The sequence below is a fragment of the Azospirillum sp. UENF 211521 genome (assembly GCF_058780535.1).
Window position 1 is genome coordinate 2,629,852 of sequence record NZ_JBSNCF010000001.1, and the last position, 895,585, is coordinate 3,525,436.

General features: G+C 69.2%; 809 protein-coding genes, 18 tRNA genes, 3 other RNA genes, 17 pseudogenes and 2 riboswitches (2 of these 849 running past the window's edge). Of the genes and pseudogenes, 374 read left to right on the forward strand and 473 right to left on the reverse strand.

The window, feature by feature from the left end; translation table 11 throughout:
• From ACWPN5_RS12375 to ACWPN5_RS12400, 6 genes are all read left to right on the forward strand, one after another.
• On the forward strand, positions 1–720 hold the 3' portion of the coding sequence (locus ACWPN5_RS12375; protein WP_145686958.1) for an SDR family NAD(P)-dependent oxidoreductase. 264 nt of this gene lie to the left of the window's left edge; only the last 720 of its 984 coding nucleotides appear in the window; the start codon falls outside the window, past its left edge; it ends in the stop codon at positions 718–720.
• Between the two features lie 10 nt (positions 721–730).
• Positions 731–1,921 carry a glycosyltransferase family 4 protein gene (locus ACWPN5_RS12380; RefSeq protein WP_492295594.1) on the forward strand — a complete coding sequence of 397 codons (1,191 nt, stop codon included), beginning with the start codon at positions 731–733 and terminating at the stop codon, positions 1,919–1,921.
• On the forward strand, positions 1,918–2,949 hold the full coding sequence (locus tag ACWPN5_RS12385; RefSeq protein WP_492295596.1) for an MraY family glycosyltransferase: 1,032 nt from the start codon (positions 1,918–1,920) through the stop codon (positions 2,947–2,949). The genes ACWPN5_RS12380 and ACWPN5_RS12385 overlap by 4 nt, the downstream gene beginning before the upstream one ends.
• Complete coding sequence (locus ACWPN5_RS12390) at positions 2,949–3,902, forward strand: NAD-dependent epimerase/dehydratase family protein (protein WP_145686963.1); 954 nt, start codon at positions 2,949–2,951, stop codon at positions 3,900–3,902. Before ACWPN5_RS12385 ends, ACWPN5_RS12390 begins: the two co-directional genes overlap by 1 nt.
• 70 nt (positions 3,903–3,972) lie before the next feature.
• Entirely contained in the window at positions 3,973–5,934 is a 1,962-nt protein-coding gene (locus ACWPN5_RS12395; protein WP_492295598.1) for a polysaccharide biosynthesis protein, read from the forward strand.
• Between the two features lie 173 nt (positions 5,935–6,107).
• Positions 6,108–6,182 (forward strand) — tRNA-Thr (locus tag ACWPN5_RS12400).
• A 280-nt stretch (positions 6,183–6,462) separates the two neighbouring features.
• On the opposite strand, the gene pal is transcribed toward ACWPN5_RS12400, so the two are convergent.
• The 16 genes and pseudogenes from pal to ACWPN5_RS12480 form a co-directional block, all read right to left on the reverse strand.
• On the reverse strand, positions 6,463–6,939 hold the full coding sequence (pal, locus tag ACWPN5_RS12405; RefSeq protein ID WP_145686967.1) for a peptidoglycan-associated lipoprotein Pal: 477 nt from the start codon (positions 6,937–6,939) through the stop codon (positions 6,463–6,465).
• 148 nt (positions 6,940–7,087) lie between these two features.
• On the reverse strand, positions 7,088–8,440 hold the full coding sequence (tolB, locus tag ACWPN5_RS12410) for a Tol-Pal system beta propeller repeat protein TolB (protein ID WP_094307343.1): 1,353 nt from the start codon (positions 8,438–8,440) through the stop codon (positions 7,088–7,090).
• A gap of 2 nt (positions 8,441–8,442) precedes the next feature.
• Positions 8,443–9,588, reverse strand: coding sequence for an energy transducer TonB (locus ACWPN5_RS12415; RefSeq protein WP_145686969.1), 1,146 nt, complete (start codon positions 9,586–9,588; stop codon positions 8,443–8,445).
• A 28-nt stretch (positions 9,589–9,616) separates the two neighbouring features.
• Positions 9,617–10,099: a protein TolR gene (gene tolR / locus ACWPN5_RS12420; protein WP_014240514.1), complete on the reverse strand. Its 483-nt coding sequence runs from the start codon at positions 10,097–10,099 to the stop codon at positions 9,617–9,619.
• A 1-nt stretch (position 10,100) separates the two neighbouring features.
• Positions 10,101–10,823, reverse strand: coding sequence for a protein TolQ (gene tolQ / locus ACWPN5_RS12425; RefSeq protein ID WP_109069625.1), 723 nt, complete (start codon positions 10,821–10,823; stop codon positions 10,101–10,103).
• A gap of 5 nt (positions 10,824–10,828) precedes the next feature.
• On the reverse strand, positions 10,829–11,308 hold the full coding sequence (ybgC, locus tag ACWPN5_RS12430) for a tol-pal system-associated acyl-CoA thioesterase (RefSeq protein ID WP_145686971.1): 480 nt from the start codon (positions 11,306–11,308) through the stop codon (positions 10,829–10,831).
• Positions 11,301–12,392 (reverse strand): Holliday junction branch migration DNA helicase RuvB, encoded by a 1,092-nt coding sequence (gene ruvB, locus ACWPN5_RS12435; RefSeq protein ID WP_014240511.1) that lies wholly within the window; start codon positions 12,390–12,392, stop codon positions 11,301–11,303. Before ruvB ends, ybgC begins: the two co-directional genes overlap by 8 nt.
• Entirely contained in the window at positions 12,389–13,018 is a 630-nt protein-coding gene (ruvA, locus tag ACWPN5_RS12440) for a Holliday junction branch migration protein RuvA (protein ID WP_492295602.1), read from the reverse strand. Before ruvA ends, ruvB begins: the two co-directional genes overlap by 4 nt.
• Positions 13,015–13,578 (reverse strand): endonuclease domain-containing protein, encoded by a 564-nt coding sequence (locus tag ACWPN5_RS12445; RefSeq protein ID WP_492296383.1) that lies wholly within the window; start codon positions 13,576–13,578, stop codon positions 13,015–13,017. The genes ruvA and ACWPN5_RS12445 overlap by 4 nt, the downstream gene beginning before the upstream one ends.
• Positions 13,561–14,097, reverse strand: a pseudogene (gene ruvC / locus ACWPN5_RS12450) (crossover junction endodeoxyribonuclease RuvC); the annotation flags it as partial. The pseudogene ruvC and the gene ACWPN5_RS12445, both read right to left, overlap by 18 nt.
• Positions 14,098–14,126: 29 nt before the next feature.
• Positions 14,127–14,879: a YebC/PmpR family DNA-binding transcriptional regulator gene (locus ACWPN5_RS12455; RefSeq protein ID WP_014240508.1), complete on the reverse strand. Its 753-nt coding sequence runs from the start codon at positions 14,877–14,879 to the stop codon at positions 14,127–14,129.
• A 201-nt stretch (positions 14,880–15,080) separates the two neighbouring features.
• A complete protein-coding gene (locus ACWPN5_RS12460) occupies positions 15,081–15,902 on the reverse strand; it encodes a TIGR00282 family metallophosphoesterase (protein WP_492295604.1) in 822 nt (273 codons plus the stop codon).
• A gap of 12 nt (positions 15,903–15,914) precedes the next feature.
• Entirely contained in the window at positions 15,915–16,523 is a 609-nt protein-coding gene (locus ACWPN5_RS12465; protein WP_145686980.1) for a 5-formyltetrahydrofolate cyclo-ligase, read from the reverse strand.
• Between the two features lie 39 nt (positions 16,524–16,562).
• Positions 16,563–16,722: non-coding RNA, 6S RNA (gene ssrS, locus ACWPN5_RS12470), on the reverse strand.
• A 13-nt stretch (positions 16,723–16,735) separates the two neighbouring features.
• On the reverse strand, positions 16,736–17,050 hold the full coding sequence (locus ACWPN5_RS12475) for a cell division protein ZapA (protein WP_014240504.1): 315 nt from the start codon (positions 17,048–17,050) through the stop codon (positions 16,736–16,738).
• A 3-nt stretch (positions 17,051–17,053) separates the two neighbouring features.
• Entirely contained in the window at positions 17,054–17,278 is a 225-nt protein-coding gene (locus ACWPN5_RS12480; RefSeq protein WP_145686982.1) for a hypothetical protein, read from the reverse strand.
• A gap of 322 nt (positions 17,279–17,600) precedes the next feature.
• On the opposite strand from ACWPN5_RS12480, the gene tkt reads away from it, so the two are divergent.
• Together tkt and gap are read left to right on the forward strand one after the other, a co-directional pair.
• A complete protein-coding gene (gene tkt / locus ACWPN5_RS12485; RefSeq protein ID WP_492295607.1) occupies positions 17,601–19,613 on the forward strand; it encodes a transketolase in 2,013 nt (670 codons plus the stop codon).
• 144 nt (positions 19,614–19,757) lie between these two features.
• Positions 19,758–20,765, forward strand: coding sequence for a type I glyceraldehyde-3-phosphate dehydrogenase (gene gap, locus ACWPN5_RS12490; protein ID WP_200479728.1), 1,008 nt, complete (start codon positions 19,758–19,760; stop codon positions 20,763–20,765).
• An 85-nt stretch (positions 20,766–20,850) separates the two neighbouring features.
• On the opposite strand, the gene ACWPN5_RS12495 is transcribed toward gap, so the two are convergent.
• Entirely contained in the window at positions 20,851–21,195 is a 345-nt protein-coding gene (locus tag ACWPN5_RS12495) for a type II toxin-antitoxin system HicB family antitoxin (RefSeq protein ID WP_035674733.1), read from the reverse strand.
• Positions 21,196–21,313: 118 nt separating this feature from the next.
• Here ACWPN5_RS12495 and ACWPN5_RS12500 point away from each other — a divergent pair, with 118 nt between their 5' ends.
• The 7 genes from ACWPN5_RS12500 (at position 21,314) to ACWPN5_RS12530 (ending at position 27,368) form a co-directional block, all read left to right on the forward strand.
• Positions 21,314–21,757 carry a hypothetical protein gene (locus tag ACWPN5_RS12500; protein WP_492295609.1) on the forward strand — a complete coding sequence of 148 codons (444 nt, stop codon included), beginning with the start codon at positions 21,314–21,316 and terminating at the stop codon, positions 21,755–21,757.
• A gap of 87 nt (positions 21,758–21,844) precedes the next feature.
• Complete coding sequence (locus tag ACWPN5_RS12505; RefSeq protein ID WP_145688992.1) at positions 21,845–22,090, forward strand: hypothetical protein; 246 nt, start codon at positions 21,845–21,847, stop codon at positions 22,088–22,090.
• Positions 22,091–22,285: 195 nt separating this feature from the next.
• Positions 22,286–23,215 carry a class I fructose-bisphosphate aldolase gene (locus ACWPN5_RS12510; RefSeq protein WP_200479729.1) on the forward strand — a complete coding sequence of 310 codons (930 nt, stop codon included), beginning with the start codon at positions 22,286–22,288 and terminating at the stop codon, positions 23,213–23,215.
• Between the two features lie 12 nt (positions 23,216–23,227).
• Positions 23,228–23,866, forward strand: a complete 639-nt coding sequence (gene thiE, locus ACWPN5_RS12515) for a thiamine phosphate synthase (protein ID WP_200479730.1) — start codon at positions 23,228–23,230, stop codon at positions 23,864–23,866.
• A gap of 19 nt (positions 23,867–23,885) precedes the next feature.
• Complete coding sequence (locus ACWPN5_RS12520; RefSeq protein ID WP_492295612.1) at positions 23,886–24,692, forward strand: TSUP family transporter; 807 nt, start codon at positions 23,886–23,888, stop codon at positions 24,690–24,692.
• A gap of 210 nt (positions 24,693–24,902) precedes the next feature.
• Complete coding sequence (locus ACWPN5_RS12525; RefSeq protein ID WP_492295614.1) at positions 24,903–26,249, forward strand: OmpP1/FadL family transporter; 1,347 nt, start codon at positions 24,903–24,905, stop codon at positions 26,247–26,249.
• A gap of 123 nt (positions 26,250–26,372) precedes the next feature.
• Positions 26,373–27,368 (forward strand): MDR family oxidoreductase, encoded by a 996-nt coding sequence (locus tag ACWPN5_RS12530; protein ID WP_145688989.1) that lies wholly within the window; start codon positions 26,373–26,375, stop codon positions 27,366–27,368.
• Between the two features lie 28 nt (positions 27,369–27,396).
• Here ACWPN5_RS12530 and epmA read toward each other — a convergent pair whose 3' ends face one another.
• Entirely contained in the window at positions 27,397–28,449 is a 1,053-nt protein-coding gene (gene epmA / locus ACWPN5_RS12535; protein ID WP_145688988.1) for an EF-P lysine aminoacylase EpmA, read from the reverse strand.
• Positions 28,450–28,616: 167 nt separating this feature from the next.
• On the opposite strand from epmA, the gene efp reads away from it, so the two are divergent.
• The 5 genes from efp to ACWPN5_RS12560 all read left to right on the forward strand — a co-directional run bounded on the left by efp (position 28,617) and on the right by ACWPN5_RS12560 (position 33,698).
• Positions 28,617–29,183 carry an elongation factor P gene (efp, locus tag ACWPN5_RS12540; RefSeq protein ID WP_014240821.1) on the forward strand — a complete coding sequence of 189 codons (567 nt, stop codon included), beginning with the start codon at positions 28,617–28,619 and terminating at the stop codon, positions 29,181–29,183.
• Positions 29,184–29,274: 91 nt separating this feature from the next.
• Complete coding sequence (locus ACWPN5_RS12545; protein ID WP_014240822.1) at positions 29,275–30,129, forward strand: inositol monophosphatase family protein; 855 nt, start codon at positions 29,275–29,277, stop codon at positions 30,127–30,129.
• 179 nt (positions 30,130–30,308) lie between these two features.
• Positions 30,309–31,079: an OmpA family protein gene (locus ACWPN5_RS12550; RefSeq protein ID WP_492295617.1), complete on the forward strand. Its 771-nt coding sequence runs from the start codon at positions 30,309–30,311 to the stop codon at positions 31,077–31,079.
• Positions 31,080–31,179: 100 nt separating this feature from the next.
• Positions 31,180–32,319 (forward strand): flagellar motor protein MotA, encoded by a 1,140-nt coding sequence (locus tag ACWPN5_RS12555; RefSeq protein ID WP_492295619.1) that lies wholly within the window; start codon positions 31,180–31,182, stop codon positions 32,317–32,319.
• A 59-nt stretch (positions 32,320–32,378) separates the two neighbouring features.
• Positions 32,379–33,698, forward strand: a complete 1,320-nt coding sequence (locus ACWPN5_RS12560) for a peptidoglycan -binding protein (RefSeq protein ID WP_200480134.1) — start codon at positions 32,379–32,381, stop codon at positions 33,696–33,698.
• Positions 33,699–33,823: 125 nt separating this feature from the next.
• Here the strand turns inward: ACWPN5_RS12560 and gcvPB are convergent, their stop codons facing one another.
• From gcvPB to ACWPN5_RS12590, 6 genes are all read right to left on the reverse strand, one after another.
• Positions 33,824–35,389 carry an aminomethyl-transferring glycine dehydrogenase subunit GcvPB gene (gene gcvPB, locus ACWPN5_RS12565; RefSeq protein ID WP_145688984.1) on the reverse strand — a complete coding sequence of 522 codons (1,566 nt, stop codon included), beginning with the start codon at positions 35,387–35,389 and terminating at the stop codon, positions 33,824–33,826.
• Positions 35,389–36,729 (reverse strand): aminomethyl-transferring glycine dehydrogenase subunit GcvPA, encoded by a 1,341-nt coding sequence (gcvPA, locus tag ACWPN5_RS12570; protein WP_492295621.1) that lies wholly within the window; start codon positions 36,727–36,729, stop codon positions 35,389–35,391. Before gcvPA ends, gcvPB begins: the two co-directional genes overlap by 1 nt.
• Before the next feature lies 1 nt (position 36,730).
• Positions 36,731–37,105 (reverse strand): glycine cleavage system protein GcvH, encoded by a 375-nt coding sequence (gene gcvH / locus ACWPN5_RS12575; protein WP_038527146.1) that lies wholly within the window; start codon positions 37,103–37,105, stop codon positions 36,731–36,733.
• A 33-nt stretch (positions 37,106–37,138) separates the two neighbouring features.
• Positions 37,139–38,251 carry a glycine cleavage system aminomethyltransferase GcvT gene (gcvT, locus tag ACWPN5_RS12580; RefSeq protein ID WP_492295624.1) on the reverse strand — a complete coding sequence of 371 codons (1,113 nt, stop codon included), beginning with the start codon at positions 38,249–38,251 and terminating at the stop codon, positions 37,139–37,141.
• Between the two features lie 175 nt (positions 38,252–38,426).
• Positions 38,427–38,540, reverse strand: a riboswitch (glycine riboswitch).
• An 85-nt stretch (positions 38,541–38,625) separates the two neighbouring features.
• Complete coding sequence (locus tag ACWPN5_RS12585; RefSeq protein ID WP_492295626.1) at positions 38,626–38,871, reverse strand: CDGSH iron-sulfur domain-containing protein; 246 nt, start codon at positions 38,869–38,871, stop codon at positions 38,626–38,628.
• Positions 38,872–38,892: 21 nt separating this feature from the next.
• A complete protein-coding gene (locus ACWPN5_RS12590) occupies positions 38,893–39,480 on the reverse strand; it encodes a hypothetical protein (protein ID WP_492295628.1) in 588 nt (195 codons plus the stop codon).
• A 134-nt stretch (positions 39,481–39,614) separates the two neighbouring features.
• Between ACWPN5_RS12590 and ispH the strand changes: the two genes are divergently transcribed.
• From ispH to ACWPN5_RS12615, 5 genes are all read left to right on the forward strand, one after another.
• On the forward strand, positions 39,615–40,595 hold the full coding sequence (gene ispH, locus ACWPN5_RS12595) for a 4-hydroxy-3-methylbut-2-enyl diphosphate reductase (RefSeq protein ID WP_492295630.1): 981 nt from the start codon (positions 39,615–39,617) through the stop codon (positions 40,593–40,595).
• 260 nt (positions 40,596–40,855) lie between these two features.
• On the forward strand, positions 40,856–41,218 hold the full coding sequence (locus tag ACWPN5_RS12600; RefSeq protein WP_492295632.1) for a Uma2 family endonuclease: 363 nt from the start codon (positions 40,856–40,858) through the stop codon (positions 41,216–41,218).
• 65 nt (positions 41,219–41,283) lie between these two features.
• Complete coding sequence (locus ACWPN5_RS12605; protein WP_145688976.1) at positions 41,284–42,267, forward strand: homoserine kinase; 984 nt, start codon at positions 41,284–41,286, stop codon at positions 42,265–42,267.
• A gap of 4 nt (positions 42,268–42,271) precedes the next feature.
• Positions 42,272–42,763 carry a ribonuclease HI gene (rnhA, locus tag ACWPN5_RS12610; protein ID WP_492295634.1) on the forward strand — a complete coding sequence of 164 codons (492 nt, stop codon included), beginning with the start codon at positions 42,272–42,274 and terminating at the stop codon, positions 42,761–42,763.
• Positions 42,764–42,873: 110 nt separating this feature from the next.
• Positions 42,874–44,472 (forward strand): AMP-binding protein, encoded by a 1,599-nt coding sequence (locus tag ACWPN5_RS12615; RefSeq protein ID WP_492295636.1) that lies wholly within the window; start codon positions 42,874–42,876, stop codon positions 44,470–44,472.
• A 160-nt stretch (positions 44,473–44,632) separates the two neighbouring features.
• Here ACWPN5_RS12615 and ACWPN5_RS12620 read toward each other — a convergent pair whose 3' ends face one another.
• Together ACWPN5_RS12620 and ACWPN5_RS12625 are read right to left on the reverse strand one after the other, a co-directional pair.
• A complete protein-coding gene (locus tag ACWPN5_RS12620) occupies positions 44,633–45,115 on the reverse strand; it encodes a peroxiredoxin (RefSeq protein ID WP_145688973.1) in 483 nt (160 codons plus the stop codon).
• A 28-nt stretch (positions 45,116–45,143) separates the two neighbouring features.
• Entirely contained in the window at positions 45,144–47,228 is a 2,085-nt protein-coding gene (locus ACWPN5_RS12625; RefSeq protein WP_492295638.1) for a protein-disulfide reductase DsbD family protein, read from the reverse strand.
• Between the two features lie 158 nt (positions 47,229–47,386).
• Between ACWPN5_RS12625 and ACWPN5_RS12630 the strand changes: the two genes are divergently transcribed.
• Positions 47,387–47,962, forward strand: coding sequence for a YqgE/AlgH family protein (locus tag ACWPN5_RS12630; RefSeq protein ID WP_014240841.1), 576 nt, complete (start codon positions 47,387–47,389; stop codon positions 47,960–47,962).
• 72 nt (positions 47,963–48,034) lie between these two features.
• Here the strand turns inward: ACWPN5_RS12630 and ACWPN5_RS12635 are convergent, their stop codons facing one another.
• From ACWPN5_RS12635 to ACWPN5_RS12710, 16 genes are all read right to left on the reverse strand, one after another.
• A complete protein-coding gene (locus tag ACWPN5_RS12635; protein WP_145688971.1) occupies positions 48,035–48,253 on the reverse strand; it encodes a hypothetical protein in 219 nt (72 codons plus the stop codon).
• 119 nt (positions 48,254–48,372) lie between these two features.
• On the reverse strand, positions 48,373–48,963 hold the full coding sequence (locus ACWPN5_RS12640; protein WP_145688970.1) for a GNAT family N-acetyltransferase: 591 nt from the start codon (positions 48,961–48,963) through the stop codon (positions 48,373–48,375).
• 27 nt (positions 48,964–48,990) lie between these two features.
• On the reverse strand, positions 48,991–50,247 hold the full coding sequence (locus ACWPN5_RS12645; protein WP_145688969.1) for a M16 family metallopeptidase: 1,257 nt from the start codon (positions 50,245–50,247) through the stop codon (positions 48,991–48,993).
• A complete protein-coding gene (thrC, locus tag ACWPN5_RS12650; RefSeq protein ID WP_492295641.1) occupies positions 50,244–51,656 on the reverse strand; it encodes a threonine synthase in 1,413 nt (470 codons plus the stop codon). The genes ACWPN5_RS12645 and thrC overlap by 4 nt, the downstream gene beginning before the upstream one ends.
• A gap of 175 nt (positions 51,657–51,831) precedes the next feature.
• Positions 51,832–53,157: a glycoside hydrolase family 5 protein gene (locus ACWPN5_RS12655; RefSeq protein ID WP_145688967.1), complete on the reverse strand. Its 1,326-nt coding sequence runs from the start codon at positions 53,155–53,157 to the stop codon at positions 51,832–51,834.
• An 80-nt stretch (positions 53,158–53,237) separates the two neighbouring features.
• Positions 53,238–53,456, reverse strand: coding sequence for a hypothetical protein (locus ACWPN5_RS12660; protein WP_200479979.1), 219 nt, complete (start codon positions 53,454–53,456; stop codon positions 53,238–53,240).
• A 114-nt stretch (positions 53,457–53,570) separates the two neighbouring features.
• Positions 53,571–55,067: a carboxypeptidase M32 gene (locus tag ACWPN5_RS12665; RefSeq protein ID WP_492295644.1), complete on the reverse strand. Its 1,497-nt coding sequence runs from the start codon at positions 55,065–55,067 to the stop codon at positions 53,571–53,573.
• Positions 55,068–55,078: 11 nt separating this feature from the next.
• The gene (locus ACWPN5_RS12670; protein ID WP_492296385.1) at positions 55,079–55,831 is read right to left on the reverse strand and encodes an SURF1 family protein; all 753 of its coding nucleotides are present in this window, start codon (positions 55,829–55,831) and stop codon (positions 55,079–55,081) included.
• A gap of 2 nt (positions 55,832–55,833) precedes the next feature.
• On the reverse strand, positions 55,834–56,208 hold the full coding sequence (locus tag ACWPN5_RS12675; RefSeq protein WP_492295646.1) for a DUF983 domain-containing protein: 375 nt from the start codon (positions 56,206–56,208) through the stop codon (positions 55,834–55,836).
• Between the two features lie 81 nt (positions 56,209–56,289).
• A complete protein-coding gene (locus tag ACWPN5_RS12680) occupies positions 56,290–57,168 on the reverse strand; it encodes a cytochrome c oxidase subunit 3 (protein ID WP_492295648.1) in 879 nt (292 codons plus the stop codon).
• A gap of 75 nt (positions 57,169–57,243) precedes the next feature.
• Positions 57,244–57,867, reverse strand: coding sequence for a cytochrome c oxidase assembly protein (locus tag ACWPN5_RS12685; protein WP_145688963.1), 624 nt, complete (start codon positions 57,865–57,867; stop codon positions 57,244–57,246).
• Between the two features lie 45 nt (positions 57,868–57,912).
• Complete coding sequence (locus ACWPN5_RS12690; protein ID WP_014240852.1) at positions 57,913–58,047, reverse strand: cytochrome c oxidase system small membrane protein; 135 nt, start codon at positions 58,045–58,047, stop codon at positions 57,913–57,915.
• Positions 58,044–58,973 carry a heme o synthase gene (cyoE, locus tag ACWPN5_RS12695; protein ID WP_145688962.1) on the reverse strand — a complete coding sequence of 310 codons (930 nt, stop codon included), beginning with the start codon at positions 58,971–58,973 and terminating at the stop codon, positions 58,044–58,046. The genes ACWPN5_RS12690 and cyoE overlap by 4 nt, the downstream gene beginning before the upstream one ends.
• Positions 58,974–59,055: 82 nt before the next feature.
• On the reverse strand, positions 59,056–60,669 hold the full coding sequence (ctaD, locus tag ACWPN5_RS12700) for a cytochrome c oxidase subunit I (protein ID WP_114860634.1): 1,614 nt from the start codon (positions 60,667–60,669) through the stop codon (positions 59,056–59,058).
• Positions 60,670–60,735: 66 nt separating this feature from the next.
• Positions 60,736–61,581 (reverse strand): cytochrome c oxidase subunit II, encoded by an 846-nt coding sequence (coxB, locus tag ACWPN5_RS12705; protein ID WP_145688961.1) that lies wholly within the window; start codon positions 61,579–61,581, stop codon positions 60,736–60,738.
• Positions 61,582–62,064: 483 nt separating this feature from the next.
• Positions 62,065–63,423, reverse strand: a complete 1,359-nt coding sequence (locus tag ACWPN5_RS12710; RefSeq protein WP_492295651.1) for a DUF3422 family protein — start codon at positions 63,421–63,423, stop codon at positions 62,065–62,067.
• Positions 63,424–63,592: 169 nt separating this feature from the next.
• Between ACWPN5_RS12710 and tldD the strand changes: the two genes are divergently transcribed.
• The 3 genes from tldD to ACWPN5_RS12725 all read left to right on the forward strand — a co-directional run bounded on the left by tldD (position 63,593) and on the right by ACWPN5_RS12725 (position 67,886).
• Positions 63,593–65,026, forward strand: a complete 1,434-nt coding sequence (gene tldD / locus ACWPN5_RS12715) for a metalloprotease TldD (protein ID WP_137103209.1) — start codon at positions 63,593–63,595, stop codon at positions 65,024–65,026.
• A 42-nt stretch (positions 65,027–65,068) separates the two neighbouring features.
• Positions 65,069–65,593, forward strand: coding sequence for a glycine cleavage system transcriptional repressor (locus ACWPN5_RS12720; RefSeq protein WP_145688959.1), 525 nt, complete (start codon positions 65,069–65,071; stop codon positions 65,591–65,593).
• Positions 65,594–65,810: 217 nt separating this feature from the next.
• Entirely contained in the window at positions 65,811–67,886 is a 2,076-nt protein-coding gene (locus ACWPN5_RS12725; RefSeq protein WP_492295653.1) for a YjbH domain-containing protein, read from the forward strand.
• Between the two features lie 34 nt (positions 67,887–67,920).
• Here the strand turns inward: ACWPN5_RS12725 and ACWPN5_RS12730 are convergent, their stop codons facing one another.
• Positions 67,921–68,589, reverse strand: a complete 669-nt coding sequence (locus tag ACWPN5_RS12730; RefSeq protein WP_145688956.1) for a hypothetical protein — start codon at positions 68,587–68,589, stop codon at positions 67,921–67,923.
• A 330-nt stretch (positions 68,590–68,919) separates the two neighbouring features.
• Here ACWPN5_RS12730 and ACWPN5_RS12735 point away from each other — a divergent pair, with 330 nt between their 5' ends.
• Positions 68,920–69,084: a DUF1328 domain-containing protein gene (locus tag ACWPN5_RS12735; RefSeq protein ID WP_035674837.1), complete on the forward strand. Its 165-nt coding sequence runs from the start codon at positions 68,920–68,922 to the stop codon at positions 69,082–69,084.
• Between the two features lie 227 nt (positions 69,085–69,311).
• On the opposite strand, the gene ACWPN5_RS12740 is transcribed toward ACWPN5_RS12735, so the two are convergent.
• A complete protein-coding gene (locus tag ACWPN5_RS12740; protein WP_145688955.1) occupies positions 69,312–70,028 on the reverse strand; it encodes a sigma-70 family RNA polymerase sigma factor in 717 nt (238 codons plus the stop codon).
• Between the two features lie 636 nt (positions 70,029–70,664).
• Here ACWPN5_RS12740 and ACWPN5_RS12745 point away from each other — a divergent pair.
• On the forward strand, positions 70,665–71,669 hold the full coding sequence (locus ACWPN5_RS12745) for a transglycosylase SLT domain-containing protein (protein ID WP_492295656.1): 1,005 nt from the start codon (positions 70,665–70,667) through the stop codon (positions 71,667–71,669).
• An 84-nt stretch (positions 71,670–71,753) separates the two neighbouring features.
• The gene (locus tag ACWPN5_RS12750; protein WP_492295658.1) at positions 71,754–72,512 is read left to right on the forward strand and encodes a class I SAM-dependent methyltransferase; all 759 of its coding nucleotides are present in this window, start codon (positions 71,754–71,756) and stop codon (positions 72,510–72,512) included.
• 76 nt (positions 72,513–72,588) lie between these two features.
• Here ACWPN5_RS12750 and ACWPN5_RS12755 read toward each other — a convergent pair.
• From ACWPN5_RS12755 to ACWPN5_RS12770, 4 genes are all read right to left on the reverse strand, one after another.
• Positions 72,589–72,664 (reverse strand) — tRNA-Glu (locus tag ACWPN5_RS12755).
• 38 nt (positions 72,665–72,702) lie between these two features.
• A tRNA-Glu gene (locus ACWPN5_RS12760) sits at positions 72,703–72,778 on the reverse strand.
• Between the two features lie 68 nt (positions 72,779–72,846).
• The gene (locus ACWPN5_RS12765) at positions 72,847–73,896 is read right to left on the reverse strand and encodes a threonine aldolase family protein (protein ID WP_492295660.1); all 1,050 of its coding nucleotides are present in this window, start codon (positions 73,894–73,896) and stop codon (positions 72,847–72,849) included.
• Entirely contained in the window at positions 73,893–74,219 is a 327-nt protein-coding gene (locus tag ACWPN5_RS12770) for a hypothetical protein (protein WP_145688952.1), read from the reverse strand. Before ACWPN5_RS12770 ends, ACWPN5_RS12765 begins: the two co-directional genes overlap by 4 nt.
• 46 nt (positions 74,220–74,265) lie before the next feature.
• On the opposite strand from ACWPN5_RS12770, the gene ACWPN5_RS12775 reads away from it, so the two are divergent.
• Together ACWPN5_RS12775 and rpoH are read left to right on the forward strand one after the other, a co-directional pair.
• Positions 74,266–75,318: an RluA family pseudouridine synthase gene (locus tag ACWPN5_RS12775; RefSeq protein ID WP_492295662.1), complete on the forward strand. Its 1,053-nt coding sequence runs from the start codon at positions 74,266–74,268 to the stop codon at positions 75,316–75,318.
• A gap of 183 nt (positions 75,319–75,501) precedes the next feature.
• Positions 75,502–76,386: an RNA polymerase sigma factor RpoH gene (rpoH, locus tag ACWPN5_RS12780; RefSeq protein WP_145688950.1), complete on the forward strand. Its 885-nt coding sequence runs from the start codon at positions 75,502–75,504 to the stop codon at positions 76,384–76,386.
• A gap of 160 nt (positions 76,387–76,546) precedes the next feature.
• Here rpoH and ACWPN5_RS12785 read toward each other — a convergent pair whose 3' ends face one another.
• From ACWPN5_RS12785 to ACWPN5_RS12800, 4 genes are all read right to left on the reverse strand, one after another.
• A complete protein-coding gene (locus ACWPN5_RS12785) occupies positions 76,547–77,074 on the reverse strand; it encodes a hypothetical protein (RefSeq protein WP_145688949.1) in 528 nt (175 codons plus the stop codon).
• Between the two features lie 34 nt (positions 77,075–77,108).
• A complete protein-coding gene (locus ACWPN5_RS12790; RefSeq protein ID WP_492295665.1) occupies positions 77,109–79,151 on the reverse strand; it encodes a serine/threonine-protein kinase in 2,043 nt (680 codons plus the stop codon).
• 200 nt (positions 79,152–79,351) lie between these two features.
• Positions 79,352–80,644, reverse strand: coding sequence for an adenylosuccinate synthase (locus ACWPN5_RS12795; RefSeq protein ID WP_014240872.1), 1,293 nt, complete (start codon positions 80,642–80,644; stop codon positions 79,352–79,354).
• Between the two features lie 87 nt (positions 80,645–80,731).
• A complete protein-coding gene (locus ACWPN5_RS12800) occupies positions 80,732–81,895 on the reverse strand; it encodes an ATP phosphoribosyltransferase regulatory subunit (protein WP_492295667.1) in 1,164 nt (387 codons plus the stop codon).
• A gap of 293 nt (positions 81,896–82,188) precedes the next feature.
• Here ACWPN5_RS12800 and ACWPN5_RS12805 point away from each other — a divergent pair, with 293 nt between their 5' ends.
• Both ACWPN5_RS12805 and ACWPN5_RS12810 read left to right on the forward strand, forming a co-directional pair.
• A complete protein-coding gene (locus tag ACWPN5_RS12805) occupies positions 82,189–84,087 on the forward strand; it encodes a hypothetical protein (protein ID WP_492295669.1) in 1,899 nt (632 codons plus the stop codon).
• Complete coding sequence (locus tag ACWPN5_RS12810) at positions 84,021–85,496, forward strand: TrkH family potassium uptake protein (protein ID WP_492295671.1); 1,476 nt, start codon at positions 84,021–84,023, stop codon at positions 85,494–85,496. The genes ACWPN5_RS12805 and ACWPN5_RS12810 overlap by 67 nt, the downstream gene beginning before the upstream one ends.
• Positions 85,497–85,528: 32 nt before the next feature.
• Here ACWPN5_RS12810 and ACWPN5_RS12815 read toward each other — a convergent pair whose 3' ends face one another.
• The 4 genes from ACWPN5_RS12815 to ACWPN5_RS12830 all read right to left on the reverse strand — a co-directional run bounded on the left by ACWPN5_RS12815 (position 85,529) and on the right by ACWPN5_RS12830 (position 88,559).
• Complete coding sequence (locus ACWPN5_RS12815) at positions 85,529–85,882, reverse strand: type II toxin-antitoxin system RelE/ParE family toxin (RefSeq protein WP_145688946.1); 354 nt, start codon at positions 85,880–85,882, stop codon at positions 85,529–85,531.
• Entirely contained in the window at positions 85,863–86,135 is a 273-nt protein-coding gene (locus tag ACWPN5_RS12820; RefSeq protein ID WP_145688945.1) for a ribbon-helix-helix domain-containing protein, read from the reverse strand. The genes ACWPN5_RS12815 and ACWPN5_RS12820 overlap by 20 nt, the downstream gene beginning before the upstream one ends.
• 53 nt (positions 86,136–86,188) lie before the next feature.
• On the reverse strand, positions 86,189–87,349 hold the full coding sequence (locus tag ACWPN5_RS12825) for a phosphoserine transaminase (RefSeq protein WP_492295674.1): 1,161 nt from the start codon (positions 87,347–87,349) through the stop codon (positions 86,189–86,191).
• 73 nt (positions 87,350–87,422) lie between these two features.
• Positions 87,423–88,559 (reverse strand): sialidase family protein, encoded by a 1,137-nt coding sequence (locus ACWPN5_RS12830; RefSeq protein ID WP_492295675.1) that lies wholly within the window; start codon positions 88,557–88,559, stop codon positions 87,423–87,425.
• A gap of 137 nt (positions 88,560–88,696) precedes the next feature.
• Between ACWPN5_RS12830 and ACWPN5_RS12835 the strand changes: the two genes are divergently transcribed.
• Positions 88,697–89,713, forward strand: a complete 1,017-nt coding sequence (locus ACWPN5_RS12835) for a radical SAM/SPASM domain-containing protein (protein WP_145688941.1) — start codon at positions 88,697–88,699, stop codon at positions 89,711–89,713.
• A 33-nt stretch (positions 89,714–89,746) separates the two neighbouring features.
• Here ACWPN5_RS12835 and ACWPN5_RS12840 read toward each other — a convergent pair whose 3' ends face one another.
• The gene (locus tag ACWPN5_RS12840) at positions 89,747–91,093 is read right to left on the reverse strand and encodes a YihY family inner membrane protein (RefSeq protein WP_492295678.1); all 1,347 of its coding nucleotides are present in this window, start codon (positions 91,091–91,093) and stop codon (positions 89,747–89,749) included.
• 136 nt (positions 91,094–91,229) lie between these two features.
• Between ACWPN5_RS12840 and fabI the strand changes: the two genes are divergently transcribed.
• The 4 genes from fabI to ACWPN5_RS12860 all read left to right on the forward strand — a co-directional run bounded on the left by fabI (position 91,230) and on the right by ACWPN5_RS12860 (position 95,171).
• Positions 91,230–92,078, forward strand: a complete 849-nt coding sequence (gene fabI, locus ACWPN5_RS12845; protein ID WP_014240881.1) for an enoyl-ACP reductase FabI — start codon at positions 91,230–91,232, stop codon at positions 92,076–92,078.
• A 200-nt stretch (positions 92,079–92,278) separates the two neighbouring features.
• On the forward strand, positions 92,279–93,415 hold the full coding sequence (locus tag ACWPN5_RS12850; RefSeq protein WP_247888427.1) for a hypothetical protein: 1,137 nt from the start codon (positions 92,279–92,281) through the stop codon (positions 93,413–93,415).
• A gap of 95 nt (positions 93,416–93,510) precedes the next feature.
• Positions 93,511–94,587, forward strand: a complete 1,077-nt coding sequence (gene aroC / locus ACWPN5_RS12855; protein ID WP_145688930.1) for a chorismate synthase — start codon at positions 93,511–93,513, stop codon at positions 94,585–94,587.
• Between the two features lie 47 nt (positions 94,588–94,634).
• Positions 94,635–95,171, forward strand: a complete 537-nt coding sequence (locus ACWPN5_RS12860) for an invasion associated locus B family protein (protein ID WP_492295681.1) — start codon at positions 94,635–94,637, stop codon at positions 95,169–95,171.
• 9 nt (positions 95,172–95,180) lie between these two features.
• Here the strand turns inward: ACWPN5_RS12860 and ACWPN5_RS12865 are convergent, their stop codons facing one another.
• Positions 95,181–96,275: a response regulator gene (locus tag ACWPN5_RS12865; protein WP_145688914.1), complete on the reverse strand. Its 1,095-nt coding sequence runs from the start codon at positions 96,273–96,275 to the stop codon at positions 95,181–95,183.
• Between the two features lie 230 nt (positions 96,276–96,505).
• Here ACWPN5_RS12865 and ACWPN5_RS12870 point away from each other — a divergent pair, with 230 nt between their 5' ends.
• The 3 genes from ACWPN5_RS12870 to sppA are packed head-to-tail and all read left to right on the forward strand — an operon-like array spanning position 96,506 to position 98,856.
• Positions 96,506–97,078, forward strand: coding sequence for a peroxidase-related enzyme (locus tag ACWPN5_RS12870; RefSeq protein ID WP_114860769.1), 573 nt, complete (start codon positions 96,506–96,508; stop codon positions 97,076–97,078).
• Positions 97,079–97,105: 27 nt separating this feature from the next.
• On the forward strand, positions 97,106–97,813 hold the full coding sequence (locus ACWPN5_RS12875) for a S49 family peptidase (RefSeq protein ID WP_492295684.1): 708 nt from the start codon (positions 97,106–97,108) through the stop codon (positions 97,811–97,813).
• Positions 97,795–98,856 (forward strand): signal peptide peptidase SppA, encoded by a 1,062-nt coding sequence (gene sppA, locus ACWPN5_RS12880; protein WP_200479658.1) that lies wholly within the window; start codon positions 97,795–97,797, stop codon positions 98,854–98,856. The genes ACWPN5_RS12875 and sppA overlap by 19 nt, the downstream gene beginning before the upstream one ends.
• Positions 98,857–98,954: 98 nt before the next feature.
• Here sppA and ACWPN5_RS12885 read toward each other — a convergent pair whose 3' ends face one another.
• Positions 98,955–99,200 carry a hypothetical protein gene (locus tag ACWPN5_RS12885; RefSeq protein ID WP_041811141.1) on the reverse strand — a complete coding sequence of 82 codons (246 nt, stop codon included), beginning with the start codon at positions 99,198–99,200 and terminating at the stop codon, positions 98,955–98,957.
• 644 nt (positions 99,201–99,844) lie between these two features.
• Between ACWPN5_RS12885 and ACWPN5_RS12890 the strand changes: the two genes are divergently transcribed.
• Positions 99,845–102,907: a chemotaxis protein CheB gene (locus ACWPN5_RS12890; protein ID WP_492295686.1), complete on the forward strand. Its 3,063-nt coding sequence runs from the start codon at positions 99,845–99,847 to the stop codon at positions 102,905–102,907.
• The gene (locus ACWPN5_RS12895) at positions 102,904–105,450 is read left to right on the forward strand and encodes a PAS domain-containing hybrid sensor histidine kinase/response regulator (protein WP_492295688.1); all 2,547 of its coding nucleotides are present in this window, start codon (positions 102,904–102,906) and stop codon (positions 105,448–105,450) included. Before ACWPN5_RS12890 ends, ACWPN5_RS12895 begins: the two co-directional genes overlap by 4 nt.
• Positions 105,451–105,523: 73 nt before the next feature.
• Here ACWPN5_RS12895 and ACWPN5_RS12900 read toward each other — a convergent pair whose 3' ends face one another.
• From ACWPN5_RS12900 to ACWPN5_RS12910, 3 genes are all read right to left on the reverse strand, one after another.
• On the reverse strand, positions 105,524–105,736 hold the full coding sequence (locus ACWPN5_RS12900; protein ID WP_145678462.1) for a hypothetical protein: 213 nt from the start codon (positions 105,734–105,736) through the stop codon (positions 105,524–105,526).
• Between the two features lie 76 nt (positions 105,737–105,812).
• Positions 105,813–106,610: an ABC transporter permease gene (locus ACWPN5_RS12905; RefSeq protein ID WP_145678461.1), complete on the reverse strand. Its 798-nt coding sequence runs from the start codon at positions 106,608–106,610 to the stop codon at positions 105,813–105,815.
• A 4-nt stretch (positions 106,611–106,614) separates the two neighbouring features.
• Positions 106,615–107,220, reverse strand: a complete 606-nt coding sequence (locus ACWPN5_RS12910; RefSeq protein WP_145688880.1) for an ABC transporter ATP-binding protein — start codon at positions 107,218–107,220, stop codon at positions 106,615–106,617.
• A gap of 128 nt (positions 107,221–107,348) precedes the next feature.
• Between ACWPN5_RS12910 and ACWPN5_RS12915 the strand changes: the two genes are divergently transcribed.
• Positions 107,349–108,890 (forward strand): MDR family MFS transporter, encoded by a 1,542-nt coding sequence (locus tag ACWPN5_RS12915; RefSeq protein WP_492295692.1) that lies wholly within the window; start codon positions 107,349–107,351, stop codon positions 108,888–108,890.
• Between the two features lie 12 nt (positions 108,891–108,902).
• Here ACWPN5_RS12915 and ACWPN5_RS12920 read toward each other — a convergent pair whose 3' ends face one another.
• The 8 genes from ACWPN5_RS12920 to ACWPN5_RS12955 all read right to left on the reverse strand — a co-directional run bounded on the left by ACWPN5_RS12920 (position 108,903) and on the right by ACWPN5_RS12955 (position 118,567).
• The gene (locus ACWPN5_RS12920) at positions 108,903–109,985 is read right to left on the reverse strand and encodes an AI-2E family transporter (RefSeq protein WP_492295693.1); all 1,083 of its coding nucleotides are present in this window, start codon (positions 109,983–109,985) and stop codon (positions 108,903–108,905) included.
• A gap of 241 nt (positions 109,986–110,226) precedes the next feature.
• Entirely contained in the window at positions 110,227–111,624 is a 1,398-nt protein-coding gene (locus ACWPN5_RS12925) for a sensor histidine kinase (RefSeq protein WP_492295696.1), read from the reverse strand.
• Between the two features lie 34 nt (positions 111,625–111,658).
• A complete protein-coding gene (locus ACWPN5_RS12930) occupies positions 111,659–112,336 on the reverse strand; it encodes a winged helix-turn-helix domain-containing protein (RefSeq protein WP_035674886.1) in 678 nt (225 codons plus the stop codon).
• A 178-nt stretch (positions 112,337–112,514) separates the two neighbouring features.
• Complete coding sequence (locus tag ACWPN5_RS12935) at positions 112,515–114,083, reverse strand: DegQ family serine endoprotease (RefSeq protein ID WP_492295697.1); 1,569 nt, start codon at positions 114,081–114,083, stop codon at positions 112,515–112,517.
• A gap of 122 nt (positions 114,084–114,205) precedes the next feature.
• Entirely contained in the window at positions 114,206–114,778 is a 573-nt protein-coding gene (locus ACWPN5_RS12940) for a tetratricopeptide repeat protein (RefSeq protein ID WP_492295699.1), read from the reverse strand.
• Between the two features lie 172 nt (positions 114,779–114,950).
• Complete coding sequence (fusA, locus tag ACWPN5_RS12945; RefSeq protein WP_492295701.1) at positions 114,951–117,092, reverse strand: elongation factor G; 2,142 nt, start codon at positions 117,090–117,092, stop codon at positions 114,951–114,953.
• A gap of 229 nt (positions 117,093–117,321) precedes the next feature.
• Positions 117,322–117,669, reverse strand: a complete 348-nt coding sequence (locus ACWPN5_RS12950; protein WP_014240903.1) for a RidA family protein — start codon at positions 117,667–117,669, stop codon at positions 117,322–117,324.
• A gap of 112 nt (positions 117,670–117,781) precedes the next feature.
• Positions 117,782–118,567: a trypsin-like serine peptidase gene (locus ACWPN5_RS12955; RefSeq protein ID WP_492295703.1), complete on the reverse strand. Its 786-nt coding sequence runs from the start codon at positions 118,565–118,567 to the stop codon at positions 117,782–117,784.
• 45 nt (positions 118,568–118,612) lie between these two features.
• On the opposite strand from ACWPN5_RS12955, the gene ACWPN5_RS12960 reads away from it, so the two are divergent.
• The 4 genes from ACWPN5_RS12960 to ACWPN5_RS12975 all read left to right on the forward strand — a co-directional run bounded on the left by ACWPN5_RS12960 (position 118,613) and on the right by ACWPN5_RS12975 (position 122,880).
• Positions 118,613–120,841: a type IA DNA topoisomerase gene (locus ACWPN5_RS12960; RefSeq protein ID WP_492295705.1), complete on the forward strand. Its 2,229-nt coding sequence runs from the start codon at positions 118,613–118,615 to the stop codon at positions 120,839–120,841.
• Between the two features lie 230 nt (positions 120,842–121,071).
• Positions 121,072–121,521 carry a hypothetical protein gene (locus ACWPN5_RS12965; protein WP_145688810.1) on the forward strand — a complete coding sequence of 150 codons (450 nt, stop codon included), beginning with the start codon at positions 121,072–121,074 and terminating at the stop codon, positions 121,519–121,521.
• 72 nt (positions 121,522–121,593) lie between these two features.
• The gene (locus ACWPN5_RS12970; protein WP_492295708.1) at positions 121,594–121,944 is read left to right on the forward strand and encodes a hypothetical protein; all 351 of its coding nucleotides are present in this window, start codon (positions 121,594–121,596) and stop codon (positions 121,942–121,944) included.
• An 87-nt stretch (positions 121,945–122,031) separates the two neighbouring features.
• On the forward strand, positions 122,032–122,880 hold the full coding sequence (locus ACWPN5_RS12975) for a hypothetical protein (protein WP_492295710.1): 849 nt from the start codon (positions 122,032–122,034) through the stop codon (positions 122,878–122,880).
• Between the two features lie 70 nt (positions 122,881–122,950).
• On the opposite strand, the gene ACWPN5_RS12980 is transcribed toward ACWPN5_RS12975, so the two are convergent.
• A complete protein-coding gene (locus ACWPN5_RS12980) occupies positions 122,951–125,602 on the reverse strand; it encodes a glycosyltransferase (protein WP_492295712.1) in 2,652 nt (883 codons plus the stop codon).
• A gap of 204 nt (positions 125,603–125,806) precedes the next feature.
• Here ACWPN5_RS12980 and ACWPN5_RS12985 point away from each other — a divergent pair, with 204 nt between their 5' ends.
• Positions 125,807–126,073 carry a hypothetical protein gene (locus ACWPN5_RS12985; protein WP_145688774.1) on the forward strand — a complete coding sequence of 89 codons (267 nt, stop codon included), beginning with the start codon at positions 125,807–125,809 and terminating at the stop codon, positions 126,071–126,073.
• A gap of 24 nt (positions 126,074–126,097) precedes the next feature.
• A complete protein-coding gene (locus ACWPN5_RS12990; protein WP_145688766.1) occupies positions 126,098–126,319 on the forward strand; it encodes a hypothetical protein in 222 nt (73 codons plus the stop codon).
• Positions 126,320–126,323: 4 nt separating this feature from the next.
• Here the strand turns inward: ACWPN5_RS12990 and ACWPN5_RS12995 are convergent, their stop codons facing one another.
• From ACWPN5_RS12995 to ACWPN5_RS13015, 5 genes are all read right to left on the reverse strand, one after another.
• The gene (locus ACWPN5_RS12995) at positions 126,324–127,097 is read right to left on the reverse strand and encodes an endonuclease III domain-containing protein (RefSeq protein WP_492295715.1); all 774 of its coding nucleotides are present in this window, start codon (positions 127,095–127,097) and stop codon (positions 126,324–126,326) included.
• Entirely contained in the window at positions 127,094–127,633 is a 540-nt protein-coding gene (locus tag ACWPN5_RS13000) for a hypothetical protein (protein ID WP_145688758.1), read from the reverse strand. The genes ACWPN5_RS12995 and ACWPN5_RS13000 overlap by 4 nt, the downstream gene beginning before the upstream one ends.
• Before the next feature lie 108 nt (positions 127,634–127,741).
• Positions 127,742–131,137, reverse strand: coding sequence for a DEAD/DEAH box helicase (locus tag ACWPN5_RS13005; RefSeq protein WP_492295716.1), 3,396 nt, complete (start codon positions 131,135–131,137; stop codon positions 127,742–127,744).
• Positions 131,138–131,322: 185 nt separating this feature from the next.
• Positions 131,323–131,976, reverse strand: a complete 654-nt coding sequence (locus ACWPN5_RS13010) for a phosphatase PAP2 family protein (RefSeq protein WP_492295718.1) — start codon at positions 131,974–131,976, stop codon at positions 131,323–131,325.
• Positions 131,977–131,999: 23 nt separating this feature from the next.
• Complete coding sequence (locus ACWPN5_RS13015) at positions 132,000–132,506, reverse strand: hypothetical protein (RefSeq protein ID WP_492295720.1); 507 nt, start codon at positions 132,504–132,506, stop codon at positions 132,000–132,002.
• 212 nt (positions 132,507–132,718) lie between these two features.
• Between ACWPN5_RS13015 and ACWPN5_RS13020 the strand changes: the two genes are divergently transcribed.
• Positions 132,719–132,795: transfer RNA gene (locus tag ACWPN5_RS13020), tRNA-Arg, on the forward strand.
• A 223-nt stretch (positions 132,796–133,018) separates the two neighbouring features.
• On the opposite strand, the gene ACWPN5_RS13025 is transcribed toward ACWPN5_RS13020, so the two are convergent.
• From ACWPN5_RS13025 to pglX (ACWPN5_RS13075), 11 genes and pseudogenes are all read right to left on the reverse strand, one after another.
• Complete coding sequence (locus ACWPN5_RS13025) at positions 133,019–137,239, reverse strand: glycosyltransferase (RefSeq protein ID WP_492295722.1); 4,221 nt, start codon at positions 137,237–137,239, stop codon at positions 133,019–133,021.
• Positions 137,236–138,846, reverse strand: coding sequence for a class I SAM-dependent methyltransferase (locus ACWPN5_RS13030; RefSeq protein ID WP_200477972.1), 1,611 nt, complete (start codon positions 138,844–138,846; stop codon positions 137,236–137,238). Before ACWPN5_RS13030 ends, ACWPN5_RS13025 begins: the two co-directional genes overlap by 4 nt.
• Before the next feature lie 139 nt (positions 138,847–138,985).
• Positions 138,986–143,275: a beta strand repeat-containing protein gene (locus ACWPN5_RS13035; RefSeq protein WP_492295725.1), complete on the reverse strand. Its 4,290-nt coding sequence runs from the start codon at positions 143,273–143,275 to the stop codon at positions 138,986–138,988.
• A gap of 606 nt (positions 143,276–143,881) precedes the next feature.
• Positions 143,882–145,966: a DEAD/DEAH box helicase gene (locus tag ACWPN5_RS13040; protein ID WP_492295727.1), complete on the reverse strand. Its 2,085-nt coding sequence runs from the start codon at positions 145,964–145,966 to the stop codon at positions 143,882–143,884.
• Entirely contained in the window at positions 145,963–147,279 is a 1,317-nt protein-coding gene (gene brxD, locus ACWPN5_RS13045) for a BREX system ATP-binding protein BrxD (RefSeq protein ID WP_119508927.1), read from the reverse strand. The genes ACWPN5_RS13040 and brxD overlap by 4 nt, the downstream gene beginning before the upstream one ends.
• 10 nt (positions 147,280–147,289) lie before the next feature.
• A complete protein-coding gene (gene pglZ / locus ACWPN5_RS13050) occupies positions 147,290–149,944 on the reverse strand; it encodes a BREX-2 system phosphatase PglZ (RefSeq protein WP_492295730.1) in 2,655 nt (884 codons plus the stop codon).
• A complete protein-coding gene (locus ACWPN5_RS13055) occupies positions 149,941–153,645 on the reverse strand; it encodes a DUF6079 family protein (protein WP_492295732.1) in 3,705 nt (1,234 codons plus the stop codon). The genes pglZ and ACWPN5_RS13055 overlap by 4 nt, the downstream gene beginning before the upstream one ends.
• Positions 153,646–153,724: 79 nt before the next feature.
• Positions 153,725–154,660 (reverse strand): hypothetical protein, encoded by a 936-nt coding sequence (locus ACWPN5_RS13060; protein WP_492295734.1) that lies wholly within the window; start codon positions 154,658–154,660, stop codon positions 153,725–153,727.
• 3 nt (positions 154,661–154,663) lie between these two features.
• Entirely contained in the window at positions 154,664–155,344 is a 681-nt protein-coding gene (locus ACWPN5_RS13065; RefSeq protein ID WP_492295736.1) for a hypothetical protein, read from the reverse strand.
• A 20-nt stretch (positions 155,345–155,364) separates the two neighbouring features.
• Complete coding sequence (pglX, locus tag ACWPN5_RS13070; RefSeq protein ID WP_492295738.1) at positions 155,365–156,495, reverse strand: BREX-2 system adenine-specific DNA-methyltransferase PglX; 1,131 nt, start codon at positions 156,493–156,495, stop codon at positions 155,365–155,367.
• A pseudogene (pglX, locus tag ACWPN5_RS13075) lies at positions 156,413–159,004 on the reverse strand (BREX-2 system adenine-specific DNA-methyltransferase PglX); the annotation flags it as partial. The gene pglX (ACWPN5_RS13070) and the pseudogene pglX (ACWPN5_RS13075), both read right to left, overlap by 83 nt.
• A 170-nt stretch (positions 159,005–159,174) precedes the next feature.
• Here pglX (ACWPN5_RS13075) and ACWPN5_RS13080 point away from each other — a divergent pair.
• The gene (locus tag ACWPN5_RS13080; RefSeq protein WP_492295740.1) at positions 159,175–159,924 is read left to right on the forward strand and encodes a hypothetical protein; all 750 of its coding nucleotides are present in this window, start codon (positions 159,175–159,177) and stop codon (positions 159,922–159,924) included.
• On the opposite strand, the gene ACWPN5_RS13085 is transcribed toward ACWPN5_RS13080, so the two are convergent.
• The 10 genes from ACWPN5_RS13085 to ACWPN5_RS13130 form a co-directional block, all read right to left on the reverse strand.
• Complete coding sequence (locus tag ACWPN5_RS13085; RefSeq protein WP_492295742.1) at positions 159,913–160,944, reverse strand: macro domain-containing protein; 1,032 nt, start codon at positions 160,942–160,944, stop codon at positions 159,913–159,915. The two genes, ACWPN5_RS13080 and ACWPN5_RS13085, sit on opposite strands and share 12 nt — an antisense overlap.
• A gap of 28 nt (positions 160,945–160,972) precedes the next feature.
• Positions 160,973–165,244, reverse strand: coding sequence for a BREX system serine/threonine kinase PglW (pglW, locus tag ACWPN5_RS13090; protein WP_492295744.1), 4,272 nt, complete (start codon positions 165,242–165,244; stop codon positions 160,973–160,975).
• Positions 165,245–166,080: 836 nt separating this feature from the next.
• Positions 166,081–167,553 carry a tyrosine-type recombinase/integrase gene (locus ACWPN5_RS13095; protein ID WP_492295746.1) on the reverse strand — a complete coding sequence of 491 codons (1,473 nt, stop codon included), beginning with the start codon at positions 167,551–167,553 and terminating at the stop codon, positions 166,081–166,083.
• A complete protein-coding gene (locus ACWPN5_RS13100; RefSeq protein WP_492295748.1) occupies positions 167,553–169,811 on the reverse strand; it encodes a hypothetical protein in 2,259 nt (752 codons plus the stop codon). The genes ACWPN5_RS13095 and ACWPN5_RS13100 overlap by 1 nt, the downstream gene beginning before the upstream one ends.
• A 154-nt stretch (positions 169,812–169,965) precedes the next feature.
• Positions 169,966–170,166, reverse strand: coding sequence for a hypothetical protein (locus ACWPN5_RS13105; protein ID WP_492295750.1), 201 nt, complete (start codon positions 170,164–170,166; stop codon positions 169,966–169,968).
• Positions 170,167–170,702: 536 nt separating this feature from the next.
• Positions 170,703–171,407 carry a LuxR C-terminal-related transcriptional regulator gene (locus ACWPN5_RS13110; RefSeq protein ID WP_492295752.1) on the reverse strand — a complete coding sequence of 235 codons (705 nt, stop codon included), beginning with the start codon at positions 171,405–171,407 and terminating at the stop codon, positions 170,703–170,705.
• Between the two features lie 180 nt (positions 171,408–171,587).
• Entirely contained in the window at positions 171,588–172,190 is a 603-nt protein-coding gene (locus ACWPN5_RS13115) for a hypothetical protein (RefSeq protein WP_492295754.1), read from the reverse strand.
• A gap of 759 nt (positions 172,191–172,949) precedes the next feature.
• A complete protein-coding gene (locus tag ACWPN5_RS13120; protein ID WP_492295756.1) occupies positions 172,950–173,240 on the reverse strand; it encodes a hypothetical protein in 291 nt (96 codons plus the stop codon).
• Positions 173,241–173,269: 29 nt separating this feature from the next.
• The gene (locus ACWPN5_RS13125) at positions 173,270–173,719 is read right to left on the reverse strand and encodes an ATP-binding cassette domain-containing protein (protein WP_492295758.1); all 450 of its coding nucleotides are present in this window, start codon (positions 173,717–173,719) and stop codon (positions 173,270–173,272) included.
• Positions 173,720–173,942: 223 nt separating this feature from the next.
• Positions 173,943–174,473 carry an iron chelate uptake ABC transporter family permease subunit gene (locus ACWPN5_RS13130; RefSeq protein WP_492296387.1) on the reverse strand — a complete coding sequence of 177 codons (531 nt, stop codon included), beginning with the start codon at positions 174,471–174,473 and terminating at the stop codon, positions 173,943–173,945.
• On the opposite strand from ACWPN5_RS13130, the gene ACWPN5_RS13135 reads away from it, so the two are divergent.
• From ACWPN5_RS13135 to ACWPN5_RS13150, 4 genes and pseudogenes are all read left to right on the forward strand, one after another.
• Positions 174,379–174,639, forward strand: coding sequence for a hypothetical protein (locus ACWPN5_RS13135; protein WP_492296399.1), 261 nt, complete (start codon positions 174,379–174,381; stop codon positions 174,637–174,639). The genes ACWPN5_RS13130 and ACWPN5_RS13135 overlap by 95 nt on opposite strands.
• 149 nt (positions 174,640–174,788) lie before the next feature.
• Positions 174,789–175,583 (forward strand): hypothetical protein, encoded by a 795-nt coding sequence (locus ACWPN5_RS13140; RefSeq protein WP_492295760.1) that lies wholly within the window; start codon positions 174,789–174,791, stop codon positions 175,581–175,583.
• A gap of 17 nt (positions 175,584–175,600) precedes the next feature.
• Positions 175,601–175,771: pseudogene (locus tag ACWPN5_RS13145) on the forward strand (helix-turn-helix domain-containing protein); the annotation flags it as partial.
• A 23-nt stretch (positions 175,772–175,794) separates the two neighbouring features.
• Positions 175,795–176,688 carry a hypothetical protein gene (locus ACWPN5_RS13150; protein WP_492296401.1) on the forward strand — a complete coding sequence of 298 codons (894 nt, stop codon included), beginning with the start codon at positions 175,795–175,797 and terminating at the stop codon, positions 176,686–176,688.
• A 522-nt stretch (positions 176,689–177,210) separates the two neighbouring features.
• On the opposite strand, the gene ACWPN5_RS13155 is transcribed toward ACWPN5_RS13150, so the two are convergent.
• The 4 genes from ACWPN5_RS13155 to ACWPN5_RS13170 form a co-directional block, all read right to left on the reverse strand.
• Positions 177,211–177,286 (reverse strand) — tRNA-Ile (locus ACWPN5_RS13155).
• 149 nt (positions 177,287–177,435) lie between these two features.
• Positions 177,436–179,397, reverse strand: coding sequence for an RNA polymerase sigma factor RpoD (rpoD, locus tag ACWPN5_RS13160; RefSeq protein ID WP_145678444.1), 1,962 nt, complete (start codon positions 179,395–179,397; stop codon positions 177,436–177,438).
• A gap of 185 nt (positions 179,398–179,582) precedes the next feature.
• Complete coding sequence (gene dnaG, locus ACWPN5_RS13165) at positions 179,583–181,517, reverse strand: DNA primase (RefSeq protein ID WP_492295762.1); 1,935 nt, start codon at positions 181,515–181,517, stop codon at positions 179,583–179,585.
• Positions 181,518–181,555: 38 nt separating this feature from the next.
• The gene (locus ACWPN5_RS13170; RefSeq protein WP_145688743.1) at positions 181,556–182,017 is read right to left on the reverse strand and encodes a GatB/YqeY domain-containing protein; all 462 of its coding nucleotides are present in this window, start codon (positions 182,015–182,017) and stop codon (positions 181,556–181,558) included.
• A 488-nt stretch (positions 182,018–182,505) separates the two neighbouring features.
• Between ACWPN5_RS13170 and carA the strand changes: the two genes are divergently transcribed.
• The 3 genes from carA (at position 182,506) to ACWPN5_RS13185 (ending at position 187,378) form a co-directional block, all read left to right on the forward strand.
• Positions 182,506–183,681 carry a glutamine-hydrolyzing carbamoyl-phosphate synthase small subunit gene (gene carA / locus ACWPN5_RS13175; protein WP_014240921.1) on the forward strand — a complete coding sequence of 392 codons (1,176 nt, stop codon included), beginning with the start codon at positions 182,506–182,508 and terminating at the stop codon, positions 183,679–183,681.
• A 279-nt stretch (positions 183,682–183,960) separates the two neighbouring features.
• On the forward strand, positions 183,961–187,035 hold the full coding sequence (locus ACWPN5_RS13180; protein ID WP_492295765.1) for a response regulator: 3,075 nt from the start codon (positions 183,961–183,963) through the stop codon (positions 187,033–187,035).
• A gap of 37 nt (positions 187,036–187,072) precedes the next feature.
• Positions 187,073–187,378 (forward strand): HNH endonuclease, encoded by a 306-nt coding sequence (locus tag ACWPN5_RS13185; RefSeq protein ID WP_186466160.1) that lies wholly within the window; start codon positions 187,073–187,075, stop codon positions 187,376–187,378.
• A 150-nt stretch (positions 187,379–187,528) separates the two neighbouring features.
• Here the strand turns inward: ACWPN5_RS13185 and ACWPN5_RS13190 are convergent, their stop codons facing one another.
• A complete protein-coding gene (locus ACWPN5_RS13190) occupies positions 187,529–188,194 on the reverse strand; it encodes a hypothetical protein (protein WP_145688739.1) in 666 nt (221 codons plus the stop codon).
• 132 nt (positions 188,195–188,326) lie between these two features.
• Positions 188,327–189,574 carry a phosphoglycerate dehydrogenase gene (gene serA / locus ACWPN5_RS13195; protein ID WP_492295768.1) on the reverse strand — a complete coding sequence of 416 codons (1,248 nt, stop codon included), beginning with the start codon at positions 189,572–189,574 and terminating at the stop codon, positions 188,327–188,329.
• A gap of 208 nt (positions 189,575–189,782) precedes the next feature.
• Here serA and arsC point away from each other — a divergent pair, with 208 nt between their 5' ends.
• Both arsC and prmB read left to right on the forward strand, forming a co-directional pair.
• Positions 189,783–190,124: an arsenate reductase (glutaredoxin) gene (gene arsC / locus ACWPN5_RS13200; RefSeq protein ID WP_492295770.1), complete on the forward strand. Its 342-nt coding sequence runs from the start codon at positions 189,783–189,785 to the stop codon at positions 190,122–190,124.
• Positions 190,125–191,066 carry a 50S ribosomal protein L3 N(5)-glutamine methyltransferase gene (gene prmB / locus ACWPN5_RS13205; protein ID WP_145688733.1) on the forward strand — a complete coding sequence of 314 codons (942 nt, stop codon included), beginning with the start codon at positions 190,125–190,127 and terminating at the stop codon, positions 191,064–191,066.
• Positions 191,067–191,089: 23 nt separating this feature from the next.
• Here the strand turns inward: prmB and ACWPN5_RS13210 are convergent, their stop codons facing one another.
• Positions 191,090–191,680 carry a GNAT family N-acetyltransferase gene (locus ACWPN5_RS13210; RefSeq protein ID WP_492295772.1) on the reverse strand — a complete coding sequence of 197 codons (591 nt, stop codon included), beginning with the start codon at positions 191,678–191,680 and terminating at the stop codon, positions 191,090–191,092.
• Between the two features lie 359 nt (positions 191,681–192,039).
• Here ACWPN5_RS13210 and ACWPN5_RS13215 point away from each other — a divergent pair.
• Positions 192,040–192,207: pseudogene (locus tag ACWPN5_RS13215) on the forward strand (hypothetical protein); the annotation flags it as partial.
• Positions 192,208–192,401: 194 nt separating this feature from the next.
• Here the strand turns inward: ACWPN5_RS13215 and pssA are convergent.
• Together pssA and ACWPN5_RS13225 are read right to left on the reverse strand one after the other, a co-directional pair.
• Complete coding sequence (gene pssA / locus ACWPN5_RS13220) at positions 192,402–193,310, reverse strand: CDP-diacylglycerol--serine O-phosphatidyltransferase (RefSeq protein ID WP_145688725.1); 909 nt, start codon at positions 193,308–193,310, stop codon at positions 192,402–192,404.
• Positions 193,307–194,005, reverse strand: a complete 699-nt coding sequence (locus ACWPN5_RS13225; protein WP_114857496.1) for a phosphatidylserine decarboxylase — start codon at positions 194,003–194,005, stop codon at positions 193,307–193,309. Before ACWPN5_RS13225 ends, pssA begins: the two co-directional genes overlap by 4 nt.
• 127 nt (positions 194,006–194,132) lie before the next feature.
• On the opposite strand from ACWPN5_RS13225, the gene ACWPN5_RS13230 reads away from it, so the two are divergent.
• Positions 194,133–194,597 carry a hypothetical protein gene (locus ACWPN5_RS13230; protein ID WP_145688717.1) on the forward strand — a complete coding sequence of 155 codons (465 nt, stop codon included), beginning with the start codon at positions 194,133–194,135 and terminating at the stop codon, positions 194,595–194,597.
• Positions 194,598–194,614: 17 nt separating this feature from the next.
• Here the strand turns inward: ACWPN5_RS13230 and ACWPN5_RS13235 are convergent, their stop codons facing one another.
• Complete coding sequence (locus ACWPN5_RS13235) at positions 194,615–195,706, reverse strand: LysM peptidoglycan-binding domain-containing protein (RefSeq protein ID WP_200479007.1); 1,092 nt, start codon at positions 195,704–195,706, stop codon at positions 194,615–194,617.
• 169 nt (positions 195,707–195,875) lie between these two features.
• Complete coding sequence (locus tag ACWPN5_RS13240) at positions 195,876–196,112, reverse strand: hypothetical protein (RefSeq protein ID WP_200479006.1); 237 nt, start codon at positions 196,110–196,112, stop codon at positions 195,876–195,878.
• Positions 196,113–196,254: 142 nt separating this feature from the next.
• Between ACWPN5_RS13240 and ACWPN5_RS13245 the strand changes: the two genes are divergently transcribed.
• The 4 genes and pseudogenes from ACWPN5_RS13245 (at position 196,255) to ACWPN5_RS13260 (ending at position 199,541) form a co-directional block, all read left to right on the forward strand.
• Complete coding sequence (locus ACWPN5_RS13245; protein ID WP_145688707.1) at positions 196,255–196,839, forward strand: LOG family protein; 585 nt, start codon at positions 196,255–196,257, stop codon at positions 196,837–196,839.
• Between the two features lie 240 nt (positions 196,840–197,079).
• Positions 197,080–198,304: pseudogene (locus tag ACWPN5_RS13250) on the forward strand (NADP-dependent isocitrate dehydrogenase).
• Between the two features lie 156 nt (positions 198,305–198,460).
• Entirely contained in the window at positions 198,461–198,841 is a 381-nt protein-coding gene (locus tag ACWPN5_RS13255) for an oxidoreductase (protein WP_145688694.1), read from the forward strand.
• 91 nt (positions 198,842–198,932) lie between these two features.
• Positions 198,933–199,541 carry an exopolysaccharide biosynthesis protein gene (locus ACWPN5_RS13260; RefSeq protein WP_200479005.1) on the forward strand — a complete coding sequence of 203 codons (609 nt, stop codon included), beginning with the start codon at positions 198,933–198,935 and terminating at the stop codon, positions 199,539–199,541.
• Between the two features lie 116 nt (positions 199,542–199,657).
• Here ACWPN5_RS13260 and ACWPN5_RS13265 read toward each other — a convergent pair whose 3' ends face one another.
• From ACWPN5_RS13265 to ACWPN5_RS13280, 4 genes are all read right to left on the reverse strand, one after another.
• Complete coding sequence (locus ACWPN5_RS13265) at positions 199,658–200,041, reverse strand: GcrA family cell cycle regulator (RefSeq protein ID WP_114857504.1); 384 nt, start codon at positions 200,039–200,041, stop codon at positions 199,658–199,660.
• Positions 200,042–200,216: 175 nt separating this feature from the next.
• A complete protein-coding gene (locus ACWPN5_RS13270) occupies positions 200,217–201,008 on the reverse strand; it encodes an anti-sigma factor family protein (RefSeq protein WP_492295777.1) in 792 nt (263 codons plus the stop codon).
• Positions 201,008–201,589, reverse strand: coding sequence for a sigma-70 family RNA polymerase sigma factor (locus ACWPN5_RS13275; protein WP_247888938.1), 582 nt, complete (start codon positions 201,587–201,589; stop codon positions 201,008–201,010). The genes ACWPN5_RS13270 and ACWPN5_RS13275 overlap by 1 nt, the downstream gene beginning before the upstream one ends.
• Positions 201,590–201,667: 78 nt before the next feature.
• Complete coding sequence (locus tag ACWPN5_RS13280) at positions 201,668–203,113, reverse strand: NADP-dependent isocitrate dehydrogenase (protein WP_145688688.1); 1,446 nt, start codon at positions 203,111–203,113, stop codon at positions 201,668–201,670.
• A gap of 250 nt (positions 203,114–203,363) precedes the next feature.
• Between ACWPN5_RS13280 and ACWPN5_RS13285 the strand changes: the two genes are divergently transcribed.
• Positions 203,364–203,843, forward strand: coding sequence for a phosphate-starvation-inducible PsiE family protein (locus ACWPN5_RS13285; protein ID WP_145688686.1), 480 nt, complete (start codon positions 203,364–203,366; stop codon positions 203,841–203,843).
• 22 nt (positions 203,844–203,865) lie between these two features.
• Here the strand turns inward: ACWPN5_RS13285 and hmuQ are convergent, their stop codons facing one another.
• From hmuQ to ACWPN5_RS13305, 4 genes are all read right to left on the reverse strand, one after another.
• Positions 203,866–204,186 (reverse strand): heme-degrading protein HmuQ, encoded by a 321-nt coding sequence (gene hmuQ, locus ACWPN5_RS13290; protein WP_492295779.1) that lies wholly within the window; start codon positions 204,184–204,186, stop codon positions 203,866–203,868.
• 96 nt (positions 204,187–204,282) lie between these two features.
• Complete coding sequence (locus tag ACWPN5_RS13295; protein WP_137114815.1) at positions 204,283–204,987, reverse strand: regulator of G-protein signaling domain-containing protein; 705 nt, start codon at positions 204,985–204,987, stop codon at positions 204,283–204,285.
• A 133-nt stretch (positions 204,988–205,120) separates the two neighbouring features.
• Positions 205,121–206,812, reverse strand: coding sequence for a methyl-accepting chemotaxis protein (locus ACWPN5_RS13300; RefSeq protein WP_492295781.1), 1,692 nt, complete (start codon positions 206,810–206,812; stop codon positions 205,121–205,123).
• A 443-nt stretch (positions 206,813–207,255) separates the two neighbouring features.
• Positions 207,256–208,449, reverse strand: a complete 1,194-nt coding sequence (locus ACWPN5_RS13305; protein ID WP_145688677.1) for a vWA domain-containing protein — start codon at positions 208,447–208,449, stop codon at positions 207,256–207,258.
• A gap of 67 nt (positions 208,450–208,516) precedes the next feature.
• Between ACWPN5_RS13305 and ACWPN5_RS13310 the strand changes: the two genes are divergently transcribed.
• Positions 208,517–209,068, forward strand: coding sequence for an HD domain-containing protein (locus ACWPN5_RS13310; protein ID WP_145688675.1), 552 nt, complete (start codon positions 208,517–208,519; stop codon positions 209,066–209,068).
• Positions 209,069–209,175: 107 nt separating this feature from the next.
• The gene (gene ccoG, locus ACWPN5_RS13315; protein WP_492295784.1) at positions 209,176–210,651 is read left to right on the forward strand and encodes a cytochrome c oxidase accessory protein CcoG; all 1,476 of its coding nucleotides are present in this window, start codon (positions 209,176–209,178) and stop codon (positions 210,649–210,651) included.
• A gap of 43 nt (positions 210,652–210,694) precedes the next feature.
• Here the strand turns inward: ccoG and ACWPN5_RS13320 are convergent, their stop codons facing one another.
• The 3 genes from ACWPN5_RS13320 to ACWPN5_RS13330 form a co-directional block, all read right to left on the reverse strand.
• Positions 210,695–211,192, reverse strand: a complete 498-nt coding sequence (locus ACWPN5_RS13320) for a DUF6803 family protein (protein WP_145688671.1) — start codon at positions 211,190–211,192, stop codon at positions 210,695–210,697.
• A 111-nt stretch (positions 211,193–211,303) separates the two neighbouring features.
• Positions 211,304–211,654, reverse strand: a complete 351-nt coding sequence (locus tag ACWPN5_RS13325) for a hypothetical protein (protein WP_200479211.1) — start codon at positions 211,652–211,654, stop codon at positions 211,304–211,306.
• Between the two features lie 98 nt (positions 211,655–211,752).
• On the reverse strand, positions 211,753–212,733 hold the full coding sequence (locus tag ACWPN5_RS13330) for a threonine ammonia-lyase (protein WP_200479212.1): 981 nt from the start codon (positions 212,731–212,733) through the stop codon (positions 211,753–211,755).
• 554 nt (positions 212,734–213,287) lie between these two features.
• Between ACWPN5_RS13330 and ACWPN5_RS13335 the strand changes: the two genes are divergently transcribed.
• Entirely contained in the window at positions 213,288–213,983 is a 696-nt protein-coding gene (locus ACWPN5_RS13335; RefSeq protein WP_145688665.1) for an NlpC/P60 family protein, read from the forward strand.
• A 75-nt stretch (positions 213,984–214,058) separates the two neighbouring features.
• On the opposite strand, the gene ACWPN5_RS13340 is transcribed toward ACWPN5_RS13335, so the two are convergent.
• Positions 214,059–214,904 (reverse strand): AAA family ATPase, encoded by an 846-nt coding sequence (locus tag ACWPN5_RS13340; RefSeq protein WP_014240958.1) that lies wholly within the window; start codon positions 214,902–214,904, stop codon positions 214,059–214,061.
• A 116-nt stretch (positions 214,905–215,020) separates the two neighbouring features.
• On the opposite strand from ACWPN5_RS13340, the gene ACWPN5_RS13345 reads away from it, so the two are divergent.
• A complete protein-coding gene (locus ACWPN5_RS13345) occupies positions 215,021–215,419 on the forward strand; it encodes an Mpo1-like protein (RefSeq protein WP_145688663.1) in 399 nt (132 codons plus the stop codon).
• Between the two features lie 23 nt (positions 215,420–215,442).
• Here ACWPN5_RS13345 and alaS read toward each other — a convergent pair whose 3' ends face one another.
• Positions 215,443–218,112 (reverse strand): alanine--tRNA ligase, encoded by a 2,670-nt coding sequence (gene alaS / locus ACWPN5_RS13350; RefSeq protein WP_145688661.1) that lies wholly within the window; start codon positions 218,110–218,112, stop codon positions 215,443–215,445.
• 447 nt (positions 218,113–218,559) lie between these two features.
• Complete coding sequence (gene recA / locus ACWPN5_RS13355; protein ID WP_014240962.1) at positions 218,560–219,639, reverse strand: recombinase RecA; 1,080 nt, start codon at positions 219,637–219,639, stop codon at positions 218,560–218,562.
• Between the two features lie 224 nt (positions 219,640–219,863).
• Here recA and ACWPN5_RS13360 point away from each other — a divergent pair, with 224 nt between their 5' ends.
• Positions 219,864–220,367, forward strand: coding sequence for a class I SAM-dependent methyltransferase (locus ACWPN5_RS13360; protein ID WP_492295788.1), 504 nt, complete (start codon positions 219,864–219,866; stop codon positions 220,365–220,367).
• 26 nt (positions 220,368–220,393) lie between these two features.
• On the opposite strand, the gene ACWPN5_RS13365 is transcribed toward ACWPN5_RS13360, so the two are convergent.
• From ACWPN5_RS13365 to flgB, 7 genes are read right to left on the reverse strand one after another with little or no spacing between them, the layout of a single operon-like run.
• Entirely contained in the window at positions 220,394–222,919 is a 2,526-nt protein-coding gene (locus ACWPN5_RS13365; protein WP_492295790.1) for a PAS domain S-box protein, read from the reverse strand.
• Between the two features lie 50 nt (positions 222,920–222,969).
• Positions 222,970–224,046, reverse strand: a complete 1,077-nt coding sequence (gene flhB, locus ACWPN5_RS13370; RefSeq protein WP_145688649.1) for a flagellar biosynthesis protein FlhB — start codon at positions 224,044–224,046, stop codon at positions 222,970–222,972.
• A 15-nt stretch (positions 224,047–224,061) separates the two neighbouring features.
• Positions 224,062–224,832: a flagellar biosynthetic protein FliR gene (gene fliR / locus ACWPN5_RS13375; protein WP_145688641.1), complete on the reverse strand. Its 771-nt coding sequence runs from the start codon at positions 224,830–224,832 to the stop codon at positions 224,062–224,064.
• Positions 224,829–225,149, reverse strand: coding sequence for a flagellar biosynthetic protein FliQ (locus ACWPN5_RS13380; RefSeq protein ID WP_109070594.1), 321 nt, complete (start codon positions 225,147–225,149; stop codon positions 224,829–224,831). The genes fliR and ACWPN5_RS13380 overlap by 4 nt, the downstream gene beginning before the upstream one ends.
• 45 nt (positions 225,150–225,194) lie before the next feature.
• Positions 225,195–225,494, reverse strand: coding sequence for a flagellar hook-basal body complex protein FliE (gene fliE, locus ACWPN5_RS13385; protein WP_145678409.1), 300 nt, complete (start codon positions 225,492–225,494; stop codon positions 225,195–225,197).
• 37 nt (positions 225,495–225,531) lie between these two features.
• Positions 225,532–225,942: a flagellar basal body rod protein FlgC gene (gene flgC, locus ACWPN5_RS13390; RefSeq protein ID WP_094302992.1), complete on the reverse strand. Its 411-nt coding sequence runs from the start codon at positions 225,940–225,942 to the stop codon at positions 225,532–225,534.
• A 34-nt stretch (positions 225,943–225,976) separates the two neighbouring features.
• Positions 225,977–226,381 carry a flagellar basal body rod protein FlgB gene (gene flgB, locus ACWPN5_RS13395; RefSeq protein ID WP_145678408.1) on the reverse strand — a complete coding sequence of 135 codons (405 nt, stop codon included), beginning with the start codon at positions 226,379–226,381 and terminating at the stop codon, positions 225,977–225,979.
• A gap of 238 nt (positions 226,382–226,619) precedes the next feature.
• Here flgB and ACWPN5_RS13400 point away from each other — a divergent pair, with 238 nt between their 5' ends.
• From ACWPN5_RS13400 to ACWPN5_RS13420, 5 genes are all read left to right on the forward strand, one after another.
• Entirely contained in the window at positions 226,620–226,946 is a 327-nt protein-coding gene (locus ACWPN5_RS13400) for an EscU/YscU/HrcU family type III secretion system export apparatus switch protein (protein WP_145688637.1), read from the forward strand.
• Positions 226,943–227,320 carry a hypothetical protein gene (locus ACWPN5_RS13405; protein WP_492295794.1) on the forward strand — a complete coding sequence of 126 codons (378 nt, stop codon included), beginning with the start codon at positions 226,943–226,945 and terminating at the stop codon, positions 227,318–227,320. The genes ACWPN5_RS13400 and ACWPN5_RS13405 overlap by 4 nt, the downstream gene beginning before the upstream one ends.
• Positions 227,321–227,328: 8 nt before the next feature.
• Positions 227,329–227,688, forward strand: coding sequence for a FliO/MopB family protein (locus ACWPN5_RS13410; protein ID WP_145688633.1), 360 nt, complete (start codon positions 227,329–227,331; stop codon positions 227,686–227,688).
• On the forward strand, positions 227,685–228,458 hold the full coding sequence (gene fliP, locus ACWPN5_RS13415; protein ID WP_186466157.1) for a flagellar type III secretion system pore protein FliP: 774 nt from the start codon (positions 227,685–227,687) through the stop codon (positions 228,456–228,458). The genes ACWPN5_RS13410 and fliP overlap by 4 nt, the downstream gene beginning before the upstream one ends.
• Positions 228,459–228,661: 203 nt before the next feature.
• Complete coding sequence (locus ACWPN5_RS13420; protein WP_145688624.1) at positions 228,662–230,560, forward strand: potassium transporter Kup; 1,899 nt, start codon at positions 228,662–228,664, stop codon at positions 230,558–230,560.
• 84 nt (positions 230,561–230,644) lie between these two features.
• Here the strand turns inward: ACWPN5_RS13420 and ACWPN5_RS13425 are convergent, their stop codons facing one another.
• The 10 genes from ACWPN5_RS13425 to ACWPN5_RS13470 all read right to left on the reverse strand — a co-directional run bounded on the left by ACWPN5_RS13425 (position 230,645) and on the right by ACWPN5_RS13470 (position 240,854).
• The gene (locus tag ACWPN5_RS13425) at positions 230,645–230,830 is read right to left on the reverse strand and encodes a hypothetical protein (protein ID WP_492295797.1); all 186 of its coding nucleotides are present in this window, start codon (positions 230,828–230,830) and stop codon (positions 230,645–230,647) included.
• A gap of 80 nt (positions 230,831–230,910) precedes the next feature.
• A complete protein-coding gene (locus ACWPN5_RS13430) occupies positions 230,911–234,402 on the reverse strand; it encodes a tetratricopeptide repeat protein (RefSeq protein WP_492295799.1) in 3,492 nt (1,163 codons plus the stop codon).
• 5 nt (positions 234,403–234,407) lie between these two features.
• Positions 234,408–235,148 carry an OmpA/MotB family protein gene (locus ACWPN5_RS13435; RefSeq protein ID WP_492295801.1) on the reverse strand — a complete coding sequence of 247 codons (741 nt, stop codon included), beginning with the start codon at positions 235,146–235,148 and terminating at the stop codon, positions 234,408–234,410.
• Positions 235,145–235,831, reverse strand: a complete 687-nt coding sequence (locus ACWPN5_RS13440) for a hypothetical protein (RefSeq protein ID WP_492295802.1) — start codon at positions 235,829–235,831, stop codon at positions 235,145–235,147. The genes ACWPN5_RS13435 and ACWPN5_RS13440 overlap by 4 nt, the downstream gene beginning before the upstream one ends.
• Positions 235,832–235,835: 4 nt before the next feature.
• Positions 235,836–236,552, reverse strand: a complete 717-nt coding sequence (locus ACWPN5_RS13445) for a protein phosphatase CheZ (RefSeq protein ID WP_145688609.1) — start codon at positions 236,550–236,552, stop codon at positions 235,836–235,838.
• 449 nt (positions 236,553–237,001) lie between these two features.
• The gene (locus ACWPN5_RS13450; protein ID WP_492295805.1) at positions 237,002–237,340 is read right to left on the reverse strand and encodes a con-10 family general stress protein; all 339 of its coding nucleotides are present in this window, start codon (positions 237,338–237,340) and stop codon (positions 237,002–237,004) included.
• Between the two features lie 201 nt (positions 237,341–237,541).
• On the reverse strand, positions 237,542–238,507 hold the full coding sequence (locus ACWPN5_RS13455) for a MotE family protein (RefSeq protein ID WP_492295807.1): 966 nt from the start codon (positions 238,505–238,507) through the stop codon (positions 237,542–237,544).
• Positions 238,504–239,226, reverse strand: coding sequence for a DUF6468 domain-containing protein (locus ACWPN5_RS13460; protein WP_145678398.1), 723 nt, complete (start codon positions 239,224–239,226; stop codon positions 238,504–238,506). Before ACWPN5_RS13460 ends, ACWPN5_RS13455 begins: the two co-directional genes overlap by 4 nt.
• The gene (fliM, locus tag ACWPN5_RS13465; RefSeq protein ID WP_492295809.1) at positions 239,223–240,314 is read right to left on the reverse strand and encodes a flagellar motor switch protein FliM; all 1,092 of its coding nucleotides are present in this window, start codon (positions 240,312–240,314) and stop codon (positions 239,223–239,225) included. Before fliM ends, ACWPN5_RS13460 begins: the two co-directional genes overlap by 4 nt.
• Before the next feature lie 18 nt (positions 240,315–240,332).
• Entirely contained in the window at positions 240,333–240,854 is a 522-nt protein-coding gene (locus ACWPN5_RS13470) for a flagellar basal body-associated FliL family protein (protein WP_035674997.1), read from the reverse strand.
• Positions 240,855–241,338: 484 nt separating this feature from the next.
• Between ACWPN5_RS13470 and flgF the strand changes: the two genes are divergently transcribed.
• Genes flgF through flgH form a run of 4 tightly spaced genes read left to right on the forward strand, consistent with a single transcriptional unit; the run spans position 241,339 to position 244,480 of the window.
• A complete protein-coding gene (gene flgF / locus ACWPN5_RS13475; protein ID WP_145688594.1) occupies positions 241,339–242,061 on the forward strand; it encodes a flagellar basal-body rod protein FlgF in 723 nt (240 codons plus the stop codon).
• Positions 242,062–242,086: 25 nt separating this feature from the next.
• Positions 242,087–242,872, forward strand: a complete 786-nt coding sequence (flgG, locus tag ACWPN5_RS13480) for a flagellar basal-body rod protein FlgG (RefSeq protein WP_014240989.1) — start codon at positions 242,087–242,089, stop codon at positions 242,870–242,872.
• Positions 242,873–242,916: 44 nt separating this feature from the next.
• On the forward strand, positions 242,917–243,681 hold the full coding sequence (gene flgA, locus ACWPN5_RS13485) for a flagellar basal body P-ring formation chaperone FlgA (RefSeq protein ID WP_492295812.1): 765 nt from the start codon (positions 242,917–242,919) through the stop codon (positions 243,679–243,681).
• Between the two features lie 13 nt (positions 243,682–243,694).
• Positions 243,695–244,480, forward strand: a complete 786-nt coding sequence (gene flgH / locus ACWPN5_RS13490; RefSeq protein WP_492295814.1) for a flagellar basal body L-ring protein FlgH — start codon at positions 243,695–243,697, stop codon at positions 244,478–244,480.
• A 491-nt stretch (positions 244,481–244,971) separates the two neighbouring features.
• Here flgH and ACWPN5_RS13495 read toward each other — a convergent pair whose 3' ends face one another.
• The 4 genes from ACWPN5_RS13495 to ACWPN5_RS13510 all read right to left on the reverse strand — a co-directional run bounded on the left by ACWPN5_RS13495 (position 244,972) and on the right by ACWPN5_RS13510 (position 248,560).
• Entirely contained in the window at positions 244,972–246,087 is a 1,116-nt protein-coding gene (locus ACWPN5_RS13495; RefSeq protein ID WP_492295816.1) for a hypothetical protein, read from the reverse strand.
• A gap of 342 nt (positions 246,088–246,429) precedes the next feature.
• Positions 246,430–246,939 (reverse strand): hypothetical protein, encoded by a 510-nt coding sequence (locus ACWPN5_RS13500; RefSeq protein WP_492295818.1) that lies wholly within the window; start codon positions 246,937–246,939, stop codon positions 246,430–246,432.
• Between the two features lie 541 nt (positions 246,940–247,480).
• Entirely contained in the window at positions 247,481–247,900 is a 420-nt protein-coding gene (gene dksA / locus ACWPN5_RS13505; RefSeq protein WP_145678390.1) for an RNA polymerase-binding protein DksA, read from the reverse strand.
• A 243-nt stretch (positions 247,901–248,143) separates the two neighbouring features.
• The gene (locus tag ACWPN5_RS13510) at positions 248,144–248,560 is read right to left on the reverse strand and encodes a flagellar assembly protein FliX (RefSeq protein ID WP_014240995.1); all 417 of its coding nucleotides are present in this window, start codon (positions 248,558–248,560) and stop codon (positions 248,144–248,146) included.
• Between the two features lie 252 nt (positions 248,561–248,812).
• Between ACWPN5_RS13510 and ACWPN5_RS13515 the strand changes: the two genes are divergently transcribed.
• From ACWPN5_RS13515 to ACWPN5_RS13545, 7 genes are all read left to right on the forward strand, one after another.
• On the forward strand, positions 248,813–249,976 hold the full coding sequence (locus ACWPN5_RS13515) for a flagellar basal body P-ring protein FlgI (protein ID WP_145688572.1): 1,164 nt from the start codon (positions 248,813–248,815) through the stop codon (positions 249,974–249,976).
• Positions 249,976–250,383 carry a rod-binding protein gene (locus tag ACWPN5_RS13520; RefSeq protein WP_492295820.1) on the forward strand — a complete coding sequence of 136 codons (408 nt, stop codon included), beginning with the start codon at positions 249,976–249,978 and terminating at the stop codon, positions 250,381–250,383. Before ACWPN5_RS13515 ends, ACWPN5_RS13520 begins: the two co-directional genes overlap by 1 nt.
• Positions 250,376–250,891 (forward strand): flagellar basal-body protein, encoded by a 516-nt coding sequence (locus ACWPN5_RS13525; protein ID WP_145688558.1) that lies wholly within the window; start codon positions 250,376–250,378, stop codon positions 250,889–250,891. The genes ACWPN5_RS13520 and ACWPN5_RS13525 overlap by 8 nt, the downstream gene beginning before the upstream one ends.
• A 225-nt stretch (positions 250,892–251,116) precedes the next feature.
• Entirely contained in the window at positions 251,117–253,195 is a 2,079-nt protein-coding gene (locus ACWPN5_RS13530) for a flagellar hook-length control protein FliK (RefSeq protein ID WP_492295823.1), read from the forward strand.
• A gap of 40 nt (positions 253,196–253,235) precedes the next feature.
• Complete coding sequence (locus tag ACWPN5_RS13535; RefSeq protein ID WP_145688554.1) at positions 253,236–253,964, forward strand: flagellar hook assembly protein FlgD; 729 nt, start codon at positions 253,236–253,238, stop codon at positions 253,962–253,964.
• 226 nt (positions 253,965–254,190) lie between these two features.
• Positions 254,191–254,514: a CtrA inhibitor SciP gene (gene sciP, locus ACWPN5_RS13540; protein ID WP_492295825.1), complete on the forward strand. Its 324-nt coding sequence runs from the start codon at positions 254,191–254,193 to the stop codon at positions 254,512–254,514.
• 221 nt (positions 254,515–254,735) lie between these two features.
• The gene (locus ACWPN5_RS13545; protein ID WP_492295827.1) at positions 254,736–255,191 is read left to right on the forward strand and encodes a MaoC family dehydratase; all 456 of its coding nucleotides are present in this window, start codon (positions 254,736–254,738) and stop codon (positions 255,189–255,191) included.
• An 86-nt stretch (positions 255,192–255,277) separates the two neighbouring features.
• Here ACWPN5_RS13545 and ACWPN5_RS13550 read toward each other — a convergent pair.
• Positions 255,278–255,353: transfer RNA gene (locus ACWPN5_RS13550), tRNA-Lys, on the reverse strand.
• Positions 255,354–255,429: 76 nt separating this feature from the next.
• Positions 255,430–255,505 (reverse strand) — tRNA-Lys (locus ACWPN5_RS13555).
• A 304-nt stretch (positions 255,506–255,809) separates the two neighbouring features.
• Between ACWPN5_RS13555 and ACWPN5_RS13560 the strand changes: the two genes are divergently transcribed.
• Positions 255,810–257,336, forward strand: a complete 1,527-nt coding sequence (locus ACWPN5_RS13560; RefSeq protein WP_492295829.1) for a methyltransferase regulatory domain-containing protein — start codon at positions 255,810–255,812, stop codon at positions 257,334–257,336.
• Between the two features lie 6 nt (positions 257,337–257,342).
• Here ACWPN5_RS13560 and ACWPN5_RS13565 read toward each other — a convergent pair whose 3' ends face one another.
• On the reverse strand, positions 257,343–258,155 hold the full coding sequence (locus tag ACWPN5_RS13565; RefSeq protein WP_492295831.1) for a DUF2243 domain-containing protein: 813 nt from the start codon (positions 258,153–258,155) through the stop codon (positions 257,343–257,345).
• A 64-nt stretch (positions 258,156–258,219) separates the two neighbouring features.
• The gene (locus tag ACWPN5_RS13570; protein ID WP_492295833.1) at positions 258,220–260,052 is read right to left on the reverse strand and encodes an ABC transporter transmembrane domain-containing protein; all 1,833 of its coding nucleotides are present in this window, start codon (positions 260,050–260,052) and stop codon (positions 258,220–258,222) included.
• Positions 260,053–260,302: 250 nt separating this feature from the next.
• Here ACWPN5_RS13570 and rpmE point away from each other — a divergent pair, with 250 nt between their 5' ends.
• Positions 260,303–260,527 (forward strand): 50S ribosomal protein L31, encoded by a 225-nt coding sequence (gene rpmE, locus ACWPN5_RS13575; protein WP_014241009.1) that lies wholly within the window; start codon positions 260,303–260,305, stop codon positions 260,525–260,527.
• A gap of 83 nt (positions 260,528–260,610) precedes the next feature.
• On the opposite strand, the gene ACWPN5_RS13580 is transcribed toward rpmE, so the two are convergent.
• Positions 260,611–261,018 carry a DUF1465 family protein gene (locus ACWPN5_RS13580; RefSeq protein WP_109070617.1) on the reverse strand — a complete coding sequence of 136 codons (408 nt, stop codon included), beginning with the start codon at positions 261,016–261,018 and terminating at the stop codon, positions 260,611–260,613.
• Positions 261,019–261,297: 279 nt separating this feature from the next.
• Here ACWPN5_RS13580 and ACWPN5_RS13585 point away from each other — a divergent pair, with 279 nt between their 5' ends.
• Positions 261,298–261,759 (forward strand): Hsp20 family protein, encoded by a 462-nt coding sequence (locus tag ACWPN5_RS13585; protein WP_145688543.1) that lies wholly within the window; start codon positions 261,298–261,300, stop codon positions 261,757–261,759.
• A gap of 80 nt (positions 261,760–261,839) precedes the next feature.
• On the opposite strand, the gene ACWPN5_RS13590 is transcribed toward ACWPN5_RS13585, so the two are convergent.
• The 5 genes from ACWPN5_RS13590 to ACWPN5_RS13610 form a co-directional block, all read right to left on the reverse strand.
• On the reverse strand, positions 261,840–263,726 hold the full coding sequence (locus ACWPN5_RS13590) for a sensor histidine kinase (RefSeq protein WP_247888695.1): 1,887 nt from the start codon (positions 263,724–263,726) through the stop codon (positions 261,840–261,842).
• 131 nt (positions 263,727–263,857) lie between these two features.
• Positions 263,858–264,655: an alpha/beta fold hydrolase gene (locus tag ACWPN5_RS13595; protein ID WP_145688539.1), complete on the reverse strand. Its 798-nt coding sequence runs from the start codon at positions 264,653–264,655 to the stop codon at positions 263,858–263,860.
• A 10-nt stretch (positions 264,656–264,665) separates the two neighbouring features.
• Positions 264,666–265,976: an O-acetylhomoserine aminocarboxypropyltransferase gene (locus ACWPN5_RS13600; RefSeq protein WP_492295836.1), complete on the reverse strand. Its 1,311-nt coding sequence runs from the start codon at positions 265,974–265,976 to the stop codon at positions 264,666–264,668.
• 186 nt (positions 265,977–266,162) lie between these two features.
• Positions 266,163–267,293: a carboxylate-amine ligase gene (locus ACWPN5_RS13605; protein WP_145688535.1), complete on the reverse strand. Its 1,131-nt coding sequence runs from the start codon at positions 267,291–267,293 to the stop codon at positions 266,163–266,165.
• Between the two features lie 6 nt (positions 267,294–267,299).
• Positions 267,300–268,172, reverse strand: a complete 873-nt coding sequence (locus ACWPN5_RS13610) for an N-formylglutamate amidohydrolase (RefSeq protein WP_492295838.1) — start codon at positions 268,170–268,172, stop codon at positions 267,300–267,302.
• Positions 268,173–268,357: 185 nt separating this feature from the next.
• On the opposite strand from ACWPN5_RS13610, the gene ACWPN5_RS13615 reads away from it, so the two are divergent.
• The gene (locus ACWPN5_RS13615; RefSeq protein WP_145688529.1) at positions 268,358–269,272 is read left to right on the forward strand and encodes a DMT family transporter; all 915 of its coding nucleotides are present in this window, start codon (positions 268,358–268,360) and stop codon (positions 269,270–269,272) included.
• 108 nt (positions 269,273–269,380) lie between these two features.
• Entirely contained in the window at positions 269,381–270,139 is a 759-nt protein-coding gene (locus ACWPN5_RS13620) for a FadR/GntR family transcriptional regulator (RefSeq protein ID WP_247883304.1), read from the forward strand.
• Between the two features lie 135 nt (positions 270,140–270,274).
• On the opposite strand, the gene ACWPN5_RS13625 is transcribed toward ACWPN5_RS13620, so the two are convergent.
• The 41 genes and pseudogenes from ACWPN5_RS13625 to ACWPN5_RS13825 form a co-directional block, all read right to left on the reverse strand.
• Positions 270,275–270,922: an adenylate kinase gene (locus ACWPN5_RS13625; RefSeq protein ID WP_014241019.1), complete on the reverse strand. Its 648-nt coding sequence runs from the start codon at positions 270,920–270,922 to the stop codon at positions 270,275–270,277.
• A complete protein-coding gene (secY, locus tag ACWPN5_RS13630) occupies positions 270,922–272,262 on the reverse strand; it encodes a preprotein translocase subunit SecY (RefSeq protein ID WP_014241020.1) in 1,341 nt (446 codons plus the stop codon). The genes ACWPN5_RS13625 and secY overlap by 1 nt, the downstream gene beginning before the upstream one ends.
• Positions 272,263–272,379: 117 nt before the next feature.
• The gene (gene rplO / locus ACWPN5_RS13635; RefSeq protein WP_014241021.1) at positions 272,380–272,865 is read right to left on the reverse strand and encodes a 50S ribosomal protein L15; all 486 of its coding nucleotides are present in this window, start codon (positions 272,863–272,865) and stop codon (positions 272,380–272,382) included.
• Positions 272,866–272,869: 4 nt separating this feature from the next.
• The gene (gene rpmD / locus ACWPN5_RS13640; RefSeq protein ID WP_014241022.1) at positions 272,870–273,061 is read right to left on the reverse strand and encodes a 50S ribosomal protein L30; all 192 of its coding nucleotides are present in this window, start codon (positions 273,059–273,061) and stop codon (positions 272,870–272,872) included.
• A 2-nt stretch (positions 273,062–273,063) separates the two neighbouring features.
• Positions 273,064–273,645 (reverse strand): 30S ribosomal protein S5, encoded by a 582-nt coding sequence (gene rpsE / locus ACWPN5_RS13645; RefSeq protein WP_035675037.1) that lies wholly within the window; start codon positions 273,643–273,645, stop codon positions 273,064–273,066.
• Between the two features lie 12 nt (positions 273,646–273,657).
• Positions 273,658–274,020: a 50S ribosomal protein L18 gene (rplR, locus tag ACWPN5_RS13650; protein WP_014241024.1), complete on the reverse strand. Its 363-nt coding sequence runs from the start codon at positions 274,018–274,020 to the stop codon at positions 273,658–273,660.
• Positions 274,021–274,028: 8 nt separating this feature from the next.
• Entirely contained in the window at positions 274,029–274,562 is a 534-nt protein-coding gene (rplF, locus tag ACWPN5_RS13655; RefSeq protein WP_114857557.1) for a 50S ribosomal protein L6, read from the reverse strand.
• Positions 274,563–274,575: 13 nt separating this feature from the next.
• Positions 274,576–274,974: a 30S ribosomal protein S8 gene (gene rpsH / locus ACWPN5_RS13660; RefSeq protein WP_035675041.1), complete on the reverse strand. Its 399-nt coding sequence runs from the start codon at positions 274,972–274,974 to the stop codon at positions 274,576–274,578.
• A gap of 13 nt (positions 274,975–274,987) precedes the next feature.
• Positions 274,988–275,293 carry a 30S ribosomal protein S14 gene (gene rpsN / locus ACWPN5_RS13665; RefSeq protein ID WP_014241026.1) on the reverse strand — a complete coding sequence of 102 codons (306 nt, stop codon included), beginning with the start codon at positions 275,291–275,293 and terminating at the stop codon, positions 274,988–274,990.
• Positions 275,294–275,312: 19 nt separating this feature from the next.
• Positions 275,313–275,855, reverse strand: coding sequence for a 50S ribosomal protein L5 (gene rplE, locus ACWPN5_RS13670; RefSeq protein ID WP_035675042.1), 543 nt, complete (start codon positions 275,853–275,855; stop codon positions 275,313–275,315).
• 11 nt (positions 275,856–275,866) lie between these two features.
• Entirely contained in the window at positions 275,867–276,187 is a 321-nt protein-coding gene (gene rplX, locus ACWPN5_RS13675; RefSeq protein ID WP_088123921.1) for a 50S ribosomal protein L24, read from the reverse strand.
• A complete protein-coding gene (gene rplN, locus ACWPN5_RS13680; RefSeq protein ID WP_012973215.1) occupies positions 276,184–276,552 on the reverse strand; it encodes a 50S ribosomal protein L14 in 369 nt (122 codons plus the stop codon). Before rplN ends, rplX begins: the two co-directional genes overlap by 4 nt.
• Before the next feature lie 17 nt (positions 276,553–276,569).
• On the reverse strand, positions 276,570–276,824 hold the full coding sequence (gene rpsQ / locus ACWPN5_RS13685; protein ID WP_014241029.1) for a 30S ribosomal protein S17: 255 nt from the start codon (positions 276,822–276,824) through the stop codon (positions 276,570–276,572).
• A gap of 12 nt (positions 276,825–276,836) precedes the next feature.
• The gene (rpmC, locus tag ACWPN5_RS13690; RefSeq protein WP_145678370.1) at positions 276,837–277,043 is read right to left on the reverse strand and encodes a 50S ribosomal protein L29; all 207 of its coding nucleotides are present in this window, start codon (positions 277,041–277,043) and stop codon (positions 276,837–276,839) included.
• A complete protein-coding gene (rplP, locus tag ACWPN5_RS13695) occupies positions 277,040–277,471 on the reverse strand; it encodes a 50S ribosomal protein L16 (RefSeq protein ID WP_014241031.1) in 432 nt (143 codons plus the stop codon). Before rplP ends, rpmC begins: the two co-directional genes overlap by 4 nt.
• Before the next feature lie 15 nt (positions 277,472–277,486).
• On the reverse strand, positions 277,487–278,263 hold the full coding sequence (gene rpsC, locus ACWPN5_RS13700; protein WP_114857559.1) for a 30S ribosomal protein S3: 777 nt from the start codon (positions 278,261–278,263) through the stop codon (positions 277,487–277,489).
• 1 nt (position 278,264) lies between these two features.
• Positions 278,265–278,660 (reverse strand): 50S ribosomal protein L22, encoded by a 396-nt coding sequence (gene rplV, locus ACWPN5_RS13705; protein WP_035675046.1) that lies wholly within the window; start codon positions 278,658–278,660, stop codon positions 278,265–278,267.
• A 3-nt stretch (positions 278,661–278,663) separates the two neighbouring features.
• Positions 278,664–278,942: a 30S ribosomal protein S19 gene (gene rpsS / locus ACWPN5_RS13710; RefSeq protein WP_014241034.1), complete on the reverse strand. Its 279-nt coding sequence runs from the start codon at positions 278,940–278,942 to the stop codon at positions 278,664–278,666.
• A gap of 12 nt (positions 278,943–278,954) precedes the next feature.
• Complete coding sequence (rplB, locus tag ACWPN5_RS13715) at positions 278,955–279,782, reverse strand: 50S ribosomal protein L2 (RefSeq protein WP_014241035.1); 828 nt, start codon at positions 279,780–279,782, stop codon at positions 278,955–278,957.
• 16 nt (positions 279,783–279,798) lie between these two features.
• Positions 279,799–280,116, reverse strand: a complete 318-nt coding sequence (locus ACWPN5_RS13720) for a 50S ribosomal protein L23 (protein WP_035675048.1) — start codon at positions 280,114–280,116, stop codon at positions 279,799–279,801.
• Positions 280,113–280,733, reverse strand: coding sequence for a 50S ribosomal protein L4 (gene rplD, locus ACWPN5_RS13725; RefSeq protein ID WP_145688527.1), 621 nt, complete (start codon positions 280,731–280,733; stop codon positions 280,113–280,115). The genes ACWPN5_RS13720 and rplD overlap by 4 nt, the downstream gene beginning before the upstream one ends.
• 5 nt (positions 280,734–280,738) lie before the next feature.
• Complete coding sequence (rplC, locus tag ACWPN5_RS13730) at positions 280,739–281,449, reverse strand: 50S ribosomal protein L3 (RefSeq protein ID WP_035675049.1); 711 nt, start codon at positions 281,447–281,449, stop codon at positions 280,739–280,741.
• A gap of 60 nt (positions 281,450–281,509) precedes the next feature.
• On the reverse strand, positions 281,510–281,818 hold the full coding sequence (rpsJ, locus tag ACWPN5_RS13735; RefSeq protein WP_014241039.1) for a 30S ribosomal protein S10: 309 nt from the start codon (positions 281,816–281,818) through the stop codon (positions 281,510–281,512).
• 456 nt (positions 281,819–282,274) lie between these two features.
• Positions 282,275–283,465, reverse strand: coding sequence for an elongation factor Tu (tuf, locus tag ACWPN5_RS13740; RefSeq protein ID WP_014241041.1), 1,191 nt, complete (start codon positions 283,463–283,465; stop codon positions 282,275–282,277).
• Positions 283,466–283,502: 37 nt separating this feature from the next.
• Positions 283,503–285,581: an elongation factor G gene (fusA, locus tag ACWPN5_RS13745; protein WP_492295843.1), complete on the reverse strand. Its 2,079-nt coding sequence runs from the start codon at positions 285,579–285,581 to the stop codon at positions 283,503–283,505.
• Between the two features lie 26 nt (positions 285,582–285,607).
• Positions 285,608–286,078 carry a 30S ribosomal protein S7 gene (gene rpsG / locus ACWPN5_RS13750; RefSeq protein ID WP_014241043.1) on the reverse strand — a complete coding sequence of 157 codons (471 nt, stop codon included), beginning with the start codon at positions 286,076–286,078 and terminating at the stop codon, positions 285,608–285,610.
• Positions 286,079–286,090: 12 nt separating this feature from the next.
• Entirely contained in the window at positions 286,091–286,462 is a 372-nt protein-coding gene (gene rpsL, locus ACWPN5_RS13755; RefSeq protein ID WP_012973201.1) for a 30S ribosomal protein S12, read from the reverse strand.
• 319 nt (positions 286,463–286,781) lie between these two features.
• The gene (locus ACWPN5_RS13760) at positions 286,782–287,495 is read right to left on the reverse strand and encodes a DJ-1/PfpI family protein (RefSeq protein ID WP_145691125.1); all 714 of its coding nucleotides are present in this window, start codon (positions 287,493–287,495) and stop codon (positions 286,782–286,784) included.
• 126 nt (positions 287,496–287,621) lie between these two features.
• Positions 287,622–291,791, reverse strand: a complete 4,170-nt coding sequence (rpoC, locus tag ACWPN5_RS13765; RefSeq protein ID WP_145691127.1) for a DNA-directed RNA polymerase subunit beta' — start codon at positions 291,789–291,791, stop codon at positions 287,622–287,624.
• 100 nt (positions 291,792–291,891) lie between these two features.
• Positions 291,892–293,526, reverse strand: a complete 1,635-nt coding sequence (locus ACWPN5_RS13770) for a DNA-directed RNA polymerase subunit beta (protein WP_492296390.1) — start codon at positions 293,524–293,526, stop codon at positions 291,892–291,894.
• Positions 293,414–296,017, reverse strand: a complete 2,604-nt coding sequence (gene rpoB, locus ACWPN5_RS13775) for a DNA-directed RNA polymerase subunit beta (RefSeq protein WP_492295846.1) — start codon at positions 296,015–296,017, stop codon at positions 293,414–293,416. Before rpoB ends, ACWPN5_RS13770 begins: the two co-directional genes overlap by 113 nt.
• A 303-nt stretch (positions 296,018–296,320) precedes the next feature.
• Complete coding sequence (gene rplL, locus ACWPN5_RS13780) at positions 296,321–296,695, reverse strand: 50S ribosomal protein L7/L12 (protein WP_035675064.1); 375 nt, start codon at positions 296,693–296,695, stop codon at positions 296,321–296,323.
• A 57-nt stretch (positions 296,696–296,752) separates the two neighbouring features.
• A pseudogene (gene rplJ, locus ACWPN5_RS13785) lies at positions 296,753–297,272 on the reverse strand (50S ribosomal protein L10).
• Between the two features lie 267 nt (positions 297,273–297,539).
• Entirely contained in the window at positions 297,540–298,241 is a 702-nt protein-coding gene (rplA, locus tag ACWPN5_RS13790; RefSeq protein WP_035675066.1) for a 50S ribosomal protein L1, read from the reverse strand.
• Positions 298,242–298,245: 4 nt separating this feature from the next.
• Positions 298,246–298,680, reverse strand: coding sequence for a 50S ribosomal protein L11 (gene rplK / locus ACWPN5_RS13795; RefSeq protein WP_014241051.1), 435 nt, complete (start codon positions 298,678–298,680; stop codon positions 298,246–298,248).
• A 134-nt stretch (positions 298,681–298,814) separates the two neighbouring features.
• Positions 298,815–299,345: a transcription termination/antitermination protein NusG gene (nusG, locus tag ACWPN5_RS13800; RefSeq protein WP_014241052.1), complete on the reverse strand. Its 531-nt coding sequence runs from the start codon at positions 299,343–299,345 to the stop codon at positions 298,815–298,817.
• 5 nt (positions 299,346–299,350) lie between these two features.
• Positions 299,351–299,548, reverse strand: a complete 198-nt coding sequence (secE, locus tag ACWPN5_RS13805; RefSeq protein ID WP_035675069.1) for a preprotein translocase subunit SecE — start codon at positions 299,546–299,548, stop codon at positions 299,351–299,353.
• Positions 299,549–299,617: 69 nt separating this feature from the next.
• A tRNA-Trp gene (locus tag ACWPN5_RS13810) sits at positions 299,618–299,693 on the reverse strand.
• 155 nt (positions 299,694–299,848) lie between these two features.
• Positions 299,849–301,040, reverse strand: a pseudogene (gene tuf / locus ACWPN5_RS13815) (elongation factor Tu).
• Positions 301,041–301,121: 81 nt separating this feature from the next.
• Positions 301,122–301,195 (reverse strand) — tRNA-Gly (locus tag ACWPN5_RS13820).
• A gap of 60 nt (positions 301,196–301,255) precedes the next feature.
• Positions 301,256–301,341, reverse strand: a tRNA-Tyr gene (locus ACWPN5_RS13825).
• Between the two features lie 144 nt (positions 301,342–301,485).
• Between ACWPN5_RS13825 and rlmB the strand changes: the two genes are divergently transcribed.
• The gene (gene rlmB, locus ACWPN5_RS13830) at positions 301,486–302,337 is read left to right on the forward strand and encodes a 23S rRNA (guanosine(2251)-2'-O)-methyltransferase RlmB (RefSeq protein WP_200479562.1); all 852 of its coding nucleotides are present in this window, start codon (positions 301,486–301,488) and stop codon (positions 302,335–302,337) included.
• A gap of 91 nt (positions 302,338–302,428) precedes the next feature.
• A tRNA-Thr gene (locus ACWPN5_RS13835) sits at positions 302,429–302,504 on the forward strand.
• Positions 302,505–302,728: 224 nt separating this feature from the next.
• On the opposite strand, the gene ACWPN5_RS13840 is transcribed toward ACWPN5_RS13835, so the two are convergent.
• Positions 302,729–303,541: a methyltransferase domain-containing protein gene (locus tag ACWPN5_RS13840; RefSeq protein ID WP_145681630.1), complete on the reverse strand. Its 813-nt coding sequence runs from the start codon at positions 303,539–303,541 to the stop codon at positions 302,729–302,731.
• Between the two features lie 387 nt (positions 303,542–303,928).
• Here ACWPN5_RS13840 and ACWPN5_RS13845 point away from each other — a divergent pair, with 387 nt between their 5' ends.
• Together ACWPN5_RS13845 and ACWPN5_RS13850 are read left to right on the forward strand one after the other, a co-directional pair.
• Positions 303,929–304,387: a hemerythrin family protein gene (locus ACWPN5_RS13845; protein WP_492295850.1), complete on the forward strand. Its 459-nt coding sequence runs from the start codon at positions 303,929–303,931 to the stop codon at positions 304,385–304,387.
• 94 nt (positions 304,388–304,481) lie between these two features.
• The gene (locus ACWPN5_RS13850) at positions 304,482–304,754 is read left to right on the forward strand and encodes a hypothetical protein (RefSeq protein ID WP_200479559.1); all 273 of its coding nucleotides are present in this window, start codon (positions 304,482–304,484) and stop codon (positions 304,752–304,754) included.
• Between the two features lie 159 nt (positions 304,755–304,913).
• Here the strand turns inward: ACWPN5_RS13850 and ACWPN5_RS13855 are convergent, their stop codons facing one another.
• Together ACWPN5_RS13855 and ACWPN5_RS13860 are read right to left on the reverse strand one after the other, a co-directional pair.
• Positions 304,914–305,471: a polysaccharide biosynthesis/export family protein gene (locus ACWPN5_RS13855; protein ID WP_492295851.1), complete on the reverse strand. Its 558-nt coding sequence runs from the start codon at positions 305,469–305,471 to the stop codon at positions 304,914–304,916.
• Positions 305,472–305,719: 248 nt separating this feature from the next.
• Complete coding sequence (locus ACWPN5_RS13860; RefSeq protein ID WP_145679991.1) at positions 305,720–307,024, reverse strand: outer membrane beta-barrel protein; 1,305 nt, start codon at positions 307,022–307,024, stop codon at positions 305,720–305,722.
• 879 nt (positions 307,025–307,903) lie between these two features.
• Between ACWPN5_RS13860 and ACWPN5_RS13865 the strand changes: the two genes are divergently transcribed.
• From ACWPN5_RS13865 to ACWPN5_RS13885, 5 genes are all read left to right on the forward strand, one after another.
• Positions 307,904–308,344: a MarR family winged helix-turn-helix transcriptional regulator gene (locus ACWPN5_RS13865; RefSeq protein WP_145679993.1), complete on the forward strand. Its 441-nt coding sequence runs from the start codon at positions 307,904–307,906 to the stop codon at positions 308,342–308,344.
• 158 nt (positions 308,345–308,502) lie between these two features.
• Positions 308,503–309,729 (forward strand): ABC transporter substrate-binding protein, encoded by a 1,227-nt coding sequence (locus tag ACWPN5_RS13870; RefSeq protein ID WP_145681624.1) that lies wholly within the window; start codon positions 308,503–308,505, stop codon positions 309,727–309,729.
• Between the two features lie 219 nt (positions 309,730–309,948).
• Positions 309,949–311,790, forward strand: a complete 1,842-nt coding sequence (locus tag ACWPN5_RS13875; protein WP_492295854.1) for an ABC transporter permease — start codon at positions 309,949–309,951, stop codon at positions 311,788–311,790.
• Positions 311,787–312,533, forward strand: a complete 747-nt coding sequence (locus ACWPN5_RS13880; protein WP_145681620.1) for an ABC transporter ATP-binding protein — start codon at positions 311,787–311,789, stop codon at positions 312,531–312,533. The genes ACWPN5_RS13875 and ACWPN5_RS13880 overlap by 4 nt, the downstream gene beginning before the upstream one ends.
• 81 nt (positions 312,534–312,614) lie before the next feature.
• On the forward strand, positions 312,615–313,247 hold the full coding sequence (locus ACWPN5_RS13885) for an ABC transporter ATP-binding protein (RefSeq protein ID WP_492295857.1): 633 nt from the start codon (positions 312,615–312,617) through the stop codon (positions 313,245–313,247).
• A 34-nt stretch (positions 313,248–313,281) separates the two neighbouring features.
• On the opposite strand, the gene ACWPN5_RS13890 is transcribed toward ACWPN5_RS13885, so the two are convergent.
• Complete coding sequence (locus ACWPN5_RS13890) at positions 313,282–313,527, reverse strand: hypothetical protein (RefSeq protein ID WP_145681617.1); 246 nt, start codon at positions 313,525–313,527, stop codon at positions 313,282–313,284.
• Between the two features lie 75 nt (positions 313,528–313,602).
• On the reverse strand, positions 313,603–314,427 hold the full coding sequence (gene otsB, locus ACWPN5_RS13895; RefSeq protein WP_492295860.1) for a trehalose-phosphatase: 825 nt from the start codon (positions 314,425–314,427) through the stop codon (positions 313,603–313,605).
• A gap of 493 nt (positions 314,428–314,920) precedes the next feature.
• Between otsB and nagA the strand changes: the two genes are divergently transcribed.
• On the forward strand, positions 314,921–316,108 hold the full coding sequence (nagA, locus tag ACWPN5_RS13900; RefSeq protein WP_492295862.1) for an N-acetylglucosamine-6-phosphate deacetylase: 1,188 nt from the start codon (positions 314,921–314,923) through the stop codon (positions 316,106–316,108).
• A 233-nt stretch (positions 316,109–316,341) separates the two neighbouring features.
• Here the strand turns inward: nagA and ACWPN5_RS13905 are convergent, their stop codons facing one another.
• Complete coding sequence (locus ACWPN5_RS13905; RefSeq protein ID WP_145681611.1) at positions 316,342–316,671, reverse strand: hypothetical protein; 330 nt, start codon at positions 316,669–316,671, stop codon at positions 316,342–316,344.
• Positions 316,672–316,764: 93 nt separating this feature from the next.
• The gene (locus ACWPN5_RS13910; RefSeq protein WP_492295864.1) at positions 316,765–317,679 is read right to left on the reverse strand and encodes an ROK family protein; all 915 of its coding nucleotides are present in this window, start codon (positions 317,677–317,679) and stop codon (positions 316,765–316,767) included.
• Between the two features lie 204 nt (positions 317,680–317,883).
• Here ACWPN5_RS13910 and ACWPN5_RS13915 point away from each other — a divergent pair, with 204 nt between their 5' ends.
• The gene (locus ACWPN5_RS13915; protein ID WP_492295866.1) at positions 317,884–320,337 is read left to right on the forward strand and encodes an ankyrin repeat domain-containing protein; all 2,454 of its coding nucleotides are present in this window, start codon (positions 317,884–317,886) and stop codon (positions 320,335–320,337) included.
• 98 nt (positions 320,338–320,435) lie between these two features.
• On the opposite strand, the gene ACWPN5_RS13920 is transcribed toward ACWPN5_RS13915, so the two are convergent.
• The 17 genes from ACWPN5_RS13920 to ACWPN5_RS14000 all read right to left on the reverse strand — a co-directional run bounded on the left by ACWPN5_RS13920 (position 320,436) and on the right by ACWPN5_RS14000 (position 344,269).
• Positions 320,436–322,127: a methyl-accepting chemotaxis protein gene (locus ACWPN5_RS13920; RefSeq protein WP_145681604.1), complete on the reverse strand. Its 1,692-nt coding sequence runs from the start codon at positions 322,125–322,127 to the stop codon at positions 320,436–320,438.
• Positions 322,128–322,634: 507 nt separating this feature from the next.
• Positions 322,635–324,047 carry a M20/M25/M40 family metallo-hydrolase gene (locus tag ACWPN5_RS13925; RefSeq protein ID WP_492295868.1) on the reverse strand — a complete coding sequence of 471 codons (1,413 nt, stop codon included), beginning with the start codon at positions 324,045–324,047 and terminating at the stop codon, positions 322,635–322,637.
• A gap of 195 nt (positions 324,048–324,242) precedes the next feature.
• On the reverse strand, positions 324,243–324,938 hold the full coding sequence (urtE, locus tag ACWPN5_RS13930; protein WP_094306347.1) for an urea ABC transporter ATP-binding subunit UrtE: 696 nt from the start codon (positions 324,936–324,938) through the stop codon (positions 324,243–324,245).
• 160 nt (positions 324,939–325,098) lie between these two features.
• Positions 325,099–325,845 carry an urea ABC transporter ATP-binding protein UrtD gene (gene urtD / locus ACWPN5_RS13935; protein WP_035675131.1) on the reverse strand — a complete coding sequence of 249 codons (747 nt, stop codon included), beginning with the start codon at positions 325,843–325,845 and terminating at the stop codon, positions 325,099–325,101.
• A gap of 6 nt (positions 325,846–325,851) precedes the next feature.
• Positions 325,852–326,991, reverse strand: a complete 1,140-nt coding sequence (gene urtC / locus ACWPN5_RS13940; protein WP_492295870.1) for an urea ABC transporter permease subunit UrtC — start codon at positions 326,989–326,991, stop codon at positions 325,852–325,854.
• 4 nt (positions 326,992–326,995) lie between these two features.
• The gene (gene urtB / locus ACWPN5_RS13945; RefSeq protein ID WP_492295872.1) at positions 326,996–328,600 is read right to left on the reverse strand and encodes an urea ABC transporter permease subunit UrtB; all 1,605 of its coding nucleotides are present in this window, start codon (positions 328,598–328,600) and stop codon (positions 326,996–326,998) included.
• A gap of 188 nt (positions 328,601–328,788) precedes the next feature.
• Complete coding sequence (urtA, locus tag ACWPN5_RS13950; protein WP_145681597.1) at positions 328,789–330,108, reverse strand: urea ABC transporter substrate-binding protein; 1,320 nt, start codon at positions 330,106–330,108, stop codon at positions 328,789–328,791.
• A gap of 214 nt (positions 330,109–330,322) precedes the next feature.
• On the reverse strand, positions 330,323–331,201 hold the full coding sequence (locus tag ACWPN5_RS13955; protein ID WP_492295874.1) for a sugar phosphate isomerase/epimerase family protein: 879 nt from the start codon (positions 331,199–331,201) through the stop codon (positions 330,323–330,325).
• A gap of 157 nt (positions 331,202–331,358) precedes the next feature.
• Complete coding sequence (locus ACWPN5_RS13960) at positions 331,359–332,531, reverse strand: dihydrodipicolinate synthase family protein (RefSeq protein WP_492295876.1); 1,173 nt, start codon at positions 332,529–332,531, stop codon at positions 331,359–331,361.
• Between the two features lie 16 nt (positions 332,532–332,547).
• Positions 332,548–333,699: a Gfo/Idh/MocA family protein gene (locus ACWPN5_RS13965; protein WP_492295878.1), complete on the reverse strand. Its 1,152-nt coding sequence runs from the start codon at positions 333,697–333,699 to the stop codon at positions 332,548–332,550.
• A gap of 20 nt (positions 333,700–333,719) precedes the next feature.
• Positions 333,720–335,012 carry a hypothetical protein gene (locus ACWPN5_RS13970; RefSeq protein ID WP_492295880.1) on the reverse strand — a complete coding sequence of 431 codons (1,293 nt, stop codon included), beginning with the start codon at positions 335,010–335,012 and terminating at the stop codon, positions 333,720–333,722.
• A 186-nt stretch (positions 335,013–335,198) separates the two neighbouring features.
• Positions 335,199–336,023 (reverse strand): ABC transporter ATP-binding protein, encoded by an 825-nt coding sequence (locus ACWPN5_RS13975; RefSeq protein ID WP_014241100.1) that lies wholly within the window; start codon positions 336,021–336,023, stop codon positions 335,199–335,201.
• A 26-nt stretch (positions 336,024–336,049) separates the two neighbouring features.
• A complete protein-coding gene (locus ACWPN5_RS13980; protein WP_035675146.1) occupies positions 336,050–337,048 on the reverse strand; it encodes an ABC transporter substrate-binding protein in 999 nt (332 codons plus the stop codon).
• 52 nt (positions 337,049–337,100) lie between these two features.
• Positions 337,101–337,973 (reverse strand): ABC transporter permease, encoded by an 873-nt coding sequence (locus ACWPN5_RS13985; protein WP_211101626.1) that lies wholly within the window; start codon positions 337,971–337,973, stop codon positions 337,101–337,103.
• Between the two features lie 157 nt (positions 337,974–338,130).
• Positions 338,131–338,853, reverse strand: a complete 723-nt coding sequence (locus ACWPN5_RS13990) for a TetR family transcriptional regulator (protein WP_492295883.1) — start codon at positions 338,851–338,853, stop codon at positions 338,131–338,133.
• A 92-nt stretch (positions 338,854–338,945) separates the two neighbouring features.
• The gene (locus tag ACWPN5_RS13995) at positions 338,946–341,282 is read right to left on the reverse strand and encodes an SH3 domain-containing protein (RefSeq protein ID WP_492295885.1); all 2,337 of its coding nucleotides are present in this window, start codon (positions 341,280–341,282) and stop codon (positions 338,946–338,948) included.
• Positions 341,283–341,509: 227 nt separating this feature from the next.
• On the reverse strand, positions 341,510–344,269 hold the full coding sequence (locus tag ACWPN5_RS14000) for an SUMF1/EgtB/PvdO family nonheme iron enzyme (protein WP_492295887.1): 2,760 nt from the start codon (positions 344,267–344,269) through the stop codon (positions 341,510–341,512).
• A 260-nt stretch (positions 344,270–344,529) separates the two neighbouring features.
• Between ACWPN5_RS14000 and ACWPN5_RS14005 the strand changes: the two genes are divergently transcribed.
• Positions 344,530–344,790: a DUF3126 family protein gene (locus tag ACWPN5_RS14005; protein WP_145674365.1), complete on the forward strand. Its 261-nt coding sequence runs from the start codon at positions 344,530–344,532 to the stop codon at positions 344,788–344,790.
• Positions 344,791–344,872: 82 nt separating this feature from the next.
• Here the strand turns inward: ACWPN5_RS14005 and ACWPN5_RS14010 are convergent, their stop codons facing one another.
• Together ACWPN5_RS14010 and ACWPN5_RS14015 are read right to left on the reverse strand one after the other, a co-directional pair.
• Positions 344,873–345,487 (reverse strand): hypothetical protein, encoded by a 615-nt coding sequence (locus tag ACWPN5_RS14010; protein WP_200479052.1) that lies wholly within the window; start codon positions 345,485–345,487, stop codon positions 344,873–344,875.
• A 322-nt stretch (positions 345,488–345,809) separates the two neighbouring features.
• On the reverse strand, positions 345,810–346,229 hold the full coding sequence (locus tag ACWPN5_RS14015; RefSeq protein WP_492295890.1) for a cupin domain-containing protein: 420 nt from the start codon (positions 346,227–346,229) through the stop codon (positions 345,810–345,812).
• Between the two features lie 174 nt (positions 346,230–346,403).
• Between ACWPN5_RS14015 and ACWPN5_RS14020 the strand changes: the two genes are divergently transcribed.
• The 4 genes from ACWPN5_RS14020 to ACWPN5_RS14035 are packed head-to-tail and all read left to right on the forward strand — an operon-like array spanning position 346,404 to position 354,466.
• A complete protein-coding gene (locus ACWPN5_RS14020) occupies positions 346,404–351,815 on the forward strand; it encodes an AMP-binding protein (RefSeq protein WP_492295892.1) in 5,412 nt (1,803 codons plus the stop codon).
• Positions 351,812–352,585, forward strand: coding sequence for an ABC transporter ATP-binding protein (locus ACWPN5_RS14025; protein ID WP_145681586.1), 774 nt, complete (start codon positions 351,812–351,814; stop codon positions 352,583–352,585). The genes ACWPN5_RS14020 and ACWPN5_RS14025 overlap by 4 nt, the downstream gene beginning before the upstream one ends.
• Complete coding sequence (locus ACWPN5_RS14030) at positions 352,578–353,411, forward strand: ABC transporter permease (RefSeq protein WP_492295894.1); 834 nt, start codon at positions 352,578–352,580, stop codon at positions 353,409–353,411. The genes ACWPN5_RS14025 and ACWPN5_RS14030 overlap by 8 nt, the downstream gene beginning before the upstream one ends.
• A gap of 32 nt (positions 353,412–353,443) precedes the next feature.
• The gene (locus tag ACWPN5_RS14035) at positions 353,444–354,466 is read left to right on the forward strand and encodes an ABC transporter substrate-binding protein (RefSeq protein WP_492295896.1); all 1,023 of its coding nucleotides are present in this window, start codon (positions 353,444–353,446) and stop codon (positions 354,464–354,466) included.
• A gap of 26 nt (positions 354,467–354,492) precedes the next feature.
• Here ACWPN5_RS14035 and ACWPN5_RS14040 read toward each other — a convergent pair whose 3' ends face one another.
• Both ACWPN5_RS14040 and prfB read right to left on the reverse strand, forming a co-directional pair.
• The gene (locus ACWPN5_RS14040) at positions 354,493–354,801 is read right to left on the reverse strand and encodes a peptidoglycan-binding domain-containing protein (RefSeq protein WP_038526709.1); all 309 of its coding nucleotides are present in this window, start codon (positions 354,799–354,801) and stop codon (positions 354,493–354,495) included.
• 183 nt (positions 354,802–354,984) lie between these two features.
• Positions 354,985–356,107 (reverse strand): peptide chain release factor 2 gene (gene prfB, locus ACWPN5_RS14045; protein WP_104675338.1). Its coding sequence is split into 2 segments (ribosomal slippage): positions 354,985–356,037 and positions 356,039–356,107, totalling 1,122 coding nucleotides; the frame shifts between segments, so codons are not numbered across the junction.
• 331 nt (positions 356,108–356,438) lie between these two features.
• Between prfB and ACWPN5_RS14050 the strand changes: the two genes are divergently transcribed.
• Together ACWPN5_RS14050 and ACWPN5_RS14055 are read left to right on the forward strand one after the other, a co-directional pair.
• A complete protein-coding gene (locus ACWPN5_RS14050) occupies positions 356,439–357,878 on the forward strand; it encodes an MBOAT family O-acyltransferase (protein ID WP_145681584.1) in 1,440 nt (479 codons plus the stop codon).
• A 13-nt stretch (positions 357,879–357,891) separates the two neighbouring features.
• Positions 357,892–358,848: an SGNH/GDSL hydrolase family protein gene (locus tag ACWPN5_RS14055; RefSeq protein ID WP_492295900.1), complete on the forward strand. Its 957-nt coding sequence runs from the start codon at positions 357,892–357,894 to the stop codon at positions 358,846–358,848.
• A gap of 77 nt (positions 358,849–358,925) precedes the next feature.
• Here the strand turns inward: ACWPN5_RS14055 and ACWPN5_RS14060 are convergent, their stop codons facing one another.
• Both ACWPN5_RS14060 and ACWPN5_RS14065 read right to left on the reverse strand, forming a co-directional pair.
• On the reverse strand, positions 358,926–361,436 hold the full coding sequence (locus ACWPN5_RS14060; protein ID WP_145681582.1) for a penicillin-binding protein 1A: 2,511 nt from the start codon (positions 361,434–361,436) through the stop codon (positions 358,926–358,928).
• A gap of 266 nt (positions 361,437–361,702) precedes the next feature.
• The gene (locus tag ACWPN5_RS14065; RefSeq protein ID WP_492295902.1) at positions 361,703–363,001 is read right to left on the reverse strand and encodes an N-acetylmuramoyl-L-alanine amidase; all 1,299 of its coding nucleotides are present in this window, start codon (positions 362,999–363,001) and stop codon (positions 361,703–361,705) included.
• A 599-nt stretch (positions 363,002–363,600) separates the two neighbouring features.
• Between ACWPN5_RS14065 and ACWPN5_RS14070 the strand changes: the two are divergent.
• Positions 363,601–366,727: pseudogene (locus ACWPN5_RS14070) on the forward strand (Rne/Rng family ribonuclease).
• Between the two features lie 84 nt (positions 366,728–366,811).
• Entirely contained in the window at positions 366,812–367,375 is a 564-nt protein-coding gene (greB, locus tag ACWPN5_RS14075) for a transcription elongation factor GreB (RefSeq protein WP_145681579.1), read from the forward strand.
• A gap of 12 nt (positions 367,376–367,387) precedes the next feature.
• Here the strand turns inward: greB and ACWPN5_RS14080 are convergent, their stop codons facing one another.
• From ACWPN5_RS14080 to ACWPN5_RS14090, 3 genes are all read right to left on the reverse strand, one after another.
• Entirely contained in the window at positions 367,388–367,999 is a 612-nt protein-coding gene (locus ACWPN5_RS14080; protein ID WP_492295905.1) for an HAD family hydrolase, read from the reverse strand.
• Positions 368,000–368,019: 20 nt separating this feature from the next.
• A complete protein-coding gene (locus tag ACWPN5_RS14085) occupies positions 368,020–368,775 on the reverse strand; it encodes a DsbA family protein (protein WP_137139051.1) in 756 nt (251 codons plus the stop codon).
• 107 nt (positions 368,776–368,882) lie between these two features.
• The gene (locus ACWPN5_RS14090) at positions 368,883–370,235 is read right to left on the reverse strand and encodes a M48 family metalloprotease (RefSeq protein WP_247883079.1); all 1,353 of its coding nucleotides are present in this window, start codon (positions 370,233–370,235) and stop codon (positions 368,883–368,885) included.
• On the opposite strand from ACWPN5_RS14090, the gene ACWPN5_RS14095 reads away from it, so the two are divergent.
• From ACWPN5_RS14095 to ACWPN5_RS14105, 3 genes are all read left to right on the forward strand, one after another.
• The gene (locus ACWPN5_RS14095; protein WP_492295908.1) at positions 370,204–371,613 is read left to right on the forward strand and encodes a gamma-glutamyltransferase; all 1,410 of its coding nucleotides are present in this window, start codon (positions 370,204–370,206) and stop codon (positions 371,611–371,613) included. The genes ACWPN5_RS14090 and ACWPN5_RS14095 overlap by 32 nt on opposite strands.
• Positions 371,614–371,632: 19 nt before the next feature.
• On the forward strand, positions 371,633–372,787 hold the full coding sequence (locus ACWPN5_RS14100; RefSeq protein ID WP_492295910.1) for a pyridoxal phosphate-dependent aminotransferase: 1,155 nt from the start codon (positions 371,633–371,635) through the stop codon (positions 372,785–372,787).
• Positions 372,788–372,989: 202 nt separating this feature from the next.
• Complete coding sequence (locus ACWPN5_RS14105; RefSeq protein ID WP_145681576.1) at positions 372,990–373,220, forward strand: hypothetical protein; 231 nt, start codon at positions 372,990–372,992, stop codon at positions 373,218–373,220.
• Positions 373,221–373,314: 94 nt separating this feature from the next.
• Here ACWPN5_RS14105 and ACWPN5_RS14110 read toward each other — a convergent pair whose 3' ends face one another.
• Together ACWPN5_RS14110 and ACWPN5_RS14115 are read right to left on the reverse strand one after the other, a co-directional pair.
• On the reverse strand, positions 373,315–374,679 hold the full coding sequence (locus ACWPN5_RS14110) for a glutamate--cysteine ligase (protein WP_492295912.1): 1,365 nt from the start codon (positions 374,677–374,679) through the stop codon (positions 373,315–373,317).
• A gap of 82 nt (positions 374,680–374,761) precedes the next feature.
• Entirely contained in the window at positions 374,762–375,556 is a 795-nt protein-coding gene (locus ACWPN5_RS14115) for a 16S rRNA (uracil(1498)-N(3))-methyltransferase (RefSeq protein WP_145681574.1), read from the reverse strand.
• 133 nt (positions 375,557–375,689) lie between these two features.
• Between ACWPN5_RS14115 and ubiA the strand changes: the two genes are divergently transcribed.
• Positions 375,690–376,616 carry a 4-hydroxybenzoate octaprenyltransferase gene (gene ubiA / locus ACWPN5_RS14120; protein ID WP_492295914.1) on the forward strand — a complete coding sequence of 309 codons (927 nt, stop codon included), beginning with the start codon at positions 375,690–375,692 and terminating at the stop codon, positions 376,614–376,616.
• Positions 376,617–376,641: 25 nt separating this feature from the next.
• On the opposite strand, the gene ACWPN5_RS14125 is transcribed toward ubiA, so the two are convergent.
• On the reverse strand, positions 376,642–377,475 hold the full coding sequence (locus ACWPN5_RS14125; RefSeq protein ID WP_492295916.1) for a CHAP domain-containing protein: 834 nt from the start codon (positions 377,473–377,475) through the stop codon (positions 376,642–376,644).
• A gap of 142 nt (positions 377,476–377,617) precedes the next feature.
• Here ACWPN5_RS14125 and ACWPN5_RS14130 point away from each other — a divergent pair, with 142 nt between their 5' ends.
• The 6 genes from ACWPN5_RS14130 to ACWPN5_RS14155 all read left to right on the forward strand — a co-directional run bounded on the left by ACWPN5_RS14130 (position 377,618) and on the right by ACWPN5_RS14155 (position 383,933).
• Entirely contained in the window at positions 377,618–378,277 is a 660-nt protein-coding gene (locus ACWPN5_RS14130) for a class I SAM-dependent methyltransferase (protein ID WP_492295918.1), read from the forward strand.
• A 3-nt stretch (positions 378,278–378,280) separates the two neighbouring features.
• On the forward strand, positions 378,281–379,063 hold the full coding sequence (locus ACWPN5_RS14135) for a DNA alkylation repair protein (protein WP_492295920.1): 783 nt from the start codon (positions 378,281–378,283) through the stop codon (positions 379,061–379,063).
• 94 nt (positions 379,064–379,157) lie between these two features.
• Positions 379,158–380,669, forward strand: a complete 1,512-nt coding sequence (locus ACWPN5_RS14140; RefSeq protein WP_114859023.1) for a UbiD family decarboxylase — start codon at positions 379,158–379,160, stop codon at positions 380,667–380,669.
• 39 nt (positions 380,670–380,708) lie between these two features.
• Positions 380,709–381,833 carry a DUF3616 domain-containing protein gene (locus tag ACWPN5_RS14145; protein ID WP_492295923.1) on the forward strand — a complete coding sequence of 375 codons (1,125 nt, stop codon included), beginning with the start codon at positions 380,709–380,711 and terminating at the stop codon, positions 381,831–381,833.
• Between the two features lie 133 nt (positions 381,834–381,966).
• The gene (locus ACWPN5_RS14150) at positions 381,967–382,416 is read left to right on the forward strand and encodes a DoxX family protein (protein WP_200477553.1); all 450 of its coding nucleotides are present in this window, start codon (positions 381,967–381,969) and stop codon (positions 382,414–382,416) included.
• Between the two features lie 161 nt (positions 382,417–382,577).
• Entirely contained in the window at positions 382,578–383,933 is a 1,356-nt protein-coding gene (locus ACWPN5_RS14155; protein ID WP_492295925.1) for a TldD/PmbA family protein, read from the forward strand.
• Positions 383,934–383,988: 55 nt separating this feature from the next.
• On the opposite strand, the gene ACWPN5_RS14160 is transcribed toward ACWPN5_RS14155, so the two are convergent.
• The 3 genes from ACWPN5_RS14160 to ACWPN5_RS14170 all read right to left on the reverse strand — a co-directional run bounded on the left by ACWPN5_RS14160 (position 383,989) and on the right by ACWPN5_RS14170 (position 387,228).
• Positions 383,989–384,462 (reverse strand): anti-virulence regulator CigR family protein, encoded by a 474-nt coding sequence (locus ACWPN5_RS14160; RefSeq protein ID WP_145681567.1) that lies wholly within the window; start codon positions 384,460–384,462, stop codon positions 383,989–383,991.
• A gap of 113 nt (positions 384,463–384,575) precedes the next feature.
• Positions 384,576–386,186 carry a hypothetical protein gene (locus ACWPN5_RS14165; RefSeq protein WP_200477550.1) on the reverse strand — a complete coding sequence of 537 codons (1,611 nt, stop codon included), beginning with the start codon at positions 386,184–386,186 and terminating at the stop codon, positions 384,576–384,578.
• 121 nt (positions 386,187–386,307) lie between these two features.
• The gene (locus tag ACWPN5_RS14170) at positions 386,308–387,228 is read right to left on the reverse strand and encodes a diacylglycerol/lipid kinase family protein (protein ID WP_492295928.1); all 921 of its coding nucleotides are present in this window, start codon (positions 387,226–387,228) and stop codon (positions 386,308–386,310) included.
• 216 nt (positions 387,229–387,444) lie between these two features.
• On the opposite strand from ACWPN5_RS14170, the gene ACWPN5_RS14175 reads away from it, so the two are divergent.
• Together ACWPN5_RS14175 and ACWPN5_RS14180 are read left to right on the forward strand one after the other, a co-directional pair.
• The gene (locus tag ACWPN5_RS14175; protein WP_200477548.1) at positions 387,445–388,272 is read left to right on the forward strand and encodes a UDP-2,3-diacylglucosamine diphosphatase; all 828 of its coding nucleotides are present in this window, start codon (positions 387,445–387,447) and stop codon (positions 388,270–388,272) included.
• Entirely contained in the window at positions 388,269–389,267 is a 999-nt protein-coding gene (locus ACWPN5_RS14180; protein ID WP_492295931.1) for a glycosyltransferase family 4 protein, read from the forward strand. Before ACWPN5_RS14175 ends, ACWPN5_RS14180 begins: the two co-directional genes overlap by 4 nt.
• Positions 389,268–389,315: 48 nt before the next feature.
• On the opposite strand, the gene ACWPN5_RS14185 is transcribed toward ACWPN5_RS14180, so the two are convergent.
• Positions 389,316–390,671, reverse strand: coding sequence for a methyl-accepting chemotaxis protein (locus ACWPN5_RS14185; RefSeq protein ID WP_492295933.1), 1,356 nt, complete (start codon positions 390,669–390,671; stop codon positions 389,316–389,318).
• 286 nt (positions 390,672–390,957) lie between these two features.
• Here ACWPN5_RS14185 and ACWPN5_RS14190 point away from each other — a divergent pair, with 286 nt between their 5' ends.
• The 8 genes from ACWPN5_RS14190 (at position 390,958) to ACWPN5_RS14225 (ending at position 396,845) form a co-directional block, all read left to right on the forward strand.
• Positions 390,958–392,241 carry a 3-deoxy-D-manno-octulosonic acid transferase gene (locus ACWPN5_RS14190; protein WP_145681563.1) on the forward strand — a complete coding sequence of 428 codons (1,284 nt, stop codon included), beginning with the start codon at positions 390,958–390,960 and terminating at the stop codon, positions 392,239–392,241.
• Complete coding sequence (gene lpxK, locus ACWPN5_RS14195) at positions 392,238–393,248, forward strand: tetraacyldisaccharide 4'-kinase (protein ID WP_492295935.1); 1,011 nt, start codon at positions 392,238–392,240, stop codon at positions 393,246–393,248. Before ACWPN5_RS14190 ends, lpxK begins: the two co-directional genes overlap by 4 nt.
• Positions 393,241–394,149: a lipid A biosynthesis lauroyl acyltransferase gene (locus tag ACWPN5_RS14200; protein ID WP_492295937.1), complete on the forward strand. Its 909-nt coding sequence runs from the start codon at positions 393,241–393,243 to the stop codon at positions 394,147–394,149. Before lpxK ends, ACWPN5_RS14200 begins: the two co-directional genes overlap by 8 nt.
• A gap of 13 nt (positions 394,150–394,162) precedes the next feature.
• Positions 394,163–394,834 (forward strand): LysE family translocator, encoded by a 672-nt coding sequence (locus ACWPN5_RS14205; protein ID WP_200477543.1) that lies wholly within the window; start codon positions 394,163–394,165, stop codon positions 394,832–394,834.
• Positions 394,835–394,963: 129 nt separating this feature from the next.
• A complete protein-coding gene (locus ACWPN5_RS14210) occupies positions 394,964–395,356 on the forward strand; it encodes an NADH:ubiquinone oxidoreductase subunit NDUFA12 (protein ID WP_038526645.1) in 393 nt (130 codons plus the stop codon).
• Positions 395,357–395,386: 30 nt separating this feature from the next.
• Complete coding sequence (gene mlaD / locus ACWPN5_RS14215) at positions 395,387–395,872, forward strand: outer membrane lipid asymmetry maintenance protein MlaD (protein ID WP_014241151.1); 486 nt, start codon at positions 395,387–395,389, stop codon at positions 395,870–395,872.
• A 154-nt stretch (positions 395,873–396,026) separates the two neighbouring features.
• The gene (locus ACWPN5_RS14220) at positions 396,027–396,296 is read left to right on the forward strand and encodes a YMGG-like glycine zipper-containing protein (protein WP_137114903.1); all 270 of its coding nucleotides are present in this window, start codon (positions 396,027–396,029) and stop codon (positions 396,294–396,296) included.
• Positions 396,297–396,401: 105 nt separating this feature from the next.
• Entirely contained in the window at positions 396,402–396,845 is a 444-nt protein-coding gene (locus tag ACWPN5_RS14225; protein WP_492295941.1) for a DUF2155 domain-containing protein, read from the forward strand.
• A gap of 21 nt (positions 396,846–396,866) precedes the next feature.
• Here ACWPN5_RS14225 and aat read toward each other — a convergent pair whose 3' ends face one another.
• On the reverse strand, positions 396,867–397,508 hold the full coding sequence (gene aat / locus ACWPN5_RS14230) for a leucyl/phenylalanyl-tRNA--protein transferase (RefSeq protein WP_492295943.1): 642 nt from the start codon (positions 397,506–397,508) through the stop codon (positions 396,867–396,869).
• Between the two features lie 125 nt (positions 397,509–397,633).
• On the opposite strand from aat, the gene ACWPN5_RS14235 reads away from it, so the two are divergent.
• Positions 397,634–398,287: a ribonuclease T2 family protein gene (locus ACWPN5_RS14235; protein WP_492295945.1), complete on the forward strand. Its 654-nt coding sequence runs from the start codon at positions 397,634–397,636 to the stop codon at positions 398,285–398,287.
• 277 nt (positions 398,288–398,564) lie between these two features.
• On the opposite strand, the gene accC is transcribed toward ACWPN5_RS14235, so the two are convergent.
• The 5 genes from accC to ACWPN5_RS14260 all read right to left on the reverse strand — a co-directional run bounded on the left by accC (position 398,565) and on the right by ACWPN5_RS14260 (position 403,264).
• Complete coding sequence (gene accC / locus ACWPN5_RS14240) at positions 398,565–399,908, reverse strand: acetyl-CoA carboxylase biotin carboxylase subunit (RefSeq protein ID WP_014241156.1); 1,344 nt, start codon at positions 399,906–399,908, stop codon at positions 398,565–398,567.
• Between the two features lie 20 nt (positions 399,909–399,928).
• Positions 399,929–400,378 carry an acetyl-CoA carboxylase biotin carboxyl carrier protein gene (accB, locus tag ACWPN5_RS14245; protein WP_114859007.1) on the reverse strand — a complete coding sequence of 150 codons (450 nt, stop codon included), beginning with the start codon at positions 400,376–400,378 and terminating at the stop codon, positions 399,929–399,931.
• 23 nt (positions 400,379–400,401) lie between these two features.
• The gene (gene aroQ / locus ACWPN5_RS14250; RefSeq protein WP_014241158.1) at positions 400,402–400,851 is read right to left on the reverse strand and encodes a type II 3-dehydroquinate dehydratase; all 450 of its coding nucleotides are present in this window, start codon (positions 400,849–400,851) and stop codon (positions 400,402–400,404) included.
• Positions 400,852–400,976: 125 nt separating this feature from the next.
• Positions 400,977–401,744 carry a substrate-binding periplasmic protein gene (locus ACWPN5_RS14255; protein ID WP_247888168.1) on the reverse strand — a complete coding sequence of 256 codons (768 nt, stop codon included), beginning with the start codon at positions 401,742–401,744 and terminating at the stop codon, positions 400,977–400,979.
• 56 nt (positions 401,745–401,800) lie between these two features.
• Positions 401,801–403,264, reverse strand: coding sequence for a dynamin family protein (locus tag ACWPN5_RS14260; protein WP_492295948.1), 1,464 nt, complete (start codon positions 403,262–403,264; stop codon positions 401,801–401,803).
• Between the two features lie 187 nt (positions 403,265–403,451).
• On the opposite strand from ACWPN5_RS14260, the gene ACWPN5_RS14265 reads away from it, so the two are divergent.
• The gene (locus ACWPN5_RS14265) at positions 403,452–404,465 is read left to right on the forward strand and encodes a cation diffusion facilitator family transporter (protein WP_145681555.1); all 1,014 of its coding nucleotides are present in this window, start codon (positions 403,452–403,454) and stop codon (positions 404,463–404,465) included.
• 67 nt (positions 404,466–404,532) lie between these two features.
• Entirely contained in the window at positions 404,533–405,084 is a 552-nt protein-coding gene (locus tag ACWPN5_RS14270) for a hypothetical protein (protein ID WP_492295950.1), read from the forward strand.
• A gap of 206 nt (positions 405,085–405,290) precedes the next feature.
• Here ACWPN5_RS14270 and ACWPN5_RS14275 read toward each other — a convergent pair whose 3' ends face one another.
• A complete protein-coding gene (locus ACWPN5_RS14275; RefSeq protein WP_145681553.1) occupies positions 405,291–405,629 on the reverse strand; it encodes a hypothetical protein in 339 nt (112 codons plus the stop codon).
• Positions 405,630–405,746: 117 nt separating this feature from the next.
• Entirely contained in the window at positions 405,747–408,185 is a 2,439-nt protein-coding gene (locus tag ACWPN5_RS14280; protein ID WP_145681552.1) for a methyl-accepting chemotaxis protein, read from the reverse strand.
• A 488-nt stretch (positions 408,186–408,673) separates the two neighbouring features.
• On the opposite strand from ACWPN5_RS14280, the pseudogene ACWPN5_RS14285 reads away from it, so the two are divergent.
• A pseudogene (locus tag ACWPN5_RS14285) lies at positions 408,674–408,937 on the forward strand (helix-turn-helix domain-containing protein); the annotation flags it as partial.
• A gap of 649 nt (positions 408,938–409,586) precedes the next feature.
• Here the strand turns inward: ACWPN5_RS14285 and ACWPN5_RS14290 are convergent.
• A complete protein-coding gene (locus ACWPN5_RS14290; RefSeq protein WP_492295952.1) occupies positions 409,587–410,762 on the reverse strand; it encodes a baeRF3 domain-containing protein in 1,176 nt (391 codons plus the stop codon).
• A gap of 188 nt (positions 410,763–410,950) precedes the next feature.
• Complete coding sequence (gene mepK, locus ACWPN5_RS14295) at positions 410,951–411,547, reverse strand: peptidoglycan L,D-endopeptidase MepK (RefSeq protein ID WP_145674427.1); 597 nt, start codon at positions 411,545–411,547, stop codon at positions 410,951–410,953.
• Positions 411,548–411,879: 332 nt separating this feature from the next.
• On the opposite strand from mepK, the gene ACWPN5_RS14300 reads away from it, so the two are divergent.
• Complete coding sequence (locus ACWPN5_RS14300) at positions 411,880–413,112, forward strand: L,D-transpeptidase family protein (protein ID WP_492295954.1); 1,233 nt, start codon at positions 411,880–411,882, stop codon at positions 413,110–413,112.
• A gap of 80 nt (positions 413,113–413,192) precedes the next feature.
• Here the strand turns inward: ACWPN5_RS14300 and ACWPN5_RS14305 are convergent, their stop codons facing one another.
• Together ACWPN5_RS14305 and ACWPN5_RS14310 are read right to left on the reverse strand one after the other, a co-directional pair.
• Positions 413,193–413,777, reverse strand: a complete 585-nt coding sequence (locus ACWPN5_RS14305) for an HPF/RaiA family ribosome-associated protein (RefSeq protein ID WP_109070111.1) — start codon at positions 413,775–413,777, stop codon at positions 413,193–413,195.
• Positions 413,778–413,829: 52 nt separating this feature from the next.
• The gene (locus ACWPN5_RS14310; protein WP_492295956.1) at positions 413,830–414,123 is read right to left on the reverse strand and encodes a DUF2934 domain-containing protein; all 294 of its coding nucleotides are present in this window, start codon (positions 414,121–414,123) and stop codon (positions 413,830–413,832) included.
• Positions 414,124–414,337: 214 nt separating this feature from the next.
• On the opposite strand from ACWPN5_RS14310, the gene ACWPN5_RS14315 reads away from it, so the two are divergent.
• Entirely contained in the window at positions 414,338–415,687 is a 1,350-nt protein-coding gene (locus ACWPN5_RS14315; protein WP_492295958.1) for a polysaccharide deacetylase family protein, read from the forward strand.
• A gap of 32 nt (positions 415,688–415,719) precedes the next feature.
• On the opposite strand, the gene ACWPN5_RS14320 is transcribed toward ACWPN5_RS14315, so the two are convergent.
• The 5 genes from ACWPN5_RS14320 to treZ all read right to left on the reverse strand — a co-directional run bounded on the left by ACWPN5_RS14320 (position 415,720) and on the right by treZ (position 422,526).
• A complete protein-coding gene (locus ACWPN5_RS14320; RefSeq protein ID WP_492295960.1) occupies positions 415,720–416,085 on the reverse strand; it encodes a hypothetical protein in 366 nt (121 codons plus the stop codon).
• Positions 416,086–416,201: 116 nt separating this feature from the next.
• Positions 416,202–416,441, reverse strand: coding sequence for a hypothetical protein (locus ACWPN5_RS14325; protein ID WP_145681547.1), 240 nt, complete (start codon positions 416,439–416,441; stop codon positions 416,202–416,204).
• A gap of 601 nt (positions 416,442–417,042) precedes the next feature.
• The gene (locus ACWPN5_RS14330) at positions 417,043–418,239 is read right to left on the reverse strand and encodes a PAS domain-containing sensor histidine kinase (protein WP_492295962.1); all 1,197 of its coding nucleotides are present in this window, start codon (positions 418,237–418,239) and stop codon (positions 417,043–417,045) included.
• Between the two features lie 260 nt (positions 418,240–418,499).
• Positions 418,500–420,560, reverse strand: a complete 2,061-nt coding sequence (locus ACWPN5_RS14335) for an amylo-alpha-1,6-glucosidase (RefSeq protein WP_492295964.1) — start codon at positions 420,558–420,560, stop codon at positions 418,500–418,502.
• Positions 420,553–422,526, reverse strand: a complete 1,974-nt coding sequence (gene treZ, locus ACWPN5_RS14340; RefSeq protein ID WP_492295966.1) for a malto-oligosyltrehalose trehalohydrolase — start codon at positions 422,524–422,526, stop codon at positions 420,553–420,555. The genes ACWPN5_RS14335 and treZ overlap by 8 nt, the downstream gene beginning before the upstream one ends.
• 113 nt (positions 422,527–422,639) lie before the next feature.
• On the opposite strand from treZ, the gene ACWPN5_RS14345 reads away from it, so the two are divergent.
• Positions 422,640–423,386 carry a ThuA domain-containing protein gene (locus ACWPN5_RS14345; protein ID WP_145681543.1) on the forward strand — a complete coding sequence of 249 codons (747 nt, stop codon included), beginning with the start codon at positions 422,640–422,642 and terminating at the stop codon, positions 423,384–423,386.
• 19 nt (positions 423,387–423,405) lie between these two features.
• Here ACWPN5_RS14345 and ACWPN5_RS14350 read toward each other — a convergent pair whose 3' ends face one another.
• Genes ACWPN5_RS14350 through ACWPN5_RS14365 form a run of 4 tightly spaced genes read right to left on the reverse strand, consistent with a single transcriptional unit; the run spans position 423,406 to position 426,021 of the window.
• Positions 423,406–423,660: a hypothetical protein gene (locus ACWPN5_RS14350; protein WP_145681542.1), complete on the reverse strand. Its 255-nt coding sequence runs from the start codon at positions 423,658–423,660 to the stop codon at positions 423,406–423,408.
• A gap of 14 nt (positions 423,661–423,674) precedes the next feature.
• Positions 423,675–424,865, reverse strand: coding sequence for a zinc-dependent alcohol dehydrogenase (locus tag ACWPN5_RS14355; protein WP_145681541.1), 1,191 nt, complete (start codon positions 424,863–424,865; stop codon positions 423,675–423,677).
• On the reverse strand, positions 424,862–425,590 hold the full coding sequence (locus ACWPN5_RS14360; protein ID WP_492295969.1) for an SRPBCC family protein: 729 nt from the start codon (positions 425,588–425,590) through the stop codon (positions 424,862–424,864). The genes ACWPN5_RS14355 and ACWPN5_RS14360 overlap by 4 nt, the downstream gene beginning before the upstream one ends.
• Complete coding sequence (locus ACWPN5_RS14365; RefSeq protein ID WP_145674442.1) at positions 425,587–426,021, reverse strand: DUF3775 domain-containing protein; 435 nt, start codon at positions 426,019–426,021, stop codon at positions 425,587–425,589. Before ACWPN5_RS14365 ends, ACWPN5_RS14360 begins: the two co-directional genes overlap by 4 nt.
• 205 nt (positions 426,022–426,226) lie before the next feature.
• Here ACWPN5_RS14365 and ACWPN5_RS14370 point away from each other — a divergent pair, with 205 nt between their 5' ends.
• The 4 genes from ACWPN5_RS14370 (at position 426,227) to leuA (ending at position 430,152) form a co-directional block, all read left to right on the forward strand.
• A complete protein-coding gene (locus tag ACWPN5_RS14370) occupies positions 426,227–426,886 on the forward strand; it encodes an alpha/beta hydrolase (RefSeq protein WP_145681539.1) in 660 nt (219 codons plus the stop codon).
• A 75-nt stretch (positions 426,887–426,961) separates the two neighbouring features.
• Positions 426,962–427,342: a CidA/LrgA family protein gene (locus tag ACWPN5_RS14375; RefSeq protein ID WP_492295971.1), complete on the forward strand. Its 381-nt coding sequence runs from the start codon at positions 426,962–426,964 to the stop codon at positions 427,340–427,342.
• Entirely contained in the window at positions 427,339–428,061 is a 723-nt protein-coding gene (locus tag ACWPN5_RS14380; RefSeq protein ID WP_145681537.1) for an LrgB family protein, read from the forward strand. The genes ACWPN5_RS14375 and ACWPN5_RS14380 overlap by 4 nt, the downstream gene beginning before the upstream one ends.
• A gap of 390 nt (positions 428,062–428,451) precedes the next feature.
• Positions 428,452–430,152, forward strand: coding sequence for a 2-isopropylmalate synthase (leuA, locus tag ACWPN5_RS14385; RefSeq protein WP_492295973.1), 1,701 nt, complete (start codon positions 428,452–428,454; stop codon positions 430,150–430,152).
• A gap of 219 nt (positions 430,153–430,371) precedes the next feature.
• Here the strand turns inward: leuA and glyS are convergent, their stop codons facing one another.
• From glyS to ACWPN5_RS14405, 4 genes are all read right to left on the reverse strand, one after another.
• Positions 430,372–432,459, reverse strand: a complete 2,088-nt coding sequence (gene glyS, locus ACWPN5_RS14390) for a glycine--tRNA ligase subunit beta (protein ID WP_492296391.1) — start codon at positions 432,457–432,459, stop codon at positions 430,372–430,374.
• 13 nt (positions 432,460–432,472) lie between these two features.
• Positions 432,473–433,360: a glycine--tRNA ligase subunit alpha gene (locus tag ACWPN5_RS14395; RefSeq protein ID WP_035675330.1), complete on the reverse strand. Its 888-nt coding sequence runs from the start codon at positions 433,358–433,360 to the stop codon at positions 432,473–432,475.
• Positions 433,361–433,449: 89 nt separating this feature from the next.
• Positions 433,450–433,719: a hypothetical protein gene (locus ACWPN5_RS14400; RefSeq protein WP_492295975.1), complete on the reverse strand. Its 270-nt coding sequence runs from the start codon at positions 433,717–433,719 to the stop codon at positions 433,450–433,452.
• A 95-nt stretch (positions 433,720–433,814) separates the two neighbouring features.
• Complete coding sequence (locus tag ACWPN5_RS14405; RefSeq protein ID WP_247888165.1) at positions 433,815–435,839, reverse strand: methyl-accepting chemotaxis protein; 2,025 nt, start codon at positions 435,837–435,839, stop codon at positions 433,815–433,817.
• 478 nt (positions 435,840–436,317) lie between these two features.
• Here ACWPN5_RS14405 and ACWPN5_RS14410 point away from each other — a divergent pair, with 478 nt between their 5' ends.
• Positions 436,318–436,557: a type II toxin-antitoxin system HicB family antitoxin gene (locus ACWPN5_RS14410; protein ID WP_145681533.1), complete on the forward strand. Its 240-nt coding sequence runs from the start codon at positions 436,318–436,320 to the stop codon at positions 436,555–436,557.
• Between the two features lie 40 nt (positions 436,558–436,597).
• On the opposite strand, the gene ACWPN5_RS14415 is transcribed toward ACWPN5_RS14410, so the two are convergent.
• Genes ACWPN5_RS14415 through ACWPN5_RS14425 form a run of 3 tightly spaced genes read right to left on the reverse strand, consistent with a single transcriptional unit; the run spans position 436,598 to position 438,483 of the window.
• On the reverse strand, positions 436,598–437,470 hold the full coding sequence (locus ACWPN5_RS14415; RefSeq protein ID WP_307833716.1) for a S49 family peptidase: 873 nt from the start codon (positions 437,468–437,470) through the stop codon (positions 436,598–436,600).
• A gap of 51 nt (positions 437,471–437,521) precedes the next feature.
• Entirely contained in the window at positions 437,522–438,265 is a 744-nt protein-coding gene (locus ACWPN5_RS14420; protein ID WP_492296393.1) for a tRNA1(Val) (adenine(37)-N6)-methyltransferase, read from the reverse strand.
• Between the two features lie 2 nt (positions 438,266–438,267).
• The gene (locus tag ACWPN5_RS14425; RefSeq protein WP_492295978.1) at positions 438,268–438,483 is read right to left on the reverse strand and encodes a putative signal transducing protein; all 216 of its coding nucleotides are present in this window, start codon (positions 438,481–438,483) and stop codon (positions 438,268–438,270) included.
• A 110-nt stretch (positions 438,484–438,593) separates the two neighbouring features.
• Here ACWPN5_RS14425 and ACWPN5_RS14430 point away from each other — a divergent pair, with 110 nt between their 5' ends.
• The 4 genes from ACWPN5_RS14430 (at position 438,594) to ACWPN5_RS14445 (ending at position 440,642) form a co-directional block, all read left to right on the forward strand.
• On the forward strand, positions 438,594–439,610 hold the full coding sequence (locus ACWPN5_RS14430; RefSeq protein WP_145681530.1) for a polyprenyl synthetase family protein: 1,017 nt from the start codon (positions 438,594–438,596) through the stop codon (positions 439,608–439,610).
• Positions 439,611–439,719: 109 nt separating this feature from the next.
• Positions 439,720–439,796, forward strand: a tRNA-Pro gene (locus ACWPN5_RS14435).
• Between the two features lie 219 nt (positions 439,797–440,015).
• Positions 440,016–440,092, forward strand: a tRNA-Pro gene (locus ACWPN5_RS14440).
• A gap of 136 nt (positions 440,093–440,228) precedes the next feature.
• On the forward strand, positions 440,229–440,642 hold the full coding sequence (locus tag ACWPN5_RS14445) for a hypothetical protein (RefSeq protein WP_119509879.1): 414 nt from the start codon (positions 440,229–440,231) through the stop codon (positions 440,640–440,642).
• Between the two features lie 4 nt (positions 440,643–440,646).
• Here ACWPN5_RS14445 and ACWPN5_RS14450 read toward each other — a convergent pair whose 3' ends face one another.
• Entirely contained in the window at positions 440,647–441,036 is a 390-nt protein-coding gene (locus ACWPN5_RS14450; RefSeq protein WP_145681529.1) for a carboxymuconolactone decarboxylase family protein, read from the reverse strand.
• 302 nt (positions 441,037–441,338) lie between these two features.
• Between ACWPN5_RS14450 and ACWPN5_RS14455 the strand changes: the two genes are divergently transcribed.
• Positions 441,339–443,429, forward strand: a complete 2,091-nt coding sequence (locus ACWPN5_RS14455; protein ID WP_492295981.1) for a hybrid sensor histidine kinase/response regulator — start codon at positions 441,339–441,341, stop codon at positions 443,427–443,429.
• A gap of 12 nt (positions 443,430–443,441) precedes the next feature.
• Here ACWPN5_RS14455 and ACWPN5_RS14460 read toward each other — a convergent pair whose 3' ends face one another.
• Both ACWPN5_RS14460 and ACWPN5_RS14465 read right to left on the reverse strand, forming a co-directional pair.
• Complete coding sequence (locus ACWPN5_RS14460; protein WP_014241200.1) at positions 443,442–443,630, reverse strand: hypothetical protein; 189 nt, start codon at positions 443,628–443,630, stop codon at positions 443,442–443,444.
• A gap of 163 nt (positions 443,631–443,793) precedes the next feature.
• Positions 443,794–444,024, reverse strand: a complete 231-nt coding sequence (locus ACWPN5_RS14465; protein WP_014241201.1) for an SMc00767 family acetate metabolism repressor — start codon at positions 444,022–444,024, stop codon at positions 443,794–443,796.
• 381 nt (positions 444,025–444,405) lie between these two features.
• On the opposite strand from ACWPN5_RS14465, the gene ACWPN5_RS14470 reads away from it, so the two are divergent.
• The gene (locus ACWPN5_RS14470) at positions 444,406–445,287 is read left to right on the forward strand and encodes an NAD(P)-dependent oxidoreductase (protein WP_200479896.1); all 882 of its coding nucleotides are present in this window, start codon (positions 444,406–444,408) and stop codon (positions 445,285–445,287) included.
• Positions 445,288–445,350: 63 nt separating this feature from the next.
• Here the strand turns inward: ACWPN5_RS14470 and ACWPN5_RS14475 are convergent, their stop codons facing one another.
• The 3 genes from ACWPN5_RS14475 to ACWPN5_RS14485 form a co-directional block, all read right to left on the reverse strand.
• The gene (locus ACWPN5_RS14475; RefSeq protein WP_492295983.1) at positions 445,351–446,754 is read right to left on the reverse strand and encodes an FAD-linked oxidase C-terminal domain-containing protein; all 1,404 of its coding nucleotides are present in this window, start codon (positions 446,752–446,754) and stop codon (positions 445,351–445,353) included.
• Between the two features lie 181 nt (positions 446,755–446,935).
• Complete coding sequence (locus tag ACWPN5_RS14480) at positions 446,936–450,544, reverse strand: hydantoinase B/oxoprolinase family protein (RefSeq protein ID WP_492295985.1); 3,609 nt, start codon at positions 450,542–450,544, stop codon at positions 446,936–446,938.
• Between the two features lie 110 nt (positions 450,545–450,654).
• Positions 450,655–451,209 (reverse strand): GNAT family N-acetyltransferase, encoded by a 555-nt coding sequence (locus ACWPN5_RS14485; RefSeq protein ID WP_200479962.1) that lies wholly within the window; start codon positions 451,207–451,209, stop codon positions 450,655–450,657.
• Between the two features lie 321 nt (positions 451,210–451,530).
• Here ACWPN5_RS14485 and ACWPN5_RS14490 point away from each other — a divergent pair, with 321 nt between their 5' ends.
• The 23 genes and pseudogenes from ACWPN5_RS14490 (at position 451,531) to lpxC (ending at position 477,708) form a co-directional block, all read left to right on the forward strand.
• Positions 451,531–452,268, forward strand: a complete 738-nt coding sequence (locus ACWPN5_RS14490; RefSeq protein ID WP_492295987.1) for a TerB family tellurite resistance protein — start codon at positions 451,531–451,533, stop codon at positions 452,266–452,268.
• 119 nt (positions 452,269–452,387) lie between these two features.
• Positions 452,388–454,214 (forward strand): ATP-binding cassette domain-containing protein, encoded by a 1,827-nt coding sequence (locus tag ACWPN5_RS14495; RefSeq protein ID WP_492295989.1) that lies wholly within the window; start codon positions 452,388–452,390, stop codon positions 454,212–454,214.
• Positions 454,211–455,089, forward strand: coding sequence for a DMT family transporter (locus ACWPN5_RS14500; RefSeq protein ID WP_014241209.1), 879 nt, complete (start codon positions 454,211–454,213; stop codon positions 455,087–455,089). The genes ACWPN5_RS14495 and ACWPN5_RS14500 overlap by 4 nt, the downstream gene beginning before the upstream one ends.
• A gap of 22 nt (positions 455,090–455,111) precedes the next feature.
• Positions 455,112–455,834 (forward strand): N-acetylmuramoyl-L-alanine amidase, encoded by a 723-nt coding sequence (locus tag ACWPN5_RS14505; RefSeq protein ID WP_492295991.1) that lies wholly within the window; start codon positions 455,112–455,114, stop codon positions 455,832–455,834.
• A gap of 75 nt (positions 455,835–455,909) precedes the next feature.
• An RNA gene (gene rnpB / locus ACWPN5_RS14510) (RNase P RNA component class A) lies at positions 455,910–456,327 on the forward strand.
• 553 nt (positions 456,328–456,880) lie between these two features.
• The gene (locus ACWPN5_RS14515) at positions 456,881–457,378 is read left to right on the forward strand and encodes a division/cell wall cluster transcriptional repressor MraZ (RefSeq protein WP_014241212.1); all 498 of its coding nucleotides are present in this window, start codon (positions 456,881–456,883) and stop codon (positions 457,376–457,378) included.
• Positions 457,375–458,379 carry a 16S rRNA (cytosine(1402)-N(4))-methyltransferase RsmH gene (gene rsmH / locus ACWPN5_RS14520; protein ID WP_492295993.1) on the forward strand — a complete coding sequence of 335 codons (1,005 nt, stop codon included), beginning with the start codon at positions 457,375–457,377 and terminating at the stop codon, positions 458,377–458,379. The genes ACWPN5_RS14515 and rsmH overlap by 4 nt, the downstream gene beginning before the upstream one ends.
• Complete coding sequence (gene ftsL, locus ACWPN5_RS14525; protein WP_145681516.1) at positions 458,376–459,104, forward strand: cell division protein FtsL; 729 nt, start codon at positions 458,376–458,378, stop codon at positions 459,102–459,104. The genes rsmH and ftsL overlap by 4 nt, the downstream gene beginning before the upstream one ends.
• Positions 459,101–460,906 (forward strand): peptidoglycan D,D-transpeptidase FtsI family protein, encoded by a 1,806-nt coding sequence (locus tag ACWPN5_RS14530; RefSeq protein ID WP_492295996.1) that lies wholly within the window; start codon positions 459,101–459,103, stop codon positions 460,904–460,906. Before ftsL ends, ACWPN5_RS14530 begins: the two co-directional genes overlap by 4 nt.
• A complete protein-coding gene (locus ACWPN5_RS14535; protein WP_247888942.1) occupies positions 460,869–462,338 on the forward strand; it encodes a UDP-N-acetylmuramoyl-L-alanyl-D-glutamate--2,6-diaminopimelate ligase in 1,470 nt (489 codons plus the stop codon). The genes ACWPN5_RS14530 and ACWPN5_RS14535 overlap by 38 nt, the downstream gene beginning before the upstream one ends.
• Complete coding sequence (locus ACWPN5_RS14540) at positions 462,335–463,831, forward strand: UDP-N-acetylmuramoylalanyl-D-glutamyl-2,6-diaminopimelate--D-alanyl-D-alanine ligase (RefSeq protein ID WP_145681514.1); 1,497 nt, start codon at positions 462,335–462,337, stop codon at positions 463,829–463,831. Before ACWPN5_RS14535 ends, ACWPN5_RS14540 begins: the two co-directional genes overlap by 4 nt.
• 10 nt (positions 463,832–463,841) lie before the next feature.
• Entirely contained in the window at positions 463,842–464,927 is a 1,086-nt protein-coding gene (gene mraY / locus ACWPN5_RS14545) for a phospho-N-acetylmuramoyl-pentapeptide-transferase (protein ID WP_014241218.1), read from the forward strand.
• Between the two features lie 13 nt (positions 464,928–464,940).
• Complete coding sequence (gene murD / locus ACWPN5_RS14550) at positions 464,941–466,359, forward strand: UDP-N-acetylmuramoyl-L-alanine--D-glutamate ligase (protein ID WP_492295999.1); 1,419 nt, start codon at positions 464,941–464,943, stop codon at positions 466,357–466,359.
• Entirely contained in the window at positions 466,359–467,480 is a 1,122-nt protein-coding gene (gene ftsW, locus ACWPN5_RS14555) for a putative lipid II flippase FtsW (RefSeq protein WP_186464788.1), read from the forward strand. The genes murD and ftsW overlap by 1 nt, the downstream gene beginning before the upstream one ends.
• A gap of 5 nt (positions 467,481–467,485) precedes the next feature.
• Positions 467,486–468,643: an undecaprenyldiphospho-muramoylpentapeptide beta-N-acetylglucosaminyltransferase gene (gene murG, locus ACWPN5_RS14560; protein ID WP_492296001.1), complete on the forward strand. Its 1,158-nt coding sequence runs from the start codon at positions 467,486–467,488 to the stop codon at positions 468,641–468,643.
• Positions 468,640–468,900 carry a hypothetical protein gene (locus ACWPN5_RS14565; RefSeq protein ID WP_145681511.1) on the forward strand — a complete coding sequence of 87 codons (261 nt, stop codon included), beginning with the start codon at positions 468,640–468,642 and terminating at the stop codon, positions 468,898–468,900. Before murG ends, ACWPN5_RS14565 begins: the two co-directional genes overlap by 4 nt.
• Before the next feature lie 7 nt (positions 468,901–468,907).
• Positions 468,908–470,324 (forward strand): annotated as a pseudogene (murC, locus tag ACWPN5_RS14570) (UDP-N-acetylmuramate--L-alanine ligase).
• Between the two features lie 13 nt (positions 470,325–470,337).
• Positions 470,338–471,264, forward strand: coding sequence for a UDP-N-acetylmuramate dehydrogenase (gene murB, locus ACWPN5_RS14575; RefSeq protein ID WP_200479654.1), 927 nt, complete (start codon positions 470,338–470,340; stop codon positions 471,262–471,264).
• A complete protein-coding gene (locus tag ACWPN5_RS14580; protein WP_137139126.1) occupies positions 471,261–472,211 on the forward strand; it encodes a D-alanine--D-alanine ligase in 951 nt (316 codons plus the stop codon). Before murB ends, ACWPN5_RS14580 begins: the two co-directional genes overlap by 4 nt.
• Positions 472,196–473,158: a cell division protein FtsQ/DivIB gene (locus tag ACWPN5_RS14585; protein ID WP_145674494.1), complete on the forward strand. Its 963-nt coding sequence runs from the start codon at positions 472,196–472,198 to the stop codon at positions 473,156–473,158. Before ACWPN5_RS14580 ends, ACWPN5_RS14585 begins: the two co-directional genes overlap by 16 nt.
• 68 nt (positions 473,159–473,226) lie before the next feature.
• Positions 473,227–474,489 (forward strand): cell division protein FtsA, encoded by a 1,263-nt coding sequence (gene ftsA / locus ACWPN5_RS14590; protein WP_038530575.1) that lies wholly within the window; start codon positions 473,227–473,229, stop codon positions 474,487–474,489.
• Between the two features lie 145 nt (positions 474,490–474,634).
• On the forward strand, positions 474,635–476,404 hold the full coding sequence (gene ftsZ / locus ACWPN5_RS14595) for a cell division protein FtsZ (protein ID WP_492296003.1): 1,770 nt from the start codon (positions 474,635–474,637) through the stop codon (positions 476,402–476,404).
• Positions 476,405–476,763: 359 nt separating this feature from the next.
• Positions 476,764–477,708, forward strand: a complete 945-nt coding sequence (gene lpxC / locus ACWPN5_RS14600) for a UDP-3-O-acyl-N-acetylglucosamine deacetylase (protein ID WP_145681508.1) — start codon at positions 476,764–476,766, stop codon at positions 477,706–477,708.
• Positions 477,709–478,105: 397 nt separating this feature from the next.
• On the opposite strand, the gene ACWPN5_RS14605 is transcribed toward lpxC, so the two are convergent.
• Entirely contained in the window at positions 478,106–478,504 is a 399-nt protein-coding gene (locus ACWPN5_RS14605) for a bacteriohemerythrin (RefSeq protein WP_492296006.1), read from the reverse strand.
• A gap of 123 nt (positions 478,505–478,627) precedes the next feature.
• Positions 478,628–481,015, reverse strand: coding sequence for an NAD-dependent DNA ligase LigA (gene ligA / locus ACWPN5_RS14610; RefSeq protein WP_492296008.1), 2,388 nt, complete (start codon positions 481,013–481,015; stop codon positions 478,628–478,630).
• Between the two features lie 231 nt (positions 481,016–481,246).
• Here ligA and ACWPN5_RS14615 point away from each other — a divergent pair, with 231 nt between their 5' ends.
• Positions 481,247–481,789 (forward strand): hypothetical protein, encoded by a 543-nt coding sequence (locus ACWPN5_RS14615; protein WP_145681505.1) that lies wholly within the window; start codon positions 481,247–481,249, stop codon positions 481,787–481,789.
• Positions 481,790–482,169: 380 nt separating this feature from the next.
• Complete coding sequence (locus ACWPN5_RS14620; RefSeq protein ID WP_200477179.1) at positions 482,170–483,540, forward strand: globin-coupled sensor protein; 1,371 nt, start codon at positions 482,170–482,172, stop codon at positions 483,538–483,540.
• A gap of 119 nt (positions 483,541–483,659) precedes the next feature.
• On the opposite strand, the gene ACWPN5_RS14625 is transcribed toward ACWPN5_RS14620, so the two are convergent.
• From ACWPN5_RS14625 to ACWPN5_RS14665, 9 genes are all read right to left on the reverse strand, one after another.
• The gene (locus tag ACWPN5_RS14625) at positions 483,660–485,522 is read right to left on the reverse strand and encodes a carbohydrate-binding domain-containing protein (RefSeq protein WP_247888162.1); all 1,863 of its coding nucleotides are present in this window, start codon (positions 485,520–485,522) and stop codon (positions 483,660–483,662) included.
• 263 nt (positions 485,523–485,785) lie between these two features.
• Positions 485,786–487,456 (reverse strand): DNA repair protein RecN, encoded by a 1,671-nt coding sequence (gene recN / locus ACWPN5_RS14630; protein WP_492296011.1) that lies wholly within the window; start codon positions 487,454–487,456, stop codon positions 485,786–485,788.
• 8 nt (positions 487,457–487,464) lie between these two features.
• On the reverse strand, positions 487,465–488,283 hold the full coding sequence (locus tag ACWPN5_RS14635; protein WP_145681502.1) for an outer membrane protein assembly factor BamD: 819 nt from the start codon (positions 488,281–488,283) through the stop codon (positions 487,465–487,467).
• 155 nt (positions 488,284–488,438) lie between these two features.
• The gene (locus ACWPN5_RS14640) at positions 488,439–489,176 is read right to left on the reverse strand and encodes a protein phosphatase CheZ (RefSeq protein ID WP_200477178.1); all 738 of its coding nucleotides are present in this window, start codon (positions 489,174–489,176) and stop codon (positions 488,439–488,441) included.
• Positions 489,177–489,376: 200 nt separating this feature from the next.
• The gene (locus ACWPN5_RS14645) at positions 489,377–490,486 is read right to left on the reverse strand and encodes a protein phosphatase CheZ (RefSeq protein ID WP_145681500.1); all 1,110 of its coding nucleotides are present in this window, start codon (positions 490,484–490,486) and stop codon (positions 489,377–489,379) included.
• Between the two features lie 3 nt (positions 490,487–490,489).
• Positions 490,490–490,855 (reverse strand): chemotaxis response regulator CheY, encoded by a 366-nt coding sequence (locus tag ACWPN5_RS14650; protein ID WP_014241240.1) that lies wholly within the window; start codon positions 490,853–490,855, stop codon positions 490,490–490,492.
• Between the two features lie 315 nt (positions 490,856–491,170).
• Positions 491,171–493,201, reverse strand: a complete 2,031-nt coding sequence (locus ACWPN5_RS14655; protein ID WP_492296014.1) for an aminopeptidase P family protein — start codon at positions 493,199–493,201, stop codon at positions 491,171–491,173.
• A 109-nt stretch (positions 493,202–493,310) separates the two neighbouring features.
• Positions 493,311–493,772: a tellurite resistance TerB family protein gene (locus ACWPN5_RS14660; protein WP_114859802.1), complete on the reverse strand. Its 462-nt coding sequence runs from the start codon at positions 493,770–493,772 to the stop codon at positions 493,311–493,313.
• Positions 493,773–493,839: 67 nt separating this feature from the next.
• The gene (locus tag ACWPN5_RS14665) at positions 493,840–494,754 is read right to left on the reverse strand and encodes a 50S ribosomal protein L11 methyltransferase (RefSeq protein WP_145681498.1); all 915 of its coding nucleotides are present in this window, start codon (positions 494,752–494,754) and stop codon (positions 493,840–493,842) included.
• A 292-nt stretch (positions 494,755–495,046) separates the two neighbouring features.
• On the opposite strand from ACWPN5_RS14665, the gene ACWPN5_RS14670 reads away from it, so the two are divergent.
• On the forward strand, positions 495,047–496,186 hold the full coding sequence (locus tag ACWPN5_RS14670; protein ID WP_200477176.1) for a PDZ domain-containing protein: 1,140 nt from the start codon (positions 495,047–495,049) through the stop codon (positions 496,184–496,186).
• A 16-nt stretch (positions 496,187–496,202) separates the two neighbouring features.
• Here ACWPN5_RS14670 and ACWPN5_RS14675 read toward each other — a convergent pair whose 3' ends face one another.
• Positions 496,203–497,399, reverse strand: coding sequence for a hypothetical protein (locus tag ACWPN5_RS14675; protein WP_492296017.1), 1,197 nt, complete (start codon positions 497,397–497,399; stop codon positions 496,203–496,205).
• 148 nt (positions 497,400–497,547) lie between these two features.
• Positions 497,548–499,888: pseudogene (locus ACWPN5_RS14680) on the reverse strand (ATP-dependent helicase).
• Positions 499,889–500,450: 562 nt separating this feature from the next.
• On the opposite strand from ACWPN5_RS14680, the gene ACWPN5_RS14685 reads away from it, so the two are divergent.
• Positions 500,451–501,140 (forward strand): LuxR C-terminal-related transcriptional regulator, encoded by a 690-nt coding sequence (locus tag ACWPN5_RS14685; RefSeq protein ID WP_145681494.1) that lies wholly within the window; start codon positions 500,451–500,453, stop codon positions 501,138–501,140.
• 244 nt (positions 501,141–501,384) lie between these two features.
• Entirely contained in the window at positions 501,385–502,047 is a 663-nt protein-coding gene (locus ACWPN5_RS14690; RefSeq protein ID WP_200477183.1) for a LuxR C-terminal-related transcriptional regulator, read from the forward strand.
• Positions 502,048–502,075: 28 nt separating this feature from the next.
• On the opposite strand, the gene ACWPN5_RS14695 is transcribed toward ACWPN5_RS14690, so the two are convergent.
• Together ACWPN5_RS14695 and ACWPN5_RS14700 are read right to left on the reverse strand one after the other, a co-directional pair.
• Positions 502,076–502,843, reverse strand: coding sequence for an alpha/beta fold hydrolase (locus ACWPN5_RS14695; protein WP_145681493.1), 768 nt, complete (start codon positions 502,841–502,843; stop codon positions 502,076–502,078).
• 245 nt (positions 502,844–503,088) lie between these two features.
• The gene (locus ACWPN5_RS14700) at positions 503,089–503,649 is read right to left on the reverse strand and encodes a hypothetical protein (RefSeq protein ID WP_145681492.1); all 561 of its coding nucleotides are present in this window, start codon (positions 503,647–503,649) and stop codon (positions 503,089–503,091) included.
• Between the two features lie 232 nt (positions 503,650–503,881).
• Here ACWPN5_RS14700 and ACWPN5_RS14705 point away from each other — a divergent pair, with 232 nt between their 5' ends.
• Positions 503,882–504,331: a YccF domain-containing protein gene (locus ACWPN5_RS14705; protein ID WP_035675480.1), complete on the forward strand. Its 450-nt coding sequence runs from the start codon at positions 503,882–503,884 to the stop codon at positions 504,329–504,331.
• 10 nt (positions 504,332–504,341) lie between these two features.
• On the opposite strand, the gene ACWPN5_RS14710 is transcribed toward ACWPN5_RS14705, so the two are convergent.
• On the reverse strand, positions 504,342–505,499 hold the full coding sequence (locus tag ACWPN5_RS14710) for a DUF3095 family protein (RefSeq protein ID WP_492296021.1): 1,158 nt from the start codon (positions 505,497–505,499) through the stop codon (positions 504,342–504,344).
• Between the two features lie 178 nt (positions 505,500–505,677).
• Here ACWPN5_RS14710 and ACWPN5_RS14715 point away from each other — a divergent pair, with 178 nt between their 5' ends.
• On the forward strand, positions 505,678–506,955 hold the full coding sequence (locus ACWPN5_RS14715) for a hypothetical protein (RefSeq protein ID WP_200477172.1): 1,278 nt from the start codon (positions 505,678–505,680) through the stop codon (positions 506,953–506,955).
• A 57-nt stretch (positions 506,956–507,012) separates the two neighbouring features.
• On the opposite strand, the gene ACWPN5_RS14720 is transcribed toward ACWPN5_RS14715, so the two are convergent.
• Positions 507,013–507,426: a CBS domain-containing protein gene (locus tag ACWPN5_RS14720; RefSeq protein ID WP_247883089.1), complete on the reverse strand. Its 414-nt coding sequence runs from the start codon at positions 507,424–507,426 to the stop codon at positions 507,013–507,015.
• A 464-nt stretch (positions 507,427–507,890) separates the two neighbouring features.
• Here ACWPN5_RS14720 and ACWPN5_RS14725 point away from each other — a divergent pair, with 464 nt between their 5' ends.
• Complete coding sequence (locus ACWPN5_RS14725) at positions 507,891–508,247, forward strand: hypothetical protein (protein WP_145681490.1); 357 nt, start codon at positions 507,891–507,893, stop codon at positions 508,245–508,247.
• Positions 508,248–508,343: 96 nt separating this feature from the next.
• On the opposite strand, the gene ACWPN5_RS14730 is transcribed toward ACWPN5_RS14725, so the two are convergent.
• The 5 genes from ACWPN5_RS14730 to ACWPN5_RS14750 all read right to left on the reverse strand — a co-directional run bounded on the left by ACWPN5_RS14730 (position 508,344) and on the right by ACWPN5_RS14750 (position 515,555).
• Entirely contained in the window at positions 508,344–509,552 is a 1,209-nt protein-coding gene (locus ACWPN5_RS14730) for an acetate/propionate family kinase (protein ID WP_492296024.1), read from the reverse strand.
• Positions 509,553–509,566: 14 nt separating this feature from the next.
• On the reverse strand, positions 509,567–511,018 hold the full coding sequence (locus tag ACWPN5_RS14735; protein WP_374191459.1) for a bifunctional enoyl-CoA hydratase/phosphate acetyltransferase: 1,452 nt from the start codon (positions 511,016–511,018) through the stop codon (positions 509,567–509,569).
• A gap of 582 nt (positions 511,019–511,600) precedes the next feature.
• The gene (locus ACWPN5_RS14740; protein ID WP_492296026.1) at positions 511,601–513,373 is read right to left on the reverse strand and encodes an ATP-binding protein; all 1,773 of its coding nucleotides are present in this window, start codon (positions 513,371–513,373) and stop codon (positions 511,601–511,603) included.
• Positions 513,271–513,837 carry a CHASE domain-containing protein gene (locus ACWPN5_RS14745; RefSeq protein ID WP_492296028.1) on the reverse strand — a complete coding sequence of 189 codons (567 nt, stop codon included), beginning with the start codon at positions 513,835–513,837 and terminating at the stop codon, positions 513,271–513,273. Before ACWPN5_RS14745 ends, ACWPN5_RS14740 begins: the two co-directional genes overlap by 103 nt.
• Positions 513,838–514,079: 242 nt before the next feature.
• Positions 514,080–515,555 carry an ATP-binding response regulator gene (locus ACWPN5_RS14750; protein ID WP_492296030.1) on the reverse strand — a complete coding sequence of 492 codons (1,476 nt, stop codon included), beginning with the start codon at positions 515,553–515,555 and terminating at the stop codon, positions 514,080–514,082.
• Between the two features lie 385 nt (positions 515,556–515,940).
• On the opposite strand from ACWPN5_RS14750, the gene ACWPN5_RS14755 reads away from it, so the two are divergent.
• The 3 genes from ACWPN5_RS14755 (at position 515,941) to ACWPN5_RS14765 (ending at position 519,743) form a co-directional block, all read left to right on the forward strand.
• Complete coding sequence (locus ACWPN5_RS14755) at positions 515,941–517,143, forward strand: sensor histidine kinase (protein WP_492296033.1); 1,203 nt, start codon at positions 515,941–515,943, stop codon at positions 517,141–517,143.
• Between the two features lie 94 nt (positions 517,144–517,237).
• Positions 517,238–517,720: an MmcB family DNA repair protein gene (locus tag ACWPN5_RS14760; protein WP_145681486.1), complete on the forward strand. Its 483-nt coding sequence runs from the start codon at positions 517,238–517,240 to the stop codon at positions 517,718–517,720.
• A 163-nt stretch (positions 517,721–517,883) separates the two neighbouring features.
• Positions 517,884–519,743 carry a response regulator gene (locus tag ACWPN5_RS14765; protein ID WP_492296035.1) on the forward strand — a complete coding sequence of 620 codons (1,860 nt, stop codon included), beginning with the start codon at positions 517,884–517,886 and terminating at the stop codon, positions 519,741–519,743.
• Here ACWPN5_RS14765 and ACWPN5_RS14770 read toward each other — a convergent pair.
• Positions 519,740–520,303, reverse strand: a complete 564-nt coding sequence (locus ACWPN5_RS14770; protein ID WP_200479016.1) for a GNAT family N-acetyltransferase — start codon at positions 520,301–520,303, stop codon at positions 519,740–519,742. The genes ACWPN5_RS14765 and ACWPN5_RS14770 overlap by 4 nt on opposite strands.
• A 160-nt stretch (positions 520,304–520,463) precedes the next feature.
• On the opposite strand from ACWPN5_RS14770, the gene ACWPN5_RS14775 reads away from it, so the two are divergent.
• The 3 genes from ACWPN5_RS14775 to ACWPN5_RS14785 all read left to right on the forward strand — a co-directional run bounded on the left by ACWPN5_RS14775 (position 520,464) and on the right by ACWPN5_RS14785 (position 524,833).
• Positions 520,464–522,533 carry a 4Fe-4S binding protein gene (locus ACWPN5_RS14775; RefSeq protein ID WP_492296037.1) on the forward strand — a complete coding sequence of 690 codons (2,070 nt, stop codon included), beginning with the start codon at positions 520,464–520,466 and terminating at the stop codon, positions 522,531–522,533.
• Positions 522,534–522,731: 198 nt separating this feature from the next.
• Positions 522,732–523,757, forward strand: a complete 1,026-nt coding sequence (gene moaA / locus ACWPN5_RS14780) for a GTP 3',8-cyclase MoaA (RefSeq protein WP_145681483.1) — start codon at positions 522,732–522,734, stop codon at positions 523,755–523,757.
• 227 nt (positions 523,758–523,984) lie between these two features.
• The gene (locus ACWPN5_RS14785) at positions 523,985–524,833 is read left to right on the forward strand and encodes an NAD kinase (protein ID WP_145681482.1); all 849 of its coding nucleotides are present in this window, start codon (positions 523,985–523,987) and stop codon (positions 524,831–524,833) included.
• A 24-nt stretch (positions 524,834–524,857) separates the two neighbouring features.
• Here the strand turns inward: ACWPN5_RS14785 and ACWPN5_RS14790 are convergent, their stop codons facing one another.
• Positions 524,858–525,724, reverse strand: coding sequence for an N-formylglutamate amidohydrolase (locus tag ACWPN5_RS14790; RefSeq protein WP_492296040.1), 867 nt, complete (start codon positions 525,722–525,724; stop codon positions 524,858–524,860).
• 256 nt (positions 525,725–525,980) lie between these two features.
• Here ACWPN5_RS14790 and ACWPN5_RS14795 point away from each other — a divergent pair, with 256 nt between their 5' ends.
• Positions 525,981–526,931 (forward strand): M14 family metallopeptidase, encoded by a 951-nt coding sequence (locus tag ACWPN5_RS14795; protein WP_247888158.1) that lies wholly within the window; start codon positions 525,981–525,983, stop codon positions 526,929–526,931.
• A gap of 19 nt (positions 526,932–526,950) precedes the next feature.
• Positions 526,951–528,012: an AbrB family transcriptional regulator gene (locus tag ACWPN5_RS14800; RefSeq protein WP_492296042.1), complete on the forward strand. Its 1,062-nt coding sequence runs from the start codon at positions 526,951–526,953 to the stop codon at positions 528,010–528,012.
• A gap of 307 nt (positions 528,013–528,319) precedes the next feature.
• On the opposite strand, the gene ACWPN5_RS14805 is transcribed toward ACWPN5_RS14800, so the two are convergent.
• The gene (locus tag ACWPN5_RS14805) at positions 528,320–528,793 is read right to left on the reverse strand and encodes a CreA family protein (protein ID WP_247888157.1); all 474 of its coding nucleotides are present in this window, start codon (positions 528,791–528,793) and stop codon (positions 528,320–528,322) included.
• Between the two features lie 187 nt (positions 528,794–528,980).
• On the opposite strand from ACWPN5_RS14805, the gene ACWPN5_RS14810 reads away from it, so the two are divergent.
• The 3 genes from ACWPN5_RS14810 to ACWPN5_RS14820 are packed head-to-tail and all read left to right on the forward strand — an operon-like array spanning position 528,981 to position 531,703.
• Positions 528,981–530,093: an AI-2E family transporter gene (locus tag ACWPN5_RS14810; RefSeq protein ID WP_145681477.1), complete on the forward strand. Its 1,113-nt coding sequence runs from the start codon at positions 528,981–528,983 to the stop codon at positions 530,091–530,093.
• Positions 530,094–530,153: 60 nt separating this feature from the next.
• Positions 530,154–531,230: an SPFH domain-containing protein gene (locus ACWPN5_RS14815; RefSeq protein WP_145681476.1), complete on the forward strand. Its 1,077-nt coding sequence runs from the start codon at positions 530,154–530,156 to the stop codon at positions 531,228–531,230.
• Positions 531,231–531,274: 44 nt separating this feature from the next.
• The gene (locus ACWPN5_RS14820) at positions 531,275–531,703 is read left to right on the forward strand and encodes an NfeD family protein (RefSeq protein ID WP_145681475.1); all 429 of its coding nucleotides are present in this window, start codon (positions 531,275–531,277) and stop codon (positions 531,701–531,703) included.
• A gap of 364 nt (positions 531,704–532,067) precedes the next feature.
• On the opposite strand, the gene ACWPN5_RS14825 is transcribed toward ACWPN5_RS14820, so the two are convergent.
• On the reverse strand, positions 532,068–532,484 hold the full coding sequence (locus tag ACWPN5_RS14825; protein WP_183177906.1) for an HRDC domain-containing protein: 417 nt from the start codon (positions 532,482–532,484) through the stop codon (positions 532,068–532,070).
• A 254-nt stretch (positions 532,485–532,738) separates the two neighbouring features.
• Between ACWPN5_RS14825 and ACWPN5_RS14830 the strand changes: the two genes are divergently transcribed.
• From ACWPN5_RS14830 to ACWPN5_RS14845, 4 genes are all read left to right on the forward strand, one after another.
• The gene (locus ACWPN5_RS14830) at positions 532,739–533,725 is read left to right on the forward strand and encodes a hypothetical protein (protein WP_492296045.1); all 987 of its coding nucleotides are present in this window, start codon (positions 532,739–532,741) and stop codon (positions 533,723–533,725) included.
• Positions 533,726–533,880: 155 nt separating this feature from the next.
• The gene (locus ACWPN5_RS14835; RefSeq protein WP_236778167.1) at positions 533,881–534,198 is read left to right on the forward strand and encodes an STAS domain-containing protein; all 318 of its coding nucleotides are present in this window, start codon (positions 533,881–533,883) and stop codon (positions 534,196–534,198) included.
• Between the two features lie 19 nt (positions 534,199–534,217).
• Positions 534,218–535,477 carry a PP2C family protein-serine/threonine phosphatase gene (locus ACWPN5_RS14840; protein WP_492296047.1) on the forward strand — a complete coding sequence of 420 codons (1,260 nt, stop codon included), beginning with the start codon at positions 534,218–534,220 and terminating at the stop codon, positions 535,475–535,477.
• A gap of 93 nt (positions 535,478–535,570) precedes the next feature.
• Positions 535,571–535,783: a hypothetical protein gene (locus ACWPN5_RS14845; RefSeq protein WP_014241290.1), complete on the forward strand. Its 213-nt coding sequence runs from the start codon at positions 535,571–535,573 to the stop codon at positions 535,781–535,783.
• 59 nt (positions 535,784–535,842) lie between these two features.
• Here ACWPN5_RS14845 and ACWPN5_RS14850 read toward each other — a convergent pair whose 3' ends face one another.
• Positions 535,843–536,313 carry a ferritin-like domain-containing protein gene (locus ACWPN5_RS14850; RefSeq protein WP_014241291.1) on the reverse strand — a complete coding sequence of 157 codons (471 nt, stop codon included), beginning with the start codon at positions 536,311–536,313 and terminating at the stop codon, positions 535,843–535,845.
• Positions 536,314–536,921: 608 nt separating this feature from the next.
• On the opposite strand from ACWPN5_RS14850, the gene ACWPN5_RS14855 reads away from it, so the two are divergent.
• From ACWPN5_RS14855 to ACWPN5_RS14875, 5 genes are all read left to right on the forward strand, one after another.
• A complete protein-coding gene (locus ACWPN5_RS14855; RefSeq protein WP_492296049.1) occupies positions 536,922–538,688 on the forward strand; it encodes an ABC transporter permease in 1,767 nt (588 codons plus the stop codon).
• A gap of 13 nt (positions 538,689–538,701) precedes the next feature.
• Positions 538,702–540,021 carry an ABC transporter ATP-binding protein gene (locus ACWPN5_RS14860; RefSeq protein WP_492296051.1) on the forward strand — a complete coding sequence of 440 codons (1,320 nt, stop codon included), beginning with the start codon at positions 538,702–538,704 and terminating at the stop codon, positions 540,019–540,021.
• 88 nt (positions 540,022–540,109) lie between these two features.
• Positions 540,110–542,662, forward strand: coding sequence for an ATP-dependent helicase HrpB (hrpB, locus tag ACWPN5_RS14865; RefSeq protein WP_492296052.1), 2,553 nt, complete (start codon positions 540,110–540,112; stop codon positions 542,660–542,662).
• A gap of 17 nt (positions 542,663–542,679) precedes the next feature.
• Positions 542,680–543,207: an SLOG cluster 4 domain-containing protein gene (locus ACWPN5_RS14870; RefSeq protein ID WP_492296054.1), complete on the forward strand. Its 528-nt coding sequence runs from the start codon at positions 542,680–542,682 to the stop codon at positions 543,205–543,207.
• Positions 543,208–543,250: 43 nt separating this feature from the next.
• Positions 543,251–544,483: an adenylate/guanylate cyclase domain-containing protein gene (locus ACWPN5_RS14875; RefSeq protein WP_145681467.1), complete on the forward strand. Its 1,233-nt coding sequence runs from the start codon at positions 543,251–543,253 to the stop codon at positions 544,481–544,483.
• A 155-nt stretch (positions 544,484–544,638) separates the two neighbouring features.
• On the opposite strand, the pseudogene ACWPN5_RS14880 reads toward ACWPN5_RS14875, so the two are convergent.
• From ACWPN5_RS14880 to ACWPN5_RS14895, 4 genes and pseudogenes are all read right to left on the reverse strand, one after another.
• Positions 544,639–546,196: pseudogene (locus ACWPN5_RS14880) on the reverse strand (SpoVR family protein).
• A 164-nt stretch (positions 546,197–546,360) separates the two neighbouring features.
• The gene (locus tag ACWPN5_RS14885) at positions 546,361–547,653 is read right to left on the reverse strand and encodes a YeaH/YhbH family protein (RefSeq protein ID WP_145681465.1); all 1,293 of its coding nucleotides are present in this window, start codon (positions 547,651–547,653) and stop codon (positions 546,361–546,363) included.
• Between the two features lie 50 nt (positions 547,654–547,703).
• Positions 547,704–549,650 (reverse strand): PrkA family serine protein kinase, encoded by a 1,947-nt coding sequence (locus ACWPN5_RS14890; protein WP_114857599.1) that lies wholly within the window; start codon positions 549,648–549,650, stop codon positions 547,704–547,706.
• An 818-nt stretch (positions 549,651–550,468) separates the two neighbouring features.
• Positions 550,469–550,858 carry a response regulator gene (locus tag ACWPN5_RS14895; protein WP_200479425.1) on the reverse strand — a complete coding sequence of 130 codons (390 nt, stop codon included), beginning with the start codon at positions 550,856–550,858 and terminating at the stop codon, positions 550,469–550,471.
• A 175-nt stretch (positions 550,859–551,033) separates the two neighbouring features.
• Between ACWPN5_RS14895 and ACWPN5_RS14900 the strand changes: the two genes are divergently transcribed.
• A complete protein-coding gene (locus tag ACWPN5_RS14900) occupies positions 551,034–551,882 on the forward strand; it encodes a DUF4743 domain-containing protein (protein WP_145681463.1) in 849 nt (282 codons plus the stop codon).
• A 30-nt stretch (positions 551,883–551,912) separates the two neighbouring features.
• On the opposite strand, the gene ACWPN5_RS14905 is transcribed toward ACWPN5_RS14900, so the two are convergent.
• The 3 genes from ACWPN5_RS14905 to ACWPN5_RS14915 all read right to left on the reverse strand — a co-directional run bounded on the left by ACWPN5_RS14905 (position 551,913) and on the right by ACWPN5_RS14915 (position 554,754).
• A complete protein-coding gene (locus tag ACWPN5_RS14905) occupies positions 551,913–553,475 on the reverse strand; it encodes a hybrid sensor histidine kinase/response regulator (protein WP_145681462.1) in 1,563 nt (520 codons plus the stop codon).
• Between the two features lie 168 nt (positions 553,476–553,643).
• A complete protein-coding gene (gene gluQRS, locus ACWPN5_RS14910; RefSeq protein ID WP_492296058.1) occupies positions 553,644–554,495 on the reverse strand; it encodes a tRNA glutamyl-Q(34) synthetase GluQRS in 852 nt (283 codons plus the stop codon).
• Between the two features lie 91 nt (positions 554,496–554,586).
• The gene (locus ACWPN5_RS14915) at positions 554,587–554,754 is read right to left on the reverse strand and encodes a hypothetical protein (RefSeq protein WP_014241314.1); all 168 of its coding nucleotides are present in this window, start codon (positions 554,752–554,754) and stop codon (positions 554,587–554,589) included.
• A 328-nt stretch (positions 554,755–555,082) separates the two neighbouring features.
• Between ACWPN5_RS14915 and ACWPN5_RS14920 the strand changes: the two genes are divergently transcribed.
• Positions 555,083–555,646, forward strand: a complete 564-nt coding sequence (locus tag ACWPN5_RS14920; RefSeq protein WP_038526361.1) for an HNH endonuclease — start codon at positions 555,083–555,085, stop codon at positions 555,644–555,646.
• A gap of 42 nt (positions 555,647–555,688) precedes the next feature.
• The gene (locus ACWPN5_RS14925; protein ID WP_492296060.1) at positions 555,689–555,853 is read left to right on the forward strand and encodes a DUF1289 domain-containing protein; all 165 of its coding nucleotides are present in this window, start codon (positions 555,689–555,691) and stop codon (positions 555,851–555,853) included.
• 33 nt (positions 555,854–555,886) lie between these two features.
• On the opposite strand, the gene ACWPN5_RS14930 is transcribed toward ACWPN5_RS14925, so the two are convergent.
• Both ACWPN5_RS14930 and ACWPN5_RS14935 read right to left on the reverse strand, forming a co-directional pair.
• A complete protein-coding gene (locus ACWPN5_RS14930; RefSeq protein ID WP_492296061.1) occupies positions 555,887–556,513 on the reverse strand; it encodes a demethoxyubiquinone hydroxylase family protein in 627 nt (208 codons plus the stop codon).
• Complete coding sequence (locus ACWPN5_RS14935; RefSeq protein ID WP_014241318.1) at positions 556,510–557,037, reverse strand: disulfide bond formation protein B; 528 nt, start codon at positions 557,035–557,037, stop codon at positions 556,510–556,512. Before ACWPN5_RS14935 ends, ACWPN5_RS14930 begins: the two co-directional genes overlap by 4 nt.
• Before the next feature lie 137 nt (positions 557,038–557,174).
• On the opposite strand from ACWPN5_RS14935, the gene ACWPN5_RS14940 reads away from it, so the two are divergent.
• From ACWPN5_RS14940 to ACWPN5_RS14950, 3 genes are all read left to right on the forward strand, one after another.
• Positions 557,175–557,261: transfer RNA gene (locus ACWPN5_RS14940), tRNA-Leu, on the forward strand.
• Between the two features lie 108 nt (positions 557,262–557,369).
• Positions 557,370–557,765 carry a (R)-mandelonitrile lyase gene (locus ACWPN5_RS14945; RefSeq protein ID WP_186465984.1) on the forward strand — a complete coding sequence of 132 codons (396 nt, stop codon included), beginning with the start codon at positions 557,370–557,372 and terminating at the stop codon, positions 557,763–557,765.
• Between the two features lie 147 nt (positions 557,766–557,912).
• Positions 557,913–558,305 carry a c-type cytochrome gene (locus ACWPN5_RS14950; RefSeq protein WP_349592943.1) on the forward strand — a complete coding sequence of 131 codons (393 nt, stop codon included), beginning with the start codon at positions 557,913–557,915 and terminating at the stop codon, positions 558,303–558,305.
• A gap of 15 nt (positions 558,306–558,320) precedes the next feature.
• Here the strand turns inward: ACWPN5_RS14950 and ACWPN5_RS14955 are convergent, their stop codons facing one another.
• Positions 558,321–558,908: a rhodanese-like domain-containing protein gene (locus ACWPN5_RS14955; protein ID WP_145681457.1), complete on the reverse strand. Its 588-nt coding sequence runs from the start codon at positions 558,906–558,908 to the stop codon at positions 558,321–558,323.
• A 412-nt stretch (positions 558,909–559,320) separates the two neighbouring features.
• Between ACWPN5_RS14955 and ACWPN5_RS14960 the strand changes: the two genes are divergently transcribed.
• The 4 genes from ACWPN5_RS14960 to ACWPN5_RS14975 all read left to right on the forward strand — a co-directional run bounded on the left by ACWPN5_RS14960 (position 559,321) and on the right by ACWPN5_RS14975 (position 562,290).
• Positions 559,321–560,307 carry an ABC transporter substrate-binding protein gene (locus tag ACWPN5_RS14960; protein WP_492296065.1) on the forward strand — a complete coding sequence of 329 codons (987 nt, stop codon included), beginning with the start codon at positions 559,321–559,323 and terminating at the stop codon, positions 560,305–560,307.
• Complete coding sequence (locus ACWPN5_RS14965) at positions 560,307–561,065, forward strand: ABC transporter permease (RefSeq protein ID WP_492296067.1); 759 nt, start codon at positions 560,307–560,309, stop codon at positions 561,063–561,065. Before ACWPN5_RS14960 ends, ACWPN5_RS14965 begins: the two co-directional genes overlap by 1 nt.
• Complete coding sequence (locus ACWPN5_RS14970; protein WP_492296069.1) at positions 560,956–561,765, forward strand: ABC transporter ATP-binding protein; 810 nt, start codon at positions 560,956–560,958, stop codon at positions 561,763–561,765. Before ACWPN5_RS14965 ends, ACWPN5_RS14970 begins: the two co-directional genes overlap by 110 nt.
• 87 nt (positions 561,766–561,852) lie before the next feature.
• A complete protein-coding gene (locus ACWPN5_RS14975) occupies positions 561,853–562,290 on the forward strand; it encodes a hypothetical protein (protein WP_186465983.1) in 438 nt (145 codons plus the stop codon).
• A gap of 19 nt (positions 562,291–562,309) precedes the next feature.
• Here ACWPN5_RS14975 and ACWPN5_RS14980 read toward each other — a convergent pair whose 3' ends face one another.
• From ACWPN5_RS14980 to pedF, 6 genes are all read right to left on the reverse strand, one after another.
• The gene (locus tag ACWPN5_RS14980) at positions 562,310–562,975 is read right to left on the reverse strand and encodes a response regulator (RefSeq protein ID WP_014241328.1); all 666 of its coding nucleotides are present in this window, start codon (positions 562,973–562,975) and stop codon (positions 562,310–562,312) included.
• A 226-nt stretch (positions 562,976–563,201) separates the two neighbouring features.
• Positions 563,202–564,953 carry a methanol/ethanol family PQQ-dependent dehydrogenase gene (locus tag ACWPN5_RS14985; protein ID WP_492296071.1) on the reverse strand — a complete coding sequence of 584 codons (1,752 nt, stop codon included), beginning with the start codon at positions 564,951–564,953 and terminating at the stop codon, positions 563,202–563,204.
• A gap of 291 nt (positions 564,954–565,244) precedes the next feature.
• Complete coding sequence (locus tag ACWPN5_RS14990) at positions 565,245–566,177, reverse strand: quinoprotein relay system zinc metallohydrolase 1 (protein WP_186465982.1); 933 nt, start codon at positions 566,175–566,177, stop codon at positions 565,245–565,247.
• Complete coding sequence (locus tag ACWPN5_RS14995; RefSeq protein WP_200479371.1) at positions 566,174–566,974, reverse strand: quinoprotein dehydrogenase-associated SoxYZ-like carrier; 801 nt, start codon at positions 566,972–566,974, stop codon at positions 566,174–566,176. Before ACWPN5_RS14995 ends, ACWPN5_RS14990 begins: the two co-directional genes overlap by 4 nt.
• A 162-nt stretch (positions 566,975–567,136) precedes the next feature.
• Complete coding sequence (locus tag ACWPN5_RS15000) at positions 567,137–568,012, reverse strand: substrate-binding periplasmic protein (protein ID WP_492296074.1); 876 nt, start codon at positions 568,010–568,012, stop codon at positions 567,137–567,139.
• The gene (gene pedF / locus ACWPN5_RS15005) at positions 568,009–568,452 is read right to left on the reverse strand and encodes a cytochrome c-550 PedF (RefSeq protein ID WP_200478926.1); all 444 of its coding nucleotides are present in this window, start codon (positions 568,450–568,452) and stop codon (positions 568,009–568,011) included. The genes ACWPN5_RS15000 and pedF overlap by 4 nt, the downstream gene beginning before the upstream one ends.
• Positions 568,453–568,716: 264 nt before the next feature.
• On the opposite strand from pedF, the gene ACWPN5_RS15010 reads away from it, so the two are divergent.
• From ACWPN5_RS15010 to ACWPN5_RS15025, 4 genes are read left to right on the forward strand one after another with little or no spacing between them, the layout of a single operon-like run.
• The gene (locus tag ACWPN5_RS15010) at positions 568,717–569,889 is read left to right on the forward strand and encodes an ABC transporter substrate-binding protein (RefSeq protein WP_492296077.1); all 1,173 of its coding nucleotides are present in this window, start codon (positions 568,717–568,719) and stop codon (positions 569,887–569,889) included.
• Between the two features lie 52 nt (positions 569,890–569,941).
• Entirely contained in the window at positions 569,942–570,910 is a 969-nt protein-coding gene (locus tag ACWPN5_RS15015; protein ID WP_137114988.1) for a YVTN family beta-propeller repeat protein, read from the forward strand.
• A gap of 20 nt (positions 570,911–570,930) precedes the next feature.
• Positions 570,931–571,671 carry an ABC transporter ATP-binding protein gene (locus ACWPN5_RS15020; protein WP_492296079.1) on the forward strand — a complete coding sequence of 247 codons (741 nt, stop codon included), beginning with the start codon at positions 570,931–570,933 and terminating at the stop codon, positions 571,669–571,671.
• The gene (locus ACWPN5_RS15025) at positions 571,668–572,477 is read left to right on the forward strand and encodes an ABC transporter permease (RefSeq protein ID WP_492296081.1); all 810 of its coding nucleotides are present in this window, start codon (positions 571,668–571,670) and stop codon (positions 572,475–572,477) included. The genes ACWPN5_RS15020 and ACWPN5_RS15025 overlap by 4 nt, the downstream gene beginning before the upstream one ends.
• Positions 572,478–572,490: 13 nt before the next feature.
• Here ACWPN5_RS15025 and ACWPN5_RS15030 read toward each other — a convergent pair whose 3' ends face one another.
• Positions 572,491–574,155, reverse strand: coding sequence for an NAD+ synthase (locus tag ACWPN5_RS15030; RefSeq protein ID WP_492296083.1), 1,665 nt, complete (start codon positions 574,153–574,155; stop codon positions 572,491–572,493).
• A gap of 146 nt (positions 574,156–574,301) precedes the next feature.
• On the opposite strand from ACWPN5_RS15030, the gene ACWPN5_RS15035 reads away from it, so the two are divergent.
• From ACWPN5_RS15035 to ACWPN5_RS15045, 3 genes are all read left to right on the forward strand, one after another.
• Positions 574,302–575,870, forward strand: a complete 1,569-nt coding sequence (locus tag ACWPN5_RS15035) for an FAD-dependent oxidoreductase (protein WP_492296085.1) — start codon at positions 574,302–574,304, stop codon at positions 575,868–575,870.
• A 127-nt stretch (positions 575,871–575,997) separates the two neighbouring features.
• Positions 575,998–576,984: a hypothetical protein gene (locus ACWPN5_RS15040; RefSeq protein ID WP_492296087.1), complete on the forward strand. Its 987-nt coding sequence runs from the start codon at positions 575,998–576,000 to the stop codon at positions 576,982–576,984.
• Between the two features lie 134 nt (positions 576,985–577,118).
• Entirely contained in the window at positions 577,119–577,553 is a 435-nt protein-coding gene (locus tag ACWPN5_RS15045; RefSeq protein ID WP_145681442.1) for a nuclear transport factor 2 family protein, read from the forward strand.
• A gap of 19 nt (positions 577,554–577,572) precedes the next feature.
• Here ACWPN5_RS15045 and ACWPN5_RS15050 read toward each other — a convergent pair whose 3' ends face one another.
• From ACWPN5_RS15050 to ACWPN5_RS15065, 4 genes are all read right to left on the reverse strand, one after another.
• Positions 577,573–578,727 carry a serine hydrolase domain-containing protein gene (locus ACWPN5_RS15050; RefSeq protein ID WP_247888156.1) on the reverse strand — a complete coding sequence of 385 codons (1,155 nt, stop codon included), beginning with the start codon at positions 578,725–578,727 and terminating at the stop codon, positions 577,573–577,575.
• A 210-nt stretch (positions 578,728–578,937) separates the two neighbouring features.
• Positions 578,938–580,629 carry a glycosyltransferase family 39 protein gene (locus tag ACWPN5_RS15055; protein ID WP_145681440.1) on the reverse strand — a complete coding sequence of 564 codons (1,692 nt, stop codon included), beginning with the start codon at positions 580,627–580,629 and terminating at the stop codon, positions 578,938–578,940.
• Positions 580,626–580,946, reverse strand: a complete 321-nt coding sequence (locus ACWPN5_RS15060) for a hypothetical protein (protein ID WP_492296090.1) — start codon at positions 580,944–580,946, stop codon at positions 580,626–580,628. The genes ACWPN5_RS15055 and ACWPN5_RS15060 overlap by 4 nt, the downstream gene beginning before the upstream one ends.
• Entirely contained in the window at positions 580,861–581,766 is a 906-nt protein-coding gene (locus ACWPN5_RS15065; RefSeq protein WP_492296092.1) for a glycosyltransferase family 2 protein, read from the reverse strand. Before ACWPN5_RS15065 ends, ACWPN5_RS15060 begins: the two co-directional genes overlap by 86 nt.
• 402 nt (positions 581,767–582,168) lie before the next feature.
• Between ACWPN5_RS15065 and ACWPN5_RS15070 the strand changes: the two genes are divergently transcribed.
• The 4 genes from ACWPN5_RS15070 to ACWPN5_RS15085 all read left to right on the forward strand — a co-directional run bounded on the left by ACWPN5_RS15070 (position 582,169) and on the right by ACWPN5_RS15085 (position 587,102).
• Positions 582,169–584,178, forward strand: a complete 2,010-nt coding sequence (locus tag ACWPN5_RS15070; RefSeq protein WP_492296094.1) for a methyl-accepting chemotaxis protein — start codon at positions 582,169–582,171, stop codon at positions 584,176–584,178.
• A 118-nt stretch (positions 584,179–584,296) separates the two neighbouring features.
• Complete coding sequence (locus tag ACWPN5_RS15075; protein WP_145681437.1) at positions 584,297–584,947, forward strand: elongation factor P hydroxylase; 651 nt, start codon at positions 584,297–584,299, stop codon at positions 584,945–584,947.
• Positions 584,948–584,998: 51 nt separating this feature from the next.
• Positions 584,999–586,165 carry an ABC transporter substrate-binding protein gene (locus ACWPN5_RS15080; RefSeq protein ID WP_492296096.1) on the forward strand — a complete coding sequence of 389 codons (1,167 nt, stop codon included), beginning with the start codon at positions 584,999–585,001 and terminating at the stop codon, positions 586,163–586,165.
• 22 nt (positions 586,166–586,187) lie between these two features.
• Positions 586,188–587,102, forward strand: a complete 915-nt coding sequence (locus tag ACWPN5_RS15085) for a branched-chain amino acid ABC transporter permease (RefSeq protein ID WP_059398911.1) — start codon at positions 586,188–586,190, stop codon at positions 587,100–587,102.
• A gap of 9 nt (positions 587,103–587,111) precedes the next feature.
• On the opposite strand, the gene queC is transcribed toward ACWPN5_RS15085, so the two are convergent.
• Complete coding sequence (gene queC / locus ACWPN5_RS15090; RefSeq protein WP_145681435.1) at positions 587,112–587,807, reverse strand: 7-cyano-7-deazaguanine synthase QueC; 696 nt, start codon at positions 587,805–587,807, stop codon at positions 587,112–587,114.
• 228 nt (positions 587,808–588,035) lie between these two features.
• Here queC and ACWPN5_RS15095 point away from each other — a divergent pair, with 228 nt between their 5' ends.
• From ACWPN5_RS15095 to ACWPN5_RS15125, 7 genes are all read left to right on the forward strand, one after another.
• Positions 588,036–589,427: a nucleotidyl cyclase domain-containing protein gene (locus tag ACWPN5_RS15095; RefSeq protein WP_145681434.1), complete on the forward strand. Its 1,392-nt coding sequence runs from the start codon at positions 588,036–588,038 to the stop codon at positions 589,425–589,427.
• 175 nt (positions 589,428–589,602) lie between these two features.
• Positions 589,603–590,280, forward strand: coding sequence for a nucleotidyl cyclase domain-containing protein (locus tag ACWPN5_RS15100; protein ID WP_492296099.1), 678 nt, complete (start codon positions 589,603–589,605; stop codon positions 590,278–590,280).
• Positions 590,214–590,993, forward strand: a complete 780-nt coding sequence (locus ACWPN5_RS15105; RefSeq protein ID WP_492296101.1) for a hypothetical protein — start codon at positions 590,214–590,216, stop codon at positions 590,991–590,993. Before ACWPN5_RS15100 ends, ACWPN5_RS15105 begins: the two co-directional genes overlap by 67 nt.
• Before the next feature lie 146 nt (positions 590,994–591,139).
• Positions 591,140–592,159: a branched-chain amino acid ABC transporter permease gene (locus ACWPN5_RS15110; RefSeq protein WP_145681432.1), complete on the forward strand. Its 1,020-nt coding sequence runs from the start codon at positions 591,140–591,142 to the stop codon at positions 592,157–592,159.
• Positions 592,156–592,914 (forward strand): ABC transporter ATP-binding protein, encoded by a 759-nt coding sequence (locus ACWPN5_RS15115; protein WP_492296103.1) that lies wholly within the window; start codon positions 592,156–592,158, stop codon positions 592,912–592,914. Before ACWPN5_RS15110 ends, ACWPN5_RS15115 begins: the two co-directional genes overlap by 4 nt.
• Complete coding sequence (locus tag ACWPN5_RS15120; RefSeq protein ID WP_145681430.1) at positions 592,914–593,615, forward strand: ABC transporter ATP-binding protein; 702 nt, start codon at positions 592,914–592,916, stop codon at positions 593,613–593,615. Before ACWPN5_RS15115 ends, ACWPN5_RS15120 begins: the two co-directional genes overlap by 1 nt.
• Positions 593,605–594,447 (forward strand): alpha/beta hydrolase, encoded by an 843-nt coding sequence (locus ACWPN5_RS15125; RefSeq protein ID WP_492296106.1) that lies wholly within the window; start codon positions 593,605–593,607, stop codon positions 594,445–594,447. The genes ACWPN5_RS15120 and ACWPN5_RS15125 overlap by 11 nt, the downstream gene beginning before the upstream one ends.
• Before the next feature lie 79 nt (positions 594,448–594,526).
• On the opposite strand, the gene ACWPN5_RS15130 is transcribed toward ACWPN5_RS15125, so the two are convergent.
• A tRNA-Ser gene (locus ACWPN5_RS15130) sits at positions 594,527–594,616 on the reverse strand.
• A 209-nt stretch (positions 594,617–594,825) separates the two neighbouring features.
• Here ACWPN5_RS15130 and rplU point away from each other — a divergent pair.
• The 5 genes from rplU to ACWPN5_RS15155 all read left to right on the forward strand — a co-directional run bounded on the left by rplU (position 594,826) and on the right by ACWPN5_RS15155 (position 598,652).
• Complete coding sequence (gene rplU / locus ACWPN5_RS15135; RefSeq protein ID WP_014239459.1) at positions 594,826–595,143, forward strand: 50S ribosomal protein L21; 318 nt, start codon at positions 594,826–594,828, stop codon at positions 595,141–595,143.
• A gap of 33 nt (positions 595,144–595,176) precedes the next feature.
• Entirely contained in the window at positions 595,177–595,455 is a 279-nt protein-coding gene (gene rpmA / locus ACWPN5_RS15140; protein ID WP_014239458.1) for a 50S ribosomal protein L27, read from the forward strand.
• A 146-nt stretch (positions 595,456–595,601) separates the two neighbouring features.
• Positions 595,602–596,831, forward strand: a complete 1,230-nt coding sequence (gene obgE / locus ACWPN5_RS15145; protein ID WP_492296108.1) for a GTPase ObgE — start codon at positions 595,602–595,604, stop codon at positions 596,829–596,831.
• On the forward strand, positions 596,764–597,972 hold the full coding sequence (gene proB / locus ACWPN5_RS15150) for a glutamate 5-kinase (protein WP_492296110.1): 1,209 nt from the start codon (positions 596,764–596,766) through the stop codon (positions 597,970–597,972). The genes obgE and proB overlap by 68 nt, the downstream gene beginning before the upstream one ends.
• Positions 597,969–598,652 carry an HAD family hydrolase gene (locus ACWPN5_RS15155; RefSeq protein ID WP_492296112.1) on the forward strand — a complete coding sequence of 228 codons (684 nt, stop codon included), beginning with the start codon at positions 597,969–597,971 and terminating at the stop codon, positions 598,650–598,652. Before proB ends, ACWPN5_RS15155 begins: the two co-directional genes overlap by 4 nt.
• A gap of 23 nt (positions 598,653–598,675) precedes the next feature.
• Here the strand turns inward: ACWPN5_RS15155 and ACWPN5_RS15160 are convergent, their stop codons facing one another.
• Both ACWPN5_RS15160 and ACWPN5_RS15165 read right to left on the reverse strand, forming a co-directional pair.
• A complete protein-coding gene (locus tag ACWPN5_RS15160) occupies positions 598,676–599,419 on the reverse strand; it encodes a sulfite exporter TauE/SafE family protein (RefSeq protein ID WP_492296114.1) in 744 nt (247 codons plus the stop codon).
• A gap of 108 nt (positions 599,420–599,527) precedes the next feature.
• Positions 599,528–600,409, reverse strand: coding sequence for a c-type cytochrome (locus ACWPN5_RS15165; RefSeq protein WP_200480052.1), 882 nt, complete (start codon positions 600,407–600,409; stop codon positions 599,528–599,530).
• A 197-nt stretch (positions 600,410–600,606) separates the two neighbouring features.
• Here ACWPN5_RS15165 and ACWPN5_RS15170 point away from each other — a divergent pair, with 197 nt between their 5' ends.
• The 9 genes from ACWPN5_RS15170 (at position 600,607) to ACWPN5_RS15210 (ending at position 609,895) form a co-directional block, all read left to right on the forward strand.
• Entirely contained in the window at positions 600,607–601,887 is a 1,281-nt protein-coding gene (locus tag ACWPN5_RS15170) for a glutamate-5-semialdehyde dehydrogenase (RefSeq protein ID WP_492296117.1), read from the forward strand.
• Positions 601,888–602,005: 118 nt separating this feature from the next.
• Positions 602,006–602,623: a nicotinate-nucleotide adenylyltransferase gene (locus ACWPN5_RS15175; RefSeq protein WP_200479799.1), complete on the forward strand. Its 618-nt coding sequence runs from the start codon at positions 602,006–602,008 to the stop codon at positions 602,621–602,623.
• Between the two features lie 56 nt (positions 602,624–602,679).
• Positions 602,680–603,060, forward strand: coding sequence for a ribosome silencing factor (gene rsfS / locus ACWPN5_RS15180; RefSeq protein ID WP_051658054.1), 381 nt, complete (start codon positions 602,680–602,682; stop codon positions 603,058–603,060).
• A 41-nt stretch (positions 603,061–603,101) separates the two neighbouring features.
• The gene (gene rlmH, locus ACWPN5_RS15185; protein ID WP_014239449.1) at positions 603,102–603,560 is read left to right on the forward strand and encodes a 23S rRNA (pseudouridine(1915)-N(3))-methyltransferase RlmH; all 459 of its coding nucleotides are present in this window, start codon (positions 603,102–603,104) and stop codon (positions 603,558–603,560) included.
• Positions 603,561–603,705: 145 nt separating this feature from the next.
• Positions 603,706–605,271: a 2,3-bisphosphoglycerate-independent phosphoglycerate mutase gene (gene gpmI, locus ACWPN5_RS15190; protein ID WP_200479798.1), complete on the forward strand. Its 1,566-nt coding sequence runs from the start codon at positions 603,706–603,708 to the stop codon at positions 605,269–605,271.
• A gap of 14 nt (positions 605,272–605,285) precedes the next feature.
• Positions 605,286–606,710: a murein hydrolase activator EnvC family protein gene (locus ACWPN5_RS15195; RefSeq protein WP_492296120.1), complete on the forward strand. Its 1,425-nt coding sequence runs from the start codon at positions 605,286–605,288 to the stop codon at positions 606,708–606,710.
• The gene (locus ACWPN5_RS15200; RefSeq protein WP_492296122.1) at positions 606,711–608,129 is read left to right on the forward strand and encodes a S41 family peptidase; all 1,419 of its coding nucleotides are present in this window, start codon (positions 606,711–606,713) and stop codon (positions 608,127–608,129) included. It abuts the gene before it with no gap.
• A gap of 111 nt (positions 608,130–608,240) precedes the next feature.
• On the forward strand, positions 608,241–609,392 hold the full coding sequence (locus ACWPN5_RS15205) for a divergent polysaccharide deacetylase family protein (protein WP_492296124.1): 1,152 nt from the start codon (positions 608,241–608,243) through the stop codon (positions 609,390–609,392).
• Positions 609,393–609,397: 5 nt separating this feature from the next.
• A complete protein-coding gene (locus ACWPN5_RS15210; RefSeq protein ID WP_145681417.1) occupies positions 609,398–609,895 on the forward strand; it encodes an RNA pyrophosphohydrolase in 498 nt (165 codons plus the stop codon).
• 225 nt (positions 609,896–610,120) lie between these two features.
• On the opposite strand, the gene ACWPN5_RS15215 is transcribed toward ACWPN5_RS15210, so the two are convergent.
• The 6 genes from ACWPN5_RS15215 to ACWPN5_RS15240 form a co-directional block, all read right to left on the reverse strand.
• Positions 610,121–610,939, reverse strand: a complete 819-nt coding sequence (locus ACWPN5_RS15215; protein ID WP_145681416.1) for an acyl-ACP desaturase — start codon at positions 610,937–610,939, stop codon at positions 610,121–610,123.
• A gap of 196 nt (positions 610,940–611,135) precedes the next feature.
• Positions 611,136–611,552, reverse strand: coding sequence for a F0F1 ATP synthase subunit epsilon (locus ACWPN5_RS15220; RefSeq protein WP_145681415.1), 417 nt, complete (start codon positions 611,550–611,552; stop codon positions 611,136–611,138).
• Positions 611,553–611,642: 90 nt separating this feature from the next.
• Positions 611,643–613,082 carry a F0F1 ATP synthase subunit beta gene (atpD, locus tag ACWPN5_RS15225; RefSeq protein WP_492296127.1) on the reverse strand — a complete coding sequence of 480 codons (1,440 nt, stop codon included), beginning with the start codon at positions 613,080–613,082 and terminating at the stop codon, positions 611,643–611,645.
• Positions 613,083–613,151: 69 nt separating this feature from the next.
• Positions 613,152–614,042: a F0F1 ATP synthase subunit gamma gene (locus tag ACWPN5_RS15230; protein ID WP_038526240.1), complete on the reverse strand. Its 891-nt coding sequence runs from the start codon at positions 614,040–614,042 to the stop codon at positions 613,152–613,154.
• Positions 614,043–614,114: 72 nt separating this feature from the next.
• Positions 614,115–615,644: a F0F1 ATP synthase subunit alpha gene (gene atpA, locus ACWPN5_RS15235; RefSeq protein WP_035671446.1), complete on the reverse strand. Its 1,530-nt coding sequence runs from the start codon at positions 615,642–615,644 to the stop codon at positions 614,115–614,117.
• Positions 615,644–616,213: a F0F1 ATP synthase subunit delta gene (locus tag ACWPN5_RS15240; RefSeq protein ID WP_038526237.1), complete on the reverse strand. Its 570-nt coding sequence runs from the start codon at positions 616,211–616,213 to the stop codon at positions 615,644–615,646. The genes atpA and ACWPN5_RS15240 overlap by 1 nt, the downstream gene beginning before the upstream one ends.
• A 436-nt stretch (positions 616,214–616,649) precedes the next feature.
• On the opposite strand from ACWPN5_RS15240, the gene ACWPN5_RS15245 reads away from it, so the two are divergent.
• Positions 616,650–616,973 (forward strand): hypothetical protein, encoded by a 324-nt coding sequence (locus tag ACWPN5_RS15245; RefSeq protein WP_014239437.1) that lies wholly within the window; start codon positions 616,650–616,652, stop codon positions 616,971–616,973.
• Positions 616,974–617,059: 86 nt separating this feature from the next.
• Here ACWPN5_RS15245 and ACWPN5_RS15250 read toward each other — a convergent pair whose 3' ends face one another.
• Both ACWPN5_RS15250 and ACWPN5_RS15255 read right to left on the reverse strand, forming a co-directional pair.
• On the reverse strand, positions 617,060–617,563 hold the full coding sequence (locus ACWPN5_RS15250; protein WP_247888154.1) for a cache domain-containing protein: 504 nt from the start codon (positions 617,561–617,563) through the stop codon (positions 617,060–617,062).
• A gap of 159 nt (positions 617,564–617,722) precedes the next feature.
• On the reverse strand, positions 617,723–620,002 hold the full coding sequence (locus ACWPN5_RS15255) for a primosomal protein N' (protein ID WP_247888887.1): 2,280 nt from the start codon (positions 620,000–620,002) through the stop codon (positions 617,723–617,725).
• A gap of 88 nt (positions 620,003–620,090) precedes the next feature.
• Here ACWPN5_RS15255 and fsa point away from each other — a divergent pair, with 88 nt between their 5' ends.
• Genes fsa through ACWPN5_RS15270 form a run of 3 tightly spaced genes read left to right on the forward strand, consistent with a single transcriptional unit; the run spans position 620,091 to position 622,444 of the window.
• Positions 620,091–620,747, forward strand: coding sequence for a fructose-6-phosphate aldolase (gene fsa / locus ACWPN5_RS15260; protein ID WP_014239434.1), 657 nt, complete (start codon positions 620,091–620,093; stop codon positions 620,745–620,747).
• A 10-nt stretch (positions 620,748–620,757) separates the two neighbouring features.
• On the forward strand, positions 620,758–621,471 hold the full coding sequence (locus tag ACWPN5_RS15265; RefSeq protein ID WP_145681412.1) for a DUF484 family protein: 714 nt from the start codon (positions 620,758–620,760) through the stop codon (positions 621,469–621,471).
• Between the two features lie 13 nt (positions 621,472–621,484).
• A complete protein-coding gene (locus ACWPN5_RS15270) occupies positions 621,485–622,444 on the forward strand; it encodes a tyrosine recombinase XerC (RefSeq protein WP_492296129.1) in 960 nt (319 codons plus the stop codon).
• A gap of 193 nt (positions 622,445–622,637) precedes the next feature.
• Here ACWPN5_RS15270 and lpdA read toward each other — a convergent pair whose 3' ends face one another.
• Positions 622,638–624,038 (reverse strand): dihydrolipoyl dehydrogenase, encoded by a 1,401-nt coding sequence (gene lpdA, locus ACWPN5_RS15275; protein ID WP_145681410.1) that lies wholly within the window; start codon positions 624,036–624,038, stop codon positions 622,638–622,640.
• Positions 624,039–624,443: 405 nt separating this feature from the next.
• Between lpdA and ACWPN5_RS15280 the strand changes: the two are divergent.
• Positions 624,444–624,686, forward strand: a pseudogene (locus tag ACWPN5_RS15280) (polyphosphate kinase 2); the annotation flags it as partial.
• A 36-nt stretch (positions 624,687–624,722) separates the two neighbouring features.
• Here the strand turns inward: ACWPN5_RS15280 and ACWPN5_RS15285 are convergent.
• Positions 624,723–625,451, reverse strand: a complete 729-nt coding sequence (locus ACWPN5_RS15285; RefSeq protein WP_492296402.1) for a hypothetical protein — start codon at positions 625,449–625,451, stop codon at positions 624,723–624,725.
• A gap of 84 nt (positions 625,452–625,535) precedes the next feature.
• Positions 625,536–626,417, reverse strand: a complete 882-nt coding sequence (locus ACWPN5_RS15290) for an alpha/beta fold hydrolase (protein WP_492296131.1) — start codon at positions 626,415–626,417, stop codon at positions 625,536–625,538.
• 125 nt (positions 626,418–626,542) lie between these two features.
• On the opposite strand from ACWPN5_RS15290, the gene ACWPN5_RS15295 reads away from it, so the two are divergent.
• The gene (locus ACWPN5_RS15295; protein WP_114857656.1) at positions 626,543–626,701 is read left to right on the forward strand and encodes an entericidin A/B family lipoprotein; all 159 of its coding nucleotides are present in this window, start codon (positions 626,543–626,545) and stop codon (positions 626,699–626,701) included.
• A 70-nt stretch (positions 626,702–626,771) separates the two neighbouring features.
• Here ACWPN5_RS15295 and rfaE1 read toward each other — a convergent pair whose 3' ends face one another.
• Together rfaE1 and ACWPN5_RS15305 are read right to left on the reverse strand one after the other, a co-directional pair.
• Positions 626,772–628,217, reverse strand: coding sequence for a D-glycero-beta-D-manno-heptose-7-phosphate kinase (rfaE1, locus tag ACWPN5_RS15300; RefSeq protein WP_492296133.1), 1,446 nt, complete (start codon positions 628,215–628,217; stop codon positions 626,772–626,774).
• A gap of 69 nt (positions 628,218–628,286) precedes the next feature.
• The gene (locus ACWPN5_RS15305; protein ID WP_137139239.1) at positions 628,287–628,619 is read right to left on the reverse strand and encodes a hypothetical protein; all 333 of its coding nucleotides are present in this window, start codon (positions 628,617–628,619) and stop codon (positions 628,287–628,289) included.
• Positions 628,620–628,786: 167 nt separating this feature from the next.
• Here ACWPN5_RS15305 and ACWPN5_RS15310 point away from each other — a divergent pair, with 167 nt between their 5' ends.
• The 3 genes from ACWPN5_RS15310 to ACWPN5_RS15320 all read left to right on the forward strand — a co-directional run bounded on the left by ACWPN5_RS15310 (position 628,787) and on the right by ACWPN5_RS15320 (position 631,354).
• Positions 628,787–630,241, forward strand: coding sequence for a sensor histidine kinase (locus ACWPN5_RS15310; RefSeq protein WP_492296134.1), 1,455 nt, complete (start codon positions 628,787–628,789; stop codon positions 630,239–630,241).
• A 150-nt stretch (positions 630,242–630,391) separates the two neighbouring features.
• Positions 630,392–630,556, forward strand: a complete 165-nt coding sequence (locus ACWPN5_RS15315) for a hypothetical protein (protein WP_160174793.1) — start codon at positions 630,392–630,394, stop codon at positions 630,554–630,556.
• A 33-nt stretch (positions 630,557–630,589) separates the two neighbouring features.
• Positions 630,590–631,354, forward strand: coding sequence for a methyltransferase domain-containing protein (locus ACWPN5_RS15320; RefSeq protein WP_492296135.1), 765 nt, complete (start codon positions 630,590–630,592; stop codon positions 631,352–631,354).
• An 18-nt stretch (positions 631,355–631,372) separates the two neighbouring features.
• Here ACWPN5_RS15320 and ACWPN5_RS15325 read toward each other — a convergent pair whose 3' ends face one another.
• From ACWPN5_RS15325 to ACWPN5_RS15340, 4 genes are all read right to left on the reverse strand, one after another.
• Positions 631,373–631,894, reverse strand: a complete 522-nt coding sequence (locus ACWPN5_RS15325; protein WP_145681403.1) for a DUF4405 domain-containing protein — start codon at positions 631,892–631,894, stop codon at positions 631,373–631,375.
• Between the two features lie 111 nt (positions 631,895–632,005).
• Positions 632,006–632,629, reverse strand: coding sequence for a nucleotide-binding protein (locus ACWPN5_RS15330; protein WP_119509532.1), 624 nt, complete (start codon positions 632,627–632,629; stop codon positions 632,006–632,008).
• Positions 632,630–632,640: 11 nt separating this feature from the next.
• Positions 632,641–634,248 (reverse strand): CYTH and CHAD domain-containing protein, encoded by a 1,608-nt coding sequence (locus ACWPN5_RS15335; RefSeq protein ID WP_492296137.1) that lies wholly within the window; start codon positions 634,246–634,248, stop codon positions 632,641–632,643.
• A gap of 96 nt (positions 634,249–634,344) precedes the next feature.
• The gene (locus ACWPN5_RS15340) at positions 634,345–635,394 is read right to left on the reverse strand and encodes a class I SAM-dependent methyltransferase (RefSeq protein WP_492296139.1); all 1,050 of its coding nucleotides are present in this window, start codon (positions 635,392–635,394) and stop codon (positions 634,345–634,347) included.
• A gap of 206 nt (positions 635,395–635,600) precedes the next feature.
• On the opposite strand from ACWPN5_RS15340, the gene ACWPN5_RS15345 reads away from it, so the two are divergent.
• Positions 635,601–636,797, forward strand: coding sequence for a phosphoglycerate kinase (locus ACWPN5_RS15345; protein WP_492296141.1), 1,197 nt, complete (start codon positions 635,601–635,603; stop codon positions 636,795–636,797).
• 167 nt (positions 636,798–636,964) lie between these two features.
• On the opposite strand, the gene recR is transcribed toward ACWPN5_RS15345, so the two are convergent.
• The 5 genes from recR to ACWPN5_RS15370 all read right to left on the reverse strand — a co-directional run bounded on the left by recR (position 636,965) and on the right by ACWPN5_RS15370 (position 640,703).
• Positions 636,965–637,558, reverse strand: a complete 594-nt coding sequence (gene recR / locus ACWPN5_RS15350; protein WP_014239410.1) for a recombination mediator RecR — start codon at positions 637,556–637,558, stop codon at positions 636,965–636,967.
• A 74-nt stretch (positions 637,559–637,632) separates the two neighbouring features.
• Complete coding sequence (locus ACWPN5_RS15355) at positions 637,633–637,956, reverse strand: YbaB/EbfC family nucleoid-associated protein (RefSeq protein WP_014239409.1); 324 nt, start codon at positions 637,954–637,956, stop codon at positions 637,633–637,635.
• A gap of 3 nt (positions 637,957–637,959) precedes the next feature.
• Positions 637,960–639,816 carry a DNA polymerase III subunit gamma/tau gene (locus tag ACWPN5_RS15360; RefSeq protein ID WP_492296143.1) on the reverse strand — a complete coding sequence of 619 codons (1,857 nt, stop codon included), beginning with the start codon at positions 639,814–639,816 and terminating at the stop codon, positions 637,960–637,962.
• Between the two features lie 99 nt (positions 639,817–639,915).
• An RNA gene (gene ffs, locus ACWPN5_RS15365) (signal recognition particle sRNA small type) lies at positions 639,916–640,013 on the reverse strand.
• A 150-nt stretch (positions 640,014–640,163) separates the two neighbouring features.
• Entirely contained in the window at positions 640,164–640,703 is a 540-nt protein-coding gene (locus tag ACWPN5_RS15370; protein ID WP_492296145.1) for a c-type cytochrome, read from the reverse strand.
• A gap of 239 nt (positions 640,704–640,942) precedes the next feature.
• Between ACWPN5_RS15370 and ACWPN5_RS15375 the strand changes: the two genes are divergently transcribed.
• Both ACWPN5_RS15375 and ACWPN5_RS15380 read left to right on the forward strand, forming a co-directional pair.
• A complete protein-coding gene (locus ACWPN5_RS15375; RefSeq protein WP_145681397.1) occupies positions 640,943–641,731 on the forward strand; it encodes a 3-deoxy-manno-octulosonate cytidylyltransferase in 789 nt (262 codons plus the stop codon).
• A gap of 14 nt (positions 641,732–641,745) precedes the next feature.
• Positions 641,746–642,630: a prephenate dehydratase gene (locus tag ACWPN5_RS15380; RefSeq protein ID WP_114857668.1), complete on the forward strand. Its 885-nt coding sequence runs from the start codon at positions 641,746–641,748 to the stop codon at positions 642,628–642,630.
• 120 nt (positions 642,631–642,750) lie between these two features.
• On the opposite strand, the gene nudC is transcribed toward ACWPN5_RS15380, so the two are convergent.
• Entirely contained in the window at positions 642,751–643,692 is a 942-nt protein-coding gene (nudC, locus tag ACWPN5_RS15385; RefSeq protein WP_492296147.1) for an NAD(+) diphosphatase, read from the reverse strand.
• Positions 643,693–643,849: 157 nt separating this feature from the next.
• Here nudC and hisN point away from each other — a divergent pair, with 157 nt between their 5' ends.
• The gene (gene hisN / locus ACWPN5_RS15390; RefSeq protein WP_145681394.1) at positions 643,850–644,632 is read left to right on the forward strand and encodes a histidinol-phosphatase; all 783 of its coding nucleotides are present in this window, start codon (positions 643,850–643,852) and stop codon (positions 644,630–644,632) included.
• Between the two features lie 31 nt (positions 644,633–644,663).
• Entirely contained in the window at positions 644,664–645,200 is a 537-nt protein-coding gene (locus tag ACWPN5_RS15395; protein ID WP_038526172.1) for a hypothetical protein, read from the forward strand.
• Between the two features lie 256 nt (positions 645,201–645,456).
• On the opposite strand, the gene aqpZ is transcribed toward ACWPN5_RS15395, so the two are convergent.
• The gene (aqpZ, locus tag ACWPN5_RS15400) at positions 645,457–646,197 is read right to left on the reverse strand and encodes an aquaporin Z (protein WP_114861845.1); all 741 of its coding nucleotides are present in this window, start codon (positions 646,195–646,197) and stop codon (positions 645,457–645,459) included.
• Between the two features lie 215 nt (positions 646,198–646,412).
• Between aqpZ and ACWPN5_RS15405 the strand changes: the two genes are divergently transcribed.
• From ACWPN5_RS15405 to ACWPN5_RS15425, 5 genes are all read left to right on the forward strand, one after another.
• Positions 646,413–648,212 (forward strand): extracellular solute-binding protein, encoded by a 1,800-nt coding sequence (locus tag ACWPN5_RS15405; RefSeq protein ID WP_492296150.1) that lies wholly within the window; start codon positions 646,413–646,415, stop codon positions 648,210–648,212.
• Positions 648,213–648,305: 93 nt separating this feature from the next.
• Positions 648,306–650,165, forward strand: coding sequence for an extracellular solute-binding protein (locus ACWPN5_RS15410; RefSeq protein ID WP_492296152.1), 1,860 nt, complete (start codon positions 648,306–648,308; stop codon positions 650,163–650,165).
• Between the two features lie 29 nt (positions 650,166–650,194).
• The gene (locus ACWPN5_RS15415) at positions 650,195–651,307 is read left to right on the forward strand and encodes a microcin C ABC transporter permease YejB (RefSeq protein ID WP_492296154.1); all 1,113 of its coding nucleotides are present in this window, start codon (positions 650,195–650,197) and stop codon (positions 651,305–651,307) included.
• Positions 651,308–651,467: 160 nt separating this feature from the next.
• A complete protein-coding gene (locus ACWPN5_RS15420) occupies positions 651,468–652,580 on the forward strand; it encodes an ABC transporter permease (RefSeq protein WP_137139256.1) in 1,113 nt (370 codons plus the stop codon).
• 49 nt (positions 652,581–652,629) lie between these two features.
• Entirely contained in the window at positions 652,630–654,267 is a 1,638-nt protein-coding gene (locus ACWPN5_RS15425; protein WP_492296395.1) for an ABC transporter ATP-binding protein, read from the forward strand.
• Between the two features lie 145 nt (positions 654,268–654,412).
• Here ACWPN5_RS15425 and ACWPN5_RS15430 read toward each other — a convergent pair whose 3' ends face one another.
• Positions 654,413–655,027 (reverse strand): pseudouridine synthase, encoded by a 615-nt coding sequence (locus ACWPN5_RS15430; protein ID WP_492296156.1) that lies wholly within the window; start codon positions 655,025–655,027, stop codon positions 654,413–654,415.
• Between the two features lie 55 nt (positions 655,028–655,082).
• Between ACWPN5_RS15430 and ACWPN5_RS15435 the strand changes: the two genes are divergently transcribed.
• Positions 655,083–656,009, forward strand: a complete 927-nt coding sequence (locus ACWPN5_RS15435; protein ID WP_492296158.1) for a 2-hydroxyacid dehydrogenase — start codon at positions 655,083–655,085, stop codon at positions 656,007–656,009.
• A 13-nt stretch (positions 656,010–656,022) separates the two neighbouring features.
• Here the strand turns inward: ACWPN5_RS15435 and ACWPN5_RS15440 are convergent, their stop codons facing one another.
• The 4 genes from ACWPN5_RS15440 to ACWPN5_RS15455 form a co-directional block, all read right to left on the reverse strand.
• The gene (locus ACWPN5_RS15440; protein ID WP_145674738.1) at positions 656,023–656,463 is read right to left on the reverse strand and encodes a MarR family transcriptional regulator; all 441 of its coding nucleotides are present in this window, start codon (positions 656,461–656,463) and stop codon (positions 656,023–656,025) included.
• Positions 656,464–656,636: 173 nt separating this feature from the next.
• A complete protein-coding gene (locus tag ACWPN5_RS15445) occupies positions 656,637–658,748 on the reverse strand; it encodes an FG-GAP-like repeat-containing protein (RefSeq protein WP_492296160.1) in 2,112 nt (703 codons plus the stop codon).
• Between the two features lie 352 nt (positions 658,749–659,100).
• Positions 659,101–660,123, reverse strand: coding sequence for a flagellar motor switch protein FliG (gene fliG, locus ACWPN5_RS15450; RefSeq protein WP_035670918.1), 1,023 nt, complete (start codon positions 660,121–660,123; stop codon positions 659,101–659,103).
• Positions 660,124–660,283: 160 nt separating this feature from the next.
• Positions 660,284–661,687, reverse strand: a complete 1,404-nt coding sequence (locus ACWPN5_RS15455; protein WP_145681387.1) for a leucyl aminopeptidase family protein — start codon at positions 661,685–661,687, stop codon at positions 660,284–660,286.
• 149 nt (positions 661,688–661,836) lie between these two features.
• On the opposite strand from ACWPN5_RS15455, the gene ACWPN5_RS15460 reads away from it, so the two are divergent.
• Positions 661,837–662,499 (forward strand): glutathione S-transferase family protein, encoded by a 663-nt coding sequence (locus tag ACWPN5_RS15460; protein ID WP_145681386.1) that lies wholly within the window; start codon positions 661,837–661,839, stop codon positions 662,497–662,499.
• 28 nt (positions 662,500–662,527) lie between these two features.
• On the opposite strand, the gene ACWPN5_RS15465 is transcribed toward ACWPN5_RS15460, so the two are convergent.
• The 3 genes from ACWPN5_RS15465 to ACWPN5_RS15475 all read right to left on the reverse strand — a co-directional run bounded on the left by ACWPN5_RS15465 (position 662,528) and on the right by ACWPN5_RS15475 (position 664,934).
• A complete protein-coding gene (locus ACWPN5_RS15465) occupies positions 662,528–663,634 on the reverse strand; it encodes a TAXI family TRAP transporter solute-binding subunit (RefSeq protein WP_492296163.1) in 1,107 nt (368 codons plus the stop codon).
• Positions 663,635–663,736: 102 nt separating this feature from the next.
• The gene (locus ACWPN5_RS15470; RefSeq protein ID WP_145681384.1) at positions 663,737–664,300 is read right to left on the reverse strand and encodes a HupE/UreJ family protein; all 564 of its coding nucleotides are present in this window, start codon (positions 664,298–664,300) and stop codon (positions 663,737–663,739) included.
• Positions 664,301–664,403: 103 nt separating this feature from the next.
• Positions 664,404–664,934 carry a hypothetical protein gene (locus ACWPN5_RS15475; RefSeq protein ID WP_492296165.1) on the reverse strand — a complete coding sequence of 177 codons (531 nt, stop codon included), beginning with the start codon at positions 664,932–664,934 and terminating at the stop codon, positions 664,404–664,406.
• A gap of 168 nt (positions 664,935–665,102) precedes the next feature.
• Here ACWPN5_RS15475 and ACWPN5_RS15480 point away from each other — a divergent pair, with 168 nt between their 5' ends.
• A complete protein-coding gene (locus tag ACWPN5_RS15480) occupies positions 665,103–666,803 on the forward strand; it encodes a Y-family DNA polymerase (RefSeq protein WP_492296167.1) in 1,701 nt (566 codons plus the stop codon).
• 10 nt (positions 666,804–666,813) lie between these two features.
• Positions 666,814–670,101 carry an error-prone DNA polymerase gene (locus ACWPN5_RS15485; protein ID WP_492296169.1) on the forward strand — a complete coding sequence of 1,096 codons (3,288 nt, stop codon included), beginning with the start codon at positions 666,814–666,816 and terminating at the stop codon, positions 670,099–670,101.
• Positions 670,102–670,122: 21 nt separating this feature from the next.
• Here the strand turns inward: ACWPN5_RS15485 and ACWPN5_RS15490 are convergent, their stop codons facing one another.
• The gene (locus tag ACWPN5_RS15490; RefSeq protein WP_145681380.1) at positions 670,123–670,701 is read right to left on the reverse strand and encodes a tyrosine phosphatase family protein; all 579 of its coding nucleotides are present in this window, start codon (positions 670,699–670,701) and stop codon (positions 670,123–670,125) included.
• Between the two features lie 311 nt (positions 670,702–671,012).
• Positions 671,013–671,726 carry a tRNA-uridine aminocarboxypropyltransferase gene (locus tag ACWPN5_RS15495; RefSeq protein WP_492296171.1) on the reverse strand — a complete coding sequence of 238 codons (714 nt, stop codon included), beginning with the start codon at positions 671,724–671,726 and terminating at the stop codon, positions 671,013–671,015.
• 224 nt (positions 671,727–671,950) lie between these two features.
• Here ACWPN5_RS15495 and ACWPN5_RS15500 point away from each other — a divergent pair, with 224 nt between their 5' ends.
• Positions 671,951–672,121 (forward strand): hypothetical protein, encoded by a 171-nt coding sequence (locus tag ACWPN5_RS15500; RefSeq protein ID WP_186465980.1) that lies wholly within the window; start codon positions 671,951–671,953, stop codon positions 672,119–672,121.
• A gap of 83 nt (positions 672,122–672,204) precedes the next feature.
• On the opposite strand, the gene ACWPN5_RS15505 is transcribed toward ACWPN5_RS15500, so the two are convergent.
• From ACWPN5_RS15505 to ACWPN5_RS15515, 3 genes are all read right to left on the reverse strand, one after another.
• Positions 672,205–672,987 (reverse strand): ImuA family protein, encoded by a 783-nt coding sequence (locus ACWPN5_RS15505; RefSeq protein ID WP_492296173.1) that lies wholly within the window; start codon positions 672,985–672,987, stop codon positions 672,205–672,207.
• A gap of 181 nt (positions 672,988–673,168) precedes the next feature.
• Positions 673,169–674,260 carry a Tim44 domain-containing protein gene (locus ACWPN5_RS15510; protein WP_492296175.1) on the reverse strand — a complete coding sequence of 364 codons (1,092 nt, stop codon included), beginning with the start codon at positions 674,258–674,260 and terminating at the stop codon, positions 673,169–673,171.
• Positions 674,261–674,409: 149 nt separating this feature from the next.
• Positions 674,410–674,646, reverse strand: a complete 237-nt coding sequence (locus ACWPN5_RS15515) for a hypothetical protein (RefSeq protein ID WP_145681377.1) — start codon at positions 674,644–674,646, stop codon at positions 674,410–674,412.
• A gap of 483 nt (positions 674,647–675,129) precedes the next feature.
• Here ACWPN5_RS15515 and ACWPN5_RS15520 point away from each other — a divergent pair, with 483 nt between their 5' ends.
• The 4 genes from ACWPN5_RS15520 to ACWPN5_RS15535 all read left to right on the forward strand — a co-directional run bounded on the left by ACWPN5_RS15520 (position 675,130) and on the right by ACWPN5_RS15535 (position 678,273).
• Positions 675,130–675,552, forward strand: coding sequence for a DUF4112 domain-containing protein (locus ACWPN5_RS15520; RefSeq protein WP_145681376.1), 423 nt, complete (start codon positions 675,130–675,132; stop codon positions 675,550–675,552).
• Between the two features lie 81 nt (positions 675,553–675,633).
• Positions 675,634–677,040, forward strand: coding sequence for an oxygen-independent coproporphyrinogen III oxidase (gene hemN, locus ACWPN5_RS15525; RefSeq protein ID WP_492296177.1), 1,407 nt, complete (start codon positions 675,634–675,636; stop codon positions 677,038–677,040).
• Positions 677,041–677,179: 139 nt separating this feature from the next.
• Entirely contained in the window at positions 677,180–677,800 is a 621-nt protein-coding gene (locus tag ACWPN5_RS15530; protein ID WP_492296178.1) for a glutathione S-transferase family protein, read from the forward strand.
• An 8-nt stretch (positions 677,801–677,808) separates the two neighbouring features.
• On the forward strand, positions 677,809–678,273 hold the full coding sequence (locus ACWPN5_RS15535; protein WP_492296180.1) for a protease complex subunit PrcB family protein: 465 nt from the start codon (positions 677,809–677,811) through the stop codon (positions 678,271–678,273).
• A gap of 133 nt (positions 678,274–678,406) precedes the next feature.
• Here ACWPN5_RS15535 and ACWPN5_RS15540 read toward each other — a convergent pair whose 3' ends face one another.
• The 3 genes from ACWPN5_RS15540 to ACWPN5_RS15550 form a co-directional block, all read right to left on the reverse strand.
• A complete protein-coding gene (locus tag ACWPN5_RS15540) occupies positions 678,407–679,300 on the reverse strand; it encodes an ABC transporter permease (RefSeq protein ID WP_492296182.1) in 894 nt (297 codons plus the stop codon).
• Positions 679,297–680,262 (reverse strand): ABC transporter permease, encoded by a 966-nt coding sequence (locus tag ACWPN5_RS15545; protein WP_114861773.1) that lies wholly within the window; start codon positions 680,260–680,262, stop codon positions 679,297–679,299. Before ACWPN5_RS15545 ends, ACWPN5_RS15540 begins: the two co-directional genes overlap by 4 nt.
• A 208-nt stretch (positions 680,263–680,470) precedes the next feature.
• A complete protein-coding gene (locus ACWPN5_RS15550; RefSeq protein ID WP_492296183.1) occupies positions 680,471–682,132 on the reverse strand; it encodes a peptide ABC transporter substrate-binding protein in 1,662 nt (553 codons plus the stop codon).
• Positions 682,133–682,337: 205 nt separating this feature from the next.
• On the opposite strand from ACWPN5_RS15550, the gene ACWPN5_RS15555 reads away from it, so the two are divergent.
• Together ACWPN5_RS15555 and ACWPN5_RS15560 are read left to right on the forward strand one after the other, a co-directional pair.
• Entirely contained in the window at positions 682,338–683,117 is a 780-nt protein-coding gene (locus ACWPN5_RS15555) for an enoyl-CoA hydratase-related protein (RefSeq protein WP_145681371.1), read from the forward strand.
• 114 nt (positions 683,118–683,231) lie between these two features.
• On the forward strand, positions 683,232–684,671 hold the full coding sequence (locus ACWPN5_RS15560) for a DHA2 family efflux MFS transporter permease subunit (RefSeq protein ID WP_492296185.1): 1,440 nt from the start codon (positions 683,232–683,234) through the stop codon (positions 684,669–684,671).
• A gap of 27 nt (positions 684,672–684,698) precedes the next feature.
• On the opposite strand, the gene ACWPN5_RS15565 is transcribed toward ACWPN5_RS15560, so the two are convergent.
• A complete protein-coding gene (locus ACWPN5_RS15565; protein WP_014239362.1) occupies positions 684,699–684,944 on the reverse strand; it encodes a hypothetical protein in 246 nt (81 codons plus the stop codon).
• Positions 684,945–685,394: 450 nt separating this feature from the next.
• Between ACWPN5_RS15565 and ACWPN5_RS15570 the strand changes: the two genes are divergently transcribed.
• Positions 685,395–686,285: a LysR family transcriptional regulator gene (locus tag ACWPN5_RS15570; RefSeq protein ID WP_145681368.1), complete on the forward strand. Its 891-nt coding sequence runs from the start codon at positions 685,395–685,397 to the stop codon at positions 686,283–686,285.
• A 472-nt stretch (positions 686,286–686,757) separates the two neighbouring features.
• On the opposite strand, the gene ACWPN5_RS15575 is transcribed toward ACWPN5_RS15570, so the two are convergent.
• The 4 genes from ACWPN5_RS15575 to ACWPN5_RS15590 form a co-directional block, all read right to left on the reverse strand.
• The gene (locus ACWPN5_RS15575) at positions 686,758–687,018 is read right to left on the reverse strand and encodes a hypothetical protein (protein ID WP_492296187.1); all 261 of its coding nucleotides are present in this window, start codon (positions 687,016–687,018) and stop codon (positions 686,758–686,760) included.
• 236 nt (positions 687,019–687,254) lie between these two features.
• Positions 687,255–687,737 carry an outer membrane lipoprotein gene (locus ACWPN5_RS15580; protein ID WP_492296188.1) on the reverse strand — a complete coding sequence of 161 codons (483 nt, stop codon included), beginning with the start codon at positions 687,735–687,737 and terminating at the stop codon, positions 687,255–687,257.
• Positions 687,738–687,982: 245 nt separating this feature from the next.
• On the reverse strand, positions 687,983–688,387 hold the full coding sequence (locus ACWPN5_RS15585) for a hypothetical protein (RefSeq protein WP_492296190.1): 405 nt from the start codon (positions 688,385–688,387) through the stop codon (positions 687,983–687,985).
• A gap of 136 nt (positions 688,388–688,523) precedes the next feature.
• Positions 688,524–689,363, reverse strand: a complete 840-nt coding sequence (locus ACWPN5_RS15590) for a universal stress protein (RefSeq protein WP_145681365.1) — start codon at positions 689,361–689,363, stop codon at positions 688,524–688,526.
• Positions 689,364–689,825: 462 nt separating this feature from the next.
• Between ACWPN5_RS15590 and ACWPN5_RS15595 the strand changes: the two genes are divergently transcribed.
• Positions 689,826–691,574: a putative bifunctional diguanylate cyclase/phosphodiesterase gene (locus ACWPN5_RS15595; protein WP_145681364.1), complete on the forward strand. Its 1,749-nt coding sequence runs from the start codon at positions 689,826–689,828 to the stop codon at positions 691,572–691,574.
• Positions 691,575–691,624: 50 nt separating this feature from the next.
• On the opposite strand, the gene ACWPN5_RS15600 is transcribed toward ACWPN5_RS15595, so the two are convergent.
• Positions 691,625–692,260, reverse strand: coding sequence for a glutathione S-transferase family protein (locus ACWPN5_RS15600; protein WP_492296193.1), 636 nt, complete (start codon positions 692,258–692,260; stop codon positions 691,625–691,627).
• Between the two features lie 309 nt (positions 692,261–692,569).
• On the opposite strand from ACWPN5_RS15600, the gene ACWPN5_RS15605 reads away from it, so the two are divergent.
• Positions 692,570–693,985 carry an aspartate aminotransferase family protein gene (locus ACWPN5_RS15605; RefSeq protein ID WP_145681362.1) on the forward strand — a complete coding sequence of 472 codons (1,416 nt, stop codon included), beginning with the start codon at positions 692,570–692,572 and terminating at the stop codon, positions 693,983–693,985.
• 74 nt (positions 693,986–694,059) lie between these two features.
• Here the strand turns inward: ACWPN5_RS15605 and ACWPN5_RS15610 are convergent, their stop codons facing one another.
• On the reverse strand, positions 694,060–694,386 hold the full coding sequence (locus ACWPN5_RS15610) for a hypothetical protein (RefSeq protein WP_145681361.1): 327 nt from the start codon (positions 694,384–694,386) through the stop codon (positions 694,060–694,062).
• 545 nt (positions 694,387–694,931) lie between these two features.
• Between ACWPN5_RS15610 and hemA the strand changes: the two genes are divergently transcribed.
• From hemA to ACWPN5_RS15625, 3 genes are all read left to right on the forward strand, one after another.
• Positions 694,932–696,146: a 5-aminolevulinate synthase gene (gene hemA / locus ACWPN5_RS15615; RefSeq protein WP_145674785.1), complete on the forward strand. Its 1,215-nt coding sequence runs from the start codon at positions 694,932–694,934 to the stop codon at positions 696,144–696,146.
• A gap of 192 nt (positions 696,147–696,338) precedes the next feature.
• The gene (locus tag ACWPN5_RS15620; RefSeq protein ID WP_145674787.1) at positions 696,339–696,884 is read left to right on the forward strand and encodes a hypothetical protein; all 546 of its coding nucleotides are present in this window, start codon (positions 696,339–696,341) and stop codon (positions 696,882–696,884) included.
• A gap of 112 nt (positions 696,885–696,996) precedes the next feature.
• Entirely contained in the window at positions 696,997–697,773 is a 777-nt protein-coding gene (locus ACWPN5_RS15625; RefSeq protein WP_109070772.1) for a response regulator, read from the forward strand.
• Positions 697,774–697,990: 217 nt separating this feature from the next.
• Here the strand turns inward: ACWPN5_RS15625 and ACWPN5_RS15630 are convergent, their stop codons facing one another.
• Positions 697,991–698,728, reverse strand: coding sequence for an SDR family NAD(P)-dependent oxidoreductase (locus ACWPN5_RS15630; RefSeq protein WP_145674790.1), 738 nt, complete (start codon positions 698,726–698,728; stop codon positions 697,991–697,993).
• 141 nt (positions 698,729–698,869) lie between these two features.
• On the opposite strand from ACWPN5_RS15630, the gene ACWPN5_RS15635 reads away from it, so the two are divergent.
• Complete coding sequence (locus tag ACWPN5_RS15635; RefSeq protein ID WP_492296196.1) at positions 698,870–700,045, forward strand: ChaN family lipoprotein; 1,176 nt, start codon at positions 698,870–698,872, stop codon at positions 700,043–700,045.
• 19 nt (positions 700,046–700,064) lie between these two features.
• Here the strand turns inward: ACWPN5_RS15635 and ACWPN5_RS15640 are convergent, their stop codons facing one another.
• The gene (locus ACWPN5_RS15640) at positions 700,065–700,649 is read right to left on the reverse strand and encodes an NUDIX hydrolase (RefSeq protein ID WP_200477856.1); all 585 of its coding nucleotides are present in this window, start codon (positions 700,647–700,649) and stop codon (positions 700,065–700,067) included.
• A 163-nt stretch (positions 700,650–700,812) separates the two neighbouring features.
• Here ACWPN5_RS15640 and ACWPN5_RS15645 point away from each other — a divergent pair, with 163 nt between their 5' ends.
• From ACWPN5_RS15645 to ACWPN5_RS15675, 7 genes are all read left to right on the forward strand, one after another.
• Positions 700,813–702,303: a DNA recombination protein RmuC gene (locus tag ACWPN5_RS15645; protein ID WP_145681358.1), complete on the forward strand. Its 1,491-nt coding sequence runs from the start codon at positions 700,813–700,815 to the stop codon at positions 702,301–702,303.
• 201 nt (positions 702,304–702,504) lie between these two features.
• Positions 702,505–702,714: a cold-shock protein gene (locus tag ACWPN5_RS15650; RefSeq protein WP_014239340.1), complete on the forward strand. Its 210-nt coding sequence runs from the start codon at positions 702,505–702,507 to the stop codon at positions 702,712–702,714.
• Positions 702,715–702,821: 107 nt separating this feature from the next.
• Positions 702,822–703,052 carry a hypothetical protein gene (locus tag ACWPN5_RS15655; RefSeq protein ID WP_014239339.1) on the forward strand — a complete coding sequence of 77 codons (231 nt, stop codon included), beginning with the start codon at positions 702,822–702,824 and terminating at the stop codon, positions 703,050–703,052.
• A 126-nt stretch (positions 703,053–703,178) separates the two neighbouring features.
• Positions 703,179–703,685 (forward strand): peptide deformylase, encoded by a 507-nt coding sequence (def, locus tag ACWPN5_RS15660; RefSeq protein WP_145681357.1) that lies wholly within the window; start codon positions 703,179–703,181, stop codon positions 703,683–703,685.
• A gap of 39 nt (positions 703,686–703,724) precedes the next feature.
• Positions 703,725–704,702 (forward strand): methionyl-tRNA formyltransferase, encoded by a 978-nt coding sequence (gene fmt, locus ACWPN5_RS15665; protein ID WP_492296198.1) that lies wholly within the window; start codon positions 703,725–703,727, stop codon positions 704,700–704,702.
• Entirely contained in the window at positions 704,684–705,421 is a 738-nt protein-coding gene (truA, locus tag ACWPN5_RS15670; protein ID WP_200477854.1) for a tRNA pseudouridine(38-40) synthase TruA, read from the forward strand. Before fmt ends, truA begins: the two co-directional genes overlap by 19 nt.
• 83 nt (positions 705,422–705,504) lie before the next feature.
• Positions 705,505–706,836 (forward strand): branched-chain amino acid ABC transporter permease, encoded by a 1,332-nt coding sequence (locus ACWPN5_RS15675; RefSeq protein ID WP_492296200.1) that lies wholly within the window; start codon positions 705,505–705,507, stop codon positions 706,834–706,836.
• A 21-nt stretch (positions 706,837–706,857) separates the two neighbouring features.
• Here the strand turns inward: ACWPN5_RS15675 and ACWPN5_RS15680 are convergent, their stop codons facing one another.
• From ACWPN5_RS15680 to leuC, 5 genes and pseudogenes are all read right to left on the reverse strand, one after another.
• Complete coding sequence (locus tag ACWPN5_RS15680) at positions 706,858–707,298, reverse strand: EVE domain-containing protein (protein WP_492296202.1); 441 nt, start codon at positions 707,296–707,298, stop codon at positions 706,858–706,860.
• Between the two features lie 8 nt (positions 707,299–707,306).
• The gene (locus ACWPN5_RS15685; RefSeq protein ID WP_145681352.1) at positions 707,307–707,684 is read right to left on the reverse strand and encodes a VOC family protein; all 378 of its coding nucleotides are present in this window, start codon (positions 707,682–707,684) and stop codon (positions 707,307–707,309) included.
• 104 nt (positions 707,685–707,788) lie between these two features.
• On the reverse strand, positions 707,789–708,268 hold the full coding sequence (locus ACWPN5_RS15690; RefSeq protein WP_247888149.1) for a helix-turn-helix transcriptional regulator: 480 nt from the start codon (positions 708,266–708,268) through the stop codon (positions 707,789–707,791).
• A 93-nt stretch (positions 708,269–708,361) separates the two neighbouring features.
• Positions 708,362–708,478, reverse strand: a pseudogene (locus ACWPN5_RS15695) (HTH domain-containing protein); the annotation flags it as partial.
• A gap of 82 nt (positions 708,479–708,560) precedes the next feature.
• Positions 708,561–709,964, reverse strand: a complete 1,404-nt coding sequence (gene leuC / locus ACWPN5_RS15700; protein ID WP_145681350.1) for a 3-isopropylmalate dehydratase large subunit — start codon at positions 709,962–709,964, stop codon at positions 708,561–708,563.
• A 248-nt stretch (positions 709,965–710,212) separates the two neighbouring features.
• Between leuC and ACWPN5_RS15705 the strand changes: the two genes are divergently transcribed.
• Together ACWPN5_RS15705 and ACWPN5_RS15710 are read left to right on the forward strand one after the other, a co-directional pair.
• Positions 710,213–710,410, forward strand: a complete 198-nt coding sequence (locus tag ACWPN5_RS15705; protein ID WP_145681349.1) for a hypothetical protein — start codon at positions 710,213–710,215, stop codon at positions 710,408–710,410.
• A gap of 110 nt (positions 710,411–710,520) precedes the next feature.
• Positions 710,521–711,435 carry a DMT family transporter gene (locus ACWPN5_RS15710; RefSeq protein ID WP_186465978.1) on the forward strand — a complete coding sequence of 305 codons (915 nt, stop codon included), beginning with the start codon at positions 710,521–710,523 and terminating at the stop codon, positions 711,433–711,435.
• Between the two features lie 208 nt (positions 711,436–711,643).
• Here ACWPN5_RS15710 and rplS read toward each other — a convergent pair whose 3' ends face one another.
• From rplS to ffh, 5 genes are all read right to left on the reverse strand, one after another.
• Positions 711,644–712,039: a 50S ribosomal protein L19 gene (gene rplS, locus ACWPN5_RS15715; RefSeq protein WP_014239328.1), complete on the reverse strand. Its 396-nt coding sequence runs from the start codon at positions 712,037–712,039 to the stop codon at positions 711,644–711,646.
• A gap of 40 nt (positions 712,040–712,079) precedes the next feature.
• Positions 712,080–712,880, reverse strand: a complete 801-nt coding sequence (gene trmD, locus ACWPN5_RS15720; RefSeq protein ID WP_119509113.1) for a tRNA (guanosine(37)-N1)-methyltransferase TrmD — start codon at positions 712,878–712,880, stop codon at positions 712,080–712,082.
• Positions 712,877–713,473: a ribosome maturation factor RimM gene (gene rimM / locus ACWPN5_RS15725; protein WP_492296206.1), complete on the reverse strand. Its 597-nt coding sequence runs from the start codon at positions 713,471–713,473 to the stop codon at positions 712,877–712,879. The genes trmD and rimM overlap by 4 nt, the downstream gene beginning before the upstream one ends.
• 153 nt (positions 713,474–713,626) lie before the next feature.
• Positions 713,627–713,980, reverse strand: a complete 354-nt coding sequence (gene rpsP / locus ACWPN5_RS15730; RefSeq protein ID WP_014239325.1) for a 30S ribosomal protein S16 — start codon at positions 713,978–713,980, stop codon at positions 713,627–713,629.
• Between the two features lie 81 nt (positions 713,981–714,061).
• A complete protein-coding gene (ffh, locus tag ACWPN5_RS15735; protein ID WP_145681345.1) occupies positions 714,062–715,429 on the reverse strand; it encodes a signal recognition particle protein in 1,368 nt (455 codons plus the stop codon).
• Positions 715,430–715,825: 396 nt separating this feature from the next.
• On the opposite strand from ffh, the gene ACWPN5_RS15740 reads away from it, so the two are divergent.
• On the forward strand, positions 715,826–717,190 hold the full coding sequence (locus tag ACWPN5_RS15740) for a pentapeptide repeat-containing protein (protein ID WP_145681344.1): 1,365 nt from the start codon (positions 715,826–715,828) through the stop codon (positions 717,188–717,190).
• 28 nt (positions 717,191–717,218) lie between these two features.
• On the opposite strand, the gene ACWPN5_RS15745 is transcribed toward ACWPN5_RS15740, so the two are convergent.
• From ACWPN5_RS15745 to ACWPN5_RS15760, 4 genes are all read right to left on the reverse strand, one after another.
• Positions 717,219–717,911 carry a hypothetical protein gene (locus ACWPN5_RS15745; RefSeq protein ID WP_145681343.1) on the reverse strand — a complete coding sequence of 231 codons (693 nt, stop codon included), beginning with the start codon at positions 717,909–717,911 and terminating at the stop codon, positions 717,219–717,221.
• A 147-nt stretch (positions 717,912–718,058) separates the two neighbouring features.
• Positions 718,059–718,700, reverse strand: a complete 642-nt coding sequence (locus tag ACWPN5_RS15750) for a hypothetical protein (protein WP_492296207.1) — start codon at positions 718,698–718,700, stop codon at positions 718,059–718,061.
• A 26-nt stretch (positions 718,701–718,726) separates the two neighbouring features.
• Positions 718,727–720,058, reverse strand: coding sequence for a DUF2336 domain-containing protein (locus ACWPN5_RS15755; protein ID WP_200478637.1), 1,332 nt, complete (start codon positions 720,056–720,058; stop codon positions 718,727–718,729).
• Positions 720,055–721,749: a sensor domain-containing diguanylate cyclase gene (locus ACWPN5_RS15760; RefSeq protein WP_492296209.1), complete on the reverse strand. Its 1,695-nt coding sequence runs from the start codon at positions 721,747–721,749 to the stop codon at positions 720,055–720,057. The genes ACWPN5_RS15755 and ACWPN5_RS15760 overlap by 4 nt, the downstream gene beginning before the upstream one ends.
• A gap of 190 nt (positions 721,750–721,939) precedes the next feature.
• Between ACWPN5_RS15760 and ACWPN5_RS15765 the strand changes: the two genes are divergently transcribed.
• The 4 genes from ACWPN5_RS15765 (at position 721,940) to ACWPN5_RS15780 (ending at position 725,417) form a co-directional block, all read left to right on the forward strand.
• Complete coding sequence (locus tag ACWPN5_RS15765; RefSeq protein WP_492296211.1) at positions 721,940–722,614, forward strand: pyrimidine 5'-nucleotidase; 675 nt, start codon at positions 721,940–721,942, stop codon at positions 722,612–722,614.
• Between the two features lie 133 nt (positions 722,615–722,747).
• Positions 722,748–723,590 (forward strand): 2,3,4,5-tetrahydropyridine-2,6-dicarboxylate N-succinyltransferase, encoded by an 843-nt coding sequence (gene dapD, locus ACWPN5_RS15770; protein ID WP_014239316.1) that lies wholly within the window; start codon positions 722,748–722,750, stop codon positions 723,588–723,590.
• A gap of 19 nt (positions 723,591–723,609) precedes the next feature.
• Positions 723,610–724,800, forward strand: a complete 1,191-nt coding sequence (gene dapE, locus ACWPN5_RS15775; protein ID WP_492296212.1) for a succinyl-diaminopimelate desuccinylase — start codon at positions 723,610–723,612, stop codon at positions 724,798–724,800.
• Between the two features lie 47 nt (positions 724,801–724,847).
• Positions 724,848–725,417, forward strand: a complete 570-nt coding sequence (locus tag ACWPN5_RS15780; RefSeq protein ID WP_145674839.1) for a hypothetical protein — start codon at positions 724,848–724,850, stop codon at positions 725,415–725,417.
• A gap of 95 nt (positions 725,418–725,512) precedes the next feature.
• Here ACWPN5_RS15780 and ACWPN5_RS15785 read toward each other — a convergent pair.
• From ACWPN5_RS15785 to ACWPN5_RS15800, 4 genes are all read right to left on the reverse strand, one after another.
• Positions 725,513–726,579 (reverse strand): IS630 family transposase gene (locus tag ACWPN5_RS15785; protein ID WP_492296215.1). Its coding sequence is split into 2 segments (ribosomal slippage): positions 725,513–726,091 and positions 726,094–726,579, totalling 1,065 coding nucleotides; the frame shifts between segments, so codons are not numbered across the junction.
• A 90-nt stretch (positions 726,580–726,669) separates the two neighbouring features.
• Entirely contained in the window at positions 726,670–727,785 is a 1,116-nt protein-coding gene (gene lpxD / locus ACWPN5_RS15790) for a UDP-3-O-(3-hydroxymyristoyl)glucosamine N-acyltransferase (protein WP_492296217.1), read from the reverse strand.
• Between the two features lie 97 nt (positions 727,786–727,882).
• Complete coding sequence (locus ACWPN5_RS15795) at positions 727,883–728,719, reverse strand: ABC transporter permease (protein WP_247888147.1); 837 nt, start codon at positions 728,717–728,719, stop codon at positions 727,883–727,885.
• Positions 728,706–729,506: an ABC transporter ATP-binding protein gene (locus tag ACWPN5_RS15800; protein ID WP_492296219.1), complete on the reverse strand. Its 801-nt coding sequence runs from the start codon at positions 729,504–729,506 to the stop codon at positions 728,706–728,708. The genes ACWPN5_RS15795 and ACWPN5_RS15800 overlap by 14 nt, the downstream gene beginning before the upstream one ends.
• Positions 729,507–729,615: 109 nt before the next feature.
• On the opposite strand from ACWPN5_RS15800, the gene ACWPN5_RS15805 reads away from it, so the two are divergent.
• Complete coding sequence (locus tag ACWPN5_RS15805) at positions 729,616–730,956, forward strand: ActS/PrrB/RegB family redox-sensitive histidine kinase (protein ID WP_459196013.1); 1,341 nt, start codon at positions 729,616–729,618, stop codon at positions 730,954–730,956.
• 14 nt (positions 730,957–730,970) lie between these two features.
• Complete coding sequence (locus ACWPN5_RS15810) at positions 730,971–731,555, forward strand: ActR/PrrA/RegA family redox response regulator transcription factor (protein ID WP_014239303.1); 585 nt, start codon at positions 730,971–730,973, stop codon at positions 731,553–731,555.
• 71 nt (positions 731,556–731,626) lie between these two features.
• Here ACWPN5_RS15810 and ACWPN5_RS15815 read toward each other — a convergent pair whose 3' ends face one another.
• The 4 genes from ACWPN5_RS15815 to ACWPN5_RS15830 form a co-directional block, all read right to left on the reverse strand.
• Positions 731,627–732,589, reverse strand: coding sequence for a DMT family transporter (locus ACWPN5_RS15815; RefSeq protein WP_492296220.1), 963 nt, complete (start codon positions 732,587–732,589; stop codon positions 731,627–731,629).
• Positions 732,590–732,659: 70 nt separating this feature from the next.
• Complete coding sequence (locus ACWPN5_RS15820) at positions 732,660–733,418, reverse strand: helix-turn-helix transcriptional regulator (RefSeq protein ID WP_145681333.1); 759 nt, start codon at positions 733,416–733,418, stop codon at positions 732,660–732,662.
• 88 nt (positions 733,419–733,506) lie between these two features.
• Positions 733,507–733,698 (reverse strand): YgaP family membrane protein, encoded by a 192-nt coding sequence (locus tag ACWPN5_RS15825; RefSeq protein WP_145681332.1) that lies wholly within the window; start codon positions 733,696–733,698, stop codon positions 733,507–733,509.
• 76 nt (positions 733,699–733,774) lie between these two features.
• Positions 733,775–734,428, reverse strand: coding sequence for a Crp/Fnr family transcriptional regulator (locus tag ACWPN5_RS15830; RefSeq protein WP_492296223.1), 654 nt, complete (start codon positions 734,426–734,428; stop codon positions 733,775–733,777).
• A 274-nt stretch (positions 734,429–734,702) separates the two neighbouring features.
• Here ACWPN5_RS15830 and ACWPN5_RS15835 point away from each other — a divergent pair, with 274 nt between their 5' ends.
• The 9 genes from ACWPN5_RS15835 to ACWPN5_RS15875 all read left to right on the forward strand — a co-directional run bounded on the left by ACWPN5_RS15835 (position 734,703) and on the right by ACWPN5_RS15875 (position 746,355).
• Entirely contained in the window at positions 734,703–736,976 is a 2,274-nt protein-coding gene (locus tag ACWPN5_RS15835) for a GumC family protein (protein WP_145681330.1), read from the forward strand.
• A 150-nt stretch (positions 736,977–737,126) separates the two neighbouring features.
• Entirely contained in the window at positions 737,127–738,572 is a 1,446-nt protein-coding gene (locus tag ACWPN5_RS15840; RefSeq protein ID WP_492296224.1) for a flippase, read from the forward strand.
• A gap of 230 nt (positions 738,573–738,802) precedes the next feature.
• On the forward strand, positions 738,803–740,158 hold the full coding sequence (locus ACWPN5_RS15845) for a nucleotide sugar dehydrogenase (RefSeq protein WP_145681328.1): 1,356 nt from the start codon (positions 738,803–738,805) through the stop codon (positions 740,156–740,158).
• A gap of 25 nt (positions 740,159–740,183) precedes the next feature.
• Positions 740,184–741,182: an NAD-dependent epimerase/dehydratase family protein gene (locus tag ACWPN5_RS15850; RefSeq protein WP_492296225.1), complete on the forward strand. Its 999-nt coding sequence runs from the start codon at positions 740,184–740,186 to the stop codon at positions 741,180–741,182.
• 14 nt (positions 741,183–741,196) lie between these two features.
• Entirely contained in the window at positions 741,197–742,174 is a 978-nt protein-coding gene (locus ACWPN5_RS15855) for a GDP-L-fucose synthase family protein (RefSeq protein ID WP_492296227.1), read from the forward strand.
• Positions 742,175–742,180: 6 nt separating this feature from the next.
• Positions 742,181–743,440: a glycosyltransferase family 4 protein gene (locus ACWPN5_RS15860; RefSeq protein WP_492296229.1), complete on the forward strand. Its 1,260-nt coding sequence runs from the start codon at positions 742,181–742,183 to the stop codon at positions 743,438–743,440.
• Entirely contained in the window at positions 743,437–744,636 is a 1,200-nt protein-coding gene (locus ACWPN5_RS15865) for a glycosyltransferase (RefSeq protein ID WP_492296231.1), read from the forward strand. Before ACWPN5_RS15860 ends, ACWPN5_RS15865 begins: the two co-directional genes overlap by 4 nt.
• Positions 744,636–745,772, forward strand: coding sequence for a glycosyltransferase family 4 protein (locus tag ACWPN5_RS15870; protein ID WP_492296233.1), 1,137 nt, complete (start codon positions 744,636–744,638; stop codon positions 745,770–745,772). The genes ACWPN5_RS15865 and ACWPN5_RS15870 overlap by 1 nt, the downstream gene beginning before the upstream one ends.
• A gap of 112 nt (positions 745,773–745,884) precedes the next feature.
• Entirely contained in the window at positions 745,885–746,355 is a 471-nt protein-coding gene (locus tag ACWPN5_RS15875; protein ID WP_145681323.1) for a hypothetical protein, read from the forward strand.
• 3 nt (positions 746,356–746,358) lie between these two features.
• On the opposite strand, the gene ACWPN5_RS15880 is transcribed toward ACWPN5_RS15875, so the two are convergent.
• Together ACWPN5_RS15880 and ACWPN5_RS15885 are read right to left on the reverse strand one after the other, a co-directional pair.
• Entirely contained in the window at positions 746,359–746,961 is a 603-nt protein-coding gene (locus ACWPN5_RS15880; RefSeq protein WP_492296235.1) for a demethoxyubiquinone hydroxylase family protein, read from the reverse strand.
• Positions 746,962–746,965: 4 nt separating this feature from the next.
• Positions 746,966–748,942: a right-handed parallel beta-helix repeat-containing protein gene (locus ACWPN5_RS15885; RefSeq protein ID WP_492296236.1), complete on the reverse strand. Its 1,977-nt coding sequence runs from the start codon at positions 748,940–748,942 to the stop codon at positions 746,966–746,968.
• Between the two features lie 280 nt (positions 748,943–749,222).
• On the opposite strand from ACWPN5_RS15885, the gene ACWPN5_RS15890 reads away from it, so the two are divergent.
• The 4 genes from ACWPN5_RS15890 to ACWPN5_RS15905 are packed head-to-tail and all read left to right on the forward strand — an operon-like array spanning position 749,223 to position 753,809.
• Positions 749,223–750,635, forward strand: a complete 1,413-nt coding sequence (locus tag ACWPN5_RS15890; protein WP_145681320.1) for a hypothetical protein — start codon at positions 749,223–749,225, stop codon at positions 750,633–750,635.
• Complete coding sequence (locus tag ACWPN5_RS15895; RefSeq protein ID WP_492296238.1) at positions 750,632–751,813, forward strand: alginate O-acetyltransferase AlgX-related protein; 1,182 nt, start codon at positions 750,632–750,634, stop codon at positions 751,811–751,813. The genes ACWPN5_RS15890 and ACWPN5_RS15895 overlap by 4 nt, the downstream gene beginning before the upstream one ends.
• Positions 751,814–751,842: 29 nt before the next feature.
• Positions 751,843–752,862 carry a glycosyltransferase gene (locus tag ACWPN5_RS15900; protein ID WP_492296240.1) on the forward strand — a complete coding sequence of 340 codons (1,020 nt, stop codon included), beginning with the start codon at positions 751,843–751,845 and terminating at the stop codon, positions 752,860–752,862.
• Positions 752,862–753,809, forward strand: coding sequence for a glycosyltransferase family 2 protein (locus ACWPN5_RS15905; RefSeq protein WP_492296241.1), 948 nt, complete (start codon positions 752,862–752,864; stop codon positions 753,807–753,809). Before ACWPN5_RS15900 ends, ACWPN5_RS15905 begins: the two co-directional genes overlap by 1 nt.
• 9 nt (positions 753,810–753,818) lie before the next feature.
• Here ACWPN5_RS15905 and ACWPN5_RS15910 read toward each other — a convergent pair whose 3' ends face one another.
• Complete coding sequence (locus tag ACWPN5_RS15910) at positions 753,819–755,261, reverse strand: hypothetical protein (RefSeq protein WP_492296242.1); 1,443 nt, start codon at positions 755,259–755,261, stop codon at positions 753,819–753,821.
• Positions 755,262–755,551: 290 nt separating this feature from the next.
• On the opposite strand from ACWPN5_RS15910, the gene rpmH reads away from it, so the two are divergent.
• The 6 genes from rpmH (at position 755,552) to ACWPN5_RS15940 (ending at position 760,338) form a co-directional block, all read left to right on the forward strand.
• The gene (gene rpmH / locus ACWPN5_RS15915) at positions 755,552–755,686 is read left to right on the forward strand and encodes a 50S ribosomal protein L34 (protein WP_014239280.1); all 135 of its coding nucleotides are present in this window, start codon (positions 755,552–755,554) and stop codon (positions 755,684–755,686) included.
• A gap of 5 nt (positions 755,687–755,691) precedes the next feature.
• Positions 755,692–756,174: a ribonuclease P protein component gene (rnpA, locus tag ACWPN5_RS15920; protein ID WP_200476982.1), complete on the forward strand. Its 483-nt coding sequence runs from the start codon at positions 755,692–755,694 to the stop codon at positions 756,172–756,174.
• Positions 756,057–756,491 carry a membrane protein insertion efficiency factor YidD gene (gene yidD / locus ACWPN5_RS15925; RefSeq protein ID WP_307833592.1) on the forward strand — a complete coding sequence of 145 codons (435 nt, stop codon included), beginning with the start codon at positions 756,057–756,059 and terminating at the stop codon, positions 756,489–756,491. The genes rnpA and yidD overlap by 118 nt, the downstream gene beginning before the upstream one ends.
• Positions 756,492–756,518: 27 nt before the next feature.
• The gene (gene yidC / locus ACWPN5_RS15930; RefSeq protein WP_145674880.1) at positions 756,519–758,258 is read left to right on the forward strand and encodes a membrane protein insertase YidC; all 1,740 of its coding nucleotides are present in this window, start codon (positions 756,519–756,521) and stop codon (positions 758,256–758,258) included.
• Between the two features lie 144 nt (positions 758,259–758,402).
• Positions 758,403–759,065, forward strand: coding sequence for a ribosome biogenesis GTP-binding protein YihA/YsxC (gene yihA, locus ACWPN5_RS15935; RefSeq protein WP_464878913.1), 663 nt, complete (start codon positions 758,403–758,405; stop codon positions 759,063–759,065).
• A 4-nt stretch (positions 759,066–759,069) separates the two neighbouring features.
• Positions 759,070–760,338 (forward strand): cation:proton antiporter domain-containing protein, encoded by a 1,269-nt coding sequence (locus ACWPN5_RS15940; RefSeq protein ID WP_492296244.1) that lies wholly within the window; start codon positions 759,070–759,072, stop codon positions 760,336–760,338.
• Between the two features lie 6 nt (positions 760,339–760,344).
• Here ACWPN5_RS15940 and ACWPN5_RS15945 read toward each other — a convergent pair whose 3' ends face one another.
• A complete protein-coding gene (locus ACWPN5_RS15945) occupies positions 760,345–760,593 on the reverse strand; it encodes a hypothetical protein (protein ID WP_200476979.1) in 249 nt (82 codons plus the stop codon).
• Positions 760,594–760,760: 167 nt separating this feature from the next.
• On the opposite strand from ACWPN5_RS15945, the gene argB reads away from it, so the two are divergent.
• The 3 genes from argB to ACWPN5_RS15960 are packed head-to-tail and all read left to right on the forward strand — an operon-like array spanning position 760,761 to position 763,014.
• Positions 760,761–761,660 carry an acetylglutamate kinase gene (gene argB / locus ACWPN5_RS15950; protein WP_145625606.1) on the forward strand — a complete coding sequence of 300 codons (900 nt, stop codon included), beginning with the start codon at positions 760,761–760,763 and terminating at the stop codon, positions 761,658–761,660.
• A 24-nt stretch (positions 761,661–761,684) separates the two neighbouring features.
• Positions 761,685–762,014, forward strand: a complete 330-nt coding sequence (locus tag ACWPN5_RS15955) for a hypothetical protein (RefSeq protein ID WP_145681312.1) — start codon at positions 761,685–761,687, stop codon at positions 762,012–762,014.
• Between the two features lie 16 nt (positions 762,015–762,030).
• A complete protein-coding gene (locus ACWPN5_RS15960) occupies positions 762,031–763,014 on the forward strand; it encodes a magnesium transporter CorA family protein (protein ID WP_492296246.1) in 984 nt (327 codons plus the stop codon).
• A 7-nt stretch (positions 763,015–763,021) separates the two neighbouring features.
• Here the strand turns inward: ACWPN5_RS15960 and ACWPN5_RS15965 are convergent, their stop codons facing one another.
• The 8 genes from ACWPN5_RS15965 to ACWPN5_RS16000 form a co-directional block, all read right to left on the reverse strand.
• Positions 763,022–763,282, reverse strand: coding sequence for a hypothetical protein (locus ACWPN5_RS15965; RefSeq protein WP_492296248.1), 261 nt, complete (start codon positions 763,280–763,282; stop codon positions 763,022–763,024).
• Between the two features lie 85 nt (positions 763,283–763,367).
• Positions 763,368–763,910: an MAPEG family protein gene (locus tag ACWPN5_RS15970; protein WP_200476976.1), complete on the reverse strand. Its 543-nt coding sequence runs from the start codon at positions 763,908–763,910 to the stop codon at positions 763,368–763,370.
• 6 nt (positions 763,911–763,916) lie between these two features.
• Positions 763,917–764,873, reverse strand: a complete 957-nt coding sequence (locus ACWPN5_RS15975; protein WP_145681308.1) for an acetyl-CoA carboxylase carboxyltransferase subunit alpha — start codon at positions 764,871–764,873, stop codon at positions 763,917–763,919.
• 87 nt (positions 764,874–764,960) lie between these two features.
• The gene (locus ACWPN5_RS15980; protein ID WP_492296251.1) at positions 764,961–765,875 is read right to left on the reverse strand and encodes a DMT family transporter; all 915 of its coding nucleotides are present in this window, start codon (positions 765,873–765,875) and stop codon (positions 764,961–764,963) included.
• Positions 765,876–766,081: 206 nt separating this feature from the next.
• Positions 766,082–767,686 carry a malate synthase A gene (gene aceB, locus ACWPN5_RS15985; RefSeq protein ID WP_200476974.1) on the reverse strand — a complete coding sequence of 535 codons (1,605 nt, stop codon included), beginning with the start codon at positions 767,684–767,686 and terminating at the stop codon, positions 766,082–766,084.
• Between the two features lie 143 nt (positions 767,687–767,829).
• Positions 767,830–768,849, reverse strand: a complete 1,020-nt coding sequence (xerD, locus tag ACWPN5_RS15990) for a site-specific tyrosine recombinase XerD (protein WP_145681305.1) — start codon at positions 768,847–768,849, stop codon at positions 767,830–767,832.
• On the reverse strand, positions 768,846–770,885 hold the full coding sequence (locus tag ACWPN5_RS15995; RefSeq protein ID WP_492296252.1) for a hypothetical protein: 2,040 nt from the start codon (positions 770,883–770,885) through the stop codon (positions 768,846–768,848). Before ACWPN5_RS15995 ends, xerD begins: the two co-directional genes overlap by 4 nt.
• Entirely contained in the window at positions 770,866–771,054 is a 189-nt protein-coding gene (locus tag ACWPN5_RS16000; protein ID WP_103039827.1) for a hypothetical protein, read from the reverse strand. Before ACWPN5_RS16000 ends, ACWPN5_RS15995 begins: the two co-directional genes overlap by 20 nt.
• A 216-nt stretch (positions 771,055–771,270) precedes the next feature.
• Between ACWPN5_RS16000 and ACWPN5_RS16005 the strand changes: the two genes are divergently transcribed.
• The 4 genes from ACWPN5_RS16005 (at position 771,271) to ACWPN5_RS16020 (ending at position 774,401) form a co-directional block, all read left to right on the forward strand.
• Positions 771,271–771,909, forward strand: coding sequence for a shikimate kinase (locus tag ACWPN5_RS16005; RefSeq protein ID WP_145681303.1), 639 nt, complete (start codon positions 771,271–771,273; stop codon positions 771,907–771,909).
• Positions 771,910–771,931: 22 nt separating this feature from the next.
• Positions 771,932–773,059, forward strand: coding sequence for a 3-dehydroquinate synthase (gene aroB, locus ACWPN5_RS16010; protein ID WP_492296254.1), 1,128 nt, complete (start codon positions 771,932–771,934; stop codon positions 773,057–773,059).
• A gap of 114 nt (positions 773,060–773,173) precedes the next feature.
• Positions 773,174–773,659, forward strand: a complete 486-nt coding sequence (locus ACWPN5_RS16015) for a CBS domain-containing protein (RefSeq protein ID WP_145681302.1) — start codon at positions 773,174–773,176, stop codon at positions 773,657–773,659.
• Positions 773,660–773,783: 124 nt separating this feature from the next.
• Positions 773,784–774,401, forward strand: a complete 618-nt coding sequence (locus ACWPN5_RS16020; protein ID WP_145681301.1) for a DUF2889 domain-containing protein — start codon at positions 773,784–773,786, stop codon at positions 774,399–774,401.
• Positions 774,402–774,519: 118 nt separating this feature from the next.
• Here ACWPN5_RS16020 and ACWPN5_RS16025 read toward each other — a convergent pair whose 3' ends face one another.
• Positions 774,520–774,942: a ribbon-helix-helix domain-containing protein gene (locus ACWPN5_RS16025; RefSeq protein ID WP_247888144.1), complete on the reverse strand. Its 423-nt coding sequence runs from the start codon at positions 774,940–774,942 to the stop codon at positions 774,520–774,522.
• A gap of 311 nt (positions 774,943–775,253) precedes the next feature.
• Positions 775,254–775,526, reverse strand: a complete 273-nt coding sequence (locus tag ACWPN5_RS16030; RefSeq protein ID WP_014239259.1) for a BolA family protein — start codon at positions 775,524–775,526, stop codon at positions 775,254–775,256.
• A gap of 178 nt (positions 775,527–775,704) precedes the next feature.
• On the opposite strand from ACWPN5_RS16030, the gene ACWPN5_RS16035 reads away from it, so the two are divergent.
• The 4 genes from ACWPN5_RS16035 (at position 775,705) to cobT (ending at position 779,791) form a co-directional block, all read left to right on the forward strand.
• Positions 775,705–776,289: a J domain-containing protein gene (locus tag ACWPN5_RS16035; protein ID WP_035671119.1), complete on the forward strand. Its 585-nt coding sequence runs from the start codon at positions 775,705–775,707 to the stop codon at positions 776,287–776,289.
• 73 nt (positions 776,290–776,362) lie between these two features.
• The gene (cobS, locus tag ACWPN5_RS16040; protein WP_014239256.1) at positions 776,363–777,367 is read left to right on the forward strand and encodes a cobaltochelatase subunit CobS; all 1,005 of its coding nucleotides are present in this window, start codon (positions 776,363–776,365) and stop codon (positions 777,365–777,367) included.
• 85 nt (positions 777,368–777,452) lie between these two features.
• A complete protein-coding gene (locus tag ACWPN5_RS16045; protein WP_492296257.1) occupies positions 777,453–777,833 on the forward strand; it encodes a GxxExxY protein in 381 nt (126 codons plus the stop codon).
• A gap of 92 nt (positions 777,834–777,925) precedes the next feature.
• A complete protein-coding gene (gene cobT / locus ACWPN5_RS16050) occupies positions 777,926–779,791 on the forward strand; it encodes a cobaltochelatase subunit CobT (RefSeq protein ID WP_145681297.1) in 1,866 nt (621 codons plus the stop codon).
• Between the two features lie 95 nt (positions 779,792–779,886).
• Here the strand turns inward: cobT and ACWPN5_RS16055 are convergent, their stop codons facing one another.
• Complete coding sequence (locus ACWPN5_RS16055) at positions 779,887–780,399, reverse strand: invasion associated locus B family protein (RefSeq protein ID WP_094301712.1); 513 nt, start codon at positions 780,397–780,399, stop codon at positions 779,887–779,889.
• 279 nt (positions 780,400–780,678) lie between these two features.
• Here ACWPN5_RS16055 and ACWPN5_RS16060 point away from each other — a divergent pair, with 279 nt between their 5' ends.
• Complete coding sequence (locus tag ACWPN5_RS16060; RefSeq protein WP_492296260.1) at positions 780,679–781,707, forward strand: Fe(3+) ABC transporter substrate-binding protein; 1,029 nt, start codon at positions 780,679–780,681, stop codon at positions 781,705–781,707.
• A 66-nt stretch (positions 781,708–781,773) separates the two neighbouring features.
• Here the strand turns inward: ACWPN5_RS16060 and ACWPN5_RS16065 are convergent, their stop codons facing one another.
• From ACWPN5_RS16065 to ihfB, 12 genes are all read right to left on the reverse strand, one after another.
• Positions 781,774–782,622, reverse strand: coding sequence for a pirin family protein (locus ACWPN5_RS16065; protein WP_145681294.1), 849 nt, complete (start codon positions 782,620–782,622; stop codon positions 781,774–781,776).
• 104 nt (positions 782,623–782,726) lie between these two features.
• Positions 782,727–784,451: an ABC transporter permease gene (locus tag ACWPN5_RS16070; protein ID WP_492296261.1), complete on the reverse strand. Its 1,725-nt coding sequence runs from the start codon at positions 784,449–784,451 to the stop codon at positions 782,727–782,729.
• A gap of 131 nt (positions 784,452–784,582) precedes the next feature.
• Positions 784,583–785,233 carry a uracil phosphoribosyltransferase gene (gene upp / locus ACWPN5_RS16075; protein WP_014239248.1) on the reverse strand — a complete coding sequence of 217 codons (651 nt, stop codon included), beginning with the start codon at positions 785,231–785,233 and terminating at the stop codon, positions 784,583–784,585.
• A 108-nt stretch (positions 785,234–785,341) separates the two neighbouring features.
• Entirely contained in the window at positions 785,342–786,256 is a 915-nt protein-coding gene (locus ACWPN5_RS16080; RefSeq protein WP_145681292.1) for a diguanylate cyclase, read from the reverse strand.
• Positions 786,257–786,440: 184 nt separating this feature from the next.
• Positions 786,441–787,085: a phosphoribosylanthranilate isomerase gene (locus tag ACWPN5_RS16085; protein WP_109138558.1), complete on the reverse strand. Its 645-nt coding sequence runs from the start codon at positions 787,083–787,085 to the stop codon at positions 786,441–786,443.
• A 12-nt stretch (positions 787,086–787,097) separates the two neighbouring features.
• Positions 787,098–787,811, reverse strand: a complete 714-nt coding sequence (gene pyrF / locus ACWPN5_RS16090) for an orotidine-5'-phosphate decarboxylase (protein ID WP_145681291.1) — start codon at positions 787,809–787,811, stop codon at positions 787,098–787,100.
• A gap of 261 nt (positions 787,812–788,072) precedes the next feature.
• Entirely contained in the window at positions 788,073–788,696 is a 624-nt protein-coding gene (locus tag ACWPN5_RS16095) for a hypothetical protein (RefSeq protein WP_145681290.1), read from the reverse strand.
• Between the two features lie 42 nt (positions 788,697–788,738).
• The gene (locus ACWPN5_RS16100; RefSeq protein WP_492296264.1) at positions 788,739–788,882 is read right to left on the reverse strand and encodes a hypothetical protein; all 144 of its coding nucleotides are present in this window, start codon (positions 788,880–788,882) and stop codon (positions 788,739–788,741) included.
• A 100-nt stretch (positions 788,883–788,982) separates the two neighbouring features.
• Positions 788,983–790,095, reverse strand: coding sequence for an NAD(P)/FAD-dependent oxidoreductase (locus ACWPN5_RS16105; RefSeq protein WP_492296266.1), 1,113 nt, complete (start codon positions 790,093–790,095; stop codon positions 788,983–788,985).
• A 14-nt stretch (positions 790,096–790,109) separates the two neighbouring features.
• The gene (gene lhpI, locus ACWPN5_RS16110; protein ID WP_014239241.1) at positions 790,110–791,066 is read right to left on the reverse strand and encodes a bifunctional Delta(1)-pyrroline-2-carboxylate/Delta(1)-piperideine-2-carboxylate reductase; all 957 of its coding nucleotides are present in this window, start codon (positions 791,064–791,066) and stop codon (positions 790,110–790,112) included.
• 87 nt (positions 791,067–791,153) lie between these two features.
• On the reverse strand, positions 791,154–791,543 hold the full coding sequence (locus ACWPN5_RS16115; protein WP_035671079.1) for a lipopolysaccharide assembly protein LapA domain-containing protein: 390 nt from the start codon (positions 791,541–791,543) through the stop codon (positions 791,154–791,156).
• Between the two features lie 88 nt (positions 791,544–791,631).
• On the reverse strand, positions 791,632–791,916 hold the full coding sequence (gene ihfB / locus ACWPN5_RS16120) for an integration host factor subunit beta (protein WP_014239239.1): 285 nt from the start codon (positions 791,914–791,916) through the stop codon (positions 791,632–791,634).
• 275 nt (positions 791,917–792,191) lie between these two features.
• On the opposite strand from ihfB, the gene ACWPN5_RS16125 reads away from it, so the two are divergent.
• Positions 792,192–792,998 (forward strand): DUF2189 domain-containing protein, encoded by an 807-nt coding sequence (locus tag ACWPN5_RS16125; RefSeq protein WP_145681288.1) that lies wholly within the window; start codon positions 792,192–792,194, stop codon positions 792,996–792,998.
• 174 nt (positions 792,999–793,172) lie between these two features.
• Here the strand turns inward: ACWPN5_RS16125 and ACWPN5_RS16130 are convergent.
• Positions 793,173–793,313 (reverse strand): annotated as a pseudogene (locus tag ACWPN5_RS16130) (transposase); the annotation flags it as partial.
• A gap of 509 nt (positions 793,314–793,822) precedes the next feature.
• Between ACWPN5_RS16130 and ACWPN5_RS16135 the strand changes: the two are divergent.
• Complete coding sequence (locus ACWPN5_RS16135) at positions 793,823–794,986, forward strand: phospholipase D-like domain-containing protein (RefSeq protein WP_145681286.1); 1,164 nt, start codon at positions 793,823–793,825, stop codon at positions 794,984–794,986.
• A gap of 126 nt (positions 794,987–795,112) precedes the next feature.
• On the opposite strand, the gene rpsA is transcribed toward ACWPN5_RS16135, so the two are convergent.
• The 5 genes from rpsA to ggt form a co-directional block, all read right to left on the reverse strand.
• A complete protein-coding gene (gene rpsA, locus ACWPN5_RS16140; RefSeq protein WP_038525887.1) occupies positions 795,113–796,819 on the reverse strand; it encodes a 30S ribosomal protein S1 in 1,707 nt (568 codons plus the stop codon).
• Positions 796,820–796,974: 155 nt separating this feature from the next.
• Positions 796,975–797,640, reverse strand: coding sequence for a (d)CMP kinase (cmk, locus tag ACWPN5_RS16145; RefSeq protein ID WP_492296268.1), 666 nt, complete (start codon positions 797,638–797,640; stop codon positions 796,975–796,977).
• A gap of 93 nt (positions 797,641–797,733) precedes the next feature.
• Entirely contained in the window at positions 797,734–798,954 is a 1,221-nt protein-coding gene (locus ACWPN5_RS16150; RefSeq protein WP_492296269.1) for a hypothetical protein, read from the reverse strand.
• A gap of 179 nt (positions 798,955–799,133) precedes the next feature.
• Positions 799,134–800,471 (reverse strand): 3-phosphoshikimate 1-carboxyvinyltransferase, encoded by a 1,338-nt coding sequence (aroA, locus tag ACWPN5_RS16155; protein ID WP_492296270.1) that lies wholly within the window; start codon positions 800,469–800,471, stop codon positions 799,134–799,136.
• Between the two features lie 87 nt (positions 800,472–800,558).
• On the reverse strand, positions 800,559–802,364 hold the full coding sequence (ggt, locus tag ACWPN5_RS16160; RefSeq protein ID WP_492296271.1) for a gamma-glutamyltransferase: 1,806 nt from the start codon (positions 802,362–802,364) through the stop codon (positions 800,559–800,561).
• A gap of 190 nt (positions 802,365–802,554) precedes the next feature.
• Here ggt and ACWPN5_RS16165 point away from each other — a divergent pair, with 190 nt between their 5' ends.
• From ACWPN5_RS16165 to ACWPN5_RS16180, 4 genes are all read left to right on the forward strand, one after another.
• Complete coding sequence (locus tag ACWPN5_RS16165) at positions 802,555–802,950, forward strand: TIGR02300 family protein (protein ID WP_145681282.1); 396 nt, start codon at positions 802,555–802,557, stop codon at positions 802,948–802,950.
• A gap of 141 nt (positions 802,951–803,091) precedes the next feature.
• A tRNA-Ala gene (locus ACWPN5_RS16170) sits at positions 803,092–803,167 on the forward strand.
• Positions 803,168–803,337: 170 nt separating this feature from the next.
• The gene (locus tag ACWPN5_RS16175; protein WP_492296272.1) at positions 803,338–803,616 is read left to right on the forward strand and encodes a hypothetical protein; all 279 of its coding nucleotides are present in this window, start codon (positions 803,338–803,340) and stop codon (positions 803,614–803,616) included.
• Positions 803,617–803,703: 87 nt separating this feature from the next.
• Complete coding sequence (locus ACWPN5_RS16180; protein ID WP_492296273.1) at positions 803,704–804,606, forward strand: pirin family protein; 903 nt, start codon at positions 803,704–803,706, stop codon at positions 804,604–804,606.
• Here ACWPN5_RS16180 and ACWPN5_RS16185 read toward each other — a convergent pair.
• The 5 genes from ACWPN5_RS16185 to ACWPN5_RS16205 are packed head-to-tail and all read right to left on the reverse strand — an operon-like array spanning position 804,584 to position 815,539.
• The gene (locus ACWPN5_RS16185; protein WP_492296274.1) at positions 804,584–806,554 is read right to left on the reverse strand and encodes a molybdopterin biosynthesis protein; all 1,971 of its coding nucleotides are present in this window, start codon (positions 806,552–806,554) and stop codon (positions 804,584–804,586) included. The genes ACWPN5_RS16180 and ACWPN5_RS16185 overlap by 23 nt on opposite strands.
• 27 nt (positions 806,555–806,581) lie before the next feature.
• Positions 806,582–807,829, reverse strand: coding sequence for a molybdopterin-binding protein (locus ACWPN5_RS16190; protein ID WP_200478054.1), 1,248 nt, complete (start codon positions 807,827–807,829; stop codon positions 806,582–806,584).
• A 31-nt stretch (positions 807,830–807,860) separates the two neighbouring features.
• Positions 807,861–808,781, reverse strand: a complete 921-nt coding sequence (locus ACWPN5_RS16195) for a diguanylate cyclase (protein ID WP_200478055.1) — start codon at positions 808,779–808,781, stop codon at positions 807,861–807,863.
• A gap of 60 nt (positions 808,782–808,841) precedes the next feature.
• Positions 808,842–812,825: a response regulator gene (locus ACWPN5_RS16200; RefSeq protein WP_492296275.1), complete on the reverse strand. Its 3,984-nt coding sequence runs from the start codon at positions 812,823–812,825 to the stop codon at positions 808,842–808,844.
• 5 nt (positions 812,826–812,830) lie between these two features.
• Complete coding sequence (locus ACWPN5_RS16205) at positions 812,831–815,539, reverse strand: ATP-binding protein (RefSeq protein ID WP_492296276.1); 2,709 nt, start codon at positions 815,537–815,539, stop codon at positions 812,831–812,833.
• 592 nt (positions 815,540–816,131) lie between these two features.
• On the opposite strand from ACWPN5_RS16205, the gene ACWPN5_RS16210 reads away from it, so the two are divergent.
• From ACWPN5_RS16210 to ACWPN5_RS16240, 7 genes are all read left to right on the forward strand, one after another.
• Positions 816,132–817,235 carry a glycosyltransferase family 2 protein gene (locus ACWPN5_RS16210; protein ID WP_492296277.1) on the forward strand — a complete coding sequence of 368 codons (1,104 nt, stop codon included), beginning with the start codon at positions 816,132–816,134 and terminating at the stop codon, positions 817,233–817,235.
• Positions 817,236–817,240: 5 nt separating this feature from the next.
• Positions 817,241–817,657, forward strand: coding sequence for a GtrA family protein (locus ACWPN5_RS16215; protein ID WP_247888175.1), 417 nt, complete (start codon positions 817,241–817,243; stop codon positions 817,655–817,657).
• Positions 817,658–817,877: 220 nt separating this feature from the next.
• Positions 817,878–818,357, forward strand: coding sequence for an Hsp20 family protein (locus ACWPN5_RS16220; protein ID WP_014239222.1), 480 nt, complete (start codon positions 817,878–817,880; stop codon positions 818,355–818,357).
• A gap of 75 nt (positions 818,358–818,432) precedes the next feature.
• Positions 818,433–818,678, forward strand: coding sequence for a DUF1150 family protein (locus ACWPN5_RS16225; protein WP_145681273.1), 246 nt, complete (start codon positions 818,433–818,435; stop codon positions 818,676–818,678).
• A gap of 226 nt (positions 818,679–818,904) precedes the next feature.
• Positions 818,905–820,002: a hypothetical protein gene (locus ACWPN5_RS16230; protein ID WP_145681272.1), complete on the forward strand. Its 1,098-nt coding sequence runs from the start codon at positions 818,905–818,907 to the stop codon at positions 820,000–820,002.
• Positions 819,999–820,850, forward strand: a complete 852-nt coding sequence (locus ACWPN5_RS16235; RefSeq protein ID WP_492296278.1) for a LytTR family DNA-binding domain-containing protein — start codon at positions 819,999–820,001, stop codon at positions 820,848–820,850. The genes ACWPN5_RS16230 and ACWPN5_RS16235 overlap by 4 nt, the downstream gene beginning before the upstream one ends.
• A 444-nt stretch (positions 820,851–821,294) precedes the next feature.
• The gene (locus tag ACWPN5_RS16240; RefSeq protein ID WP_492296279.1) at positions 821,295–823,205 is read left to right on the forward strand and encodes an acyltransferase family protein; all 1,911 of its coding nucleotides are present in this window, start codon (positions 821,295–821,297) and stop codon (positions 823,203–823,205) included.
• A 60-nt stretch (positions 823,206–823,265) separates the two neighbouring features.
• Here the strand turns inward: ACWPN5_RS16240 and acnA are convergent, their stop codons facing one another.
• A complete protein-coding gene (acnA, locus tag ACWPN5_RS16245) occupies positions 823,266–825,956 on the reverse strand; it encodes an aconitate hydratase AcnA (RefSeq protein WP_492296280.1) in 2,691 nt (896 codons plus the stop codon).
• Between the two features lie 248 nt (positions 825,957–826,204).
• On the opposite strand from acnA, the gene ACWPN5_RS16250 reads away from it, so the two are divergent.
• From ACWPN5_RS16250 to ACWPN5_RS16260, 3 genes are all read left to right on the forward strand, one after another.
• A complete protein-coding gene (locus ACWPN5_RS16250; RefSeq protein WP_492296281.1) occupies positions 826,205–827,551 on the forward strand; it encodes an ABC transporter substrate-binding protein in 1,347 nt (448 codons plus the stop codon).
• Positions 827,552–827,660: 109 nt separating this feature from the next.
• Positions 827,661–828,227 (forward strand): hypothetical protein, encoded by a 567-nt coding sequence (locus ACWPN5_RS16255; RefSeq protein ID WP_492296282.1) that lies wholly within the window; start codon positions 827,661–827,663, stop codon positions 828,225–828,227.
• A gap of 113 nt (positions 828,228–828,340) precedes the next feature.
• A complete protein-coding gene (locus tag ACWPN5_RS16260) occupies positions 828,341–829,006 on the forward strand; it encodes a hypothetical protein (RefSeq protein ID WP_492296283.1) in 666 nt (221 codons plus the stop codon).
• Positions 829,007–829,028: 22 nt separating this feature from the next.
• Here the strand turns inward: ACWPN5_RS16260 and ACWPN5_RS16265 are convergent, their stop codons facing one another.
• Complete coding sequence (locus ACWPN5_RS16265) at positions 829,029–830,048, reverse strand: class I SAM-dependent methyltransferase (protein ID WP_492296284.1); 1,020 nt, start codon at positions 830,046–830,048, stop codon at positions 829,029–829,031.
• Positions 830,049–830,368: 320 nt separating this feature from the next.
• Here ACWPN5_RS16265 and ACWPN5_RS16270 point away from each other — a divergent pair, with 320 nt between their 5' ends.
• Both ACWPN5_RS16270 and ACWPN5_RS16275 read left to right on the forward strand, forming a co-directional pair.
• Positions 830,369–830,959, forward strand: a complete 591-nt coding sequence (locus ACWPN5_RS16270) for an NUDIX domain-containing protein (RefSeq protein ID WP_200478363.1) — start codon at positions 830,369–830,371, stop codon at positions 830,957–830,959.
• A gap of 11 nt (positions 830,960–830,970) precedes the next feature.
• On the forward strand, positions 830,971–831,594 hold the full coding sequence (locus ACWPN5_RS16275; protein WP_492296285.1) for a 3'-5' exonuclease: 624 nt from the start codon (positions 830,971–830,973) through the stop codon (positions 831,592–831,594).
• A gap of 13 nt (positions 831,595–831,607) precedes the next feature.
• Here ACWPN5_RS16275 and ACWPN5_RS16280 read toward each other — a convergent pair whose 3' ends face one another.
• Genes ACWPN5_RS16280 through crtI form a run of 5 tightly spaced genes read right to left on the reverse strand, consistent with a single transcriptional unit; the run spans position 831,608 to position 837,196 of the window.
• Complete coding sequence (locus ACWPN5_RS16280) at positions 831,608–832,075, reverse strand: DUF2141 domain-containing protein (RefSeq protein ID WP_492296286.1); 468 nt, start codon at positions 832,073–832,075, stop codon at positions 831,608–831,610.
• On the reverse strand, positions 832,072–833,223 hold the full coding sequence (locus ACWPN5_RS16285; protein ID WP_492296287.1) for a glycosyltransferase family 2 protein: 1,152 nt from the start codon (positions 833,221–833,223) through the stop codon (positions 832,072–832,074). The genes ACWPN5_RS16280 and ACWPN5_RS16285 overlap by 4 nt, the downstream gene beginning before the upstream one ends.
• A complete protein-coding gene (locus ACWPN5_RS16290) occupies positions 833,220–834,041 on the reverse strand; it encodes a lysophospholipid acyltransferase family protein (protein ID WP_492296288.1) in 822 nt (273 codons plus the stop codon). Before ACWPN5_RS16290 ends, ACWPN5_RS16285 begins: the two co-directional genes overlap by 4 nt.
• A 9-nt stretch (positions 834,042–834,050) precedes the next feature.
• Positions 834,051–835,592, reverse strand: coding sequence for a phytoene desaturase family protein (locus ACWPN5_RS16295; protein WP_492296289.1), 1,542 nt, complete (start codon positions 835,590–835,592; stop codon positions 834,051–834,053).
• Positions 835,589–837,196: a phytoene desaturase family protein gene (gene crtI / locus ACWPN5_RS16300; RefSeq protein WP_492296290.1), complete on the reverse strand. Its 1,608-nt coding sequence runs from the start codon at positions 837,194–837,196 to the stop codon at positions 835,589–835,591. Before crtI ends, ACWPN5_RS16295 begins: the two co-directional genes overlap by 4 nt.
• 9 nt (positions 837,197–837,205) lie before the next feature.
• On the opposite strand from crtI, the gene ACWPN5_RS16305 reads away from it, so the two are divergent.
• Entirely contained in the window at positions 837,206–838,678 is a 1,473-nt protein-coding gene (locus ACWPN5_RS16305) for an aldehyde dehydrogenase family protein (RefSeq protein WP_492296291.1), read from the forward strand.
• 13 nt (positions 838,679–838,691) lie between these two features.
• Positions 838,692–839,156: a DUF4126 domain-containing protein gene (locus ACWPN5_RS16310; protein ID WP_145681259.1), complete on the forward strand. Its 465-nt coding sequence runs from the start codon at positions 838,692–838,694 to the stop codon at positions 839,154–839,156.
• A gap of 22 nt (positions 839,157–839,178) precedes the next feature.
• Here ACWPN5_RS16310 and mtnA read toward each other — a convergent pair whose 3' ends face one another.
• Positions 839,179–840,285, reverse strand: a complete 1,107-nt coding sequence (gene mtnA / locus ACWPN5_RS16315) for an S-methyl-5-thioribose-1-phosphate isomerase (protein WP_492296292.1) — start codon at positions 840,283–840,285, stop codon at positions 839,179–839,181.
• 166 nt (positions 840,286–840,451) lie between these two features.
• On the opposite strand from mtnA, the gene ACWPN5_RS16320 reads away from it, so the two are divergent.
• Positions 840,452–842,137: a sensor histidine kinase gene (locus tag ACWPN5_RS16320; protein WP_492296293.1), complete on the forward strand. Its 1,686-nt coding sequence runs from the start codon at positions 840,452–840,454 to the stop codon at positions 842,135–842,137.
• 36 nt (positions 842,138–842,173) lie between these two features.
• Here ACWPN5_RS16320 and ACWPN5_RS16325 read toward each other — a convergent pair whose 3' ends face one another.
• The 5 genes from ACWPN5_RS16325 to ACWPN5_RS16345 form a co-directional block, all read right to left on the reverse strand.
• Entirely contained in the window at positions 842,174–842,743 is a 570-nt protein-coding gene (locus ACWPN5_RS16325) for a 3'-5' exonuclease family protein (RefSeq protein WP_247888139.1), read from the reverse strand.
• Positions 842,744–842,787: 44 nt separating this feature from the next.
• Positions 842,788–844,605 (reverse strand): putative nucleotidyltransferase substrate binding domain-containing protein, encoded by a 1,818-nt coding sequence (locus ACWPN5_RS16330; protein WP_492296294.1) that lies wholly within the window; start codon positions 844,603–844,605, stop codon positions 842,788–842,790.
• A 118-nt stretch (positions 844,606–844,723) separates the two neighbouring features.
• Positions 844,724–846,442 carry a cation acetate symporter gene (locus ACWPN5_RS16335; RefSeq protein WP_145681255.1) on the reverse strand — a complete coding sequence of 573 codons (1,719 nt, stop codon included), beginning with the start codon at positions 846,440–846,442 and terminating at the stop codon, positions 844,724–844,726.
• Positions 846,442–846,744 carry a DUF485 domain-containing protein gene (locus ACWPN5_RS16340; RefSeq protein ID WP_014239204.1) on the reverse strand — a complete coding sequence of 101 codons (303 nt, stop codon included), beginning with the start codon at positions 846,742–846,744 and terminating at the stop codon, positions 846,442–846,444. Before ACWPN5_RS16340 ends, ACWPN5_RS16335 begins: the two co-directional genes overlap by 1 nt.
• Positions 846,745–846,962: 218 nt before the next feature.
• A complete protein-coding gene (locus ACWPN5_RS16345) occupies positions 846,963–847,529 on the reverse strand; it encodes a DUF1178 family protein (RefSeq protein WP_492296295.1) in 567 nt (188 codons plus the stop codon).
• 89 nt (positions 847,530–847,618) lie between these two features.
• Between ACWPN5_RS16345 and ACWPN5_RS16350 the strand changes: the two genes are divergently transcribed.
• Positions 847,619–848,227 (forward strand): class I SAM-dependent methyltransferase, encoded by a 609-nt coding sequence (locus ACWPN5_RS16350; protein ID WP_492296296.1) that lies wholly within the window; start codon positions 847,619–847,621, stop codon positions 848,225–848,227.
• Positions 848,228–848,306: 79 nt separating this feature from the next.
• Positions 848,307–848,417: riboswitch (yybP-ykoY riboswitch) on the forward strand.
• An 81-nt stretch (positions 848,418–848,498) separates the two neighbouring features.
• Positions 848,499–849,077 carry a manganese efflux pump MntP gene (locus ACWPN5_RS16355; RefSeq protein ID WP_186465974.1) on the forward strand — a complete coding sequence of 193 codons (579 nt, stop codon included), beginning with the start codon at positions 848,499–848,501 and terminating at the stop codon, positions 849,075–849,077.
• A gap of 21 nt (positions 849,078–849,098) precedes the next feature.
• Here ACWPN5_RS16355 and ACWPN5_RS16360 read toward each other — a convergent pair whose 3' ends face one another.
• From ACWPN5_RS16360 to ACWPN5_RS16375, 4 genes are all read right to left on the reverse strand, one after another.
• Positions 849,099–849,935: a carbon-nitrogen hydrolase family protein gene (locus ACWPN5_RS16360; RefSeq protein ID WP_492296297.1), complete on the reverse strand. Its 837-nt coding sequence runs from the start codon at positions 849,933–849,935 to the stop codon at positions 849,099–849,101.
• A complete protein-coding gene (gene grxC / locus ACWPN5_RS16365; RefSeq protein WP_014239199.1) occupies positions 849,932–850,195 on the reverse strand; it encodes a glutaredoxin 3 in 264 nt (87 codons plus the stop codon). The genes ACWPN5_RS16360 and grxC overlap by 4 nt, the downstream gene beginning before the upstream one ends.
• Positions 850,196–850,284: 89 nt before the next feature.
• Positions 850,285–851,028, reverse strand: coding sequence for a ComF family protein (locus ACWPN5_RS16370; RefSeq protein WP_492296298.1), 744 nt, complete (start codon positions 851,026–851,028; stop codon positions 850,285–850,287).
• Positions 851,029–851,053: 25 nt separating this feature from the next.
• The gene (locus ACWPN5_RS16375; protein WP_035669536.1) at positions 851,054–851,320 is read right to left on the reverse strand and encodes a flagellar biosynthetic protein FliQ; all 267 of its coding nucleotides are present in this window, start codon (positions 851,318–851,320) and stop codon (positions 851,054–851,056) included.
• Positions 851,321–851,412: 92 nt separating this feature from the next.
• Between ACWPN5_RS16375 and ACWPN5_RS16380 the strand changes: the two genes are divergently transcribed.
• Positions 851,413–852,309: a methyltransferase domain-containing protein gene (locus ACWPN5_RS16380; RefSeq protein ID WP_145681249.1), complete on the forward strand. Its 897-nt coding sequence runs from the start codon at positions 851,413–851,415 to the stop codon at positions 852,307–852,309.
• Positions 852,310–852,327: 18 nt separating this feature from the next.
• On the opposite strand, the gene ACWPN5_RS16385 is transcribed toward ACWPN5_RS16380, so the two are convergent.
• From ACWPN5_RS16385 to ACWPN5_RS16395, 3 genes are all read right to left on the reverse strand, one after another.
• A complete protein-coding gene (locus ACWPN5_RS16385; protein ID WP_014239195.1) occupies positions 852,328–853,095 on the reverse strand; it encodes a sulfite exporter TauE/SafE family protein in 768 nt (255 codons plus the stop codon).
• A 95-nt stretch (positions 853,096–853,190) separates the two neighbouring features.
• Positions 853,191–853,796, reverse strand: a complete 606-nt coding sequence (locus tag ACWPN5_RS16390) for a hypothetical protein (RefSeq protein WP_492296299.1) — start codon at positions 853,794–853,796, stop codon at positions 853,191–853,193.
• A gap of 83 nt (positions 853,797–853,879) precedes the next feature.
• A complete protein-coding gene (locus ACWPN5_RS16395; RefSeq protein ID WP_172428305.1) occupies positions 853,880–854,026 on the reverse strand; it encodes a hypothetical protein in 147 nt (48 codons plus the stop codon).
• A gap of 108 nt (positions 854,027–854,134) precedes the next feature.
• On the opposite strand from ACWPN5_RS16395, the gene ACWPN5_RS16400 reads away from it, so the two are divergent.
• Both ACWPN5_RS16400 and ACWPN5_RS16405 read left to right on the forward strand, forming a co-directional pair.
• Positions 854,135–854,698 (forward strand): ankyrin repeat domain-containing protein, encoded by a 564-nt coding sequence (locus ACWPN5_RS16400; RefSeq protein ID WP_200477683.1) that lies wholly within the window; start codon positions 854,135–854,137, stop codon positions 854,696–854,698.
• 7 nt (positions 854,699–854,705) lie between these two features.
• Positions 854,706–855,713 (forward strand): cobalamin biosynthesis protein, encoded by a 1,008-nt coding sequence (locus ACWPN5_RS16405; RefSeq protein ID WP_492296300.1) that lies wholly within the window; start codon positions 854,706–854,708, stop codon positions 855,711–855,713.
• A 267-nt stretch (positions 855,714–855,980) separates the two neighbouring features.
• Here the strand turns inward: ACWPN5_RS16405 and ACWPN5_RS16410 are convergent, their stop codons facing one another.
• From ACWPN5_RS16410 to secA, 3 genes and pseudogenes are all read right to left on the reverse strand, one after another.
• On the reverse strand, positions 855,981–857,522 hold the full coding sequence (locus ACWPN5_RS16410) for a DEAD/DEAH box helicase (protein WP_247888137.1): 1,542 nt from the start codon (positions 857,520–857,522) through the stop codon (positions 855,981–855,983).
• 253 nt (positions 857,523–857,775) lie between these two features.
• On the reverse strand, positions 857,776–858,222 hold the full coding sequence (gene mscL / locus ACWPN5_RS16415; protein ID WP_145681243.1) for a large conductance mechanosensitive channel protein MscL: 447 nt from the start codon (positions 858,220–858,222) through the stop codon (positions 857,776–857,778).
• A gap of 136 nt (positions 858,223–858,358) precedes the next feature.
• A pseudogene (secA, locus tag ACWPN5_RS16420) lies at positions 858,359–861,110 on the reverse strand (preprotein translocase subunit SecA).
• 405 nt (positions 861,111–861,515) lie between these two features.
• On the opposite strand from secA, the gene ACWPN5_RS16425 reads away from it, so the two are divergent.
• The 9 genes from ACWPN5_RS16425 (at position 861,516) to ACWPN5_RS16465 (ending at position 870,593) form a co-directional block, all read left to right on the forward strand.
• Positions 861,516–862,454, forward strand: a complete 939-nt coding sequence (locus tag ACWPN5_RS16425; RefSeq protein ID WP_492296301.1) for a peptidylprolyl isomerase — start codon at positions 861,516–861,518, stop codon at positions 862,452–862,454.
• A 188-nt stretch (positions 862,455–862,642) separates the two neighbouring features.
• Complete coding sequence (gene argJ / locus ACWPN5_RS16430; RefSeq protein WP_492296302.1) at positions 862,643–863,881, forward strand: bifunctional glutamate N-acetyltransferase/amino-acid acetyltransferase ArgJ; 1,239 nt, start codon at positions 862,643–862,645, stop codon at positions 863,879–863,881.
• A 28-nt stretch (positions 863,882–863,909) separates the two neighbouring features.
• Complete coding sequence (locus ACWPN5_RS16435; RefSeq protein ID WP_492296303.1) at positions 863,910–864,428, forward strand: GNAT family N-acetyltransferase; 519 nt, start codon at positions 863,910–863,912, stop codon at positions 864,426–864,428.
• Complete coding sequence (locus tag ACWPN5_RS16440; RefSeq protein WP_492296304.1) at positions 864,428–864,871, forward strand: (deoxy)nucleoside triphosphate pyrophosphohydrolase; 444 nt, start codon at positions 864,428–864,430, stop codon at positions 864,869–864,871. Before ACWPN5_RS16435 ends, ACWPN5_RS16440 begins: the two co-directional genes overlap by 1 nt.
• Positions 864,872–865,310: 439 nt before the next feature.
• On the forward strand, positions 865,311–867,239 hold the full coding sequence (gene recQ / locus ACWPN5_RS16445) for a DNA helicase RecQ (RefSeq protein ID WP_492296305.1): 1,929 nt from the start codon (positions 865,311–865,313) through the stop codon (positions 867,237–867,239).
• Positions 867,240–867,320: 81 nt separating this feature from the next.
• Positions 867,321–867,395, forward strand: a tRNA-Thr gene (locus ACWPN5_RS16450).
• 82 nt (positions 867,396–867,477) lie between these two features.
• Positions 867,478–869,049: a glycosyltransferase gene (locus ACWPN5_RS16455; RefSeq protein WP_186465973.1), complete on the forward strand. Its 1,572-nt coding sequence runs from the start codon at positions 867,478–867,480 to the stop codon at positions 869,047–869,049.
• Between the two features lie 169 nt (positions 869,050–869,218).
• Complete coding sequence (locus ACWPN5_RS16460; protein WP_145681235.1) at positions 869,219–869,632, forward strand: hypothetical protein; 414 nt, start codon at positions 869,219–869,221, stop codon at positions 869,630–869,632.
• A gap of 46 nt (positions 869,633–869,678) precedes the next feature.
• On the forward strand, positions 869,679–870,593 hold the full coding sequence (locus tag ACWPN5_RS16465) for a DMT family transporter (RefSeq protein ID WP_492296306.1): 915 nt from the start codon (positions 869,679–869,681) through the stop codon (positions 870,591–870,593).
• 3 nt (positions 870,594–870,596) lie between these two features.
• Here ACWPN5_RS16465 and ACWPN5_RS16470 read toward each other — a convergent pair whose 3' ends face one another.
• From ACWPN5_RS16470 to ACWPN5_RS16480, 3 genes are all read right to left on the reverse strand, one after another.
• Positions 870,597–871,880: a TRAP transporter large permease gene (locus ACWPN5_RS16470; RefSeq protein WP_145681233.1), complete on the reverse strand. Its 1,284-nt coding sequence runs from the start codon at positions 871,878–871,880 to the stop codon at positions 870,597–870,599.
• On the reverse strand, positions 871,880–872,389 hold the full coding sequence (locus ACWPN5_RS16475; RefSeq protein ID WP_247888136.1) for a TRAP transporter small permease: 510 nt from the start codon (positions 872,387–872,389) through the stop codon (positions 871,880–871,882). The genes ACWPN5_RS16470 and ACWPN5_RS16475 overlap by 1 nt, the downstream gene beginning before the upstream one ends.
• Before the next feature lie 132 nt (positions 872,390–872,521).
• Positions 872,522–873,559, reverse strand: a complete 1,038-nt coding sequence (locus ACWPN5_RS16480) for a DctP family TRAP transporter solute-binding subunit (RefSeq protein ID WP_186465972.1) — start codon at positions 873,557–873,559, stop codon at positions 872,522–872,524.
• A gap of 128 nt (positions 873,560–873,687) precedes the next feature.
• Here ACWPN5_RS16480 and ACWPN5_RS16485 point away from each other — a divergent pair, with 128 nt between their 5' ends.
• Complete coding sequence (locus tag ACWPN5_RS16485) at positions 873,688–874,344, forward strand: OmpA family protein (protein ID WP_492296307.1); 657 nt, start codon at positions 873,688–873,690, stop codon at positions 874,342–874,344.
• A 15-nt stretch (positions 874,345–874,359) separates the two neighbouring features.
• On the opposite strand, the gene tagF is transcribed toward ACWPN5_RS16485, so the two are convergent.
• Genes tagF through icmH form a run of 3 tightly spaced genes read right to left on the reverse strand, consistent with a single transcriptional unit; the run spans position 874,360 to position 878,349 of the window.
• On the reverse strand, positions 874,360–875,004 hold the full coding sequence (gene tagF / locus ACWPN5_RS16490; protein ID WP_014239131.1) for a type VI secretion system-associated protein TagF: 645 nt from the start codon (positions 875,002–875,004) through the stop codon (positions 874,360–874,362).
• Positions 875,004–876,995, reverse strand: coding sequence for a type VI secretion system membrane subunit TssM (tssM, locus tag ACWPN5_RS16495; protein WP_492296308.1), 1,992 nt, complete (start codon positions 876,993–876,995; stop codon positions 875,004–875,006). Before tssM ends, tagF begins: the two co-directional genes overlap by 1 nt.
• Before the next feature lie 10 nt (positions 876,996–877,005).
• Positions 877,006–878,349, reverse strand: a complete 1,344-nt coding sequence (gene icmH, locus ACWPN5_RS16500) for a type IVB secretion system protein IcmH/DotU (protein WP_492296309.1) — start codon at positions 878,347–878,349, stop codon at positions 877,006–877,008.
• A gap of 101 nt (positions 878,350–878,450) precedes the next feature.
• Between icmH and ACWPN5_RS16505 the strand changes: the two genes are divergently transcribed.
• The gene (locus ACWPN5_RS16505; protein WP_492296310.1) at positions 878,451–878,840 is read left to right on the forward strand and encodes an STAS domain-containing protein; all 390 of its coding nucleotides are present in this window, start codon (positions 878,451–878,453) and stop codon (positions 878,838–878,840) included.
• Position 878,841: 1 nt separating this feature from the next.
• On the opposite strand, the gene ACWPN5_RS16510 is transcribed toward ACWPN5_RS16505, so the two are convergent.
• The 3 genes from ACWPN5_RS16510 to msrB form a co-directional block, all read right to left on the reverse strand.
• Positions 878,842–879,012, reverse strand: coding sequence for a hypothetical protein (locus tag ACWPN5_RS16510; protein WP_014239127.1), 171 nt, complete (start codon positions 879,010–879,012; stop codon positions 878,842–878,844).
• Positions 879,013–879,151: 139 nt separating this feature from the next.
• On the reverse strand, positions 879,152–880,171 hold the full coding sequence (locus ACWPN5_RS16515) for an LLM class flavin-dependent oxidoreductase (RefSeq protein WP_492296311.1): 1,020 nt from the start codon (positions 880,169–880,171) through the stop codon (positions 879,152–879,154).
• 168 nt (positions 880,172–880,339) lie between these two features.
• A complete protein-coding gene (gene msrB / locus ACWPN5_RS16520; protein ID WP_137115180.1) occupies positions 880,340–880,834 on the reverse strand; it encodes a peptide-methionine (R)-S-oxide reductase MsrB in 495 nt (164 codons plus the stop codon).
• Positions 880,835–880,953: 119 nt separating this feature from the next.
• Between msrB and ACWPN5_RS16525 the strand changes: the two genes are divergently transcribed.
• Positions 880,954–881,640, forward strand: coding sequence for a dienelactone hydrolase family protein (locus ACWPN5_RS16525; protein ID WP_492296313.1), 687 nt, complete (start codon positions 880,954–880,956; stop codon positions 881,638–881,640).
• 59 nt (positions 881,641–881,699) lie between these two features.
• On the opposite strand, the gene ACWPN5_RS16530 is transcribed toward ACWPN5_RS16525, so the two are convergent.
• The 4 genes from ACWPN5_RS16530 to ACWPN5_RS16545 form a co-directional block, all read right to left on the reverse strand.
• Positions 881,700–883,331 carry an alpha-D-glucose phosphate-specific phosphoglucomutase gene (locus ACWPN5_RS16530; protein WP_492296314.1) on the reverse strand — a complete coding sequence of 544 codons (1,632 nt, stop codon included), beginning with the start codon at positions 883,329–883,331 and terminating at the stop codon, positions 881,700–881,702.
• Between the two features lie 134 nt (positions 883,332–883,465).
• Entirely contained in the window at positions 883,466–884,215 is a 750-nt protein-coding gene (locus ACWPN5_RS16535; RefSeq protein WP_492296315.1) for a cold-shock protein, read from the reverse strand.
• Between the two features lie 149 nt (positions 884,216–884,364).
• Complete coding sequence (locus tag ACWPN5_RS16540) at positions 884,365–884,580, reverse strand: hypothetical protein (protein WP_145681223.1); 216 nt, start codon at positions 884,578–884,580, stop codon at positions 884,365–884,367.
• Positions 884,580–885,128 carry a RodZ family helix-turn-helix domain-containing protein gene (locus tag ACWPN5_RS16545; RefSeq protein ID WP_247888133.1) on the reverse strand — a complete coding sequence of 183 codons (549 nt, stop codon included), beginning with the start codon at positions 885,126–885,128 and terminating at the stop codon, positions 884,580–884,582. Before ACWPN5_RS16545 ends, ACWPN5_RS16540 begins: the two co-directional genes overlap by 1 nt.
• Positions 885,129–885,294: 166 nt before the next feature.
• On the opposite strand from ACWPN5_RS16545, the gene ACWPN5_RS16550 reads away from it, so the two are divergent.
• Together ACWPN5_RS16550 and ACWPN5_RS16555 are read left to right on the forward strand one after the other, a co-directional pair.
• Positions 885,295–886,086, forward strand: coding sequence for a nucleotidyltransferase family protein (locus ACWPN5_RS16550; RefSeq protein WP_145681221.1), 792 nt, complete (start codon positions 885,295–885,297; stop codon positions 886,084–886,086).
• Positions 886,079–886,810 (forward strand): metallophosphoesterase family protein, encoded by a 732-nt coding sequence (locus ACWPN5_RS16555; RefSeq protein WP_145681220.1) that lies wholly within the window; start codon positions 886,079–886,081, stop codon positions 886,808–886,810. The genes ACWPN5_RS16550 and ACWPN5_RS16555 overlap by 8 nt, the downstream gene beginning before the upstream one ends.
• A gap of 16 nt (positions 886,811–886,826) precedes the next feature.
• Here ACWPN5_RS16555 and ACWPN5_RS16560 read toward each other — a convergent pair whose 3' ends face one another.
• The 4 genes from ACWPN5_RS16560 to ACWPN5_RS16575 all read right to left on the reverse strand — a co-directional run bounded on the left by ACWPN5_RS16560 (position 886,827) and on the right by ACWPN5_RS16575 (position 890,516).
• The gene (locus ACWPN5_RS16560) at positions 886,827–887,651 is read right to left on the reverse strand and encodes a DMT family transporter (RefSeq protein ID WP_211101621.1); all 825 of its coding nucleotides are present in this window, start codon (positions 887,649–887,651) and stop codon (positions 886,827–886,829) included.
• A gap of 79 nt (positions 887,652–887,730) precedes the next feature.
• Positions 887,731–888,420, reverse strand: coding sequence for a GTP cyclohydrolase I (gene folE, locus ACWPN5_RS16565; RefSeq protein WP_145681218.1), 690 nt, complete (start codon positions 888,418–888,420; stop codon positions 887,731–887,733).
• A gap of 69 nt (positions 888,421–888,489) precedes the next feature.
• Positions 888,490–890,034, reverse strand: coding sequence for a sensor histidine kinase (locus tag ACWPN5_RS16570; protein ID WP_145681217.1), 1,545 nt, complete (start codon positions 890,032–890,034; stop codon positions 888,490–888,492).
• An 11-nt stretch (positions 890,035–890,045) separates the two neighbouring features.
• Positions 890,046–890,516, reverse strand: coding sequence for a putative pterin-binding protein (locus ACWPN5_RS16575; protein ID WP_247888132.1), 471 nt, complete (start codon positions 890,514–890,516; stop codon positions 890,046–890,048).
• A 332-nt stretch (positions 890,517–890,848) separates the two neighbouring features.
• Between ACWPN5_RS16575 and ACWPN5_RS16580 the strand changes: the two are divergent.
• A pseudogene (locus tag ACWPN5_RS16580) lies at positions 890,849–891,157 on the forward strand (2-amino-4-hydroxy-6-hydroxymethyldihydropteridine diphosphokinase); the annotation flags it as partial.
• A 183-nt stretch (positions 891,158–891,340) separates the two neighbouring features.
• Here the strand turns inward: ACWPN5_RS16580 and ACWPN5_RS16585 are convergent.
• Positions 891,341–892,069, reverse strand: coding sequence for an SDR family oxidoreductase (locus tag ACWPN5_RS16585; RefSeq protein WP_145681214.1), 729 nt, complete (start codon positions 892,067–892,069; stop codon positions 891,341–891,343).
• A 59-nt stretch (positions 892,070–892,128) separates the two neighbouring features.
• Positions 892,129–892,205: transfer RNA gene (locus ACWPN5_RS16590), tRNA-Arg, on the reverse strand.
• Between the two features lie 194 nt (positions 892,206–892,399).
• Here ACWPN5_RS16590 and ACWPN5_RS16595 point away from each other — a divergent pair.
• On the forward strand, positions 892,400–894,220 hold the full coding sequence (locus ACWPN5_RS16595) for a hypothetical protein (RefSeq protein WP_492296316.1): 1,821 nt from the start codon (positions 892,400–892,402) through the stop codon (positions 894,218–894,220).
• A gap of 20 nt (positions 894,221–894,240) precedes the next feature.
• Here the strand turns inward: ACWPN5_RS16595 and ACWPN5_RS16600 are convergent, their stop codons facing one another.
• A complete protein-coding gene (locus tag ACWPN5_RS16600) occupies positions 894,241–895,551 on the reverse strand; it encodes a bifunctional folylpolyglutamate synthase/dihydrofolate synthase (RefSeq protein ID WP_492296317.1) in 1,311 nt (436 codons plus the stop codon).
• Between the two features lie 7 nt (positions 895,552–895,558).
• A protein-coding gene (accD, locus tag ACWPN5_RS16605; protein ID WP_492296318.1) for an acetyl-CoA carboxylase, carboxyltransferase subunit beta crosses the window boundary here: on the reverse strand, positions 895,559–895,585 show its 3' end. 954 nt of this gene lie beyond the right edge of the window; only the last 27 of its 981 coding nucleotides appear in the window; the start codon falls outside the window, past its right edge; the stop codon is at positions 895,559–895,561.

An 895,585-nucleotide genomic window follows, 5' to 3' on the forward strand; every position in this document is an offset into this window, starting at 1 on the left:
GGTGTCCGCTACTCGCTGGAGAACCCGTACGCCTATGTGGACGCCAACGTCACCGGGCAGGTGGCGCTGCTGGAGGCGGCGCGGCGCATGCCGAAGCTGAAGCATTTCGTCTACGCCTCGACCTCCTCGGTCTACGGCGCCAACAAGAAGATGCCCTTCTCGGTCGAAGACCGCGTCGACTCCCCCATGTCCATCTACGCCGCGACCAAGAAGGCGGCGGAGATGATGACCTACGCCTACTGCCACCTCTACAAGTTCCCGGCGACCGGCCTGCGCTTCTTCACCGTCTACGGCCCCTGGGGGCGTCCGGACATGGCCGCCTACCTGTTCGCCGACGCGATCATGGCGGGCCGCCCAATCCGCGTCTTCAACGAAGGGCGGATGAAGCGGGATTTCACCTTCGTCGAGGACATCGCGGCGGGCGTGCTGGCGGCGCTGGACCACCCGGCGCGGCCGGACGGCAACGGCGCGCCGCACGCCGTCTACAACCTCGGCAACAACCGGACCGAGGACCTGATGCGCTTCATCGGCATCATCGAGGAGTCGCTGGGCCGCGAGGCCGTGAAGGTCATGGAGCCGCTGCAGATGGGCGACGTGCCGGAAACCACCGCCGACATCGAGGTCAGCCGCCGCGACCTGGGCTATGAGCCGAAGACGCCGATCGACGTCGGCCTGCCCCGCTTCATCGCGTGGTACAAGGATTATCACGGCATTGCCTGAGGCCCGTCCCGTGAACCCCCGCGCCGCAACGGCCCGCCGGAAGCTGATCTATCTGGTGACGGAGGACTGGTATTTCTGGTCCCACCGCCTGCCCATGGCCCGCGCCGCCCGCGAGGCCGGGTTCGAGGTCGCCGTCGCCACCCGCGTCGCCCAGCACGGCCCGCGCATCGAGGCGGAGGGCTTCCGCGTGCTGCCGCTGTCCTGGCAGCGGCGCAGCATCAACCCGGCGGGCGCCCTGTCCGCCGTGGCGGAGATCGCCGCGCTGTACCGGCGGGAGGCACCGGATCTGGTCCACCATGTCGCCATGAAGCCGGTTCTTCTCGGCGGGCTGGCCGCCGGGCTGGCCGGGGTGCCGGCGGTGGTGAACGCGCTGACCGGGCTGGGCTCCGCCTTCATCGGCACCGGCGGACTCAAGTCCCGCGTTGCCGGCGCGGTGGCGCGGCCGCTGCTGCGGACGCTGCTGAAGCGCCCGAACAGCCTGACCATCCTGCAGAACGACGATGACCGCCGGACGCTGGTGGCCGCCGGCCTGCTGCCCGACGAGCGGGCCTGGATCATCCGCGGTTCCGGCATCGACACCACCCATTATCAGGTTCTTCCCGAGCCGCCCGAACCGCCGGTGACGGTGGGCTGCGTCGCCCGCCTGCTCGCCGACAAGGGCGTCGGCCCGCTGGTCGAGGCGCAGCAGATGCTGCGGACCAGGGGGCTGGACGTCCGGCTCCTTCTGGCCGGCACGCCCGATCCGGAGAACCCGACCTCCGTGACCCAGGCCGAGCTGGACCGCTGGGCCGCCCTTCCCGGCGTCGAGTTGCCCGGCCACAGCGCCGACGTGCGGCAGGTCTGGGCACGCTGCCACATCGCCGTGCTGGCCTCCCGCCGCGAAGGGCTGCCCAAAAGCCTGCTGGAGGCCGCGGCCTGTGGGCGGGCCATCGTCGCCACCGACGTGCCGGGCTGCCGCGAGGTGGCCCACGCCGGCGAGAACGCCCTGCTGGTCCCGCCCGACAACGCCGCCGCCCTGGCCGACGCCCTGGAAACCCTGGTGCGCGACGCCGCCCTGCGCCAACGCTTCGGCGCCGCCAGCCGGAGGCTCGTCGAGTCCGACATGGCGTCCGACCGGGTGGGCGCGAAGACGGTCGAACTGTACCATCGCCTGCTGAAGTCCAGCCAATCGGGCATGGCCCCGGTCGCGGAGGCATCATGACCAGCCCCCTGGCCCCGTTTCTCGCCCTCTGCGGCAGCTTCGCCCTGTCCTGGCTGCTCACCGGGCGGGTGCTCGCCTATCTGCGGCGCAAGGCGATCCTCGACCACCCGAACGACCGGTCCAGCCACTCCATCCCGACGCCGCGCGGCGGCGGCTGGGGCGTGATGCTCACCCTCCTCCCCGCCTGGACGCTCATCGCCATGACGGCGGACCATCCGCTGCGGGCGCTGCCGATCCTGGCCGGAACGGTCGCGCTGATGGCGGTGTCCTGGATGGACGACCGGCGCGGGCTGGGTCCGGCGCCGCGGTTCCTCGCCCAGATCGCCGCGGTGGTCGCCGGGCTGGCCGCGCTTCCCGGTGGGACGCTTCCCGGCGGCCCTCTTCCCGGAGAGGGGCTGGTGTTCCAGGGCCTGCTGCCCTTCTGGGCGGACCGGCTGGTGGCCGCGGTCGGCTGGCTGTGGTTCGTCAACCTGTTCAACTTCATGGACGGCATCGACGGGCTGGCCGGCGGCGAGGCGGCGTCCATCGGCGCCGGGCTGGCGCTGGTCGCCACGCTCGCCGCGCTCGACCCGGCGCTGGCCCTCTATGGACTGGCCGCGGCCGGGGCGGCGCTGGGCTTCCTGGTGTGGAACTGGCACCCCGCCAAGCTCTTCATGGGCGATGTCGGCAGCGTGCCGTTGGGCTTCACGCTGGGCTGGCTGTTGCTGGCCCTGGCAGCCTCGGGGCTGTGGGTGGCGGCTCTGCTCATCCCCGCCTATTTCCTGGCCGACGCCACCGTCACCCTGCTGCGCCGTCTGGCCGAGGGCAAGAAGGTCTGGCAGGCCCACCGCGAGCATTTCTATCAGAAGGCCACCCAGCGCGGGCGCAGCCACGCCCAGGTGGTCCGGCTGGTTCTGACGTTGAACGTCGCGCTGCTGCTGCTGGCCGTGGCGTCGCTGGCGCTCGGCTGGGTGGTGCTCCCGGCGGGCGCCGCGGCGGTCGTTCTGCTGCTGGCGCTGCTGGCGCGGCCTGTGCGGGCGGCGGCGTGATGCGAGTCCTGGTCACCGGGGCCACCGGTTTCGTCGCACGGACGGTCATTCCCCTGCTGGTGGCGCGCGGGCACAGCGTGCGCGCCGTGGTTCGCCGCCCTGACGTTGCGGTTCCGCAAGCGGCGGAGACCGTCACCATCGGCGACATCGGCCCGGCCACCGCCTGGGGCAACGCGCTCCAGGGCATGGACGGGGTGGTCCATCTGGCCGCCCGCGTCCACGTCATGCGCGACCGCGAGTCCGACCCGCTGGCCGCCTTCCGCCGCGTCAACACCGCCGGAACCCGCGTGCTGGCCGAGGCCGCCGCCGCGGCCGGCGTCAAGCGCATGGTCTATCTCAGCAGCGTCAAGGCGCTGGCCGACGAGAGCCGTCCGGACGAGCTGAGCGAGGAGACCGAGCCCGACCCGCATTCCCCCTACGGCATCTCCAAGCTGGAGGCGGAGCGCGCCCTGGCCGAGATCTCCACCCGCACCGGGCTGGAGGTCGCGGTGATCCGCCCGCCGCTGGTCTACGGCCCCGGCGTCGGCGGCAACTTCCTGCGGCTGATGCAGGCGGTGGACCGCGGCATTCCCCTGCCGCTGGGATCCCTGGAGAACCGGCGCAGCCTGATCTTCGTCGGCAACCTCGCCGACGCCATCCAGGAGTGCCTGACCCACCCGCAGGCGGCCGGCGGGCGCTTCCTGGTCCATGACGGGCGTCCGATGTCCACGGCGGAGCTGGTGCGGGCCATCGCGGAAGCGTTGGACAAGCCCGCGCGCCTTCTGCCCGTGCCGCCGTCCCTGCTGGCGCTCGCCGCGCGGCTGGCCCGGCGCGAGGCCATGCTCGACCGCATCGCCGGCTCGCTGGTGATCGACGACGGGGCCATCCGCCGCGCCCTGAACTGGCGCCCGCCCTGCTACCCTGCGTACGGCTTGCGCCTGACCGCCGAATGGTTCAAAGCTGTGCGCGGCTGAACGGCCATCATGGCCGCGGGTTGCCCGAAAGGGAACGGCCCCGGCAAAGCGATATTCCAAGGTAAAGCGCATGCGCATCCCGTCCCCGCGGGCGTCCCTCGTCTACCTGCACGACCTGACGATGACGGCCGTTTCCCTGGTTGTGGCGCTGTATCTGCGCGTGGGCCAGCAGGCGTTCGACGAATACAGAGACCCGCTGCTGACGGGCCTTCCCATCCTGGTGCTGATCGCGGCGGTGGTCTTCCGCCTGTCCGGCCTGTACCGCGGCATCTGGCGCTACGCCTCCGTTCCCGATCTGGCGCAGCTTCTGCGCGCGGTCACGATGGTCGTGCTGTGCTTCGTCGCCGTCATGTTCCTGCTGACCCGGCTGGAGTCCCTGCCGCGCTCCCTGCCGGTGATCCTGTGGTTCGTGCAGCTCGTCCTGCTGGGCGGGCCGCGCTTCGCCTACCGGCTTCTCAAGGACCGCCGCCTCGGCCTTCACGATCCGGCGTCGGGGGGCGTCCCGCGCATCCCGGTGCTCCTGCTCGGCGTCAGCGACGCGGCCGAGCTGTTCATCCGCTCACTCGATCAGAACGCCGGGGCCGCCTACCGCGCGGTCGGCCTGCTGGACGACAAGAACCGGCGCATCGGCCACGCCATCCGCGGCGTGCCCGTGCTGGGCGGCCCCGACGACCTGCCCCGCGTGGTCGAGGAGCTGGCGCAGCGCGGCGACCGCCCACAGCGCCTGATCATCGCCAAGGGACAGGCCGACGTGCCCGGCACCGTCCTGCGCGACCTGCTGGAGCAGGCGGAATCGCTCGGCCTGTCCATGGCCCGCCTGCCCAGCCTGACCGAGTTCAAGTCGGCGCTGGGCGAAGGCAAGATCGAGGTGCGGCCGATCGCGCTGGAGGACCTGCTGGGCCGGCCCCAGGCGGTTCTCAACCGCGGCGCCATCGCCAGTCTGGTGACCGGGCGGCGCGTCGTCGTCACCGGCGCGGGCGGCACCATCGGCAGCGAGTTGGTCCGCCAGATCGCCGCCCTCGAACCCGAAACGCTGACCCTGGTCGATGCCGGGGAGTTCAACCTCTACAGCATCGAGATGGAGGTGCGGGAGCGCTTCCCCGCCCTGACGCTCCAGGCGGTCATCGCCGACGTGCGCGACCGCGACCGCATCTTCCGCCTGTTCCAGGCGCAGCGCCCGCACATGGTCTTCCACGCCGCCGCGCTGAAGCATGTGCCGCTGGTCGAGGCCAACCCGGCGGAAGGCGCGCTGACCAACGTCATCGGCACCCGCAACGTCGCCGACGCGGCGCGGGCCAACGGCTGCCAGGCGATGGTGCTGGTGTCCACCGACAAGGCGATCCGCCCGACCAGCGTGATGGGCGCCACCAAGCGCTTCGCCGAGTGCTACTGCCAGGCGCTCGACATGCTGCCGCCGCGCGACGGCGGCGAGACGGCGACCCGCTACATGACCGTCCGCTTCGGCAACGTGCTGGGCTCCAGCGGGTCGGTGGTGCCGCTGTTCACCCGCCAGCTCGCCAAGGGCGGCCCCCTGACCGTCACCCACCCCGACATGCGCCGCTACTTCATGACGGTGCGCGAGGCGGTGGAGCTGGTGCTCCAGGCCTCGGCCCACGGCGTCGCCCGCGCGGAGGAGCGCGGCAAGGTGCTGGTGCTCGACATGGGCGAGCCGGTGAAGATCGTTGACCTCGCCCGGCAGATGATCCGGCTGGCCGGCTACCGGCCCGGCGAGGACATCAAGATCGAGTTCACCGGCCTGCGCCCCGGCGAGAAGCTGTTCGAGGAGATCCTGACCTCGGCGGAGGCGCCGTCGCGCACCGAGGCCGACGGCGTGTTCCTCGCCTCGCCGCGGGTCATCGACTACGCCCTCATCAACCGCGCCCTGGGCGAGCTGGAGACGGCGGCGCGCGCCGGCGACGCGGAGCGGGTGATGACGATCCTCTCCAACATCGTCCCCGACTTCCGCGCCGAGGCCGTCCTGCCGCCGCCGAGCGCCTTCGGCGGCACTCCGAGCGAGGCCGGGGCCGGCTGACGGAGGACGCGCGGGCATGATCCCGGGCGTGTCCATGGGCGGGGATTTCCCCGCCCATTTTTCTTTGGCGAAAAGGCTCTTCCCCGCTTGCATCGCGGCAAAGCCTGTGGCATAACCCGCGCCACTTCGACGGTTGGCCGCAAGTTCTTCCCGGCCAGCATCACCGTCCCGGCGCTGCCGTAGCTCAGTGGTAGAGCACTCCCTTGGTAAGGGAGAGGTCGAGAGTTCAATCCTCTCTGGCAGCACCATCCTCCCTCTTTCTGATTTCTTCGAGAATGCTGAAGCGCAGCCGTTGCCCGGCTTGCGTGGCTTTTTGCGTTCTGCCCCCACCCTAACCCTCCCCCGCTGCGCAGGGGAGGGAATGGATGCCGCTTCGCATAAGGCCCCCTATCCCGCGCAGCGGGGAAGGGTCGGGGTGGGGGCAAAGGATCGCCAAGCTCAGGCACCCTTCCCCACACCCCAAAAGAAAACGCCGCCCCGGATCGCTCCGGAGCGGCGTTTCCCTTGGAACCCGGACGGGCGCCGTCGTTAGTCGACGACGGTCACGCCACGGCGGTTCTGCGCCCAGGAGGCCTCGTTCGAGCCGAGGACCGCCGGCTTCTCCTTGCCGTAGGAGATGACCTTGACGCGCGAGGCGTTGATGCCGCCGGCGACGAGGTAGTTCTTCACCGAGTTGGCGCGGCGCTCACCCAGGGCGAGGTTGTACTCGCGGGTGCCGCGCTCGTCAGCGTGGCCTTCGACGGTCACGGTGACGTTCGGGTACTGCTTCAGCCAGGACGCCTGACGATCCAGGGTGGCGCGAGCCTCCGGAGCCAGGTCGTAACGGTCGAGACCGAAGAACACGCGGTCGCCGACGTTGACGACCAGGTCTTCCTGGGTGCCGCCCTGAATCTGCTTGGTCTGGGCAGTGCCGGTGCCAGCGCCGTTGCCGGCATCCTTCGGAGCGGTTTCGCAAGCGGCGACCAGAGCGACGGCGGCGATCAGGCTCAGATACTTGATACGCATGTTAAATGACCCCCTAAGCGACACGAGATGTTTTGACCGGATTGTGGTGGAAGAACGCCGCCGACTTCCGCCAGACCCCGACGGAAGTACCGACTTCCGGCCTTCGTCTTGAGCGTCGTTCTTGCGCGCGCAAAATAGGGCTACTCCACTAGGGAATCAAGGGCGACCATGCGGGATCGGAGCCGTCGAGCGGAGTGATCACACGGCGTTCGTTTGCGCCCGTCACGTCGATGGTGTAGAGCTTCGCGCTTCGCCCGCGGCCGTCGCCGGCCGGAACGTCGCGGAAGAAGCTCAGCACGCGGCCGTTCGGCGCCCAGGTCGGGCCTTCCACGTGGAACGACTCGGTCAGGATGCGCTCGCCGGTGCCGTCCGGACGGATCACGCCGAGCGCGAAGTTGCTGCCCCGCTGGCGGGTGAAGGCGATCAGGTCACCGCGCGGCGACCACACCGGCGTGCCGTAACGGCCCTCGCCGAAGGTCAGGCGCTTCGGCCCCGAGCCGTCCGCGTTCATGATGTAGAGCTGCTGGCTGCCGCCGCGGTCCGACTCGAAGACGATGCGCTGGCCGTCCGGCGAGTAGCTGGGACCGGTGTCGATGCCCGGCGAATCGGTGAGCTGGGTCTGGCGGCGGGTCCGCAGGTCGAGCGCGTAGATGTCGGTGTTGCCGTTCTGCGCCATGCTCATGATGACCTTGTTGCCGTCCGGCGAGAAGCGCGGGGCGAAGGTCATGCCGACGAAGTCGCCGAGGACTTCCTGGCGGCCGCTGTCGATGTTGAACAAGTACACGCGCGGCTTCTTGTTGAAGTACGACATGTACGTGATTTCCTGGGTCGCCGGCGAGAAACGCGGCGTCAGGACGAGATTCTTGCCGTCGGTGAGGAACTGATGGTTCTCACCGTCCTGGTCCATGATGGCGAGCTGCTTCTTGCGCGCGTTGGCCGGGCCGGATTCGGCCACATAGACGATGCGCGTGTCGAAATAGCCCTCTTCGCCGGTCAGCCGCTTGTAGATGGCGTCGGCGACGATGTGGGCGATGCGGCGCCAGCTGTCGGCGGTCGCGGTGTAGCTCAGCCCCTGCATGTACTGGCCGGCGGCCACGTCCCACAGGCGGAAGTCCACCTTCATGCGGCCGTCGCCCATGGCGGTGGTGTTGCCGGCGACCAGCGCCTGGGCGCCGACGGCGCGCCAGTCCTGATACCGCGGCTCGCCGGAGCGGAGCTGGTCGGGGGTCTGCAGGAAGCCCTTGGGGTCGAGCGGGCGGAACAGGCCCGACCGCTCCAGATCGGCGGCGACCACCTTGGAGATGTCCGAGCCGACCTGCGCCTCGCGCCCGCCGGCACCGGCGAAGCTGGTGATGGCGATCGGCAGCGGCTCGACCACGCCCTTGGTGATGTCGATTCGCACCTCGGCGCGGGCCGGGGCGGGCGCCGCGACGCCGAGGGCGAGCAGCAGGGCGCCGGCGCAGCCGGCGGCCTTCAGCAGGAGCCTCGTCTTCTTCGTCATCGTCAGAACATGTCCCTCGGGTCGAAATTGAACACGAAGTAACGCCACTCTTCATACCGGGCGGGCGTGAAGTCGCCGGAAAACTCGCTGATCGGCAGGGGGCTGGCCCGTTTCACCGCGCGCAGCGCGGCGTCGGCCGATGCCCGGAAGGCCGCGTCCGACATGTAGCGGGAGCGGTACCTCTCGTTGATCGTCGCGTTGAGGACCGAACCGTCGCGGCCCAGCTCAACGATGATCTCCACCTGCATGTTCCCGGCGTCCTTGCGGCCCGGGTCGAAGTTCCAGTTCTTGCTCACAGCCCCGCGGATGCCGTCGATGGCGCGGCCCGACGGCTTGAACGGCTTGTCGGGTCCGTTCACCGCCTTGGCCGCCCCTGAGGGCGCCGCCGATGCGGCGGCGTGCTGGGTCGGCTTGGCGTCGGCCTTGCTCTCCGACGCCGCCGGCTTGGCCGGGGCGTTCTTCTGAACGTTCTTCAGAAGGTCGGCCAGCGCGTCGGTCTTCTCCGGCGGCTTCTCCGGTTTCTTCGGCTCGGCCTTCGGAGTCTCCGGCTTGGCCGGCTCGGGCTTCTTCGGCTCGGGCTTGGGCGGTTCCGGTTTGGCCGGTTCCGGCTTCGGCGGCTCGGGCTTCTTCGGCTCCGGCTTCGGGGGCTCGGGCTTGGGAGGCTCAGGCTTCGGCGGTTCCGGTTTGGGCGGCTCCGGCTTCGGAGGCTGCGGCTTCGGTTCCGGCTTGGGCTCGGGCGGCTTGACCACCGGCGCCGGCTCCGGATCGGGCGGCGGCGGGGGTGGCGCCGGCTTGGGCGGCGGCGGCGGTTCGCGCGCCGGGGGCGGCGTCACCTGGGCCACCTTGGGCGGCTCCGGAACCTTCGGCTCGGGCCGGGGCGGCGGCGGGGGCGGCGGCTCGCTGGCCGGTTCCGGCGGCGCGGGGGCCGGCGGGCTCGGCTTGGCCTCGGGGACCGGCGGCTTGGGCGCCGACGGCTTGGGCTCGCCCTTGTCGACGCGCGCGGCCTGGGTCACCTCGCCCATGTCCACGATCTCGATCGGGATGGACTCGGGGATGTCCAGCTTGCGATCGCTGGGCGGCATGCCGAGCACGAACAGCGCGACCAGCGCGACGTGCAGCGTTGCCGAGGCGATCAGGGGTTTGCGCATGGGTCAGCCTTCAACTCGCCGTGGCGTCTCAGCGCTGCGCCGAGCCGCCGACACGCGGCCCGGTGGCGCCCGGCCCGCTGGGCATTTCGGCGACCAGCCCGACCTTCTTGAAGCCGGCGGCGCTCATGGTGCCCATCACCTCCAGCATCTTGCCGTAGGCGATCTTCGCGTCGCCGCGCACCAGGATGCGGGCGTCTGGGTTGTTGTTGGTGACGGCGATCAGCAGCGGCACCATGTTGGCCGTCTCCACCGCCGTCTCCTGCACATAGACCCGGCCGTCGGACTGCACGGTCACGAACAGCGGGTCCTTCTGCGCCTCCAGCGGGGCGGCGTTGGTCTTCGGCAGATCCACCGGCACGCCGACGGTCAGCAGCGGTGCCGCGACCATGAAGACGATCAGCAGCACCAGCATGACGTCGATGAAGGGCGTCATGTTGATGTCGGCCATCGCGCGGTATCCGCGGCGGCGGCCCCGACCGTGGCCGCCCTTTCCTGCGAGCTGGGCTCCCATGTCAGGCGGCTCCCCGCTCCTCGAGGTGGCGCGACAGAATCGCCGAGAACTCGCCCGAGAAGGTCTCCAACCGGTCGGCGTAGCGCCCGAGGTCGGTGGTGAACTTGTTGTACGAGATCACGGCGGGAATGGCGGCCACGAGACCCAGCGCCGTGGCGAACAGCGCCTCGGCGATGCCGGGGGCGACGACGGCGAGGCTGGTGTTGCCCGACGCGGCGATGGAGGTGAAGGAGTTCATGATGCCCCACACCGTGCCGAACAGGCCGATGAAGGGGGCCGTCGAACCGACCGACGCCAGGAAGGTCATGTAGCGCTCGGCGCGCAGCATCTCGCGTCCGATGGTCACCGACATGACGCGCTCGACCCGCTGCTGCAGCGAGCCCTTCATGGAGCCGATGCCGCGGTCGGCGGCGTGGCGCCACTCGCGCATGCCGGCGGCGAAGGTCGCCGACATCGGGTCGGCCGGATTCTGGCCGATGCGGTCGTACAGCGCGTCCAGCGAGCCGCCGGACCAGAAGCTCTCCTCGAAGGCGTCCGCCTGCGCGTTCAGGCGGCGGATGCGCATCAGCTTCTCGATGATGATGGCCCAGCACCACACCGAGGCAACCAGCAGCATCAGCATCACGACCTTGACGATCAGGTCGGCCTGCCAGAACAGGCCCCACATCGTAATGTCGTGAGCCTTCGCCGCGGCCCCGACCACCTGGGCGGAATTCAGATCCATCGCAGTCAGTCTCGCTTCTGCCTTTTGTACAAATCGATGAGCGCCTCGCGGACCGGCGCCGGAAGGCGCGCGGGACGTCCGGCCCGGTTACCGGTCAAATTGATCATCGCCAGTTGAATCTCCGCCCGCGCGAGGTCGCGACCGTCGCGACGGGCAAGTTGTGCAACTGCGAAGGAGGCACCGCCGGTATCGGTGATTCGCGTCACCACTTCAAGCGTATCCTCGAGCTTTGCGGGAGCGACAAAATCGATCTCCGCCCGTCGTACCGCAAATGACACACCGTCGCTTTCGGCCAGCCCGGCGTTGGTGAATCCGGTCAGCCGCAGCATCTCGGTGCGCGCCCGCTCGAAGAAGCGCAGGTAGTTGGCGTGATAGACCAGCCCCCCGGCGTCCGTGTCCTCGTAGTAGACCCGCAAGCGCAGCCTGTGCTGCGCGTTCTCGTCAAACCAGCCCGAGAGATTTGCCGCCCCAAGGCCGTCAGACATCGCCGTCCTCCGGGTCCGGGTTGGCCTCCGACAGCCGGTCCAGCAGGTCGAACTGGCGGGTCGGCGCCGACGGCGGGTTGAGGCCGAGATAGCGGAAGCCCTGGTCGGTCAGCATGCGCCCGCGCGGCGTGCGCTGCAGGAAGCCCTGCTGGATCAGGTAGGGTTCCACCACCTCCTCCAGCACGTCGCGCTGCTCGCCGAGCGCTGCGCCCAGCGTGTCCACGCCCACCGGGCCGCCGTTGTAGTTGTTGGCGATGATGCCGAGATAGCGCCGGTCCATGCTGTCGAGGCCGAGCCGGTCGACCTCCAGCCGGGTCAGGGCGGCGTCGGCGATGCGCGCGTCCACCTCCGGCACGCCGGCCACCGAGGCGAAGTCGCGCACCCGGCGCAGCAGCCGCCCCGACACGCGCGGCGTCCCGCGCGAGCGGTTGGCGATCTCCCGCGCCCCTTCCGGCGTGATGAGCATGTTGAACACGGCCGCGGCGCGGCGGACGATCAGCTCCAACTCGTCCGGCTCGTAGAACTGCAGCCGCACGGGGATGCCGAACCGCTCGCGCAGAGGGCGCGTGATCAGGCCCGAGCGCGTGGTCGCGCCGACCAGCGTGAAGGGCGGCAGGTCGATCCGGATGGACCGCGCCGACGGGCCTTCGCCAATGATGAGGTCGAGCTGGAAATCCTCCATGGCGGGATAGAGCACCTCTTCCACGGCGGGATTAAGGCGATGAATCTCGTCGATGAAGAGGACGTCGTGCGGCTGCAGGTTGGTCAGCAGAGCGGCGAGGTCGCCGGCCCGCGCGATGACCGGACCGGAGGTCGCGCGGAAGCCCACCCCCAGCTCGCGCGAGACGATCTGGGCCAGCGTCGTCTTGCCCAGGCCCGGCGGGCCGAACAGCAGCACATGGTCCAGCGCCTCGCCGCGGGAACGGGCGGCCTGGATGAAGATCGACAGGTTCTCGCGCGCCTGCCGCTGGCCGATGAACTCGGCGAGCGAGAGCGGACGGATCGAGGCTTCGCCGGAATCGCCGGCGCCCCGCCCCGGCTGCACCAGCCGGTCAGGATCGGAGCCGTTCTGGTCGGCGGTCATTGGCTGAGTTCCTTAAGGCCATGGCGGATCAGCTCCGACACGCCGGCCCCGTCGCCCAGCTTGCGCCCGGCGGCCACGACGGCGCCGAACGCCTCCGACCGCCCGTAGCCGAGGTTGACGAGGGCCGAGACGGCGTCCGCCATGACCATGTTGTCGGGGCCGCCCGCCGCCGGCGCCGCCTTGCCGCCCGCCGCCGGAGCGGCGGAGGCCGAGGCGCCGAGCGTGAGGTTGCCCACCTTGTCCTTCAACTCGTTGACGATGCGCGCGGCCACCTTCGGCCCCACGCCGTCGGCGCGGGTGAGCGCCGTCTTGTCCTGCGCCGCGATGGCGCGGGTGAGCTGATCGGGATCGAGCACGCTGAGAATCGACAAAGCGAGGCGCGAGCCGACCCCTTGGATGGTGGTCAGCAACCGGAACCAGTCGCGCTCGCCGGAATCGGCGAAGCCGTAGAGGGTGATCCGGTCGTCGCGGATGAAGGTCTCGACGACCAGCGCCCGCCGCTCCCCCACCGCCATGCGCGACAGCGTGCGGTTGGAGCAGGCGACCTGATAGCCGACCCCGTTGACGTCCACCACCACCCAGTCGGTCCCGACCGAATCCACGACACCGGTGAGCTTGGCGATCATGGGGAATTCTCCTTGTCCCTCAAACGCTGGAGGGGGTCACGGCGCAACACGGTGGTCGCGGAAAGCGCCGTGCGGATGGTTTCGAGAACGCCTTCCAGATTGTCGTTCACGTCGTTGTTCCAGAAGCGCAGCACACGGAAGCCGGCCTGTTCCAGCATGCGCGTCCGGCGCTCGTCATAGGGCGCCTGATCGGCGTGCTGTCCGCCGTCCAGTTCGATCACCAACCGATGGTCGTGCGCGACGAAATCCACGATGAAGCCGACAATTGGTTCCTGCCGACGGAATTTGGCCCCCATCTGCGCGTTCCGCAAACGTTGCCATATGATCTTTTCCACCTCGGTGGAATCGCGCCGCATTTGCACGGCTCGATTGGTGTGCAAAGGCGCCGGCTTGTCCTTTGCTACCGGCAACAATACTCCCTCTCCCCTCTGGGGAGAGGGTTGGGGTGAGGGGGTTGCGCGTGTGCCGGACGCACCGCGCCGCGCATCCCCCTCACCCGGCCCTTCGGGCCACCCTCTCCCGGGGCGGGAGAGGGATTGGTCGCCCCCCCGCCGCCACATCTGCCAGCTCGCGCGGTGATGCGCGTGGCAGATCGCCACGGCGAGCGCGTCCGCGGCGTCCGGCGTGGTGATGGTGCAGCCGGGAAGCAGCAGGCGCACCATGGCCTGAACCTGCGTCTTGTCGGCCCGGCCCTGCCCCACCACGGCCTTCTTCACCATGTTGTTGGCGTATTCCGCCACCGACAGCCCGGCCAGCGCCGGGACCAGCAGGGCCACCGCCCGCGCCTGCCCCAGCTTCAGCGTGGAGACCGCGTTGTTGTTGACGAAGGTCTCCTCCACCGCCGCCTCGTCGGGGCGGTAGCGCTCCAGCACCTGGGTCAACGCGTCGTGGATCTGGCACAGCCGTTCGGCCAGCGGACGGTCGCCGTCGGAATGGACGGCGCCGTCCGCCACATGGGTCAGCCGGTTGCCGGACACGTCGATGACGCCCCAGCCGGTGTGGCGGAGGCCGGGGTCCAGCCCCAACAGGCGTACGGGCGGCTGTTGCGCCGCCCCGTTCCTTCCGGCCTGCCCAAGCACCCCGGTTCCCTCCGCTCCGCGGCCTGAAATCAGGCCGTCAGCTTCTGCATCAGCTCGTCGGAGATGTCGAAGTTGCCTTCGACGGTCTGGACGTCGTCGTTGTCCTCCAGCACGTCCAGCAGCTTCATCAGGCTGGCGGCGGCGTCCTCGGACGGGGCGACGGTGTTCAGCGGCTTCCAGGTCAGGCGCGCACTCTCCGCACCGCCGAACTTGGCCTCCAGCGCGTCGCGCACGATCGCGAAATTCTCCACCGTGGTGGTGACCTCGTGACCGTTCTCGTCGGACGCCACATCCTCGGCGCCGGCTTCCAGAGCCACCTCGAACACGGCGTCCGCAGCCGCGGCGGCGGCCGGGTAGTAGATCGCGCCGACGCGGCTGAACATGAAGCTGACCGAGTTCGTCTCGCCCAGCGAGCCGCCGTACTTGGTGAAGGCCGAGCGCACTTCCGACGCCGTGCGGTTGCGGTTGTCGGTCAGCGCCTCGACGATCAGCGCGACGCCGCCGGGACCGTAGCCCTCGTACCGCACCTCGTCGTAGTTCGCGTCGTCGCCACCGCCGGGCGTGCCCTGCTTGATCGCGCGGTCGATGCGGTCGCGCGGCATGTTCTGCACGCGGGCCGCGGTGATCGCGGCGCGCAGGCGCGGGTTGGCCGCCGGGTCCGGCAGGCCGCCCTTGGCCGCCACGGTGATCTCGCGGGCGAGCTTGTTGAAGATCTTCGACCGCTTGGCGTCCTGCGCGCCTTTGCGGTGCATGATGTTCTTGAATTGGCTATGACCGGCCATGCGTCGAACGAGCCCCAGATGGATTCAAAGAGACAAAGGTCTTGTGAAACAGCTTGGAAAGCGGTGGGACACATGTACCAGCCTTTGTGCGCCACCGCACGCCTTCGGCGCCGGAGACGACACCTACCCATATAGAAAGTCAATATGGCAGTATTGGGGCGCCCCTTTTGCGCCCCGCAGGGCCGGAACCGGCGGCGCCGCTCAGCCCCGGACCGGCATGGACTGGCTCAGCCGCCCGCCCAGCCGAACCGGCTGGATGCTGGTCGCGAGGCCGGTGCGGTCGTCCGTCTCGACGTAGCAGCCGCAGACGGTGCCCTCGCCTTCCGCCGGGCTCAATCGCTCGGTCGGCAGCTTGCGGATCAGCTTGGCCATGGCGACTTCCTTCTTCATGCCGATGGCGCTGTCGTAGTCGCCGCACATGCCGGCGTCGGTCAGATAGGCGGTGCCGCCCCTCATCACCACATGGTCCGCCGTCGGGACATGGCTGTGCGTGCCGACCACCAGCGAGGCGCGGCCGTCGCAGAAATGGCCCATGATCATCTTCTCGCTGGTCGCCTCGCCATGGACGTCGACCAGGATGGCGTCGGCGCCGTTGGGGCCCAGCCGGTGGGCGCGCAGCACCCGGTCCACCGCCGCGAAGGGGTCGTCCATCGGGTCCATGAACAGGCGCAGCATCACGTTCATGACCAGCACCTTGCGCCCGCCCCGCGCCTGCAGCAGCACGAAGCCGCGCCCCGGCGTCCCTTCCGGGTAGTTCAGCGGGCGGATGATGCGCGGCTGCTGGTCGATCGCCGCGACCAGTTCCTTCTGGTCCCAGGAATGGTTGCCCAGCGTCACCACGTCGACGCCGGCGGCGAAGAACTCCTCGGCGATCTTCACGGTGATGCCGAAGCCGCCGGCGGCGTTCTCGCCGTTGACCACGGTCAGGTCGGGGTCGAGCCGCTCGCGCAATGTCGGCATGTGCGCGATCACCGCGTCGCGTCCCGACCGCCCCACCACATCACCGAGAAACAAAAGCCGCATCGTCCCCAACCTTCACTGCGCAAAGCGGAGCGTCTCGCGCTCCGTCAGAATCCAATCGAGCCGCTCATCGTGCGCCCCATGGGGCACCGCGTCCATCTCCTGAGCGGCGAAGGCCATGCCGACCGCCAGGACCGGGCGGATCGCGCGCAAGGCGTCCAGCGTCCGGTCGTAGTAGCCGGCGCCGTAGCCCAGCCGATGCCCGCTGCGGTCGAAGGCCAGCATCGGCACCAGCAGCACCGCCGGCACGACCTCGGGCCGGTCGGCGCCCGGCTCCTGGATGCCGTAGCGGCCGGCGGCCAACGGCAGCGCCGGGTCCCAGTCGCGGAAGGTCAGCGCCTGCCCGCGCGGCCCGGACACCGGAAGCGCGATGGAGCGCCCGCCCGCCTTGATCCCACCCGATCTAAGATGGAGCAGCAAAGGCCGCGCGTCGAGTTCCGAACCGAGCGGCCAATAGCCGGCGACCGGCCCATCGGGGAGAATCCCCGGCCGGACCAGCGCCTCCAGGAAGCGGTCGCGCAGGGCATCCGCGGCAAAAGCGCGCATCCGGTCGTCGCTGAGGGAATCGCGCCGGGCGCGCGCCTGGGCTCGGGCGGCATCCTTGGCCGCGCGCGGGTCGGTCATCGTCGCCTGGAAAGGTCGGGGAAATTCGGGGGAAAGGCGGAAGGTGCCGCCTTGGCCGTTGGCATTGCTTATCCTCCATGACCTGCAGAGCAGGTGGGCGCCGTGTAACCGGACCAGGGTCCGGACAGGGACAGCTCCCGAGAGTCTAAGATTATCGGCCCTGGGGATTATTGCGACCTGACGAACCAGGCAGCGACCTTCCATTCACTAACTTAAGCGCGCTCGAGCCGCGCGGCAACCTCTTCGATGCGCAAAGCGACATTGTCCACGGCGGCGGCCACCTCGGCCTCATTGACCGTGGACAGCGGGGCGAGGCCGCGGCCGGCCATGACGTCCTGCATCTCGTCGGCCATGACGATGGCGGTCAGCACGAGCATCTGCGCCTCCGACCCGGATTTCCCGCCGCCGGTCACCTGCTTCAGCTTGGCGTCCACGAAGCCGGCCAGCTCGCGCAGGCGGGCCTCCTGGCCGTCCTGGCAGAAGACGCGGTAGGCACGCCCATTCACCTCGATGTCCACCTGGGCCATGGCTTAATTCTCCAGAACCGCTTCGAGACGACCAATGGCCGCCTCCAGACGCTTCGACACGGTTTCCGCGTTCTCCTGGGCGCGCGCCTGTTCGATGCGCGCCTCGCGCAGGGACTCGCTCAGCTCCTGCTCGCGCTTGGCCACCCGTTCCTCGCGGGCGCACGCGGCATGCTCCAGACGATCCACGGCCTTGGAGAGGCGGTCGAGCGAGGCTTTCAGGGAATCCATGGGCGGGGGAACCTTGACGGACGGATGGACGGCGGGCGGGCCGCATGTTCGCACATGCATAAAATGCCGAGCGCTACAGTTGGGCCGGCCACGCCGCCCCGTCAACCGGAATTACGCCGCAGTTCACGGTGGAAATGGCGCCGTCACAATGCGCCGGAAGCCGGACCGCCATCCCCATTCCCGGGTTGACCTGCGCACACGGGTTCTGCATGGTGCGCGCGTCCTGCGGGAAGCCTTGTTTCCCGCCCAATCGGTGTTGCCCGACCCCATTCGGCCCCGCTGCCCGCCTGCCCACGGGAACATTCTTCAGGAACCCTGCCCGATGTCCGCTGCTTCCGCCGCCACCCCGCCCGCCCCCATCACCACCATGGCGAACGCCATCCGCGCGCTGTCCATGGACGCGGTGGAGGCCGCGAAGTCCGGCCACCCCGGCATGCCGATGGGCATGGCCGACGTGGCCACGGTGCTGTTCACGCGCTTCCTGAAGTTCAACCCGAAGCAGCCGGCCTGGGCCGACCGCGACCGCTTCATCCTGTCGGCCGGCCACGGCTCGATGCTGATCTACTCGCTGGGCTACCTGACCGGCTATGAGCGGATGACCATCGACGAGCTGAAGCGCTTCCGCCAGCTCGGCAGCCTGACGCCGGGCCACCCCGAGGTCGACCCCTCCCTCGGCATCGAGATGACCACCGGCCCGCTGGGCCAGGGCGTCTCCACCGCCGTCGGCTTCGCCCTGGCGGAGCGGATCACCAACGCCCGCTTCGGCGACGACCTGATCAACCACTTCACCTACGTCATCGCCTCGGACGGCGACCTGATGGAGGGCGTCAGCCACGAGGCCTGCTCGCTGGCCGGCCATCTCGGGCTGAACCGCCTGATCGTGCTGTGGGACGACAACCACATCTCCATCGACGGCTCGACCGACCTCAGCTTCACCGACGACACGCCGGCCCGCTTCCGCTCCTACGGCTGGAACACGACGGCCGTCGACGGCCACGATCCGGACGCCGTCGCCAAGGCCATCGAGGCCGCCCAGACCTCCGACAAGCCGACGCTGATCGCCTGCCGCACCATCATCGGCAAGGGCGCCCCGAACAAGGCCAACACCCACGGCTGCCACGGCTCGCCGCTGGGCGCCGACGAGGTGGCCGCCACCCGTGAGAATCTCGGCTGGCCGCACGAGGCCTTCGTCGTCCCGCAGGACGTGCTCGACGCCTGGCGCGCCGCCGGCACCCGCGCCGACGCCGCCTACGCCGACTGGGCGCAGCGCGTCGCGGCGCTGGACCCGTCCGCCCGCAAGGCGTTCGAGGCGGCCATGGAGCGCGGCGTCCCCGCCGGCTTGGACGAGCTGATCGCCGCCTTCAAGAAGAAGGTGTCGGAGGACAAGCCGAGCTGGGCGACCCGCGTCGCTTCGGGCAACGTGCTCGACGTCCTGGTTCCGGCGGTGCCGGAGATGATCGGCGGCTCCGCCGACCTGACCCCGTCGAACAACACCAAGGCGAAGAACACCGCCGACGTGAAGGGCCGCGGTGAGTTCAACGGCCGCTACGTCCGCTACGGCGTGCGCGAGCACGGCATGGCCACCGTCATGAACGGCATGGCGCTGCACGGCGGCGTCATCCCCTACGGCGGCACCTTCATGCAGTTCGCCGACTACTGCCGCCCGTCGATCCGCCTGGCCGCGCTGATGAAGCAGCGCTCCATCTTCGTGATGACCCACGACTCGATCGGCCTCGGCGAGGACGGCCCGACCCACCAGCCGGTGGAGCATCTGGCCGCTCTGCGCGCCATCCCCAACCTGCTGACCCTGCGCCCGGCCGATGCCGTGGAGACCGCGGAGTGCTGGCAGATCGCGCTGGAGCGCGTCAACGGCCCGTCCGTCCTGGCGCTGACCCGCCAGAACGTGCCGACCCTGCGCACCGAGCACGCGGCGGAGAACCGTTCCGCCCGCGGCGGCTACGTGATCCAGGAGGCCGAGGGCGAGCGCAAGGTGACGCTGCTCGCCACCGGCTCGGAAGTCTCGCTGGCCGCCGAGGCCCGCAAGGCGCTGCAGGCCGAGGGCATCGGCGCCGCCGTGGTGTCGATCCCGAGCTTCGAGCTGTTCGAGGCGCAGGACGACGCCTACAAGGCTTCCGTGCTCGGCAGCGGCGTCCGCGTCGCGGTCGAGGCGGCCATCCGCCAGGGCTGGGACCGCTGGCTCGGCTATCCGGGCGCCACGGGCACCGCCTTCGTCGGCATGAGCGGCTTCGGCGAGTCGGCCCCCTATCAGGAACTCTACAAGCACTTCGGCATCACCGCCGAGGCCGTGGTCGCCGCGGCGAAGGCGCGCCTGTAAAAGAGCGAGCCTTCGTGGGATCGGGCTCCGGGCCGACGGTCCGGGGCTGACAATTGCCGCCCCGGACCACACATCCGGGGCCGGGAGTGACCGCCCCAAGCCGGATGGTTCGGGGTCGGGGAATGCCAGACTGGAGGAAAAACAATGGCTGTTCGGGTAGCGATCAACGGTTTTGGCCGCATCGGCCGTCTGGTTCTGCGGGCCATCTACGAGAGCGGCCGCAACGACGTGGAGGTCGTGGCGATCAACGACCTGGCCGACCTCAAGGCCAACGCCCACCTGCTGAAGTACGACAGCGTCCACGGCCGTTTCCCCGGCACCATCGAGACCCGCGACGGCGAGCTGATCGTCAACGGCCACTCGATCAAGGTCGTGCAGGAGCGTGACCCGGCCAAGCTGCCGTGGAAGGATCTGGGCATCCAGATCGCCATGGAATGCTCGGGCATCTTCACCAAGCGCGCCGACGCCGCCAAGCACCTGGAAGCGGGTGCCGAGAAGGTGCTGATCTCCGCCCCGGCCACCGACGAGGACATCACGGTGGTCTACGGCGTCAACCACGACCAGCTCAAGGCCGATCACCGCATCGTCTCGAACGCCTCGTGCACGACGAACTGCCTGGCCCCGGTGGCCTTCGTGCTGAACAACCTGATCGGCATCGAGAAGGGCTTCATGACGACGATCCACTCCTACACGGGGGATCAGCGCATCGTCGACACCAACCACAAGGACCTGCACCGCGCCCGCGCCGCGGCGCTGAACATGATCCCGACCTCGACCGGCGCCGCCAAGGCCGTGGGCAAGGTGCTGCCCGAGCTGAAGGGCAAGCTGGACGGCACCGCCATGCGCGTGCCGACGCCCAACGTCTCGGTGGTCGACTTCAAGTTCACCGCCAAGCGCGCCACCACGGTGGAGGAGATCACCAAGGCGATTTCCGAGGCCGCCAACGGCCCGCTCAAGGGCATCCTGGGCGCCTACACCGAGGATCTGGTCTCCACCGACTTCAACCACGACCCGCACAGCTCGATCTTCGCGCTGAACGAGACCAAGGTCATCGACGGCAACTTCGTCCGCATCATGACCTGGTACGACAACGAGTGGGGCTTCTCCAACCGCATGAGCGACACCGCCGTCGCCATGGCCAACGCCAAGTAAGCCTTCCAGGGCTTGCGGCCAAAGAGAAAGGGCGCCCAAACGGGGCGCCCTTTTTCATGATCACGCCGCCGCGAAAGGGCCGCGGTCACCCCGCCTTGACGGCGTTGATCCCCGTGGCCTGCGTCAACTGGTCGGCGACCCAGGCGGCGACGCTCTTGCCTTCGCGCTCGGCGCAGGTGGCGATGGCACGGTGGAGCATCGGGTTGACGCGGATGGCGAGCTTGCCGGAATAGGGCTGCTCGGTGTTGCCCGCCATGTCGCAGGCCATCGCCAGATAATCGTCCACGGCCTCGCGGAAGGCCCGGCGCAGCTCATCGACCGAACGGCCGGTGAAGGTGATGCCGTCGCGCGTGTTGATGACGGCGCCGACGAAGATGCCGGCATCGTCGTCGAAATCGATCTGGGCCTTGTAGCCCTTATAGTCCATCATCGGCGGCGACCCCAGGAATGCGTGGGGTGGAAGGATAGCCCCGCCTCCGCCCCCGTGGTTTGACCTGCCTCAATTCCCGGAATGGGGATAGGGGAACGCCCATCCGGTTCTTCCCGTCATGACCACCCTGCCCCCGCACAGCCGCCCCATCCGTTTCCACAGCCTGCCCCACGCCGAGGCCGCCTGCGCCGTGGCGGCGGATCTCGGCGTTCCGCTGCTGCTGATCAGCACGCCCGGTGCTGCGGCCTCCGCCGGCTCCGGCTGGTTTGCCGCGGTCGTCGGCCGCGCCGCCGCCCGTCACCCCGCGGTTGCGATCACCGCGGTTCTCGACTGCGCCGACCGGCCCGGCGACGCCCTGGCCGCGCTGACCTCCGGCATTGATAGGGTCCTGTTCACGGGGCGGGCGGACGTCGCCGAACGGTTGGCCGACATCGCCGCGCAGCGCGGCGCCCGCCTTTTGACAGCCCTTCCCGCAGCGCTCGACCTGCGCGGTGTTCGCGATCCCCAGCGGGCCTGCCGGGACTGGCTAGGCGGGCAGGTCGATGGCCATGTCACGGAATAGTCCCAAGGCGATACCGCTTTTTCCCCGAATCCGCACGATCAAAAGTGGTGTATGGTGATTTCATCATCACGATGCGGTACCACCCCCATGACCACGACCACACCTCTGCGGCCCCCGGCGGACGCCACACCGCTGAAGGGTGAGGACTCCGCCCTGCTCCATCCGGAGAGGCCGGACGGGCTGCCGCGCGGCTCGCGCTTTCCCGCGCCGCAGGTGGAGAAGATCCGCGGCGCCCGCCTGCTCGTCGTCTGGGCGGGCTTGGCCGCCGGGGCCTGGGCCGTGGCGGTGGGCGCCGGCTACGGCCTCTACGTCATCGCCCAATCCGTGCTGTGACATAAAAGGGCGGACGGAACGCCGCCGCCCGCCGCCCCGTGCCTGCTCCTTCGGCGACGCACGCACCTGCCCGCCCGGGTAAGCCCCTTTGCCGCCGCAGGAGGGCTGCGCTATCCCCCTGCCGACGTTGCAAAGAGTCACGCGCTGGGCTATGAGGGCCGCATTTCCGACAGAAACCCCAAGGGGAAGAGCCCGATGAAGCTCACTCGTCGTGTAAAGGAAATTCTTGCGAACTACGAAAGCGACACCCCGGGCGTCAAGGCCAACCTTGCCCGCATTCTGATGGAAGGCAAGCTGGGCGGCACCGGCAAGCTGGTGATCCTTCCCGTCGACCAGGGCTTCGAGCACGGCCCGGCGCGCAGCTTTGCGCCGAACGAGCCGGGCTACGACCCGCATTACCATTACCAGCTCGCCATCGACGCCGGCTGCAACGCCTACGCCGCCCCGCTCGGCTCGCTGGAGGCCGGCGCCTCGACCTTCGCCGGCTCGATCCCGCTGATCCTCAAGATGAACAGCGCCAACAGCCTGTCGCGCCAGAAAGAGGACGCCGACCAGGCGGTGACCGCCTCGGTGCAGGACGCGCTGCGCCTCGGCTGCTCGGCCATCGGCTTCACGATCTACCCCGGCTCGGACGCCATGTACGACCAGTACGAGGAGATCCGCGAGCTGTCGAAGGAGGCCAAGTCGGTCGGCCTGCCCACCGTCCTGTGGTCCTACCCGCGCGGCGGCACGATCTCCAAGGAGGGCGAGCTGGCCATCGACGTGATCGGCTACGCCGCCCACATGGCCGCGCTGCTCGGCGCCCACATCATCAAGGTGAAGCTGCCGTCGGCCCATCTGGAGCAGGCGGAAGCCAGGAAGGTCTACGAGTCCAAGAACATCCCGATCGCCACCCAGGCCGACCGCGTCCGCCACATCATGCAGTGCGCCTTCAACGGCCGCCGCATCGTGGTCTTCTCGGGCGGCGCCACCAAGGGCGAGGACGCGGTGTTCGAGGACGCCCGCGCGATCCGCGACGGTGGCGGCAACGGCTCGATCATCGGCCGCAACGCCTTCCAGCGCCCGCGCGAAGACGCTTTGAAGCTGCTCGACCGGATCATGAAGATCTATCAGGGCAAAGAGTAAGGATCGCCTCGGGTGACCGAAACCGCCTGTCGGCTCTACCTCGTGACGCCGCCGGTCCTGGAACCGGCGGCGTTCGTGCCGAAACTGACCGAAGCGCTGGACGCGGGCGATGTCGCCTGCGTCCAGTTGCGTTTGAAGGACTGCTCCGACGACGCCGTGCGCCGGGCCTGCGACGCCCTGCGCCCGATCGCCCAGGAGCGCGGGGTGGCCTTCATCCTGAACGACCATCCCCAGCTCGCCCGCGAGACCGGATGCGACGGCGTGCATGTCGGGCAGAAGGACACGCCCTACGCCCAGGCGCGGCGGATCGTCGGCAACGACGCCATCGTCGGCGTGACCTGCCACGACAGCCGCCATCTCGCCATGGAAGCGGGCGAGGCCGGGGCCGATTACGTCGCCTTCGGCGCCTTCTTCCCCACCACCACCAAGGACGCCGAATTCAAAGCGGAGCCGGAGCTGCTCCGGTGGTGGTCGGAGCTGATGGAGGTTCCCTGTGTCGCCATCGGTGGGATCACCCAGGAGAATTGCGGGCCGCTGGTGAGCGCCGGGGCCGATTTCCTGGCCGTGGTCGGCGCGGTGTGGAACCATCCCGATGGGCCGGGCGCCGCCGTGAAGGCGTTCAACGCCGCCATCGCCGCGGCCGAAGGGTAACGAAGGCCGCCGCCGGATCATGGACCTCCTTTCCATCGAGACGCTGTCCGCGCTGTTCGCGGTCGGCCTTGTCGCGGGCTTCGTCGACGCCATCGCCGGGGGCGGCGGGCTTCTGACCCTCCCCGCCCTGCTCTGGGCCGGTCTTTCGCCGGCGCAGGCGCTGGCGACGAACAAGCTGCAATCCAGCTTCGGCTCCTTCTCCGCCGCGGTGAAGTTCACCCGCGGCGGCGAGGTCAAGCCGCGCGACATGGCGGTGATGATCGGCTGCACCTTCGCCGGTTCCGCGGCGGGCGCCGTCATCGTCCAGATGATCGATCCGGGATTCCTGCGCAACGTCATCCCGGTGCTGCTGATCGGCATCGCCGTCTGGCTGCTCGTCTCGCCGAAGGCCGGCGAGATCGACGCGCAGCAGCGCATCGGGGAGCGCGGATTCGCCCTGCTCGCCGGGACGGGGATCGGCTTTTACGACGGCTTCCTCGGGCCGGGCACCGGCACCTTCTTCGCCATCGCCTTCGTCTCGCTGCTCGGCTTCAACCTGCGCAAGGCGACCGCCCACACCAAGGTGCTGAACTTCACCAGCAACATCGCCGCCCTCCTCTTCTTCCTGGCCGGCGGCCAGATCGCCTGGGTGGCCGGGCTGCTGATGGGGGTGGGCCAGATGATCGGCGCGCAGGTCGGCGCCCACATGGTCATCCGCAACGGCGCCGCCATCGTGCGGCCGATGCTGGTCGTCGCCTCCATCGCCATCACGGCGAAGCTGATCTGGACCGACGCCCAGGGCGTGATCGGCGCCGGCATGGCCATGGTGGCCGGCTGGCTGGGCTGAGCGCCCTCACAGCCCTCTTTTCACACCCCCACCCCCTTTTCCGCTCCACGCCTCCGCCCCGCGACGAATCGACCATAGCGGGCATTTCCCCCTCCCCTGTACACCCGCAGGCGCATAATTTGTTGGCTCAACATTTTTTCAGCGGGGCCACTTTACGTTAACGTCAATCTGTGTATCATTGCGTCAAATAACGAAATTGGGGAGAAACGCATGTCCAAAGGGTCACTGAGGGGGAATCTGCTCGCCGCTGCGGCGGCCGTCGCCATCGCGGCGCCGCTGCCGGCCGGCGCGGCCGGCTATCTGCTCAAGGAGCAGAGCGCCTCGGGCCAGGGCACCTCCTTCGCGGGCGCCACCGCCAACGGCATGGGCGACGCCACCGGCCTGTTCTTCAACCCCGCGGCCCTGGGAGCCATCGAGGGGAACCAGGCGGTCGGCGTGCTGAGCGGCGTGTTCCCGACCTCGAAGACCAGCAACGCCCGCGGCACCCGCGCCGCGCGGCTGGGCGGCAGCGCCATCCGGGGCACCTCGGACCCCGGCGACATCGGCATGGACGCGGTGATTCCGTCGGGCTATCTGGCCTACACGGTGTCGCCGGACGTCAAGCTGGGCCTTGCCATCACCGCGCCCTGGGGCCTGTCCACCGACTACCCGGAAAGCTGGACCGGCCGCTACCACGGCATCCATTCCAGCCTGCTGACGATCAACATCTCCCCGACCGTGTCCTACCGGGTGATGCCGGACCTGACCATCGCCGGCGGTCTGCAGTTCCAGTACGCCAAGGCGCGCCTAAGCCAGGCGGTGGACTTCGGCTCCATCCTGGCCGCCACCGGGGTTCCCATCGCGCCGGGCTCGCGCGACGGCGTGGGCGAGGTGAAGGGCGACGACTGGGGCGTCGGCTTCACCGCCGGCATGCTATACGAGCCGGCCAAGGGCACCCGCTTCGGCGTCTCCTACCGCTCCTCCGTCTTCCACGAATTGGACGGCGATTCGAAGTTCGAGGCCGTGCCGGCCGTGCCGGCGCTCCAGGCCAGCTTCGCCGGGTCGCCGGTGCGGGCGAAGGTCGCCACGCCGGACATCATCTCCTTCGGCGCCTACCACGAACTGACCAGTTCCATCGCCGTGATGGCCGACGCGCAGTGGACCAACTGGTCGCGCTTCAAGGAGCTGCGCATCCGCTACCGCAACCCGCTGCGCACCGACACGGTGACCGACGAGAACTGGGACGACTCCTGGTTCTTTGCGCTGGGCGCCGCCTACAAGTGGAACGAGAAGCTGACCCTGCGCTTCGGCGTGGCCTATGACCAGACCCCGGTCAGCGACCAGTACCGCACGCCGCGCATCCCGGACGAGGACCGCTACTGGGTGTCGATCGGCGCCGGCTACCAGTTCACCGACAGCATCCGGACCGACATCGGCTACAGCCACATCTTCGCCAACAAGGCCAAGATCGACCTGCGCGACAACCTGACGGGCAGCGACGCCTTCCGCGGCAACCTGTCCGCCGACTACAAGGCCCATGTGGACGTGATCGCGCTCCAGACCAGGATCACCTTCTGATCCGCACCCCGGTGGAGCGCGCGGGCGCCGCCCGTTCGCTCCACCGTCCCCGCCTCTTGCCCGTCGCCGCGTCCGTGCTAGGCTTTCCCCCAATCAAGAACCCGTCCCGGGAGAGGAATCCGCATGGCCGACACCTTCACCGCCTTCGTCATCGAGGACGCCGACGGCAAGCCCAAGGGGGGCTTCAAGCCGCTGAGCCTGACCGACCTGCCCGACCATGACGTGCTGGTCGAGGTCGCCTATTCCACCCTGAACTACAAGGACGGCCTCGCCGTCTCCGGCAAGGGCCGGATCGCCCGCAAGCTGCCGATGGTCGCCGGAATCGACCTTGCCGGAACGGTGGTGGAGTCGCGCTCCGCCGACTGGAAGGCCGGCGACAAGGTGATCGTCAACGGCTGGGGCCTGTCGGAAACCCAGTGGGGCGGCTACAGCCGGTTCCAGCGCGTGAAGCCGGAATGGCTGACCCGGCTGCCGGACGTCTTCTCGCCGGAGGAGGCGATGGGCATCGGCACCGCCGGCTACACCGCGGCGCTCTGCGTCGACGCGCTGGAGGATTGGGGCACGATCCAGCCCGGCGGCAAGGAGGTTCTGGTCACCGGAGCAGCCGGCGGCGTCGGTTCCGTCGCGGTCGCCCTGCTCGCCAAGGCCGGCTATCCGGTCACCGCCTCCACCGGACGGCCCGAGACCCACGAGTATCTGTCCGGCCTGGGCGCCACCGGCTTCATCGACCGCGCCGCCCTTCAGGAGAAAGGCCCGCCCCTGCAGAAGGAGCGTTGGGCCGGCGGCGTCGATTCGGTGGGCGGCATCACGCTGGTCAACGCCCTGTCGCAGACCGTCTGGGGCGGCGCCATCGCCGCCTGCGGCTTGGCCGGCTCGGCCGACCTGCCCGCCACGGTGCTGCCGCACATCCTGCGCAGCGTCACGCTGATCGGCGTCGATTCGGTCGCGGCCCCGGCGGCACGGCGCGAGCGCGCCTGGGCGCGGCTGGCCCGCGACCTCGACAAGGACCACCTGAAGGCGATGTACACCGTGGAGCCGATGTCGAAGCTGCCGGAGCTGGCCGGCCGGATCCTCGCCGGTCAGGTGCGCGGCCGCGTGGTGATCGACGTCACCGCCTGAGGCCGCCGGCACCGGTGGCGGGTTGGGGTCAGGCCCCCGCCACCGGCAGCCACAGCACCTCGTCGATGCGCTCCGCCCCGCTGCACAGCATGACCAGCCGGTCGAAGCCGAGCGCGATGCCGCTGCACTCCGGCATCCCGTGCTCCAGTGCGGCGAGGAAATCCTCGTCCACCGGGAAGCGGTCGCCGTAGATGCGCTCCTTCAAATCCATGTCGGCCTCGAAGCGGGCGCGCTGGGCGCGGGCGTCGGTCAGCTCGCCGAAGGCGTTGGCGAGCTCCAGGCCGCAGGCGTACAGCTCGAACCGCTCGGCCAGCCGCGGGTCCTCGGGCTTGGGGCGCGACAGGGCGGCCATGCAGACCGGATAGTCGGTCAGCACGCAGGGAACGCCCGCGCCGAGATGCGGCTCGATCCGGTCGAACATGATGCGGAAGACGATGTCCTCCCAGCGGTCGCCATCGTGCGGGGCGATGCCGATGGCCCGCGCCATGGCGGCCAGCGGGGCCGGGTCGGGGTCATGGCTGCCGTCGAAGGTTTCCAGCAGGTCGATCCCCGCATACTCGCGGAAGGCGTCCTGCACGGTCAGCACCCGCCACTCCTTGAAGGGGTCGCAGGTCATGCTGCGGAAGTCGAATCGCGTCCGCCCCGCGGCGACGGCGGCCTCGCGCACCAGATCCTCGCAGTCGCGGATCAGCGTGCGGTAGCCCTCCCCCGCCCGGTACCATTCGAGCATGGAGAATTCCGGCGCGTGGGTGGCCGACCGCTCGCCGTTCCGGAAGACGTGGGCGATCTGGTAGATGCGCGGCAGCCCGGCCACCAGCAGCTTCTTCATGGCGAATTCGGGGCTGGTGTGCAGGTGCAGCCGCAGCCGGTCGTCGGGATGCGGCCCGACCAGCTCCGTCGCGAAGGCCTGGAGATGCGGCTCCATCCCCGGCGAAACCTGCAGCGCCGGGGTGTCCACCTCCAGGAAGGCGTTCTCCTCGAAGAAGCGGCGGACGGCGCCCAGCACGCGGCCGCGCACGGCCAGATGGGGGCGGCGGCGGGCGAAGGTCTCGGGAGCCCAGGACGGCGTGACGGGGGACATGATGGCCTTCACTGACGGGGTAATGGTGCTGCTTAGCAGAGTGGCAACGGCGGCGAAAATGGACAAAGAAGGCACGGAACGCCGATTGAGCCCCGCCCGGCGTTGCCACCGGCCCGGCAAGCTGCTAGGTTCCGCGCCGCCTGTCTCCTGGAAATCACGAGTATGTCATGAAGGTCAACGCCAACACGATGCGTCCCGGCCATGTGCTGGAGCATAACGGGAAGCTCTGGGTCATCACGAAGACCGCCATCGTCCAGCCCGGCAAGGGCGGCGCCTTCATCCAGCTTGAAATGAAGGATGTGCGCACCGGCAACAAGTCGATCGAGCGCTTCCGCACCCAGGAGACGGTCGAGCGCGCCCGCCTGGACGAGCACGAGATGACCTTCCTGTTTGCCGAAGGCGACAGCTACACCTTCATGGACAAGGAAAGCTACGAGCAGACCGCCATTCCCGGCGAGATCATCGGCGACCAGAAGGTGTTCCTGCAGGACGGCATGGAAGTCACCGTGCAGTCCTTCGAAGGCGCGCCGCTCGGCGTCGAGATCCCCGGCAAGGTCACCCTGCAGATTACCGAGGCCGACCCGGTGGTGAAGGGCCAGACGGCCTCCTCCTCCTACAAGCCGGCGAAGCTGGAGAACGGCGTGTCGATCCTGGTCCCGCCGCACATCGAGTCGGGCACCCGCGTCGTCGTCGACACCCAGACCGGCGAGTATGTCGAGCGCGCCAAGGACTGACCGTCCCGGCTGATTTTCTGCGCACCGGCTCTCGCTTAAGGCAGGGGCCGGTGTATTCTTTTTCCGGTTCCGCACGAGATAAAGCACGCCCATGGCCACCCGCTCCGCCCTTATCAACGTGATGGTCCGCGCCGCCGAAAAGGCGGCCCGCGGCCTTGTCCGCGACTTCGGCGAGGTCGAGCACCTCCAGGTGTCGCGCAAGGGCCCGGCGGACTTCGTGTCCGCCGCCGACATGAAGGCGGAAAAGCTGCTGCGCGAAGAGCTGCAGAAGGCCCGCCCGGATTTCGGCTTCCTGATGGAGGAGACGGGCGCCAGCAAGGGCAGCGACCCGACCGCCCGCTGGATCGTCGATCCGCTGGACGGCACCACCAACTTCCTGCACGGCATCCCGCATTGGGCGATCTCCATCGCCGCGGAGAAGAACGGCGAGATCGTCGCCGGCGTCGTGTACGAGCCAGTGCATGACCAGATGTTCTGGGCCGAGAAGGGCCAGGGCGCCTTCCTCAACCACCAGCGCCTGCGCGTGTCGGAGCGCCGCAATCTTGCCGACGCGGTGATCGCCACCGGCATCCCCTTCAAGGGCCGCGGCGACCATGCCGGCTTCCTGGTGGAGGCCGAGGCCCTGATGAAGGAAGTCGCGGGCATCCGCCGCTTCGGCGCCGCCTCGCTCGACCTCGCCTACGTCGCGGCGGGCCGCTACGACGGCTATTGGGAGCGCGGTCTCGCCCCCTGGGACGCCGCGGCCGGCCAGCTTCTGGTCACCGAGGCCGGTGGCTTCGTCGGCGAGATCGGCGGCGGGCGCAACCCGGTGTTCGGCGGCACGATCTTGGCGGCCAACGCCCACTTCCATCTGCCGATCGCCAAGATCCTGCGCGGTGCCACGGAACGCAAGGTGCGCTCAGCCCCCGCCGGCACGGCCGGTGCGGCGGACGCCGGTCAGGGCTGACCTCCGGCCGAGCCATAAGCCCTTCATGACGTTGGGGTAGCAAGGGCCGCGCTTTGGTGGGGAAACGCGCCGCGCGGTCCAAAGGGCGTTGTCCCTACGCCGATCGAAGGGCTATGGTACCAACGCTTTTCCGTGTCATTGGGAACAACGCGCTGGTCACCATGAGGATTGTCGGACGCATGAGCGGTTCTCCAAACGCCCCCGCCGGGCGGCCGGTACCCCTGCGCGTCCTCCCCACCGCCGCGGCCGTGGCGCTGTCGCTGGCCGTGGCCGCCTGCTCCTCGCCCGGCGCCCCGCCGCCCCCGACCAGCGCCGCCCCGCCCCAGACCGCAACCGCCAACGCGGGCGGGCTGACGCTGGAGAACGCCCAGCCGCTGCCAATCCCGCCGCGGCCGGACATCTTCCCGCCGCCGGCCCCGCCGGCCCCGCCGGTCTTCCGGGCACCGACGCTGATGACCGCGCCGGACCTGCCGCAGATTTCGGTCGGACCCAGCCCGGCGGCGCCGGCCATGCCGGAAGGCGCGCCGCCGGTCCCGCCCTCCAACCGGCCGGCGGCTTCCCCGCCGCCCGACCGGACGCAGACCGCGGCCCTGCCGCCGCCGACTCCGAAGGCGCCCACGGCGCCCGCCCTGCCCCGGATGGAGCCGCTGACCGTCCTATTCGACGGCGCGGCCACCACGCTGCCCGATCCGGCCCAGGCGCGGCTCGACGCCATCGCCGAGCGCATGACCGCCAACCCGCAGCTTCGCCTGCAGATCCGCTCCTACGCCAGCGGCACGCCCGATACGGCGCGCGAGGCGCGTCAGCTGTCGCTGGCCCGCGCGCTGGCCGTCCGCGAGCGACTGGGGACCGCCGGCATCGCCAGCACCCGCGTCGACATCCGCGCCATGGGCATGGAGGCGGCCAGCGGCGCGCCGGACCGGCTGGACGTGGAGTTCCTGAACCAGTGAGCCGCTCTCTGTAACCGGTACCGCCTGCCCCTTCCCCTGGACGAGAGTGCCCATGGCCGCCATCGCCCCGTCGTCCCACCCTCTTGAGGAGCCTTCCCCGATGACGCGCCCGGAGCGCTTCCTGACACGGATGATCCTCTTCCTGGTGGTCGTGGGAAGCGTGACGGCCTTGCTGTTCCCGGCCCTGCGCGCCGCCTTCATGAACAACCCGGCGCTGAACGGGCTGATCCTGGGCACGCTGCTCGCCGGCATCCTGTTCATCTTCCGCCAAGTGCTGATGCTGCGGCCCGAAGTGGCGTGGCTGGAGCATTTCCAGTCCGGCAACCCGGCCGTCGCCGCGCCGGAACCGGTGCTGCTCGCCCCGATGGCGCGCATGCTGCGGGAACGGCGCGGCCGGCTGACCCTGTCGGCGCTGTCGATGCGCTCGCTGCTCGACGGCATCGCGTCTCGGCTGGACGAGTCGCGGGAGCTGTCGCGCTACCTGATCGGCCTGCTGATTTTCCTCGGCCTGCTCGGCACCTTCTGGGGCCTGCTGCACACGGTGCAGTCGGTCGGCTCGGTCATCGGCGGGCTGTCGGTGCAGGGCGGCGACGTCGGGGCGATGTTCAACAACCTGCAGCACGGGCTCGAAGCGCCGCTGACCGGCATGGGCACGGCTTTCAGCTCCTCGCTGTTCGGTCTCGCGGGCTCGCTGGTGCTGGGCTTCCTGGAGCTTCAGGCCAGCCAGGCGCACAACCGCTTCTTCCAGGACGTCGAGGACTGGCTGTCCGGCGCCACCCGCCTCTCCAGCGGGGCCGGCGGCAGCCTGGAGACCGGCGACCAGTCGATGCCGGCCTATCTGACGGCGCTTCTGGAGCAAACGGCGGAGAACCTCGACTCGCTCCAGCGCACCGTCGCCACCGCCGAGGAGGGCCGCCGCTCGGCCAACGCCAATCTGATGGCTTTGACCGAACGGCTGAGCACGCTGACCGACCAGATGCGCGCCGAACAACAGCTCCTCCTGCGGCTGGGCGAGAGCCAGCTGGAGATGAAGGGGCTGCTCGACCGGCTGTCCGACGCGGCGATCGGCGGCTTCGACGACGCCTCGCGCCAGCATCTGCGCAACATGGACATCTACCTCGCCCGCCTGGTCGAGGAGTTGTCCACCGGCCGGGTCCAGGGGGTGCAGGAGATCCGCAGCGAGATCAAGCTGCTGGCCCGCACCATCGCCGCCCTGGCCGAGGAATCGGAACAGCGCTGACCTGTCTCCCCTCTTCCGCGGCGGGAGAGGGGTTTCAATCGCCGGAGGGACACCCCGCCATGCCCAGCATCAGCCGCCGCAACGGCCACCGCGAGGCCAGCGCATGGCCCGGATGGGTGGACGCGCTGTCGTCCCTCGTCATGGTGGTCATCTTCCTGCTGATGATCTTCGTCGTCGCCCAGTTCTACATGGCGACCGCCCTGACCGGGCGTGACGAGCAGCTCGGCAGCCTGAACCGCAAGGTGGCGGAGCTGAACGACCTGCTGGCGCTGGAGCGGGACGCCAACGCCGACCTGCGCATCAACGTCGCCCAGCTCTCGGCGGAGCTTCAGGGCTCCGTCGCGGCGCGGGACACCATGACCGACCGCATCGCCACGCTGCAGGGCGACCTCGACCACGCCGCCCGCGCGGCGGAGGAGTTGCAGCGCACGATCCGCGCCGACAAGGAGACCATCGAGCTGAAGCTGGCCGAGGCCGCAAGCCTCCAGGCCGACCTGAAGGCGCTGCGCGAGGCCCGGACCAAGCTGGAGGGCGAGCTGGCCGCCGCCGCCGCCCAGCAGCGCCTGACCGAGGAGCAGCGCCGGGCCCTGCTGACCGAGCTGGGCGGGGAGCGCGACCGCTCCAAGGCGCTGGAAACGCGGCTCGCCAGCGCCGACGAGAAGACGATGCTCGCGCAGAAGGACATCGAGAAGCGCGACATCCGAATCACCGAGTTGATGGCTTCCCTGTCCACCGAGCAGGGCGCGACCGGCAAGGCGAACGAGCAGGTCGACCTGCTGAACCGGCAGATGGCCGCCCTGCGCGAGCAACTCGCCCGCATCGGCGCCGCGCTGGAGATTTCGGAGAAGAAGGCGGAGGAGCAGCAGGTCCAGATCGCCGAACTCGGCTCACGGCTGAACCAGGCACTGGCCGCCAAGGTGCAGGACCTCGCCCGCTACCGCTCGGAATTCTTCGGGCGGGTGCGCGAGGCGCTGGGCAACCGGCCCGACGTGCGCATCGTCGGCGACCGCTTCGTCTTCCAGTCGGAGCTGCTGTTCCCCTCCGGCTCGGCGACTCTGGAGGAAGCCGGCAAGCAGCGTTTGGCGGAGCTGGCGCGCACGCTGATCGACATCGGCCGGACGATTCCGCCGGACATCAATTGGGTGCTGCGGGTGGACGGCCACACCGACTCGCGCCCGGTGCGCATCCAGTTCGCCTCGAACTGGGAGCTGTCGGCGGCGCGCGCGATCTCGGTGGTGAAGTATTTGATCGACCAGGGGATTCCGGCGGACCGTCTGGCCGCCGCCGGCTTCGGCGAGTATCAGCCGCTCGACCCCGGCACCAGCGACGAGGCGCTGGCGCGGAACCGGCGGATCGAGGTGAAGCTGGATCAGCGGTGAGGGTCGCGTTGCCCCCACCCTTCCCACGGCTGTGCCGTGGGCCCCTTCCCTCCCCCGCTGCGCAGGAGAGGGAGCTTAATCCCCTCCCCTGCGGAGCGGGGGAGGGTTAGGGAGGGGGCAAAGCCCTACTCCGCCGCGACCGTCTCCGGCTCCACCGCCGGCGTCCACCGCAGCACCGGCTTGCGCGCCGCGGCGGTCTCGTCCAGGCGGCGGCGCGGGGTCAGGCGCGGAGCACCCTGGAAATAGGCCACGTCGCCGGACTTGGCCCGCTCCGCCAGGGCGCGCAACGCCGTAACGAACTGGTCCAGGCTGGCCTTCGACTCGGTCTCGGTCGGCTCGATCAGCAGGGCGCCGTGCACGACCAGCGGGAAGTACATGGTCATCGGGTGGAAGCCCTCGTCGATCAGCGCCTTGGCGATGTCGAGCGTGGTCACCCCCGTCCCCTTCAGGAAGCGGTCGTCGAACAGGCATTCGTGCATGCACGGCCCGTCGAAGGAGGGCGTCATCACGTCCTGCAGGCGGGCCAGCAGGTAGTTCGCGTTCAGCACCGCGTCGTTGGCCACCTGCCGCAGCCCGTCGGCACCGTGGCTCATCATGTAGGCGAGCGCGCGGACGAACATGCCCATCTGGCCGTGGAACGCCTTCATCCGCCCGAAGGCCGGGCCGTCGCCGGCCTGCTCCACCAGACGGAAGGCGCCGTCCTTGTCCTGCACCACGTAGGGCACCGGGACGAAGGGGGCCAGCGACTCCGCGAAGACCACCGGGCCGGAGCCCGGACCGCCGCCGCCATGCGGCGTGGAGAAGGTCTTGTGCAGGTTGATGTGCATCACGTCGATGCCGAGGTCGGCCGGACGCACCCGCCCGACGATGGCGTTGAAGTTGGCGCCGTCGCAGTAGAAATAGGCGCCCGCCGCGTGCACCGCCTCGGCGATGGTGATGATGTCGCGCTCGAACAGGCCGCAGGTGTTCGGGTTGGTCAGCATCAGACCGGCGACGTCGGGGCCGAGCTTGGCCTTCAACGCCTCCAGATCGACGCGCCCGTCCTCGGTCGCCGGGATCGCCTCGACGGCGTAGCCGCAGGCGGCGGCGGTCGCCGGGTTGGTGCCGTGGGCGCTTTCCGGGACGAGGATCTTGGTGCGGCCCTTATCGCCCTTGGCGTCGTGGGCGGAGCGGATCGCCATGATGCCGCACATCTCGCCGTGCGCGCCCGCCGCCGGGGCCAGCGTCACCGCTGCCATGCCGGTCAGCGTGGCGAGCCAGCGGCCTAGCTCCGCCATCAGTTCCAAGGCACCCTGCACCGTGCTTTCGGGCTGGAGCGGGTGCACGTCGGCGAAGCCCGGCAACCGTGCCATCTTCTCGTTCAGGCGCGGGTTGTGCTTCATTGTGCAGGAGCCGAGCGGGTACAGGCCGCTGTCGATGGCGTAGTTCTTCTGCGACAGGCGGGTGTAGTGGCGGACCACCTGCGGCTCGGCGAGGCCCGGCAGGCCGATCCGGCCGCGCGGCTTCACCGCCCCCAGGCGCGAGCCCACCGTGGGGACCTCCGGCAGGTCCACGCCGCAACGCCCGGCGCTGTCCTGTTCGAAGATCAGCGGCTCCTCGATCTGCAGGCCGCGGTTGCCGGTGACGGTCTCCGGGACGGCGCTGTCGGTGTTCTGGATGCCGGTCGGGCGACCCTGGTTGTTCATGCTCATCACAGAACCTCGGCGAGGGCGGTGGCGAAGGCGTCCATGTCGGACTCGGTGTTGGTCTCGGTGGCGGCCACGATCAGCAGGTCGTCGAGCCCGCCGCCAAACAGGCGGGAGACCGGAACGCCGCCCAGGATGCCGCGTTGCGCCAGCGCCTCCACGACCTCCGCGGCCGGCTTCGGCAGCTTCACCGTGAATTCGTTGAAGAAGCTGCCGTTGACGATCTCGACACCCTTCACCCCAGCCAGCTTGTCGGCCAGTTGAACGGCCTTGGCGTGGTTGATCTCGGCGAGCCGGGTGAAGCCCTCCTCCCCGAGCAGGCTGAGGTGGATGGAGAAGGCCAGCGCGCACAGGCCGGAGTTGGTGCAGATGTTCGAGGTCGCCTTCTCGCGACGGATGTGCTGCTCGCGGGTGGAGAGCGTCAGCACGAAGCCGCGCCGCCCGTCGGCGTCCACCGTCTGGCCGCAGAGGCGGCCAGGCATCTGGCGGACCAGCTTCTCCTTCACCGCGAACAGCCCGACATAGGGGCCGCCGAAATTCAGCGCGTTGCCCAGCGACTGGCCTTCCGCCGCCACGATGTCGGCGCCCATCTCACCCGGCGGGGTCAGCAGGCCGAGCGACACGGCCTCTGTCACCACGACGATCAGCAACGCGCCCTTGGCCTGGCAGGCCCTGCCCAGCTCCGTGTAGTCGCGGACATGGCCGAACACGTCGGGGTTCTGCACGACGACGCAGGAGGTGTCGCCGTCAACCTCGGCCAGCAGGTCCTCGCCGCCCGTCGGGGCCGGCGGCATCACCACCGTCTCGAAACCGATGAAGCGGGCGTCGGTCGTCGTGGTGTCGCGGTAATGCGGGTGCAGGCCGCCGGACAGCACGGCCTTCTTCCGGCGGGTGACGCGGTTGGCCATCATCACGGCTTCCGCGCAGGCGGTGGCGCCGTCGTACATGGAGGCGTTGGCGACGTCCATGCCGGTCAGCAGCGAGACCTGGGTCTGGAACTCGAACAGGACCTGCAGCGTGCCCTGGCTCACCTCCGGCTGGTACGGGGTGTAGGCGGTCAGGAACTCGCCGCGCTGCACCAGATGGTCCACCGTCGCCGGGATGTGGTGGCGGTAGGCGCCGGCGCCGAGGAAGCTCGGCACGCTGCCGGCGGGCAGGTTCTTGCCCGCCATCGCCGACAGGGCGCGATCGACCTCAAGCTCGCCCATGTGGTTGGACAGCCCCTCGATCGGGCCGGAGAGGCGGGCCGCCTCGGGCACGTCGCGGAACAGCTCGTCCACCGACGGCACGCCGATGGCCTCCAGCATGGAGCGCCGGTCGGCCTCGGTCAGGGGCAGGTAACGCATCTCAGGCTTGCCCTTCCACGAAGGCCTTATAGGCGGCTTCGTCCATCAGCCCGTCCAGCTCTGCCGGGTTGCTGAGGCGCAGCTTGAAGAACCAGCCGGTGGTCTCGGCCCCGGCGTTGACCAGCGACGGGTCGTTCTCCAGATCGGCGTTGGCCTCGATCACCTCGCCGGAAACCGGGGCGAAGACGTCGCTGGCGGCCTTCACCGACTCCACGACGGCGGCTTCCTTGCCCTGGGCGAGTTGGCGGCCGACGTCCGGCAGCTCGACGAATACGACGTCGCCGAGCTGGTGCTGGGCGTGGTCGCTGACGCCGACGGTGCCGACATCGCCCTCGACGCGGACCCACTCATGGTCCTTGGTGTACTTGATGGTCATGGTTGTCCCCTGTTCGAAACGGTTTTCTAATTCTCAGCCGCGGTAGTAGCGCTGCGGCACGAAGGGCATGGCGGCGACCTTGGCGGCCAGCGGCTTGCCGCGGACCATGAGCTGGACCGGCGTGCCCACGGCGGCGTGCGCGCGGTCCACATAGCCCATGGCGACCGGGGCGGAGGCGGTGGGGCCAAAGCCACCACTGGTCACCTCCCCGATCTTTTGCCCATCCGCGTCGCAGACGTCGGTGTGCTCGCGGGCCGGCTGGCGGCCGTCCGGCTGCAGGCCGACGCGGCGGCGCGGGGCGCCGTTGGCGAGTTGGTCCTTGATGATGGCGTAGCCGGGGAAGCCGCCCTCCTGCCGGCGGCGCTTGGACAGCGCCCATTCCAGGCCCGCTTCGACCGGAGTCGTCGTCTCGTCGATGTCGTGGCCGTAGAGGCAGAGTCCGGCCTCCAGCCGCAGCGAGTCGCGCGCACCCAGCCCGATGGCCTCGACCTCGTCCTCGGCCAGCAGGGCGCGGGCGATGGCCTCCGCGTCGGACTTGTCGCAGGAAATCTCGTAGCCGTCCTCGCCCGTGTAGCCTGAGCGGGTGATGATGACCGGGATGCCGTTGAAGGTGGCCGGCAGGTAGCTCATGAACTTCATGGTGGCCGCCTCGGGGATGAAGCGCCCGAGCACCGCCGCGGCCTCCGGCCCTTGCAGCGCCATCAGGGCGAGGTCGTCCAGCAGCTCCACCTCGGCCTTGCCCTTCAGCCGCTCGCGCATGTGGGCGACGTCGTGGTCCTTGCGAGCGGCGTTGACGACCAGGAACAAATGGTCGCCGGCGTTGGTGACCATCAGGTCGTCCAGGATGCCGCCCTGCTCGTTCAGAAACAGCGTGTAGCGCATGCGCCCGCGGGCCAGCCCCTTGATGTCGCCGGGAACCAGCGACTCCAGAGCGGCGGCCGGGTCCTCGCCGGTCAGGCGCACCTGCCCCATGTGCGACACGTCGAACAGCCCGGCCTTGGCGCGGGTGTGCTGGTGTTCCTTGAGGATGCCGAGCGGGTACTGCACCGGCATGTCGTAGCCGGCGAAGGGCACCATCTTGCCCTTCAGCTCCAGATGGAGGCTGTGCAGCGGCGTTTTCTTGGGGGACTCAGAAGCCTCGGTCACGCGGGTCCTCCGACATAGGGTCGCACAACCCGCGCCGGGATTGGCGCGAGTCCTGCCCCCTCTGTCCTGGACCTGAGAGATTCACCGGCGAGGTCCAACCCTCGACAACCGGTTTACTCCTTCGGTGAGCCGTTATCCGCTGTGCGCGGACCGGGCTGCTTTCCAGAGTTGCCTTATCCCCCTTGCGGTCCTTTTGCCTGAGAGTTTCCGGGGCGGTTGCTCCTTCGGCGCCACTGCCCGGCATCCGGTTTTCCGGTGGCCGGGCAATGATCTCTCCCGCGAGGGATCGTCGGCTTGTGCCGTTTAACCTACCGGGACCTTTGCGAATGTCAATCGGGGTTCGCTGGCGGGGTTCGCTGGTGTCCCGGCAACGCTCATTTCAGGTCCAGATGGCTGCCGTCGCAGAAGGGCGGCTTCTTCGTCGCCTTGCAGCCGCAGAAGCGCGCCTTCATGGAGGTGGCGGGAGCGAACTTCATCGGCTCCAGCCCAGTGCCGGCGTGCTTGCCATCGCACAGCGGCTGCTTGGCGCTGCGCCCGCACCGGCACCACCAGTAGGTCTTGCCGGCTTCCAGCTCGATGACGATGGGTTCCTTGGTCGCGGCGACCGGTGCGCTGGGCATGATTCTGCTTCCCTTACCCGATCACTGCTTCATCTGCGCCCGGTTGAAGGCCAATTGCTCCGGCGTCAGCTGGAAGCCCAGAAAAATATTCCAGTCCTTGCCGTTGGCGTCCTTGGGCAGCGGAATCTTCGGCGCCAGTTCCTCGCGGCTGCCGGAGCGGAGCTTGCCGGCATCGAAGGTGACGGAGGTGTCGAACTCCGTCTTGGTGGTCGGCGCTTCCTCGCCCGGCTTGGCGACAGCGACGAAATAGCGGTAGTTCGCCGTGTTGCCCTGCATGGCCGGCCCGCGCTCCGCGATCAGGAAGACGTTCACGTTCACCGTGACGCCGTCGCTGGTGTAGTCGCAATTGCCGGAATAGTCGGCCAGCGCCGCGCGGGAGGTCACGTCGGTCAGGTCGCGCCCACCGCCGTTGCGGAACTGGGTGACCTCCGCCAAATCGCGGACGATGGACACCTTCGGGCAGGCCAGGGCCGCGTCCGCCGCGGTGTTCGATCCGCCCCCGAGTCCGGAGCAGCCGGTGAGCGCCAGAAAACCGAGACTCGCGAATGCAAGCGCCCGCGGGCTTTTCCGGGCGGGGGTTCCTATATTACGGTCGCGGCGGCGGTCCATCGGTCTGGCCTAACGGTTGGAAGGGTGTGTTCTGCCACGACTTTAGAGAAGCGGTGGGGCCGGCACAAGGCCACGCCGCCGCTGCGACGAACGAACCCCGACACCCCCTTTTTCGAGACACCGGAACGACGCGCATGACCCAGACGCCCCTGACCATCCTGCTCGCGGCCCCCCGTGGCTTCTGCGCCGGCGTGGACCGCGCGATCCAGATCGTGGAGGTGGCGCTGGAGCGGTTCGGCGCCCCCGTCTATGTCCGGCACGAGATCGTCCACAACCGATTCGTGGTGCAGAGCCTGGAGGCCAAGGGCGCCGTCTTCGTCGACGAGCTGGATCAGGTGCCCGACGGCGTGCCGGTGGTCTTCTCCGCCCACGGCGTGCCGAAGTCGGTCCCGGCGGCGGCGGAGCAGCGCGGCCTGTTCTATCTCGACGCCACCTGCCCGCTGGTCAGCAAGGTGCACCGCGAGGCCGAGCGCCACTTCAACGAGGGGCGCCAGATCGTGCTGATCGGCCACGCCGGCCACCCGGAGGTGATCGGCACCATGGGCCAGTTGCCCCAGGGCGCCGTGGTGCTGGTGGAGACGGTGGAGGATGTGGCGACGGTCCAGGTGGACAACCCGGAGAACCTCGCCTACGCCACCCAGACCACCCTGTCGGTGGACGAGACGGCGAGCATCGTCGCCGCCCTCCAGGCCCGCTTCCCGTCCATCGGCGGGCCGAAGAAGGAGGACATCTGCTACGCCACCACCAACCGCCAGCAGGCGGTGAAGGCCATCGCGCCGAAGGTGGACGCCCTGCTGGTGCTGGGCGCCCCGAACTCCTCGAACTCCAAGCGGCTGGTCGAGGTGGCGAAGATTCACGGCTGCCAGCGCGCCCAGCTGGTCCAGCGCGCAGCGGACATCGACTGGTCGGCGCTGGACGGAGTCGCCACGCTGGGCATCACCGCCGGAGCGTCGGCCCCCGAAGTGCTGGTGGAGGAGGTCATGGAGGCCGCCCGCGCCCGCTATGCCGTGACGGTGGAGGAGCTGCGCACCGCCTTCGAGGACATCACCTTCAAGCTGCCGAAGCCGCTTCTGGACGGCGGCGCCCCTTCCCGTCCGGTCCCGGCAGACGCATAATGCAAAGACCCGCATAATCCAGGGACCGGCCAGCGCGAAGGAGACGTTCATGGGCGCGCCCGCCATCCAGAAGCCGGCCATCCAGAAGATGGACATCGACGAGTTTCTCGCCTGGGCCGACCGGCAGGAGCCGGACACGCGCTACGAGCTGGTCGGCGGGCAGCCGAGGGCGATGAACGCGTGCTCCCAGGCGCACAGCCGGCTGACGGCGGCGATCATCATCGCTATCGGCATGCGCCTCCGCCCACCCTGTCGAAGTCTTGACGGAAACGGCCATCGAACGCGACGACCGCGCCGACCGCTTTTACGAGGCCGACATCGCCGTCACCTGCTCGCCCCACCAGCCCGGCCAGCGCTCGACACCGAATCCGGTGCTGGTGGTCGAGATCCTGTCCGACAGCACGGCCAGCCACGACCGCGGCACCAAGGTGCCCGACTACATGCAGATCCCTTCGGTGCAGGAGGTGCTGCTGCTGGACAGCCGCGCCGTCCGGGCGCAGCTCTGGCGCCGCGACGGACGGCGTTGGATCGTCGAGGATTTCACCGAGGACGCCACGCTGCCGCTGGCCTCCATCGGGGCGGATCTTCCCCTGGCGGCGCTTTACGACGGCATAGCCCTGTGAGCGGCCCAGAGGCGAGCGGCCGCGGCAGCATTGACCGGCGCCCCGAATCCCGGTAAGGCGCTGGCATGGCCGTATACACCGAAGTCACCGACGACGAGCTGAACGCTTTCATCGCCCAGTACGATCTGGGCGCCGTCCTGTCCTGCAAGGGCATTGCGGAGGGGGTGGAGAATTCCAACTTCCTCCTGGTGACGGAGCGCGGCCCCTACATCCTGACGCTCTACGAGAAGCGCACCCGGCGGGAGGACCTCCCCTTCTTCCTGGGCCTGATGGAGCATCTCGCCGACAAGGGCATTGCCTGCCCGCTGCCGGTCCAGGGCATGGATGGGCAGTCCCTGCGCGAGCTGGCCGGGCGTCCGGCGGTGATCGTCACCTTCCTGGCCGGCATGTGGCCGCGCCGCATCACGCCGCACCATTGCGCGGAGCTCGGGACGGCGCTGGCCCGCCTGCATCTGGCCGTCGCCGACTTCCGGATGGAGCGTCCCAACGCCCTCTCGCTGGACGGCTGGAAGGATTTGGCCGGAAAATGCGCGCCGCGCGCCGACGAGGTCGCCCGCGACCTGCGCGCGACGCTGGAGGCGGAACTGGCCGCGCTGGAGGCCAACTGGCCCGCCGGCCTGCCGTCCGGGGTCATCCACGCCGACCTGTTCCCCGACAACGTGTTCTTCCGCGGCGACGGGCTGTCCGGCCTGATCGACTTCTACTTCGCCTGCAACGACTTCCTGGCCTACGACATCGCGATCTGCATGAACGCCTGGTGCTTCGAGGTCGATGGATCGTTCAACGCCACCAAGGCGCGGATGCTGCTGACCAGCTACCAGAAGGTCCGCCCCCTGTCGCCGGCGGAGCTGGCCGCCCTGCCCTGGCTGTGCCGCGGCAGCGCCCTGCGCTTCCTGCTGACGCGCCTCTACGACTGGCTGAACCATCCGCCGGGGGCCTTCGTGCGCCCGAAGGACCCGCTGGAATATCTGCGCAAGCTGCGCTTCCACCAAACCGTCCGCGGGCTCGGCGACTACGCGCTCGACGACGGCGGCAGCTATCAGGTCTGACGCCATGACGGACACCGGAACCGGCACCGACGGTGACAAGAGCGCGCCGAAGGTCGTCGACATCTTTACCGACGGCGCCTGCAGCGGCAACCCCGGCCCCGGTGGCTGGGGCGCCATCCTGCGCTACAACGGGGTGGAGAAGGAGCTGTACGGCGGCGAGCCGGCCACCACCAACAACCGCATGGAGCTGATGGCCGCCATCCAGGCGCTCGAAGCGCTGAAGCGGCCCATGGAGGTGCGGCTCTACACCGACAGCGAGTATGTGAAGAACGGCATCACCCAGTGGATTCACGGCTGGAAGGCCCGTGGCTGGAAGACCGCCGACAAGAAGCCGGTGAAGAACGAGGATTTGTGGCGGCGCCTGGACGAGGCGAAGCGGCAGCACCGCATCGAGTTCCACTGGGTGCGCGGCCACGCCGGCCATCCGGAGAACGAGCGGGCCGACGCGCTGGCCCGCCAGGGCGTCGCCGACGTCCGGCAGGCCGCGCGGGGCTGAGCCGTCTGGCGAACGGTGACCATCCTCAAGGGTTTGTGGACGGCGGACCCGCCGTCCCGCTAGGCTCCCTCCGATAACGAACGACGAAAGATCGTTGGGAGGAGACCGAGATGTATCCGCATTTGCGGAACGAAGCCCGCTGGGTGCTGCCCGAGGTGCTGGCCCATCAGGCCGCCGAACGCGGCGCCAAGACCTTCGTCACGATGATCGCCGGCAAAGAGAACAACGGCGATTCGCTGACCTACGCCGAGGCCCAGGAGCAGGCGGGCCGCGTGGCCGGCTTCTTCGCCGGGTTGGGCGTGAAGCCGGGCGACACGGTGGCGGTGATGCTGCCGAACGGGCTGGACTTCGTGCGCGTGTGGCTGGGGCTGGGGCGGCTGGGTGCCGTGATGGTCGCGCTGAACACCGAACTGAAGGGCGGCTTCCTGGAGCACCAGTTGGAGAATGCGGGGGCCACCCTGGCGGTGGTCGATGCCGCTCTGGCCGAACGCATCACCGACATCGCGCCACGCCTGACCGCGCTGCGCGGGCTGGTGGTGCCCGGCGCCGCCCAAGGATCGCCGCACACGGCGCTGGAAGGCTGGCGCGACGCCGCCCCCTATGACGGCCCCCTGCCCCGCGCCGGCGACGACGCCTGCATCATGTACACGTCGGGCACCACCGGCCTGTCGAAGGGCGTGCTGATGCCGCACGGCCACGGCTTCCTGTTCGGCTTGGGCTCCATCGACAATTTCGCGCTGACCGACGAGGACCGCTTCTACATCTGCCTGCCGCTGTTCCACGCCAACGGGCTCTACATGCAGCTCTACGCCGCGATGATCTCCGGCGGGTCGGCGGTGCTGCGCGAGCGGTTCAGCGCGTCGTCCTGGCTGGACGACATCCGGCGGCACGGCTGCACGGTGACCAACTCGCTGGGCGCCGTCACCGCCTTCGTGGTGGCCCAGCCGCCGCGCCCCGACGACCGCAACCACCCCTTGCGCCTCGTCGGCGCCGCCCCCAACCCGGCGGACACCGAACGGGTGCTGCGCGAGCGGTTCGGCGTCCGCGACGTCATCAGCCTCTACGGCATGACCGAGGTGAACATCCCGCTCTACGCCGAGATGGGCAAGCCGCGCCCCGGCACCTGCGGCAAGGTCTACGACCGCTATTTCGAGGTGGAGATCCGTGATCCGCAGACCGACATCCCGGTCCCGCGCGGTCAGGTCGGCGAGGTCATGGTGCGCCCGAAGGCCGCCTTCGGCTTCCTGTCCGGCTATCACCGGATGCCCGACAAGACGGTGGAGGCGTGGCGGAATCTGTGGTTCCACACTGGCGACGCCGCGGTGATGGACGCGGAGGGCTACGTCACCTTCGTCGACCGCATCAAGGACTGCATCCGCCGCCGCGGCGAGAACGTCTCGTCCTACGAGGTGGAGACGGTGCTGTCGCGGCTGGAGGGGGTGGCGGAGGTCGCCGCCTACGCCGTGCCGGCGGGCATTCCGGGCGCCGAGGACGAGATCATGGTCGCGCTGGTCGCCGCACCGGGCGCCGCCCTGACGCCGGAGTCCGTGGCGGCCTACGCCGAGCGCGAACTGCCGCGCTACGCCCAGCCCCGCTACATCGACATCGTGGACGCCTTCCCCAAGACGCCGACCGCCAAAGTACAGAAGGCGAAGCTGCGGGAACGCGGCGTGGCCGACACCACCTGGGACCGCACGAAGGCGGGGTGAGGCCTCAAATCCCCTCTCCCCTCTGGGGAGAGGGTCAGGGTGAGGGGGTTGCGCGTGGCGGACCGTCCGGCACAAGCGCAACCCCCTCACCGGCCCTTCGGGCCACCCTCTCCCCAGAGAGGAGAGGGTTTGTAATGGCGCCCTGGGTTGCTCTGCCCCCTTACAGGGCGCCCAGCACCGCTTCGGCCGAGGACACCTCGAACTGGCCCGGCTTCTCCACGGCGAGGTGGGTGACCTTGCCGTCCTTGGCGACCAGGGCGAAGCGCTGGCCGCGCAGGCCGAGGCCGTAGCCCGTGCCGTCCATCGTCAGGCCCAGCGCTTGGGTCAGAGCGGCGTTGCCGTCCGGCAGCATGGTGACCTTGCCGCCAACTCCGCTCTTCTCGCCCCAGGCGCGCATCACGAAGGGATCGTTGACGGCGAGGCAGACGATGTCGTCCACCCCCTTGGCCTTCAGGTCTTCGGCCTTCTGGACGAAGCCCGGCAGGTGCTTGGCGGAGCAGGTCGGGGTGAAGGCGCCCGGCACGGAGAACAGCACAACCGTCTTGCCCTTGAACAGCGCGTCGGTGGTGATGTCCTGCATCCCGTTGTCGGTCAGATGCTTCAGCGTGACGGACGGGATGGCGTCGCCCACTTGAATGGTCATGTCTCCTGAACTCCCAATTTTTTGTGTTTCAGCTTTTGATCCTGCCGGACGCCCGGTCGAGCGCGTCGAGGACGGCCCCTTCGGTCAGCAGTTCCGGAAGCGCGATGCCCTCCGGAGCCCCCGGACCATAGACGATGTTGAAGGGAATGCCATAGCGGCCGTGTCGGGCAAGGTAGCGGGCGATGGCCTCGTCCGGTCGGGTCCAGTCCGCGCGCATGGCGGTCACCACCCCGGCGTCCTCCAGCCGCTGCGCGACGGCGCCGCGGTTCAGCACCAGCTTCTTGTTCGCCTGACAGGTGATGCACCAGTCGGCGGTGACGTCCACGAAGACGGTGCGCCCGGCGGTCACCTGCTCGCGGATCGCCGCCTCGTCGAAGACGGCCCAGCGCGCTGCTGCGCTTTCGGCGACCGGAGCCGCCCCGGCGGAGGGGCCGAAGACAGCGGGAACGGCGAAGGCCACCAGAGCCAGCAGACCGGCCAGCGCCGCCCCGGCCCAGCGCGCCGTCTCCGCCAGCCGGCGGCCCAGCCACAGCGCAGCGACCAGACCGCCCATCAGCACGGCGACGGCCAGCGCCGGCACCTCGCCGACCTGGACGACCAGCACCGACAGCAGCCACAGCGCGGTCAGGGCCAGCGCCCCGCCCAGCACCCGGCGCAGCGCCACCATCCAGCGCCCCGGGCGCGGCAGCAGGCGCGCGGCGCGCGGGAAGGCGGCGATCAGCAGGTAGGGCAGCGCCAGCCCGACGCCGAGCGCGGCGAAGATGGCGAACACCTCCAGCGCCCCGCGCGACAGCGCGAAGCCCACCGCCGTCCCCAGGAACGGCGCGGAGCAGGGCGTGGCGAGCAGCGTGGCGAAGGCACCCGTCGCGAACTGCCCACCCAGCCCCTGCCCCTCCGGCCCGCCCATCCGGTCGGCGATGGCGCGCGGCAGCGGAACCTCGAACAGGCCCCACAGGTTGGCGGCGAACAAGGTCACCAGAACGACCATGAAGACGAGGAACAGCGGCTGCTGGAACTGGATGCCCCAGCCCACGGCGCCGCCCGCCGCCTTCACCGCGACCAGCGCTCCGGCAAGGATCAGGAAGGAGGTCAGGATGCCCGCCGCCGAGGCCAGGAAGCCGGCGCGCACCGCCGCGGGTGCCCGTCCGCCGTGCTGGACGATGGACAGCAGCTTCAGCGACAGCACCGGCAGCACGCAGGGCATCAGGTTCAGGATCAGCCCACCCAGCAGGGCGACTCCCAGCATGGCCAGCAGACCCGCCGGAGCCGGCCCGGCACCTCCGCCCAGCCCCGCCGCGGCGGTCGCCGGAGCCTCCACCGACCGGTTGCCGTCCACCACCGTCAGCGTCATCACCCGTCCGGCGAGGTCCAGGCCGGGCGTCGGGTCGGTCGCGTCCATCCGCAGGATCGCGCGCCGGTCGCCATCGAGGAACTGGCTCTTGGGCGCGGAGAAGGTCACCGGCGGGTCGGTCTCCACGAACACGTCGGGGGCGACCATCGGCTCGCGGGCGGTGACCTCGACCTCCAGCACGGCGCCCTGGCCGCGCACCGCCGTGACGGTCAGGCCCGACGCCCGCCCGTCGCCGGGCACCAGGGACTGGGCGCGGGCGATGTCGTTGGCCGACGGCCCCGGCGTCGCCGGACCCTCGGGGATGGACAGGGACAGCGCCACCATCTCCGGCACGCAGATGGTCGAGCAGACCAGCAACTCCGCCTTCAACGCGAGATCGAGCGGCTTGCCGGGCTCCGCCGGTGTGGCGGCGATGGGGAACAGCACCTCCGCGTCGTAGCCCGCCGTCTCGAAGCCAAGCACGGTGAAGCGGTGCGGGGCCGGGTAGATCAGCTCCGTCGCCGTGAGGTTCCGCGACTCCGACCAGTCCAGACGCGGCGCGAATCCGGCGTCGCCCGGGGTGCGCCAGTAGGTCTTCCAGCCCGGCTCCAGCCGGACCTCCAGCCCCAGGGGGATTTTGGCGAGGTCGCCCACCCCCTGGACCGATGCGACAAGCCGCGCCTCCACCGGGCCGGACTTGACCCAGGAGCCGGTCTCCGCCCTCCCCATTCCGGGTGCGGCCAAGGCCAGGATGGCGAGCAGGAACGGAACAAACCTTTTCATCGCACCGACTGTTCTCATATCAAGACGCAGCGGGCCGCCCATCGGCCGCGGCTGTATATGGATGACAAAGCTTGGCCCGTGCTGTCACACTCGGGCGAAGACGGCTTCGGGCGGCCGCCAAACGGTCCGCCCGTCCCCCGACACTAAGGATAGCGCCCATGCCGCACCTGACCAAGTCCTCGGACTATCTGACCGGCCAGTTGCTGATCGCCATGCCGGGCATGACGGACCCGCGTTTTCAGCGGACCGTGATCTACATGTGTGCCCACAACGAAGACGGCGCCATGGGCCTCGTCGTCAATCGCCTGTTCGGGTCGGTCACCTTCGAGGATTTGCTGGAGCAGCTCGAGATCGAGATCCAGGAGCCGATCGCCAACATGCCCGTCCATTATGGCGGTCCCGTGGAGTCCGGGCGCGGATTCGTCCTGCATTCGACCGATTACGTGCGGGACGGCACGCTGGTGGTGGACGACGAGGTGGCGCTGACCGCGACCATCGACATCCTGCGCGCGATTTCCGAGGACCGCGGGCCGCGCCGCAACATCCTGCTGCTCGGCTATGCCGGCTGGGGTCCGGGACAATTGGACGCGGAAATCCAGGCGAACGGCTGGCTGAACGTGCCCTGCGACGAGACCCTGCTGTTCGATCCCGAACTGGACACCAAGTGGGAGCGCTCGATCGCCAAGCTCGGCGTCAGCCTGTCCATGCTGTCGGCGGAGGCCGGGCACGCCTGACGGCTTCCGCTCTGCACCAAGGGGCACAAACCCGCCGCGCAACAAGCGGCGGGACCTCACGTCAAAGCGCGGTTACGGGGCCTTGCTGGCGATCGCCAGGGCGAGGCCGCGGGCCTGCATGAGCTCGCTGCACCGCTCGACCAGCTCGTCACCGGCGTAGACCGCCCAGCCGCTCTGGAAACCCGACGCCTCATAGCGCAGATCGACGCGGCGCCCGTCCAGTTCGACGGCGTAGGTGAGGGAATCCTCTTTCGTCCAAGTGGCGTTCGGATAGGTGGGGTTCGACGACATATCCGCCTCATGCGATGCGAAGGACATGCCGTCAGCCTGCGCCCGCTCCCTTAACCATGGGTTAAGCCGCCCGGGACAAACCCTTGGGATTCCGGAGTCGGGCACCCCGACCGGAGGGGTTATCCCTGCCACTCCTCGCGCAGGATGGCGTAGAGAACATGATCCCGCCACACCCCGTCGATGCGCAGATAGCCGCGCGCGTAGCCTTCGTGGGTGAAGCCGACCTTTTCCAGCAGGCCGCGGCTTGGCGCGTTGGTCGGCAGGCAGGCCGCCTCGACCCGGTGCAGCCCCAATTGCCCGAAGGCGAAATCCAGCACCAGCCGGGTCGCGCCGGACATGTAGCCGTTGCGCGCGTAGGGCTGCCCGACCCAGTAGCCGAGCGTCGCCATCTGGGCCACGCCACGCCGCAGGTTGGTCAGCCCCAGCCCGCCGACCAGCCGGTCGGTCGCGCGGTCGTAGACGAGGAAGCTGTAGCCCTGGTCGTCGCGCCACTCCTGGGCCTGCCGCCGCAGCCGCCGCCCGAAGGCGGCGCGGGTCAGCGCGTCCGCCGGCCAGGTCGGCTCCCAGGGGGTCAGGAAAGCGCGGGAGTCCGCCCGCAGGTCGGCCCATTCCCGCCAATCCCGCGGCAGCGGCGGGCGGATGTAGCAGACCGGCCCGTCGAGCCGGACCGCCGGCGGGCTGATGAGACCACCGCCGAGCAGGCGGATCATGCTGCCCCTCCCACCCTGGCGCGTCCCTTACCGGAACCGCGCGGCGATGCGGTCATACTCCTCAAGCCGTCCGATCGGGCCGAGTGCCGCCACGGTGGGGCGGCTTTCGCGCAGGCGCCGGGCGACGCGGACGATGGACTCGCGGTCGACCGCCCCGATCTTCTCGACGATCTCCTCCACCGGCACGGGACGCCCATAGACCAGAAGCTGCTGACCGAGCTGCTCGCAGCGCGACATGGAGCTTTCCAGGGCCATCAGCGTCCCGGCGCGGAGCTGGGCGGCGGCGCGGGCCACCTCCTCCTCGGTCACGTCCTCGGTCACCCGCATCAACTCGTCGCAGACGACGGGGACCAGCTCCGCCACCTCGTCCTCGCCGGTGCCGGCGTAGACGCCGAACAGCCCGCCGTCGCGGTAGGCGCCGGAGAAGGTGTAGATGGAATAGACCAGCCCGCGCTTCTCCCGCACCTCCTGGAAGAGGCGCGAGGACATGCCGCCGCCGAGCAGCGTCGACATCACCGAATGGGCATAATAGTCCGGGTCGTGCACCCCCACCCCGTCGAAGCCCAGCACGAGGTGCATCTGCTCCAGGTCCCGCGCCTCGCGGAAGTCGCCCCCGGCGTAGCGCGCGTCCTCGGATTCCGGCGCCGGGCGGGAGGACAGCCCGTCGAAGGCCGACAGTGCCATGTCGACCAGCCGGTCGTGCTCCAGCCGCCCGGCGGCGGCCAGGACGATGCCCGGCGCGCCGTAATGGCCGTCGATGTAATCGACCAGCGCCGGCCGCGACAGGGCGCCGACGATTTCCGACGACCCCAGGACGGGACGCCCCAGCGCCTGCCCCGGATAGGCGGTCGACTGGAAATGGTCGAAGATGATGTCGTCGGGGGTGTCGGCGGACTGGCCGATCTCCTGAAGCACCACCGTGCGCTCCCGCACCAGCTCCTCGCTGTCGAGGACGGAGTTCTGGAGCATGTCGGCGATGAGGTCGAGCGCCAGCGCCGTGTCCTCGTGCAGGACCTTGGCGTAATAGGCCGTCTGCTCGCGCGTCGTGTAGGCGTTGAGCTGGCCGCCGACATTCTCGATCTCCTCGGAGATGCGGAAGGCGGAGCGCCGCTCGGTGCCCTTGAACAGCATGTGCTCGACGAGGTGCGCCACGCCGTTGACGTTCGCAGACTCGTTGCGCGTGCCGACCCCGACCCAGCAGCCGAGCGAGACCGACTGCACGCCGGGCATCGTGTCGGTGGCGACGCGCAGCCCGTTCGGCAGCGTGGTCACGCGGATGCTCATGCGGCCTCCTTGGCGGCGCGGGCGCGGGCGACGACGAACTCCTGGACCGCCGCCACGTCGTTGGGCAGCTCCGACAGCCGCTCCTCCCGCTCGTAGAGGTCGGACAGGCGCGGCGGCAGGACCGGGCGCCGGCCGGTGGCCGTCTCCACGGCGTCGGGGAACTTGGCGGGATGCGCGGTCGCCATCACGACCACCGGCACCGACGGATCGACCGGCGCCACCATGGCGGAATGGATGCCGACGGCGGTGTGCGGATCGACCTGATAGCCGCCGGTCTTTTTCCAGACGCCCTTGATGATGTCCATGGTCAGCGCATCATCCGCGCGATTGGCCGTGAAGATGCCGTGCGCCTCGGCCAGTTGCTCGTCGGTGACGGCGAATTTGCCCTCCGCACGGAACCGCTCCATGGCGGCCTGCACGGCGGCGCCGTCGCGGCCCAGCAGGTCGAACAGCAGCCGCTCGAAGTTGGAGGAGATCTGGATGTCCATGCTGGGACTCAATGTGGGCACGACCGGAGCCGCCGACATGGTGCCGCTGGCAAAAAAGCGGGCCAGGATGTCGTTGGTGTTGGAGCCCACGACCAGCCGCTCCACCGGCAGGCCCATCGCCCGCGCGCCGTAGGCGGCGTAGACGTTGCCGAAATTGCCGGTGGGCACGGTGAAGGCCACCTTGCGGTCGGGCGCGCCCAGCGCCACCGCGGCGGCGAAGTAATAGACGATCTGGGCCATGATGCGCGCCCAGTTGATCGAGTTCACCGCCGACAGGCCCATCTTGTCGCGGAAGGCCATGTCGTTGAACAGCGCCTTCACCAGATCCTGGCAGTCGTCGAAGGTGCCGTGCAGCGCGATGTTGTGCACGTTGTCCGACAGGACGCTGGTCATCTGGCGGCGCTGCACCTCCGACGTGCGGCCCTTCGGGTGCAGGATGAAGATGTCCACGTTCTGGCGATCGCGGCACGCCTCGATGGCGGCGGAACCGGTGTCTCCCGAGGTGGCGCCGACGATGGTCACCCGCTCGCCGCGCTTGGCCAGCACATGGTCGAACAGGCGGCCGAGCAGTTGCAGCGCCACATCCTTGAAGGCCAGCGTGGGGCCGTGGAACAGCTCCATCACCCAGATGCGCTGGTCGAGCTGCACCAGCGGCACCACCGCGGCGTGGTCGAAGCTGGCGTAGGCGTCCTTCACGATGGCGCGGAAGTCGTCCTCGGCGATGGCGCCGCCCAGGAAGGGCAGCATGACGCGCACGGCGATCTCGCTGTAGGGAAGGCCGCGCATCGCGCGGATCTCGTCGGCCGAGAACTGCGGCCAGCTTTCCGGGACATAGAGGCCGCCGTCACGCGCGAGACCGGCCAGAAGGACTTCCTCGAAACCCAGGACCGGGGCCTGGCCCCGCGTGCTGACGTACTTCAACGCACACTCTCCGACGCCTGAAGGAGGCCGACGCTGTGGCGGGCCGGCGAACTCTTGTGGAACGGGCATAGTTAGCGCCCTCCCACACGCGGCGCAAGCGGCGGGTTCCGGGTGCGTTGCATTCCACCGTCCCTCTCCCACCCCGGGAGAGGGACGGTGGAATGCTGCCCGCCGATCAGGCGCCGGTGTGGACGTCCAGCGGGTCGTGATGCAGCGCCGACGGATCGTGCGCAGCGTCGACCGGCGGAAGCGCCACCGTCTGGGCGGCGAGCGCGGCGTCCACCAGGGCGGCGGTGCTGTGGTCCGCCGCCTGCGGCTGGGCCACCGTGTGGGACAGGACGTTGATGTCGCCCTCCCCCAGCGCCTGGGCCTTCGCCGGAGCCCAGGCGGCCTTGGCCGGGCTGACGCCGTCGAACAGGCCTTCCTTGATGGCGTTGTACTTGGTCTGGTCGACCGTCTGCCAATCGTCCTTCAGGATGCCGCCGGTGTCGCCCGAGTTCGGGTTCCACGACCAGTAGGTCCAGCTCGCCCCTTCTTTGCCGGCGCCGAGGTCGTTGGTGCCGTTGCCGTCCAGGTCGCCGTTCATGTAGTCGATCAGCTTAGCCATGTAGGCCTTGTCCTGGTCGGTCTCCAGCTTGCCGCCAAACTCGCCGACCAGCACGGGCGCCTTGTCTTCCTTCAGCAGCCAGCCCCAATTGTCGGTGTACTGGCCCGGCAGGTTGTTCGGGTAGTCGCTGGCCTTGAACCACTCCATCTCATGGATGGACGGGCCGTAGGAGTGGACCGAGTAGACCAGCTTGCCCGGATTGTCGAACTCGATCGGGCGGTCCTTGGCGCCGCGCAGGTTGCCGCCCCACCACTCCCACTGGTTCTCGTGGATTTCGACGCCCTCGACCAGCAGCAGCCAATCCTTGTTCACGGACTGGATCTCGTTGCCGATGCGCTCCGCGGCCCAGGCCCAGTCGGTGGCCTTGTCGCCGCCACCCCAGGTCGCCTGCCCGTGCGGCTCGTTGTGCAGGTCGGCGCCGACGACGGTGTCGTTGCCCTTGTAGCGCTCGGCCAGCATCTTCCAGTTTTCGATCATCTTCGACTCCGGGTACTTGTCGTCGTACCACAGGCCGTTCTCGTTGGCCGACGCACCGTCGCTGGAGCGGTGGTGATCGAGGATGACCTTCATGCCGATGCGCCCGGCGTAGTCGATCACCTTGTCCATGACCTCAAGCGGGGACTTGTTCGCGAGGTCGGGATTCTTGGAGGTGTCGATGCCCGTCGCCCGGTCGGCGTCCAGAGCCGCGTCGCTCCACGGCAGGCGGATGGTGTTGAAGCCCATCTCCTTCATCTGCTCCATCATCCCCCAGTACCCGCGCATGTCCATGCCGTTGGGGTTGAAGACGAAGCCCTCGCCGCCGAACCAGTTGACGCCCGTCAGCTTGACGTTCTGACCCGACGAATCGACGATCTGGTTGCCGTCCGTGTGCAGGAAGCCCTTGGCGATGCCCATTGTGCTCAGCCCTCGTTGCCATTCGCGTTGGGCCGGAAGCTGGCGGTTTATGGTTAACGAAATATTGCCGGGAATGTCGCTCAATTCCGGCAATCCAAGGCATGTGTGACCATGTCCGGAAGAGCGGATTTTGAAGACATTTGAGACAAGGAAGACACGTCGAGTGCTTGCGCTGTCTTGAGGCTGTTTTTCGGATTGATTGCTTGATGGCGCGAAGCGGCGCACGGGAACGAAGGAGGGTTACGGGTCAGCCTTTTGCGTTCGGTGGATTTTGCGGATTCTTCCGCATCAGCGAACATGTTTCGGCGCCCCCTTGCCCCCACCCCGGCCCTCCCCCGCTTCGCGGGAGAGGGAAAATAAGTCCCCTTCCCTGCGTCAGCGGGGGAGGGTTAGGGAGGGGGCAAAGGCTCCGCTCAAGCACCCAGATACCGGCTCTCCAGATGCCGCCGGAACACCGCCGCATCCAACGGCCGCCCGGTGGCCGCCGTCAGCAGTTCATCGCCGGACGCGTAGAGACAGCCCTTGCCGTGCACATTCGCTCCCAGCCACGCCACCAACGGCACGAGGTCGCCGCGCGCCAGCGCCGGGCGGATGTCCGGATCGGCCTTCGCCGCGGCCTCGAACAGCTGGGCGGCGGTCATGGCGCCCAGCGTGTAGCTGGGGAAGTAGCCCCAGGCGCCGGACGGCCAGTGGATGTCCTGAAGGCAGCCCAACCGGTCGTCCGGCGGCGCCACCCCGACCAGGTTCTTCATGCCGTCGTTCCAGGCGCCCGGCAGGTCGGCCAAGGCCAAGTCCCCGGCGATCAGCGCCTTCTCCAGCCGGTAGCGCAGGATGATGTGCGCCGGATAGGTCACCTCGTCGGCGTCCACCCGGATGAAGCCGCGCTCCACTCGGCTGTAGAGGCGGCGCAGGTTGTCCGGCTCCCAGGCCGGGCCGGAACCGCCGAACGCCTCCTGCGCGACCGGGGCCAGCCAGCACAGGAACTCCGGCGAGCGGCAGGCCTGCATCTCGACGATCAGCGACTGGCTCTCATGCACCGCCATGCCGCGGGCGAGCCCCACCGGCTGGCTCAGCCAATCACGCGGGCGGCCCTGCTCGTAGAGGGCGTGCCCCGTCTCGTGCATCACCCCCATCAGGGCCTTGGTGAAGTCGTCCTCGTCGTAGCGGGTGGTGATGCGCACGTCGCCGGTGGCGCCGCCGCAGAAGGGATGCAACGACACGTCCAGCCGCCCGCGGGTGAAGTCGAAGCCCGCCGCCCGCATCAGCCGCTCGCCCAGCGCCTTCTGGTTGGCGACGGCGAAGGGCCCCACGGGCCGCAGCGGCGCCGGCTCGGCGGCCTGCCGGTCGAGGACGCGCCCGATCAGCTCCGGCAGGAAGCCGGCCAGACCGGCGAACAGGGCGTCGATCCGCTCGGAGCGGGCGCCGGGATCGTGCTCGTCCAGCATGGCGTCGTAGGGCGACAGGCCCATGGTCGCCGCCTTGGCCTCGCCGCACTCCCGCACGCGGCGCAGCACCTCCGACAGGCTGGGCAGCAGCTTGGCGAAATCGCTTTCCGCCCGCGCGCTGCGCCACGTCATCTCGCAGGCCGAGATCGCCTTGCTGGTCGCCTCGATCAGATCGCCGGGGACGGCGGTGGCGTGGCGGTGGGTGCGCCGCATCTCCCGCAGGTTGGCCGCCTGCCAATCGTTCAGCCCTCCCGCCGCCTCGGCCTCCGCCAGCCAGTCGGCCACGCGGGGGTCGGTTTGCAGCTCGTGGGCGAGCACGGTCAGGGTGGCGGTCTGCTCCGCCCGCCCGTCGCTGGAGCCGTCGGGCATCATGGTCTGGCTGTCCCAGCTCAGGATGCCCAGGGCGTCGCCGATGGCGGCGATGCGGGCGAAACGGCGTTCCAACTCCCGATAGGCGGCTGTCATGGACGCAACTCCTAGGATGCCGGACCGGTTCTCCGGCGTTGGGACAGCACATAGACGACGACCAGCGTCGCGGCGAGGCTATACCAGGTGAACGCGTATTGCCTATGGTTGTTGGGAAGCTCGACGAGCGGCTGAATCCCGTTCAGCATCCCGGTCTGGGGCGCGTTGCCCCGTGCCGGGTCGGGGGTCATCTCGACCGCCAACGGGGCGACTGTCTCCAGCCCGGCGGAGGCCGCCATGGCCGGCGGGTCCAGCCGCATCCAGGACTCCGCCCCCGGCCGGTTGCCCGGCTGGAGCCAGCCGGCGGGCTGCGGCAGGCGGACCAGACCGGTGACGGTCACCGGCCCCTCCACCCGGCTCTCCAGACGGCTGGCGGGGGCGCGCTTGTCCATGGGCAGGAAGCCGCGGTTGACCAGCACCACGCCGCCGCCGTCCTCCGCCGGGCGCTGCAGCGGGGTCAGCAGCTCGTAGCCCGCCTGTCCCCGCCGGGGCCGGGCCACCAGCAGCAGTTCCTTGTCGTTCAGGAAGCGCCCGGTCACGGTCACCGGGCGGAACTCCAACGCCTCCGGATCGGCGATCGTGGGGGGCAGCGGGATGGGGGCGGCGTGCAGCCGCTGCTCCACCCGGCGGACCAGATCCTCCTTCCACGCCAGCCGCTGCATCTGCCACGTGCCCAGCCCCAGCATGACCAGCACGGCGGGCACGGTGATCAGCGTCGCCCACAGCGAAGGGCGGAAGCGGCGGGGTTCGGCGGCGGCGGTCATGGTCACTCGTCCGGGTCCTCCAACTCGTTGCGCCGGTGGCGGTACTGCAGCGCCACCACATAGGCCTTGGCCGGGCGCAGCATGCCGAGCGCCAGCCCGAGCACGACGATGCTCCAGACGACGGCGTGCAGCCACAGCGGCCAGTCCACCGACATCGACACCCACAGCGCCACCGGCACGACCAGGAAACCCAGGATGAAGATCAGGAAGACCGCCGGCCCGTCGCCGCTGTCCTGCCGGGCGAGGTTCAGGTTGCACACCGAACAGCGCTCGTTGACCGTCAGATAGCCGTCGAACAGCTTGCCCCGTCCACAGCGCGGGCAAGCGCAGCGCAGGCCGGCGGTCAGGGGCGATGGGCTGGAGTAGTACGTGCTCAAATGATCCGCCTCCTTCCAGGAACGGGAAGCCCCTCTCCCCCGGTGGAGGAGAAGGGCTTCGCAAGGCGACAGGGGGATGGATCAGTGGCCGCTGGCGGCGCCCAACGACCCCCACCAGTAGATCGACACGAACAGGAACAGCCAGACCACATCCACGAAGTGCCAGTACCAGGCCGCCGCCTCGAAGCCGAAATGGCTCTGCGGGGTGAAGTGGCCCTTCATGGTGCGGAACCAGCAGACCGCCAGGAAGATGGTCCCGATGATGACGTGGAAGCCGTGGAAGCCGGTCGCCATGTAGAAGGTCGACGGGTAGATGCCCTGCTTGAAGCCGAAGGCGGCGTGGGCGTATTCCCAGCCCTGGAAGAAGGTGAACATCACCCCCAGCAGGACGGTCAGCCCCAGAGCGCGCGACGCCTCCTTGTTGCGGCCCTCGAGGATGGCGTGGTGCGCCCAGGTGACGGTAACGCCCGACAGCAGCAGGATCAGCGTCATCATCAGCGGCAGGTGAAAGGTCTCCAGCACCGTGATGTTCGGCGGCGGCCAGACGCCTTGCGGGTTCTCGGCGAACACCTTGGGGTAGAGCGCCGCGTCGTAGAAGGCCCAGAAGAAGGCGGCGAAGAACATCACCTCCGAGGCGATGAACAGCGCCATGCCGTAGCGCAGGCCGATCTTCACCACCGGGGTGTGCGCCTTCTCGCGCACCGCCTCCTTGATGACGTCGCGCCACCAGCCGAACATCACGCCCAGGATGGACACGAAGCCGAGGGCGGCCAGCAGCCAGCCGCCGCCGTGCATGTAGATGACCATGCCCGTCGCGAACAGACCGGCGGCGAAGGCGCCCAGAAGAGGCCAGGGGCTCGGCTTCACCAGATGGTAGGGATGCGGGATGCCGGCGCCCTCGCCCGCGCCGTGCGCGGAGGCTGGGGGATGCGGCATTTGCGCGTGCGTGATGTCGGCCATCGTCTCTTTCCAACCCCGGTTTGTTTCGCCCGATTTCTTCGTTCAGCCCTAATTTGCTGTTCAGACTGTCTTTTTTCAGTTCGCCGCGGTCCCGGTGCCTTTCGCACCCGCGGCCTGCGTCGCGTGCTGCGCCAGCACCTGGGTCTCGTCCTTGGCGCGGAAGAAGGTGTAGGACAGGGTGATGGTGGTCACGTCCTCCATCGCCGGATCGTCGGCCAGGGCCGGATCGACGAAGAAGGCCACCGGCATGTCCACCGATTGACCGGGCTCCAGCACCTGCTCGGTGAAGCAGAAGCACTCGATCTTGTTGAAGTACTTGCCGACCTTGTCCGGCGTGACGTTGTAGAGCGCGGTGCCCACGGTGGGCCGGTCGACCCGGTTGGCGGCCTGATAGGCGGCCAGCCCCATCTCGCCCAGCTTCACCGTCAGTTCCTTCTGCTCCGGCTTGAAGCGCCAGGGCAGCGACTGGTTCACGTCGGCGTTGAAGCGGACTTTGATGACGCGGTCGACCTGCCGCGCCGGCGCGGCGTCGGCCCGCTGGGTGGTCCCGCCGAAGCCGGTCACCTGACAGAACAGCGCGTAGAGCGGCACCGAGGCGTAGGCCAGCCCGACCATCCCGAAGACGAGGCCGAACAGCCCGGCCATGAACAGACGGTTCTTCCGCCGGAGCCCCTTGTCGTTTTCAGGCCGGTCGCTCATGGCGCCGTTTCCTCCCCTGCCGTTTGTCCGCTCAACGTCCCGTGGTCAGTGCCCGCCCATCCGCACCAGCGTGATGACGTAGAACATCACCACCAGACCGATCAGCGCGGCCAGGACTGCGTAGTTGCGCCCGCGCAGCCGCTTGCGGCGTTCCTCGTAGGATTCATCCATGATCGTCATGCCCCGCCTCCGGTCGTCAGGATTCCGGTCACCAGATGCTCGCCCATCAGCAGGGCGAACAGCAGGAACAGGTAGAGGATCGAGAAGCCGAACATCTGCTTGGCCGGCTTGTCGTCGGTGGCGCGCAGCACGCGGACCGCGCACAGCACGAAGAAGGCGCCCAGCAGGCTCGACCCGATCAGATAGGCGAGACCGCCGGTGCCCAGGAAGTACGGCGCCACGGCGACCGGCAGCAGGACCAGCGTGTAGGCCAGCATCTGCCGCTTGGTGGCGTCCGGACCGGCGACCACCGGCATCATCGGCACCCCGGCGCGCGTGTAGTCGCCGTTGCGGAACAGCGCCAGCGCCCAGAAATGCGGCGGCGTCCACAGGAAGATCAGCAGGAACAGCAGGATGGAGGGCAGTTCGACCCCGCCCGTCACCGCCGCCCAGCCGATCATCGGCGGGAAGGCGCCGGCCGCCCCGCCGATCACGATGTTCTGCGGCGTCCGCCGCTTCAGCCACATGGTGTAGATGAAGACGTAGAAGCCGATGGTCATCGCCAGCAGCGCCGACGCTGCCCAGTTGACCGCCAGCCCCATCACCACGACCGACGCCGCGGCCAGGATCACCCCGAAGGCCAGCGCGTTCTCCGGCTCCACCCGCCCGGACGGGATCGGGCGGCGGATGGTGCGCGACATCACCGCGTCGATGTCGCGGTCGTACCACATGTTGATGGCGCCCGAAGCACCGGCCCCGACAGCGATGCACAGCACCGCCACCGCCGCCAGCACGGGATGGATGTGGCCGGGCGCCAGCACGATGCCGGCGAGCCCGGTGAACACCACGAGCGACATCACCCGCGGCTTGAGCAGTTCGATATAGTCACCCGGCGTCGATCCGGAGACCGGACCTGTCGAGACCCGTTCAATGCTCAGGTCCGTCATACTTCACTATCCTCTGGCTTTTCGGCTCTCTGGCCGGAGGGAGCTTCCCGGCTCCCCCGGCGTCATGGTCACGAACGAACGTTCACTTCACCTGCGGCAGCGTCTCGAAGGCGTGGAACGGCGGGGGCGAACTCACGGTCCACTCCAGCGTGCCGGCCTGCGGGCCCCAGTAGGCGGCCTCGACCTTTTCGCCGCTGCGCAGGGTCTTGTACGCGATCCACACGAACAGAAGCGTGGACGCAAAGGAGAGATAGGCGCCGAAGGACGAGATCATGTTCCAGCCGGCGTAGGCGTCCGGGTAATCCGGAATGCGGCGCGGCATGCCGGCCAGACCCAGGAAATGCTGCGGGAAGAAGACCAGGTTCACGCCGATGAAGGTCGTCCAGAAGTGGACCTTGCCCCAGAACTCCGGATACTGCCGCCCCGACATCTTGCCGATCCAGTAGTACCAGCCGGCGAAGATCGAGAAGACCGCGCCCAGCGACAGCACATAGTGGAAGTGCGCGACGACGTAGTAGGTGTCGTGAAGCACGATGTCCATGCCGCCGTTGGCCAGCACCACGCCGGTCACGCCGCCGACCGTGAACAGGAAGATGAAGCCGAGCGCCCACAGCATCGGCACCTTGAACTCGATCGACCCGCCCCACATGGTGGCGATCCAGGAGAAGATCTTCACGCCCGTCGGCACCGCGATGATCATCGTGGCGGCGGTGAAGTAAGCCTTGGTGTCGACGTCCAGGCCGACCGTGTACATGTGGTGCGCCCACACCACGAAGCCGACCACGCCGATGGCGACCATCGCGTAGGCCATGCCCAGATAGCCGAAGACCGGCTTGTGCGAGAAGGTCGAGACGATGTGGCTGATGATGCCGAAGGCCGGCAGGATCATGATGTAGACTTCGGGGTGGCCGAAGAACCAGAACAGGTGCTGGAACAGGATCGGGTCGCCGCCGCCCTCCGGGTTGAAGAAGCTGGTGCCGAAGTTGCGGTCGGTCAGCAGCATGGTGATGGCGCCGCCCAGCACCGGCACGGCCAGCAGCAGCAGGAAGGCGGTCACCAGCATCGCCCAGACGAACAGCGGCATCTTGTGCAGCGTCATGCCCGGCGCGCGCATGTTGAAGATGGTGGTGATGAAGTTCACCGCACCCAGGATCGACGAGGCGCCGGCGAGGTGAAGGGCGAAGATCGCCATGTCCACCGACGGCCCGCTGTGGCCCAGCGGCGAGGACAGCGGCGGGTAGATCGTCCAGCCGGTGCCGGCCCCCTGCCCCACGAAGGCGGAGCCCAGCAGCAGCAGGAAGGCCGGGACGATCAGCCAGAAGCTGATGTTGTTCAGCCGCGGGAAGGCCATGTCGGGCGCGCCGATCATCAGCGGCACGAACCAGTTGCCGAAGCCGCCGATCAGCGCCGGCATCACCACGAAGAACACCATGATCAGGCCGTGCGCGGTGATCAGCACGTTCCAGACCTGCCCGTCGCTGACGAACTGCAGGCCCGGCGACTGAAGCTCCAGCCGCATGATGACCGAGAACAAGCCGCCGATCAGCCCGGCGATCACCGAGAAGATCAGGTAGAGCGTCCCAATGTCCTTGTGGTTCGTGGAGAAGAACCAACGCTCGACGAAGCCCGGCATGTGGTGGTCATGGTCATGCCCGTGGCCGTGTCCCTGCGCTTCCCCCGGATTGGCGTTTGCCATGTCTCTAACCCTCGCGTCGGCGGAATGATTTTTCTTTGAGGTGCCGCTGCATCCAAAGCATGAGGCTTACTGGACGGCCCCGGCGGACGGCATCTGGGCCACGTCGCGCTTGGTGTCGGGGGTTCCGTAAGCGGTCTTGGCCTTCTCGACCCACTGGTTGAAGGCCTCCTTCGAGACGGCCTCGACCGCGATCGGCATGAAGGCGTGGTTCACGCCGCAGATCTCGGAACACTGGCCGTAATAGACGCCTTCCTTCTCGATCCGCACCCAGGTCTCGTTGGCCCGGCCCGGCACGGCGTCCTTCTTCACGCCGAAGCTCGGCACCGCCCAGGAATGGATGACGTCGCCCGCGGTGACCAGCACGCGCACGGTCGTGCCGACCGGCAGGATCACGCGGTTGTCGACCTCCAGCAGGCGCTTCTGGCCGGGCTTCAGCTCCGACTCCTGGATCATGTAGCTGGAAAAAGCGATGTTGCCGTGGTCGGGATACTCGTAGTCCCAGTACCACTGCCGCCCGGTGACCTTGATGGTCATCTCCGACTCCGGCACCCGCTCCGCCTGGTAGAGCAGCTTGAAGGACGGAACCGCGATGACGATCAGGATGATGACCGGAATGACCGTCCAGGCGATCTCCAGCACCGTGTGGTGCGAGGTGGTCGACGGCACGGTGTTCTTCTTGGCGTTGAAGCGCAGCGCCACCCAGCCCAGCAGCCCCGCCACGAAAATGACGATGGCGACGATGATCACCGTCAGCAGGTCGTGGAAGGAATCCATGGCGTGCTTGACCGGGGTGGCCGCCTCCTGAAGCCCCAGTTGCCAGGGGTGGGGTTCGGCGGCGGAACCGGTCGCGGCAAATCCACACAAAGATGTCAGCGCCGCCAGAACGGCAGCGTTCAGGGTCTGCGTCTTCATCCCCACCCTCTTCGTTGCCCGCCGCCCGCGGTCGCGGACGGCGGTCGTCCCTTCCCGCCGGACCCGCCTTCGCCCCTGTTTCCCTGGTGCGCTCCGCCTCTGTCAGACGGTTGCGCGGCCGGGCGTTGCGGCGGTGCCGGTCTATGCAGGGAGCGTGCCGTTTGAGGGCGACACGGTCCCCGCAGCGCGAGCTTAACCCTCCATTGCGCTTGGGTACAAGTCAGGCGTCCCTACACGAAGGACATAGGCGCAATGCCGGTTTCAAGCCCACATCAGAACAGAAGTTGAGTTTCCGTATCGGCTTCGCACTGCGACAAGCTGTCGCAGTTTGATGGTACAGCGAATTGTCTCGGAAAATCAAGTTTTTAGGCTTGCACGTCCCTGGTGCGGGACGCAAGCGACCTTGCGCGGACGGCGCCATCCGGCCACCGTTTGCGCTGCGGTACCCCACCACCGTGTTAGAACGGAAAAGCTCCGCGGCCGTCAGTGCCCGCTGGTGATCACTTTGCGGATTCGGCGCACGCCGGACCAGACGAAGGCGATGACGATGGGAATCATCAGCCCGACCAGCAGGTCGGGATCGACCTTCATCCCGAGTCCCTTCACGCCCTTGGCGGCGTAGCCGACGATGCCGACGAGGTAGTAGCTGATCGCCACCACCGACAGCCCTTCCACCGTCTCCTGCAGGCGGAGCTGGAGCTGCGCCCGCTTGTCCATGGACAGGAGAAGCTCGGCGTTCTGCCCCTCCACGGCGATCTCCACGCGGGTGCGCAGCAGGTCGCTGGCGCGGGCCACGCGCTGGGACAGCGCCTGCAGGCGCGATTCCACCGCCTCGCAGGTGCGGATCGCCGGGGCAAGGCGGCGGTCCATGAACTCGCCCACCGTGGGCAGCCCCTCGATGCGGATCTCGCGCAGCTCGACGATGCGCTTTTCCACAAGGTTGTAGTAGGCCCGCGCCGCGCCGAAGCGGTAGGCGGTCTCCGCCGCGATCTGCTCGGTCTGGGCGGCCAGCAGGGTCAGCCGGTCGAGCAGCTCGCGCTCGTCGTCCAGGCCGCGCAGGGTGGCGATGCGGGTGGTCAGGTCGGCCAGATCGGCCTCGATCGGGCCGATGCGCGGCAGCACGCCCCGCGCCACCGGCAGCGCCAGCAGCGCCATCACCCGGTAGGTCTCGATCTCCAGCAGGCGCTGCACGACGCGGCCCGCCTGGTTGGCGGTCATCGCGTGGTCGGCGATCAAAATGCGCGAGAAGCCGTCGCCATGAATGCGGAAGTCGGTCCAGGCCGTCGCCGCCCGCCCGGAGATGCGCGTCCCGATGTAGCTCGGCGAGCCGAACATCGCCGCCAGCATGTTGGCCGAGGGCTCCGGCGATTCGGCGTCGAGCACGGCGACATGAACGCCGACCATCAGCTCGCCCGGCAGCCCGGCCAGCCATTCCTTGGGCACCGCGTTCAGCGCCGGTTCCAGGAAAGGGTCGACCAGCACGTTCGCCGGGGACACGGCGTTGGGACGGAAGACGGTCCAGGTGGAGAATTCGGTGTGGCGCTCCCACTTCAGGCGGAAGCTGCCGAAGGAGCCGCTGTAATGGGTGGCACCGGCGGGCGGGCGCGGCACGCCGGCCCAGTCGCACAGCTTCTCCAGATGCAGCCGGTCGGCCTCCGACGCGCCCTCCCCCGACAGCATCGCCAGCATGGTGGCGCGCACCGGGGTGGACAGGACCTCCGGCGGGCGGGTGTGCACCTCGTTGGTCAGGGTCACGCGCAGGGCGTGGTTCTTCAGGGGGTGGGCCAGGGAGCGCGCGTCTCCGTTGCCGGTGCGGCCCATCGCCAGCGCGTCGTCGGTCATCGCGGCCATTCCCCTTCCAAGCCCCTTCCGCCCATGGACGACGAGCCTTGCCGGATGGTCCGCCCGTCGCCACACTATAAGTCTGATCTTAGACCACATCGCGCGTGCGGGTGCGAGAGCGCCGGTGCCGCATCGTTGTCCTACGATAGACCGATACCCCGGAGTTCCCATGAGCGCGCTTGCCGTCACCGACGATCTGTTCTTCAACCGCGCCGGCCTGGACCGTTCCCGTGTCGAGGGGGTGGTGGCCGACGCGCTGCGGGGGGCGGACGATGGCGAACTGTATCTGGAATATTCGCAGAGCGAATCGCTGGGCTGGGACGACGGCAAGCTGAAGGCGGCCAGCTTCGACACCACCCAGGGCTTCGGCCTGCGCGCCATCGCCGACGAGGCGACCGGCTTCGCCCACGCCTCCAGCCTGTCCGAGGACGCCATCCGCCGCGCCGCCGCGACGGTGCGCGCCGTCCAGGCCGGGCACGCCGGCACGTTCGCCGAGCCGCCCGCCGGCACCAACCGCGCGCTCTACATCCCGGACAACCCCCTGCCCCTGGTCCCCTTCGAGGCCAAGGTGAAGCTGCTGGCGGAGATCGACGCCTACGCCCGCGCCAAGGACCCGCGGGTGCGGCAGGTCTCCTGCTCGATCAGCGGCGAATGGCAGGCGGTGCAGATCATCCGCGCCGACGGCGTGCGCGTCGCCGACCTACGCCCGCTGGTCCGGCTGAACGTCTCCGTCGTGGTGGCCGAGGGCGACCGCATGGAGACGGGCGGCTACGGCGGCGGCGGACGCGTCACCTACGAGCACTACATGCAGCCGGAGACGTGGCGGGCCTTCGTGGACGAGGCGCTGCGCTCCGCGCTCGTCAACCTGTCCTCGGTCCCGGCCCCGGCGGGCGAGATGACCGTCGTTCTCGGCAACGGCTGGCCGGGCATCCTGCTGCACGAGGCCATCGGCCACGGGCTGGAGGGCGACTTCAACCGCAAGAAGACCTCGGCCTTCGCCGGGCTGATGGGCCAGCGCATCGCCGCGCCCGGCGTGACCATCGTGGACGACGGCACCATCGAGAACAGCCGCGGCTCGATCACCGTGGACGACGAGGGCACCCCCGGCCAGTGCACGACGCTGATCGAGGACGGCATCCTGGTCGGCTACATGCAGGACCGCATGAACGCCCGGCTGATGGGGATGCGCCCGACCGGCAACGGACGGCGCCAGAGCTTCGCATGCCACCCCATGCCGCGCATGACCAACACCGTGATGCGCCCCGGCGCCTATGAGCCGGAGGAGATCATCAAGTCGGTGAAGAAGGGCCTCTACGCCAAGAACTTCGGCGGCGGGCAGGTGGACATCACCAGCGGCAAGTTCGTCTTCTCCGCCAACGAGGCCTACCTGATCGAGGACGGCAAGCTCGGACCGGCGGTGAAGGGCGCGACGCTGATCGGCAACGGCCCGGACAGCCTGACCCGCGTGTCGATGATCGGCAACGACACCAAGCTCGACCCCGGCGTCGGCACCTGCGGCAAGGACGGCCAGGGCGTTCCCGTGGGCGTCGGCCAGCCGACCCTGCGCCTGGACGGCCTGACCGTGGGCGGCACGGCGGCCTGACCGCCGCCACAGCTTTCCCTTTTTGCATCGGAGGTTCCGCCCGTGTCGTCCCTTGCGCTGGTTTCCACCTTCTGCCCCGACCGCGTCGGCCTCGTCTCCGCGGTCACCGGCCATCTGTTCGGGCTGGGGGCCAACCTGCGCGACGCGACCTTCGCGGTGATGGGGTCCGGGGCGGAGTTCTCGGCGGTTTGCGAACTGCCGGACGGCGTCCCCGTCGCGGAGGTGCAGGAGGGGCTGGCGAGCCTGCCCGAGTTGGCCGGCGCGCAGATCAAGGTCACCCCCTTCGACTTCGACCCCAACCCCGGCCCGCTCGCCCGCATCACCCACCGCGTGGAGGTGTCGGGCGGTGACCAGCCCGGCCTGATCGCCCGTTTGTCGGAAATCTTCACCCAGTTCGAGGCGAACATCGTCCGGCTCGACGCCCAGACCCTGCCGGAGCGGGAGGGCGGGCGCTACGTCATCCGCTTCGCCGTCTCGATCCCACCGGAGCGCGCCGGCACCTGCCTGTCCGCCGTCGCCAACACCGCCGAGACGATGGGCCTGATTTGCACCACCGAGGCGCTGTAACGCTTCTCGTGCATTAGCCCGCTTGCCCCCTCTCCCCTCCGGGGAGAGGGTTGGGGTGAGGGGGTTGAGCTTTTGCCGACCCCTCCGCCACGCGCATCCCCCTCACCCACCCGCTTCGCGGGCACCCTCTCCCCAGAGGGGAGAGGGATAAAGGTTGCATTCATACGCATGAAAATGCCATTGGTCGGGAAATCCTCCCGACAAGCTCTACCATGGCGTGAACCGCGCTCTCCTCGTCCTGGCGCTAACCATCGTTTCCCTGCCCGCGCGGGCGGAGGGGCTTGAGGCGACCCTGTCCGACTGGGGAACCGTCGGGCTGCTTCAGACACCGACGGCGCGCGGCATGCCGGACGGCACCGTCACCGCCGGCCTGACCGCCCTAGGCGGTCTGCACCGCCATCTCTTCGCCGGGGCGCAGCTTCTTCCCAGCCTGGACATCGCCCTGCGCGACAGCGCCTACCCGAGCTGGCACGGCCTCAGCGAACCGGGCGTGGACGCGAAGCTGCGCCTGCTGCGCGAAGGGCCGTGGTGGCCGGCGCTGGCGGTCGGCGGGCGGGACGTCACCGGTACCGGACTGGACCTGCCGGGCAAGGGCCGCTTCGCGGGAGAGTATCTGGTCGCCTCGCGGCGCTGGTGGGATGTCGATCTCAGCCTGGGCATCGGCTGGGGCGGGCTCGGCGACTATGGGCACGTCCGCAACCCGCTGCGCGCTCTCGGCGGACGCTTCAAGCGCGACCGCGATCCCGCCAACGCCTCGTCCCGCGGGCCGGAGGCGTGGTTCACCGGGGAGCGCGCGGCTCTGTTCGGCGGCGTCGAGTGGCACACGCCGCTGGAAGGGCTCAGCGTCAAGCTGGAGTACAGCGCCGACAGCTTCCGCGCCCAACAGCAGGACGACCCGGATTTCCGGCCCGGTATCCCAATGAACGCGGGTTTGGCCTATCGGCCCTGGCGCTGGCTGGAGGTCGGAGCCGGCGTCGAGCAGGGATCGCGGGCCATGCTGCGCCTCGCCGCCCGCTTCGACCCGCGGGAGGACACCGACACCCCCCCGCGCCCCCCGCCGCCCATGGTCGGTGCCCGCCCCGCCGCGCCGGAGGCCTCCCTGCCCGCCACGGACATCGCAGCCCTGGCCCGGCTGCACCGGCTGCCCGCCCGTGCCGCGCGGATCGACAAGCACAACGCCACGCTGTGGCTGGACCCGGCGGGCGGCGGAACCGCCCCGCTGGCGCGGGAGGTGGGACGCGCCGCCCGCCTGCTGGCCGATGGCGCCCCGCCGGAGATCGAATGGCTGACCGTCGCCACCGGCAGCGCCGGGCTGGACGGCACCGCCCTCACCCTGTCGCGCCGCGCCGTCGAGCAGGCGGCCGCCAAGCGCGGCAGCCCCGAGGAGATCTGGCGCACCGCCCGCGTCGAGCGCTCGGCCGGCCCCCCGCCGGACTGGCCGGCGCGGCTCGCCCTGACCATCATCCCAACGGTGGAAGCCAGTCTGTTCGAGCAGAGCGCGCCGTTGGTGCAGCGGACCTACGGCGACTCCGTGCTGACGATGGAACCGCTGCGCGGGCTGGTGCTCAGCGGCGGGCTGCGGGTCAACGTCAGCCACAACCTCCATCTTCTCGACACCAACGCCCTTCCGGCGGCGGAGCCGGTGCGCAGCGACCTGCCGCTCTACGCCGACCGCGGCGCCGCGGTCGAGCGGCTGTACGCGGCATGGCTGGCCGTGCCTTCCGAGCGCTGGAGCACGCGCTTGTCCCTCGGCCATTTCGAGGAGATGTTCGGCGGCGTGGGGGGCGAGGCGCTGTACCGCCCCCTGACGGCGCGCTGGGCGCTCGGGCTAGACCTCAACCGCGTCTGGAAGCGCCCGCCCGATGACGCCCTGCGCCTTGCCCCGGAAAGCGGACGCAACACCGGCCACGCCAGCTTTTATTGGGAAGCGCCAGGGGCTGCTACGACGGGCGTGCTGCGGCTGGGCCGCTATCTCGGCGGGGATTGGGGCGGCACGCTCGAACTGATGCGCGCCTTCGACGGCGGCGTCCGCCTCTCCGCCCAAGTCACCTGGACCGAGGGTCCGGAGGGCGCGCAGAGCCGGTACGGCGGGCGGCTGGAACAGGGAATCGCGCTGACAGTGCCGTTCAGCCCCGGCGGCTCCTGGCCGCCGGACGGGCGGCTGGCGGCCGCGGTGCGCACCCTTGGACGCGACGCGGGGCAACGGCTGCGCCAGCCATTGCCCCTGTACGATGCGTCGGTGTCGGCGGGTTACGGCCGCCTGACCGGGTCATGGCCGCGGCTGATGGACTGAGCTGCGGCAAGCTGAGATCCGTATGGTCCGGAGATCAGCGCATTTCGGAGATCGTCCCGGTCTTGGCGTCGAGGAGCACGGTGCTCCAGGTGCCGTTGGCCGACTGGGCCTCCGCCACGTAGTTCTCGCCCTGCTTGCGGAAGTCACGGACCGAGGTGAAGCCGGCGGCGCTGAAATAGTTCAGCAGCGAGGTCTGCATCAGCTCCTTGCGGTTCTGGCCGCGTTCGGCGCGCTGGGCGGTGTTCGGGTCGACGTTCATGATAACCTGGCGGTTGCCCTGCATGGTGTTGGGCATGGTGCCGGTGGCCGAACCGGTGGTCCCCATGGCGCCGCTGTTGGGCATGCCGTTGTTCATGGTGCCGGTCGAACCGTAGGTGCCGGGCGCCCCATAGCTGCCGGTGCTGCCGTAGGTGCCCGCGGTGCCGGCGCCGACGGTGGATTCGGCGCTGCCGCTGGTCACGCGGTCGGGCATGCGGCCGTCCGGCATCCGATTCTGGGTCTGGCGGTTCTGGGTCTGATCGCTCCACGGCTCCGCCCGCTCGTTGGGCAGACTTTCCACCTGCGGGCTGGTGGTCGGCAGGCCCGACGGGCTGGAGCGCTCGTACGGCACCTGCGGCGCGTTGTTCTGGTAGGTCTGGGCCATCGCGGCGGGGGCGGCGGCCAGGGTCGCGGCGAGAACGGCGAGGGACAGTTTGGCGTTCATGGCATCCTCTTCTCTCGATAGGGCGTCTCGCACCGGCAAGGCGGTGCTGCGCCTTTTCGCCCGCCCGGCCGGAACCAAGCAGGCTGGCGACCCCGACAACAGCGCTCATCGGCGGTTGTTGCGGTCAAGCCAGCGTTATCGGGATGCGCCTCCCCCTTTTGGAACCGACCCTACCCAAAAAAAGCTCTTTGCGGCGGCCGGGTCCGGGAACCTTTCCAAGCTGAGCCGTGTTCTGCACAATACTGACACGCTCTTCACAGAGTACGACGTTCAACAGACTGCGCGCCGGACGAGCCTTGACGCGCTTCGGACCGAGCGAGGGAGGTTAGGATGCTCTATTGGGCACTTGTTTTCTTCGTGATCGCGCTGATCGCCGGCGCACTCGGCTTCGGTGGGATTGCCTCGGCCTCTTCGGGCATTGCGCAAATCCTGTTCTTCCTTTTCCTGATCCTGTTCGCGGCGAGTTTGATTCTGGGCCTGGTCAGGCGCCGCTAGACCCAGCACCCGCCCGGACGGTTCCGGGCGGGCGTTTCCCGCAGCGCGCCCTTGCCCGGCCTTTCACGTCTCGGAAGACCGGGCTCGCGAGTACCCCGAAAGCCTCTCGATGTTAGCCTCGCACCTGACCGGCAACGCCCCATCCGGAGCGTTGCCGGTTTCTCTGTGCGCTCGCAGAGGATAACGCAGAAGCGGTTTTGAGACGCGAGACCGGGCGTGCGGACGGATCAGTCCTCGTCGGTCGGGCTGTGCCCTTCCATGAGCTGGCGCAGGGCCCGCCGTCCGCGCGACAGGCGCGACTTCACGGTGCCGATGGAAATGCCGAGGATATCGGCGGCCTCGCCGTAGGAAATGCCTTCCAGCCCGATCAGCAGGACCACCTCGCGCTGCTCGGTCGGCAGCAGGCCGAGCGCGCGCTTCAGGTCGCGCAGCTCCAGCCGGACGAACTGCCCGCCATGGGCGGCGCCGATCGCCGCCTGCCCTTCCCCGTCGATGTCGACGACGGCCTGCCGGCGGCGGATGCCATTGATGTGCAGGTTGCGCAGAATGGTGAAGAGCCAGGCGCGCAGGTTGCTGCCGGGCCGCCAGAGATGCAGGCGCGACAAGGCGCGCTCCAGACACTCTTGGACGAGGTCGTCGGCCAGCGTGGCGTCACGCACCATGGCGCGGGCAAAACGGCGCAGGCGCGGGATCTCCGCCTCGATCTGAGCGATGATCGCCGGATCGGGGGGCGCCAGCGGTGCCGGAGCCGCGTCCGCCGCCCCTTCCACCGCCTCGTCGACGGCCGGATCGTCGGCTTCGATGCCATCCTCGGCTTCGACCGCAACGTTCAACTCGTCCTCGTCCGCACGGCGGCTTCCCATCACCGGCTTGAGGGCGACGGGGTCAAGCGGCGCGGGGCTGCTTGCCGGACGGCGCAAGGAACTCGCGACGTGGTTCGCCATCGGTGGAACGCTGCCTCCCTGTGTACCGAAAGATGTCCCGATCATTCCGGGCGCGTGTCGAAACGCCCGAACCATCGCTCCGGCCCCCGCGTTGCGCCGAATGCGCGCGGGGCATAACCGGATTCTCCAACGACAATCGTCGGTCCATCAGTACGTAATGGCGCACCACAGAGGCTGCCAGTTGGGAAAAAGGCTAAGCCCCTTAACAATTTGGCGAGATTACCCCTAAATGCCGTGGATTGCCCGATTGCTCCCGTAGCGTTCGATCGGAGATGAGGTATCGTCTCCGGACATACGGGAGGCTTCATGACTTTGCTCAAAAGGAAAAGGCCGGCTGGCTTTCACCAACCGACCTCAAATCTCCTTTGCGGGATAGCCATGTCTATGGCCAACGATGAATTCGCTCATTCATCCTTCCGCAGGTCCGCTGCCAGCGGTTCTTCTTCTCTGTATAGGCGGCGTTTCCGTCCCTTTGCGGAAGTCTTATCTCGTTGTGTTCCGCTTCCTATCTTGGCCGGAACCATATCGCATTACGTCTTTAGCGGACAGCCGGACGTTGGCTCTAGGGCAGCGATCTTCCCGCATACGCCGAAAGACCGGTCCGCTTCACCAATCGGGGAAAGGCGCGCCAAGGCGGTGAAAAGCGCGGTGGCGCTGGCCGCCGGCGGGCTGATCGCGTCCTTTCTGACGGCGTCGCCGGCCATGGCCCAGGACGCACCGGACCGGACGGCGATCCAGACGGCGGCGGCCCAACCACCCGCCTTTCAAAGCTCGGGCGAACGCACGATCCGCGCGCTGGAGGCGCTCGCCGGCAAGGGCAGCGCCCGCGCCCAATACGAGCTGGCCATGCGCTACGAGGTCGGCAAAGGCGTGAACCGCGACGAGCGGATGGCTCTCTCCCTCTACTGTCGGGCGGCCCGCCAGGACTACGCCGAGGCCGCCTACCGCGCCGGGCGGATGCATCTGGCCGGGCGCGGCCCGGTATCGAAGGACGAGGACCTGGGCCGCTCCTGGCTGCGTCGCGCCGCCCTGCTGGGCAACGAGGACGCCGCGCAGATGGTCAAGCTCGCCAGCACCGGCAAGGGCGCAGCGGGCAAGGCCCCCGACCGCTGCGAGCCGCCGAGCGTGCGCTGGGGCGTGATTCGCATGCCGCCCAAGGAAATCCGCGCCATGGTCACCAAGATGGCCCCCACCTATGGGCTCGACCCCGATCTGGTGCTGGCGGTGATCGCCGTGGAGTCCGGCTACCGCGTGGATGTGGTGTCGGAAAAGAACGCCATGGGGCTGATGCAGCTCATCCCCGAGACGGCGGAACGCTTCGGCGTCACCAAGCCCTTCGACCCCGAGCAGAACCTGCGCGGCGGCATGAAGTATCTGCGCTGGCTGCTGGCCTATTTCGACGGCAACGTCACGCTGGCGCTGGCCGGCTACAACGCCGGCGAAGGGGCGGTGGTCCAGTACAAGGGCGTTCCACCATACCGCGAGACGCAGGACTATGTGGTGAAGGTCCACAGCGTCTACCCGCGCCGCGTCCACCCCCACGATTCCAGCGTGGCGCGCTCGGCCGGCCTGCCCGCCGCCAAGCAGGAGGAGGTCGCCGAGCTGAGCGTCTCCCGCTCAGGCGGCGCCTCGAAACGCTGACGCCCCTGGATTGCGCGCTCAATTCGGCGGACCCGACCGGCGATTTCCCGTAGGATCGGGCATCGCCGACAGCGGGGACCACCGATGAGCAGCGCGGACGGGACGAACTCCGACAAGCATTACTGGCACCAGTACGTCGACACCTACCGTCAGGCCTTCCAGACGCTGGGTCCGGTGCGGATCATCCTGGAATACGGGGTGTTCCACGGCGATTCGATCCGCTGGCTGCGCTCCCAGTTCCCGGACGCCTTCATCATCGGCGCCGACATCCTGGAGCCGCAGCCGGACTGGCCGCAGGATGAGCGCATCCAGTATGTGCGGTTCGACCAGAACGACCCCGACCACATCGGGCGCAGCCTGCGGGCCAACAACATCCAGTTCGACCTCATCATCGAGGACGGCAGCCACATCCCCCAGCATCAGGCTTGGTGCCTGACCCAGTCCCTGCCCCATCTGCGCAGCGGCGGCCTGTACATCCTGGAGGACATCCACACCTCCCACCCGGAGCACAGCCTGTACCGGGCCTACTGCGCCGACTACCCACGTCCGCCGGCCACCAGCCTGCAGGTGCTGCTCGCCCTCCAGCACATCCGGGCGACGGGGATGCCGCTGAGCGACGCCATGGCGGACGATCTGGCCTCCCAGGATTTCTTCACGGCGGCGGAGGTGAAGGCGCTGCACGCGGACATCGCCGGGATCGAGCTGTACCGGCGCACCCGGCTGCCGTTGCGCTGCTACAAATGCGGCGGCAGCGATTACGACTACGCGGCGCTGCGCTGCCGCTGCGGCGTTCCGCTCTACGAGACGGCGGACTCCATGTCCTTCCTGATCCGCAAGACCTGACGGGGGCGCCGAAACGGCGCTGAAACGACGACGGCCCGCCGAAGGGCGGGCCGTGGATCGTTGATGCCGGAAAGGATGGCGTCCCCTAGGGGATTCGAACCCCTGTTACCGCCGTGAGAGGGCGGTGTCCTAGGCCTCTAGACGAAGGGGACCTTCATCGGGCGATGCTCGGTTGCCAGCCGAACGAAAGTGGCGTCCCCTAGGGGATTCGAACCCCTGTTACCGCCGTGAGAGGGCGGTGTCCTAGGCCTCTAGACGAAGGGGACAGTCTTTCGTCGTCTGACGACGTGGCGTCGTCGGCGTGGCGGGTTTTTAGCGAACCCACCCGGCCCGATCAAGCCTTTTCTGACAGATCTTTGGCGATTTTCAGAAAAGAATTCACGACGGCCTGCGGCGTGTCGAAGGCGGTGACCAGGCGCAGCAGATCGCCCTCCCAGCGATAGAAACGGTAGCCCGCCGCCTCCAGCCCGTCGGCCAGCGCGGCGGGCAGGCGCACGAAGACCTCGTTGGCCTCCACCGGATGGGCCAGTTCCGCCCCCGGCAGGGCGGCGAGGCCCTGCGACAGCCGGTCGGCCATGGCGTTGGCGTGGCGGGCCAGCCGCAGCCACAGGTCGTCGGCCAGCCAGGCGTCGAGCTGCGCCGACAGGAAGCGGCCCTTGGACACCAGATGCCCGGCCCGCTTGCGCAGGAAGCCGAAATCCTCGGCCAGCGCCGGGTTGAAGAACACCACGGCCTCCGCGGCGAGGCAGCCTCCCTTGGTGCCGCCGAGCGACAGCACGTCCACCCCGGCCTTCCAGGTCAACTCCGCCGGGGCGCAGCCCAGCCGGGCCACCGCGTTGGCGAAGCGGGCGCCGTCCATGTGCACCGCCATGCCGTGGGCGTGGGCGACATCGGTCAGGGCCGCCACCTCCTGCGGGCGGTAGACCGTGCCGGCCTCCGTCGCCTGGGTCAGGCTGAGGGCGGCCGGTTGCACCCGGTGCACCACGCCGATGCCGGCCCCGGCCAGCGCCGTGGTCAGGGCGGCGGGAGTCAGCTTCCCGCCCTCCCCCGCCAGCGGCACCAGCTTGGCCCCGCCGGTGGCCATCTCCGGCGCGCCGCACTCGTCAACGTGGATGTGGCTCTCCTGGTGGCAGTAGACCGCACCGTAGGGCGGGACCAGGGCCGACAGGGCAAGCGCGTTGGCCGCCGTCCCGGTGGCGACCGGGAACACCGTCACCTCCGCCTCGAACAGGGCGGACAGGCGGCGGGTGACGCTGGCGGTCAGCGGGTCCTGCCCATAGGGGTCGGCGGACCCGATCGCGGCCGCGGCCAGCGCGTTCACCACCTCCGGCGCGGCGCCGGCCACATTGTCGCTGCGGAAGTCGTAGAGGAAGGCATCGGTCATGGCGCGGCGGCTCCGGCGGTGACGGTCACGGCGATGGCGCCGGTGCGCGGGTCCATCACATAAAGGCGGTCCGCGGCGTCCGGTATGGTGACACGGAAGACGACGCGGTTGCCCACGGCAACCGGCTCGCCCAGACGCGCGCCGGCCGGCAGGCCCAGCGTGACCTCCTCCGTCCGGCCGGCGGCGACGGTTGCCCGCTCGGCGTCCATGGCGGCCCGGCGCTCCGGATCGTTGATGCGCTTGTAGAGTTCGACGCCGAGGAACGCGAAGCCGGCGATGATCATCACGCCCATGATGACGATGAGTGCCTTGAGGAACTGCACGGTTTGGGGTCCACTCTCGCGCGAATGTGAGGAGTTTTGCCGAACGATGCCCGAACGCACCGAATTCGACGATGATGAGGACGAATACACCGGAACGCAGGACGGCGAAACCGGCGAAGGCACGCGGCAGCGCTGGACCGTTCCGGACGACGCCGGCGGCCAGCGGCTCGACAAGGCCCTGGCCACCGGCCTTCCCGGCCTGTCGCGGTCGCGCGTGCAGGCGCTGCTGGAGAAGGGCTGCGTGCAGGTCGGCACCGGGCGGACGGTCACCGACCCGTCCATGAAGGTCAAGCCCGGACAAACTTTCGACGTTTTCATACCCGAAGCTGAACCTGCACAGCCCGAGGCCCAGGACATACCCCTGGACGTGGTCTACGAGGATGAGGACGTGTTGGTGATCGACAAGCCCGCGGGCATGGTGGTCCACCCCGCCGCCGGCAATCCGGACGGCACGCTGGTCAACGCCCTGCTCGCCCATTGCGGCGACAGCCTGTCGGGGATCGGCGGCGTGCGGCGTCCGGGCATCGTCCACCGCCTCGACAAGGACACCAGCGGCCTGATGGTCGTCGCCAAGAACGACCGCGCGCACCACGCGCTGACGGAGCAGTTCTCCGGCCGCACGCTCAGCCGCACCTACCAGGCGCTGGTCTGGGGGGTCCCCTCCCCGCGCGAGGGCCGGATCGAGGGCAACATCGGGCGCAGCAGCACCGACCGCAAGAAGATGGCCGTGGTCACCGGCGGCGGGAAGCACGCGGCGACCCGCTACCGCGTCGTCCGCTCCTTCGGCACGGCGCTGGCGCTGGTCGAATGCACGCTGGAGACCGGGCGCACCCACCAGATCCGCGTCCACATGGCGCACATCGGCCACCCCATCGTGGGCGACCCGCTCTACGGCAAGGGGCGTGCCGGCCGCGCCGGCGGCAAGCACGCCTCTGCCCTGCCGGAACCCGATCGCGAGCGGTTTGTTGGCTTTCCACGGCAGGCGTTGCACGCCGTGGGATTGACCTTCCGCCATCCCGCAACAGGGGAGACGGTGCGCTTCCAGGCGCCTCTACCCACGGATATTAAAGATTTGTCAGATTTCTTAGAATCCCTGTAATCCACTATACCCGCGCGCAGAAGTCGGTTATTCTTCGCGTCAACAGCCACCAGCGCTCACGCTTGCATCCGGGACCATCCCCGGCGGATCGAACGGGCAAGCGGACGGCGAGGCGGCGCAGAACAGTGAACGGCCGTGTGCCCGTGAGAAGGCACGAACAACAGCCGTCGGAGAGGGTCCAACATGGCGACGATATCCAGCGTTCCGGTCATCAGTTCCGAAAGCAACCTCTCGCGCTACCTCCAGGAAATCCGCAAGTTCCCCATGCTCGCGGCGGAGGAGGAGTACATGCTGGCCAAGCGCTGGCAGGAGATCGAGGATTCGGACGCCGCGCACAAGCTGGTGACCAGCCATCTGCGGCTCGTGGCGAAGATCGCCATGGGCTACCGCGGCTACGGCCTGCCGCTGTCGGAGCTGATCTCCGAGGGCAACGTGGGCATGATGCAGGCGGTGAAGCGGTTCGACCCCGACCGCGGCTTCCGGCTGGCGACCTACGCCATGTGGTGGATTCGCGCCGCCATCCAGGAATACATCCTGCACAGCTGGTCGCTGGTGAAGATGGGCACCACGGCGGCCCAGAAGAAGCTGTTCTTCAACCTGCGCCGCCTGAAGGGCCAGATGCAGGCCATCGAGGAGGGCGACATGTCGCCCGAGCAGGTGCGCCACATCGCCACGACGCTCGACGTGCCGGAGCAGGACGTCGTCAACATGAACCGCCGCCTCGGCGCGCCCGACCATTCGCTGAACGCGCCGTTGCGCGCCGACAGCGAGGGCGAGTGGCAGGACTGGCTGGTCGACGAGACGGCGAACCAGGAAATCTCGCTCGCCGAGAACGAGGAGCTGGGCAAGCGGCGCAAGCTGCTGACCGCGGCCATGGAGAATCTGAACGAGCGCGAGCGCGACATCCTGGAGGAGCGCCGCCTGCGCGACAACCCGACCACGCTGGAGGATCTGTCGCAAAAGTACGGCATCAGCCGCGAGCGTGTCCGCCAGATCGAGGTGCGCGCCTTCGAGAAGCTCCAGAAGGCCATCCGCAACGCCGCGGTGGAGCAGAAGCTGGCCGGGTGACGGTCTCATCTTAACCCTCTCCCCTCCGGGGAGAGGGTGTCCGCGAAGCGGGCGGTGAGGGGGTTGCGCTTTTGCCGAACGTCCCGCCACGCGCACCCCCCTCACCCTAACCCTCTCCCCAGAGGGGAGAGGGAATATCGGAAGCGATCGGGTGGTACCCTCACGCCCCCGCGGGTTCGGCCAGTTGGTCGTGCTCGTCCGGCGACAGGCCGCCGGCCTCGTCGAACAGGTCGCCGGCGACCTCCGGCCCCCACTCCTGGACCAGCCCGACCTTCACGTCCTTCAGCGCGCCGACCCGCTTCTCGGCGCGCATCACCTCGAAATTCGCCACCATCGGCGGGATGCCGAAATAGAGCGCCCAGCCGATCGCCGCGGCGCCATACATCACCAGCCAGGACAGCGGGTCCATGAAGATCTTCCCCGCGGCGCCGATGGTGTGGTTGTGCTTCCACAGCTCGATGGCGTAGGGCATGCAGCCGCAGAAGTTCAGCCCGCCGACGGTGATCGGCGCCGACTTCTCGGGGTCGCGGTCGGTGACGTAGGCGACGATGGTCGGGATCATGCCGATGCCGAACAGGATCGAGGTGGGCAGCACCACCAGACCCGCCGGGATGATCAGCAGGATCAGCGTCAGCATGCTGCCCTTGCGCTTCTTCTTCTTCCCGCCGCTCTTGCCGCCGCGCGCCATTAGGGGTCCCCGATCCTTGGTTTGAAGGCCGCCGTCAGAAGGCGAAGAAGAGGATGATGCCGCCGACCAGGAGGGTCGAGAGCAGGCTCGACACGATGGCCGCAACCTGCCGGCCGGAGGATTCGATGATGCTGTTCCGGTCGCCGATGCTCTGCCGCAGCTTGTTGATCTCGGCGTCGGCCTCGCGGTAGGCGATCTGGGCGGCCTCGAACTCCAACTTGTCGCGGCGCAGCGCGTCCGGATCGTCGACGATCTTCAGCAGGTCGCCGAGCCTTCCGTTGTGGGCCGCGGAATCAGCCAGCTTGCGCACGTTGTCCTGGTGCGGCCGGCTGTGGAAGCGGCGGAAGGCCGGATCGAGCAGCGACACCACCCAGGCGGCGAGGTGCGACAGCCCGTCGGTGCCGGTGCGCGCCTGCACGTCGGCCAGGATGGTCAGCATGGCGATCACCCGGCGCATCGGCTCGATGCTGGAACCGAGCTGGGTGTAGAGCATCTCGTCGGTCCGCCGGTGCCGCACCGCCAGGAAGGCGGCGATGTGGCGGTCGATTGGGTCCTTGTGCCGCTCGCTCCCCGCCCCGGTCCAGTCGAGCGCGCGCAGCAGTTCCGACGGGTTGGTCGGCATCTGCTTGGCGACCAGCGGGCTGATGCAGGGCATGGTCGGGTTCATCTCATACAGGACGCGCTCCACCCCCAGCCCGTGGCCCGTGCGGTCCAGCAGGCCGCGGACCTGGTCGAAGTTCTGCACCATCGGCACGAACTCCGGCTTGAAGTCGCTCTGCACGCTCACCCAGAACATGGGCAGCTGGTTGGCCAGCACCTCGGCCGAGGGCTGGGGCGACTCGCCGCGCAGGAAGGCGTCGGCCAGCATGGTGCCGATGCCGTCGGGCATCATCGCCTTGCCGCGGTAGCGGATGGGCGCCGCGGGGTCGAGCGCCATGCAGACGCGCGAGACCAACCGTTCGGCCATGCTGCCGCCCTTGCCGGTGGTCGATGCGGTCTGCACCGCGTTCGCCACCGCCTCCGCCCGCGCGTCGTCGCCCATGGAGCGGCGCAGCCACTTGTCCAGCTCGCCGCCCTCGATGACCGTGGCCGCCGGCGCCACATGGCGGGCGAAGGCGCGGGCCAGCGTGCGGCAATGCCAGTAATCCTGCCCCTGGAACTCCAGCGGCCGCGCGGCGCGGCGCGGCACCTGCGGCTGCTTCGGGCTGAGGCGGCGGCCGGCGACCCACAGGTCGAGGTCCTGGAGCGTCCAGCGCTGCTTGGGATCGTCGACCAGCAGGCCGCGGATCACCTCGCTGATGGCCAGCGGAAGGCGCATCTGGCCGACCAGCGCCGGGTAGGAGCCACGCTCGATCTTCGCCTGGAGGATCGCCTCGTCCTCCGCCGCCCCCACCGGGTTGCGCCCCAGCAGCAGGAGCAGCAGCGTGACGCCCAGCGAATAGAGGTCGTCGGCCATGGTGCCGGTGCCGCGCCCGGCCGGCGAGGCCATGCCGCGCTCCACCGTCTCCAGCAGGACCGTCTGCCCGTAGCCCGGCGGAGTGGACAGGCATTCGCCCAGCATCAGGCTGCTGGAGGCCAGATCGCGGTAGTAGAGGTTGGTCGGGCGGATCGCGCCATGGACCACGCCGCGGCTCGACAGCTCCTTCAGCGCGGCGACCAGCGGGTGGATGATCTGCCGGGTCAGATGGTCTTCGGGGATCGGGTCCGTGGCTTCGGTCAGGCTGCCCATCAGCCGCTTGCCCGCCGGACGCTCGAAGATCATGCAGAGGCGCCGCCCCTGGCTCGCCGGCCAGTCCACCATGCCCCAGTCGAGCAGGCGCATGTGGGCCGGGTTGTCGAGGCTGGCGACGGTGGCGGCGATGTCGGTGCGCGCCAGCGTGGCGCCGTGGGCGATCAGGGCGAAGGCTTCTGAGCGCTTGTCACGCAGCGGCTTGGCCGTAAAGGCGCTGCCGCCGATGGTGTTGAGCGCGGCGAGCGGCGCGCTGGGAAGGATCTCGTACCGCTCGGCCAGCTTGACCGGGTCGGCGTTCGCCATCATCCGATCCGCGGCGGCTGCGGTCATGGCATCGGATGGCATGGCGTTCGAATCCCCGGAGCCTGCGAGCGTGTGCCAGCCTTAGTCGCTCGAAAAGGGCAAACAAATTGTTAACGCGGGGAAAGTGGTCGCGACGGGCCCCTCCCCGGCCCTCCCCCGCTTCGCGGGAGAGGGAGATCGTCCCCTCCCTCACCGAAGGTGGGGGAGGGTTAGGGAGGGGGCCCGAAGCCTACACCTTCACATCAATCCTGGAACGGGTCGTTCATCAGGATGGTGTCGTCGCGCTCCGGGCTGGTGGACAGCAGGGCCACCGGAGCCTGGATCAACTCCTCCACATGACGGACGTACTTCACCGCCTGGGCCGGCAGCTCCGCCCAGGAGCGGGCGCCCTGGGTGCTGTCCTTCCAGCCTTCGAAGGTCTCGTAGATCGGCTCGACGCGGGCCTGGGCGCCGGCGTTGGCCGGGAAGTAATCCAGCTCCTGCCCGTCCAGGCGGTAGCCGACGCAGACCTTGATCTCGTCGAAGCCGTCCAGCACGTCCAGCTTGGTCATGGCGATGCCGTCGATGCCGCCGGTCTTCACCGCCTGGCGGACCATCACGGCGTCGAACCAGCCGCAGCGGCGCTTGCGCCCGGTGACCACGCCGAACTCCTTGCCGCGCTGGCCGATCAGCTCGCCGACGTCGTCGAACAGCTCGGTCGGGAACGGGCCGGAACCGACGCGGGTGGTGTACGCCTTGCAGATGCCCAGCACATAGCCGACGGCGCGCGGGCCCATGCCGCTGCCGGCGGCGGCGTTGCCGGCCACCGTGTTGGAGGAGGTGACGTACGGATAGGTGCCGTGGTCGATGTCGAGCATCTGGCCCTGCGCGCCTTCGAACAGGATGCGCTTGCCGGCGCGGCGCAGCTCGTCCAGCGTCTTCCAGACGACCGAGGCGTAGGGCAGCACCTGCGGGGTGATCTCGCGCAGCGGGTCCAGGATGTCGGCCGGGGTCATCTCCGGCGCGCCCAGGCCGCGGAGCAGCAGGTTGTGGTGGGCCAGCAGGGCGTCCACCTTCTCCTTCAGCACCGCCTCGTCGCCGAGGTCGCACAGGCGGATGGCCCGGCGGGCCACCTTGTCCTCATAGGCCGGGCCGATGCCGCGGCCGGTCGTGCCGATCTTGCCGGCGCCGCGGGCCTCCTCGCGCGCCTTGTCGAGCGCGCTGTGGACCGGAAGGATCAGCGGGACGTTCTCTGCGACCTGGAGCGTGGCGGGGGACACGTCCACGCCCTGGCTCTTGATCGCCGTCACTTCGCGGATGAAGGCCCAGGGGTCGAAGACGACGCCGTTGCCGATGATCGACAGCTTGTTGGAGCGAACCACGCCCGAAGGCAGCAGGCTCAGCTTGTACGTCACGCCGTTGATCACCAGCGTGTGGCCGGCGTTGTGACCGCCCTGGAAGCGCACCACCACGTCGGCCCGGCTGGACAGCCAGTCGACGATCTTGCCCTTGCCCTCGTCGCCCCACTGGGCGCCGACCACCGCCACGTTGGCCATGTGTGTCTCCGCAAAAAAAGAAGGCAGAAAGAAACGTTGCCCATGCAAAGGCGCCCCCGCGGCGCGGGGGTCGCCACTCGTGAAGTCTCAGGTCAGCGGCGTGACCGTGCCGCCGTCCAGCCGATGGCCGCAGTCCAGCCGCCGGGCCTCCGCCGCTGCGTCCGCCACGGGGGCCAGCCCCGCCACGGTGATCCAGCCCTCGGCGCGCAGCTTGCCCGCCGCGGCCCAGGAGGTGCCATGCGGCACATAAACGCGCTTGGCCGGCTCCGGCGCCGGAACGGCGCGCAGGAGCGTGTCCATGTAGAGGGTGAAGCCGGTCCCCGGCTCGCCCTCCTCCTCCACGCCGGGACGCACCCCGGCGCGGTAGCGGCCCCCCGCCCCCAGTTCGCCGCGCACGTCGCGCGCGAACAGGGTGAAGCTGAGGCCGGTCTGGTATTCGAAGCCGCGATGCTCCACCAGATCGACGGTGATCGTCAGATCGGGGCGCGCGGCGCGCAACAGGCGCAGGGCATCGGTCAGGCGGCGCCGGTCCTTCTCCGCCGTTTCCGGCAGCAGCAGCGCCGACAGCACCTCCATGGCGCGTTCCGCCGGGCCGGAGGCGGCCATCAGCGTTTGCAGCAGCGAGGCCGCCGGACCGCCGACCGCGCTCACCGCCGCGGCGTCCTTCTTGTCCAGCGCCTCGCGCAGGCGGGCGGTCTCCTCCTCGCCGAGCCCGAGGCCGCGGCAGACGCGCGCCACCATGGTCGGAACGCAGAGGTCGACGGACAAGTGCCGCACCCCCACCCCTTCCAGGGCGTGGGCGGCGAGCAGGATCACCTCGGCGTCCGCCTCGGCCTCCAGCGGGCCGATCAGCTCGACGCCGACCTGGGTGATCTGCCGCTCCGGACGGAGCTGCGAGCCCTTCACGCGCAGCACCGGCCCGGCGTAGCACAGCCGCACCGGGCGGGCGCCATTCTTCAGCCGGGTGGTGGCGATGCGCACGATCTGCGGGGTGATGTCGGCGCGCACGGCCATCATGCGCTGCGACAGCGGGTCCATCAGCCGGAAGGTCTGCTTCGCCATGGCGGCGCCGGAGCCGGACAGCAGATTGTCCTCGAACTCGACCAGCGGCGGCTCGACGCGCTCATAGCCGTGGGCCGTGAAGTCCGCCAGCAGGCGCGCCACCGCCGCCGCTTCGTGCGCCGCTTCGGGCGGCAGCACGTCGTGCAGGCCGGCGGGCAACAGGGCGGAACTCAGGGAATCAGCGGGCATGGCCTGCGTCGTCTCGTCGAATGGGTGGCAAACCGTCGGCATGGCGAGAGCCCGCAAGTCCGATGGGCATGCGGTGCTCGGGCATACGGAGCGGGTCAATACCCCACCCCGCCTTCCTCATGCAAACGGAAAAGCCCCGCAGCCTGTGCCCGTCTCCCCTGCGCCGGCCACAGGCGCCGGTTCGGGGCGGTTCGAAACATGAATGCATTCCAATCGAATCTTTGTTGAGTTTGATGCGAAATCTCCGGCATCCTGTGTACGAACCGTGCCAGCAGCAGCGGGGCAATGGCACCATGGCACGCCCGTCCGCCAGCTACGAAGTGCAGATCTATCAGCAGGACCACTGGGTCCTCGACGGCCGCTTCGACACCGAGGCGGAGGCGCTGGTCTTCGGCCGCAAGGCGCTGTCCGGCGGCAAGGTCGAGGGCATCCGGGTGGTGCGCGACTGGCGGCGTCCGGACGGCCGCCATGTCGAAACGGAAGTCCATGTGGAGTTCCGTCAGGTCTCACGCACGGTGGCCGCCTCCCTGATCGACGAGGCGCCTGGGCTCTGCCTCACGCTCGACCATTGCTACGGCGTGCAGAGCCGGATGACGATGAACCGCGTCCTGCGCAGTTATGTGGAGCGCGCCGTCGTCACCCCGACCGAGGTGCTGCACAATCACGCGGAGCTGGCGCGGCTTCTCAACACCGACAACCTCGTGCCGACGGCCGTCGGGCGGGTCGCCACCCTGCAGGCGGAGAAGGCCGGGACGGACGGGCGCGGGCGGCGCGACGCGCTGAACCTGCTGATGCATGAACTGACCGACCGGGCGCGGGTCGCCGCCGCGCGCAAGGACCTGCCGGCCATCGCCGCCACCGGCTTCCGCCCCATGTTCGACCGGCTGGATTCCAGCCTGCCGGCGGCGGAGCGCGACTTCCTCGCCCGCGTCGTGCTGTCGCGCGAGCTGGTGCAGATGCGCAACTGGCTGGCCAAGCTGGATTTCCTGGGGGAATTGGCGCGGGAGGACGGGGCGGCGGCCGACCGCCCGCTGGGGCTGCTCGACGGGGTGATCGCCGATGTTCTGGGCGCCCCGTCCGTCGCGCAGGAGCTTCTGGGCGTCCAGGGCAGCCTCGCGGAGGCGCTGTGCAACCTGATCGATCTGTCGCGGGGCCGCCTGTCACCGGCCAAGCGGGCGGAGGGCGACCGCGCCATCCAGTTGAACGAGCTTCTCGCCTTCCACGACCTCGACCAGACGCGGCTGGTCATCCTGGATCTGGTGCGCCGCCAGTTGAAGGGCACGCAGCCGCTCTACCGCTCCGACCCGTCGCTGGAGATGGAGGCCTTCCAGGAGATCCTCAAGCGCACGCTCGGCCCCGACGGGCCGGCCGGGGGCGGGCCGATGGCCGAGGCGCTGGTCCTGCGCTACCTGCGCTTCCTGGAGGGCGGCGGGGCGCCGGGACGCAAGCAGGCCATCGCGGAGGTGGCCGGCCGCATCCCCGACGCACGGGACCGCGTGCGCTTCCTTCTGGCGCTGGCCGACTCCGACCTCGGCCATGGGCACGCCGGGGACATCGCCCGGCTGCTGCACGCGCTGACCGGCAACCCGGCGGGCTATGGCCGCTTCGTCCACCCCCGTCTGCCGCCCCGCGACAATCTGGAAGCCCTGACTCTGCTCTATTGCGAGGCCGCCGAGTTCGGCTCTGCCGGAGGAGCCGCGGACCCGCCTGACCGGCGACCTCGACGCGCTTCTGGTGGCCTACATCACCGAAGAGCGCGTGGTGGAACGGCTGGACGATCCCGGCGATTCCCTGCGGCTGCGGGCGAACCGTCTGCTGCAGGTCTGCGCGCCGGGAATCCTGCGCAGCCGGCGGGCCCTGGAGATGGTCCGGCGCCGCGTCGTCGAGCATCTCCGCCAGCCGCAGTTCGACCGGAAGTACGTGGAGGACCTGCCCGACGCGGCGGCGCAGCAGCGCGCCCTGCGGGAGTTCTACCGGATGTTGGGAGAAGCCGGCTTCGTCTGACCCTCGAACGGGACACAACCCGATGCGGATGGACAGCACCGGGCCCTTTGGATAATCAGCGCATCACATCGGGAAAGACGGGGCGCCGCCATCGGCCTCCGCGGCGACGAAGGGCACAGCCTTGGGCAATGGCGTCGGCAATGGAATTGCGCTGGGACCGGTCTTCCACATCATCGGCATCCTTCTGACCATCCTGGGGCTCGGCATGCTGGTGCCGGCCCTGGCCGACGCCGCGGCGGGCAACCGCGACTGGACGGCCTTCGCCGGTTCCAGCGCGGCGACCCTGGCGGTCAGCGGCGGCATGGTCCTGGCGACGTCGAGCAAGGAGCACGCGCGCTTCACGGTGAAGCAGCATTTCCTGCTGACCACGCTGTCCTGGTGCGTCCTGGCGGCCTTCGGCGCCCTGCCCTTCATGATCTCCGCCGCGCGCCTGTCCTTCACCGACGCCTATTACGAGGCGATGTCGGGTCTCTCCACCACCGGTGGCACGGTCATCGTCGGGCTGGACGACGCCCCGCCGGGGGTCCTGCTGTGGCGGTCGCTGCTGAACTGGTTCGGCGGCGTCGGCATCATCGTCATGGCCATCGCCGTGCTGCCCATCCTGCGGGTCGGCGGCATGCAGCTCTTCCGCACCGAGTCCTCCGACAAGGGCGACAAGCCCTTCGCCACGGTGCAGGACACAGCGGGGGCCATCGCCATGATCTATCTGGCGCTGACCATCCTGTCGGCGGCGGCCTACCATCTGGCCGGCATGACGTGGTTCGACGCGATCAACCACGCCATGGCCTCCATCGCCACCGGCGGCTTCTCGACGAAGGACGCCTCGCTCGGCTGGTTCGATTCCCATGCGGTGCTGTGGGTGGCGACCGTTTCGATGATCTCCGGGGCCTTGCCCCTGACCTGGTACATCCGCCTGCTGCGCGGCCAGCGCAACGCGCCGCTCTCCGGCGACAGCCAAGTGAACGCGCTGCTGGCGATCCTGCTGGTGGCCGGCGTCGCCATGTCCCTGTGGGCCTTCGCCGTGGTCGGCCTGCCCTTCTGGGACGCGCTCAGCCATTCGGCGGTGAACGTCACCTCGATCATCACCGGGACCGGCTTCGTCTCCACCGACTATTCGACCTGGGGCAGCTTCGCCGTCGTCGCCTTTTTCTTCTTCTACTTCATCGGCGGCTGCACCGGATCGACGGCGGGGTCGATCAAAGTCTTCCGCTGGCAGGTGCTGGCGCTGTCGATGCTGAACCAGATGCAGCGGATGCTGAAGCCGAACCGCGTGCTCGTTCCGCTCTATCAGGGCAAGGTGCTGGACGAGGATGTGGTCGGCTCGGTCATCAACCTCGCCTTCGCCTTTATGGCGGCCTTCGGCATCCTGTCGCTGCTGGTCGCCGCGATGGGCGTGGACTACCTGAGCGCGGCCAGCGCCGTCGCTTCCGCGCTCGCCAATGCCGGGCCGGGGCTGGGGCCGGTGGTCGGCCCGTCGGGCACCATGGCCCCCCTGCCCGACGCCGCAAAATGGGTGCTGAGCTTCGCCATGCTGCTGGGCCGGCTGGAGGTCTTCACCGTGCTGGTGCTGATCCTGCCGAGCTTCTGGCGGGACTGAGCGGGCCATGAAAAAGGCCGCGCCGGAGTGGCTCAGCCGCGCAGCCTGTCCAGAATCTGGTGGCTGTGATTCACCCCACCGAAGAAGACGGCGAGAATCCGGACCTCAACCAGCCCTTCATCGACTTCGAAATAGAAGATGAAATTCCGACTGGTCACGGTGCGGATGCCTGATCGGATTTCCGGATGCTCCGTGCCACGATGCGGATGGTCCTCGAACGTCCGCATGTAGGAAAGAGCGTCGTCGATCCGCCCGGCGGCCCGTTCCATCGCGCGCTCCCCATCGTCACCCAGGTCTCGATAAGCCTGAACGAGATGATCCTCGATCAGGTCGAGGTCTCGGGTAACGGAGGCCGCACGGCGGACCTTATAGAGCCGCACGCGCACGCCGCTTGCGCTCCAGCATCGCCTGGGTTTCAGATTCACCGTCATCAAGATCGACGAATGCACCGGCGCGGCGCTGGTCGATCAGGATCCGCAGCGCTTCGATCTCGGCGTTGCTTTTCTCGGTGTCGCGCCGAAGCATGTCGAGACCGCGCTGGAGCACCGCGCTGAGGCTTGGATACTGCCCGGTCTCGACAAGGCTGCGTGCGAAGGCTTCCTGTTCGTCGGTCAGCGAGATCGAGGTCTTCACGGTCATGCGTTGCCCTCCCTCACCAACCAAGTACTACCCAGTAGTACCGACGTCAAGGTTCAGCGCCCGAAGGTCTCCGCCTTGACCGTGGCGAAGGCCCAGTCGAGCCAGGGCAGGACCGCCTCCATGTCCTCGTTCTCCACCGTGGCGCCGCCCCACAGGCGCAGGCCCGGAGGAGCGTCGCGGTAGGAGCCGGCGTCGAAGGCGGCCTCCTCCTTTTCCAGAAGTGCCGCGAGCTTCTTGGCGAAGTCTGCCTGGGCCTCCGGCGTCAGGGCGGTCACCTCGGGGTCGGTGAAGCGCAGGCAGATCGACGTGCAGGAGCGCGTCGCCGGATCGTCCCCCAGGAAGCCGGCCCAGGTCGAGGCCGCCACCCATTCCGAAACGATGCGCAGGTTCTGCTCCGACCGGCGAATGAGCTGGGTCAGGCCACCGACCGACAGCGACCAGCGCAGCCCGTCGATGGCGTCCTCGACGCAGAGCATGGACGGCGTGTTGATGGTGTCGCCGACGAAGATGCCCTCGATCAGCTTGCCGCCACTGGTCAGGCGGAAAATCTTGGGCAGCGGACGGTCGGGCTGGAAGCCCTCCAGCCGCGCCACGGCGCGCGGGCTCAGCACCAACATGCCGTGCGCGGCCTCGCCGCCCAGCACCTTCTGCCAGGACCAGGTGGCGACGTCGATCTTGCTCCAGGGAATGTCCATGGCGAAGGCGGCGGAGGTCGCGTCGCAGATCGACAGCCCCTCACGGTCCGCCGGAATCCAGTCGCCGTCCGGCACCCGCACGCCCGACGTCGTGCCGTTCCAGGTGAACACCACGTCGCGGCGGAAATCGGCCTGCGACAGGTCCGGCAATTCGCCGTAGGGGGCCTGGATGGTCCGCACATCGGACAGGCGGAGCTGCTTGGTGACGTCGGTCACCCACTCCTTGCCGAAGCTCTCCCAAGCCATCATGTCGACGCCGCGCTCACCCAGCAGGTTCCACAGCGCCATTTCCACCGCCCCGGTGTCGGAGCCCGGGACGATGCCGATGCGGTAGTCGCCGGGGATCGCCAGCACGGCGCGGGTGAGGTCGATGACCTCCTTCAGCTTCGCCTTGCCCGGCTTCGAACGGTGGGAGCGGCCGAGCAGCGCGCCATCCAGGGCGTCCAGCGACCAGCCGGGCCGCTTGGCGCAGGGGCCGGAGGAAAACAGCGGGTTCGACGGCCGGCGGGCGGGCTTCATGGACACTCTACTCCCCGGAACATGGGATTGCGGTATGGCCGGGGACGATAGGAGGTGCGCGGAGGCCCGTCAATCAGCCGCTCACGCGCAGCAGCGTCGCCTGGATGTGCCGCGTGCCCGCCGCGTCGCAGATGTAGTAGCAGACCGCCACCCGCCCGTCCGCCAGCACGGTCGCCCAGGGATAGCCGACGTCGGGCGACGGGGCGTCGGCGCGGATGACGATCTCCGGCGCGCTTTCCAGCGTCTCCCGTCGGCAGTCCCAGACCCGGGCGCGCACCCCGTAGGGCTGGTGGCGGTAGCCGTAGACGACGAGCAGCCGCCCGTCGGGCAGCGGGCAGGCGTCGTAGGGATGCCCGATGATCGCGCTCTCGATCCACGGTGCCCAGCTCTCCCCGAGATCGTGGGAGACCGAGGTGGCGAGGTGGTCGCCCAGCCCTGTGGTGCGGTGGAAGGCGACGAGTTGCCCGTCCGCGGTCAGGTGGAGCGCGGTCTCGCAGAAACCGGCCCGACCCGACGGGTCGCGGGCGATGGTGCTGCGCAGCGCCCAGCTTTCCCCCCGGTCGCGGGAGGCGAACAGGTAGCTGGTGTAGGGGCCGCCGGTGTAGGTCGCCATCAGCAGCGTGCCGTCCGGCGCCTCCACCGCCCGGCCACGCACCGCACCGCCCAGCATCGGGCGCAGACCAGGCAGGATCGGCCCCTGGTCAGGCAGTTCCGGCAGGTAGCGGTGGGCCGACCAGTGCCGCCCCCCGTCGTCGCTGAACCGGGTGCTGCCGCCCCAGAACAGAAAGAAGGTGCCCGACGTTTCGGCGTTGCCCAGCAGATGGACGCCCTTCTCGCGCAGGCGCAGCCCGTGGCGCGCCGACATCGGGTACCAGCCGAAGCTGCCCAGGACGATCCGCCCGGAGCGCAGGACCAGCAGGCTGGGGTCCTGGTCGCCCGCCTCCGGGTCGGCGGGCAGCGGCTGCGGCGCGCCCTCCGGCTCGAAATCCGGGGTGAAGCGTTGGATCACGAGGTGGGAGCGCGAGTCCACATGGTCGACGCTGGTGAAGTCGCCGCCGCCCTCCGCCGGCTCCCCGTGAAGCCAGCGGTGGTCGCGGGCACGCCGGAAGGCCACCAGCACCCGCCCGTCGTCCAGAGTCGCCGCGGAGGGAAAGGACGCGTAGAAGCTGCGGTCGCTGTAGACGATGCGATGGGAAAGACTGTCGAGCATGCCCCTGGAATCCACCTTGCGCCCGCGGCATTGGGGGCGCCGGGCCACTGTCCGGTCGCCGGAATGAAGGATTCCTTTACGGTGCGCGTGATCCCTTGCTAGTCACACACTTTCCGCAGCCCTGCCCGGCGAAGGTCATGACCGAAGTGAGCACCGAAACGGCCGCCCCCGCGAACATTCCCTACGGCCGTCACCGCGACCGCAACGACCTGTCGCGGGTGCTGCCGCTGACCACGCCCTTCTCGCTGCTGATCGACCCGTCGAACGGCTGCAACTTCCGCTGCGTCTTCTGCGCCACCGGGAACCCGGAGCTGCTGAAGGAGGTCGGCCGGCCGCGCGGCGCCATGAAGTTCGACCTGTTCAGCAAGATTGCCGACGACATCGCCGAATTCGACGCGCCGATCAAATCCGTCCACCTCTACAAGGACGGCGAGCCGCTGGTGAACACGCGGATCGAACACATGGTCCATCTTCTGAAATCGCGCGGCCTGGCCCGCCATGTCGAGATGACCAGCAACGGCTCCCTGCTGACGCCGGAGCGGGCGGATGCCCTGCTGGCCGCCGGGCTGGACGCCATGCGCGTCTCCGTCTACGGCGCCAGCGACGCCATGTACAAGCGCATCACCCAGCGCTTCGACCGCTTCCAGACCATCGTGGACAATGTGGCCCACCTTTACCGCCGCAAGACGGAGCTGGGCCGCGACTTCCATCTGCACTGCAAGATCATCAACGTGGAGCTGACCGAGGAGGAACGGCAGAGCTTCATCGACACCTTCACGCCGATCGCCGACAGCCTGTTCGTCCATCCCCTGCACGGCGAGGCGCTGGCCGAGGAAAGCGCCTTCGCCGCCGCCCCGGACACCGCCCGCAAGGTCTGCTCGGAACCCTTCCTCAAGCTGGCCATCAACTTCAACGGCGAGGTGTCGGTCTGCTGCGCCGACTGGAGCATGGGGACCATCGTCGGCAACGTCGCCAAGGAGTCGCTGCGCGACATCTGGAACGGCGAGAGGCTGCGCGACTTCCGGCTGAAGCATCTGGAGGGACGGCGCGACGAGATCGACGCCTGCCGCGGCTGCTCCTACGTCCAGACCCTGCCCGCCGACAACAACCTGGACGGCGTCGCCGCCGACCTCATCGGAAAGTACCGGGCGTAGCGGGCCTCAATAGCCCGCGCCCAGGCTCCGCGCTCAAGGCCAGCGCTTGGCGCGCAGCGGCACCGCGCCGGAGCCTTCCCCTGCGGTCGGTGCGGCATCCTGCGCTTCCGGCTCGCGGGTCTCGGCGTCGAGCGGTTCCGCTTCCAGAAGCCGGTCGGACAGCAGCTCCTTGATCGGCACGCCGAGGATCGCCTCCTGGTCCCGCTCCGCCTGCTCCAGAAGCTGGGCCGTGCGGTCCTGCCAGGGCAGTTCCAGCCCGCCCAGCCCGCGGACGGAGCCGCGCAGGCCGATGCCCAGCGCCTTCATCAGGTCGAACAGCGTGGCCTCGCTGAGGTCGCGGGTGACGACCCAGGCGTTGTGCGTGGTGTGGGCCACCCAATGGGCGTCGCGAAGCTGCTCCAGGATGCCGTCGATCAGCACCGTGCCCACCGGCACGCGCCCGACCAACGTTCGCCGCCGCAGGCCGACGCCCAGCCGCGTGCCCTCCAGCAGCTCGTGCAAAACGGCCAGCGCCAGCCCCAGCCGCTGCGCGGGCAGCAGCCCTTCCGGCCCGCCGCGGGTGATCTTGCCGGCCCGCCATTCGGGCAGCGAGGCGGTGATGACCGCGCCGAACAGCACCGTGGACCAGGCGATGTAGAGCCAGAACAGGAAGATCGGCACGGTCGCCAGCGCGCCGTAGATGGTCTGGTAGGCGGGGAACTCCTTCATGTACATGGCGAAGCCCGCCTTGGACGTCTCCAGCAGCAGCGAGGCGACCGCCCCGCCGCAGGCGGCGTCCATCCAGCCGACGTCCCGGTTCGGGATGATGACGTAGAGCAGCGTGCAGCCGACGAGTTGCAGCATGAAGGGCAGGATCGCCCCGATCCCCACCAGCGGGTCGGCGAAGCCCTCCAGATGGGCGAACTGCAGCACCGCCCACAGGGTGCTGGACAGCGACAGGCTGGCGCCGGCGAACAGCGGGCTCAGCGACACCACCGCCCAGAAGGACAGGATGCGGGTGACGTAGGAGCGCGGCTCCCGCACCCGCCAGACGGTGGCGAAGGAGCCTTCAATGGTCCAGATCAGCAGGACCGCGGACATCGCCAGCCCGACGATGCCGAACACCGGCATCTGCCCGGCGTTCGCCATGAAGGCCGCCAGATATTGCAGGATGGCGTCGCTGTTCTCCGGCACGAGGTTCTTGAACAGCAGCGTCTGGATGCGCGACTGCAGCGCGTTGAAGGCGGGAAAGGCCGAAAAGATCGCGAAGCCGATGGTCATCAGCGGCACCAGCGCCAGCAGCGAGGTGTAGGTCAGCGAGGCCGCGGTCTGGAAGCAGTTGTCGTTGTAGAAGCGCAGGGAGGAATAGGCGATGAAGCCGCCGATTTCCCGAACGCGCACAAAGGGGTTCCACGCCCCTTTCGAAGTGCCTTCGGTTTCAGCCACAGGACGCCTCCCGCCTTGGTTTGACCGGGCCGGTCTTTCGTGTAGGATGCGGCCCACTTTTCAAAGCATACTCTGGATGCACGAGGTACGGATGTCCAACCCGAAGCCGCTCATGGACGGCAAGCGCGGCCTGATCATGGGCGTGGCGAACGATCGGTCGATCGCCTGGGGAATTGCCTCCACGCTGGCGCAGCACGGCGCCGAGCTGGCCTTCACCTATCAGGGTGACGCGCTGCTGAAGCGCGTGAAGCCGCTGGCCGAGCAGGTCAACGCCCCGCTGCTGCTGCCCTGCGACGTCACCGACGAGGCCAGCGTCGACGCGACCTTCGCCGCCATCGAGAAGGAATGGGGCAAGCTGGACTTCCTGGTTCATGCGATCGCTTTTTCCGACAAGAACGAGCTGGACGGCCTCTATCTCGACACGACGCGGGCCAACTTCCTGCGCACGATGGACATCTCCTGCTACTCCTTCACCGCGGTGGCGCAGCGCGCCGTCCCGCTGATGAAGGACGGCGGCAGCCTGCTCACCCTCTCCTACTACGGCGCTGAGCGCGTGATGCCCCACTACAACGTGATGGGTGTCGCCAAGGCCGCGCTGGAGGCGAGCGTGCGTTACCTGGCGGTCGATTTGGGCGGTCGGGACATCCGCGTCAATGCCATCTCCGCCGGCCCGATCAAGACGCTGGCCGCCAGCGGCATCGGTGACTTCCGCTATATCCTGAAGTGGAACGAGCTGAACGCCCCGCTGAAGCGCAACGTCACCATCGGCGAGGTCGGCGGCGCCGGCCTGTTCCTGCTGAGCGATCTCGGCACCGGCGTGACCGGCGAGGTCATGCACGTCGACTCCGGCTACCACACCGTCGGCATGGTCGCGGTGGACGCGGCGGCCGAGGTGTCGCAGCTTCTGGGGTCGCTGGGCGGCGCGGGCAAGCCCGCCTGATCCCAAGGCCCATGGCGACGGCGGGCGCGTCCGGTTCGTTCCGGAACGCCCGCCGGAAACGCCCTTACCCCATTTGAGACATTTTTTACCGAACGTCGTATTACTTACTTTTGCGCGCCGCAGCATACCGCTATTCTTCACACATACGGAAGGTTGCGGAAGGTGACGGTCGGATGCGTGCACGGCGTCAATCGGATTCGGTGTCCCCGATTCTGGAGCAGATTCTCTACGGCGGCTCCAGCGTCTCGATGAATTTGATCACCATCACCCGCGACATTCCCGAAGAAAACCGCCTGTTCCGCGCCCGCGGGTTGAACAAGGCCATTCTCTTCAAGTATCCGAATTTCGACGAGGACGCCGACGATTACGCCAACCCCATCGCCGACGAGGATGAGGACGGCGACGCCGCATCGCGCCCGGTCGAAACCGGCATCTACATTCCGCACAGCGTCGAACACACCGAAGCGGGCGGCCTCGCCATCTATCTGCGCGCCCGCAACAGCAACCTCCTGCTGGCCGAACAGTTCGGCATCGGCGAGGCCAACAGCGAAGCCGCGGCCGCCGACCTGCGCACCCTCACCCTGATCGACAGCGTGCCGTCGCTGGACGCCTTCCTGCTGAAAGCGTGCTTCGAAGGCGAGAAGGTCCCGGTGGACAAGCGTCACTGGGCGATCAGCGACACCGAGGACCAGCAGCTCCGCCGCCTGATCCGGGCGCGCATCGAACCCATCGTGCGCAAGGCCATCGACGGCGGCGGCAGCGGTGCCCAGAGCATCGAACGTTTCCTGGAGGCGATCTGGAATCCCGAGCTTGAGGAGGCCGGCCTGTTCGTCTCGGCCTTCGGCATCGACCGCAGCGAAGCGGACCAGATCTTCAGCGCCTGGAAGGGCACGACCTTCTACGAGTACCAGCTTCGCCGCATCGCGCCGCGGGCGCGGGTCATCCTGAACTGGCTGAAGTCGCGGGAATGCATCCCGGTCGATATCCGCATGCACAAGCCCTATGAAACCCAGCTTCTGATGCACATCGAAAAGGTGGGCAAGCTGCTGGAAACCACGCTGATGGACATCCGGCAGATCCTCGCCGACTACGAGGCGAGCTTCTCCGCCTTCATGGCCGGCCAGCCGGAACCCTTCCGCGACTATCTGCGCAAGATCCGCTCGCATTACTGGCTTCTCGGCTACTGCGTCTCCGCCTTGACCAGCGTGTCCCACCTGGACGCCCGCTGCATGAAGAACAACCCGCAGCGCAAGCTCTACTTCGAAGCCACGCACAAGCTGCTGCGCCAGTTCGAGGTGGCACTCGACCGCCGGCGTGAGCAGAAGGGTGCTTTTTAAGCCCCTCGCGCTTGACGCGCCGGCCGAAACGCCGCAAGAAACGCGCTCCACCGCACGTCGTGCGGACAGATCGTGTCGCATCGGGAGTCCTCGCCATGGCCGGCAACAGCTTCGGAACGCTTTTCCGCTTCACCACCTGGGGCGAGAGCCATGGGCCGGCGATCGGCGTGGTGGTGGACGGCTGCCCGTCGCTGCTCTCCCTGACCGAGGCGGACATCCAGCCCTGGCTCGACAAGCGCCGCCCCGGCCAGTCGCGTTACACCACCCAGCGCCAGGAGCCGGATCAGGTCAGGATTTTGTCCGGCGTGTTCGAAGGGCAGACCACAGGCACGCCGCTCTCGCTGATGATCGAGAACACCGACCAGCGGTCCAAGGACTACAGCGAGATCGCGTCCAAGTTTCGGCCCGGCCACGCCGACTACACCTATTGGAAGAAGTACGGCATCCGCGATTACCGCGGCGGCGGGCGCTCCTCGGCGCGCGAGACGGCCTGCCGCGTGGCGGCGGGTGCCGTGGCGCGCAAGGTGCTGGGCGACGGCGTCACCGTCCGCGGCGCGCTGGTGCAGATGGGTCCGCACACGGTGGACCGCAGCCGCTGGGATTGGGCGGAGGTCGACAACAACCCCTTCTTCTGCCCCGACCCGCAGGCCGCCACCGAATGGGCCGACTATCTGGACGGCATCCGCAAGAGCGGCTCCTCCATCGGCGCGGTGGTGGAGGTCGTGGCCTCCGGCCTGCCCGCCGGGCTCGGCGACCCGCTCTACGACAAGCTGGACGGCGATCTCGCCCGCGCCATGATGACCATCAACGCCGTCAAGGGCGTGGAGATCGGCAACGGCTTCGAGGCCGCCACCCTGACCGGCGAGCAGAACGCCGACGAGATGCGCGCCGGCCCAGACGGCGAGCCGGAGTTCCGGTCCAACCTCGCCGGCGGCATCCTCGGCGGCATCTCCACCGGCCAGGACGTCGTGGTGCGCTTCGCGGTGAAGCCGACCAGCTCCATCCTCACCCCGCGCCAGACGGTCGATCTGCAGGGCAAGGACACCGACATCCTGACCAAGGGCCGCCACGACCCCTGCGTCGGCATCCGCGCCGTCCCGGTCGGCGAGGCGATGATGGCCTGCGTGCTGGCCGACCATCTGCTGCGCCACCGCGCCTACGCGCGGGGCTGACGCCGATGCGGGGACCGGGACGCATCGCGGCTGCATGGCGTGGCGGCGTGATCGCGGGGGTTCTGGTCCTCGCCGCCCTCCCCGCCGCCGCTCAACACGTTCAGGCGCAACCTCCGGCCTTCCGCGAGCATGCGGAAACCTTCAAGGACTGGCGCCTCTACTGCCAAGTGTGGAGCGAGCCGCGCCGTGTCGAATGCGAGCTGCTGTCCCGTCCCGGCAGCGACCGGCGGTCGCGCCTCGTCTGGCTGCGCTCCAGCGAGCGCTGGCTGGAGGGGATGCGTTTCCGGCTGGACGAGCAGACGATGGACCTGTCGAAGATCGTCCGCGTCTGGGTGGATCGGGCGCTGTTCCGACCCGAATACCCGTGCGAACGCTTCGAGTGGGAAACCAACACCTGCGCGGTGATCGATCCGGACACCAACGCCAAGCTGGTCGAGCGGCTGACTCCGGGCAAGGAAGTCTCCGCCGTCGGCTCCGCCCCGGCGGGCGGCAAGGCCGAGGTGCGCTTCTCCCTGAACGGCCTCAAGCCGGCGCTGGAGCGCATGGAGGAAATCCGCCGCGAGGCCGGCATCCGCTGGAAATAGCGGCGGCGCTCAGACCGGATCGCCCTCGCCGTCCGGCTTGGCGTATTTCTTCTTGGCGCGGTCCAGCGAGGCGAGAAGCTGCTGGCCGGTCGCCCCGCCGTCGCCGCTGATCCGCCCGGCCATCACCGCCCGGATGGCGTCCACATGGGCCTTCAGCAGCAGGCGCTCGTTGCCGGTGACAGCCGGGAAGCCGCCCTGCGTCGCCTCGTAGAGCGACTTGGCGATGCGGGTGATCAGCGGGTAGCCGAAGATGCCGCCCTGCCCGCGCATCTCGTGGGCGGAGCGGTTGATCTGCGCCATCACCGCCGGAACCACGGCAGCGTCCACGCCCAGCCGGTCGACGCGGCGGGCCAGTTCGTCCACCTCCGCGGCGATCCAGGTGGCGTAATCGCCGGCCCGGTTCTGGATCTCCGCCTCCGCCGCCGCCAACACCTCGTCGGGCAGGGTCGGCACCGGGTTCTTCGGCGCGATGCCCATCTTGGCGCCCAGCCGGTTGGGCAGGTCGAAATGGACAACCGGAAATCGGTCGATGCCCACCGCCTTGGACGCGCTGTGCACCACCAGGACCTCACCGGGGCCGGTCATGCGGCAGTCCATCGCCACCGGGCGTTGCGTCCGCCGCCGGTCCGGCCCGAAATAGCCCTTGGCGAGGACGAAGCGCCGCGGCCGGGCGATGGCGGCCAGCAGGCGGCTGGCGATGGTGGCGGCGGAGAAGGGCTTGGCGATGAAGTCGGTGGCGCCCAGGTCGCGCGCCTGCTCCACGTAATGGCGGTCGGCGGCGCCGGACAGCATCAGCACGGGCAGGAAACGGTCCGGCGACCGCGGGCTGCAGCGCAGCCAGCGCAGCAGCATCAGCCCGTCCACCTCGGGCATCACCAGATCGGAGAGGATCACGTCCACCGGCGCCGTGCCGGGCGGCAGGGCGGCGCGGCGCTCCTCCAGGAAGCGAATGGCCTCGGCCCCGCCGGGCTCGGCGTGCACCGCGCCGACCCCGATGGTGCGCAGCGTGGCGGTCAGCACGTTGCGGATGAAGGCGCTGTCCTCGACCACCAGAACCGAAAGGAGGCCGAGCCTGGGCGCGCCTCTGGCTCCCGGATCGTTCATCGCTGGAACCACTGCGTTGCAACGGGTCAAGTCTTCGCATGGGCGGCGGCGCTTGGCGAGAGACAACGTACGAAAGGCTGGGTTGCAACCCTCCGGCGAGCCACCGAGCCGCCTGACCGGAGGTGGGGCTTTGCGAAGCGCCGCCACCCGGCTACCCTGTCGGCCAAAACCGCACCGGCCGAAACTGCACCGGCCGAAACGACGCCGACACACCGGAGGAGAGCACCGCAATGCCGCAGCCCGATCATGTCATGGCCCTGCCCGTTCCCGAGACGCCCGACCTCGACCCGGACATGGCTGCCCTCTTCGCCAAGTGCGAGGAAAAGCTGGGCTTCGTCCCCAACGTGCTGCGCGCCTACAGCCTGCGCCCGAAGAAGCTGCGCACCTTCGCCCAGCTCTACAACGAGCTGATGGTCGGCGAGAGCGGCCTGTCCAAGCTGGAGCGGGAAATGATCGCCGTGGTCGTGTCCTCGGCCAACCATTGCTATTACTGCCTCGTCGCCCACGGGCAGGCGGTGCGCAAGCTGTCCGGCGATCCGGAGCTGGGCGAGATGCTCGCCTTCAACTACCGCGCCGCCACGCTGGAACCGCGCCAGCGCGCCATGCTCGATTTCGCGTGGAAGCTGACCAAGGAGCCCTGGACCATGGGCGAGCCGGACCGGCAGGCGCTGCGCGACGCCGGCTTCGGCGAGGAGGACATCTTCGACATCGCCGACACCGCCGCCTTCTACAACATGTCGAACCGCGTCGCCTCGGCGGTGGACATGATGCCGAACCGCGACTACCACAAGCAGGACCGCTGACGCCGCGCAACCACCGGAGCCCCCCGGATGCTGAGGTTCTTTGTCCGCCTGTTCGCCCTCATCGGCTTCCTCGTGGTGGCCGCCGTGGTCACCGGGGTCGTCCTGGCGGTCCGGCACGAGCCCTCCCTGCCCGACACCGTCGTGCTGGAGCTGGACCTCCGCGACCCGCTGGCGGAAGGGAGCGTTGACCGGCTGGGCAGCTTCCTCGGCCATGAGACGACCTTCCAGGAGGTGCTCGACGCGCTGGAGCGGGGGCGCACCGACCCGCGCGTGAAGGGCGTGCTCGCCCGCTTCGGCGGTGACGGCGCCAGCTTCGCCCAGGTGCAGGAGCTGCGGGCGGCGGTGGAGCGGTTCCGCGCGTCGGGCCGCTTCGCCATCGCCTTCGCCGAATCCTACGGCGACACCGGGGCGGGCAACCGCTCCTACCTGCTGGCCAGCGCCTTCGACGAGGTGTGGATGCAGCCGCTCGGCCTGCTCGGCCTGACCGGCCTGTCGGCACAGATCCCCTTCGCCCGCGGCGCGCTGGACAAGCTGGACATCCAGCCGCAGGTCTTCCAGCGCGAGGAGTACAAGAGCCTCGCCGACAGCGTCATGCGGACGGACTTCACGCCGGCCCACCGCGAAATGATGGAGTCGCTGCTCGGCGACCTGACCAACCAGATCGTCGACGGCGTGGCGGTGAGCCGCCGCCTCCCCCCGCCGCCGTCAAGGCGGCCATGGACCGCGCGCCCCTGATCGACCGCGAGGCGGTGGACGCCAAGCTGGTCGACCGGCTCGGCTACGCCGACGAGGCGCGGGAGGAGGCGCTGCGCCGCGCCGGAGCCGCGCCCGACGCCGACACAATGGAGGCGGCGGACTATCTCGGCATCGCCGGCCCGCCCAACCGCAGCGGCCCGACCATCGCGCTGATCCACGCCACCGGCACCATCACCGGCGGCGACAGCGGCAAGCCCGGCCTGGGCGAGGTCACTGCCGGCTCGGAGACGATCGTGTCGGCCATTGAGGACGCGGTGGACGATCCCGACGTCAAGGCCATCCTGTTCCGCATCGACAGCGGCGGCGGCAGCGTGACCGCGTCCGAAACCATCCGCCGCGCCCTGGTCAAGGCCCGCCAGTCGGGCAAGCCGGTGATCGCCACCATGGGCGGAACGGCGGCGTCCGGCGGCTATTGGATCGCGCTGGCCGCCGACCGCATCGTCGCCTCCCCCGCCACGGTGACCGGCTCGATCGGCGTGGTCGCCGGCAAGATGTCGGTCGCCGGCCTGTCGGAGCGGCTGGGCGTGCATTGGGGCGTCCTCGACACCGCGCCCAACGCCGGCCTGTGGTCGCCCTTCCGTCCCTTCGGCCCCGCCGGGGAGGAACGGCTGAACGCCATCATCGACAGCAGCTATTCCACCTTCCTGTCCCGCGTGGCGGAGGCCCGGCACCTCACACCCGAACAGGCGCGGGACGCCGCCAAGGGCCGCGTGTGGACCGGCGCCCAGGCCAAGTCTCTCGGCCTGATCGACGAGCTGGGCGGAGTCGCCACCGCGCTGACGCTCGCCAAGCAGGCGGCGAAGCTGGGGCCGGACGATCCGGTCACCGTGACCGGCTACCCCCGCCCGAAGCCGCTGATCCGGGAAATCCTCGACCTCGCCTCGGGCAAGGGCGATCTGGTGGAGGCCGTGGCGGTGCTGGCGGGTCTGCGCCCGGCGCTGGCCGAACTGGCCCCGCTGGTCCAGGCGGCCCGCAGCGGCGCGGTGGAAGCGCGCATGCCGCCGCTGGGACTCGAACGGTAATACGTTCGGACAAAATTCAGGCCGGCGGGACAGCCGCCGGCCTGCAGGAGAGTGGCTGCGTCGCGTTGTGACGAAGGCGCGTCGTCAATGGCGCATCATCAATGGCGCGTCGCAAACCCCGCCGAACAGAGCATCATCAGCGAACCGGCGCTGGTCCGGTTCTCACTTTCCAAGTAACTCTGAAATCCCGGTGAGCAGACCAACCGCGCAATTTCGTCCTTCGAAAAGACCGGCAGGAAGGGATTGTTCGACAGCTCCTCATAAGCAGCCCTGGCCACTACTCTCAGGTTGAGCGGAATCGCCGCGATATATCGGTCGAGAGCACATTCGTCCTCGCGCTCCATCTGGCGCACTCCTTTCCTACGTTTCTCATGATTAGTGGCTACGGATTAAAGATTGCGCAAAGCGCCAATCGCGTAAAGCGACATAAGCGAACGGGGCAACAGATCCTGCACAGTGTTGTGCCCGTATCACATCATACGTTCAGGGTAAGCTGTGCGCTGGTGGCAAATCCCATCGATTTTTATCTTTCTTGCCCGCCATCAGGCGCGGTCCATGGAAAAAGGAACAGGGTGCGATGGCGCCATGAATTCACGCAATTGATCTCAGGACATTGAAAAGGATCGAATATGGAAAACCACGGCACATTCGAAAGTCTCGCCCCGCCGAGTCAGCAAAGCCGAATTCGACGCTCGGCAAATGCATCGCTGAAAATCCATTGGTCATATGCGAAACGTTCAAAGCGGCGTGCCGCCCGCTGCCCGCCTCATCTTTGCAATGACGACGCGGCGCCCCCCTTCAAGGGGAGGATTGTCCGGATTGACTGGCCTGGGCCCTTCCTATATAGCCGCTAGACCCTTCGCCGTTTCAAAACCGCCGGCGCGCACGGAAAAGGAAAGACGCCGCGCGAGGGAGGGTTTGAATGTCACGGTCAGACGGCAAATAATTTGGTAGGCCGTCCTTTACTCCCGCAGACCTGAAGTGCTCCGTGGAACCAGAAGACAACGATCACTCCATCGCCGATCACCCCGTCGCCGATGCCCCGTCACCGCCCGACGAGGGTGAGGAAACGGTCTCCGTCTATGGTCCCTATCCGGAGGGGCGGGACCGGGTCTGCTGCATCGTCGGCATCGGCGCTTCGGCCGGCGGCCTGGAGGCGCTCCAGCGCTTTTTCGACAACGTGCCGGGAGAAAGCGACCTCGCCTATGTGGTCGTCCAGCATCTGTCGCCAGTCCACAAGAGCCTGATGGTCGATCTGCTGGCCAAGCACACCGCCATGTCGGTGGTGCAGGCCGCCGACGGCATGGCGGTGGAGCGCAACACCGTCTATCTGCTGCCCCCCGCCAAGCATCTGTCGATCGAGGACGGGCGGCTGATCCTGACCGCCAAGGACGCCGCCGGGGGCATGAGCCTGCCCATCGACATCTTCTTCACCGCCCTCGCCAAGGACCAGGGGCCGCGGGCGCTGGGCGTCGTGCTGTCCGGCACCGGGTCGGACGGCACCCGCGGGCTTCTGGCGATCAAGTCCGCGGGCGGCTTCGCCGCGGCGCAGGACCCGGAATCGGCGCAGTTCGACGGCATGCCGCGCAGCGCCATTGCCACCGGGCAGGTGGACGCCGTGAAAACGGCGGACAAGCTGCCGGCCACCCTGATCGAGCACGCCGGCCGGGTGCTGTCGCGCAACCTGCCCGTCCCGGCCAAGCCGCAGGACCGCGAGAACGACCCGCTGGCGCAGATCGTGGCGGCCATCCGCTCGGTCACCGGCGTTGATTTCTCGCATTACAAGCTGGCGACCCTGCTGCGCCGGATCGAGCGGCGGATGCACACCGCCGGCCTCGATTCGATGAGCGACTACGCCGCGCTGCTCCGCCGCAACAGCGCCGAGACGGTCAGCCTCTACAAGGAGATGCTGATCGGCGTCACGCGCTTCTTCCGCGACGAGGGGGCCTTTTCCTCGCTCGCCGACAAGGTGATCCCGACCCTGTTGGCCAAGCGCAGCCCCACCGACATGGTGCGCGTATGGGTCTGCGGCTGCGCCACCGGCGAGGAGGCCTATTCCATCGCCATCCTGTTCGCCGAGGCGCAGGAGCGGATGGGGCGGTCTTTCGACGTCAAGATCTTCGCCACCGACATCGACCAGGACAGCATCGAGATCGCCAGCCTGGGCGAATACCCGCGCTCCATCGCCGAGGACGTGTCGAACGAGCGGCTGACCCGCTACTTCATCGCCCGCGGCGACCATTATCTGGTGTCGCGCGACATCCGCCGGATGGTGGTCTTCGCCGCCCACAACATCATGCGCGATCCGCCCTTCACCAAGATCGACCTGGTGAGCTGCCGGAATCTGCTGATCTACATGGACTCGCCGCTTCAACGGAAGGTGCTGAGCCTGTTCCAGTACGCGCTGCGGCAGAGCGGCTTCCTGTTCCTCGGCACCAGCGAGACGCTGGGCGACCTGTCGGCGGAGTTCCACGTCCTGGACAGCCGGAACAAGCTGTTCCAGAGCCTGCGCACCGGGACGCACCGGCTGTCGCGGCTGCTCGTCCCCACCGTCGCCGCCCCGGTGCACCGCCACGGCGACGAGACCATGTCGCAGGCGCAGGAGGAAGGGGCCGCCATCGACGAGGCGATCTCGACCCTGATGCGGGCCTATGTGCCGCCCAGCCTGCTGGTCAACGAGCAGATGAACATCATGCACGTGTTCGGCGAGGCGTCGGCGATCCTGAAGGTGCCGCCGGGCGAAGCCACGCTGAACGCGCTGAAGCTTCTGCCCTCCTCGGTCTCCATGGTGGTTGGGACCGCGCTGACGCGGGCCTTCCGCTCCGGCGAGGAGTTCGCCCTGTCCAACATCCCGGTGAAGGACCGCGAGGGCTTGCCCGCCGTCAGTTTGCGCGTGAAGCCTTTCGTCGCCCGCAAGACCGGCCGGCGCTTTGCGCTGATCGTGCTCGACCCCAGCGCGCCGGCGCTGGCCCTGCCGGACAGCGACTTCGACTTCGACACCGACACCGCGGAGCGCATCCGTGGGCTGGAGCAGGAGCTGGTCTCCCGCGGCGAGAACCTCCAGGCCACCATCGAGGAACTGGAGACCGCCAACGAGGAACTCCAGGCGACCAACGAGGAGCTTCTCGCCTCCAACGAGGAACTGCAGAGCACCAACGAAGAGTTGCAGTCGGTCAACGAGGAGTTGTATTCCGTCAACGCTGAGTATCAGGCGAAGGTGGAGGAGTTGACGGAGGTTACCAACGACCTGGACAACCTGCTGCGCTCGACCGAGATCGGCACGGTCTTCCTGGACAGCGGCATGGTGATCCGGCGCTTCACCCCGGCGGCGGCCCGCTTCATCAACATCATCCCGCGCGATGTCGGGCGATCGATCGCGCACCTGTCGACCAACATCGACTACCCGGATTTTCTCAAAGACATCGAACGGGTCTTCCACGACCACAATCCGGTGGAACGCCATGTCCCGGTGCGCGGCGACCGCTGGATCCAGACGCGGATCCTGCCCTACCTGACCGAGAAGAACCAGGTGGCCGGGGTGGTCGTCACCTTTGTGGACGTCACCGCCGCCAAGGCCGCGGAGCACCGCCTCCAGACGGTGCTGGACAGCCTGCCCGAGCATGTGGCGGTCATCGATTCCGATGGCGCCATCACCATGGTCAACCACGCCTGGCGCATGTTCGGCGAGAAGAACGGCGCCCCGGCGCTGGACCGTTGCGGGCCGGGAACCAATTATCTTGATGTGTGCAACGCCGAGGAAGGAACCGAAGGCGAAGACATCGCCCGTGCCGTGAACGACGGGCTGCGCCGGATTCTGTCCGGCGACATCGAGCAGTTCACCATCGAATACCCTTGTCATTCCGACAAGGAGGAGCGCTGGTTCATGATGCACGCCTGCCGTCTGGCCGGATTGTCAGGGGGAGCGGTGGTCAGCCACATCGACATCACCAACCGCAAACTGATGGAACTGCGCGCGAGCGGACGGCGGAACGGCCAGAAAAAATCCGGACCATCCACTGCCAAGGACCCGGCGGCCGGGGGCGCGGCGTGAACGGATTCCGCAACGAACGGCTTCGCAAGCGCGCGGAACAGGCCCTCAACTCGGGCGGCTTCGAAGGGGCGGAGGTCTCGGCGACCACGCTCAAGGAGGTCCTGCACGAGCTGTACGTCCATCAGGCCGAGCTGGAGATCCAGAACGAGGAGCTGCGCACCGCCCAGCAGGCGCTGGAGGCCTCGCGCATCCAGTATCTCCAGCTCTTCCAGTCGGTCCCGCTGGCCTGCTTCACCGTCAACGCCGCCGGCATCATCTGCGAGGCCAACGCCGCCGCGGAGCGGCAGTTCGGCCTGCCGCTGCGCCGGCTGAAGGGCCGTCCCCTGACCCTGATGGTGGAGTCGCTGGACCACGGGCGGCTGTTCACGGCGCTCGCCCGGCTGCGCGATTCCGGCCAATGGACACGGCAGGAATACGCCTTCGTCGGCGCCCAGAGCGCCATCGACGGGTTGACCGACGCCCGGGTCGTGGAGCTGGAGGCCGGGCCGGACGGTGTCGACAAGGGCGACGTCCTGCTGACCATCACCGACGTGACGGAACGCAACGCCTGGGTCGGCGAGCTTCAAGACGCCCGCGACGAGGCGGAGCGCACCCGCGCCGCCTATCACCACATTCTTCAGGCGGTGGCCGACGGAATCTGCGGCCTGGACGCGCGCGGCGCCGTCACCTTCGTGAACACGGCGGCCCAGTCGATGACCGGGTTCGGCGCCAGCGAGTTGGTCGGCCGCTCCTTCACCGCGCTGATCGGCGGCGACGCCGAGGAAGAGGGTCGGCGCGCCCTGACGCTGTCGCTGGCCGACGGGCTGGTCCGGCAGGTGACCGACGGACGCCTGCGCCGCCAGGGTTCCGATGATTTCGTGGCGGAGTTGACCGTCTCCCCGATCCTCCAGAACGGGGCGATCACCGGGGCGGTGGTGGCTTTCCGCGACGTGACCGCCCGGCGGGCCGCCGAGCAAGCTTTGGCGGAGAGCGAGCGGCGGCACCGCACGCTCGTCCAGTCCCTGTCCGAAGGGTTGGTCATGCGGTCGGCGGACGGCACGGTGATGGTCGCCAACGCCATGGCGGAGCGGCTGATGACCGGTCCGGCGGGGGTGCTGCTCGACCCCCTGGCCCGCCCCCTCGAAAGCCGCAAGCCGGGCGACCGGGCGGGCCGCGCGGCGCGGCGGCGCTTCATCGGCGCCGACGGCGCCCGCCTGACCGGGCTGCCGCCCGCCGCCAAGGCGGTGGGCAGCGGGAAGCCGGTGGTCGAACAGATCGTCGGCATCGCCGAGGGTGACGAGGCGGCGGCCCCGACCCGCTGGCTGCGCGTCTCCAGCCACCCGGTCCCCGGCGCCGACGGTCGGCCCGAGGCCGTGGTGTCGAGCGTCACCGACATCTCCGCCATCAAGTCGATGGAGCGCGACCTGAACGTGGCGCTGGACGCCAAGGAACGTTTCATGGCCGCGGCCAGCCACGACCTGCGCCAGCCGGCCCAGGCGCTGACCCTGCTGTCGGGCCTGCTGCTGAAGGAGCCGATCCCGGAGGACGCACGGCGCATCGCCACGCAGTTGCGCGATACGGTGGCCTCGCTCGGCGGGCTGCTCGACTGCCTGCTCGACATCTCCAAGCTGGAGGCCGGACTCGTTACTCCCCACAGCGCCCCGGTCGAGGTCGGGTCGATCATGGAGCGGCTGCACAACGAGTTCCGGGCGGTCGCCGCCTCCTCCGGCCTGACGCTGCGCGCGGTGCCGGTGCGATTGAGCGCCTGCACCGACGGCGGCCTGCTCGAGCGCGTGCTGCGCAACCTGCTGACCAACGCCATCCGCTACACCAAGCAGGGCCGGGTGCTGTTCGGCGCGCGGCGGCGGGGCGGCGCCCTGCGGTTCGAGGTGTGGGACACCGGAATCGGCATTCCGGAGAACCAGCTCGACCGCATCTTCCAGGACTTCTACCAGATCGGCAACGCCGCCCGCGACCGGCGGGAAGGGCTGGGCATGGGGCTCAGCATCGCGCGGCGCCTCATCCACATGCTGGGCGGCACCATCGAGGTGACCTCGGCGCCGGGCAAGGGGTCCTGCTTCGCCGTGACCCTGCCGCAGGCGGCCGTTCTCGACCAGCGGCATTGCGGGGATTCGGCGGACGACGACGCCTCGGGAAGCGGCGAGGCGGACGGCGACGCCTCCGTGCTGCTCGTCGAGGACGACGCGGTGATCCGCATGGCCCTGGCGCTGATGCTGGATGGCTGGGGCTACCGCGTGACCGAGGCCGGCTCGGTGGCGGAAGCGCTGGAACTGGTGGACGGCACGCTGGCCCCCGACCTCGTGCTGACCGACTACCGCCTGCCGGATGGCGACACCGGGCTGATGCTGATGGACACGCTGCGCCGCCGTTTCGGTCCCGACCTGCCGGGGGTGCTGCTGACCGGCGACACGTCGTCCGACCGGCTGCGCGAGGCCGCCGGCGCGCAATGCGCCCTGCTGCACAAGCCCATCCAGCCCGACGACCTGCGCCGCACCGTGCGCGCCAGCCTGGAGCACCGAGACGCGGAGGCGGAGGCGACGTAGCGGCGCTTTGCCCCCTCCCCGGCCCTCCCCCGCTTCGCAGGGGAGGGTTAGGGAGGGGGCGCCGCCAACACCCTCAAGGGCGCTCCAGATCGGCCTGGGTGGCGCGCTTCAGGTGGTTCAGCCGCTCGTCGGCCTCGTTGCGGGCGTAGGGACCCTCCACGTCCATGCCGAAGCTGACATAAAAACCGTCGGCCTGGGCGATGTGGGTTCCGACGGGCAGATACTCGTCCGTGGGCTCGTCGTTGCCGACGATCGCGCCGTTCCGGATTTCCACGATGTGCGCCATGACCCGTACCCCCGCCGCCGTTGGTGAACACCAATCGGTGTTCAACGGCGGCGGTCCCGTCCGGGTTCCTTCCGCTTTACCGCCGCCGCACCAGCCGGTCGAGCCGCAGCCGGTGCCGCCGGTCGCTGAGCCGCCGCACCGTTGCCAGAGACGCCGCCAGCACGCCGAGCCCGGTCGCGCCGGAGATCAGGAACATGATCAGGATCTGGTACTTCACCGCCTCCCCCGGATCGACGCCGGAGAGGATCTGGCCGGTCATCATGCCGGGCAGGGCCACCACCCCCATGGCCGCCATGCTGTTGATCGTCGGCATCAGCGCGGTGCGCAGCGCGTGGCGCAGGATGGGCCGCAGCGCCGTCCAGCGGGTCTGGCCCAGCGCGAGCTGCGCCTCGATGGCCGCCCGCTCCCGCGCCGCGGTCGCGGTCAGCGTGTGAAGGGCCAGCCCCACCCCGCTCATCGCGTTGCCCAGCACCATGCCCAGCATGGGAATGGCGTAGCGTGCGTCCCACCAGGGGTCGGGCCGCACCGCGGTGGACAGGCCGAGCAGTAGGACGATCGCCGCTGCGGTTCCCATCGCTCCGGTGCCGATGCCGTAGGACCACCAGCCGGCCAGCCGCCGCTCCTGCCGGGCCATCGTCTCCTGGCCGGCGAACAGCAGCATGACCAGCGCCGCCCCCAGGGTCAGCCAAGGCGATTCCAGGGCGAACAGCCGGGTCAGCACCAGCCCGACCAGCGAGAGCTGGACGACCATCCGCAGCGCCGCCACCAGCAACGGCCGCGCCAACCCCAGATCCAGCGCCAGGGACAGGCCGCCGTTGACCAGCAGGAGCAGCCCGGCCACGGCGAGGTCGGTGTAATGCAGGGACACCAGCATCGCCCTACCCCTCCGTCACCACGCCGTCCGCCACCACGCCGTCCGCGACGTGCAGATGCCGCCGGGCCAGCCGAAGCGCCTGCTCCGGCGCGTGGGTGACGATCAGCACCCCGGCCCCGCGGGCCAGTTCGCCGCGCAGCAGCGCCTCCACCCGCTCCGTCGCCTCGGCGTCCAGCGGGCCGGTCGGCTCGTCGAGCAGAAGCACCTCCGGCTCCTGGACCAACGCGCGGACCAGCGCCAGCCGTTGCCGCTCCCCCGTGGACAGGCGGGCGACCGGCCAGTCCATCACCTTCCCCGGCAGGCCCAGCGCCCCGGCAAGGGCGGCGGCGCGGTCCGGCTGTGCGAAATGTGCGCCCACCCGGTCCTCCCACCAGCCCGACTCGGCGGCGACGTAGGTGACCCGGCGGCGCCAGAGCGGCGCGGGCATGTCCTCCCGGAGATCGCCGTTCAGCCGCACCTCGCCGGTCGACGGGTCGAGGTCGGCCAGGGCGCGCAGGAGCACGGACTTCCCCGACCCCGACTTTCCCTGAACGGCCACGCACTCCCCGGCGTCCAGCCGGAAGGTGGCCGGCTTCAACACGGGGGTGGACAGGTTGCTGACGCTCAGCATCAAGGGTTACCGCGACTATTCCGGACTGTGGAAAGGGAGATTAGCAGCCATTCATGGCGGAGTCCTTGCACGGAGCGTCGCGGGGGCTATGGTACGCCCCACCGCTCATTCCGGCCTGAACCGAGACCATGACCGACGCCTCCAACGACCACGCCGTCTTCACCCACCGCGAAATCATGCGGGTGTTCAGCGGGGTGGCGCTCGCCATGCTGATGGCGGCGATGGACCAGACCATCGTCGCGACGGCCCTGCCGACCATGGCCCATGACCTGGGAAGCCTGGAGAACCTGCCCTGGGTGGTCACCGCCTATCTGCTGGCTTCGACCTCGACCACGCCGATCTACGGCAAGCTGAGCGACCTCTACGGGCGCAAGCGGGTGCTCCAGGTGGCGATCTTCCTGTTCCTGGTCGGGTCGGTGCTGTGCGCGCTGGCGCAGAGCATGGGGCAGCTCATCCTGTTCCGCGGCATCCAGGGGCTGGGCGGCGGCGGCCTGATGGCGCTGGCCTTCACCATCATCGGCGACGTGGTCGCCCCGCGCGAGCGCGGGCGCTACCAGGGCTACATCGGCGGCATCTTCGCCGTGTCCAGCGTGGCCGGGCCGCTGCTGGGCGGCATCTTTACGGAACGGCTGAGCTGGCACTGGATCTTCCTCATCAACCTGCCGCTGGGGGCGGCGGCGCTGCTGATGACCAGCCGGGCGCTCGACCGCCTGCCGGCGGGGCGGGCGAAGCCGACCATCGATTATCTGGGGGCGGCGCTGCTGATGGGCACGGTGACCTCGCTGCTGTTCGTGGTGTCGCGCGCCGGGGTCGCCCTGCCCTGGACCTCCCCGACGATCCTCGGGCTGTGCGTCCTGGGCGTCATGATGTTCGGGGTCTTCCTGTGGCACGAGCGGCGGGTGGAGGAGCCGATCCTGCCCCTGCACCTGTTCCGCGAGCCTGTGGTGGCGGTTGCCAACCCGGTGGTCGCGGTGTCGGCCATGGTGCTGTTCGCCGGCATCGTCTATCTGCCGCTGCGCTCGCAGCTCGTCGCCGGGACCAGCGCCACAACGTCGGGCTTCCTGCTGCTGCCAATGGTGCTGGGCATGGTGCTGGGCGCCGGGGGCGGCGGTCGGCTGATTTCCAAGTCGGGCCGCTACAAGGTCTTCCCGCTGGCCGGGCTGGCGCTGGCGGCGGTGATGTATCTGGCCCTCGGCCTGTCGCCGACGGTGTCGGAAAGCGGGCTGTGGTCCACGCTGATCCTGGTCCCGCTGGGCATCGGGCTGGGGCTGGTCATGCCGGTGATGACGGTCGCCGTGCAGAACGCGGTGGACCGGCGCGACCTGGGTGCTGCCACGGCCTCGGTCGGCTTCTTCCGCTCGCTCGGCGGGTCGATCGGGGTGGCGGTGTTCGGCGCGGTCTTCGCCGCCGACGTCGAGTCCCGGCTGAACGCCGCCGGCCTGCCCGGCATCAGCGGGCGCGAGGTGATGGAGCGCGGCCCGTCCGCCCTGGCCAATCTGACCCCCGCCGCCCGCTCCACCGCCCAGTCGGTGTTCGAGCATGGCTTCTCCACCCTGTTCCTGCTGGCCGCCGGGCTGGCCGTGGTGTCCTTCGTGCTGACCCTGTTCCTGAAGGAGCTTCCCCTGCGCTCCGCCGCCGACGCCGCCAAGGCCGGGGCGGAGGTCGCCTGAGGTCCGGGCAGCCTACGCCTTGTCCTCGCTGGGGAAGTGCCGCCCCTCGCCCAGCTTGTCCTCGATGTAGAGCATGTTGACCAGCACCAGCATCACCACCGCGAAGGGCGTGGCCAGGAACATGCCCATCAGCCCGAACAGCACGCCCCCCGCCGCGATGGCCGCGATGGTGATGACCGGGGGCAGGTCGACCACCTTCTTCTGCATCAGCGGCATGACGACGTTGCCCTCGACCTGCTGGATCGCCAGGTAGAGCAGCGCCACCCAAAGCGCATCCTGCGGTGATTGGGCGAAGGCGATGAGGATCGCCGGAACCGCCGCCAGGAACGGGCCGATCAGCGGCACAAACTCCAGGAGGGCTGCCAACAGGCCCAGCGCCGGGGCGCTCGGGATGCCCAGCAGCAGCAGGCCCGCGGTGGTCAGAATGCCGACGATGGCCATGGCCGAAAGCTGACCGATCAGCCACTTCCACAGCGAGTCCCCCATCACGTCCAGCACCTCCCGCGCCCGTTCGTGGCCGCGCGGCGGCACCAGCAGGATGACGCCGCGCTGGTAGACGCCGGGCGAGGCCGCGAGGTAGATGGCCGTGAACATCACCACCACCAGATCGCCCAGGAAGAACATCACGCTGGAGGCGACCGTCTGCAGCCGGTTCAGCCAGGAGGAGGCGTCCTGCCCCTGCTGCGCGATCTGGTCGCGCAGCGAACCGGGAAGCTGCTGAACCGCGCCGGAAATCTGTTTGGAGAGCTGGTCGAACTGGCTGACCACCGACTGGCCCATCAGCACGCCGCCACCGATCAGCAGCACCGCCAGCAGCAGAAGGACGACGCCGAGCGCCCAGCCCTGCGGCAGCCCGGTGAAGCGCCGCACCAGCCCGGCGACGCGCTGGAACAGGATCGCCAGCAGCACGCCGGCAAAGACCAGGAGCAGCGCGTCGGCCACCTGCCAGGCCAGGAACAGCGTCCCCAGCACCCCGGCGGCGATCAGCATCTTCCAGGTGAACAGCTTCAGTTCGGTCGCGGTGTTCCGCCCGGCGGTTGCCGGCTCCCCCGCCTGCACCGAGGCCTGAAGGGGAACCTGTCTGGTCGCGTCCATCGTCTCTTCCCGCCGTGTTGCCACCGGCATGCCGGTCCGATGGACAAACGCCGCCCGCAGGAAACTGTTGCACCGCCAACCCTCTAGCACCTTCGTGCTAATACACTTATCCGAATGCGCCCGGACGGTTCGCGCCCCATATCATGTCTGACGCCAAGGAGTCATTCTCGCTGATGTCACCTCAAAAGCCCGCCGGAAACGGCGGGCTCTTTTCTTGTGGGGGCGTCCCCTGTCGGCGGTGTCAGCCGGCGTCCGGCGGGAAGACGATGCTGACCTTCAGGCCCGGTTCGTTGTCCTCCAGCCGCAGTGACGCGTCGTGCAGCCGCGCCACCGCCTCCACGAGACTGAGGCCCAGCCCGTTTCCCGGCGAGGCCCGCGCGGCGTCCAGCCGGACGAAGCGCTCCAGCACCTTCTCGCGCATGTCGGCGGGGATACCGGGACCGTTGTCCGCCACGGTGATGCGGGCGGACTGCCCCGGCCCGACGCCTTCCAGCAGCAGAGTGATGCGCCCGCCCTCCGGCGTGTATTTGATGGCGTTGTCCAGCAGGTTCGACACCGCCTGCGCCAACAGCTGCTCGTTCCCACGCACGATCGGCTCGGCCCGGATGTCGGTGACCAGCGTCAGCCCCGTCTCCTCCGCCACCGGTTCGTAGAGGTCGGCGGCCAGCCGCACCACGTCGGCCAGCCGCACCGGCTCCAGTCCCTTGCGGTTGGCGCCGGACTCGGCCTCGGCGATGGACAGCAGCGCGGTGAAGGTGGCGAGCAGCCGGTCGGCCTCAAGGATCGTGTCCTGCAGCACGGCGCGATAGACCTCCGGGTCGTCGGTCTCGCGGATCAGCGCCAGCTCGACGCGGGCGCGGAGGCGCGACAGCGGCGTGCGCAGGTCGTGGGCCACGCTCTCGGTCACCTGCCGCATGCCGGTCATCAGCCGCTCGATCTGGTCGAGCATGGCGTTCAGGTTGCCGGCCAGCCGGTCGATCTCGTCGCCGCCGCCGCCGCGCGGCACCCGGCCCGACAGGTCGCCGGCCATGATGCGGTGGGTGGTGCGGTTGATCGCCTCGATCCGGTGCATGGCGCCGCGCGCCAGCAGCAGCCCGCCGCCCAGCCCCAACACCACCGTCACCAGGAAGACCCAGCGCAGCGACACGACCATGCGGCCGCGGAGCTGGTCCAGCTCGCTCATGTCGCGGCCCACCAGAAGGCGGAACTGGCCGGGCAGGATGAAGCTGACCGCCATCGCGGTGGAGGGCCGGTTGTTCACCCCGCCATAGTCGGAAATCTTGAAATGGGTCCAGCCGCCCGGCCCCGCCGTGGCGTCGGGCCAGCCCGACAGGTTGCCGGCCAGGATGACGCCGCCCGGCGTGGTCAGCAGGTAGATGGAGTTGGTGTGCGAATAGCCGCTGCGCTCGCGCACGGAATTGACCAGCCCGCGCAGGCCGGCGCTGCGGTACTGGTCCTGAAGCCCGGCAACCTCCAGCGCGATGGTGGCGCCGATCTCCTCCTCCAGGAAGCCCGCGGTGGAGCGGTAGACGACGGCCAGGATCACCCCGACCGAAATGACGAAGAGGCCGAGATACAGCAGGGCCAGCCGGAACGGCGTGGTGCGCAGAAGCCGCAGGGTGGGAAGAACCGCCTTCACGCGTCCCGGTCCGCCACCATAGCCGCCGCCATCATCATTGCGGCGCCCGCAGGCTGTAGCCGGCGCCGCGCACCGTGTGGATCAGCGGCGTCGGGAAATCCTTGTCGATCTTCTGGCGCAGGCGGGCGATGTGCACATCGATGACGTTGGTCTGCGGGTCGAAGTGATAGTCCCACACATTCTCCAGCATCATGGTGCGGGTCACCACGCTGCCGGCGTTGCGCATCAGATACTCCAGCAGGGCGAATTCCCGCGGCAGCAGGTCGATGGACTTGCCGGCCCGCCGGACGGTGCGCGACAGCAGGTCCAGTTCCAGGTCGGCGACCGCCAGACGGGTCTGCGGCTGGGCGGCGCTGCGGCGGCGCACCAGCACCTCGATCCGGGCGAGCAGCTCGGAGAAGGCGAAGGGCTTGGTCAGGTAGTCGTCGCCGCCGGCCTTCAGCCCCTTCACCCGGTCGTCGACGCTGCCCAGCGCGGACAGGAACAGCACCGGCGTGTCGTTGCCGGTGGCGCGCAGGATCTCGACCAGCGACAGCCCGTCGCGGCCCGGCAGCATGCGGTCCACGATCATGACGTCGTAATGCTCGGAGCCGGCCAGGAACAGCCCCTCCTTGCCGTCGTTGGCGGCGTCCACGACATGCCCGGCCTCTTTCAGCCCCTTGGCCAAGTAGGAGGCGGCCTGCTGGTCGTCTTCGATGACGAGGACTTTCATGAGCATGAGTTTACCGCATCCTTCCGCGAGTTCAAAGGTGAATGCCCCCGCCCCTCCGGGGAGGGGAAGGGGCCAAACGACACGAAGGGGGAGGACGTCCGCGCGGCGGGGGTTCGCACCACGGACATCCTCCACCCCATCACACCGGAGACGGGAGGATCGCCGGTGTTACCCTGCGTCACGCCTTGACGAGCTTCAGCGGGACGAAACTCTCGTTGCCGCCGCGGTTGACCAGCAGCAGGACCGCCTTGCGGCCATCCTTCTCGGCCTCGTGCAGGCTCTTGGTCACCTCCGCGGGGGAGGTCACGCTGTGGTCGCCGACCTTGACGATCACGTCGCCCGGGCGGACGGGCAGATCACCGGCCTGCGGCGACACCGCGGTGACGACCACGCCCTTGACGCCCTCGCCCAGCCCGAGGCGACTGCGGGCGGCACCATCCAGCGGGGCCAGCTTCAGCCCATTGACAGTCTCCACCGCGCTCTCGGCGGCGGGCCCGGTCCCCTCGGCGGCGGCCATGCGCTGTTCGGCGGGCAGCGGCGCGATGTGGGCGCTGAGCGTCGTCTCCTTGCCCTTGCGGACCACGGTCATGTCCACCGTGTCGCCGGCCTTGGTGTCGGCCACACGGCGGGTCAGGTCGCGCAGCGTGTTCACCGGCTTGCCGCCATAGGCCAGGATCACGTCGCCCTGGCGCACGCCGGCCTTGGCCGCGGGGCTGTCCGGGGTCACCTCGGCGACCAGGGCGCCCTTGGTCTGGGACAGGCCGACCGACTCGGCGATCTCCGGCGAGATCTCCTGGATCTTCACGCCCAGCCAGCCGCGCTCGACATGGCCGTTCTCCTTGAGCTGGGCAACGACCTGCTTGGCGATGTTCGACGGGATGGCGAAGCCGATGCCGACCGAGCCGCCGTTGGGCGAATAGATCGCGGTGTTGATGCCGATCACCCGGCCGTCCAGGGTAAAGGTCGGGCCGCCCGAGTTGCCGCGGTTGATGGCGGCGTCGAGCTGCAGGTAGTCGTCGTAGGGGCCGCTGTGGATGTCGCGCCCGCGGGCCGAGATGATGCCCTTGGTCACCGTGCCGCCCAGCCCGAAGGGGTTGCCGACGGCCATCACCCAGTCGCCGACGCGGGCGGCGTCGCTGTCGCCCCAGTCCAGCGCGGGCAGCGCCTTGTCGGACTTCACCTTCAGCAGGGCGATGTCGGTCTTGGCGTCGCGACCGACCAGCGTGGCGGGAAGTTCCGTGCCGTCCTGGAGCGTGACCTTGATCTCGTCGGCGCCGTCGATGACGTGGTTGTTGGTCACCACATAGCCGGCCGCGTCGATGATGAAGCCGGAGCCGAGCGAGCCGACCTTGCCGCGCGGCTGGCCATCGGAGGGACCCTCGGACTGGTCGTCGCCGCCCGGACCACCGCCCGGACCGCCATTTTGGCCGAACTGGTCCTGGAACTGGCGGAAGAATTCCTCGAAGGGCGACCCCGGCGGGAAGCCGGGCATGCGCGGGTTGCCGCGCTCGGCCTTGGCCTGCTGGGTGGTGGAGACGTTCACCACGGCGGGCGACACCTTGGCGGCCAGATCGGCGAAGCTGCCCGGCATGTTCTGCGTCAGGGCGCTTTCGGCGGCCACGGCGGTGGACTGGTTGGCGATCAGGAACGGACCGGTCAGCACCGTGGTGCCGAGGAGGACGGCGGCGATGGTACGCCGCACCCGGCTCGACCGCGGGGCGCGTCCGGCGTTGGCGGGGGTGGACATCGGTTGCTCTCCGTGACTGGCATGCGTTGTTCGTTGCCCTGAAAGTAGCGGGCGCCGAGTCACGGGGGGCTTGCAGGCGGATTAAATGTTTTTCAGGGAGGGAATATTAAGCCGCGTCTCGATCACAGCGCCGAACCGGCCGTGCGCAGGCGGATGGTCGCGGCCTGCTGGCGGACCCGGTCGAGGTGCGGGTTGATGGCCAGCGCCGCATCGAAGGCGCGCAACGCGCCCGCCGGCTGATCGATGGCGAGGTAGACGAGGCCCAGACCGGCCAGCGCCCCGAAATGGCGCGGCTCCAGCGCCAGCACCCGGCGGATGTCGCGCACCGCGGCGTCGTAATCCCCCAGCATGTATTCGGCGTTGGCCCGCTTGTTCCAGCCCTCGGCGTAGGTCGGATCGGCGGCGACCACCTGGTCGAAGGCGGCCAGCGCCTCGCCGTAGCGGTCGGCGTTCAGGCTCTGCACGCCGTGGTGCATCAGCACGATGAGATCGTCGCTGGGGTGTTCCAGCCAGACGTCCCAGATGCGGTCCTCGACCGCCTCCGCCGCGACCGCGTCGCCGGCGGTCTGCAGGTCCTGGAACAAGCCGCCGAGTTGCGCATCCTCCTGCCCTGCCCAGGCCTGCGAACCGGGGCCGGAAGCGCCGAGGAACAGAAGGGCCAGGAAGGCCACGGGCAAGAAGATTCGCTGGGTCATTCCCAAAAACTGGGATGCGTCACTTACCAGCAACACTGATCCGAAAGTGGTATCGCCGCAAGAAGAATCCCTCATCCGGCCGGGGTGGAGCCGGCAAAGTTCCCGCCGGACAAAGAAAAAGGGCCGGCGAATTGCTTCGCCGGCCCCTTCCCCTGAAAGCAGCAGCCCGTTATCAGGCGGCCTTGCTGCGGCCCGCCACGATCTCGTCGGTGACGTTGCGCGGCACCGGCTCGTAGTGGCTGAACTCCATCGAGTAGGACGCACGGCCCGAGGTCATGCCGCGGAGCTGGCCGATGTAGCCGAACATCTCGTTCAGCGGCACATGGGCCTCCACGGCGATGTTGGTGCCACGCTCAAGCTGGCCCAGCACCGTGCCGCGGCGGCGGTTCACGTCGCCGATGACGTCGCCCAGGTAATCGTCCGGGGTGACGACCTCGACCTTCATGACCGGCTCGAGCAGGATCGGACCGGCCTGCTTGAGGGCCTCACGGAAGCAGGCCTTGGCGGCGATTTCGAACGTCAGGGCGTTCGAGTTGACGTCGTGGTACTTGCCATCCACCAGGCGGGCGCGGAAGTCCACAGTCGGATAGGAGGCGAGCACGCCCTCTTCCTTCTGCATTTCCAGGCCCTTGGCGACCGACGGGACGTATTCGCGCGGCACCGTGCCACCGACCGTCTCGTCCTTGAACACGAAGCCCTCGCCACGCTCCAGCGGCTCGAAGACGATCTTGACTTCGGCGAACTGGCCCGAACCGCCGGTCTGCTTCTTGTGGGTGTAGGTGTACTCGACCGGCTTGGTGATCGTCTCGCGGTAGGCGACCTGGGGCTTGCCCATGTTGCCTTCCACGCCGAACTCCGTGCGCAGACGGTCCAGCGTCACTTCCAGGTGCAGCTCGCCCATGCCGCGCAGGATGGTCTGACCGGTTTCACGGTCGGTCTCCAGACGCAGCGACGGGTCCGCACGAACCATCTTGCCGAGCGCGATGGAGAACTTCTCCTGCTCGCCCTTGGTCTTCGGCTCGACCGAGACGCTGATGACGGGGTCGGGGAAGCGCATGCGCTCCAGGATCACCGGGTGGGCGGCGTCGCAGAGCGTGTCACCGGTGTCCGTCTCCTGCAGGGAGACGAGCGCGATGATGTCGCCGGCGCGGGCTTCCTCGATCGGGTTGGCCTGGGCGGCGAACATCTCGACCATACGGCCGATCTTCTCGCGCTTGCCGCGGGTCGTGTTCAGGACCGACATGCCCTTGGTCAGAACGCCCGAGTAGACGCGCACGAAGGTCAGCGAGCCGTAGGTGTCGTTCAGCACCTTGAAGGCCAGCGCCGCGAAGGGCGCGTCGTCGGAGCTGAGACGCTCGCCGTTCGGGTTGCCGTCCTCGTCCACCGTCTTGATGGCCTCGACGTCGGTCGGGGCCGGCAGCAGGTCGACGACCGCGTCCAGAACCTGGCAGACGCCCTTGTTCTTGTAGGACGAGCCGCAGAGAACCGGGGTGAAGGTGCTGGTGATGGTGCCCTTGCGCAGGCAGGTGCGCAGCACGTCGGCCGACGGCTCCTCACCCGACTCCAGGTAGGCTTCCATCGCCGCGTCGTCCATCTCGAGCGCGGTGTCGACCAGCTCGGCGCGCAGGGCCGGGATGCTGGCGATGTTGTCCAGGTCTTCCTTGACGGTCAGGTTGAGCTTGCTCGCCAGATCGTCGGTGATGTCCCAGATTTCCCACTTGGCGTCCTTGTCGTCCGAGAACCAGACGTACGCCTTCATCTCGATCAGGTCGACCATGCCGCGGAAGTTGTCTTCCGAGCCCAGCGGAACCTGAATGCAGACCGGGCGGGCGTTCAGGCGGCTCTTGATCATGCCGACGCAACGCTGGAAGTTCGCACCCGAACGATCCATCTTGTTGACGTAGCAGATGCGCGGGACGTTGTAGTTGTCCGCGAGGCGCCAGTTGGTCTCGGACTGCGGCTCCACGCCGGCCACGCCGTCGAACACGACGACCGCGCCGTCGAGCACGCGGAGCGAGCGGTTCACCTCGATGGTGAAGTCCACGTGGCCCGGGGTGTCGATGACGTTGATCTTCTTGCCGCGCCAGAAGGTCGAGACGGCAGCCGACTGAATCGTGATGCCGCGCTTCTGCTCCTGCTCCATGTAGTCGGTCGTCGTCGAGGACTTCAGGTCCTTCGTCTCGTGCACGTCGATGATCGTGTGCTTACGACCGGTGTAGTACAGGATGCGCTCGGTGGTCGTCGTCTTGCCGGCATCGACGTGGGCGATGATGCCGATGTTCCGGATGTCAGAAAGAGGCGTTTGGCGCGGCATGTTGCGAATCCATTACTGTAACGCAGCTATCGAAGCGCAACGACGGTCGTCCGCTCCGGCGGCAGAGGTTGGTCGGGGTTTTACGGATGATCTGTTAAGGCGTGATTAACGTTCTGTAAATCCGGAAGGTCAAGCCTTCCGGATTTTTTCGAAGCACGCGGCCCTGACAGTCTGGTGGGCCACGCCGGCAAACCCCAACCGAGGGAGCCGGGTCGCCCCGTCACGCAGCTTATTTGGCCGCCGTCACCTGAATTTCAACGAGATACTCCGGCGCGGCGAGCTTCGCTTCCACGGTGGCGCGGGCGGGCGGGTTGGCCGTATCGACCCAGGCTTCCCACGCCTTGTTCATCGCGCCGAAGGTGGACATGTCCGTCAGATAGATGGTGGCGGACAGCAGCTTGCTCTTGTCGGAGCCGCCCTCGGCCAGCAGGGCGTCGATCTGGCCCAGGATCTGGCGGGTCTGCGTCTCCACGTCCGGAGTCGGATCGTTGGCCACCTGGCCGGCCAGATAGACCGTGTCCTTGTGGATGACCATCTGGCTCATGCGCGGTCCGGAATGGAAGCGCTGGATCGACATCGGTACGGCTCCGGTTACGGGGTCTTGAACGCGCGTACGTCTATGCGATTCACGTCCAGGGGCCTAGCAAAAAATGAGGCGCCACCGCTCAAAGCTGCCCCGCGCCCGTGCATCACCGCAAAGAAGGCGTATTTCCTTCGACCGCGGCCACGAAAGCGGCGCTCGGCACGGCGATGTTGCGCGGGTTCGGACCGCTGACCGCGGCCACCGCGATGCCGGCCACCGCCCAGCCCTCCCCCGCCCCATCGCCCTGCCCGTCCCCGTTGGACGTCCGGACCAACAGCGCCGCCCCGCTCACCCCGCGCGTCCCATCGCAATCATGGACCAGCAGCGGCCCACGGTCGGTGTCGTTGATGCCGCGCGCCGCGCAGGCGGTGTCGGCGGTGACGAGATGCGCCCGGTCCTGGCTGTAGCCGCCCAGCATCAGCGGCGTGCCGAATTCCGGCGGGACTCGGGCGAGCGGCAGCGGCGGCATCCCCTCCGGCGCGTCGCCGTCGAGCGTCAACACCGCCCAGTCGCCGACCAGCCCGTCGAGCCGCCGCTCCTTGTCATAGGGGCCGCCGGTCTCCAGCGCGGCGACGGCGCGGTGCTGCCGGTACTCCCCGCGCTCGTAGCCGAACAGGACGTGCAGGGAGGAGGCCGGCAGGAAGCGCTGCGCCCGGTTGAGCAGGCAATGGGCGGCGGTGACCACCCGGCGCGGCGCCACCAGCACGCCGGTGCAGCGCGCGCCGAGATTGCTCTGCACCTTGACGAGGCTGTTCCACGGCGCGTGGCCGGCGTCGACCACCACCCGCCGGTCCTTCGCCCCGATCCCCGGCAGCAGCGGGTTCTGCGCCGCCGCCGGGAGGGCGGCCGCGAGAAGCGGCGCGGCGACCACGAGTCCGCGCAGGGCAGCCATCAAGTGTTCTTGATACGTTTTCATGTTCGTCTTACCATGGCGGTCATGGCCACGCTCATCATCACGGAAAAATCCAGTCAGGCAAAGGACCTGCGCGCCGCGCTGGGGGATCGCTACGGGCGCATCCTGCCGGCCGAGGGGCACCTGCTGCGTCTGGCCGAACCGGACGAGGTGAACCCGGATTGGAAGCGCTGGGCGCCCACCCTGCTGAAGCCCGACGGACTCTACCCGACCCGGCCGGACAGCGGCGGTAACAAAACGGCGAAGCTGGCGGCGATCAAGGCGGCGCTGAAGGGGTGCGACCAGGTCATCCTCGCCACCGACTGCGACCGCGAGGGCCAGTTGATCGGGCAGGAGATCCTGGAGCATCTGGGCTTCCGCGGGCGGGTGCAGCGCGCCCTGTTCACCGCCCAGGACCCCAAGACGATCCGCGACGCCTTCGCGAAGCTGAAGCCGAACAACGAGCTTCGCCCGCTCTACGAGGCGGCGGTGGCGCGCCAGCAGGCCGACCAGATCTTCAACCTCTCCCTGACCCGCACGGCGACCAAGACGCTGCTGGCGCCGGGGACGCGCGGGGTGATCGGCATCGGGCGGGTGAAGACGCCGACCCTGTCCATCGTCTGCCTGCGCGAGCTGGAGATCCGCAACTTCAAGCCCGAGGATTATTTCGAGGTCGTGGCGACGGCCACCGCCGCGGGCGGCTCGTTCCTGATGCGCCACGCTCCGCCGCCGAAGGACCGCATCAAGGACCGCGCCCGCGCCGAGGCCATCGCCCGCGCCGCCGACGGCCATGGCGGGCCGCTGTCGGTGACGGTGGAGGATCGGCGGCAGGCCCCGCCGAAGCTCTACGACCTGCCCGCTCTGCAGAAGACCTGCGGCCAGCGCTGGGGCTGGACCGCCGACCGCACGCTGGAGGTCGCGCAGGAGCTTTACGACGGCGAGGGCAAGAAGCTCATCACCTACCCGCGCGCCGAGGCGCGCTATCTGTCGGAGAACCAGATCGCCGACGTCCCGGCGATCACAGGGGCGTTGACCCGGCTGCGCGGCTTCGCCCATCTGGACATTTCCCGCCCGGTGATCCGCCGCGGCAAGTCCGGCCATTTCTGCGACAAGGCGCTGGAGGGCGTGTCGCACCACGCCATCGTGCCCAACGTCAACGTGCTCGACGATCTGGAAAGCCGGCTGAACCGCCTGACCGACGATGAGAAGCGGCTCTACGCGCTGATCTGCCGCTCCTACCTCGCCGCTGTCATGCCTGACTACGAGTACCGGCAGACCACCGTCCTGATGAACGTGCCGGTCGAGGGCAAGCCGGTGGTCTTCCGGGCGGTTGGGCGCATCCCGCTGAAGCTCGGCTGGAAGGCGGCCTTCGGCTCCGCCGAGACGGACGGCAAGCCCGACGAAAAGGAGGAGGAGCAGACCCTGCCTCCGCTGGCCGACGGCGAGCCCGCCCGCCTGTCCGACCCCCGTGTGGAAGCCAAGCGGACCCAGGCGCCGCCGCGCTACAATGAGGGCACGCTGGTCGACGCCATGCAGAACGCCTGGCGCTTTGTCGAGGACCCGGCGCTCCGCGACCGGCTGAAGGAGGCCAAGGGCATCGGCACCCCGGCCACCCGCGCCGAGATCATCAAGGGCCTGCGGCGGCAGAACCTGCTGGGCGCCGACGGCAAGTGGCTGGTGCCCACCCCCGCCGGGCTCCAGCTGTTCGAGACGCTGCGCGGCGCCGCCCCCACGCTGGTCGATCCCGGCACCACCGCCCTGTGGGAAATGCGGCTGGACGAGGTGGTGGTCGGACGCGCCGACTTCCGCAGCGTCATCGACGGCATCGCCGACGAGGCCGGGCGGCTGATCGGCGTTCTGGTCGGCAACCAAGGGCCGGCGGTGGACCTCGGCGTGCGCGGCGGCCCGATCCGCGCCGGACGGGGCGCCGGGCGCCGTCGCTCCACGAGCCCGCGCGCCGCCGGAGCGCCGCCGCGCACCCGCACCCGCAAGGCGGCGGTCGCCGCCGTCGGCGTGGACGGCGAAGCCCCGAAGACGCCCCGTCGCAGCCGCAAGGCGAAGGCCGCGCCGGAGGTTCAGGATTCGATCAGCCCTGTGTCCGCCGTCCCGCCGGCCACCGCCGCACCGTCGAGCGGGGCGCGGCGCAAGGCCCCGACCGACAAGATGGTCGCCTTCGCCCGCAGCCTCGCCGACCGCAAGGGCGTCGAGCTGTCGGACACGGTGCTCCAGGACTTCGATTCCTGCCGCCAGTTCCTGGATCAGCACGCGCGCTGAGCGTCGGCTTGCCCCCTCCCCGACCCTCCCGCGCTTCGCGGGAGAGGGAGATTTGTCCCCTCCCCTGCGACAGCGGGGGAGGGTTAGGGAGGGGGCAAAACAATCCAAGCATCTCCGAATCACCCTCCGACTGTGGCCCAGACCACAGCGGCGGCGGCGGCGTCCGCCTACTCTCTCCTCCACGGACATCGAGCCACACACGGCCCCACACCCCGGAGGAGACCCAGCCCATGCGCCGCCTGACCCTGATCGCCGTCGCCGCCACCACGCTGCTCGCCGCCCCCCACGCCTTCGCCAACGACCTCAAGACCGGCGGCGTGCCGGTCAACCCGATGATGATGCAGCCGGGCTTCGGCAGCCCCTTCGCCGCGGCGCCGTCGCTCTCCAGCACCAACGTCGGCGTTGCCACGAACCTCGCGGCGGGAATCGGCAACAAGGCCAAGCAGAACGTCTTCACCATGCAGCAGGGCACCGGCGGGTCGCTGGTGAACACCAACGTTGGCGTCGCCACCAACGTCGCCGCCGGCATCGGCAACAAGGCCAAGCAGAACGTCACCGGAGTCACCTTCGGCTTCGGCAAGGGCGGCCTGCTCGACACCAACGTCGGGGTGACGACCAACGTCGCCGCCGGCATCGGCAACGCCGCCGGGCAGAACCTGTTTGGTTTCAAGGCCCAGTGATCCACCCATCCGGCGCCGCCGCCCCACGCGGCGGCGCCCCCTATTCGGACTCCTCATTGGAGGACTGCCGCCATGCTCCGCTTCGCCCTGCCGGTCTTCGGTGCGCTCGCCGCCATCCTGACCCTGGCCGGAACCCCGCACACCGCCGCCGCCGAAAACCTCGCCTGCCAGACGGTCAACGGGAAGACGGTGTGCAGCCGCGGTTCGGGCTCGCTGTCGTGCCAGACGGTCAACGACCGGACGACCTGCGTGACCGGGCCGGGCGCGCTGACCTGCGAGACCGTCAATGGCCACACCGCCTGCCGCCGCGGCCCGTCGCAGCCGGACCTCAAGCCGATGCCGATGCCGCCGCTGCCCCCGCAGGCCACCCCGATGCCCGACCACCCCTTCGGCAAGAACTTCCCTTTTGAGGAAGAGGCGTAAAGCGCCCCAGCTGTGGTCCGCCTCACAGCGGCTCCCCGGTCGGCCGCCCTAGGATCAGCGCACACCGCCGAACAGAGGAGCCCCGCCATGATCCGCATCCGCCGCTTCGCGCCGCTGCTGTCCGGCCTCGCCGCCCTGGCGCTGCTGGGCGGGGGCGCCGCCGCCCAGGACGCCGGCGGCTTCTCCGTCAACCCGCAGCTCGGCGCGGCGGTCGGCATGTCGATGGGGATGGGCATGGGGATGCCGCCGCTGCTGCCGCGCCAGCCCGTCTTCGTCAACGCCGCCCGGCGCGGCGCGCCTCCGGGGGCGACGGTGACCAACCCCACCGTCAGCCGGCAGGCCACCCACCAGCAGGCCATTGCCAAGATCCGCGGCGACGCCGGCTTCCTGGGCGGCTTCAACAAGGGACAGGCGCTGGCCGCCAGCCGCCAGCCGCCGCCGGAACCCATCGTGCCGAACTTCACCTTCATCGACGCGCCCTTCATCGTGAACAACTTCGACAGCTCGCTGGCCCTGTCCTTCGGCGACAGCAACGTGACGGAACAGTACGTCATCCAGGGCGGCGACGGGTCCGCTGGGGGCGGTGTCGCTGGTGGCAATGTTTCAGAGCAGGCCGCGGCGCCCGTCTCCTCAGGGCAAACGGCCTCCCCGGTCCAGGCCGCCGCTCCGGTGCAGGCCTCGGCCCCGGCGCCGGTCAAGGCTCCGACCCCGAAGCCCCAGCCGGGCGTGACCACGGGCAACGGCGGCCCGCCGCCCGAGGGCTTCTTCGACCCGGTGATGAGCAACTTCGGCCCGCTGCCGCATCTGCCCGCGGCGCTGGCCAGCGGCGGCATCCAGTTCAACAACGTCGGCACCGCCTTCAACGCCGCCATGGGCCAGGGCAACTTTGCCTCCCAGCAGATCACCAGCATCCAGGGGAAGAAGGGCAAGCGCTGAGGCCTCTCCCAGGCATGAAAAAGCCCCCTTGCCGGCGGCAAGGGGGCTTTCTCCGTTCAAAGCTGCGCGGTTACGCGGCGACCGGCTCGTTGGCGCCCTTGGCCTGCGCGGCGGCGGGCTGGACCACGCCCTGCGGGGCGGGCAGCGGCGCCGGGCGCGGGGTGCCGGCGGGCAGCATGTCGCCGATCGCGAGGCCCACGGCCATCAGGTTGGGCACGGCCATCGCGGTCAGCAGGATCGCCCACAGCTCCAGCGACAGGGTGCCCAGCGGGTTGGCGAACCATGCGGTCACCGCGGAGACCAGCAGCGCACCCGACAGCCAGGCTTCCGGCTTGGCGCAGAAGGCGCCCTGGGTCCGCTTGCCGCCCTTGGCGGTGACGCGGAAGGCGTCGCGCTTGCGGACCACGCCGCGCAGCGCAGCCAGCGCCACCGTGGTGGACAGCGCCATGCCGACGGCGCAGGCCCCGAAGCTCTCCTTCCACGAGTTGCCGGAGGCGTAGCGCGAGGCCAGCAGGCTCGACCCGGCGCGCAGGACCAGGGCGCCCAGCACCGCGGCGGTGGCCTGGACCGGCGGCAGGTGCAGCGGCAGGACCAGCGACGCGAAGGTCCAGGTGACCGCCGCGCCGGCGGCCAGCACGCCCACCGCGTCGGACCACCAGCGCGCCCAGTTGGTCAGGTAGCCGATCTTCTGGCCGACCGTCAGCTCCGTGGCGCCGGGCAGGAACTTCCGCCAGTGGGCGCGCAGGATCTGGGTCGAACCGAAGACCCAGCGGTCGCGCTGCTTGCGGAACTGCATGAAGTTGTCGGGGGCGAGGCCCTGGCCCAGCCGCTCGTCCGTGTAGGCGGCGCGGTAGCCGGCCGACAGGATGCGGATGCCCAGCTCGGTGTCCTCGCAGATGCCCTCTTCCGACCAACCGCCGACCTGTTCCATGGCGGAGCGGCGCAGCATGATCATCGTGCCGTGGCAGACGAAGGCCTGGGAGGTCAGACCCTCCTGCATGCCGACGTCGAAGAAGGGGCGGTACTCGGCGGTCATGGCGGCCTTCAGCGGCGTCTCATGGCCGTCGCGGTGCTCCTGCGGGGCCTGGACGATGCCGACGCGCGGGTCGGCGAAGGTCGGGGCCAGCTTGTTCAGCCAGTCCGGCTCCACCGTGTAGTCGGCGTCGAGCACGGCGACGATCTCGGCGCGCGGGTCGGTGTGGCGCAGCGCGGCGTTCAGCGCGCCGGCCTTGAAGCCGGAAATCTTCTTGTACCAGTGGAACTTGAACTTCGGGCCCAGCTCGGCGCACAGCTCCTCGACCGGGCGGACCAGCGCCTCGTCCTCGGTGTTGTTGATGAGGACGACCACCTCGTAGTCCGGGTAGTCGACGCGGGCCAGCGAGGTCAGCGTGGCGGCCAGCACGTCCGGCTGCTCACGGCAGGCGGCGATGTGCACGGACACCATCGGCTTGTGCTCCGGCACCGCGGGAACCCGCGGCAGCAGGGCCGGGGCGCGACCGGTGAACAGGCGGCGGGCCACCTCGGTCAGGTCGGCGAAGGCCACCGACATCATCAGGGCGCCCAGCAGGAAGGCGGAGCCCCAGGTGGTCGCCGCACCGAAGGTGAAGTATTCCGCGTAGGCGCCGGCGACGGCCGAGCCGACGCCGAAACCAACGATGTTGGCGCCCACCGACGCGGCCAGCGCGTAGGTCATGTTGGTGCGGCGGCGGAAGGCGGCGAAGGCCGACAAGGCGAGGCCGAGGGCCAGCGCCACGGCGGCGCCGGCACGGTCGCCCCAGGGGGCCGGGACGTCGCCGGCCAGCGGCCATTTCGGCGCGCGGTCGGCGTCGAGCACGCCCCAGGTCGGGCCGGGCGAGCCTTCGATGCTGGACTTCCACACGCCGTCGAACGCCTCGACCACGTTGTAGTCGATGCCGAGCATCCCCGCCTCGGCGGCGAAGTTGCGGACGACGAAGGCCTGGGCCTGCGGCGTCGGGTAGGCGTCATGGAAGTTCTCGCCGCCCGACGGCCAGCCCACCTCGCCGACGAACAGCGGCTTGCCCGGATGCGCCTTGCGCACGGTGTCCAGCCGGTCGCGGATCCAGGTCAGAGCGTTCTCCACGGGCACGCCTTCCCAGTAGGGCAGGACGTGGACGCCCATGTAGTCGGACGCCGCGATGGTCTCCTTGGCCTTGACGATCTCCGACCACACGTCGGCGGTGCCGACCTTGATGTGCTTCGGCACGCCGGCGCGGACGCGGCGGATGTAGGAAGCCAGCTCCGCGTCGGTCAGCTCGGCGCGCAGCAGCGTCTCGTTGCCGACCACGACGCGCTCGATGCCGCGCACGGTGCGCGACAGCACGATGGCGCGGGCGACCTCGCGCTCGTTGCGGGCCTTGTCGTCGCTCAGCCAGACGCCCAGCGTGACGTCCAGGCCGTGCTTGGCGGCGATGGCCGGCACGTCGCCCTGGGAGCCCAGCGTGGAGTAGGTGCGAACACCGTCGGCGAAGCCGGCGATGGCGGTCATGTCGCGGTCCAGTTCCACCGCATCGACCACCGGCTGGTGGTTCGGGTCGTAGCTGCGGCCCGACGGGGAGTAGGAGACGGATTCGATGCGACCCGGCACGGCGTCCACAGGAGTGGGCGCGTTGCGCCAGGACCAGAAGGACGCGTGGCCGGCAGTCACGGCGAGCATCGCCGCGGCCAAGGCCGCAGACCGGATCGAACGCTTCGGGTTGCTCATGTGGGGATTTCGCAAGCCTGGGTAGGATGGGTGGCGGGCGCCACCGGACACACAGACGAACGTGCGCTGCAAAAAACTATTCCCGCACCCGCGTCGATTTTTTTCGGCCCGTTTTTTTTGGGAGCCGCCGGGATTACCAAATCGGGAACGGCCGCCGTCCCGCTCCTGTTGGCATCACCAACCGCAACGACCGGAGACGACGAAATGACCGGCAAAAAGGTCGATGTGACCGCGCTGGAGGAAACGATGGACGAGGTGGTCGAAACCCTCGACCTCGCCGAGCAGGCCGCCGGCTATGTCCGGAAGGAAAGCACCGACCCCATGGACCAGGCCCGCGCCGCCGCCGTGCAGAGGCAGGCGGAAGCCATGCTCGACGCCGCCGAACAGGCCGCCTCTGGTGGCGAGCGGCCGCAGCGCAGCAACCCCTCCCCCCTGCCGGGCATGCGCCGCCCGCCCTCGCTCATCAATTGACGCTCTTTCGGCAAGGAGACATTCATGACCGGCAAGCATGAACAGAGCCCAGAACACCGCAAAGCCCACGATCTCGCCGAAGAGGCCATAGAAACGGCGGCCCAGGGCGACACGCGCAAAGCCAAGGGCCTGGCGGACGAAGCCAAATCCATCGACCCGAAGATCGACCGGGAGATGGCGCGCGAATTGGAAGACGACCGCCGCCAAGCCGAAAACTACAAGGGCAAGGCGGGCGAGGCCACCTGACTTCCTATTTCCGGCTTTCCTGGGGCGATGGCCCACCCGCCATCCGCCCCTGCCCCTCCGGGCACAAATCCAGCAGCGCGCACCGCTCACAGGCCGGGTTGCGGTAGAAACAGACCCGCTGCCCGTGCAGCATCATCACCTCGTGATGGTCGTAGATCTGCTGGGCCGTCCACTCTGGAGGAAGCCGGGCCTCCAGAACGGTGTGGGACGGACCGACCGCCACGCTGGGAGGAATCAGCCCGGTGCGCACTGCGACGCGGTGATGGTGGCTGTCCACCGGCAGGGCGGGACGGCGCAGGCTGCTGAAGCTCATCACCGCGGCGCTGGTCTTCGGGCCGACGCCGGGAAGCACCTGCAGCCAGGCCCGCGCCTCCGGCACCGTCATCTCCGCCAGGAAATCCAGGGACAGCCCGCCGCGCAGTTCGGTGATCCGCCGCAGGATCGCCTGGATGCGCGGCGCCTTCTGCTCCGGCCACGTCACCCCGGCGATGACCGTCTGCACCTCCGCCGGATCGGCGTCGCGCACCGCCTCCCAGTCCTCTCCCCAGCGCGCCCGCAAGGCGCGGAAGGCCGCCCCGGATGCGGCGTTGCGCGTGCGGTGCGACAGCAGCGAGGACACCAGTTCGCTCAGCGGGTCGAGTGCGCGGAAATAGGCGATCGGGCAGCCGAAGATCAGACAGAGCCGGCGGTGGATCTCCAGCAGCTTCTCATCGGGCAAAGCCGTGGGCGACAGGGCGAAGGACGCCTGATCGTCGTTGGCCTTGAGGCGGCGCTTCACGGGGCCGTCACACCGCCCGACCGGCCGCCCTCCGGCAGCATCAGCCCCTCGTCCGCGGCCATGGCGCGGGCTCGGGGGTCGGCCTGGACGGCGCGGGCGGTGTTGCGGGCACGCTCCTGGACGCGGCGGAAGGCACGAAGCAGAGCCTGGGCCTCCGCCCGCTCCTGCTCGTCGCGCCGCGACTCCGCAGCTTCCGACGCGGCGATCTTGCCGGCGGTGGACCGCTGCGTCTCGCTGTAGCCGAACAGGCCGGGCTCCCAGCGCTTCAGGTTGGCGTAGGCCAGGGCACGGGCGGAGCCGTCCAGCCCCTGCCCCTCCTCCCAGGCGGCGCGGGCGGCGCGCAGCTCGTCGGCCAACACCCGCTGGGGCGGGCGAGGCGGTGGTGGTGGCGGTTGATGCAGCCGGGTGCGCGCCGCCCTCAGGGCGGCCACGCGGTCCGGATCGTCACGCCAACGGCGGGCGTCCGCGGCGGCGTCGCGCCACGCGCCGATGAGCCGTTCCGGATCGGGTGCGGTGTCCCGCTTCGTCGATGCCATGGCCCTCCCCGTTGCAAGGGAAACGAACGCGATGCTTTCGTCATCAAGCATCTATGCCAAGGCGCCGTGAAGGCCAGACCGGGAAGGGCGGTAATCCCGAGGGTGCGGTCAGTCCGCCGCCCTACCCAGCAGATAGTCGATGTCCCCGCCTTCAAGTGCACTGATGAGACCGCTGCCCTCGATGGTTGCGTCGGACAGGTTTCCTTTGCGCCGTTGCAGGTCGAGGATGCGCTCCTCGACCGTATCCGCGGCGATCAGCTTGTAGACGAAGACCGGCTTGTCCTGCCCGATTCGGTAGGCGCGGTCGGTCGCCTGATCCTCGGCCGCCGGGTTCCACCAGGGATCGTAGTGGATCACCGTGTCCGCCGCCGTCAGGTTCAGGCCGCGCCCGCCCGCCTTCAGGCTGATGAGGAAGACCGGCACCTCGCGGTTCTGGAAGCGGTTGACCGGCTCCGCACGGTCCAGCGTGCGCCCGGTCAGCTCGACATAGCCGATCTTCGCCTCCTCCAACCGCAGCTTGATGAGGTCGAGCATGGAGGTGAACTGCGAGAAGATCAGGATGCGCCTGCCTTCCGGGACCATCTCCATCACCATGTCGGTCAGGGCGTCGAGCTTCGCGGTCTCCTTCACCTTGCCGGCCGCGGGAATCTTCACCAAGCGCGGGTCGCAACAGACCTGACGCAGCTTCAGAAGCGCGTCGATGATGGTGATGGCGTTGCGCGACACGCCGCTGACCGCCAGCGCCGCCCGCACCGTCTCGTTCACCGACAGGCGGATGGTCTCGTAGAGGTCGCGCTGCGCCGGTTCCAGGTCGATGCGCACCACCACCTCGGTCTTCGGCGGCAGTTCCTTGGCCACCGCCTCCTTGGTGCGGCGCAGCAGGAACGGGCGGATGCGCCGCATCAACTGCTTGGCGCGGGTGCCGTCGGCGCGCTTCTCGATGGGCGTGCGGTAGCGGCGCCCGAACTCCTTGCGGTCGCCGAGCAGGCCCGGCATCAGGAAGGCGAACTGGCTCCACAACTCGCCGAGATTGTTCTCCACCGGCGTGCCGGACAGGCAGAGCCGGTTGCGGGCGTTGAGCGCGCAGACGGCGCGCGTCGCCTTGCTGTCCGGGTTCTTGATGGCCTGCGCCTCGTCGAGGATCAGCAGGTGCCAGGTCCGGCGCTTCAGCATCTCGACGTCGCGGCCGACCACGCCGTAGGTGGTCACCACGATGTGGGCGCGGTCGAGGTCGCCCAGCTTCTCGTGCCGGTCCAGCCCGTGCAGCACGACCACCCGCAGGTGCGGCGTGAAGCGCTGCGCCTCGGCCACCCAGTTGGGGACGAGGCTGGTCGGCACGACGACGAGGCTGGGATCGGTCAGCCGGCCCTCCTGCTCCTCCAGGGCGATGTGGGCCAGCGTCTGCGCGGTCTTGCCGAGGCCCATGTCGTCGGCCAGGATGCCGGCGACCCGGTTGGCCCGCAGCCCTTGCATCCAGGCGAGGCCGACGCGCTGGTAGTCGCGCAGCGTCCCCTGGAAGCCCGGCGGCGGGTCCATCTCCGCCGGCATCTCCTGCTCCTGGATGGTGCGCAGGTAGCGGTCGATCTGGCCGGTGTCCTCGGTGCGCCGGGCGATGAGGTCGTCGATGTCCAGCAGGCCGTCGGCCTCGGTCAGCGGCACCTTCAGCGTGTCGTCGAGCCGCCGGCCGCTGTCGAGCATGGATTCCAGGACGCTGAGCAGCCGTTCGACCCGCTCCGCCGGCAGGGCCAGCACGTTGCCGTCGTCCAGCACCAGATGGGCGCGTCCGTCGATGACGCGGGTCGCCTCCATGCCGCCGCGCTCGATCAGCGTCGCCAGGATGGGCAGCAGGGCGCGGCGCTCCCCGTCGATCTCCACGCCGACGTCGAGGTCGAACCAGCCGTCGCCGGAGTCGCGCACGGCGACCGCGACCTCCTCGTTCGCCTCGACCACGCGGGTGCCGAAGTCGGCGCCGATCTCGACGGCCCAGCCGTCCTTGCGCAGGGCCGGCACCTCGGTGGTCAGGAAGGCCGACCAGCGCTCCTCGGCGTCCTTGCCGGTCAGCCAGTGGACGCGGGTGCCGCGGGCGTTCAACTGGCCCTTGGGCGGTTCGATGCGCGCCTGGGCGAAGCCGAAGGCGGCCAGCCTTTCCAGCGCCCCCTGCTCCAGCGCCTTGTCGCGGCGGACGAAGACCGCACCGGCCGGTTCCTCGACGCGGGCAAACTGGCGCTGGTCGTCGGGCTCGATCTCGGAAGGGGAATCTTCCTCGCCATAGTCGAAGGCCAGCCGCAGCACGTCCACCAGACCGCCATCGGGCGACACCACCCGGCCCAGCCGGGCGACGACGCGCGGGTCACGCTCGACGATGGTGGCGGCGGGGTCAGAGCCCATGCGCACGCCGCCGGGCATCCCCGCGGCGAAGGCGGAGGCCGCCGGGAAGTCCGGGCGCTCGGGCGCGGACCGGGCCGCTGCCGGCCGGGCGGCGGCCTTCAGGGGGACCGTTTTCGAGAGGACCGCCTTCGTGGGCGCTGCCTTGGCGGCGGGCGGGGGAACCGCGGCCTTGGGCTTCGGCACCTCGACGACCTGCAATTCGACGGGGCAGACGGTGCCGGCCTTCGGATCGACGCACCAGTAGCCCAACCCCTTGATCAGCGCGGCGCCGGGCGGCAGGCCGGTCGGGCGCAGCTTGCGCGTCGCCGGATCGCGGAAGGCGCGGATGGTCATCCCCGCCCCCTCCGCCAGCATCGTGCCGCCGCGCCAGCGCAGCCGCCCGCAGCCGAGCAGCCGACGCAGGATGCGGTCCACCACGTCGCCGCGGCTCTTGGCGACCGGCGTGCGCACCACCCCGCCGCCGCCGAGCAGCCGGGCGATGGCGCGGTCCACGTCGCCGTCCAGGCTGCGCGGCGCGCGGGCCAGCACGTCGCGCGGGCTGGCCGGGGTGGACACGTCGTCGCCCTCCCCCGCCCCTTCCACCGCGATCACGGCGGAGACGAACATGGCCGCCTCGTCCTTGCCCGGCTCCAGGGTCCAGCGGACGCTGAGCACCGGATCGGGCGGCGGCGGGGGCACCGGTTCCGGAACCGGCGGCGGCGCGGGGGCCGCATCAGGAACCGCCTGGAGCGTCGGCGGTTCACCCGCCGGATGGGCCGCCGGGGGCGCGTCGAACAGGGACATCTGCCGCCCTTCCGGACGGGCGTCGAGCGTCATCAGCGCCGCCGCGGCCATATGGGCGCAGGCGTTGCGCCCGCAGGTGCAGCTCTTGTCGAAGACCACCCGGCTGCGCCCGCGCACCGGGACGACGGTCACCGACAGGCTCCGGCCGAGGTCGGTCACGGCGGCGACGATCCGCGCCTCCGCCTCCAGCAGCGTCACCGCCCCGGTCAGGATGAGCGTGCGGCCGCGCTGCAGCGTCTTCGCATCGAAGACGCGCGCCAGATCCTCCTGCGAAAAGGAGACCGTCGCGCTGGCGGTGGCGGCGGCGCGAGGAAGGGAACCGAACAGCGACATGGGCCGGAAGGGATACCGAAAAGCAGAACGGGTCAGGAACGGGGGCGTCGGTATAAGCCCACACCATGCCCCGTCGCAAGCCCGCTCTCAACCCTCAACCGGCACCACAAGGCAAACATTCCGGTTGCCAAGTCCAGCGAAGTCCAGCCATGGACGACGATCACATCCGGAAAGGAAAAAAGCCGTCACAGCCGTTCCAGGAAACTGTTCAGCGGCAGCATCGGGCCGCAGACCGGCGATTCCTCACGCAACAAGTAAGCGAAATGCTTCAGCATCGGTTCCGCGTTGGTGCGATCGCCGAGCGCGTAGGTGGCGACGCCAAACAGGACGACCAGGGCGAGGACCAGCGGGCTGAGGTTCAGGCGCGACGGGGTGAGCCGGTTGAAGCTTTGCGCGAAGGCCGCCACCGCCAGCCCGCCAAGAACGAGACCGACCACCACCTCCGTCACCGAATGGTAGCGCAGCAGGATGCGCGAGGCCGCCACCCCCACCACCAGACCGAGGGCGCCGAGGACCACCGCGCCGCGCCGCCAGCCGTCCAGCGAGCGCGCCGCCATCACCCCGACCGCCCCGTAGACGGCGGCGGCGAGGGCGGCGTGTCCGCTGGGGCTGGTCAGCCGGTCGTCGAACAGGCGGATGCCGCAGGCGTGCCCAAGGATCTTCAGAAGCGCCACCGAGCCCATCAGCATGGCGAGCACGGCCAGCCAGCGCGCCGCCGAGACCGCCGAATGGCGGCGCCACAGCATCACGATCAGGATGCCCGCCACCGGCAGCACGAAGGATGTGCTGCCGAGAAGCGAGATCGCCTTGTTGACGTGCCAGAGGTTCAGATGTCCCACGGTCCTCGCCGCTCCCTTTCCATTCAGCGCATGCGAACGAGCATTCCGTCCCGGTAGTTCCAGGCCGCCGTGCTCTTTCCGTCGGACGCCGGCAGCGAGACGGTCAGTGTCCGGTCGGCCTGCTCCACCTTCGGCGCGTCGCTGCAGGTCCCGAACGGCAGCGAGACGGAGGCCTTGGCTCCGCCGAGGTCGAGCACGCGGAAGCGCGCGGCGCATTTGCCGTCCACGCTCTCCTGAAGCAGCACCAGCCAGCGCCCTTCCATGTTGTAGGCGTTCACGAAGGACACGGTGCGCCCCTCGCGGTCCTCGTAGACGACGCGGTCGTTGACGGTCACCTGGATGACCTTCGGCCCGAGTTCGACCATCTGGACGACCTCGTTGCCGATGGCCGCGGAGACCAGGACCGCGGCTCCGGACCGGTCGTCCGCCGCCTGTGCCGTCCCGATTGCCGCCGCCCCGATCGTCGCCGTCACGGAAAGCGCCGTCAGCAACCCCACCGGCCCCATAGCGGCGCGGCTCAGAAACGTCATGCCCATAGCTGTTCTCAAATGCCCTTCTGGCTGGTCGCTCTCCACGCAAAGGTAAGCCCAACCGCCGCCATTCTGTAGTCCGTCAAAGGGCTGACATCCCCTTGCCGGAAAAATTTCACGAGCCGGACGATTTTGGTTGCCTTCCGGTCGAGCCCCGATTAAAAACCGCGCCACCGCAGACGACGGCCTCGCCGCCGCCGCGGCAGAGAGAAGCGCCCGTAGCTCAGCTGGATAGAGCACCAGACTACGAATCTGGGGGTCAGGAGTTCGAATCTCTTCGGGCGCGCCACTCTCTCTCACAAAATGTTGCGTCGAACGCGGTTGGATCGCCTGATCCGACGGCGTTTTTTTGTTTTTCGCACCACGCCGAAGCAACCAGCCCAGCCCGCCCTGCCGACCGACACCAGCCGTCCCGAGTTCGGCCGACCGCGGAACAGCTGACCAGACACAGCCGACCACACTCTGTTCGACGCCGCCGGGACGGTCACGCTGACCGGGACACGACACCGCCCTCAACGCGTCGTCACGACAGCATCCCGACAGCGCCCGTCCACGACCGGGCTTCGATCCATGACAGCCTCTCCCGGATCATCGTCCGTCCGGCACCGGAAGCAATCCGCGCCGAGGGATAGGTTCTTGTTGTGAACGGACTCCGGATCGAGGCGCTCCCCCCACCGGTGCAGGAAACGCCCGGTGTCCTGTGGGTCGGCGTGCGCGAGCACGGCCACATTGAACTTGCCCGGTGCGTCCAGAAGGGCAAGCGCGCTTGGCACCACCGCGCAGGTCCCGCCGTCCTCCCGCAACCGCATCAAAAGATCGAGCAGATCGAGCGAATTGCGGTACGTCCCCGCCCCGTCCCCCCAGCCGCTGCGCACCACGGCGTCACGCCGGACGAGAAGACACAGCTCATCCAGCAGGACAACGTGATGGTTGAAAGCGAGCCGGCCAAAATAGCCCGGACTGAGGGCCGACGCGCCGTGGCCGACCCGCCAAGCCAGGACGCGGCGGTCCGGCAGCAGGCCGCAACTGACCAGTTGTCCGGTTCCGTTGACGAGCTTGGGCCCAGCCGCCACCACGTCGGTGTTCACCATGAAACGCACCAGTTCGTCGAGCCAGTCCAGTTGGTCGAAGCGCACGACCGAATGGCAGAACAGGAGAAGCGCGCCCTCCGCCGCGGCGGCGAGGACAGCCCGTCCGGCGGGTGTTCCTCCCCTCGCCACGGTGCCCGGCGGCATCTTTGCCGCCGCAGGCCCGAGCGGATCTTCGCGGCCGTCCTCGCCGATGCGGAGCGCCGTGCCGTCCGGCCGATGCAACAGAATCTCCACCCGCAGCCACCGGCCGAAGAAGGCGATCTGCTCCCGGATCGCGCGGCCAGCGGACGCGTCCACCGCGTCGGTGAGGATGATGCTGACCAGCGGCGGCGATGCCGGCTCCGCCCAGAGGACCCGGTAGCCACCCTGCGACTTGAGCGCTGTCACACGGCAACCGGGATGGCGTTGGTCGAGATGGTCCTGGACCGCCCGGCAGCCCGCCGCCATGGCGTAGGGCTTCGCATCGAGCGACAGCGCCGTGGAGTTTTCGCCGACACGCCAATGGTAGAGCAGCGCCGGAATGTGCACCGCCCGCGGCGGCGCGCCACCGGTCGGCCGCCGCATGACGCGCAACGCCAGATCGTGGTCCTGTGCGCCCTCATAGCCGACGCGGAAGCCGCCAACAGCCAGCACGGCATCGCGCCGGAACACGCCGAGGTGGGAAATCGCGTTCTGATGCAGCATCAGAAGGGGGTCCCACCCCTTCTTGAAGCAGGGGGAAAACCGCTGCCCAGCGCCGGTCAGACGGTCCTCGTCGGAGAAGACGATGTCCGGCCGGCCTTCCCGCCGCACGGTGTCGGCGACCAGCAACAACGCCTCCGGGGCCAGTTCGTCGTCCTGGTCGAGAAGCACAACGTAATCGCCGGTCGCAAGCGCGAGCGCGGAGTTGCTGGCCGCGGAAATGTGTCCACGCTCCGGCCGCACCGCCACGCGGATCCGCGAATCCTCCGCCGCGCGGCGCGCCAGCAGGGCGGTGAGGTCCGGATCGCCGGAGGCGTCGTCCGCGATGCACAACTCCCAATTCGGGTGACTTTGACGCCGCACGCTGTCGATGGCGCGCTCCAGATCGCCCGGAACCGGCTTGTAGACCGGCAGGACGACGGAAAAGCGCACGGCCGAGGCCCCGTCGACCGCCTCGCTCGCCGCGGCCACCCGTCGTTGCAGCCGACGGTCGGCCGCCGCGATCCAGGCGGTCGATGTCGGCCTTTCCGGAACGCCGTCGCCGAGAACCGCGCGCCGCTGCCGCGCGACCTCCGCGGGACCGGGTGCGCCCGTGTGGCCGGCAAGGTCAAGGTTGCGCGCGGCAGCCTCCCGGTCGACCAGGCTGACGCGGTGCGGAATGGACAATGTCCGGAACACCGCCTGTGCGAAAGCCAGCCCGCGTACCGGTTCCACTTGCCCGACCGCGGTGAGAACATCGGCCAGATGACCGGCGCGCCACGCCGTATCGAGCAGCGCCGACCACAGGTCGGTCCGATGCGGCACGTGGAAGCAGGCGGCGGACAGCAACGCCACGGCCCGGCTGCCCTGGCCCAGCGCTTCGCACACGGCGGCCAGGCTGCGGCTGCTCTCCAGGAAATCGGGACGCATTGCCAGCAGGCCCTCGTAGGTGCGTCGTGCTTCCTCCAGAAGCCCGGCGCGGGCCTGCAGGTTGCCCAGATTGTGAAGGTGCTCGGCGCGGGTGGGATCGAGCCCGACGGCGTTTCGCATCAGCAACTCGGCGACCGCCCGCGCCCCCGACCGCTCGGCGCACAACGCGAGGACGGCGGCGGCGGCGGCGGCCATCGGCCGGGGGGTGCCCGGATCGGCGAGCACGGCCAAAGCGGCCCGCGTCGCCTCGTCGCCCCGGCCGTCGTCGCAGGAGCGCCGGGCGGCCTCCATTCTCCGCAACCGTCGGTCCGCCCCCGCCTCCGCCGGTTGGGGCGGGGCAGGATCGGCGGGACGGGGACGGACGCTGCCCACATCGGGTCCCCGTCCGTCACCGTGCTCCAACCAGGGACGCGCAACCCGCGGTGGAAAGGCGAACGCGCCGTCGAGCAGGGCGATGCTCAGGTTCGGGTTGTGGTAGCGGTCCGGCCTCCCGGCCAAGTTCCACTGGGCAACAAGGCGGTTCAATTCCCGCCGGCCCCGCTCGTCCGCCATACCGGCACCCGACGCCCGACGCGACACCGATTCATGGTGGAGGAGCGTCGCCTCCGGCAGGTAGAGCGACGCCAGCCCGCGCGATGCCAGCCGCAAGCACAGGTCGACGTCGTTGAAATTGATGGCGAAGGCCTCCTCGTCGAAGCCGCCGGCGGACAGGAAGCGGGACCGCTCCACCACCATGCAGGCGGCGGTCACCGCGGAAACCTCCTGGCGCAGGCCGGCGAGACCACCATGCCCGTCGGAGCCGGCCGGTACACGCAGATGCAGATGGGTGGCCCCCGAAGCCCCGGTGAGCAGGACGCCCCCGTGCTGGACCGATCCGTCCGGGTACAGCAGCCGTGCGCCGACCGCCCCGACGTCCGGGCGAAGCGCGTGCCGCGCCATCGCCATCAGCCACCCCTCCGCCACGCCCTCGGTGTCGTCGTTGAGGAAGCAGAGCGTCCGGCCGCTGGCGCGCGCTGCCGCGGCGTTCATCATGCGCGCGAAATTGAAGGGCTCCGGCCAGTCCAGGATGACGGTGCGGCCGGCGGGTGCCGCGGCCTCCACCGCCTTTCGGTAGTCGGGCGAGCGGCTGTTGTCGACGATGATCAGCTCGATCGCCGTCTGCGGGTTGAGGCGGAACAGGCTGTCCACGCAGGCGCGCAGCAACGCGCCCTGGTTGTGGGTTGGGATGATGACGGAAACCGTTCCGACGTCGGCCGCCGCCGGCAACGGGATCGGCGCGTCCGGCAAGCGGCGGCGGCGCGACAGCGCCGCGTCGGACAAAGCGTGATGCAGCACATGCGGGATGTGGACCACGCCGCCGCGCGGCGCGGTCGCGGCAAGGCGCTCGACCAGCGCCCGCGCGCCCGCCCCCCCAAGGGTGGCCAGCGCCGCCGTGCGGACCGCGCAGCAGCCGGCCAGCAGGTCCAGCTCCGCGTAGAGATCACGGCTGAAAGCCGGCTTGAAGAAGGGGCGTTCGCGGCGCCCGTCGGCGGCCATCCGGTCCTCGTCGCCGTAGAACAGGACGGCCTCCGGATGAAGCCGCGCCGCCTCCGCGAACAGGTAGGGCGCGTGCGGTCGCAGGCGCGCCTGGGGGTGCAGGAGAATGAGAAGTTCCGCGTCCACCGCGCCCGGACAGGGATCGGAATCGCCGACCGTAAGGACACGCAGTGACGGCAACGCGGGATCGGCCGAACGCCGGGCGAACCAAGCCATTTCCGGCGCGCCGAGCCGGTCGTAGCGCCGCACCCACGCGTCGTAGTCGTCAGGGGCGGGCAGGTCGTCCAGGCCGGCAACCGCTTCATGCGCGGCGAGCGCGGCCCACCCGTCGCCGGCGCGGCCGGCCAGGAAGGCGCGCCCGCAGCGCCGACAGACACCGGTCGTCCAATCCGGCGCGCGTGCGTCCCCGATGCGCCCGATGGCGGCGTGTGGACCGGCCGCGCCGCAGACCGCGCAGTGCGTGTCGAGCGGCGTCAGGCCATCGCACAAGGCCGGGGTCCCGACGCGGCGGGTCATGGCTGCGTTCCGCCGCCGGTCCCCCGCCGCGACGCAGCCTCGTCGCGCCAGCGGCAGGCGAGGTCGCGTGCCCGTGCAACGCGTGGCGTGTCCCCCGGCAGCGTTGCCGCGACCAGGGGCGCCAGACGGCGCGCCATGGCCTCGTGCCCTGATTCGGCCAGCCCCGCGAAGACGCGGAGCGCCAGTTCCACCCGCAAATCCGTCGGCATCACGGCCTCGGGCGGCGCATCCGTCGCCAGGGCTGCGTGCAGCCGGCGCTCCGCTTCTTCCGGCCAGCGGCGGGTCAGCATCTGGGCGGCGTAGACGCGGGCTTCCCAGCCGACGCGCGCCGTATCGCCATCATCGGCACCGATGCGGCGCAACGCCGCGCGGGCTCGGTCGGCGACAAGCGCGGCCGCTTCGAACAGGCGCCCGGCCCGCGCCGGATCGTCCTCCCGCCGCCAAGCCAGGATCCCCTGCCACAGCAGCAGGCCGGGAAGGCAGAAGGGCGCCGTGTCATGGTAGGCGTCCGGCGTGGCATCCGGCGGCGGATCGGCCAGGATCGCGTCCGGGTTGGCCAGATCAATTCCCCAGCCGGCGCACACCGCGTCCGCGACCTCCCTGCCGACGGGCAGCGCCGCGGCGATGGCCCCGGTCTGGGTGGCACGGCGCAGAATCCTCTGGCGCAGGCCGAGCCCCAGCGGGTGGCTGGCCGCGAAATCACCGGCACGGCGCGCCAGATAGGCGTCGTACAGCGCGTGCCCCCGCGGCTGCAGCGGATCGGGCAAGGCGGCGGCGTCCGGACCGGCCACGGCGAACAGCGTCGCTGGCGTCTCCACCACCGAGAAGGCCGTAAAGCCAACCCGGCGAAGCAGGGATTCCAGCCCGGCGCGCGAGAACAGTGTGACGTGGTGCCCGATGCTCAAGGCCGGAACCAACACGGCCAGCGAGGTGTGCCGGCTCACCGCCGCAGCGTTGGGCGTCGACAGCAGGAACGCTCCGCCCGGAGCCAGCCGCGCCCGCAGGGACGCCGCCAGCTCTTGCGGGTCGCAGACGTGCTCGATCACCTCGCTCGCGAAAACAAGGTCGAACGGCTCTTCCCCGGCGGCCGGAACCGGGGGAAGCAGTTTGTGCGAGATCGGGAGGCCGAGCGTCGCGGCTCCGGTCCGGGCCAACGGACCAGGATCGACGCCCTGGACCTCCCACCCGAACATCGTCCGGGCGATGTCCAGCGAGAAGCCGAAGCCGCACCCGACGTCCAGAAAGCGGCGCACCCGCCGTGGCTCCACGCCGCCCAGCTGGCCGGCCATGGACAGCAGTCCCGCCCCCTGTTCAAGGTAGAACGCAACGGCCAGTTCGTCGCAGCCCAGCACCGCCGCGTCCTCGACTGGCGCCAAATCGGATGGCGTCATCTCCGCCGGAGACGGCGCGGATGGCGCCGGCTGTCCGTCGAGAAGCGTCGGGCAGACCAGCGATCCGCAAGCAGCGCAGGCATGCACGGGAAAGCCATCCGGCGGCAGTGCCGGACCAATGGCGGTCACCACACGGTCCATGGAGCCGGCATGCCCGCAGGCGGGGCAGGACGCGGACAGGGTCGCGTGCCCATCCCAGTTCAACTCGAACGCCATTCCGATGTCCCGTGGCCTTATGTCGGTCCGGACGCCGCCGCTGCCGCACCGCGGACGGCGAGACACCGCTCACCGTCCGCAGCCTGATCCTAGCAGCGTCGTCGTCCGGAATCCCTCCTTCCGTCAGGAGGCCGGGGTCCTACAACAGCGCCCAATCGCTCTTCGGTGCGGTCGAGACCATCTGGGCCGACTGCACGTTGGTGCCGTTCATGGTCCACAGCGACAGGGCGCCGGTGCTCTGGGAGCGCCACAGGATATCGGTCTGCCCATCACCGCTGAAGTCGTCGAGCTTGGCGACCCGCCAGTCGGTGGAACCGGGGTCGCCCACCGGCTGCACCTTGAACACGCTGGTGCCGTGCATCTCCCACAGCGACATCTTGCCCGTGGAGGCGGAGCGCCACAGGATGTCGGTCTGGCCGTCGCCGGTGAGGTCGGCGGTCCCCGCGATGACCCAGTCCAACGAGCCGGGGTCGCCGACCACGCTGACCTGGGACACCTGGGTGCCGTTCATCGTCCACAGCGACATGTTGCCCGCCGAGGCCGAGCGCCACAGGATGTCGGCTTGTCCGTCGCCGCTGAAGTCCTGCACCGCCGCGACCTGCCAGTCGGTCGAGCCGGGATCGCCCACCGGCGTCACTGCGGACACCCCGCCCTGCCCGTTCATCGTCCACAGCGACATGATGCCGCTGGAGGCGGAGCGCCACAGGATGTCGGTCTGGCCGTCGCCGCTGAAGTCCTGCGTCGCCGCAATCTGCCAGTCGGTCGAGCCGGGGTCGCCCACCGCGTTGACCGCGGACACCCCGCCCTGTCCATCCATCGTCCACAGCGACATGATGCCGCTGGAGGCCGAACGCCACAGCACATCGGCCTTGGCGTCGCCGCTGAAGTCGGCGAAGCCGGCCGGCTGCCAGTCCGCCGAACCGGTGCTGCCGATGACTTTCTCCGTCACTGCGGAACCGTTCATCGACCACAGCGTCAGGCTGCCCTGGCCGTCCTGCCAGATCAGGTCGGCATTGCCGTTGCCGTCCACGTCCAGCCGAATGGCCGAACTCGGCGTCGCGAAGTCGCCGTCGGCAAAGCGCAGGATCTCCACGCCGCTCAGCAGATCGGAGCCTTCGGTCCCGGACAGGTCGGTCACGATGATCGCGCCGCCGGGCGCGCCCCGGACCGAATAGTTGCTGGAAATGCCGGTGAACACCGCAACATCCGTGCCGGCTCCGCCAACCAGCGTGTCGTTGCCAGACCCGCCAGCCAACGTGTCGTTGCCAGACCCGCCATCCAGCCGGTCGTTGCCGGTGCCGCCCAGCAGGAAATCGTTGCCATCCAATCCGACGATGGTGTCGTTGCCAGCGGTTCCGTTCAGCGTGTCGTTGCCGATCGTTCCCACAAGCCCCCCCACAGCCGGCAGCAACGAGGAGCGGATCAGAACGCCCGACCCCGCCGAGGTTTCCACCAGCGTATCCGATGGGTAGGGCAGGAAGGCCGACATTGCCCCATCCGTGAGGCCGTCACCATTCGTGTCGAACGCGATGGTGAAGCTGTAACCGGAGTAATAGGCGCGGAACTGGGCGTTGCCGGTCGCGCTGAACGCGGCGGAACCGACGAAGGTGGCCCCGAGAGCCGAGAAATCGAGACGGTCGCTCCCAAAGCTGTCGGATATGTAGTCGCCAAACGCGTCGGCGGCGCTGGTGTAAAGGTAGACGTCGTCGCCGGACGAGCCGTAGAGGATGTCGTTGCCCGCACCGCCGATGAGCGTGTCGTTGCCGGCACCTCCATCGAGCGTGTCGTTGCCGGCATTGCCGATCAGCACATCGTCACCCGACGAACCGCTCAGCGAATCGTTCGCGACATCGCCCGTCAGCGTGTCGTTGCCGGGCGTTCCCGTGAGATTCCGGGTCTGCGTGACCAGGATGCCGGAGCCGGCGGCCGTTTCCGCCAAGACCGGCCCTCCGGTCAGGGTGAGCACCCCATCCGACAGGCCGTCGCCGTTCGCATCGACGTAGAGGGAGGTCGTTCCTAGAAACTGGACCGCCCACATCTGCGCATGGCCGGTGTTGGACGCCACGTAGGAGTTCGTGAAGGTGCCGAGGAAGGTGGCGCCGAGAGCCGACAGGTCGATGCGGTCGGTGTGGTTCAGGTCGAAGATGGTATCGCCGGCAAGGTCGGTCACGCTTCCGAAGACGAAGCTGTCCGATCCGTTTCCGCCGAACAGGCTGTCGTTGCCAGCCCCACCAATCAGCGTGTCGTCGCCCAGATCACCGAACAGCGTGTCGTTGCCGGTCCCGCCGATCAGGCTGTCGTTGCCGTTGCCGCCGAGCAGGCTGTCGTTGCCGGCCCCACCGTCGAGCGTATCGTCGCCATCCAGGCCGTAGATCGTGTCGACGGCAACGTTGCCGACGAGGCTGTCGGCTCCCGACGTCCCCGTTTGGCTGCGGTCCAGGGCGATGAGCACGCCGGAACCGGCCGATTCCTCGACCAGGGACGTGATGTTGCCGAACAGCGTCAGGCTCGCGTCGGTCGTGCCGTCCCCGTTCACATCGACGCTGACCGTCGTCGTCCAATTGTAGTTGGACGCGGGCGTGTAACGGATCTGGGCCGTTCCGCCGGCAGTGAAGCTGCCCGTCCCGATGAATTGGGCGTTCAGGGCCGACAGGTCGAGACGGTCCCCGTAGCTGAAATCGCCGATGCGATCGCCCGTGACGTCGCCCGCGCCGCTGTAACGGAAAGTGTCGTTGCCGCTGCCGCCGTTGAGGTAATCGTTGCCGGCCCCGCCGTCGAGCGTATCGTCACCGTTGCCGCCGGACAGGCTGTCCATCCCGGCGCCGCCGATCAGCAGGTCGGCGCCCAGTCCACCGTTGATGTAATCGTTGCCGAGCCCGCCGACCAGCGTGTCGTTCCCGTCTCCACCGTCGATGGAATCGTTGCCGACGTAGCCGGTCAGGCTGTCGTCCCCCGAGGTCCCGTTGATCTGGCGGTTCGGCGTCAGCAGCACGCCGTTTCCGGTCACCTCCTCCGTCAGGGCGTGATCTCCGGAGATGGTCAGCGACGCGTCCGCGACGCCATCGCCGTTGGAGTCGACCAAGACCGTCGTGACGTATCCACCGCCCACGTACCGGATCTCCGCCGAACCCGTGCCGGAAAAATTGCCGGTCCCGATGAAGCGGGCACCCAGTCCCGACAGGTCGAGGCGATCGCCGTGGGTCAGGTCCGCGATTGAATCGCCGGCAATGTCGGTGGCCGCGCTGTAACGGAAGGTGTCGTCGCCGCTGCCGCCGTTGAGGTAATCCTTGCCGGCGCCGCCATCGAGCGTGTCGTTGCCGTTGCCGCCGGACAGGCTGTCCATCCCGGCACCGCCGATCAGCAGATCGGCGCCCAGCCCGCCGTTGAGGTAATCGTTGCCGAGCCCGCCGACCAGCGTGTCGTTCCCGTCTTCACCGTTGAGATAATCGCTGCCGACATCGCCGGTCAGGCTGTCGTCGCCGTTGCCGCCACTCAGTGAGAGGGACTGGGTGATGAAGATTCCCGAACCGGTCGTCTCCTCCACAAGGCCCGGCTGGTTGCTCAGGGAGAGCGTGGCGTCGATCCAACCATCGCCGTTGGCGTCGACGGCAAGGACCGTAAGGTTACCCGCCGTGTAGGTTCGGATCTGCGCCTGCCCGTTCGCCACCGTTGCGCTGTTGCCGACGTAGGTCGCATGCAGGGCCGACAGGTCGAGACGGTCGCCCACCGTGAAATCGGTGATCAAGTCGCCGGCAATGTCCCCGACGCTCGTGTAGAGGAAGGTGTCGTTGCCGAGGCCACCGCTCAGGCTGTCCATCCCGGCGCCGCCGATCAGCAGGTCGGCGCCCAGCCCGCCCTGAAGAACATCGGGTGCCCAGCCGCCCACAAGCGTGTCATCGCCGGCACCACCGTCGAGCGTGTCGGTCGCGTAGCCGCCGAGCAGCCGATCGTTACCGTCCGTACCGGCCAAGCGCTGGCTCCGCGTCAGGAAGATGCCCGAATGCGGCGCTTCCTCCACCAGCGCATGCTGGCCGACGATCATCGCGGTCGCGTCGACCATCCCGTCGCCGTTGCCGTCGACGTACAGATAGGTGTTCCCACCACTGGTGATCGAAGCAACCTGCGCTTCGCCGCCGCCGGAAAAAAACAAGGTATTGCCGATGTAGCGGGCATGAAGCGCCGACAGGTCCAGACGATCGCCAGACGCGAAGTCGAAAATCACGTCGCCGGAGAGATCGCTCGCGTTGGCGTATTGGAAGGTGTCGTTGCCGGCACCGCCGGTCAGGCTGTCCGCGCCCGCGCCGCCGATCAGCAGGTCGGCCCCCAGATCGCCGACCAGCAGGTCCATTCCACCGCCCCCCATCAGCGTGTCGCCGCTGGCACCCGCTTGCAGAGTATCCGACCCTTCGGTTCCCTGAACGACGGCCATCACACCCTCTTCAACATCATCGATTGCGAATGAGTTCCTACATCTGCAATCTTGAGAAGTCAATTTCTCGAAGCGCCTCCGATTGCCTGGACCTGGATAAGAAATCACAACCGGCCGGTTGAGCACGAGCCGATCCTGCGCGGCTTTGGCCGAGGCCGCCACACATTCGGGGAGTTCTCACGTCGATGGGAAGTGTTGCAGCGAGGGGAGACGGGCGTGTCGGGTGGCACCCTGCGCGTCGTCACTTGGCAGGAACTGATGGCTACACGGCCACCGTGTCGGAGCACGGAGTTCGGCATCTGCGTGCCGGACAACGGCAAGGGCTCCGACGAACTGCCGAAATCCTTAAAAGCTTGGTGGGCCTGGCCGGATTCGAACCGACGACAACACCGTTATGAGCGGCGCCAAGGATACCGGACAGCGGCGCAAACGCTAGCGTTTCCTTATGTAGGGATCAAAATGGCTGCAAGCGTTTCCGCGCCGTTGAGTGGGGTTGCGTGCCGCTTGCGTGCCGCCGTCCACCGTCTCAATCCGTTACACATCAGAGGCATTGTGTCAGCGAGGCCCATCCAGGCATCAGCGTCGCACAGCTCAGTTCGCTGTGGCTCAGCTTGTCACATCCCTCACAAGACGAACGGGACGCGCGATCACCTCGGCAAGGCCAGACTGGTCGGCAAGGCGTGCCGACAGAACCGCCATGGCCATGTCCGGCGGCAAGCACTGCGAAAACTTGAGTTCACGGACAAGATCGGACGGTGCGTTGATCGCGCTGTGCAATGGATCGATGGAGGCCAGCGCAGCTTTGATCACTAGCCCGTCACACTCATCGGTCTGGACGGTAAGATCGTCATGCCCCCGGCTGGCGACGCCGGCTGCAGCAAGGGCCGAGACGAGCATCGCGTTGGCGCGCCCTCCACCAAAGGTCCACCACCGCAGGCGTCCGCGTCCATCGGACACGATCGGCAGCGATGTCCCGTCGACGAATGCGTATCCTTCGACGAGCCCCGCCAGACAAGCCTCACCGCGCTTGGAAAGCCTTGCCGGAACGATTCCCGAAACGAGGACCTGCTCCATCGCCCGGCAGAGCGCGCTGCCAAGGCTGCGCGCCCCGCCCGACCAGCGTGATCGCCCGATCTCGCCGGACGGCTCCACCGCCACGAAGCGCCGCGTCCAGTCGAGGTCGATGACGCGCCAGTTCCGGCCGGCGAGCAGCAGCGTCGTGGCGACTCCCTCCCCCTGCTGGAGGCTAGTGGGGTCGATCTGCCCGATCTCGGAGTTGCCGTAGCGCACCGACAGCAGGAGCGGCGTGGTGAAAGCTGCCATCAGGTCCATGAAGTTTCGGCGCCCGATCTCGCTCTCGCCGCGCGGCCCCATGCCGAGGATGCCGCCATCCTCGGCGAGGATTCCCGTGTCCAGCATGTGGGCAATGGCGGCGTCCGCGCGCCGGGTGTCCAGATCCTGGAACACTCGCCCGACCCAATCGCGCCAGCCGCCCGTCTCCAGCCCGCGTTCCTGAAGGATCAAGGCCATCACCTGCTGGGCGAAGAGGTGAACCGGGTCCGGTGGCGGCACCACCGGCTCCACCCAGCCCTCGCCCCACAGCCGCACGATGCCGGCCGCCTGCAAAAACGAGCTCTCCGACGTCGCGAGGAACAGGCAGTTGCGCGAGGAACCGGTGCGGCGTCCAGTCCGCCCCATGCGTTGAAGGAACGACGACACCGTGGACGGCGCGTCGATCTGGATCACCCGGTCCAGGTCGCCGACATCGATCCCGAGTTCGAGGGTGCTGGTCGCGACGATGACGCAGTCCTCGCCGGTCGCGAACGCCTCCTCCGAGCGGCGGCGCTCGTCGATGCCGAGCGAGCTGTGCGAGACGAAGGTCCGCACTCCCATGGTCCGCAACAGGGCGCCCAGACGCTCGACCTTGCCGCGGCTGTCACAGAAGACGAGCCGCTTCTCCCCACGATGCACCCGCGACAGCACCGTCGCCGCGTTCTCCAACGACCCGACATGGTCGAGCATCACGTCGCCTCCGGCCGGAGGGGCGGGCTGTCCGACGACGGTCCCGCCATCGCCGCGGGTCAGCCACGCCAGGAGAGCGTCGGGGTTTCCCACGGTGGCCGACAGCCCGATGCGCTGGATCGGGCGGCCGGCGATTCGCCCTAGCCGTTCGGCCACGGTCAGCAGGTGCCAGCCGCGGTCGTCCCCGGCGAAGGCGTGCAACTCGTCGACTACCAGCGCCCGAAGCCCGGCGAACAGCACGCGATGGTCCACGCGCCGCGAGATCAGCATGGCTTCCAGGGACTCGGGCGTGGTCAGCAGGATGTCGGGCGGGTGGCGGAGCATGCGACGTCGCTCCCCCGCCGCAACGTCGCCGTGCCACAGGCCGACCGTCCGTCCCACCAATTCGGCGTAGTGCCGAAGCCGCGGTTCCAGGTTGTTGAGCAGCGCGCGCAGCGGACAGACGTAGAGAACCGACAGGCCGTCCCAGCGCTCGCTCAGCATCCGCGACAGCACGGGGAAAGCGGCGGCTTCCGTCTTGCCCCCGGCCGTGGGAGCCAGCAGCAGGGCGTGCCGGCCGTCCAGAACGGGGCCGATGGCGGCGAGTTGGGTCGGCCGAAGGGTCGCCCAGCCGAGCGAATTGACGATGTGATGCTGGAGCGCGGGGTGCAGGCGATCGAAGGGGCTCACAGGTCCAGCTCGACCTCATCGACCGAGGACGCCGCCGCACCGGCCCGTTCCGCCGCCGTCATCTCCGCGGGAGCGACGGTCAGCGCGTAGTGCCGCCGCGGGTCGAAGTCGCCGAATTGGTCGATGCGGTCCAGCACGTCGGCGACCAGCTTCTTCAGGAACAGGCGCGGCGCAATGCCGACCCGGCCGCCGAGTTGCCCAGTGACCGCCCGCGCGAGGTCGGCGACGTAGCCGTCATCGGCGATCCGGCGCATCCGCTCTTCGTCCGCCGTGCCATCCGCGTAGATATCGCGCACCTTGGTGCCGAGCCGGGCCAGCAGATCGAGGTCGAAGCCGGGCAGCCGAACCTGCACCGCACGCGGGTTGTCGAAGCGCGCATCGGTGGCGAAGTCTACGTGAAGGCGCTGCGCCAGGGGAGGCAGGCGCTGCACACCCTGCGGCCCGTCGAAGAACGCGGGTGTGCCGGTCGTCACCACGAACAGGCCAGGGAAGCGGCCAGCGTCGATTTCGTCCACCAGCTGGCGGAGCGCGTTCAGCCCCTTCTCCCGGGTATCCGCGCGCATGCGCTGAAGCGTCTCCACCTCATCGATCACGAGCAGCAGGCCGGCGTAGCCAGAATCGCGCAGAATCGTCAGCAACCCGGCCAGGAAGTTGGTGGCGCCGAAATGGTCGATCTCCCCCTTGATGCCGGCCGCCCGCTTCACGGAGGCCGCCACATTGGGCTGCCCGCCGAGCCAGCCGAGCAGGCCGTCGGCCTGCCCCTGATCCTCCTGCACCAGCGCCCGGCGATAGGCGCGCAACACCGCGGAGAAGGCCGGAGCCTGCCGTGTTACCGCGGCCAAGCGCGTCTCGAGAAGCTCGTCGGTTCGCGCCACCAGGGACTCGGCGTCGTTGGGATCGACGCCTCCTTCGGCCAGGACGTCCTCCTCCAGCGTGTAGAACCAGCCATCGACCACATTCCGCAGCGCACCTTCGCTGGCATCCTGGGTGGCCAGACGCTCGGTCAGTCGCCGGTACACAGTCTCCATCCGGTGCAGCGGGGTCTCGGTCTCGGAGACCTGCACCTCGCTGGTGGCGAAACCGCGGCTGCGCGCGCGTTCCTGCAGCCAGCGGCCGAAGAAGGTCTTGCCGCTTCCGTACTCCCCCCGTACCGCCTTGAAGCCGCCGCGGCCGGCAGCCACTACCCCCAGCTCTTCATCAAGGGCAGGAGCGAAGCGCTCAATCCCCACCGCGAGGACGTCGAGGCCGGAGCGGGGCACGGTTCCGCGCCGCAGCGCATCGATGATCTCCGATCGTCTGTGCGGGCTCAGCATTGCGTCCTCATTACCCCTTCAGCTCGAACTGGGTGTCGAGCAGAGCGCGGTTCAGTACCACCGTGCCGGAAGCCTCCTCGACATCCAGCACTTGCACCTGATCGACGTTGAGCACCCTCCGCACCGCCATGACGAGCGAACCCACCCGGACCTGCGCGACGCCGAGCCTCTGGGCGAGCGCGGTGCGGCTCAGTTTGCCGCCTCTCTGGCTCAAGGCCTCCAGAACGCTGCGGACATCCTCGTCCTTCGGGGCACCGCGCCCGGCAAGCTGCTTCTGCGCCGCATAGACCGGCGATGCCAGCACCCGGCCGATCCAGTCCGAGGCCGCCGCTGCGGAGACCGGCGCGATTTCCGGCGCGTCGAACAGCGTAGGTTGTGCACTCGGGCGTTTGCGCACCATTGGCGCAGGACGCGGCGGAGGCTCTGCGGCGACCGGGGGCGGCAGCGCCTCCCACCATTCCGGCTGGACTGGGGGCGCCAGCGCCCATCCCTCCGGGACAATCCCGGACGACAGGACGGCCAGCGGCACCAGCACCTCCTGGGGCGAGGCGCCACCGTGGTAGCCGTTCTTGCGCATGGCGTAGCGGATACCCTCGCTCCACGGCAGAACGGCGATGGACTCGTCCGCCGGGGTCACAACCCGTCCCTTGGCGAAGGCCAGTTCGCCAGGATCAGTACGGCCATCGGCTCGGCGCCAGCGGTCCCCCTCCCCATCCCCGGCATGGCGGGTCCCGGCCTCGATCAGATGGCCGTGGTCGGCCGTGACCACCACCACCCGCCCGGCGTTGCGCGCCTCGTGGAGGATCGGACGCAGGAGATGAAGGTCGTCGAGGCTCCAACGCTGGCGCACCTGCTCGGGACCATCGAGATGGTCGTCGATGGCGTTATGAACGATCCCGATGACCCGCCGCACCGGCGTACCCACAGCCTCGCGGATGGCCGGCGCCAGCGCTCCGCCCTCGCTGAGCTCGCCCTTGTGGAACAGAACCGGCGGGTGTCCCGCCTTGCCGATGGCGCGCAGCGCCGGGTGCTGGGCGAACCCAGTCTTCTCGGTCGTCTGGGGCCCGTGCAGGGGCCGCCCACACAGCAGGCTGGCGCGCGACACCACGGTCACCGTCGGCAGCATCGAGATCGCCGTTGCCGGCCCCACCCGTCCGTCGGGCAGCAATTCGCCCCATCCCGAGGCCAGGAGGTCGGGCAGCAGTTCCCGGTAAACGGCATGGCTCAGGCCGTCCATGACCAGCAGAAGCACCGGGACCGAAGCGGCGAGCGGCGCCAGCACCTCGTCAAGAACCCGTTCCACCGGCACCATCGGCCATTCGGCCGCGGGGGCCGCGTTCCATGTGCGCAGCAGACCGGCAAATCGCTGATTCTGCAGTTCCCGCCGCTCGCGCACCGCCGCGGCCAGCGTGGCGTACGCGGATGACAGGGCGGCCATCTCGTCGCCACCGGCCAGCGTCAGCCGGGCCTGGTCGACGAAGGCCCCCTCGCGGGTATAGGCGGCGACAGCGTCGGTGAAGGACCCACTCTCCGTCTCCGGTGTCGCCAGCCAGCGCACGAGCCGCAGGGCCATGGTCACCCGCTCCGCTCGACCCTTCTGGAACGACGCCTGGTCGTGCGCCATTATCCGGTCAGCGGCGGCCTCGAGGGCTGCAAGCGCGGCGGCTGGCCCAGCGGTACCCAACGCATCGGCCAGAGCCTCGGCGAAGACGGCCAGCCGGGCTTCGAAGCCCGCCAGCAGCACCGCACTCGACGCAGCAAAGGTGGCGGCGTGGATCTGTTCCAGCAGGGTATCGGCCCGCTCCAGCAGTCGGCGCCGTGTCGGCTCGTCCAGGGACCGCAGAGCGCGGGCTGCGGCTGCGGCCCAGCCACGCCCGTGTTCGGCGGCGATGCGGCGCCCGCCAACGAAGGGCTCCAGGCGGACCGCGGCGGCCGTCAGCTCGGTGCCGGTCCAGCCATCGCCGAAGACGACGCCGGCCACCAGTCCCAGCGGGAGAGCGTCGGCCCCGACCCCCGTCTCGACACAGGCCGTGATCAGGCCGCCGACCGGGCCGGCCGCCTCGGACAGCCATGCCGCGACGCCGTTGCGGGCCACCGGCGGTAGGGCCGTGAAGCGCGCCAGCGCGCCGTCGCCGATGCACCAGCGCAGCAGCGTGTCGGCGTCCGGCCGGGCGACGGGCAGGCCCAGCGTCCGATCGAGCAAGTTGGCCCACGCGCTGTCCGCATCGAGCAGGCCGCCGGGAACCGGCGGATAGGGTCCGCGGTGGGCGTGCTCCAGGAGAAGCTCGGCCAGCCAAGGCTTGCCGGCGATGCGGGGATCGATATTGCGGGCCTGGAAGGCCTCGCGCACCATCTCCCACGCCTCCACGGTCAACAGCCGCGCCTTGGCGAGCCGCGCGACGACATCATCGCCAAGGACGTCGGGCGTCAGGTTGGTCAGCAGCACCAGCCCGGCATCGCCATCCTGCCCGGCCAACGCTTGGCGGGCGGCCAACGAGGATTCGCACCACACGAGGTCGAAGGCCCGGCCAGCGCACTCCAGCCGCTCCGGCCAAGCATGGCGGGCGGGCGAGCGGATGCCGAGCGCCCGAACCTGCGCGTCGTGCTTCACGATTGCCTCGACCTGCGCCCGGATCTGCGCCGTTGTCGGTGCCAGGAACGTCACGCGCGCTTGCCCTTCCGGACGATCTTCCAGGAGAGATTGAGTCGGTAGTCCGGGTGATCGGAGACCGTCCGCTTGAGCCCTTCGAGCACGGCGGCGGCCTCGTCAGCGGACAGATTGCGTCGGTCCTCGATCGTGATGACCACGTCGTCGGGCTCGACCGGGGGCTCAACAGGCGGTTCAGCCGGCGGCTGAACCGGAGGCTCAGGAGGGAGTGGTGGCGGAGGCGGCGCCACGTCGGTCAGCAGCCTCAACGCCTTGCCATGCTGCTCGTCGAGCGCCGGCTTCAGCGCGATGACGTGTTCGTCCGCCGACAGAATGTCGCCGACGCGGGCCAGGATCGTACGAGCAGCAGTCTCGCGGTGGTCCGCCAGATGACGCAGAGTCTCGAAGACCTTCCAAGTCGCATCGCGCAGCGCCAGATTGGTCTCCGCGGCCATGGCCATGGCCTTGCAGACCGCAGTGTCCGAGGTCCTCAGCGCCGCCCCCGCGAACGCCTGCACGACGCGGTCCTGCGTGGCCGCCGCGACGGCGGTCAGCATGGCCTGCGCGGAGCGCGCGGTGGTCAGCCGGTCGGCGGCGCTGTCGATCCCGAACGCGGTGAGCTTCTGCTCGAGTTCCCGGACCAAGGCATCGAGCTTCGGGCGCAGATCGGACGTGCGCTCCACCACCTGGGCAACCAGCTTCGCCACATTCGCGGCGTTGCGCAGCTCGGGCGGCGTCAGACCGAACAGAAGACCGACGCGACGCACCGCCTCGCGCCACTCATCCTCGGACGGCAACACCTGCTCGCGAAGCTCCAGATCGTCATCGAGCCCGTCCAAGTTTGGCCTAATCAGCGCCGAGCCCTTGAAGAAGCTGCGGTTGGTCTGGTCTGCATAGGTGAGGATGACGAGATTTTGAACGTCGCGTGGCACGCCCATGCGCTGCGGTTCGTCCATCCAGCCGCGCAGCGCCTTCACCGTCATCGGGCCGCCCTGCTGGGCATGCTTCTGGGCGAAGTGCGTGCGCCAGTGGTGAGCGAGGACGAAGTGCGTCTCCCCCATCTCGCCGAGCTTCAACGGATTGGCGATGGAACGGACGAGCTGGCGTACCGCCTTGTCGGCGATGAACACGCGCCCGTCGGGCTCGGCCGAGGCGCGTTGGATTTCCGGCTGCACCTTGCGCAGCACCGCCGTCTTGACCTCGACATCGAAGGCGGGGTGTGCCGGGTAGAGGTATCCGAAGAGCTGGTCGAGGAGCTTGTCGAAGGCCGCCTTGAAGGTGGCACCGACCGGCAGCGCCGGCTTGAAGCCGTTCAGCGAATGCAGGTGCTGGGACCCGTCGAGCGCGGCGCCGATCGCATCGGCAGGCTCGCTCGCGATGCCGTAGGCGACCTCCAGGCAGGCGCGCATGCGCTGCTGAAGAATGCTGCGCTGATTGGTGAGAAGCGCGCGCGCCTGATCACGGTCCACCGCCGACAGATGCCGGGCGTGATCGGCGAAGCGCTCACCCGTCAGCAGGTAGTTCAGCTTGACCAGCGTGCCGAGGTCGCGCATCGCCTTCTGGCTGAGGAAGGACGGCAGCCAGACGATGGTGTCGGACCGTCCGTCGGTGCGCCCCTTGAACTCCTGCAAGCGCGCGATATCGTCGGCCGGCCAGCGGTTCGGCTCGTCGAAGGGGAAGTCGAAGATGACCGACCACGCCCCGTCCTGGTTCCGCAGCCGCTCGTCGCTCATCTCGCGCACGTTGTCATACACGATGTTGACCTGCCGGCGCGTACCCCGCCAGGTGAGCGCGTATTCCAGGAATAGCCCGTCGCTGTCCGGCGGCAGCCCCAGCATCTCGAACAGCATGGAGCGGACCAGCCGGCGCCGGTTGCCCGGATTGTCTTCGCCGGCGACGTTGGCCAGGATGGGATCGGTGTCGACACCGGTGATCTGGATCGAGATGACGGGGTTCGTGTCCTCGGTGATTTTGATCTCGCCGATCTCGCCGGCCCAGGCACGCAGCTTGGTCAGCACCATGGCGTTCTCGCGGCCTTGGATCGGCGAACGCACGCTGCCATGGTTCAGCGCCGCCAGACGCGGCGCCGTCAGCGCCTTCAGCGCCTCCACCTCCGGCACCAGGGCGGCCAGCAGCAGCGTCTTCATCAGCCGCGCATCGTTGCGGAGCGCCAACGCCTTGGCGGGATCGGCCGCGCCCTCGACGACGTCGTTCCAGATGATCCCATGCTGCCGTTCGAGCAGCGGCAGGAGCTTGGTGCGGTAGAGCTTCTTGGCGTTCTCGAAGTGGAACTTCATCGCGTCCGAGAACGGCTCATCGCCCTCGGCGATCACGTCGAACAGGTCACCAACCGGAATGATCTGGCCCAGCGCCAGCTCATCGCGCCGATCGACCAGAAGCTGAAGCATCAGCTTCAGCGCCGTGCGCTCGCGCTGCAACACCGACGAAACCGCGATCAGCGCCTGCACCAGAGCCGGGCTGAAAGGGTAAACCTGCCGGAACATCGCCTCCTCGCCGGTGGAGCCCAGCAGCGTGTCCAGCACCTCGCGCCGGACCTTCAGGAACTCCTCGAAGGCGTTGCCGAGCGTGACCTCGGCCGTACTAGACAGCGGGCGCAGGATGCGCTTCTGCGCGATGACCGGAAGGTTGCGGTCCTCAAGCGTGATGCGGTGGAAGCGGGCCTCCCAGTGCTTCAGCACATCGGCGAACTGGAGCTGGAGCGCGCCGGCGAGGTTCTGGCCCACCAGCTCGCGCAGGTCGCGCTGGCGCGCGATGAAGCTGACCAGAGGGATCGGCCGGGCATGCAGCGCCTCCACCAGCTTCGACAGCTTCGACCCCTCGCGGGATACGAAGTCGACGTTGGCGGCGTGGGTGGCGAGCCACAGGATCAGCTCGTCCAGGAACAGGATCACCGCGTCGTAGCCCAGCGACTGGGCGTGCCGGCTCATGATCGCCAGCCCCTCGTCCAGCGCCACGAACGCCTGCCCTTTGTTGGCGACAACATGGGCGTAGGAGCCGAAATAGACCCGCACCAGATCACCGATCAGGCGCTGCCGGTCCTCGCCGGTCGGCGGCTCCAGCATCGCGGCCTCGAACCCGGCGGCGTCCCATAGCCCGGAGTCGATCGTGCCCCAGCCGTCGCCGCCCCCGTCCGCCGCCTTGCCCTCGTTCAGCCCGGCGAAGAACGCCTCGTCCCCCATACGCTCCCGCTGCCGCTGGGCATCGTCGAACAGCGACTCCGACAGGTAGAAGCCGGGCAGCGGCGCGTCCGGATGCAGGCGCCGCACATGCTCGGCATATTGGCCGAGGATGGCCGACTCCAGATCGTGGGCCCCGATCATGTGGTAGGGGACCATCAGGAACGTCTTGCCCTGGACCCAGCCATCGTGGCGGACCACCACCTCGGCCAGCTCGGGGATGGAGCGCGCCTCCAGGTTCCCGGCCAGCAACAGGTTGAGCACGGCCATGAAGTGGCTCTTACCGGAACCGAAGGAGCCGTGCAGGTAGGCCGCCTTGCTGGTGCGCCCGGTCACCGCGCCCTCGATGAAGCCCAGCGCGTCGTCGAAGCAGGTCTTGAGCTGCGGCGTGACGACGTAGTCGCGCACCGTGGCCTTCGCGTGCTCCAGCCCGTCGGCCAGCTTCAGCACGAAGTCGCCCTGGTGCACCCGCTCCGGGATGTGGATCAGGTCCCTGATGAGGGTCCGGGTCTCCGTCGTCATGCGCCGCTCTGCTTCAATCAATCGTTCGGGGAGAACATAAGGGTGTTGTCCGGCCGGTGTCACGCACCGGCCGGGTAGATCAAACGGATTCCCGACCCAAGGGAACCTTTGCGGCTTCCGCATCAAGCGTGATGACAAGGCAGGCCGTTGGATGGCTCTCCAACTGACGCAGGATCTCCGGGGCGGCCGGGGCCTCCAGCCCCATTGCCGCCCACCCGGCAAGTTCCTCACGCCTGTCTGCCAACCGTTGCGTCACGTACCCGAACAATGCGGCGATGGTCTTCAAGGCGTCCCGCTGTTCGGCGTTCAGGTCGAGCAGCATCGAGACGCCTGCTTCCGGATCACGCAGGGAACGCTGGAACGAGGCGACAAGATCGGCGTGCGCCTGACGCCCCTGGTCGAGCGCGCGGAGTCCGTCCTCCGGCCCGAGGAGGAGCCACTGGCTCCGCGCCCGAGCCACCACCGCGACAGCGTGCTGGGTCAAGAGCAGCGAGAACATCTCCTGATCGCGCACGACGCTGCCGCGCTTCAGCATGTCGCCGAGCATGCGGCGGAAGAACAGCGCGGCCTCGTTGATGGCCGTGTCATAGGGAAGCACGGATTGCCCGAGCCGATGGGCGGTGTGCGCCCCTTCCAGGGCGGCGTGCAGCTTCGATTGAATTGTGGCGATGTCGGCGTCGCGCAGCCATTGGAGGTGCCGGTCGACGCTTTCCATACGGTCGAGAATCGCGTCGCACTGCCGCGACAGGGCGTCCATTTTCATCGACAACATGGCGAAGCCGGCGACCATGATCCCCGTGTTGAGCACCTGGAGGCCCATCATCGCCTCCATGCCGGGAATGCCCTGGAGCAAGCTGGTGCCCTGCTGTGGCGCTCCATCGACGTCACGCAGCCACTTGACGGTTTCGCCGCTCCCGGCCTTGTAGATAACGCCGCCGATCCGCTTGTACTCGCCGCTCGCCAGCCCTGCTGCGATCTCTTCCGTGATGTGCAACGCAACTTCGATGATCGGCATCTCTCACCCCTCCGCACTGTCGGCCACGGCTGCGCACCACAGGCGCAGGCGCGCCTCGGCTATCGCCAGCACGCAAGGCCCGGTCACCCGATAGGCGGGTCCCAGCAACTCCCAAGCGGTCCAGGCCACCCCGAGCACCGCCAAGGGTGCGGCGATGGCGCCGGCAGCGCGCGGCGCGACCACCTGGAGGGCCGTCCGACCGTATGTGGTCAGGCCTGCCACGCCACCGCCGGCCGTCAAGCCGCCGGCGGCCAATCCACCGGCGGCCTTCGCAGCCGCCTTGACCGACTTGATGGGTGACGCAGAAGGGGCTCCGCCGCGTACCTTCTTGAGAAGCAGCCGCTCCATGTCGAAAACCGACATGCTCTTCTTGGTCTTGACGCTCTTCTGGCCGCACAGGTCGACGACGATGTCGCGGTAGGACTTGGAGCGGCGCGCATCCATGATTTCGTGGCTGCCCCAAGAGCGGAGATCCGCCTCGATCTCCCGCCGATAGCGGCGATGATCAGGGGCGTGCTCCTTGTAGGCTGGCGTGTCCTTGAGGCGCGGACCAGGAAGCACGGCCGTAGCGCCGACCAGGATGTCCACGATCGGAGCAAGGTCCTCGTTCCCGAAGGCCGCCAGAACGGTCTGGAGATGATCGGATTCCAGACGTTCAAAGCGCGGCGCGGATGCGTCTGACAAGGCGGCTTCCTCCCTCCCGATTACGAAGCCTTCTTCCGGCCCCGGCGGGCGCCGGGTTTGGCGGGTGGGGTCCAGGCGCGCAGGTCGTCGGGGGTCAGGCCCAGTTCACGGGCTTCGTCCGCCACGAAGCTGCGGTAGTAGTCTCCCAGCCCAACACCGAAGTCAGGGTTGTATTCGTTGTGCCATTGCACGAGCCAGGGCACAAGCTCCTGCACACCCGCCAACAGGGGGATCAGACGTTCCGCCCCCCAGCCCTCGTTCTCCTTCATGGCGAGGTAGTGGGCGGCGAGCGCAGCGGCCTGTTGCAGGTGGTCGTAGCCGGCCCAGGCGACCACGAGGCTGCCGTCGGCGTCGCGTTCGGCGAAGGGGTAGCTGACGAAGCGCTCCTTGGGCACGTCCAGCCCGCCGCGCAGGCGCCAGTAGTCGGTCTTCTGGAAGTCGCCGGTCTTGTACTTGGGCGGCACCGGGATGTCGCCGACCTCGCGCGCCTTCATCGCCTTGGCCTCGTCGGGCGTCAGGCGGTTCGGGTCGCCCTCGGGCAGTTCGGTGCGGGCGTCGATGGCGTCCTCGCGGCGCTGAAGATCCCAGGTTGCCTCCCATTCGCGGCGCTTGCGCAGGCCGTCCCCGGTGTAGCGCAGCACGGGCAGGAAGGGGACGGACTCCGCCGCCACCAGCTCCGCCACCAGCGGCTGCACATCGAAGTCGGGGCGGCCGGTGTAGAGTTCGGCCACCGCCATGAAGTCGGCGTCCCGGCGCGCCATGTCGGCGAGGCGGGAGACGGGCACCAGCGCCGGCTCGCCCGACCAGTAGCGCCCATCCTCCAGCCGGTCGAGCAGCCACTCCTTCAGCGCCGCCTTTTCGCGCTTGGTCCAGCCGGCGTCGAAGCCCTGGTCGTCCCACTGCCAGCGCCGCTTGTACTCCGGCCGCTCGACGAGGTTGATCCAGCGGTTCTCCTCGATCAGCGCGATGCGCCGCTCGACCAGCGCGCGGTAGTCGGCGGGCCAGCGCGCCGGCACCTCGGTGACCGGGGTTGAGCCGTGCCGGTCGAACCACGTCGTTCTCCAGTTCGCCCTCGGCCATCTTGCGGGCCATGACGATCTCAAACGCGCGCTCGCCCAGGTCCACCTCCGGCGGCTCCGGATGCTCCGCATCCTCCTCCAGTAGGCCGTAGAGCTTATAGCAGCGCCAATCCAGCTCCTCCTGCAAGGCGATCATGCGGCGGCGGATCGATAGCGCGCGCACCTTTGCCACGTTGAGGTCCGCGCGGGTCGGGATGCCGAGATTGAGGAGTACCTTCGGGAGTGAGCCAGTCATCTCGCGGGCGGAACTGTCGAGTTCAGCCGCGAGATAGCTCGGGTGAGGTTCTGTAAGAGGAAATTGCGCAATGCGGGTACTGTTCAGCTGGTAGAAATCCTCAAAAGGATCGGTGCGCTGCCTCGCTCCTTTATCGTCGACCGTAGCACCCTTATTATGGCACGATTGCTTGAACCAAAAACACGCGATAGAGCTGTTCAAAAGCCCAACCAGTCCGATATGGTCTTCCTCTGACGCGTTCGCCGAAAGCTTAATTACAGGAGCGGTCTGCTTGAAGACGCTCCCGCCTTGTGAAAAAACAAAATGATTGTTCGTAGACACCTCGCCATAGGCAATCAAAGGGGATAAATTGGCATTTTGCTTGACCAATATGCCGTACTCGAACGGTGCCATCCCGCGTTCAGGGCGCTTCTTCCCAAAATACAAGTATTCTGCAACATTCGTCCTGTATTTCCACAAAAATCTCCGAACTTCGGCGCCGCCAACTGGCTGAAATTCCTTATCGTATGGAAACAAAATCGCTGATTCTGACGATATACTCCAATCTCTAACATCAACCCCCTCGACAGCAGCTCGAGCGTCAACGCTTAATCCCTCCCGCAGCAAGGCTTTCATTGAAGGGCGAATAAACGCATCATCTTCGCCCGTGACACACATTACCCCGACAGACTTTATGCGATTCTCAAGAACGCATGTTGCATTCTTCTCAACAATCTCCTTCAGCTCCGTCAGACCGCCGCCCCCCATACTCCATGGATGTTTGGAGAGGACGCGGCGCGGCATATCGACGATGCTCGAGTAGGTGTCCTCACTGCCCGGTCGATCGATCTGCTGAGTGATAGATGTCCACACCAGCCCCCGGCTGGGATCCTGGGGCGTCCCAGGTTCGCCCTTAATCCCCATCGCTACACGCACGAGGACATCAACAGGTTGCCGGTTTCTCCCAAACATAATCACTGTTGGCGTGCCATGCCCTGGGATGTACGCACTGTCTGTGTTGATAACGTGAGTGAGGTCAACCTTCGGAAAAAAAGCTTCAATCAACTTCTTACCGAACTCGCGCTTCATGAACGAATTTGCCGTTATCATGCCAATGAATCCCGCAGATGATCCACCCGCCTCAGCTATAGACAAATCATAAAAGCGTTCGGTGAACGGTACCCCCAAAGAATACTTCCCAGAACATGCAAAATACCGCTCACGATAGGCTTGATTCAGAGCGGCGTCCTTCACCGTGATATACGGGGGATTCCCTACGACGGAGTGGTATTGACGCCCCAGGATCAAGTTCAGCGCCTCCCGGTCCTCCTCGAACGACACATGGGCCAGCCCGCCTTGCGGCTCAAAGGACATCTGCCATCCGCGCACGTCCATGAAGCGCTTGCCGTGCAGCAGGCTGTCGCCCACCGCCACGGAGATCTTAAAGTCCGGCGCGCCGCGCAGGGTGGTGATGCCGCAGGCGGTCAGCGCCGCGACCAGCAGGCGGAAGCGGGCGATGGCGGCGGCGAAGGGGTTGATGTCCACGCCGCACACGGCGTCCAACGCCTTCTGCGCGCAGTCGCGCGGGTTGCGCCCCGGTTCGTTGCGTAGCCAGAGATCAAATAGGCGGCGGAAGGCGCCCAGCAGGAAGTGGCCGGAGCCGCAGGTCGGGTCGATCAGCCGCACCTCGCGGTAGCCGAACTCCCGCACGGCCGGGTCGAGCGTGCGGTCGAGGATGAACTCCTCCACGAACTCCGGCGTCTGGAGCAGGGCGTAGCGCTTGCGCGCCGCCTCCGACAGGTCCTGGTACAGATCGCCCAGGAAGCGGGTGCCGAGGTCCGGGTCGGTGAAGTCATGCGCCAGAATGCCGCTGTCCGGGTCGCGGCGCTGCCAGAACTCGCGGAGCGCGATGGCGCCGTCGCCCGACACCGGCAGCCGCCACAGCGGGTTGTGGCGCCGGTCGAACAGGGCGCCCAGGCCCGGCAGCTCCGCCGCCTCGGCGAAGCACGCCAGCAGGAAGTCGCGCTCCTCCCCCGTGGGGTTGGCGCGGAACCAAGCCTCGTGCCGGTCGCGCACCAGTTCCAACCGCTCGCCGGGGCCGGACAGCCAGGGGCGGTCCACCAGCCCGTTGTCCTCCACGAAGCGCAGGAAGACGCAGCCCAGCACCCAATGCACGGCGGCCTGCGTCACCTCGTCGTCCAGCCACGCCGTGAAGGCCTGCGCCGTCCGCTTGGCGTCCCGCGCCGCCTGCCATTCCGCCCTGAGCTCCCCCTCCAGCGACGAGCCCTCCACCCGGCCGCGGATGTCGGCCTCCAGCGTGCGCAGGAGCTTCTTCAGGTCCTTCAGGAGGGCGGTGGCGTCGATCATGACGAATCCAGGAGTTGCAGAACGAGGGCCGAACCCTTACCACATTCCTTAGCCCTTTCGAAGGTGGCGAAGCCCTTCCATCACCGGGCCGGCGCCTGTGGATTGGCGGGAGGCCGCGCTGTGCAGGACGGATAGACGCCCCGCCACCGCTCCCTCGTTCAAGCCCGTCGATGGAGGATGAAATTAGCGATGCGACCGGCGATGGGCTCGTGGTAGACATCGGCCTGACCGTCGCCTACCACACGACGCCGATCCATTACCTGCCGGCCATTGCGCGCTGCCGCCGCCTGAGCAGCAAGCGCGAACTGCTCGCCATCGGCTACGACACCGGGCACTTTCGCAGCACGTCGCACAGCGTGGATGTGACGCGCGGCTTCGAGTCGTTCGTCCATCTCTCGGCGCGCCCGCTGCCGCCCATTCTGCGATCCAAGCTGGAGAGCGGCTTCCCCCACGCCGAGCTGCGGGTAGTGATCGGTCACCTGCCCGCGCGCGACCTCCACCTGTGCCGCTTCAACATCGCCCGGAACCGGAACCGCTCGTTCCAGCAAGGCCCGAAACACGGCTGGCTGCGCGACGGACTGCGAGTCCCGGTCGCCCGCGGCGCCGATGAATGCCGCGGTCTTCTCCAGGCGTCCGGCGACGGCGATCTCGAGGTGCTGTTCCTGGGTGGCGTCGATCTGTCGTCCGACACCCAGGTGCGCGTCTTCGACGCCGCCGATGCAGCACTCGCCGAAGCCTCCCTCGCGGCTGCCGGAACCGGATGGCGCGTCACCCTGCACGCCGGACCAGCCTACCCGCGCCGCGCCGACCGCGCGTCGGCGGCCGAGGAGGAGCATGCCCGCTTCCTGGCTGACGTGAGTTACCGCGGCAGCGGCCTCGACTTCGACCGGTTCAAGGATCAGCCAACGCTACTGGGATGATCCTCCCCGGCGGCGGCGCCAACGCCCCAGGCATTGATGCACGGCGAGCAGCACCAGGACCATGTCGTTGCCGTCCGGCGAACTGGCCGCCTTATTGTGATGCGACGCCATGTTGCCGGCAGCGCGCAACAGATGCAGGGCTGTCTTCTCCCACTCCGGCGCGTCGAGCGCCTGGATGCGGGCGGCCAGGGACGCTCCACCTCCACTCCCTGCCTGGAAGCCGAAAAGCTCCTCCACCAGGAACTCGCAGAAGTGACGGCACCACGCTCCAAGCCGCACGAACGTAAGGTCCGGATTCAGAATTTGCGCCAGTTCGCTGACGAGTTGGTCCGCATGGTCGTCCAGGTCCTCCAACTGATCGATCTGCTGGTGCACGAGGTGGCGCACCTGGTCGGCAAGGCCGGAACTCCCCAGCGCGATGCGCACGCGCCCAAGCTCGGCGTCCAGCGCGCCACCGAGCAGTCGGGCCTTGTCCCAGTCCTTCTCGATGATGCGCACACGCGAAAGGCCCAGGGAATGCGCCAGCACCGACCGCGCCGCCCGGATGATAGCCGCAGCCGCCTTGGCGGGATCAAGCCCCTGACGCCCGGCGCCGAGCAAGGGCATCGCCAGGCTGCGGCAGCCGTCGTCCCAGGCTTCGAGAACGGCGACGGCCTTGAAGATGGCGAGGATACGCTGTTCCAGCCGTTCCATCTCGCCTTCGGGCGGCGTGCGGCTGCTCTTCCCAAGGACGCACAGAATCCGCCGGAACGGAAGGCCGCTCAGCGGGCGCGAGATCCAGCAACCCAAAGGTTCGCGCAGATCGATCTGCGGGTTCTTCGCCAACTCCTCCATCGAGAGGCCATAGCGGTCCCATAGCGCTGCAACGACCGTCCCCTGCGTGGGAATGTAGCTGGAGGCAAAGGCAGACACGACGAGCACATCCGTCGGCTCGTTGAGTGCGCAGATGTCGCCGTGAAGCAACTCCACGCAACGGATGCCACGGAAGGTGTCGATGAAGACCTCGTTGAGCCGCTCCATGCGCTGCCATTCCTCCGATGTTGCGGACTCACGCCGCCGGCCGGGTGCCGGCACGATGGGCGTTGACGATCCAGGTGGTCGGAATGCGCGCCCACTGGCTGCTGCCGATAACCGGCACGGCCCTGCCGGCGATGGTCGGAAGACCGCCGTCCGGCAGCGGCAGCAGAAGCCACAGCCCCGGCGGCCCGCCCGCCGTTCCGGAGGCGTCGCGCAGGGTCTGCAGCCGGTCCATCAGGTCGTAGCGGGCGAACAGGCCGCAATCGACCAGCAGAAGCGGCGTGGTGGACGTGCGCAGAGCCTGCTCGACCTTCGGCGCGGCGAAGCCGATCAGGCGTTGCAGGTTCGTCCAGTCGCGACTCTGCGGGTCGGCGGAGTCGGCGCGCAGCACCAGGGACCAATCGACCTTGCGGGTCGCGGCCTCAGCCCGCATGGCGTCGAGAAGCAGGCGGTCCACGCTGACCCGCTGCAAGGGGAACCGGTCGAGCAGCGCGCGCTCGGCATCCAAGTAGCGGCGGGGGTCGACGGTCAGCGCCAGGAACCCGCCGGTGCGCAGGGCATAGGCCATCTTCTCTTCGAGGTGCTGCGCGGCGGTGACCTCCGGGGTCTGTTCGACCGCCGGCCCGTCCGTCATCAGGCGGTGGATCGAGCTAACCCCGGTCGAGGCGCCGAGGCTGACCTGGTCGGTGTAGTAGCCGGCCCCTTCCTCGCCATTGTCCAGCCACACGCGCCCTGCTCCGGCGTCCTCCAGCAACCGGTCGAGCGCCGGCCGGCCGGGCAGCGGCGCGGCCTCGGCATAGCGGCCCAGCACGCGCTCGCGCACCTGCGCCTCGGTCAGAACGCGCGGTCCCAGCAGCGAGCCAGCCGCCAGCCTCAGCGTGCGGTCCGCGGGCATGCCGCGCGGATAGACCTCGCCCTTGCTGGACAGAGCCGCCTGCCGCGACGCCGCAACCGCGAGCGCGCGGACACGGTTGGGCGCCGGACGGGGCGAGGCTTCGGGCCAGCCGAGCACCTCCAGGTCCTCAAGCACCCGTTGCGGCGGCGCCAGCGGGTCGAGCATGGCGAGGGCGTCAGCGGTGCGGCCCAGCGTCTGGGCGTGGATCGCCAAGTCCAGAGTCTCGGCGACCAGTGGCGCCGCCTCGTCCTCGAACACGAGGAAGCGCGGCTCTGCCAACGCCCCCTCCGCGTCGGTGGCGGCCCGCAGCACCGCACCGGCGAGCCGCACGCGCTCGTCCTCCTCGGTCAGGGCCGAGCCACGCATGGCCAGGACCTGGAGCACCAGCTCCTTCGCCGTCATCACACCGCCGTGGGCCCGGAGGAGCGTCCGGAGATCCTCGCGCAGCGCGGTCAGCCAGGGCTGTTTGTGCCAGCGCTCCCGCCCCTTCGTCAGCGCGGCGGCGACGGCGGTGCGGGCCATCCCGCAGTGGCCGGCAACCTGTCCGACGGTGGGCCACACCGGGGGCGGCTCCGTCGCTTCCAGCCCCAGGAAGACGGCCAGCACGCGATCCTCCGCCGTCTCGTCGCCGAGTGGGCGCCGCGGGACGAGAAGCTCGGCGAGACGGTCGATGCTGGGGACTCCGGGGTCCAGCGCCGCGCCCGAATCCGTGGGGGCCGACGCGCCCGGCACCAGATCGGGGCGGAGCTGGGCCAGCCGCTTGGCCTTCAGCCGGATCTCCTTGCGGATGCGGTCGCCGACGTTGGGGAGATAACGGATGCTGCGGCGATGAACGGCGAGCAGGTCGCGCACAGTGTGCACACCCATGCGGTCGAGGACGTCCTGTGCCTCGACGCCATAGCCGAGATCGGCAATGGGCGTCTGCGCGGTGGCGCGGCGGGCCATGGCGTCGAAGCTGTCCTCGTCGCCGTGGTTGGTCACCACCTCGTCGAACACCCGGCGCCATGCCCGCAGCATGTCCTCGGCGTTGTCGAACCGCTCGCGCGGGTCGCGGCGCAGCGCCTTGTCGAAGAAGGCCGTCAGCCCCTCGCGCAGATGCGGGTCGATGCGCCCGGACTCGATCGTCGCCTCGTCATCGATCAGCGCCGGATCGCTTTGTCCGTCGCCCCAGGACGGGAGCATGCCCGTCATCATCTCGTGCAGAGTGACGGCGGCGGCGAAGCGCTCGGCGCTCAGGTCCCAGCGCGGCGGTCGGCGCAAGCTCAGGAAGGGATCGAGGTAGGGGCGCGTTCCGGCCTGGATGTTGTCCGCCGGCGTGCGCGCCAGGGAGAAGTCGAACAGCACCAAGCGCTTGCGCTCCCGCCCTTCTGTGATGCCGATGTTGTCGGGCTTGATGTCGCGGTGGGCGATGCCCTTCTGCTCGAGGTGGTCGACCGCGCTCAGCAGCTCCTCGCCGAAGCGCCGCTTCAGGTCCAGCGACAATCCTTCGGGGTTCCTCAGATGCTGCGCCAGGGTTTGCGTGCCGGCGTTCTCCAGCAGAATGGCCGCGCGACCGGCCACCGCCACGGTGCGCTTGGCCGTGACGATGTTGGTGTGGTGAAGCTTGGCCAGAGCTGCCGCCTCGCCTTGGAGCCGGTCACTGTGGGCCGTGTCCACCGCCACCTTGAGCACCGACTCCTCCGGATCGTCTTCGCAGCGGACGAGCAGGGCGTCGGCGGAGGCGCCGCGCCCGAGGCGCCGGATCACGGTGAAGCCTCCCTCCAGCCGGTCACCGGGCTTTGCGACGGACGGATCGACCGTGGCTTCGGGCGTCCCCTGCTGCAGATCGCGTTCGACGTCCGCGAGATACTCAAGGAACTCGTCCATGGACGCGATGCGGCTCGCCACCTCCGGGTGGGTGCCGAGGCGGATCAGATCGACGAGGCTCTGCATTGCTCCGTCGACGACATCGGACACGCGCAGACCACCGCCGGCGCGGAGGCGCGTCGCCAAGTCCAGCGGCGAGGCGGCCGGCGGCTGCCCGGTGAACAGGTGATAGGCGATCGCGGCGAGCGAAAAGACATCGTGGTGCGGTCCAGACTCTGGTCCACCGCGCAGCGCCTCCGGCGCGATGTAGACCTTGGCCGGGTCCTCGACATAGTCCTCCAGATGCACCGTGCCGGCGGTGACGTGTGCGGTCCCGGAGGTGGAGGCGTCGCGGGCTGCCGTCCGCCAGTTCATGATCTGGAGCCGCGGGTAGGCCTGTTCGACGTCACGCACGAGGATGCTCTGCGGCGACAGAGCCCGGTGGTACAGTCTCTTGGCGTGGGCGTGCTTCAGGGTTTCGGCAAGCTGGCGGACGATGTGGAGCCGCAGATCCACACCCATGCGTTCCAGGTGCTCGCGCATGAGGAAATCAAGCCGGATCGCCTTCGGGTCGTGATCAAAGATCAGCGCCGGACCGCGGTCGGTGTCCTTGTACTCCCTCACCTTGAGAACACCGGGGTGGTCGACGCCCTCCAGGATCTGGAATTCCCGCGCGGCCAAGCGGCCGAGCGCCCGTCGTGCTTCCTCACCTGCGGCGGCCGTGTAGGGGTGCATCCGGACGCGCCGCGGCACACCAAGGGACACGTGGCGCCCCTCCCAGTCCTGCCAGCCATCGCCTTCAGCGATGATGCGCGTCAACTCGTAATCCCCGATGCGGCGGTCGCGCAGCGAGGGACGAATGCCGGCCTCTTCGATCGCCCGGCAGACCATCCGCGCCTGCGCGGCATCCACGGGGGCGCGGAGTGCCGCCGAAGGAAGGCCTGCCGTCAGCGCGTTGATGATACCCTGGCCATGGGAGGAAGGGCGCCGGCCGAAGGTGCGTTGGGCTGACGCCGAATCCACACGCCAAGCCAGGTCGGCGGCGGACAGGAAGATCACAGGCTCGATGAAGGGCACACGCAGCCGCGCTCGTACGACTGCACTCTGGCGCTTGAGCAGCGAGGCGAGGCGCTTCGCCTTTCGGTTGGCCAGGATCAGCGGGTTGTCGTCGGAACGACGACGACCGTCCGTCGTCCAGGTCCAGGTATGCGAATCACCATCCAACCGGCCGGGGCGGCTCTTGATCTCAACGAGAAAGAGCCCCTGCGGGGACAGGATCAGCGCGTCTACCTCATTAACCTTACCCTCATCGTCAATGAACTCGACGTTCGACCATGCGTGCCATGGTTCCTGGTCGGGAAGACGTTCACGCAGGTACTCGAGCGCTTCCCGTTCCCAAGGAAACGGCGACTCTGCAATCGCCGACCACCGCTGCACGCTCATTGCCATCAGGGCACCTCGTTCGATACACGACCGCAGGATGCAGCATGCATCCCCGTAGGTCCAGATCCTGGGGCGAGGCGCCCGCCCCCGATCCATGTGCCGCGTCAGCGGTGCCAGCATGGGAGTGACCACGGGCGCATACACCCGGCGCTGGGATCAATCGACGATCGGCAAGAGGTGTCCGTTCGCTTCTTCAGAATCCCCTAGCCGAGAAACTGGACACATTGGAGATGATAGCGTTGCGCACGACGCGCAGCAGAAGGGGCCGGCTCCGTGGGCGCCACCCTACTGCGACGCCCACGGCGCAATGGGCCGCAACATGCGCGCTGATATGGCCACCGCCGAGCGCCTGACGGATGCAGCGGGCGCACCGATAAACGCCGTTGCATTCCGCAACGCCGGCCGAGGGGAGAACGATTCCGTGTGCCACAGCAAGGTACGAGAGGCGTTCGTGGTACGTGCTGGCTTTCCTGGGGGCACCCCACCGTAGCGCCCCCCAAGCAATCAGCGATGGGCGTCTCGCACCTCCGCCGGAAGTTCGCTCACCGATCGCGTCCGCACTTCCATCCGCCCACCTCATCGCAGGCATCGGGCCAAGGATTGACTTCCATGAGAGATGGTCGTCAGCGCGGCACGCTCGTGCGCACTCAGGTCGCCATCGGCCGCCCGGCTGAGGACCGCCGCGGCCGCAGCTGCGCACGCCGCGTCCCGTGTGCTCTCCATCCCGTCAGTCAAGCACCTTCCGGGAGCCGACGCAAACCATCCCCAGCCCCGCCACGACTGCCAGAGCGTGAGCGTCCAGGGGCCGCATTGGGCGCTCTCGTCGGAGAAAAGACCGCCGCAGCTTCTGATTTTGGTCCAGATCATCCTGTCCTCCCCCTTCAGCGAACAAACGCGCCTCCGCTCCATGGGACACGATCTCACGGAAGGTTACACACGTTAACAACCATAGATTGTTAACGCCCAAGCCCGAGGACGCCAGCCGCGTCGTCTTGATTCTTGGTCCCACCAAGCGAGCTCATCAGGTCGTCGTCATCAGCGTACCCGCCAAGCACCAATTCGACAGCCTCCTGCGCGACGAGACTCTCCGCATATGCACGGTAGTGGCGGTCTGTAACCCCACCATCACAGTGCGCGAGCATCGTCGTTCCCAAGGCTGCTCCGTCCGTCGGCCGATCCTCCACCAGCGTGGTCGCCAAGCGGTCGCGGAAAAAATGCGGTGAGATCCGGACGCCCAGACGCTTCTCAATCAGATCGCCGATCCGCGTGCTACATGCGCTGGCGGACAGGGGCGCACCGCGCCGTGCGGCCCAGAGCATCGGCTCCTCCGACGGCACACCCAGGCGAGGCCTCCAGTCCCTCAGGTATTCGTCGATAAGCGGGCGCAGGGGATCGATCCGCACGCCAAAACTGCGGCGGCCTTTCATCGCCGCCGCCGCGAATTGGACACGGGCGCCTCTGGCATCAAGGATGAGGGTCGTGCCGATCCGCAGCGCGAGCAGATTGGCGCGGCGCAGCGCTCGATACGTCAGGACCAGGATCATGAGGCCATCCCGGAAACGGACCGCCTCGTTCGGCCCCCAATGGGGTGCCGAGCGCGCCTCGTTGAGCAACGCGTATCCGAGGGCAGCGAGCGTCTGCAACGACACCCGGCGTGCAGCCTTACGCTTGGCATCGGGAGCACGCATTGCCTCAACCCGCAGTCGGCGTTCCACGCCGATGAGCCAGCCCCAGTCGCGGCGTGGGTCGATCACGCACACGGCAGCGATCCGCAGCGCCTCGACGTGGCTGTGCACCGACCACGGCGCGAGCATGCGGCTCCGCAAATCAGCGATGAAGACATCGATTAGACCTGCATCGATCGCGCTGGACCGCCCATCACGGCGCTGGCAGGCCAGGAGCATTCCGAGGGCGGTCTCGATGCGCCGGCGAAACGCCGGGCTCCAATGTGCTGCCACTCCTACGTTGTCCGCGTAACGCGTCGGCGCCCGCCGCTGCGCCGCAAGCCACGCTTGGCGCAGGATGGAGGGCCAGTCGTCCAATCGCAGGCACTGGTTCGTTGATCGCTTTGGAGGTCGGTCCTGCCGTGGCGGGCGCGGGCGCCGGGACCGGCGTTCACCGTCAATCAGCCTGTCCAACCACAGCCAGTCGGTTTCGGGGTACAGACGCTCAACAGCCTGAAGAAGAAGCGCGAGGTAGTCGAGCGCCGTTCCGTCCGTAGTGCGGGCTGCGGTATCCGTTCGAAAGCCCTGGACCCCGTCGCGCGTGGGTGCGGTGTCCAAGGGGTGCCCTTGCCGGTGCAGGTAGCCGAGCCACTGCCCGTACACCGACAAGAGCTTGGTCCGTGTGGCCGCGGCTCTGCCGACGGCTTCGAGTGCCGCGCGATGGCCGGGCGGCCACGCCACGGGATCAAGGCTCCAGCGTCGCATCACGCCCTCCGCTTCGGAGAGCCGGCATCGGCGTGGACACCGGCAAGCATCGCGTCGATCGCCTCCCCCGCCATGTCGGGATCGATTTCGGCGTAGAAGTCGCGGGTGGTCTGCAGGCTCCCGTGTCCGAGCGCGGCCGAGACGACTGCAAGGCTGTTGGGGTCGGCGCGCAGCATGATGCGACCGATGAGGTGGCGGACGAGATGCAGGTGCATGACAACATTGAGCCGCTCGAGGATGACCACGCAGACGCGGGCGGCGAGACGGGCCGGGACCAGATGAGTCCCCGGCACCACAGGCGAGGGGAATAGATGCGGGTTGGTGTCGTCGCCGGCCGCCCGCACGGCCGGAAGGTAATGGCGGATGTAGAGGTCGATCACCTTGAGGCGGGTCGGCGAGACCGTGCGCGCGAACGGCTTACCTGTTTTCATTTCGTGCCCGGCGAACTGCAACTGAGCACCTTGTCCACCAACGTCGCGGACGATGTGATCGATGGTAACGCTGGCGAGGTTGCGGCGACGGACGGGCGCGATCCGCAGCAGGAGCAGCGCGATGGCAATCTGCATCCGCCGAGCCATGTCGGGCGTAACGTTGCCACGAGCGGCTTTGCGCTCGGCTTCGAGCTCCGCGACGAGCACGCTGGGCAACCGCAAGAACGCAGCGATGGTGGCGTCGTCGAACTGCCGCAACCGCACCTTGTTGCGCTCGGTCATGCCCTTCGGCGTTGGGCGCTGGCCTTTGGCTCCGGGAGCACCCGGATGGGCCTGCAGCACCCTGCGGGTCAGGATTTCGATGTCGCCCGGCGTCGCGCCGCCCCAGGTGATCGCGATGGTCCGCAGCACACGCGCGACAGTGAGCGAGTAGGTCGAGTCCTCGAAAGCGATGTCGCGGCCCTCGGCCTGCGCCAAGCGTTCCTCGATGCCGGCAAGCGTCATGGTCACCGCTTCCGGCGTCACCACCGCCGCGATCGACGCCACCTCGGCGAGCAGGACACCGTTGTCGACCAGCGTCTTGGCGGCAAGCACCACCATGTTGCGGTGCTCCTCGATGGTGCGCGGCGCCAGCGGCCGATCACGCCACGCGGGGTCGGGATCCGCGTACCGGCCTCGTGCGGCGCCGTGGGCATGGGACTGCCCGTCGCGCCCGCACTTGCCAAGAGCCCATGGTCTGTAGCGCTGGTCGAACTCCTGCAGCAGCGCGCCGAGCGCGCTGGTGGGCGTCCGGAACACCACACGCGCGTCGGGCAACGGGGTGAGCCGGACGGACGGCCAGCCGCTCACGGCGTGCTGCTCGACGGCGCGATTCCAGGCGCGGATGGTTTCGGCAAACCGTCGGCGGATGGCCGCGTCGTCAAGCCCGAGGGGACCCGTTGTCTGCAGGGCTTGCCAGTAGTCCGCCACCAGCGCGTCGTCCACATCCCCCGGCATCCTGCCCTGGCTCGCGCCGAAGCGGATGAACCGGCTGAGCGGGGCGCGACGGTGGTCGTCGGGCAGCAGCGCGAGCAACCGGTGCCAGTCTTCCGGCAGATACCGCGCCGTCTGCCAGAGCGTGTGGTTGCCGATCAGTTCGACCGCCCGTGCGATGTTGCGCCGGAAATTGCTCTGCCGTTCGGGGGACTGGCCGACCCGCGGCGCCTTGGGGCCCGTCAGCAGCGTACGCAGCGATGTGACGAGCGCAGGAACGGCCGAAGGAGGCCGCATCAGGTGTCGGGCCAAGCGCCCGACATCTCGGCGCAACTCATCCTTGGTGGCGGGAGGAAGCGTCGAGGCTGCGACTGCATCAAGGGCGTCCTGCAGCGTCGGCCCCAACGGCGCCGGCGTCGCGGTGTCCTCCATCAGATTGACCAGCGGGATGCCGGTCGCCTCTGCCAACGCCTTTAACGTGGCGGGCTGCGGGAAACGTGACGCGCCACGAACGATGTCGTTGACGAGATTGGAGTTCCCGCCGACGGCGAGGCTGAGGGTACTTTGGGCGATGCCGGTGCGCTCACAGTACTCCGCCAGCGCGCGGGCAGCCTTCGACGGGTAGGTGGGCACCGTCAGCGGGCCACCGTGCAGCGTCTCAATCGCAAGGCCTGTTGCCGCCGCAAGCGCCTCCAGGGTCGGGCGATCGGGCTGCCGGGAGCGGCCGTGCACGATGTCCGCGACAAGCTTGGCACCGCGACCGGTCTTGAGGCTGAGGGCGCGCATCGACACGCCGGTGGTGCGGCAGTACTCGTCAAGCACCTGGGCCGCAGGGCTGGGCGAAGGAGACGTCATCGGGAGATTTTCCGCTGGCTGGGGGAAAACGGTGGGGTATTGGGGGAAGCGGAGGAAACCGGGGGGATCGCGCGGAAAGCTGGGGCAACGGGCCAGCGTCACCAACACCATGTGGTTCCGGACCGTTTCCCCAGCTGGCACGGCGGAGCGGAAATCACGGTTCGCCGGAGCCGTCCAGGCCGTTCGCGCGGGCCACCGCTGCTTCGAACGCCACCACGTCTTCAGGGCGGATGCGCCACACGCTGCCGAAGCGCGTCGCGCGCAGTCGGACGTTGCCATCGGCATCGCCCGGTGCCGTGCCGACGAGGATCCAGTTGCGGATGGTACGCGGCACAACATGCAGGCGCTGAGCCACGTGACGCACCGTCCACCAACGCGGGGAAGCGTTGCTCTGGCGTGCCGGGATCGGCGGCGGCAGCACAGTCGGGTCAGGCACGAGGGGAACAGGCACGCGGGGGCGCCGGGCGCAATGGCTTGCGTTCATGGAGAATCCATATCGGGTTGGTGTTCGGCCGGCCTTGAGGGGGCATCGCCGTATTCCGGCCGACACCAGAAAAGATTGCCGGTTCCGCTCACCTCTGCAAGCAGAAAACAACAAATTGAGCAAGTTTTATTTTGGCCTTCGCCATTTGTACTAGGGTTTCTCTAATCATGATTATGCGATGCAATAAAGGCGTAGGGCGCTGCCATAGTGATAACGGCGCCGGGAGCGGATGTCTTCGCTCTCGGCGCCGTGGCCATTATTGTGTTGTCGGGGCATGCGCCGACGATGTAGGGCTGGCGCGGTCGGTAATTGTCGTGCCTCTACGGTCGTGGCCACGACAAGCGCGACGCCACGGCAGAGCACCATGCGGCACCTCAGCGCCGGTCAGCGGTGGAAGTCGCACCGATCTATTCTACGGCAAGAATTCCTAATTTCAAAAATCGACAGGTCAGTTCGGTGCGGTTTTTTGTCGCAAAATTACGAAGTATGGTTGTCAAATGAACTTTGACCGTACCCTCGCTGATTCCCAACCTCCTCGCGATCAGCTTGTTCGGAAGGCCGCTGGCGACCAGCGTAACGATCTCACGTTGGCGCGGCGTCAGGCGCGCCAACTCGCTGGTGAACGGATCGGTTGCTGTACTGTGCGCCGCGGCCGAGAGCGGCACGGCCGGCGTGGATCGTACAACACCGGGCGACACTACACAGAACCCGGCCGCCACTCCGGCAAGTGCCATCTGCAGCGCTTGCGGCGTTTCGCGGCCGGACAGGAGAAGGTCGGCGCCGCATGAGATGAGGGTGGTGATCCTCCCGCTGGCCTCCGGCGGCACGACAAGCGCGATCACCGGCGGACTACGCAACGTTCGCAGGTGGGCGACTTCGAACTCAACATCGCTGTCGAGGTCTGCAACTTGTCGCACGACGAGTCTGTAATCAGTCGTGCGGTCGATCGACCACAGCGAGTCGAAGACATCGAGGTGACTCGGAGCGACTGCCCGTTCGATCAGCCGCGCGACACCCTGGCCACAGAGGTGGTCGGCGCTGATTACGGCCGCGCGGGGGAACGGCGCCGCCAGAGTTGGCGCCGTCGTATCTATTGTGATGTCGTATGGCATGGGTGCTTGTCCCGGACAAAATTGATGCGGGATGCTTGGACGAGAGGTGACCGTCTCGAGGTCAACTGCCGCGCTCGACACCGCGGCCGAAGCCGCGCATCCCAAGAAGCTTGATGCGTGCGCAGAGCAGCCTGTTCGCTTGCCGGTGGACGCCGCGCCCGCGTCCACCGGCAGGTTCGATCAGGTCACGAGGAGAGATGGTGATCGGGCGGCCTGGGGCGGGAGGCTGCACGGAGGCGGTGAATCGGGCCGCCGAACGCAGAACTCTAAGACGAGCCCATGAATTCCCGACGCCAGCACCCATGCGGCTTCACCGAGCAGAGCCGCTGAAACAGCGTCGTCGATTGCCCCAGTTGCCGCAGCAATGGTTACGTTGTCGATGGCCAGCGGTGCACGGTCAGCGGCGCGGACCTCGACGCTCGTACTGACCACGACCGCAGGTCCCATCGAGACCGGTACGACAAGCGTCGCAGCGGCGCGGGCCTTCACATCGTTGCCGTCTATCCATAGCGGGGCGAACCTTCGGAGCGTCGCCGGACCATTGACGAGACGGGACCGAAGGCGCTGGTGATCGAGCTTCCCAGACGCGTGGGGAGGCACGAGAGCTTCGAGCGCGATCAGATCAGCGGGGAGAACCTGCGCGAGCTGACGCACCCAGCGGATCGCCCCGGCGTGGATCGGGTCGCTGGGGTTGACGGCCCGTCCGTCGACCCGATACACGCCGTGAGCGAAGAGCAGGTGCACGGAATCATTGCAGGCCAGCGCTTGCGAAAGAGAGTTCATCGGTAGCTCCGTTAGGATTTCCGACGCGACCTCGTGTCGAGGACAGCCTGGGAGGCCGCGCCACCCGGCGCGCGGCCTCCCAGGCTGTCCTCGACAGCTTCCATTTGGTTCTCATCGGCAGAGATCGGCGCCGCAGCGGAGCACCACGAGCCAGCTGGACCTGAAGCTAATGTTCCCTCCCGACGGAGCCGCGCAGAGGCGTGCTGCGCCTTGGTTTATTACAATATTTATTTGTTAAATATGCCAATGCATTAGCGAATGCAATGCGAACGCAGCAACATGAAGGTTTCGATTCAACGGGTTGCGCGTCACACCTGCACCATAGCAAGCGCCAGATCGGCTCAGACTCCTTCGCACCGATCAAGCCCGAACATTGCACCCCACGAGCCCGTACTTCGCACCCAGCAACCCCGTAATTTCCACCCCGGATCGCCGCACACGTGACACCATGCCCCCGTAGTTTTCACCCCGTCATCACGATTCGGCCTAGGATTGGAGCCGCCTCCAAGGTAGGCGGAACAGAAGAACTCTGTACATACGGAACCGGGAACGAAGTTCCCGCCGTCCTCTCGGCGGCGCGTTCGGCGGACGACGGGATCTCCAGCATGTCGACGCGTCCGGCCCGATGCTCTGCACCACCCTCACCCTGGCGCGCTTGGCCGATGACCCGCAGGTGCGCGAGGACTGGCCGGCGCTGGCGCAGGCGCCCTCGGTCGCCGCACGCCTCCCGGCGACGGGGTGATGCTGTTCCGCTACGGCTCAGGCGCGGCACCGCAGCCCCCTGGGCACGCAGACGCGCAGACCGGTGTCGCCGACCGGCAACACGTCCACTTCGGTGCCGTAGACCTCGCGCATCATAGCGGTGGTGATCACAGCGTCCGGCGTTCCGAGGCGGGCGAGGCGGCCTTCTTGCGGCAGGGCGCCACAGTCCGCGATGGCGAAGGCCTGCTCGGGTTTGTGGGTCGAGAACACCACCGCCCAACCGCCCTCCCGCGCCAGCCGCCGCACCTGCTCCAGCAGGCTGGCGGTCGGTTGGTTGAGTACCAGCACGCGCGGTGCTTGGGCCAGCCCCCGCGCGATCAGCGCCGGTTGCTGCCCCCCGCCGCTGATGCGCAGCCAGTCGTGCTCCGCCAGGGGACCGATGCCGAGCCGGTCGAGCGCCTCCGCAGCCGCTGAGTGGTCCGTGCCGACGGCGCGGCGAAGGGGCTCCGGTGGGCGGTGCGCCCCATCAACACCATCTCGCGCACGCTGAAGGGAAATTGCCCGGCACAGGCCTGCGGCACGTAGCCGAACGCCATCGCACGCCGACGCAGTCCCCAACCGCCAAGGTCGTCGCCATCGACGAGCACGCGGCCGGCGCGCGGCGGCAGTAGGCCGAGGATCGTCTTGAACAGCGTCGTTCTGCCGCCACCGTTGGGGCCGAGCAGGCACAGAACCTCACCAGCCTCGACGGCGAAGCCAACTCCGGCACCGACGGTCCGCTCGCCGTAGCCGAACGCCAACTTCTTGATGGTAAGACGCGCGGTCATGACCAGATGCGCCGCCCGAAGGCCAGCGGCCAGAGGAACACCGGCGTGCCGATCACCGCGATCATCACGCCCAGCGGCAGTTCGACCTGCCCCAGGCCGCGCGTCAGCGATCCACCGTCAGCAGACAGGCCGCGCTCAGCAGCACCGCCATCGACAGCAGCCGTAGCCGCACGAAGGCTGAGCCGATCAGCAGCCGGGCGAGGTGCGGCACCAGCAGCCCGACCTAGCCGACGATGCCACTAACCGACACCGCGGCGGCGGTCATCAGCGTCGCCGCAGCGATCACCACGGTGCGCACCATGCGCACCGACACGCCCAATGACGTGGCCTCCTCGTCACCCGGCGTCATGACGTCCAGGCGCCAGCGCAGCAGCATCAGAGGCACGGGCGCCACCGCCATCCGGCGGCGCAAGCGCGGCGAGGTCGGTGCGGTTGACCGCCGACAGGCTGTCCAGCAGCCCGCCAGCGAAGGCCATGGTCTGCATGACGAGCAACGGCAGCAAGGTGAAGATGCCAAATACGGCGCCGAGCACCCCCCGAGGAGACGCCGAGGATGCCGGGCGAGACCAGCGGGTTGCAGAGCGGCCCCTTGGTACGCCGCCCCCGACGCGGCGAGCCCTGCACCCACCAGAAGCGCGGCGAGCACGCGCGGGCCGCGGATGTCCCAGATCACCGTCTCGACCGCTTTCGGCACCGGCAGCTCGCTCTTCGTCGCCTTGGCCCACAGCAGCGCCGCCAACTCGCCGGGCGCCACCGGACAGGCGCCGGTGCTGACGGCGACGCACATCACCGCCAGCAGCAGGACAAGCATCGCGCCCAGCACCAGCGCGAAGGGCGCCTCACCTTGGCGGGCGCGATCCCACCAGGAGGTCGCTAGGTTTGTTGGCGTGGACGGCCATCCCCATTTGGTCAAGGGGTAACGTTGGTAACGCTGGTCACGTTACCGGTCCGGGGATCATCGATCCTCAGGTAAAAAATTCTGCATAAAAGTGACGTTGTGCCGTAGATCGGCGCGGAGAAGAGGCGATATTCGCCGGGGCCCGACGATGGGTAACGACGAGAGGCCCTTATGTCCGTGCCCGCCAACACGTTTACCCCCAACCAGATTAGCCTTCGCCCCAAGGTTCGCGCCGCAATCCACAGCCTCATTTCGCGTGGCGAGTATCCGACCGTCCGCAAGGTCTGCGAGGAGGTCGGTGCGTCCGGCCGCGATGTTCAGCCCCTCATGCGTGAATGGCGCGACGAGCAGGCTGGCCACACGTCCGCCGCTACTCCGCCGTCCCGGGGGGGCCCGTGCGGCGACGTCAGCGTCGTGGTGCTCGCGGCCGCAGAGGCTTTGCGCGCTTCGTTCGAGCAGTCTCTTCATGGACTGGTGTCTACCGTCCGCGCGGAGCGCGCCGAGGACGAGCAGAAGCATGCACAGCTGCTCGCCAGCACGCTCCGCGATGCCGAAGATCGTGCAGCGCCTCTGACCGTACAGATCAGGAAGCTTGAAGCGGAACTCGAGGCTGAAGAGTCTGGCCGCATCACGGCCGAGGAGAAGATCTTCGATCTCATCGCACAACTGAAACATCTCCGCTCGGAACGCGACGCGCAAGAACTGCGACACTCTGACCTTCTCGATCAATTGGAGCGCGAAAAGGGGCTGAGCGCGGCACACCAGACGTCGTTGCTTCTCGTCCGGGAGGATCTCGAAGCGGCTCTCGTGACTGCCGCAAAGTACGAAGGAGTTACCAAGGCACTCAACGAAGCGCTCCAGCGGATCGCTCATCTCGAAGAGATGTTGCGCATGTCGACCGCTTGGCAGACCAGCCTTCCGGACCTGATCGGCGCCGTTCTGTCGCACCAGAACGCGACTACGTAGCCCGGCACCCGCAGATCATGAACGATCACTCCAGCCTTCCTTTCCCGCAGCTGCTGACCGAACGTGAAGCGGCGGATCTGCTTAGGGTGAAGCCGAGCACCGTCCGCGCTGAACGGGAACGAGGAAAGCTGGGACACATCCGCGTCGGCTGCCGCATCTTCTATACGATGCAGCAGCTTCGCGAATACCTGGAGAAGCAGACGGTTTCCCCATGCGCAAGCAACCCGAGCACCGACCCGGTCAGATCGGACAATACTGGCTCAGCAAGAAGCCCGGCCGCGACGGCGCCGACGACGCGTGGTGTCGTACTTGGTACGAGCCCCGAACGCGACAGACACGCCGTGTCAGCCTTGGCACAACAGACTTTCAGGAGGCAAGTCTCCAGCTCGCGGCTTGGGTCGTCGAGAATGAGCGTCCCCGGCACGCCGCCCCCGATCGCGTCCTCGTCGAAACCATCCTGCTGAACTACTGGACCGACCACGCACAGCATCTGCCGAGCGCCCGGACGCAATGGCTTGGCCTGTCTTACTGGCAGGAATTTTGGACGGGGCGGACAGTCGCCGACATCACGCCACACGAGCAGCGCCGATTCCGTGAATGGCTGGCCAACCGGGGAACCGGCACCAGCGGCATCGACCGCATCCTGTCGGTCGGGCGGGCTGCGCTGAACCGGGCCAAGAAGTGGCAGGAGTTGGCCGAAGTCCCGCACATCTTCGGGACCGTCACGGCCGAAGCAAAGCGGACGCGCCAACCGAAAGGCCGCCCGATCACACCCGAGGAGCTGGCGCGTCTTATCGATGCGGCGCAATCGCGCCACATGCTGCTGTTCCTGCTGATCGCCTCCAACACGTTGGCCCGCCCAGCGGCCGTTCTGGATATCGAACCAGCACAGCACGAACTCGGAGCATGGGCTTCTCGACCTCAATCCCCCCGGCCGCATCCAGAACAAGAAGTTCCGTCCGGTGGTCCCGGTCTCACCGACGCTGCGCCCATGGCTCAGTCAGCCGGTGGGGAAGAGCGGACGGTACGTCAGCTACCGGAACCAGCCGATCCGCTCCATTCTCCACATGTGGCGGATCACCCGCGAAGCGGCGGGGCTGGATGAGCGCGTCACTCCGTACTCGATCCGGCACGGCATGGCCCGGGAGATGCGCAAGCGGCGGGTACCCACTGAGCAGATCAGCCTGTTCCTTGGTCACCTGCCGGACGGCTCGGCCGCAACCACGTCGATCTACGCACCCTACGAGCCAGGCTTCCTGGCCGATGCTCTGGAGGCCATCGAGGAGGTCATGGGAGAGGTGCGCAAGCACCTGAAGCGCGTCCAGATCGACCACCCACAGGCGGCGCTCGGTTCCAAGATCGAGATCAGCCTCACCGGCCGCGCGCGCCGGCACGGGGTCGGCGAAGACAAGCGGCAGGAGGTCCGGCAGCTCATCCTGTCCGGCGTGCCGCATGCCGAGGTGGTCCGGCGGACGGGCGTGTCGAGCGGCACGGTGAGCGCGATCCGGCAGGAGCTGAAGGCGGTCCTGCCGCTCTACCGGAACACGGAGTTCGGCGATTGCGTGCCGCTTGCGTGCCGCGACGGCGAGGACGACGACGGCGACCTGCCGGAAACCCTTGGAAAGATTGGTGGGCCCGGCCGGATTCGAACCGACGACAACACCGTTATGAGCGGCGCGTTCTAACCGCTGAACTACAGGCCCCCACCAAGGGATGCCGAATGTGCCCAGAAGAGGGAACTTATGCAACCCCGTTCGATGCGGGACGGAGCCCGAAATGAAAACAGGGGACCCGAAGGTCCCCCGCTTTTCATACAGCCGCAATCCGTGCGGAGCGTTCGTTCCCGGAAACCTCAGGTGTCCAGGAAGCTGCGCAGCTTGCGCGACCGCGACGGGTGCTTCAGCTTGCGCAGGGCCTTCGCCTCGATCTGGCGAATGCGCTCGCGCGTCACGTTGAACTGCTGGCCGACCTCTTCCAGCGTATGATCGGTGTTCATGCCGATGCCGAAGCGCATGCGCAGGACACGCTCCTCGCGCGGGGTCAGCGAGGCCAGGACACGGGTCGTCGTCTCGCGCAGGTTCGCCTGGATGGCGGCGTCGAGCGGCAGCACCGCGTTCTTGTCCTCGATGAAGTCGCCGAGATGCGAATCCTCCTCGTCGCCGATCGGCGTTTCGAGGGAGATCGGCTCCTTGGCGATCTTCAGGACCTTGCGGACCTTCTCCAGCGGCATCATCAGGCGTTCCGCCAGCTCCTCCGGGGTCGGCTCGCGGCCGATCTCGTGCAGCATCTGGCGGCTGGTGCGGACCAGCTTGTTGATCGTCTCGATCATGTGGACCGGGATGCGGATGGTCCGCGCCTGGTCGGCGATCGAGCGGGTGATCGCCTGACGGATCCACCACGTCGCGTAGGTCGAGAACTTGTAGCCGCGCCGGTACTCGAACTTGTCCACCGCCTTCATCAGGCCGATGTTGCCCTCCTGGATCAGGTCCAGGAACTGCAGGCCGCGGTTCGTGTACTTCTTCGCGATGGAGATCACGAGGCGCAGGTTGGCCTCGACCATCTCCTTCTTCGCGCGGCTCGCTTCCTTCTCGCCCTTCTGGACGGTGGAGACGATGCGGCGGAACTCGCTGATCGGCAGCTTGGCCTCATCCGAGATGCTCGACACGCCGTCGCGCGTCTTGCGGATGTCGGCCTCGTACTTGTCGTAGAACTTGCCCCAGGTCTTGGGGTTCAGGCCACGGATGCGCTCCAGCCAGTTCGGGTCGAGTTCGTGCCCGAAATAGTGGTTGAGGAAGTCTTCGCGCTTCACGCGGCAGTCGGTCGCCATGCGCAGCAGCTTGCCTTCGAAGCCGGTCAGCTTGCGGTTCAGGGCGTAGAGCTGCTCGACAAGCTGCTCGATGCGCTGGTTGTTCAGGCGCACCGTGTTCATCAGCTCGACCATCTCGGTCTTGAGCTTGTCGTACTTCTTGTCCGACTGCTTGGCCACGTCCTCGCCGCGCTGGATGGCCGCGATGCGGCCCTCGTGCAGCTTGTGCAGCTTGTCGTAGGTGGTCTTGATCTTCTCGAAGGTCTCGATGACCTGCGGCTTCAGCGCGGCTTCCATGGCCGACAGGGACAGGCTGTTGTCGCCGTCCTCGTCGCCCTCTTCCTCGCTTTCGCCCTCGGGACGCGGCGGACGCTCCTCCTCGGTCTCCTCCGGGGCGGCTTCCACCGGCTCGGCCAGACCTTCGGGGATCTCCTCACCGTCCGGGCCGCCGCCATAGGTGGCGTCCAGGTCGATGATGTCGCGCAGCAGCATCTTCCCTTCCATGAGGGCGTCGTGCCACTCGAGGATGGCGCGGATGGTCAGCGGCGATTCGCAGATCGCCCCGATCATCATCTCGCGCCCGGCCTCGATGCGCTTCGCGATGGCGATCTCGCCCTCGCGCGACAGCAGTTCGACCGAGCCCATCTCGCGCAGATACATGCGCACGGGGTCGTCGGTGCGGCCGATGTCGTCATCGTCCAGATTGCCGGCGGACCGGCCTTCGCCCTCGCCGTCGGCGTTGGCGTTGCCTTCCGAATCCTGCTCTTCCGATTCGACGATGTTGATGCCCATCTCGGAGAGCATCGCCATCGTGTCTTCGATCTGCTCGGAAGACGACGTGTCCTGCGGCAGGGCAGCGTTCAGCTCGTCATAGGTGACGTAGCCACGCTCCTTGCCGCGGGCGATCATCTTCTTGACGGCAAGACCCATGCCGTCCATGAGCGGGCCGTCGCCGGCCTCGTCCCGGGCTTCGGAAACTTCAACGCTGTTCGCAGCTTTCGTGGCCATGCGATCGATGCCCCCGCATTACCCCATTATAAAAACCCATAGCGCGCATCGCAGCGGCCCCCCGCTGTCGATCCGCACCTGCTTAAACCGGTTGTGAACCGTTCCGGACCGTGTCCGGCCAGACCCCTCCGGGTCTCATTCCCTCCGGCCCTTCCCTTCCGCACCATGCCCGGCGGCGCTGGCCGCTACGCATCGTCGAGATCCTCGTCATCCGTCATACCCATTCCGGACCTGATGACCTCCTGTTGAAGGGCCACGACCCGCGCGAAGTTCGCCTCGCTGTTGTCACGGGCCAAAGCCGCCTCCGCTTCTCTCAAATCGGCCATCACCTGCCTGTGATGCAGATGATGCCATGTCGGCCACCACCCCCGTTTCGCGTCCAAGGAGGACGCATCCGGGCGTGCAAAGCCGGCATGGACATAGGTCAACTCGCTGAGCAGAGAGCGGACAATGGTATCATAGCCGGCGGAAGACAAGTGGCGACAAAGCGATGCGGCGTCAAGTCCCGAGTCGTTTTCCCGGCGTTCGGCAAGCAATCCAATGACCGCTTGGCGCAATTCCTCCAATTCCCGGTCGGGAAACGGCAGCATGCCCAGCGATTCGCCCAACTCATCAAACAACTCGGGATGATTGATGATCACGGCGAGCAGAACGCGCTCCCGCGCAGCGGCGAGGTTGCCGGGGTTGCGGCGGCGGTGGCCGGGCGGCGGCGCGGTGCGCAGGCCCGGCAGGCCCGGCGTGTGACGGCGCGTTTGCTGGCCGAAGCGCCCCCCGCCCTGCCCCCCGCCTTGCCAGGAACCGCCCGGAACCCAGGGACCGCGCTCGTAGCGCTGGCGCGGCGGCGGGGCGAAGGCCTCGTCGACGCGGCGGCGCATCTCGGTGCGGTAGAAGACCTGCACGTCGCGGTCGGCGATCTGCCCGACCCGCGCGTCCAGGGCGGCCTTCACCGCCGCCTTCGATTCGGGCGTGTCGGTGGGCTTGCCCTCGGTCTCCATGCGCCAGACCGCCTCGGACAGCGGGATGGCCTCGCCCAGCAGCTCCTGCATGGCGCGGGGGCCGTGCAGGCGGATCAGGCTGTCGGGGTCCTCGCCCTCCGGCAGGAAGGCGACGCGGGCGGAGTGGCCGGGGGCGAGGTGGGGCAGGATGCGCTCCACCGCCCGCCACGCCGCGCGCCGCCCGGCGTTGTCGCCGTCGAAGCAGAGGAAGGGCACCTTCTCCGCGTCGGGGATCAGCTTCCACAGCTCCTGGACCTGCGTCTCGGTCAGGGCGGTGCCGAGCGGCGCCACCGCGCCCTCGAAGCCGGCGCGGACCAGCGCGATGACGTCCATGTAGCCTTCGGCGACGATCACCGGCTTGCCGTCCGCCGCCGCCTGCCGCGCCCGCGACAGGCCGTACAACAGCGTGCCCTTGTGGAACAGCGGCGTGTCGGCGGTGTTGACGTATTTCGGACCGTCGCCCTCCAGGATGCGCCCGCCGAAGGCGACCACCCGGCCGCGTCGGTCGGTCACCGGGAAGATCACCCGGTTGCGGAAGAAGCTGTAGGGCGTGCGCCCGTCGTCCGGCCGCTTCAGCAGGCCGGCGGTCACCATGTCCTCGTCCGAGAATCCCTGCTTCAGAAGCTGGCCGCGCAGCGCGCCGGAATCGCCGGGGGCGAAGCCCAGGCGGAAGCGCGCCATGCCCTCGGTGTCCAGCCCGCGGCGCTGGAAATACTCCAGCCCGGCGCGCCCAACGGGGGCGTAAAGCTGCTGCTCGAACCAGCGGGCGGCCTGCTCCACCAGATCGTGCAGCGTCTTGCGCCGCTCGTAGCGCTGCTTGTCCTCCTCGGTGGCGCGGGGGACCGGCAGCCCCGCCTCGCCGGCCAGCGCCTCCACCGCCTCCGGGAAGGCGAGGTTGTCGTGGCGCATGACGAAGCCGATGATGTCGCCGTGCGCCCCGCAGCCGAAGCAGTGGAAGAAGCCCTTCTGGTCATTGACGTAGAAGGAGGGCGACTTCTCGTTGTGGAAGGGACACGGCGCCTTGTACTCGCGGCCGGCGCGGATCAGGCGCAGGCGCTTGCCCACCACGTCCGACAAAGCGAGACGGGTGCGCAGCTCTTCCAGGAATTGCGGCGGGAAGGCCATGGGCGGGAGGCCCCCGTTCTAGATCGGAAACCGCACGCTCAGCAGGCCGAGAGCTGCTGCTTCACGGTGCCGCTGACCTTGGCGAAGTCCATCTGGCCGGCGTAGCGGGTCTTCAGCTCCGCCATCACCTTGCCCATGTCCTTGATGCAGGTGGCGCCGATCTCGTCCACCACCGTCTTGACGGCGGCGGCCACCTCGGCCTCCGACATCTGCTTGGGCAGGAAGCCCTCGATGATGGTGATCTCCTCGCGCTCCTGCTCGGCCAGTTCCAGGCGGCCGCCCTGCTCGTACAGCTTGATCGACTCGCCGCGCTGCTTGATCATCGTCTGCAGCATGGACAGGATCTCCGCCTCGTCGATGCCGTCGGTGACACCGCGCGAGCGCGCCGCGATGTCCCGGTCCTTCAGCGCGGCCAGGATCAGGCGCACGGTCGAGACGGCGCGCTGGTTCTTGGCGAGCATCGCCTGCTTCAAGGCCTCGTTCAGGCGCGTGCGCAGCATTGCGTGTGTCCTTCGTGTTCGTCGGTGTGTTCGTCAAACGGTCGTCCGGGGCGTTCGTCGTGTCGAAGCGATCGACGGCCGTCCGGCGGCATCCGCGCCCCCGGTCCTCCGCGGCATGGCGCGGGGAACTCGGCGCGAACCGGTAATATTCCTAAATTTGCTCCGGATTGCCACGTCAATTCCGAAGGCCCGCCCCGCACCCCCCGACAGCCCGTCGGAAGGCCCCTCCAACGGTCAAGCCCCACCGGTGAAGCACGGCGATTATGCAAACGCGCCGCTGGAAATCGGGGTACCAATCGTCATATACGGTTGACCGGCTCACCCGTCCCGACTAATCGATCCAGGCTCAGACACCCGAACCGCAAGGAGCCGGGATGGCGGGGCACGGACCGACGACGACGCGTGCGCCCAGCGGGGCGGGACGCGGCGCCGACGTTCCGCGATGCAGGAATTTGTGGCCCGCGGCGGCTCTTGATAAGGTCTGAAGGATGGCTCAATCGACTCTCCCGGCGGGCGATGCCGGCGCTTACACCGGTGTCCTGGTTCTGGCCGACGGCACCGTCTTCAAGGGCCGAGGCATCGGTGCGGTGGGGGATTCGGTGGGCGAGGTGTGCTTCAACACCTCGATGACCGGCTATCAGGAAATCCTGACCGACCCCAGCTACGCCGGCCAGATCATCACCTTCACCTTCCCCCACATCGGCAACACCGGCGCCAACCCGGAAGACATCGAGACGGTGACCCCCGCCGCGCGCGGCCTGATCCTGCGCGCCGACGTCACCGACCCGTCGAACTGGCGCGCCACCCGCCATCTCGACGACTGGCTGAAGAGCTACGGTCTGGTCGGTCTGGCCGGGGTGGACACCCGCCGCCTGACCCGGCGCATCCGCGACCTGGGCGCCCCGAACGGCGTCGTCGCCCACGCGCCGGACGGCAAGTTCGACCTCGACGCGCTGGTCGCCAAGGCCAAGGGCTGGCCGGGGCTGGAGGGCATGGACCTCGCCAAGGACGTCTCCTGCCGCCAGACCTACGGCTGGGATGAGGGCGCCTGGACGCTCGGCGCCGGCTACGCCACGCAGGAGAGCCCGCGCTTCCACGTCGTGGCGATCGATTTCGGCGCCAAGCGCAACATCCTGCGCTGCCTCGCCGCGGCCGGCTGCAAGGTGACCGTGGTTCCGGGCACCGCCACCGTCGAGGACGTGATGCGCCACAAGCCGGACGGCGTCTTCCTGTCCAACGGCCCCGGCGACCCCGCGGCCACCGGCGAGTACGCCGTGCCGACGATCAAGGGCCTGCTGGACACCGGCCTGCCGATGTTCGGCATCTGCCTGGGCCACCAGATGCTGTCGCTGGCGCTGGGCGCCAAGACGAAGAAGATGCCGCTGGGCCACCGCGGCGCCAACCATCCGGTCAAGGACCTGGCCTCCGGCCGGGTGGAGATCACCAGCCAGAACCACGGCTTCGTGGTGATGGAGGAGACCCTGCCCGCCGACGCCGAGGTGACCCACGTCAGCCTGTTCGACGGCACCAACGAGGGCATCCGGCTGAAGAACAAGCCGGTCTTCTCGGTGCAGTACCATCCGGAGGCCTCGCCCGGCCCGCAGGACAGCCATTATCTGTTCGACCGCTTCGTGGCGCTGATGGACGGCAAGCAGCCGGCCTGACGTCCTGCGGCCACACCGGCCGACGCGAAGACCGATGCGAGGAAGGGAGCCGGTTGCGACTCCCTTTTTTCTTGTCCGGACGTGCGAAGCGTCGCACACCCGCGCCTTTTCCCCGCCGGGACCGCTCCCGGCAACGGCATCGCCCGAATGGGTGATCCGGCCGAAATTTCCACCCCCTTCGATAAAAACCCTGCTCCGTCAAAGGTGTGTCCTTTGCCGCCGGACTCTGCGATGGTTACGGACGCGTCCCCCGCCATTCATACCGGAGCATGACAACTCGTGCCTGTGCACGCTCAGGATGACGACGCCACCGCCGCCAACGACAGCGTGGCGGGCGACGACCAAGCCTGGATCGGCGGCCTGTCGCTGCGCACCGGGCTGGTGCTGCTGGTTATGGCGGCGCTTCTGCCGATGCTGGGCTTCGCCGGCTGGACGGTCTTCCGCATGGCCGAGACGCAGAGCGCGGCGATCGAGCGGTCCGGCCAGGATCTGGCGCGGACCCTGGCCGTCGCGGTGGACCGCGAACTCATGGCGATGGAGACGGCGCTCCAGGTCCTGACCACCTCCCCCCATCTGGAGCGGGGCGATCTCGCCGCCTTCCACCGGCAGGCGACCGAAGTGCTCCAGCACAAGGGCGCCCGGCGCGAGGGCGTCCACATCGTCCTGAGCAACGCCCAGGGCCAGCAGTTGATCAACACGCGCCGCCCGTTCGGCGAGCCGCTTCCCCGCGCCGCGGTGACCGGTCTGGTCCGGCGGACGGCGGACAGCGGACAGACCCAGATCTCCGAAATCTTCATGGGCTCGGTCGCCCAACGCCCCCTGGTCGCCGTCGCGCTGCCGATCACCCGGAACGGACCGTCGGAGCGTGTGCTGGCCATGAGCATCCCGACCGAGATGTTCATCGAGGTGCTGCGCCAGCAGGGGCTTCCGGACGGCTGGGTCGCCGCGCTGTGGGACCGTCAGGGCGTCGTCATCACCCGCACCGCCTCGCAGGAGACCTTCACCGGCACGCCGGTTTCCGCGGAGGTGTTCCGCCGGACCGCCTCGGCCAGTTCCGGCTCCTTCGGCATCGTGGCGCGGGATGGCACGCCGCTGTTCAACGCCTTCGCCCGGTCGGAGATGTCGGGCTGGACCGTCGCCGTCGGCGTCCCGCAGGAGCTGATCACCGAGCCCATGCGCCGCTCGGTCACGCTGGTCTTATGCGGCGGCGGCATCCTGCTGATCGTCAGTCTCGCGATGGCTCTGGTGGTCGGGCGGCGCATCGCCGATCCGGTGGCCGCGCTGGCCGGTTCCGCCCTGGCGCTGGGGCGCGACGGCCCGCACGCCGCGCTGATGATGACCGCCCCCGCGCCGATCCGCGAGGTCAACGCGGTGGCCGGCGCGCTGAACCGGGCGGCCCGCCGCCTGCGCGACAGCGAGGCCCAGCAGCGGCTGGTCATGGAGGTGGTCGGGCTGGGAGTCTGGCGCTTCGACACGCGCAGCCGCCGCTTCCACGGCTCGGACCACACCGCGGCCCTGCTGGGCGTCCCGGTGCTCGACGGGGCCTCGGTCGAATCCTGGATCCGCAACGTCGCGGCCGACCACCGCAACGCCGTCCGCGCCGCCCTCTTCCGCGACGACCCGTCGAAGGGCGAGCTGGAGGCGGAGTTCCCCGTGGGCTCGCCTGACGGACAGGTGCGTTGGCTGGCCATGCGCGGCTCCTGCCTGACCGACCCGGACGGCACCACCCGCGCCGTCGGCATCCTGGAGGACGTGACGGAGCGGCGGCGCGCCCATGAGATGCAGCTGGGCGAGCTGGTGGACCGCCACGCCTCCGACCGCCGCCTGTTCGCCGCGATCATCGAAAGCTCCACCGACCTGATCGTCGCGGTGGACCAGGAGCTTCGCTACATCCTGTTCAACGGTGCCTACCAGCGGGAGGTCGAGGCACTGTACGGCCACCGCCCGGCCATCGGCCAGCGCCTGCCCGAGATGATGGAGCATCTGCCCACCGCGCAGATCACCATGGAATCGCTGTGGAGCCGCGCGCTCGGCGGGGAGCGTTTCACCATCGTGGAGGAGCTGGGCGACCCCACGTTGCAGCGCAAGCGCTACGAGCTGGCCTTCGGCACCATCCTGGATTCCAGCGGGCGGCGCATCGGCGCCTACCACGTCGCCCGCGACGTCGAGGAGCGGGAGCGCACCGGCCAGGCCCTGCGCGAGATCGAGGAGACGCTCCACCAAGCCCGCAAGATGGAGGCCATCGGCCAGCTCACCGGCGGCATCGCCCACGACTTCAACAACCTGCTCCAGGCCATCGGGACTTCGCTCTACCTGCTGCGGGCCGCCGGGGAAAGCGGAGGGTCCACCCACCCCCAGGCCCTCGACATGGCGGAGAAGGCGGTGGAGCGCGGCGCCACCCTGACCCAGCATCTGCTGGCCTTTTCCCGCCGGCAGCGGCTGGAGCCGAAGACGGTCGACGTCGGCGCCCTGGTCACCGGCATGGGCGGGCTGCTGGAGCGCACGCTGGGCGGCACCACGCGCATCGTGACGGAGACGGACCCCAGCCTGTGGCCGGCGCGGGTCGACCCGAACCAGCTTGAAATGGCCATCCTCAACCTCGCCATCAACGCGCGGGACGCCATGACGGCGGGCGGCACCCTGACCATCCGCACCGGCAATTGCCCGGACGACATGGAGGGACGGCCGCTCGACCTCGCGGCCGGGGACTGCGTGTCCATCGCCGTCACCGACACCGGCAGCGGCATGAGCGAGGAGACGGCGGCCCGCGCCTTCGAACCCTTCTTCACGACGAAGGGCGTCGGGCACGGCACCGGCCTGGGCCTGTCGATGGTGCACGGCTTGGCCGCGCAGTCCGGCGGGACGGTGGTCCTGACGACCCGGCTGGGCACCGGAACGACGGTCACGCTCTATCTGCCGCGGGCCGACGCCGAGGAGGAGGCGGGCCACGATGCCGAACCGCCCGCCGCCGTCCAGTCCCCGCCCCGCCCCGCCACCATCCTGCTGGTGGAGGACGAGGCGCTGGTCCGCATGGCGACCGCAACGGTTCTGGAGCATGCCGGTTTCCGCATCATGGAGGCGTCCAGCGGCCCCGATGCGCTGGACGCCTTCGCCCGCGACCCGGAGGTGGACCTCGTGCTGACCGATTACGCGATGCCCGGCATGACGGGGCTGGAGCTTGTGCGGGAGTTGCGGGTCCGGCGCCCCGGCCTGCCGGTCCTGATGGTCACCGGCTATGCGGAGATCCAGCGGGCTTCGGCGCTGGACGGGCTGCCCATCCTGCAGAAGCCCTATCAGGCCGACGAGCTGGTCGCGCGCATCCGCGCCGCCCTGCCCCCGGCGCCTCCGACCTGACGGCCGCCGCCCGCCCAGACGCCCGACCGGACGCCCGATGCCGCCGCCCGCCCCGTTCCATCCGCCTTGCCCGCTCTGCGGGCGTCCGATGGTGCCCGGCCCCAGCCTGAACGAGCATCACCTGATCCCCCGCACCTACGGCGGACGGGACACCGTGACCATGCACCGCATCTGCCACGCCAAGATCCACACGGTGCTGAGCGAGGCGGAGTTGCGCGACCACTACCACACCATCGCCAGCCTGCGCGCCCACCCGGACATCGCCGCCTTTCTGCGCTGGGTGTCGCGCAAGCCGCCGGAATTCATCGACCGCCACGCCTCCGGACGCGGCCGCCGGCGGTGACGAAATCCCTCTCCCGCCTCGGGAGAGGGTGGCCCGAAGGGCCGGGTGAGGGTCGTCCAAGGATCAGAGCGCGGATTCTTGGCAGTACCCTCACCCTCCCACCGCTTCGCGGCGGGCCCCTCCCTCTCCCGGGACGGGAGAGGGGAGTCTTTACACGCGCCCGAGGTAGCGGTTGATCTCGCCGTTGCAGGACTGGCCGATGCGCTCGTACTCGGCCGGGGTGTCGATGCGGGCCTGACGCGCGTTCCGCTCGCGCCCGAACTCCTCCATCAGCTGGCGCATCGCCGCCTTGATCGGCTGCTCGATCGCCGCCATGACCTGCCGCTCGGAGCGCCCTTGGGCCGGGCCGGCGCGGCCGACCACCTCCTCCAGCCGGCGCTTCAGGACCGGCACATACTCGCGCAGAAGCTGCTCGTCCACCGTGACGTGGCGCATCTCGTGGGCCAGGACCTCGCCGTGGATGCAACTGCCCTGCGGCAGCTCGCGGGCGACATAGACGGTCCGCTCGTCATAACCGAAGGTGACGGTCAGTGTCTGCGCCGCGCCGCAGTAGCGGCCCTGCCCCAGCGACGCCGTCATGACTCCGGCCTGCCATTGCTGATTGTACTGGATGGCCGCCAACCCCAGCGTGTGGGAATTGGCGGTCCGCCCCGCGACCGGGCGCCGCCCCGGCTTCTGGGCAAGCTGCCGGATCGACTGGCTGTAGTCGGTGCGCAGCGGTGCGATCTGCAGATCAAGGACCACGCGGGCCGGCGCGAAGTCCGGACAGGCGGCGACCCCGCCTTGGGCGACCGCGGTTTGCGCGGCCGCAGGCACCGCGAAGCAAAGCCCTCCCCCACCCAGGCACAGGAGCGTCAGGAGGCCGGCGCGCAGACGCGGTCGATACAGGCGGAGGGTCATTCCGCCTATGTCGGTGCGGCCCCCGCCGAGAGCAAGGGCCGCAACGTCTCAGCGCTTGCCCGGATAGAGGTAGCGGGCCTTCAGCGTGCCTTCGATGGCGCGCAGGTCGCTCGCCACCTCGCTCTCGTCCACGTCGCCGTCGACATCCACCACGACGTAGCCCAGCTCCGGGTCGGTCTGGAGATACTGCGCGGCGATGTTCAGGTTGCGGCCCGAGAAGACCTCGTTGATCTTGCGCAGCACGCCCGGACGGTTCTCGTGGACGTGCAGGAAGCGGGTGCTGCCGGCGTGGACGACCGGCAGGCCGACCTGCGGGAAGTTCACGGCGCCCATGGTCGAACCGTTGTCCGAATACTCGATCAGCTTCTGCGACACCTCGGTGCCGATGTTGGCCTGGGCCTCCATCGTCGAGCCGCCGATGTGCGGGGTCAGGATGACGTTGTCGAGCCCGCGCAGCGCGCTCTCGAACACCTCCTTGTCGCCGCCCGGCTCCTTCGGGAACACGTCGATGGCGGCACCCAGCAGATGCTTGTCCTTCAGGGCGGCGGCCAGCGCCTCGATCACCACGACCTTGCCGCGGGCGGCGTTGATCAGGTGGGCGCCCTTCTTCATGGCGCGGATCTGCGCCTCGCCGATCATGTCGCGGGTCTGCGCGGTGTCGGGGACGTGCAGGGTTACCACATCGGACACCGCCAGCAGCTCCTCCAGCGAGTGACAGGGCTGCGCGTTGCCGAGCGCCAGCTTGTTCACGACGTCGTAGTAGCGGACCTTCATGCCCATCGATTCGGCCATGATCGACACCTGGGTGCCGATGTGGCCGTAGCCGACGATGCCCAGCGTCTTGCCGCGGATCTCGTACAAGTCCTTGGCCGACTTCATCCAGCCGCCGCCGTGCACGAGGTTCGACTTCGAGAAGATGCCGCGCATCAGCATGATGACCTCGCCGATCACCAGCTCCGCCACCGACCGGGTGTTCGAATAGGGCGCGTTGAAGACCGGGATGCCGAGTCGGCGCGCGGCCTTCAAATCGACCTGATTCGTGCCGATGCAGAAGCAGCCGACGCTGAACAGGCGGGTCGCGGCCTCAAGAACCTTGGCGGTCAGATGGGTGCGCGAGCGGATGCCCAGCATATGGACGGACCCGATGCGCTCCAGCAGCTCCGATTCGTCCAGCGCGTGCGGCAGGCGCTCCACGGTGGCGTAACCGCCATGCGCCAGCTCGTTGATGGCGTTGTCGTGAACGCCTTCGAGCAGCAGGATGTTGATCTTGTCCTTGGAGAGCGAGAGCTTCGTCACGGCCGGCATCCGTCGAAATGAATGGCCCCGCACGCGGCGGGCCGCCAATAATGCGAGCGCGCAAGGTAATGCCAAGCGCCGGCCTTGTCACGCGAGGGATGTTGCGTTGCCGCCGCCATTCCGCATGGCGGGTTGGCGCCGCACGCGGGGCGGGTGTATTCCTGGCGAAGGCAATCACTGGGCCGGCAAGAGCGAGGGAAAAACCAGGATGAGCGACATCACCATCTACCACAACCCGCGCTGCACCAAGTCGCGCCAGACGCTGGAGCTTCTGAGGTCCCGGGGCGTCGAGCCCACCGTCGTCGAGTATCTGAAGACCCCGCCCACCCCCGCCGAGCTGAAGACCATCCTGGGCAAGCTGGGCAAGGGCCCGCGCGACATTTTGCGCGCCAAGGAGGCGGCGGAGGCCGGGATCGCCAAGGATCTCGACGGCGACGCCCTGATCGACGCATTGTCCGCCAACCCCGCCGCCATCGAGCGGCCCATCGTCGTCACGGGCGACAAGGCCCGCGTGGGCCGTCCGCCGGAAAGCGTTCTGGAGATCCTGTAAGTGACCAAGCCCTCCCTGGACCTCACCCCCGCCGACGCGGCGACCGAGCTGCGCACCGTCCGCGACCTGATCCGCTACGGCGTCAGCCGCTTCACCGAGGCCGATCTGGACTACGGCCACGGCACCACCAACGCCCATGACGAGGCGGTGTTCATGGTGCTGGAAGGGCTGAGCCTGCCCATCGACCAGCTCGACCCCTATGTGGACGCCCGCCTGACCCTGGCGGAGCGCCGCAAGGTCGCCGACCTGCTGCACGCCCGCGTGGAGACGCGCAAGCCGGCCTCCTACCTGCTGAACAAGGCCTACATCCAGGGCATCCCCTTCTATGTGGACGAGCGGGTGATCGTCCCGCGCTCCTACATCGGGGAAATCCTGTTCTCCGACCTGATCGGCGGCGACGACTTCACGCTGGTGGAGGACCCGACGGAGGTGGAGCGGGTGCTCGACCTGTGCACCGGCTCCGGCTGCCTCGCCATCCTGGCCGCACAGATCTTCCCGGAGGCCCAGGTGGACGCGGTGGACCTGTCCGCCGACGCGCTGGAGGTGGCCAAGCGCAACGTCGCCGACAGCGGGTTCGAGGACCGCATCGCCCTGCACCACGGCGACCTGTTCGCGCCGCTGAAGAACCGCAAGTACGATGTCATCATCACCAACCCGCCCTATGTGGACGCCGAGGCGATGGCCAACCTGCCGCCGGAGTTCCGCCACGAGCCGCAGATGGCCCTGGCGTCGGGCGACGACGGGCTGGACATCGTGCGCCGCATCCTCAAGGAGGCGCCCAAGCACCTCACTCCGGAGGGCGGTCTGCTCTGCGAGTTCGGCACGGGCCGCGAGATCCTGGAAGCCGAGTATCCGGACCTCGATTTCTTCTGGGTGGAGACCGCGAACAGCTTCGGCGAGGTCTTCTGGCTGACCCGCGACCAGCTGAAGCCGGGCAAGTAACCGGACCGCCGATCAGGCCGGGCTCAGACCGGACGCCGGAGCAGCACGCTTCCCCCCTGGTGCGGCAACCGCTCGTGCCAGGGGATCTCGGCGCGGCCGATCTCGGCGAAGCCTTCCTTGGCGTAGAGTTGGCGGGCGTCGGCGTTGTCGGCCCAGACATGCAGGGTCACCCGGTCGAACCGGCCGCGGCGCGCCCGCTCGTAGACCCAGGCAAGGAGTTGGGAGGCGATGCCGCGGCGGCGCCATGCCGGGTCGACGGCCAGCGCCGACAGGAAATAGCTGCCCCAGTCGTGCACCCGGTTGAAGTCCTCCATGTGGGCCAGCCGGTCGACGGGCAGCCCGCTGTAATCCTGGGTCTTGATCCAGTCCACCGGGTAGGCGTGGGCGACCCCGACAATCCGCCCGGCCATCTCCGCGACGCCCGAATGGCGGTGGGAGAAGGAACCCGATGTGCCCGCCAGACCCGGCACCAGCATTTCCGCCGCCGTCTGGCCGGGCACCAGCCCGTCGAGCAGGAACTCGTAGACGCCGCCGCCGGCCATGTCGATGAGCCGCGCCAAGTCCGGCGCGTCGTCCGGCTCGGCCGGACGGATGTGGATGCCGTTGTCGTTCATGGCTTCGCGTGTCCTGTCGGATGGAATTTATTGGTTGCCGCCGCCTATGTCGCCTCTCCCTCTGGGGAGAGGGCTAGGGTGAGGGGGTTGCGCTTTTGCCGGACGTGCCGGAAACGCGCAACCCCCTCACCGGCCCTTTGGGCCACCCTCTCCCCTCTGGGGAGAGGGGTAATGAGCTTCACTCCCCGACTCCATTGACCATGGCCGCCCATCGCCCTATCCTGGTGGTCATGATGGATCGTCACCTTACCCTGGGTCTGCGAATTAGCAGCCCGGTTCTCGTGTGAGAGCCGGGGTTTTCGCGCGTCTGCAGGTCTGACCCTGCACTCATCGACTCAAGACCAAGGTAAGAGCGACCCATGTCCACCGTCACATTGTCCGCCGTCACGCTGGCGGCGCCCGCCGCCGAATCCCGTCCGACCGATCCGAACCGTCTCGTCCGCTTCGCCGTGCAGGCCGACGCCGATCCCGGCACCCTGCCCCGCGTGCTGGAGCTGTTCGCCAAGCGCGGCCTCGTTCCGCTGTCGCTGAACAGCCGCCTGCTGGGCGACGAGCTGACGGTGGAGGTCGAGATGACCGGCATGGTGGCCGCGGAGTTCGAACCATGTCGGCAACTGCCTGCGCCAGATCCCGATGGTGCTCGCGGTCGCGGTGACCGAACGGACCCTGCCGCTGGACCTGCCCGCCGCCGCCGAATGACGGCGAGGGCGGGCGTCCGGCGTCAGTCGGACGAGGGCGTCCTGGTCTTTTCAGACACCACCTCAGGCGACGAAGGCGGCGTTTCCGGGGCGGCGGCCACCGCCTCCTCCGCCGGGGCCTCCTCCGTCTCCTTCATCAGTTGGGCGGCCTGCTGCAGCTTGCGGAACTGCGCCACCGAAAAGGGCAGGCTCGCCAGATAGGCCAGCCCGAGGAAGGCCAGCGTCCACCAGGGCTGGCTGACCAGCGAGGCGGCGAGCAGCCCGACGCCGACCAGACCCGGCACCACATACTGGGTCGGCACCCGCATCCCCTTGAAGGAGAAGGTGGGCAGCGTGCTGACCATCAGCCCGCCCATCGCCAGCGTCCAGGGCACGACGACGGCCGGGTGGCCGGCGATGTCCGGCCCGGCCTCGAAGCCGATGACCATGGGAAGAACGGCCAGACCGGCGCCCGCCGGCGCGGGAACCCCGGTGAAGTAGTTGAAGGCCCAGGGCGGCAGGTCGACGTCCAGGCGCGAGTTGAAGCGGGCCAGCCGCAGCGCCGCGCAGACCGCGTAGGCCATGGCGGCGATCCAGCCCAGACTGCCGGCGCCGTTCAGCGCCCACAGATACATTAGGAAAGCGGGGGCCACGCCGAAGCTGATGACGTCGGACAGGCTGTCCAGCTCCGCGCCGAACTTGCTCTGCCCGTTCAGCAGGCGGGCGATCCGCCCGTCCAGCGCGTCGAGGATCGCGGCGATGACGATGCAGACGACCGCCTGCTCCCAGCGCTCGTGCATGGCGAAGCGGATGGCCGTCAGGCCGGAGCACAGCGCCAGCACCGTCAGCACGTTGGGCAGAAGATGGTTGATCGACAACCCCTTCAGCCGCGGATGCGGGCGGCGCGCCCGGCGCTTGCGGAACACTGCCGGCTTGAAGACCGGTCGCTTCATCGGCGGACATCCCCCTGCCGTTGCGGTTCGGTGGCGGTCAGGTCGGCCAGCACGGTCTCGCCGCCGATCGCCGTCTGCCCGACGCAGACCAGCGGGACGACGCCGTCCGGCAGATAGACGTCGGTGCGGCTGCCGAATCGGATCAGGCCGAACCGCTCGCCCGCCTTGACCTCCTGGCCGGCCTTCACCCAGTAGAGGATGCGGCGGGCGACGAGGCCGGCGATCTGCACATAGGCAATCTCACGCCCGTCGGGAAGACGGTGGCGGAAGGCGGCGCGCTCGTTCTCCTCGCTGGCCTTGTCCAGCGCGGCGTTCACGAAGGTGCCCTTGTGATACTCCGCCGCGACCACCGTGCCGTCCGCCGGCACGCGGTTGACGTGCACGTTGAAGACGTTGAGGAAGATGCTCACGCGGGTCAGCGGCGTGTCGCCCATGCCCAGTTCCGGCGGCGGAACCGCGGGAACGATCATGGTCACGCGCCCATCGGCGGGGCTGACCAGCAGGCCGGGCCGCGTCGGCGTCACGCGATCGGGATCACGGAAGAAATACACGCACCACAGGGTGAGGACGAGACCCAGCCAGCCCAGCGGTTTCGCCACGGCAAGCCCGAGAATCAGGGAGACCACGGCGAAGGCGGCGATGAACGGCCAGCCGGCGCGGTGGATCGGAACGACTACGGTGTTGAGGGCGGACATCGCCGGTTACTTCAGCCTCGGATCGTTGGAGCGGCGCATTCTAGACAGCATCCCCCGCCCTTTACAGAATTTTAGCAGGGAAGGAGCAGAGTGACGCCACCGACACCACAGGAATGAGCGAGCCCCCGTGTCCGTTCCCGCCGCCCGCCTTCAGGCCATGCCGTCGCTCGCGCAGGTCTCGCAGACCGCCCTGCCCTTCAGCCCCGACACCTTCGTGATGACTCCCGAGGGCGTGCTGGGCATCGCCCAGCCGCCGCGCCCGGCGCGGCTGCACTTCATGGCCGACGGGCTGCCCTTCAGCATCGCTGTCGGCTTCGACGGGGAAACGTCGCGGTCGCAGGTGTGGGCGGAGATCGGCCACATCCCTTACACCGCCCAGTCGCCGGAGCGGCGGCGCCAGCTCCTGGCGATCCTGCGCGGCATCCAGGACCGTCGGGGCACCCGCTTCCTCATCCAGGAAGGCCAAAAGATCCTGCTGTTCTCCGAAGCCGAGTTCGAGGGGCAGGCAACGCCGGAGGATCTCATCCACCAGACGGTGGTCGCGCTCCAGCAGGCGCGCCCCTTCCTGCGCCTGCTTGCTCCCTATCTGTAAGCCCGGATCGAAAACGCTCAGTTCGAGACCGGCAGCGCGAAGATCTGGCCGGGGTAGATCAGGTCCGGGTCGCGGATCTGGCCGCGGTTGGCCTCGTAGATCATCGTGTACTGCACGCCGCGCCCGTAGGTGGAGCGGGCGATCCGCCACAGGCTGTTGCCGGGCTGGACGACCATCGACCGGCCGTCCGGCAGGTTGGCCGGAACCTCCGACACCTGCACCGGCAGCTCGACGCGGGCGGTGACCTTGCCCGAATCGGTGACCTGATCGGCGCGCAGCGTGTAGACGCCCGGCGCCACGGCACGCTCCGGGCGCAGCCGCCATTGACCGTTCGGGTCGGTGTGGGCGCTCCCGACCAGCAGATTGTCGAGATAGAGCTGCACGGCGCTGCCCGGCTGCGCCCGGCCGCCCATGGCGACCTGCCCGGCGGCGTCGTAATCCATGCTTTCCAGAGACACGCCCCCCGGCGGCGGCGGGGCCGCCACGCCGCGGGTCGCCGGCGCGGCCGGCCCCTTGGGCGCCTGGAGGACGGTGCTGCCGCCCTGCCCGTCGCCCAGCCCGCCGCGCGGCATGGCGACGGCCAGCGGACCGGCCAGCGGACCGGTCGGCGCGTCCGAGGACGCCCCGCCGGTGGCGGGCGGCGGGTCGGGCACCACGACGACCACGACGCGCTCCGACGGGGTCGGCTCGGCGGCGGGGGTCGCCTTTTCCGACAGGCTCAGTTCGCGGGCTCCGGGAGCCAGGGGCTGGTCGGGAAGAAGGACCCATTCGCCGCGCGCGTCGGCGTTGACGGAGCCCAGCGAGCGCTCCCCGTCATGGACGGTCACCGACGAGCCCGGCGTGGCGCGCCCGGCCATCACGGTGGCCCCATCCGGGGCGACGCGCACGATGTCGAAGCGCGGACCGGCGGGGTCCTCCGCGGCTTTCGCCGGGGCGGGCGCGCTGGCCGGCGGCTTGGCCGGGGTCACGCTGCCCAGCGCGACGGTTGTTCCGGACCCGGCCGTTCCGGCGCGGGTGCCCGGCGCGGACGCCGGATCGAAGGCCAGATACGCGACAACGGCGGCCGCGGCGACCGTCGCCGCACCGCCGAACAGGAGAGCTTGCTTCACCGGAGCACCGCCGCATCATTGCCGGCGGACACGCCGGCTTGCGACAGGATAGCAGATTGCGGCGGCGGAACTGAACACCGCCGATGGAGCAGACGCATAGCCGCATCGGGACCGGCCCACCGCCTTCGCGCCGCCGGGCGGCACGGTCCCACCGCCCGCGTCCGCGGGCTCACTTGTCCAGCTTGGCGACCGTCTCGGAATGGCGGCCGGAGGACAGGTCGCCCGAGGACAGTTCGGCCGCGGAGACGCTGGTCTCCGTGGCGCGAGCCGCCGTGGCGCCGCCAGCGTTCGCCTTGCCCCCACCGGTCAGAAAGCCGATCCCGCCGCCGAAGCCCCCGCCAAAGCCGAGGAACAGGAACGTGGCCACCGAAATGGCGGCCAGGGCATTGACGACGCGCGAATCCATAATATTCCCTCCCGATGGGCTGAAGTCCGATGTCCGGGTAGACGCCGCCCCGGCTTTGCTATTCCCTTGCTTTAGGTGACCCCGCCGGGCGCGCCGGAACAGTCACCGGAACGTGTACCCATTCGGCGAGAAAGGGTGAGCGATGAAAGCCCCGAATTCCGTCTGCGTCTATTGCGGCTCATCCAGCCGCGTCGCCGCTGTCCACAAGGAGGCCGCCCATATGTTGGGCGACGGACTCGCCCGGCGGGGCATCCAGCTCATCTACGGCGGCGGGCGCGTCGGGCTTATGGGAATCGCCGCCGACGCGGCGCTGGCCGCCGGAGGGCAGGTCATCGGCATCATACCGGAGCACATCCAGTCCGCCGAGATCGAGCACACCGGCCTGACCGAACTGCACGTCGTCGACAGCATGCACACCCGCAAGCGGATGATGGTGGACCGCGCCGACGCCTTCGTGGTGCTGCCGGGCGGTCTGGGCACGCTCGACGAGGCGTTCGAGATTCTGACCTGGAAGCAGCTGGGTCTGCATGACAAGCCGGTGGTGATCGCCGATGTGGACGGCTACTGGCGCCCCTTGCTCGGCCTGATCGACCATACGGTGGCGCAGGGTTTCACCCAGCCGGCGCACCGCGCGCTGTACACCGTCGTCGATGACGTGGACGACGTGTTTTCCGCGCTGGCCTATGAACCGGAGCCCGCGCTGAAGATTCCCACACAAAAGCTCTGAAAAGACCAAGTGGTAGGACCAGATCGCGCAAATCGCGCCGTTTTCAGCGCGATATCGTCTGTTTTGGTGCCCCGCGGTCCTTTCTTTCGGCGGTGCCCCGGTGCTATATAACCGCCATCCGTTTCCGTCCGGGGAACCGGGGCCCGTCTTCGGATGGAGGTCCCGGCCCGTGCCCTCGCACAGCGCGCCCGGCGTCCAAGCATAAGACAACCCCTACCCGTTCGGGGAGAACTCGCACCCATGACGAAGATCAAGGTAGCCAATCCGGTCGTCGAACTCGACGGCGACGAGATGACGCGCATCATCTGGCAGTTCATCAAGGACAAGCTGATCCTGCCGTACCTCGACATCGACCTGAAATACTACGATCTCAGCGTCGAGAACCGCGACAAGACGGACGACCGGGTGACGGTCGAATCGGCCAACGCGATCAAGCAGTACGGCGTCGGCGTCAAGTGCGCGACCATCACCCCGGACGAGGCGCGGGTGACGGAGTTCAATCTCAAGAAGATGTGGAAGTCGCCGAACGGCACGATCCGCAACATCCTGGGCGGCACCGTCTTCCGCGAGCCGATCGTCTGCTCCAACGTTCCGCGCTACGTTCCGGGCTGGACCAAGCCGATCATCATCGGTCGCCACGCCTTCGGCGACCAGTACAAGGCCACCGACTTCGTCGTCCCCGGCAAGGGCAAGCTGAGCATCCGGTGGGTGCCGGAAGGCGGCGGCGAGCCGATCGAGCACGAGGTGTACGACTTCCCCGCCTCCGGCGTCGCCATGGGCATGTACAACCTGGACGAGTCGATCGAGGGCTTCGCCCACTCCAGCTTCATGTACGGCCTGGAGCGCGGCTACCCGGTCTACCTGTCGACCAAGAACACGATCCTCAAGGCCTATGACGGGCGCTTCAAGGACATCTTCCAGAAGGTGTTCGACGAGCATTACGCCGCCCAGTTCAAGGCCAAGGGCCTGGTCTACGAACACCGCCTGATCGACGACATGGTCGCTTCGGCCCTGAAGTGGGAAGGCGGCTTCGTGTGGGCCTGCAAGAACTACGACGGCGACGTGCAGTCGGACATCGTGGCGCAGGGCTTCGGCTCGCTGGGCCTGATGACCTCGGTGCTGATCACGCCGGACGGCAAGACCGTCGAGGCGGAGGCCGCCCACGGCACGGTGACCCGCCACTACCGCGAGCACCAGAAGGGCAAGGAGACCTCCACCAACCCGATCGCCTCGATCTACGCCTGGACGCAGGGCCTCGCCTACCGCGGCAAGTTCGACAACACGCCGGACGTGGTGAAGTTCGCCGAGACGCTGGAGCGCGTCTGCGTCGAGACCGTCGAGTTCGGGCTTCATGACCAAGGACCTCGCGATCCTCATCGGTCCGGATCAGCCCTGGCTGACCACCAAGCAGTTCCTCGACAAGCTGGACGAGAACCTGCAGAAGAAGATGGCCGCCTCGGCGTAACGCGCATTCCGCGTCAGGTGCGACGACGCGTCCCGGTCAAACGGGACGCCGGGTCGAGGTAAGGTTGTGGCGGGGAGTTTCGGCTCCCCGCTTTTTTCTTGCCCGCGCGGCACGATGCCGGCGCGGACCTGACGAACCGGAATTCGAGACTTTCCCATGGCCAAGGACATCTTCCGCATCGCCGTGATCGGCGCCGGCGAAACCGGAACGCCGCTGCTGACGCGGCTTCTGGACGCTCCCTTCGTCGAGATTCTCGGCGTCGCCGACCTCGACGCCGAGGCGCCCGGCATGCGGCTCGCCCGCGACCGCGGCGTCGCCACCACGACCGATTTCATGGACCTCGCCCGGCTCGGCGCGGCGGTGGACGTACTGATCGACGTGACCGGCGTTCCGGCGGTGCGCGAGGCGCTGCGCCAGCACATGCAGGACAGCGGCAACACCCACACGCTGATCGTGCACGAGATGGTGGTGCAGCTCATGCTGTCGCTGCTGAGCGGCCGCCTCGTGCAGTTGAAGCACGAGGTCGAGGAGTACTGACTCCCGCCCGTGTTCTGCGCCCCCCTTTCCGGTGAGCCGCCGCGCCACCACATCCACGCGGCAACCATGGAACAGGGATTTGGAACAGGATATGGACACGAAGGACCCGGCTCGGGCGTCCGCGCTGCTCAAACGGCTGCACGGGCGCATGACCGGCGACAAGCCATCGCTGGGCGAGGTGCTGGGCCATCTCGGCGATCGTGCGCCGGGCTTCCTGCTGCTGGCGCTGGCGATCCCCGCCGTGGTTCCAACGCCGGGGCTGCCGGCGGGACTGATTTTCGGCACGGTGCTGGCGCTGGTGGCGGTACAGATGATCGTCGGCCGCGACCGGCTGGAGGTGCCGGGCTGGCTTGGTCGCCGCCGCGTCGCGCGCGGCACGCTTGAAAAGATCGTGGAGAAGGGAACGCCGCTGATCGAGCGGTTGGAGGCCCGGCTGCGCACGCGCTGGCCATCGCTGACCCATCAGGGGGTGCAGCGTCCCTTGGGCCTCTTCGTGCTGGTGATGGGAATTCTGATCGCCCTGCCCATCCCGTTCGGCAACACCCTGCCCGGTCTGGCGGTGCTGGTGATCGCGCTGGGGCTGATTGTGAAGGACGGTCTGGCGGTCGCCGCCGGTCTCGGTCTGGGCGTGGCCGCGGCAGGCGTGTCGGCAATGCTGATCGCCGGAAGCTGGTGGGCGATCACTTCGGCGCCGATCTGACCGGCGCTCCTCTTGCGGCTGCCGATCCGGTCACCGTGTCGGGCGGGCGCCCGCGTGAAGAGCGCCCGAAATCCGGAAATCCGACGGAGGGATCCGGCGGAGAAATCCGACAGAGTCTAAGCGGCGCCGACGGTGCGGTCGCCGGTGTTGCGGTCCTCGTCGCGCTTCTTGCCGGAGGACGCCGGCTGGTAGGCCACCGCCGCGTGCTCGGCGCAGTACGGCAGTCCGGGCAGCGAGGGCTTGCCGCAGAAATGGAAGTCCTGGTGCTTCGGATCGCCGACCGGCCATTTGCACATGCGCTCGGTCAAGGCGAGGATCGTCGCCCCGCGGGTCGGCTTCTTCTTGATCGGCGACGGGCGTCCCGACAAGCCGAGGCGGTGCGCCTTCCCGATCACCGCGTTGCGGGTGATGTCGCCCAGGATGTCCGCGATTTCACTCGCGCTCAGCCCCTGGGCCCAGAGGTCCTTAAGCTGCTGAACCCGTTCGTCCGTCCAACTCATCCCCTGTCTCCCGTGGTCCGGTAACCGGTGACTTGGTTAACCACTATACCTTCCGACCAGACGGCCGTTTTCCATAAGGCGCAATATTTTGTGCCCAACGCCGGCCAAGCTACCAGATGGCCGGATAGAGGGATAGGGGGCTTGAGCAACATTCCTGTGCATAAGTCTGTGGGTGTTATGAGTTCAACGCGCCGTACACCTCCTCGGCTATGGCCGAAAGGGTCACTCGGTCGAGGTCGCCCGTTACCGCCCACGCCAAACCGTTGTCCCGCCAGTAGAAAGCCTGAACGCTGCCGTCCTGGGCAAAACGGAAGGACGTGTCCGGCGCGCCGGAGGCCGGACGGATGTACAGGGTGATGCGGCGACCGGCCGCATCCTGGTACATGAGTTGGGCCGCCGGCCCCCGCGCGTCGGAGAGCAGCCGCCCACCCACCAGATCATAGCCCTTCGCGGCCAGCCGCGGCGCCTGCAGGGGCTTGCCCAGGCGCTTGGACAGCCAGCCCACGAGATGCGCCTCCTGGTCGGCGCCGACCTCCACGGGGTGGCGGACCTCCACCGCGAAGACCCGATGCGCCGCCACCGCGTCGGCGACGAAGGCCGCGCCACTGCCGCCCGTCCCGCCCGACCAGCCGCGCAGCCACCAGCCCCCCGCCCCGCCGGCCACGAAGACCAGCAGCACCGCCGCGGCGGCCAGCGCCGGAAGCCAGCGCCGTGGGCGCACCGCCGGCCGGCCGGCCGTACGGGCGTAGGGCGGCACCAGGGCCGCCGGCAAGGGACGGTCGACCAGCGGGCCGAAGGTGTCCTGAAGCATCGCCCGCTGGGCGCGGTAGCGCTCGAAGCGGCGGGCCAGATCGGGGTTGCCGGCCAGATGGCGCTCGACCTCGCTGCGCCGGTCCTCCGGCAGTTCGCCGTCCATCCAGGCGTGCAGGTCGGCCTCGGTCACCGGGGCGTCCGGTTCGGTGTCCATCACTTGATCCTCCTCACCGCCTGCTCCGTCCCGCCGTCCAGCAGGACGCGCAGCTTTTCCCGGGCGCGGGCCAGCCGCGACATGACGGTTCCCACCGGAACCCCCAGCACCTCCGCCGCCTCGCGGTAGGACAGCCCCTCCAGCCCGGTCAGCAGCAGCACGGCCCGGTGCTCCTCCGACAGCTGGTTGAAGGCGCGCACGAAATCCCGCACCTCCGCCCGGTCGGCGGGGGCGGCGCTGAGCGCCAGATCGTTGGCGAGATCCTCCACCGGCACCTCCGGCCCGCGGCGGCGGCGCCAGCGCAGACCGGAGACGTGCAGGTTGTGCAGGATCGACAGCAGCCAGCCGCCAAGCCGGGTGACGTCCCGCAGCGTGTGCCGGTTGGCCAGCGCCTTCTCGATGCAGTCCTGCACAAGGTCGTCGGCGTCGGACAGGTTGCCGGCCAGTGCTGCGGCGTAGCGGCGCAGCCGCGGCACCTGCGCGGCGATGGCCCGCTCGTCCACCGGACCATTGGCCGAAGGGCCATTGGCCGGCGGGCCGCCCGCTGGAGGAGGGTCGGGAGGCGGCTTTGGCAAAGGCATGCGGCGGCGCTCCCCTTGGAAGGATGTCCTGCCCGTCTGGACGCCCGGCGGCGGCGGATTATTCCACCGCTTCGCGCGTCACGTGGCCGAGAAGCCGGACTTGCCGTCGAAGTTGCACAGGTTCTCGGTCTGGGTGAAGTCCAGCCCGGCGCGGGCGAGGCCCGACAGCAGCTCGACGATGTCGGCATGGCCGACCGCCACGCCCTCCGGCGCCAGGAAGCGGCAACGCCAATGGTCGGTGCAGAAGACGCCGATGTTGCCCTCCGGCCAGACCTTCTGCGAGCGGTTGGAGATGCTGGACAGGCGCAGCGCCGGGGTGGCCACCGGCAGGACCAGCCCGGCCAGCTCGTCCGGGTTGCCGCCCGGCCAGTGCAGGAACACGTCCACCCCGACCAGCTCCTTCACCGCCTTGCGGCGCGGCGACAGCCGCACCCCGGACTCATAGGCGGGCCGCGCGGTGACGGCGTAGCCGACGGTGGGCAGGGTCACCGGCATCTGGCCCAGCCGCTCCACCACCGCGTTCGTGAAGGCGTGGGTGCCGACGCGCTGGCGGCTGACCCCGCGGTTGAAGATGTCCACGGTGTGGACGCCATCCTCGATGGTCTTGAGCCAGGCGTTGTGGATGCGCGCCGCCACGTCGCCCTGCCCGATGTGGACCAGCATCATCACCGCGGCCATCAGCAGGCCCGACGGGTTGGCGATCCCCTGCCCCGCGATCATCGGCGCCGAGCCGTGGATCGCCTCGAACATGGCGCAGGCGTCGCCGATGTTGGCGGACCCGGCCAGCCCGACCGAGCCGGTGATCTGGGCGGCGATGTCCGACACGATGTCGCCGTACAGGTTCAGCGTCACGATCACATCGAAGCGCTCCGGCTGGTCGGCCAGACGGGCGGCGCCGATGTCGACGATCAGGTGGTCGGCCTTGATCTCCGGATATTCGGCGGCGATCTCGTTGAAGATCTTCAGGAACAGCCCGTCCGTCATCTTCATGACGTTGTCCTTGACGAAGGCCGTCACCTTGCGCCGATGGTTGGCGCGGGCGTAGTCGAAGGCGTAGCGCACGATGCGCTCAGACCCCGGCCGGGAGATCAGCTTGACCGACTGGATCACATCGTCGGTCTGGCGGTGCTCGATCCCGGCGTAGAGGTCCTCCTCGTTCTCGCGGATGATCACCACGTCCATGCGCGGGTGCCGCGTCCGGACATAGGGATGGTGCGACACGCAGGGCCGCACGTTGGCGAACAACCCCAGCGTGGTCCGCGCGGTGACGTTCAGCGACTTGTTGCCGTAGCCCTGGGGTGTGGTGATCGGCCCCTTCAGGAAGACGCGGGTGCGGCGGATCGACCCCCAGCCGGCGGCGTCCAGCCCGCCCAGATGGCCGCGGCGGTAGACCTGCTCGCCCGCCGGCACCTCCTCCACCTTCAGGCGGGCGCCGGCGGCCTCCATCACGTGAAGCACCGCGTCGGTGATCTCCGGACCGATGCCGTCGCCGCGGGCGACCGTGATGGGGGTGGTTTCGCGCATCCATTCACTCCTGGGGGAGCCCTCGAAGGAACGACGCCGGAGGGACCGCGGCGACCCTAGACGAAATCAGGCCCGGAGTTCAATGGGCGGTGATTTTCTCCACCTGCAAAGCCGGGACCATTGATGCGGCGACTTGACGCTGATCTGCAATGCTTGCGTTTTCCCCATGGCGGCAATGGCAAAACGGCGGGGGCGTCCGCCGGGTTGGGCTTCTATCTTCCCGCACCCTTCGACCTTGCGACACGCCACGATGCTGCAATCGCTTCCCCGCACCGCGCCCAACTCCCTTCTCGAACAGGGCCTGATCCGCGCCCTGAAGTCCTTCAACGGGCTGCTGCACGTCGTCCTGGCCATCGCCCTGGTCGCGGCGAGCGCCATGGTGGTCTGGGAATTCTTCATCGAAGCCTGGGCGGCCTTCCAGAAGGACCAGCTCGCGCACGGCTTCCTGCACGCGCTCGGCGTGCTGTTCATCGTCTGGACGCTGTCCGCGCTGATCTCCGCGGAGGTCGACTATGTGCGGACCAACCGCTTCCACCTGCGGGTCTTCCTGGAGGTGGCGATGATCACGCTGCTGCGGCAATTGATCGTGCGCCCGGTCCAGGCGGTGGCGGGCGACGTGCAGACGGGCGACTGGTCCAGCCTATGGCAGTACGGCCTTCTGCTCGCCGGCCTCATCACCGTCGCCATCGCCCACCGCCTGATCGGCGACGAGGACGCGCTGAAGCGCTGACCGCGCGCGCGGCGGTGCCGCTTCAGCCCTCGCGCCCCACGGTCTGGATCACCTCGAAGCCTTCGAACTGCGGCGGGCCGAGATAGAGCGGCTTGCGGTCGCCCGCCCCGCGATGGGCGGCGCGGAACTCCTCCGAGCGGGTCCAGGCCTGGAAATCCGCCTCCGACTCCCAAACGGTGTGGGATGAGTAGAGGCGATGGTCCTCGTAACGAGGGCCGCGCAGCATGTGGAACTCCACGAAGCCCGGAACCGTGTTCAGATGGACCTCGCGGTTCAGCCAGACCTCCTCGAAGTCCTGTTCCGCGTCCGGACGCACGCGGAAACGGTTCATGGCGATGTACATGGCGGAGCCTCCCGATGCCGTCCCTGAAAGCGGACCCTTCGACCCGAGCCTTCAAGGTGACGACGGAGGCCCGCCCCGTCAACCGCCCGCCGGCCGTCAGACCTCGCCCTTGGCGAGATCGCTGTGCAGCCGCCCGATGGTGTCGGCCAGATTGATGCCCAGATCGAACAAGACGTCATCCCACGGGATGGCCTTCCACTTGCCCTGATCGGCGGCCTGCTTGCACGCTTTGCGAGTTGCCGACTTGATGTTCACTTCCTTGGGCGCCTTGCTGTCGACGTATTCCTTATAGGCCTTTTCCGACGCGTCCTCCTTCGAAAGCTTGCGCTTCAGGATCAAGTCGTACAGCTCGATGTTCTCCATCGAGAATTCCTTCTTGGCCTGCTTCTGCAGCAGCTTGAACCAGTAAGGCGACTTGAAGTACCCGTCGATGTCCTTGGGCAGATCGTCGAACCGCTCCAGATCCGTCACGACGTTGGCGGCGATCTTGCTCAGCGACGCCACCATGGCGGCGCAGGCCTCGGCGTAGACCGTGTCGCCGTCCTGCTTGGCGGCCTTGCCGGCCGCATCGAGCGTCGGGATGTAGTTGCCCGCCGCGCTCTGGAAGGCGCGGGCGTGCTTCTGCGCGTCCTTGATCGTCGTGGCGGCGTCGTAGCTCTTCAGCGCGCTCTCCAAGCCGGTCGAGCTGATCTTGCTGAACAGCTTGCCGAAGCGGCTCTTGGGGTCGGGCTTCTTCTTGCCCGTTGCCTTTTCGAAGCGGTCCTTCGCCTTTTTCCACGACTCCAGATAGGATTTCGCCACGGCCTTCTCCCTTCGAACGCTGGTTGGCCGTGACGATAGAAACGGGAATTCGGTCCGGCAAACGCCGTTCGGTCCGTTCAGGAGGAAATGGGCGGGAGGCGACCGGCGCCCTCCGCCCGCTCCCCCCTGCCCCTTACGCGGCGCGAATGCCGGCCAGGAAGCGCTCAACCTCGGACCGCAGGACCTCCGACTGGCGGGACAACTCGCCGGCGGCGCCCAGCACCTGGGTGGCGGCGGAGCCGGTCTGGGTGGCGCCGTCGCTAACTTCGGTGATGTTGGTGGTCACCAGATGGGTGCCCTGCGCGGCCTGCTGCACGTTGCGGGCGATCTCGCCGGTCGCCGACCCCTGCTCTTCGACCGCCGAGGCGATGATCGTGGCGATCTCGCTGATGGTGCCGATGGTGTCGCCGATCCCGTTGATGGCCGCCGCCGCCCCGCCGGTGGCCTCCTGCATGGAGGCGATCTGGGAGGCGATCTCCTCGGTCGCCTTGGCGGTCTGGTTGGCGAGGTTCTTCACTTCCGACGCCACGACGGCGAAGCCCTTGCCGGCCTCGCCGGCGCGGGCCGCCTCGATCGTCGCGTTCAGCGCCAGCAGGTTGGTCTGGCTGGCGATGTCGGTGATCAGCTTCACCACGTCGCCGATCCGCTGCGCCTGCGCGACGAGGCCCTGGACGCGCTCGTTGGTCTGCTGCGCCTCGCCCACCGCGTGGCTGGCGATGTTGGTCGAGCGCGTCACCTGACCGCTGATCTCATTGATCGACGCGCTCAGCTCGTTGGTCGCCGCGGCGACGGTCTGCACGTTGACCGACGCCTGCTCGGCCGCGGCCGCCGTGCTGGCCGCCTGCCCCTTGGTCTGGTCGGCGGTCGTCAGCATGCTCTGCGCCGTGGCCTCAAGCTCCGTGGCGGCGGAGGCGACGGTGCGCAGGATGCCGGAGACGTTGCGGTCGAAGGACTGGACCAGTTCCTCGACGGCGTGGGTGCGCCGCTCCTTGGCGAGGCGCTCCGCCTCCTCGGCGACCCGCATGCGCTCGCGGTCCACGGCGTTGTCCTTGAAGACCGCCACCGCCTTGGCCATGCCGCCGATCTCGTCGCCACGGCCGAGGCCCGGAACGGTCACCGAGGTATCGCCCGTTGCCAGCCGCTCCATGACGCCGGTGATTCCGGCGATCGGGCGGGAAATCCCGACGCGCGCGACCAGGACGCTCAACGCCAGCGCGCCGAGTCCGCCGCCGATGCCGACCACCATCATGAGCGTCGTCATCAGGCTGTTCACAGCGGTCAGCTCATCGTTGGCCTTGTCGATGCCCTGCATATTGCGTTCGGAGGCCTTCTCCATGAACTGGCCCAGCTTGCTGCGCAGCGCGCGGGCCTCGGGGGTGTCGCCGTGCTCGCGCGCCTTGTCCGGGCCGACCTCTATGCCGAGACGGGCAACCTCGTTGCGGTGCAGGACGAAGGCGCGGGCCGTCTGCTGCGTCTCGCCGAAAGCGGCCTTGCTTTCCGGAGGCAGCAGAGATTCGAGCTTGCCCACGAGCTTTTCCAGTTCGCTGGTGGCGCCGACAATGTTCTTGGCGTAGGGCGTCGCGTCCGCCGTCCCATCCGCGGCATAGATGCCGCGGCTGTCCATGACGACCTTGTAAATCAGGCTGTTGATCTGCTCGTTGATCAGGGCGCGCCGGGACCAGTTCTGAATCTGGTCGAACTTGTCGTCATACGCCTGCATTCCGAACGAGCCGACGCCACCAATGATAGCGGCCACCACACCCAGAATCGCGACAACGCTGTAGATTTTGCCGCTGATGCTGATGCGCGCAAGAACACCCTCCATTTTCCCTGACCCTCATCGACTGCATGCTGTGAACGGGAAGCTTCATGCTTCGTAGTGCAATCGTATGCGTTCAAGGCAGAACGATTCTCAGCAATGCTTTGCCCACGAATGTTGCCGAGAAGTCGCAGAAATGACGATCAATGTTTAAAACGAAGGAAAGCCCGACCCCGATTGTATCATATAGTAATACAATTTCGAGTAATGTTCAGATACTTAACTTTACGACTCGGATTTCTTGATCTATGAAAACCGCAAACTCGTTCCGTTTCCGAAGCAAATCAGTTCGAGTAATCAAACATTGGCGAGCTCTTCTCAGCCAGTGATTGATAATCCACCCCGTCCGGAATCATCAACGCACATCTTCCATTTCGGCGTACGCCGATGGATTGAAAACCCGCGGCTTTGGATTGGATTTTTGAAGGGACGCGGTTGTCGGGAGCTGCTTAGCGCACCAGCTCACGCATCGCTGCGTCCAGACCCTGCAATGTTAACGGGTACATGCGGCCGCCCAGAAGCCGCTGCAGCATGCGCGTGCTCTCCGTGTAGCCCCAGCGCGATTCCGGCGTGGGGTTGAGCCAGACGGCGCGGCTGTAAACGGACAGCATCCGCTGCAGCCAGACCTGCCCCGATTCCTCGTTCCAATGCTCGACGCTGCCGCCGGCATAGGCGATCTCGTAGGGGCTCATCGCCGCGTCGCCGACGAAGACCAGCTTGTAGTCGGCGGGATAGGTGTGCAGCACGTCCCAGGTCGGGGTGCGCTCGTCGTGGCGGCGCTTGTTGTCGCGCCACACGCTCTCGTAGACGCAGTTGTGGAAGTAGAAGTGCTCCAGATGCTTGAACTCGCCCCGCGCCGCCGAGAACAACTCCTCGACCAGCCGGATGTGGTCGTCCATCGAGCCCCCGATGTCGAGGAACAGCAGCACCTTCACCGTGTTGTGCCGCTCCGGCACCATCTTCAGGTCCAGCCAGCCGGCGTTGCTGGCGGTGGCGCGGATGGTGCCCGGCAGGTCGAGCTCGCTGGCCGCCCCGGTGCGGGCGAACTTGCGCAGGCGGCGCAGCGCCACCTTGATGTTGCGGGTGCCGATCTCGACCTGATCGTCCAGATTCTTGAACTCCCGCTTGTCCCACACCTTCACGGCGCGGCGGTGGCGGGATTCGTGCTGGCCGATGCGCACGCCCTCCGGGTTGTAGCCGTAGGCGCCGAAGGGCGAGGTGCCGGCGGTGCCGATCCATTTGGAGCCGCCCTGATGCCGCCCCTTCTGCTCGGCCAGCCGCTCGGCCAGCGTCTCCATCAGCTTTTCCCAGCCGCCCAGCGCCTGGATCTGCGCCTTCTCCTCCTCGGTCAGGAAGCGTTCGGCCAGCTTGCGCAGCCACTCCTCCGGCAGATCGACCACGGGAATTTCGTCGCCCCCGGCGCCCTCCGCCCCCTCCAGCCCCTTGAAGACCTGCCCGAACACGCGGTCGAAGCGGTCGAGATTGCGCTCGTCCTTCACCAGACAGGCCCGGCTGAGGTAATAGAAGTCTTCGACGCGGAAGTCGGCGACGCCGCGCTTCATGGCCTCCATGAGCGTCAGGTACTCGTTCAGCGAGACCGGCACGCCCGCCTTGCGCAGTTCGAAGAAGAAACCCGTGAACATGCCGCTTCCCCCCGTGGGGTTTCGTCCCCATCCGCCCTCATCGTAGCGCCGACCCGCCAGGAACGCCATGACAGCCCTTCTCGACTTCGCCCGCGCGCTGGAGTTCGCCGCGCACAAGCACATCGACCAGCGCCGCAAGGGCGTGCGCGCCGAGCCCTACCTCAACCATCTCTCGGAGGTGGCGTTCCTGTGCGCCGAGGCGACGGCGGGCAATGACCCGGTGGTGGTCATCGCCGCGCTTCTCCACGACACGCTGGAGGACACCGACGCCTCCTATGAGGAGATCGAGCAGCATTTCGGGGCGGAGGTCGCCGGCGTCGTCGCCGAGACCACCGACGACAAGCGCCTGCGCAAGGCGGAGCGCAAGCAGCGGCAGATCGACGCCGCTCCCACCGCCTCCGCCCGCGCCAAGCTGGTGAAGCTGGCCGACAAGGTGTCCAACCTGCGCTCCATGGCGCACAGTCCGCCCGCCGACTGGCCGCTGGAGCGCAAGGTCGAGTATTTCGAGTGGGCGCACGCGGTCGTCGCCGGCCTGCGCGGCACCGACGCCCGGCTGGAATCGCTGTTCGACCGCGCCTATGAGGACGGGCTGGCCGAGCTGCGCGGCGAGGCGGTCTGACCCATTTTGCCGCTGCGGCGGCTGATTTACCGCAGTGTGACTACATCACGGAAGGCTTATAAAAGAGGGGCTAGGTTGGCCGCCGCGTCAAAGCAAGGTCGCACGCCATGTCCCTCACCTCCCCCGCCGCCCAAACCCCCGCCGCCCGTGATGCCGACCAGCCACGCGAGCGCTGGTTCGTGCAACGCCCCAAGGTCTACGCCGCCGACGTCCATGGCCGTTTCCGCCGCCTGAAATGGCTGGCGCTGGCGGTCCTGCTCGGCATCTACTACGTCACGCCCTGGCTGCGCTGGGAGCGCGGGCCGGGCATTCCCGATCAGGCGGTGCTGGTCGACATGGTGGGCCGGCGCGCCTACTTCCTGTGGATCGAGATCTGGCCGCAGGAGGTCTATTACCTGACCGGCCTGCTCATCATCGGCGCCTTCGGCATCTTCTTCGCCACCACCCTGCTTGGCCGCATCTGGTGCGGCTACGCCTGCCCTCAGACGGTCTGGACCGACCTGTTCATGTGGGTGGAGCGCAAGCTGGAAGGCCCGCGCACCGAGCGCATCCGGCTGGACAAGGCGCCGATGTCGGCGCGCAAGCTGGGGCTGAAGGCGTCGAAGCACGTCATCTGGCTGGTGATTTCCCTGGTCACCGGCGGCGCCTGGATCTTCTACTTCAACGACGCCCCGACCCTGCTGCGCGAGATCGTGACCGGCGAGGTGTCGTGGAAGGTCCTGGCCTTCGCCGGGCTGTTCTCCGCCACCACCTATTTCTTCGCCGGCTGGGCGCGCGAGCAGATCTGCATCTATGTCTGCCCCTGGCGCAGCTTCCAGGCGGCGATGGTGGACGAGGACACCTACGTCGTCACCTACCAGGACTGGCGCGGCGAAGGGCGCGCGCCGCTGCGCAAGTCGCAGAGCTGGGAGGAGCGGACGGCGGAGGGGCTGGGCGACTGCGTCGATTGCAAGCTGTGCGTCCATGTCTGCCCGACCGGCACCGACATCCGCAAGGGCCAGCAGATTTCCTGCATCGGCTGCGGCCTGTGTGTGGACGCCTGCAACGACGTGATGACCCAGGTCGGGCGCCCCGGCGACCTGATCCTGTTCGACACCCGCTCCAACCAGGTCGCCAAGGCCGAAGGCCAGGCCGCCCCGGTGCGGCTGCTGCGCCCGCGCACGGTGATCTACGCCCTCATCATCCTGGTGGTGGCCGGCGCCATGGCGATCTCGCTGGCCATGCGCCCGACGCTGGACGTCAGCGTGCTGCGCGACCGCGCCCCGCTCTACGTGCAGCAGTCGAACGGCGACGTGCAGAACGCCTACACCATCAAGATCCTCAACAAGACCCACGAGGCGCGGACCTACCGCCTATCGGTGGAGGGTTTGGCAAAGGCCGACCTCTCGGTCGCCAGCGTCGATGCCCAGTCCGGAAGTTCGCTGACCCTGGGCGCGGAAGCGGACTCGGTGGCGACCTACCGCATCTTCGTCCGCGTCCCGCAGGGCGCCGCGGCGCCGGGCTCCACCGATGTGACGGTGCTGGCGCGCGACCTGACCAGCGGCGAGATCGGCCGGCACCGCAGCGTGTTCATGGCGCCCTGAAGAGTCCCTCTCCCGGGGCGGGAGAGGGACAGTCCGCATCCGTTCAGTGCATAGCGTGCCCGCCGGCCGCGGCGGCACCGGTGAGCAGCGTCGGGTCCAGCATGCCGAAGATCATGGCGATGTGGGCGACGATCAGGAACAGCCCGACCAGGGCCGCGTGGATCGCCATGCGGCCATGCTCGCCGCGGCCCCGGCCGATCAGCCCGAGGTCCAGCAGCGCGATGCCGCCGAGCGGGACGATGCCGGCGAGGTAGAAGCCCACCGCCAGCACGTCCGCCGGCCCGCGCCAACCGCCCGACGCGGTCAGCGGAACGACCGCGTTCTGCATCAGGTGGACGAAGACGCCCGTGAAATAGACGCCGACGGTGATGCCGGCCCAGCGGTTCAGCCGCCGCACCGGGCCGTCGTAGTCACGGGTGTAGAGCAGGTACAGTTCGCTGATCGCCACCGTCTCGGCCAGGATGACGGGGACCGCCATGAAAATCAGCAGGTTCCAGGGCTGGTTGACGGCCAGCAGTTCCATGTAGTGGGTCATGGTCATGGGGTGACTCGCGCGTGTTCGGCGGGCGCGCCGGTGCCTTGTAAAGCACAAGTCCTGGCACGGGTCGTGGCGCGTCCGCGGGTCGGGAAAAAGGCGACGGCAGAACGGGAGTCAGGCGCGCGGCGGGGGCAGCGGCGGCGCGTGGGCGGTGGCGGTGGGCTCGGCGTCCGCGCCGGGAAGCAGGGTCGCGAGGCGATGACCGAAGGGCACCCCGATGCGCGCCGGCAGGCCGGCCAGATCGCAGGCCCCGCTCAGGCAGAGACACCCGGCGGTGCCGTGCGCGTGGGGCCTTTCCGGAGCCGGGCTGTCCGTCGGGTGGTGGATGTCGCAGTCCGCGGCATCCTGCACCACGGTGGACTCGCAGTGCGGTGCCGGGAGGTCCGGCGCGCGCATGGGCACGGCACCGCCGAGAAGCCCGACGGCGAGAACCACAAGCGCGAGGAGGGACGCCAGACGAGTCACGGAAACAGCCGGCCTTTGCCTGCGTGGCCACCGCCCTTCCGACGGTGCGCCCGCAGGTCGATCCTTGTCCCGTGCCGGCCCACGGTCATTGATGCCGATCAAGCGGCGGCGAGCGTCCGCACCAGAGTGTCGGAATCCACGTTGCGACCGGACAGCACGGCGACGGTCCGCCCCTCCTTCGGCAGCTTCCCGGCCAGCAGCGCCGCCACGGCCGCCGCCCCGGCACCTTCCGCCACCATGCCGAAGGCGCCGTGCAGGGTGCGCATCGCCGCCGCGACTTCCCCCTCCTCCACCTCGACCAGGGCGTCCACGAAGCCGACCAGCAGCGCCTGCGGGAGCTTGCCCAGCGCGTCCACGGCGATGCCGTCCGCGAGGGTCGGCCCCCGCCGGCGCGCCAGCCGCACCCCGACCACGGCGACGGAGGGCTTGCGCGCCTTCACCGCCGCCGCCATCCCGGCCAGCAGACCGCCGCCGCCCACCGGCACCACCAGCGTGTCGAGGTCCGGGCGGTCGGCCAGCACCTCCAGCCCCACCGTCCCCTGCCCCGCAATCACGTCCGGGTCGTCGTAGGGATGCACGAAGGTCAGTCGCCGCTCCGCCGCCAATTGCAGCGCGCGGGCCTTCGCCTCGCCCACGTTGGCCCCGGACAGCACGACCTCGGCGCCCAGAGCCTCCGTCCGCTCCACCTTGCAGCGCGGCGCGGTGACCGGCATGACGATGGTCGCCGCCACCCCCAGCCGTTGCGCGTGCAGCGCCAGTCCGGCGGCGTGGTTTCCCGCCGACATCGCGACGACGCCCGCCGCGCGCTCCAGCGCCGTCAGACGCAGCAGGCGGTTCAGGGCACCGCGCTCCTTGAAGGCACCGGTCGCCTGGAAGGTCTCGGCCTTCAGCCAGACGTCACGCCCCAGCGCCGAGGCGTGCAGCAGCGGCGTGCGGACGATTCGCCCGCGCAGACGCTCGGCGGCGTCCTCGATGGCGGAGAAGGGAAGCCAGGGCGGCAGACGGTCTTTGGTTTGGCGGTCTTCGGTGTCGCGGCGACAGGAAACGGCAGGCAGACGGGTGGCGTGCGCGGACGGCATCGCGGGAGTCCTCGGGCGGAGGGAACGAACGGGGGGCGGAAAAGGAAGGCGCGAAACCCGGCCCGCGTCAGCGGACCGGGACGATAATTCGCGCGGAGCCCCGCATTCGCTCCGCCAGGGGGCGCAACGGACGCGTGAAGCAACGGATCATGGGATCGTGATGGACCGGATTAGGGGTTCCGGAAGACCCAGGGCGCACGGACACGCCACACTCCACACCAGATTGCGAAAACGAACGCTCGCGGTCCGGCGCCCTCTGTCAGAGCGCCGGGGCGGTAATTCGCATTCGGTTCAGGTGCGGGATCGACTGCATGGGTTCAGGCTGCCCCAGAAGCACGGACCGGGTCAAGCCCTTCCAACCGCCCTTCCCGCCTGATGGAAGCGATCAGGAAGCGCTGGGTTCTTTCCCAAAAGCGGTTTTTCAGCGCCGCATCGACAATTTTCACGTTTGCCAAAGCATGATTGCAACACCGATGATTTGCATATCCCGCAAAAAATCATCCGAGACGGGACGCCCAGGAGATTTGCGCACAAAAGCAATGTGGAGGCAGAGGATGAGCATTCTCTCGGTTCAGACGGCGCTTCAGGCCAAAGGGTTCGACCCCGGACCGTTGGACGGGGTTTGGGGACGAAAGACCATCGCTGCGGTCATCGCGTTCCAACAGGCGCACGAACTTATCCCCACTGGAGCGCTCGACGCCCATACGGAGCGCGCGCTCTTCATGGGCGCGTCCCCACCCGGAGTCGCCGACACGCTGGTCTGGATGGACGAAGCCAAGCGGCTGATGGGCACCAGGGAAGTGTCGGGTCACGGATCGAACGAGATAATTCTGCAATGGGCCGACGACCTCGACCTTCATTACCCGGACGATGACATTCCCTGGTGCGGCCTGTTCGTCGCGCATTGCATTGGCGCCACCCTTCCGTCGGAGGCACTCCCCAGCAACCCGCTCGGCGCCCGCAGCTGGCTCAAGGCTGGAAAGGCCTGCGCCCCGTCCTGGGGGGCGATCCTGGTGTTCTGGCGCGGCTCGATGGCCGGATGGGAGGGTCATGTGGGCTTCTGCGCCGGCATGGACGAGGACGCCTTTCACGTTCTCGGCGGAAACCAGTCGAACAGTGTCAGCATCGCCAGGATCGCCAGAGACCGCCTTCTGGACGCCCGCTGGCCGGTGACATCGCCCATCCCCCCCCAAGGCACGCTGGTGGCCTCCGCCCCGGCCGAGGCCGCGCTGTCGGAGAATGAGGTGTAACATTTGGAGGAGGGCGACAGGCCGGAACGTTGGCGGAACGGGATGATGCGGGCCGGAAAACCCGGTCCGCCGTCCTCAGCGCCCTTCCCGTTTGGCGAGAAAAGCCAGCCGTTCCAGCAGATGCACATCCTGCTCGTTCTTCAGAAGCGCGCCGCACAGCGGCGGGATCAGGCTGCGGGCGTCCTTGGCGCGCAGGGTCTCGGGGTCCACATCCTCGACCATCAGCAGCTTGATCCAGTCGAGAAGCTCCGACGTGGATGGCTTCTTCTTCAGCCCCGGAACCTCGCGCAGGCTGTAGAACAGCGACATCGCCTCGCGCAGCAGGTCCTGCTTCAGGCCGGGATAGTGGACATCGACGATCCGCTCCATGGTGTCGCGGTCGGGGAAGCGGATGTAATGGAAGAAGCAGCGGCGCAGGAAGGCGTCCGGCAGTTCCTTCTCGTTGTTCGACGTGATGATGACGAGGGGGCGCCGCGCCGCCTTGACCGTCTGCCGCGTCTCGTAGACGTGGAACTCCATGCGATCGAGTTCGAGCAGCAGGTCGTTGGGAAACTCGATGTCGGCTTTGTCGATCTCGTCGATCAGCAGCACGGGGGGCTCGGGCGCCTCGAACGCTTCCCACAGCTTGCCGCGCACGATGTAGTTGCCGATGTCGTGCACCCGCTCCTCGCCGAGCTGGCTGTCGCGCAGGCGGCTGACTGCGTCGTACTCGTAGAGGCCCTGCTGCGCCTTGGTGGTGGACTTGATGTGCCAGGCGAGCAGCGGCTTGTTCAGGGCGCGGGCGACTTCCTGGGCCAGCACGGTCTTGCCGGTCCCCGGCTCCCCCTTCACCAGCAGCGGGCGCTCAAGCGTGATGGCGGCGTTGACAGCCACCATCAGGTCGTCGGTGGCGACGTAGGAGTCGGTGCCGGTGAAGCGCATGCCAGTCGGTTCCACGGTATCGTTCGTTGACCCGCGCATCCTTCCAGCACGGCGGGCGTCATGCAAGACGGAACCGCCGCGGGCCACCCGGCGTTCCCCCGCGGAAGGAGAGCGCAATGGCGACCGATCCCAATTTCTGGCCCGATTATCTGGAACAGCACCGCAACCCGACGAACCGGGCGCTGCACGTCGCCGGCACGCTGTCGGCGGCCGCCCTGCTGGGGGTGGGGCTGGCCCGCCGTGACTGGCGGGCGCTCGTGGCGGCGCCGCTGGTCGGCTACGGCGCGGCGTGGCTGGGGCATTTCCTGGTGGAGCGCAATCGGCCCAAGACGCTGGACGCGCCGCTGGCCTCGCTGGCCGCGGACGTGCGCATGGCCGGGCTGGCCATGACCGGCCAGCTGGCGCGGGAATACCGGCGCTACGGCATTCCCGACCGCCCCGGCCTCGTTATTCGCCAGCGTCCCCCGAGCGCACCCGCGTTGGAGCCGGTGCGCTCGGACGATAGGCGCGGTTAGGAGGCGGCCTTCGCCGGTGCTGGTTAGGAGGCGGCCTTCGCCGCCACCGCCTTCTCGATGGCCTCGACGGCGGCGGGCGCCAGCGCGGCGTCCGGACCACCGGCCTGGGCCATGTCCGGACGGCCGCCGCCACCCTTCCCACCCAGAGCCTCCGCACCGACGCGCACCAGATCGACGGCGCTGATCTTGCCGGTCAGGTCGTCGGTGACGCCGACGACGATGGACGCCTTGCCTTCGTTCGAGGCGATCAGGACGACCACGCCGGAGCCGACCTGCTTCTTCAGCTCGTCGGCCATCGGCTTCAGGTCCTTGGCCGGCAGGCCCTCGACCACGCGGGCGGCGAACTTCACGCCCGCGACGTCCTTGGCCTCGCTGCCGCCCTCGGCCTTGGCGCCACCGCCCATGGCCACTTGGCGACGGAGTTCGGCCAGCTCGCGCTCCATCTTCTTGCGCTCGTCGACCAGAGCGGCGAGGCGCGAGGGGACGTCCTCCGGACGGACCTTCAGGACGGACGCGGCCTCGGTCAGCAGATGGTCGCGCTCCGACAGCCACGCCTTGGCGCCGGTGCCTGTCAGCGCCTCGATGCGGCGCACGCCGGCGGCGACGGCACCCTCGGCGACGATGGTGAACAGGCCGATGTCGCCGGTGCGGCGGACGTGGGTGCCGCCGCACAGCTCGATGGAGTAGTCGCGGTCCAGCTCGCCGTGCGGACCGCCCATGGAGACGACGCGCACCTCGTCGCCGTACTTCTCGCCGAACAGGGCCATGGCGCCCGACGCGCGAGCCTCGTCCGGGGACATCAGCCGGGTGACGACCTCGCTGTTGCCGAGGATGCGGCGGTTCACCTCGTCCTCGACCGCGGCGATGTCCGCCGGAGTCAGGCCGGTTGGCTGGCTGATGTCGAAGCGCAGGCGCTCCTGGGCGACCAGCGAGCCCTTCTGGGTGACATGCTCGCCCAGGCGGCGGCGCAGCGCCTCGTGCAGCAGGTGGGTGGCCGAGTGGTTGGCGCGGATGGCCGAGCGGCGCTCCGTATCGACGCGCAGTTCCACCACGTCGCCGACCTTCAGCGTGCCCTTGGTGACCGTGCCGACATGGGCCCAGACGGCGCCCAGCTTCTTCTGGGTGTCGGAGACGGCGACCTCGGTGCCCTCGGCGGAGAAGATCACGCCGGCGTCGCCGACCTGACCGCCCGACTCACCGTAGAAGGGCGTCTGGTTCACGATGACCAGCACCTCGTCCCCGGCGGCGGCCTGCTCGACGCGGGCGTCGCCCTTGACGATGGCGGTCACCTTGCCCTCGGCGACCTCGGTGTCGTAGCCGAAGAACTCCGTGGCGCCCAGCTCGTCCTTCAGCTCGTACCACAGCTTCTCGGTCGTCGCCTCGCCCGAGCCGGCCCAGGACTCGCGGGCCTTGCGGCGCTGCTCGTCCATGGCGGCCTTGAAGCCGCTTTCGTCGACCGGGCGGCCCTGGGTGCGCAGCACGTCCTGGGTCAGGTCGAGCGGGAAGCCGTAGGTGTCGTACAGCTTGAAGGCGACGTCGCCGGGCAGCGGCTGCCCCTCGCCCAGACGGCCGACCTCGTCCTCCAGCAGGCGCAGGCCGCGCTCCAGCGTCTGCTTGAAGCGGGTCTCCTCCAGCTTCAGCGTCTCGACGATCAGGGCGCGGGCGCGGTTCAGCTCCGGATAGGCGTCGCCCATCTGCTGGATCAGCGCCGGGACGAGGCGGTGCATCAGCGGTTCGCGGGCGCCGATCATGTGGGCATGACGCATGGCGCGGCGCATGATGCGGCGCAGCACATAACCGCGCCCCTCGTTCGACGGCAGCACGCCGTCTGCGATCAGGAAGCAGCAGGAGCGCAGATGGTCGGCGATGACGCGGTGCGAGACGGCGTGTGGGCCGTCCGGCGCGGTCTTCGTCGCCTCGGCGGACGCCACGATCAGCGCCCGCATCAGGTCGATGTCGTAGTTGTCGTGCTTGCCCTGAAGCACGGCGGCCAGACGCTCCAGCCCCATGCCGGTGTCGATGGACGGCTTGGGCAGGGCGATCAGGTCGTCGGGACCGCGCTGCTCATACTGCATGAACACGAGGTTCCAGATCTCGATGAAGCGGTCGCCGTCCTGGTCGGGCGAGCCCGGAGGACCGCCGGCGATGTGCGGACCGTGGTCGAAGAAGATCTCCGAGCACGGACCGCAGGGACCCGTATCGCCCATGCGCCAGAAATTGTCGTCGGTCGGGATGCGGATGATGCGGTCGTCCGACAGGCCGGCGACCTTGCGCCAGATGCCTGCCGCGTCCTCGTCGGAGCTGTGGACGGTGACCAGCAGCTTGTCCGCCGGCAGCCCGAACTCCTTCGTCACGAGGTTCCAGGCGAAGGCGATCGCGTCGTCCTTGAAATAGTCGCCGAACGAGAAGTTGCCCAGCATCTCGAAGAAGGTGTGGTGCCGCGCCGTGTAGCCGACGTTGTCCAGGTCGTTGTGCTTGCCGCCCGCGCGCACGCACTTCTGCGAGGTGGTCGCGCGCGAATAAGGCCGCTGCTCCGCCCCGGTGAAGACGTTCTTGAACTGCACCATGCCGGCGTTCGTGAACATCAGCGTCGGGTCGTTGCGCGGAACCAGCGGCGACGACTCCACGATCTGGTGGCCGTTCTTCGCGAAAAAGTCCAGGAACGTGCGGCGGATGTCGTTGGCGGTCTTCATAAGCTGTCCAGGCTCCGGCTACGGTCGGCTACAATCGGCGGCGCGGCCTTGTTCGCGGCCGAACCGTGCTTTTAACGTGACTTGCGGTGGCTGTCCACAGAGTGCCCGCGACGGGCACCCGCGCGGCGACAGGCCGCGTGGACGGAGCGCCACACATTTGCATGATCGTCAGCGCGGACGGGCGGTGGATGACCACCGCCCCGCCGCTCATAAGGAGATGAGAGGATGCGGAAAATCCTCGAACTCCTGATCCTGCTGTTGCGGGCGCTCAAGCTGCTGCTTGAGATCCTGAACCGCTAGGACCGGGCCGGCGGACGGGTGCTGGAACACCCGTCCGCCCAGCCTGAATGTAAGGTCTTTCCAGCCGCCCGGCAAGACGGCGAAAAGCCCCTCCCCGGCGGACCGGAGAGGGGCTTTCACACAGAGAAACCGGCTTGCCGCCCGGGATCACTCCGGCGTGGCGGCCTCGCCGTCGGCCTCCGGGGTGCCCATCATGGCGTCGGCGACGAGGCCGGCGTTGCCGCGGATCTTCGCCTCGATGGCATCGGCCGTGGCCGGGTTGTTGCGCAGGTAGTTCTTGGCGTTCTCGCGGCCCTGGCCGATGCGGGTGCCGTCGTAGCTGAACCACGCGCCCGACTTCTCCACCACGCCGGCCTGGATGCCGAGGTCGAGAAGCTCGCCCACCTTCGACACGCCCTCGCCGTACATGATGTCGAACTCGACCACGCGGAACGGCGGGGCCATCTTGTTCTTCACCACCTTGACGCGGGTCTGGTTGCCCACCACCGTCTCGCGGTCCTTGATCGCGCCGATGCGGCGGATGTCCAGACGGACGGAGGCGTAGAACTTCAGCGCGTTGCCGCCCGTCGTCGTCTCCGGGTTGCCGAACATCACGCCGATCTTCAGGCGGATCTGGTTGATGAAGATCACCAGGCAGTTCGACTTGGCGATGGAGCCGGTCAGCTTGCGCAGCGCCTGGCTCATCAGGCGGGCGTGCAGGCCGACGTGGCTGTCGCCCATCTCGCCTTCCAGCTCGGCGCGCGGCACCAGGGCCGCCACCGAGTCGACCACCAGCACATCGACGGCGCCGGAGCGCACCAGCGTGTCGGCGATCTCCAGCGCCTGCTCACCGGCGTCGGGCTGGGAGATCAGCAGCTCATCCACATTCACGCCCAGCTTGCGGGCGTAGGACGGGTCCAGGGCGTGCTCCGCGTCCACAAAGGCGCAGGTGCCGCCGCCCTTCTGGGCCTGGGCGATGGCGTGCAGAGCCAGCGTCGTCTTGCCCGAGCTTTCCGGCCCGTAAATCTCGATGATGCGGCCGCGCGGCAGGCCGCCGATGCCCAGCGCGATGTCGAGGCCGAGAGAGCCGGTGGAAACGACCTCCGTCTCGACCGTGTTCTCGCGGGCGCCGAGCTTCATGATCGAGCCCTTGCCAAAGGCGCGCTCGATCTGCGCCAGAGCGGCATCCAGGGCCTTCTGCTTATCCATGGAATCCTTCTCGACCAAACGAAGCTGTGCGGACGACATGCCCGTCTCCCCTTGTTAGATCACATCCGCGGCCGCAGGGCCAACGATCTCACCAACGGTCATTCGGTGAGAAGGAATGTACCAGCTTTGTTCCCCCACGCAAAGCCCTAAGTTCCGCGAATGTTCTCATCGCAAGTTAGGAACGATCCGTCGCCATGCAACGGAATTCCAACTGCGGCGTTCAACAGGAGATGCCCCTCCAACGACACTTCGAAAAGCCACGCATGACGACCGTCCACTCCACGCTCGACCGCATGATCGACCGCCTCACCACCCAGCGCGTCGCGCTCGGCTGGGCCGCCGGCTGGGTCGCGGGAACACCCGGTCTGGTGATGGAGATCGGTCTGGGGAAGGGCCGCACCTACGACCATCTGCGCAGCCTGTTCCCGCCGCGCGACATCCTGGTCTTCGACATGTGGGCGCGCGTTCCCGCGTCCCTGCGCCCGGACGAGGACCGGCTGTTCCTCGGCGATTTCCGGGACACGCTGCCCGCCGTGGCGGAGCGCTTCCGCGGCGGCGTGCGGCTGGCCCACGCCGACATCGGCAGCGCGCGGGAGGACGAGGAGGACGGCATCCGCCGCTGGATCGGCGACCTGATCGAGCCGTTCCTGGCACCGGGCGCGCTCGTCTTGTCGGACCGCCCGATCGGCGCCGGTCGTCGCGGGTGGGAGGCTCTCGCCGTGCCGGGAACGGACCGCTGGGCCTATCACGGCTGGCGGGTCGGGTAAGGCGCCGCCCTATTCCACCCACCGCGTCACTTCCCGTCCCGGATGACCTCCTTCACCTTGGAGGCGAGCTGCTTGAGCGAGAAGGGCTTGGGCAGGAAGTGGGCGACCTCGACCCCGTCGATCTCGCCCAGCCGGTCCTCGGCGTAGCCGGAGATGAAGATCACCCGCATGTCGGGCCGCATCTGCCGGACATGGCGGGCCAGGGTCGGGCCGTCCATCTGCGGCATCACCACGTCGGTGATCAGCAGGTCGATGCGGTTGCCGTCCGTGCCGATCTGCTGCAGCGCCGCCTCGCCGTTCTTGGCCTCCAGCACCTGATAGCCCTTGTTGCGCAGCGCGCGGGCTGAGAAGACGCGCACGGCGTCCTCGTCCTCGACCAGCATGATGGTGCCGGAGCCGGTCAGGTCGCTGCCGCGCCGCTCGCGCGGCTCGCCCTGGTCGGGACGGGCCTCGCCCTTGTGGCGGGGCAGCAGGATGGTGAAGGTCGTTCCCTCCCCCTTTTCCGATTCGACCAGCACGAATCCGCCGGTCTGGCGGACGATGCCGTAAACGGTGGACAGTCCCAGCCCGGTGCCCGACCCGACGCCCTTGGTGGTGAAAAAGGGCTCGAAGATGCGCTGGAGATTCTCCTTGGGGATGCCGCAGCCGGTGTCGATCACCTCGATGGACACATAGTCGCCGGCCGGAATGGTCTCGTGCTCGCGGCGCTGCGCCTGCTCCACCACATGGTTGGAGGTGACGATGGTCAACCGCCCACCCCCGGCCATGGCGTCGCGCGCGTTGACCACGAGGTTGATGATGACCTGCTCCAGCTGGTTCTGGTCGACCTTCACATAGCCGATGTCCCGGCCGTGGAGCATCTTCAGCTCGATGTTCTCGCCGATCAGCCGGCGCATCAGGTTGCCAAGCTCGGCCAGGACATCGGTCACGCTGAGAATGCGCGGCTGCAGCGTCTGCTGGCGCGAGAAGGCCAGAAGCTGGCGCACGAGGTTGGCGGCGCGGTTGGCGTTCTGCTTGATCTGCATGATGTCGCTGAAGGACTGGTCGCCCGGCTTGTGACGCAGCAGCAGCAGATCGCAGAAGCCGATCATCGCGGTCAGCAGGTTGTTGAAGTCGTGGGCGACGCCGCCGGCCAGCTGGCCGACCGCCTGCATCTTCTGCGACTGGGCGAACTGGGCCTCCAGCCCCTTGCGCTCGGTCATGTCGATGAAATGCAGGATCAACCCCGCCGCCCCTTCCGGCCCCACCCCGCCAAGCCGCCGCGCGTAGAGCTGGGCCACCAGCTCGCGCCCGCCGGTCAGCCGCACCTCCAGCGGGGCGGCGGGGTCGGCGCCGCCCTGCACGGCGGTCAGCCGCTCGGTCACCATGGCGCGCTCGGCCGGGACGATCAGGTCGGCCATGGCCCGGCCGAGGATGTTGCCGGCCTCGCTGCCGATCAGCGCCAGGAAGGCCTGGTTGCACTCGGCCAGCCGCCCGCCCTCGTCCACCAGCGCGATGCCGATGGGCGCGTCCTCGAAGAAGCGCTGGAAGCGCTGCTCGGACAGCCGCAGGGCCTCCTGCCACTCGCGCTCCGGCGTCAGGTCGCGCACGACGGAGCGGGTGTGCGAAATCCGCCCGTCCTCCCCCCTCACCACGCTCTGGGCGACATAGGCCTGAAAGCGACGGCCCTGGAGCCCGTCCATGGCAATCTCGCCACGCTGCTCCAGCCCGCCACCCTCCAGGAAGTCGTAGGGAGCGGAAACGGCGGGCGGATGGGCCAGAACGTCGTGAAGGCGGCGTCCGCCCTCGACCAGATCCTCCGGCGAGCAGCCCAGCCACTTCGCCAGGGTCGCGTTGACGAACTGGAAGTGCCCGTCCTGGTCCACCGAGAAGAAGCCGATCGGCGCGTGGTCCATGAAGTCGACGAGCTGGGTCTGCTCGCGCCGCGTCACCTGCTCCAGCTCGCGCCGCGCGGTGATGTCCTCGACGCGCCACATCACCGCCCCGGCGTGCCCGTCGATGGGCTGGCCCTGGATGCGGCGCCATTCGGCGGCGCGCCCCTGCTGGCGGACCGCCAGCTCGATGGAGCCGGAATAGCCGCCCTTGACCCGTTCGCACAGGCGGCGGAAGGCGTCGGCGCTGTCCGGATCGTCGGCGAACTGGCGTTCGAGCGCGCACAACGGCGGCTCCCCCTCGCTCCACCCGGTCAGGGACCGGAAGGTGCTGTTGACGAAGACCACATGCCCGGCCCCGTCGCAGACGAGCTGGCCGGAGGGAAGCCCCTCCAGCGCGCTGCCCAGCAGGGAGCCGACGCGGGCCACCCGCCGCCGCGCGCGGACCATGCGGAGCGCCAGCGCCAGCGCCCCCGCCCCCGCGGTGGTCAGGCCGACCCAGGCCAGCGGGTCGCGGTCCAGAAGCACCCCGGCCCCCGCCGCGACCAGCCCGGCCAGAAGAAGGACCGCCAGAACCCCGGTGGCGACGGCGCCGCCGGGCCGTTCCCCCACCCCAGCACCACCATCGCTGCGATGGCCCGCGGGAGCGCTGTCGGCAAAGGAAGAGGTCGTGTCGTCCACCGGAACTCCAGGTCAGCCGTTCGCCGCAAGGAAAGGTCCGGGAACGGTCCTCAGTTCCGCACCGCGCGTCCTTTCAGCTTGAAGACATAGGTAATGACTTCCGCCACGGCGCGATAGTGCTCGGACGGAACCTCCTCGTCGATATCGCATGCGGCATAGAGCGCACGGGCGAGGGGCGGATTCTCCATCACCGGCACGCCGTTCTCCTCGGCGATCTCGCGGATCTTGAAGGCGACGGCGTCGGCGCCCTTCGCCACCACCATCGGAGCGCCCATGGTGGTGGAGTCGTATTTCAGCGCGACGGCGAAGTGGGTCGGGTTGGTCACCACCACGTCGGCGCTGGGCACCGCCGCCATCATGCGCTTGCGCGCCCGCTCGAAACGCAGCTGGCGGATGCGGCCCTTGACGTGCGGGTCGCCTTCGGCCTGCTTGTGCTCGTCCTTCACCTCCTGCTTGGTCATGCGCATCTTCTTGTCGAAGCTGTGGCGCTGCCAGAACAGGTCGGCCCCGGCGATCAGGGTCAGGATGGCCAGAACGCCGGCCAGCAGCCGGAAGGTCAGTCCGTCCATCTCACGCAGCAGCATCATCATGTCGATGCCGATGAAATGGCCGATGGTGAGCATCATCGGCTGGAGCGCGATGTAGGCGACGACGCCGACCACCGCGACCTTGGCCAGGCTCTTCAGCAGGTCAACGCCCTTCTGGGCGCTGAACAGGTTGGCGATGCCGGAGATCGGGTTCAGCTTGCTGAATTTCGGCGCGATCAACTCCCAGGAGACGTTGAAGCCCTTCTGCCCGATGGTGCCGATCACCCCGGCGAACAGAAGAAACAGGATGGGCAGCCACAGCGCCCACAGGATGTCCTTCATCACCCGCATCAGGACCGCGCCGACCCCGCCCTGGTCCATGGGGATCTGGTCCAGGTTCTCGAAGAAGAAGTTCAGGCGGGGCACCATGCCCTTCAGCGTTCCGGGCAGGATCGTGATCAGGATCACCAGCGCCGCGGCGATCATCAGCCAATTGCCGATTTCCTGCGTCATCGCGTACTGGCCCTGCTTGTGGGCCTCTTCAAGCTTCTTTTGCGTAGGGTCTTCTGTTTTGGATGATTCATCCGCGTCTTCGGACACCGGTTCTCTCCCCGCTCAGCCCGGTCTCAGGAAATCGACGAAGGCGGCCTCGAAGTGGGTCAGCCAGAACATCATCATCGCCGCCAGCGTCAGGGCGAACATGAACAGCCCCAGCGCGACCTGGAGCGAGGTGAACAGGAAGAACACCTGGATCTGCGGCGCCAGCTTGTTCAGCAGCCCCAGCGCCAGCGCGAACAGCATGCCCGAAATCAGGAACGGCGCCGCCATCTGCACGCCCAGCACGAAGGACTTGCCGACCAGCTGCCCGACCACGTTCGCCATGTCGTCGATGGGGATCGCCGCCCCCGGCGCGAAGGTCGAATAGCTGTCCACCACCGCCATGATCAGCAGATGGTGCAGGTTGGTGATGAAGATCAGCAGCAGCCCCAGCCACCCCAGGAGGGCGCCGGGCAGCGACCCCTGCGACGCCATGGCCGGGTTGAACATCTGGGCGTTCGACAGGCCGGACTGCAGCGCGATGATCGTCCCGGCCACCTCCAGGGCGCCCATCAGCAGGCGCGCGACGGTGCCCATGAAGATGCCGACGGTCACCTCCCCGGCGATCAGGACGAACAGGCGAAAGATGTTGTCGGGCATCGGCGGCATGCGGTCGCCCAGCACCGGCGCCACCAGAACGCTGACCGCGACGGAAAAGAGAAGGCGCGTGCGGGCGGAGACGAAGGCGTCGCCGATGGTCGGCATGATGCTGAAGGCCGTCCCGACGCGCGCGAACACCAGCAACCAGAGGAAGATCTGGTCGCCCAGAAACTGCTGGAGCAGGTTCATCCGCCGCCGCCGGGCAGGTTTCCGGCGTTGGGGACGCTGTTGGCGCCGGTGCCGATGGCGACGATGCGGTCGGCGACCTCATGCTCGAAGAAGGAGCGCAGTTCACCCAGCATGAAGGGCATCAGCAGGATCGACAGGCCGAAGACCAGCAGGACCTTTGGCACCATGGCCAGAGTCTGCTCGCTGATCTGGGTGACCGCCTGGAACACCGAGATCACCGTGCCGACGACCATCATGGCGACCAGCACCGGCGCCACCACGAACACCAGCGTGACGATGGAGGTCCGGCAGATCTCGATGACGTCGGTTTCGCTCATGATGCTTCGCTCAGGGCACGTGTGCTCAGGGTCCGTCGGCCGCCGTCAGATCGGCATGCGCAGGATTTCCTGATAGGCCGTCAGCACCTTGTCGCGCACGGCGGTGACGGTCTGCAGCGTCACCTCGGCGTTGGTGACGGCCTGGACCACGTCGGTCAGGTCGGCCTGCCCGACGGCGGCCTTGGCGGTCATCGTCTCGCCCTGCTTCAGGTCGCCGATGACCTCCTTGGCGGTCTGCTCCAGCACGTCGCCGAAGCTGACGCCGTTGCGCGGGGCCATGCCCGGCCCGGTCGTGGAGGCGGCGGTGTTCGCGTAGGCCGCGGCGGCGTTGATCGGGTTGACCATGGGACGGGCGTCCTTCCTTCAAAAAAGCGTCGCGGCGTCAGGCGCGGAGGATGTCGATGGTGCGGGTCAGCATCTGGCGGGCGCTGTCCACCGCCGACAGGTTGGCCTCGTAAGAGCGCTGCGCCTCGCGCATGTCCATCGCCTCGACCACCGAGTTGACGTTGGGCAGCAGCACGTAGCCGTCGGCGTCCGCGGACGGATGCGAGGGGTCGTAGCGCCGCTCGAAGTCCTTCTTGTCGACGTCGATCTTGGCGACGCGGACGAGATCGACCCCCATCTGGCGGTCCAGGGCGTTCTGGAACATCACGACCTTGCGCCGGTAGGGCAGATCGCCCGGCGTTTCCGCCGTCGTGTTGGCGTTGGCCAGATTTTCCGCGATGGTCTTCAGGCGCGTGCCCTGCGCCTTCATGCCGGACGCGGACACCGCCATCGACGTGTAGAGATCCATGTTCCGCCTCCTTCTGCCCGACCCCCGCCGTTCCTTAACCGCCGCTGCGGATGGAGGAGCGGATCAGGTTGACCTGCTTCTTGTAGAGGTTCGTGATCGTCTGGAAGTCCATGCCGGTCTGGCCCTGCTTCAGCATCTGCTCTTCCAGGACCACGGTGTTGCCGTCCGGCGACGTCTCGTAGGGGTTGCGCTGGCGCTGCTCCTGGTTCAGCCCGCCCGCGCCGCGCGTCCCCTGGAGATGCGAGGCGTTGGTCGCGCTGGGCTGGAGGCGGCGGCTGTCGGACAGGGCGTCGCGGAAGGTGAAGGGCTTCAGGTCCCGGCCCTTGTAATCCGGCGTGTCGGCGTTCGCGATGTTCGCCGCGATCACGTTCTGGCGTTCGGTCAGCCAGCCCATCTTGCGCGACATCAGCTTGAAGAGGCCGAGGTTTTCGAGATTCATCGCCGGGTTCCGGTCTGAGGGCCTGCCGCCCGGGCGCGCAAAGGCGCGCACCAGGGCGGGCGGGATGCATCACAGCATTCCGATCTTCCGCCGTTTCAGTTAATCAAAGATGAATCCCACCCATCACGCCGGCCACGGGCACCGCATTGCCCTCCGCTGTCACGCTTGAGCTTCATGCTTCGTTAAGCATGTTCCGCCAGGATACGCCCATCGATACAGGCCATCCGGCAGGAGCCCCTTGTCCGAGCCGACTCCGAACCACCGCCCCCTCCCCAACCGGCCCGTCGCGGTCGCGTTGAAGTATGAGCTGGGCGACCAGTCCCTGCCCCGCGTGGTCGCGACCGGCAAGGGCCATGTGGCCGAGCAGATCCTGGAACTGGCCTTCGCCAACGGCGTGAAGGTGCGCGAGGACGCCGACCTCGTGCAGATCCTGTCGGCGGTGGACATCGACTCGGAAATCCCCATCGAGGCCATCGCCGCCGTGGCCGAGATCCTCGCCTACGTCTACCGCGCCAACGGCACGCTGCCGCCCTCGGCCGAACCGGCCGCCGGAGAGGTCCCATGACCGGCACCGCCACCCTCCTCCATGACATCCAGGCGCTGGCCGCCGCGCTCGAGGACACCCGCGACCAGATGGAGGCCGGGCTGGCCGCGGACCTCACCGGGCTCGACACCCGCGTCGCCACCCTGTGCGCCGAGGCGCAGTCGGCCCGCGGCGACGCCGAACTGGCCGCCGCCCTGGAACGCCTGCTGCCGACCCTGGACGCCGTCGCGTCCGCGCTGACCCGCCAGAGGGAGACGCTGGCCGCCGCGACCGAGGGACGCCACGATCCCCACACCGCGCGCCAGCGCGCCAGCGCCGCCTATGGCCGCGGCACCACCGCCGCGCCCGGCGACCTTCCGCCCGACCCGCCGGCCACGCCGTCCCGACAGAGCTGACCTGATCCATGGGCCTCGACCAGTACATCCAATTCGTTCTCGCCCTCGCCTTCGTCATCGCGCTGATCGTGCTGGTGGCCTGGGTGATGCGCCGCATCGGCTTCGGCGGCATGACCGCCACGTCCGGGCGCCAGCGCCGGCTGGGCGTGGTCGAGGTGCTGCCGCTCGACGGCAAGCGCCGGCTGGTGCTGGTCCGCCGCGACGACCGCGAGCATCTGCTGCTGCTGAGCGCCTTCGGCGACCAGGTGGTCGACCAGACGCCGCGCGGCGGCTTCCAGGGCGCGCTGGCCGAGGCTTCCGCCCCGCCGCCGGCCCCGCCCCGCCCGACGGGCCCCGCTCCCCTGCCGTCGGCGGGAGACCGGTCATGACGACCGGCACCGGCGCGACGAGGCGGCTGGCGGTCGCCGGTCTGCTGGCGCTGGCGGTCGGCATCGCCGGCGCGCTGGCCGCCGGGCCGGCGCTGGCGCAGAGCATGACCTTCGACCTGGGCGACGCCGGGGGATCGACCACCGGACGCATCGTCCAGATGGTCGCGCTGATCACCGTGCTGTCGTTGGCGCCGTCGATCCTGATCATGATGACGGCCTTCACGCGCATCGTGATCGTCCTGTCCTTCCTGCGCTCGGCGCTGGGCATCCAGCAGGTGCCGCCGAACACGGTGCTGATGTCGCTGGCGGTCTTCCTGACCTTCTTCGTGATGGCCCCGGTGTTCGAGCGGTCCTACAACCAGGGCATCCAGCCGCTGATCAACCAGGACATCGACGAGACGGAGGCGTTCCGCCGCACGGTCGCCCCGCTGCGCGAGTTCATGCTGAAGCACACCAGCGAGAAGGACCTGCGCCTGTTCATGGACATGGCGCGCATCGAGAACGTGACCGACGCCGAGCAGACCCCGCTGCACGTCCTGGTCCCCGCCTTCATGATCTCGGAGATCAAGCGGGCCTTCGAGATCGGCTTCCTGCTGTTCCTGCCCTTTCTGATCATCGACATGGTGGTGTCATCCATCCTGATGTCGATGGGCATGATGATGCTGCCGCCGACCATGGTGGCGATCCCGTTCAAGATCATCTTCTTCGTGCTGGTCGACGGCTGGTACCTGATCGCCGGGTCGCTGGCCCGCAGCTTCGGCACGCTGTAGGGGCCGGAGTTCGGATTGCCGATGGCCCAGATCGTCGCAGGTGAAACGGCCTGGGGACGGGCGCATCGGCTTGCGCTAGTATCGGATCCGGGAAGAGCGTAAGAGGATCGGCCTGCGCGAGCGCACCGACCGCCGCCGTACCCGCAGCTTGTGGCTTTCTCGTCCCCCGCTCGGACTCCCAACGGACCTCCTCGACGTCCCACATGTCAGACACCACCCTGAAAGCCGCGGCACCCGACAAGGGCAGGCTGGCCGCGCTCACCCTCGGTGCGCTTGGCGTCGTTTACGGCGACATCGGCACCAGCCCGCTCTACACGCTGCGCGAATGCTTCTCGCCGGAGCATGGGCTCGCCCTGACGCCGCAGAACATCCTCGGCATCATGTCCATGGTCTTCTGGGCGCTGGTGCTGGTGGTCACGGTGAAATACGTGCTGTTCGTCATGCGCGCCGACAACAAGGGCGAAGGCGGCATCCTGGCCCTGCTGGCGCTGGCGACCAACAGCCGGCCCGACTCCACCGGGCGGCTGTCCGGCCTGATGGCGATGGGGCTGTTCGGCGCCGCCCTGTTCTATGGCGACGGCATGATCACCCCGGCCATTTCCGTCCTTTCCGCGGTGGAGGGGCTGGAGGTGGCGCAGCCGGCGCTGGAGCGGGTCGTGGTGCCGGTGACCGTCGGCATCCTGATCGCCCTGTTCGGAATCCAGAGCCACGGCACCGAGAAGGTCGGGCGGCTGTTCGGTCCGATCATGGTCGCGTGGTTCGCCACGCTGGGCCTGCTCGGCCTGATCGAGCTGGTCAAGGAGCCCCAGGTCCTGGCCGCGCTCGACCCGCGCCACGCCGTCCGTTTCTTCGCCTCGAACGGCTGGATCGGCTTCCTGGTGCTGGGCGCCGTCGTTCTGGCGGTCACCGGGGGCGAGGCGCTCTACGCCGACATGGGCCATTTCGGCCGCCGCCCCATCAAGGTGGCGTGGCTGGCCGTGGTGCTGCCCGCGCTGCTGCTGAACTACCTCGGCCAGTGCGCCCTGCTGCTGAGCGACCCCACGGCGGTGCGCAGCCCCTTCTACCTGCTGGTGCCGGAATGGGGCCTCTACCCGATGATCCTGCTGTCGACCTGCGCGGCGGTGATCGCCAGCCAAGCGGTGATCTCCGGCGTCTTCTCGCTGACCCGGCAGGCGGTGCAGCTCGGCCTGTGCCCGCGGCTGGACATCCGCCACACCTCGCAGGAGGAAGGCGGGCAGATCTACATCCCGCGCGCCAACTGGGGCCTGCTGTTCGCGGTGATCGGGCTGGTCCTGTGGTTCGAGTCCTCCAGCCGGCTGGCGACCGCCTACGGCATCGCGGTGACCGGCGACATGGTCATCACCACCATCCTGGCGCTGGTCGTGGCGCACCGCCGCTGGGGCTGGAGCCTGCCGGCCTGTCTGGCGCTGGGCGCGCTGTTCCTCAGCGTCGATCTGGCGCTGTTCCTCGCCAACGCGGTGAAGATCCCGCACGGCGGCTGGGTGCCGCTGGTCATCGCCGCGGTGACTCTGGGCCTGATGTCCACCTGGCGCCGCGGCCGCGCCGTGCTGAACCGCCGGCTGGCCGAGGATTCCCTGCCGCTGGACGGCTTCGTCAAGCGACACGCCAAGTCCTCCGACATCCAGCGGGTGAAGGGCACGGCGATCTTCCTGACCTCCAGCGCCGACACGGTGCCGATCGCCCTGCTGCACAACCTGAAGCACAATCAGGTGATGCACGAGCGCATCGTCTTCCTGACCGTGATGGTCGAGGACGTGCCCCGCGTTCCGGCCAAGGAGCGCGTCGTCCTGGAGGGGCTGGCCGACGGCTTCTACCGCCTGACGGTGCGCTACGGCTTCTCGCAGGAACCGAACATCCCCAAGGCGCTGCGGCTGTGCAAGGCGTTCGGGCTGGAGTTCGACGTGATGACGACCTCCTTCTTCCTCGGCCGCGAGACGCTGATCCCCCGCATCAACCCGCAGATGGCCCAATGGCGGGAGAAGCTGTTCGTCGTGATGTCGCGCACCGCGGTCAGCGCCACCGACTTCTTCAAGATCCCGCCGAACCGCGTGGTCGAACTGGGCACCCAGGTCCAGCTCTGAAAGGTCCAGCTCTGACACCCGCCGTCGTATTCATGGAAAAAGCCCCTTCCCAACGGAAGGGGCTCTTTCGTGATTGGGAAAAGGTCAGGCCGCGGGCTTGCGCGGTGGATTGACCGGCGCCATCAGCGCCGAAAAACGCTGATCCATGGACTGCAGCCACATCAGCATGATGGACATCTGCCCATTCAACTCGCGGATGTCGCCCTGAGTGGCATGCTGCATATCGATGAGCTGATCGAGCTTCGACAGGATTTCCGATTCGCGATCCATCACCGAATCCCCTGGGACGCATGCATTGCGATGCAAAACCCTACCACAACCTCCCGCGCCGGTCGAATCCGGAGAGGGACCTAGTTGATCGCCGCGCTCTGCTTGCCGCGGTAGTTCTTCAGGAACTTCTGGAACACGTCCACCTCGGCGACGCGGGAGCGGACGGTGTTGACGTCGATCAGGCCGAGCGCCTGCTCCGGCCGGGTCAGCACGCGGAAGGCGTCGGCGTCGGGACCGTTGGTCATCGCCGAGCCGAATTCCTTGCGCAGCAGGTTCAGGTTCGTGCCGTCACCCGCCAGGGCCAGCGCCACCGCGCGATTCAGGACGAGCTGCGAGGTCGCCGGGTTGATCGGCTGGGTCGGCGGCGGCGGCGCACCGATCAGCTTGTTCAGCGCGAAGGCCGCGGCCTCCCATTTCTGGGCACGCCACGCGATGTCCACCCGCAGCGAGTTGGCCGGCTTGCTGTCGTCCTCGGCCAGCAGCAGCAGCGCCTCGTCGCCGCGGCCCAGTTCGGCCAGCGCCTTGGCCTGCATCAGGCGGCGCTCGCCCACCAGATCCGCCGGCAGGTTCGGAACGTTGGACAGCTCCAGCGCGCGCAACGCGTCCTCCGGCTTGTTGTCGAGCAGGCGGACGGAGGCGAGCCGGGTGCCGACGCGCGCCTTGTCCTCGCCCGACAGGCGGTACTCCACCTGATGCTGCAGCAAGTCGGCGGCACGGTTCAGCAGGTCCACCGAGATCAGCCGTTCGGCGAGCTGCCGGATGACCTCGTCGCCCGCCTCGCCCACCGGAGTCAGCTCGCGGAACTGGTCGTAGAGCTGAAGCGCCTCGATGGTCGGCAGCTTCTGCGCCCCGTCCTTGTAGAGGTCGGCGAAGATGCGCGACATCTCGCGGGTGATCTCCTCGGCCCGCGGCGTGTCGGCGACCAGGGCGGCGGTCTCCTTCATGGCGTTGAAGCCGTCGGCGTATTGGCCGGCGGCGATCAGCACCTCGCCCATGCGCTGGCGGATCTGCATCTCCAGCTCGTCGCCGCGCCACGTGAAGGTCAACCCGGCCAGCCGCTCCGCCGCGGCGGGCGGCGACATGCGGCCCTCCGCCAGTTGCAGGTTCACCAGCGCCAGCCCGGCCTTGGCCCGGTAATAACGGTCGAGGCTGTTGTAGGAGGCGGTCAGTTGCTCCAGCGCCCGCTCCGGCTCGTTGGTCTGGGCGTAGTAGAGGCCGCGGAGATACTGGACGTCGGGCCGCTCCTCGGCGTCCGTGCCGCCGCGCTCGACGATGCGGTCGAGCAGCCGCTTGGCGAACGGCGCGTCGCCGGTCTTCAGCGCCGCCTCGGCGGCGCGGGTCGCCAGCTTGGTCAGGATCGGGTCGGGGTAGGAGTTGAGGATCGGCGCCGCCGCCTTGAAGCCGGCCTGGGCCGCCGGCCAGTCGTTGCGGTCCGCCGCGATGGCGGCGCGCCACAGCGCAGCCTCGCCGTTGTTGGCGAGGTTCGGATGGGCAAAATCCTCCGCCGCGGCGTCGGTGTTGCCCGCCAGGAAGCGCGCGGCGCCGCGCAGGGCGCGGAATTCCGGCCAGCCTTCCAGATCGGGCTGGGCCTCCTGAAGGACGTCCATCATGCCGATGGCCTCCTGCCCGAAACCGTTCGCCAGATAGAAGCGGGCGAGGTCGAGCTGGGCGCGGGGCCGTTCGGAATCCGGCGCGTTGACGATGTTGAGCTGAAGATTCTGCCGCGCCTCGGTGTAATGGTCGAGGTCGCCCTTCTTCCAGGCCGGCAGGTCGAACAGGCGGCGCCCGGAGGGCACCGGCTTCGGATCGGTCGGCGGAGTCAGTGTGTTCGAAGCGCCGCCGGGCGACGGTCGCGGCGGCAGCGACGCCGTCTGCGCGGGCGCCGCCGGGCGGCTTCCGGCGTCGGCCATCGGCGACAGGTGCAGGCCCCCCGCCGCGGTGACCTCCACCCCTTCCTTGACCGGACGCACGGTGATGGCGTCGGCGATGGGCCGCACGACGACGCCCTGGTAACTGGGCAGCAGCTCCAGGTCGGCGTAGCGGTGCGATTCAGGGATGGCGTTGCCGGGAACCGGCAGCGGCACGACCTGGAGGCGGTCGCCGACGTCGGGATCGGACAGCGTCACCACGGTCGCCGCGTCCGCGGCGCGCACCAGCAGGCGGGCGCCCAGCAGGAAATCCGGCTCCGGATCGATCTTCAGCTCGAAGGGCGGCGTGCCGGTCAGGCGGCTGGTCGGCGTGATCTTCCAGCTCGTCCCCTGCCGTTCGATCTTCGGCCAGACCAGCGGGCCGATCCGGGTGCGGAAGGCGCTGCCCCCGGTGGCCGGCACCGGCTCGATCGCACCGACCGTCCCGGCGCCGGTCCCCATGGCTTTGCCCGCGCCGATGGGCAGGGGCTTGTCGAACACGATGTAGAGATGGCCGGCGCGCGGGTAGACGGCGATGGACGCCGGGCCGCCCGCGTCGAACACCAGGGTTGGCCCCTGCGGCTCGGCTTTCGCCGGATCGGGTTTCGCGGTTTCGGGTTTGGCCGCTTCGGGCTTGGTGGCTTCGGCCTTGGCAGGCGCGGGAGCCGCCGCGACCTCCTTCGGCGGGGAGGCCGTCGCCGGTCTGGCCGCGGGAGGAGTGGCGGCCGGGGGTGTCGCCGTCGCGGGCGGCGGGGCCGCGGCGGTGGCCGAGGGTGGACGCACCGTGGTCGTGGTGGCGCCGGACGGCGGGGCCGCGTTCGCCGTGTCGGCCGTCGGCAGACCGGCGCGCGTGCCCGGATTCTGCACGTCGATCACCACGGAGCGGCCGGATTTGCTGTCCTTGATCTCGGCGTCCTGCGGCACCGCGAAGGTCACCGCCAGCGCGCCGTTGGCTTGCCGGAACTGCTCCACATTCTGGATGTTGCGCAGGGCCGTCTTGCCAACCGGCGCCAGGTCGGCGGTGCCGTTGCGGTCGAACAGCAGCGTGGCCGAGGCGCCGTCGCGGCGCAGCGTGTAGTTGGCGCCCTCCGGCCAGGTGAAGGACAGGCGGCTCTGATCCGGCGTGTCGGCCGCGCTGACCGTCACCCGCCCCGCGGAGCGCGCCGGGGCGGCGGCGGGCGGCGGCTCGGTCTTGGCCGCTGCAGCCGGAGCCTGGGTTTGGGCCGGGGCCGGGACTGGCGCTTGGGTTTGGGCTTGGGCTTGGGCCGGCGCCTCTGCGGCCGGGGTCAGGTCGAGCGCCACGGCATTGCCGTTGCGGAAACTCTTCAGCGTCACCGGCCGCTTCAGGTCGAAGGTCACCGTCTTGCCGTCGCCGCCGATCCTCACCCCGGACAGATAGCCGGGCAAGGCCGCCACGGTGCGGTCCAGCGCGGCGTTGATCGGCTCGTCGAAGCGGACGACCAGCGTGTTGCCCTCCACCGACGCGCTGTAGCCGGTCTGCCGCGGCCAGTCGAAGACCATGCGCCCGAAGGTCTTGTGGGTGGCGGCGCGCACCGGCACATCGACCGCCCAGGCAACCGGCGAGGCGGCGATCTGGGCGGCAAGCACAGCCGTGGCGGCCACGAAGCCGCTCAGCCAGTGCCGGTGTGCCCCGCCCCGCCCCATCCTTCTCACTCCTCCACGTCCGCATCGGCGGCGGCCGGTCCGGACACCGGCGGCCCCGCCGTCTCCTCGCGCACCACCACATCGACCCGCGCCCCGCCGGGCACCGGATCGATGCCGGGGGCTTCGCTCATCAGGCTGCGCGCCACGAGGTCGCGCTTGTAGCCCGTCTCGCGCAGCAGCGCCGCAACGGCGACCGCGCGCGTCAGGGCGCGTTCCCAGGCCAGCCCCGCGGACTGGTCCTCGCGCTCGGCGTGGCCGACGACCTCGATCCGGTTGCCGATCCGGCCCACCGCCGCGCCCAGCAGATACAGCACCCGCCGCCCCTGGTCGGTGAAGCTGCCGCCGGTCGGGTCGAACATCACGTGGGCCGGCAGGCCGATCACCACGCGGTCGTCCTCCCGCCGCACCTCCACCGCCGCCAGATCCTCGTTGGCCGCGGTCTGGGTACGAAGCAGGGCGCTGAGATAATCCAGATTGATCGCCGAATATGACTCCACCGTGGCGGCGTTGAAGGCGGCCTTCGGCTCGGGCGGCGTCGCCGAGGGGGTGACCGCGGTGGAGCGGGCCGACGACAGCGACTTGACCAGCCCGGTCCAGCGCTGCGCCTCCGGCTCGCTCATCGAATACATCAGGACGAAGAAGGCGAGCAGCAGCGACATCAGGTCGGTGAAGCTGATCAGCCAGATCGTCCGGTTGTGGCCACCGCTTTTGTCCTCGGCCCTGGGGAGTTTGGGGAGGCGGATCATCGGCGCCTTCCCCCCGGGGAATCGTCCGTGGCGCGCAGGCTGAACAGCAGGCGGACGGCGCCCGGCGCCCCGCGCTCGATGCCGACCGTCACCGCGTCCGACGGCGCCCCGTCGGCGATCAGCAGCCGGGCCAGCGCGCCCGCCCGCACCACCGGGCCGGGGGGCTGGCTGGGGCCGCCCGCCGGGCCGATGGACAGAAGCGCGTCCAGCTCGATCCGCTCGCCGGGCCGGTTCTGCAGAAGCGCGTCGGCCACCCGGTCGATCAGGCCGATGCGGTCCGGGCGCAAATCGGCGGTGCCGGGCAGGAACAGCTCGTCGGCGGGAAGACGGACCTCCAGCAAGCGGCCCGGCGTCACGCTGTCCACCTTCGCCACGGCGATGGCGGTGGCGAACAGGTTGCCCAGCCCGTCCAGCCGCTGCACGGCGAAGACGGTGCCGGCGCGCGAGGCCAGCGGGTCGGCCGGCTCGCGCAGGCGGGGGTCGATGTAGAAGGCGGGGAAGCTGCGCTCCAGCGACACCAGGACCGTGCGCACCCGCTGGGCGGTCTGCACGGACTGGGCGTTCAGCACAATGAAGAAGACGAGCAGCAGCAGGAACAGCGACAGCAGAAGCACGATGCTTCCGTTGTTCGGGTTCGGCCGGCTGCCCGACAGGTCCGGCTTCCTGTGGCCGGGCGCAGCCATGGGATTAATCGAAGCTCGCCAGCAGGCGGTCGATCTCGTCCTGGTCCATGGCGGCGCTGGTCATCTGCGGCCCGTGCAGCAGCCCGGCCTCCGGGTCGTCCGCCGGGCGGTCGGTGGCGAAGTTCGGCGCCGCGTCGGTGTGGACGTCAGCCGCGGCGACCACCGGGGCGGGACGGGTGTGGTTCTGCCGCACCTCGTCGCCGAAGGCCGCGACGATCATGTCGACCTTCGATTCGATGTGCTTGAGCGTGCGCACGACCTTGGAGATGCGCTGGCCGGTGATGTCCTGGAAGTTGCAGGCCTCGAAGATCTTGGTCACCTGCTCGGTCAGCTTGGCGGAATTCTCCGGGTCGATCTGGCCGGAGATGCCGGTGATGACGTCGCAGGCGTCGAAGATGGCGAAGGTGGCCTGTTCCGTGGCGCCGACGACGGCGTCCAGTTCATCGGTGGCGTTGGGGATGTGCTGGTCGCGGATTTCCGCGGGCTGCAGCGCCGCCAGCTCCTGCTTGGCGCTCTCGATGAAGCGGGCGAGGTCGACCACCTCCTTGTAGAGGCGCAGGTCGGTGGCGGAGATGTCGCCGTCCATGCTGCCGAGGATGGAGCGGACGATGTCCGTCACCTCCTCGCGCGACAACGGCTGGGCCGCCTCGGCGTGGGCGGCGTCGAGCTGCTGGCGCAGGAGCTTCTGGTCGGCGAGCGAGGTGGAAACGGGCGGGGCCATGTGCGATCCGATGTGAGCGTTCCGTGGTCTTGTCCGGCCTGCGTGCGATCGGGTGCGTCGGCCGGCCCGGACGCGGGCGCCCGAAGCGGGTCCGACCCAACCTCGCGCCCTCGCACGGCCGCCGCCGACTCGGAGCCTCGTCAGCCTTTCCAACCCTAGTTTCGCTCGGTTAACACGCCGTTAAGCGCCTGAAACGTTGCAACGCAAAGACGGGACGGAATCACACGGTCGGAAGGAAAGCGGAAGCGTTGTTCTGCGCCCGCCCGCCTTCAACCAACGCTCGCCATTGCCGAACTTTAAAGAGAGCTGCGGCAATTTGTTTCAATTCGAGTCCGCAAACGGACAAAGGGCCGCCCATGAGGGCGGCCCTTCTTCACCGTAGCGCACACCAACTGTTGGGTTGGGTCACGTTGGCGGTGAATCCGTCAGGGATGACGGGGTTCCGGCGATCAGCTCCCGCTGCTTCGCCCGCCGCCATGGCTGTGTTCGCCGCCCTTGCGGCCCGCTTCCGATGCGCGTTCCGGGTCGTTCTTGAAGTTGCCGCCGGACGCCTGACCACCCTTGTGGCCAGCTTCCGCCGCACGCTCCGGGTCGTTCTTGAAGTTGCCGCCGGACGCCTGGCCACCCTTGTGGCCGGCTTCGGAGGCGCGCTCCGGGTCGTTCTTGAAGTTGCCGCCGGAAACCTGACCGCCCTTGTGGCCGGCTTCCGCCGCACGCTCCGGATCGTTCTTGAAGTTGCCGCCGGAGTGCTGACCGCCCGAGCTACGGCCCTGGTTCTGGTCGTTCATCTTGTCTCCTTCCTTTTGCTGTTGGGCAAACTTGCGCTGCCCGAACACACCGGAGCCAACATGAACCGAAGCCGACCGTCGCGGGCCGTCTACCATCCTGACAGTACGTGTACTTATATTCAGTAGGTGCGGCTCCGGCGACGGGTATGACCAACCGCCCGGTCATACCCGCCTCACCGGAACCGCAATCAAAGGGCGTATTCAGTTCTTCGGTGCCGCGGGCACGCCACGCCGTTCGATGAGCGCCGAGGTCAGCTCCTTGGCCTTCAGGGGGTCCATCGCGGCCAGGATCGGCGCCGTCTTGGTTTCCTTCATCTTCTCCACCACCCCCAGAAGGACGGGCATGTCCAGCTCTTCGAAGATGCGGGCGGCCTCCTTGGGCTTCATCGTCTCGTAGATCTTCACGAGGCTTTCGAGTTGGGCCGCCTGCTTCTCGTCGCCCTGCCGCATCAGCTTCTGGATGTCGGCGCGGACCTTGTCCATCTCCTGCACCTTCTGATCGATGCGCTTCTCGGCGGCGGTCAGCAGGGCTTCGCGCTGCTCCAGTTCCTTGGTGCGGCGTTCGATCTCGGCGCGGCGCTCGGCGAAATGCTGGAGAAGCTCCTCGTTCTTCACCGGGCCAAGGGCGGCGTTGTCCGGCGGCGTCGGGTTGGGCGGCGCGCCGTTGCTCGACCCGCCCTGGGCCGGGGCCGGTTCGGGCGAGGGTTTGGCGCCGTTGGCGGCAAGCTGCATCGGCGGGGCCGGAAGGCCGCTCTGCCCCTGGGCCAGGGTCGCCGGGAATTCCGGCAGGCGGGCGTCGCGCGTGGTGATCCGCCACAGGTCGCCGACGCGCACCCCGAGCATCAGGACGGCAACGAAGATGGTCAGCGGCAGGATGCGGAACCGCCACGCCTTCATCTTCTCGCGCATCCGCTCCGACAGCGGACGGCGCGGGACGGCGGGCTTGCGCTTGGCCTTGGCCTTCACCTTGGCCTTCGGCTTCGCTTTGGCGGCGGCTTGGGCCGCCATTTGGGCCGCGGTCTGCGTGGCGCCGGGAGCCGACGGCTGGCCGGCCACACTCTGGCTGGTGCGGACGCCGGTCGGGGTGGCCCCGGCCGGGCGGATCACGACCTTGGGCTCCCCGCCGGCAGCGGCGGTCGCGCCCTTCGTGGTGGTGGCGTCGCTCATCCGACCCCCTTGCCGGCGTTCTCAATGGCTTGCAGAAGTTCACGTTCGGCGCGGGACAGACTCTCGCCCTCGCGCACGATGGGATCGGACACCGGAGCCGGACGCCGCGACAGGGCATCGACCCGCAGCGGATCGACCCGCAATGGATCGGCGCGCAGCGGCTCGTTCCGGAACGCGGCGGAACGCAGCGGCGGCAGGTCGTCGTGATCGTCGTGGCCGTCGTCGTGGAGATCGTGGCCATCGTCGTGGAGATCGTGGTCGTCGTGATCATGGTCGTCGTGACCGTGATCGTCCTCGACGATCGGGCGCGGGGCGACGGCCGGGCGGGAGGCCACAGGCGGACGGGCGGACAGACCGGGGCGCGCCGCCGGACGCGCCGCGGGGCCCGGCTTCGGGCGCTCCCCGCCGACGTTGCCCAGCCGGTTGGCCATGGCGTCGGCCGCCTCGATCATGAATTCCAGCTCGTCGCGCAGGGTCTGCGCCTTGGCGACCGTGCGCTGCAGGTCGTCGCCGGTGTCGTGGGCCGTCTTCTTCAGCCCGCGCACGCCGGTTTCGGCGCGCGACATGGCCTCGTTCAGGCCGCGCACCAGCTCGGCCATCTCGCCGCGGCTTTCGCGCAGCTTGATGATCTGCCGGTTCAAAATGATCGCGTAGGCGATGGTCGCGGCGAGCAGCCCCACCATCACCAGATCGAGGACGAGCGTGAGGGTCGGGCTCATAGCCGCATGACCTCCTGCTTGGGCAGCTCCCGCTCGATCCGCACGGCGATGTGCCCGCCCTTGCGGCCCATGCGGCCTTGGAACATGGAAACGTCGCCGCAGCGCAGCTCGATGGTGCCGTCCGGCGTGGCGTTCAGAAGGATTCGGGTGCCGACGCGCCAGTTCAGCACGTCGTGCAGGGTCATCGTCACCTCGTCCAGCACCGCGGAGATGTCCACGTCGGTGACAAGCAGTTCCGAGGCGAGGTGGGTTTCCCAGATTGAGTCGCGGCCGAACTTCTCACCCATGAACATCTGGAGCAGAAGCTCGCGCACCGGCTCCAGCGTCGCGTAGGGGATCATCAGCTCCAGGCGGCCGCCGCGATCCTCCATGTCGATGCGCAGCTTGACCAGCACCGCCGCGTTGGCCGGGCGCGCGATGGTCGCGAAGCGCGGGTTGGTCTCCAGCCGGTCGAAGCGGAAGGTGACGGGCGACAGCGGGTCGAAGGCGGCGGACAGGTCGGACAGCACCACATGGACCATGCGCTCCACGAGGTTGCGCTCGATGGTCGTGTAGGGGCGGCCCTCGATGCGCATCGCCGCGGTGCCGCGCCGCCCGCCCAGCAGCACGTCGACGATGGAGTAGATCAGCGCCGAGTCCACGACCATCAGGCCGTAGTTGTCCCACTCCTCCGCCTTGAAGACGGAGAGCATGGCCGGCAGCGGGATCGAGTTCAGGTAGTCGCCGAAGCGCACCGAGGAGATCTGGTCGAGGCTGACCTCGACGTTGTCGGAGGTGAAGTTGCGCAAGCTGGTGGACATCATGCGGACGAGGCGGTCGAAGACCACCTCCAGCATGGGCAGGCGTTCGTAGTTGACCAGCGCCGAATTGACCAGCGCCATGATGCCGGAGTTGTCGCCGTCCCCGGCCCCGCCCTGATCGAAGCCGAGCAGGCTGTCGATCTCGTCCTGGTTCAGGACGCGGGTCGAACCGCCGCCGCCCATGTCTGCCATGTCGCCCATGTCGCCCATGTCGCCGCCGTCTTCGGCGAGGGCGGCCCATTCGGCGGCAAGGCGTTCTTCTTCGCTCAGTTCCTCGGTGTTGCTCATGGCCCGTTTCCGCCGCCCCTACTGGACCAGCATTTCCTTGAACAGAACGTCCTTGACCTTCACCGGATGGGCGGAGGCGGTGATCCGCATCAGCAACTCCTGGCGCAGGCGGTACATGCCGGCCGACCCCTTCAGATCCTCCAGCCGCAGTTCGCGCAGATAGACCTGGAAGTTGTCGATGATGCGTGGCAGCACATGCTCGATCGCCGGTATGTCCTCGCCCTTCGCAAGCTGGATCGAGATCTTGATCTTCAGGAAGGCCGGACGCTTGCCGCTGCTGTTCAGGTTCACCAGCATGTCCGGCAGGTCGTAGAAGACCGGGGCCGCGTGCGGATCGGGCTGCGCCGGTTCCGCCGGCACCTCCGCGTGCTCCTCCTTCTTGCCGAGGAGCGAATCGAGCAGGCCGCTGAAATACACGCCCGCCCCGGCGCCGATCAGCAGCACCAACGGCAGGATGACGAAGAGGACCAGCTTCTTGCCGCTGAATTTCTTGCGCGGCAGGCCATCGGTCGGGACGTCGTCTTCAGCGTGCGCGGTCATGGAATCCTAAGCGCGAGCGGTGGCGGAGCGTGGCCTTACCAGCCCAGCAACCCTATCTTTCGGATAGTTAACAAAGCCTTTCAGACAGGGTCCGGGGCTGTGACAGACACGCAACCAAAGGCCGCGGCACGGTTCTTGATTGGGGTGTCGCCGGAGAACCCTGTCGACCAAGGAGCGAACGCCCGAACCACGCCCGCAAGCCCCCTTTCCACGATCCCGCCCGCGTCCCCCGCCCGCCGCCTCCGGCGGCGGGAGCCGTCATGACCCGCGCGCCGCCGGCGCCGCGGCAACGGGACGCTTTTGCCCGGCGAGGGGCGGCATCCCTTGCCATCCCACCGGCAGTTCTTGCCCGGCAGGCGCTTCCCCAACGGCGGCGGCGGCCCTCCATGCCGCAACTCCGGCAGATTCCCGCTCTGGCACGCGCCGTGCATTGCCATTTGCGCCGGTCGGAACGCTCCCCGGCCCGAATGGAAAGAGGCCGCCGATGGAAAACCCGATCTACGTGTCCCTGTCGCGCCAGATGACCCTGCGCCGCCAGCTGGACGTGATCTCGAACAACATCGCGAACATGAACACCACGGGCTTCAAGCAGCAGCGCATGCTGTTCACGGAGTTCCTGGAGCGTCCGGGCATGCACGAGCAGATCAGCTTCGTGCAGGACCGCGCCGTGGTGCGCGACCTCTCGGCCGGCGGATTGATGCAGACCGGCAACCCGCTGGACATGGCGCTGACCGGCCACGGCTACTTCACGGTCGATACGGCGAGCGGCCCGCGTTACACCCGCGCCGGCAACTTCCGCCTGAACGACCAGCGCCAGATCGTCGACGGCGGCGGCCTGCCGGTGCTGGGCGACAACGGCCAGCCGCTCGCCATCCCGAACGGCACCAAGGACATCATGGTGTCCGGCGACGGCACCGTCTCCACCGAGTTGGGTCCGGTCGGCCGGCTGAACATCGTCACCTTCCGCAACGAGCAGCTGATGACCGAGGTCGGGGCCGGCCTCTACGTCAGCGACGAGGAGCCGCAGGCGGCCCCGGCCGACACGAAGGTGGCACAGGGAATGCTAGAGAATTCGAACGTGAAGCCGGTGGTCGAGATGACGGCGCTGATCGAGATCCAGCGCCAGTACCAGTCGAACCAGAAGCTGATCGAGAACGAGCACGAGCGCATCCGCAGCGCCATCCAGAAGCTGGGCCGCACGGCCTGATCGACCGCGTAAAGGAGCAAGAACCATGCGCAGCCTCGCCATCGGCGCCACCGGCATGATCGCCCAGCAGCTGAACGTCGAAACCATCTCGAACAACATCGCCAACGCGACGACGACCGGCTTCAAGAAGCAGCGGGCCGAGTTCCAGGACCTGCTCTACCAGAATTTCCGCCGCATCGGCTCCACCTCGTCGGACGCCGGCACCATCGTGCCGACCGGCGTGCAGGTGGGCGCCGGGGTGCGCGTCGCCGCGGTGGCCCGCGTGTTGGAGCAGGGCAACCTGACCGTCACCGACAACAAGCTGGACGTCGCCGTCAACGGCTCCGGCTATTTCCAGGTGCAGCTCCCCAGCGGCGACACCGCCTACACCCGCGCCGGCAATTTCAAGCTGTCGCCGGAGGGCATCATCGTCACCGCCGACGGCTATCCGGTGCAGCCGGCCATCACCATCCCGGCGGAAGCGGTGGACGTCGCCATCAACGCCTCGGGCGAGGTGATGGTGAAGCTGGACGGCCAAGTGGCCCAGCAGAATGTCGGCCAGCTCCAGCTCGCCACCTTCGCCAACGCCGCCGGCCTGGAAGCGGTCGGCGACAACCTGTTCCTGCAGACCGGCGCGTCGGGCGAGGCGGTCGGCGGCAACCCCGGCGCTCCCGGTTTCGGCCGCGTGGTGCAGGGCGCGCTGGAGACCTCCAACGTCAACATCGTGCAGGAGATCACCACCCTGATCTCCGCCCAGCGCGCCTACGAGATGAACTCCAAGGTCATCAAGACCACCGACGAGATGATGCAGCAGGCCTCGCAGCTCCGCTGATCCCGGCTCCGCCGTAAGGCTCGTCTTCGCAAGGAATCCCCGCCATGTCCCGCCCCGCCCTGCGCATCCTCGGCACCGCCCTCCTCGCCGCCGCCCTCGCCGGCGGCCCGGCGGCCTTCGCCCAGTCGATGGACGGCACCCCGACGACGGCGGCGCAGGCGGTGGTCTACAGCCCGGCCCATGTCGAGGCGGTGCTGTCCGACGCGCTGTCCCGCCAGATCACCACGGGCCGCGTGCAGATGGAGCTGGACAACCGGGCGGTGGAGCTGCGCGCCCCGGCGGGCGCCGGCAGCCTGACGGTGGAGAACCTCTACTACAACCCGGTGCAGGGCCGCTTCGCCGCGGAGATGATCGTGGCCGATACCCGCCCGGCCGTGCGCCTCCCGGTGTCGGGCCGCGCCTACGGCGTGGTGCAGGTGCCGGTGCTGTCGCGGCGCATCGCGCCCGGCGACATGATCGGCCCGGGCGACGTGGACTGGCAGGACGTGCGCGCCGACCTCGCCGGCAGCGACATCGCCGCCACCGACGCCCAGCTCATCGGCCTGACGCCGCGCCGCGGCGTCCCGGTGAACCAGCCCGTGCGTCTGCGCGACCTGCAGTCGCCGCGGGTCGTCGACAAGGGCGCGCTGGTCACCATCACGCTGGCCACCGAAAACCTGACCCTGTCGGTCCAGGGCAAGGCTCTGCAGGACGGTGGCCGGGGCGACGTGATCCGCGTCGTCAACACCCAATCCAACCGCATCCTCGAAGCGACCGTCGCGGGCCCCAACATCGTCGCCGTGGCAAAGCCCGGCCTCACCGCGAAGTAAGGAGAAAGCTCCCATGCCCGCCCTCAAGACGACCGCCCCCAGGCACACGGTCCGCACGGCGTTCCGCTTCGCTCTGCTCGCCGCCGTCGCCGCCGGTCTGCCCGCCTGCAACGCCATGTCGCGCGTGTCGGACATCGGCTCCGCTCCGGAACTCACCAAGATCAAGGACCCGCAGGCCCAGCCCGGCTACCAGCCGGTCAGCCTGCCGATGCCCACCCCGCTGCCGACGGAGCGCAACCCGAACTCGCTGTGGCGGACGGGCGCCAAGGCTTTCTTCAAGGACCAGCGCGCCGCCAAGGTCGGCGACCTGCTGACCGTTGACATCCAGATCAACGATCAGGCGCAGATGAACAACCAGACCACCCGCACCCGCGGCAACACCGAGAAGGCCGGCATGCCGAGCCTGTTCGGCTTCGAGGGCAAGGCGCTGCAGCGCGCGCTGCCCGACGGGGTGAACGCCGGCAGCCTGCTGGACCTGAACAGCTCGACCTCCAACGACGGCAAGGGCGCCATCAACCGCAAGGAACAGATCACCCTGAAGGTGGCCGCGCTGGTCACCCAGACCCTGCCCAACGGCAACATGGTGATCCAGGGCCGCCAGGAGGTCCGGGTGAATTACGAGGTGCGCGACCTGATCATCACCGGCGTCATCCGGCCGGAGGACATCACCGCGCAGAACACCATCAGCTACGAGAAGGTCGCCGAGGCCCGCATCTCCTACGGCGGACGCGGCCAGATCACCGACGTGCAGCAGCCCCGCTACGGCCAACAGCTCTTCGACATCATCATGCCCTTCTGAGGACGGTCAGGGGACATCGGGCAGAAACGCAGACGAAGAACGACACGACGGAAGGGGGCCCGAACCCCATTCCATCGCGTTGCATGGCGCGACAGGAACACCCGCATCCCGGCCGGCTTCCACGCATCGCCGAACCAGCCATGCGACACGGACGCGGCACGGGCGTGTTTCGGTGGTCGCGCCACGGTCCAGCCGTGCGCTGCCCGCGCTGAGCAGGCAGTTTCTGCCGCCCGGCGCCTTCTGCCGTGCCCTTCCCTGCCCACCCGGGGCGTGTCACCGCCGGCGTGGGCTTGCACCGCGCCGGGCACGGTCAAGCCGGCCGCAACGGCACGCTGCATGGGGAGGTCTGGCTATCCCCGCCGGCGCACACGGCCCGATGCCCGGATCGCAGGAGGGCGCCGGCCACGCGATGGCCGTGGCAGCGGGTTGGGCAATCGCAAAGCCTGATGCATCAGGCTTTGCGCTCGATGACATCGGGCGGGCCGCTTTTTTTACTTGAGACAGAAAGCGAGATATCCGTTGCCCTCGACCTGACCCGGAGTGGTCAGGATCGAGCCGGAGGATTGGCCGGAAACGGTCATGCTCATGTCGATGCTGCCGTTGCCATCCAGATCGATGTGAGCCGTGGCACCCTTGTAGCCTTCGACGCCGCCCATCTCCTGCCAAGTCAGTTTCGAGACTCCCTCTTTCCAACCCCAGGCGGTCACCCATTCACCCGCCTCCAGGTCGGTGACGGTGGACCAGGTCACGCCGCCGCTGCGGCCATCGACGAAGAATGTGTCCGTGCCCCAGCCGCCGGTCAGGAAGTTGGAGCCCAAACCGCCATCCAAGACGTCGTCGCCATTCCGCCCGTCGATCGCGTCGTCGCCCGCAAGCCCGTTGATGAAATCGGCCCGACTCGAGCCCCGGATCGCTTCCCCGGCATCGGTGCCAATGTGCTGGTTCACCACTCCCGCCACCGGACCGGTGTAAGCGGCCATCGCGGTCTCCACACTGGCACCGCCGGTCGTGACGGCGACACGGTTGGTCGGATCTTTTCTGTAGTCGATGGTCGCTCGGGTCTGGAGCAGAGCTTCGCGGTTCAGATAATAGCCCAACGCCTCGTTGACATCCGGAGTGTTCAGATGCGTAATTTTCATACGATCCGTAAACGCTTCCCATGATAAATTCCCAATAAAACCGGGAGCCTTTGGAAGCAAAGAAATAATACTGTCATATGAATGGACCGAATCGGATAAAGTAATTTTCTCAATCTTGAAATGAGGATCGAGATAATTGAGGACATACACCAACTGACCCGACTTCGTGTCGCCAACCACCAAATGGCGCCCATCGATCGTCGCCGCGTACGTCGTCGGTCTGCTGACACCGATTCCCGATGCGATCAATTGATCGGAAGAACCACCCGAGTCGGCAATCACAATCGCTCCCGGTGATTGAATCGAATAAGTATCGTCCCCAGCGCCGCCAAGGAAGAAAACGAAGTCAATTCCATATCCACCGTAAAATACATCATTGCCTTGCAGACCGAAAAACACCGTATTTGATGAGGCCGCCATGGCATCGCCGTCCTTGGAACCGATGCGCTCAGCAAATCTCAATGCCATTTCCCGATTCCTTCATCATCAGATGATCAGCTTGCCAGCGCTTAACTTGCCCTTCACCGCTCGGCGCTTCACCGGCCTGCGCCCAACGTTGCGATCTGCATCAGGACCAGCACCGCCACGGCTCGTTGTCGGGCATACCGGAGTGCTCACACCCGCCATCAAGTTCTACCAAAGCGGGTACGAAAAGGAAATTCAAAACCGTTTATGACCAATGGCGGGTGCGGCGGCGTGGTGCGCCCCTCAAGGATTGAGACGGGGCGCTCCTGAAGAGCAGGGCCGAGCAGCAGCGGCCATCGTTTCGGGTGGGGGGCGACCCTCTTCCCGCCGGGCCCGGGCGGCCCGTCACCCGCCCCCGGCCAGAAGCGCCTCGTAACGCCGGACGGTCTCCCGCATCTCCTCAAGGATCTGGCGCTGCTCCTCGTTCACCGCCCGGACGCGCTCCGCGTCGGCGCGCGCCTGCTCGGCATGAAGCCGGGCCTCCTCGGCAGAACACCGGGTCGCCTCATGGAGTTGCCGCGCCAGTTCCTCGGAGAGGCGCGCCTCCTCCGCCGACCGCCGGGCCATCTCGGCGGATCGGCGAAGCTCCTCGTCCAGAATGCGCGCCTCCTCCGCTTCCTGGCGCCGCGTTTCCCCGGTGATCCGCCCCTCTTCCGCGATCAGCCGGGCCCCTTCCGCTTCGACATGGCGTTGGAAATGCGCGACCCGTTCCTCTTCGGCCTCCTCCCGCATCCGCTCCGCCCCGATGCGGGCCTCTTCGGCCCGGCTGCGCCGCACCTCGCTGCGCCGACGCCAATCCTCGGCATCGGGGTTCTGCGCCTCAGGGTGGTTCGCGGGTTGATGGGCCTGGGCCATGGGGCTTCCCTTTCAGCAGGCGGTGAGACCCTTCCAACGCCTTTTCGGCGGAGCGCAGGCGCTCATGGGATTGGTCCAGGAGGCGCTTCCTGCGTGTCTGCGCCTCACGGACCAGGGCCTGCAATGTCTCGATCCGCTTCAGGACATCCATTTCACCGTCAACAGGCCGTTCTGGCAACCCGCACCATCGGGTTGTGGAGGACCGACCCGGGCGAGCAGCCGGACGCGCGAAAGCGCCACACCAGAAGGTGAGGCGCCATCGGAAGACGTTCGTCGTTTGGTGGCGGCGGCGGCAGAGAGGGGCAAGCCGTTTCCCAGGCTGGCCGGGACCGGCCGGAGCCGGTAGCGTGACGGTTCATTGCAGCGGGCCCGCGGCCGGCCCGAGCGAACCAAGCTCCGACAGAGGGGCGGGCCGCAACCTCCTCAGCACGCCGTCGGGAACTCACCCCGACACCGTCCCAGAACGGACAAAAGCCCCCGCCGGGATCGGAGGAGGCTTGTCCTTGGGCACGGCCGGAAGCGCCGGAAATGAACCGGCGCGTCAGTCGTCGCGCTGGGTGCGCTCCATGCGCTCGTGCCGCTCCTGGGCTTCCAGGCTCAGCGTCGCGATGGGACGGGCGTCGAGGCGGCGGACGGAGATGGGCTCCCCCGTTTCCTCGCAATAGCCGTAGGCCCCATCCTGCAACCGCTCCAGCGCCGCGTCGATCTTGGAGATCAGCTTGCGCTCGCGGTCGCGGGTGCGGAGTTCCAGCGCCCGGTCGGTTTCGGCCGACGCACGGTCGGCGATGTCCGGTTCCTGGATGCCGCCTTCCTGAAGGCTGCTCAGGGTCTCGCTGGATTCAGCCAGCAGCTCCGCGCGCCAGCGCAGCAGCTTCTGGCGGAAATATTCCCGCATGACGGGATTCATGAACTCCTCGTCTTCCGACGGGGTGTAGTTCTTAGGCAGAAGCGGAGACGACATCCGAGAGCATCCAACGCAAAAGGGTGATCCGGGCGGCGCGGAGTATAGGTAGGCGCACCGGCAACCGCAACCCCGCGCTTCGCCTATCGAAGCACGAACAAGCCCTTGGAGAAGCAAAGTTTTGTGAAACCGCCGGCGATGGCCGTACGGCCGATGCCGAAAAGCCGGTCCTATGGCCGCAAAGGCCGGCGGCACCCGGCCGCCCGACAGCGGCGCCGCGGCCTGCGGCGCTGGGAAAGGCGCTCAGGGGGTGAGCTTCGCCAGCTCGACCTGGGCGCGCAGGTCGATCTGGTCAAGAATGTCGGCCAGACGCGGATCGTCCACATGGACGCGCCGCGACTGCACCACCTTCACGAGGTCCATCAGCTTCTGCGCCGGAAGCGTGCCGGCCAGAAGCCCGTGCTGGATCTCCTCCAACTTGTCGAGCATCTCCTCGGCGCGCATCTTGCCGCGCGAGGCGCGGGCCGTGGCGTCGTCCACCTCCTGCAGCGCCAGCACGCTGGCGATGCCGGCCAGCGGCGCCGCCGCATGGACGCCCTGCGCGGTGTTGGTCTCGCCGACGAGCTGCTTGGAAAAGGACGCACCGGACGAGCCTTCGGCCTTCCCCGTGCGCCGGACCGAGCTGCTGCCGCGAAGTTTTCCGGGGCCTTCGACTTTCATGTTCCGTGCAACCGGTTTCGGAAAAGCGCGATACTCTAGATGGAAGCACCTTAACATCCGGTCAAGGTTTGCCGCAATCGGGCAAAAATTGCCCCGCTTCCGTGACATAAAGCGGTCGGACGCGGTGCCAATTTCCGGCCTTTTCATCGGCCGCCGCCGCTTCCCCTTGCCGATCCTGCCCTTTGCCTGCCGTCCGCGCGTCTGGCACGCCATTTGTATAGGAAGGGACAGCCGTTGAGGAGTGTTCCCGCCATGACCGCCACCGCCCTGCCCCGTGCCATCATGCCGCGTGCCGCGACCGTGCTGCGCGCGGTCGCGATGCTGGCCGCGCTCGCCGCGGCGCTGCTGGCGCTGTCGGCTCCGGCCTCGGCCTCCTCGGCGCGGATCAAGGACGTGGTGGACGTCGAGGGCGTGCGCGACAACATGCTGATCGGTTACGGCTTGGTGGTCGGCCTGAACGGCACGGGCGACAGCCTCAACAACTCGCCCTTCACCGAGCAGAGCTTGGTCGGCATGCTGGAGCGGATGGGCGTCAACACCCGCGGCACCAACCTGCGCACCAAGAACGTGGCGGCGGTGATGGTGACGGCGACCCTGCCGCCCTACTCCGCCCAGGGCACGCGCATCGACGCCACCGTGTCGGCGATGGGCGATTCGAAGAGCCTGCTTGGCGGCACGCTGCTGGTCACCCCGCTGCTGGGCGCCGACGGCGAGGTCTACGCCGTGGCCCAGGGGCCGATCGCGGTGTCGGGCTTCTCCGCCCAGGGCCAGGGGGCCAGCGTGACGCGCGGCGTTCCCACCTCCGGCCGCATCTCCTCGGGCGCCATCGTCGAGCGCGAGATCCAGTTCTCGCTGGCCGAGCTGCCGGTGCTTCGCCTGTCGCTGCGCAACCCGGACTTCACCACGGCCCAGCGCGTGGCCACCGCCATCAACATCCAGCTCCGCGGCAACCGGGCCCAGGCCACCGACCCGGCCTCGGTCCTGCTGAGCGTGCCGGAGGCCCGGCGCGGCGACATCGTCGGCCTGATCACCGAGATCGAGCAGCTCCGCATCACCCCCGACCAGGTCGCCCGCGTGGTGGTGGACGAGAAGTCCGGGGTGATCGTGATGGGCGAGAACGTCCGCATCTCCACCGTCGCCATCGCCCAGGGCAACCTGACCATCCGCGTCACCGAGACGCCGCAGGTCAGCCAGCCCGGCCCTTTCAGCCAGGGCCAGACCGCCGTGGTGCCGCGCACCGACATCCAGGTGGACGACCAGTCCAACAACCGCCTCGCCGTGATGAATTCCGGGGTGACGCTCCAGGAGTTGGTACAATCCTTGAATGCGCTTGGCGTGGGACCCCGGGACATGATCGCCATCCTTCAGTCGATCAAGGCCGCCGGAGCCCTGCAGGCGGAGATCGAGGTGATCTGATGGATACGACGCTTTCCCTTCCCGGCCTTCCGCCCCCACGCCTGCCCGCGGCCGCCGAGCGCGCCCAGGGGAACGCCCAGGGCAACGCGCAAGGGGGCTTCCGGACGGCGGTGCGCACCGATCTGGTCGATCCCAAAAGCGCCGAGAGCAAGGTCGACCCGGCGATCCGCGCCAAGATCCGCCAGTCTGCCAACGAGTTCGAGAGCGTCTTCGTCTCCCAGATGCTGGGGCACATGTTCGACGGGATCGAGGTGGACCAGACCTTCGGCGGCGGCCATGCCGAGGAGATGTTCCGTTCCATGCTGACCAACGAGTACGGCAAGCAGGTGTCCCGCAGCGGCGGGTTCGGCATCGCCGATCAGGTTTACCGCGAGCTTCTGCGCGCACAGGAGGGCACCCATGGATAAGGTCGACGTCCGTTTCCCGCAGCCGTCCAAGGCTCCCGCCGCCAATCTGCCCAAGAACGCCGAGGAGCGCGCCGCCGCCCTGGTCGAGCTGATGGACCGGCTGAGCGCGCATCTGGCGCGCGAGACCGAGGCGGTCATGCGCCACTGCACCAGCGCCGAGCTGGCCCGGCTGGGGCGCGAGAAGCAGCCGATGATGCTGGTCTACGAAGAGGTGTCGCGCCTGCTGCGCGTGGACCGCGAGGGCATGGCCGCCCTGCCCGACGAGGCCAAGGCCGCGCTGCGCGAGGCGACGCGCGGGCTGTACGAGGCCTCCGCGGCCAACGCCGACGCGCTCCGCCGGAACAGCGCGGCGCAGAAGATCCTGGTGGACACCGTGGTCGGCGCCATCAACCGCGCTCGGCAGACCACCACCCCCGCCTATGGCACCGCCCCGGTTCCGCCGCGCGCGACCTACGTCACGCCGAGCCACGGGCCATCCACCTCCGCCACGCTCAACACCCGGCTCTGACGCCGCCGCAGGCACCGGACTCCGTCGCAAGGGCCGTCCGACCGGGCGGCCCTTGCCGCGTTTCCGGGTCCGGCAAGAAGCGCCGGCCACCCGGCGGAATTTGCCGCCCGGCGGACGGAACTGCCGGGCACGGGACGGCGAGCGGACCCACCGGCACCGGCCTGGAACTGGCCCGTTAGTTGCTTCCGGATGGGGTGCACTTGTCCGCTTCGGGGAATCCCTTCCATGGCCATCCAAACGAACACCGCGCCCTCCGCGTTCGAAAGCCTGGTCCGGGGCCAGACCTCGTCCAGCCAGAACACGGCCCCGCGAAGCGACAAGTTCGCCTCCATGATGGATCGGCTGATCACCGAGGCCGCCACCCGCAAGCGCGATCAGGTCCAGGCGGAGGCCTCCGCCCAGGAGCGCCGCAGCGCCGCGGCGAGCGCCGCCGACCAAGCCGCCGCCGATCGGACAGCCGCCAACCGGGCCGCGGCCGACCGGGCCGCCGAGCGCAAGGCCGCGGAACGCAGCCCGCCTCCTCGCCCCGACCCCATCCGCGCGGAACCGGCCAAACCGCGCCAGGCCGCCGACGCGAACACCCAGGCCGACGCCCGCGCCGCCCGCAAGGACGAGGCCCAGCGCACCGCCGAGCGGAAGGACAGCCGCGCGTCCGACGCGGCCAAGGCCGGCGACTCCGCCCACGCGACGCGCACCGAACGGCGGGAGGCCGCCGCCTCGGCCCACGCCACGGCCAAGGAGGCGAAGGCCGCAAACGCCAAGGCGGCGCTCGATGATGCGGCCAAGGCGACGCCCGCCGGCGTCACCACCGGCGCCGACCTTGCCTCCGACACGGCCGGGACGCTCCTGCCGGACGACGCCAACGACGCGACGGGCGACGGTGGCGCCCGGGACGGAGCCGGCGATCAGGACGACGACGGGACCGGCGAGGCGGTGATCCTCGACCTGACCGTCACGGTGACCGAGACCACCGTGGAGATGGTCACGGCCGACCAGTCCGCCGTCCTGACCGACCGCGAGGCCGCCCTGGCGCTGGCCGTCGCCCCGCTGGTCCCCGCCCCGCTGGCCAACGGGCGGCCCGACGACGCGGCCGACAAGGCGACGGAGGACGGCACGGTCGGGGCGACGGCCGCGACAACGCCGCCCGCCGCCCCGGTTCCGGACGACGAGAAGGCGCCCTTGGCCGGTGCCCCCGCCACCGATGCCGCCTTGGCCGCCGCGGAAGCCGCCGCGGCTGCCCTGGCCGCCGCCGGCGCTCCTCATCCGGACGGCAAGACCAAGCCCGCCGCCGACGAGACCGTGACGGCGGCCGCGGCGGCCAAGCCGGTTGCGCAAGCGACGCCGACGCCGGTTGACGCGGCACCGGTCCAGGCCGTCCCGCAGCCCGAGCTGCCGGCGCACCACGCCGAGGCGAAGGACGCCGCCAAGGACAAGCCGGCGACGGCCGATGCGCTGTCCTCCGGCGCGCTGCCCGTCGCCGACCTGCCGAACGACGACAGCGCGCCGCTTCCGCAATCCCCGAATGAGCTTGCCGCGGCCAAGGCCAAGGGCGCGACACGGACCGGGGCGGACGGCGACGCCGGTGCCAACGCCGGCAACCGCGGCAATCCGGACCCGAACGGCAACGCCGCGTCCCTGGCCCAGCCGCCGGCACCCCAGGCACCGCTTGCCGACCCGGCAAAGCCTGCCGGGCAAAGCGCGTTCCTCAACGCCGCCGCTGCGGCCGCTGCGGACGCGCCGCCGCCGGCCGACGGCGCCCCGCACGCCACCACCCCGACGCACGCGGTTTTCGCCGGGATCGAGGGCACCCACACGGCGAGCGGCGTGGAGACGGGGCTGACCACGACGCAACTCCGCCCGTCCCGCGGGTCCGCCGGTCTGCCGATGGGCGTCCAGGAGCAGGTGGCCGTCCACATCAGCAAGAACGTGTCGGACGGTAACGACCAGTTCACCATCAACCTGCGCCCCGCCGAGCTGGGCCGCATCGACATCAAGCTGGACATCGGCCAGGACGGGCGGGTCACCGCGTCGGTCGCCGTGGAAAAGGCCCAGACCCTCGAACTTCTGCAGCGCGACAGCCGCAATCTGGAACGCGCCTTGCAAGATGCCGGGCTGAAGGCGGACAGCAACAGCCTCAACTTCAGCCTGCGCGGCGAAGGCGGCCAGTCGTTCCAGGAGTTGGGACGGCAGGGCGGCTCGGGCCGACGGGGCCGCGGCTTCGGTGGCGGCACGGGCGAGGTGGAGGATGCGCAGGCCGCCTACACCCTGACGCTGGCCCCGGGCCGCGTCGATATCCAAGCCTGATTCAGACCAGCTGCAGCCATTCCAGCGAAGGACGACGACCATGGCCACCACCAACACCGACTACGGCAGCAGCTGGAACACCAACCAGACCAAGACGAAGACCGACACTTCCACCAAGACCACCAAGACCGCCGACGAGCAGAAACTCGACACCGCGGTGAAGGGGCTGGGCGACAACTTCGAGCATTTCCTGAAGCTGCTGACCACGCAGATGCAGAACCAGGACCCGCTGAAGCCCATGGACACGAACGACATGACCAAGCAGCTGGTCGATTTCGCGAACGTGGAGCAGAACATCGGCACCAACAGCCGGCTCGACAAGCTGCTGAAGCTGCAGAACGCCTCGACCAACTCGACCAACCTCGCCTATCTGGGCCGCACGGTCACCTTCGAGGGCGACAGCTTCGACTACACCCAGGGCATGACGGCGGCCCCGCTGGCCTACGAGCTGGAGAAGTCCGCCAAGTCGGTGCGCGTGGACATCCTGGACAGCAAGAACCGCGTCGTCCGGTCGATGACCGGCGAGACCGCCGCCGGCACCAAGCACGTCGTGAACTGGGATTTCAAGGACGACGGCGGCAACGCCGTCCAGCCGGGCCAGTACCGCCTGAACATCGCCCCGGTGTCCGAAAAGAAGGACGACATCATCAAGGCGACCCCTTTCACCTTCGGCACGGTCAGCGGCATTGGGTCCAACAAGGACGGCGAAACGGTGATGTCCGTCGGCAGCGTCGAGGTTCCGCTGTCCAAGCTCTCCAAGGTGTACTGAGGGCGTCCCGCCCACCCGCTTCGGCGTCTTCCGAAGGCATGGTCAAAGGCATGGTCAAAGGCATGGGCAGAGGTCCGGATGGGCCTATGCGCCATGCCTTTTATGCTTAAAACATTAACCCTATCGTTTAGGCTTTTGTTAAGCGGAGAAGGGGTAGGTTACCACCAAATCGTGGAATACACTGCTGATGGTGGAGCGTCCGCGCATGTCATCTCGCGAGCTTGAAATGAGCGACGATGGCTCCAGTGGAGCGTCGGTCATCGGTCCAGCAGGACGGCCGATGACAGAAAATGATCTTCCCCCTCCGGACACCAAGCGCTGGGTGATGCGGCGCAAGGCGGAGGTTGTGGCCGGCGTGCGTTCGGGGCTGATCAGCCTTGAGGAAGCGTGCCGCCGCTACACCCTGTCCGTGGAGGAATTCCTGTCCTGGCAGCGGCTGATCGACAGCCACGGCATGCGGGGTCTGCGGGCCACGCGGCTGCAGGACTATCGTGGGAACCAGCCGCCGCCGTCCGTGCGCAGCCGCATAGCCAGCACCGCCGCCGAATAAGCGACTCTCCGCTCGCCGTCCGTCCGGACCAGACCGCCGCAGGCCCGCCCTGCGGCGTCGTTGTTTTGTGTTCCGGCGCAGGAACGGAGCGTGTTTTCCGCCCCGACATTTTGCGTCCGGGGAGCTTTGCAATTTTTGCGTGGCAGGTATCGCTTTCGTTCCCGCCCCGCAAAGATTAATGCAGGGCAACGAAGCAACCCGCGACGGGAGTTCACCACCCCATGCGCTATCTGGACGATCTGACCCCCGGCGACCGTTTCACCGGCGGCCCGGTGACCGTGACGGAGGAGGACATAGTCGCCTTCGCGCGGCAATTCGACCCGCAACCCTTCCACCTCGACCCCGAGGCGGCGCGGGACAGCGTCTTCGGTGGACTGGCGGCCAGCGGCTGGCACACCGCCGGGCTGACCATGCGGATGATCGTCACCGGGGACGGCGCGCTCACCGGCGGCTTCGTCGGGATGGGGGTAGAGGATATCCGCTGGCCCCTGCCCACCCGCCCCGGCGATGCATTGCGCATCGAGAGCGAGATCCTGGAGGTCCGCGTCTCGGCAAAGCGCCCCGACCGCGGCATTGCCCGCGTGCGCACCACCACGCTCAACCAGGATGGCGCGATCGTTCAGCAGATGACCGCCAACCTGCTCGTCCCCCGCCGCCCCGGCGCCGATGAGGCGTGATCGCGCAAGCAGAGCCCCGAACGCACAAAGGGCCGCCCGAGGGCAGCCCTTTTGTGTGCGTCGCTGTCGTGCCGTTGTCCTGGGAATGGTGGGCGCACAAGGACTCGAACCTTGGACCCGCTGATTAAGAGTCAGCTGCTCTACCAACTGAGCTATGCGCCCATTCCCATCCGGGGGCCGAAGCACCCGGCGGCATGAAAGGGGTCTTGGGAGCGATCCCTTTCGATCCTGAAAGTGATGGTGGGCGCACAAGGACTCGAACCTTGGACCCGCTGATTAAGAGTCAGCTGCTCTACCAACTGAGCTATGCGCCCATCACTTCTCGTTCACACCGGCACCGAAGCCTTCGTCTCTGCGTCAGGGGGTGCCTGACCGTATCGACTAGGGTTCCTGTCCGGCCAAGCCGTCGTCCCGGCCGGTGTGGCGCGGTTTATAACGAAGGGTCCGGGGCTTGTCGATACCAAAATGGATAGGATCGCATTTTTTTGACAGGGCTCGTTCCGGCTCCGCACACACCCTTAACAGCCGCCTTCGGGAGGGTCTTTGGACCGCCTTCTTTGACAGCCGGCCAAGCCCGGCGCTATCACCCTTCCCCAGCGATTGGGAGGAGCGGGGACGATGCAAGGCTGGACCGAGGGCTATGTGGGCGGGATCGGCTACATCCACGCCTTCTACCGGGAATTGTCGCCGGCGCTGCTGTCCTTCGCGCTGACCCTGCGCGGCTGGCGGCCTCCAATGGACCTCGCCGGGTCCTTCGCCTGCGCAGAGATCGGCTGCGGCCACGGGGTAAGCAGCGCCGTCCTGGCCGGCTGCCATCCCGACGCCCGCTTCGAGGCGGTGGACTTCAACCCCGGCCACATCGCCGGCGCCCAGCGCCTCGCCGCCGAGGCCGGGCTGGGCAACGCCGCTTTCCTGGAAGAGAGCTTCGCCGATTACGCCCAAAACGGGACCAAGGATCTGGACATCGTCACGTTGCACGGTGTCTGGTCCTGGGTCAGCGCGGAGAACCGGGCGATCCTGGTGGACCTGCTGAAGCGGCGGCTCAAGCCCGGCGGGCTGGTCTTCGTCAGCTACAACGCCCTGCCCGGCACGCTCGCCTACATGCCGCTGCGCCGCGTCCTGGTCGAGCATTGCGCCGACCGCACTGGCCCCCTGCCGGAGCGGATCGAGGAGGCCGTGGCCTTCGCCAGCCGCCTGACCGCCCTGAACGCCGGCTGGTTCGCCCAGGCCGACGTGCTGCCGGCGCGGCTGGACTCGCTGAAGCGCAAATCGCCCAACTACATCGCCCACGAATACCTGAACCGCGACTGGACCGCCTTTTACCACGCCGACGTGGCGCGGGAACTGGCCGCCGCCAAGCTGGACTTCGCCGGCCCCGCCGTCCCGATGGAGCAGATGGACGAGTTGTCCCTGCCGCTGGACGCCCTGCCCCTGCTGGCCGAGGCGCGCGACCCGGCCTACCGCGAGACCTTGCGCGACCTGCTGACCAACCGCGCCTTCCGCCGCGACCTCTTTGTGAAGGGGGCGGAGCGGCTGACCTCGGCGGAGCGGCGGGACCGGCTGCGCGCCACCCGCTTCGCCCTTCTCGTACCGCCCGACGACCTGCCGGAGATGGTGCTGGCCCCGGTCGGGCGCGTGCCCCTGCCGCAGGACCTGCACGGCCCGCTGGCCGAGGCGCTGGCCGCCGGCACCCCGACGCTGGGCGAGTTGGCCGCCCTGCCCGCCCTCGCCCGCCACGGCGAGGAGGCGGTGCTGCGTGCCCTGATGATCCTGACGAGCTTGGCGCTGGTGGCGCCCGCCCTGCCCGAAGCCGGTCAGGCGGCGCGCGCGCTCCAGGCCGACCGCTTCAACGCCGCCATCCTGGACCGCAACCGCCGCGACGACACGCTGGACACCCTGGCGTCGCCCGTCCTCGGCTCCGGCGTCGCGGTGTCGCGGCTGGAGGCGCTGTTCCTGCTGGCCCGGCGCAGCGGTGCCGACCCCGCGGCGACCGCTTGGGAGGCTCTGTCGGCCGATGGGCTCGCCCTGTCGCGCGACGGCGCGCGGCTCGACGGGGAAGAGGCCAATCTGGCGGAGTTGCGCGCCCGCTTCGACCGTTTCACCCGTCTGCGCCTGCTCACCCTGCACCGTCTCGGCGTGGCGTGACCGGCGTCAGGTCCGGAACCAGTCGAGACAGCCGGTCGGCAGCAGCGTGTTGCTGACCAGCAGGGCGCCGTGCCGGTAGAGCGCCGCCGCGCTGCCGCCCTCGCCCAGGTCGATGGCCCAGAGCTGGCCGGAAGGGTCCTGCCAGACCGTCCGCCCGTCCACCGCCGCCACCGCGGCGAAGACATCCGTCGCCGTCGTGCCGGGCTGGAACAGCACCATCACCGTGGTCACGCCGGGCGGCGGCAAGGCGGCGACCGGTCCGGCGACCAAAACCGCCAGCGTCAGGACGATGGGCGTCACGGCGACCGGCGCGAGGCGACCACCACCACCCGCTCCCCCGCCGCGCCGCAACCGCCAGCCCGCCGCGACGACGGCGACTCCAAAGACGACGAACCACAGCAGGTCCCACAGCAAGGGATTTGCCGAGTCCATGCGGATGCGGTGGATGCCGAGAATCCAGTGGGACAGGACGCCGTCGATGATGTGCCAGACGCCGAAGCCGATCAGCGCGTTGACGGCCAGGAGACGGTCCGCCCCCGCTTCGGCGAAGCGGCGCCGGCTCCGCCACAGCAGCCACAGACCGCCCGCCGCGACGAGGTACATCGCGGCGTGGAACAGGCCGTCCGCCAGGATCTGGACGCGGATGTCCTGGACGGCGAACGATTCGACGGCCGACAGCAGGTGATGCCACTGCAGCACCTGATGCAGCAGAATCCCGTCGAAGAAGCCGCCGAGCGCGAAGCCCAGCAGGTATCCCGACCAGGAAAGCCCGGTCGCGGCCTGTGCCGGTGACGGAGGATAAGTCGTGTCTGTGGACATGGCCCGACAACCGCCGCGGGCGCGGACGGGTTCCGCACCCGGCGCCCGAACGGTGGCGGGCTCTTCAGCCCCCGACCAGCCCGGCCTCGTCCGCCGCGCGGTCGAACTGGAGCGCGGCGAGCCGGGCGTAAAGACCGCCCTCGCGGACCAGATCGGCGTGGCGCCCGGTGGCGACGACGCGCCCCTGCTCCATCACCACGATCCGGTCGGCGTTGAGGACGGTCGCCAGACGGTGGGCGATGATGATCGTGGTGCGCCGGGTCATCAGCTTGTCCAGCGCGTCCTGCACCATGCGCTCGCTCTCCGCGTCGAGCGCGCTGGTCGCCTCGTCGAGCAGCAGCACCGGCGGGTCGCGCAGGATGGCCCGCGCGATGGACAGGCGCTGGCGCTGCCCGCCGGACAGCCGCACGCCCTTTTCGCCGAGGAAGGTGTCCAGCCCTTCCGGCAGGGCCTGCAGGAACTCCAGCGCGTGGGCGGCCTCGGCGGCGGCGAGCACCTCGGCGTCGCTGGCGTCCGGACGCCCGTAGCGGATGTTTTCCCAGGCGTTGGCGGAGAAGACCACCGGGTCCTGCGCGACGAGGCCGAGCCGCCGCCGCACCTCCACCGGGTCGGCGTCGCGGACGTCCACCCCGTCAAGGGTGACCGCCCCGGCCTGCGGGTCGTAGAAGCGCAGCAGAAGCTGGAACACCGTGGATTTGCCGGACCCCGACGGGCCGACCAGGGCCACCGTCTCGCCCGGCTCGATCTCCAGCGAAAAGTCCTTGAGCGCCGCCCAGTCCGGCCGCGACGGGTAGTGGAAGCGCACGTCGCGGAAGGACAGCGCGCCCTGTGCCGGCTCCGGCAGGGCGCGCGGGTTGGCCGGGGCGCGGATCTCCGGTTCGGTGTCGAGCAGGTCGAACAGCCGCTCCGTGGCGCCGGCGGCGCGCTGCAGGTCGCCGGCCACCTCGCTGATCGCCCCGACCGAGCCGGCGACGACCACCGAATAGATGACGAAGGCCGAAAGCTGCCCCACGGTGAGCCGCCCGGCCAGCACGTCGTGCCCGCCGATCCACAGGATGAGGCCGACGGAGCCGAAGACCAGCACGATGACGATCATCGTCATGATGGCCCGCACCGTCACCCGCCGCCGGGCGGTGGCGAAGGCGTCCTCGACCCGCCCGCCGAACAGGCTGCGGTCGATGGTTTCGTGCGTGTAGGCCTGCATGGTGCGGATGGCGCCCAGCGTCTCCTCGACGAAGGAGCCGAGGTCGGCGATCTTGTCCTGGCTCGCCCGCGACAGGGCGCGCACCCGACGCCCCAGGATGATGATCGGCAGGATGACCACCGGCACGCCAAGGAACACCAGCCCGGCCAGCTTCGGCGAGGTCACCAGCAGCATCGCCGTGCCGCCGACGAACATCAGCGTGTTGCGCAGCGCGATCGAGACGGAGGACCCAACCACGGTCTGCAGCACCTCGGTGTCGGTGGTCAGGCGCGTCAGGATCTCGCCGGTCTTGGTCGTTTCGAAGAAGCCTGGGGACAGCGTCACCACATGGCTGTAGACGGCGCGGCGGATGTCGGCCACCACCCGCTCGCCGATCCAGGTCACCAGATAGAAGCGCCCGAAGGTCGAGGCGGCCATCAGCACGATGACCACCAGCAGCACCAGGAGCGCCCGGTCGAGCAGAGCCGAATCGCCCGCGACGAAGCCTTGGTCCACCAGGACGCGCATGCCCTGCCCCAGCCCCAGAACGGTCCCGGCGGCCACGGTCAGGGCCAGCATGGCCCCCAGGATCTGCAGCCGGTACGGCCACAGGAAGGGAAAGAGCCGGCGCAGCGGCGACAGGTTGCGTCGGCGCGTTGCGGCGGAAGGCGTCGCTTCGGACACCGGATCGGACTTCGACGACGGACGGGACACCGGGGCTCCCCAGCGGCAGGACGGGCGGCAGGACGATGTGCAGACGGTGCACGGGGGCAAACCCGGCATATAGCAAGGGGGGGGCCTATGAACAAGGTATGGTGCGGCCGGCGGATTGAACCGGGCGGACACGACAGCACGGCATCACGGCGGTCCGCAAGAACCGGCCGCCTTTTCCGGCGCAGGAACGCGGTTGCATCATGCCGCATGCTTTGCTATAGACCGCGCTCGCTTTGCAGGAACCCCGGCCATGAAGACTGATATCCATCCCGACTACCACGAGATCAACGTGGTGATGACCGACGGCAGCACGTTCAAGACCCGCTCCACGATGGGCAAGCCGGGCGATACGCTGCGCCTCGACATCGACCCGAAGTCGCACCCGGCCTGGACCGGCGTGCAGAAGCTGCTGGACACGGGCGGCCAGATCGCCAAGTTCAACAAGCGCTTCGCGAGCTTCGGCCTGAAGAAGTAATCTTCTTCGTCCGCAAAACGAAATGGGGCGTCCGGTCCGCCGGACGCCCTTTTCGCGTTTGCGGCTTTTGAGAAGGCCGGCCGTCAGCCGGCCAGCGCCACCGCGTCACGGGCGCGCTCATCCAGGCGGGCGACGCGCATGTAGAGCCGGTGGCTGCGCTCCAGAAGGCTGCGCAGGCCTTCGGGCAATTGCTCGTTGTCGGGGCCGGAGGGATCGGTGCAGATGTCCCCGCCCGACAGGGCGAAGTCGTCGCTCGCCGCCTGCTCGCGGGTCATCTCCCCGGCATGGACGGCCTTCTGCGCCAGCAGCCAAGCCATCACCTGGGTCAGGCGGCTGGTCACCCGCATGGATTCGTACGAGATCTGAAGCCGGACCTGGGGCGGCAGCGCCCGATGGCTGACGGCGTCGTGATAGGCGATGTAATTGCGCGCCTCGATCAGCAGCGCCATCGTCTCGTCGTAAGTCCCGTTGAAGAAGGTCGGTGTTTCCATCACGGCCGTACCCCTCCCGCGGCCGAATGGCCCGATTCCGAGCCTCGCCGCAACTGATTAACAATCGATGAGTGGTTATGAACCCCGCCCGGCCGTCCGCTGGACGGTGACGGCGCGGTCCGGCGAATTTCAAAAAGCGCCCTCTTGAACGGGCAAGTTGCTCGCTTATCTGTCGCGGTGTCGGCGGACGCCCAGTTGGGGTTCGCCGGAACCGCAAAACCGGGGACCGACGACGATCGTGGTCTCCGATCGCTGTATCGCTCATTTGGAGGATATGTCATGCGCTCCTACGACCTTTCGCCCCTGTTCCGTTCGACCGTTGGGTTCGACCGCCTCTCGCGCCTCCTGGAGAACGCGATGACCGGCGACGAGGCCGCCGCGTCCTACCCGCCCTACAACATCGAGAAGACGGGCGACGACGCTTACCGGATCACCATGGCCGTCGCCGGCTTTGGCCCGGAGGACCTGGAGATCACCGCTCAGCAGAACTCTCTGGTGGTCACAGGGAAAGCTAAGAAGGAACAGGAGACCGGCCAATTCCTCTACCGGGGTATTGCCGGCCGCGCTTTCGAGCGCCGCTTTCAGCTTGCCGACTTCATCAAGGTGGGCAACGCCAATCTGCTGAACGGGCTGCTCCACATTGATCTGGTGCGCGAGGTGCCGGAGACGATGAAGCCGCGGACCATCCAGATCGGCACCAACAGCGCGGCGAAGCCCGCCCTGACCCAGCAGGCCGCCTAACCGCAAGGCACCACACGTCCATACGGCGCTCCGGGAAACCGGGGCGCCGTTTCTGTGTTCATCGGAGTCCGCCGCCCCCCTCATGCGTCGGCCATGACCCGGCCGGGCGGCAAGGCCACGGTCACCGTCGTTCCCTGCCCCGGCACGCTGGCGATGCGCAGGGTGCCGCCATGGGCCTCGACCAGTCGCTTCGAGATGGACAGGCCGAGCCCCATCCCCTCGTAGCGCCGCGCCATCGACTGGTCGACCTGGACGAAGGGGGTCATCGCCTTCGGCAGATCCTCCGCCGCGATGCCGATCCCGGTGTCCGTCACCGACAGTTCCAGCCCGCCGTCGCTTCCGCGACGCGCCCGGATCAGGGCGGGCTCTCCGGGGTTGGAGAACTTGACGGCGTTCGACAGCAGGTTCACCAGGACCTGCCGCAGCCGCAGCGCGTCGCCGGTCAGCGTCGGCAGGCCATCCTCCAGGTCGATGTGGATCGGCACGCCGCGTTTGCCCGACTGGATGGCGACGAGGTTCAGCGCCTCCCCCACCAGGGCGGACGGTTCGACGGGCGTCTCGTTCAAGCGCAGCCCGCCGGCCTCGATGGTCGTGATGTCCAGGATGTCGTCGATGATCGCCAGCAGATGCTCGCCCGACTGGCGGATCGAGCCCGCGTAGTCGATGTAGCGGTCCACCTCGGCCGCGCCGAGCAGCCGCATCTCGATCACCTGGGCGAAGCCGATGACCGCGTTCAGCGGGGTCCGCAATTCGTGGCTCATCACCTGGAGGAAGGTCGACTTGGCGCGGTCCGCCGATTCGGCGGCCTCCTTCGCGGCGATCAGGTCGCTTTCGCTCCGCTTGCGCGCGGTGATGTCGCGGATGATGCCGGTGAAGACCCGGCGTCCGCCGGTTTCCACCGCGCTCACCGACAGTTCGATGGGAAAGCGGTCGCCACCACGCCGCACCGCGACGGCCTCCTGCACGGCCCCGGCGCCATGGGCCTCGCCGCCCGGCTGGTAGACGGCCAGCCCGCCATCCTGGAGCAGCGGCGCGATGCCGGGGATCAGCCGGTCGACCCGATTCCACAGCATGTCGACGGCCGGAATGCCGAACATCGCCTCCGCCGCCGGGTTGAAGCTGTGGACGATGCCCTCCCCATCCATGGTGACGATGGCGTCGGCCGCGGCGTCCACGATGGCGTTGGTCCGGGCCTCCGCCATCAGCAGCGCGTCGACCGTCCGCACATATTCGGTCATATCGCTCAGCGTGCCGACCCAGCCCTGCACCCGCCCATCCACGTCGGTCAGCGGCGAGCCCTGGCACAGGGCGAAGGTGATCGTGCCGTCGGCGCCGCGGAACCGGACATTCAGGAGAATGGGCTGGCCCGACGCCACGGCCTCCGCCCAGTCGGCCTCAAGCCGCGGCCGGTCGTCCGGATGCACGGCCGCCAGCCAGGCATGGCCCTGCAGGGCATCGGGCGGCAGTCCGGCGATGGCGGCGAAGCGCGGGTTGGCCGACGCGATTCCGCCGTCGCGATCCGTCTCGAACAGGCCGATCGGAGCGGAGCGGGCCAGCGTCTGGTAACGCGCTTCGCTCGCCCGCAGCCGCTCCCCGGCTTCCACGCGGTCGGTGACGTCACGGGCGTGGAGGACGGTTTCCGGGGCACCGGCGTCGCCCATGCGGCGCAAGGCCGTCACCTCCACATGCCGCCAGCCGCCCGCCGCGTGGCGCAGCCGGCAGGCGAACGGACCAACGGCGTCGCCGGGCGATCCATCGTCGCTTGGCCCGTCACCGGACGGTCCGACATTCTGCCGGGCGAGACCGCGGGCGACCGCCTCCCGGTCATCCGGATGGACGCAATCCAGCAGGGCGGTCCCCAGCAGCGCCTCCGGCGGAGTGCCGAGCACGCGGAGCGCCCCGGCTCCCACATCGGCGAACCGCCCGTCCGGCGCCACCAGCGCGACGATATCGCCGGCAACCGCCATCAAGGCATGGACAGACCGCTCAAGACTTCGCACAGCTCACCATTCCGCATCGCCGCTTCGGTGCAGAACAGTAAGACGCGAATCTGTTAACGATTCATGATGAGACTGTAATCAACGAAGAAACAACAGGCTTAGCGGGCAGCAAACCGGGCCGAAAAAGCATCTGTGGTTGCGTTTGGTGCTTCCGTCATAACCATATGGCCTATGCCGGACAGCAGAACGACTTCAGAGCCACTGACTTTGGCAGCAAGCGCCTTGCCCGATTTTGCCGGAGTCATGCGGTCGACTCCGCCCAACAGGAACAGTGCCGGGCAGGACACCGCCGCGGCGGCCGCACCACCGCGGCCATAGGCGTTGCAGGCGCCGAGATCGACACCCAGCACGCCGGGCCGCGCCCGCTGCATCAGGCGCCGTCCGCCGGGCACCAGCGACAGGCCGGGCGCCGCGGCACCGCCGACATGCCCGCAAGGCCCGTGCCCCCAGCCGACCACCAGCTCGATGGCGGACGGGTCGTTCAGCGCCGCGGCGGCCAGCAGGTCGGGATGGACCGGCATCGTCTCCGCCACGCCCAGCAGGGCCAGCGATTCGATCCGGTCGCCGTGCCGCGCCGCGGTCTCCAGGGCCACCAGGGCGCCCATGGAATGGCCGGCGAGCGCCACCTTCGCCACACCCGCCGCGTCCAGCAGCGCCACGACCCAGTCGGCCAACTCTTCGATGGATGGCAGCGGCGCCCCGGCGGAGCGGCCATGGCCCGGCAGATCGACCGCCAGGACCGACCGCCCGTGATGGGCGAGGTAGCGGCTTTGCAGACTCCACACCGTGTGATCCATGCCGGCACCGTGGATCAGCACGATCGCCGGACGCGCCGGGTCGAAGGGCCGTCCGCCGGTGTGGGCGTAGACGGTTTGGCCGTTGACGGTCAGGTCCATGGCAGCCTCCTCACGCCTTCGTCGCGGCGCGCAGCGCCTGGCGCAGATCGTCGATCAGGTCGTCGCAATCCTCCAGCCCGATGGACAGGCGGATCATGTCCTCCCCCACCCCGGCGGCGGCGAGCGCCTCGGCGTCGAGCTGGGCGTGGGTGGTGCTGGCGGGGTGGATGACCAGCGACTTGGCGTCGCCGACGTTGGCGAGGTGGGAGAACAGCGCCAGCTTCTCGATGAAGCGCCGCCCGGCCTCCCGCCCGCCCTTGATGCCGAAGGAGATGATCGAGCCGGCGCCGTGCGGCAGGAGCTGGGCGCGCAGCCGGTGGTCGGGATGGTCGGGCAGCTCCGGGTGGGTGACCCAGGCGACGCTGCCGTTTTCCGCGTAGGCCTCGGATTCGAGGAAGCCCAGCACCTTGCGGGTGTTGTGGATGTGGCCCTTCATGCGCAGCGGCAGCGTCTCCACGCCCTGGAGGATCTGGAAGGCGTTCATCGGGCTCATGCAGGCGCCGAAGTCACGCAGCCCCTCGGCGCGGGCGCGCATGATGAAGGCCGCCGGCCCGTACTCCTCCGCGAAGTCGATGCCGTGATAGCCGGCGTAGGGCTCGGTCAGGGTCGGGAATTTGCCGGACGCTTCCCAGTCGAAGGTGCCGCCGTCGATCACCACGCCGCCGATGGCGACGCCGTGCCCGGCCAGCCATTTGGTGCAGGAGTGCATCACCAGATCGGCGCCGACGCTCAGCGGCTTGCACAGGTAGGGCGTGACGAAGGTGGCGTCGACCATCAGCGGCAGGCCAGCGTCATGGGCGATCGCCGACAGGCCGGGGATGTCGAGCACCTCCAGCCCCGGATTGCCCAGCACCTCGCCAAACAGCAGCCGTGTCTCCGGCCGGATGGCCGCGCGGAAGCCGTCGAGGTCGCGCGGATTCACGAAGGTCGTGGTGATGCCGAATCGCGGCAGCGTGTAGGCCAGCAGGTTGCGGCTGCCGCCGTAGATCGAGGAGGAGGCGACGATGTGCCCGCCGGCGTCCATCAGCGTCATGATGGCGAGCGTCAGCGCCGCCTGACCGCTGGCCGTGCAGACCGCGCCGACACCGCCGTCCAGGGCCGCCAACCGTTCCTCCAGCACCGCCACCGTGGGGTTGGAGATGCGGGAGTAGATGTGGCCCGGCCGTTCCAGGTTGAACAGCGAGGCGGCGTGGTCGGTGTCGTCGAAGACGTAGGACGTGGACTGATAGATCGGCACCGCCCGCGCCCCGGTGGCCGGATCAGGCCGCTGGCCGGCGTGCAGGCTCAGCGTGTCGAACTTCAGGAACTTGGCGTCGGCCATTCCCATCCCCCTGAAAAGGTAAGGGCCGCCCGTGGTGCGAGCGGCCCTCTGCTGCTTCGTTTTTATTGCCTGCCCTGCTCAACTCGGTGAGCTGATTTGCGGCGAGGGTATGGCTGGATGACGCAAAGGTCAAGTAGTGGCTTTCCGAAAGTTGCCATGGATTTCGAAGCAACCCGTCGAGGCAGATCACTCCACCCCGACCATCGTCTCCTCGACCAGCCAATCCACCACCTGGGCCAGAGCCTCCCAGCCGGTGGCGCCCTGCTCCAGCGCCTCGCGGTAGATCGCCACCTGACGATGGGCGCTGGTGCCGCGCCGGATGATGTCGCGGGCGTTGGCGACCTCGGCCACGCAATCGAAGCGCTCCGCGTCCTCACGGGTCAGCTCGATCAGCTCCTCCATCAGGTCGCCGTAAGGAACGATGGTGCCGCGCCCGAAATCGACCAAACCCTCGTCGAGCCCGTAGCGCTGGGCCCGCCAGCGATTCTCGCCGATCAGCAGGTTCTTGTAGGGCCGCCACGTCACGTTCTTCGACCGGAGCCGCCACAGCATGCGCAGCAGGCAGCGGAACAGCGCCGCCACCGTCACCGCGTCGTCGAGGCGGGTGCAGACGTCGGTGATCCGCATCTCCAGCGTCGGGAAACGCTGGGACGGGCGGATGTCCCACCACAGCTTGCTCGCATCCTCGATGATCCCGGCGTTGACCAGGACGTTCACCTGCTGCTGGTACTCGCCGAAGCTCTGGAAGCTGTCGGGCATGCCGGTGCGCGGCAGTTCGTTCCACACCGCCAGCCGGTAGGATTTCCGCTGCATGTCCTGCCCCCGCCAGAAGGGCGAGGAGGTGGACAGCGCCAGCAGATGCGGCAGGAAGTAACGGACCTGGTTCATCAGGTCGATGCGCAGGTCGTCGTCCTCGATCCCGACATGGACGTGCATGCCGCAGATCATCAGCCGCCGCGCCGGCGCGCCCAGGTCACGGGCCAGCATGTTGTAGCGGTCGCGGTTGGTGTGCTTCTGCGGCTCCCAGGCGGCGAAGGGATGAGTGGAAGCGGCGATGGGCGCCAGATTGTGGGCGCGCGCCACCCCGGCCACCGTCGCGCGCAGCCGCGCCAGCTCCGCCCGTGCCTCCGCCAGGGTGGAGCAGACCGGCGTGCCGACCTCGATCTGGCAGCGCAGGAACTCCGGATGGATCTGGCCCGGCGCCTGCTCCTGGCAGGCTTCCAGCATCTCGTCCGGCGGGTTGCGCGCGATGTCCCGCGAGCTGCGGTCGACCAGCAGATACTCTTCCTCAAGCCCCAGCGTGAAGGCTGGCTCCATGAACGCTCACTCCCGCGGGAACAGTTTGATTTCGTAGAGGCCGGGGTCGGCCAGAATCGGCTCCAGAGCGTCGCCCAGCACCGTCGCCCACAGCGCCGCCCCCTCCGGCGTGGCGATCAGGTCCTGGCGCACCTCGACCAGGACGTTGGGCAGTCCGGCGGGGGTCGCGTGGCTTTCCACCGTGCCGCCCAGGGTCGTCCGGCCCGAATAGGGCTCGTTGTCGCCGACGCACCAGCGCCCGTCGGCGCGCAGCCGCGCGATCATCGGAATCGGGATGCGCGGGTCATGGTCCCACAGGATGCCGACGTGCCAGGGCCGGGCGACGCCGCGCATCGCCGGCGTGAAGCTGTGGATCGACAGCAGCACCGGCACCTGACCGCGCTCGCGCCGCCGGGCGACCTCGGCGGCGACCGCCGCGTGGTAGGGCCGGAAGATGGCGTCGATGCGGCGCTCCTCCTCGGCCCTGTCCAGGGCGCGGTTGCCGGGGATCACCACGTCGTCGCTGACCACCGGGATCGCGGTGGGATCGTTCAACGCGCGGTTCGGGTCGATCACCAGCCGGGAATAGCCGGACAGCACCGCCGTGGCGCCGAACCGCTCCGACAGCCGCCGCGTCACCTCGGCCGCGCCGATGTCGTAGGCGATGTGCCGGCACAGATTGGTCTCGTCCAGCCCCAGCGTCCCCAGCGCCTTCGGGATGGCGCGCGAGGCGTGGTCGCACAGCAGGAGCACCGGACTGTCCGACTCCGGGCGCAGGACGGTGACCGGCGGCGGATCGTCGGGACCCAGCAACGGCGACGGCGGCGCGGCGCGCGGCGGCGACGGCAGGGTCACCGGTCGGGAGTGTTCGGCGGGCTTGCAGGGGGATCGCTGCGTCATGGTGGCACAGTATTGCAGGGTCTCGGTCGCAGCGGAAGTTCCCGCCGGTTGATCCGAGGGCAACGGCCGGGACGCCTGGATGATCCCGTCGTCGCGGCAATGTCCCACAATCCGGGCCTTCCGCAGACGTGCCATGCGGCGGGGGAACATGGCGCCTGCAGGTTGCGTCCGCTATAACGGACGCCATGCCGGACGCCAGCACCCTCGCCCCCGTCGCGCGCGTCGACTCCGCGCAGCGGATCGCGCTGATCGCTCTCCTGACCGGGGCGCTGGGCATCGCCTTCGCCCCGATTTTCGTGCGCCTGTCCGAACTGGGACCGAGCGCCACCGCCTTCTGGCGGCTGGCCTTCGCCATCCCCGCCTTGTGGGTCTGGATGGCCGTGGAGCCGAAGGGCGGCGCGCGCGCGCGCAAGCCCTCGTCGCGGCGCGACTACGCCCGGCTGACCGCCGCCGGCCTGTTCTTCGCGGGCGACCTCGCCATCTGGCACTGGTCGATCCGCTACACCTCCGTCGCCAACTCCACACTGCTCGCCAACTTCGCGCCGATCTTCGTGACGCTGGTGTCCTGGCTGGTGTTCAAGGAACGGTTCAGCCGGACCTTCCTCACCGGACTCGCCCTCTCCCTGTGCGGCGCCATCATCCTGATGGGGCAAAGCCTGCAACTGAGCCCCGACCACCTGTTCGGCGACGCACTGGGGCTGCTGACCGCGGTGTTCTACAGCGGCTATTTCCTGATGGTCGGGCGGCTGCGGGCGGAGTTCTCCACCGCCACCATCATGACCTGGAGCGGGATCGTCACCGGCCTCGCCCTGCTGCCCATCGCCCTGCTGTCTGGGGAGAGCCTGATCGCCGGCTCGCTCGGCGGCTGGGGGGTGCTGCTCGGCCTCGCCCTGGTCAGCCACGCCGGCGGTCAGAGCCTGATCGCCTACGCGCTGGCCCATCTGCCCGCCGCCTTCTCCTCGGTCAGCCTGTTGCTCCAGCCGGCCGCCGCGGCGGTTCTGGCCTGGGCGCTCCTCGCCGAACCGCTCGGCGCGTTCCAGGCGGTCGGCGGCACCGTGGTACTGGCGGGCATCTTGGTGGCGCGGCGCGGGAGCCGATGAAAAGCACGGACGGAGCGGACCATACGCCGCCGTCCGGATGCGAGTTGACGTGATTTGCCCGACTCGGGTACGACCTATGACCGATTGCTGATGAAAGGGCATGACACCGTGTCCGACACCGAAGAACCCCACCACGTACCGCCCTCCTCCCAGCGCATTTCCGAATGGGTGGCGGAACGGCTTCTCGAACGGATCGCCCGCGGCGAACTGGTTCCGGGAGAGCGCCTGCCGGGCGAGCGTCAACTCGCCGAGCAACTCCATGTCAGCCGGGTGTCGGTGCGCGCGGCCCTGCAGAAACTGAAGACCCAGGGTTTCCTGACCGCCGTGCAAGGCGGCGGCACACGGGTGGTGTCCTCCGCCGGGGCGATGGACGGCGCGCTGACCGAGATGGTCCGGGTGAAGCACGCCAACCTTTGCGACCTCGTGGAGATTCGGCAGGCCCTGGAGAGCTGGGCGGCCCGGCGCGCCACCGAGCGCGCGACGCAGGAGCAGATCGACCACATCGGGCGGGTCCTCGCCGCCATGGGCGAGACGGGCCGGGACGGCAAGCAGGCCGCTGACGACATGGACTTCCACCTCGCCGTCGCGCAGGCGGCGGGAAGCCCGGTCTATCTGCATCTGCTGGCGACCATCCGCGACATCCTCGGCCAGATGATGGAATACCATCACACCGAGCCCTTCGCGCTGGGCCGCGAGGCGCTGATGATCGATCATCACCACGCCATCTACGACGCCATCAAACGCCGTGACGCCGATGCCGCGGCGGCGGCGGCGGCCGATCACCTCGGCTGGGTGCTCGACCGCTACAACGATCTGAGCCGCAAGGCGGAGGACCTCTCCCGCCCCGACACCGACGGCGCCCCGTAACAACGAACGCCGCCACCGGGGAGGACCACCCTCCCCGCCCCGTCGCCAGGGCATGAAAAAAGCCGCAAGGATCCGGAGATCCTTGCGACTTTTCCTTGTTCAACCGATCGTGGGGATCCCGGTTTGGCGGCCCGGTCAGGCCGCCAGGATGCCCTCGATCTGCTTCGTCACATCGTCGATCTCGGCCATGCCGTCCACCGTCTTCAGAACGCCACGGCTCTGGTAGTACGGAAGGATCGGCGCGGTCTGCTCGTGATACTGGGCGAGGCGGGTTTTCACCGTGTCGGCGTTGTCGTCGGCCCGGCGCTTGAACTCCGTGCTGCCGCAAACGTCGCACACACCCTCGACCTTCGGCTTCTCGAAGACGTCGTGATAACCCTTGCCACACTTGGCGCAGGTGTAACGGCCGGTGATGCGCTCGACCAGGATGTCGTCGACGACCTTCATCTCGATCACGTGATCGAGCTTCAGGCCCTTGTCCGACAGCATGGTGTCCAGCGCCTCGGCCTGGGCGACCGTCCGCGGGAAACCGTCGAGGATGAAGCCGTTGGCGACATCCGGCTTGGAAATGCGTTCAGCGATGATTTTGACCATCAGCTCATCCGGCATCAATTTGCCGGCGGACATGATGTCCTTCGCCTGCTGCCCAAGCGGACCACCCTCGGCGACCATCGCGCGGAGCATATCGCCCGTAGAAAGCTGGACGAGCCCGCGCGTGTCTTCGAGACGCCGCGCCTGGGTCCCCTTCCCGGCGCCCGGCGGTCCGAGCAGAATGAGATTCATTACTTTCTCCCCCGAAGCTTCGCTTTTTTAATCAGCCCCTCATACTGGTGGGCCAGCAGATGGGAATGAATCTGCGCAACCGTGTCCATCGTCACCGTGACCACGATCAGCAGGCTGGTGCCGCCAAAATAGAACGGAACCGAATGCTGGGAAATCAGGATTTCGGGGAGGAGACAAACCGCCACAAGGTAGGCCGAACCGATCACCGTCAGGCGGGTCAGCACGTAGTCGATGTAGTCCGCGGTGTTCTTTCCCGGACGGATGCCGGGAATGAAGCCGCCATACTTACGCAGGTTCTCGGCCGTGTCCGCGGGGTTGAAGACGATGGCCGTGTAGAAGAAGCAGAAGAAGATGATCAGCGCCGAATACAGGATCATGTAGAGCGGCGTGCCGTGCGCCAGATAGCGCGTGACGGTCTGCAGCCACTCCGGACCCTCGCCGCCGGCAAAGCCGACCGCGGTCAGCGGCAGCAGCAGCAGCGACGACGCGAAGATCGGCGGGATGACGCCCGACGTGTTCAGCTTCAGCGGCAGGTGCGACGCTTCGCCGCCGAACACGCGGTTGCCCATCTGCCGCTTCGGGTACTGGATCAGCAGACGGCGCTGCGCGCGCTCCATGAAGACGATGAAGAACACGACGCCCACCGCCATCAGCAGCAGGAAGACGATGAACAGCGTGGACAGCGCGCCGGTGCGGCCCAGCTCCAGCGTGCTGACGAGCGCGCGCGGCAGCTCGGCGACGATGCCGGCGAAGATGATGAGGGAGATGCCGTTGCCGATGCCGCGGGCGGTGATCTGCTCGCCCAGCCACATCAGGAACATGGTGCCGCCGACCAGCGTGATGACCGTGGCAATCTTGAAGAACAGCCCCGGTTCCGGAACCGCGGCGCCGGACGCGCCGGTCATCGCTTCAAGCCCCACCGCCAAGCCCCAGGCCTGCACGGTCGCCAGAAGGACGGTGCCGTAGCGGGTGTACTGGTTCAGCTTCTTGCGGCCCGACTCGCCCTCCTTCTTCAGCGCTTCCATCTGCGGCGACACCGCGGTCAGAAGCTGCACGATGATGGAGGCCGAAATGTACGGCATGATGTTGAGCGCGAAGATCGTCATGCGGTGCAGCGCGCCGCCGGCCAGCATGTCGAACATGCCCAGGATGCCCCCGCCCTGCTGCCGGAAAATATCGGCCAGGATCTGCGGGTTGACGCCCGGAATCGGGATGTAGGTGCCCAGGCGGTAGATGATCAAGGCACCAAGGGTGAACCAGATCCGCTTCTTCAGCTCGGTCGCCTTGGAGAAGGCCCCGAAATTAATGTTCGCGGCAAGCTGCTCGGCCGCTGATGCCATGGGTCGTATCCCTGTCCCTAATGCACGAACGGGCGGTCCTGCAGGATGCAGGCCGCCCCTCGCAACTACGCTTCATTTAGTGCCGGAAGATGCCCGCGCGCAAGCGCGGGCTTCCGATCACTCGGCGGCTTCGGCGGCGGACGCGGTCAGCGTGACGCTGCCACCCGCCTTCTCGACCGCCTCCACAGCCGACTTGGAGGCGCCGGCCACGGTGAAGCTGGCCTTCGTCGTCAGGGCGCCCTTGCCCAGCAGACGGATGCCGTCCTTCTTCACCTTGCCGGTGACGCCCGCCGCTTCCAGAGCCACCGCATCGATGGTCTGGCTGGCGTCGAGCTTGCCGGCGTCGATGAACTTCTGGACCAGGCCCAGGTTCACGACCGAGTATTCCTTCGCGAAGATGTTGCGGAAACCGCGCTTCGGAAGGCGGCGGTGAAGGGGCATCTGGCCGCCTTCAAAGCCGTTGATGGCCACGCCGGTGCGCGAGGTCTGACCCTTGACGCCACGGCCGCCGGTCTTGCCCTTGCCCGAACCGATACCGCGGCCGACGCGCATGCGCTCCTTACGGGCACCGGGGTTGTCCCGGAGATCGTTCAGCTTCGTCATGGGTTCAGCCCTCGTTCTCGACGCGGACCAGGTGCGCGACCTTGGCGATCATGCCCCGCACGGCCGGAGTGTCCTCCAGTTCGCGGGTCCGGTGCAGCTTGTTGAGACCCAGACCGACCAGCGTTTCGCGCTGGTCGTGCTTGCGGCCGATCGGGCTGCCGGTCTGGGTGACGATGACGGTCTTCTTCTCGGCCATGATCAAGCCTCCTGCGCACCGGCAGCGCCGGTTTCACGCTTGCCGAGGATGTCGCTCACGCGACGGCCGCGACGGGCGGCGACGCTGCGCGGGCTGGAAACCTGCGACAGGGCGTCGAAGGTCGCCTTGATCATGTTGTGCGGGTTCGAGGTGCCGATGGACTTCGTCACCACGTCCTGCACACCCAGCGCCTCGAAGATCGCGCGCATCGGACCGCCGGCGATGATGCCGGTACCGGCCGGGGCGGTGCGCAGCACGACCTTGCCGGCACCGAAGTGACCGTTGGAGTCGTGGTGCAGCGTGCGGCCTTCGCGCAGCGGAACGCGGATCATGCCGCGCTTCGCCTGGTCGGTGGCCTTGCGGATCGCCTCCGGCACTTCACGGGCCTTGCCCGATCCGACGCCGACGCGGCCCTTGCCGTCACCGACCACCACCAGGGCGGCGAAGCCGAAGCGACGGCCGCCCTTCACAACCTTGGCGACGCGGTTGATCCCAACGAGCTTTTCGATCAGCTCGCTCTCTTCCCGGTCGCGATCGCGCGGCTGCCGATCACGGTCGCTCCGCTCGCCTCTTTCACGTGCCATTTCGGAGCCTCCTTAGAACGACAGCCCGCCCTCGCGGGCGGCGTCAGCCAGGGCCTTGACCCGGCCGTGGTAAATGTAGCCACCACGGTCGAACACGACCTCGGTGACGCCCGCCGCCTTGGCGCGCTCAGCGATGAGCGCACCGATCTTCTGGGCGGCTTCGACGTTCCCACCGTGCTTGAGCTGCTCGCGCAGCTCCTTTTCCACGGACGAGGCCGAGGCGACCGTACGGCCGTTCTCGTCGTCGATGATCTGGGCGTAGATGTGCAGATTGGACCGGAAAACCGAGAGGCGAGCCCGCCCGCCGGCCTTCTTGGCAATCTGCGCGCGCACGCGCTGCTTGCGGCGCTCGTGGAGTTGCTTTGGCTTGAGCATGGCGGACCTTACTTCTTCTTGCCTTCCTTGCGGATGATCGTCTCGGTGTCGTACTTGATGCCCTTGCCCTTATAGGGCTCCGGCTTCTTCCAACCACGGATCTCCGCGGCCACCTGACCGACCTTCTGCTTGTCGAAGCCCGACACCGAGATCGCGGTGGGCTTGTCACACTTGATGGTGATGCCCTCCGGGATCGGGTACTTGACGTCGTGCGAGTAGCCGAGCTGCATGACCAGCTCCTTGCCCTGCACGGCGGCACGGTAACCGACGCCGTTGATCTCGAGGTTGATGGTGAAGCCCTGGTTGACGCCCGTGACCATGTTGTTGATCAGGGTGCGCGAGGTTGCCCACATGATGCGGGCGCGCTTGCTGTCGTTCGCCGGGGCCACCACGACCTTGCCGTCTTCCAGCTTGGCCGTGATGTCGTCGATGAGGGTCAGGCTGAGCGAACCCAGCTTGCCCTTGGCCGACACCTGCTGGCCGTTGACGGAGACGTCAACACCAGCCGGAACCGGCACGGGATGCTTTCCAATGCGCGACATCGAAGGGTCCCCCTTAGAACACGCGGCAGAGGACTTCACCGCCGACGTTGGCGGCGCGGGCCTCATTGTCCGACATCACGCCGCGCGGCGTGGAGAGGATCGCGATGCCGAGGCCGTTGAAGACGCGGGGCAGATCGGTGATCTTCGAATAGACGCGGCGGCCGGGCTTCGACACGCGGGCGATCTGCTTAATCACAGGCTCGCCTTCGTGATACTTCAGCTCGATCTTCAGGTTCTTGATGCCGGGGCGCAGCTCCTCCTCGGAGTAGCCGCGGATGTAACCCTCGCGCTTGAGAACCTCAAGCACGTTGCTGCGCAGCTTCGACGCCGGGCTCTGCACAACAGACATACGGGCGTGCTGACCGTTGCGAATGCGGGTCAGCATATCGCCGAGCGGATCGCTCAAAGACATTCTCCGACCCTCCTTACCAGCTCGACTTCACCATCCCCGGGATCTGGCCAGTGGAGGCCAGTTCACGGAGGGTGACGCGGGACAGCTTGAACTTGCGATAGAACGCCCGCGGACGGCCGGTCATTTCGCAGCGGTTGCGGATGCGCACCTTCGACGAGTTGCGCGGCATTTCGGCCAGCTTGAGGCGGGCGGCGAACTGCTCTTCCGGCGGGAGGGAGCGATCGGAGGCGATGGCCTTCAGGCGGGCACGCTTGTTGGCGAACTGCTTCACCAGCTTGGTGCGACGCTTGTTCTTCTCGATGGCACTGGTCTTAGCCATGGGGTCGTGCTCCAGCCAATCAGGCCACAAACGGCATGTCGAAGGCCTTCAGGAGAGCCTTGGCCTCCTTGTCGGTCTTCGCCGAGGTGACGAAAATGATGTCCATGCCGCGGATCTGATCGATCTTGTCGTAGTCGATCTCCGGGAAAATGATCTGCTCCTTCACGCCCATGGCATAGTTGCCACGGCCGTCGAAGCTGTTGCCGGGAATGCCGCGGAAGTCGCGGACACGCGGCAACGCGATCGTGACCAGGCGATCCAGGAACTCGTACATCCGCTCACGACGGAGCGTGACCTTGCACCCGATCGCCATGCCCTCACGCAGCTTGAACTGCGCGATCGACTTGCGGGACTTCGTGACGATCGGCTTCTGGCCGCTGATCGCCGTCAGTTCGCTCACCGCATTCTGGATCTTCTTGGAGTCGCCGACAGCTTCGCCGACACCCATGTTGATGACGATCTTCTCGATCCGCGGAACTTCCATGTCGTTCGCGTAGCCGAACTCAGCCTTGAGCGCGGCGCGGATCTTGGAGTCGTACACTTCCTTCAAACGTGCAGCCATTGGTCCGGTCCTCACACGTCGATGACTTCGCCGGACCGCTTGGCGACACGCACCTTGCGGCCATCCTCAAGGACCTTGAAACCGACGCGGGTCGGCTTGCCGTCCTTGGGGTCGACATGAGCAACGTTCGAGACGTTGATGGGCGCCTCGAACTCAACGATGCCGCCCTGCGAGGTGGCGCTCGGACGCTGGTGCTTCTTCACCACGTTCACGCCCTGCACGACGACACGGTTTTCCGCCGGGATGACCTTGAGGACCTCACCGGTCTTCCCCTTGTCCTTGCCGGCAAGGATGACGACCTTGTCCTTGGTCTTGATCTTCGCGGCCATCACAGCACCTCCGGCGCCAGCGAGATGATCTTCATGAACTTCTTGCCGCGAAGCTCACGAGTGACCGGCCCGAAGATACGCGTGCCGATCGGCTCGCCCTGCTTGTTGATCAGCACGGCGGCATTGCGGTCGAAACGGATCGCGGACCCGTCCTCCCGGCGCAGTTCCTTCGCGGTGCGGACGATGACGGCGCGATGCACGTCGCCCTTCTTGACGCGACCCTTCGGAATGGCCTCCTTGACGGAGACGACGATGACGTCGCCGACGGTGGCCACCTTCCGCTTGGACCCGCCAAGCACCTTGATGCACTGCACCCGGCGCGCCCCGCTATTGTCGGCGACTTCCAGGTTGGTTTGCATCTGGATCATGGTTTGTACCCTTCCGTTTACGCGGCGCCGCTAACGGCGGCGGACTCAAGCACGACCGTCCAGCGCTTGCGCTTGGAGATCGGGCGGCATTCGATGATCGAAACGGTATCGCCGACCTTGAACTGGTTGCCCTCGTCGTGGGCGGCGTACTTCTTCGACTGACGAATGAACTTCTTGTACACGGGGTGCATGACGCGGCGCTCGACCAGGACGATAACCGTCTTGTCGCCCTTGTCGCTGACCACCGTGCCCTGCAGAACGCGGCGAGGCATAGGTAGCCCTCCTTACTTGCCGGCTTCGGCCGAGCGCGTGCGCTCGCCGAGGATCGTCTTGATGCGCGCGATGTCGCGACGCACCACTCGCACCCGCGCGGTGTTCTCCAGCTGGCCGGAGGCCCGCTGGAAACGCAGGTTGAACTGTTCCTTCTTGAGCTGGAGGAGCTGATCGTTCAGCTCCTCGGTGCTCTTCGCACGAACGTCGACGGGCTTCATGCCGCCACCTCCTCACCGCCGCCGAGGCGGGTCACCAGCTTGGTCTTGATCGGCAGCTTGGCGGCCGCCAGGGCGAACGCCTGCTTTGCCACATCCGCGGGCACGCCGTCCAGCTCAAACAGGATGCGGCCGGGATGAACGCGGGCCGCCCAGTACTCGGGCGTGCCCTTACCGGAACCCATGCGGACTTCGGCGGGCTTGGTGGAGACCGGCAGGTCCGGGAACACGCGGATCCACACGCGGCCCTGACGCTTCATGGCGCGGGTGATCGCGCGGCGGGCCGCCTCGATCTGGCGGGCCGTGATGCGCTCCGGCTCCAGGGCCTTGAGGCCGAAGGAGCCGAAGTTCAGCTGGGTGCCGCCCTTCGCGTTGCCGTGGATGCGGCCCTTGTGGGCCTTGCGGTACTTGGTACGCTTCGGAGAAAGCATCGCTCGTGCCCCTTACTAGCGGTCAGCCCGCTCGGAGCGGTCACGGTCGCCGCGACCACGGCCCCCACGCTCCTCACGGTCACCACGCTCGCGACGCTCGCGCCGCGGCTCGCCATCGGTCGACACCGGCTCGGTGCCCATGCGCTTGTCCTGCGCCATCGGGTCGTGCGCCATGATCTCGCCCTTGAAGACCCACACCTTGACACCGCAGGTGCCGTAGGTGGTCTTCGCGGTCGCGGTGCCGTAGTCGATGTCCGCACGCAGGGTGTGCAGCGGAACGCGGCCCTCGCGGTACCACTCCAGGCGGGCGATCTCGGCGCCGCCGAGACGACCGGAGCAGTTGATCCGGATGCCCTGGGCGCCCAGACGCATGGCCGACTGAACGGCGCGCTTCATGGCGCGACGGAAGGCGACCCGGCGCTCGAGCTGGCTGGAGATGTTCTCGGCGATGAGCTTGGCGTCGATCTCCGGCTTGCGGATCTCGATGATGTTCAGGCTCACCTCGCCGCCGGCCATCTTCGACAGCTCGGTGCGCAGCTTCTCGATGTCCGCGCCCTTCTTGCCGATCACCACGCCCGGACGGGCCGAGTGGATGGTGACGCGGGCCTTCTTGGCCGGACGCTCGATGATGACGCGCGAGCAGCCGGCCTGCTGCAGGCGACCCTGCAGATAGCCGCGCAGCTTCAGGTCCTGGTGCAGCAGGTTGGCGTAGTCGCGCTTGGCGAACCAACGGCTGTCCCAGGTCCGGTTGATGCCGAGGCGCAGCCCGATCGGATTGACTTTCTGACCCATCTTACTCGGCCCCTTCGGCAGCGGCGGCTTCGCGCTCACGCACGATGATCGTCAGGTTGGAGAACAGCTTCTCGACCCGCGCGCCACGGCCACGGGCACGGGCGTGGAAGCGCTTCATCACCAGGGCGCGGCCGACCGTCGCCGAGGAGACGTACAGGCGGTCCACATCGAGCTGATGGTTGTTCTCGGCGTTGGCGATCGCGGCCTGCAGAACCTTCTTCACCTCGCCGGCGATGCGGCGCTTGGAGAAGGTCAGCTCGGCCACGGCGCTGCTGGCATCCTTGTTCCGGATGAGCTGGGCGACGAGGTTCAGCTTGCGCGGGCTGGTGCGGATCATCGGATTGGAGGCGATCGCCTCGTTCTCCGCGATACGGCTGGGGTTGGAGGGCTTGCCCATGGCTTACTTCCTCTTCGCCTTCTTGTCCGCCGCGTGCCCGTAGAAGGTGCGCGTCGGAGCGAACTCACCGAACTTGTGGCCGATCATGTTCTCGGTCACCAGAACCGGCAGGAACTTGTGGCCATTGTACACGCCGAACGTGAGACCCACGAACTGCGGCAGGATCGTCGAGCGGCGCGACCAGATCTTGATGATCTCGTTGCGGCCCGAGGCCCGCGACTTGTCCGCCTTCTTGAGCAGGTAGCCGTCGACGAACGGGCCCTTCCAAACGGAGCGTGCCATCGTCCGCCCTCCTTACTTCGAATGACGGCGGCGCAGGATCAGGCCATCCGTCTTCTTGTTGTGACGAGTCTTCTTGCCCTTGGTCGGCTTGCCCCACGGCGTGACCGGATGACGGCCACCCGAGGTGCGGCCTTCACCACCACCGTGCGGGTGGTCGATCGGGTTCATGGCGACACCACGGACGGACGGACGGATGCCCAGCCAACGGCTGCGACCGGCCTTGCCCTTGTTGGTGTTCATGTTGTCCGGGTTCGACACGGCACCCAGGGTGGCCATGCAGTCGCCGCGGACCACGCGAAGCTCGCCCGAGGGCAGCTTCAGCTGGGCGTACCCGCCGTCGCGGCCGACCAGCTGCAGGTAGGTGCCGGCCGAACGGGCCAGCTGACCACCCTTGCCGGGCTTCAGCTCGACGTTGTGCAGCACCGAACCGACCGGGATGTTCTTCAGCGGCATGGCGTTGCCGGGCTTCACATCCACCTTCTCGCCGGCGATCACCGTGTCGCCCACCTTCAGGCGCTGCGGCGCCAGAATGTAGGACATGGTGCCGTCCTCATACTTGATGAGGGCGATGAAGGCCGTGCGGTTCGGATCGTACTCCAGGCGCTCGACAGTCGCCGGGACGTTGAACTTGCGGCGCTTGAAGTCCACCAGACGGTAGACGCGCTTGTGACCGCCACCCATCCGGCGCGCGGTGATGCGGCCGGTGTTGTTGCGGCCGCCGGACTTGGTCAGGCCCTCGGTGAGGGTCTTGACCGGCTTGCCCTTCCACAGCTCCGAGCGGTCGACGATGACCAGCTGGCGGAGCGACGGCGTAATTGGGCGATATTGCTTCAGAGCCATCGGATCACACTCCCGCTCAGATGCCCGTGGTCACGTCGATCTTGTTCCCCTCGGCGAGGGTCACGACGGCCTTCTTGAAGTCCGAGCGACGGCCGATGGTCCCGCGGAAGCGCTTGGTCTTGCCCTTGGTAACCAGGGTGTTGACCGCCGTCACCTTCACGTTGAACAGCCCCTCGACAGCCGACTTGATCTCCGGCTTGGTCGCCGACAGCGGCACGCGGAACGTCACCTGATTGTGCTCCGACGCCATCGTCGACTTCTCGGTGATCACCGGAGCCAGGATGAGGTCGTACATCCGCTCCTGGCTCACCGCAGGTTTCGACTGCTTGCTCATTTCAGGCGAGCCTCCAGCTGCTCGACCGCGTTGCGGGTCAGGACCAGCGTATCGCGGCGAAGAATGTCGTAGACGTTGGCGCCCTGCTCCGGCAGCACGTCGATCAGCGGGATGTTGCGCGAGGCCCGAGCGAAGTTCTCGTTCAGGTTGGCGCCATCGATGATCAGAGCCGAGGTCAGGCCGAGCGAGGCGAGACGGACAGCCAGTTCCTTGGTCTTATGGCTCTCGGCCGAAGCGGCGTCGAGGACCAGGAGCTTGCCTTCCGCGGCCTTGGTGGACAGCGCGGTCTTCAGGGCCAGCTTGCGGACCTTCTTGGTCAGGTCATGCTCGTGCGAGCGGACGACCGGGCCGAAGATGGTCGCGCCGCCACGGAACTGGGCGGAACGCATGGAGCCCTGACGGGCGCGGCCGGTGCCCTTCTGGCGGTACGGCTTCTTGCCGGTGCCGGAGATCTCGCTGACCGTCTTGGTCTTGTGGTTGCCGGCGCGGCGCTTGGCCAGCTGCCAGTTGACCATGCGGGCCAGGATGTCCGTGCGGGACGGAAGGCCGAAAACCTCGTCAGCCAGCTCGATCTCGCCGACGGTCTCGTTGTTCAGGTTCTTAATGGTCGCCTTCATGGCCATCACTCCTGCGGCTCGGCGGCGGCTTCAGCGGCCGGCGCAGCCTTGATCCCCGCGGGGAACGGCAGTCCTTCCGGAGCCTTCTTCTTCACCGCGTCGCGGATGCGGAGCCAAGCCCCCTCGGCGCCCGGAACGGCACCCTTGAGGAAGATCAGACCGCGGTCCTCATCGACCGACACGACCTTCAGGTTCAGAACCGTGACCTTCTCGTCGCCGAGATGACCGGCCATCTTCTTGTTCTTGAAGACCTTGCCGGGGTCCTGGCGGTTACCCGTCGAACCGTGCGAGCGGTGCGACACCGACACGCCGTGCGTCGCGCGCAGACCACCGAAGTTCCAGCGCTTCATCGGACCGGCAAAGCCCTTACCGATGGAAGTGCCGGTGACGTCGACGAACTGGCCCGGGAGGAAATGCGCAGCCGAGAGTTCGGCGCCGACCTCGATCAGCGCGTCGGCGTCGACGCGGAACTCGACCAGCTTGCGCTTGGGCTCGACGCGCGCCTTGGCAAAATGCCCGCGCTGCGGCTTCGTGACGTTCTTCACCTTGATGGCGCCTGCGCCGAGCTGGACGGCGGTGTAGCCATCCTTGTCCTCGGTGCGAACGGCGACGACCTGGCAGCTGTCGACTTTCAGCACAGTCACCGGCACGTGCTGCCCGTCGTCCGTGAAGACGCGGGTCATGCCGACTTTCTGCGCGATCAAACCGGATCGCATTGTTCTTTATCTCCTGACCAGGGACATCCTCGGAGGGAGAGGTCCCTCAACAGCAACGAATTAGAGCTTGATCTCGACGTCCACACCGGCAGCGAGGTCGAGCTTCATCAGCGCGTCCACCGTCTGCGGCGTCGGATCGACGATGTCGAGCAGACGCTTGTGGGTGCGGATTTCGAACTGCTCGCGCGACTTCTTGTCGACGTGCGGCGAGCGGTTCACCGTAAACTTCTCGATCTGCGTCGGCAGCGGGATCGGGCCCCGCACCCGAGCACCGGTCCGCTTGGCGGTGTTGACGATCTCGCTGGTCGACTGGTCGAGCACGCGATGGTCAAACGCCTTCAAGCGGATGCGGATGTTCTGGCTGTCCATGTCCAAACGTCCCTTGCACCTCGTTTCGATGACGCGACTGCGTCACCGGCACCCCAAAATCAGTCCCCCGGGGACCCGCGGCGGCAGGCGAACCTACGCCGGCTCACCGAAGCGGTGGGCGGCGGTTCGTCTGTCCGATCTGACGGCCGATACGAAAAAGAACATCCCCCGCATCGCAATGCGGATGGATGTTCCTGGCAGCAACCGGTGCAAGTGGAGCTTGCGGTGCCGTTCGTGATCGGGCTGCGTCTAGGCCGGACGTGCCTACTACCAACCCAAATTCCAGAGGGCGTAACGTGTATGCCCTGGGCGCCCTGGTGTCAACCCACATTTTCCCACCTGTGACAGGAGGGTGACGGGATCGGCCCGGTTCGGCGCGCCACGCCGCATTATCGCGGATCGGCCATGCAAAAAGGGGCCGGCCCGCAGGCCGGCCCCCCTTCGCAAAACAGACGCTTACTTGATGATCGAGGCGACGACGCCGGCGCCGACCGTGCGGCCACCTTCGCGGATGGCGAAGCGCAGGCCCTCGTCCATGGCGATCGGAGCGATCAGCTCGACTTCCATGGAGATGTTGTCGCCCGGCATCACCATCTCGGTGCCTTCCGGCAGCTTCACCATGCCCGTCACGTCGGTCGTGCGGAAGTAGAACTGCGGACGGTAGTTGGTGAAGAACGGCGTGTGGCGGCCACCCTCTTCCTTCGTCAGGATGTAGGCCTCGGCCTTGAAGGTGGTGTGCGGCGTGATGCTGCCCGGCTTGGCCAGAACCTGGCCGCGCTCGACGTCCTCACGCTTCGTGCCGCGCAGCAGCGCGCCGATGTTGTCGCCCGCCTCACCCGAGTCGAGGAGCTTGCGGAACATCTCGACGCCGGTCACGGTGGTCTTGACCGTGGTCTTCAGACCGACGATCTCGACTTCCTCGCCGACCTTGACGATGCCGCGCTCGACGCGGCCGGTCACCACGGTGCCGCGGCCCGAGATCGAGAACACGTCCTCGATCGGCATCAGGAACGGACGGTCCTTCGGACGCTCCGGCTGCGGGATGTACTGGTCGACCTCGGCCATCAGCTTGAGGATCGCGTCACGGCCGATCTCCGGCGAACGGTCCTCCAGCGCGCACAGAGCCGAGCCCTTGACGATCGGAATGTCGTCGCCCGGGAACTGGTAGGAGGACAGCAGCTCGCGCACCTCCATCTCGACCAGCTCGAGCAGCTCCGGATCGTCGACCATGTCGACCTTGTTCATGAACACCACCAGCGCCGGCACGCCGACCTGGCGGGCCAGCAGGATGTGCTCGCGGGTCTGCGGCATCGGGCCGTCGGCGGCCGACACGACCAGGATCGCGCCGTCCATCTGCGCGGCGCCCGTGATCATGTTCTTCACGTAGTCGGCGTGGCCCGGGCAATCGACGTGGGCGTAGTGGCGGTTGGTCGTCTCGTACTCGACGTGGGCGGTCGAGATCGTGATGCCACGAGCCTTCTCTTCCGGCGCCTTGTCGATCTGGTCGTAGGCGGTGAAGGTCGCGCCGCCGCTCTCGGCCAGCACCTTCGTGATCGCCGCCGTCAGCGACGTCTTGCCGTGGTCGACGTGGCCGATCGTGCCGATGTTGCAGTGCGGCTTGTTCCGCTCGAACTTTGCCTTCGCCATGGTGTGTGCTCTCCGTCTCTTTGTCGTTCCAGCGGTTTCAGGCCATCCTGGCGCGGATGGTCTCCGCAATCGTCTGCGGCACCGGCTCGTGGTGGTCGAACTGCATCGTGTACTGCGCGCGTCCCTGGCTCATCGAGCGCAGGGTGTTCACATAACCGAACATCGACGCCAACGGAACCATCGCCTGGATCGAGCGGGCGTTCCCGCGCTGGTCCATGGCGGTGATCTGGCCGCGGCGGCTGTTCAGGTCCCCGATGATGTCGCCCATGTAGTCCTCGGGCGTCACCACCTCAACCCTCATGATCGGCTCCAGAAGCATCGGGCCGGCCTTCTGCATGCCTTCGCGGAAGGCCGCACGGGTGGCGATCTCGAAGGCGAGCACCGAGGAGTCGACGTCGTGGAAGGCGCCGTCGGTCAGCGTCACCTTGAGGTCGATGACCGGGAAGCCGGCGACCACGCCGCTGTGCAGCGATGCGTCCAGCCCCTTCTGCACGCCCGGAATGAACTCCTTGGGCACGGCGCCGCCGACGACCTTGTTCTGGAAGACGAAGCCGCTGCCGGCGGGCTGCGGCTCGAAGACCAGCGTAACGCGGGCGAACTGCCCGGTACCCCCGGTCTGCTTCTTGTGGGTGTGGTCGATCTCGGCGGTCTTGGTGATGGTCTCGCGGTACGCCACCTGCGGCGCGCCGACGTTCGCATCGACCTTGAACTCCCGCTTCATGCGATCGACGATGATCTCCAGATGCAGTTCGCCCATGCCCTTGATGATCGTCTGACCGCTCTCATGGTCGACGGCCACGCGGAAGGACGGATCCTCCTGGGCGAGGCGGGACAGCGCCATGCTCATCTTTTCCTGGTCGGCCTTGGATTTCGGCTCGACGGCCACCTCGATGACCGGTTCCGGGAATTCCATCCGTTCCAGGACGATGGGCTTGGCGGGATCGCACAGCGTGTCGCCGGTCGTCGTGCTCTTCAACGCGGTGAAGGCGACGATGTCGCCGGCGTAGGCCTCGTCGATCTCCTCCCGGCTGTTGGCGTGCATCAGCAGCATGCGGCCGATGCGCTCCTTCTCGTCCTTGCCGGGGTTCAGCACGGCGGTGCCGGAGGCGACGGTGCCGGAATAGACGCGCACGAAGGTCAGCGACCCGACGAACGGGTCGTTCATGATCTTGAAGGCGAGCGCGGAGAAGGGAGCGGCGTCGTCCGGCGCGCGCTCGTCCGTCTCGGGGCTGCCGACGCGGTGTCCCCGCACAGCCCCGACGTCCACGGGAGCGGGCAGATAGTCCACCACGGCGTCCAGCATCGGCTGGATGCCCTTGTTCTTGAAAGCGGAGCCGCAGACGACCGGCACGAAGCGCAGGCCGACGGTGCCCTTGCGGATGCAGGCCTTCAGCGTTTCTTCGGACGGCTCCTGGCCCGACTCGAGATAAGCCTCCATGGCCGCGTCGTCGAGTTCTAGGACGGCATCGAGCAGCGCCTGACGGTGGTGCGCCGCGGCGTCCTTCAGGGCGTCCGGAATGTCGGTGTAATAGAATTCGGCGCCCAGCGTCTCTTCTTTCCAGACGATGGCGCGCATGGCGACCAGATCGACGACGCCGACAAAGCTGGCCTCGGACCCGATCGGAAGCTGGAGGACGAGCGGAAAGGCGCCCAGCCGTTCCTTCATCATGTCGACGCAGCGGAAGAAGTCCGCGCCGGTGCGGTCCAGCTTGTTGACGAAACACATGCGGGGCACGCCGTACTTGTCGGCCTGCCGCCACACGGTCTCGGACTGAGGCTCCACCCCCGCAACGGAATCGAACACCGCAACCGCACCGTCGAGCACGCGCAAGGACCGTTCGACTTCGATCGTGAAGTCGACGTGACCCGGCGTGTCGATGATGTTGATGCGGTGATCGCGCCAGAAGCAGGTCGTGGCCGCGGAGGTGATGGTGATGCCCCGTTCCTGTTCCTGCTCCATCCAATCCATCACCGCGGTGCCCTCGTGCACCTCGCCGATTTTGTACGACTTTCCAGTGTAGTACAAAATCCGTTCGGTGGTCGTGGTCTTCCCGGCATCGATGTGGGCCATGATGCCGATGTTGCGGTAACGGTTCAGGGGATGGGAACGGGGCATGACAAGCACCTGGGCCGGTGGGTGCCTTACCAGCGGTAGTGCGAGAAGGCCTTGTTGGCTTCCGCCATACGATGGGTGTCTTCGCGCTTCTTCACGGCGGTGCCACGCTGGTTGGCGGCATCCAGCAGCTCACCCGACAGACGCTCGGTCATGGTGTTTTCCGAGCGGGCGCGGGCGGCGCCGATGAGCCAACGGATGGCCAGGGCCTGGGCGCGGTCCGTGCGGACCTCGACCGGAACCTGGTAGGTGGCGCCACCGACGCGACGCGAGCGCACTTCGAGGTGCGGCTTCACGTTCAGCAGGGCGTCGTGGAAGACCTGAACCGGCTCGTTCTTGGTCTTGGCCTCGATGCGGCTGAGCGCGCCGTAGACGATGCGCTCGGCGGCGGACTTCTTGCCGTCCAGCATCAGGCAGTTCATGAACTTGGTCAGGACGCGGTCGCCATACTTGGCGTCCGGCAGGACCTCACGCTTCTCGGCGCGACGACGACGGGACATCGTGAATACTCCTTACTTCGGACGCTTCGCGCCGTACTTCGAACGACGCTGCTTACGGTCCTTCACGCCCTGGGTATCGAGCGTGCCGCGGATGATGTGGTAGCGAACGCCGGGAAGATCCTTCACACGGCCGCCGCGGATCATAACCACCGAGTGTTCCTGGAGGTTATGGCCTTCACCGGGGATGTAGGAGGTCACTTCGAAGCCGTTCGTCAGGCGAACGCGGGCGACCTTACGCAGAGCCGAGTTCGGCTTCTTCGGCGTGGTCGTGTAGACGCGGGTGCAGACGCCACGCTTCTGCGGGCACGCCTCCATCGCGGGAACCTTATTGCGCGCGGCCAAGGGCTCGCGCGGCTTACGGATCAACTGGTTGATCGTCGGCATATCTGCCCTTCATCCCTTCAGGTCGATCGGCCGGCGGAGCCGGACCGATTGGAAAAACGCCCGGCGGTACCGGACGATGCAAAAGCCCGCCTGCGAAGCCTGAGGGGCTTCGAGCGGGCCCAATGGTCGAACGCCGTCGGATGGGTCCGCGAGGACCCGGTCGTTCAGCTATGTCGCTTGGGTTCAGCCGGATGCCGGACGGGATGGACGAAAGACCTTCCCGAGGTTCCTTTTGAAGTTCGCGGACTATATGGGTCCGCCGGGAACCCGTCAAGCGCGCAGATGACCGTTTGTCGTGCGCTTCGACGACGTTTCGGCGTCAGCCGGAGGGGGCCGACCGGCGGCGGCGCAACGCCTCGGCGCCCGCCGCCACCGCGGCAGCCCGCGCGTCGAGCATCGGGCGCATCCGGGCGAGAAGATCGGCCGTCACGCCCTCCCCCGCCCCTTCCGGCGAACCGGCGTCGAAGGGCGGCTTCGGATCGTATTCGATGGAGAGTTGGATGAGCTTCGCGGCCGGCTCACCGAACAGTTCGGCGACGATGCGCAGCGCCACGTCGATTCCCGCGGTCACGCCGCCGCCGGTGAACAGCGTGCCGTCCACGACCACGCGCTCCGCCACCGGCGCGGCACCGAAGGCGGCGAGGAAGTCGCGGGAGGCCCAGTGCGTGCCCGCACGCTTGCCCTCCAGCAGCCCGGCGGCGCCGAGCACCAGGGAGCCGGTGCAGATCCCCGAGAGATAGCGAGTGCCGGACGCCCGCTCCGCCAGGAAGGTCAGGACCTCCTCGTCGGTCAGCAGCGCGTTGATGCCACCGCCGCCGGGAACCAGGAGCAGATCAAGCGGCGGGGCGTCGGACAGGGTCGCCGTGGGGAGAATGGTCAGGCCAGTGTCGGAGCGCACCGGATCGAGCGTTTTCCACAGCAGATGGACCTGCGCGCCCGGCACACGGGCCAGCACCTCGTAGGGGCCGGTGAGGTCGAGCTGCGTGACGTTGGGAAACAGCAGCAGGCCGAAGCTGGGCGCGTTCTCGGTCATGGCGGAGGCTCCGATGCGTGGCGTTGACGATCCTAAACCCGGCGGGACAAACGAGAAAGGGGCGCGTCCCCTGCGGAACGCGCCCCCTGCCCTACCCTATGCGCCGAAGCCTGAGGCTCCGGGCCCTCAGGCCGCGGTGCTCTCGCCCGGATGCGGCAGGGCCGGAGCCTCGCCGTCGCCGGTTTCGCCCTCCGCCAGGGCGCGGTCGCGCTCGGCGGCGATCTGCTTCAGGCGGTTGACGACCGAGCCCGTGCCCGCCGGGATCAGGCGGCCGACGATCACGTTCTCCTTCAGGCCTTCCAGGTTGTCGGTCTTGCCCGACACCGCCGCCTCGGTGAGGACGCGGGTGGTTTCCTGGAACGACGCGGCGGAGATGAAGGACCGGGTCTGCAGCGACGCCTTGGTGATGCCCTGCAGAACCGGGTGGCCGGCGGCCGGCTTCAGCCCCTCGCCGACGGTCTTCTCGTTCTCCTCGTCGAACTCCTGACGGTCGACCTGCTCGCCCACCAGGAAGGTGGTCTCGCCGGCGTCGGTGATCTCGACCTTCTGCAGCATCTGGCGGACGATCACCTCGATGTGCTTGTCGTTGATCTTCACGCCCTGCAGTCGATAGACGTCCTGGATCTCGTTGATCAGGTAGTTGGCCAGAGCCTCCACACCCATCACCGACAGGATGTCGTGCGGCACCGGGTTGCCGTCCATCAGCAGGTCGCCGCGCTGGACATAGTCACCCTCCTGCACGGAGATGTGCTTGCCCTTCGGGATCAGATACTCGCGCTCGTCCCCCGTCTCGTCGTTGCGGACGACGATGCGGCGCTTGGTCTTGTAGTCCTTGCCGAACTCGACGCGGCCGTCGAGGTCCGAGATGATCGCGAAGTCCTTCGGACGGCGCGCCTCGAACAGCTCGGCCACGCGCGGCAGACCGCCCGTGATGTCGCGGGTCTTGGACGACTCGCGCGGGATACGCGCCAGCACGTCGCCGGCCCGAACATGGGCGCCGTTCTCCACCGAGAGGATGGCGTCCACCGACATGAAGTAGCGGGCCTCCAGACCGTTGGCCAGCGTGATGATCTCGCCCCGCTCGTCGCGCAGCGTGATGCGCGGCTTCAGATCCGCACCGCGCGGCTGCTGGCGCCAGTCCACCACGACCTTCGAGGAGATGCCGGTCGCCTCGTCCATCACCTCGCGCATGGAGATGCCTTCCACGAGGTCGACGTAGTGGGCGGTACCCTCGCGCTCGGTGATGATCGGCAGGGTGTAGGGGTCCCACTCGGCCAGCTTCTGCCCGCGCTCGACCTTCACGCCCTCGTCGGCCAACAGCTTCGCGCCGTACGGAACGCGATGACGCGCCCGCTCGCGGCCCTGCTCGTCGAGCAGGATCACCTCGGTGCTGCGGCCCATGACCACCGGGATGTTGGAGGAGTTGATGACGACGTTGCGGTTGTGGATCCGCACCGTGGCATCGAACGCCGCCTCCACCTGGCTCTGCTCGGCACCGCGCTGCGCCGCGCCACCGATGTGGAACGTGCGCATGGTGAGCTGCGTGCCCGGCTCGCCGATCGACTGGGCGGCGATGACGCCGACCGCCTCGCCGACGTTGACCAGCGTGCCGCGGGCCAGATCGCGGCCGTAGCACTTGGCGCAGACGCCGTCCTTGGTCTCGCAGGTCAGAACCGAGCGGATCATGACGCTGTCGATGCCCGAACGCTCGATGCGGTCCACCGTGGGCTCGTCGATCAGGCCGGCGTTCGGCACGATCAGCTCGCCGTTCAGCGGGTCGATCAGGTCGCCGACCACGGTGCGGCCGAGGATGCGGTCGCCCAGCGGGGAGATGACCTCGCCGCCGTCGATGACGGCCTTGACGGTGATGCCCTTGTCGGTGCCGCAATCGGTCTCGACGATGATGGCGTCCTGGGCCACGTCGACGAGACGACGGGTCAGGTAACCGGAGTTCGCCGTCTTCAAGGCGGTGTCGGCCAGCCCCTTGCGGGCGCCGTGGGTGGAGTTGAAGTACTCCAGCACGGTCAGGCCTTCCTTGAAGTTCGAGATGATCGGCGTCTCGATGATCTCGCCCGACGGCTTGGCCATCAGGCCGCGCATGCCCGCCAGCTGGCGGATCTGGGCGGCCGAGCCACGCGCACCGGAGTGGGCCATCATGTAGACCGAGTTCACCGGCTTGCCGGGGGCGGTGTCGGAGATGACCTTCATCATCTCCGTCGCCACCTTCTCGGTGCACTCCGACCAGACGTCGACGACCTTGTTGTACTTCTCGCCCTGGGTGATCAGACCGTCGAGATACTGCTGCTCGAACTCCTTGACCCGCTCCTTGCTGTCGTTGACCAGCTTCTTCTTCGCCTCGGGGATGACCATGTCATCCTTGCCGAAGGAGATGCCGGCGCGGCAGGCGTGGCCGAAGCCGAGCTTCATCAGGCGGTCGGCGAAGATCACCGTCTCCTTCTGACCGCAATGGCGGTAGACGGCGTCGATGACGTTGCCGACGTCCTTCTTGGTCAGCAGGCGGTTGATCAGCGAGAAGGGCACCGCCGGGTTGCGCGGCAGGATCTCGGACAGCAGCATGCGGCCCGGAGTCGTCTCCACGATGGAGATCTTCTCGTCGCCGTTCTCGTCCACGCCCTTGTAGCGCGCCTTCACCTTGGCGTGCAGCGTCACGACCTTGGCGTCCAGCGCCTGCTCGATCTCGCCGACGTTGGCGAAGGTCATGCCCTCGCCCTTCTCGCCCGGCCGGTCCATCGTGATGTAGTAGAGACCCAGCACGATGTCCTGCGACGGCACGATGATCGGCTTGCCGTTGGCGGGCGACAGGATGTTGTTGGTCGACATCATCAGGACGCGCGCTTCCAGCTGGGCCTCAAGGCTCAGCGGGACGTGCACGGCCATCTGGTCGCCGTCAAAGTCCGCGTTGAAGGCGGTGCAGACCAGCGGGTGGAGCTGGATCGCCTTGCCTTCGATCAGCGTCGGCTCGAAGGCCTGGATGCCCAGGCGGTGCAGCGTCGGCGCGCGGTTCAGCATCACCGGATGCTCGCGGATGACCTCTTCAAGGATGTCCCACACCTCGGGACGCTCCTTCTCGACCATCCGCTTGGCGGCCTTGATGGTCGAGGCGAGGCCGTACAGCTCCAGCTTCGCGTAGATGAAGGGCTTGAACAGCTCCAGCGCCATCTTCTTCGGCAGGCCGCACTGGTGCAGCTTCAGCTCCGGACCGACCACGATGACCGAACGGCCCGAGTAGTCGACGCGCTTGCCGAGGAGGTTCTGACGGAAGCGGCCCTGCTTGCCCTTCAGCATGTCGGACAGCGACTTTAGCGGACGCTTGTTGGCGCCGGTGATGACGCGGCCGCGGCGGCCGTTGTCGAACAGCGCGTCGACGGCCTCCTGCAGCATGCGCTTCTCGTTGCGGACGATGATGTCCGGCGCCTTCAGCTCGATCAGCCGCTTCAGACGGTTGTTGCGGTTGATGACACGGCGGTACAGGTCGTTCAGGTCGGACGTGGCGAAGCGGCCGCCGTCCAGCGGAACGAGCGGGCGCAGCTCCGGCGGGATCACCGGAATGACTTCCAGGATCATCCATTCCGGACGCGACTGCGACGACAGGAACGCGTCGATCAGCTTCAGGCGCTTCACGAGCTTCTTGCGCTTGGCCTCGGACGAGGTGTCCCGCAGCTCCTCGCGGCAGGTCTTCTTCTCCTCCTCCATGTCGAGCGCCGACAGCATGATGCGCAGCGCCTCGGCACCGATGGAGGCGGTGAAGGCGTCCTCGCCGTACTCGTCCTGGGCGGAGACGAACTCCTCCTCGCTGAGCAGCTGGTGCAGCTTCAGCGGGGTCAGGCCCGGCTCGATGACGACGTAATTCTCGAAATAGAGGATGCGCTCCAGATCCTTCAGCGTCATGTCGAGCAACAGACCGATGCGGCTCGGCAGGGACTTCAGGAACCAGATGTGGGCGACCGGCGAGGCCAGCTCGATGTGGCCCATGCGCTCGCGCCGGACCTTCGACAGCGTGACCTCGACGCCGCACTTCTCGCAGATGATGCCACGGTACTTCATGCGCTTGTACTTGCCGCACAAGCACTCGTAGTCCTTGATCGGGCCGAAGATGCGGGCGCAGAACAGGCCGTCGCGCTCAGGCTTGAAAGTGCGATAGTTGATGGTTTCCGGCTTCTTGATCTCGCCGAACGACCAGGACCGGATGCGCTCGGGGCTCGCGATCTGGATGCGGATCTGATCGAAGCTCTGGGGACCCTGGACTTGGCCGAAAATATTCATCAACTCGTTCATGACCGTCTCCCGCTGGCAGCGCCGCGTTGTCGGTTAAGGGCAGTTCCCGCCGGAAGGGGCCAACATGGCCCCTCCTCCGGCGGGTTCAAGTCTCTTGGGCTCAGTACGACCGCTGGTTCAGCTCGACGTTCAGGCCCAGGGAGCGCAGCTCCTTGACCAGAACGTTGAAGGACTCAGGGATGCCCGCCTCGAAGTTGTCGTCGCCGCGGACGATCGCCTCGTAGACCTTGGTGCGGCCGGACACGTCGTCCGACTTGACCGTGAGCATTTCCTGCAGCGTGTAGGCGGCGCCGTAGGCTTCGAGCGCCCACACTTCCATTTCACCGAACCGCTGTCCGCCGAACTGGGCCTTACCGCCGAGCGGCTGCTGGGTGACCAGCGAGTACGGACCGATCGAGCGCGCGTGGATCTTGTCGTCCACCAAGTGGTGCAGCTTCAGCATGTAGATGTAGCCGACGGTCACCTTGCGGTCGAAGGCCTCGCCGGTGCGGCCGTCGATCAGGGTGACCTGACCGGAGCGGTCCAGACCCGCCTTCTCCAGCTGCTGGCAGATGTCCTCCTCGCGCGCGCCGTCGAAGACCGGCGTGGCGAAGGGAACGCCCTTGCGCAGGTTGCCGCCCAGCTCCAGCAGCTCGCCCTCGGTCATGTCGGCGATCTGGTCGTCGTAGACCTTCTGGCCGTAGGCTTCCTTCAGCGTGATGCGCAGCCCGTCCATGGTCTGGGCGGCGTCGCCGCGGCCCTTCATGGCGAGACGGTACTGGTCGATGGCGCGGCCGATCTGCTTGCCGAGGCCGGCCGACGCCCAGCCCAGGTGGGTCTCCAGGATCTGACCGATGTTCATGCGCGACGGCACGCCCAGCGGGTTCAGCACCAGGTCGACCGGCTGGCCGTCCTCGAGGTACGGCATGTCCTCCTGCGGCAGGATGCGGGAGACCACGCCCTTGTTGCCGTGGCGGCCGGCCATCTTGTCGCCCGGCTGCAGCTTGCGCTTCACCGCGACGAAGACCTTGACCATCTTCATCACGCCCGGCGGCAGTTCGTCGCCGCGCTGCAGCTTCTCGACCTTGTTCTCGAAGCGGTTCTGCAGCGCCTGGATCGAGTCGTCGAAGACCTTGCCCAGGCTCTCCACCGTCTCCATCACCTGCTCGTCGGCGATGGAGATCTGGCGCCACTGGCCCTTGGTCAGGTTTGCCAGCTCGGCGTCGGTCAGGACCGTGCCGGCCTTCATGCCCTTCGGACCGGACTGGGCGGTCTGGCCGAGGATGACCTCCTTCAGGCGGGTGTAGAAGCTGCGCTCCAGGATCGCGCGCTCGTCGTCGCGGTCCTTGGCCAGCTTCTCGATCTCGGCCCGCTCGATCGCCAGGGCGCGCTCGTCCTTGTCGACGCCGCGGCGGCTGAACACGCGGACCTCGACGATCGTCCCGGCCACACCCGGCGGCAGGCGCAGCGAGGTGTCGCGGACGTCGGACGCCTTCTCGCCGAAGATGGCGCGCAGCAGCTTCTCTTCCGGCGTCATCGGGCTTTCGCCCTTCGGCGTCACCTTGCCGACCAGGATGTCGCCCGGACGGACCTCGGCGCCGATGTAGACGATGCCGGCCTCGTCGAGGTTCTTGAGGGCTTCCTCACCGACGTTCGGAATGTCGCGGGTGATTTCCTCCTGGCCCAGCTTGGTGTCGCGGGCCATGACCTCGAACTCCTCGATGTGGATCGAGGTGAAGACGTCGTCCTTGACGATGCGCTCGTTGATGAGGATCGAGTTCCTCGAAGTTGTAGCCGTTCCACGGCATGAAGGCGACGAGCACGTTGCGGCCCAGCGCCAGCTCGCCCAGCTCCGTCGAGGGGCCGTCGGCGATGATGTCGCCGGCCGCCACGCGGTCGCCCACCTTCACCAGCGGACGCTGGGTGATGCAGGTGTTCTGGTTGGAACGCTGGAACTTCAGCAGGTTGTAGATGTCCACGCCCGGCGCCGTGGCGTCGGACGAGTCGGTCGCCCGGACCACGATGCGGGTCGCGTCGATCTGGTCGACGATGCCCTTGCGCTTGGCGACGATGGTCACGCCGGAGTCACGGGCGACCGTAGCCTCCATGCCCGTGCCGACCAGCGGCGCGTCGGCCTTGACCAGCGGCACCGCCTGACGCTGCATGTTCGAGCCCATCAGCGCGCGGTTCGCGTCGTCGTTCTCCAGGAACGGGATCAGCGCCGCGGCGACGGAAACGAGCTGCTTCGGCGACACGTCGATCAGGTCGATGGCCTCCGGGCGGAACATCAGGTACTCGCCGCCCTGCCGGCACGACACGAGGTCGGCGGCGAAGCGGTTGTCCGCGTCCAGCTCGGCGTTCGCCTGGGCGACGACGTAGCGGCCCTCCTCCATGGCGGAGAGGTAGACCACCTCGTCGGTGACGATGCTGTCGCGCACCTTGCGGTACGGGCTCTCGATGAAGCCGTACTGGTTCACCCGGGCGTAGGTCGCCAGCGAGTTGATCAGACCGATGTTCGGACCTTCCGGCGTCTCAATCGGGCAGATGCGGCCGTAGTGCGTCGGGTGCACGTCGCGCACTTCGAAGCCGGCGCGCTCGCGGGTCAGACCGCCCGGGCCGAGAGCCGAGAGACGACGCTTGTGCGTGATCTCGGACAGCGGGTTGGTCTGGTCCATGAACTGCGAGAGCTGCGACGAGCCGAAGAACTCGCGCACGGCGGCGGCCGCCGGCTTGGCGTTGATCAGGTCGTGCGGCATGACCGTGTCGATCTCGACCGAGCTCATGCGCTCGCGGATCGCGCGCTCCATGCGCAGCAGACCGACGCGGTACTGGTTCTCCATCAGCTCGCCGACCGAGCGGACGCGGCGGTTGCCGAGATGGTCGATGTCGTCGATCTCGCCGCGGCCGTCCTTCAGGTTCACCAGAACCTTGAGGATGGACATGATGTCCTGCTTGCGCAGGACGCGGACGCTGTCCTCGGTCTGGAAGTTCAGGCGGGCGTTCATCTTGACGCGGCCCACCGCCGACAGGTCGTAGCGCTCGCTGTCGAAGAACAGGCCGGCGAACAGCGCCTCGGCCAACTCCAGGGTCGGCGGCTCGCCCGGACGCATGACGCGGTAGATATCGATCAGCGCATCCTCGCGGGACGCGTTGCGGTCGGCCGCCATCGTGTTGCGGATGTAGGCGCCGACGTTCAGGTGGTCGATCGCCAGCACCGGCAGCTCGTCGACGCCCGCCTTCTCCAGCTTGTCGAGGTCGCTCGCCGACAATTCGTCACCGGCTTCGAACAGGACTTCGCCGGTCCGCTCGTTGATGATGTCGACGGCGAGGTAGCGGCCGGTCAGCTCCTCGGTGGAGACGAGCTGCTCGGCGAGGCCACCCTCGACCAGCTTCTTGATCAGGCGCGGCGTCATCTTGGTGCCGGCCTCGGCGACGACCTGGCCGGAGGCCGCGTCCACGAGGTCGGAGGCGACCTTCACGCCCTTCATGCGGTCGGCGTTGAAGGGGGTCTTCCAGCCGCCCGACGCGCGGGTGTAGGTGATGGTGTCGTAGAAGAAATTGAGGATTTCTTCCTTCGCCATGCCCTGCGCCTCGTAGGGCAGCAGGTCCTTCTTCTGCGCCTTGCGCTCGGCGCGCAGCGCCTCGGTCTCCGCGCCGTCCAGGGCGAACAGCAGCGTGGTGGCCGGCAGCTTGCGGCGGCGGTCGATGCGCACGTAGACGAGGTCCTTGGCGTCGAACTCGAAGTCCAGCCAGGAGCCGCGGTACGGGATCACGCGGGCGGCAAAGAGATACTTGCCCGACGAATGGGTCTTGCCCTTGTCATGGTCGAAGAAGACGCCCGGGCTGCGGTGCATCTGCGAGACGATGACGCGCTCGGTGCCGTTGATGATGAAGGTGCCGTTGGCCGTCATCAGGGGCATGTCGCCCATGTAGACGTCCTGCTCCTTGATGTCGCGGATCGAGCGCAGGCCCGTGTCCTCTTCCACGTCGAAGACGGAGAGGCGCAGGGTCACCTTCAGCGGGGCGGCGAAGGTCATGCCACGCTGCTGGCACTCCTCGACGTCATACTTGGGCTGCTCAAGCTCGTACTTCACGAAGTCGAGGACGGCGCGGTCGGAGAAGTCCTTGATCGGGAACACCGACCGGAACACCTCCTGCAGACCCAGGTTGGCCCGCTTCTCCGGCGGGACGTCCATTTGCAGGAAGTGGTCGTAGGAGCTGCGCTGCACCTCGATGAGGTTGGGCATCTGGGTGACTTCCGGGATGCGCCCGAAGCTCTTCCGAACACGCTTTCGACCCGTAAAGGATTTGGCCATGGATGTCCCCAAACGTCAGAATCGTGAGTACGCTCGACCAGAAGCACGCGAACCAGGGTGCTCGCCGCGACGCGGCGATGATCGCGCGGCCCGCCCCTTATGCAGGGACGGAAAGAGCCGGACCGAGAAACCCGGTCCGGTGGAAGGCAGAAAACGCCGTGCGGCGGCAGGCCCCCTCGGGGACCGGCCGCCGTCCGGCGTGGATATGTCTTATCCGTCGCAGCAAGACGGGTCTTACTTAATATCGACCTTGGCGCCGGCCTCTTCAAGCTGCTTCTTGATCTTGGCGGCCTCGTCCTTCGACACGGCCTCCTTGACCGGCTTCGGGGCGCCTTCGACCAGGTCCTTGGCTTCCTTCAGGCCCAGGCCGGTGATGGCGCGGACTTCCTTGATCACGTTGATCTTCTTGTCGCCGGCGTCGGCGAGGATCACGTTGAACTCGGTCTGCTCTTCGACCGGGGCGGCGGCGGCGGCCGGACCGGCGGCGGCAACGGCCACCGGAGCGGCGGCGGAAACGCCCCACTTCTCTTCCAGCAGCTTCGACAGCTCGGCGGCCTCGATGACGGTCAGGGCCGAGAGATCGTCGACCAGCTTCTGCAGATCAGCCATTTTAATGCTCCAACAACTCGATGTTCTGGGATGGGTAGACAGCTAGACGGATGCGGCTCAGGCCGCCTCGTCCTTCTTCGCGTAGGCCGCCAGCACACGGGCGACCTGGCCGCCCGGAGCCTGGAGGACGCCGGCGATGCGGGTCGCCGGAGTTCTGGATCATGCCCACGAGCTTGGCGCGCAGTTCGTCCAGCGACGGGAGCGTGGCGAGAGCCTTCACTCCCTCCGCGTCGAGGATCTGGTCGCCGAGAGCGGCACCGACGATCTTCAGCTTCTCGTTGGTCTTCGCGTAGTCGGCCACCACCTTGGCGGCCGCGACGGGATCCTTCGAGTAGGCGATCGCGGTCGGTCCCTTGAAGAGACCGTCCAGACCTTCGAACTGCGTGCCCTGAAGGGCGCGGCGGGCGAGCCGGTTCTTCGTCACCTTGAAGCTCGCGCCCGCGGCCCGAATCTTGCCACGCAGGTCGGTGACTTCCGCCACCGTCAGGCCGAGATGGTGGGTGACCACCACCAGGCCCGTTTCCTGGAGCTTCGACTGCAGGTCCGCGATCGTCGCTTCTTTTTGTGTACGATCCACGGATCGCCTCCTTGCACAGAGGTTTACAAGGGACCCCTTCCCTTTCGGTGGGGAGCCCCGGCGAACCTGTCCCAGAAGTTCGAGCCGTTCCTGAACCGCGGGCAAGCCCGCGTGGTTAACGGTTCAACTCCTGTCTGCTCTGGCGGGTTTAAGCCTTTGCCTCCGGAGAGACGCGGGCGCCAGCGGTCTTGGACAGGGTGGGCATCCCCGCAGGGACACCCGATCGCCGCCGGTTCCCGAGGGTGCCGGCGGCGAAATTCAGGTCACTCAGGCCGTGGCGGCCAGAGTGGACAGGTCGAGCTTCAGGCCCGGGCCCATCGTCGAGGACAGCGAGACCTTCAGCAGGTACTGGCCCTTGGCACCGGTCGGCTTGGCACGGGTGATGGCATCCACGAAGGCGCGGATGTTCTGCACCAGGGCCTCTTCCGAGAAGCTGGCCTTGCCGACGCCGGCGTGCACGATGCCGGTCTTCTCGGCGCGGAACTCCACGGCGCCGGCCTTGGCGGCCTTGACGGCGCCGGCCACGTCGGGGGTCACGGTGCCGAGCTTCGGGTTCGGCATCAGGCCGCGCGGGCCGAGCACCTTACCGAGCTTGCCGACGACGCCCATCATGTCCGGGGACGCGATGCAGCGGTCGAAGTCGATGTTGCCGGCCAGGATCTTCTCGGCCAGATCGTCGGCGCCGACGATGTCCGCGCCGGCGGCCAGGGCGTCGTCCGCCTTGGTGCCCTTGGCGAACACGGCGACGCGCACGGTCTTGCCCGTGCCGTTCGGCAGGTTCACCACGCCGCGGACCATCTGGTCGGCGTGACGCGGATCGATGCCCAGGTTCATGGCGATCTCGATGGTCTCATCGAACTTCGCCTTGGGCAGGCCCTTGATCAGGGAGACGGCGCCTTCCAGGGAGTAGAGCGCCTCGCGGTCGACCTTCTTGTAGGAATCGGTCAGACGCTTGCCGAGCTTCGCCATGGGATCAGCCCTCCACCACTTCGAGGCCCATCGAGCGGGCGGAACCAGCGATCATGCTCGCGGCCGCCTCGACGTCGTGGGCGTTCAGGTCCTTCATCTTCTTCTCGGCGATGTCACGAATCTGGGTCTTCGTGATCTTGCCGGCGAAAGCGCCCTTGCCGGTGGTCTGCGAGCCCTTGTCGATGCCAGCGGCCTTCTTCAGGAAGTAGCTGACCGGCGGGGTCTTCGTGACGAAGGTGAAGGTACGGTCGCCGTACGCGGTGATAACCACCGGGATCGGCATACCGACTTCCAGGTCCTGCGTCTTGGCGTTGAACGCCTTGCAGAACTCCATGATGTTCAGGCCGCGCTGACCGAGCGCCGGGCCGATGGGCGGCGACGGATTCGCCTTGCCGGCCGGAACCTGCAGCTTGATGAAGCCGACAATTTTCTTTGCCATGTCACAACCTCCAGATACGACGCCTCGATACGCTGTCCGGCGTCGCGGGGCTTTGCGGTGCGGCTATGGCGGGCCTTCCGCAGCAGAAAGGAGCACGTGACTGTTCATCACGTGCCCCGGGAAAACGGTTGGTCTCAGACCTTCTCGACCTGGGTGTATTCCAGCTCGACCGGCGTGGAGCGGCCGAAGATCGACACAGCCACCTTGAGGCGGGCCTTCTCCTCGTCGACTTCCTCGACGGTGCCGTTGAAGGAGGTGAAGGGGCCGTCGCTCACACGAACCTGCTCGCCCACCTCGAAGGTGATCGAGGGCTTGGGGCGCTCAAAGCCTTCCTGCACCTGATGGATGATCCGCTCGGCTTCGCGCTGGCTGATCGGCTGCGGCTTGCCGCCCCCGCCCAGGAAGCCGGTGACCTTCGGCGTGTTCTTCACGAGATGCCAGGACTCGTCCGTCAAATCCATCTTGATGAGGACGTAGCCGGGGAAGAACTTCCGCTCGGTGTTGATCTTGGAACCCCGGCGCACCTCGACCACTTCCTCGGTCGGCACCAGGATCTCTTCGAACTTGTCTTCCAGACCCTTCTGAGCCGCCTTTTCGCGGATGGCCTGGGAAACCTTCTTTTCGAAGCCCGAATAGACGTGAACGACGTACCAGCGCGCGGCCATGGCGATCAGGCTCCCAGCCCAAGGATCATACGGACGGCGAAGGCCAGCACCTGATCCACGACGAGGAAGAACAGCGAAGCCAGCACCACCATGACGAACACCATGGCGGTCGTCACGCCGGTTTCCTTGCGGGTCGGCCAGGTGACCTTGGCCACCTCGCGGCGGACGTCGCGCGCGAATTCTGCGGGGTTCACTTTAGCCATCGTAGACCGTGCGGGCTCCGGTGCGACGTGTAGGGCGCGGTCAGCGGCCCGTTCTGGTTCGGTACGGCGTGGCAGGAGTGGAGGGGCTCGAACCCCCAGCCCCCGGTTTTGGAGACCGGTGCTCTACCAATTGAGCTACACTCCTATCGCCGCAGGCTCTACCCCCGGCGGGGAGCGGAGCTTATAGCGCATAGCCGCGTGGCTTGCTAGCCTTTTTATCGGCCGGCATGCCGAAATCGACAGGGACCGATCCCGTCGCCGAACCACGGATGGAACGGCGGCGGGATCGACTCCTTCAACTTACTTGATGATCGAGGCGACGACGCCGGCGCCGACCGTGCGGCCACCCTCGCGGATGGCGAAGCGCAGGCCCTCGTCCATGGCGATCGGAGCGATCAGCTCGACTTCCATGGAGATGTTGTCGCCCGGCATCACCATCTCGGTGCCTTCCGGCAGCTTCACCATGCCCGTCACGTCGGTCGTGCGGAAGTAGAACTGCGGACGGTAGTTGGTGAAGAACGGCGTGTGACGGCCACCCTCTTCCTTCGTCAGGATGTAGGCCTCGGCCTTGAAGGTGGTGTGCGGCGTGATGCTGCCCGGCTTGGCCAGAACCTGGCCGCGCTCGACGTCCTCACGCTTCGTGCCGCGCAGCAGCGCGCCGATGTTGTCACCGGCCTCACCCGAGTTCGAGCAGCTTGCGGAACATCTCCACACCGGTCACGGTGGTCTTGACCGTGGTCTTCAGACCGACGATCTCGACTTCCTCGCCGACCTTGACGATGCCGCGCTCGACGCGGCCGGTCACCACGGTGCCGCGGCCCGAGATCGAGAACACGTCCTCGATCGGCATCAGGAACGGACGGTCCTTCGGACGCTCCGGCTGCGGGATGTACTGGTCGACCTCGGCCATCAGCTTGAGGATCGCGTCACGGCCGATCTCCGGCGAACGGTCCTCCAGCGCGCACAGCGCCGAGCCCTTGACGATCGGAATGTCGTCGCCCGGGAACTGGTAGGAGGACAGCAGCTCGCGCACCTCCATCTCGACCAGCTCGAGCAGCTCCGGATCGTCGACCATGTCGACCTTGTTCATGAACACCACCAGCGCCGGCACGCCGACCTGGCGGGCCAGCAGGATGTGCTCGCGGGTCTGCGGCATCGGGCCGTCGGCGGCCGACACGACCAGGATCGCGCCGTCCATCTGCGCGGCGCCCGTGATCATGTTCTTCACGTAGTCGGCGTGGCCCGGGCAATCGACGTGGGCGTAGTGGCGGTTGGTCGTCTCGTACTCGACGTGGGCGGTCGAGATCGTGATGCCACGAGCCTTCTCTTCCGGCGCCTTGTCGATCTGGTCGTAGGCGGTGAAGGTCGCGCCGCCGCTCTCGGCCAGCACCTTCGTGATCGCCGCCGTCAGCGACGTCTTGCCGTGGTCGACGTGGCCGATCGTGCCAATGTTGCAGTGCGGCTTGTTCCGCTCAAACTTTGCCTTCGCCATCGCTTTGGTCTTTCGTTCCCGACGTTCCGGACGCACACAATGGCCCGGCCGAGACCGACATTTCCCTTAGCGCGGGGGGATTGGAGCGGGTGAGGGGAATCGAACCCCCGTCGTAAGCTTGGAAGGCTTCTGCTCTACCATTGAGCTACACCCGCCATGCCCCGCCCGGCGCTATCGACCGGGAAACGCGATCACGGACAAGCCGTGGAATGTAGTGGTGGAAGGGGCTGGATTTGAACCAGCGTACGCTTACGCGGGCAGATTTACAGTCTGCTGCCTTTAACCACTCGGCCACCCTTCCTCAGGCCCGCTGCGGGACATGCCCGCCGCGGAGTTCGGCACTATGAGAATTTTTCAGGCCTTGTCAACACGTCTGAAGCAGTCCAAACCAGAAAACTGTGAATAACCGCGGCGGGCTTAGCCCTGCCCCCTCCAGCCGGACACCATGACCCGTTCGAAGAAGCCATCCGCGCCCCACGGCCAGCCCCCTGCCCCGGCCAAGAGCCATCCCGCATCCAACCGCGAGTCGCGCGGCGACCGCCCCTCCGGGCGGGGCGCGCAGGGCGTCCTGCTCTACGGCCTGCACCCGGTGTCGGCGGCGTGGCTGAATCCGGAACGGCGCATCCACCGCCTGATTGCCACGGAAGCGGGCCGCGCCGCCCTGGAGCCGGTGCTGGCCCAGGCCAAGGCCCGCGGGCTGCTGCGGCCGAACCTGATGCCGGCCGACCGCAACGACCTGGACCGCATGCTGCCGCCGGGCGCCGTGCATCAGGGCGTGGCGGTGGATGTCGCCCCGCTGGACGAGATCGGCATCGAGGACATCTGCGCGGAGGCCGATTCGGAGCCGTCGGCGCTCATCGTCGTCCTCGACCAGGTGACCGACCCGCACAACGTCGGGGCGATCCTGCGCTCCGCCTCGGCCTTCGGCGCCAAGGCGGTGGTGGTGACCGAGCGCAACGCCCCGGAGACCACCGGCGTGCTCGCCAAGAGCGCCTCGGGCGCGCTGGAGTCGGTGCCGCTGGTCCGCGTCACCAACCTCGCCCGCGCGCTGGCCGACCTTCAGCAGGCCGGCTTCTGGACCGTCGGCCTCGCCGAGTCGGGGACGAGCACGCTCGCCCAGTGCAACCTGACCGGCCGCACCGCGCTGGTGCTGGGAGCGGAGGGCGCCGGACTGCGCCGCCTGACCATGGAGCGCTGCGACGTCATCGCCCGCCTGCCGACCCAGGGGCCGGTCGGCAGCCTCAACGTGTCCAACGCCGCCGCCGTCGCCCTCTACGAGGTCGCCCGGCTGCGCTGACGCATCGCCGTTCGCGCCGCTCAGGTGAGGCTTGCCGCGGACCGCGCGGGACGCTAGTGTAAGCGCCCGCCGCGGTTTGGCCGGGCGGCGCGCCGGTTTAGCTCAGTTGGTAGAGCAGCGGTTTTGTAAACCGAAGGTCGCGGGTTCGAGCCCTGCAACCGGCACCATAGAATTCCAGTGGTTGGAGGCCGCCTCCGGGCGGCCTCAACCCTATCGGCGCCCTGCAGGTCTGCCGCCAGCGTCTAAGGCCGGCTGTGGTGCAGCGTCGTGTTGAATCCAAACCCTTCTCTCCGCCTCCTTTCTGGGAATTCGGGACAACTCGATGCCGTCAGCGTTGGCGCAGAATTTCGCGCGCGCCGAAAAACTCTCTCTTCTGTTCTCCATATTCCTCTCAGTTAACAATGATCTCGGATATTTCCCTTATTATGTTTTTGGCCAAATCAATTCTGGAGACCGGAACTCCTTGTCCATCGAAACTTAAGCTGACATAAAATTCCGGGCCATTTCCCTCCCGGAAGCCCTTTTCCTTGAGTCTTACTGACCCGATTTCATGGAGATCATTGACGATCAGACGGAAGCTGCTTGGCGTAAAGCGCCATGAATGGCAGTCGCGATACTCGTCACTGGCTTCCGCCAGCTGAAATGCGGCGAGAGCCTCCGGAAGGCTGTGAACAAAACCCAGCTCGACCGGACAGCCATGCGGCCAAACGATATGGCCGTTTCGCCCGCCCGCATAGGCAAGATGATCAAAAAGCTTCCCGGAAGCATGCTTTCTCGGCAGCTTTTGATGAATGTCCAGCATCTCCCCCACACTTGAGAGGGACTGAAAGACATCGAAGCAATTTCTTTTATCGGGGACGACCAAAACCAGGGCGCCATCAGGCTTTAACAGCGTCTCGCAATCTTTCAAGAACCCAATGAAGTCCACACAATGCTCAATCATGTGGGATGCGACGATGTAATCGAAGCAGTTCTCATCCTCGACGGCCTTCGATACCGGACCGCCATTTGTCACATAGTCCACATCCTCGATGTGATCAGAGCTTAAATTATGCAGTTTTCGTAAATAGTCGTGGCCTGCATAATCAGCAATGCGTATGTTGTAGCCATCTCTTTTAGGCATGACCGGATTATAACTTGCCCCTATCTCCAAGCCGAGGCCACTTGTATTTATCATTGATCTTATAATTTCATTCCTATCCATTGATAGTCTCTTCCTTCAATTTTTCCTGCGGAAATTTTCATTTTCCGGACTTGGGATTGATCCACGTCTTGCGATTTCGATCCGAAACAATCTAATTCGCACAATCATCCACTCAAAAGAGAAATTTTCGCGCGGACGTCGCGCTTCGGATTGCCCCTTGGCCAGGCACGGCAATCATTGGGTCCCGTCCGGGCTTTCTATGCCCATCGAAACGTCCGGCCGCGGCTTTGACGCTGTGAACGCCGTTGCAATTCCTGATAAACTCCACCCGTTGAGAAGCCCGCCTGAAGCCCACCGATTCAAAGGAGCACTTCCGGAAACGGCTCCAGCCCCGCAACCCCCCCGCACCTCTCTGTCGCCGGATCGGTCCTCACAATCACGCCCATCATGCCGCACCACCGCACCGCCAATTCCCTCATCCCAACCGGCTCCGGCGTCATCGACGCGGAGCATGGCGCCATTCTCGACCTCCTTTCAGCGATGAACGCAGGCGGCCCGCTCGGACTCGCGGAGTTGACCGCGCTGCGGCACGAGGTGGCCGAGCATTTCGCCACGGAGGCAGCGGAGATGGCCGTCCTGGCCGCCGATCGGCGGGACCGGCACGAGCAGGCCCACCGCAACTACCTCGCCATCATCGATGCCCTACTGGACGCCGCCACGCGCGGCCATCCGCCAACCGGTGACGACGCGAATCGGCTGATGCTGTGGTTCATCGTTCATTCCAACACCGCCGACACCGAACTGGTGGAGGCCGCCCGGCGGGCCGGAGACGAGCCGCCGATGATCTCCATGGATGATTGGCTCGACAGCCTGGACGAGGCGGACCAAGACGCCCTGCGCTCCTGACGCGGCCCTGGGCCCTCGTTCCGGGGGAACCGCGCCTCCGCGGACCGGTTGGGAGAAGGGACGATCCCTTCCCGCAACCGACCCAGGTTCCCTCATGGACAAACCCGATACCCCCAATGCCGGGGCGCAGCGGCTGCGCGACGCCATCGACAAGGGGCTGACCGGCGACAAGATCCCCGCCTCCGACCCCGCCGCGGCCCCGCTGGGCACCGACGACGAGGCTGCGGGCACCCGGCCGCCCCCCGCCGCCAGCGCCCACGATCCGGCTCCTCCCGACGCCCGCGCACCCTCGGGCCACTCCAAGGGCGCCGACGCCTTCCGCAAGGGCGACCTCCCCTACGGCGAGGGGGTCCGCGACGACGGCTGAAGCGACGGCGAACGTCGGCGGATGGAGGCTGCGCAAAAAAATGTCCCTCTTCCGCGTGGGAAGAGGGACATCGTCATGGCGTCGAATGCTGGCGGGGCGCCTGCCCCAGTCTTCCGAAACGAATGAGCCGTCTGGCGAGTGTTCGGAACCCGGCGCCGATCAGAAATAACGCTCCGGCACGCGCAGCACGTCGTCGGGCATCACCGGAGTGGTGATCGGGGCGCGGCGCAGCTCTTTCTTGGGATCGGCCCCGCGGGTGATCAGGACGTAGTCCTCCTTGGCGCGGTAGGTGTAGCCGCCGGCCATCGCCACCGCCGACAGGGCGGTCATGCCGTTGACGTACTGGTACTGGCCGGGGTTGCGGACCTCGCCCAGGATGAAGAAGGGCCGGTGGTTCAGCACCTCGACGCTGACCTTGGCGTCGCGGACGTAGCCCTGCGACAGGCGCTTGGAAATGTCGGCCTCCAGCTCGCGCGGGGTATGGCCGCGGGCCGTCACCTCGCCGATCAACGGCATGGCGACCTTGCCCGACCCGTCGACGCGGAACTCGCCGGATAGCTGCTCCTCGCCGAAGACGATGACGCGCAGCGCGTCGCCGGCCCCCAGGCGGTAGTCCGTCATCTGGGCGACGCCGGGCGGTTCGAGAGGGGCATCCTGGCCACCGGCGCAGCCGACCATCGCGGCGGCGACCACGGTCATTCCGAGCGCGCGGAACACGTTACGTCAATTCATCCCTAACCCTTCTCCATAGCTCGTGAGGACATCGGGCCCGCGCTCCGCGGACGAAGCGGCCAAACCCTGAGCGGTCACGGAGGGAGACTAGCAACTCACACGCGCTTGGGAAAAAGTGGAGAGGAAGTAACGCCAACGGAGGAAAAGGATTCGCGTCACCGTATAGGCGGAAATGCAAAAGGGGCGCCCATCGGCCGATGGACGCCCCCCTCATTATGCCTTGAACAACCCGCTTACATCTGGGCGCCGACGCGCAGATAGACCAGATTGTCGGAATAATCGAAGCCACTGAGGTTCGAGTTACGCTTTTCGTAAGTATAACCACCATTCACGAAGACATAGCGGCTGAGCTGGTAGCTGGCGCCGGCCCCCAGCGTGTAAACGTCGTCGGTGCGGTCCACGCCGTTGAAGTCGTCCTGGCGCCACTGGACGCGGGCGTTCAGCAGCAAGGTGCGCAGAAGCTCGTGGTCCACGCCGACGGCGGCGACGGTGCGGTTGTAGCTCGACGCGATCTGGCTGCCGCGGGCGTAGGTCGATTCGCGGACCTGACGGCTGAGCGAGCCGGTGACCGAGGTGAGCTGGGTCACCGACCAGTTCAGGCGGCCGCCCAGGGCCAGACCACCGAAATCCTTCAGCGTCGGATCGTCGTAGGTCCGGCTCAGATAACCGGCATAGATCTCGCCGTTGATCAGGCCGGTCAGGTCGGTGGACAGGCCGCCGACGACCTCGTAGCCGTCCGAGTCGCGGTTGACGCCGCCAAAATCCGGGGTCAGCCGGTACCGGGTCCAGTTGTAGGACCCCTGGACGAAGGCCTCGTAGCCCTGGATGAACTCGTAGCCGGCGCGGGCGGTGCCCGTGTAGCTCCAGCGGTCGCGGTCCTCCTGAGACTCCGACCGCCCGTTGGTCAGTTCGGCGTCCTGGTAGGAGGTGTACTGGGCGCCGCCGGTCACGCGCAGGCGCAGGCGGTTGAAGCGCTGGTTGAACGACGCCTCGCCGCCGTGGGTGAAGTAGTTCACCGGCTCCGCGAAGCGCGGCACCACGGTGCCGGTGCCCAGCGACACGTCGAAGTTCGGGTCGGACCGCCCCTCATGGTCGCGGCGGCTGAACAGCAGGCCGCTGACCGAGCTGTCGCGGGTGATGTCGTAGCGGCCGTCCACCTGGGCCCGGTAATCGGCGTAGTTCTCCGACGAGTAGTCGAAGAAGCGGCCGATGTTGCCGGAGGCCGAGAAGTTCAGGGCGTGGTTGTTGAAATCCGAACGCACGTCGACGCGCGGCTGGGTGACCCAGATGAAGTCGTCGCGGGTGTCGTTCTCGGTCGCGAAGACGTTGCTTTCATAGGTCAGGCCGGTCTCGATGCGCGGCAGGATACGGAACGATCCGGCGCGGATGCCGAGCTGCTCGACCTCCGGACGGCGGCGCTCCAGCACGGATTCACCGGGCTGCAGTTCCTGGGCGCTCACCGGCGTGGCCGCGGGCAGCGCCGTCAGCACGGTGGACGCGAGCGCGAGGGCGAGGAAGGACAGGGAGCTGGGCTTCATGGGTCACCGCGCTAGGCTGAAATCAGTGGCTCGTATCGGGCGGCCGAATGGCCTCGGAATGTGCATTCGCCGCTCCGGCAGAAGCGGACAGTCGCTGCAAAGACAACTCATAGCGTGATGTCCGTGCAACAGTGAAGCCGTTCGGCCGTGGTTTTTGCCCGCGCCTGTGTTGTTGGCGCAACAAGACTTGCGTCAGACGGGCGCTCTATTGCCATACGCCCGCATCATTAGAGCTAAGGTCATACGACCGCGAAACGACGGGCCCGCCTCCGCGGGAACCAGCCGGCAGCGGCGGCCGTTCACGCAAGGGCGGTCCGAGAGCCGCGTCAAAGGAATTCATCAGAAGGCGCCCAGCATGACCAGCCCCCCGACCACACAACCGACCACACCGTCGCCGCCCAAATCGCCCCGCCATCCCGGAGACGACGTCGTGATGCCGCCCTACACGCCCGGAAGCGTTCCGCCACCGGATGGCGACCTTCCGAAGTCCGATCGCGAAAGGACTCCGCCGCCGAACACCTATCCGCCGAAACAAAACCCATAATCGAAATGCGGACAAGCGTCTGGTAGGACCAAAACACACCCGCATATGCAGATTGCCGCCCAGTCCCCCGGTAAGATTCCTGAAACGCACGCCTCATCTTCGTTCGCGAGTGCTTTGCATTTCAAATAGTGACAGGGCCTCGACTGTGGCCGTATGCCGCAGCGGCGAGCGTTGCCTATTGCGACATCCACCCCTAGGCTTCAAAGCGAAGCCTGCTGCATTTGGCGAAGGCCCGGGAACATTCCCCGGGATGGCTGCCGAACCTGTCGCACGGTGTTCCGCCGACACCCGCCGCAACCGGAAACGGTCCGGCTCCGCAACGCTCGTGTGCGCCCATGGATCAGATCGCCCATCCTCCGACCGACGATTACCTGCTGACCGGGCAGGTCCACTATCGCCTTCGCCGGGCCCACCAGCGCGCGTCCTCCATCTTCATGGACATGATCGGCGATTCCCAGCTCACCCCCACCCAGTGGGGAGCGCTGGTCACGCTGCGGGCCGAAGGGTCGCTGTCGCAGAACCAGCTCGGCCGGCTGACCTTCATGGACCCGGCGACCACCCAGGGCGTGATCCTGCGCCTCGTGGAGCGCAATCTGGTGGAACGCCAGCCGGATCCGCAGGACCGGCGGCGCACCAGCGTCAGCCTGACCCGCGCCGGCCAGTCGCTGGTCAACGCCCTGCTGGAAAACGCCACCCGGGCGCACACCCGCACGCTGGACCCGCTGACCCCGGAGGAGCAGACGACGTTCCTCCTGCTCCTGTCCCGCCTGATGTGACGCCGGCGGTTCCGGCACCGGCCCGCGGAAAACCGGCGTGGTGCGGCGCAACGGAACGGTGACTTTTGCGGTGGGTTTGCTATGAACGCAGACATTGCGTTCACGCTGCCGTTCCATGCGTTCGGGCAGCCGCCAACCGCGCCGGGATACCGCCGACCATGAACCGCCGCCATTTCCTGCTCGCACCGGGCGCCGCCGCCCTCGCCGCCGCCCTTTGCGTCGCCGCGCCGTCGGCATCCCACGCCCAGGCGGGAAGCCAGCCGATCCGCGTCGGCGAGATCAACAGCTACACCGGCCTGCCGGCCTTCACGATCCCCTACCGCCAGGGCTGGCAGCTCGCGGTGGAGGAGGTGAACGCAGCGGGCGGCCTGCTCGGCGGGCGCAAGCTGGAGGTCGTCTCCCGCGACGACGCCGGCAAGCCCGACGACGCCGTGCGCGTCGCGCAGGAGCTGCTGTCGAACGAGAAGGTCGAGCTGCTGGCCGGCACCTACTTCTCCCACGTCGGGCTGGCCGTGGCCGACTTCGCCGCGCGCAACAAGCTGCCCTTCGTGGCGGCGGAGCCGCTGACCGACGCCATCACCTGGACCAAGGGCAACCGCTACACCTTCCGCCTGCGCCCCAGCACCTACATGCAGGCGGCCATGCTGGTGGAGGAGGCGGCGAAGCTGCCGGCCAAGCGCTGGGCCACCGTCGCCCCCAACTACGAGTACGGCCAGTCGGCGGTGCAGTGGTTCCGCCAGCTCCTGTCGGAAAAGCGCCCGGACGTCGAGTTCGTCGCCGAGCAGTGGCCGGCCCAGGGCAAGCTGGAGGCCGGGCCGACCGTGCAGGCGCTGGCCGCGGCCAAGCCCGACGCCATCTTCAACGTCACCTTCGGCGCCGACCTCGCCAAGTTCGTGCGCGAGGGCGAGGGGCGCGGCCTGTTCCGCAACCGCACCGTCGTCAGCCTGCTGACCGGCGAGCCGGAATATCTCGATCCGATGAAGGACGAGGCGCCGGAGGGCTGGATCGTCACCGGCTACCCGCAGGAGCAGATCGACACGCCGGAGCACAAGGCCTTCCGCGAGGCCTATGTGAAGCGCTTCAACGAACCGCCGCGCCAGGGCTCGGTCGTCGGCTACGCCACCTTCAAGGCCATCGCCGCCGCCGTGGAAAAGGCCGGCTCCACCGACGCCGAAAAGGTCGTGGACGCCCTGTCCGGGTTGGCCCTGTCCAGCCCCTTCGGCCCGATCACCTTCCGCGCGCTCGACCATCAGGCGACGATGGGCGCCTATGTCGGCAAGACCACGGTGAAGGACGGCCAGGGCGTGATGACCGGCTGGCGCTACGCCGACGGCGCGGACTATCTGCCGTCCGACGAGGCGGTCCGCAAGATGCGTCCGGAGTAAGGGACGGAGTCTTGCCCCCACCCTTCCCGCGCCTTCGCCGCGGGCCCCTTCCCTCCCCCGCTTCGCAGGAGAGGGAGCTTGATCCCCTCCCCTGCGGAGCTCCCGCGCAAACCTTTGGTTTGCGCTGACGCGGCAGGCGGACCAAAGGTCCGCCGAGAGCGGGGGAGGGTTAGGGAGGGGGCAAGCCCTCGCTCCCCCGCAGACTGCCGAAAAGAGCCGATGTCCTTCTACCTCGTGCAATTCCTCAGCGGCCTCGCCACGGCGGCGACGCTGTTCCTGGTGTCGTCCGGGCTGACCATCGTGTTCGGCGTGACGCGGATCGTGAATTTCGCGCACGGCTCCTTCTACATGCTCGGCGCCTATCTCGGCTGGACGCTGGTGGAGCGCTGGGGGACCACGCCGCTGGGCTTCTGGGGCGCGGTGGCTGCAGCAGCGCTGGCGGGCGGGCTGCTCGGCGCGCTGATGGAGGTCGGGCTGCTGCGCCGCCTCTACCGCTCGCCGGAGCTGTTCCAGCTGCTCGCCACCTTCGGCGTGGTGCTGGTGGTGCAGGACGCCGCCTCGTGGATCTGGGGGTCGGAGGATCTGCTTGGACGCCGGGCGCCGGGGCTGCGCGGCTCCGTGGACATCCTGGACCAGCCCTTCCCGCTCTACGACCTCGTGCTGATCGGGCTGGGGCCGCTGGTGCTGGGGTTGCTCTGGCTGCTGTTCAACCGCACGCGCTGGGGCACGCTGGTCCGCGCGGCGACCCAGGACCGCGACATGGCCTCGGCGCTCGGCGTCGATCCGGCGCGGCTGTTCACCGGGGTGCTGTTCCTGGGGTCGGCCCTGGCCGGGCTCGGCGGCGCGCTCCAGGTCCCGCGCGAGGCGGTGAACCTGCACATGGACATGGCCATCGTCGTCGAGGCCTTCGTCGTCGTCGTGGTCGGCGGCATGGGCAGCCTGACCGGCGCCTTCATCGCCTCGCTGCTGATCGGGCAGTTGCAGGCCTTCGGCATCCTGGTCTTCCCGCAAATCACGCTGGTCCTGGTCTTCCTGTTCATGGCGGTGGTGCTGGTCATCCGTCCCTACGGGCTGCTCGGCCGCGCCGAGGACGCGCCGCCCACCGCCGCCAGCCCCGGCCCGCCGCTGAGCGCCGCGACCGGAGTGGCGCGCTGGGCGCCCGCCCTGCTGCTCGCCCTGCTGGCGGCGGTGCCGCTGGTCGCCGGCGACTACGCGCTGATTGTGCTGACCGAGGTGGTGATCCTGGCGCTGCTGGCGGCCAGCCTGCATCTGCTGATCGGGCTGGGCGGCCTCGTCTCCTTCGGGCACGCCGCCTATTTCGGGCTGGGCGCCTACGGCGCGGCCCTGCTGGTCAAGCATCTCGCCGCCCCCATGCCGCTGGCGCTGGCCGCCGCCCCGCTGCTCGCCGGGCTGGGCGCGCTGGCCGCCGGCTGGTTCTGCGTGCGGCGGTCGGGGCTGTATTTCGCCATGCTCACCCTGGCCTTCGCGCAGATCGTCTGGTCGGTGACTTTCCAGTGGTACGGCGTCACCGGCGGCGACAATGGCATCCTCGGCGTCTGGCCGCCGGACTGGGCGGCCGGCAAGGCGGCCTATTACTGGCTGACGCTGGCGCTGGCCGGCGGCGCGCTGCTGCTGCTGCGCCGCGCCGCCTTCGCGCCCTTCGGCTACACGCTGCGCGCCGGGCGCGACTCCGCGCTGCGCGCCGAGTTGGTGGGCATCGACGTCCGGCGGCACCAGTGGCTGAGCTTCGCCCTGGCCGGCTCCGTCGCCGGTCTGGCCGGTGGGCTCTACGCCTTCGCCAAGGGCAGCGTCTTCCCCACCCTGATGGCCGTGCCGGTGTCGGTGGACGCTCTGGTCATGGTGCTGATGGGCGGCATCCAGACGCTGAGCGGCCCGGTGGCGGGGGCGGCCCTGTTCCACCTGCTGGAGACCGAGGCGATGAGCCGGACCGACTGGTGGCGGCTGGTTCTGGGCGCCGTCATTCTGGTGCTGGTTCTGGCCTTTCCCAAGGGTGTCGCCGGCTTCGTCCGCGACCTGTGGACCCGCGGGAGGGACTCATGAGCCGCCGCCTCGCCGTCGAAAATCTCCAGCGCGCCTTCGGCGGCGTGCAGGCCGTGCGCGGCGTGTCCTTCGCGCTGGACGCCGGGGAGGTGCTGGCGCTGATCGGGCCGAACGGCGCCGGCAAAACGACCTGCTTCAACCTGCTGAACGGCCAGTTGCGGCCCGACGCGGGCACGGTGCGGCTCGACGGGGTGGACATCATCGGCCTGCCGCCGCGGCGCATCTGGCGGATGGGCGTCGGGCGCACCTTCCAGATCACCGCCACCTTTGCCTCGATGACGGTGCGCGAGAACGTGCAGATGGTCCTGCTCTCCGTCCATCGGCGCCTGTTCGGGCTGTGGACCCCGGCCGCCTCCGGCTTCCGCGACGAGGCGATGGCCCTGCTGGAGCGCGTCGGCATGGGCGCCCAGGCGGAGCGCCCATGCGGCGTGTTGGCCTATGGCGACCTGAAGCGCGTCGAACTCGCCATGGCGCTGGCCGGCGACCCGAAAATCCTGCTGATGGACGAACCCACCGCCGGCATGGCCCCCGGCGAGCGGCAGGAACTGATGGCGCTGACCTCCTCCCTCGTCCGCGAGCGCGGCCTCGCCGTCCTGTTCACGGAGCATGACATGGACGTCGTGTTCGGCCACGCCACCCGCATCATCGTGCTCGACCGCGGCCAGTTGATCGCCGAGGGCACGCCCGACGCCGTGCGCGCCGACCCGAAGGTGCAGGCCGTCTATCTGGGAGGTGCCGCATGACCGTCCCGCCGCTTCTGAGAAGTCCGCGGGCTTCAGGCCTGGTACGGGCGCGCCCACATCCTGACCGGAGTCGATCTGGCGGTGGGCCGGGGCGAGGTGGTCGCCCTGATGGGCCGCAACGGCGCCGGCAAGACGACGACGATGAAGGCGATCATGGGCCTTCTCGACCGGCGGTCCGGCGCGGTGGCCTTCGACGGGCGCGACGTCTCGGGCCTGCCGCCGCACCGCATCGCGCGGCTCGGCCTCGGCTACGTGCCGGAGGACCGCCGCGTCTTCACCGACCTGACGGTGGAGGAAAATCTGGAGGTCGGCCGCCAGCCGCCCCGCGACGGCGCGCCCCACTGGACGCCGGAGCGGCTCTACGCCCTCTTCCCCAACCTCGCCGAGATGCGGGGCCGCCGCGGCGGGCGGATGAGCGGCGGGGAGCAGCAGATGCTGACGCTCGCCCGCACGCTGATGGGCAACCCGTCGCTCCTGCTGCTCGACGAGCCATCCGAGGGGCTGGCCCCGCGCATTGTGCAGCAGATGGCCGACGCCCTGCGCGCCCTGAAGGCCGAGGGGCTGTCGATCCTCGTGTCCGAACAGAATCTTGCCTTCGCCGCCGCGGTCGCCGACCGCGCGAGCGTCATCGAGAAGGGGCAGATCCGCTTCGAAGGTCCGATGCGGACGCTGCTGGAGGATGAAACGGTGCGCCGGGCCTATCTGGCGGTATGAGGGCTGGCGGTGTGAGGGCTGGCGGTGTGAAGACTTACACCAGCATGTCGAGGACGCGCTTGGTGTTCTCCTGCGCGGCCTGCATCACCTTGACGTTGGCGGCAAAGTCGGTCTGGGCCGAGGACAGGCTGACCACCACCGCCGGGTCGAGGTTGCCGGCGGCGAGTTGCGCCCCGGCCTCGTCAGCGCGGGACTGGGCGCCCTGAAGCCCCGCCAGGGCGGAGGCCTGAGCATCGGGCAGGGACGGCATCCGCGGTGCGCCGGGCGCGCTGATGTCCATGGTGGGGACCCTCGATTGATCGGCGACCACCCTACCCCTTTTTTGGTGGAAATGCGACAGGGAGCGCCGGCTCGTTCAGCCCTCAGCCAGCCAGCCGGCCAGACGGTCGAGGAAGGCGCCGGCCTCCGCCGGGTCCTTCAGGCTCCATGCGGCGGCGCTGGGGGCCGGCGGGTCCATGACGCGGATGCCGGCGCCACGCCCCTCTCCACGCGCCGCCAGGGCGCGGAAGGCGTCCTCGTCCGTCTCGTCGTCGCCGAGATAGAGCGGCAGCGTCTCCGGCCCTGCCAGATCCAGGGTGTCGAGCAGCGAGAGCACCGCCTTGCCCTTGTCCCAGGGGACGTTGGGCCGCAACTCGTGGATCTCCTTGCCGCCGGTGACGCGCAGGTTCGGAAAGGCCGCCGCGACCTCCCGCACCACGTCGCCGACCGGCGCCTTGCGCTCCGCGGCGACCCGCCGGGTGTGGATGGCGATGGCGAAGCGCTTGCGCTCGACCAGCGCGCCCTCGACGCCGTTCAGGCGCCGCCGCAGGTCCGTCTCCGCGGCGTCGAGGTCGCCCAGATACTCCTCGCCGATCTGCGTGCGCAGGCCGGGACCGCGGATGTCGAAGCCGTGGCTGCCGGCGTAGATCAGGTTGTCGATCCCGACATGGCGGGCCACGTCGTCGAGGTCCCGCCCGCTGACCACCGCCACCGGGCACAGCCCGGCCAACCGCCGGATCACCGCGCGCACGGAGTCGTCGAGGATCGCCAGATCGGGCCGCTCCACGATGGGCGTCAGGGTCCCGTCATAGTCGAGGAAGACGGCGGGCCGCCGGTCGCCCAGCATCGCCGCGAAGGCGTCGAACCGGACGAGCGCCGACGGCTTGCCTGCGCTGGAAGCGGGGGACGGCTGATTGGTCACGGTCGGCTCTCCTCATCGTCGGCAGGCATCGTCGGCGGGCGCGGTCGCACCGGCGCACGATCGGAACAACGGGAAAGCGCGCCTTGGGGTCCGGATGCGTCAATCAACGATGTTATCGCACCCGATACGATTGTGACTCTCCGGTCACAGCGACCCCGGAAAAAGCAACGGCCCCGCAGGGGGCCATTGCTTCGGGGTTTTCACCCACCTGAGATCTTTGTTAATTTTGCAGCGCAGCAAGAGATTGCTGCTTCGCCCTTCTTGGGCGTTTCCTCCCTAAACTCAGGCCGCTGTTCGTCAGCGGCCTTTTTTCTGCCAGAAACCTGTCCCTTCTGGCAATCCCTAACAAACACCATACCCCAACAAATCCAGCGGCATAATCCGCACAGAGCGCGGGGTTTTGCCGTGCGACGCCCCCTTGCGCCGCGGGGCCCGCCGGGTTTTCCTGTCGGCCCATCGCCTATTCCCCCGCCGCAGCCCACCGGGTGCCGACTTGAATCACGCACACAGCCCCGCCGCCGACCGGCCGCTCAAGGCTCTGGTCAACGCCACGCTCCACACCGGCGATTCGGTGCTGGCGGGCGCCGCCCTGCTGATCGACGGCCCGGCCATCACCGCCATCATCGCGCCCGAGGCGATCCCGGCCGAGGCCGCGGTGACGGACCTGGGCGGCGGCGTCCTCGCCCCCGGCTTCATCGACCTCCAGGTGAACGGCGGCGGCGGTGCGCTGTTCAACGACACGCCCGACCTGCCGACGCTGCGCCGCATCGCCGAGGCGCACCGCCGCTTCGGCACCACCGGCCTGCTGCCCACCCTCATCACCGATTCGGCGGAAAAGCGCGCCGCCGCCGTCGCTGCGGTGCGCGCCGCCATGGCGGAGGGGATGCCCGGCGTGCTCGGCATCCATCTGGAAGGCCCGCACATCGCGCCGGAGCGCCGCGGCGTCCATGACGCGCGCTTCATCGCGCCCCCCGACGCCGACGACCTCGCCCTGCTCGGCGGCCTCTCCGGCCTGCCGGCGCTGGTCACGCTGGCGCCGGAAGCGGTTCCGCCAGAGCCGGTCCGCCGGCTGGCCGCCGCCGGCCTGCGCATCGCCGCCGGCCACAGCGCCGCCAGCTGGACGCAGGCCAAAGCCGGCTTCGCCGCCGGCATCACCGGGGTGACCCACCTGTTCAACGCCATGAGCCCGCTCGGCTCGCGCGAACCCGGCATGGTCGGGGCCGCGCTGGAGGACGACGCGGTCTGGTGCGGGATCATCGTCGACGGGCACCACGTCCACGACGCCTCCGTCCGGCTGGCCTGGAAGGCGAAGGCCCGTGGCCGGCTGTTCCTGGTGACCGACGCGATGCCCCCGGTCGGTGCGCCCGCCCCTCACTTGGCCGGCAGCTTCCAGCTCTACGGCGAGGACATCCGGGTGGAGGACGGGCGTTGTGTCACCGCCGACGGCACGCTGGCCGGGTCGGCCCTGGACATGGCGACGGCGGTGCGCAACGCCGTGGAGCGGGTCGGCATCCCGCTGGACGAGGCGCTGCGCATGGCCGCCGCCTATCCCGCCGACTTCATGGGCATGGCGGGACGGCGCGGCCGCATCCGGCCCGGTCTGGCCGCCGACCTCGTGCATCTCGACGAGCGGCTGCGGGTGCGGGCGACCTGGATCGGCGGCAAAATGGCGCTTTCGTGAAACACCCCCTGCACGCGCACGCAAAACTGTCGTATAGAGGCGCCAGAATTTCGACCCTCATACGCAGCTTCGAGGAGAGTTACCCATGGACATCGCCCTGATGGTTCTGGCCGTCGTGTTCTTCTTCTGGCAGACCGTTTCCGAGTGATCGGAGGCCGGGTCTCCGGACACGCGAAAGGGCGGCTCCCCGGCGGAGCCGCCCTTTCGCGTTATGGGAGGCCCCGCCGGCGTCGTCAGTCGGCCAGCGCGCCGCCATGGATCTGCGGGTGTTCCAGCCGCGCATGGGCGGAGGCGACGAGCCTCAACGTCTCCATGATCGTGCCGATCGCCTCGTTCAGGTCGGCCCGGCCGGCCGGCATAGGCATCCCCGACAGCACCGATTCCAGGTCGTCGGCGGCGTCCTGAAGGCGCACGCAGGCTTCCTCCAACTGACGTTTGGCCAGTACGCCATTCGCAGGAAGCGACGCCGCCGCTTTCTGCATATTGCGATAGGCATTTTGATTTGCAGTTTGCAGCGAAGACCCGCGCTGCCCCTTCTGAAACCCCGTGATGAAGCCGAACATGGGCCCTCTCCCTTCCGTGTCGGAGGGTATAGAGCAAAAGCTGCGCCAATTTAGAGACATTGCCCTTAGGCATCATGCCGCGGACCGACGGAATCAGTCCTTGGGCCAAAGCCACGCCGCGCCGCGCATACCGCTTTCGGCGCCATGGCGCGCCCGGAGGAAGCGGGTGCGCGGCGCCGGGCTCAGCGCCCAGCGCCCCCACAGGGCCGGCACGGCCTCATAAAGCCCCGGCAGGTCCGACAGACCGCCGCCGACCACCACCGCGTCGGGGTCGAGCAGGTTGATGACGGCGGCCAGCGCGCGGGCCAGCGCGTCGGCGTGGCGGGCCAGCGTCGCCCGGGCCTGCGCGTCGCCGGCCATGGCGCGGGCGGCGATCTCCGGAGGGTCCAGCGCTTCCCCGGTGCGCCAGTGGTGCAGGCGGGCCAGCCCGGCGCCGCACAGCAGCGTCTCGATGCAGCCCTCCCGCCCGCAGCCGCAGGGCACAGGCGGGCCGTCCTCCGCCACCCGCCAGGGCAGCGGGTTGTGCCCCCATTCCCCGGCGAGGGCGTTGGCGCCGGCCAGGATGCGCCGGTCCGCGACGATCCCGCCGCCGACCCCGGTGCCGAGGATGATCCCGAAGACCAGCGGCGCCGCGGCGGCGGCCCCGTCCACCGCCTCCGAAAGGACAAAGGCGTTGGCGTCGTTGGCGATCCGCACCGGACGGCCCAGCGCCCGCGCCAGATCGGCGGCGAAGGGCCGGCCGTCGAGCCAGGGCAGGTTGACCGCGCGCACCGTGCCGGCGGCGCCGTCGACGATGCCGGGCAGGCACAGCCCGACCGTGGCGTCCTCGCACCCCGCCCGCTCCTCCAGCGCCGCCACGGCGCCGGCCAGCGCCTGCAGCGTCTCCGCATAGCCGCGCGGCGTGGCGGCGCGATGCCGCGCCCGCTCCGTCCCGTCCGGAGCCAGGAGGGTGGCGGCGATCTTGGTGCCGCCCAGATCGACGCCGATTCGCATCGGACCCATGCCCATGACGGACTCCCAGCGCGGGTGGACAGTGAAGGGGGTGGAAAAGCAGTCCCCCCTATAGCGCAGCGCTCCGCCCGAATCAGCCATCCCGACGCGCGCCTCCTCCATAAGAGGTGGCGGTCCCGTCCCTTTGCACCGTCGCAGGACGGCGGCGGACCACTAGAGTCAGGAGTGTCACGTCCCATCAATTGGATTGCGCGCGCCCCCATGGACCGTTCCGCTCCGAAAGCCACGCCATCCTCGAATCGCTCTGCGGCGAAGGCGAAGCCCCAACCCCAGGCCACCGGCCTGCGCCCCGACCAGACAGAGGTCTTCGACGGCCTTCTCCTGGCTCTGCTGGCGCGCAAACGGCTGCTGGTGCTGGTCGGCGAGGCCGGGTCCGGACGGGCAGCGGTCTTCCACCAGCTCGTCGAGCAGGTCGGCTCGGACGGGGCGCTGGTGCTTCCGGTCGCCGCGAGCGCCGGGGCGCAGGTGGACGATCTGGTGTCCGCCGCCGGCGACGCCGCCCTGCCGTCGGACAGCGGCGACCGCGACTTCGACACGCTGATCGAGGAGCTGGAGGAGCGGCTGGACCTCGCCGGCACCGGCCTGCTGGCTGTGGAGAACGCCGGCGTGCTGGCCGCCCCGACGCTGGCCGACCTGATCGACCTCACCCGCTCCGAGACGCCGAGCGGGCGTTTCCTCCAGGTCCTGCTCTGCGGCACGCCGGAGATGGAGCGGACCCTGGCCCGCCCCGGGCTGGCCGAGGCGGTGCGCGAGCTTGGCGTGATCTACCGCATGACGCCCGGCGCCGGCCCGTCCGTCACCCCCACCGTCGCCGTTCCGTCCGCCGGGCCGTCCGCCAGCCCCGTCGCCGGGCCGGTGGCCGCGCCGCCGCGCGCCGCTCCCCCGCCGCCACGCCGGGCGGCGGAGCGCGACGCCAACGACTGGCCGGCCAACGACTGGGACGCGCCGGACGGCTGGACGATCCCGGAGGCCGGCGCCCCGGTCGCCGATCTGCCCGTGAAGCGCCCGCGCCGCCGCGCCGCGCTGGCCGGCGCGGCGATCACCACGCTCATCCTGCTCGGCGCCGCCGGGGCCGGCGTGGCCCTGACCGTTCCCGGAGCCACCCCCGAGCGGGCGCTCGACTACGCCCGGCAGGGCTGGCACGACCTCCGCGGCTTCGTGACGGAGCGGGTGAACCTTCCGTTCGGGCCGTTCGCGGACGAGCCCAGCCTGGGCAGCCGCGGTCCCGACACGCTGGCGGTCGCCCGGCCGCAGAACCCCTATCTCGCCTCCCTCCCCGCCGAGGCGGGGGTGCCGGTCGCCGGCCCGTCGCCGACAGCCCCGACCAGGACGGACGTTCCGCCGCCCGCCGCGCGCAGTGTGGCTGCCCCGCCGGCCGCCCCACCGGCCACGACGCCGACGCCGACGCCGGCTCCGACCCCGGTCGTGGCAGCGAAGCCGGAGCAGCCGCCCGCCACGCCGGCGGCCCAGGCCCCGAAGCCGCCGGCGGCCGATCCGCTGGCGGTGGAGAACACCACGCCGCCCAAGCCGCGGGCGACGGAATACCGCACGGAGCAGAGCGAAGGCCCGACCGGTTCCGCCACCCTGCCGCCGCTGGTCGACGAGCCGGCGCCCCAGATGGCCGCCCCGGCGATGCCGCAGCCCGCGGCGCCCACGGCGTCCACGCCCTTCTCGGCCAGCGACAACGGCCTGAACCCGCGCGTCCGCACCCTGGTCGATCAGGCCCGCCGGCAGATCGCCGCCAAGCTGCTGACCACGCCGCCGAACAACAACGCCTACGAGACGGTGTCGCGGCTGCGCGAGATCGCCCCGGCGACGCCGGAGATCCAGGAACTCCTGACCACCATGGAGGAGACTTACCGCCGCTGGGCCTCGCTGGCGGAGCGTGACGGCAATTGGGACGAGGCGCGGCGCTTCTACGAGCGCGCCCTGATCGTCGCCCCCAACACCGGCGACCTGCGCGACCGCATCAAGGCGGCCGGCGAAGGGCGTGTGCTTCCCGCCGCCACCGCTGCCACCGCCTCCGCGGGCGCCGCCGCGTCCGGCACCCCGTCGGCGCCCCCGGCCAAGGCGGAGGTCCGCCCCGGCCTGGACAGCCGTGACGGCGCCATCGCCCTGATGCACCGCACCGACGAGCTGAAACGCGCGTTGGACGGCGGCGCCGATCCGAACAAGCGGGTGGACAACGGCAAGACCCTGCTGATGCTGGCCTCGGAACAGGGGCTGACCGACGCGGTGCGGCTGCTGATCGACCGCCGCGCCAAGACGGAGCTGCGCACCGCCGACGGCGCCACCGCGGTGATGTACGCCGCCTGGGGCGGGCACGAGGCGGTCATCCACGCGCTGGCCGCCGCCGGGGCCGAACTCGACGCCACCAACGACGACGGCAAGACCGCCCTGATGGCCGCCGCCGCCCGCGGTCATGAAGGGGTGGTGAAGATCCTGGTCGACCGCGGCGTGTCGGTGGACCGGGTGGCCAGCCACGGCTGGTCGGCCCTGATGTACGCGGCCAACAACGGCCACGACCGCGTGGCCCGGATGCTGGTGGAGCGCGGTGCCAACCCGTTCCGCATGGACACCGCCGGCAACTCCGCCCTCACCCTCGGCGCGCTGCAGGGCCACATGCAGGTGGTCGAGGCGCTGAAGCCGCACTGAGAGCATCACTTTAAACATGAGAACGGCGGGCGCCCCCGGGACGCCCGCCGTTCTTGCATGTGGACCCTGTCGACCCACTCCCCGAACCGGTTGCCCGTTCAGGCGGCTTTGATCTCCGCCAGGAAGCTTTCGATCTCCTTGCGCAGCGTTTCCGACTGGCGGGCCAGCTCGCCCGACGCGCTCATCACCTGACCGGCGGCCGCCCCCGTCTCGCCGGCGGCCAGCGTGACCTCGGTGATGCTGCCGGAGACCTGATGGGTGCCCGTCGCGGCCTCCTGAACGTTGCGGGAGATCTCGTTGGTCGCAGCGCCCTGCTCCTCGATGGCGGCGGCGATGGCGGTGGAGATGTCGTTGATCTGCCCGATGATGCCGCCGATGGCCGAGATGTCGCGCACCGCGCCGTCGGTCGCGCCCTGGATGGCGGCGATCTGGGCGGCGATCTCGTCGGTCGCCTTGGCGGTCTGGGAGGCGAGATGCTTCACCTCGCCGGCGACGACGGCGAAGCCCTTGCCGGCCTCGCCCGCTCGCGCCGCCTCGATCGTCGCGTTCAGCGCCAGCAGGTTGGTCTGGCTGGCGATGTTGGTGATGAGGCTGACCACCTCGCCGATCTTCTGCGCGGCCTCGACCAGACCCCGCACCGTCTCGTTGGTGCGGTTCGCCTGCGCCACCGCCTGACCGGCGATCTCCGAGGAGCGCGACACCTGCGTCGCGATCTCGCGGATCGAGCTGGCCATCTCCTCGGTGGCCGAGGCGACGGTCTGGACGTTGGCGCTGGTCTGCTCCGCCGCCGCCTGGACGGCGGTCGCCTGGATGTTGGTCCGCTCGGCCATGGAGGTCATGCTGTGGGCGGTGGCGTCCAGCTCCGAGGCGGCGGCGGCCACCGTGCGCAGGGAGGCCGCGGAGGAGTCCCCGAACCGGTTCACCAGACGCTCGACGGCTTCCGCCCGGCGCTGCTTGGCCGCCTGCTCCGCCGCCTGGGCGGTGGTCAGCCGGTCCGCCTCGATCAGCCCGTCCTTGAAGACCTGGACGGCGCGGGCCATGGCGCCCAGCTCGTCCTTGCGCTGGGCGCCGTCCACGGCGACCGTCAGCTCGCGCCCCGCCAGCCGGTTCATCACCGCGGTGAGCTGCTGGATCGGCTTGGAGACGCCGGCGACGATCGCCAACCCCATGAGAGCGCTAAGGACCGCCGCCACCCCGATGGCGATGATGAGCAAGGTCTTGCTCGACCCGTAGGTCGCCTCGCCCTGATCGGCCGCGAGGCGGCCGTTGCGGACGTTGAACTGGCTCAGGTCGCGCATCAGCGCCTGAGCCTTGCGGAACTCGACCCGCGATTCACCCCGGAAGAGCGCGGCGGCCTCGTCGAAGCGATCGGCGCGGGACAGCGGAAGCACCTTCTCCTTGCTCAGGCTTTGGTAGCGCTCCCAATAGCCCATGAGTTTTTGAAACGTCTCTCTCTCATAGCCGGGTGTCACCATCGCCTCGTACTTGCGGGCGGCGTCCTGAAAGTTCTCCAGCGCCGTCGCCAAGGTCTTCTCCTCCTCGGCCTTCTGGGCGGTGTCGGGGGCGAAGATGTGGGCGGACTCCAGGATTCGATAGAACTCGAAATAATCGGTCAGCCGGGCGATCTCGCCGACGCTCGGCAGCCAGTTGTCGCGGATGTCCTTCCCCGCGTCATTCACCGTCGAAATGCGGTCTATGCTGAAAAGACCCAAGCCGATGATGAACATAACCAGTATGGAAAACGAAGACACGATCTTCGTCTTAATCGTAACGTTCGAGAAAACAGACATCCGACACTCCCTCCACGAATTCACGGGCAAATCAGCGCGCTGTCCTGTGCGAATTTCTGTTTTTATTGATTCTTCCACGCATCGCGAAGGGTGCCACCCGCGATGAACCACGCGATCCCGGCAGGATGGCGGATCACGTGGGAGTTTCTCCAACGCACAGGAACAGCGGTCGCACGCTTGATCTCAAGACGGACTGTTGATGCCTTTTGTCTAGGCCTTTGGCCTTTTTGATATTTGGCACCGCACGCACATACAAATAAGAACTGCGCTTGACCCGCTTTTTATCGCATGAAACAAGTAAATCAGCGGTTAAAACACCTTGAAAGCTCTAATCTTTTTTCTTTTTATTTGTTTCTCCTAGGTTTTTTTAAAGTTTCTCGCTTGGGAAACGTTTGTTTCACCGCCGAGTCACAGAACGCCAAACGATGCCGAACGGGCAAAAAATAGGCCCGCGGGCGCGATGCGCAGCCGCGGGCCGAACCAGAAAAACGTACCGTTTGGGACGGATCAGAGAGCGGCGAAGCGCGCCAGCATGGCGGCGTGCGAGCGGATGCCGTTGTGCAGGCACTTCACCTCGAACTTCTCGTTGGGCGAGTGGATGCGGTCATCCTCCAGCCCGAAGCCGACGAAGATCGAGTCGAAGCCCAGCGCCTGCCGGATGTAGCCGCCGACCGGGATTGAACCGCCGCTGCCGACCAGCGCCGGCCGGTTGGTGAAGACGTCGCCCAGCCCCGCCATGGCGGCGCGCAGATAGGGGCTGTCGGTCGGCACCTGGACGCCCGGCGAGCGGCCGAACACCGTGATCTCCCAGCGCCCGTCGGCGGGGGTCCGCTCCTCCAGGAAGCTCTTGATCCCGGCCAGGATCTTCTCCGGGTCCTGGGCCGGCACGAGGCGGCAGGACAGCTTGGCCGACGCCTTGGAGGCAATGACCGTCTTGGAGCCTTCGCCGGTGTAACCGCCCCAGATGCCGTTGATGTCGCAGGTCGGGCGCGACCACAGCCGCTCCAGCGCGCTGCGCCCGGCCTCCCCCGCCGGGGTCGTCAGCCCGACGCCGGCCAGGAAGGCGCTCTCGTCGAAGCCGAGGTCGCGCCACATCGCCTTCTCCTCGTCCGTGGGCTCGGCCACGTCGTCGTAGAAGCCGGGGAAGCGGACGCGCCCGTCCTCGTCGTGGATCTGGCCGAGGATGCGGGTCAGCGCGTTGATCGGGTTCAGCACCGCGCCGCCGAACATGCCGGAATGCAGGTCGTGGCTCGGCCCATGCAGCGTCGCCTCGACGTAGAGCAGGCCGCGCAGCCGTGTGGTGATGGCCGGCGTGTCGATGGTCCAGGCGTTGGTGTCGGTGATGACGCAGACGTCCGCCTTCAGCTCTTCCGCGTTGGCCTTGAGGAAGGGCAGCAGGTTCGGGCTGCCGGTCTCCTCCTCGCCCTCCAGCAGGACGGTCACGCGGATCGGCAGCGTGCCGTGCACGGCGTGCCAGGCGCGGAACGCCTCGATGAAGGTCATCACCTGGCCCTTGTCGTCCACGGCACCGCGGGCGACGATGCGGCGGCCATGCTCGGCCTCGACGATGGCCGGCTCGAAGGGCGGGCTGTTCCACAGTTCCAGCGGCTCCGCCGGCTGCACGTCGTAATGGCCGTAATAGAGGATGTGCGGCACATCCCCATCGTCGGAGGCGCCGCCCGGCCCCGGGTGATGGGCGACGACCGCGGGATGGCCGGCCGTCTCGCGCACGGAGGCGTCGAAGCCCAGCCCGCTCAGTTCGCGGACCAGCCAGTCGGCGGCGCGGCGAACGTCGCCCTTGTAGGCCGGGTCGGTGCTGACGCTGGGGATGCGCAGCAGGTCGCAGAGGCGGCCAAGGGAGTCTTCGAAACTGCGGTCAACCTGCTGGAGAACGGGGTCGGCTGACAGGACGCTCGACATTCGGAACTGCCTTCGGTGTGAATGATGGCAGCGATGGTAGCGCATCGCGCTTGCGCGCCAAGCACCACAAAGCGCAGGGGTGCCATCCTCGCGTGCCCTCCTCGCGACGGCGGCGTTTCCGGTGCCCGCCACGGGAAGCACAGGATGGCGGGACCAAAGCTCCGCCCTCGCGAGGATGCTCCGGATGGAGGCGCGTCAGACGGTGAGATACCGCCGGACCTCGCTCTCCTCCAGCCCGTCGCGGCTGCCCGCCAGCATGACCTCGCCGCGCTCCATCACCGCCCAGTCGTCGGCCAGATCGCGGGCGAACTCGAAATACTGCTCGACCAGCAGGATCGCCATGGTGCCCTTGTCGCGCAGGTAGGAAATGGCCCGCCCGATGTCCTTGATGATGCTGGGCTGGATGCCCTCGGTCGGCTCGTCCAGCACCAGCAGCCGGGGCCGGGTCACCAGCGCCCGCCCGATGGCGAGCTGCTGCTGCTGCCCGCCCGACAGGTCGCCGCCGCGGCGGTCGAGCATGGACTTCAGCACCGGGAACAGCTCGAACACCTCGTCGGGGATCGAGCGGTCGGCGCGCTTCAGCGGCGCGTAGCCGGTCAGGAGGTTCTCGCGCACCGTCAGCAGCGGGAAAATCTCGCGCCCCTGCGGGACGTAGGCGATGCCGCGCCGCGCCCGCTCCGACGGGGCGAGTTTGGTGATGTCGCCGCCGTCCCAGGCGATGGTGCCGCCGGTCACCGGCTTCAGCCCGACGATGGCGCGCAGCAGCGAGGACTTGCCGACGCCGTTGCGCCCCAGCAGGCAGGTGACCTTTCCCACCTCCGCTGTCAGCGACACGCCGCGCAGCGCCTGCGCCGCGCCGTAATGGAGATCGACAGACCGTACGTCGAGCATGCTTGTTTTCTCCTGAATCCCTTCTCCCCTCTGGGGAGAAGGTTAGGATGAGTGGGCGGCTGCAGGCCGGAAAAGCTCTGCAATGAGGCTGCGTTTCCGCCCTTCGGGCGCCCCCTCACCCTGACCCTCTCCCCAGAGGGGCGAGGGAAATACATTTGCGTCACCGGCCCAGATAGACGTCGATGACCTGCTTGTTGGCGCTCACCGTGTCGAGCGAGCCCTCGGCCAGCACCGAGCCCTCGTGAAGCACCGTGACCTTCACGCCCAGTTCGCGGACGAAGACCATGTCGTGCTCCACGACGATCACCGAATGCTTGCCGGCGATGTCCTTCAGCAGGTGGGCGGTCTGTTCCGTCTCGGCGTCGGTCATGCCGGCCACCGGCTCGTCCACCAGCAGCAGCTTCGGGTCCTGGGCCAGCAGCATGCCGATCTCCAGCCACTGCTTCTCGCCATGCGACAGGCTGCCCGCCGGACGGTCGCGCCGCGGCGACAGGCGGGTGATGTCGAGGATCTCCTCGATCCGAGCCCGGTCCTCCCGCGTGGCCGAATAGGTCAGCGTCTTCAGCGGGCGGCGCGGCGCCTTCAGCGACAGCTCCAGATTGTCCCAGACGGTGTGCATCTCGAACACGGTGGGGCGCTGGAACTTGCGGCCGATGCCCAGGTTGGCGATGGCCGGCTCGCGCAGGCTGGTCAGGTCGGTGCGGCCCTCGAACAGGATGGTGCCGGTGTCGGGCCGGGTCTTGCCGGTGATGACGTCCATCATGGTCGTCTTGCCGGCGCCGTTCGGCCCGATGATCGCCCGCATCTCTCCCGGTTCGATGACCAGCGACAGGCTGTTCAGCGCCCGGAACCCGTCGAAGCTGACCGACACGCCGTCCAGATACAGCAGGGTGTCTTCGGTGCTCATGTCGTCTCAGACTCCCTTCTGGTCGACCGGCTTGGCGGTGACCGTGGCGCGCGCCGGCAGCCGGTCGCGGAGCTGCGCCGCCAGACCGAGGATGCCCCTGGGCAGGAACAGGGTGACCAGAACGAACAGGCCGCCCAGCGCGAACAGCCACAGCTCCGGCAGCGCCGCCGTGAAGTAGCTCTTGCCGAAATTCACCAGCACCGCGCCCAGCACCGGCCCGGCCAGCGTGCCGCGCCCGCCGACGGCGACCCAGATCACCGCCTCGATGCTGCTGGCGGGGGAGAACTCCGACGGGTTGATGATGCCGACCTGCGGCACGTAGAGCGCGCCCGCCACGCCGGCCATGCAGGCCGACAGCGTCCAGGCGAACAGCTTGTAGCGGTCGGTCTCGTAGCCCAGGAAGCGCACCCGGCTCTCCGCGTCGCGCACGGCGATCAGCACTTTGCCCAGCTTGGACGCCACCACGGCCGAGGCCAGGATGTAGCCGGCCGCCAGCGCCACCACCGTCGCCACGAACAGCCCGACGCGGGTCGAGGCGGCCTGGACGTCGAAGCCCAGGATTTCCTTGAAGTCGGTCAGGCCGTTGTTGCCGCCGAGCCCCATGTCGTTGCGGAAGAAGGCCAGCATCAGCGCGAAGGTCATCGCCTGCGTGATGATCGACAGATAGACGCCGGTGACGCGCGAGCGGAAGGCGAACCAGCCGAAGGCGAAGGCCAGCAGGCCCGGCACCAGCATCACCATGATCGCGGCGAACCAGAACTGGTCGAAGCCGTGCCAGTACCAGGGCAGCTCCGTCCAGTTCAGGAAGACCATGAAGTCCGGCAGGTCGGCGTTGCCGTAGACCCCGCGCGAGCCGATCTGCCGCATCAGGTACATGCCCATGGCGTAGCCGCCGAGCGTGAAGAAGGCGGCGTGCCCCAGCGACAGGATGCCGACGAAGCCCCAGACGAGGTCGAGCGACAGCGCCAGCAGGGCGAAGCACAGATACTTGCCGAGCAGCGCCACCGTGTGGGTGGAGAGGTGCCAGGGCGAGTCCGGGGCGGTGCCCAGCGCCATCACCGGCACCGCCACGGCCAGCACCGCCAGGACGGTCAGCAGCACGCCGGCCTTCTTGTCGAGGCCCATCAGGAAGAAACGGGTCAGCATCGGATCAGGCCTCCACCGCCCGGCCCTTCAGCGCGAACAGGCCGCGCGGACGCCGTTGGATGAACAGGATGATGAAGATCAGCACCAGGATCTTGCCCAGCACCGCGCCCGCGTAGGGCTCCAGGAACTTGTTGACGCCGCCGAGCGCCAGCGCGCCGACCAGCGTGCCCCACAGGTTGCCGACGCCGCCGAACACCACGACCATGAAGCTGTCGATGATGTAGCCCTGGCCCAGGTTGGGGCTGACGTTGTCGATCTGGCTCAGCGCTACCCCGGCCAGCCCGGCGATGCCGGAGCCGAGCCCGAAGGTCAGCGCGTCCACCCGCGCGGTGCGGATGCCCATGGCGTTGGCCATGCTGCGGTTCTGGGTGACGGCGCGGATGCTCAGCCCGAACCACGTCTTGCGCAGCGCCACCAGCAGCGCGCCGAAGACGAGGAAGGCAAAGACGACGATCCACAGCCGCCCGTAGGTGATGGTCAGCCCGCCCAGCTCGAAGGCGCCGGACATCCAGGAGGGCGCGCCGACCTCGCGGTTCGTCGGCCCGAAGATGGAGCGCACCGCCTGCTGGAGCGCCAGCGACAGGCCCCAGGTCGCCAGCAGCGTTTCCAGCGGGCGCCCGTAGAGCCAGCGGATCACGCTGCGCTCAATGGCGACGCCGACCGCGCCGGACACCAGGAAGGCGACCGGCAGCGCCACCAGGATGGAAAAATCGAACAGGCCCGGCGCCCACTGGCGGAAGGCCTCCTGCACCAGGAAGGTGGCGTAGGCGCCGATCATCACCATCTCGCCATGCGCCATGTTGATGACGCCCATGACGCCGAAGGTGACGGCCAGCCCGATCGCCGCCAGCAGCAGCACCGAGCCGAGCGACAGGCCGTACCATAGGTTTTGCGCGGCACCCCACAGGGCGAGCCGCTGCTCGACGGACGCGATGGCCTTCGTCGCGGCGTCCTTCACCGCGTCGCTTCCCGTGTTGGCAGCGCCGTTCAGCAGGGCCCGCGCGTCCTGGTCGCCGCGCTCCTGAAGCACCGCGACGGCGGCGATCTTGTCGGCGTCGGGCGCGTCCCCGGCCAGCAGGACGGAGGCCCGCGCCTGGGTCATCGCGCGGCGCACGCGCTCGTCGGTTTCCTTGGCCAGCGCCGTGTTCAGCGCGTCCAGCGCGTTGGCGTCGCGGCTCTTGAACACCGCCTCGGCGGCCTGCCGGCGCGTGCCGGCGTCGGGGCTCATCAGGGTGAGCGCGCCGAGCGTCGCGCTGATCGTGCGGCGCAATGCGTTGTTGATGCGGATTTTCTCGACCGCGTTGCGGTCCGCCTCGCCCAGCTCAGCGCCGGTCAGCGGGTCGGTCAGGGCGTAGCCGTTGCCGGCGCGCTTGGCCACGACCACGGCGCCGTCCCCCTTGCGGACATGCAGATCGCCGGCCTGGAGGGCCTCGATCACCGGCACGACGGCGGGATCGCCCGTCTCGGCCAGCCCGGCGATGGCCTTCTCAGTCTCGGCGTAGCTGCCGGCGCCCAGGCCGCGGACCAGCGGTGCCAGATCGGCGGCGAAGGAGGCAGGAGCGGCCAGCGCCAGAAACGCGGCCAGCAGCCAGCAGAATGCGCGGTGCATCGCGGTTCCTGTGATGTGTCGGAAGTCGTTTTTCTAAAAGAGGGCGTTGCCCCCACCCTTCCCGCTTCGCGGGCCCCTTCCCTCCCCCGCTGGGCGGGAGAGGGAGCAATCCCCTCCCCCGCGAGAGCGGGGGAGGGTTAGGGAGGGGGCATCACGCAGCCAGTCACCAAGAAGCGTTCAGACGGTCCTCACGACCCCTTGCCGCCGCACTTGCCGGTCTTCACGTTGAAGTTGCCGCAGGACATCGGGGCGCGCCAATCGGAGATCAGGTCCTTGCTGTCTGGCAGGAAGTCCGACCACTCGTCGCCGACCACGAGGCCCGGCGTCTTGGAGACGGTCTCGAACTGGCCGTTCTCCTGCACCTCGCCGATCAGCACCGGCTTGGTGATGTGGTGGTTCGGCAGCATCGCCGAATAGCCGCCGGTCAGGTTGGGGACGGACACGCCGACGAGGCTGTCGATCACCGCGTTGCTGTCGGTGGTGCCGGCCTTCTCGACCGCCTTCACCCACATGTTGAAGCCGATGTAGTGGGCCTCCATCGGGTCGTTGGTGACGCGCTTGTCGTTCTTGGTGAAGGCCTGCCACTTCTTGATGAAGTCGCTGTTCTCCGGCGTGTCCACCGACATGAAGTAGTTCCAGGCGGCGAGATGCCCGACCAGCGGCTTGGTGTCGATGCCGGCCAGTTCCTCCTCACCCACGGAGAAGGCGACGACCGGGATGTCCTGCGCCTTGACGCCCTGGTTGCCCAGCTCCTTGTAGAAGGGGACGTTGGCGTCGCCGTTGATGGTCGAGACGACGGCGGTCTTCTTGCCGGCCGAGCCGAACTTCTTGATGTCGGCGACGATGTTCTGCCAGTCGGAATGGCCGAACGGGGTATAGTTGATCATGATGTCCTCGGACTTCACGCCCTTGGACTTCAGGTAGGTTTCCAGGATCTTGTTGGTCGTGCGCGGGTAGACGTAGTCGGTGCCGGCCAGCACCCAGCGCTGCACGCCTTCCTTTTCCGCCAGATAGTCGACGGCAGGGATCGCCTGCTGGTTCGGGGCGGCGCCGGTGTAGAAGACGTTGCGCGAGGACTCCTCGCCCTCATACTGCACCGGGTAGAACAGGACGCTGTTCAGCTCCTCGAACACCGGCAGGACGGACTTGCGGCTGACCGAGGTCCAGCAGCCGAACACCGCGGCCACCTTGTCCTTGCTGATCAGCTCGCGCGCCTTCTCGGCGAACAGGGGCCAGTTGGAGGCGGGATCGACGACGACCGGCTCCAGCTTCTTGCCGAGAACGCCGCCCTTCTTGTTCTGCTCTTCGATGAGCATCAGCATGACGTCCTTCAGCGTGGTCTCGCTGATCGCCATGGTGCCCGACAGGGAATGGAGGATGCCGACCTTGATGGTGTCCTGGGCCGACGCCGGGGCGGCGAAGCCCGCGGCGAACGTGACGGCAAGACCTGCGGCCGCCGCAAGGGTGCGACCGGTCTTGAAGCCCGACTGGAACCCCGTCTTCAACATTGTGAATACCCCCCGTTCTTTGGTCTGACGCCCGCCTCAGGCGTCACGGGGGTATCCTTCGCAAATGTGATGCCACGGCCGGTCGGCAGGAGGGCCGTTCAAGGAATCCGCAGCGATTTGCAGCCCAGTATTCGCTTACGAATTATGCATGCCCGCCTTTTTATGATCGAATTTTACTCATTTCTGCCGAAATGGCTGATTTTTAGGCAGCCATTCACACCGAAGACCGATGCCGTTCGACACAGACCGCCAGCACCTCATCCAAAGGTCGTGCCCACCAGCGGCGCGAGAATATTTCGACCTCGGAATAGCCTTGGAATCCAACGGCTTCCACCCAACCACGGATCATTGGTATATCAATCATTCCGTCACCCATCATGCCCCGGTCCTCCAGCAGGTCGGCGGTCGGCACCAGCCAATCGCACACATGGAAGGCACACAGGCGATTCCGGCCCGCCCGGCGGATCTGCGCCTCCAGTTCCGGGTCCCACCAGACGTGGTAGACGTCCACCGCGACGCCCAGCGCGCCGGTCCCCTGCGGGTCCAGCCGGTCGCAAAGGTCGAGCGCTTGGCCCATCGTGTTCACGCAGGCGCGGTCGGCGGCGTACATCGGGTGCAGCGGCTCGATGGCGAGCGGCATCCCGGCGCCGCGGGCGTGCTCCAGCAGTTCGGCGATGCCATCCTCGACCTGGGCGCGGGCCAGCGCGATGTCCTTGGACGGCGGGGAGCCGGGGCGCGAGAATTGCGGCAGCCCGCCGACCACCAGCACGAGGCAGGGGGCGCCCAGCGCCACCGCCTCGTCCACCGCGCGGCGGTTGTCGTCGCGCACCTCGGCGCGGCGGTCGGGATCGGCGGGGAACATGCCGCCGCGGCAGTAGCCGGACAGCTCCAGCCCCAGTTCCTTCACGGCCCGCACGGCGCGGTCCAGCCCCACCGCGGCCACCTGATCCCGCCAGGGCGAGACGGCGCGGATGCCCTGGCGGGCGCAGGCGTCAAAGATCTGCAGCAGGTCGCCCTGCTTGCGCACCGTGGCGGTGTTGATGGACAGCCAGCGATGATCGCCGGAGAAGTCGCGCATGATCGTGGTCCTCATTGCGAAATCCCTCTCCCGCCCCGGGAGAGGGTGCCCGCGACAGCGGGCGGGTGAGGGTCGTGGGAGGATCGACGCACTGATCCTTGGCGGCACCCTCACCCTTCCCGCGCATCGCGCGGGCCCCTTCCCTCTCCCGGGGCGGGAGAGGGAGTTATCCTCACACCGCCTCGATGCCGCGGATGGCCAGGACGTCGGCCATGCGCCACACCGCCTCTTCCGGGTCGCGCAGCAGCCCGGCCTTGTCGGCCAACCGGAAAATCTCGGCCAGATGCAGGGTGGAGCGCGTGCCCTCCTGCCCGCCGATCATCGTGAAATGATCCTGGTGGCCGTTCAGGTAGGCCATAAAGACCACCCCGGTCTTGTAGAAGCGGGTCGGCGCCTTGAAGATGTGGCGGGACAGCGGGACGGTCGGCTCCAGAATGTCGTGGAAGCGCCCCTCCTCGCCCGCCGCCAGCTCGGCCAAGGCCGCCGCCGCCGCCGGGGCGATGGCGTCGAAGATGCCCAGCAGAGCGTCGGAATGGCCTTCCCCGTCGCCGGCGATCAGCTCCGCGTAGTTGAAGTCGTCGCCGGTGTACATGCGCACGCCGGGGACCAGCCGGCGGCGCATGACGATCTCCTTGTCCTTGTCGAGCAGGGAGATCTTCACCCCGTCGACCTTGGCCGCAAAGTCGTTGATGATGCCGACCGCCGTGTCGAGCGCCACCGGAAACTCGTTGGTTCCCCAGTAGCCGGCGAGCGCCGGGTCGAACATGTCGCCCAGCCAGTGGAGGATCACCGGCTGGCGCACCTGGGACAGGATGCGGCTGTAGACGCGGACATAGTCGTCCGGCCCCTTGGCGACGCGGGCGAGCGCACGCGACGCCATCAGGATCACCCGCCCGCCAAGGTCCTCGACCGCGGCGACCTGCGTCTCGTAGGCGCGGATCACGTCGTCGAGGGAGCGGGCGTCCTCCGGCGCCAGATGGTCGGTGCCGGCCCCGCAGGCGATCAGCGCGTTGCCGCGCGCCTTCGCCGCGGTCAGGGAGCGCCGGATCAGCTCCAGCGAGGCGTTCCAGTCCAGCCCCATGCCGCGCTGCGCGGTGTCCATCGCCTCGGCCACGCCGAAGCCGAGGTCCCACAAATGCTCGCGGAAGGCGATGGTCCGGTCCCAGTCGATGGCCGGGGTCAGCCAGGGGTCGTTGTCGGCCAGCGGGTCCGCCACCATGTGGGCGGCGGCATAGGCCACGCGGTTCAAGGGCCGGTCGGTGCGGGCGGGGAAGCCGCGCGCCGGGGCGACCTCGTAGGTCTCCAACGACCGGTCGGCGCGCGGCAGCTTGATGGTCAGTGCCATGGACAAGGCCCTCCGGTCAGGCGGTCAGCGAGGGAACGTCGACCCAGCGGCGCTCCTTCCAGCTCTTCAGCGCGGCCTCGACGAGCTGCACGCCCTTGGCGCCCTCGATCAGGCCATGGTCGAAGGGGGCGTCCTCGACGACGTGGCGGATGAAGGATTCCCACTGCGTCTTGAAGCCGTTGTCGGTCGGCTGGTTGTCAGGCACCGGCTGCCACGTCGCGTAGAAGTCCATGGTCTGCTTCTGGTCCGGGTTCCACACCGGGCGCGGCGTGCCCTGGCGCGGCTGGATCACGCAGTCGCTCAAGCCCGCGACAGCCGAGCCGTGGGTGCCGTCCACCTGGAAGGTCACCAGATCGTCGCGGTACACCCGCGTCGCCCAGGAGGAGTTGATGTGGGCGATGACCCCGCCCTCCAGCTCGAAGGTGGCGTAGGCCGCGTCGTCGGCGGTGGCCTGATAGCGCTTGCCCTGCTCGTCCCAGCGCTCCGGGATGTGGATGGCGCCGAGGCAGGAGACGCTCCTGACCTGCCCGAACAGGTTGTCGAGCACGTAGCGCCAGTGGCAGACCATGTCGAGGATGATGCCGCCGCCGTCCTCCTCCCGGTAGTTCCAGGAGGGGCGCTGCGCCGGCTGCCAGTCGCCCTCGAACACCCAATAGCCGAACTCGCCGCGCACCGAGAGAATCTTCCCGAAGAAGCCGCTGTCGCGCAGCATCCTCAGCTTCTGCAGGCCGGGCAGGAACAGCTTGTCCTGCACGGTGCCGTTCTTCACCCCGGCCTCCTCGGCCAGCCGGACGACGCGCAGCGCCTCCTCCAGGTTGGTGGCGATGGGCTTCTCGCAATAGACGTGCTTGCCGGCGCGGATCGCCGCCTCCAGCAGCGTCGGCCGCATCTGGGTGGTGCCGGCGTCGAAGAAGATCGTGTCGTCGGGGTTCGCCAGGGCCGCGTCCAGATTGTCGGTCCAGCGCTCCACCCCGTGGCGCTGGGCCAGCTCGCGGATCTTCTCGGCGTTGCGCCCGACCAGGATGGGGTCCGGCATGACGCGGGACCCGTCGGACAGCGTGACGCCGCCTTGCGCCCGGATGGCGAGGATCGACCGGATCAGGTGCTGGTTCATGCCCATGCGGCCGGTCACGCCATGCATGATGATACCAAGGCGCTTCGTGCTCATGTCGGGGACTCCCTAGGGGATTATTCGTTCTGCAGAGGGGACAGGCGGTCCCACCGGGGCTGCGCCGCGCTGGCGAAGCCGGGGACGGCCAGGGTTTCGGTCGGCAGGCTGCCGCCCGCCGTGGCGAGGCGGACGATGCCGTCCCGCCGGGTGTAGAAGCCGGGATGCGCCTCGAGGAAGGCGTCGGCCTCCGGCGCTCCGTCGAAGCCGTTTCCGTACTGGTGGCCGTTGCGCTCCGCGTCGGCGATGCCGAGCAGCGCGACCAGGGCCGTGTCCTGCTGCACCGCCAGCCCGGCCTGACAGGTCAGGTCCTCCGCGGCGACGAAGTGCGGCGCGCCCCAGGCGGCGCAGCGCGCCCGGTTCAGGACGGCCTTGTAGAGGCCCTTGCAGGACTTGGACGACACGCCGCGGTAGCCGGCGGCGCGGGCGCGCGGGAAGGCGTCGTAGCCGTCGTCGGACTCGTCGATGATGAAGGGGATGCGTTCCGCCACCGCGCCCAGCGGCGCCTCCAGCGCGCGCGCCCGCGCCACCGGCTGTTCGATGTAGAGCAGGCGCCCGCGGAGGCCGGCCAGCGCCGGCTCGCGCTCCAGCCCGTCCAGGAAGGCGTCGAGGGCCGCGGCGTCCGCGTATTGCTCGTTGCCGTCCAGCGTGGCGCGGTAGTCGCCCGCCGCCGCGTCCAGCACGCCGGCGATCGCCGCCAGGCGAGCGAGGTCGGCTGATGTATCGCCGCCCAGCTTGATCTTGAAGCGGCCCAGCCGCTCCCGCGCCAGCAGGCCGCGCAGGGCCTCCGGCTCGTCGAGCAGCCCGACCGTGTGGCGGAGCGCCACGGACGTCCGCGGCTCCAGCCCGCCGAGGAAGCCGTCCAGGTCGAAGCCCGCCAGATCCGGCGTCAGCCGCGCGTCGATCCCGGCGCGGTTCGCCTTCATACCGGTGAAGAAATCCGTGTCCAGGACCCGCAACAGCCCGTCCAGCACCGCCTTGTCGATCAGCGCCGGCCCGTAGGCGGCGGTCAGGTCGGGCAGCCCGGCGGCGCGGCAGGCCGCCCGCTGCGTCTCGTAGGCCGCCGCGTGCTGGCCGAAGGCGGTGTCGGCGCGGTCCGTCCGGTAGGCGTCGCGGGCGAGGCGCAGGGAGCGGCGCAGGCCGTCCACCGTCTCGTCCGGGCTGCGGTCCGGGCGCTTGTCGAACCACTTCGGCATCATCATCTCGGCGGTGCCGCCCCACGCCTCGCCGACGCCCTCCACATGGACCAGAGCGCGGACGAAGGCCTGGGGAGCCGCCTCAACCGTCACGCTGCCGAAGCGGAAGGGCTTCACGAAGCGGACGGGGCGTTCATGGAGGTGGATGGCGCGGATCGTGAGGAGGGGTGCAGTGCCCCCACCCTTCCCGCTTCGCGGGCCCCTTCCCTCCCCCGCTTCGCAGGAGAGGGTGTCAATCCCCTCCCTCGCCGAAGGCGGGGGAGGGTCAGGGAGGGGGCAAGACTCAGCCATCACCGCAACCCCTCAGTCCAGATGCCCTTGGGCGTTGAAATGCGCCCGGATGCGCTGGGTCAGCTCGATGAAGACGGGGTGGCCCATGACATCCAGCGAGCGCGGGCGGGGCAGCGGCACCTCGTAGGTCGCGGCGATGGCGCCGGGACGCTCCGACATCACCATCACCCGGTCGGCCAGGAACACCGCCTCGGGGATCGAGTGGGTGATCAGCAGAACCGTCTTGCCCGTCTCGTGCTGGATGCGCTGCAGCTCGACGTTCATCTTCTCCCGCGTCATGGCGTCGAGCGCGCCGAACGGCTCGTCCATCAGCAGGATCTTCGGGTCGTGGACCAGCGCCCGGCAGAGCGAGGCGCGCTGCTGCATGCCGCCGGAGAGCTGCCAGGGGTACTTGTTCTCGAACCCCTCCAGCCCGGTCATGCGGATCAGCGCGCGGGCGCGCTCCAGGTATTTGTCGCGCGGCAGGCCGCGCACCTCCACCGGCATCATGATGTTGCGCAGCACCGTCCGCCAGGCGAGCAGCACCGGGCTCTGGAACACGATGCCCACATCGTCGTGCGGCTCGGTCACCGTGGTGCCTTCGATGGTGATGGCACCCTCGCTGACGGGCAGCAGGCCGGCGACCAGCTTCAGCAGCGTGGACTTGCCGCAGCCGGACGGGCCGACGACCACCAGGAACTCGCCGTCCCGCACGTCGAAGGTGATCGGGCGCAGGGACGGCACCTCCCCGTCGCGGGTGCGGTAGGTCTTGGTCACGCCGTCGATCTGGATCAAGGTCTTTTGCGACAGGCGGGCCGTTTCGGCCGATCCGACGACTTTCAACTGGGGCTGAGCCATGTCCCTGCTCTCCTGTCCGTCCGGCCTCACTGGCCCGCCGCGGCGGGATCGGGGAGGAAGTCGCGGGTGTAGAAGGCCTTCGGGTTCTTCTTCGCCGCGGCGTCCAGACCGCCGTATTCGACCAGCAGGTCCACGGTCTCGGCCATGTTGGCGTCGGTGACGCGGAAGGGCCGCTGCCCCTTGGTCTCCGCCGTGCGGTAGAGCGGCGTGGTCAGCTCGAAGCCCTCCAGCAGGGTGGCTTCCTGGCCGCCCTTGGGGTTGGCCTTGAGGATGGCGGCCACGGCCTCCTTCGGGTTCTTCTCCGCCCCTTCGACCGCCTTGGTCGTCGCGGCCATGAAGCGCTTCACGAGGTCGGGCTTGTCCTTCAGCGTCTCGGTGTGGGCGATGATGCCGGAGGAGACCATGTTGACGCCGTAGTCGGCGAAGCGGATCGGCGTCACCGACTTGCCGGTGGCGTCCTTGATCTTCATGCTCTGGTCCATGACGTAGCCCAGCAGCAGGTCCGCCTGCCCGTTGATGACGGCGTTCAGCTTGGTCTGGGCGTCGCCCGACACGACGCGGAAGTCGCTGTCCTTCAGGCCGGTCTTCTTCAGGAACAGCGGCCAGATCTGGGACATGCTGTCGCCCGGCGTCATGGCGACGGTCTTGCCCTTGATGTCCTCGGGCTTGCGGATGTTCTTGTCGGTGAAGCCCATGGCCGACATCGGGCTGGTCTGGAGCAGCACACCGGGCGAGGTGACCGGGGCGCCCTTCACCGCCGCCTTCATCATGGTCGGTACGTCGACGTAGCCGAAATCGACGGTCTTCGCGGCCACCGCCTGGGTCGTCACCGCGGACCCGCGGCCCTCCTGGATTTCCAGGTCGATGCCCTCGGCCTCGTACAGGCCCTTGTCCTTGCCGTAGTAGAAGGGGGCGTGCTCGCCATACACGTACCAGTTCAGCATCAGCACGACCTTGTCCGCGGCCTGGGCCGGAAGCGTCGTGGCGGTGAGGGCGCAGAGCGCCGCGAAGAGCGTCCGTTTCATCTCGTCTCCTCCCGAAGTATGTCCGGCGTCGCTGTTGGTTTTGTGGTCGGCGTTACGACGTCGGGATGTAGTTGTGGCGTTGGCTCGCGTGCCAGGGGATGGCGAGCCGCTCGATCACGTCGATGACCCAGAAAAGCACCACCCCGATCAGCGCCAGCACCACCAGGGCCGCGAACATCAGGGGAAGTTCGAAATTGCCGATGGACCGTTGCAGGACGAAACCGATGCCGGAATTCGCCCCGACGAACTCGCCCACCACGGCGCCCACCACGGCCAGCGTGATCGACACCTTCAGGCCGGCGAAGATGGCCGGCAGGGCGTGCGGCAGGCTGACCATGCGGAAGGTCTGAAGGCGCGTCGCCTTCATGGACTTGGCAAGGTCCATCATATCGCCGTCCACCGACTTGAAGCCCTGCACCGCCGACACGACGATGGGGAAGAAAGCCAGCAGAAAGGCGGAGATCACCTTGGGCAGCAGCCCGAAGCCGAACCACACCACGAACAGCGGCGCGATGGCGACCTTCGGGATCGACTGCGAGAAGACCAGCAGCGGGTAGACGTAGGATTCCACCGTCTTCGACCCGGCGATCAGCATGGCGATGGGAATGCCGAACAGCACCGACAGGGCGAAGCCGCCCAAGGTCGCCAGCGTGGTCGGCACGGACGCCGCCAGAAGCTGGTCCCAATCCGCGGCGAGGGCCAAGGCCACGTCGCCGGGTTTCGGTATCAGATAGGGCGGGATCGCGAAGATCCGCACCGACAGGTCCCACAGGACGGTCAGGACCACCAGGAACAGCACCGGCCGGAACCAGCCGGAATTGAGCAGACGCAGCAGCGTGGCACCCGCCCCGCCCCGTCGCGCCGCCGTTCCCGAAGCGGGACCGCCACGGGACGTCGTCCCATGAGCCGCCGCATCGACAGCCATCGCTCCTCCTCCCCCGGTCGTTGCGGCGCCGACGTGAGGCGCTCTTTTAACCGGCCGGTTAAAAGTAAGCCCGGCACGGCAAAGCGGTCAACCCTGCCAAAGAGGTAGGACGGATGGTCAGGTATGCGGATTATTCATGATGAAACTACTGGAGGCTTCAGAGCCGCAGCGACGACAGGATCAGCTCCACCATATGGTCCAGCCGCTCCGCCTTGGCCTCCTCGGCCAGCAGGTCGCGGCCGAAGATGACCGACAGGGTGTGGACGTTGGACAGGTAGAAGTAGGACTGCCCGGCTATGGAGATGTAGAGCTGCACCGGGTCCACCCCCGTCCGGAAGATCCCGGTGGCGACGCCCCGTTCCAGCACGTCGGCGATCATCTGCACGAAGGGCGAATGCATGGCGTGCACCTTGTCGGAGGTCTTCAGCAGCTCCGCCCGGTGCAGATTCTCAATGTTCAGCAGCGCCATGAACTCGGGATGGTCGAGGAAATACTGCCAAGTGAAGTGGATCAGCCGGGCGATGGCGGCGGGCGGGTCCAGCGTCTCCAGGCTCAGCGTGCGTTCGGTGGCGCGGATGTGCGCGTAGGCGCCCTCCAGCACGGTCAGGTACAGGCTCTCCTTGTTGCCGACATGGTAGTAGAGCATGCGCTTGTTGGTGCCGGCGACCTCGGCGATCCGCTCCACGCGGGCGCCGCCCAGCCCATGGCGCGCGAACTCCTCTGTCGCGGCGGCGAGGATGCGCGCGCGGGTGCCCTCCGGGTCGCGGGTGACCTTCGCGGGCTTGGCCGGCTTGATTGGGGCCGGCTTGGCTGCGGCCGGCTTGATTGCGGCCGGCTTGGCTGCGGAAAGGCTCTTCTTCGGGTCGCTCAGCGTGTCCATCCAGGCCGGTCCTCGCATGGCGCGGCCGGAGGGCGAGCCGCAATGCGTTCCAATGTGGAGCATATCAGCCGAAACGGAAAGACGAAGCGGCGCTACCGACTCAAGAGCGTCGCGCCGCGCCAGATGCCCGGCTGCATCGCGCCGGTGGCGTCGATGGCCGCCCCCGGACCGTCCTGGATGCCGCCGCGGAACTGCCCGACATGGCGGGTGCCGCCGCGCATCGACAGCTCGCCCGGTCCCGCCGGAAGCCGGTCCACCACCACGCCGTTGAACCGATCTCCGTTGGTGAAGGCCAACTCGCCATGACCGTCCACCCGGCCCTGACGGACCTCGCCCGTGTAGGAATCGCCGTTGGCGAAGCGGTAGACGCCCGGCCCGTTCGGCACGGCGTTCACGAAGGTCCCTTCGAAGCGGTCGCCGGACGGGAAGCCCAGAACGCCGTAGCCGGACATCTGGTCGTCCTTCCACTCCCCCTCATAGACCTGACCGTTGGCGAAGCGGTAGACGCCGACACCGTTGCGGCTGATCGTGCCCTGAAGGGAGAAGTTGCCCAGCCCGCGGTTCCACGATCCCTCATAGACGTCGCCGTTGGGGAAGCGGTGCACCCCGTAGCCCGACTCCCCGCCGCGGGCCTGACCGGCGGCGCGGCGGGCGGCGGACTGGGCCTCGCGCGCCTTCGCCTCGGCCCCGCGCCCGGCGGTGGCGGAGCGCGACGCGCGGGCGGCGGCGTTGCGGCCCGCCTGCACGGCGGCGCGGTAGGGTTCGGCCAGCCCGGCAAGGACCGGGTCCGCCCCGGAGGCGGAGCGCCCCGCGGCGCTCTCCCCGCTGCTGTCCGGAAGGGCGGCCAGCCGCGTCGGACCGGTCGTTCCGGACAGCGCGCCGGCCACCGGATCGACGTCGTTGCGGACCACCGTGGGCGGCGGATAGGCGCTGGGCGCCGCTCCGCCCGCAGCACCACCCATGGACACCGCCTCGCCCGACCGGCCCGCCAGCGTCCCGGTGGTGACGTAGCCCTCCTGCCCCGACGAATCCCGCACCAGCACCCAGCCGGAGTCGGGCGCCGCCTGAAGCAGCGTCACCCGCTGCCCCTGCTCCAGATCGCGCAGGCTGCGCGCGCCCAGCACCGGGCGGGCGAACAGGTTGGCGTCGCGCGCCACCGTGTAGACGCCGGGCGCCAGGACGGCCGGCTGGGATTGCGGCGGCTGCTGGGGCTGGGCCGGCGGCTGGGCGGCCACCACCGACACCTCCTCCGGCTTGGCGAGGTTGCTGGAGAAGGCGAAGCCGGTCTTCCCGTCCTGCTCGACGCGTAGCCAGCCGCCGTTCCGCCGGGTCCGCCCGGTCACCGTGACCTCGCTGTCGTGACGCAGCGTGCCGACGACCGCCGCCTTGGTGTCGGGACCGGCGCGCAGGTTGGTGTCGCGCGCCACCACCCGCTTCTCGTTCAGCGGGTCCACCTCGACCTCGGCGATCGCCGGGGCGGCGGGTTTCTCCTCCGCCTTCTGCGGCAACGGCTTGGGTTCGATCAGCTTGGGTTCGGCCGGCTTGGGTTCGGCCGGTTTCGCCTCGGGGGCCGCCACCACAGCGGGCGGCGCCTCCTCCGTTCGGGCAACGACCGGCGCGCGCGGGCCGGGCACCAGCACGAGATCGGAACCCAGCCGGTCCTGCAGCCAGGGGTGCTGCGTCCCGCGGGTGCGCCCGACGACGGTGCGGGCGACTTCGGCCAGCGCGTCGCGCAGCGGAACGCCCGGCTTGACCATCTCCTGCGCCAGGGCGGTGGAGAAGGCGTCGGCCCCTTTGCCGGACGCCGTGGCGGGCGGCGTGCCGGGCCGGTGCGAGTAGACGACGAACAGGTTGTCGAGCGCCGCCGGAGCGGCCAGCGCCGGCTTGACGGACCGCCCCTCTTCGCCCATCGCCGAGGCCAGCCGGTCGGCCAGCGGGTGGGCGGGCACCGGGTCGAACACGGCGACGGCCTTGCGCCCGCTGCGCTGGATCTCCTTCAGCGCATAGTCCAGCTCGATGGTGTCGAAGATCACGTCGTATTCGGAACCGGGCTTGGCGTCCACCGGCACCAGGAAGCCCTTGGCCGACAGGCTCAGCGCCACGCCGGAGTAGTAGAGGAAGCCCAGGTCGGCCTGCCCCAGCGCGTCCTGGAAGCGGGACAGCGCCGCGACCATGCCGCGGTGGTCGAGGTTCTCGGCGGCGGTGACGGTGAAGCCGGCGCGGCGCAGCGCGTCGGCGACGACCGCCGCGTTGGCGCCCACCCCGGCGGCCGGGCCGCCCTCCTGGTACTGCGCGTTGCCGATCACCAGCGCGACGCGCTTGTCGTCGGCGAACGCCTGGGGGGCAAAGGCGGTGTTCGCCGTCACCAGGACCAGCGCAACAGTCCAAAAGGCGCTCCGGGGCCAGCGCAGCACGTCGATACCCTCCACTTGATCGTCTCTTTGACCACCCCTTTAGGGAGTTGAGGGCTGCGGCGGCTGTAACGAATTTGGTCGAAGCCGCCAGCGGCCTCACTTTATCGGGCCGTCCGGTCCGCGGATCGCCAAGCCCTGAACAGCCAAGTCTAGCGCATTGGCCCAACACCGATTTCTGCAATTTCGAGGGCGCCGCAGTCCCATCCGCAGACGGTGCGTTCCACCAACGAACGCGGGCGGAGTCAGTTCAGGTCGCGGGCCACCCGCAACCCGTCGGCGAAATAGCGCACGTCGGCGTCGTAGCCGATGCGGGCGGTGACGGCGATGGCGTCCTGCCCATCCCGCCAGGAGCCGCCGCGCAGCACCCGCTTGCGGCAATCACCCTCCGTCCAGGCGCTGCCGTCCGTCGGGGCGCCCTTGTAGCCGGGGTTCCAGCAGTCGGCGACCCACTCCGCCACGCCGCCGCTGGTGTCGTAGAGGCCGAAGGCGTTGGGCTGGAAACTGCCGACCGGCGCCGGCAGGGAGCGGTCGGCGGCCCCGCCGCAGTCGCGGCAGTTGGCCAGCCGCGCCCCTGGCGTCAGGCTGTCCCCCCAGGCGAAGCGCGCCGCGCTGCCGCCGCGCGCCGCGTATTCCCATTCGGCCTCGCTGGGCAGGCGGTAGCGCTGGCCGGTCTTGCGGCTGAGCCACTCGGTGTAGGCCAGCGCGTCCTCGATATGGATGTTGTGGACCGGCGTGTCGTCGGAGGGGTTGCGCATCCGCGGCATGGCGGCGCAGCCGCCGCCCTCCACGCAGGCCCGCCAATTGGCGACCGTCACCTCGTAGACCCCGATGGCGAAGGGCTTGGCGAAGGTGACGCGGTGGGGCGGGCGCTGGCTGACGTCGCCGCGCTCGCTGCCCATGACGAAGCTGCCGGCGGGGACGCGCATCATCGGCGGGCAGGCCGGGCAATCCTGGAAGCTGCTGCCGTTGCCCTGCGCCCGCCCCTGCGAGCCCCCCGGCTGGACCGGTGCGGCGAGCGCCAGCCGCTGGCGGTCCTCCGGCCCGGCAGGGCGCAGCGCGGGGCCACGGACGAAACCCTGCACGCCGCCATGGGTCCCATCCTCCAGGGCCACCCGGTACCAGTCGGCGTCAGCCACCCGGCCCAACACCCGCACCGGGCCGTCCTTGGCAAGGGCGCCGACCCGTTCCGACCGCGCGTCCGGTCCGGCGCGCAGCTCGGCGTCGGCGACGGCCACGTACATCCCCTCCCCGGCGGTGTCGAGCTGGAGTTCGGGGGGCGGCGACGCCTTGCCGCCGGGCGCCCCGTTGCCCGCGCCATTGCCGGCACCATTGCCGGAGGGCCCGCTGCTCCCCGCCCCGCCCGCCGAGGAGAGCGCCGCGACCTTGGCCGATTCGGCGCGCAGCCGGTTCAGCCGGTCGCGCGCCGGGGCGGCGAAGGGGCCGGTGCCGAACAACCGCAGGAAGGCGTCCAGCGCGTCGGCGTCGCGGCTGTCGCGCACGCGGCGCCACAGCGACTCCTCCAGATCGGCCTGGGGCGGGGCGGCGCCGGCCTCCTCGACCTCCAGGAGCGCGCTCATCGTCGTGCGCCCACCGCGCCCGTCCTCGACCAGCACGCTGAACACCCCGGCGCGTCCCGCGGGGGCGCGTTCCGGGTCGAAGGTCAGCGCGGTCAGCCGCTCCGGCGCCAGCTTGTCGCCGGGCTTCAGCGACGTGGTGCCGTCGCGCACCTTGCCGCGTTCCGGCACGGCGCTGACGGTGAAGGTCAGCGGATCGCCGTCCGGATCGGTCGGCACCTCCAGCCGCAGGTTGTTGACGACGGCGCGCACGCTGCGCTCGGCGACGGCGACCGGCGGGCGGTTGCTCGGCTTGATGAGGATCGGCACGGCGCCCCGCGCCACCCCGCCGCGCCCGTCCATCACCGCGAACTCGAAGCTGCCGGCGTCGCCGAGGTGGGTGGCGTCGGCGCGGAAGGTCGCGGCGGTGAGCTGGTCGAGCGTCAGATAGTCGCCGATCAACACCACCCGGTCGCCGATGCGCACCCCGCCGCCGCGCGGCAGACCGGTCACCTGGGCGAAGAGCTGGTCGTTGTCGGGATCGCTGGGCCGCGCGATGCCCAACCCCTCCGTCCCGCCGCGGTCGAACACCTCCAGCGTCTTGACGGCGGCGAGCTGCGGCGGCCGGTTCTCCGGCAGCGGGTTGAAGTAGAAGGGGGCGGCCCCCAGCGAACCGTAGAGGAACGGCTCCTGCCGGCCCTGGGTGACCTGCATGACGTCGTCGCGCACGCGGCGGAAGAACAGGCTCAGCTCCAGCCCCGGCACGTCGAAGTTCTTCAGCAGCGAGGCGGTGTAGGGGCTGTGGTCGCCCTGCCCGTCCTCGGCCACCGCGTCGGCGCGGGTGGCCATGGCGACCAGCGTGTCGGTCGGCGTGTCGTCGACGCGGGCGAAGCCGGAATGGACCTCCGTCTTCTTGGTGCCGGACCGCACCAGACGGTCGGCGAAGGGGTTGTTGCGGCAGGCGTCCAGGATCAGGATGCCCAGCTTGCGCGCCTGGGCCAGTTCGCCCATCGGCAGGTTCAGCGGCAGCGCCTCGTAGACCAGATCGCGCTCGCGCTCCAGCCGGGCGTCCGCGGGGATCAGGAAGTTGGTGCCGCCGACCTGCATGCCGTGGCCGGCGAAATAGAGCAGCGCCACGTCGGCCTGCGCCGCCTGGATGCCGAAGCCGCGCAACGCCTCGGCCATGCCGCGGTTGTCGAGGTCATAGCGCTCGTCGACCGTAAAGCCCAGCTTGCGCAGGGCCGCCGACATGGCGTGGGCGTCGTTGCGCGGGTTGGGCAGCTCGGTGGCGTGGCGGTAGGCGCCGACTCCGATGACCAGCGCGATCCGCTGCTCCGGCGCGGTGGCCGCCGGAGCGGGCGACACCCACGCCGCCACGGCCAGCAGAAGGCCGGCGGTCAGCGCCAGAAGGATGCGGCACGAGACGAAACGGTGAAGGCGCGCAGCCATGGTCACCTCATGCCATGGTCACCGGACGGGAGGGCGAGGCTGTCCCCACAGTCCAACCCGTCCAGTATTTGGCCGCGCCCCTCGGAACAAGAGGACAAAACCGGCTAAGCGCTTCCCACAGGCGGGGGCATGGCCCCCCGCAAGAAAGACGGAACGTGCGGCGGGCGCGACCGGCGAATGCGCGATCCGGGGCGATGTTGTGCTTTCCCTTTGCCCGAAAGGTTTCTATATGACCCCTTCGACAACACAGGGATCATGCCATGCCGCCCGCCAAGCCGACGGTCGCCAAGATGACCGAAACCGAAATCGCCCGTGTGCAGAGCTATCTGCGCAAGACTCTCGGCAACGACAAGATCATCATCCAGCCGCCCGAGAAGGCCGGCCAGTCCGCGGAGGTCATGCTGGGCGACGAGTTCGTCGGCACCCTGCACCGCGACGTGGACGAGGGTGAGGTCTCCTACGCCCTGCACGTCGTCATCCTGGAAGAAGACCTGCCGGCCGCCCCGACGACCCGTCGCTGAGCCTGCCTTTTCCAGCGCGGTCCTCTCCCGCCCCCTGGCGGGAGGGGCGCTTGCGCATCGGCGATTTTGACCTCGACGACGATCAGCCCGGCCGGCTGTGGCGGCGCAGTTCGGCGGCCAGCCCGGCCATCAGCGTTTCGCCGCCCGACAGGGTAAGGCCACGCACCAGCACCAGCGCCGGCAGATGGTTCCGGCGCAGCAGAAGCAGCCGGTAACCGGCGCGTCGGCGACGCCCTTTCCCCGCTTTTCCATCCTCCTCCGCGTCCACCTCCCCGCCGGCCAGCGCCAGTTCGCGCTCGTGCTGCTGCGGGGTCATCGTCTGGATGCGCGCCACGAACAGCGGCCGCTTACCTTGCGGCGGGTAGAGCGCCACGCCGCGGATGGTGTTGTGCGGGATCAGTTGCCCGTGGGCGGTCAACCCGTCCGGCGCCACGACCAGCCGCACGGCGCTGCGCCTCGCGGCCCGCAGCAGGGTGATCACCCACATAAGGAGAAGCGGGATCGCGCACAGCATGCCCAGCCAGCGCAGCATGGAGGCCGCCGGCTCCAGCGTCAGTTCGGCGACCACGACGAAGCCGGCCAGCAGAATTGCCGCGTAGAGCAGATGGGCGAAGCGCTGCGGCGGCACGCTGGAGGGCGACGCCTCGAACACCGCCGCCTGCCCCGTGTCCTCGCGGGAAATCTCGACCTCGGGCATCCCGTCCGCATCCTCGTCGCTGCGCCACCGCACACCGCCCTAATACCCTCGACGGGCCCAACTTGCCAGCGGGGCGGCGTCCGGCATTCCAGGCACCTGTCCGGACATCCGGACAGCCGCAGCTCAGGGAGGCTCTGCAAAACCACGGGAATCCGCCTCTTCGCCCCCGGCCAAGCTCTGGCACGGGCATTGCTTTCCTTTGCAACGAAGCGTCCCGTGGCCGCGTCGTTCCCTGTGGTCATGGTGGCGATTCCTCCAAAGCATCTGGCCGGCCGCACCGTCGTTTCCGCGACGGGTGCGACCGGCACTTTTTGGAAGGAACTCAGGTCCCGGCGGGCGGCTCGGCCCCTTCGGTCGGGAAGTCGGCGGGAAGCGTGATCTCCAGCATCTCAAGATCGTCGGAATGCGCGATCTCGACATGCCGGATACCCGGCGGCTGGTGCACGCAGGAGCCGGCCTGCAGCAGCACCTCCCCCACGCCTTCGTAAGCGAACTTCACCCAGCCCTTCAGCACATAGACAATCTGGAAATCCAGCGCATGCCGGTGCCAGCCGCCGTGCGACGGCTCGCCGGGGCGGGCGCGGATGACGTGGGCGTTCGCCTTGCCCGCCGTGGCGGCGCGGATGCCGAGGTCGCGGTATTCGAAGAAGGGTCGCAGCCCGTCGCGCTTGAAGTCCGCCGGATCGGCGTGGCTGACCGCGAAGGTCACCGAATCGTTCGCCTGTGCATCGTCTTTGGACATGCCGTTTCCTCCCGTCGCTATTGATTGCACCGAGTATGACCGAAAGCCGCGTATACGGCATACCCCCGCCGCGCACGGCGCCATTGCGGCCCATGCAGGGCGCCGCGCTATAGTGATGCCCGCCGCGCGCAAGACGTGGCCGCCAAGGAAGAAATGCCCGATCGGGAGGAAAGCATGGATCACGCCGTCGCGGAGTCCGCCGGACAGCCGCCGCTGCCGCAGGACGTCGCCGTCAACCCCATCCGCTCCGCCGCGGACTGGCAGAGCCAGCGTGACGCCTGCGCGGCCGATCCGGGCGCCTTCCACGGCACCATCGCCGCGGAGACGATCCACTGGTTCGACGGCGATAATTGGCTGATGCGCGATGCCGACGGTGTCTGGCGCGGCTGGAACGCCACAACAGGCGCGGCGGCAGAGCGGGCGGACTGGACGCCTTGGACTCAGGCCTTCGACGGGTCGGAGGCGCCCTTTTACCGCTGGTTCGCGGGCGGGCTGACCAACGCCGCCTTCAACGAGGTGGACCGCCACGTCCTGTCCGGCCATGGGGCGGAGACCGCCTACTGGTACGAGGGCGACCGCTGGGACGCCGCCGCCAACGGCGGGCGCGGCGGCCCGGTCCATCACATCACGCTGACCCGGCGCGAGTTGCTGGTCCGCTCCGCGCTCGCCGCCCTGGCGCTGCGCGGTCTGGGGTTGAGGCAGGGCGACCGCATCGCGCTGAACATGCCCAACATCCTCGACCAGATCGTCTGGACGGAGGGGGCGAAGCGCATCGGCGTCATCTACACGGCGGTGTTCGGCGGTTTCTCCGACAAGACGCTGTCCGACCGCATCGAGAACGCCGGCGCCCGCGTCGTCATCACCGCCGACGGCGCCAGCCGCAACGCCGAGATGGCTCCCTTCAAGGAAGCCTACAGCGATCCGGCGCTCGACCGCTTCGTCGCCCTGCCCACGGCGCTGCGCATCACCGAGGAGGTTTTGCGCGCCAAGCTGGGCGACGCAAACCTAGAGGACATGGCCCTGATGGAGCCGGTGCGCCACGGGCTGGTGGGCGAGATCACCGTCGCCCCCGCCGACGTGATGCGGGAACTGGGCCGGGCGCTGGACCGCGCCGGGACGCTCGACGCCGCCACCGTGGCCGACCTGCGCGCCAGCGTCGCCGAGGCTCTGACCGCCGCCCCGCCGCGGGTCGAGGCGGTGATCGTCGTCCGCCACGCCGGGCTTCCCGACATTCCCTGGACCGAGGGCCGCGACGTCTGGGCGCACGAGCTGCTGGCGAAGGCCGAGGCGGAGCTGTGCACCGCCGCCGGCGTGGCCGGCATGGAGGCGCTGCGCGCGCTGGACGACCGGGCGCTCTGCGCCGCCGTGGCGAAGGCGGTGCCCTGCGTGCCGGTGGACGCCGACTATCCGCTGTTCATCATCTACACCTCCGGCTCCACCGGGAAGCCGAAGGGCGTGGTGCATGTCCATGGCGGCTACGTCGCCGGCCTCGCCCACACCATGAAGGTCAGCTTCGACGCCCTGCCGGGCCGCGACGCGATCTACGTTGTCGCCGATCCCGGCTGGATCACCGGGCAGAGCTATCTCATCACCGCCAGCCTCGCCGCCCGCATCCCCGGCGTCGTGACGGAGGGGGCGCCGGTCTTCCCCAACGCCGGGCGCTTCGCCTCGATCATCGAGCGGCACAAGGTCACCATCTTCAAGGCGGGCGTGACCTTCCTGAAGACGGTCATGACCCACCCGGAGAACCGCGCCGACGTCGAGCGCTACGACCGCTCGTCCCTGCGGGTCGCCACCTTCTGCGCGGAGCCGACCAGCCCCGCCGTCCAGGCCTTCGGCATGGCGGTGATGACGCCGCAATACATCAACAGCTATTGGGCGACGGAGCATGGCGGCATCGTCTGGACCCATCCCTACGGCAACCCCGACCAGCCGCTGCGCGCCGACGCCCACACCTACCCGCTGCCCTGGGTTCTCGGCGACGTCTGGGTGCCCGAGAGCGAGCCGGACTCCGCCGGCCGCGTCGCCTTCCGCCCCACCGAGCCGGAGGAAAAGGGCGAGATCGTCGTCACCGCCCCCTACCCCTACCTGACCCGCACCATCTGGGGGGACGCGGAGAATGTCGGCAAGCCGGGCTGGAAGGGTGACTTCGACCGCTTCGTGACGACCTATTTCGGGCGCTTCCGCGACGCCGAGGGCCGCCCGGTCTGGGCCTATCTGCAGGGCGACTTCGCGCGGCGCTACGAGGATGGCAGCTTCAGCCTGCACGGACGCTCCGACGACGTCATCAACGTGTCCGGCCACCGCATGGGAACGGAGGAGATCGAGGGCGCGATCCTGCGCGACAAGCAGATCAACCCCGACAGCCCGGTCGGCAACGTCATCGTGGTCGGCGCCCCCCACCGCGAGAAGGGCCTGACCCCCGTCGCCTTCGTCCTGCCCGCCAAGGGCCGCGACCTGACGGCGGACGACGAGCGCCGGCTGAAGGATCTGGTGCGGCAGGAGAAGGGCGCCGTCGCCGTCCCCTCCGACATTTTGTCCGTTCCGGCCTTTCCCGAGACGCGCTCCGGCAAGTACATGCGCCGCTTCCTGACGGCGATGATGAACGGGGAGCCGCTGGGCGACACCTCGACCCTGCGCAACCCGGAATGCCTGACCGACCTGGAGGCGCGCATCGCCGCCTGGACGCGCGGCCAGCAGCGGGCGGAGGAACAGACCCTCATCGAGCGGCAGCGCTTCCTGTCCGTTCAGTACGACCGTTTGGCCGACGGGGTGCGGATGGCGACCGTCACCATCGACAACCCGCCGGTCAACGCCCTGTCCGACCGCCTGCTCGACGAGCTGGACACGCTGGTCGCCCATCTCGCCCGGCGGACGGACGTGCGCGCCGTGGTGATCACCGGCACGGGCCGCAACTTCGTGGCCGGCGCCGACATCCGCCAGCTTCTCGACGAGGTGCGGGACGAGAGCGAGGCCCGCGCCCTGCCCGCCAAGGCCCACGCCGTCTTCCGCGCCCTCGCCGCGCTGGACAAGCCGGTGTTCGCGGCGATCCGCGGCGTGGCGCTCGGCGGCGGCTGCGAGTTGGCCATGGCCTGTCATGTCCGGGTGGCCGATCCCCGCGCCCGGCTGGGCCAGCCGGAGATCAACCTGTTCCTGCCGCCCGGCTATGGCGGCACGCAGCGCCTGCCACGCCTGCTGCTGCGCAAGGACCCGGAGCGGGGGTACGGGCGGGCGCTGGAGATCCTGCTGTCCGGGCGCCAGGTCGACGCCGGGACGGCGCTGGAGTATGGGCTGGTGGATGTGGTGGCGCGCGGGGCGGACGACGCGCTGACGCTGGCGAAGGCGATGGCAAGGGAAGCGGCGCTGGCCCCCTCCACTTCTCATGCCCCCTCCCCAGCCCTCCCCCGCTTCGCGGGAGAGGGGGCCTGTTCCCCTCCACCGCCAAAGGCGGGGGAGGGTGCCCGCGAAGCGGGCGGGAGGGGGCCGGAGGTGATGCGCCTCCTCCGCCAAGCCCACGGCGTCGGCCGCGGCCCGGTGGCCGACGCCATCGTCCAGCTCGTCGACACCGGCCTGCGCGACGGCTTCGACGCCGGCTCAGCCGCCGAGATCGCCGCCTTCGCCCGCTTCCTCCTGGACTCCGACAACGGCGCCAAGAAGGGCATCGCCCTGTTCCTGGAGAAGAAATCCCCGCCCCTGCCCGCCCGTCCGCGGCGCGACAGCCGCGACGGCGTGCTGCCCATCGGCAGCCCCTTCGTCCCCGGCGCCACCCCCCTGCCCCGCTGGCAGCTCGCCCAGGCCGTCGTCCGCGACCTGGAGACGGGGGCCGCCGCCCACGGCGACCCGGCGCAGGCTGAAACCGAGGTCGTCATCCCCGTCCCCGAGCCCGGCCCCAACCAGGCGCTCGTCTACGTGCTCGCCTCCGAGGTCAACTACAACGACGTCTGGGCGCTGACCGGCATCCCGATCTCCCTGTTCGACGAGCATGACGAGGACGTGCACGTCACCGGCTCCGGCGGCGTCGGCATGGTCGTGCGGATGGGCAAGGCGTTGCAGGCCCAAGGCCGGCTGGCGGTCGGCGATCTGGTCGCCGTCTATTCCGGCGTCTCCGACCTGCTGGACCCGGAGGCCGGGGCCGACCCAATGTTCACCGACTTCCACATCCAGGGCTACCAGTCGCCGGACGGCAGCCACCAGCAATTCATGCTGGCCGACGGGCCGCAGCTCTTCCCGCTGCCGCCCGGCCTCGCGCTGGAGGAGGCGGGAAGCTACATGCTCGCCGCCGGGACCGGCTTCCGTGCGCTGTTCACGGCGCTCGACGTGCAGCCCGGCAAGCGCCTGCTGGTCGAGGGCGCGGCGGGCGGCACCGGCGCCTGGACGGTGGAACTGGCGCTGGCCCGGCGCATGAAAGTGACCGGCATGGTGTCGTCGGACCGCCGCGCCGCCGCCATCCGCGCCCGTGGAGCGGAGGCGGTGGACCGCTCCGTCGCCGAGGCCGCCTTCACCCGCATCCCCGCCGACCCGGCGCAGTGGGCGGCGTGGGAGCGCACGGGTCAGCCCTACCTCGACGCGCTGCGCGCCGCCAATGACGGCAACCTCGTCGACTACGCGGTCAGCCACGCCGGCGAGACGACCTTCCCGCGCACCTTCCAGTCGCTGGCGGACGGCGGCGCGCTGACCTTCTTCGGCGCCTCCAGCGGCTACCACATGACCTTCCTCGGCAAGCCCGGTTCCGCCGAACCCGTCGAGATGCTGCGCCGCGCCCGCCTGCGCCCCGGCGAGGCCGTGCTGGTCTTCTACGGCGCCGGGGCGGTGGGTCTGCGCGACGACATGGCGCTGTCGGCCATCGAGGCGGCGCGCGAGTCCGGCGCCCGCGTCTGCGTCGTCACCGATCGGGATTCCGAACGCGACTTCGTGCTGTCGCTCGGCTATGGGGAGGCGCTGGCCGGCGCCGTGTCGCTGGCCGAGATCGCGCGCCGCGTCCCGCATTTCGACTGGCCCGACACCATGCCGGACCTGCCCGACCCGCAGCGCGAGACCGCCGCCTTCAAGGAGGCCGTGCGCCTGTTCACCGAGGACACCTTCAAACCGCTGGGCCAGGCGGTGGGCCGCATCCTGCGCGCCGCCGACAACCCGCGCGGCATGCCCGACGTGGTGGTGGAGCGGGCGCGGCGCGACACGCTGGCCGTCTCGACCATGCTCGTGAAGCCGCACACGGGCCGCGTCGTCTATTGCGGCGATATGAGTGGTCGTCGCTACAGCTTCTACGCGCCGCAGGTGTGGATGCGCCAGCGCCGTATCCTGATGCCATCCGCGTCCATCGTCGGCACGCATCTTTCGAACGCTGCGGAAATCGCAGGGCTGAACCGCGTCATTGCGTCGGGGGCGGTCCGTGTGCCAACGACATACCTCGGGAACTGGGACGAGCTGCCCACGCTCCATCAGGCCATGTGGGAGAACCGCCTGCCGGAAGCGACCGGCGGCGCCGCCAAGGCCGTCGTGAACCACGCGCTGCCGGAAGCGGGCCTGACCTCGCGCGACGAACTGCTGATCGCCTGGGCGGGGTCGGCAACAGGAAAGGGACAATGAGGCTTATCATCAAGGACCTGTGCCACCGCTACGACGACCTCGTCGTGCTGGACGGCATCGACCTGACGGTGCAGGAGGGGGAGGTTCTGGCCGTCATCGGCCCGTCGGGCTGCGGCAAGTCCACCCTGCTCGGCATCGCCGGCGGCATCGTGGCGCCCACCTCCGGCAGCATCGCGGTGGCCGGCGCGGTGCCGGACGGCTGCCTGAACCCGATCACCTTCATCTTCCAGGACTTCGCCCTGCTGCCCTGGCGCAGCGTCGAGGACAACCTGTCGCTCGTCCTCGAACACCATCCGCTGTCGGCGGCGGAACGGCGGGAGCGCATCGAGTCCGGCCTGCGCCGCATGGGGCTGTGGGACTTCCGCAAGGCGCTGCCCAAGCAGCTGTCGGGCGGCATGCGCCAGCGCGTCGGCATCGCCCGCGCGCTGGCCGTGCGCCCGGCCATGCTGCTGCTGGACGAGCCGCTGTCGGCGCTCGACGCCCAGACGCGCGAGCTGCTGATGGAGGATTTCCTGTCGCTCTGGCAGCGCGAGCGGACGACCGCCCTCTACGTCACCCACAATCTGGACGAGGCGCTGCGGCTGGCCGACCGGGTCGTCGTGCTCAGCCGCCGTCCGGGCCGGCTGCGCGAGATCGTGACCATCGAGGAGCCGCGCGACCAGCGGCTGGAGCCCTCCGCCCAGGCCCATCTGGCGGAGGTGCGCGACCGGCTGTGGCACCTGATCCGGGCCGAAGCTCAGTTGGCCGACCGGGAGATCGCCGATGCCTGACACCCCTTTGACCAGCACCACTCTCCCGCTTCAGGACCGCTCCCCCTCCCAGCCCGTCCGCTTCCGCGGCGGCGGCTTCACGGTCAAGGGGCACCGCTGGGCGGCTCTGCTCGCCTTCGTGGTCTTGATCGCGGTGTGGGAGTCCACCAACCGCTTCGGCCTCGTCAGCGAGCTGTTCCTGCCGCCGCCGAGCGCGGTTGCCTCGGCGCTCGCCGCCATGGCGCAGGACGGGTCGCTGTGGCAGCACCTGAAGGCGTCGCTGATGCGAATCGGCGTCGGCTGGGTCATGGGCACGGTGGCCGGCATGGCCGTGGGCTTCGCCATGGGCATCGGGTCGGTGGCGCGGGCGGTCGGTGTGCCGCTGGTCTCGGCCTTCTTCCCGATCCCAAAGATCGCGCTGCTGCCGCTGTTCATCCTGTGGTTCGGCATCGGCGAGCCGTCGAAGTTCGCCACCATCGGCTTCGGCGTCTTCTTCCCCACCGTGATCGCCACCTACAGCGCCATCGATTCGGTGCCGCGCAACCTGATCCGCATGGCGCAGAGCTTCGGCCTGCCCTGGGCGTCGATCCTGCGCAAGATCGTGCTTCCCGGCGCCCTGCCGGGCATCCTCGCCGGCTTCCGCATCACCGCCTCCATCGCGCTGATCCTGGTGGTCGCGGCGGAGATGATCGGGGCGGAATACGGCATCGGCGCCTTCGTCCTGACCGCCGGCAACCTGATGCTGACCGACCGGCTCCTGGCCGGCGTGCTGGTTCTTTCGCTGCTCGGCCTGACCATCGGGACCGTGCTGTCCATCCTGGAACGCCGCCTGCTGAAATGGCGGTGAGAAAAATGAACATCGAGAAAGGGAGACTGAGAATGACTGTCGTGCGTTGGGGCCGCCGGGCGGTTCTGGGTGTGATGGGCGCTGCGGCCCTGGCGCTGGCCGGGACGCCCGCCGCCGAGGCGCAGGGGCTGGAGAAAACCTCCATCGGCGTGCTGGCGCTGGCCTCCTCCGGCCCGATCTTCATCGCCAAGTCGAAGGGCTATTTCGAGAAGGAAGGGCTGGACGTCGATCTGAAGATGTTCACCTCGGCCCAGCAGGTGCCGGTCGCGGTGGCCTCGGGCGACGTCGATTTCGGCGTCACCGGCCTGACGGCGGGCTTCTACAACCTGGCATCCAAGGGTGCCGTCACGATGATCGCGGCGCAGAGCCGCGACGAGCCGGGCTTCCAGCTCAGCGCCTATGTGGCGACCAAGGCGGCGCACGACGCCGGGCTGACCAAGCCGGCCGACCTCAAGGGCAAGCGCATCGCCATCACCACGGTCGGCTCGACCTTCCACTACATGGTCGGCCTGCTCGGCCAGAAGCACGGCTTCACGGTCAAGGACGTGACCATGGTGGCGATGCAGGACGTGCCGAAGATGGTCGCCGCCTTCAAGGGCGGTCAGGTCGACGCGGTGATCGCCCCGGTGACGGTGGCCCGCCAGCTCGCCGCCGAAGGCTCCGGCACCATCCTCGGCTGGGTCGGCGACGAGACGCCGTGGCAGCTCGGCGCCCTCTTCACCAGCCCGAAGACCGCCGCCCAGCGCCGCCCGCTGGCCGAGAAGTTCGTCAGCGCCTATCTGACCGGGCTGGCCGAGTACCACGCCGCCTTCAACGCCAAGGACGCGTCCGGCGCCGTGGTGAAGGGCCCCGGCTACGACGAGCTTCTGGCGATCATCGCCGAGGCGACGAAGCAGAAGCCCGAGGTCGTCGCCGCCGGCCTGCCCTACGTCGAGCCGAAGGGGAAGCTGCTGGTCGACGACATTGTCAACCAGGTGAAGTTCTGGCAGTCCGAGGGTCAGGTGGACAAGGCGCTGGACGCCAAGTCCGTCATGGACCTGACCTTCGTTAAGTGAGTTTGGCGTGAAGTAAGGACGGGTTTTTACCGCTTGCCCGGTCCGTAGACCTTCGGCTGGGAGAAGTTGATGTGGTCGAGAAGCTCCTGCGTCGGACAGCCGTCCACCGGGAGCTTCGCGGCCTTTTGGTAGGCGCGGATGGCGGAGCGGGTGTTGGGCCCGATCTTCCCGTCGATCACGCCGGGACGGAAGCCCTGCTCGGTCAGGGTCTTCTGGATGCCTTCGACATAGGCGAAGTACATGTCCGGCGTCATCGAGTCCGTCGGACAGGCGGCGTAGGCCGGCGCCGCGAAGGCCGTGGCGGCGAGGAAGGCGGCGAACAGGCTGCGGTTCATGGTCTCTCTCTGTTTCTTGTTGCGGAGATCAACAACGCAGAGGCCGCGTTTCTTCCCAAGGGATAAAAATAGGGGGAGGCGTTTGCCCCCTCCCCCGGCCCTCCCCCGCTGGCGCGGGAGAGGGAGATTGATTCCCTCCCTCGCTGACGGCGGGGGAGGGTTAGGGAGGGGGCAAACGCAACCTCACGCGGCCGCGTCGTCGCTCTGCCCCTTCAGGCGCGCGGCCAGCGCCGCTTCCAGGAACATGTCCAGGTCGCCGTCCAGCACCGCCTGGCTCTGCGAGGTCTCCACCTCGGTCCGCAGGTCCTTCACCATCTGGTAGGGGTGAAGGACGTAAGAGCGGATCTGGTGGCCCCAGCCGATGTCGCTCTTGGTCGCCTCAAGGGCGGCGGCGGCGTCCTCGCGGATCTTCAGCTCCCGCTCGTACAGGCGGGCGCGCAGCATGTCCCACGCCTTGGCGCGGTTCTTGTGCTGCGAGCGCTCCTGCTGGCAGGCCACCACGATGCCGGTGGGCAGGTGGGTGATGCGGATCGCCGAGTCCGTCTTGTTGACGTGCTGGCCACCGGCGCCCGACGCCCGGAAGGTGTCGATGCGGCAGTCCTTCTCGTTGATCTCGATGTTGATCTTGTCGTCGATCACCGGAGACACCGAGACGGCGGCGAAGCTGGTCTGGCGGCGCGCCTGACTGTCGAACGGGCTGATGCGCACCAGACGGTGCACGCCGGCCTCGGTCTTCAGCCAGCCATAGGCGTTGTGGCCGCTGATCTGCGCGGTGGCGGACTTGATGCCGGCCTCTTCACCGGGGCTCTCTTCGAGCCACTGCGTCTTGTAGCCGTGCTGTTCCGCCCAGCGGAGATACATGCGCATCAGCATCAGCGCCCAGTCCTGGGCCTCCGTGCCGCCGGCGCCGGCGTTCACCTCGATGAAGCAGTCGTTGGCGTCCGCCTCGCCCGAGAGCAGGCTCTCGATCTGGAGCTTCGCGGCGCGGTCGCGCAGCGCGTAGAGCTGGGCCTCGGCATCGGCGACCACGGTCGCGTCGCCCTCGGCCTCGCCCATCTCGATCAGTTCCAGGCTGTCGGACAGGTCGCGCTCAAGGGCGCGGTAGCCGTTCACCGAGGTTTCGAGCTGGGTGCGCTCGCGCATGATGGTCTGCGCGCGGGACGGGTCGTCCCACAGCTTGGGGTCTTCGGCGTGGGCGTTCAGTTCGTCGAGACGACGCAGCGCGTTATCCCAGTCAAAGATGCCTCCTCAGCAGCGCCAGCGATTCTCTAATCTCGCCGGCGGCCGCTTCGATCTCGGCCCGCATCGCAGTGCCTCCTCGTCAGCCAGAGTTGAACCAGTGTCTTGGCCCTTATGTAGCGGGTTGGCAGCGGCGTTGCACCCTCTTATTCCACAGGCGCTCCGGCTTCCGCGACGCTGGACCAGACCGGAACGGTAACCCGGCGGAGCACCACTCCGTCACCGGAGCGCCCGGCCAACCCACTCGGATGAAACCGTTTTCGCACCGCAAAACCACTTTCGCGGCGCGAATAAGTGGCAGCCCCCCGTGATAGCGTCACCGACGTTCGTGCCCGTCATTCGATGGGCGCGGGCTGTCGGCGCCCCCGTTTCCCCAACAACAAAAGCGTGGCCCCCCGATGAACTTCACCAGCCTGGGGTTCCTGCTGTTCATCACGGCCTTCACGGCGGGCTTCATGATGCTCGCCCGGACGCGGCTGTTCACGCCGCTGCTGCTGGTGTCCAGCTACATCTTCTACGGCTTCTGGGATTACCGCTTCTGTCTGCTGCTCGCCGGCACGACGCTGCTCGACTTCTATTGCGGCCTGCGCATCGCCGACGCGCCGAACCGGGCCACCGCCCGCATCTTCATGCAGATAAGTCTCGCCACCAATCTGGCGATCCTGTTCTTTTTCAAATACTTCAACTTCTTCATCGACAGCGCGCAGGTGGCGCTGGCCTCGCTCGGCCTCGACGTCGGGCACCGCACGCTGTCCATCATCCTGCCCGTCGGCATTTCCTTCTACACCTTCCAGAATCTCAGCTACACGCTGGACCTCTATCTCGGCCATCTGGAGAAGCCGGAGCGGTCGCTGCTGCGCTACGCGACCTTCGTCGCCTTCTTCCCGCAGCTCGTCGCCGGTCCGATCGTCCGGGCGCGCGACCTGCTGCCCCAGATCCAGAACGGCCCGCGCCACGATGTCAGCTTCGCCTTCCGCTTCGCCGGGCTGGAGAAGATCATCTGGGGCTATTTCCTCAAGCTCGGTCTGGCCGACAACGCCGCCGCCGTGGTCGACGCGCGCTTCGCCCAGCCGGAGTTCTTCAACGCGCTGAACCACGTCATCGGGCTGATCTGCTTCTCGTTGCAGATCTACGGCGACTTCGCCGGCTACTCGCTGATCGCGATCGGCCTGGCGCAGATCTTCGGCTATACGCTCTGCCAGAACTTCGCCCGCCCCTACTTCGCCATGGGCATGAAGGACTTCTGGCGGCGCTGGCACATCTCGCTGTCCACATGGTTCCGCGACTACGTTTACATCCCGATGGGTGGCGGGCGCACCCATTGGCTGCGCATCCGCAACCTGACCATTGTGATGCTGGTGTCCGGCCTGTGGCACGGCGCCGCCTGGACCTTCATCCTGTGGGGCGCCATGCACGCCACCCTGATGGCGGCGGAGGACGGCGTGCGCTGGCTGGCCAAGCGCAGCCCGCTGCGGCTGAGCGGCGCGCCGCTGATGGCCGGCAAGCTGCTGACGGTCGGGCTGGTCTTCCTCCTCATCACGCTGACCTGGCTGCCCTTCCGCGCCGACGACATGCACACGGTGCGGACCATCCTGGGCATCATCGCCGAGGGCGATTTCAGTCTGCCGCGCGGCATGCAGCAGATGAGCTATCTGGTCCGCGTCGCCCTGTTCGGCCTCGTCGTGCTGATGATCGACGCGATGATCGAGTTCGGCGCCGGACGCCGCTACGCCGGGGTCAACGTCGTGGTCCGCTCCGCCGGCTGCGCCACGCTGATCCTGATGCTCCTGCTCTTCGGCAATTTCGCCAACCGATCCTTCATCTATTTCCAGTTCTGAGGGAGCCCGAACCATGATCCGCCTTTTGGCCGCCGTCGGACTGATCCTGGGCATGGTGGTCGCCATGGACCGCGCGGTGGCGTCCTGGATGGGCGACACGCTCCTCCAGTCGTCGGACCGCTTCATGACCGTCTACCGCAACGGGCCGCCCGCCGATGTGGTGATCCTGGGCAACTCCCGCGCCGACAACCACTTCCCGGTGGAGGAGGTGCAGGCGCTGACCTGCGGCCGGGTGCTGAACCTGGGCATGGGCGGTGCCCCCACCACGGTCGGCGACCTGCTGTGGGAGGATTATCTGGACCGGCACGGCGCCCCCCGCCTGCTGCTGGTCGAGCCGACGAGCGTGGTCGACGATCCCAAGGCGCTCGCCGACCTGCCGCTGCTGGCCTACTACTCGGACCGGGTGGACGGCTTCATCCGGCAGGTCGACGCCACCATGTGGGCCTCCAACAAGCTGTTCAACACGCTGATCTTCAACAACAACCAGACGATCCGGCTGGCCTTCGACGGGTTGCACCCGACCGGCGACCGGACGCTGAGCGGCACCATGTCGCCTTTCCTCAAGGCCCAGCTCGAAAAGGCGCCCACGGAGCGGATGGAGGGCTTCCAGCCGAACTGGGACGCGCTGGACCGCATCATCGGCACGGCGCGGGAGAAGGGCACGCGGGTTGCCGTGGTCATCACGCCCTTCTTCCCCGGCTACATTGAGAAGGTGACCAACTTCGACGCCTTCTTCGAGGATCTGAAAGCCCGCCTGCCGCCCGACGTGCCGGTGATCGACACCCGCCGCGACGTCGAGGACGAAGCCCATTTCGTGGACGCCCTGCACATCAACCAGGAAGGAGTCCGGCTGATGCTGGCGCGGATGGAGGACCGGCTGCGCCCGCTCGCCGACTGCCCCACCGATACGGCACCCGCCGACGCCATCGCCCAGCTCCGCACGGACACCCACACCGCCGCACGGCCCTGAAACTCCGCACAAAGGAAAAGCCCCGCCTCCCGAACCGGGAAGCGGGGCTTTTCTTTTTCTTTGCCGAACCGACTTGGTCAGTAGAGGCCGCCGGTGCCCACCGTCGCCGCCGAGGGCGGAGCCGCCGGAGCGCCCCAGCCGCCCGGCTGCTGCTGGGCCGCCGGATCGCCGCCGGGCACCCCGCCGGTCCAGCCGCCGTCCGCGCCGTGGGCCGAACCGTCCAGCACCATCTGGGGCTGGTCGGGGTTCGGCTCGGTGCCGGGGATGAAGGCCTCCCAGATCGCCTTGCGCTCGCCCGGCTGGGCGAGGCGCCCGTTTTCCGGGTTGACGCGGACAAGGCGCAGGCCGCGCGGCACGCGGAACGGCGTCGCCGGCTGGTCCTTCAGCGCCACCTCCATCACGTCCTTGAACACCGGCACCGCCGCCGAGCCGCCGGTTTCGCGGGCGCCCAGCGAGCGCGGCTGGTCGAAGCCGATGTAGGTGCCGACGACGAGGTCGGGCGAGAAGCCCATGAACCACGCGTCGTGGCTGTCGTTGGTCGTGCCGGTCTTGCCGGCCAGCGGCTTGCCCAGCGACAGCAGCTTCGTCGCCGTTCCGCGCTGCACCACGCCCTCCAGCATGGAGACCATCTGGTAGACGGTGCGCGGGTCGTTCACCTGCTCCCGCGTGTCGGCGACGGCGGGAACGGTCAGCCCGTCGCTCCAGGCCACCTGGTTGCAGGCGGCGCAGGGACGCGTGTCGTGGCGGAAGATGGTCTTGCCGTTGCGGTCCTGCACCCGGTCGATGAAGGTCGGGCCGACCCGCTTGCCGCCGTTGGCCAGCATGGCGTAGGCGGTGGCGAGGCGCAGCACCGTCGTCTCACCCGCGCCGAGCGACATCGGCAGGTAGGGCTGGAGGTTGTCGGTGATGCCGAAATTCTCGGCCACCGCCTTCACCTTGTCCATGCCGACGGCCTGGGCCAGACGGACGGTCATGACGTTCCGCGACTTCTCGATGCCGGCGCGCAGCGGCGTCGGGCCGTAGAACTCGTGGCTGAAGTTCTCCGGCCGCCAGATCGGCTGGCCGTGGCCGGGGTCGTATTCGAACGGCGCGTCCATCACCAGCGAGGACGGGGTGAAGCCCTGGTTCAGCGCCGTCAGATAGACGAAGGGCTTGAAGGAGGAGCCCGGCTGCCGCATCGCCTGGGTGGCGCGGTTGAAGGAACTCATGTGCGGCGAGAAGCCGCCGACCATGGCGAGCACGCGGCCGGTGTGCGGGTCGAGCGCGACCAGACCGCCCTGCACCGCCGGGACCTGCCGCAGCGCGTAGGTGCCGGCGGGCGGCTCCTTGCCCTTCTCGTCCTTGCCGGCGGCCTCGACCAGGATCAGATCGCCCAGCTTGGCGACGTCGGAGGGGCGGCGGATCTCCGGGCCGAGCCGGTTGTCGTCGCGCTGCGCCCGCGCCCAGCGCAGCTCGGCCAGCGGCACGCGGCCGCGCGAGCCGTCCGGCAGGCCGATGTCGAGCGCCGCCGCCTCGTCGTCCTTCAGCACCACCGCCAGATGCCAGCCCTCGGAGCCGGGAGGCGGCGCCATGGAGGCGAGCTTCTTCGCCCAGTTGTCGAAATTCTCCATCTTGCCGACCGGCCCGCGGTAGCCGTGGCGGCGGTCATACTGCACCAGCCCGGTGCGCAGCGCCTTGGTCGCCGCCTGCTGGAGCACCGGGTCCATCGAGGCGCGGACCGACAGGCCGCCCTCGTAGAGCGCCTGCTCGCCGTAGAGCTTGACCAGCTCGCGCCGGACCTCCTCGGCGAAATACTCCGACGTCACATACTCCTGCTCGTCGCGCTTGCGCACGACCAGGGGCTTGGACTGGGCGATCTTGGCTTCCTCGGGGGTGATGTGCCCGTCCTCGGCCATGCGCCCGATCACCCAGTTGCGCCGCGCGATGGCGGCGTCGCGCTGGCGCTCCGGGTGGTAGTTGCTGGGCGCCTTGGGCAGGGCCGCCAGATAGGCCGCCTCCTCGATGTCCAGCTCGTCCAGCGCCTTGTTGAAGTAGTTCAGCGCCGCCGCCGCCACGCCGTAGGAGCGGTATCCCAGGAAGATCTCGTTCAGGTACAGCTCGAGGATGCGGTCCTTGCTGAAGGCCCGCTCGATGCGGACCGCCAGGATCGCCTCCTTGATCTTGCGCGAGAAGGACACCTCGTTGGTCAGCAGCATGTTCTTGGCGACCTGCTGCGTGATCGTCGAGGCGCCCATCGGCCGGCGGTCGCGGCCGAGATTCTCCACGTTGGTCAGGATGGCGCGGGCGATACCGACCGGGTCGATGCCCTTGTGGTCGTAGAAGTTCTTGTCCTCGGCGGACAGGAAGGCGTTGGTCACGCGCTTCGGCATGGCGTCGATGGGGACGAACACGCGCTTTTCCGACGCGAACTCCGCCAGCAGGCGTCCGTCGCCCGCATGGACGCGGGTGGTCACCGGCGGTTCGTAGTTGGCGAGCTTGGTGTAGTCCGGCAGTTCGTGATCGTAATGGTCCAGCATGTAGACCAGCCCCCCCACCCCGGCCAGGGCGAGGATCACGACGGCCATCAGGGCGGACAGAATAAAGCGCATGACGGTTCCCAGACAGGCATGGCGGCGGTCCCGCCGCCTTCGTCCGGGACAGAGACCGGGAAGACGCGGAACCATCCGATGGGCGGCATCCTACACCGCGAGGGGCGGCAGTCCGACTCCCTCGCAGCCATGTCAGGAAAATGTGACGGCCACAAGGCGCATGCAAGAAAGTGGTGACCGGAAGACGCGTATGCCCGCCCGCCTCCGCCCGCATGGCTCAAGATTGCCGGCGGTGCTTGGCGCGGCATCTCTTCGCTCTGCGGGCCTCAGCTCTTCTGCGCTCCGGTCAGCCATTTGAAGTAGGCGTCGATGGTGCGGACCATGCCGCGGCCCAGCTTCTCGCGGTGGGCCGACTTGCTCAGCAGGCTGACGTCCTGCGGGCTCGACAGATAGCCCATCTCGACCAGCGCGGACGGCATGTCCGGCGCGGTCAGCACGGCGAAGCCGGCCTGACGGTGCGGCTTGTTGGGGATCAGCTTGACCTCGCGGCCGAGATGCTCCAGCGCCATGTTGGCGAAGCGCTTGGAGTGGTTCATCGTGTCGCGCTGGGCGAGGTCGATCAGGATCGAGGCCACCAGATCGTTCTCGGACGACAGGTCCATGCCGGCCAGCGCGTCGGCCCGGTTCTCCTTGGCGGCCAGCATCTCCGCCTCGCGGTCGGACGCCCGATCGGACAGGGTGTAGATGGACAGGCCGCGCATGTTGGCGGAGCCGATGCTGTCGGCGTGCAGCGACAGGAACAGGTCGGCGTTGGCCTCCCGCGCGATGGCGACGCGGTCGCGCAGGCGGATGAACACGTCCTTGTCGCGGGTCAGCCGCACCCGGTAGCGGCCGCTGCCCTCCAGCTGGCGCTTCAGCTCCCGCGCCATCGCCAGCGTGATGTCCTTCTCGTAGACCCCGCCGACCCCGACCGCGCCGGGATCGACGCCGCCATGGCCGGGATCGACCACGACCATCGGCTTTTCCGGCACCGGCGCCGCCCGCGGCGGGACCGGCGGCGGCAGGGCCGCGGCGACCGGCACGATGGGGTCCCGCTTCGCCGGCGGGCGCGCCGCCTCGCGGCTCACCGACGCGGTGCTGGTGGTCGCGGCGACCGGGGCGGAGGCGGCGAACTGCGCCGGGGTGGTGCGGGCGATGTCGAGGACGAAGCGCGGCTTGAAGCCGTCGCGCGACGGGATGAGGTAGGACTCGACCACGCGCGCCGGGCCGTCGGTCTCCACCACGAGGCGGGAGGCGCCGCCGTCGCGCCCCTCGAAGCGGTAGCGGGCGACCACGCCCTTGCCCGCCATCACCGTGTTGCCGCCCGGCCAGCTCACGTCCGGCAGATCGACGACGACGCGGTAGGGCGAGCCGTGCACCGACACGGTGAAGGGCACCGAGTTGGTGAGTTCCAGAACCAGCCGCGTCTTGTCGGGATGCAGGCCGAGCCGCGCGTTCAGAACGGACACCCGCTCCTGCACCGGCGGCGGAAAGGGCAGCGCCGCGGTGGTCTGGGCCTGCGCCGGAGCGCACGGCAGGGCGACCGCCCCCAGAAGGGCGCCCAGCGCAGCGACAATCGCGAGCAATCGGGGCATCCGTTCCACCAGAAACCACAAACCGGCCCAAAATCACAAGCCGGCAGCCAGCGGTCAGCTATAGCGCAGCGAAATCAAGGCGCTCAACGGTGGTTTCCGGGGGCGTGGCGGAATTGTCGGCGAGGGTGCCGTTCATGCAACAGTGCCCTGCTTCGCCCCCATCCCGGCGGAATGCCGCCGAACCGGATGCGGTGGACCGCAACTTTCGCCGAATTCCACGTTGTGCATGGTTTCGTGCTTGTCTATGGTAGCTCTGCGACATACCGCGACCCACCAGCCCACTTTTCCGAGAGGTTTCTCTTTGGAGTGGCTGTGGGCGTCGCCCGCGGACCCCCACGGCCGAAATTTACATCATCGGGCGCGGTCCGGGGCGTGACGCTTATGGGTTGCCGGTGGATTGGGACGAAACCTCGAAGCTGGTGCCGGCCGCAAGGCCGTAACCCGGAGGCCGAAGCCCGACCCGTCCTGGCTGCTTCGTCAGCGCCGTTCGACGGGTTAGGGGCCGGTTCCGCAGGCTTCGCTCACAACGATGACGCGCCCTGGCGGCTTGTCCGTCGCGCGGGCGGCCTGGGGCGTCATGGGGATCTTGTATGGCCAAGCGCATGCTGGTGGACGCCACGCACCCGGAGGAAACCCGGGTCGCCGTGGTCAATGGAAACAGAACTCGAAGACCTCGACTTCGAGATCGCCTCCCGGAAGCAACTCAAGGGCAACATCTACCTTGCCAAGGTGACCCGGGTCGAGCCCTCGCTCCAGGCGGCCTTCGTGGAATATGGCGGGAACCGCCACGGCTTCCTCGCCTTCTCGGAAATCCACCCCGACTATTACCGCATCCCGATCGCCGACCGTGAGGCCCTGCTGGCCGAGGAGCGCCGGCTTGAGGAGCAGGCCGAGGCCCGCGCCGAGGCCGCCGCCGACGGCGCGGTGATGGCCGAGCCGATCCGCCCGGATGTGGTGGTCGAGGAAAACTCCCCGATGCCCGGCTCCTACGCGGAGGCCGAGGGCGACGGGTTCGAGGGCGACATCCCGGCCTTCGCCACCGACGCCGGTTCGGATGGCGGTTCGGACGAGGCCGCGGATTCGGACGAGGCTCCGGAAGGCGCCGCTCCGGCCGAGAGCCCGGACGTCATCGGCGGGGACGAGGTCGAGGAGGCCCACCGCCGCCGCGCCCGCCCGCTGCGCAGCTACAAGATCCAGGAAGTCATCAAGCGCCGGCAGGTCATGCTGGTCCAGGTGACCAAGGAGGAGCGCGGCAACAAGGGCGCGGCGCTGACCACCTACCTGTCGCTGCCGGGCCGCTACTGCGTGCTGATGCCCAACACGGGACGCGGCGGCGGGATTTCCCGCAAGATCACCAATCCCGCCGACCGCAAGCGCCTGAAGGAGATCCTGTCCGATCTCGACATTCCGGAAGGCATGGCGGTCATCCTGCGCACCGCGGGGCTCGAGCGCTCCAAGCAGGAAATCAAGCGCGACCTCGAATATCTGCTGCGCCTGTGGGACGACATCCGCGTCCAGACGCTGAAGTCCTCCGCGCCCTGCCTCATCTATGAGGAGGCGAACCTCATCAAGCGCTCGATCCGCGATCTCTACACCGACGACATCGACGAGATCTGGGTGGAGGGCAGCGCCGGCTTCAACACCGCGCGCGACTTCATGCGCATGATGATGCCGAGCCACAGCAAGCGCGTCATGCAGTACCAGGACGACACGATCCCGCTGTTCCACCGCTATCAGGTGGAAACGCAGATCGACGCGATCCACAGCCCGGTCGTGCAGCTCCGCTCCGGCGGCTACATCGTCATCAACCCGACCGAGGCGCTGGTTTCCATCGACGTCAACTCGGGCAAGTCGACGCGCGAGCGCAACATCGAGGAAACGGCCTACAAGACCAACCTCGAAGCCGCCGACGAGGTGGCGCGCCAGCTCCGCCTGCGCGACCTCGCGGGCCTCATCGTGATCGATTTCATCGACATGGAGGAGCCCCGCAACAACGCCGCGGTGGAGCGCCGCCTGAAGGAGGCGATGAAGAACGACCGGGCGCGCATCCAGCTCGGCCGCATCTCCGCCTTCGGCCTGCTGGAGCTGTCGCGCCAGCGCCTGCGCCCGTCGCTGCTGGAGACCAACTTCGAGCGCTGCCCGCACTGCTCCGGCACCGGCGTCATCCGCTCGGTGGAGTCCGCCTCGCTGCACGTTCTGCGCGCCATCGAGGAGGAGGGCATCCGCAAGCGGTCGTCGGAGATCACCGTCTTCGTGCCGACCCGCATCGCGCTCTACATCCTCAACCAGAAGCGCGGCGAGCTGACCAAGATCGAGGACCGCTACCGGTTCCGCGTCATGGTCCAGGCCGACGACACGCTGATCGCGCCGGACCTGCGGCTTGAGCGCGTGAAGGCCCGCACGCCGGAGGACGACGTGCCCCTGGTCAGCGCCGAGCGCGTCCTGGCCGAGACCGACCGCATCCTGGCCGCCGAGGCCGAGGAGGCCGAGGAGGAGGCGCCCGTCGTCGAGGCCGCCGAGGTCGCCGGGGCCGAGGTGACGGAGCGCGCCGACGCCGCCGGGGAGAGCGAGGGCGACCGCCGCCGCCGCCGCCGCCGCCGCCGTGGCCGCGGGCGTGACCGCGAGGACGGCCGCGCGCCGTTCGGCGCCGCCGAAGCGTCCGAAGGCGACGAGGGTGACGCCGAGGCCGATGCTGCCGACGCCGACGAGACGGCGGTCGACGAGGAGGCGATCGAGCGCGCCCAGATCGAGGCTCCGGAGTTCGTCATCAGCGACGTCGATGTCGGCCCCGCCCACATCGAGGATGACGAGGACGAGGACGCCGATCTGGCCGCCTCCGAGGCGGACGACGGTGCCGACGCGTTCGAGCCGAACGGCGATGGCGAGGGCAACGGAGAGCGCAAGAAGCGCCGCCGCGGCAAGCGCGGTGGTCGCCGGCGGTCCCGCCAGCGCGAGGGCCTGGAGGCCGGCGAGGGCATGCCCTCCGACGACACCGAGGGCGAGGCGGACGCCGAGTCCTTCCCGACCGCCGTCGAGGCCGGCCGCGCCGTCAACCCGCCGGAACTGCCGGCGGACATGGAGCCGGTCGAGTTCGACTGGGTCCTGACCAGCGCGGTGGCCGAGGAGAAGGTCGCCGAAGACGCTCCGGAAACCACGGTGGACACCGCCGAGGACGCCACCCCGGTGGCCGAGGAGGCTCCGGCCCGCAAGCCGCGCCGTGGCCGCGCCAAGGCGACCGCCGCCGAGGCCGCCGAAGCGGTGACGGCAAAGCCGGACGCGGCCCCCGCCAAGCCGAAGCGTGCCGCGAAGGGCGCCAAGGCCGCCGCGAAGGTTGCCGCTCCGGAGGAAGCCGCTCCGCCGCCGGCCAAGCCGTCGCGCAGCCGCAAGGCGAAGTCCGTGGCCGCCGAGGCGGCGCCCGCTCCGGCCCCGGTTGCGGCTCCGGTCGCCGAGGAGCCGAAGAAGCGTCCGGCGCGCAAGCGCAAGGCCGCAGCGGACGCTCCCGCCGAGGCCGCGCCCGCTCCGGCCCCGGTTGCGGCCTCGGTCGCCGAGGAGCCGAAGAAGCGCCCGGCGCGCAAGCGCAAGACCGCGGCGGACGCTCCCGCCGAGGCCGCGCCCGCTCCGGCGGTCAGCGAGGCGACCACCGCCCCGGCCGAAGAGCCGGCCAGCGCGCCCCCCGCTCCGGAGGCCAAGCCGCGCCGGGGCTGGTGGAACCGCTAAGCGCGCGCTTCATCGCCGTAAAGACTGGAAAAGGCGCCTCGCGGCGCCTTTTCCTTTTCCTGAGAACCGCGAAGGGTCCCGACCATGAGCAAGGCCTTCACCCGGGAGAACGACTCCGCCGGCGACGACGACGAGGCCGACGATCCCAAACCCTTGCCCAAGGGCGTGAAGAACTACATGACGCCCGAAGGCTTCCAGCGCATGCAGGAGGAACTGCGCTCGCTGCTGCGCGTCGAGCGCCCGAAGGTGGTCGAGGTGGTGTCCTGGGCGGCCGGCAACGGCGACCGCTCGGAAAACGGCGACTACATCTACGGGAAAAAGCGCCTGCGCGAGATCGACCGGCGCATCCGTTTCCTGACCAAGCGCCTGGAATCGGCGGAGGTGGTCGACCCCACCCTTCAGAAGAACCGCGACCGCGTCTTCTTCGGCGCCGCCGTCACCTACGCGCGGGAGGACGGGACGGAGAACACCATCACCATCGTCGGCGCCGACGAGGTGGACATGGACCGCGCCCGTGTGAGCTGGATTTCGCCCATTGCCCGCGCCCTGCTGAAGGCACAGGAGGGCGACGTGGTCGACCTGCGCACCCCCGCCGGGCTTGAGCAGATCGAGGTCGTCGCCATCCGCTATCCGGGCGACGCGGCGTAAGGAAGGCTGGGGCTACAGAAGCCCCAGTTCCTCCAGTTCGGCGCGCAGGCCGGCGGCGCCGGAAAAACGGTGCGCCGTCATGCCGAGGGCGCGGGCGGCCTCGACGTTGGCGGGGCTATCGTCGATGAAACAGCAGTCCGCCGCCGCCAAGCCGTAGCGGTCGAGCAGGAGCTGGAAGATCGCCGGCTCCGGCTTCACCAGCCTCTCGTCGCCGGACACGATGATCCCGTCGAAGACGTTCAGGAAATCGAAGCGCTTGCGGGTCAGCGCCAGCTTCTCCGACGAGAAGTTGGTGATGGAGTAGAGCGGCGTCCCGCGCTGCTTCAGCTCCATCAGGATCTCCGGCGTCCCGGCCATGGGGCCGGGCACCATCTCCTCCCACCGCTCGTGGTAGGCGCGGATCAATTCCCGGCAGTCGGGGAACTCGGCGGCCAGCGTGGCGACCGCCTCGTCCCACGGGCGGCCACGGTCCTGCTCCAGGTTCCAGGCAGGGGTGCAGACGGTGTCGAGGAAGTCCTCCATCAGGTCCTCGTACCCGTCGAACAGTTCGCGGTAGAGATGCCGCGGGTCCCATTCGATGAGCACCTGCCCAATGTCGAAGACGACGGTGGTCGGCTTGGTCATCGTCAATTCCCGTCCCGGCCTCAGCCCTTGCGGGCCGCGGCGACGAGGTCCTTCATCTGGTCCAGCTTGATGGCGCCGGGGACCAGCTCGTCGCCGATGACGAAGGCCGGGGTGCCGCGGATGCCCAGCTCCTCGGCCAGCGCCTGGTTGGCGGCGATGACCTTCAGCACCTCGGGGCTGTTCATATCCTTCTTCAGCTTGTCGGTGTCCAGCCCGACCGACTTGGCCAGCCGCTGGATCACGTCGTCGTCGAGCTGGCCGCGATGAGCCATCAGGGCGTTGTGGAATTCCAGATACTTGCCCTGCCCGCGCGACGCCAGGGCCGCTTTGGCCGCGGTCAGCGAGGCCGGGCTGAGGATCGGGAACTCCTTGAAGACGAAGCGCAGCTTGCCGTCGTCCTTGATCAGGCGCTCGGTGTCGGCCTGCACGGCCTTGCAGTAGCCGCACTGGTAGTCGAAGAACTCGACCACCGTCACGTCGCCCTTCGGGTTGCCGGCGACCGGATCGGCGGGATTCTGGAACAGCGCCGCCTTGTTTTCGGCCAGCGCCGTCTTGGCCTTCTGCTCCTCGGCCATCTTCTGGCGCTTCTGGAGCGAGTCTACAGCCTCCAGGATGATCTCCGGGTTCTTCAGGATGTAGTCGCGCACGACCTCCTCGACGGCCTTGCGCTGGGCGTCGTCCATCGGGCTCTGCGCCTGGAGGGCGGGGGCCAGCAGCCCCGTCGGAAGGGCCAGCGCGGCGGCGAGCGCCAGGGCGGCGGGGCGGAAGCGGGTCATGTCGAACTCTCTCGTGGGGAGCCAAAACGGCGCGAATCGGGGCGATACTGTGAACCGGGATGGCGGGGTCAGGCAAGACGGCTGTGCGCCACCCGAAGGGAGGAAACTCACTTGCCGCCCGCCTGCCCGCGGATGTCCTGGGCACGCAGCCAGCCGGGAGAGCCGGCGGGCAGCAGCTTCTCCGCCCGCTCCGCCTGGAAGCGGGCCATCGGCTTGTCGCCGCGGGCGAAGGCCTCCTCGGCGGTGGCGTAGGCGACCATGCCGGCGTTGCCCTTCATGCTCCAGGCCTGGGCCGTCAGCCGCCACAGAAAGGCGGACTGGGCCTGCGTCTTGGACGCCAACTGAAGGTTGCGCAACGCCTCGTCGGCCAGCCGGCTGTCGTTCTGTTCCATCAGGGAGTGGGCCAGCGAGACGCGGATGCTGCCGGCGTCCGGCTCCAGCTCGATCGCCTTGCGGTAGGGGGCGGCGGCGTCCACCGCCCGCCCATTCTGCAGCATCAGGTCGCCCTTCATCTCGTAGAGGAAGGCGTTCTTCGGTTCCTGCGCGATCAGACCGTCGACCAGCGGCAGGGCCTGCCGGATCTCGCCGCGCCGGAAATAAGCATAAGCCCGGCCGTAGCGCGCCACGAAGGACGGATCGTCCGCCTTGTAGCGGCGCAGCGCCCCGTTGGGGTCGAGATAGGCGTAGAGCTTGGCCTGGATGCGGTGGAACTCCTCGTTCCATTGCGCCGGCACCGGCTTCCTGCCCACGCGCGACCGCTCCACGAAATTGCGCACCGTCTCGATGCGCTCGCGGGTCAGCGGGTGGGTGCGGCGGTAGCCGGCGTCGCGGTCGACCAGCAGCGGGTCGTCGGCGGCGCCCAGCTTCTCCAGGAAAGTGACCAGCCCCTCCGCCGAGATGCCGGACTGCTCCATGTAGGACAGGCCCGCCTGGTCGGCCGAGGACTCCTGGCTGCGCGAGAAGGACAGGAAGTTGCGCTCCGCCAGATGCTGGCCCAGCATGACGCCCGCCGCACCGGCCCCGGCGTTGCCCGCGGCGATGCCGCCGACGATGCCGATGCCCATGCCGATCAGCGAGGACAGGAAGGCGTTCTCCATCGCCTCCGACCCGCGGACCAGATGGCCGCCGGCGATGTGGCCGGTCTCGTGGGCGATCACCCCGATGAGCTGCCCGGCGTCCTCCAGCCCCAGCAGCAGGCCGGTGTGCAGGAAGATGTTCTGCCCGCCGGCGACGAAGGCGTTCATCGTGTTGTCGTTGACCAGAACGATGTTCACGGCGTCCGGATCGATGCCGGCGGCCTGGAAGATTGGCCGCGCCATGTCGCGGATGATATGTTCCGTCTCGGCGTCGCTCAGGAATTGCATCTCCTGGCGCCGCTGCGCGCCCGCGGGCGGCGACCACGACAGAACCATCACGGCAAACATGGCGATGACCGAAACCAGCCTGCTGGGCTTGCGCACCGTTACTTCCTCCGCACACCGGGGCACCGGGCAGCCGGTCAAGATGCCGGTCCGGGCGCCCCATTCCACCCGCCGAATCTGGCAAGGGTTGGGCACGATTGCCATAGCCGCATCGCTGGTCGGGGGATGCGTCAACACGAAATACCGCACGGGCGCCCCGGCCCAGAGCTTCGTCGCGGCCGACGAGCCACGCGCGGCGGAGATCGGGCGCGACATCATCGCCCTGGGTGGCAAGGCCGGCGACGCCGCCACCGCCATGGCGATGGCGATGGCCGTCACCCTGCCCTCGCGCGTCGGAATGACCGGCGGCGGCGTCTGCGTGGTGTTCGACGCGGCGAAGAAGGAAACCCGCACGCTCGACTTCCTGCCCCGGCCCGCCGGCGCCGGCGCCGGCGCCCTGCCCGGCTTCCTGCGCGGCGTCTACGCGCTCCAGGCCTCCACCGGGGCGATGCGCTGGGAGCAGGCGGTGGTCCCGGCGGAGCAGCTCGCCCGCTCGACCCCGGTCAGCCGGGCTCTGGCGCGCGACCTCGCCGACTCCGCGTCCCGCCTGTCCGCCGACCCGGAGGCCCGCCGGGTCTTCCTGCCGACCGGCGCGCCGCTGGCCGAGGGCGCGGCGCTGAGCCAGCCGGAGCTGGCCGCCACCCTGTCGCAGGTGCGGCGCAGCGGCATCGCCGCGATGTACGGCGGGCCGCTGGGCGGTGCGGTGGCGCAGACCGCCGCCATCGATCCCGCCGCGGTCCGCGGCTTCCAGCCGCGCTGGACCGGCACCGCGGCGATCCCGCTGGGCATCGTGTCGATGCATTTCGCCCAGTTGCCCGAGACCAACAACGGCAACGCCCTGACCGCCGCCTGGAACGCCGCCGCCAACCTGCCCTCAGACCAGCGCGCCGCCCGCGTCGCCCAGGCGCTGGGCGCCACCGGCAGCGGCGCCTCAGCACCCGGCGCCGGCCTCGTGGTGATCGACCATGAGGAAAACGGGGTCGCCTGCTCCTTCACCATGGGGGCGCCCTTCGGCAACGGCCGCATGGTGCCGGGCACCGGCCTGCTCGCCGCCCGCGGGGTGGACGGTGCCGGCTTCGGGGCGCCCGGCCTGCTCACCAACGCCATCGTCGGCCGCACCCAATTCGCCGGGGCGGCCAGTGCCGCCGGCAACGATGGCCCCGCCGCCGCGTCCGCCGCTCTGCTGACCGCTGCTCTGCCCGCCGCGCTCGACAAGGAGCCGGGCGCCGCCATCCGCGTCAGCCGCGCCGCGACCGGGCCGGGCCGGGCCACCTTCGTCACCTGCCAGACCTCGATGGAGAGTGGCTGGAAGGAATGCCAGATCGCCGCCGACCCGCGCGCCCACGCCCTGGGCATCCTGGTCGAAACCGAGCGTTGATGTTCAAAAGTCTGGAATCATGAACAAAGCACCCAAAGTCTCCAAACGGGGCGCCATCCCGCCCTTCTTCGTCATGGAAGTGATGCGCGCCGCCGCCGAGCGCGAAGCCGCCGGCCTGGAGGTCCTGCACATGGAGGTCGGGCAGCCCTCGACCGGCGCGCCGAAGGGCGTGCTGGAGGCTGCCCACCGCATGCTCGACGCCGACGTGCTGGGCTACACCGGGGCGCTGGGCATCCCGGCGCTGCGCGCGGCCATCGCCGGCTGGTACCGCGACCGCTACGGGATCGAGGTGCCGGAGCGGCGCGTGGTGGTCACCACCGGCTCCTCGGGCGCCTTCCAGCTCGGCTTCCTGGCGGCCTTCGATCCGGGCGACCGGGTGGCCATGGCCTCGCCCAGCTACCCGGCCTACCGCCACACGCTGACCGCCATTGGGGTCGAGCCGGTGGAACTGCCGACCGGGCCGGAGCACCGCTTCCAGCCGACCATCGAGCTTCTGGAACAGCTCGACCCGCCCATCCAGGGGTTGATCGTCGCCAGCCCGGCCAACCCGACCGGCACGATGCTGAGCCGCGAGGAGCTGACCGCGCTTGCCGCCTGGTGCGACGCCAAGGGCGTGCGCCTTGTCTCCGACGAGATCTACCACGGCCTGACCTACGGGCCGGAGGCCGTCACCGCCGCCGAGGTAAGCGAGAGCGCGCTGGTGGTGAACAGCTTCTCCAAATACTTCTCGATGACCGGCTGGCGACTCGGCTGGATGATCGTTCCGGACGACCTGATCCGCTCGGTCGAATGCCTCGCCCAGAACCTATTCATCTCGGCCCCCAGCCTGTCGCAGGCCGCCGCGGTCGCCGCCTTCAGCTGCACGGAAGAGCTGGACGGCCACGTCGCCCGCTACGCCCGCAACCGCGAGCTTCTGCTGAGGGAGCTGCCGAAGGCCGGCTTCGACAAGCTGGCTCCGGCCGACGGCGCCTTCTACATCTACGCCGACGTGACGGAGATGACCGACGACAGCGAGGCCTTCTGCAAGCGCATCCTGGCGGAGACCGGCATCGCCTGCACCCCCGGCGTCGACTTCGACCCGGCGCGCGGCCACCGCTTCGTGCGCTTCAGCTTCGCCGGTTCGGAGGCAACCATCGCCGAGGCGGCACGGCGGCTGATCGCTTGGCGCTCCTGAGATTGCGGAACGCACGGGGCCCGCTGCCGTCCTGGCCGGGCCCCACCCGACCGCCCTTCCCCTTCACACCGGCTCTCTGAGCAACGTCCTTCGGGTGTTCAAGGGGTGCGATAAACGCCGACCGGCCGATCCAGAAGCATCGTGGCGCGTGCGTTTCCCATCCCGGAACGAACATCGTGCAACGACGGGAGAAGGATCAGCCATGTCGGACAAGCTCAATCAATCGACCTCGAAGACCCAGGGCGACAGCAAGTCCACCAACCAGCAGCTCAGCAACCAGCTTTCCTCGGAGTTCCTCCGTCAGATGGAGCTCGACCGCGAATGGTCGCATGGCGACGAGCTGAACAACGCCGGTTCGCCCGTGCTCGAGGCGGCCATCAAGGCCGGCGTGAACGTCGTCCTGGAAAAAATCAAAGAGGCGACAAAGAAGTAAGAGACGCGGCCGAGGAAACCGCCAAGCGGCTTTCTTGACAGCGTCGTGGAAGCCGGGCGTGAACCAACACGTTCCGGCCTCCACCCCATCGGCCTCAGTAGGCGTACTCTTTGAACACCGGATCCACGCTGCCGCCCCAGGGGCCGTTGAACTTCGCCAGAAGCTCGTCGGCCGGGGTCTGGCCGGATTCGGCGATGTCGAGCAGCGTGTTCAGGAAATGCGCCTCGTCGTCGCCCCAGTTGTCGTTGCGGGCGCGGCGGGCCAGACCGCCGCGGGCGATCTCCAGAACCTCAAGCGCGACCTCCCGCACCGTGCGGCCGCGGAAGGGGGTGCGCAGGGCGTGGCGCGGCACCTCGGCGCGCAGATGGGCACGCTCCTCCGTCGTCCAGCCCTTCACGAGGTCCCAGGCGGCGTCCAGCGCTTGGCTGTCATAGAGCAGTCCGACCCACAGGGCCGGCAGGGCGCACAGGCGGCGCCACGGGCCGCCGTCGGCGCCGCGCATCTCCAGATATTTCTTCAGACGCACCTCGGGGAAGGAGGTGGTCATGTGGTCGGCCCAGTCGGTGATCAGCGGGACCTCGCCCGGCAGCGCCGGCAGGCGGCCCTGCATGAAGTCGCGGAAGGACTGGCCGGAGGCGTCGATGTACGTGCCGTCGCGGTAGACGAAGTACATCGGCACGTCGAGCAGATAGTCCACGTACCGCTCGAACCCGAATCCGTCCTCGAACACGAAAGGCAGATCGCCGGTGCGGTCGGGGTCGGTGTCGGTCCAGATGTGGCTGCGGAAGCTCTGGAAGCCGTTCGGCTTGCCTTCGGTGAAAGGCGAGTTGGCGAACAGCGCCGTGGCGATGGGCTGAAGCGCCAGGCTGACCCGGAACTTCTTCACCATGTCGGCTTCCGACGCGAAGTCCAGGTTCACCTGCACGGTGCAGGTGCGCATCATCATGTCCAGGCCGAGAGTGCCGCGCTTGGGCATGTAGTCGCCCATGATCTTGTAGCGGCCCTTGGGCATCCAGGGGATCTCGTCGCGCCGCCATTTCGGCTGGAAGCCGAGGCCCATCATGGCGATGCCCAGTTCGCCCCCGATCTCCTTCACCTGATCGAGGTGGCGGTGCACCTCGGCGCAGGTCTGATGCAGGGTCTCCAGCGGCGCGCCGGACAGTTCCACCTGCCCGCCCGGCTCCAGCGTGATGTTCGCCATGCCCTGGGTCAGGGCGATCAGGTTGCCCTTCTCCTCCACCGGGTCCCAGCCGAAACGCTGCAGGCGGGTCAGCAGTTCGCCGATCCCGTCCGGCCCCTCGTAGGGCAGCGGCCGGTGGTCGGAGACGCGGTAGGCGAATTTCTCGTGTTCGGTCCCGATGCGCCACTGGTCGGCGGGCTTGTTGCCGGATTCCAGATAGGCCGCCAGTTGGCGGCGGTCGGTGATCGGTTCACCACGCGTCTGCGGAGGTGCGGACATGGAAGCTCCCGCTTTCAAAAAGTCTGAATTGGCCAACGAGTTCAAACGGCCCGCCTCGGAACAGCGGCGCGTCGAGCGGCCCTTACTCCCCGACGGTGGGGTCGGCCGGCGCGCGGAAGGGCGGTCGGGTGTCGCCGCCATCCGCCGTCCAGTCCCCCGCAAGGGCCTGCCAGCAGGCGAGCGCCGCGACCACCGCCGTGTCGGCCCGGAGAATGCGGGGCCCCAGGCCAACGGGAACAACAAAGGGGAGTTTGCAAATTTCGTCAAGTTCGGACTGCGCAAAGCCGCCCTCCGGCCCGATCAGGAAGGCGGCGGGGCCGCGCGGGCGGTCGCGGACGGCCTCCGCGATGGGGCGTACGTTCCCGGCTTCGGCGCACAGGTACAGCGTACGTTCCACCGGCCAGCCGGCCAGCGCCTTGTCCAGCGGCAGCGGGTCGGCCATCTCCGGCACGGTCAGCCGCTCCGACTGCTCGGCGGCCTCGATGGCGTTGGCGCGCAGCCGGTCGGTGTTGACGCGGTTGGGGTCGGTGCGGCGGGTGAAGACCGGCCACAGGCGCGACACGCCCAGTTCGCTGGCCTTCTCCGCCACGAAATCGATGCGTCCGCGCTTGATCGGGGCGAACAGCAGCCAGAGGTCCGGCCCGGCCGCCTGAAGACGCCGCTGCACCGTCACGGTGAGCGAGCACCAGCCCTTCCCGAAACCGTCGATGGCGGCCAGCCATTCGCCGTCGCGCCCGTTGAAGACGGCCACGACGTCGCCCTTGTCGAGGCGCAGGACATGACGCAGGAAATGCGCCCGCTCGGGGTCGAGCCCCACCGCCTGCCCCTCGCCGAGGGGGCTGTCCACATAGAGGCGGGTCTTCGGTTGGTTTGCCATGGCGCGAGGTCTCCGGTGTGCGGCGCCGACTATAGCGATAACGCTCCGGGGCGGAAACGGCCCAGCCTTGCGGGGACCCACCCCCGCCGCTACCTTGCCCCCGGCTTCCTCCACTTCTTTTCCCGAGTCCGCCATGACCAGCCCCGCCTCCCCCGCTCCCGGCGAGTTCACCGACATCCGGCGCGGCGACTGGATCGACCGCTTCGCCCCGGCGGCGGTCCGTCCCTATCTGCGGCTGGCGCGGCTGGACCGGCCCATCGGCACTTGGCTTTTGCTGTTTCCCGGCTGGTGGAGCATCGCGCTGGCCGGTGCCGGACCGCTGCCCGACCTCTGGCTGATGGCCCTGTTCGCGGTCGGCGCCGTGGTCATGCGCGGGGCCGGCTGCACGGTGAACGACATCCTCGACCGCGACTTCGACGCGATGGTGGAGCGCACGCGGACCCGGCCGATCCCCTCCGGGCAGGTGTCGGTGAAGCAGGCACTGGCCTTCCTCGCCGTCCAGCTCCTGATCGGGCTGGCGGTGCTGGTGCAGTTCAACCTTCTCACCATCGGGCTGGGCGTGCTGTCGCTGGTGCTGGTCTTCACCTACCCGCTGATGAAGCGCATCACCTGGTGGCCGCAGGCCTTCCTGGGGCTGACCTTCAACTGGGGCGCCCTGATGGGCTGGACGGCGGTGCGCGGCGAGTTGGAATGGCCGGCGCTGGCGCTGTACGCCGCGGGGATCGTCTGGACGCTCGGCTACGACACCATCTACGCCCACCAGGACAAGGAGGACGACGCGCGAATCGGCGTGAAGTCCACCGCCCTGCGGCTGGGCGACCAGAGCAAGATCTGGATCTACGGCTTCTACACGCTGACTTTCGTGGGGATCGGCATCGCCGGGCGTCTGGCCGGGCTGGGCGGGCTGTTCCTGCCGCTGCTCTCGCTGGCCGCGCTGCAGCTGTCCTGGCAGGTGGCGACCTGGAACCCCGACGATCAGACGGATTGCCTGACGAAGTTCAAGTCGAACCGCTGGTTCGGCTGGCTGGTGCTGGCGGCCTTCCTGGCCGGGAAACTCTAGGCGGCAGGAGACTTGGGGGGAGGTTTCAGCGCGTCAGTTCGGCGACGGTGCTGTCGACGGAGCCCGGCTTGCGCGGCGGCAGGACCGCGCGGATGCCGTCGATGGAGGCCACCATCTCGACGCCCTTCTGCGCGGCCGGCTGGGTCGGCTTGCGGGCCGGCAGCACGGCGGTCACCACCGGCTGAGCCATCTTGGCGGCCGTGCCCTTGCCGGAGAGGGAGAGCGACGCGGTCAGAACCTGCGGCTTGCGGCCCGGAACGGCGACAGCGCGGCCCTTGAGGGAGGCTTCCATCAGGCGCGGCCCGGCGGCGGGCTTGGGCGCGGCGCGGCCCTGCGGGGCGACGGCGAAGGTGCTGCCGATGCCGGCGCCGCGGGAGTCGGCCTGACGGATTTCCGCCTCCTCGCCCTCCGGCAGGATAAAGCCGTAGGTCGTGTAGACACGCAGGCCGAGCTGGTCCGACGGCTCGTGCCAGACGCGGACGGCCGTCCAGTCGTTGCGCGGCGACACGTCGACCACGCGCATGTTGCGGCGCAGGCCGCGGCCGTCGAGCCAGGAGTGATCGACCTCGATGGTGCGGCGGTCGATGATGTGGCTGACCAGGGAGACGTGGCCGCGGCCGAGCCGCTGCGACCGCTTGAAGACGAGGACGGAGCCGAGCGCCGGGCGCTTGTCGCGCTCATATTGCTCGGCGGCGGTGCTCCACCACGTCCAGGCATCGCCCCGGATCTCGAAATCCGATATGGAACGCAGCGTGCGGACGCAATCGCCGTCCTGGGCCTGGGCTTTGGATATGGTGAACGGGCTGAGAGCGATGAACGCCGCGAACGATGCGCAGAGTGCAATCCCTTTCGACCTCATATCAGCCCCATGCCCTTTGTTTTTCTCCTTTCGAACGGGTAACACGGGACAGCAGGTGTGTCTACTCCGTTTGAATTATGTAACCAAAACCGGTTGTGGATAGATCATCCACGCCCGCGCAGCCCCCGCCGGGAGTCCAGTTATGAACAACTTTTCTCAAATCGACTTCATCCGTTCCAACACGGTCGTAACACGGACTCCTTTGCTGCCTGAGATCGCCCTGCATCTGGCGACGGAAATCACGCCGCTGTGGGAAGCTACCGAGGATTCTTTGAAAGAGTCCAATGTACCGCCGCCCTATTGGGCCTTTGCTTGGCCGGGCGGTCAGGCGGTGGCGCGGCTCGTCCTCGACCGGCCGGAGCTGGTGGCGGGCAAGTCGGTGCTGGATTTCGCCGCCGGCACCGGACTGGTCGGCATCGCCGCGAAGATGGCCGGGGCGGCCCGCGTGCAGTCCTGCGACATCGACCGCTTCGCCCTGTCCGCCATCGCCCTGAACGCCGAGTCCAACGGGGTCGACGTGAAGGCGGTCAGCGCCGATCTGGTGGACTGCCCCCTGCCCGGCATCGACGTCGTTCTGGCCGGCGACGTCTGCTACGAGAAGCCGATGGCCGACCGGGTGACCGCTTGGCTGCGCGCAATCGCCGCAACCGGCACGCTGGTCCTGCTGGGCGATCCGGGCCGCGCCTATGTCCCGCTCAGCGGAATCGAGCGGGTCGCGCAGTACAGCGTTCCGACCTCCCTGGAGTTGGAGGACCGCGAGATGCGCGAAACGGTGATCTGGCGGCTGCTGCCGGAGGCCTGACGCATGACCGTCACCGCGACCGCGCCGCGCAAGGGCGCAACCCGGATGGCCGACATCCCGCCGGAGGTGCTCGCCGACCTGAACGCCGGCCGGCGCGAGACCGCCACGCTGGCCGAGTCGCTGGCCATCGACTTCGCCGCCCTGCTCACCGCCGCCGTGCCGGAGGCGGCGGGCGCCGTGTCCTTCAACCCGAAGGAGGGCGTGACCCGCCGCATGGCGGCGGCGGGGAGCGCGGCCGTCGAGTGCCTGGGCATCGGGGCCGTGGAGCGGCTGGCCACCCACCCCTCCGACACGGTGCGCGGCTGGGCCTGCTACGCGCTGGCGGCGGCCCCCGGCCTGACTCTGGCGGAGCGGCTGGAGCGCGTCCGCCCGCTCGCCGACGACCCGCATTTCGGCGTGCGCGAATGGGCGTGGCTGGCCCTGCGCCCCCACATCGCCGCCGCCATCGACGAGGCGCTGGCCCTCCTCACGCCGTGGACCGCCGAACCGTCGGAGCGGCTGCGCCGCTTCGCCAGCGAGGCCACCCGCCCGCGCGGCGTCTGGTGCGCCCACATCGGCGCGCTGAAGACCGACCCGGCGCGCGGGTTGCCGGTGCTCGACCCGCTGCGGGCGGACGACGCGCGCTACGTCCAGGATTCGGTCGCCAACTGGCTGAACGACGCGGCCAAGAGCCAGCCCGGCTGGGTGCAGGCGCTGTGCGCCCGCTGGGAAACGGACAGCCCCGACCCGGACGCCACCCGCCGCATCGTCCGCCGCGCCCTGCGCCGTGTGAAGGAACCCGCGTGAGGCGGCACCTCCCCCCTTGACGCGGCGCCCTCCAGGCCGATGCTAGGCGCCCTCTCCCGATCCGCCCCCATCGCATCCGAACGGACCCTCGACCATGCCCTACACCTCGTTGCGCGACTTCATCGACCGGCTGGAGAAGGCCGGGCGGCTGGTGGTGGTCCGGGAGCCGGTGTCCACGGCGCTGGAGATGACCGAGATCCAGACCCGCCTGCTCGCCGAAGGCGGCCCGGCGGTGCTGTTCGAGAACGTCATCAAGGCCGACGGCACCCGCTCGGAAATGCCGGTGCTGGTCAACCTGTTCGGCACGGTGGAGCGCGTCGCCTGGGGCATGGACCGTGAGCCGCACGAGCTGCGCGGCGTCGGCGAGACGCTGGCCTTCCTGAAGCAGCCGGAGCCGCCGGGCGGCTTCCGCGAGGCGATGGAGCTGATCCCGCTCGCCAAGACCGTGCTGTCGATGAAGCCGAAGACGGTCGGCTCCGCCCCCTGCCAGGAGGTGGTGCTGACCGGCGACCAGATCGACCTCGGCCGCCTGCCGGTGCAGAGCTGCTGGCCGGGCGAGCCGGCCCCCCTCATCACTTGGCCGCTGGTCGTCACCAAGGGGCCTACGGGTAAGCGCGAGGACGACTTCAACCTCGGCATCTACCGGATGCAGGTGCTGGGGAAGAACAAGACGATCATGCGCTGGCTGAAGCACCGCGGCGGCGCGCAGCACCATCACCGCTGGCAGGCCAGCGGAAAGCGCGAGCCGCTGCCCTGCGCGGTGGTCCTCGGCGCCGATCCCGGCACCATCCTGGCCGCCGTCACGCCGGTGCCGGACACGCTGTCGGAATACCAGTTCGCCGGGCTGCTGCGCGGCAAGAAGGTCGAGCTGGTGGACTGCAAGACGGTGCCGCTGAAGGTGCCCGCCCAGGCCGAGATCATCCTGGAAGGCCATGTCAGCCTGGACGAATACGCCGACGAGGGGCCCTACGGCGACCACACCGGCTATTACAACTCGGTCGAGCCCTTCCCGGTCTTCACCGTCACGGCGATGACCATGCGGCGCAACCCGATCTACCTCTCCACCTTCACCGGCCGCCCGCCCGACGAGCCGTCGGTGCTGGGGGAGGCGCTGAACGAGGTCTTCATCCCCCTGCTGACCCAGCAGTTCCCGGAGATCGTGGATTTCTGGCTGCCGCCCGAGGGCTGCTCCTACCGGATCGCCGTGGTCAGCATGAAGAAGGCCTATCCCGGCCACGCCAAGCGGGTGATGATGGGCGTCTGGTCCTTCCTGCGCCAGTTCATGTACACGAAATGGGTGATCGTCGTGGACGACGACATCGACGCGCGGAACTGGAAGGACGTGATGTGGGCGATGAGCACCCGCATGGACCCGGCCCGCGACATCACGGTGATCGAAGGCACCCCCATCGACTATCTGGACTTCGCCAGCCCCGAGTCGGGCCTGGGCGGCAAGGTCGGGCTGGACGCCACCAACAAGTGGCCGCCGGAGACGAAGCGCGAATGGGGCCAGAAGATCCGCATGGACCAGGGCGTGGTCGACGAGGTGTCGCGCAAATGGGCGTCCTACGGTCTTCCGGGCAGCGGGACCCCGATCTGGAAGTGAGGCGTTAAGGGACGTCCCGCGCCTTCCAAGGAGTCCGCCATGCCCAGCGAGATCGCCCGCCCCATCGCCCAACCCATCGCCACCGTGCGTCTGGTCTTCCGCGACGGCGGCGAGACCGCCGGAGACCTGTCGGTGGCGGAGCGGGTGGGAGACACCCTGTTCGTGGCGTCGGACGAGGGGGCGCGGGTCGTCCGCATGATGGCCGAGGAGGGCGGCACCCTCTACCGTGAGGACGCCGTCTTTCCCCTGGCGGACGTCTTCACCCTGCCGGTGACGGAGCCGGGCGAGGACGAGGCGGACATCGAGGGCATGGCCATCGCCGGCGGCTGGCTGTGGGTCGCCGGCTCGCACGCTCTGGCCCGCAAGAAGCCGGAGCGCGACGAGAACGGCACCGAGACGGCGCTGGAACGGCTGACCGAGGTGCGCTGCGACCCCAACCGCTTCCTGCTCGGCCGCATCCCGCTGGTCAGCGAGGCGGACGGGCGCCTCACCCCGGTGCGCCGCGACGGCACGCGGGTGGCCGGCTGCCTGAAGTTCCGCAAGGGCGGCAACGCGCTGACCAAGGCGCTGGCGGAGGACGAGCATCTGGCCCGCTTCATCGCGGTGCCCGCCAAGGAGAACGGCTTCGACGTGGAGGGCATGGCCGCCCACGGCGACCGGGTCTGGCTGGGACTGCGCGGTCCGGTGCTGCGTGGCTGGGCCTGCATCCTGGAACTGGCGGTGGAGGATCACCCGGACGTCGAGGAGCGCCTGCGGCTGCGCCCCATCGGGCCGAACGGCGAGAAGTACCGCAAGCATTTCGTCGATCTGGACGGGCTGGGCATCCGCGAACTGACCCTCGACGGCGAGGATCTGGTCATCCTGGCCGGGCCGACCATGGACCTCGACGGTCCCGTCGCCGTGTGGCGCTGGACTGACGCCCTGTCGATCACCCACGAGACCGTCATCCCGCGCGACCGGCTGGTTCCTCTGCTGAACCTCCCCTACGGCAAGGGCGACGACCACGCGGAGGGCATCGCCTGCGTCCGCCGCGACGGCGCCCCGCCCGCCCTTCTGGTGGTCTATGACAGCCCGTCCAAGGCGCGCCGCCACGGCGCCGGCACCACCGCCGACCTGTTCGCCCTGCCCTCCCGCTACGATCCGGCCAACGCCTTCCGGGCGTGAGATATCGTTCTTTCTGAAGCAACAATCAGTGCATGATTAAGCGGATTATCCCGATCCCGGACGTCGCTATTCTTGTCCTCAGACGACAACGGCCCCGACGCGGGGCACCACGCTGAGACAAGGAGACCACGCCATGAACGCCGACACCGCCGCCATCGACACCCGCACCGCCCCCTACGCCGCCTTCCTGCTGCGCGTCAGCCTGGGCCTTCTGTTCATCGCCCACGGCCTGATCCTCAAGGTCTTCACCTTCGGCATCGCCGGCACGGTCGGCTACTTCGAGAGCCTCGGCTACCCCGGCCTCTTCGCCTATCTGGTCATCCTCGGCGAGATCGGCGGCGGCCTGCTGCTGGTGGCCGGCGTCTTCACCCGCTGGATTTCTCTGGCCCTGCTGCCGATCCTGATCGGCGCGACGCTCCAGCACACCGGCAACGGCTGGGTCTTCTCGGCCCAGGGCGGCGGCTGGGAGTTCCCGGTGTTCTGGACGGTGCTGCTCGGCGTGCAGGCCCTGCTGGGCGACGGCGCCTTCGCCCTGAAGCTGCCGACCGCCGGCCGCAACAGCCTTCAGAGCCGGCTGGCCTGACCCTGAAGCGAGCATGACGAGCGGCGCGCGGGCGGGCACCAGCCCCCCGCGCGCCGCCGCATTTGCGCGGCGGGCAATCCGGACCTGAGGCGATATGCCCCTTCCTCTTCTTCTCCGGGCTCCCATTTGCTAGACAAGCCGGAGACCTAGCGGAGACCGTAATGCCCGTTTCGACCACCTCGCAGCCCGACGTTCTGAACCTGCTGGACGATCTGATCCGCAAGGCGAAGGGCGCCGGGGCCGACTCCGCCGACGCCGTGCTGTTCGACAGCGCCTCCCTGTCGCTGAGCCAGCGTTTCGGCAAGACGGAAAAGCTGGAGCGGTCCGAGTCGGGCGACCTGGGGCTGCGCGTCTTCATCGGCAAGCGGCAGGCCATCGTCTCCTCCACCGACCGCAGCGCCAAGGCGCTGGACGAGTTGGTGGAGCGCGCCGTCGCCATGGCCCGCGTGGTGCCGGAGGACCCCTTCTGCGGCCTCGCCGATCCGGAGCAGATCTACACCACGCTGCCCGACCTCGACGTGTGCGACCCGTCGGAGCCGTCGGCGGAACTGCTGATCGAACGCGCCCGCATCGCCGAGGAGGCCGCGCTGGCGGTCGAGGGCGTCACCAACTCCGAAGGCGCCGACGCCGGGTGGAGCCGCTCCACCATCGCCATCGCCGCGTCCAACGGCTTCACCGGCAGTTACGGGGTGTCGCGGCAGTCGCTGTCGGCCTCGGTGCTCGCCGGGACGGGCACGGGGATGGAGCGCGACTACGATTACGACAGCAAGGTCTACGGCGCCGACCTGCGCGATCCGGCGTCGATCGGGCGCGAGGCCGGCGAGCGGGCCATCCGCCGCCTGAACCCGCGCCGGGTCAAGAGCTGCAAGGTGCCGGTGGTGTTCGATCCCCGCGTCTCCCGCGGGCTGCTCGGCCATCTGACCGGCTCGATCAGCGGGCCGAGCATCGCGCGCGGCACCAGCTTCCTCAAGGACAAGATGGGCCAGCGCATCTTCGCCGCCGGCATCACCATCGTCGACGACCCGCATGTGAAGCGCGGCCTGCGCTCCCGCCCCTTCGACGCGGAGGGCGTCGCCACCACCCGCCGCAACCTGATCGAGGACGGGCACCTGACCACCTGGCTGCTCGACCTGCGCTCGGCCCGGCAGCTCGGTCTGTCGACGACCGGTCACGCGGCGCGCGGCACCTCCGGCCCGCCGGGTCCGGCCCCGGCCAACGTTTACATGGCCCCGGGCGCCAAGAGCCGCGAGGAGCTGCTGGCCGAAATTCCCAACGGCTTCTACGTGACGGAGCTGATGGGGACGGGCGTCAACGGGGTGACCGGCGACTACAGCCGGGGTGCCGCTGGTTACTGGATCGAGAACGGCCAGATCGCCTATCCGGTCACCGAACTGACCATCGCCGGCAACCTGAAGGAGATGTTCCTGAACCTGGAGCCGGCCAGCGACCTGGAACTGCGCTTCGGCATGGACGCCCCGACCATCCGCATCGACGGGCTGACCATCGCCGGCCTCTGACCGCGACGGGCGAGGCGCCGCAGGGCGCCTCCGTTCCTGTCAGCGGCCCCCCCTGTTAACGAACCACGCCGCGGACGATGTCGGCGATGGTGCCGTGCACGGCGTCGAGGATCAGCATGTCCGCGCCGGCCAGGATGCATTCCCAGCCGTTCATGCACACCGGCACCCGCTGGCGCAGCTCGACCGGCGCCATTTTCTTGGCGATGCCCGGCGGCAGCGGCTGGCCGCGCGCCAGCTTCTTCGCGATCCCCGGCGGCAGGGCCGTCGTTCCGACCGGATGGGCGACGAAATAGTCGCGGATGATCGTCGCCTCGCCGCGCGACACCGCGCCGCGGGAACCACGCGGCGTCTCGCCCTGCGCCTTGCCGTGCCCTCCACCAGGACCGCCGCCATGGCCCCCACCGTGGCCTGCACCGGGACCGCCGGCCCAGTCGGGCTTGTCCGCCAGCGCCGGGCTTGCAACGGACAGCATCGCCAGAAGCGCCAGCGCGGCGCGCCCGCTCCGGAGCCGCATCCCATCCCCATTCATGATCCGCATTCCCTTGCCGGCCGACGGTGAGCCGCAAGCGTATCCCGCCCGCGGCCCTACCTCCATCGGATTAGCCGCTGGCGCCACCGCCGGCCTGTGGCAAGAACGGGATATCAGACCGTCACGCTCATCGGACCGCCGGCGCCGCGCACCGACAGGTTGGGCAGGAAGTCGCGGAACAGCGACAGGCTCTTCAGATCGGACACATAGCCGGTGCCCTCCCCGCCCATCGCCTTTCCACCGACGCTCTTCATCACGTCGGCGGCCTTCGCGTCCTGGGCCTCCAGCGCGTCCTTCAACACGGAAGCAAGCGCGCCGCCGTTGCCCAGACGCTCCATCGGCGCGCCGGTCTCCTTCGTCGTCTTCTCGTAGCTGTACTGCAGCGCGGCGCGCTGGACCGACCAGTTGACCGACTCCTTCTCCTCCTGGCTGGCCTCGTCGAGGAACTTCACCCCGGCGCGGTAGGCGGCGGCCTTGTCGGTGCCGAGAGGGTCGGCGCCGTCCATCGCCTGCTTCTGCTGGCGGGCCATGATCGACTGAGCCGCCTCCTGCTCGTTCTTGGAGAAGGTTCCGTCTTTGTTGCTGGCGATGGCGTAGAGGCTGCGCCGCTCGAAGCCGCCGAACAGACGTTCCACGTCCTTTCCGGACGGGTCCGCGTAGTTCACCCCCTTGCCTTCCTTCGCCATGGCCGTGTAGGTGGCGTCCAGCGAGTCGCGGGCGTCCTGGATGACCTTCGCGAATCCCTGGAGCCCCGGGGTCTGGCCGGTGGTCAGCACCGTGGCGGGCGGCGGCGGCAGACCGGCGGCCTCCGCCTCCGCCTTGGCGGATGGCTCATACTCTTCGGGAAGCGGCTGGCTCTTGTCGACCTTGCCGCGCCCGACGCCGGGGATGTTCACGTCCGCGGCGTACTCCGCGAGGCCATTGGCGTAGAGCGTCGCCTTGAAGCCCAGATCATACATGAGCTTGGCGGCGGCCTTTCCCTTCTCATTGTCCGGCCCCAGCAGCCCGCCTTCCCCGCCTTCCACTTCACCCGCGAAATCGAGTTTTTCGAACTCGTCCTCCCCCTTGTCCCGCATGTTCACAAAGGTCTTGCCATCGACTTTCAACAGGTCGCCGCCGGTGGCCTCCTGCAACTCCCGCTCGATGTCCGCCGTCTCCGCCTTGAAGCGGTCATTGGCCGGAGCCATCGCCGCCTGGAACGCCGCGGCGTCCTGATCCTTCTCGAAGGCGGCGTAGGCCGCGGTCCGCGCCTCGTTGAAGGCCGACATGGCCTTGTCCATGCGCTCCGTCTTGGTGTTGAAGGCCTTGCTGGCCAACGCCGACTTCTCCGCCCAGGCCTTGTCCTCCTCGTCCTGGGGCCGCTCGTTCACGTAGCGGTCCTTCACGGCGTTGGTCGCCATCTGACGCAGCCCCAGCGCCACGTCCTTCTCGGTCATCTTGCCGGACTTGACGAAGTCCTCCAGCATCGCGCGGCCCTTGGAGCCGATGGACGCGAAAACCTTCCCCGCCACGCCGGTCAGCGACTTGGCCAGCCCGCTGAGTTCCACGCTGTCCTCGCCCTTCAGGGCGGCCAAGGCCGCGGAACCCGCTGAGGAACCGGCGTCGGAGGCCGATTTCCAGCTTCCCTCCGCCTCAGCGGCGGAGCCGGCGGGCTTCCATTTGGTGGCGGTCGCGGTGGCGCTGGCCGTGGTGGCCGAAAACAGGGCGTTGATCGACGTGGACATGACTTCCCCCTTGCGGTCCCGCCCGGCTTGCCCGGCCTTAATCCTTAGAGACCGAAGTAATTATTGAATGTTCCCAAGTAATTTTCCCAAGAGACGCCTTAACGGACTCTTAAAACACCATTCAGAGCGCCAGCACCGGCAAGATCCAGGGAGCCAGCGCGATCTCCACCGGCAGGCGGGCGATCACGTCGCCGTCGCCCTGCACCGGTTCCCCCGCCGGACCTTCGACGACCACCCGCCGGGCCGGCAGGACGCGGTAGTCGGGGAATCGCGGCAGCCAGCCGGCGGTGACGCCCCAGAGGTAGCGCAGGGCGTTGCCCCGCCCCGACCGCGGGAACAGGCAGACGTACAGCCACGGGTCGGCCAGCCGGGCGTCGGGGGCGCAGACGAAGCGTCCCCCGTAGAAATGCCCCTTGGCGACGATCACCGAGGCGACCTCCACCGGCTCCCCGCCGTCCACCGCCACCCGATAGGGACCGCCGCCGCCCGCGGCGATCCGGGCCAGCGTTTCCACCGCGTAGGCGCCCTTGCCGACCAGCCGCTTCAGCCGCGGGTCCACCCGCTCGACGACGCGGGCGTCGAGGCCGGCGCCGGCCATCATGGCGAAGGCGCGGCCATTCGCCACACCCAGATGCACCGGCAGCGGCCGCCCTTCCGCCAGCACCCGCGCCGCGCCCTCCGCGTCCAGGGGCAGGGCCAGCTCATGGGCGAGCACGTTGGCGGTGCCCAGCGGCACGATGCCCAAGGGAATCGCCGAGCCCCCACCGCCGCTCGCGCCCAGCCCGTTGACCACCTCGTTGATGGTGCCGTCGCCACCCGCCGCGATAACCGCGTCGAAGGCGCCGGGCGCCACCGCGCGGGCCATCGCCTCCGCATCGCCCCGCCCGCCGGTGGCCCGAAGCGTCACCGCCGCCCCGTGGCGCTGCTCCGGCAGTTCCAGCACCGCACCCAGACGGCGCGCCCGCCGGGCGCCGGCCACCGGGTTGTGGATGACCAGAAGACGCCGCCGGGGCGCCGCGGCCGGCCCGGACGCCTCGGGCATCGATTCGGCCCCGTCAGCCACGCCAGCCCCCAATATGACCATCCTGTTTCAGTTTTGATAAAGTCATTTTGCGCCTTTGTTACGCCGGCAAGAAGTCTTATCGAAATCACATTCCCCAACAGATGCGGACACTCGAAATCATTGTCAAGACAATGCCCCGCCGATATACGGGAAACGTTTCAACGAATCCTTGCCGACATGGCGATGGAGCGGGGCATGAGCGCATCACGCGACGTCAAGCAGTACCGCAGCATCTGGATCTCCGACGTCCATCTGGGCACGCGGGGATGCAAGGCGGAGTATCTTCTCGATTTCCTGAAGCACAACGAGTCCGACCATCTCTATCTCGTCGGCGACATCGTGGACGGCTGGCGGCTGCGCAAGACCTGGTACTGGCCGCAGGCGCACAACGACGTGGTGCAGAAGATCCTGCGCCGGGCGCGCAAGGGCGTGCAGGTCTATTACATCCCCGGCAACCACGACGAGGCCGCCCGCGACTACGCCGGCCTGCAGTTCGGCGGCGTCCAGGTCGTCGAGGAGATGATCCACGTCACCGCCGACGGCAGGCAGCTTCTGGTCACCCATGGCGACCGCTTCGACGTGGTGGTGAAGTACGCGCGCTGGCTGGCCTTCATCGGCGACAACGCCTACGTGGTCCTGCTCCAGGCCAACACGCTGTTCAACTGGGTCCGCCGCAAGCTGGGCTTCCCCTACTGGTCATTGTCCGCCTTCCTGAAGCACAAGACGAAAACGGCGGTCGAGTTCATCGGCAACTACGAGACCGCTCTCGGCGACGAGGCCCGGCGCCGCAAGGTGGACGGCGTTGTCTGCGGCCACATCCACACCGCGGAAATCCGCGACATGGAAGGAATCCTCTATTGCAACGACGGCGACTGGGTCGAGTCCTGCACCGCCTTGGTCGAGCACCCCTGCGGCCGGCTGGAGATCATCGATTGGGCGGCGGACATCCGCCGGCGCGCCGCCACGACGCTGCCCGCCCGCATCCCGGCCAAGGAGAAGCCGGAGACTGTGAAGGCGGCGTGAACATCCTGATCGTCTCCGACGCCTGGCTGCCCCAGGTCAACGGCGTGGTGCGCACCATCGGCACCGTCCGTTCGGAATTGGAGGCCATGGGCCACCGGGTGGAGGTGATCGGCCCCGACCGCTTCCGCACGGTGCCCATGCCCACCTACCCGGAGATCCGGCTGGCGCTGGGCGCGGGGCGGCGGCTGGCGGCGATGATCGACGCGCTGCGCCCCGACTGCATCCACATCGCCACCGAAGGGCCGCTGGGCTTCGCCGCCCGGCGCTACTGCCTCCACCACGGCCGGCCCTTCACCACCGCCTACCACACGCGCTTTCCCGAATATGTGCGCGACCGGGCGCCGGTGCCGCTGGCCCTCAGCTACGCGGTGGTGCGCCGCTTCCACAGGCCGTCCTCGGCGGTGATGGTGGCGACCCCGTCCATCGAGAGCGACCTCGCCGCCCGCGGCTTCACCAACATCCGGCGCTGGACGCGCGGCGTCGACACCGCGCTGTTCCGCCCCCGCGCCAAGGGCTTCCTGGCGCTGCCCCGCCCCATCGCCCTCTATGTCGGGCGCGTGGCGGTGGAAAAGAACCTGGAGGATTTCCTCCGGCTCGACCTGCCGGGAAGCAAGGTGGTGGTCGGCGACGGCCCGGCCCGCGCGGAGCTTCAGCAAAAGTACCCGGAGGTCCATTGGGCCGGCGCCCGCCATGGCGAGGAGCTGGCCGAGCATTACGCGGCGGCGGACGTCTTCGTCTTTCCGTCGCGCACCGACACTTTCGGTCTGGTGCTGCTGGAGGCGCTGGCCTCGGGCGTGCCGGTGGCCGCATATCCGGTGCCCGGCCCCCTGGACGTGGTCGACGGCTCCGGTGCAGGCTGTCTCGACGAGGACCTGAAGGGAGCGATCGAGCGCGCCCTGACCATCCCGCCGGAGCAGTGCCGGGATTACGCCCTGAACTTCTCCTGGCGGCGCTCCGCCGAGCAGTTCCTGGCGAACCTGCGCCCCTTCACCTGAGACCGGAACCGGGCCGGACCGGCGCGCGGACGGCCCGGTTCCATCCGGTCACGCGGCGCGGATGCGCTGCATGAACAGGTTGACGCTCTCGCGCAGGCGGTCGGACTCGCGGTGCAGGTTGCCGGCGGCGCCCAGCACCTCCTCGGCGAGGCTGCCGGTCTCGGCCGCCCCGCTGGTCACCGCCCCGATGGTGTCGGTCACGCTGCGGGTGCCGCGGGCGGCCTCCTGGACGTTGCGGGCGATCTCCTGGGTGGCGGCGGTCTGCTGGTCCACCGCGGCGGAGACGGTGATGACGATGTCGTTGATGCTGCCGATGGTCGCGCCGATGCCGCTCAGCGCCTCGGCGGAGCCGCGCGCCACCTCCTGGATGCTGACGATCTGGGCGGAGATGTCCTCCGTCGCCTTGGCCGTCTGGTTGGCGAGGTTCTTGACCTCCTGCGCCACGACCGCGAAGCCCTTGCCGGCCTCGCCGGCGCGGGCCGCCTCGATGGTCGCGTTGAGCGCCAGCAGGTTGGTCTGTCCGGCGATGCTGTTGATGAGCTGGAGCACCGCGCCGATCCTCTGCGCGGCGTCGACCAGCCCGTTCACCGTTGCGTTGGTCCGCTCCGCCTCGGCCACGGCGCCGCGGGCGATCTGCGAGGACTGGGCGACCTGACGGCTGATCTCGGCGATCGAGCTGGTGAGCTGCTCCGACGCGGCGGCGACCGTCTGCACGTTGGCGGACGCCTGCTCGGCGGCGGCGGCGACGGCGAGCGACTGGCGGTTGGTGGTGGCGGCGATCTGCGCCATCCGCTGGGCGTTGCCCTTCATCTCGTCCGACGCGGCCACCGTGTTGTCGGCGATGCCGCGGACGCTGCCCTCCAGGCTGTCGGCGACCTGGCTCAGGATGGCGCGCTTGCTCTCCTGCTCGGCCGCCGCGTAGGTCTCCAGCAGCACTTCGAGGTCGAGCCAGGCGACGCGTCCCAGCGTGTCGCGCAGCGCCGCCGCCTCCGCCGCCTTCTTCGCTCCGAACAGCGACCGCTGACCGGCCGCCGCGTCGAGCCCCAATTCGCGGACGATGCCGCTGGACACCGTGTGATGGCAGATGGCCACCGCATAGCCCGGCACACCGTGGTCATAGAAGGCCTTGGCCAGCCGGTGGGCGGATTCCAGGAAGCCCGGCCCCAGGTCGCCCGCGACCACGCGGCTCCAGTGGGCAACGCGCGCGGCGTGCACGTCCGGCAGGGTCAGGGCGTCGCGGATCTCCGGCCAGGCCGCGAAGGCGCCGTGCCACTGCTCCAGCAGCCGGGGGAGGCGGTGCTGGGCGAAGTCCCTGTTGGCGCGCAGACGCGCGATGTCCGCTTCGGTGATGCTGAAGGCCCGGAGCCGGTTTTCCTGGCCGTCACGTTCCTGTACGCCCGCCATGATCGTTATCATCCTGAAATGTTGGAGGCCGGCGCGTTGCCCGCCTTCCTCGAAACTGCCAACGTTTCTACGCCATCAGGATAGCAGCGGATTGCTTCAAAATTATCATAAGGGGTCGCAAAATCGTCATACCCTAGTATGCGAGCGAGCCCCATACGGCCGTCAGCCTTCCGGCAGGCACGAGCGCAAAGGCTTACCTCTGCCACAGCCCCCCGTGCTAAAGTGGTGGGGACCGCGGCCGGGAAACTTGGCCGCGTTGGTTTTGTCGGATGGCGTTTCGACCCGCATGCTTCAGTCACTCTACCGCGGCCTGACGACCCTCGCCGGGCCGGCGGTTCGTCTGTATCTCGACCGGCGGCTGGCCGCCGGCAAGGAGGACTCCGCCCGCCGGGAGGAACGCTTCGGCACGGCCGCGCGGCCGCGCCCGCCCGGACGGCTCGCCTGGATTCACGCGGCCAGCGTGGGGGAAGCCAACTCGGTCCTCGTCCTCATCGACCGCCTGCTCGACGCGGCGCCGGACCTGACGGTCCTGATGACCACCGGCACGGTCACCTCGGCGGAGCTGATGGCCCGCCGCCTGCCGGAGCGCGCCTTTCACCAGTATGTGCCGGTGGACCTGCCGGGCGCGGTGGACCGTTTTCTCGACCATTGGCGCCCCGACCTGGTGCTGTGGACGGAATCGGAGATCTGGCCCAACCTGCTCGGCGCCGTGCGGGCGCGCGGCATCCCGGCGGCGCTGGTCAACGCGCGCATGTCGGAGCGCTCCTTCAACCGCTGGCGCTGCGCGTCGGGCCTGATCACGCCGCTGCTCTCCACCTTCCAGGTCACGCTGGCCCAGTCGGAGGAGGACGCCGACCGGCTGCGCCGTCTCGGCGCCCGGGGCGTCGTCAGCGTCGGCAACCTGAAATTCTCCGCCGAGCCGCCGCCCGCCGACCCCACGGCCCTGGCGGCCCTGCGCGCGGCCTGCGCCGGACGCCCGGTCTGGCTGCTCGCCAGCACCCATCCCGGCGAGGACGAGTTGGCCGCCGCGGTGCATGACGCGCTGGCCGAGCGCCTGCCCGGCCTGCTGACCCTGTTGATCCCCCGCCACGCCCACCGCGGCTCCGACATCGCGGCGCTGCTGCGCGGGCGCGGCCTGACCGTCTCGCGGCGCAGCGAGGACGCCCTGCCCGCCGCCGCCGACGCCGTGCACATCGCCGACACGATGGGCGAGATGGGGCTGTTCTACCGGCTGGCCCCGGTGGTCTGCATGGGCGGTTCCTTCGTGCCGCACGGCGGCCAGAACCCGGTGGAGCCGGCGCTGCTCGGCTGCGCCGTGCTGTACGGCCCGCACATGTGGAATTTCGCCGAGATCACCGCCCAGCTCGAAGCCGCCGGAGGCGCCCTGCCGGTCGCCGATGCGGAGGCGCTGCCCGACACGGTCGGGCGCCTGCTGGCCGACGAGGACGCCCGCGCCCGCGTCGCCGCCGGCGCCGCCGCGGTGACCGAAGGCAACCGGCGGATCGTCGACCGCGCGCTGGTGGCACTCGCCCCCGTCCTCGGCGCCGGACGCGTCCGGCCCGCGGCATGAGGACGCCCCGCTTCTGGTACGGGTCCGGCGGAGCCGCCGGAGCGGCGTTGGGCTGGGCGCTCGCCCCGCTGGGCGCGCTCTACGGGCTGGCCGGACGGCTGCGCATGGCGGCGGGACAGCCGGAGCGCGCCGCCGCCCCGGTGGTCTGCGTCGGCAATCTGGTGGCGGGCGGGGCCGGCAAGACGCCGGTCTGCATCGCGCTCGCCGAGGACCTGCGCGCCCGCGGCCTCGCCCCCGCCTTCCTCACGCGCGGTCATGGCGGGCGGGAGCGTGGGCCGCTGGCCGTCGATCTCGGCACCCACGACTCCGCCGCGGTGGGCGACGAGGCGCTGCTGCTGGCCGCCCACGGCCCCTGCTGGGTGGCGCGCGACCGCGCCGCCGGAGCGCGGGCGGCGGTCGCCGCCGGCGCCGCCGTCCTGGTGATGGACGACGGCTTCCAGAATCCCGGCCTCGCCAAGGACCTGTCGCTGATCGTGGTGGACGGTGCGGTGGGGTTCGGCAACGGCCATCTCATCCCCGCCGGCCCCCTGCGCGAGCCGGTCGAGCGCGGCCTGTCGCGCGCCGGGGCGGTCGTGGTGTTGGGCGAGGACCGCGCCGGGGTGGAGCGCCGCATCGCCGGTGCCCTGCCCGTCCTGCACGCCCGGCTGGAACCGGTCGGGGAGGCGCGCGCCCTGGCTGGCCGGACGGTCCTCGCCTTCGCCGGCATCGGGCGTCCCGAAAAATTCTTCGCGACGCTGGAGGCGCTGGGCGCCCATGTGGTGGAGCGGGCCGCCTTCGCCGATCACCACCCCTACCGCCCCGAGGAGGTGATGGCCCTGGTCGACCGCGCCAACGCGCTGGGCGCCCTGCCGGTCACCACGGTGAAGGACATCGTCCGCCTGCCGGAGCCTCTGCGCGCCCTGGTCCGGGCGGTGCCGGTGCGCGCCGTCTGGCAGGAGCCCGCCGCCCTCGACCGCCTGCTCGCCCCTCTTCTGACGGCGCTTCCGACTGGAGTTTCCCATGGCTAAGCCGCGCGGCCCCCTGGCGTCCTGGCTGACCCGCCGGGTCGCCTACCCGCTGGAGGCCGTCCTTGTCCACGGCTTCTGCGGGCTGTTCCGCGCCCTTCCCCTCGACCGCGCCTCGGCGCTCGGCGGCTGGATCGGGCGGACGGTCGGCCCACGCCTGCGCGGCACCCGCACCGCCCGCCGCAACCTGGAGCGCGCCTTCCCCGAGAAGTCCCGCGCGGAGATCGACGCGATCATCCTCGGCATGTGGGACAATCTGGGCCGAGTCATTGCGGAATACCCGCACCTCGACGCCATCGGCGAACACGGCCCCGGCGGGCGGACCGAGGTGATCGGGGCGGAGCGCATCGACGCCCTGCGCGAGGACGGCAAGGCCGGCATCCTCGTCTCCGGCCATTTCGCCAACTGGGAGGTCCAGTCCGTGACCGCGCGCAAGATGGGCGTGGAGCTGGGTCTGGTCTACCGCGCGCCCAACAACCCCTATGTCGACGCCCTGCTGACCAAGCTGCGCGGCGCCGCCTCCGGCACGCAGATTCCCAAGGGCTCGGAGGGCGCCCGCACGCTGATCCGCGTGCTGACCAAGGGCGGCCATGTCGGCATGCTGATCGACCAGAAGCTGAACGACGGCATGCCCGTCCCCTTCTTCGGGCGCGACGCCATGACCGCCCCGGCGGCGGCGCAGCTCGCCCTGCGGCTGGGCATCCCGCTGGTGCCGGCGCGGACCGAGCGCCTGGACGGCGCGCGCTTCCGCATCACCGTCCTGCCGCCGGTGGAGCCGCCGAACAGCGGCGACCGCAACGCTGATGTGCGGATTTTGATGGAGCGCCTGAACGCCCTGTTGGAGCAATGGATTCGCGAGCGCCCCGCCGAATGGCTCTGGCTGCACCGGCGCTGGCCCGACTGACGGAGAAAGTCCCATGGCCCTGCCGCTCGACCCGCATCTGCTTCAGCTCTACCTCGTCGCGGCGCTGGTCCTGACGCTGGCGCCGGGACCGGATTCGCTGCTGGTCCTGTCGCGCAGCGTGATGGAGGGGCGCAACGCCGGGGTGGTCGCCACCGCCGGCATCACGCTGGGCAACCTGATCCACGCGCTGCTCGCCGCCGCCGGCATCTCGGCGCTGGTCGCCGCCTCGCCGGCCCTGTTCGACGTGCTGCGCTACGCCGGCGGCGCCTATCTGGGCTGGATCGGCGGGCGGGCGCTGTGGAGCGCCCTGCGGACCGGCTTCGGCCGCCGCGGCGATGCGGAGGACATTACCGCCAAGCCCGAGTCGGCTCCGGCGCACCGCGTCTTCCTCCAGGCCCTGCTGACCAACCTGCTGAATCCGAAGGTCATCCTCTTCTATCTCGCCTTCGTGCCGCAATTCGTCGCACCGGCGCTCGGCCACGTCGCGTTGCAGATCTTCCTGCTCGGCGCGATCCTCGGCGTCATCGGCGGTCTCTACCTGCTGGGGGTGGCGGCGCTCAGCGCCGGTGCCGCGCGCCGCGCCCTGTCGAGCGCGCGGGTGCGGGCGGTGCTGGACGGTGTCGCGGGGGTGCTGTTCCTGGGCTTCGCCCTGCGCCTGCTGCTGACCGACCGGCGCATCGCCTGACGGCAAATCCGTCAGGCGGGAAAAGACGTTGCGGAGTCAGTGGACGCGCGTGGCCGGGGGTGTCATAGTGCCGCCCGCGTTTAACCGGCCAGCCCGTCCGGCCGAATGGCTTACCGACCGCGAGCGACGATGAGCGAGAAGATCTCCCTGATCACCTGGATGGCGAACATCCACATCCGGTTTGTCACCTGGCGCCGGGGCAACAAGGTCGGCACCGACCGCTTCGGCAACACCTATTACCGCTCCCCGAGCGCGATCGCCGGCGTCAAGGAACGCCGCTGGGTGATCTATGCCGGCGAGCCGGATGCCTCCAAGGTGCCGCCGGAATGGCATTCCTGGCTCCACCACACCACGAAGGAGCCGCTGCCGGAAGGCAACAGCGCCTTCCACAAGCCGTGGCAGAAGGAGCATCTGCCGAACCTGTCCGGCTCGCTGCAGGCCTACCGGCCGCCCGGGCACCAGTATGCGGGCGGGCAGCGCGTGCGCGCCACCGGCGATTACGAACCCTGGACTCCGGGCTGAGACGCCCGAGCGGTCCCTTAGGAATTTCTCATGCGCCGCAATGTGATTGAAACCGTGCTCGGCGGGGTCGTCCTCGCCGTGGCCGGCTTTTTTCTGGCTTTCGCCTACACCAGCGCCGATTTGCGCAAGGTGAACGGCTACGCCCTCACCGCCAATTTCACCAGCATCTCCGGCCTGCAGAGCGGGGCGGACGTGCGGATCAGCGGCGTGAAGGTGGGATCGGTCACCGAACTGACGCTCGACCCGAAGAGCTATCAGGCGGTCGTGCACATGTCGATCCACCCGGACATCAAGCTGCCCAAGGACACCGCCGCGGTCATCGCCTCGGAAAGCCTGCTGGGCGGCAAGTTCCTGTCGCTGGAGCCGGGCGGCGAGGAGGACATGCTGAAGCCGGACGGCCGCGTCGAATACACGCAGAGCACCCCCGGCATCGAGCAGCTCCTGGGCCAGGTCATCTTCTCGCTGCAGAACATGAGCAAGCCCGGCCAGGAGGGCGGCGAGCCGCCCAAGCTGTAGGCGCCGCACACGGAAACGACGAACGAAGGGGCCTCGCGGCCCCTTTTTTCGTTTGCCCACCCACTTTTCCCCGGCCTCCTTCGGAACAGCCGCGGCCACGCTGGCGTTTCCCTCCGCAGACCCACCACGGCACACTCATCAAAGGAGATCAGCGATGAAAGCCCGTTTCCTGGTTCTCGGCCTCGCCCTGCTCGCCGCCGCCTGCGGCGTGAACACCGAGGAGAAGGCCGCCAGCGGCGCTCTGGGCGGGGCTGCGGCGGGCGCCGTGGTCGGTGGGCCGGTCGGCGCGGTGGTCGGCGGCGCCGCGGGCGCTGCGGGCGGCACCGCCACCCAGAAGGTCGAGGAGAAGGAGGGCACCGCCGGTCCGTCGACTCCCAACGCTCCCTACGGCGGCACCCGCCCCAGCGGCAGCATCACCCAGTAAGCGAACCCGGCAAAGCGGTTCACGGAGTAGACGGGGAGACGCTTCCGGGCTAGAAGGCTGTCGGGTTTCGGCCCACGCCGTTCGACATCACGGAAGCGATCCCCAGTGACGACGATCCCAGTGACGACGACTCCGAAAAGCCTTCGCGGCGCGGCCCTGGCGGCCGCGCTGCTCTGCCTTCCGGTCCTGAGCCTGCTTGGCCTGACCAGTGGCCCGGCCAGCGCCGCCCCGGTGCCGGAGGAGATGGTCAGCCGCCCCGCCGCCAAGCTGCAGGGGCTGGACAAGATCACCGCCCGCACCTCCACCTTCACCATCGCGGTCGGCGAGACCAAGGCGCTCGGCAGCCTGCGCATCACCCTGCGCGCCTGCAAGGAGAACCCGCCGATCGAGACGCCGGAGACCGCGGCCTTCCTGGAAGTGATCGAGAACAAGCCCGGTGAGCAGGCGGAGCCGGTGTTCAGCGGCTGGATGTTCTCCTCCAGCCCCGCCCTGTCGGCGATGGAGCACCCGATCTACGACGTATGGGTGCTGTCCTGCGAGGGGGACTGACGCAAGCGCAGCGCCCCGCCCTCAGACCTCCGTGCCGAACAGCGCCGTGACGGCCGCCTCCTGATCGACGCCGCCGAAGTCGGTCGGCACCGCCAGGGCGGCGGCCAGCCGGCGGCGGTACTCGGAACGCGGGATTTCCACGGCGCCGAACTGGCTCAGATGCTCCGTCACGAACTGCGCGTCCAGAAGCGTGTAGCCCGCCGCCCGCAGCCGGGCGACCAGATGCACCAGCGCCACCTTGCTGGCGTCGGTGACGCGGCTGAACATGCTTTCCCCGAAGAAGGCGCCGCCCAGCGCGACGCCGTACAGACCGCCGACGAGCTGGCCCCCGCTCCAGCACTCCACGCTGTGGGCGCAGCCGCGCTCGTGCAGTTCGGTGTAGAGCCGCAGGATGTCGCCGTTGATCCAGGTCTTGGGGCGGTCCGCCGTCGGCTCCGCGCAGGCTTCGATCACCGCGCGGAAGGCCGTGTCGAAGCGCAGGTCGAACGGGCCGCGCCGCACGGTCTTGCGCAGCTTTCGCGGGACGTGGAAACCCTCCAGCGGCAGGACGCCGCGCCGCTCCGGATCGAACCAGTACAGCTCCTCGGAGTCGGCGTTCTCCGCCATCGGGAAAATACCGGCGGCGTAGGCGCGCAGAAGCAGCGATGCGGACAGTTCGATCATCGCCGACACTATAGCCGCTCGCCCCCTCGCCCCCGCAACGTTATCTCAGCGCACCACTTCCGCGCGACAGGTGGCTCCCACCATGGTATGCAACGCGTGAGCGTTCCCTTGGAAGGAATTCCAGCATGAAGACGGTTCTGTCGGCCACCACCGTCGCTGTGGTTGCGTTTCTCTCAATGACCGGCGCGTCATGGGCGCAGCGCAAGGCGGAGCCCGGCACCTTCGATTATTATGTGCTCAGCTTGTCCTGGTCGCCCACCCACTGCGCCAAGAATCAGGGCGACGCCGATCCCGACCAGTGCGGGGTGGAGCGCAAGTTCGGCTTCGTCGTCCACGGCCTGTGGCCGCAATACAGCAACGGCGGCTACCCGGCCACCTGCACCCGCGACCGCACGGTCCCTCGCGCCGTGGTCGACGCCACCATGCCGGTGATGCCCAGCGTCGGGCTGATCGTGCACCAATGGACGAAGCATGGCACCTGCAGCGGCCTGCCCGTCACCGACTATTTCGCGCAGGTCCGCAAGGCCTTCGCCAAGGTTAAGATTCCGGAGGCGCTCCAGGCCCCGAAGCCCGACCTGTCGATCCCGGCGACCCAGGTGGAACGCCTGTTCGTCCAGGCCAATCCCGGGCTGGAGCCGGAGTCGGTGGCGCTGGTCTGCTCCAAGCGCGACGTGGCGGAAGTGCGGCTGTGCCTGAACAAGGACCTGTCCTTCATGCCCTGCGGCGCCAAGGTGGTCGACCGCTGCCGCCGCGACGCGCTGCTGACCGCGGCGCCGTGACGGGGGAGGATTCTTGCGGGCAACAGGGTTTCCACGGATTTCACGGATTCAGGCACGGATAACACGGATTTCTTTGGGCTTGCTCAGCGCGCGCTGATCGACCAGGACCACACTGGGCACGGATATAAAAATCCGTGAACTCCGTGCTCAGGTCGGTGAAATCCGTGAAGACCTTGCCGTCCGAGAAGCCCGCACTCACACGAACGAAAAGAGCCCTTCCTCCCCATTGGGAAGAAGGGCTCTTTTCATTGACCCGCTCGGTGAACCGTTCGACGGCTTACTTCTTCATGCCCATCAGCTGTTCGAGCCAGTGGATGTCGTAGTTGCCGTCGATGAAGGCCTGCTGCGCGATGATGCGCTGGTGCAGGGGCAGCGTGGTGTCGACGCCGCCGATCACATACTCCTCGATCGTCCGGCGCAGCCGCATCAGGCACTCGTTGCGGGTGGTGCCGTGGACGACCAGCTTGGCGATCAGGCTGTCGTAATGCGGCGGGATGCGGTAGCCGTCGTAGAGCGCCGAGTCGACGCGCACGCCCAGGCCGCCCGGCGCGTGATAGCCGTCAATCTTCCCCGGCGACGGGATGAAGGTCTCCGGATGCTCCGCGTTCACGCGGCACTCGATCGAATGGCCCTGGAAGCGGATGTCCGCCTGGCCGTAGCCGAGCGGGGCGCCGGTCGCCACGCGGATCTGCTCGCGCACCAGATCGATGCCGGTGATCATCTCGGTGATCGTGTGCTCGACCTGCAGGCGGGTGTTCATCTCGATGAAGTAGAACTGCCCGTCCTCGAACAGGAACTCCATCGTGCCGACGCCGCGATAGCCGATGGCCGCCGCCGTCTTGGCCGCCAGATCGCCGATGAAGGCGCGCTGCTCGGCGTTCAGGGCCGGCGACGGGGCCTCCTCGATGACCTTCTGGTGACGGCGCTGGACGGAGCAGTCGCGCTCGCCGAAATGCACGCAGTTGCCGTGCTCGTCGCCGAGAAGCTGGATCTCGATGTGCCGGGGCTTGCCGAGATACTTCTCGATGTAGACCTCGTCGTTGCCGAAGGCGGCGCGCGCCTCGCCACGGGCGAGCTGGTAGGCTTCCTTGAGCTGGTCGGGGTTGCGGGCGACCTTCATGCCCTTGCCGCCGCCGCCCGCCGCCGCCTTGATGAGGATCGGATAGCCGGTCTCGCGGCCGATCTTCTCCGCCTCTTCCAGCGTCGGCACCGGGCCGTCGGAACCGGGGACCACGGGCAGCCCCTGCTCCATCACCGTCTTCTTGGCGGTGACCTTGTCGCCCATGATGCGGATGTGCTCCGCGGTCGGGCCGATGAAGGTGAAGCCGTGCTCCTCCACCATCTCCGCGAACTGGGCGTTCTCCGACAGGAAACCGATGCCGGGATGGATCGCGTCCGCCCCGGTGATCGACGCCGCCGACAGGATCGCCGGAATGTTCAGGTAGCTTTCGCGGGCCGACGCAGGGCCGATGCACACGCTCTCGTCCGCGAGGCGGACGTGCATGGCGTCGGCGTCGGCGGTGGAATGCACCGCCACGGTCTGGATTCCCATCTCGCGGCAGGCGCGGTGGATGCGCAGAGCAATCTCACCGCGGTTCGCGATCAGGACCTTCTCGAACATCGCCAAGGGATGATCCCCGCTCACTCGATGATCATAAGGACTTCGCCGAACTCCACCGGCTGGCTGTCGGAGATCAGGATCTCGACAACCGTGCCGCCCCGCGGGGCCTTGATGGGGTTCATGACCTTCATCGCCTCGATGATGAGGACGGTCTGGCCGGCCTTCACCGTGTCGCCGACGCGCACGAAGGGCGTACCGCCCGGCTCGGCGGCGGCGTAGGCCGTGCCGACCATCGGCGAGGTGACGGCGCCGGGATGGCTGGCGGGCTTGCCCGCCGGGGCGGCGGCCGCAGCGGCGACCGGAGCGGGAGCGGCGACCGGAGCGTGCACGGCCACCGCCTGGGCGGCCGTCGGGCGGGTGACGCGGATCCGCTTCTCGCCCTCGGCAAACTCGATCTCGCTCAAGCCCGTCTCACGCAGGAGATCCGCCAGCTTGCGGACCAGATCGCCGTCGATGTCGAAGCTTGCCATGGTGTTCGTTTTTCCCGTGTTCCTTAGTCGCGCTCGAGGATATTCGCCATGGCGTCCAGCGCCAGCAGATACCCGTGAGGGCCGAAGCCGCAGATCATCCCCTTGGCCACCGCGGAAATGTGCGAGTGGTGGCGGATGGCCTCACGCTTGTAGATGTTGGAGAGATGCACCTCGACGATCGGCAGCTCGGACAGGATCAGCGCGTCCATGATGGCGACGGAGGTGTGGCTGTAGGCGCCGGCGTTGATGACGATGCCGTCATGCTCCGTCCGCGCCTGCTGAATCCAGGAAACGAGTTCGCCCTCGTGGTTCGACTGCCGGAAGTCGATGGCCAGCCCGAGCTGTTCGGCGCGTTCCTGGCACGCGCCTTCCAGATCATCGAGAGTCATGGAGCCATAAATGTGCGGTTCGCGCACGCCCAGCATGTTCAGGTTCGGTCCGTTCAGGACCAGAACGGAAGCGTCGATGGCCACGGGCCACGCCCCTTTTCCAAGATCGAGTCCGCGCGTTTATAGCACTTTGCGTCGCGCTGGCAATGCCGCATGGCGCAAACGTTACGGCCATTCGGCGTGTTCTGCCCCCTTCGGCGCCAAACGCCTCACGGCGCGGCGGACAGATGACGGCGCAGAATCTCCTCGAAGGCGCCGCCGTCCTTCAGCTTCTTCAATCCGGCGTTGAAGGCGGCCAGGATCGCCGCCGCTTCCGGCAACGAACGGGAGAGAATCAGGTGCTGCCCGGCGCGGGCATAGGGCAAGGGGGCGATGCGGATCTCCTCCCCGGCCGCCGCCTTCGCCACCGCGCTGCGCCCAGTGAACTCGTCGATGACGAAGGCGTCCACCCGGCCGGAGGCGACCATCCGCACGCAGGCCGGCAGGTCCGCCGGGCTTTCCCGCGCCAGCGCGCCCGCCGCGGCCAGCTCCGCCAGTTCCGGCGGCAGGGCGTAGCCGACCGGCGCGCAGACCGTGCGGCCCCGGAAGTCCCCCGGCTCACGGAAGTCCATGCCGCTGTGGGCGGACAGGTAGACGAGTTGGCGCACTTCCAGCAGCGGGTCGGAGAACAGCATCTCCATGGCGCGGTCCGGCGTGCGCACATAGGGGAAAGTGCCGAGGAACTTGCCCGCCAGCACGCCGTCGTAGCCGCGGCGCCAGGGCATGAAGCGCACCTCGTAGCGCAGCCCGACCTCGCCGAAAGCGCGGCGCACGATGTCGGTCAGCAGGCCGCCCTCCGGCAGGTCCTCCCCGGTGAAAGGGGCGAAGTCGTTGCCGGTGACCAGATCCAGGGCCGGGCCAAGGGGGGCCGGGCCGAGGGGCGCCGAATCGAGCGGGGCCGCCCGGACGGGACCGGCCGCCGCCAGCAGCAGGAGCATGGCCAGGAGACACCGCCGCCCCGCCATCGCCCCGCCCCTCTTCCGCGGCCGCCCGCTCACTCCGCCGGGGCGCGGTTGCGCCGCCCGGCGGGGTCGGTGAACAGGTCGTTGATGCGCTGGACATGCTCCGCCACCGCCTCGCGGATGGAGAAGATGCGCTTCTCGGCGCCGCCGCTCCAGCCCGCCGGCCTCTTGCGGAAGATCGAGCGGAAGAAGCGGGTGTTGCGCAGGAAGCCCTGCTGGAGGTTCAGGTCGACGTCGCCGTAGCGCTCCGGCAGGCTGCGGGCGACCCGCTTGGCCATGAAGGAGCGCAGCCAGAAATGCCCCGCGCCGAACAGGCCGCCCAGCACCACCAGCGCCGCCAGAACCCCGACCGGCAGGCCGCCGGCCCAGGCCGGCTGCGACTGGGTCAGCCAAGTCAGGAACGCAGACACCGTGTCGCCGCCGGCGAGGCTGGCGATCCCGCCGAACAGCAGGGCGAGCAGGGCCAGCCACACCGCGTCGCCGATCAGCACCAGCTTGCGCCAGCGCTTCATCGCCGCGGCGAGCTGCGGGACGATCTCGCCCTTCAGCTCCTTCACGAGGCTGTCGATCATGCCGACGATGCGGTAGGCGCGGGCGACCTCCACCTCGTTGATGCGCACCTGGAGTTCGGCGAGGTCGGAGTCGCGCCGCGCCTCGTAGCGGGCGCGCACCGCGTCGTCGGCGATGGCGACCGCCGACTTGCTGTCGTAGAGCGCGTAAAAACGGCCCGACACCAGCCCGGCCTGGGCGATGGCGCGCTGCCAGGCGCCGAACACCGCCTCCAGATTGTCTTCCTTCGCCGTGGTGTCGATCTGGTTCAGGATGTAGCAGACCTTGCGCGCGTCGGCGCGGTCCACCGTCTTGGCCACCAGATGCTTCAGCGTGTCCTGCATCGCCCCCGGCTCCGGGTGACGCCCGTCGAAGAAGACCAGCACGAGGTCGGACAGCTCGACGATGTGGTCGACCAGCCGCAGCACCGAGCGGCGCTGGTCGTCGGCGTCGAAGCCCGGCGAGTCGATAAAGATCTTGCCGCGCGCCCGGTCGCCGGACAGCGTCTTGAGCTGCAGGTAGTTGTCGATGCGCTTGCCCTCACCCGCCGCGACCTTCTCGATCTCGTCGGCGATCCGGTAGAAGGGAAAGCGCGGGTCGGCGTTCAGCGCGGTGCCCGGCAGGGCCTCGCGCCGGGTCTCCTGACCGTGGCAGATCACCGTGAACTTGTCGTCCACCGCCTGGTTGCCGGTGTTCTGCAGCGGCGCGCCGAGATAGCCGTTGAGGAAGGTGGACTTGCCCGCGGAGAAGGTCCCCAGCACCGCGATCATCGGCCACCAGGGAATGCGCGTGGTCAACGACTCGTGCGGCCCCAGCAGGCCCAGCCGGACCAGCACCCGGTCGAAATTGCGGAAGGTCGGAATGACCGGGAGAAGGTTCGGGTTTTCCGCGCGGAGATGCGCGTCCAGGGCGGCGAGGCGCTGCTGGAGGGCTTGCCTGGGGGTCATGGCCGGCCGGGTCCCGTCTGCTGTGAAGTGGGGTGACGTGTCGTGTCGGAGGCATTCTCTAGCACGAGGCGCCGGTGCGATGGGCAGCGAAATCGCCATGGCTGGAAACGCCGTGACGGCGGTGCAGCATCGGTCCTATCCTGGCGCCGTCGTCCTAATCCAAGCATGACCGCGAAGGGGCAGGCCAGTGACTCAGGGACCGCGGGGCAACGGCGCCCATCGCCACGACCACAGGCATCATGATCACGATCATGGGCACGGAGACGGGCGTGGGCATGACCGCGGGCACGATCACGGCCACGGGCATTCCCACACCGCGACGGTGACGGCGGACAGCGAGCGGCGGATCCTGCTGGTCCTGCTGATGACCGCCAGCCTGATGGTGGTGGAGGTGGTGGGCGGCGTGCTGTCCGGGTCGCTCGCCCTGCTGGCCGACGCCGGGCACATGCTGACCGACGCGGCGGCGCTGGCGCTCGCCTGGCTGGCCTTCCGGCTGGGGCGGCGCCCGTCCGACCGGCGGCGCAGCTTCGGCTACCACCGGCTCCAGGTCCTCGCCGCCTTCGTCAACGGTCTCAGCCTGTTCCTGCTCTCCGCCTGGATCCTGTGGGAGGCGGCGCAGCGGCTGATGGAGCCCCAGCCGGTGCTCGGCGGCACCATGATGGCGGTGGCGGTGCTGGGCGGTCTGGGCAATCTCGTCGGCTTCTGGATTTTGCACCGCGGCGACCGCGGGAACCTGAACGTCCGCGGTGCTGCCCTGCATGTGCTGGGCGATCTGCTCGGCTCGGTGGCGGCGGTCGCGGCGGCGGGCATCATCCTGGCGACCGGCTGGACGCCCATCGATCCCATCCTGTCGGTGCTGGTCGCCCTGCTGATCCTGCGCGGCGCCTGGGAGGTGGTGCGGCAGAGCGCCCACATCCTGGTGGAGGGCACGCCGGTCGGCATCGACGTGGACGAGCTGCGCAGCGCCCTGCACGAGGCGGTTCCGGCGGTCACCGACATCCACCACGTCCATGTCTGGTCCCTGACGGCGGAACGGCCGCTGCTGACCATGCACGCCGTGGTGCCGCCGGGAACCGACCGGGACGCGGTGCTGCGCGATCTGGTCGACACCCTGCGCGGACGCTTCGGCATCGGCCACGCCACGGTCCAGGTCGAAACCGGCCCCTGCCCGGACGGCCGGGAGATGCACCACGCGGCCTGACTCGCCTCTTCTGTGACCTTCTTTGGTGGCAGGGATCGGAACAGGGGCCTGAAGCGTTGCTTTCGGCATGACTGCCGAAAACGACCCCGACACCGATTCCCTGCGCCTGACCGCGGAGGAGCTGGCCTTCCTGCTCAGCGATCCGCAGAGCCACGCGGACCGGGAGGAACGCAACGCCCGCGCCAACCGGGCCCGCACCGAGCGGCGGCGCAGCGACCCCGCCTACGCGGAGCGGCTGCGCAACGAGGATCGGCTGCGCCAGCGGCGGCACCGCGCCAAGGCCGCCATCGGCCGGCCCGAGCCGGAACCGGAACCGCCGGTTCCCCTGCCCGCCCTGTCGGCGGCGGACGCCCTGCATCGGCTGGAAGCCCATCTGGAGTCCGCCGCCACCCCGCAGGCGGCCCAGCTCCGCCGCCGCCCGGAGGTGTTGCGGCGCTACGCCGCGGCGTTCGAGCTGTACCGCAGCCTGTCGGAGCGCGGGGAGCGCCCGACGCGCGGCGCGCTGGCCGCCGCCTTCGCCGCGCGGCTCGGCGTGGCCCTCACCCCATCGCAAATCCAGAAATTGCGCGATCAGGTCGAGGGATTCGCCCGTCCGGGCGGTCCCTGGCACGCCGGCTGAGCGGCGGCCCGCGAAGGCCGATACAGCGCGTCACGCAGCCCGGCCCTACGGCCACTGTTCGGAGCACAAACGGTCGTTAACGCGCTATTAACTATGAATTAAGGAAGCGTTAAGGCTGTTCGGGCGCTCCGCCGCGTCCGAGAAACCGTGCGGGAGCGCTGCGTGACCGACTGTATCGGGCTTCGCCGTCGTCGGACACCGTCGTCCTACAGGTCGGTCGGGGCGTTCGGCATCGGCGGTTCGGACTTCGGCGGCGCGGGTTCGGCCGGCGACGGATTGGGGGGCACCGGGCGGGACCGGTCAAGACGGCGGATGACGATGTCGCCCTCCGGCGTGACCTCGGGCGGCGCGAACATCGGCACCTGCCGAACCCACCCCTCCAGCGCCTTCATCAGCAATTCCACCCCTTGGCGGGCCTGTTCGCCCGGCGTGGCGGGGGCGCCGGGCGGCGGTGTGTCGGCGGCGCCCGCCGGAACCGCCCATAGGGCACCGGCAAGAAGCAGAGGCAGCACGGGACTCAGGGGGATGAGGCGGCGCGCGGTCATGGGTTCGTCACTCCCGGTTGGTGGATGAGGCCGGTGTGATGGCCTACCCTGACAAACGTCCGCGCCGCCCATTCCATCGCACGCTTTTTTCAGCGTGCGTCCGATCGGACCTTCCGATCAGAACTCCTTCCAGTCGTCCTCGTCGGCGGAGGCGCGCTGCAGGGTCGCGGCGGCCGCCTTGCCCGCCGCCGGACGGGCCGGGGCCGCCGCCACCTTGCGCACCGCGGTCTTGGCCGGGGCCGGCTTGGTCGGGGCGATGCTCCGCCGCAGGGCCGGAGCCCCCGCGCCGTGATGGCCGGCCGGCGCCGCCGCGAAGGCCGCGGCGTCCAGCTTGAAGAAGCTGACCAGGGAGCGCAGGTCCGTCGCCTGGTTGGCGAGCGACTGCGCGGCGGCGGTGGTTTCCTCGACGAGCGCGGCGTTCTTCTGGGTCATCTCGTCCATCTGCGAGACGGTGGCGTTGATCTCGTCGAGCGCCGCCGCCTGCTCCGAAGACGCCGAGGCCATCTCGGCGATCAGCCCGGCGACCTGCTGGACGCCCGACACGATGCCCTCCAGCGCGTCGCCGGCCTTCTTGACCAGTTCCACCCCGTCCTTCACCTGGCTGTCGCTGTCGAGGATCAGGCCCTTGATCTCCTTGGACGCCTGGGCGGAGCGCTGGGCGAGGTTGCGCACCTCCTGCGCCACCACGGCGAAGCCGCGGCCGGCGTCGCCGGCCCGCGCCGCCTCGACCGCCGCGTTCAGCGCCAGCAGATTGGTCTGGAAGGCGATCTCGTCGATCACCCCGATGATGTCGGTGATCTTGCGGCTCGACGCCTCGATGCGCTTCATCGCGTCGATCGCCGAATCCGCCACCGTGCCGCCGGACTCCGCCGCGGTGCGGGCGTCGGCGGCCATGCCGTTGGCGCGCTGGGCGTTGTCGGCGTTGGAGCGCACGGTCGCCCCAAGCTCCTCCATGCTCGCCGCCGTTTCCTCCAGCGAGGAGGCCTGCTGCTCCGTCCGCTCCGCGAGGTCGCTCGACCCCAGCGAGACTTCGGAGGCCGCACCGGAAATCGCGTCGGTGGCGCGCAGGATCTGGCCGACGATCTCGCCGAGCTTGGCGGAGGTCGTGTTGACGTCGGTCTTCAGCGTCTGGAAGGCGCCCTGGTAGTCGCGCTCGACCCGCTTGTTGAGGTCGCCCTGGGCGAGCGCGCTGAGCACCGCGCCGAGGTCGGCGATGACCGCCTCCACCGTGTCGGTCAGGCGGTTGATGCCCTCCGACATGGTCCGGTAGAAGCCGTCCTTGCCGGAAAGGTCGAGGCGGCGCGACAGGTCACCCTGCGACACGCCGTCGATCAGCGCGGCGATCTCCTCGCCGATGGCCGTCTCACGGGCGCGCTGCGCCTCGTCGGCGCGGCGCTCGGCCTCCAGCCGCTCGCGCTCCGCCTCGTCCATCGCCTTCTTCTGGATGGCGTTGTCCTTGAACACCTGAACCGCCTGGGCCATCCGCCCGATCTCGTCACGGTTGGCCAGCGCCGGGATGGTCACCGTCAGGTCGCCGCCGGCGAGGTTGGTCATCGTCTCGGTCATCGACACGACCGGCTTCACGATGGACCGCGCCACCGCCCAGGCCAGCAGCAGGCCGAACAGGAAGGCGCCGGCCGCGATCGTCATGTTGGCCGACAGGGTGCGGTCCATGCCGCCGGTGGTTTCGGCCAGCACCCCCTCGCGGTCCTTGCCCTCGATCGCGACGGTGCGGTCGGAGAGGTCCGCGAACTCGACGCCGCGGGCGCCCATCACGTCGACCAGCCGGGTGTTCTCCAGCATGACGGCGGCGGTTTCGCGGAACAGCGAGACGTAGCGGTCAGAGAGCTGGTCGGCGGCCAGCGCCGCAGCCCGCCGCGCCGGGTTGCTCAGCCGCTCGGTCGCCCGGCGGATGGCCTCACCAAAGGCGTCGTCACGGGCCGACACTTCCGCGATGATCGACTCGTTCGGGCTGGTGAAGAAGCGCGACGCGGCCAGCCGGGCCAGCAGAAGCTGCTCCTGCGCGAGGGCGGCGTTGGCCGCCGCCTCGTGCTCGCCGTCGGCGATCAGGGTGGAAACGAGTTGCGACACGGTCTCGCGCGCCTTCTCGCCCGCCGGGACGAGCTGCTCGGCGTAGAGGCGGTCGCGGCGCAGACGAAGCTCCGCCAGCGTGTTGAAGTCGGTTACGTAATTGGCGAAGACCTGATTCATCCGCTCCAGCAGGGCGCGGCGCTCGCCGGTCGTGCCGTCAAGCGCGCCGCGGAGGTCCTTGACAAGGGTCGCCTGGACGGCGCGCACCTGATCCGCCACCTTGGGGTCGCCGAACGTGTTGAAGGTCAGCGCGAGGCGACGCATCTGGGCGACCTGCGCGTCGATGGAGCTGACCTGGATCGAGTGGTTGCTCACCGCCGCGTAGGATTCGAAGCCGTCCCGCGCCACCCCGAGGCCCCGCACGCCGATGGCGACCACCACCGCCAGCAGCAGCAACACCACAAGGAAACCAAAGTAAATGCGGGTCCCGACCTTGAAGCGCCCCGCCAGACTGCTTGTCTGCATCGACCTGATCCTTTGATTGCGACCCGGCGGCGCCGGCAGGCGTCACCACCGACCTTGGCCGCCGTCCGTCCATGCCGGCCCGACGCTTCGGACACAGCACAGACCATGGCGCGAACTCTATCCTCTCCGACCTATCCGAATTTGATTAGCAAAATGTTTCCACACCACGCCGAGCGATCGAAATCCCCACAATTTGAGATATGATTTCAATCAAGGCATTAAAAATGTTCAATCATTTCCACCTTGACGCCGGTGGAGGAAGCGCAACCCCCACGCGCGACACAGGCGAGACGCCGCAATCAGTGCCTTTAACAGATTGGCCGGCAAGGGAGCGGGAGAGTCCACACGCCTCCATATCTGCACAAATCATGTTCATCGCGCAGTAATTTCAGAGATTCCGCTTGCGCACTGAAAAGGCCTGTGTGAACAATCCTGTCAACATTCTCAAATCCTGCATATTTATTCGCAAGCATTGGAGTTCCGGGTCCATGAGCGAACCTGCGGTGCGCAAAAGGGGGCGGCGCGGATCGCCCGAATCCTGGTCGGTCGATGCACATGTCGGGCAGCGCGTGCGCATGCGCCGAACCATGCTGGGCATGAGCCAAGAAAAATTGGGCGAGGCCATTGGCCTGACCTTTCAACAGGTTCAGAAATACGAGCGCGGCTCCAACCGCATTTCGGCCGGAACGCTGTATCGCCTTGGCCTGGTTCTTGACGTTCCGGTCAGCTTCTTCTTCGATTGCTACGCCGATACACAGGTCCCCGCCGGAAAGCCGGCCACAGCGGACGATTCCCGGATCAGCGACAGTTCGATCAGCCGCCGCGAAGCGCGTATGCTGCGCCTGTGGCGCGCCGCACCGGACAGCGTGGGCGACGAACTTCTCTTGCTTCTGGGGTCCCTGTCGCCCCATCTGCGCGACGCGCGGGAGGACGAGGGGCGTGAGGACGGGGGGCGTGAGGACGGGGCTCGGAAGGACGAGGACGGGGGGCCGGCACACACCGCATCACCGGGGGGCCCGCCGCGGCAGCGCCTCGCCAGGGACGGGCTCGTGCTGACGGTCCCGTCATCCGCGAAGGCCGGACCATTGGTGACCGGCGGCAAGTTGGCGCTGAAGACCGGGGCTCCCCCCCGCATCAAGGCCGATGCGGCGGCCGGCGGGAAGCGGCGGCGTCACGGTGCGGTTTGGGACCCGGCGGACATCTACCGCGCCGGAAAGGCACCCAACGGCAAGCCCGGCAAAGCAACCACCTGACGGGGAAGCGCCGGCCCCGGCCGCAACACGCCGGAAGAAACGCCGGCAAAGAAACGCTGGCGGGGCGGCGCCATCGGGCACCGCCCCGCCTCGCGGACAGGTTCGGACATTCCAGGTTCGGACATTCGACGTCGGCGGCGCTGAACAATCAGAAGCGCAGGATCGCCGCCGTCGAGGCGCCGCTCGGCAATTCCTCCTTGGTCACCACATGCACCTCGCCGCCGCGCAGCAGCGTCTCGGTGGCGGCCTCCTCGACGAGATCGATGGCGCCGTCCGTCTCGCGGTGAAGCGGAAAGGCCCGGTGATAGTCCTCCCGAAAGTGGCCCCAGACCTTGTCGTTCTCGGCCACCAGGAGGACGCCGACCCGCCCCTCGCGCGCCGCCACCATCACGTCCTCGGCCCGCGTCGTCGTCCGCTCCGCGGTGCTGCGGTCGCCGTAGAGCGCGTTGAACCGCTCCACCGCCGACCGCCGCGTCGCCTCGAACATCGACCGCACCACCGCGTAGGCGCGGCGGTGCAGCTCGTCGACCTCAAGGGCGTCGGGGTTGGTCACGACTCCCGGCTCCTGAAGCCCCTGAAGGTGGGCGTCCTTGCGCAGGTGCCCCTGGATCTCCTCGTCGGCGACCAGGACGAGCGGGCCGCGGAAGGGCTTCAGATGATCGCGCACACGGCTGGCGACCCGCCCGAGATACTCGATGAGATGGGCCTTGCGCAGTTCCTCGGGGTCCTCGCCGAAATTGTGCGTCTTCACCATCGACACGCCGCCGCGGTCCGTGCGGTCGGCGTGGCGGGCCGGCGGGGCCGAATGCAGGTTGTTCTCGTAATTGGTCTCGGCGTGGATTTCCGCCACGCCCTGCGGCAGGCCGGCGTCCTCCTCCGCGATGCCGTGGCGCGTCGCGCAGAACAGGCGGGACCGGCCGGCGGTCACCGCCAGGATCATGAAGGCCCCGTCGTCGGCCAGCAGCGGCAGCAGAGGTCGCAGCGTGAAGCGGGAGTTGACGACCACCTCCTCCGGCAATTCGACCGGCACGCGGTGGATGGCCGAAATGCCCTTGGCCAGGAAGATCGCCAGCCCACGGTCCATGTGGCGCCAGAACTCGCCCTGCTCCAGCAGGTCGGAGGCCGGCTTGAGGAAGGCCTCGGCGTCGGGCCGGCGCAGGCCGTGCTTCTCGCACAGCTGGTCCTGGGCCTTGGCGAGCAGGTTGCGCAGCCGGATCACGTCTTGGCGGATGTCGCGCCCGGCGATGTGGGTGGGCAGGAAGATGGACACCGCCGGGGCGGCATCGACGCTCAGGAGCCGTTCCAGATCGTGTTTGCAGAACATCGCCTTCGTCGCCCTCCGTGTTGCTCGTTCGGGGAATTCCGAAGGGAGCAACCGGCGCGTCGGGCCATGGTTCCGGGGAGCCTACCGACTGGGCAGGCGCCCGGAACGGGGCGTACGGCAAGTCCGCCTATGACGCCGGCGGCGAGGCTCCCGGCCCGGGACGGGGCCGGCATCGCCAAACGCTGACCTCACCAGGTGCGGACCGGCCCGGTGTCGATGTGCACGAAGCCGCTGCGCGGGTAATAGCCGACGCCGCCGGCCTCCATGCCGCGGGCCGCGGTGGCGATGGCCTTCAGTTCGACATCGGGCAGCATCACGTCGATGGCCATGCCGCGGGTGTGGTAGCTTTCCTTCGCCACCCCGCGCGAGCGGCGGCGGGCCATGGCGTTGGTGCGGCGCGACCGGTAGCCGCAGATGACCCGGAAGGGCTCGTCGCTGTCCAGGGTCTGGTGCAGGCGGGCCAGCACGTCGAACAGGCGGGGGTCGTAGCGGCCGACCTGCTTGGCCCGGTGGTCGCGCAGCAGCACGTCCAGCTTCTTCAGCGCGTCGGGTCGATAGACGCCGTCAGCCCAATAGACGCCGCTGAATTGTTCGTTGGTGTTGATGTTGTGCAGGGCCAGTCGGCGGACGCCGCCGGCCAGGGGGGCCGCAAGGGCCGGCGCGGCGGGCACCAGGACCGGAACGGCCAGGGCGGTCAGGGTCGCGGCGGCGAAGGTCAGAAACCCACGGCGGCCAGTCTCGCGCCCATTCATCGGCGCGGCACGGTCGTCACTCCCCAAAAGCATCACTCCCTATGCATTTTGGTGATCAGGCCGCACCGTTCCAGCGCCGGACGGCCCCCTAGGGATTGTTCGAATAGGACCAAAATATTGTGGTCATAGCGAACGACTATTCCCTATAGGCTAGGGCTTGACCGGGATCAACCCGAAAATGGCCCGAATCGGTCACAAATCCGCCTCCGGCGCTCTCACCCGCACTGGTTGCTCCCTGGCCGGAGGCCGTACGCCGATTTCCCGACCCCCGGAACACCCGCCCCCGCCTCGCCGGACGGCGCTTCACGTACTACATTCGATAGAAAGGACAGGGGATCGGACTACCTGCCAGCCGAGGACGCATCATGCACGCACCCCAGACGCTTACCGACCAACGACGCCGGCCGACGCCGGTCCTGGCCGCGCTGACGCTGGCGCTGTCCGTGATCGCCGGAACGGCCGCCACAGGGGCCGGCGCGGAGGCGGCTCCCTACCGCGACACGCTGACCGGCTGGGCCGACCGGCTCGACGCCGCCGCGACGGTGCTGGAGACCGAACCGGAGCGCCCCATCACCCGCATCGGCTCCGGGCCGCTCCTGAAGAGGGGCGGCAGCGGCGAACGGGTGGAACGGCTGACCCAGAGGCTGGCGGAGTTGGGATTCCTCGATGCGGCGCGGCGCGGCGACCTGTTCGACGAGGAGGTGGACACCGCGGTGCGAGCCTTCCAGTTCAGCCAGCGCATGAAGGTGGACGGGCTGGTCGGCGGCGGCACACGGGTGGCGCTGGACCGCAGCCCGCAGGAGGCCGCCGCCCAGATGCGGCGCAGCGCGCTGTCCATGCGGGCCTTCCGCGACACCGCCCCGGACACCGTGATCCTGGTCAACCTGCCCAGCCAGACCACCACGCTGGTCCGCGACGGCGAGGAGGCGCTGACCATGCGCTCCATCGTCGGTCGCCCGTCGCGCGAGACGCCGCTGCTCCAGGACCAGATCACCCATGTGATCGTCAACCCGACCTGGACGGTGCCGCCCACCGTCCTGAAGGAGGACAAGCTGCCCCTGCTGCGGGCGAAGGGCACGCCGGGCATCGCCAACGCGGTGGTCTATCTGGACGGTGCCCCGGTGGAGCCCGCCGTCGTGGACTGGAGCAACGTCTCGCCGCGCCGCGTGCGGATCGTCCAGCAGCCGGGCGACCACAACGCGCTGGGCCGCTACCGGTTCAACATGACCAACCCCTACAACATCTATCTGCACGGCACCAACGAGCCTCGGCTGTTCGACCGCGAGATCCGCACCGTCAGTTCCGGCTGCGTGCGCCTTGAAGACGCGCGCGGCATGGCCGAGGCGCTTCTGGCGACCGAGCATGTCTCGACGGCGCGGCTCGACCGCATGCTGGACCGGCAGGAGCCGCAATGGATCAAGCTGTCCCAGCCGGTGCCCGTGCGCTTCGTCTACTGGACCGCGACGGTGGACGACCGCGACGCCGTCCGCCTGCATCCGGACATCTACGACCTGAACGAGGACACGGCTCCGGCCGCGGCAACGGACCCCACCGGCCCCGGCTCGGCCACGCCGATGCCCCCGGCCCAGGGCGCCTGATCCAAACCCAGGGCGCCTGATCCAAACAGAGACAGCGCCCCTGAGAAAAAAGCCCCCGCCGATTGGCGGGGGCTTCTTCGTCAGGTGGCCCGCAATTCCGTGTCGGACCCGGATGCCCGCCAGACCTTCGAGGCGGTCGGGCCGGTGTCGCCGGTGGCCTCCACATACTTCACGGGATCGCCGGTCCTGAGCTGGTCCATGTCCACGTTCAGGCAGCTGTTCCGGTGGAAGTAGAGCTGCGTTCCGGTGTTGGTTGTGATGAAACCGTGGTCCTCGGTCGGGTTGAGCTGCGAGACGCGGCCCGGCTGCTCCGGATCATGGACCTTCACGTCGCGGCGCATCTTGTCCTTGTATTCCTTCAACTGCCGCTCCGCGGCTTCGAAGGCGTCGCGGATCGAGGTCCGGGCGTCGGGGTTGGCGTAGCGCTCCTTCGCCTTGTTCGGCTTGCGGCTGACCACGATGTCCTGGCCCGGGACCATCAGCTCAATGTGGACGTCGAAGACGTTGCCGGTCTTGTGCTGGCGGTGCTGGGCTTCCACGGCGACGCGCATGCCGACCAGCCGGTCGAACAGCTTCTCCGTCTTCTCCGCCCGTTCGCGGATGTAGGCCTCCAGCTCCGGCTGGGAGTCCATGTTGTGGAAGGCGATTTCCAGGTTCGTGTCCATGGGGGTCCTCTTCAAGCACGACGTGAGGAAAGCGGCGTGGCGCCGACCGCGTTCAGGAATCGCGGGCTTGGCCGGGGATGCGGAACTCCTCGCCCTGATCGGCGATGCCCGGCATCTCGCCCTGGCTTTCCATGCTGAGCACCGGTTCCACCGGCTCGGTCCGCTCGGCGATGTCGTCGGGGCCGCGGGCCGGGTTCGGGCGCAGGGTGTCCCGGTAATTGTCCTCGATGGCGATTTCCTCTCGGGCCAGCGTCCAATGATCCGCGGCGCGATCCTCCGGACGGCCTTCGCGCTCCCAGATCTGGTGAGCGCGCACTCTGATCCGGCTTTCCAAATCATCCGCCATCCGGGCTGCCTCCTTTCGATTCTCGTTCCGCGCCTCCCGTGCCCTTCCATGGGAGGGGCTTTCGACCGGGGCGCTTCCGGACAACCGCGCCGGAACACGGAAGGTTCCTCCCCCAACGGAGGGGCGAAACCGGGAAACCATTGGAAACCACGCCGTTTGAATTAATCCCGAAGGGGTGCTATTCGACGAAGGCGACGATCCGGAGGACAAACGCGTGAACCGGCCTGAACACGGACGCCCCCTCACGTCCTCCCCCCTCACGGGCCTGCGCCGCTTCCGCTCCTCCCTGCTCGCGCTGCCGCTGGCCGCAGGAATGCTGTTCGCCCTCCCGGATGGCGCGGCCCACGCCGCGGAGGGACCGTCGCTGCTGCAGCTCGGCCTTTTTCAGCGGGAGGGGGATGCCTGGTGGGCGTGGGACAGCCTGCGCCGCCGCTCCCCCGATCTGGCGGACGGGCTCAGCCCGGCGGTCGTTCCGCTCGACGCGCGGCGCCAGGGCGAGGGCGTCGCTCTGCGGGCCACCGCCCCCCATGGGCTGGACGTGACGGCGCTGTGCCGCCGCATGCTCGGTGCCGGGTTCGGCTGCCTCGTGCTGGACGCGGCCCCTGCGCCGGTGCCGCCCCAGACGGCGCCGCCGACAGCCTCCCGGGGCCCGGAGACCGCGCCGCCCGCCGACGGCGCGCCGCTCGCCACGCCGCGCCCCGCCGGGGATGGACCCGCCGGGGACGGCAAGGCCGACGTCGCGATCACTTACCCGCCGGAAGCCGCCCGGACCATGGCCGCCATCGAGAAGACCGGGCGCCGCAAGGGCCGGCTGGGCGCGGTGATCCCCGACACGGCGCTCGACGTCATGCCGGCGACGCTCAAGGAGGAGGGCTGGAATCTCTGCGCCCTCACCTTCGACGACGGGCCGCACCGGGTGGTCACCCGGCAAATCCTGGACGTCCTGAACCGTGAGAAGATCCCCGCGACCTACTTCCCGGTCGCCAGCGTCGCCGAGAACCAGGGCGAGGTGATCCGCGACTTCATCGCCGCCGGCCACGAGATCGGCAACCACAGCCTGACCCACGCCGACCTGCGCGCCATGGACCCCGAGGCGCAGCGCCACGAGATCGCCGAGGCCAACCGCATCCTGCGCGGGTTCGGCGCCAACCCGGTGCTGTTCCGCCCGCCCTACGGGCGTTACACGCCGGATTTGCTGGCCATCGCCCGCGAGGAGAGCATGAGCCCGGTGCTGTGGACGGTGGACACCCGCGACTGGCAGGTCCGTGACCCAGACCGCATCGTGCAGCATGTGAAGACCGAGGCGGGAACCGGCAGCGTCCTGCTGCTGCACTCCACCTACCCGTCCACCCTCAACGCCCTGCCCCGCGTGATCGCCGCGATGCGCGCCAAGGGCTGCGAGTTCGTCACCCTGTCGGAATGGATCGAGCGGATGCACCGGATCGCCACGCCGGCCACGGCCATGGCGCCGACCCTGGTCAATGCTGGGGTCAATGCTGGGGTCAATGCCGGGGCGAAGGCTGGGGAAAAGGCCGGCGGCGCACCGCTGCGCACCGCCAACTGAGCGGGGCCCACGGCCGGCGCCGGGCCGACCGCTTACTTTCCGGTCTTCTGCTTGCGGATCTGCAGGTATTTGCGGATGGTCGCCTCGACCTCCGGCGGCAGCATGTTCCAGGCGCCGGACACCGAGCCACCCTTGACCTCCTCGATGGTCACGGGGGCGGCGAAGGTGAACTTGCCGCAGACGTCATCGATCCGCACGGTGATCCTTGCGGTCTGGCTGGGGATCAGGGACCCGTCGAAGCCGGTCGCCACGAAGCCCTTGTGGCTGACCGCCGCCAAGGGAAAACTCTTGCCGTCGAACTCGATGACATTGGACGGGCCGGCGGACGCGTTGGGCCGGCGCGGCGCCGCCTTCTTCTCATCCTTGACGGTCACCTTCAGAAAATCGAACAACCCCATGCACAGCCCCCGCCGAACAGCGCCGTCCATCGCCACGGCGTCATCACTTTATGCGCGGACTTACAAATGGGGGCAACCGGGATTTCCCTGAACGGATTTCCCCGGAGTGCGGCGCTTCAACCGTGAGGCGAGCCCATCCCCCGCTCCCGCCCGGCGGACAGAGCGTCCAGCGCCCGCCGGATGCTCAACAGGGCGAAGGGCAGCAGGATCGTCAGGACCGCGGCCATCCCCGCCGCCACCGTCAGCGCCCCCGCCATGTCGGCCCCACCCAAATGGGCACCCAGGGTCAGCAGCAGATGAAGGATCAATGCGGACAGCGTCGCCGCCGCCAAAGCCGGAGCGACAAATCCCGGCACGCGCCGGCCGCCTGTTTCACCGGTCGTCGCGCGCCATGACCACCGTGGACGCGCCGCCGGGCAAGACGTCCCATAGACATCCAGCATGGGCACTCCTCCCGTCATTGCCCACCCGGCGCCGGTTGGATTGGAGCAACACGGTGGGATGAGGCGCGACCACTATAGCGGCAAAAATGCGCGGCGCCTAAAATCTGAAGTACTTATTCTGATTGGCCGGGCCTCCCGCCAAAGGTTAGGGGCCGGGAAAGGCCTCCCTCACCTCCCGCGTAGGCTCTCCACAGAGTCTGTGGATAACTGTGTTGACAAGGCCCCGCTTTCGCCGATTCGAGTCAAGCGGGACAAGGCCATAGCGCGATTTGCCCATATTTTGGGCATGTCACACAAACCATTGAAATGCATTGCCTTTCCCGATTTCGGAGGGTGTTGCAGCGCTCACGCCTGTCAATTGGATTCTGCGGCTCGACAACCCACGCGGCGATTTCGCGCGGGCCTGTGCCCTGTTGACAACTGAAGGTCCGGATTCTCCGCTCGGGGCACCCCGATCCCGCGACGCCTCCCTCCACCGGCGGGAATTGTTCGCCATCCCATCCGTTCGCCGGTGTTACAATCCGGTGCGTTGCCCCTGATTCAGGGTCACGGTGACGGCGGTTCCGCCGCCCGGCTTGCTGAACACGCGGATGCCGCCCCCCATGCGATCGACCAGCGCCTTGCAGATCAGCAGGCCGAGGCCGCTCCCCACCTCGCCATCGGCGCCGGGTGCTGCGTGGTGCGGGTCGATGCGGAACAGATGGGGCTGCTGGTCTTCCGGAATGCCCAGGCCGTTGTCCTGGACCCGCACGGCCACCCGCCCGTCCACCGGCGCGGCCGACAGCATGACCATGCTTCCCGCGGGCGAGAAGCGCACGGCGTTCTCGACCAGATGCTTCAGCACGGTGCTCAGCGCCGACAGGTCTCCCAGCACCGGGGTGGCGACGATGCGGTTGACGATCAGGATGTCACGGGCGCGGGCGCGCGGCGCCAGCTCCTCCAGCACGTCCTGGAGCAGGCCGCCCAGCTCATAGCTCCGCAGATCGAGCGGCACCTGATTCAGCTGCAGGCGCGACCACAGCGACAAATTCTCGATGGTCCGCATCATCTGCCGACCGGCGTCGCTGCACAGCGCCGCGTAGGCACCGAGATGCGCGGTTCCCTGGCCGGATGCGCCGTCCGCCGGACCGGGGGAGGCGACGTCAGAGGAGATCATCTGCGTGGCGCCGAGGATGGCGCTCAACGGGTCCTTCAGCTCCTGGCAGATCTGCCCCAGGAAGCGGTTCATGCGCGCAACCGCGTCCGCCAGCTGGTCCACCCGCCGGGCGCGCTGCGCCTCCTCCTCGACGTGGCGGGTGATGTCGGTGACGAAGATGCAGAAGCCCGGCGGCGCCCCGCCGTCCTCGCCGTCCAGCCGCGAATCGTTGAAGATTGTGCGAAGCGGCGTCCCGTCGGCGCGGATCAGCGTGACGTCGTAGCTGCGGTGCGGGGTGAGGCCGCGGATGGCCGCCTGCCGTTCCAGGACGCTCCGGCTGTCCTCGGCCACATGGTCCAGCAGGCGGGTGCCGACCAGTTCGCCGGTCCGGCGGCCGAGCAGCGCGCACAGCGCCGGGTTGACTCCGACGATGACCAGGTCGTTGTCCACCACCCAGCAGGCCTGCGCACCCTGGTCCAGAATACGCCGGCTCAGGCGGTCCCAATCGACCGCCGGCGAATCGACCGCCGGCCAATCAACCGCTGGACTTGTGGGCTTCGACAGCAGTGCCAGCATGACCCCTCCCGTCATCATCCTGTGCGGGCCGGTCACACGGTCGTGCGTCGATACTTTTTGTTTTCGACCCGCCACCAATGATAGGCACGGGCGACAGAAACCTTCAACAAAATGTGGGTTTCTTCGATGTTATCAGGCCGTCATCGATTCGCGCTTTTTCCGCACCATCGCTTTCTGTTCAGTAACCGAGCGGATTTGGAGCCCTCTCTCCTTAAGTTCTTATGACGCTCTTCATAGGCTTTCTGGCAAGACGGCCAGGCTCACCGGTCCTCTTCCGTCGCCGCCCAGCAGCGCAGGACCTCCGCCACGCTCCAGGCCTGCGAGATGCAGCCGCGCGGGCTGAAGGGCGGCTCGGCGTCGAAGATCTCGGAAATGGTGCCGATCCCCGCCTGATCGAGGTGCGGCAGGAAGCCCTGGAGCAGCTCCCGCGCCCCCGCCTTGTCCTCCGGATGCAGCTTCAGCCAGGCGTCGACATAGGGTCCGATCAGCCACCCCCACACCGTGCCCTGGTGATAGGCGGCGTCGCGGGCGCGCAGATCGCCGAAGTATTTCGGCTTGTAGTCGCGCTGCCCCGGCGCCAGCGAGCGCAGCCCGACCGGGGTCAGCAGCCGCTGCCGCACCGTCTCCACCACCGGTTCCCAGCGGGCGCGATCCAGCACCGGGTTGTCGAGCGAGACGGCGAAGATCTGGTTGGGCCGGCAGGCGTCGTCGTCCCCCCGCTCACCATCCACCACGTCGTAGAGATGCCCGGCGTGGTCGCACCAGAAGCGCGCGTTGAAGGAAGCGCGGGCCCGTTCGGCCAGTTCCTCCAGCGGGCGGGCCGCCTGGGCATCCCCCTCCTCGGTCAGCCAGCCGGCGGTCAGGCACAGCGCGTTGTACCAGAGCGCGTTGATCTCCACCGCCTTGCCCCGGCGCGGCGTGACCACCCAGTCCTCGACCTTCGCGTCCATCCAGGTGAGCTGGTAGCCCTCCCGGCCCTGGCGCAGCAGCCCGTCGCCGGGGTCCACGGCGATGCCGAAACGGGTGCCGCGCCGGTGGTGGTCGATCACCTCGACCAGCCGGGGCAGCAGCAGTTGCAGCGTGTGCCGGTCCCCGGTCGCCCGAACGTAGCGGTTCAGCGCGTGGAAGAACCACAGGGTGGCGTCGGCGGTGTGGTACAGTCCCTCGTCCTTGCCGTCGGGGAACATGTTGGGGATCAGCCCGTCGCGGATGTAGTGCGCGAAGGTGCGCAGGATCCAGCCGGCCTCCAGGTGGCGCCCGGTGGTCAGGGTCAACCCCTCCAGGCTGATCATGGTGTCGCGGCCCCAGTCGGTGAACCAGTGGTAGCCGGCGATCACCGTGCGCACCTCGTCGCCCTCGGCGCGGGCGCGCATCTGGTCGGCGACGCGGCCCGCCGGCACGAACAGGAAGCTGTCCGCCGACAGCACCAACTCGGCCATCGCCCCCTCGCGCAGCGAGCGGTGCGCCGTCCCGACGATGCGGCGGCGGCGCTCCTTCTCGAAGCGCAGGACGTCGGCGGGCGGCAGCGCCCACAGCCGCTGCCACGGCTCGGTCGCCGCGACGAAGCTCAGCGTCTGGCCCTGGCTGAGCGGGCCGCTGAAATAGCCGGGCGTCCACAGCGAGCCGCGCGATTCGTAGCCGCGCTCGGCCTCCACCGGATAGACGATGTCGCGCCGCGCGCCGCCGTCCAGGGTAAGGGGAAGCTCCGCCCCCTCAATGGTCATGCGCAGCACCGGCAGTTCCGGCCCGGCCCAGACCTCGTACTCATGGCCGCGGGCGGTGACGCGGTAGTCGCGGGCCAGCGGCTCGTCCACCGCCGACTCCAGCTTGCGGAAGGCCATCACCGGACGAAGCCGCAGGCAGACCGGCTGCGGCGCCTTCACCACGCGGTAGGTGACGTGGACGATGTTCTGCAGGTGCGGCAGCACGATCTGCTTCTCGATCACCACGTCGCCGAACTCGTAGCGCCAGACCGGCAGGCCGGCTTCCATGCGGAACTCGACGAGGCCGGAGGGGGCGGCGTCCGACGGGTAGTTCGGGTCGGGCCAGTGGTCGGCCTGCGGGTTGTGGCCGGTCAGCCGCCGCTCGGTGCCGTCCGGCTGGATCAGCACGTCGTTGAGCTGGCTCAGCATCACCACCCGGCCCAGCGGCGCCGGCAGGGCCGCCACCAGCAGCCCGTGGTAGCGCCGCGTCACTGCCCCCGACAGGGAGGAGGAGGCGTAGCCGCCCAGCCCGTTGGCGACCAGCCATTCGCGGGACAGCGCGGCGTCCGGCGCGGACCGCAGGACGTCGCGGGTGATCTTGCGGATGAAATCAGCCATGGGTCTCCTGAGCGCTCGCACCGTTGCCTTCGCCCCGTTCCTCGTCCGGACCGGCGTCCGTGACGGTCAGAACCACCGCCGCATGGCCGGGAAGCCGCCAGCCGCCGTCCGCCGCCTCCAGCGGGGCGATGCCGCAGCCGCCGTAACGGGGGTCCTCGCTGGACCACAGGGGCGTCCAGTCCCTGCCAACCGGCGGCGCCAGCAGCGGTTCCGGCAGGATGTCCAGCCGCAGGTCGCGGCCGAGATTGACCAGCAGCAGCCGGTCGTCGCCGTCGTCGCCGTCCTTCGGTCCGAAGAAGCGCAGGACGAACGCCTCCTCGCCCAGCACGGCGCCGTCCAGCCCGCCGTCGCCCTGGGTGCGGAACACCGGATCTTCGCGGCGCAGGCGCAGAAGGTCGCGGTGCAGCGCCCAGGCTTCGGCGTGGGTCTCCCGCTCCGCGTGGTCGAGGGTGCAACGGCGGAAGGTCTCCTCGTCCTGCGGGCGCGTCAGATAGGCGCGCATGGCGGGGGTGGCGAGGCTGGGGAACTGGGCCAGAAACTCCGCCCGTCCCGCCTCCACCTTGGCGGCCAGATCGGGGTCGTGGTCGGCGAAGTAGTAGAAGGGGGCGCTGGCCGCGAACTCCTGCCCCTGGAACAGCATCGGCGTGCCGGGCCCCAGCAGGGTCAACGCGGTCAGCGCCCGGAAGCGCCCCGGCGTGGTCAGGGCGTGGATTCGCTGGCCGCGGCCCGAATTGGCGATCTGGTCGTGGTTCTGCAGGAAGGTGACGAAGGCCGGGCGCGGCAATCCATGAGCCGGAGCGCCCCGCCGCTTGCCCTGCCAGCGGTACCATTGTCCCTGGTAGAGGAAGCCGTGCTTGACGGCCGACAGCAACTCCTGCGGCGTGCCGCGGTAGTCGCTGTAGTAGGCCTCGTTCCGGCCGGTCAGCGCGACCATGGCCGCGTGGTGGAAATCGTCGTTCCACAGCCCGTCCAGCCCGCAGCCGCCCCGCTCCACCGGAGTCGCCATGGCCGCGTGCTGGGGTTCGTTCTCCCCGATCAGCAGGGTGCCGCGCCCGCGCGCCGCGCGGCGGACGGCCTGCCCGATCTCCTGGATGATGTGCGGGGTGGAGCGGTCGAAGATCTGCTGGGTGGCGTCCAGCCGCAGACCGTCCAGATGATACTCGTCGATCCAGAAGGCGGCGTTCGCCCGGAAGAACTCCCGCACCGGGCCGCAGTTCGGGCCGTCGAAGTTGAGCGCGTCCCCCCACTCGTTCTTGTAGCGGGTGGTGAAATAGTCCGGGGCGAAGTGCGACAGGAAATTCCCGCTGGGGCCGAAGTGGTTGTAGACCACGTCGAGGATCACCGCGAGGCCCAGCGCGTGGGCGCGGTCCACGAAGCGCCGCATGTCGTCCGGCTCGCCGTAGAGCCGGGTCGGGGCGAACAAATCCACCCCGTCGTAGCCCCAGCCGAAGCGCCCGGGAAACTCCGCCACCGGCATCAATTCGATGACCGTCACCCCCAGAGCGGCAAGGGCCGGCAGTTCGCGCGCCGCCGCCGCCCAGTTGCCCTCCGGCGTGAAGGTGCCGACGTGCATCTCATAGACCACCTGACCGCGCAGGCCGCAGCCCGCCCAGCCGGCGTCGGTCCAGGCGAAGGTGGACGGGTCCACCACCTGCGACGGTCCCTCCGGCCCGTCGGGCTGGAAGCGCGAGGCGGGGTCGGGGAAGGCCGGGCCGTCGTCGAGCCGGAACCGGTAGAGGCTGCCGACCGGCACCCCCTCCACCATCGCGGCGAAGTAGCCGCCGCCTTCGGCGTCCAGCGCCACCGCACGCTCCTCCGGCCCGACCAGCAGGTCGACGCCGCGGCAGGCCGGCGCCCAGACCCGGGCCAGCACCCGATCGCCGGGCGCCGGTTCCACACCGATGGGACAACGGCGGAGGGAGAAGGCCGGGCCGCCGGCCTGCGCTGCATCGGGAGGACTCGACACGGAACGCTCCCACCGCAATGTTTCGATCATCGCCCCCAACAGGCGCCGGCTTCCTTCGTCCCATGGGCGAGTCCATCGGGGACGGCGTCCTCCCTCCGAAAGAGCCTCCCGCCATGCCGCACCCCTCGCCGCGCGTCCTGATCTGGAACGAGTTCCTCCACGAACGCCGGGACGAGACGGTGCGGGGCCATTATCCCCTGGGCATCCACGAGGCGTTGGCCGCACCCCTGCGCGCCGCCGGACTGACGGTGGAGACCGCCACCCTGGACGAGCCGGAGCACGGTCTCACCGAGGAGCGGCTGAACGCCGCCGACACGCTGGTCTGGTGGGGCCACCGCGCCCATGCCGAAGTGTCGGACTCGGTGGTGGAGCGGGTGAAGCGGCGGGTGACCGAACATGGCATGGGTCTGGTGGCCCTCCATTCCAGCCACTTCTCCAAGCCCTTCCTGGCCTTGATGGGCACCGGCTGCTTTCTGAAATACCGTGTGGCGGCGGAGAAGGAGCGGTTGTGGGTCGTCGATCCCGGCCACCCCGTGGCGGCGGGCATCTCCGACGTCATCGAGCTGGAGCATGAGGAGATGTACGGCGAACCCTTCGACGTCCCGCCGCCGGACGATCTGGTCTTCGTGAGCTGGTTCCAGGGCGGCGAGGTGTTCCGCAGCGGCTGCGGCTGGCGGCGCGGGCTGGGCCGGGTCTTCTACTTCCGGCCCGGCCACGAGACCTACCCCACCTATCATCACCCGCAGATCCAGCGCGTCATCCTGAACGCCGTCCGCTGGGCGGCCAAGCCGGAGGGGCTGGAGGCGCCGGTCCGGGGACGGCGGCCTACTCCGCTGGAACCGATCCCGCCGCGTTCATAAGGCCGCGTTCATAAGGACGTCAGACCCGCTCCCCGAAGCTTCCGGCGGCGGCGTCGATCACGGCGGGGTGGGCACGCAGCCGGTTGAGGGCGGTGTCGCACTGGGAGTCGTCCAGTTCCAGGGTGACGATGACGTCGACGGCGCCGCCGCGCTCCGCGTCGCGTTCCTCCCGTCCCGTCTGGACGACATGGCCGCAGCGGTCGCGCAAGCCGCCGACGATCTCCGCCTCGACGCCGCGCCCTTTTTCCGCCGGGTAGGCGTAGACGATCCTCATGGCCTTTCTCCCCATCACGGCGCGAAGACGACCCGCATGCAGTCGTCGGCCTTCTCCTTGAACATGCGGTAGCCCTGCGGCGCGTCGTCGAGCGCCCATTTGTGGGTCAGCAGGTAGGCGGGATCGAGCTCGCCCTTCTCGATGTGCTCGAACAGGCGCTTGACGTAACGCTGGCCGTGTTGCTGGCCCATGCGGAAGGTCAGCGCCTTGTTCATCGCCGCCCCCATGGGAAATTTGTCGATGAGGCCGCCATAGACGCCGACGATGGACAGGGTGCCGCCCTTGCGGCAGCACTGGATCATCTGGCGCAGCACGGCGGGCCGGTCGCTCTCCAGCCGAAGGACCTGCTTGCCGCGGTCGTAAAGGTCTTCCATCGCCAGCCCTTTGATGGACGAGGCGCCGCTGTCCGCCTCCATGCCCACCGCGTCGATGCAGACGTCCGGACCGCGTCCACCGGTCATCGCCAGCAGGGCGTCGTAGACGTCGACGCGGCTGTAATCCAGCGTCTCCGCCCCCGCCTTCATCTGGGCGGCGCGCAGCCGGTCGGGAATGCGGTCGATGCCGATCACCCGCTCCGCCCCCATCAGATAGGCGCTCTTCATCGCCATCTGGCCGACGCCGCCGCAGCCCCAGACGGCCACCACGTCGCCCGGCTTGATGTTGCCCATGTCGGCGGCCATGTAGCCGGTCGGCACGGCGTCGGAGACGAAGACCGCCTGCTCGTCCGTCACACCCTCCGGCACGCGGAAGCAGTTGGTGTCGGCGAAGGGGACGCGGATGTATTCGGCGTGGCTGCCGGCGTAGCCGCCGAAGGCGTGGCTGTAGCCGAAGATGCCGGCGGTGCAATGGCCGTAGGCCGCCTCCTCGAAGGCCGGTTGGGGGTTGGAGTTGTCGCACAGCGAGAACTCCTCGTGCTCGCAGTGCCAGCACTTGCCGCAGCCGATGATCGACACGGTGATCACCCGGTCGCCGCGGTTCAGCCGCGTCACCTCGGGCCCCTTCTCCACCACCTCGCCCAGGAACTCATGGCCGATGATGTCGCCGGCCCGCATGGTGGGGACGTAGCCACCGATCAAATGCAGGTCCGACCCGCAGACCGAGGACAGGCCGACCTTGATGATCGCGTCCTGCGGGCCGAGGATCGTGGGGTCCGGCACCCGCTCCACCCGCAGGTCGTTCACGCCGTTCCAGCAGAGCGCCCTCATCCCGTCACCTCCTGAATTCGCGACCGCGACTCGCCCCGCCCGCTCGGCTGGCCGTCGATGGTGGGCAGCGCCCCGACCTCCATGAGCCGCTTCAGGCGGCGCAGCGCCTCGCGCGCCTGCCGCTCCGGCGCCACGCCGAACAGGCGGGACACGGCGTCGCCCCCCGCACCGCCCGGTGGGTGGTAGGCCAGGGTCAGGCTGACCTCCGTCCCGCGCCCGCCCGGCGCCGGGCGGAACAGGACGGTGCCGCGGTGCGGCAGGTCCGCCCCCTCCAGCGTGTGCCAGGTGATCAGTTCGTTCTCCCGGACCTTGTCGATCCGGCTGTTCCAGACCACCGGAACGCCGCCGGGGCCATGGGCCTTCCAGCGGCTTTCCGTGTCGGACAGGATCTCCACGGCGTCGAGGTGGGGGAACAGCGCCGACAGATGGCGGACGTTGCGCCAATGGCGGAACAGTTTTTCGGCCGGGACGGCGATGGTGACGTTCGCCTGGGTGGTCGTCGGTTCGCGGCGCATCGCCGGAAGCGCGATCGGCCGCAGCGGGCTGGACAGCGGAACCCCCGCCGCCCCGGCGAGGAACAGCCCGCCGCCGAGCGCGGCCAGCGCCCAGCTTCCCCGCCGCGCCCCGGCGAAACCCAGCGCCGTGCCGCCGAGGATGGCGGCCCAGCGTTCGAGCGTCCCGGCGGAACCCTCCGGGCGCCAGCCGCCGTCCCGGCCCCGGCTCATTGCCCGTCCTTCTTCTTCAGCAGGTCCAGCTCGTACAGCCCCTTCATCAGGTCGTCGTGCAGGTCGATGCGCTCCGCGATGTCGGTGTAATGGGTCGCATCCGGCGCCCGCCCGGCCTCGTCCAGCGCGCGGTCCCACTGGTTCCCGGCGAAGTCGCCGCGCCCCACGAACATGACCGCGCGCAACTCCATCCGCTGCTCGGGCGTCAGGTCCTCCAGCATCTTCTGGAGCTGGTTCAGCGCGCCGCTGGCGTCGGAGGACAGAATGCTGAGGGCGTCGAGATCGGTCGGGTTCCGCGAACCGCGTTCGCTGGTCTGTTCCCCGAGGTCGATGTTGCGCATTCCGGCGAGGAAACGCTGGCGGTCGGCCCCGGCCTCGTACGCGAGGTCGGCGGCCTGCTTCACGGTGTCGACCGAAATCTGCTTGAGCATGTGTCGCACTTCTTTTCAGTTGCACGGCTTTGCCCGACGCCGACAGCCGGGGCTGCGGGCCGGGGCTGCTGGTTCGTCGGAAAGCGGCCCGCGTCACGAACCGCCTCCCGGCACAACCGGAGACGGTGCGGCGAGGTTCCGAAGCAACACCGGCACCCGCTGGCCTGTTAACGCCCGCAAGACCCTGGCAAGCCGGAGAACACCCATGCCGCTCCTGTCGGCGCAGATCGGTGACACCATGGACGAGGGATTCGCCCCCGTCCGCCTGGACACCGACCGCGGCACCGTGGACGCCCGCCTTTATCCCGCCCCTGACGGGCACAAGGCGGCGGGAACGCTGGGGGTCATCTGGCTGGGCGGTGTCGGCGGCGGCTTCGACTCGCCGGCCCGCGGGCTCTATCCGCGGCTGGCGGACGAACTCAAGCCCGACGGCATCGCCTCCCTGCGCGTCCGCTACCGCAACCCGCGCGCGCTGGACGAGGCGGTCTACGACGCGCTGTGCGGTCTGACCTTCCTCGGCCGCATGGGCATCCACCATGTGGCGCTGGTCGGCCATTCCTTCGGCGGGGCGGTGGCGATCCAGGCCGCGGCCTCCAACCGCGGCGCGGTCTGCACGGTGGTGACGCTGGCGACACAGGGGCTGGGCACCGACGCGGTGGCGGACCTCCGCTGCCCGGTGCTGCTGGTCCATGGCGAGGCCGACGAGGTGCTGACGCCGATGTGCTCCATCCACGTCCACCGCATGGCGCGCGAGCCGAAGAAGCTGGTCCTGATGCCCGGCGCCGGCCACTGCCTGGACGAGACCGCCGAGGCCGTCTGCCGCGAGCTGCGCGACTGGCTCAAGGCTCAACTGCTGGAGCGGTAGGGCATATCCTCTCCCCCCGCGGCGGGCTCCGGGATTAGGCTGCGGCCACTTCCCTGAAAAGCCTGGAGCCCGCCGATGCTCGGCACCCTGACCCTTCTTCTCTCCTGCCAGCTGGTGGGGGAAGTGACCGCCCGCCTGTTGCATCTGCCCGTGCCGGGGCCGGTGCTGGGCATGGTCCTGCTGTTCGTCGGCCTGCTGGTCCGCGGCGGCGTGCCGGAGCCGTTGCAGGAGACGGCGGGCGGCATCCTGCGCCACCTCTCCCTTCTCTTCGTTCCGGCGGGCGTCGGGGTGATGGCCCATCTCAACCGGCTGGAGGCGGAGGCGCTGCCCATCGCCGCCGCCCTGCTGGGCAGCACGCTGATCGGCGTCGCGCTGACCGCCTGGGTGATGAGCGTTCTGAGTCGCCACGGCCCCGACGCCGAAACCGAATCCGACGGCGCGGAGGACGCGCCATGAGCCCCGATTTCCACGAGATCTGGGTCTATCTCTCGGCCAGCCCGCTCGCCGGCCTGACCCTGACGCTGGCCGCCTATCAAGTGGGGATGTGGGTGTTCGAGCGGTTCGGCCGGCGGCCCGCGCTGAACCCGGTGATGATCGCGGTTCTGCTGATCGCCGCGGCGCTGATGGTGGCGGGGATCGATTACCGCACCTATTTCGACGGCGCGCAGTTTGTGCATTTCCTGCTCGGCCCGGCCACGGTGGCGCTGGCGGTTCCTCTCTACCGCCAGTTCCAGCAGGTTCGCCGCTCCGCCGTGGCGCTGCTGGTCGCCCTGCTGACCGGGTCGGCCGCGTCGGCGCTGAGCGCCGTCGCCATCGCCTGGGCGCTGGGCGCGTCGGAGCGCACGCTGCTGTCGCTGGCGCCGAAATCGGTGACCTCCCCCATCGCCATGGGCGTGTCGGAACAGATCGGCGGGCTGCCTTCCCTCACCGCCGTCTTCGTGATCCTGACCGGGATCATCGCCGCGTCCTTCGGCACCTGGGTGCTGAACCTCGTCCGGGTGACGGACTGGCGGGCGCGCGGCTTCGGCCTGGGGGTGGCCGCCCACGGCATCGGCACTGCCCGCGCGCTCCAAGTCAACGAGGTGGCGGGGGCCTTCGCCGGGCTGGGGATGGGGCTGAACGGGCTGGCGACGGCGATCCTGCTGCCGCTGCTCTACCGGCTGTTCTTCACGTGACGCCCCGTTCCGCGAAAGAAGATTTCATGGAATCGTGGCTTGACAGAGCAAGCCTGCCTGCGCAGAGTGTGCCCCATGACTCGCATCGACCACACGAACGCCCTTCTGCGACTTATCACCCCGGCGCTTTGAGCGTCCGGGTCGTCCGCGTTCGTCTGCCCTGTTCCCTGGTCGAAGTGTCTGTTTTCCCATGAGCACCTATTGCACGCGTCCTTTCGGCACGCGCCCTTGCGGGGTGAAGCGTGTCTCCCGGCTGGGGCCGGGGCTGCGACTTAGGAACGGTCGCTGAGCCGCCCGGCAGCTCGGCGACCGTAGTCCCGCCGGTCCCCACACGACACGAGACAACGCCCCGCAACGAAAACCGGGGCTCCCAAGGGATCACGAAGCGTCATGAACCACATCGCCACCCCCGCCGCCGCCTCTTCCGCTGCCAAGCATGAGAAGTACGTCCCCTTCGCCCCGGTGAAGCTGACCGACCGCCAGTGGCCGAACCGGACCATTGAGAAGGCGCCGGTCTGGTGCTCGGTGGACCTGCGCGACGGCAACCAGGCGCTGATCGAGCCGATGGGCCCGGACCGCAAGCGCGCGATGTTCGACGCGCTGTTGAAGATGGGCTTCAAGGAGATCGAAATCGGCTTCCCCGCCGCCTCGCAGACCGATTTCGACTTCTGCCGCGAGATCATCGAGGGCGGCAAGATCCCCGACGGCGTGACCATCCAGGTCCTGACCCAGGCCCGTGAGGAGCTGATCCGCCGCACCTTCGAGGGCATCAAGGGCGCCAAGCGCGCCATCGTCCACCTGTACAACTCCACCTCGGAGCTGCAGCGCCGCGTCGTCTTCGGGCTGGACCGCCAGGGCATCGTGGACATCGCCGTCGCCGGCACCAAGCTGATCAAGCAGCTGGCCGCCGAGCATCCGGAAACCGAAATCGTCCTGCAGTACTCGCCGGAGAGCTTCACCGGGACCGAGCTGGAGTTCGCCCTGGAGATCTGCGAGGCGGTGATGGAGACCTGGGGCGCCGACGCCGCCAACAAGGTCATCCTGAACCTGCCGGCGACGGTGGAGATGTCCACCCCGAACATCCACGCCGACCAGATCGAGTGGTTCTGCCGCAACATGAAGAACCGCGACGCGGCGATCATTTCCCTGCACCCGCACAACGACCGCGGCACCGGCGTCGCGGCGGCGGAGCTGGGCATGCTGGCCGGCGCCGACCGCGTGGAAGGCACCCTGTTCGGCAACGGTGAGCGCACCGGCAACGTGGACGTCATCACGCTGGCGCTGAACCTGCTGACCCAGGGCGTCGATCCGGAGCTGCGCATCGACGACATCAACGAGATCGTCCGCGTCGCCGAATACTGCACGCAGCTGCCCGTCCATCCGCGCCACCCCTACGCCGGCGAGCTGGTCTTCACGGCCTTCTCCGGCTCGCACCAGGACGCCATCAACAAGGGCCTGAAGGCGCTGGCCAAGTCCAACCACGGCACCTGGGAGGTTCCGTACCTGCCCATCGACCCGCAGGACCTGGGCCGCAGCTACGAGGCGGTGATCCGCATCAACAGCCAGTCGGGCAAGGGCGGCATCGCCTATGTGCTGGAGAAGGATTACGGCATCCAGATCCCGCGCCGCCTGCAAATCGAGTTCTCCAAGACGGTGCAGCGCATCGCCGACGAGACCGGCAAGGAGCTGGCCCCCGCCGACATCCACAACGCCTTCAAGGCCGAGTATCTGGACATCGACGCCCCGCTGGCCCTGATCGAGCATTCGACCGAGCCGCGCGGCCCGAACTCCGGCGCCCGCGTGCTGAACGTGGTGGTGTCGCGCGACGGCGTGGTCAGCACGCTGAAAGGCTCGGGCAAGGGTCCGATCGACGCCTTCCTGGACGCGCTGCGCCAGGGCACCGGCATCGACCTGCATGTGGTGGACTACCGCGAGCACGCCGTCGGCGAGGGCGAGGACGCCCAGGCCTGCGCCTATGTCGAGGTGAAGACCAAGGACGAGCGCACGCTGTTCGGCGTCGGCATGGACGCGGACATCGTGACCGCCTCGCTGCGCGCCCTGGTCAGCGCCGCGAACCGCGCCTCGCGGTAAGGGGTTTTGGGGACAAGGAAAAGGGGCGCCCGGTGGGGCGCCCCTTTTTTGTTGGGTGGGTGGGGAGTGGTTGCACTGGCCCCCCCCTCCCTAACCCTCCCCCGCCTACGGCGAGGGAGGGGACTTGGAATTCAGCCCCTCTCCCCCGCAGCGGGGGAGGGAGGGACCCACGCGCAAGCGTGGGAGGGTGGGGGCACCGCAACGGCACCCCCTCCCCCATCACCCCTCGATGCGCGAGAATTCCGCCACCGCGTTCAGCGTCGCCCGGATCTGGCTGAGCAGCCGCAGGCGGTTGGCGCGCAGGTCGGCCTGCTCGGCGTTCACCGTCACCTTGTCGAAGAAGGCGTCCACCGGGCCGCGCAGGCGGGCCAGCGCCGCCATGGTGCCGGTGAAGTCCTCCTGCGCCAGCAGTGGCCGGGCCGTCTCGCCGGCGGCGGACAGGGCGCCGTAGAGGTCCTTTTCCTCGGCGAGCGTCAGCAGGGCCGGATCGACCAGCTGGTCGTAGGCCTTGCCGTCCTTCTTCTCCTCGATGCGGACGATGTTGCTGGCGCGCTTGTAAGCGGCGAGCAGGTTCGCCCCCTCCTCCGACCCGACGAAGGTCTGGAGCGCCTTCACACGGGCCAGCAGGCGGACGAGGTCGTCCTCGCCGCCCAGCGCGAACACCGCGTCCACGAGGTCGTGCCGCACGCCCTGGTCGCGCAGCGTGACCTTCAGGCGGTCGGCGAAGAAGGCCATCAGGTCGGTGGCGACGCCGTCGGCGGCGGCGAAACCGCCGACCGTGTAAGCGCCGTGCGCCGCCTTGAACAACTGCGTCAGGTTCACCCGCAGCCCATTCTCCAGGATCAGCCGGATGATGCCCAGCGCGGCGCGGCGCAGCGCATAGGGGTCCTTGGAGCCCGTGGGCTTCTCGTCGATGGCGAAGAAGCCGACCAGCGTGTCGAGCTTGTCGGCCAGCGCCACGGCGACCGACACCGGCGCCGTCGGGCAGGAATCCGACGGGCCGAGCGGCTTGTAATGCTCGGCGATCGCCTCGGCCACCGCCGGGTTCTCGCCCTCGCCCAGCGCGTAGTAGCGGCCCATGATGCCCTGGACCTCGGGGAACTCGCCGACCACCTCGGTCACGAGGTCCGCCTTGGACAGCAGAGCGGCGCGGGTCGCCGCGTCCGCGTCGGCGCCGATGGCGCGGGCGATCTCGGCGGCCAGAACCTGGACGCGGGTGACCTTCTCCGCCACCGTGCCGAGCTTGGCGTGGAAGGTGATGGCGCCCAGCTTGGACACGCGGTCTTCCAGCTTCGTCTTGCGGTCCTGGTCCCAGAAGAACTTGGCGTCGGACAGGCGGGCGCGCAGGACGCGCTCGTTGCCGGCGACGATGGCCTTGCCCCCGTCCGCCGTCACCGTGTTGGCGACCACGACGAAGCGCGGCGCCATCTTGCCGGCCTTGTCCAGCAGGGCGAAATACTTCTGGTGCGTGCGCATGGAGGTGATGAGGACCTCCGACGGCACGTCCATGAACTTCTCGTCGATGGTGCCGACCAGGGCGACCGGCCATTCGACGAGGCCGGCGACCTCCTCCAGCAGCCCGTCGTCGGGGGAGAGGGTCAGCCCCTCCTGCGCGGCGAGCGCCTCGGCGTCGGCCTTGATCTTGGCCTTGCGCTCCGCGCGGTCGAGCACGACGTGGGCGGCGCGCAGCTTGGCCTTGTAGTCGGCGAAGTCGGTGACCGTGAAGGCGTCCGGCGACAGGAAGCGGTGGCCGCGGGTGCTGTTGCCGAACACCAGCTTGCCCTGCGCGCCGCCCAGGTCGAACGAACCCTCCAGCACCGCGCCGCCGAACAGCGCGATGATCGAGTGCAGCGGGCGCACCCAGCGCACCGTGCCGGTGCCCCAACGCATCGACTTCGGCCAGGGGAAGTCGCCCATGACCGCCGGGATGATCTCGGCCAGCACCTCGGCGGTGGCGCGGCCCTTCTTCTCCGCCACGGCGAAGTAGAAGACGCCCTTGCCGGTGTCGCGCTGCTCGCACTGGTCAAGGCTGGTCAGGCCGGCGGACTTCAGGAAGCCGGCGACCGCCTGCTCGGGCGAGCCGACGCGCGGCCCCTTCTTCTCCTCGCGGACGTCGGCGGTGCGCTCGGGCAGGCCGTCGATCACCAGCGCGAGGCGGCGGGGGGTGGAATGGGCCTCGGCCGACGCGAAGGTCAGGCCGTTGGCGGCCAGCTTCTCGGTGACGAGGCGCTTGAGGTCGTCCGCCGCGCGCGCCTGCATGCGGGCGGGGATTTCCTCGGAAAAGAACTCGATCAGAAGTTCGGGCATGTTGACCGACATGTTACTTGGCCCCCCCGGCGGTCCACGCCTCGCAGCAGGCTTTCGCCAGCGCGCGCACGCGGCCGATGTAGGCGGCGCGCTCCACGACGCTGATGACGCCGCGCGCGTCCAGCAGGTTGAAGAGGTGCGACGCCTTGATGCACTGGTCGTAGGCCGGCAGCGCGACGCCCTTGGCGATCAGCGATTGGCACTCCGCCTCGGCGTCCTTGAAATGCTGGAGCAGCATGTCGGTGTTGGCGTGCTCGAAGTTGTGGGCCGAATATTCGACCTCGGCGCGCTTGAACACGTCGCCGTATTTGACGCCCTGCCCGTTGAAGTCCAGGTCGTAGACGTTCTCCACGCCCTGCACATACATGGCCAGACGCTCCAGCCCGTAGGTCAGCTCGACCGCGACCGGGTCGCACTCGATGCCGCCGACCTGCTGGAAGTAGGTGTACTGGGTGACCTCCATGCCGTCGCACCAGACCTCCCAGCCGAGGCCCCAGGCGCCCAGCGTCGGGCTTTCCCAGTCGTCCTCGACGAATCGGATGTCGTGCAGCGACGGGTCGATGCCCAGCACCTTCAGGCTTTCCAGATACAGCTCCTGCGGGTTGGCCGGCGAGGGCTTCAGGATCACCTGATACTGGTAGTAGTGCTGGAGCCGGTTCGGGTTCTCGCCGTAGCGGCCATCCTTCGGGCGGCGCGAGGGCTGCACGTAGGCCGCCTTCCACGGCTGCGGGCCAAGCGCGCGCAGCGTCGTCGCCGGGTGGAAGGTGCCCGCACCCACCTCCATGTCGTAGGGCTGGAGGATCACGCAGCCCTGCTCCGACCAGAACTGGTGGAGCTTGAGGATCAGGGCCTGAAAGGACAGGCCGCGGCTGTCTTGGGAAGACCCGCTCGGGGAGGCCATCGGCGGTCACTTATGATTGGTGTGGAAAAACGCGCCGCACGATACGCGGCGGTATTCCCGGAATCAAGCGCCCGCCAAGGGTTACAGGTTCAGCGGCCGTAGGGGCAGACCGGTCGGCCGCAGGCCACGGCGGAGCGCGGGGCGACGTAGGCGCCGCATTCCGGGCACTTCTCCATGTCCTCGGCGGTCACCCGGGGCGAGCCGCCGCCGGTGGCGGAGGACGGCCCGGAGCCGCCGCGCCGCTCGCGTTCGCGCAGCCGCTCGCGGCCGACCGCGCCGACGCGGTTGTACCAGCGCCAGCCGAACCACACCGCGCCGATCACCAGCGCCAGGAACAGGATCTTGGATAAGCTGAACATGGAAGCAGCATTAGGGGGTGCGGGGCCGCCCGGTCAAGAGCGGCCTTCGCCCCCCGCGCCATGGCCGTCCGATGGACGTCCCATGGCCGGCGCCGTCACGCCGCCCGGATGGCCGACAGGAAGGACGTGACCTCCCGATGCAGCGCGTCGGCCCACTCCGACAGCGTCCTGGCGGAGTCCAGAACCTCGGCGGCGGCGGTGCCGGCCTGGGTGGCGGCCCCGTTCACGTCGGCGATGTTGCCGCTGACCTCCTGGGTGCCGCGCGCGGCTTCGACGATGTTGCGCGAGATTTCGCTGGCGGTGGCGTTCTGCTCCTCGGTGGCGGCGGCGATCGTGGCGGAGATTTCGTTGATCGAGGCGATCGTGGCGCCGATCCCCTCGATGGCCGCCACCGTGCCCTGGGTCGCCGCCTGCACCCCGGCGATCTGCGCCGAGATGTCCTCGGTGGCCTTGGCGGTCTGGTTGGCGAGGCTCTTGACCTCCCCCGCCACCACGGCGAAGCCCTTGCCGGCCTCGCCGGCGCGGGCCGCCTCGATGGTCGCGTTCAGCGCCAGAAGGTTGGTCTGGGCGGCGATGCCCTGGATCAGCTTGACGACGTCGTCGATGCGCCCGGCCGCGCTGGCCAGGCTGCGCACGCTGTCGCTGGTCTGGCCGGCCTCGGCGACGGCCTTCCCGGCGATCTCGTTCGAGCGCGTGACCTGCCGGCCGATCTCCTGGATGGCCGCGGTCATCTCCTCGCTGGCCGCCGCGACGGTCTGGACGTTGGAGGCCGTCTGCTCGGCGGCGGCGGCGGTCGCGGTGGACTGCCGATGGGTCTGGTCGGCCAGCGACGCCATCAGGGTCGCCGACCGGCTCATCCCGGCGGTGGAGGCGCCGAGCTTGTTCAGGATGTCGGCGGACTTGCGGTCGAAGCCGCGGATCAACTCCTCCAGCGCCCGCGTCCGCGCCTCCTTGGCCAAGGCTTCCGCCTCGCTGGCGGCGGATAGGCGAACGCGCTCCCCGGCGCCATCCTTCAGGATCTGCAGCGCGCGGGCCATGTCGCCGATTTCGTCGGCGGCGGTGGGCTGCGGAATCTCGACCGTGAGATCGTTCTCCGCCAGCCGCAAGATCGCCGCGGTCAGCCGGTGCAGGCGGCGGATGACCTGCCGGAACATCAGCAGCAGCGCCACGCCGAAGGCCGCCAGGATGGCCGCGATGATCGTCAGAGAAATTCCGAGCTGCCACCACGCCTGGCTCAAGGCGCCGGCGTTCTGCTCCTTGGCGTTGAGCAGCGCCGCGTCGCGCATCACCAGGATGTTGTTCAGCATCGGACCGGCCCACTTGTTCCATTCGGCGAAGGGAACCGGCGAGGCCGTGCCGTTGCGGGCCGCCGCGACCACCGCCTGGAAGCGCGCCTCACCCTCGGACATGATGGTCGCCTGCATATGGTCCAGCGCCTTCACGAGGTCGGGCGGGCTGCCCAGGTTCTCGACCGTCTTGCCGATCTGCTGCCACAGGATGGCGATCTTGCCGTTCAGCTCGGTGAGGGCGACGACACGCTCCGGCGTCGGTGCCGCGCCGTTGACGAAGACCCCGAGATAGGCGGCGCGCGCGCCGTCGACGTCGCGCAGGGACTGCGCCGTGCGGGCGAGCGTGGCGGCCGCGAACAGGGAATGATCGGTGTTGATCGTCGCCCGGAAGGACTCGTCGGTGGCTTTGCCGCCCAACTCGTTGACCGCGGCCAAGCCGTCGACCAGCGTGCCGTAGGCGTCGGCGGGACGGCCCGACTGCGGCTGCGCCACCGCGCTCCGGGCGGTCGCCCGCACCGTCTTCAACCCCGCGGCCACGCGGTCAATGGTTTCCAGCGGCAGGCCGGCGGCGGCAAAACGCTCCCGCGACAGGGAGATGGTCTCGTCGAGCGCGCTCCCCGTCGCCTCGAGCCTTTTGCCCGCCTCGGCGTTGAGCGGGTCGGCGTTGCCGAACGCGAACCCCCAGGCCGACCGCTCGGCGGGCAGCTTGGACCCGATCGCGATGGCCGCTTCATAGGCGGCCAGGTTGCGCTGCGCGATGATCTGCGTGTGCACGTCGGACGCCGCGTCATAAGCGACGTAAGCGGCCAAGCAGAGCGGAATCACCGCCATCACGGCGTTTGCAGTAACAATCTTTCCAATAATCTTCATCACGATGCCCTAAAACTGGAAGGGATATGACACTGCCTCGAGTTCCCTTTCAGACGAGCATTGCAATATTAAACCTTTGATAAGACCGATGATTTCTTTCTGATGCCTAAGATTGTTTCTTTAAGGCGAGTCTTCAATCCTGTTCCGGATAACGGTACTGGTGGTGATCCGATGCGACTTTTAGGGAAAAGTCTGCCGTGTTCATCATCAAAGATGGCGTGAAAGATGAAAATCCCGGACATCGACAATGGGTTTGTTTGGCCGCCGCTTTCCCGCCAGCCGTTTCCCATGGCGTTTGCTCGGCGCGTCAAAGATCACGCGGCCGGCCGCGAGGCCGGGCGGCGCCGAAAAATCGCCTTCCCGCGCAGATGCCTTCTTGTCCCACGCGAGATAACAGGCATTTAATGAAAGAAAACCGCGGAAATGGAGACGCAATCCGATGAGTGCGAGCAGGGACCCCAGCGCCTACCCGGTCATCGTCCGCACGGTCCCGCCCGAACAGGGGACCGGTTACGCGGCGGAGGTGCCCGACCTTCCCGGCTGCACCGCGTCCGGAAACACCCCGGCCGAAGCCACCGCCGCCGCGCGCGACGCCATCATCCTGTGGATCGAAGAAGCCCGCCGCACCGGTCAGCCCGTGCCGCCCCCATCGGAGCGCCTGCGCGAGGTGACCCAGTAAGGTCGACGGGGCATAGGGGGAGCGGACAGCTCCCCGATCCTCACAGGCCGTAGCGCGACCAGAGCGTGCGCTCCTCCACGGCGGCCAGCGCCGCCGCCGGGAGGTCGGCCGCCATCCGGTCGAGCGCGGCCGTGCCGGCCGGCGCGTCCACGCGGAAGCCCATGCGACGGAACCAGCGCCGGTCCTCCTGCACCACCCGCAGCCGCAGCTTCTCGCCGAAACGGCCGCGCAGCACGCTGCGCAGATCGCCGATGCCGTCGATCAGCCCGAGTTCCAGCGCGCGCCGCCCGGCCCAGAAGGCACCGGAGAACAGCTCCTCCTCCGCCCCGGACAGGCGGGCGCCGCGGCGGTCGCGCACCATCGCCTTGAAGGCGTCGTGGATCTCCGCCTGGATCGCCTTCAGATGGGCCACCCCGTCCTCCCGCTCCGGCGAGAAGGGGTCGAGAATCACCTTCTTGTCGCCCGCGGTGTAGAGCCGCCGCTCGATGCCGTAGCGCTGGATGAAGTCATGCGCGCCGAAGCCCGACGACACCACGCCGATGGAGCCCAGGATGCTGCTCTCGTCCGCCCAGATCTCGTCCGCCGCGCAGGCCAGCCAGTAGCCGCCGGACGCCGCCGCGTCCTCGCAGAAGGCGAAGACCGGCACCTTCTTCTCGGTGGCGAGGTCGCGGATGCGCTTGGCGATCAGCGCCGACTGCACCGGCGACCCGCCCGGTGAATTGACGACCAGCGCCACCGCCGCCTGCTTTTTCGGCGCGAAGGCGCGTTCGATCAGCCCGGCCATGCTGGACATGGTCAGGCCCTGACGGAAGGCTCCGGCCTGGCCGATGACACCGGACAGGCGGAGGACGGACACGATCGGCCCGGCGTCGCGCCAGGGGCCGAACGGGAGTTTGGCGAGCAGCTTCGTCATGTTCATCGCCGGTTGAAATGGTGCCGCTGAGGCTGGATTGAAAGCGCCGACTTAAGGGATCAGCGGTTCCATGTCGCGCAGAATCCGTTGCGCCTGCCCGCCGTAGGCGCCGTCGGGGCCGTGCAGCACAAGCCCGGCGGTGAACCGCGCGGGCGAGCGCCCCCCCTTCCGCGCCGCCAGCAGGAGGCGCCGCGCCTCCTCCCCCGCCTTCGGCCAGAGCGGGACGAGCGTCAGGGAGCCGAATCGGGCGGCGCGCAGGGCGGCCAGGATCTCGTCCACCCGGTCGGCCCGGTGGACCATGGTCAGCGTGCCGCGCGGCTTCAGCATCGCGGCGGCGAAGCGCACCCAGTCGGCCAGCCCCGCCTCCCCCTCCACGTTGGCGGCGGCCTTCCAGGGGTCGGGCGGAGCGCTGGCCGCGCCGGCGCGCAGATAGGGCGGGTTCATCATCACCCGGTCGAAGCTTCCCGCGACCAGTTCCGGCGGCGGAGCCAGAAGATCGCCCTCAAGGACGCCCACCCGGCCCTCCAGCCCGTTGAGGGCGGCGTTGCGCCGGGCGAAGTCCGCCGCCTCCGCCCGCTTCTCCAGCCCGACGACCATGACGCCCGGCACGCGGGCGGCGAGGCACAGGGCCGCCGCCCCGGTGCCGGTGCCGACGTCCAGCACCCGCTCCCCCGCCGCGGCGGCGGTGACGGCGGCGAGCAGCACCGGGTCGATGGCGGCGCGGTAGCCGGCCTGCGGCTGGCGCAGGCGGACGCGCCCGTCGAGAAGGGTGTCGAACGCCGCGTCGCTCTCCATCGTCACGCCCCCAGCTCCTCCCCGGCGTCGCGCAGCAGGCGGCAGGCGGCGGCGTGATCCTCCTCGGCCACCATCAGGCGGCGGGGGATCGCGCCGATGGAGCCCTCCAGGATGCTGGTGTGGGCGTCCAGCACGATCCCCTCGATTCCCGCGTCGGTCAGCAGGGCGAGAAGCCAGCTCAGACGGACCGGATCGGTGGTGCGCAGAAGTTCCTTCATGAAATCCCGGCTGTTCTGTGCCCTTATTCGCCTTGCGGACTTGACCGAAGAGGCTATGCCGTTATGCTCCCTGCCGGAATTCGTCACGTCAATCATCATTGGAGTCGACCTTGGCGGTCGTGACCAACCTCGAGCCGAAACGGCGGAAGTCCACCCCGCTCGACGATCTGACCGCCCTGGTGGCCGATGACCTGAGCGCGGTGAACGAGATCATCGTCCAGCGGATGCATTCGTCCGTCGATATGATCCCGCAGCTTGCCGGCTATCTCATCGCCGCCGGCGGCAAGCGCCTGCGCCCCGTCCTCACCCTCGCCGCCGCCGAGCTGTGCGGCTACAAGGGCGAGGACCACAAGATGCTGGCCGCGGTGGTGGAGTTCATCCACACCGCCACCCTGCTGCACGACGACGTCGTGGACGAGAGCGACCTGCGCCGCGGGCTCGCCTCGGCCAACGCGGTGTTCGGCAACAAGGCCAGCGTGCTGGTCGGCGACTTCCTGTTCTCCCGCAGCTTCGAGCTGATGGTGGAGGTCGGGTCGCTCGACGTGCTGCGCATCCTGTCCAAGGCGTCCGCGGTGATCGCCGAGGGCGAGGTGCTGCAGCTGCGCACCACCAACGACACCGAGACCAGCGAGCAGGCCTATCTGGAGGTCATCAAGGCCAAGACGGCGGAGCTGTTCGCCGCCGCCTGCCGCGTCGGCGCCGTGGTGGCCGACCGCCCGCAGGCCGAGGAGCTGGCGCTCTACGACTACGGCATGAACCTGGGCATCGCCTTTCAGCTCGTCGACGACGTGCTCGACTATTCGGCCAAGCAGGCGAAGCTGGGCAAGACGGTCGGCGACGACTTCCGCGAGGGCAAGATCACCCTGCCGGTCGTGCTGGCCTTCCGCCGCGGCAACGACGAGGAGCGGACCTTCTGGCGCCGCACCATGGAGGAGCTGGACCAGCAGGAGGGCGACCTGGAGCGCGCCCAGGAGCTGATGGCCAGGCACAACGCGCTGAAGGACACCGTGGAGCGCGCGCGCCACTACGGCTCCATCGCGCGCGACGCGCTGGGCCTCTTCCCGGACACCCCGGTGAAGGCCGCCCTGCTGGAAGTGCTGGATTTCGTGATCGAGCGCGATTTCTAAGCCTCGGGAACTTTTTCGCCGCGGGGGATGATTTTCACGTTGCAGCCCCCCACTCAAGCGGCTATATACGCGGCCCACGGTGACGCCGGCCACGGCGCCACCGACGGACCGGAGAGTAGCTCAGCCTGGTAGAGCACTGCTTTCGGGAGGCAGGGGCCGGAGGTTCGAATCCTCTCTCTCCGACCAACACGACAAGGGCCGATGCGGCGACGCATCGGCCCTTTCGCTTTTGCCCTTTCGCTTTTCCGGCCCGGCAACCAGCCGTTGCGGCGGCCTTCCCGCCGGCTTTCGCGGCCCGGCAAAAAAAACATTCCGCAAATGCCGCTTATTCCCATTGCAGCCCGCGGGCAATGGGTCTATACACCCGCTCCACGGCGACGCTGGCAACGGCGGAACCGACTGGACCGGAGAGTAGCTCAGCCTGGTAGAGCACTGCTTTCGGGAGGCAGGGGCCGGAGGTTCGAATCCTCTCTCTCCGACCAACACGAAAAGGGCCGATGCGGCGACGCATCGGCCCTTTCGCTTTTGCCCTTTCGCTTTTCCGGCCCGCCGCCGCGGCACAGGCCGCGCTCCCGCCTGTTGTCCCTGGTAAGCGACACAAGACGGGGAGCGGACCCAATGGAACAGGCGATCGGACAGGAACCCCAGGCGGCGGGCGGCCCGGTGGGGACGGAGATCGACCCCAAGGCCGTCGTGGTGTCGCGCGCGGTGCGCGACCTGCTCCAGCCCCACGGCTTCCGCCCCCGCGACATCGGCAGCGGCCTGGGCGGCGGCATGGCCTGGAACCGGCGCGGCGGCGACGACACCCACGAGATGATCACCTGCAACGGAAGGCTGTCCGGCGACCCCGAGCGGGCGGAATGGACCGCCGGGCGCTACGGCAACCGCGGCGGCTTCGTCGAGGTCACCGGCCTGACGCTGCGCGGCGCGCTGGACGCCGTGGCGGTCCTGCCGCGGCCGGTGCGGGTGGACGGTTCGCTGGCCGAGGGCATCTACCCGTCGCTGGAGGACGCCCTCGACGACATCGCGTGACGGGCTATTTCAGCGCCTCGTCGATCTCCACCTGATAGCCCTTGGCAAGGCGGTTGGTCTCGTTGGCCATGCCGATCACGGCCATCAGCTCGCCGAACTGGGCGTCGGTCATGCCGGCGCGCCGCGCCGCCGCCTCGTGCGAGCGGATGCAGTAGTCGCAGCCGTTGGTCACGCTGACCGCGACGAAGATCATCTCCTTGACCATCGGGTCCAGCGCGCCGGGGGCCATCACCTCCTTCAGGCTTTCCCAGGTGCGCTTCAGGGTGGGCGGGTGATGGGCGGCCATCTTCCAGAAATTGTTGACGTCGGGCACGTTGCGGGCGGCCTTGATGTCGTCGTAGACGGCGCGCACCTCGGGAGCGGCGTCGGCGTGCTCGATGGGCTTCAGGGGCATGGCTGATGGTCTCCGCGGGGTTGGCAGCGGTGCGGGGCACCGGCGCCCTCCAGTGTCGCCCCTTCCGCCCCGCGGAACCAAGGGGAAGGCGCGCCGCATCGCCGCGCGCCCTCCTGAAAGTCATAGGGCCGCCGGAAAGTTGAGGTTGCCCCGGATGCCATAGACCGGCATAGCTTCCTCGCCGCGATGACCCGCGCTTCGCCCCCCGCCCCATCGCCTCCCGTCTCCCCACCACCCGGCCGTCATTCCCGCAGCCCATGCCCCTCCGCCACCTCGACGCCCTGGCAAACGAATCGGCAGGCATGGTGCGCCTTCTCCGCCTGCTGCTGGTGGCCTCCGTCCTGGTCCCCACCCTGCTGCTTGCCGCCATCGCCTGGCGCGACTTTCACGAGGAAGAGGCGCAGGCGGAGCGCAACATCCGCAAGACCGTTCTGATCCTGCACGAGCACATGCAGAAGGTCTTCGACACGGTGGAGCAGGTCCTGGACCGGCTGGACGAACGGACCGCCGGCATGAGCTGGGACGAGATCGGGCGCTCCGACGATCTGCACGGCTACCTGCGGACGCTGGTCGAGGAGGTGCCGCAGATCGGCGTCGTCGGGCTGATCGACCCCAACGGTGCGGTGCGCAACGACAACCGCCAGTTCCCGGTCCCGTCGATCAACGTCGGCGACCGCGAGTATTTCCGCACCCAGGCGGCCGGCGACGCCGGCATCCTCGTCAGCGAGGCGATCACCGGGCGCGGGTCGGGCAAGCGGCAGTTCAACGTCACGCGCCGCCGCGCCGCCGCGGGCGGGCCGGAAGGGCCGTTCAACGGCCTGCTGCTGACCGCGGTGCTGACCGACTACCTGGCCGATTTCTACCAGCTCGTCGTCGCCGAACCGAAGGAGGCGATCTCCCTCGTCCGCCGCGACGGCTCGGTCCTGGTCCGCTTCCCCTCGATGGGCGACCGCCAGTCCCGTCACGCCACGGACAGCTTCCTGCTCGGCGCCATGGCGGGCGGGCGGACCGAGGGGGTGTTCCGCACCCGGGGCCGCCTGGACGGCGTGGCGAGGCTCAACGGCTTCAAGCACGTCGCGCCCTACCCGCTCTACGTCACCTACGGCATCCCGATCGCCGACATCCGGGCCAACTGGGCGCGCAACGTCCTGCAATACGTCGCCTTCACGGTGCCGGCGATGCTGGCCCTGGTCGGCATCACCCTGCTGGCGCTGCGCCGCGCGCAGAGCGAGACCCGGGCGGTCCGCCGCTGGACCGAGGAGGCCCGCGCCCGCGAGTCCCTGGAGACCGCGCTGCGCCAGTCCCAGAAGCTGGAGGCGCTGGGCCAGCTCACTGGCGGCGTCGCCCACGACTTCAACAACCTGCTGACCGCCGCCCTGGCCAACCTGCATCTGATGAAGCGGCACCTGCCGGCGGAAGGCGCGCATTATCTGGACGGCACCCGCACCGCGCTGGAGCGCGCCCGGACGCTGACCGGGCAGCTCCTCGCCTTCTCGCGCCAGGAGGCGGTGGACCCCAAGCTGGTCGATCTGGGGGATGGCCTGCGCGCCATGGCCGATCTGCTGGAACGCTCCATCCGCGCCGACATCGCGTTGGATTGGGCGCTTCCCAGCGCCCCGCTGCGGGTGGAGGTCGACCCGGTCCAGCTGGAGCTGGCGGTGCTGAACCTCGTGGTGAACGCCCGCGACGCGATGCCAGCGGGCGGGCGCATCCGCATCGCCGTCCGACAGGAGGAGACGCCCGACGGCCCGCTTGCCGTTCTGGAGATCACCGACACCGGCGACGGCATGCCGCCGGAGGTCGCCGCCCGCGCCTTCGAGCCTTTCTTCACCACCAAGCCGCACGGCAAGGGCACGGGCCTGGGCCTGTCGATGGTCTACGGCTTCGCCCGGCAGTCCGGCGGCAACGCCACCATCTCCAGCGCCCCGCGCCGCGGCACGGTCGTCCGCGTCACCCTGCCGGTGTCCGGCCGGCCGCCCGAGCCGGAGACGGCCCCGGAGGCCGCGGACGCGGCGCCGAGCGGCCCGATCCGCCTGCTGGTGGTCGAGGACAACGCGCTGGTCCTGATGGCCACCGTGGAGGGCCTGACCCAGGAGGGCTTCGAGGTGGTCACCGCCGACCACGGCGCCGCCGCGCTGGAGATCCTGGAGCAGGATTCCGCCTTCGACGTGATCGTGACCGACGTGGTGATGCCCTACGGCGTGTCGGGAATCGATCTGGCGCGGCGGGTCCAGGAGCGCTGGCCCGGCATCCGGGTCCTGCTGATTTCCGGCTACAGCCCCGAATCGCTGAGCGGGCTCAAGGCCGACGCCGCCGTCCTGCCCAAGCCCTTCACCCCGGACCAGCTCGCCGCCCGCGTCCGCGCCCTGCTCCGCACCGCGAAGACCGCCTGACGGCTCGAAGGGTCAGAGCAGAACGCTGATGAACATCGGCGCCCACAGCACCGCCGACCAGATCAGCCCCAGGAAGATGCCGTGGGTGAGGTCGGTGAAGGTCGGCTCCGACAGGCAGTGCATCCGCCAGAACGCTTCGCGGTCGTTCATGCCCTGACGCTGCCCCTGACGCTGCGGGGTGTGGTTCTGAGCGTCCTTCATGGCCGTATCCTCGCTGGGGCCCAAATGGGAAGGAACCGGCGAAGGGCGCCGCGGTTCCGCACCGCAACGGGAACAATGATGGGACGGGAGAGGCACCGCCAAAAAGGAAAGGCCTCCCTGCCCTTTCGGGCGGGAGGCCTTCCGGTCGGACGGGATGAGCCGCTTACTTGGTGCGGATCATCGGGGTGAGCTGGTCGCCCCAGTTGCCCGTCGCGTTGTGATAGCGGGCGGTGCGCATCAGCTCGACCGTCACGCCGGCCTCCACGGCCTTGACGACGGCGTCGTTCAGGCGGTGCAGGCTGTTGGCGAGGACGCGGATGGCGCTCTCCTGCTCGTCCGTGAGGTTCGAACGCTCGTCCGGCGGCGCATCCTGGAAACCCGACTGATTCGTCATGCGGCTATCCTTCCCTTGTTCTCCGGCCCGGGTCTTGCGGCCCCGGCTCTGCCCTGGTTCACCGGCGCCGTTGCGCCGGCATGGCCGGGTGCTGCGCTGCAAACCCGGCATTTACGTCTTAACACATCACGCGCCGGTAGCAAGGGCGCGGCAAGACAACCTCGTTCGAAAGAGTCATGCCTCCCGCGGCAGAGTGCCGCTGCCCGGTGATGCCGGACGGGGGAAGGACCGCCGCGCTCTTCAATCGCGCGGCACGCGGCGGACGGCGTTTGATCGGGGCGCGCTCCCGGCCTAGCTTGGCGGTCCAAGGGCAGACGCCGTCCGAAGGCGATCGCCGACAAGAAACGATCCGCAGCCGATACAGCAGAGAAAGACAGGACCATGGCCGACACCGCGACCGTTTCCCGCTCCGTCGCCTTTCTGGGGCTTGGCACCATGGGCTTTCCCATGGCCGGCCATCTGGCCGTCCGGGGCGGCCACCGGGTGACCGTCTTCAACCGCACCGCCGCCAAGGCCGAGGCCTGGACCGCCCGCTTCGGCGGGGCCAGCGCCCCGACCCCCGCTGACGCAGCCCGCGAGGCCGAGGTGGTCTTCCTCTGCGTGGGCGGCGACGACGACGTGCGGGCGGTGGCCGGCGAGGCCATGGGCGCCATGAAGCCCGGCACCATCGTCGCCGACCATTCCACCGTCTCCGCCACCGTCTCGCGCGAGATGGCCGAACTGGCCCGGGAGCGCGGGTTGTTCTTCCTCGACGCGCCGGTGTCCGGCGGGCAAGCCGGGGCGGAGAACGGGGTGCTGACGGTGATGGTGGGCGGCGACGCCGACGCCTTCGCCCGCGCCCAGCCGCTGATGGCCTGCTACGGCCGCTCCGTCACCCATATGGGCCCGGCGGGTGCCGGCCAGCTGACCAAGATGGTCAACCAGATCTGCATCGCCGGCCTGCTGCAGGGGCTGGCCGAGGGCATGGCCTTCGCGCAGAAGGCCGGGCTGGACGGGCACAGGGTCGTGGATGTGATCGGAAAGGGGGCTGCCCAGTCCTGGCAGATGGACAACCGCGCCAAGACGATGCTGGACGGCAAATTCGACTTCGGCTTCGCCGTGGACTGGATGCGCAAGGACCTGGGCATCGTGCTGGACGAGGCCCGCAACAACGGCGCCAGCCTGCCCGTCACCGCCCTGGTCGACCAGTTCTACGCCGAGGTACAGGGGATGGGCGGCAACCGGCTGGACACCTCCAGCCTGATGACGCGGCTGACGCGCTGAACAAAACGCGCTGACCGGACGGAAGGAAGCGGGGAGCGCAACGACGCTCCCCCTGTCCTATCCTCAGAAGCGGACGACCTTGCCGGGGTTCATCCGGTTCTCCGGGTCGAAGGCGCGCTTCAGCTCGCCCATCACGGCGAAGGCGTCGCCGGCCTCCTTCTCCAGAAACTCCATCTTGCCGTAGCCGATTCCGTGCTCGCCGGTGCAGGTGCCGCCCATGGCGAGCGCCCGATCCACCATGCGGTCGTTCAGGCGCTTGGCCTCGGCCAGTTCCTCCGGCTTGTCGGGGTCGATGACGTAGACGAGGTGGAAGTTGCCGTCGCCGACATGGCCGACCAGCGGAGCCAGCATCGAGGATTCGGCGATGTCCTTCTTGGTCTCCAGGATGCAGTCGGCCAGCCGCGAGATCGGCACGCAGACGTCGGTCGGCCAGCCCTTGGAGCCGGGGCGCAGCGCCAGCGCCGCGTAATAGCCGTCGTGGCGGGCCTGCCAGAGCTTGGAGCGGTCCTCCGGACGGGTCGCCCAGGTGAATTCGCTGCCGCCGAACTCCGCGGCGATGGCCGCGACCATCTCCGCCTGCTCCTTCACCCCGGCGGCGGTGCCGTGGAACTCGAAGAACAGGGTCGGGGCGACCTTGTAGTCCAGCTTGGAATACTTGTTCACCGCGTCCATCTGGACCTCGTCCAGCAGCTCGATGCGGGCGACCGGGATGCCGGACTGGATGGTCTGGATCACCGTGTCCACGGCGCCGCGGATGTCGTTGAACGGGCAGACCGCCGACGAGATCGCCTCCGGGATGCCGTAGAGGCGCAGAGTCACCTCGGTGATGATGCCGAGCGTGCCCTCCGCCCCGACGAACAGGCGGGTCAGGTCGTAGCCGGCGGCCGACTTGCGGGCGCGCCCGCCGGTCTTGATGATCCGGCCGTCGGCCAGCACCACGGTCAGCCCCAGCACGTTCTCGCGCATGGTGCCGTAGCGCACGGCGTTGGTGCCACTGGCGCGGGTGGAGGCCATGCCGCCCAGCGAGGCGTCGGCGCCGGGATCGATGGGGAAGAACAGGCCGGTGTCGCGCAGATGCTCGTTGAGCTGCTTGCGGGTCACGCCGGCCTGGACGGTGACGTCGAGGTCCTCCGGGCTGACGCGCAGGACCTCCTTCATGGTCGACACGTCGATGCAGACGCCGCCGGCCAGCGCCGCGACGCCGCCCTCCAGCGAGGTGCCGGTGCCGAAGGGGATGATCGGCAGCTTGTGCTTGGCGCAGAGCGTGACGATGGCGCTGACCTCCTCGGTGGAGGAGGCGAAGGCGACGCCGTCGGGCGGGAAGTTGGGGTGGTAGGACTCGTCCTTGCCGTGATGCTCACGCACCGCCGCGGCGGTGGTGAAGCGGTCCCCAAGCAGGGCCTTGAACTCGGCCTTCATCTCGTCGGTGAAGGCGACGCGAGGCTGGGCGGCGGGTACGGCGGTCATGGACGAATCTCCCCGGGGGTCCTTTTGGCACGAATCCGTGCGGTGGTAGGACCGGAGAAGCTAAGCCCCCCCGCCCGCGCAGACAAGCGACTCGCGCGCATGGGTGGGGGGCTTGAGCTTTTGGAAGCCCCTCGCCCCTCACCCTAACCCTCTCCCCGGAGGGGAGAGGGGATTGGCGCCGTCACGCCTCCTCGTAGCCGCCGCCGCCTGGCGTCTCGACGACCAGCACGTCGCCCTCCCCCATGGCGGTCTTGTCCTGGGGGCCGAGTTCCTCCACCGAGCCGTCGGTGCGCTGGACCCAGGTTCGGCCGATCTGGCCGGGGGCGCCGCCCTTCAGGCCGAAGGGCGGAACCCGGCGGTGGTTGGACAGGATGGCGGCGGTCATCGGTTCCAGGAACTTCAGGCGCCGCACCACCCCGTCGCCGCCGCGCCAACGCCCCGCCCCGCCCGATTCGCGGCGGATGCGGAAGCTGTCCAGCAGCACCGGGAAGCGCCATTCCAGCACCTCCGGGTCGGTCAGGCGCGAGTTGGTCATATGGGTGTGCACCGCGTCCGTCCCGTCGAAGCCGGGACCGGCGCCGGAGCCGCCGCAGACCGTCTCGTAATACTGGTAGCGCTCGTTGCCGAAGGTCGTGTTGTTCATCGTCCCCTGGGCCGAGGCCAGAACGCCGAGCGCGCCGTACAGCGCGTCGGTGACGCACTGGCTGGTCTCCACGTTGCCGGCCACCACCGCGGCGGGGTAGCTGGGCGACAGCATGGTGCCCGGCGGGATGACGATCTCGATGGGCTTCAGGCAGCCCTCGTTCATCGGGATCTCGTCGTCCACCAGGGTGCGGAAGACATAGAGCACCGCCGCCCGGCACACCGCCGTCGGGGCGTTGAAGTTGCTGGTGAGCTGCGGGCTGGTGCCGGTGAAGTCCACCCGCGCCGACCGCTCGTCCTTGTCGATGGTGATGCGGACCTTGATGACCGCGCCGTTGTCCAGCTCCTGCACGAACTCGCCGTCGGTCAGCACGTCGATGACGCGGCGGACCTGCTCCTCGGCGTTGTCCTGGACCAGCTTCATGTAGGCGTTGACCGTCTCCAGCCCGAACTGGGCGACGATGCGGCGCAGCTCGCGCACGCCCTGCTCATTGGCGGCGATCTGGGCCTTCAGGTCGCCCAGGTTCTGCGCCACGTTGCGCGCCGGCTGCGGCCCGGCGGTGAAGAGGGCGACGACCTCCTCCTCCAGGAAGCGGCCGCGCTCGACGAGCTGGATGTTGTCGAGAAGGACGCCCTCCTGGTCGATGGTCGTGCTGTCCGGCGGCATGGAGCCGGGGGTGATCCCGCCGACGTCGGCGTGGTGCCCGCGCGAGGCGACGTAGAACAGCACCCGCTCGCCGGCCTCGTCGAAGACCGGGGTGATGACGGTGATGTCCGGCAGATGCGTGCCCCCGTGGTAGGGGTCGTTCAGCATGTAGACGTCGCCTGGGTTCATTTCCCCCTGGCGCCGCTCGACGATGGCGCGCACGCTCTCGCCCATCGAGCCGAGATGCACCGGCATGTGCGGGGCGTTGGCGATCAGACCGCCGTCCGCGTCGAACAGGGCGCAGGAGAAATCCAGACGCTCCTTGATGTTCACCGAATAGGCGGTCTTTTCCAACGTGAAGCCCATCTGCTCGGCGATGGACATGAACAGGTTGTTGAAGACCTCCAGCATCACCGGGTCGGCCTTGGTGCCGATGGCGAGGCGCTGCGGCAATTCCTCGAAGCGGGTGAGCACGAGGTGGTTCTTGCGCGTGACCTCGGCGATCCAGCCGGGCTCGACCACCGTCGTGGCGATCTTCTCCCGGATGACGGCGGGGCCGGTCACCCGGTTGCCGGGCTGGAGCTGGTCGCGGTCGTAGACCGGGGCCTCGCGGTCGGCGCCGCCGGTGTGCAGGGTGACGGTGGCGAGGCGGCGCGGCAGGGCGCCGGTGACGCTGGGCAAGTCCTGGTCGTCGGCGCTCTCGGTGCGGCCCACCGCCTCCACCGAGACGGCCTCGACCACCAGGGCCTTGCCCTCCATCATGAAGCCGTAGCGCTGGCGGTGTGCCGCCTCGAAGGCGGCGGCCATGGCGTCGAGCGGCCCGAAATCGACGACCAGCGGGCTGTCGGAGCCCTCCACCTTGATGTGCGCCTTGCGCAGCACGGCCAGCCGTCCCTCCGGAACGCCTTGACGGAGCAGCTCCATGCGCCCCTCGGCCTCCAGCGCGGCGAGCGTGGCGGTCAGCTCCTCGACCAGCGCGGCGTCGAGCCGGGCCTCCACCGCGCGCTCGCGGATCGCCACCGTGTCGGCGAGGCCGATTCCGTAGGCGGACAGCACGCCGGCGTGCGGGTGCAGGAAGACCTTGCGCATGCCCAGCGCGTCGGCGACCAGACAGACATGCTGCCCCGCCGCCCCGCCGAAGCCGTTCAGCGTGTATTGGGTGACGTCGTAGCCGCGCTGGACCGAGATCTTCTTGATGGCGTTCGCCATGTTGTCCACGGCGATCTTCAGGAAACCCTCGGCCACCTGATGCGGGGTCATCTCGGTGCCCAGCGCCTCGTTCACCTCCTCGGCCAGCTCGGCGAACTTCTCGCGCACGATGGCGGCGTCGAGCGGCTGGTCGGCCTCCGGCCCGAAGACGTGGGGGAAGAAATCGGGGTGCAGCTTGCCGACCATCACGTTGCAGTCGGTCACGGTCAGCGGCCCGCCGCGGCGGTAGCAGGCCGGACCGGGGTTGGCGCCGGCGCTCTCCGGCCCGACGCGGAAGCGCGCCCCGTCGAAGAAGCAGACCGAGCCGCCGCCCGCCGCCACGGTGTGGATGTGCATCATCGGGGCGCGCATCCGCACCCCGGCCACCACCGTGTCGAAGGCGCGCTCATACTCCCCGGCATAGTGCGACACGTCGGTGGAGGTGCCGCCCATGTCGAAGCCGATGACCCGGTCGAAGCCGGCCATGCGCGCGGTGCGCACCGCCCCGACGATGCCGCCCGCCGGGCCGGAGAGGATGGCGTCCTTGCCCTGGAACCAGCGCGCGTCGGTGAGCCCGCCGTTCGACTGCATGAACATCAGCCGCACGCCGGAGAGGTCGCCGGCGACCTGCTCGACATAGCGGCGCAGGATCGGCGACAGGTAGGCGTCGACCACCGTGGTGTCGCCGCGCCCGACGATCTTCATCAGTGGGCTGACCTGATGGCTGACCGAGACCTGGGTGAAGCCGATGGAGCGGGCCAGCGCCGCCACCTGCTTCTCATGGTCCGGAAAGCGGTAGCCGTGCATCAGCACCACCGCGGCGGCGCGGAAGCCGTCCTGGTAGGCCTGCTCCAGCTGGACCCGCACGGCGCGCAGGTCCACGGCCTTCAGCACCGTGCCGTCGGCCTTGACCCGCTCCGGCACCTCGGCCACCCGCTCGTACAGCAGTTCGGGCAGCACGATGTGGCGGGCGAAGATTTTCGGGCGGGCCTGGTAGCCGATGCGGAGCTGGTCGCCCAGCCCCTCGGTGATCAGCAGCAGCGTGCGCTCGCCCTTGCGCTCCAGAAGCGCGTTGGTGGCGACGGTGGTGCCCATCTTCACCGCCTCGACCGCTTCCGCCGGGATCGACTGGCCGGCGGCGAGGCCCAGCAGGTCGCGGATGCCCTGGATGGCGGCATCGCGGTAGCGTTCCGGATTCTCCGACAGCAGCTTGTGCGTGACCACCGACCCGTCGGGGCGCTTCGCCACGATGTCGGTGAAGGTGCCGCCGCGGTCGATCCAGAACTGCCACCGGCCCTGCGCTTGGGACGCCATACCCCACTCCCTGATGTTTCCGATTTCCGGGGAGTGTGACGATACGCCGCCGCAGGTCAAGCCGGGGAGGACGAAAGGGTGGGATGCGTCCCCTTTCCCTCTCCGTCCGGTCAGGCCGCCTTGAGCAACGCCGGCAAACCGTCCAGCACCGCGTTCACGGCCCCCGCCCCGTCCTCGAACGCCTCCAGCGCCAGCGAGACCTGGGAGGGCCGCGGCAGATCGAAGGTGATGGCGAACTCCCCGCCGTCGCGCTCCATCGTTCCGCCGAAGCGGCGCGACAGGGCCCGCATGCGGGTGTTGTCGGACAGGCACATCATATGGACCTGCCGGATGCCCCGGTTGGCGGCGATGGACAGCGAGCGGCGGACCAGGGTGGAGCCGACGCCCCGCCCCTGAAACCCCTTCTCGACGCTGATCGCCAGTTCCGCGGCACCCGGCCACAGCAGCCGGTCGAAGCACAGCTCCACCGCGCCGCGCAGTTCGCCGCGGTCGAACAGGCCGAGCAGCGTGGTCCGCGTCCAGTCGAGCGACCCGCAATGCTTGATAATGACGTCGTCGGAGACGGTGCCGGTGAAGCGGGCGTAGCGGTCCGCCTTGTCCAGCCGCAGCAGATGCGCGCGGTATTGGCCGCGCTCGGCGGGGAGAAGCTTGCGGATGGCGGACATGGGGAGACTCGTGGCGCTGGTGATTCGGGACATCGCACCGCTTCGCGTCGTCCGCTTCCCCATCGGCGGCCTGGACCGGCCGCCCTCTTTTGTTGCGGCGCAACATGGCGAAGGAGCAGCCGAAGGGCAAGGCCCCTGGCGACGACGACAAGGCTCTGTTGCAGCGCAGCAACATTTCGCTCCATCGGAAAATCCCGTACCCCCAACGGATGAAAAGGGCGCGGCGCGCGAAGATTTTGGGAAACAACGAAAAAGTATGGGCCGGTTGGCGCGGCGCCGGACTGCCGGTATGCTGCTCCGGCGGTCGAAAGGCAGATAAAAATGAGCATCTGGGGCAGCGTCCTGGGCGGGGCGGCCGGTTTTACCATCGGCGGACCGATCGGGGGCCTGGTCGGTCTGGCCGCTGGCTACGCGGTGGGGCGCGGCATCCGCGGCCTGTGCGGCCCGGCGGACGCCACCAAGTCCATCGCCTTCACCATCGGCGTGATCGCCCTGTCGGCGAAGATGGCCCGCGCCGATGGCGTGGTGAAGCGGGTGGAGGTGGACACCTTCAAGCGCCTGTTCCGCGTCCCGCCGGAGGAGCTGGACACGGTGGGCCACGTCTTCGATCTCGCCCGCAAGGACACCCACGGCTTCGAGGACTACGCCCAGCAGATCGCCGGCCTGTTCGAGGACCGCCGCGCCGTTCTGGAGGAACTGCTCGACAGCCTGCTGGCCATCGCCGAGGCCGACGACGAGCTGCACGAGACGGAAGTCGAATATCTGCGCACCGTCGCCCACATCTTCGGCTTCACCGACGAGGAGTTCGAGCGCATCGTCGCCGGCCACCACATCGCCGGCACGCCGAACGAGACCGATCCCTACGGCGTGCTCGGCGTCTCCCGCCGGGCCAGCGACGAGGCGGTCAAGGCCGCGCACCGCCGCTTGGTGCGCGAGCATCACCCCGACCTGCTGATCGCCCAGGGCATGCCGCAGGAGTTCGTCGATCTGGCGACGCAAAAAATCGCCGCCATCAACGCCGCCTACGACCGGATCGAGAAGGAGCGCGGGCGGGGGTAAGGTCCCGCCATCGAGCCTCCGTCCCTCCCCGTGCATCCCCGCCCCGGCGCAATCGGGTGTCGCGGGCCTGCGGACCGCACGCTATATAAGCACACCTCCGCACACCGTATCGTTGGGTCATGGCTCCTCCCGCTCCGATCACCGCGCTCCAGGGCGTGTCCGTCACCTTCGGTGGCCGTCCGCTGTTCGAAACCATCGACCTGTCCATCGGGCGGGGCGACAAGGCCTGTCTGGTCGGGCGGAACGGGTCCGGCAAATCGACGCTGATGAAGGTGCTGGCCGGCATGATCCAGCCGGACGGTGGCACCGTCTTCACCCAGCCGGGCGCCCGCATCGCCTATCTGCCGCAGGAGCCGGACTTCACCGGCTGCGCCACCGTCCACGACTACGTCGCCGCCGGCCTGCCCGCCGACGAGCGGGACGAGACGCACCGGGTGGACGCCGTGCTGGACCGGCTGCAGGTGCCCGGACATCTCGACCCCAACACGCTGTCGGGCGGCGAGGCGAGGCGCACGGCGCTGGCCCGCACACTGGTCGGCGCCCCCGACGTCATGCTGCTCGACGAGCCGACCAACCACCTCGACCTCCCCACCATCGAGTGGCTGGAGGAGGAGTTGCTGGCCTACCGCGGCGGTCTGCTGCTGATCTCGCACGACCGCAGCTTCCTGAACCGGCTGGCCAAGCGGACGCTGTGGCTGGACCGCGGCACGGTGCGCGCCACCGACCGCGGCTTCGCCGAGTTCGAGACCTGGCAGGCCGAGGTCTTCGAATCGGAAGAGATCGCCGCCCAGAAGCTCGACCGCAAGATCGAGGGCGAAATGAAGTGGCTGCGCGAGGGCATCTCGGCCCGGCGCACCCGCAACATGGGCCGCGTGCGCGCCCTGCTCCAGCTCCGCACCGACCGCGCCGAGCGCATCAAGGGCGGCCAGCAGGCCAAGCTCGCCGTCGCCGAGGCCGAGCGCGGCGGGCGCCTCGTTATCGAGGCGGAGCGCATCTCCAAGGGCTTCGACACGGCGGACGGCCGCAAGACCATCGTCAACGATTTCTCCACCCGCATCCTGCGCGGCGATCGGGTCGGGCTGATTGGGCCGAACGGCGCCGGCAAGACCACGCTGCTGAAGATGCTGACCGGCCAGATGGAGCCCGACGAAGGCACGGTCCGGCTGGGCACCAACATGGAAACCGCCTATTTCGACCAGCGGCGCGACGGGCTGGACCCCGAGGACACCATCCGCAAGGTGCTCTGCCCCTTCGGCGGCGACAGCGTGATGGTCAACGGCCAGCCGCGCCACGTCGCCGGCTACATGCGCGACTTCCTGTTCGACACGCGCCAGCTCGACAGCCCGGTCAAGGCGCTGTCCGGCGGCGAGCGCAACCGGCTGCTGCTCGCCCGGCTGTTCGCGCGGCCCAGCAACATGATGATCCTCGACGAGCCGACCAACGACCTCGACATGGACACGCTGGACCTGCTGGAGGACGTGCTCGGCGACTATCAGGGCACGCTGCTGCTGGTCAGCCACGACCGCGACTTCCTCGACCGGCTGGTCACCAGCACCATCGCGGTGGAGGGGGACGGCGTGATCGCCGAGTATCCCGGCGGCTATTCCGACTATCTGGTGCAGCGCCCGCCGCCCAAGGAGAAGGCCGCCGCCCCGGCCAAGGCGAAGCCCGCCGCCGCCCCGGCGTCCGCCAAGCCGAAGGGCAAGCTCAGCTACAAGGACCAGCGGGAGCTGGACGACCTGCCCGCCCGCATGGACAAGCTGACCGCCGAGGTGGCGAAGCTCGAAGCGGCGCTGGCCGATCCCGACCTGTTCGCCCGCGACGCCGCCAAATTCCAGAAGACGTCCGATCAGTTGCAGGCGAAACAAAACGAGCTGGCTGCCGCCGAGGAGCGCTGGCTGGAGTTGGAGGCCCTGCGCGAGGAGTTGGAAGGCGGCCGCGGATGAGTCTGCGCGACTCGCTGCTGGCGCTCCTGGTCATGGCGATCTGGGGCCTGAACTTCGTTGTCGCCAAATGGGGGCTGGCCGAGTTCCCGCCCCTCTTCATCATGGCCCTGCGCTTCATTGCAGTGGCAGCTCTGATCCTGCCCTTCAAGCGGATTCCCTGGAGCGCGGTGCGGCCCATCGCGATCCTGTCGGTGACGCTGGGGACCGTGCATTTCCCGCTGATGTTCACCGGGCTGAACGGCATCGACGCGGCCACCGCCTCGCTGGCGGCGCAGGCGCAGGTGCCCTTCTCCTCCCTGCTGGCCGCGTTGATCTTCAAGGACAAGCTGGGCTGGCGCCGGGCCATCGGCATGGCCGCGGCCTTCGCCGGCGTCGCGGTGATCGCCGGCGAGCCGCGGCTGTCCGGGTCGCTGGTGCCGCTGTTCATGATCCTCGGCGCCAGCTTCGCCTTCGCCGTCGCCAGCATCCAGATGAAGATGATCGTCGGGGTGGACGGCTTCGCGCTGAACGGCTGGATGGCGCTGTTCGCCGCCCCGCAGCTCCTGCTGCTCTCCTTCCTGTTCGAGGAGGGCCAGATGGCCGCGCTCACCGACGCGACCCTGTGGGGCTGGGGCTCCGTCGCCTACATGGCGGTGGGCGTGACCATGGGCGCCTATGGGATGTGGTACCCGCTGCTGCGCAAATACTCGGTCAACCAGACCATGCCCTTCCTGCTGACCGTGCCGGTCTTCGGCGTGCTGGCCGGCGTTCTGCTGATGGACGATCCCTTCACGCTCCGTCTGGTCCTGGGCGGGCTGTTGACCGTGGGCGGCATGGCCGTCATCGTGAAGCGGCGCCCGACGGCGCTGGCGGAGAAGGTGACGAATCCGACCTGAGGAAGCCCGACCTGAGGACACCATGATGCGCACGGGCACCGGATGCATCGACCGCCCCTCTCCCAACCACGGGCCGCGGCCCGAGGGCGTGGGGGTGGAACTGCTGATTCTCCATTACACGGGGATGCCGACCGCCGAGTTGGCGCTGAGCCGGCTGTGCGACCCCGCCGCCCAGGTCAGCGCCCACTACACGGTGGACGAGGACGGCGCCGTCCACGCCCATGTGCCGGAGGACCGGCGCGCCTGGCACGCCGGCCTGTCCTCCTGGCGGGGACGGACCGACGTCAACAGCCGCTCCATCGGAATCGAGATCGTCAATCCAGGGCACGAGTTCGGCTACCGCCCCTTCCCCGCCGTCCAGATGGCCGCCGTGGCCGATCTCTGCCTCGACATCATGGGGCGTCATGGCATCGCGCCGGCCGATGTGCTGGGCCACAGCGACATCGCCCCCGCGCGCAAGGAGGACCCCGGCGAGCTGTTCGACTGGCCGGGGCTGGCGGCGCGCGGAATCGGGCTGTGGCCCCAGCCCATCGCGGCGGACGACTCGCCGATCGACTTGGCGGTCGACTTGGCGGAATCCGCGGAGGATGTGGCGGCGCTTCTGGGACGCTATGGGTATGACACCGCCGAATCGCGGGTTCTGCTGTCCTTCCAGCGCCATTTCCACCCCGAGCGCCTGACCGGGGAGCCCGACCCGGAGACGCTGCGCCGGCTGCGCGCGCTGCTGCGGATGACCGGGCGCTGAGAATCCGGATCGCTCCCGAACACCGTTGCGAATCGAAGTTGCGAATCGAATGGCGACCCTATACACAGTGCCGCGCCAGATGGCCGGATGGCCGCCTTCGACCTTTTGGATCGGGGGAGGAAAGTCCGGGCTCCACGGAAACACGGTGCCGGCTAACGGCCGGCGGGGGCGACCCTAGGGAAAGTGCCACAGAGAGCAAACCGCCACCGGCCTCGTGCCGGCGGTAAGGGTGAAAGGGTGCGGTAAGAGCGCACCGCGCGCCTGGCAACAGGGGCGGCATGGTAAACCCCACCGGGAGCAAGACCGAATAGGGGCGGCACGGCCCGCCATCTCCGCTGATCCTTGATCGGTTGGGATGGTCTGGGGCCAAGCGCGTTTCCGCGCCGCCGCCCGGGTTGGTTGCGTGAGGCGCCGGGCAACCGGCGTCCCAGATGAATGGCCATCCATCAGGGTAACCTGAGGACAAAACCCGGCTTACAGGCCATCTGGCGTTTATCCCCACCACCACCGGACACCGGACCACCCCTTTCCCGCAGCGCGGGCCTGGGATGGCGCCCCCTTGTCCACAGATGTCCCCAGCTTCATCCACAGGCGGTGGATAACTGTGGGGCAAATTCCCATGCCGTCCCATGCCCAACCACGGCAGGTTACCCCAGCAGGCTATACCATTCGTAGGATGCGATTCGCCTTTATGGAAAGCCACATGTTGGGAACCATTCGCGGGACTCACGGAACATCCTGCGAACTCTGTGGCGCAATCCCGCGTAATCGCTCATCCCGGCCCTGATATATTGCCGATTCTCGCCGATTCGCCTCACCTATTTGCACGCCGGCAACACATCGGGCCAAAAGTCTTGACAGCACCATATGAATACTGGAGGGGGCGTTGACGCCCAAACTGTCCCATGCTATCCCATGAAAGCCCAGTTTGGAGGGGGAACTACCCAACCAAGGTAGCCAAACCGGGCGCGTTCAGCGGCAAGAGCGGATAGGGCTTCGCGACGGCGAAGACCGGCAACGGGATAAGGGGGGCGTTCGTCAGGCCGATGGCCATTTTCCTGTCCACATACGTCAACAAAGTTGACAGGAAAGGCCGCTGCTCCATCCCGGCGCAGTTCCGGCAGTCGCTTGCCAAGACGTCGGCTCCCGGCACCGTTTACCTCTGGCCTTCGCTGAATCATCAGGCGCTGGAAGGCGCCGATCAGGATTATCTCGACGTGCTGTCCGAAAGCCTGGAATCCCCCGATCTGGATTCGGACGAGCGCGACATGATCGAGACCTTCATCTTCGGCAAGCTGATCCCCGTCTCGCTGGACACCGAAGGCCGAATTGTCCTGCCCAAGGAACTCGCCGAATTCGCCGGAATCGACGAGGAAGCCGCCTTCATCGGCCGCCGCAAGACCTTCCAGATCTGGGAGCCCGGCGCCCTGAAGGCCCATGAACAGACGCTGCGCGACCAGGTCGTGCGCAAGGACATTTCGCTGAGCCAGATCGTCGCCAAGGCGTCCCGCGCCGCCGCCGGCCGGGCAGGGGAGGGCGCATGACCGTGAAGCCTCCTGCCCCCGTCTCCTCCGCTCCGGATTCGCCGCACATCTCCGTCCTGCTGAACGAGGTCGTGGACGCGCTCTCCCCGCGCGACGGCGGCGTCTATGTGGACGGCACCTTCGGCGCCGGCGGCTATGCCCGCGCGATTCTCGACCGCGCCGACTGCCGGGTCTGGGGAATCGACCGCGATCCCGAAGCCATCGAGCGCGGCCGCCAGCTCGCCCTCGCCTACCCGGGCCGGCTGGCGATCGTCGAAGGCCGATTCGGCGACATGGACCGGCTGCTCGCCGAGCACGGCGTCGAATCGGTGGACGGCGTGGCGCTGGACATCGGCGTCTCCTCCCCGCAGATCGACGAGCCGGAGCGCGGCTTCTCCTTCCGATTCGACGGCCCGCTCGACATGCGGATGGGACGCGATGGGCCGACCGCCGCCGACGTGGTGAACACCGCCACCCAGGACGAGCTGGCCGACATCGTCTTCCATTACGGCGAGGAGCGCATGGCCCGCCGCGTGGCCCGCGCCATCGTCGCCGCGCGTCTGGACACCCCGTTCGCGCGCACCAAGCAGCTGGCCGACGTGGTACGGTCGGTGGTGCCGAAGGGGAAGGGCGACGCCATCGACCCGGCGACCCGCACCTTCCAGGCGCTGCGCATCCATGTGAACGACGAGCTGGGCGAGCTGCGCCGCGGCCTCGCCGCCGCCGAATCGCTGCTGAAGCCCGGCGGCCGTCTCGCCGTCGTCTCCTTCCATTCGCTGGAGGACCGGGAAGTGAAGACGTTCCTGAAGGAACGCTCCTCGCCCCCGCCCTCCCCGTCCCGACACGCGCCGAGCCTTGCGGCGGACGCGCGCTCCCCATCCTTCCGGCTTCTGTCGCGCAAGCCCATCGTGCCGACGGACCAGGAAGCCCACAGCAACCCACGCGCGCGCTCTGCCCGGCTGCGCGCGGCTGAACGCACGGCGGCGCCGGCCTATCCGGCGCCCGGCAAGGAGGCGGCATGAAATACAAATCCGCACTTTTCTGGGGTGGGCTGATCGCCGCCGCCGGCTTCGTCCTGTTCGAGACCAGCTACGAGGTTCAGGAGCTGGAAGAAAAGCTGGGCTCGCTCAACCGCAAGATCATGGTGGAGCAGGAGGCCATCCAGGTCCTCAAGGCCGAGTGGAGCTTCCTCAACGACCCGACCCGTCTCGAGAATTTGTCGCGCGAGCATCTGGCGTTGCAGCCGACCGAGGCGCGCCAGTTCGTGGCGATGAACATCGTCCCGATGCGCCCCTCGCCGACCGTCGCGCCGGAGGAGGCCCCGCTGCCGCCGATGGTCCGCAACCAGACGCCGGGCAAGGCGCCGAACGTGGCGACCGCCTCCACCGGGGACAGCGTCGTGGGCGGCGGCGCCATCGTACAGGGTGGCGTTCAGGGCGGCGTGATCATTCCGGCCTCGGCCTCGCCGATCAAGCCGGCCCCGATCAAGCCCTCGGCCATCGTGCCCGCCTCGGCCAAGGCGCCGCCCCTGCCCTCCGCCGCCAAGTCGGCCCCGGCGCGCATGGTGACGACCGGGCCGACGGAGGTCGCCACCAAGCCGCCGGTCACCGCGCGGACGCTGGCGCCGCCGCCCGCGGCCCGTCCGCAGCCGCAGCAGGCCGGCTTCCAGGCCGCCCCGCCGCCGGCCGCCCCGGCCCAGCATGACAGCATCGGTCTTCTCGTCGCCCGTCTCGGAGCCAACCGATGAGCGTTCCGCCGCCCGGCATCGATCCCGCGCACGGCGCCTACAGCGTTCCGCCCCCGGCCTCCAAGCCGCGGACGTCGCTGTCGGTCGCGCTGGAGCAGAGCCGGAACCGGTTGATGGTGACCGCGGCCATGGTCGCCGTGGTCTTTTCCGCCATCGGCGTGAAGCTGGTGGACGCGACGCTGTTCAACCACGCGGCGGAACCGCGCCCGCGCATGGCCGCGGAGGTCGACGCCCCGCCGGTCAACCGCGCCGACATTGTGGACCGCAACGGCAACCTGCTGGCGACCTCGCTCGCCACGCAGTCGCTCTACGCCGACCCGAAGCTGATCAGCCGCCCGGACGAGGTGGCGCGCAAGCTGACCACCGCGCTGCCCGAGCTGGACTACAAGGACCTGCTGGCCAAGCTCAGCGGCGACAAGCGGTTCGTCTGGATCAAGCGCAACCTGACGCCCAAGCAGCAGGCGGCGGTGTTCCGGCTCGGCCTGCCCGGCGTCTATTTCGAACGGGAGGAGCGCCGCTTCTACCCGGCCTCCAACCTGACCTCGCATCTGGTCGGCTTCACCGGCGTGGACAACAACGGCCTCGCCGGGCTGGAGCAGCAGTTCAACAAGCGGCTGACCACCGACCCGAAGCCGCTGCAGCTGTCGATCGATCTGCGCCTTCAGCATATTATGAAGAAGGAATTGCAGGCGACGATCGAAGAGTTCAGCGCCATCGGCGCCGCCGGCATCATTTACGATGTCCGCAACGGCGAAGTCATGTCGATGGTTTCGCTGCCCGACTTCGATCCGCACAACCCGACAGGACTTGACGCGGACACGCTGTTCAACCGCGCGACGCTCGGCGTGTACGAAATGGGCTCCACCTTCAAGATCTTCAACACCGCGATGTCGCTGGATTCGGGCAAGATTCGCGTGTCCGACACCTTCGACACCATCAACAACATCAAGGTCGGCCGCTTCACGATCCGCGAATTCCACGCGTTCAAACACAACCTGACCGTGGCGGAGGTGTTCCAGGAATTGTCGAACCTCGGGTCGGTGCGCATGGCGCTGACGCTCGGCGTGCAACACCAGAAGTCCTTCCTGACCAAGCTGGGCATGACCCGCCCGACTTCGCTGGAACTGCCGGAGAACGGCTGGCCGCTGGTGCCGAATCCGTGGCGGGAGGTCAACACCATGACCATCTCCTTCGGCCACGGCATGTCGGTCAGCCCGATGCACACGGTCAACGCCGCGGCCTCGATCATCAACGGCGGCGTGCTGCACCCGCCGACCCTGCTGAAGCGCGACCCCACGGTCGAGGTGCCCGGCGAGCAGGTCATCAGCCCGAAGACCTCGGCGATGATGCGTCGCCTCTTCCGCTTCGTGGTCACCGACGGCACGGCGAAGTCGGCCAACGCCAAGGGCTACGTCGTCGGCGGCAAGACCGGCACGGCGGACAAGCAGAAGGGCCGGAGCTACGCCCGGAACTCCCGCATGTCGTCGTTCCTCGGCGCCTTCCCGATGCACGACCCCCGCTACATCGTCTATGTCCTGATCGACGAGCCGAAGGGCACCAAGAAGACCTACGGCTTCGCCACCGGCGGCTGGGTCGCCGCCCCCGCGGTCGGTCGGATCGTGAAGCAGATCGGACCGCTGCTGGGCGTCCAGCCGGTGGATGAGGCGTCGCCCGACGTCATCAACGCCACCTACATCAACACCGCCGGTCAGACCACCCCGCCCGCACCGCCGCCTCCGCCCGCGCAACCGAAAGGCAGCACCGTTGCTTCTGTCCCACCTGCTGGCAACAAGCCGCGCTGACACGGCGTCCGCCACCGAGGCACCCGCCGTCGAAGTGACCGGGCTGACCGCGGACAGCCGCGCGGTCAGGCCCGGTTTCGTCTTTGCCGCCCTGCCGGGCGCGAAGGCGGACGGGCGCGCCTTCATCGCCGACGCGCTCGCCAAGGGCGCCGTCGCGGTGGTGGCGCCCGTCGGGACCGCCCTGCCCGCCGGCAGCGCCGCCGCTCTGGTCGCCGACGAGCAGCCGCGCCGCCTCTTCGCGCGCCTCGCCGCCGCCTTCCACGGGCGGCAGCCGGACACCGTGGTCGCCGTGACGGGGACCAACGGCAAGACCTCCACCGTGCAGTTCGCCCGCCAGATGTGGGAGCTGATGGGCCTGAAGGCGGCCAGCCTGGGCACGCTCGGGCTGATCGGGCCGGGGCTGGACGATTACGGCGGGATGACCACGCCGGACCCGGTGTCGCTCCACCGCGACCTCGCCGCCGTCAAGGACAAGGGGATCGAGCATCTGGCCATGGAGGCGTCCAGCCACGGGCTGGAGCAGTTCCGTCTCGACGGCGTGGCCCTCAAGGCCGCGGGCTTCACCAACCTGACCCGCGACCATCTGGACTACCACGGCACGATGGAGGCCTACCTCCAGGCCAAGGCGATGCTGTTCGGACGGGTGTTGCCCGATGGGGGAACCGCCGTCCTGAACGCCGACAGCGGCACTTTTGCCGAGCTTGCCGGGATTTGTTCACAGCGCGGTCACCGCGTCTTCGGATACGGTCTGGCCGGTCGCGAGATCCGGGTGAACGGGGTCGAGCCGCTGGCCAACGGCCAGCGCCTGAACCTGACGGTCCTGGGCCGCGGCATCACCGTGGACCTGCCGCTGGCGGGCCGCTTCCAGGCGTGGAACGTGCTGTGCGCGCTCGGCCTGGTGATCGGCTCCGGCGCGGACCGTGACGAGGCTCTGGCCACCCTGACCCGCCTTGAAGGCGTGCCGGGACGCCTGCAGCACGTCGCCACCCACCCCTGCGGGGCGGCGGTCTATGTCGATTTCGCCCACACGCCCGACGCGCTGGAAACGGTGCTGCTGGCGCTGAAGCAGCACGCCCGGAACCGCCTGATCGCGGTCTTCGGGTGCGGCGGCGACCGCGACCGCGGGAAGCGGCCGGTGATGGGGGAGTTGGCCGGCCGTCTGGCCGACCGCGCCATCGTCACCGACGACAACCCGCGCACCGAGGTGCCGGCGGCCATCCGCAAGGAGGTCCTGGCGGGCCATCCGGCCCTGGAGGAGATCGGCGACCGGCGCGAGGCCATCCGCGCCGCCGTCCGCAGCCTTCGGCCCGGTGACGTCCTGGTCATCGCCGGCAAGGGACATGAGCATGGTCAGATCGTCGGAACGGAGGTCCTTCCCTTCGACGACGCGACCGAGGCACGAGCCGCCGTGGCAGAGGTTGGAGCAGCATGAGCGAGGCCAAGACCGTCCTGTGGACCGCCGAGGACGCCGCCGCCGCCACCAGCGGTCAGGCGACGCGCTCCTGGGAGGCGACCGGGGTCAGCATCGACAGCCGCAAGGTGGCTCCGGGCGACCTGTTCGTCGCCATCAAGGGGCCGAACTTCGACGGGCATGACTTCGTCGCCAAGGCGCTGGAGGCCGGCGCCGCCGCGGCGCTGGTCAGCACCGTGCCGCCCGGCGTGCCGGGCGACGCCTCCCTTCTGGCGGTGGAGCAGGACACGCTGGCCGCGCTGGGCGATCTCGGCCACGTCGCGCGGCTGCGCACCCAGGCCAGGGTGGTGGGCGTCACCGGCTCGGTCGGCAAGACCAGCACCAAGGAGGCGCTGCGCCACGTCCTGTCGGCGCAGGGCCGCACCTTCGCCACCGAAGGCAGCCTGAACAACCATTGGGGCGTCCCCCTGTCGCTGGCCCGCATGCCGGAGGACAGCGAGTTCGGCGTGTTCGAGCTGGGCATGAACCACGCCGGCGAGCTTGGCCCGCTGTCGCGGCAGGTGATGCCCGACGTCGCGGTCATCACGACGGTCGAGGCGGCCCACCTGGAGTTCTTCGAGTCCGTCGAGGCGATCGCCGACGCCAAGGCCGAGATCTTCGAGGGGATGAACCCCAACGGGGTCGCCGTCCTCAACCGCGACAACCCGCATTTCGCCCGCCTGCTCGCCGCCGCGCGCACCCAGGGGCTGAGCCGGATCTGGAGCTTCGGCTCCCACGCCGACGCCGACGCGCGTCTGGTGGAATGCTCGCTGCACGCCACTTGCAGCGCCGTGACCGCGATCATCCGGGGCGAGCGCATCCAGTACTGCCTGGCCCTGCCCGGCCGGCATTGGGTGATGAACAGCCTCGCCGTGCTGCTGGCGGTGAAGGCGCTGGGCGCCGACGTCGCCGCGGCGGCCCGCGCCCTGTCGACCATCGCGCCGGTCAAGGGCCGCGGCACGCGCAAGCGCGTCCAGGCCGCGCGGGGCGCCTTCACCCTGATCGACGAGAGCTACAACGCCAGCCCCGCCGCCATGACCGCAACCTTCGCGGTGCTCGGTAAGATCGACCCCGGCGCCGGCGGCCGGCGCCTCGCCGTGCTGGGCGACATGCGGGAGTTGGGCGACCGCGCCGACGCCCTGCACGCCGCGCTGGCCGAGCCGCTGCGCGCCGCCCATGTGGACGCGGTCTACGCCTGCGGCCCGCACATGCGCGCCCTGTTCGACCGTCTGCCCGCCGCCATGCGCGGCGCCTGGACGGAGACCAGCGCCGAATTGGCCCCCCTCCTGGCCGGTGCGGTGCGCGGCGGCGACGTGGTGCTGATCAAGGGGTCCCTTGGCAGCCGCATGGCGACGGTGGTGGATGCCCTGTCCGCCCTGGACACCAAAGACAGCAAGCAAACCGAAAAGAACAACAACGGCTCCTCGCCCGCGGCTGACACGGATCAGACCGCGGCGCAGGGCCACAAAGGCTGACCGCTCCACGATGCTCTACAACCTGCTCTTTCCCCTGGCGGACGTCTTCACGCCGTTCAACCTGTTCCGGTATCTGACCTTCCGGACGGGAGGCGCGGTGCTGACGGCGCTCGTCATCAGCTTCGTGTTCTTTCCGCGCCTGATCGCGTGGCTGAAGCGCAAGCAGGGCGAGGGCCAGCCGATCCGCTCCGACGGGCCGGAAAGCCATATGAAGAAGAAGGGCACGCCCACCATGGGCGGCCTGATGATCCTGATCGCCGTGTCGATCAGCACGCTGCTGTGGGTCGACCTGACCAACGCCTACACCTGGATCGTGCTGCTGGTGACGATCGGCTACGGGCTGATCGGCTTCGGCGACGACTACCTGAAGCTGACCAAGCGCAACACCAAGGGCCTGTCGGGCCGCTTCCGCCTGACCTGGGAGATCATCATCGGGGTCTCCGCCGCCGCCGCCATCATGTATGTGTCGGCGCCGCCGCTGTCCGGCGGTCTGGCGGTGCCTTTCGTGAAGGATTTCCTGATCCAGCTCTCCTGGTTCTTCATCCCCGTCGGCGCCTTCGTCATGGTCGGCGCCTCGAACGCGGTGAACCTGACCGACGGGCTGGATGGGCTGGCCATCGTGCCGACGATGATCGCGGCGGGCTGCTTCGGCCTGATCGCCTACCTCACCGGCAACGCGATCTTCGCCAACTATCTCCAGATCCACCATGTGCCCGGTGCTGGTGAGCTTGCCGTTTTCTGCGGGGCTCTGGTCGGTGCGGGGATCGGATTCCTCTGGTACAACGCGCCCCCCGCCATGGTCTTCATGGGCGACACCGGCTCGCTGGCCCTCGGCGGCGCGCTGGGAGCCGTCAGCGTGGTCACCAAGCACGAGATCGTGCTGGCGATCATCGGCGGCCTGTTCGTGCTGGAGACCGTGTCGGTGATCGTCCAGGTCGCCTCGTTCAAGCTGACCGGAAAGCGCGTGTTCCGCATGGCGCCCCTGCACCATCACTTCGAGAAGAAGGGATGGGCGGAGTCCACCGTGGTCATCCGCTTCTGGATCATCGCCTCCATCCTGGCCCTGGTCGGCCTGTCCACGCTGAAGCTCCGGTAAGGGTCGCCGCCCGATGATCAACCTGTTCTATATGGAAGGACTGCCGGTGGCGGTCATGGGGCTGGGCAAGTCGGGCCTCGCCACGGCGGAGGCGCTCGTCCAGAGCGGCGCCGACGTGTGGGTGTGGGACGACAACGAAGCCAGCCGCGCGGTCGCTCTCGACCCCAAAAATTCCGGCAAGGGCTACAAGGTCGTCGACCTGACCACCGCGGACCTGACCGAGCTGACCACCATCGTCTGGTCGCCGGGCATCCCGCACACCCACCCGAAGCCGCATCCGGTCGCCCTGCGCGCCCGTGCCGCGAACATCGAGCTGGTCTGCGACATCGAGCTGCTGGCCCGGTCGGAGCGCGATTCGGCCTACATCGGCATCACCGGCACCAACGGGAAGTCCACCACCACGACCCTGATCGGCCATGTGATGGAGGCCGCCGGGCGGCGCATCGCGGTGGGCGGCAACCTGGGCACCCCGGCGCTGACCTTCCCCTCCGTCGGGGCCGGCGGCAGCTATGTGCTGGAGATGTCGAGCTACCAGCTTGAGCTGACCTACTCGATCACCTTCGACGTGGCGGTGCTGCTCAACATCACGCCGGACCATCTGGCCCGGCACGGCGGCATGGACGGCTACGTCGCGGCCAAGAAACTGATCTTCCACCGCCAGACCAAGCCGCGCACCGCGGTGATCGGCGTGGACGACCCGACCTGCCGGGCGATCTGGGAGGAGCTGACGGCCAAGGGCGACCAGGTGATCTGGCCGGTCTCCGCCCTGGGTCCGGTGGCCGGCGGCGTCTACGCCGCGGACGGCTGGCTGGTCGACGACACCTTCGGCGCCGCGGAGCGCGTGGCCGAGCTGGCCGCCTTCCCGGCGCTGCTCGGCACGCACAACTGGCAGAACGCCGCCGCGGCCTATGCCGCCTGCAAGGCGGCGGGCGTGCCGACTCCGGCCATCGTCGCCGCCATGACCACCTTCCCCGGCCTCGCCCACCGCCAGCAGCTGGTGCGGACCATCGACGGCGTGCGCTTCGTCAACGACAGCAAGGCGACCAACGCCGACGCGACGGAAAAGGCGCTGGCGACCTTCGACCCGATCTACTGGATCCTCGGCGGTCAGGCGAAGGAGACCGGGCTGGACGGGCTGGAGGCCTACGCGCCGCGCGTCCGCCACGCCTTCCTGATCGGCGAGGCGTCGGACCGCTTCGCGGTGTGGCTGGAGGCCAACAAAGTCCCGCACACCCGCTGCGGCACGCTGGACGTGGCGGTCAACGCCGCGGCGGAGCTGGCGCTGGCCGAGGCGCTGCCCGGCGCCTGCGTGCTGCTGTCGCCGGCCTGCGCCTCCTGGGACCAGTTCGCGAATTTCGAGAAGCGCGGCGAGGCCTTCGCCGACGCCGTGAACCGCCTCGAAGGCAACGCCGTTCCGGGGGACCGCGCCTGATGATGACCTTCGACCGCACCGACCAATCCATCTTCGGCCGCTGGTGGTGGACGGTCGACCGCTGGCAGCTCGCCGCGCTGGCGGTGCTGATGGCGCTCGGCACGGTCCTGATCACCGCGGCCAGCCCGCCGGTGGCGGAGCGCATCGGCATCCAGGACACCTTCTACTTCGTCGAACGCCACCTGATGATGCTGATCCCCAGCGTCGCCATCATGTGCGGCGTCTCGCTGCTCAGCCCGCGCGGCGTACGGCGGGCGGCGCTGGTGGTCTTCCTGATCGCGGTGGCGATGGTCTACGCGACGCTGGTCGTCGGCGTGGAGATCAAGGGCGCGCGGCGCTGGATCCATATCCCCGGCCTGTCGATCCAGCCGTCGGAGTTCGTGAAGCCGGCCTTCGCGGTGGTCGGGGCGTGGCTGTTCTCGCTGTCGCGCACCAACCCCGGCTTTCCCGGCACGATCCTGTCGATCCTGCTCTACGGCCTCACCGTCGGCGGCCTGCTGCTCCAGCCCGACCTGGGCATGACGGTGGTGGTGTCGGCGGTGTGGTTCTCGCAGTTCTTCCTGGCCGGTCTGAACATCATGCTGGTCGGCGGCCTGGGCGTGCTGGGCGTCGCCGGTCTCGTCGGCGCCTACTTCACGCTGCCGCACGTCCACAGCCGCATCAACCGCTTCCTCGACCCGTCGAGCGGCGACACCTATCAGGTCAGCCGTTCGCTGGAGGCCTTCGCCAACGGTGGGCTGATGGGCACCGGCCCCGGCCAGGGAACGGTGAAGTATTCGCTGCCGGACAGCCACGCCGACTTCATCTTCGCCGTCGCCGGCGAGGAGATGGGGCTGATCTTCTGCCTGATCATCATCATCCTGTTTGCCTTCATCGTGCTGCGCGGCTTCGCGCGGGTGTTCAACGACACCAACTACTTCGTGCTGCTGGCGGCGAGCGGCCTGCTGATCCAGTTCGGCCTCCAGGCGGCGATCAACATGGGCTCCGCCCTGCATCTGATGCCGACCAAGGGCATGACGCTGCCCTTCATCTCCTACGGCGGCTCCTCGCTGCTGGCGCTGGGCTTCGGCATGGGCATGGTGCTGGCGCTGACCCGCAAGCGCTTCGGCCCGGCGGAGTGACGACGATGGCCGACACCACCCAACGCCCCATCATCCTCGCCGCCGGCGGCACCGGCGGGCACTTCTTCCCGGCGGAAGCGCTGGCGCGCGAGCTGCTGGCCCGCGGCGAGGCGGTGGCGCTGGTCACCGACAAGCGCGGCCAGGCCTTCGGCGACAGCCTGCCGGAGGTGACGGTCCACCGCATCCGCTCCGCCGCCCCCGGCGGCAACCTGCTGGCCAAGATGAACGCGGCGTGGCAGATGGGCCTCGGCCTGCTCGGCGCCAACGCGCTGATGCGCCACCTGAAGCCGGCGGCGGTCGTCGGCTTCGGCGGCTACCCCTCCGTCCCCACGGTCTACGCCGCCGCGCAAGCGCGCGTGCCGGTGATGCTGCATGAGCAGAACGCCGTGCTGGGCCGCGCCAACCGGATGCTCGCCGCCGCGGCGCGCCGCATCGCCGTCGCCTTCCCCGAGGTCGCCGCGGTGAAGGAGGAGCACCGTCCGCGCCTCGTCCGCACCGGCAACCCGGTCCGCCCCGCCATCGCTGCCCAGCGCGACGCCGCCTACGCCGTCCCCGCCCCCGCCTCCGCCTCCGCCCCTGGGGGCCCCGTCCGCATCCTGGTGATGGGCGGCAGCCAGGGGGCGCGCGTCTTCTCCGAAGTCATCCCCGAGGCGCTGGGCCGGCTGCCCGCCGAACTGCGCGCCCGCATCCATCTGGCGCAGCAGTGCCGGCCCGAGGACCTGGAGGCCGCCCGCGCCGCTTACGCCGGCATGGGCCTCGGTGGGCTGGAGCTGGAGAGCTTCTTCCGCGACGTGCCGGACCGGCTGGCCGCCTGCCATCTCGCCGTCACGCGGGCCGGCGCCTCGACCATCGCCGAACTGACCTGCGTCGGGCGCCCCGCCATTCTTGTGCCATATCCCCATGCCATGGACGACCACCAGACGGCCAACGCGCGGCAGCTCGCCGCCGCCGGGGCCGCCTGGGTGATGGCGCAGCCGGACTTCACCGCCGACGCGCTCGCCGCCCGCCTGAAGGACCTGCTGGAATCGCCGGACGCGCTGACCGCCGCGGCTCAGGCCGCCCACGGCTGGGGCATGGCCGACGCCGCGCGCCGGCTGGCCGACGCCGTGCTCGACATGATCGCCAACCCGAACCACGCCCGAACCAAGGAAGCCGCGGAATGATCAAGGCAACGCGCAGCACCATCGCACGCCCCCGCTCGTCCCGGCCGTCCCGGTCCCTGGGCGACTGGCCGGCGGACATGACGCGGACCGAAGGCGCCTGGAGCAACCGGCCGGAATGCCCGCTGCTGCCGCGCGCCGGCGCCGGTTTCCTGCGCGACCGCCTGCACGTCACGATCGGTTCCCAGCCCCTTCCCTACGGCCTGTCCGACATGGCCGTGGACGCCACCCTCAGCCTGATGCTCCGCCGCGGAAAGTAATCCAGACATGCGCGCCCTCCCCCTCTCGATCGGCACCATCCATTTCGTCGGCATCGGCGGCATCGGCATGAGCGGCATCGCCGAAGTGCTGCGCAACCTCGGCTACACCGTCCAGGGTTCCGACCTGGCGGAGAGCGCCAACGTCAAGCGGCTGCGCGGGCTGGGCATCCAGATCAGCATCGGCCACCGCGCGGAGAACATCGCCGGGGCCGCGGTCGTCGTCGTCTCCTCGGCCGTCAAGCGCGACAACCCTGAGGTCGTCGCCGCCCGCGCCGCCCTGGTCCCGGTCGTCCGCCGCGCCGAGATGCTGGGCGAGCTGATGCGCCTGAAATGGGCCATCGCCATCGGCGGCACCCACGGCAAGACCACGACGACCTCGATGGTCGGCAACATGCTGGAGCACGCCAACCTCGACCCCACGGTCATCAACGGCGGCATCATCAACGCCTACGGCACCAACACGCGGCTCGGCTCCGGCGACTGGATGGTCGTCGAGGCGGATGAGAGCGACGGCACCTTCATCAAGCTGCCGGCCTGCATCGCCGTGGTCACCAACATGGACCCCGAGCATCTCGACTATTACGGCACCTTCGACAACATGCGGGCCGCCTTCGACAGCTTCGTCCAGAACATCCCCTTCTACGGCTTCGCGGCGCTCTGCATCGACCATCCCGAGGTGCAGGCGATGATCCCGCGCGTGTCGGACCGCCGCATCATCACCTACGGCTTCAGCCCGCAGGCCGACGTGCGCGCCGTGAACATGCGGCTGGGCACCGAGGGGGCCGAGTACGACGTGGTGATCGACGACCGCCACACCGGGGAGAGCCGGACCATCATCGGCGTCCGCCTGCCGATGTACGGGCCGCACAACGTCCAGAACTCGCTGGCCTGCTTCGCGGTGGGCAACGAGATGGGCCTGCCCGACGTGGTGATGCGCGACAGCATGGCGAAGTTCCAGGGCGTCAAGCGCCGCTTCACCAAGACCGGCGAGTTCGAACGGCATCACCGTCATCGACGATTACGGCCACCATCCGGTGGAGATCGCCGCCGTGCTGAAGGCCGCCCGAACCGCCGGCACCGGCCGCACCATCGCCGTCGTCCAGCCGCACCGCTATTCGCGCCTCGCCAACCTGTTCGAGGAATTCTGCACCTGCTTCAACGACGCCGACGCGGTGATCGTGGCCGACGTCTACGCCGCCGGGGAGCAGCCGATCGAGAACGTCAACCGCGACAGCCTCGTCGAGGGGTTGCGCATGCACGGCCACCGTCAGGTGCTCGCCCTGCACGGCCCGGACGAGCTGCCGCAGCTGGTCCGCGAGATCGCGCGGTCGGGCGACCTCGTGGTCTGCCTGGGCGCCGGCAACATCACCCAGTGGGCCAACGCCCTGCCAGGTGAGCTGGACAAGCTGTCGGGCAAGGCGTGACGGGTTTTCTCCGATGACAACCACCACCGTCTCCCTCATCGACCGGATGCCCGCCTGCCGCGGACGGCTGACCGCCGCGGCGCCGCTGGCCAACGTGACGTGGTTCCGCGTCGGCGGTCCGGCTGAGGTCATGTTCCGGCCGGAGGACGCCGACGATCTGGCCGGCTTCCTGGCCGGACTGCCGGACGACGTGCCGGTGACGGTGCTGGGCGTCGCCTCCAACCTGCTGATCCGCGACGGCGGCGTTCCCGGCGTGGTGATCCGGCTGGGCCGTGGCTTCGCCGGCATCGCGGCGGACGGGCTGACGCTGGAGGCCGGCGCCGCGGCGCTCGACCTCAACGTCGCCGCCGTGGCGCGCGACGCCGGCGTCGCCGGGCTGGAGTTCCTGTCGGGCATCCCCGGCACCATCGGCGGCGCGCTGCGCATGAACGGCGGTGCCTACGGCCACGAGATCAAGGACGTGCTGGTTTCCGCCCGGGGCGTGACCCGCCGCGGCGAGCGCGTGGACTATGACAACGCCGGCATGGGCTTCACCTACCGCCACGCCGGGGTGCCGGAGGACGTGATCTTCACCGGTGCCACCCTGCGCGGCCCGGCCGGCGACCCGGCGGCGATCGCGCGGCGCATGGCGGAGATTTCCGACCAGCGCGCCGACACCCAGCCGGTCCGCTCGCGCACCGGCGGCTCGACCTTCAAGAACCCGCCGGGCCACAAGGCGTGGGAGCTGATCGACAAGGCCGGTTGCCGCGGCCTCGCCATCGGCGGTGCGCAGGTGTCGGAGAAGCACTGCAACTTCCTCATCAACCAGGGCACCGCCACCGCGGCGGAACTGGAGGCGCTGGGCGAAGAGGTCCGGCGCCGGGTGTTCGAGACCTCCGGCGTCACGCTGGAGTGGGAAATCAAGCGGGTCGGCGTGGCCCGCGAAGGAGCGTCCGCATGACCACCCCCCACAAGAAGCATGTCGCCGTCCTGATGGGCGGCTGGTCGGCGGAGCGCGAGGTGTCGCTGGTCAGCGGCGCCGGCGTCGCCAAGGCGCTGGAGGAGGAAGGCTACCGCGTCACCGCGGTGGACGTGCAGCGCGACCTGGAGGGGTTGCTGCGCGCGCTGACCGACCCGCGTCCCGACGCGGTGTTCAACGCCCTGCACGGGCGCGGCGGCGAGGACGGGACCATCCAGGGCGTGCTGGAATTCCTCGGCATCCCCTACACCCATTCCGGCGTGCGCGCCGCCGCCGTCGCCATGGACAAGGCGATGACCAAGGCGCTGCTCGCCCCGGTCGGCGTGCGCTCGCCCAAGGGCCTCGTCCTGACCAAGGGCGAACTGACCGGCGGCGCCCACCCGATGCCCGCCCCCTACATCGTCAAGCCGGTGGACGAGGGTTCGACCGTCGGGGTCACGCTGGTGCGCGAGGGGCAGAACAGCCCGGTTGGCGACGCCTGGACCTTCGGCGAGCGCGCCCTGGTCGAGGAATTCATCCCGGGCCGCGAGCTGACCGTCGGCGTTATGGGCGGGCTGGACGGCGAGTGCCGCCCCCTGACCGTGACGGAGATCCGCTTCGAAGCACAGGTGTATGACTACACGGCTAAATACAGCGCCGGTCATGCCGTTCATACTGTGCCCGCGCAGATTCCCGAGCATGTCGCGGAAGAAGCCAAGAGGTTGGCGGTCCTGGCCCACCGGACCCTGGGATGCCGCGGCGTTTCGCGCAGCGACTTCCGCTGGGATGATCGTAAAAGTGGGACCGACGGACTCTTTTTCCTGGAAATCAACAACCAGCCGGGCATGACGCCGCTGTCGCTGGTTCCCGAACAGGCCGCTGCCGTGGGGCTCTCCTACGGGGCTCTCGTCGCTTGGATGGTGGAGAACGCCGCATGTCAACTCGACTGAGCATCGATCCGCAGTTCCGCGCCGGTTTCGGGGGCTCTGCGAACCGGGGCCGCGACGACATGCCGGTGCCGCCGCGCGCCATGGCGAAGTCGGCGCAGAAAGGCAACCGCCGCCGCGCCTGGCCGCGCTGGACCCGTCCCGCGGTCAAGGCGGCGATCCTGCTGACGCCGGTCCTGGTCGTCGCCGGCATGGCCGCGTCGGCGTGGCAGCGCGGCACCTTCGCCGAGACCACCGCGGCGCTTCACGAAAGCCTGATCCAGGCCAGCGCGTCGGCCGGATTCGCCATCGCCGACGTGCTGGTCGAGGGCCGGACGGAGACCGAGCCGTCCTCGATCCTGCGCGTGCTCGGCGTGCAGCGCGGCGACCCGATCCTCGCCGTGACGCTGGCCGACGCCAAGGAGAAGCTGGAGAGCCTGCCCTGGGTGGCCTCGGCTTCCATCGAGCGGCACCTGCCCGACATCCTGTTCGTCCGCCTGACGGAACGGCAGCCGATGGCGATCTGGCAGCACGACCGCAAGTTCACCGTCATCGACCGTGAAGGCCGCCCGCTGGCCGACGCCACCGAGCTGGCGCGGCGCGGCAACCGGCGGATCGAGACGCTGCCGCAGGTCGTCGGCGCCAACGCGCCGATGCAGGTGCCGAAGCTGCTCGCGGCCCTCGACAACGTGCCGGCGCTGCGCGAAAAGGTGAGCGCCGCCTCCTGGGTCGGCGACCGCCGCTGGGATCTCAAGCTGAAGAACGGTGTCGTGGTGAAACTGCCGGAAGCCCGCATGCCGTCCGCGCTGCGCCAGTTGGCGGAGATGGACGCGACGGGTCAGGTCCTCGACCGCGACATCGTGGCCATCGACCTGCGCCAGAACGACCGCGCCGTGCTGCAGACCTCCGCCACCGCCGTCCTGCCCTGGACGGAGGAGGAGAACAAGAAGAAGCCGGGCAAGAAGACGTGATCCTTCCTCACCGCTTTTCCTGACTCACGAACGACCGGACGCATCGAGGCCATAGGGTTGTGCTGAACATGGGCTTCAACGGGGCGAAAAAGCCAAAACGAGCCACGCGCGGCGGGATCATCGCCGCGCTGGACGTCGGCTCGACCAAGGTCTGCTGCCTCATCGCCCGCGTCGAGGATGCGGGGGCCGTGCGCATCGTGGGGATCGGCCACCAGATCGCCACGGGGGTGCGCGCCGGCGCCATCATCGACATGGAGGCGGCGGAGACGTCCATCGGCGCCGCCGTCCACGCCGCCGAGCAGATGGCCAACGAGACGATCCGCGACGTGATCGTCAACGTGTCCTCCCCGATTTCCCATGGCTTCAACGCCGAGGTCCCCGTCTCCGGCCAGGAGGTGACGGAGAGCGACGTCCGCCGCGCGCTCGCCCACGCCCGCAGCCTGCAGGTCGGCCCGGACCAAGCGCTGGTCCACGCGATCCCCGTCGGCTTCGCGCTCGACGGCAGCCGCGGCATCCGCGACCCCAAGGGGATGTACGGCGAGCGGCTGGGCGTCCAGGCCCACGTCATCACCTCGCCTGCCGGGGCGGTGCGCAACCTGCAGACCTGCGTGGCCCGCTGCCATCTCGACATCGAGGGTCTAGTCGCCAGCCCCTACGCGTCCGGCCTCGCCTGTCTGGTCGACGACGAGATGGAGATGGGCTCCGCCTGCATCGACATGGGCGGCGGCACCACGACGATCTCGGTCTTCTCCGAAGGCACGCTGGTCTGGTCGGACTGCATCCGGCTGGGCGGCAACCACGTCACCAACGACATCGCGCGCGGGCTGACCACGCCGGTCGTCCATGCGGAGCGCATGAAGACGCTGCACGGCAGCGCCATCACCAGCCCCGCCGACGAGCGCGAGATGATCGACGTCCCCCAGGTCGGCGAGGAGGAGCGCCTCGGCGCCAACAACCTGCCGAAATCCTATCTGGTGCGCATCATCCAGCCGCGGCTGGAGGAGATCTTCGAGCATGTCCGCTCGCGGCTGGAGCATTCCGGCTACGCGAAGCTGGTCGGCCGGCGCGTCGTCCTGACGGGCGGCGCCAGCCAGTTGCCGGGTATGCGCGAGTTGGCGCAGCTGATCCTGGACAAACAGGTCCGTATCGGGCGACCGACGCGGATCACCGGTCTGAACGAGGCGCAAGGCGGTCCGTCCTACTCGACCGCCGCGGGCCTCCTTCTCCACGCCGTGCGCAATCCGGCGGAACTTCCCGTGGCGGGCCATGAGGCTGGCGCCGGCACGGGGTTCTTCGGGCGCGTCGGCCTGTGGCTGCGGGAGAACCTATGACGATCCACCGGCAAAGGTTCCCGGCCCCAAAAAGGCTCCCGCCGCACCACGGCATTCCTGCCTAAAAACACCACCCGGACCCAACCGGGCAAAGAACCCGCGACGCAAAGCATCGAACCAATCAAAAGGTTGTGGAGGCCATAACATGATCAACGTGACCATCCCCAGCATCGAACCCGAGCTGAAGCCCCGCATCACCGTCTTCGGTGTCGGCGGCGCCGGCGGCAACGCCGTGAACAACATGATCAAGTCCAACCTCGAAGGCGTTGACTTCGTGGTCGGCAACACCGACGCGCAGGCCCTCAAGGGCTCGCTCTGCGAGAAGCGCGTCCAGCTCGGCACCACCATGACCCGCGGCCTGGGCGCCGGCTCCAAGCCGGACGTCGGCCGCGCCTCCGCCGAGGAGCAGCTCGAGGAGATCATCGGTCACCTCGAAGGCGCCAACATGGTGTTCATCACCGCCGGCATGGGCGGCGGCACCGGCACGGGTGCGGCTCCGGTCATCGCCCGCGCCGCCCGCGAGCGCGGCCTGCTGACCGTCGGCGTGGTGACCAAGCCCTTCCACTTCGAGGGCGCGCACCGCATGCGGCTGGCTGAATCGGGCATCGCCGAGCTGCAGCAGTACGTCGACACGCTGATCATCATCCCGAACCAGAACCTGTTCCGCATCGCCAACGAGAAGACGACCTTCGCGGACGCCTTCAAGATGGCCGACGACGTTCTGCATTCCGGCGTGCGCGGCGTCACCGACCTGATGGTGATGCCCGGCCTCATCAACCTGGACTTCGCCGACATCCGCTCGGTCATGACCGAGATGGGCAAGGCGATGATGGGCACCGGCGAAGCCGGCGGCGAGCGCCGCGCCATCGAGGCCGCCGAGGCCGCCATCTCCAACCCGTTGCTCGACGACGTGTCGATGAAGGGTGCCCGCGGCGTCCTCATCAACATCACCGGCGGCTACGACATGACCCTGTTCGAGGTCGACGAGGCGGCGAACCGCGTCCGCGACGAGGTCGATCCGGACGCCAACATCATCTTCGGCTCGACCTTCGACAGCTCGCTGGACGGCGTGATGCGCGTGTCGGTGGTCGCCACCGGCATCGACGCCGCGGCCATGTCCAACCCGCGCACCCTGCACCCGGTCAACCTGTCGCTGGTCTCCGACCGCAACGGCGGCAACGGCGGCGCCAAGAAGCCCGCCGGTGCCGCCGGCCTGACCCAGGCCGCCCCGGCCCCGCTCGCCTCCCCCGGTCAGGTCGCCCCGGCGATCCCCGGCGCCGGTCTGGCTCCGCGCCCGATGGGCGGAGTCGCGCAGCCCCAGGTCCAGCAGCCGCATCCGTCGGAGTTCCAGCAGCACGTTCCGGTGCAGCAGCCGGCGCCGCAGCCGGTCCAGCAGCCCATGGACCCGATGGTTCAGCACGCCCCGCAGCATGCGCCCCACCCGCACATGCCGATGGGGCATGACGGCATGCAGCCGGTGGAGAACGCCCCGGCCCGCAACGTCGCCACCGGTCCGCTGCACAGCGAGCGCCGCGACGGCCACTTCATCGCCCCGAAGGCCGCCGATCCCGGCCCGCGCCAGTCCTCGGTCCCGATGTCGAGCCAGCTCGCCGCCGCCGCCCAGGCGGAGCCGCCGGCCCGCAAGCCGAACTTCCTGTTCGGCCTGGTCACCGGTCTGGCCGGCCGCAAGGCTGATCCGGCGCCGCAGCCGGCCCCCCAGCCGCAGCATCAGCCCCAGCATCAGCCGCACCACCATCAGCCCCAGCAGCACCAGCCGCAGCACCAGCAGCCGGTGATGCCGCAGCCGCCGATGCAGGCCCCGCGCCCGCAGGCGACGGGCGTCGACGGCACCACCCAGAGGATCGACGAGGAAGCGCTGGACATCCCCGCCTTCCTGCGCCGTCAGGCCAACTGACGCGTCACCGAAGCTGGCCCAATTGATCTGAGGGCAACAGCAACCCGCCGGTCGCCGCCGCCTCTTTCGAAGTGGCATCGGCGGGTATCCACAACCTGTTAGACTTCAACCGCCTCCAGAGCTTCGCAAGAACGCTCCGGGGGCGGTCTTTTCGTGTCTGGGGAGCGCCCCGGTTCGCGCCCGGCGACGACGCTCTACCGCCCTGCAACAAACGGTAACAAAGAGTGATTTGTCGTCCACAGGGGGCAGTGATACCTAGCATATGTGGTCATAAGCGCTGACCCGCCCCTCCCAAGGGAGACCGGCGGCAAGTCGCGGACCGATCGCACAAAGACCAAGATTGTAGCGGGACAGACACCGTGGCTCAGAATCGCATCAAGACCGAAGGCATGCTGCAGCGTACCCTGGCGAAGCCGGTGCGTTGCTCGGGCGTCGGGCTGCATACGGGCGCGACGGTCACCCTGACGATTTCCCCGGCCGAGCCGAACAGCGGCATCGTCTTCCGGCGCACCGATCTCAGCGGCCCCGCCGCGGTGATCCCGGCGCGCTGGGACCATGTGGTCGACACCAAGCTGTGCACGGTCATCGGCAACGCCCACGGCACCACCATCGGCACCATCGAGCATCTGATGTCGGCGCTGGCCGGCTGCGGCGTGGACAACGCCGTGGTCGCGCTGGACAACATCGAGGTGCCGATCATGGACGGCAGCGCCGCCCCCTTCGTGGAGGCCATCGAGCGCGTCGGCACCGTGTCGCAGAACGCGCCGCGCCGCGCCATCCGCATCCTGAAGCCGGTCACCGTGACCGAGGGCAACAAGAGCGCCACCTTCACGCCGGACCACACCACGGGCTTCAGCTTCGAGATCGACTTCGCCAGCAAGGCGATCGCCCAGCAGAGCCACGAGGTCGAGCTGGACGCCGAGACCTTCCGCGACGAGATCAGCGCCGCCCGCACCTTCGGCTTCCTGCACGAGGTCGAGGGCCTGCGCAAGATGGGCCTCGCCCGCGGCGGCTCGCTGGACAACGCGGTGGTCATCTCCGGCGACGAGGTGATGAACGAGGGCGGCCTGCGCTTCGACGACGAGTTCGTGCGCCACAAGATCCTGGACGCCGTTGGCGACCTCTATCTGGCTGGCGCGATGTTCGTCGGCCACTTCCACGGCGTCCGCTCCGGCCACGCCCTGAACAACCTGCTGCTGCGCGCTCTGTTCGCCGACACCAGCGCCTGGTGCTACGAGACCCCGCCGAGCACGGCTCTGCCGGGCGCCGTCTGGCACGCGACCGAGCGGCTCGCCGTCGCCTAAGACGCACCTCACACGCCGGGTTTGCCCCTGCCCTCCCCTTCCGGGGAGGGCATTTTCGTTTTTCTCAACCCCCCTCCCCTTCCGCGCTCGCGCCTGAGGGGTCTCGCGCGCACTCCCCTCCCCTTCCGGGAGTGGAAGGACTTCATGTCCGCGCCGCTCTCCCGAAATCGTAGAAGTATTAAATTATATCAATATTTTATGTGGTGTTTTTAAGACTTCACCTGAGTTGACGCCGCCAAAATCCTCTCTCCCGCTTTCGGAGAGGACGCCCACGCAACGGGCGGATGAGGGTCGTGCGAGGATCAAGGGCTGATCCTTGCCACCACCCTCACCCGTCCCACGCCACCAGCGTGGGCCCCTTCCCTCTCCCGGGACGGGAGAGGGGACATGAGACCACTCACTGCTCCGCGGCGTAGGCGCCGAAGCGGGTGTCTTCCTTCAGGATGTGCTGGCCCAGCCAGTCGGCGCAGAACTCGAACACCGCGTCGCCCGTGATGGTGTCGCGCTGGGCGTGGAAGCGCTCGCGGTAGGATTCGACGTTGCGCGTCAGGCTGTCGTGCAGAGCCTTGTGCGCGGCGAAGGTCGGGTAGTTGGCCTGGGCCATGTGCGCTTCTTCGCGTGCGAAGTGATCCTTGGTGTAATGGATCAGCTCGTCGAGGATCGCTTCGACGACGTCAGGAGAGGCGCGGTTCTCGTCCGTGCCCAGCTTGTTGACGATGTCCACGAGAACGCGATGATCCTCATCGAGTTCTTCGATGCCGACGCTCATCCAGCGCGACCATTGAATGGAGTCCATAGCGATCCTCCGCCTCGTTTTTCTTTTAGGGCTTCGACCCTTTATGGGACCAGCGGTGAGGGGCGTCAACGCGGCACTCAGCCGCGCCGACCCTCCCCTTCCGCCCCCAAGGCCAAACGGCGTTCAGCCGGCGATCAGCTCCGCCCACTCCTGTTCGCTGAGGATGGTCACGCCCAGGTCGCGTGCCTTGGCGGCCTTGCTGCCCGCGTCTGCCCCGCAGACGACGTAGTCGGTCTTGGCCGAAACCGAGCCGGCGACCTTGGCCCCCAGCGACTCGGCGCGGGTCTTCGCCTCGGTGCGGGTCATGGTCTCCAGGGTGCCGGTGAAGACCACCGTCTTGCCGGCGACGGGGGAGCCGCTGGCCGCCTTCGGGCGCTCGGCGTCGGCCACCCGCACGCCGGTGGCCCGCAGGTCGTCGATGATGGCGCGGTTGCGCTCCTCCTGGAAGAAGCCGGCCAGCTCCTCCGCGGCGACCTCGCCCACGTCGGGGATGGCGACCAGTTCGCCCCAGCCGGGACCGGGCTGCGCGCCGACCGCGGCGAGCATCGCCGCCTTCCACTCCGCCAAGGCGCCGTAGCGCTCGGCCAGCGCCTGGGCGGCCCGGCTGTCCACCTTCTTGATGCCCAGCAGCTTGATGACGCTGTCCAGCCGCAGCGCCTCCTGACCGGCGTAGAAGTCCAGCTTCGGCAGGTTCTCCGGATCGGCGAACCAGGCGAGCAGAGCGTCGGCCTTCACCGGGCCGAGCCCGTTCAGCGCGTGCAGGTCGCGCCACGCCTCGCCCGGCATGGTGGCGACGGCGCGCTCCATCCCCTCCAGCCAGCCGTCGATGGAGCCGTAATGGCGGGCCAGCGATTTGGCGGTCACCTCGCCGATGTGGCGGATGCCCAGCGCGAAGATGAAGCGGTGCAGGTCGATGCGCTCGCGCCGCTGGTTGATCGCGGCGAACAGGTTCTCGACCGACTTCTCCTTCCAGCCGGGACGGCCGAGGATGGCGATCTCGCCCGCCGCCACCCGGCGCTCCAGCGTGAAGATGTCCACGGGGGAGCGGATCAGCCCGTCCTCCCAGAACTCCTCGATGGTCTTCTCGCCCAGCCCTTCGATGTCGTAGGCGTTGCGCGACACGAAATGGCGCAGCCGCTCCTTGGCCTGGGCGGCGCAGATCAGCCCGCCGGTGCAGCGGCGCACCGCCTCGTCCGGCTCGCGCACGGCGAGGCTGCCGCAGACCGGGCAATGGTCGGGGAAGACGTAGGGCACAGCGTCGTCGGGGCGCTGCCCCTCCACCACCCCGACGATCTGCGGGATCACGTCGCCGGCCCGCTGGACGGTCACCAGATCGCCGATGCGGACGTCCTTGCGGGCGATCTCGTCCTCGTTGTGCAGGGTGGCGCGGCTGACCACCACGCCGCCGACGGTGATGTCCTCCAGTTCGGCCACCGGGGTCAGGGCGCCGGTGCGGCCGACCTGGATGGTGATGCCCTTCAGCCGGGTCTGCGCCTGCTCGGCCGGGAACTTGTGGGCAATGGCCCAGCGCGGCGCCCGGCTGACGAAGCCCAGCCGCTGCTGAAGCTCCAGGCTGTTGACCTTGTAGACCACCCCGTCGATGTCGAAGGGCAGCGCCGAGCGCTCCTCCCCGATCTTGCGGTAATGGGTCAGCAGCGCCTCGGCGCCGTTGCACAGGTTGGCCGGGCGGTTCAGCGAGAAGCCCCAATGGCGCAGCCGCTCGCGGATGCCCCACTGGGTGTCGGCGATCGGCTCCGACAGCTCGCCCAACGCATAGCCGAAGAAGCAGAGCGGCCGCGACGCGGTGACCGTCGAATCCTTCTGGCGCAGCGATCCGGCGGCGGCGTTGCGCGGGTTGGCGAACAGGTCCTCCCCCCGCTCCGCGTAGGCGCGGTTCATGGCCAGGAAGTCGTCGCGGTTCATGTAGACCTCGCCGCGCACCTCCAGGACGGCGGGGAACGGCGCCTCCAGGGTCTGCGGCACATCCTTGATGGTCCGGACGTTGGCGGTCACGTCCTCGCCCTCCGTCCCGTCGCCGCGGGTGGCGGCCAGGACCAGCCGGCCGTTCTCGTAGCGCAGCGAGCAGGACAGCCCGTCGATCTTCGGCTCGGCCACGAACTCCAGCGGCGCGTCGTCGGACAGGCCGAGGAAGCGGCGGACGCGGGCGACGAACTCGTGCGCCTCCTCCGGCTCGAAGGCGTTGCCGAGCGACAGCATGGGCAGCGCGTGCCGCACCTTGCGGAAGGCCGCCGACGGGGCGGCGCCGACGCGCAGCGACGGCGAGTCGGCCCGGCGCAGCTCCGGGTAGCGCGCCTCGATCCCGTTGTTGCGGCGGACCAGCGCGTCATAGTCGGCGTCGGAAATCTCCGGCTTGTCCTGCTGGTGGTAAAGCCGGTCGTGGTGGGCGATCTCCTGGGCCAGCGCGGCCAGTTCCGCCTGCGCCTGCTCCACCGTCAGCTCCTCCACGGAGATGCTGCGGAGCGCGGCGGGGGTGTCGAACAGGTCGTTCATGGCGGGTCTCTTCGGTGCCTTCTCGTGTGGACGGCGCTGGATCGGCGGGCGCCGCCGGGGGCGCAGCATAGCGCCGCAGGGACGCGCCGTGGAGTCCGGCCTTGAGCCGGACTGGCATTCGATCCCGCGCGCACCACCCTTGAAACCGCCGCCATCGGGCAGACCTAGAAAGCTGCGGGGGTGCTGAGGTTGCGTGTATGATGAGCCGGCGCCCGTGAACGGATGTGCTGTATGACCGAGCCGACCAGCCGTGCGACCCCCGGCAACCTGACCGCCGGCAGCCTGACCATCGACGATCGATTCGTCATCGCCGCGGCGCTTGACCGCATCCTGTACGACGATCCCGACCAATTCGCGACGGAGGATGCGCGCCTGCTGCGCCGGATGATCCCGCGCACCCGTTCCGCCTGGCTGCGGCTGGGCTTCCGTGCCGAAAGCCAGGGGCCGTCCATGTCGGGCCGCGCCGCCGGGGTGGGCGACGTGAAGATGGACGGCGACAAGAAGGTGGTCGAGGGCGGCGTGGGCGAGGCCCCGGTCTGGCGCTGCGGCCAGTACAAGATCACCAACCACGGGGACGATCTGGAGATCTGGCAGGTGATGAGCGACGAGTTCGCGGAGGAGCCGAAGGGCGCCCGCCTGGAATACGGCCCCACCGGCGCGCCGGAACGCCTGACCTTCTTCCAGCCCCGCGATCTGGAGTTGCGCATTCCCTTCACCGGCATCGCCATCGGACTTCGCCTGGGCGGCTGGCAGCCCTGGAAGCGCGCTGCCTGAGACCGGCATAAGCCTGCGCCCGCTTGTCGCATACAGGAGTATTAGAACGTTCCGTCGGCAAATCCCCGGACGACGGAACACCTGCGCTCCGCACCATCTTTTCAAAGATTTTCAGCGCCTTGAGAACTGGTCGTATTTCCTATGACCACGGCAAGGAGTGATAACGGGAAATGATCTTATTTCCTTGTTTTTCACTTATGACAGCAAGCAGTTCGATAGCTCCAGCATTTTTCAATGCTGCAACAGAGCGCGAAACCAATTGGTAAAACTGTCATGCCCATACTCTCTTCATGGTGATGGCCAAGCGGCGATCCGCCGGGAGGAGCCCCGGACGTGCCGCGGCTCAACGCACGCCAACCAAGAACAACGAGACGAAGACCATGGACAGCGGCATTCAAGGCGGCATTCAAGGCGGTACTCAAGGCGGCATTCAGGACCGCCTCTCCTTTCTGCGGATCGGCGGTGAAACGGCGACGCTTCTGAAGGAAGCCTGGAGCATCGCCGAGCCTCAGCTGCCGGTGATCCTCAAGGACTTCTACGATCACCTCCTCGCCATTCCCGACCTCAGAAAGATCCTGGACGGGAAGTCGCTGGAGCGGTTGAAGGACGCGCAGGTCAACCACTGGCGGCACCTGTTCTCCGGCAGCTTTGACGATGTCTATCTGACGCGCGTGAAGGCGGTGGGCCAAGCGCATTACCGCATCGGCCTGCACCCGCGCTGGTATTTCGGGGCTTACCGGCTCGTCCTCGGACGGCTGGGCGCGCTGGTCGGCGAGCGCCACCGCCGCGACGCGCCGCGGGCCATGAGGATCATGGGGGCGGTGGAAACCGCGATCTTTCTCGACCTCGACCTGTCCTTCGACGCCTACAGCACCGCCGTGATGACCATGACCAACCGGATGCTGGTGGAACTGGCGGAGAATTTCCGGGACACGGTGCAGGGCGCCATCGAGACCGTCGGCCACTCGGCGGCGGCGGTCAACGCGGCGACCGGCGCGGTGCGCGGCATCGCCCAGGACACCGGCGTGCGCACGGAGCATCTGACCGGCGCGGTGTCCGGCACGGCCAGCAACGCCCGCGCCATCGCCGCCGCCGCCGAGGAGCTGACCGCCACCAACCACAGCGTGGTGTCGCGCATGGAAAGCGCCTTCTCCATCGTCGACGACGCGCAGGCCGCCACCCAGCGCTCGACCGAGGCGGTCACCGCGCTGGCCGGGATCGCCGGGCGGATCGGCGGGACGCTGAAGCTGATCAACGCCATCGCCAACCAGACCAACCTGCTGGCGCTGAACGCCACCATCGAGGCGGCCCGCGCCGGCGAGGCCGGGCGCGGCTTCTCCGTGGTCGCGGCGGAGGTGAAGGTGCTCGCCAAGCAGACCGCCGGAGCGACGGAGGACATCACCCGCCTGCTTCAGGAGATCGACGGCGCAACGGGCCGGACCCGCGACGAGATCGCCAGCATCGGCACGGTGGTCGGGGCGCTGCGCACCCATTCGCAGGACGTGCTGTCCATCATGGGCCAGCAGAACGACGCGACCCGGGAGATCGCCGAGAACATCCATGAGGCCAGCCGTTCCGCCGAGCGCATGTCCGAGGAGGCCGGACACCTCGCCGACGGCGCGCGGTCGGTCATGGTGTCGGTCGAGGACGCCTTCCACACCACCGCGCGGCTGACCGGGACGGCGGAGGAACTGCGCGCCGCGCTCGACAAGTTCCTGTCGCACATGATGTCCCTGCGCGTGGCGGCGTGACCGGCGCCAGCGGGCGGCCGGCACGCGCGAAGACCGCGCACCGGCCGGACAGCACCCCACACAGGACGAGGCGGAACGGTCCTTCGTGACGGGGGGCCGCCCTCAGACCGGCCCCGCCCTCAAACCGCGTCGAACGGATGCAGCGGGTCGGAATGGTGCTCCGCCAGGGCCGCGGCGTGGGTGTAGGCGTCCATCGACGGGACGGCCTCGTACAGCGCCGTCGTGTGGTCCCCGTGCGACGGGGCCGCCGCCTCCAGACCCTGGGCGACGAGATGCTGCCACACGGTGTCCTGGCCGGCCGCGGAATGGTCGGTGGAAAGGGCCGACGCCACGGCGCCCGTCCCGGTGGCGCCCGTCCCGATGGTGGAGGGGAACCAGGACTTGTCGGCATCGACGACCAGCGTGCCGTTCCACCACAGTCCGGCCTGCCCCTTCACCACGTCCTTCCCGTCGAGCGCGCCCTTGTCGTAGGTGACGTTCGACGCCGTGGGGGCGACGGCGTGGCCGTTGATGGTGACCTTATTGACGAACAGCGAGCGGTCCTGCCCGTTCACCACGGCGTCGTTGTCGTACTGCACCTGGACCTTGTGGGCGTGGTCGGCGGTCAGGTTGGTGGCGAAGGTGAAATCCTTGGCCGCGGTGCCGGCCATGCCCTCGCCGACCTTCTGGCCATCCACCAGCAGGTTGAAATGGGCGTTCACCCCGCCGGCCGGCGCGCCGGAGGCGTTGACCGTGATGGTCGTGTTGGCGGGCGCCGCCCCAACCGGGACATTCTGGGCCGGGAAGTCCTTCGCCGGGGCATCGACGACCAGCGTGCCGCCCCACCACATGGACGACTGGCCTTTGACCACGTCCTTGCCGTCGAGCGCGCCCTTGTCATAGGTGACGTTGGCGGCGGTCGGGCTGTGCGCCGTGCCGTTGATGGTGACCTTGTGGACGAACAGGTTGCGGTCCTGGCCGTTCACGAAGCCGTCGTTGTCGTACTGGACCTGAACCTTGTGCGCCTGCTCGGCGGTCAGGTTGGTGGTGAAGCTGAAATCCTTCGCCGCCGAATCCACCGTGGCCTGCCCCACCGTCTTGCCGTCGACCAGCAGCTTGAAATGGGCGTTCACCCCGCCGGCCGGCGCGCCGGAGGCGTTGACGGTGATCGTCGTGGCGCTCTGCGCCGTCGCCACCGGGGCGGACTGGGCGATCTTGGCCAGCAGGGCGTCGGTGTCCAGCTCGAAATAGCCGGCGGTGCCCATGGCCTTGCCGGTGCTGCGGGCGAGGTCGAGGAACTCGTCCTGGGTCAGCCGGGTGCCGGTCTGCTCCACCCAGGCCTGCTGCGCCCGCGCCACCGCCGCGGTGACCGCCGGGGCGGCGAAGGAGGAGCCGTTGGCCGTGTAGGTGACGCCCGACAGGTTGGTGATCCGCACGTCGGTGCCGTCGGCGCAGACGTCGGTCAGGGTCGGGCTGCGCTGCGCCCAGGACGGGAAGGCGCCGTCGCCGGTGGAGGCCGAGACGCAGATCTGGTTCACGTCGGCGGAGTAGCTGGACACGCTCTGCGACACCCCGCCGTCGCCGCTGTTGCCGGCGGCGGCCACCGTCAGCACGCGCTTGGCGGCCAGAGCGGCCAGCTCGTCGGAAATCGAGGTGGTGGCCGCGGTCGTCTGCGCGCCGCCGCCCAGCGACAGGTTCACCGCCGTGATGTTGTAGGCGTCGGCGTTGGCGACGACCCACTGCAGGGCCTTCTCGATGTTGGCCTCGCTGGCGCCGCTGCCGTCGTCGGGCATGACCTTCAGCGCGATGATGCCGACGTCCGGCGCGTTCTCCAGGATTTCCGCGGTGACCAGGGCGCCGTGCGTGTTCGCGTTGGCGACCATGACGTCGTTGTCGTTTCCGTAGAAGTCATACTGATAGACCAGCCGGCCCGTGTTCCAGGCGGAGGACAGGCCGCTGTCGATCACGACGACGTTGCCGGCGGAAGCGGAGCTGTTCGACATCTTGCCAACCTTGTTCGTTCTTGGGCGAACGGCGCCCGTCGCCGGGCGCGCAAGGCTGGACTATGCGTGTTTTGCTGTGGCCGCCGTATGACCGCTGCGGGCGATTGCTGTGACCTGGATGGAGGATTTAGCCCTCTACCCTCAGGGGAGAGGGTGGCCCGAAGGGCCGGTGAGGGGGGTGTGCATAGCGGTTCGTCCGGCAAAAGCGCAACCCCCTCACCCTAACCCTCTCCCCAGAGGGGAGAGGGGATAGAGGCATTCCACTACCCGCGCCCGGCGATCAGGCTGTCGGCGGCGGCGCGGGCCTCGGCGGTGACGGTGGCGCCGGACAGCATGCGGGCGATCTCTTCGCGGCGGTCGTCGCCATCCAGCTCGACCACGCCGGTCGTCACCTGCTCGCCCTTCACCGACTTCTGGACCTTGAGGTGGATGGAGCCGCGCGCGGCGACCTGCGGGCTGTGGGTGACCACCAGGACCTGGAGCCCCTGCCCGAGCGTCTTCAGCCGCTCGCCCACGGCGGCGGCGACGGCGCCGCCGATGCCGGTGTCCACCTCGTCAAACACCAGCGTGCCGACGGTCGAGGTCTGGGCCAGCACCACCTTCAGCGCCAGCATGAAGCGCGCCAGCTCGCCGCCCGACGCGATCTTGTTCAGCGCGCCCGGCGGCGAGCCGGGGTTGGTGGCTACCTGGAAGGCCACGCGGTCCATGCCGGCGGCGGTCCAGTTCGATTCGTCGGCCAGCGGCTCGACCAGAGTGCGGAACTTCGCCTTTTCCAGCTTCAGCGGGGCGAGTTCCGTGGCAACGGCGGCGTCCAGACGGCCGGCGGCCTGCTGGCGCTCCCGGCTCAGCGACTCGGCGGCCTTGCGGTAGGCGTCGCGGGCCACCTCGGCCTCGCGGGCGAGGCGGGCCAGCAGGTCGCCCTGGTCCTCGATCAGCAGCAGCCGGTCGGCCATGTCCTTGCGCAGCGGGGCCAGCGCGTCCACGTCCACCCCGTGCTTGCGGGCGGCGGCGCGCAGGGCGAACAGCCGCTCCTCCAGCTTCTCCAGCGCCTGCGGGTCCATGTCCACGTCGGAGGAGACGGCCTGGAGACCGGCGATGGCCTCCCCCGCCTCGGTCGCGGCGCGGTCCAGGGCGGCGATGACCGGGTCGAGCTTGCCGGCGGCCTTGTCGGCGATGCGGCTCAGCGTGCGGATGGCCGAGGACAGGGCGCGCTCCACCCCGCGGTCGCCCGACAGCTCCGCATAGGCGGCGTTCAGGGCGTCGACCAGCTTCTCCCGGTGCATCAGCACGGCCCGGGTCTCGGCCAGTTCCTCCTCCTCGCCGGCCTTGGGGGCCAGAGCGTCCAGCTCGGCCACGGCGTGGCGAAGATATTCCTCTTCCGAGCGGGCGCGGGCGATCTCGGCGGCGGCGTTGGCGCGCGCGTCCTCGACCTGCCTCCAGGCGCGGTGGGTGGCGGCGACCTGCGCGGCCTCGGCGGCCAGCCCGGCGTAGGCGTCCAGCACGCCGCGATGGGTCTGCGGATTCAGCAGGCCGTGGGCGTCGAACTGGCCATGGACCTCGACCAGCTCCTCGCCCAGCCGCTTGAGCAGGCCGACGCCGACCGCCTGGTCGTTGACCCAGGCGCGGCTGCGTCCGTCGGCGCTGACGGTGCGGCGGACGACCAGCCGCTCCTCGGGGTCGAGTCCCTGCTCCTTGAGGATGGCCAGTGCCGGATGGTCGCCGGACAGATCGAACTCCGCCGTCACCGACGCCTGATCGGCGCCGTGACGGACGAGGCCCGAATCGGCCCGTGCGCCCAGCGCCAGACCCAGCGCGTCGAGCAGGATCGACTTGCCCGCGCCGGTCTCGCCGGTGAGGACGCACAGCCCCTTGCGGAAGCCCAGCCCCAGCCGTTCGATCAGGACAACGTCCCGGATCGTCAGCGACGCCAGCATGGATCGTCCTAGAACAGGGAGCTCCAGGCTCTGCTGATCCAGGACTTCTCGTTTCGCTCCGGACGCACGTTGGCGTCCACCAGCAGTGCGTAGCTGTCCGTGTACCATTCGCTGCCGGGGAAGTTGTGGCCGAGCACGGCGGCGGCGGTCTTCGCCTCGTCCGTGATTCCCAGCGCCAGATAGCACTCCACCAGCCGGTGCAGCGCCTCAGGGACGTGGGAGGTGGTCTGGTAGTTTTCAATCACCATGCGGAACCGGCCGATGGCGGCGGTGTACTGGCGCTGCTTCAGATAGAAGCGCCCGACCTCCATCTCCTTGCCGGCGAGATGGTCGTTGGTCAGGTCGATCTTGATCTTGGCGTCGCGGGCGTACTGGCTGTCCGGGAAGCGGCGCACGACCTCCGACAGCGCATCGAGCGCCAGACGGGTCATGCGCTGGTCGCGGCGGACGTCGGTGATCTGCTCGTAATAGGACAGCGCCCGCATGTAGTAGGCGTAGGCGACGTCCGGGCTGCCCGGATGGAGCTGGATGTAGCGGTCGAGCGCCAGGATCGCGTCGTCGTACTTCAGATCCTGGTAATGGGCGTAGGCCGCCATGATCTGCGCCTTGCCCGCCCATTCGGAATAGGGGTGCTGGCGCTCCACCTCGTCATAGAGCTTGGCGGCCACCTTGAACCGCTCCTCCCGCATGGCGGCGTCGGCCTCTTGGTAGATCTGCTCGGCCGGTCGCTCGACATACTGGTCCTCGGGTTTGGTCGAGGAGCAGGCGGTCAGGGCGGAAGCCAGGAGGAGGGCCGCAAGCGGCAGACGGGAAAAACGGCGGGGCATGGTCGTCGCGATGCTTTCGAAGTTGGCCCTATATAGCACGCCGGGGCGCGGGGGCGGCAAGCCGCTTCGGCGAACAAATTTCGAACCTCGCCGCCATGACGCGGCCGGGCGCCCGGATTGAAAGGCGGGAAGCGGGGTCCGGTCAGCCGAACCGATCAGCCGAACAGGGCGTCGATGTCGGCCTGGCTGATGTTGCCCATCTCCTGATGGTCGGCCGGGCCGTGCAGCTCCAGCGTCTCGTCCATCTTGGTGACGGTGGGCGGCAACGGCATCGCCTCGAACTCGCGCTTGTTCCAGTGGCTCATCATGGCGTCGACGCGCTCCTCGATGAAGGACAGGGCGCGGACGACCTTGGTGATGCGCTGGCCGGTCAGGTCCTGGAAGTTGCAGGCCTCGTAGATGCGGACGATCACGTCGTTCATGTCGTTGACGCGGTCGGCGTGGTAGCCCTCCGGCAGCGACGATTTCAGCTCGTGAACGACCTCCTCCAGCTCCTCGGCGCAGGCCATGATCGTGTTGGTGGCGGCCTCCGTCGCCGAGACGACGGCGTTCAGTTCCTGCGACGCCTGCACGAACTTGTCGTCGCCGGCCAGCGGGTGGCGGATCGCCGCCATCTCCACCTTGGTGGCCTTGATGCGGCCCGAGATGTCGGCGATCTCGACCTGGATCTGGTCGATCTGCTGGGCGTCCATGGTCAGGAAGCGGTCGAGCTTCGCGCCGAGATCGCTGATGGCGCGGATGACGTCGCTGTTGTCCACGGTGACCGGGCCGGACGGCAGCGAGGCCAGCGCCGGCGCCAGGGCGGCGGCGTCATCCACCACCCCCTGGTAGGGGTTGCCGGTCCGGCGGGCCTTCTGAAGCTCCGCCATGAAGGGTTTCGAGAGATTCCTCATGCGGGCTGCGCCTCTTTCCGAAGGGACGTCCGGGGCATCCGCGCACGCCGGCCCGTCTGGTCAGGACTGCCCGCCAAGGCCGGCATCGACCCGGCGGGCGACGATTGTCATAGCAAACTTCAGGTCCCAATGCGCCGGCCGTCTGGCGCGGCGGCAACTCTTCACAAATCCGACGCCGAACCGTCTTGTTGACCGGGAGGTCAGCCGAACAGCGCGTCGATGGCCGCCTGATCCAGCGGCGCCGGAGGCTCGTCCGCCGCGGGCGGCGGGGCGGCCGCAGGCTTGGCGGCCGGCTTCGGAGCGGGCTTGGCCGCCGAGGCGGGCTTCGGCACCGGCTTCTTCGCGGCGGGGGCCGCAGCCGGAGCGGGTGGCGGCGGAGCCGCGGCCGGAGCGGGGGCCGGACTGTCGAACAGGCTGTCGATGTCGGCCTGGCTGGCCTTTGCCGGAGCTGGAGCCGGGCTGTCGAACAGGCTGTCGATGTCGGCCTGACTCGCCTTGGCTCCGGCCTGGGCCGCCGCCGGGGCGTCGGCAGGAGACGGAGCGGGCGGCGGTTCGGGAGCCGGCGGCGGGGGCGGTGCCGCCATCGCCGGGCTGTCGAACATGCTGTCCACGTCGGCTTGGCTGACGCCGAGGCCGTCGAGCTGGGGACCGTTCAGCAGATGGGCGTCCGGCCGGGTGTCCGTGTTCTCGGGCGCGACCTGGAGGCCGGCGAGCTTCTCGACGCCCCAGATGTTGATCATCGCGTTGACGCGCTGCTCGATGTAGCGCAGCGCGTTGACCACCTTGCTGGTGCGCTGGCCGGTCAGGTCCTGGAACGAGCAGGCGGTGAAGATGTTGGTCACCTCCCCCTCGATCTCGGAGCACAGGCCGGGGTCGGCGCCCTCCGCCTTCAGCTTGCCCGACAGGTCCATCAGCCGCTCGGCGGCGTTCAGGATCTCGAAGGACGCGCGTTCGGTGGAGATGACGATGGCGTCCAGCTCGTTGGTCGCCGATATGATCTTGTCGCCGCCGGCGTCGGGCGGACGCAGGGCCGCGACCTCGCGCCGCGCCTGCTCGATGGAGGCAGCCATCTCCATCAGCTCGCGCCGCAGCACCTCGACGTGCTTGGAGGCTTCCACCACCTCGCTCTGCTGATGCCAGGAGCTGCGGAACTCCAGCAGCATCTTGCGCACCTCCTCCGCCGCGGCCCCATGGGCTCGGCGGTGGAAGCGGCGCAGGAAGGCTCGCCCCTTGGTCGTGCGGGCGATCGCTTCCTCGATCTGGTCGAACTCTTCCTCGGAAAGCTGCGGAAGCTGATCCAACCCAACCACTCCTTACCCGCCGATGACGGCCTGGATCTTCTGCTTCAGGGTATCGGCGTTGAAAGGCTTCACGATGTAGTTGTTCACACCGGCCTGCTTGGCGGCGATCACGTTCTCGGTCTTGCTCTCGGCGGTGACCATGATGAACGGGGTCGAAGCGAGCTTGGCGTCGGCGCGGATCTCCTTGAGGAGCTGCAGACCGGTCATCGGCTCCATGTTCCAGTCGGAAATGATGAGGCCGAACTTGCTCTCGCGCAGCTTCTGCAGGGCCGAGACGCCGTCGCCGGCCTCGTCGATGTCCGTGTAGCCGATCTGGGTCAGGAGGTTCCGCACGATGCGCCGCATGGTGGCGTAGTCATCGACGACAAGGATCTTCATCTACGCGTCTCCGCATTCTTCCGTTGCTGGGCACCGGCCCGGCGTTCAGCCGCCCGGCGCGGCATGGCGTGCGCCGGGGTCGATCTGGTCCGACTGTGATGCCTTAAGTCTGCCGAAAAGTCATCCCTCACGGCCACAGTGACCTACGCCCGTAAATATCGGGTTACCAAGTCCGCCGAATTTCGCGGCGGTCCGAACAGGCATGCCCCTGCGCCGGGTGGGGACCTTGCCAGAATTCACAGGCGAACGCACGGGCTGATTCTCGCCTTTCACGCCGTCCACCCGCGCCCAATGGTCCACTCCGGGCCATTTCCATCAGACGATGATCGGGGAGGTCGCCTGCCTCAACCATTGCATCACGGCGGCATCCCCCTCACCCGCGAGCCGCGGCTCCAGCGCCTCGCGCACCTGGTTGTGGTAGGCGTTCAGCCAGGCGATCTCCGCCTGGGTCAGCAGCGCCGGCTCGACCAGATTGCGGTCGATGGGGGCCAGGGTCAGCACCTCGAACCCCAGCATGGGCCGCTCCGCCATCGGCAGGTCGAGCGGCTGGACGACGATCAGGTTCTCGATGCGGATGCCGTAGGCGCCGGTCTTGTAGTAGCCGGGCTCGTTGGACAGGATCATGCCGGGCTGCAGCGCGACGCTGTTCGGCACCTTGGAGATCCGCTGCGGCCCCTCGTGCACCGACAGGTAGCTGCCCACCCCGTGGCCGGTGCCGTGGTCGTAGTCGAGTCCCAGCGACCACAGTGGCAGGCGCGCCAGCGTGTCGAGCTGCGACCCGGTGGTGCCGCGCGGGAATCGCGCCGTGCTGACGGCGATGTGGCCCTTGAGGACCAGCGTGAAGCGCTCGCGCATCTCCGGGGTCGGCGCGCCGATGGCGATGGTGCGCGTCACGTCGGTGGTGCCGTCCTGATACTGGGCCCCGCTGTCCAGCAGGAACAGGCTGCCCGGCTCCAGCCGGCGGTCGGTCGCCTCCGACACCCGGTAATGGACGATGGCGCCGTTCGGCCCCGCCCCGGAGATCGTGTCGAAGCTGAGGCCGCGGAAGCGGTCGTTGGCGCGGCGGAAGGCCAGCAGCCGGTCCGCCGCCGCGATCTCCGTCACCGCGCCCGACGGCGCCTCCTGCGACAGCCAGTGCAGGAAGCGGACGAGCGCCGCGCCGTCGCGGGCGTGGGCGGCGCGGGTGCCGGCCAGCTCCGCCTCGTTCTTGCAGGCCTTGGGCAGGGCGCAGGGATCGGGGTCGCGCTCCAGCTTGGCGCCGGCCATGTGCAGCCGGTCGAAGATCCAGGCCGAGGTGCTGGCCGGGTCGGCCATCACCTTGCGTCCTTCACGGCCCAGCCCGTCGAGCGCGGCGCCCAGCTCGTCCGGCGCGCGCACGGCGACCTGGTTGCCGAGATGGGCCTCGACGCCCGGCGCCAGCTTGCGGCGGTCGATGAACAGGTCCACCTGCGCGTCGTCCTTCAGGATCGCGAAGGACAGCGGCAGCGGCGTGCAGGGCACGTCCGCGCCGCGCAGGTTGAGCAGCCACGCGATGGAATCGGGCTGGGTCAGCACCACGGCGCCGATGCCGTTGCGCGCCAGGTCGCCGGCGAGGCGGGCGCGCTTGTCGGCGGCGCTGTCCCCGGCGAAGACGAGGTCTTGGGCGACCACCGGGGCCAGCGGGGGCGGCGGCTGGTCGGTCCACACGCGGTCCACCGGGTTGTCCGGGCAGGGCACCAGCGACAGGCCGATGCGCTCCAGCTGCTGGCGGGTGCGCTCCACCCAGCCGGCGGTGTGCAGCCACGGGTCGTAGCCGAGGCGCCCGCCCTGCGGCAGCGCCTCTCCCACCCACTCGGTCAGCGGGTCGTCGACCAGATGCCGGTATTCGTAGAGATCGCCCGACACCTCCGTCTGGACCTGGAGGGTGTAGCGCCCGTCCACGAAGACGGCGGCGCGCTGGCGCCCGACGACGGCGTGGCCGGCCGATCCGGTGAAGCCGGTCAGCCAGGCGAGGCGCTGGGCGCGCGGCGGCACATACTCGCCCTGATGCTCGTCGCCGCGCGGCACGATGAAGCCGTCGATGTCGGCGCGCGCCAGGACGCCGCGCAGGGCGGCGATGCGGGCGGCGTAATCCGGCGCGCTTGCGACGCGACCGTCAGCAAGGTCGGCCTTCAGGGCGCGGAGCTGCCCGGCGAGGTCCTCCGGAAGCCGCGCTCCGACCAGGACCATCCAGCCGTCGGGGTCCTCCCCCTCCGGCGCGGCGAGCACCCCGGCGACGAGGCTGCGGATGTCCGCGGGGGTGTGGGGCAGGCCCGCCTGGGCCAAGAGCTGCGCCAGGGTTTCGTCGCCGCGGTAAGCGCTGGACACGGGGGCTGATCCTCATCCGGTGAAGCCGTCCGCGACAGGCTAGGCAGGGACGCCCCACCGCGCAAGCGCGGGAAAGGGCATAGCCGCGCGAAGCCCCCGGCGGGACGCCTTACAGCCCCGAATCGTCGGGCAGGCCCAGCCGTTCCAGCACGCGCTTGCGCGCGAGACCGCGGTCGACGTCGGGCACATGCAACAGGCCGCCGATGCGGCGCAGCAGGTTTGATTCCAGGTCGTTCAGCTCGCCGTCGGCGTAAGCGACCTCCCACAGCATCTCGATGATCCACAGCCGCTTGTCCGGCGGGCAGTGGTCGTTGATCACCGTGACGTAGCGGTAGTAGGGCGAGGCGCCCTCCGTGTCGAACACGGCGGCGGACAGCAGGTCCTGCGCCTCCTCCTCGCTCAGCTTGAAGTGGCGGCGGGTGACGTCGAGGATGCGCTCGCGCTCCGCCTGGGAAATGGTGTTGTCGGTGCGTGCGGCCTCGACCAGAAGGGCGGCGGCGGCGGCCTCCAGCCTGTGGCGGTCGTCGCCGGGGTCGTTCTCCTGGAACAGCGCCCTGATCCGGTTCAGCATCGGTCCTCCGCGGGTCGTCCATACGTCCGAAAGGAAATGGCGACGGGAGGACCGAAATCCAGGGGCATCAGCCCTTTACGGCCGTCCGCTTCGGGCGCTTCACCACAAGGGTGGTCCATTCGCCGACCGGGATGCGCGCGACCAGATGCAGGCCCTGGGTGCGGTGCGCCTGGATGACGTGGCGCTCCTGCCGGTTCAGCAGGCCGGCCAGGATGGCGACGCCGCCGCGCTGCAGATGGCGCTTGAGCTTCGGCGCCATGCGGGCCAGCGGACGGGCCAGGATATTGGCGGTGATCAGGCGGTAGGGCTTGTGCTTGCCCACGATGGCGGTGTGGTAACCGTCGCCGCCCTGCGAGCGGATGCGGGCCTTCACCCCGTTGAGCGCGGCGTTGACGCGGGTGACGCGCACCGCCTCCGGGTCGATGTCCACGGCGGTGACCGGCACCCGCCAGCGCTTGGTCACCGCCAGCGCCAGGATGCCCGAACCGCAGCCCATGTCGAGCGCCCCGCCCCGACCGGCGTGCGGCAGGCTCATGCGGCGGGCCAGCCGGTCCAGCGCCATCAGGCAGCCCTTGGTCGAGCCGTGCTCGCCCGTGCCGAAGGCGGTGGCGGCGTCGACCAGCAGCGGGATGCTGCCCGCCGGGACGATGCCCTCATGGTGGGAGCCGTGGACGAAGAAGCGCCCGGCCTGGATCGGCGGGAAGCCCTGGTAGCTGTGCGACACCCAGTCGATGAGCGGCAGCTCCTCGACGATCAGCTTCGGCTCGGGGATGCCCACGGCCTCGGCCAGCACGGCGACGCGGGCGTTCAGCCGCGGCTCGTCCGGCTGCCCGTAGACCGTCGCCTCGACCAGCCAGTCGCCGTGCTCCTCCAGCTCGAAGGTGGACACCGCGTCGGCGTGATCGCCAATCGCCTCGGCGAACGCGGGGGCGTGGGCTTCGGGAATGACGAGCGCGATGCGCCAGAGCTTGGAGGAGGACATGGGAGGGTCGCCGATGATGGGGTGGTCGTTGTCTGGTGGGAGACTTAACCACAGAGACGCGGCGACACAAAGATTTCCTGCGGCCGGACGCACGGCTCCATCGCCGCACAGGGCCGCCGCATCCGGAAAAGGGTCCGTCGGGCTGGATCGACCGCAAGGTGCGACGTTTTGGCCGACGAAAGCACGGCACAGGCTTGCCGCCGCTTTTCTTACCACTTTTGAGCGGGCACACTGCAACCGGAGACAAGCGGATCAGGGGTTCCGCAAGAGCGAGACGGGGGAGACGGGCTTGATGCAGCGCGTTAGCAAAGCGGCCAGGGCATGGATGCCCGCGCTGGTGGCGGTTTCCGGGGCGGCGATGGTGTCGGGCTGCGCGCTCGATCCGGCCGGGCTGGCGATCGGAGCGATGAACGCGGCGAGCATGCGGTCGGAGGCGTCGCTGGTGGCCGATATGGTCCCCTCCTACCGGGGCACGGGCTGCCAAGCCCTGGCGTCGCTCCAGAAAGGCTACATTGACCAACTGCCCACTGTGGACCCGGCGTACCGCGAGGCGGTGGTGGTCAACATCAAGGCGGTGCGTCAGGTCATGGCGGAACAGAGCTGCGCGGAGGGTGGCGGCACGGTGGCGGGTGCGGGCTCCGCACCGGCGACGACCGTCACCACCGGCCCCAATGGCATCGGCGGAGCGGTGGCCGGCACGGCCGCTCCCGCCGCGGCACCGGCGAGCGAACCGCAGGGGGCGATGGGAGCGGCTGTGGGTCCGTTGACACCCCATCTGACGCAGGCCTTGGGGCTGGAGTCGCCGCGCGGCCTGGTGGTGACGGCGCTGGTCCCGGGCAAGGCGGCCGAGCTGTCGGGCATCCGCGGTGGCGACGTGATCCTGGAGGTGCGCGGCGTCGCGGTGGATGATGTGATGCAGATGCGCCGCGTTCTGGGCGTGGTGCCCAGCGGGCAGAGCGTGCTGGTCAAGCTGTGGCGCGCCCGCGAGCCGCGCGAGCTGATCGTCGGCCCGATCATCAGCACGACCCCGGCCCTGCCGCCGGGTGCCGTGTACGCCGATGCGCCGGTCCTGCCGGCCGCGCCGGTGCGCGAACGCTTCTGCGTGGCCCAGATGACCGGTTCGGGCCTGTTCTCGAGCAGCGTGCACTCGCCGCTGTTCACGGTGCGCAACGACGGCAGCGAGGCGGAAAGCACCAAGCTGACGACGGCCTTTTGGGAGGCGGCGCGGAAGGCTCAACCCGGATACTGGCTGGCGCCGCCCCCGCGGCCGACCTGCACCCGGGATTCGAAGATCTGCACCTCGGCCAGCGCCGACTCCGACGTGCTGATGATGCTGTGCGAGACGGACCGCGAGAAGGGCGTGGAGATCTACGAGGCGCTGCGCCGGGACAGGCCGCGGACCGAACTGCCCTGGTCGCCGCCGGCGTCGTGAGGCGAAGCCGGCGGGGTCACCGCCCCGACAGCCGGTCCGCGATGTCGTGCATCCCCTGCTCGCGCAGGATGGCCTGACGGTGGCGGATGAGGCGGCGGGCCAGCGCCTTCTCCACCTCGGCGCCGCCGAGCAGGCGCCCCTGCGGATCGCGCAGGTGGGTGGCGAGATGGTCGGCCAGCAGCGCCTCCTTCCTCGGGTCGCGGCGGTCGAGCGGCTGGGTGCCGTTCAGCGAGTGCTGGATGCGCTCCAGCAGGACGGCGCGGCAGCACGGCGCGCGCCCCTGGACGATCAGCGCGCCGACATGGGCCAGCAGCGGGCTCACCGGCTCGCTCTTCGGCTGCGGGTCGCGGCCCAGGATCAGGTCGGCCAGCGCGCACAGCCCCAGGGCGAGGTTCGGCTGCGCACCGAGAAGCTCCTTCACCAGCTCGGCGGAGCCCAGCGTGTCGGCCATCACCCCGTCGAGCAGGGCGAGGTGCCGCGGCTCGACCTCCGGCCCGATCAGGTCGAGCAGCATCTCCAGCTTGCCGGCCAGCGAATTGCGGTCGGCCAGATGAAACGTGAGCTGGCTGAGGAAGGCGAAGTCGTGCCCCTCCTCCCCCACCGCGGCGGCAAGGGCGCGGCTGGAGCGGGACAGATCGGCGGAGTTGAAGGCCGGCAGGGCCTTGCGCTCCGCCTGGAAGTCACGGGCGCGCGCCATCACCACATCGGCGAGGGACCGCAACTCGCGCGCCCGCGCCGGCACGGCGACGCCATGGCGGTCCGCGTGGTGGCGGGCCACCGCCTGGAGCGCCGCGCCGAGCAGCAGTCCCTGCTCGTCAAGCTTTCGCAGGTAGGTCCAGGAATGGAGAAGCTCGGTCGGGGTGATGCGGAACTTGTCGAGGAAGGGGCGCAGCAGCCGGCCGGTGACCACCCGCGACTCGAACCCGTAGAGATCGCCGGGGGCCGTGCAGTAGGGCGCGCCCTCCGCCGTGCCGCCCAGCGTCATCGGCTTGTCCTTCACCACCGGAACGGCCTTCTGGAAGATCACCGTCTCCAGCGACAGCCCGGCCAGCGAGCGGAACTTGATGGCCTTGACCTCCTCAACCCCGCTGACCGCCAGCCAACTGCGGGCGGAGGCCAAGGCCCGGCGCTCGTCGTCGTAGGTCCCTTCGATGGTCCAGCGCCCCTCGCGGCGGATCTGGACCTCGAACGCGGTGCTGCTCTTGCCAAACACTGGGCGGGTTCCGTGGCTGTTGGGGCGGCTGTGGGCACGATGTCTGTGCACAACCAGTAGCCGAACCCGGACGCCCGACCTGTGACGATCGTCACCGCAGCGGAGCGCTGCGGCAATCGGTCACCCTGCCTTCAGCGCCCCCTGATCCTCAGCCCGCCTTCTCCGCCGGCACCACGAAGCTGTCCATCACCTTCTTGCTGCCGGCCTGGTCGAAGTCGATCTCCAGCTTGTCCTGGTCGACCGCCGTGACGGTGCCGTAGCCGAATTTCTGGTGGAACACCCGCGCCCCCTTCGGGAAGGGCGCGTTCGGGCGGGCGCGCGGAGCGACCTGATAGGACCCGCTGTCGAGCGTGATGGTGCGCGGCGACGGGGGCTGCTGCCGACCCGCCGCCTGCTGGCCGGCGCGGAAGGCGGCGTAGCTCGACGAATCGCGGAAGCTCCCGCCCCCACCGAAACCGCCCCCAGCATTGCCGCCCGGATAAAGGCCGCTCGCCGCCTCCGCCTCGACGTCGCCGCCGGGAATCTCCTCGACGAAGCGGGAGGGGATGGCGCTGACCCAGCTGCCGTAGAGGCGCCGGTTGGCGGCGTGGCTGATGTAGGCCCGCTTGCGCGCCCGGGTCAGCCCGACATAGGCGAGGCGGCGCTCCTCCTCCAGCCCGGCGATGCCGGTCTCGTCCAGCGCGCGCTGGTTGGGGAACACGCCCTCCTCCCAGCCGGGCAGGAAGACCATGTCGAACTCCAGCCCCTTGGCGCCGTGCAGGGTCATCACCGTGACCTGATCGACGCCCGCGGCCTCGGCGTTCTCCATGACCAGGGCGACATGCTCCAGGAAGCCGGGCAGGTTCTCGAACTCCGCCATGGCGGTGATGAGTTCCTTGAGGTTCTCCAGCCGGCCCGGCGCCTCGGGCGTCTTGTCCTCCTGCCACATGCGGGTGTAGCCCGACTCGTCCAGGATCATCCGGGCCAGTTCGGTGTGCGGCATGGTCGCCGACAGGGTGCGCCAGCGGAAGAAGTCCTGCAGCAGGTTGCGCATCACGCCGCGCACCTTGGGCTTCAGCTCGTCCGTCTCGGTCAGCGCCCAGCCGGCCTCGGTCAGCGGCATCCCGCGCGAGCGCGCCGCCTGATAGAGGCATTGCAGGGCCGCCGGCCCGACGCCGCGCTTGGGCACGTTGACGATGCGCTCGAAGGCCAGATCGTCGTCGGGCGAGTTGACGACGCGCAGATAGGCCATCGCGTCGCGAATCTCCTGACGCTCGTAGAAGCGCGGGCCGCCGATCACCCGGTAGGGCAGGCCCAGCGTGATGAAGCGCTCCTCGAACTCGCGGGTTTGGAAGCCGGCGCGGACCAGCACGGCGATCTGGGCGAGCGAGACGCCCTGGCGCTGCAGCGCCTCGATCTCGTCGCCGACCCAGCGGGCCTCCTCTTCGCCGTCCCAGACGCCGCGCACGCGCACCGGCTCGCCGCCGTCCGCCTGGGTCCACAGCGTCTTGCCCAGCCGCCCCTTGTTGTTGGCGATCAGGCCGGAGGCCGCGGACAGGATGTGCCCGGTGGAGCGGTAGTTCTGCTCCAGCTTGATGACGGTGGCACCCGGGAAGTCCGCCTCGAAGCGCAGGATGTTGCCGATCTCGGCGCCGCGCCAGGCGTAGATCGACTGGTCCTCGTCGCCGACGCAGCAGATGTTCTTGTGGGCCTGCGAGAGGATGCGCAGCCACAGATACTGGGCGACGTTGGTGTCCTGATACTCATCGACCAGGATGTACTTGAACTTGCGGTGGTATTCCGCCAGCACGTCGGGGTGCTTCTGGAACAGCGTGATGTTGTGCAGCAGCAGATCGCCGAAGTCGCAGGCGTTCAGCGTGCGCAGCCGCTCCTGGTAGGCGCGGTAGAGCGCCACCACGCGCCCGCCCGCCACGTCGCCGCCGTCGCCCTCGTTCAGCCGGTCCGGGGTCAGCCCGCGGTCCTTCCAGCGCTCGATCACGCCCAGCACCTGCCGCGCCGGCCACTTCTTGGAATCGACGTTCGCCGCCTCCAGGAGCTGCTTGATCAGGCGGATCTGGTCGTCGGTGTCGAGGATGGTGAAGTTGGACTTCAGCCCCACCAGCTCCGCGTGGCGGCGCAGGATGCGCGCGGCCAGGGCGTGAAAGGTGCCCAGCCACCAGCCCTCCGGCTCGATCCCCACCAGATGGGCGACGCGCTCGCGCATCTCGCGGGCGGCCTTGTTGGTGAAGGTCACCGCCAGGATCTGGAAGGCGGCGGCGCGGCGCGTCATCAGCAGATGGGCCAGCCGGGTGGTGAGAACGCGAAGTCTTGCCGGTGCCGGCGCCGGCCAGCACCAGAACCGGACCGTCCATGGCCTCGACCGCCTCGCGCTGCACGGGGTTCAGCCCGTCCAGATAGGCGAAACGCTGCGCCGGCGCGGGGGCCGGGGCGCCCGCGTGGCTGAGGGGATCATGGCCCAGCGGATCGTCGTAGGCGTAGGGATCGGACATGCGGCACCGGAGTTCCTGGGCGGGCTCCCCCGCGGTCGGGAGACGCCCTTCATCGAAAGAGGACACCGTATATAGCACGCCCCCCGGCGCATCGAACCCCTTCCCTCGACGGAACGGCCGGGGGGCTCCGCCGATCGGCATGGGACTAGGCCCATGGACCGAGACAGAGGCGACCCGCCCTATGTCCGACACCATAGCGCCTGTCTTATCACAATCGCCCGAAGTCACATCGGCCATAGGAGCCCAAGAATCACCCGCAGTCACAGACAAATCACAGGCTGGACCGAATTCAGGACCGATTGATTATTCCACCTGGAACATTCATGAACGGTTCCTTGGACGGTTTGTCTTATTTCGGCTTAGGGCATATGCCCATTGCGAGACATAATTTTTCCTTTGGGGAAATTTTCTGTTCCGCAAATCCGAGGTAATGTCCAATCAGATCGTGGCACCCCGGAACCAAACGGACAGCCGCGGAGAGCGGCCCTCCCCCCGGACCGGATGTCCACGGAGGCGCCAGACGAACGACCGAATTGAAACAAACAGAGGGCGGGTAGGAACAATGGACCCCGTGAACGTTTTCCTGATCGACGCGAACAAGCTCTTCCGCGAAGGCATGAAGCGTCTGTTCGAGAACACGCCCTTCAAGGTGATGGGCGAGGCCGGCACCCTGCGCGAGGGCGTCCCCGCGGTCGAGGCGGCGGGCACCCAGCCCGACCTGGTCCTCATCGATCTCATCAACGGCGGCGAGGACGAGGCCGACCAGCTCCGCGCCCTGCGCGACGGCCACCCCGGCATCCGCGTCGTCATCCTGACCACCGACCTGTGCACCCGCCGCCTGTCGGGCGCGCTCGGCGCCGGCGCCCACGGCTACCTGATGAAGGACATCGCCTGCGAAGCGCTGATGCAGTCGCTGAAGCTGGTGATGATGGGCGAGAAGGTGTTCCCCACCCACCTCGCCGAGCTGCTGATCAACGGCCGCAGCGAAGAGCTGGCGACCGAGGTCCCGGCGCGCCGCAAGGGCCTGTCCCAGCGCGAGATCCAGATCCTGCGCTGCCTGCTGAACGGCAACTCCAACAAGATGATCGCCAACCACCTCCACATCACGGAGGCCACGGTGAAGGTCCATCTGAAGAGCCTGCTGCGCAAGATCAACGCCTCCAACCGCACCCAGGCGGCCATCTGGGCGCTCAACAACGGCATCGGCGATCAGGCGGCGGAAGCCGCCGGGGTCAGCGCCGGCGCGGTCTGACGCCTTCCTGCGGTTCTGCTTCCCGGCACCCGAAACGCCGGCCGCGCCATCCCGCGGCCGGCGTTTCGGCGTTCGGGGCACCCGTTTTGGGTGCGACGGCATGCCATAGGTGGTGCGCCATAGGACCAAAGGCCCTCTTCCGCCTCGAAATGATGATGGCTATTTCGGCAATACGCTCCGAATTTGTTTGGATCGCAGCCCCGACACGATGAGCACCATGGAATCCAGCGCGGAAAAGCCGACCCTGAACGTTCTGCTTGCCGACGATCACCTGCTGTTCCGGGACGGGCTGCGGCGTCTGCTCGCCCAGTCGGATGACAGCATGGTGTTCCACGAGGCCGGGACGTTCGACGACGTCCGCCGCCTGTGCGACGGCGCCATCGCCTTCGACCTGATCCTCCTGGATCTGGGGATGCCGGGATGGAATGGCTTTTCCCTGCTCGGCGACATCCACCAGCGGCTTCCCAAGGCCTTGCTGGTAGTGGTGTCGGGGTCGGAGAAGCGGTCGGACCTGCTGGCCGCGCTGGAAAACGGCGCCGCCGGCTTCATCCCGAAGTCGAGCAGCGCCAAGGTGCTGATGGGTGCCTTGCAGCTGGTGCTGGCCGGCGGCGTCTATCTGCCGGAACAGGCGATCCGCGGCGACCGGATGGCCGACAGCGCGCCGCACGCCGGCAACGGCGCGGCGGACCCCGACGCCCTTGGCACCCTGGCCGACGGGGCGGGCGACCAGCTGACGCCGCGCCAGCGCGACGTGCTGAACCGCCTGCGCGACGGCAAGTCCAACAAGCAGATCGCGCACGAGCTGGGCCTGACCGAAGGCACGGTGAAGGTGCATGTGACGGCGATCCTGCGCCAGCTCGGCGTGCGCAACCGCACCCAGGCGGCGATCACCGCGAACGGTTTCTGACCGGACGCCCTTTCCGGGCCTGCTCCGTTCAGGCCCCTCCCCGCTCCACCGAGGCGACCAGCGCGGCCAGCGCGCCGCGGATGGCCGCCTCGTGCTTGGCGGGCAGAACCTGCTGGCCGGGTACGGTGACCACCGTCAGGGTGCGGCAGCCGGTCAGGCGCTGCTCCAGAAAGGACGCGCCCGGAAGGCCGTCCGGCACATCCTTTCCCTGAACCAGCGTGACCGGCACGCGGACCGCGTCGAGTGCCGGCGCCATGGCGCGAAGCTCCGCCGCGCTGTCGCGGGCGACCGGGGGCAGGATGCGGGCGGCGATCCGGCGCAGCACGCCGGGCCGGGCCGTCTCTTCGGCCATCGGGTCGATCAACAGAAGACCGCCGACCAGCTCCGGGAAATCCACGACGGCGCGCAAGGCCACCGGCACGCCGCTGCCGCAGCCGATCAGCAGCGGCTTGCGCGAACGGCGAAGCGTCAGAAGCGGACGCAGCGCCGCCGCCGGCACGCCGGGGTCGCCGCGCAGGAGGGAGGCGCTGTTGACCGGCGCCGGATCGGGCCGCGGCACCGCCACCCATTCCTGCCCCGCCGGCACCGCGCGCAGCAACCGGGTCCAGGCCCGGGACTCGCTCGACGCCGCGTGGACCAGGATGATCCGCCGTCCGGCGGGATCGCCGGCGACGAGGCAGCCCGACCCCACCTCCCGCGATGCGCCGCAGCGTGCGGTCGGCGCCTCGCCGGGCGACGACGGCACGATGCCGAACGCGGCTCCCGCGGGCCGCCCGGCGCTGCTGTGTATGGTCAAGGCTCCGCTCCCCGATTCCCGAACATGGTGCGGAGATCGTCTCCGCCGATTGCCAGGGAGCGTAATGGAGGGTTCGCGGCCTTGTCCCGTACCATAAAAAGGCCCGAAATGGCGCGAACGGTGGCCACAAATCCCGAAAATCGCAGGTTTTTACCCCAATTGTTGTGCAGTCCCGCCAACATCGGCGGAATCCGCACAAGAATTGGGACTATCGAGGCCTTGGAAGGTTCCGCGGGCCCGGAAGGTCAGTGGATGGTGTTGCCGTCGGGGAGCGCCTCGACCGGACGATCGTCGCGCGGCTCGGACGGGCGGTGCAGTTCGCGCATCAGATCCCGCCAGTCCGGCGACCCGCCGAGCTGCTGGATCAACTGCGTGGAGAAGGCGAAGACGGCCATCTCCAGCGGCCCGTTGTCCTCGGCGTGGGCGTTGACGGTCAGGCAGGATTCGGCGGCGCTGACGAAGATGGCCGACGCGATGGCCACCCCCGGCCCCGGCTCGGGCAGAGGCACCGGCGCCGGGGCGGACCCGGTGGTGCGCAGGGCCGACAGGTTCTCCACCAGCAGGCGCGTGCGGATGGCGGTGTCGATCGCCGCCCCCATGGTGTAGCCGGCCTCCGACTCCGCGGCGGAGCGCAGCAGGCGCAATCCCGCGATCACCCCGTGGGCGACGTCGGCCGTGCCGGCGCGCTTGAGAGCCGCGGCGATGGCGGTGCCAAGGATGGCGGTGACCACCGGTGCCATGCTCTCGGCGTCGTCGCCCATGACGGCGGCGTCGGTGGTGTCTTCGTGGTTCTGGACCTCGTTCATGCGGCCTCCGATCCGGTGATACCCTGGATGGCGTGCGGCGCGGACCCCGGTTCCCTGCGGAACCGCTTTTTGCTCAAAGGTCCCTCTTTCGATCTGTGGCCTTTCCGGAGGGCATTCAAGCCACCGGAAGCCGGGAGGGGGTGAATCTTTCGATGCGCCACTTTCGCCGATCCCTCCTCTGGGCGAAGCCACCCACCATCCCCACATGTGCGGGCAAAAGGAGAAACACCCGATGCCCTTCCTCAGCCTTCTTCTCAACATCCTGTGGGTGGTGACCGGCGGCATCTGGATGGCCGCCGGATGGCTCTTCGCGGCCATTCTGATGGTCATCACCATCGTCGGCATCCCGTGGGCGCGGTCGGCCTTCACGATCGCTTGGTACACCCTGTTGCCCTTTGGACAAACCGCGGTCCGCCGGGATGAGTTCCGTGGCCGCGAGGACATCGGCACCGGCCTGCTCGGCACGCTGGGCAACATCCTGTGGTTCGTGCTGGCCGGCTGGTGGCTGGCGCTCGGCCATCTGGTGGCCGCGGTCGGCCTCGCCATCACCATCATCGGCTTGCCCTTCGCCTGGGCGCATCTGAAGCTCGCCCTGCTGGCCCTGTGGCCGGTCGGCACCGAGATCGTGACGGTGGACGAGGCGGAGTCCCGCCGCCGTCTGCTCGGCCGCGGGGCCTACTGAGCCGCGCGGCCTACGGAGCGGACGGCTCCCGCTCGGCCATCCGCTTCAACATGACCGAGGCCCGCCAGAAGCCGAGTTCCGCTCCATCCACGAAATGGACGTGCCGGTCGGCGGCGAGGTCGCCGACCAGGCAGGTCATGGAGGCGGCCGTCGCCCGCGCCGTTCCGTAGCGGATGCGCCCGGCCGCTGCGTGGGCGGCCAGCATGGCCTCGATGGCGCCGGCCTCCTCCTCCGTGACGTCGAGGACGAGGCGCGGCCCGCCGGCCGATTTGCGGAAGTCCGACCGTTCGGCCATGCCGCGGCGGTAGCGGTCCGGATCGAAGCCGGCCAGCCGCCAGCCGCCCCCCAGCATCACGGCGAGCAGGGCCGATTTCCCGAGCGCCGACAGGGCGCAGGCCAGACGCCGCCCGCGCGGGCGGGTGCGCGCCTCCAGCCACAGCGACCGCCAGGAGGGCGGCCAGCGCACCACCAGCCGCTCGCCCATGCCGAGCGGCGCCGCCGTAGCGGTCGGCACGATCCGCTCGATGTCGGCCTGGACGCGGGACAGCACCGACAGGCCCGGCCCGCCGCCGGGCAGCGGGTCGACGATCACGCACAGGATCACCCCGCGCGCGCTGTTCACCGGGCTCCAGCGGCAGGACACGCCCTCCAGCCCGGTCAGCGGGCCGGGCTGCGGCTCCAGCCGCCAGCGCGGGTCGGCCTTCACCCAGGCGTCCGCCGCGGCGACCCCGCGCCCGAGGAACAGGCCGAAGGCGTCACCGTTGCCAAAGTCCTGCAGGGCGACCAGCACCTCCAACCCCTCGTCGAGAAGCGCCCGCACCGGCACGAGACCGACGCGCAGCGGCACGTCCATCTCGGTCGCCGCCCAATGGGCCAGCGCCGCCAGCGCCTGCTCCGCCGCCGCCCGGCGGCCCGGCGGAACCGCGGCGATGGCGCCGTCGCCGCCGAACTGGCAGGCGGGGGCCTGATCCGGTTCGCGCACCGCCTCGGACAGCACGGCGACCACCGCGGCGGCCACGAAATTCACGTCGCGGTGCCGCCCCTCCGCCGCCAGGCGGGTGCTCGCCACCACGTCGGCGACGGCGAGCGCCCAGTCGCCGTCCAGCGCCGCGTAATGGGCGGGATCGGCGGCTTCGATGGTGAAATCGTGGATGGACGGCAGAAACATCGCCTTCCTCGCGCCAGGAGGTTCCGGGGACGGACCTCCCCAGTCTACGCCCCGGCCCGCGCCCTGTGAATCACCCCCGTGAATCGTTCCCCGAACCCATCCGCAATGGACCCATCCCGGATTGTCGGTCCACCCCGTCCGCTCCATCGTTCCGCCGTCCAATCCGGGGAGGAACGCCATGGGATTCGCAAGCGACTGGAAATCCGCCAAGACGACGTTTGAGACGGCCACCGGCAAGAAGAAGCCGAGCGCCAAGTTCATGGGCGTCTTCCACAAGTCCGGGCTGGAGGACGTGACCAAGGCGCTCGACACCGCGCTGGGCAAGAGCGACGCCAAGGCGCTGGAGAAGGCGCTGCTCGACTATGTGAAGAGCGCCACCGCCTACCAGACGACCCTGGAGAAGTCGGCCAAGGCCGAGGGCGTCGCGACCATCGCGGCGGAACTGAAGAAGCTCGGGCAGGCTCTGGACGACATCGGGCGCCGCGCCGGCGTGGCCGTCAACGAGCGCATCGCCGAAATGCGCGAGGACGCCGAGGCCGAGAAGGCCAAGGAGGTCGAGGAGCAGGGCAAGGCCGCCCGCGCCATCGCCGACAAGACCGCGGTGCAGATCGACGGGCTGCTGAAGACCGCCAACGCCGACGTCAAGCTGCTCGATCAGGCCGCCGCCAACGCCGACCTCGCGCTGCGCAACGTGCTGGAGGCGCAGGGGGCGGGCAACGCCAAGGAGGCGAAGGCCCAGGCCGCCGCGGTCCAGACCGCCGCCAAGGCGGTGGACACCCAGGCCAAGAAGATCGCCGCCACCGCCACGCAGGCCGCCAAGCTGTTCTCCCAGGGCAAGGCCGCCGTCGCCAAGATGAAGCTCGATCCCAAGCAGCATGGCGGGCGCGACCCGGCCCAGGGGGCTTTCGACCGGGCCGACGGCATCGTCATGAAGCTGGACCAGATGAAGGATGAGGCCGCCGAGGCCGCCGTCGAGGCCGCCGGCATCGTCAAGGAGGCCGCCCAGGCGCTGAAGGGCGCCCTGGACCTGCGCGCCACCTATCTGGCGAGCTGCCGCAAGCTGGCCAAGCGGGCGCAGGACGCCGACTCCCTCTACGACACCGTCGCCCGCGACGTCGGCGGGCAGGCCGACCGCGCGCAGCAGGAGCAGATGGTCGCCGCCGAAGCGACGGAGGACGACAAGAGGGCCGCGTCGATCAAGACGGCGACCTTCTACATCACCCAGGTGCGCCAGCAGGCCGCCCAGGCGAAGAAGGAGATCCTCGCCGCCGCCAACGAGATCACCGGCACCCGCAAGTCCTTCCCGGCCATGGTCTCCGACAAGGACCCCGACTTCGGCCCGCTGCTCGCCGGGGCGAAGGTGTCCCTGGACGGGCTGAAGGAATCGCACGCCGCCCTGACCAAGGCCGAGACCAAGATCGACAAGGTCGAGACCGCTCTGAAGAAGCTGGGGTAATTGGACCGCGCCAAGCCTTCCCCGCCACCCGGAGGGCGGGGGAGGCCTGGCGCGCCGTCACATCATGACTTCGGTCAGGCTGTCCATCACTTCCCGCTCATGCTCGATCAGTGTCAGCTCCTCGCCCAGGAAGTCGCGCATGGACACCACGCCGATGACGCGGCCGTCACGGACAACCGGCAGATGCCGCAGGCCATGGTCGACCATCCGGCGCAACGCCTCGCCCACCGTGATGTCGTGGGGTGCGGTGACCGGGCACGGGGTCATCACCTCCGACAGCGGGGTCTGATCCGGGTCCAGCCCATCGGCCACCACGCGGTCGGTCAGGTCGCGCTCGGTGAAGATGCCTTCGATCTGCTCGTTGATGGAGGCGGTGACCACGACGGACGCCACATGGGCGGCCTTCATCTGCCGCGCGGCGTCCCGCACCGTCGCGCCGGCCGGAAGGCTGACCACGCGGCGGCGATTCATAAGATCTCCGATGTTGCGATGCATCATGGCTTTCCTCCTCCAAGTGCGGATGTTTTGGAAGACCACGGCGGCTGTTTTCGTTGGTCGGACCGCCGCGCCCGCGCCTCGTCGTCGGCTCCCGCCTCCTTTCGCTGTTCATTTGCGGATGCGAAGAGGATGCCGCATCTGCGAAATGCCGAAACGGGCGAATTCTGTCCACTGACCTTTTTATCAAGTGTTGAAAAAGGTAATCACTTTCCCGTCCCTTGACGAGCAAAGCCACCGCAAAGCAACGTCATGGTTGCCATGACGGCGCAACATGCGACAAAACCACTCACCATTGGCCGGCGGCGGAGGTTGTGGCATGGAAAATCAGACCATTTTCGCTGGCGGATCAAGCTTAACCATTATTAAAGGAAATAGGTCCGAAACTCCGGACAATTGCAGTTCTGTCATGATGTTGTCTGGAAGGGGCCTGGGCCGCCATGTCGTGGTTGTCGAAATTGAGCGGACGAGGCAAATCCACCGCCGCTTCCACGGCGTCCGCCAAGGAACGCCCCACCGATCCTCCAACCATCCGGATCGACAGCCACGAATATGTGCCGGAGGAGTTCGTCCTCGGGTCTTTCCGCATCCGCCCTTATGACGGCGACCTGATCGCCAAGCAGCAGTTCGACTTCCGCATCCTCTTCCGGCTTGGCGAGGAACATTCGGATTTCGCCTGCCGGGGCGTCGTCGTGAAGATGGACGAGCAGGCCGGCCTCGTCGCCCGTTTCCACCAACCGCCGCCGGCCCACACGCGCAAGTTGATTGAGTACCTGAAACTCTGGAAAGGTCTGTAAAAAACGGACCGTTCCCCCGCACAAGGAAGGCCCGCCGTTGCGACGGCGGGCCTTCTTCATTCAACCGTCATGCGACGGCACTGGACGGACCGCCGATCAGGCGGTCTCCAGCGCCTTGCGGCTGTGCAGGGCGATCATCTGCTCCTCGTCGGTCGGGATGACGTAGACGGGGATGCGGCTGGTCGGGGCGGAGATCAGCGGGCCGTTGGCCTCGTTGGCCGCCGGGTCGAGGACCACGCCGAGCCAGGCCAGCTTGTCGCCCACCCGCGCCCGCACCGGGGCGGAGCGCTCGCCGATGCCGGCGGTGAAGACCAGCGCGTCGATGCCGCCCATGGACGCGGCGAGCGCGCCCGTCTCCTTGGCGATGCGGAAGCAGAACAGCTCCACCGCCTCCTCGGCGTGCGGGTCCGCGCTGTCCAGCAGGGCGCGCATGTCGTTGGACAGGCCCGACACGCCGAGCAGACCCGACTTGTTGTAGAGCAGCTTCTCGATGGCGTCGGCGCCCATGCCCTTCTGGCGCATCAGGTAGATCAGCACGCCGGGGTCGATGTTGCCGCAGCGGGTGCCCATGGGCAGCCCGTCCAGCGCCGTGAAGCCCATGGTGCTGTCCACGCTGCGCCCGGCGTGGATGGCGCACATGCTGGCGCCGCTGCCGAGATGGGCGACCACCACCCGGCTGTCGGCCAGTTCCGGAGCCAGCTCCGGCAAGCGGCGGGCGATATACTCGTAGGACAGGCCGTGGAAGCCGTAGCGGCGCACGCCCTCGTCGGTCAGCTCCCGCGGGATGGCGAACATCTGCGCCTGCCAGGGCTGGCCGCGGTGGAAGGCGGTGTCGAAGCAGGCGACCTGCGGCAGCTCGGGATGGGCCTCGGCCAGCGCGCGGATGGCGGCGAGGTTGTGCGGCTGGTGCAGCGGCGCCAGCGGGATGAAGCTCTCCAGCTCCTCCATCACCGCCGGGGTCAGCAGCACCGGGGCGGCGTGGCGGGTGCCGCCATGCACGACGCGGTGGCCGGCGGCCAGCAGCTTCGCCCCGTCAAGCCGCCCCTCGATCCATTCCAGCAGGAAGGCCAGAAGGGCGGTGCGGTCGGACGGCTCGCCCGCCGTCCAGACCCGCTCGGCCAGCGGATTCCTGGCGGCGTCCTTGGCCTCGAACTTCGGCTCGGTGCCGATGCCGGAGATCTGGCCGTTGATCGTGACCCGCAGCCCCCCCGCCCCGCTTTCCCGGAAGACCGAGAATTTCAGGCTGGAGGAACCGGCGTTGATGACCAGGATGGCGTTGCCGCCACCCGCGTTCTGGCTGGTCATGACGGTCGCCCCTCTCACTCGGCGGCGGCGGCGGCGCCACGGCGGCGGGCGGCGGCGGCCAGGACGGCCACGGCGCAGGACGCCAGACGGGTGCGCACGTTGTCGGCGCGGCTGGTCAGGATGATCGGCACCCGCGCGCCGAGAACGATGCCGGCGGCGTCGGAGTTCGCCAGGAAGGAGAGCTGCTTGGCCAGCATGTTGCCGGCCTCCAGGTCGGGAACCAGCAGGATGTCGGCTTGGCCGGCGACCTCGGAGACGATGCCCTTGGTGCGGGCGGCCTCCAGGCTGATGGCGTTGTCGAAGGCCAGCGGGCCGTCGAGGATGCCGCCCTTGATCTGGCCGCGGTCGGCCATCTTGCACAGCGCCGCCGCCTCCAGCGTCGAGGCGATCTTCGGGTTCACCGTCTCGACCGCCGACAGGATGGCGACGCGCGGCGTCTCGACGCCCAACACCTTGGCGAGGTCGATGGCGTTCTGGACGATGTCGACCTTGTCTTCCAGCGTCGGGTAGATGTTGATCGCCGCGTCGGTGATGAGAAGCGTGCGCGGGTAGGTCGGCACGTTCATCACGAAGACGTGGCTGAGGCGCCGGCCGGTGCGCAGGCCGGTCTCCTTGCGGACGACCTCGGCCATCAGCTCGTCGGTGTGCAGGCTGCCCTTCATCACCGCCTCGCACTCGCCGGAGCGGGCCAGCCGGACGCCGGTCTCGGCCGAGGCGTGGGAATGCGCCACGTCGACGATGCGGTAGCGGCTGATGTCCAGTCCATGGGCCTCGGCGACCGACTTGATCTTGGAGGCCGGGCCGATCAGCACCGGGTCGATCAGGTTGGCCTCGGCGGCCTCGACCGCGCCCTTCAGCGAGCTTTCGTCGCAGGGATGGACGACGGCGGTCGGCACCGGGGGCAGCGTCTCCGTCTTGCCCAGCAGCTCGTCATGCCCGTCGTGGCGGATGACCTGGACCTGCGGCAGCTCGTGCGCGGCGCGGCGGACCTTGCGGGTCGGCGCGATCACCTCGGCGAGGCCGGAGACGACCTCCTTGCCGTCCTGGTTGCGCGCCACGCAATCGAAGACGACGATGTTCTTCTCGCCGTGCTTCTCCTTGGCGGTGACCGTCACGGTGATGACGTCGCCCAAGCCCACCGGGCGCTTGAAGCGCAGGTCCTGGCCCATGTAGATCGTCCCCGGCCCCGGCAGCAGCGTGCCGAGCACGGCGGAGATCAGCGAGCCCGACCACATGCCGTGGCCGATCACCTTGTGGAACTGGCTGTCCGCGGCATACTCCTCGTCGAGGTGCGCCGGGTTGATGTCACCGGACACCGTGGCGAACAGCTCGATGTCGGACATGGTCAGACGCCGCGACAGGCTCGCCTGCTGGCCGATCTGGATTTCCTCGAAGGTGACGTTCTCGATCATGGCTGAGCCGTTCTTGCCGAAGTCGGGGGTGGCGGGCGCGGTAACACGGTCCATTGGAGAAGCTCCTCAATCGGATAGCGGCTCGGAAACGCATGATCCCCGGGCCGAATCCTCCCGGCCTGCGGATCGCCCTGTCGTCCGCGGCCTTTTTGTTGGGCCCCTGGATCGGCCGGCCCGGCAAGGGCCGACCGGCAAGGGCCGGTTCGGGGTGCCCTGAATAGCGTGGCACCGTGAAAGAGATGTGACAGGGTGGCGCATTTCGCGGTTCCGTTGCGGTGCAACAATGTCGCACCCCCCGGTCGCCGCCGGTTCCGCCGGCCCCGCCGCACCCCGCGCCGCCCGTCGTTGCCGGCTGGCGGAAGTCTCGTTCCGTCACGGTCTTACGACGGCCCAAGGTCTCACCCCATGACCTATGTCAAGCGGTTGGACGACGGATTCCGGTTACTTCCCAGCACGACAAACCGCTCGCGCAGCATTGTATCACTGAGCGGGCGCAGCATGGCAAGACCTTGCGCGCGGAGGGGCAGGATTGACGGTTCGTTGGGGTTTTCGTGAAAAGATGACGAAAATATCAGCCCATCCCTGCCGATTTCGCAGCGCACACACCCATCGCGCGCATGGTGGCGCCGGGCGGGCTCAGGCGCTCGCCACCGAGGTGGACGGTTCCTCGGGCAACGGGTGATGGCGGTCGCCGACCATCAGAACGGCGATGGAGAAGACCGTGCCCTTGCCGACGCGCGACCGGACATCGACCTGATGGCCGAGGATGTTCGCGGTGCGCCGGACGATCGAAAGCCCCAGCCCCAGCCCGCGCCCGCTGTCCCGCTGGTCGGTGCCGCAGCGGTAGAAATCGTCGAAGATCAGCTTGAGCTGGTCGGTGGGAATGCCCGGCCCGGTGTCCCACACCTCGACCACCGCCTGCCCGTCGCGGCGCCGGCAGCCGAGAAGGATCGTCCCGGTTCCGGCGTAGCGCAGCGCGTTGACCAGCAGGTTGCGCACCATGCGCTCCAGCAGCACCGGATCGCTGAGCACATAGGCGGAGGTCGGGACCATCCGCAGCACCATCCCCTTGCTCGCCGCCTGCTCGGCGAACTCCCTGTTCAGCCGGTCGGCGATGTCCTGGAAGGGGAAGACGGTGGGGCGCGGCTTGACGTTGCCGGCCTCCAGCGCGGAGGTGTCGAGCAGCGTGTTGAGCAGCGTGTTGCCGGCGGCGATCGCCTCGCCCAGCTTGTCCGCCACCTCCCGCTGCTTGGCGTCGGACAGGCGGGCGGACAGGATGTGGTGGAACAGGCTCATCGCCTGGAAGGGCTGGCGCAGGTCGTGGCTGGCGGCGGCCAGGAAGCGCGATTTGGCGCGGTTGGCCCGCTCCGCCTCGGCGTGGGCTTCGGCCAGCGCCTCGCGGATGCGCACGCCGTCGGAAATGTCGATGGCGGCGCAGATCACCCCCGACACCGCCCCGGCCTCGTCCCGCAGCGGTTCGACGATCAGGTCGAAGACCTGCTCCGGGCCGGGCGCCATCCCGATGCGGACCTCCTGCCGGGCGCCGGTGCCGCTCTCCAGCACGCCCCGCTTGACCGCGTCCAGCCGGGCCGCGTCGTCCGGCGCGTGGAGTCCGGCGTTGGTCCGCCCGATGAAGTTTTCCGCCGCCCGGCCGGTCTGCGGGTTGTACATCCACATGTAGCGCAGGTTGCGGTCCAGGCTGAAGACGGCGACGCGCGAGTGGCGCAGCGCCATCCGGAAGCGCTCCTCGCTCTCGCGCAGCGCGCGGGCCATGGCGGCGCGGGCGCGGGCCTCGGTCACCAGGAAATGCTTGGCCTGCGCCTCGCGCCGGGTGTAGCCGGCCAGGGCGCCGGTCAGCAGAAGCCCCATCACCAGGACGATCCAGGCCGGATAATCCGCCGGCGTCAGCCGCGGTTCGGGCGGAATCGCCAGGGCCAGGGTCCAGCGCCGCCCGCCGATCGCCAGATCGCGCTCGACCACCGTCTCGCCCTCCTTGCGGATCTCGCCGAAGGGCACGCCCTCCCGGCTTGCCGACAGGGCGTCGAGGTCGCGGGACGCCAGGACCCGCCCGCCGTCCCCGGCCGGCCCGTCGAGCAGATGCACGGCGCCGTGCAGACCGTTCACGCGGTTGCCCGCCTCCTCCAGCAGGCGGGCGATGCCGAAGACCGAGGCGACGTAGCCGGCGACCTCCGCGCAGCGGTCGGCGCCGTCCATCTCGTCCACGGGATAGCGGTAGACGGGAAGATACAGGCCGATGCTGCGCCCGGTCTCTCCCTGCTGGCGCGGCGGCAGGGCCTCCGTCGCCGTCAGTTCGCCCGACGCGCAGGCCCGCGCCAGCACCTCCGCCCGGTTGGGCAGCGACAGGATGTTGACCCCCTGCGTGAAGGCCCCGCCGCGCTCCGGCTCCACCAGCGTGTTGATGAACAGATCCCCCTGGGACGAGCCCGGGGCCGCCGCCGGGGTCTCCCCCCGTCGTCCCCATCCTGAACGACGAAGTCCTTCCGTCCGGCGGCCCTCATGTCCGCCTCCAGCGCCGGAACCTCGGCCGGCGGAACCCGCCGCACCCAGGTGACCGACCACAGGCCGGGATAGAGGGGCATCATCGGCCGGACCGCCGCCGCGAAGGCGTCGCGGGTGGCCGGGCGGGCGTCCGAGAAGGCCGAGCGCAGCGTGCGCAGAAGCAGCGCGTGGCTGCCGATCCGCTCCGTCAGGGCGTCGTGGAATTGGGTGAACTGCCGCTCGTGCTGCGCGCGCTCCGCCTCGCGGTTCGCCGCGCGCATCTGGAAAAAGGCGCCCAGAGTCAGCGTCAGGCCCGCGGCGACCAGCACCGGGACCGCAAACGAGACCCGTCTCCTTTTGTCCAACAGCGGCATGCCACCCGTTCCCAACGGCTATCACCGAAATCGTCGGATCGTTCGACTATAGCAAGCGGCCCCACGCCTCGATAATGGAAAAGCCATTATCCTCCCAAATGGATAGTATGTTCCGACGAGAACATGCGGGCGGCCGACTATTGATTGTCGTTTGCAAGGTCATTGCGCGCTCATTTCGATGTCAATCTTGCAATACAGGACGCACGCTGGGGATCGCCGCTTGAGAGCGACCCGAAACCTTTTCAGGATTTCAGCCGCTCGCGTCCGAGAAGCCGGGCGACCGCCCCCCGCAGGGCCATCGGCGCCACCGGCTTGTGCAGCAGCGGATAGCCGGACAGCCGCGCCTCGCGCAGGCGCATCGGGTCGGTGTCGCCGGTCAGGATCAGGCCGGGCAGCGTGGCGTCGAGCGCCTTGCCGATCTGACGAATGGCGACGATCCCGTTCATCGCCCCCTTCAACCGCAGGTCGGAGATAACGAGGTCGGGCGGCTGCGGGCCGGGGCCCAGCCGCTCCAGCGCGGCATCCACCGAGTCCGCGGCGACCACCGCGCAGCCCCATTGGCCGAGCAGCGCGCCCAGCGCCTCCAGCACCATCGGATCGTCCTCGATGACCAGCACGCGGGCGCGGCTGACATCCTCGCCGGGCTCCGTGACGATGACCCCGGCCGGGCCGGGGGGCTCCGCGGCGGCCGGCGGGTCGTCCGCGCCGTCCGCCGCACGCGGCACCAGCACCGCCAGCATGGTGCCGCGGCCGGGCGCCGAGTCCACCTCGATCCGGTGCCCCAGCCGCCGCGCCAGACCGCAGGCAAGACGCAACCCGAGGTCGATCACCGACGGGTCTCCCGCCCCGTCCGGGCGCCGGATCTCCTCCCGCAGGGCGAGAAGCTGGTCCGGCTGCAGGCCGCGGCCGGTGGACCACAGCTCGATCCGCAGATCCGGCCCCCGGCGCCGGCAGCCGAGCACCACCCTCCCCCGCTCCGTGTGACGCAGGGTGCTGGCGACGAATCCCTGGAGAATCCGCTCCAGAAGCGAGGCATCGGTGGCCACCCGCACCGAGCAGGGCAGCACCGAGAAGCGCAGACCACGCCCGTCGAGGCGGGGTGCTGCGTCCAGCGCCATCCGCGTCAGGATGCCGTTGACCACGGGGGCGCCGATGTCCGGCTGCACCAGACCGGCCTCCAGCCGCACCAGATCGAAATGCCCGTCGACCATGCCGCGCAGCGACTGGACGGCGTTGCCCATGGCGTTCAGCAGGTCGCGCGCCGCCGGATCGTTGAGGGCGCCGGCGCGTCCCGTGGCGCCCTTGCCGCCGTGAGCCCCGGCCCCGTCGAGCCGCCCCTCCAAGGCCCCCAGCAACAGCGACAGGGCGGCCAGCGGCTGGCGCAGGTCGTGGCTGGCCGCGGCGAACAGGCGGCCCGACAGGTCGGCGCCCGCCGCGGTCCCGCCGCCGGAGGGTCCGCCGCCCGCGGTTTCGTCGCCGGTGGCGCGGCGGACGAACCCGCCGCCGCTGAGCGGCCAGTCGGTGACGGTGTGGCCGGGGGGCAATCCGCGGAACAGCGGCGCCAGCGCCTCCGGCAGCGCTCCCTGGACCAGAAGGCGGTCGGCATCGGCCAGCGCCTCCGCCGCCTCGTTCCAGCCGGTCAGCCGGTCGTCGGCGTCGAAGACCAGGACCGCGCCGTGCCGTCCCGCCCCATGCGGATAAGCTCCATCGCTCGTCACGGGCGGCGTCCCCCACTGCGTGCACGCGGATTGCCGGCGACCGGAAGTGGTCCCGTGCGAACAGGCTACGGATGCGGCGCCAAGGATCAAGCCCACCGTTCGTCCGATCACCGACAGGACTATTCGGCCCGGCTTCGGGCACGGCGCCCGGCACAGCCTCAGCGGCCGCTGGCCATGCGAACAATTCAACGTGCTTTTATATAAAAGTCAAGAAAAGGCCATGAGCATCACTCCGGGCACCGTAGTAACGAAGGGATCTGTCGCAATTTGTCGGTTGCATGCTTCTCAAAATTTTTCGACTATGCGACCAATGGATGCCGTGATCGAAACCCCTTTCCGCGACCGACAACCGGAGGCGGCAACGCCGGCTGGCGCGGATTCTGCTGTGCTGTTGAACGGCGGCGATCCCGACGGGAACGGTTCGGCCAACCGTGCACAGGGGAACGATGCACGGAGCGACGATGCCCTGCTGGGCGCGGCGATGGCGGCGCTCGCCGACGGCATCGGCGTTCTGGCCGCGGTCCGTGACGACACCGGCGCCATCCGTGATTTCGAGTGGCTGACGGCCAACCGCGCCGCGGAGCGGCTGTTCGGGCATCCTCTGGCCGGGCGCCGGCTGCGCGCCGATGATCTCCAGGACGGCGAAGGGGCCGGCCTGTTCGCCGGTCTCACCGATTGCCTGACGGAAAAGCAGACCGTGCGCCGCCTGGTGATCGCCCCCGGCGGCGCGCGCTGGCGGATCGCCGCCACCCCGCTCGACCCTGCTTCCGTCGGCTCCGGCGGCGCGGCGCCGACCGTCTGCGTGTCCCTCGTGGAGCTTGGCGCCGAGGTTCCCGTCGTTCCGGAATCGCACCGCGCCCACCGGGCCAAGGCGGAATTCCTGGCGCACATGAGTCATGAGCTGCGCACCCCGCTGAACGCGGTGCTGGGCTTCTCCGAGGTGCTGCTGGCCGAGACCTTCGGCCCGCTCGGCTCCCCCCGCTACCGCAGCTACGCCGCGGACATCCACGCCAGCGGCACGCATCTCCTGTCGCTGATCGACGGCATCCTGGACCTCTCGCAGAGCGAGACCGCCCGGACGGACATGCAGGAGGAGGCCATCAACGTGGCCGACGCCGCCCGTCAGGCGCTCGCCCAGATGGGCGACAAGGCGGCGGCCCGCGGCGTCGACATCGGCGAGGATCTGTCCGCCGATCTGCCCCTGCTCTACGGCGACGCGCGGGCGCTTCAGCGGATGCTGACCAACCTGCTGTCGAACGCGGTGAAGTTCACCCCCTCGGGCGGGCAGGTGATGGTGTCGGCCAGCCCCATGCCGGACGGCGGGATCGGGCTGATGGTGGCCGACACCGGCGCCGGCATCGCCGAGGACGAGCTGGCCCGCGTCCTGGAACCCTTCGGCCGCGCCGACATGGCCGTGCCGCGCGGCGCCGCCGGGGCGGGCATCGGCCTGCCCGTGGTCAAGCGGCTGATGGAGATGCACGGCGGGCGGCTCGACCTCTACAGCGAGCCCGGCGCCGGCACGACGGCCATCCTGATGTTCCCGCCGCGGCGCAGCCTGCCGCACACCCACACCGGCGCCCGCGCCTGACCCTTTCGCGCGGCCCACGTTCGGCAGAAGTCCCTTGGCAAAGCCGCCAAGCCGGGTCATTGTGCCCCTTCGTTCCTGAACTGTTCCGTTTCAAATGGTCGATATCCTGTTGCAGGGCGACGAGCCGCCGATGCCGGCGGGCGGCGCCGTCCCGATCTTCCGCGGGGTGCGCCGGGCGCTGGCCGCGCGCGGCTTCGTCAGCATGGCGGAGTTCCGGCTGGCCAGCGGGCGCCGCGCCGACGTCCTGGCGATGGATGGCGCCGGCACCGTCGTCATCGTCGAGGTGAAGAGCTGCGTGGCCGATTTCCGGGCCGACCAGAAATGGCCGGAATACCGGGACTGGTGCGACGCCTTCTACTTCGCCGTGGACGATGCCTTCCCATCCGAGCTGATTCCCGACGACTGCGGCCTGATGGTCGCCGACGCCTACGGCGCGGAGATCCTGCGCGCGGCGCCGGAGCACCGGCTCGCCCCGGCGCGGCGCAAGGCGCTGACCCTGCGCGCCGCGCTGACCGGGGCCGGGCGCCTGCACCGGATCGAGGACCCGTCCTGGACCCAGGACACCTCGCCGGTGTGACGCCCCCGGCCCGGCCGCCCCACCCAACCGAAGCGCCATGGCAAAGCCTCGCCAAGCCGGTGTACTCTGCGCCATGAACGGGAACGGGCGGCCGGACATGCACGCACAGGACGCCGGGCCAGCCGCCGCGGCGCGAACGCACCATCGGGACGGCGGCCCGCGCATGGAATCCCCCAAAACCGGCACCGCCTGGGCAAGCGGCTTCGGAATCGGCGCCGGCGGGATCGGCGCGCTCGTCCTGGCCGCTCTGCTGGCCGGCGCCGGCGCCGGCGGCTCCGTCTGGCTCGCCCTGGCCGAGATGGACGCGCGCGCCCGTGGCCAGGCCACCCGCAGCCTGGACGAGGCGCTCGACCTGATGCGCGTCGCGGAGTTGGCCGCCGGCCTGTCCTCCAACGCGGCCGAGCTGGAATCGGCGCGCACCGCACAGCACCGGCTGACCGCCCACAACGCCTTGCGCCAGCGCACCCAGCAGCTCGGCGCTACGCTGGACACCCTGCCGCGGGAGTGGCGCGCCGAGCTGCGCTTCGCCACCCAGTCCATCCGCGCCGAAGCGGACGAGCTGAACGCCGCCGTCGAGCGCCGCCTGACCGTGCAGCGCGACCTTCAGGACCTCACCGAGCAGGTAACGGCGCGCAGCGAGGCTCTGGCCGCGGCGCTCGCCGCGGCGCACGCGCCGCCGGACGGCGCCCCCCTGCGCCGGATCGACGATTCACGGCAGGCGGTGGCCCTCCGGCTGCTCGCCGCTGGGACGGCGACGGCTCCGGCCTCGGCCGCGCGGGACGATTTCCGCAAAGCCGCCGGGGCTCTGTTCGACGCACTGGCCAGTCTGCCGATCGACGGCGCGAGCCCACGCCGCGCCGATGCGGCGCGCCAGCTCGTTGCGCTGGGCATGGACGAGCAGAACCTCTTCGACCTGCGGCAGGAGCAGGAGGCGCTGACCGCCAAGGCGGCGGGGATCGCCGCGCTGTTGCGCGGCACCGCCGCGGACCTCGTCCAGCGGACCGGGCATGGCGCGCTGGCCCTGCGTGACGGGTTGCGGGACGGAACGCGGGAGGGAGTGAACGCATCCCCACGCCGGGTGGAGGCGGAGCTGTCGGTCGCCGCCCCGGTCGGGGTCGGGCTGCTCACCGGACTGGCGATCCTCGCGACCGGCCTGGGCGTGGCGCGGACCCGCGCGCCCCGCGCGCCCCATCCCCCGGCGGAACGGACCGGCGAGTCGCCCGGCAAGCGGACGCTGCGCATCCTGCTGGCGGAGGATGAGCCGGTCAGCCAGCAGGCCGCGGCCATGCTGCTGCGCCGCGCCGGCCACGCGGTGACGCTGGCGGGCGACGGGCGGGCCGCCGTGGCGGCGGTGGAGCGGGAGCGCTACGACCTCGTCCTGATGGACATGCAGATGCCGGAAATGGACGGGGTCGAGGCGACCCGCCGCATCCGCGCCCTTCCCCAAGGCGCCGGAACCGGGGCGGCGGGGCTGCGCATCGTCGCCTTGACCGCCTCCGCCGTCCCCGGCGCGGCGGAGCGCTGCCGGGCGGCGGGGGCCGACGCCGTCCTGGAGAAGCCGCTGCGCCTGCCCGCCCTGACGGCCCTGCTGGACCGCTTGTCCGGCGCCACCGGCACGCCCCCCACCGTCATCGAACACCCGCCGCCGGAGCATGACTCCGGCCCGCCGGTGTTCGATGACGAGGCCATCCGCCAGATGCGCGAGCATCTGCCGGCGGAACGGGTGGCCACGCTGGTGGCCAACACCCTCGTCACGCTGCGCGGCTACCACGCCGCGCTGGAGCAGGCCTGGAACGCCGGGGACCGGGCGACCGCCGGGGCCATGGCCCACAAGATCGCCGGGGTGGCCGGAATTTACGGCTGCGTCGCCCTGCGGAGCGCCGCAAGGGCGCTCGAAGCCGCGCTGGACGCTGGCGGGGGCGGGCGCGAGGGCGAAGACGACCCCGACGCCCGGCGCCGCGCGCTGGACGACGCCGTCCCGCCGGCGCTCGCCGCGCTGGAGCGGTGGAGCGACGGCGGCTAACGCACCGCCACCGGCTGGCCCGGCCCCTGGCCCTGCGGAATGTCCGACCGCCCGGCCCCCAGATCCTTCTGCATCATGACCACGTCCAGCCAGCGCCCGAACTTCAGCCCCACGGCCTCGACGACGCCGCAGGTGCGGAAGCCCAGAGCGGCGTGCAGCCCGATGGAGCCGGTGTTCTCCGATCCGCCGACCAGCGCCACCATCTGCCGGTAGCCCTGCGCCACGCAGCGGTCGATCAGCGCCTGCAGCAGCAGGCGCCCGAGGCCCCGGCCGCGCGCCTCCTCGGCGATGTAGACGGAATCCTGGATGGTGAAGCGGTAGGCGGAGCGGATGTGGTAGGCGCTGCCGTAGGCGTAGCCCAGGACCACCCCGTCGCGCTCGGCGACCAGCCAGGGCAGCCCGGCGCCGGTGATGGCGCGGAAGCGCGTCTCCAGTTCGGCCGCGTCGGGCGGCTCCTCCTCGAAGGTGCCGACGCCATGGAGGACATGGTGCTCGTAGATCCGCTGGAAGGCGGGGACATCCTCGATGCGGGCGTCGCGGACGGTGGGGGCGCTGGTCATGGCGGGACGGGTCCGACGGGTAAGGTGTGGACGGCCATCCTGCCGCACGCATTTTGCTGTCGCAACCGTGCCACCCAGCCGATATGTACAGAACTGGAACGCGCTGTGTGCAACAGGGCTTTTCAGGGCAGGTTTTTTTCAGGGCAAGGGATTGGAAGCGATGAAGATCAACGGCCGGACGGTGCTCGTCTGCGATTGCGCCCACAGCATGGCGCTCGACGGCAAGGCGTTGGCCAGGGCCTGCGGGGCCGCGGCGGGGGCGGAGGGCGAGCTGTCGGTCGCCACCCAGCTCTGCCGCACCCAGCTCGACCGCTTCGAGGCGCGCGTGGCGGAGGGCGCCCCGCTGCTCGTCGCCTGCACCCAGGAGGCCCCGCTGTTCGCGGAGATCGCCGCCCAGGACAATCCTGACGCCACCTTGGCCTTCACCAACATCCGCGAGCGCGCCGGCTGGTCGGACGAGGGCGCGCTGGCGGGACCGAAGATCGCCGCCCTGCTGGCCGAGGCGGCCATGGACATCCCGCCGACCGGCACCATCACCCTGGCGTCGGAAGGCACCGCGCTGGTCTACGGCACCGACGAGCGCGCCATCGAGGTCGCCCGGCAGCTCTCCGGCAGCCTGGACGTCACCGTTCTGCTGAAATCCCCCAAGGACGTCGCCCCGCCGCGCGTCATGGACGTGCCGGTCTTCAAGGGCACCATCCGCGCCGCCAAGGGCTGGCTCGGCAATTTCGAGATCGTGGTGGACGACTACGCCCCGGCTCTTCCGGCCTCGCGCGCCGTGCTGGGCTTCGAACAGCCGCGGCACGGCGCCGCCTCGCGCTGCGACGTCATCGTGGACCTGACCGGCGGTGCGCCGCTGTTCCCCGCGCACGGCAAGCGCGACGGCTACCTGCGCCCCGACCCGGACAGCCCGGCCGCCGTCGCCAAGGCGGTGTTCGAGGCCGCCGATCTGATCGGCGAGTTTGAGAAGCCGCGCTACATCGACTTCAAGGCCGACCTCTGCGCCCATTCGCGCAGCCGCAAGACCGGCTGCACCCGCTGCCTGGAGGTCTGCCCGACCGGCGCCATCACGCCGAACGGCGACCATGTGGCGATCGACCCGCACATCTGCGCCGGCTGCGGCTCCTGCGCCTCGGTCTGCCCGACCGGGGCCAGCACCTACGCCCTGCCGCCGCTCCAGACGGTCTACGAGCGGCTGCGCACGCTGCTCTCCTCCTACGCCAAGGCCGGCGGGACGGAGCCGGTCCTGCTCGTCCACGACCCACGGCACGGCGATGAGATGATCTCGCTGATCGCGCGCCACGGGCGCGGCCTGCCGGCGCGCGTGCTGCCCTTCGCGGTGAACGAGGTGACGCAGCTCGGCTTCGACGTGTTCGCGGCGGCTTTGGCCTATGGTGCTGCGCGGGTGCGCGTTCTGGTCGGGCCGGGCAACGCCGGCGAGACCGCCGGGCTGGCCAGCCAGATCGGTTTGGCCGAGACGGCAATGGCGGGCCTGGGCTACGGCTCGGGCCGGGTGTCGATCATCGACGCCCAGGACCCCGACGCGGTCGCCGCCGAGCTGTGGGACCTGCCGCGCCAGGGCGCTCCGGCTCCCGGCACCTTCCTGCCGATGGGCGGCAAGCGCACCGTCACCATGCTGGCGCTGCGCCATCTGCACAAGGTCGCGCCGGAGCCGATCGAGGTGCTGCCGCTGCCGCCGGGCGCGCCCTTCGGGCGGGTGCAGGTGATGACGGAGGGCTGCACGCTCTGCCTGTCCTGCGTCGGCGCCTGCCCGACCGGGGCGCTGCTCGACAACGCCGACAAGCCGATGCTGTCCTTCTCGCAGGATGCCTGCGTACAGTGCGGCCTGTGCAAGACGACCTGTCCGGAGAAGGTCATCGCCCTGGTCTCGGAGATCGACTTCAGCGACAGCGCCCGCGGCGCCAAGGTGCTGAAGGAGGAGGAGCCCTTCTGCTGCGTCAAGTGCGGCAAGCCCTTCGCCACCAAGTCCTCGATCGACAAGATCGTCGCGGTGCTGGCCGGGCGGCACGCCATGTTCGCCACGCCGGAGGCCGCCGACCGCATGCGCATGTGCGGCGACTGTCGCGTCGTCGACCAGTTCGAGCGGGGCGACTCGCCCTTCGCCCTGGGCGCGCCCCGGGCGCCGCGCACCACCGAGGACTATCTGCGCGAGCGCGAGCAGGCCCAGAACGGCAAGGGCGGCGGCCCAGATGGCGGCAGCGTCCACTGACCGGCCGGACGCCTCGCACCGAGCGGCGCCGCGACTTGATCCCCGTCAAGCTCCGGCGTCGCGTGGCGTGGTTTCCTGCCCCCGAAATTCCAGGTGGCGAAAAAGCCGCAACGCAAACCTATATATCAGAACCGGATTCGGGGTCATAATCGCGATCCGGACCGCATGACACGGACCCCCCTGGGGAGAAGCCTGACGATGACGACCGTTCCGCCGACCGCCGCCGCCCCGCTCGTCGATCCGTTCGGGCGCACCGTCAGCTATCTGCGCGTGTCCGTCACCGACCGCTGCGACCTCCGCTGCGTCTACTGCATGGCGGAGGACATGAGCTTCCTGCCCAAGGCGGAGGTGCTGACGCTGGAGGAGATCGACCGCGTCTGCTCGGCCTTCGTCAAGCTGGGCACCCGCAAGCTGCGGCTGACCGGCGGCGAGCCGCTGGTCCGCAAGGGCATCCACGAGCTGATCCACAGCCTGGGCCGCCACGTGAAGGCCGGCGACCTGGACGAGCTGACGCTGACCACCAACGGCAACATGCTGTTCAAGTACGCCGGCGATCTGGCGGAGGCCGGCGTGCGCCGGATCAACGTGTCACTCGACACGCTGGACCCCCACAAGTTCCAGGCGATCACCCGCTGGGGCCGGCTGGACAAGGTTCTGGGCGGGCTCCAGGCCGCCAAGGAGGCGGGGCTTCAGGTCAAGATCAACACGGTCGCGCTGAAGGGCGTGAACGACGACGAGTTCCACCGGCTGGTCGGCTGGTGCGGCGAACAGGGCTTCGATCTGACCTTCATCGAGGTCATGCCGATGGGCGAGATCGGCGACGAGGCGCGGCTCGACCAGTATCTGCCGCTCAGCCTCGTCCGGGCGGAGCTGGCCAAGCGCTGGACCCTGGACGAGATCGACTACCGCACCGGCGGCCCGGCCCGCTATGTGCGGGTGGCGGAGACCGGCGGGCGCATCGGCTTCATCACGCCGCTGACCCACAATTTCTGCGAAAGCTGCAACCGCGTGCGGCTGACCTGCACCGGCACCCTCTACATGTGCCTGGGCCAGGAGGACGCCGCCGACCTGCGCACCCCGCTTCGCCTCAGCGACGACGACGGGCTGCTGGTCCAGACGGTGCGCGACGCCATCGCCCGCAAGCCCAAGGGCCACGACTTCATCATCGACCGCCGCCACCAGGGCCCGGCGGTCCCCCGCCACATGAGCGTGACCGGCGGATGATCCGCCCGCAGCCGAGCGCCCTCGCCCCTCTGGGGAGAGGGAGGGGACCCACGCCGCCGGCGTGGGGTGGGTGAGGGGGCTGCACGTGGTGGTGCGTTCGGCAAAAGCTCATCCCCTTCACCCTGACCCTCTCCCCAGAGGGGAGAGGGACATGAAGTGCGACGGCCCCGCCCGTCGACCGAAGCGGCCTTCTGCAACCGGGCACTCTGCGCTATGGTCCCCGTGACATGACCGAAACCGCCGCCAAGCTGCCCGCCGATCCGACCCTGGACCCGCTGGCGCCCGATCCCCGCAAGCCCGCCGACCTCCGCATCGCCTTCTGCGCGGCGAACACGGAAGAGGCGATGCGGGCGCGCACCCGGCTGGTCCACCGCTACGGCAACGCGCCGCTGGAGGACGCCGACGTCGTGGTGGCGCTGGGCGGCGACGGCTTCCTGTTGGAGACGCTGCACCGCGCGCTGAAGCGCGACGGGCACAACCCGCCGCCGGTCTACGGCATGAACCGCGGTTCGGTCGGCTTCCTGCTGAACGTCTTCCGCGAGGACGAGCTGGCCGAGCGGCTGGCCAGCGCCCAGAGCGTCACGCTGCACCCCCTGCGCATGAGGGCCACCCGCTGCAACGGCGATCAGGTGGAGGCGCTGGGCATCAACGAGGTGTCGATGCTGCGCGAGACGCGGCAGGCCTCGAAGCTGCGCATCACCGTGGACGGGGTGGTCCGCCTGCCGGAGCTGATCTGCGACGGCGTGCTGGTCGCCACCCCCGCCGGCAGCACCGCCTACAACCTGTCGGCTCATGGGCCGATCATCCCGCTGGGCGCCGGGGTGCTGGCGCTGACGCCCATCAGCTCCTTCCGGCCGCGACGCTGGCGCGGCGCGCTGCTGCCGCACAGCTCCAAGATCACCGTGGACATCCTGGAGGAGGTCAAGCGCCCGGTCAGCGCCGTGGCCGATTCGACCGAGGTGCGCGAGGTCATCCGCGTCGATGTGGAAGAAGCGCGCGATGTCGCGCTGACCCTGCTGTTCGACCCGGAACTGAACTTCGAGGAGCGGATCCTCAAGGAGCAGTTCTCGCCGTAACCGCGCCCGTTCCCGGCTGGGACGTTACTCGGCGGCGCGGCGCGCGGTGCTGGCCTGCGCGTGGGCGCAGATGCGCCGGGTCAGCGTGGTCAGGTCGGCCTGGAGCCGGGCGAAACCCTCGTTCCGCTCCAGAGTCTCCTCGTTCATGTAGAGACGCCGGTTGATTTCGAGCTGGAGGGAATGGCGGCCCCGCGCCGGATCGGAATGGCGCGACACCAGCTCGACGCCCTTGAAGGGATGGTTCCGCGCGACCTTGTAGCCGAGCCCGGTCAGAACCTTCTCCACCAGGGCGGTGAAGCCCGGCTCGCAGGTGGTGCCGTCGCGGTCGCCCAGCACGAAATCCATGCCCAGCTTGTGCGCCGCCGCCGGCCCGACCGCTGAGGGCATGGAATGGCAGTCGACGTGCCAGACGGCGCCGAAGCGCGCGGCCAGATCGTCCATCACGCTGGCGACCTGGAAATGATAGGGCCGGTAGTAACGGTCGATGCGCTCCGCCACCTCGGCCACCGACAGCCGCCCATCGTAGAGCGGCATCCCCGGACGGCACAGCGTGCGGATCAGCCCCATGCCCGCGGCGCTCTTCTCCGTCGGGCGCAACGGCTCCGGCCAGCGCCCGTCGAGAAGCGCCGGGTCGATGTCGTCGATGGCCCGGTTCGCGTCGATGTAGGTGCGGGGGAACAGAGCGCAGAGCAGCGTCGCGCCATGCTCCGGCGCGTGGGCGAACAGCTCGTCCACATGGGTGTCCTCGGCCTGCCGCAGGGTGGACAGCGGGCAGACGAAGGCGAAATCGCGCGGGTAGACGGTGCCGCTGTGCGGTGAATCGAAGAACACCGGCAGGCGCGGGACGATCGGATCGTTGCGGACGAGCACGTCCTCGATCACGAAACTCATGGCTGACCCCGGTGTACCAACTGCGCCGACCGACCACGGCACCTGCCCGGATGACGTAGCAGGACGCTGCGGCGGATGGATTCGGGTATAGACGATGGCCGGAAGCCCGTCGACCAAAAACCGTCATACACCGGTAAGGCAAAGGACATGATCGGCCGGGGGAATGGCGGGGCTGGCGCGGCGCCGGACTCTCCGCCATACTGACCATTCAGCGACAGCGCCCGGCACCGGCCAGACCCGCAAAGGCGATATCCGCTTGACCGAATCCCTGCCACCGATTGAATTGACGCCGCCGGACATCGGCCCCTACCGCCGCGGCAACACCGGCATCGACCACGTCACGACGCTGGAGTCCGGTCGTCCCGGCCCCCACGCCGTCATCGTGTCGCTGATCCACGGCAACGAGATCGGCGGGGCGGTGGCGATGGACCGGCTGTTCCGGCTGGGCGTCCGCCCCACCCGCGGGCGGCTGACCCTGGCCTTTGCCAACACCGCCGCCTACCAAGGCTTCGACGCCGAGCGCCCCTACGCTTCCCGCTTCGTCGATGAGGACATGAACCGCGTCTGGTCGCCGGAGGTTCTGGACGGCCCACGCGACAGCGCGGAACTGCGCCGCGCCCGGCAGCTCCGCCCGGTGTTCGACGCCGCGGACGTCATCCTCGATCTGCATTCCATGACGGCGGACACGCCGCCCCTGACGCTGTGCGGGCGGACCGACCGCGCCCGCGCCCTGGCCCTCCGGCTCGGCTATCCGGCCTGGATCGTCGCGGACGAGGGGCACGCGGCGGGGCGGCGGGTGATCGATTACGCGGACTTCGCCGCAGCGGACGGGCGGCGCACCGCCATCCTGGTCGAATGCGGCCAGCACTGGCGGAACGAGACGGCGCTGGTGGCCCTGGAAAGCGCCATGCGTTTCCTGCTCGCCCAGGAGATGATCGCCCCGTCGCTGGCCGACCGCCACATCCGCCGCCACCCCGATCCGCTGCGCACCGTCGAGGTGACCGAAGCGGTGACCGCGGAAACCGACGAGTTCTTCTTCGACCAGCCCTATGTGGGGATGGAGATCATTCCCCGCGCCGGAACGGTCCTCGGCCGCGACGGCGACCGTCCGGTCGTGACGCCCTACGACGACTGCGTGCTGATCATGCCGGCCCGGCGCCCCAAAACCGGGCAGACCGCCGTCCGGCTGGGTCGGATCGTTCCGTGAACCGGACACAGCGGGCGGCATGACCATCGGACCGGGGCTCCGGCCCGTCGCGCTCGCCCTCGCGCTGGGAACGGCGGGGGGCGCGCTGTTCAGCTATTTCCACCTGCCGCTGGCCTGGATGATCGGCGCCATGACCGCCACCACGGTCGCCGCCATGGCCGGCGTCGCGCTGCATGTGCCGAAGCCGCTGCGCAACGCCATGATCATGATCCTCGGCGTGATGCTGGGCAGCGGCTTCACCCCGGACATCCTGGGGCGGCTCGGCGAATGGAGCCTGTCGCTGAGCGCGCTGGCCGTCTATCTCGTGCTGGCGACCACGCTGGGCGTACAGTACCTGCGCCGCGCGGCCCGGCTGGACCCGCCCACATCCTTCTTCACCGCTACCCCCGGCGGGCTGAACGAGATGGTGATGGTCGGCACCCAGATGGGCGGCGACAGCCGGACCATGGCGCTGTCCCACGCGCTGCGGGTGATGCTGGTGGTCCTGGTGATCCCCTTCGCCTTCCAGGCGCTGGGCCTCTACGACCCGTCGCGGCGCGGCACGCTCGGCCCGCCCCTGCTGTCGCTCGCCCCGCTGGACGTGGCGCTGCTGTCCGCCTGCGCGCTGGGCTACCCCCTGGCGAAGCTGCTGCGGATTCCCGCCGCCCAGATCGTCGGGCCAATGCTGCTGTCCGCCGCGATCCACCTCGCCGGCCTGACCGAGGGCAAGCCGCCGGGTGTGCTGGTCGCCGCCGCCCAGGTGGTGATCGGCGCGTCGCTGGGCTGCCGCTTCACCGGGCTGAACATCCGCCGCATCGGGCGCGACGGGCTGACCGCGCTGGGCCTCACCGGGCTGATGCTGCTGGTCACCACGGCGGCGGCCTGGATGGTCGACGAGGCGACGGGGCTGGGGCTGGCCGCGCTGATCCTCGCCTTCGCGCCGGGCGGGCTGGCCGAGATGACGCTGGTCGCGCTGGCGCTGAACATCGACGTGGCGCTGGTCGCCACCCACCACATGGTGCGCATCATCCTGATCGTGACGCTGGCGCCCGGTGTCTACCTGCTGTGGCGCAAGTGGCGGTCCCGCCACGGCCAAGCCTGACGAGTCGCCGCCGAGCCCGCCGGCCAATCCGCCGCACACGCATGTGTGGAGTTTCCATTGCGCCCATCCCGCGCGCCGTGCGAGGTGGAGGCGCGGACGGGTGATGGGTGGCCATCACCCCGCCGCTCAACGAGGAGGCTCGGAGGATGAAGGAAATCCTCGGTCTCCTGATCCTGCTGCTCCAGATCGTCAAGGCGATCCTTGATCTTCTGAACCGGCAGTGATCGGGCCGGGAGGCGGGGGATAGCAGCCCCTGCCTCCCAAGCCTGATGATGGCGCCGCGCCCGCCCGATTGCAAGCCATCCGATCATTTCACGGGAGGTTTACCCTTTTCCCACTGGGGGTTCGTGTCGATCAGCGGCACGCTGGAGATGGCCATCTTCGCGGAGGCGTCCTTCACCTGCCGGCTGTAGACGACGTAGATCAGCGTGTCGTTCACCCGGTCGTAGATGCGGCGGATGGCGATGGACTTGAAGACCAGGCTCTTGCGCTCGGAAAAGACCTCCTCGCCCTTCTGCGACAGCTCGATGTCGCCGATCACCAGCGGCCCGGTGCGCCGGCAGGCGATGGAAGCGTTGGACGGGTCCTCGAACCAGTTCCCCTTGGTCAGCCGGTCGAGCACGCTGCGGTCGAAATCCACCAGATGGCAGGTGATGCCCTTCACCTTCGGATCCTCGATCGCCTGCACCTGAAGCCCGTTGCCGGTCCAGTCGTTGGAGAAACGCCCGACGACGGCGTCCTCGGCCAAAGCAGCGGTGGAGGCGGCCATCGGTGGCAGCACGGATAGCGCCAGGACCATCAGGCCGCGGCGAACGTTTATCGAAGGGAACGGGCTGCGCATCTCGTGGAACTCCGGTCATCGCGAAGCGGGGCCGCGTGGGCGCGGTCCTGGAATACCCCTAAATCGGGCGGGGGTCCGGCGCCGTCAAGCGTCCCCCGGCCCGCTACTCCCGGAGTGCCTGCCCCCGATGAGCGACCGCACGATCGATCCGCCCCTCACCCCGCCGCCGGAGCCGGTGACCGAGCCCCTGCCCCCGGCCCGGAATCCCCGCGACCCGGTGCGGGTGGCCGTGGTGGGTCTGTTCGTCATCGCGCTGCTGTTCACGCTGTATTTCGGGCGCGACGTGCTGCTGCCGATCATGCTGGCGTTGATCCTCAGCCTGCTGCTGCGGCCCTGCGTGCGCGGCCTCTACCGGCTCGGCCTGCCGGAGGCGCTGGGCGCGGCGGTGGTGGTGCTCCTGGTGATGTCCGCCGGGCTGGGGGCCATCTACACGCTGACAACCCCGGCCACCGAATGGGTCAACCGGATGCCCCGCGTGGTCCATGAGCTGGAATTCAAGCTGGGCGACATTCGCGAGGGGATCGACCGCGCCCGGGAGGCCTCCCGCCAGATCGAGCAGATGGCCTCCGACCGCAACGGCGCGGCGCGGGAAGTGGTGGTGCGCGGCCCGTCGCTGGCCGAGCAGGTGCTGCACCAGGCGGAGGCGGTGATCGCCAACGTGGTGATCCTTCTGGTGCTTCTCTATTTCTTCCTGGCCCGCGGCCGGCAGAGCCTGGAAGCGCTGATCGGCACGATGCGCGACGTCGACGACCGCGTGCATTACGCCATGGTCGCCGCCACGGTGCAGCAGAACATCGCCGCCTATCTGGCGACCATCACGGTCATCAACATCGGGCTCGGCCTCGCGACGGCGCTGGCGATGTGGCTGTGGGGGGTGCCCAACGCGGCGCTGTGGGGAACGCTGGCCGGCCTCATCAACTACGTCCCCTTCATCGGGCCGGCGGTGATGACGGCGGTTCTGTTCCTGGTCTCGGCGCTCACCTTCGACGGGGGGCTGCACATCTTCGGGCCGCCGCTGACCTTCGTGGCTCTGACGATGATGGAGGGCAACTTCCTGACCCCGATGATCGTCGGGCGGCGGCTGGCGCTGAACCCCATCGCGGTGTTCGTGTCCATCCTGTTCTGGGGCTGGATGTGGGGCATCCCCGGCGCCCTGCTGGCGGTGCCGATCCTGGCGATTCTGAAGATCCTGTTCGACGCGCACGAGCCGCTGAAACCTGTCGGCGCCCTGCTGGGCTGACGCTGCGGCTCTGGCCGGGACGGCGCGGCCGTGGCATGGTCGGAAGGAGGAAACGACCGGATGGGAGATGGGGTGATGGTGGTCAGCGGCCTGACGCTCTTCGTCATCGCGCTCTTGATCTTCGCTCTGGCGCTGGTTCTGCTGGGCGTGCGGACCGTGCCGCAGGGCCAGGAATGGACGGTGGAGCGGTTCGGCCGCTACACCCGCACGCTCCAGCCCGGCCTGCACCTGCTGCTGCCGCTGGTCGACCGCATCGGGCGCAAGCAGAGCATGATGGAGACGGTGCTCGACGTGCCCTCGCAGGAGGTCATCACCCGCGACAACGCCATGGTCACCGCGGACGGCGTCGTCTTCTTCCAGGTGATCGACGCCGCCAAGGCGTCCTACGAGGTCAACAACCTGGAACTGGCGATCCTCAACCTGACCATGACCAACACCCGCACGGTCATGGGCTCGATGGACCTGGACGAGCTGTTGTCGCAGCGCGACCAGATCAACGCCCGCCTGCTCGGCGTGGTGGACGAGGCGACGAGCCCGTGGGGCGTCAAGGTGACGCGCATCGAGATCCGCGACATCCAGCCGCCGCGCGACCTTGTGGACAGCATGGCCCGCCAGATGAAGGCGGAGCGCGACCGCCGCGCCTCCATCCTGGAGGCGGAGGGCCAGCGCCAGGCGGCCATCCTGCGGGCGGAGGGCGCCAAGCAGGCCGCCATCCTCCAGGCCGAGGGCCGGCGCGAGGCCGCCTTCCGCGACGCCGAGGCCCGCGAGCGCTCCGCCCAGGCCGAGGCGGAGGCGACCCGGCTGGTTTCCGACGCCATCGCCGGGGGCAACGTCCAGGCCATCAACTACTTCGTCGCCCAGCGCTACGTCGACGCCCTGACCGCGGTGGCCGCCGCCCCGAACCAGAAGGTGCTGTTCATGCCGCTGGAGGCCGCCAACGTGATCGGCGCCATCGGCGGCATCGCGGAGATCGCCCGCGAAGCCTTCCCGAACCGACCGCAGACTTCCGGAACGGTTTCCGCACCGCCGTCGGCGTCGGCGCCGCGCAGCCCCTGGAATCGTGATGACCGGAATCGTGATGACCGGAATCGGGACGAGCCCAACAGGGGCGATGCGCCGGTGCCGCCGGGGTCGTAGGACGGGGTCGTGGAATCGGGCGCAACTCCAAGGGCGGAGCCGCGATGATCGAGTTCTGGCACTGGTGGGTTCTGGCCGTGCTGCTGGGTGCGCTGGAGACGGTGGCGCCGGGGGCGGCTTTCCTCTGGCTGGGCGGGGCCGCCGCGCTGGTCGGCTTCGTGCTTCTGGTGTGGCCGTCTTTGCCGTGGGAGCATCAGGGGCTGCTGTTCGCCCTGCTCGCCATCGCCGCGCTGGCGGGCACCCGCTTCCTGTCGCGCGGGTCAGCGCATACGACGCACACGCCGCATCTGAACCGCCGGACGGCGCAATACATCGGGACGCTGCACACGCTGGACGGGCCCATCGTCAACGGACGGGGCCGGGCGCAGATCGGCGACGGGCTTTGGACCGTCGAGGGGCCCGACCTCCCCGCCGGAACCCGTGTCCGCATCGTCGGCGCCGAGGGCACTCTGCTGAAGGTGGAGAAGGCCTAGGCGCCAACCGAAGCGGCGAGTCGGGGCTTCGGCCAAATCATGCTGGATTTGCTCGGCGTGGCGCTCCAGGCGCCGCGCCAGGGCGTCCATGCTGCCGTCGCCGGTGGCCGCGGCGCGCTCCGCCGCCTGACGGCTGAAGGCTTCCAGTTCCCGCGCCATCGCGCGGTAATCGGGAGCGCCGCCTCTCGATCCGGATGTCCCGTCCATGGCCCCCGCCATGCTGCATTGCCGCAAATTACACCGGTATGCTGGCACAGCGTGGGCGCGTCTGAAATCGGGCTTACGGCGGGTCCGGCTTCTCTTTCGGCACAGCGGAATCGGTCCTTAGGTCCCTCCGCCTATGCTCTTCCGCAGAGTGGACGAATCAGTCGATCAGCTCGTCCAAGGTCGCCCGGACGACCTGCACGATCTCTCCGCCGTAATGGCTGACGTCGAGGTCGCGGGCGCCGACGATGATGGACAGCTCGCGCTCCGTCGTGGGGGCGAAGCGGGCAATTTCCGGCACCAGCTCGTCCGCCAGGATGGCGTCGCGCGGCAGCCCTTCGCCGGCCGCCCTGCGGTCCCGCCAACCGTTGAGGGCGGCGTTGATCGCGGCCTCGATCTGGAGGGATTCCTCCTTGCGCTTCAGGTCCTTGTAAAGCACGAGGACACGCCAGGCGCCGTCGGCGTAGGCCGTGTCGATGCGCTGCACCTCGACCGTGCGCAGGAAGGAGGACAGGTGCCCCTGCGCCTCGTCCGCGCTCGCGTCGGGGATCATGAAGGTGCGGATTTCAGTGCTCATCCCAGTCCTCGATGCGTGCCTCGTCTTTTGCGCAAGACTACACGAAAGAGCCGCCACCCGGCTACTCCGGCACGACCCCGAGCGCTGCGCCCTTCGTCATAGGAGGTGCCAGCGGAAAACACGCCAGTGGGAAACACAGTGGAAAGCGGCGCGGCGCGCGGGACCCAGCCCCCTCCCGAAGTGTTGGAGTCACCGGACACCACGCATCGCTGGACGCATCGCTGGGCGCACCGCTGGGAGGGAGCAGAGGGACCATGACCGGGCCTGTTGAACCGCAAAAGCACCGGACGGACCGGACTGGGCCGCAAGCCAAGCCGCGGCGGTTGTGGATCACCCTGCTGGCGGTGATCCCCGCCCTGTTCGCGGCCGGGACGGCGGGGGCCTTCTGGACCGGCTACAGCCTCCACGACCGGCCCTTCACCTGGTACAACAGCAACCGCATCGCCGCCACGGCGGAGCGGGCGGCGCGGGACCTGTCCCCGACCGTGGTGGTGGCGCTGGGCAACTCGGCGCTGCGCCACGCCACCCTGGACGAGCCGGGCATGGCCGCGCTGGCGGCGAAGCACGGGGTGGAGAGCCTGCATTTCCTGCGCATCGTCCACGACCACGCCCGCATCGAGGATTTCGAGCCGCTGCTCGGCGACGTGCTGAAGCTGAAACCGGCGCTGGTCCTGCTGGACGCCGACCTTCTCTTCGCGGAGCGCAGCGACGTCGCCGGCCTGCGCCGCTACGGCGCGCACCTGACCGACGTGGCGATGCTCGGCCGCTCCTACCTGCCCGACCAGAGCGCCCTGCAATACGCCAAGCCGTGCCACGCCGTCGGCCCGCAGGGCTGGACCGCCACCGCCGCCGACCGCTGGGTGGAGGTCCGCGAGGCCGCCGTCCGCATGAACGACAACTCGCCGGCCTTCGAACGGGTGCGCCGCTTCGCCGACCAGGCGCGCGCCGCCGGGGTCGGGATCGCCCTGCTGCTTCCGCCCCGCCCGGCGGCGGTGGAGGAGCGGCTGTACGGCGCCGGCAACGCCTACCGGCCGGCGGCGCTCGACCGGCTGCGCGGGCAGGCCGACCTGCCGCTGTGGCGCTTCCCCGACTCGGCCCGCCTCAAACCGGCCAAGGCGTCGGCCTTCTGCCGCAACGGCATGCTGGGGCCCGAGGGCCGCGATGCCTATTCGGCATGGCTGGCCGGCGGAATCGCCGAACGCCTGTCGCATCCAAGGGTGGAAGAGGCCGCGCTGCAATAAAGTCCGCCCATTCCAGCCGGATGACCCGGTGCCGACACGGCAGCGTCATCAAAGTGCAATTCCCGGGGCCTTAGAATGCGCCCGCGTCCCCGCCGGACCCAGCCCACCGGGCCGGCAGGGGATTGCGCCTCTCTTCGGCCACGGGTGAACCACAGATGAGCGCCGCCATGGATTTCTCCGTCCGCGAGGCCCCGGCCAGCACCGAGATCGTGCTGAGCGGGCGCATGACCTTTGCCGATCACGACACCTTCCGCGACGTCATCGCCACCTTCGAGCGCCCGGCGGGGCACCGGGTGGTCTTCGACCTGTCGCGGCTCGACTTCGTCGATTCCTCCGGCCTCGGCATGTTCATCATCGCCCGCGACACCGCGCAGCGGCGCAACCTGGACTTCGCGATCCGCGGCGCCCGCGACGAGGTGCGGCGCCTGATCACGATCGCCAAGTTCCACACCATGTTCAACATCGCCGACTGACGCGGCGGGAACGGACGCGATGGGCCACGCCCGCGCCATGGCGGCGCCTTCCGGCGCCGACGGGGATCTCCCGCCGCCCGCCGCCCGCCCCGGCGCCGGAGCGTCGGTCTACGGGATGGAGCTTGGCATCCCGCTCGGCGGCTGCCGGGTGCTGATCGCCGACGACAGCGCCTTCAACCGCCGGACGCTGAGCCGCTTCCTGCAATGGGCCGGCATCACCCAGGTTGCCTTCGCCGCCTCGGCGGACGAGGTGATGGAGCGGCTGGAGAGCTTCGCCCCCGACCTGCTGCTGCTCGACGCGGCCATGCCGCGGATGGACGGGATCGGCGTCTGCCGCAGCCTGCGCGGCGACCCGCGCTGGCGCGACCTGCCGATCCTGATGCAGAGCGCGCTGCATTCCGACCAGATGAGGACGGTCTGCTTCAGCGCCGGGGCGACCGACCTGATCGCCAAGCCGATCAACCCCGGCGAATGCATCGCCCGCGTGCGCTATCACCTGGAGCGCCGGTCGATGGTGCAGGAGTTGCGCGCCTTCCACGAGCGGGTGGAGCGCGACCTGCGGCAGGCCCGCGCCATGCAGCTTGCCCTGGTCCCGGAGGCGGCGGAGCTGGCCGCCCTCGCCGAGCGGAACGGGCTGGCCGTGGAGTCGGTCTTCCGCGCGTCGGACGAGATCGGCGGCGACTTCTGGACGGCCTTCGCGTTCGATGGAAGCCGCGTCGGGATCTTCGCCGCCGACCTGTCGGGCCACGGCATCGCCGCGGCGATCAACGCCTTCCGCCTGCACACGCTGCTCACCCGCACCCCGCCGGAGGAGTTGCGCGACCCCGCCCGCCTGCTGCGCCAACTGAACGGGCGGCTGTGCGAGATCCTGCCGCTGGGCCAGTTCGCCACCGCCTTCTACGGGGTGATCGACCGCGCCGACGACACTCTGCTCTACGCCGCCGCCGCGTCGCCCAGCCCCCTCCTGATGACCAACTTCGGCATCCAGCCGCTGGACGCCTCCGGCCCGCTCCTCGGCGCCTTCCCGGACTCGGCCTACACGAACCGGCGCGTTCCGCTGCGGCGCGGCGACAGCCTGTTCCTCTATTCCGACGGGCTGAGCGAAGCCCGGGACGCTGGCGGCGCCATGCTGGGCGAGGACGGTCTGCTCCGTCTGGCCGAGCGGGCGGCGGCGGAGGTCCCCGACCGCCCCCTGCCCACCCTGATGGCCCGCCACGCCGCGATCCATGGCGAGCATTTGAACGACGACGTGACCGCGCTCTGGATCACCCGCCGCTGACGCGCCGCAGCAATTTATCCATTGGCCCCATACCCTTATTCGCGTTATGGATATTGCTGCGTCGGGCGACGTGTAACAGGAGACGGAACGGATATGGCTTCGATCATGATCAAGAAGGCCGGCGAGGGCCTGATTTCCCAGGCTCACCGCAACGCCGACGTTGGCCCGACCAGCGGCAGCTCGGTCGTGTACGAGATTCTCAACGTGCCGGCGGGCGTGTCGGTGGACGACGTCATCGCCGCCTTCAAGACCTTCAAGCCGGCGGACAAGAAGTACGAGTACGACTACGCCGACCTGTCCAAGTAAGGCGCGTTCTTCGCCCTTCCCGCGGTCCCCGCAAGGGCGGGAACCGCGGGAAACGGCCTTTATCCCTTCTTGGGGAAGCGCTCGATCCAGCGCTCCAGTTCCGCCACATGCTCCGCCTCTTCCGAGGCGAATTCCTCGGCCATCATGCGGACCTCCGGGTCCGTGGTGGAGGCCGCCACGTCGGCGTAGAAGGCGTGCCCGCGCTTTTCGCTGTCGAGCGCCAGTTCCAGCGCGTAATCCACCGTCATCAGATAGTGCGAGCCTTCCATGGAGGCCGCTTCCGGGCTCTCGTCGTCCGGCCACTGGAAGTCTTCCGGGGCGAGCACCGGCACGTCGCGGAAGGCGGAGCGCTTGCGGGCGTCCGCCAGATGCAGGCGCGAGAACTCGGCCATCTTGGCGAAGAAGGCCGCGACGTCCGCGTTGCCGTAGGTCTTCATGGCCTCCGACAGGTCGGCGAAACGGTTGGCGGCGTCCTCCTCCAGCGCGCAGGCGTGGGCGAGGAACAGGGCGGGGTCGTGAATGTTGGCCATCGGGTCCCGGGATCGTTAAGTAACAAATGGTTTGTGGTTATTTGAACCATAACGCCTTGTTGCGAAAGCTTCTCGGATCGCCGGCCGGTTGCGGGCCTCTGCGACACTTTGACACGCCCACAAGGAGCTGCACCCCTCCCCCGCCAGCTTCGCGGGACGGGAAAGATGAAACCTCTGCAATGATCGCCAAGGAACGCCGCCACACGCTTGACCGGCTTCACTTCCAGGAATAGATCAGCACCAACGTCACCGCATGATTGGCGGGCGTCCGGACGCGCGGTCCGGTCCCGCGCCGAGAAAGCAAGAGATGGACAGCCACAGTCGTCGACCCCGACCAATCTTCGGTACTCTGCCGATCCTGGGTTGACCTTTCGCAGGTTCGCCACGGCCGGCCACGATGCCGACAGCCGCACAGGTGAACCATGGTGACGTCTTCCTTCACCATTCCGATTCCGTTCCGCGCGCCCTTGCCGCCTCCAGCGCCGGGCTGACCGCCATCCTCCCCCTTTGACGCCCACCCGACGCCGCACGGGGTCGGGTGCCTGCACACGCCGATTGCGCATGCCGAACGCGGCCGGACTCCGATCCGGCCGCAGGATGGAGGGGCCATGGTCTGGACCCAGACAAGCGTTTCCGTGAAAACGGCGGCCGCCACGCCCAACCGCTGGGACCTCGTGGCCCTGCCGCTGGTCGTCGGCCTGCTCGCCCTGGCCGCCGTCGGCGGTCACCAGATGGCCGCCCCCCTGGCGAGCCTCGACGCGCCGGCCGTCTCGCTCGACCCGTGGAACCTGCCGGACTACGCGCTGCGCTCGACGCTGCGCATGCTGGCGGCGATGGCGGCCTCGCTGCTTTTCACCTTCACCTACGCCACGCTAGCAGCCAAGAGCCGCCGGGCCGGCATGGTGCTGATCCCCGTGCTGGACGTGCTGCAGTCGGTGCCGGTGCTCGGCTACATCTCCTTCACCGTGGTCTTCTTCCTGTCGCTGTTCCCCGGCAGCGTGCTGGGCGCCGAATGCGCGGCGATCTTCGCCATCTTCACCAGCCAGGCCTGGAACATGACCTTCAGCGTCTACCAGTCGCTGCGCTCGGTGCCGCGCGACCTGGACGAGGCGGCGACCAGCTTCCGCTTCTCCGGCTGGCAGCGCTTCTGGCGGCTGGAGGCGCCCTTCGCCATGCCGGGGCTGGTCTGGAACATGATGATGTCGATGTCCGGAGGCTGGTTCTTCGTCGTCGCGTCGGAGGCGATCACCGTCGGCGACCGCACCGTCACGCTGCCCGGCATCGGCTCCTATCTGGCCGAGGCCATCGCGCAGAAAAACCTCGGCGCCGTCGGCTGGGCGGTGCTGGCGATGCTGGCGGTCATCCTGCTCTACGACCAGTTCCTGTTCCGCCCGCTGGTCGCCTGGGCCGACAAGTTCCGCGTCGAGCAGACCGGCGCGCAGGAGGCGCCCGAGTCCTGGGTGCTGCGGCTGTTCCAGCGCACCCGCGTCTGCCGCGCGCTGCTGGCGCCGGTCGAGGTCCTGCTCGGCCGGCTGGCGTGGCTGCGCCTGTCGCCGCTTTCCTCTCTCGCCGCCGCCCTGCCCCCGGCTTTGCAGCGCCGGGTTGCCGGCCCGCCCTCCCCCGCGCTCGAACGCACGCTCGACCGGGTGTGGTACGCGGTCGTCGCGGCGGCGGCGCTCGCCCTGGGCTGGACCATGTTGCGGTTCATTGCCGGCGGCGCCGGCTGGGGCGATGTCGGGACCGTGCTGCTGCTCGGGGCGGCGACGCTGCTGCGCGTCATGGTGTTGATCGCCATCGCCTCGCTCGTCTGGGTGCCGCTCGGCGTGCTGATCGGGCTGCGCCCGCGCCTCGCCGAGATGGTCCAACCGCTGGCGCAGTTCCTGGCGGCCTTTCCGGCCAACCTGCTGTTCCCGGTCGCCGTCGTCACCATCCTGCGCTTCGACCTGAACCCGGACGTCTGGCTCAGCCCGCTGATGATCCTGGGCACGCAGTGGTACATCCTGTTCAACGTCATCGCCGGGACGTCCGCCTTCCCCGGCGACCTCAAGGAGGCGGCCTCCAGCTTCCGCATCCGCGGCTGGCAATGGTGGCGCGACGTCATGCTGCCCGGCGTCTTCCCCTACTACCTGACCGGCGCGGTGACCGCGGCCGGCGGTTCGTGGAACGCCAGCATCGTCGCCGAGGCGGTGCGCTGGGGCGATGCCGAGGTCATCGCGCACGGGCTGGGCAGCTACATCGCCCAGGCGACCGCCGCCGGGGACTACCCGCGCATCGTGCTCGGCATCGCCGTGATGTCCCTGTTCGTCACCCTGCTCAACCGGCTGCTCTGGCGTCCGCTCTACGGCTACGCCGAACGCCGCCTGCGCCTTGCCTGACGGAGGCCGTACCATGATGATGCAGAACTCGCCCCTCTTTGAACTCCACGGCGTCCGGCAGGCCTACCGCAAGCCGTCCGGCCCGCCGTATGTCGTGCTCGACGGCGTGGACCTGACGCTGCGCGACGGCGAGATCGTCGGGCTGCTCGGGCGCTCCGGCTCGGGCAAGTCGACGCTGCTGCGCATCGTCGCCGGGCTGGCCCAGCCGACCTCCGGCCAAGTCCTGCACCACGGCGCGCCGGTGGCCGGGCCGACCGACGGGGTGGCGATGGTGTTCCAGTCCTTCGCGCTGTTCCCCTGGCTGACCGTCGAGGAGAATGTGCTGGCCGGGCTGAAGGCGCTGCGCGTTCCCGCGAACGAGGCGGCGGCGCGCGCCGAAGAGGCCATCGATCTGATCGGCCTGTCGGGCTTCGAGAGCGCCTACCCCAAGGAGCTGTCCGGCGGGATGCGCCAGCGCGTCGGCTTCGCCCGCGCGCTGGTCGTCCATCCGGAAATCCTGCTGATGGACGAGCCCTTCTCGGCGCTCGACGTGCTGACGGCGGAGACTCTGCGCACCGACCTGCTCGACCTGTGGATGGAGCGCAAGCTGCCGACCCGGTCGATCCTGATGGTCACCCACAACATCGAGGAGGCGGTGCTGATGTGCGACCGCATCCTGGTCTTCGCCTCCAACCCGGGCCGCGTGGCGGCGGAGATCCGGGTGGAGATCCCGCACCCGCGCAACCGGCTGGCCCCGGACTTCCGCGAACTGGTCGACGACATCTACGGCCGGATGACCGCGCGCAAGCCGCTGAGCGCTCCGCCAACAACACCGGTGGGGACAACCGGGCGCCCGCGGCCGGTCTACGCCGAACCGCTCCAGCAGGTCTCGACGAACCTGCTGTCCGGCCTTATGGAGACGCTGGCCGCCCCGCCCTACCAGGGCAAGGCGGACCTGCCGCACCTCGCGGCGGCGCTGCGGCACGAGATCGACGACCTCTTCCCCATCGCCGAGACGCTCCAGATGCTCGGGTTCGCCGAGGTGGCGGAGGGCGACATCCGGCTGACCGAGCCGGGCCGCCTGTTCGCCGAGGCCGGGATGGACGACCGCAAGGCGCTGTTCGCCGAGCATCTCGTCCATTTCGTGCCGCTCGCCGCGCACATCGACGCCGCCCTGGCGGAACGCACCGACCACCGCGTTCCCTACGCCCCGTTCGCCCGTGAGCTGGAAGCCTTCATGAGCGAGGCCTACGCCGAGGAGACGCTCAACGCGGTGACCGGCTGGGCACGCTACGCCGAGCTGTTCACCCACGACCGCGAGGCCGGGGTCTTCTGCCGGGGGGAGGCCGAATAGCCGCCAGGACCCGGCGGAAGGCTTGACCGGCGCGCCCGCCGCTGCCAGGAACACGGGCGGCGCCCCTCTCCACCATCCCGCAGTGTCCATGAGCATCCCGCCCCTTCCCATCGATCCCGTGCTTCCCGAGCTGCTGGCCGCGCTGGACGGGCGCGGCGTGGCGGTGCTCCAGGCGCCGCCGGGGGCGGGCAAGACCACCCGCGTGCCGCTGGCTCTGCTCGACCGGCCCTGGCTGGCCGGGCGCAAGGTGATCGTGCTGGAGCCGCGGCGGCTGGCCGCCCGCGCCGCCGCCCGCCGCATGGCCGCGATGCTGGGGGAAAGCGTCGGCGAGACGGTCGGCTACCGCGTGCGGCTGGACACCAAGGTCGGGCCGAAGACCCGGATCGAGGTGGTCACCGACGGCCTGTTCCTGCGCCAGCTTCAGGAGGACCCCGAGCTGCCGGCGGTCGGCGCCGTGCTGTTCGACGAGTTCCACGAGCGCGGCATCGACAGCGATCTGGCGCTGGCCCTGGTGCAGGAGGCGCGCGGCGCGCTGCGCGACGACCTGCGGCTGGTGGTGATGTCGGCGACGCTGGACGGCGCCCCCGTCGCCGCCCTGCTCGGCGACGCCCCGATGGTGACCAGCGAGGGCCGCGCCTTCCCGGTGGAGACCCGCCATCTCGACGCCCCCGCCACCAACACCAGCGGCGGCACCCGCGTCGAGGACGCCGTGGCCGCCGCCGTCCGCCGCGCCCTGCGCGAGGAGAGCGGCAACGCGCTGGTCTTCCTGCCCGGCGCCGGGGAGATCCGGCGGGTGCAGAGCCTACTGGAGAACGCCGACCTCGGCCCCGGCACGGTGATCGCCCCGCTCTACGGCGACCTGACGGCGGACGCCCAGGACCGCGCCATCGCCCCCAGCCCGCCGGGCACGCGCAAGATCGTGCTCGCCACCCCCATCGCCGAAACCAGCCTGACCATCGAGGGCATCCGCATCGTCGTGGACGGCGGGCTGATGCGCGTCCCCCGCTTCGACCCGCGCAGCGGCATGACCCGGCTGGTCACCGCCAAGGTCTCCCAGGCGTCGGCGGAGCAGCGGCGGGGCCGCGCCGGCCGGCTGGAGCCCGGCGTCTGCTACCGCCTGTGGCCGGAACCGTCGCACAAGGCGCTGGCCGCCTTCACCCCGCCGGAGATCATGGACGCCGACCTCGCCCCGCTGGCGCTGGAGCTGGCGGTGTGGGGCGTGTCGGACCCGGCGTCGCTGGCTTGGCTCGACCCGCCGCCCGCCGCCGCCATGACCCAGGCGCGGGAGCTGCTGCGCGAGCTGGGGGCGCTGGACGCCAATGGCGGCATCACCGCCCACGGCCGCCGCATGGCCGGCTTCGGCGTGCATCCCCGGCTGGCCCACATGATGCTGAAGGGCAAGGCGATGGGGCTGGGGGCGCTGGCCTGCGAGGTCGCCGCCCTGCTCGGCGAGCGCGACATCGTCCGCGCCCAGCCCGGTTTCCGCGACGCCGACCTGCGGCTGCGCGTGGAGCTGCTGCGCGGGCTCGACGATGAGGGCCGGGTGCGCGGCGCCGGGCGCGGCCTGACCGTGGAGCGCGGCGGCGCCCAGCAGGCGCTGAAGCAGGCCCGGAACTGGAAGCGGCAGTTGGGCGTGAAGGGCAATGGTGGCGACCTCGGCGCCACCGGCCTGCTGGTCGCCCTCGCCTATCCCGACCGCATCGGCCAGCGCCGCCCCGGCGGCAGCGCGGGCGGGGCGGCCGCGCAGTACCGGCTGTCCAACGGGCGCGGCGCCTATTTCCAGGACGCCGAGCCGCTGAGCGCCCAGGACTGGCTGGCCGTCGCCGACCTCGACGGTGCCGCCCGCGAATCGCGCATCTTCCTCGCCGCACCGCTCACCCTGGCCGAGCTGGAGGAGGCCTTCGCCGAGCACATCCGCAGCGAGACCGTGGTCGCCTGGGACGGGCGGGAGCAGACGGTGCTGGCCCGCCGCCGCCGCATGCTGTTCGCGCTGGCGCTGGAGGACAAGCGCCTGCCCAACCCGCCCGCCGAGGCCATCGCCGCCGCCATGCTGGAGGGCGTCCGGGAGATGGGGCTGACCGCCCTGCCCTGGACCGACGAGCTGCGCAAGTGGCAGACCCGCGTCCTGTTCCTGCGCCGCATGGAGGGCGAGGAGTGGCCGGACGTCTCCGACGCCGCCCTGCTGGAGACGATGGAGGAGTGGCTGGCCCCCTTCCTGAACGGCGCCTCGCGCCGCGCCCATCTCGACCGGGTGGAGCTGGGCAACGCCCTGCGCGGCCTGCTGCCCTGGGCGATGCAGCAGCGGCTGGACAAGGAGGCGCCGACCCATGTCGAGGTGCCCAGCGGCTCCCGCGTTCCCATCGACTACAGCGGCGAGGAGCCGGTGCTGGCCGTCCGGCTGCAGGAGATGTTCGGGCTGGCAGAGACGCCGCGCATCGCCGGCGGACGGGTGCCGCTGCTGCTCCACCTGCTGTCCCCGGCCCGCCGCCCGGCGCAGGTGACGCGCGACCTCGCCAGCTTCTGGGCCAACGCCTACAAGGCGGTGAAGGCCGACCTCAAGGGACAGTATCCCAAGCATTATTGGCCCGACAACCCGCTGGAGGCCGAACCCACGGCGCGGGCGAAACCACGCGGACGGTAACGGAAAGGCGGACGGTCATGGCGATCATCGGAGTGATGGGGTCGGGGCAGGAGGAATGGGCGGACTACGCCGAGCCGCTCGGCGCGTGGATCGCCGGGGCCGGGCACGACCTGCTGACCGGCGGCGGCGGCGGGGTGATGCGGTCGGCCGCGCGGGCCTTCCACGGCACGCCGGGGCGCCGTGGCCGCTCCATCGGCATCCTGCCGTCCGAGCCCGATTCGGTCCGCGGCCATGTGCCCCTGCCCGGCTACCCCAACCCCTACATCGACCTGCCGATCCTGACGCCCTTCGCGCGCAAGCCGGCCGGCGCGCCGCCGACGGAGCTGAGCCGCGACCACGTCAACATCCTGACCAGCGACGTGATCGTCGTCCTGCCGGGCCGCCACGGGACCTTGGACGAGGTCCGGCTGGCCCTGCGCTTCGGAAAGCCGATGATCGGTTTCGGACCGGAGCTTGACTTTCGGGCCATGCCCGCCGAATTGCGGACAACCGGCGACTTCGGAACGGTCACGGCCTTCATCGCGGACGCCCTGTCCCGCCGCTGACCCTCCGTTCCCGGAAAACGCGACCTGTGGCAGGATGGCGGGCATGGATGCGCAAGGGATTCTCGACCTCAGCCGCTGGATCGCGGAGGCCGGTCTGCAGGGGGTGCCGGAAACGGACCTCATCGGCGGCCTCTGCGAGCGGCTGGTCGCGGCGGGCGTGCCGCTGACCCGCACGGTGGTCGGGGCGGACACGCTGCACCCGACCATCGCCGGCCACGTCGTCACCTGGGACAGCACGGGGCGCAACGCCGCCGAGGTCCACCAGAGCGATTATGGCAACGGCAGCGATCCCGAGATCGACGAGAAATGGCTGCGCAGCCCCTTCCACCGGCTCTACGCCTCCGGCGAGACGATGCTGCGTCTGCGGCTGACCGGCGGTGCGGCGGAGAACAGCGACTTCCCGATCGTGGAGGAGTTGAAGGCGCAGGGCGCCACCGACTACATGGCCATCGTCAACCGCCTCGGCCCGCGCGCCGCCATCGGCGAGCTGGACTGCATCTTCTCCTCCTGGGTGTCGCACCACCCCGACGGTTTCAGCGACGCCCAGCGCGACGCCCTGCTCACCCTCACCGGCAGCCTGGCGCTGGCGCTGCGCGGCCACGCCATGGCCCACATCGCCAACACGCTGGCCGAGACCTATCTGGGGCGGGACGCCGGCCACCGGGTGCTGCGCGGCCACATCCGCCGCGGCGTCGCAGAGGAGCTGGACGCCGTGCTGTGGTTCAGCGACCTCCAGGGCTTCACCCGCATCACCGACACCGCGGCCCCGGAAACCATCCTGCCGCTGCTGAACGACTATGCGGAGCTGGTGGTGACGGCCATCCACCGGCACCGTGGGCAAGTGCTGAAATTCATGGGTGACGGCATCCTGGCGGTCTTCGACCGCTCCAGCGCCGAGGACGCCTGCCGCGCCGCCCTCGACGCGGCGGAGGAGGCGCGGGAGCGCTGCAAGGAGTTGAACAGCAGCCGTTCCGCCGCCGGGCTGCCGGTGACGCGCTTCTACCTCGGGCTGCACCAGGGGAAGGTGTTCTACGGCAACATCGGCGGTGTGGATCGGCTGGACTTCACCGTGGTCGGCCCGGCGGTGAACGAGGCCAGCCGCATCGCCGCCATGTGCCGGTCGCTCGACCAGGACATCCTGCTGTCCTCCGCCTTCACCGAGTCCGCCCCGGAGTGCCGGGAGCGGCTGATCTCGGTCGGGCGCTACCTGCTGCGCGGCGTGGGCCGCCCGCAGGAGCTGTACACGCTGGACCCGGAGGCGGTGGGAGCGGCCTAAAGCCTACCGGGAACGGGTGGGAGGTGTTGCGCCCACCCCGGCCCTCCCCCGCTCTCGCGGGAGAGGGTGCCTTATGCTAAGCGGCGGCAGTCCCCTCCCCTGCGTCAGCGGGGGAGGGTTAGGGAGGGGGCAAGTGCGGCCGAACCCCGCTCCCATCACCCCCCGATGCCGCTCGGCGCGGTGACGGCGTGCTCCTTCAGGATGGCATCGGACAGGGCCGACACCTCGACGAGTTGGACCTCGTAGCCCCACAGGTTGGCGATGTGGCGCAGCACCGCCTTGGCGTCGCTCTCGTCCAGCAGCACGCCGTTGGTCACGCGGTGGTGCAGGATCAGCTTGCGGTCGCCGGCCAGATCGACGTCGACGATCTGGATGTCCGGCTCCAGGAAGCCCAGGTCGTACTGCCGCGCCAGCAGCTTGCGGATGCCGCGGTAGCCACGCTCGTTGTGGATGTTCTCGACCAGCAGATAGGGGTCTTCCGCGTCGTCGCGCACGCTGAACATCTTGAACTTCCGCATCAGGTGCGGGCTGAGATACTGGAGGACGAAGCTCTCGTCGCGGAAGTTGGCCCAGGCGTCGCGCAGCGCGCCCATGCCGTCGCCCCGCCCGGCGAGGTCGGGGAACCAGTAGCGGTCCTCGTCCGTGGGAGATCTCGGCGATGCGCTGGATGTCCTGCATCATCGCGAAGCCCAGCGCGTAAGGGTTGATTCCCGAGAAACGCTGGTCGTCGAACTCCGGCTGGAACACCACCGAGGTGTGCGAATGCAGGAACTCCAGCGTCGCGCCTTCGCTGATCATCCCGCGCCGGTGCATCTCGTTCAGGATGGTGTAGTGGGTGTAGGTCGCACACCCCTCGTTCATCAGCTTGGTCTGCTTCTGCGGGTAGAAATACTGCGCCATGTGGCGGACGATGCGGAGGATCTCGCGCTGCCAATGCTCCAGCCGCGGCGCCTTCTTCTCCAGGAAATAGAGCAGGTTCTCTTCCGGCAGGCCGAGCAGCTTCTTGCGCTCCGACACCGACTTGGACGGGCGGGCGCCGCCGACGGCGACCTTCGGCACGGTCCGCCACAGGTCGTTGAAGGTCTGCTCCTGGTACTCCTGCCGCTCCCGCTCGCGCTTCTGCTCCAGCCGCAGGTCGAGGCTGCGCTTCTTCGGATACTTGTGCACGCCCTGGTTCATCAGCGCGTGGGCGGCGTCGAGCACCCGCTCCACGGCGTGGTGGCCGTAGCGGTCCTCGCACTGGCCGATGTAGGACTTGGCGAATTCCAGATAGTCGAGGATGCCCTCGGCGTCCGTCCACTGCTGGAAGAGCTGGTTGTTCTTGAAGAAGTGGTTGTGACCGAAGGCGGCGTGGGCAATCACCAGCGTCTGCATCGTCATGGTGTTCTCTTCCATGATGTAGCTGATGCAGGGGCTGGAATTGATGACGATCTCGTAGGCAAGGCCGCGGTAGCCCTTGCGGTAGAGCATCTCGTCGCGGGCGAAATGCTTGCCGAAGGACCAGTGCTTGTACATCAGCGGCATGCCGATGGACGAATAGGCGTCGAGCATCTGCTCGGCGGTGATGACCTCGATCTGGTTGGGATAGACGCTGAGACCCATGTCCTTGAGGGCGATGTCCTCAATGGCGTCGTAGACGCGCTTGATCTTGTCGTAATCCCAGTCCGCCCCGTCGTAGAGCAGGCTGTCGGGCTTGTCGATCACAGCGGTCATGCCTCACATCCTCTCGATACTCTGTGGGGTGTTGGCCCCGTTCTTTGGTGCGGCCTCGCGGTGGAGGGCGGTGCCCCCTCCCTGCCCCTCCCCCGCTTCGCGGTGGAGGGAACCGGCCCCCTCTCCCGCGCCAGCGGGGGAGGGTTGGGGGAGGGGGCTGGAAATCAGGCCTTCGCTTTCTCGCGGGCGAACAGGTCGCGGAAGACCGGGAAGATCTCCCGGCGGGAGCGGACGCGGCGCATGGCGATCGGCAAATCCGGCCCCTGGACCGTCTTGTAGGTCCGCCACAGCTCCGTCTCGCGGCCCAGCGCCGACAGGCCCATGTTGTGCTCCGCCGCCACCTCGATGTAGGCGAAATACTGGCACAGCGGCAGGATGCCGTCCCGCAACAGGCCCGCCGACCGCGCGTTGTCCGACGACATGTTGTCGCCGTCCGACGCCTGGGCGGCGTAGATGTTCCACTCGTTCTCGGGATAGCGCTCCTTGACGATGCGCTGCATCTCCTCCAGCGCCGTGGACACCACGGTGCCGCCGGTCTCGGTGGAGTAGAAGAACGTGTCCTCGTCCACCTCCTTGGCCTCGTGGGTGTGGCGGATGAAGACGATGTCGACCGACCGGTAGCGCCGCTTCAGGAACAGGAACAGCAGCATGAAGAAGCGCTTGGCGAGGTCCTTCATGTGCTCGGTCATCGAGCCGGAGACGTCCATCAGGCAGAACATGACCGCCTGCGCGATGGGCTTCGGCACCGTCTCAAACCGGTTGTAACGGACGTCGATCGGATCGATGAAGGGGATGCGCTTGGAGCGAAGGTAATGCCGCTCCAGCTGGTCGCGCATCTCCCGCAGCTTCTCGGGATCGTCGCCGCGGTCCTCCGCCTCGCGCAGAAGCTCCTCCAGTTCCAGCATCTCCGCCGGCTTGGGGCGCTTCAGCGCGATGCGCCGGCTGAGGCTGTTCCGCATGGTGCGGACGAGGTTCAGGTTGGCCGGCGAGCCGGTCACCGAGTAGCCCGCCCGCGTCAGCGAATGGGATTCCGTCTGCTTGACCTTCTGCTTGACGAGATCGGGAAGCTCCAGGTCCTCCAGGAAGATGTCCAGAAACTCCTCGCGGGACAGGACGAAGCGGAAATCGTCGTCGCCCTCCCCGTCCGGACTGCCTTCGTTGCCGCCGCGGCCACCGCCGCTTTCGGGCCGTGCGATGGTGTCCCCTTCCACATACTCCTTGTTGCCCGGCACGACGTAGTCGCGCACGCCGCCGGCCCCGGAGCGGTGGAAGGAGGGCTCCCGCACCCCACCGGTCGAGATGGTCACCTTCTCGCCGTTTTCGATGTCCTGGATGCCGCGTTTGCCGGAGGCATCCCGCACCGCCTTCACCACCTGCTCCTTGGCACGGCGCAGGAAACGCTGGCGGTTGGCCAGGCTCTTGCCTTGCGGATTCAGGCGACGGTCGATGATGTTCATCAAGGGGGAGCCCCTCCTACCCGTTCACGCTCGTGTGGTGAAGCGGGCCGTCAGCCGGCCTGCTTCACGCGCATGTACCACTCGACCAACCGGCGGACCTGCCGCTCGGTGTAGCCGCGCGACATCATGCGCGACACGAACTCGTTGTGCTTCTTCTCGGTCTCGCCGTCCTTCTTGGACCCGAAGCTGATGACCGGAAGCAGATCCTCCACCTGGGAGAACATGCGTTTCTCGATCACCTCACGGATTTTCTCGTAGGACGTCCAGGAGGGGTTGCGCCCGGCGTTCGCCGCCCGCGCGCGCAGCGCGAACTTGACGACCTCGTTTCGGAAGTCCTTCGGGTTGGCGATCCCGGCGGGCTTCTCGATCTTGGTCAGCTCCTGGTTCAGAAGCTCGCGGTTCATCAGCTGGCCGGTGTCCGGGTCCTTGAAGTCCTGGTCCTCGATCCACGCGTCGGCGTAATCCACGTAGCGGTCGAACAGGTTCTGCCCGTAGTCGCTGTAGGATTCCAGATACGCCTTCTGGATCTCGTTTCCGATGAACTCCGCGTAGCGCGGCGCCAGCTCGGCCTTGATGAACTCGATGTATTTCTTCTCGGTGTCGTCGGGGAACTGCTCCCGCTTGATCGACTGCTCCAGGATGTACATCAGGTGGACGGGATCGGCCGAGATCTCGTTGGAGTCGTAGTTGAAGGTCGCGGCCAGCACCTTGAAGGCGAAGCGGGTGGAGATGCCGTCCATGCCCTCGTCCACGCCCGCCTGGTCGCGGTATTCCTGCATGGACTTGGCCTTGGGGTCGGTCTCCTTCATGCTCTCGCCGTCATAGACGCGCATCTTGGAGTAGAGGCTGGAGTTCGGATGGTCGCGCATGCGCGACAGCACCGAGAACTTCGCCAGCATTTCCAGAGTCGACGGCGCGCAGGGCGCGGTCGCGAGGTCGGAGCCCTTGACCAGCTTGTCGTAGATCCGCTGCTCCTCCTGCACGCGCAGGCAGTAGGGGACCTTGATGACGCAGATGCGGTCGATGAAGGCTTCGTTGTTCTTGTTGTTCTTGAAGGTCTGCCACTCCGCCTCGTTGGAGTGGGCGAGGATGATGCCCTGGAACGGGATGGCGCCGATGTTCTCCGAACCGACGTAGTTGCCCTCCTGGGTCGCCGTCAGCAGCGGGTGGAGCATCTTGATCGGGGCCTTGAACATCTCGACGAATTCGAGCAGGCCCTGGCTGGCCCGGTTCAGGCCGCCGGAGAAGCTGTAGGCGTCGGGATCGTTCTGGCTGTACATCTCCAGCTTGCGGATGTCGACCTTGCCAACCAGCGAGGAGATGTCCTGGTTGTTCTCGTCGCCCGGCTCCGTCTTGGTGACGCAGATCTGGCGCAGCTTGCTGGGATGCAGCTTGACGACGCGGAAGCGGGAGATGTCGCCGCCGAACTCGTCCAGGCGCTTCACCGCCCACGGGCTCATCAGGCCGGTCAGGCGGCGGCGCGGGATGCCGTAGCGGTCCTCCAGCAGGTCGCCCATCTCGTCCGGGTTGAACAGGCCGAGCGGGCTTTCGAAGACCGGGCTGACCTCCTTGCCGGCCTTTAGCACGTAGACCGGGCATTTCTCCATCAGTGACTTCAGCCGCTCCGCCAGCGACGACTTGCCGCCGCCCACCGGGCCCAGCAGGTAGAGGATCTGCTTGCGCTCCTCCAGACCCTGCGCAGCGTGGCGGAAGAAGCCGACGATCCGCTCGATCGTCTCCTCCATGCCGTAGAAGTCGGCGAAGGCCGGATAGATCTTGATCGTCCGGTTCATGAAGATCCGGCCAAGGCGCGGGTCCTTGGCGGTGTCGACGACTTCCGGTTCGCCGATGGCGGCGAGGATGCGCTCCGGCGCGGAGGCATACATCATCGGGTCGTCGCGGCATTCCTGGAGGTATTCCGTGAGGCTCATCTCGACCTCACGGCGCCCCTCATAGGACTGTGTGTAGCGCGTGAACAGTTCGTCGGCCGGGAACATTCCGCTCTCCGTGTCTCTTAGTCCGATGCGTCGGGGCTGCCGCCGGGGGACCCGGGCGGCGGGGGCGGCACCTGCCGCAGGTGCGAACTCTGGGGTGTCACGGACACAACGGTCCCGCGGCACCCCCGCTCACCGTCGAAAGCCAGACCTTTTATCCAGTTGCCCTTCAAATGAAGCGCCCCCTTCGGAGTGCTAAACTCGAATGCTTCAAAACTGAATGTAATGCTCGACCTAGAGCTTTCCAGGAGGAAAGCCTTGATAGCCGGAAAAGACGGGCGGTCGGACCCACCGGTCGTCAGTAATAGACCACGCGGCCGGGTTGTCCGGGAAAACCGGCGCGCAAGCACCGGCGGAAAGGACGGCAAAAGCAACGACGTTCGATGGGGTTGAAACTTCCAGCCGGCTTCCGGAACGCGGCCCGGATGCCGTTCGTCGGGGACTCGCTGGACTTCGCCGATCACCCATCGACCTCCAGTGCATCCACGCGCCTTAACCCACTAAGGCGCTACGGTTAACGTTAAGTGTGCCGACTATTTCTTAACAACACACTTCCGTGCCTGTGACCATCGCCGGGCCTGCGGATATTAACGCATGGGCCATCGGCGCGGTCCACACCTTCCAAAGAAGGATGGTGAGCCTCATCACAGCAGATCAACAAGGCAGAATTTGGGTGAGCCGCCTTTGCCGTTGCGGCGCACAATCCCCACGGAATCCGGAAGGCGGCTGAAATCAAGCACTTGGCCGCGATTTTGCAGTCCTGCCACAGGTCGGGGAAAAAGTGTGACCGGCGCGGGCGCCCCCGGCCGGCCTGGGAGCCCTCAACCGAGCTTGGCGCCCAGCTTTTCCTTGAGCGACGCCGGGGTGGCCGGCTTGACGATGAAGGTGTCGGCGCCGAAGGCCGCGGCTTCGTCCATGCGGCTCTGGTCGGCGCGGTTCGTCATGAAGACCACCGGCAGCGCACGGTGACGGGCGTCGGGGCTGGCGCGCAGCGCTTTCAGGAAGCCCAGCCCGTCCATCGGCTGCATTTCCACGTCGCAGACGACCAGATCGGGTTCGTGCGCCTGCACGGCGGCCAGCCCGGCCTCGCCGTCGGCGGCCTGATGGACGGAGCGGAAGCCCAGCGTGGCCAGCATCTTCGCCAGCACCATGCGGGTGAAGCTCTCGTCTTCGATCACCAGAACCGAAAAATCCCCGAACGCCGCCGGCATCGACCTGTCCCCCGACTCCGATAGGCCGTGTGTGTACGCCGCAAGCCTGTCCTTTGCAACGGGCTGGCATCGCCCCCCGCCTGGCATCGCCCAAGGACGACGGAACGGCCGGCGCGGAGCCGGTTCACGGAAGAACGGTTGCACGGCGGGGGGCGCTGCGGCTACACGGAGTCGCATGAGCTTCCTCGACCACATCCGCGCGTGCAACGCGCATGACCTGTCCGGCTTCCGTCCGTTCGAGCTGGAGGGACATCGTCTCGGCTGGGTCCGCCACGCGCTGGCCGAGCGGCTTCCCGGAGTCGATCCGGGCTTCGTCGTCACCGCCGACCGGGTGACCCTGGCCCCGGAGGTCCGCGACTTCGAGGCGCGGTCCTCGGTGCTGGCGCACGCCGCCCAGTTCCTCGTCGAGACGGGGGCGGTCACCGCCCTGCGCGGCGAGTTCTACCCCGTCGCCCCGGCCTGGGGCGCGGAACCGCTGATGCGCATCGACCGCGCGGTGGTGGCGCAGTTCGGCACCTCCTCCTATGGGCTGCACGTCAACGGATTCGTCCGCCGGCCGGACGGCGGCCTGTCGCTGTGGATCGGGCGCCGCGCCCGCGACCGCGAGGTCGCGCCGGGCAAGCTGGACAACATGATCGCCGGCGGCCAGCCCATCGGCCTGACGCTGGCGGAGAACCTCGTCAAGGAGGCGCAGGAGGAGGCCGGGATCGACGCCGCCCTGGCGTCCCGGGCCGTTCCCGTCGGGGCCGTCACCTACCGCATGGAGACGGAGGCCGGGCTGAAGCAGGACACGCTGTTCCTCTACGACCTGGAACTCGACGCGGATTTCGTTCCGCAGAACACCGACGGCGAGGTCGAGCGGTTCGAGCTGTGGCCGCTGGACCGCGTCGCGGAGTCGGTGCGCGCGACGAAGGACTGGAAGTTCAACGTGCCCCTCGTCGTCATCGACTTCATGATTCGTCATGGCTGGCTGACGCCGGATGAGCCGGGCTATCTGGAGATCGTGAAGGGCCTGCGTCGGTAGACGCCGCCGCGGCGGCGCCCGTCCCGCCGGTCATTCCGCCGCGGCCCGCCCCCGCGCTTCCTCCAGGTGGGACGACAGCTCCGACAGGGTGACCGGCTTGTGCAGGACGGTGAAGCCGCTGCGCCGCGCCTCGCGGATGCGGTCGGGGCTGGTGTCGCCGGTCAGCAGGATCGCCGGGATGAGATCGCCGGCGAAGGCATGGATGTCACGGATGGCGTCCACCCCCGTCCGGCCGTAGCGCAGGCGGTAGTCGGCGATGATGACGTCGGGAAGCCGCTCCGCCCCGTCGAGCTGGCGCAGCGCCTCCTCCCCCGATGCCGCGGCCAGAACGTCCCAGCCCCACTGCTCCAGCACCAGCCGCAGGCTCTGCAGGATCAACTCCTCGTCGTCGATGATCAAGGCGAGCGCGCCGGGACGGTCCAGCGACGGCATGGCGCGTTCCGTCGCGTTGGGATTCCAGGAAGCGTGCAAGGGAACCTCCACCGTAAAGCATGTGCCCCGCCCCGGCCGCGACCGCACGCGGACCGGAAGGCCAAGCAGACGCGACAGCCGCCTCACCACCGCCAACCCGAGGCCCAGGCCACGGCTGCGGTCGCGTTCGGCGTTGCCGAGCTGGACGAACTCCTCGAAAATCTCGTCGATCTTGTCGGCTGGGATGCCGACGCCCGTGTCCGCCACCTCGATGCACAGCATCCTGCCGCGCCGACGGCAACCCAGAAGCACGCCGCCCGACGCCGTGTAGCGCACCGCGTTGTCGAGCAGGTGGCGCAGCAGCCGTTCCAGCAAGGTGGCGTCGCTGCGGACCTGCAGCGTGAGCGGACGCACCCGCAGCTTCAGCCCCTTGGCGGCGGCGCGCGGGCCGTAGTCGGCCTCCAGCCGCCCCATCATCTCGGTCAGCGCGAAGAGCGCCAGATCGGGCGACACGATCCCGGAATCGAGCCGGGCCACGTCCAGCAGCGCGTCGAGCAGGCCGCGCATCGCCTCGACCGCCCGGTTCATCGTCTGGACCAGCGGCAATTGCGGATGATCGGACAGGCGCTCCGCCAGGACAGCGCCGAACAGGGTCAGCGACTGGGCGGGCTGGCGCAGGTCGTGGCTGGCGGCGGCCAGGAAGCGCACCTTGGACTGGCCGACCCGCGCCACCTCGTCCCGCGCGGCGCGCAGGGAATCCTCCAGCCCGCGCAGCCGCGCCTCCGCGACCATGCGGCGTCCGGCGTCCGCCGCGGTCATGACGATGCCCGCCGGCTCCCCGCCGCCCGCCGCCGGCAGCGGCGTCAGGGCGATGTCGAACCAGGTTCCGTCGCCGGTGAGGGTCAATTCCTGGACCTGCCCACGCCCCGCGCCGGCCACCGCCTGGGCGAAGCGCTCCGCCGCGTCCTCCCGGCCGCCCCAGACGAAGGCGCCGGCCATGGGCTGCCCGATCAGCAGATCCCGCGGGCAGCCGATGGCGCGTAGCATCGCCGCGTTGAGATCCGCAATGCGCCCCTGCCGATCGAGCAGGGCGACCGCCACGCCGATCGTGTCGAAGACCCGCCGCAGCCCGGCGGGATCGGCTGGGTCACCGCCGCGTTCCGCCACATCCTCCTCTCGCATCGCTTGCCCCCTTCGGATTGCAAGCCGACCAATCGTGTGGCGCCAACCGTCTGGCCGAACAAACAATCGGTCGAGATTCAAAAGATACGTGCAAGAGGAGGAAGATTCCAGGCGACTCGCCTCAAACGGATAGCCGGGCAATGCTTGTAATACACAGTTGGTGGTAGATCATAACTCTTCCGGAAAGCCGGCCAGAGCACGCACCGCCGCCGCCGTTTGCCCGGAATCCCGAAGCGATCGCAAAGTCTTGGCGTTGTCGCGCTTGGCAAGGCGTTCGCCGCGCTCATTCACCAGCAAAGGGTGATGATGGTGGTCGGGTGGATCGACTCGGAGGAGTTCCTGAAGAAGACGATGCACGTGGGTCGCGAAAAAAAGATCCTCGCCGCGGGTCACCATCGTCACGCCCTGGAGGTGATCGTCCAGTGTAACCGCCAGATGATAGCTCGTCGGAACATCCTTGCGGGCCAGAACGACGTCGCCCAGGAGCCCCGGCGCGGCGTCCTGCCAGCCCTGCCGCCGGTCGTGCCAGCGCAGCGGCCCCGTCATGGCCATGGCCATCCCCACGTCCAGCCGCAGCGCATAGGCCGCACCGGCGGCGATGCGGTCCTGGCGCTCCGCTTCCGACAGGCCGCGGCAGGTGCCGGGATAGAGCGGGCCGTCCGGCCCATGCGGCGCGTGGCCGGCGCGGGCAATCTCCGCGGCGATGTCCTTGCGGGTGCAGAAGCAGGGATAGACGACGCCCAGATCGTCAAGCCGCGCCAGCGCGGCGCGGTAATCGTCCAGATGCTCCGACTGGCGGCGCACCGGTTCCTGCCAGGTCAGGCCCAGCCAGGCCAGATCCTCGCGCAGGTCGCGGTCGAACTCCGGACGGCAGCGCTGCGGGTCGATGTCCTCGATGCGCAGCAGGAAACGGCCCCCGGCCTTGCGGGCGGTGGTCCAGCCGAACAGAGCGGAATGGGCGTGCCCGAGATGGAGATGGCCGGTCGGGCTCGGCGCGAAGCGGGTGACGACGTCGGTCATTCCCGCCTTATACCCCAACCGCGCCCGGCCTGCATGTCGGTCGGGCGCCGCGGACGGAGGACGCGGATGGCAGGGCCGGATGTCGCTGGGCTCAGATGTAGGGATTGTCCTTGATCGGCTCGACCGGGATGTCCTCGCCCTCCAGATACATGGCGAGGCGGCGGCGCAGTTCGCGGTCGAAGGCGTCGATGCGGCGCTGGCGGTCGCGCTCCTCGCGCTCGGCGCGCTTCTCGGCAAGGTCGATGATCGTGGCGCTCATGGATGTTCCCTTTGAAAGCGTCCCCCTCGGGCGCCGTCACCATCTCAGAGCATGGTTAACGCACAGTAACCACGATGTCGGAAAATGCACGATCAAGGCTCCACAACCAAATGTCACAGGCAATCTGGCGGGTTCGGCCTTGCCGGCCCCGCCCATCGAAAGGGTTACAGGATCGTGAAGAAATGACGCAGTGCGGCGCGACATATTGAGTTCGAAGCACAAATCAACTATGTATCTGGTGTTCCGCTCACCCGGCGGCGTGTCATCCCGCGAGGGGGCGGAACAGCAGACTAAGGTTCCAGACACGTCTCAGATAAGGGAGTGGCCATTGGCTCCACCACCCGATCACTGTCCGGCCCTGGTGCTGAACGCCGATTTCCGGCCGCTCAGCTACTTCCCCTTGTCGCTCTGGTCCTGGCAGGAGGCGGTCAAGGCCGTCTTTCTGGACCGGGTGAACATCATCTCCGAATATGATCGCGTCGTCCGCTCCCCCACCTTCGAGGTCAAGCTGCCGAGCGTCATTTCGTTGAAGGAGTTCATCCCGGCGACGCGGCGGCCGGCCTTCACCCGATTCAACGTTTTCCTGCGCGACCGCTTCACCTGCCAGTATTGCGGCCACCACTTCCCCACGCAGGAACTGACCTTCGACCACGTCATTCCACGGTCGCGCGGCGGGCGCACCACCTGGGACAACGTCGTCACCTCCTGCTCGGCCTGCAATCTGGCGAAGGGAAACAGGCTGCCGCACAGTTGCGGCATGATCCCCCTCAGTCCCCCGTTCCAGCCGAGTGCCTACCAGCTTCAAGAGAACGGACGTGCATTCCCGCCAAACTTCCTTCACGAAAGTTGGCGGGATTTTCTTTATTGGGACACCGAACTCGATCCGATGTAGAAACGCCGCGATCGGGAAGGCTGGACCAGGAAAGATTTGGGTATGGACGACGAGAACCCCTGCGTGGGCATCTGCATCATCGGCGAGGACGGCTACTGCGAAGGCTGCGGGCGGAGCGAGGACGAGATCTACGGCACGCCGCCCACCCCGACGCCCATCCCGGCTCCCACTCCGGCGAAGACCGGAGCGGACGGCAAGGCCGCCTGAGTCCGCTCCGGTTTCCGCCAAAGTGGGAGCCTGTCACACCCGTTCGGCCACCCAGATGACCGCCTTGGTGCCGGCCTTGATGGCGGCGGACAGCACCGGATAGGCTGGGGCCTGCTCCGCGCCGTTGAGCAGGCCGATGTCGCGGTGCTCCACCTCCTCCGCCTGGAATTTGAGGATGGAGGTCTTCAGCTCCTCCTCATCCGGGCCGAGGTGCTTCAACTGCGCCTCGTAATGGCCGTCGATGACCTGCTCGACGGCGACGGTGCAGGCCATGGCCGCCCGCTCGCCCATCACCGCGGTTCCGGCGCCCAGCAGGAAGCCGGCGACGTGCCACAGCGGCTGCAGCACGGTGGGGCGAACCTGACGGGCAACGAGCTGCTTCTCGAAATACTGGAGATGCTCCAGCTCCTGGTCGGCCATGTGGCGCAGGGTCTTGGCGTGCCGGCCCCGGCCCATGACGGAGAGCTGGCCTTCGTAGATGCGCTTGGCTCCATACTCGCCGGCATGGTCCACGCGCACGATCCGCGCCAACCGCTGTTCCGGAGTCGGGTCGCCGGGCAGGCGTCCGCGCGGGCGGGGACGGGGGGTGGGCGACTCGCCAGTGGACGGGGTGGCGGACGAGGTGGAAGCGGTGGCGGCCGTGGCGTCGAGCGGTGTCATGCGAAGGTCCTGGAAACCGAGGTCCGGATGTAGGCGGCGCGGGCCGCCGCGAAGGCGAAGGCGGACAGCGCCAGCGAAATCACGACGTTGTAGCCCGCCATCGAAATCCCGAACAGCGACCACGCCACTTCGTCGCAGCGGGTGACCGGGGCGGCGAGCACCTGGGCGCGCAACTCCTCCAGCGTCTGGGGCGCCCGTCCGCTGGCGCCGCAGGCCGAGGTGCCGGCCCACCAATGCTGCTCCACCCCGACATGGTAGGCGGCGATCCCCGCGCCGGCCAGCAGGGCCAGCCCGCTCGCCACCAGCAGCGCGTCGCCCAGCCCGCGCCACTGGCGGAACAGCAGGGTGACGATGCCGAAGGCCATCACGGCGCCATAGGGCACGCGCTGCCACAGGCACAGGACGCAGGGCTGGTAGCCCAGCGCGAACTGGAAAAACAGCGCGGCGGCCAGCACGCCGGCGCTGGCGATGGCCAGAAGCCCGGCGGTGTAGCGCGGATCGTCGATGGGGAGGCGGTTCATCATACGGGTGAGATTAGCGCGCCCCACAGGCTTAGGCCAGACACGCCGACGCATCCGCACAAAACACTTTGTCCCAGGGCGAATTCCCCTCTATATAGCGGGCACCGGTCGCCACGAGCGCCGGGTCCGGCAGGCACCGTGCGGGCGTGGCGGAATTGGTAGACGCAGCGGACTCAAAATCCGCCGTCCTCACGGATATGTCGGTTCGAGTCCGACCGCCCGCACCATCTTCCCTCCTGTGCCCGATCCGCGGACCGCCGCAAGGCCACATCCGCCCTCCCCGCTTGTTTCCGTCACGCAGCCCCGGCCTTGGGGCCACAGCGGAGGATTCGACCATGGAGATCATTCGGGTTGGCGCGCAGCCATCCGTCACCGGACCGGCCGACTGGTTCACCGGCACGGTCCGCATCGACCCCCTCGTTCAGACCGAAACCCCGGCCCGCACCGCGGCGGCCAGCGTCACCTTCGAACCCGGCGCCCGCACGGCGTGGCACACCCATCCCCTGGGGCAGACCCTGATCGTCACCGCCGGCGTCGGCCGGGTCCAGCGCGACGGCGGCCCCATCGAGGAGATCCGCCCCGGCGACGTCGTCTGGTTTCCGCCCGGCGAGAAGCACTGGCACGGCGCGTCGCCGACCATGTTCATGACCCACATCGCCATCCAGGAGCAGCTGGACGGCAAGGCCGTCGACTGGATGGAAAAGGTCACGGACGAACAGTACGGGGCGTGAGGCAACAGGACCGGCCCCAAAACCTCATTGCGCATGCGGGCTTGTTCCAAAGTCCAATTCGGCGGCCCGACCCAGCCCCTTAAAATGCGCGGCATCGACCGCCGCCGCGACCGGCGCCGCGGGTTTCTGGCTGGGGAGCCACCTCACATGTCCGTTTCCAGATTCGTCATCGCCGCCGCCCTTCTGCTCGCCGCCGGCACGGCCAACGCCGAAAGCGGGCCGCAGCCCAAGACGGCCGAGGAAGCCGCCGGCAAGCAGATCTTCCATCAGTGCGCGGCCTGCCATTCGTTGGATTCCAGCAAGAACGCCTTCGGCCCGAGCCTGTACAACGTCGTCGGGCGCAAGGCCGGCTCGATCCCGCGCTTCGACTATTCCAACGCGCTGAAGGCGTCCAACATCACCTGGACCGAGGACAACCTGCGCCACTGGATCGCCGGCAACGACAATTTCGTGCCGGGCACCCGCATGCGCCACGTCGCCATCACCGACCCGGCGGAGCAGGACTATCTGATCGCCTTCCTGAAGTCGCTGAAGCAGTAAGCACAGAAAAGCCGGTTACGGTGCGGCGACCGGAACCGGCTTCCCCTCCTCGGTCGGCAGGCCCGCCTCGGCCCAGCCGTCCGCCCCGTCGCGGTACCAGAGGACGCGGCGGTAGCCCATCTCCAGGGCGCGCTTGCCCGCGTTCCACGACATCCAGCAGTCCGCCAGACAGTAGAACAGCAGGCCGCGCCCGCGGTCGCCGCCGGTCAGCCGCTCCAGGTTGGCCCGGAAATAGCCGTCCAGTTCCGGCGTCAGTGCGCCGAGCCCGACGTTGGGCAGCCAGACGCTGCCGGGGATTTGCGGAAAGGGCTTCGGCACCAGCCAGGGACCGCCGGGCAGCGTGCTGCGGTCCAGCTTCATCACGTTGATCGGAAGGGCCGCCCCCGACTCCACCAGAGCGCGGGCCCGCACCGTGTTCACCGTCTCGGCCCCAGGCAGCGAGGCCGGGGTCGGCGACCGGTATTCGGTCATCCGGTAGCCGTCCGGCACCGGAACCGCGTCCGCCGCGGCGTCTCCCGCCGGCCCGGCCAGCAGCAGCGCCAGCCCGGCGGCGCCCAGCCATCGTCCGCGCACCACGTTCCCTCCCCCATTGTTCTGCGGCATCCACGAAATCCCCCCGTGCCCGACAGGGTCAAGTTGCCCGATAGTCGAATACCGGGGACCGGCGGACGAGGCCTAAGCTCACCGTTCGCCATCGTGGGATTCCCGCGTTCCGCTGCGCCACCGCACCGCAGAGGCCTGCCTTGCAAACGACCGCAGGACGCATCATCATCAGGCTAGGGAGACAGGGGTCTAGCCACCCCTGCCTCCCGGCCCGATCCTTAGCGGTTCAGGAGATCAAGGATATTCTTGATCACCCGAAGCAGCAGGATCAGGAGAGTGAGGATTCTTTCCATCCTCGACACCTCCTTGTGATGGGACACGGGCGGTGGCCAATCCGCCGCCCGGTCCACCGCGCAACCATGACGCGGCCCACCCTCCATACAAATGCAATTTTTGACGCAGGGGCGGTGCCATGCGCCTGATGTCCCTCGTCCGGCTGTTTCTGGTCCTGGCGCTGGTCTGCGTCGCCACCGTGGCGCGTGCGGCGGACCGGCCCACGGTGACCATCGGGGTGCTGAAGTTCGGCACGGTCAGCTGGGAGCTGGACGTCATCCGCCACCACCGGCTGGACGAGGCCGCCGGCTTCGAGCTGAAGCTGATGGAGCTGGCGAGCGGTCAGGCGGCGCAGATCGCGCTGCAGGGCGGGGCGGTGGACATGATCGCCAGCGACTGGCTGTGGGTGGCCCGCCAGCGCGCGGCGGGGGCCGACCTGACCTTCATTCCCCATTCCGCGGCGGTCGGCGCGCTGATGGTTCCGGCGGCTTCCCCCATCACCTCCGTCGCCGACCTGAAGGGCCGGCGCATCGGCGTCGCCGGAACCCCCATCGACAAGAGCTGGCTGCTGCTGAAGGCGCTGGCCCGCGACCGCTACGCGCTCGACCTCGACGCCGCGGCAACGCCTGTCTTCGCCGCCCCGCCCCTGCTCAACCAGAAGGCCACGACAGGGGAGCTGGACGCCGTGCTGAATTTCTGGCCCTACGCCGCCCGCCTCCAGGCAGCGGGCATGCGGACGGTTATCGGGGTGGAGGGGATGATGCGGGACCTCGGCCTGTCGGCCCAGGTGCCGGCGGTCGGCTTCGTCTTCCATGAGGGCTGGGCCAAGGCCAACCCGGCGGCGCTCGACGCCTTCGTCGCCGCCTCACGCAAGGCCAAGGCGATCATGGCGCAATCCGACGCGGAATGGAACCGGCTGCGCCCGCTGATGAAGGCGGAGGACGAGGCCACCTGGGCGGCACTGCGCGACCAGTTCCGCGCCGGCATCCCGCAGCGTTGGACGGAGGAGGAGCGGGAGGCCGCGGCCAAACTCTACGGGCTGATGGCCAAGCTCGGCGGGCGGGAGCTGGTGGGCAACGCCATGGCCCTGCCGGACGGCACCTTCTGGCCGAGGGTCCGCTTCTGATGCGGTGGCGGCGGCTGGCCCCCGTCCTGTCGCTGGCTCTGCTGGTCGGGCTGTGGGCCGTCGCCGCCGAACTGGCGGCCAGCCGCAGCCTGCCCGGCCCCACCGCCGTGCTGTCCGTCCTGGTCCGCGAGGCGGCGGACGGCGCGCTGTTCCATCACCTGGGGATCACGCTGGCGCGGATGGCCGCGGCTTTCGTCATCGCCATGTCCATCGGCTCGGCGCTGGGCATCCTGCTCGGCCGCTCGGCCACCGCCGACCGGCTGTTCGGGCTGTGGCTGACCGTGTTCCTGAACATCCCGGCGCTGGTCGTCATCGTGCTCGCCTATGTCTGGTTCGGCCTGACCGAGGCGGCGGCGGTCGGCGCGGTCGCCGTCAACAAGATCCCCAACGTCGTGGTCGTCCTGCGCGAAGGGACGCGCGCCATCGACGAACAGTATGTGGAGATGGCGCGGACCTTCCGCATGGCGCGGTCCGACGTGCTGCGCCATGTGCTGCTGCCCCAGCTCACCCCCTACTTCGCCGCGGCGGCGCGGTCCGGCCTTGCGTTGATCTGGAAGATCGTGCTGGTGGTCGAGCTTCTGGGCCGCAGCGACGGGGTGGGATTTCAGATCCACCTCTTTTTCCAGATGTTCGATGTGGCCGGCATTCTTGCGTACACCGTCGCCTTCGTGGCCGTCGTCCAACTTCTCGAGCTCTGCGTCCTGCAACCCGTCGAGCAGCGGCTCACCCGCTGGCGGCCGGTGCGCGCTGAGGCTTGAGATCCGCTCCAAGCGCTTCGCCGGGCGGGAGGTCATCCGTGGCCTGTCGCTGACGGCGGCGCCGGGCGAGTTCCTGGCGCTGGTCGGCCCGTCCGGCTGCGGCAAGACCACCGCGCTGACCATCGCCGCCGGGCTGGACCGTGATTTCGACGGAACGCTGGACTTCGGCGGGCCGGAGCCGGTGCTCGGCTGCGTCTTCCAGACGCCCCGCCTGCTGCCCTGGCGCACGGTGCGGCAGAATGTGGCGCTGGTTCTGCCCAAGGCACGGCGGAGCGATGGCACGGCGGAGCGCTGGCTGGCCGCCATGGGGCTGGAGGCGGTGGCCGACGAGTATCCGGGCCGCCTGTCCGGCGGCATGGCGCGGCGGGTGGCGCTCGCCCGCGCCTTCGCGGTGGAGCCGGGCCTGCTGCTGATGGACGAGCCCTTCGTCTCGCTGGACGAACCGACGGCGCAACGGATGCGCGCCCTCCTCGCGACGATGCTGGAGCGGTCCCCGGCCACCGTGCTGTTCGTCACCCACAATCTGCGCGAGGCGATCCAGCTGGCCGACCGCATCCTGGTGATGGCCCCCGGCCCGACGCGGGTGGCGGCGGAGGTGCCGCTGGAAACGCCGCGCTCCCTGCGCGACGACGCGCTGGTCGAGCGCGTGCGGGCGGATCTGCTGGCCCGGCCCGATCCGGCTTTCCGGCTGCTCGCTTGAGTCTTTCGGTGAAACTGTGAAGCGGCTCACACCCGCCGCCGTCCGCCGGGCGCAGTCTGTCCCGCTGCGATGACACCGGCGGAGACGATGATGCGCACCCTGTACCTTCCATTGATTCTGCTGGGCGCCGGCCTGACGCTCCTGTCCGGCGCGGCGCGCGCCGGGGAGATCGTGATCCTCGACCAGCACGGTCCCGGCCCCAACCACGCGGACCGGTCGCGCGATCTGGCGATCATCGGCGATTCCGCCACCGGGTCCTCCATCGTCATCATCGAGCGGACGACGCGTGATGAACAGCTCGGGCGGCGCGACCCCGGCCTGGAGGCACGGCGCGCCGTGCGCAAGGCCGAGGCGAAGCGGCGCAGCAAGGACAAGGACTGGTCGGATTGGGCGGAGTTCGACGGCCATAGCCTGGACGGCTTCGGCTGGCTCGACGGACCGGTGCCGCTCGGCTTCGGGCGGGGCGATCCGGGGCAAGAGGCGGCGCGCGCCGCCGCGGACGCGCGGCGGATGCGGAACCGCTGAACGGTAAAGGCCCGCCCGGTCAGATGCCGAAGCGGGCCTTCTCCAGTTGCAGGCGGTTGGCAAAGACCACGGCCTGGGTGCGGCTGTAGACCTTCAGTTTTTGCAGGATCGCCGAGACATGGGCCTTCACGGTGGTTTCCGTGATGCTCAGCTCATAGGCGATTTCCTTGTTCAGCTTGCCGGTGCCCAGCATCTCCAGCACGCGAAGCTGCTGCGCCGTCAGGGTCGACAGGCGGCGGGCGATCTCCGCCGTTTCCTCGTCCTCCGCCGCGGCGCCCTCCTCGACCGAGGCGGGCAGATAGACCTCCCCGGCCAGAATCTGGCGCAGCGCGCCGGCGATGGCGTCCCGCGGCGTCGATTTCGGGATGAAGCCGGCGGCGCCGCAACGCACCGCCTCCAGCATCACCTTGCGGTCCTCGTGCGCCGAGACGACGGCGACAGGGATGGCCGGGAAGCGGCGGCGCAGGGCGATCAGCCCGGTCAGACCGTTCATGCCCGGCATGTTGAGGTCGAGCAGGACGAGGTCCGGCTCCCCCTTGCCGCCGTGCATGGAGTCGAGGATGGAGATGGTTTCGTCCAGGCAACCGGCCTCGTGGATCTCCTGCGCCTGGCAGGAATAGAGGACGGCGCTGCGCAGGGCGTCGCGCACCAGCGGATGATCGTCCGCAATCAGAATTCGGCTCATGGCGTGGTTCCCACGCTCATCGTTTCGGGGCGTTTCCGGGTCCGATCATGCCGGACTGTTCAAGAATGCGCAAGGACGGGAACGGGTATTCCCCAAAACAGCCGATCGTAGGCAATTCCGTTTTAAATCCATGCCCAAATCCTCTTGCAAGCGGTTCGCAAGAAAAGACGGCCCGAAGTTTTCGGGCCGCCCTTTCCTGGTCCGGTCACGGCACGGGGTTTCCCCCTCAGGCCTTCGGCAGCTTGAAGACCCAGAGCGAGCCGCCCTGGTTGATGTCCTTGACCAGCTTGGCGACATCACCGCCCCACAGCGGCACCGCACCACCCCAGCCGGAGACCACGGCCACATACTGCTCGCCGTCCTGTTCCCAGGTGACCGGGGAGCCGACGACGCCGGAGCCGGTGTTGAACTTCCAGACCTCCTTGCCGGACTTCGCGTCGAAGGCCTTCAGGTAGCCTTCCGGCGTGCCGGTGAAGACGAGGTTGCCGCCGGTGGTCAGCACGCCGCCCCACAGCGGCGCCGGGTTCTTGTATTCCCAGACGATCTTGCCGGTCTTCGGGTCGATGGCACGCAGCGCGCCGATGTAGTCATCATACAGCGGCTTGATGGTGAAGCCGGCGCCCAGATAGGCGGCACCCTTTTTGTAGGTGATCGGCTCGTTCCAGATGTCCATGCCCCACTCGTTGGCCGGGACGTAGAACAGCTCGGTCGCCGGGCTGTAGGCCATCGGCATCCAGTTCTTGGCGCCGAGGAAGGCCGGGGCGGCGAAGACCGACGTGCCCTTCTCCGCGCCGACCGGGGTACCCGGACGGTTGTCGTCGTTGTAGACCGGCCGCCCGGTCTTCACGTCGATCTCCTTGGCCCAGGTGATCTTGGTGACGAAGGGCGAGGCGCTCAGCAGCTTCCCGTTGGTGCGGTCGAGCACGTAGAAGAAGCCGTTGCGGTCGGCCTTGGCGCCGGCCTTGATGGTCTGGCCGTCCTTCTTCAGGTCGAAGGACACCAGCTCGTTCACGCCGTCGAAGTCCCAGCCGTCGTGCGGCGTGGTCTGGTAGTGCCACTTGATGTCGCCGTTGGCCGGGTCGATGGCCAGCGTCGAGGAGGTGTAGAGGTTGTCGCCCGGACGCAGGTGCGAATTCCAGGGCGCCGGGTTGCCAGTGCCGAAGAACAGCGTCTTGGTCTCCGGATCGTAGGTGCCGCCCAGCCAGGTGGCGCCGCCGCCGGTCTTGTAGAGATCGCCCGACCAGCTGGCGTTCATCACGCCGGTCATGGTCGAGTCCTTGCCATTGAGGGTGCCCATATTGCCCTCGATGGTCGGGCGCTGCCAGACCAGCTCGCCCGTCTCGGCGTCGCGCGCCTCGACCATGCCGATGATGCCGAACTCGCCGCCGGAATTGCCGGTGATGACCTTGCCGTCGACGATCAGCGGGGCGGCGGTCGCCGAATAGCCGGCCTTGTAGTCCTCGATCTTCTTCGACCAGACGACCTTGCCGGTGTCCTTGTTCAGCGCGACCAGACGGGCGTCCAGCGTCGCGAAGTAGATCTTGTCCTTGTAGAGCGCGGCGCCGCGGTTCACGACGTCGCAGCAGGGCATGATGCCTTCCGGCAGGCGGTGGTCGTACTGCCACTTCTTCTGCCCGGTCTTCACGTCCACGGCGTAGAGGCGCGAGTAGGAGCCGGTGACATAGATCGTGCCGTCATGGATGAGCGGCTGCAACTCCTGCCCGCGCTGCTTCTCGCCACCGAAGGAGAAGGACCACACCGGCACCAGCCCTTTGACGGTGTCCGGGTTCAGCTTGTCGAGCGGGCTGAAGCGTTGCGCCTGAGGACCCATGCCGTAGGTCAGGACGTCGCCCGTCGACTTGGCGTCGTTCAGCAGGTCGTCGTTGCCCGGCCCGTCGGCGGCCAGCGCTGGGCCGCTCAGGCCAAGGCCGGCGGCCATGGCGCTCGCAAGAAGGCAGGTGCGGAAGAGACGCTTCATGGTGCGGATACCTCCCAGGGGAATGGACAGCCGGAGTCGCGGGCAGAGATCGTGCGTAGACAAACGATCATGCGCAGACGAATTGGCGGAATCCGTCGGCCTCGTCCGCCCGTCCTCGGCTTCTTTTCGGAACAATCAGGGGTTCTGCGCAGGAGCAACGCGGCATCGCGAGGCCCCTATCCTTCTGACAATAAAGCAGTTTACCGGCGCCCCGGATGGGGTCCATTGGCAAATAGTCGAATGGGCGGAGCGTTCTGCTGGACGACGGAAACCGTTTCATTGCGAACGGCGTCAATTCACCCGCGGCAGCACGGCCTTCTCGATCCCCGGCCAGAGGTGGGAGACGGAGCGCCGGTACTCCTCGCGCAGCACGCCCATTCCGGCGAAGCGCTCGGGGATCGGCGCGTCGAGCAACTCGGCCATGTCGGCCCCCGCCTCAGCCCGCTCGCGCAGGGTGCGGTCCAGCCAGCTCAGCCAGTCGCGGGTCTGGGCAATGGCGGCCTTGTCGGAGCCGATGCGCCCGTGGTTGGGCACCAGGACCGTCACCTCCAGGGCATCCAGCGCGTCCAGCGCCGCCAGCCACTTTCCGATGTCGGCGTGGGGCGTCGTCGGCGTCCGGTCGGAGAAGACGACTCCGCCGGCGAACAGAACGCCCGTCGTCTCGTCCAGGATGGCGAGGTCGGCGGCGGTGTGGCCCTCCAGCGGGATCAGCCGCAGCCGGTGCGCACCGAAGACGACGGTGGAGCCGTAGACCGTCTCGGTCGGGACCAGCGGCTCGGTGCCGCGCATCCAGTCGCCGACGAGGCGGTACATGTTCTCGGTCATCCCCGGACCCTCGGTCTTGATGCCCTCGATGGTGCCGGGGAGTGCGGCGATGGGCACGTCGGCGAAGGCACGGTTGCCCAGCCAGTAGTCGGGATGCAGGTTGCTGATGAAGACCTTGCGGATCGGCTTGTCGGTGACCGTGGCGATGGCCGCACGCATCTCCTCGCCGAAGCGGCGCGACGGGCCGGTCTGGATCACGATCACCCCGGCGTCGGTCACGATGAAGCCGGGGTTGAGGATGTTGCCGCCGTTGATTCGGGTGAAATGCTCCCGCGTTCCCTCGAAGACCCAGGTGTCCGGCGCGATGGCGACGGGCTTCAAATTATAGGTCAGCGGGCCGGCGGCCCAGCCTGGCGCGGCGGAGACGACCAGCAGGAGAAGGGCGACCAGCGCTCTCATGGCAGCGCTCCTTGGACCCAGGGCAGCGGGATGGCCGCCTTGACCTCGCCGCCCTGGTTGTCGCGGCCGTCGAGCGTCAGGCTGCGCGCGCCCGCTGCGGGCTGCACCTCAAGCGTGAAGACGGGGTTCTCGGACAGCGGCTCCGCCGTCTGCAGCCGGGCCAGCGCCCGCCCGTCGGCGTCGCGCAGGGTCAGCGCCTCGATGAAATAGGCGGGGATGCCGGCGACCAGACCGGTGTCCATGGGGTGGCGGACGAGGAAGCGGACGCGCGTCGCCTTGTCTTCCCCGGTCGGTGCCCAGGCGCGGCCCTGCACCTCCCCCACATGGTCGGCCCAGTCGGCGGCGGCGTAGGTCGCGGGCGGCGCGGTGCAGCCGCCGCCCGCCGCGTCGAGCAGCTTGCCGCCGATGTGCCAGACGCCGTCCGGCGTGCGGGCGGCGGCGCGCAGCGGTGTCGCCTGCTGCACCTTGAAGCGCGTGGCGATCACCGGCTTCGCCGCCAGCGGCTGGAAGCGCAGGATGACCGGGAAGGGGTTGAGGTCGGCGAACAGCACCATCTCCTCGACCGCGCCCAGCGCCGTGGCGTCGGCCATCACCGGGACGGCGGCGGCGTTCTCGGCGTTGTCGGGGGCGGTGACGGTCACGCGGTCGTCGAATTGCACGGGAGCGGTGCCGAACAGCTCCGGCCGCAGCACGTCCCACATGACGGAGGCGAGCGGGTCGGCGGGGTCCGGCGGGCCGGCGTAAACCGGGCTGGAGAGCGCGGCCAGGAGCGCCGCGGCGGCGAGATGGCGGTTCATGGCGGTTTTCCCCCCTCCCTTGCGTCGTTGTTCTTGTGTGGGCGCTTGCCCCCTCCCTGACCCTCTCCCGCCTTTGACGAGGGAGGGGATTTGGGCAAAGGCGGCGGCAGTCCCCTCTCCCGCGAAAGCGGGGGAGGGTTAGGGAAGGGGGCCGCAGCCGCATCACTCCACCGGAATCGCGTTGTGCGTCACCCCATGTTTCCGGAAGATCTCCGGCAGCGTCCCGTCCTCCAGCATCGCGGTCACCGCGTCGCCCACCGCGTAGGCGAGGTCGCGGGAGTTCTCCTTCACCGCCATGCCGATGTCCCAGTTCGACGCCATCATGCCAGGGAAGGTCACCGGGGTGATCGGGAAGCCGGCGGCGCGGTCGCCCAGCGCGGCCTCCACCTGGCTCTGCGTCGCGACGACGGCGGCGACGTCGCCCTTGACCAGGGCCTCGACCGCCTCGGGGATCGTCATGTAATGGACCAGCCGCTCGCGCAGCCGTCCGCCGAAGGCTCCCAGCAGGTAGAAGTCGGGGATGCTGTCGATCTCCACCCCGATCGGCTCGTCGGGCAGGGAGGCGAGCATCGGCTGGGTCATGCGCATCGGGTTGCGGGCCAGCGCGAAGCCCTCCCGCTGGTAGGGGCCGAACAGCACGGCCTCCGGGTTGCGCAGCCCGAACTCCTTCTGGTAGGGCACATGCATCATCACGTCGGCCACGCCGCCCCCGACGACCGGGCCGCGCCACACCGCGTTGCGCAGGTCGTCCGACACGGCCTCCCCAGCGGTCAGCTCCATGAACTCGACGCCGACGCCCAGCCGCCCGGCGATGGCGCGGGCAATGTCCACATCCACCCCGACCAGGGCGCCGCCCTTGCGGTGGGAGAAGGGCGGGTTGTCGCGGTAGACCGCGACCATCAGCCGCCCGGCGGCCATCACGTCGTCCAACGGGCGCGCGCCGGCGCGCCGGGGGAGGACCCCGGCGGCCAGCGCGGCGGCGGCGAAGGACAGCAGGTGGCGCCGCGTCGGAGGCGCGGTCTTCCCAAGTGTCGTCATTCCTCGTGCACCGTCTCCAGCCACGACCGGATCGCCCACAGCGCCTCCTGGCCCAGCGCCTCGCCGAAGCGCGGCATGTAGGTGACGCCGTTGCGGATCGAGCCGTTGGTCACCCGCTCCTTGAACCACTCGTCGCCAGCGTCGCCCTTCTCCAGGTAGCGCAGGTCCGGGGCGATACCGCCCGACACCGCGCCCAGCCCGTGGCAGCGGGCGCAGTTCTGGTTGAAGGCGGAGGCGCCGATCTCGATCGCCCGCGGATTGCCGCGGTAGGGGTTCGCGTCGCGCCAGTCCTCGCCCAGCTTGTCGAGGCCGGTTGTGTCCACGGCCTGGGGCGTCACGTCGCCATGGGCGAAGGCCGCCGTGGGGACAACCGTGGAGATGACGGCGGCCGCGCCGGTCAGGAAACCGGCCGTCGCAAGCCGGAGAAGCCGTGCGTTCATAAGGGGCGTCCTCATTCAGAGAAGATGCGATGGGAGCGTTGTCCGTTGCCCCGGAGCATAGCGGGCGGTCCGCGACGCCAATAATTGGACTTTGGTAGCAACCGTGCGCGGCTCCCCCCGCGATCGGACCGAAACGCCATTTTCCGCCCGCGCAATCGTACCAAAGTTGCATTCCGGGACGCCGCCCGGCGGGGATACCCTGGTCTCCCGAAACCAGGCGAGTGCAAACCCGCGATGCGTTTCAGCCTTTGGTTACCCTCCTTGATGCAGATCGCCTTGCTGGCCGGCGGGCTGTGCGCCTCGCCGGCCGCCTTTTCGCAGGAGGCGGCGCCCGCTGACGTCTCGACCGTCCGCATCGCCTACCTGACGCAGGAAGTCGAGCATCCCCCCGCCCTGTCCAACCTCGACGAACCGCCCGCCGACGAAGGGTTGGCCGGCGCCAACCTCGCCGTGGCCGACAACAACAGCACGGGCCGCTTCCTCAAGCAGCGCTTCGACCTGGAGGCGGTGACCGTCCCCATCGATGGCGACCCGGCGCAGGCGCTGCGCGACCTCGCCGCCGCCGGACACCGCATCGTCGTGCTGGACCTGCCCGGCGAGACGCCCGGCGCGCTGGCCCGTCTGCCCGAGGCGGCGAACCTGCTGCTGTTCAACGCCGGCTCCACCGACGACAGCCTGCGCAACGCGCTGTGCGCGCCCAACCTGCTGCACACGGCCCCCGACCGCGCCATGCTGGCCGACGCGCTGGCCCAGTATCTGGCAGTCAAGCGCTGGACGAAATGGCTGCTGATCGTCGGCACCCGGCCCGAGGACCGGCTCTACGCCGCCGCCGTCAAGCGGGCCGCCAAGCGCTTCGGCGCCGAGGTGGTCGAGGAAAAGACCTGGAGCGAGGACCACGACGCCCGCCGCACCGCCCAGGCCGAAATGCCGGTCTTCACCCAGGGCAAGCGCCACGACGTGGTGATCGTCGCCGACGAGATCGGAGACTTCGGCGACTATGTGCTGTACCGCACCTGGGAGCCGCGCCCGGTCGCCGGCACGCAGGGCCTCGTCCCCACCAACTGGCACCGCGCCCACGAGGCCTGGGGGGCCGCCCAGCTCCAGTCCCGCTTCAAGGCCGCCGCCCAGCGCGTCATGTCGCCCCGCGACCACGCCGTCTGGGCCGCCGTCCGCGCTGTCGGCGAGGCGGCGACCCGCACCCGCTCCACCGATCCTACGGCGCTGGCCGCCTACATCCGCGGGCCGGATTTCACGCTGGCCGCCTTCAAGGGCGTGCCGCTGTCCTTCCGCAGCTGGGACGGGCAGTTGCGTCAGCCGGTGCTTCTCGCCGCCGACCGCTCGCTGGTGTCCGTCTCGCCGCAGGACGGCTTCCTGCACCCCAAGACCGAACTCGACACGCTGGGCCACGACCAGCCCGAAACGGGCTGCCGTCGCTGATGGGCCGCCGCTGATATTTCCCAATCATTTCCGCCAAGAGGACGCCGCCCCGATGACCACCGCCCGCTCCCTTCTCCTCGCCGCGCTGCTGGCCGGCTGCGCCGTTCCTGCCTTGGCGGAGACCGTCTATGTCTCGAACGAGAAGGACAACACCCTGTCCATCATCGACGGCGCGACCCTGACGGTGACGGAGACGGTGAAGGTCGGGCGGCGCCCCCGCGGCATCACGCTGAGCGCGGACGGCAAGCATCTCTACATCTGCGCCAGCGACGACGACACGGTGCAGGTGATGGACCTCGCGACCAAGAAGATCCTGCACAACCTGCCCTCGGGCGAGGACCCGGAGCTGTTCGCCCTGCACCCCGACGGCAAGCACCTGTTCATCGCCAACGAGGAGAGCAACGTCGTCACCATCGTGGACGTGCCCAGCCGCAAGGTCGCCTATCAGGTGGATGTCGGCGTGGAGCCGGAAGGCATGGCGGTCAGCCCCGACGGCAAATGGGCGGTGAACACGTCGGAGACGACGAACATGGTCCATTGGATCGACACCGAGAAGCGCGCCGTCGTCGACAACACGCTGGTCGACGCCCGCCCGCGCTACGCCCAGTTCAGCAAGGACGGCAGCCGCCTGTGGGTGTCGGCGGAGATCGGCGGCACCCTGTCGGTGATCGACACGGCCGACCGCAAGGTGGCTCAGACCATCCGCTTCAAGATCAAGGGCGTGCCCCAGGACCGCATCCAGCCGGTGGGCATCAAGCTGACCGACGACGGGCGCTACGCCTTCGTGGCGCTCGGCCCGGCCAACCACGTCGCGGTGGTGGACGCCCAGACCTTCGCGGTGAAGGACTATCTGCTGGTCGGCCGCCGCGTCTGGCAGCTCGACCTGTCGCCCGACCAGAAGCGGCTCTACGCCACCAACGGCGTGTCGGGCGACGTGTCGGTAATCGACGTGGACAGCCTGAAGGTCGTCAAGTCGATCAAGGTCGGCCGCTACCCCTGGGGCGTCGCGGTGAAGGGCTGAGCGGTCGAAGGGGTAAGGGCATGGCGGAACCGGCGCTGTCGATCGAAGGGCTGAGCTACGCCTACGGGCGCGGAACCTTCGCGCTGAAGGACGTGTCGCTGGCGGTCGGGGCGGGGTCCTTCACCGCCCTGCTCGGCCCCAACGGGGCGGGCAAGACGACGCTGTTCGCCCTGGTCACCCGCTTGTTCGAATCGCCGGGCGGCACCATCCGCATCGGCGGCATCGACCTGCGGCGGGAGCCGGCCCGGGCGCTCGGCCGCATGGGGGTGGTGTTCCAGCAGCCCACGCTCGACCTCGACCTGACGGTGCGGCAGAACCTGCTCTATTTCGCCGCCCTGCACGGCATCCCCCGCCGCACCGCCGAGGACCGCGCGCGGGAGTCGCTGGAGCGGCTGGGCATGGCGGAGCGCATCGGCGAGACGGTGCGGGCGCTGAACGGCGGCCACCGCCGTCGGGTGGAGTTGGCCCGCGCCCTGCTGCACGAGCCGGCCCTGCTGGTGCTGGACGAGCCGACCGTCGGGCTGGACGTCCCGGCGCGGCGCGCCATCGTCGAGCATGTCCACGCGCTGTGCCGGGAGCACGGCATCGCCGTGCTCTGGGCCACCCACCTGATCGACGAGATCGGCGAGGGCGACCGCGTGGTGGTGATCCACCGGGGGCAGGTCCGCGCCGCCGGGCCGGTGACGGAGGTGAACCGGGCGACCGGGGCAGACACGCTGACCGAGAGCTTCACCCGGCTGACCGCGAAGGAGGCGGCGTGACCGCTTTTGCCCATTACGCGCGCGCTCTCGGCGGGATCGTCGGGCGCGAGGTGCTGCGCTTCGTCCACCAGCGGGAGCGCTTCCTGTCGGCCCTGGTCCGCCCGCTGCTCTGGCTGTTCGTCTTCGCGGCGGGCTTCCGCGCGGCGCTGGGCATCGCCATCACCCCGCCCTACGAGACCTACATCCCCTACGAGGTCTACATCGTCCCCGGCCTCGCCGGGATGGTTCAGCTGTTCAACGGGATGCAAAGCTCGCTGTCGATGGTCTACGACCGCGAGATGGGCAGCATGCGGATGCTGCTGGTCAGCCCCCTGCCCCGCTGGTTCCTGCTGACGGCGAAGCTGCTGGCCGGGACGGCGGTGTCGATCCTCCAGGTCTACGCCTTCCTCGCCGTCGCCTGGGTCTACGGGGTGCAGGCGCCGCCGCTCGGCTATCTCACGGTGCTGCCGGCGCTGGTGGTCAGCGGGCTGATGCTGGGGGCGCTGGGGATGCTGCTGTCCTCGGCCATCCGCCAATTGGAGAACTTCGCGGGCGTGATGAACTTCGTCATCTTCCCGACCTTCTTCCTGTCCACCGCGCTCTATCCGCTGTGGAAGATGCAGGAGGCCGGGGAGCTTCTGCACTTCCTGTGCACCGTCAACCCGTTCAGCCAGGCGGTCGAGCTGATCCGCTTCGCGCTGTATCTGGACGTGAACCTGCCGGCGCTGGGCTGGACCGTGCTGGCGCTGGCCCTGTTCCTGGGCGGCGCGGTGTACGGCTACAACCCGGCGCAGGGCTTCCTGGCGCGCAAGACCGGCGGGGAGTAGGAAGAGCCCCCCCTCACAGGAGGCTGCCGAACCCGTTGGTGATCGGGTAGCGGCGCTCGCGGCCGAACGGCCGCCGGGTGATCTTCGGGCCGGGAGGCGCCTGACGGCGCTTGTACTCGGCCGCATGCAGCATGCCCCAGACCGCGTTGACCACCTCCGGCGCGTGACCGCGGGCGATGATGTCCGCGACGCCCAGGTCCTCCTCGATCAGGCAGCGCAGGATGTCGTCCAGCGCCTCGTAAGGCGGCAGCGTGTCCTGGTCGGTCTGGCCGGGGCTCAGCTCGGCGGTCGGGGCCTTGACCAGCACCCGCTCCGGCACGACGCGGCCCGCCGGACCGAGCGCCCCCTCCGGCACCTGCGCGTTGCGCCAGCGCGCCAGCGCGTAGACCGTGGTCTTGTAGACGTCCTTCAGGACGGCGAAGCCGCCGCACAGATCGCCGTAGAGCGTGGCGTAGCCGACCGACATCTCCGACTTGTTGCCGGTGGACAGCACCATCGGGCCGAACTTGTTCGACAGCGCCATCAGCGTGACGCCGCGGGCCCGCGCCTGGATGTTCTCCTCGGTCACGTCCGGGTCGCGCCCGGCGAAGGCCGGCCGCAGCATGCGCTCGAACGCCTCCATCGCCGGCAGGATGGAAACGGTGTCGAGCCGGCAGCCCAGCAGCTCCGCCGACTCCGCGGCGTCCTCCTGGCTCTCCGGCGCGGTGTGGGGCGACGGCATCATCACGCCATGCACCCGCCCGGCGCCCAGCGCGTCCACCGCGATGGCCGCCGCCAGCGCCGAGTCGATGCCGCCCGACAGACCGAGGATCACACCGGGGAAGCGGTTCTTGGCCACATAGTCGCGCAAGGCCAGCACCAGCGCCGCGTAGACCGATTCCAGCTCGTCGGGCGGGGCGACGCACTCCGTGTCGGCGCAGCTCCACACATCGTCCTCGCCGCGTTCCCAGCGGGTGACCAGCAGATGCTCGGCGAAGGCGGGGGCCTGCGCGACCAGCCGGCAATCGGCGCCCAGAGCGAAGCTGGCGCCGTCGAAGACCAGCTCGTCCTGCCCGCCCACCTGATTCACGTAGAGCAGCGGCAGGCCGGACTCGGTGACCCGCCGGACGGCCAGCTGCACGCGCTGGTCGTGCTTGCCCAGCTCGAACGGGCTGCCGTTGGGGACCACCAGGATCTCCGCCCCGCTCTCCGCCAGAGTCTCGATCACATCGGCGGACCACATGTCCTCGCAGATCGGAACGCCCAGCCGCAGGCCGCGGACGTTGATCGGGCCGGGCAACGGGCCGGGGGCGAAGAGGCGCTTCTCGTCGAAGACGCCGTCGTTCGGCAAGTCCACCTTGAAGCGGGTCGCCGCGATCCGCCCGCCGTCGAGCAGCAGGGCGGCGTTGTGGCGTTTGTCGCCGTCGCGCCAGGGCGCGCCGACCAGCAAAGCCGGGCCGCCGTCCGCCGTCTCGGCGGCGAGTTCACGCACCGCCCGCTCCACCACGTCCAGGAAGAAGGGCTTCAGCACCAGATCTTCCGGCGGGTAACCGGTCACCGCCAGTTCCGGGCAGACCATCAGGTCGGCGCCGCGCGCGGCGGCCTCCGCCCGCGCGGTGCGGATGCGGTCGATGTTGGCGGTGATGGCGCCGACGGTCGGGTTGATCTGGGCCAGCGCAATGGAAAAACGGTCGGTCATGGCGGCGTCGTCCGGTGAAGCAGCGGATCGGCGACACCGTAACAGCCGGAGGCCGGGTGCGGAAGCGGCGCACGGCCGCAGCGGAACCGCGCCACCGCACGCTGTGTTGCCGGAAGGACAGGACGCCAACGGAAGGAGATCCGGTCATGCAACAGTCCGGGCAGGGTTCCGGTGCCACGACCTCCGTCTGGATGGACCGCGGCGGGGCGGCGATGCCCGCCGGGACGGTCGCCCCCACCGCCGCGGGGCTGGGCGCCCTGCAACCCGATGTGATCGTCGTCGGGGCGGGCATCGCCGGGGTGACGACGGCCTATCTGCTCCAGCGCTCCGGCAAGTCGGTGCTGCTGCTGGACGACGGGCCGCCGGGCGGCGGCGAGACCGGGCGCACCACGGCGCATCTTTCCAACGTCATCGACGATCGCTTCACCGAGATCGAACGGCTGCACAGCGAATCCGGCGCCCGCATGGCGGCGGACAGCCACGGCGCCGCCATCGACACCATCGAGCGGATCGCCCGCGAGGAGAACATCGACTGCGGCTTCGCCCGGCTCGACGGCTACCTGATGCTGGCGCCGGGGCAGGACTCCGCCGGGCTGGAGCGCGAGCGCGACGCCGCCCGCCGCGCCGGGCTGGACGATGTCGAGCGGCTGGACGCCCCGCCGATCCGGCATCCCGGCCCCTGCCTGCGCTTCCCCCGGCAGGCGCGCGTCCACGCGCTGGATTATCTGGCCGGGCTGGCCCGCGCCTTCCTGGCGCGCGGCGGCGCGCTGTCCACCGGGGCCCATGTCTCCATGATCCGGCAGGAGGGGGAGCGCGTGCGCGTCGAGGCCGGTCCGGACCATGCGCTGGTCGAGGCCGACGCGGTGGTCGTCGCCACCAACTCCCCGATCAGCGACCGCTTCGCCATCCATTCCAAGCAGGCGCCCTACCGCACCTACGCGATTTCCGTCAGCGTGCCGAAGGGCAGCGTGCCCGACGCCCTGTATTGGGACACGCTCGACACCTATCACTATGCGCGGCTCCAGCCGGAGGCCGACCACGACCGGCTGATCGTCGGCGGCGAGGACCACAAGACCGGCGAGGCCCGCGACATGGCCGAGCGCTGGGCCGCGCTGGAGGCCTGGACGCGTGCGCATTTCCCCCAGGCCGGGGCGGTCGAGCACCGCTGGTCCGGGCAGGTGATGGAGCCCTTCGACGGGCTGGCCTTCATCGGCCCGGACCCGGCCTATGGCGGGCGGGTCTTCGTCGCGACCGGCGACAGCGGCATGGGCATGACCCACGGCACGATCGCCGGGCTGGTCCTGTGCGAGCTGATCCATGGAAGCGGCAGCCCGTGGGCCGCGCTGTACGATCCCGGCCGCAAGATGACCAACAAGCTCGGCACCTATCTGCGGGAGAATCTGGACGTGGCCCGCCACTTCCTGCCCTACGTCCAGGGGCCGGAGCTGGAGGGGGAGGACCGCATCCAACCCGGCCAAGGCGCGGTTCTGAAATCGGGGGTCTGGCCCGTCGCCGTCTTCCGCGACGAGGCGGGGACGCTGCACCGCCGCTCGGCCATCTGCCCCCATCTGAAATGCGTGGTGCGCTGGAATCCCGGCGAGCGGAGCTGGGACTGCCCCTGCCACGGCTCCCGCTTCGCGGTGGACGGGACGGTTCTGAACGGTCCCGCCACCCAGCCCCTCGCGCCCATGGAGGACTCCGCAAGCAAAAACTGATAAAATCCTTCGAAATCGAAGAGTTTCGACCGGGCGTTGCAGGAGCCCTGCGACGAATTAACCTGTGGTAAAGGACTCCGGTACGATCATACCCTTACGGCGAAACGATCACGCGCGGGAGGCGGCGATGTATTACTCGGAAATGTCCGGACCGACAGGGACGACCAGTACGGTCCTGCAACAGGCGAACAACGCCAAGAAGGCAACCGAGAGCAAGGCCGCGGACGGCGCCAAGGCCGCCACCACCACCGCCGACGCCGCGACGCCCGCGAAGAGCGCCAGCCCGGCCTACACGATCAGCCAGTCGATGGAGAACCTGCTCGACAACCTGTCGGGCAAGAAGCCGGCGGCGGGGGCCGACGGCGCCAACGCCGGTGCGGCGGGCGACGCGGCCGGCGGCGGCAAGACCGGCGCCCAGGCGATGGCCGACCGGGCCAAGCAGGCCGAGCAGATCATGCAGAAGGCGCTGGAGCAGTCCAAGGGTCTTTCCGGCCTGTTCGAGAAGGCCATCGACAACATGGCCGGCGACCTCGGCAGCCTGCTCGGCGGGCTCGGCATGTCGGACGACGACGTGAAGGGCGCCGTCGGCGATTTCGGCAGCGCCATGAAGGACAAGCTGAAGTCCATGGATTTCAGCCAGATGGGCATGAGCATGGAGGAAGCCCGGTCCCAGTGGTCGATCGAGTCCCGGGGCATGGAACTGACCATCCAGGACGGCGACAAGTCGGTCCGCATCTCCTTCGCCAAGTCCACCCTGGACTTCACCCGCGAGGACCGCGGGCTGGCCGCCACGCTGAACGCGGACGGCTCGGGCAGCGCCATGTTCTCCGCCGCCACCACCAAGGTGTCCGGCAAGGCCACCGGCATGATCGTCCGCGCCAACGGCTTCAGCGACGATGAGATCAAGGGCGTCCTGGAGAAGTTGAACGGCATGGCCGCGAAGGGCGGGATGAACGGCCTCGGCGCCCTGACGCCGACCAAGAGCGCCGACGGCGTGATGCACCTGAACCTGGACCTGTCGCAGCCCATCGCCGGCCTGACGGATGGCGGCGGCAGCGCGGCCAAGGGCGCCGCCGCCGCGGACACGGCCCAGAAGGTCGACATCAAGGCGTGAGGAAGGTCGGGCCGTTCTCCCCGAAAGGGCACCCGCGAAAGGGGTGCGATCTGTGATAACGGGGGCCGGCGCTTGCCGTCGAGCCGGCTCCCTGTATAGAAGCGGCTTTTGCTGTTTCGGAGATTCGCTTCCCCATGACCGACCGCCCCACGACCGACCGCAACGCCGTGCTGGCCGCGAACCGGGCTTTCTATCAGGCCTTCACCGGGCGTGACTTTCCCGCCATGGACCGGCTGTGGGCCTCCCGCCTGCCCGTGTCCTGCATTCATCCCGGCTGGACCATCCTGTTCGGCCGGGAGGCGGTGGTGTCGAGTTGGCAGGACGTGCTGCGCGCCCCCCGCGGCCCGGCGGTGCAGTCCCGCAACGAGCGCGTCAGCCTGTACGGCGACACCGCGGTCGTCCTCTGCGAGGAGATGGTGGGAGACACCGTCCTGGCCGCGACCAACCTGTTCGCGCGCGAGGACGGCGAATGGCGGCTGGCCCACCACCAGGCCGGACCGGTCGCCGAGCCGGCCTCGCAGATCCTGACGCCGCCCGACCGTCCCCCGCACGGCGGCCTGCTGCACTGACCGCGGCCCGCAATCCGTGTCAGCGGCGCTCCGCCGCCCTTTCCAGCTGCCAGATCAGGTCGCCCACCACCCGGTCGGCGGTGACTCGCTCGGGATCGCTGTTGGTCAACGCCACCGCGGCCCAGCGATGGGCGCGTGAAAAGGCGATGTAGGCGTTGAAGCCGCCGGTGGACCCGGAATGCCAGAGGATCGGCGTTCCATCCGCCGCCCAGGCGACGAACCAGCCGAGCGCCATCGCCCCCTGCCCCAGCGCGCCCGGATCGCGCAACGCCCGCCCGTCCACCTGCACCGACTGGGCGAGCGCCAGCGTCGCGGCGGTCTCGCCGTCGCAGGCGGCCTTCCCCAGGCCGCTGCAGTCGCCCATGTTGGCGCGCAGCCAGCGCAGCAGGTCGTCGGCGGTCGAGTAGAGCCCGAAGGAGGGCTGCATGGCCGGCGCCTCCCAATCGGGAACCACCTGCCCGCGGGCGTGGCCCACCGCCTTGCGGGCGCGTTGCCCGGCCGTGGGCGCCAGGGTGGTGTCGGTCATGCCGAAGCGGTCGGTGACCACCCGCTTCAGCAACGTCTCGTAGGGAATGCCGGAGGCGGTGGACAGCGCCTCGCCCAGCACCGCCATGCCGACGTTGGAGTAGCGGAAGCGCGTGCCCGGCGGCACCGTCAGGCTGAAACCGGACAGCCACGCCCCCACCTCCTCCCGCGTCAGCGGCTTGTAGGGGTTGCGTGGGTCCTCCAGCCGGCTCCACGAGAAGCGCGGGGTCTCCGGCACGTTGGGCAGCCCTGCGGTGTGGGTGGCGAGGTCGAGCAGGCGGATCGGCGTGCCGTCAAAGTCCGGGGCATGGACCGGCTTGGGCAGATGGCGGGCCAGCGGGTCGGTCGGGGCGACGCGCCCGGCGCGGATCAGCTCCGCCAGGATGGTGCCGGTAAAGGGCTTGGTCAGCGAGGCGATCTGGAACAGGGTGCGGCCGTCCGGCGGACCGCCGTCGGGCCGCCCGCTGTCGCCGCGCCCGACGACGAGGCTGCGCCCGTCGCGGATCACCCCGACGACGATGCTGCCCGCCCCCGCCTCCTCGAGACGGCGATCGGCCAACGCCGTCACCGCCTCGCGAAGACGGTCCGGGGGCACCGCGTCCGCCGGGGCCGGCGCCGTCGCCCAGACGGTGAGCGCAAGAAACGACACGACACCGAGCACCGGCCCCCGCATCCCCACCCTCCGTCATCGGCGCGCGGAATGGGCGCGCTGAAGGAAGAGTGGGACGTGCTCGCGCCCGCCGGTACGCCCGCGGACGGACATCACGCCAACGGAGCAGGCCATGCCGGGCGGGTTAGACCGGTGAGGTCCAGCCCACCCGGCCGAAATTTACCTGGCCACTTTCGTCTCGGCCAATTTCTACTCGGTGGGAATTTCCGCCAGTGGCGGGCGGCGGTCCTTGACGATGGTCAGCGGCACGTCGTCGGCGGCGATCTCGATGATCGGCTGGCCGCCCAGCAGGCTGGGGCACTGCTTGACCTGGGTGAAGGCCATGAAGAAATCGGCCTTGCGCCAATCCAGGCCGGTGCCGTTGACCAGCTTCAGCCAGGGCGGCAGCTCGAAGCGGACGGCCAGGGTGTTGCCGCAGACCGACAGGGTGTACTGGCGCGGCGGCGCCTTGCCGCCGTTCTCACGTTCCACCAAGGCGACAAGTTCGGCCAGTGCCTCGTGCTGGGAGTTGCCCCAATAGTCCAGCTCGAACCGGCCCTCGGCGCCCTTCAGCCCGCCGGCGAACTGGTTGTAGTAGACGTACTGGTTCGGGTGCATGGCGCCGAGCTGCCACGCGTACAGCACGGCCACCGCGATGGCCGCCGCCCCGTACGCCTGCCCTGTACGCCGGCCCAACGCCTCGGCCCCGCTCCACAGCCGGTCGAAGGCGATGCCGGCCAGCACCGCCATCGGCGGCGCCACGAACAGGAAATGGCGGATGCCGTTGTAGACGGACGGCCGCATCAGCATGAACAGGAGCACCGGCAGGAAGGCCGCCAGCGCCAGCGGCACCCAACGCACCGCGCCGAAAGCGCCATCCACGCTGCGCCAGCCGCCGCGCACCACCCACAGGGCGGCCAGCGCCACCGCGGCCAGAGTGCCGAGCAGCACCGCCTCCGGCAGCTTCACCCCCAGATAGACCGGCAGATAGAGCGCCGGCGGGGCGGCGGAGCTGACCATCTGCCCCATGAACAGTGTCTGGATGTCGATGGGAAAGTGCGAGACAACGCGCAGCGCCTCCAGCGGGTTCAGCGGCTTCTGCACCGCCCAGGGCCAGAACAGGGCCATCACCGCGTAGGCCAGCGGAATGGCCGGCAGCAGCGGCGGCACCGCCCGCCGGACGACGCCCAGCGCCGGCCGCAGCCCGCCCTGCCACGCCACCAGCACCACATAGAGCGCCAGCGCCACCGCGAGGTAGAAGCCGGCCAGCACCCCGCCCACCCGGATCGCCAAGGTCAGGCCCAGCGCCAGCCCGAACTTCAGCACGGCGCTTTGGCGCGGGGACGGCATCTGGCCGATGATGCGGGTGGCGAAATAGAGCGTCCACACCATGCCCGCGGCGAAGGGCACGTCCTTGGTGTTGTTGAACATGGCGCCGTAATAGACGCCGGACAGCGCCAGCAGCGCCGCCGCCAGGAAGCCCGCCCGCGGCCCGGCCAGCAGCCGGGCGTAGCGCCAGCAGCCGGCGATGCCCACCACCCCGACCAGCGCGCAGAGCAGGTGACGCGTCTCGTACTCCTCGAACGGCGAGATCGGGACCACCAGCGCGGTCACCAGATCGAACAGCCCGCCATAGAGGTACAGGTCCTTGAAATGGAAGGCCGACCGGTCGGTGAAGCCGGACAGGTAGAAGGACAGCAGCTTCTTGCCGTAGATGTGCTGCACCTCCTCGTCGGTGCTGATCCCGTAGTTCCGGAAGGTCAGCGCGGCGAGGATGATCAGGCACAGCAGAAGCGCGCGCGCCATGTCGTCCCACAGGGCGCCGGCGCGGCGCTGCGAGAGGGCGCCCGCCGGGGGCGTCGCCCCGAGGGGATTCAGGCCGATCGGCGGCATCAGGCTCATGAAGGGCGGTCCTCGCTTCCGGGCCGGCGCCAAGCGCCTGCGTTGGCCCCCGGATTGGCCGCCAAATTGGATGCCGGAGCGGCAGCCTCATCCTCGAAGCCGTGCGCGGAACGGACGATGTAGAGGGGGCGCCCCTTCACCTCGTTGAACACCCGGCCCAGATAGTCGCCGATGACCCCCAGCGTGACGAGCTGGATGCCGCCCATGAACAGCACCGCGGCGAGCAGCGATTCATAGCCGGGCACGTCGATGCCGTAGATCAGGGTGCGCAGCAGGCGCAGCAGGATGTAGACGAAGGCGAAGCCGGAGATCGCCATGCCCACCAGAACTCCACACCCGCAACGGGAAGGTGGAGAAGGCGGTCAGCCCGTCGAAGGACAGGCTGAGCAGCTTGAGGAAGCCCCACTTGGTGTCGCCGCCGGCGCGCTCCCCCTGCTGGTAGGGGATGCTCGCCTGACGGAAGCCGACCCAGGCGAAGATACCCTTCATGAAGCGCGTGCGTTCCGGCATGCGGTTGATGACGTCGACCACCCGCCGGTCCATCAGCCGGAAGTCGCCGACCTCGCGCGGCAGCTTGACCTCCGACAGGTTGTCGAAGATCCAGTAGAAGGCGCGGGCAAACGCCCGGTGCTTCAGGCTCTGCCCGACCCGCGCGTGGCGCACGGCGACGACGACGTCGTAGCCCTCACGCCATTTGGCGAGGAATTGGGGCAGCAGCTCCGGCGGGTGCTGCAGGTCGGCGTCCATCGGCACCACGGCGTCGCCGGTGGTGTGGCGCAGCCCGGCCGACAGGGCCAGTTCCTTGCCGAAGTTGCGCGACAGGTCGACCACCTTGACCCGCGGGTCGGCGTCGTGGACGTCCAGCAGGCGGTCGAGCGTGTCGTCGCGGCTGCCGTCGTTGACGCAGACCACCTCCCACTCGGCGTCGAGCCGGTCGAGCACGGGCACCAGCCGCTCGAACAGCGCCGCGACGTTGGGGCCTTCGTTGTAGAAGGGGATCACCACCGACAGCCGGCCCCGCTTGGTGCGGGCGGAGCGCGACGGCTTCGGCGGGGAAGCGGCATCACCGGGGGCTGGGGCGGAGGGGGCAGCGGTGTTGGCGGAAGCCGCCAGAGGGGGCGCGTCGGTCAGGGACATGGCCGGCCGTTGGGTCAGATGATCACGAGCCGGGTCGGAGGGGTCCAGGCAGGCGTCCCCGGCGGGGCGCTTCGCCCTTTGGCATATAGCACGATACATGTGGATGAGCAAAACGCCTCTATTGTGACCATCCACGGCCTAAGCCGTGACCAGCACACCGCTGGAACCGGCGCCGGAACGGTCCGTCGCTGGTGGGCTAACGCCACGGTCCCGACAAATATTCCAAGGTCCCGCGAAACCGCCAGAGCCCGGAAGGATAAGGACATCCCCAAGGGTGCGCGAAGGATTGGCATGCCCGTTTTCGGAGACGGGAAAGCAGTTGGCACACTTAATGAATTGGTAAGCGGGCACTGTCATGTTTGATGTCTAAACCAATCAGCCTCATCCGGAGTTTTCCCGATCATGAGCCTGTTCAACCATCTTCGGGTCGGCACCAAGATCACGGCGGCGAACGCCGGGGTCCTCCTCTTCCTGGTCGCCGTCGGCGGCATCGGGGCCTACGCCCTGATGGACGCCAAGCACGGCTTCGCGACCTATCAGACGCTGGCCCGCCAGACCACCGAGGTCGGGCGCATCCAGGCGACGATGCTGGAGGTCCAGCTCCAGGCCAAGACCTTCCTGCTGACCGGCAGCGAGGAGTCCTCCCACACGGTGGACTCGCTGGCCGCCGACCTGGACGGGCGGATCGACGAGGCCAAGACCCTGTTCACCGAGCCGACGCTGAACCGCACGGTGATCCAGATGGACAACGAGCTGGGCCAGTACCGCGAGGCCTTCACCCGCATCATGGAGTTCCAGGCGACCCGCAACGAGGCGTCGGCGGAGCTGGTGGACCTCGGCGCCAAGATGGAAAAGGCGCTGAGCGGCGTCATGGACAGCGCCTACGCCGACGGCGACACCGAGGCCGCCTATCAGGCGGGCATGGCGTCCCGCCATTTCCTGGCCGCCCGCAACGCCGTCAACCGCTTCCTGACCGACGGCTCGCCGGAGAGCGCCGACAGCTTCCGCAAGGAGCTGCAGAACGCCCGCGAGCGCGGCAACGCGATGCTCGCCAAGCTGACCGAGCTGGAGCGCCGCCGCGGCGCCTCGTCCTTCCTGGCCTACCAGCGCGTCTTCGCCACCCAGTTCGAGAAGGCGGTCGTCGCCACCACCAAGCGGGACGAGCTGGTCGCACAGGTGCTGGAGACGCTCGGCCCGACCGTCAACGCGCGGGTCGAACAGCTGCGCGACGCCAGCGCCCGCCAGCAGGCGGCGCTCGGCACCACCGCCACGGAGAACATCGACCGAGCCCGCACCGTGACCACCGCCGCCGCCGCGGTCGCCGTGCTGCTCGGGCTGATCTCCGCCCTGTTGATCGGGCGCGGCCTGTCGCGGCCCATCGTCTCGATGACCGACACCATGACCCGTCTGGCCGGCGGCGACCGACGGGTGGACGTGCCCGGCCTCGACCGCGGCGACGAGATCGGCGGCATGGCCAAGGCCGTCGAGGTGTTCAAGCACAGCCTCATCCAGGCCGACCGCATGGCCGCCGAGCAGGCCGCCGAGCATGCGACCCGCCGCGAGCGGTCGGAGCGCATCGACTCCCTGACCCGCGAGTTCGACCGCATGGTGATGGAGGTGCTGTCCCGCGTCTCCTCCGCCGCCACCCAGCTCAACAGCACGGCCCAGGGCATGTCGGCCACCGCCGAGCAGACCACCCGGCAGGCCAGCGCCGTCGCCGCCGCCTCCACCCAGGCCACCGCCAACGTGGAGACCGTCGCCGCCGCCGCGGAGGAGCTGTCCAGCTCGATCCAGGAGATCAGCCGGCAGGTCGCCCAGAGCAACAGCATCGCCGGTCAGGCGGTCAGCACCGCCGAGCGGACCGACGCCACCGTGCGCGGGCTGGTCGACGCCGCCCAGCGCATCGGCGAGGTGGTCCAGCTCATCAACGACATCGCCAGCCAGACCAACCTTCTGGCGCTGAACGCGACCATCGAGGCCGCCCGGGCGGGCGAGGCCGGCAAGGGCTTCGCCGTGGTGGCGTCGGAGGTCAAAAGCCTCGCCAACCAGACCGCCAAGGCCACCGAGGACATTTCCGGCCAGATCGCCGGCATCCAGCAGGTCAGCCGCGAGGCCGCCGGGGCCATCGCCGAGATCGGCCGCGTGATCGGCGAGATCAGCCACATCTCCACCACCATCGCCGCGGCGGTCGAGGAGCAGGGTGCGGCCACCCAGGAGATCAGCCGCAACGTCCAGCAGGCCGCCCGCGGCACGCAGGAGGTGTCGGGCAACATCGCCGGGGTGACCCAGGCGGCGGAAGCCACCGGCGACGCCTCCCGTCAGGTGCTCGACGCCGCCGACGGGCTGACCGGCGAGGCCGAGGGGCTGCGCGGCTTCGTCTCGCGCTTCCTGACCGACATGCGGGCGGCCTGACGGCCTTTTCTTGCCCCCTCCTCCGTCCGATGGCGATGGAGGAGGGGTTTTTCTTGCGCCGCCCCGGCCCTGTTGGGCAAATAGGGGTCATTGCGCACCCCGGACTGCTGTTCCCATCATGATCCTGACCCCGATCCCGGCCGAGACGATGCCGGAGGCCCTGGCGACCTTCGAGCGCCTGCTGGCCGGCAAGCCCCTGCCCCTCGCCGCCTTCCGGCGCATCGCCGCGACCTGGCCGGTGCCCGGTGGCGTCGACACGCCGGAGCAGCGCGCCGACGCGGTGCGGCTGGCCCACGCCCACGGCATCGGCACGCTGGACGAGCCGCCGAACGCCTCCTTCATGTGGGACGGCGAAGTCATCCGCACCGACGTGGAATCGACGGTCATCGTTCATGAGGTCGCCCACTGGCTGGTCGCCGCGCCCGAGCGCCGTCCGCTCTACGACTTCGGCCTGGGGCCGGGGCCGGAGACGACGCTGCGCAAGGAGGCGCGCAGCCAGCAGAAGCTGACCTTCGAGGACTGCATGCACGAGGAGCAGCAGACCTCCCTGCTCGGCGTGCTGTGGGAGGCCGAGTTGGGCCAGCCGGCGATCCTCGCCTTCCTGGAGCAGAACTGGATGGAGCATTGGGAGCGGGAGAGCACCGCCGCCTTCTTCATCCGCCACGTCGAGGAACTCTTCACCCGCGGCCTGATCGACACCGAGGGGCGCCCGTCCACGGCGCGCGCCTGGGCGGACGAGCGGGCGGACGAACGGATGCGGGCTGCCTGAACTTTGCGCTGCCCATAAATCAATCATAAAATCCCTGGAGGCTGGACCGTCATGACCCGCAACCTGCTTACGCTGGCCTCCGCGCTGGCCCTGCTCGCCACCCCGGCGGCGGCGGACACGCTGAAGATCGGCATGATCACCACCCTGTCCGGCCCCGGCGCGGGGCTGGGCATCGACATCCGCGACGGCTTCGCGCTGGCGGTGGAGCATGCGGGCGGCAAGCTGGGCGGGCAGGACACCCAGGTCATCGAGGCGGACGACCAGCAGAAGCCGGACGTCGCCGTCGGCCTCGCCAACCGCATGGTCGAGCGCGACCGCGTGCAGATGGTGACCGGCGTGGTCTGGTCGAACCTCGCGCTGGCCATGCTGCCGACGCTGGCCGGCGGGCAGACCTTCTTCATCAGCCCGAACGCCGGTCCGTCGCAGCTGGCGGGCGCGCAGTGCAACCCGTATTTCTTCAACGCCGCCTACCAGAACGACCAGATCCACGAGGCCGTCGGCAAGCATGTCCAGGACGAGGGCTTCAAGAAGGTCTATCTGATGGCCCCCAACTACCCGGCGGGCAAGGACGGTCTGGCCGGCTTCAAGCGCTACTACAAGGGCGCGGTCGCGGGCGAGGTCTACACCCAGGTCGGGCAGCTCGACTACGCGGCGGAGCTGGCGCAGCTCAAGGCCGCGGCGCCGGACGCCGTTTACGTCTTCTACCCCGGCGGCATGGGCATCAACTTCATCAAGCAGTATGAGCAGGCCGGGCTGAAGGGCGCCGTTCCGCTGTTCGGCCCCGGCTTCTCCTTCGACCAGGACATCCTGTCGGCGGTCGGCGAGTCCGCGCTGGGCGTCAAGAACTCGGCGCAGTGGAGCCCGGACCTCGACAACGCCGCCAACAAGACGTTCGTCGCCGACTTCAAGGCCAAGTACGGGCGCATCCCGTCCATGTACGCCGCCCAGGGATACGACACGGCGCTGCTGATCGACACGGCGGTGAAGGCGGTCGGCGGCAACCTGAAGGACAAGGACAAGCTGCGCGCCGCCCTGGCCTCCGCCAAGCTGCAGAGCCTGCGCGGCGAGGTGGCCTTCAACACCAACCACTACCCGATCCACAACATCTACCTGCGCGAGGTCGTGAAGGGTGCCGACGGTGCGGTGACCAACAAGACGGTCGCCACGGTCTTCACCAACCACGCCGACGCCTACGTCAAAGACTGCCCGATGAAGTGAGGCGCAGCCAGGACGCCGGAGAATGGACGCGCTCCTCCTCGTCGAACAGGGTTTGAACGGGCTTCAGCTCGGCGTGATGCTGTTCCTGATGGCCGCCGGGCTGACGCTCGTCTTCGGCATCATGGACCTCATCAACCTCGCCCACGGCACCTTCTACATGGTCGGCGCCTACCTGACGGCGGCACTGGTGCCGGTCCTGGACAGCTTCCCGCTGGCGCTGGCGGCGGCGGTGCTGCTGACGGCGCTGCTCGGGCTGGTGGTGGAGGCGGTGGCGCTGCGCACGCTCTACCGCCGCGACCACCTGGATCAGGTGCTGGCGACCTTCGGGCTGATCCTGTTCTTCAACGAGCTGGTGAAGATCGTCTTCGGTCCGGTCCCCATCTTCCTCAACCCGCCGGCGGCGCTGGCCGGGACGGTGGATCTGTTCGGGCTGAAATACCCGGCCTTCCGGCTGGCGATCCTGGCTGTGGGGCTCGCGGTGGCGGTGTTCCTGTGGCTGCTGATCGCCCGCACGCGGGTCGGCATGCTGATCCGCGCCGGCGCCACCAACCGCGAGATGGTGATGGCGCTGGGGGTGGACGTCCGGCTGCTGTTCGGTCTGGTCTTCGCGCTGGGCTGCGGGCTGGCCGGGCTGGCCGGCGCCATGGCCGGGCCGGTGCTGGCCGTTCAGGTCGGCATGGGCGAGCAGATCCTGATCCTGACCTTCGTGGTCATCGTGATCGGCGGCATCGGCTCGATCCGCGGGGCGCTGGCCGGCGCCCTGCTGGTCGGCATGGTGGACACGCTGGGCCGCGCCCTGCTGCCCGCCGCCTTCCGGCTGGTGATGGATGCCGCCAACGCCAGCGCCGCCGGGGCGGCCCTGGCCTCCATGGCGATCTACGTGCTGATGGCGGTGGTCCTGGCGATCAAGCCCAAGGGGCTGTTCCCCGCCCATTGACGGCGGGCGTCACACCCCGCCATAGGCCACCGGGTCGGCCAGCCCGGCCTCCTGGAAGCCTTTCAGCCGCAGCAGGCAGCTGTCGCAGGACCCGCAGGCGGTGCCGTCCGGCGCCGGGTCGTAGCAGGAGTGGGTCAGGCCGTAATCCACCCCCAGATCCAGCCCGCGGCGGATGATGCCCGCCTTGTCGAGGGTCATCAGCGGGGCGTGGATCGTGAACCGGCTGGTGCCCTCCACCCCCGCCTTGGTGGCGAGGTTCGCCATGGTCTCGAAGGCGGCGATGTATTCGGGCCGGCAGTCCGGGTAACCGGAGTAATCCAGCGCGTTCACGCCGATGAAAATGTCCGATGCTCCCAGCGTCTCCGCCCAGGCCAGCGCGAAGGACAGGAACACCGTGTTGCGCGCCGGGACGTAGGTCACCGGGATGCCCGTCCCCAGATCCGCGGCGCTGGCGTGCTTGGGCACGTCGATGGCGTCGGTCAGGGCGGAGCCGCCGAAGGCCCGCAGGTCGATGTCGGCGATGACGTGGCGGTCCACCGCCATGGCTGCGGCGACGCGCCGGGCCGCCTCCAGCTCCACCGCGTGGCGCTGACCGTAGCGGAAGCTGAGCGCGTTCAGCCGGTATCCCTGCTCCCGCGCGATGGCCAGCACCGTCGTTGAGTCCAGCCCGCCGCTGACCAGCACCACCGCGTTCCTTGCCGTCATGTCCCAGCCCTTTCCCATCGTCCCCGGCCGGCCCGGCATAATCCCGTCCTCGCCCTTGGTCAATGGCGGCGGCCAACCGGTGGCGATCCCGCGTCCGGTCGAAAAAACCTCAGGCTGTTAACGCTTCGGAAATTCCCCTTGCAACACTCTTGTTAGCAAAACGAACATTCAGAAAGCAGGTACGAAGCCGGCGCCGCGACCTCCGCCGGTTGCGAGGGAGACATTGCCGTGAACGCAGTCCAACCGCCGCCCAGCGCCCAGGACGACCACACGGACCGGACCGGCATCGCCCCCCCTTGTCACTGCGACGGCGCCGCCAAGGCGGCGGATTGCCAAGCCTCCTGCCATCTGAACGATTCGTCCTTCCGCGAGCGGGCCAAGGAAATCCTCTTCAGCGGCCGGCTCATCACCGCCGGAGCGGTGCATCTGATCGGGCTGGACGACATCCGGGACCATCTCGGCAACCGCTGGGAGCGGGTGAAGGAGCGGGTCCACACCTACACCGACCGCCTGCTCGAAAAAACGCTGTCCGCCCAAGACGTGTGGTTCCGGCACGGCGATTCCCAGTTCATCATCGTGTTCGCCCACGCCGACCTGCAGGCGGCTCAGCTCATCTGCGGAAAGATCGTGGAATCCCTGCATCAGGCGCTGCTGGGACACAGCGACACCAGCCAGATCATCGTCAAGACCGCGCTGGTGGAGATCGACGGCAGCATCGCGGTCGGCAGCGCCCGGCTGGACGAGTTGCTCAACGCCGCCAGCCAGTCGAAAGCACCGGCCGGCCAGCCGCAGGCCGAGGAGCGCCGGCGCCCTTCGCTGTCCGCCTTCGCGCTCGGCAACGACGAGCCGCCGCCGCGGCCCAAGGTGCTCTTCCGCCCGGTCTACGACGTGCGGCACAAGGTGATTTCCACCTACACCTGCCGCCCGGACCTCCTGACCTGCCGGAACATCAACCAGATCATCATGGCCGATTTCCTGCAGGAGGAGGCCATCTTCGATTACGACATGGAGGCCCTGTGCCACGCGGTCTGCACCTACAATGAGCTGTACAAGAACAATTTCCGCTACGCCCAGACCATTCCCGTGCATTTCGAGACCCTCGCCTCGGCACGGCGGCGGCGGGAGTATCTCCAGTCCTGCCGGATGATTCCAAGCTATCTGGTCCCCTTCCTGGCCTTCGAGCTGGATGGATTGCCGCAGGGCGTTCCCAGCGGACGGCTGGCCGAATTGGTCACCCTGCTGCGCCCCTTCGGGCGCGCCACCATCGTCATCCTGCGCGAGGAGAACACCGACATCGGCGCCTACGCCAGAGCCGGCGTCAAGGGGGTCGGGCTGTCCATGGACTTCCGGGACGGCGATCAGCGCTGCATCGACAAGATCAACGCCTTTTGCCCCGTCCCGCGCAAACACGGCCTGTTCGCCTATCTGGACGGCATCCGGAACGTCGAGCAGTTCCAGGCCGCGATCGAGGCTGGGGCGGCCTATATCGGCGGAGCGGTGGTCGGCAAGGATTCCGACCTTCCCAAGCACATGCGGCGCTGCACCGAGCGGCAGATGCTCTTGAGAGCCAGAGTAAAAGCGCGGCGCGGTTCGGCGGAGTCGGATCCGGCAAAGAGCTGAGTCTTTCCGCATAGGACGTCGAGAAGAACCGACAGAGTGCTTCTGTTAACGCATTAGCAAGTGCGAAAGGATCATCCTGAACCCCAAGTCGATCCAGTGACGTCCGTACCCAGTCCAGGCGGCTGTCCTGCCGTTGGGTTCGCGCTCCCCAACAACCGGAAAGGGAAGCTCGGCCATGCTCATGCATCAATCCTCCGGTCCGGAGGGCACCATAGCGGACCAGGATGACGGGGCCACGCCGTCCTCGCCCCCCGCCCAATCAATCGACGAATCCTTCAAGGAACGCGCCCGGCAGATCCTGGCGCACAGCCAGACGGTCACGGCGGGGTCCGTCCATCTGATCGGCCTCGACGAGATCCGCCAGGAGCTGGGTGACCGCTGGGGAAGCGTGAACGAGCGGGTGCACGTCTACACCGAGCGCATGCTCAAGAAGGTGCTGTCGCCGCGCGACGTCTGGTTCCGCTACGGTGAGAACCATTACATCATCGTCTTCGCCCAGGCCGACCGGAGGTCGGCGCAGCTGACCTGCAGCAAGGTGATGGAAAGCCTGCATCAGGCGCTGCTGGGCCACGCCGACACGCGGCGCATCACCGTCAAGACCGCGGTGGTCGATGTCGGCGGTGGGGTCGCGCTGGACACCGCCCGGCTGGCCGACCTGCTCAAGGACGCCGTCCACAAGCCGGAGGGCACCGCGGCGGCCTCCCCCCGCCGGCGGACGCCGTCTTTCCGGCGGCTGTTTCAACGGCGATTCCAGCGGCGGAGGCGCGGCGCCCGCACCGGCCCGAGATGCCGGCGGACACCATCACGCCGCAGAGCCGGCCCAAGGTGCTGTTCCGCCCGGTCTTCGACGTGAAGCACAAGGTGGTGTCGACCTACTGCTGCCGCACCGACGCCGACACCGCCCGCTACCTGAACCTGATGGACGCCTTCGACCCGGAGCGCGAGGAGGCCGTCTTCGACCTCGACATGGAAACGCTGAGCCTCGCGGTCAGCACCTACAACGAGCTGTACGCCAACAAATTCCGCTACGCCCAGACCATCCCCGTCCATTTCGGCACGCTCGCCTCCAGCCGGCGGCGGCGGGAGTACATCCAGGCCTGCCGGATGATTCCGCGCGTTCTGATGCCTTTCCTGGCCTTCGAACTGGACGGGCTGCCGGCCGGCGTTCCCTATGGCCGGCTGGCCGAGATCGTGGCGATGCTGCGCCCCTTCGCCCGCGCCGCCATGGCCATCCTGCACGAGGACGCGGGCGACCTGTCGGTCTACGCCACCGCCGGCGTCAAGGGGGTCGGGCTGCGGCTGGACGGCCGGGAGGACGAGCCGCACATCCTGGAGCGGCTCCAGACCTTCTGCCCCGGGCCGCGCAAGTTCGGCATGTTCGCCTACGTCGACGGCGTGCGCAACCCGGTGGAGCTGGAGGTGGCGGAGGCCGCGGGCGCCGCCTATCTGAGCGGTCCCATCATTGGTGAGGACTCGGAGGTGCCGGAGCACATGAAGCGCTGCACCGAACGCCAGCTCCTCCAGCGGTCGCGGCGGCGGCACCATCCCGAGACGCCCTGGGGATGAGAAGGCGGGGGTGAGGAGGCGGGGCTAAGCGGGCCGGCGCGACCTTTTGTGTTCAAGCCCGCCCATCTGTGCGAAAAGACGGGCCTGCCGATTCGCTTGCCGATTGGCCCGCCAATTGGTTGACCGCCCCTCTGTTCCGGCCCTCCATGCCCCCGACCGCGCCCCGAACCGCCCATCTCACCCGCCCCCGCATCGCCCTGCTGATCCTGCTGGCCGTCGCGCTGGCGCTGCCCACCGTCGCCGACTGGATGGGGGAACCCTTCTACGTGCGGCTGGCGACGCGCATCCTGGTCTTCGCGCTGGCGGCGGTCAGCCTCGACCTGATCCTGGGATTCGGCGGGATGGTCAGCTTCGGCCACGCCGCCTTCGTCGGGATCGGCGGCTACGCCGTCGGCATCCTGTTCGCCCACCAGTCGGACGGATCGACGCTGTTCGGGCTTCCCGGCACGGTGAACGGGCTGATCGTCTGGCCGCTGGCCATGCTGGCCGGAGCATTGGCGGCGCTTCCGGTGGGGGCGATTTCGCTGCGCACCACCGGCGTGCCCTTCATCATGATCACGCTGGCCTTCGCCCAGATGCTCTTCTACCTGATGACCGGGCTGAAGGCCTATGGCGGGGACGACGGCATCGCGCTGTGGAGCCGCTCCACCCTGCCCGCCCCGCTGAACATCGCCGACCACACCACCTTCTATTACGTGGTGCTGGGGCTTCTGGTGGCGGCGCTGGCGCTGGGCTGGCGGCTGGTCAACTCCCGCTTCGGGCGGGTGATCCGCGGCGCCAAGGACAACGAGCGGCGGATGGCCGCCCTCGGCTACCCGGTCACCCGCTACAAGCTGGTCGCCTTCGTCATCGCCGGGGCGCTGGCCGGGCTGGCCGGGGCGCTGCTCGCCAACGCCACCATGTTCGTCGGCCCGCAGTATCTCCATTGGAGCCGCTCCGGCGACCTGATTGTGATGGTCGTGCTGGGCGGCATCGGCACGCTGATCGGCCCGGTGCTGGGCGCCGCCGCGCTCCTGCTGCTGGAGGAGTTCGTGCCGGAGCTGATGGACCTCGCCCATGCCGGGCTGGGCGAGCATTGGAAGATCGTGCTGGGGCCGGTGCTGATCCTTCTGGTGCTGTACGCCCGCAAAGGGTTGTGGGGCGTCGTCGCGGGGAGGCGCCCGTGAGCGTCCCTCTGCTGAGCACCGACTCGCTGGTCAAGCGCTTCGGCGGTCTGGCCGCCACCGACGGCCTTTCGCTGTCCGTCGCGGAGGGGGAGCTGCACGCCCTGATCGGCCCGAACGGTGCCGGCAAGACCACCCTGATCGGCCAGCTGTCGGGGGAGCTGACCCCCGATTCCGGAACCATCCTGTTCGACGGCCGGGACGTGACCCGTCTGCCCGTGCACAAGCGGGCGCAGCGCGGGCTGGCGCGCAGCTTCCAGATCACTTCGATCTTCCCCAGCTTCACCGCGCTCGACAACGTGGCGCTGGCGGTGCAGGCCCACGCCGGGCACAGCTTCCGCTTCTGGCGCGACGCCGGGCGCGACCGCCGGCTGGCCGACCCCGCCCGCGCCGTGCTGGAGCGGGTCGGGCTGGGCGCGCGGGCCGACACCCGCGCCGACGCGCTGGCCCATGGCGAGAAGCGGCAGCTCGAACTGGCGATGGCTCTGGCGACCGGGCCGCGTCTGCTCCTGCTCGACGAGCCGATGGCCGGCATGGGACCGGAGGACTCCGCCCGCATGGTCGAACTGCTGCAGGAGTTGAAGGGCGGCGTGACGATCCTGCTGGTGGAGCACGACATGGACGCCGTCTTCGCACTGGCCGACCGCATCACCGTTCTGGTGCGCGGCAAGGACCTCGCCAGCGGCACCCCGGAGCAGATCCGCAACGACCCGGCGGTGCGCGAGGCCTATCTCGGCGACGAGCTGGAGGTCGCCTGATGCTGCGCGTCGCCAACCTGACCGCCGCCTACGGCTCCAGCCAGGCGCTGTTCGGCATGGAGCTGTCCGTCGACGCCGGCGAGGCGGTGACCCTGATGGGCCGCAACGGCATGGGCAAGACCACGACCATCAAGGCGATCATGGGCCTCGTGGCGCCGAGCGGCGGCTCCATCGCCTTCGAGGGCGCGGAAATCGCCGGCCGGCCGCCGCACCGCATCGCGCGGGCCGGCATCGCCCTGGTGCCGGAGGGGCGGCAGGTCTTCCCCACCCTGACCGTGCGCGAGAACCTGATCGCCACCGCCGCCAACCGCTTCGGGCGCTCCGATCCCTGGACGGTGGAGCGGGTCCACGCCCTGTTCCCCCGGCTGGCCGAGCGCGCCGGCAACCTCGCCCGCAACCTGTCGGGCGGGGAGCAGCAGATGCTCGCCGTCGGGCGCGCCCTGATGACCAACCCCAAGCTGCTGATCCTCGACGAGGCGACGGAGGGGCTGGCCCCGCTGGTCCGGCAGGAGATCTGGGACTGCCTCGCCCGCCTGAAGGACGAGGGGCAGGCGATCCTGGTGGTGGACAAGAACGTCCACGCCCTCGCCGCCCTGGCCGACCGCCATCACGTCATCGAGAAGGGGCGGCTGGTGTGGTCCGGCAGCTCCGCCGCCCTGCTCGCCGACCCCACCCTGAAGGAGCGCTATCTTGGCGTCTGAAGCCCTGTATGGCGGCATGACCGCCGCCGAGATCGACCGCCAGTACAATTTCCGCAAGCTGGTGCCGGAGCACCCGGCCTATTTCGCCCGCTGGCAGGCGGAGAGCGAGGCGGTGCGCGCCCGGCTCGGCGGCCGCTACGACATCCCCACCGGCCCGCACCCGCGCCAGCGCGCCGACGTCTTCTCCGCCGGAGACGGCGCCCCGGTGCTGGTCTTCATCCACGGCGGCTACTGGCGGGCGCTGTCGAAGGACCTGCATTCCTTCATCGCGGCGCCCTATGTGGAGCGCGGGGTGGCGGTGGTCCTGCTCGGCTACGGCCTGTGCCCCGAGGTCACGATGGACGAACTGTGCGGCCACGCCCAGGCCGGGCTGGACTGGGTGTTCGCCAACGCGGCCGGCTTCGGCGGCGATCCGCGGCGGGTGGTGGTCTCCGGCCATTCGGCGGGCGGCCATCTGACGGCCAAGCTCGTCTCGGAGAACCGCGACCGCGTGGCCGGCGGCATCCCGATCAGCGGCATCTACGACCTGGAGCCGATGCTCGGCTTCGAGGTGAACGAGCAGCTGCGGCTCGATCCCGACTCGGCGCGGCGGCTGAGCCCGATCCACGCCGTTCCCGCCCCCGCCCCGCTGCTGATGACGGCGCTGGGCGGCCTTGAGACCGACGCGATGCACCGCCAGCAAGCCGACTACGCCCTGGCCTGGGCCGCGCAGGGCAACGCGGTGCGGGAGATCGTGGAGCCGGGCGCCGACCATTTCAGCGTGGTCGACCGCTTCGCCGAACCGGGCAGCGCGCTGTTCGAGGCGGCGCTGGCGATGCTCAAGGACGCTTGAGGCACACCCGGGGCCGGAAACGAAAAAAGCCTTCCCGGTCGGGAAGGCTTCTTCGTTTGAGCGTTCGCTCGAATGAGAGTGGCGGATGGGGGGAGATTCGAACTCCCGATACCCTTGCGGGTATGCCGCATTTCGAGTGCGGTGCATTCAACCGCTCTGCCACCCATCCGCTGCCCCGTTTCCGGGGTGGCGCGGAACCTACCCAAAAGCCTGGGGGGATGCAAGCCCTTGTTTGCAAGAAAATGAACGGGAAAATGCCACCATGCCTGTTGACTCCCGGTGGCCCATCGGTTAAATCCCCGCTCTCACGAACGGGCTTGCACCTCAAACGGTGGGCGAGCGGCCCTTCCGTTTGTTTTGAGATAGGCAGTGACGACGATGTTTGCAGTGATCCGCACCGGCGGCAAGCAGTACAAGGTCGCCAATGGCGACGTGATCCGCGTTGAGAAGCTCGAGGCCGAGGCCGGCGCTTCCATCACGCTCAACGACGTGCTGATGGTCAGCGACGGCGGCAGCACCACCCTTGGCACCCCGACGGTTGCCGGCGCTGCTGTGACCGCCGAGATCGTCGCCCAGGATCGCGGTCCGAAGATCATCGTCTTCAAGAAGAAGCGCCGCCAGAACTACCGCCGTAAGAACGGCCACCGCCAGGACCTGACCGTCCTGCGCATCACCGGGATCAACGGCGCCGCCTGAACGGCCGCCGACCAGTCACAGGAGTAACTCCCCATGGCCCATAAAAAAGCAGGCGGCTCTTCGCGCAACGGCCGCGATTCCGCTGGCCGCCGTCTCGGCGTGAAGCGTTTCGGTGGCGAGAACGTCGTCGCCGGCAACATCATCGTCCGCCAGCGCGGCACGAAGTTCCACCCCGGTGAGAACGTCGGCATCGGCAAGGACCACACCCTGTTCGCCAAGGCGGACGGCGTGGTGGCCTTCAAGCACAGCGCCCAGGGGCGCACCTACGTCGCCATCGAGGCGGTCGAGGTCCAGGCGGTCGCGGCCGAGTAATCTCGTCCGGCCCGTACGGTGTGTTGGGATGATCGGGGGTTCGGGCAACCGGCCCCCGATTTTCTTTTTTTGATGGTCTGGTCACCGCCCCCTTCCCCCGGTTGGAGGACGGTGCGCAAACGGTAGATTGGCCGGCACGGTCCCCGATGAAGTTCCTCGATCAAGCCAAGGTGTATCTGAAAAGCGGCGACGGCGGCCCCGGCGCCATCGCCTTCCGCCGCGAGAAGTTCATCGAGTATGGCGGACCGGACGGCGGCAACGGCGGCCGCGGCGGCGATGTCGTGATCGAGGTCGTGAACGGCCTCAACACGCTGATCGACTACCGCTACAAGCAGCATTTCAAGGCGCAGCGCGGCAACCACGGCATGGGCGCCAACCGCAACGGCGCCCGGGGCGAGGACGTGGTCCTGCGCGTGCCGGTCGGCACCCAGATCCTCGACGAGGATCAGGAGACCGTGCTGCTCGACCTGACGGAGCCCGGCCAGCGCGTCGTCCTCCTGAAGGGCGGCGACGGCGGCTTCGGCAACGCCCATTACAAGACCCCGACCAACCGCGCCCCGCGCAAGTCGCACCCCGGCTGGCCGGGCGAGGAGCGCTGGGTCTGGCTGCGGCTGAAGCTGATCGCCGACACCGGCCTGCTCGGCCTGCCCAACGCCGGCAAGTCGACCTTCCTGGCCGCGACCACCGCGGCGCGCCCGAAGATCGCCGACTACCCCTTCACCACGCTGGCCCCCAACCTGGGCGTCGTTCGCGCCGGTGACGAGGAGTTCGTCATCGCCGACATCCCCGGCCTGATCGAGGGCGCACACGAGGGGCACGGGCTGGGCGACCGCTTCCTCGGCCATGTGGAGCGCACCCGCGTGCTGCTCCACCTGATCGACGGCACGGCGGAGGATGTGGTCCAGTCCTACACCACCATCCGCAACGAGCTGGTCGCCTATGGCGGCAACCTCGCCGACAAGCTGGAGATCATCGGCCTGAACAAGGCCGACGCCCTGCTCGACGAGGAGGTCGCGGAGAAGAAGGCGGCGCTGGAGGCGGCGTCAGGTGCCGAGGTGATGGTTCTGTCCGGCGCCACCGGCCAGGGCGTCCAGGCGGTGCTTTACCGCTTGCTCACGCTCATCAAACAGTCCAAGGAAGAGGAGCCCGACGTCATCCAGGCTCCGGTCACGCGCTCCATCCCCCGGGCCCCGGTCGGCCAGAAGATGGACGACGAGTATGCCGGCTGGAACGAGGAGACGGGCGAGTACGACGATCTCCCCGAGGAGGCGGACGACGGCTCCGACCCGGATGGGGATGACTGGGACGATGAAGGCGACGATGACGGTGACGACACCGAACACAGCGACGGCCACGACGACAACGCCAAAGGCTGAGGCTCCCTCCCTGCTTCCCACCCTGCTCGACGCGCGGCGGCTGGTCGTCAAGATCGGCTCCGCCCTGCTCGTCGACAGCGCCACCGGCCGGATGCGCCGCGAGTGGCTGGACGCGCTGGCCGACGACGTGGCCGCCTGCCGCAAGCGCGGCCAGGAGGTGGTGATCGTCACCTCCGGCGCCGTTGCCTGCGGGCGCGAGCATCTCGGCCTCGTCGGGCGCGCCCTGCGGCTTGAGGAGAAGCAGGCCGCCGCCGCCACCGGCCAGATCCGCCTCGCCGCCGCCTATCAGGAGACGCTGGCCCGCCACGGGCTGACCGTCGCCCAGGTGCTGGTGACGCTGGAGGACACGGAGGAGCGCCGCCGCCACCTCAACGGCCGCGCCACCATCGACACGCTGCTGCGGCTGGGCGCCGTCCCGGTCATCAACGAGAACGACACGGTCGCCACCGCCGAGATCCGCTTCGGCGACAACGACCGTCTGGCCGCCCGCGTCGCCCAGATGATCAGCGCCGACACGCTGGTCCTGCTCTCGGACATCGACGGCCTCTACACCGCCGACCCGCGCAAGGACCCCGAGGCCCGGCACATCCCGGTCGTCCAGGAACTGACCTCCGACATCGAGAACATGGCGGGCGAGCCGCCGCCCGGCTACAGCTCCGGCGGCATGGTGACCAAGATCGTCGCGGCGCGCGTGGCGCTGGCCGCCGGCTGCCGCATGGTCATCGCCAAGGGCAAGCGCATGAATCCGCTGGCCGCGCTGGAACAGCGGCCCGAGCAGGGCGGCGCGCTCTGCACGTGGTTCCTGCCCGCCGCCTCCCCCTCCTCCGCCCGCAAGGCGTGGATCGGCGGCAACCTGAACGCCCACGGCGCGCTGACCGTGGACGCCGGCGCTCTGTCGGCGCTCGCCCGCGGGGCCAGCCTGCTGCCCGCCGGGGTGCGCGCCGTCGAGGGCGACTTCGAGCGCGGCGACGTCGTGGTGGTGAAGGCGCCGGACGGGCGCGAGGTGGCGCGCGGCCTGACCGCCTACGCCGCCGAGGACGCCCGCCGCATCGCCGGCCGCAAGAGCCACGAGATCGAGGAGATCCTCGGCTACCACGGCCGCGACGAGATGATCCACCGCGACGATCTGGTGGTGCGGTGAGCGTTCCGATCCTGGCCCGCCCGCCCCTCCAGGCGATCCTGTGGGACATCGACGGCACGCTGCTCGACAGCGAGCCCTGGCACCAGCGCGCCACCATCGCGGTCTGCCGGCTGCACGGCCATGTTATGTCCGACACGGACTACGCGGCCACGCTGGGCGTCGCCTTCCCCGAGCTTTACGCCCGGCTGCACGCCGCCCGTCCCATGGCCCTGACCTTTCGGGAATGGGCGGACGCCATCACCGACCTCTATCTGGAGCGCATCGCCGAGGTCGAGGCGCGGGCCGGGGCCCTGGCGCTGGTCGACGCCTTCGCGGAACGGGGGCTGTTGCAGGCCTGCGTGTCGAACAGCGGGCGCCGCGTGGTCGAGGCCAACCTGCGCCACATGGGCAGCCCGCATTTCCTGTTCGGCCTCAGCCGCGACGACGTGGGCAAGGGCAAGCCGGACCCCGAGCCCTACCTGACCGCCGCCGCCCGCCTCGGCGTGCCGCCCGCGGCCTGCGCGGTGATCGAGGACAGCCCGACCGGCGCCCGCGCCGCCAGGGCCGCCGGCATGCTGACCATCGCCTGGCCCCAGCACGCCGACCTGCTGTTCGAGGCCGCCGATCATGTGGTGGAGGACCCGGCGACGCTGGACTGGGACGGCCTGTGCGGCATCGCGGAGCGCATGGCGGCGGACTGACCGCCGCCGCTCCCTGGGGCGCCTCAGCCCTTCACGACGAAGAAATAGACCGTCATCGCCACGCCCACCAGGATCACGAACTTGCGCAGGACCGGCGGCGGGATGTGGCGGGCGACGGCGGCCCCGGCGTAGCCGCCGGCCATGGCGGCGACCAGCATGATCAGCGCCTCGTTCCAATAGACCGCGCCACCGAAGACGAAGGCCACCACCGCGACCGCGTTGAGGCAGCCGGAGACCAGCGCCTTCAGCCCGTTCATCGCGTGCAGGTCGGTCAGGCCGAAGACGCCCAGCGTCGCCAGGATCAGGATGCCGATCCCCCCGCCGAAATAGCCGCCGTAGATGGCGATGAAGAACTGCACGATCAGCACCGTGCCGTGGCCGACCTTGAAGTTGCGGCGGATGTAGGCCGACACTTTCGGGCCGAAGGCGAACAGCACCGTCGCGAACAGCAGCAGCCAGGGAATCACCGCCTCGAACACGCGCTGCGGCGTCCACAGCAGGAGCAGCGCGCCCAGCAGCCCGCCGACCAGGCTGACGCCGAGGAAGGCCGGCAGGCTGACCTCCTTGATCCGCCCCAGTTCCCGCCGGTAGCCGTAGGCGCTGGCCAGCGCGCCCGGCGACACCGCCACCGTGCTGGTCGCGTTGGCGTTCAGCGGCGGCACGCCGGCCATGATCAGCGCCGGAAAGGTCAGGAAGCTGCCGCCACCGGCCACGGCGTTGAGCACGCCCGCGAAGAAGGCGGAGACGATCAGCAGCAGGGTCAGCATGGGGCCACGGTCCGGCGGGTGGAAAAAACCCGCGGACTATGCCCTCTCGGCAAAGCTTACGGTACTGCGTTTTCGGCGGTGCGGTATTTCACGCACGGCCGGTGGGGTCTAGCGGGCCGGGGGAAGCGTACGCAGGTAGGCGACCAGGGCGCCCAGCTCGCCATCGCTCATGGACTTGTAATAGTGATAGCCCATGGGCGGGCTCAGCCGGTGGCCGTCGGGACGTACACCCTCGGTGATGGCCCGGCGGATCTCCGCGTCGGTCCAGCCGCCCAGCCCGTGCTCCTTGTCCTGCGTGATGTTGCGGGAGACGGCGTTGCCCCACGGACCGGCGAAGTTCCGCCCGCCGGCCCCCATGCGGGTCGTGTCGAGCCGCCCGTCCGGCAGCATCGGCGTGTGGCATTCCATGCAGTGGCCGAGCGGACCGGCCATGTACGCGCCGTACGTCACCGGGTCTGTACGCGGCACATCCGCCACCGACCCGACCGGTGGTCCGTAGGCGGCGGGCAGCGCCATGCGGTACTCGGACTTCGGGACAGAATGCCGCACCGGCGGCACGCTGCGCAGATAGGCGACGATGGCGCGCAGGTCGCCGTCCGACAGGCCGCGGTAGAAGCCGAAGGGCATCGGCGGCCCGATCAGGCTGCCGTCTGGCCTCTTGCCCTCGCGAATGGCGGTGACCAGCTGCTCGTCGGTCCAGCGCCCGATCCCCGTCTCCGGGTCCGGCGTGATGTTGGAGGCGTAGGCGGTGAAGGGCTCCTCGACGAAGGGCGTCCCGCCGGCCAGCTCCCGTCCCGCGACCGGACCGCCGGGTCCCTGCGGGGTGTGGCAGTTGCCGCAGGCGACGATGCCGTTGACCAGGGCACGCCCCCGCTCCACCGGTGATTCCGACGGCGTTTCGGCCCTAGCGGCCGCGATCATGGCGGTCGCGATCATGCCGGACAGCATCAGGCACGCGGCGACGCTGCCGCGGCGGACAAGCCGGACCATGGAGTTCTCCCCCTCACCGATGACGCAGAGGGCCACGCTACGCCGGCAATCGACCGTGGCCCAGGCGGATTGTTGAGTAGGCCGATCAGCAATTCGGCTTAGCCGCCATGGCTTTCGCGGCGGCGCGGGATGGGCTATGGTTTCCGCCCTTTTCAACCGGCCGATGCCGCTTGGCGAACGCCACTGGAGTGAGACCGATGTCCGCCCTGCTTGAGACCACCGACGCCTTGCACGATCAGATGCTCGCCCTCGGCCGCGCCGCCCGCGCCGCCGCGGCGGCGCTGGCGACCGTGCCAAGCCCGTCGAAGGATCAGGCCTTGCGGGCCGCGGCCGCCGCGATCCGCGCCCGCAAGGCGGAGATCCAGGCGGCCAACGACGCGGACGTCACCGCCGCCCGGGAGCGCGGCCTCGCCGGTCCCATGATCGAGCGTCTTGCCCTCAACGACGCCCGCATCGAGGCGATGGCCAAGGGGCTGGAGGACATCGCCGACTTCCCCGATCCCATCGGCGGCGTCATCGCCGAATGGACCCGTCCCAACGGGCTGGCCATCCAGCGCGTGCGCGTGCCACTGGGGGTGATCGGCATCATCTACGAGAGCCGCCCCAACGTCACCGCCGACGCCGGCGGCCTCTGCCTGAAATCGGGCAACGCGGCGATCCTGCGCGGCGGATCGGAGAGCATCCGCTCGTCCCGCGCCATCGCCGCCTGCCTGGCCGACGGCTTGCGCGCCGCCGGGCTGCCGGAGGCGGCGATCCAGCTCGTCCCGACCACGGACCGGGCGGCGGTCGGCCATATGCTGACCATGCGCGACTGCATCGACGTGATCGTCCCGCGCGGCGGCAAGTCGCTGATCCAGCGCATCGCCGAGGAGAGCCGCATCCCGGTCATCAAGCATCTGGACGGCAACAACACCGTCTACGTCGACGCCGGGGCCGACCCGGAGAAGGCGCGCAAGGTGGTGATGAACGCCAAGATGCGCCGCACCTCGATCTGCGGCGCCGCCGAGACGCTGCTGGTCGACCGCAAAATCGCCGACGCCATGCTGCCGGTGCTGGTGAAGGACCTGCTCGACGCCGGCTGCGCCGTCCGTGGCGACCCCGCCGCCCAGGCGGTCGATCCGCGCGTGACGGCGGTGACGGCGGAGGATTGGGACACCGAGTATCTCGACGCCATCATCGCCTGCGGCGTGGTGGACGGGGTGGACGGGGCGATCGAGCACATCAACCGCCACGGCTCCCACCACACCGACGCCATCGTGACCGAGGACGCGGCGGCGGCGGAGCGCTTCCTGCAGCGCATCGACAGCGGCATCGTGCTATGGAACGCCAGCACCCAGTTCGCCGACGGCGGCGAGTTCGGCATGGGTGCGGAGATCGGCATCTCCACCGACAAGTTCCACGCCCGCGGCCCGGTGGGGGCGGAGCAGCTGACCAGCTACAAGTATGTCGTGCGCGGCGATGGTCAGACGCGGCCGTGAAATTCAAGTCCCTGGAGCTTACGTCTGCCCCCTCCCCCGACCCTCCCCCGCCTTCGGCGAGGGAGGGGGATTGATTCCCTCCCCTGCGCAGCGGGGGAGGGTTAGGGAGGGGGCAAGCATGTCGCCACCCCCCCACCGCTACGCCGGCCCGCTCCACGCCGGCCTGCGCGTCGGGCTGCTCGGCGGGTCCTTCAACCCGGCCCACGCCGGGCACCGGCACATCAGCCTGTACGCGCTGAAGGCGCTGGGCCTCGATCAGGTGTGGTGGCTGGTCAGCCCGCAGAACCCGCTGAAGCCGGTGCGCGGCATGGCGCCGCTGGCCGAGCGGCTGGAAGAGGCCCGGCGCACCGCCCGCCATCCGGCCATCCGGGTCACCGCCATCGAGCGGGAGCTTGGCACCCGCTACACCGCCGACACGCTGGCCAAGCTCACGCTCCGCTTCCCCAAAACGCGCTTCGTCTGGCTGATGGGGGCGGACAATCTTCGGCAAATCCCCCGCTGGCGGCATTGGACGCGCATCTTCCGGCTGGTGCCGGTTGCAGTTCTCGCCCGTCCAACTTATTCTATAGGGGCGCTTGGTGGCATAGCCGCTCAGCGCTATGCCCGTCGCCGGGTGAGCATGCACAAGGCCAAGGGGTTGGCCGGTTCGAAAACACCGGCCTGGATTTTCCTCCGCAACCCGCTGCATCCGGCTTCGGCGACGGCGATCCGCCGGGCACGCGCCAGCGGGTCGTGACCCTGTATCGCGAGGTAGGTACCATCAACACGTTCATCGAACCGGCCGCGCCCGTTGTGCGGCCCGCGCCCGTTCCCGTTCCCCAGCCGGACGAACTGAAGGCGCTCGTCGAGAAGTCCCTGGACGACGATCAGGCCGAAGACGTCGTCGTCATCGACCTTGCCGGCAAGACCAGCATCGCCGACTACATGATCGTGGCGTCGGGCCGCAACACCCGGCACATCGCCGCCATGGCCATGAAGCTGGCCGACCGCATGAAGCAGGCCGGTCTGCGCGGCGTCGAGGTCGAGGGCCTGAACCAGTGCGACTGGGTTCTGGTCGACGCCGGGGACGTCATCATCCACCTGTTCCGCCCGGAAGTCCGGACCTTCTACAACATCGAGAAGATGTGGGGTCTGGAGACGCCGCGGCCCTCCGCCGAGCGCATGAGCGCCTGACGGACACCATTCAGGACGGGTGACGAACGGGAGTCGGACCGATGCGTCTGTGGCTTGCCGCGGTTGGGCGGTCACGGACCGGTCCGGCGCGCGACCTGTATGACGAGTACGCCGGCCGCCTGTCCTGGCCGCTGACTCTGCGCGAGGTCGAGGTGAAGAAGCGCCTCGCCTCCGACGAGTTGAAGCGGCAGGAGGCGGAGCTGCTTTTGGCCGCCATCCCCGCCGGGGCCATCGTCGTGGCGCTGGACGAGCGCGGCAAGACCATCACCAGCGAAGCCTTCGCCGCGAAGATCGGCGGCTGGCGGGACCAGGGGGCGGGCGACATCGCCTTTCTCATCGGCGGGGCCGACGGCCACGGCGACGCCGTGCGGGCGCGCGCCGATTTCCTTTTGGCCTTGGGCGCCATGACATGGCCGCATATGCTGGTGCGAGGCATGTTGGCGGAGCAAATCTACCGTGCCCAGCAAATTCTGGCCGGACACCCCTATCACCGTGCATGACTCCCATTGTGCGCGTGCGCAGGCATGCCATTTTCTGATCCGGCCCAAGGCGATGCGCGCGTAAAAGGCATCAGCCACAAGAAACCGCGTCAGACAGTTCGACCGAGACCCGCAACCCGACCGTGACAGGCGTATGAGGACCGTGATGACCGAGACCAATCGTCCCCGACCCGTAGTGCTGTGCATCCTGGATGGCTGGGGCTACCGCGAGGAACGCGAGGACAACGCCATCGCCCAGGGCAACACGCCCAACTGGGACCGGCTGTGGTCGTCGGAGCCGCGCGCCTTCCTGGAGGCCAGCGAGGAGGAGGTCGGGTTGCCCAAGGGCCAGATGGGCAACTCCGAGGTCGGTCACATGAATTTGGGCGCCGGCCGCGTCGTCCGCCAGGATCTGGTGATGATCGACCACGCCATCGTCGAGGGCGAGCTGGAGCGCAACGTCGCGCTGAACGACCTCGCCAAGACGCTGCTGGCCTCGGGCGGGCGCTGCCACATCCTGGGCCTGCTGTCGCCGGGCGGCGTCCATTCGCACCAGGACCACATCGCGGCGCTGGCCGGTGTGCTGGCCCATGAAGGCGTCCCGGTCGAGATCCACGCCTTCACCGACGGCCGCGACGTGCCGCCGCAGAGCGCCAAGGACCAGATGGCCGAGTTCATGGCCGACGTCCACGCCCTGCCCGGCGTCAATGTGGCCACGGTCAGCGGTCGCTACTATGCCATGGACCGCGACAAGCGCTGGGACCGCGTCGCCAAGGCCTACGCCGCGTTGGTCAGCGCCGAGGGCTTGACGGCGGCCGACCCGATCCAGGCGATCGAGCAGAGCTACGCCGCCGGCACTCACGACGAGTTCATCCTGCCGACCGTCATCGACGGCTACGCCGGCATGAAGGACGGCGACGCCATCCTGATGGCGAACTTCCGCGCCGACCGCGCCCGCGAGATCCTGGCCGCCTTCGTCGACCCGGCCTTCGACGGGTTCGAGCGCGCCTCGGTCCCGAAGCTGGCCGCCGCCGTCGGTATGGTCGAGTACTCGTCCACACTCGCCAAGCTGATGACGACCATCTTTCCGCCGAAATCCTTGACCAAGGTGCTGGGCGAAGTGGTCAGCGAGGCCGGATTGACCCAGTTGCGCATCGCCGAGACGGAAAAGTACCCGCACGTCACCTTCTTCTTCAACGGTGGCGAGGAGCGCGTGTACCCCGGCGAGGACCGCATCCTGGTGCCGTCGCCGAAGGTCGCCACCTACGATCTCCAGCCGGAGATGTCCGCCGCCGAGGTGACCGACAAGGTCGTCGCCGCCGTGGACAGCGGGAAGTACGATCTGGTGGTCATCAACTACGCCAACCCCGACATGGTCGGCCACAGCGGCATCCTGTCCGCCGCCATCAAGGCGGTCGAGGCGGTGGACGTCAGCCTGGGCCGGCTGGAGGCCGCAGTGCGCGCCCAGGGCGGCGTGATGCTGGTCACCGCCGACCACGGCAACTGCGAGCTGATGAGGGACCCGCAGACCAACGGCCCGCACACCGCCCACACGCTGGACAAGGTGCCGCTGGTGCTGGTGAACGGCCCCGCCGGGGTGTCGGCGATCCGCAGCGGGCGTCTGGCCGACATCGCCCCGACGCTGCTCGATCTGATGAAGCTGCCGCAGCCGGCGGAGATGACCGGCAAGAGCCTGATCGACCGCGCCAGCGCGCGGGCCGCCGCGGAATAAGGCGGAATCGGAGCATGGGCGCAGGGCGCGATCATCCGGCGGGTGTTGCTCTGCTCCCCCTCCCCGTCTCCCGTCCGCAAGGCGCCGGGCGGGAGCGGGCGTTTTCCTGGCGGCCGGCCCTGCTGACCGCCACCCTTCTCGTCCTCTCCACCGCCGCCGCGGCGCAGACCGAGTCCCCCGGCCAGACGCTGAAGCGGGTGGAGCAGGATCTCCAGTCGGACAAGGCCCTGCAACGGCAGCTCGACCGCCAGTCCCAGACGCTCCAGAAGGAATTGGACGAGCTGCGCGACCGGCTGGTTGGCCTCGCCGACCAGGAGCGGGCGCAGGAGGACGAACTCGCCCATCTCGAAGAGTCCCTGACCGCCCTGGAGACGCAGGAGCGCAATCAGGCCGAGAAGCTGGAGGGCGAACGGCAGCAGATCGCCGCCCTGCTCGCCGCCCTGCAGCGCGTCGCCCGCATCCCGCCGGAAGCGGCGCTGGCCCGCCCGGACGGGCCGGTGGACACGCTGCGCTCCGCCCTGCTGCTGCGCGACACGGTGCCGGCCCTGCGCGCCCGCGCCGACGCGCTGGCCCAGGCGCTGACCCGGCTGGCCGAGACGCGCGAGACGCTGCAGGCCCAGCGCACCCGCACCTACGCCGCCCGCCTCACACTGATCGACCGCCAGAAGGAGATCGGCCAGCTCGTCGCCCGGCGCGAGGAGCTGTCGCGCCAGACCGAGGAGGAACGGCAGCAGGTCGCCCAGCGCACCGCCCGACTGACCGGTCAGGCCGCCGACCTGCGCCAGCTGATGGACCGCATCGAGGCCGAACGCCGCGCCGCCGCCGCCATGGCGGCCAAGCGCGAGGCCGAGCGGCTGGAGGCGGAGCGCCGCGACGCCGAACGCCGCCTCGCCGAGCAGAAGGCCGCGGAGCAGAGGGCGGCCGAGCAGAAGCTCGCGGAACAGAAAGCGGCGGAACAACGGCAGGCCGAGCAGAAGCTCGCGGAGCAGAGGGCCGCAGACCAGAGGGCCAGGGCCGAGACGGAAACCGCCCGCGCCGCGCCCAGCCCGCCCGCCGGGGAACGCCTGCCGGTGGGCGGCCGGGTGACCGTCCGCTACGGCGAGGCCGACCGCTACGGCGCGACCAGCCGGGGCGTCACCATCCAGGCCCGCGCCGGCTCGACGGTGGTGTCGCCGCAGGCCGGAACGATCGTCTTCGCCGGGCCGTTCCGCGGCTATGGCCAAATCTTGATCGTGGAACACAGCCACGGATATCATAGTCTCATCGCTGGATTTGGCCGCATCGACACGGCCGTCGGACGGCGCGTGGCCACGGGGGAACCCATCGGCCTGATGCCCGCCGACGGGTCACCCGATCTTTACTTCGAGCTTCGACGTCACGGACAGCCGATCAATCCACAGCGCGGTTTCGGCGCCCCGGAGGGGAAAGGACAAGGGTAGATGAGGATAGTCAAGCGTGCCGCCACCGCCGCGGCCCTGGTGTTTCTGGGGGCCGGCGTCGCCACCGTCACCGCGCAGGTGAACAGCACCGGCAACAGTTCCGAGACCTACCGCCAGCTCAACCTGTTCGGCGACGTCTTCGAGCGCGTGCGCGCCGAGTATGTCGAGTCGACGACGGACGAGCAGCTGATCGAGTCCGCCATCAACGGAATGCTCACCTCGCTCGACCCGCATTCCAGCTATCTGAACCGCAAGAGCTTCCAGGACATGCAGGTTCAGACCCGCGGCGAGTTCGGCGGGCTGGGCATCGAGGTGACGATGGAGAACGGCCTGATCAAGGTCGTGTCGCCCATCGACGAGACCCCGGCCTTCCGCGCCGGGCTGCAGCCGGGCGACCTGATCATCCAGCTCAACGGCGAGGCCGTGATGGGCCTGTCGCTGAACGAGGCGGTGGAGAAGATGCGCGGCCCGGTGGGCAGCGACATCAAGGTCACCGTGCGCCGCGGCGAAGCCGGCGAACCGTTCGAGGTCACGCTGACCCGCGCCGTCATCAAGGTGCAGTCGGTCCGCTACCGCACCGAGGGCGACATCGGCTACGTCCGCATCACCAGCTTCAACGAGCAGACGCAGCAGGGGCTGGAGAAGGCCATCGCCTCGATCCAGCAGCAGTTGGGCGACAAGCTGAAGGGCTACGTCCTCGACCTGCGCAACAACCCCGGCGGCCTGCTCGACCAAGCGGTCTCGGTCTCCGACACCTTCCTGGAGAAGGGGGAGATCGTCTCCACCCGCGGCCGCAAGGCCGAGGAGGGCACGCGCTACAACGCCAAGCCCGGCGACCTCGCCAAGGGCCTGCCGATCGTGGTGCTGGTCAACGGCGGCTCGGCCTCGGCCTCGGAAATCGTCGCCGGCGCGCTGCAGGACCACAAGCGGGCGCTCGTCCTCGGCACCCAGTCCTTCGGCAAAGGGTCGGTCCAGACGATCATCCCGCTGCCCGGCCACGGCGCCATGCGCCTGACCACGGCGCGCTACTACACGCCGTCGGGCAAGTCGATCCAGGCCCTGGGCATCACCCCGGACATCGAGGTGCACCCGGCCCGCGTCGAGGAGACCGACCAGGGTCTGATCCGCCGCCGCGAGAGCGACCTGCGCGGCGCGCTGCGCAACCCGGACGCCCCCCGTCCGGCGACCACCCAGCCGGCCCCGGCGCCGGGCGCCAGCAACGCTCCGGCCCCCGGTGCGGCTCCAGGCGCGGCCCCCGCGCCGGGTGCGACGCCGGCTCCCGCCAACGGCAACGCCCCGGCGGCGCCGTCCGCGGAGAATGGCGAGGGCGCGCCCAACCAGCCGCCCTTCGACTACCAGCTGGCCCGCGCGCTCGACCTGCTGCGGGGCGTCGCCCTGTTCCAGGCCCGCGCGCACTGAGAGGAGGGACCGGGTCCGTGAACGCTGCCGCCCTGCTGGGCCGCCTGAAGCCCGCGAAACGGGAACGTTCCGGACCCGGCCTGCTGGCCCGCCTCCGGCGCCGCAAGGCCGGTGGCGATTCCGACGACGCGCCGCGCGCGCAAGGAGCGCCGCCCGCTGTCGCCCCTCGCCAAACGGCTGCTCGGCGCCTACGCCGTGCTGGCCCTCGGGCTGGGCGGGCTGGCCGGCTGGCTGGTGATGAACGCAGAGCACACCACCGAGGCGTGGCGGGCCGCCATTCCCAGCGTCGAGGTGGCGGTGAAGGGCGCCCAGCCCCCGGCCGTGCCGGCGGCACCGCCCGCCACGGCGGCGGCGGTTCCCGTCCAGCCCGCACCCGCCACGCCCACAGCGGCGCCCGCCCCGCCGCCCGCCGCCGCGGCTCCCCCGCCGCCGCTTGCCGTGACCGTGAACGAGCCGGTCACCTTGACCCCAGCGCCGGTCCCCGGCCTGGTCGAGGACTCGCGCAACGGGCCGCTGCCGCGCATCGCCGAAGACGGGCGCAAGCCCTGGCAGGTCTACGCCCGCCCCTTCCCTGCCGCCGACCGGCGCCCGCGCATCGCCATCGTGCTGGCCGAGATGGGCATCTCCGGCGTGACCACCGGCAACGCCCTGCAGAAGCTGCCGCCGACCATCACGCTGGCCTTCGTCCCCTACGCCGAGCGGCTGGACAACTGGGTCGAGCGCGCCCGCAGCAAGGGGCACGAGGTGATGCTCTCCATCCCCATGGAGCCGCAGGACTATCCGCGCAACGACCCGGGCCCCAACGCCCTGCTCAGCATGCTGCCGCCCGAGCGCAACATGGAGCGGCTGGAATGGTCGCTGGGCAAGGCCGTCGGCTATGTCGGCATCACCAGCACCACGGGCAGCAAATTCACCGCCAACCCTGACGCGGTGACGCCGGTCGTCGCGGCGATGAAGGCGCGCGGCCTGATGGTGCTGGACGCCCGCGCCAACCCGCGCAGCGTCGCCGGCACCCTGGCGGGCGAGGCGGGGGTGCCGCGGGCCTTCGCCGACCGGGTGATCGACCGCGACCTGTCGCGCGGCGCCATCGACGACCAGCTCGCCGAGCTGGAGACCATCGCCAAAGCCAACGGGGCCGCGGTGGGAATCGGCGCGCCCTATCCCAGCACCATCGAACGGATCAACCTGTGGCTCACCGGACTGGCCGACCGTGGCATCGCCATCGTGCCGGTCTCCGCCGTGGCCAACATGCAGAAGCAATAAGGCGCATGAGCAAGAAGCCCATCGACCGCGAAGCCCTCCCCTACCGCCCCTGCGTGGGCGTGATGCTGCTGAACGACCGCGGGCAGGTCTTCGTGGCCCGGCGCTGCGACAGCAAGGACGCCTGGCAGATGCCCCAGGGCGGCATCGACGAGGGCGAGGGCGTGCATGAGGCCGCCTTGCGCGAGCTGAAGGAAGAGATCGGCACCGACAAGGCCGAGATCCTCGGCGAGACGGCGGAAAAACTGCGCTACGACCTGCCCGACCATCTGATCGGCAAGGTCTGGAAGGGCCGTTGGCGCGGTCAGGAGCAGGTCTGGCTGGCCGCCCGCTTCACCGGCACGGACGCCGACATCGACCTCGCCACGGAGCACCCGGAGTTCGACGCCTGGAAATGGGTCGACTCTGACGACTTGGCCGGCCTGATCGTGCCCTTCAAGCGCCCGGTCTACGAATCGGTCCTGGCGGAGTTCGCCCCGATCATTGCGGCGCTGCGGCGGGGCTGATTTTAGAAGAATTGCATTTGAAGTCCCCTCTCCCCTCCGCTCTCGCGCAAACTTCGTTTGCGCTGACGCGACAGGCGGACCTTCGGTCCGCCGAAAGCGGGGAGAGGGTTAGGGTGAGGGGGTTGCGCTTGTGCCGGACGTACCGCCTCGCGCATCCCCCTCACCGCCCGCTTCGCGGGCACCCTCTCCCCAGAGGGGAGAGGGCTACAGTTGAGGCCCGACCGTTCAGGCCACCTTGGCCAGCCGCTTGGCGCGGCTCTCGATCAGCCACCAGGCGCCGCGCGCGGCGACGCTGTAAAAGCGGGTGTGCGGCTTCAGCCCGCAGGCCTTGAAGACCATCGCCACCGCGCGGTCGACGTGCTTGGGCCGGTAGCGGCCGTAGGCGCGGCGCATGTAGGCCTGATTGTAGGTCTTGTGCGCGTAGGGCTCGCCCTCCGGCGCGTTGGCCGCGTAGTAGGCGTAGGCCAGTTCGTCGTCCTCCGACTCGCCGATCCGCGACAGCGCGACCTTGAGGCGCTGGAACTTGTTGAGCTGCTCCAGCTCCAGATACTTCTTCGTGTAGGTGTAGAAGAGCTTGAAGTGGCGCAGCTCGTCGGCGGCGATGTTCTTGCAGATCAGCTTGAGGACCGGTTCGTCCGTCGAGTCGCCGATGGCCGCGTAATAGCTGCTGGTGCCGGTCTCGACCATGCAGCGGGCGATCATCTCGCCGGTGCGCGAGCCGCGGACCGAGGCGTCGAGGTCGATCGGCACCTTGTAGCCGGCGCGGAACCGCTCGACGGCCCGGTCGAAGTCGAAGGTCGGATCGACCAGCTCCGCCCACTTGCCGAGCGCGCGGCCGTGCTGGACCTCCTCGACCGCCCAGCCGTGGGCGACCTCCTGGAACTCGGGATCGTCGTGGAAGACGTTGCAGAGATAGGCCGTGTAGTCGTCGGCGTTGAACTCCACCAGGGCCGCCGCCTTGATGAGCGGAACGAGATCGGGATCGACCTTGCTGTGGTCCAGCTGATCCCAGGGAAGCTCTTCGTATTTCCAGTGCAACGCCACACTCCACTCCCGCTGCGGCCGCCGTTCCGGGCCGGTTGTTCCACGCTCTGACGGAGAATAGGACGATAAAAACAAAAACGCCTCGACGGACGGGCCGGGAGGCGTTCGATCCCCTAGGGGACACTATGTATGGCTGCGATGGCGCAATGCAACGGAAACGGCCCAGCCGGCGGTCGCCGCCGGGCCGCGGCCGCTGTCAGTGCGTGGTGGTCGCGCCGGTCGCGTCGAGCTTGGCGCGGGCGATGGCGATCTTCGCCTCCACGCGGGCCTTCTCGTCGTCGGACTTGGCGTCTTCCAGATCCTCGCCCAGGTCGCGGATCTGCTGCTCGACCTTGGCGCGGTCGATCTCGGCGACCGCGATGGCCTCCTCGGCCAGGACGGTGCAGCGGGTCTCGGTCACCTCGGCGAAGCCGCCGGCGACGAACACCCGGTCGACCACGCGGTCGGCCTCGTAGACGTCGATCACGCCCGGACGGACGGTCGAAATCATCGGCGAGTGGCCGGCGAGGACGCCGAAGTCACCTTCCGAACCCGGCACCACGACCATGTCGACGGGCTGCGAGGTCAGCAGCTTCTCCGGAGAGACCAGCTCGAATTCGACTTTATCGGCCATGGGTTTCCTGGTGCCTCTTCATAAGAACCCCCTCCCCCGCGCGGGCGGAGGAGAGGGTTAGCCTCGTTACCGAACCTCAGCCGACCCTGATCAGGCGGCTTCGGCGGCCAGCTTCTTCGCCTTGGCGATGGCTTCGTCGATGGTGCCGACCATGTAGAAGGCCGCTTCCGGCAGGTGGTCGTAGTCGCCGTTCACGATGCCCTTGAAGCCCTTGATGGTGTCTTCCAGGCTGACGAGCACGCCCGGGGTGCCGGTGAACACCTCGGCGACGTGGAACGGCTGCGACAGGAAGCGCTGGATCTTGCGGGCGCGGGCCACGACCAGCTTGTCCTCTTCCGACAACTCGTCCATGCCCAGGATCGCGATGATGTCCTGCAGCGACTTGTAGGTCTGCAGAACGCGCTGCACCGAACGGGCGACGGTGTAGTGCTCCTCACCGACGACGCGCGGGTCCAGGATGCGGCTGGTCGAGTCCAGCGGGTCCACCGCCGGGAAGATCGCCATTTCGGCGATCGAACGCGACAGCACCGTGGTGGCGTCCAGGTGGGCGAAGGAGGTGGCCGGGGCCGGGTCGGTCAGATCGTCGGCGGGCACGTAAATGGCCTGCACCGAGGTGATCGACCCCTTCTTCGTGGAGGTGATGCGCTCCTGCAGGGCGCCCATGTCGGTGGCCAGCGTCGGCTGGTAACCCACCGCCGACGGGATGCGGCCCAGCAGAGCCGACACTTCCGAACCGGCCTGCGTGAAGCGGAAGATGTTGTCCACGAAGAACAGCACGTCCTGGCCTTCCTCGTCGCGGAAGTATTCCGCGAGGGTCAGGCCGGACAGGGCGACGCGGGCGCGGGCGCCCGGCGGCTCGTTCATCTGGCCGTACACCAGGGCCACCTTGGAGCCCGGGCCGTCGAGCTTGATGACGCCCAACTCGATCATCTCGTGGTAGAGGTCGTTGCCCTCACGGGTGCGCTCGCCCACGCCCGCGAACACCGACACGCCGCCGTGCGCCTTCGCGACGTTGTTGATCAGCTCCATGATGGTCACGGTCTTGCCCACGCCGGCGCCGCCGAACAGACCGATCTTGCCGCCCTTGGCGTAGGGAGCCAGCAAGTCGATGACCTTGATGCCGGTGATCAGCACTTCGGCGTCCGTCGACTGCTCGACGAAGTCCGGGGCCGCACGGTGGATCGGCAGGGTGCGCTCGGCGCCGACGTCGCCGCGCTCGTCGATCGGCTCACCGATCACGTTGATGATGCGGCCGAGGGTGGCCGGGCCGACCGGCACGGCGATCGGGGCGCCGGTGTCCGTCACTTCGGCGCCGCGGACCAGGCCGTCGGTGCTGTCCATGGCGATGGCGCGGACGGTGCTCTCGCCGAGGTGCTGGGCAACCTCGAGCACGAGGACCTTGCCGTCGTTCTGGGTGTGCAGAGCGTTCAGAATGGCCGGCAGCTCGCCGTCGAACTGGACGTCGACAACGGCGCCCGTGACCTGCGTGATCTTGCCGACGGCGTTCGTCGCCTGGGTGGTGGTGGCCATGGAGTAAAGCTCCCTCGGAACTCGATAATTGTCGGATGTGCCGTCGTATCGACCGCGAACGCTGCGCCGTTAAACCGCCTCGGCGCCGGAGATGATCTCGATCAGCTCCTTGGTGATGTAGGCCTGGCGCGTGCGGTTGTAGGTGATCGTCAGCTTGTTGATCATGTCGCCGGCGTTGCGCGTCGCGTTGTCCATCGCGGTCATGCGGGCGCCCTGTTCGGACGCGGCGCTTTCCAGGAGGGCGCGATAAACCTGGATCGACAGGTTGCGCGGCAGCAGCTCGGCGAGGATCTGCTCCTCGTCGGGCTCGAACTCGTAGATCGCCTTGACCTCGGCGCCCGCGGCGTCCTCGTCCGCCTGCGCCTCGACGGCGAAGGGAACGAGCTGCTGGACGGTCACGATCTGGGAGATCGCCGACTTGAACTTGTTGAAGATCACCGAGCAGACGTCGAACTCGCCGGCGTCGTACATCGCCAGGACCTTCTGCGCGACGACATCGGCGTCGGCGAAGGACAGCTTGCGGCGACCCACATCCTCGTAGGTCTCGACGATCAGCGAGCCGAACTCGCGGCGCAGCTGGTCGCGGGCCTTGCGGCCGACGGTGAGCAGCTTGACCGTCTTGCCTTCCGACTGGAGGCGCAGGATCTGGCGGCGGGACTCACGGACGATGGCGCCGTTGAAGGCGCCGCACAGGCCGCGGTCGGAGCTGATGATGACGAGGAGATGCACCTGATCGGAACCGGTGCCGGTCATCAGCTTCGGGCCGTTGCCCGAGTCCTGCACGTTGGCCGCGAGAGAGGCCAGCATGCGGCCCATGCGCTCGGCGTAGGGACGACCGGCTTCCGCCTGCTCCTGCGCGCGGCGGAGCTTGGAGGCGGCGACCATCTTCATCGCCGAGGTGATCTTCCGCGTCGATTGGACGCTGGCGATCCGGTTCTTTAGGTCCTTGAGGTTAGGCATGCCGGCCCTTCATTCCGCTCGGGGTCGTTCGGGTTGACGGACGGGGCGCAGGAACTGCGCCCCCGCCGTCGATCAGACGAACACCTTGGAGAAGTTGTCGAGGAAGGCCTTCAGGCGCTCCTCGGTCGCAGAGGTGATCTGCTTCTCGTTGCGGATCGTCGCCAGGATGTCGGCCCCCTTGGAGCGGACCTCGGCGAGGAACTTCTGCTCGAAGCGGTTGACGTCCTCGACCTTGATCTTGTCGAGATAGCCCTTCACGCCCGAGAAGATCGACACGACCTGCTCTTCGACCGGCAGCGGCTGGAACTGCGGCTGCTTCAGCAGCTCGGTCAGACGGGCGCCGCGGGCCAGCAGGCGCTGGGTGGCGGCGTCGAGGTCCGAGGCGAACTGCGCGAAGGCGGCCATCTCGCGGTACTGGGCCAGCTCCATCTTGATGGTGCCGGCGACCTGCTTCATCGCCTTGATCTGGGCGGCGGAGCCGACGCGCGACACCGACAGGCCGACGTTGATGGCCGGACGGATGCCCTTATAGAACAGGCCCGTCTCGAGGAAGATCTGGCCGTCGGTGATCGAGATCACGTTCGTCGGGATGTAGGCCGACACGTCGCCGGCCTGCGTCTCGATGACCGGCAGGGCGGTTAGCGAGCCGTTGCCGTGGGCGTCGCCCATCTTGGCGGCGCGCTCGAGCAGGCGGCTGTGGAGGTAGAACACGTCGCCCGGGTAGGCTTCGCGGCCCGGCGGACGGCGGAGCAGCAGCGACATCTGACGGTAGGCGACGGCCTGCTTGGACAGGTCATCGTACACGATCAGGGCGTGCATGCCGTTGTCGCGGAAGTACTCGCCCATCGTGCAGCCGGTGTACGGCGCCAGGAACTGCAGCGGGGCCGGCTCCGACGCGGTGGCCGCGACGACGATCGAGTATTCCAGGGCGCCGGCGTCTTCCAGGGTCTTGACGATCTGGGCGACGGTGGAGCGCTTCTGACCGACGGCGACGTAGATGCAGTAGAGCTTCTTGCTCTCGTCGTCGCCCTGGTTGATCGGCTTCTGGTTCAGGAAGGTGTCGATGACGACGGCGGTCTTGCCGGTCTGGCGGTCACCGATGATCAGCTCGCGCTGGCCGCGGCCGATCGGAACCAGGCTGTCGACGGCCTTCAGGCCGGTCTGCATCGGCTCGTGCACCGACTTGCGCGGGATGATGCCGGGGGCCTTGACCTCGACGCGGGTGCGGGTGACGTCCACCAGCGGGCCCTTGCCGTCGATCGGGTTGCCCAGGCCGTCCACGACGCGGCCCAGCAGACCCTTGCCGACCGGCACGTCCACGATGGTGCCCGTGCGCTTGACGGTGTCGCCTTCCTTGATCTCGCTGTCGGTGCCGAAGATCACGACGCCGACGTTGTCGGTCTCGAGGTTCAGCGCCATGCCCTTGATGCCACCGGGGAACTCGACCATCTCGCCGGCGCGCACGTTGTCCAGGCCGTGCACGCGGGCGACGCCGTCACCCACGGAGAGGACCTGACCGACCTCGGCGACATCCGCCTCGGTCCCGAAATTCGCGATCTGCTGCTTGAGGATCGCAGAGATTTCTGCGGCGCGGATATCCATCAGACTGATCCCCCTGAGGCCTTCATGGCGAGTTGCAATTTGTTCAGCTTCGTGCGCACCGAGGTGTCGACCATGCGCGAGCCGAACTTAACGATCATGCCCCCGATCAGCGCGGGATCGACCGTGGTGTTGATCAACACCTTGGAGCCGATCGACGCCTTCAGCGCGTCGGTGACCGCGGCCAGCTGAGCGTCGCTCAGCGGCTGGGCCGAGGTGACCTGGGCGGTCACTTCGCCACGACGGCGGGCCAGTTCGGCGAGATAGCCTTCGATCATGCCTTCCAGCGCGAACAGGCGGCGGTTCTTGGCCACCAGCCCGATGAAGCGCTTGGTCAGATCGGACACTTCGGCGCGGTCCAGAACCGCGGCCATCGCCCGGCCTTGGTCGGCGCGGCTGATCACGGGACTGCGGACGAGGCGGCGAAGGTCGGCGCTCTCAGCCAGGATTTGCTTCAGCGCAACCAGATCGCTCGCGACCTGATCCAACGCTTTGTTCTCGTCCGCAAGCTCGAACAGCGCGATGGAGTAGCGCGTAGCGAGTTCGGAAACGCCTGTACCTTCGATTGCCACCTGATCCCTCGAATTGAGTTCGGTAGACGGTGAATTTTCAGGGCCTTAAATAGGGCAAAGCCCACATCGCGGCGGCCCAGCCCGCGAAAGCGAGCGGTCCAATATCACAGGATTAGGCCCTGCGCAACGGGGTCTGGACAATTTGCACGCGGCTTGCGTGCGGCGTTTTGCGCCCCTGCGGCGTGGGGTCCGTTCTTGGCGACGGCGGCTGGAAATGGGCATACCACTTCACAACCGCAACGGATCACCTTGGCATCTGAAGGACCTGCCCTCCCGGAGGCCGGCCCCGGAGGCCGATTTCCGGTGCCCGCCGCGCGGCGGTCCGGAGCCCCGCCAGAGACCAGACTGTGACCTAACGCCCCGCTTAACACCCGTTTAACCATTCGCGCGCACGGTCGCCTCACAGCCCGTCTGACAGGACAAACCCAGGCCAATCATGACCGTCGTCGCCTTTTCCTGCGCCCGCTTCACGCCCGCCGACCTCAACGAGTTCGAGGCGGTGGCCGAGCCGAAGCTGCGCCTTGGCCATTGGGCCGGGGTCATCCGCGAAACGGGCCGGGAGCATGACCGGCTCCTCGTCCTCCTGCCCGGCGTGGACCGTCCCGTCTTCCGCTTCGAGCGCGACGGGCGCGGGCGCTACAGCCTGTCCTTCAACGACCGCTCCGGCTGGTACGGCATCGGCTCGGGCGGCAGCGCGTCCGAATGCCTGTCGATCTGGCGCCCCCGGCCGCGGGCCGACCGGTCCGTCTCGGTGCTCTGAGCCTCTTTTTCACCCTTCGGAAAAGTTCGATTCGGCCGCCGCCGGCCCGCTGGATCGCCTGCCGGATCGCCCTCCGATGAAGCCGGTCAGCGATACACGCCGACCGACAGCAGGTAGGGCTCGCCGCCCAGAACGACGCGCCGCACGATCATCGTCTTCGGCGCGATCTGGCCGGACAGCGGGTCCGTCCATTTGTAGCTGACGGCGCCCGACTCCCGCTCCGCCACGATGTCCAGCGCCTCCCGGATGAAGGGCTTGCCGTCGACGTCCTTCAGGTCCTTGAGGTTCGAGCCGTTGAGCGACGGCGTCCAGCCGTGGGCCACCATCACGCCGTCGCGGTCGATCAGCATCGGGTAGAGGTCGCGGTCGATCAGCGCGCCGTCCCGCTGGGCGAAGGCGTCCGGGGCGGCGTCGGCGCCATGCTGGCGCAGATAGCCGCTGGTCTTGTCGAGCAGCGCCTTGGCGTCCGATTCCGTCCCCCGGGTCTGGGCGGGCACGCCCGCCGCCAGCGCGATGATCGCCAGCAACGCGAGAACCGGGAGAACCGTCAGCAAGGTGGGGAGGTGGAAACGACCGCGCAGCCTGGACATGAGATCGCTCGGCGAAAGATGACTTCCATACTCTGGTAATACCATGACCCGCCGCTCGCAACGGACCAAACGTCACAGGTGCCTTGCGGAGCGCGCAGGGACAATCGGTCGCAGCCCCCCTTTACAGGAGTGCGATATTTCTTAACGGGCACCGCACCTCTACAGGAAGCTGTAGGGATCGACGTCCACTTGCACGCGCACATTGGGCGGAATATCCACCTGCTCCAGCCAATGCGCGATCAGCGGTTGCACCTGGACGGTGCGTGGCGCCTTCAGCAGCAGGCGCCGCCGGTGCCGCCCCCGCAGCAGGGCGAGCGGCGCCGGGGCGGGGCCCAGCACGGCGACGGTGTCGCTGCGCGGCGCGGCGCGGCCCAGCGCGATGGACAGCTTCTCCACCGCCGCCGCGTCCTCCCCCGACACGATCAGGGCGGCCAGCCGTCCGAAGGGCGGCATCCCGGCCTCCAGCCGCATCTCCGCCTCCAGCTGGTAGAAGCCGTCACGGTCCCCGGCGGCCAGCGCCTGCATCACCGGATGCTCGGGCATGTAGGTCTGCAGCATCACCCGCCCCGGCCGCTCGCCGCGCCCGGCGCGCCCGGCCACCTGATGGAGGAGCTGGTAGGTCCGCTCCCCCGCCCGCAGATCGCCGCCAGCCAGCCCGAGGTCGGCGTCCACCACCCCGACCAGGGTCAGCATGGGGAAATGGTGCCCCTTCGCCATCACCTGGGTGCCGATCAGGATGTCCAGCTCATGGTCGGCGATCCGGCGGACCATCTCCTGGATGGCGCGGGGGCCGAACAGCGTGTCGGACGCCATGATGGCGGCGCGGGCGTCGGGGAACAGCTCCGCCACCTCCTCGGCGATGCGCTCCACGCCGGGACCGCAGGCGGCCAGCGTCCCCTCCTCGCCGCATTCCGGGCAGGTCGGGGAGAGCGGTTGCGACAGGCCGCAATGGTGGCACTGGAGCTTGCGGGCCAGCCGGTGCTCGACCAGCCACGCCGTGCAGTTGGGGCATTGCAGCCGGTGCCCGCAGGCCCGGCACAGGGTCAGCGGGGCGTAGCCGCGGCGGTTGAGGAACAGCATCACCTGCTCCTTCTCCGCCAGCGTCTGCTCGATGGCCTTCTTGAGCGACGGAGCCAGCCAGTGGCGGGCCGGCGGCCGGTCCTTGCGCAGGTCCACCAGTTCGACGTCGGGCAGCACCGCCCCGCCGTGGCGGCCCGGCAGCTCGATGCGGGCGTAGCGGTTGCTGTCGGCGTTGACCTTGGTCTCCAGCGACGGCGTGGCGGAGACCAGCACGGTGGGGATGCCGCCGAGATGCGCCCGCGCGACGGCCATGTCGCGGGCGTGGTAGATCGACCCCTCCTCCTGCTTGTAGGCGGAGTCGTGCTCCTCGTCGATGATGATGACGCCGAGCGCCTTGTAGGGCAGGAACAGGGCGGAGCGGGCGCCGACCACCACCGGCACCTCGCCGTTGGCCACCGCCCTCCAGGTGTCGCGGCGCTGCGCCCCGGTCAGCTCGGAGTGCCATTCCGCCGGCGGCGCGCCGAAGCGGCGGGCGAAGCGATCCAGCCACTGCGCCGACAGGGCGATTTCCGGGAGCAGCACCAGCGCCTGCTTGCCCGCCTTCAGGGCGGCGGCGATCGCCTCGTAATAGACCTCGGTCTTGCCGGAGCCGGTGACCCCGTCGAGCAGCACGGTGGAATAGACGCCGGACTCCACGCGGGCGCGCAGGTCCGCCGCCGCCGCCTCCTGGTCGGCGGACAGGGTGGGGCCGGGACGGTGGCAGTCGGGCCGCCCGAGCTTGGTCGGCTGGAGCAGCACCGGCTCCAGCAGCCCGGCCTCGGCCAGCCCGCGCACCACGGTGACGCCGCAGCCGGCCTCCTCCGCCAGTTCCGCCGGGGTGCGCGGCGGGCCGTCGTCCAGCAGGGCCAGCACGCGCCGCCGCGGCTCGGTCATCTTGAAGCCGGGCGGCGGCTCCGCGTCGGGCTTGCGCAGATAGGCGAGCGTCGCCTTCGCCGGCTCCAGCGCCGAGGGCACGCTGATCGCCATGCGCAACACATGGCCCGGCGGCGTCATGGTGTAGGCGGCGACCCACTCCACGAACTTGCGCTCGACCTCCGGCATCGGCGGCACGTCGAAGCGGCGGACCACCGGCTTCAGCCGCGCGGCCTCGACAACTCCGGCACCGTCGCCCCACACCACCCCCAGCACGCGGCGCGGCCCGAGCGGAACCTCCACATAGTCGCCGGGGACGAGGGTCATCCCGGCGGGCACGCGGTAGTCGTAGGCCTCGCGCAGCGGCAGCGGCAGGAGCACGCGGACGCGCGGGTCCGCGTCCGCCGGCACCGTGCCCGGCAGAAGAGCCTGCGCCGGCCCCCCTCCGGAGGTGGTCCCGGAAGCGGTTCCGGGGTTGGCCCCGGATCTGGCGGAATTTTCACGCATCGGCTAGAGTGCCCCCTGGCCGCGACGCCGGGCAGCGAATCCCGGGAAACAGGGCACGGTCTTCCTCAGCAAGTATGGATTCCAGGTCATGAAGTTCTTCGTTGACACCGCCGACATCGCCGAGATCCGCGATCTGGCCGACACGGGCCTGCTGGACGGTGTTACCACCAACCCCTCCCTCGTCGCCAAGACCGGTCGCAGCTTCCTCGACCTCGTGGCCGAAATTTGTGATGTGGTGGACGGCCCGGTCAGCGCCGAGGTGGCCTCCACCGACTTCGAGACCATGCTGGCGGAAGGGAAGAAGCTTGCCAAGATCGCCGACAACGTCACGGTCAAGGTTCCGCTGACCCCGGCCGGCCTGAAGACCTGCAAGGCGCTGTCCTCCGAAGGCACGATGGTCAACGTCACGCTGTGCTTCTCCCCGGCCCAGGCGATCCTGGCCGCCAAGGCCGGCGCCAGCTTCGTGTCGCCCTTCGTCGGCCGCCTGGACGACATCGGGCAGGACGGCATGGGCCTGATCGCCGACATCGTGGAGATTTACAGCAACTACGACTACTTCAAGACCGAAGTGCTGGTCGCCTCGATCCGCAACCCGATCCACATCGTCGACTCCGCCCGCCTGGGCGCCCACGTCGTCACCGCCCCGCCGTCGGTCCTGAAGCAGCTCTTCAACCATCCGCTGACCGACAAGGGCCTCGCCCAGTTCGTCGCCGATTGGCAGAAGACCGGCCAGTCCATCCTCTGAGGACGGCGGCATGGGCCGGGAACCGGGACACACCCCCCAGAGGAAGGACGCGCCGACCGCCGAGGACGTGTGCGCCTACCTGCGGGACCATCCCGACTTCCTGGTCCATCACGGCGAGCTGGTCCACCATCTGACCCCGCCGTCGCAGGACCGCGGGCGCGGGGTGGTGGACCTGCAGGCCTACATGCTCGAACGTCTGCGCGGCGAGGTCCGCCTGCTGAAGGACCAGCAGCGCGATCTGATCGGCACCTCGCGCGCCAACATGAACAGCCAGAACCGCATCCACGCGGCGGTGCTGTTCCTCCTCGACGCGCAGAGCTTCGAACAGCTCATCCAGACCATCACCACCGATCTGGCGGTGCTCCTGGACCTGGACGTCGCCTGCCTGATCGTCGAATCGAACGGCCACGACACCCCGCATGTCCAGACCTCCGGCGTGCGGGTGGTCGAGCCGGGGACCGTCGACCGCTGGCTGGGCAAGGCCGACGTGGCGCTGAACGCCGACATCCAGGGCGATCCGGAGCTGTACGGCCCCGGCGCCGGGCTGGTGCGGTCGGAAATCCTGATCCGCCTCCAGGTCTCCAGCGAGACGCCGGACGGCATGCTGGCCTTCGGCAGCCGCGAGCCCGACACCTTCCACGGCAGCCAGGGCACCGAGCTGGTCGGCTTCCTCGCCCGCGTGGTCGAGCGGGTGATCCGCGGCTGGCTCGAACTCCCGGCCTGACCCGACAGAACGCATGACCGGAAAGCAGAACCCCGTCCTCGGTTTCGCCGCCCAGCCCGACGTGCAGGACGTGCTGGTCCACTGGCGCCGCTGGATGGAGAGCGAGCGCAACGTCTCGCCCCACACGCTGACCGCCTACATCGGCGACGTCGCGACCTTCCTGGAATTCATCACCGGCTATCAGGCGAAGCCGCCGTCGATGAACGACCTCGCCGCGCTGACCGTCACCGACTTCCGCTCCTGGCTGTCCCACCTCGCCATGAAGGGGATCGGCTCCAACAGCCGGTCGCGCGCCCTGTCGTCGGTGCGCAACCTGTTCCGCTGGATGGACCGCGACGGCCGCCTGCACAACCCGGCGATCAACACCTTCTCCGGCCCACGCATCAAGCGCCCGGCGCCAAAGCCGCTGACCGTGCTGGACGCCGACCGCCTGCTGGAGGAATCGGAGAAGGAGCCGGACGAACCGTGGGTCGGCAAGCGCGACCGGGCGCTGTTCACCCTGCTCTACGGCTGCGGCCTGCGCATCTCGGAGGCGCTGAACCTGACGCGCCGCGAGGCGCCGCTGGGTGAGACGCTGCGCGTCACCGGCAAGGGCAACAAGGAACGGATCGTCCCGGTGCTGCCGGCGGTGACGGAGGCGGTGCTCGCCTACATGGACGCCTGCCCCTACCGCCAGGGTCCGGACGCGCCGCTGTTCGTCGGGGTGCGCGGCGGGCAGCTCGCCCCGGCCATCGCGCAGCGGCGGATGCGCGACCTGCGCCGCCTGATGGGGCTTCCGGAGACCGCGACGCCGCACGCGCTGCGGCACAGCTTCGCCACGCATCTGCTGGCGGACGGCGGCGATCTGCGGGCGATCCAGGATCTGCTGGGCCACGCCTCGCTGTCGACGACGCAGCGCTACACGGACGTGGAGAGCGAGCAGCTGATGCAGGTGTACCGCTCGGCGCACCCGCGGGCGAAGAAGACGCCGTAGAGTCGGAAGGTGGGAGGTGCATTGCCCCCTCCCCGACCGGAGCGACCCCACTTGAAGTCCCCTCTACCCTCTGGGGAGAGGGTTAGGGTGAGGGGGTTGCGCTTTTGCCGAACTTCCCATAAGCGCAACCCCCTCACCGGCCCTCCGGGCCACCCTCTCCCCGGAGGGGAGAGGGTTATGAGAGAAGCGCGCCTCAGATGTGCAGGGCGCGGCCGTCCACGGCGAGGGCGGCTTCCTTGGTCACTTCCGACAGGGTCGGGTGGGCGTGGCAGGTGCGGGCGATGTCCTCGGCCGACGCGCTGAACTCCATCGCCACGGCCAGCTCGCCGACCATCTCCGACACGTTCGGGCCGACCATGTGGACGCCCAGCACCTTGTCGGTGCGCGCGTCGGCCAGGATCTTCACGAAGCCGTCGGTGGTGCCGCTGGCGCGGGCGCGGCCGTTGGCGGTGAAGGGGAACTTGCCCGCCTTGTAGGCGACGCCGGCGGCCTTCAGCTCCTCCTCGGTCTTGCCGACCGCGGCCACTTCCGGCCAGGTGTAGACGACGCCGGGGACGAGGTCGTGGTTGACGTGGCCGGCCTGGCCGGCCAGCAGCTCGGCGAGCGCGACGCCCTCCTCCTCGGCCTTGTGGGCCAGCATCGGGCCTTCGACCACGTCGCCGATGGCGTAGATGCCCGGCACGTTGGTCTCGAAATGCGCGCCGATCTTCACGCGGCCGCGGTTGTCCATCTCCACGCCGACGGCGTCGAGGCCCAGGCCGTTGGTGAAGGCGCGGCGGCCGATGGCGACCAGCACGACGTCGGCCTCGACCTCCTCGGCAGTGCCGCCGGCGGCGGGCTCGACCGAGAGGGTGACGCCGGTGTTGGTGACCTTGGCGCCGGTGACCTTGGAGCCGAGCTTGAAGGTCATGCCCTGCTTGCCCAGGATGCGCTGCATCTGCTTGGACACCTCGCCGTCCATGGTTGGCAGGATGCGGTCCAAGAACTCGACCACGGTGACCTGCGCGCCGAGGCGGCCCCAGACCGAGCCCAGCTCAAGGCCGATGACGCCGCCGCCGATGACGACGAGGCGCTTCGGCACCTCCGGCAGCTCCAGGGCGCCGGTGGAGGAGACGATCTTCTGCTCGTCGATCTCGATGCCCGGCAGCGGGGTGACTTCCGAGCCGGTGGCGATGACGATGGCCTTGGAGGCCGTGACGGTGCCCACACCCTCGACCTCGACGGTGTTCGGGGCGGTGATGCGGCCGGCACCCTTCAGCCAGGCGATCTTGTTCTTCTTGAACAGGAACTCGATGCCGCCGGTGTTCTCTTTGACGACCTTGTCCTTGTGGGACAGCATGCCCGGCAGGTCCAGCTCCACGCCGCCGACCTTGATGCCGAACTTGGCGAGGCCGTGCTTGGCCTCCTCGAACTTCTCCGACGCGGCGAGCAGCGCCTTGGAGGGGATGCAGCCCACATTCAGGCAGGTGCCGCCCAGCGCGCTGCGCTTCTCGACGCAGGCGACTTTGAAACCGAGCTGCGCCGCACGGATCGCGCAGACATACCCGCCGGGACCGCCGCCAACCACGACGACGTCGAAAGTGCTTTCAGCCATTGGGGGCTTTCCTTCCGCCATTTTTGTGTTCGCCAAAAGCCTTCCCGTCCAGCGGGGAGGGCCGCGCGCCGATTTATGCCGCCGCTCACGCCAACTGGCAACGGAACAGTTCGTCCGGAGGGAGGGATGCCGGGTTGAGCGACCGGCATGGGAACGCGCGGGAACCGCCCCGAATTGATGGTAATCAGCGGCGGACCCCCGGTCTCCCCGTCGCGATGCTCCGGCTCCCGCCGCGTCTCCGGGATCCGGACCATCCGCCGGACTGCGCCATCACGCAGGAAAAGCGCGGCGAGGATTGGCCCCAGGGCCAAGACGCACAAGGCGAAACATCACGACGGGACGGTGGACCGGCCTCCGAAGACGCTGAAACGGAAGGAATACAGCGCGGAGCCGGCGAGACTCCGTATGGAACTGGCAAAGCTTCAGGAGCGGGTACGCCCGCGCGTCTTCCGCGTCGTCGCACCGCCCATCCCGATGGAGCGCGAAATGTCGCAGATGTCCATCCAGCGCTTCATTCCCCATTTTCCCGCGACGGGCGAGCACATGGTCTTCGACCGGAGCTGGCAGAACCGCGCCGGAGTCGCGCGGGTCATGGGCTTCTGCACGGGCGCGCAAGACCTGGAAGCTGTCACCCACGCACCTGAAACCCGACAACCGCTGGCACAACCATTCCCGCAGCCGTTGTCACTCCTTGAACAGTGTCTTTTCTTCGATCTTCATTGGACTCCCCCACAACTCGGGCCTGAACATGCCTCCTTTGTAATCCGGCTGATTGATGACGGAAACAGCAATGAAGAACGGACGATTTTTCTCACTAAGATCGACATCTTCAAGCTTGGTAACGCTCTGCAATTCCAAATCATAGACATAGGCAACGCGCTTTCCAGTTTCCCAGTAACCAGCAAGAGCAGGCTGCTCTCCCCTCACCGCGTTCTCCGGAAAGTAGCCACGCGCCACAAGAACCGAAATGCAGTTCAGGGTTGGATTGTGGCGAAGAAGGTCCGTCTGCTTTTCGATATCATCATCGAAACGCTTCCAGGCATTCCCAAGCGGATCGACATGAGACTGATTGATGCACTTCAGCTCCACGTATGTGTCGTCCCCAAAGAGGAGCCCCTTCTTTCTCAGAAGAAAATCTGAACATGCCGCTGAGCGTTGGTCGAGGGTGACCCCCGCCCTATTGATGTACTGCCCCATTACGGTATAAGGATAGGTTTCTTCCCGCGCGCAAGTGAAGCCGTAGCCCTCATCGGTGGCAATCTTCAAGAAGCCGTAGGCGATTTCGAGCTGCAACCAGACTTCCCAGCCGCCCGTGATCGCCTTGCTCGTGGAAAATTCTTCGAACTTGGGGTAATCGATCAAGCTTTTGTCGAAGCATTTTTTGATGGTTTCCAGAAACTGCTGGCAGCGCATAGCGGTGTTCCATCCTCAGTGCCGGCCCGAAGCGGTGCTTCGGGTCTCGGCAAAAGGACGGTCCCGCGATGCACGGCGTGAGGATCACTCCGTGAGGAAGTCCAGCAGCGCCCGCGCCGTCTCCTCCGGCGCCTCCTCGGGGATGAAGTGGCCGGCGGGCATTTCCTGGCCCGCGATGGCCGGGGCGTAGCCGCGCCAGATGCCCAGCGGGTCGTCGTAGAGGCGCCCGACCGCGCTGTTGCGGCCCCACAGGAACAGGGCCGGCCCTTCCACCTTGCGGCCCGCCGCGCGGTCGGCGCGGTCGTGCTCCAGGTCGATGCTCGCCGCGGCGCGGTAGTCCTCGCACATGGCGTGGACGGTGGCTGGGTCGCGGAAGGCGGCGCGGTAGGCCTGCATCGCATCCGGCTCGAAGATATCGGCGCTGCTGCCGATCGAGCCGAGCACCTGCCCCAGATAGAAGTCGGGGTCCGACCCGATCAGCCGTTCCGCCAGATTGTTCGGCTGGATCAGGAAGAACCAGTGGTAATAGGCGGTCGCCATGCGCTGGTCGATGCGGGCGAAGACCTCCAGCGTCGGCACCACGTCGAGGAAGGCGACGCGCTCGACCCGGTCGGGATGGTCGAGGACCAGCCGGTGGGCCACCCGCGCGCCGCGGTCGTGCCCGGCCAGCCGGAAGCGGTCGAAGCCCAGCGCGGCCATCACCGCCACCTGGTCGCGCGCGTTGGCGCGTTTGCAGTAGGTCTCGTGCGCGGAATCGCCCGGCGGCTTCGACGATTGGCCGTACCCCCGCAGGTCGGTCAGCACCACGGTGAAGCGTTCGGCCAGCCGCGGCGCGACCCGGTTCCACAGGGCGTGGCACTGCGGAAAGCCATGCAGCAGAAGGAGCGGCGGCCCCTCGCCGCCGACCAGCGTGTGGATCTCGGCGCCGTCGGTGGCGATGCGGTGGCGGGTGAACCCTTCGAACATGCGCGCCCTCCCCTATCCGTTTGAGTGTGGAGAACTGTCCTTCCGCATCGCGGGTCTTCGGAAACCTTGGGTGGGTTTCTCGCGTTTTTCAGGCGATTGTTTTCGACCTCAAGAGGAAAAATGCCATGCGCAGCCTGAAGAAGCTCGTCCTTTTCGCCGCCCTGGGTGCCGCCCTGACCACCAGCCTCGCCGCCTGCAACACCGTCGAAGGCATGGGCCAGGACGTGCAGGCGGGCGGCCGCGCCATGGAGCGCTCGTCGGACAGCGTCCAGAAGAAGATGTGATCGCGCGGCGCGGACGCCCCGGAGCCCGGGCTCCGGGGTTTCAGCGCCCCGCTCTCCAGCGCCTCGGCGCTCAGCGCTGCATGCGCTTGATGGTGTTGGTCGTGCTCTGGCCGTCCACGAGGTCGGCCAGCACGACCTTGCCACCGTAGCTCTGCACAAAGCCGGCGCCGACCACCGTGGCGACCGTGTAGTCCGCCCCCTTGACCAGCACGTCGGGCCGCAGGGCGCGGATCAGTTCCTCCGGCGTGTCCTCGCCGAAGACCACCACCAGATCGACGCAGGCCAGCGAGGCGAGCACCGTCGCCCGCGCCGTCTCGGTCTGCACCGGGCGCGTCTCGCCCTTCAGCCGCTTCACCGAGGCGTCGCTGTTGAGCCCCACCACCAGCACGTCGCAGGCCGCCTTGGCCTGGTTCAGCAACGAGATGTGGCCGGGGTGCAGCAGATCGAAGCAGCCGTTGGTGAAGCCCACCCGCTTGCCGCGGGCGCGCCAGCGTTCGGCCCGCTCGACCGCCTGCTCCAGCGTGTCGACCTTCTCCTCGCCGCTGCGCCATTCCTGCTCGTGCAGGGCGGACAGCAGCTCCGGCGCGCGGACCACCGCGGTGCCGACCTTCCCCACCACGATCCCGGCGGCCAGATTGGCCAGCCGCGCCGCGTCGGTCAACTCGACCCCCACCGACAGGGCCGAGGTCAGCGTCGCCACCACCGTGTCGCCGGCGCCCGACACGTCGAAGACCTCGCGCGCGTTGGCCGGCAGATGGGTGGCGCCGTCGCGGGTGACCACGGACATGCCGCGCTCGCTGCGCGTCGCGACCACCGCGTCGATGCCGCAGGTCTCCAACAGGAAGCGGCAGGCGGCCTCGACCTCGGCGTCGCTGTCGGCGGGCATCCCCGTCGCCTGGATCAGCTCCTTGCGGTTGGGCGTGATCACGCTGGCCCCGCGGTAGCGCCCGAAATCGTCGCCCTTGGGATCGACCACGACCGGAAGCCCGGCCTCGCGCGCCGCCTGGATGAGTTGCGCCACCAGAGCGTCGGTCAGCACGCCCTTGCCGTAGTCGGACAGGATCACCGCGCCCACCGTTAGCAGTCCGGTGCGGGCGGCGACCATCACCTCCTCCTCCGACGCGATGGCGGCGATGGACTCGGCGTCGGCGCGCAGAAGCTGCTGGCGGCCGGCGATGAAGCGCGTCTTGACGGTGGTCTGGCGCCCCGGCTCGGCCACCAGCCCGCCGCAGTCGCCGGTCTCCTTCGCCACGAGGCGGACCAGCTCCAGCCCCGCCGCGTCCTCGCCGACCACCGACACGAAGCGGCAGCCGGCGCCCAGCGCCATGAGGTTGGCGGCCACGTTGCCGGCGCCGCCGAGCATGGCCGTCTCGCGCTCGATCCGCAGAACGGGGATCGGCGCTTCGGGGGACACGCGGTCGACCGACCCGTAGATGAATCGGTCGAGCATGACGTCGCCGACGCACAGCACGCTGGCGCGGGACAGGGAGTCGATGTGACGGGCAAGGTCGCTCATGCCGGTTCTACTACCAATCTTGGAAGTGGCGCGCCAGAGGAGAGCGCGGCCCCGGACCGAGCGCTACGCCTATTCGAAGGCCGGGACCTCGTGCCGCAGGTCGCCGGTGCCCTTGGCGAAGGTCAGGGTCAACTGCCCCTGCAGCTCCCGCTCCGCCGCCTCGCCGGTCCCCGGAAGGGAGGGCGGCAGCGGCGGGCTGACCAGGATGCCGGCGGCGGCCAGCGCGTCGCCCAGCGCCGTCGTCCGGTTGGCGGGGACGCAGAAGGCGATGACCGCCATCACGTCGGAGAACAGCGTGTGATCGACGATCCAGCCGCCGTTGCCGGTGATCCCGTCTGCCGCCGCCATCAGCGCGGCGGTCCGGTCGGTCTGCAAAACCGCTTCGAATCGCAGGATGGACATGGCCTGCCCTCCTTTTCGGGCTGTTCGGAAGAACCAGTATGGACCGGCGGCAGCGCGCCCTCAACCGGACAAAACCCCGCACCGACCCGGCTGCGGCTAGGCAGCCGCCCCCGCCTGACCTATCTTCCGCCATCCTCTCCCCCGGACCCTGCCCCCGGACGCCGCCCATGCCCATGCCCTCCGTGACGCGCAGCCTGTCGGCCAAGCTGCTGGTGCTGACCGTGCTGTTCGTCCTGCTGGCCGAGGTGCTGATCTACACGCCGTCCATCGCGCGTTACCGCCTGACCTATCTGGAGGAGCGGCTGGCCGCCGCCCATCTCGCCGCCCTGTCGGTCGAGGCGACGCCGGACATGATGGTGGCGATGGAGCTTCAGAACGAACTGCTGGCCCATGTCGGCGCCCACGCGGTGGAGCTGATCCGCCCGGACAGCCGGGTCTACATGCTGTCCCGCTCCATGCCGCCGACGGTGGACGCCGTCTTCGACCTGCGCGCCACCATGGCGCCGCGGCTGGCCGCCGACGCCTTCATGGCGCTGGCCCAGCGGCGGGACCGGGTGATCCGGGTGATCGGGCCGTCGCCCAAGGACCCTGCGTTCCAGGTCGAGATGGTGATCGACGAGCGGCCGATGATCCGGGCGATGGTCGACTTCTCGGGCCGCATCCTGGCGCTGTCGGTGGCGATCTCGCTGATCGCGGCGGTGCTGGTCTTCGTCTCGCTGACCCGGCTGCTGGTGCGGCCGATGCGCCGCCTGACCGAGGGGCTGGTCGCCATCCGCCGCGACCCCGACGGCACGCCGCCCTTCCAGCCGAGCACCCGCACCGACGAGATCGGCGTGGCGGAACGCGAGCTGGCCGACATGCAGGCCACCATCCGCAACGCGCTGCGCCAGCGCGAGCGGCTGGCCGCTCTGGGCACCGCGGTCGCCAAGATCAACCACGACCTGCGCGCCATCCTGTCCACCGCCGCCCTGCTGTCGGAGCGGCTGGCCGAAAGCGCCGATCCGGAGGTGCGGCGGGTCACGCCGCGGCTGATGGCTTCCATCGACCGGGCGGTGGAGCTGTGCGGCCAGACGATGACCTACACCCGCGACGGCCTGCTGCCCCTGGCGCGGGCCGCGGTGCCGCTGCGCCCGCTGGTCGAGGAGGCCGGGGCCGCGGCGCTGGCCGCCCTGCGCCCGGATGGGGAGCGGGCGGAGCTGCGCTGGAACAACCGGGTGCCGGAGGGGCTGACCGTCCGCGCCGACGCCGCCCAGCTCTCCCGCGCGCTGGTCAATCTGGGGCGCAACGCGGCGCAGGCGGGGGCCGGAGCGGTGACGGTGATGGTGGAGACCCGGCCCGGCGGCGGGCTGCTCCTGCTGGTCGCCGACGACGGGCCGGGCCTGCCGCCGCGGGCGCGGGACAACCTGTTCCAGCCCTTCGCCGGCTCCGCGCGGGCGGGCGGCGTCGGGCTGGGCCTCGCCATCGCGCGGGAGGTGCTGCGCGCCCATGGCGGCGACCTGCGGCTGATGGAAAGCACCGCGGCGGGCACCGTCTTCGCGCTGGAGCTTCCCCCGGGGATCGTCGTGGAGGGGGCCGCCCGCTTGGGCGAAATGCCCACATCGGATTCGCCCATCCCGGATTGATTTCCGGCGCCCGCTCCACCAGAATTCGCGGCACGGTCAACCCGTCGGCATCCCGCCGGGCGCACGCCCCGCGCGGGACCGGCAGCGAAGGAAGGGAACGGGACTTTGGAAGGCACGGGCAAGTGGATCACCGGGGGGATCCTGGGCTTCATGGCGTTCATCGGCCTGCTGGCGGCGTCGCGCGCGGCGGACACGGCGTTCTATTACGGCGGTTGGCTGCTGGCCATCGGCTGCATCGGGACGATCTTCATGATGGTCACGAAGCACTACAACCACATGGACGAGCAGATCGCCCGCCAGCGCGAGCAGGAATAACCCCCAAACCCCTTCAACCGGTGGAGGCCGGGCATGCCGTGGGACCCCGAGCAATACGCACGGTTCGAGTCCTGGCGCCGCCGCCCGGCCCACGACCTCGTGGCGGCCCTGCCCTCCCTGACCCCGCGGACGGTGGTCGATCTCGGTTGCGGGGCCGGGCAGCTTGCCCGCCGGCTGGCCGAACGCTGGCCGGAGGCCGAGGTGCTGGGGGTGGACAATTCCCCGGCCATGCTGGAGCGCGCGCGGACCACGCCGTCCGGCGTGCGCTGGCTCCAGGCCGACCTGCGCGACTGGCGCCCCGATCGGCCGGTCGATCTGCTGATCTCCAACGCCGCCCTGCAATGGCTGGACGGGCACGAGCGGCTGTTTCCGGACCTGCTGCGGGCGCTGGCCCCCGGCGGGGTGCTGGCCGTGCAGATGCCCCGCAACTTCGACGCGCCCTCGCACCGCTTGCTGTACGAGACGGCGGCGGACGGCCCCTGGGCCGAGCGGCTGGCCCCGGTCCTGCGCACCGCCCCGGTGCACGCGCCCGACGTCTATTACGGCTGGCTCGCCCCGCTCACCCGTCGCCTGGACCTCTGGGAGACCGAGTATCTCCAGGTTTTGGAAGGCGACGATCCGGTCCTGCAATGGACACGCGGCACGACGCTGCTGCCCGTCCTGGACACGCTGGCGGGCGCGGAGCTGGACGCCTTCCTGGCGGCCTACCGCGCCCGGCTCGCCGCCGCCTATCCCCGACGCCCCGACGGCCGCACGCTGTTTCCCTTCAAGCGGCTGTTCCTGGTGGCGCGGGTGTAGGCGGGCGCTTCCACGACGTTACGATGCCGGCTTCGGCTGCTTGGCGGCGGTGAGGATGTTCGCCACGCCCACCGCGTTCATGCCGGCGCGGCTGCCGATAACCGACAGCGATTCGCCGTGCTGCGCCTCGATGTTGGCGGCCTTGAGCGCCTGGATGGCCTTGTCGGGGTCCAGCCCGAAGACCGGCGCCACCGTCGCCAGCGGGGCGTTCGCCACCGCCCGCATCATCGCGCCGGGGCCGCCGGTGGAGGCCGGCGTCCCGGTCATCGCGGTGAAGACCAGCGAGCCGGCAACGCTGACCACGAAGGCCGACAGCGCCACGTTGCGCTTGAAATACTGAAGGAATGCCGTCCAGTTGCGCGCCAGATGCCACAGGCCGATGGCCGAGAAGCCGACGCTGAGCCATTCGTGGGAAAAGCGCACCAGATTGCCGTTCCAGTGCAGCAGCAGCATGATTCCCGTCACTGTGGAGACCACGAACAGGACGATGGTCACCGGCGTGACGATCTGCCGGGTGATGGTGGAGGAGAGGGAGGGCATGGGGACGGCTCGCGGGTTGAACGGAATGCGGCCAAAGTGAGGCCGGATTGTAACCGCTTGATGTCCCGCGCTGCCGCCGAACGTAACAGAGTGTAACGGCGCCTTTCCGGCTCACGCCTTCTCGATGTAGGCCAGCAGCGGCTCCCAGTCGGCGCGGTGCTCGGCGGCGCGCTTGCCGGTCAGGTCGAACAGGCTGAGGCCGGAGGCCGCGGCGTCGGCGTAGATCTGGCTGTCGCGCAGGCGGGTCACCACGCTGTGCCCGACCCCGCCGAGGAACTGGTCCAGCCGGTCCGCCGCCTTGGTGCGGGGGCGCAGGCGGTTGCCGACCACCGCCACCGACTTGCGGTTCTTGGCGATCGACTTCAGCTCCTCCAGCTTGCCGAGGAAGCGCTGCGTCGCCTGCTCGTCAAAGGCGCTGGGCAGCACCGGCAGCACGACGACGTCGGCCATCCGCACCAGATCCTCGATCTGCTTGGTCTTCAGCGCGGCCGGCGCGTCGATGACGAGGCGCTGGATGCCCTTCGGCGCGTCGGACAGGTCCTTCGCCCAGTCCAGACCGACCAGGGCGGAAGCCGTGGCCGGGCGGCGGGCCAGCCAGCCGAGCGAGGAGCGCTGGCGGTCCACGTCGGCCAGCGCCGTGCTGTGACCGGCGGCGGCGCAGGCCGCGGCGAGGTGGGTGGCGATCGTGGTCTTGCCGCAACCGCCCTTGATGTTGGCGACGAGGATGGTCCGCATGGGGGGAAAGGTTACCCCTCCCGGTCGGGCTTTGACCAGAAGGCTTTCGCGTCGGCGAACTCCTTCCACAGGTCGCGGAGCGACGGTTCGGACTCCGCCACGCCGCGGGCGTGCCAGCCGATGACGATGCCGGCGGCGCGCGGCTCGCCCGGCTCGGGCCGGCTGCCGTCGTCGTGCAACTCGTGCAGCAGGCGGGTCGCCGTCGCCACGTCGTTCAGATGGCCCAACGCGTCCTGGAAGGCCGACAGGTCCTGGATGTAGCGGCGGGCCGGCTTGTCGTCGTAGAGGCTGCGGAAGAACTCCGCCGCGTAACGCAGCTTCTTCAAGGCGATGCGCAGCTCGTGCCGCTCGGTCACCGACAGGCTCGCGAAGCCGTGACCGGCGCGGCGGGCCTTCTTGGCGCGGCGCGACAGCAGATGGTCGGCCAGATCCTCCACCGGGTCGAACAGCCGGGCGGAATGCTCGCTGACCGGCTGGTCGCGCCAGCCCCGCGACTCGACCCAGGCGCCGAACGTCAGCAGGAAGGTGGTGTAGCGCTCCGACCGGATGGCCTCGCGCACCCCCTCATAGGCGCGGTCGCGGCGGGCGCGCGCCGCGGCGGCGAGCGCGTCGATGTCCTCCTGGAGCGGCTTGCCGTGGCCGTCGGCGCGGTGGAAGGAGTCCTTCACCGGCTCCAGCAACTCGGCCAGGAAGACGTCCCAGTCGCGCGCCGGGCCAAGGCTGCCGCCCAGCCACTTCACCTCGCCGACCAGCCAGGCGTAGGAGTCGGCGGGAATGAAGTGCTTGAACAAAGCGAGCGCCGAGCGCAGGCGGCGCAGCGCCACACGCATCTGGTGGACGCCCTCCGCATCCTCGCCGACCAGGGTGACGGCTTCGTTCGCCAGCATGTGGCCGATGCAGGAGCGCAGGATGCGTGCCAGCGCGCCTTCCACCGTGGTGTCGCGGTCCAGTTCCAGCTTGCCCGCCTTGACCACCTTGTCCACCGTCCCGTCGGCGAGCGCGTAGCCGCGCTCCGCCTTGGTGCGCGGGTCGAGCCGCAGCGGGGCGGCCTGGGCCAGCTCCAGCGCCAGATCGTAGAGGGCGGCGGCGGAGCCTTCGAGAAGCTCCAGCTCCACCTCCGACACCGGGATGGAGGCGCCGTCCGGGCCGCGAACTTCGCCGCTGTCGAAGGCGACCTCGATGCGGCTGGCACTTTCGCCCTCGCCCATCGTCACCACCCGCACGGTGCGCTGGATGAGCGTGGTGAAGAGCGGCTGCAACTCCGCCGCGCCGACCGAGCCCAGCAGGTCCAGCGCGTCTTGCGATTCGATGGCCGACAGGTCGGGAGCCGGTCCGGCGACCGGATGCTCCCACTCCGCCCGGCTAAGCTCGCCGCTCTCCGGCGCGCCCTTGACCGTCTGGAGATACTGGTTGCCGACCTTGCGCACGCGCAACGTCACCAGACGCCCGGCCAGACGCCGGTCGGCGGTGTCGTAATAGGTGCTTTCCAGGGTCTTGGTGCCGGCTTTTCCCTTGGCTCGGGACGCGACCGCCGGGCAGGACCGGAGCTTCGCCATGTCTTCGGCCCTGACGGCCAGCTTCAGCTCGGTTTCCCGGTTGGACTCCGCTTCGACCACCATTCGTGCCCCGTCGTTTCCGGTGGGTCCCCGTTTTGCACAGGCCCCAGCCACGGTCAAGTTACAGAACCATGACGCTTTTGTTGCAACCTTCCGTGATCAGGCCTCCGGCTTTTCCAAAACCAGGAGCTTGGACATGTAGGCCAGCGACGTGTCGCGCAGGCGCAGCCCGGCGGCGGCGAACAAGGCAAACAGGTCGTCACGGGCGTAATGGGCGTAGAAGGGCTCGTGGAAGGACTGCGGGAAGCGGTCGATCAGCCCGTCCATCATCGGGTTGTCGCCGTACTGCACGCTGTCCATGAAGACCAGGATTCCGCCGGGCTTCAGCACGCGGGCCATCTCGGCGGCGGCCTGGGCCCGGATCTTCGGCGGCAGCTCGTGGAACAGGTAGATGCAGGTCACGATGTCCTGCGACCCGGTGGCCAGCGGGATCGCCTCGGCCGCCGCCTGGACCAGCGCGCTGCTGCGCGCCCAGGGGGCGAGGTTGCGCCGCGCCTCGCGCAGATAGGCCGGGGAGAGGTCGAGCGCGGTGACCGGCAGACGCGGGTGGTTGTCCTTCACGAAAGTCAGGAAGCGCCCCGTCCCGGCGGCCACGTCGAGCAGGCGGCAATCGGCGCTGCGGCGCGTTTTCAAATACTCAAAGATCGGCACCAGGGTTTGGCGGCGCATGGCGTCGGCGCCGCCGCCGAACAGCACCTCCACCTGATGGTCGTACAGGCGGGCGCTCTCCTCGGTCAGGTAGCCGCCGGTCTGATAATGGAAGTTCTGGCGGTAGTAGGCGGGCAGCCCCCCGCTGCCGGGCGGCGGGTCGGCGCGCACCTCCACCGCCGCGTGGTCGCGCCGCCGCCGCGACACCTCCGGCACGTCGCGGAAGAAGGCCGCGGCCTCGGTCAGCAGCCGGCGCGGGTCGGGCAGCAGATCGTGCGGCAGGCGGTAGTAGCCGGCTTCGATGTTGGCGAGGTCGCGGGCCAGCAGCGCGCGCAGCTCCTCCAGGATCGCGCGGGTGCCGGGCACCGGACGGGCATCGGGAGGGCTTTGCCGCGGCGGTCCGGTGATCCGCCGGCCGATCCGCGCGGCCATCATGTACTGGCCAAGGAACCAGGCGACGCGGGCGGACTGGCTGGCCGCGTAAGCAAGCCGGGGAGACAACCGGGGGGCTGGCCGGGGAGCTGGCCGGGCGGAGGACTGCGGGGTGATCCTGTTCATGAGGATAGAGATGGGATCGGCGGTCCCGCCCGCCCAGAGCCCGGTCCTTTCGCCGCATGGGGCAACCGGTCGCCCACGCGGGCCGTTGCAAAGCGTGCGCCCCTGTGCTGGATTGCCGGGCAAAAGTTCAACCCGCAGGGACAGCAACCATGACCGAGTTCAACACCATCGACGACCTCGACGTGAACGGTAAGACGGTGCTGGTGCGTGCCGACCTCAACGTCCCGATGCAGGACGGCAAGGTCTCCGACACGACCCGCATCGACCGTCTGGCGCCGACTCTGACCGAGCTGGCGAAGAAGGGTGCGAAGGTCGTGGTTCTGTCGCACTTCGGCCGCCCGAAGAACGGCCCGGACGCCAAGAACTCGCTGCGCAACGTGCTGGACGCGCTGAGCGCCGCCGTCGGCCAGACCGTCGCCTTCGGCGAGGATTGCGTCGGCGAGAAGGCCAAGGCCGCCATCGACGGCGTGCGGCCGGGCGCCATCGTGCTGCTGGAGAACACCCGCTTCCACGCGGAAGAGGAAAAGAACGATCCGGCCTTCGCCAAGCGGATCGCCGAACTCGGCGACCTCTACGTCAACGACGCCTTCTCCGCCGCGCACCGCGCCCACGCCTCGACCGAGGGCGTCGCCCGGTATCTGCCGGCCGCCGCGGGCCGCCTGATGCAGGCCGAGCTTGAGGCGCTGACCAAGGCGCTGGAGAAGCCGGAGCGTCCGGTGGCCGCCGTCGTCGGCGGCGCCAAGATCTCCACCAAGCTGGACCTGCTCGGCAACCTAGTGAAGAAGGTCGACATGCTGGCGCTGGGCGGCGGCATGGCCAACACCTTCCTCTTCGCCCAGGGCGTGGATGTCGGGGCCTCGCTCTGCGAGAAGGACATGGCCGATCAGGCCCGCGCCATCATGGAGACCGCCAAGGCCGCCAACTGCGAGCTGCTGCTGCCCAAGGACTTCATCGTCGCCAAGGAGTTCAAGGCCGGTGCGGCCAACCGCGCCGTTCCGGCGGACGGCATCGGCGCCGACGAGATGGCGCTGGACGTCGGCCCCAAGACGGTCGAGTTCCTCGGCCTGAAGCTCCAGGGTGCGAAGACGGTGGTGTGGAACGGCCCGCTGGGCGCCTTCGAGATCCAGCCCTTCGACGGCGGCACCAACGCCGTCGCCGGCCTCGTCGCCGAGCGCACGTCGGAAGGCGGCCTGCTGTCGGTGGCCGGCGGCGGCGACACCGTGGCGGCGCTGGCCCACGCCGGCGTGGAGGAGAAGTTCACCTACATCTCCGCCGCCGGCGGCGCCTTCCTGGAGTGGCTGGAAGGCAAGGACCTGCCGGGCGTTGCCGCGCTGAAGAAGAAGTAAGGTTTGGGGGATTGGGTGGGTGGTCGAGGCGAGCCCCCACCCTTCCCACGGCTCCGCCGCGGGCCCCTTCCCTCCCCCGCTTCGCAGGAGAGGGAGTTGATCCCCTCCCCTGCGGAGCGGGGGAGGGTTAGGGAGGGGGCAATGCTTCCCTCACAAAAACACGTATCTCACAACGGCCGCCGCGCCTTCAGCGCCGCGGTCAGCGTCCCGTCGTCCAGATAGTCCAGTTCCCCGCCCACCGGCACGCCGTGGGCCAGACGGGACACGGAGACCCCGCTGCCGGACAGGCGGTCGGTCACCACATGGGCGGTGGTCTGCCCGTCCACCGTGGCGTTCAGCGCCAGGATGACCTCGGTCACCGCCGGGTCCTTCGCGCGCTCCACCAGGGACGGGATGTTCAGATCGTCCGGCCCCACCCCCTGCAAGGCCGACAGCGTGCCGCCCAGCACATGGTAGGTGCCGTGGAAGGCGCGCGTACGCTCCAGCGCCCAGAGGTCGCCGGCATCCTCCACCACGCAGATGGTCGAGCGGTCACGGCTGTGGTCGGAACAGACGGAGCAGGGGTCGCGGCTGTCGAGGTTGCCGCAGACCGAGCAGTTGCGGATGGCCTCCGCGGCGAGCGCCATGGATTCGGACAGCGGCACCAGCAGGCTGTCGCGACGCTTCATCAGGTGCAGCGCCGCCCGCCGCGCCGACCGCGGCCCCAGCCCCGGCAGCTTGGACAGGAGCTGGATCAGGCGCTCGATTTCAGGTCCGATCATTCAAGGCTTCGCTGGCACGGCTTCGTTTTTTTAAAAGGGCGGCCGGGCCGCCTTCGCGCCCGGCCTTTCAACGCTTAGAACGGCAGCTTCATGCCCGGCGGCAGCTTCATCCCGCCCATCAGGTTCTGGGTCTCGTTGGCGACGTGCTGCTCCACCTTGGCCTTGGCGTCGTTGAAGGCGGCGATGATGAGGTCCTCCAGGACCTCGATGTCCTCCGGATCGACGATCGACTTGTCGAGCTTGATCTTCTTCATCTCGCCCTTGCCGTTCACCGTCACGTTGACCATGCCGGCGCCCGACTGGCCGGTCATCTCGACCTCGCCCAGGCGGGCCTGCATCTCCTGCATCTTGGCCTGCATCTGCTGGGCCTGCTTCATCATCTGGCCGAGGTTCTTCATGGGTCAGAAATCTCCTTCATCGTCGAGCGGGTAATAAACCCCGTCGTCCTGCTGCATGACCATAAGGTCGGGATTCTCCCCGTCATCCGCAACCTGGGGCTCGGCCTCGACCGCCGCCTTGAGGTCGCGGACATCGGTGATCTTCGCGCCGGGGAAGGCGTCCAGAACGGCGCGCACCACCGGATGCGCCTCCGCCTCCTCCAGTGCGCGCCGCTGGGCGGCCTGCTCCTGCTGGATCAACGTCGGCTCGCCCGGCGCGTCCGAGACGATGACGACCCAGCGCTGGCCGGTCCATTCCGTCAACAGTTGGCCGACGCGATTCGGCAGGGTCGCCGGCGCCAAAGTCGTCAGGCGCAGCTCCAGCCGCCCCGGCTCCATACGCACCAGATGGACGCTGCCGGTCAGGTGGCCGTAGAGCGCACCCTCGCGCTTCTCCGCGAAGACCTGGACCAGGGTACGGAAGTCGCGCGGCATCGCCACACGCTCCTCGTCCGCCACGGCGACGGCAACGGTTTGCACAGGCTGCTGGCTCGGCTGAGGGCTCGCCTGAACCTGGGCGACGGCGCGCACGGCGGAGCCGCCGACCGCCACCGGCCCACCACCGGGACCGCGCGGGGCCGGATTGCCACCCTGGCCGCCTTGCCCGCCGCCATTCTGCACATTCTGGAACTGGCGGATCAGGTCGCCGGGAGTCGGCATGTCGGCGGCGTAGGACAGCCGCACGATGACCATCTCCAGCGCCTGCTGCGGCACCGGGGCCGCCTGCACCTCGCCCAGCCCCTTCAGCAGGAGCTGCCACGCGCGTGTCAGCGCCGGCATGCCGAGCTTGGCCGACAGGGCGGCGCCGCGGGTGCGCTCCGCCTCCGGCAGGCCGGGGTCGTTGGCGCTGTCCGGCACGACCTTCAGCCGCGTCAGATTGTGCACGAGGTCGAGAAGGTCCTGCAGAATCACCACCGGATCGGCGCCGACGCGGTGCAGGTCGGACAGCAGGTCCATCGCCTCCGCCGGCCTGGCCGAGACGGCGGCCTCGAACAGGTCGATCACCTTGCTGCGGTCGGCCAGACCCAGCATGTCGCGCACCTGCTGCGCGGTCACCGTGCCGGCGGCCAGCGCGATGGCCTGGTCGAGCAGCGACAGCCCGTCGCGCACCGACCCGTCGGCGGCCCGCGCGATCAGCGCGGCGGCGTCCGGCTCGATCCCCGCCCCCTCCAGGCCGGTGATGCGGGTAAAGTGCTCCTTCAGCACCTGGGCGTCGACGCGCCGCAGGTCGAAGCGCTGGCAGCGCGAGAGCACCGTCACCGGCACCTTGCGGATCTCGGTGGTGGCGAAGACGAACTTCACATGGGCCGGCGGTTCCTCCAGCGTCTTCAGGAGCGCGTTGAACGCGCTCTTGGAGAGCATGTGGACCTCGTCGATGATGTAGAGCTTGTAGCGCGCCGAGACCGGGGCGTAGCGCACGCCGTCGATGATCTCGCGGATGTCGTCCACGCCGGTGTGGCTGGCGGCGTCCATCTCCATCACATCGACGTGGCGGTCCTCGGCGATGGCGCGGCAATTGTCGCAGACGCCGCAGGGCGTCACCGTCGGCCCGCCGCTGCCGTCCGGCCCGGTGCAGTTCAGCGCGCGGGCGATGATGCGGGCGGTGGTCGTCTTGCCCACGCCGCGCACGCCGGTCAGCATGAAGGCCTGGGCGATGCGGCCCGAATGGATGGCGTTGGTCAGGGTGCGGACGAGCGCGTCCTGCCCGATCAGCTCGGCAAAGCTCTTCGGACGGTATTTCCGCGCCAGAACCCGGTAGGCGAGGCCCCCGGACGTCCCGGAAACGGAAGAGGATGCATCGGCAACGGTGGTATCGGTCACGCGGCTGGCCCGGTAATCGGCTTCACGACGGAGCGCAGAATAGCGTCACGGCACGGGGCTGTCGCCGTTTGAATTCGCTGCCGGATTTTATGGGGAAGGGTGGGAGACTGGACGAACGACCCGAGCCGAAACTCGTTACGGCTGCTTCCTTCCGGACCTGACCGGGTTGGCGAGGGACTCGTCCGCCGCCAGCCTCCCGCGCTCTATATCGGCGATAGGGCCGTCATATGCAAGGCCAATCTGCCGGCTTTCCGGTTGAGGCGGAACGAAAAAGCCCCGCGTCCGATGGAGCGCGGGGCTTTTGCCGGTTTCCCGGACGGGACCGCCCTAGATAAGGCCGCCGCGGGTTACTGCGGCAGCGGCGCCGGGCTGTCGGCCAGGGAACGCAGATAGGCGATGATGTTCGCCCGGTCCTGGTCCTTCTTGACGCCGGCGAAGGTCATCTTGGTGCCCGGCGCGTAGGCCTTCGGGTCGTAGAGGAAGTGGTTCAGCTCGTCGTAGTTCCAGGGGCCGGCCTTGCCCTTGATGGCGTCGGAATAGGCGAAGCCGTCCAGATGGCCGTGCGGGGCGCCGACGATGCCGTAGAGGTTCGGGCCGACCTTGTTCGGGCCGCCCTTGTCGAAGCTGTGGCAGGCGGCGCAGGCCTTGGCCGCGGACTGGCCGGCGGCGGCGTCGGCCTTGGCGAGCAGCGGGGCGATCTCGGCGGGGCCGGACGGGGCCGCGCCACCGCTGGGAGCCGGAGCGGCGCCCTCCGGCATGGCCACCACATAGCCGGGTTTCTCAGGCGTCTTCGGGTGCACCAGAACTTCCGCGGCGAAGCCGGCCAGCATGGCGATCAGACCCGCCAGCAGCACGGCGCCGAAAATCTTGTTCCACTCCATGCTCATAACGTCTTGTTCCCCTTTTTTGTCGTGCCGCGGGTCCGTCGCCAGGGCTGGCTGGTTCTCCGCCGCACGATAGCGTGACCGCGGCGGCTTGTCACCGCTTCGGCCCCCTCCCTTGCCACAGGAATATCGGTTCTCCGACTGTTGGCCAGTTGAATATTGGAGTGACGCCGCTTGACGCAAAGGGCGATCCATGGTTCACCCGCCCCACCTTTCCGACGCGACAGGGGGCCGTTCCACACATGAACGCCAACGCAAATATCCAGAGCACGGCGAACCCGCCGCCCTCGAATCCAATCGTCGTGATCCCCGCCCGCATGGCCTCCACCCGCCTGCCGGGCAAGCCGCTGGCCGACATCGGCGGGGCGCCGATGATCGTGCAGGTGTGGCGCCGCGCCATGGAGGCGGAGATCGGCCCGGTGGTGGTCGCCTGCGCCGAGCCGGAGATCGCTGCGGCGGTGGAGGCGGCGGGCGGCACCGCCGTGCTGACCCGGCCCGACCATCCCTCGGGCTCCGACCGCATCTTCGAGGCGGTCAGCCTGCTCGACCCGGAGGGAAAATACGACGCGGTGGTGAACGTGCAGGGCGACCTGCCGACCATCGAGCCGGCGGTGGTCCGCGCCGCCTTCGCCCCGCTGTCCGACCCGCAGGTGGACATCGCCACCCTGGTGGTCGAGATCACGCGGGAGGAGGAGCGCACCGACCCCAACGTGGTGAAGGCCATCCTGGAGCTGCCGCCCGGCGCCCGGCGGGGCCGCGCCCTCTATTTCAGCCGCGCCACCGCGCCCTGGGGCGACGGGCCGCTGTTCCACCACATCGGGCTCTACGCCTACCGACGCGCCGCGCTGGAGCGCTACGTCCGGCTGCCGCCCTCGGCGCTGGAGCAGCGGGAGCGGCTGGAGCAGCTCCGCGCCCTGGCCTTCGGGATGCGCATCGACGCCGCCGTCGTTGACGCGGTTCCGCTCGGCGTCGATACTCCCGCCGACCTGGAGCGCGCCCGCGCGATCCTCGCCAAGCGCACCCCCCTTTAAAAGAAGACCTCCCGATGACGACCTCGAACGTGATCGCCTTCCAGGGCCTGCCCGGCGCCTATTCGGACCTGTCCTGCCGGACGGTCTTTCCGGAGATGACGACGCTGCCCTGCGCCACGTTCGACGACGCCTTCGCCGCCGTGCGCGAGGGGCGCGCGGCGCTCGCCATGATCCCGGTGGAAAACTCCATCGCCGGGCGCGTGGCCGACAACCACCATCTGCTGCCCGAAGGCGGCCTGCACATCATCGGCGAGCACTTCCAGCGGGTGAACCACCAGCTCCTCGCCCCGAAGGGCGCGACGCTGGCCGGGCTGAAGACGGTGCGCAGCCACATCCAGGCGCTGTCCCAGTGCCGCAACATGACGCGGGAACTGGGGCTGACGGCGATCTCCCACGCCGACACCGCGGGCGCCGCCGCCGAGATCGCCAAGCTGGGCGATCCGCAGCACGCCGCCATCGCCTCCTCGCTCGCCGCCGACATCTACGGGCTGGACATCCTGAAGGGCGGCATCGAGGACGCGGAGCACAACACCACCCGCTTCCTGATCCTGTCGCGCGAGCCGAAGACCCCGCCGCTGCCCGCCGAGGGGACCGGGGCCAAGATCATCACCACCTTCGTCTTCCGCGTGCGCAGCGTGCCGGCGGCCCTCTACAAGGCGCTGGGCGGCTTCGCCACCAACGGCATCAACATGACGAAGCTGGAAAGCTACATGGTGGGCGGGCACTTCACCCAGACCCAGTTCTACGCCGACGTGGAGGGCCATCCGGAGGAGCGCTCCCTGCGTCTGGCGCTGGAGGAGCTGGCCTTCTTCGCCCGCGCCGGCGAGGTGAAGATCCTGGGCGTCTACCCCGCCAACCCCTTCCGCTATCAGGAAAGCCAGCGCATCGGCGAGGATTGAGCATCCCCCCACTTGCCCCCACCCTTCCCACGGCTTCGCCGCGGGCCCCTTCCCTCCCCTGCGAAGCGGGGGAGGGCTAGGGAGGGGGCAATGAGCGAGGGGGCACGCGATGCGACGCCCTCACTCCCCCTCGGCGATCCACTCGTCGATCAGGCGGCGGGCGATGCTGTCGGGGCGGGCGAGGCGGAATTCCTCGCTGGGCGTGACGGTCCGCAGAAACTCGCGGTCGAACCAGTGGGCCGTCTCCAGCTCCTCCATATCCGTCTGGATGTCCAGCGTCACCGCCCGCGCGCTGAAGCCCAGCATCAGCGAGGACGGGAAGGGCCAGGGCTGGGACGAGTGGTAGCGGATGTCGGTGACCTCCAGCCCCACCTCCTCCAGCACCTCGCGCCTGACGCTGTCCTCCAGGCTTTCGCCCGGCTCGACGAAGCCGGCCAGCACCGAATGCATGCCCGGCGGGAAGCGGGAATTGCGGCCCAGCACCATGCGCCCGGCCCCGTCATGGACCAGCATGATGACCGCCGGGTCGGTGCGCGGGAAATGGTGGGTGGCGCAGTCCGGGTTGGTGCAGACACGCACATGCCCGCCCTCGGCACCCGCCGCGACCGAGCCGCAGACGCCGCAGAAGCGATGCCGGGCGTTCCACCACGTGATGCCGCGGGCGTAGGCGCACAGCCCGGCCTCCGTCGCCTCCATCACCGGGCCGACGGCGCGCAGGTCCTCGAAACGGCCGAGCCCGGCCAGGGCCGGATGCTCCTCCGGCGCTTCCAGGCCGGTCAGGTCCACGGTGAAGTGCGGAACGCCGTCGAGCAGGCCGAGGAACACCGGCTCCACCCCCCAATCGCCACCACAGGCGACGGCGACCGCGTGGGCCGAGTCGGCGTCGCCGGTCACGAAGTTGCGCGACTTCGCCACGGGCAGCAGGCGCGCAGTCGGCGAGGCCCAGGCGTCGTTCAGCCAGTCCTTGTCCTTGCGGCGCACGCCAGCGCGGTCGAGCGGAATGCCGGCATAGGCGTTCGGGGAGGCGTTCGGGCGGTCGGGTGGGGAGGAGCGGTGGTGCATGGCGAAGAGGCTGCCACAAGCCCGCGAAACGGGGAAGCGGCGTCGAGCGCAACCCTCCCCCTTCATTGCCTTCCCCCGCATTGATGGTTTGCGCCGGGAGAGCACCCGACTAGGATGCGGCCCTCCTTCCCACCACGCGCGATCCGGCGGAGCGACCATGACCGAACCCTGCCCCACCCCCCTGGTGACCCTGGCGGAGCGTCTGGCCGACGCCTCCGGCCCGGTCATCCGGCAGTATTTCCGCACGCCGGTGGCGGTGGACGACAAGGCCGACGCCTCCCCCGTCACCATCGCCGACCGCGAGGCGGAGCGGACCATCCGCGCCATCATCGAGGCCGAGCGCCCCGACGACGGCATCTATGGCGAGGAGTTCGGGACGAAGAACCTGGACGCCGAATGGGTCTGGGTGATCGACCCCATCGACGGCACCAAGTCCTTCATCACCGGCCGTCCGATCTTCGGCACGCTGATCGCCCTGCTGCACCACGGGCGCCCGGTGCTCGGCGTCATCGACCAGCCCATCGTCCGGGACCGCTGGCTGGGCGTCGAGGGGCGCCCCACCCTGTTCAACGGCCAGCCGGCCCGCGTGCGCGCCTGCGCCGGGGGGCTGGCCGCGGCGACGCTGGGCACCACCTCGCCCGACCTGTTCCCCGGCGCGGACCAGGACGCCTTCCGCCGGGTGGCGGGGACGGCCAAGGTGTCGGTCTATGGCGGCGACTGCTACAGCTACGGCCTGCTGGCGGCGGGCTATTACGACCTCGTCGTCGAATCGGGGCTGAAGCTCTACGACTTCGCGGCGCTGGTGCCGGTGGTGACCGGGGCCGGCGGGCTGATGACCGATTGGGATGGACGCCCGCTCGACGCCACCTCCAGCGGGCGCGTGGTCGCCGCGGGCGACGCCCGCACCCACCGCGAGACGCTGGCCGCCCTGGCCGGCTGAGACAGCCGGCTGAGACAGGAGAACCACACCCATGGCCACCATCGCCACGCCCGCCCGCTCCGTCTTCGAGACCTCGCCGGAGAAGCTGCGCCCCTTCCTGCACTCGCTGGCCGGCCGGGTGTCGGGCGGGGCGAACTGGATGGTCCGCAAGAAGACGGTCTGCGACCTGCTGCTGGGGCTGGACGCCTTCTTCGCCCTACCGGCGGAGGAGCGCCGCGCCCTGATGGGCGCCGGAGACGACGCCGCCTCCCACGGCAGCCAGGACGGCACCGGGCCGGAGGACTTCCGCAACGTCCTGCCGCTCTATGTCGGGGCGATCCTGGAGGGGCTGAAGGAAGAGGCCGTGACGCAACCGGAGCAGGCGGCGATCTACATGCTGTCCATCCACCCGGAGCACCAGATGGCCGCCGAGGAATGGATGCTCGCCGACCCGCGCAACGGCAAGGCGGTGCGCCGGATGATGCGGTCCGACCGCCGCTACCGTCAGCTCATGGAGCGCATGGCCGACCACTGGAAGAAGACCCGCGCCGGTCAGGGCAGCAGCGAGACGGCCAGCAGCCCCAGGTAAATGCCGATGAACAGGCCGAGGACGATGCCGTAATCCTCGTCGGTCATCGGGTTGGAATCGGGGTCGAACTGCCGCATGATATACTCCCTGTGCGTCAACGGATGTTCAGAATAACCGTTGACGCACGCGAAGTTCCCGCGACAAGGCCGTGACTTCCGCCGGGAAGGAAGGAATGTCCCCATAAAAAACGGACCGCGCCGGAGGGGCACGGTCCGCTGAGTCGGGAGGGACCCGAAGGGAAAGGGTCAGCAAAGGCTCAGGTAGACGGCCGGGCCTCGCCGGTGATGGCCGGTTTCGGCGGCATCTCCTCGGCCAGCGCGCGGTAGGCCAGCCCGCCGAGCAGACCGCCGACCAGCGGCGCCACCCAGAATGCCCAGAGCTGTTGCAGCGCCCAGCCGCCGACGACCAGCGCCGGTCCGGTGCTGCGCGCCGGGTTCACCGACGTGTTGGTGACGGGGATGCTGATGAGGTGGATCAGCGTCAGCGCCAGACCGATGGCCAGCGGCGCGAAGCCCGCGGGCGCCCGCCGGTCGGTGGAGCCCAGGATGACGATCAGGAACATGAAGGTCAGCACCACCTCGATCAGCAGGCCGGAGGTGAGGTTGTACGCGCCCGGCGAATGCTCCCCGTACCCGTTGGCGGCCAGCCCCTTGGCGGCCAGCGACCAGTCGGCCTTGCCGGTGGCGATGACGTACAGCACCACCGCCGCCAGAAAGGCGCCGACCACCTGGGCGATGACGTAGGGCAGGATGTCCTTGGCCGGGAAGCGCCCGCCGGCCCACAGCCCCACCGTGACCGCCGGGTTCAAGTGGCAGCCGGAGATGTGGCCGACCGAATAGGCCATGGTCAGCACGGTCAGGCCGAAGGCCAGGGAGACGCCGGTCAGCCCGATCCCGACCTCCGGGAAGGCGGCGGACAGCACGGCGCTGCCGCAACCGCCGAAGACCAGCCAGAAGGTGCCGAGAAACTCCGCGCTCGTGCGCCGGAACATCGACATGTCACCACCTCGTCGGGCTTGCCACATTTCCGCCTTGTTTGCGCCCCCGAACGGGCCGGCGCCAGCGGTCGGGCGTAAGATACCGTTGCGTACGCGGACTTGACGCGCCGCAAGGCGCGTACATGCTAGGGCTGATCCGCCTTATCATCTCAGGCCCAACCACATCAGGACCGACGATGCGCCGAGTTCTCGCTGCCGCCCGGACGACCGCTTTCTTGGCTCTCCTTGCGCTGTCAGCGCCAATCCAGGCGAACGGGGCTCAGGCGCAAACCGTCACCGTCCCCGCCTTGAAGCAGTTCGGCGAGCCGGAGTTCAAGCCGGGCTTCACCCATTTCCCGCACGCCAACCCGGAGGCCCCCAAGGGCGGACAGATTACCCTGGCCGCGCAGGGCAGCTTCGACAGCCTGAACCCGATCATCCTGCGCGGCGTCACCCCGCGCACGCTGGGGCTGATCGCCGACTCGCTGATGGTCGGCTCCGGCTGGGAGATGGACGCGGCCTACGGGGCGCTGGCGGAAAGCGTGGAATTGCCCGACGACAGGAGCTGGGCCGTCTTCCACCTGCGCAAGGACGCGCGCTGGCACGACGGCGTGCCGGTGACCGCCGGCGACGTGGTCTTCGCCTGGGATTCCATCCAGGCGCACGGCAACCCCTTCCTGAAATCCTTCCTCGACCGCGTCGCCGCGGTGGAGGCGGTGGACGAGCACCAGCTGAAGATCACCCTGAAGACCACCGGGGAGATGAAGCCGATCATCGACTTCGCCACCAGCATCGCCCCCCAGCCCGAGCATTGGTGGACCGCCAACGGGCGCGACATCTCCAAGACGACGCTGGAGCCGGTGCTGGGCAGCGGCCCCTACCGCATCCGGACCGTCGATCCCGGCCGCTCGATCACCTACGAGCGGGTGACCGACTGGTGGGGCCGCGACCTGCCGACGGCGCGCGGATTCTACAACTTCGACAGCGTGAAGGTCGATTACTACCGCGACGACGACGTGATGTTCGAAGCCTTCAAGGCCGGCGCCTATGACTTCCGCACCGAGCACCGGGCGCAGCGCTGGACCATCGGCTACGACTTCCCCGCCGCCAAGGACGGCCGGGTGAACCGCGTCGAGGTGAAGAGCGACCTGCCGCTGGGCGCCCAGGGCTTCCGCCTGAACACCCGCCGCGCCAAGTTCGCCGACCCGCGGGTGCGCGAAGCGCTGGGCTATCTGTTCGACTTCGAATGGATTCAGAAGAACATCCTGTACGGCCAGTATCTCCGCACCACCTCGAACTTCCCCAACTCCGATTTCGGCGCCAAGGGGCCGCCGACGCCGGAGGAGCTGGCCCTGCTGGAGCCCTTCCGCGCCCAGCTGCCGGAGCGTGTCTTCACCACCCCCTTCGAACTGCCCAAGACCGACGGCAGCGGCAACACCCGCAACAACCTGCGCGAGGCCATGCGCCTGTTCCGCGAGGCCGGGTGGGAGCTGAAGAACGGCCGGATGACCAGCGCGAAGACCGGCGAGGTGCTGAGCATCGAGTTCCTCGACGGCACCGGCGCGCTGACCCGCGTGATCCAACCCTATGTGGAGGCGCTGCGCAAAGCGGGCATCGACGCGGTGCTGCGGGTGGTCGACACCGCCCAGTTCCAGGCGCGCACCGACGAGTTCGACTTCGACGTGGTGGTGGCGAACTTCAACTTCTTCACCCCGCCGGGAACCGAGCTGCGCAGCTATTTCGGCTCCGCCGCCGCGGACGTCCGGGGATCGGCCAACTACGCCGGCATCAAGGAGCCGGCCGCCGACGCGATGATCGAAAAGGCGCTGGCGGCGAAGGACCTGGCGTCGGTCCAGGCGGCGACCCGCGCGCTCGACCGCGTGCTGCTGTGGGGCTTCTACATGGTGCCGCACTGGTACAACCCGGACAACTGGATCGCCTATCGGACGACTCTCGGCTTCCCGGAGAAGACGCCGAAATACGATCTGGGCTTCCGCAACAGCGGCTTCCCCGAGGCGTGGTGGGTGAAGCCGTGATCGCCCGCTTAGCCCCTTAAAGCCGAGGCTCCGCCTTGATTGTGCCACAAGGGAGACCCTACCTTACCGGAAACAATAAGGACCGAGAGGGGCATGAGGAAGACCGGTAAAGCGATCCTGGCCGCGGTCATGTGCCTGTATCTGGCCGAACCTTTCGCCACGGCCCGCGCGCAGGCCAACCCGCGCGAAACCGCGGGGCATGCCGTCACGGCCCATGGGACGCCCAAATACGGGCCGGACTTCCAGCATTTCGACTACGTCAACCCCGACGCCCCCAAGGGCGGCGAGATCAAGCTGGCGACCTACGGCAGCTTCGACAGCCTGAACCCCTTCATCCTGCGCGGGTCGACCGCCGCCGGGGCCAGCCTGCCCTTCGACACGCTGACGGTGGAGAGCGGGGACGAGGTGCTGACCCGCTACGGGCTGCTGGCAGAGACGATCACCGTCGCCGAGGACCGGAGCTGGGTGCGCTTCACGCTGCGCCCGCAGGCGCGCTTCCACGACGGCGCCCCGGTGACCGCCGACGACGTGGTGTGGAGCTTCGAGACGCTGCGCGACAAGGGCCACCCGCTCTACCGCACCTACTACGCCGACGTGGTGAAGGCGGAGAAGACCGGCGAGCGCGCGGTCACCTTCACCTTCCGCGACGGCGGCAACCCCGAGCTGCCGGTCATCATGGGCCAGCTGCCGGTGCTGCCCAAGCACGTCTTTCAGGAGCGCGACTTCGCCAGCACCACGCTGGACCCCATCGTCGGCAGCGGCCCCTACCGGATCGTCGAGGTGCAGCCCGGCCGCTCGCTCGTCTTCGAGCGGGTGCAGGATTGGTGGGCCAAGGACCTGCCGGTCAGCCGCGGGCGCTACAACTTCGACCGCATCCGCTTCGACTATTACCGCGACCTCGACGTGGTGTTCGAAGCCTTCAAGGCCGGGGCCATCGATTTCCGGGTGGAGCATTCGTCGAAGAACTGGGTTACCGGCTACGACGTGCCCGCGGTCCGCGACGGCCACATCGTCCGCGAGGAGATCAGGCACCAGGACCCACAGGGCATGCAGGCCTTCGTCTTCAACAGCCGCCGCCCGGTCTTCGCCGACCGCAAGGTGCGCGAGGCGCTGAATTATCTGTTCGATTACGAATGGACGCGGACGAACCTGTCCTACGGGCTGTTCCAGCGCACCAAGAGCTTCTTCTCCAACTCCGAACTGGCCTCCACCGGCCTGCCCTCGCCGGAGGAGTTGAAACTGCTGGAGCCGTTCCGCGGCAAGGTGCCGGAGGAGGTCTTTACCAAGCCCTTCGAGCCGCCGCAGACCGACGGGTCCGGCAACATCCGCCCGAACCTGCGCACCGCGCTCGCCCTGCTGAAAGAGGCCGGGTGGGAGCTGAAGGGCAACAAGCTGCTGAACGCCAAGACCGGCGAGCCGATGCGCTTCGAGATCCTGCTGGTGCAGCCGGACATGGACCGCATCGTCCAACCCTTCGTCCGCAACCTGGAGCGCGCCGGGATCGAGGCGGCCATCCGCGTGGTGGACACCGCCCAGTACCAGAACCGGATCGACCGCTACGACTTCGACATGGTCATCCAGCGCATCCTACAATCGACCTCGCCCGGCAACGAGCAGCGCGACTACTGGCAGGCGGCCCGCGCCGACCAGCCGGGCAGCCGCAATCTGGCCGGCATCAAGGACCCGGTGGTCGACGCGCTGATCGACCGGGTGATCCAGGCCCCCGACCGCGAGAGCCTGATCACCGCGACCCGCGCGCTCGACCGCGTGCTGCTGTGGGGCTGGTACGTCATCCCGCAATGGCACGACGACGTGCGGCGCGTCGCCTATTGGAACCGTTTCTCCCATCCGGCGGTTGCGCCCAAATACGGCTTGGCCTTCACCGACACCTGGTGGGTCGATCCCGACAAGAACGCGAAGCTCGCCAACACGGCCCGCCGCGCGGCGCCCTGAGACGGCAAACAGAAAGGCGAACCCGCGCGATGCTGGCCTACATCATCCGCCGTCTGCTGCTGATCATCCCGACGCTGTTCGGGATCATGGTCATCAATTTCCTGATCGTGCAGATCGCCCCCGGCGGTCCCATCGAGCAGATGATCGCCCGCGTCCAGGGCACCGCCGTCGAGGCGACCGCCCGCATCGGCGGCACCGGCGGCGGCGAGACCGGCGGCCCCGGCGCTCAGCAGCAGGCCCAGGGCGGCGACACCGGCAGCCGCTACCGCGGCGCCCAGGGGCTCGACCCGGAGTTCATCAAGCAGCTTGAGAAGGAATTCGGCTTCGACAAGCCGCTGCACGAGCGCTTCATCCACATGATGTCGAACTACCTGATGTTCGACTTCGGCAAGAGCTACTTCCGCGACCGCAGCGTCGTCGATCTGGTGATCGAGAAGATGCCGGTGTCGATCTCGCTGGGCATCTGGACGACGCTGATCGTCTATCTGGTGTCGATCCCGCTGGGCATCGCCAAGGCGGTGCGCGACGGCCAGCCCTTCGACGTCTGGACCTCCGGCGTGGTCATCGTCGGCTACGCCATCCCCAGCTTCCTGTTCGCCGTGCTGCTGATCGTCGTCTTCGCCGGCGGGCGCTATTTCGACCTGTTCCCGCTGCGCGGGCTGGTGTCGGACAACTGGGCGAGCCTGCCCTGGTGGCAACAGATCCTGGACTATGCGTGGCACATGGTGCTGCCGGTGCTGTCGATGGTGATCGGCGGCTTCGCCGGGCTGACCATGCTGACCAAGAACTCCTTCCTGGAGGAGATCAACAAGCAGTATGTCGTGACCGCCCGCGCCAAGGGGCTGGCGGAGCGGCGGGTGCTCTACGGCCACATCTTCCGCAACGCCATGCTGATCGTCATCGCCGGTTTCCCCGGCGCCTTCATCGGCATCCTGTTCACCGGGGCCCTGCTGATCGAGGTGATCTTCTCGCTGGACGGGCTGGGGCTGCTGGGCTTCGAGGCGGCGATCAACCGCGACTATCCGGTGATGTTCGGCACGCTGTACTTCTTCACGCTGCTGGGGCTCATCATGAACCTCGTCGGCGACGTGACCTACGTCGCCGTCGATCCCCGCATCGACTTCGAAGCGCGGAGGGTGTGATGAACATGCATCCGTTTCTGGCGCTTGCCCCCTCTCCCCTCTGGGGAGAGGGGAGGGTGAGGGGGTTGCGCGTGGCGGTGCGTCCGGCAAAAGCGCAACCCCCTCACCCCGACCCTCTCCCCAGAGGGGAGAGGGCAAATGCCCGTCGGGAGGGCCGTGCATGAGCGGCGACCGTTTCCTCGGCCTGCGCGTCACGCCGCTCACCCGGCGGCGGCTGGCGAATTTCCGGGCGAACCGGCGGGGCTTCTGGTCCTTCTGGATCTTCCTGGTGCTGTTCACCCTGTCGCTGGGCGCGGAGTTCATCGCCAACGACCGCCCGCTGGTCATCAAGTACGACAACGCGCTCTATTGGCCCGTCTTCACGGCCTATCCGGAGACCACCTTCGGCGGCGAGTTCGAGACGGAGACCGATTACCGCGACCCCTATGTGCGCCAGCTGATCGAGGAAAAGGGCTGGATCGTCTGGCCGCCGATCCCCTACGGCTACCGCACCATCAACTACAATCTGCCGGTCCCCGCCCCGGCCCCGCCGTCCGCCGACAACTGGCTGGGCACCGACGACCAGGGGCGCGACGTCGTGGCGCGGCTGATTTACGGCTTCCGCATCTCGGTGCTGTTCGGGCTGGTGCTGACCGCCTTTTCCTCGGTCGTCGGCATCATGGCGGGGGCGGTCCAGGGTTACTTCGGCGGCATCACCGACCTGCTGTTCCAGCGCTTCATCGAGATCTGGCAGGGCCTGCCCACGCTGTTCCTGCTCATCATCCTGTCCAGCGTGGTGACGCCGAACTTCTGGTGGCTGCTCGGCCTGCTGCTTCTGTTCTCCTGGACCTCGCTGGTCCATGTGGTGCGGGCGGAGTTCCTGCGGGCGCGCAACTTCGACTATGTGCGGGCGGCCCGCGCGCTGGGCGCCACCGACGCGACGATCATGGTGCGCCACGTGCTGCCCAACGCCATGGTGGCGACGCTGACCTTCCTGCCCTTCATCCTCAACGGCTCCATCACCACCCTGACGGCGCTCGACTTCCTGGGCTTCGGCCTGCCCCCCGGCTCCCCCTCGCTGGGCGAGCTGCTGGCCCAGGGCAAGGCCAACCTCCAGGCGCCCTGGCTGGGCCTGACCGCCTTCTTCGTGCTGGCGATCATGCTGAGCCTGCTGATCTTCATCGGCGAGGCGGTGCGCGACGCCTTCGACCCGCGCAAGACCATCGGCCAGCTTTCCACCGCCACCGGAACCGCCAACGAGGCGGGCGCGGTGGCGCAGAAGGCCGCGGAATGATGCACCCCACGACCACCAGCCCAAGAAGGCGGAACCGCCCATGACCGACATGACGACCAATGGGACCGACGATCTCCTCCAGGTCCGCAACCTCCATGTCGAGTTCCGCTCGGGCGGCGGGGCGATGCACGCGGTGAAGGGCGTGTCCTTCGACATCGCCAAGGGGGAGACCCTGGCGCTGGTCGGCGAGTCCGGGTCGGGCAAGTCGGTCACCGCCCTGTCGATCCTGCAACTGCTGCCCTACCCCATGGCCCGCCACCCGCATGGCTCCATCCGCTTCCGCGGGACCGAGCTGGTGGGGGCGGAGGAGAAGGTGCTGCGCGAGGTGCGCGGCGACCGCATCGCCATGATCTTCCAGGAGCCGATGACCTCGCTGAACCCGCTGCACAGCATCGAGCGGCAGATCAACGAGACGCTGTTCCTGCACAAGGGCCTGTCGCGTGCCGCCGCGCGCAAGCGCACGCTGGAGCTGCTGCGGCTGGTCGGGCTGCCCAACCCGGAAAAGCGGCTGAACGCCTACCCGCACGAGCTGTCGGGCGGCCAGCGCCAGCGCGTGATGATCGCCATGGCGCTCGCCAACGAGCCCGACCTGCTGATCGCCGACGAGCCGACCACCGCGCTGGACGTGACCATCCAGGCGCAGATCCTGGAGCTGCTGAAGGACCTCCAGCGCCGCTTCGGCATGGCGCTTCTGCTCATCACCCATGACCTGGGCGTGGTGCGCAAGATGGCCGACCGGGTCTGCGTGATGAACCAGGGCGAGATCGTCGAGCAGGCCGACGTCGCCGACATCTTCGCCCGCCCGCAGCACCCCTACACGCGCAAGCTCCTGGCCGCCGAGCCGAAGGGCGACCCGCTGACCCCGCCCGCCGACGCGCCGGAGGTCATGGCCGCCGACAACCTCAAGGTCTGGTTCCCCATCAAGAAGGGCCTGCTGCGCCGCACCGTCGATCACGTCCGCGCCGTGGACGGCGTGTCGGTCAACGTGCGGCAGGGACACACCGTCGGGGTGGTCGGCGAGTCCGGTTCCGGCAAGACGACGCTGGGGCTGGCCCTGCTGCGCCTGCACGCCAGCGAGGGGGCGATCCGCTTCGACGGCAAGGACATCCAGGGCTGGCAGGCGAAGAAGCTGCGCGGGCTGCGCCGGGAGATGCAGGTGGTCTTCCAGGACCCCTACGGCAGCCTGTCGCCCCGCCTGTCTGTCGGCCAGATCATCGGCGAGGGGCTGACGATCCACGGCATCGGCTCCGGCGCCGAGCGCGACGCCATGGTGGCCAAGGCGCTGGAGGAGGTGGGGCTCGACCCGTCCAGCCGCCACCGCTACCCGCACGAGTTCTCCGGCGGCCAGCGCCAGCGCATCGCCATCGCCCGCGCCCTGGTGCTGAAGCCGAAATTCGTGGTGCTGGACGAGCCGACCAGCGCGCTCGACATGTCGGTGCAGGCGCAGATCGTCGATCTGCTGCGCGACATCCAGGCGCGCAACAACCTCGCCTACCTGTTCATCAGTCACGACCTGCGGGTGGTGCGGGCGCTCAGCAGCCACGTCATCGTCATGAAGGACGGCAAGGTGGTGGAGCAGGGGCCCACCCGCCGCATCTTCGAGGAGCCGCGGGAGGACTACACCCGCGCCCTGCTCGCCGCCGCCCTCAACCTGGAAGCCGTCAAGTCCGACGCCGTGCGGATGTAGCGCAATCGCATTCAATGTCCCCTCTCCCCTCCGGGGAGAGGGTTAGGGTGAGGGGGTTGCGCTTGTGCCGGACGTACCGCCATGCCCATCCCCCTCACCGGCCCTGCGGGCCACCCTCTCCCCAGAGGGGAGAGGGCTATGAGGGTCAAGTGCGATTGCCTTGGCCGCGAGGACTCTTCTCCTTGGTGCCGGGCGGCGTCTTCGGGGACTCCCGCCCCGGCACCGTCACCTCGCGCCATTGGCCGGGCGCCAGACCGTCCAGCGTCCAGTCGCCGATGGACCAGCGGATCAGCCGCAGGGTCGGGAAGCCGACCGCGGCGGTCATGCGGCGCACCTGACGGTTCCGCCCCTCCTTCAGGGTCAGGGCGATCCAGCTTGTCGGGATGGCGGCGCGGAAGCGCACCGGCGGGTCGCGTGGCCACAGGCCGTCCGGCTCCGCCATCCGGCGGGCCTCGGCGGGCAGGGTCGGGCCGTCGTTGAGCGTCACCCCGTCGCGCAGGCGCTGCAACGCCTCCTCGGTCGGGACGCCTTCCACCTGCACCCAGTAGGTCTTCGGCAGCTTGTGCTTGGGCGAGGCGATGCGGGCGATCAGCCCGCCGTCGTCGCTCAGCGCCAGCAGCCCCTCGCTGTCGCGGTCCAGCCGCCCGGCGGCGTAGACCCCCTTCACCGGCACATGGTCGGCCAGCGTCGGACGCCCCTGCTCATCGGTAAACTGGGGCAGCACGCCATAGGGCTTGTTCAGCAGGATCAGACGGGGCACGGTTGGCTCGAACGGGTTTGAGACGAACAACGACAACAGTACAGGGGTTTGCACCGTGACGCTGCTTTTCTGCTCCACCACCGACCGCTCCGACCGCTGGCTGGGCGAGCTGGATGCCCGCCTGCCCGGGCTGGAGGTGCGGGTGTGGCCCGAGATGGGGGACCCGGCGGACATCGAGATGGCGCTGGTGTGGAAGCCGCCGCACGGGCTGCTCGCCACGCTGCCCAACCTGAAGCTGATCGTGTCGCTGGGCGCCGGGGTAGAATCGCTGCTGCTCGATCCGACCCTGCCCGAGGTACCGCTGGTCCGCATGGTGTCGGAGGGGCTGACGGTGGACATGGCCGGTTATGTGGCGCTGCAGGTGCTGCGCTGGCACCGGCTCCTCGACGAGTACAAGGCGCTCCAGCAGGCCGGGCGGTGGGAGCCGCTGGACCCCTGCCCGGCGTCGGAGGTAAAGGTCGGCATCCTGGGCATGGGCGAGCTGGGCATGGCCTCGGCGAAGACTCTGCTGAGCATGGACTACCGCGTGCTGGGCTGGAGCCGGACGCCGAAGACGCTGCCGGGGGTGGAGAGCTTCTCCAGACCCGACGGGCTGGCGGCGATGCTCGGGCAGTGCAACATGCTGGTCTGCCTGCTGCCGCTGACGGCGGAGACGCGCGGCCTGCTGAACCGCAAGCTGTTCGCCGCCCTGCCCAAGGGGGCGGTGGTCGTCAACGCCGCGCGCGGCGGCCATCTGGTGGAGGAGGATCTGCTGGCGGCGCTGGAGTGCGGGCACATCGCCGGGGCCAGCCTGGACGTGTTCGCGGAAGAGCCGCTGCCCGCCGGCCATCCCTTCTGGACCCACCCGAAGGTCCATGTGACGCCGCATGTCGCTGCCGTCACCCACCCGTCGCGCTCCGCCGCGGTGGTGGCCGAGGCGATCACCGCCTTCCGGGAGGGCCGTCCGCTGCCGAACCTCGTGGACCGCAGCCAGGGCTATTGAAAGCGATCGCCGCTCAGGCGGGCACCGCCACCGGGGTGGAGGCGCCCAGCTGCGCCTCCAGCCGCGCCTTGGCGGAGGCGGCCACCTCCTCCTCGGCGCGGATGACCGCCATGTCCTCCGGCGCCACGGCGCCGGCCGCGACGACCAGCTCGGCGAAGTCGGACAGGAAGACGCTGCCCTTCACGGTACGCTGGACGAGCACGCTGCGCTTGTCCTCGACGTCGCGCTTGCGCTTGATGAAGCCGAGCAGCGACAGCCGGTCGAGCGCGCGGGTCACCGCGGGCTTGGAGATGTTCAGCGCCGCCGCCAGACCGCGCACGGTGTGCGGCGGATCGGTCAGATAGACCTGGAGCATGATGGCCATCTGCCGCGCCGACAGGTCCGGCCCGTCCTGCCGGACGCTGGCGATCAGAGCCGTCCGCCACAGGCCGAGCGCTTTCAGGTTCCGTGCCATGTTTTTCCCCCGCGAGCCGCGTCCCTTGTCCCGAAGGCCCCCGCATTCGGAACGCGCGACGAAGGAGTGTCCCCCAACCCGGCCCGGACAGGCAAGCGTTTCGCAGCCGGATCGATCGGTCAGGGTGTCGCGGGTGGGCGAGCGCGTCCTCCGCCCGGAAGCGCCATGCCCTGTTACAGAAGCCGCCAATCGGAATGTGGCGTTGCGGACAGGGGCAGGGCCGACTGAACGGTCGTTCCCTGCATCGTCCACAGCGACATGCCGCCCGTCGAAGTGGATCGCCACAAAATGTCCGTTTGTCCGTCACCATTGAAGTCGCCGAGCTTGGCGACTTGCCAATCGACGGAACCCGGGTCGCCGATCGTCCGGACCGCCGACACCCGCGTGCCGTCCATTTCCCACAACGACATCGCTCCGGTGGCCGCCGACCGCCAAAGGATGTCGATGGCGCCGTCCCCCGTAAAATCAGCCGTTCCCGCAATGATCCAGTCCGTCGATCCAGGATCTCCGACGGCGTTGACCGCAACCACCTCCGTTCCATTCATCGTCCACAGCGACATGATGCCCGTCGAAGCGGAGCGCCAGAGAATGTCGGGCCGACCGTCGCCGCTGAAGTCCGCGGTTGCCGCAACCTGCCAGTCCGTGGAGCCAGGGTCACCCACCGGATGCACCGCGGACACAGTGTCACCGTTCATGGTCCACAAGGACATGCTCCCGCTGGACGCGGAGCGCCAGAGGATGTCGGCCTTACCGTCGCCGGTAAAATCCTTGACCGCGGCCACACGCCAATCGGTCGATCCCGGATCGCCGATCGGGGTGACGGCGGCCACGCCTCCGGTTCCATCCATCGTCCACAGCGACATGATGCCCGTGGACTCCGAGCGCCAGAGTATATCGGTCCTGCCATCGCCGCTGAGATCCTGGAACCCCACCGGCTGCCAATCCGCCGATCCGGTGTCGCCGATCACCTTCTGGGTCGCCTGGGATCCATTCATCAGCCAGAGCGTCAGGGCCCCATGCGCGTCCTGCCACAGGAGATCGGTACGCCCGTCCCCGTCGAAATCCGATTCGACCGATGAATCCACGAGTTTTCGAGGAGAAACAGGGGTTTGCGTGCCGATCTGGATGTATTCGACACCCCGGATGATGTCGACACCCTCGACGCTCGTCAGTTCGAAGCCATAGCCAAGGTAGCGGATGGTGACGAAGGACGCCGATGGCAGGATCAGCGTGTCGAAGCCGTTGCCGCCGTAGATGACGTCGTTTCCGCTGCCTCCCACGATCACATCGTCACCCGCGCCGCCGTCCAGCAGATCATCCCCCTCCCCTCCGGAGAGGTAATCGTTGCCGAAGCCACCGAACAGCGTGTCGGGGCCGTCTTCCTGATAGATTTGGCTGCCGTCACCGCCGCCACCGACAAGCTGGTCGTTTCCCGCACCACCGTCCAGCCAATCGCGGCCGCCGCCACCGACAAGAAAGTCGTTCCCGCTCAACCCGATCAGAGTGTCGTCGCCGCTGAAGCCATGGATGTCGTCGTCACCGGACATTCCGGTCAGCCGGTCACCGTAGTCCGATCCGCCAAGCCGTTCGATGCTGACCAGCACATCGCCGACAGCGTCGCCGCCGAGTTGCGGCCCGGCCAGGGAAAGGTCGACCTCGACGCCTGTTGCCGAGAAAATGTAATCGACCCAGTCGATGCCATTTCCTCCATCGAGGGAATCGGCGCTCGGCCCACCGCTCAGATGATCCGCCCCCTCCCCTCCCAGGAGCGTATCGTCACCGGCATTTCCGTACAGAACATCGTCCCCGGCCCTACCGCTCAGATAGTCCGCTCCATCGTTGCCGGCGATGATCTCATTGCCATCGGCACCGGACAGTATGTCGCCGTGGTTCGATCCGGCGAGCGCTTCGATGCTGATCAAGTGATCACCGAAAGCCTCGCTGAGACCGAGTTGCAGCCCGTTTAGAGAAAGATCGACCACGACGCCCGCTGATGCGAGGGAATAGTCGGCCCAATCAAATCCATTTCCTCCGTCAAGGAGGTCCGGACCCGGTCCACCGCACAAACGGTCCGACCCCTCCCCTCCGAGGAGCGTATCGATTCCATCGCCTCCGTATAAATTATCGCTTCCATCTCCCCCGACCAGATAATCAAAACCATCTTCCCCAAGCAGAACATCATTGCCATCATAACCATAAATAAAGTCATCATGACTTGAAATCGTATCATCTTTACTGGTGCCAACCAGATAATCATTTCCGTTAGCTCCCATGAACAACGTCATTTGCATTCTCCGGTTGACGAGAATCGATATCAATCAATCATTGAGAAAGAAACGTCCCTGCGCACCAAGTCCACAACGACCTTTGGCGCGGCTGAAATACTGTTCGTCAACCTCAGGGGGAGTCAAGGCCGCGCTATTCGCGGTTCACTTCGCAGTCATCTGCGCGTCACACGCCTGAACACATGATGTGGAGTCATGACCGCGAGACGCGCAGCAGAGTCAACAATGACCCGGCCACTTGCGGAAACGAGAGCAGGCGTGGCAACGGTCGGGCGACACGAACGCCCCAGGCACGTCCGAAAACAGGATCACGACGGCCCGGAAAGCCTATGTTCCGGTGCCGCCATCGGCCTCAGTAAATCAACTCGTTCTCGCCGCTGCCTTCGGAGATGACGATTTCGCCGCGGGCCGCCAGGTCCTTGGCAAGCTGGACCATGTACATCTGGGACTCGTCCACCTCGCGGACGCGGACCGGCCCCATGGCGGCCATGTCCTCGCGCAGGATCTTCGCCGCGCGTTCGGACATGTTGGAGAAGAACAGGTCCTTCAGCGTCTCCGACGCGCCCTTCAGAGCGGTGGCGAGCTTCTGCTTGTCGACGCTGCGCAGCAGGGCCTGGACGCCGGAGGGGTCGAGCTTGGACAGGTCCTCGAAGGTGAACATCAGCGACTTGATGCGCTCGGCGCTGTCGCGGTTGCGTTCCTCCAGGGCGGCCATGAAGCGGTGCTCGGTCGTGCGGTCCAGGCCGTTGAAGATTTCCGCCAGCATCTCGTGGCTGTCGCGGCGGCTGGTGCGGGCGAGGTTGGTCATGAACTCGGTGCGCAGGGTGCGCTCCACGTCGTCCAGAACCTCCTTCTGCACGGCCTCCATGCGCAGCATGCGCATGATGACCTCCATGGCGAAGCTCTCCGGCAGCTGGGTCAGCACACGGCCGGCGTGTTCCGGGCGGATCTTCGACAGCACCACCGCGACGGTCTGCGGGTATTCGTTCTTCAGGTAGTTGGACAGGACCGACTCGTTGACGTTGGCCAGCTTGTCCCACATGGTGCGGCCGGCGGGACCGCGGATCTCCTCCATGATGGAGTCGACCTTGTCCTTGGGCAGAGTCTTCAGCAGCAGGCGTTCGGTGGAGTCGAAGGAGCCGACCAGCGAGCCGGTGGCCGACATCTGCTCGGCGAATTCGACGAACAGGCGCTCGATCAGGTTGGCGGAGACGGTGCCCAGGTTTGCCATCACCTGCGACAGCTCCTTGATCTCCTCGTCGTCCATCATCGCGAACAGCTTGGACGAATGCTCGTCGCCCAGCGCCAGCATCAGAATGGCCGCCTTTTCCGGACCGGTGAGGGTGCGATAATCCTCACGAACCTTCAGCGCCATGTATCCGCCTCCAAAAACCCGGCCGGCACCCGAGTCCACCGGTCCTACCCGAAGGTTTTAATCCTTTCCAAATCGGCACGCCACCCCCGCGACGCCCGCGGGGGTGACAATTTTAACCATATGCCGGTTGTTGCGCCGTCCTATCACCAGAGCCGGCTGGTCACCCGAACCGCTTGGCGATGACGGCATAGACCGCGCGCAGACCCAGCGCCTCGCCGCCTTCCGGGCGGCCGGGGCGGGCGCCGCTGTTCCAGGCGAAGGTGTCGAGATGCGCCCAGGGCGTGTCCTTCGACACGAACTCCTGGAGGAACAGCCCGGCGGTGATCGCCCCGGCCATGCCGTTGCTGGTCACGTTGTTGAGGTCGGCCACTTTGCTGTCCAGCCCCTTGCGGTAGGGCGCCCACAGCGGCAGGCGCCACAGCGGGTCGCTCTGCTCCTCGCCGGCGGCCAGCAGCTCGTTGGCGAGGGCGTCGTCGTTGGCGAACAGCGCCGGCAGGTCCGGCCCCAGGGCGACGCGGGCGGCCCCGGTCAGGGTGGCGAAGTCGATCAGCAGGGCGGGCTTCTCCGAATCCGCCTCGGCCAGCGCGTCGCACAGGATCAGCCGGCCCTCGGCGTCGGTGTTGCCGACCTCGACGCTCAGCCCCTTGCGCGTCTTCAGCACGTCCATCGGCTTGAAGGCGTTGCCGGAGATCACGTTCTCCACGGCCGGGATCAGGACGCGCAGCCGCACCGGCAGCCCCGCCATCATCACCATGCGGCCCAGCGCCAGGGCGTGCGCGGCGCCGCCCATGTCCTTCTTCATCAGCAGCATGCCCGACGACGGCTTGATGTCCAGGCCGCCGCTGTCGAAGCAGACGCCCTTGCCGACGATGGTCACCTTCGGGTGCGTCGGGTTGCCCCAGCGCAGGTCGATCAGCCGCGGCGCCCGCGGGCTGGCCCGGCCCACCGCGTGGATCGCCGGATAGTCGCGGTCGAGCAGCCCGTCGCCGACGATGACGTCCAGCCCGGCCTCGAACTCCGAGGCCAGCGCGGCGGCGGCGGCGGCCAGCTCCGCCGGGCCGAGGTCGTTGGCCGGCGTGTTGACGAGGTCGCGCAGCAGGGTGGTCGCGGTGGCGGTGCGCTGCACCTCGCCCTGGTCGGCGTGCTTCGGCCAGACGAGGTTGGCGAAGGTCTTCTCCGACGCCTTGTAGCGCCCGAAGCGGTAGCTGCCGAGCGCCCAGCCCAGAGCCAGACGGGTGGCGGCGCGGCGGTCGAGCGCGGCGTCCACCGCCGCGTCGAGTTGGTAGTTCCCCGGCGGCAGGCCGCTGGGAAGACCGGCGAGGCCCCACAGGTCATCCAGCGCCGACACGCCGGCCAGCACGCGGGCGACCGCCCCGCCCTCCCCCGGCAGGAACGCCCCCGGCAAAAAGGCAAGGGAACCGGCCTCCGCCGTGAAGTTCACGGCCTTCACCCAGGCCGCGGTGGCGGGCGGCTGACCTTCCAGCCAGGTGGCGAGGCCGGCCTTGTTCAGCGGGGTGATGGTCACGGTGCCGGGGCCGGCCGTGGCGAGCAGGGTGGCGAGCAAGGCGGGCGTCCTTCGTCAGGAAACGGAAACAATGAAGGAAAGCATGGCGCGCCGGGGCGCGCCTGAAAAGGGGGATTGCGTGCCGGCTTGCCGCAAGGTCGCGGGACAGGCATGCTCCGCCCCCCTCCCTTCGCGACCGAGGCGCACCCATGGACGATCTGACCCTGGTCATCGGCAACAAGGCCTTCTCCTCCTGGTCCCTGCGGCCCTGGCTGGCGCTGAAGCGGATCGGCCGGCCCTTCCGGGAGATCGTCATCCCGCTGCGCCAGCCCGACACCGCGGCCCGCATCGCCGAGCATTCACCCTCCGGCCGGGTGCCCTGCCTGCGGCACGGCGACCGGGTGATCTGGGATTCGCTGGCGATCTGCGAGTATCTGGCGGAGTCCTTCCCCGAGGCCGCCCTCTGGCCGGCGGACGCCCACGCCCGCGCGGTGGCGCGGTCGGTCTCGGCGGAGATGCATTCGGGCTTCGTCGGCCTGCGCACCCACATGTCCATGGACCTCAAGGCCTTCCGCCCCGGCGTGGGACGCAACGCCGAGAGCGAGGCCGACATCGCCCGCGTCCTCACCCTGTGGCGCGACACGCGCGCCCGCTTCGGGGCGGGCGGCCCGTTCCTGTTCGGCGACTTCTCCATCGCTGACGCCATGTACGCGCCGGTGGTGACGCGCCTCCTCACCTACGGGGTGGCGATGGACGGGCTGTGCGGCGACTATGCGCGGGCGGTGATGGAGCTGCCGGCCATGGTGGAGTGGGTGGTCGCCGCCAAGGCGGAGCCGTGGGACCTCTACGCCGACGAGCGCGACCCGCAATAGGAGCAGTAGGACCCGCAGCAGGACGACATCAGGGCGTCGCCCCGCCCGTCGGCTCGTTGGCGGCGTTGCCGATCAGCCCGACCTCGCGGTAGTAGCGCTCGGCCCCCGGATGCAGCGGGACCGAGACGTTGGCGACCGCCTTGGTGGCGTCGAAGCTGCGCCCTTTGGGGTGGCCCTCGATCAGCAGGCGGCGGGTGTTCTCGTGCCACAGCGCCTTGGTGACGCCGTGGATCAGGGCGGGGTCGCGGTCGGCGCGGACCAACAGCTCCGCCCCCACCCCCAGCGTGTGCGTCTCCGGCACGCCGGGGTAGGTGTCGGCGGGGATGGTCTGGTCCATGTAGAAGCGCTGGCGGATGCGCAGCCGGTCGGCCATCTCGCCATCGAGCGGGATCAGGCGGATCGGCTCGCGGTTCGCCACGTCGGTGACCGCCGCCACCGGGAAGCCGCCGACCATGAAGAAGGCGTCCAGCTCCTTCTTGGCCAGCCGGTCCGCCGCGGTGCCGGGCTTCAGGTAGGCCGGGGGCCGCAGTTCCCCCTCCTTCACCCCGAAGGCATCGAGGATCGCCCGCGCCTCCACCAGCACGCCGGAGCCCTCCTCGCCCAGCGAGACGGCCTTGCCCTTCAGGTCGGCCACGCCGTGCAGATCGCTGTCGGCGCGCACGACGAGCTGGATCGCCTCCGCGTAGAGCATGCCGATGGAGCGCAGCCCCTCGAAGGGCGCCTTGCCATGGAAGATGCCGGAACCGGTGTAGGCCCAATAGGCGATGTCGGCCTGGGACATCCCGGCCTCGACCGCGCCGGAGCGCAGCAGTTCGATGTTCTCCACCGAGCCGAGCGTGGCCTGCGCCACCGCGATCAGCCCCGGCACGCCGCAGCTTCCCCCGCGGTCGCAGGGGCGGGAGCCGGGCGGGTTGGAGATGGCGTTGGCGATCAGGCCGCCGATCGGGAAATAGGTGCCCGACGTGGTGCCCGTGCCGATCCGGAAATAGCGGATGTCCTGCGCCGCGACACCCCGCGGCAGCAGGCCCAGGAGGGAACCCCCCGCGAAACCGGCCAGCACATGGCGGCGGCTGGGAAGGCCCTGGGACGAAAGGCGGGCGTCGGAAAGGCGGGGGTTGGCTCCTGCGCGCGGCACCGGCGGGTCCACCTTTCCTGCTGGCCAGCCGTCCCGGCGGCGTGTGTTGGACACGCTCTTACAAGAATACCCGCAGCCGGGCTTTTTCAAGGCGTCGGAGGCTTAAAAGACGCCCGCCAGATCAAGAACTCCGGCGAGTGCTACCGCGCCGCCACACATTTGCACGACCCGGCCCGACGCCGCCTGCCCCAGCGCCGCCGACAGGCCCAGCCCGGCGCAGATGACCAGGAGCACGCCGGACGACAGCCCGGCCCAGAACAGCGGCCCGCCCATGTGCACGTAGCCGTGGAAGGCCCCCGCCGCGGCGACCGTCAGCACCCCTAGGGCCAGGGGAGCCTTCAGCGCGACGGCGACCAGCCCGCCCATCACGATCAGCGACGCCGACAGCCCTTCCGCGGCATAGGGGAGGCGGATGCCGATCTGCGCGGCCAGCCCGGCCGCCAGGACCGCGGTCAGCGTCGCCACCGGAAGCTGCCAGACGGCGGCGCCGCCGTTCTGCCCGCTCCACAGCCCGATGGCGAGGAAGCCGAGCAGATGCTGCAGCACCCACACGGGTTCGGTCAGGCCGGTGCCGAACGGCCCGGTCACCGTCATCCGCGCCAGCGCGGGCGCGGCCCCGACGCCAATCAGCAGAATCGCCAGAAGAACCGACCGGATCGCCACCATCCCCCACCCCTTTTCCCCAACGTCTTGCGCCGCACCGGGCCGGTATGGCCGCTGCGCGGGGTGGGGTCAAGTGACCAGGGCGGGAGCTTGTGGAGGCCGGACGTCAGTATCCCAGGGGACCAGGTCCGTACTGGCGGAGGTCCTGCTGCTTGCGGAGCAGGTCGCGCTGCTGCAGCGGGTCGAGCCGGCCCATGGCGTCGTCGGTGCGCAGCCGGTCGACCTCCGGGCTCATCAGGTCGCGCTTGGCGCGGTCGGTCAGCCCCTGGGTGGAGCCCGGCGCCGGCAGGGCGGGCGTGGCCGGCTGGTCGATGGGCGGCGGCGGCGGGGACGAACTGCCGCGGCGGCGCACCGGCGGCTGGTCGGGAGGCTGGCCGGGCGCCTGCGAGGCGTCGGAGAGCTTTTGCGGCGGGGCGGGCGCCGGCTGCGGTCGCGGTGGGGAGATCGGGCGGGCGTTCTCCTCCGCCTGGATCTGGCGCAACGTCTTCAACCCGCCGCTCTGCGCGGCCGCCGGCGGTGCCGCCTGGGCCCGTCCCGGCATCTCGTCGTGCACATCCGGAGCGCAAGCCCCCAGCGCGAAGGCGGTGAGCGCGACGGCGACGGGCAGAAAGGCGGCGGGGGGGCGGAGCGGTGTCATACCAACCATGTCGTGTCCTGCAAAGGCGTGACAAGGCCCACCACCCATCTGCCCCTTTTTGGCGAGGCCGCAAGGGGACTCCCACCCGCCGGATTTTGCCGCTAGAATGTTCTTGTTTTGTTCGGTCTGGGATTGTTGGCATCCGCAGCGGCGAAGGGAGGGTTGGGCATGACGGAACGGGCGGCGCGGCGCATCCTGTCCCTGTGGCTGCCGCGGCTGCCCACCGACGCCCACAGCCGCCGCCATCCCGAGCGGCGCGGCCATCCGCTGGCCGCCATCCTGGCCGAGCGCGGGCGGCTGGGCGTGGCCGCTGTCAACCGCGGGGCCGAGGAGGCCGGGGTGTGGCCCGGCATGAGTTTGGCCGACGCCCGCGCCATCGAACCCGCCCTGGCCGTCTTCGACGCCGATCCCGAGTCGGACGCCCGCCTGCTGGAGCGGATCGCCGGCTGGTGCACGCGCTACACCCCCTGGACCGCCCCGGACGGCCCCGACGGGGTGGCGTTGGACATCACCGGCTGCGCCCATCTGTTCGGCGGCGAGGCGGCCATGGCCGCCGACCTGACCGCCCGCCTGACCGCGGCGGGCTTCGAGTTGCGGCTGGCGGTGGCCGACACGCCCGCGGCGGCCTGGGCGCTGGCGCGGTTTGCTGCCCCCTCCCTAACCCTCCCCCGCTCTCGGCGGACCGAAGGTCCGCCTGCCGCGTCAGCGCAAACCTTTGGTTTGCGCGAGAGCTGCGCGAGAGAGGGAACCGCTGCCATCTTTGCAAATTGGCCCTCTCCCGCGCAGCGGGGGAGGGGGGGACCCGCGAAGCGGGAGGGAGGGGGCAACCGGGCCGACACCCTCCTCTCCCCCCTCCCCGTCGCGGCGCTGCGCTTGCCCGCCGCCACGGTGGAGGGGCTGGCCGCGGTGGGGCTGCGGCGGATCGGCGACCTGCACGCCCTCCCCCGCGCCACGCTGGCCGCCCGCTTCGGGCCGGAGCTGCTGCGGCGGCTCGACCAGGCCTACGGACGGCTGGACGAGCCGCTGTCCCCCCGCCTGCCGGTGCCGCCGCACTGCGCCCGCCTCGCCCTGCCCGAGCCGATCACCACCGCCGAGGCCATCGCCGAGGCGCTGCGCCGCCTGCTGGCCTTCCTCTGCGCCGGGCTGGAGAACACAGGCGAGGGCGCCCGCCGCCTGCGGTTGGAGCTGCACCGGGTGGACCGCCGGCTGGAGGACGCGCCTCAGACGCTGGCCATCGGCACCGGCCACCCGGTGCGCCGCCCGGACACGCTGATGCGGCTGTTCGCCCAGAAGCTCGACCGGGTGGAGCCCGGCCCCGGCCTGGAGCTGATGGTGCTGTCGGCCACCGAGGCCGGCCCGCTCGCCGCCGCGCAGGCCGCGCTGGATGGCGGTACAGATGGAGGCATGGGCGGGCAGCCGGAACTGGCCGAACTGCTGGACCGTCTGGGCAACCGGCTGGGGGAGCGGGCGGTGCTGCGGCTGGTCCCGCGGCAGAGCTGGCTGCCGGAGCGCAGCGTGGCCCCCGCCTCCGCCTTTGCCCCGGCCTTCGCGCCCCCCCCCGGCTGTGCCCTGTGGCCCGCCGACCGCCCCCGCCCGGTGCGGCTGCTCGCCCCGCCGGAGCCCATCGAGGCCATGGCCCTGGTTCCCGACGACCCGCCGGTTATGTTCCGCTGGCGCGGCGTCCAGCATCGCATCCGCCATGCCGACGGGCCGGAGCGGATCGAGGCCGAATGGTGGCGGCGCGACGGCGAGCCCCGCGACTATTACCGCGTCGAGGACGAGGCCGGCCGCCGCTTCTGGGTCTTCCGCCAGGGGCTGTACCGGCCCGGCGTGGCGGCGCTGTGGTTCCTGCACGGCTTCTTCGGATGATGGGGCCGCCATGACCCCCTACGCCGAACTCCAGGTCTCCACCAGCTTCACCTTCCTGGAGGGCGCGTCCCACCCGGACGAGCTGGCGCTGACCGCCGCCGGCCTCGGTCACGCCGCCGTGGCGGTGACCGACCGCAACTCGCTGGCCGGGGTGGTGCAGGCGCACGCCGCCGCCCGCAAGCACGGGCTGCGCCTGATCGTCGGCTGCCGGCTGGACCTGACCGACGCGGACAGCCTGCTCGCCTACCCCACCGACCGGGCGGCCTACGCGCGGCTGTCGCGGCTGCTGACGCTGGGCAAGCGGCGGGCGCCCAAGGGCGCCTGCTTCATCGGCCGCGCCGACCTGCTGGAGCATGCGGAGGGGATGCTGTTCCTGCTGGTGCCGCCGGACCGGCGCGACCCCGCCTTCGTCCACGCGCTGCGCGGCTGGCGCAACGATCTGGGGGACCGCCTGCACCTCGCCGCCAGCCACCGCTACCGCGGCGACGACCAGCGGCGGCTGTCCTGGCTGGGCGGATTGGCGGAGGCGGAGCGGGTGCCGCTGGTGGCGACCAACGACGTGCTCTATCACACGCCCGCCCGCCGCCCGCTGGCCGACGTGATGACCTGCATCCGCAGCGGCACGACCATCGACGCGGCGGGCTGGCGCCTGTCCGCCAACGCCGAGCGGCACCTGAAGGCCGGGGTGGAGATGGCCCGCCTGTTCCACCGCCACCCCGACGCGGTCGCCCGCACGGTGGAGATCGCCGCCGCCTGCCGCTTCTCGCTGGAGGAACTGCGCTACGAATACCCGGACGAGGTGGCCGAGGACGGGCGCAGCCCGCAGGAGACGCTGACCGATCTGACCTGGGCCGGCGCCGCCCGCCGCTACCCGGACGGCGTCCCGGAGACGGTGGCGCAGACTCTTCACCGCGAATTGGCGCTGATCGGGCAACTCGATTACGCACCCTATTTCCTGACGGTGCACGACATCGTGCGCTACGCCCGCTCGCAGGACATCCTCTGCCAGGGGCGTGGCTCGGCGGCCAATTCGGCGGTCTGCTACTGCCTGGGCATCACCTCGGTCGATCCCGCCACCACCACGTTGCTGTTCGAACGCTTCATCTCCTCGGCCCGCAACGAGCCGCCGGACATCGACGTGGATTTCGAGCATGAGCGGCGCGAGGAGGTCATCCAGTACATCTATCGGAAATACGGGCGCGAGCGGGCCGGGCTGACCGCCACCGTCATCCGCTACCGCGCCCGCGGCGCCATCCGCGAGGTCGGCAAGGCCATGGGCCTGTCCGCCGATCTGGTGGCGCGGCTGTCCTCCTCCGTCTGGGGCTGGAGCCGCCACGGCGTGGACGAGGAGCGCGCCCGGCAATACGGCTTCGACCCCGACGACCCGCGGCTGCGCCAGACGCTGGAGCTGGCGCAGGAGCTGATCGGCTTCCCCCGCCACCTGTCGCAGCATGTCGGCGGCTTCGTCATCACCCGCGGCCCCCTGAGCGACCTGTGCCCCATCGCCAACGCCGCCATGGAAGGCCGCACGACCATCGAGTGGGACAAGGATGACATCGACGCGCTGGGCATCCTGAAGGTGGACGTGCTGGCGCTGGGCATGCTGACCTGCCTGCACCGCGGCTTCGATCTGCTGAAGCGGCATTACGAGCGTCCCCTGACGCTGGCAACGGTGCCGCAGGGGGACCCGGCGACCTACGACATGCTGTGCCGGGCCGACAGCTTGGGCGTCTTCCAGGTGGAGAGCCGGGCGCAGATGTCCATGCTGCCCCGCCTGCGGCCCAAGAGGTTCTACGATCTGGTGATCCAGGTCGCCATCGTGCGTCCCGGCCCGATCCAGGGCGACATGGTCCACCCCTACCTGCGCCGCCGCAACAAAGAGGAATTGGTCACCTACCCATCTCCCGACCTGGAAGCGGTGCTGAAGAGGACGCTGGGCGTGCCGCTGTTCCAGGAACAGGCGATGCAGATCGCCATCGTCGGCGCCGGCTTCAGCGCAGAGGACGCCGACCGGCTGCGCCGCGCCATGGCGACCTTCCGCAAAACCGGAGAGGTCCAGCTCTTCCGCGACCGGTTCATCGAGGGCATGGTCGGGAAAGGCTACGACCGCGCCTTCGCCGAGCGCTGCTTCCAGCAGATCGAGGGGTTCGGCGAGTACGGCTTCCCCGAGAGCCACGCGGCAAGCTTCGCCCTGCTGGCCTATGTGTCGGCCTGGATGAAGTGCCATCACCCGGACGTCTTCGCCGCGGCGCTGCTGAACAGCCAGCCCATGGGCTTCTACGCCCCCGCCCAGATCGTCCGCGACGCCCGCGAGCATGGGGTGACCGTGCTGCCCCCGGACGTGAACGCCTCCGACTGGGACTGCACGCTGGAACCCCTGTCACCCTCTCCCGCCCCGGGAGAGGGAGGGACCCGCCAAAGGCGGGAGGGTGAGGGTAACGCCGAGAATCAGCGCGCCAATCCTTGGATGCACCCTCACCCGGCCGCTGCGCGGCCACCCTCTCCCGGGGCGGGAGAGGGGATAAGGCATGCCCTGCGCCTCGGCCTGCGGCTCGTCCGGGGGATGGACGCGGACGACGCGCAACAACTCGTGCTGTGCCGTGGAGCGGGCTACCGCGATCCCTACGACCTGTGGCGCCGCGCGCGCATGCCGGTCGCCGGGCTGGAGCGGCTGGCCAAGGCCGACGCCTTCCGCTCCGTCGGGCTGGACCGGCGGGCCGCGCTGTGGGCGGTGAAGGCGTTGGGGGCGCAGCCGCTGCCGCTGTTCGCCGGCCTCGCCGACTCCGCCCGGGACGAGCCACAGGCCCTCCTGCCGGCCATGGCGCTGGGCGAGCATGTGGTGATGGACTACGGCAGCCTGTGCCTGTCGCTGAAGGCGCACCCCATGGCGCTGCTGCGGGACGGCTTCGCCGGAGTGGCCCCGACCGAACGGCTGGGCACGGTGCGGGCCGGAACGCGGCTGACCGTGGCGGGACTGGCGTTGGTCCGGCAGCGGCCGGGCAGTGCCGAGGGCGTGGTCTTCATCACGCTGGAGGACGAGACCGGCATCGCCAACCTCGTCATCATGCCCGACGTGTTCGAGACGTTCCGCAAGACGATCATCGGCGCCCGCCTGATCGCCGCCACCGGCCGGGTGGAGCGCAGCGGCAAGCCCAACGACGAGGGCGGCGAGGTCATCCACCTGCGCGTCGAGCGGCTGAGCGACCTGACGCACCGGCTGCGCGACCTGACCGACCCCGACGCGCTGCCCAACCGGTCCACCGCCGCGGTCTTCCCGGAGGGGCGGAATTTCCGCTGAGGAGCGGTTGGAAAGGAGCGGTCAGTCGATCAGATCCGCGACCTCGCGCACCCGGCCGTTGTCGATCATGAACTGGACCAGATCGGGACGCTCCAAGCCATAGCTGCGGTGGCGGGCGCGGACGGCGGCGACCAGCTCGCCCTTGCGCTCCAGGATCTCGTCGGCGAATTCGATCATGCGCAGGTTGGGCCACGCCTTGTGGCGGATGTTGACCACGGCGGCCATCGCCTCGGCGGCGGGACGGTCGGGGCTGGCCTGGGCCAGGATCATGGTCAGGGCGGCGGTCGAGCGTGAAATGCCGGCGTGGCAATGGACGAGCAGCCCACCCACCCCGGTCGGCTCGGTCATCAGGTCGCGCCCGAAGGCCAGGATGCGCTCGACGTCGGCGCGCTGCGGCAGGGACTGGCCCATGTAGGGGTCGATGATGTCGTGGAAGCGCAGTTCCAGCCGCGTGTGCTCGCCGTAGGACCCGAAAGCAGTCGGCTCCGGGTGGCCGGGGTCGAGGATCGACAGGACGTGGGTCACGCCGGCCTCGCAGAAGCCGTTCAGCTCCTCGATGCCGCAGACGGTCAGTCCGAAGGGAACGAAATCGCGGGCCATGGTCCTCGTCTCTTGCCGTGCGCGCGGAGGGCGGCGCGGTTCGCATGTGGCGCCGCCGGTCCGTGCCGTCAAGCCGATCGAAGGCCCGATCAGAGGACGTTGAACAGGTACAGCAGAAGAATGATCGGAATGGGAATACCGACAAGCCACAGCAAAACGCCCTTCATGGATCGCTCCCTTGGTTGAGGCCCGCTTGCGTTGAGACCCAAGCGGCCGATGCAATCCCCAACAGCGAAACGGCGTGTTGGTTGCCGCGGCCGCCCTGGTCGAGGGGGCTTACCCGGAAAGGGCGATCCCGGAAGAAATGCGGATTATTCCGCCTCGTCTCCTTCCGCGGCCGGCTCCGCCGCGTCCGCGCGGGGCGGCAGAACGGGGCGCGGGCGCGGCGCTCGCAGCTTCTTCAGCAGCAGCGCGAAAGGCTTCAGCGCGCGGTCGAGGACCGCCGGCTCGGCCTCCAGCCGCGACAGCAGGAAGGCGGCGGCCTCCAGGGTCGACACGCTGTCGCGCCGCGGCTCCTTGCGGGCCTGCCCGTAGAGGGAGCGGAACTGCGGGTTCAGCACGATGCGCCGGCACTTCAGGAGCCACGGGTTGCGCCACCACAGCGTCTTGGCCTGGCTCCAGGTGCCGTCCAGGACGATGACGCCCTCCAGGTCGCCCAGCACCAGTTCGCTGTCCTTCTGCGGGACGCCGCCCTTGTCCACCACGGACACCTCCGGCAGCGGGGCCGCGCCCTGCTTGACCGGGCCGAGATAGAGCACGCCCCAGCGCTTGTAATCGACCTCGCGTCCCAGGATGCGCTTCAGGTTCGACCAGCTCAGCCCCACCTTCAACGCGGAGTTCTTGAACTGGAGATGGGCGATCTGCGCGGTGCCCAGCGTCTCGCGCTTTTCCTGCGGGTGCTGGAGGATGAGCAGGAAGACGGCGTTGTCGATCGGCTCCACTGCCTCGCAGACGCACAAATGCATAGGTTTTAGGCAGGTGGGGCAGGGTTCGGCGTGCATGGTCGGTCTCGGAAGAAGGAACATCGGCGGGAAAAGCGGGAGGCGGGGACTATGGGCCTCTCATCCGAAAAAAGGAACGGGGCCTGAAAAAAGAAACGGGCGCATTAAAGTTTGCATAACGCGTGATCTGCATCACTTAGAGGCCTGGACCTTGCATGATAGCGTCCAGACACACAGGACGGGTTGGGCCGAGGGCGGCCGACAGGACCGCTCCCCAGGCTCTCCCGACGCTCAGAAGGAGGCTTGCCATGCTGCCCGCTCATTTGGCCGCCCGCTTGCTGGAGCAACGCCGGGCCGAGGAATCGGCGGAATTCGCCCGGCAACTGCCGCTCTACGCGGACGACGCGCCCTTTCCGCCCGACGCCGACCGGGATGGCGAAACCGGGCGTCCCCTGCCCGACTGGGCCACCAACTACTGACCGGAAGCCGACAGACGGCCGTCGCGCAAGCGACACGGGCAACTGTCGCGTAAGCGACATCGCCGCCCGTCCTTCCGTCCGCATCACGCCACCTCGGCCCAGGACGGTCCGCTTCCGCTCGCCGGGGCCGGACGCCGAACCGGGGTGGACGTTGATGCCGGCGCGGGAACGGCCCGCTCCGGTGCTTGCGCCGGGACCAGGGCGCCGTCGCGCCAGTCCAGAAGCCACGCCCCCGGGCGACCGCCCCGGCAGCGCTCCAACTCGGCGCGCCAGCGCGGATCGCCGACGCCCGGCTCCGCCGTCCAACTGGCGGCCGGCGCGATCCGCCAGCGGGTGACCGCCGCACTCGCCGCCGAGCGGCGGGCGGTGCCCTGCAACAGGAATCCCGTCACACCCGACGACTCGGCGGCCAGTTGCAGCCGGCGGCTCGCCGTCAGGTCCACCCCCCCGACCTCCCCCAGCACGGCGGACAGCCGCCTGCAGCGCAGCGCCTCCTCCATCGCCCACAGCGCGTCGGCGTCACGGGTGACGCGCACGGCGATCAGCCGGTCCGGCGTCAGCCCATAGGCGGCCAGCCCGGCGGCGTGCAGGTCACGCCCGCGCACGACCCACAGCGCGGGCGCCGCCACGCTGGCGAGGCGGGCCAGCAGATGCGCGGCGAAGGCCGTGCCGGCCCCCGGCTCCTCCCCGGCCACCTCGTGCAGGCAGCCGAGCGGCAGCCCCCCCGCCGGAAAGGCCCCGTCGAGGTCCGGCAGGCCGAAGGGCAGCACCCGCGCCCCCTCCCCGCCCAGCCCTTCCAGGCCCCGGATGCGGGCGCGCAGGTCGGCCAGCACCGCCGCCCGGTTTGGCGGAGGCTCTTCGGACATCCGGGAATGTGGCATTTGGGAATGGGCCATTTGGGAATCGGGCATGACTCGCTTCCGCTGGACAGGTATTTGTTCCTGATATGTTCTATCATGCCCCGCCTGTCCAGGGGAGTCCGGAAATGCGAAAGGGGGCGCCCTTTCGGACGCCCCCCCGCGAGACCGGTTGAGGAGTGGAGAGTGGTCAGCCGGCCTGTTGGATCGCCGACAGGACCCAGCGCCCGCCGCGCGGACGGGTGAAGGTCCAGATTTCCGTGGCTTCGACCGGACGGTTCGGATCGCCCTCGACCACGCGGTTGCTCGCGCGGTCCACCGTCACGTCGGTCAGCGAGAAGCGCATCGCCACGGTGGCGTATTCCACGTTGCCCTCGCGCCACGCCTCGGCCAGGTCGCCCTGGAGCAGGCGGACGTCAGACAGGCGGTTGACCACGCCGCGGTTGTGGTTCGCCGCCAGTTCCTCGGTGAAGTAGGAGGCCATCTCCGGCGTCACGGCGGCGCGCAGGGCCGTCAGGTCCTCGTTGCCGTAGGCGGTCTGGACCGCGACCAGAGTCTGCTCGAACGCCTGATAGTCGGCCGGACCGATGCCCAGGTCGTCACGGCGCACGCCCGGACGGCCGGACGAAGCCGGACCCGCCGCGGCGCTGCCGCGAGCGCCGCCACCCAGCGGGTTCGAGCGCGCGTCCACCGCCTCGCGGTTCATCGCACCAGGGTTCATGGCGCCCGGATTCGGGCCGGCATAGGCGGCGTTGGAAGCGCCCATGCCCGCCGGCCGCGCCGCGCCCGCCGAACGGTTGCGGAAGAAGCGCATGGCCAGCCGGACCAGGAAGACGACCAGCAGGATCTGGAGGATGAAGCCCAGGATGCCCGCGAAGCTGCCCAGCCCGTCGAGGAAGCCGCCGCCGAACAGCATGCCGGCGATGCCGGCGCCGATCAGGCCGCCCATCAGGGCCGGCATGAAGCCGCCGCGCGAGAAGAAGCCGCCGCGCTGCGCCGCCGCCGGGGACGCCATGCCCGGCTGCTGCATGCCCGGCTGCTGGGCGCCCGGCGTCTGGGCGGGGGCGGCCGAGCGCTCCATCGGGGCGGCGCGCGGCGCGGTGTTGGTCTGGGCCGGCGCCTCGTAAGTGCGCGAGCCGCGGCTGCCCGCGGAACTGCTCTTACCGGCGCGGGCGTCGGCGGTTCCGGCTGTCAGCGCCACGGCCAGCGCCAGAGCGACGGCGCCGAAGGCGCGGGCCGGAGTGCGGGAAACGGTGCGGGGGGATCGCGTGTTCTGGGTCATGGCCGTGTTCGGTAAAGCCCTCGGTTCGGGGGACGCTCACTCATGTAGCGTCCTCCTATATGGTATGGCAGCCCTGCTGTTTTAGAGGGGCCACAACCAAACCGGCCAAAAAATGCGCAGACTGCCTGCGACGTTCCCATCGTCACCGCTCAGGCGGAGGCGCGCTCCCACACCCTGTCCACCGGATGGAAGGCTCCCGAACCGACCGGCACCACCGGCGTCAGCGGTGCGGCAGCCGACCGTTCCGACGCCTGCAGAGACGCCCAGACGCGGCGGCGGACCTCGATCTGACGGCGGCAATCGCGCGAGCAATAGAGCGGCGCCGGGCCGCGCGGCGAGCTGCGGCGGAACGGCTGTCCGCAGCAGGCGCAATAGAGTGTGGTCATGACGATCCTCCCTGCTTTCTTCCGATGACTGGTGCCCCGCCCATCACCCTGTGGAGCGGGTGCCCGTTCGGTTCTTTTCGGTCTTAAGTCTCGACCTGCGCGCACCATTGTTGTGCTTAAGGGCGTTCCAGACCAGAGAGGCCTTCGACATATGGCCGTCGAAAAGTCCGGAAACGCCGCAGAATCTCCTGGAGTATCAAATCACTGGCTCCAGGCACGCGGGACCCGCGCGTCCATTCGCCGCATCCGGTCCGCCACCCCCTCTCCTTTCGGACGATGACCCTGCGTCCGCCCGATCATCCGTATGACGACGGCCCCGCCCGGGCCGTGAGCGCGTCCGTGGTGCCGGACACCCGATGGAGATAGGCCGGGAACCGCGGGGACAGCCGCGGGTTGCTCAACCCGACACGCCCGACCGGCACCGCCCACGGCTTTCCCCGCCGGCGGCTCCCCACGGCGGCTCTTCTGCTCCGGTGAAGCCCCATGAGCGACATCCGCACGCGTCCCGCGCCCGCCACCACCCTCTCGGGCGTCGCCACGGCGCCGCCGGTCATCTCCATCGATCTCGAACGGCTGGAACGGCTGCGCCGGCTGACCCGGCTGATGGACACGCGCTGGCGCGTTCCCGGCACGCGCATTCCCTTCGGACTGGACGGCATCGCCGCCCTGGTCCCGGTCGCCGGCAGCACGGCGACCACCGTGGTGGCCGCCTACATCATCATGGAGGCCACCCGCTTCGACCTTCCGAAGAGCCTGATCGCCCGGATGATCGCCAACATGGCCGTGGACTGGGCCGGCGGCTCGGTCCCGGTGGTCGGCGCCCTCTTCGACATCGGCTTCAAGGCCAACCGCCGCAACCTGAACCTGCTGCTGGAGCATCTGGAGAACCGGCTGGCGGCCGCCTGACGGGTGGGTCTGACCGGCGGGCGTTCGAACGCTTGACTTGTGTCAAAGCGGCGGACGGCGGTCTGCACGATCCTCCCCGCCATGAACGCGATCTCCCCCGTGGCCTGCGCCACCGCCGCCCCGACCGCCCCGCTGAACGCCGCCCTGCTCGCCAAGTACGACGGGCTGCGGGTGCCCCGCTACACCAGCTACCCGACGGCGCCGCACTTCACCGCCGCCGTGGGGGCGGAGCGCTACGCGGGCTGGCTGGCGGAGTTGGACACGGCGGCGCACACGGGGTCGCTGTACCTGCACGTGCCCTTCTGCGCGAAGATGTGCTGGTACTGCGGTTGCCACACCAAGATCGTCGCCCGCTACGCCCCCATCGCCGAGTATCTCGGCCATCTCCGGCGCGAGATCGGCATGGTCGCCGACCGCATTTCCGGACGGCTGCGGGTGCGGCACATCCATTTCGGCGGCGGCACGCCGACCATGATGGCGCCGGACGACTTCGAATCGCTGATCGCCCTGCTGCGCGAGCGTTATGACGTGACGCCGGACGCGGAGATCGCGGTGGAGATCGACCCGCGCACCCTGACCCGCGACATGGCCGAGGCGCTGGGCCGCGCCGGGGTCAACCGCGCCTCGCTCGGCGTGCAGGACTTCGACGCCGGGGTGCAGGCCGCCATCAACCGCATCCAGCCGCGGGAGCAGACCGAGCAGGCGCTGGAGTGGCTGCGCGCCAACGGCATCCGCCACATCAACCTCGACCTGATGTACGGCCTGCCCGGCCAGTCGGTGGAAAGCGTCGCGCGGTCCGCCGAGATCGCCCTGACCATGGCGCCGGACCGGCTGTCGGTCTTCGGCTACGCCCATGTGCCGTGGATGAAGACGCACCAGAAGAAGATCGACGAATCGGCGCTCGCCGGAACGCTGGGCCGCTGGGAGCAGTTCGCGTCCATCGCCGCGGTGCTGACCGACGCCGGCTTCCAGCCCATCGGCCTCGACCACTTCGCCCGGCCCGACGACGAGCTGGCCGTGCAGCAGGCCGAGGGGCGGCTCAGCCGCAACTTCCAGGGCTACACGACCGACGACGCGGAGGTGCTGCTGGGCTTCGGCGCCTCGTCCATCGGGGCGCTGCCGCAGGGCTATGTGCAGAACGCCGTTCCCTTCGACCAGTACGCCCAAGCTGTCGAGGCCGGAGCCTTCCCGACCGGCAAGGGGCTGACGCTAACCGCCGACGACCGGCTGCGCCGCGACCTGATCGTGCGGCTGATGTGCGACCTGTCGGTGGATGTCGGCGCGGTGGCCGAGGCCCATGGGCTGGCCGCCGGCACCTTCGACGCCGACCTGGAGGCCATGGCCGATCTGGTGGCCGACGGGGTCGCCGTGGTGGAGGGCCGCCGCGTCCATGTGCCGGAGCCTGCCCGCCCGCTGATGCGCATCGTCGCCGCGCGCTTCGACACCTACCTGTCCACCGGCGCCGGGAAGCACAGCCGGGCGGTCTGACGACGGAGTCCTTCGGAACGGCCGGCAGAAAGGCGCTTTTGGCCTGCCTCTGGCCTTCCGTGCGCAAATCGGCGAAACTGGCGCCTGTTGAACGCCTTTGCGGACATGGCAAAGGGACAGGCTCCAGGGACGGGCACCGATGATCACGCTCTACACCTTCGCGTCGCCGAACGGGCAAAAGGCTTCGATCCTGCTGGAAGAGCTGGGTCTCACCTACAAGGTCCACAAGGTCGACCTCGTGGCCGGCGAAGGCCGTCAGCCCGACTATCTGGCGGTCAGCCCGATCGGCAAGATCCCGGCCGTCGTCGAGGAACTTCCCGGCGGCAAGAGGCGCCGCCTGTTCGGGTCGGGGGCCATCCTGCTGCACTACGCGGAGCGCACCGGCCGCCTGCTGCCCGAGGACGAGGACGAGCGGGCGGAGGCGATGAGCTGGCTGATGCTGGGCGTCAGCGACCTCGGCCCCTCGGGCCTGAGCAAGTTCCGCTTCGCCGTCATGGCGCCGGAAAAGATCCCCTACGCCATCGACTATTTCAAAGGCGAGCTGCAGCGCATCCACGCCGCGATGGAGGAGCGTCTGGGCGGGTCGGAGCATCTGGCCGGCGGCGCCTACTCCATCGCCGACATCGCCTGTTTCCCCTTCGTCGCCGTGGCCGCCAAGGCGGAGGGCAACGTGCTGGACCGCTACCCCAACCTGAAGCGCTGGCACGACGCCGTCGCCGAGCGCCCGGCGGTCAAGCGCGGCATGGCGGTGCCGGAGTGAGCCGCCGCATGACCCGCCCAGCCGTCGCGCTTCTCGCCCTCACCGTGGCGCTTCCCCTTCTCGGCGCCTGCCAGACCGCCCCGGACGGCACGGAGCCGCAGGCCCTGCTTCCCACCGACGCCGATCCCGGCACCTATTGGCAGGGCGATCGCAGCCAGGCTTACGAGCGCGCCTATGTGGTCGCCCGCAACCCGCAGGAATGGAACGACCTCTGGGCCCGCGTCGGCGAGGCCGCGCCGGGCCCTCTGCCCGGCGACCGCATGGCCGCGGCGGTCTTCCTCGGCCCGCGCGACACCGGCGGCTACGGCGTGTCCATCGTCAGCGCGCGGGCGGCGGGCGGCGACGTGGTCGTCGGCTACCGCGAGCGGGTTCCGGGCCCGGCCCAGGCGGTGGCGCAGATGCAGACGTCGCCTTATGCAGTGCGGCTGATCCCGATGGCGGCCGGGGCGGCGAAGTTTCAGCGGGAGAAGTGAGGGGCACTTGCCCCCACCCTTCCCACGGCTTCGCCGCGGGCCCCTTCCCTCCCCCGCTGACGCAGGAGAGGGAGCTTGATCCCCTCCACCGCAAAGCGGGGGAGGGTCAGGGAGGGGGCAAGACCTCGCTCCCCTACTTCTTCCCCACCACCCGCGGGTCCAGCGCGTCCTGCAGCCCGTCGCCCAGCAGGTTGACGGCGATCACCGTCAGGAAGATCAACAGCCCTGGCCACACCGCCAGCAGCGGCGCCGTCCCCACCAGCTCCTGCGCGTTGGTCAGCATGTTGCCCCAGGAGGGCAGCGGCGGCTGGATGCCAAGACCCAGGAAGCTCAGCACCGACTCCAGCAGGATCACGTTGCCGACCGTCAGCGTCGTCGCCACCACGGCGGGAGCGGCGACGTTCGGCAGGATGTGGGCCAGCATGATGCGGCGGCTGCCCGCCCCCATCGCCACCGCCGCCCGCACATAGTCGCGCCGCCGCGCCGACAGGGTGGCCCCGCGCACCAGCCGCGCCACCGTGGTCCAGCCGAACAGCGCCACCAGAACGACGATGCGCAGCAGGCTGGCGTCCTCCGATCCCGCCACCTCGGGCGGGATGCCCAGCCGCGTCAGGTCGATGGCGCCCAGAACGATCAGCAGCGGCAGCAGCGGCAGCGCGATCAGCCCGTCCGTCACGCGCATCAGCAGGTCATCGAGCCGCCCGCCGAAATAGCCGGCCAGCAGCCCGATCCCCGTGCCGATGACGGCGGAGGCCAGCGCCGCCGCCACGCCGACGAACAGCGACACCCGCCCGCCGTAGAGCAGCCGCACCAGCACGTCGCGCCCCAGTTCGTCGGTGCCCAGCGGGTGCAGGGCGGAGGGCGGACCGAAGCGGTCGAGCAGGCTGATGCCCGTCGCTTCCACCCCCAGCCAGTGCTCCACCCAGGGCGCCGCCGCGGCGGCGACGGCCAGCACCAGCAGCAGCAGGGCGCTGACCACCGCCAGCCGGTGGCGGGCGAAGCGCCGCAGGAAGCGCCCGGCCCTCACGCCCCGTCCCCCTTGAAGGAAATGCGCGGGTCCAGCCCGGCGTAGGCGGCGTCGGCCAGCAGGTTGCCGGCCAGCGTCGTCAGCGTGGCGAACAGCAGCGCCACCAGCGCCACGTTCAGGTCGTTGCCCATGATGCTGTCGTAGATCAGCTTGCCCATGCCCGGCCAGGCGAACATCGTCTCGGTCACCAGCGCGCCGGAGAAGAGGGCGCCGAACTCCAGCGCCACGATGGTCACGATGGGGATGGTCGCGTTGCGCAGCGCGTGGCGCCAGACCACCCGCCCCTCCCCCAGCCCCTTGGCGCGGGCGGTGCGGACGTAATCCTGGCGAAGCTCCCCCATCATCGCGGCGCGGACGTAGCGCGTGTAGCCGCCGATGCTCGCCAGCGTCAGCGAGGCCACCGGCAGCACGAGGTAGGGCAGCCGCTCCCACCAGCCCTCGCCGCCGACCGGGCCGAGGCCGGAAGCGGGCAGCCATTGCAACTCCACCGCGAAGAGCAGGATCAGCAGCAGCGCCAGCCAGAAGGCCGGGACCGAGATGCCGGCGAAGCAGAACAGGTTGATGGCGTTGTCGGCCCAGCCGTAGGGCCGCCGCGCCGCGTAGACGCCGAGCGGTAGCGCCACCGCGAGCGTCAGCGCCATCGCCGCGCCGAGCAGCAGCAGCGTGTTGCCCAGCCGCGGCAGCAGGATCGTCAGCACCGGTTGCGCGTAGAGCCGGGAGAAGCCGAAATCCCCCATCAGCGCCGCCTGGAGCCAATGCCAGTAACGGTCCAGCAACGGCTTGTCGAGGCCGTAGAGCGCCTTCAGCCGCGCCGCGTCGGCGGGCGTGGCGCGCGGGTTGCCGGCCAGCATCATGTCCACCGGATCGCCCGGCATCAGCGTCATCAGGACGGTGATGACGAAGCTCATCAGCAGCAGGACGACCAGCGCCTGGAGCAGGCGGGAGGCGAGGAAGCGGGTCATGGGCTGGTCATGGTCCCATTTGCCCCCTCCCCAGCCCTCCCCCGCTTCGCGGGAGAGGGGGCCAACTTTCCCTCTCCCGCGAAGCTCTCGCGCAAACCTATGGTTTGCGCTGACGCGGCAGGCGGACCTTTGGTCCGCCGAGAGCGGGGGAGGGAGGGACCCACGCGCAAGCGTGGGAGGGTGGGGGCAACCAACCGCGACAGCCCCTTCACTCCTTCGCCTTCCACGTCTCGATCCACAGCGTGCTGGAATCCAGATGTCCGGTCGGCACCACGCCCTCCAGCCAGGGCGGCAGGATGAACGGATCGGCGCGGAAGAACAGCGGCAGGTTCGGCAGGTCCTGGGCGTAGAGCGTCTGCAGCTTCGCCCAGAGCGCGCGGTTGGCGTCGGGCTCGCAGACATGCTCCAGGTCCTCCAGGACCTTGTCCATCTCCGGGTTCCGGTAGCCGGTGTAGTTCTGGCCCGCCCAGTTGTTGGCCTCCGTGGGGATCATGCTGGAATGCAGGATGGTGCGCGGGATGTTCTCCGGCGCGCTGATCCAGGCGAACAGCGCCATCGACTTGAAGCGGCGCTTCTCCAGCGTGTCGCCGAACAGGACGCGGGCCGGCTCGTTGACGATGCGAACCTCCACCCCGGCCTGCCGCCACTGCGCCTGGAGCACCTGCTGCAGCACCTCGCGGGAGCGGTTGCCGGCGGTCGTCATGATCTCCAGCGACAGCCGTTCCCCCTTGGCGTTGTGACGCACCCCGGCGCGCCGCTCGCTCCAGCCCGCCTCGTCCAGCAGCTTGCCGGCCAGCGCCGGGTCGAAGGCGTAGGTCGGGTAGCCCGGCGCGTGCACGCGGTCGAGCGGGCTGATCTCGTTGTGGGCGACCGGCTGGCGTCCGTCGTAGAGCTGCTTGGAGATCGCCTCGCGGTCGATGGCGTGGAGCAGCGCCCGGCGCACCCGCACATCGGCCAGCGCCGGGTTGTCGAGGTTCAGCTCGACATGCTCGAAGAACAGGCCCGGCTTGTAGAAGACGTTGTAACGGCTGCCGTGCCGCTTCTCGAAGGCGAGCACCTGGTCGAGCGGCAGGCCGGTCTCCCCCGGCACCATGTCGACCTGCCCGGCCAGCAGGTTGGCCTCCAGCGCGGCGGTGTTCTCGATGGACTTCACGATCACCCGCTTGAAGGCCGGCTTCGCGCCCCACCAGGTCGGGTTGGGCTCCAGCACCACATGGCTGCCCGGCTCGACCTGGGCGATGCGGTAGGGGCCGAACCACAGGCCGGGGTTCGTCGTGTCGGTCTCGTACTTGGAGCGGTTGCGGTAGGTCGCCGGGTCGGCCTCGAACACCGCGCGCTCCAGATGGGCGGGCAGGATCTCGAAGTCGTTGATCTCGGCGTAGCTGCACACCGCCTTGTCGCGGTGGATGGTGAAGGTGCGCTCGTCCTTCGCGTCGATCGCCACGATGTCGCGGGCGAACAGGTCGAAGTTGCTGTAGCCGCTCTGCGCGTGCTTGCCCACCGTCCAGGTGAACAGCACGTCCTCGGTCGTCACCGGCGTGCCGTCGCCCCAGGTCGCCTTGGGGTTGATGGTGTAGGTGACCTTGATGCCCTTCTTGCCGTCGGCCCGCGTCTCATACTCCGCGGTGCCCTTGTCCAGCGCCGGCAGCTCGGTGCAGAGCAGGCAGGTCAGCCGCCAGTCGGGGTCGTAGGCGGTAAAGGGCCGGCGCGCCATGGACAGGACGTAGCTCTTCGCCATCATCGCTTCCATGGAGGGGTGCCAGTTGGACGGGAACTGGGTCATGCCGATCACCAGCTCGTCCTTCGCCGCTTGCGCGGACGAGCCCATCGGGGCGGCGGCCAGAGCGGCGGCCAGGGTGAAAGCGGCCAATCCCGTTCGCGCCAATCCCGTTCGCATCGCGGCGTCATCTCCGTCCGGTGAAGTCCCGGCTACGAACTATGGGGACCCGCGGCCTTGCGGTCCAGAGTGGAAGCAGGCTTTGCGAAGCCCCAAGGGAAGCCCTTGACGGAACGGGGCCGCCGGTGTTTGTGGTCTTTCCCATACGCAACCGAATGGATGGGGAGCCCGACAGGCCATGGCCGGCACCGTGACCCTGAGCCGCGACGGCGTCGTCGCCACGCTGACCCTCAGCAACCCCGACAAGCTGAACGCCTTCGACAAGCCGATGTGGCAGGCGCTGATCCCGCTGCTGCGCCGGCTCGGCGCCGACGAAACGGTGCGCGCGGTGGTTCTGCGCGGCGCCGGCGGGCGGGCCTTCAGCCCCGGCGCCGACATCTCCGAATTCGAGACGGAGCGCAACAGCCCCGAGCAGGGCGCCGACTACGGCGTGCTGATGGACGAGGGGCTGGCCCTGCTGCGCGATCTGCCGCACCCGACGCTGGCGGCCATCCAGGGCGCCTGCTGCGGCATCGGGCTGGCCGTCGCGCTGGCCTGCGACCTGCGGGTCTGCACGGCGGGCAGCCGCTTCGGCGTGCCGGTCAGCCGGCTCGGCATCTCCATGGCGCTGCCGGAGCTGAAGCTGCTCCACGACATCGCGGGCGGCCCGGCGGCGCTGGAGATCCTGCTGGAGGGCCGCGTCTTCGGCGCGGAGGAGGCCAAGGACAAGCGGCTGGTCCACCGCCTCGTCGCCGACGAGGCCTTCGAGGAGGAAATCGCCGCGACCTGCGAACGCATCGCCGGGGGCGCCCCGCTGGCCGCCCGCCTACACAAGCAGTTCGTCCGCCGCCTGTCCGACCCCGCCCCGCTGTCGGAGGCGGAGATCGCCGAATGCTACCACTGCTTCGGCACGGAGGATTTCCGCGAGGGCTACCGGGCGTTCCTGGAGAAACGCAAGCCGGTCTTCAAAGGGCGCTGAGCGGCCGCGCATGCCAGGGTTCGCGCCATAGCGGTGGTTTCCGGACGGGGGAAGTCCAGATTGGGAAAACTGCCTCCCCCGTCCCACCGCCCCATCCCCGCCATGCCTCCCACCATGCCCCGCGCCACCCGCTACATTCCCTTCATCATCGCCTGCGCTCTGTTCATGGAAAATTTGGACGCGACGGTGATCGCCACCGCGCTGCCGGAGATCGCGCGGTCGATGGGCGAGGACCCGTTGCGCCTCAGCCTCGCCATGACCTCCTACATGCTGGCGCTGGCGGTGTTCCTGCCGGTCAGCGGCTGGATGGCCGACCGCTACGGCACGCGGACGGTCTTCGCGGCGGCCATCGGCGTGTTCACCGTCGGCTCGATCCTCTGCGGCCAGGCGGACGGGCTGTACGAGCTGGTGGGCGCGCGCATCGTCCAGGGGCTGGGCGGCGCGATGATGGTGCCGGTCGGGCGGCTGATCCTGCTGAAGACGGTGCCCAAGGAGAAGCTGGTCGCCGCCATGGCCCAGATGACCCTGCCGGCGCTGATCGGCCCGGCGCTGGGGCCGCTGGTCGGCGGTTTCATCGCCACCTACGCCTCCTGGCGCTGGATCTTCTACATCAACGTGCCGATCGGGCTGATCGGGATCGCGCTGGTGCTGGCCCTGATCCCCAACGTGCGCGAGACCGAGCGCGACCCCTTCGACGGCCGCGGCTTCATGCTGAGCGCGCTGGCCCTGGCCGCGCTGATGTTCGGGCTGGAGAATGTCGGGCGCGGGGTGCTGCCGCCCGTCGCGGTGGCCGGAGTGCTGGGGCTGGGGTTCGCCGCCGCGTGGCTCTACCTGCGCCACGCCCGCGGGATGGAGCGGCCGGTGCTCGACCCCTCGCTGCTGCGCCTGCCGACCTACTTCGCCTCGGTCATGGGCGGGACGCTGTTCCGCATCGGCATCGGCGCGGTGCCCTTCCTGATGCCGCTGATGCTGCAGGTCGGCTTCGGGCGCACGCCCTTCGAGTCCGGGGCGCTGACCTTCGCCGGGGCCGCCGGGGCGCTGACCATGAAGGCGCTGGCCGGCCCCATCCTGCGCCGGCTGGGCTTCCGCCGGGTGCTGACCGCCAACGCGCTGCTCAGCGGCCTGATCCTGGCGAGCTACGCCGCCTTCCGGCCCGAGACGGCGCACTGGGTCATCCTGGGCGCGCTGCTGATGGGCGGCTTTTTCCGATCGCTGCAATTCACCGGGTTGAACAGCCTGGCCTACGCCGAGGTGCCCAAGGAGTGCCTGAGCCGCGCCAACACGCTGGCCAGCGTGATGCAGCAGGTCTCGCTCAGCCTGGGCGTCGCGGTCGGGGCAACGGTGCTGCACCTGACGCAGAGCGTCACCGGCGGCCCCGGCGCGACGCTGACGCCGACCGACTTCGTGCCGGCCTTCCTGACGGTCGGCGGGATGGCCTGCGTCTCGGCCCTGTTCTTCCTGCGCCTGCCGCCCGACGCCGGCGCCGAGATCAGCGGCCACCGCGCCCGCGCGCGGGCCAAGGAGCCGCCGCGCGCGCTGGAAGCGGCCGACTGAACCGCAGCCGGATCAAAGGCGGCCGGATCAGCGGTCTTCCCAGTCCGGCTCGTCGGCCTTGAGAAGCTCCAGGAGCCGGGCGACCCGGCCCGAGGGGGGATGCCGCGTCGCCTCCCCCATGTAATCGTCGGCACCGGTCCAGCTGGTGGCCTCCATCAATTCGGCGGGCGTCGCGCCCGTGCCGATGATGCTGGCGATGCGCATGTCGTCCAGGCGCCCGCAGATGTCGATCACCTGATCGCGGGTGAGCGCCGGCTGATGCTGATCGGGCATTCGGAACCCCTCCTTCCCAAATCCGCGTCACCCCCGATTAGCGATCCGCCGCCCGCCCGGCGCAACCGCGCAAGGGGGGAAGCCCCACCGCAACAGGGGGCCGCAACAGGGGGCCGCAACAGCAAGTAAGGTGCCTTCCCAGGGGTCGCCGGCCCGAGTCTCCGGCTGCCACGCCGGTCCTCGATTGTCCTCCGAGCAAATCCAGCGCGGCGAAGTCGTCCTTCGGTTGCGGAGAAGGTAAAAATCCCACAATGCGGGATAAACAAATGTGCGCTCTTCGCAGCACATCGGAAAATTCTTACCAAGCTTGGCTCTTTTTCGTGCGGTGCGCCTTTGGTTGGGGGTGCGTTCGCCGCGCGTTCCCGGTATAAATGAGCATGGCGGCTATGCGCCGTCTTCAAGAATGAACGGGAGGCTCCCCGCCAGGGCGCGGGCAGCAAGACAGGCATGATGGACTGGGACAAGCTTCGGGTCTTCCACGCCGTGGCCGAGGCTGGAAGTTTCACGCACGCCGGCGAGACGCTGAACCTCAGCCAGTCGGCGGTCAGCCGCCAGATCAGCGCGCTGGAGGAGAGCCTCGGCGTGCCGCTGTTTCACCGGCACGCGCGCGGCCTGATCCTGACCGAGCAGGGCGAGCTTCTGCACCGCACCGCCCGCGACGTCTTCGCCAAGCTGTCGATGACCGAGGCGATGCTGACCGAAAGCCGGGAGCATCCGAAGGGGCCGCTGCGCGTCACCACCACGGTGGCCTTCGGCTCGACCTGGCTGACCCCGCGCGTCAACGAGTTCCTGTCGATCTACCCGGACATCCAGCTCACCCTGCTGATCGACGACAACGAGCTGGATCTGGCGATGCGCGAGGCGGACATCGCCATCCGCATGAACACGCCGCGCCAGCCCGACCTGATCCAGCGCCACCTGATGTCGGTGCATTTCCACCTCTACGCCCACCAGGACTATCTGAAGAAGCGCGGCGCGCCGAAGATCGGTGCCGACCTGGACGGGCACGACATCGTCGCCTACCCGCCGGACGTCCGCGCGCCCATCGCCAACGTCAACTGGATCAACGAGGTCGGCGATCCGGCCCCGGGGGCCCGCAAGCCGATCCTCCAGGTGAACAGCATCTACGCCATGTACCGCGCCGTGGAGAGCGGCCTGGGCATCGCCGCCCTGCCCGACTTCCTGGTCGACGGCAGCAAGGAGCTGACGCGCGTCCTGCCCGACGTGGACGGCCCAAAGGTCGACGCCTACTTCGTCTACGCCGAGGAACTGCGCCATTCCAAGCGCATCGCGGTGTTCCGCGACTTCCTGGTGAAGAAGGTGGCGGAGTCGGCCTTCTGACCCAGCCCAGTCGTTGTGCAGGCAAGGTGTTTGCCTGTTTTTGATGCAAAGGCGCCCGTGCAGCCATGCCGGGCGCCTTTCTTTTTGTACGGATTGTACCGAAACCCATCCCGCATCTTTGCAATACGGTTGCCGTTTTCCCCGCGGGGCCACCCACCCTTCAGCTCCATACGCCTCCGCACGCCAATTTCTCGTTCCTCTTCAATGCTTTACAAGCTATGCGGTTCGCGCATGGCCGAATTGGATATTTGGGGATGGAATCCTTTGGGCAGAATGGTCAAATCTTGGGCGTTGGATGTTGCGCCGCAGCATCCGGCGTTTCGTCCCGGAAGCCCGCTTCCGGGGTTGGGTCCTCGGACCCAGCGTCTCCCAGACGTGAAGCCTCCCTGTTCAACTCGCCGCTAGCCCAATGGGTTAGCGGCAGTTTTTTTATGTGGAACTGGTCACGGCCCATGGAGGAGCCGCCGGCGCGTCATCGGGCGTCGGGAAGCCGGGCGCCCTCGCGCGCGTAGATCTGACGCGGCGTGCAGATTTCATCGAGTTGCACCACCACGGCTCCGGGCTGGCTGTTCAAGCCGACCCACGCGTCGTAGCCGACGATGTCCCCGGGTATGTTGCGATACAGGCCATAGGCAAGATAGCGGACGTCGGACACCGGGATACGCACCCCGGCGAGGGACGAGGCGACGGCTCCATTGCAGCGGCTCGGGCTCAGCCGGTCCAGGGCGCTCACCGCGCCGGGCTCGGGAGCGGCCTGAGGCGGTGGACTCAGCCCGGCGCAAGCAGCCACGAGGACCGCCGACGCCATGGCCCCGCCCCGCAGGACGGTTCGCAGACACGCCGCCTTTTTCACTGTTCCGCCCGGCATCGGATCACCCTCCCACGCAGCGTTCCATCGTTGCCTCGGATCAACAGGCGGGAGGATGCCCTGTGCCGGGTCGTTGGCTGCCGACCGGCGACCAGCCGGCTTCAATCCACCACTTTGATGCCCTTGGGGCGGCTCGTCTCGGTCGGCAGATGGTCGGCGGACAGGACGCGCTGGTAGGTGCCGTTCGTCTGCACCATCACGCGCTGGCCGGGGGCGAAGACCGGCTCGTTGGCCGCCTGCTCCTGCACGATGGTGATGGTCCGGCCGGTGGCCAGCGTCACCACATACTCGATCCCCATGCGGTCCGAGATCGCCTGCTCCGCCACGGCGCCGGCCACGGCGCCCACCAGCGCGCCGCCCAGGATCGCCGCCACGTTGCCGGAGCCCTTGCCGACGTTGGACATCGCCAGCCCGCCCGCGGCGGCGCCGACCAGCCCGCCGGCCCCGGTGTTCTGACCCTGGATGTCCACCGGACGGCTCGCCATCACGGTGCCGAAATCGACCGAGGTCGCATGGCCGACGTCCCGGTAGCTGTAGCGGTTCTGGCTCTGGCTGGCGCAGGCGCCGAGCGACAGGACCGTCACCCCCAGCACCGCCGCGGTCAGGCCGCGTCTCGCGGTCCGTCGAACACTCGTTTCTTGCTTGGAAAAGGACATCGCACCCTCATGCACGCACGGCGCGGCGCTCGAAACCAAGCGCCACCACGGCGAGCATGGCCGGGCAACGGGATGATGTCCATGCGAGAATGCGCCGCTTCGGTGCCGATGACGGGAAGCCTTCTTGCGGATGGACCGGCATCCTCCGGACCGGCTTCAAGCGGATCGCGCCTTCACCAGCCCCGGCCGGCGGACCAGCCGCCGTAGAACTGCACGCTCGGTCCCGGATAGGGACGCGGCCCCCAATCGTTGCGCCATCCGCGGTGGTGGTGATGGCGGGGCGGCGGCCCCCAATAGGGCGGCGGAGCGACCACGATGGGCGGCGGCGGGCGGTAGCCGGGCACGACGATCACCCGGCTTCCCGGCGGCGGCACGATCACCGACGGCCCACCATAGGGAGGACCGCCATACCAGGACCCGCGGTCGCGCGGGCCGTGCGCGTCCGCCGTCGTCGGCAGGACGGCCAGCGCCAGCGCCCCGGCGATGCCCAGCACCGCCATGCGGGCCGCCGGACGGAACACCGCGGCGATGCCCGAAGGACGCACGCGGTGGAGGAATGTGGAAATCAGCGCGCTCATGCCGGCCTTCCTTCGCAGGTCCGCGGCGCCCGTCGATGCAAGCCCATCGACCAAAGTCTTTCGGCCGAAGCCCGGCGCCGCCACACTGGGATGAACAGGCGGCCCCGCCGGACTATTCCCGGACGACCGAATGGCCTCAATGGCTCATCAGGACCGGAACCGTCATGTGCTCCAGCATGTAGCGGGTCATGCCGCCCAGCACCTGTTCGCGCAGCCGCGACCGTCCATAGGCGCCCATGACCAGCAGATCGCAGGATTCGTCGGCGACCGTGTTCAGCAGCGTGTCGCCCGGATCGATCTGGTCGGTCACGATGTGGGTGGCCTCAACCCGGCAGCCATGGCGCGACAGGTGCTTGGCGATGTCCGCCCCCGGCTCGTCGCCGATGCCGACGGGACCGGCCTTGGGATTGACGGCCATCACCACCACGCGCTTGGCGGCGGTCAGGATGGGCATGGCGTCGGCCACCGCGCGGGCTGCCTCGCGGCTGCCGTTCCAGGCGACCAGAACGCGCTCCCCGATGTGCGGGAAGCTGCCGGCGTAGGGCACGACGAGCAGCGGGCGCCCGCATTCGAACACCAGATCCTGCGGCAGGGCGATCGGGCGGTCGCGGTCGCGGTGCGGATCGGCCTGCCCGACCACCAGCACGTCGGCGTAGCGCCCGTGCAGCGCCGCGCTGTCCGTCGGATGCCCATAGAGCGCCCGCCACTCCGAGCGGTCGGTCAGGCCGTTGCGGCGCACCGCGTCGTCGAAGAGGGCTTCCGCCTTGGCCGCTTGGCTTTCGGTGAAGCCCCGCTGCATGGCGCGCACCTCGTCCGGCAGTTCGGCCTCGACATAGCCCGGCAGTGTCAGCGGAACGATGGGGTAGAGGCCGGTGATGTGGCCGTCGGTGCGCGCGGCCAGTTGGGCGGCGGCATCGATTCGCGCCGCTGCGGCGGCGGTGTCGTCGACGACCACCAGCAAATCCTTGAGTGCCATGGCGATTCTCCCTCGCTGGCGCGGGTGGCGATCGTGGCGCACCACCTCTTCTCGCGCATTGGTCGAAATTATAGCCTGCGGTGGCCGGTTCTGACGACGGTCAGAATGGAGAACGCTGACATGCCGCATCTGCGCGCCCGTCCGGACCATCCTTGGGCCTACGATTCGGCGGGCCTACGATTGCCTGCGGCGACGCCGGCAACCTGTCGTGGTCCGCCGTGGATCGCCACACGACCCGCCGGCCCGGAACACCGCCGATGCCACAAATCCAATCAACTCCGCCCGAAACATCAACCGTGATTTGCACGAATACCCGAGTATGATGGTTGGCCCGGTCGTTCGCCCATTATAGTGGGGCGATGCTTTCCACCATCTTCGGCGGCTTTGGTTTTGACGGGCGGGCATTCTTTCGCGTAAGTGTTGATCGTGGTTTTCCCAACGGTGTCTCGACCATTCCCGCCCATGAAGCCGGACCCTCATCTCGCCTCGCTTGCCGCAGCCCTGTCCGGCACCGCTTCCGGGGCTCCGGCGCTCGACACCCTGCGGCAACTTCTCGACGTCATGCCGGCGATGGTCGGCCTGCTCGACACGCAGCGGCGGCACCTCTACGGCAACCAGGCGTATCTGGATTATATGGGCCGCAAGCTGGACGCCCTCATCGGGACCACGGTGGGCGACATCCTGGGCCCGGAGACGCTGCGCAACAACAGCGCCGCGGTTGAACGCGCGCTCGACGGCGAGACGGTGCAGGTGGAGGGCTGGCTTCCCCGGTCCAACGGCGGCAACGACTACGTGTTGCGGGTGTACGCGCCCTACCGCGACCCGGACAGCTCCATCGCCGGCTACTTCGTCATCATGCAGAACATGACGGAGCGGCGCCGCACCCAGGACGACCTTTTCCGGCTGGCCTACTACGACCCGGTGACCGGGCTGGCGAACCGGCTGCTGCTGGTCAAGCACATGGCCGATTTCCACGCGATGGGGGAACCCTTCACGGTGGTGATCGTCGATTTCGACCGCTTCGTCGACGTGCGCACCAGCCTGGGCCAGGGCTTCGCCAACGAGATCCTGACCGACGTCGCCACGCGGCTGAGCGTGCGGGCCGGGTCGGTCGACCTGATCGCCCGCATCAGCGACCACGCCTTCGCGCTGCTGATCGGCGGCACCCAGGACCCGCTCGCGGTGGAGGAGCGGCTGTCCACCATCGCGTCGCTGGTCCGCTCCGCCAAGACGGCGTCGGGCGCCTCGGTTTTCCTGTCGGCCAGCATCGGCGTCGCCGCCTCCTGCGACACCCACACCCGTCCGGAGGACGTGCTGCGCGACGCGGAGATCGCCACCGGCCGCGCCCGCGAGCAGGGTGGCGGACGCCACGCCTGGTTCGACCCGGCCATGCACGCCCGCGTCGTCGAACAGGTCCGGCTGGAGCACGACCTGCGCCGCGCGCTGGAGCGCGGCGAGGAGCTGTGGGTCGCCTACCAGCCGATCGTCGAGATGGTCACCGGCGGGCTGGCCGGCTTCGAGGCGCTGGTGCGCTGGAACCATCCGGAGCGCGGCAACATCCCCCCCGGCGTCTTCATTCCGATCGCCGAGAGCACCGGCCTGATCGTCACGCTGGGCGCCTGGGTGCTGCGCGAGGCGTGCCGGCAGATCGCCCAATGGCAGGACCAGCGCCTTCCCGGCTCCGCCAACCTGTTCATGAGCATCAACCTGTCCACCCGCCAGCTGAACGATCCCGACATGGTCGCGCTGGTGCGCGAGGTGCTGCGCGAGACCGGGGCCGAGCCGTCCTGGATCAAGCTGGAGATCACCGAAAGCGCGGTCATGGAAAAGGCCGAGCAGTCGATCCGCCTGCTGCAGACCCTGCGCGGGCTGGGCATCAAGATGTCCATCGACGATTTCGGCACCGGCTATTCGTCGCTGTCCTACCTGCACAAGCTGCCCATCGACAGCCTGAAGGTGGACCGCTCCTTCGTCATGGCCATGCACCAGTCGGAGGAGAACCGCGCCATCGTCCGCATCATCATGGATCTGGCGCGGCTTCTCGGCTTCGACGTCATCGCCGAGGGCATCGAGACGAGCGCCGACGCCAACCTGCTGCGCGCGCTGGCCTGCGACTATGGACAGGGCTACCATTTCGCCCGCCCGATGCCCGCCGCCGACGCCGACCGGCTGGTCGGGGCCGAGCATCTTCCCTGGCAGGTGCCGCGCTGAGCGGCTGATGCCGCTCCGCTTTCAAGACGGAGCGGCAACCCTTCTTCCAATCAATAATAGGGCGCGCCGAGCCCTTCGGCCTCGAACGCCGCCGTGACCGCAGGGCGCTCCAGCACGCGGGCGAGGTAAGGGCCGAGGTTGGGCAGGCTGCGCGCCGGCGTGCCCATGAAGCGGGTCCAGCGGGCCAGCATGAACAGGTAGGGGTCGACGGCGCTGTAGCGGTCGCCGAGGAACCACGCCGCGTCGCCCAGTTGACCGTCCAGCAGCCTGAAGCGCTCCAGCAGCCGCGCCTCCGCCATCTCCTTGACCGAGGCCTGCGCCTCCGCCCCTTCGGCGTGGCGCTCCGGGTAGAAATAGACCAACATGTCGGCCTGGACGGTGTTGGTCAGGAAGACCAGCCACTGGTAGAAACGCGCGCGCTCCGCCGTGCCAAGCGCCGGGGCCAGTCCGGCGGCCGGATGCGAATCGGCCAGATGCAGGCAGATCGCCGCCGCCTCGAACAGCACAAGATCGCCCTCCACCAGAGTCGGCACCCGCCCGTTGGGGTTCAGGCGCAGATAGTCCGGCGCCTTGTGGGCCGCGGTGGCGCGGTCCAGCATGACCAGGTCAAAGGGCAGCCCGATCTCGCGCAGCAGGATGTGCGGCGCCATCGATGCGCTGCTCGGCATTCCATACAAAGTGATCATGTGTCCCCTTCCCGTCCGAATCGCCGGACCTCGCGCAACGGGTCCGAGCGAAGACTTCTTCCACCGCCAAGACGCGGAGATCCGGTCACATTCTCTAACACCGTGCACCGGCGTGTCCGCGTGGCGAAGAGTCCCGCCAGCGGGCGGGGTGCCATGCAGGACGGGAATGCCCGCTCCACCCCCCGATTCTCCGGCTTTGTCAGGAGGGCCAACCATGCCTATGATCGGGGGCGCCGTTTAACATTTTCAACATCGGCGAAGCAACATCGGCAACGACCGACACCGGCAGTGAACACAGGGATAGAGATCATGACCGAACAGGGCGTCGCGGCGACTGAAAATTCCGGGCCCGACAATCATGGCGCCGGGAACTCCGCCGCCAGCCGCGACAAGGCGTATTTCCTCCACCCCTACACCAACCTGCACGCGCACGAGACCCAGGGTCCGCTGATCATCGAGCGCGGCGAGGGCGTGCGCGTCTTCGACGACAGCGGCAAGGAATACATCGAGGGTCTGGCCAGCCTGTGGTGCGTGTCGCTGGGCTGGGGCGAGGAGCGCCTCGTCGAGGCCGCCACCCGCCAGATGCGCAAACTGCCGACCTACCACGTCTTCGGCCACAAGAGCCACGAGCCGGGCATCGATCTGGCGGAGCGGCTGATCAAGCTGGCCCCGGTGCCGATGTCCAAGGTGTTCTTCGCCAACTCCGGGTCGGAGGCGAACGACACCGCCGTCAAACTGGTCTGGTATTACAACAACGCGCTGGGCCGGCCGGAGAAGAAGAAGATCCTGTCGCGGGTGAAGGCCTATCACGGCGTCACTGTGGCGACGGCCAGCCTGACCGGCCTGGTGAACAACCACCGCGACTTCGACCTGCCGATCGCCCGCATCCAGCACACCGACTGCCCGCACCATTACCGCTTCGCCGAGCCGGGCGAGAGCGAGGAGGATTTCGCGACCCGTCTGGCGGAAAGCCTGGAGGCGCTGATCCTGGCCGAAGGGCCGGAGACCATCGCCGCCATGTTCGCGGAGCCGGTGATGGGGGCCGGCGGCGTCATCGTCCCGCCCGCGACCTACTTCGCGAAGATCCAGCCGATCCTGAAGAAGTACGACATCCTCCTGGTCGCCGACGAGGTGATCTGCGGCTTTGGGCGCACCGGGAATTTCTGGGGCAGCCAGACCATGGGCATGCAGCCGGACATCATAACCTGCGCCAAGCAGCTGTCCTCCGGCTACCTGCCGATCTCCGCGGTGATGGTGTCGGACGCGGTCTACCGGGCCTGTGTCGAGGAGAGCAAGAAGATCGGCACCTTCGGCCACGGCTACACCTACTCCGCCCACCCGGTGGCGGCGGCGGTGGCGATCGAGACGCTGAAGATCTACGAGGAGCGGGACCTGATCGGCCATGTCCGCGCCGTCGCCCCGCTGTTCCAGCGCCGTCTGAAGGCCCTGGCCGACCATCCTCTGGTCGGCGAGGCGCGCGGCGTCGGCCTGATCGGCGCCCTCGAACTGGTCGCCGACAAGGAGAGCAAGACCCCGTTCGATCCGGTGGGCCGGGCCGGCGCGGTGGTGAACGGGCTGAGCCAGGAGAACGGCCTGATCATCCGCGCCATGGGCGACAGCGTGGCGGTCTGCCCGCCGCTGGTCATCGGCGAGGCGGACATCAACCTGATGTTCGACCGCCTGACCACGGCGCTGGACGCCGCGATCCCCGTCCTGCGCGGCTAACGGCCGGTTCCGCGACGGGAAAGGGCCGCCCCGCCATCCGGCGCGGGCGGCCCTTTTTCATTCCGAAGCGGTGCTCAGGATCGGGCGGTGTTGATGACGTGGGACGAGACCGGGACGCCGGCCGCTGCCGCGTCGCGGATCAGCGCGTCGGCGGTCGGCCAGACCATCCGCCCGTTCAATTGCACCAGCGTGTCCTCGTGCACGGCCATGTAACCGCCCACGCTGGCCATGAAGATCAGACGCGCCAGACGCCCCGCCGGCGGAGCGGACTCGTCCGTCGGCCCCTCGTCGGCACGGGTCACCGCGTCGGAGCGGAGCGACGACGGCACGGCGGGACGCCGCGGCAGGGACGGCGCCGGGGACACAGCGGCGGCGGACGCCGGGCGGAAAGGGATGACCATGCTCCCACCGGGGGCAATGGCGCCACGGCCGGGCTCCAAACCCGACACTCGCCGGCCTCGCGCGCTGTCGAAGGTCAGAACGGCATTCATGGCGCAACACTCCTCATCAACGTCTTGAATGAATGCTCTCACCTTCCCTTGTCAGCGTCCATACCACCTTGTTCGTAAAAGAGCTCAACAAAGGTATTCGGCGCAATCGGACAGCATATTCAGCAAAACTTGCGCTCCGTTATACCTCGGGAACATTCGCAATCACTTGGAATCATCAATGAAACGGGAGGGCGAAAGGGTGTTTCCCAACGGCGGCAACGGTGCAACGGGCACCGGGCGGGAAACGCTCCGACCAAGCGATCATCCATAGGTCGAATGGTCCCGCCGCGGCGGATCGGGGAGAATTGGTGTCTCACAGGGCAGACCTTTTGACCTCGGTCAATGCCGGGTGGCAACACGGCAACGATCATGCCATCTTCCTAACGTGCTAGGCCCGGTGGCTGGACTGCCCGGACTGCACCCGCCCCTTCGGATGAATGCGAACGGAACGCGCGATGGATTACGAGAGCTTTTTCCGCACCCAGATCGCCAGCCTGAAACAGGATGGCCGCTACCGGGTCTTCGCCAACCTCGAACGGCACGCGGGGAACTTTCCGAAAGCCACCTTCCGCGACGCCTCCGGGAAGGAGCGGCAGGTCACCGTCTGGTGCTCGAACGACTATCTGGGCATGGGCCAGAACCCGGTCGTCCTGCAGGCGATGCACGACGCCGTCGACGGCGTGGGTGCGGGCGCCGGCGGCACGCGCAACATCTCCGGCACCAACATCTACCATGTGCTGCTGGAGCGCGAGCTGGCCGACCTTCACCAGAAGGAGGCGGCGCTGCTCTTCACCTCCGGCTACGTGTCCAACGACGCGACGCTGGGGACGCTGGGCAAGCTGCTGCCGAACTGCGTGATCCTGTCGGACGCGCTGAACCACAATTCGATGATCACCGGCATCCGCAACAGCGGCGCCGAGAAGCACATCTTCCGCCACAACGACCCCAAGCATCTGGACGAGCTGCTGTCGCAGATCGCCCCGGACCGCCCGAAGGTCGTGGCGTTCGAGAGCGTCTATTCCATGGACGGCGACGTCGCCCCGATCCATGACCTGTGCGACGTCGCCGACAAGCATGGCGCCATGACCTATCTGGACGAGGTGCACGCGGTCGGCATGTACGGCCCGCGCGGCGGCGGCGTGGCGGAGCGCGACGGCGCCATGGACCGGCTGACCATCATCGAGGGCACGCTGGGCAAGGCCTTCGGCGTGCAGGGCGGCTACATCACCGGTTCCACCGCGCTGGTCGACTGCATCCGCAGCTTCGCCGCCGGCTTCATCTTCTCCACCTCGTTGTCGCCGGTCCTGGCCGCCGGGGCTCTCGCCAGCATCCGTTATCTGAAGCAGAGCCAGACGGAGCGCGACCAGCACCAGGAGCGCGCGGCGACGCTGAAGCGGCTGATGGCCGAGGCCGGCCTGCCGGTGATGCCGTCGGCCAGCCACATCGTTCCGGTGATGGTCGGCGACGCCCACCGCTGCAAGCGCGCCTCGGACGAGCTGATGGAACGGCACGACATCTACGTCCAGCCGATCAACTACCCGACCGTGCCGCGCGGCGGCGAGCGCCTGCGCTTCACCCCCACCCCGCTGCACAGCGACGCCGAAATGGCGCGCCTCGTCGACGCCCTGCTCGACGTGTGGAGCCGCCTGGACCTGCGTCTGGCGGCGTAACCCCTCACCCCCTCCTGCGCGCTCTCCCGCGCGCAGGAGGGGATTCGGTGATCTCCCGGCGATAACGGCATCGGCGCTCTGGACTTGTGGGCCGGAGCGCCTTACCTTTAGACGTTGCTGAGAACGTTTCGCAACGTTCGGTCCGCAACCGTCGACAGCCGCCGTCCAATCGCCACCGCCCAGGGGTTCGCCATGTACCGTGACAACTCGCTGATGCCGAAGGAGGCCGTGCGCCTCGCCGTCCTGGGCACGCTGATCCAGAACGGGCCGCAGCGTTACGCCGACCTGGCCGGCGCGCTCCGCCATTTCCTCGACCGCATCGTCGGCCCGTCGCTCGACCTCATGGGCACGTCGCTGGAGATGCTGCGCTACGAGGGGCTGATCGAGGCGCTGGACGGCACCGGCATGGAGGACAACGCCCTGCTCGGCGCGACCGAGGCCGGACGGGCGGAGTTCGACACGCTGATGCGCGCCAACGTCCGCGCTCCGTCGGCGGACGGGCTGAACAAGCTGGTCATCGCGCTGAAGCTGCGTTTCCTGCATCTGCTGGACGTCGAGTCGCAGCGCGACCAGATTGACCACCTCGCCTCGCTCTGCGAGACCGAGCTGGCGCGTCTGGGCGACCTGAAGCGGGGAAGTGCGGGGACCGACGGCCATTTCGCCGATTGGCTGGAGCATGACATCGCCCAGGCCGAGGAACGGCTGGCCTGGTTCAACACTCTCCTGTCACGGTTGTGATCGGCGCGGCGTTTTCGTCGCCTTTCATGCGAGTGTCTGTTCCGCGTTAGGGTTCTGGTGTAGTTTTCGGGCCATACTGCCTAACCCGAAAGCATAGTCAGGACCCCCCGCCATGGCTTCCAACCTGTCGCCCGACGATCTCGAAGACCGCCTGCGCGTCGAATTCATGGACGACGCCCGCGACCGGTTGGAGGTGATGAACGCCGCACTGGAAGGCGTGGCCAAGGGCACGCGGGAGGAAACCGCGGTCATTGGCGTTCTCCGGCTGGAAGCCCACAATTTCAAGGGCATGGGCACCAGCTTCGGCTACCCCACCGTCAGCCTCGTCGCGCACCGCCTGGAGGAGTATCTGTCCGGCCTGAAACGGCTGGAGGCCCGCGAGCTGAACGACGCCCAGGTCTTCGTGGACCGGATCGCCGAGCTGGTGGACCGCGCCGAGCAGCCGCAGGTTGCGGAAACGAACCGGATCATCCGCGCCCTGCCGGTGCGCTACCAGTTCGAGATCACCGACATCCAGATCAGCAACGTCGAGATCATGCTGGTCACCCCGTCCAAGGTCGTCGCCAAGAAGCTGGGCAGCGAACTGGCGGCCTGCGGCTTCCGCACCGTGACGGTCAGCGACCCCATCGAATCGATCAGCCTCGCCGTGCGCGTCCCGCCGGACATGCTGATCGCGTCGATGGTGATGGACGGCCTGTCCGGCCTGGACCTGATCCGCGGCCTGCGCGCGATGAGCGTCACCCACAACGTGCCGATGGCGCTGCTGACCTCGATGAGCCTGGACAACCCGGCGCTCAAGGAAATCCCGCACGGCGTCTCGGTCATCCGCGTCGGCGAGCATTTCGGCGACGACTTCGCGGCGGTGGTGGCCAAGCACAACCTCGGCTGAGGTTCAGGAGTCTTGCGGGCAAAAGGACTTCACGGATTACACGGATCTTTCCACGGATTACACGGATTTTTCTTTGATCTTGCTCAGCAGAAGCCTCTCAAAAAGCCATTGCCGAGCAAGCATCAGAAAAAATCCGTGTGATCCGTGCTTTAAATCCGCGAAATCCGCGTAAATCTTGTGCGCCCAGAGTCTTACCCCCAACGGGCGACCACCCGCATCAATACAAATGCTGCCCGCCGGTGATGAACATCTCCGTTCCGGTGACGTAGCCCGAGTCGGGGCCGCACAGGTAGAAGACCACCGCCGCCACATCCTCCGGCGTGCCCATGCGCTTCAGCGGGATGCGCGGGATCAGCACGTCGTATTCCGGGCCGGTCATGGCGGTCTCGATCTCGCCCGGCGCCACGGCGTTGACGCGCACGCCGATCTCGGCGAACTCCACCGCCATCTCGCGGGTCAGGCCGGACAGCGCCGCCTTGGACGTCGAATAGGCCGACCCGGCGAAGGGGTGCACCGAATGGCCGGCGATCGAGGTCACGTTGACGATCGCCCCCTTCGCCCGCGACAGCGGCGCCGCGAAGCCGCGCGCCAGCACCAGCGGGGCGAAGAAGTTCAGCTCGAACACCCGGTGCCAGCCTTCGATGGCCCCGTTCAGGCAGCCGAGTCGCTCCTTGATCGGCGTCTTGGGCGAGATGCCGGCGTTGTTGATCAACGCGTGCAGCGGCGCTCCATCCAGAGCCCGGTTGGCTTCCTCCAGGAAGCGGGCGCGGCTGTCCGGATCGGACAGGTCCGTCGGGATGTGGTGGGTCCAGTTCGGATCGCGCCGGCAATGGTCCGGCACCTCCTCGCGGGAACAGGAAATGACCCGCCAGCCCTCGGCGCTGAAGCGCTGAACGGTGGCGTGGCCGATGCCCCGGCTCGCGCCGGTCAGAATGACGGTTTTACGGTGCGGCATGATGTCCACGATAGCCCGCTTCGTCGCACCGCGCCAGCGCGGCCGTTGCCGGTCAGACCCTCCACCGTTGACGGGCGCGCTCCACCGCCCAACCTTCAGCCTGAGTCCAACCGTTTCACGATATCCAGGAGGGCCGCCGACGTGCTCCCCCGTTTGATGGCTGCCCTTCTGCTTTCCGGCGGCCTGCTGGCCGGCCTGGGCGACACGGCTGCGGCGCAGGCCGCCGCCCGAACCGATGCCTGCGTGCCGCCCGGCGGCTGGGCCGACGCCGCCGCGCGCCCGCTGAACGCCGCCGACCTGCTGCGCCGCGCCGCGGCATCGCCCGCCGTGCTGCTGGGAGAGCGGCACGACGACGCCGACCACCACCGCTGGCAGCTTCACACCCTGGCGGCGCTGCACGCGCTGAACCCCGATCTGGCGGTCGGCATGGAGATGTTCCCACGCAGCGTCCAGCCGGTCCTCGACCGCTGGAGCGCCGGGCAGCTGACCGAGGCGGAGCTGCTGCGCGAGACCAACTGGCCGAAGGTCTGGGGCTACGACGCGCGCTTCTACCTGCCGATCCTGCATTTCGCCCGGATGAACCGGCTGCCGGTGGTCGCGCTGAACGTCGACCGCGGGCTGGTCAGCCGCACCGCGCGCGAGGGCTGGGCCGCCGTCCCCGCCGGCGAGCGGGAGGGCGTGGGCGACCCGGCCCCTCCCCCCGCCTCCTACACCGAGCGGCTGCGCCAGGTGATGGCCGCCCACGGCCCGACCGAGCGCCGCTCCGGCAGTTTCGAGCGCTTCGTCGAGGCGCAATCCGTCTGGGACCGCGCCATGGCCGAGCGGATCGCCGAGACCCACCGCCAGACCAACCGGACTGTCGTCGCCATCCTCGGCCAGGGGCATATCGAAGGCCGCGACGGTGTCCCCCATCAGCTGGCCGACCTCGGCGTCCGGAACAGCGTCGTCCTGCTGCCCTGGGACGAGGACCGCCCCTGCGCCGAGTTGGACGGGCGGATCGCCGACGCGGTCTACGGGCTGGGCGCGAGCGAGGCGCCGGCCGAGACGCCCCGCCCCCGGCTGGGCGTGATGCTGGAGCCGGGACCGGAGGGTGTGCGCGTGCGCTCCGTCACCGAGGGCAGCGTCGCCGCCGCCGCCGGCCTGACAGCGGGCGACCTTGTGGTCGCCGCTGCGGGCTCTCCGGTCCGCGAAGCCACCGACCTGACGGCGGTGGTGCAGCGTCAGGCCCCCGGCACATGGCTGCCGCTGACCGTGAAGCGCGAGCAGGGCACGGCGGAACTCGTGGCGAAGTTCCCCGCCGCGCCCACCGTGGAATAACGGGGTGGAGTGATCGGAGTTAGAGCATCCGCTCCCACTGCGCCAGCACGTCCGGCGTGGGGTTCACCGCCGGGGCGAAGTCCTGGCGGCCCAGCCGCGACCGGTGTTCGCGCAAAGCCCACTGGACGGTCGGGAAGGCGAGCTCGTCCCAGGGGATCTCCTCCCAGCGGAACAGCCCGACCTCCTGGCTTTCCGGCCCGGCCGACACGTCCGGCGACAGCAGGCGGGCGCGGAAGATCATCTGCACCTGGCTGATGCGTGGGATGTCGTAGACGGCCAGCAGCGAATCGATGGCGATCCTGGCCCGCGCCTCCTCCCACGCCTCGCGGGCGGCGCCCTCCATGGTGCTTTCCCGCTCCTCCATGAAGCCGGCGGGCAGCGTCCAGTAGCCCTTGCGCGGTTCGATGGCGCGGCGGCACAGCAGGATGCGGTCCTCCCAGGTCGCCACCGACCCGACGACGATCAGCGGGTTCTGGTAGGCGATGTAGCCGCAGTCCGGACAGGTCAGCCGCTCGCGGTCCTCGCCGGGCGGGATGGTGCGGACGCGGGGGCCCTTGAGGGGACCTTGGGAAGAGCCGGAATGGGAGGAGGGATCGTCGGGCATCCGTCGGATATGGCGCAGACGGGGACGACGGGCAAGCCCGCATCGCCGACCCGAATCGCGAGTGGAACGGAACCGCCGATGGGTTCTTCTTTGTTCATTGCCCGTTCTCTTTCCTGATTCGTTCCTGTAGTCTCGGCGTTCGCAGCGATCTCCGGGGAATTTCATGCAATTCGCGTTCGACGCACAGTCGGTGCTTCTCGGCGGCCTTGCCGGCGCCCTTCTCGGGGCGATCCTGGCGGGCATGATCGTGCGCCTCTACGCCGCACGCGCCGAGGCGGAGGCCGCCGCCATCCACGCCGAACTGGTCACCCGGCTCGACGTCGCCGAGCGAATCGAGGGCGACCTGCGGGAGGAGGTCGAAGCCCGCGACCACCAGATCGCCCGGCTGACCGGCGAGCTGTCCGCCGCCCGCGAACGGCAGGCGGAGCTGTCCACCACGCTGGCCCGCGAGCGCGCGTCGGCGGCGGAGAAGCTGGCCCTTCTGGAGCGCGCGCAGGCCACCCTGTCCGACAGCTTCAAGGCCCTGTCGGCGGAGGCCCTGCGCTCCAACAACCAAAGCTTCCTCGACCTCGCCAAGGAGACGCTGACGACCTTCCAGGAGCAGGCGCGCGGCGACCTGGAGAAGCGGCAGACCGCCATCGCCGACATCGTCGCCCCGGTGCGCCAGTCGCTGGAACGCATGGACGGCCAGATCCAGGAGATGGAGCGCAGCCGCGCCGGCGCCTACGAGGGGCTGAAGCAGCAGGTGCTGTCGCTGGTGGAGACCCAGTCCCAGCTCCGCACGGAGACCGGCAACCTCGTCCGCGCCCTGCGCAGCCCGGTGGCGCGCGGGCGTTGGGGCGAGATCCAGCTCCGCCGGGTCTGCGAGATGGCCGGCATGCTGGACCATTGCGACTTCGTGGAGCAGATGAGCGTGGAGGCCGCCGGCGGCCGGCTGCGCCCCGACCTCGTGGTCAAGCTGCCCGGCGGCAAGACCATCGTGGTGGACGCCAAGACGCCGCTGGAGGGCTATCTCGACGGCGTGCAGGCGGCCGACGACGGCGCCCGCCGCGACGGGTTGTCGCGCCACGCCCGCCATGTGCGGGAGCATATGAAGCAGCTCGGCACCAAGGCCTATTGGGATCAGTTCGCGGATTCCCCAGAATTCGTCGTGCTGTTCCTGCCCGGCGAGAACTTCTTCTCCGCGGCGCTGGAGCACGACCCGGCGCTGATCGAGGCGGGCATCGACCACCGGGTGATCCTCGCCACCCCGACGACGCTGATCGCGCTGTTGCGCGCCGTCGCCTACGGCTGGCGGCAGGAGCGGCTGACCGACAGCGCCCGCGAAATCAGTGCGCTGGGCGCCGAACTCTACAAGCGCCTGCACGATCTGGGCGGCCATATGGAACGGCTGGGCGGGCAGCTCGAAAAGGCCGTGGGCAGCTACAACGGGGCGGTCGGCAGCCTGGAATCCCGCGTGCTGGTCACCGCCCGCCGCTTTCGCGACCTGCACGCCACCCCGGACAGCGCCGAGGAGATTCCTCTGCTGGAACCGCTGGACCACGCCCCGCGCCCGCTCCAGGCGCCGGAACTTCGTGCGGCCGAGCCCCGGGCAGCGGAATTGAGAGCAACAGAATTGAGGGCGGCGGAACTGCGCGCGGCGGCCAGAGCGTAGGGCCGAAGTCTGCAACCCAGATTTGCCCGTCTTGTTTCGCCTTGCAAAGGAGGGGAGCGGTCCCAATTTCCCTCCTGTCATTCTGCTTCGGACTGCCGGCCTGCTACGCCTTCGGGTGCCCAGATCGTCGCTATGCCTGGACACAGTCTGATGCGCCGCACCGGCCGATGCGGCGCCTTTCATACTAATCGGAGAGCAATCATGCCCGTCGGTACCGTCAAGTGGTTCAACAGCACCAAGGGTTATGGCTTCATTCAGCCGGACAACGGTGGCGCGGACGTCTTCGTCCACATCTCCGCGGTCGAGCGTGCGGGCCTGCGCAGCCTGAATGAAGGCCAGAAGGTGTCCTACGAGGAGCAGCGCGATCCGAAGCGCGGCAAGACCTCGGCGGAGAACCTGAAGGCCGTCTGAGCCACGTCTCACGGCACGGCATCGGAGGGGGCACCGGGAAACCGGTGCCCTTTTCCGTTGCGCGCTTTTCCTCTACAAGCCCCCCCCTGACGTTCGGAGTTCCCCCCATGGCCAAGACCAAGAAGAAGCAGCCGGTGGACAGCGCCTTCGTGCTGTTCGACGTGCTGTACGAAGACGGCGCCCGCACCTCCAACCGCAAGGTCCCCGGCACGCTGGTCGGCGGCCTGGACGGCGACGAGCCGGCCCGCGGCTTCATCGAGGAGCAGGACCGCAAGATCGCCGAGATGTCCGGCAATCCCCGCGGCCCCATCAAGTCGATCACCCGCTCGCCCCTCTGAGGAGCGGCCGTCATGACAGGATCGGCGGGTCGCCCCGGGTTGTGCCTTGCGCCTTCCTTGACCTCGTGGCCCGCCCCTCATATTTTGACGGATTGTCGCACCTCCACGCACCGTTGCTGAGTTCCCATGGCCGTTCTCGATATCCTCGTCGCCCCGCACCCTGTCCTGAAGCAGAAGGCGAAGCCCGTCGACAAGGTCGACGCCCGCATCGCCAAGCTGATGGACGACATGGTCGAGACCATGTACGCCGCGAAGGGCATCGGCCTCGCCGCGCCGCAGATCGGCGTCCTGGAGCGGGTGATCGTCGTGGACGTGCACGACAAGGACGAGAAGCCGAACCCCATCCGCCTCGCCAACCCGGAAATCGTCTGGAAGTCGGACGAGACGTCGGTGTGCGAGGAGGGTTGCCTGTCGGTGCCCGACCAGTACGCCGAGGTCACCCGCCCGTCCTCGGTCCGCGTCCGCTATCTGGACGAGACCAACGAGACCCGCGAGATTGAGGCCGACGGCATGCTGGCCACCTGCATCCAGCACGAGATCGACCATCTGAACGGCGTGCTGTTCGTCGACTACCTGTCGATGCTGAAGCGCAACATGATCCTGCGCAAAGTCCAGAAGATGCAGCGCGCCTAACCTTCTGACGCCTAACCTTCTGACGTTGGACGACTCTTCATGACGCCGCTCCGCCTCGTTTTCATGGGCACGCCGGACTTCGCCGTGCCCAGCCTGCGCGCCCTGGCCGATGCCGGGCACGAGGTGGTCTGCGTCTACAGCCAGCCGCCCCGCCCCGCCGGGCGCGGGCAGCAGGTCCAGAGTTCCCCGGTCCACCGCTTCGCCGAGGAACGCGGCATCCCCGTGCGCACGCCCAAGTCGTTGCGCAACGCCGAGGCCCAGGCGGAGTTCGCCGAGTTGAAGGCCGACGCCGCGGTGGTCGCCGCCTACGGTCTGATCCTGCCGCAGCCGATCCTCGACGCGCCGCGGCTGGGCTGCCTGAACGTGCACGGTTCCCTGCTGCCGCGCTGGCGCGGCGCCGCCCCGATCCAGCGCGCGATCCTGGCCGGCGATGCCGAGACCGGCATCACCATCATGCAGATGGACATCGGGCTGGACACCGGGGCCATGCTGCTGAAGGGCGCGGTGCCGATCACCGCGGAGACCACCGCCAGCAGCCTGCACGACGCGCTGGCCGACATGGGCGCCCGCCTGATCGTCGAGGCGCTCGACGGCCTCGCCGCCGGCCGCCTGACCGCCGAGCCGCAGCCCGAGGACGGCGTGACCTACGCCGCCAAGCTGACGCGCGAGGATGGCCGGCTCGACTGGAGTAAAGGCGCTCCGTATATTGACAAGCAGGTGCGCGCACTGACGCCTTGGCCCGGTTGCTGGTTCGACGTGCCGATTGCGAACAGAGTCGAGCGCATCAAGGTGCTGGCGGCCGAAGTTGAGGATATTCCTCATGGAAGGCCGACCGGAACACTGCTGGATGATTACCTGACCATTGCCTGCGAAGATCACTTCGGGGCTATCCGCCTTCTGATCGTCCAGCGACCGGGCAAGGCGCCCGTGAGCGGTGCGGACTTCCTGCGCGGCCTGCACGGCGCCCTGCCCGTCGGCACCCGTCTCGGCGACGCCGCATGCAGCGCTGGAAACTGACCCTCGAATACGACGGCCGGCCCTTCGTCGGCTGGCAGCGGCAGGACAACGGCCCCTCCGTCCAGCAGACGCTGGAGGAGGCCATCGAGCGCCTGTCCGGCGAAACCGTGCGCGTCCACACCTCCGGACGGACGGACGCCGGGGTGCACGCGCTGGGACAGGTCTGCCATTTCGATCTGGAAAAGCCCTTCACCGGGCTGAAGCTGCGCGACGCGCTGAACTTCCACCTGAGGCCCGCCCCCGTGGCCGTCCTGCTGGCCGAGGCGGTGCCGGAGGATTTCCACGCGCGCATGACCTGCCTGGGGCGCAGCTACGTCTTCCGCATCGTCAACCGCCGCGCCCCGCTCGCCCTGGAGACGGGCCGCGCTTGGCACGTCATGCGGCCGTTGGACGCCGAAGCGATGCACACGGCCGCTCAAGTCCTGGTGGGCCAGCACGATTTCACCAGCTTCCGCGCCGCGCTCTGCCAGGCCAATTCCCCGGTCAAGACGCTGGAGCGGCTGGCCGTCGAGCGGGTCGGCGACGAGGTCCGGGTGCACGCCGCCGCCCGTTCCTTCCTGCACCATCAGGTGCGCAACATGGTGGGCACGCTGGAGCTGGTCGGGGCCGGCAAGTGGAGCGCCGACGATCTGCGCCGCGCGCTGGAGGCCCGCAACCGCTCCGCCGCCGGGCCGACCGCCCCGCCGGACGGTCTGTATTTCGTCAACGCCCGCTACTGACACTCCCAAGGCGGCGGCTGGCGCTCGTCGCCAATTGCCGATAGACTCTCCGGCGAAGCACAACCGGCCGGGTTTCCGTCGCCGTGCACCGCCGTCCGCTGCGCCTGTTCCCGCTGTTCCTTCTGCTGATGGCCGCCCTGCTGCTGACCGGCTGCGGCGTGGACGGCGATCAGGCCGCTCTGTGCGGCAAGCTGATCCCGGCCTTCGACTCCGGCCCCGTCACCATCCTGGACACGGAGGCGCTGGGCGGCGACGAGCCGGCGCTGCGCCTGACCTACCGGGCGGAGACCGGCACCCACTGGATCGCCTGCCGCTTCGGCGGACGCTTCTTCGATTCGCGACGGCATGAGCTGGTGATGGTAGCGACCGACCGCATGGGGCGGCTGCGGCCCATGCAATTCACCATGCTGCGCATCTGGGCCGGCCTGCCCGCCGCCCGCCTCGGCCTGCCGCCGGAGTCGAGCGGACCGGAACCGCAACCGCGGACGGACTGGGCGCCGCTGCTGTTCTTCCTGCAACAGCTCATCAACGCGGCCACGGTGGCGTGCGTCTACGGGCTGCTGGCGCTGGGCTACACGCTGGTCTACGGCATCCTCGGGCAGATCAACCTCGCCATGGGCGAGTTGACGATGATCGGCGCCATGCTGACCGCCATGGGGGCGGCGGCGCTGGGCATGGCCGGGCTGGGCAACCTGCCGCTGGCGGTGCTGGGGGTCTTCGCCACGGTGATGGCCTTCACCGCCGTCCAGGGCTGGACCATGGACCGGCTGGTGTTCCGCCGCCTGCGCCGCGCCCACAATCACACGCCGCTGATCGCCGCCGTCGGCCTCTCCATCGCCTATCAGGAGGGGATGCGGCTTCTGCACGGTGCCCGCGACTGGTGGCCCGCCCAGTTCCTGGCCGACCGGCACGAGCTGCTCAGCGACGGCGCCTTCACCGTCACCGCCCTGACCTCGCAGGCGGTCATCCTGCTGATGACCGGGGGGCTCTACGCCCTGCTGTGGGCGATCATGCAGCGCACCGCCTACGGCCGCGCCCACCGCGCCTGCGCTGACGACGTCGGGGCGGCGGAGCTGGTCGGGGTGGACGTGGACCGCACCGTCGCCACCACCTTCGCGGTGGGCGGCGCACTGGCGGCGGCGGCGGGGGCGGTGATCGCGCTCTATTACGGCGGGGTCAATTTCTACACGGGCTATCTGATCGGCTTCAAGGCGCTGGCCGCCGCGGTGGTCGGCGGCATCGGGTCGGTCCCCGGCGCCATGCTGGGCGGAGCCCTGCTGGGGCTGGTCGAGACCTTCTGGTCGGCCTATTTCGCCATCGCCTACAAGGACATCGTGGCCTTTGGCCTGCTCACCCTCTTCCTGATCTACCGCCCGGACGGGCTGATGGGCCGAAGCCGTGGGCGGGGGGATTGAAGCCCCCACACCGCAAGCCGGTCAGCACAGGACCGCTCCCATGGCGGCGGCGATGGTGTCCAGGTCGCGGTCGGTCACCGTGAACAGCCCGAAGCGGAACGGATAGCCCCAGTTCCGCACCCCGGCGGAGAAGTCCAGCCGGTCGAGCAGGGGCTGGATCGGCGTCTCCCGCCCGTCCAGCCACCGCACGTCGCGGCGGAAGGGCACGAAGCCCCCGCCCATGTCGAACGGGTAAGGCGTGCCGTCCCGCACGATCCCCACGGCGGTAAAGGATTGCAGGCGGTCCTTTCCCTGGAAGCGCTCGGTCGGCGAATAGTAGGCGACGCGGTCCCCCGGGCGGATGCGGCGCAGCGGCGCCGCTTTGCCGTGGCAGACCTGCATGAAGCCCTCCGCCCGCCCCCGCCGGGCATGCTCGGCGGAGGCGACGGCGATCCAGCTGCGGCTGGCGGTGGTCCGATCCATGACGGGCCTCACGCTTCCGTCGGGGCGAAGACGCGCAGGCGGTGACCGTCCGGGTCCAGCGCGACGAAGGTGTGGCCGAAATCCATGGCGGTCGGCGGCTGGGCGATGGTCAGGCCGCGCCGCACCCAGTCGTCGTGAAGGGCTTGCACCGCCTCGGCACCGGCCACCCGGAAGCCGATCTCGCCGCTGCCGCCGAGCGGCCCGACGGAAGCCGCCGGCTCCACTGTGTGGCGCGACCACAGCCCCAGCATGACGCCGGAGTCCAGGGCGAACATGGCGAAGGTGGGCGACGCCTCGACCGGCGGCTTACCGGTCAGGTCGGCGTAGAAGGCGGCGCTGGCGGTCGGGCTATCCACATAGAGGAGGATGGTGTTGGCGCTGAACATGGGCTGCTTCCTCGCTGGTCTCCGGTGCGGGCGATCCCGTCCGGTGAAGACCAAGCTAAGGCACCACACTGACAGTTTCTGTCAGCAGTCGTGCGCGGACGCGCTCACCGCGCCGGGATGCCCTCGGCCTCGCGCCATTCCTTCAGCAGCGCCTGCCGCCGCCGCGGGTAGCGGGCCTCCAGCGCCGTCACGGAGACGATGCGGTCGGCGCGGAAATGGCGGATCGCCCCGCGCAGCTCGCACCACGCGACCAGGACGCGCAGCCGGTCGAAGAAGCCGAGCGCGAAGGGCCAGACGACGCGCTCGCTGGCAGCCCCGTCGCGGTCGCGGTAGGCGATGGACAGCTTGCGCTCCCCGCGGATGGCCCGCCGGACGACGGCGAGGTCGACGCCGTCCCCGATGATCGGCTCCCCCGGCCCGACGAGCAGCGCCGAGGCGTCCATGCGGTCGCGGAGGTCCGGCGGCAGCACCGCCGCGATCTTGGCGAGCGCGTTCTGCGCCGCCGCCCCCAGCGCGCCGTCCGCCCGGTCGGCCACCCAGCGGATGCCCAGCGCGAGCGCCTCGATCTCCTCCTCCGCGAACATCAGCGGCGGCAGCAGGAAACCGGGTTGGAGGAGATAGCCGACGCCCGGCTCGCCGTCGATGCGGGCGCCCTGCGCCTGGAGGGTGGCGATGTCGCGGTAGATCGTGCGCAGGCTGACGCCGAGTTCGTCGGCGAGGACATGCCCGCTGACCGGCCGGCGATGGCGCCGCAGGCACTGGATCAGGTCGATGAGGCGTTCGGCGCGCGACAGCGGAGGATGCCCCTAAAAACGACGAAGCGGGGACGGCTGAAAGGCCATCCCCGCTCCGGGCGTACCAGCGGACCGTGAGAGCTTACAGGCTGCGCACGTCGGTCAGATGCCCGGTCACCGCCGCCGCGGCGGCCATGGCCGGGCTGAGCAAGTGGGTGCGCCCGCCGCGGCCCTGGCGGCCCTCGAAGTTGCGGTTGGAGGTCGAGGCGCTGCGCTCGCCCGGCGACAGGCGGTCGGCGTTCATGGCGAGGCACATGGAACAGCCCGGCTCACGCCACTCGAAACCGGCCTCGGTGAAGATCTTGTCCAGACCCTCTTCCTCCGCCTGCTCCTTGACGAGACCCGAGCCCGGAACGACCAGGGCGCGCACGCCCTCGGCGACCTTGCGGCCCTGGGCGATCACCGCGGCGGCGCGCAGATCCTCGATGCGGCCGTTGGTGCAGGAGCCGATGAAGACGGTGTCCACCTTCACGTCGGTCAGCTTCTGGCCGGGCTCCAGGCCCATGTAGGCCAGCGAGCGCTCGACGGCGGCGCGCTTGCCGGCGTCGGCCACGTCGGCCGGGTTCGGCACGGTCGCGGTGATCGGCAGCACGTCCTCCGGGCTGGTGCCCCAGGTGACCTGCGGAACGATGTCGGCGGCGTTCAGCACGACGGTGGTGTCGTAGACCGCGCCCTCGTCCGACGGCAGGGTCTTCCAGTACTCCACCGCCTGTTCCCAGGCGCCGGCCTTCGGGGCCAGGGCGCGGCCCATCACATACGCGAAGGTCTTCTCGTCCGGGGCGATCAGGCCGGCGCGGGCGCCGCCCTCGATGGCCATGTTGCAGACGGTCATGCGGCCTTCCATCGACAGGCCGCGGATGGCGTCGCCGGCGAACTCGATGACGTGGCCGGTGCCGCCGGCGGTGCCGATCCGGCCGATGATCGCCAGCACGATGTCCTTGGCGGTCACCCCGGCCGGCAGCTCGCCGTCGACGCGGACCAGCATGTTCTTGGCCGGCTTCTGCAGCAGGGTCTGGGTGGCCAGCACATGCTCCACCTCGGACGTGCCGATGCCGAAGGCCAAGGCGCCAAAGGCACCATGAGTCGCCGTGTGGCTGTCGCCGCAGACGATGGTGGCGCCGGGCAGCGTGAAGCCCTGCTCCGGACCGACGATGTGCACGATGCCCTGGCGGACGTCGTCCATCGGGAAGTAGCGGACGCCGAAGTCGCGCGCGTTCTTGTCCAGCGTCTCGACCTGGATGCGGCTCTCCTCCTCGGTGATGCCCTTGGAGCGGTCGGTGGTCGGGACGTTGTGGTCGGGAACGGCGAGGGTCGCTTCCGGACGGCGCACCGGACGGCCGGCAAGCCGCAGCCCCTCGAACGCCTGCGGGCTGGTCACTTCATGGACCAGATGGCGGTCGATGTAGAGGATGCAGGTGCCGTCGTCCTGACGGTGGACGACGTGGCTGTCCCAAATCTTGTCGAACAGGGTGCGCGGCTTGGACATAGCAACTCTCTCTCGCGGCAATTCTCTCTCGCAAACCACAGACCGGACGAACGAAGCGTGCGGTAAGAGGGCCGCACAATAGCCGTCTCTTTCAACCAGGACAAGGCCGAGCCTGTGGAAAACACCCCTCATCCCGCAGCGAAAAATCGCCGCTCCCCCGCGCCGCCCATCGGCTGGCGGGGAAGGCGCTCCTTATGGTAGCGTCCGCCCACCGAACTCCATTGCCCCATTCGATGAAGGGTCATCCCGTGACGGACCCCACTGTCCGCTGTGAACGCTGCGAACGGCCTTATCCCGCCGAGCTTCCCGGCTGCCCGAACTGCCGGCGCATCCGCCAGACCAACATCGCCATCGCCACCACCATGATCCTTCTGGTGCTGTTCGCCATCGGCGGCTGGTTCGGCATCCAGGTCTTCACCGGCTTCTCCACCAGCGGCGCGCCGTAACGCCGGCCCTCCCGCGGGGCTGCCGCACCGGGAACGCAGACCTCCCGCCCCCACCCGCGCCGTAGGATGCGGCAAAATTCGGGGCGGGAGGACTTATGGCGGATCAGGCCATGCCACGCACCACGGCCGGCCAGGGACCCGTGGGCGGTCCGGGCGCCGTGGTCTACGCGCAGCTTGCGGGAATTGTGCTGTTCTGGGGCGCCAACTGGCCCCTGATGAAGCTGGCGCTGTCCGACATCGGGCCGCTGACCTTCTGTCTTCTGCGCTTCACGGGGGCGGCGGCGGTGCTGGCCCTGCTGTCGCGGGTGCTGCGCTTCCCCCTTCTCCCGCAGCGCGGCGAACGCTGGCCGCTCGCCCTGGTCGGGCTGCTGCAGATCGCCGGCATGCTGGACCTCAGTTCCATCGGCCTGCGGGTGGTGCCGCCGGGACGGGCCGCGGTGCTGGCCTACACCATGCAGATGTGGGCGCTGCCGCTGGGCGTGCTGCTGGCCGGGGAGCGCTTCACGCGTGGGCGCGTGATCGGCGCGCTGCTCACCTTCGCGGGCGTTCTCATCTTCTTCAACCCGGCGCTGGTCGATTGGAGCGACCCGGCGGTGCTGCTGGGCAACGGGCTGCTGCTGGCCTGCGCGCTGAGCTGGGCGCTCGGCGCCACCCTCTACCGCCGCCGGCGCGGCGGCTGGCGCACGCCCTTCTGGACTCAGACCTTCTGGCAGATTGCCGCCAGCGCCGTGGCGACCGCGCCGCTGGCCCTGGCGGCGGAGCACGCCCGGCCGATCCACTGGACTCCCGCGCTGGGGACCGTCCTGGCCTTCAACTGGGTGATCGCGACGGGGCTGTGCTTCTGGTGGTGGGCGAAGTCGCTGACCGCCATGCCGGCGGCCCAGGCCGGGCAGATCATCTGCCTCGTCCCCATCACCGCCCTTTTGCTGAGCGCGGTCTTCATGGGTGAGCCGCTGACCGTCGGCGTGCTGGTCGCGGTGGCGCTGATCGGCGCGGGCATCCTGGTGACGGTGCGCGCGCGGTAGGGGGAGCGGCTGCACTGGGCCCCCACCCAACCCTCCCCCGCTGACGCAGGGGAGGGCTTAAATCTCCTCCCCCTGCAAAGCGGGGGGAGGGAGGGAGGGGGGCATCGGCGCAACCACGTCCCCGCCATCACCGCCCCAACGCCAAACACCCGCCCGGATCGCTCCGGGCGGGTGCTGGTTCAGGCGTACCGAACGAAAGGGCGCCGGATTACTCCGCGGCGGCCTTCGTGTTGTTCATGCCGCGGCCGGTCGTGCGCTCGGCGATACGGGCCGACTTGCCGCGACGGTCGCGCAGATAGTACAGCTTGGCGCGGCGGACGGCGCCCTTGCGGACCAGCTCGATCGACTCCAGACGCGGGGAGTAGAGCGGGAACACGCGCTCCACACCCTCGCCGTAGCTGATCTTGCGGACGGTGAAGGACGAGTTCACGCCGGCGTTCCGGCGGGCGATCACGACGCCCTCGTAAGCCTGGACACGCTCGCGCGTGCCCTCGACCACCTTCACGTTCACGCGGACGGTGTCGCCCGGCGAGAACACGGGAATGGTCTTGCCGCCGAGGGCCTTCTCGATCTGCTCCTGCTCGAGCTGCTGCAACAGGTTCATGACACTACCCCTTTCCATCGGTGCGCCTCGCGGCGGACCGTCACTCTGGTTTCGGGCCGCGCCGGCGACCCCGTTTTCCAATCTGACCCTCGGCCTTCCTGCCCGCCTCGTAGCGGTCCCACAGATCCGGTCGCCGGGCCTGCGTGATCCGCTCCGCCTCGGCGAGCCGCCAGGCGCGAACCTTCTCGTGGTGGCCGGACAACAGGATGTCCGGAACCGACCGTTCCACACCCTGCCCGTCGGTCCAGACCGCGGGCCGGGTGTAGTGGGGGTATTCGAGCAACCCCCGTTCGAAACTTTCCTCGCCCGCCGTCTCCACATTGCCCATGACACCGGGGAGCAAGCGCACCACGGCGTCGATCAGGCACAGGGCGGCGGTCTCGCCGCCGGACAGCACGAAATCCCCGAGGCTGACCTCCTCAAGGCCGTGCGCGTCCAGCACCCGCTCATCCACCCCTTCGTACCGGCCGCAGAGCAGGGTGACCACCGGAGTGGCCGCCAGCTCCTTGACCAGCTCCTGGTCGAGCACCCGTCCGCGAGGCGACAGGTAGATCGCCCGTCCGCGTCCAGGAGTGCCCGGAGGACCCGCCGTCGCGGTCAGAGCCGCGTCCAGCACGTCGGGCCGCATGACCATGCCGGCCCCTCCGCCGAAGGGGGTGTCGTCGACGGAGCGGTGTTTATCGCGCGCGAACGAGCGAATGTCCACTGATTCCAACGCCCAGACTCCATTTTCCAGCGCCTTTCCCGCGAGGCTGAGCCCCAGCGGACCCGGAAACATCTCCGGGAACAGCGTCAGAACCTTGGCCGTCCAGACAAGGGAACCGGAAGCGCCGTGATTCACGGGCGGGTTCCCTTGTTTTCAACGTCGTCTTCAGCGGCATCCGCGCCCTCCGGCGCGTCCTCTCCGTCCTTTTCCGCCTCGCCTTCGCGCGCTTCGATGACGGCGGGAAGATCGACCACGACGCGGCCTCCCTTCACATCGACCACCGGAACGCAGGCGCGGGTGAAGGGCAGCATCTCCAGCGGCCCCGATTCGGTGCGGATCTCCAGCACGTCACCGGCTCCGAAGTCGTACAGCGCCTTCACCGTGCCCCAGACGGTGCCGTCGGTGAGTTCCGCACGCAGCCCGATCAGGTCGGCGTGGTAGAACTCGTCCTCGTCCTCCGTCTCGGGCAGGGCGGAACGGTCCACATAGAGCCGGACACCGGTCAGCTCCTGCGCCTGTTCGCGCGTGGCGATGCCATCGACGCGGACCAGGAACAGGTCCTTCATGGTGCCCTGAAGCGTCAGCACGAAGCGCCGGGCGCCCCGCTCGTCCGAGAGGGGGCCGTAGGACGCCACGGCCGCCGCGTCCTCGGTGAAGCTTTTCACCTTCACGAGGCCGCGGACGCCGTGCGCCCCGGCGAATTGGCCGACGCAGACTTTTGTGGACATGGCTTGAGCGTGTGCGTTGCGGGGCGTTTCTTGCCCCCTCCCTACCCCTCCCCCGCCTTCGGCGAGGGAGGGAATCTCAGCCCTCCACCGCCAAAGGCGGGGGAGGGAGGGACCCGCAAAGCGGGAGGGAGGGGGCAAACACGCCGATCCTTATCAGCCCTCGGCGGCGGCCTTGGCGGCGGCCTCGGCCTTCAGACGCTCCTGCGCCTTGGCCTTCGGGGCGGACTTCTTCGGGGTCTCGCGGATTTCCGGCTTGGCGATCAGGCCGGCGTTCGCCAGGAACAAGGCGACGCGGTCCGTCGGCTGGCCGCCGACCGACAGCCAATGCTTGGCGCGCTCGGCGTCCAGGACGATGCGCTGCTCGTGCTCGCGCGGCAGCATCGGGTTGTAGGTGCCGATCTTCTCGATGAAGCGGCCGTCGCGCGGGCTGCGGGCGTCGGCAACGACGATCGAGTAGAACGGGCGCTTCTTGGCGCCGCCACGGGCGAGACGGATCTTCAGGGACATGGGAGAGTCGCTTCCTTGGTGTAGTCGCTTGATAGGCGGTTGAAGGTGATCGCGCTCATCGCGCGTTGCGGTCGCCGGGGATCAGGTCGGTCCCCGGAAATTCTTCGGCAGGAGGCTCTGCAGCCCGTGGCGCATCAGCCCCTTCTGCCCCAGCTTCTGCACCTGCTTCATCATGCCGCGCATGGTGTCGTACTGCTTGAGCAGCTTGTTCACCTCCTGCACGCTGGTGCCGGAGCCGGCGGCGATGCGCTTGCGGCGCGACGCCTTGATGAGCTCGGGGTGCTTGCGCTCCTTCTTCGTCATCGAGGAGATGATCGCCTCCTGGCGCTTGATCATCCCGTCGTCGATGTTCGCGTCCTTGAGCTGGTTCTTGATCTTGCCGATGCCCGGCAGCATGCCCATCAGGCCGGACATGCCGCCCATCTTGCGCAGCTGCTTGAGCTGGGAGGCCATGTCGTCGAGGTCGAAGCCCTGGCCCTTCTCCATCTTGCGGGCGAGCTTCTCGGCCTCTTCCTTGTCGATGCTCTCGGCGGCCTTCTCGACCAGCGACACGACGTCGCCCATGCCGAGGATGCGGCCGGCGATGCGGTCGGGGTGGAAGGCCTCCAGGGCGTCGATCTTCTCGCCCATGCCCAGCAGCTTGATCGGCTTGCCGGTGATCTGGCGCATCGACAGGGCGGCACCGCCGCGGGCGTCGCCGTCCACGCGGGTCAGCAGGATGCCGGTGATGCCGACCTTGTCGTTGAAGTTGGTGGCGACCGTCACCGCGTCCTGGCCGGTCATGGCGTCGGCGACCAGCAGCGTCTCCGCCGGCTTGGTCGCGTCGCGCACGGCCGCGACCTCGGCCATCAACTCCTCGTCGATGGACAGGCGGCCGGCGGTGTCGAGCATGACCACGTCGTAGCCTTCGCGGCGGCCGGTCTCGATGGCGCGGCGCGCGATGGCGACGGGATCCTGGCCGGGAACGATCGGCAGCGTGGCGACGCCGGTCTGCTCGCCCAGGACCTTCAGCTGCTCCTGCGCCGCCGGGCGGCGCACGTCCAGCGAGGCCATCAGGACCTTCTTGCGGTCCCGGTTCTTCAGGCGCAGCGCGATCTTGGCGGTGCTGGTGGTCTTGCCCGAACCCTGCAGGCCGACCATCAGGATCGGCACCGGGGCGGCGGCGTTGAGGTTGATCTCCTCGCCCTGCCCCAGCATCTCCACGAGGTTGTCGTGGACGATCTTGATGACCTGCTGGCCGGGGGTGATCGAGCGCAGGACCTCCTGGCCGATCGCCCGCTCCTTGACCTGGTTGACGAACTGCTTGACCACCGGCAGGGCGACGTCGGCCTCCAGCAGCGCCACGCGCACCTCGCGCAGCGCGGCGTTGACGTCCTCCTCGCTCAGCGCGCCGCGGCGGCGCAGCTTGTCGAAGATGTCGCCCAGGCGTCCGGTCAGGCCATCGAACATGGGTCAGCGGTCCTCAGTTTCGGTCTCCATCCGCTCGAACGCGATCGGCTCAAGCACAAACGAGCCAGTGCGCGAAACTCGCGGACTGGCGGAGGTCCCCGGCACACAGGCCGATGGTACCCGGTCGATGGCTCGACGGATGCAGGTCGGCGGACCATACGCATCGCCGGGGGTGGAGTCAACCATCCAGAGCCGGCGCATCGCGCGGGAGCCTCTTGCGCAACGGCGCGCAAAAGGTCACTATTTCCATACACAACAAAGGGCTTTGCGGCCCCGGGGCAGCGCCCGCGATAGAACGCATTCGAGGCGCACTTGAATAAAGCGTTACCGATCGTTAACTTTTTCTTCGCGGCTCCCCTTTAAAGTGTGCCGCGACTCCAACCCGGGATTTCCCTGATGCCCCCCGCGCAAGGCTTCGGAACGAACACGCCGCGCACGAAGCTGACGCAGAGTCAGCTGAACACGATCCTGCTCCGCCATCAGGCTTTCCGGAAAAGCCAGCCGGGCGGTGTGCGCGCGAACCTGAAGATGCGCGACCTGTCGCATCTGGACCTGTCCGGCATCGACCTGTCCGACGCCGACCTGTCCGGGGCGAAGCTGTTCAGCGCGCGGCTGACCCGGGCCAATCTGACCAACGCGAACCTCTACGCCGCCGACCTGCGGCTGGCCAACCTGGAGAAGGCCGACCTGCGCCGCGCCGACCTGCGCGGCGCCTGCCTGCGCGGCGCCGTGCTGTCGGAAGCCATGCTGGTGGAGGTGGACCTGCGCGACGGCACGCTGCTGCACTACACCCCCTCGGGGGAGATGATGGCGCACAATTTCGAGGATTCCGTCCTGACGTCGGAGCTGACGGCGGCGGTCATCCGCGGCGCCGACCTGTCGCGGGCCAAGGTGGCGAACGCCTTCGTGATGCAGACCGACCTGACCGACGCGATCCTGCGCGGCACCAAGTTCATGCGCGCGAACCTGACGAACTCCAACCTGACGGGCTGTGACCTGACCGACGCCGATCTGTCGGAGGCCAACCTGTCCGGCGCCCGGCTGTCCGGCGCGGTGATGACCAACTGCGCCATCGGGCGCGCCAATTTCACCAACGCCAACCTGATCGGCGCCATCCTCGACGCGGCCCAGCTCCGCTCGCCCAACCTGTCGGCCGCGGTGATGGCGAAGGTTCTGGAGAATCCGGACGACGACCTGCGCAACATCCTGACCCTGCACCTCTCCTGGATCGACAGCGGCGGCAAGGACGGCAAGCGCGCCGACCTCTCCTCGCTCGACCTGTCGGGGCGCAATCTCGACGGCATCAACCTGTCGGCCGGCATCCTGCAATGCATCACGCTGCGCGGGGCCTCGATGATGGGGACCTCGCTGGCCATCGCCGACCTGTCGCTGTCGGACCTGCGCAAGGTGAACTTCACCAAGGCCGATCTGCGCGGCGTCAATTTCGAGCGGGCGACCCTGACCGGCGCCAACCTGACCGAGGCCCAGCTCGGCCCCGTTCACATCCAGGGGTCGAGCAGCCACGTCTGGCGGGCCAACCTGCAGCGCGCCCGCCTGGGCATGGCCGTCCTGAAGGACGCCGACCTGCGCAAGGTGAACCTGTCCGGGGCCAACCTCGCCGGGGCGGACCTGCGCGGCGCCAACCTGAGCGAAGCCGACCTGACCGGCACCGACCTGACCGGCGCGGACCTCGACGGCACGGTGCTTGACGGCACCAGCCTGACCGAGGCCATCGGGATCGAGGAGATGACCGGGACCTGATCCGTTCGCGGATTTAGGGCCGCCGCCCTCAGGAACGCCGCGTCCAGGGGCCGGAGCGGTAGGCGGTTCGGACATGGTTGATCAACAGATTGCGCGCGTCGATCAGCTGGGCCATGCGGTCGCGGCAGGCGACCACCCCGGTGTCCGGGTGATAGACCGGGGCCAGCTCGCGGAAGCGCTTCACCACCCGGTCCTCGTCGAAGCACCACTCGTTGACGAAGCCGAACATCTGCGCGGCGTCGCGCACCTGGGTCAGCTTGCCGTCGAGCGGGCGGAAGGACACCCGCTCCAGCGCGTGGGCCAGCGCCTTGTTGCGGTAGGTCAGGGTCTCCACCGCCCCCTCCAGCCGCCCCGCCTCCTCGGCGGGCATCAACCGGCAACCCGGTTCGGCCAGCGCCAGCGCCGCCGCCAGAGCCCGGCGGATCGCCGCGTCGCCGTGGCCGGGCGGCAGCCGCAACTCCAGCACCGCCCGCTCCGCGCCATCGTCCGGGGTGCCGGGATCGGGCGTCCGCTCGGGCGCCAGCAGCAGCGCCGCGGCGGCGAGCGCGGACAGGTCGGTGCCACGCCGGACGGCCAGACGCACCGCCGCCTCCGCGAAAGCGGGGGCGCAGGGAACCCGGTAGGGGATGGCGGGCGGAACGCCGACGCTCCTGGCCGACGGGAAGAACCCGGCGTCCGCTTCGGTCAGCGCGGCGAAGGGATAGCCATCCGGAGCGGTCATAAGGGACACCGACGCGTCGTGCGTGTGGCGCGACTCTAGCGCAATCTCCGGATTCCGCGCAACGGCCCACCCCGTCGCAGGAGGTGTAACGCGGACCGCGTCATCCCCCGCCTGTCCGCGCTAGCACCGCCGCGCTCACCCGGCCGGTCAGCGGTGCATCAGCGCCGGCTTGGCGGGCAGTTTCTGCAGCATGTCCTCGATGTAGGCCTCGTCGCTCTTGCCCGACATGGCGGCGAAGCCCTTCAGCATCTGGCTGCCGAAGCTGAAGACGCCGGTCAGGTCGATCTTCCAGGCACCGGCCTCGCGCACGAAGTCGGCGGGCACCAGGGCCGGGCGGTTGTTGACCATCAGGATGGCCGAGGCGCGGTCGCCGCGCACCCGCACCGGGCCGAGCCCGCTGCTGCCGATGACGTTGGGGCCGAGCCAGCCGTTCTTCATACCGTGATCGGCCAGTTCGCCCAGCGACATGCGGCGCAGGTCGGCCGGGCTGACGTAGCGGCGCAGGCCCATGGCGGCGAACTTCTCCGCCGGCTCCAGCTTGGCGAGGCCGGCGTCGTTGCCGCTGCGGGCGACGCCGCGCACCTGCTCCAGCTTGTCGACCGAGGCGCGGGAGAGCAGCGGGACGACCGCCGCGCCGCGCTTCTGCGCCAGGGCGGAGCGGGCGCTCTCGAAGACCGCCGCGACCTCCCGCTCCTCCGGGGAGGCGGGCGGCGGGGCGGCGGCAGCGGGAAGGGAGAAAACGGGAAGGGAAAGACCGAGGAACAACAGCAGCAGGGCCAGGGCGCGCATGAACGGTTCCGTGTGGTGGCGCGGCGTCAGGCCTTCTCCTCGACTCCGAAGAAGGCGAGCTGCCAGCGCATCTCGTCGTCGGACATCGGGTAAAGGACGCCTTCCCTTGCCATAAGCGCGGTTTTTGGCGGAATCTGGGCGATGCGCAATTGGATCTGCCGGGCGAAGCGCATCGACAGGCCGCAGCGCCACACCAGCGAGGTGACGGCGCGCGGGGCGTGGGTGCCGATGATGCGGTCGATGATCGGCATCGGAAGCTGCGCCAACTCGCCCAACCCGGCCAGGACGAAGGCGCGGTCGCCCTCCGCCAGAGCGCCCTCCAGCAGCTTCTCCGTCAGCTTGCCTTCCTTGTTCAGCCGGGCCGCCTTGTCGGACGGGCGTTCGGCCGCCTTGTCCTTGTCGCCCGGCGCGTGGCCAAGCTCCTCCTCCCCGAAATCGACGAGGCCGCGGGCGACACCGGCTCCGGCGCCATTGCCCCCGGCTCCACGGTTGACGCGCGCCCGCACGCCCTCGGCCAGGGCGTGGGCGGCGGCGGGGTCGAGGTCGGTGCGCTCCCGCAGGACCTTCAGCAGGTTGTCGGCGACGAAGCTCGCCAGACGCGCCACGGCGCGGGCCGGCAGGCGCGGCCGACGCACCAGCGGGGCGTGCCAGGGCTCGTGCTGCGGCGCCTGGTCGAGGATGCGGTCCAGCGTCTCCTCGCGGATCTGGGCCGAGGGGTTGGCGAGCAGGGCGGTCATCGCCGCCTCGTCGTCGGACCGCGCGATGGCGTCGGCGACGGAGGCCGAGATCTGCTTGCGCCCGGCGATCGCCGACAACGCGCCGGCCACCGGCCCGCGCATGATGATGTCGGCCAGATCCTCGTCGGTCAGGATGGGCGAGAACTGCAGGACCGGGGCGCAGACCGACAGTTCCACGTCGCGGGCCAGCGTGTTGATGACGCCGTGCGGCGCGCCGGGCAGTTCCTTCAGCGCCTCCGACAGGATGCCGCGCACCTCCGTCGCCTGGTCGCGGGCCAGCGCCTCCAGGCATTCCAGCGTCAGCCGCTCGATCTGCGACGCCTGGTCGGCGGACAGGTCGGGCAGCAGCCGGGCGACCTTCTGGGCCAGGGCGCCGCGCACCGCGACCTCCCGGTCCTTGGCGAGCATCAGGTCGGCCTGCCGCGGCGTGCCGGCGTTGGTGGCGATGGCCTGACGGACCTCCGCCGCGGTGTCGGCGGCCAGGAAGTAGAGCAGCTCCGGCCGGGTCTGGGGCGACGCGGCGACGCGGCGGCGCACCGCCGGGTCGGCGCTGCGCGCCATCTCCTTGGCGGCCTCGTAGTCGGCGGGATCGAGAATCTGGGGATCGCCGCAGGCGCTCATCGGGACGCCTCCGCCACGGCGCCGACCTCCACGGGGAGCGGGGCGACGGCGTAATGGCCCTTGCCGCGCTTCTTGGCGTCGTACATCGCCGAGTCGGCGCGGTCGGTCAGCTCCTGCAGCGTCTCGCGCCCCACCCGGTGGACGGCGATGCCGATGGACAGGCCCAGCGGCTTGTCCGGCGCGGCGGACAGGTGGCGCAGCGCGACCATGCCGGCCAGCAGGCGCTCGGCCACCGCCACCGCCTGCGCCTCGTCGGTGCGGCCCAGCCACAGGACGAACTCGTCGCCGCCCAGCCGCCCCGGCAGGTCGCCGGGCCGGACGCCGTTGGTCAGCAGCCCGCCGATGGCCTTCAGCACGGCGTCGCCCTGCTGGTGGCCATGCAGGTCGTTCACCGCCTTGAAGTTGTCGAGGTCCACGTACAGCAGGGCGGACGGCCCGGTGTCGGGACGGCCGAGCACCTCCTCCAGCCGCTCGAAGAAGGTGCGGCGGTTGAACAGGCCGGTCAGCCCGTCGCGCTCCGACAGGCGGCGCAGCCGCTCCTGATAGGCCAGATGCGCGTGGGCGATGCCGATGTGGTCGGCCACGCCGGACAGCAGCATCCGGTCCTCCTCGTCCCAGGGATCGGAGTCGTCGCCGCGCCAGACCACCACCGCGCCGTTGATGGCCTGACGGTGCTCCGTCCGGGCGGCCAGCAGCCGGTTCGCCCCCAGGGTCAGCTCCTGCGTGTCCTCGCCGGCGGCGACCGCCTCCAGCACCGGCCGCGACAGATCGGACAGCAGCTCCTCCGGCACCTCCGCGGCGAAATCGGCGGCGGGACGCAGGGTGCCCGCCTCCGTCGCGCGGTAGATGCGGCAGCCGTCGGCGCCCAGAGCGCGCGCGGTCTCCACCGCGGCGACGTGCAGCGCCTTCTGTGCGTCGAGCTGGTCGCGCAGCGTGTGGACGATGTGGGCGAGCATCTTCTCGCGGTTGCGCACCCGCGCCAGCTCGGCGGAGCGCAGCACCTGCTCCGTGGTTTCGCGGCAGACGCCGCGCGCGCCCAGCCATTCGCCCTGCGGCCCGAACAGCGGCACCGCCGAGACCACGAAGCAGGCGGGCAGCTCGTCCACCCGCTTCAGCCACAGCTCCGCCTGATCGACGGGGCGGCGGCTGTCGAACGGCAACGGCAGGTCGCCCCACTCGGTCACCGCCAGATCCTTGGGGTTGCGACCAATCAACGCATCGGCGCTGTAGCCCAGCGCGCCCTTGGGTGTGACAAAGACGAATCGCCCGTCGCTGCCCGTTTCCCAGGCAAAATCGCTCGAAACCTCGACCAGATCCTTGTAGCGGCGGCGCGACTCGATCAGCGTCTGGCGGAGTTGCCGTTCCAGCGTGGCGTCGCGTCCCAGCAGCAGGATCTCGCCGTCGGGCAGCGGCGTGGCCGCCCATTCGACGATCATCACGCCGCGCGGCAGTTCCACCGGAAGGGAGCGCAGGCCCGGCGCCACGCTGCACGTCGCCAGCCAGCCCTGGATGTCCGCGATCCAACGCCCGCCGGCGGCCAGCAGCTCTTCCGCGGCGGCGTTCGCGGCGGCGACGGTGTGGCTGGAATCGAGCCGGAGCGCCGGACCGGGAAAGGCGGCCAGGAGCGAGGACGTCGGAGCGGTGCCCGGCGGATGGGCCGGAGGAACTTCGGATTGTGGGTCTGCGGACACGGTGTCAACCTGAGACTGCGCGGGCCGGAGTATACCGGAAAAATGCGTTTCCTCCCCGAATCTTTCTTCAGGCGGTCCGGGTACCTGCCATACGCAACCACTCATTGAAGGCCTTCCCGCTTCGCAGCGGAAACGGGCCATGCGGCGAAGCGGCTTGCGGGCGGGCCGGCGAAACCCCATTGTTCAGCCCATGATGGCTTCCCTCCGCGACACCGGGGTCTGGATCTTCGACCTCGACAACACCCTCTATCCCGCCTCCTGCAACCTGTTCGCCCAGGTGGACCGGCGCATCGGCGATTTCATCGCCGGGCATTTCGGCATCACTTACGAGGAGGCGCGCGTCATGCAGAAGCGCTTCTTCCGGGAGCACGGGACGACCCTGCGCGGCCTGATGGTGGAGCACGACGTCGATCCGGTGCCCTTCCTGGACTACGTCCACGACATCGACGTCAGCCCGGTGGCCCCCTGCCCCAGCCTGGCGGGCACGCTGAACCGGCTGCCGGGGCGCAAGATCATCTACACCAACGGCTCCGTCCGCCACGCCGAGAACGTGACCCGGCAGCTCGGCATCGACGGCTGCTTCGAGGCGACCTTCGGCATCGTCGAGGCCGGTTACGTGCCCAAGCCCGACCCGCGCCCCTACGGCATCCTGGTCGATCACTACAACATCGACCCGGCCCGCGCCTGCATGGTGGAGGACATCGCCCGCAACCTCGCCCCCGCCCACGCGCTCGGCATGACGACGGTGTGGGTGCGCAGCGAGGCCGACTGGTCCCGCCCCGACGAGGGCGGAGTCGGCACCGGCAGCCACATCGACCACACCGTGGACGACCTGCCGGCCTGGCTGGAGGAGATCGCCGGCTAGCGGCGGCCGCAAGGCCCCTCGAGCCTCCGTAGGAACCCTTTGAGAACAAGGCAACGTTGACGCAACGTTGACAAGGCGGCGCGGCCCGGCCCATGTTCCGAACCCTCGAACAGACAGCCCAGCGAATGCCGCCATGAGCCACGCCAGCCTCGAATCCGCCGTCAACGCCGCGTGGGAAACCCGCGACACCCTGAACGTCTCGACCAAGGGCGCCGTCCGCGACGCCGTCGAGGAGGCCCTGTCCGGCCTCGACTCCGGCGACCTGCGCGTGGCGCAGAAGACGGACGCCGGCTGGGTCGTGAACCAGTGGCTGAAGAAGGCGGTCCTGCTGTCCTTCCGCCTGAACGCCAACGAGACGATCCCCGGCGCGCCGGGCGGCGCCTCCTGGTACGACAAGGTGCCGCCGAAGTTCGAAGGCTGGTCGGAGGCGCAGTTCCAGGCCGCCGGCTTCCGCGCCGTTCCGGGCGCGGTGGTCCGCCGCTCCGCCTACGTCGCGCCGAACGTCATCCTGATGCCCAGCTTCGTCAACGTCGGCGCCTATGTCGACAGCGGCACCATGGTGGACACCTGGGTCACCGTCGGCTCCTGCGCGCAGATCGGCAAGAACGTCCACCTGTCGGGCGGCGTCGGCATCGGCGGCGTGCTTGAGCCGCTCCAGGCCAACCCGGTCATCATCGAGGACGATTGCTTCGTCGGCGCCCGCTCCGAGGTGGTCGAGGGCGTGATCGTCGAGCGCGGCGCCGTGCTCTCCATGGGCGTCTTCATCAGCGCCTCGACCAAGATCATCGACCGCAACACCGGCGAGGTCTTCGTCGGCCGCGTCCCGGCCTACTCCGTCGTGGTGCCGGGCACCCTGCCGGGCAAGCCGCTGCCCGACGGCACGCCGGGTCCGGGCCTCTATTGCGCGGTGATCGTCAAGCGCGTGGACGAGCAGACCCGCGCCAAGACCTCCATCAACGACCTGCTGCGCGACTGACGCCGGGGAAGACGCCACGATGACCACCGCCGCCGCTCCCTCCTTCGACCCCTGCGATCCCGTCGCGGTGGCGCAGGCCCTGATCCGCTGCCCCAGCGTGACGCCCGAGGACGGCGGCGCTCTGGGCGTCCTGGAGGCGGCGCTGGCGCCGCTGGGCTTCGTCTGCCACCGCCTGCGGTTCGAGGAGGAGGGCACGGCGCCGGTGGACAACCTCTACGCCCGCCTGGGCACGGAGGGGCCGAACTTCTGCTTCGCCGGTCACACCGACGTGGTGCCCCCCGGCGAGCTGAAGGGCTGGTCCATCGATCCCTTCGCCGCGGAGATCCACAACGGCCGCCTCTACGGCCGGGGTGCGGTGGACATGAAGGGGGCGATCGCCGCCTTCGTCGCCGCCGCGGCCCGCCACATCAAGGCGGCCAAGGACACGGGCGCGGCGCCCAAGGGCTCCATCAGCCTGCTCATCACCGGGGACGAGGAAGGGGTCGCCATCAACGGCACCCGCAAGGTGCTGGATTGGATGCAGGCCAAGGGTGAACAGCTCGACGCCTGCGTGGTCGGGGAGCCGACCAACCCCAAGGCGCTGGGCGACATGATCAAGATCGGGCGGCGCGGCAGCATGACCGCCTTCCTGACCGTCCACGGCGCGCAGGGGCACGTCGCCTACCCGCATCTGGCCGACAACCCGCTGCCCCGGCTGGCCCGCATGCTGGCCGCCATCACGGCGGAGCCGCTGGACGCCGGCACCCCGCATTTCCAGCCGTCGAACCTGGAGCTGACAACCATCGACGTCGGCAACCCGGCGCACAACGTCATCCCGGCGCAGGGCAAGGCGACGCTGAACATCCGCTTCAACGACCTGCACACCGCCGACACGCTGCTGGCGTGGCTGCGCGAGCGGCTCGACGGGGTGGGCGGCTCCTACGAGCTGGACCATTTCGTGTCGGGCGACAGCTTCCTGACCCCGCCCGGCCCGCTGACCGAACTGGTGGCGGACGCCGCGGAGCGCGTCACCGGGCGCCGTCCCGAATATTCGACGACCGGCGGCACGTCGGACGCCCGCTTCATCAAGAATTTCTGCCCGGTGGTCGAGTTCGGCCTCGTCGGGCAGACGATGCACAAGGTGGACGAGCACACCGCGCTGGACGACCTGACCCGCCTGACCGACATTTACGGCGAGGTTTTGCGGAACGTCTTCGACCGGATCGGTTGACGTAAGGCCCCCTTCGCCCGTTCCCACCACCCTCCGGTGACCGCAACATGCCGCTGACCGCCCGGGACGTCGCCTCCTCCGTCTTCGGCGCCTATCGTCTGGCGCGGTTCGACCCCACCGGATTGCAGCATCTCGACCGCAGCCCCGAAGGGGCGTGGAAGTCCTTCTACGCCGCGGTGATCGTCGCTCCGGCCTGGACGCTGCTGCTGGCGATCCGGCTGTGGGGCCAAGTGCCGGACACGCCGCTGTTCCAGCTCGTGGTGGTGGAGGCCATCGCCTACGTCATCAGCTGGACGGCCTTCCCCGTGGTCATGCACGGGGTGAGCGGGCTGCTGGACCGGCAGAACCGCTACATCGACTTCCTGTGCGCCTACAACTGGTCCTCGGTCGTGCAGATGGGCATCTATCTGCCGGTGGTGATCCTGGCCGCCACGGGGATTCTGCCCGGCCCGATCTCCGAAGGGCTGGTGTTCGGCATCATGCTGGCGATGCTGACCTACCAGTGGTTCGTGATGCGCACGGCGCTGGACATCTCCGGCGTCGCCGCGGCGGTCCTGGTGCTGCTCGACCTGTTCCTGTCGGCGCTCATCACCGACTTCGCCGACGGGCTGCTGTAGGGCCGTTGGCGGGGGCGGATGCCCCCTAACTTGGACCGGGGGCGGATGCCCCCTTGCCCGGACCGTGGGGGCGGATGCCCCTTATACCGCCGAGCTTAAGCACTGACACATGGGAGCCACGGATAGCTGGTGAGGGAGCGTAGGCGCTCCGGTGTGGCGGTGAGGGCGTTCCAGGCGTCACAGCAGGCCTGGACGACGGCGTCGTAGTCGTCCAGTAGCCGGTGGGACAGAAAGCGCTCACGCAGGTACAGCCAGACGCGCTCGACCGGGTTCAACTCCGGACTGTAGGGCGGCAGCGGCACCAGCGTGATGGTGTCAGGCACGACCAGCGTCCGCGATCCATGCCAGCCGGCCTGGTCGAGCACGAGCACCGCCTGGACGTCCGGTTCCAGGCTTCGGGAGAAGCCGTCCAGGAACAGGCTCATGGCGGTGGTGGAGACGGTCGGCATGACCAGCGCGAAGTCGGCGCCGCTGGCCGGGCAGACGGCGGCGTAGAGGTAGGCCGAGGTGAAGCGCTTGTCGCACAGCCCGGCCGGACGCTGCCCGCGCTCCCACCAGCGGTGCGTGGTGCGGCCCTTCTGGCCGATGCGCGCTTCGTCCTGGAACCAGAGTTGGAGGCGCCGCTCCGGATGCGCGGCGGCCGCGGCCTTCAGCGCTTCGCGCAGCCCCTTTTTTGGAAGGCGGCCTGGGCCTTGGCGTCGGACTGCGGATGGCGGGGCCGCGTCTTCTGCTTCGACAGGTTCAGCCGACGCACGATGCGCGACAGACTGGCCGGATGCAGCGTCTTGGCGAAGCGGTCGGCGATCACCTCGCACAGGATCGGCAGGGTCCATTCCACGCAGCCATGCCGCTTGGGATCGGGACCGGCCAGGATGATGGCCTTGAGCGTCGCCTGCTCGCCTTCGGTCAGCCATTCCGGACGGCCGGGCAGCGGACGATCATAGAGTCCGGCGACGCCTTCGGCGTTGTAGCGCACCACCGCATCGCGCAGGGCTTGGCGGTCCATGCCGGCCAGCCGCGCCGCTTCCGCCCGGCTCACCCCGTCGAGCGCATGGGCGATGGCGAACATGCGTGCCGCCACCCGCCCTTTGTTCTCCCGCCGCGCCAAAGCACGCAATTCGCTGGCGCTCAGGTCTTCCCGGATCGGCAACGCCGCTGGCATTCGCTCCTCCCCATCGCGATGGGGAATCGAATCACGGGTTGCCGGCCTTGGGAATCCCTCTCAGTGAGTCAGCGGCTCCGCTCGCCGGTATTATTCGGACTTCCTCCCGCCGTCCAGCGCCCCGACCCGCTTCTTCAGGTCGGACACGTCCGCGTGCATCCGCTTCAGCCGGGCCAGCCCCTTGTACTGGTCGAAGGCGCGGTCGCGCGGCACCGCCGGATAGCCCATGTAGACGGCCTTGGCCGGGATGTCCGTCCCCACGCCGGAATTCGCCGCCACCACCGCGTCGTTGCCGATCTTGACGTGATCCGCCACGCCGACCTTGCCGGCCAGCACCACGCGGTCGCCGATGGTCGTGCTGCCGGCGATGCCGACATGGCCGCACAGCATGCAGTTGGTGCCGATCTGCACGTTGTGGCCGATCTGCACGAGGTTGTCGATCTTGGTGCCGGAGCCGATGCGGGTCGCCGTGATGGTGCCGCGGTCGATGGTCGCGTTCGCCCCGACCTCGACGTCGTCGCCCAGGATCACCGTGCCGATGGAGTTCACCCGGTGGATCAGCACGTTGGTGCCGACCACCTTGCCCGTCGCCTTGGCCGATTCGACGCTGCCCGGCTCGGGCGTCACGAAGCTGAAGCCGTCGTTGCCGACCGCGGCGTTGGGGTGGATGATGCAGCGCTCGCCCATCACCACCCGCTCGCCGATGCGGGCGCCGGGGTGCAGCAGGCTGTCCTTGCCGATCAGCGCGTCGGCTCCGACCGTGGCGTGCGGCATGACGATCACGCCCTCGCCCAGCACCGCCCTCGGCCCGACATAGGCTAAGGGACCGACCGACACGCCCGCCCCCAGGATGGCCTCCGGCGCCACGAAGGCGGCGGGGTGGACCCCCGGCTCGGCGTGGACCGGCTTCTCGAAGACGGTGGTCAGGCCGGCCATGGCGAAGCGCGGGCGCTTCACGACGATCCAGCCCTTCAGGTTGGCCGGCGCCTCCGCGCCTTCCGCGATCACGGCGGCGACGGCCCGGCCGTTGGCCAGCAGCTCCGTCAGGCCCTTTTCCATGGCGAGCGCCAGATCCTCCGGCCCCTCGGCCTCCGACGGGTGGACGGCACGGGAGATTGGCAGCGTGCCGTCGCCCTCCAGCGCCGCGCCCAGGGCGGCGGCGATCTCGGCGAGGGTGACCGGGGCGGCGGGGGAAACGGGAGTCATGGCGGCGCTCTGGCTGTCGGTCCGAAGAGGCCGGGACGCTACCACGGCGGGCCGGTGCTGGCGAGGCCCGGCGCTTTTTGTCATGCGCGGGCTTCGCTCATTCCCCGGTCTGCAGCAGCGCCCCGCGCACCCGCGCCTGATGGAAGGAATAGAGGAAGGCCGCCGTGCACAGCCCCATGAACAGCGCGTTCAGCCCGACCGCCCAGGCCAGATGGTCCCAGCGCATCGTGCCGTCGAACAGGATGGCGCGCATCCCCTCGAAGACGTGGGCCGACGGCAGCGACAGGGCCACCCATTGCAGCCAGCCCGGCAGGACGCTGACCGGGTAGTAGACGGCGCTGACCGGGGCGAGCATGAAGACGACGATCCAGGCCAGCCCTTCCGCCCCCATGCCGTAGCGCAGGATCAGCGCCACGATGACCAGCCCCAGCGACCAGCCGAAGACGATCAGGTTGGCGAAGAAGCCGGCCAGCGGCAGCCCGAGGTCGAACAGCGAATAGCCGAACAGCGGGATCGCCAGCAGCGCCGCCGGCACCACGCCGATCACCGTGCGGATCAGGCTCATCCCGAACAGCGCCGCCACCCATTCGCCGGGGCGCAGCGGGCTGACGAAGAGATGGCCGAGGTTGCGCGACCACATCTCCTCCAGGAAGGACACCGACACGCCGAGCTGGCCGCGGAACAGCACGTCCCACAGCAGCACCGCGCTGACCAGCACCCCCGCCCCCTGCGCCACCCAGGCGCTGGAGGAGGCCATGAACTGGTTGATGTAGCCCCACAGGATCATCTGCATGGTCGGCCAGTAGGCCAGCTCCAGGAAGCGCGGCCAGGAGCCGCGCAGCAGGTACCAGTAACGCAGCACCATCGCCCCGACCCGGCGCAGCGAGAAGGCCGGGTTGGCGTGAACCATCGCAGCGGCGTCACTCGGCAGCATCGGCGGCCTCCCGGCTGACGTTCTCCGCGCCGGCGCGGTCACGGGCGATGTCGAGGAACACCTCCTCCAGCGAGGTCCGGCCGTAGCGCGCCAACAGCCCCGACGGCGACCCGCGGTCGACGATCCGCCCCTGACGCATCATCAGCACGTCGTCGCACATCCGCTCCACCTCCAGCATGTTGTGGGAGGCGAGCAGGATGGTGGCCCCCGACTCCAGGCGGTAGCGCTCCAGATAGGTGCGGATCCAGTCCGCCGTGTCGGGGTCGAGCGAGGCGGTCGGCTCGTCCAGCAGCAGAAGCTCCGGCCGGTTGAGCAGCGCCTTGGCCAGCGCCACCCGCGTCTTCTGCCCGGCCGACAGCCCGCCGGAGGGGCGTTCGAGGAAGCGGGTCAGCTCCAGATGCTCGGCCAGCTCCTCGACCCGCCGTTTCACCCCCTTCAGCCCGTAGAGATGGCCGTAGACGGTCAGGTTCTCCCGCACGGTCAGCCGGTGCGGCAGCTCCACATAGGGCGAGGAGAAGTTCATGCGGGGCAGCGCCGCGTGACGATGGCGCACCATGTCCACCCCCAGCACCTCCACCGTGCCGGAGGTCGGCAACAGCAGCCCGAGCAGCATGGAGATGGTCGTCGTCTTGCCGGCCCCGTTGCCGCCGAGAAGCCCGGTGACCGACCCCGCCGCGACGGTGAAGGAGATGCCGTCCACGGCGGTGACCTCGCCGGACCGGGCGGTGCCGTAGCGTTTGGTCAGGTTCACGGCCCGGATGGCGTGCTGTTTTGCGCATTGATCCATAGGCGGAGAATATGGCCGCTTGGCGTGCAAACGCCAGAGTGGCAAAACAGCACCCAGCCATTCGATGTGACGCCGCGGGAAGAGCGGCCTTGCCGGAAAGTCCGTCCCCATGACCGTCGGTTCCGCAACCGCCGCCACCTCCCTTCGCCACGCCATGACCCAGGCCGGCCGGCCGGGTCCGGCCCAATGGACCAACCTGGACGGGCGAGTCACGCTGCGCACCCTGATCCTGATCCGCTGGATCGCCGTGATCGGGCAGCTCGCCACCGTGGCGACGGTGCAGCTCGTCATGGGCTTCCCCTTGCCGCTGGGGCCGGTGCTGGCGGCCATCGGCGCCTCGGTGCTGCTGAACCTCGTGGCGATGGCCCAGCGCGGCGGGCGGCTGCGGCTGGCCGACCGGGACGCGGCGCTCTATCTCGGCTATGACATGCTGCAGCTCACGCTGCTGCTCTATCTGACCGGCGGCCTCGCCAACCCCTTCGCCATCCTGCTGCTCGCCCCGATGACGGTGGCCGCGGCGATCCTGTCGCGCTACAGCGTGGTTCTGCTGACCGGCCTGAACCTCGTCTGCCTGACCGTGCTGGCGATGTGGCACTTCCCGCTGCCCTGGCCGGAGCCGATGCCCTCGGTCGCCCCGCTCTACGCCTTCGGCATCTGGCTGTCGCTGTCGGTGTCGGCCGGCTTCATCAGCGGCTACGTCTTCCGCGTGGCCGAGGAGGCGCGGCGCTTCGCCAACGCCCTGTCGGCCTCGCAGGTGGCGCTGGCGCGGGAGCAGCGGCTGTCCTCCCTGGGCGCGCTGGCCGCCGCCGCCGCGCACGAGCTGGGGTCGCCGCTCGGCACCATCGCGGTGGTGGCGAAGGAGCTGCTGCACGACATGCCGCCGGACAGCCCCTTCACCGAGGACGTGGCGCTCCTGCAAAGCCAGGTGATGCGCTGTCGCGAGATCCTGGCGGAGCTGGCCCGCAAGCCGGAGGCCGACGGCGGCGACCCGTTCGAGCGGCTGCCGCTGACCGCGCTGGTGGAGGCGGCGGGCGCGCCGCACCGGCTGGGCCACATCCAGTTCACGGTCGAGCGCAGCGACGGCTCCGTGGGGGAGGAGCCGATCGTCCGCCGCAGCCCGGAGATCATCCATGGCCTGGGCAACTTCATCCAGAACGCCCACCAGTTCGCCGACGGGCGGGTGACGGTCGCCGCCTCCTGGGACGCGCGGTCGGCCACGGTGGTGGTGATGGACGACGGGCCGGGCTATCCCGCCCATCTGCTGAGCCGCATCGGCGAGCCCTACCTGTCCGCCAGAAGCGAACGGTCGGGCCATATGGGGCTGGGAATCTTTATTGCACAAACGCTGCTAGAGAAAACGGGTGCCCTTGTAGCCTTTAGCAATAACCGTAGCGGCGGCGCGCGAGTTGTCGTACGTTGGGACCGTGGTGTCTTAGAACCAGAGGACTAGTGGTGGATAGCGCGATGACCACGGACGAGAGTCCAACGGGCGAAACCGCCAAGCTGACGTTCACGGGTGACGTTACCCGCAGCCTCCTCATCGTCGACGACGACGCGCCTTTCCGAACCCGCCTTGCGCGCGCCATGGAAAAGCGCGGTTTCAACGTGGTCGCCGTGGACAGCGTGCAGCTCGGCATCGACGTCGCCCAGGAATCGGCACCGGCCTTCGCGGTGGTCGACCTGCGGCTGGCCGACGGCAGCGGCCTGGACGTGGTCAAGACCCTGCGCGACGCCCGCCCCGACGCCCGCATCGTCATGCTGACCGGCTACGGCAACATCGCCACGGCGGTGGCCGCGGTGAAGGCCGGCGCGGTGGATTATCTGCCGAAGCCGGCGGACGCCGACGCCGTGGAATCCGCCCTGTTGGCCGACGGCCGCCCGCTGCCCTCGCCGCCGGAAAACCCGATGTCCGCCGACCGCGTGCGGTGGGAGCACATCCAGCGCGTGTTCGAGCAGTGCGACCGCAACGTCTCCGAAACCGCCCGCCGGCTGAAGATGCACCGCCGCACCCTGCAGCGCATCCTGAACAAGCACGCCCCGCGCGGCTGATCCCGCTTTTTCCAAAACAACAACGCCCCCTCTCCACGTCGGTGAGGGGGCGTTGCCGTTTCGGGCTCACCTCACGCCGGGGCGGGCTGGCGCGCGGCCTCCGGCGGCTTAGGGCGGTGGGCCGCGACGCAGGACAGGACGCTGCCGGTCACGCAGACCAGGGCGGCCAGCTCCATCCCCGTCGGCAGCCGCTGCTCCCACAGGAAGCCGTAGAGCAGAGCGAACAGGGTCTCGAACAGGATCATCTGCCCGACCAGGGTCAGCGGCAGCAGCCGGCTCATCCGGTTCCACAGGGCGTTGCCGACGATCGAGGCGAGGATGGCCAAGCCGGTCACCACGGCGGCGAAGCGCAGCCAGTCCCCGGCGGCGTGGCCGCTCTGGGCGAACAGGAAGGCGGGAACCGCGAGCAGCAGCGCCTGGGCGCCGGTCACCACGCCGGTGAGCAGGCTCCAGTCATGCGCCGAGACGTGGCCGAGCCGGGCGAGCCAGCGGCTGTTGCCCACGGCGTAGACCGTCCAGGAGACGAGCGCGCCGACCGCGCAGAGCAGGCCGGTTAGTTCGGCCATTGGCATCCCCGTCCGGCCATCACCCAACCTGTCCCCCAGCGATTGCCAGCCGATGCACAAGATTCCGGTCGCGCCGAGCAGCAGCGACGGGACAAGCTTCCGGACCGGAACCGCCCCATGATCCCGGCTGCCGATGACGGTGACCGCGACCGGCAGGAAGCCGATCACCAGCGAGGTCATCGCCATCCCGCCCACCTGAACGGCGGAGGCAAGCAGCGCGTAATAAAGGATGTTGCCGAGCAGGCTCAGCCAGGCCAGCGCCCACCACTCGCGCAGACCAAGCCCGGCGCGCAAAGCGCGCCAGCGCGGCGCCACGAGCAGCACGGCGAACAGGCCGTAGGCGAGGTAGCGCCCGGCGGCGAGTTGGAGCGGCGTGAAGGCCGAGGCCAGTTCCGGGGCGAGGAAGACCAGTCCCCACAAGGCCCCCGCGGCAATGCCGCAAGCGATCCCCAACCACGTCGTGCCCATTCTTGCTCCCGACCCTCACTGGTTTCCGGGGCGAAGATGGCATGGGGCGCGGCGCTGGTCTTGTCCCGGGCTACGGACTTTTGTGCCGGGTCTCGCGGCTTTGGCGCCGGTAGGCCGCGGGGGTCAAGCCGCTGGCCCGTCGCATCGCCCGGGTGAAGGCGCTCTGGTCGGCGTAGCCGGCACGGTAGGCGATCTCCGCGATGGACAGGTCCGACCGCGCGAGCCAGTCGCGCGCCCGCTTCAGCCGGACCTCTGCCAGCCACGCGCGCGGGGTGGTGTCCAGTTCGGCGCGGAACAGGGCGTGCAACCGGCTGACGCTGACGCAGGCGCGCTCCGCCATCGTCTCGGCGGTCCACGGCCTGGCGAGGTCGGGCTCGACCGCGGCCAGCAGGGTTCCAAGCCGCGACCGGGGCCGCGCCGGTTCCTCGGCAAGCGCGTCGAGCAGCAAGGGCACCCAGAGGCGCAGGGTGTCCGCCGACACGCCACGGCTGTCCAGCATCAGCCCCATGTAGTCGATCAGCTTGCCGGCCACCGGGGTCAGCGCGACGAAGGGATGGCGGATCAGCCGGTCGCCGGTCGCGGGTTCCAGGAGAGTCGGATCGAGGTCCAGGATGAGCGAGCGGTTTGGCCCCTCGCTTCCCTGGGTGTGCGGGGAGCCGGCTTCGACGAACGCCGCCCGGCACGGCCCGAGACGGCCGCCCTTTCCGGCGATGTCGATCTCCAGGGCGCCGCTCAACGGCAGGACGAGCTGAGCGAAATCGTGCCGGTGGGCGCTGTGCGCCGCGCCGTAGCTGCGGACATCGATGCTGAGGCGCGGCGATGTGGACATCACCCTCCTATAGCCGAAACCCGGCGCGCCGGCCACCCGCCGAAAGGGGACGGTGCGGTCTGCCGCTTGGCGCCCTGCTCCCGGTCCCTCACTTTTTGATGGGGCAGCTCCGCACGCCGAACAGGGTGTAGGCCGGGCAGAAGCCGACCACCGCGGTCAGCAGCGGGACGAGGCCGATCCAGCCCCAGGGGGTCTGCGGGCCGACGAAGACGAGGGCGATCAGGACGAGGCCGACGATGGCGCGCAGCGCGCGGTCGATGGTGCCGACGTTGACGGGCATGGTGCACCTTATGGACTGGTGTGAGCGGTTGGTGCACCCATCCAAGCCCCTTTCCGCCCGTCGGTCTGTGACTCCGTCACACCCCGCCCGACCGCTCCAGCGCCAGCAGCGCGTCGGGATCGCGCACCCCGACGCGGCCGCGCGACAGCTCCACGAGGCCGCGCCGCTCGAACTCCTTCAACTGGCGGCTGACCACCTCGCGCGCCGTGCCCAGCTCGACGGCCAGCGTCTGGTGGGTGGTGTCCAGCCAGCCGCGGGCGTCGCGGTGGTCGACCAGGAAACGGGCCAGCCGCAGGTCGATGCGCCCGAAGGCCACCTCCTCCACCAGCATCATCATGCCGAGCAGCCGCGTGCCGAAGGAGGCGAAGACGACGTCGCGGAACACCGCGGAGCGCGCCAGCAGCTCGTGGAAAGCCCCGGCCCCGAGCGCGACGGCGTCGAGGTCGGTCTCCGCCACCCCCTCGGCGCTGTAGTCGGCGCGCGTCATCAGGCAGGCAGTGGTCAGGATGCAGGTCTCGCCCGCCCCGACGCGGTAGAGGACGATCTCCCGCCCGGTTTCGGCGGTCATCTGCACCCGCACCGTGCCGTCCAGCAGCATGAGAAAATTGTGGCACAGGCTGCCGATGCGGAACAGCACCGTGCCGCGCGGCACCGCCATCCGCGCGCCCTGCACGCGCAGAACAGCGCGCGCGTCGGGCTCCAGCGCGGCCAGCGCCGGAAACGCCCTCACCCAGAATTCATCAATCTTTTCAATATGTTGCGGTAGCATCCCCGGCCCCCTTCGATCGGCGATGACCATTATCGGCGAAGGGGCTTCCCCGGTCCACCCCAAGCCCTCGTCCTGGGCCACTCCACCCATGGCGTCTCCGGGGAGGGTACCCAAAGAGCGTGTCTTCCCCACCATATGCCCTCCGGGCAGCATGAAACGGCCGGACGGTCGATGACGTTCTAGGCACCGTAACGCCCCGAACGGGGTGCCGTTCGGCATGCGAGGAGGACCCGCTTTGGCCACCCAGGACATTCAGGATCAACCCCAGCGGCGGCAGTCGGCACCGGTCCCCGGACCGGTCTCGTTCGACCTGTCGACCGCAGCGGCCAGCGCGGTGCGCCGCACCACGGGCATGCTGCTGCGCCACAAGCTGCTGATCGGGACGGTGATCGTGCTGGGGACGGGCATCGCGGGTCTCGTCGCCCTGCGCATGACGCCGCTCTACACCGCCCAGACCCTGATCATGGTGGAGCACCGCAAGAACCAGGTGATGAACTACCAGGAGGTCGTCTCCGGCCTCTCGACCGAGCTGGGCGCCCTGCAAAGCGAGGTGGCGATCCTGAAATCCCCCGCCTTCGCGGAAAAGGTGGTGAACAAGCTCGGCCTGATGAACGACCCGGAGTTCAACGCGGCGCTGCGGCCCGAGCAGACCAACTGGTTCTACTACCTGAACCCGCGGAACTGGGTGCCCGACTCCTGGTGGAACAGCGCCCGCGGCGACCGCCCCGAGATCGCGCTGAGCCCGGAGGAGAAGGCGGCCAACGAGCGGACCTCGGTCGTCAACAGCTTCATCGAAAATCTGGCGGTGCGCCCGCAGGGCCGCTCCTACGTCATCGCCGTGGATTTCGACAGCGAGGACCCGCGCAAGGCCTCGCTCATCGCCAACACCATCGGCGAGATGTACCTCGTCGACCAGCTCGACGAAAAGTTCAAGGCGGCCAAGCGCGCCACGGCTTGGCTGGAGGAGCGCATCACCGAGCTGCGCCGCGAGGCCAAGACGACCGGCGAGGCGGCCGAGAAGTACCGCGCCGAAAGCGGCCTGACCAACGCCAACGGCGAAACCACCCTGATCGCCCAGCAGCTGGCCGAGCTGAACACCAGCTACGTGCTCGCCCGCACCAAGCGGCAGGAGGCGGAGTCGAAGCTGCGCGAGGTCTCGACCCTGGCGCAGAGCCCGCGCGGCGTGTCGGCCATCGGCGACGTGCTCGGCTCCCCCCTGATCCAGGCGCTGCGCCAGCAGGAGGTCGAGCTTCAGCGCAAGATCGCCGAGGCCGCCAACAAGTACGGCGCCCGCCACCCGACGCTGACCGCGTTGCAGAGCGAGCTGCGCGACCTGCAGGGCCAGATTCGGGCCGACGTGAACCGCATTGTCCAGAACCTGAGCAACGATGTGGAGGTGGAGCGCGGGCGCGAGGCCGCCCTGAAGGCCAACCTCGACCAGCTCCAGGCCCAGCGCAACCAGCAGCAGGAATCCAACGTGACGCTGCGCACGCTGGAGCGCGACGCCGAGACCTCGCAGACCATGTACGAGGCGATGCTGACGCGCTTCCAGGAGATCGCCGGCCAGACCGAGATCCAGCAGCCCGATGCCCGCATCGTGTCGGAGGCGGCGATCCCCCTGAACCCGTCGCAGCCCAACAAGAAGATGATCGTCCTGCTGGCCCTGGTCGCCTCGGCGACGCTGGGCGTGCTGCTGGCGATGCTGCGCGAGCAGTCGGAGCGCGGCTTCCGCAGCCCGCACCAGTTCGAATCGGCGACCGGCGTGCGCTCGCTCGGCATCGTCCCGGCCATCGGGCGCCGCCGCCGCGGCACGTCGCCCGCCGACTACGCCGTCGACAAGCCGATGTCGGCCTTCGCCGAAGCGATGCAGAACCTGCGCACCACGCTGCTGCTCGCCAACCCGGACGGCCACCAGCGGGTGATCCTGTTCAGCTCCTCCGTCCCCGGCGAGGGCAAGAGTTCCATTGCCGCGGCCTTCGCCCGCATCTGCGCCAACGCCGGCCAGAAGACGATCATCCTGGACTGCGACATGCGCCGCAAGGGGCTGCACCCGATGCTGGGGCTGGAGAACCGCCACGGCCTCTACGAGGTGCTGTCCGGCGAGTGCGCGCCGAACGAGGTGATCCAGACCGACCCGCGCACCGGCCTGCATTTCATCGCGTCGGGCCGCGGCTCCGCCCTGCCGCAGGACATGCTGGGCTCCAGCCGGATGCACCAGCTCATCTCGCGGCTGGCGCTGGAATACGACCGGGTGATCCTGGACAGCCCGCCGGTGCTGGCGGTGTCGGAGGGCAAGCTGCTGGCGGCGCTGGCCGACCAGACGGTCTTCATCGTGCATTGGGGCAAGACCAAGCGAGAGACCGCCATGGCCGGGCTGAAGGAGATCGTCGAGGCGGGCGGCGAGGTCGTCGGCGTCCTGTTCTCCCAGGTCGATATCCGCCGCCACGCCCAATACGAGTTCCCGGACAGCGGGCGCTACCACGGCTACCGCCGCTACTACGCGAACTGACGGCGGCGCTTGAGAAAAGCGGTCGCGTCGGTCCCCCCACCCAACCCTCCCCCCGCTTTCGCAGGGGGAGGGTTGGGTGGGGGCCCAGCGCCCGCGTTTGCCCACACACCCGAAAAGACCGAATGACCGCCGCCAAATGACTGCCGCCAAATGACTGCCGGACGACGCATCTTCCTGAACATCCGCGCGCTGGGGCTGGCCCGCGTCGCCACGCTGCTGAGCGGGCTGATCACCACGGCCTGGACCGCGCGCGCGCTCGGACCGGACGGGTTTGGCGTGCTCGGCTTCGGCACCTCCATGCTCGCCTACGCCGCGCTGTTCGTGAATCTCGGCCTGTCCACCTACGCCGTGCGCGAGATCGCCCGCGATCGGGAGAAGGCGACCGATCTTGCCGACCACGTGCTGACCCTGCGGACGCTGCTGGCCGTGCTGGTCGGCGGGCTCTACGCCCTGTTCGTGCTCCAGCTCGACAAATCGGCGCTGGTCAAGGCGGTGCTGCTGGTCCAGGCGGTGCAGCTGCTGGGCAACGCGCTGCTGCTCGACTTCGTCTATCAGGCGACGGAGCGGATGAGCGTCATCGCGGTGCGCGAGATCGGCACCTCACTCGGCAACATGGTCGCCGTGCTGGCGCTGGTGCGCGGGCCGGACGATCTGGCCATCGCCGCCGGCATCACCGCCATCTCCTTCGTCATCAACGCCGCCCTGATGCTGGCCCGCTTCAGCCGCGATTTCCGGATGCCGCGGCCGCGGGTGGACCTCGCCAAGTGGCGGGAGATCCTGAGGACCTCCGCCCCGATGGCGGTCAGCGTCTTCGCCTGGGCGCTGTTCTCGCACCTCGATCTGGTGATGCTCGGCTTCATGGCGCCGCAGACGGAGGTCGGCTGGTACGCCGCGGTGACCAAGCTGCTGGTGCTGTCCCTGACCGCCGGCAACATCATCCTCAGCGCCTTCATGCCGCAGCTCGCCGCCGCCTACGGCGACCGCGAGGCGATGCGGGCGCGGATGCGCGACTATGCCGCGACCATCCTGTCCATCGGCGGTCTGATCGCGGCGGGCGGCCTCACCCTGGCGCCGGCCATCCTGGGCACCGTCTTCGGCCCGGCCTACGCGCCGGCCGCCGACACGCTGCGCCTGCTGATGATCGCGGTCGCCATCGTCCACATCAACCTGACCATGGGCAACCCGCTGCTCGTCTGGCACCGGCAGACCGGCTACATGACCGCCATCCTGGTCGGCGGGCTGACCAACGCGGCGCTCAACCTCGTCCTGATCCCGCGCTACGGGATCGAGGGCTCCGCCGCCGCCACCATCGTCGCCGAGCTGACCGCCATGACCGGCCTCGCCTGGCTGCACCGGCGGGCGGTCGGCCAGCTCTATCTCGGCATCGCCGCGCGGGCGGCGCTGTGCGCGGTGCTCGCCATGGGCGCCACCATGGGGCTGACCCACGCGCTGCCCGACCTGATGGCCCCCGCGCACCCGCTGCCCGCCCTGCTGATCGGCGGCAGCGCGCTGGTCGCGGTCTACGCGCTGGCGGCGCTGGCGACCGGGCTGGTCCGCCCGTCGCGGCTGCGCCGGCTGATCGTGGCGGCCGCATGATGCGCCCGCCTCATCCCGAATCCCGAAGGACGCCGCCCGGACGCGCCCTTGGCGCCGGTCCGGGGTACCACGAACAAAACAATGCCCGATCAACGGCATAGCCAATTCACGCCACCCCGAACGGCCGGAACAATGCCGCGTTGCAAGACGTTCGGATTGCGCATGGCGCGGGTGGCGGATGGCGGCGCCTTTGGATGCATGCTCCAATCACTAAGCAGGATCGAAAGACTATGCTCCCAAAGTCCTTTCCCGACCGGAACGTCTGCGTGCTCGGTCTCGGCTATGTCGGGCTGACGCTGGGCGTGGCCATGGCGGACGCGGGGTTCCAGGTGCACGGCGTGGAGGTGCGGGACGAGGTGCTGGACAAGCTGGCCCGCGGCGTCCCCCATTTCCATGAGCCGGGCCTCGCCGAGAAGCTGCGGCACGTGATGGAGCGCGGGCGCTTCACCTTCGGCCGCACGCCGGAGAGCGCCCGGGACTGCACCGTCTTCATCATCACCGTCGGCACCCCGCTGGACCGCGACGGCCGCGTGCGCACCGACATGATCGAGGCGGCGACCCGCCAGGTGGCCGACCGCATCCAGGACGGCGACCTCGTGATCCTGCGCTCCACCGTGAAGCTGGGGACCACCCGCGAGGTGGTGGCGCCGATCCTGCGCCGCACCGGCAAGCGCTTCGACATCGCCTTCTGCCCGGAGCGCACGCTGGAGGGGCAGGCGCTGGTCGAGCTGAACCAGCTTCCCCAGATCATCGGCGCGGAAAGCGTCGAGGTGGCGGCCCGCGCCTCGCAGATCTTCGGCATGCTGACGCCGACGACGGTCAAGGTCTCGACGCTGGAGACGGCGGAGATGATCAAGCTGGTGGACAACACCTACCGCGACGTCACCTTCGCCTTCGCCAACGAGATCGCCCGGCTGTGCAACGCCATGGAGGTGTCGGCGCTGGAGGTGTCGCGGGCGGGCAAGCTGGGCTACCCGCGCACGCAGCTTCCGCTGCCCGGCCCGGTCGGCGGCCCCTGCCTGGAGAAGGACCCGCACATCCTGATCGAATCCGCCCGCGAGTTCGGGGTGGAGATGGACATCACCGCCGCCGGCCGGCGCATCAACGAAAGCCAGCCCCACGAGGTGTCGCGGTTCCTGGAGCGGCTGACCGGCTCCATGCAGGGCTTCCCGCAGGAGCCGACCATCAGCCTGATGGGCCTCGCCTTCAAGGGCCGCCCGGCGACCGACGACCTGCGCGGCACCATGGCCAAGCCGCTGTTCGAGGAACTGCGCACCCGCTTCCCCAAGGCGCGCTGGCGCGGCTTCGACGCGGTGGTGGCGGCGGACGACATCCGCAGCTTCGGGCTCGAACCGGCCAACAGCATGACCGAGGCGGTGGACGGCGCCAACCTCGCCGTCATCCTGAACAACCACCCGGTCTTCACCTCCATGCCGCTGCCCGATCTGGCGCGCCGCATGGACCGGCCGGGGGTCATCTACGACTTCTGGAACAACTTCAACAGCCGTGAAGTGGACCTGCCCGAGGGCACGGCCTACGTGGCGCTGGGCAGCCACGGCGCCGCCCGCTTCGCCCATGTCGCTTGACGCCGCTGCCTGAGGGAACAGACCAATGCCGAAACATTACCTCGTGACCGGGGGCAGCGGCTTCATCGGCGCCGCCCTGGTCCGCCGTCTGGTGCGCGACGGGCACCGCGTCCGCGTGCTCGACGACAACTCCCGCGGCCACCCGCGCCGGCTGGGCGACGCCGCCCAGGCGGTGGAGTTCGTGTCCGGCGACATCCGCGACCCGGCGGCGGTGGACAAGGCGGTGCGCGGCGTCGACGGCGTGCTGCATCTGGCCGCCGTCAACGGCACCAAGCATTTCTACGAGAAGCCCGAGGTGGTGCTGGACGTCGGCGTGCGCGGCATGCTGAACGTGCTGGACGCCTGCCGGTCGAACGGGGTGGGCGATCTCGTCGTCGCCTCCTCCTCCGAGGCCTACCAGACCCCGCCGATGGTGCCGACCCCGGAGGACATCCCGCTGGTCGTGCCGGACGTGCTGAACCCGCGCTACAGCTACGGCGGGTCGAAGCTGATCTCCGAGCTGCTGGCGGTCAACTGGGGCCGCACCGGCTTCGACCGCGTCGCCATCTTCCGCCCGCACAACGTCTACGGCGCGGACATGGGCTGGGAGCATGTGGTGCCGGAATTCGTGCGCCGCGCCGTGGCCGCCATCGACCGCAGCCCGGAGGTCCTCGTGCCCTTCCCCATCCAGGGCGACGGCACCCAGACCCGCGCCTTCGTCCACATCGACGACGCGGTCGACGGCATCATGACGGTGATCGAGCGCGGCGAGCATCTGGGCATCTACCACGTCGGCAACCCGGAGGAGATTTCCATCGCCGAACTCGCCCGGCAGATCGTCGGCGTGCTCGGGCGGGTGGCGGACATCCAGATCGGGCCGCCCGCCCCCGGCGGCACCCAGCGGCGCAGCCCCGACATCGCCCGCCTCTCCGCGCTCGGCTACACGCCGCGCATCCCGCTGAAGGACGGTCTGCCCGGCGTGGTGGACTGGTACGCCGCCCGCAGCCGCGACGGCGACGCCCCGATCGCCAGCGCCGCCGAATAAGGGAACCGAGACCCATGGAGCGAAACAGCCGCATCTTCGTCGCGGGACACCGCGGCCTCGTCGGTTCGGCCATCGTCCGCCGTCTGGTGGAGAGCGGCTACAGCGACCTCGTGCTGCGCGGCCGCGACGAGTTGGACCTGACCGACCAAGCCGCGGTGCGCGCCTTCTTCGACCGGGAGAAGATCGACTACGTGATCCTGGCTGCCGCCAAGGTCGGCGGCATCCTGGCCAACGAGCGCTTCGGCGGCGACTTCATCCGCGACAACCTGCTGATCCAGACCAACGTCATCGACGCGGCCTGGCGGGCGGGGGTGAGGAAGCTGCTGTTTCTCGGCTCCTCCTGCCTCTACCCGAAGTTCGCGGAGCAGCCCCTGAAGGAGGAGGCGCTGTTGACCGGCCCGCCGGAGCCGACCAACAAGCCCTACGCCATCGCCAAGATCGCCGGCATCACCCAGTGCCAAGCCTACCGCAAGCAGTACGGCTTCAACGCCATCTGCGCCATGCCGTCAAACCTCTACGGCCCCGGCGATCATTTCGACCCAGAGGGCTCGCACGCCATCCCCGGCATGATCCGGCGCTTCCACGACGCGAAGACGGAGCAGGCGCCCAGCGTCACCCTGTGGGGCACCGGCACGCCGCGGCGCGAGTTCCTGTACGTCGACGACATGGCCGACGCCTGCCTGCACCTGATGGAGCGCTACGACGGCGAGGACATCATCAACGTCGGCCCCGGCGAGGACATCGCCATCGGCGATCTGGCCCGGCTGATCCGCGGGACCGTCGGCTACGAGGGAACGCTGACCCAGGACCTGAGCAAGCCGGACGGCCACCCGCGCAAGCTGATGGACGTGTCGCGCCTGTTCGCCACCGGCTGGCGGCCCAAGGTCGGGCTGGAGGAGGGCCTGCGCCGCACCTACGGCTGGTTCCTGGAGAACGCCGCCCCGCCGGCTCCCCGTCCCGCCGCCACCACGACCGGCGAAGCCGCGGAGTGACCGCCCATGCCCGATGACTCCACACCCCTGCGCGCCCGGACCGTGGATCCAGCCGCCCTCCCGCCATCGGTCCTCCTGGTGGCGATGAGTTACTGGCCGGAACCCGCCGGCAGCGCGCCGATGATGACCGACCTCGCCACGGCCTTCGCCGCGGCGGGGACGGACATGACCGTTCTGACCGCACGCCCCAACTATCCGGGACACGCCATCTACGACGGCTACGCCAACGGGGCGGAGGACCGCCGGACCGTGAACGGCGTGCGCATCGAGCGGCTTCTCACCATACCGCCGAAGGGCGGCGGCATGAAGGCCCGGCTGATCCACGAGGGCGTGCTGCACGCCGGCTTCCTGGCGGCCCGCGCCCGCGGGCGCGTCGCGCGGCACAAGGCCGTGCTGTCGCTCTGCCCCTCCATCTTCAGCGTCGGCGTCGCCGACCGCTTCCGCGCGCCGGGCGGCCGGCACATCGCCATCGTCCACGACATCCAGTCCGGCCTCGCCGGCGCGCTGGGCATGGGCGGCGGGGCTGCGCTGAAGGCCATCCAGGCGGTGGAGCGCACCGCGCTGAACCGCGCCGACGGCATCGTCGTGCTGTCGGAGGCGATGGCCGACGTGCTGCGCGACCTCGGCGTGCGGCGGCCGATCACGGTGATCCCGCCCCATGTCGACTCCGACGCCATCCGCCCCCTGCCCCGGCCGGAGGGCCAGCCTCCGACCGTGCTCTACAGCGGCGCCTTCGCCCGCAAGCAGGGGCTGGACCAGGTGCTGGAGATGGCCCGCCACCTCCACGCGCTGCGCCCCGACGCCCGCGTGCTGCTGCGCGGCCAGGGCGGGCTAGAGGAGGAACTGAAGGCCCAGGCCAAGGCGATGGCGCTGCCCAACGTGGAGTTCGCGCCGCTGATCGCCTCCGACCGGCTCGCCGAGGGGCTGGCGGAGGGCGACGTGCATCTGGTGCCGCAGCGTCCGGAGGGGGCGGCCTTCGCCATGCCGGGCAAGGCGGTGACCATCCTGGCCGCCGGACGGCCCTTCGTCTGCACCTGCCTGCTGGGCTCCGCGCTCGACCGGCTGGGGACGGAGATCGACGCCTTCCGGCGCACCCCGCCCGACGCGCCGGAGGCCATGGCGCAGGCCGTGGCCGACCTGTTGAACGATCCCGCCCGGAGCGCGGCCATGGGCCGCCGGGGCCGCGCCTGGGTGGAGGGCAACGCCAGCCGCAGCGCCGTCCTGGCGCGCTACGCCGCGCTGCTGCTGGGAGACGACGCCGCATGACGAAGCCCGCCCTGGTCTTTTCCTGGGAGATGTTCGGCCCCTACCACATGGACCGCTTGGAGGCGGTCGGGCGACGGCTCGGCCATCTCTACGACGTGGTCGGTTTGGAGGTCGGGTCGAAGTCCCACACCTACGCCTGGGACTCCACCGGGGAGGGGCAGCATTTCCGCAAGGTCACGCTGTTCCCCGGACGCTCCAAGGCGGACATCCCGTCCTTCCAGGTCTACCGAGCCCTGCTGCGCGAATGCCGCAAGGCGGGAGCCAGCCACGTCTTCCTGTGCCATTACGAGGAGCCCGACGTCTTCGCCCTGGCGGTGACGATGCGGCTGATGGGCCGGCGCGTCGTCAACATGAACGCCTCGAAGTTCGACGACAAGCCGCGCGTCCTCTGGCGCGAGGCGCTGAAGTCCCTGCTCTACAAGCCCTATCAGGCGGCGATCGGGGGCAGCCACCGCACGGTCGACTACTACCGCTTCCTGGGATTGCCCAAGGACCGGCTGTTCATCGGCTACGACACCCTGTCGCTGGAGCGGGTGCGCCGGCTGTCCGGCATGACTCCGGCACCCGACGGCGTGCCCTTCGCCGAGCGGCACTTCACGATCATCGCCCGTTTCGTGCCGAAGAAGAACCTGTTCCGCGCGGTCGAGGCCTACGACCTCTACCGCCGGCTGGCCGGAGACGCGGCGCGGCCCCTGCACCTCTGCGGCTCCGGCCCGCTGGAGACCGACCTGCGGGCGGAGGTCGCCCGGCGCGGGCTGGAGGAGCACATCATTTTCCGCGGTTTCCTCCAGGAGAAGGGGATCGCGGAGACGCTGGGGTCGACCCTGTGCCTGCTGCTTCCCTCGCTGGAGGAGCAGTTCGGGCTGGTGGTCAACGAGGCGCTGGCGATGGGCGTACCGACCATCCTGTCCGACCAGTGCGGCGCCCGCGACGTGCTGATCCGCAGCGGGTTGAACGGCCACATCGTCGAGCCCGACAACCCCGAGGGGCTGGCCCGCCACATGCTGTCCGTCGCGTCAGACGAGGCGGAATGGCGCCGCCTCAGCCTCAACGGACGGCCCTTCCAGGCGCTGGCCGACGCCGGCTATTTCGCGGAGGCCGTGGAGAAGGCCCTGCACAGCCTGGGCGCCCGCAAAGACGCTGCCCAAAGCACTGATGAAAGCGCCCGCAAGGGCACCCGTGAAAGCGAAGCCTGATGACCGACCGCCGCAACACCCCTCACATCGTCGTCTCGGGCCGCTTTCCCCCGCCCATGGACGGGATGAGCCGGGTCACCGCCCTGGTGCTGGACCGCCTGCGCGATCGCGGCCCGGTGGAGGTCGCGGACCTGTCGCCGGGCTGGAACGGCGGCGGCCTGCGCTACCACGCCGCCAAGGCGATGCGCGTGCTGCTGGCGGGCCTGCGTCTGGCGGCCGGGGCGACGATCCCCGGCCGGCGCTTCTACATGCCCGTCGATTCGGGGCTCGGGATCTTCTACACGGCGGCGCTGGCCGGCGCGGCACGGCTGTTCGGCTATGAGCGCACGCTGCACCACCACTCCTTCGCCACCATCTCCAGGCCGACCTGGCGGATGAGCCTGCTGACCCGGCTGGCCGGGACGGACTGCATGCATGTGCTGCTCTGCCCAGCCATGCAGGCGCGGTTCCAGGCGCTCTACCCGGCGGCGAAGACGGCGATGAGCGTCTCCAACGCCATCTTCACCCCGCCGGTGCCGCGCCCGCGCCACGGCAAGTCCGGCCCGCTGCGCATCGGCCATCTCTCCAACCTGTGCGCCGACAAGGGGCTGGACACGCTGTTCACCCTGCTGCGCGCCCTGCGGTCGGAAGGGGTCGACGTCAAGCTGGTGCTGGCCGGGCCGGGCCTGGGGCGCATGGACAACGCGCTGGTCGCCGCCGGCCTCGCTGCCTTCGACGGCGACGTGGAATATCACGGCCCGGTGGACGGCGACGCCAAGGCGGCCTTCTACCGCGACATCGACGTCTTCGTCTTCCCCACCCGCTACCGCAACGAGGCGCAGCCGCTGGTGCTGTTCGAGGCGATGGCGGCGGGCGTGCCGGTGCTGGCCTACGACCGCGGCTGCATCGGCAGCGACATTCCCCGCCCCGGCCTCGTCCCCCAGGAGCGTGACTTCATCCAGGCGGTGCTCCCGGCGCTGCGCCTGTGGGCCAAGGACCGCGACGCTCTGGCGCTCGCCTCCGAACAGGCCCACGCCCGCGCCCGCGCCGCCCACGAGGCCGGGCACAGCGGCATGGACGCGTTGCTCGACCGCATCGCCGGCCCGCTTCCCGAAGCCGCCGGAACCGCCGTCCGCCCGAAGCGCGCCATGGGATGAGTCCTCTCGATGGAATTTCCTGAAGGGCAGTCGCGTTTTCGGGTCGGCCGGCTGGACCCGCGGGCCGGAATGCGCCATCATCGCCGCATACATTCGCAATCCGACCGACTCGATGACGCCCGCCGACAAAGCCCCGTCCATCCGCTCGACCCGAGCCAGGGCCGTCCTGCCGGACGAATCCATCGACAGTGACACGAAAGCGGTTCACACTCCAACGGACGGACGCTCCACCGAGCCGGTTTCCGCGCAAGAACGGATGGCACGCATGGCTTACGTGACTCAGGACAAGTTCAACGAAGCCATCGATCATCTCGGCCATCACATCGACCGCCGGTTGACCGCGCTCGAAACCGAGGTGAAGTCCCTGCGCACCGACATGGTGCAGGGCTTTGAAAAGGTGGATCAGCGGTTCGAAGCCATTGACCAGCGGTTCGAGGCCATCGACCAACGCTTCGAGGCGATCGACCAGCGGTTCGAAAACCTCGAAGGGTCGTTGGCCGCGTCGAACAAGGTCCACAACGACAATCACCTGGAATTGAAGCAGATGCTCGGCGTCCTGCTCCAGGAAATCCGCAGCAAGTAACCGTCACACCCAGCGCGCCACCCTCACCCCCACGCCGGACAGGAACACCGCCACCCCGGCCAGCGCGCGGGCGGTCCAGGGCGGCGCCGGGTCCAGCCGGGCGGCGTCACGGGCGTGGAGGCGCTCGTCGAGACGGCAGGCCTCCAGCAAAGTCAACAGGTCCGGGTCGGGGGCGAGCCGCCGCGCCAGGGCGATCTGCCGGGCGTAATGCCCGTCCACCCAGGCCTCCACCCCGGCGACCACCGCGTAGAAATAGGGCGGCCCGAGCCACGCCGGCAACCCGCCCATCACCCGGCCCGACCAGCGCCAGAAGGCCAGCGGTGCGCTGCGCTTGTCCGGCGGCAGGACCGCCTCGAACAGCCGCAGGTGCCGCCGTTCGACCCTCCGGTGGGAGGCGGCGAAGCGCAGGACCTCCGGATCGCTGGTGGCGCCGGCAACCCCGTCGTAGAGGGCGACCGCCACGGTCTCGCCGACATGGCTGGCGCGCAGTTCGCGCCGGATGCGCGGCGGCAGGGCCGACAGGTCGAGTTGCAGCGGCGCCAGCCCGATCGTGGCGGACGGCGGGGCCTCCGGCGAGGGGTCGGGCGACGGGCTGTGCGTGTCCACCGGTTCAGCGCGCCCCTTCCGGACCGATGCGCGACCAGGGAAGCTCCTGGAAGCCGATCTTCAGGGCGGGGGAATTCGGGCGCAGGCGGTAATCGTCCTTCGCCGGGTTCATGAAATAGGGGTCCGGCTGGTTGCCCCCCTGAACGGAGCGCGCCTGCGTGCGCTCCACCGGCGCCCCCGGCGCGCGCAGCCCGCGGCCCGGCCGGTCGAAGATGTTGTTCTCCAGCCGGTACTCGCCGCCGGTCAGCGCGGTCACCAGCTGCTCCACCGGGACGCGGGCGTGGATGATGTTGCGGCTGGCCTCGTTGTCGCGCAGGAAGCCGGCCGTCCCGGCCTTCGGCACCCATTCGAAGCGCAGGAAGCGGTCGCGCTCGTCGGTCAGCACGGCGATGTTGTTCTCCACCCGGTTGCCGTCGCCGCCATGGATGAACACCGCCGCCCAGCCGGTGTCCTCCAGGAAATTGCCCTCGACCCGCACGCCGTTGGTCAGGTCGTCCAGATAGACGCCGAAGCCCTTGTAGCGGGTCATCCAGCGCCCCGCCGCGTCGGTGGCGATCCCGCCGGTTCCCCGGATGTCGTTGAAGCGGATGACCAGCTTGGTGTCGATGTCGCTGCGCCCCAGCGTCTCGATGGCGCCGAGGTCGGCGGTCTCCCGCCCGACGTCGCGGATGCGGTTGTACTCGATCACGTTGTCGGTGTTCTTGGTCTCCGGGTTCCAGTTCTTCATGGAGATGCCGTAGCGCGCGGCGTGCCGGATGTCGTTGTGGGCGATCCGTGTGCGGGTCACCCCGGCGCTCATGATGCCGCCACCGTAGAAGTTCACTTCGCCGACGTGGCGGATGGTGTTGGCGACGATCCGGTTGCCGACGCTGCCGGGGGTGAGTTCGATCCCGCTGCGCCCCAGATGCTCCAGCCGGTTTCCGCGCACCTCGCTGTCCGCGACGCCGACCAGCAGCACGCCAGTCCCGACGGCGGAGAAGCGGTTGTCGAAGACGCGGTGCCCCGAACCGCCGGCCAGCCGCACCGCCGCTCCGTTGTAGGGCACGTCGGCGAAGGACAGCCCGTCGAGCGTGATGGAGTCCGCCTTCTCCGTCTGGATCAGCGGGGCGGTGCGCGCCACCACCGCCTCGCCGTCGCGGGCGAAGCCCGCCGCGCCGTCACGGGCAAAGCCCGCCGGGTCGTGGGGGCGGAGCAGCAGGCGCCGATCCTTGGCGCTCCAGGCGAACTGGCCGGGGAATTTCAGGAAGTCGGGATGGCCGAGCAGGCGAAAGGTGCTGCCGTCGCGGAACGGGTACCAGCCGTCGCGGTCGAGGACCAGCGTGCCGTTGCGGTCGATGCGCTCGATGCCGCGGATGTCGTCGGCCTGCCGCTCGCGGTCGAGCGCCTGGACGCGCACACCGGGGGCCGCCCAGGCCGCCTGGACGGTGCCGGGCGGAAAGCGGAACTGCCGCTTGTCGCCGCCGCCCTTGGTCTGCTGGGCGACGAACCAGCCGCTGCGGATCGGGTCCTGCGGGTCGAAGGCGCCGCTCTGCGCCGCGCGCAGCCGCACCCCGCCGGCGCTGACGTCCAGCCCCGGTTCCCGCGCCAGCGGGGCGGAGACGACGCCGTCCCGCTCCGCCTTGAAGCCCGTCACCACCTCGCCGCCCGACAGGACCGGGGTCTCGCCGGGAAAGGCGGCGATGCGCAGCCCGGAATCCTCCGGGCCCAGCGTCACCGTGTCGGTCAGCCGGTGGGTGCCGCCGCGCAGCAGGATCAGGTGCAGGCCGCGCTTGCGCGCCTCCTCCACCGCGCGGGCCAGCGTGGCGACCGGGCCGTCCCGCCCGTCCGGGGTGGAGGCGGCGACCCGCCCGGACCAGCGGTCGTCGCCCTGGGGGGAGACGTGGATCGCCGGTTCGGCCGCAAGGGACGGGTGGGGACCAGCCAGGAAGAGGACCAGCCACAACAGCCCGCCCGCGAAGAGTCCAGGAATCCGGCGCGTCATATCACCTCCGTTCGGCACCCCAGCGAAACTGGCGGCGGGGGGCGGATGAAGCAAAAGCGCGGACGGGGTGCCTCGAAGGCGCGGCGCGGATAGCCCTGACCGGACGAACCTCGCCGTCTGCGCTCCCGGACGGGGGGACCCGACCGGGGCCGGCGGTGTTGCTTCCGGATGTGCCGCCTTCGCTTCCGGGGGCCGGCACGACGACACCGCCCCACCGGCCGCCACACCACCGGCCGTGGCTGGCGGTGCCGCGCGTTCACGAGGTAAGGCGGAGTCCGGCATGATCGAAACGGCGTTGATCGCGCAGGTGCTGGTGGTGGTCCTGGTCGTCGTGGTGTTCCTCAGCACCGGCACCGCGTCGATGTTCCACCCGCTGACCTACTATCTGATCTTCCACACGCTGGTCTTCGTGATCCGCCCGCTGCTGGTCCACGGCTTCGGCATCGACAACGCATGGCTGTTCATGGGCTACTGGCCGAGTGCCGCGGAGTTCGTGAAGTCGCTGACGGTCAGTTCGGTCGCGCTGGTCGCCTTCTCCGTCGCCTGCGGCTGGGCCGGGCGGGTCAAGCCGGACCTCAGCCGGGCGCCCACCTTCACCTTCGACCGGCTGGACATCACCGCCTTTGCCCTGACCGTGGCGGCGTTGGGGCCTCTGGCCATCTATTCGGCGATCCTGCGCCAGGACGGCGCCGACTTCACCGGCACCGGCGACGTGCAGATGGAGCGCGACCCGCTGACCGGTCAGCCGGTCTACGTCAACACCACCGGCTACATCGCCGAGGCCCATTCGATGGGCCTGCCGCTCACGCTGGGCATCATCTGGGTCAGCCGCTTCCACCCGCTGTCCTTCATCCCCTTCATCGCCTTCGTCAGCTACCGCGCCTATCTGGGCTGGGGGCGCTGGGCGATCATCATGGGCGTGCTGGGCATGGTGCTGCTGATCCTCTACCACACGCGCACCAAGTGGTTCCGCTGGTGGCAGCTCGCCTGCGGCCTGCCGGTGCTGCTGCTGTTCCACACGCTGGGCAACAACCGCGACTTCCTGCGCGGCGTGCTGGCCGGCACCGAGAATCCGGGCAAGCTGTTCAGCATCTTCCAGGGCGGCGAGGGCTCCTTCGTCGAGAGCGTGTCGAACCAGGACATCGCCAACTTCGACTTCCTGGCCTTCATCCTGTGGGCGGTGCCGCAGCAGTCGGGGACCTACACCTGGTTCACCCAGTATCTCCAGCTCTTCACCGAGCCGATCCCGCGCATGCTGTGGCCGGACAAGCCCATCGGCGCGCCGGTCAAATGGGTGTCGCTGCACGATTTCGGCAACTTCTCCAACCTGACCACCTCGCTGGCCGGCGACGGCTGGATGAGCGCGGGGTGGATCGGCGTGATCGTCACCATGGTGGTGGTCGGGCTGATCCTGGGCCGTCTGCACCGCTGGTTCTGGGAGTCGGGCTTCACCAACCGCTACGCGGTGCTGTTCTACTGCGCCTTCATCCCGCTGTCGCTGCAATGGTACCGCGACGGCAACATCACCATCGTCAAGTTCGGCTTCTTCTCGCTGCTGCCCATCCTGCTGTGGATCGGCGCGACCAAGGCGCTGCGCCTGTGGATCGGCGACTCCGCCGGGTCGCCGCTGGCGCAGAGCCGCATGTCCGTCTTCCGTATGCCGGGCTTCCGGTTCCCCGCGGACCGGGCGTGAGGCGACCGGTGGCGGCCGGTCTGGACAGGTTCCTTCTGCGCGGGCTGGCGCTGGCCGCCGCGCTGGTCCTGCCGCTGGCCTTCGCTCTGGACCCGCCGGACGGCGACCTGACGGAGCTGGGCGGCTTCGCCGAGAACCGCTTCGGCTCCCGAGCGCCCCAGGCGATCTTCGTGCCGCCGCTGGCCGAGGCGGCGCGGCCCGGCGCCGATTACGACGTGCTGGTGTTCGGCGACGGCTTTTCCCGTCCCGACGCGGAGGAGCGCCACGGTCGCTACGGCCATTACTGGACCGACCATCTGCGCAACCTGACCGGCCTGACCGTCGGCGTGCGGCCCGCGGATGCCGCGACGCTGGCCGCGCAACTGGTTTCCCCCGAGTTCCGCGAGCGCCCGCCGCGCGTCGTGATCCTGCAGTTATCGGAGAGCGCGCTGGAGACGCCGGTCGGCGGGCTGGAGCTGTCCACCGTCACCGCTCCCCGCCCCCACGGCGTTGCGGCCCCGCGCGCCCTTCCCGTCGAGCCGCTCAACCGCCAGCCGCGGTCCCTGGAGCGCAGCCGAGCCCAGGCCTGGAACCCGCCGCCGATCGGCCACGCGCTGGACCTGCTGGTCAAGGCGCTGCCGCGCGCGGTGCTGAACGTGACCGGCGGCCCGGTGCAGGAACGACCCCTGGCCTATGCCGGCCTGTTCAGCTCCGCCGCCGCGACCACGGCTCTCTTCCGCGCCCAGGATTTCCTGCCCTGGCGCGCCGACCACCGCCTGCTGGAGGAGCGCCGCGCGCGCCTGCACGCGATCCAGGACGCGGTGGAGGCCAACGGGGTGACGCGCTTCCTGCTGCTGGTCGCGCCGGACAAGGGGACGGTCTACGCCGATTTCCTGCTCGAACCGCCGCCCCACCGCTCCGCGGTGGACGAGGTGCTGGGCGCCGACCCGACGCTTCAGGCGGTGCCGCTGGCCGCCGGCCTGACGGCGCTGGCAGCCGGCGGGGTGCGCGACCTCTACGCGCCCAACGGCAGCCGCTGGGGGCTGGAGGGGCAGCTCTACGCGGCGCGGACGGTCGCCCGCACGCTGGGGCGGCTGGGCGTGCTGACCGGCGCCACCGACCCCTCGCCGGACGTCGCCATCCTGCCCTGCCGGCCAAGCCAGGGCGACTGCGCACCCACCCGCACCCAAACCGACTGATGGACAGGACCAGGAGGAACCGCCCAGCCATGGCGCACGACACATTCCCGGCGGACAAGGTTTCGACAAACACTGTTTCGGGGGACATCGCCCACGGCGTCGTGGCGATCGTCGTCACCCACAACCGCCTGCCCCTTCTCGCCACCTGCGTCGCGGCGATCCTCGGCCAGCAGCCGCGGCCCGAGCGGCTGGTGGTGGTGGACAGCGGCTCCAGCGACGGCACGCCGGAGTGGCTGGCCGCCCAGGCGGAGGAATGGGACGACGCGCTGATCGTGGTGCGGCAGGCCAACTGCGGCTCCGCCGGCGCCTACCACACCGCTTTCGAGACGGCGCTCGGCCTCGGCGCCCGCTGGATCTGGAGCACCGACGACGACGGCATCCCGCAGCCCGGCGCGCTGGCCGAGCTGCTGGTCCAGGCCAAGCACCACGGCCTGTCCATGGTCGGCCCGCTGGTGCTGGCGGCGGAGGACCGTACCACCCTGGCCTTCCCCATGCAGGGCACCCGCGACCCGGACAGCCTGATGGCGCGGGCGGTGGACGGGCTGGCGCCGGGCACCATCGCCCTGTTCAACGGCACGCTGATCGGCCGCGCCGTCTTCGAACGGATCGGCAACGTGAAACGCGAGATGTTCATCTGGGGCGACGAGTACGAGTTCACCCTGCGCGCCCGCCGCGCCGGGCTGAAGGTCGGCACGGCGGTGAAGGCGCTGCACGTCCATCCCGGCATGTCGCGGACGGAGCACAAGGTACTGGGCGGCCGGCTGGGCACGGTGGAGACGATGCGGGCCGACCGGGCGCCGCATTTCTTCCGCAACATGGGCTACATCCACGCCACCTACGAGAAGGCCGGAGTGATCCCGCGCATGATCGCCAAATACACCGCCCATTATCTGGTGAACCGGGATTTCCGGGGCCTGCGGGTCTTCCTGGACAGCTACCTGTCCGGTCTGCGCGACGAGTATCCGGAGGAGCTGAAGCGCCCACCGGTCCGGCTGCCCCTGCCCGAGCGGCCGCGCGCCGCCCCGTCCTCCTCCAGCGAGGTCGCCTGATGCCCAGCGTCAGCGCCGTCATCGCCACGTTCAACCGCGCGCCGGAGCTGCGCACCGCGCTGTCCCGCCTGCTCGCCCAGACCCACCCCGTCGCGGAGATCCTGGTGGTGGACGACGGGTCCACGGACGGCACCGACGCCATGGTGCGGGGGGAATTCCCCACCGTCCGCTACGTCCGGCTGCCGCACAACGCCGGGCTGATCTACGCCCGCAACTTCGGCTTCGTGAACACGGCGGGCGACTACGTGCTGTCGGTGGACGACGATTCCTGGTTCGCCGAGCCGGACGGCCTCGCCCGCGCGGTGGCCTACATGGAGACGCACGCGGACGTGGCGGCGGTGGCCTGCAACATCGAGACGCGCGACAGCTTGGTCTATTTCCCGCCGCAGGCCGATCCCTTCGACGCGCCCTGGTACGTCGGCTGCGGCCACCTGCTGCGCCGCAGCGCGGTCGCCGCCACCGGCCTCTACATGCCGGAGCTGTACCGCCAGGGGGAGGAGAAGGACCGCTGCCTGCGGCTGATCGGCGCCGGCCACCGGGTGGTCGCCCTGCCCGGCATCATGGTCTATCACGACAAGAGCGAGAAGGGCCGCAAGCCGGGGCTGGAGCGTTTCTACAACCACCGCAACGACCTGATCCGCGAGGTGGCCCGCTGCCCCGCCGGCCTGCTGCCCTGGCGCTTCGCGCGGAGCTGGATCGGCAACAGCTGGAAGAACCTGCGCCACGGCCCGCGGCTGACCGACCTGAAGGTCCTGCTGGCCCTGCCGGAGATCGTCCGCATCGGCCTGAAGCACCGCGCCCCCGTGAGCGAGGACGCCTACCGCCGCTGGCTGCACCTGTCCAAGACGACCGCACCGTTGTCCGCAACGGTCCTTTCATCCCCTCCCCCGCCCAGCGGGGGAGGGTCAGGGAGGGGGCCGGCCGGCATCCACCGCACCTCCCCCTGAAGCCGCCACCTACGCCGACGTCCGCGCCAGATGGTGCCCGATCGCCGTGCGCAGCTTGTTCAGGCGGCGCGGCAGCTTGCGCAACTGGCGCAGCACGGCGGGCTGCGGCGGGTTGATCGGTTCGCTCAGCAGGTCCGGGGCCATGCGGCGGATCAGCTCAGCCTGATGCTGGCTTGAGCGGCGGACGTCCACCGGCATGGCGAGCGCGATCGCCAGGAAGTCGGCGCAGTTGCCGACCTGGAAGAGCTGCCGCCCGGTCAGGTCCACCCCCTGGTCGATGGCCGACAGCCAGCCGGCCACCCGCTGCTCCAGATAGAAGCGGTCGCGCAGGTCCATCGTACCGCCCGGCAGCACGTCCGGCGTTCGCGCCACCCAGGCCAGCCACTCGCGCAGCGCCTCGCAATGGGACGGCGGGTTGTAGAGCTTGCCGCGGAAGGCGTCGAAGATCCGGGCGGCGGTGTCCTCGCCGTCGGCGGCGAGCCCCGGCGGGATCTGCCCCCAGTAGAAGCAGCGCGCCACCTCGAAGACGCCGCCGTGCAGAACCACCGCGCCCTCCGGCACGCCGTCCCAGGCGCCGTTGGCGTAGAACTCGCCGTCCATCGCCGCGGTGTGCCCGCCGGTGTGGGCGGCGTAGTCGCGCGCCCGCTCGGCGTCCAGCGGCGGACAGGGGATCAGGTGATGCTCCACCCCGGCCAGCCGGGCCAGCTTCGGCGGCAGCTTGCGGTCGCCCGGCGTCAGGTCGCGGTGGTCGAAGGTGAAGGTGGCGAAGGGCACCTCGGCCTTCTGCGCGGCGGCCAGCAGCAGCCGTGTGTCGTAGCCGGCGGTGAGCTGGAGCAGCAGCGGGCGGTGGCCGCCCTCCGGCCCCGCCAGGGTCCGGTGCAGGTTGCGGATGGCGGTGACCAGGATCGATTCCATCCGCTCGTAGGCGAGCGAATCGGAAAAGCCCGGCGGAACCGCCGGGAAGGGCCGGCGGAAGGTCAGGAAGCCCGGATCGTCCATCGGGCGGGCGGGGTCGAGCACCTGGGTCGGCAGCAGCCGGCGCACCCCGGCCAGCCCGGAGCCGGGCAGCGGGTACCAGTCCAGCCCGGCCTCGTGCGCCAGCGGGCGGCGGAAGCTCGCCTCCTCGCCCAGCAGTTCGGCCATCACCCCCGCGCTGGAGGTGAGGGTCAGGGCGCCGTCCACCATTGCGTAGAAGCAGCCGAGCGTCCCGCCGGTGTCGAGATGGACCGCGCGGTTGTTGAGCAGCAACCAGCGCCCCGTCCAGGAGCGGCACAGCTCCGCGATGTCCCCGGCGCGCGACGCGGCCAGCGCCTCGACCGGGTCGGGGCGCGCCGGGTCGGTCTGCACGGGCAGCCCCAGCAGATGCCAGACCGTCTTGTCGGCGCCCAGCACGCGCCGGACCGGTAGGTCGGGACAATGGGACAGGACCAGCCCGCCGATGTCACGGCTCACCCAATCCGGACGGAGCGCGTGGGTGTTTTTGGACACGATGAATTGCCGCCGGTGCAGCATGCCGACTTCCCCCGGACCTTTCGCGAATGTCAGGGGGTAAACACGCCGCACGGCAAGGGAGGCAGGGCCCTACCCCTTTTCACCCTCCTTTGCGCCACCCTTCTTGCCTTTGCCCATCCGAACGGAGAATATTTCCCACGCTTGGGTGGCAGCGCGTGATTGACTCCGGGGGTCGGTACCTCTATACAGCGGGGCTCATTTTTTGCCCTGAGATCGAGGAGTATGGTGCCGTGAAACGCACGTTCCAGCCCAGCAAAATCGTGCGCAAGCGCCGGCATGGCTTCCGCGCCCGCATGGCGACCGTCGGTGGCCGCAAGGTGATTGCCCGCCGTCGCGCCAAGGGCCGCAGTGTCCTGAGCGCCTGATACGCATGGCGGCGCCGGACCCCAGGGTCGGGCGCCTGAAGCGGCGGCCGGAGTTTCTGGCCGTGGCCGGTACACGGCGCAAGCATGTGGCTCCCGGCCTTATCCTGCAGGTGCGCCGACACGACGAACGGCAGCGGCCCGCCCCTGGCGAGCCGCCGATTCGTCTTGGCCTGACGGCGAGCCGCAAAGTGGGGAACGCGGTCGTGCGCAATCGCGCACGCCGCCGCCTTCGCGAAGCGGCCCGCCAAATTCTGACCGCCCACGCGGCCCCCGGTCACGATTTCGTGCTGGTGGCCCGCGCCGCGACGGCCGAAAGGCCGTGGACGGAGCTTGTGGGCGATCTGATCGCGGCGCTGAAACGCCTCGGTCTATGGCGCGACGTCTCCAAGAGCGAGGCGCCAAAGAACGAGGTGAATGGCGGGCCAAACGCCGTCGCTTCCAACGGCGGGACCGGCAACGGTTCCGGCGGCGGGGAGGTCGGCGCGTGAGCCCGCTCGCCTATTTTCTGCGCGCGCTCGTGGTCGGTTATCAGTGGACCCTGTCGCCCTTCATCGGGTGGCACTGCCGATTTCAGCCGACCTGTTCAAACTATGCGCTGGATGCGCTATCTAAGCACGGAGCGATCCGGGGCAGTTGGCTGACCGTCCGGAGGCTTCTGCGCTGCCATCCCTGGGGCGGGTGGGGATATGATCCCGTGCCCGAACCGGGGCGGTCCACCCGCTGTTCGCACGGGCCGGACGAAGCGGCGCATCGATGCAGCAATTCGCATGCCGGCCTGAAAACCGGCGTTCGGCCCCCTTCTTAACAGAAGGCCCACGGCAACCGGGATGCCATGACCGATCAACGCAACCTCATCCTCGCGATCGCTCTGTCGATCGCCATCCTCCTGGGATTCCAGTATTTCTACGATGGACCCCGGGTGAAGCAGCAGCAGGCTGCGCAGCAGGCCGCCCAGACGGAGCAGTCGGTCGCCCCCGGCGCCGCGCCCGCTCCGGGCGCCGCTCCCGGTTCGGTTCCCGGCACGGCGGCTCCCGCCACGGTCCGCGACCGCGCCGGCCTGCTCGCCGAGCAGATGGCCGCCGGAACGCGCGTCAAGATCAACACGCCGTCGCTGCACGGATCGGTCAATCTGGTTGGGGGCCGCATCGACGACCTGACGCTGGCCGACTACCGCGTCACCCCCGATCCCAAGAGCCCGGAAATCGTCCTGCTGGCCCCCGCCGGCACGCCCGAGGCCTACTACGCCGAGTTCGGCTGGGTTCCGGAGGACAAGTCGCAGCCGGTTCCCGGCGCCGACACCCGCTGGACCGCCGCCGGCACCGCGCTGACGCCGGACCAGCCGCTGGTCCTGACCTGGGACAACGGCAACGGGCTGGTGTTCGAGCGGACCGTCGCGGTCGATCCGAACTTCATGTTCACGATCACCCAGAAGGTGCGCAACACCGGCTCCGCCCCGGTCAGCCTGCTGCCCTACAGCCTGGTCAGCCGCGCCGGCACGCCGCACACCGACGGCTACTACATCCTGCATGAGGGCCCGCTCGGCGTCTTCGACGGCAAGCTGAACGAGCACAAGTACGACGACCTGCGCAAGGCCGGCACCATCTCCGCCCAGTCGACCGGCGGCTGGATCGGCATCACCGACAAGTACTGGCTGGTCTCGCTGGTCCCCGACCAGAAGGCTCCGATCACCGCCCGCTTCGTCCACTCCGCCCCCGGCGCCGCCGACCGCTATCAGGTCGACACGCTCGGCAAGGCCGTGGAGGTCGCCCCCGGCGCCACCATCGAGCTGACCGACCGCCTGTTCGCCGGCGCCAAGCAGGTCCGCCTGCTCGACGACTATTCGGACAAGCTGGGCATCGCCAACTTCGACCTGGCGATCGACTTCGGCTGGTTCTACTTCCTGACCAAGCCGTTCTTCTACGGGCTGGACCTGCTGGGCCGCCTGTTCGGCAACTTCGGCATCGCCATCCTGGTCTTCACCGTGATCGTCAAGGCGGCCTTCTTCCCGCTGGCCAACAAGTCGTATCACGCGATGGCCAAGATGAAGAAGCTGCAGCCCAAGATGATGGAGCTGCGCGAACGCTTCGGCGACGACAAGGTCCGCCTGAACCAGGAGATGATGGCGCTCTACAAGCGCGAAAAGGTCTCGCCGGTGTCGGGCTGCCTGCCGATCCTGATCCAGATCCCGGTGTTCTTCGCGCTGTACAAGGTGCTGTTCGTGACCATCGAAATGCGGCACGCGCCGTTCTTCGGCTGGATCCACGACCTGTCCGCGCCCGATCCGACCACCATCTTCAACCTGTTCGGTCTGATCCCGTGGCAGCCGCCGCACATCCTGATGCTGGGCCTGTGGCCGATCATCATGGGCATCACCATGTACTTCCAGCAGAAGCTGAACCCGGCACCGCCCGATCCGGTGCAGCAGAAGGTGTTCCAGTTCCTGCCGATCATCTTCACCTTCATGCTCGCCAGCTTCCCGGCTGGTCTGGTGATCTACTGGGCCTGGAACAACACCCTGTCCATCGCCCAGCAGTGGATCATCATGCGGCAGGACGGTGTGAAAGTGACCTGAGGGTCCGTTCCACCTGATACCCGGCCTCCCTGATTTCAGGGCATTGACCGCCGGCAAGCGCCTCCCTTGACGGGCGTTTGCCGGCGGTTATGTTTTGGGCCGGTCACGATCATCCGCACCCTGTGTCTTTCGAAAGCGCCGTCCATGACCTCTTCCAGCAGCTCCCCGATCTCCGGTTTCGACGAGGAGGCCCTGGAAGCGGGGCGGCTTCTGTTCGCCAAGGAATGCGATTTCATCTGGGGCGCCCAGACGGCGGAGCAACTGCCGGAGGCCGACCTGCCGGAGGTCGCCTTCGCCGGACGCTCCAACGTCGGCAAGTCCAGCCTCGTCAACGCGCTGACCGGGCGCAAGACGCTGGCCCGCACCTCCAACACGCCGGGCCGCACCCAGCAGCTCAACTTCTTCAACCTCGGCAACCGGCTGAAGCTGGTCGACATGCCCGGCTACGGCTACGCCAAGGAGTCGAAGGAGAAGATCGAACTCTGGAACGACATGGTCCGCCGCTTCCTGCGCGGCCGCGTCACGCTGCGCCGGGCGCTGGTGCTGGTCGATTCGCGCCATGGGCTGAAGCCCAACGACGAGGAGATCATGACGATGCTCGATCAGGCGGCGGTGCCCTACGTCGTCGTCCTGACCAAGTCGGACAAGGTGCGGTCGCAGGAGCTGGCCGAGGTGAGCAAGCGCACCGTGGCGGCCATCAAGAAACACCCCGCCGCCTTCCCGGAGATCCACGCCACCAGCGCCGAGAAGGGCCAGGGCATCGCGGAGCTGCGGGCCAGCCTCGCCCAGCTCGCCAGCCTGGGATGACCCCATGCCCGTCGAGCTGACGCCGGCCCTGCTGTTCCTCATCCAGGCCATCCTGCTGATCGCCGGCCCGTTCCTGCTGTGGCGGCTGTCCGGCCTGAAGCATGTGGCTCCGATGGTGGTGATCCAGATCCTGTTCGGGATCGCGCTCGGCCCGTCGGTTCTCGGGCAGGCCGCGCCGGAGCTCTGGCAACCGCTGTTCGCCAAGGAGTCGCTGGCGCCGCTTTCCGGGCTGGCCCTGCTCGCCGTGGTCTTCTTCGCCTTCCTGACCGGGCTGCATCTCGATCTGGAGGAGTTCAAGGGGCGCGGGCGCGCCTTCGTCGGGATCAGCCTGTCGAGCATGCTGGTGCCGACGCTGCTCGGCGGTGCGCTCGGCGGGTGGATCGTCGGCGCCTTCCCCGAGATGGCCGGACCGAAGGCCGAACCGCTGCTGTTCGCCGCGGGGTTCGGCATCTGCGTCGGGGTGACCGCCCTGCCGGTGCTGGGCGCCATCCTGCGCGAGATGGGGCTGATCGGGGAGCGGGTCGGCCGGCTGGCGCTGGGCTACGCGGCGGTCAACGACGCGCTGCTGTGGCTTCTCATCACCGCCGTGCTGGCCCTGGCGGCGGGGGGAGGCGGCGGCTTCGCCGGGGTGGCGCAGATCGCCGTCCTGGGCTTCGCCTATCTGGCCGCGACGGAGCTGTTCGCCCGCCCGCTGCTGACCCGCCTGATGAACCGCATCGCCCCGGACGGCGCCGTCGGCGACATGGTGGTGGTGGTCACCTGCGCCGCCCTGCTGGGCTCCGCCGCGGTGACGGAGCTGATCGGGCTGCACTACATCCTGGGCGCCTTCGTCGCCGGCACGGTCATGCCGCGGCGGCTGGCGGCGGCCATCCTGGACCGGCTGGAGCATTTCGCCACGCTGATCCTGCTGCCCTTCTTCTTCACCCTGACCGGCCTGAAGGTCACGCTCGACCTCGCCGCCTCGGCGCAATGGTGGGTGTTCGCGCTGGCGACGGTGGCGACCATCGCCGGCAAGGTCCTGGGCACCGCCCTGCCCGCCCGGCTGTCGGGCGAGAGCGCCGCCGATTCCTGGCGGCTCGGCACGCTGATGTCCTGCAAGGGACTGATGGAGGTCATCGTCCTGACCATCCTGCTGGAAGCCGGGGTGCTGTCGGACGCCTGCTTCTCGGCCATGGTGCTGATGGCGGTGGTGGTCACCGCGCTGACCCAGCCGATGACCCTGCTGGCCGGGCGGATCGCCGGCCGCCGGGCGGGCCACGCCGGCACGGCCTGACCCGTTTCAGACCGTGGGCTTGCGCACGTTCCCGGTCACCACCGGATCGGCGCCCGGCCCCTCGGAATCCAGCCTGCCCGACCCGGCCTTTCCACCCCCGCGGGCCTGCTCCTTCAGCGCCTTGTTGGCCTCCGTCACCTCCTGGGCGTCGGGCGACCCGTAGATCTCCTCGGCCCGCCGGGCGGTCTCCTCCATCTCGGCCTTGTGGGCCTCGGTGAAGGGGTTGCGCGGGGTCGGCATGATGCGGTCGTTCATGGCGGGGTCCTTGCTGGCTCGTCCTGCTTTGGCGAACCGCCGGCGTGGTCAAGGGTTCCCGGACGCGGCGCCCCCTGAAAAAGCCCCCTAGGCACCCCCCGCGCTTTCCGTTAAAGAGTCGGCGGAATCTCACCCGATTGGCCCACCCCGACGAACGGCTCCATCCCGTGCAGAACACGACCCGCGACGAGTGGCTCGCCAAGGCCCGCACCCTGTCCGAAGCCCTGCCCTACATGCGCCGCTACGCCGGGCGCACCTTCGTCATCAAGTACGGCGGCCACGCCATGGGTGACGACAGCCTGGCGGAGAAGTTCGCCCGCGACATCGTCCTGCTGAAGCAGGTCGGCATCAACCCCGTGGTCGTGCACGGCGGCGGCCCGCAGATCGGCCAGATGCTGCAGCGGCTGGCCATCAAATCCAGCTTCATCGACGGCCTGCGCGTCACCGACAAGGAGACGGTCGAGGTGGTCGAGATGGTGCTGGCCGGCTCCATCAACAAGCAGATCGTCGCCGCCATCAACAACGCGGGCGGCCGCGCCGTCGGCCTGTCGGGCAAGGACGGCAGCCTGATCACCGCGCGCAAGCTGCGCCGCACCCAGCGCGACCCGGACAGCAACATCGAGAAGGTGCTGGACCTTGGCTTCGTCGGCGAGCCCTATCAGGTGAACCCGCAGATCCTCACGTCGCTGGCCCAGTCGGACATCATCCCGGTCATCGCCCCGATCGGCTTCGACCGCAACGGCGACACCTACAACATCAACGCCGACACCGCGGCGGGCGCCGTCGCCTCGGCGCTGGGCGCCACCCGCTTCTTCCTGCTGACCGACGTCGCTGGCGTTCTGGACAAGAACAAGGAGCTGGTGCCGCGCATGTCGCTGGACCAGGCGCGCGCCGCGATCGCCGACGGCACCGCCACCGGCGGCATGATCCCGAAGATCGAGACCTGCATCGACGCCGTCGAGCAGGGCGTGGACGCCGCCGTCATCCTGGACGGCCGGGTGCCGCACGCCCTGCTGCTGGAGATCTTCACCGAGGGCGGGGCCGGCACGATGATCGGCCGCGAGTGACCGGGTAAGCGAAGGGGACCCGCCATGTCCGACGTGCGCAAGGACCTGCTCCGCCAGATGAAGGCCATCCGCGAACGGATGGACCCGAAGCTGCTGGAACGCGCCAAGCTGTCGGTCTTCGGCAAGGTCCCCTACGACCGCGACTCGGCAAAGGAAGCCGTCGGGCATTTCCTCGACTCCAAGGACGACGGCGGGGCCTTCCGGCGCAAGCTGGAGGCCGCCCTGCGCCAGGACGGCGCGCCCGCCGACCTGCCGAATCGGCTTCCGGATGGGGACTCCGCGAGCGACTCCTCCGGCCCCGCCGAGGAGCCGTCCCAGCCGCGCAAGCCCCGCCGTTTCGGCCGCCTCCTCTAAAAGCCAGGGGGCCGCCATGCTCCACGTCTTCGCCTGCGACGGTGACCGGCTGCGCTGGGCCCGCGAGGCCGAGGGCGTCCGCACCCCGCTGCCCACCGAGGCCGTCTGGCTAGACCTGCAAAACCCGACGCCGGAGGAGCTGGCCCGCGCCGAGGCGCTGATGGGCATCAAGCTGCCGACTCGGGAGCAGATGGCGGAGATCGAGGAATCGAGCCGCCTGCGCATCATCCCCGGCGCCATCCACATGACCGCGCTCGTCCTGGTCTGGGCCGACACCGACCAGCCGCGCATCGTGCCGGTCAGCTTCGTCCTGGCCGGTGGGCGGCTCGCCACCATCCACGCCGTCGATCCGCAGCCCTTCCTGGCCTTCCGCCGCCGCGTCACCCGCAACGGCGGCGGGGAGCTGACGGCCGAGGCGGTCCTGGCCGCCCTGCTGGACGGGGTGGTGGAGCGCACCGCCGCCGTCCTGCGCCGCGTCGGGCTTGAGCTGGACACCATGGGCAGCCGCGCCTTCCGCGGCCGCGCCCTGCCGGTCAAGGGGGAGCGGCGGGACGACGCCCGCACGCTCAAACGCATCGGCCACACCGGGCACCTGATCGGCAAGGCCCATGTCAGCCTGTCGACGCTCAACCGCCTGCTGACCTTCCTGGCCCGCGGCGAGGGCTGGACCCCGGCCAAGCGGACCCGGCGCTGGGCGCGCGCCGCCCTGCAGGACGTGACGGGGCTCGGCGAGTACGCCCAGTTCCTGTCGGGCAAGGTCAGCCTGTTGCTGGACACCACGCTGGGCCGCATCAACGTGGAGCAGAACGAGATCATCAAGATCGTTTCGATCCTGACGGTCGCCCTGTTCCCGCCGACCCTGGTCGCCAGCATCTACGGCATGAACTTCGTGCACATGCCCGAGAAGAACTGGACCCTTGGCTACCCGCTGGCGGTGATGCTGATGATCCTGTCGGCGACGCTGCCCATGATTTACTTCAAGCGGCGGCGCTGGCTGTAGCGACCGCTCAGCCGGCGTGCGGCGAGGCGGACTCCCGCCCCCGAGCGCTGCCGACCTTCTCCCGCGTTTCGGAGAATTCCTTCCGCACCTCCAGCCATTCCTTGATCATCTTGCCGGCGGCGAACAGGAACAGGCCGTGCGCGGTGGTGATCTCCGTGCCGACGAAGTCCTCCAGCATGGTGTCGAACAGCTCGAAGAGCGCGCTCAGCAGCAGGACGGCCGACTGCGCGATCTGCAACAGGGTGGGGAAACGGGACAGGAGTTTCATGGCACCTCCATCGGCCCGAGGGCGCATGGTCAAGCGATGCCATAAGGGGACGCACCGGGGAGACGGGCCGTGAAAAGGCGCGGCGTCAGGCGATGGCGAGCACCAGCGCCCAGCCGAGCACGACGAGGTTGACGGTCAGCGTGACCGCCATGCCCGGCGCCCGCACATAGGGGTGGATCAGATAGCCCGCCCAGAACAGCAGGCGGCCCAGAACGAACAGCGCGGTCGCCAGCCGGGCGAAGCCCAGCTCGGGCAGCGGCATCTGCGCCACCAGCGCCGCCAGGGCGGGCACGAAGATCAGCGTCTGCTCCACCGTGTTGGTCAGCACGCGCTGGCTGACCCGGTAGAAGCGCGACTCGGCGTCGTCGATGGGGTTCAGGGCGACGGAGCGGGCGCGGGCGACCAGCACCCCGCCCACCGTCAGGAACAGCAGCAGCGCCGGCCAGAGGACGAGCCGCCCCCAGAAGGCCATGCGCGCGCCCGGATCGGCGATGCCGGGCGGCGGCGCGAACAGCGGCGGCAGCAGCCACAGGGCCAGCAGCGCCACCGCCACCGCGGCAAGGTTGACGGTGGCCGCCAGACGCAGAAGACGGGTCTTGGAGGGACGGGTCTCCGGTGCGGCGGCCATGGCGTCTTACCCCAGGCCCTTCTGGCCCATGTCGAGGAACTTCTGGCGGCGCTGGGCGCGGATCGCCGCGCCATCCAGCCCGTCGAGTTCACCCAGCGACTCCTCGATGGCGTCGCCCAGCGCCTTGACGATTTCCGCCGGGTCGCGATGGGCGCCGCCGATCGGCTCGCTCACCACCCGGTCGATGACGCCGAGCTCCTTGAGGTCGTGGCTGATCAGGCGCAGCGCCACGGCGGCCTCGCCGGCCATGTCGGGGTTGCGCCACAGGATCGACGCGCAGCCCTCCGGCGAGATGACGGAGTAGATGGCGTGCTCCAGCATCAGCACCCGGTCGGCGGTCGCGATGGCGATGGCGCCGCCGGACCCGCCCTCGCCGATCACCGCGGCCACCATGGGCACGGTCAGGCGCAGGCAGCGCTCGATGCTCTTGGCGATGGCCTCGGCCTGGCCGCGCTCCTCCGCCTGGACGCCGGGGAAGGCGCCGGCGGTGTCGACCAGCGAGACGACCGGCAGCGTGAAGCGGTCGGCGAGGTCCATCAGGCGCTGGGCCTTGCGGTAGCCCTCGGGCTTGGCCATGCCGAAGTTGTGGCGCACGCGCGTCTCGGTGTCGTGGCCCTTCTCCTGCCCGATCACCACGACCGAGCGCCCACGGAAGCGGCCCAGCCCGCCGATGACCGCGCGGTCCTCGGCGAAGCCGCGGTCGCCGGCCAGCGGCGTGAAGTCGTCGATCAGCCCCTTCACATAGTCCAGACAGTGCGGACGGTTGGGGTGGCGGGCCACCTGAACCTTCTGCGCCGGGGTGAGCTTCGCGTAGGTCTGCCGGAGGAGCTTGTCGACCTTGGTCTGCAGCTTCGTCACTTCGTCGGCGATGTTGATGTCGCCGGCGTTGGTCAGGTGGCGCAGTTCCTCGATCTTGCCTTCAAGCTCGGCGATCGGCTTTTCGAATTCCAGGAAGGTTTGCATGCCGGAAGGATCACGGACCGAATAGGATAGGACGCGGACGTCGCGGACCGGCCTTGGTACCACGGTGCGCGGCGGCGATGCCACAGCTTATCGCGCGAATCGCCGGCCAAAACTGACCAGAAGCACCCCCAGGACGATCACCGCCGCTCCGCCCCACACCCAAGGGGAATAGCGCTCGCCAAACAGCAGCGTCCCGGTGCCCAAACCGACGGAGGTCGCCACGTAGCCGATCTGGCTGAGATAGACCGGCCCGGCGACGACCTGGAGCCGGAAATACAGCACGTAGGTCAGCGCCGTCACCGCGATCTGGAGCAGGGCCAGTCCGGGCGCGAGACCCAGCGCCGGAAGCTCTACCACCGCCCCGGTGCCGAGCAACGCGAGCAGGACCCATCCTGCCCCGCCCAGCATGGTCCCCGCGGCGAGCGCCACCGGCTGCCCACCCGGCGGCCAGGCCATGGTGCGGTAGACGTTGCCCGCCGCGACCGACAGCGGCATGACGAAGGCCAGCGCCATCCAGCCGGCCAGATCGGGCGAGGGCAGGCTGCCGCGCGGCCCGACGATCATCAGCGCGCCGACGAATCCGAGCAGGATGCCCGCCACCCGCCCGCGGTCGGGCGTCTCGATCCGCACCGCCACGGCCATCAGCAGCGTCAGGATCGGCGGCAGCGTGTAGACCACCGCCGACAGCCCGGCCCCCAGCCAGGGCATGACGAAGAACAGCACCACGTTGGGCAGCGCCATGGACAGCAGCCCCGACACTGCGAAATAGCGCAGGTACCGCCCGGTCAGCGGCATCGCTTGCCGTTTGAAACGCGCCAGCCCGGCCAGGATCACTCCGGCGCCCAGCATCATGGAAAAGGCCCAGGGCAGCGGCGGCACGCCGGCCGCCTGCGCGATCTTGGTGACCGGAAAGATCACCCCGATCAAACCGCCGACCAAGAGGAGCAGCGCAAGCGATTCGGCCCCGCGCGAGATCGGCGGGACGGTGGACAGGGTGGACACGGGAACGGAACCTCTGGCTCAGGACGCGGACGGGCCAGCGAACATGGCGAAGCCCCCGCCTTTTGCCAAGCCGGTCGGGCAGGCTGGTAACGCGCCTGAGTGTTGCCCCCACCCCGGCCCTCCCCCGCTGCGCAGGGGAGGGAGATGATCGCGAAGCGGCGGCAGTCCCCTCCCCTGCGCAGCGGGGGAGGGTTAGGGTGGGGGCCTCACGCCCCCTGCGCGACGATGCGGTCGTAGGCCGGCAGGGTCAGGAACTCCACGAAATCGTCGCGCTCCACGAGGTCGCGGAGCATCACCGCGGCGTCCTCGTACAGGCCATGGTCGAAGGCGCGGTCGCCGACACGGGCCTTCCAGGCGGTCAGTTCCTCGGCGATGGTCTCGTCCACCAGCTCCATGGTCACCGGGCGACCGTCGTCCAGCGCGGCGCCGTGGTGGACCCACTGCCAGAGCTGGGTGCGGCTGATCTCCGCGGTGGCGGCGTCCTCCATCAGGTTGAACAGCGGCACGCAGCCGACGCCGCGCAGCCACGACTCCAGATAGCCGATGGCGACGGCCACGTTGTTGCGCAGGCCGCGCTCCGTCTTCGGCCCTTCCGGCACGGCCAGCAGGTCGGCGGCGGTCACGCTGACGTCGGCACGCTTGCGGTCGATCTGGTTGGGCTTGCGCATGTAGGCGTCGAAGACCTCCCGCGCGACGGGGACGAGGCCGGGATGGGCCACCCAGGTGCCGTCATGGCCGTTGGACACCTCCCGCTCCTTGTCGGCGCGGACCTTGGAGAAGGCCACCTCGTTGGCCGCGGGATCGTCCTTCACCGGGATGTAGGCGGCCATGCCGCCGATGGCCGGGGCGCCGCGGCGGTGGCAGGTCTTGACCGCCAGCAGGCTGTAGGATTGCAGGAAGGGCGTCGCCATCGTCACCTCCGCCCGGTCGGGCAGGACGGCGGCGGGGTCGTTGCGGAAGGTCTTGATGAAGCTGAAGATGTAGTCCCAGCGCCCGCAGTTCAGCCCGGCGGAATGGTCGCGCAGCTCGTAGAGGATCTCGTCCATCTCGAAGGCGGCCAGGATGGTCTCCACCAGGACGGTCGCCTTGATCGAGCCGTGCGGGATCTTGAGATAATCCTCGGCGACCGAGAACACCTCGTTCCACAGCCGGGCCTCGAAATGGCTCTCCAGCTTCGGCAGGTAGAAGTAGGGGCCGGAGCCGTGGGCCAGCAGTTCCTTCGCGTTGTGGAAGGCGTAGAGCGCGAAGTCGAACAGCGCGCCGGACACCGGTTCGCCGTCGAATCGGACGTGCTTCTCCGCCAGATGCCAGCCGCGGGGACGGACCGTCAGGACGGCGGTCTTGTCGTTCAGCCGGTACTTCTTGCCCGACGCCGGATCGTCGAAGGCGATGGTGCGGCGCACGGCGTCGCGCAGGTTGACCTGCCCGTCGATCAGGTTGGTCCAGGACGGGCAGCTCGAATCCTCGAAATCCGCCATGAAGACCTTCGCGCCGGAATTCAGCGCGTTGATGATCATCTTGCGGTCCACCGGCCCGGTGATCTCCACCCGGCGGTCGAGCAGGTCGTGCGGCAGCGGCGCGATGGCCCAGTCGGCCTCGCGGATGGCCCGGGTCTCCGGCAGGAAGTCCGGCTTGTGGCCCTGCTCGATCAGAGCCCGCCGCTTGGTCCGCACGTCGAGCAGACGCAACCGTTCCGACCCGAACCGTCCCTCCAGCTCCGCCAGGAAGGCCAGCGCCTCCGGTGTCAGGATCGTCTCGCCCCCCGGCGTGATCGGACCCAGGATCTCAAGCCCGGAGATGGTCGTGGCCATGCGGTTCCCCCTGTTCGTCGCCGGGGCGGCCCGGCGCGCCCGCGCCGGCCAACCCCATTGGGACAAGGGCTATACCACAGCGGGAGAAGCCGCCATAGCCGGATTGGTATCTTTTGAAAGGACCACCCCTTTTGCGCGCAACGCTATTGCGTGCGAACGGTCTTTCGCCGGGCGAGCGGGTGATGCTCGTGCACGACCTGTTTCAGCCGCTCCGACACCACGTGGGTGTAGATCTGGGTTGTGGCGATGTCGGCGTGGCCCAGCATCTTCTGGACCGAGCGCAGGTCCGCCCCGCGGTCGAGCAGATGCGTGGCGAAGGCGTGGCGAAGGACGTGGGGGCTGACCTTCTCCGGGTCGATGTTCGACTCGATGGCCAGCTCCTTCAGAAGCTGGGCGAACCGCTGGCGCGTCAGGTGCCCGTTGGTGGAGCTGCGCGACGGGAAGAGGAAGGCGATCGGCCCGTTCTCCCGCCCGGCCAGGATGAAGTGGCTCCGCCAGGGCAGATAGGCGCCCAGCGCGGCGGAAGCCGGTTCGGACAGCGGCACCATGCGCTCCTTCCCGCCCTTGCCGCGCACAATCAGGCCGCGCCCGTCGCGCAGGATGGCCGCCATCGGCAGGCCGACCAGCTCCGACACGCGCAGGCCGGTGGCGTAGAGCACCTCCAGCAGCGCGACCAGCCGCAGCCCTTCCGGCCCGCCGCGGGTCTGGGCGGAGTCGATCATGCGGGTGACCTCCTCCACCGTCAGGATCTTGGGCAGCGGGCGGCCCTGCTTCGGGCTGTCGAGCGCCGAAGCCGGATCGTCCACCCGCCGGCCTTCCGAGACCAGGAAGCGGTAGAACTGGCGCATCGCCGACAGGCGGCGGGCCAGCGTGCGCGGCGCCGGCTTCTGCCCGCCCTCCACATACTGGAAGGCGAGGTAGGCGCGCAGATCCTCCGTCACCGCCTTCTCCAGCGGCTGGCCGCGCTGGGCCAGCCAGAGGGCGAGGTCGGCGAGGTCGCGCTCGTAGGCCATGCGGGTGTTGAGCGCGGCGCCGCGCTCCGCCGTCAGCATGTCCAGGAAGGCGTCGACATGGGGCGAGGCCGCGATCGGGCGCGGCTTGCAGGGGCGCCCGCGCCGCTTCGGCTGGGCTTTCGGCAGGGGTGTTTTGGGCATGGGACTCATCCGGCCAGGGCCGCGGCGGCTTCACGGGCGATGGCGCGGGCGTCGCCGTCCAGCCCCACGGCGCGCAGGGCACCCACCACCCGCGCCACCACCGCGGGCGGCGTGCCCGCCGGCCCGGCGTTGCCGAGCAAAAGCAGGGCGGCCAGCGCCGTCTCGCCGACGCGCCGGTCGGCGGAGGCCTCGGCCAAGCGTTGCCACAGGGCGGGGTCGGCGGTGGGAGGACGGGCGGCATCCGCGGGCGTGGGCGCCGACTCCTCGGGGTCGGCGGTCCGGCGCCACGCCTCCTCCGGCACCGCGAGGCCCATCGCCTGGAGCAGGGCCAACTGCCCGGCGACGCGGGCGCGGGCCTCCGGATCGGCGCCGCGCAGCGATTCGTCCAGCCACCCGGCGAGGCCCAGCGCCCCGCCCCCCGGCGGCGGACCGAGCGCGATGACGGCGAGCGGCCACAGCCGCGCCACCTCCGCCGTGGGGCGGCTGCGCAGGGCGAGATCGTGCCAGCGCTTGCCCTTGTCGGCCCGGCCCAGCGCGAAGCAGAGCCGCGCCGCGGCGGGCGCCAGGGCGGCGGCGTCGGGAGTCGGCGACAGGGTGTCGAGCATGTCGGCCACCACTGCCCCCACCGGCCCGGCCAGCATCGGCGGGTCGAGAAGCTCCAGCGCCAGCCCGGCCAGCTCCACCCGCCACACGCCGCCCATGGCGGCGAGCATGGCCTGCTGCACCAGCGCGCGGGTGCGGGCCGTGCGGTCGCGCGCCGCGGCGTCCTTCAGCCGCAGCAGCTCGTCGCCCTTGGCCGGGGCGGCGCGGTACGCCTCCTCCAGCCGCCGGGAATCGAGGAACAGAGCGGTGGCGGCGCGCTCCGCCGCGGTCACGCGAGTCGCCGGGTCGGTGCCGCTGTTGGCCGCCACGGCGGCCAGCCGCGCCGGGTCGGTCAGGGACAGCACGTCAGGGGGCAGCGCGGCCTGGAGCGCCCGCAGGGCGGCCAGGGTCAGCGGGCTGGGGTCCTTCAGGCTGCGCGGCCGGACCGCCGGACCGCCGGCCATCGCTTCGGCCACCCGCAGGAAATCGGCATCGCCGCCCGGCTGCTCACGCAGCATGTCGAAGGCGAGGTCGTCGCCCGCCGGGGCGGCCCCGGTCTCGGTGGGCATTCCCCCGCCGATCCGTCCGGCGCGCAGGCGGCAGAACAGCTCCACCCGCTGCCAATAGGGGCCGGAGAAGGGCTTGGCGCGCTCCGTCGCGGCAGCGCAGTCCAGCGGGCCGGCGAGCAGCTCGGCGTCGGTCAGGGCGCGGGCGGCGGCCTCGTCGGCCGTCATCGCCTCGGGCAGCAGCGCGGCGAGGTCGGCGGCGCCGCGCGGGTCGCCCATGGCCGCCAGCTTCTCCACCCGCAGCGCGCCGAAGCGGCGCGCCGGTTCGGGCTCGCCGGGAGCGGCGGCGGGCGAGCCGCGGCTGAGCAGCAGGCGGCGCTGCAGCTCCTTCACGGCGGGCGACGGGGTGAGGGTGGGCAGTTCCGTCAGCAGGGCCAGCACCTCGGCGCGCGGGATGCCGCGCCAGGGGTCGTTGCCCAGCCCGGCGGCCCCCGCCAGGGGACCGGCGCCGTCGGGGTCGAGCGGTCCCAGCGTCTCCACCGCGATGGCCGAGGGCGGCACCACGATGGGCACCACGTCGAAGGACGGCGCACGGTCGGGCGCCGGAGCCAGGAGCGGCGTCAGCGACAGCGGCGCGGCGGACCGCCCCGGCGACGCCAGCGGATCGTCCAGCACCCGCCCGGCCCCTGGCTGGACGCCGGGGTCGGCCTCGGGCGCGGTCAGCCTGTCCGGCGGCGGAAACAGGCGGATCGGCGGCCCGGAGGGCACGGCCTGGGCCAGCGCGGGCGTTGCCGCGCCCGCCAGAGCGCCGCTCAAAACCAAGCCGAGAGAGACGACGGCAAACATGGAAATGGCGCCGGCACCGGCCCGTCCGCCCCGTGGCGGAGCGGCGAACCGGCGGCGGCGCCCATCGGCTTTCCCGACGGCGTCCCCGGCGTCAGCGGGGGAACCGCTCATCCGGGATGACCTTTTCCACCGTCTTGGACGGTGCCGGCATGTCCCAGGAGGCAAGGAAGGCCATGCCACCCCCGATGACGAAGAGGAACAGGACGAAAAGAACGGAAATAACCCGGCTCATGGCGATCGGAGTCGTGTTTCTGTGGAAGGAACGGCGGCGCTGTATCACGGTCTGCGTCCGTGCGGCTTGGGACAAGGGTGCGCTTTCATGCTAATCATCGCACACCGCCCGCACCGCTGGCCCGATGGCCGATGAACGCAGGACGTACCACTTTAGCCACGGGGGCGCCGCTGCGCAACATGCGGAGGCCCCTGCGACCGAATCGAACACCCGCCCTCCGGAACCGCATCAGGCCGGAACCGCATCAGGAAAGTCCACAGCACCATGACCGCCCGCCTTCCATCGCAGGGACAGCCGCCGGACCCGTCGAAGACCCTTCCCAAGACGGTGGTGCTGGTCGGCCTGATGGGCGCGGGCAAGAGCGCGATCGGCCGGCGGCTGGCCGCGCGGCTGCACCTGCCCTTCACCGACGCCGACACGGAGATCGAGACGGCGGCGGGCTGCTCCATCGCGGAAATCTTCGCCCGCGACGGCGAGGCGGTGTTCCGCTCGGTGGAGCGCCGGATCATCACCCGGCTGCTGACCGAACAGCCGGTGCACATCCTGGCGACCGGCGGCGGCGCCTTCATGGACCCGGAGACGCGCGCGGCCATCCGCGCCCACGGTGTGTCGATCTGGCTGCGCGCCGAGCTGGACGTGCTGCTCGCCCGCACGGCGCGGCGCACCCACCGCCCGCTGCTCAACGCCGGCGACCCGAAGGACATCCTGAGCCGGCTGATGACCGCCCGCTACCCCGTCTATGCCGAGGCCGAGCTGACGGTGATCAGCGACGAGCGCCCGCCGGAGGCGACCGTGGAGCAGGTGATCGAGGCGCTGGAGACCCATTTCGGCATCACCCTGCCCCACGCCTCGCACCACCACCATCACCGCCACCCGGCGCACCACCACCACGACAAGCCCTGATCCCGCCATGAGCTCCTCAGACATGCCCACCGCCACGGCCATCGACACCGTCCGCCTCGACCTCGGCCCGCGCAGCTACGACATCCTGGTCGGCGACCGGGTGCTCGACGGCGCCGGGCCGCGCATCGCCGCGATCACCGGGGGCAAGGCGCCCATCGTCGTCACCGACGAGAACGTCGCCCCGCGGCACCTGCCGACGCTGGAGCGCACGCTGCGCGCGGCCGGCGTCGAGCCGACCCAGGCCATCGTCCTGCCGGCGGGCGAGAAGACCAAGGACATCGCCCATTTCGAACGGCTGATGGACGCCGTCCTGGCGCGCGGGATCGAGCGGTCGGCGGTCCTGCTGGCGCTGGGCGGCGGGGTGATCGGCGACATCACCGGCTTCGCCGCCGCCTCGGCGTTGCGCGGCATCGACTTCATCCAGGTGCCGACCACGTTGCTGAGTCAGGTGGACAGCTCGGTCGGCGGCAAGACCGGCATCAACAGCCCGCACGGCAAGAACCTGATCGGCGCCTTCCACCAGCCGCGGCTGGTCATCGCCGACACCGCCACGCTGGACACCCTGCCGCGGCGCGAGGTGCTGGCCGGCTACGCCGAGGTGGTGAAGTACGGGCTGATCCGCCTGCCCGGCTTCTTCGCCTGGCTGGAGGAGCACGGCGAGCGGGTGGTCGCCGGCGACAGCGACGCCCGCCGCCACGCCGTGACGGAAAGCTGCCGGGCCAAGGCCGCCATCGTCGGGGTGGACGAGCGGGAGAGCGGCGACCGCGCCCTGCTGAACCTGGGGCACACCTTCGGCCACGCGCTGGAGGCGGCGACTGGCTTCGGCTCCCGCCTGCTGCACGGCGAGGCGGTGTCGATCGGCATGGTGCTGGCCTTCGACCTGTCGGTCCGGCTGGGGCTGTGCCCGGCGGCGGACGCCGAGAAGGCGCGCGCCCATCTGGCCCGCGTTGGCCTGCCGGTCCGCCCCACCGACGTGCCCGGCGTGGACTGGGACATCGATGGGCTCATCCTGTCGATGGCCAAGGACAAGAAGGTCAAGGACGGACGCATCACCTTCGTTCTGGTGCACGCCCTGGGCGACGCCTTCACGCAGCGCGACGTCGATCCGGCGGTGGTCCGGTCGCTACTGGAGGATGCCGTCGCCCGCTGATGCGGTGCACCATAATCCCTTGACCGTTGGGGCAACAAACTGTCAGAGTTCACGACAGTTCCGATTCGCGTCCAAGATGCGATGGAGCGCTGCCCCAGAAAAGGGAGAATGGACATGCCGAACCGCAAGCTCATCCCCGACGTCATCAAGGACCAGCAGTTGGTTTGCCTGCCGCCGGAGGCCAGCGTCCAGGACGCCGCCCTCCTGATGGCGGAGCGCCGCGTCGCCGCCCTTCTGGTCACGCAGGACCGGCCGAAGGGGGGCCGGTCCCTCAAGGGCATCTTCACCGAGCGCGACCTCGCGGCCCGCGTCGTCGCGGCGGGCCGTGACCCGGCGGCCACCCGGCTCGCCGAGGTGATGACCGCCTCCCCCGACACGCTGGGGCCGGACGCCCACGCCTACGAGGCGCTGGACCTGATGGAGCGCCACCACTACCGCCACCTCCCGGTCACCGCCGACGGCGAGTCGGACGGCACGGTGCTGGGGATCGTCTCCATCCGCGACCTGTTCGCCGTGGTCCGCGCCCATCTGGAGGACGAGATCCGCGACCGCGAGGCCTTCATCTTCGGGTCGCACTACTCCGCCAGCGCGCCCCCGTAAGCAGAGGACGCGTAATGCTGCAATGCGGTGAAGCCGGCTTGACCTGAACGCTGGCCCCACCGATATTCCCGGGTACGCCCCAACAATCAGGCCGTACGAACTAGGCCGAACGTCAGAGAGTCCCATGCCGCTGTCCGAACCCGCCGCACGCGAACCGATCCACACCCGGGAAGTCACCTGCCGGGGGTATCGGCGGACCGACGGCATGTGGGACGTCGAAGGCCATCTGACCGATGTGAAGAGCTACGGCTTTCACACCGAGCAGCGCGGCCAGATCCCGCCCGGCGACCCGGTGCACGGCATGTGGATCCGCCTGACGGTGGACAACGACCTGACCGTCCACGCGGTCGAGGCGGTGACGGAGAAGAGCCCCTACCGCACCTGCGGCTCCGTCACCCCCAATTTCCAGCGGCTGGTCGGGCTGAAGATCGGGCCGGGCTGGACCCGAGCGGTGAAGGAACGGCTGGGCGGCGTCCAGGGCTGCACGCATCTGGTGGAGCTGCTCGGGCCGGTCGCCACCACCGCCTTCCAGACCATCTACCCCATCCTGGCGCGCGAACAGGCCGAGAAGGCCCGGGCCGCGGGCGGCGGCGAGGCGGGGGGCAGCAAGGAGGACATGCTGCGCACCAAGCGCCCGGTGCTGCTCAACACCTGCCACATCTTCGACAGCAACGGCGAGGTCGTGCGGAAGAACTGGCCCGACCACTACACCGGCGACCGCCCGCGCGACGCCGCGGACTGACGCGTCGGCAGACCCGTCCACCGGGACGCCCCCTCGGGGGCAATCACCCTGGGACAAAAAAGGGGCGCGCCCGATGGACGCGCCCCTTTTCTTGCCTCGAATCGGGCTGTTCAAACCGTCACGCGTCCAGCGCGGACCGCAAAGTCTCGCTGGGCCCGATCGGCTTCGCCGCGGGCGGCAGAGCGGACGCCGTGGTTCCGGCCCCGCTCTCCGAATGGTCCAGCTCGTCCAGCGGCGGCAGGTCGAAGGGCGTGCCGACGAAGGGATCGCCGCCGCCATGCCCGGCCTTGACGTGGCCGTCCTCGGTGCAGGCCCGGCGGAAATAGGCCGCGATGAAGACGCGGACCGCCGAGGTCAGGGTGACCTCCGCGTTGTCCCCACCGGGGCCGCGCCGCCGGATCTGCTCGTCCAGCCGGTCCTTGATCAGCGTGCAGAGGCCGTTGACCGTCAGGCCCTCGCGGCGGGCGATGTCCTCCAGAGCGTCCCACATGGTCGGCTCCAGACGCATGCTCGTGCGGCGCCCGGCAATCATGATGTTCATGCTCTTCAGCGGTTCCACACACGCGTTGGGATTGACTGTTAACCGCTTCTTCGGCCCGCGCTTCGCCATACGCCGCCCTCTCCACGAACCCGCCGGACGACGCGCGAAAAGTGCATCGCCCACGGCGCATTGATTGGTTGCATGCGCTGCACTCTACTAAATACAGCGAGAATTGCAACCACGGCAGCACTCCAATTATGTTTGAAGACTGAAAAGAACCTCTAGTAGTTGCATGCGTATGTATGCATTTGCAGGTGGCGCTTTTCCCTTGCTGCACGGGCAGCGGGCGGGCGTTCTTGTCGGCGTTGCTGTCAGCGGGCCTCTTCGGGGGTCAGCGTGGTCAGGCCGAGGGCGTGAACGCGCTCCGCCATTTCTTGGGCCAGCAGGCCATAGACCAACCGCTGACGCTCCACGCGCGACTTCCCGGCGAAGGCGGCGGAGACGATGGTGACGTGGAAATGCGTCTCGCCTTCCGGGTGGGCGCCGCCGTGGCCGGCGTGACGGCCGGAATCGTCCTGGATGTCGAGCCGCTCGGGAGCCAGCGCGTCGGTCAGCTTCCGGCGCATGCGGGTGGCGTATTCCATGGGGGTCCTCGCTCGGTTTGGGCCAGTGGTCCTGGCAGGGTCGGGTTTGGGATTGAGGTGACGGCGCGGCGCCGCTTCCGTCAAGACGCCAGTGCCGCAGACCGGCCATTTTCCGCAGGTCGGCACCGCCCCCTTGCGTGCGCTTGCCAGAAAGGATGCCTCTTCCCATACTTCGCACATGAGCAAGCCACGCACCCGCTACGACTTCAGCCGCTATGACCAGCCGCGCACCGCCGTGCGCGCCTGCGATCATCCGGGCTGTGCCGGCGAGGGCGCGTACCGGGCGCCGAAGAGCCGCCGGCAGCTCAACGACTACTACTGGTTCTGCCTGGACCATGTGCGCGAATACAACCGCGCCTGGGACTATTACGCCGGCATGAAGCCCGAGCAGATCGAGGCCGAGGTCCGCCGCGACACCACGTGGCAGAGGCCGAGCTGGCCGCTCGGCTTCTGGGGTGTGCAGGAGAAGTTCCTGCGCGACCGGGCGATGCACGGCTTCAGCTTCGAGTTCGGGCGCGAGGCCGGAAAGGACCAGTCCGAGGAGAGCAAGCAGCGCCGCCAGGCCGCCCGCAACGCGGAGGAGGAGGCGCTGGTCGTGCTCGACCTCGCCCCGCCGGTGGATTTCCCGCGCATCAAGGCGCGCTACCGCGAGCTGGTGAAAATCCACCATCCCGACGCCAACGGCGGGGACAAGGCGGCCGAAGAAAAGTTGAAGGAGATCAATCAGGCCTACAACACGCTGAAAGCCTGCTATGGTGCGTAACCCCGACGGTTGGCCGGACCAGATTGGCCGGGCGGCCCCGACAACAGACACGTTGGAACGATAAGAACCTCCCATGCCTTCTCAAGGAGCCACCCAGGCCAGCTCGGCCCTGTTCGATCACGTTCCCGACATCACCCTGTCGGTGCGTCAAGTGTTCGGCATCGACAGCGACATGCAGGTGCCGGCCTTCAGCCAGCGCACGGAGCATGTGCCGGACATCGACGAAGCCTACCGCTTCGACCGCGACACGACGCTCGCGATCCTGGCTGGCTTCGCCTACAACCGCCGCGTCATGGTCCAGGGCTATCATGGGACCGGCAAGTCCACCCACATCGAACAGGTGGCCGCGCGCCTGAACTGGCCCTGCATCCGCATCAACCTGGACAGCCACATCAGCCGCATCGACCTGATGGGCAAGGACGCCATCGTCCTGCGCGACGGCGTCCAGGTGACGGAGTACCGCGAAGGCATCCTGCCCTGGGCGCTCCAGCACGCCTGCGCGCTGGTCTTCGACGAGTATGACGCGGGCCGTCCCGACGTGATGTTCGTGATCCAGCGCGTGCTGGAGGTGGAAGGCAAGCTGACGCTGCTCGACCAGAACCGCGTCATCCGCCCGCACCCGGCCTTCCGCCTGTTCGCCACGGCGAACACCGTCGGCCTGGGCGACACCACCGGCCTCTACCACGGCACGCAGCAGATCAACCAGGGTCAGATGGACCGCTGGAACATCGTGGCGACGCTGAACTACCTGCCGGTGGACGCCGAGGTGAAGATCGTCGCCTCCAAGGTGCCGGAGTACGACAGCGAGGCCGGCCGCAAGACCGTGGCGTCGATGGTGCGCCTGGCCGACCTGACCCGCGCCGGCTTCATCAACGGCGACATCTCCACCGTGATGAGCCCGCGCACGGTCATCACCTGGGCGCAGAACGCCAACATCTTCAACGACATCGCCTTCGCGTTCCGGATCACCTTCCTGAACAAGTGCGACGAGGTGGAGCGGCCGACCGTCGCCGAATACTACCAGCGCTGCTTCGGCACCGAACTGCCGGAGACGGGGGTTCAGGCCAACCTGGTGTGACGGGGGGCGCCCCGTCCCCCGGGACCACAGCCTCCCCGGCAACAGGACAACACGGATTTCACGGATCTGGGCACGGATTTCACGGATGAGGGTCACTCTCGACCGCGACCTGGACGCCTTGACCGAGCGCATCATTGGAGCCGCCTTCGAGGTCTTCAACACGCTCGGCCAGGGGTTCGTCGAGGCCGTCTACAAGAAGGCCCTTCTCTGTGAACTTCGCGAGCGCGGCCTGGATGCGGAACAGGAGGTTCCCTTCCAGATCGGCTACAAGGGCTCGAACGTCGGCACCTACTTCGCCGACATCGTGGTGACGCGCCGCGTTATCGTCGAGCTGAAGGTCGCCGACGCGCTGGCGCAGCCGCACAAACGGCAGGTCATCAATTATCTTCGCGCCAGCGGATTGCCGGTCGGCCTGTTGTTCAATTTCGGCGGCTCCAGCCTCACCTTCTCCCGTGTCCTGCCGTAACCGGGGAACATCCGTGAAATCCGTGCCTCGTCCGTGAAATCCGTGTCAATCTTGTCCGACGATCGCCGGACGCAGACCCAAGACAGCCCGCCATGACCGACCGTGAAAACCCCGTCGAGGCCTTCAAGCGCTCCACCGCCGCCGCGGTGCGGGCCCTCTCCCGCCGGGCCGACGTGCAGGTGGGCTTCTCCACCGAGCCGCCCGGCGTCGCCGGCCTGCGCGTGCGCATCCCCACCCCGGCGCGCGACCTGAACCCGCACGACGTCGCGACGCTGCGCGGCGCCGCGGACGCCGTGTCGCTGCGGCTGCGCTTCCACGACAACGCCGTCCATCTCCAGCGCATGCCGCTGGGCGACAGCGCCCGCGCCGCCTACGACGCGCTGGAGCAGGCCCGCTGCGAGGCGCTGGGCGCCAGCCACATGCCCGGCGTTGCCGCGAACCTGGAAGCGGCGCTGGACGAGCGCTACCACAAGCAGGGCTTCGAGCGGCTGGAGGAGCGCGAGCAAGTCCCCCTGCCCGAGGTGCTGCGCCTGATTGCCCGCGAGGCGATGACCGGCGCCGCCCCGCCCCCCGCCGCCGAACACGCGGTCAGCCTGTGGCGCGGCTGGATCGAGGAGCGGCTGGGCAAGGACCTGCACGGGCTCGCCGGCCACATGGCCGACCAGGACGCCTACGCCCGCGCCGTGCGCAAGCTGCTGACCGAGCTGGACATGGAGGTCGGCAACGACCCCGACGAGCCGCAGGAGCCGGAGGAGGACGAGCGCGACTCCGGCGAGAACGAGAACGAGCCGAACAAGGGCCAGACCCAGGGTGAAGACGACACCCAGAGCCAGGCCGAATCGATGACCTCGCAGGAGACGCAGGAGTCCGACCAGGGCGAGCAGGCCGAGGAGGGCACCGGCGAGGAGGGCGACACCGAGATGGGCCAGGGCGAGGGGGCGGAGGAGCCCGCCGGCCCCGGCCAGCCCTGGCGCCCCGAAGCGCGCGGCCGCAACGAGCCCGACCCCAACGCCTACAAGCCCTTCACCACCCAGTTCGACGAGGTGGTCGACGCCGCGGAGCTGTGCGACCCGGAGGAGCTGGCCCGGCTGCGCCACATGCTGGACCAGCAGCTGGTCCATCTCCAGGGGGTGATCTCCAAGCTGGCCAACCGCCTGCAGCGCCGCCTCCTGGCCAAGCAGCAGCGGTCCTGGGAGTTCGACCTGGACGACGGCATCCTCGACGCCGCCCGTCTCGCCCGCATCGTGGTGAACCCGGTCCTCCCCCTCTCCTTCAAGAAGGAGAAGGAGATGGACTTCCGCGACACGGTGGTGTCGCTGCTGATCGACAACTCCGGCTCGATGCGCGGGCGGCCGATCTCCATCGCCGCGATGAGCGCCGACATCCTCGCCCGCACGCTGGAGCGCTGCGCGGTCAAGGTGGAGGTGCTGGGCTTCACCACCCGCGCCTGGAAGGGCGGACAGGCGCGCGAGCACTGGATCGCCTCGGGCAAGCCCGCCAACCCCGGCCGCCTGAACGACCTGCGCCACATCATCTACAAGGACGCCGACCAGCCCTGGCGCCGCGCCCGCAAGAACCTCGGCCTGATGCTGCGCGAAGGCATCCTGAAGGAGAACATCGACGGCGAGGCGCTGATGTGGGCCCACAACCGCCTGATCGGCCGGTCCGAACAGCGGCGCATTCTGATGGTGATCTCCGACGGCGCGCCGGTGGACGATTCGACCCTGTCGGTCAACGCCGGCAACTATCTGGAGCGGCATCTGCGGCAGGTGATCGAGTACATCGAGACCCGCTCGCCGGTGGAGCTGGTGGCCATCGGCATCGGCCACGACGTGACCCGCTACTACCGCCGCGCCGTCACCATCGTGGACGCCGAGCAGCTGGGCGGCACCATGATGAACAAGCTGGCCGAGCTGTTCGACGAGGACGACCGCCGGGGCCGCAACGGCTGGCGCTGAGGTCGACAACAGGTCCGGAAACGACAACAGCACAAACGACAACGGCGCGGATCACTCCGCGCCGTTTTTTCATGCATGCCGTCCGGTTCGTCCGGTCACTGCAGGCTGCGCTGCATCTCTTCGAAATTGCGCGAGAAGCCGTTCAGCGGGAAGTCGATGTCGCGCTTGCCGGCGCGCAGGAAGTTGACGCGGACCAGCACCGTGGAACCGTTGCGGAACTGGTCGACCACGCGGCCCGACACGAAGTTCGGGAACATGCACATGTTGAGCGTGGCGATCTGCGTCTCGATGCGCGGCTGACGGTCGACGCGGATGGCGCAGTTGTCGATCATGCCCTGGCTGGTCGTCAGGAACAGGTGATAGTCGTTGCCGGTCGGGATGACGCTCAGCGCCACGAAGCCGACCTCCTTGCCGTCGTCGAACAGCCGGTAGTTCATCAGCCGGCAGACCTTGGTGTCGGTCATCCGGTCGATCTCGCAGCGGCTGGTCCAGGCGCCTTCCGGGCCGTACTCGGCGGCGGACTTGGAGAAGTCGACGGCGGAGGCCGGCGTGGCGGCCAGCGCGGACAGCAGCGCCGCACCAAAAGCGAAGAGACCTGTCCAACGCATCCTGACGCTCCCCATCTGTCGTCCCGTTCGGCCGCTCGCACTCCCGCCCGACGGCGGGCATCGCGAACGGATTATAGGCATACCCCAAAGACGAACAAGCCTTTACACCTTTGGTTGGCGTCTTAGTCCGCGATGATCGTTCCGCTCCGCATCCTTTTTGAATATTGAGAATGGTTATCGTTCCCGCTTGACACCCCGGCCCCCGAATGGTCAAGTCGGCTCATGAGAACGCTTCGCAATTGCGGGCGTGAACCGACAAGAATTCGGGAGTCACTGAGGATGCACATCGGATCGCGCGGCGTGTTTGCCGCCACCTTCGCCGCCACGCTGCTGACCATGACCGGTCTCGCCAGCGCCGCCGAGGTGAACATCTACTCCGCGCGCCATTACGATGTGGACAAGGACCTCTACGACGCCTTCACCAAGAAGACCGGCATCAAGATCAACGTCATCGAGGGCAAGGAAGAAGAGCTGATCGAGCGGATGAAGACCGAAGGCGGCAACAGCCCCGCCGACGTGTTCATCACCGTCGACGCCGGCCGCCTGTGGCGCGCCCAGGAGGCCGGTCTGCTCCAGCCGACCCGCTCCAAGGTCATGGAGGAGGCCATCCCGGCCCACCTGCGCGAGCCGGAGGGCCATTGGTTCGGCATCTCCAAGCGCGCCCGCATCCTGGTCTACAACAAGGCCTCGGTGAAGCCGGACGAGATCAAGACCTACGAGGAGCTGGCCGACCCGAAGTGGAAGGACCGCGTCCTCGTCCGCTCCTCGACCAGCGTCTACAACCAGTCGCTCGTCGGCTCGCTGCTCGCCGCCCACGGCGAGAAGGCGACCGAGGAGTGGGCCAAGGGCGTCGTCGCCAACATGGCGCGCAAGCCGCAGGGCGGCGACACCGACCAGATCAAGGGCGTGGCCGCCAACGAAGGCGACGTGGCCGTGACCAACACCTACTACTTCGCCCGCATCGCCTCTTCCACCAAGCCGGAGGACAAGGCCATCGCGGACAAGCTGGGCGTGATCTTCCCCAACCAGGACGACCGCGGCACCCACGTGAACGTCTCCGGCGCCGGCGTCATGAAGAACGCGCCGAACAAGGAGCAGGCCGTCCAGTTCCTGGAGTATCTGGTCAGCCCCGAGGCCCAGAAGATGTTCACGGAAAAGAACTACGAGTACCCGATCGTCGCCGGGGCCGAGACCGCGCCGGTGCTGGTGACCTGGGGCAAGTTCAAGGAAGACCCGCTGAACGCCGCCGTCTACGGCAAGAACAACGCCGAGGCTCTGAAGATCATGGATCGCGCCGGCTGGAAGTAAGCCACCGTCCGGCGTAGCGAAGGGGCGCGTCCCAGCGGTGGAGACGCGCCCTTTTTGTTTGTGAATTTAGAACTTGCCCTCTTCGTAGTCGCGGTAGGCCTGCATCACCTCCTCGCGGCTGTTCATGACGAAGGGGCCGCCCCAGGCCACCGGCTCGCCGAGCGGCCGGCCGGAGAGCAGCAGGAAGCGCGCCCCGGACGGGCCGGCGGTGATCTCCGCCCGGTCGCCCTCGCCCAGCACCAGCACCCGCGGCCCGCCCAGCCGGACGGAGCTGCCGGGCGCCACCACCGATCCTTCGAAGACCACCAGCGCCGCCGCGTGACCGGCGGGCACCGGCTCGGAGAAGGCGGCACCCGCGGGCAGGCTGACGTCGAAATAGCGCGCCTCGGTCGGGCCGCTGCGGACCGGGCCGGCGGTGCCGTTGCCGGTGGTGCCGGCGATCACCGTCACCGTGGTCCCGTCCTCGCGCGTCTCGACCGGGATGCGGTCGGCGGCGAACTCCTGATAGGCGGGGTCCGACATCTTCAGCCGCGCCGGCAGGTTGATCCAGAGCTGGAAGCCCTTCATCAACCCTTCGGTCTGCTCCGGCATCTCGGAATGGATCACGCCGCGCCCCGCGGTCATCCACTGCACGCCGCCGGTCTCGATCACGCCCTCATGGCCGTGGTTGTCCCAGTGGCGCATGCGGCCGGCCAGCATGTATGTGACCGTCTCGAAACCGCGGTGCGGGTGGTCGGGGAAACCGGCCAGATAGTCCTGCGGCGTGTCGGACCCGAAATAGTCCAGCATCAGGAAGGGGTCGAGCATGCGCAGGCGCGGCGTGCCGACCATGCGGGTCATGCGCACGCCGGCCCCGTCGGACGCTTCCATGCCTTCGACGGCGGTCAGGACGGGACGGACGGTTTCGGCGGTCATCGGACGCTCTCCTCAGGCAACATCGCTGAGAGAGAGGTATTCTTTCCGGACCGCCGGATAAAGCCCCAGCGCCGCTCAACACTGTTGCGGCGGGGGCAACAGCCTCACTCGTCGGTCTGGCCGGGGCGGGAGCGGCTGATGGACAGGCTGAGCAGGATCACCGGCACGATGCCGACCGCGACGATGGCCAGCGCCCCGGTGGCGGCCTCGGTCAGCCGCTCGTCGGAGGCCAGCGTGTAGACGCGCACGGCCAGCGTGTCGAAGTTGAAGGGCCGCACGATCATCGTCGCCGGCAACTCCTTCATCACGTCCACGAAGACCAGCAGGCCGGCGGTCAGCAGGCTGCCCCACATGATCGGCGCGTGCACCCGGATCAGCGTCCGCCCCGCCGTGTGGCCGAGCACGCGCGAGGCGAAGTCCATCGTCGGGCGGATCTTCCCCAGGCTGGCCTCGATCGTGTTGAAGGACACCGCCAGGAAGCGCACCAGATAGGCGAACAGCACCGCCGCGATGGTGCCGCTCAGCAGCAGGCCGGTGGACACGCCGAAGGTCTGGCGCATGAAGGCGTCGACGGCGTTGTCGAGATGGGCGAAGGGAATCAGCACGCCGACCGCGATCACCGAGCCGGGAATGGCGTAGCCCATGGCGGCGACGCGCACCGCGCCCTTGAGCAGCGGCGTCGGGCGCAGCCGCTGCCCGTAGGCCAGGACCAGCGCCAGCGACACCGCCAGCACCGCGGCCAGCGCCGCCAGTGTGAAGCTGTTGCGGGCCAGCGTCAGGAACACCGGCCCGAAGGCCTGATCCCCGGCGGTGACCGCCATGCGAACCAGCAGACCGGCGGGCAGCAGGAAGCCGAGCAGCAGCGGCAGCCCGCAGGCCGTCATGGCGGCGATGGCGCGCCAGCCCTTCAGCTCATGCTTGGGCAGGCGGCGGTAGCGGGTGGTGGTGTGGTGGTAGCGGGCCTGACGGCGCGACCAGCGCTCCATCAGCACCAGAACCAGGACGAACATCATCAGCACGGCGGCCAGCTGCGCCGCCGCCACCGGCTGCCCCATGGCGAACCACGTCCGGTAGATGCCGGTGACGAAGGTGTTTACGGCGAAATACTGCACGGTGCCGAAATCGGCCAGCACCTCCATCAGCACCAGCGCCAGACCGGCGACGATGCTGGGGCGGGCCAGAGGCAGCGCCACCGTGAAGAAGCTGCGCCACGGCCCGCGGCCGAGCGTGCGGCTGACCTCCAGCACGCAGACAGACTGTTCGAGAAAGGCGGCGCGCGACAGCAGATAGACGTACGGGTAGAGCACCAGCGTCATCATCAACGCCGCGCCTTCGAGCGTACGGATGTCCGGAAACCAGTAATCCCGGCGCGACCAGTGGAAAACCTCGCGCAGCGCGGTCTGCACCGGGCCGACGAACTGGAGCAGGTCGGTGTAGACGTAGGCCATGACGTAGGCTGGCACCGCCATCGGCAGCAGCAGCGCCCATTCCAGCGTGCGGCTGCCGGGGAACCGGCACATGGTGACCAGCCAGGCGGTGCCCACCCCGATGACCAGCGTGCCCACCCCCACCCCGAAGACGAGGCGCACGGTGTTCAGCAGATACTCCGCCAGCACCGTGTCGACCAGATGCTGCCACACCCCGTCCGTCGGCACGAAGACGCGGCTGATCACCGCCAGCACCGGCAGGGTGACCAGCGCCGCGATCACCAGCGTCGCCAGCGTCCAACCGCTGAAACCGATGCGTTGCCAGAGGGAGGAATGGAAGCCGGCGGCCTGAACCGGGCCGCCCGGTGTCGGGCCGGGGGTTTGAAAGGTGTCCGTCGTCAAGGCCGGTTGCGCCCATAGGGATGTGTCGAACGGGAGCCCTATGGTCTCACACTGTGCGAATAACTCGCAATGACAACATGCCGCATCCCTTTCCCCTGATGGTATGACAGGGATGCGGCCACTGTTTGTGGTTACTTGGTGCCGAACATGCGGTCGCCCGCGTCGCCCAGGCCGGGGACGATGTAGGCGTTCTCGTCGAGATGGCTGTCGAGCGAGGCGGTGAAGACCTTCACCCGCGGGTGGGCGGCGGCGAAAACGCGCATGCCCTCGGGCGCCGCGACCAGCGCCATGAAGCGGATGTTCTCGTCGTCCACGCCGTGGCGGTTGAGCACGTCGCAGGCGTGGACCGCGGAATTGCCGGTCGCCAGCATCGGGTCCACCACGATGAACAGGCGGCCCTCCGCCTCCGGCAGCTTCACCAGATACTCGTGCGGCATCTTGGTGTCGTGGTCGCGGTAGAGGCCGATGTGCCCCTCGCGCGCCGACGGCACCAGCTCGTGCAGGCCCTGGGCCATGCCGAGGCCGGCGCGCAGCACCGGCACGATGGCCAGCTTCTTGCCGGCGATGACCGGCGCGTCCATGGGCTGGAGCGGCGTGTCGATCCGCTCGGTCGTCAGGGGCAGGTCGCGGGTGATCTCATAGCCCATCAGCAGCGAAATCTCGCGCAGCAGGGTGCGGAAACCGCCGGTGGAGCGTTCCTTGGCCCGCATCAGCGTCAGCTTGTGCTGGATCAGCGGGTGGTCGAGGATGAACAGATTGGGAAATTCGGTGTGGGTGCGCATGGATCTCGTGCCGCGGCCTGTCTAGACCCCGATCCTAACCCGGCGGACCCGCTTCGGCCAAGCCGCCCTTAAGCGATCCCGCCGGATGCACCGCTCGGGAGATGAAAATCAGCGGCGGTTGGGAAGCGCCGCCCGCCCCGACACAACCTCCGGCTGATCGACCCCGTAGCGGACCACCCGGTTGCGCCCGCTGTTCTTCGCCTGATAAAGGGCGCGGTCGGCGTGGACCACCATCTCCTCCACCGGCAGATCCTCACCGGCCTCGACCAGCCCGAAGGAGGCGGTGACCGCGATCCGCCGCCCGTCCGGCAGCGTCACCGGTGTCCGCGCCAACTCGCCGCGCAGCCGCTCGATGACCCGGAAGCCCTCGGCGATGCCGGTTTCCTTCAGGCAGATCAGGAACTCCTCGCCGCCCATGCGGAAGGCCTCGTCGAAGCTGCGGATGCCCCGGCTGATGGCGGCGGCGGTGGCGGCCAGGACGCGGTCGCCGATGTCGTGGCCGTAGGTGTCGTTGATGCCCTTGAAGCGGTCGATGTCGCAGATGGCGACGCAGAAGGCAGGGCCGTTGCGGCGGAAACGGTTGTGCTCGCGCTCCAGCGCCTCCTGCATGCCGCGGCGGGTGCGCAGGCCGGTCAGCGGGTCCAGCCCGCTCGCCGCCGCCCCGAAGGCGCGCTCGACCCGGCGCAGATGCAGGACGAACTCCTCGAAGCGGGCGATCACCCCCTCGTAATCGGCCTCGCTGGGGCTCTCGCCGCCGGCCGCCTTCAGCAGAAGCAGCTTGGCCTTGCGGTGCATCTGCTCGTGCAGGGTGACCAGCTTCTCCACGGCGGGCTGGTGGGCCAGATCGTCGGCGTTGACCGCCACGCACCACGCCGCGAAGGAGGCCGGCGCCGACACCCGCTCGCCCCCCTGTCCACCGCGGAAGAAGACCGCGCGGTGCCATTGCCCGATCCAGCGCAGATGCTCGTCGAGGACGAGGCCGAGGCTGTCGGATGGCGAGCGTGTGTCGGACGAGTTGGTCATCGGGCTTGCACGGCTTCCCTTCGGACACATCCACCGGTCGCGGCCCATGGATGCCAACAGTATCGCACGAAGTCATACCCCGGGTCCGCAACCCGGTCGTGCGATTAAGTTGTGCCCGTCCGCCAAAAGGGAAAGCCCCGCGGCACCATCAAATTTTATTCAAATGCCTCACCGCGACGCGGCGTCACAACCCGGCCACGCTGTCGAGGAAGCGGCGGATCAGCTCCGGGTCCTTGTGGCCGGGACGGTCCTCCACCCCCGACGACACGTCGAGTGCTGTGGCGCCGGTGGTTCGCACGGCTTCCGCCGCGTTCTCCGGCTTCAGCCCGCCGGACAGCATCCAGGGCTTCGGCCAGCTCCGCCCGGCGAGCAGCGTCCAGTCGAAGGCGATGCCGTTGCCGCCCGGCAGGGCCGACACCTTGGCCGGCGGCTTGGCGTCGAACAGCAAACGGTCGGCGACCTCGGCGGCCTCCAGCGCGGCGGCCAGATCCTCGGGCCCGCCGACCTTGATCGCCTTCATCACCGGGATGTTGAAGGCCGCCTTCACCTCGGCGATGCGGCGCGGCGTCTCCTTGCCGTGGAGCTGGATCAGATCGAAGGGGACCTGACTGACCACATGCTCCAGGAAGTCGTTCTCCGGATCGACGAACAGCCCGACCGTGCGCACGCCCGTCGGGACCAGCCGGGCCAGCTCCGCCGCCATGGAGGGTGCGATGGAGCGGGGGCTCGGCGGGTAGAAGACGAAGCCGACGTAGCGCGCCCCGCCGGCCACGGCGGCGTGCAGCGACAGGGGCTCGGTGAGGCCGCAGATCTTGACGCTGACGGGCATGGGGGCGGGTCCTTACAGTTCCGAAACGATGCGGCGGGCGGCGGCTTCCGGATCGGCGTCGCCGGTGATCGGGCGGCCGATGACCAGATGGTCCGCCCCGGCGGCCAGCGCCTCGGCGGGGGTCATGACGCGCTTCTGGTCGTTGGCGGCGGCCCAGGCGGGGCGGATGCCCGGCACCATCAGGATGAAGTCCGGCCCGCAGGCCTCGCGGATCAGCGCCACCTCGGCGGGGGAGCAGACGACGCCGTCCACCCCCGACTCCTTGGCGAGCAGCGCCAGCCGCTTCACCTGATCGGCCACCGGGACGCTCTGCCCGACGGCCTGGAGGTCGGCGGCGTCCATGCTGGTCAGCACGGTGACGGCGAGGATCTTCGGACGGTTGGCACCCGCGCTGGCCGCGGCGTCCGCCGCCGCGCGCATCATCGCCGGGCCGCCGGAGGTGTGGATGGTCAGGAAGGCGGGCTTCAGCGGCAGCGCCGCCCGGATGCCGCCCGCCACCGTGTTGGGGATGTCGTGCAGCTTCAGGTCGAGGAACAGCGGCGGGCCATTCTCGCCAATCACCGAACGAATGCCCGCCGGACCATGGGCGATGAAGAACTCCAGCCCCAGCTTGATCCCGCCAACCACCCCAGCGATCCGCCGGCCGAGGTCGCGGGCGGTGTCGAGGTCGGTCGTGTCGACGGCGCAGAAGATGCGCGAGGCGGGCGCGATGCTGGGCGTGCTCATGGAAAAACGGCTCTCCGAACCCTGGAAGGTGGTGATGGCGCGCAGCCTAACAAGGGCGGGCGGCAATCACCAGACTTCCGGGGCCGGAGAGGGGGAAGTTGCGCCCGATGCCCTCTCCCGCCCCGGGAGAGGGAGGGCCCCACGCGCCAGCGTGGGAGGGTGAGGGTGCGGCCAAAGAATCAGCGCGGGATCCTCGTCCGTACCCTCACCCGCCCGCTTCCGCGGGCACCCTCTCCCGGGACGGGAGAGGGATTGAACGCGTCAGTCGCGGTTCACGTCGACGCGCCCGGTCGGAGTCGCCGCTGGGGTAACCGTCGGCGTGGCCGCCGGAGCGCCCGCCGCCGGGTTGGCGCCCTGCGTGTTGACGCCCTGTGTATTGACGTCGCGCAGCGAGGCCGCGGCGGCGCGGCGGCGCTCCTCGGCGACCTGGGCGCTGTCGTAATCGGCGGCGGCGGCGTCATAGCCGCTCCAGCCGGCCTCGCGGTAGCCCTGCGCCCGGCCGGGGATGTTCACCGAGCCGTGGCGCTGCATGACGGCCAGCGCGGAATCGCACATCGACTCCTCGACCCGGCCGACCAGCAGGACACCGCCGCGGCGCACGCCCTCGGCGAAGACGTCAGCGTCCTCCCGCGTCACGCCGATGCCGGTCAGCATGGAGACGCGGCGGTCGCGGGCGTCGAAATTCGGGTCCTCCCCGAAATCGGCAGCGTGGCGCCAGCTTTCCAGCCGGTTCTCGGTGGCCAGACTGGCCGAGGAGCCCAGCTTCGCGCTGTCGGCGCCCATCATGGTGAAATCCTGCCGCAGATTGGCGGCTTCGAGTTCGCTCAGCGCGCGTTCGGCGCCGGACAGGTCGTCATACAGCGCGACAATGGTCTTCTTGTTCATGAACCCGCTCCTGTGCTGGTCCGATCCGGACGCGGTCCGGACTCAGAGGAAGAAATAGAGGAGGGCGAGGATCACCAGCACGACCAGCGCGATGATCCACCAGTTCATGGAGCCGGCCGCACCGCCCGTGGCCGTCCGGTTGCCGTCCGTGTCATAGACACCCACTTTGCGAGGTTCGTCGGCCATGGATGCGTCACTCCCTGTCGGTAAGGCTTCAGCCAACACAGGCTGATTGCCCTCTCAACAGGGGTGGAGCCGCACCGTTCCGCCGGTTCCGGGAGGGCGCTCAGTGCCCGGCGGCCCAGTCCGTCAGTGCGGACGCCCGCGCCGGATCGCTGATGGCGCCCGCCAGCGCCTCGCCCAGTGCCGGGGCGAACTTGAAGCCATGGCCGGAGCAGGCGCTCATCAGCCAGCAGCGGGCGGACAGCGGCTCGACCACGAAGCGCTCGTCGTCGGTCACCGTGTAGAAGCAGGTCGCCGCGTTGGCGAGGCTGTAGCGGTGCCCGTCCGCCAGCACGCGGCGGGCGCGGTCCAGCACGTCGCGCGCCTCGTCCGGATCGGGGTCGCGCTCGGTGTCCGGGTCGCCGAGGCGCGAGAAGCGGTGGTCGCCCGCCTTCATCGTCGTGCCGGCCACCGGGGGAACGACGTAGACTCCGCTCTCCCCGTCCGCGTCGATCAGCATCGGCGCCTTGGCCCACACACCGCGCAGCCCCTCCGGCGGCATCAGATAGGCCACGACCTGCCGCGACGGGGTCAGGCGCGCCGCCGTCTCCGGCAGCAGCTTGGTCACCCAGGCCCCGGCGGCGACCACCAGCGCGTCGGCGCCGATGGTCCGGCGGTCGGCGAGCGTCACGGTGGCCCGCTCCGCGTCGATGGCCGTCACGGGGGCACGCGCGTGGACCGTCACCCCCAGCGCGTTCAGATGGTGGCTGAGCAGTTCCACGATGCGCCCGGCGAGCAGCACGCCGCCCGACTCCAGATGCAGCCCCTCCGCCACGGCGTTGGCGTCGACGAGCGGGAACTCCGCGGCGATCTGCGCCGGGGTCAGGCGGCGGAAGGGATGGCCCAGCGACTCCAGAACCGCGACGCTGTCGGCCAGCCAGCGCCGCCCGTCCTCCGCCGAGGCGGTGCAGAGCGTGCCGCTGGGGATGAGCAGCCGCTCGCCCAGGTCGGTCCACAGCCGCTCCCACGCATGGAAGGCGGTGTCGGCCATGCGGGCGTAGCCGGCGCTGGCGCCGTAGGCGTGGCGGAACAGCCGGTGCTGGTCGACGGAGCTGCCGAAGGGGTTGGGCACCTGGCCCTGGTCGAAGACCGCGACCTCGTGCCCGGCGCGGGCCAGCGCCCAGGCGGTGCACAGCCCCATGATGCCGGCGCCGACGACGGTGATGCGGAGAGTCATGATGGAAAAACGCCTCAGCGGATCGTGTCGTTGTGGATCACCATCTCCACCGCCAGCTGGGCCGCGCAGAGGTCTTCCAGCGCGGTGCCGACCGACTTGAACAGGGTGATCTGGTCGTAGAAGCGGCGCCCGGCGCGCTGGCCGCGGGTGAGATCGTAGAGGTCGCCGGCGATGTCCGCGTCGGTCAGGATGCCGGCCTTCATCGGCTGAACGATGTCCCCCGCCTCCTTGCAAGCCCCCTCGCGGGTGTCCACGAAGACGCGGGAGCGGCGGATGCAGTCGTCGTCCGCCTCGCGCATCTCCGGGGTGAAGCCGCCGACGAGGTCGAGATGCGCGCCCGGCTGAAGCCACTCGCCGCGGATCAACGGTTCCTTCGCCAGCGTGGCGCAGGAGATCACCTGGGCGCCGCGCACCGCCCCTTCCAGGTCGGCCGTGGCCTCGATGCGAAATTTCGGGCGGTGGAAGCGGCTGGCCACCTTCTTCGCCTTCTCCAGGCTGCGGCCCCAGACCAACACATGCTTGATCGGCAGGACGGTGGCGAAGGCCTCGATCAGCTCGGGCGCCAGCGCCCCGGTGCCGACCATCAGCAGCCGCTCCGAGTCGGGCCGCGCAAGGTAGGAGGCGGCGAGCGCGGAGGCCGCCGCGGTGCGCCGCTTGGTGAGCGCGGTGCCGTCCAGAACCGCCTGGGGCATCCCCGTCTTGCCGTCCATCAGCAGGTAAAGACCCTGCACCGCCGGCAGGTCCTTCGCCCCGTTGTCGGGGAAGACGGTGACCACCTTGACGCCGATCGACTGGTTGACCTGCCACGCCGGCATCAGCAGCAGCGTGCCGTCGCTCTGGCCGTAGGTCTCGACCGTGTGGTGGTGCCGCATCGGCACCTCGACCCCGGCGCGGAAGGTCTGCCGCATGCGCTCGATCAGCATGCGGAAGTGCAGGACGGACTTCAGCTCGGCTCCGGTGACGGTGCGCATCGGCGGCTCCCTCCACAGGTCCGGCAAAGCGGAACCCCCTCCCGCCCCCCGGCCGGACGGGAGGCCGAAGGGGTTACCGGCGGGCGGTCAGTGGACCGTGGTCGCCGGCAGGGCGGCGCCGGACCCGGTCACCGCGGGCAGGCCGGCGGTGCCGGACAGCGGGCGGTTCATCTCGGCCAGACGCTTCTCCGCGGCGGCGGCGCGGGCCTGCGTCTCCTTCAGCTCGCGCTCCAGATAGGAGACGCGGTCGGAGGAGCGGCGGGCGCGGCGGCGGTAGCGGCGCTGGGCGTTCCAGGCGACGACGCCGCCGGCCAGGAAGCCGATCACCAGCGCCACCAGCGTGGCGAGGTAGACCGGAACCTCCAGCGTGAAGGGCAGCGGCCAGAGCGACAGCGTGACCAGGCCACGGTTGGAAATGGCAAACAGCACCGCGGCCAGCGCGATGGGAACGGCGATGATGAGGGCGATGAAACGCACGGGTGTGGTCCTCGTATCCATGATCGGGGGCCGGGGCGGGGCCGGGTCCGGGCCGACGACTCAGCGACGGGCTGTCAATGAACGGACATCATTCGTCGGTGTTCAAGCGCTCGCGCAACTGTTTTCCGGTCTTGAAGAACGGAATCGCCTTTTCACCCACCTCGACCGCTTCGCCGGTGCGCGGGTTCCGGCCGGTGCGGGCGTCGCGGCGCTTGACGGAGAAGGCGCCGAACCCGCGCAGCTCCACCCGGTCCCCACGGGCGAGCGCTTCGGAGATCTCGTCGAAGATGGTGCCGACGATCTTTTCGATGTCGCGCTGGTACAGATGCGGATTGCGCTCCGCGAGCCGTTGAATCAGCTCTGATTTGGTCATGGCGATTCCGTTTCCCCCGGTTCGAGCGCCCTTGCACCGCGCTCCTTGACCTGCGCGCAAGCGTGCCACCGGGTCCGATGACCGTCAAGCTAAGCCTTTCTGGCGGAACCCTTTTCCCGGCAACGCTCCGGCTTGCCCGACGGCCGCCCGGAAAAAGGCCCGAAATGTGATTAATCCGTCTTACGGATTGCCTTTAAAGGCACCATTTCCGATGACATGGTAGGAACGGTCCCGGTCGCCGGATGCGGGTGAAGGGACGCGGTTGGAGGTTCGCCATGACGCACGCCCATCACACCGGCCCCGCCGACCCGCTGGCCGGCCTGCCCTACGCGGACCGCGTCCGCACCGTCACCACCGCGCAGGCGCTGGGCTGGCTGCGGGCGGGCTGGGCGGACCTGCGGGCGTCGGGCTGGGTCAGCCTCGCCTACGGCGCCCTGTTCGTCGCCATCGGATTCGCGCTGACCGGCGGGCTGGTCCTGGCGGGAATGGCCTATCTGATCGCGCCGATGATCGGCGCCTTCCTGCTGATCGCCCCGCTCCTGGCGCTCGGCCTCTACCGGATTTCCAAGGACGTCGAGGAGGGGCGGCGGCCCAGCCTGTGGCGGGCGCTGACCGCGTGGCGGGCCAACCCTTACCACATCCTGACCGCCGGCCTGATCCTGATGCTCTATGTGATGATCTGGGCGCGGATGAACGTGGTGGCCTTCGCCCTGTTCTTCCCGCACGAGGCCATCGCGCTCGATCATTTCGTGGCGCAGATGTTCAGCCTGGACGGTCTGGTCTTCACCGTCTTCATCACGGCGCTGGGCTTCGCCTTCGCCGCCTTCGCCTTCATCACCAACGTCACCGCACTGCCGATGATGATGGACCGCCCGGTGGACGTCTTCGCCGCGGCGCTGGCCTCGGCCATGGCGGTGCTGCGCAACCCGCGGGTCATGGCGCTGTGGGCCGGGCTGATCGTGCTGGTGACCGGCGCCGGGCTGCTGACCGGCTTCCTGGGCCTGATCGTCGCCCTGCCCCTGGTCGGGCACGCGAGCTGGCACGCCTACCGCGACCTCATCAAGGAGGACGAGGAGGGGTGAGGGGCCACAGCGTATCAGAAAAACGCCACGAGCAATGACAAAAGCCCTGTCCGCCAATCGACGGAAGAGCTTTTGCCACCCTACACATTTGTCCTCATCTGGCTTTGACCAGATTTTTCCCGTTCCCTCATCACTTTTGCGCCCATCTTTTTGGGAAGCGCAAGAGCGGTATCGCTAACTCACCTTGTTTCCGCACTCTTTGCATTTGTATTTCAGATCTCCTTTGATTTTCTTCTGCTCCGTTATCTTACTGCAATGCGGGCAATAGGACTCCTTGTGCTCCGGCCAGGCGGTCTCTGCTTTGTGTCCCATATCAGTCTCCTCATCTCTCGATTCATCTCAAAAGCCAACCATAGATATATCCAATCACACATCTGATGACCGACAGGCGGAATACTCCACGCCCGCCCTATCACTCCAACAGGTGTTCGATGTCGATATTCTCAGGCTGGCTAAACCGCGCTACGTTATCGGTTCAGGTCGTGTCTGATCTTGAGGATCGGCCCAATCAAAAACACCCACAGGAACGCAATGCAAAGGAGCATATCCAGCATATCTTTCCTCCATTTCAAATGGTTGGTTGTTTTTACCAAAACAGCGGTATCTGACCTTAGAAACACTCGCTTTTCTTGTTTTTATTACCAAATTATATAGTCCACCTCACTACCGAGGGATAGGATGATTTTTAGCTCAAACCGGGCTATAATTCGGCATCCGGTTTTTCTGGGGAGCGACACGGCGATCGGTGAACAGGTCGCCTTACAGCGCGCCGCATACCCCCTATCCGCGACACAAGAATGAATAAAAATGGAGGAATTTCAGAAATGATCCTGAGCACCTCGAGCAATAGGGGAAGAAAACCAAGCACAGTCAAGAGCAAGTATCTCGGCGACACCATTCGCGCCGAATTGTCCGTAAGAAACATTACCCAAAAACAGCTTTCAGAATACCTGAATTGTGACGAAAGAACATTACGAGCAAAATTGAATGGAAGCCAAGGATTTTCGTCATCAGATCTTGCAAAAATTGATGTCTTCTTTTCTTTTGTTAATGGATATTCAAGAAAAATTGCATATTATGGAGCGAACATATGCGCCCCCGGCCGTGTTCTTGTGTGCGGATTCACGGGAGCTGAAACAAGCCTAGCTATTTTATTTATCAACTCAGCACTGGGAATTTCCGGTGCAAGTGTTACAGGAATGGTGACGGTTATTGACCGAAACGACAACAAGATTTACTGTCACAAATGCCTGTTTCGCGGAATAATTAACGATGGATACATCCGCTCCATCTTACTGGAAACCGAAAACGGCAATGTGATCAGCGTTGGCGGGTACAATGCGTGCATCGAGCGCTATGCTTTGCAGAGCGCAATCGTTATGGTAGAAAATTGCAACGAGAAAGACATAAATCATATATTTTCTGAGGTTCCTTTGTTAACAATAATAATTTCTGACAATTTCCCCAGCATCCCTGAAAATTATAGAGAATTCAATACACTGACCTTTCGCATATTAAAGATAGGCTGCTTGGATAGCCTGTTGAATTTGGTGGATATTTCCCTCAATGCTGATGAAAATGATAGCAAGAGGATTGAATTGGCTTCTTCAGTGCTGAGAAGAGCGGCATACAGTGCATATTACAGAGAATCATCAAACAAAATATCCGACACCATACTCAGCAAAGCCGTTTCGAACTCAGACTTATCAAGCAAATTAATAGAGCTATCCTTGCCATTTTCACTGAACACTGAAGATGGATCAATACAGTTCATCAGGAAAATTTGCAAAAGATTCATGAGTTTCGAAAAAATATGCTACGATGTAATGATTTCCATATTATCCTCGGCAATTCAAATCAAAAATTACTACGGCATCCATGTTCCCGAGATAGAGATCATGTGCGAAAAAACAGATGCTCTGGGGAATGCTGAAAAAATCAAAGCAATGGACGCTCTCCTAAATCGCTATCTGGCAGACGCGCCATAATGAAGCGCGTCAAAAGGAAAAAGCTGCCGCGGGATGACCGCGGCGGCTTTTTCGTAACCAAGTGCGAGAGGCGGGCCCCCTCCCCGACCCTCCCCCGCTTGCGCAGGGGAGGGGGAGAGACATGCCTTACTCGTCGTTCTGCTGCTTGCGCTTCAGAGCCGCACCCAGGATGTCGCCCAGCGAGGCGCCCGAGTCGGACGAACCGTACTCGGCCATCGCCTGCTTCTCCTCCTCCATCTCGCGGGCCTTGATGGACAGCGAGATGCGGCGGGAGCCGCGGTCGATCTGGGTCACCTTCGCGTCGACCTTCTCGCCGACGGCGAAGCGGTCCGGACGCTGCTCCGAACGGTCGCGGGACAGGTCCGACTTGCGGATGAAGCCGGTGTAGCCCTCGCCGACCGTGACCTCGATGCCACCGTCGGTGACCTGGGTGACGGTGCAGGTGACGACCTCGTTCTTCTTCAGGCCGGCCGTGGCAGCCTCGAACGGATCGTTCGCGAGCTGCTTGATGCCGAGGGAGATGCGCTCCTTCTCGACGTCGACGTCCAGGACCTTGACCTTGACGCGGTCGCCCTTCTTGTACTCGGCGATGGCCTCCTCACCCGACTTGTTCCAGTCGAGGTCGGACATGTGGACCATGCCGTCGATGTCGCCCGGCAGACCGACGAACAGACCGAACTCGGTGATGTTCTTGACCTCGCCTTCCAGCTCCGTGCCCGGGCCGAACTTGTCGAGGAAGGTCTCCCACGGGTTGTCCAGGCACTGCTTGAGGCCCAGGCTGATGCGGCGCTTCTGCGGATCGACGTCCAGGACCATGACCTCGACTTCCTGAGACGTCGACACGATCTTGCCCGGATGGACGTTCTTCTTCGTCCAGGACATCTCCGAGACGTGCACCAGGCCCTCGATCCCCGGCTCCAGCTCCACGAAGGCGCCGTAGTCGGTGATGTTGGTGACGCGACCCTTGAACCGCGAGCTGACCGGGTACTTGGCTTCGACGCCTTCCCACGGATCGGCTTCCAGCTGCTTCATGCCGAGGCTGATGCGCTGGGTCTCCGGGTTGAAGCGGATGACCTGGACCGTGACGGTCTGGCCGATCTGCAGGGCCTCGGACGGGTGGTTGATGCGGCGCCACGCGATGTCGGTGACGTGCAGCAGGCCGTCGACGCCACCCAGATCCACGAACGCGCCGTAGTCGGTGATGTTCTTGACCACACCCTGCAGAACCTGGCCTTCCTTGAGGTTGGCCACCAGCTCCGAACGGGCCTCGGCGCGGCTCTCTTCGAGAACGGCGCGGCGCGACACGACGATGTTGCCGCGCGAGCGGTCCATCTTCAGGATCTGGAACGGCTGCGGGGTGCCCAGCAGCGGGGAGATGTCGCGGACCGGACGGATGTCCACCTGCGAACCCGGCAGGAACGCCACGGCGCCCGACAGGTCGACGGTGAAGCCGCCCTTGACGCGGCCGAAGATGACGCCGGTGACGCGGGTCTGGTCCTGGAAGGACTTCTCCAGCAGCGCCCAGGCCTCTTCGCGCTTGGCCTTCTCACGCGACAGAACGGCTTCGCCGTTCTTGTCTTCCATGCGCTCCAGATACACCTCGACGGTGTCGCCCGCCTTCAGCTCGGGCGGCTGGCCGGCAACGGCGAATTCCTTCAGCGCGACGCGGCCTTCCGACTTCAGGCCGACGTCGATGGTGACCATGTCGTTCTCGACGGAGACGACGCGGCCCTTGACGACCGAGCCTTCGAGGGACTCGGCCGTGCCGAGCGACTCCTCGAGCAGAGCCGCAAAGCTTTCCTTCTCGCCGGTCCGGGCCATAGCTTGTGCCATTGAAACTCCTAAGGTTGGCCGAAAGCGATCCCGCCATGGTCCGTCCCGCGGCAAAACGGGCCGGCCCCCGATGGGACCACCGCGCCGGGCACCACGCCCGGCGACTTGGTTGACATATGTTCCGTTGGAGGGCCGAAGCGCCCGGACCCTGATGCTCAGACCTTGGAGCCGAAACCGGTTTTCGTTCCGATAAAGGCGGTCGCCGCTGCGAACGCCTGGTCGGCGTCGAGGGCGGAGGTATCAAGCACAAAAGCGTCGGCAGCCGGCAGGAGCGGTGCTACCGTCCTCTGGCTGTCGCGCGCGTCACGGGCCTTCATGTCCTCCAGGACATCGGACGGTATAGCCGGAATCCCGCGTTCCCGCAACTCCTTGAGTCGCCGTTCGGCCCGCACCTCCACCGAAGCGGTAACGAACAGCTTGGCATCGGCGTTCGGGCATACGACCGTTCCGACATCCCGCCCGTCCAGCACCGCCCCCGGCGTGCCGCCGGGCGGGGTGGCGGCGAACGCCCGCTGGAAATCGAGAAGGGCGGCCCGCACCTCCGGCACCGCGGCGACCTTGGAGGCCGCCTGCGCCGCCTCGTCGTTGCGCAGGGCCGGGTCGTTCAGGATGCCGTCGTCCGGCCGCAGCGCGCGGGCGGCCTGCGCCGCGGCCTCCGCGTCGGCCGGGTCACCGCCCGCGCGCAGGACGCTGACGCCGACCGCGCGGTAGAGCGCCCCGGTGTCGAGATGCGCGAAGCCGTAAGCCTGGGCGATCCGCTTGGACAGCGTGCCCTTGCCCGCAGCGGCGGGGCCGTCGATGGCGATGATGAGAGAAGGCATGACGGGGGCTTGCTGTGTCCGCGATTGATGGGAATGGGGAAGTGCAACATCTGATACCACACCCTCTCCCGCAAGCCATCCCGCACCGTCACGCTACGGCCGTGGCCCGGGTGCGACGTCGGGGAACGCGTTGAGCGATGGCCTGATCCCTTGCCGGACGGTGCCGGAAGGCGAGGGCGTGGACGGCAGAGACATCTGGGGCCTCCGGACAGTCGCCGCTCCTTCCGTTTTCCTTTTTTCAGCGTCGCTCCCCTTGGCTGCCGACGCCTGATCCTCAAGAGCGGGCCTATGGATGGCCAACGACACCAACATTCCCTTCGCCTGGCTTTTTGCGCTCGGGCCGGCACTGTTCACTTTCGGTGCAAGATCGCCGAGAAGCGCGTCGATCCTCTCCCGCTCCGCGCCCGACGCCTTGCCCTCATCAAGAACAAGCAACCAATACAGCCCCTTGACCTGATCGTCATCGAGCGGCTTTGCGTACCCAAGCAAGGCCGCTATGGCGCCGCGGATGCCGGTTTCCATTGCGGAAGCCCCGCCTTCGCCCTTGGCACCGTCCGACGTCGTCGGGTTTGCCGCGCGCACGGCCTTGGCGACATATCCGGAAATCGTCGCCGGCAGGCAGATCACGGCATAATCCTGGACGTATTTGATCGCCTCGATGGTGCTTGGATTCGGCGACAGACTGTTCTCCCTCAAGTATTTTTCTTGAAAACGCCTGACAAGATCCTGGGTATCCTCCGCATTCAGGGCAAAAACCACGGAGCTCTTGACGACGCCGACGGCTTCTTCGGTAAAGCCCGTCCCAAGCGCGACCAGCGCGATGGACTTTGCCGACGCCTGAACGGCGGAGAGAACCCCCGCAATGGCGGTTCCGGTTATATTCACACCGCTCTTGATCGCCGCCGTGTCTTTCTGCATTTGGGACAGCGCGTCGAAAAAACTATCGCAGCGCCGGTTGACCTCGCGAATTCCGAGATCGATGAACGCTTTGGCGCGTCTTTGCTCAAGGCTCTCGGGAGTCGCCGCGCCACCCCCAGGTGGGTTCTCCGGCAATATTTCAACGGTCATTCCATCCGGTCCGACCGCCTTGTAAGGCATCCCCGTAAAGAACAGCTTGTTCTCGACTTGCAGGCCGTCGATGATGGAAAGAAAGAATTCTATTTCCTGCTTCGTCTTGGCAAGCTGCTCCCGCTCGAAACTTGTCGATATGCCATTACGCAGCAACTCGAATCGCTCGGTACAGGCCGTGACCGTCGCCAGCAACACGCCGGCCACAGTGATCTGGCTGGTCAGCCTGAAGCCCGTTTTCGACATTTCGCCCCCCGAGACACGCGCCTCGTGGACGGCACCGTCCGTCCCCACAACGATCAGGGTAGCAAAATATCAGGGAAGCTCTACAAAAAAATCCACGAATTCAAATGTATGCACGCAAAACAAGAAAGCCCCGCGGCGCCGAAGGCCGCGGGGCTTGCCCGTCTCGCAGCAATCGAGCGTCAACCCATTGAAATCCTGGCGCCCACCCCGTTCATCAGATCGACGAAGCCGGGGAAGCTGGTGTCGATGAAGGCGCCGTCGTCCACCTGCACCGGCTCGGCTGTGGCCATGCCCAGCACCAGGAAGCTCATGGCGATGCGGTGGTCCATGGCGGTGGCGACGGTGGCGCCGCCCTGCGGCGGCTTGCCGGTGCCGTAGACGGTCAGGCTGTCGTCGGCCCCGACCTCGACCTTCACGCCGCACTTGGTCAGCCCGTCGGCGACCATGGCGAGGCGGTCGCTCTCCTTCACGCGCAGCTCCTTGAGGCCGAGCATGACGGTGGTGCCCTCCGCGCAGGCGGCGGCGGCGGCGAGGATCGGGTACTCGTCGATCATGCTGGGCGCGCGGTCCGCCGGGACGACGATGCCCTTGAGCGGGCCGTGCTTCACCCGCAGGTCGGCCACCGGCTCGCCCGCCTCGTCGCGGCGGTTCTCGAAGGCGATGTTCGCGCCCATCTCGACCAGCGTGTCGTAGAGGCCGGTGCGGCGCGGGTTCATGCCGACGCCCGGCAGCAGCAGCTCCGAGCCGGGGCGCAGCAGCGCCGCGACCGCCGGGAAGGCGGCGGAGCTGGGGTCGGCGGGCACGACGATCGCGCGCCCGGTCAGCTCCGGCTGGCCGACGACGGACACGGCGAGCGCGCCGTCCTCCATCCGCTCGGTCGTCACGGTGGCGCCGAAATGGCGCAGCATCAGCTCGGTGTGGTCGCGGGTCGGCTCCGCCTCGATCACGGTGGTGGTGCCGGCGGTGTTCAGGCCGCAGAGGATGATCGCCGACTTCACCTGGGCGGAGGCCACCGGCAGGCGGTAGGTGATCGGCACGGTGCGGTCGCTGCCGACCACCGCCAGCGGCAGCCGCCCGCCGGACCGCCCGACGAAGCGCGCGCCCATCTGCTCCAGCGGGCCGGTCACGCGGGCCATCGGGCGCTTGTTCAGCGAGGCGTCGCCGGTGAAGACGCAGGTGATCGGGTGCGACGCGACGAGACCCATCAGCAGGCGCGCCGCCGTGCCGCTGTTGCCCATGTCGAGCACCTGCGCCGGCTCGCTCAAGCCCCCCAGACCGACGCCGCGCACCCGCCACACGCCGTCGCCGCCGCGCTCCGCCTGGGCGCCCAGCAGGCGCATGGCGGCGGCGGTGTTCAGCACGTCCTCCCCTTCCAGCAGGCCGTGGATGACGGTCTCGCCCACCGCCACGGCGCCCAGCATCAGCGACCGGTGCGAAATCGACTTGTCGCCCGGCACGCGGATCGTGCCGGCCAGCGCGCCGGTGGAGGATGAGCGAAGCGGCTTCGCCTGCAGCATGGGAGGACTCCCCAGACAAGAATGTGACCAGGGCGGAGTACCTAGCACAGCGGGAAGGGCGATGCGAGCGATGCGCGGCTCCCGCGATCAGTCGCCGACCGCCACCCCCTCGCGCCGGGTGTCGGCGCCGCCGGACAGCCCTTGGCCGGTCACGACGATCGCCTGGGTGCCGGAGGTCAGCTCCATCGCCTTGACGGTGTGCCCCCGCGCCTCCAGCGCCGCGATCCAGCCCTCCGCCTCGGTGCCCTGCTCCAGCTCGGTCGGGCCGTTGCGGCTGCCGACATTGGGGGCGTCCACCGCCGCCTGCGGGTCGAGGCCCCAGTCCAGCAGCGCGATCAGCGTCTTGCCCACGTAATTGATGATGTTGCTGCCGCCCGGCGACCCCACCGAGGCCACCAGGGCGCCGTCGCGGAAGACCAGGGTCGGCGCCATCGAGCTGCGCGGCCGCTTGCCCGGCTCGACCCGGTTGGCGACCGGCTTGCCGTCGTCCGTCGGGGTGAAGGCGAAGTCGGTCAGCTCGTTGTTCAGCAGGAAGCCGCGCACCATCAGGCGGGAGCCGAAGCCGTCCTCGATGGTGGTGGTCATGGCGACGGCGTTGCCGGCCCCGTCGACCACGGAGATGTGGCTGGTGCCATGCTCCTCGGCCTCCGCGAAGCCCCAGGCGCGGCCTTCCCGGAAGGGCGGCTCGCCCGGATGGGCCTTGCCCATCGACCGCTCGCCGACCAGGGCGGCGCGGCCCGCCAGATAGCCGCGGTCGAGCAGCCCCTTCACCGGCACCGCCACGAAATCGGGGTCGGCCAGATAGAGACCGCGGTCGGCGAAGGCGAGGCGCCCGGCCTCCGACAGCCAATGGGCGGCCAGAGCCGGATCGTTGCGGGTGGCGGCCATGTCGCGCCCTTCCAGGACGGCCAGCATCTGCAGGACCGCGACCCCGCCGGAGCTGGGCGGCCCCATGCCGCACAGGGTGTAGACACGGTAGGAACCGCAGACCGGTTCACGCTCCTTCACCCGGTAGGCCTTCAGGTCGGCCTCGGTCATGTCGCCGGGGTTGGTGGGGTGGCCGGTCACCGCCTTGACGAGGTCGGCGGCGATCGGACCCTCGTAGAAGGCGGCGGAGCCCTTGTCGGCGATGGCGCGCAGGGTCGCCGCGAACTCCGGATTCCTCAGCACATGGCCGACCGGCCAGGGCGTGCCGTCCGGCTGGTAGAAATAGGCGCGCGCCGTGGGGTTGGCGGGCAGGTGCTTCTCCATCGCCAGTTGGCCGTTCAGCCGCGGGCTGACCGTGAAGCCGTCCTCGGCCAGCGCGATGGCGCGCTCGAACAGGCGGGGCCAGGGCAGTTTGCCGTGGGTGCGGTGGGCCTGCTCCAGCAGCATCACTGTGCCCGGCACCCCGACCGACCGGCCGCCGACCACCGCGTCGTAGAAGGGCATCGGCTTGCCGTCCGCCCCCAGGAAACGCTCCGGAGTCGCGGCGGCCGGCGCCGTCTCGCGCCCGTCGAGGGAGGTCACCGCCTTCGTTGCGGCATCGTAATGGACCAGGAAGGCGCCGCCCCCGACTCCGGAGCTTTGCGGCTCCACCAGATTGAGGACGAGTTGCACGGCGATGGCCGCGTCCACCGCGCTGCCCCCCGCCCGCAGGATCTCCCGCCCGGCCTCCGCCGCCAGCGGATTCGCGGCGGCCACCATGTGGCGCGTGGCGGTGTCGACGCCGCGGCTGCCGCGCCCGGTCGCGCGCTCCGGCGCCACGTCGCCGGCGGCGGAAGGCGCCGCCGAGGACGGTGTCGAGGACGGTGTCTGGGCCACGGCCTCCAGCGGCAGCGCCGCCAGCAGGCCGGCGGACAGCAGCGCCCGCCAGCGGCGGGACAGCAGGATCGGCATCGGTTCCTCCCCCATTCTCATGGTATCCTTGACGGCGGCCCGGCGGACCACCGCAGGGTGAAGTTTGGCACCGGCCGCCGGCCCCGCCAGTTTGCCGGCGGCATTCCGCGAACTTTTTTTTGACAAGCGCCCGCTGGCGTGGCAAAGGGCGCGGCTTGCAATTCCCGAATTGGGCATTCCCTAGGAACGTGACGGAGGACGAGGCGTGGCCAAACCCGAATGGGGCGTCAAGCGCATCTGCCCGAGCTGTGGCGCGCGCTATTACGATCTGCGCAAGGACCCGCCGGTGTGCCCGAGCTGCGGAGCGCAGTTCGATCCCGAGGCGTTGCTGAAGTCCCGCAAGGCGCGCCCGGCGCCGGTCGACGATGTCAAGAAGGCCCCGGTGGTCTCCTCGGACGATGAGGACACCGAGACCGAGAACGACGAGGAGTCGACCGAACTCGACGAGACCGAGGACGAGGTGACCGTCGACGACATCGAGGAAACCGACGAGACGCCCGAGGACGAGGACGATGTCCTGATCGAGGACACCTCGGAGCTGGGCGAGGACGACATGGACGAGGTCGTCGACGTCGAAGGCGAGGACGAGGAGGAGCGCTGATCGCGCTCCCCCTTGGAAGACGGGGGCGGGTGAGCGGAAAAAAGCGGGGCGGGGCTGAATTTTTCTCTTGCATCAACCCCCCGTCCTGACCAATATCCCGCTCCACCGAGGCAGGCCGCAAGGCTCGCCGCCCAGAGTTTCGGGGCCATAGCTCAGCTGGGAGAGCGCTACAATGGCATTGTAGAGGTCAGGAGTTCGATCCTCCTTGGCTCCACCAAACACCCGAAGGGCCTGCGCGACACCGCGCGGGCCCTTTGGCGTTTCAGCCCTCCGCGTCTTGCCGTCCCGGCCGCCGTCATCGTCTTGACAGGCGTCAAGGAACGCTCTTTGGTCGGGCGGTACCGTCGGCTTCCGCCGATTCCCCTTCCCTCCCGCTTCGGACACGCCATGGCCGACATCCTGATCGCCAACACCCTGACCGGCGAGACCACCCTGGGCGCGCTGAACGCCGTCGATCCGGACGCCGTGGGGCGGCTGGCGCAGATCCACCCGGTCTTCAACCCCGGCGTCGGCGTGCCCGACAGCGCCAGCCTGGGCGATCTCGCCAAGGCCACCGGCATTCCGCTGGACGTGCTGCTGGCGACCGCGCGCGGCGCCATCCACGTCACCGCCCCGGCCGGCGGCTGCGGCTGCGGAAGCGGCGGCTGCGGCACCCCCAGGCACTGACGCTTTCCCCCTCCCATTCGCGGCGCCTCTCCCCACCTGTTGGTGGCACCCACCATTGGGAACAGGCTTCGGGAACGGGAGGACAGCATGACGACGGCCCCAACATCGACCGAGTCTCCGGACGGCTGGCTGGAAACGGTGGTCGTTCCGCGCACCAGCGACATCGGCGGCTTCGAGGTGCGGCGCGCCCTGCCCTCCGTCCGCAAGCGGATGGTCGGGCCCTTCGTCTTCCTCGACCAGATGGGGCCGGCGATCCTCAAGGCCGGGGCGGGCATCGACGTCCGCCCCCACCCGCACATCGGGCTGGCCACCGTCACCTACCTGTTCGAGGGCGAGATCCTGCACCGCGACAGCCTGGGCACCGTCCTGCCGATCCGGCCGGGGGCGGTGAACTGGATGACCGCCGGGCGCGGCATCGCCCATTCCGAACGCTCCGCCACCGACGAGCGCGGGCGCGACCGGATGCTGTCGGGCATCCAGTCCTGGGTCGCCCTGCCCAAGACCCATGAAGAGACCGACCCCGCCTTCGTCCATCTCGGCGCCGACGAGCTGCCGGTGGTCGAGGGCGAGGGCAAGCGGCTGCGCGTCGTCGCGGGCGAGGCGTACGGTGTACGTTCGCCCATGAACACGCTGTGGGACACGCTGTACGTCGATGCCTCGCTGGACGCCGGCGCCCGCCTGCCCATCGACCGCGAGACGGAGGAGCGGGCGCTCTACATCGCCGACGGCACCGTCACGATCCACGGCGACCGCTTCGAGTCCGGGCGGCTGCTGGTGCTGCGCCCCGGCGACGCCATCACCGTGGAGGCCGAGACCGCCGCCCGCCTGATCCTGCTGGGCGGCGCCGTGATGGACGGTCCGCGCCACATCTGGTGGAACTTCGTGTCCAGCCGCCAGGACCGCATCGAACAGGCCAAGGCCGAATGGCAGGCCGGGCGCTTCGACGCCGTTCCCGGCGAGACGGAGTTCATTCCGCTTCCGGAACGGTGAAGCCGAGCGCCGTCAGCCTCTCCCGCACCGCCGGATCGGCCAGCGCCGCCAGGAAGCGCCGGACCGCCGGCCGCTCCCGGCGGTCGTTGGGAATCACGAAGTCGTAATGCTCCGCCTGCAGGGGCAGGAAGCCCAGCCCGTAGAGGGTGGCGACGCTGTCGATGGCCACACCCCAGTCGGCACGCCCCTGGGCCACCGCCACCGCCACGGCGTTGTGCGACTTGGCCTGCGACCAGTAGCCGGTGGGACGCGCCGAGCCGAGCAGCCGGTCGGTCAGGATGCGGGTGCCGCTGCCCGCGTTGCGGTTGACCAGGATGCAATCCGGGTCCTGCGCCGCCGCCAGACCGGCCTCCTCGGCCGTTTTGCCTTCGAAACGATCATCGCCCTTGCGGAAGACGATGCCCTGGAGGCGGCGGTAGCCGGTCACCAGGCCGAGCGCCGGGGTCAGGAAGGGGCGGTTGTACTCCCCGCTCTTGGGGTCCATCAGGTGGATGGCCGCCACGTCGCACTCGCCGCGCCGGGCGGCGGCGAGGCCGCCCATCGAGCCGACGTTCAGCGCCTTGACCGTCAGCCCCTCGCCGACCAGCCGGCCGGTGAGGACGTCCAGCCCGACGCAATGGCTGCCGATCACGATCAGGTCGGCGGGCCGGGTGTCGCGGCCGATGCGCTGGACCGACACCGGGGTGCCGGCCTCCACCGCCTCGGCCTGGGGGTCGACGGCGATGAAGCCGTCCGCCGCGCTGAAGGCGGTCACCGCGCCCGAGCCCTTGGACAGCGGATAGGCCGCCAGCCCGCCGTCCGCCCCGCGCACCAGCGAGACCATCACATATTCGGTCCGGCCGCGTTCCGATCCCAGCCGCATCGGCAGCGTCGCGTCCACGCTTTCCTTCGCCGCGGGCGGCAGGCCGGCCAGCGCGCGCAGCACCGGGGCGACGAACTCGTGGAAGGTGAACATGGCGGAGGTCGGGAAGCCGGGCAGGACCACCACCGGCTTGCCCTTCGTTACGGCTAGGCACAAAGGTTTGCCGGGCTTCAGCGCGACGCCGTGCGCAACGATTCCGGGATCGGTCAGGCGGCTGATGATGCGGTGGGACAGGTCGCCCGCCCCCTTCGACGTGCCGCCCGACAGCAGCAGCGCGTCGCAGGCCAGCCCCTGTTCGACCAGCGGCGCCAGTTCCGCCTCGTCGTCGCGGGCGATGCCCAGCCGGACCGCCTCCCCGCCCAGCTCCTCCACCGCGGCGGCGAGAACGGCGGCGTTCGAATCATAGACGGCGCCGGGCCGGATCGGTTCGCCCGGGGCGACGATCTCGTCGCCGGTGGACAGGATCGCCACGCGGGGGCGGCGGACCACCGACACCTCGGCCCGTCCGATGGCCGCCAGCACGCCGATCTCGCGGGAGGTCAGCACCTGCCCGCGGCGCATCACCGTCTCGCCGCGCCCGATGTCCGACCCGGCGGCGGCGACGAAGGCGCCGGGAACCACCGGCTTGCGGATCGCCACCAGGAGGGCTCCGCCGTCCTCGTGCGATTCGGTGTGCTCCACCATAACCACGGCGTCGGCGCCGCGCGGCAGCATGCCGCCGGTGGCGAGCACCGTCGCCGTTCCGGGGGCGACGGTCACGGAGGGGACGCGTCCGGCCGACAGCACCTCGTCGTTCAGGCGCAGCACGACCGGCGTGTCCTCGCCCGCCCCCAGCGTGTCGGCAGCGCGCACCGCGAAGCCGTCCACCGAGGAGCGGTCGAAACCGGGCACATCGACCGCCGCCACCACGTCGGCGGCCAGCACGCGGCCCAGCGCGGCGCCGAGCGGCACCGTCTCCGCCCCCTTGGGCGTCAGGTCGAGATGGCGGCGGAACCGCGCCTCCGCCTCGTCGCGGCTCACCACCTCGAGAAACTGCTCCTGCCGGGCCGCCTGGGCGACAAACCGCCGGATGTCCTGGTTGGACACGCCCTTTCCCCCCTCGCTTGATTCTGTTCAGAGACTTGTACCGTCAAAACAGCGCAGGGTCACGGTCGCCCCGGCGGGGACGCCCTCGCTGTCTGCCGGGATCAGCACGAAGCCGTCGGCCAGCACCGCCCCGGCCAGACCAGGACGGTGCGGGGAGGCGACGGGCTCGACCAGCCCGTCCGCCGTCCGGCGCACGCGGTACAGTTCGGTGCAGCCGATCTCCGACACCAGCTTGCGCACCATCACGGCGGGAAGCGCCGGGTGCGGCAGGGCCGGGGCCCGCCCGGCGAGCCGGCGCACCGCCCGTCCGGCCAGCAGCTCGTAGGCCGTCAGGCAAGCCATCGGCTCGCCGGGCAGCAGGACGGCGGGCACGCCGCCGGCCGTCCCCAGCGCCGCCGAATCGCCAGGGCGCAGGGCAACCCCATGCAGGGCCAAGGCCCCCGCGTCGGCCAGCGCCAGCGGGGCCACGTCGTCCTCCCCGACCCCGGTGCGCCCGGCGGAGATCAGCAGGTCGGCGCCGGGGGCCGCGTAGGCGGCGGCCAGAGCGGCACGGTCCGCCGGCAGCGGCCCCACCAGTTCCACCACGCCGCCGTCGCGCCCCACCAGGGCGGTGAGCATGGCGCCCAGCGTCTCGGGACCGGAGCGCGGCCCGCCGGCCAGCACGACGCGCACCCGCGGGCGGGCGCCGACGAGCAGCGTGTCGACCCCCAGCGCGGCGAGCAGCCCGAGGTCCTGCGGGCGCAGCCGGTGCCCGGCCGTCAGCAGGACGGTCCCGGCGCGCAGGCCGTCGCCCCGCCGCTCTACCCCGTCGCCCGGGGCGGCGCTGTCCAGCGCCTCGACGAAGGGTCCGTCCGCCTGCAGGGCCTCCACGGGCAGGACGGCGTCGGTTCCCGGCGGCATCGGCTCGCCCGCCGCAACCCTGACGGCGTCCGGCAGCGGCACCGGGTTGTAGGAACCGGCGCCGAGCGTGTCGCTGGAAGCGACCGCCACACCGTCGCGGGCGGCCCGGTCGGCGGGTGGCCAATCATCCGGCGCGGTCAGCGGCGCGGCGAGCACCACCCCCTCCGCCAGCGCCGCGGCGAGTCCGGCGGGCGCCACGGCACGCGGCGGCAGCGGGGCGACGGCGGCGTCGATCCAGTCCTCCAGGACCGGCAGGGCGGCCCGGCTGGCGAAGCCGCGCCCGCGCACGTCGGCCGGAGTCGCTGCAGATGGAGTCGCTGCAAAGGAAGGCCGGTCCCCGTTCGCGGTGTGGTCTCCGGCTCTGGCCGCGGTCATGGCTGCACCCGTGATGCCTCAGGTCAGCCCCTTATACCGCAACCTCCACCCCGCCGCTGCACACGCGGTTGCGGCCCGCCCGCTTGGCCTCGTAGAGCAGGCCATCGGCGAGCTGGGTCAGCCGGTCGGGGGTGTCGTCGAGCAGCGGCCGGGCGGTGGCGACGCCCAGGCTGATGGTGATGTGGTCGGCGACATGGGACACCGCGTGGGGGAGGCGCTGCCCGGCCACCGTCTGGCGCAGGCGCTCGGCCACCTGCACCGCCCCGTCCTCATCGGTCTCGGGGAGCAGGCAGACGAACTCCTCGCCGCCGTAGCGGGCGATCAGGTCGCCCGGCCTCATCATCTGCTCGGCCAGGAGCTGGGCCACCGCGCGCAGGCATTCGTCGCCCGCCTGATGGCCGTAATGGTCGTTGTAGGGCTTGAACTGGTCGACATCGAGCATGATCAGCGACAGCGGAAGCTGCACCCGCCCGCAGCGCCGCCATTCGCACAACAGCACCTCGTCGAAGCGGCGGCGGTTGGCGATGCCGGTCAGGCCGTCGTTGAAGGACAGGGTGCGCAGCAGATCGGTCTGCCGCTTCAGCAGCAGATGGTTGCGCACGCGGGCCTTGACGATGGGCGGGCTGATCGGCTTGGAGATGAAGTCGATGGCGCCGACCTCCAGCCCGTAGGTCTCGTCCTCCACCTCGCTCTTGGCCGAGATGAAGATGACCGGGATGTCGCGGGTGATCGGATCGGCCTTGATCCGCGAACAGACCTCGTAGCCGTCCATCCCCGGCATCATGATGTCCAGCAGCACGAGATCGGGCAGCCGCGACTGCACCAGCTCCAGCGCCTTCGCCCCGTCGGTCGCGAAATAGATGTCGTGCTCATCCTTCAGGATGCGGCTCAGCACATGCACATTCGAGGGGATGTCGTCGACCACCAGGATCTTGGAGCGTGCATCGGTCATGATCGGTTCCTGGAGAGCGGGGTCCCGGGAGGCGGTGTGCGGTGTGCGGTGCTGGGCGGGTCAGTCGGCCGGCAGGGACAGGCCGAGTTCCAGCATGATCCTGCGCAAGATTCCTTGAGCCTTTGTAAAGTCGAGGCCATCGACCGCCGACGACAGCGCCTTCATAGACACCGGATCGATCCAGTCGGCCAGCGGCGGCGCCAGGACGGCGAACTCCTCCGCGGCGGCGAAGTTGCTGTCGCGCAGCAGCCGCGCGAACCGGTCCAGCATGGGCTCCAGCGTCTGGATGTCCACCGCCGGCGCCCCGCCGCCGCCAAGCTCCCCGGAAACGCCGCCTGGGACGCCGCCCTGGGCGCGTCCCGGCGCGACGGCCAGCCGGGCGGCGGAGTCCAGCACCGCCTCCAGCTCCGCGCGGAGGACCGGCAGTTGCGCCGCCGCCGCCACGCCGTCCCCGCGGAAGGCGGCGACCTGCACGGCGTCCGCGGCGGCGGACAGGGTGCGGGCGCCGATGTTGCCGGCAAGGCTCTTCAACTCGTGCCCCAGCGCCTTGGCCCGCGGCAGATCCCCCGCGGCCAGGGCGACGGCGATGCCGTCCGCCACGCCGTCGTAGGTCCGCGCGAAATCGGTGACGAACTTGCGGAACAGCCCGACGTCGCCGTCGAGCCGATGCAGCGCGTCCTTCACGTCGATGCCCGGCAGTTCGGCGGGAAGCGCCGCACGGGGCGCGGACGGCATGGGCTTGGGCAGCAGCGGCGCACCCGCCGCCAAGCCCCCCGCCGGCACTCCTCCCGCCGGCTGGCCGAGCCAGCGCGTCACCACGGAGAACAGCTGCTCCACGTCGATCGGTTTGGCGATGTGGTCGTCCATGCCGCCGTCCAGGCAACGCTGACGGTCGGACGGCAGGGCGCTGGCGGTCATGGCGATGATCGGCAACCCCTGCCCGGCGGGCCGGGCGCGCAGCCGGCGCGTCGCCTCGAATCCGTCCATCTCCGGCATCTGCACGTCCATCAGCACAAGGTCGAAGGGCGGGTCCGCCTCCTCGACGCAGGCGATGGCCTCGTAGCCGTTGCCGGCCAGGGTGACGCGGGCACCGGCGCGCTCCAGGATCTCGCGGGCCACCTCCTGGCTGATGCTGTTGTCCTCCACCAGCAGCAGGCGCTGCCCGAACAGGGGGCGCAGCTGCTGCGGCCGGAGGAAGCCGGCGGGATGCGCCGTGCAGGCGTGCAGCGGCGTCTCCTCCACGGCGTCGCCCCCGGCGCCGCGTCCATAGGCGTCGATCACCGCGTCGAGCAGCGAGGAGGCGGTGACCGGCTTGACCAGCGCGCCGCCGAGGGCCAGCCCCTCCAGCCCCTCGCCGCCCGCTCCGGCGCCCATCCGCTCGCGCCCGAAGGCGGAGACCACGATGATGACCGGGGCCTTCACCAGACCGTCGTCGCGGATGCGGCGGGAGGTCTCCAGCCCGTCCATCCCCGGCATCTTCCAGTCCATCAGCACGATGTCGTAGGGCTGATCCGCGGCGGTCGCGCGCTCCAGCTCCGCGATCGCCTCGGCCCCCGACGCGCAGAGCGAGGTCTTCCAGCCGAAGGACGTGACCAGTTCGCCCAACACCTCGCGCGCGGTGAGGTTGTCGTCCACCACCAGCACGGACAGGCCGCGCGGCACGACGCGGGAGCGCAGCGGCCGCTCCCCCGCCCGCCCGGCGCCCATCCGTCCGGTCCCGGCCAAACCGGCCAGCCCGAAGGCGGGATTCCCGAAGACAGCGGTGAAATGGAAATCGCTGCCCTGGCCCGGCTCGCTCGACACGTCCATCACCCCGCCCATCAGGGCGACCAGGCGCGTGCAGATGGCCAGCCCCAGGCCGGTGCCGCCGTAGCGCCGGGTGGTGGAGCTGTCGGCCTGGCTGAAGGCCTGGAACAACCGCTCCTTCTGCTCGGCGTCGATGCCGATGCCGGTGTCGCGGATGGAGAAGGCCAGGACCGTCCGCTCCTCCGCCACCTCGACGGCGCGGACGGACACCACCACCTCGCCCGCGTCGGTGAACTTGATGGCGTTGCCGGCGAGGTTGATGAGCACCTGCTGCAGGCGCAGCGGGTCGCCGATGAGGTCGAGGGGAACCTCCGGCCCGACCGAGAACAGAACCTCGATGTCCTTGTCCTGGGCCGCCGCGCCGACGATCACCGCGAGGTTCTGCAGCAGATCGTCGAGACGGAACTCCACCCGCTCCAGCTCCAGCTTGCCGGCCTCGACCTTGGAGAAGTCCAGGATGTCGTTCAGGATGCCGAGCAGCGACTGCGCCGAGACGCGGATCTTCTGGGCGTAGTCGCGCTGCCGCGACGACAGATCGGTCTGCTGGATCAGATGGACCAGACCCAGGATGGCGTTCATCGGCGTGCGGATCTCGTGGCTCATGTTGGCCAGGAACTCGCTCTTGGCGCGGCTCGCCGCCTCGGCCACCGATTTGGCCTGGCGCAGCGCCTCCTCGGCCCGCTTGCGCTCGGCGATCTCGTGGAAGACCACGACGGCGCCCTCGACCCGGCCGTCCTCCAGCATGGGCGACGCCGCGAACTCCACCGGGAAGCTGGTGCCGTCCTTGCGCCAGTAGATGTCCTCCGAACCGCCCCGCGCCTCGCCGGTGCGCAGCACCTCGAAGACCGGGCAGTCGATGGTCGGCGCCGGCGTGCCGTCAGCGCGGGTGTGGTGCAGCAGCACATGCAGGCTGCGGCCCAGCATCTCCTCGTTGCTGTAGCCGGTCAGCGCGCAGGCGGCGGGGTTGGCGAAGGTGATCCGCTCATCCCGGTCGACGCCGCAGATGCCCTCCGACGCCGATTGCAAAATCAGGTTCAGCCGCCGGTTGGCCCCGGCGAAGGCCCGGTTGGCCTGCTCCAGGCTGCGGGCGGTGGCGTCCAGATCGGCGTTCGTCTCGGCCAGCCGGCGGCGGCCCACCTCCTCGCGCGACAGGCTGCGCGCCGCCGCCGCCGCCAGCGCGGCGCAGGCGGCCACCGCCAGCAGGACCAGCAGCCCGCCGTGGATCGTGCGCTCGCGCCAGGGCGTCAGCGCCTCGTCCTGTGACATGCCGACCTGCACGATCAGCGGCAGGTCCTGGACCCGCAGGTTGGCGACGATCCGGTCCGACCCGTCCACCGGGGACCGGCTGAAGATCGTGCCTCCGGTGGTCCGCGGCGCCTCGTCCATCGGCGGGGGAACCGGCGGGAAGTTCGACGGCGCCGCAGAGAGAGTCGCGGAGGGAGTCGCAGGCGACGCCACGGGGGATGCCGGGGCCGCCGCCGCCGCCGGCGACCCGCCGTTTTCCTGGCCGGACAGGCTGAACAGCAGGGTGCCGTCCTCGCGGTACACGGCGACCGCCCCTTCGCGGCCGATGTTCAGCCCCTCGAAGAAGAACCGGAAATAGTCCAGGTCCACGGCGATGTTGGCGACACCCTGGAAATTCTCCACGGTCCCGATGCGGCGGCTGATGGTGAAGGTCGGCTTGCCCGACAGGCGGCCCCGGATCATCCCGCCGATGTGGAACGCCTCGCCGTTCCGGTGGGCCTGGAAGAAGGCGCGGTCCGTGTTGTTCATCGGCGGAGCCGGAAACTGGCGGGTGGTCAGCAGCCCGCTTCCGGCGGCGTCGTGGATCCAGATGGCGCTGACCTCCGGAATGGCGTCGGCCATGGCGCGCAACTCCTGCCACAGCGGCAGGTCGCGCGCGACCGTGTCCATCTCCCGCGTGCGAAGCCGGTCGTCCACGCGCTGCAACACGAGATCGCTGGTGGCGACGGTGCGGCGCACATGCTCGTGCAGCAGGCGGGCGGCGCTCAGGGTCCGGTCGCGGGCATGGCTCACCGCCTCGTCGCGGTCGGCCCAGGTGGCCGCCCCCCACAGGCCGACTCCGAACAGGGTGATCACCCCGACGATGGTCGTCAGCAGGGTCCGCAGCCGCGTGCGGGGGACCGCGGCGGGCCCCTCCGCCGTCAGGAAAGCGTCGTCCATCACCGGTGCCCGCCCAGTCCGGCGCACGCCGGAGGAGAGAAAATTGCCGCTCATGGGAATTATGGCGTCCCGGCGATATCCTTCGCAAGAGACTTGAAAAGGCCGCCGGCCCGGTCGGCGGCCAGGACGCCGCGCAGGGCTTCCGCGCCCTCCTCCGCGGCGTCCAGGACGCTGGCGATCAGCCCCGCCGCCTCATCCCGGCGGCCCGCGCGGAGGGCGGCGCCGAGCGCGCGGCAGGCCGACGCCAGACGAACCAACCCCAGGCTGGCCGCCGGCGCGACCAGCGCCTGCGCGTCCGCCGCCACGCCGGCGCAATCGCCTCCGGGCTCGCCGGCCGCACGCAGCAGGCTCATCCGCTCGGGAAGCTCATCGAGAAAGGCGACGGCCAGACGGACGCAGACATCCTCCCCCAGATCGTCGCACAGCTGGCGCAGCATCGCGAGGTCGAGCGGCTGACGCAGCGGAATCGGCTCCGCCAGGGTCAGCGGAGACATGCCCGTCCCAGATCCCCCGGGAAGCCAGGAGGCGGCCTGGAACAGGGCGGCCGGGCCGCCCGGCTCCTCCCCATACACCATTCGCCCGTCCACCATTTGCCCATCCACCGCCCGGTCATCCGCCGCCCGGTCGTCCACCGTCCGACCTTCCACCGCCCGATCGATGGCGACGAGCATGGCCCTGCGGTCCACCGGCTTGGCGATGTGGCCGTTCATGCCGGCGTCCTGGCAGCGGCGGACCTCGTCGGGCAGCGCGCTGGCGCTCATCGCCAGGATCGGAATGGCCCCGACCGGCGGCGGCAGGGCGCGAATCGCCCGCGTGGCGGCGTGACCGTCCATCTCCGGCATGTGCACGTCCATCAGCACGAGATCGTAGACGCCGCGCTGCACCGCCTGGACCGCCTGCCGCCCGTCGGTGACGGTGTCCACGCGGTGGCCGACACCGCGCAGCATGGCCACGGTCAGTTCCCGGTTCATCGCCAGATCCTCGGCCAGCAGGATGCGCAACGGACGGCGCACGACGAGAAGGTCCGCCGCGCAGGGCGGACGGCCGCGGGCCGGCGGGTCGGATTCCCGCAGCACCAGTGACAGCCAGAAGGTCGAGCCGACGCCCGCCTGGCTCTGCACACCGACCGTCCCGCCCATCATCTCCACCAGCCGGCGGCTGATGGCGAGCCCCAGGCCGGTGCCGCCGCGCGACCGGTCGATCTGGCTGAAGCGCTGGAAGAGCTGGCCCTGCCGGTCGGTGGGAATGCCGATCCCGGTGTCGGTGACGTTGATCGTCAGATGCGGCCCGGCGGGCGTGTCGGCGATCTTCACGATGGTCAGGCCGACACCGCCATGCTCGGTGAACTTCACCGCGTTGGCCAGAAGGTTGAGGACCACCTGCCGCAGCCGGTCGGGATCGCCGCTCAGCCACTCCGGGACGTCCGGCGCGACGGCGGCGTGCAGCGTCAATCCCTTCGCCTCGGCCTCCAGACGCAGCACCGCCGCGCAGTTGGCGATCAGGTCGCGGATGGCGAAGGGGATGTCGTTCAACACCAGCCGCCCCGCCTCGATGCGGGAGAAGTCCAGAACGTCCTCGATCACCGTCAGGAGCGACCGGCCGGCGTCGCGCACCAGACGGGCGTGGTGGCGCTGCCGGGACGTCAGCTCCTCGTCCAGCAGCAGGCGGGCGAAGCCGAGGATGCCGTTCAGCGGCGTGCGCATCTCGTGGCTCATCGTCGCCAGGAACTCGGCCTTGGCGCGGCTGGCCGCCTCGGCCTCCAGGCGGGCCTGGATCAGCGCCTGCTCGTTGCGCTTGGCCTCGGTGACGTCGGTGACGATGCCGTCCCACACGATGTCGCCGCAGTCGCGCCGGACGGCGCGGCTGGAGGCGCTGATCCAGCGGATCTCGCCGTCCGACCGGACGATCCGGTATTCGAGGTTCCAGGGCTCCAGCGTCTCGGCCGAGGCGTGGATCGAGGCGTAGAGGCGGGGGCGGTCCTCGGGATGGAGGATGCGGTTCAGCGCCTCCAGCGTCACCGGCGCCGTCGGCGGCAGGCCCATCACCTGGAAGAAGCCGGGGCTGCAATAGGGGAAGCGCAGCCGGGCGTCCACCGTCAGCACCCGCTGGTACACGCCGCCCGGCAGGTTGGCCACCGTCGCGGCGAAGCGGCGCTGGCTTTCGGTGAGGGCGGTCTGGAGATCGCAGCGTTCCTGCTCCTTGCGCAGGAACGTGCCCAGCGCCAGCGTTCCGAAGAAGTTTCCGAGACTCAACGGCACCAGCGCGGTGTCCATCAACCGGTGCGCCATATCGGGGGGCAGCAGCAGGAAGCTGAAGGGGGCCATCACCGTCACCAGCAGCGCCAGCGCGGTCAGGTGCCGATTGCCGAAGCGCCCGCTCCGCCGCGCCGCCGCGCCGACCAGCATGCCGATCACCCCGGCCCCGACCAGCGAGGTGACCCCCGCCACCGCTCCAGGACCGCCCATCCAGAAGCGGAAGGCAGCGGACACCAGCGCCGCCGCCGCCCCGGCCAGCGGCCCGCCGAAGGGACCGGCCAGCCCAACCATCACGTTGCGCGCGTCGATGAACAGGCCCGGCGCCACCCGCACCGGATCGGCCATGCCCAGCACCGCCACCGCGCCGAACATCAGGCCCAGCAGGACGTTGGCCGCCGGTGCCGGCCAGCCGGCGGCGCGGCTGCGGATCTGCAGGAAGACAACCGCCACGACCGCGAAGAGCCCGATGTTCTGCGCCAGCCCGAGCAGCAGTTCGCTGGAAACCATGTTCATCGCAATTCCCCCGGCCATCGCAACTCTTTGGCGATCGCGTTTTGCATTTTGCCTGTGCGGCGCGACACGGATTCGCATCGTGCGACGCATTCCCGGCATACGGGGGGATGCCGCTTTGCTCCGGTCCTCCCGTCCGCCGATTTCACGCAAGGGACGTGCCGTTCCGGAGGTGGTCGCCCGTCATAGGCAACCCGGCGGAGGCACCCCGCAAGGCATCGCCATCCGGGTTGGCGGAACGGCACCCTCCCGGCGCAGGAAAGCCCCCGCGTTGCGCGCCGCACCACGCCTTTCGGGGCACCCCGTCCACACCGGCAATCGTCGCAAATGCCATAGGCCTGTGACGTTCCGGGGACGTCCTCCGGCCGGGCCGGCGCGGCTTCGGCATGACCGGGTTAGTACCGAATTCCGGCGGGGCAAAAGGGCCGCCGATCCCGTTGGCGAAGCGGGATGCCGGCGGTACCGCGCCGGTGTCGCCCGAGGTCTGCGCTCTCGCCCGAAGGGGTCGTCCATTGGGTTTCACGCCGTGAAAGCCATCCGCGGGACGGCCATCGGGCCGGGGGCACGGACGGGAGGCGGTGACGGGAGAAGGTTTATGCAGCACGCCGTTGCCGGGGCCCCGCGGTTGTCCGTGGTGGTTCCCTGCTACAACGAGGCCGAGGGAATCGGCGAATTGCACCGCCGGGTGTCCGCGGCCTGCCGCGCCGAGGTCGGGGAGAGCTATGAGCTGATCCTGGTGGACGACGGGTCGCGGGACGGCACCTGGGGCCGCATCGCCGACCTGGTGCGCGGCGACGCGGCGGTGACGGGGGTGCGGCTGTCGCGCAACCACGGCCACCAGCTCGCCTTGACCGCCGGCCTCCATGTCTGCCGGGGCGAGCGCATCCTGATCATCGACGCCGACCTCCAGGACCCGCCGGAGCTGCTGTCGACGATGATGGCGCGGATGGACGCCGGGGCCGACGTGGTCTACGGCACCCGCATGGCCCGCGACGGCGAGACGTGGTTCAAGAAGGGCACGGCGGCGCTGTTCTACCGCCTGCTCGACCGGCTGGTCGACATCGAGATCCCCAAGGACACCGGCGATTTCCGCCTGATGAGCCGCCGCGCCCTGGAGGTGCTGAACGCCATGCCGGAGCAGCACCGCTTCATCCGCGGCATGGTGAGCTGGATCGGGCTGAAGCAGGAGCCGCTGCCCTACGACCGGCAGGCCCGCGCCGTCGGCGAGACCAAGTACCCGCTGGGCAAGATGATCCGCTTCGCGGTGGATGCCATCACCAGCTTCTCCATCAAGCCGCTGCGCGCCGCCTCCTACGTCGGCTTCTTCTTCGCGCTGTGCGCGCTGCTGGCGCTGGGCTACGCGCTGGTGAGCTGGTCGCAGCACGCGACGGTTCCCGGCTGGACCAGCGTGATGGTCGTCTCGCTGGTGCTGGGCAGCACGCAGCTGCTGATCCTGGGCGTCCTGGGCGAGTATCTGGGGCGGCTCTACATGGAGACGAAGCAGCGGCCGCTGTTCGTGGTGGAGAGCATCGCCCGCCATCCGGACGCCATGGCCGCCCAGGTCGCCGCCCAGACCGCGGCCGCCGAAGCCGGTGGGCAGGCCGCGCCGGACCCCGTCGTGGTGCATCTGGGAACCGGCATCGCCGCCGCCGCCGGAGCCTTCTCCCGCATCGAGGCCAAGAGTGGGGCCAACAGTTGAGCGGCATGGAAGGCCGGGGGCGGGCCGTTCCCTGGACGGCCATCCGCTTCGCCCTGGTCGGCCTGCTGAACACCGGGGTGGATTTCGCGCTGTTCCTGGCGCTGGTATCTCTGGCCGGCGCCCCCGTCCTGGCCGCCAACGCCGTCGGTTATGGCGCCGGGGTTCTGTGCAGCTTCCTGCTCAACCGCAGCTGGACCTTCCGCATGCGCCGGGAGGCGGCGCCGATGGCCCGCCGCCTGCCGCTGTTCCTGGCCTTCAACCTCGTCGGGCTGGGGCTGTCCACGCTGGTGGTCGGCCTGCTGGTGCCCGCCGTCCCGCCGCTGGCCGCCAAGATCGCGGCGACCGCCGTCACCTTCGCCTGGAACTACTGGTCGAGCCGGCGGTTCGTCTTCGCAGCACCGGCCGCCAATCCCCTCGCCTGACTCCCCTGGCCTAACTCTCTCCCCTGGCCTAACTCTGCGCGCCGGTTGCGCCGCCGAACGCGCGCGGGCGCTTTGCCGCAACGGCGAACCTTGACCGCCGGGCGGCCTACCCCAATCTATGACGAGGCGGCGCCGATCCTCCCCTTTCGGGCCGCCAGCCAGCCGGGCGCCGGAAACGGGCCCAATGTGCAACTCGCTCGCCTCTCGAGGAGGATGCGCCGTGACGACACGTCTTTCGCTCTTCAACAGTCCGCTGCTCCTGGGCTTCGACCAGTTCGAGCGCACGCTGGACCGCATCGCCAAGAATTCCGCGGAAGGCTATCCGCCCTACAACATCGAACAGATCGGGGACGAGGGCCTGCGCATCACGCTGGCCGTGGCCGGCTTCACCTCCGAGGACCTGTCGGTCCAGATCGAGGACAACCAGCTCGTCATCCGCGGCCGCCAGACCGACGACCGCTCGCGCATCTACCTGCACCGCGGCATCGCTGCCCGCCAGTTCCAGCGCAGCTTCGTGCTGGCGGAGGGGATCGAGGTGGTCGGCGCCTCGCTCGACAACGGCCTGCTCAACATCGACCTCAAGCGGCCCCTGCCGGAACCGAAGGTCCGCACCATCAAGATCGAGCAGCCCGCCCAGGCCGCCAGCGGCACCGCCGGACCGCAGACCATCGACGTCGCGCCCGACCGCGGCGACGCCTGACCGGTCTTCGCTCTCAACCAGCGCGATTGCCCGCCGCCCACACCTCCTCGACCGATTCGTCCAAAGGACTGCGTCATGAACAGCTTCGACATCGACTTCGACTCCGACAAGGCCGCCGCCTACCTGCGCCAACTGTCGCCCCAGGATTTCGCCGGCTTCGGGCTGGACCACGTGGCCTATGTCCGGCCGGTGACCGTCGACGACGCTCCGGCCTTCTCCGTCCACGCCGCCGACGGCACGCCGCTGACGGTGGTCCCGGAGCGCGACGTGGCCTTCGCCACCGTCCGCCAGAACGACATGGAGCCGCTGAGCGTCCATTGACGCCGGTGGCGTCCCTCTGGTGACGCCCGCGGAAACCTCACGCGAGGTTGCGAAAGGGCCGGTCCACCGCGGACCGGCCCTTTTCGTTTCTGTACGACCGGTGCTATGACATTGCTCCGGGACGCCCCCTTCAACCCTTGCCTGCCCCCCTCAACCCGCTATCCTTGTGGGGGACCTCGACAGTGGCCAAGCGGGCGGATGGGCGCCGGCTTGCGGGGAGATGGCATTGAGCGACGGGGCAGACACCAGCGAGGCTGTGGCCGAGGTTGCGGGGGACAAGTCGGCACGTCCCCAGGGCGGAGGCCGGCGCAAGCAGTGGGAGGACGAGGCCCGCGACGCGCTGCACATCATGCCGCTGTCGGCCATCCCGCTGGAAACGCCGGGGCTCCAGCACGCCCGGCTGATCAAGAATGTGCGGTTGCAGACCGTCGTCGAGATGTTCCACGACGTCCAGACCGGCAGCGGGCAGGTCTCGCCCCGCCACCTCACCGCCTATTTCGAATCCTACAAGGAGGAGGTGGAGCGCGACATCGTCAAGATCGAGAAGATCGCCGCCGCCTCCAGCTTCGACGTCTACACCTCCCGCATCGAACTGCGGCGGATGAACATCGACGTCAACAGCGTCGAGTCCCTGACCCTGTCCGACCGCAAGAAGGAGGAATTGACCAACTACATGCGCGTCTTCACGCGCCCGCTGGTCGAGTATGTCTACGGGTCCGAGGACATGCAGGTCCAGGACGTGAAGGACATCATCGGGATGTTCTCCAACCCCAACCGGGACGAGGCGCTGCGCAACCTGCGCATGATGGCCGACCGGCTGGACATCGAGCTGGGGGAGATCCCGCAGTTCCTCGAGGAGTACGGCGACATCTTCCTGTCGCTGGCCTATTTCAAGAAATGCCTGGACGACATCGTCCCGGAAATCCAGCGCTTCCTGTCCTGGATGGCCGAGATCCGCAGCTCCACCGAGGTCAAGCGCGACGCCCGGCAGATGCGCATGCTCGACGAGATCAGCCGCGACCTGACCGACATCTCGACCTCGATCACCGGGCGGTTCGAGAGCTTCGACAACCGGTCCAAGGACTTCTGGCGCGACATCAACGCCGAGACCTTCCATTCCATCCGCGAGCTGATCGCCTCCCACCACGTCACCATCGGCGGCGTGCTGTGCGGTCTGGCGGTGAAGATGGACCTGTGGAAGGCCCGCTTCGCCCGCGGCGGCGGCGGCCCGAACCGGCGCATGGAGTTCGTGAAGTCGGAAATCCTACCCGGCCTGTCCCACATCAAGTCGCTGGAACAGTCCGCCCGCTCCGCCAGCGCGTGACCTTGCGTGCCGCCGTGGACAGCCCCGCGACGGGGCGCCCCCGCACTCCCTACCGCCGCCGGCTGCTGGGGCGGCGGCTGCCGGTGCTGCTCGGCGCGGCGCTGGTGCTGGCCCTGCTCGGCCCTTTCGGCACCTTCGCCGATCTGACGCTGGTCCAGCGGCTGGCCTACTGGATCGGGCTGATCGGGCTGGGCGGCCTCGCCTTCGAACTTCTGACCCTGGCCGCCGCCCGCCTGCTGCGGGACCGGCCCGAGGCGTGGCGCGCCCTGCTGGCCGGGGTGACGCTGGCCGTGGCGGCGCCGATGACGATGGCCGTGGCTCTGCTGGAGCGGTCTCTGCGCGGCAAGGACATGCTGCACCCGTTGGGTCTGGCCGAGTTGTTCGTCTATGTCGTCCTGATCACGCTCCTGGTGTCCGCCATCCCAGTCTGGCTGGAGCTGCGCGACCGCGGGCTTCTCGCCGGCCCCACGCCGCCGCCCGCCCCGGACAACGCGCCGGTACCCCCGGCGGAGCGGCCGGAGCCCGCCTTCCTCGCCCGCCTGCCGGCACGGCTCGGCCGCGACCTGCTGGCGCTGGAGATGGAGGACCACTACGTCCGCGCCCACACGGCGGAGGGCAGCGACCTGATCCTGATGCGGCTGCGCGACGCCATCGCCGAGCTGGCCGGGCTGGACGGCATGCAGGTCCACCGCTCCCACTGGGTCGCCGCCGCGGCCGTCGCCGGGGTGGAGCGCAAGCCGGACGGCAAGCTGGTGCTGGTCCTGCGCAACGGCCGGCGCGTGCCGGTCAGCCGCAGTCACGCGGCGGCGGTCCGCGAGGCCGGCTGGACGGAGAAGACGGGGCCGTAACCAGCGACCTCCCGACGCACACGAAGACGCTGTGAAAACCCAAACAGGCGCGGACACCCCACGCAATAACGGGTGCTTTCTCTATCACCATTGGGCGGCCATTACCGTTGAATTCTTGTTAGGTCATTCAAAGTGCCGACACCCTAAGGCTTTCATTCAATAATTCACTTCAACACGCCGCCACGATGCCATACCATCGAATTCACAGGCATTTTCCCATCAAGAGCATCGAAAACAACAAAGCAATCCAGGCGATAAAAACGCCAACACCACGCCTACCCCCGGAAGCCTTTCCGTCTTCATTGAATTGTCGGGAAGCGATTTCGCCGCTTCCTCTCGCGTAGCCGGGCACTCCCTCACTCCCGCGTCGTTCGCCTCCCGCCGCAGAACCGGGTTCGGGACCGCCGACCCGCATCTCCGTTCCACCCAAACCTTGCGGGTCCCATGATGTACCGCCCCGACATCGACGGCCTTCGCGCGGTATCGATCCTTTCGGTTCTGCTGTTCCACGCGAAGTTTCCCCTGTTCAGCGGCGGATATATCGGTGTCGATGTGTTCTTCGTGATTTCCGGCTACCTCATTGGTTCGATCGTTCTGAACGACGCGCAGCGCGGCACCTTCTCCCTCGCCGACTTCTATGTCCGCCGCATCCGCCGAATCCTTCCCGCCCTGTTCGCGGCGCTGGTGGTCACCGCGGTGCTCGCCCTTTTCCTGCTGTCGCCCCAGGAGTTGAAGAGCTTTTCCCAGAACCTCGTGGCGACCACGCTGTTCTCGTCCAACATCGTCTATTATCTGAAGTCTGGTTACTTCGAGAACGCGGCGGAGATGAATCCGCTTCTCCACACCTGGTCGCTGGGGGTGGAGCAGCAGTTCTACATCATCTTTCCCCTCGCCGTGCTGGTTCTGCTCCCGTACAGGCGTTCGGTGTGGGTCGCCGTTCTGCTGGCGGCGGCGGCGGCGTCCTTCGCCCTGGGGGTGTCGCTGGTGCGGGATCATCCGGTGGCGGCCTTCTACCTGCTGCCGCCCCGGCTGTGGGAACTGGTGCTGGGCGCCCTTCTGGCCTTCGGCGCCGTTCCGGACAGCCGCAGCCGCGCGGTGCGGGAACTGGCCTGCGCGGTCGGCGCCGCCCTGATCCTCGTCAGCGTGTTCGCCCTATCCGAGGCGACGGCCTTTCCGGGCTACGCCGCGCTGCTGCCCTGCCTGGGCGCGGCGCTGGTCATCCATGCCGGGCGGAGCGGTCCGACGGCGGTCGGGAGAATGCTGACGTTGCGCCCCATGGTCTTCATCGGCCTGATCTCCTACTCCATGTACATCTGGCATTGGCCGCTGATGGTCTTCGCGCGGTTCTACAAAGGGCGGGACCTGACCACCAAGGAAACGCTGATCCTTCTCGCGCTCATCACCGCGGTGTCCGTGCTGTCCTGGCGGCTGATCGAGCGTCCCTTCCGCAAGCCCAGGGCGGCGCCGGGGGTGGAGTCGGGCCGCCGGCCGTCCAAGGTCTTCGCGCGGACCGGCTGGGCCATGGCGGGGCTGGCGGGGGTCGGGCTGATCGGTCATCTGTCCAACGGGCTGCCCCAGCGCTTCACCGATTACGCGCCGCAGGACATCTCAGGACGGGAACTCTACAAGGAACACACATGCTTCCTCGAAACCGACCAGCCGCCGGAGGCGTGGCCGGGCCTGGAGGCTTGCCGGATCGGTTCCCTGAAGGCGGAGGCGCCCACCGCCCTGCTCTGGGGGGATTCCTTCGCCGCCCATTATGTGCCGGGGCTCCAGACCGTCGCCGAAACCCTGCCCTTCAACATCGTCCAATACACGGCGTCCGGCTGTCCGCCCATCAAGGATCTGTCCGTCAACACCCGTCCGAACTGCCAGGAGTTCAACAGCCGTGTCGAGGAGATCATCGACCGCAACGGCATCCGCATCGTCATCATGGCGGCGCGGTGGGAATGGTACATGGACACCAACGCCCTCGATCTCCGCCGCCTGCACGAGACCGTGGACACGCTGCTGAACCGAGGCATCCGCATCGTCGTGCTGGGGCAGAGCCCGGTGTTCCGCTTCCGCAACCCCTACGACCACACCTATTTCATGAAGTCGGAGCGGGCCTACTCGATCACCGGCCAAGCCGCCGACCAGCCGCTCATCACCGCGACGCGGGGCGCGCGGTTCGTCGACACCTCCGACTATTTCTGCGACCCCGACCCTTGCAAGGCCCTTCCGCTCTGCCGGATCAGGGATGATCAGGGCTTCTACTTCCTGGACCAGGGCCATTTCTCGGCCCACGGCAGCACCCTGCTTGTGCAGAGCATCCAGGAGGTCCTGCGCGCGCCTGACCCGTCCTATGGAGAGTGAAGCCGGCCGGGGCGCCGCGCAGCGGGAAGGCGATGCCGCCCCCCGCTGCGCCGGCTTCCGTCACTTCGCCAGATTGCGCAGAACGAAGTTCAGCACGCCGCCGTTCCGGTAATACTCGACCTCGTCCACCGTATCGATGCGCAGCAGCAGCGGCACCTGCCGCGTCTGCCCGTCGGCGCGGGTGATGGTCATCGTCACATCCTTGCGCGGGCGCAGGTCCTGCTCGATGCCGGCGATGTCGAAGGTCTCCGTGCCGTCCAGCGCCAGATCATTGCGGGTCAGCCCGTCCTTGAACTGGAGCGGCAGGATGCCCATCCCGACGAGGTTGGAGCGGTGGATGCGCTCGAAGCTCTCGGCGATCACCGCGCGGATGCCCAGCAGCTTGGTGCCCTTGGCCGCCCAGTCGCGGCTGGAGCCGGTGCCGTACTCCTTGCCGGCGATGACCACCAGCGGCACGCCCTCCTGGGCGTAGCGCATGGCCGCGGTGTAGATCGGCAACTGCTCGCCCGATGGATAGTGCCGGGTCTCGCCGCCCTCCACGCCCGTCAGCATCTCGTTGCGGATGCGGATGTTGGCGAAGGTGCCGCGCATCATCACCTCGTGGTTGCCGCGCCGCGCGCCGTAGGAGTTGAAGTCCTGCGGGCGCACCTGATGGCTCAGCAGATACTCGCCGGCCGGGCTGGTCTTCTTGATCGAGCCGGCGGGGGAGATGTGGTCGGTGGTGATGCTGTCACCCAGAACGGCCAGCGCGCGGGCGCCGCGCACGTCGCTCACCGCGTCGGGGGTCTTCGGCATGTCGGCGAAGAAGGGCGGCAGCTTCACGTAGGTGCTGCCCGCCTGCCACTCGTAGGTCTGGCCCTCGGCGGTCTGGATGCCGCGCCACTGCTCCGGCCCCTCGAACACGTTGCCGTAGCGGCTGCGGAACATCTCCGCCGACAGCGAGGCGGCGATGGCGTCCTGGACCTCCTGGTTGGTCGGCCAGATGTCCTTCAGATGGACGGGCTGGCCGTCATGGCCGATGCCGATGGGGTCCTTGGCCAAGTCGATCTTCATGTTGCCGGCCAGCGCGTAGGCGACGCACAGCGGCGGCGAGGCCAGATAGTTCGCCCGCGTGTGCGGATTCACCCGGCCTTCGAAGTTGCGGTTGCCCGACAGCACCGCGGCGACCACGAGGTTGCCCTCCTCCACCGCCGCGGCGATGGGGTCGGGCAGCGGGCCGCTGTTGCCGATGCAGGTGGTGCAGCCGTAGCCGACGATGTTGAAGCCGAGCTGGTCGAGGTAGGGCTGGAGCCCGGCCTTGGCCAGATAGTCGGTGACCACCTGCGAGCCCGGCGCCAGCGAGGTCTTGACCCAGGGCTTGGACTTCAGCCCCTTCTCCACCGCCTTGCGGGCCAGCAGGCCGGCGGCCACCAGAACCGCCGGGTTGGAGGTGTTGGTGCAGGAGGTGATGGCGGCGATCACCACCGCGCCCTGGTCGAGGGTGTAGCCGCAGCCCTTCACCGGAACGGAGCGGTCGGCGTCCTCCGCCTTGAAGGCGCCGACCAGATCGCCGCTGAAGCTCTGCGCCGCCTGGGACAGCGGCACGCGGTCCTGCGGGCGCTTCGGGCCGGCCAGCGACGGCTCGACCGTCGTCATGTCCAGCTCCAGCACGTCGGTGAAGACGGGGTCCGGCGTGCCGGTGTCGCGCCACATGCCCTGGGCGCGGGCGTAGGCCTCGACCATTGCCACGCGGTCGGCGTCGCGGCCGGTGAAGGTCAGGTAGCGGATGGTCTCCGCGTCGATCGGGAAGATGCCGCAGGTGGCGCCGTATTCCGGGGCCATGTTGCCGATGGTGGCGCGGTCGGCCAGCGTCAGATGGTCCAGGCCCGGTCCGTAGAACTCCACGAACTTGCCGACCACGCCCTTCTTGCGCAGCATCTGGGTGACGGTCAGCACGAGGTCGGTGGCCGTCGTGCCCTCCTTCAGCCGCCCGGTCAGCTTGAAGCCGACGACCTCGGGGATCAGCATGGAGATGGGCTGGCCGAGCATGGCCGCCTCCGCCTCGATGCCGCCGACGCCCCAGCCGAGCACGCCCAGCCCGTTCACCATGGTGGTGTGGCTGTCGGTGCCGACCAGCGTGTCGGGATAGGCGACCAGCTTGCCCGCCGGGTCGGTGTCGGTCCACACGCCCTGCGCCAGATACTCGACGTTCACCTGATGACAGATGCCGGTGCCCGGCGGCACGACGCGGAAATTGTCGAAGGCCTTCTGGCCCCAGCGCAGGAAGGCGTAGCGCTCCAGGTTGCGCTCGAACTCCAGCTCGACGTTCTTCTCAAAGGCGGAGGGATTGCCGAAGTAATCGACCATCACCGAGTGGTCGATGACCAGATCGACCGGGACCAGCGGGTTGATCTTCTTGGGATCGCCGCCCAGCGCGGCCATCGCCTCGCGCATCGCCGCCAGATCGCAGACCGCCGGCACGCCGGTGAAATCCTGCATCAGCACGCGCGCCGGGCGGTAGGCGATCTCACGGTCGGACCGCTTGTCGTGAAGCCATTGGGCCACCGCCTTGACGTCGTCGGTGGACACCGTGCGCCCGTCCTCGAAGCGCAGGAGATTCTCCAGCAGCACCTTCATGGAATAGGGCAGCCGGGAGAGGTCGCCCAGTCCGGCGTCCTCCGCGGCCTTGATGCTGAAATAATCGTAGCTCTTGCCCCCGACGGACAGGGAGCGGCGGGTTTTCAGCGAGTCCTGACCGGTGAACGTCGTCACGGTACCCCTCCTTCGCGTTATTGGCGGACCGGCCGGGCGGCGGCCGTGGTTTCCGCATGTCTCAACCGCCTGATTTAGTGCCGGTCCCGCCCCCCTTCAAACGGCGCCGTGCAAAGGGCAGGCAAGCGCAAGCGTGGGGGCTGCGCTCTCTTCGTGCGAAACGGGGCCGGTCCGTACTAGAATCCCGCGCAACGAAAACCGCGCGGACCGGCGGAACGGCCCGGCGCGCGACGGGTGGAGGAAACGGAATGGCATGGCGCGCCCCGGCTTTGGCGGTTGCGGCCCTGGCGATGGCGCTGCTGTGCGCCCCGGCCGAGGCCGTTTCGGAGCCGCCGCAGGGGGCGCAGTTCTTCCCGCACCTCGTCTACCGCAGCGGCCCCTACGCGCCGTACGGCATCCCGCTGGCCGACGGGGTGGCCGACTATCTGACGCTGGTCAACCGGCGCGACGGCGGCATCGGCGGGGTGCCCATCGCCTGGGAGGAGTGCGACACCGGCTACAACACCGACCGTGGGGTGGATTGCTACGAGCGGCTGAAGGCCAAGGGGCCGACCGGCGCCGCCGCCGTGCTGCCGCTGTCCACCGGCATCACCTACGCCCTGATCGAGCGCGGGACCGCCGACCATATCCCGGTCTTCTCCTCCGGCTACGGGCGGGCGGACGTGTCCGACGGGCGGGTCTTCCCCTACGCGGTCAACGCCCCGGCCAGCTATTGGACGGGCATCGACGCCGCGATCAGCCACATCGCCGCGGAGCTGGGGGCGACGGAGCTGGGCGGAACCGAGCGGCTGCGCGGGCGGAAGATCGCCTACGTCTACCACGACAGCGCCTTCGGCAAGGAGCCGCTGCCCATGCTGGAGGCGCTGCGCGGCCGGCTCGGCTTCGAGATGCGCAGCTTCCCCGTCGCCCCGCCGGGGCTGGACCAGCGCGCCGTGTGGACGCAGATCGCCCGCCACTACCGGCCCGATTACGTGATCCTGTGGGGCTGGGGGGTGCAGAACTCCACCGCCCTGCGCGAGGCCGCCGCCGCCGGCTATCCGGCTGACCGCATGATCGGCGTCTGGTGGGCCGGGTCGGAGCTGGACGTCCGGCCGGTCGGCGCCGCTGCGGTCGGCTACAAGGCGGTCGCCTTCCACGCCGCCGGGGCGGACCTGCCGGTGATCCGCGCCATCCGCGAGCGGGTCCACGGCCAGGGGCTGGGGGCCGGCGATCCCGGCCAGATCGGCACGGTGCTTTACAACCGCGGCGTCTTCAACGCCGCCGTCCTGGTCGAGGCCATCCGCACCGCGCAGGGCAAATACGGGCGCCGGCCGCTGACCGGGGCGCAGGTCGCCTGGGGCTTCGACCATCTGGACCTGACCGCCGAACGGCTGACCGAACTGGGGCTGGACGGCTTCATGCAGCCGCTGCGCATCACCTGCGCCGACCATGAAGGGATCGTGCCGCTGCATGTGCAGCGGTGGGACGGGGAGCGCTGGCTGGACGTCTCCGGCCCCATTGAGCCGCGCCGCGCCCTGATCCGCAAGCTGGTGACGGAGTCGGCCCGGCGCTTCGCGGCGGAGCGAAATCTTGCACACAGAGATTGCAATGACTGAATACAAATAAAATACCATTGCATGGCGTCATGGTGACGCAGCAAATCACGCTTTTTTCACAGAAACCGTCAATGCATACTTCTTTTTGGATAAATGCGGAGATTTCGCCATGACCAAAAAGACGTATCTGACTCTTCATGAACGCCCAGCACTTAGCCGCCGTTCCTTTGTTGTCGGCACCGGAGCCATTGCCATGGCGCCAGTGCTGCATGGCTGCACGGCGGAGCAGGTCCGCCATGGTCTTGATGTCGGGTCGAAGATGGTCATGGCCGCCGTGGAATGGTTCCGCAGCGCCGCCGGGTTCGACGGCAGCCCGAACAAACCGGCGGCGGACGTGGCATTGAACAACAACACCAAGCCCGTGGCGGTCGAAGGGCCGTTTTCGGCCCACCTGTTCGCCGAACGATACGCCGGTGCGATTGAAGACGCCATGAAGCAGCTTCGCGGACCGGCCGTTCAACTCACCGACAAAGGTCTTTATGAGATGAATGGACTGGCCTACGTCGATTCGACAACGACCTATGCGGCCCCCATTCCACCCAACCGTCAGCGTGTGTTCTCAACGCAGTACGCGGATTACTTGAAGCGCGGCAACTATCTGATCGTCTATGAAACCGGCCTTGGTCTGTTTGACCGCACTCCCATGACGATGCAATTCAATAGAGTGATCGTGTAAAAACACTCCAACGGATACAAACGACATCTCCTGCCGCACAATACATACACACTCATTTCCAAAATTTCTTGAAAAGACAAAAATCTGCCATGCGAGCACTGAGGAGTAATGGAATGATGCGATTCATCCCCGCATCCCTGCTGGTTGCTGCGCTGTCAGGCTGCGCGGGCGGAAACCAGTTTGCCACGGCAAACGCCCTGATAGCGGAAGCCACGGTTACCCGCATGCCGCAGGGAGACATCGACGGGGTAGCGGTGGCGTTGGTGTCTCCCCTTTCCAAGACAGACCGCAGCCTTCCCCAGGACGGGGCCGGCTCGGCGGAGCGGGTCGGCGACGGGGCCACGGCGGGTGCGATCGTGGTGGAATTGCACCGCCTTGCCGAGTTCTATGCCGGCGGGCAAATCGATGCGTCCGACAAGTCTCTCGTCTATCGCACCCTCCTGCCTTTGAAGCTTCCAAAGCTGAATGAGGGTGTTTCGCCATCCTATCTCGGCATTCCGAACGTCACGCCGAGCTTGCTGAAAGTGAATTTATCGCAGCAGCGCCTGCCACCCTCGTCCTACGTTGTTGTGGTACGAACACGGAACGACACTTGGCGGTCCGATCCGATTCAAGTCCGGTCCAACGAAGCCAATCTCACCCCAAACAATGGCGGACGCAAAACGACTGAATCTTCGGACTTTACTCAAACCGTTGTGGCGCCCTTGTCCGGCAACGCCAAACCGGCAAGCGCGCCGATGAAACAGCCAAGCAGCAACCGCTTTCCCTCAGCTCGCTGAACATGGCGACACACCGCCCCGATCAAGTCGGACGCATCGCCACGTAGCGGCAGAAGCGCAGGCCGCTGCCCAGCACGCGCAGGCGCGACCACCACAGCGCCAGCTCGCGGGCCAGCGCCTTGAGCACGCGGGGTTCGGGGGCGGCCGTCTTCAACGCCTCGCCCAGCCGGCGCACCCGCTCGACGGCCTGACGGCGGTGGAACTGGGTCAGGTCCTCGGAAATGCGCAGGTCGAGGTTGCGCTGGGTCAGTTCGTCGGCCATGCGGGTGGCCGACCAGGGATAGACCTCCAGCGGCTCGGAATCGCGCCAGCCGTTCCAGCTTTCCCAGGAGGACGGTGTGCCTTCGATCACGTAATCGAACAGCAGCACGCCGCCCTTCGGCTTGATGCACTCGCTGACGCGGTCGAGGAAGTTCTCCTTGTCGCGCACCCGGTGCATCACCCGGTCGGCCAGCACGAGGTCGAAGGCGCCCGCCTGGTTGAAATGCTCGGGGTCGTAATGGCCGATCGGGGCCTTTTTCGAGACCCCCAGCGCCTTGGAACGCTCCATCCCCAGCTTGGCCAGCAGGGGCGACATCTCCAGCCCGGTCACCCAGGTGTCGTAGCTGTTGACGATGCCGCGCGCCGGCCCGCCCAGCCCCGCCGACAGGTCGAGCACGCTCTTGGCCGGGTTCAGCCCGAAGGAGCGGACGGATTCGATCATCCACTGCGAGTCGCCGGGACCGACGCAGTCCTGGCCCCACAGCATCTGCGCGCCCTCCGTGCGGGCGACCGACCAGACCGGTTCGCCCTGGCGGTCGAGCTGCAGGTTCTCCAGACGCTCCAGGTCGGCATCGGGCCGCGCCGCCTCGGGCGGCAGGGCGCCGGCCGGAGGGGCGGAGCCCAGCGCCGCGACCGGGCCGCGCAGAGGCAGGCGGGAGGCCGGGGCGGTGCGGGTCATCCGGGACAGCGCGGCGAGGTCGTAGCCTTCCCACCAGGCGACGAATTTCGTCCGCCAGTCCGGGTTGCGCCAGCGCTCCCTATCCTGAAAATTGTGCCGCATCCGGCGCTGCGTTTCCAAAATTGCTGCCCCACGAAGGACGGCCACCGCCGGCATCCACGGATACCGCACAATATAGAGGTAGACCTCAACAGTCGGGGAGTCAAGTAACCAGCCAGAACAGTTGGAGAGGACTTGCGTGAACTGTCGCGAAAATTTTATCTAACTGTGAAATATTTCCGCAACAACCACGGCCTGCAGCCCCGAGGGCGGCGCGCGGGACGGTGGCGGAAGCGCACCGCGTTGCAGCATCGGGCCGCAATGCCTATAGTTCCGCCCCAGACCCCCGCAGCCCGTCCCCCACCCGCGCAAGGAGCACCGGCGTGCCGCACAAGACCGGCAACCCCTGGACCGTCCTGACGACCAAACCGATCTACGAGAATCCGTGGATGCGGGTGGTGGAGCACGACGTGCTGACCCCGCTCGGCAATCCCGGCATCTACGGCGTCATGCACGCCCAGAATCTGGCGACCGGGGTGGTTCCCATCGATGACCAGGGCCGCGTCACGCTGGTCGGCCAGTACCGTTTCCCCTTGGAGCAGTACAGTTGGGAGATCCCGGAAGGCGGCGGCAAGAAGGGCGTCGCACCGGTGGAGTCGGCCAGGCGCGAGCTGCTGGAGGAGACCGGCCAGACCGCCCGCCACTGGCTGCCGATTCTGACCATGCACCTGTCCAACAGCATCACCGACGAGACCGCCCATTGCTTTCTCGCCTGGGGGATCGAGCAGGGGCAGGCCGAACCGGAGGAGACCGAGGTCCTGCAGCTGCGCCACGTTCCCTTCGCGGAGGCCTACGCCATGGTCAAGCGTGGCGAGATCACCGACGCCATCGCGGTGGCCTGCCTGCTGCGGGTCCGCCTGATGGCGCTCGACGGCGACCTGCCCGAGGACGTCACCCGCCTGATCCTGGGTTGAGGAAAGACGTCATGCAGGCTGTCGCCATCGACTTCGAAACCGCCAACGAATCACGGACCAGCGCCTGCTCCATCGGCGTCGCCTGGATCGAGGACGGGCGCGTGGTGGAGACCGAGGAGCATCTGATCCGCCCGCGGGAGATGCGCTTCAACCCCTTCAACACCGCCGTCCACGGCCTGCGGGCCGAGGATGTCGCCGGCGCGCCGGAGTTCCCGGAGGTCTGGCACCGCTTCGCCCGCCGGCTGGACGGGCGTCTGGTGCTGGCCCACAACGCCTCCTTCGACATCAGCGTGCTGCGCCACACGCTGGACGATTACGGGCTGGACTGGCCGGCCTGCCACTACCTCTGCACCGTGGTGCTGGCGCGCAAGGCGTGGCCGCAGCTGGCCGCGCACAAGCTGAATTATCTGGCCGACCATCTGGGGATCGCGCTCGACCATCACCGCGCCGGCAGCGACGCCGAGGCCTGCGGGCGCATCGCGCTCGCCGCCACCCGCGTGCTGGGGCTGGAGCGGCTGGCCGACATCGCCATGGCGACCGGCATCACGTTCGGGCAGTTGGCGCCGGGCGGCTACACCCCCTGCAAGGGCGGCAACCCGCCGCCCCGGCGGCGGCGTCTGGTGCCGGTGATCTGAAAGCGGAAGTCACTCAGCGCTCAATCAGATAGCGCAAGGTCAACGTCGTGCAAGTCACCGGCTCGGCAACGGTCAGGGCGGCGTCGGCGTAGCGCGGCGGGCCGAAGCGCATGGGGGCGTCGTTGCTGAAGCCGACCCCCTCCTTCGGCATCCCGAGGAAGTTGCGGTCGAGTTCGAGATTCTGGTTCTCGTCGTGAAAGGACTGCACGGCGTAGGTACCCGGCGGCACCTTGTGCACCACCACGGTGACGCTGCCCGGCCGCGCCGGCTCCGCCGCGGTGTAGGGGCAGTTCGGCCCCAGGAAGGTCTCCGGCGTGCACACCGCGACCAGCACCTTCCCCTGCGCGTTCGCGACGTTGGCGACCGTGATGGCAAGGTCGGCGGCCGCGGCCGGGGCGGTCGCCAGGAGGACCGCCAGCGCGGCCAGCGCTCCGCCCACCGTGGCGTTGCGGGCGGTCCGGAACTGCCGAAGGGTCGTCATGGTGCACCCGTTCTGGAGGTGGACGGATAGGCGCGCCCGCGCCATTCCGCCGGGCGGCCCCGGCGGGCGCGCAGCAGCGCCGACCATTGGATCGCCAGCAGGATCAGGATGCCCACGGGGTGGAGCAGCGCGCCGGCCAGACTCTGACGGAAACGGGCGGCCAGCAGCAAGCGGAACGACAGCCCCGCCGCCACGGCCGACGCCGCCATGATGACAAACTCCTCCGGCAATGGGGCCAGCGCCGCCCAGCCCAGCAGCAGCCAGGGCAGGACATGGCCGCCGAACAGCAGAACGGTCCAGACCGGCAGGGCGACCGGGGTCGCCATGCCCTCCGTCGCGTTCTTCGAAAAGCCGGACCACACCTCCCGCCAGCCGCGGTACATCCGGCAGCGGGCGAGGCCGGTCGCGTCGAACAGGTCGCTTCCCTGCCCCGCCCGGCGGAAGGCGCGCGGCAGCGTCACCCCGTCGTGCAGCGAGGTCGCGATGGCGGTGTGGCCGCCGGCCGCCGCGTAGGCGTCCCGCCGCACCGCGATCAGCTGGCCGCAGGCGGCGGCGAAGCCCGGGCTGGCCGACCAGCGCATCCCGACCATCGGCAGGTAGCCGAGCAGAAGGACATGGATCAACGGAATCACCAGCGCCTCGGCCAGGGTGCCGGTCTCCTGGCGCGGGAAGCCGCTGACCAGCCCCGCCCTGCCGGCCAGCAGCGCGCCGCAGGCCAGCCGGGCGGCGTCCGGGGCCAGCCGCACGTCGGCGTCCTGGAACAGCAGCACCGGGTGCCGCGCCAGACCGGCGAGCGCCTGGCAGGCGTGCTGCTTGCCCGACCAGCCCGGCGGCAGCGGTGGCGCCGTTTCCAGCCGCAGGCGCGGGTCGCGGGCGGCGAGGGCGCGGACGATGTCGGCCGTGCGGTCGGTGGAATGGTCGTCCAGCACCACCACCTCCACCGTCACGCCGCAGCTGGACAGCGCCGCCCGCACCGCGGCGGCGATGGTGGCCTCCTCGTTGCGGGCGGGGATCAGGACGCTGACGGCGGCGCCCGGCGGCGGCTCGGCCTTTGGCCGGCGGTAGAGGCACAGGTTCACGAGGCCCAGCCCCAACGGCAGCAGGGCGAGCGCCAGCGACAGAGCGGCCAGCAGCGTGAGGACGCTCATCGGCGGGAAACCCCTTTCGTGTCGGATGCGTCACCATGCTCGGGGCTGAAACGGTGCCCGCCCACCCACGCCCGCGCCCGGCGCCACAGATCGTAGACGCCGCCGACCCCCGCCGAACCGTCGACCAGCGTCAGGAAGCGCGCCGGGTCGCGGCTCTGCGCGTCGAGCGCCAGCGCGTCCATTGTTGTCTCCAGCCGCCGTTCCAAAGCGGCGGCGATGTCGGGCACCGGCCAGCCGGCGAAGGCGGAGGCATCCATCGGCTCGCCAAAGCGGGCCAGCGCCTCCGGCGTGCTCTCGTCCCAGAACGGGTATTCCACGGCGAGCGGCACCACCACAGCCTCCGGCGCGCGGCGGACGAGATGGGCGATGCCCGGACGCAGGCGGACCGGGCGGCGGCGCGGGTCGGTGAAGGCGCCCTCGGCGGTGATCCACAGCATGGAGCGCGGGTCGGCCAGGATGCGCCGGCCGTGGCGCAGGAAGGCGGCGGCGCCCGCCCGGTCCGGCTCGACCCCGAACAGGCCGATGCGCGCCATGAAGCGGTAACGGCGCAGCATCGCCGCGTCGATGGGGCCATAGCCCGGCCGGTCGCGGTAGCGGGTGGTCCCCATCACGATCAGCAAAGCGGGGTCCCACCAGGACGGGTGGTTCAGGCAGACGATCACCGGCCGGTCCGCCGGCAGGGCCGGCCAGCCCGGCCGGGCCAGCCGAACCGCGTGGAAGTCGAGCCGCATCCGCCGCGCCATGACGGCGCCGAAGAAACGGCAGAGCGCCGGCGAGCGCAGCACGACCGGATCGTCCTTCCGCCCATCATCCTCCATGCCCGTCCCTCAGGCGACGGCGCGCAGGTCGGTGTCGCGCGCCCCGCCCCGCAGGTCGCGGTCCAGGCTGTCGGCGGCGATCCAGCCCGACATCAGCACCATCGGCATGCCCGGCCCGGGATGGGCGGCGCCGCCGGCCAGATACAGCCCCTCCACGTCGCGCGAGCGGTTGCCCGGCTTGAAGGCGCCCATGAAGCGGCCGTGGCTGGCCAGCCCGTAGATGGCGCCGTTCAGCACGCGGTAGCGGTCGTGGATGTCCTGCGGGGTCAGGACGCGCTCGACGCGGATGCGGTCCTCCAGATCGGCCATGCCGGCGGTGCGCTTCAGCTTGTCGAAGACGGTGCGGCGGTAGTCCGGCAGCATCCGCGACCAGTCGTGGTGCGGCCGCAGGTAGGGGGTGTGGACCAGCACATAGAGCGCCTCGCCCCCCGGCGGCGCCACGCCGGGCTCGGTGCGGGCGGGGGCGGCGATGTAACAGGTCGGGTCGGGCGCCGGCTCGCCGCGGCGGTAGATCCATTCGAACTCCTCCGCCGGGTCGCGGGAGAAGACGAAGTCGTGGTGCAGCAGATGCTCGTAACCGCGGTCGAGCCCGAGATAGAAGACCACGCCCGAGCAGGCCGGCTCGTAGCGACGGCGCTTGCGGAAGCGCTTGGCCGGGGCGCCGCCCACCAGCTCCTCGTAGGTGCGGACGGAATCCATGTTGGACACCACCGCCGACACCGGGATGCGCTCCCCACTCTCGGTCTCGACGGCGGTGACGCGCTTGTCGGTCACCTCCAGCCGGCGCACGCCGGTGCCGGTGCGGATCTCGACGCCGAGGCGCCGGGCCACCCGCTCCAGCGCCAGCGGAACGGCGCGGGTGCCGCCCATCGGATACCAGACGCCGTCGTTGGTCTGCATGTGCGCGATGGCGCAGAGCACCGCCGGGGAGCCGTAGGGGGAGGACCCGACATACTGGGTGAAATGGTCGAGCATCTGGGCGGCGCGGGCGTCGGGGACGTGGCTGCGGATGGTGCCGGCCACCGTGCTGCCCATGCGCAGCGCCAGCACGTCGGACAGGGTGCTGGCGTTCATGCTGTCGCGGACCTTCAGCGTGTCGCCCAGATCCTCCACCGACTTCCAGAAGAAGAAGCGTTCGGAAATGCCGTGCAGACGCTCCGACAAAGCCTGGAAGCGTCGGTAGCCCTCCCCGGCGCCGCGACCGGGAGTCAGCCGGTCGAGTTCCGCGGCCATCGCGCCGATGTTCTCCGACAGGTCGAGCAGGGTGCCGTCGTCGAAGAAGCAGCGCCATTGCGGCTCCAGCCGGACCAGCTCCAGCTCGCGGTCGAGGTCGCAGCCGGCCTCCGCCAGGATGCGGCGCAGGACGCGCGGCACCGTCAGGATCGTCGGCCCCATGTCGAAGCGGAAGCCACCCTCCTCCAGCACCGCCGCCTTGCCGCCGACCCAGCCGTTCTTCTCCAGAAGCACCACCTTGTGGCCGCGCGCCGCCAGAACCACCGCCGACGCCAGCCCGCCCAGGCCGCCGCCGATCACCGCGATCCGATCCGTCATGCCAATCCCCCCGCTACGGCCCGCTTGGGCAGGCCGGACAGTCCCATGGTTTCGCTGCGCCAGGGCGTCGGCAGGCCCAGTTCCGAGGCCAGCAGCCGCGACGTGATGCGCGCGCCTTCGAAGATCACCGGCAGGCCGCTGCCGGGGTGGGTGCCGCCGCCCACCAGATAGACGCCGTCCAGATCCTCGAACCGGTTGTGCGGCCGCAGGTGGAGCATCTGGTCCAGGCTGTGCGCCAGATTGAAGGTGGCGCCGCGATGCACCGCGAACCGGCGGTCCCAGTCGGCCGGCGTCACCACGCGCTCCACCCGGATGCGGCGCTCCAGGTCGCTCAGGCCGAAGCCGGCCAGCCGGTCGAGCACGAGGCGGCGGTAGCGCGGCGCCTCGGCCGTCCAGTCGATGTGGCCGCGCTGGTGGCCGACCGGCACCAGGATGTAGAGGGTGCTGCCGCCGGGCGGGGCCAGGTCCGGGTCGCTGACGCAGGCGTTCTGCACGTAGATCGACGGGCGGCGCGGCATCTCGCGGCCGTCCTCGATCTCGGCGAGGTTGCGGGCATAGTCCTCGGCCAGATAGACGGTGTGGTGGTCCAGCCCCTCCATCCGCCCCTCGATCCCGAGATAGAGCATGAAGGTGGAGCAGGAGAATTTCTTGGTGGCGATGCGGGCGTCGGTCCAGCGGCGGCGCAGGTCGTCGGGCACCAGCGTGGTCATCGCGCGGGCGAAGTCGGCGTTGATGACCAGCGCGTCGGCCGGATACTCGCCGGCCTCCGTCCGCACCCCCACGGCGCGGCGGCCCTGGAAGCGGATGTGGCGCACCGTCTCGTTCAGCCGCACGGTGACGCCGAGGCCTTCGGCCACCCGCCGCATCGCCTCCATCACCGCCTCGGTGCCGCCGCGCGGGTGGAAGACGCCGTGCTCATGCTCCAGGAAGGACAGGATGGTGAACAGGCTGGGGCAGCGGAAGGGCGACATGCCCAGATACTTGCTTTGGAAAGAAAAGGCGAGGCGGACGCGCGGGTCCTGGAAGTAACGGGACAGGTCGCGGTCGACCGAGCGCTGCGGCGAAAGCCGTCCCAGCGCCTTCAGCATCGGCAGCGACGCCAGCGCCCAGGGGCTGGAGAAGTCGGTTTCCAGGATCGGGCGGAACAGCTCCATCTTCGCGCGGTTGTCGGCCAGGAAACGCGGCAGGCCCTGGGCGTCGCGCGGGTCGAGGCGCGCGATATCCGCCATCAGCGCCTTCATCTCGCCGTGGACCCGCAGCTCCCCGCCGGCCTCGAAGACCAGCCGGTAGAGCGGGTCGAGGCGGATCAGATCGACCTCGTCCGACAGGCGGCGCCCGCAGGCCTCGAAGATCTCCTCCAGGATGCGGGGGTAGAGGAAGAAGGTCGGGCCGCTGTCGAAGCGGTACCCGTCGAGCGCGAAGCCGGCCGACCGGCCGCCGACGCGGTCCTGCCGTTCCAGCACGGTGACCTTCGCCCCGGTGAGCGCCAGGAGCATCGCGGATGCCAATCCACCGGGCCCAGCGCCAATGATCACGACTTGCCGTTCCATCCGCTTGTCAAACGCTCCCGAGCTGCCGACTTGTGTGAAGGCAGTTACGAACATGGACCGGAAATGGATCACAGCCACAAAGCCACCTCTCCAGGCGTAACCCCTTGGACAAGCGGGGCCGGCGATCCATTTTCCATTGCGCGCGCGGCGTGGGCCGGCGGCAATACAGGCGAAAGACTGTCCATCATCCGCAAAATCCGCCGCCGCATTGCGGCGGATGCGAAGGACCTCGTGCACACTCTGGCGACCCGCCCCGGACGCAGCGCGGCCGAGAGCCTGAGCGCGGAAATCCTGCCGCTCGCCGAAGCCTGCCGCTTCCTGGAGCGCGAGGCCGCCGCGCTGCTGGCGCCGCGGCGCCTGGGCGCGCGAGGCCGCCCGGCCTGGCTGTTCGGCGTCGCGGCGGAGGTGCGGCGGGAGCCCTTCGGCACCGTCCTGATCGTCGGCCCCTCCAACTACCCGCTGCTGCTGCCGGGGGTGCAGGCGCTCCAGGCGCTGACCGCCGGGAACGCCGTGCTGGTCAAGCCGGCGCCCGGCTGCTCCGCACCGATGGAACGGCTGGCCGACTGGCTGGCCGAGGCCGGTCTGCCCGACGGGCTGTTCCAGCTTCTGGACGAATCCCCCGACGCGGTGTCCGACGCGATCGCCGCCGGCATCGACAAGCTGGTGCTGACCGGATCGGCCGGCACCGGCCGGACGGTGGCCCGCCAGCTCGCCGATTCGCTGGTGCCCTCCACCATGGAATTGTCAGGCAACGACGCGGTGTTCGTCCTGCCGGGCGCCGACCTCGACTTGGTCGCCCGCGCGCTGGCCTTCGGCCTGCGCCTCAACGGTTCCGCCACCTGCATCGCGCCGCGCCGGGTCTTCGTGCCGCGCGCCCAGGCGGCGGCGCTGGAGGACGCCTTGACGCGCAGCGCGGCGGCGATCGCGCCGGCGGCGGTGCCCCTGCCGCTGCGGCGCCGGCTGGTCGGGCTGGTCCGCGCGGCGATGGCGGAGGGCGCCCGCCCGCTCGGCCCTCTACCCGAGGACGCCGACCCGGCGATGGCGCCGCTGATCGTGGCCGACGCGCGGCCGGGCATGGCGCTGCTGCGCGAGGAGCTGTTCGCCCCCATCCTGTCGCTGGTGCCCGTCCGCGACATGGAGGAGGCGCTGGAGGCCGCCGCCGCGAGCCCCTACGCGCTCGGCGCCTCGGTCTTCGGGCCGGAAGCGGAGGCCTGCGCGCTGGCCGGGCGGCTGGACGCCGGGACGGTGACGGTCAACGACCTGATCGTGCCGACCGCCGATCCCCGCCTGCCCTTCGGCGGACGACGCGCCAGCGGCTGGGGCGTCACGCGCGGCGCCGAAGGGCTGCTGGAGATGACGCGGGTGAAGACCGTCTCGGTGCGGCGCGGCCGGCGGCTTCCCCACACCGACCCGCCGCGCGACGGCGACGCGGCGCTGATGCTGGCGGCGATCCGCCTGCTCCATGGCGGTCCCGGCACCCGCGCCGGGGTGGTCCGGACCCTGTTCCAGGCTCTGCGCGACCGCCGGACCGACTGACCCGGAGATCACTGTGACGACTGTTCTGATCCTCGCCGTCCTGATCGGCGCCGTGTCCGGTTCGCGCACCCTGCTGGGGCCGGCGGCGGTCTCCTGGGCCGCCTATGGCGGCTGGCTCGACCTGTCGGGAAGCTGGCTGTTCTTCCTCGGCCACCCGGTGTCGCCCTGGGTCTTCACCGCGCTGGCGGTGGGGGAGCTGGTCACCGACAAGCTGCCGACCACCCCCAGCCGCAAGCGCCCCTTCCCGTTCGCCAGCCGCATCGCCGGCGGCGCCATCGCGGGGGCGGCCATCGGCGCGAACGCGGGCGCGTGGGTTCCCGGCCTGATTGCCGGCGGGCTGGGCGCGGTCGCCGGCACGCTCCTGTGCTACGAGGCGCGCCGGCGCTTGGCCGCCGCCTTCGGCCGCGACCGGCCGGCGGCGCTGATCGAGGACGCGGTGGCGCTCACCGTCGCGCTGCTCGTCGTCGCCGCGGCGTAAGCGGCTTTTCGGAAAGAGGACGTCAGCGCGCCGCGCCGACCTGCTCCGGGAACAGACCCAGCAGCCCCTCCCGGCTCGCCGGGCAGACGCCGCGCTCGGTCACCAGACCGGTCACCAGACGGGCCGGGGTCACGTCGAAGCCGTAATTGACCGCCGGGCTGCCGGCCGGGGTGACGCGGATGGTCTCGATCCGCCCGTCGGCGGTGATGCCGGTCAGCTCGGTCACCTCGCGGGCGTCGCGCTCCTCGATGGGGATTTCCTTCACCCCGTCCGCCATGCCCCAGTCAATGGTCGGCGAGGGCAGCGCGACGTAGAAGGGCACGCCGTTGTCGTGGGCGGCCAGCGCCTTCAGGTAGGTGCCGATCTTGTTGCAGACGTCGCCGGTCGCCGTGGTGCGGTCGGTGCCGACGATGCACAGGTCGACCATGCCGTGCTGCATCAGATGACCGCCGGTGTTGTCGACCACCACCGTGTGGGGCACGCCGTGGCGGTTCAGCTCCCAGGCGGTCAGGCTGGCGCCCTGGTTGCGCGGGCGCGTCTCGTCCACCCAGACATGCAGGCGGATGCCCTCCTCGAAGGCGACATAGACCGGGGCCAGCGCCGTACCCCAGTCGACGGTGGCGAGCCAGCCGGCGTTGCAGTGGGTCAGCACGTTCACCGGCTCGCCCGGCGCCTTGCGGCGGGCGGTCTCGCGGATCAGGGCGGCGCCATGCTCGCCGATGGCGCGGTTGATGGCGACGTCCTCGTCGCAGAGCGCGGCGGCCTCGGCGTAGGCGGCCTCGGCACGGGCGGCGGGCGGCAGCGGCGCCAGACGGCCGCGCATCCGCTCCAGCGCCCAGCGCAGGTTGACCGCGGTCGGGCGGGTGGCGAGCAGCCGGGCATGGGCCGCCTCCAGCGCCGCGTCGGACGGGTCGGCCCGCATGGCCAGAGCGACGCCGTAGGCGGCGGTCGCCCCGATCAGCGGCGCCCCGCGCACCAGCATGGCGCGGATGGCGTGGGCGGCCTCGTCGAGGTCGGTCAGCCGCGCGACGGCGAAATCATGCGGCATCCGCGTCTGGTCGATGATCTCCACCGACCAGCCGTCCTGCGCCAGCCAGATGGTCCGGTAGGCCGTGCCGTCGATCTTCATACGCCATACTCCCCGCGCTCGATGCCGCCTCGGCCTTTCGGCCCGGCGCGACAATAGGGGGTGGCGCGGCGCGGTTCAACGGGCGTACCCAGGGAACAGGAGCCTGCAAAAAGGTGTTGGTCCGCCACGAAAGCCACGACCTTCGATGCTCAACGGCCTCTCTCCCATGCCCCTGCGCGCCCTCCGTTCCAAAGGTTCCCCTCTGCTCTACCGGATGCCGGGGTCGGCGCTGGTCCTGATGGTCTGCGCGGTGGCGCTGCTTCTGACGCTCGGGCTGTCGGCCAGCTTCGCCTTGCGCGACCGGGCAGCGGCCCTGCAGCACGCCCAGGACACCGCCGGCAACGCCAGCCTGCTGGTGGCCGAACACGCGGCCCGGCTGGTGGAGACCAGCGACCTGATCCTGAAGCAGGCGGTCCAGCTCGCCGGACCGGCGGACGCCCCGCTGCCCAGCGACCGAGCGGCCTGGGAGCGCTACGCGGGGCTGGTGCGGGGCACGCCCTATCTGGTGTCGATCTGGCTGTTCGACGCCGAGGGGAACGCCGTCCTGAGCACCCGCCGCTTCCCAACCCCGGCGATGAACGTCGCCGACCGCGACTATTTCGAGGCCCAGCGGGCGGGCGGCAGCGCGGCGGGCGGCCGTCTGTTCATCACCGCCCTGGACAACAGCCGCTTCACCCAGGAACCGCTGATCCTGCTCTCGCGTCCGCTGGCCGCCGCACCGGGACAATTCCGCGGCGTCGCCCTGGTCGCCGTCTCGCCGCGCTACGTCCGCGACATCTACAAGAGCTTCGATTTCGACTACGCCCGCTCCATCACCCTGCGCCGCGCCGACGGCACGGTGCTGCTGCACGAGACCCAGGGGCCGGACGCCACCGACAGCGCCGCGGCCGAGGCCGCCGGGGAGCCGGAAATCTCCGCGCTGCGCCGGGTGGACAGCGTGCCCGTGACCGCCGAGGTGGCCATCCCGGTGAGCAGCGTCATGAAGCGCTGGCGCGGACAGCTCTGGACCTACATCTCCTACGCGCTGGCGGCTCTGGCCGCGGTGTCGGTGATCGGCGGGATGGCCCTGCAGCGCGCCCGGCGGGAGCGGCAGGCGGAGAACGCGCTCCAGCACGCCTACGACACGCTGGAGGAGCGGGTCCACCAGCGCACGGCGGAGCTGGAACAGACCAACGCCCAGCTCGAAACCGCGGTGACCGACAAGGAGATCCTGCTGAAGGAGGTCCAGCACCGGGTGAAGAACAACCTCCAGGTCATCTGCAGCCTGCTGCGCCTCCAGGCCGCCCGCATCGACGAGCCGGCCCGCCGCGCCTTCGACGAGAGCCTGCGCCGCATCCAGTGCATGAGCCTGATGCAGGAACTGCTCTACCGCTCCGACCAGCCGGCGCGCATCGACTTCGCCGATTACCTGCGCCAGCTCTGCGACGGGCTGGTCCGCTCAACCAACCCGACCGGCGCGCGGCTGACGGTGAACGCCCCCCAGCCCTGGAGCCTGGATGTCGATCAGGCCACCCCGCTCGCCCTGATCGCCAGCGAACTGGTCTCCAACGCGCTGCTCCACGCCTTCCCCCTCGGCCATCCCGGCACGATCACGGTCGAGCTGCTGCCGGAGGGAAGCGAGGGCATGCGGATGGTGGTGCGCGACGACGGCACCGGCCTTCCACCCGATCCGTCCACGCAGAACCGCGCGAACGAGAAGCGCCAGAGCGGTCTGGGGCTGGTTCTGGTGAAGGCGCTGGCCCAGCAGGCCGGGGCGCAGGTGACCATCGATCGCCAGCCGGACGGCGGGCCGGGCACCCGCTTCATCGTGTCGGTGCCGACCCTCGCCAAGACGCAGACGAAAGCCGCCTGAAGGGATTGCCTGAAGGGGGGCGCCTGAGATGCGGCGTCAGGGCCGCGGCGGCTCCAGGCGCAGATAGACCATGGCGGAAGCGAGCGCGCTGGCGTAGGCGTCCTCCCCGGCGCGCGGCGGCAGGTCGAGGTCGCGCAGGATGCTGTCCAGCCGCAGATCGACCGCGTATTTGCCGGGCGCCTTGGCCTTGCGGCCGTAATAAAGGCTGGACACTTCGATGCGCTGGTTCGGCAGGGCCATGCCGACCATCGGCTGCACCAGCCGGTCGAGAAGCCCCACGGTGAAATCCAGGTAATAGCCGACCAGCGGCCGGTTGCCGATGAAGGCCAGCAGGCGGGACAGCGCCGGCTCCGCCGGTTCGGTGGGCCAGAAGGAGAGGATCAGGCGCTGGCTGGTCAGGACGCGCCCGCCGCGGATGCGCAGCGCCGCGACGCTGCGCAGATCGGCCGTGGCCGCGTCAAAGGAGGTGGCCTCGCAATGGATCGCCACCCGCTCCCCGCTCTCCTCCCCCGACAGCAGCAGGGCACGGTCGGGGTGTTCGGGCATCGCCGGAACGGACGGCGCCCCCCCGTTGGCGACCACGCTGGCAATGGTTTCGGTCGGCATGCCGCCTCCTCTCCCCGCGCGCCCGGCGGGGCAATGGTTCAGGGTCAGTGGTTCAGGTGGAAGTGGTAGGCGAGCAGTTCCTTGAACTTCTTCACCAGCGCCAGACAGTCCTTGAACTGGTCACGGTCGAGCTTGCCCAGGGACTCCGTGCGGACGAGGTTGTCGGTCTGGGTGCCCGACACGCTGCCGTCCAGCCCGGCCTTCAGCCGCAGCGTCGACAGGAAGGTGAAGGCGTCGGCCAGTTCGCCCGCCATGCCGCGGTCGAGAACGCCCTGGTCGGCGAGCGCCCAGATGCGCTCCGTCGTGTTGGTCTCCGCCATGTGCTTCTCCAGCGCCAGCGCGCGGACGCCGTGGACGATGGGGAAGATGCCGGCCTTCTTGATGTCCACCGCCTCGCTGCGGCGCCGCTCGAACAGGCCGCCGAACAGGCCCGACGGCGTGTCGAAGGCAAGCGCCGGGCGGGCAAAGGCGGTGAAGAACATCTGGTTGTCCTGCAGCCGGCCGAGCAGGTAGCCCTTCGCCTCGGCCAGCAGGGTGGCGTCCCCGGCCACCGCCGCCGCGTCGTAGAAGATGGCGAGATTCATCTGCGCCGCCTCGTCGGGGCGGTGGATCCAGTGGAAGAGGGAATCCTTGTATTGCGCCAGCGGGCGCGTCCAGTCCGGGTTGGACACCATGATGCGCCCCGGGCAGGGCGGGTAGCCGAACGCGACCAGATGGCGGGTGAAGGCGTCGGTCACCTGCGGCAGCGTCGGGCAGTCGTAACCGTCGCGCAGGATCAGCCCGTTGTCCTGGTCGGTCTTCAGAAGCTGCTCGCCGCGCCCTTCGCTGCCCATCACGATCAGGCAGGCGTTGGCCAGCAGGTCCGGCGGCGCCAGCAGTTCGAACAGGCGGCGGAAGATCTTGCGGTTCAGCTCGGTCACGAGGTCGGCGATGAAGGACACCTTGACGCCCGTGCCGTGCAGCGTGCGGATCAGCCCGACGATGTCCTGGCTGGCCCGGCCGAGGTCCTCCGGCGTGGCGGCGCGCTCGACCTTGAGCGCGACGACCTGGGAATGGTTGGACAGGACGGCCAGCAGGTCGGTCTGCTCCAGCAGGCCGACGACCGCGCCCTGCTCGGTGATGACCAGACGGCGCACCGAATGCTTGGTCATCAGGATCAGCGCGTTGAACAGCAGGTCGTCGCGGTCCAGCGCCAGCAGCTCGTAGCGGGCGAGCGGCCCCACCGGGCTGTCCACCGGCCGCCCCTCCAGCACCACAAGGTCGCGCAGGTCGGTGCCGGTCAGAATGCCGATGCGCCCCCCCTTTTTCGGATCGCCATCGCGGACCAGCACGCTGCTCGCCTGGTCCCGCTTCATCGCCGCCGCCGCGTCGCGCAGGGACGCCCCGGCCTCGACGAAGACCGGCGGGTGCAGGTAGGCCTGCCGGATGCGCGCCATCGTCAGCGCGGCGGTTTCGCGGTTGGAGCGCTCGTTGGCCAGCGCGCTCAGCCGGTCGGCGAACCCCTGCTGGATCACCGCGCCGAAGTCGGCGTTCTCGTGCGCCAGTTCGAGAAGGACCGGGCGGGGCACCAGATCGCACAGCGTGTCCTCCGCCGCGACGAAGCTGCGCGCCTGCCCGTCGGAGAACAGCGCCTGAAGGTCGAAGCTGTCGTGGGCGCCGTGCACCGCCACCACCTCGCCGCCGCGGCGTTCGTGGACCAGCCCCTGCCGCACCACGAACAGGCAATCCGCCGGCTCGTCCCGGCTCAGGATCACCCCGTCCCGCGCGTAGACGCCGAGGTCGAGCGCCACGGCGAGCCGCTGCCGCTGCTCCGGCGTCAGGCGGTCGAAGGGCGGAACGGAAAAATCGAAGGCGTCGGACAAAACCCGCTCCACGAACCGGTGGGGTGAATAAAAAAGGCGCCTCAAGACCGCGGTCTTGAGGCGCCTTGAAGATTACACCAGCCCCTTCATCTGCGGAAGGCGGGTGCGACCATTCGCTTTAGTGAGCGGAAGCCCCTTCGGCGCCCAGGCCGGTCTGCGACCGGATGTACTGGGCCTTGTAGGCCTCGCGCTCGTCCTGCGCCGCCTTGCTGTTGTCGGTGATCGAGAAGAACCAGATCGCCAGGAACGACAGCGGGATAGTGAAGACGCCCGGGTTGTCGTACGGGAAGAGGGCGGCCGGGTTGCCCAGCACCGACTTCCACACGGTCGGACCCATGATCAGCAGGCTGACCGACGAGACCAGCCCGATCCAGCCGCCGAGAACGGCGCCGCGGGTGGTCATCCGGCTCCAGAACATCGACATCAGCAGAACCGGGAAGTTCGCCGAGGCCGCGATCACGAAGGCGAGGCCGACCATGAAGGCGACGTTCTGGTTCTCGAAGGCGATGCCGAGGAAGATCGAGACGATGCCGATGACCACGGTGGTGATCTTCGACACGCGGATCTCGTCATGCTCCGACGCGCGGCCCTTGGCGATCACCGAGGCGTACAGGTCGTGCGACACGGCCGAGGCGCCGGCCAGCGTCAGGCCCGCGACCACCGCGAGGATGGTGGCGAAGGCCACGGCCGAGATGAAGCCGAAGAACAGGTCGCCGCCCACCGCATGCGCGGTATGGATGGCCGCCATGTTGGAGCCGCCGATGATCATCGACGGGTTGGGCTTGCCGCCCGCCGCCGCCAGCTTGGCCGCGTCGAGGAACGGATAGGCGCCGGTGGCGTCCGGGGCCAGCAGCAGCACGATGGCGCCGAAGCCGATGATGAAGGTCAGGATGTAGAAGTAGCCGATGAAGCCGGTCGCGTAGAACACCGACTTGCGGGCCTCCTTGGCGTCCGACACCGTGAAGAAGCGCATCAGGATGTGCGGCAGGCCGGCGGTGCCGAACATCAGCGCCATGCCCAGCGAGATTGCCGAGACCGGGTCGGTGATGAGGGCGCCCGGCGCCATGATGCCGGTCGCCTTCGGGTGGACCTGCGTGGCCGTGGCGAACATCGCCTCCGGGCTGAAGCCGAACTTGGCGAGCACCGCGAAGGCCATGAAGGAGGCGCCCGACAGCAGCAGAACCGCCTTGATGATCTGCACCCAGGTGGTGGCGAGCATGCCGCCGAAGGTCACGTAGGCGATCATCAGGACGCCGACGATCACCACCGCCCACAGGTAGTCCATGCCAAACAGCAGCTGGATCAGCTTGCCGGCGCCGACCATCTGGGCGATCAGGTAGAAGGTCACCGTGGCGAGCGAGCCGCAGGCGGCCATCGTGCGCATCGGGGTCTGCTGGAAGCGGTAGGAGGCGACGTCGGCGAAGGTGTATTTGCCGAGGTTGCGCAGGCGCTCAGCGACCAGGAACAGGATGATCGGCCAGCCGACCAGCCAGCCCACCGAGAAGATCAGGCCGTCGAAGCCGGAGGTGTAGACGAGGCCGGCGATGCCGAGGAAGGACGCCGCCGACATGTAGTCGCCGGCGATGGCGAGGCCGTTCTGGAAGCCGGTGATGCCGCCGCCCGCGGCGTAGAAGTCCTTCGCCGACTTCGTGCGGCGCGCCGCCCAGTAGGTGATGCCGAGCGTGGCCAGCACGAAGACCAGGAACATGACGATCGCTTCGAAATTCGTCGCCTGCTTCTGGACCGGGCCTTCGACCGCCGCCGCGTGCACCGACGCGGGGATGAGCGCGCCGGCCGCGACGGCCGCAGCGCCCACACGATTGACCAGCGAACGCATCACTTCGACTCCTCCATGATCTGCCGGTTCAGCTCATCGAACTCGCCGTTCGCCCGATGCACGTAGATGCCGGTCAGGATGAACGCCGAGATGATGGTGAAGAGGCCGACGGGGATACCCCAGGTGGTCACGCCACTGCCGATCGGGGTACCCAGGAACCCCTTGCCGAAGGCGACCAGCAGGATGAAGCCGAAGTAGATGACGAGCATGGCGATCGAAAGCGTCCACGCGAATGCGCTACGCTTCTGCACCAGCTCCTGAAACTTGGGATTCGCGAGAATCCTCTGAGCGTTTTCTTTCATAGTGCGTCCCCTCGCGAGTGCCGAGCGATTTTTGCAAGGTCAGATTAGACACTCGGGCCATATGGTCTTTGTAACGAACTATCCCGTCAACAACTTTGATGCAGGCCGACCGCTAAAAAGCGCCTTGACGCAGCCCGCGGCCGTTGTTCCGGAGGTTCGTTCACTAACCCATGGCAGCGAAAGGGCAATGGGGGCACGAAATATTGTGAAGCGTGGGCTTAAGAATTGGTGCGCGGAAGCCAAGGTATGCGACCAAAAGTCACACCTTCCTCCTTCAACTCCTCCGCTTCCTTGTCCGTTGCCTCGCCATAGATCCCGCGCGGATCGGTTTCGCCATAATGGATGCGCCGCGCCTCTTCAGCGAAGCGGTCCCCGACGTAATCGCAATTCGTTTCAACCGTGCGGCGAACTTCCGTCAATTGACGCATGACTTCCGCCGCGAAACGCTCGCGCAGTTCCGCCGGCACCGACGGGGGTGCGGACGCCGGGGGAGCGGCCGGGGCCGCCGCGCCGCCGCCCGCCACGGGCGCGGCCTCCGGCGCGCTGCCCTCCCGGGCCGGGTCGTCCTTGGCGCGGCCCCCTTTGGCGATGCGCGGGGCCATGGGGGCCTTGGTGATGTGCGTGTCGCCGCAGACCGGGCAGGCGATGGCCTTCGCGGCGGCCTGCGTCTCGTAGGCGTCGCCGTTGCGGAACCAGGCTTCGAACCGATGGTCGGCCGTGCATTTCAGAACGAAGAGGATCATGTCCCCGTCGGATGCTCCAGGATGAGAAGACCGGATGGTCATGATATACGGTCGGTGACCGCTTGCCAGTTCAGCACGACGCCGGCGTCGCGGTCAAACACACGTCATGAAAGAGCGGAAGGATCCGTCCCTTGTCCACACCGCCGTCCACCTCCGGTTCGCCGCACGCCGCGATCAGCCCACCCTCCCCCTGGGTCGCGCGCTTCGCGCCGCTGGTGCGGGCGGGCGGCCCGGTCCTCGACCTCGCCTGCGGGTCGGGACGGCACCTGCGGCTGTTCCAGGGGCGCAATCACCCGGTGGTCGGGCTGGACCGCGACCTGCGCGGCGTGGCCGACCTGTCCGGGGCGGCGGGGGTGGAACTGGTGGAGGCCGATCTGGAGAGCGGAGCGCCGGTGCCGCTGCTGCGCGACCGCCGCTTTGCCGCGATCGTGGTGACCAACTACCTGCACCGCCCGCTGTTCCCTGCGCTCCTCGACGCGCTGGAACCGGGCGGCCTTCTCCTTTATGAGACCTTCGCCCTGGGCAACGCCCGCTTCGGCCGCCCCGCCTCCCCCGCCTTCCTGCTGCGCAGCGGCGAACTTCTGGAGGTGGCGCGCGGGCGTCTCCAGGTCGTCGCCTACGAGCATGGCGAGGTCGCCTCGCCCAAGGCCGCGGTGGTGCAGCGGCTGTGCGCCGTCAACGACCTGCAGGCCGGAAGCGGCCTGGACGGCGACCCGGAGCCCCGCCCCCTGCCGACCTGACGGCCGCATCCCGCGAACATTACAAATCATTCAACATCTGTTCATATGAATTGACGCTTGGGAACGGGGTGACTAGGGTCCGCCCGCGTTTTTGGGGAGTAACCGTCCTTCGCCGCGCGGCGGAGGAGCCTGCGTCAACAGACTCGGTCCAAGCGACCGTGGCGCAGACGGCACCGGCGGGACCGGGCTTGGTGAGACCAACGGCGCGACGTCCCGGAGGGCCATGGGACCGTCGCGCCGTCGGTCCGTCTTGGCCCAGGGGATTCCCGGTTTGACCGCAACCACTCTTCTGCTTCTCGGCTTCAGCCTGTCGGTGGACGCCTTCGCCGCCGCCATCGGCAAGGGCGCGGCGAGCGAGCGCGCGCGGCTGGTCGATGCGCTCCGCGTCGGCGCCTATTTCGGTTTCTTCGAAGCGATCACCCCGGCGCTGGGCTGGATGGTCGGCGTCGCCGTCAGCGCGTGGATCGCCAGCGTCGACCACTGGGTCGCCTTCGGGCTGCTCGCCCTGGTCGGCGGCAACATGATCCGCCAGGGCATGAGGCCGGAGACCGCAGCGGAGTCCGGGGAACAGCCGGCGCGCAAAAGCCAGCTCGGCCCCATGCAGCTCGTCCTCACCGCGCTGGCGACCAGCATCGACGCCAGCGCGGTCGGGGTCAGCCTCGCCGTGGTCGACGTGAACATCGTCCAGGCCTGCGTCATCATCGGTCTGGTGACCGCGGTCATGGCCTTCGGCGGCGTGCTGATCGGGCGCAAGGCCGGCCCCCTGCTCGGCCGCAAGGCGGAGATCCTCGGCGGCCTCGCCCTGCTGGGGATCGGCACCAAGATCCTGGTCGAACACACGCTGTTCTGACCCCGTCCCGGTGCCACCCCGTCAGAATCCAACGCGATCCAGCGTAAAGGCCCGGTCGTGGCTCAGGGCCGGCACCATGCGGCGGGCCTCCTCGACGCGGGCCATGTCCAGCTCCGCCAGGACGAAGCCCACCGCCTCCTCGGCGTCGGCCAGCACCTCGCCCCAGGGGGCGACGATCAGGGAATGGCCGTAGGTCAGCCGCCCCTGGTCGTGGCTGCCGGTCTGGGCCGGGGCCAGGACGAAGCAGCCCGTCTCGATGGCGCGGGCGCGCAGCAGCGTGTGCCAGTGCGCCCGCCCGGTCGGCACGGTGAAGGCCGCCGGCACCGTCAGGATCGCCGCCCCCGCCTGGGCCAGCGCCCGGTAGAGATAGGCGAAGCGCAGGTCGTAGCAGACGGTCATCCCCACCCCGCCCCAGGGCGTCGCGGCCAGGACCGCGCGGTCGCCGGGCCGGAAGGTGGCGGATTCGCGGTAGCTCTCCCCGCCCTTGAGGTCCACGTCGAACATGTGGAGCTTGTCGTAATGGGCAACGGCCCGCCCCTCGGCGTCGAACAGGTAGCTGCGGTTGGCCACCCGCCCGTCGTCGAGCAGGACGCCCAGCGTCCCGGCGAGCAGCCAAGCCCCGGTCTCCCGCGCCAGATCGGCGAAGAAGGGGATCGCCGGATGCTCGTCGGCCGTTTTCACCCGCTCCAGCACCTTGGCGCGGCCCTGGACGATCATGCTGACATTCTCGGGCAGGGCGATGAAGTCCGCCCCGGCGTCGCGCGCCCGGCGGACCAGTTCGCCCGCCGCCTGAAGGTTCGGAAGGATTTCCGTGCCCGCGTTGACCTGGACGCAGGCGGCCTTCAGGACGCCGCTCATCCCCCGATTCCCAGGATCGGGTCGAGCTTGCCGGCGCGGTCCAGCGCGTGGATGTCGTCGGAGCCGCCGTAGGGCTTGCCGTCGATGAAGACCTGCGGGACGGTCATGCGCCCCTCGGCCCGCTGCACCATCTCCTCGCGGCGGCCCGGCTGCATGTAGAGGTCGATCTCCTCATACGCCACCCCCTTGCTGTCGAGCAGACGCTTCGCGCGCGAGCAGTAGGGGCAGAAGGGCGTGGTGTAGATGACGACGTCGGCCATGCGGAGGGCTCCTTGGCTGTTTTGAACGGTTATAAGATCAACCGCCGTAGGGCGTCACCCGTTACGTTGTCATGGCTCACACCCGCGGCTCACGTCTTGACGACGCGCGCCAGGGTCAGCGCGTCCACCCGCTCCGCCCCGGCGCGCAGCAGAACCCGCGCGCATTCCGACAGGGTCGCCCCGGTGGTCAGCACGTCGTCGACCAGGACGATCCGCTTGCCCGCCACCCGCGGCTCCAGCCCCGGCCGGACCGCGAAGGCCCCCTTGACGTTCCGCCGCCGCCCCGAGCGGTCGAGCCCGCCCTGCGACGGGGTGGACCGGCGGCGGACCAGCAGGTCGGGAATCACCGGGCGCCCGGCCTGCCGGCCCGCCGCCTGGGCGAGCAGAGCCGCCTGGTTGTAGCGGCGCCGGAACAGCCGCAGCCGGTGCAGCGGCACCGGCGCCAGCAGGTCGGCATCGGCCAGCAGCTCCGCCCCGGCGCGGGCCATCCAGGCGCCGTAGGCTCCGGCGGCGTGGATGCGGTCGCCGTGCTTGAATCCCAGGACCAGCGGGCGGCTGCCGTCGTCATAGGCCAGGACGGCGCGGGCGCGGGTGAAGACCGGCGGCTCGGCGATGCAGGCGCCGCACAGCGGCTCCCCCTCCAGCGCGAAGTCGAAGGGCGTGCCACAACACGCGCAAGCGGGCGGCGCGATGAAGGTCAGCCCGCTCCAGCACGGCGCGCAGAGGCCGCCCTGCCGGTCCACCGCCCCGCCGCAGCACAGGCAGCGCGGCGGCAGCAGCGTGTCGAGAATTCCCCCCAGAACCCTGGTCGCCAGCCGCTGCGGAAGGGCCATGGCGGCGCGCCCCCCTCCGTTGAACTCAGTTCAGGCCGGCGATGCGGTCGAAGATGACGAAGGTGTAGTCGCGCAGCGCGATGTAGATCGCCGGACCGGTGATGAACAGGATGGCCAGCGTCGCGAAGATCTTCAGGTCCTGCTGCAACGTCGATTCGTTGATGTTGGTCGCCTGCTGGAAGATGGTCAGCAGCATGCCGAGCACCGTGGTGACGACGAGGACCGGGGTGGTGATCTTGATGATGACGATCAGCGCCTCATAGGTGGCGCCGATGGCTTCCTCGATGCCCATGGCAAGCTCCCGCAGGTTCGGCGCCGACCATAGCACGGTGCCACCCATTCGCCGATGGTTGTAGCCCGCCGGGGCTGGGCTATATTGCGGGCATGACCACGCCCGACAGCATGACCGTCTTCGACCGCGCGCTCGTCCGCCGCCGCCGCGACCGCGCCGTCCCCGCCTTTGCCGAGCACGCCTTCCTGTTCGAGGAGGTGGCCGAACGCCTCGTCGACCGGCTGGAGGACGTGGCCCGGCCCTTTCCCACCGCGCTCGACCTCGGCGCCCACGACGGGGTGATGGGGCGGACGCTGCGCGGCCGCAAGGGCGTCGAGACGCTGGTCGCCTGCGACCTCTCCCCCGGCTTCGCCCGGCGGGCCGGGCCGCTGGCCGTCGCCGCCGACGAGGAGTTCCTGCCCTTCGTGCCGGAGACCTTCGACCTCGTGGTCAGCAACCTCAGCCTCCACTGGGTCAACGACCTGCCCGGCGCGCTGGTCCAGGTGCGGCAGGCGCTGAAGCCCGACGGTTTCTTCTGCGCCGCCATGCTGGGCGGGGAAACGCTGCTGGAGCTGCGCCGCTGCCTGTACGAGGCGGAGATGGAGGTGGCCGGCGGCGTGTCGCCCCGCGTGTCGCCCTTCGCCGAGATCCGCGACGTCGGCGGGCTGATGCAGCGCGCCGGGTTCGCCCTGCCGGTGGTGGACAGCGACGTCATCACCGTCACCTACAGCGACGCCTTCCGCCTGATGCGCGATCTGCGCGGCATGGGCGAGACCAACGCCGTCCTGGCCCGCCGCAAGGTGCCGGCCACCCGCGCGCTGCTGTTCGACGCCGCCCGCCGCTACGCCGAGCGCTACGCCGAGCCCGATGGCCGCATCGAGGCGACCTTCCAGATCCTTTACCTCGCCGGCTGGTCGCCGCACGAGAGCCAGCAGCAGCCGCTCAAGCCCGGCTGCGGCGAGGTCCCGCTGGGCGAGGCGCTGAAGGGATCGGCGGAAAAGCTCCAGTAAACCAGAGCGGGACGGCGTTCACCCGATCATCCGGATCGCCATCCAGCCGAGCACCCCGGCGTTCACCACCATGATGACCGGCGCCGCCCGCGCCACCGCGGAGCGCCAAGTGCGCCCCGCGAGATGGCCGGCGAGGCCGACCGCCAGCAGGCTCGGCAGCGTGCCAAGCGCGAAGGCCGCCATGCCCAGCGCGCCGGTCAGCGCGCTGCCGCTGGCCGCGGCCACCGCCACGGCGCCGTAGAGAAGACCGCAGGGGATGAAGCCGAGCGCCAGCCCCAGCCCGTAGCCGCGCCAGCCCGTGGGGTTGCCGAACAGCGGGCGGGCCAGCCGGGAGACCCGGTCGCCCCACCAGCGCTGCACCGCGCCATCGAGCTTGGGCACCCAGGCGGTCAGCCCCTTCACCGCATAGCCGAGGAAGAACAGCGCCGCGAAGGCCAGCAGCGCCACCGACAACCATTTCAGCCCCGGCAGCGCCCCGACATGGCCGGCGACCGCCGCCGCCGCCGCGCCGATCAGGGTGTAGGTGGTGCCGCGCCCCAGATGGTAGGGCAGCACCGCCGCCCCGGCCAGCCGATGGAACTCGCTCATTCGCGAGGCCGGGACCTGCTCCAGCCGGGCGGTGACCTGAGCCAGGACGAAGGGGCCGCACATGCCCGCGCAATGGGTCGATCCCCCGACCAGCCCGGCGGTCAGCAGCGCGACCAGCAGCCCGCCGTCGCGGTCGATGACGACGGCGCACTGGTTGAGGCCGGCGTCGAGAAGCGTCAGGGCCGAGTGGGCGTCCAAGGCGGACCTCCGGTTGGAAGACCGCCCGTGTATAGGGGAAGCCCGCCACGAAGGCCATGACCTGGGTCAACGGGCGCCGGCCGGGCCTTCGGGGTTCAGGTCTCGGAGCCGGACTGCGCCACCTCGTGCACCTCCACCGGCTGGGCGGCGTGGCGGTTCATGATCTCCAGCGCCTGCTGCTCGCGCCCGGCGTCGGCCAGATTGACCCACAGCAGGATGCCGCCCTTGTCGAGGTGCTGGAGCATCGGCTCGTTGCGCTTGTCGGTCAGCCAGTTCGACATGACCGAGCCCATGGCGCCGCCGCCCACGCCCGCCGCCGCTGCTGCGGCCGCCGCGGCCAGGGCCGTGCCGCCGGTCGCCAGGACGGCGCCGGTCGCCAGGATCGCCCCGACATAGGCCGGGAATCCGACCGCCACACCCTTCACGCTGCCGACATCCTCCGGCGAGACGTAGGACTGGCGCGGCGCGTCGGGATCGTGGGCGATGTCCTCCGCCCGCTGCGGCACATGGCCGAGATGATCGCGGATGGTCTGGTCGTTGGCGAGCACGCTCAGCTCATGGCGCTGGAAGCCGGCCAGGGTCAGCTCGTCCACGGCCTTCTGCAGGGCGTCACGGCTGGCGAAGATGCCCACGGCCTCGCGCACGGCGCCGCGCAGATGGCCGGCGGAGCGGTTCGCGTTCACATCGTTCTCGAAGGTCATGGCGGTCTTCCCCTGTTGCGCTTCCCGGTTGAGCTTCAACCATGGGCGCGGAGCGGAGGTTCCCGCCGGGACACCGGGCGGCGTCAGGGCTTTCCCGCGGCGGCGGGCGGAGTCACCACGCCGCGCGGCTCCGGCATGGTGCCGAGGAACCACCACAGGCCCAGCGCGATCAGCGCGGCCTTCACCGCCAGAAACAGGGCGATGTGGCGGGCGAGCGGGTTGCGGACCATGGGCGGCTCCATTGCAGCGGGTCGCCGTCGCCAAACCGGGCCAAACTGGATAGTATCCCCGGCCGAAAGACGGATCGCATTCACACGGATCGCACAAAAGGACGCGCCATGAAACGGTTGCTGATGCTCAGCCTGCTGGCCTTCGGCCTGACCGCCCCCGTCGCAGCGCCGGCCCTGGCCCAGATCAACCTTCTGGAAGGTCCCTCCATGGTCAAGGCGGTGACGTCCAACGACGTCAGCGCGCTGCGGCTGCTGCTGCTGAAGGGGGAGAACCCGAATCAGGTCGATTCCAACGGGCGCCCCGTCCTGCTGGTGGCCATCGGCAATGGCCATCCCGAACTGGTGCGTTTGCTGCTGGACGGCGGAGCCAACCCCAACCGCGCCGACAAGGCCGGCAACACCCCGCTGCACTACGCGGTGGAAGCCGACACGCCGGAGGCGGTGGACCTTCTGCTGGCCAAGGGCGCCAAGGTCGACCAGGACAACCGCCAGGGCATCACTCCGCTGATGACCGCGGCGCGCTTCGGCCGGGTCGATCTGGTGGAGCGGCTGCTGAAGGCCGGGGCACAGGCCGACCGCACCGATTTCACCGGCCGCACGACGCTGAGCTGGGCGCAGGACAGCCGCAACGCCCGCGTGGCGAACCTGCTGCGCCAAGCCGGCGCGCGCTGAGGCCGCGATGGGCGACGCGCCGCTCACCGCCCTCCTTGGCGCCGCCCCCCTGAACGGTCCGGGGCCGCTGTTCCTGCTGCTGCTGGCCCTGGCCATCGACGCCGCCGCCGGCGACTGGATCGGGCGCGTCCTGCCCGACCCGGCGGCGCTGGCGCAGCGCGTCTGCGCCTGGGCCGACCGGCGGCTGAACCGGGTGGAGCGCGGCAAGACCGCCCGCCTGCTGCGCGGCGCGCTGGTCGTGCTGGCGCTCGTGCTGGCCGCCGTCGCCGTCGGCCTGATCGTCGAGCGGATCGGCGCGCAGAGCCGCGGCTGGCTGCTGGAACTGGCGGTGATCCTCGCCACCCTGCGCGGGCGGAGCGCCTGGGCGCGGGTGCGCGCGGTGCGCCGCGCCCTGGACAAGGGCGGCGTCGCCCCGGCGCGGGAGGCCGTCGCCCCGCTCACCCGCCGCCACGCCTTCAGCTTGGACGAGCACGGCATCGCCCGCGCCGCCATCGAGGCCGCCGCCAAGGGCTTCGCCCGCAAGCTGGTGGCGCCGGTCTTCGGCTACGCCCTGCTTGGCGTGCCCGGCCTGCTGGTCTGGGCGGTGGTCGACGGCGCCGACACCGCGCTGGGCCACGCCGGTGTGCGGCACGCACGCTTCGGCCAGACCGCGGCGCGGCTGGACGACGCGCTGAACGCCATCCCGGCGCGGCTGGCCGCGCTTCTCCTGGCGCTGGCCGCGCCCTTTGCCGGAGCGAAGGCCGGCGGCGCCTTCCGCACGATGATGCGGGACGGCGGCAAGGCGGCCTCGCTCAACATGGGCTGGCCGACCGCCGCCATGGCCGGCGCGCTGGGGCTGGCGCTGGGCGGGCCGCACCGCGACGGCGGCGTGGTCATCACCGAACCCTGGATCGGCGAGGGCCGCGCGCGGGCCACCGCCGCCGACATCGGGCGGGCGCTGGCGGTTTACGCCGTGGCCGGGTTGATCCTGGCGCTGCTGGTGGCGCTGCTGCTGTGGGGGATCGCGGGCCTGTAAAGCGCGGGTGTGGGGGGACAAGGCTCCACACGGATTGCACGGACGATTTCACGGATTACACGGATTTTTATTTATTCGTCCACTGCCATCCCTTGTGCCTCGCGCAAGAGAAGCTGGCTTCCGATGTATACTATAAAAAAATCCGTGAAATCTGCGCGTCGATCCGTGAAATCCGTGTGAAGTCTTGCCCGTCACGCCACGACTTGCCCAAGAAAAAGGCGCGGCCCCGAAGGACCGCGCCTTTTTTATGTCAGCGGGGAACCGCTGTTACCACTTGGACGCCCGGTGCGCCGGCTTGCCGCCCTGGGAGTCGCGGCGGGCGTGGCCGCCGTGCTCGTTGCGGGCATGGTCGCTGCGGCCACCATGCTCGTTGCGGTTCATCGGACGGCCCTGCGGACGGCCACCCGGGGCGCCGTTCGGCTTGCCGCCCTCGGCACCGCCGTTGGCGTTGCGCACCCACGGCTTCTTGTTGTAGCCGCCGCCATTGCCACCGCCCGGACGACCACCCGGACGCCCCGTCGGACGACCGCCGCCGCCGGTCTGGAACGGACGCTGCGGCTCCAAACCCGGAACGACGTGGATGTCGAGGCGGGTGCCGGTGTAGCGCTCGATGCGGAACAGGGCGTCGCGGTCGGCGCGGGCGGCGAAGGAGATCGCCACGCCCGAGGCGCCCGCACGGCCCGTGCGGCCGATGCGGTGGACATAGTCCTCCGCCGAACGCGGCAGGTCGAAGTTGATGACGTGGGTGATGTCGCGCACGTCGATGCCGCGCGCCGCCACGTCGGTCGCCACCAGCAGGCGGACCTGGCCGGTGCGCAGGCGCTGGAGCGTGCGGTTGCGCTTGAACTGGTCCATGTCGCCGTGCAGGGCGGCGGCGGCGTGGCCGGCGTCGCTCAGCTCCTCGGCCAGCGCATCGGCGTCGCGCTTGGTGGCGGCGAAGATGATCGCCTTGCCGACCTCGGGCAGGTCCGCGAAGTGCTTCAGCAGGCGGCGCTTATGGTCCATGTCGTCGGCATGGTGCAGGCGCTGCTCGACGTTCACCGAGGTGGTGGCGCTTTCCACGGCGACGCGCACCGGGTTGCGCAGCAGGTTGCCGGCGAGCTGGGCCATGCGGCGGTCCAGCGTGGCGGTGAACAGCAGCGTCTGGCGGGTGTCCGGGCAGCACTTGGCGATGGTTTCCACATCGTCCAGGAAGCCCATGTCGAGCATGCGGTCCGCCTCGTCCAGGATCAGCACCTCGACGGCGCTGAGGTCGATGCGGTTGCGCGACACGTGGTCGAGCAGACGGCCCGGCGTGGCGACCATGACATCGACCGCGCGCGACAGCAGGCGGAGCTGGTCGCGGTAGGGCATGCCGCCGACCACGTCCACGATGTTGTACTTCATGAACTTGGCGTATTTGCGGGCGGCGTCGGTGACCTGCTTGGCCAGCTCGCGGGTCGGGGCCAGCACCAGCACGCGCGGGGCGGCCACGCCGAGGCGCGGCAGGTCGACGGTGCGGGTCAGCGCCGGCAGCATGAAGGCGGCGGTCTTGCCGGTGCCCGTCTCGGCGGTCGCCAGGATGTCGCGGCCTTCCAGGGCCGGCGGGATCGCCTCGGCCTGGACCGGGGTCGGGGTGTTGTACTCGAACGCCTCAAGCGCCTTCACGACGAGCGGGTGGACGCCCAGCCCGGCGAAAGCGTTGGGGGTAACGGTGTCGGTGGTGTCGGTCACGGTTGCGTCGGCGACGGCGGTCTCGGTGACAGAGGCCTCGGTGGCAACGGTCTCGACAACGAGGGCGTCAGCGGCGGTCATTTCGATGGACGACAAGTAGGGTAACCTTTCCTCAGGACCAAGACGGCGCACGGCCGCCGCACCAGGATGGTGAGCGGTGGAACGCCGGCGTTTTCGCCGGGAGGAGGTCGGAAGAGGGAGAGGCGTCTGTCCGAAGCTACGGGTGGCCGGGTCCCAAGGAAGGCCATCCCGAAATATCAAAGCGCGTCTCGCTCAAGAGACGCGCGAGCCTCCAGCGATCAAGACGCCTTACATAATGGGTTGCGCTGCACAATCCAAGAAGATTCTTTCACGCCCCTGGTCGAGTCGTGTCCCCGGGAGCGGGTGCCTGCCGTGCGCGCAGCGCATCGCGGATCTCCTCCAGCAGAACCTCCTGGCGTGGCGGCGCCTTCGGCTTGGAATCGTGCAGGAAATGCAGGCGGTTGACCTGCCGCACGATGAGGAACAGCGCCCCTGCCACGATGAAGAAGTTGATGAGCGCGTTGATGAAGCGGCCGTAGTTGATGGTCGCCGCCCCCGCCGCCTCCGCCGCGGCGAGGCTCTCGTAATGGCCGCCGGACAGGTTCAGGAAGTAGTTGGAGAAGTCGATCCCGCCCATGACCCAGCCGATGGGCGGCATCAGCATGTCCTTGACCAGCGAGTTGACAATGCCGGTGAAGGCCGCGCCGATGATGATGCCGACGGCCAGTTCCACGACGTTGCCGCGGCTGATGAAGGTCTTGAATTCCTGCAACATGGCTGCGCTCCCGCTTGTTGACCGGAAGAACGCCACAGCCCAGCCGAAGTTTCCAGGGCCGCGAAAGGAAAGGGGCCGGACCCTGCGGCCCAGCCCCCCCCCGGAATGTTCCTGACGGCGTTCTGCGCGGCGGCGCTTAGCCGACCTTGCCGTGGCAGTGCTTGTACTTCTGGCCCGAGCCGCAGGGGCACGGCGCGTTGCGCGGCGTGTTCGCCCAGGCGTTGGGGTCGGCCCCCGGCACCACCGAGGCGACAGCCTCGCGACGGACCATGCCGGCGGGCAGCGGCGCGTCGGCCGGCGGGTAGCCCTGGGCGGCCCCGGCTCCCGCCTCGGCCATCGCCAGCGCCGGATCGTCGCGGCCCTCGTGCATCTCCTGCGGCGGGCGGGCGTACAGTTCCTCCGGCTGCGGGGCGATGCGGATCTCGACATGCATCAGCACGGCGGTCACCTGCTCGCGCAGGGTCGACAGCATGGTCTCGAACAGCTCGAAGGCTTCCCGCTTGTACTCGTTCAGCGGGTCCTTCTGGGCGTAGGCGCGCAGGGAAATGCCCTGGCGGAGATGGTCGAGCTGGAGCAGATGATCCTTCCATTCCTGGTCGAGGATCTGCAGCAGCAGGCTCTTCTCCACATGGCGCATCGTCTCGGCGCCGTAAGTCTCCACCTTCTCCGCGTATTTGCGGTCGGCGGCCTCGCGGACGCGCTCCTCGATCTCCGGCTCGGCGATGCCCTCTTCCTTGGCCCAGTCGGCGACCGGCAGGTCCATGCCCAGGAGGCGGTTCACCTCCTCATGCAGGCCGGCGATGTCCCAGGCCTCGGAGTAGGAGTTCGGCGGGATCGCCTTGTTGACCATGTTGGAGACGACCTGATGGCGCATCTCCAGGACGGTCTCGGCAATGTCCTCGGTGTCCATGATCTCGCGACGCTGCTCATAGACGACCTTGCGCTGGTCGTTCATGACGTTGTCGAACTTGAGCAGGTTCTTGCGGACCTCGAAATGGTGGGCCTCGACCTTGGTCTGGGCCTTCTCCAGCGCCTTGTTGATCCAGGGGTGGATGATCGCCTCCCCCTCCTTCAGGCCCAGGCGCTGCAGCATGCCGTCCATGCGCTCCGACCCGAAGATGCGCATCAGGTCGTCGTCCAGCGACAGGAAGAACTTCGACGCGCCCGGATCGCCCTGGCGGCCCGAGCGGCCGCGCAGCTGGTTGTCGATGCGGCGGCTCTCGTGCCGCTCCGTGCCGACGACGTAGAGGCCGCCGGCCTGCTTGACCAGCTCGCGCGCCTCGGCGACCTCGGCCTCGATCTGCTTGACCTTGGCGTCGCGCTCCGGCCCCTCGGGCAGGTCGGCCAGCTCCATCTGGATGCGCATCTCGACGTTGCCGCCGAGCTGGATGTCGGTGCCGCGGCCGGCCATGTTGGTGGCGACCGTGACGGCGCCCGGACGGCCCGCCTGCGCGACGATGTAGGCTTCCTGCTCGTGGTGGCGGGCGTTCAGCACGTTGTGCGGGATGCCGCGCTTCTTCAGCAGCTCGGCGATCAGCTCCGACTTCTCGATGGAGGTGGTGCCGACCAGCACCGGCTGCTGGCGCTTGCGGGCGTCCTCGATCAGGTCGGTGATCGCGTCGTACTTCTCCGACGCCTTGCGGTAGACCTCGTCGTCCATGTCCTTGCGCTGGACCGGCACGTTGGTCGGCATGTCCACGACCTCGAGGCCGTAGATCTCCGCGAACTCCGCCGCTTCGGTCATCGCCGTGCCGGTCATGCCGGCCAGCTTCGGGTAGATGCGGAAGTAGTTCTGGAAGGTGATGGAGGCCAGCGTCTGGTTCTCGCGCTGGATCGTCACCTTCTCCTTGGCCTCCAGCGCCTGGTGCAGGCCTTCCGAATAACGGCGGCCCTCCATCATGCGGCCGGTGAACTCGTCGATGATGATGACCTTGTCGTCCTTGACGATGTAGTCCTTGTCGCGCTGGAACAGCGTGTAGGCGCGCAGCGCCTGCTGGGAATGGTGGACCAGCGCCACGTTCTGGATGTCGTACAGCCCGCCCGCCTTCAGCAGCCCAGCTTCGGACAGAAGCTGTTCCATATGCTCCTGCCCGGCCTCGGACAGGCTGACCGTGCGGTTCTTCTCGTCCAGCTCGTAGTCGTCCCGCGTCAGCTGCGGGATCAGGCGATCCACCTGCACGTACATTTCCGACGAATCGGTCGACGGGCCGGAGATGATCAGCGGGGTGCGCGCCTCGTCGATCAGGATCGAGTTCGACCTCATCGACGATGGCGAAGTTGAAGGGCCGCTGGACCATGTCCTCCAGCCGGAACTTCATGTTGTCGCGCAGATAGTCGAAGCCGAATTCGTTGTTCGTGCCGTAGGTGATGTCGGCGGCGTAGGCGGCGCGGCGCTCCTCGTCGTCCAGCCCGTGCACGATGCAGCCGGTGGTCAGGCCGAGGAAGCCGTAGATGCGTCCCATCCAGGCGCTGTCGCGCGAGGCCAGATAGTCGTTCACGGTGACGACGTGGACGCCCTTGCCTTCCAGCGCGTTCAGGTAGACGGCCAGCGTGGCGACCAGCGTCTTGCCTTCGCCGGTGCGCATCTCGGTGATCTTGCCCTGGTGCAGCACCATGCCGCCCATCAGCTGCACATCGTAATGCCGCTGCCCCAGCACGCGCTTGCCCGCCTCGCGCACGGTGGCGAAGGCGTCGGGCAGGATGGCGTCGAGCGTCTCGCCCTGCGACAGCCGGCCGCGCAGCCAGTCGGTGCGGGCGCGCAGGGCGTCGTCGGAAAGCGCCGCCAACTCGGGCTCCAGCGCGTTGATCTGCTGGACGGTTTTTTGCAGCGCCTTGACCGTGCGCGTGTTGGCGGTGCCGAAAATCTTGCGGGCGAGCGCACCGAACATGAAAACCTCGGGGGTGGAACGTCGTGAAGCCGGCTTTTTGACCGGTCTCACATAGGCCCGAAGCAAGTTTCTGTCAACGAGACCCGCCCCTTTGCCCGGCCCTTTGCCGCGCGCATCGCGGGGGTGCGGGCTCCGCATGGGGTGTGGAACGGCGTGCGGCGCGCCCTGGAAGCACCACCGTTCCGCCGCCATATCGCCTTGAACAGGATGGAAGCAAGGCGGCATGGCCGTGCATCACGACCGCTTGCCCCGCGCCGCGAACCCATGCTTAATCCCCCGCGGATTCGGGCGCGGGGCCGGATCGTCCGCACAGCCGCCACCAAATCAACGGCCGCCGCCAATCATAAGACGTTCTGTCATGCCATTGACCGTGACAAGACACATCCGCCGGAAGGAAAAGACTCCATGGTGAATCGAGTGTTCCGCGCCGCCCTGCTGTCGATGGCCGCCTGCGGCCTCGCGCTGGCCGCACACGCCCAGACTCCGGCTCCCGCCGCTCCGGCCGCCCCCGCGGCGTCGGCCGCTCCCGCCACGGCGGACGCCGATCCGGTGGTGGCGCGCGTCAACGGCGAGGCGGTCCACCGCTCCGACGTTCAGCGCATGGTCGCCCAGCTTCCGCCGCAGGTGCAGCAGATGCCGCTGGAGATGATCTATCCTGCGGTGATCGAGCAGCTCGTGAACTCCAAGCTGGTGGCCGAGGCCGGCTACAAGGCCAACCTCGCCGGCACGCCGGAGGTCAAGGACGAGATCAAGCGCGCCGAGGAGCGCGCGGTACAGCGCGCCTACATCCAGAAGGAAGTGCAGTCGCGCATCACCCCGGCCAAGCTGGACGAGGCCTATCAGGCCTTCCTGAAGCAGAACCCGGCCCAGGAAGAGGTCAAGGCCAGTCACATCCTCGTCGAGAAGGAGGATGAGGCCAAGGCGATCATCGCCCAGCTCAAGAAGGGCGACGACTTCGCCAAGCTCGCCAAGGAGAAGTCCAAGGACCCGGTGGCCGCCGAACAGGGCGGCGACCTCGGTTACTTCACCAAGGACACGATGGTCGAGCCCTTCGCCGACGCCGCCTTCGCCATGAAGAAGGGCGAGGTGAGCAAGGAGCCGGTGAAGACGCAGTTCGGCTGGCACATCATCAAGGTCGAGGACAAGCGCACCCAGCCGCAGCCGTCCCTGGACGAGGTGAAGCCGCAGCTCGAGCAGCAGCTCAGCAAGGACATCGTGACCAACGTCGTCGACGACCTGCGCAAGGTCGCCAAGGTCGAGACCTTCCAGCTCGACGGCTCGCCGATGCCGAAGGAAGAGCCGGCCCCGGCCGCTCCGAAGGCCGAAGAGCCGAAGAAGAACTAAGGTCCGGCAACGGTTGCCCCCACCCTTCCCACGGCTGACGCCGCGGGCCCCTTCCCTCCCCCGCTGCGCGGGAGAGGGAGACAATCCCCTCCCCTGCGAAGCGGGGGAGGGTTAGGGAGGGGGCAAGCGCCTTGCATCCCAATCACTGTCCAACATCCCCGCTCCACCAGCCCCACGAGCCCGTCCCCATGGCCACGACCGTCTCCCCCTTGGCACCCGCCGGCTTCCCGACGCTCCCGCCCGTGGCGGGCGTGCGCATCGCCACCGCCAACAGCGGCATCCGATACAAGGGCCGCGACGACCTGATGCTGGCCGTGCTTGACGAGGGCACGACAGTGGCCGGCGTGCTGACCAAGTCGCTGACCTGCTCCGCCCCGGTGATCTGGTGCCGCGACAGTCTGCCCCGCGGCTCGGCCCGCGCGGTCGTGGTCAACGCCGGCAACGCCAACGCCTTCACCGGCAAGGCCGGCGACGCCACCGTCCAGGCGACCGTCGAGGCCGCCGCCAAGATTGCCGGCTGCGCCACCGACGAGGTCTACGTCGCCTCCACCGGCGTGATCGGCATCCCGCTGGCCGCCGACGCCATCGCCAGGGTGCTGCCGGGCATGGTCCCGGCGCTGAAGGACGACTCGGCGGCGCTGGAAGCCGGGGCGCGGGCCATCATGACCACCGACACCTTTGCCAAGGGCTCGACCCGTCAGGTCGCCATCGGCGGGACGACGGTGACGATCAGCGGCTTCGCCAAGGGCTCCGGCATGATCGCCCCGGACATGGCGACCATGCTGGGCTTCCTCTTCACCGACGCCGCCATCGCCGCCCCGGCGCTGCAGTCCATGCTGTCTGAGTTCACCGAGCGCAGCTTCAACGCCATCACGGTGGACGGTGACACCTCGACCAGCGACACGCTGCTGCTGTTCGCCACCGGCAAGGCGGGGAACGCCCCGGTGACCGACGCCCAGGCGCCGGAGCTGGCCGATTTCCGCAAGGCGCTGGAGGAGGTGATGCTCGACCTCGCGCTGCAGATCGTGCGCGACGGCGAGGGGGCGACCAAGTTCGTCTCGATCACGCTGGTCGGCGCCGAGAACGACGTGGCCGCCAAGCGCATTGCGCTCACCGTCGCCAACTCCCCGCTGGTCAAGACCGCGCTGGCCGGCGAGGACGCCAACTGGGGCCGCATCGTCGCCGCCATCGGGCGGGCCGGCGAGCGGGCCGACCGCGACCTCATCAAGATCACCATCGGCGGCACGCTGATCTGCGCCGAGGGCATGGAGGTTCCGGGCTACGACGAGGCGCCCGTCGCCGCCCACATGAAGGGCCAGGAGATCGACGTGCACATCGACCTGGGCATCGGCACCGGCAAATCCCGCGTCTGGACCTGCGACCTGACCCACGGCTACATCGACATCAACGGCTCCTACAGGAGCTGAGGCCGGAGCAGAGATCGGACTTGGTGTCATGACCGGCGCGCCCCTGCCCGACCGCCTCGACACGGCGCGGCTGACGCTCCGCCCCTTCCGCCTGGAAGATGTGGAGCGTTTCGCGCCGCTGATCGGAGAGTGGGAGGTGGCGCGCTGGCTCGCCCGCGTGCCCCACCCCTACGGCCTGGAGGACGGGCGCGCCTGGGTCGCCCTGGCCGCCCGCAGCCGGGCGGAGCGCGCGTCGCTCGACCTGCTGGCGGTCCGCAGGGACGATAACCAGCCGGTCGGCGGCATCGGGGTGATCCTGGCGGACGGCGAGGTCGGCTATTGGCTCGGCCGGCCGCACCAGGGCATCGGCTATGGCACGGAGATGCTGCGGGCCGTTGTCCCCGCCGCTTTCGCGCTGGGCCTGCCCCGCCTGTGGGCGCGGATCGCCCTGGACAACCACCGCTCCCGCCGCCTGCTGGAGACGGTCGGCTTCACACCGCTCGACGATGCCGACCATTATGAACTGACCGCCGGACGCTGGCGGTTCCTCACCCCGGAGACCGCGTGATGCCGGCCTGCTTCGATCCCTCCTCCACCCCGGCCCCCGGTTCCCTGCCGACCCTGCTGGTCGTCGCGGTCGCCCTGGTGGACGCCGACGGCCGCGTCCTGCTGGCCCAGCGCCCGCCCGGCAAGTCGCTGGCCGGGCTGTGGGAGTTCCCCGGCGGCAAGGTCGACGCGGGTGAGACCCCGGAAGCCGCCCTGGTCCGCGAACTGAAGGAGGAACTGGGCATCGACACGGCGGCGAGTTGCCTCGCCCCCTTCACCTTCGCCTCGCACAGCTACGAAAAATTCCACCTGCTGATGCCGCTGTTCGTCTGCCGCATCTGGGAGGGCGACGTGATGGCGCAGGAGGGGCAAAAGCTCGCCTGGGTCTACCCGAACCGCATGGGCGACTATCCCATGCCCCCCGCCGACGTGCCGCTGGTGGCGATGCTGCGCGACCTGTTGTAGCCGGTTGGGGATTTGCAACGCGGGGGAATTGCGCTACCTTGTCGGGAGTGGCCGGCAGGTGCTGCTAACACCCACCGGCACGCTCCTAGTGCTTAGCCAACGGTGATGCGGATTTCGATCCGCCAACGCCGCCACTGGAGCACTAGGAAAAAGGGCATTTTCGGCATGCCTCTTTCTCCTTTCGAAACGGCGGGTGGCCAAGTCCACCCGCCGTTTTCACTTACACACGATCGGATGCATTCGCGCCACAGTTTTTCCCGCGTCGCGCGATGCGCCACCCTTGTCCCCACACCTTTTCCGGATTGCGGCTTCACGAATCGGGTGATCTGTGCCACATCATAGCCGTCGCGTTCGGGATCGCATCCCGGCCACCGGATTCTGACCCGAACGCCAGATTCCAAATCGTCCAGAGACGGACCCGCATCTGAACCGCATCGGCGTGGACTCGCTCTTCAATTTCAAGGCCCATCCGGCGGAGCCGGCCCAGGACCCCGACGGCAACCCCGCCCTGGAGGTGCTGCGGTCGGTCTTCGGCTATTCCGCCTTCCGCGGGCAACAGGCCGACATCATCGCCCACGTCATCCGTGGCGGCGACGCGCTCGTCCTCATGCCCACGGGCGGCGGCAAGTCGCTGTGCTATCAGGTGCCGGCTCTGGTGCGCGACGGCGTGACGGTAGTCGTCTCTCCGCTGATCGCGCTGATGCGGGACCAGGTGACGGCGCTGCGCGAGCTGGGCGTGCGGGCGGCCTTCCTCAACTCCTCCCTCGACGCCGGCGAGGCGCGCGAGGTGGAGCGGGCCATGGTCCGCGGCGAGATCGATCTCGTCTATGTAGCGCCGGAGCGTCTGGTCACCCCGCGCTTCCTCGACCTGCTGGACCGCACCAAGCTCGCCCTGTTCGCGCTGGACGAGGCGCATTGCGTCAGCCAGTGGGGCCATGATTTCCGGCCCGAGTATCTCCAGCTCTCCATCCTGCACGAGCGGCACCCGACCGTGCCGCGCGTCGCGCTGACCGCCACGGCGGACGCGCAGACCCGCGCGGAGATCAAGGACAAGCTGGGGCTGACCGAGGCCCGCGTCTTCCTGTCCAGCTTCGACCGGCCCAACATCACCTACCGCGTCGTCCCGAAGAAGAGCGAGCGCCAGCAGATGCTGGCCTTCCTGCGGGAGAACCACCCCGAGGACGCCGGCATCATCTATTGCATGTCGCGGGCGAAGGTGGAGGACACCGCCAACTGGCTGAACCAGCAGGGGCGGGAGGCGCTGCCCTACCACGCCGGGCTGCCGTCGGAGGTGCGCGAGGCGAACCAGGACCTGTTCATCAAGGGCGAGGGCATCGTCATGGTGGCGACGGTGGCCTTCGGCATGGGCATTGACAAGCCGAATGTGCGCTTCGTCTGCCACCTCGACCCGCCCAAGAGCCTGGAAGCCTATTACCAGGAAACCGGCCGCGCCGGACGCGACGGCCTGCCCGCCGACGCCTGGATGAGCTACGGCATGGCCGACGTGGTCGGCCTGCGCCAGATGCTGGAGCAGTCGGAGGCCGGCGATTCCCACCGCCGCGTCGAACGCTCCAAGCTGGAGGCGCTGCTCGGTTTCTGCGAGACCTCGGCCTGCCGCCGCAAGGTGCTGCTGAACTATTTCGGCGAGACGCTGGAGGCGCCCTGCGGCAACTGCGACACCTGCCTGGAGCCGGTGGAGACCTGGGACGGCACCGTCGCCGCGCAGAAGGCCCTGTCGGCGGTCTACCGCACCGGCCAGCGCTACGGCGCCGGGCACCTGATCGACGTGCTGCTGGGCAACGCCACGGAGAAGGTGGCGCAGCAGGCCCACGACGCGCTGAAGACCTTCGGCTGCGGCAAGGAGCTGTCCAAGGCGGAATGGCAGTCGGTCTACCGCCAGCTCGTCGCCGCCGGCTACCTGACGGTCGATCTGGAGGGCTATGGCGGCTTCCGCCTGACCGACGCGGGCATCCCGGTCATCAAGGGCCAGCTGACGGTGAAGCTGCGCAAGGACCCAGTCGTCGAGAAGCGCCGCGGCGTCCACGACGCGCTGCGCCGCCACGTCTCCCGCGGCGGCTCCGCCTCCTCCAGTGGCTTGTCAGGAGAGGGCGTGTCGCGGGCCGGCGCGCGCGGCGCCCTGTCGCCCGCCGACGACGCGCTGTGGCACGCGCTGAAGGATTGCCGCACGGAACTCGCCCGCGCGCAGGGCGTGCCGCCCTATGTGATCTTCCACGACAGCACGCTGCTGGAGATGGTCGCGACGCGCCCGATGGACCGCGCCGCCTTCGCCCGCCTGCCCGGCGTCGGCGCCCGCAAGCTGGAGCGTTATGCCGACCCCTTTTTGGACGTCATCCGCCAGAAAGGATAATTTTATCCATCTCCCAAAAAAGCGCTTGCGCCGGTCCGCCCCCCCGGTTAACTTCCGCGCCCACGACGCACCGACGTCGGCGCCGCAGTAGCTCAGGGGTAGAGCAACTGATTCGTAATCAGTAGGTCCGGGGTTCAAATCCCTGCTGCGGCACCACTCTAAGGCCCTGGAAGGTAACGCCTTCCGGGGCCTTTCCATATGTGGCATGACTCATCGCGCCCTTTTCCCAGCACGGCCGATGTCCCAACCGCCCACCACCGCCCTTATCACCGACCTCGCCGCCGCGTTGCGCCGGCCCGTGACGAGCGGGCACGACCTGAAGGCCATCGAGACGCTCTGCGCGGCCTTTCTCGACCGGCCCAGGGCCGAGCGGGCGCGGGCCGCGCGCGAACTGCCCCGACTGGCTCCGGGGGCGGACACCGTCCTGCTGCTGTCGGCCATGGCCGCCGTCTCCGGTGATCTGCGCTATTACGACGAACTGCTCGACGCGGTGGAGGGCAACATCGCGCAATCCGGGCTGGAGGGGCTGCTGCACATCCACGCCGGCATCGGGCGCCAGCTCTTTTTGATGCGCATGAACCTGGCGAGCCGACCCGGCTTCTTCGAAGATCGGCAATTCCCCTTCTACCGCCGCATCCTCGACGAGATCCGCCGCCGTCAGGCCGTCGTCCCACCCGCCCGCCAAGCCGGGGGAGCGGACACCGGGCGGGTCGTTCTGGTGACCAACCAGTTCCTGTCGCTGCGCCACCAGCCGTCGCGCGACCTGCTGTCCTACGCTGCCCTGCTGGAGGAGCGCTGCGGGCGGGAGGTGGTGATCCTCAACACCAACATCATGCCGGCCGAGGTGCACAGCCTGTTCGTGCCCTCCTTCGCGGCGTCGGTGGAGCCCGCCTTTTCCGGCGACCAGCGGATCGAGGCGGACGGGCGCAGTTATCGGATGCTGTCCTCGGTCGAGCCCTGCGTCAGCCCCGGAAAGATCGCTTGGTTCCTGGAGGCCATCGCGGCGCTCGATCCCGACTCCGTTCTGTCGCTCGGCGGGTCGTGCGTCGTGGCCGACCTGATGGCCGGGGCGCGCCCCACCCTGTGCATCCCGACCACCAGCGGGGCCACCCTCTCGCTGGCCGACATCGTGCTGGATTTCGGCGGCGGGGCGGCACCCGACCACGGGCCGCTGGCCCGCTCCTGGCGTCCCTTCCGCTTCCTGCATTCGCTGGCCGGGGCCGCCCCGAGGAAGGAAGGATCGCGCGCCGCCTTCGGGCTGGAGGAGGACGCCTTCGTCTGCACCGTTGTCGGCAACCGGCTGGACGAGGAGGCGGATGGCGCTTTCCTCGCCATGCTGGAGGCGCTGTTCGACCGCGTGCCGCACGCCGTCGCCGTCTTCGCCGGGCACGCCGACGCCCTGCCCCGGCGGCTGGCCGCGTCACGCCACGCCGAGCGGCTGCGCGGCCTGGGCTATGTGTCGGACATGGGCGCCCTGCTTGCGGTCTGCGACGCCTATGTGAATCCCCGGCGGACCGGCGGGGGCGCCAGCGCCGCCGAGGCCCTGGCCGCCGGGGCGGTGCCGCTGTCGCTTCCCGGCGGCGACGTCGCCAGCGTCGTCGGTCCGCGCTTCACCCTCCCCGACTACGGCGCCTTCGTCGAGCGGCTGGCCGCTCTGGCCGCCGATCCCGCCACCCTGGCCGCCGCCGCGCAGGAGGCCCGCGTCCAAGGGTCGCGGCGCAGCGGACCGGCGGAGGCCGCCGCCGCCCTGTCGCACCATCTCGACGAGGCGGCGGCGCTGTTCCGCAGCGGGCGTCCGTCGGAAGAGTGATCCGGGCGACCTGAGCCGGGCGGGCGCCGTCAACCGCTTTATCGCACAGGCGGAGCAAACTCCCGGCTTGCTTTGGCGCCGGTGCCTTTCCAATATTCCGCGCTCCCCGACCGGGCGTCCGCTGGGACGCCACGGCGGGTGTCTTATTTTCTGCAACGAGGACCTTTTCATGCGCGCCTTCGACGGCCAGCATTCCGACAACGTCGCCATCAAGCGCACGCGGGAGCAGAAGCAGCTTCAGCTCCAGCAGTTGAAGGAGCAGCTCGCCACCCTGAAGTCCCACGCGGCCCCGGCGATCCGTGAAGCGCTGGTCAAGCGCATCGCCGAGCTGGACGCGGAGATGCGCCAGCCGCCGAAGCCGCCGCGCGAAGGCCGCGGCGACGGTCCCCGGGGCGAGGGGCGCGGCCCCCGTGGCGATGGCCCGCGTGGTGACGGTCCCCGCGCCGACCGCCCGCGCCGCGAGGGCTTCTCCCGCAGCGAGAGCTTCCGGTCGGATGGCCCGCGCGGTGATGGTCCCCGGGGCGATGGTGCGCGTGGCGATGGTCCCCTTTCGCCCTTCGCCTCCCCGCGCCGCCGCGGCTGAGCCGCGGAACCCACCTTGATGCGTCCAGTCCGATGAGTCGCCAGCCGTGAGCGAAAACGCCACCCCCGCCCGCCGCCGCCTGTTCGATCAGGCGTGGCTCCTGATGATGTTGCCGCCGCTGTTCTGGTCCAGCAACGCCGTCCTGGGCCGCGCTGTGTCGGGCGAGGTGCCGCCGGTCGGGCTGGCCTTCTGGCGCTGGACGCTGGGGATGCTGCTGGTGCTGCCCTTCGCGTGGCGGCACCTGCGGCACGACGCGCGGATTCTGGCCGGCCAATGGCCGGTCGTCCTGCTGCTGTCGGCGCTGGGCATCGCCGTCTTCAACACCTTCCTCTATGTCGGGCTGCACACCACCACGGCGCTGAACGCGGTGATGATGCAGTCTTCCATGCCGGTGCTGATCGTGCTGATGAGCCTGGCCCTGTTCGGCGACCGGGTGACCCCGCTGCAAGGGGTGGGCATCGCCGTGTCGCTGGCCGGCGCCCTGACGCTGATCGCGCGGGGCGACCCGGCGGTGCTGATCGGGCTGCAGCTCGCCGCCGGGGATTTGTGGGTGCTGGCGGCGGTGCTCGGCTACGCCGCCTACACCGCCCTGCTGCGCCGCCGCCCGGCGGTGCATGGGCTCAGCTTCATCGCCGTCACCTTCGCGGGCGGCGCGGCGATACTGCTGCCCTTCTACCTGTGGGAAAGCGTCGGCGGGAACCCCATGCCGATCACCCCGACGGCGCTGGGGGCGGTTGCCTACGTGGCGCTGTTCCCGTCGATCGCCGCCTATCTCTGCTTCAACCGCGCCGTGGCCCTGGTCGGCGCCAACACCGCGGGGATGTGCATCCATCTGATGCCGGTGTTCGGGAGCATCCTCGCCATCCTGTTCCTCGGCGAGCAGCCCCACCTCTACCACGCCGCCGGCATCGGGCTGATCGCGGCGGGCATCCTTCTGGCCACCCGCCGCGCCAAGAGCTGAGGGTTACAGGTAGCCGAGCTTCCGGGGCAGCCAGAGCGCCAGCTCCGGGACGAAGGTCACCAGGATCAGCGCGCAGAGCATCGCCGCGACCATCCACAGCACCCAGCGCACCGTCGATTCCATGCTGATGCCGGCCACCCGCGTGGTCACCATCAGGTTCACCGCCATGGGCGGGGTGAACTGGCCGATGGCGAGGTTCATGGTCAGCATCACGCCGAACCACACCGGGTCCCAGTGGAAGGCGGTCATGATCGGAGTCAGCAGCGGCAGCAGGATCAGGAAGATCGACACCGCGTCCAGCACCATCCCCAGCGCCAGCAGCGCCACGTTCAGCAGCAGCAGGACGAGGACTTCGCTGCCCACTCCTTCGATCGCCATGGCGGCGACCCGGTCGAAGGCGCCCATCGTGCTGCCCGCCCAGGCGAAGACGCTGGACAGCGCGATGATGAGCAGAACCACGGCGGACATCTCCGCCGCCTCGGCCAGCACTTCGTACAGCTCGCGCCAGGTCAGGCTGCGGTAGACGAAGACGCCGACCGCCAGACCGTAGAAGACGGCGACCACCGCCGCCTCGGTCGGAGTGAAGGCGCCGGTGCGCAGGCCGCCCAGGATGATGACCGGGGCCAGCAGCCCCCAGATCGCCTGCCGCAGGCTGCGCCAGAAGGGCGGGCGCGGCCCGGCGTCCTTCAGGCCGAAGCCGTGCTTGCGCGACAGCCAGATCGTCGGGGCCAGCAGCGACAGGCCGGCCAGGATGCCGGGAATCATCCCCGCCGCGAACAGCGCCGGCACCGACGCCTGCGGCACCAGGACGCTGTAGATGATGAAGGCGACCGAGGGCGGGATCAGGATGGCCGTCGCCGCCGCCGCCGCGATCACGCTGGCCGAGAAGGGCTTCGGATAGCCAGCCTTGTGCATGGACGGGATCATCACCGTGGCGACCGCCGCCGCGTCGGCGGGGCCGGAGCCGGAGATGCCGCCCATCACCATGCAGACCAGGATCGCCACCACCGCCAGCCCGCCGTTCTTCGCTCCGACAATGGAGGAGGCGAAGGTGACGAGCTGCTTGGCGACGCCCGCCCGCTCGAAGATCAGGCCGGCCAGGATGAAGACCGGGATGGCCAGCAGCGGATACTTGGCGATGCCGGCGTAGACGTTGGTCGGAACCGACAGGATGCCGAGTTGCGCGTCCAGGATCGCCAGCGACCCCGCCAGCCCCAGGGCCACCGCCAGCGGCGCGCCGATCACCAGCAGCAGCAGAAAGCCGCCGAACAGAATCGTCAAGGCCATCAGGCGGTTCCCTTTGCCGTGCGGATCAGGCGTCCGATCACGCGCAGGCTGACCACCGCCGAGAGCAGCGGGAGCCACGCCGTGTAGAGCCATTGCGGGTTGCCCAGGCCGGGCGAGGTTTCCTCGAACCGCCACTGGTCGTAGGTCAGGCGCCCGCCGTACCAGACGAGCAGGCCGAACATGGCGAGCGCCGCCGTCCAGGCCACCAGCTCCGTCACCCGGCGGACGGGCGGCGGCAGCTTGTCGGCGAGGAAGGTGATGCGGATGTGCCGGTCGGCGGCGGCGGCGACGGCGGACCCGAACAGCGTCATGACCACCAGCAGGAAGATCGAATATTCCTCGGTGAAGGCCAGGGACACGTCGGTCAGGTAGCGCGTCACGACGTTGGCGAAGGTGACGAGGCACAGGGCGGCCATGGACAGGGCGGCCAGCGAACGCTCCAGCGTCACCGGCACCCGCGTCTTGGGCTGCTCCGTCGCCATGCCGGCTTCCAGCAGATCGTTGTTCATCGGAATGGTCTCAGCAAAGGCGGGAGCCGGCCCCCTCCCCAACCCTCCCCCGCCTTCGGCGAGGGAGGGAGCAAGCCCCTCCACCGCGACGCGGGGGAGGGGGTGGGGAGGGGGGAACGGCATGCGGCAGGCTTACTTCCGGTCGGCGACGGAGGTCTCGGCGGCCTTCACGAGGTCGGGACCGATCGTCTTGGCCCACTTGTCGTAGACGGCGCGGGTGGCGGTCTGGAACGCCTTCTGCTGCTCGGGCGTCAGCTGCACGACCTCGACGCCCTGGGCGGCGATGTCCTTCAGCAGGCTGTCGTCCTGGGCGGTGATGCCCTTGCGGGCGATGGCGACCTCCTCCGCGGCGGCCTGGACGGCGGCGGCGCGCACCGCCTCCTGGTCTTCCTTGGACCAGCTGTTCCAGACCTCCTTGTTGACCACGAAGATCAGCGGGTCGGCGACGTAGCCCCACAGCGTCAGGTGCTTCTGGCCGAGCGTCGGCAGCTTGCCGGCGACGAACACGCCGACCGGGTTTTCCTGCCCGTCGACGGCGCCGGTGGACAGGGCGGGCTGCGCGTCGGCCCAGCTCATCTGCGTCGGGTTGGCGCCCAGCGCGGTGAAGGTGTCGAGGTAGAGCGGCGAGCCGACGACGCGGATCTTCAGCCCCTTCAGGTCCTCCGGCGTGCGGATGGTACGCTTGGAGTTGGAGACCTCGCGGAAGCCGTTCTCGCCCCAGGCCAGCGGCACCACATCCTTGGTGGCGAGCAGGTCGAACAGCTGCTTGCCGACCGGTCCCTGGGTCAGCGCGTCCATCGCCTTGTGGTCGGGCATCAGGAAGGGCAGCGAGAAGAGGTTCAGCTCCTTCACCTGCGGCGACCAGTTGATGGTGGAGCCCACGGCCATGTCGATCACGCCCTGGCGCAGCGCGGTGAATTCCTTGGTCTGGTCGCCGTTCACCAGGGCGGAGCCGGGATACATCTTCACGTTGATGCGCCCGTTGGTCTTCTCCTTGACCAGCTCGGCCCAGCGGTCGCCGCCGATGCCCCAGGGGAACGGCTTGCCCAGCACGGTGGACAGCTTGTACTCGGCCTTGTAGTCCGCCGCCGCCGCGCCGTTGGCGAGCACGCCCGGCAGAACCATGGCGGCCAGCGCCAGACCGGCGAACAGCGCCTTCATCGACTTCATTCTTGTTTCCTCCCACATACCGCAAACGAAAGATCGGACCGGGATCGTACAGAGGCACGCACGTCTGTTCCACGCGGAATTTGACGGCCCGCCCCTAAGCCTGGGACAATGCGGTCATGCAGATGCGGATGTTCCCAACAATCGGGATTTTGGCGGCCGGGTTGGTCCTTCCCGCGGCGGCCGCCCTGGCGCAATCGGCGGCACCCGCCGTCCCGCTCGGCCCGAACCCCAGCGAGTGCGAGATCCAGGCCGCCTTGTTCGGCGCCGCCGGCCCCGGTTGCCCGCCCATCGTGATGAAGCGCCCGCCGCCGCCGCCCGTCGCGGCGGCATCGCCCCCGGCCCAAACTCCTGCATCGGCCCCCGCACCACCCCCCGCCCCGGTGGCTGTGCCCGCCCTGCCGGGGACGCCGCCGGACCCGCCCGTCGCCGCGCTGAAGGCCGGGCTGCGCGCCGCCTTCCGGATCGGCTTCGACTTCAACTCGGCGCGCATCCGTCCGGAATCGCGGGCGGTGCTCGACCGCATCGGTGCGGTGATGACGGCGCCGGAGGCGGCGACCGCCCGCTTCCGCATCGTCGGCCACACCGACGCGGTGGGCGGCGACGCGGCCAACCGGGCGCTGTCGCAGCGCCGAGCCGACGCCGTGGCGGATTATCTGGCGGAACAGCACGGCGTGCGCCGCGACCGGCTGGACACCGCCGGGATGGGCGCGCGGGAACCGCTGCTGCCCAAGAAGCCGAAGGCCGCGGAGAACCGGCGGGTGGAGATCGTCAATCTGGGAGGGTGAACGTTCCTCCGCCGCCTACCCGTCCAGATCGTCCCAGCCCCGCCGCTCCCAGGCGCCGTCGATGAAGGCGGCGGCGCGGGACGATCGCGGCAGGCCGCAGCAGGTCAGCACCGAGGGCGGAACCCGCCCGCCGCCGCGGCTCCACCACAGGCTGGCGCGGGGCGGCAACGGGCCGACGCGCTCCTCGACCACGGTGGCGACGGTGGGGTCGGCGCCGTTCGGCTCCGGGCGGCCCAGGATCGCCATGCGCGCCGGAAGGGCGTCCACGTCGGCCCCGGCGCGGCAGGCGTCGGCGGCGATGGATTCCGCACGGGTGAACCAGTGCAGGCAGGCCACCGGCACCACCGCGAGGTCGGTGCCGTAGGGCAGCGTGCCGACGATGGTGAAGGGGTACTGCCGGCCCACCCGGTCGGCGCTGGGCATCATGATGCCGGCCAGCGGCGGCTCCCCGCACAGGCCGGGCGACAGGGCGAAGCGCCAGACCGGGGCCGACTGGAACAGCCGCTCCCAGGGCGAGCCGAGCTGGCGCACCGCCGCGTCCAGAACCTCCGTCAGCCAGGCGTCCCAGGGAAGCAGCACGCCGCGCGGCAGGCCGTAGCCCACGAAATCGCCGCGCGCCGGCACCTTCCCATGGAAGCCCACCGCGAAACCGGGGCTCATCAGCCAGCCCCACCGCTGCCCGAGCCTCGTGAGGCCGGCGCGGTCGGCTGGCCCAGCACGTCGAGGACGCGCGACACCAGCGCCTCGTCCGGCGGCACCGGGGCGAAGCCCGCCTCGACCAGGGCCGCCAGATGGTCGCCGAGCGCGCGGCGCTCCGCCTCATGGGCGGCGCCGGGAAGCGTGCGTTGCCAGTCGGCGGCCAGCCATTCGGCCAGAACCGCCGGGTCCAGCGGCTCGCGCCCTCCGATCATCGCGTAGGCGCGCAGGCTCTGCCGCAACAGGTCGGGCCGCGCCCAACCGGTGCGCAGTTGTTCCTCCAGGCGCAGCACGATGCGCGACAGGAACACGCTGCGCAGCGCCCGCCGGTAGACGTCCTCGGCGGGAAGGCCGACGCGCTCCCCCTGCGACAGGCCGAAGCCGAGCAGGGACGCGCGGCGCTCCGCCCGCTCGGTCCAGCCGGCCGGCAGGGCGCGCAGCGCGTCGAGCGCCGGCAGGACGGCGAGGAAGTCGGAATCCTCCACCCGCGTCAGCGAGCGCGGCGGGGTGTCGAGGGCGCGCAGCCGCTCCTCCGCCACCGCCACGGCGGCCTCCGTCCGCGCCAGCAGCGCCTCGTTGGCGCGGTGGCTGCTCAGCCCGGCCAGACCGAGCAGCAGTCCCGCCGCCGCCGTCCCGCCGAGCGCCCAGACGTGGCGCCGGCGCCGCGTCCGCTCCAGCGCGCGGTCGACCCCGACCATGTTGGCCTCGGGGAAGACCACCTCGGGCAGCAGGCGTTCCAGGAAAAAGGTCTGGGCCGGCGATTCCGCGGAGGCGCCGGGCTGGGTCGCGCTGGTCAGGTAGATGCCGCGCAGCAGCGGCACCGCCTCGTCCGCCTCGGCGGTGAAGGCGGTGTCGACGAGGTCGGCCAGAGCCGCCTCGAAACCCGCCATGCGCAGCGGGAAGGCGAAGGCGTCGCCGCGCCGCTGGATGTCCGGCTCCTGGTGCAGCCGTTCGGGCAGCCGCTCCTCCAGACGGCGCAGCAGCGCCGCGTACTGCGCGTGGAAGCTGGCCAGCGGGCCGGGCGGCAGGTCCTCCACCGGGAAGGTGATGCCCCAGATCTGGGCGCGCTCCGCCCGGTCCAGCGGGTCGAAATAGGTGGTGAAGCCGTCCACGAGGTCGGCCTTGGTGCACAGCAGATAGACCGGCACGCGGATGCCGAGATGGGCGCGCAGCTCGCCCAGCCGCTGGCGGATGGTGATGGCGTGGCTGTGCCGCTCCGCGTCGCTCCAGCCGGCGAGGTCGGTCAGGCTGATGGTCAGCAGCACGCCGTTCACCGGCTGGCGCGGGCGGTGCTCCTTCAGCAGGTCGAGCAGGCCGGACCAGACGCGGCCGTCGATGGCCCGGCGGCTGTCCTGGGTGGTGTAGCGGCCGGCCGTGTCGATCAGCACCGCCTCGTCGGTGAACCACCAGTCGCAGTTGCGCGTGCCGCCCAGATTCTGCACCGGCATGCCGTCCAGCCCGCCGCCCAGCGCCGCGCCCAGCCGGGCGTTGGCCAGCGCCGTGGTCTTGCCCGAGCCGGGGGCGCCGATCACCAGATACCAGGGGAGCTGGTAGAGATACTGGCCTCCCCAGCGCGCGCCGAAGCGCTGCGTCTTCAGCCGGTCGATCACCGCGTCCAGCCGCTCGCGCACCGTGCCCAGCTCGTCCAGCGAGGCCTTCAGCTCGGGATCGCGGGACGCCGCCAGCGCCTCGACGAAGCGGGCGTTGGCCGCACTCTGCCGGCCGTCCTCGCGCCGGTTCAGCGCGTACCACAGGCCGAGCAGGGCCAGCGCCGGCAGCAGGCGGGCGAGGCCGCCGAAGCCGAGCAGCGGCATCACCGCCCAGCCGAGCAGACCGACCGACAGGGCGACCGCGAGCGTGGTCCACCAGCGCAGGCGCGGCGCCATCGCCGGGTCGGCGCGGCGGACCCTGCCCTGGGACTTTCTGGAGCGGGTGTGCGGAGACGGTTCGCTCATGGACCGCGGCCTATTCGGGGTAGAGGCGGACATCGACGCGCCGGTTGGCGCCCCGGTTGGCCGGCGTGGTGTTAGGGGCCAGCGGCTCGCGCTCGCCCCGCCCTTCGGCGGTCAGGCGCTCGGCGCCCAGCGTGCGCTCCAGGATCTTCAGCACGGCCACCGCCCGCGCCTCGGTCAGCGCCTCCGGCGTCGGCAGCCCGCCGCCGCGCGGCGTCTGGTCGTCGGTGTGGGCGACCACCACGACGCGGCCCGCCTCGGGACCCAGCGCCTGCCCGACGCGGTCGACCACGGCGCGGTAGCGGGCGCGGATCGCGTCGCTGCCGGTGGCGAACATGCCCGCCCCCTCGATGCGGATGACCAGCGCCCCGTCGTCGCCGGCCAGCACCGCCACCGCGCCGGAGCGGATCTCCGGCTGGAGCAGGGCGGTGACGCGGACGGCCAGAGCCGGCCCCGCGCTGGATGGCGGCGGCGGGACGGCGCGGACCAGCTCCAGCGGCCGGTCTGGGAGCAGCGCGCCCAGCCGGGCCACCACCGCGTCCGCCCGCCCGCCCAGCGAGGCCGACAGGGTGAGGAACAACCCGCCGAGCAGAGTCGCCACCGCCACCGCGGCCAGCCAGGGCGGCAGCACATGCCCCAGCGGGCGGAAGCGCTCAGCGACGCCGCGCCATTGCGGCGACAGCGCGCGCTCCCGCTCGCCGCGCAGGCGGCGCAGCACGCGGAACAGCTCGTCCCGCAGATGGGCGAGGTCGTGGGCGCCGCGCGGCTTGTCGCGGAACTTGCCCTCGAAGCCCAGCGACAGGCAGGCGTAGAACAGCTCCAGCTCCAGCCGGTGCAGGCGCGGGTCGCTCAGCATGGTGTCGAGCAGGTCGAAGAAGCGGTCCGGCCCGCCGGCGCCGGGATCGACCACCACCGCCAGCCCCTCGCGCGCCCAGCGGCAGCGCGCCCCCCAGGGGGTGGCCCGCACCACGTCGTCCAGCATGGTGCACAGGGCGAAGCGGGCGACGCGAACCTCCTCCGGCGGGACGCCGATGGCGGCGGCCTCCTCCTCGAAGCGGCGGACCTCGGCGAGGATGACGTCGCGCAGCCCCTCCGGGTTTTCGTGCCCCGAGCGTTCGCGCAGCGACCCGGCGAGGTCGAGCAGCGGCCCGGCCGCGGCCAGCAGCGGGTTCAGCGCCCCGCGCAGCCGCGCCGGCTGGTCCGGCGGCGCCTCCGCCTTCGGGCGGTCCTCCGGGGCCACGGCGGGCCCCGCCGCGAGGAAGGCCGGGAGCGCGCGCGGCCCGCCGCCGGACTCGTCGGAAAACTCCCCGCCGTCCCGCAGGCCCGCCCCGCCGCCGAAGCGTCCGTCCGATTCCATGCCCCCGCCGCCGCTCTGCTGTATGATGATCCGTGTGATGGGAAATCCCCCGCCGGAGGAGGTATAGCAGGCCCAGCCGGATGGGGAAATCGGAGGGTTTGATGCAAATCGCGGAAGAGGCCCGCGGCGACGTGATGATCCTGCGCCCGGTGGGCCCGATCGACAGCGCCGCCGCCCCCCGGTTCGAGGCGCGTCTGTTCGCCGCTCTGGCACCCGCCACCCCGGACGAGCCGGAAAAGGTGCCGGGCGGGCTGGTGCTCGATCTGTCGGCGGTGACGCAACTGACCCCGGCGGGGCTGCGCTCGCTGCTGCTGGCGGTGCGCCAAGCACGGCCGGGCACGGCGAGCGCGGGCGGACGGAAGGGAGTGCGGATCGTTCTGGCGGCGGTGCCCGGCCCGGTCCGCGCCGTGCTGGAGGAGGCCGGGCTGGCGGCGCTTCTGGAGAGTCACGGCGATCTCGACGCCGCCGTGCGCGCCGCCTCACAACACTGAACTAATCCATATTGCGAAGACTGGAATCATAGAGCTGCTGCGCCAGGATAGTCTTCAGCAGGGCCTCGACGGTAACGCTCATGTAGCGCGCCTGCTGTTCCAGACGCCGATAGACGTCGAGCGGCAGATCAAGCGTCACGTTGACCCTGCTGGCGTGGGGAAACTCGGCCATATCCCCTCTCCATCTCTGTGAACCGCGTCACGCGACGCCGGGCCACAGACGATAGGGCTCTCCTCCGGCGCGGTCCATGGCGCAGTCCGCGAAGCGCGCTGTGCGGTTGCGCCGGACCTTTCCCCCAAATTGGGGCGCGTCAGGCCGCGGCCCGCAGCGCCCCGTGGACCTCCGCCAGGATCTCGTAGGAGCGCACCCGCGCCGCGTGGTCGTGGATGGCCGAGGCCACCATGATCTCGTCGGCGCCGGTCTCGGCGAGGAAGGACTCCAGCCCGCGCCGCACCGTCTCCGCCGAACCGACGAAGGAGCAGGACAGCATGTTCATCGCCTGCGCCTTCTCCAGCGGCGACCAGAAGCTCTCGATGTCGTCGATGGGCGGCGGCAATTGGCCGCGGGTGCCGCGGATCAGCCGGGCGAAGCTCTGCTGGGCGGAGGTGAAGAGCCGGCGCGCCTCGGCGTCGGTCCCGGCGGCGACGACGTTCACCCCGACCATGGCGTAGGGCCGGTCGAGCTGCCCCGAGGGCGTGAAATTCTCCCGGTAGACCTGCAGCGCCCTCTTCAGCGCGTCCGGCGCGAAGTGCGAGGCGAAGGCGTAGGACAGGCCGAAGGCGGCCGCCAGCTGCGCGCCGAACAGGCTGGAGCCGAGGATCCACAGCGGCACGTTCGACCCGGCGCCGGGCACCGCCTGCACGCGCTGGCCCGGCTGAACGGGGCCGAGCAGAGCCTGGAGTTCCAGCACGTCCTGCGGGAACTGCTCGGCCACCGACGGGTCGCGGCGCAGGGCGCGCAACGTCATCTGGTCGGTGCCGGGCGCCCGGCCCAGCCCGAGGTCGATGCGACCAGGGAACAGCGCGTCGAGCGTGCCGAACTGTTCGGCGATGACCAGCGGCGAATGGTTGGGCAGCATGATGCCGCCGGCCCCGACGCGGATGGTCGCGGTGCCCGCCGCCACATGGCCGATGACGACCGAGGTCGCGGCGCTGGCGATGCCGGTCATGTTGTGGTGCTCGGCCAGCCAGTAGCGTTGGTAGCCCAGCCGCTCGGCGTGGCGGGCGAGGTCCAGCGTGTTGCGCAAGGCGTCGCCCGGCGTGCTGCCTTCCGGCACCGGAGCGAGGTCGAGGACGGAGATCGGCGGGCGGGCGGTGTCGTTGGTCGGCATGACGGGGGTATCCAATGAAACGGAATGTTTGGGGGAGGCGCAGGCTGTGCGAACCTTGGCCCCCTCCCCCACCCTCCCCCGCTTACGCGGGAGAGGGGGCCTTACGCGAAGCGGCGGCAGTCCCCTCCACCTCGTAGAGGGGGAGGGCTAGGAAGGGGCAATACGGAGCTAGAACGCCGCCCCCTCCTCCACCCAATCCTGAACGCTCCTGGCCAGCGCCTGCCCTTCCGGCAAGAACGCCAGCGAGACGGAGTTGATGCAGAAGCGCATGCCGGTCGGCGGCGGGCCGTCGGGGAAGACATGGCCCTGGTGGCTGCCGCAGCGGGCGCACAGGGTCTCCACCCGCACCATGCCGTAGCTGTTGTCCTGCACCAGCTTCAGATGCGCGTTCTCATAAGGCGCGGTGAAGCTGGGCCAGCCGGTGCCGGATTCGAACTTCGTCCCGGACCGGAACAGCGGCAGACCACAGAGACGGCAGGCGTAAGTTCCGGGTTTCTTGTTGTCGAGCAGGCCGCCGCAGAAGGGCGCCTCCGTCCCGTGGCTCAGCAGGACATGCCGCTCCTCGTCCGACAGGCGCTCCACCAGCACCGCGCGCTGCTCCGGCGTCGGCGGCGTCAGGTCGAAGGGTCCAGCGGTCGGGGAACGGTCGGCGGGGGCGGACATCGGGCGGCTCCAGTGACGGGGTGACGGTCCTAGGGGATATGGGCCAGTCGGTCGCGGATGACACCCGGCGTCAGGCTGCTATCTTCCCTGCACGGAACGAATGGAGGGAGAGACCAGCCATGACCGGAACGACCACCGGAACGACCGGCTCCTGGACGCACCTGACGGCGTCCGACGGGCACCGGCTGACCGCCTACGAAGCCCGGCCCGTCGGGCCGGAGAAGGGGCGGCTTCTGATCGTCCAGGAGATTTTCGGGATCAACAGCCACATGCGCCGCGTCTGCGACGGCTACGCGGCCGACGGTTACCGCACGCTGGCCCCCGCCTTGTTCGACCGGGCGGAGCGCGGGGTGGAGCTGCCCTACGACGAGGCCGGCGTCCAGCGCGGCCGCGACCTGATGGGTGCCGTCAGCGTCGAGGACGCGCTGACCGACGTGGCGGCGGGTCTGGCCCATCTCGGCGGGGCGGAGGGGGCGGCCATCGCCGGCTATTGCTGGGGCGGCACCATCGCCTGGGCCGCCGCGTCGCGCCTGCCGGTCCGCGCCGCCGTCGCCTATTACGGCGGCGGCATCGGCAACCGGCTGGACGAGGCCCCGCGTACGCCCGTGCTGCTGCATTTCGGGGAGACGGACCACGCCATCCCCCTGACGGTGGCCGAGGCGGTGCGCCAGCGCCATCCTGGCGCCATCACGCACCTCTACCCGGCCGGCCACGGCTTCAATTGCGACGAGCGCGCCAGCTACGACGCGGCCAGCGCCGCCCTGGCCAAGCGGCGCACGCTGGGCCTGCTCCAGGCGGTGTTTTAAAAGGAAAAGGCCCTTCCTCTACCGCGTGAGGAAGGGCCTTTTCCGTCAACTCAAACTGTTCAGGTGGCGACGTCCGGCTTGGTACGGCCGGTGTGACGCTCGATGCCGGCCAGTTCCGCCGCCAGATCGGCCAGCGGCTTCAGCGCCACCGGGGCGTCCAGCCCATGCTCGCCGCCGACCGGCTCGTACCGCTCGAAATAGACGCGCAACGTGGCGCCCGACGTGCCGGTGCCGGACAGGCGGTAGACGATGCGCGAGCCGTCCTCGAACCCGACGCGCAGGCCCTGCCGCTCCGACCGGCTGCCGTCCACCGGGTCGGTGTAGGCGAACTCGTCCGCCGCCGCGACCGTGCGCCCGCCGAGAGCCGTGCCGGCCAGCGAGGGCAGCGTGCCGCGCAGTTCGGCGATCAGGGCGTCGGCGGCTTCCTGCGGGATGGCCTCGTAATCGTGGCGGCCGTAGTAGGTGCGCCCGTAGGTGCCCCAATGCTCGGCCATCAGCTCGGCCACCGACAGGCCGCGGGCGGCCAGCACGTTGAGCCACATCAGGACGGCCCACAGCCCGTCCTTCTCGCGCACATGGTCGGCGCCGGTGCCGAAGCTCTCCTCGCCGCACAGGTTGATGCGCCCGGCGTCGAGCAGCGTGCCGAAGAACTTCCAGCCCGTCGGCGTCTCGTAGCAGGAAATCCCGAGCTTCGCCGCCACGCGGTCCACCGCCCGGCTGGTCGGCATGGAGCGGGCGACGCCCGCCAGACCGCCCTTGAAGGCCGGGACGTGGGTGGCGTTGGCGGCCAGCACGGCCAGGCTGTCGCTGGGCGACACGAAGACGTTGCGGCCCAGGATCATGTTGCGGTCGCCGTCGCCGTCCGAGGCGGCGCCGAAGTCCGGCGCGTCCGGCCCGAACAGCCGCTCGACCAGCTCCTCGGCGTGGGCGAGGTTGGGGTCGGGGTGGTGCCCGCCGAAATCCTCCAGCGGCGTGCCGTTGATGACGGTGCCGGCCGGGGCGCCCAGGCGGCGCTCCAGGATCTCCGTGGCGTAGGGGCCGGTGACCGCGTGCATGGCGTCGAACACCATGCGGAAGCCCGACGCGAACAGCTTGCGGATCGCCGCCATGTCGAACAGCGATTCCATCAGCTCCGCGTAGTCAGCGACCGGGTCGATGACCTCCACCGCCATGCCGCCGAGCGCCGTCTCGCCGAGCCGGTCGAGATCGAGGTCCGGCGACTCCAGCGTCTTGTATGCGTCGATGGCCTTGGAGCGGGCGAAGAAGGCGTCGGTCAGCGACTCCGGCGCCGGGCCACCGTTGGCGGCGTTGAACTTGATGCCGAAATCGCCGTCCGGGCCGCCGGGGTTGTGGCTCGCCGACAGGATCACGCCGCCGATGGCGCCGCGCTTGCGGATGACGCAGGAGGCCGCCGGGGTCGACAGGATGCCGCCGCGCCCGACCACCGCGCGCGCGACGCCGTTGGCCGCGGCCATGCGCAGGATGGTCTGCACGGCGGTTCGGTTGTGATACCGCCCGTCGCCGCCGATCACCAGCGTGGCGCCGGACAGGCCGTCGACGCAGTCGAAGATGGATTGGACGAAATTCTCCAGATAGCGCGGCTGCTCAAAGACCTTCACGGCCTTGCGCAGCCCGGAGGTGCCGGGCTTCTGGCCGTCGAAGGGCGTGGTCGGACAGGTGACGGGAACCACTGGACGTCCTCTCTTGGTCGTGTCGGGCCGGGGCGGCGCGCCGTCGCACCGCCACCCCGCCCCGCCACGATGCGCGGCTTTGCGCCGCCGTTCAACTGGGCCGAACGACACCTTACCTTCGGTAGGCCGACGCTTTACGCCTCTTCGACCGAGACGGCTTCCGGACCCTTGTCGCCCTGGCGGATGGAGATGCGGACGCGCTGGCCGTCGTTCAACCCCTGCAGGCCGGAACGCTCCACCGCCTTGACGTGGACGAACACGTCCTGGCCGCCGCCGTCCTGGGCGATGAAGCCGAAGCCCTTGGTGGCGTTGAACCACTTCACGGTGCCCTCGGTCTGGGTGGTCGGGCCGCCTGCCGCCGGACGGCGCGGGCCGCCGAAACCGCCCCGGTCGCCACCCCGGTCGTTGAAGCCGCGGTCGCCACCGCGATCCCCACCACGATCATTGAAGCCACGGCTGTCGCCCCGGCCAGCGAACCCGCGGTCGCCGCCACGATCACCGCCGCGATCCCCACCCCGGTCGTTGAAGCCGCGGTTTCCGAAGCCGCGGTCGCCCCCGCGGTCGCCGAAGGACGGGCGCGGGCCCTGTGCCCGGGCCGGGCGCGCCGGGACGGCGGTGGAGGTGTCGACCGAATGCAGGGCGGAGACCTGGTTGCCCTTGCGCCCTTCGACGATGTCCACCACGACGGTGGCGCCGTCCGGCAGGGACTCGTGGCCGGCGGTGCCGACGATGGCGGCGGGGATCAGGGCGTCGGGCGACCCGTCCTCGAACTTGACGAAGCCGAAGCCGCGGGTCGGATCGTACCACTTGACGGTGGCCTGAACCTGGGTGCCGAGGACGACGGGCTGGCGATAGACGTGCTGGCGCGGGGGTTGACGGTGCATGAGACCCACTGAACTCCAAGAGGCGACTCGGCACCGGCCTTCGGTGCCGAGAGAAGACATCGCCTTTCCCCGCGCGAATTACAAGACCGCAGGCGCGCCGTTTCGCGCGCCCGCGGCCCTGGTGCCATTTTTCTCCCCGACAAGCGGGTTCAAACCAGCCGTTCGGGGTTGGGCGGCGGTTCCTCCGGGGGAACGGGGATGGCGTCCGGCGGCTCCTTGATCGGCGGCCGCGACGGGTCGCCGGGCATGTCCGGCATGCCGGGCGGCGGCACCGGCATGTCGGGGGTCGGCGGGGAAGGAGGAAGGGGGCCGGCAACGCTGAGGTCGGCGGCCATCAGTTCGGCCATCATCCGCATTGTCGCCATCAGCCGCCCCCGCCCATCGTGCCACCCGTCGCACCCGGCGCGGCGCGGGTCAGGCCGCGCGCCTTGTCCAGGGAGTCCATGCAGAGCTGTTCGTTGCCGTCCTTCGCGGCGGAGCGCGCGGCGGTCACCAGCGATTCGATCTGGGCGTTGCGCGCCGCCTGCCCCATCGACCCGCTCTCCATCGAGGAGCCGCTGTTCGGAGCGGCGTCGGGCCGCACCGCCGGGGCGGTCGGCATGGGGGCGCCGGTGCGCGGCGGTTCGATCACCGCCTGATCACCCGAGGCCGGCGGCGCCACCACCCCGCCCGAGCGGGCAAGCTGGTCCGGCGTCGTGCCGGAACTGCCATTCGGCAAGGCCCCATCCCCCGCGGTGGAGCCCGAACTGCCCGGCGGCGTCGCGACCGGCGGCGGGCTGGCCGACAGGTTGTTCTCGGCGGCGAAGCGGTCGACCAGCGCGGCGCAGCTTCCCTGCGCCAGGGCTGGACCGGCGCCGCACAGCACGAGGCCGGCGGCGAGCAATAGGGCCTGTGGGATCGGATGTCGTGCCATCGGTTGCCTCCCCATCAGCAATACCACCCTCAACCGGTGTAGCGGTGCGGCGGTTCCGCCCGCCTTTGGCCGACTTTTTCCCGCCGTGGGCACCGTCCGGTGGTGCCGTTTCGCCCTCTCCTCCTGTTGAAGGCGCAACGGACAACGGCGGGGGAGAGGGGATGCCATGGACGGCAACCGTGAAAGCCGGGAGCATGAAAGCCGGGGGCGCGAGGGCCGTGCGCATGTTTCGGCGGAGGCCGAAGCCTTCTACACGGAGAGCCTGAAAATCCTGACGGAATCCGGAATCCCCTTCCTGCTGGGCGGCACCTACGCGCTCAGCGCCTACACCGGCATCACCCGGCCGACCAAGGACATCGACATCTTCTGCCGGGGCGGCGATTTCCCGCGCATCCTCGCCCATTTCCAGGACCGCGGCTTTACGACGGAGATCGAGGACGAACGCTGGATCGGCAAGGTGCTGCACGGCGACCTGTTCTTCGACGTGATCTTCAATTCCGCCGCCGCCATCAATCCGGTCAACGACCGCTGGTTCGAGGAGGACCACCGCGCGCTGGTCTGCGGCACCGACGTCCAGCTCATCCCGCCGACGGAAATGGTCTTCTCCAAGGCCTTCGTGCAGATGCGGCACAAGCACGACGGCCCCGACGTCGCCCACATGATCCTGAAGCAGCACGCCCACATCGACTGGAAACGGCTGCTCGGCCACATGGAGCAGTATTGGGAGGTGCTGCTGATGCACGTCCTGAACTTCCGCTTCATCTACCCGACCGAGCGCGACCACATCCCCGGCTGGCTGTTGCAGGAGCTTCTGGACCGGCTGAACGAGCGCGCGAAGCTGCCGGTGCCGCAGACCCGCATCTGCCGGGGGCGGCTGTTCTCGCGCGAGGATTATCGGATCGACGTCACGGACTGGGGGTTCGCCGACGTCGTCGGCGAGGAAACGAAGCATGGCTGAACACATTCGGGCTGAAGGAACGATCAAGGTCGCCGCCATCGGCGACATCCATGTGGGGGAGACCTCCACCCACCCCTACCGCGAGCTGTTCCAGGAGATCGCCGACCGGGCGGACGTCCTGGCGCTGGCCGGCGACCTGACCAACCACGGCAAGCCGCGCGAGGCCGAGGTGCTGGCCGAGGACCTGCGCGCCATCGGCATCCCGGTGGTCGCCGTGCTGGGCAACCACGACCACGAATGCGGCCACGTCGAGGAGCTTCAGCGCATCCTGGAGCAGGCCGGCGTCCGCTTCCTCGACGGCAACCCGCTGGAGATCCGCGGCGTCGGCTTCGCCGGGGTGAAGGGCTTCGGCGGCGGGTTCGAGAACCGCATGCTCGACGCCTTCGGCGAACCGGCGATCAAGCAGTTCGTGCAGGAGTCGCTGAACGAGGCGATGCGGCTGGAAAGCGCCCTGCGCCAGCTGGAGACCGAGCGGACGATGGTCGTCCTGCACTACGCCCCGATCGCCGAGACGGTGCGCGGCGAGCCGACGGAGATCTATCCCTTCCTCGGCTCCTCCCGTCTGGCGGAGACCATCGACCGTTTCCACGTCCAGGCGGTCGTCCATGGCCACGCCCACCACGGCAGCTACGCCGGCAAGACCCTGCGCGGCACGCCGGTCTACAACGTCGCCCAGACCATCGAGAAGGAGTCGGGGAGGCCCTACGCGCTGATCGAACTGTGATCTCGGAAGGGGGGCGTCAGCCCGGCCGCCGCGCGCCGGCCCACAGCGTGCCCAGCCCGGCCGCGGCGATCAGCGCCCCGCCCAGCAGCACCGCGGACGACGGGCTCTCGCCCCACCACAGGAAGCCGATGGCCGCCGAGGCGGCGATCCCCAGATAGTCGATGGGCGCCAGCACCGCCGCCGGCGCCCGGCGGAAGGCGGCGGCGTTCAGCAGGATGGCCGCCCCCGCGGCGACGCCCAGCAGCAGGAAGGCCGGCAGGTCGGCGGTTTCGGGCATCCGGAAACCGGTCAGCAGGGCCGCCGGGGCGGTCAGCAGGCACCCCGCCAGCACGAAGACCAGCCCGGTGGCCGCCGGCCCGTCGGCCTGGGCCGTCCGTCGGGTCGCCAGGATGCAGACCGCGTTCAGCAAGGCCATGGCGAGCATGGCGAGGCTCCACGGCTCCAGCCGCGTCGGCGGGGCGATCAGGAAGACCCCGGCCATCCCCAGCGCGACGCAGACGGCGGAGGCAGCACCCGCCCGCTCCCCGATGGCCGGACCGGAGAGCAGCACCACGAACAGCGGGGCCGCGTAGGACAGGGCGACCAGATCGGCGAAGGGCAGATGCTGGGTCGCCGCGTAGAAGATCAGCGCCGCCCCGACCCCGCTCAGCGCCCGCACCGCGTGCCCCCCGGGCCGGGTGACGGACAGGGCGCGCCGCCCGGCCATCGCGAAAGCCGCCGGAGCGACCACCAGCAGCGACAGCAGGAAACGCAGGAACAGCACCTCCGCCGCGCCGTAGCGGGCGCCCAGCTCGCGGGCCAGCGCCCCGGCGGTCAGCACCAGGGCGAGCGACGCCGCCATCAGGGCTGCCGCCCCCGCGACGCCGGACCGCCCCGCGGCGCCCCTCCGGGCGGGCCGGGCCGCGAGCGCGGCGGTTCGCTCAGCGGGCGGAACGCTCAAGCGTCGCGCATTCCATCAGGAACTCCTCGCGCAGCGCGCGCGACTCCAGCAGCTCGCCATGGAAGGAGCTGTTGACCATGCGGCTGTCGTGGCCGGCGCGCACCCCGCGGTGGGTCTTGCACATGTGCACGGCGCTGATCCGCACGGCCAGACCGCGGGGCCGGGTCGCCTCGACGATGAAGTTGCCGATCTGCTTGACCAGCTCCTCCTGGATCTGGAAGCGGGCGGCGAAATGGTCGACGATCCGGTCGTATTTGGACAGGCCCAGGATGTTGCCGCCCTTGGCCGGCAGGATGCCGATGAAGGCGGTGCCGTAGATCGGCATCAGATGGTGCGCGCAGGTGGAGCGCACGGCGATCGGGCCGGTGACGATCAGATGGTCGAATTCCTCGGCGTTGCGGAACTCGGTCAGTTCGGGCGGCGCCGTGAAGCGGCCCTTCAGCAGCTCGCGCACCAGCATCTTGGCGACGCGGCGCGGCGTGTCGCGGGTGTTGTGGTCGTTGCGGTGGTCGATCCGCAGCACGTCGAGCAGCTCTTCGACCTTCCGCGCCGCGGCGTCGATCATGGCGGCCTCGCCCGCGGCGTCCAGCGGCGCGTCGAGCGCCTCGTTCGACCGGCGCGCCTCCATCGCCTCCTGCACGAGGGCGAGAACATGTGACTGCACCGTCATAAAACCCGATCCCTTCCTTTTTCTTCACACACCCGGCGAGACTGACGCCGGCTGATCCCACGACCGATGTCAAAACTGGCCGGCCGGCTCCGGACGCGGCATCGGCCCGCCGACCCTCTCCGCCGGGAAATGGAGCGAGGCCCGGAGACCGGCCCCCGCCTCGCCTTCCAGCAACAGCCGGCCGCCATGCGCCTCCATCAGGCTCTTCACGATGCTGAGCCCCAGCCCCGATCCCTGGAACCGGCGGGTCGCACCGTCCTCCGCCTGATAGAACGGCTGGGCCGCCTTTTCAATCTGCTCCGGCGTCATGCCGATGCCCTGGTCCTGCACGGCGATGACGAAGCCGCCCTGCGGGTCCAGCCACGCCTGCACCTCGATCACCGACGGGGCGGAGCTGAACTTCACCGCGTTGGACAGCAGGTTCAGCAGCATCTGCCGCACCGCCCGCTCGTCGGCCTCGAGCACCGGCCACACCGCCTCCGACGCCGTCCGGATCGTCCGGCCGCGTCCGGCCTGGGTGCCCAGCACCGTGGCGATGGCGGTGCCCGTCACCTTGCGCAGGTCCACCGGTTCGAAGGTGAGGCTGGCATGGCCCGATTCCATCTGGGCGACCGTCAGGATGTCGATGACCAGGCTCAGCATGTGGCGGGCGCTGCCCAGGATGTAGCCCGCATACTGGGCGTGCTCCCGGCGCGTGTTTTCCCGGCGGCTGCTTTCCTTCCCGCCGTCCGGCGCGCCGCCGGGGGGCCGGCCCTCGCCCGGCAGACCGCCGTCGTCGCGGATCAGCTCCGAGAAGCCGATGATCGCGTTCAGCGGTGTGCGCAGCTCGTGGCTCATGGTCGCCAGGAAGCGGCTCTTGGCCTGGCTGGCTTCCTCCGCCTGGCCGATGGCCGTCTGCAGGGCGCCGGCCATCGCCTCCATCCGGTCGTGCGCCCGCCGGATGGTCCGGTTCTGGATCAGCAGCACGGTGATGAACAGGACGCCGCACACCGCCAGACCGGCGGCCAGCAGGGAGAACAGCCCGTGCAGGTGGAGGAGTTGGTCGTGCCCCTCGTCCACCAGCTCCCCGCCGAACTGCGAGGCGACGGAGGCGAAGGCGTTCAGCTCGCGGTCGACGGGCTCCAGCACCGCCAGGGCGGCCAGCGCCTTCTCCGCCGGCGGCAGCGGCCCGGCCAGGATCAGGCCGACCCGGTCCAGCGCCTCCTCCAGCCGGGCCACCGTGCGGCGATGCTGCGGGTAGCGGTCCATGAAGAGGGAGGCCTGCCCCCGCCCCAGCACGGCGATGCGGTTGCGCACGATGTCCAGGCGGAGCTGGACCTCCTCGGCGTCGATGTTGGTGCCGGGAAGCGCGCTGGCCAGGATGCGTTGCTCCAGCCGCGTGACCTCGCCCACCGTCTGGCCGGCGGCCCAGGCGAAGTTGTAGGGGGCGGCCCCGCGCAGCGCCTCGCCGTAATTCACCACCAGCAGCGACAGATAGGCGGCGGCCAGACCGAACCCGCCGGTCAGGATGGCCAGCCAGAGCCCGAGACGGCGCGCGCGGTCCTCCGACGCCCAGCCCAGCAGGCGGGACAGCCGCGTGCTCCCGTTCGGCGCGGTCTCGGTCGGCAAACTCACGGAGGGTGCCTTCACTTCACGGTCAACCGGGCGACCTGCCAGACCGAGCGTCCGAAATACTTCTGCCGGTTGGCTTCCGGATCATGGTCGAAATCATAGACGATGAACAGCGGCCCCTTGTCGCTGACCGGCATGTAGGCCCCGTCGCGCTTCAGCGCCAGGATCACCTTGCGGTTCCGCACGTCGTCCATGGGGATTTCGCCGGTGTAGTCGTTCAGCGCCGTCGCGGTCAGCGTTTCCCCGCGCGCCTCCAGACGCTCCATCAGCCGGGCCAGCGGCACGCCCTCGAAGGTCACCTTTTCCTTGTACCAGGGCGTGGCGGTGGTGAAGGACACCATGCCGAGCGCCTCCAGCATGGGGCGGTCGAAGACCGCCATGCCGTCGCGGTTGGTCGTGCCGATCAGGCCCGACACGACCAGGATCGGCTTTTCCGTCGGCTCCGGCAGGGATCCGGCGCCAGCCGGGCTGGCAAGTACAAACAACGCCAGGGCGACAAAACGGCAAACAATTCCATTCACCATATCGGCTAACCGTCGGCAATTCGGCCTTTCAACCTTTATCATGATTGCTTTCCACGAGCGTTCCAACGAAAATTCTGTAAAAAAAACCGTCCCAATTTTTACATACGGAAAGGTGTATCAAAATTCGTTCATTTTTCTCTGCGCTCATGACCATCATGTAACGATCCGGCGCCACCGTTTCCTGCGGCATTTCACAGATTTTCAACGCACATCCCGACCGAGGGAACGCCCCCGATGGAACGCCCCCTGATGGAACGCCCCCTGATGGAATGCCCATGGACGCTCTGATTCCGATGCCCGCCGCCTCTCTGCCGTTGACCGGCCACATCCTGGGAATCGGAACGAACCTGGACCCGGAGCGGAACGCGGCGCGGATCGCCGCCCGGCTGGCCGATCTCTTCGGCCGCGTCCTGCTCAGCCGCTTCTACCGGACGGCGCCGGTCGGCATGGCGAGCGCCCATCCCTTCGTCAACTACGTCGCCTATGTGCCGAGCGCGCTGGACCCCGCCTGCTGCAAGGGGCTGTGCGTGGGGATCGAACTGGCGCTGGGCCGCGACCGCGACCACCCCGGCTGCAAGACGCGCGACCGGCCGGCCGACATCGACCTGATCGGACGGGTCGGCCGCTCCTTCCCGGCGGACGGCCTGGCGGCCCTGTGCCCGGACCCCTATCTGGCCGCCCCCTTCGCGGAGATCGCCGCGCTGCTGACCGGGAAGCCCGTCCCGCCGCCGCAGGGCGACCTGTGCGCCACCCCCCTGCCGGGCTGCAGCGTCGGCTCGCCCCGGTTAGGCGAGACGCCGGCCACCGTCCACCGCGACGACGGCGCCGGTCTGATAGTGGTTCTGGAGGATGGCCTCGACCGCCAGGCCGATGGCCTCCACCCCGCCCTCCTCGCCGAGCAGCGTCTCTGACAGCACCCGCGCCCGCGCCTCCGGGCCGTGCCACTCCTTGAACAGGATCGGCCCCGGCTGGACGACGTTGACCTTCACCTTGGGCGCCAGCCGCTTGGCGAAGGACAGCGCGAGGTTCTGCAGCCCGGCCTTGCTGGCGCAATAGGCGTCGAAGGCCGGGTTGGGGTTGTCGGCGTAGATGTCGGTGATGTGGACGATGTCGGCCCGCCGCGCCGAGCAGGCGCCCAGCAGCGGCGCCAGTTCGCGATTCAGCGCGAAGGGGGCGCGGACGTGCACGGCGTGGAAGACGTCGAGCTGCCGCAGCGCGTCCGCGGTGTCCGCCGCCGTCACCTCGAAGGCCGAGGCGTTGTGGACGACCGCCCGCAGGCTGCCCGCCACGCCCCGCACGGCGTCGGCCAGCCGCGGCCCGCCGTCCGGATCGGCGAGATCGCCGTGCAGGCAGACCGCCCCGGCGGCGCGCAGCCGTTCCAGATCGTCGGTGGACGTGCGGTAATGGGCGATGACCGGGTGCCCCAGCGCCATCATCCGCTCGGCCAGATGCAAGCCGACGCGGCGGCCCGCGCCGGTGACGAGAACGGCGTCCTGCAACAGGGGTGCGGTCATGGGGAAGCCCTTCGGCAGAGGGCCGGTTGACGGACGGCGGAACCGGTCGCGGAAGGCGGTGGTGACCCCGGCTGGACTCGAACCAGCTGCCTACGGTTTAGGAAACCGTCGCTCTATCCAGATGAGCTACGGGGCCACGGCGCTGAACATAGCGGCTCCGCCACGACTTGCCAACCATCCGTCTCCGGGCCGTCTCCGGACCGTCCCCGGGCCTTCTCCGGCCGCACGCCGGGGCGGCATGCCGAAAAGATCACCGCCGAACCCGGCGCGGCGCGCGGGGCGGCCGGCGAATCCGCTGGGCATGGGCCCGCCGCTGCGTATACTGCGCCCATGGCACGCATGCTTTACCTGCGCGACATCGAGGTCGATGTGCACGTCCGCTGCCGCGCCTGCGGCCACGAGGGCGTGCTGCCGCGCGCAGACATGAACCGGCGCTTCGGCCCCAATTATCCGGTCCTGTCCATCGCCCCCCATTACCGCTGCTCGCGCTGCAACTCCCGCGACACCGAAAGCCGTCCGGCGCCCCCGCCCTTCTCGACGCCCGTGACGGCGACGTCCTCGCAGGAGGACGCCCCGTCCTTCGCCGCCCCTTTGGCCGCCCTGCAAGGGCTGCTCGACGCGATGCGGGGCCGTGGCGACGCGATGGACGGGCCGGAGGAGGACGCCGCCCCCGTGCCCGCCGCCCCTCTGCCCGCCACGGCCCGGCCCGTCGCTGCGCTGGATCCGGACCTGGCGTTGGAGTTGGAATTGGAGCGGCTGGCCGCGGACGGTGATGCCGCCCCGGAGTCGGGCCGCCGCCCGCTGTGGGAGCCGGTGTCGCTCGCCGATCTCGCCGGCCACGACGAGGACGACCACCACGAGGACGGCCACCACGACGATGACGACGGCACGGCCGACGAGGCCGCGTGGGACGACGACGAGGACTGGGGTGCGCGCCGCTGGACGCTCGCGGACCGGGATGCGGACGAGAGCAGGTATGAGGGCGGAGACGACGAGGACAATCGGGTCGAACCTGCGCCTCCGGCCCAGCCCCCCCGGGTGAGCCAGCCGGTTGCCGCGGACGACCCGGACGACGACGCCTCCCGCTCCTTCGACCGCACCATCGCGGCGCTCCGCAGCATCCTGGACGGCCGCGGCGACGGCGCCCGCGCGGAGGAACCGCCAGTCCCGCCGGTCCCGCCCCCTGCCCCAGCCATGATCCCCGCCTTTTCGCTTAAGGACGCCGTCGAATCCCGCTACGACGAACCCGACGAATTGGGCAGGGACGAACTGGACGGAGGCGAACAGGACGGAGACGACGGGGCGGAGCCGTCCAACGACGACATCCTGGGCTTCGCCATCCGCGACCCCGACAAGGCTCCTCCCCCGTGGGAGCGCGTCCGGGAGCGCGACCCCGCGTCCGTCGGCAGCGAACCGCTGGACCGCACCATCGCCGCCCTGCGCAGCATGGTGCAGAAGGCCGCCGCCGACCGCGACGAGGATGAGGACGGCGACGACCGGGACGGCGGCGTCGTGACCCCGCTGTTCGGCCGGTCGCGCAAGCCCGCCGACGACCTCGACAGCGATGCGGACGCCGACGACAACCTTGAGGACAACGGCCCCGAGGACGACGAAGCGGCGGATCGGCACGCCGGCGCCGACGATGCCTTCTGGAACCGCGCCGGCACGGACGACGAGCCGGACGACGCTCCGGACAAGGACGGCGCCCCGGTGCCGCGCAAATCCGCCCAGGAACAGGACATGGAGGAGGCGTTGCGCGCCCTGCGCGCGCTCGTCGAGGCGGAGAACGATCTCGACGAGCCGCCCACCCCGGCCTGGAAAAGCGACGCGCCCACCCGCCCCGAGGCGAGCGCCCTGCCCGGCTTCAAGCCGTTGCCGCGCCCCGCGCCGCAAGGGGCCCCGGACGACGACGAGGACGACGAGCCTTTGGACCTCGTCCCGCCGGCCCCGGCGGCCGAATTGGAAAAAGCCAAGCCGGAAAAGCCCGCTTCGGAAAAGCCCGCCCCGGAAAAGCCCAGGCCCGGCGCCGGCAAACGGACCGAAAGCAACGAGTCCGGGAAGAAGGCGGCCAAGGACGATTCGGGCACGCTCGGCAAGACCCTCGCCGCGCTGCGCAACATGCTGGAGCTGGACGGCAAGCAGGGGCGCTGACGCCCCCGCTCGACCGTGGTTCAGCCGTTCTCCGCCAGGACCGTGCCGGCCAGATAGAGCGAGCCGCAGATCAGCACGCGGGCCGGACCCGTGACCCGCCCCGCCAGATCCTCCAGGGCGCTGCCCGCGTCCGCCGCCGCCGCGCTGTCGGCGATGCCACAGGCGCGGGTGGCTGCGGCGGTGTCCTCGGCCGTCAGCGACGCCTCCTCTCCGGGGATGGCGACGGTGCGGGCGGCGGTGACGAAGGGCGCCAGCGGACCCAGGAATTCCCGCGGCTCCTTGCTCGCCAGCATCCCGTAGACCAGCAGCAACGGCCGTTCCGGCTCCCCCTCCGCCCAGCGCGAGGCCTGGACGGCTAGAACCTCGCCCGCGGAATCGTTGTGGCCGCCGTCCAGCCACAGCTCCCAGCCGGCGGGCAGCCCATCGGCCAGTGGGCCGCGGGTCAGCCGCTGCAGGCGGGCCGGCCACTCCACGGCGGCGAGGCCGCGGCGTACCGCCGCGTCGTCGACCGCCTCGGCCACCGCGACCGGCAGATGGTCCAGGCAGGCCAGCGCCACCCCGGCGTTGACGATCTGGTGCGCCCCGGCCAGCCCCGGCAGCGGCAAATCGATGCGACGGCGGTCGCTCTCGAAGCGGAAACCACCCTCGGTCGGGGTGACCGACCAGCCGGAAACCGGTGCGCCCACCGTCTCGGCCCGGATGGCCAGGGTGCGGGCGGCCTCCTCCGCGGGCTGCGGATAGATCACGGCGGGAACGCCCGGCTTGAAGATGCCGGCCTTCTCGCCCGCGATGGCCTCCAGCGTGTCGCCGAGGAACTGGCGGTGGTCGTAGGAGATGCGCGTGATCGCGGTGACCGCCGGGCGGTCCACCACGTTGGTGGCGTCCAGCCGCCCGCCCAGCCCGGTCTCCAGAAGCACCACGTCCGCCGGCTCCCGCGCGAACGCGAGGAGGGCGGCGACCGTCGTCACCTCGAAGAAGGTGATGGGTCCGCCGCCGTTGGCGACCTCGCACTCCTCCAGCAGGGCGGCCAGCCGGTCGTCGTCGATCAGCGTGCCGGCCAGCCGGATACGCTCGTGGAAGCGCACGAGGTGGGGCGATGTGTAGACATGCACCCGCAGCCCCGCGGCCTCCAGCATGGCCCGCAGGAAGGCGAGCGTGGAGCCCTTGCCGTTGGTGCCCGCCACATGGACCACCGGCGGCAGGCGCCGCTCCGGATGGCCCAGCGCGGCGAGCAGCCGGTGCACGCGGTCCAGCGACAGGTCGATGACCTTGGGGTGCAGACCCTTCAGCCGGTCGAGAACCGGATCGGCGAGCGACTCAGCGAGCGGCATGGCGGGATCAGGCCGGCTGCTCGGAGCCGGTCCT

What these genes read in the sequence shown, in the direction of transcription:
- ACWPN5_RS12385 (WP_492295596.1), top strand. Translation starts at nt 1,918, where the DNA reads ATGACCAGCCCCCTGGCCCCGTTTCTCGCCCTCTGCGGCAGCTTCGCC.
- ACWPN5_RS12390 (WP_145686963.1), top strand. Translation starts at nt 2,949, where the DNA reads ATGCGAGTCCTGGTCACCGGGGCCACCGGTTTCGTCGCACGGACGGTC.
- ACWPN5_RS12395 (WP_492295598.1), top strand. Translation starts at nt 3,973, where the DNA reads ATGCGCATCCCGTCCCCGCGGGCGTCCCTCGTCTACCTGCACGACCTG.
- pal (WP_145686967.1), bottom strand. Translation starts at nt 6,939, where the DNA reads ATGCGTATCAAGTATCTGAGCCTGATCGCCGCCGTCGCTCTGGTCGCC.
- tolB (WP_094307343.1), bottom strand. Translation starts at nt 8,440, where the DNA reads ATGACGAAGAAGACGAGGCTCCTGCTGAAGGCCGCCGGCTGCGCCGGC.
- ACWPN5_RS12415 (WP_145686969.1), bottom strand. Translation starts at nt 9,588, where the DNA reads ATGCGCAAACCCCTGATCGCCTCGGCAACGCTGCACGTCGCGCTGGTC.
- tolR (WP_014240514.1), bottom strand. Translation starts at nt 10,099, where the DNA reads ATGGGAGCCCAGCTCGCAGGAAAGGGCGGCCACGGTCGGGGCCGCCGC.
- tolQ (WP_109069625.1), bottom strand. Translation starts at nt 10,823, where the DNA reads ATGGATCTGAATTCCGCCCAGGTGGTCGGGGCCGCGGCGAAGGCTCAC.
- ybgC (WP_145686971.1), bottom strand. Translation starts at nt 11,308, where the DNA reads ATGTCTGACGGCCTTGGGGCGGCAAATCTCTCGGGCTGGTTTGACGAG.
- ruvB (WP_014240511.1), bottom strand. Translation starts at nt 12,392, where the DNA reads ATGACCGCCGACCAGAACGGCTCCGATCCTGACCGGCTGGTGCAGCCG.
- ruvA (WP_492295602.1), bottom strand. Translation starts at nt 13,018, where the DNA reads ATGATCGCCAAGCTCACCGGTGTCGTGGATTCGGTCGGGACCGACTGG.
- ACWPN5_RS12445 (WP_492296383.1), bottom strand. Translation starts at nt 13,578, where the DNA reads ATGTGGCGGCGGGGGGGCGACCAATCCCTCTCCCGCCCCGGGAGAGGG.
- ACWPN5_RS12455 (WP_014240508.1), bottom strand. Translation starts at nt 14,879, where the DNA reads ATGGCCGGTCATAGCCAATTCAAGAACATCATGCACCGCAAAGGCGCG.
- ACWPN5_RS12460 (WP_492295604.1), bottom strand. Translation starts at nt 15,902, where the DNA reads ATGCGGCTTTTGTTTCTCGGTGATGTGGTGGGGCGGTCGGGACGCGAC.
- ACWPN5_RS12465 (WP_145686980.1), bottom strand. Translation starts at nt 16,523, where the DNA reads ATGACCGACCCGCGCGCGGCCAAGGATGCCGCCCGAGCCCAGGCGCGC.
- ACWPN5_RS12475 (WP_014240504.1), bottom strand. Translation starts at nt 17,050, where the DNA reads ATGGCCCAGGTGGACATCGAGGTGAATGGGCGTGCCTACCGCGTCTTC.
- ACWPN5_RS12480 (WP_145686982.1), bottom strand. Translation starts at nt 17,278, where the DNA reads ATGGATTCCCTGAAAGCCTCGCTCGACCGCCTCTCCAAGGCCGTGGAT.
- tkt (WP_492295607.1), top strand. Translation starts at nt 17,601, where the DNA reads ATGTCCGCTGCTTCCGCCGCCACCCCGCCCGCCCCCATCACCACCATG.
- gap (WP_200479728.1), top strand. Translation starts at nt 19,758, where the DNA reads ATGGCTGTTCGGGTAGCGATCAACGGTTTTGGCCGCATCGGCCGTCTG.
- ACWPN5_RS12495 (WP_035674733.1), bottom strand. Translation starts at nt 21,195, where the DNA reads ATGATGGACTATAAGGGCTACAAGGCCCAGATCGATTTCGACGACGAT.
- ACWPN5_RS12500 (WP_492295609.1), top strand. Translation starts at nt 21,314, where the DNA reads ATGACCACCCTGCCCCCGCACAGCCGCCCCATCCGTTTCCACAGCCTG.
- ACWPN5_RS12505 (WP_145688992.1), top strand. Translation starts at nt 21,845, where the DNA reads ATGACCACGACCACACCTCTGCGGCCCCCGGCGGACGCCACACCGCTG.
- ACWPN5_RS12510 (WP_200479729.1), top strand. Translation starts at nt 22,286, where the DNA reads ATGAAGCTCACTCGTCGTGTAAAGGAAATTCTTGCGAACTACGAAAGC.
- ACWPN5_RS12520 (WP_492295612.1), top strand. Translation starts at nt 23,886, where the DNA reads ATGGACCTCCTTTCCATCGAGACGCTGTCCGCGCTGTTCGCGGTCGGC.
- ACWPN5_RS12525 (WP_492295614.1), top strand. Translation starts at nt 24,903, where the DNA reads ATGTCCAAAGGGTCACTGAGGGGGAATCTGCTCGCCGCTGCGGCGGCC.
- ACWPN5_RS12530 (WP_145688989.1), top strand. Translation starts at nt 26,373, where the DNA reads ATGGCCGACACCTTCACCGCCTTCGTCATCGAGGACGCCGACGGCAAG.
- epmA (WP_145688988.1), bottom strand. Translation starts at nt 28,449, where the DNA reads ATGTCCCCCGTCACGCCGTCCTGGGCTCCCGAGACCTTCGCCCGCCGC.
- efp (WP_014240821.1), top strand. Translation starts at nt 28,617, where the DNA reads ATGAAGGTCAACGCCAACACGATGCGTCCCGGCCATGTGCTGGAGCAT.
- ACWPN5_RS12545 (WP_014240822.1), top strand. Translation starts at nt 29,275, where the DNA reads ATGGCCACCCGCTCCGCCCTTATCAACGTGATGGTCCGCGCCGCCGAA.
- ACWPN5_RS12550 (WP_492295617.1), top strand. Translation starts at nt 30,309, where the DNA reads ATGAGCGGTTCTCCAAACGCCCCCGCCGGGCGGCCGGTACCCCTGCGC.
- ACWPN5_RS12555 (WP_492295619.1), top strand. Translation starts at nt 31,180, where the DNA reads ATGACGCGCCCGGAGCGCTTCCTGACACGGATGATCCTCTTCCTGGTG.
- ACWPN5_RS12560 (WP_200480134.1), top strand. Translation starts at nt 32,379, where the DNA reads ATGCCCAGCATCAGCCGCCGCAACGGCCACCGCGAGGCCAGCGCATGG.
- gcvPB (WP_145688984.1), bottom strand. Translation starts at nt 35,389, where the DNA reads ATGAGCATGAACAACCAGGGTCGCCCGACCGGCATCCAGAACACCGAC.
- gcvPA (WP_492295621.1), bottom strand. Translation starts at nt 36,729, where the DNA reads ATGCGTTACCTGCCCCTGACCGAGGCCGACCGGCGCTCCATGCTGGAG.
- gcvH (WP_038527146.1), bottom strand. Translation starts at nt 37,105, where the DNA reads ATGACCATCAAGTACACCAAGGACCATGAGTGGGTCCGCGTCGAGGGC.
- ACWPN5_RS12585 (WP_492295626.1), bottom strand. Translation starts at nt 38,871, where the DNA reads ATGCCCAGCGCACCGGTCGCCGCGACCAAGGAACCCATCGTCATCGAG.
- ACWPN5_RS12590 (WP_492295628.1), bottom strand. Translation starts at nt 39,480, where the DNA reads ATGGACCGCCGCCGCGACCGTAATATAGGAACCCCCGCCCGGAAAAGC.
- ispH (WP_492295630.1), top strand. Translation starts at nt 39,615, where the DNA reads ATGACCCAGACGCCCCTGACCATCCTGCTCGCGGCCCCCCGTGGCTTC.
- ACWPN5_RS12605 (WP_145688976.1), top strand. Translation starts at nt 41,284, where the DNA reads ATGGCCGTATACACCGAAGTCACCGACGACGAGCTGAACGCTTTCATC.
- rnhA (WP_492295634.1), top strand. Translation starts at nt 42,272, where the DNA reads ATGACGGACACCGGAACCGGCACCGACGGTGACAAGAGCGCGCCGAAG.
- ACWPN5_RS12615 (WP_492295636.1), top strand. Translation starts at nt 42,874, where the DNA reads ATGTATCCGCATTTGCGGAACGAAGCCCGCTGGGTGCTGCCCGAGGTG.
- ACWPN5_RS12620 (WP_145688973.1), bottom strand. Translation starts at nt 45,115, where the DNA reads ATGACCATTCAAGTGGGCGACGCCATCCCGTCCGTCACGCTGAAGCAT.
- ACWPN5_RS12625 (WP_492295638.1), bottom strand. Translation starts at nt 47,228, where the DNA reads ATGAAAAGGTTTGTTCCGTTCCTGCTCGCCATCCTGGCCTTGGCCGCA.
- ACWPN5_RS12630 (WP_014240841.1), top strand. Translation starts at nt 47,387, where the DNA reads ATGCCGCACCTGACCAAGTCCTCGGACTATCTGACCGGCCAGTTGCTG.
- ACWPN5_RS12635 (WP_145688971.1), bottom strand. Translation starts at nt 48,253, where the DNA reads ATGTCGTCGAACCCCACCTATCCGAACGCCACTTGGACGAAAGAGGAT.
- ACWPN5_RS12640 (WP_145688970.1), bottom strand. Translation starts at nt 48,963, where the DNA reads ATGATCCGCCTGCTCGGCGGTGGTCTCATCAGCCCGCCGGCGGTCCGG.
- ACWPN5_RS12645 (WP_145688969.1), bottom strand. Translation starts at nt 50,247, where the DNA reads ATGAGCATCCGCGTGACCACGCTGCCGAACGGGCTGCGCGTCGCCACC.
- ACWPN5_RS12655 (WP_145688967.1), bottom strand. Translation starts at nt 53,157, where the DNA reads ATGGGCATCGCCAAGGGCTTCCTGCACACGGACGGCAACCAGATCGTC.
- ACWPN5_RS12660 (WP_200479979.1), bottom strand. Translation starts at nt 53,456, where the DNA reads ATGTTCGCTGATGCGGAAGAATCCGCAAAATCCACCGAACGCAAAAGG.
- ACWPN5_RS12665 (WP_492295644.1), bottom strand. Translation starts at nt 55,067, where the DNA reads ATGACAGCCGCCTATCGGGAGTTGGAACGCCGTTTCGCCCGCATCGCC.
- ACWPN5_RS12670 (WP_492296385.1), bottom strand. Translation starts at nt 55,831, where the DNA reads ATGACCGCCGCCGCCGAACCCCGCCGCTTCCGCCCTTCGCTGTGGGCG.
- ACWPN5_RS12680 (WP_492295648.1), bottom strand. Translation starts at nt 57,168, where the DNA reads ATGGCCGACATCACGCACGCGCAAATGCCGCATCCCCCAGCCTCCGCG.
- ACWPN5_RS12685 (WP_145688963.1), bottom strand. Translation starts at nt 57,867, where the DNA reads ATGAGCGACCGGCCTGAAAACGACAAGGGGCTCCGGCGGAAGAACCGT.
- ACWPN5_RS12690 (WP_014240852.1), bottom strand. Translation starts at nt 58,047, where the DNA reads ATGACGATCATGGATGAATCCTACGAGGAACGCCGCAAGCGGCTGCGC.
- cyoE (WP_145688962.1), bottom strand. Translation starts at nt 58,973, where the DNA reads ATGACGGACCTGAGCATTGAACGGGTCTCGACAGGTCCGGTCTCCGGA.
- ctaD (WP_114860634.1), bottom strand. Translation starts at nt 60,669, where the DNA reads ATGGCAAACGCCAATCCGGGGGAAGCGCAGGGACACGGCCACGGGCAT.
- coxB (WP_145688961.1), bottom strand. Translation starts at nt 61,581, where the DNA reads ATGAAGACGCAGACCCTGAACGCTGCCGTTCTGGCGGCGCTGACATCT.
- ACWPN5_RS12710 (WP_492295651.1), bottom strand. Translation starts at nt 63,423, where the DNA reads ATGACCGACGACGCGCTGGCGATGGGCCGCACCGGCAACGGAGACGCG.
- tldD (WP_137103209.1), top strand. Translation starts at nt 63,593, where the DNA reads ATGAGCGCGCTTGCCGTCACCGACGATCTGTTCTTCAACCGCGCCGGC.
- ACWPN5_RS12730 (WP_145688956.1), bottom strand. Translation starts at nt 68,589, where the DNA reads ATGAACGCCAAACTGTCCCTCGCCGTTCTCGCCGCGACCCTGGCCGCC.
- ACWPN5_RS12735 (WP_035674837.1), top strand. Translation starts at nt 68,920, where the DNA reads ATGCTCTATTGGGCACTTGTTTTCTTCGTGATCGCGCTGATCGCCGGC.
- ACWPN5_RS12740 (WP_145688955.1), bottom strand. Translation starts at nt 70,028, where the DNA reads ATGGCGAACCACGTCGCGAGTTCCTTGCGCCGTCCGGCAAGCAGCCCC.
- ACWPN5_RS12750 (WP_492295658.1), top strand. Translation starts at nt 71,754, where the DNA reads ATGAGCAGCGCGGACGGGACGAACTCCGACAAGCATTACTGGCACCAG.
- ACWPN5_RS12765 (WP_492295660.1), bottom strand. Translation starts at nt 73,896, where the DNA reads ATGACCGATGCCTTCCTCTACGACTTCCGCAGCGACAATGTGGCCGGC.
- ACWPN5_RS12775 (WP_492295662.1), top strand. Translation starts at nt 74,266, where the DNA reads ATGCCCGAACGCACCGAATTCGACGATGATGAGGACGAATACACCGGA.
- rpoH (WP_145688950.1), top strand. Translation starts at nt 75,502, where the DNA reads ATGGCGACGATATCCAGCGTTCCGGTCATCAGTTCCGAAAGCAACCTC.
- ACWPN5_RS12785 (WP_145688949.1), bottom strand. Translation starts at nt 77,074, where the DNA reads ATGGCGCGCGGCGGCAAGAGCGGCGGGAAGAAGAAGAAGCGCAAGGGC.
- ACWPN5_RS12790 (WP_492295665.1), bottom strand. Translation starts at nt 79,151, where the DNA reads ATGCCATCCGATGCCATGACCGCAGCCGCCGCGGATCGGATGATGGCG.
- ACWPN5_RS12795 (WP_014240872.1), bottom strand. Translation starts at nt 80,644, where the DNA reads ATGGCCAACGTGGCGGTGGTCGGCGCCCAGTGGGGCGACGAGGGCAAG.
- ACWPN5_RS12800 (WP_492295667.1), bottom strand. Translation starts at nt 81,895, where the DNA reads ATGCCCGCTGATTCCCTGAGTTCCGCCCTGTTGCCCGCCGGCCTGCAC.
- ACWPN5_RS12805 (WP_492295669.1), top strand. Translation starts at nt 82,189, where the DNA reads ATGGCACGCCCGTCCGCCAGCTACGAAGTGCAGATCTATCAGCAGGAC.
- ACWPN5_RS12820 (WP_145688945.1), bottom strand. Translation starts at nt 86,135, where the DNA reads ATGACCGTGAAGACCTCGATCTCGCTGACCGACGAACAGGAAGCCTTC.
- ACWPN5_RS12825 (WP_492295674.1), bottom strand. Translation starts at nt 87,349, where the DNA reads ATGAAGCCCGCCCGCCGGCCGTCGAACCCGCTGTTTTCCTCCGGCCCC.
- ACWPN5_RS12830 (WP_492295675.1), bottom strand. Translation starts at nt 88,559, where the DNA reads ATGCTCGACAGTCTTTCCCATCGCATCGTCTACAGCGACCGCAGCTTC.
- ACWPN5_RS12835 (WP_145688941.1), top strand. Translation starts at nt 88,697, where the DNA reads ATGACCGAAGTGAGCACCGAAACGGCCGCCCCCGCGAACATTCCCTAC.
- fabI (WP_014240881.1), top strand. Translation starts at nt 91,230, where the DNA reads ATGTCCAACCCGAAGCCGCTCATGGACGGCAAGCGCGGCCTGATCATG.
- aroC (WP_145688930.1), top strand. Translation starts at nt 93,511, where the DNA reads ATGGCCGGCAACAGCTTCGGAACGCTTTTCCGCTTCACCACCTGGGGC.
- ACWPN5_RS12865 (WP_145688914.1), bottom strand. Translation starts at nt 96,275, where the DNA reads ATGAACGATCCGGGAGCCAGAGGCGCGCCCAGGCTCGGCCTCCTTTCG.
- ACWPN5_RS12870 (WP_114860769.1), top strand. Translation starts at nt 96,506, where the DNA reads ATGCCGCAGCCCGATCATGTCATGGCCCTGCCCGTTCCCGAGACGCCC.
- ACWPN5_RS12875 (WP_492295684.1), top strand. Translation starts at nt 97,106, where the DNA reads ATGCTGAGGTTCTTTGTCCGCCTGTTCGCCCTCATCGGCTTCCTCGTG.
- sppA (WP_200479658.1), top strand. Translation starts at nt 97,795, where the DNA reads ATGGACCGCGCGCCCCTGATCGACCGCGAGGCGGTGGACGCCAAGCTG.
- ACWPN5_RS12885 (WP_041811141.1), bottom strand. Translation starts at nt 99,200, where the DNA reads ATGGAGCGCGAGGACGAATGTGCTCTCGACCGATATATCGCGGCGATT.
- ACWPN5_RS12900 (WP_145678462.1), bottom strand. Translation starts at nt 105,736, where the DNA reads ATGGCGCACATCGTGGAAATCCGGAACGGCGCGATCGTCGGCAACGAC.
- ACWPN5_RS12905 (WP_145678461.1), bottom strand. Translation starts at nt 106,610, where the DNA reads ATGCTGGTGTCCCTGCATTACACCGACCTCGCCGTGGCCGGGCTGCTC.
- ACWPN5_RS12910 (WP_145688880.1), bottom strand. Translation starts at nt 107,220, where the DNA reads ATGCTGAGCGTCAGCAACCTGTCCACCCCCGTGTTGAAGCCGGCCACC.
- ACWPN5_RS12915 (WP_492295692.1), top strand. Translation starts at nt 107,349, where the DNA reads ATGACCGACGCCTCCAACGACCACGCCGTCTTCACCCACCGCGAAATC.
- ACWPN5_RS12920 (WP_492295693.1), bottom strand. Translation starts at nt 109,985, where the DNA reads ATGGACGCGACCAGACAGGTTCCCCTTCAGGCCTCGGTGCAGGCGGGG.
- ACWPN5_RS12930 (WP_035674886.1), bottom strand. Translation starts at nt 112,336, where the DNA reads ATGAAAGTCCTCGTCATCGAAGACGACCAGCAGGCCGCCTCCTACTTG.
- ACWPN5_RS12935 (WP_492295697.1), bottom strand. Translation starts at nt 114,083, where the DNA reads ATGTCCACCCCCGCCAACGCCGGACGCGCCCCGCGGTCGAGCCGGGTG.
- ACWPN5_RS12940 (WP_492295699.1), bottom strand. Translation starts at nt 114,778, where the DNA reads ATGACCCAGCGAATCTTCTTGCCCGTGGCCTTCCTGGCCCTTCTGTTC.
- fusA (WP_492295701.1), bottom strand. Translation starts at nt 117,092, where the DNA reads ATGCCGCGCCAAACGCCTCTTTCTGACATCCGGAACATCGGCATCATC.
- ACWPN5_RS12950 (WP_014240903.1), bottom strand. Translation starts at nt 117,669, where the DNA reads ATGTCGATCCAGCGCTTCCATTCCGGACCGCGCATGAGCCAGATGGTC.
- ACWPN5_RS12955 (WP_492295703.1), bottom strand. Translation starts at nt 118,567, where the DNA reads ATGGCTGCCCTGCGCGGACTCGTGGTCGCCGCGCCGCTTCTCGCGGCC.
- ACWPN5_RS12960 (WP_492295705.1), top strand. Translation starts at nt 118,613, where the DNA reads ATGGCCACGCTCATCATCACGGAAAAATCCAGTCAGGCAAAGGACCTG.
- ACWPN5_RS12965 (WP_145688810.1), top strand. Translation starts at nt 121,072, where the DNA reads ATGCGCCGCCTGACCCTGATCGCCGTCGCCGCCACCACGCTGCTCGCC.
- ACWPN5_RS12970 (WP_492295708.1), top strand. Translation starts at nt 121,594, where the DNA reads ATGCTCCGCTTCGCCCTGCCGGTCTTCGGTGCGCTCGCCGCCATCCTG.
- ACWPN5_RS12975 (WP_492295710.1), top strand. Translation starts at nt 122,032, where the DNA reads ATGATCCGCATCCGCCGCTTCGCGCCGCTGCTGTCCGGCCTCGCCGCC.
- ACWPN5_RS12980 (WP_492295712.1), bottom strand. Translation starts at nt 125,602, where the DNA reads ATGAGCAACCCGAAGCGTTCGATCCGGTCTGCGGCCTTGGCCGCGGCG.
- ACWPN5_RS12985 (WP_145688774.1), top strand. Translation starts at nt 125,807, where the DNA reads ATGACCGGCAAAAAGGTCGATGTGACCGCGCTGGAGGAAACGATGGAC.
- ACWPN5_RS12990 (WP_145688766.1), top strand. Translation starts at nt 126,098, where the DNA reads ATGACCGGCAAGCATGAACAGAGCCCAGAACACCGCAAAGCCCACGAT.
- ACWPN5_RS13000 (WP_145688758.1), bottom strand. Translation starts at nt 127,633, where the DNA reads ATGGCATCGACGAAGCGGGACACCGCACCCGATCCGGAACGGCTCATC.
- ACWPN5_RS13005 (WP_492295716.1), bottom strand. Translation starts at nt 131,137, where the DNA reads ATGTCGCTGTTCGGTTCCCTTCCTCGCGCCGCCGCCACCGCCAGCGCG.
- ACWPN5_RS13015 (WP_492295720.1), bottom strand. Translation starts at nt 132,506, where the DNA reads ATGACGTTTCTGAGCCGCGCCGCTATGGGGCCGGTGGGGTTGCTGACG.
- ACWPN5_RS13025 (WP_492295722.1), bottom strand. Translation starts at nt 137,239, where the DNA reads ATGACCCGCCGCGTCGGGACCCCGGCCTTGTGCGATGGCCTGACGCCG.
- ACWPN5_RS13030 (WP_200477972.1), bottom strand. Translation starts at nt 138,846, where the DNA reads ATGGCGTTCGAGTTGAACTGGGATGGGCACGCGACCCTGTCCGCGTCC.
- ACWPN5_RS13035 (WP_492295725.1), bottom strand. Translation starts at nt 143,275, where the DNA reads ATGGCCGTCGTTCAGGGAACCGAAGGGTCGGATACTCTGCAAGCGGGT.
- brxD (WP_119508927.1), bottom strand. Translation starts at nt 147,279, where the DNA reads ATGCTGAGCCCGCACAGACGATCGGAGATCATCGATGCGCTGCGGCGC.
- ACWPN5_RS13055 (WP_492295732.1), bottom strand. Translation starts at nt 153,645, where the DNA reads ATGACGACGGAGACCCGGACCCTCATCAGGGACCTGATCCACATCCCG.
- ACWPN5_RS13060 (WP_492295734.1), bottom strand. Translation starts at nt 154,660, where the DNA reads ATGCCGATCATCGAAGTTGCGTTGCACATCACGGAAGAGATCGCAGCA.
- pglX (WP_492295738.1), bottom strand. Translation starts at nt 156,495, where the DNA reads ATGCGGAGCATCCGGAGCCGCCGGAGGTGGACCTGGGCGAGCGCGCGT.
- ACWPN5_RS13080 (WP_492295740.1), top strand. Translation starts at nt 159,175, where the DNA reads ATGGAGGATGAAATTAGCGATGCGACCGGCGATGGGCTCGTGGTAGAC.
- ACWPN5_RS13085 (WP_492295742.1), bottom strand. Translation starts at nt 160,944, where the DNA reads ATGGAGCGGCTCAACGAGGTCTTCATCGACACCTTCCGTGGCATCCGT.
- pglW (WP_492295744.1), bottom strand. Translation starts at nt 165,244, where the DNA reads ATGCTGGCACCGCTGACGCGGCACATGGATCGGGGGCGGGCGCCTCGC.
- ACWPN5_RS13095 (WP_492295746.1), bottom strand. Translation starts at nt 167,553, where the DNA reads ATGCGACGCTGGAGCCTTGATCCCGTGGCGTGGCCGCCCGGCCATCGC.
- ACWPN5_RS13100 (WP_492295748.1), bottom strand. Translation starts at nt 169,811, where the DNA reads ATGACGTCTCCTTCGCCCAGCCCTGCGGCCCAGGTGCTTGACGAGTAC.
- ACWPN5_RS13110 (WP_492295752.1), bottom strand. Translation starts at nt 171,407, where the DNA reads ATGCCATACGACATCACAATAGATACGACGGCGCCAACTCTGGCGGCG.
- ACWPN5_RS13115 (WP_492295754.1), bottom strand. Translation starts at nt 172,190, where the DNA reads ATGAACTCTCTTTCGCAAGCGCTGGCCTGCAATGATTCCGTGCACCTG.
- ACWPN5_RS13125 (WP_492295758.1), bottom strand. Translation starts at nt 173,719, where the DNA reads ATGACCGCGCGTCTTACCATCAAGAAGTTGGCGTTCGGCTACGGCGAG.
- ACWPN5_RS13135 (WP_492296399.1), top strand. Translation starts at nt 174,379, where the DNA reads ATGTCCCAGATCACCGTCTCGACCGCTTTCGGCACCGGCAGCTCGCTC.
- ACWPN5_RS13140 (WP_492295760.1), top strand. Translation starts at nt 174,789, where the DNA reads ATGTCCGTGCCCGCCAACACGTTTACCCCCAACCAGATTAGCCTTCGC.
- ACWPN5_RS13150 (WP_492296401.1), top strand. Translation starts at nt 175,795, where the DNA reads ATGCGCAAGCAACCCGAGCACCGACCCGGTCAGATCGGACAATACTGG.
- rpoD (WP_145678444.1), bottom strand. Translation starts at nt 179,397, where the DNA reads ATGGCCACGAAAGCTGCGAACAGCGTTGAAGTTTCCGAAGCCCGGGAC.
- dnaG (WP_492295762.1), bottom strand. Translation starts at nt 181,517, where the DNA reads ATGGCCTTCCCGCCGCAATTCCTGGAAGAGCTGCGCACCCGTCTCGCT.
- ACWPN5_RS13170 (WP_145688743.1), bottom strand. Translation starts at nt 182,017, where the DNA reads ATGCTGCGCACGCGCCTGAACGAGGCCTTGAAGCAGGCGATGCTCGCC.
- carA (WP_014240921.1), top strand. Translation starts at nt 182,506, where the DNA reads ATGGCTCAATCGACTCTCCCGGCGGGCGATGCCGGCGCTTACACCGGT.
- ACWPN5_RS13185 (WP_186466160.1), top strand. Translation starts at nt 187,073, where the DNA reads ATGCCGCCGCCCGCCCCGTTCCATCCGCCTTGCCCGCTCTGCGGGCGT.
- arsC (WP_492295770.1), top strand. Translation starts at nt 189,783, where the DNA reads ATGAGCGACATCACCATCTACCACAACCCGCGCTGCACCAAGTCGCGC.
- ACWPN5_RS13210 (WP_492295772.1), bottom strand. Translation starts at nt 191,680, where the DNA reads ATGAACGACAACGGCATCCACATCCGTCCGGCCGAGCCGGACGACGCG.
- pssA (WP_145688725.1), bottom strand. Translation starts at nt 193,310, where the DNA reads ATGAAGCGACCGGTCTTCAAGCCGGCAGTGTTCCGCAAGCGCCGGGCG.
- ACWPN5_RS13225 (WP_114857496.1), bottom strand. Translation starts at nt 194,005, where the DNA reads ATGTCCGCCCTCAACACCGTAGTCGTTCCGATCCACCGCGCCGGCTGG.
- ACWPN5_RS13240 (WP_200479006.1), bottom strand. Translation starts at nt 196,112, where the DNA reads ATGGATTCGCGCGTCGTCAATGCCCTGGCCGCCATTTCGGTGGCCACG.
- ACWPN5_RS13245 (WP_145688707.1), top strand. Translation starts at nt 196,255, where the DNA reads ATGAAAGCCCCGAATTCCGTCTGCGTCTATTGCGGCTCATCCAGCCGC.
- ACWPN5_RS13255 (WP_145688694.1), top strand. Translation starts at nt 198,461, where the DNA reads ATGGCCAAGGACATCTTCCGCATCGCCGTGATCGGCGCCGGCGAAACC.
- ACWPN5_RS13260 (WP_200479005.1), top strand. Translation starts at nt 198,933, where the DNA reads ATGGACACGAAGGACCCGGCTCGGGCGTCCGCGCTGCTCAAACGGCTG.
- ACWPN5_RS13265 (WP_114857504.1), bottom strand. Translation starts at nt 200,041, where the DNA reads ATGAGTTGGACGGACGAACGGGTTCAGCAGCTTAAGGACCTCTGGGCC.
- ACWPN5_RS13270 (WP_492295777.1), bottom strand. Translation starts at nt 201,008, where the DNA reads ATGGACACCGAACCGGACGCCCCGGTGACCGAGGCCGACCTGCACGCC.
- ACWPN5_RS13275 (WP_247888938.1), bottom strand. Translation starts at nt 201,589, where the DNA reads ATGCCTTTGCCAAAGCCGCCTCCCGACCCTCCTCCAGCGGGCGGCCCG.
- ACWPN5_RS13280 (WP_145688688.1), bottom strand. Translation starts at nt 203,113, where the DNA reads ATGCGCGAAACCACCCCCATCACGGTCGCCCGCGGCGACGGCATCGGT.
- ACWPN5_RS13285 (WP_145688686.1), top strand. Translation starts at nt 203,364, where the DNA reads ATGCTGCAATCGCTTCCCCGCACCGCGCCCAACTCCCTTCTCGAACAG.
- hmuQ (WP_492295779.1), bottom strand. Translation starts at nt 204,186, where the DNA reads ATGTACATCGCCATGAACCGTTTCCGCGTGCGTCCGGACGCGGAACAG.
- ACWPN5_RS13300 (WP_492295781.1), bottom strand. Translation starts at nt 206,812, where the DNA reads ATGGAGGGTGTTCTTGCGCGCATCAGCATCAGCGGCAAAATCTACAGC.
- ACWPN5_RS13305 (WP_145688677.1), bottom strand. Translation starts at nt 208,449, where the DNA reads ATGTTCACGGGTTTCTTCTTCGAACTGCGCAAGGCGGGCGTGCCGGTC.
- ACWPN5_RS13310 (WP_145688675.1), top strand. Translation starts at nt 208,517, where the DNA reads ATGACAGCCCTTCTCGACTTCGCCCGCGCGCTGGAGTTCGCCGCGCAC.
- ccoG (WP_492295784.1), top strand. Translation starts at nt 209,176, where the DNA reads ATGTCCCTCACCTCCCCCGCCGCCCAAACCCCCGCCGCCCGTGATGCC.
- ACWPN5_RS13320 (WP_145688671.1), bottom strand. Translation starts at nt 211,192, where the DNA reads ATGACCATGACCCACTACATGGAACTGCTGGCCGTCAACCAGCCCTGG.
- ACWPN5_RS13330 (WP_200479212.1), bottom strand. Translation starts at nt 212,733, where the DNA reads ATGCCGTCCGCGCACGCCACCCGTCTGCCTGCCGTTTCCTGTCGCCGC.
- ACWPN5_RS13335 (WP_145688665.1), top strand. Translation starts at nt 213,288, where the DNA reads ATGAGCATTCTCTCGGTTCAGACGGCGCTTCAGGCCAAAGGGTTCGAC.
- ACWPN5_RS13340 (WP_014240958.1), bottom strand. Translation starts at nt 214,904, where the DNA reads ATGCGCTTCACCGGCACCGACTCCTACGTCGCCACCGACGACCTGATG.
- ACWPN5_RS13345 (WP_145688663.1), top strand. Translation starts at nt 215,021, where the DNA reads ATGGCGACCGATCCCAATTTCTGGCCCGATTATCTGGAACAGCACCGC.
- alaS (WP_145688661.1), bottom strand. Translation starts at nt 218,112, where the DNA reads ATGAAGACCGCCAACGACATCCGCCGCACGTTCCTGGACTTTTTCGCG.
- recA (WP_014240962.1), bottom strand. Translation starts at nt 219,639, where the DNA reads ATGTCGTCCGCACAGCTTCGTTTGGTCGAGAAGGATTCCATGGATAAG.
- ACWPN5_RS13360 (WP_492295788.1), top strand. Translation starts at nt 219,864, where the DNA reads ATGACGACCGTCCACTCCACGCTCGACCGCATGATCGACCGCCTCACC.
- fliR (WP_145688641.1), bottom strand. Translation starts at nt 224,832, where the DNA reads ATGAACCTGCTCCAGCAGTTTCTGGGCGACCAGATCTTCCTCTGGTTG.
- ACWPN5_RS13380 (WP_109070594.1), bottom strand. Translation starts at nt 225,149, where the DNA reads ATGAGCGAAACCGACGTCATCGAGATCTGCCGGACCTCCATCGTCACG.
- fliE (WP_145678409.1), bottom strand. Translation starts at nt 225,494, where the DNA reads ATGGTCAACCCGATCAACGCCGCCGCGGCCTACGCGAACACCGCCGCC.
- flgC (WP_094302992.1), bottom strand. Translation starts at nt 225,942, where the DNA reads ATGGATCTCTACACGTCGATGGCGGTGTCCGCGTCCGGCATGAAGGCG.
- flgB (WP_145678408.1), bottom strand. Translation starts at nt 226,381, where the DNA reads ATGAATCTCGAAAACCTCGGCCTCTTCAAGCTGATGTCGCGCAAGATG.
- ACWPN5_RS13405 (WP_492295794.1), top strand. Translation starts at nt 226,943, where the DNA reads ATGACCGGCACCGCCACCCTCCTCCATGACATCCAGGCGCTGGCCGCC.
- ACWPN5_RS13410 (WP_145688633.1), top strand. Translation starts at nt 227,329, where the DNA reads ATGGGCCTCGACCAGTACATCCAATTCGTTCTCGCCCTCGCCTTCGTC.
- fliP (WP_186466157.1), top strand. Translation starts at nt 227,685, where the DNA reads ATGACGACCGGCACCGGCGCGACGAGGCGGCTGGCGGTCGCCGGTCTG.
- ACWPN5_RS13420 (WP_145688624.1), top strand. Translation starts at nt 228,662, where the DNA reads ATGTCAGACACCACCCTGAAAGCCGCGGCACCCGACAAGGGCAGGCTG.
- ACWPN5_RS13425 (WP_492295797.1), bottom strand. Translation starts at nt 230,830, where the DNA reads ATGGATCGCGAATCGGAAATCCTGTCGAAGCTCGATCAGCTCATCGAT.
- ACWPN5_RS13430 (WP_492295799.1), bottom strand. Translation starts at nt 234,402, where the DNA reads ATGGGGCGGGGCGGGGCACACCGGCACTGGCTGAGCGGCTTCGTGGCC.
- ACWPN5_RS13435 (WP_492295801.1), bottom strand. Translation starts at nt 235,148, where the DNA reads ATGATCCGCCTCCCCAAACTCCCCAGGGCCGAGGACAAAAGCGGTGGC.
- ACWPN5_RS13440 (WP_492295802.1), bottom strand. Translation starts at nt 235,831, where the DNA reads ATGGCTGCGCCCGGCCACAGGAAGCCGGACCTGTCGGGCAGCCGGCCG.
- ACWPN5_RS13445 (WP_145688609.1), bottom strand. Translation starts at nt 236,552, where the DNA reads ATGGCCCCGCCCGTTTCCACCTCGCTCGCCGACCAGAAGCTCCTGCGC.
- ACWPN5_RS13450 (WP_492295805.1), bottom strand. Translation starts at nt 237,340, where the DNA reads ATGAACGACCAGAACCAGGGCCGTAGCTCGGGCGGTCAGCACTCCGGC.
- ACWPN5_RS13455 (WP_492295807.1), bottom strand. Translation starts at nt 238,507, where the DNA reads ATGAGCGACGCCACCACCACGAAGGGCGCGACCGCCGCTGCCGGCGGG.
- ACWPN5_RS13460 (WP_145678398.1), bottom strand. Translation starts at nt 239,226, where the DNA reads ATGAGCCCGACCCTCACGCTCGTCCTCGATCTGGTGATGGTGGGGCTG.
- fliM (WP_492295809.1), bottom strand. Translation starts at nt 240,314, where the DNA reads ATGAGCAACACCGAGGAACTGAGCGAAGAAGAACGCCTTGCCGCCGAA.
- ACWPN5_RS13470 (WP_035674997.1), bottom strand. Translation starts at nt 240,854, where the DNA reads ATGACCGCGCACGCTGAAGACGACGTCCCGACCGATGGCCTGCCGCGC.
- flgF (WP_145688594.1), top strand. Translation starts at nt 241,339, where the DNA reads ATGGAAAACCCGATCTACGTGTCCCTGTCGCGCCAGATGACCCTGCGC.
- flgG (WP_014240989.1), top strand. Translation starts at nt 242,087, where the DNA reads ATGCGCAGCCTCGCCATCGGCGCCACCGGCATGATCGCCCAGCAGCTG.
- flgA (WP_492295812.1), top strand. Translation starts at nt 242,917, where the DNA reads ATGTCCCGCCCCGCCCTGCGCATCCTCGGCACCGCCCTCCTCGCCGCC.
- flgH (WP_492295814.1), top strand. Translation starts at nt 243,695, where the DNA reads ATGCCCGCCCTCAAGACGACCGCCCCCAGGCACACGGTCCGCACGGCG.
- ACWPN5_RS13495 (WP_492295816.1), bottom strand. Translation starts at nt 246,087, where the DNA reads ATGGCATTGAGATTTGCTGAGCGCATCGGTTCCAAGGACGGCGATGCC.
- ACWPN5_RS13500 (WP_492295818.1), bottom strand. Translation starts at nt 246,939, where the DNA reads ATGGCCCAGGCCCATCAACCCGCGAACCACCCTGAGGCGCAGAACCCC.
- dksA (WP_145678390.1), bottom strand. Translation starts at nt 247,900, where the DNA reads ATGTCGTCTCCGCTTCTGCCTAAGAACTACACCCCGTCGGAAGACGAG.
- ACWPN5_RS13510 (WP_014240995.1), bottom strand. Translation starts at nt 248,560, where the DNA reads ATGAAAGTCGAAGGCCCCGGAAAACTTCGCGGCAGCAGCTCGGTCCGG.
- ACWPN5_RS13515 (WP_145688572.1), top strand. Translation starts at nt 248,813, where the DNA reads ATGACCGCCACCGCCCTGCCCCGTGCCATCATGCCGCGTGCCGCGACC.
- ACWPN5_RS13520 (WP_492295820.1), top strand. Translation starts at nt 249,976, where the DNA reads ATGGATACGACGCTTTCCCTTCCCGGCCTTCCGCCCCCACGCCTGCCC.
- ACWPN5_RS13525 (WP_145688558.1), top strand. Translation starts at nt 250,376, where the DNA reads ATGGATAAGGTCGACGTCCGTTTCCCGCAGCCGTCCAAGGCTCCCGCC.
- ACWPN5_RS13530 (WP_492295823.1), top strand. Translation starts at nt 251,117, where the DNA reads ATGGCCATCCAAACGAACACCGCGCCCTCCGCGTTCGAAAGCCTGGTC.
- ACWPN5_RS13535 (WP_145688554.1), top strand. Translation starts at nt 253,236, where the DNA reads ATGGCCACCACCAACACCGACTACGGCAGCAGCTGGAACACCAACCAG.
- sciP (WP_492295825.1), top strand. Translation starts at nt 254,191, where the DNA reads ATGAGCGACGATGGCTCCAGTGGAGCGTCGGTCATCGGTCCAGCAGGA.
- ACWPN5_RS13545 (WP_492295827.1), top strand. Translation starts at nt 254,736, where the DNA reads ATGCGCTATCTGGACGATCTGACCCCCGGCGACCGTTTCACCGGCGGC.
- ACWPN5_RS13560 (WP_492295829.1), top strand. Translation starts at nt 255,810, where the DNA reads ATGCAAGGCTGGACCGAGGGCTATGTGGGCGGGATCGGCTACATCCAC.
- ACWPN5_RS13565 (WP_492295831.1), bottom strand. Translation starts at nt 258,155, where the DNA reads ATGTCCACAGACACGACTTATCCTCCGTCACCGGCACAGGCCGCGACC.
- rpmE (WP_014241009.1), top strand. Translation starts at nt 260,303, where the DNA reads ATGAAGACTGATATCCATCCCGACTACCACGAGATCAACGTGGTGATG.
- ACWPN5_RS13580 (WP_109070617.1), bottom strand. Translation starts at nt 261,018, where the DNA reads ATGGAAACACCGACCTTCTTCAACGGGACTTACGACGAGACGATGGCG.
- ACWPN5_RS13585 (WP_145688543.1), top strand. Translation starts at nt 261,298, where the DNA reads ATGCGCTCCTACGACCTTTCGCCCCTGTTCCGTTCGACCGTTGGGTTC.
- ACWPN5_RS13590 (WP_247888695.1), bottom strand. Translation starts at nt 263,726, where the DNA reads ATGGCGGTTGCCGGCGATATCGTCGCGCTGGTGGCGCCGGACGGGCGG.
- ACWPN5_RS13595 (WP_145688539.1), bottom strand. Translation starts at nt 264,655, where the DNA reads ATGGACCTGACCGTCAACGGCCAAACCGTCTACGCCCACACCGGCGGA.
- ACWPN5_RS13600 (WP_492295836.1), bottom strand. Translation starts at nt 265,976, where the DNA reads ATGGCCGACGCCAAGTTCCTGAAGTTCGACACGCTGAGCCTGCACGCC.
- ACWPN5_RS13605 (WP_145688535.1), bottom strand. Translation starts at nt 267,293, where the DNA reads ATGGAGCCAGCCTTCACGCTGGGGCTTGAGGAAGAGTATCTGCTGGTC.
- ACWPN5_RS13610 (WP_492295838.1), bottom strand. Translation starts at nt 268,172, where the DNA reads ATGACGCAGCGATCCCCCTGCAAGCCCGCCGAACACTCCCGACCGGTG.
- ACWPN5_RS13615 (WP_145688529.1), top strand. Translation starts at nt 268,358, where the DNA reads ATGCCGGACGCCAGCACCCTCGCCCCCGTCGCGCGCGTCGACTCCGCG.
- ACWPN5_RS13625 (WP_014241019.1), bottom strand. Translation starts at nt 270,922, where the DNA reads ATGAATCTCATTCTGCTCGGACCGCCGGGCGCCGGGAAGGGGACCCAG.
- secY (WP_014241020.1), bottom strand. Translation starts at nt 272,262, where the DNA reads ATGGCATCAGCGGCCGAGCAGCTTGCCGCGAACATTAATTTCGGGGCC.
- rplO (WP_014241021.1), bottom strand. Translation starts at nt 272,865, where the DNA reads ATGACGAAGCTGAACGATCTCCGGGACAACCCCGGTGCCCGTAAGGAG.
- rpmD (WP_014241022.1), bottom strand. Translation starts at nt 273,061, where the DNA reads ATGGCCGAGAAGAAGACCGTCATCGTCACCCAGACCGGCAGCCCGATC.
- rpsE (WP_035675037.1), bottom strand. Translation starts at nt 273,645, where the DNA reads ATGGCACGTGAAAGAGGCGAGCGGAGCGACCGTGATCGGCAGCCGCGC.
- rplR (WP_014241024.1), bottom strand. Translation starts at nt 274,020, where the DNA reads ATGCTCAAGCCAAAGCAACTCCACGAGCGCCGCAAGCAGCGCGTGCGC.
- rplF (WP_114857557.1), bottom strand. Translation starts at nt 274,562, where the DNA reads ATGTCGCGCATTGGAAAGCATCCCGTGCCGGTTCCGGCTGGTGTTGAC.
- rpsH (WP_035675041.1), bottom strand. Translation starts at nt 274,974, where the DNA reads ATGTCTTTGAGCGATCCGCTCGGCGATATGCTGACCCGCATTCGCAAC.
- rpsN (WP_014241026.1), bottom strand. Translation starts at nt 275,293, where the DNA reads ATGGCTAAGACCAGTGCCATCGAGAAGAACAAGCGTCGCACCAAGCTG.
- rplE (WP_035675042.1), bottom strand. Translation starts at nt 275,855, where the DNA reads ATGGCTGCACGTTTGAAGGAAGTGTACGACTCCAAGATCCGCGCCGCG.
- rplN (WP_012973215.1), bottom strand. Translation starts at nt 276,552, where the DNA reads ATGATCCAGATGCAAACCAACCTGGAAGTCGCCGACAATAGCGGGGCG.
- rpsQ (WP_014241029.1), bottom strand. Translation starts at nt 276,824, where the DNA reads ATGCCTCGCCGCGTTCTGCAGGGCACGGTGGTCAGCGACAAGGGCGAC.
- rpmC (WP_145678370.1), bottom strand. Translation starts at nt 277,043, where the DNA reads ATGAAGCCCGTCGACGTTCGTGCGAAGAGCACCGAGGAGCTGAACGAT.
- rplP (WP_014241031.1), bottom strand. Translation starts at nt 277,471, where the DNA reads ATGCTTTCTCCGAAGCGTACCAAGTACCGCAAGGCCCACAAGGGCCGC.
- rpsC (WP_114857559.1), bottom strand. Translation starts at nt 278,263, where the DNA reads ATGGGTCAGAAAGTCAATCCGATCGGGCTGCGCCTCGGCATCAACCGG.
- rplV (WP_035675046.1), bottom strand. Translation starts at nt 278,660, where the DNA reads ATGGGCAAGCCCTCCAACCCCAGCCGTATCGCGGAGAACGAGGCGATC.
- rpsS (WP_014241034.1), bottom strand. Translation starts at nt 278,942, where the DNA reads ATGGCACGCTCCGTTTGGAAGGGCCCGTTCGTCGACGGCTACCTGCTC.
- rplB (WP_014241035.1), bottom strand. Translation starts at nt 279,782, where the DNA reads ATGGCTCTGAAGCAATATCGCCCAATTACGCCGTCGCTCCGCCAGCTG.
- ACWPN5_RS13720 (WP_035675048.1), bottom strand. Translation starts at nt 280,116, where the DNA reads ATGAGCAAGCAGTCGAAACCTGCGGTGAGCCAGGAGCGGATGTACGAC.
- rplD (WP_145688527.1), bottom strand. Translation starts at nt 280,733, where the DNA reads ATGAAGGCGACCATTAAGAACCTGAACAACGAGACCGTCGGCGAGATC.
- rplC (WP_035675049.1), bottom strand. Translation starts at nt 281,449, where the DNA reads ATGCGATCCGGTTTGATCGCGCAGAAAGTCGGCATGACCCGCGTCTTC.
- rpsJ (WP_014241039.1), bottom strand. Translation starts at nt 281,818, where the DNA reads ATGGACAGCCAGAACATCCGCATCCGCTTGAAGGCGTTTGACCATCGC.
- tuf (WP_014241041.1), bottom strand. Translation starts at nt 283,465, where the DNA reads ATGGCGAAGGCAAAGTTCGAGCGGAACAAGCCGCACTGCAACATCGGC.
- fusA (WP_492295843.1), bottom strand. Translation starts at nt 285,581, where the DNA reads ATGCCCCGTTCCCATCCCCTGAACCGTTACCGCAACATCGGCATCATG.
- rpsG (WP_014241043.1), bottom strand. Translation starts at nt 286,078, where the DNA reads ATGTCCCGTCGTCGTCGCGCCGAGAAGCGTGAGGTCCTGCCGGACGCC.
- rpsL (WP_012973201.1), bottom strand. Translation starts at nt 286,462, where the DNA reads ATGCCGACGATCAACCAGTTGATCCGTAAGCCGCGCGAGCCCTTGGCC.
- ACWPN5_RS13760 (WP_145691125.1), bottom strand. Translation starts at nt 287,495, where the DNA reads ATGACCGAGAACGCGCCCAGCTTCGGCCTGCTGCTGTTTCCCAACGTC.
- rpoC (WP_145691127.1), bottom strand. Translation starts at nt 291,791, where the DNA reads ATGAACGAGTTGATGAATATTTTCGGCCAAGTCCAGGGTCCCCAGAGC.
- rpoB (WP_492295846.1), bottom strand. Translation starts at nt 296,017, where the DNA reads ATGCCCAACCTCATCGAGGTGCAGCGCAGCTCCTACGACCACTTCCTG.
- rplL (WP_035675064.1), bottom strand. Translation starts at nt 296,695, where the DNA reads ATGGCTGATCTGCAGAAGCTGGTCGACGATCTCTCGGCCCTGACCGTC.
- rplA (WP_035675066.1), bottom strand. Translation starts at nt 298,241, where the DNA reads ATGGCGAAGCTCGGCAAGCGTCTGACCGATTCCTACAAGAAGGTCGAC.
- rplK (WP_014241051.1), bottom strand. Translation starts at nt 298,680, where the DNA reads ATGGCAAAGAAAATTGTCGGCTTCATCAAGCTGCAGGTTCCGGCCGGC.
- nusG (WP_014241052.1), bottom strand. Translation starts at nt 299,345, where the DNA reads ATGGCCGCGCGCTGGTACGTCGTTCACGTCTATTCGGGCTTCGAAAAG.
- secE (WP_035675069.1), bottom strand. Translation starts at nt 299,548, where the DNA reads ATGGCTAAAGTGAACCCCGCAGAATTCGCGCGCGACGTCCGCCGCGAG.
- rlmB (WP_200479562.1), top strand. Translation starts at nt 301,486, where the DNA reads ATGACCCGTTCGAAGAAGCCATCCGCGCCCCACGGCCAGCCCCCTGCC.
- ACWPN5_RS13840 (WP_145681630.1), bottom strand. Translation starts at nt 303,541, where the DNA reads ATGGATAGGAATGAAATTATAAGATCAATGATAAATACAAGTGGCCTC.
- ACWPN5_RS13845 (WP_492295850.1), top strand. Translation starts at nt 303,929, where the DNA reads ATGCCGCACCACCGCACCGCCAATTCCCTCATCCCAACCGGCTCCGGC.
- ACWPN5_RS13850 (WP_200479559.1), top strand. Translation starts at nt 304,482, where the DNA reads ATGGACAAACCCGATACCCCCAATGCCGGGGCGCAGCGGCTGCGCGAC.
- ACWPN5_RS13860 (WP_145679991.1), bottom strand. Translation starts at nt 307,024, where the DNA reads ATGAAGCCCAGCTCCCTGTCCTTCCTCGCCCTCGCGCTCGCGTCCACC.
- ACWPN5_RS13865 (WP_145679993.1), top strand. Translation starts at nt 307,904, where the DNA reads ATGGATCAGATCGCCCATCCTCCGACCGACGATTACCTGCTGACCGGG.
- ACWPN5_RS13870 (WP_145681624.1), top strand. Translation starts at nt 308,503, where the DNA reads ATGAACCGCCGCCATTTCCTGCTCGCACCGGGCGCCGCCGCCCTCGCC.
- ACWPN5_RS13875 (WP_492295854.1), top strand. Translation starts at nt 309,949, where the DNA reads ATGTCCTTCTACCTCGTGCAATTCCTCAGCGGCCTCGCCACGGCGGCG.
- ACWPN5_RS13880 (WP_145681620.1), top strand. Translation starts at nt 311,787, where the DNA reads ATGAGCCGCCGCCTCGCCGTCGAAAATCTCCAGCGCGCCTTCGGCGGC.
- ACWPN5_RS13890 (WP_145681617.1), bottom strand. Translation starts at nt 313,527, where the DNA reads ATGGACATCAGCGCGCCCGGCGCACCGCGGATGCCGTCCCTGCCCGAT.
- ACWPN5_RS13905 (WP_145681611.1), bottom strand. Translation starts at nt 316,671, where the DNA reads ATGTTCGGCTTCATCACGGGGTTTCAGAAGGGGCAGCGCGGGTCTTCG.
- ACWPN5_RS13910 (WP_492295864.1), bottom strand. Translation starts at nt 317,679, where the DNA reads ATGGGCATGGGTCCGATGCGAATCGGCGTCGATCTGGGCGGCACCAAG.
- ACWPN5_RS13915 (WP_492295866.1), top strand. Translation starts at nt 317,884, where the DNA reads ATGGACCGTTCCGCTCCGAAAGCCACGCCATCCTCGAATCGCTCTGCG.
- ACWPN5_RS13920 (WP_145681604.1), bottom strand. Translation starts at nt 322,127, where the DNA reads ATGTCTGTTTTCTCGAACGTTACGATTAAGACGAAGATCGTGTCTTCG.
- ACWPN5_RS13925 (WP_492295868.1), bottom strand. Translation starts at nt 324,047, where the DNA reads ATGTCGAGCGTCCTGTCAGCCGACCCCGTTCTCCAGCAGGTTGACCGC.
- urtE (WP_094306347.1), bottom strand. Translation starts at nt 324,938, where the DNA reads ATGCTCGACGTACGGTCTGTCGATCTCCATTACGGCGCGGCGCAGGCG.
- urtD (WP_035675131.1), bottom strand. Translation starts at nt 325,845, where the DNA reads ATGAGCACCGAAGACACCCTGCTGTATCTGGACGGCGTGTCGGTCAGC.
- urtC (WP_492295870.1), bottom strand. Translation starts at nt 326,991, where the DNA reads ATGCTGACCCGTTTCTTCCTGATGGGCCTCGACAAGAAGGCCGGCGTG.
- urtB (WP_492295872.1), bottom strand. Translation starts at nt 328,600, where the DNA reads ATGCACCGCGCATTCTGCTGGCTGCTGGCCGCGTTTCTGGCGCTGGCC.
- urtA (WP_145681597.1), bottom strand. Translation starts at nt 330,108, where the DNA reads ATGTTGAAGACGGGGTTCCAGTCGGGCTTCAAGACCGGTCGCACCCTT.
- ACWPN5_RS13955 (WP_492295874.1), bottom strand. Translation starts at nt 331,201, where the DNA reads ATGAGGACCACGATCATGCGCGACTTCTCCGGCGATCATCGCTGGCTG.
- ACWPN5_RS13960 (WP_492295876.1), bottom strand. Translation starts at nt 332,531, where the DNA reads ATGGCACTGACCATCAAGCTGCCGCGCGCCGACCGGTCGTTGGAGACC.
- ACWPN5_RS13965 (WP_492295878.1), bottom strand. Translation starts at nt 333,699, where the DNA reads ATGAGCACGAAGCGCCTTGGTATCATCATGCATGGCGTGACCGGCCGC.
- ACWPN5_RS13975 (WP_014241100.1), bottom strand. Translation starts at nt 336,023, where the DNA reads ATGGCTCAGCCCCAGTTGAAAGTCGTCGGATCGGCCGAAACGGCCCGC.
- ACWPN5_RS13980 (WP_035675146.1), bottom strand. Translation starts at nt 337,048, where the DNA reads ATGAAACGGACGCTCTTCGCGGCGCTCTGCGCCCTCACCGCCACGACG.
- ACWPN5_RS13985 (WP_211101626.1), bottom strand. Translation starts at nt 337,973, where the DNA reads ATGGCTGTCGATGCGGCGGCTCATGGGACGACGTCCCGTGGCGGTCCC.
- ACWPN5_RS13990 (WP_492295883.1), bottom strand. Translation starts at nt 338,853, where the DNA reads ATGGACACGCTGAGCGACCCGAAGAAGAGCCTTTCCGCAGCCAAGCCG.
- ACWPN5_RS14000 (WP_492295887.1), bottom strand. Translation starts at nt 344,269, where the DNA reads ATGGCTGCGCGCCTTCACCGTTTCGTCTCGTGCCGCATCCTTCTGGCG.
- ACWPN5_RS14005 (WP_145674365.1), top strand. Translation starts at nt 344,530, where the DNA reads ATGCCGCCCGCCAAGCCGACGGTCGCCAAGATGACCGAAACCGAAATC.
- ACWPN5_RS14010 (WP_200479052.1), bottom strand. Translation starts at nt 345,487, where the DNA reads ATGCCCGAGGTCGAGATTTCCCGCGAGGACACGGGGCAGGCGGCGGTG.
- ACWPN5_RS14015 (WP_492295890.1), bottom strand. Translation starts at nt 346,229, where the DNA reads ATGTCCAAAGACGATGCACAGGCGAACGATTCGGTGACCTTCGCGGTC.
- ACWPN5_RS14020 (WP_492295892.1), top strand. Translation starts at nt 346,404, where the DNA reads ATGGATCACGCCGTCGCGGAGTCCGCCGGACAGCCGCCGCTGCCGCAG.
- ACWPN5_RS14025 (WP_145681586.1), top strand. Translation starts at nt 351,812, where the DNA reads ATGAGGCTTATCATCAAGGACCTGTGCCACCGCTACGACGACCTCGTC.
- ACWPN5_RS14030 (WP_492295894.1), top strand. Translation starts at nt 352,578, where the DNA reads ATGCCTGACACCCCTTTGACCAGCACCACTCTCCCGCTTCAGGACCGC.
- ACWPN5_RS14035 (WP_492295896.1), top strand. Translation starts at nt 353,444, where the DNA reads ATGACTGTCGTGCGTTGGGGCCGCCGGGCGGTTCTGGGTGTGATGGGC.
- ACWPN5_RS14040 (WP_038526709.1), bottom strand. Translation starts at nt 354,801, where the DNA reads ATGAACCGCAGCCTGTTCGCCGCCTTCCTCGCCGCCACGGCCTTCGCG.
- ACWPN5_RS14050 (WP_145681584.1), top strand. Translation starts at nt 356,439, where the DNA reads ATGAACTTCACCAGCCTGGGGTTCCTGCTGTTCATCACGGCCTTCACG.
- ACWPN5_RS14055 (WP_492295900.1), top strand. Translation starts at nt 357,892, where the DNA reads ATGATCCGCCTTTTGGCCGCCGTCGGACTGATCCTGGGCATGGTGGTC.
- ACWPN5_RS14060 (WP_145681582.1), bottom strand. Translation starts at nt 361,436, where the DNA reads ATGCGCTTTATTCTGTCCGCCCTGATGGCCGTCGTGATCCTCGCCCTG.
- greB (WP_145681579.1), top strand. Translation starts at nt 366,812, where the DNA reads ATGAGCAAGGCCTTCACCCGGGAGAACGACTCCGCCGGCGACGACGAC.
- ACWPN5_RS14080 (WP_492295905.1), bottom strand. Translation starts at nt 367,999, where the DNA reads ATGACCAAGCCGACCACCGTCGTCTTCGACATTGGGCAGGTGCTCATC.
- ACWPN5_RS14085 (WP_137139051.1), bottom strand. Translation starts at nt 368,775, where the DNA reads ATGACCCGCTTCCGCCCCGCCGCCCTGGCGCTCGCCGCCGCGCTGGCC.
- ACWPN5_RS14095 (WP_492295908.1), top strand. Translation starts at nt 370,204, where the DNA reads ATGACCGAAACCAGCCTGCTGGGCTTGCGCACCGTTACTTCCTCCGCA.
- ACWPN5_RS14100 (WP_492295910.1), top strand. Translation starts at nt 371,633, where the DNA reads ATGAACAAAGCACCCAAAGTCTCCAAACGGGGCGCCATCCCGCCCTTC.
- ACWPN5_RS14105 (WP_145681576.1), top strand. Translation starts at nt 372,990, where the DNA reads ATGTCGGACAAGCTCAATCAATCGACCTCGAAGACCCAGGGCGACAGC.
- ACWPN5_RS14110 (WP_492295912.1), bottom strand. Translation starts at nt 374,679, where the DNA reads ATGTCCGCACCTCCGCAGACGCGTGGTGAACCGATCACCGACCGCCGC.
- ACWPN5_RS14115 (WP_145681574.1), bottom strand. Translation starts at nt 375,556, where the DNA reads ATGGCAAACCAACCGAAGACCCGCCTCTATGTGGACAGCCCCCTCGGC.
- ubiA (WP_492295914.1), top strand. Translation starts at nt 375,690, where the DNA reads ATGACCAGCCCCGCCTCCCCCGCTCCCGGCGAGTTCACCGACATCCGG.
- ACWPN5_RS14125 (WP_492295916.1), bottom strand. Translation starts at nt 377,475, where the DNA reads ATGAGGTCGAAAGGGATTGCACTCTGCGCATCGTTCGCGGCGTTCATC.
- ACWPN5_RS14130 (WP_492295918.1), top strand. Translation starts at nt 377,618, where the DNA reads ATGAACAACTTTTCTCAAATCGACTTCATCCGTTCCAACACGGTCGTA.
- ACWPN5_RS14135 (WP_492295920.1), top strand. Translation starts at nt 378,281, where the DNA reads ATGACCGTCACCGCGACCGCGCCGCGCAAGGGCGCAACCCGGATGGCC.
- ACWPN5_RS14140 (WP_114859023.1), top strand. Translation starts at nt 379,158, where the DNA reads ATGCCCTACACCTCGTTGCGCGACTTCATCGACCGGCTGGAGAAGGCC.
- ACWPN5_RS14145 (WP_492295923.1), top strand. Translation starts at nt 380,709, where the DNA reads ATGCCCAGCGAGATCGCCCGCCCCATCGCCCAACCCATCGCCACCGTG.
- ACWPN5_RS14150 (WP_200477553.1), top strand. Translation starts at nt 381,967, where the DNA reads ATGAACGCCGACACCGCCGCCATCGACACCCGCACCGCCCCCTACGCC.
- ACWPN5_RS14155 (WP_492295925.1), top strand. Translation starts at nt 382,578, where the DNA reads ATGCCCGTTTCGACCACCTCGCAGCCCGACGTTCTGAACCTGCTGGAC.
- ACWPN5_RS14160 (WP_145681567.1), bottom strand. Translation starts at nt 384,462, where the DNA reads ATGAATGGGGATGGGATGCGGCTCCGGAGCGGGCGCGCCGCGCTGGCG.
- ACWPN5_RS14165 (WP_200477550.1), bottom strand. Translation starts at nt 386,186, where the DNA reads ATGTCCACGTCGATCAACGCCCTGTTTTCGGCCACCACGGCCAGCGCC.
- ACWPN5_RS14170 (WP_492295928.1), bottom strand. Translation starts at nt 387,228, where the DNA reads ATGCCCGAGGCGTCCGGGCCGGCCGCGGCGCCCCGGCGGCGTCTTCTG.
- ACWPN5_RS14175 (WP_200477548.1), top strand. Translation starts at nt 387,445, where the DNA reads ATGAGCGCATCACGCGACGTCAAGCAGTACCGCAGCATCTGGATCTCC.
- ACWPN5_RS14185 (WP_492295933.1), bottom strand. Translation starts at nt 390,671, where the DNA reads ATGGCGGGCGTACAGGAACGTGACGGCCAGGAAAACCGGCTCCGGGCC.
- ACWPN5_RS14190 (WP_145681563.1), top strand. Translation starts at nt 390,958, where the DNA reads ATGCTTCAGTCACTCTACCGCGGCCTGACGACCCTCGCCGGGCCGGCG.
- lpxK (WP_492295935.1), top strand. Translation starts at nt 392,238, where the DNA reads ATGAGGACGCCCCGCTTCTGGTACGGGTCCGGCGGAGCCGCCGGAGCG.
- ACWPN5_RS14200 (WP_492295937.1), top strand. Translation starts at nt 393,241, where the DNA reads ATGGCTAAGCCGCGCGGCCCCCTGGCGTCCTGGCTGACCCGCCGGGTC.
- ACWPN5_RS14205 (WP_200477543.1), top strand. Translation starts at nt 394,163, where the DNA reads ATGGCCCTGCCGCTCGACCCGCATCTGCTTCAGCTCTACCTCGTCGCG.
- ACWPN5_RS14210 (WP_038526645.1), top strand. Translation starts at nt 394,964, where the DNA reads ATGAGCGAGAAGATCTCCCTGATCACCTGGATGGCGAACATCCACATC.
- mlaD (WP_014241151.1), top strand. Translation starts at nt 395,387, where the DNA reads ATGCGCCGCAATGTGATTGAAACCGTGCTCGGCGGGGTCGTCCTCGCC.
- ACWPN5_RS14220 (WP_137114903.1), top strand. Translation starts at nt 396,027, where the DNA reads ATGAAAGCCCGTTTCCTGGTTCTCGGCCTCGCCCTGCTCGCCGCCGCC.
- aat (WP_492295943.1), bottom strand. Translation starts at nt 397,508, where the DNA reads ATGATCGAACTGTCCGCATCGCTGCTTCTGCGCGCCTACGCCGCCGGT.
- ACWPN5_RS14235 (WP_492295945.1), top strand. Translation starts at nt 397,634, where the DNA reads ATGAAGACGGTTCTGTCGGCCACCACCGTCGCTGTGGTTGCGTTTCTC.
- accC (WP_014241156.1), bottom strand. Translation starts at nt 399,908, where the DNA reads ATGTTCGAGAAGGTCCTGATCGCGAACCGCGGTGAGATTGCTCTGCGC.
- accB (WP_114859007.1), bottom strand. Translation starts at nt 400,378, where the DNA reads ATGGCAAGCTTCGACATCGACGGCGATCTGGTCCGCAAGCTGGCGGAT.
- ACWPN5_RS14255 (WP_247888168.1), bottom strand. Translation starts at nt 401,744, where the DNA reads ATGCTCCTGCTGCTGGCGGCGGCCGGTCCCGTCCGGGCGGCCCCGCTC.
- ACWPN5_RS14260 (WP_492295948.1), bottom strand. Translation starts at nt 403,264, where the DNA reads ATGACCCCCAGGCAAGCCCTCCAGCAGCGCCTCGCCGCCCTGGACGCG.
- ACWPN5_RS14270 (WP_492295950.1), top strand. Translation starts at nt 404,533, where the DNA reads ATGACTGCCGAAAACGACCCCGACACCGATTCCCTGCGCCTGACCGCG.
- ACWPN5_RS14275 (WP_145681553.1), bottom strand. Translation starts at nt 405,629, where the DNA reads ATGACCGCGCGCCGCCTCATCCCCCTGAGTCCCGTGCTGCCTCTGCTT.
- ACWPN5_RS14280 (WP_145681552.1), bottom strand. Translation starts at nt 408,185, where the DNA reads ATGCAGACAAGCAGTCTGGCGGGGCGCTTCAAGGTCGGGACCCGCATT.
- ACWPN5_RS14290 (WP_492295952.1), bottom strand. Translation starts at nt 410,762, where the DNA reads ATGTTCTGCAAACACGATCTGGAACGGCTCCTGAGCGTCGATGCCGCC.
- mepK (WP_145674427.1), bottom strand. Translation starts at nt 411,547, where the DNA reads ATGCTTTTGGGGAGTGACGACCGTGCCGCGCCGATGAATGGGCGCGAG.
- ACWPN5_RS14300 (WP_492295954.1), top strand. Translation starts at nt 411,880, where the DNA reads ATGCACGCACCCCAGACGCTTACCGACCAACGACGCCGGCCGACGCCG.
- ACWPN5_RS14305 (WP_109070111.1), bottom strand. Translation starts at nt 413,777, where the DNA reads ATGGACACGAACCTGGAAATCGCCTTCCACAACATGGACTCCCAGCCG.
- ACWPN5_RS14310 (WP_492295956.1), bottom strand. Translation starts at nt 414,123, where the DNA reads ATGGCGGATGATTTGGAAAGCCGGATCAGAGTGCGCGCTCACCAGATC.
- ACWPN5_RS14320 (WP_492295960.1), bottom strand. Translation starts at nt 416,085, where the DNA reads ATGGGGTTGTTCGATTTTCTGAAGGTGACCGTCAAGGATGAGAAGAAG.
- ACWPN5_RS14330 (WP_492295962.1), bottom strand. Translation starts at nt 418,239, where the DNA reads ATGCTGGCACTGCTGTCGAAGCCCACAAGTCCAGCGGTTGATTGGCCG.
- ACWPN5_RS14335 (WP_492295964.1), bottom strand. Translation starts at nt 420,560, where the DNA reads ATGGCTGATTTCATCCGCAAGATCACCCGCGACGTCCTGCGGTCCGCG.
- ACWPN5_RS14345 (WP_145681543.1), top strand. Translation starts at nt 422,640, where the DNA reads ATGCCGCACCCCTCGCCGCGCGTCCTGATCTGGAACGAGTTCCTCCAC.
- ACWPN5_RS14350 (WP_145681542.1), bottom strand. Translation starts at nt 423,660, where the DNA reads ATGAGGATCGTCTACGCCTACCCGGCGGAAAAAGGGCGCGGCGTCGAG.
- ACWPN5_RS14355 (WP_145681541.1), bottom strand. Translation starts at nt 424,865, where the DNA reads ATGAGGGCGCTCTGCTGGAACGGCGTGAACGACCTGCGGGTGGAGCGG.
- ACWPN5_RS14360 (WP_492295969.1), bottom strand. Translation starts at nt 425,590, where the DNA reads ATGAGCCGGGGCCGGGACGGCGGCTGGCGCCCGGAGGGTTCCGCCGGG.
- ACWPN5_RS14365 (WP_145674442.1), bottom strand. Translation starts at nt 426,021, where the DNA reads ATGCTCAAGCAGATTTCGGTCGACACCGTGAAGCAGGCCGCCGACCTC.
- ACWPN5_RS14370 (WP_145681539.1), top strand. Translation starts at nt 426,227, where the DNA reads ATGCCGCTCCTGTCGGCGCAGATCGGTGACACCATGGACGAGGGATTC.
- ACWPN5_RS14375 (WP_492295971.1), top strand. Translation starts at nt 426,962, where the DNA reads ATGCTCGGCACCCTGACCCTTCTTCTCTCCTGCCAGCTGGTGGGGGAA.
- ACWPN5_RS14380 (WP_145681537.1), top strand. Translation starts at nt 427,339, where the DNA reads ATGAGCCCCGATTTCCACGAGATCTGGGTCTATCTCTCGGCCAGCCCG.
- leuA (WP_492295973.1), top strand. Translation starts at nt 428,452, where the DNA reads ATGAACCACATCGCCACCCCCGCCGCCGCCTCTTCCGCTGCCAAGCAT.
- glyS (WP_492296391.1), bottom strand. Translation starts at nt 432,459, where the DNA reads ATGCCCGAACTTCTGATCGAGTTCTTTTCCGAGGAAATCCCCGCCCGC.
- ACWPN5_RS14395 (WP_035675330.1), bottom strand. Translation starts at nt 433,360, where the DNA reads ATGGCCTCCCCGAGCGGGTCTTCCCAAGACAGCCGCGGCCTGTCCTTT.
- ACWPN5_RS14400 (WP_492295975.1), bottom strand. Translation starts at nt 433,719, where the DNA reads ATGTTCAGCTTATCCAAGATCCTGTTCCTGGCGCTGGTGATCGGCGCG.
- ACWPN5_RS14405 (WP_247888165.1), bottom strand. Translation starts at nt 435,839, where the DNA reads ATGGCGGTGATTCCGCTCTGCTTGGCCGCTTACGTCGCTTATGACGCG.
- ACWPN5_RS14410 (WP_145681533.1), top strand. Translation starts at nt 436,318, where the DNA reads ATGAGTGCGAGCAGGGACCCCAGCGCCTACCCGGTCATCGTCCGCACG.
- ACWPN5_RS14415 (WP_307833716.1), bottom strand. Translation starts at nt 437,470, where the DNA reads ATGACGAAGCTGCTCGCCAAACTCCCGTTCGGCCCCTGGCGCGACGCC.
- ACWPN5_RS14420 (WP_492296393.1), bottom strand. Translation starts at nt 438,265, where the DNA reads ATGGAGAGCGACGCGGCGTTCGACACCCTTCTCGACGGGCGCGTCCGC.
- ACWPN5_RS14425 (WP_492295978.1), bottom strand. Translation starts at nt 438,483, where the DNA reads ATGAAGGAACTTCTGCGCACCACCGATCCGGTCCGTCTGAGCTGGCTT.
- ACWPN5_RS14445 (WP_119509879.1), top strand. Translation starts at nt 440,229, where the DNA reads ATGGAACAGGCGATCGGACAGGAACCCCAGGCGGCGGGCGGCCCGGTG.
- ACWPN5_RS14450 (WP_145681529.1), bottom strand. Translation starts at nt 441,036, where the DNA reads ATGCCCCTGAAGCCCATCGAGCACGCCGACGCCGCTCCCGAGGTGCGC.
- ACWPN5_RS14455 (WP_492295981.1), top strand. Translation starts at nt 441,339, where the DNA reads ATGGTGCGCCTTCTCCGCCTGCTGCTGGTGGCCTCCGTCCTGGTCCCC.
- ACWPN5_RS14460 (WP_014241200.1), bottom strand. Translation starts at nt 443,630, where the DNA reads ATGAAGGACGCTCAGAACCACACCCCGCAGCGTCAGGGGCAGCGTCAG.
- ACWPN5_RS14465 (WP_014241201.1), bottom strand. Translation starts at nt 444,024, where the DNA reads ATGACGAATCAGTCGGGTTTCCAGGATGCGCCGCCGGACGAGCGTTCG.
- ACWPN5_RS14470 (WP_200479896.1), top strand. Translation starts at nt 444,406, where the DNA reads ATGGCCGACACCGCGACCGTTTCCCGCTCCGTCGCCTTTCTGGGGCTT.
- ACWPN5_RS14475 (WP_492295983.1), bottom strand. Translation starts at nt 446,754, where the DNA reads ATGACCGCCGTACCCGCCGCCCAGCCTCGCGTCGCCTTCACCGACGAG.
- ACWPN5_RS14480 (WP_492295985.1), bottom strand. Translation starts at nt 450,544, where the DNA reads ATGGCGTCCCAAGCGCAGGGCCGGTGGCAGTTCTGGATCGACCGCGGC.
- ACWPN5_RS14485 (WP_200479962.1), bottom strand. Translation starts at nt 451,209, where the DNA reads ATGTCCGCCATCCGCAAGCTTCTCCCCGCCGAGCGCGGCCAATACCGC.
- ACWPN5_RS14490 (WP_492295987.1), top strand. Translation starts at nt 451,531, where the DNA reads ATGAGCATCTGGGGCAGCGTCCTGGGCGGGGCGGCCGGTTTTACCATC.
- ACWPN5_RS14495 (WP_492295989.1), top strand. Translation starts at nt 452,388, where the DNA reads ATGGCTCCTCCCGCTCCGATCACCGCGCTCCAGGGCGTGTCCGTCACC.
- ACWPN5_RS14500 (WP_014241209.1), top strand. Translation starts at nt 454,211, where the DNA reads ATGAGTCTGCGCGACTCGCTGCTGGCGCTCCTGGTCATGGCGATCTGG.
- ACWPN5_RS14505 (WP_492295991.1), top strand. Translation starts at nt 455,112, where the DNA reads ATGATGCGCACGGGCACCGGATGCATCGACCGCCCCTCTCCCAACCAC.
- ACWPN5_RS14515 (WP_014241212.1), top strand. Translation starts at nt 456,881, where the DNA reads ATGGCCATTTTCCTGTCCACATACGTCAACAAAGTTGACAGGAAAGGC.
- rsmH (WP_492295993.1), top strand. Translation starts at nt 457,375, where the DNA reads ATGACCGTGAAGCCTCCTGCCCCCGTCTCCTCCGCTCCGGATTCGCCG.
- ftsL (WP_145681516.1), top strand. Translation starts at nt 458,376, where the DNA reads ATGAAATACAAATCCGCACTTTTCTGGGGTGGGCTGATCGCCGCCGCC.
- ACWPN5_RS14530 (WP_492295996.1), top strand. Translation starts at nt 459,101, where the DNA reads ATGAGCGTTCCGCCGCCCGGCATCGATCCCGCGCACGGCGCCTACAGC.
- ACWPN5_RS14540 (WP_145681514.1), top strand. Translation starts at nt 462,335, where the DNA reads ATGAGCGAGGCCAAGACCGTCCTGTGGACCGCCGAGGACGCCGCCGCC.
- mraY (WP_014241218.1), top strand. Translation starts at nt 463,842, where the DNA reads ATGCTCTACAACCTGCTCTTTCCCCTGGCGGACGTCTTCACGCCGTTC.
- murD (WP_492295999.1), top strand. Translation starts at nt 464,941, where the DNA reads ATGATCAACCTGTTCTATATGGAAGGACTGCCGGTGGCGGTCATGGGG.
- ftsW (WP_186464788.1), top strand. Translation starts at nt 466,359, where the DNA reads ATGATGACCTTCGACCGCACCGACCAATCCATCTTCGGCCGCTGGTGG.
- murG (WP_492296001.1), top strand. Translation starts at nt 467,486, where the DNA reads ATGGCCGACACCACCCAACGCCCCATCATCCTCGCCGCCGGCGGCACC.
- ACWPN5_RS14565 (WP_145681511.1), top strand. Translation starts at nt 468,640, where the DNA reads ATGATCAAGGCAACGCGCAGCACCATCGCACGCCCCCGCTCGTCCCGG.
- murB (WP_200479654.1), top strand. Translation starts at nt 470,338, where the DNA reads ATGACAACCACCACCGTCTCCCTCATCGACCGGATGCCCGCCTGCCGC.
- ACWPN5_RS14580 (WP_137139126.1), top strand. Translation starts at nt 471,261, where the DNA reads ATGACCACCCCCCACAAGAAGCATGTCGCCGTCCTGATGGGCGGCTGG.
- ACWPN5_RS14585 (WP_145674494.1), top strand. Translation starts at nt 472,196, where the DNA reads ATGTCAACTCGACTGAGCATCGATCCGCAGTTCCGCGCCGGTTTCGGG.
- ftsA (WP_038530575.1), top strand. Translation starts at nt 473,227, where the DNA reads ATGGGCTTCAACGGGGCGAAAAAGCCAAAACGAGCCACGCGCGGCGGG.
- ftsZ (WP_492296003.1), top strand. Translation starts at nt 474,635, where the DNA reads ATGATCAACGTGACCATCCCCAGCATCGAACCCGAGCTGAAGCCCCGC.
- ACWPN5_RS14605 (WP_492296006.1), bottom strand. Translation starts at nt 478,504, where the DNA reads ATGGACTCCATTCAATGGTCGCGCTGGATGAGCGTCGGCATCGAAGAA.
- ligA (WP_492296008.1), bottom strand. Translation starts at nt 481,015, where the DNA reads ATGAACGACCTGTTCGACACCCCCGCCGCGCTCCGCAGCATCTCCGTG.
- ACWPN5_RS14615 (WP_145681505.1), top strand. Translation starts at nt 481,247, where the DNA reads ATGACCGAGCCGACCAGCCGTGCGACCCCCGGCAACCTGACCGCCGGC.
- ACWPN5_RS14620 (WP_200477179.1), top strand. Translation starts at nt 482,170, where the DNA reads ATGGACAGCGGCATTCAAGGCGGCATTCAAGGCGGTACTCAAGGCGGC.
- ACWPN5_RS14625 (WP_247888162.1), bottom strand. Translation starts at nt 485,522, where the DNA reads ATGTCGAACAGCTCCGCTTCCGCCGGCAACGTCGTCGTGATCGACAGC.
- recN (WP_492296011.1), bottom strand. Translation starts at nt 487,456, where the DNA reads ATGCTGGCGTCGCTGACGATCCGGGACGTTGTCCTGATCGAACGGCTG.
- ACWPN5_RS14635 (WP_145681502.1), bottom strand. Translation starts at nt 488,283, where the DNA reads ATGCCCCGCCGTTTTTCCCGTCTGCCGCTTGCGGCCCTCCTCCTGGCT.
- ACWPN5_RS14640 (WP_200477178.1), bottom strand. Translation starts at nt 489,176, where the DNA reads ATGAGGAATCTCTCGAAACCCTTCATGGCGGAGCTTCAGAAGGCCCGC.
- ACWPN5_RS14650 (WP_014241240.1), bottom strand. Translation starts at nt 490,855, where the DNA reads ATGAAGATCCTTGTCGTCGATGACTACGCCACCATGCGGCGCATCGTG.
- ACWPN5_RS14660 (WP_114859802.1), bottom strand. Translation starts at nt 493,772, where the DNA reads ATGCTGAACCGGATCAGGGCGCTGTTCCAGGAGAACGACCCCGGCGAC.
- ACWPN5_RS14665 (WP_145681498.1), bottom strand. Translation starts at nt 494,754, where the DNA reads ATGTCCTCCTCCAAGCTCTGGCGCATCGCGCTCGTCATTCCCGAAGCC.
- ACWPN5_RS14670 (WP_200477176.1), top strand. Translation starts at nt 495,047, where the DNA reads ATGCAGCGCGTTAGCAAAGCGGCCAGGGCATGGATGCCCGCGCTGGTG.
- ACWPN5_RS14685 (WP_145681494.1), top strand. Translation starts at nt 500,451, where the DNA reads ATGGACCCCGTGAACGTTTTCCTGATCGACGCGAACAAGCTCTTCCGC.
- ACWPN5_RS14700 (WP_145681492.1), bottom strand. Translation starts at nt 503,649, where the DNA reads ATGAACGAGGTCCAGAACCACGAAGACACCACCGACGCCGCCGTCATG.
- ACWPN5_RS14705 (WP_035675480.1), top strand. Translation starts at nt 503,882, where the DNA reads ATGCCCTTCCTCAGCCTTCTTCTCAACATCCTGTGGGTGGTGACCGGC.
- ACWPN5_RS14710 (WP_492296021.1), bottom strand. Translation starts at nt 505,499, where the DNA reads ATGTTTCTGCCGTCCATCCACGATTTCACCATCGAAGCCGCCGATCCC.
- ACWPN5_RS14715 (WP_200477172.1), top strand. Translation starts at nt 505,678, where the DNA reads ATGGGATTCGCAAGCGACTGGAAATCCGCCAAGACGACGTTTGAGACG.
- ACWPN5_RS14720 (WP_247883089.1), bottom strand. Translation starts at nt 507,426, where the DNA reads ATGAATCGCCGCCGCGTGGTCAGCCTTCCGGCCGGCGCGACGGTGCGG.
- ACWPN5_RS14725 (WP_145681490.1), top strand. Translation starts at nt 507,891, where the DNA reads ATGTCGTGGTTGTCGAAATTGAGCGGACGAGGCAAATCCACCGCCGCT.
- ACWPN5_RS14730 (WP_492296024.1), bottom strand. Translation starts at nt 509,552, where the DNA reads ATGACCAGCCAGAACGCGGGTGGCGGCAACGCCATCCTGGTCATCAAC.
- ACWPN5_RS14735 (WP_374191459.1), bottom strand. Translation starts at nt 511,018, where the DNA reads ATGGACCGTGTTACCGCGCCCGCCACCCCCGACTTCGGCAAGAACGGC.
- ACWPN5_RS14745 (WP_492296028.1), bottom strand. Translation starts at nt 513,837, where the DNA reads ATGCCGCTGTTGGACAAAAGGAGACGGGTCTCGTTTGCGGTCCCGGTG.
- ACWPN5_RS14760 (WP_145681486.1), top strand. Translation starts at nt 517,238, where the DNA reads ATGGTCGATATCCTGTTGCAGGGCGACGAGCCGCCGATGCCGGCGGGC.
- ACWPN5_RS14765 (WP_492296035.1), top strand. Translation starts at nt 517,884, where the DNA reads ATGGAATCCCCCAAAACCGGCACCGCCTGGGCAAGCGGCTTCGGAATC.
- ACWPN5_RS14770 (WP_200479016.1), bottom strand. Translation starts at nt 520,303, where the DNA reads ATGACCAGCGCCCCCACCGTCCGCGACGCCCGCATCGAGGATGTCCCC.
- ACWPN5_RS14775 (WP_492296037.1), top strand. Translation starts at nt 520,464, where the DNA reads ATGAAGATCAACGGCCGGACGGTGCTCGTCTGCGATTGCGCCCACAGC.
- moaA (WP_145681483.1), top strand. Translation starts at nt 522,732, where the DNA reads ATGACGACCGTTCCGCCGACCGCCGCCGCCCCGCTCGTCGATCCGTTC.
- ACWPN5_RS14785 (WP_145681482.1), top strand. Translation starts at nt 523,985, where the DNA reads ATGACCGAAACCGCCGCCAAGCTGCCCGCCGATCCGACCCTGGACCCG.
- ACWPN5_RS14790 (WP_492296040.1), bottom strand. Translation starts at nt 525,724, where the DNA reads ATGAGTTTCGTGATCGAGGACGTGCTCGTCCGCAACGATCCGATCGTC.
- ACWPN5_RS14800 (WP_492296042.1), top strand. Translation starts at nt 526,951, where the DNA reads ATGACCATCGGACCGGGGCTCCGGCCCGTCGCGCTCGCCCTCGCGCTG.
- ACWPN5_RS14810 (WP_145681477.1), top strand. Translation starts at nt 528,981, where the DNA reads ATGAGCGACCGCACGATCGATCCGCCCCTCACCCCGCCGCCGGAGCCG.
- ACWPN5_RS14815 (WP_145681476.1), top strand. Translation starts at nt 530,154, where the DNA reads ATGGGAGATGGGGTGATGGTGGTCAGCGGCCTGACGCTCTTCGTCATC.
- ACWPN5_RS14820 (WP_145681475.1), top strand. Translation starts at nt 531,275, where the DNA reads ATGATCGAGTTCTGGCACTGGTGGGTTCTGGCCGTGCTGCTGGGTGCG.
- ACWPN5_RS14825 (WP_183177906.1), bottom strand. Translation starts at nt 532,484, where the DNA reads ATGAGCACTGAAATCCGCACCTTCATGATCCCCGACGCGAGCGCGGAC.
- ACWPN5_RS14830 (WP_492296045.1), top strand. Translation starts at nt 532,739, where the DNA reads ATGACCGGGCCTGTTGAACCGCAAAAGCACCGGACGGACCGGACTGGG.
- ACWPN5_RS14835 (WP_236778167.1), top strand. Translation starts at nt 533,881, where the DNA reads ATGAGCGCCGCCATGGATTTCTCCGTCCGCGAGGCCCCGGCCAGCACC.
- ACWPN5_RS14840 (WP_492296047.1), top strand. Translation starts at nt 534,218, where the DNA reads ATGGGCCACGCCCGCGCCATGGCGGCGCCTTCCGGCGCCGACGGGGAT.
- ACWPN5_RS14845 (WP_014241290.1), top strand. Translation starts at nt 535,571, where the DNA reads ATGGCTTCGATCATGATCAAGAAGGCCGGCGAGGGCCTGATTTCCCAG.
- ACWPN5_RS14850 (WP_014241291.1), bottom strand. Translation starts at nt 536,313, where the DNA reads ATGGCCAACATTCACGACCCCGCCCTGTTCCTCGCCCACGCCTGCGCG.
- ACWPN5_RS14855 (WP_492296049.1), top strand. Translation starts at nt 536,922, where the DNA reads ATGGTCTGGACCCAGACAAGCGTTTCCGTGAAAACGGCGGCCGCCACG.
- ACWPN5_RS14860 (WP_492296051.1), top strand. Translation starts at nt 538,702, where the DNA reads ATGATGATGCAGAACTCGCCCCTCTTTGAACTCCACGGCGTCCGGCAG.
- hrpB (WP_492296052.1), top strand. Translation starts at nt 540,110, where the DNA reads ATGAGCATCCCGCCCCTTCCCATCGATCCCGTGCTTCCCGAGCTGCTG.
- ACWPN5_RS14870 (WP_492296054.1), top strand. Translation starts at nt 542,680, where the DNA reads ATGGCGATCATCGGAGTGATGGGGTCGGGGCAGGAGGAATGGGCGGAC.
- ACWPN5_RS14875 (WP_145681467.1), top strand. Translation starts at nt 543,251, where the DNA reads ATGGATGCGCAAGGGATTCTCGACCTCAGCCGCTGGATCGCGGAGGCC.
- ACWPN5_RS14885 (WP_145681465.1), bottom strand. Translation starts at nt 547,653, where the DNA reads ATGAACATCATCGACCGTCGCCTGAATCCGCAAGGCAAGAGCCTGGCC.
- ACWPN5_RS14890 (WP_114857599.1), bottom strand. Translation starts at nt 549,650, where the DNA reads ATGTTCCCGGCCGACGAACTGTTCACGCGCTACACACAGTCCTATGAG.
- ACWPN5_RS14895 (WP_200479425.1), bottom strand. Translation starts at nt 550,858, where the DNA reads ATGCCGGCGGCGTTCGGGGATTTTTCGGTTCTGGTGATCGAAGACGAG.
- ACWPN5_RS14900 (WP_145681463.1), top strand. Translation starts at nt 551,034, where the DNA reads ATGAGCTTCCTCGACCACATCCGCGCGTGCAACGCGCATGACCTGTCC.
- ACWPN5_RS14905 (WP_145681462.1), bottom strand. Translation starts at nt 553,475, where the DNA reads ATGCGAGAGGAGGATGTGGCGGAACGCGGCGGTGACCCAGCCGATCCC.
- gluQRS (WP_492296058.1), bottom strand. Translation starts at nt 554,495, where the DNA reads ATGACCGACGTCGTCACCCGCTTCGCGCCGAGCCCGACCGGCCATCTC.
- ACWPN5_RS14915 (WP_014241314.1), bottom strand. Translation starts at nt 554,754, where the DNA reads ATGAGCGCCACGATCATCGACCTTGCCGAGAAGCGCGCCGAGCGCGAG.
- ACWPN5_RS14925 (WP_492296060.1), top strand. Translation starts at nt 555,689, where the DNA reads ATGGACGACGAGAACCCCTGCGTGGGCATCTGCATCATCGGCGAGGAC.
- ACWPN5_RS14930 (WP_492296061.1), bottom strand. Translation starts at nt 556,513, where the DNA reads ATGACACCGCTCGACGCCACGGCCGCCACCGCTTCCACCTCGTCCGCC.
- ACWPN5_RS14935 (WP_014241318.1), bottom strand. Translation starts at nt 557,037, where the DNA reads ATGATGAACCGCCTCCCCATCGACGATCCGCGCTACACCGCCGGGCTT.
- ACWPN5_RS14945 (WP_186465984.1), top strand. Translation starts at nt 557,370, where the DNA reads ATGGAGATCATTCGGGTTGGCGCGCAGCCATCCGTCACCGGACCGGCC.
- ACWPN5_RS14950 (WP_349592943.1), top strand. Translation starts at nt 557,913, where the DNA reads ATGTCCGTTTCCAGATTCGTCATCGCCGCCGCCCTTCTGCTCGCCGCC.
- ACWPN5_RS14955 (WP_145681457.1), bottom strand. Translation starts at nt 558,908, where the DNA reads ATGCCGCAGAACAATGGGGGAGGGAACGTGGTGCGCGGACGATGGCTG.
- ACWPN5_RS14960 (WP_492296065.1), top strand. Translation starts at nt 559,321, where the DNA reads ATGCGCCTGATGTCCCTCGTCCGGCTGTTTCTGGTCCTGGCGCTGGTC.
- ACWPN5_RS14965 (WP_492296067.1), top strand. Translation starts at nt 560,307, where the DNA reads ATGCGGTGGCGGCGGCTGGCCCCCGTCCTGTCGCTGGCTCTGCTGGTC.
- ACWPN5_RS14975 (WP_186465983.1), top strand. Translation starts at nt 561,853, where the DNA reads ATGATGCGCACCCTGTACCTTCCATTGATTCTGCTGGGCGCCGGCCTG.
- ACWPN5_RS14980 (WP_014241328.1), bottom strand. Translation starts at nt 562,975, where the DNA reads ATGAGCCGAATTCTGATTGCGGACGATCATCCGCTGGTGCGCGACGCC.
- ACWPN5_RS14985 (WP_492296071.1), bottom strand. Translation starts at nt 564,953, where the DNA reads ATGAAGCGTCTCTTCCGCACCTGCCTTCTTGCGAGCGCCATGGCCGCC.
- ACWPN5_RS14990 (WP_186465982.1), bottom strand. Translation starts at nt 566,177, where the DNA reads ATGAGAGCGCTGGTCGCCCTTCTCCTGCTGGTCGTCTCCGCCGCGCCA.
- ACWPN5_RS14995 (WP_200479371.1), bottom strand. Translation starts at nt 566,974, where the DNA reads ATGAACCGCCATCTCGCCGCCGCGGCGCTCCTGGCCGCGCTCTCCAGC.
- ACWPN5_RS15000 (WP_492296074.1), bottom strand. Translation starts at nt 568,012, where the DNA reads ATGACGACACTTGGGAAGACCGCGCCTCCGACGCGGCGCCACCTGCTG.
- pedF (WP_200478926.1), bottom strand. Translation starts at nt 568,452, where the DNA reads ATGAACGCACGGCTTCTCCGGCTTGCGACGGCCGGTTTCCTGACCGGC.
- ACWPN5_RS15010 (WP_492296077.1), top strand. Translation starts at nt 568,717, where the DNA reads ATGCAGATCGCCTTGCTGGCCGGCGGGCTGTGCGCCTCGCCGGCCGCC.
- ACWPN5_RS15015 (WP_137114988.1), top strand. Translation starts at nt 569,942, where the DNA reads ATGACCACCGCCCGCTCCCTTCTCCTCGCCGCGCTGCTGGCCGGCTGC.
- ACWPN5_RS15020 (WP_492296079.1), top strand. Translation starts at nt 570,931, where the DNA reads ATGGCGGAACCGGCGCTGTCGATCGAAGGGCTGAGCTACGCCTACGGG.
- ACWPN5_RS15030 (WP_492296083.1), bottom strand. Translation starts at nt 574,155, where the DNA reads ATGACCGACCGTTTTTCCATTGCGCTGGCCCAGATCAACCCGACCGTC.
- ACWPN5_RS15035 (WP_492296085.1), top strand. Translation starts at nt 574,302, where the DNA reads ATGCAACAGTCCGGGCAGGGTTCCGGTGCCACGACCTCCGTCTGGATG.
- ACWPN5_RS15040 (WP_492296087.1), top strand. Translation starts at nt 575,998, where the DNA reads ATGTATTACTCGGAAATGTCCGGACCGACAGGGACGACCAGTACGGTC.
- ACWPN5_RS15045 (WP_145681442.1), top strand. Translation starts at nt 577,119, where the DNA reads ATGACCGACCGCCCCACGACCGACCGCAACGCCGTGCTGGCCGCGAAC.
- ACWPN5_RS15055 (WP_145681440.1), bottom strand. Translation starts at nt 580,629, where the DNA reads ATGAGCCTGATGCCGCCGATCGGCCTGAATCCCCTCGGGGCGACGCCC.
- ACWPN5_RS15060 (WP_492296090.1), bottom strand. Translation starts at nt 580,946, where the DNA reads ATGGCGATCTCCGGCTTCGCCTTCGTCTACATCCTGCTGCGCCTGCTG.
- ACWPN5_RS15065 (WP_492296092.1), bottom strand. Translation starts at nt 581,766, where the DNA reads ATGTCCCTGACCGACGCGCCCCCTCTGGCGGCTTCCGCCAACACCGCT.
- ACWPN5_RS15070 (WP_492296094.1), top strand. Translation starts at nt 582,169, where the DNA reads ATGAGCCTGTTCAACCATCTTCGGGTCGGCACCAAGATCACGGCGGCG.
- ACWPN5_RS15075 (WP_145681437.1), top strand. Translation starts at nt 584,297, where the DNA reads ATGATCCTGACCCCGATCCCGGCCGAGACGATGCCGGAGGCCCTGGCG.
- ACWPN5_RS15080 (WP_492296096.1), top strand. Translation starts at nt 584,999, where the DNA reads ATGACCCGCAACCTGCTTACGCTGGCCTCCGCGCTGGCCCTGCTCGCC.
- ACWPN5_RS15085 (WP_059398911.1), top strand. Translation starts at nt 586,188, where the DNA reads ATGGACGCGCTCCTCCTCGTCGAACAGGGTTTGAACGGGCTTCAGCTC.
- queC (WP_145681435.1), bottom strand. Translation starts at nt 587,807, where the DNA reads ATGACGGCAAGGAACGCGGTGGTGCTGGTCAGCGGCGGGCTGGACTCA.
- ACWPN5_RS15100 (WP_492296099.1), top strand. Translation starts at nt 589,603, where the DNA reads ATGCTCATGCATCAATCCTCCGGTCCGGAGGGCACCATAGCGGACCAG.
- ACWPN5_RS15105 (WP_492296101.1), top strand. Translation starts at nt 590,214, where the DNA reads ATGCCGGCGGACACCATCACGCCGCAGAGCCGGCCCAAGGTGCTGTTC.
- ACWPN5_RS15110 (WP_145681432.1), top strand. Translation starts at nt 591,140, where the DNA reads ATGCCCCCGACCGCGCCCCGAACCGCCCATCTCACCCGCCCCCGCATC.
- ACWPN5_RS15120 (WP_145681430.1), top strand. Translation starts at nt 592,914, where the DNA reads ATGCTGCGCGTCGCCAACCTGACCGCCGCCTACGGCTCCAGCCAGGCG.
- rplU (WP_014239459.1), top strand. Translation starts at nt 594,826, where the DNA reads ATGTTTGCAGTGATCCGCACCGGCGGCAAGCAGTACAAGGTCGCCAAT.
- rpmA (WP_014239458.1), top strand. Translation starts at nt 595,177, where the DNA reads ATGGCCCATAAAAAAGCAGGCGGCTCTTCGCGCAACGGCCGCGATTCC.
- obgE (WP_492296108.1), top strand. Translation starts at nt 595,602, where the DNA reads ATGAAGTTCCTCGATCAAGCCAAGGTGTATCTGAAAAGCGGCGACGGC.
- proB (WP_492296110.1), top strand. Translation starts at nt 596,764, where the DNA reads ATGAAGGCGACGATGACGGTGACGACACCGAACACAGCGACGGCCACG.
- ACWPN5_RS15160 (WP_492296114.1), bottom strand. Translation starts at nt 599,419, where the DNA reads ATGCTGACCCTGCTGCTGATCGTCTCCGCCTTCTTCGCGGGCGTGCTC.
- ACWPN5_RS15165 (WP_200480052.1), bottom strand. Translation starts at nt 600,409, where the DNA reads ATGGTCCGGCTTGTCCGCCGCGGCAGCGTCGCCGCGTGCCTGATGCTG.
- ACWPN5_RS15170 (WP_492296117.1), top strand. Translation starts at nt 600,607, where the DNA reads ATGTCCGCCCTGCTTGAGACCACCGACGCCTTGCACGATCAGATGCTC.
- ACWPN5_RS15175 (WP_200479799.1), top strand. Translation starts at nt 602,006, where the DNA reads ATGTCGCCACCCCCCCACCGCTACGCCGGCCCGCTCCACGCCGGCCTG.
- rlmH (WP_014239449.1), top strand. Translation starts at nt 603,102, where the DNA reads ATGCGTCTGTGGCTTGCCGCGGTTGGGCGGTCACGGACCGGTCCGGCG.
- gpmI (WP_200479798.1), top strand. Translation starts at nt 603,706, where the DNA reads ATGACCGAGACCAATCGTCCCCGACCCGTAGTGCTGTGCATCCTGGAT.
- ACWPN5_RS15195 (WP_492296120.1), top strand. Translation starts at nt 605,286, where the DNA reads ATGGGCGCAGGGCGCGATCATCCGGCGGGTGTTGCTCTGCTCCCCCTC.
- ACWPN5_RS15200 (WP_492296122.1), top strand. Translation starts at nt 606,711, where the DNA reads ATGAGGATAGTCAAGCGTGCCGCCACCGCCGCGGCCCTGGTGTTTCTG.
- ACWPN5_RS15210 (WP_145681417.1), top strand. Translation starts at nt 609,398, where the DNA reads ATGAGCAAGAAGCCCATCGACCGCGAAGCCCTCCCCTACCGCCCCTGC.
- ACWPN5_RS15220 (WP_145681415.1), bottom strand. Translation starts at nt 611,552, where the DNA reads ATGGCCGATAAAGTCGAATTCGAGCTGGTCTCTCCGGAGAAGCTGCTG.
- atpD (WP_492296127.1), bottom strand. Translation starts at nt 613,082, where the DNA reads ATGGCCACCACCACCCAGGCGACGAACGCCGTCGGCAAGATCACGCAG.
- ACWPN5_RS15230 (WP_038526240.1), bottom strand. Translation starts at nt 614,042, where the DNA reads ATGCCTAACCTCAAGGACCTAAAGAACCGGATCGCCAGCGTCCAATCG.
- atpA (WP_035671446.1), bottom strand. Translation starts at nt 615,644, where the DNA reads ATGGATATCCGCGCCGCAGAAATCTCTGCGATCCTCAAGCAGCAGATC.
- ACWPN5_RS15245 (WP_014239437.1), top strand. Translation starts at nt 616,650, where the DNA reads ATGACCGTCGTCGCCTTTTCCTGCGCCCGCTTCACGCCCGCCGACCTC.
- ACWPN5_RS15250 (WP_247888154.1), bottom strand. Translation starts at nt 617,563, where the DNA reads ATGTCCAGGCTGCGCGGTCGTTTCCACCTCCCCACCTTGCTGACGGTT.
- ACWPN5_RS15255 (WP_247888887.1), bottom strand. Translation starts at nt 620,002, where the DNA reads ATGCGTGAAAATTCCGCCAGATCCGGGGCCAACCCCGGAACCGCTTCC.
- fsa (WP_014239434.1), top strand. Translation starts at nt 620,091, where the DNA reads ATGAAGTTCTTCGTTGACACCGCCGACATCGCCGAGATCCGCGATCTG.
- ACWPN5_RS15265 (WP_145681412.1), top strand. Translation starts at nt 620,758, where the DNA reads ATGGGCCGGGAACCGGGACACACCCCCCAGAGGAAGGACGCGCCGACC.
- ACWPN5_RS15270 (WP_492296129.1), top strand. Translation starts at nt 621,485, where the DNA reads ATGACCGGAAAGCAGAACCCCGTCCTCGGTTTCGCCGCCCAGCCCGAC.
- lpdA (WP_145681410.1), bottom strand. Translation starts at nt 624,038, where the DNA reads ATGGCTGAAAGCACTTTCGACGTCGTCGTGGTTGGCGGCGGTCCCGGC.
- ACWPN5_RS15285 (WP_492296402.1), bottom strand. Translation starts at nt 625,451, where the DNA reads ATGCGCTGCCAGCAGTTTCTGGAAACCATCAAAAAATGCTTCGACAAA.
- ACWPN5_RS15290 (WP_492296131.1), bottom strand. Translation starts at nt 626,417, where the DNA reads ATGTTCGAAGGGTTCACCCGCCACCGCATCGCCACCGACGGCGCCGAG.
- ACWPN5_RS15295 (WP_114857656.1), top strand. Translation starts at nt 626,543, where the DNA reads ATGCGCAGCCTGAAGAAGCTCGTCCTTTTCGCCGCCCTGGGTGCCGCC.
- rfaE1 (WP_492296133.1), bottom strand. Translation starts at nt 628,217, where the DNA reads ATGAGCGACCTTGCCCGTCACATCGACTCCCTGTCCCGCGCCAGCGTG.
- ACWPN5_RS15305 (WP_137139239.1), bottom strand. Translation starts at nt 628,619, where the DNA reads ATGTCCATCCTGCGATTCGAAGCGGTTTTGCAGACCGACCGGACCGCC.
- ACWPN5_RS15310 (WP_492296134.1), top strand. Translation starts at nt 628,787, where the DNA reads ATGCCCATGCCCTCCGTGACGCGCAGCCTGTCGGCCAAGCTGCTGGTG.
- ACWPN5_RS15315 (WP_160174793.1), top strand. Translation starts at nt 630,392, where the DNA reads ATGGCGTTCATCGGCCTGCTGGCGGCGTCGCGCGCGGCGGACACGGCG.
- ACWPN5_RS15320 (WP_492296135.1), top strand. Translation starts at nt 630,590, where the DNA reads ATGCCGTGGGACCCCGAGCAATACGCACGGTTCGAGTCCTGGCGCCGC.
- ACWPN5_RS15325 (WP_145681403.1), bottom strand. Translation starts at nt 631,894, where the DNA reads ATGCCCTCCCTCTCCTCCACCATCACCCGGCAGATCGTCACGCCGGTG.
- ACWPN5_RS15330 (WP_119509532.1), bottom strand. Translation starts at nt 632,629, where the DNA reads ATGCGGACCATCCTCGTCGCCAACATCAAGGGCGGTTGCGGCAAGACC.
- ACWPN5_RS15335 (WP_492296137.1), bottom strand. Translation starts at nt 634,248, where the DNA reads ATGGTGGTCGAAGCGGAGTCCAACCGGGAAACCGAGCTGAAGCTGGCC.
- ACWPN5_RS15345 (WP_492296141.1), top strand. Translation starts at nt 635,601, where the DNA reads ATGACCGAGTTCAACACCATCGACGACCTCGACGTGAACGGTAAGACG.
- recR (WP_014239410.1), bottom strand. Translation starts at nt 637,558, where the DNA reads ATGATCGGACCTGAAATCGAGCGCCTGATCCAGCTCCTGTCCAAGCTG.
- ACWPN5_RS15355 (WP_014239409.1), bottom strand. Translation starts at nt 637,956, where the DNA reads ATGAAGAACCTCGGCCAGATGATGAAGCAGGCCCAGCAGATGCAGGCC.
- ACWPN5_RS15370 (WP_492296145.1), bottom strand. Translation starts at nt 640,703, where the DNA reads ATGAGCATGGAGTGGAACAAGATTTTCGGCGCCGTGCTGCTGGCGGGT.
- ACWPN5_RS15375 (WP_145681397.1), top strand. Translation starts at nt 640,943, where the DNA reads ATGAACGCCAACGCAAATATCCAGAGCACGGCGAACCCGCCGCCCTCG.
- ACWPN5_RS15380 (WP_114857668.1), top strand. Translation starts at nt 641,746, where the DNA reads ATGACGACCTCGAACGTGATCGCCTTCCAGGGCCTGCCCGGCGCCTAT.
- nudC (WP_492296147.1), bottom strand. Translation starts at nt 643,692, where the DNA reads ATGCACCACCGCTCCTCCCCACCCGACCGCCCGAACGCCTCCCCGAAC.
- hisN (WP_145681394.1), top strand. Translation starts at nt 643,850, where the DNA reads ATGACCGAACCCTGCCCCACCCCCCTGGTGACCCTGGCGGAGCGTCTG.
- ACWPN5_RS15395 (WP_038526172.1), top strand. Translation starts at nt 644,664, where the DNA reads ATGGCCACCATCGCCACGCCCGCCCGCTCCGTCTTCGAGACCTCGCCG.
- aqpZ (WP_114861845.1), bottom strand. Translation starts at nt 646,197, where the DNA reads ATGTCGATGTTCCGGCGCACGAGCGCGGAGTTTCTCGGCACCTTCTGG.
- ACWPN5_RS15410 (WP_492296152.1), top strand. Translation starts at nt 648,306, where the DNA reads ATGAGGAAGACCGGTAAAGCGATCCTGGCCGCGGTCATGTGCCTGTAT.
- ACWPN5_RS15415 (WP_492296154.1), top strand. Translation starts at nt 650,195, where the DNA reads ATGCTGGCCTACATCATCCGCCGTCTGCTGCTGATCATCCCGACGCTG.
- ACWPN5_RS15420 (WP_137139256.1), top strand. Translation starts at nt 651,468, where the DNA reads ATGAGCGGCGACCGTTTCCTCGGCCTGCGCGTCACGCCGCTCACCCGG.
- ACWPN5_RS15425 (WP_492296395.1), top strand. Translation starts at nt 652,630, where the DNA reads ATGACGACCAATGGGACCGACGATCTCCTCCAGGTCCGCAACCTCCAT.
- ACWPN5_RS15440 (WP_145674738.1), bottom strand. Translation starts at nt 656,463, where the DNA reads ATGGCACGGAACCTGAAAGCGCTCGGCCTGTGGCGGACGGCTCTGATC.
- ACWPN5_RS15445 (WP_492296160.1), bottom strand. Translation starts at nt 658,748, where the DNA reads ATGACGTTGTTCATGGGAGCTAACGGAAATGATTATCTGGTTGGCACC.
- fliG (WP_035670918.1), bottom strand. Translation starts at nt 660,123, where the DNA reads ATGGCGCTGAAGGTTCGTGAGGATTATCGCACCCTCACCGGTCCGGAA.
- ACWPN5_RS15460 (WP_145681386.1), top strand. Translation starts at nt 661,837, where the DNA reads ATGGACGATCTGACCCTGGTCATCGGCAACAAGGCCTTCTCCTCCTGG.
- ACWPN5_RS15470 (WP_145681384.1), bottom strand. Translation starts at nt 664,300, where the DNA reads ATGGTGGCGATCCGGTCGGTTCTTCTGGCGATTCTGCTGATTGGCGTC.
- ACWPN5_RS15475 (WP_492296165.1), bottom strand. Translation starts at nt 664,934, where the DNA reads ATGACACCGCTCCGCCCCCCCGCCGCCTTTCTGCCCGTCGCCGTCGCG.
- ACWPN5_RS15480 (WP_492296167.1), top strand. Translation starts at nt 665,103, where the DNA reads ATGACGGAACGGGCGGCGCGGCGCATCCTGTCCCTGTGGCTGCCGCGG.
- ACWPN5_RS15485 (WP_492296169.1), top strand. Translation starts at nt 666,814, where the DNA reads ATGACCCCCTACGCCGAACTCCAGGTCTCCACCAGCTTCACCTTCCTG.
- ACWPN5_RS15490 (WP_145681380.1), bottom strand. Translation starts at nt 670,701, where the DNA reads ATGGCCCGCGATTTCGTTCCCTTCGGACTGACCGTCTGCGGCATCGAG.
- ACWPN5_RS15495 (WP_492296171.1), bottom strand. Translation starts at nt 671,726, where the DNA reads ATGTTCCTTCTTCCGAGACCGACCATGCACGCCGAACCCTGCCCCACC.
- ACWPN5_RS15500 (WP_186465980.1), top strand. Translation starts at nt 671,951, where the DNA reads ATGCTGCCCGCTCATTTGGCCGCCCGCTTGCTGGAGCAACGCCGGGCC.
- ACWPN5_RS15505 (WP_492296173.1), bottom strand. Translation starts at nt 672,987, where the DNA reads ATGTCCGAAGAGCCTCCGCCAAACCGGGCGGCGGTGCTGGCCGACCTG.
- ACWPN5_RS15510 (WP_492296175.1), bottom strand. Translation starts at nt 674,260, where the DNA reads ATGACCCAGAACACGCGATCCCCCCGCACCGTTTCCCGCACTCCGGCC.
- ACWPN5_RS15515 (WP_145681377.1), bottom strand. Translation starts at nt 674,646, where the DNA reads ATGACCACACTCTATTGCGCCTGCTGCGGACAGCCGTTCCGCCGCAGC.
- ACWPN5_RS15520 (WP_145681376.1), top strand. Translation starts at nt 675,130, where the DNA reads ATGAGCGACATCCGCACGCGTCCCGCGCCCGCCACCACCCTCTCGGGC.
- hemN (WP_492296177.1), top strand. Translation starts at nt 675,634, where the DNA reads ATGAACGCGATCTCCCCCGTGGCCTGCGCCACCGCCGCCCCGACCGCC.
- ACWPN5_RS15530 (WP_492296178.1), top strand. Translation starts at nt 677,180, where the DNA reads ATGATCACGCTCTACACCTTCGCGTCGCCGAACGGGCAAAAGGCTTCG.
- ACWPN5_RS15535 (WP_492296180.1), top strand. Translation starts at nt 677,809, where the DNA reads ATGACCCGCCCAGCCGTCGCGCTTCTCGCCCTCACCGTGGCGCTTCCC.
- ACWPN5_RS15545 (WP_114861773.1), bottom strand. Translation starts at nt 680,262, where the DNA reads ATGACCCGCTTCCTCGCCTCCCGCCTGCTCCAGGCGCTGGTCGTCCTG.
- ACWPN5_RS15555 (WP_145681371.1), top strand. Translation starts at nt 682,338, where the DNA reads ATGGCCGGCACCGTGACCCTGAGCCGCGACGGCGTCGTCGCCACGCTG.
- ACWPN5_RS15560 (WP_492296185.1), top strand. Translation starts at nt 683,232, where the DNA reads ATGCCCCGCGCCACCCGCTACATTCCCTTCATCATCGCCTGCGCTCTG.
- ACWPN5_RS15565 (WP_014239362.1), bottom strand. Translation starts at nt 684,944, where the DNA reads ATGCCCGATCAGCATCAGCCGGCGCTCACCCGCGATCAGGTGATCGAC.
- ACWPN5_RS15570 (WP_145681368.1), top strand. Translation starts at nt 685,395, where the DNA reads ATGGACTGGGACAAGCTTCGGGTCTTCCACGCCGTGGCCGAGGCTGGA.
- ACWPN5_RS15585 (WP_492296190.1), bottom strand. Translation starts at nt 688,387, where the DNA reads ATGAGCGCGCTGATTTCCACATTCCTCCACCGCGTGCGTCCTTCGGGC.
- ACWPN5_RS15590 (WP_145681365.1), bottom strand. Translation starts at nt 689,363, where the DNA reads ATGGCACTCAAGGATTTGCTGGTGGTCGTCGACGACACCGCCGCCGCA.
- ACWPN5_RS15595 (WP_145681364.1), top strand. Translation starts at nt 689,826, where the DNA reads ATGAAGCCGGACCCTCATCTCGCCTCGCTTGCCGCAGCCCTGTCCGGC.
- ACWPN5_RS15600 (WP_492296193.1), bottom strand. Translation starts at nt 692,260, where the DNA reads ATGATCACTTTGTATGGAATGCCGAGCAGCGCATCGATGGCGCCGCAC.
- ACWPN5_RS15605 (WP_145681362.1), top strand. Translation starts at nt 692,570, where the DNA reads ATGACCGAACAGGGCGTCGCGGCGACTGAAAATTCCGGGCCCGACAAT.
- ACWPN5_RS15610 (WP_145681361.1), bottom strand. Translation starts at nt 694,386, where the DNA reads ATGGTCATCCCTTTCCGCCCGGCGTCCGCCGCCGCTGTGTCCCCGGCG.
- hemA (WP_145674785.1), top strand. Translation starts at nt 694,932, where the DNA reads ATGGATTACGAGAGCTTTTTCCGCACCCAGATCGCCAGCCTGAAACAG.
- ACWPN5_RS15620 (WP_145674787.1), top strand. Translation starts at nt 696,339, where the DNA reads ATGTACCGTGACAACTCGCTGATGCCGAAGGAGGCCGTGCGCCTCGCC.
- ACWPN5_RS15625 (WP_109070772.1), top strand. Translation starts at nt 696,997, where the DNA reads ATGGCTTCCAACCTGTCGCCCGACGATCTCGAAGACCGCCTGCGCGTC.
- ACWPN5_RS15630 (WP_145674790.1), bottom strand. Translation starts at nt 698,728, where the DNA reads ATGCCGCACCGTAAAACCGTCATTCTGACCGGCGCGAGCCGGGGCATC.
- ACWPN5_RS15640 (WP_200477856.1), bottom strand. Translation starts at nt 700,649, where the DNA reads ATGCCCGACGATCCCTCCTCCCATTCCGGCTCTTCCCAAGGTCCCCTC.
- ACWPN5_RS15645 (WP_145681358.1), top strand. Translation starts at nt 700,813, where the DNA reads ATGCAATTCGCGTTCGACGCACAGTCGGTGCTTCTCGGCGGCCTTGCC.
- ACWPN5_RS15650 (WP_014239340.1), top strand. Translation starts at nt 702,505, where the DNA reads ATGCCCGTCGGTACCGTCAAGTGGTTCAACAGCACCAAGGGTTATGGC.
- ACWPN5_RS15655 (WP_014239339.1), top strand. Translation starts at nt 702,822, where the DNA reads ATGGCCAAGACCAAGAAGAAGCAGCCGGTGGACAGCGCCTTCGTGCTG.
- def (WP_145681357.1), top strand. Translation starts at nt 703,179, where the DNA reads ATGGCCGTTCTCGATATCCTCGTCGCCCCGCACCCTGTCCTGAAGCAG.
- fmt (WP_492296198.1), top strand. Translation starts at nt 703,725, where the DNA reads ATGACGCCGCTCCGCCTCGTTTTCATGGGCACGCCGGACTTCGCCGTG.
- truA (WP_200477854.1), top strand. Translation starts at nt 704,684, where the DNA reads ATGCAGCGCTGGAAACTGACCCTCGAATACGACGGCCGGCCCTTCGTC.
- ACWPN5_RS15680 (WP_492296202.1), bottom strand. Translation starts at nt 707,298, where the DNA reads ATGGATCGGACCACCGCCAGCCGCAGCTGGATCGCCGTCGCCTCCGCC.
- ACWPN5_RS15685 (WP_145681352.1), bottom strand. Translation starts at nt 707,684, where the DNA reads ATGTTCAGCGCCAACACCATCCTCCTCTATGTGGATAGCCCGACCGCC.
- ACWPN5_RS15690 (WP_247888149.1), bottom strand. Translation starts at nt 708,268, where the DNA reads ATGTTCGCGGAGGAGGAGATCGAGGCGCTCGCGCTGGGCATCCGCTGG.
- leuC (WP_145681350.1), bottom strand. Translation starts at nt 709,964, where the DNA reads ATGTCCAAGCCGCGCACCCTGTTCGACAAGATTTGGGACAGCCACGTC.
- ACWPN5_RS15710 (WP_186465978.1), top strand. Translation starts at nt 710,521, where the DNA reads ATGCCACGCACCACGGCCGGCCAGGGACCCGTGGGCGGTCCGGGCGCC.
- rplS (WP_014239328.1), bottom strand. Translation starts at nt 712,039, where the DNA reads ATGAACCTGTTGCAGCAGCTCGAGCAGGAGCAGATCGAGAAGGCCCTC.
- rimM (WP_492296206.1), bottom strand. Translation starts at nt 713,473, where the DNA reads ATGTCCACAAAAGTCTGCGTCGGCCAATTCGCCGGGGCGCACGGCGTC.
- rpsP (WP_014239325.1), bottom strand. Translation starts at nt 713,980, where the DNA reads ATGTCCCTGAAGATCCGTCTCGCCCGTGGCGGCGCCAAGAAGCGCCCG.
- ffh (WP_145681345.1), bottom strand. Translation starts at nt 715,429, where the DNA reads ATGTTCGATGGCCTGACCGGACGCCTGGGCGACATCTTCGACAAGCTG.
- ACWPN5_RS15740 (WP_145681344.1), top strand. Translation starts at nt 715,826, where the DNA reads ATGCCCCCCGCGCAAGGCTTCGGAACGAACACGCCGCGCACGAAGCTG.
- ACWPN5_RS15745 (WP_145681343.1), bottom strand. Translation starts at nt 717,911, where the DNA reads ATGACCGCTCCGGATGGCTATCCCTTCGCCGCGCTGACCGAAGCGGAC.
- ACWPN5_RS15750 (WP_492296207.1), bottom strand. Translation starts at nt 718,700, where the DNA reads ATGCGCGCCCTGGCCCTGCTGCTGTTGTTCCTCGGTCTTTCCCTTCCC.
- ACWPN5_RS15755 (WP_200478637.1), bottom strand. Translation starts at nt 720,058, where the DNA reads ATGAGCGCCTGCGGCGATCCCCAGATTCTCGATCCCGCCGACTACGAG.
- ACWPN5_RS15765 (WP_492296211.1), top strand. Translation starts at nt 721,940, where the DNA reads ATGATGGCTTCCCTCCGCGACACCGGGGTCTGGATCTTCGACCTCGAC.
- dapD (WP_014239316.1), top strand. Translation starts at nt 722,748, where the DNA reads ATGAGCCACGCCAGCCTCGAATCCGCCGTCAACGCCGCGTGGGAAACC.
- dapE (WP_492296212.1), top strand. Translation starts at nt 723,610, where the DNA reads ATGACCACCGCCGCCGCTCCCTCCTTCGACCCCTGCGATCCCGTCGCG.
- ACWPN5_RS15780 (WP_145674839.1), top strand. Translation starts at nt 724,848, where the DNA reads ATGCCGCTGACCGCCCGGGACGTCGCCTCCTCCGTCTTCGGCGCCTAT.
- lpxD (WP_492296217.1), bottom strand. Translation starts at nt 727,785, where the DNA reads ATGACTCCCGTTTCCCCCGCCGCCCCGGTCACCCTCGCCGAGATCGCC.
- ACWPN5_RS15795 (WP_247888147.1), bottom strand. Translation starts at nt 728,719, where the DNA reads ATGCTGCCGAGTGACGCCGCTGCGATGGTTCACGCCAACCCGGCCTTC.
- ACWPN5_RS15800 (WP_492296219.1), bottom strand. Translation starts at nt 729,506, where the DNA reads ATGGATCAATGCGCAAAACAGCACGCCATCCGGGCCGTGAACCTGACC.
- ACWPN5_RS15805 (WP_459196013.1), top strand. Translation starts at nt 729,616, where the DNA reads ATGACCGTCGGTTCCGCAACCGCCGCCACCTCCCTTCGCCACGCCATG.
- ACWPN5_RS15810 (WP_014239303.1), top strand. Translation starts at nt 730,971, where the DNA reads ATGACCACGGACGAGAGTCCAACGGGCGAAACCGCCAAGCTGACGTTC.
- ACWPN5_RS15815 (WP_492296220.1), bottom strand. Translation starts at nt 732,589, where the DNA reads ATGGGCACGACGTGGTTGGGGATCGCTTGCGGCATTGCCGCGGGGGCC.
- ACWPN5_RS15820 (WP_145681333.1), bottom strand. Translation starts at nt 733,418, where the DNA reads ATGTCCACATCGCCGCGCCTCAGCATCGATGTCCGCAGCTACGGCGCG.
- ACWPN5_RS15825 (WP_145681332.1), bottom strand. Translation starts at nt 733,698, where the DNA reads ATGCCCGTCAACGTCGGCACCATCGACCGCGCGCTGCGCGCCATCGTC.
- ACWPN5_RS15840 (WP_492296224.1), top strand. Translation starts at nt 737,127, where the DNA reads ATGACTGCCGGACGACGCATCTTCCTGAACATCCGCGCGCTGGGGCTG.
- ACWPN5_RS15845 (WP_145681328.1), top strand. Translation starts at nt 738,803, where the DNA reads ATGCTCCCAAAGTCCTTTCCCGACCGGAACGTCTGCGTGCTCGGTCTC.
- ACWPN5_RS15850 (WP_492296225.1), top strand. Translation starts at nt 740,184, where the DNA reads ATGCCGAAACATTACCTCGTGACCGGGGGCAGCGGCTTCATCGGCGCC.
- ACWPN5_RS15855 (WP_492296227.1), top strand. Translation starts at nt 741,197, where the DNA reads ATGGAGCGAAACAGCCGCATCTTCGTCGCGGGACACCGCGGCCTCGTC.
- ACWPN5_RS15860 (WP_492296229.1), top strand. Translation starts at nt 742,181, where the DNA reads ATGCCCGATGACTCCACACCCCTGCGCGCCCGGACCGTGGATCCAGCC.
- ACWPN5_RS15865 (WP_492296231.1), top strand. Translation starts at nt 743,437, where the DNA reads ATGACGAAGCCCGCCCTGGTCTTTTCCTGGGAGATGTTCGGCCCCTAC.
- ACWPN5_RS15870 (WP_492296233.1), top strand. Translation starts at nt 744,636, where the DNA reads ATGACCGACCGCCGCAACACCCCTCACATCGTCGTCTCGGGCCGCTTT.
- ACWPN5_RS15875 (WP_145681323.1), top strand. Translation starts at nt 745,885, where the DNA reads ATGACGCCCGCCGACAAAGCCCCGTCCATCCGCTCGACCCGAGCCAGG.
- ACWPN5_RS15885 (WP_492296236.1), bottom strand. Translation starts at nt 748,942, where the DNA reads ATGACGCGCCGGATTCCTGGACTCTTCGCGGGCGGGCTGTTGTGGCTG.
- ACWPN5_RS15890 (WP_145681320.1), top strand. Translation starts at nt 749,223, where the DNA reads ATGATCGAAACGGCGTTGATCGCGCAGGTGCTGGTGGTGGTCCTGGTC.
- ACWPN5_RS15900 (WP_492296240.1), top strand. Translation starts at nt 751,843, where the DNA reads ATGGCGCACGACACATTCCCGGCGGACAAGGTTTCGACAAACACTGTT.
- ACWPN5_RS15905 (WP_492296241.1), top strand. Translation starts at nt 752,862, where the DNA reads ATGCCCAGCGTCAGCGCCGTCATCGCCACGTTCAACCGCGCGCCGGAG.
- rnpA (WP_200476982.1), top strand. Translation starts at nt 755,692, where the DNA reads ATGGCGGCGCCGGACCCCAGGGTCGGGCGCCTGAAGCGGCGGCCGGAG.
- yidD (WP_307833592.1), top strand. Translation starts at nt 756,057, where the DNA reads ATGGCGCGACGTCTCCAAGAGCGAGGCGCCAAAGAACGAGGTGAATGG.
- yidC (WP_145674880.1), top strand. Translation starts at nt 756,519, where the DNA reads ATGACCGATCAACGCAACCTCATCCTCGCGATCGCTCTGTCGATCGCC.
- yihA (WP_464878913.1), top strand. Translation starts at nt 758,403, where the DNA reads ATGACCTCTTCCAGCAGCTCCCCGATCTCCGGTTTCGACGAGGAGGCC.
- ACWPN5_RS15940 (WP_492296244.1), top strand. Translation starts at nt 759,070, where the DNA reads ATGCCCGTCGAGCTGACGCCGGCCCTGCTGTTCCTCATCCAGGCCATC.
- ACWPN5_RS15945 (WP_200476979.1), bottom strand. Translation starts at nt 760,593, where the DNA reads ATGAACGACCGCATCATGCCGACCCCGCGCAACCCCTTCACCGAGGCC.
- ACWPN5_RS15955 (WP_145681312.1), top strand. Translation starts at nt 761,685, where the DNA reads ATGTCCGACGTGCGCAAGGACCTGCTCCGCCAGATGAAGGCCATCCGC.
- ACWPN5_RS15960 (WP_492296246.1), top strand. Translation starts at nt 762,031, where the DNA reads ATGCTCCACGTCTTCGCCTGCGACGGTGACCGGCTGCGCTGGGCCCGC.
- ACWPN5_RS15965 (WP_492296248.1), bottom strand. Translation starts at nt 763,282, where the DNA reads ATGAAACTCCTGTCCCGTTTCCCCACCCTGTTGCAGATCGCGCAGTCG.
- ACWPN5_RS15970 (WP_200476976.1), bottom strand. Translation starts at nt 763,910, where the DNA reads ATGGCCGCCGCACCGGAGACCCGTCCCTCCAAGACCCGTCTTCTGCGT.
- ACWPN5_RS15975 (WP_145681308.1), bottom strand. Translation starts at nt 764,873, where the DNA reads ATGCAAACCTTCCTGGAATTCGAAAAGCCGATCGCCGAGCTTGAAGGC.
- aceB (WP_200476974.1), bottom strand. Translation starts at nt 767,686, where the DNA reads ATGGCCACGACCATCTCCGGGCTTGAGATCCTGGGTCCGATCACGCCG.
- xerD (WP_145681305.1), bottom strand. Translation starts at nt 768,849, where the DNA reads ATGAGTCCCATGCCCAAAACACCCCTGCCGAAAGCCCAGCCGAAGCGG.
- ACWPN5_RS15995 (WP_492296252.1), bottom strand. Translation starts at nt 770,885, where the DNA reads ATGAGCGGTTCCCCCGCTGACGCCGGGGACGCCGTCGGGAAAGCCGAT.
- ACWPN5_RS16005 (WP_145681303.1), top strand. Translation starts at nt 771,271, where the DNA reads ATGACCGCCCGCCTTCCATCGCAGGGACAGCCGCCGGACCCGTCGAAG.
- aroB (WP_492296254.1), top strand. Translation starts at nt 771,932, where the DNA reads ATGCCCACCGCCACGGCCATCGACACCGTCCGCCTCGACCTCGGCCCG.
- ACWPN5_RS16015 (WP_145681302.1), top strand. Translation starts at nt 773,174, where the DNA reads ATGCCGAACCGCAAGCTCATCCCCGACGTCATCAAGGACCAGCAGTTG.
- ACWPN5_RS16020 (WP_145681301.1), top strand. Translation starts at nt 773,784, where the DNA reads ATGCCGCTGTCCGAACCCGCCGCACGCGAACCGATCCACACCCGGGAA.
- ACWPN5_RS16025 (WP_247888144.1), bottom strand. Translation starts at nt 774,942, where the DNA reads ATGAACATCATGATTGCCGGGCGCCGCACGAGCATGCGTCTGGAGCCG.
- ACWPN5_RS16030 (WP_014239259.1), bottom strand. Translation starts at nt 775,526, where the DNA reads ATGGAATACGCCACCCGCATGCGCCGGAAGCTGACCGACGCGCTGGCT.
- ACWPN5_RS16035 (WP_035671119.1), top strand. Translation starts at nt 775,705, where the DNA reads ATGAGCAAGCCACGCACCCGCTACGACTTCAGCCGCTATGACCAGCCG.
- cobS (WP_014239256.1), top strand. Translation starts at nt 776,363, where the DNA reads ATGCCTTCTCAAGGAGCCACCCAGGCCAGCTCGGCCCTGTTCGATCAC.
- ACWPN5_RS16045 (WP_492296257.1), top strand. Translation starts at nt 777,453, where the DNA reads ATGAGGGTCACTCTCGACCGCGACCTGGACGCCTTGACCGAGCGCATC.
- cobT (WP_145681297.1), top strand. Translation starts at nt 777,926, where the DNA reads ATGACCGACCGTGAAAACCCCGTCGAGGCCTTCAAGCGCTCCACCGCC.
- ACWPN5_RS16055 (WP_094301712.1), bottom strand. Translation starts at nt 780,399, where the DNA reads ATGCGTTGGACAGGTCTCTTCGCTTTTGGTGCGGCGCTGCTGTCCGCG.
- ACWPN5_RS16060 (WP_492296260.1), top strand. Translation starts at nt 780,679, where the DNA reads ATGCACATCGGATCGCGCGGCGTGTTTGCCGCCACCTTCGCCGCCACG.
- ACWPN5_RS16065 (WP_145681294.1), bottom strand. Translation starts at nt 782,622, where the DNA reads ATGACCGCCGAAACCGTCCGTCCCGTCCTGACCGCCGTCGAAGGCATG.
- upp (WP_014239248.1), bottom strand. Translation starts at nt 785,233, where the DNA reads ATGCGCACCCACACCGAATTTCCCAATCTGTTCATCCTCGACCACCCG.
- ACWPN5_RS16080 (WP_145681292.1), bottom strand. Translation starts at nt 786,256, where the DNA reads ATGACCAACTCGTCCGACACACGCTCGCCATCCGACAGCCTCGGCCTC.
- ACWPN5_RS16085 (WP_109138558.1), bottom strand. Translation starts at nt 787,085, where the DNA reads ATGCCCGTCAGCGTCAAGATCTGCGGCCTCACCGAGCCCCTGTCGCTG.
- pyrF (WP_145681291.1), bottom strand. Translation starts at nt 787,811, where the DNA reads ATGAGCACGCCCAGCATCGCGCCCGCCTCGCGCATCTTCTGCGCCGTC.
- ACWPN5_RS16095 (WP_145681290.1), bottom strand. Translation starts at nt 788,696, where the DNA reads ATGAACAAGAAGACCATTGTCGCGCTGTATGACGACCTGTCCGGCGCC.
- ACWPN5_RS16100 (WP_492296264.1), bottom strand. Translation starts at nt 788,882, where the DNA reads ATGGCCGACGAACCTCGCAAAGTGGGTGTCTATGACACGGACGGCAAC.
- ACWPN5_RS16105 (WP_492296266.1), bottom strand. Translation starts at nt 790,095, where the DNA reads ATGACTCTCCGCATCACCGTCGTCGGCGCCGGCATCATGGGGCTGTGC.
- lhpI (WP_014239241.1), bottom strand. Translation starts at nt 791,066, where the DNA reads ATGCGCACCGTCACCGGAGCCGAGCTGAAGTCCGTCCTGCACTTCCGC.
- ihfB (WP_014239239.1), bottom strand. Translation starts at nt 791,916, where the DNA reads ATGACCAAATCAGAGCTGATTCAACGGCTCGCGGAGCGCAATCCGCAT.
- ACWPN5_RS16125 (WP_145681288.1), top strand. Translation starts at nt 792,192, where the DNA reads ATGACGCACGCCCATCACACCGGCCCCGCCGACCCGCTGGCCGGCCTG.
- ACWPN5_RS16135 (WP_145681286.1), top strand. Translation starts at nt 793,823, where the DNA reads ATGATCCTGAGCACCTCGAGCAATAGGGGAAGAAAACCAAGCACAGTC.
- rpsA (WP_038525887.1), bottom strand. Translation starts at nt 796,819, where the DNA reads ATGGCACAAGCTATGGCCCGGACCGGCGAGAAGGAAAGCTTTGCGGCT.
- cmk (WP_492296268.1), bottom strand. Translation starts at nt 797,640, where the DNA reads ATGCCTTCTCTCATCATCGCCATCGACGGCCCCGCCGCTGCGGGCAAG.
- ACWPN5_RS16150 (WP_492296269.1), bottom strand. Translation starts at nt 798,954, where the DNA reads ATGTCGAAAACGGGCTTCAGGCTGACCAGCCAGATCACTGTGGCCGGC.
- aroA (WP_492296270.1), bottom strand. Translation starts at nt 800,471, where the DNA reads ATGCTGCAGGCGAAGCCGCTTCGCTCATCCTCCACCGGCGCGCTGGCC.
- ggt (WP_492296271.1), bottom strand. Translation starts at nt 802,364, where the DNA reads ATGGGGGAGGAACCGATGCCGATCCTGCTGTCCCGCCGCTGGCGGGCG.
- ACWPN5_RS16175 (WP_492296272.1), top strand. Translation starts at nt 803,338, where the DNA reads ATGGCCGACATCCTGATCGCCAACACCCTGACCGGCGAGACCACCCTG.
- ACWPN5_RS16180 (WP_492296273.1), top strand. Translation starts at nt 803,704, where the DNA reads ATGACGACGGCCCCAACATCGACCGAGTCTCCGGACGGCTGGCTGGAA.
- ACWPN5_RS16190 (WP_200478054.1), bottom strand. Translation starts at nt 807,829, where the DNA reads ATGACCGCGGCCAGAGCCGGAGACCACACCGCGAACGGGGACCGGCCT.
- ACWPN5_RS16195 (WP_200478055.1), bottom strand. Translation starts at nt 808,781, where the DNA reads ATGACCGATGCACGCTCCAAGATCCTGGTGGTCGACGACATCCCCTCG.
- ACWPN5_RS16200 (WP_492296275.1), bottom strand. Translation starts at nt 812,825, where the DNA reads ATGAGCGGCAATTTTCTCTCCTCCGGCGTGCGCCGGACTGGGCGGGCA.
- ACWPN5_RS16205 (WP_492296276.1), bottom strand. Translation starts at nt 815,539, where the DNA reads ATGAACATGGTTTCCAGCGAACTGCTGCTCGGGCTGGCGCAGAACATC.
- ACWPN5_RS16210 (WP_492296277.1), top strand. Translation starts at nt 816,132, where the DNA reads ATGCAGCACGCCGTTGCCGGGGCCCCGCGGTTGTCCGTGGTGGTTCCC.
- ACWPN5_RS16215 (WP_247888175.1), top strand. Translation starts at nt 817,241, where the DNA reads ATGGAAGGCCGGGGGCGGGCCGTTCCCTGGACGGCCATCCGCTTCGCC.
- ACWPN5_RS16225 (WP_145681273.1), top strand. Translation starts at nt 818,433, where the DNA reads ATGAACAGCTTCGACATCGACTTCGACTCCGACAAGGCCGCCGCCTAC.
- ACWPN5_RS16240 (WP_492296279.1), top strand. Translation starts at nt 821,295, where the DNA reads ATGATGTACCGCCCCGACATCGACGGCCTTCGCGCGGTATCGATCCTT.
- ACWPN5_RS16250 (WP_492296281.1), top strand. Translation starts at nt 826,205, where the DNA reads ATGGCATGGCGCGCCCCGGCTTTGGCGGTTGCGGCCCTGGCGATGGCG.
- ACWPN5_RS16255 (WP_492296282.1), top strand. Translation starts at nt 827,661, where the DNA reads ATGACCAAAAAGACGTATCTGACTCTTCATGAACGCCCAGCACTTAGC.
- ACWPN5_RS16260 (WP_492296283.1), top strand. Translation starts at nt 828,341, where the DNA reads ATGATGCGATTCATCCCCGCATCCCTGCTGGTTGCTGCGCTGTCAGGC.
- ACWPN5_RS16265 (WP_492296284.1), bottom strand. Translation starts at nt 830,048, where the DNA reads ATGCGGCACAATTTTCAGGATAGGGAGCGCTGGCGCAACCCGGACTGG.
- ACWPN5_RS16275 (WP_492296285.1), top strand. Translation starts at nt 830,971, where the DNA reads ATGCAGGCTGTCGCCATCGACTTCGAAACCGCCAACGAATCACGGACC.
- ACWPN5_RS16280 (WP_492296286.1), bottom strand. Translation starts at nt 832,075, where the DNA reads ATGACGACCCTTCGGCAGTTCCGGACCGCCCGCAACGCCACGGTGGGC.
- ACWPN5_RS16285 (WP_492296287.1), bottom strand. Translation starts at nt 833,223, where the DNA reads ATGAGCGTCCTCACGCTGCTGGCCGCTCTGTCGCTGGCGCTCGCCCTG.
- ACWPN5_RS16290 (WP_492296288.1), bottom strand. Translation starts at nt 834,041, where the DNA reads ATGGAGGATGATGGGCGGAAGGACGATCCGGTCGTGCTGCGCTCGCCG.
- ACWPN5_RS16295 (WP_492296289.1), bottom strand. Translation starts at nt 835,592, where the DNA reads ATGACGGATCGGATCGCGGTGATCGGCGGCGGCCTGGGCGGGCTGGCG.
- crtI (WP_492296290.1), bottom strand. Translation starts at nt 837,196, where the DNA reads ATGTTCGTAACTGCCTTCACACAAGTCGGCAGCTCGGGAGCGTTTGAC.
- ACWPN5_RS16305 (WP_492296291.1), top strand. Translation starts at nt 837,206, where the DNA reads ATGGATCACAGCCACAAAGCCACCTCTCCAGGCGTAACCCCTTGGACA.
- mtnA (WP_492296292.1), bottom strand. Translation starts at nt 840,285, where the DNA reads ATGAAGATCGACGGCACGGCCTACCGGACCATCTGGCTGGCGCAGGAC.
- ACWPN5_RS16320 (WP_492296293.1), top strand. Translation starts at nt 840,452, where the DNA reads ATGCCCCTGCGCGCCCTCCGTTCCAAAGGTTCCCCTCTGCTCTACCGG.
- ACWPN5_RS16325 (WP_247888139.1), bottom strand. Translation starts at nt 842,743, where the DNA reads ATGCCGACCGAAACCATTGCCAGCGTGGTCGCCAACGGGGGGGCGCCG.
- ACWPN5_RS16335 (WP_145681255.1), bottom strand. Translation starts at nt 846,442, where the DNA reads ATGCGTTCGCTGGTCAATCGTGTGGGCGCTGCGGCCGTCGCGGCCGGC.
- ACWPN5_RS16340 (WP_014239204.1), bottom strand. Translation starts at nt 846,744, where the DNA reads ATGAAAGAAAACGCTCAGAGGATTCTCGCGAATCCCAAGTTTCAGGAG.
- ACWPN5_RS16345 (WP_492296295.1), bottom strand. Translation starts at nt 847,529, where the DNA reads ATGACCATCCGGTCTTCTCATCCTGGAGCATCCGACGGGGACATGATC.
- ACWPN5_RS16360 (WP_492296297.1), bottom strand. Translation starts at nt 849,935, where the DNA reads ATGAGCGGCGTCCTGAAGGCCGCCTGCGTCCAGGTCAACGCGGGCACG.
- grxC (WP_014239199.1), bottom strand. Translation starts at nt 850,195, where the DNA reads ATGGCCGACGTCGTCATCTACACCACGCCCTTCTGCCCCTACTGCTCG.
- ACWPN5_RS16370 (WP_492296298.1), bottom strand. Translation starts at nt 851,028, where the DNA reads ATGGCCCTTCCGCAGCGGCTGGCGACCAGGGTTCTGGGGGGAATTCTC.
- ACWPN5_RS16375 (WP_035669536.1), bottom strand. Translation starts at nt 851,320, where the DNA reads ATGGGCATCGAGGAAGCCATCGGCGCCACCTATGAGGCGCTGATCGTC.
- ACWPN5_RS16380 (WP_145681249.1), top strand. Translation starts at nt 851,413, where the DNA reads ATGACCACGCCCGACAGCATGACCGTCTTCGACCGCGCGCTCGTCCGC.
- ACWPN5_RS16390 (WP_492296299.1), bottom strand. Translation starts at nt 853,796, where the DNA reads ATGACCTTCGAGAACGATGTGAACGCGAACCGCTCCGCCGGCCATCTG.
- ACWPN5_RS16395 (WP_172428305.1), bottom strand. Translation starts at nt 854,026, where the DNA reads ATGGTCCGCAACCCGCTCGCCCGCCACATCGCCCTGTTTCTGGCGGTG.
- ACWPN5_RS16400 (WP_200477683.1), top strand. Translation starts at nt 854,135, where the DNA reads ATGAAACGGTTGCTGATGCTCAGCCTGCTGGCCTTCGGCCTGACCGCC.
- ACWPN5_RS16405 (WP_492296300.1), top strand. Translation starts at nt 854,706, where the DNA reads ATGGGCGACGCGCCGCTCACCGCCCTCCTTGGCGCCGCCCCCCTGAAC.
- mscL (WP_145681243.1), bottom strand. Translation starts at nt 858,222, where the DNA reads ATGTTGCAGGAATTCAAGACCTTCATCAGCCGCGGCAACGTCGTGGAA.
- ACWPN5_RS16425 (WP_492296301.1), top strand. Translation starts at nt 861,516, where the DNA reads ATGGTGAATCGAGTGTTCCGCGCCGCCCTGCTGTCGATGGCCGCCTGC.
- argJ (WP_492296302.1), top strand. Translation starts at nt 862,643, where the DNA reads ATGGCCACGACCGTCTCCCCCTTGGCACCCGCCGGCTTCCCGACGCTC.
- ACWPN5_RS16435 (WP_492296303.1), top strand. Translation starts at nt 863,910, where the DNA reads ATGACCGGCGCGCCCCTGCCCGACCGCCTCGACACGGCGCGGCTGACG.
- ACWPN5_RS16440 (WP_492296304.1), top strand. Translation starts at nt 864,428, where the DNA reads ATGCCGGCCTGCTTCGATCCCTCCTCCACCCCGGCCCCCGGTTCCCTG.
- ACWPN5_RS16455 (WP_186465973.1), top strand. Translation starts at nt 867,478, where the DNA reads ATGTCCCAACCGCCCACCACCGCCCTTATCACCGACCTCGCCGCCGCG.
- ACWPN5_RS16460 (WP_145681235.1), top strand. Translation starts at nt 869,219, where the DNA reads ATGCGCGCCTTCGACGGCCAGCATTCCGACAACGTCGCCATCAAGCGC.
- ACWPN5_RS16470 (WP_145681233.1), bottom strand. Translation starts at nt 871,880, where the DNA reads ATGGCCTTGACGATTCTGTTCGGCGGCTTTCTGCTGCTGCTGGTGATC.
- ACWPN5_RS16475 (WP_247888136.1), bottom strand. Translation starts at nt 872,389, where the DNA reads ATGAACAACGATCTGCTGGAAGCCGGCATGGCGACGGAGCAGCCCAAG.
- ACWPN5_RS16480 (WP_186465972.1), bottom strand. Translation starts at nt 873,559, where the DNA reads ATGAAGTCGATGAAGGCGCTGTTCGCCGGTCTGGCGCTGGCCGCCATG.
- ACWPN5_RS16485 (WP_492296307.1), top strand. Translation starts at nt 873,688, where the DNA reads ATGTTCCCAACAATCGGGATTTTGGCGGCCGGGTTGGTCCTTCCCGCG.
- tagF (WP_014239131.1), bottom strand. Translation starts at nt 875,004, where the DNA reads ATGAGCCCCGGTTTCGCGGTGGGCTTCCATGGGAAGGTGCCGGCGCGC.
- tssM (WP_492296308.1), bottom strand. Translation starts at nt 876,995, where the DNA reads ATGAGCGAACCGTCTCCGCACACCCGCTCCAGAAAGTCCCAGGGCAGG.
- icmH (WP_492296309.1), bottom strand. Translation starts at nt 878,349, where the DNA reads ATGGAATCGGACGGACGCTTCGGCGGCGGGGCGGGCCTGCGGGACGGC.
- ACWPN5_RS16505 (WP_492296310.1), top strand. Translation starts at nt 878,451, where the DNA reads ATGCAAATCGCGGAAGAGGCCCGCGGCGACGTGATGATCCTGCGCCCG.
- ACWPN5_RS16510 (WP_014239127.1), bottom strand. Translation starts at nt 879,012, where the DNA reads ATGGCCGAGTTTCCCCACGCCAGCAGGGTCAACGTGACGCTTGATCTG.
- ACWPN5_RS16515 (WP_492296311.1), bottom strand. Translation starts at nt 880,171, where the DNA reads ATGCCGACCAACGACACCGCCCGCCCGCCGATCTCCGTCCTCGACCTC.
- msrB (WP_137115180.1), bottom strand. Translation starts at nt 880,834, where the DNA reads ATGTCCGCCCCCGCCGACCGTTCCCCGACCGCTGGACCCTTCGACCTG.
- ACWPN5_RS16525 (WP_492296313.1), top strand. Translation starts at nt 880,954, where the DNA reads ATGACCGGAACGACCACCGGAACGACCGGCTCCTGGACGCACCTGACG.
- ACWPN5_RS16535 (WP_492296315.1), bottom strand. Translation starts at nt 884,215, where the DNA reads ATGCACCGTCAACCCCCGCGCCAGCACGTCTATCGCCAGCCCGTCGTC.
- ACWPN5_RS16540 (WP_145681223.1), bottom strand. Translation starts at nt 884,580, where the DNA reads ATGGCGACAATGCGGATGATGGCCGAACTGATGGCCGCCGACCTCAGC.
- ACWPN5_RS16545 (WP_247888133.1), bottom strand. Translation starts at nt 885,128, where the DNA reads ATGGCACGACATCCGATCCCACAGGCCCTATTGCTCGCCGCCGGCCTC.
- ACWPN5_RS16550 (WP_145681221.1), top strand. Translation starts at nt 885,295, where the DNA reads ATGGACGGCAACCGTGAAAGCCGGGAGCATGAAAGCCGGGGGCGCGAG.
- ACWPN5_RS16555 (WP_145681220.1), top strand. Translation starts at nt 886,079, where the DNA reads ATGGCTGAACACATTCGGGCTGAAGGAACGATCAAGGTCGCCGCCATC.
- ACWPN5_RS16560 (WP_211101621.1), bottom strand. Translation starts at nt 887,651, where the DNA reads ATGGCGGCGTCGCTCGCCCTGGTGCTGACCGCCGGGGCGCTGGCCCGC.
- folE (WP_145681218.1), bottom strand. Translation starts at nt 888,420, where the DNA reads ATGACGGTGCAGTCACATGTTCTCGCCCTCGTGCAGGAGGCGATGGAG.
- ACWPN5_RS16585 (WP_145681214.1), bottom strand. Translation starts at nt 892,069, where the DNA reads ATGACCGCACCCCTGTTGCAGGACGCCGTTCTCGTCACCGGCGCGGGC.
- ACWPN5_RS16595 (WP_492296316.1), top strand. Translation starts at nt 892,400, where the DNA reads ATGGCACGCATGCTTTACCTGCGCGACATCGAGGTCGATGTGCACGTC.
- ACWPN5_RS16600 (WP_492296317.1), bottom strand. Translation starts at nt 895,551, where the DNA reads ATGCCGCTCGCTGAGTCGCTCGCCGATCCGGTTCTCGACCGGCTGAAG.